General features: G+C 67.1%; 812 protein-coding genes, 16 tRNA genes, 1 other RNA gene and 4 pseudogenes (1 of these 833 running past the window's edge). 483 read left to right on the top strand and 350 right to left on the bottom strand.

The window, feature by feature from the left end; all coding sequences use genetic code 11:
• The 4 genes from AB7878_RS04170 to AB7878_RS04155 all read right to left on the bottom strand — a co-directional run.
• Positions 1-1319, bottom strand: the 5' portion of a protein-coding gene (locus tag AB7878_RS04170; RefSeq protein WP_369493143.1) for an MFS transporter. The gene continues 82 nt to the left of window position 1, outside the view; the window shows 1319 of its 1401 coding nt (coding positions 1-1319); it begins with the start codon at positions 1317-1319; its stop codon lies beyond the left edge, outside the window.
• 220 nt (positions 1320-1539) lie between these two features.
• A complete protein-coding gene (locus AB7878_RS04165; protein WP_369493142.1) occupies positions 1540-4635 on the bottom strand; it encodes a TonB-dependent receptor plug domain-containing protein in 3096 nt (1031 codons plus the stop codon).
• Positions 4636-4928: 293 nt separating this feature from the next.
• On the bottom strand, positions 4929-6017 hold the full coding sequence (locus AB7878_RS04160) for a YncE family protein (protein WP_369493141.1): 1089 nt from the start codon (positions 6015-6017) through the stop codon (positions 4929-4931).
• A gap of 6 nt (positions 6018-6023) precedes the next feature.
• Positions 6024-7859: a YncE family protein gene (locus AB7878_RS04155; RefSeq protein WP_369493140.1), complete on the bottom strand. Its 1836-nt coding sequence runs from the start codon at positions 7857-7859 to the stop codon at positions 6024-6026.
• A 332-nt stretch (positions 7860-8191) separates the two neighbouring features.
• Between AB7878_RS04155 and AB7878_RS04150 the strand changes: the two genes are divergently transcribed.
• A complete protein-coding gene (locus AB7878_RS04150) occupies positions 8192-8851 on the top strand; it encodes a response regulator transcription factor (RefSeq protein ID WP_369493139.1) in 660 nt (219 codons plus the stop codon).
• Complete coding sequence (locus AB7878_RS04145; RefSeq protein WP_369493138.1) at positions 8848-10227, top strand: sensor histidine kinase; 1380 nt, start codon at positions 8848-8850, stop codon at positions 10225-10227. Before AB7878_RS04150 ends, AB7878_RS04145 begins: the two co-directional genes overlap by 4 nt.
• Here AB7878_RS04145 and AB7878_RS04140 read toward each other — a convergent pair.
• Complete coding sequence (locus AB7878_RS04140; RefSeq protein ID WP_369493137.1) at positions 10140-10571, bottom strand: alpha-amylase family protein; 432 nt, start codon at positions 10569-10571, stop codon at positions 10140-10142. The genes AB7878_RS04145 and AB7878_RS04140 overlap by 88 nt on opposite strands.
• Before the next feature lie 366 nt (positions 10572-10937).
• On the opposite strand from AB7878_RS04140, the gene AB7878_RS04135 reads away from it, so the two are divergent.
• From AB7878_RS04135 to AB7878_RS04090, 10 genes are all read left to right on the top strand, one after another.
• The gene (locus AB7878_RS04135; protein ID WP_369493136.1) at positions 10938-13937 is read left to right on the top strand and encodes a TonB-dependent receptor; all 3000 of its coding nucleotides are present in this window, start codon (positions 10938-10940) and stop codon (positions 13935-13937) included.
• Between the two features lie 264 nt (positions 13938-14201).
• Positions 14202-15899 carry a glycoside hydrolase family 43 protein gene (locus AB7878_RS04130; protein ID WP_369493135.1) on the top strand — a complete coding sequence of 566 codons (1698 nt, stop codon included), beginning with the start codon at positions 14202-14204 and terminating at the stop codon, positions 15897-15899.
• Between the two features lie 813 nt (positions 15900-16712).
• Positions 16713-18950 (top strand): beta propeller repeat protein, encoded by a 2238-nt coding sequence (locus tag AB7878_RS04125; protein WP_439653820.1) that lies wholly within the window; start codon positions 16713-16715, stop codon positions 18948-18950.
• On the top strand, positions 18947-20578 hold the full coding sequence (locus AB7878_RS04120; RefSeq protein ID WP_369493133.1) for a DUF5597 domain-containing protein: 1632 nt from the start codon (positions 18947-18949) through the stop codon (positions 20576-20578). The genes AB7878_RS04125 and AB7878_RS04120 overlap by 4 nt, the downstream gene beginning before the upstream one ends.
• A gap of 13 nt (positions 20579-20591) precedes the next feature.
• Positions 20592-23132 (top strand): glycoside hydrolase family 3 C-terminal domain-containing protein, encoded by a 2541-nt coding sequence (locus AB7878_RS04115; RefSeq protein WP_369493132.1) that lies wholly within the window; start codon positions 20592-20594, stop codon positions 23130-23132.
• A 231-nt stretch (positions 23133-23363) separates the two neighbouring features.
• Entirely contained in the window at positions 23364-25796 is a 2433-nt protein-coding gene (locus tag AB7878_RS04110) for a glycoside hydrolase family 31 protein (RefSeq protein ID WP_369493131.1), read from the top strand.
• A 36-nt stretch (positions 25797-25832) separates the two neighbouring features.
• Positions 25833-27071, top strand: coding sequence for an SGNH/GDSL hydrolase family protein (locus AB7878_RS04105; RefSeq protein WP_369493130.1), 1239 nt, complete (start codon positions 25833-25835; stop codon positions 27069-27071).
• The gene (locus AB7878_RS04100; protein ID WP_369493129.1) at positions 27068-27412 is read left to right on the top strand and encodes a hypothetical protein; all 345 of its coding nucleotides are present in this window, start codon (positions 27068-27070) and stop codon (positions 27410-27412) included. The genes AB7878_RS04105 and AB7878_RS04100 overlap by 4 nt, the downstream gene beginning before the upstream one ends.
• Positions 27413-27484: 72 nt before the next feature.
• Entirely contained in the window at positions 27485-28714 is a 1230-nt protein-coding gene (locus AB7878_RS04095) for a glycoside hydrolase family 27 protein (protein ID WP_369493128.1), read from the top strand.
• A gap of 330 nt (positions 28715-29044) precedes the next feature.
• Positions 29045-30700 (top strand): glycoside hydrolase family 43 protein, encoded by a 1656-nt coding sequence (locus AB7878_RS04090; RefSeq protein ID WP_369493127.1) that lies wholly within the window; start codon positions 29045-29047, stop codon positions 30698-30700.
• Positions 30701-30819: 119 nt separating this feature from the next.
• Here the strand turns inward: AB7878_RS04090 and AB7878_RS04085 are convergent.
• A pseudogene (locus tag AB7878_RS04085) lies at positions 30820-31053 on the bottom strand (IS1595 family transposase); the annotation flags it as partial.
• On the opposite strand from AB7878_RS04085, the gene AB7878_RS04080 reads away from it, so the two are divergent.
• The 7 genes from AB7878_RS04080 (at position 30995) to AB7878_RS04050 (ending at position 43874) form a co-directional block, all read left to right on the top strand.
• Positions 30995-32704, top strand: a complete 1710-nt coding sequence (locus tag AB7878_RS04080; RefSeq protein ID WP_369493126.1) for a carboxylesterase/lipase family protein — start codon at positions 30995-30997, stop codon at positions 32702-32704. The pseudogene AB7878_RS04085 and the gene AB7878_RS04080 overlap by 59 nt on opposite strands.
• A gap of 61 nt (positions 32705-32765) precedes the next feature.
• A complete protein-coding gene (locus tag AB7878_RS04075) occupies positions 32766-34880 on the top strand; it encodes a beta-galactosidase (protein WP_369493125.1) in 2115 nt (704 codons plus the stop codon).
• Between the two features lie 209 nt (positions 34881-35089).
• On the top strand, positions 35090-36814 hold the full coding sequence (locus tag AB7878_RS04070; RefSeq protein WP_439653765.1) for an alpha-L-fucosidase: 1725 nt from the start codon (positions 35090-35092) through the stop codon (positions 36812-36814).
• A 66-nt stretch (positions 36815-36880) separates the two neighbouring features.
• Entirely contained in the window at positions 36881-37849 is a 969-nt protein-coding gene (locus tag AB7878_RS04065; protein WP_369493124.1) for an alpha/beta hydrolase, read from the top strand.
• Positions 37850-38630: 781 nt separating this feature from the next.
• On the top strand, positions 38631-39953 hold the full coding sequence (locus AB7878_RS04060; protein WP_369493123.1) for an alpha-L-fucosidase: 1323 nt from the start codon (positions 38631-38633) through the stop codon (positions 39951-39953).
• A 230-nt stretch (positions 39954-40183) separates the two neighbouring features.
• A complete protein-coding gene (locus AB7878_RS04055; RefSeq protein ID WP_369493122.1) occupies positions 40184-42421 on the top strand; it encodes a WD40/YVTN/BNR-like repeat-containing protein in 2238 nt (745 codons plus the stop codon).
• A gap of 76 nt (positions 42422-42497) precedes the next feature.
• Positions 42498-43874 (top strand): glycoside hydrolase family 27 protein, encoded by a 1377-nt coding sequence (locus tag AB7878_RS04050; protein ID WP_369493121.1) that lies wholly within the window; start codon positions 42498-42500, stop codon positions 43872-43874.
• Between the two features lie 340 nt (positions 43875-44214).
• On the opposite strand, the gene AB7878_RS04045 is transcribed toward AB7878_RS04050, so the two are convergent.
• Positions 44215-45942: an IlvD/Edd family dehydratase gene (locus AB7878_RS04045; RefSeq protein ID WP_369493120.1), complete on the bottom strand. Its 1728-nt coding sequence runs from the start codon at positions 45940-45942 to the stop codon at positions 44215-44217.
• 165 nt (positions 45943-46107) lie between these two features.
• Here AB7878_RS04045 and AB7878_RS04040 point away from each other — a divergent pair, with 165 nt between their 5' ends.
• Positions 46108-46911: an SDR family NAD(P)-dependent oxidoreductase gene (locus tag AB7878_RS04040; RefSeq protein WP_369493119.1), complete on the top strand. Its 804-nt coding sequence runs from the start codon at positions 46108-46110 to the stop codon at positions 46909-46911.
• Between the two features lie 29 nt (positions 46912-46940).
• On the opposite strand, the gene AB7878_RS04035 is transcribed toward AB7878_RS04040, so the two are convergent.
• Positions 46941-47897, bottom strand: a complete 957-nt coding sequence (locus tag AB7878_RS04035) for a LysR family transcriptional regulator (RefSeq protein WP_369493118.1) — start codon at positions 47895-47897, stop codon at positions 46941-46943.
• A gap of 178 nt (positions 47898-48075) precedes the next feature.
• Here AB7878_RS04035 and araD1 point away from each other — a divergent pair, with 178 nt between their 5' ends.
• The 8 genes from araD1 (at position 48076) to AB7878_RS03995 (ending at position 58646) form a co-directional block, all read left to right on the top strand.
• Positions 48076-49086 (top strand): AraD1 family protein, encoded by a 1011-nt coding sequence (gene araD1, locus AB7878_RS04030; protein ID WP_369493117.1) that lies wholly within the window; start codon positions 48076-48078, stop codon positions 49084-49086.
• Between the two features lie 15 nt (positions 49087-49101).
• Positions 49102-50538 (top strand): aldehyde dehydrogenase family protein, encoded by a 1437-nt coding sequence (locus AB7878_RS04025; protein ID WP_369493116.1) that lies wholly within the window; start codon positions 49102-49104, stop codon positions 50536-50538.
• Between the two features lie 105 nt (positions 50539-50643).
• Positions 50644-52074, top strand: coding sequence for a sugar porter family MFS transporter (locus AB7878_RS04020; protein WP_369493115.1), 1431 nt, complete (start codon positions 50644-50646; stop codon positions 52072-52074).
• Positions 52075-52150: 76 nt separating this feature from the next.
• The gene (locus tag AB7878_RS04015) at positions 52151-53305 is read left to right on the top strand and encodes an aldose epimerase family protein (RefSeq protein WP_369493114.1); all 1155 of its coding nucleotides are present in this window, start codon (positions 52151-52153) and stop codon (positions 53303-53305) included.
• Positions 53306-53603: 298 nt separating this feature from the next.
• Positions 53604-55160, top strand: coding sequence for an alpha-N-arabinofuranosidase (locus AB7878_RS04010; protein WP_369493113.1), 1557 nt, complete (start codon positions 53604-53606; stop codon positions 55158-55160).
• Between the two features lie 135 nt (positions 55161-55295).
• Positions 55296-57914 carry a glycoside hydrolase family 31 protein gene (locus tag AB7878_RS04005; RefSeq protein WP_369493112.1) on the top strand — a complete coding sequence of 873 codons (2619 nt, stop codon included), beginning with the start codon at positions 55296-55298 and terminating at the stop codon, positions 57912-57914.
• Between the two features lie 22 nt (positions 57915-57936).
• Entirely contained in the window at positions 57937-58119 is a 183-nt protein-coding gene (locus AB7878_RS04000) for a hypothetical protein (protein ID WP_369493111.1), read from the top strand.
• Positions 58120-58208: 89 nt separating this feature from the next.
• Entirely contained in the window at positions 58209-58646 is a 438-nt protein-coding gene (locus tag AB7878_RS03995) for an FCD domain-containing protein (protein ID WP_369493110.1), read from the top strand.
• A gap of 73 nt (positions 58647-58719) precedes the next feature.
• On the opposite strand, the gene AB7878_RS03990 is transcribed toward AB7878_RS03995, so the two are convergent.
• The 3 genes from AB7878_RS03990 to AB7878_RS03980 form a co-directional block, all read right to left on the bottom strand.
• The gene (locus AB7878_RS03990; protein WP_439653819.1) at positions 58720-60315 is read right to left on the bottom strand and encodes a family 43 glycosylhydrolase; all 1596 of its coding nucleotides are present in this window, start codon (positions 60313-60315) and stop codon (positions 58720-58722) included.
• Between the two features lie 95 nt (positions 60316-60410).
• The gene (locus tag AB7878_RS03985) at positions 60411-62078 is read right to left on the bottom strand and encodes an alpha-L-fucosidase (RefSeq protein WP_439653764.1); all 1668 of its coding nucleotides are present in this window, start codon (positions 62076-62078) and stop codon (positions 60411-60413) included.
• A 393-nt stretch (positions 62079-62471) separates the two neighbouring features.
• Positions 62472-63698 carry a XylR family transcriptional regulator gene (locus tag AB7878_RS03980; RefSeq protein WP_369493108.1) on the bottom strand — a complete coding sequence of 409 codons (1227 nt, stop codon included), beginning with the start codon at positions 63696-63698 and terminating at the stop codon, positions 62472-62474.
• On the opposite strand from AB7878_RS03980, the gene AB7878_RS03975 reads away from it, so the two are divergent.
• The 21 genes from AB7878_RS03975 to AB7878_RS03875 all read left to right on the top strand — a co-directional run bounded on the left by AB7878_RS03975 (position 63697) and on the right by AB7878_RS03875 (position 86818).
• Positions 63697-64056, top strand: a complete 360-nt coding sequence (locus AB7878_RS03975; protein ID WP_369493107.1) for a hypothetical protein — start codon at positions 63697-63699, stop codon at positions 64054-64056. The two genes, AB7878_RS03980 and AB7878_RS03975, sit on opposite strands and share 2 nt — an antisense overlap.
• Positions 64053-65579 (top strand): xylulokinase, encoded by a 1527-nt coding sequence (gene xylB, locus AB7878_RS03970; protein WP_369493106.1) that lies wholly within the window; start codon positions 64053-64055, stop codon positions 65577-65579. The genes AB7878_RS03975 and xylB overlap by 4 nt, the downstream gene beginning before the upstream one ends.
• A gap of 26 nt (positions 65580-65605) precedes the next feature.
• Positions 65606-66946 carry a xylose isomerase gene (gene xylA / locus AB7878_RS03965; RefSeq protein WP_369493105.1) on the top strand — a complete coding sequence of 447 codons (1341 nt, stop codon included), beginning with the start codon at positions 65606-65608 and terminating at the stop codon, positions 66944-66946.
• Between the two features lie 84 nt (positions 66947-67030).
• Positions 67031-68458, top strand: coding sequence for a sugar porter family MFS transporter (locus AB7878_RS03960; protein WP_369495715.1), 1428 nt, complete (start codon positions 67031-67033; stop codon positions 68456-68458).
• Between the two features lie 554 nt (positions 68459-69012).
• On the top strand, positions 69013-70380 hold the full coding sequence (locus tag AB7878_RS03955; RefSeq protein WP_369493104.1) for an MFS transporter: 1368 nt from the start codon (positions 69013-69015) through the stop codon (positions 70378-70380).
• The gene (nirB, locus tag AB7878_RS03950; protein ID WP_369493103.1) at positions 70377-72947 is read left to right on the top strand and encodes a nitrite reductase large subunit NirB; all 2571 of its coding nucleotides are present in this window, start codon (positions 70377-70379) and stop codon (positions 72945-72947) included. The genes AB7878_RS03955 and nirB overlap by 4 nt, the downstream gene beginning before the upstream one ends.
• A gap of 4 nt (positions 72948-72951) precedes the next feature.
• Positions 72952-73302 carry a nitrite reductase small subunit NirD gene (gene nirD / locus AB7878_RS03945; protein WP_369493102.1) on the top strand — a complete coding sequence of 117 codons (351 nt, stop codon included), beginning with the start codon at positions 72952-72954 and terminating at the stop codon, positions 73300-73302.
• A 40-nt stretch (positions 73303-73342) separates the two neighbouring features.
• Positions 73343-76048 (top strand): molybdopterin-dependent oxidoreductase, encoded by a 2706-nt coding sequence (locus AB7878_RS03940; RefSeq protein ID WP_369493101.1) that lies wholly within the window; start codon positions 73343-73345, stop codon positions 76046-76048.
• A gap of 30 nt (positions 76049-76078) precedes the next feature.
• The gene (cysG, locus tag AB7878_RS03935) at positions 76079-77521 is read left to right on the top strand and encodes a siroheme synthase CysG (protein ID WP_369493100.1); all 1443 of its coding nucleotides are present in this window, start codon (positions 76079-76081) and stop codon (positions 77519-77521) included.
• Positions 77451-78395, top strand: coding sequence for a uroporphyrinogen-III synthase (locus AB7878_RS03930; RefSeq protein WP_369493099.1), 945 nt, complete (start codon positions 77451-77453; stop codon positions 78393-78395). The genes cysG (AB7878_RS03935) and AB7878_RS03930 overlap by 71 nt, the downstream gene beginning before the upstream one ends.
• Positions 78379-79398, top strand: coding sequence for a GTP 3',8-cyclase MoaA (gene moaA, locus AB7878_RS03925; RefSeq protein WP_369493098.1), 1020 nt, complete (start codon positions 78379-78381; stop codon positions 79396-79398). The genes AB7878_RS03930 and moaA overlap by 17 nt, the downstream gene beginning before the upstream one ends.
• Positions 79399-79401: 3 nt before the next feature.
• Positions 79402-80412 (top strand): bifunctional molybdenum cofactor biosynthesis protein MoaC/MoaB, encoded by a 1011-nt coding sequence (gene moaCB, locus AB7878_RS03920; protein ID WP_369493097.1) that lies wholly within the window; start codon positions 79402-79404, stop codon positions 80410-80412.
• A gap of 8 nt (positions 80413-80420) precedes the next feature.
• Entirely contained in the window at positions 80421-81662 is a 1242-nt protein-coding gene (locus AB7878_RS03915; protein ID WP_439653818.1) for a molybdopterin molybdotransferase MoeA, read from the top strand.
• The gene (locus tag AB7878_RS03910) at positions 81659-81919 is read left to right on the top strand and encodes a MoaD/ThiS family protein (protein ID WP_369493095.1); all 261 of its coding nucleotides are present in this window, start codon (positions 81659-81661) and stop codon (positions 81917-81919) included. Before AB7878_RS03915 ends, AB7878_RS03910 begins: the two co-directional genes overlap by 4 nt.
• A 1-nt stretch (position 81920) precedes the next feature.
• A complete protein-coding gene (locus tag AB7878_RS03905) occupies positions 81921-82421 on the top strand; it encodes a molybdenum cofactor biosynthesis protein MoaE (protein WP_369493094.1) in 501 nt (166 codons plus the stop codon).
• Complete coding sequence (gene mobA, locus AB7878_RS03900; RefSeq protein ID WP_369493093.1) at positions 82405-82977, top strand: molybdenum cofactor guanylyltransferase; 573 nt, start codon at positions 82405-82407, stop codon at positions 82975-82977. The genes AB7878_RS03905 and mobA overlap by 17 nt, the downstream gene beginning before the upstream one ends.
• Positions 82974-83300: a hypothetical protein gene (locus AB7878_RS03895; RefSeq protein ID WP_369493092.1), complete on the top strand. Its 327-nt coding sequence runs from the start codon at positions 82974-82976 to the stop codon at positions 83298-83300. Before mobA ends, AB7878_RS03895 begins: the two co-directional genes overlap by 4 nt.
• A complete protein-coding gene (locus AB7878_RS03890) occupies positions 83297-84298 on the top strand; it encodes an extracellular solute-binding protein (protein WP_369493091.1) in 1002 nt (333 codons plus the stop codon). Before AB7878_RS03895 ends, AB7878_RS03890 begins: the two co-directional genes overlap by 4 nt.
• On the top strand, positions 84295-85053 hold the full coding sequence (locus AB7878_RS03885; protein WP_369493090.1) for an ABC transporter permease subunit: 759 nt from the start codon (positions 84295-84297) through the stop codon (positions 85051-85053). The genes AB7878_RS03890 and AB7878_RS03885 overlap by 4 nt, the downstream gene beginning before the upstream one ends.
• Complete coding sequence (locus AB7878_RS03880) at positions 85053-86033, top strand: ABC transporter ATP-binding protein (RefSeq protein ID WP_369493089.1); 981 nt, start codon at positions 85053-85055, stop codon at positions 86031-86033. Before AB7878_RS03885 ends, AB7878_RS03880 begins: the two co-directional genes overlap by 1 nt.
• Before the next feature lie 335 nt (positions 86034-86368).
• Positions 86369-86818 carry a CopD family protein gene (locus AB7878_RS03875; protein ID WP_369493088.1) on the top strand — a complete coding sequence of 150 codons (450 nt, stop codon included), beginning with the start codon at positions 86369-86371 and terminating at the stop codon, positions 86816-86818.
• Between the two features lie 60 nt (positions 86819-86878).
• Here the strand turns inward: AB7878_RS03875 and AB7878_RS03870 are convergent, their stop codons facing one another.
• Positions 86879-87889 (bottom strand): NAD-dependent epimerase, encoded by a 1011-nt coding sequence (locus AB7878_RS03870; RefSeq protein ID WP_369493087.1) that lies wholly within the window; start codon positions 87887-87889, stop codon positions 86879-86881.
• Between the two features lie 316 nt (positions 87890-88205).
• Here AB7878_RS03870 and thrS point away from each other — a divergent pair, with 316 nt between their 5' ends.
• From thrS to AB7878_RS03820, 10 genes are all read left to right on the top strand, one after another.
• Positions 88206-90107 (top strand): threonine--tRNA ligase, encoded by a 1902-nt coding sequence (gene thrS / locus AB7878_RS03865; RefSeq protein ID WP_369493086.1) that lies wholly within the window; start codon positions 88206-88208, stop codon positions 90105-90107.
• A 44-nt stretch (positions 90108-90151) separates the two neighbouring features.
• Positions 90152-90679, top strand: a complete 528-nt coding sequence (gene infC, locus AB7878_RS03860; RefSeq protein WP_369495714.1) for a translation initiation factor IF-3 — start codon at positions 90152-90154, stop codon at positions 90677-90679.
• A 267-nt stretch (positions 90680-90946) separates the two neighbouring features.
• Entirely contained in the window at positions 90947-91144 is a 198-nt protein-coding gene (gene rpmI, locus AB7878_RS03855; protein WP_019467379.1) for a 50S ribosomal protein L35, read from the top strand.
• A gap of 17 nt (positions 91145-91161) precedes the next feature.
• Positions 91162-91521 carry a 50S ribosomal protein L20 gene (gene rplT / locus AB7878_RS03850; RefSeq protein ID WP_026635108.1) on the top strand — a complete coding sequence of 120 codons (360 nt, stop codon included), beginning with the start codon at positions 91162-91164 and terminating at the stop codon, positions 91519-91521.
• 263 nt (positions 91522-91784) lie between these two features.
• Complete coding sequence (gene pheS / locus AB7878_RS03845) at positions 91785-92780, top strand: phenylalanine--tRNA ligase subunit alpha (RefSeq protein ID WP_369493085.1); 996 nt, start codon at positions 91785-91787, stop codon at positions 92778-92780.
• Positions 92781-92798: 18 nt separating this feature from the next.
• Positions 92799-95177, top strand: coding sequence for a phenylalanine--tRNA ligase subunit beta (pheT, locus tag AB7878_RS03840; protein ID WP_369493084.1), 2379 nt, complete (start codon positions 92799-92801; stop codon positions 95175-95177).
• A gap of 1 nt (position 95178) precedes the next feature.
• Positions 95179-95478 (top strand): integration host factor subunit alpha, encoded by a 300-nt coding sequence (gene ihfA, locus AB7878_RS03835; RefSeq protein WP_077481444.1) that lies wholly within the window; start codon positions 95179-95181, stop codon positions 95476-95478.
• Positions 95459-95815 (top strand): MerR family transcriptional regulator, encoded by a 357-nt coding sequence (locus AB7878_RS03830; RefSeq protein ID WP_077481441.1) that lies wholly within the window; start codon positions 95459-95461, stop codon positions 95813-95815. The genes ihfA and AB7878_RS03830 overlap by 20 nt, the downstream gene beginning before the upstream one ends.
• Before the next feature lie 88 nt (positions 95816-95903).
• Positions 95904-95980, top strand: a tRNA-Pro gene (locus tag AB7878_RS03825).
• A 129-nt stretch (positions 95981-96109) separates the two neighbouring features.
• A complete protein-coding gene (locus tag AB7878_RS03820) occupies positions 96110-96841 on the top strand; it encodes a hypothetical protein (RefSeq protein WP_369493083.1) in 732 nt (243 codons plus the stop codon).
• Positions 96842-96885: 44 nt separating this feature from the next.
• On the opposite strand, the gene serA is transcribed toward AB7878_RS03820, so the two are convergent.
• A complete protein-coding gene (serA, locus tag AB7878_RS03815) occupies positions 96886-98118 on the bottom strand; it encodes a phosphoglycerate dehydrogenase (RefSeq protein WP_369493082.1) in 1233 nt (410 codons plus the stop codon).
• A 110-nt stretch (positions 98119-98228) separates the two neighbouring features.
• Between serA and AB7878_RS03810 the strand changes: the two genes are divergently transcribed.
• Positions 98229-99614 (top strand): D-2-hydroxyglutarate dehydrogenase, encoded by a 1386-nt coding sequence (locus tag AB7878_RS03810; RefSeq protein WP_369493081.1) that lies wholly within the window; start codon positions 98229-98231, stop codon positions 99612-99614.
• A 112-nt stretch (positions 99615-99726) separates the two neighbouring features.
• Positions 99727-100686, top strand: coding sequence for a prolyl aminopeptidase (pip, locus tag AB7878_RS03805; protein WP_369493080.1), 960 nt, complete (start codon positions 99727-99729; stop codon positions 100684-100686).
• A gap of 7 nt (positions 100687-100693) precedes the next feature.
• Here pip and AB7878_RS03800 read toward each other — a convergent pair whose 3' ends face one another.
• The 4 genes from AB7878_RS03800 to AB7878_RS03785 all read right to left on the bottom strand — a co-directional run bounded on the left by AB7878_RS03800 (position 100694) and on the right by AB7878_RS03785 (position 105096).
• The gene (locus tag AB7878_RS03800; RefSeq protein ID WP_369493079.1) at positions 100694-102283 is read right to left on the bottom strand and encodes a GMC family oxidoreductase; all 1590 of its coding nucleotides are present in this window, start codon (positions 102281-102283) and stop codon (positions 100694-100696) included.
• Entirely contained in the window at positions 102284-102916 is a 633-nt protein-coding gene (gene upp / locus AB7878_RS03795) for a uracil phosphoribosyltransferase (protein WP_369493078.1), read from the bottom strand.
• Between the two features lie 72 nt (positions 102917-102988).
• Complete coding sequence (locus tag AB7878_RS03790) at positions 102989-103396, bottom strand: PsiF family protein (RefSeq protein ID WP_369493077.1); 408 nt, start codon at positions 103394-103396, stop codon at positions 102989-102991.
• Between the two features lie 188 nt (positions 103397-103584).
• Positions 103585-105096 (bottom strand): aminotransferase class III-fold pyridoxal phosphate-dependent enzyme, encoded by a 1512-nt coding sequence (locus AB7878_RS03785; RefSeq protein WP_077482453.1) that lies wholly within the window; start codon positions 105094-105096, stop codon positions 103585-103587.
• 344 nt (positions 105097-105440) lie between these two features.
• On the opposite strand from AB7878_RS03785, the gene AB7878_RS03780 reads away from it, so the two are divergent.
• Genes AB7878_RS03780 through AB7878_RS03760 form a run of 5 tightly spaced genes read left to right on the top strand, consistent with a single transcriptional unit; the run spans position 105441 to position 110253 of the window.
• Entirely contained in the window at positions 105441-106349 is a 909-nt protein-coding gene (locus AB7878_RS03780) for an ABC transporter ATP-binding protein (RefSeq protein WP_369493076.1), read from the top strand.
• Positions 106349-107143, top strand: a complete 795-nt coding sequence (locus AB7878_RS03775) for an ABC transporter permease (protein ID WP_369493075.1) — start codon at positions 106349-106351, stop codon at positions 107141-107143. The genes AB7878_RS03780 and AB7878_RS03775 overlap by 1 nt, the downstream gene beginning before the upstream one ends.
• 20 nt (positions 107144-107163) lie before the next feature.
• Complete coding sequence (locus AB7878_RS03770; protein ID WP_369493074.1) at positions 107164-108387, top strand: sensor histidine kinase; 1224 nt, start codon at positions 107164-107166, stop codon at positions 108385-108387.
• A 58-nt stretch (positions 108388-108445) separates the two neighbouring features.
• Positions 108446-109654, top strand: coding sequence for a sensor histidine kinase (locus tag AB7878_RS03765; protein WP_369493073.1), 1209 nt, complete (start codon positions 108446-108448; stop codon positions 109652-109654).
• Positions 109651-110253: a response regulator transcription factor gene (locus tag AB7878_RS03760; protein ID WP_369493072.1), complete on the top strand. Its 603-nt coding sequence runs from the start codon at positions 109651-109653 to the stop codon at positions 110251-110253. Before AB7878_RS03765 ends, AB7878_RS03760 begins: the two co-directional genes overlap by 4 nt.
• Before the next feature lie 34 nt (positions 110254-110287).
• On the opposite strand, the gene AB7878_RS03755 is transcribed toward AB7878_RS03760, so the two are convergent.
• A complete protein-coding gene (locus AB7878_RS03755; RefSeq protein ID WP_369493071.1) occupies positions 110288-110848 on the bottom strand; it encodes a PH domain-containing protein in 561 nt (186 codons plus the stop codon).
• 112 nt (positions 110849-110960) lie between these two features.
• Here AB7878_RS03755 and queA point away from each other — a divergent pair, with 112 nt between their 5' ends.
• The 5 genes from queA (at position 110961) to secF (ending at position 116926) form a co-directional block, all read left to right on the top strand.
• Positions 110961-111992 carry a tRNA preQ1(34) S-adenosylmethionine ribosyltransferase-isomerase QueA gene (gene queA / locus AB7878_RS03750; RefSeq protein ID WP_369493070.1) on the top strand — a complete coding sequence of 344 codons (1032 nt, stop codon included), beginning with the start codon at positions 110961-110963 and terminating at the stop codon, positions 111990-111992.
• A gap of 149 nt (positions 111993-112141) precedes the next feature.
• A complete protein-coding gene (tgt, locus tag AB7878_RS03745; RefSeq protein ID WP_369493069.1) occupies positions 112142-113275 on the top strand; it encodes a tRNA guanosine(34) transglycosylase Tgt in 1134 nt (377 codons plus the stop codon).
• Positions 113276-113449: 174 nt separating this feature from the next.
• Positions 113450-113776: a preprotein translocase subunit YajC gene (yajC, locus tag AB7878_RS03740; protein WP_369493068.1), complete on the top strand. Its 327-nt coding sequence runs from the start codon at positions 113450-113452 to the stop codon at positions 113774-113776.
• 161 nt (positions 113777-113937) lie between these two features.
• On the top strand, positions 113938-115821 hold the full coding sequence (gene secD, locus AB7878_RS03735; protein WP_369493067.1) for a protein translocase subunit SecD: 1884 nt from the start codon (positions 113938-113940) through the stop codon (positions 115819-115821).
• A gap of 148 nt (positions 115822-115969) precedes the next feature.
• Positions 115970-116926: a protein translocase subunit SecF gene (secF, locus tag AB7878_RS03730; protein WP_369493066.1), complete on the top strand. Its 957-nt coding sequence runs from the start codon at positions 115970-115972 to the stop codon at positions 116924-116926.
• A 269-nt stretch (positions 116927-117195) separates the two neighbouring features.
• Here secF and murU read toward each other — a convergent pair whose 3' ends face one another.
• Complete coding sequence (gene murU / locus AB7878_RS03725; RefSeq protein WP_369493065.1) at positions 117196-117906, bottom strand: N-acetylmuramate alpha-1-phosphate uridylyltransferase MurU; 711 nt, start codon at positions 117904-117906, stop codon at positions 117196-117198.
• An 82-nt stretch (positions 117907-117988) separates the two neighbouring features.
• Positions 117989-119002 carry an aminoglycoside phosphotransferase family protein gene (locus AB7878_RS03720; RefSeq protein WP_369493064.1) on the bottom strand — a complete coding sequence of 338 codons (1014 nt, stop codon included), beginning with the start codon at positions 119000-119002 and terminating at the stop codon, positions 117989-117991.
• A gap of 91 nt (positions 119003-119093) precedes the next feature.
• On the opposite strand from AB7878_RS03720, the gene AB7878_RS03715 reads away from it, so the two are divergent.
• Together AB7878_RS03715 and AB7878_RS03710 are read left to right on the top strand one after the other, a co-directional pair.
• Complete coding sequence (locus tag AB7878_RS03715) at positions 119094-119390, top strand: type II toxin-antitoxin system RelE/ParE family toxin (protein WP_369493063.1); 297 nt, start codon at positions 119094-119096, stop codon at positions 119388-119390.
• Between the two features lie 2 nt (positions 119391-119392).
• On the top strand, positions 119393-119686 hold the full coding sequence (locus AB7878_RS03710; RefSeq protein WP_369493062.1) for an addiction module antidote protein: 294 nt from the start codon (positions 119393-119395) through the stop codon (positions 119684-119686).
• A gap of 45 nt (positions 119687-119731) precedes the next feature.
• Here AB7878_RS03710 and AB7878_RS03705 read toward each other — a convergent pair whose 3' ends face one another.
• Positions 119732-120136 carry a hypothetical protein gene (locus AB7878_RS03705; protein ID WP_369493061.1) on the bottom strand — a complete coding sequence of 135 codons (405 nt, stop codon included), beginning with the start codon at positions 120134-120136 and terminating at the stop codon, positions 119732-119734.
• Between the two features lie 87 nt (positions 120137-120223).
• Between AB7878_RS03705 and AB7878_RS03700 the strand changes: the two genes are divergently transcribed.
• Complete coding sequence (locus AB7878_RS03700; protein WP_369493060.1) at positions 120224-122206, top strand: site-specific DNA-methyltransferase; 1983 nt, start codon at positions 120224-120226, stop codon at positions 122204-122206.
• Entirely contained in the window at positions 122190-124940 is a 2751-nt protein-coding gene (locus AB7878_RS03695) for a restriction endonuclease (RefSeq protein WP_369493059.1), read from the top strand. The genes AB7878_RS03700 and AB7878_RS03695 overlap by 17 nt, the downstream gene beginning before the upstream one ends.
• Before the next feature lie 40 nt (positions 124941-124980).
• Here the strand turns inward: AB7878_RS03695 and AB7878_RS03690 are convergent, their stop codons facing one another.
• The 3 genes from AB7878_RS03690 to AB7878_RS03680 form a co-directional block, all read right to left on the bottom strand.
• Positions 124981-125787: a TorF family putative porin gene (locus tag AB7878_RS03690; RefSeq protein ID WP_369493058.1), complete on the bottom strand. Its 807-nt coding sequence runs from the start codon at positions 125785-125787 to the stop codon at positions 124981-124983.
• A 77-nt stretch (positions 125788-125864) separates the two neighbouring features.
• Positions 125865-127193 carry an ammonium transporter gene (locus AB7878_RS03685; RefSeq protein WP_369493057.1) on the bottom strand — a complete coding sequence of 443 codons (1329 nt, stop codon included), beginning with the start codon at positions 127191-127193 and terminating at the stop codon, positions 125865-125867.
• Positions 127183-127521, bottom strand: a complete 339-nt coding sequence (locus AB7878_RS03680; protein ID WP_077482483.1) for a P-II family nitrogen regulator — start codon at positions 127519-127521, stop codon at positions 127183-127185. Before AB7878_RS03680 ends, AB7878_RS03685 begins: the two co-directional genes overlap by 11 nt.
• Before the next feature lie 297 nt (positions 127522-127818).
• On the opposite strand from AB7878_RS03680, the gene AB7878_RS03675 reads away from it, so the two are divergent.
• The 7 genes from AB7878_RS03675 (at position 127819) to AB7878_RS03645 (ending at position 135086) form a co-directional block, all read left to right on the top strand.
• Positions 127819-128280 (top strand): SUF system Fe-S cluster assembly regulator, encoded by a 462-nt coding sequence (locus tag AB7878_RS03675; protein WP_077482485.1) that lies wholly within the window; start codon positions 127819-127821, stop codon positions 128278-128280.
• The gene (gene sufB / locus AB7878_RS03670; RefSeq protein WP_369493056.1) at positions 128277-129749 is read left to right on the top strand and encodes a Fe-S cluster assembly protein SufB; all 1473 of its coding nucleotides are present in this window, start codon (positions 128277-128279) and stop codon (positions 129747-129749) included. Before AB7878_RS03675 ends, sufB begins: the two co-directional genes overlap by 4 nt.
• A gap of 138 nt (positions 129750-129887) precedes the next feature.
• Entirely contained in the window at positions 129888-130655 is a 768-nt protein-coding gene (gene sufC, locus AB7878_RS03665) for a Fe-S cluster assembly ATPase SufC (protein ID WP_369493055.1), read from the top strand.
• Positions 130652-131944 (top strand): Fe-S cluster assembly protein SufD, encoded by a 1293-nt coding sequence (sufD, locus tag AB7878_RS03660; protein WP_369493054.1) that lies wholly within the window; start codon positions 130652-130654, stop codon positions 131942-131944. The genes sufC and sufD overlap by 4 nt, the downstream gene beginning before the upstream one ends.
• 97 nt (positions 131945-132041) lie before the next feature.
• Positions 132042-133286, top strand: coding sequence for a cysteine desulfurase (locus AB7878_RS03655; protein ID WP_369495713.1), 1245 nt, complete (start codon positions 132042-132044; stop codon positions 133284-133286).
• Between the two features lie 82 nt (positions 133287-133368).
• Positions 133369-134256, top strand: a complete 888-nt coding sequence (gene yihG / locus AB7878_RS03650; RefSeq protein WP_369493053.1) for a 1-acylglycerol-3-phosphate O-acyltransferase, YihG family — start codon at positions 133369-133371, stop codon at positions 134254-134256.
• A 206-nt stretch (positions 134257-134462) separates the two neighbouring features.
• Positions 134463-135086: a sterol desaturase family protein gene (locus tag AB7878_RS03645; protein WP_369493052.1), complete on the top strand. Its 624-nt coding sequence runs from the start codon at positions 134463-134465 to the stop codon at positions 135084-135086.
• Positions 135087-135186: 100 nt separating this feature from the next.
• On the opposite strand, the gene lpxH is transcribed toward AB7878_RS03645, so the two are convergent.
• The 5 genes from lpxH to AB7878_RS03620 form a co-directional block, all read right to left on the bottom strand.
• The gene (gene lpxH / locus AB7878_RS03640; RefSeq protein WP_369493051.1) at positions 135187-135915 is read right to left on the bottom strand and encodes a UDP-2,3-diacylglucosamine diphosphatase; all 729 of its coding nucleotides are present in this window, start codon (positions 135913-135915) and stop codon (positions 135187-135189) included.
• Between the two features lie 8 nt (positions 135916-135923).
• On the bottom strand, positions 135924-136631 hold the full coding sequence (locus AB7878_RS03635; RefSeq protein ID WP_369493050.1) for a peptidylprolyl isomerase: 708 nt from the start codon (positions 136629-136631) through the stop codon (positions 135924-135926).
• 186 nt (positions 136632-136817) lie between these two features.
• The gene (locus tag AB7878_RS03630) at positions 136818-138335 is read right to left on the bottom strand and encodes a Ppx/GppA phosphatase family protein (protein WP_369493049.1); all 1518 of its coding nucleotides are present in this window, start codon (positions 138333-138335) and stop codon (positions 136818-136820) included.
• A gap of 285 nt (positions 138336-138620) precedes the next feature.
• Positions 138621-140042, bottom strand: a complete 1422-nt coding sequence (locus AB7878_RS03625; protein WP_369493048.1) for a hypothetical protein — start codon at positions 140040-140042, stop codon at positions 138621-138623.
• Complete coding sequence (locus AB7878_RS03620; RefSeq protein WP_369493047.1) at positions 140023-140298, bottom strand: hypothetical protein; 276 nt, start codon at positions 140296-140298, stop codon at positions 140023-140025. Before AB7878_RS03620 ends, AB7878_RS03625 begins: the two co-directional genes overlap by 20 nt.
• A 440-nt stretch (positions 140299-140738) precedes the next feature.
• Between AB7878_RS03620 and AB7878_RS03615 the strand changes: the two genes are divergently transcribed.
• Positions 140739-141662 carry a sulfotransferase gene (locus tag AB7878_RS03615; RefSeq protein WP_369493046.1) on the top strand — a complete coding sequence of 308 codons (924 nt, stop codon included), beginning with the start codon at positions 140739-140741 and terminating at the stop codon, positions 141660-141662.
• Positions 141663-141710: 48 nt separating this feature from the next.
• Here the strand turns inward: AB7878_RS03615 and ppk1 (AB7878_RS03610) are convergent, their stop codons facing one another.
• From ppk1 (AB7878_RS03610) to AB7878_RS03595, 4 genes are all read right to left on the bottom strand, one after another.
• On the bottom strand, positions 141711-143804 hold the full coding sequence (ppk1, locus tag AB7878_RS03610) for a polyphosphate kinase 1 (RefSeq protein WP_369493045.1): 2094 nt from the start codon (positions 143802-143804) through the stop codon (positions 141711-141713).
• A 54-nt stretch (positions 143805-143858) separates the two neighbouring features.
• Positions 143859-144944 carry a phosphate regulon sensor histidine kinase PhoR gene (phoR, locus tag AB7878_RS03605; RefSeq protein WP_439653817.1) on the bottom strand — a complete coding sequence of 362 codons (1086 nt, stop codon included), beginning with the start codon at positions 144942-144944 and terminating at the stop codon, positions 143859-143861.
• A gap of 286 nt (positions 144945-145230) precedes the next feature.
• Positions 145231-145920 carry a phosphate regulon transcriptional regulator PhoB gene (gene phoB / locus AB7878_RS03600; protein ID WP_369493043.1) on the bottom strand — a complete coding sequence of 230 codons (690 nt, stop codon included), beginning with the start codon at positions 145918-145920 and terminating at the stop codon, positions 145231-145233.
• A gap of 197 nt (positions 145921-146117) precedes the next feature.
• Positions 146118-147800 (bottom strand): M48 family metalloprotease, encoded by a 1683-nt coding sequence (locus AB7878_RS03595; RefSeq protein ID WP_369493042.1) that lies wholly within the window; start codon positions 147798-147800, stop codon positions 146118-146120.
• Between the two features lie 180 nt (positions 147801-147980).
• Between AB7878_RS03595 and grxC the strand changes: the two genes are divergently transcribed.
• The 4 genes from grxC to AB7878_RS03575 all read left to right on the top strand — a co-directional run bounded on the left by grxC (position 147981) and on the right by AB7878_RS03575 (position 151345).
• Positions 147981-148244: a glutaredoxin 3 gene (grxC, locus tag AB7878_RS03590; protein ID WP_369493041.1), complete on the top strand. Its 264-nt coding sequence runs from the start codon at positions 147981-147983 to the stop codon at positions 148242-148244.
• Positions 148241-148654, top strand: a complete 414-nt coding sequence (locus tag AB7878_RS03585; RefSeq protein WP_369493040.1) for a carboxymuconolactone decarboxylase family protein — start codon at positions 148241-148243, stop codon at positions 148652-148654. Before grxC ends, AB7878_RS03585 begins: the two co-directional genes overlap by 4 nt.
• 417 nt (positions 148655-149071) lie before the next feature.
• Complete coding sequence (locus AB7878_RS03580; protein ID WP_369493039.1) at positions 149072-150085, top strand: isocitrate dehydrogenase; 1014 nt, start codon at positions 149072-149074, stop codon at positions 150083-150085.
• Positions 150086-150166: 81 nt separating this feature from the next.
• Positions 150167-151345 carry a helix-turn-helix domain-containing protein gene (locus AB7878_RS03575; RefSeq protein WP_369493038.1) on the top strand — a complete coding sequence of 393 codons (1179 nt, stop codon included), beginning with the start codon at positions 150167-150169 and terminating at the stop codon, positions 151343-151345.
• On the opposite strand, the gene AB7878_RS03570 is transcribed toward AB7878_RS03575, so the two are convergent.
• Both AB7878_RS03570 and AB7878_RS03565 read right to left on the bottom strand, forming a co-directional pair.
• Positions 151311-152699, bottom strand: a complete 1389-nt coding sequence (locus tag AB7878_RS03570; RefSeq protein WP_369493037.1) for a serine hydrolase domain-containing protein — start codon at positions 152697-152699, stop codon at positions 151311-151313. The genes AB7878_RS03575 and AB7878_RS03570 overlap by 35 nt on opposite strands.
• A 17-nt stretch (positions 152700-152716) precedes the next feature.
• Positions 152717-153367, bottom strand: coding sequence for a DUF2306 domain-containing protein (locus tag AB7878_RS03565; RefSeq protein WP_369493036.1), 651 nt, complete (start codon positions 153365-153367; stop codon positions 152717-152719).
• A 219-nt stretch (positions 153368-153586) separates the two neighbouring features.
• On the opposite strand from AB7878_RS03565, the gene AB7878_RS03560 reads away from it, so the two are divergent.
• The gene (locus AB7878_RS03560; RefSeq protein ID WP_369493035.1) at positions 153587-154732 is read left to right on the top strand and encodes an acyltransferase family protein; all 1146 of its coding nucleotides are present in this window, start codon (positions 153587-153589) and stop codon (positions 154730-154732) included.
• Between the two features lie 25 nt (positions 154733-154757).
• Here the strand turns inward: AB7878_RS03560 and AB7878_RS03555 are convergent, their stop codons facing one another.
• From AB7878_RS03555 to AB7878_RS03525, 7 genes are all read right to left on the bottom strand, one after another.
• Complete coding sequence (locus AB7878_RS03555) at positions 154758-155216, bottom strand: carboxymuconolactone decarboxylase family protein (protein ID WP_369493034.1); 459 nt, start codon at positions 155214-155216, stop codon at positions 154758-154760.
• 46 nt (positions 155217-155262) lie between these two features.
• On the bottom strand, positions 155263-156189 hold the full coding sequence (sigJ, locus tag AB7878_RS03550; protein ID WP_369493033.1) for an RNA polymerase sigma factor SigJ: 927 nt from the start codon (positions 156187-156189) through the stop codon (positions 155263-155265).
• A gap of 59 nt (positions 156190-156248) precedes the next feature.
• On the bottom strand, positions 156249-157187 hold the full coding sequence (locus tag AB7878_RS03545) for an aspartyl/asparaginyl beta-hydroxylase domain-containing protein (RefSeq protein ID WP_369493032.1): 939 nt from the start codon (positions 157185-157187) through the stop codon (positions 156249-156251).
• A gap of 64 nt (positions 157188-157251) precedes the next feature.
• Entirely contained in the window at positions 157252-158037 is a 786-nt protein-coding gene (gene thiD / locus AB7878_RS03540; protein WP_369495712.1) for a bifunctional hydroxymethylpyrimidine kinase/phosphomethylpyrimidine kinase, read from the bottom strand.
• Positions 158031-159410: a PhoH family protein gene (locus tag AB7878_RS03535; RefSeq protein WP_369493031.1), complete on the bottom strand. Its 1380-nt coding sequence runs from the start codon at positions 159408-159410 to the stop codon at positions 158031-158033. The genes thiD and AB7878_RS03535 overlap by 7 nt, the downstream gene beginning before the upstream one ends.
• Before the next feature lie 82 nt (positions 159411-159492).
• Positions 159493-159954, bottom strand: a complete 462-nt coding sequence (locus AB7878_RS03530; RefSeq protein ID WP_369493030.1) for a peroxiredoxin — start codon at positions 159952-159954, stop codon at positions 159493-159495.
• A gap of 104 nt (positions 159955-160058) precedes the next feature.
• Positions 160059-160619, bottom strand: coding sequence for a glycine cleavage system transcriptional repressor (locus AB7878_RS03525; protein ID WP_369493029.1), 561 nt, complete (start codon positions 160617-160619; stop codon positions 160059-160061).
• Positions 160620-160735: 116 nt separating this feature from the next.
• On the opposite strand from AB7878_RS03525, the gene dapA reads away from it, so the two are divergent.
• Positions 160736-161629 (top strand): 4-hydroxy-tetrahydrodipicolinate synthase, encoded by an 894-nt coding sequence (gene dapA / locus AB7878_RS03520; RefSeq protein ID WP_439653763.1) that lies wholly within the window; start codon positions 160736-160738, stop codon positions 161627-161629.
• A 52-nt stretch (positions 161630-161681) separates the two neighbouring features.
• Positions 161682-162245, top strand: coding sequence for a hypothetical protein (locus AB7878_RS03515; RefSeq protein ID WP_369493027.1), 564 nt, complete (start codon positions 161682-161684; stop codon positions 162243-162245).
• Positions 162246-162355: 110 nt separating this feature from the next.
• On the opposite strand, the gene fdxA is transcribed toward AB7878_RS03515, so the two are convergent.
• The gene (fdxA, locus tag AB7878_RS03510) at positions 162356-162679 is read right to left on the bottom strand and encodes a ferredoxin FdxA (protein WP_077482540.1); all 324 of its coding nucleotides are present in this window, start codon (positions 162677-162679) and stop codon (positions 162356-162358) included.
• A gap of 319 nt (positions 162680-162998) precedes the next feature.
• A tRNA-Glu gene (locus tag AB7878_RS03505) sits at positions 162999-163074 on the bottom strand.
• Positions 163075-163218: 144 nt separating this feature from the next.
• Between AB7878_RS03505 and pcnB the strand changes: the two genes are divergently transcribed.
• From pcnB to panD, 5 genes are all read left to right on the top strand, one after another.
• The gene (pcnB, locus tag AB7878_RS03500) at positions 163219-164571 is read left to right on the top strand and encodes a polynucleotide adenylyltransferase PcnB (RefSeq protein ID WP_369493026.1); all 1353 of its coding nucleotides are present in this window, start codon (positions 163219-163221) and stop codon (positions 164569-164571) included.
• On the top strand, positions 164568-165065 hold the full coding sequence (folK, locus tag AB7878_RS03495) for a 2-amino-4-hydroxy-6-hydroxymethyldihydropteridine diphosphokinase (protein WP_369493025.1): 498 nt from the start codon (positions 164568-164570) through the stop codon (positions 165063-165065). Before pcnB ends, folK begins: the two co-directional genes overlap by 4 nt.
• Positions 165066-165134: 69 nt before the next feature.
• Positions 165135-165944 (top strand): 3-methyl-2-oxobutanoate hydroxymethyltransferase, encoded by an 810-nt coding sequence (gene panB, locus AB7878_RS03490; RefSeq protein ID WP_369493024.1) that lies wholly within the window; start codon positions 165135-165137, stop codon positions 165942-165944.
• Positions 165945-165958: 14 nt separating this feature from the next.
• Complete coding sequence (gene panC, locus AB7878_RS03485; RefSeq protein ID WP_369493023.1) at positions 165959-166804, top strand: pantoate--beta-alanine ligase; 846 nt, start codon at positions 165959-165961, stop codon at positions 166802-166804.
• A 100-nt stretch (positions 166805-166904) separates the two neighbouring features.
• Positions 166905-167291, top strand: coding sequence for an aspartate 1-decarboxylase (gene panD / locus AB7878_RS03480; protein ID WP_077482550.1), 387 nt, complete (start codon positions 166905-166907; stop codon positions 167289-167291).
• A 95-nt stretch (positions 167292-167386) separates the two neighbouring features.
• On the opposite strand, the gene AB7878_RS03475 is transcribed toward panD, so the two are convergent.
• The 3 genes from AB7878_RS03475 to AB7878_RS03465 form a co-directional block, all read right to left on the bottom strand.
• Complete coding sequence (locus AB7878_RS03475; protein WP_439653762.1) at positions 167387-168175, bottom strand: MetQ/NlpA family ABC transporter substrate-binding protein; 789 nt, start codon at positions 168173-168175, stop codon at positions 167387-167389.
• Between the two features lie 138 nt (positions 168176-168313).
• Positions 168314-168991 (bottom strand): methionine ABC transporter permease, encoded by a 678-nt coding sequence (locus AB7878_RS03470; RefSeq protein WP_369493022.1) that lies wholly within the window; start codon positions 168989-168991, stop codon positions 168314-168316.
• Entirely contained in the window at positions 168988-169992 is a 1005-nt protein-coding gene (locus AB7878_RS03465) for a methionine ABC transporter ATP-binding protein (RefSeq protein ID WP_369493021.1), read from the bottom strand. The genes AB7878_RS03470 and AB7878_RS03465 overlap by 4 nt, the downstream gene beginning before the upstream one ends.
• A 74-nt stretch (positions 169993-170066) precedes the next feature.
• Here AB7878_RS03465 and AB7878_RS03460 point away from each other — a divergent pair, with 74 nt between their 5' ends.
• Entirely contained in the window at positions 170067-170552 is a 486-nt protein-coding gene (locus AB7878_RS03460) for a glutathione peroxidase (RefSeq protein ID WP_369493020.1), read from the top strand.
• 38 nt (positions 170553-170590) lie between these two features.
• On the opposite strand, the gene dacB is transcribed toward AB7878_RS03460, so the two are convergent.
• Positions 170591-172129, bottom strand: coding sequence for a D-alanyl-D-alanine carboxypeptidase/D-alanyl-D-alanine endopeptidase (dacB, locus tag AB7878_RS03455; RefSeq protein WP_369493019.1), 1539 nt, complete (start codon positions 172127-172129; stop codon positions 170591-170593).
• A gap of 115 nt (positions 172130-172244) precedes the next feature.
• Here dacB and AB7878_RS03450 point away from each other — a divergent pair, with 115 nt between their 5' ends.
• Complete coding sequence (locus AB7878_RS03450; protein ID WP_369493018.1) at positions 172245-172727, top strand: FKBP-type peptidyl-prolyl cis-trans isomerase; 483 nt, start codon at positions 172245-172247, stop codon at positions 172725-172727.
• 72 nt (positions 172728-172799) lie between these two features.
• On the opposite strand, the gene AB7878_RS03445 is transcribed toward AB7878_RS03450, so the two are convergent.
• From AB7878_RS03445 to AB7878_RS03435, 3 genes are all read right to left on the bottom strand, one after another.
• Positions 172800-173261 carry a GNAT family N-acetyltransferase gene (locus AB7878_RS03445; RefSeq protein WP_369493017.1) on the bottom strand — a complete coding sequence of 154 codons (462 nt, stop codon included), beginning with the start codon at positions 173259-173261 and terminating at the stop codon, positions 172800-172802.
• A 39-nt stretch (positions 173262-173300) separates the two neighbouring features.
• A complete protein-coding gene (locus tag AB7878_RS03440) occupies positions 173301-174383 on the bottom strand; it encodes a phospholipase A (protein WP_369493016.1) in 1083 nt (360 codons plus the stop codon).
• 245 nt (positions 174384-174628) lie between these two features.
• On the bottom strand, positions 174629-174988 hold the full coding sequence (locus tag AB7878_RS03435; RefSeq protein ID WP_369493015.1) for a hypothetical protein: 360 nt from the start codon (positions 174986-174988) through the stop codon (positions 174629-174631).
• Positions 174989-175142: 154 nt separating this feature from the next.
• Between AB7878_RS03435 and AB7878_RS03430 the strand changes: the two genes are divergently transcribed.
• Positions 175143-176399 (top strand): winged helix-turn-helix domain-containing protein, encoded by a 1257-nt coding sequence (locus tag AB7878_RS03430; protein ID WP_369493014.1) that lies wholly within the window; start codon positions 175143-175145, stop codon positions 176397-176399.
• A 1-nt stretch (position 176400) separates the two neighbouring features.
• Here AB7878_RS03430 and AB7878_RS03425 read toward each other — a convergent pair whose 3' ends face one another.
• Positions 176401-176754, bottom strand: coding sequence for a hypothetical protein (locus AB7878_RS03425; protein WP_369493013.1), 354 nt, complete (start codon positions 176752-176754; stop codon positions 176401-176403).
• 247 nt (positions 176755-177001) lie between these two features.
• Here AB7878_RS03425 and AB7878_RS03420 point away from each other — a divergent pair, with 247 nt between their 5' ends.
• From AB7878_RS03420 to AB7878_RS03395, 6 genes are all read left to right on the top strand, one after another.
• Entirely contained in the window at positions 177002-177211 is a 210-nt protein-coding gene (locus AB7878_RS03420) for a cold-shock protein (protein WP_077482568.1), read from the top strand.
• Between the two features lie 455 nt (positions 177212-177666).
• Positions 177667-177876 carry a cold-shock protein gene (locus AB7878_RS03415; protein WP_077482570.1) on the top strand — a complete coding sequence of 70 codons (210 nt, stop codon included), beginning with the start codon at positions 177667-177669 and terminating at the stop codon, positions 177874-177876.
• A gap of 188 nt (positions 177877-178064) precedes the next feature.
• Complete coding sequence (locus AB7878_RS03410) at positions 178065-178967, top strand: alpha/beta hydrolase family protein (RefSeq protein ID WP_369493012.1); 903 nt, start codon at positions 178065-178067, stop codon at positions 178965-178967.
• Positions 178968-179022: 55 nt separating this feature from the next.
• A complete protein-coding gene (locus AB7878_RS03405; RefSeq protein ID WP_369493011.1) occupies positions 179023-180081 on the top strand; it encodes an NADH:flavin oxidoreductase/NADH oxidase in 1059 nt (352 codons plus the stop codon).
• Between the two features lie 13 nt (positions 180082-180094).
• Complete coding sequence (locus AB7878_RS03400; RefSeq protein WP_369493010.1) at positions 180095-180970, top strand: pirin family protein; 876 nt, start codon at positions 180095-180097, stop codon at positions 180968-180970.
• A gap of 10 nt (positions 180971-180980) precedes the next feature.
• Positions 180981-181283 (top strand): Mpo1-like protein, encoded by a 303-nt coding sequence (locus AB7878_RS03395; RefSeq protein ID WP_369493009.1) that lies wholly within the window; start codon positions 180981-180983, stop codon positions 181281-181283.
• A gap of 83 nt (positions 181284-181366) precedes the next feature.
• On the opposite strand, the gene AB7878_RS03390 is transcribed toward AB7878_RS03395, so the two are convergent.
• The gene (locus AB7878_RS03390; protein WP_369493008.1) at positions 181367-181756 is read right to left on the bottom strand and encodes a cytochrome c; all 390 of its coding nucleotides are present in this window, start codon (positions 181754-181756) and stop codon (positions 181367-181369) included.
• A 112-nt stretch (positions 181757-181868) separates the two neighbouring features.
• Here AB7878_RS03390 and AB7878_RS03385 point away from each other — a divergent pair, with 112 nt between their 5' ends.
• Positions 181869-182660 carry a tRNA threonylcarbamoyladenosine dehydratase gene (locus AB7878_RS03385; RefSeq protein WP_369493007.1) on the top strand — a complete coding sequence of 264 codons (792 nt, stop codon included), beginning with the start codon at positions 181869-181871 and terminating at the stop codon, positions 182658-182660.
• A gap of 22 nt (positions 182661-182682) precedes the next feature.
• Here the strand turns inward: AB7878_RS03385 and AB7878_RS03380 are convergent, their stop codons facing one another.
• The 3 genes from AB7878_RS03380 to gluQRS all read right to left on the bottom strand — a co-directional run bounded on the left by AB7878_RS03380 (position 182683) and on the right by gluQRS (position 185979).
• The gene (locus tag AB7878_RS03380; RefSeq protein ID WP_369493006.1) at positions 182683-184032 is read right to left on the bottom strand and encodes a diguanylate cyclase domain-containing protein; all 1350 of its coding nucleotides are present in this window, start codon (positions 184030-184032) and stop codon (positions 182683-182685) included.
• A 256-nt stretch (positions 184033-184288) separates the two neighbouring features.
• A complete protein-coding gene (locus AB7878_RS03375) occupies positions 184289-185029 on the bottom strand; it encodes a beta-ketoacyl-ACP reductase (RefSeq protein ID WP_369493005.1) in 741 nt (246 codons plus the stop codon).
• 83 nt (positions 185030-185112) lie between these two features.
• Positions 185113-185979: a tRNA glutamyl-Q(34) synthetase GluQRS gene (gene gluQRS / locus AB7878_RS03370; protein ID WP_369493004.1), complete on the bottom strand. Its 867-nt coding sequence runs from the start codon at positions 185977-185979 to the stop codon at positions 185113-185115.
• 122 nt (positions 185980-186101) lie between these two features.
• Between gluQRS and htpX the strand changes: the two genes are divergently transcribed.
• Positions 186102-187001 (top strand): protease HtpX, encoded by a 900-nt coding sequence (gene htpX / locus AB7878_RS03365; protein WP_369493003.1) that lies wholly within the window; start codon positions 186102-186104, stop codon positions 186999-187001.
• A gap of 154 nt (positions 187002-187155) precedes the next feature.
• Positions 187156-189027, top strand: coding sequence for a molecular chaperone HtpG (htpG, locus tag AB7878_RS03360; RefSeq protein WP_369493002.1), 1872 nt, complete (start codon positions 187156-187158; stop codon positions 189025-189027).
• Between the two features lie 74 nt (positions 189028-189101).
• Here the strand turns inward: htpG and AB7878_RS03355 are convergent, their stop codons facing one another.
• From AB7878_RS03355 to AB7878_RS03345, 3 genes are all read right to left on the bottom strand, one after another.
• Positions 189102-189680 carry a hypothetical protein gene (locus tag AB7878_RS03355; RefSeq protein ID WP_369493001.1) on the bottom strand — a complete coding sequence of 193 codons (579 nt, stop codon included), beginning with the start codon at positions 189678-189680 and terminating at the stop codon, positions 189102-189104.
• Positions 189681-189741: 61 nt separating this feature from the next.
• Positions 189742-190401, bottom strand: coding sequence for a DUF4124 domain-containing protein (locus AB7878_RS03350; protein ID WP_369493000.1), 660 nt, complete (start codon positions 190399-190401; stop codon positions 189742-189744).
• A 105-nt stretch (positions 190402-190506) separates the two neighbouring features.
• Positions 190507-190827: a 2-hydroxyacyl-CoA dehydratase gene (locus tag AB7878_RS03345; RefSeq protein WP_369492999.1), complete on the bottom strand. Its 321-nt coding sequence runs from the start codon at positions 190825-190827 to the stop codon at positions 190507-190509.
• Positions 190828-190938: 111 nt separating this feature from the next.
• Here AB7878_RS03345 and AB7878_RS03340 point away from each other — a divergent pair, with 111 nt between their 5' ends.
• The 3 genes from AB7878_RS03340 to AB7878_RS03330 all read left to right on the top strand — a co-directional run bounded on the left by AB7878_RS03340 (position 190939) and on the right by AB7878_RS03330 (position 192958).
• Positions 190939-191841, top strand: a complete 903-nt coding sequence (locus AB7878_RS03340) for an AEC family transporter (RefSeq protein ID WP_369492998.1) — start codon at positions 190939-190941, stop codon at positions 191839-191841.
• A 31-nt stretch (positions 191842-191872) separates the two neighbouring features.
• Positions 191873-192277, top strand: a complete 405-nt coding sequence (locus AB7878_RS03335) for an RNA-binding S4 domain-containing protein (protein WP_369492997.1) — start codon at positions 191873-191875, stop codon at positions 192275-192277.
• 135 nt (positions 192278-192412) lie between these two features.
• On the top strand, positions 192413-192958 hold the full coding sequence (locus tag AB7878_RS03330) for a response regulator (RefSeq protein ID WP_369492996.1): 546 nt from the start codon (positions 192413-192415) through the stop codon (positions 192956-192958).
• 73 nt (positions 192959-193031) lie between these two features.
• Here the strand turns inward: AB7878_RS03330 and AB7878_RS03325 are convergent, their stop codons facing one another.
• Together AB7878_RS03325 and AB7878_RS03320 are read right to left on the bottom strand one after the other, a co-directional pair.
• Positions 193032-194480, bottom strand: a complete 1449-nt coding sequence (locus AB7878_RS03325) for a catalase (protein WP_369492995.1) — start codon at positions 194478-194480, stop codon at positions 193032-193034.
• 184 nt (positions 194481-194664) lie between these two features.
• A complete protein-coding gene (locus AB7878_RS03320) occupies positions 194665-195255 on the bottom strand; it encodes a TetR/AcrR family transcriptional regulator (protein ID WP_369492994.1) in 591 nt (196 codons plus the stop codon).
• Positions 195256-195362: 107 nt separating this feature from the next.
• Here AB7878_RS03320 and AB7878_RS03315 point away from each other — a divergent pair, with 107 nt between their 5' ends.
• From AB7878_RS03315 to AB7878_RS03305, 3 genes are all read left to right on the top strand, one after another.
• On the top strand, positions 195363-195998 hold the full coding sequence (locus AB7878_RS03315) for a glutathione S-transferase family protein (protein WP_369492993.1): 636 nt from the start codon (positions 195363-195365) through the stop codon (positions 195996-195998).
• A gap of 26 nt (positions 195999-196024) precedes the next feature.
• Positions 196025-196603, top strand: a complete 579-nt coding sequence (locus tag AB7878_RS03310) for a dihydrofolate reductase family protein (RefSeq protein WP_369492992.1) — start codon at positions 196025-196027, stop codon at positions 196601-196603.
• A gap of 79 nt (positions 196604-196682) precedes the next feature.
• A complete protein-coding gene (locus AB7878_RS03305) occupies positions 196683-197315 on the top strand; it encodes a response regulator (RefSeq protein WP_369492991.1) in 633 nt (210 codons plus the stop codon).
• 108 nt (positions 197316-197423) lie between these two features.
• Here AB7878_RS03305 and mutS read toward each other — a convergent pair whose 3' ends face one another.
• The gene (mutS, locus tag AB7878_RS03300; RefSeq protein WP_369492990.1) at positions 197424-200063 is read right to left on the bottom strand and encodes a DNA mismatch repair protein MutS; all 2640 of its coding nucleotides are present in this window, start codon (positions 200061-200063) and stop codon (positions 197424-197426) included.
• A gap of 77 nt (positions 200064-200140) precedes the next feature.
• Here mutS and AB7878_RS03295 point away from each other — a divergent pair, with 77 nt between their 5' ends.
• The 6 genes from AB7878_RS03295 to AB7878_RS03270 all read left to right on the top strand — a co-directional run bounded on the left by AB7878_RS03295 (position 200141) and on the right by AB7878_RS03270 (position 205719).
• On the top strand, positions 200141-200650 hold the full coding sequence (locus AB7878_RS03295) for a CinA family protein (RefSeq protein ID WP_369492989.1): 510 nt from the start codon (positions 200141-200143) through the stop codon (positions 200648-200650).
• A gap of 125 nt (positions 200651-200775) precedes the next feature.
• On the top strand, positions 200776-201813 hold the full coding sequence (recA, locus tag AB7878_RS03290) for a recombinase RecA (RefSeq protein WP_369492988.1): 1038 nt from the start codon (positions 200776-200778) through the stop codon (positions 201811-201813).
• Between the two features lie 96 nt (positions 201814-201909).
• A complete protein-coding gene (locus tag AB7878_RS03285; protein ID WP_369492987.1) occupies positions 201910-202404 on the top strand; it encodes a regulatory protein RecX in 495 nt (164 codons plus the stop codon).
• A gap of 47 nt (positions 202405-202451) precedes the next feature.
• Entirely contained in the window at positions 202452-205094 is a 2643-nt protein-coding gene (gene alaS, locus AB7878_RS03280) for an alanine--tRNA ligase (RefSeq protein ID WP_369492986.1), read from the top strand.
• Positions 205095-205346: 252 nt separating this feature from the next.
• The gene (gene csrA, locus AB7878_RS03275) at positions 205347-205553 is read left to right on the top strand and encodes a carbon storage regulator CsrA (protein ID WP_369492985.1); all 207 of its coding nucleotides are present in this window, start codon (positions 205347-205349) and stop codon (positions 205551-205553) included.
• 73 nt (positions 205554-205626) lie between these two features.
• Positions 205627-205719: transfer RNA gene (locus tag AB7878_RS03270), tRNA-Ser, on the top strand.
• Positions 205720-206267: 548 nt separating this feature from the next.
• Here the strand turns inward: AB7878_RS03270 and AB7878_RS03265 are convergent.
• The 5 genes from AB7878_RS03265 to AB7878_RS03245 all read right to left on the bottom strand — a co-directional run bounded on the left by AB7878_RS03265 (position 206268) and on the right by AB7878_RS03245 (position 210983).
• On the bottom strand, positions 206268-207149 hold the full coding sequence (locus AB7878_RS03265) for a sigma-70 family RNA polymerase sigma factor (RefSeq protein WP_369492984.1): 882 nt from the start codon (positions 207147-207149) through the stop codon (positions 206268-206270).
• On the bottom strand, positions 207146-208033 hold the full coding sequence (locus AB7878_RS03260) for an alpha/beta fold hydrolase (protein ID WP_369492983.1): 888 nt from the start codon (positions 208031-208033) through the stop codon (positions 207146-207148). The genes AB7878_RS03265 and AB7878_RS03260 overlap by 4 nt, the downstream gene beginning before the upstream one ends.
• Before the next feature lie 38 nt (positions 208034-208071).
• Complete coding sequence (locus AB7878_RS03255; protein WP_369492982.1) at positions 208072-208386, bottom strand: EthD family reductase; 315 nt, start codon at positions 208384-208386, stop codon at positions 208072-208074.
• 50 nt (positions 208387-208436) lie between these two features.
• On the bottom strand, positions 208437-208742 hold the full coding sequence (locus AB7878_RS03250; RefSeq protein WP_369492981.1) for a putative quinol monooxygenase: 306 nt from the start codon (positions 208740-208742) through the stop codon (positions 208437-208439).
• A 204-nt stretch (positions 208743-208946) separates the two neighbouring features.
• Positions 208947-210983 carry a M13 family metallopeptidase gene (locus AB7878_RS03245; protein WP_369492980.1) on the bottom strand — a complete coding sequence of 679 codons (2037 nt, stop codon included), beginning with the start codon at positions 210981-210983 and terminating at the stop codon, positions 208947-208949.
• Positions 210984-211162: 179 nt separating this feature from the next.
• Between AB7878_RS03245 and AB7878_RS03240 the strand changes: the two genes are divergently transcribed.
• Both AB7878_RS03240 and AB7878_RS03235 read left to right on the top strand, forming a co-directional pair.
• Entirely contained in the window at positions 211163-211711 is a 549-nt protein-coding gene (locus tag AB7878_RS03240) for a GNAT family N-acetyltransferase (RefSeq protein ID WP_369492979.1), read from the top strand.
• Entirely contained in the window at positions 211708-212034 is a 327-nt protein-coding gene (locus AB7878_RS03235; RefSeq protein WP_369492978.1) for a non-heme iron oxygenase ferredoxin subunit, read from the top strand. The genes AB7878_RS03240 and AB7878_RS03235 overlap by 4 nt, the downstream gene beginning before the upstream one ends.
• Here AB7878_RS03235 and AB7878_RS03230 read toward each other — a convergent pair.
• Positions 212031-212807: a MipA/OmpV family protein gene (locus AB7878_RS03230; RefSeq protein ID WP_369492977.1), complete on the bottom strand. Its 777-nt coding sequence runs from the start codon at positions 212805-212807 to the stop codon at positions 212031-212033. The genes AB7878_RS03235 and AB7878_RS03230 overlap by 4 nt on opposite strands.
• Positions 212808-212986: 179 nt before the next feature.
• On the opposite strand from AB7878_RS03230, the gene AB7878_RS03225 reads away from it, so the two are divergent.
• The 3 genes from AB7878_RS03225 to AB7878_RS03215 all read left to right on the top strand — a co-directional run bounded on the left by AB7878_RS03225 (position 212987) and on the right by AB7878_RS03215 (position 216311).
• On the top strand, positions 212987-213685 hold the full coding sequence (locus AB7878_RS03225) for an MtnX-like HAD-IB family phosphatase (protein ID WP_369492976.1): 699 nt from the start codon (positions 212987-212989) through the stop codon (positions 213683-213685).
• Positions 213686-213746: 61 nt separating this feature from the next.
• Positions 213747-215147 carry an aspartate aminotransferase family protein gene (locus AB7878_RS03220; protein ID WP_369492975.1) on the top strand — a complete coding sequence of 467 codons (1401 nt, stop codon included), beginning with the start codon at positions 213747-213749 and terminating at the stop codon, positions 215145-215147.
• 456 nt (positions 215148-215603) lie between these two features.
• The gene (locus AB7878_RS03215; protein ID WP_369492974.1) at positions 215604-216311 is read left to right on the top strand and encodes a YceI family protein; all 708 of its coding nucleotides are present in this window, start codon (positions 215604-215606) and stop codon (positions 216309-216311) included.
• A gap of 51 nt (positions 216312-216362) precedes the next feature.
• On the opposite strand, the gene AB7878_RS03210 is transcribed toward AB7878_RS03215, so the two are convergent.
• The 4 genes from AB7878_RS03210 to AB7878_RS03195 all read right to left on the bottom strand — a co-directional run bounded on the left by AB7878_RS03210 (position 216363) and on the right by AB7878_RS03195 (position 219126).
• Positions 216363-216746, bottom strand: coding sequence for a hypothetical protein (locus AB7878_RS03210; RefSeq protein WP_369492973.1), 384 nt, complete (start codon positions 216744-216746; stop codon positions 216363-216365).
• A 149-nt stretch (positions 216747-216895) separates the two neighbouring features.
• Positions 216896-217180, bottom strand: coding sequence for a hypothetical protein (locus AB7878_RS03205; protein WP_369492972.1), 285 nt, complete (start codon positions 217178-217180; stop codon positions 216896-216898).
• Positions 217181-217621: 441 nt separating this feature from the next.
• Positions 217622-218854 (bottom strand): beta-ketoacyl-[acyl-carrier-protein] synthase family protein, encoded by a 1233-nt coding sequence (locus AB7878_RS03200; protein WP_369492971.1) that lies wholly within the window; start codon positions 218852-218854, stop codon positions 217622-217624.
• Positions 218854-219126 carry an acyl carrier protein gene (locus tag AB7878_RS03195; RefSeq protein WP_369492970.1) on the bottom strand — a complete coding sequence of 91 codons (273 nt, stop codon included), beginning with the start codon at positions 219124-219126 and terminating at the stop codon, positions 218854-218856. Before AB7878_RS03195 ends, AB7878_RS03200 begins: the two co-directional genes overlap by 1 nt.
• A gap of 92 nt (positions 219127-219218) precedes the next feature.
• Between AB7878_RS03195 and AB7878_RS03190 the strand changes: the two genes are divergently transcribed.
• Both AB7878_RS03190 and AB7878_RS03185 read left to right on the top strand, forming a co-directional pair.
• Positions 219219-220289, top strand: a complete 1071-nt coding sequence (locus AB7878_RS03190; protein WP_369492969.1) for a peptidogalycan biosysnthesis protein — start codon at positions 219219-219221, stop codon at positions 220287-220289.
• A 114-nt stretch (positions 220290-220403) separates the two neighbouring features.
• Entirely contained in the window at positions 220404-221282 is an 879-nt protein-coding gene (locus tag AB7878_RS03185; RefSeq protein WP_369492968.1) for a hypothetical protein, read from the top strand.
• A gap of 185 nt (positions 221283-221467) precedes the next feature.
• Here AB7878_RS03185 and AB7878_RS03180 read toward each other — a convergent pair whose 3' ends face one another.
• From AB7878_RS03180 to AB7878_RS03125, 12 genes are all read right to left on the bottom strand, one after another.
• Positions 221468-221896, bottom strand: coding sequence for a hypothetical protein (locus tag AB7878_RS03180; protein WP_369492967.1), 429 nt, complete (start codon positions 221894-221896; stop codon positions 221468-221470).
• A 23-nt stretch (positions 221897-221919) separates the two neighbouring features.
• Entirely contained in the window at positions 221920-223467 is a 1548-nt protein-coding gene (locus AB7878_RS03175) for a hypothetical protein (protein ID WP_369492966.1), read from the bottom strand.
• A 137-nt stretch (positions 223468-223604) separates the two neighbouring features.
• A complete protein-coding gene (locus tag AB7878_RS03170) occupies positions 223605-224822 on the bottom strand; it encodes a DegT/DnrJ/EryC1/StrS family aminotransferase (RefSeq protein ID WP_369492965.1) in 1218 nt (405 codons plus the stop codon).
• A gap of 15 nt (positions 224823-224837) precedes the next feature.
• Entirely contained in the window at positions 224838-225251 is a 414-nt protein-coding gene (locus tag AB7878_RS03165; RefSeq protein ID WP_369492964.1) for a DMT family transporter, read from the bottom strand.
• Positions 225248-225622 (bottom strand): EamA family transporter, encoded by a 375-nt coding sequence (locus tag AB7878_RS03160; protein ID WP_439653761.1) that lies wholly within the window; start codon positions 225620-225622, stop codon positions 225248-225250. The genes AB7878_RS03165 and AB7878_RS03160 overlap by 4 nt, the downstream gene beginning before the upstream one ends.
• A gap of 2 nt (positions 225623-225624) precedes the next feature.
• On the bottom strand, positions 225625-226461 hold the full coding sequence (locus tag AB7878_RS03155) for an alpha/beta hydrolase (RefSeq protein ID WP_369492963.1): 837 nt from the start codon (positions 226459-226461) through the stop codon (positions 225625-225627).
• A 671-nt stretch (positions 226462-227132) separates the two neighbouring features.
• Entirely contained in the window at positions 227133-228080 is a 948-nt protein-coding gene (locus tag AB7878_RS03150) for an efflux RND transporter periplasmic adaptor subunit (RefSeq protein WP_369492962.1), read from the bottom strand.
• Positions 228077-228826, bottom strand: coding sequence for an ABC transporter ATP-binding protein (locus AB7878_RS03145; RefSeq protein WP_369492961.1), 750 nt, complete (start codon positions 228824-228826; stop codon positions 228077-228079). Before AB7878_RS03145 ends, AB7878_RS03150 begins: the two co-directional genes overlap by 4 nt.
• Positions 228827-228831: 5 nt before the next feature.
• Complete coding sequence (locus AB7878_RS03140) at positions 228832-229962, bottom strand: ABC transporter permease (protein ID WP_369492960.1); 1131 nt, start codon at positions 229960-229962, stop codon at positions 228832-228834.
• Positions 229962-231398 carry an efflux transporter outer membrane subunit gene (locus AB7878_RS03135; protein WP_369492959.1) on the bottom strand — a complete coding sequence of 479 codons (1437 nt, stop codon included), beginning with the start codon at positions 231396-231398 and terminating at the stop codon, positions 229962-229964. The genes AB7878_RS03140 and AB7878_RS03135 overlap by 1 nt, the downstream gene beginning before the upstream one ends.
• 151 nt (positions 231399-231549) lie before the next feature.
• Positions 231550-232983, bottom strand: coding sequence for a sensor histidine kinase (locus AB7878_RS03130; protein WP_369492958.1), 1434 nt, complete (start codon positions 232981-232983; stop codon positions 231550-231552).
• Positions 232980-233666 carry a response regulator gene (locus AB7878_RS03125; RefSeq protein WP_369492957.1) on the bottom strand — a complete coding sequence of 229 codons (687 nt, stop codon included), beginning with the start codon at positions 233664-233666 and terminating at the stop codon, positions 232980-232982. Before AB7878_RS03125 ends, AB7878_RS03130 begins: the two co-directional genes overlap by 4 nt.
• Before the next feature lie 270 nt (positions 233667-233936).
• Here AB7878_RS03125 and AB7878_RS03120 point away from each other — a divergent pair, with 270 nt between their 5' ends.
• Both AB7878_RS03120 and AB7878_RS03115 read left to right on the top strand, forming a co-directional pair.
• Positions 233937-236057 (top strand): M1 family metallopeptidase, encoded by a 2121-nt coding sequence (locus AB7878_RS03120; protein ID WP_369492956.1) that lies wholly within the window; start codon positions 233937-233939, stop codon positions 236055-236057.
• Between the two features lie 14 nt (positions 236058-236071).
• Positions 236072-236935: a hypothetical protein gene (locus AB7878_RS03115; protein WP_369492955.1), complete on the top strand. Its 864-nt coding sequence runs from the start codon at positions 236072-236074 to the stop codon at positions 236933-236935.
• 153 nt (positions 236936-237088) lie between these two features.
• Here AB7878_RS03115 and AB7878_RS03110 read toward each other — a convergent pair whose 3' ends face one another.
• The 3 genes from AB7878_RS03110 to AB7878_RS03100 all read right to left on the bottom strand — a co-directional run bounded on the left by AB7878_RS03110 (position 237089) and on the right by AB7878_RS03100 (position 241267).
• Complete coding sequence (locus AB7878_RS03110) at positions 237089-239224, bottom strand: M13 family metallopeptidase (RefSeq protein WP_369492954.1); 2136 nt, start codon at positions 239222-239224, stop codon at positions 237089-237091.
• A 276-nt stretch (positions 239225-239500) separates the two neighbouring features.
• A complete protein-coding gene (locus tag AB7878_RS03105) occupies positions 239501-240169 on the bottom strand; it encodes a DUF502 domain-containing protein (protein ID WP_369492953.1) in 669 nt (222 codons plus the stop codon).
• A 42-nt stretch (positions 240170-240211) separates the two neighbouring features.
• The gene (locus AB7878_RS03100) at positions 240212-241267 is read right to left on the bottom strand and encodes a tellurite resistance/C4-dicarboxylate transporter family protein (protein WP_369492952.1); all 1056 of its coding nucleotides are present in this window, start codon (positions 241265-241267) and stop codon (positions 240212-240214) included.
• 121 nt (positions 241268-241388) lie between these two features.
• On the opposite strand from AB7878_RS03100, the gene AB7878_RS03095 reads away from it, so the two are divergent.
• Together AB7878_RS03095 and AB7878_RS03090 are read left to right on the top strand one after the other, a co-directional pair.
• On the top strand, positions 241389-241913 hold the full coding sequence (locus AB7878_RS03095) for an RNA polymerase sigma factor (RefSeq protein ID WP_369492951.1): 525 nt from the start codon (positions 241389-241391) through the stop codon (positions 241911-241913).
• A gap of 2 nt (positions 241914-241915) precedes the next feature.
• Complete coding sequence (locus AB7878_RS03090; protein ID WP_369492950.1) at positions 241916-242584, top strand: hypothetical protein; 669 nt, start codon at positions 241916-241918, stop codon at positions 242582-242584.
• A gap of 50 nt (positions 242585-242634) precedes the next feature.
• Here AB7878_RS03090 and AB7878_RS03085 read toward each other — a convergent pair whose 3' ends face one another.
• Positions 242635-243087, bottom strand: a complete 453-nt coding sequence (locus AB7878_RS03085; RefSeq protein WP_369492949.1) for a DUF4442 domain-containing protein — start codon at positions 243085-243087, stop codon at positions 242635-242637.
• Positions 243087-243953 (bottom strand): thioredoxin, encoded by an 867-nt coding sequence (gene trxA / locus AB7878_RS03080; RefSeq protein ID WP_369492948.1) that lies wholly within the window; start codon positions 243951-243953, stop codon positions 243087-243089. The genes AB7878_RS03085 and trxA overlap by 1 nt, the downstream gene beginning before the upstream one ends.
• Before the next feature lie 119 nt (positions 243954-244072).
• Here trxA and AB7878_RS03075 point away from each other — a divergent pair, with 119 nt between their 5' ends.
• The 8 genes from AB7878_RS03075 to nadD all read left to right on the top strand — a co-directional run bounded on the left by AB7878_RS03075 (position 244073) and on the right by nadD (position 252750).
• Positions 244073-244729: a paraquat-inducible protein A gene (locus AB7878_RS03075; RefSeq protein ID WP_369492947.1), complete on the top strand. Its 657-nt coding sequence runs from the start codon at positions 244073-244075 to the stop codon at positions 244727-244729.
• Entirely contained in the window at positions 244726-245364 is a 639-nt protein-coding gene (locus tag AB7878_RS03070; RefSeq protein WP_369492946.1) for a paraquat-inducible protein A, read from the top strand. Before AB7878_RS03075 ends, AB7878_RS03070 begins: the two co-directional genes overlap by 4 nt.
• A complete protein-coding gene (locus AB7878_RS03065) occupies positions 245357-247042 on the top strand; it encodes a PqiB family protein (RefSeq protein ID WP_369492945.1) in 1686 nt (561 codons plus the stop codon). Before AB7878_RS03070 ends, AB7878_RS03065 begins: the two co-directional genes overlap by 8 nt.
• Complete coding sequence (locus AB7878_RS03060; RefSeq protein WP_369492944.1) at positions 247039-247653, top strand: PqiC family protein; 615 nt, start codon at positions 247039-247041, stop codon at positions 247651-247653. Before AB7878_RS03065 ends, AB7878_RS03060 begins: the two co-directional genes overlap by 4 nt.
• Positions 247654-247804: 151 nt before the next feature.
• Positions 247805-250546 (top strand): leucine--tRNA ligase, encoded by a 2742-nt coding sequence (gene leuS, locus AB7878_RS03055; protein ID WP_439653760.1) that lies wholly within the window; start codon positions 247805-247807, stop codon positions 250544-250546.
• A 5-nt stretch (positions 250547-250551) separates the two neighbouring features.
• Positions 250552-251085: an LPS-assembly lipoprotein LptE gene (locus AB7878_RS03050; RefSeq protein ID WP_369492942.1), complete on the top strand. Its 534-nt coding sequence runs from the start codon at positions 250552-250554 to the stop codon at positions 251083-251085.
• On the top strand, positions 251085-252101 hold the full coding sequence (gene holA / locus AB7878_RS03045) for a DNA polymerase III subunit delta (protein ID WP_369492941.1): 1017 nt from the start codon (positions 251085-251087) through the stop codon (positions 252099-252101). Before AB7878_RS03050 ends, holA begins: the two co-directional genes overlap by 1 nt.
• A gap of 16 nt (positions 252102-252117) precedes the next feature.
• Positions 252118-252750: a nicotinate-nucleotide adenylyltransferase gene (gene nadD, locus AB7878_RS03040; protein ID WP_369492940.1), complete on the top strand. Its 633-nt coding sequence runs from the start codon at positions 252118-252120 to the stop codon at positions 252748-252750.
• Positions 252751-252800: 50 nt separating this feature from the next.
• Here the strand turns inward: nadD and msrB (AB7878_RS03035) are convergent, their stop codons facing one another.
• Together msrB (AB7878_RS03035) and AB7878_RS03030 are read right to left on the bottom strand one after the other, a co-directional pair.
• A complete protein-coding gene (msrB, locus tag AB7878_RS03035) occupies positions 252801-253418 on the bottom strand; it encodes a peptide-methionine (R)-S-oxide reductase MsrB (protein WP_369492939.1) in 618 nt (205 codons plus the stop codon).
• Positions 253419-253607: 189 nt separating this feature from the next.
• Positions 253608-255335, bottom strand: a complete 1728-nt coding sequence (locus AB7878_RS03030; protein WP_369492938.1) for a cytochrome c biogenesis protein DipZ — start codon at positions 255333-255335, stop codon at positions 253608-253610.
• A 257-nt stretch (positions 255336-255592) separates the two neighbouring features.
• Between AB7878_RS03030 and AB7878_RS03025 the strand changes: the two genes are divergently transcribed.
• The 8 genes from AB7878_RS03025 to AB7878_RS02990 all read left to right on the top strand — a co-directional run bounded on the left by AB7878_RS03025 (position 255593) and on the right by AB7878_RS02990 (position 260938).
• Complete coding sequence (locus tag AB7878_RS03025; protein WP_369495709.1) at positions 255593-256117, top strand: RNA polymerase sigma factor; 525 nt, start codon at positions 255593-255595, stop codon at positions 256115-256117.
• A gap of 2 nt (positions 256118-256119) precedes the next feature.
• On the top strand, positions 256120-256773 hold the full coding sequence (locus tag AB7878_RS03020) for an NrsF family protein (protein ID WP_369492937.1): 654 nt from the start codon (positions 256120-256122) through the stop codon (positions 256771-256773).
• Between the two features lie 24 nt (positions 256774-256797).
• Positions 256798-257922 carry an NAD(P)H-dependent flavin oxidoreductase gene (locus AB7878_RS03015; protein ID WP_369492936.1) on the top strand — a complete coding sequence of 375 codons (1125 nt, stop codon included), beginning with the start codon at positions 256798-256800 and terminating at the stop codon, positions 257920-257922.
• A 71-nt stretch (positions 257923-257993) separates the two neighbouring features.
• Positions 257994-258656, top strand: coding sequence for an HD domain-containing protein (locus tag AB7878_RS03010; protein WP_369492935.1), 663 nt, complete (start codon positions 257994-257996; stop codon positions 258654-258656).
• 106 nt (positions 258657-258762) lie between these two features.
• A complete protein-coding gene (rsfS, locus tag AB7878_RS03005) occupies positions 258763-259149 on the top strand; it encodes a ribosome silencing factor (RefSeq protein ID WP_369492934.1) in 387 nt (128 codons plus the stop codon).
• 244 nt (positions 259150-259393) lie between these two features.
• The gene (rlmH, locus tag AB7878_RS03000; RefSeq protein WP_369492933.1) at positions 259394-259864 is read left to right on the top strand and encodes a 23S rRNA (pseudouridine(1915)-N(3))-methyltransferase RlmH; all 471 of its coding nucleotides are present in this window, start codon (positions 259394-259396) and stop codon (positions 259862-259864) included.
• Positions 259865-259907: 43 nt separating this feature from the next.
• The gene (locus tag AB7878_RS02995) at positions 259908-260357 is read left to right on the top strand and encodes a GNAT family N-acetyltransferase (protein ID WP_369492932.1); all 450 of its coding nucleotides are present in this window, start codon (positions 259908-259910) and stop codon (positions 260355-260357) included.
• An 11-nt stretch (positions 260358-260368) separates the two neighbouring features.
• Positions 260369-260938 (top strand): Maf family protein, encoded by a 570-nt coding sequence (locus AB7878_RS02990; protein WP_369492931.1) that lies wholly within the window; start codon positions 260369-260371, stop codon positions 260936-260938.
• Positions 260939-261208: 270 nt separating this feature from the next.
• On the opposite strand, the gene AB7878_RS02985 is transcribed toward AB7878_RS02990, so the two are convergent.
• Complete coding sequence (locus tag AB7878_RS02985) at positions 261209-262021, bottom strand: CPBP family intramembrane glutamic endopeptidase (RefSeq protein WP_369492930.1); 813 nt, start codon at positions 262019-262021, stop codon at positions 261209-261211.
• A gap of 200 nt (positions 262022-262221) precedes the next feature.
• On the opposite strand from AB7878_RS02985, the gene AB7878_RS02980 reads away from it, so the two are divergent.
• Both AB7878_RS02980 and AB7878_RS02975 read left to right on the top strand, forming a co-directional pair.
• Positions 262222-262998, top strand: coding sequence for a class I SAM-dependent methyltransferase (locus tag AB7878_RS02980; protein WP_369492929.1), 777 nt, complete (start codon positions 262222-262224; stop codon positions 262996-262998).
• 82 nt (positions 262999-263080) lie between these two features.
• A complete protein-coding gene (locus tag AB7878_RS02975; protein WP_369492928.1) occupies positions 263081-264637 on the top strand; it encodes a TerC family protein in 1557 nt (518 codons plus the stop codon).
• On the opposite strand, the gene AB7878_RS02970 is transcribed toward AB7878_RS02975, so the two are convergent.
• Positions 264634-265029: an MAPEG family protein gene (locus tag AB7878_RS02970; RefSeq protein WP_369492927.1), complete on the bottom strand. Its 396-nt coding sequence runs from the start codon at positions 265027-265029 to the stop codon at positions 264634-264636. The genes AB7878_RS02975 and AB7878_RS02970 overlap by 4 nt on opposite strands.
• A gap of 91 nt (positions 265030-265120) precedes the next feature.
• On the opposite strand from AB7878_RS02970, the gene ypfJ reads away from it, so the two are divergent.
• Together ypfJ and AB7878_RS02960 are read left to right on the top strand one after the other, a co-directional pair.
• The gene (gene ypfJ, locus AB7878_RS02965; protein WP_369492926.1) at positions 265121-266008 is read left to right on the top strand and encodes a KPN_02809 family neutral zinc metallopeptidase; all 888 of its coding nucleotides are present in this window, start codon (positions 265121-265123) and stop codon (positions 266006-266008) included.
• A 114-nt stretch (positions 266009-266122) separates the two neighbouring features.
• Positions 266123-266491: a YkgJ family cysteine cluster protein gene (locus tag AB7878_RS02960; RefSeq protein WP_369492925.1), complete on the top strand. Its 369-nt coding sequence runs from the start codon at positions 266123-266125 to the stop codon at positions 266489-266491.
• 179 nt (positions 266492-266670) lie between these two features.
• On the opposite strand, the gene AB7878_RS02955 is transcribed toward AB7878_RS02960, so the two are convergent.
• Genes AB7878_RS02955 through AB7878_RS02945 form a run of 3 tightly spaced genes read right to left on the bottom strand, consistent with a single transcriptional unit; the run spans position 266671 to position 268659 of the window.
• Entirely contained in the window at positions 266671-267270 is a 600-nt protein-coding gene (locus AB7878_RS02955; RefSeq protein WP_369492924.1) for a peroxiredoxin, read from the bottom strand.
• Between the two features lie 47 nt (positions 267271-267317).
• On the bottom strand, positions 267318-268100 hold the full coding sequence (locus AB7878_RS02950) for an anti-sigma factor family protein (RefSeq protein WP_369492923.1): 783 nt from the start codon (positions 268098-268100) through the stop codon (positions 267318-267320).
• A complete protein-coding gene (locus tag AB7878_RS02945; RefSeq protein WP_369492922.1) occupies positions 268087-268659 on the bottom strand; it encodes a sigma-70 family RNA polymerase sigma factor in 573 nt (190 codons plus the stop codon). The genes AB7878_RS02950 and AB7878_RS02945 overlap by 14 nt, the downstream gene beginning before the upstream one ends.
• A gap of 121 nt (positions 268660-268780) precedes the next feature.
• Here AB7878_RS02945 and AB7878_RS02940 point away from each other — a divergent pair, with 121 nt between their 5' ends.
• Together AB7878_RS02940 and AB7878_RS02935 are read left to right on the top strand one after the other, a co-directional pair.
• Entirely contained in the window at positions 268781-269728 is a 948-nt protein-coding gene (locus tag AB7878_RS02940; protein ID WP_369492921.1) for a metallophosphoesterase family protein, read from the top strand.
• Positions 269725-270066 carry a cupredoxin domain-containing protein gene (locus tag AB7878_RS02935; RefSeq protein WP_369492920.1) on the top strand — a complete coding sequence of 114 codons (342 nt, stop codon included), beginning with the start codon at positions 269725-269727 and terminating at the stop codon, positions 270064-270066. The genes AB7878_RS02940 and AB7878_RS02935 overlap by 4 nt, the downstream gene beginning before the upstream one ends.
• Here AB7878_RS02935 and AB7878_RS02930 read toward each other — a convergent pair.
• Both AB7878_RS02930 and AB7878_RS02925 read right to left on the bottom strand, forming a co-directional pair.
• Positions 270053-270859: a dioxygenase family protein gene (locus tag AB7878_RS02930; protein WP_369492919.1), complete on the bottom strand. Its 807-nt coding sequence runs from the start codon at positions 270857-270859 to the stop codon at positions 270053-270055. The two genes, AB7878_RS02935 and AB7878_RS02930, sit on opposite strands and share 14 nt — an antisense overlap.
• A 166-nt stretch (positions 270860-271025) precedes the next feature.
• Positions 271026-272894, bottom strand: a complete 1869-nt coding sequence (locus AB7878_RS02925; protein WP_369492918.1) for a DEAD/DEAH box helicase — start codon at positions 272892-272894, stop codon at positions 271026-271028.
• A gap of 193 nt (positions 272895-273087) precedes the next feature.
• Between AB7878_RS02925 and AB7878_RS02920 the strand changes: the two genes are divergently transcribed.
• On the top strand, positions 273088-273837 hold the full coding sequence (locus AB7878_RS02920) for an SDR family NAD(P)-dependent oxidoreductase (protein WP_369492917.1): 750 nt from the start codon (positions 273088-273090) through the stop codon (positions 273835-273837).
• 93 nt (positions 273838-273930) lie between these two features.
• Here the strand turns inward: AB7878_RS02920 and AB7878_RS02915 are convergent, their stop codons facing one another.
• Positions 273931-275265: a DEAD/DEAH box helicase gene (locus tag AB7878_RS02915; protein ID WP_369492916.1), complete on the bottom strand. Its 1335-nt coding sequence runs from the start codon at positions 275263-275265 to the stop codon at positions 273931-273933.
• Between the two features lie 173 nt (positions 275266-275438).
• On the opposite strand from AB7878_RS02915, the gene AB7878_RS02910 reads away from it, so the two are divergent.
• Together AB7878_RS02910 and AB7878_RS02905 are read left to right on the top strand one after the other, a co-directional pair.
• Positions 275439-276671 carry an MFS transporter gene (locus tag AB7878_RS02910; protein WP_369492915.1) on the top strand — a complete coding sequence of 411 codons (1233 nt, stop codon included), beginning with the start codon at positions 275439-275441 and terminating at the stop codon, positions 276669-276671.
• A gap of 37 nt (positions 276672-276708) precedes the next feature.
• Positions 276709-277194: an FKBP-type peptidyl-prolyl cis-trans isomerase gene (locus AB7878_RS02905; protein WP_369492914.1), complete on the top strand. Its 486-nt coding sequence runs from the start codon at positions 276709-276711 to the stop codon at positions 277192-277194.
• Positions 277195-277393: 199 nt separating this feature from the next.
• On the opposite strand, the gene AB7878_RS02900 is transcribed toward AB7878_RS02905, so the two are convergent.
• The 5 genes from AB7878_RS02900 to AB7878_RS02880 form a co-directional block, all read right to left on the bottom strand.
• Positions 277394-277822: an organic hydroperoxide resistance protein gene (locus AB7878_RS02900; RefSeq protein WP_369492913.1), complete on the bottom strand. Its 429-nt coding sequence runs from the start codon at positions 277820-277822 to the stop codon at positions 277394-277396.
• 162 nt (positions 277823-277984) lie between these two features.
• On the bottom strand, positions 277985-278539 hold the full coding sequence (locus tag AB7878_RS02895) for a C40 family peptidase (RefSeq protein ID WP_369492912.1): 555 nt from the start codon (positions 278537-278539) through the stop codon (positions 277985-277987).
• Between the two features lie 72 nt (positions 278540-278611).
• Positions 278612-279847, bottom strand: coding sequence for a M56 family metallopeptidase (locus tag AB7878_RS02890; RefSeq protein ID WP_369492911.1), 1236 nt, complete (start codon positions 279845-279847; stop codon positions 278612-278614).
• 1 nt (position 279848) lies between these two features.
• Positions 279849-280235, bottom strand: a complete 387-nt coding sequence (locus tag AB7878_RS02885) for a BlaI/MecI/CopY family transcriptional regulator (protein WP_369492910.1) — start codon at positions 280233-280235, stop codon at positions 279849-279851.
• 87 nt (positions 280236-280322) lie between these two features.
• Entirely contained in the window at positions 280323-281654 is a 1332-nt protein-coding gene (locus tag AB7878_RS02880; RefSeq protein WP_369492909.1) for a hypothetical protein, read from the bottom strand.
• 92 nt (positions 281655-281746) lie between these two features.
• Between AB7878_RS02880 and AB7878_RS02875 the strand changes: the two genes are divergently transcribed.
• Together AB7878_RS02875 and AB7878_RS02870 are read left to right on the top strand one after the other, a co-directional pair.
• Complete coding sequence (locus AB7878_RS02875; RefSeq protein WP_369492908.1) at positions 281747-283006, top strand: NAD(P)/FAD-dependent oxidoreductase; 1260 nt, start codon at positions 281747-281749, stop codon at positions 283004-283006.
• Positions 283007-283289: 283 nt separating this feature from the next.
• Entirely contained in the window at positions 283290-283562 is a 273-nt protein-coding gene (locus AB7878_RS02870) for a hypothetical protein (RefSeq protein WP_369492907.1), read from the top strand.
• 125 nt (positions 283563-283687) lie between these two features.
• Here the strand turns inward: AB7878_RS02870 and AB7878_RS02865 are convergent, their stop codons facing one another.
• Genes AB7878_RS02865 through asnS form a run of 7 tightly spaced genes read right to left on the bottom strand, consistent with a single transcriptional unit; the run spans position 283688 to position 289751 of the window.
• Positions 283688-284119, bottom strand: a complete 432-nt coding sequence (locus tag AB7878_RS02865; RefSeq protein WP_369492906.1) for a RidA family protein — start codon at positions 284117-284119, stop codon at positions 283688-283690.
• The gene (gene can, locus AB7878_RS02860) at positions 284116-284781 is read right to left on the bottom strand and encodes a carbonate dehydratase (protein ID WP_369492905.1); all 666 of its coding nucleotides are present in this window, start codon (positions 284779-284781) and stop codon (positions 284116-284118) included. Before can ends, AB7878_RS02865 begins: the two co-directional genes overlap by 4 nt.
• A 9-nt stretch (positions 284782-284790) precedes the next feature.
• Positions 284791-286257: an aldehyde dehydrogenase gene (locus AB7878_RS02855; protein ID WP_369492904.1), complete on the bottom strand. Its 1467-nt coding sequence runs from the start codon at positions 286255-286257 to the stop codon at positions 284791-284793.
• Positions 286258-286314: 57 nt separating this feature from the next.
• Positions 286315-287103: an SDR family oxidoreductase gene (locus AB7878_RS02850; protein ID WP_369492903.1), complete on the bottom strand. Its 789-nt coding sequence runs from the start codon at positions 287101-287103 to the stop codon at positions 286315-286317.
• Between the two features lie 34 nt (positions 287104-287137).
• Positions 287138-287452, bottom strand: coding sequence for a hypothetical protein (locus tag AB7878_RS02845; RefSeq protein WP_369492902.1), 315 nt, complete (start codon positions 287450-287452; stop codon positions 287138-287140).
• A gap of 1 nt (position 287453) precedes the next feature.
• Positions 287454-288326: a MalM family protein gene (locus AB7878_RS02840; RefSeq protein WP_369492901.1), complete on the bottom strand. Its 873-nt coding sequence runs from the start codon at positions 288324-288326 to the stop codon at positions 287454-287456.
• Between the two features lie 9 nt (positions 288327-288335).
• Positions 288336-289751 carry an asparagine--tRNA ligase gene (asnS, locus tag AB7878_RS02835; RefSeq protein ID WP_369492900.1) on the bottom strand — a complete coding sequence of 472 codons (1416 nt, stop codon included), beginning with the start codon at positions 289749-289751 and terminating at the stop codon, positions 288336-288338.
• Positions 289752-289913: 162 nt separating this feature from the next.
• Here asnS and AB7878_RS02830 point away from each other — a divergent pair, with 162 nt between their 5' ends.
• From AB7878_RS02830 to radA, 7 genes are all read left to right on the top strand, one after another.
• On the top strand, positions 289914-290240 hold the full coding sequence (locus AB7878_RS02830; protein ID WP_369492899.1) for a HesB/IscA family protein: 327 nt from the start codon (positions 289914-289916) through the stop codon (positions 290238-290240).
• 224 nt (positions 290241-290464) lie between these two features.
• Entirely contained in the window at positions 290465-290881 is a 417-nt protein-coding gene (gene rpsF / locus AB7878_RS02825) for a 30S ribosomal protein S6 (protein ID WP_077483438.1), read from the top strand.
• A gap of 14 nt (positions 290882-290895) precedes the next feature.
• Complete coding sequence (rpsR, locus tag AB7878_RS02820; RefSeq protein ID WP_077483437.1) at positions 290896-291126, top strand: 30S ribosomal protein S18; 231 nt, start codon at positions 290896-290898, stop codon at positions 291124-291126.
• Between the two features lie 103 nt (positions 291127-291229).
• Complete coding sequence (rplI, locus tag AB7878_RS02815) at positions 291230-291682, top strand: 50S ribosomal protein L9 (RefSeq protein WP_369492898.1); 453 nt, start codon at positions 291230-291232, stop codon at positions 291680-291682.
• A 365-nt stretch (positions 291683-292047) separates the two neighbouring features.
• Complete coding sequence (locus AB7878_RS02810; protein ID WP_369492897.1) at positions 292048-293442, top strand: replicative DNA helicase; 1395 nt, start codon at positions 292048-292050, stop codon at positions 293440-293442.
• A gap of 13 nt (positions 293443-293455) precedes the next feature.
• Positions 293456-294544, top strand: a complete 1089-nt coding sequence (gene alr, locus AB7878_RS02805) for an alanine racemase (RefSeq protein ID WP_369492896.1) — start codon at positions 293456-293458, stop codon at positions 294542-294544.
• A 273-nt stretch (positions 294545-294817) separates the two neighbouring features.
• The gene (gene radA / locus AB7878_RS02800) at positions 294818-296194 is read left to right on the top strand and encodes a DNA repair protein RadA (RefSeq protein ID WP_369492895.1); all 1377 of its coding nucleotides are present in this window, start codon (positions 294818-294820) and stop codon (positions 296192-296194) included.
• Between the two features lie 134 nt (positions 296195-296328).
• On the opposite strand, the gene rpsT is transcribed toward radA, so the two are convergent.
• Entirely contained in the window at positions 296329-296592 is a 264-nt protein-coding gene (gene rpsT, locus AB7878_RS02795; protein ID WP_369492894.1) for a 30S ribosomal protein S20, read from the bottom strand.
• Between the two features lie 231 nt (positions 296593-296823).
• Here rpsT and murJ point away from each other — a divergent pair, with 231 nt between their 5' ends.
• From murJ to AB7878_RS02735, 12 genes are all read left to right on the top strand, one after another.
• Complete coding sequence (murJ, locus tag AB7878_RS02790; protein ID WP_369495708.1) at positions 296824-298416, top strand: murein biosynthesis integral membrane protein MurJ; 1593 nt, start codon at positions 296824-296826, stop codon at positions 298414-298416.
• A gap of 177 nt (positions 298417-298593) precedes the next feature.
• Positions 298594-299547 carry a bifunctional riboflavin kinase/FAD synthetase gene (locus AB7878_RS02785; protein ID WP_369492893.1) on the top strand — a complete coding sequence of 318 codons (954 nt, stop codon included), beginning with the start codon at positions 298594-298596 and terminating at the stop codon, positions 299545-299547.
• A gap of 177 nt (positions 299548-299724) precedes the next feature.
• Entirely contained in the window at positions 299725-302697 is a 2973-nt protein-coding gene (locus AB7878_RS02780) for an isoleucine--tRNA ligase (protein WP_369492892.1), read from the top strand.
• A 151-nt stretch (positions 302698-302848) separates the two neighbouring features.
• A complete protein-coding gene (lspA, locus tag AB7878_RS02775) occupies positions 302849-303349 on the top strand; it encodes a signal peptidase II (RefSeq protein ID WP_369492891.1) in 501 nt (166 codons plus the stop codon).
• 108 nt (positions 303350-303457) lie between these two features.
• A complete protein-coding gene (ispH, locus tag AB7878_RS02770) occupies positions 303458-304417 on the top strand; it encodes a 4-hydroxy-3-methylbut-2-enyl diphosphate reductase (protein ID WP_369492890.1) in 960 nt (319 codons plus the stop codon).
• Positions 304418-304467: 50 nt separating this feature from the next.
• Positions 304468-304543 (top strand) — tRNA-Thr (locus AB7878_RS02765).
• 275 nt (positions 304544-304818) lie between these two features.
• Complete coding sequence (locus AB7878_RS02760; protein WP_369492889.1) at positions 304819-305430, top strand: GspH/FimT family pseudopilin; 612 nt, start codon at positions 304819-304821, stop codon at positions 305428-305430.
• A complete protein-coding gene (gene pilV, locus AB7878_RS02755; protein WP_369492888.1) occupies positions 305427-305930 on the top strand; it encodes a type IV pilus modification protein PilV in 504 nt (167 codons plus the stop codon). Before AB7878_RS02760 ends, pilV begins: the two co-directional genes overlap by 4 nt.
• On the top strand, positions 305927-306919 hold the full coding sequence (locus AB7878_RS02750) for a PilW family protein (protein WP_369492887.1): 993 nt from the start codon (positions 305927-305929) through the stop codon (positions 306917-306919). Before pilV ends, AB7878_RS02750 begins: the two co-directional genes overlap by 4 nt.
• Position 306920: 1 nt before the next feature.
• The gene (locus tag AB7878_RS02745; protein ID WP_369492886.1) at positions 306921-307523 is read left to right on the top strand and encodes a pilus assembly PilX family protein; all 603 of its coding nucleotides are present in this window, start codon (positions 306921-306923) and stop codon (positions 307521-307523) included.
• A 75-nt stretch (positions 307524-307598) separates the two neighbouring features.
• Positions 307599-311408 (top strand): pilus assembly protein, encoded by a 3810-nt coding sequence (locus tag AB7878_RS02740; RefSeq protein WP_369492885.1) that lies wholly within the window; start codon positions 307599-307601, stop codon positions 311406-311408.
• Between the two features lie 58 nt (positions 311409-311466).
• Positions 311467-311898 carry a type IV pilin protein gene (locus AB7878_RS02735; RefSeq protein ID WP_369492884.1) on the top strand — a complete coding sequence of 144 codons (432 nt, stop codon included), beginning with the start codon at positions 311467-311469 and terminating at the stop codon, positions 311896-311898.
• Positions 311899-311938: 40 nt separating this feature from the next.
• Here AB7878_RS02735 and recD read toward each other — a convergent pair whose 3' ends face one another.
• From recD to AB7878_RS02705, 6 genes are all read right to left on the bottom strand, one after another.
• On the bottom strand, positions 311939-313981 hold the full coding sequence (recD, locus tag AB7878_RS02730) for an exodeoxyribonuclease V subunit alpha (protein ID WP_369492883.1): 2043 nt from the start codon (positions 313979-313981) through the stop codon (positions 311939-311941).
• 174 nt (positions 313982-314155) lie between these two features.
• Entirely contained in the window at positions 314156-317857 is a 3702-nt protein-coding gene (gene recB, locus AB7878_RS02725; protein ID WP_369492882.1) for an exodeoxyribonuclease V subunit beta, read from the bottom strand.
• The gene (gene recC / locus AB7878_RS02720) at positions 317854-321369 is read right to left on the bottom strand and encodes an exodeoxyribonuclease V subunit gamma (RefSeq protein ID WP_369495707.1); all 3516 of its coding nucleotides are present in this window, start codon (positions 321367-321369) and stop codon (positions 317854-317856) included. The genes recB and recC overlap by 4 nt, the downstream gene beginning before the upstream one ends.
• A gap of 301 nt (positions 321370-321670) precedes the next feature.
• Positions 321671-322051, bottom strand: a complete 381-nt coding sequence (locus tag AB7878_RS02715; protein WP_369492881.1) for a hypothetical protein — start codon at positions 322049-322051, stop codon at positions 321671-321673.
• Positions 322052-322184: 133 nt separating this feature from the next.
• Positions 322185-322535, bottom strand: a complete 351-nt coding sequence (locus tag AB7878_RS02710) for a hypothetical protein (RefSeq protein WP_369492880.1) — start codon at positions 322533-322535, stop codon at positions 322185-322187.
• 414 nt (positions 322536-322949) lie between these two features.
• A complete protein-coding gene (locus tag AB7878_RS02705) occupies positions 322950-323747 on the bottom strand; it encodes a M48 family metallopeptidase (RefSeq protein WP_369492879.1) in 798 nt (265 codons plus the stop codon).
• A gap of 107 nt (positions 323748-323854) precedes the next feature.
• Between AB7878_RS02705 and AB7878_RS02700 the strand changes: the two genes are divergently transcribed.
• A complete protein-coding gene (locus AB7878_RS02700) occupies positions 323855-324457 on the top strand; it encodes a TetR/AcrR family transcriptional regulator (RefSeq protein ID WP_369492878.1) in 603 nt (200 codons plus the stop codon).
• A 25-nt stretch (positions 324458-324482) separates the two neighbouring features.
• Positions 324483-325400, top strand: a complete 918-nt coding sequence (locus tag AB7878_RS02695) for an alpha/beta fold hydrolase (RefSeq protein WP_369492877.1) — start codon at positions 324483-324485, stop codon at positions 325398-325400.
• A 113-nt stretch (positions 325401-325513) separates the two neighbouring features.
• Here the strand turns inward: AB7878_RS02695 and pdxR are convergent, their stop codons facing one another.
• Positions 325514-327007 carry a MocR-like pyridoxine biosynthesis transcription factor PdxR gene (pdxR, locus tag AB7878_RS02690; RefSeq protein ID WP_369492876.1) on the bottom strand — a complete coding sequence of 498 codons (1494 nt, stop codon included), beginning with the start codon at positions 327005-327007 and terminating at the stop codon, positions 325514-325516.
• A gap of 88 nt (positions 327008-327095) precedes the next feature.
• On the opposite strand from pdxR, the gene AB7878_RS02685 reads away from it, so the two are divergent.
• The 7 genes from AB7878_RS02685 to AB7878_RS02655 all read left to right on the top strand — a co-directional run bounded on the left by AB7878_RS02685 (position 327096) and on the right by AB7878_RS02655 (position 338960).
• Complete coding sequence (locus AB7878_RS02685; RefSeq protein ID WP_369495706.1) at positions 327096-328067, top strand: transporter; 972 nt, start codon at positions 327096-327098, stop codon at positions 328065-328067.
• 35 nt (positions 328068-328102) lie between these two features.
• Entirely contained in the window at positions 328103-329164 is a 1062-nt protein-coding gene (locus AB7878_RS02680; protein WP_369492875.1) for a hypothetical protein, read from the top strand.
• A 661-nt stretch (positions 329165-329825) separates the two neighbouring features.
• The gene (locus AB7878_RS02675) at positions 329826-333467 is read left to right on the top strand and encodes a methylmalonyl-CoA mutase family protein (protein ID WP_369492874.1); all 3642 of its coding nucleotides are present in this window, start codon (positions 329826-329828) and stop codon (positions 333465-333467) included.
• Between the two features lie 666 nt (positions 333468-334133).
• Complete coding sequence (locus AB7878_RS02670; RefSeq protein WP_369492873.1) at positions 334134-337106, top strand: hypothetical protein; 2973 nt, start codon at positions 334134-334136, stop codon at positions 337104-337106.
• Positions 337103-337969 carry a hypothetical protein gene (locus AB7878_RS02665; RefSeq protein WP_369492872.1) on the top strand — a complete coding sequence of 289 codons (867 nt, stop codon included), beginning with the start codon at positions 337103-337105 and terminating at the stop codon, positions 337967-337969. Before AB7878_RS02670 ends, AB7878_RS02665 begins: the two co-directional genes overlap by 4 nt.
• A gap of 402 nt (positions 337970-338371) precedes the next feature.
• A complete protein-coding gene (locus AB7878_RS02660; RefSeq protein ID WP_367855088.1) occupies positions 338372-338653 on the top strand; it encodes a type II toxin-antitoxin system RelE/ParE family toxin in 282 nt (93 codons plus the stop codon).
• Positions 338654-338669: 16 nt separating this feature from the next.
• Complete coding sequence (locus AB7878_RS02655) at positions 338670-338960, top strand: HigA family addiction module antitoxin (protein ID WP_369492871.1); 291 nt, start codon at positions 338670-338672, stop codon at positions 338958-338960.
• A gap of 108 nt (positions 338961-339068) precedes the next feature.
• Here the strand turns inward: AB7878_RS02655 and AB7878_RS02650 are convergent, their stop codons facing one another.
• Positions 339069-339713, bottom strand: a complete 645-nt coding sequence (locus AB7878_RS02650; RefSeq protein WP_369492870.1) for a glutathione S-transferase family protein — start codon at positions 339711-339713, stop codon at positions 339069-339071.
• Between the two features lie 412 nt (positions 339714-340125).
• Here AB7878_RS02650 and AB7878_RS02645 point away from each other — a divergent pair, with 412 nt between their 5' ends.
• Positions 340126-342972: a pre-peptidase C-terminal domain-containing protein gene (locus tag AB7878_RS02645; protein ID WP_369492869.1), complete on the top strand. Its 2847-nt coding sequence runs from the start codon at positions 340126-340128 to the stop codon at positions 342970-342972.
• A 239-nt stretch (positions 342973-343211) separates the two neighbouring features.
• On the opposite strand, the gene AB7878_RS02640 is transcribed toward AB7878_RS02645, so the two are convergent.
• The 4 genes from AB7878_RS02640 to AB7878_RS02625 form a co-directional block, all read right to left on the bottom strand.
• Complete coding sequence (locus AB7878_RS02640; RefSeq protein ID WP_369492868.1) at positions 343212-345020, bottom strand: amidase; 1809 nt, start codon at positions 345018-345020, stop codon at positions 343212-343214.
• Between the two features lie 146 nt (positions 345021-345166).
• Entirely contained in the window at positions 345167-346186 is a 1020-nt protein-coding gene (locus AB7878_RS02635) for a hypothetical protein (protein ID WP_369492867.1), read from the bottom strand.
• An 86-nt stretch (positions 346187-346272) separates the two neighbouring features.
• On the bottom strand, positions 346273-346983 hold the full coding sequence (locus AB7878_RS02630) for a hypothetical protein (protein WP_369492866.1): 711 nt from the start codon (positions 346981-346983) through the stop codon (positions 346273-346275).
• A 328-nt stretch (positions 346984-347311) separates the two neighbouring features.
• Positions 347312-348982 carry a tetratricopeptide repeat protein gene (locus tag AB7878_RS02625; protein WP_369492865.1) on the bottom strand — a complete coding sequence of 557 codons (1671 nt, stop codon included), beginning with the start codon at positions 348980-348982 and terminating at the stop codon, positions 347312-347314.
• Positions 348983-349490: 508 nt separating this feature from the next.
• Between AB7878_RS02625 and AB7878_RS02620 the strand changes: the two genes are divergently transcribed.
• Positions 349491-350294: a hypothetical protein gene (locus AB7878_RS02620; protein WP_369492864.1), complete on the top strand. Its 804-nt coding sequence runs from the start codon at positions 349491-349493 to the stop codon at positions 350292-350294.
• 186 nt (positions 350295-350480) lie between these two features.
• On the opposite strand, the gene AB7878_RS02615 is transcribed toward AB7878_RS02620, so the two are convergent.
• Complete coding sequence (locus tag AB7878_RS02615) at positions 350481-351476, bottom strand: hypothetical protein (RefSeq protein ID WP_369492863.1); 996 nt, start codon at positions 351474-351476, stop codon at positions 350481-350483.
• Positions 351477-351742: 266 nt separating this feature from the next.
• Here AB7878_RS02615 and AB7878_RS02610 point away from each other — a divergent pair, with 266 nt between their 5' ends.
• Both AB7878_RS02610 and AB7878_RS02605 read left to right on the top strand, forming a co-directional pair.
• Positions 351743-351952, top strand: a complete 210-nt coding sequence (locus AB7878_RS02610) for a hypothetical protein (protein WP_369492862.1) — start codon at positions 351743-351745, stop codon at positions 351950-351952.
• 26 nt (positions 351953-351978) lie between these two features.
• Complete coding sequence (locus AB7878_RS02605) at positions 351979-352656, top strand: Rossmann-fold NAD(P)-binding domain-containing protein (RefSeq protein ID WP_369492861.1); 678 nt, start codon at positions 351979-351981, stop codon at positions 352654-352656.
• Between the two features lie 40 nt (positions 352657-352696).
• Here the strand turns inward: AB7878_RS02605 and AB7878_RS02600 are convergent, their stop codons facing one another.
• From AB7878_RS02600 to msrB (AB7878_RS02590), 3 genes are all read right to left on the bottom strand, one after another.
• Positions 352697-353452 carry a M90 family metallopeptidase gene (locus tag AB7878_RS02600; protein ID WP_369492860.1) on the bottom strand — a complete coding sequence of 252 codons (756 nt, stop codon included), beginning with the start codon at positions 353450-353452 and terminating at the stop codon, positions 352697-352699.
• A 139-nt stretch (positions 353453-353591) separates the two neighbouring features.
• On the bottom strand, positions 353592-354104 hold the full coding sequence (gene msrA, locus AB7878_RS02595) for a peptide-methionine (S)-S-oxide reductase MsrA (protein ID WP_369492859.1): 513 nt from the start codon (positions 354102-354104) through the stop codon (positions 353592-353594).
• Complete coding sequence (msrB, locus tag AB7878_RS02590) at positions 354101-354550, bottom strand: peptide-methionine (R)-S-oxide reductase MsrB (protein WP_369492858.1); 450 nt, start codon at positions 354548-354550, stop codon at positions 354101-354103. The genes msrA (AB7878_RS02595) and msrB (AB7878_RS02590) overlap by 4 nt, the downstream gene beginning before the upstream one ends.
• A gap of 159 nt (positions 354551-354709) precedes the next feature.
• Between msrB (AB7878_RS02590) and AB7878_RS02585 the strand changes: the two genes are divergently transcribed.
• The 3 genes from AB7878_RS02585 to AB7878_RS02575 all read left to right on the top strand — a co-directional run bounded on the left by AB7878_RS02585 (position 354710) and on the right by AB7878_RS02575 (position 356858).
• Positions 354710-355669 (top strand): alpha/beta hydrolase family protein, encoded by a 960-nt coding sequence (locus tag AB7878_RS02585; RefSeq protein ID WP_369492857.1) that lies wholly within the window; start codon positions 354710-354712, stop codon positions 355667-355669.
• Positions 355670-355716: 47 nt separating this feature from the next.
• Complete coding sequence (locus AB7878_RS02580) at positions 355717-356250, top strand: gluconokinase (protein WP_369492856.1); 534 nt, start codon at positions 355717-355719, stop codon at positions 356248-356250.
• A gap of 74 nt (positions 356251-356324) precedes the next feature.
• Positions 356325-356858 carry a dihydrofolate reductase family protein gene (locus AB7878_RS02575; RefSeq protein ID WP_369492855.1) on the top strand — a complete coding sequence of 178 codons (534 nt, stop codon included), beginning with the start codon at positions 356325-356327 and terminating at the stop codon, positions 356856-356858.
• Between the two features lie 72 nt (positions 356859-356930).
• On the opposite strand, the gene AB7878_RS02570 is transcribed toward AB7878_RS02575, so the two are convergent.
• Genes AB7878_RS02570 through AB7878_RS02560 form a run of 3 tightly spaced genes read right to left on the bottom strand, consistent with a single transcriptional unit; the run spans position 356931 to position 363881 of the window.
• The gene (locus AB7878_RS02570) at positions 356931-359198 is read right to left on the bottom strand and encodes a beta-glucosidase (RefSeq protein WP_369492854.1); all 2268 of its coding nucleotides are present in this window, start codon (positions 359196-359198) and stop codon (positions 356931-356933) included.
• 40 nt (positions 359199-359238) lie between these two features.
• Positions 359239-360561 (bottom strand): hypothetical protein, encoded by a 1323-nt coding sequence (locus AB7878_RS02565; RefSeq protein WP_369492853.1) that lies wholly within the window; start codon positions 360559-360561, stop codon positions 359239-359241.
• Between the two features lie 50 nt (positions 360562-360611).
• Entirely contained in the window at positions 360612-363881 is a 3270-nt protein-coding gene (locus AB7878_RS02560) for a TonB-dependent receptor (RefSeq protein WP_369492852.1), read from the bottom strand.
• A 223-nt stretch (positions 363882-364104) separates the two neighbouring features.
• On the opposite strand from AB7878_RS02560, the gene AB7878_RS02555 reads away from it, so the two are divergent.
• Positions 364105-365118, top strand: a complete 1014-nt coding sequence (locus AB7878_RS02555; protein WP_369492851.1) for a LacI family DNA-binding transcriptional regulator — start codon at positions 364105-364107, stop codon at positions 365116-365118.
• A 92-nt stretch (positions 365119-365210) separates the two neighbouring features.
• Positions 365211-366482 (top strand): MFS transporter, encoded by a 1272-nt coding sequence (locus AB7878_RS02550; protein ID WP_369492850.1) that lies wholly within the window; start codon positions 365211-365213, stop codon positions 366480-366482.
• A 146-nt stretch (positions 366483-366628) separates the two neighbouring features.
• On the opposite strand, the gene AB7878_RS02545 is transcribed toward AB7878_RS02550, so the two are convergent.
• Complete coding sequence (locus AB7878_RS02545) at positions 366629-367318, bottom strand: DsbA family oxidoreductase (RefSeq protein ID WP_369492849.1); 690 nt, start codon at positions 367316-367318, stop codon at positions 366629-366631.
• A gap of 131 nt (positions 367319-367449) precedes the next feature.
• Between AB7878_RS02545 and AB7878_RS02540 the strand changes: the two genes are divergently transcribed.
• Positions 367450-368394, top strand: a complete 945-nt coding sequence (locus AB7878_RS02540; RefSeq protein ID WP_369492848.1) for a hypothetical protein — start codon at positions 367450-367452, stop codon at positions 368392-368394.
• 69 nt (positions 368395-368463) lie between these two features.
• On the opposite strand, the gene AB7878_RS02535 is transcribed toward AB7878_RS02540, so the two are convergent.
• Positions 368464-369969: an amidohydrolase family protein gene (locus tag AB7878_RS02535; RefSeq protein ID WP_369492847.1), complete on the bottom strand. Its 1506-nt coding sequence runs from the start codon at positions 369967-369969 to the stop codon at positions 368464-368466.
• A 107-nt stretch (positions 369970-370076) separates the two neighbouring features.
• Positions 370077-370457 (bottom strand): YidH family protein, encoded by a 381-nt coding sequence (locus tag AB7878_RS02530; protein ID WP_369492846.1) that lies wholly within the window; start codon positions 370455-370457, stop codon positions 370077-370079.
• Between the two features lie 160 nt (positions 370458-370617).
• Between AB7878_RS02530 and AB7878_RS02525 the strand changes: the two genes are divergently transcribed.
• The 4 genes from AB7878_RS02525 to AB7878_RS02510 all read left to right on the top strand — a co-directional run bounded on the left by AB7878_RS02525 (position 370618) and on the right by AB7878_RS02510 (position 376113).
• Positions 370618-371553 (top strand): GlxA family transcriptional regulator, encoded by a 936-nt coding sequence (locus AB7878_RS02525; protein ID WP_369492845.1) that lies wholly within the window; start codon positions 370618-370620, stop codon positions 371551-371553.
• A gap of 174 nt (positions 371554-371727) precedes the next feature.
• A complete protein-coding gene (locus tag AB7878_RS02520) occupies positions 371728-372717 on the top strand; it encodes a VOC family protein (RefSeq protein WP_369492844.1) in 990 nt (329 codons plus the stop codon).
• A 123-nt stretch (positions 372718-372840) separates the two neighbouring features.
• A complete protein-coding gene (locus AB7878_RS02515) occupies positions 372841-374139 on the top strand; it encodes a M24 family metallopeptidase (protein WP_369492843.1) in 1299 nt (432 codons plus the stop codon).
• A gap of 174 nt (positions 374140-374313) precedes the next feature.
• Positions 374314-376113: a peptide-N4-asparagine amidase gene (locus AB7878_RS02510; protein ID WP_369492842.1), complete on the top strand. Its 1800-nt coding sequence runs from the start codon at positions 374314-374316 to the stop codon at positions 376111-376113.
• A 35-nt stretch (positions 376114-376148) separates the two neighbouring features.
• Here AB7878_RS02510 and AB7878_RS02505 read toward each other — a convergent pair whose 3' ends face one another.
• Together AB7878_RS02505 and trxC are read right to left on the bottom strand one after the other, a co-directional pair.
• Positions 376149-377348, bottom strand: coding sequence for an amino acid deaminase (locus AB7878_RS02505; protein WP_369492841.1), 1200 nt, complete (start codon positions 377346-377348; stop codon positions 376149-376151).
• Between the two features lie 155 nt (positions 377349-377503).
• Entirely contained in the window at positions 377504-377941 is a 438-nt protein-coding gene (gene trxC / locus AB7878_RS02500) for a thioredoxin TrxC (RefSeq protein WP_369492840.1), read from the bottom strand.
• Between the two features lie 179 nt (positions 377942-378120).
• On the opposite strand from trxC, the gene AB7878_RS02495 reads away from it, so the two are divergent.
• Positions 378121-379476 carry a chloride channel protein gene (locus tag AB7878_RS02495; protein WP_369492839.1) on the top strand — a complete coding sequence of 452 codons (1356 nt, stop codon included), beginning with the start codon at positions 378121-378123 and terminating at the stop codon, positions 379474-379476.
• Positions 379477-379570: 94 nt separating this feature from the next.
• Positions 379571-380761 carry a M23 family metallopeptidase gene (locus tag AB7878_RS02490; protein WP_369492838.1) on the top strand — a complete coding sequence of 397 codons (1191 nt, stop codon included), beginning with the start codon at positions 379571-379573 and terminating at the stop codon, positions 380759-380761.
• Positions 380762-380783: 22 nt separating this feature from the next.
• Here the strand turns inward: AB7878_RS02490 and pyrC are convergent, their stop codons facing one another.
• Positions 380784-381821, bottom strand: a complete 1038-nt coding sequence (pyrC, locus tag AB7878_RS02485) for a dihydroorotase (RefSeq protein WP_369492837.1) — start codon at positions 381819-381821, stop codon at positions 380784-380786.
• 212 nt (positions 381822-382033) lie between these two features.
• Between pyrC and AB7878_RS02480 the strand changes: the two genes are divergently transcribed.
• From AB7878_RS02480 to AB7878_RS02460, 5 genes are all read left to right on the top strand, one after another.
• On the top strand, positions 382034-383605 hold the full coding sequence (locus AB7878_RS02480) for a M28 family metallopeptidase (RefSeq protein WP_369495705.1): 1572 nt from the start codon (positions 382034-382036) through the stop codon (positions 383603-383605).
• 243 nt (positions 383606-383848) lie between these two features.
• Positions 383849-384283: a helix-turn-helix transcriptional regulator gene (locus tag AB7878_RS02475; RefSeq protein WP_369492836.1), complete on the top strand. Its 435-nt coding sequence runs from the start codon at positions 383849-383851 to the stop codon at positions 384281-384283.
• A 60-nt stretch (positions 384284-384343) separates the two neighbouring features.
• Entirely contained in the window at positions 384344-384754 is a 411-nt protein-coding gene (locus AB7878_RS02470; protein ID WP_369492835.1) for a VOC family protein, read from the top strand.
• Positions 384755-384787: 33 nt separating this feature from the next.
• A complete protein-coding gene (locus AB7878_RS02465; protein WP_369492834.1) occupies positions 384788-385261 on the top strand; it encodes an iron chaperone in 474 nt (157 codons plus the stop codon).
• Between the two features lie 260 nt (positions 385262-385521).
• Positions 385522-387018: a carboxylesterase/lipase family protein gene (locus AB7878_RS02460; protein ID WP_369492833.1), complete on the top strand. Its 1497-nt coding sequence runs from the start codon at positions 385522-385524 to the stop codon at positions 387016-387018.
• Between the two features lie 30 nt (positions 387019-387048).
• Here the strand turns inward: AB7878_RS02460 and AB7878_RS02455 are convergent, their stop codons facing one another.
• The 3 genes from AB7878_RS02455 to AB7878_RS02445 form a co-directional block, all read right to left on the bottom strand.
• Positions 387049-387408 (bottom strand): hypothetical protein, encoded by a 360-nt coding sequence (locus tag AB7878_RS02455; protein WP_369492832.1) that lies wholly within the window; start codon positions 387406-387408, stop codon positions 387049-387051.
• The gene (locus AB7878_RS02450; RefSeq protein WP_439653759.1) at positions 387405-387926 is read right to left on the bottom strand and encodes a bactofilin family protein; all 522 of its coding nucleotides are present in this window, start codon (positions 387924-387926) and stop codon (positions 387405-387407) included. The genes AB7878_RS02455 and AB7878_RS02450 overlap by 4 nt, the downstream gene beginning before the upstream one ends.
• A 174-nt stretch (positions 387927-388100) precedes the next feature.
• The gene (locus AB7878_RS02445; RefSeq protein ID WP_369492831.1) at positions 388101-388943 is read right to left on the bottom strand and encodes a class I SAM-dependent methyltransferase; all 843 of its coding nucleotides are present in this window, start codon (positions 388941-388943) and stop codon (positions 388101-388103) included.
• A gap of 195 nt (positions 388944-389138) precedes the next feature.
• Here AB7878_RS02445 and AB7878_RS02440 point away from each other — a divergent pair, with 195 nt between their 5' ends.
• On the top strand, positions 389139-389810 hold the full coding sequence (locus AB7878_RS02440) for an SDR family oxidoreductase (RefSeq protein ID WP_369492830.1): 672 nt from the start codon (positions 389139-389141) through the stop codon (positions 389808-389810).
• Positions 389811-389825: 15 nt separating this feature from the next.
• Here the strand turns inward: AB7878_RS02440 and AB7878_RS02435 are convergent, their stop codons facing one another.
• Positions 389826-390134 (bottom strand): hypothetical protein, encoded by a 309-nt coding sequence (locus AB7878_RS02435; protein ID WP_369492829.1) that lies wholly within the window; start codon positions 390132-390134, stop codon positions 389826-389828.
• Positions 390135-390611: 477 nt separating this feature from the next.
• On the opposite strand from AB7878_RS02435, the gene AB7878_RS02430 reads away from it, so the two are divergent.
• From AB7878_RS02430 to AB7878_RS02420, 3 genes are all read left to right on the top strand, one after another.
• Positions 390612-391019 (top strand): hypothetical protein, encoded by a 408-nt coding sequence (locus AB7878_RS02430; RefSeq protein ID WP_369492828.1) that lies wholly within the window; start codon positions 390612-390614, stop codon positions 391017-391019.
• A 79-nt stretch (positions 391020-391098) separates the two neighbouring features.
• Entirely contained in the window at positions 391099-391647 is a 549-nt protein-coding gene (locus AB7878_RS02425; RefSeq protein WP_369492827.1) for an Ivy family c-type lysozyme inhibitor, read from the top strand.
• A 92-nt stretch (positions 391648-391739) separates the two neighbouring features.
• The gene (locus AB7878_RS02420) at positions 391740-392297 is read left to right on the top strand and encodes an NADPH-dependent FMN reductase (protein WP_369492826.1); all 558 of its coding nucleotides are present in this window, start codon (positions 391740-391742) and stop codon (positions 392295-392297) included.
• Between the two features lie 78 nt (positions 392298-392375).
• On the opposite strand, the gene ppk1 (AB7878_RS02415) is transcribed toward AB7878_RS02420, so the two are convergent.
• Both ppk1 (AB7878_RS02415) and AB7878_RS02410 read right to left on the bottom strand, forming a co-directional pair.
• Positions 392376-394523, bottom strand: coding sequence for a polyphosphate kinase 1 (gene ppk1, locus AB7878_RS02415; RefSeq protein ID WP_369492825.1), 2148 nt, complete (start codon positions 394521-394523; stop codon positions 392376-392378).
• Positions 394524-394652: 129 nt separating this feature from the next.
• Positions 394653-395447 carry an AraC family transcriptional regulator gene (locus AB7878_RS02410; protein ID WP_369492824.1) on the bottom strand — a complete coding sequence of 265 codons (795 nt, stop codon included), beginning with the start codon at positions 395445-395447 and terminating at the stop codon, positions 394653-394655.
• A 303-nt stretch (positions 395448-395750) separates the two neighbouring features.
• Here AB7878_RS02410 and AB7878_RS02405 point away from each other — a divergent pair, with 303 nt between their 5' ends.
• Complete coding sequence (locus tag AB7878_RS02405; RefSeq protein ID WP_369492823.1) at positions 395751-396986, top strand: MFS transporter; 1236 nt, start codon at positions 395751-395753, stop codon at positions 396984-396986.
• Positions 396987-397148: 162 nt separating this feature from the next.
• Here the strand turns inward: AB7878_RS02405 and poxB are convergent, their stop codons facing one another.
• The 7 genes from poxB to amaB form a co-directional block, all read right to left on the bottom strand.
• Positions 397149-398879 (bottom strand): ubiquinone-dependent pyruvate dehydrogenase, encoded by a 1731-nt coding sequence (poxB, locus tag AB7878_RS02400; protein WP_369492822.1) that lies wholly within the window; start codon positions 398877-398879, stop codon positions 397149-397151.
• A 464-nt stretch (positions 398880-399343) separates the two neighbouring features.
• The gene (gene murB, locus AB7878_RS02395) at positions 399344-400372 is read right to left on the bottom strand and encodes a UDP-N-acetylmuramate dehydrogenase (protein WP_369495704.1); all 1029 of its coding nucleotides are present in this window, start codon (positions 400370-400372) and stop codon (positions 399344-399346) included.
• 10 nt (positions 400373-400382) lie between these two features.
• Positions 400383-401420, bottom strand: a complete 1038-nt coding sequence (locus AB7878_RS02390; protein ID WP_369492821.1) for a quinone-dependent dihydroorotate dehydrogenase — start codon at positions 401418-401420, stop codon at positions 400383-400385.
• Positions 401421-401707: 287 nt separating this feature from the next.
• Positions 401708-402478 (bottom strand): class I SAM-dependent methyltransferase, encoded by a 771-nt coding sequence (locus AB7878_RS02385; protein WP_369492820.1) that lies wholly within the window; start codon positions 402476-402478, stop codon positions 401708-401710.
• A gap of 4 nt (positions 402479-402482) precedes the next feature.
• Positions 402483-403250, bottom strand: coding sequence for an SDR family NAD(P)-dependent oxidoreductase (locus AB7878_RS02380; RefSeq protein WP_369492819.1), 768 nt, complete (start codon positions 403248-403250; stop codon positions 402483-402485).
• A 7-nt stretch (positions 403251-403257) separates the two neighbouring features.
• Complete coding sequence (locus AB7878_RS02375; protein ID WP_369492818.1) at positions 403258-403557, bottom strand: DUF4190 domain-containing protein; 300 nt, start codon at positions 403555-403557, stop codon at positions 403258-403260.
• A 159-nt stretch (positions 403558-403716) separates the two neighbouring features.
• Positions 403717-405252, bottom strand: a complete 1536-nt coding sequence (gene amaB, locus AB7878_RS02370; protein WP_369492817.1) for an L-piperidine-6-carboxylate dehydrogenase — start codon at positions 405250-405252, stop codon at positions 403717-403719.
• A gap of 444 nt (positions 405253-405696) precedes the next feature.
• Between amaB and AB7878_RS02365 the strand changes: the two genes are divergently transcribed.
• The 3 genes from AB7878_RS02365 (at position 405697) to AB7878_RS02355 (ending at position 407363) form a co-directional block, all read left to right on the top strand.
• Positions 405697-406386 (top strand): hypothetical protein, encoded by a 690-nt coding sequence (locus tag AB7878_RS02365; RefSeq protein WP_369492816.1) that lies wholly within the window; start codon positions 405697-405699, stop codon positions 406384-406386.
• A gap of 117 nt (positions 406387-406503) precedes the next feature.
• A complete protein-coding gene (locus AB7878_RS02360; RefSeq protein WP_369492815.1) occupies positions 406504-407007 on the top strand; it encodes a hypothetical protein in 504 nt (167 codons plus the stop codon).
• 80 nt (positions 407008-407087) lie between these two features.
• A complete protein-coding gene (locus tag AB7878_RS02355; RefSeq protein ID WP_369492814.1) occupies positions 407088-407363 on the top strand; it encodes a hypothetical protein in 276 nt (91 codons plus the stop codon).
• Positions 407364-407609: 246 nt separating this feature from the next.
• Here AB7878_RS02355 and AB7878_RS02350 read toward each other — a convergent pair whose 3' ends face one another.
• The 6 genes from AB7878_RS02350 to AB7878_RS02325 all read right to left on the bottom strand — a co-directional run bounded on the left by AB7878_RS02350 (position 407610) and on the right by AB7878_RS02325 (position 419431).
• On the bottom strand, positions 407610-408221 hold the full coding sequence (locus tag AB7878_RS02350; RefSeq protein ID WP_369492813.1) for a prepilin-type N-terminal cleavage/methylation domain-containing protein: 612 nt from the start codon (positions 408219-408221) through the stop codon (positions 407610-407612).
• A gap of 377 nt (positions 408222-408598) precedes the next feature.
• Entirely contained in the window at positions 408599-408895 is a 297-nt protein-coding gene (locus AB7878_RS02345) for a hypothetical protein (protein WP_369492812.1), read from the bottom strand.
• A 424-nt stretch (positions 408896-409319) separates the two neighbouring features.
• On the bottom strand, positions 409320-411836 hold the full coding sequence (locus tag AB7878_RS02340; protein ID WP_369495703.1) for a protein rep: 2517 nt from the start codon (positions 411834-411836) through the stop codon (positions 409320-409322).
• Positions 411837-412609: 773 nt separating this feature from the next.
• Positions 412610-415426: a DotA/TraY family protein gene (locus AB7878_RS02335; RefSeq protein WP_369492811.1), complete on the bottom strand. Its 2817-nt coding sequence runs from the start codon at positions 415424-415426 to the stop codon at positions 412610-412612.
• A gap of 103 nt (positions 415427-415529) precedes the next feature.
• Positions 415530-418949 carry a MobF family relaxase gene (mobF, locus tag AB7878_RS02330; protein ID WP_369492810.1) on the bottom strand — a complete coding sequence of 1140 codons (3420 nt, stop codon included), beginning with the start codon at positions 418947-418949 and terminating at the stop codon, positions 415530-415532.
• A 149-nt stretch (positions 418950-419098) separates the two neighbouring features.
• Complete coding sequence (locus AB7878_RS02325) at positions 419099-419431, bottom strand: hypothetical protein (protein ID WP_369492809.1); 333 nt, start codon at positions 419429-419431, stop codon at positions 419099-419101.
• A gap of 222 nt (positions 419432-419653) precedes the next feature.
• Here AB7878_RS02325 and AB7878_RS02320 point away from each other — a divergent pair, with 222 nt between their 5' ends.
• From AB7878_RS02320 to AB7878_RS02300, 5 genes are read left to right on the top strand one after another with little or no spacing between them, the layout of a single operon-like run.
• Positions 419654-420253, top strand: a complete 600-nt coding sequence (locus tag AB7878_RS02320) for a hypothetical protein (protein ID WP_369492808.1) — start codon at positions 419654-419656, stop codon at positions 420251-420253.
• Complete coding sequence (locus AB7878_RS02315; protein ID WP_369492807.1) at positions 420250-420450, top strand: hypothetical protein; 201 nt, start codon at positions 420250-420252, stop codon at positions 420448-420450. Before AB7878_RS02320 ends, AB7878_RS02315 begins: the two co-directional genes overlap by 4 nt.
• Entirely contained in the window at positions 420447-420770 is a 324-nt protein-coding gene (locus AB7878_RS02310) for a hypothetical protein (protein ID WP_369492806.1), read from the top strand. The genes AB7878_RS02315 and AB7878_RS02310 overlap by 4 nt, the downstream gene beginning before the upstream one ends.
• A gap of 26 nt (positions 420771-420796) precedes the next feature.
• On the top strand, positions 420797-421009 hold the full coding sequence (locus tag AB7878_RS02305) for a hypothetical protein (protein ID WP_369492805.1): 213 nt from the start codon (positions 420797-420799) through the stop codon (positions 421007-421009).
• A 15-nt stretch (positions 421010-421024) separates the two neighbouring features.
• The gene (locus AB7878_RS02300) at positions 421025-422128 is read left to right on the top strand and encodes a hypothetical protein (protein WP_369492804.1); all 1104 of its coding nucleotides are present in this window, start codon (positions 421025-421027) and stop codon (positions 422126-422128) included.
• A 66-nt stretch (positions 422129-422194) separates the two neighbouring features.
• Here the strand turns inward: AB7878_RS02300 and AB7878_RS02295 are convergent, their stop codons facing one another.
• The 6 genes from AB7878_RS02295 to AB7878_RS02270 form a co-directional block, all read right to left on the bottom strand.
• A complete protein-coding gene (locus tag AB7878_RS02295) occupies positions 422195-422455 on the bottom strand; it encodes a hypothetical protein (protein ID WP_369492803.1) in 261 nt (86 codons plus the stop codon).
• 58 nt (positions 422456-422513) lie between these two features.
• The gene (locus AB7878_RS02290; RefSeq protein ID WP_369492802.1) at positions 422514-422765 is read right to left on the bottom strand and encodes a hypothetical protein; all 252 of its coding nucleotides are present in this window, start codon (positions 422763-422765) and stop codon (positions 422514-422516) included.
• Positions 422766-422931: 166 nt separating this feature from the next.
• Complete coding sequence (locus AB7878_RS02285) at positions 422932-423423, bottom strand: protein rep (RefSeq protein WP_369492801.1); 492 nt, start codon at positions 423421-423423, stop codon at positions 422932-422934.
• A 26-nt stretch (positions 423424-423449) separates the two neighbouring features.
• Entirely contained in the window at positions 423450-423764 is a 315-nt protein-coding gene (locus AB7878_RS02280; protein WP_369492800.1) for a hypothetical protein, read from the bottom strand.
• A 124-nt stretch (positions 423765-423888) separates the two neighbouring features.
• Positions 423889-425028, bottom strand: a complete 1140-nt coding sequence (locus tag AB7878_RS02275) for a hypothetical protein (RefSeq protein WP_369492799.1) — start codon at positions 425026-425028, stop codon at positions 423889-423891.
• Between the two features lie 68 nt (positions 425029-425096).
• The gene (locus AB7878_RS02270) at positions 425097-426329 is read right to left on the bottom strand and encodes a tyrosine-type recombinase/integrase (RefSeq protein ID WP_369492798.1); all 1233 of its coding nucleotides are present in this window, start codon (positions 426327-426329) and stop codon (positions 425097-425099) included.
• A 12-nt stretch (positions 426330-426341) separates the two neighbouring features.
• Between AB7878_RS02270 and AB7878_RS02265 the strand changes: the two genes are divergently transcribed.
• Positions 426342-426418 (top strand) — tRNA-Arg (locus tag AB7878_RS02265).
• Between the two features lie 583 nt (positions 426419-427001).
• Here AB7878_RS02265 and AB7878_RS02260 read toward each other — a convergent pair.
• The 5 genes from AB7878_RS02260 to AB7878_RS02240 all read right to left on the bottom strand — a co-directional run bounded on the left by AB7878_RS02260 (position 427002) and on the right by AB7878_RS02240 (position 433863).
• The gene (locus AB7878_RS02260) at positions 427002-427382 is read right to left on the bottom strand and encodes a hypothetical protein (RefSeq protein ID WP_369492797.1); all 381 of its coding nucleotides are present in this window, start codon (positions 427380-427382) and stop codon (positions 427002-427004) included.
• 476 nt (positions 427383-427858) lie between these two features.
• Entirely contained in the window at positions 427859-428425 is a 567-nt protein-coding gene (locus AB7878_RS02255) for a DUF3251 domain-containing protein (protein WP_369492796.1), read from the bottom strand.
• Positions 428426-428822: 397 nt separating this feature from the next.
• Entirely contained in the window at positions 428823-431135 is a 2313-nt protein-coding gene (locus AB7878_RS02250) for a transferrin receptor-like dimerization domain-containing protein (protein ID WP_369492795.1), read from the bottom strand.
• A 43-nt stretch (positions 431136-431178) separates the two neighbouring features.
• The gene (locus AB7878_RS02245; RefSeq protein ID WP_369492794.1) at positions 431179-432648 is read right to left on the bottom strand and encodes a hypothetical protein; all 1470 of its coding nucleotides are present in this window, start codon (positions 432646-432648) and stop codon (positions 431179-431181) included.
• Between the two features lie 105 nt (positions 432649-432753).
• Positions 432754-433863 carry a glycoside hydrolase family 18 protein gene (locus tag AB7878_RS02240; protein ID WP_369492793.1) on the bottom strand — a complete coding sequence of 370 codons (1110 nt, stop codon included), beginning with the start codon at positions 433861-433863 and terminating at the stop codon, positions 432754-432756.
• A gap of 103 nt (positions 433864-433966) precedes the next feature.
• On the opposite strand from AB7878_RS02240, the gene AB7878_RS02235 reads away from it, so the two are divergent.
• From AB7878_RS02235 to AB7878_RS02225, 3 genes are all read left to right on the top strand, one after another.
• Positions 433967-434152: an oxidoreductase-like domain-containing protein gene (locus tag AB7878_RS02235; protein ID WP_369492792.1), complete on the top strand. Its 186-nt coding sequence runs from the start codon at positions 433967-433969 to the stop codon at positions 434150-434152.
• A gap of 528 nt (positions 434153-434680) precedes the next feature.
• Complete coding sequence (locus tag AB7878_RS02230) at positions 434681-435694, top strand: LLM class flavin-dependent oxidoreductase (RefSeq protein ID WP_369492791.1); 1014 nt, start codon at positions 434681-434683, stop codon at positions 435692-435694.
• 37 nt (positions 435695-435731) lie between these two features.
• Positions 435732-436589, top strand: a complete 858-nt coding sequence (locus tag AB7878_RS02225) for a PA4780 family RIO1-like protein kinase (RefSeq protein WP_369492790.1) — start codon at positions 435732-435734, stop codon at positions 436587-436589.
• A 249-nt stretch (positions 436590-436838) separates the two neighbouring features.
• Here the strand turns inward: AB7878_RS02225 and AB7878_RS02220 are convergent, their stop codons facing one another.
• The 5 genes from AB7878_RS02220 to AB7878_RS02200 all read right to left on the bottom strand — a co-directional run bounded on the left by AB7878_RS02220 (position 436839) and on the right by AB7878_RS02200 (position 441060).
• A complete protein-coding gene (locus AB7878_RS02220) occupies positions 436839-437273 on the bottom strand; it encodes an FKBP-type peptidyl-prolyl cis-trans isomerase (protein WP_369492789.1) in 435 nt (144 codons plus the stop codon).
• A gap of 114 nt (positions 437274-437387) precedes the next feature.
• Positions 437388-437942 carry a YaeQ family protein gene (locus tag AB7878_RS02215; RefSeq protein WP_369492788.1) on the bottom strand — a complete coding sequence of 185 codons (555 nt, stop codon included), beginning with the start codon at positions 437940-437942 and terminating at the stop codon, positions 437388-437390.
• A gap of 43 nt (positions 437943-437985) precedes the next feature.
• Positions 437986-438729: a glutathione S-transferase family protein gene (locus AB7878_RS02210; protein WP_369492787.1), complete on the bottom strand. Its 744-nt coding sequence runs from the start codon at positions 438727-438729 to the stop codon at positions 437986-437988.
• A gap of 169 nt (positions 438730-438898) precedes the next feature.
• A complete protein-coding gene (locus AB7878_RS02205) occupies positions 438899-439654 on the bottom strand; it encodes a slipin family protein (RefSeq protein WP_369492786.1) in 756 nt (251 codons plus the stop codon).
• Positions 439651-441060, bottom strand: coding sequence for an NfeD family protein (locus AB7878_RS02200; protein WP_369492785.1), 1410 nt, complete (start codon positions 441058-441060; stop codon positions 439651-439653). The genes AB7878_RS02205 and AB7878_RS02200 overlap by 4 nt, the downstream gene beginning before the upstream one ends.
• 275 nt (positions 441061-441335) lie before the next feature.
• Between AB7878_RS02200 and AB7878_RS02195 the strand changes: the two genes are divergently transcribed.
• The 8 genes from AB7878_RS02195 to AB7878_RS02160 all read left to right on the top strand — a co-directional run bounded on the left by AB7878_RS02195 (position 441336) and on the right by AB7878_RS02160 (position 450163).
• A complete protein-coding gene (locus tag AB7878_RS02195) occupies positions 441336-443354 on the top strand; it encodes an OPT family oligopeptide transporter (RefSeq protein ID WP_369492784.1) in 2019 nt (672 codons plus the stop codon).
• A 128-nt stretch (positions 443355-443482) separates the two neighbouring features.
• Positions 443483-446155, top strand: coding sequence for a bifunctional lysylphosphatidylglycerol flippase/synthetase MprF (mprF, locus tag AB7878_RS02190; RefSeq protein ID WP_369492783.1), 2673 nt, complete (start codon positions 443483-443485; stop codon positions 446153-446155).
• Positions 446156-446181: 26 nt separating this feature from the next.
• Positions 446182-446964 (top strand): AcvB/VirJ family lysyl-phosphatidylglycerol hydrolase, encoded by a 783-nt coding sequence (locus tag AB7878_RS02185; protein ID WP_369492782.1) that lies wholly within the window; start codon positions 446182-446184, stop codon positions 446962-446964.
• 46 nt (positions 446965-447010) lie between these two features.
• On the top strand, positions 447011-447352 hold the full coding sequence (locus AB7878_RS02180; RefSeq protein ID WP_369492781.1) for a carboxymuconolactone decarboxylase family protein: 342 nt from the start codon (positions 447011-447013) through the stop codon (positions 447350-447352).
• Between the two features lie 75 nt (positions 447353-447427).
• Positions 447428-447814 carry a YajD family HNH nuclease gene (locus AB7878_RS02175; RefSeq protein ID WP_369492780.1) on the top strand — a complete coding sequence of 129 codons (387 nt, stop codon included), beginning with the start codon at positions 447428-447430 and terminating at the stop codon, positions 447812-447814.
• Between the two features lie 13 nt (positions 447815-447827).
• On the top strand, positions 447828-448319 hold the full coding sequence (locus AB7878_RS02170; protein WP_369492779.1) for an HXXEE domain-containing protein: 492 nt from the start codon (positions 447828-447830) through the stop codon (positions 448317-448319).
• A 69-nt stretch (positions 448320-448388) separates the two neighbouring features.
• Positions 448389-449459: a class I SAM-dependent methyltransferase gene (locus tag AB7878_RS02165; protein ID WP_369492778.1), complete on the top strand. Its 1071-nt coding sequence runs from the start codon at positions 448389-448391 to the stop codon at positions 449457-449459.
• Entirely contained in the window at positions 449456-450163 is a 708-nt protein-coding gene (locus tag AB7878_RS02160; RefSeq protein ID WP_369492777.1) for a pseudouridine synthase, read from the top strand. The genes AB7878_RS02165 and AB7878_RS02160 overlap by 4 nt, the downstream gene beginning before the upstream one ends.
• 7 nt (positions 450164-450170) lie before the next feature.
• On the opposite strand, the gene AB7878_RS02155 is transcribed toward AB7878_RS02160, so the two are convergent.
• The 4 genes from AB7878_RS02155 to AB7878_RS02140 all read right to left on the bottom strand — a co-directional run bounded on the left by AB7878_RS02155 (position 450171) and on the right by AB7878_RS02140 (position 452514).
• The gene (locus AB7878_RS02155; protein ID WP_369492776.1) at positions 450171-450506 is read right to left on the bottom strand and encodes a YkgJ family cysteine cluster protein; all 336 of its coding nucleotides are present in this window, start codon (positions 450504-450506) and stop codon (positions 450171-450173) included.
• Between the two features lie 45 nt (positions 450507-450551).
• Positions 450552-451136, bottom strand: coding sequence for a DUF1415 domain-containing protein (locus AB7878_RS02150; protein WP_369492775.1), 585 nt, complete (start codon positions 451134-451136; stop codon positions 450552-450554).
• 116 nt (positions 451137-451252) lie between these two features.
• A tRNA-Ala gene (locus AB7878_RS02145) sits at positions 451253-451328 on the bottom strand.
• 73 nt (positions 451329-451401) lie between these two features.
• Positions 451402-452514, bottom strand: coding sequence for a ribonuclease D (locus tag AB7878_RS02140; protein ID WP_369492774.1), 1113 nt, complete (start codon positions 452512-452514; stop codon positions 451402-451404).
• Positions 452515-452616: 102 nt separating this feature from the next.
• On the opposite strand from AB7878_RS02140, the gene AB7878_RS02135 reads away from it, so the two are divergent.
• The 3 genes from AB7878_RS02135 to AB7878_RS02125 all read left to right on the top strand — a co-directional run bounded on the left by AB7878_RS02135 (position 452617) and on the right by AB7878_RS02125 (position 456213).
• On the top strand, positions 452617-454557 hold the full coding sequence (locus AB7878_RS02135; protein ID WP_369492773.1) for an SUMF1/EgtB/PvdO family nonheme iron enzyme: 1941 nt from the start codon (positions 452617-452619) through the stop codon (positions 454555-454557).
• Between the two features lie 109 nt (positions 454558-454666).
• Complete coding sequence (locus AB7878_RS02130) at positions 454667-455059, top strand: HU family DNA-binding protein (protein ID WP_139351676.1); 393 nt, start codon at positions 454667-454669, stop codon at positions 455057-455059.
• 224 nt (positions 455060-455283) lie between these two features.
• Positions 455284-456213, top strand: a complete 930-nt coding sequence (locus tag AB7878_RS02125) for a Dyp-type peroxidase (RefSeq protein ID WP_369492772.1) — start codon at positions 455284-455286, stop codon at positions 456211-456213.
• Positions 456214-456343: 130 nt separating this feature from the next.
• Here the strand turns inward: AB7878_RS02125 and AB7878_RS02120 are convergent.
• From AB7878_RS02120 to AB7878_RS02020, 21 genes are all read right to left on the bottom strand, one after another.
• A tRNA-Leu gene (locus tag AB7878_RS02120) sits at positions 456344-456429 on the bottom strand.
• Positions 456430-456454: 25 nt separating this feature from the next.
• Positions 456455-457036 (bottom strand): cysteine dioxygenase family protein, encoded by a 582-nt coding sequence (locus tag AB7878_RS02115; RefSeq protein WP_369492771.1) that lies wholly within the window; start codon positions 457034-457036, stop codon positions 456455-456457.
• 68 nt (positions 457037-457104) lie between these two features.
• A complete protein-coding gene (metX, locus tag AB7878_RS02110) occupies positions 457105-458232 on the bottom strand; it encodes a homoserine O-acetyltransferase MetX (protein ID WP_369492770.1) in 1128 nt (375 codons plus the stop codon).
• Between the two features lie 3 nt (positions 458233-458235).
• Entirely contained in the window at positions 458236-459276 is a 1041-nt protein-coding gene (locus AB7878_RS02105) for a tetratricopeptide repeat protein (protein ID WP_369492769.1), read from the bottom strand.
• On the bottom strand, positions 459273-459719 hold the full coding sequence (locus AB7878_RS02100; RefSeq protein WP_369495702.1) for a cytochrome c-type biogenesis protein: 447 nt from the start codon (positions 459717-459719) through the stop codon (positions 459273-459275). The genes AB7878_RS02105 and AB7878_RS02100 overlap by 4 nt, the downstream gene beginning before the upstream one ends.
• A 128-nt stretch (positions 459720-459847) precedes the next feature.
• Positions 459848-460390 (bottom strand): DsbE family thiol:disulfide interchange protein, encoded by a 543-nt coding sequence (locus tag AB7878_RS02095; RefSeq protein ID WP_369492768.1) that lies wholly within the window; start codon positions 460388-460390, stop codon positions 459848-459850.
• Positions 460387-462366, bottom strand: coding sequence for a heme lyase CcmF/NrfE family subunit (locus tag AB7878_RS02090; protein ID WP_369492767.1), 1980 nt, complete (start codon positions 462364-462366; stop codon positions 460387-460389). The genes AB7878_RS02095 and AB7878_RS02090 overlap by 4 nt, the downstream gene beginning before the upstream one ends.
• Positions 462367-462471: 105 nt before the next feature.
• The gene (gene ccmE / locus AB7878_RS02085; RefSeq protein ID WP_369495701.1) at positions 462472-462948 is read right to left on the bottom strand and encodes a cytochrome c maturation protein CcmE; all 477 of its coding nucleotides are present in this window, start codon (positions 462946-462948) and stop codon (positions 462472-462474) included.
• Between the two features lie 21 nt (positions 462949-462969).
• Positions 462970-463209 (bottom strand): heme exporter protein CcmD, encoded by a 240-nt coding sequence (gene ccmD, locus AB7878_RS02080; RefSeq protein ID WP_369492766.1) that lies wholly within the window; start codon positions 463207-463209, stop codon positions 462970-462972.
• Positions 463206-463964 (bottom strand): heme ABC transporter permease, encoded by a 759-nt coding sequence (locus AB7878_RS02075; protein ID WP_369492765.1) that lies wholly within the window; start codon positions 463962-463964, stop codon positions 463206-463208. The genes ccmD and AB7878_RS02075 overlap by 4 nt, the downstream gene beginning before the upstream one ends.
• A 314-nt stretch (positions 463965-464278) precedes the next feature.
• Positions 464279-464965, bottom strand: a complete 687-nt coding sequence (gene ccmB, locus AB7878_RS02070) for a heme exporter protein CcmB (protein WP_369492764.1) — start codon at positions 464963-464965, stop codon at positions 464279-464281.
• 57 nt (positions 464966-465022) lie between these two features.
• The gene (ccmA, locus tag AB7878_RS02065) at positions 465023-465655 is read right to left on the bottom strand and encodes a cytochrome c biogenesis heme-transporting ATPase CcmA (RefSeq protein ID WP_369492763.1); all 633 of its coding nucleotides are present in this window, start codon (positions 465653-465655) and stop codon (positions 465023-465025) included.
• A gap of 64 nt (positions 465656-465719) precedes the next feature.
• A complete protein-coding gene (locus AB7878_RS02060; RefSeq protein WP_369492762.1) occupies positions 465720-466139 on the bottom strand; it encodes a DUF3293 domain-containing protein in 420 nt (139 codons plus the stop codon).
• Positions 466132-467538: an FAD-dependent oxidoreductase gene (locus tag AB7878_RS02055; protein WP_369492761.1), complete on the bottom strand. Its 1407-nt coding sequence runs from the start codon at positions 467536-467538 to the stop codon at positions 466132-466134. Before AB7878_RS02055 ends, AB7878_RS02060 begins: the two co-directional genes overlap by 8 nt.
• A 76-nt stretch (positions 467539-467614) precedes the next feature.
• Positions 467615-468373 carry an acetoacetyl-CoA reductase gene (gene phbB / locus AB7878_RS02050; protein WP_369492760.1) on the bottom strand — a complete coding sequence of 253 codons (759 nt, stop codon included), beginning with the start codon at positions 468371-468373 and terminating at the stop codon, positions 467615-467617.
• A gap of 198 nt (positions 468374-468571) precedes the next feature.
• On the bottom strand, positions 468572-469066 hold the full coding sequence (gene phaR / locus AB7878_RS02045; protein ID WP_077484303.1) for a polyhydroxyalkanoate synthesis repressor PhaR: 495 nt from the start codon (positions 469064-469066) through the stop codon (positions 468572-468574).
• 136 nt (positions 469067-469202) lie between these two features.
• Positions 469203-470756 carry a DHA2 family efflux MFS transporter permease subunit gene (locus AB7878_RS02040; protein ID WP_369492759.1) on the bottom strand — a complete coding sequence of 518 codons (1554 nt, stop codon included), beginning with the start codon at positions 470754-470756 and terminating at the stop codon, positions 469203-469205.
• A gap of 87 nt (positions 470757-470843) precedes the next feature.
• Positions 470844-472031: an HlyD family secretion protein gene (locus AB7878_RS02035; protein ID WP_369492758.1), complete on the bottom strand. Its 1188-nt coding sequence runs from the start codon at positions 472029-472031 to the stop codon at positions 470844-470846.
• Positions 472028-473560, bottom strand: a complete 1533-nt coding sequence (locus AB7878_RS02030) for an efflux transporter outer membrane subunit (RefSeq protein WP_369492757.1) — start codon at positions 473558-473560, stop codon at positions 472028-472030. Before AB7878_RS02030 ends, AB7878_RS02035 begins: the two co-directional genes overlap by 4 nt.
• Before the next feature lie 10 nt (positions 473561-473570).
• Entirely contained in the window at positions 473571-474095 is a 525-nt protein-coding gene (locus AB7878_RS02025) for a MarR family winged helix-turn-helix transcriptional regulator (RefSeq protein ID WP_369492756.1), read from the bottom strand.
• Between the two features lie 69 nt (positions 474096-474164).
• Complete coding sequence (locus tag AB7878_RS02020; protein ID WP_369492755.1) at positions 474165-474944, bottom strand: TatD family hydrolase; 780 nt, start codon at positions 474942-474944, stop codon at positions 474165-474167.
• 187 nt (positions 474945-475131) lie between these two features.
• Between AB7878_RS02020 and AB7878_RS02015 the strand changes: the two genes are divergently transcribed.
• Complete coding sequence (locus tag AB7878_RS02015) at positions 475132-475740, top strand: glycine zipper 2TM domain-containing protein (protein ID WP_369492754.1); 609 nt, start codon at positions 475132-475134, stop codon at positions 475738-475740.
• A 34-nt stretch (positions 475741-475774) separates the two neighbouring features.
• Positions 475775-476266: an outer membrane lipoprotein gene (locus AB7878_RS02010; RefSeq protein ID WP_369492753.1), complete on the top strand. Its 492-nt coding sequence runs from the start codon at positions 475775-475777 to the stop codon at positions 476264-476266.
• A gap of 81 nt (positions 476267-476347) precedes the next feature.
• Here the strand turns inward: AB7878_RS02010 and AB7878_RS02005 are convergent, their stop codons facing one another.
• Both AB7878_RS02005 and ygfZ read right to left on the bottom strand, forming a co-directional pair.
• Positions 476348-476782 (bottom strand): cell wall hydrolase, encoded by a 435-nt coding sequence (locus AB7878_RS02005; RefSeq protein ID WP_369492752.1) that lies wholly within the window; start codon positions 476780-476782, stop codon positions 476348-476350.
• 461 nt (positions 476783-477243) lie between these two features.
• Positions 477244-478047: a CAF17-like 4Fe-4S cluster assembly/insertion protein YgfZ gene (ygfZ, locus tag AB7878_RS02000; protein ID WP_369492751.1), complete on the bottom strand. Its 804-nt coding sequence runs from the start codon at positions 478045-478047 to the stop codon at positions 477244-477246.
• 133 nt (positions 478048-478180) lie between these two features.
• Between ygfZ and AB7878_RS01995 the strand changes: the two genes are divergently transcribed.
• The 9 genes from AB7878_RS01995 (at position 478181) to lolD (ending at position 485038) form a co-directional block, all read left to right on the top strand.
• A complete protein-coding gene (locus tag AB7878_RS01995) occupies positions 478181-478348 on the top strand; it encodes a DUF1674 domain-containing protein (RefSeq protein WP_369492750.1) in 168 nt (55 codons plus the stop codon).
• Between the two features lie 84 nt (positions 478349-478432).
• The gene (gene sdhC, locus AB7878_RS01990; RefSeq protein ID WP_369492749.1) at positions 478433-478828 is read left to right on the top strand and encodes a succinate dehydrogenase, cytochrome b556 subunit; all 396 of its coding nucleotides are present in this window, start codon (positions 478433-478435) and stop codon (positions 478826-478828) included.
• Positions 478825-479226, top strand: a complete 402-nt coding sequence (gene sdhD, locus AB7878_RS01985) for a succinate dehydrogenase, hydrophobic membrane anchor protein (protein WP_369492748.1) — start codon at positions 478825-478827, stop codon at positions 479224-479226. The genes sdhC and sdhD overlap by 4 nt, the downstream gene beginning before the upstream one ends.
• Before the next feature lie 262 nt (positions 479227-479488).
• Positions 479489-481276: a succinate dehydrogenase flavoprotein subunit gene (sdhA, locus tag AB7878_RS01980; RefSeq protein WP_369492747.1), complete on the top strand. Its 1788-nt coding sequence runs from the start codon at positions 479489-479491 to the stop codon at positions 481274-481276.
• 21 nt (positions 481277-481297) lie between these two features.
• Positions 481298-482077, top strand: a complete 780-nt coding sequence (locus AB7878_RS01975) for a succinate dehydrogenase iron-sulfur subunit (RefSeq protein WP_369492746.1) — start codon at positions 481298-481300, stop codon at positions 482075-482077.
• Positions 482078-482332: 255 nt separating this feature from the next.
• The gene (locus AB7878_RS01970; RefSeq protein WP_369492745.1) at positions 482333-482575 is read left to right on the top strand and encodes an FAD assembly factor SdhE; all 243 of its coding nucleotides are present in this window, start codon (positions 482333-482335) and stop codon (positions 482573-482575) included.
• Positions 482547-482984 (top strand): protein YgfX, encoded by a 438-nt coding sequence (locus AB7878_RS01965; RefSeq protein ID WP_369492744.1) that lies wholly within the window; start codon positions 482547-482549, stop codon positions 482982-482984. Before AB7878_RS01970 ends, AB7878_RS01965 begins: the two co-directional genes overlap by 29 nt.
• 106 nt (positions 482985-483090) lie before the next feature.
• Positions 483091-484332 (top strand): lipoprotein-releasing ABC transporter permease subunit, encoded by a 1242-nt coding sequence (locus AB7878_RS01960; protein ID WP_369492743.1) that lies wholly within the window; start codon positions 483091-483093, stop codon positions 484330-484332.
• Positions 484325-485038 (top strand): lipoprotein-releasing ABC transporter ATP-binding protein LolD, encoded by a 714-nt coding sequence (lolD, locus tag AB7878_RS01955; protein ID WP_369492742.1) that lies wholly within the window; start codon positions 484325-484327, stop codon positions 485036-485038. Before AB7878_RS01960 ends, lolD begins: the two co-directional genes overlap by 8 nt.
• 762 nt (positions 485039-485800) lie before the next feature.
• Here the strand turns inward: lolD and AB7878_RS01950 are convergent.
• Complete coding sequence (locus AB7878_RS01950; RefSeq protein ID WP_369492741.1) at positions 485801-486346, bottom strand: hypothetical protein; 546 nt, start codon at positions 486344-486346, stop codon at positions 485801-485803.
• 42 nt (positions 486347-486388) lie between these two features.
• Here AB7878_RS01950 and AB7878_RS01945 point away from each other — a divergent pair, with 42 nt between their 5' ends.
• From AB7878_RS01945 to lpxK, 6 genes are all read left to right on the top strand, one after another.
• Positions 486389-487468, top strand: a complete 1080-nt coding sequence (locus AB7878_RS01945) for an IS110 family RNA-guided transposase (protein ID WP_369492740.1) — start codon at positions 486389-486391, stop codon at positions 487466-487468.
• A 992-nt stretch (positions 487469-488460) separates the two neighbouring features.
• The gene (locus AB7878_RS01940; protein ID WP_369492739.1) at positions 488461-490779 is read left to right on the top strand and encodes a DNA internalization-related competence protein ComEC/Rec2; all 2319 of its coding nucleotides are present in this window, start codon (positions 488461-488463) and stop codon (positions 490777-490779) included.
• Between the two features lie 115 nt (positions 490780-490894).
• Positions 490895-491539, top strand: coding sequence for a MotA/TolQ/ExbB proton channel family protein (locus tag AB7878_RS01935; protein WP_369495700.1), 645 nt, complete (start codon positions 490895-490897; stop codon positions 491537-491539).
• A 4-nt stretch (positions 491540-491543) separates the two neighbouring features.
• The gene (locus AB7878_RS01930) at positions 491544-491975 is read left to right on the top strand and encodes an ExbD/TolR family protein (RefSeq protein ID WP_369492738.1); all 432 of its coding nucleotides are present in this window, start codon (positions 491544-491546) and stop codon (positions 491973-491975) included.
• Positions 491972-493750 carry a lipid A export permease/ATP-binding protein MsbA gene (msbA, locus tag AB7878_RS01925; protein ID WP_369492737.1) on the top strand — a complete coding sequence of 593 codons (1779 nt, stop codon included), beginning with the start codon at positions 491972-491974 and terminating at the stop codon, positions 493748-493750. Before AB7878_RS01930 ends, msbA begins: the two co-directional genes overlap by 4 nt.
• Positions 493751-493757: 7 nt before the next feature.
• On the top strand, positions 493758-494747 hold the full coding sequence (gene lpxK, locus AB7878_RS01920) for a tetraacyldisaccharide 4'-kinase (RefSeq protein ID WP_369492736.1): 990 nt from the start codon (positions 493758-493760) through the stop codon (positions 494745-494747).
• A gap of 48 nt (positions 494748-494795) precedes the next feature.
• Here the strand turns inward: lpxK and hutI are convergent, their stop codons facing one another.
• Positions 494796-496013, bottom strand: a complete 1218-nt coding sequence (hutI, locus tag AB7878_RS01915) for an imidazolonepropionase (protein ID WP_369492735.1) — start codon at positions 496011-496013, stop codon at positions 494796-494798.
• A gap of 41 nt (positions 496014-496054) precedes the next feature.
• A complete protein-coding gene (locus AB7878_RS01910; protein ID WP_369492734.1) occupies positions 496055-497620 on the bottom strand; it encodes a GNAT family N-acetyltransferase in 1566 nt (521 codons plus the stop codon).
• A gap of 111 nt (positions 497621-497731) precedes the next feature.
• On the opposite strand from AB7878_RS01910, the gene hutG reads away from it, so the two are divergent.
• Both hutG and AB7878_RS01900 read left to right on the top strand, forming a co-directional pair.
• A complete protein-coding gene (gene hutG, locus AB7878_RS01905; RefSeq protein WP_369492733.1) occupies positions 497732-498670 on the top strand; it encodes a formimidoylglutamase in 939 nt (312 codons plus the stop codon).
• Between the two features lie 121 nt (positions 498671-498791).
• Positions 498792-498956, top strand: coding sequence for a YXWGXW repeat-containing protein (locus AB7878_RS01900; protein WP_077484350.1), 165 nt, complete (start codon positions 498792-498794; stop codon positions 498954-498956).
• Here the strand turns inward: AB7878_RS01900 and AB7878_RS01895 are convergent.
• Complete coding sequence (locus tag AB7878_RS01895; protein WP_369492732.1) at positions 498947-499912, bottom strand: LysR family transcriptional regulator; 966 nt, start codon at positions 499910-499912, stop codon at positions 498947-498949. The two genes, AB7878_RS01900 and AB7878_RS01895, sit on opposite strands and share 10 nt — an antisense overlap.
• Before the next feature lie 154 nt (positions 499913-500066).
• On the opposite strand from AB7878_RS01895, the gene AB7878_RS01890 reads away from it, so the two are divergent.
• Both AB7878_RS01890 and AB7878_RS01885 read left to right on the top strand, forming a co-directional pair.
• Complete coding sequence (locus AB7878_RS01890; RefSeq protein ID WP_369492731.1) at positions 500067-501185, top strand: aldo/keto reductase; 1119 nt, start codon at positions 500067-500069, stop codon at positions 501183-501185.
• Between the two features lie 58 nt (positions 501186-501243).
• The gene (locus AB7878_RS01885; RefSeq protein ID WP_369492730.1) at positions 501244-502104 is read left to right on the top strand and encodes an alpha/beta fold hydrolase; all 861 of its coding nucleotides are present in this window, start codon (positions 501244-501246) and stop codon (positions 502102-502104) included.
• Between the two features lie 88 nt (positions 502105-502192).
• Here AB7878_RS01885 and AB7878_RS01880 read toward each other — a convergent pair whose 3' ends face one another.
• Positions 502193-502684: a Spy/CpxP family protein refolding chaperone gene (locus tag AB7878_RS01880; protein WP_369492729.1), complete on the bottom strand. Its 492-nt coding sequence runs from the start codon at positions 502682-502684 to the stop codon at positions 502193-502195.
• Between the two features lie 155 nt (positions 502685-502839).
• Here AB7878_RS01880 and AB7878_RS01875 point away from each other — a divergent pair, with 155 nt between their 5' ends.
• The 8 genes from AB7878_RS01875 to AB7878_RS01840 all read left to right on the top strand — a co-directional run bounded on the left by AB7878_RS01875 (position 502840) and on the right by AB7878_RS01840 (position 513357).
• The gene (locus tag AB7878_RS01875) at positions 502840-503529 is read left to right on the top strand and encodes a response regulator (protein ID WP_369492728.1); all 690 of its coding nucleotides are present in this window, start codon (positions 502840-502842) and stop codon (positions 503527-503529) included.
• Complete coding sequence (locus AB7878_RS01870) at positions 503526-504893, top strand: HAMP domain-containing sensor histidine kinase (RefSeq protein ID WP_369492727.1); 1368 nt, start codon at positions 503526-503528, stop codon at positions 504891-504893. The genes AB7878_RS01875 and AB7878_RS01870 overlap by 4 nt, the downstream gene beginning before the upstream one ends.
• A gap of 344 nt (positions 504894-505237) precedes the next feature.
• Positions 505238-505975, top strand: a complete 738-nt coding sequence (locus tag AB7878_RS01865) for an ion channel (protein ID WP_369492726.1) — start codon at positions 505238-505240, stop codon at positions 505973-505975.
• A 211-nt stretch (positions 505976-506186) separates the two neighbouring features.
• Positions 506187-507173: a multidrug resistance efflux transporter family protein gene (locus AB7878_RS01860; protein ID WP_369492725.1), complete on the top strand. Its 987-nt coding sequence runs from the start codon at positions 506187-506189 to the stop codon at positions 507171-507173.
• 97 nt (positions 507174-507270) lie between these two features.
• On the top strand, positions 507271-510360 hold the full coding sequence (locus AB7878_RS01855) for a glycoside hydrolase domain-containing protein (RefSeq protein ID WP_369492724.1): 3090 nt from the start codon (positions 507271-507273) through the stop codon (positions 510358-510360).
• 136 nt (positions 510361-510496) lie between these two features.
• Positions 510497-510946 (top strand): hypothetical protein, encoded by a 450-nt coding sequence (locus AB7878_RS01850; protein WP_369492723.1) that lies wholly within the window; start codon positions 510497-510499, stop codon positions 510944-510946.
• Between the two features lie 35 nt (positions 510947-510981).
• The gene (locus tag AB7878_RS01845; protein ID WP_369492722.1) at positions 510982-511962 is read left to right on the top strand and encodes a TolB family protein; all 981 of its coding nucleotides are present in this window, start codon (positions 510982-510984) and stop codon (positions 511960-511962) included.
• 132 nt (positions 511963-512094) lie between these two features.
• A complete protein-coding gene (locus AB7878_RS01840; RefSeq protein WP_369492721.1) occupies positions 512095-513357 on the top strand; it encodes an MFS transporter in 1263 nt (420 codons plus the stop codon).
• Between the two features lie 248 nt (positions 513358-513605).
• Here the strand turns inward: AB7878_RS01840 and AB7878_RS01835 are convergent, their stop codons facing one another.
• Positions 513606-514880, bottom strand: a complete 1275-nt coding sequence (locus AB7878_RS01835) for an alkaline phosphatase family protein (RefSeq protein ID WP_369492720.1) — start codon at positions 514878-514880, stop codon at positions 513606-513608.
• 114 nt (positions 514881-514994) lie between these two features.
• Between AB7878_RS01835 and AB7878_RS01830 the strand changes: the two genes are divergently transcribed.
• Complete coding sequence (locus AB7878_RS01830) at positions 514995-515327, top strand: hypothetical protein (RefSeq protein ID WP_369492719.1); 333 nt, start codon at positions 514995-514997, stop codon at positions 515325-515327.
• On the opposite strand, the gene AB7878_RS01825 is transcribed toward AB7878_RS01830, so the two are convergent.
• The 3 genes from AB7878_RS01825 to AB7878_RS01815 form a co-directional block, all read right to left on the bottom strand.
• Positions 515321-515851: a methylated-DNA--[protein]-cysteine S-methyltransferase gene (locus AB7878_RS01825; RefSeq protein ID WP_369492718.1), complete on the bottom strand. Its 531-nt coding sequence runs from the start codon at positions 515849-515851 to the stop codon at positions 515321-515323. The genes AB7878_RS01830 and AB7878_RS01825 overlap by 7 nt on opposite strands.
• Positions 515848-517362 (bottom strand): DNA-3-methyladenine glycosylase 2 family protein, encoded by a 1515-nt coding sequence (locus AB7878_RS01820; RefSeq protein WP_369492717.1) that lies wholly within the window; start codon positions 517360-517362, stop codon positions 515848-515850. Before AB7878_RS01820 ends, AB7878_RS01825 begins: the two co-directional genes overlap by 4 nt.
• 72 nt (positions 517363-517434) lie before the next feature.
• On the bottom strand, positions 517435-517998 hold the full coding sequence (locus AB7878_RS01815; protein WP_369492716.1) for a hypothetical protein: 564 nt from the start codon (positions 517996-517998) through the stop codon (positions 517435-517437).
• Positions 517999-518233: 235 nt separating this feature from the next.
• Between AB7878_RS01815 and AB7878_RS01810 the strand changes: the two genes are divergently transcribed.
• On the top strand, positions 518234-519640 hold the full coding sequence (locus AB7878_RS01810) for a GDSL-type esterase/lipase family protein (RefSeq protein ID WP_369492715.1): 1407 nt from the start codon (positions 518234-518236) through the stop codon (positions 519638-519640).
• A 7-nt stretch (positions 519641-519647) separates the two neighbouring features.
• Here the strand turns inward: AB7878_RS01810 and AB7878_RS01805 are convergent, their stop codons facing one another.
• Both AB7878_RS01805 and AB7878_RS01800 read right to left on the bottom strand, forming a co-directional pair.
• On the bottom strand, positions 519648-520187 hold the full coding sequence (locus AB7878_RS01805) for a cytochrome b (protein WP_369492714.1): 540 nt from the start codon (positions 520185-520187) through the stop codon (positions 519648-519650).
• Complete coding sequence (locus tag AB7878_RS01800) at positions 520184-521278, bottom strand: catalase family peroxidase (RefSeq protein WP_369492713.1); 1095 nt, start codon at positions 521276-521278, stop codon at positions 520184-520186. The genes AB7878_RS01805 and AB7878_RS01800 overlap by 4 nt, the downstream gene beginning before the upstream one ends.
• Positions 521279-521481: 203 nt before the next feature.
• Between AB7878_RS01800 and hutU the strand changes: the two genes are divergently transcribed.
• Entirely contained in the window at positions 521482-523155 is a 1674-nt protein-coding gene (gene hutU / locus AB7878_RS01795; protein WP_369492712.1) for a urocanate hydratase, read from the top strand.
• Positions 523156-523164: 9 nt separating this feature from the next.
• On the opposite strand, the gene AB7878_RS01790 is transcribed toward hutU, so the two are convergent.
• From AB7878_RS01790 to AB7878_RS01770, 5 genes are all read right to left on the bottom strand, one after another.
• The gene (locus tag AB7878_RS01790) at positions 523165-523446 is read right to left on the bottom strand and encodes a M48 metallopeptidase family protein (protein ID WP_369492711.1); all 282 of its coding nucleotides are present in this window, start codon (positions 523444-523446) and stop codon (positions 523165-523167) included.
• A gap of 12 nt (positions 523447-523458) precedes the next feature.
• Positions 523459-526377, bottom strand: coding sequence for a type I restriction endonuclease subunit R (locus AB7878_RS01785; RefSeq protein ID WP_369492710.1), 2919 nt, complete (start codon positions 526375-526377; stop codon positions 523459-523461).
• Positions 526378-526596: 219 nt separating this feature from the next.
• Complete coding sequence (locus tag AB7878_RS01780) at positions 526597-527460, bottom strand: DUF3800 domain-containing protein (protein WP_369492709.1); 864 nt, start codon at positions 527458-527460, stop codon at positions 526597-526599.
• A gap of 2 nt (positions 527461-527462) precedes the next feature.
• Positions 527463-528926, bottom strand: coding sequence for a restriction endonuclease subunit S (locus AB7878_RS01775; RefSeq protein ID WP_369492708.1), 1464 nt, complete (start codon positions 528924-528926; stop codon positions 527463-527465).
• Positions 528926-530740: an N-6 DNA methylase gene (locus tag AB7878_RS01770; protein ID WP_369492707.1), complete on the bottom strand. Its 1815-nt coding sequence runs from the start codon at positions 530738-530740 to the stop codon at positions 528926-528928. The genes AB7878_RS01775 and AB7878_RS01770 overlap by 1 nt, the downstream gene beginning before the upstream one ends.
• Positions 530741-530894: 154 nt before the next feature.
• Here AB7878_RS01770 and AB7878_RS01765 point away from each other — a divergent pair, with 154 nt between their 5' ends.
• On the top strand, positions 530895-531179 hold the full coding sequence (locus AB7878_RS01765; RefSeq protein ID WP_369492706.1) for a DUF3892 domain-containing protein: 285 nt from the start codon (positions 530895-530897) through the stop codon (positions 531177-531179).
• A 155-nt stretch (positions 531180-531334) separates the two neighbouring features.
• Here AB7878_RS01765 and AB7878_RS01760 read toward each other — a convergent pair whose 3' ends face one another.
• The gene (locus AB7878_RS01760; protein ID WP_369492705.1) at positions 531335-531694 is read right to left on the bottom strand and encodes a helix-turn-helix domain-containing protein; all 360 of its coding nucleotides are present in this window, start codon (positions 531692-531694) and stop codon (positions 531335-531337) included.
• Positions 531695-531945: 251 nt separating this feature from the next.
• On the opposite strand from AB7878_RS01760, the gene AB7878_RS01755 reads away from it, so the two are divergent.
• Entirely contained in the window at positions 531946-532635 is a 690-nt protein-coding gene (locus AB7878_RS01755; protein WP_369492704.1) for an XAC0095 family protein, read from the top strand.
• 106 nt (positions 532636-532741) lie between these two features.
• Here the strand turns inward: AB7878_RS01755 and AB7878_RS01750 are convergent, their stop codons facing one another.
• Entirely contained in the window at positions 532742-534382 is a 1641-nt protein-coding gene (locus tag AB7878_RS01750; RefSeq protein ID WP_369492703.1) for a diguanylate cyclase domain-containing protein, read from the bottom strand.
• Between the two features lie 127 nt (positions 534383-534509).
• Positions 534510-535421, bottom strand: a complete 912-nt coding sequence (locus AB7878_RS01745; protein WP_369492702.1) for a LysR family transcriptional regulator — start codon at positions 535419-535421, stop codon at positions 534510-534512.
• A gap of 111 nt (positions 535422-535532) precedes the next feature.
• Here AB7878_RS01745 and AB7878_RS01740 point away from each other — a divergent pair, with 111 nt between their 5' ends.
• Positions 535533-536405 carry an aldo/keto reductase family oxidoreductase gene (locus tag AB7878_RS01740; RefSeq protein WP_369492701.1) on the top strand — a complete coding sequence of 291 codons (873 nt, stop codon included), beginning with the start codon at positions 535533-535535 and terminating at the stop codon, positions 536403-536405.
• 19 nt (positions 536406-536424) lie between these two features.
• Here the strand turns inward: AB7878_RS01740 and AB7878_RS01735 are convergent, their stop codons facing one another.
• Together AB7878_RS01735 and AB7878_RS01730 are read right to left on the bottom strand one after the other, a co-directional pair.
• Positions 536425-537144 (bottom strand): hypothetical protein, encoded by a 720-nt coding sequence (locus AB7878_RS01735; protein ID WP_369492700.1) that lies wholly within the window; start codon positions 537142-537144, stop codon positions 536425-536427.
• A gap of 171 nt (positions 537145-537315) precedes the next feature.
• Complete coding sequence (locus AB7878_RS01730) at positions 537316-537543, bottom strand: hypothetical protein (RefSeq protein WP_077484417.1); 228 nt, start codon at positions 537541-537543, stop codon at positions 537316-537318.
• Positions 537544-537827: 284 nt separating this feature from the next.
• Between AB7878_RS01730 and AB7878_RS01725 the strand changes: the two genes are divergently transcribed.
• On the top strand, positions 537828-538964 hold the full coding sequence (locus tag AB7878_RS01725) for an MBL fold metallo-hydrolase (protein ID WP_369492699.1): 1137 nt from the start codon (positions 537828-537830) through the stop codon (positions 538962-538964).
• A gap of 84 nt (positions 538965-539048) precedes the next feature.
• Here the strand turns inward: AB7878_RS01725 and AB7878_RS01720 are convergent, their stop codons facing one another.
• From AB7878_RS01720 to AB7878_RS01695, 6 genes are all read right to left on the bottom strand, one after another.
• Positions 539049-539918, bottom strand: a complete 870-nt coding sequence (locus AB7878_RS01720; protein ID WP_369492698.1) for a hypothetical protein — start codon at positions 539916-539918, stop codon at positions 539049-539051.
• Between the two features lie 118 nt (positions 539919-540036).
• Positions 540037-541110, bottom strand: a complete 1074-nt coding sequence (locus AB7878_RS01715; RefSeq protein ID WP_369492697.1) for an alpha/beta hydrolase — start codon at positions 541108-541110, stop codon at positions 540037-540039.
• Between the two features lie 482 nt (positions 541111-541592).
• Positions 541593-542246 carry a glutathione S-transferase family protein gene (locus AB7878_RS01710; RefSeq protein ID WP_369492696.1) on the bottom strand — a complete coding sequence of 218 codons (654 nt, stop codon included), beginning with the start codon at positions 542244-542246 and terminating at the stop codon, positions 541593-541595.
• Between the two features lie 113 nt (positions 542247-542359).
• Positions 542360-542707, bottom strand: coding sequence for a YciI family protein (locus AB7878_RS01705; RefSeq protein ID WP_369492695.1), 348 nt, complete (start codon positions 542705-542707; stop codon positions 542360-542362).
• Between the two features lie 212 nt (positions 542708-542919).
• Positions 542920-543399: a VOC family protein gene (locus tag AB7878_RS01700; protein WP_369492694.1), complete on the bottom strand. Its 480-nt coding sequence runs from the start codon at positions 543397-543399 to the stop codon at positions 542920-542922.
• A gap of 60 nt (positions 543400-543459) precedes the next feature.
• On the bottom strand, positions 543460-543903 hold the full coding sequence (locus AB7878_RS01695; protein ID WP_369492693.1) for an SRPBCC family protein: 444 nt from the start codon (positions 543901-543903) through the stop codon (positions 543460-543462).
• A 708-nt stretch (positions 543904-544611) separates the two neighbouring features.
• Between AB7878_RS01695 and AB7878_RS01690 the strand changes: the two genes are divergently transcribed.
• From AB7878_RS01690 to AB7878_RS01680, 3 genes are all read left to right on the top strand, one after another.
• Positions 544612-544998, top strand: coding sequence for a carboxypeptidase-like regulatory domain-containing protein (locus tag AB7878_RS01690; RefSeq protein WP_369492692.1), 387 nt, complete (start codon positions 544612-544614; stop codon positions 544996-544998).
• A gap of 287 nt (positions 544999-545285) precedes the next feature.
• On the top strand, positions 545286-545531 hold the full coding sequence (locus tag AB7878_RS01685) for a type II toxin-antitoxin system prevent-host-death family antitoxin (RefSeq protein ID WP_369492691.1): 246 nt from the start codon (positions 545286-545288) through the stop codon (positions 545529-545531).
• Complete coding sequence (locus AB7878_RS01680) at positions 545521-545805, top strand: type II toxin-antitoxin system RelE family toxin (protein ID WP_369492690.1); 285 nt, start codon at positions 545521-545523, stop codon at positions 545803-545805. The genes AB7878_RS01685 and AB7878_RS01680 overlap by 11 nt, the downstream gene beginning before the upstream one ends.
• 150 nt (positions 545806-545955) lie before the next feature.
• Here the strand turns inward: AB7878_RS01680 and AB7878_RS01675 are convergent, their stop codons facing one another.
• Together AB7878_RS01675 and AB7878_RS01670 are read right to left on the bottom strand one after the other, a co-directional pair.
• Positions 545956-546807 carry an NAD-dependent protein deacetylase gene (locus tag AB7878_RS01675; RefSeq protein ID WP_369492689.1) on the bottom strand — a complete coding sequence of 284 codons (852 nt, stop codon included), beginning with the start codon at positions 546805-546807 and terminating at the stop codon, positions 545956-545958.
• A 107-nt stretch (positions 546808-546914) separates the two neighbouring features.
• Positions 546915-547964 (bottom strand): NAD(P)-dependent alcohol dehydrogenase, encoded by a 1050-nt coding sequence (locus tag AB7878_RS01670; RefSeq protein WP_369492688.1) that lies wholly within the window; start codon positions 547962-547964, stop codon positions 546915-546917.
• A 182-nt stretch (positions 547965-548146) separates the two neighbouring features.
• On the opposite strand from AB7878_RS01670, the gene AB7878_RS01665 reads away from it, so the two are divergent.
• The 7 genes from AB7878_RS01665 (at position 548147) to AB7878_RS01635 (ending at position 553801) form a co-directional block, all read left to right on the top strand.
• On the top strand, positions 548147-548851 hold the full coding sequence (locus AB7878_RS01665) for a glutathione S-transferase N-terminal domain-containing protein (RefSeq protein WP_369492687.1): 705 nt from the start codon (positions 548147-548149) through the stop codon (positions 548849-548851).
• A gap of 42 nt (positions 548852-548893) precedes the next feature.
• Positions 548894-549922 carry an SDR family oxidoreductase gene (locus tag AB7878_RS01660; protein ID WP_369492686.1) on the top strand — a complete coding sequence of 343 codons (1029 nt, stop codon included), beginning with the start codon at positions 548894-548896 and terminating at the stop codon, positions 549920-549922.
• A 52-nt stretch (positions 549923-549974) separates the two neighbouring features.
• Positions 549975-550484, top strand: coding sequence for a DUF1697 domain-containing protein (locus tag AB7878_RS01655; protein WP_369492685.1), 510 nt, complete (start codon positions 549975-549977; stop codon positions 550482-550484).
• 58 nt (positions 550485-550542) lie between these two features.
• On the top strand, positions 550543-551373 hold the full coding sequence (locus AB7878_RS01650) for a class I SAM-dependent methyltransferase (protein WP_369495699.1): 831 nt from the start codon (positions 550543-550545) through the stop codon (positions 551371-551373).
• Between the two features lie 107 nt (positions 551374-551480).
• Complete coding sequence (gene bla, locus AB7878_RS01645) at positions 551481-552353, top strand: class A beta-lactamase (protein ID WP_369492684.1); 873 nt, start codon at positions 551481-551483, stop codon at positions 552351-552353.
• A 135-nt stretch (positions 552354-552488) separates the two neighbouring features.
• Complete coding sequence (locus tag AB7878_RS01640) at positions 552489-553286, top strand: hypothetical protein (RefSeq protein ID WP_369492683.1); 798 nt, start codon at positions 552489-552491, stop codon at positions 553284-553286.
• Positions 553287-553552: 266 nt separating this feature from the next.
• The gene (locus AB7878_RS01635; protein WP_369492682.1) at positions 553553-553801 is read left to right on the top strand and encodes a hypothetical protein; all 249 of its coding nucleotides are present in this window, start codon (positions 553553-553555) and stop codon (positions 553799-553801) included.
• Between the two features lie 183 nt (positions 553802-553984).
• Here AB7878_RS01635 and AB7878_RS01630 read toward each other — a convergent pair whose 3' ends face one another.
• Together AB7878_RS01630 and AB7878_RS01625 are read right to left on the bottom strand one after the other, a co-directional pair.
• On the bottom strand, positions 553985-556186 hold the full coding sequence (locus tag AB7878_RS01630; protein WP_369492681.1) for a penicillin acylase family protein: 2202 nt from the start codon (positions 556184-556186) through the stop codon (positions 553985-553987).
• Positions 556187-556365: 179 nt separating this feature from the next.
• Complete coding sequence (locus AB7878_RS01625) at positions 556366-557577, bottom strand: YXWGXW repeat-containing protein (RefSeq protein ID WP_369492680.1); 1212 nt, start codon at positions 557575-557577, stop codon at positions 556366-556368.
• 403 nt (positions 557578-557980) lie between these two features.
• On the opposite strand from AB7878_RS01625, the gene AB7878_RS01620 reads away from it, so the two are divergent.
• Together AB7878_RS01620 and AB7878_RS01615 are read left to right on the top strand one after the other, a co-directional pair.
• The gene (locus tag AB7878_RS01620; RefSeq protein WP_369492679.1) at positions 557981-558757 is read left to right on the top strand and encodes an iron-containing redox enzyme family protein; all 777 of its coding nucleotides are present in this window, start codon (positions 557981-557983) and stop codon (positions 558755-558757) included.
• 75 nt (positions 558758-558832) lie between these two features.
• On the top strand, positions 558833-561568 hold the full coding sequence (locus tag AB7878_RS01615; protein ID WP_369492678.1) for a putative bifunctional diguanylate cyclase/phosphodiesterase: 2736 nt from the start codon (positions 558833-558835) through the stop codon (positions 561566-561568).
• Positions 561569-561570: 2 nt separating this feature from the next.
• On the opposite strand, the gene msrA (AB7878_RS01610) is transcribed toward AB7878_RS01615, so the two are convergent.
• Positions 561571-562245 carry a peptide-methionine (S)-S-oxide reductase MsrA gene (msrA, locus tag AB7878_RS01610; protein WP_369492677.1) on the bottom strand — a complete coding sequence of 225 codons (675 nt, stop codon included), beginning with the start codon at positions 562243-562245 and terminating at the stop codon, positions 561571-561573.
• Between the two features lie 107 nt (positions 562246-562352).
• Here msrA (AB7878_RS01610) and AB7878_RS01605 point away from each other — a divergent pair, with 107 nt between their 5' ends.
• Positions 562353-563168: an arylamine N-acetyltransferase family protein gene (locus AB7878_RS01605; protein ID WP_369492676.1), complete on the top strand. Its 816-nt coding sequence runs from the start codon at positions 562353-562355 to the stop codon at positions 563166-563168.
• A 13-nt stretch (positions 563169-563181) separates the two neighbouring features.
• Here AB7878_RS01605 and AB7878_RS01600 read toward each other — a convergent pair whose 3' ends face one another.
• From AB7878_RS01600 to AB7878_RS01590, 3 genes are read right to left on the bottom strand one after another with little or no spacing between them, the layout of a single operon-like run.
• Positions 563182-563406, bottom strand: a complete 225-nt coding sequence (locus AB7878_RS01600; protein ID WP_369492675.1) for an RNA-binding S4 domain-containing protein — start codon at positions 563404-563406, stop codon at positions 563182-563184.
• 16 nt (positions 563407-563422) lie between these two features.
• Positions 563423-563866: a barstar family protein gene (locus AB7878_RS01595; protein WP_369492674.1), complete on the bottom strand. Its 444-nt coding sequence runs from the start codon at positions 563864-563866 to the stop codon at positions 563423-563425.
• Positions 563863-564276 (bottom strand): guanyl-specific ribonuclease, encoded by a 414-nt coding sequence (locus AB7878_RS01590; protein WP_369492673.1) that lies wholly within the window; start codon positions 564274-564276, stop codon positions 563863-563865. Before AB7878_RS01590 ends, AB7878_RS01595 begins: the two co-directional genes overlap by 4 nt.
• A gap of 136 nt (positions 564277-564412) precedes the next feature.
• Between AB7878_RS01590 and AB7878_RS01585 the strand changes: the two genes are divergently transcribed.
• Positions 564413-565957, top strand: a complete 1545-nt coding sequence (locus tag AB7878_RS01585) for a POT-type proton-dependent oligopeptide transporter (RefSeq protein WP_369492672.1) — start codon at positions 564413-564415, stop codon at positions 565955-565957.
• On the opposite strand, the gene AB7878_RS01580 is transcribed toward AB7878_RS01585, so the two are convergent.
• Entirely contained in the window at positions 565945-566724 is a 780-nt protein-coding gene (locus AB7878_RS01580) for a phosphatase PAP2 family protein (protein ID WP_369492671.1), read from the bottom strand. The two genes, AB7878_RS01585 and AB7878_RS01580, sit on opposite strands and share 13 nt — an antisense overlap.
• A 121-nt stretch (positions 566725-566845) precedes the next feature.
• On the opposite strand from AB7878_RS01580, the gene AB7878_RS01575 reads away from it, so the two are divergent.
• The 3 genes from AB7878_RS01575 (at position 566846) to AB7878_RS01565 (ending at position 571107) form a co-directional block, all read left to right on the top strand.
• The gene (locus tag AB7878_RS01575) at positions 566846-568501 is read left to right on the top strand and encodes a serine hydrolase (RefSeq protein ID WP_369492670.1); all 1656 of its coding nucleotides are present in this window, start codon (positions 566846-566848) and stop codon (positions 568499-568501) included.
• Positions 568502-568728: 227 nt separating this feature from the next.
• Positions 568729-570375, top strand: a complete 1647-nt coding sequence (locus AB7878_RS01570) for an alpha/beta hydrolase (protein ID WP_369492669.1) — start codon at positions 568729-568731, stop codon at positions 570373-570375.
• A 222-nt stretch (positions 570376-570597) separates the two neighbouring features.
• A complete protein-coding gene (locus AB7878_RS01565; RefSeq protein ID WP_369492668.1) occupies positions 570598-571107 on the top strand; it encodes a DUF3761 domain-containing protein in 510 nt (169 codons plus the stop codon).
• A 269-nt stretch (positions 571108-571376) separates the two neighbouring features.
• Here the strand turns inward: AB7878_RS01565 and AB7878_RS01560 are convergent, their stop codons facing one another.
• The 3 genes from AB7878_RS01560 to AB7878_RS01550 form a co-directional block, all read right to left on the bottom strand.
• Positions 571377-571802 (bottom strand): VOC family protein, encoded by a 426-nt coding sequence (locus AB7878_RS01560; RefSeq protein ID WP_369492667.1) that lies wholly within the window; start codon positions 571800-571802, stop codon positions 571377-571379.
• Positions 571803-571878: 76 nt separating this feature from the next.
• The gene (locus AB7878_RS01555) at positions 571879-572688 is read right to left on the bottom strand and encodes a DUF6597 domain-containing transcriptional factor (RefSeq protein WP_369492666.1); all 810 of its coding nucleotides are present in this window, start codon (positions 572686-572688) and stop codon (positions 571879-571881) included.
• Between the two features lie 22 nt (positions 572689-572710).
• Positions 572711-575158, bottom strand: coding sequence for a DUF3772 domain-containing protein (locus AB7878_RS01550; protein ID WP_369492665.1), 2448 nt, complete (start codon positions 575156-575158; stop codon positions 572711-572713).
• Positions 575159-575391: 233 nt separating this feature from the next.
• On the opposite strand from AB7878_RS01550, the gene AB7878_RS01545 reads away from it, so the two are divergent.
• On the top strand, positions 575392-577233 hold the full coding sequence (locus tag AB7878_RS01545; RefSeq protein WP_369495698.1) for an ABC transporter ATP-binding protein: 1842 nt from the start codon (positions 575392-575394) through the stop codon (positions 577231-577233).
• 76 nt (positions 577234-577309) lie between these two features.
• Here AB7878_RS01545 and AB7878_RS01540 read toward each other — a convergent pair whose 3' ends face one another.
• A complete protein-coding gene (locus AB7878_RS01540; RefSeq protein ID WP_369492664.1) occupies positions 577310-578365 on the bottom strand; it encodes a hypothetical protein in 1056 nt (351 codons plus the stop codon).
• 142 nt (positions 578366-578507) lie between these two features.
• Here AB7878_RS01540 and AB7878_RS01535 point away from each other — a divergent pair, with 142 nt between their 5' ends.
• Positions 578508-579281, top strand: a complete 774-nt coding sequence (locus tag AB7878_RS01535) for an AraC family transcriptional regulator (RefSeq protein WP_369492663.1) — start codon at positions 578508-578510, stop codon at positions 579279-579281.
• Between the two features lie 105 nt (positions 579282-579386).
• On the opposite strand, the gene ald is transcribed toward AB7878_RS01535, so the two are convergent.
• Positions 579387-580505: an alanine dehydrogenase gene (gene ald, locus AB7878_RS01530; RefSeq protein ID WP_369492662.1), complete on the bottom strand. Its 1119-nt coding sequence runs from the start codon at positions 580503-580505 to the stop codon at positions 579387-579389.
• A 164-nt stretch (positions 580506-580669) separates the two neighbouring features.
• On the opposite strand from ald, the gene AB7878_RS01525 reads away from it, so the two are divergent.
• From AB7878_RS01525 to AB7878_RS01470, 12 genes are all read left to right on the top strand, one after another.
• Positions 580670-581143: an Lrp/AsnC family transcriptional regulator gene (locus AB7878_RS01525; RefSeq protein ID WP_369492661.1), complete on the top strand. Its 474-nt coding sequence runs from the start codon at positions 580670-580672 to the stop codon at positions 581141-581143.
• A gap of 55 nt (positions 581144-581198) precedes the next feature.
• Positions 581199-581624, top strand: coding sequence for a MerR family DNA-binding protein (locus AB7878_RS01520; protein ID WP_369492660.1), 426 nt, complete (start codon positions 581199-581201; stop codon positions 581622-581624).
• Entirely contained in the window at positions 581621-584239 is a 2619-nt protein-coding gene (locus AB7878_RS01515; RefSeq protein ID WP_369504047.1) for a heavy metal translocating P-type ATPase, read from the top strand. Before AB7878_RS01520 ends, AB7878_RS01515 begins: the two co-directional genes overlap by 4 nt.
• A gap of 135 nt (positions 584240-584374) precedes the next feature.
• Positions 584375-584509 (top strand): hypothetical protein, encoded by a 135-nt coding sequence (locus AB7878_RS01510; RefSeq protein WP_369492658.1) that lies wholly within the window; start codon positions 584375-584377, stop codon positions 584507-584509.
• 10 nt (positions 584510-584519) lie between these two features.
• Positions 584520-584684, top strand: a complete 165-nt coding sequence (locus AB7878_RS01505) for a hypothetical protein (RefSeq protein WP_369492657.1) — start codon at positions 584520-584522, stop codon at positions 584682-584684.
• A gap of 304 nt (positions 584685-584988) precedes the next feature.
• Positions 584989-586329: a bifunctional tetrahydrofolate synthase/dihydrofolate synthase gene (folC, locus tag AB7878_RS01500; protein WP_369492656.1), complete on the top strand. Its 1341-nt coding sequence runs from the start codon at positions 584989-584991 to the stop codon at positions 586327-586329.
• Between the two features lie 76 nt (positions 586330-586405).
• Complete coding sequence (locus AB7878_RS01495) at positions 586406-587488, top strand: SPOR domain-containing protein (RefSeq protein ID WP_369492655.1); 1083 nt, start codon at positions 586406-586408, stop codon at positions 587486-587488.
• A gap of 25 nt (positions 587489-587513) precedes the next feature.
• Positions 587514-588218, top strand: a complete 705-nt coding sequence (locus AB7878_RS01490) for a CvpA family protein (RefSeq protein ID WP_369492654.1) — start codon at positions 587514-587516, stop codon at positions 588216-588218.
• A 13-nt stretch (positions 588219-588231) separates the two neighbouring features.
• Positions 588232-589707, top strand: a complete 1476-nt coding sequence (gene purF / locus AB7878_RS01485) for an amidophosphoribosyltransferase (protein ID WP_369492653.1) — start codon at positions 588232-588234, stop codon at positions 589705-589707.
• Between the two features lie 397 nt (positions 589708-590104).
• The gene (locus AB7878_RS01480) at positions 590105-590914 is read left to right on the top strand and encodes a ferritin-like domain-containing protein (protein ID WP_369492652.1); all 810 of its coding nucleotides are present in this window, start codon (positions 590105-590107) and stop codon (positions 590912-590914) included.
• A gap of 188 nt (positions 590915-591102) precedes the next feature.
• Positions 591103-591498, top strand: coding sequence for a carboxypeptidase-like regulatory domain-containing protein (locus AB7878_RS01475; protein WP_369492651.1), 396 nt, complete (start codon positions 591103-591105; stop codon positions 591496-591498).
• Positions 591499-591939: 441 nt separating this feature from the next.
• Positions 591940-592431, top strand: a complete 492-nt coding sequence (locus AB7878_RS01470; protein WP_369492650.1) for a hypothetical protein — start codon at positions 591940-591942, stop codon at positions 592429-592431.
• 110 nt (positions 592432-592541) lie between these two features.
• Here AB7878_RS01470 and AB7878_RS01465 read toward each other — a convergent pair.
• Positions 592542-592618 (bottom strand) — tRNA-Pro (locus AB7878_RS01465).
• Positions 592619-592776: 158 nt separating this feature from the next.
• Here AB7878_RS01465 and hisS point away from each other — a divergent pair.
• From hisS to AB7878_RS01445, 4 genes are all read left to right on the top strand, one after another.
• Positions 592777-594153: a histidine--tRNA ligase gene (gene hisS, locus AB7878_RS01460; protein ID WP_369492649.1), complete on the top strand. Its 1377-nt coding sequence runs from the start codon at positions 592777-592779 to the stop codon at positions 594151-594153.
• Between the two features lie 151 nt (positions 594154-594304).
• On the top strand, positions 594305-594601 hold the full coding sequence (locus AB7878_RS01455; protein WP_369492648.1) for a GIY-YIG nuclease family protein: 297 nt from the start codon (positions 594305-594307) through the stop codon (positions 594599-594601).
• A gap of 65 nt (positions 594602-594666) precedes the next feature.
• Positions 594667-596568, top strand: coding sequence for an HAL/PAL/TAL family ammonia-lyase (locus tag AB7878_RS01450; protein WP_369492647.1), 1902 nt, complete (start codon positions 594667-594669; stop codon positions 596566-596568).
• Between the two features lie 15 nt (positions 596569-596583).
• The gene (locus tag AB7878_RS01445; protein WP_369492646.1) at positions 596584-596982 is read left to right on the top strand and encodes a DUF6165 family protein; all 399 of its coding nucleotides are present in this window, start codon (positions 596584-596586) and stop codon (positions 596980-596982) included.
• A 63-nt stretch (positions 596983-597045) separates the two neighbouring features.
• On the opposite strand, the gene AB7878_RS01440 is transcribed toward AB7878_RS01445, so the two are convergent.
• A complete protein-coding gene (locus AB7878_RS01440) occupies positions 597046-598089 on the bottom strand; it encodes a glycosyltransferase family 9 protein (protein WP_369492645.1) in 1044 nt (347 codons plus the stop codon).
• A 39-nt stretch (positions 598090-598128) separates the two neighbouring features.
• Here AB7878_RS01440 and AB7878_RS01435 point away from each other — a divergent pair, with 39 nt between their 5' ends.
• The 9 genes from AB7878_RS01435 to AB7878_RS01395 all read left to right on the top strand — a co-directional run bounded on the left by AB7878_RS01435 (position 598129) and on the right by AB7878_RS01395 (position 603557).
• Positions 598129-598854 (top strand): 3-deoxy-D-manno-octulosonic acid kinase, encoded by a 726-nt coding sequence (locus tag AB7878_RS01435; RefSeq protein WP_369492644.1) that lies wholly within the window; start codon positions 598129-598131, stop codon positions 598852-598854.
• Positions 598851-599612, top strand: coding sequence for an MBL fold metallo-hydrolase (locus AB7878_RS01430; protein WP_369492643.1), 762 nt, complete (start codon positions 598851-598853; stop codon positions 599610-599612). Before AB7878_RS01435 ends, AB7878_RS01430 begins: the two co-directional genes overlap by 4 nt.
• Before the next feature lie 75 nt (positions 599613-599687).
• Positions 599688-599780 (top strand) — tRNA-Ser (locus tag AB7878_RS01425).
• A 50-nt stretch (positions 599781-599830) separates the two neighbouring features.
• Positions 599831-599927, top strand: an RNA gene (ffs, locus tag AB7878_RS01420) — signal recognition particle sRNA small type.
• 103 nt (positions 599928-600030) lie between these two features.
• Complete coding sequence (gene dnaX / locus AB7878_RS01415; protein ID WP_369492642.1) at positions 600031-601689, top strand: DNA polymerase III subunit gamma/tau; 1659 nt, start codon at positions 600031-600033, stop codon at positions 601687-601689.
• Positions 601690-601705: 16 nt separating this feature from the next.
• The gene (locus AB7878_RS01410; RefSeq protein ID WP_369492641.1) at positions 601706-602029 is read left to right on the top strand and encodes a YbaB/EbfC family nucleoid-associated protein; all 324 of its coding nucleotides are present in this window, start codon (positions 601706-601708) and stop codon (positions 602027-602029) included.
• 138 nt (positions 602030-602167) lie between these two features.
• The gene (gene recR / locus AB7878_RS01405) at positions 602168-602767 is read left to right on the top strand and encodes a recombination mediator RecR (RefSeq protein WP_369492640.1); all 600 of its coding nucleotides are present in this window, start codon (positions 602168-602170) and stop codon (positions 602765-602767) included.
• An 11-nt stretch (positions 602768-602778) separates the two neighbouring features.
• Positions 602779-603195 (top strand): GNAT family N-acetyltransferase, encoded by a 417-nt coding sequence (locus AB7878_RS01400; RefSeq protein ID WP_369492639.1) that lies wholly within the window; start codon positions 602779-602781, stop codon positions 603193-603195.
• 17 nt (positions 603196-603212) lie between these two features.
• Positions 603213-603557 (top strand): histidine triad nucleotide-binding protein, encoded by a 345-nt coding sequence (locus AB7878_RS01395; RefSeq protein ID WP_369492638.1) that lies wholly within the window; start codon positions 603213-603215, stop codon positions 603555-603557.
• Between the two features lie 61 nt (positions 603558-603618).
• On the opposite strand, the gene AB7878_RS01390 is transcribed toward AB7878_RS01395, so the two are convergent.
• The 6 genes from AB7878_RS01390 to AB7878_RS01365 form a co-directional block, all read right to left on the bottom strand.
• Positions 603619-604221: a Slp family lipoprotein gene (locus AB7878_RS01390; RefSeq protein ID WP_369492637.1), complete on the bottom strand. Its 603-nt coding sequence runs from the start codon at positions 604219-604221 to the stop codon at positions 603619-603621.
• Positions 604222-604268: 47 nt separating this feature from the next.
• Positions 604269-606224 (bottom strand): transglutaminase TgpA family protein, encoded by a 1956-nt coding sequence (locus tag AB7878_RS01385; protein ID WP_369492636.1) that lies wholly within the window; start codon positions 606222-606224, stop codon positions 604269-604271.
• Positions 606221-607180 carry a DUF58 domain-containing protein gene (locus tag AB7878_RS01380; RefSeq protein ID WP_369492635.1) on the bottom strand — a complete coding sequence of 320 codons (960 nt, stop codon included), beginning with the start codon at positions 607178-607180 and terminating at the stop codon, positions 606221-606223. The genes AB7878_RS01385 and AB7878_RS01380 overlap by 4 nt, the downstream gene beginning before the upstream one ends.
• Positions 607180-608127 (bottom strand): AAA family ATPase, encoded by a 948-nt coding sequence (locus AB7878_RS01375; RefSeq protein WP_369492634.1) that lies wholly within the window; start codon positions 608125-608127, stop codon positions 607180-607182. The genes AB7878_RS01380 and AB7878_RS01375 overlap by 1 nt, the downstream gene beginning before the upstream one ends.
• 71 nt (positions 608128-608198) lie before the next feature.
• A complete protein-coding gene (locus AB7878_RS01370; protein ID WP_369492633.1) occupies positions 608199-608786 on the bottom strand; it encodes a Maf family protein in 588 nt (195 codons plus the stop codon).
• Complete coding sequence (locus AB7878_RS01365; protein ID WP_369492632.1) at positions 608783-609232, bottom strand: hypothetical protein; 450 nt, start codon at positions 609230-609232, stop codon at positions 608783-608785. Before AB7878_RS01365 ends, AB7878_RS01370 begins: the two co-directional genes overlap by 4 nt.
• Before the next feature lie 135 nt (positions 609233-609367).
• Here AB7878_RS01365 and AB7878_RS01360 point away from each other — a divergent pair, with 135 nt between their 5' ends.
• The 49 genes from AB7878_RS01360 (at position 609368) to AB7878_RS01120 (ending at position 659794) form a co-directional block, all read left to right on the top strand.
• On the top strand, positions 609368-609907 hold the full coding sequence (locus tag AB7878_RS01360) for a YceD family protein (RefSeq protein ID WP_439653758.1): 540 nt from the start codon (positions 609368-609370) through the stop codon (positions 609905-609907).
• Between the two features lie 46 nt (positions 609908-609953).
• On the top strand, positions 609954-610148 hold the full coding sequence (rpmF, locus tag AB7878_RS01355; RefSeq protein ID WP_369492631.1) for a 50S ribosomal protein L32: 195 nt from the start codon (positions 609954-609956) through the stop codon (positions 610146-610148).
• Between the two features lie 150 nt (positions 610149-610298).
• Positions 610299-611273, top strand: a complete 975-nt coding sequence (locus AB7878_RS01350) for a beta-ketoacyl-ACP synthase III (protein WP_369492630.1) — start codon at positions 610299-610301, stop codon at positions 611271-611273.
• Between the two features lie 131 nt (positions 611274-611404).
• Positions 611405-612355, top strand: a complete 951-nt coding sequence (fabD, locus tag AB7878_RS01345; RefSeq protein ID WP_369492629.1) for an ACP S-malonyltransferase — start codon at positions 611405-611407, stop codon at positions 612353-612355.
• A gap of 87 nt (positions 612356-612442) precedes the next feature.
• Entirely contained in the window at positions 612443-612781 is a 339-nt protein-coding gene (locus tag AB7878_RS01340; RefSeq protein ID WP_369492628.1) for an ArsR/SmtB family transcription factor, read from the top strand.
• A gap of 7 nt (positions 612782-612788) precedes the next feature.
• On the top strand, positions 612789-613208 hold the full coding sequence (locus AB7878_RS01335) for an SRPBCC family protein (protein WP_369492627.1): 420 nt from the start codon (positions 612789-612791) through the stop codon (positions 613206-613208).
• Between the two features lie 184 nt (positions 613209-613392).
• Positions 613393-613968, top strand: coding sequence for a dihydrofolate reductase family protein (locus AB7878_RS01330; protein ID WP_369492626.1), 576 nt, complete (start codon positions 613393-613395; stop codon positions 613966-613968).
• A 12-nt stretch (positions 613969-613980) separates the two neighbouring features.
• The gene (locus tag AB7878_RS01325; protein WP_369492625.1) at positions 613981-614766 is read left to right on the top strand and encodes a DUF899 domain-containing protein; all 786 of its coding nucleotides are present in this window, start codon (positions 613981-613983) and stop codon (positions 614764-614766) included.
• 98 nt (positions 614767-614864) lie between these two features.
• Positions 614865-615608 (top strand): 3-oxoacyl-ACP reductase FabG, encoded by a 744-nt coding sequence (gene fabG / locus AB7878_RS01320; protein WP_369492624.1) that lies wholly within the window; start codon positions 614865-614867, stop codon positions 615606-615608.
• Between the two features lie 242 nt (positions 615609-615850).
• A complete protein-coding gene (acpP, locus tag AB7878_RS01315) occupies positions 615851-616090 on the top strand; it encodes an acyl carrier protein (RefSeq protein WP_077483687.1) in 240 nt (79 codons plus the stop codon).
• A 192-nt stretch (positions 616091-616282) separates the two neighbouring features.
• Positions 616283-617521 carry a beta-ketoacyl-ACP synthase II gene (fabF, locus tag AB7878_RS01310; RefSeq protein WP_369492623.1) on the top strand — a complete coding sequence of 413 codons (1239 nt, stop codon included), beginning with the start codon at positions 616283-616285 and terminating at the stop codon, positions 617519-617521.
• Between the two features lies 1 nt (position 617522).
• Positions 617523-618869 carry an aminodeoxychorismate synthase component I gene (locus tag AB7878_RS01305; RefSeq protein WP_369492622.1) on the top strand — a complete coding sequence of 449 codons (1347 nt, stop codon included), beginning with the start codon at positions 617523-617525 and terminating at the stop codon, positions 618867-618869.
• A complete protein-coding gene (gene pabC, locus AB7878_RS01300) occupies positions 618866-619681 on the top strand; it encodes an aminodeoxychorismate lyase (protein WP_369492621.1) in 816 nt (271 codons plus the stop codon). Before AB7878_RS01305 ends, pabC begins: the two co-directional genes overlap by 4 nt.
• Positions 619678-620700, top strand: a complete 1023-nt coding sequence (gene mltG, locus AB7878_RS01295; RefSeq protein ID WP_369492620.1) for an endolytic transglycosylase MltG — start codon at positions 619678-619680, stop codon at positions 620698-620700. Before pabC ends, mltG begins: the two co-directional genes overlap by 4 nt.
• A complete protein-coding gene (gene tmk, locus AB7878_RS01290) occupies positions 620697-621332 on the top strand; it encodes a dTMP kinase (protein ID WP_369492619.1) in 636 nt (211 codons plus the stop codon). The genes mltG and tmk overlap by 4 nt, the downstream gene beginning before the upstream one ends.
• Positions 621329-622264, top strand: a complete 936-nt coding sequence (gene holB / locus AB7878_RS01285) for a DNA polymerase III subunit delta' (protein WP_369492618.1) — start codon at positions 621329-621331, stop codon at positions 622262-622264. Before tmk ends, holB begins: the two co-directional genes overlap by 4 nt.
• Positions 622255-623220 carry a PIG-L deacetylase family protein gene (locus AB7878_RS01280; RefSeq protein WP_369492617.1) on the top strand — a complete coding sequence of 322 codons (966 nt, stop codon included), beginning with the start codon at positions 622255-622257 and terminating at the stop codon, positions 623218-623220. Before holB ends, AB7878_RS01280 begins: the two co-directional genes overlap by 10 nt.
• A gap of 46 nt (positions 623221-623266) precedes the next feature.
• Positions 623267-623620, top strand: coding sequence for a PilZ domain-containing protein (locus AB7878_RS01275; protein ID WP_077483679.1), 354 nt, complete (start codon positions 623267-623269; stop codon positions 623618-623620).
• Positions 623621-623876: 256 nt separating this feature from the next.
• A complete protein-coding gene (locus tag AB7878_RS01270; RefSeq protein WP_369492616.1) occupies positions 623877-624233 on the top strand; it encodes an NADH-quinone oxidoreductase subunit A in 357 nt (118 codons plus the stop codon).
• The gene (locus AB7878_RS01265) at positions 624224-624781 is read left to right on the top strand and encodes a NuoB/complex I 20 kDa subunit family protein (protein ID WP_077483677.1); all 558 of its coding nucleotides are present in this window, start codon (positions 624224-624226) and stop codon (positions 624779-624781) included. The genes AB7878_RS01270 and AB7878_RS01265 overlap by 10 nt, the downstream gene beginning before the upstream one ends.
• 9 nt (positions 624782-624790) lie before the next feature.
• A complete protein-coding gene (locus AB7878_RS01260; protein ID WP_369492615.1) occupies positions 624791-625522 on the top strand; it encodes an NADH-quinone oxidoreductase subunit C in 732 nt (243 codons plus the stop codon).
• Between the two features lie 4 nt (positions 625523-625526).
• Positions 625527-626783: an NADH-quinone oxidoreductase subunit D gene (locus AB7878_RS01255; RefSeq protein WP_369492614.1), complete on the top strand. Its 1257-nt coding sequence runs from the start codon at positions 625527-625529 to the stop codon at positions 626781-626783.
• Between the two features lie 21 nt (positions 626784-626804).
• Entirely contained in the window at positions 626805-627332 is a 528-nt protein-coding gene (gene nuoE, locus AB7878_RS01250; RefSeq protein WP_369492613.1) for an NADH-quinone oxidoreductase subunit NuoE, read from the top strand.
• Positions 627333-627339: 7 nt separating this feature from the next.
• Positions 627340-628677 carry an NADH-quinone oxidoreductase subunit NuoF gene (nuoF, locus tag AB7878_RS01245; protein ID WP_369492612.1) on the top strand — a complete coding sequence of 446 codons (1338 nt, stop codon included), beginning with the start codon at positions 627340-627342 and terminating at the stop codon, positions 628675-628677.
• Positions 628674-631001, top strand: a complete 2328-nt coding sequence (gene nuoG / locus AB7878_RS01240) for an NADH-quinone oxidoreductase subunit NuoG (RefSeq protein ID WP_369492611.1) — start codon at positions 628674-628676, stop codon at positions 630999-631001. The genes nuoF and nuoG overlap by 4 nt, the downstream gene beginning before the upstream one ends.
• Positions 631002-631006: 5 nt before the next feature.
• A complete protein-coding gene (gene nuoH / locus AB7878_RS01235) occupies positions 631007-632023 on the top strand; it encodes an NADH-quinone oxidoreductase subunit NuoH (protein ID WP_369492610.1) in 1017 nt (338 codons plus the stop codon).
• A gap of 7 nt (positions 632024-632030) precedes the next feature.
• Positions 632031-632522, top strand: coding sequence for an NADH-quinone oxidoreductase subunit NuoI (gene nuoI / locus AB7878_RS01230; protein WP_369492609.1), 492 nt, complete (start codon positions 632031-632033; stop codon positions 632520-632522).
• 12 nt (positions 632523-632534) lie between these two features.
• The gene (locus AB7878_RS01225; protein ID WP_369492608.1) at positions 632535-633179 is read left to right on the top strand and encodes an NADH-quinone oxidoreductase subunit J; all 645 of its coding nucleotides are present in this window, start codon (positions 632535-632537) and stop codon (positions 633177-633179) included.
• Positions 633176-633481, top strand: a complete 306-nt coding sequence (gene nuoK / locus AB7878_RS01220; RefSeq protein ID WP_077483669.1) for an NADH-quinone oxidoreductase subunit NuoK — start codon at positions 633176-633178, stop codon at positions 633479-633481. The genes AB7878_RS01225 and nuoK overlap by 4 nt, the downstream gene beginning before the upstream one ends.
• Positions 633482-633485: 4 nt before the next feature.
• Positions 633486-635534: an NADH-quinone oxidoreductase subunit L gene (nuoL, locus tag AB7878_RS01215; protein WP_369492607.1), complete on the top strand. Its 2049-nt coding sequence runs from the start codon at positions 633486-633488 to the stop codon at positions 635532-635534.
• A 16-nt stretch (positions 635535-635550) separates the two neighbouring features.
• Positions 635551-637059 carry an NADH-quinone oxidoreductase subunit M gene (locus tag AB7878_RS01210; RefSeq protein ID WP_369492606.1) on the top strand — a complete coding sequence of 503 codons (1509 nt, stop codon included), beginning with the start codon at positions 635551-635553 and terminating at the stop codon, positions 637057-637059.
• 12 nt (positions 637060-637071) lie between these two features.
• Positions 637072-638514 carry an NADH-quinone oxidoreductase subunit NuoN gene (gene nuoN, locus AB7878_RS01205; protein WP_369492605.1) on the top strand — a complete coding sequence of 481 codons (1443 nt, stop codon included), beginning with the start codon at positions 637072-637074 and terminating at the stop codon, positions 638512-638514.
• A 76-nt stretch (positions 638515-638590) separates the two neighbouring features.
• Positions 638591-638667, top strand: a tRNA-Met gene (locus AB7878_RS01200).
• Positions 638668-638866: 199 nt separating this feature from the next.
• Positions 638867-639406: a ribosome maturation factor RimP gene (gene rimP / locus AB7878_RS01195; RefSeq protein WP_369492604.1), complete on the top strand. Its 540-nt coding sequence runs from the start codon at positions 638867-638869 to the stop codon at positions 639404-639406.
• A gap of 240 nt (positions 639407-639646) precedes the next feature.
• The gene (gene nusA / locus AB7878_RS01190) at positions 639647-641152 is read left to right on the top strand and encodes a transcription termination factor NusA (protein ID WP_077485245.1); all 1506 of its coding nucleotides are present in this window, start codon (positions 639647-639649) and stop codon (positions 641150-641152) included.
• Between the two features lie 126 nt (positions 641153-641278).
• The gene (gene infB, locus AB7878_RS01185; protein WP_369492603.1) at positions 641279-644065 is read left to right on the top strand and encodes a translation initiation factor IF-2; all 2787 of its coding nucleotides are present in this window, start codon (positions 641279-641281) and stop codon (positions 644063-644065) included.
• A gap of 224 nt (positions 644066-644289) precedes the next feature.
• The gene (rbfA, locus tag AB7878_RS01180; RefSeq protein WP_369492602.1) at positions 644290-644661 is read left to right on the top strand and encodes a 30S ribosome-binding factor RbfA; all 372 of its coding nucleotides are present in this window, start codon (positions 644290-644292) and stop codon (positions 644659-644661) included.
• Between the two features lie 10 nt (positions 644662-644671).
• On the top strand, positions 644672-645601 hold the full coding sequence (truB, locus tag AB7878_RS01175; protein ID WP_369492601.1) for a tRNA pseudouridine(55) synthase TruB: 930 nt from the start codon (positions 644672-644674) through the stop codon (positions 645599-645601).
• A gap of 166 nt (positions 645602-645767) precedes the next feature.
• Positions 645768-646037: a 30S ribosomal protein S15 gene (gene rpsO / locus AB7878_RS01170; RefSeq protein ID WP_369492600.1), complete on the top strand. Its 270-nt coding sequence runs from the start codon at positions 645768-645770 to the stop codon at positions 646035-646037.
• A 135-nt stretch (positions 646038-646172) separates the two neighbouring features.
• The gene (gene pnp / locus AB7878_RS01165; protein ID WP_369492599.1) at positions 646173-648278 is read left to right on the top strand and encodes a polyribonucleotide nucleotidyltransferase; all 2106 of its coding nucleotides are present in this window, start codon (positions 646173-646175) and stop codon (positions 648276-648278) included.
• 105 nt (positions 648279-648383) lie between these two features.
• The gene (locus tag AB7878_RS01160) at positions 648384-649379 is read left to right on the top strand and encodes a poly(R)-hydroxyalkanoic acid synthase subunit PhaE (RefSeq protein ID WP_369492598.1); all 996 of its coding nucleotides are present in this window, start codon (positions 648384-648386) and stop codon (positions 649377-649379) included.
• An 11-nt stretch (positions 649380-649390) separates the two neighbouring features.
• Positions 649391-650458, top strand: coding sequence for a class III poly(R)-hydroxyalkanoic acid synthase subunit PhaC (phaC, locus tag AB7878_RS01155; protein WP_369492597.1), 1068 nt, complete (start codon positions 649391-649393; stop codon positions 650456-650458).
• Between the two features lie 25 nt (positions 650459-650483).
• The gene (locus tag AB7878_RS01150; protein ID WP_077485233.1) at positions 650484-650669 is read left to right on the top strand and encodes a PspC domain-containing protein; all 186 of its coding nucleotides are present in this window, start codon (positions 650484-650486) and stop codon (positions 650667-650669) included.
• Positions 650670-650699: 30 nt separating this feature from the next.
• Positions 650700-651713 (top strand): S-methyl-5-thioribose-1-phosphate isomerase, encoded by a 1014-nt coding sequence (gene mtnA, locus AB7878_RS01145; RefSeq protein ID WP_369492596.1) that lies wholly within the window; start codon positions 650700-650702, stop codon positions 651711-651713.
• A 211-nt stretch (positions 651714-651924) separates the two neighbouring features.
• Positions 651925-654534, top strand: a complete 2610-nt coding sequence (gene gyrA / locus AB7878_RS01140; RefSeq protein ID WP_369492595.1) for a DNA gyrase subunit A — start codon at positions 651925-651927, stop codon at positions 654532-654534.
• Between the two features lie 152 nt (positions 654535-654686).
• Entirely contained in the window at positions 654687-655739 is a 1053-nt protein-coding gene (locus AB7878_RS01135; RefSeq protein WP_369492594.1) for a VirK/YbjX family protein, read from the top strand.
• Entirely contained in the window at positions 655736-656290 is a 555-nt protein-coding gene (locus AB7878_RS01130; RefSeq protein ID WP_369492593.1) for an RNA polymerase sigma factor, read from the top strand. The genes AB7878_RS01135 and AB7878_RS01130 overlap by 4 nt, the downstream gene beginning before the upstream one ends.
• On the top strand, positions 656290-657303 hold the full coding sequence (locus AB7878_RS01125; protein WP_369492592.1) for a FecR family protein: 1014 nt from the start codon (positions 656290-656292) through the stop codon (positions 657301-657303). Before AB7878_RS01130 ends, AB7878_RS01125 begins: the two co-directional genes overlap by 1 nt.
• Positions 657304-657397: 94 nt before the next feature.
• Positions 657398-659794, top strand: coding sequence for a TonB-dependent siderophore receptor (locus AB7878_RS01120; protein ID WP_369492591.1), 2397 nt, complete (start codon positions 657398-657400; stop codon positions 659792-659794).
• A gap of 27 nt (positions 659795-659821) precedes the next feature.
• Here AB7878_RS01120 and AB7878_RS01115 read toward each other — a convergent pair whose 3' ends face one another.
• Together AB7878_RS01115 and AB7878_RS01110 are read right to left on the bottom strand one after the other, a co-directional pair.
• Positions 659822-660235: a DoxX family protein gene (locus AB7878_RS01115; RefSeq protein ID WP_369492590.1), complete on the bottom strand. Its 414-nt coding sequence runs from the start codon at positions 660233-660235 to the stop codon at positions 659822-659824.
• A gap of 115 nt (positions 660236-660350) precedes the next feature.
• On the bottom strand, positions 660351-660836 hold the full coding sequence (locus tag AB7878_RS01110) for a peroxiredoxin (protein WP_369492589.1): 486 nt from the start codon (positions 660834-660836) through the stop codon (positions 660351-660353).
• A gap of 427 nt (positions 660837-661263) precedes the next feature.
• On the opposite strand from AB7878_RS01110, the gene AB7878_RS01105 reads away from it, so the two are divergent.
• Together AB7878_RS01105 and AB7878_RS01100 are read left to right on the top strand one after the other, a co-directional pair.
• The gene (locus AB7878_RS01105; protein WP_369492588.1) at positions 661264-661707 is read left to right on the top strand and encodes an Hsp20/alpha crystallin family protein; all 444 of its coding nucleotides are present in this window, start codon (positions 661264-661266) and stop codon (positions 661705-661707) included.
• Positions 661708-661807: 100 nt separating this feature from the next.
• Positions 661808-662719 carry a DnaJ C-terminal domain-containing protein gene (locus AB7878_RS01100; RefSeq protein WP_369492587.1) on the top strand — a complete coding sequence of 304 codons (912 nt, stop codon included), beginning with the start codon at positions 661808-661810 and terminating at the stop codon, positions 662717-662719.
• A 74-nt stretch (positions 662720-662793) separates the two neighbouring features.
• Here the strand turns inward: AB7878_RS01100 and pilH are convergent, their stop codons facing one another.
• The 8 genes from pilH to AB7878_RS01055 all read right to left on the bottom strand — a co-directional run bounded on the left by pilH (position 662794) and on the right by AB7878_RS01055 (position 673806).
• Complete coding sequence (gene pilH / locus AB7878_RS01095; RefSeq protein ID WP_077485217.1) at positions 662794-663159, bottom strand: twitching motility response regulator PilH; 366 nt, start codon at positions 663157-663159, stop codon at positions 662794-662796.
• Between the two features lie 69 nt (positions 663160-663228).
• On the bottom strand, positions 663229-664224 hold the full coding sequence (locus AB7878_RS01090; protein ID WP_369492586.1) for an acrylyl-CoA reductase family protein: 996 nt from the start codon (positions 664222-664224) through the stop codon (positions 663229-663231).
• Between the two features lie 19 nt (positions 664225-664243).
• Positions 664244-664840 (bottom strand): LOG family protein, encoded by a 597-nt coding sequence (locus AB7878_RS01085; protein ID WP_369492585.1) that lies wholly within the window; start codon positions 664838-664840, stop codon positions 664244-664246.
• A 283-nt stretch (positions 664841-665123) separates the two neighbouring features.
• A complete protein-coding gene (lpdA, locus tag AB7878_RS01080) occupies positions 665124-666548 on the bottom strand; it encodes a dihydrolipoyl dehydrogenase (RefSeq protein ID WP_369492584.1) in 1425 nt (474 codons plus the stop codon).
• A gap of 138 nt (positions 666549-666686) precedes the next feature.
• Complete coding sequence (gene odhB, locus AB7878_RS01075) at positions 666687-667871, bottom strand: 2-oxoglutarate dehydrogenase complex dihydrolipoyllysine-residue succinyltransferase (RefSeq protein ID WP_369492583.1); 1185 nt, start codon at positions 667869-667871, stop codon at positions 666687-666689.
• Between the two features lie 82 nt (positions 667872-667953).
• Entirely contained in the window at positions 667954-670791 is a 2838-nt protein-coding gene (locus tag AB7878_RS01070) for a 2-oxoglutarate dehydrogenase E1 component (RefSeq protein ID WP_369492582.1), read from the bottom strand.
• Positions 670792-671188: 397 nt separating this feature from the next.
• Entirely contained in the window at positions 671189-672895 is a 1707-nt protein-coding gene (locus AB7878_RS01060) for a JmjC domain-containing protein (protein ID WP_439653757.1), read from the bottom strand.
• A 161-nt stretch (positions 672896-673056) separates the two neighbouring features.
• Positions 673057-673806: a sulfite exporter TauE/SafE family protein gene (locus AB7878_RS01055; RefSeq protein WP_369492580.1), complete on the bottom strand. Its 750-nt coding sequence runs from the start codon at positions 673804-673806 to the stop codon at positions 673057-673059.
• Between the two features lie 158 nt (positions 673807-673964).
• Between AB7878_RS01055 and AB7878_RS01050 the strand changes: the two genes are divergently transcribed.
• The 3 genes from AB7878_RS01050 (at position 673965) to AB7878_RS01040 (ending at position 678298) form a co-directional block, all read left to right on the top strand.
• Positions 673965-675788, top strand: coding sequence for an assimilatory sulfite reductase (NADPH) flavoprotein subunit (locus AB7878_RS01050; protein WP_369492579.1), 1824 nt, complete (start codon positions 673965-673967; stop codon positions 675786-675788).
• Between the two features lie 87 nt (positions 675789-675875).
• A complete protein-coding gene (gene cysI / locus AB7878_RS01045) occupies positions 675876-677564 on the top strand; it encodes an assimilatory sulfite reductase (NADPH) hemoprotein subunit (RefSeq protein WP_369492578.1) in 1689 nt (562 codons plus the stop codon).
• The gene (locus AB7878_RS01040; RefSeq protein ID WP_369492577.1) at positions 677561-678298 is read left to right on the top strand and encodes a phosphoadenylyl-sulfate reductase; all 738 of its coding nucleotides are present in this window, start codon (positions 677561-677563) and stop codon (positions 678296-678298) included. Before cysI ends, AB7878_RS01040 begins: the two co-directional genes overlap by 4 nt.
• Positions 678299-678496: 198 nt before the next feature.
• On the opposite strand, the gene AB7878_RS01035 is transcribed toward AB7878_RS01040, so the two are convergent.
• Entirely contained in the window at positions 678497-679480 is a 984-nt protein-coding gene (locus AB7878_RS01035; RefSeq protein WP_369492576.1) for a LysR substrate-binding domain-containing protein, read from the bottom strand.
• A 479-nt stretch (positions 679481-679959) separates the two neighbouring features.
• Between AB7878_RS01035 and cysG (AB7878_RS01030) the strand changes: the two genes are divergently transcribed.
• From cysG (AB7878_RS01030) to AB7878_RS01020, 3 genes are all read left to right on the top strand, one after another.
• Positions 679960-681438, top strand: coding sequence for a siroheme synthase CysG (gene cysG, locus AB7878_RS01030; protein ID WP_369495696.1), 1479 nt, complete (start codon positions 679960-679962; stop codon positions 681436-681438).
• 174 nt (positions 681439-681612) lie between these two features.
• The gene (gene cysK / locus AB7878_RS01025) at positions 681613-682554 is read left to right on the top strand and encodes a cysteine synthase A (protein WP_369492575.1); all 942 of its coding nucleotides are present in this window, start codon (positions 681613-681615) and stop codon (positions 682552-682554) included.
• A 156-nt stretch (positions 682555-682710) separates the two neighbouring features.
• On the top strand, positions 682711-683691 hold the full coding sequence (locus AB7878_RS01020; protein ID WP_007509076.1) for an IS5 family transposase: 981 nt from the start codon (positions 682711-682713) through the stop codon (positions 683689-683691).
• A 133-nt stretch (positions 683692-683824) separates the two neighbouring features.
• On the opposite strand, the gene AB7878_RS01015 is transcribed toward AB7878_RS01020, so the two are convergent.
• The gene (locus AB7878_RS01015) at positions 683825-684646 is read right to left on the bottom strand and encodes an AbiJ-NTD4 domain-containing protein (protein WP_369492574.1); all 822 of its coding nucleotides are present in this window, start codon (positions 684644-684646) and stop codon (positions 683825-683827) included.
• A gap of 220 nt (positions 684647-684866) precedes the next feature.
• Positions 684867-685250, bottom strand: a complete 384-nt coding sequence (locus AB7878_RS01010; protein WP_369492573.1) for a winged helix-turn-helix transcriptional regulator — start codon at positions 685248-685250, stop codon at positions 684867-684869.
• Positions 685251-685425: 175 nt separating this feature from the next.
• Between AB7878_RS01010 and gstA the strand changes: the two genes are divergently transcribed.
• On the top strand, positions 685426-686046 hold the full coding sequence (gstA, locus tag AB7878_RS01005) for a glutathione transferase GstA (protein ID WP_369492572.1): 621 nt from the start codon (positions 685426-685428) through the stop codon (positions 686044-686046).
• Between the two features lie 362 nt (positions 686047-686408).
• On the opposite strand, the gene purB is transcribed toward gstA, so the two are convergent.
• Positions 686409-687776: an adenylosuccinate lyase gene (purB, locus tag AB7878_RS01000; protein WP_369492571.1), complete on the bottom strand. Its 1368-nt coding sequence runs from the start codon at positions 687774-687776 to the stop codon at positions 686409-686411.
• A 244-nt stretch (positions 687777-688020) separates the two neighbouring features.
• Between purB and AB7878_RS00995 the strand changes: the two genes are divergently transcribed.
• Positions 688021-689403: a class II fumarate hydratase gene (locus AB7878_RS00995; RefSeq protein WP_369492570.1), complete on the top strand. Its 1383-nt coding sequence runs from the start codon at positions 688021-688023 to the stop codon at positions 689401-689403.
• Positions 689404-689558: 155 nt separating this feature from the next.
• Here the strand turns inward: AB7878_RS00995 and AB7878_RS00990 are convergent, their stop codons facing one another.
• From AB7878_RS00990 to AB7878_RS00945, 10 genes are all read right to left on the bottom strand, one after another.
• Positions 689559-689921: a DUF6326 family protein gene (locus tag AB7878_RS00990; protein WP_439653816.1), complete on the bottom strand. Its 363-nt coding sequence runs from the start codon at positions 689919-689921 to the stop codon at positions 689559-689561.
• Between the two features lie 108 nt (positions 689922-690029).
• Positions 690030-690752, bottom strand: a complete 723-nt coding sequence (locus tag AB7878_RS00985; RefSeq protein WP_369492569.1) for a DUF4386 domain-containing protein — start codon at positions 690750-690752, stop codon at positions 690030-690032.
• 101 nt (positions 690753-690853) lie between these two features.
• Entirely contained in the window at positions 690854-691372 is a 519-nt protein-coding gene (locus AB7878_RS00980) for a DUF2884 family protein (RefSeq protein WP_369492568.1), read from the bottom strand.
• Between the two features lie 23 nt (positions 691373-691395).
• On the bottom strand, positions 691396-691959 hold the full coding sequence (locus tag AB7878_RS00975) for a DUF2884 family protein (RefSeq protein WP_369492567.1): 564 nt from the start codon (positions 691957-691959) through the stop codon (positions 691396-691398).
• 34 nt (positions 691960-691993) lie between these two features.
• Positions 691994-692704: a YggN family protein gene (locus AB7878_RS00970; RefSeq protein WP_369492566.1), complete on the bottom strand. Its 711-nt coding sequence runs from the start codon at positions 692702-692704 to the stop codon at positions 691994-691996.
• A 32-nt stretch (positions 692705-692736) separates the two neighbouring features.
• Positions 692737-693711, bottom strand: coding sequence for a hypothetical protein (locus tag AB7878_RS00965; RefSeq protein WP_369492565.1), 975 nt, complete (start codon positions 693709-693711; stop codon positions 692737-692739).
• Complete coding sequence (locus AB7878_RS00960) at positions 693708-694565, bottom strand: ABC transporter ATP-binding protein (protein WP_369492564.1); 858 nt, start codon at positions 694563-694565, stop codon at positions 693708-693710. The genes AB7878_RS00965 and AB7878_RS00960 overlap by 4 nt, the downstream gene beginning before the upstream one ends.
• The gene (locus AB7878_RS00955) at positions 694562-694936 is read right to left on the bottom strand and encodes a GntR family transcriptional regulator (RefSeq protein WP_367845042.1); all 375 of its coding nucleotides are present in this window, start codon (positions 694934-694936) and stop codon (positions 694562-694564) included. Before AB7878_RS00955 ends, AB7878_RS00960 begins: the two co-directional genes overlap by 4 nt.
• Before the next feature lie 3 nt (positions 694937-694939).
• Positions 694940-695323, bottom strand: coding sequence for a hypothetical protein (locus AB7878_RS00950; RefSeq protein WP_369492563.1), 384 nt, complete (start codon positions 695321-695323; stop codon positions 694940-694942).
• A 198-nt stretch (positions 695324-695521) separates the two neighbouring features.
• A complete protein-coding gene (locus tag AB7878_RS00945; protein ID WP_369492562.1) occupies positions 695522-696100 on the bottom strand; it encodes an FMN-dependent NADH-azoreductase in 579 nt (192 codons plus the stop codon).
• A 113-nt stretch (positions 696101-696213) separates the two neighbouring features.
• Here AB7878_RS00945 and AB7878_RS00940 point away from each other — a divergent pair, with 113 nt between their 5' ends.
• The 5 genes from AB7878_RS00940 to AB7878_RS00920 all read left to right on the top strand — a co-directional run bounded on the left by AB7878_RS00940 (position 696214) and on the right by AB7878_RS00920 (position 702563).
• Positions 696214-697179 carry a LysR substrate-binding domain-containing protein gene (locus AB7878_RS00940; protein ID WP_369492561.1) on the top strand — a complete coding sequence of 322 codons (966 nt, stop codon included), beginning with the start codon at positions 696214-696216 and terminating at the stop codon, positions 697177-697179.
• Positions 697180-697304: 125 nt separating this feature from the next.
• A complete protein-coding gene (locus AB7878_RS00935) occupies positions 697305-698450 on the top strand; it encodes a pyridoxal phosphate-dependent aminotransferase (RefSeq protein WP_369492560.1) in 1146 nt (381 codons plus the stop codon).
• A 2-nt stretch (positions 698451-698452) separates the two neighbouring features.
• Positions 698453-699253: an amidohydrolase gene (locus AB7878_RS00930; protein WP_369492559.1), complete on the top strand. Its 801-nt coding sequence runs from the start codon at positions 698453-698455 to the stop codon at positions 699251-699253.
• A 625-nt stretch (positions 699254-699878) separates the two neighbouring features.
• Complete coding sequence (locus tag AB7878_RS00925; RefSeq protein WP_369492558.1) at positions 699879-700868, top strand: peptidoglycan-binding protein; 990 nt, start codon at positions 699879-699881, stop codon at positions 700866-700868.
• A gap of 327 nt (positions 700869-701195) precedes the next feature.
• Positions 701196-702563: an FAD-binding oxidoreductase gene (locus AB7878_RS00920; RefSeq protein ID WP_369492557.1), complete on the top strand. Its 1368-nt coding sequence runs from the start codon at positions 701196-701198 to the stop codon at positions 702561-702563.
• Here AB7878_RS00920 and AB7878_RS00915 read toward each other — a convergent pair.
• A complete protein-coding gene (locus AB7878_RS00915) occupies positions 702521-705082 on the bottom strand; it encodes an ATP-binding protein (RefSeq protein ID WP_369492556.1) in 2562 nt (853 codons plus the stop codon). The two genes, AB7878_RS00920 and AB7878_RS00915, sit on opposite strands and share 43 nt — an antisense overlap.
• A 123-nt stretch (positions 705083-705205) precedes the next feature.
• Between AB7878_RS00915 and AB7878_RS00910 the strand changes: the two genes are divergently transcribed.
• Positions 705206-705823 (top strand): hypothetical protein, encoded by a 618-nt coding sequence (locus tag AB7878_RS00910; protein WP_369492555.1) that lies wholly within the window; start codon positions 705206-705208, stop codon positions 705821-705823.
• Between the two features lie 48 nt (positions 705824-705871).
• Here AB7878_RS00910 and arsC read toward each other — a convergent pair whose 3' ends face one another.
• The 4 genes and pseudogenes from arsC to AB7878_RS00890 all read right to left on the bottom strand — a co-directional run bounded on the left by arsC (position 705872) and on the right by AB7878_RS00890 (position 709456).
• The gene (arsC, locus tag AB7878_RS00905) at positions 705872-706210 is read right to left on the bottom strand and encodes an arsenate reductase (glutaredoxin) (RefSeq protein WP_369492554.1); all 339 of its coding nucleotides are present in this window, start codon (positions 706208-706210) and stop codon (positions 705872-705874) included.
• Positions 706207-707615, bottom strand: a pseudogene (locus AB7878_RS00900) (pseudouridine synthase). The gene arsC and the pseudogene AB7878_RS00900 overlap by 4 nt, the downstream one beginning before the upstream one ends.
• 12 nt (positions 707616-707627) lie before the next feature.
• Entirely contained in the window at positions 707628-708479 is an 852-nt protein-coding gene (gene scpB, locus AB7878_RS00895) for an SMC-Scp complex subunit ScpB (protein ID WP_369492553.1), read from the bottom strand.
• 17 nt (positions 708480-708496) lie between these two features.
• Positions 708497-709456 (bottom strand): segregation and condensation protein A, encoded by a 960-nt coding sequence (locus tag AB7878_RS00890; protein ID WP_369492552.1) that lies wholly within the window; start codon positions 709454-709456, stop codon positions 708497-708499.
• 720 nt (positions 709457-710176) lie between these two features.
• Here AB7878_RS00890 and AB7878_RS00885 point away from each other — a divergent pair.
• Positions 710177-710539 (top strand): PilZ domain-containing protein, encoded by a 363-nt coding sequence (locus AB7878_RS00885; protein ID WP_077485156.1) that lies wholly within the window; start codon positions 710177-710179, stop codon positions 710537-710539.
• A 91-nt stretch (positions 710540-710630) separates the two neighbouring features.
• On the opposite strand, the gene AB7878_RS00880 is transcribed toward AB7878_RS00885, so the two are convergent.
• Positions 710631-712310, bottom strand: coding sequence for a long-chain-fatty-acid--CoA ligase (locus tag AB7878_RS00880; RefSeq protein WP_369492551.1), 1680 nt, complete (start codon positions 712308-712310; stop codon positions 710631-710633).
• A gap of 167 nt (positions 712311-712477) precedes the next feature.
• Positions 712478-715231, bottom strand: a complete 2754-nt coding sequence (acnA, locus tag AB7878_RS00875) for an aconitate hydratase AcnA (RefSeq protein ID WP_369492550.1) — start codon at positions 715229-715231, stop codon at positions 712478-712480.
• A 268-nt stretch (positions 715232-715499) separates the two neighbouring features.
• Between acnA and AB7878_RS00870 the strand changes: the two genes are divergently transcribed.
• Positions 715500-716405 carry a LysR family transcriptional regulator gene (locus tag AB7878_RS00870; RefSeq protein ID WP_369492549.1) on the top strand — a complete coding sequence of 302 codons (906 nt, stop codon included), beginning with the start codon at positions 715500-715502 and terminating at the stop codon, positions 716403-716405.
• Positions 716406-716703: 298 nt separating this feature from the next.
• On the opposite strand, the gene hflD is transcribed toward AB7878_RS00870, so the two are convergent.
• Genes hflD through AB7878_RS00855 form a run of 3 tightly spaced genes read right to left on the bottom strand, consistent with a single transcriptional unit; the run spans position 716704 to position 718942 of the window.
• Positions 716704-717327 (bottom strand): high frequency lysogenization protein HflD, encoded by a 624-nt coding sequence (gene hflD, locus AB7878_RS00865; RefSeq protein WP_369495694.1) that lies wholly within the window; start codon positions 717325-717327, stop codon positions 716704-716706.
• A gap of 20 nt (positions 717328-717347) precedes the next feature.
• Complete coding sequence (gene mnmA, locus AB7878_RS00860) at positions 717348-718460, bottom strand: tRNA 2-thiouridine(34) synthase MnmA (protein WP_369492548.1); 1113 nt, start codon at positions 718458-718460, stop codon at positions 717348-717350.
• Positions 718457-718942, bottom strand: coding sequence for an NUDIX hydrolase (locus AB7878_RS00855; RefSeq protein ID WP_369492547.1), 486 nt, complete (start codon positions 718940-718942; stop codon positions 718457-718459). The genes mnmA and AB7878_RS00855 overlap by 4 nt, the downstream gene beginning before the upstream one ends.
• 115 nt (positions 718943-719057) lie before the next feature.
• Between AB7878_RS00855 and clpS the strand changes: the two genes are divergently transcribed.
• Both clpS and clpA read left to right on the top strand, forming a co-directional pair.
• Positions 719058-719384, top strand: a complete 327-nt coding sequence (gene clpS / locus AB7878_RS00850; protein WP_077485143.1) for an ATP-dependent Clp protease adapter ClpS — start codon at positions 719058-719060, stop codon at positions 719382-719384.
• A gap of 65 nt (positions 719385-719449) precedes the next feature.
• Positions 719450-721723: an ATP-dependent Clp protease ATP-binding subunit ClpA gene (clpA, locus tag AB7878_RS00845; protein WP_369492546.1), complete on the top strand. Its 2274-nt coding sequence runs from the start codon at positions 719450-719452 to the stop codon at positions 721721-721723.
• Positions 721724-721863: 140 nt separating this feature from the next.
• Here the strand turns inward: clpA and infA are convergent, their stop codons facing one another.
• Together infA and AB7878_RS00835 are read right to left on the bottom strand one after the other, a co-directional pair.
• The gene (infA, locus tag AB7878_RS00840; RefSeq protein ID WP_077485337.1) at positions 721864-722082 is read right to left on the bottom strand and encodes a translation initiation factor IF-1; all 219 of its coding nucleotides are present in this window, start codon (positions 722080-722082) and stop codon (positions 721864-721866) included.
• Positions 722083-722164: 82 nt separating this feature from the next.
• Positions 722165-722440 carry a polyhydroxyalkanoic acid system family protein gene (locus tag AB7878_RS00835; RefSeq protein ID WP_077485140.1) on the bottom strand — a complete coding sequence of 92 codons (276 nt, stop codon included), beginning with the start codon at positions 722438-722440 and terminating at the stop codon, positions 722165-722167.
• Positions 722441-722574: 134 nt separating this feature from the next.
• Between AB7878_RS00835 and AB7878_RS00830 the strand changes: the two genes are divergently transcribed.
• The 6 genes from AB7878_RS00830 to AB7878_RS00805 all read left to right on the top strand — a co-directional run bounded on the left by AB7878_RS00830 (position 722575) and on the right by AB7878_RS00805 (position 728465).
• Entirely contained in the window at positions 722575-723342 is a 768-nt protein-coding gene (locus AB7878_RS00830; protein ID WP_369492545.1) for an FHA domain-containing protein, read from the top strand.
• A gap of 198 nt (positions 723343-723540) precedes the next feature.
• On the top strand, positions 723541-724626 hold the full coding sequence (serC, locus tag AB7878_RS00825) for a 3-phosphoserine/phosphohydroxythreonine transaminase (RefSeq protein ID WP_369492544.1): 1086 nt from the start codon (positions 723541-723543) through the stop codon (positions 724624-724626).
• 49 nt (positions 724627-724675) lie between these two features.
• A complete protein-coding gene (pheA, locus tag AB7878_RS00820) occupies positions 724676-725764 on the top strand; it encodes a prephenate dehydratase (protein WP_369492543.1) in 1089 nt (362 codons plus the stop codon).
• Positions 725761-727071, top strand: a complete 1311-nt coding sequence (gene aroA / locus AB7878_RS00815) for a 3-phosphoshikimate 1-carboxyvinyltransferase (RefSeq protein WP_369492542.1) — start codon at positions 725761-725763, stop codon at positions 727069-727071. The genes pheA and aroA overlap by 4 nt, the downstream gene beginning before the upstream one ends.
• Positions 727072-727218: 147 nt before the next feature.
• A complete protein-coding gene (gene kdsB / locus AB7878_RS00810) occupies positions 727219-727992 on the top strand; it encodes a 3-deoxy-manno-octulosonate cytidylyltransferase (RefSeq protein ID WP_369492541.1) in 774 nt (257 codons plus the stop codon).
• Positions 727989-728465, top strand: a complete 477-nt coding sequence (locus AB7878_RS00805; protein ID WP_369492540.1) for a low molecular weight protein-tyrosine-phosphatase — start codon at positions 727989-727991, stop codon at positions 728463-728465. The genes kdsB and AB7878_RS00805 overlap by 4 nt, the downstream gene beginning before the upstream one ends.
• Positions 728466-728536: 71 nt before the next feature.
• Here the strand turns inward: AB7878_RS00805 and AB7878_RS00800 are convergent, their stop codons facing one another.
• Complete coding sequence (locus AB7878_RS00800; protein WP_369492539.1) at positions 728537-728743, bottom strand: hypothetical protein; 207 nt, start codon at positions 728741-728743, stop codon at positions 728537-728539.
• Positions 728744-728771: 28 nt separating this feature from the next.
• Here AB7878_RS00800 and uvrC point away from each other — a divergent pair, with 28 nt between their 5' ends.
• The 6 genes from uvrC (at position 728772) to AB7878_RS00770 (ending at position 732015) form a co-directional block, all read left to right on the top strand.
• Positions 728772-730613 (top strand): excinuclease ABC subunit UvrC, encoded by a 1842-nt coding sequence (gene uvrC / locus AB7878_RS00795; RefSeq protein ID WP_369492538.1) that lies wholly within the window; start codon positions 728772-728774, stop codon positions 730611-730613.
• A 71-nt stretch (positions 730614-730684) separates the two neighbouring features.
• Entirely contained in the window at positions 730685-731293 is a 609-nt protein-coding gene (gene pgsA / locus AB7878_RS00790; RefSeq protein ID WP_369492537.1) for a CDP-diacylglycerol--glycerol-3-phosphate 3-phosphatidyltransferase, read from the top strand.
• A gap of 58 nt (positions 731294-731351) precedes the next feature.
• A tRNA-Gly gene (locus AB7878_RS00785) sits at positions 731352-731427 on the top strand.
• A gap of 137 nt (positions 731428-731564) precedes the next feature.
• Positions 731565-731640: transfer RNA gene (locus AB7878_RS00780), tRNA-Gly, on the top strand.
• 81 nt (positions 731641-731721) lie between these two features.
• Positions 731722-731795: transfer RNA gene (locus AB7878_RS00775), tRNA-Cys, on the top strand.
• Between the two features lie 133 nt (positions 731796-731928).
• Positions 731929-732015 (top strand) — tRNA-Leu (locus AB7878_RS00770).
• Positions 732016-732201: 186 nt separating this feature from the next.
• Here AB7878_RS00770 and AB7878_RS00765 read toward each other — a convergent pair.
• Positions 732202-732621, bottom strand: coding sequence for a hypothetical protein (locus tag AB7878_RS00765; RefSeq protein ID WP_369492536.1), 420 nt, complete (start codon positions 732619-732621; stop codon positions 732202-732204).
• Between the two features lie 302 nt (positions 732622-732923).
• On the opposite strand from AB7878_RS00765, the gene AB7878_RS00760 reads away from it, so the two are divergent.
• Positions 732924-734120, top strand: a complete 1197-nt coding sequence (locus AB7878_RS00760) for a serine hydrolase domain-containing protein (RefSeq protein WP_369492535.1) — start codon at positions 732924-732926, stop codon at positions 734118-734120.
• Between the two features lie 118 nt (positions 734121-734238).
• Here AB7878_RS00760 and AB7878_RS00755 read toward each other — a convergent pair whose 3' ends face one another.
• The 3 genes from AB7878_RS00755 to AB7878_RS00745 all read right to left on the bottom strand — a co-directional run bounded on the left by AB7878_RS00755 (position 734239) and on the right by AB7878_RS00745 (position 737888).
• Positions 734239-736005, bottom strand: coding sequence for an ABC transporter transmembrane domain-containing protein (locus tag AB7878_RS00755; protein WP_369492534.1), 1767 nt, complete (start codon positions 736003-736005; stop codon positions 734239-734241).
• Between the two features lie 68 nt (positions 736006-736073).
• Complete coding sequence (locus AB7878_RS00750) at positions 736074-737177, bottom strand: acyltransferase family protein (RefSeq protein WP_369492533.1); 1104 nt, start codon at positions 737175-737177, stop codon at positions 736074-736076.
• A gap of 114 nt (positions 737178-737291) precedes the next feature.
• Positions 737292-737888 (bottom strand): IMPACT family protein, encoded by a 597-nt coding sequence (locus AB7878_RS00745; protein WP_369492532.1) that lies wholly within the window; start codon positions 737886-737888, stop codon positions 737292-737294.
• 83 nt (positions 737889-737971) lie between these two features.
• On the opposite strand from AB7878_RS00745, the gene AB7878_RS00740 reads away from it, so the two are divergent.
• Together AB7878_RS00740 and AB7878_RS00735 are read left to right on the top strand one after the other, a co-directional pair.
• Complete coding sequence (locus AB7878_RS00740) at positions 737972-738730, top strand: YdcF family protein (protein ID WP_369492531.1); 759 nt, start codon at positions 737972-737974, stop codon at positions 738728-738730.
• A 50-nt stretch (positions 738731-738780) separates the two neighbouring features.
• Positions 738781-739548: a YdcF family protein gene (locus tag AB7878_RS00735; protein ID WP_369492530.1), complete on the top strand. Its 768-nt coding sequence runs from the start codon at positions 738781-738783 to the stop codon at positions 739546-739548.
• Between the two features lie 33 nt (positions 739549-739581).
• On the opposite strand, the gene AB7878_RS00730 is transcribed toward AB7878_RS00735, so the two are convergent.
• From AB7878_RS00730 to AB7878_RS00715, 4 genes are all read right to left on the bottom strand, one after another.
• Positions 739582-741009: an aldehyde dehydrogenase family protein gene (locus AB7878_RS00730; RefSeq protein WP_369492529.1), complete on the bottom strand. Its 1428-nt coding sequence runs from the start codon at positions 741007-741009 to the stop codon at positions 739582-739584.
• A 13-nt stretch (positions 741010-741022) separates the two neighbouring features.
• Positions 741023-742666 carry an acetolactate synthase large subunit gene (locus AB7878_RS00725; RefSeq protein WP_369492528.1) on the bottom strand — a complete coding sequence of 548 codons (1644 nt, stop codon included), beginning with the start codon at positions 742664-742666 and terminating at the stop codon, positions 741023-741025.
• 115 nt (positions 742667-742781) lie between these two features.
• Entirely contained in the window at positions 742782-742913 is a 132-nt protein-coding gene (locus AB7878_RS00720; RefSeq protein WP_369492527.1) for a hypothetical protein, read from the bottom strand.
• A 2-nt stretch (positions 742914-742915) separates the two neighbouring features.
• The gene (locus AB7878_RS00715) at positions 742916-743200 is read right to left on the bottom strand and encodes a CopG family transcriptional regulator (protein WP_369492526.1); all 285 of its coding nucleotides are present in this window, start codon (positions 743198-743200) and stop codon (positions 742916-742918) included.
• Positions 743201-743392: 192 nt separating this feature from the next.
• Here AB7878_RS00715 and AB7878_RS00710 point away from each other — a divergent pair, with 192 nt between their 5' ends.
• Positions 743393-744451, top strand: a complete 1059-nt coding sequence (locus tag AB7878_RS00710; RefSeq protein ID WP_369492525.1) for a protein NO VEIN domain-containing protein — start codon at positions 743393-743395, stop codon at positions 744449-744451.
• Between the two features lie 19 nt (positions 744452-744470).
• Here AB7878_RS00710 and xseA read toward each other — a convergent pair whose 3' ends face one another.
• Together xseA and AB7878_RS00700 are read right to left on the bottom strand one after the other, a co-directional pair.
• Positions 744471-745844: an exodeoxyribonuclease VII large subunit gene (gene xseA, locus AB7878_RS00705; protein ID WP_369492524.1), complete on the bottom strand. Its 1374-nt coding sequence runs from the start codon at positions 745842-745844 to the stop codon at positions 744471-744473.
• Positions 745845-746156: 312 nt separating this feature from the next.
• Positions 746157-747590, bottom strand: a complete 1434-nt coding sequence (locus tag AB7878_RS00700; protein ID WP_369492523.1) for a phospholipase D-like domain-containing protein — start codon at positions 747588-747590, stop codon at positions 746157-746159.
• Between the two features lie 114 nt (positions 747591-747704).
• Here AB7878_RS00700 and ispG point away from each other — a divergent pair, with 114 nt between their 5' ends.
• The 3 genes from ispG (at position 747705) to AB7878_RS00685 (ending at position 750323) form a co-directional block, all read left to right on the top strand.
• On the top strand, positions 747705-748964 hold the full coding sequence (ispG, locus tag AB7878_RS00695; protein WP_369492522.1) for a flavodoxin-dependent (E)-4-hydroxy-3-methylbut-2-enyl-diphosphate synthase: 1260 nt from the start codon (positions 747705-747707) through the stop codon (positions 748962-748964).
• A gap of 51 nt (positions 748965-749015) precedes the next feature.
• On the top strand, positions 749016-749357 hold the full coding sequence (locus AB7878_RS00690; protein WP_369492521.1) for a zinc ribbon domain-containing protein YjdM: 342 nt from the start codon (positions 749016-749018) through the stop codon (positions 749355-749357).
• Between the two features lie 156 nt (positions 749358-749513).
• Complete coding sequence (locus AB7878_RS00685) at positions 749514-750323, top strand: HD-GYP domain-containing protein (RefSeq protein WP_369492520.1); 810 nt, start codon at positions 749514-749516, stop codon at positions 750321-750323.
• On the opposite strand, the gene aat is transcribed toward AB7878_RS00685, so the two are convergent.
• The 3 genes from aat to trxB are packed head-to-tail and all read right to left on the bottom strand — an operon-like array spanning position 750308 to position 753202.
• Entirely contained in the window at positions 750308-751045 is a 738-nt protein-coding gene (gene aat / locus AB7878_RS00680; RefSeq protein WP_369492519.1) for a leucyl/phenylalanyl-tRNA--protein transferase, read from the bottom strand. The two genes, AB7878_RS00685 and aat, sit on opposite strands and share 16 nt — an antisense overlap.
• Entirely contained in the window at positions 751042-752196 is a 1155-nt protein-coding gene (locus AB7878_RS00675) for a GNAT family N-acetyltransferase (protein ID WP_369492518.1), read from the bottom strand. Before AB7878_RS00675 ends, aat begins: the two co-directional genes overlap by 4 nt.
• Before the next feature lie 40 nt (positions 752197-752236).
• Positions 752237-753202: a thioredoxin-disulfide reductase gene (trxB, locus tag AB7878_RS00670; protein ID WP_369492517.1), complete on the bottom strand. Its 966-nt coding sequence runs from the start codon at positions 753200-753202 to the stop codon at positions 752237-752239.
• A 287-nt stretch (positions 753203-753489) separates the two neighbouring features.
• Between trxB and AB7878_RS00665 the strand changes: the two genes are divergently transcribed.
• The gene (locus AB7878_RS00665; RefSeq protein WP_369492516.1) at positions 753490-755817 is read left to right on the top strand and encodes a DNA translocase FtsK; all 2328 of its coding nucleotides are present in this window, start codon (positions 753490-753492) and stop codon (positions 755815-755817) included.
• 65 nt (positions 755818-755882) lie between these two features.
• Here the strand turns inward: AB7878_RS00665 and alr (AB7878_RS00660) are convergent, their stop codons facing one another.
• A complete protein-coding gene (gene alr, locus AB7878_RS00660; protein WP_369492515.1) occupies positions 755883-756959 on the bottom strand; it encodes an alanine racemase in 1077 nt (358 codons plus the stop codon).
• On the bottom strand, positions 756959-758233 hold the full coding sequence (locus AB7878_RS00655) for a D-amino acid dehydrogenase (protein ID WP_369492514.1): 1275 nt from the start codon (positions 758231-758233) through the stop codon (positions 756959-756961). Before AB7878_RS00655 ends, alr (AB7878_RS00660) begins: the two co-directional genes overlap by 1 nt.
• A gap of 146 nt (positions 758234-758379) precedes the next feature.
• Here AB7878_RS00655 and AB7878_RS00650 point away from each other — a divergent pair, with 146 nt between their 5' ends.
• The 3 genes from AB7878_RS00650 to AB7878_RS00640 all read left to right on the top strand — a co-directional run bounded on the left by AB7878_RS00650 (position 758380) and on the right by AB7878_RS00640 (position 760277).
• Positions 758380-758859, top strand: coding sequence for an Lrp/AsnC ligand binding domain-containing protein (locus tag AB7878_RS00650; protein ID WP_369492513.1), 480 nt, complete (start codon positions 758380-758382; stop codon positions 758857-758859).
• Between the two features lie 61 nt (positions 758860-758920).
• Complete coding sequence (lolA, locus tag AB7878_RS00645) at positions 758921-759583, top strand: outer membrane lipoprotein periplasmic chaperone LolA (protein ID WP_369492512.1); 663 nt, start codon at positions 758921-758923, stop codon at positions 759581-759583.
• 4 nt (positions 759584-759587) lie between these two features.
• Positions 759588-760277, top strand: coding sequence for a YoaK family protein (locus tag AB7878_RS00640; RefSeq protein WP_369492511.1), 690 nt, complete (start codon positions 759588-759590; stop codon positions 760275-760277).
• 13 nt (positions 760278-760290) lie between these two features.
• Here the strand turns inward: AB7878_RS00640 and AB7878_RS00635 are convergent, their stop codons facing one another.
• Positions 760291-763317, bottom strand: a complete 3027-nt coding sequence (locus AB7878_RS00635) for a ligand-binding sensor domain-containing diguanylate cyclase (RefSeq protein ID WP_369492510.1) — start codon at positions 763315-763317, stop codon at positions 760291-760293.
• A 179-nt stretch (positions 763318-763496) separates the two neighbouring features.
• On the opposite strand from AB7878_RS00635, the gene AB7878_RS00630 reads away from it, so the two are divergent.
• The 5 genes from AB7878_RS00630 to AB7878_RS00610 all read left to right on the top strand — a co-directional run bounded on the left by AB7878_RS00630 (position 763497) and on the right by AB7878_RS00610 (position 767767).
• Positions 763497-764834, top strand: coding sequence for a replication-associated recombination protein A (locus AB7878_RS00630; protein ID WP_369492509.1), 1338 nt, complete (start codon positions 763497-763499; stop codon positions 764832-764834).
• 79 nt (positions 764835-764913) lie between these two features.
• Positions 764914-765492, top strand: coding sequence for a hypothetical protein (locus AB7878_RS00625; protein WP_369492508.1), 579 nt, complete (start codon positions 764914-764916; stop codon positions 765490-765492).
• 158 nt (positions 765493-765650) lie between these two features.
• Positions 765651-766931, top strand: a complete 1281-nt coding sequence (gene serS / locus AB7878_RS00620) for a serine--tRNA ligase (RefSeq protein WP_369492507.1) — start codon at positions 765651-765653, stop codon at positions 766929-766931.
• Positions 766928-767305 carry an LrgA gene (locus AB7878_RS00615; protein WP_369492506.1) on the top strand — a complete coding sequence of 126 codons (378 nt, stop codon included), beginning with the start codon at positions 766928-766930 and terminating at the stop codon, positions 767303-767305. The genes serS and AB7878_RS00615 overlap by 4 nt, the downstream gene beginning before the upstream one ends.
• Before the next feature lie 372 nt (positions 767306-767677).
• Positions 767678-767767: transfer RNA gene (locus AB7878_RS00610), tRNA-Ser, on the top strand.
• 772 nt (positions 767768-768539) lie between these two features.
• On the opposite strand, the gene AB7878_RS00605 is transcribed toward AB7878_RS00610, so the two are convergent.
• Complete coding sequence (locus tag AB7878_RS00605) at positions 768540-768950, bottom strand: GFA family protein (RefSeq protein ID WP_369492505.1); 411 nt, start codon at positions 768948-768950, stop codon at positions 768540-768542.
• Positions 768951-769132: 182 nt separating this feature from the next.
• Positions 769133-769594 carry a glycine zipper 2TM domain-containing protein gene (locus AB7878_RS00600; RefSeq protein ID WP_369492504.1) on the bottom strand — a complete coding sequence of 154 codons (462 nt, stop codon included), beginning with the start codon at positions 769592-769594 and terminating at the stop codon, positions 769133-769135.
• Positions 769595-769836: 242 nt separating this feature from the next.
• On the opposite strand from AB7878_RS00600, the gene AB7878_RS00595 reads away from it, so the two are divergent.
• A complete protein-coding gene (locus tag AB7878_RS00595) occupies positions 769837-772506 on the top strand; it encodes a TonB-dependent receptor plug domain-containing protein (protein ID WP_369492503.1) in 2670 nt (889 codons plus the stop codon).
• Between the two features lie 64 nt (positions 772507-772570).
• Here the strand turns inward: AB7878_RS00595 and AB7878_RS00590 are convergent, their stop codons facing one another.
• Both AB7878_RS00590 and AB7878_RS00585 read right to left on the bottom strand, forming a co-directional pair.
• On the bottom strand, positions 772571-773758 hold the full coding sequence (locus tag AB7878_RS00590) for a cation:proton antiporter (protein WP_369492502.1): 1188 nt from the start codon (positions 773756-773758) through the stop codon (positions 772571-772573).
• A gap of 64 nt (positions 773759-773822) precedes the next feature.
• Entirely contained in the window at positions 773823-775292 is a 1470-nt protein-coding gene (locus AB7878_RS00585) for an MFS transporter (protein WP_369492501.1), read from the bottom strand.
• Positions 775293-775479: 187 nt separating this feature from the next.
• Here AB7878_RS00585 and rnk point away from each other — a divergent pair, with 187 nt between their 5' ends.
• Positions 775480-775890, top strand: a complete 411-nt coding sequence (gene rnk, locus AB7878_RS00580; RefSeq protein WP_369492500.1) for a nucleoside diphosphate kinase regulator — start codon at positions 775480-775482, stop codon at positions 775888-775890.
• 50 nt (positions 775891-775940) lie between these two features.
• Here the strand turns inward: rnk and AB7878_RS00575 are convergent, their stop codons facing one another.
• On the bottom strand, positions 775941-776567 hold the full coding sequence (locus tag AB7878_RS00575; RefSeq protein WP_369492499.1) for a phosphatase PAP2 family protein: 627 nt from the start codon (positions 776565-776567) through the stop codon (positions 775941-775943).
• A 117-nt stretch (positions 776568-776684) separates the two neighbouring features.
• Between AB7878_RS00575 and ligA the strand changes: the two genes are divergently transcribed.
• The 4 genes and pseudogenes from ligA to gloA2 all read left to right on the top strand — a co-directional run bounded on the left by ligA (position 776685) and on the right by gloA2 (position 780965).
• A complete protein-coding gene (ligA, locus tag AB7878_RS00570) occupies positions 776685-779072 on the top strand; it encodes an NAD-dependent DNA ligase LigA (RefSeq protein WP_369492498.1) in 2388 nt (795 codons plus the stop codon).
• Positions 779062-779490 (top strand): annotated as a pseudogene (locus tag AB7878_RS00565) (endonuclease domain-containing protein); the annotation flags it as partial. The gene ligA and the pseudogene AB7878_RS00565, both read left to right, overlap by 11 nt.
• A gap of 144 nt (positions 779491-779634) precedes the next feature.
• Complete coding sequence (epmA, locus tag AB7878_RS00560; protein WP_369495693.1) at positions 779635-780567, top strand: EF-P lysine aminoacylase EpmA; 933 nt, start codon at positions 779635-779637, stop codon at positions 780565-780567.
• Positions 780568-780569: 2 nt separating this feature from the next.
• The gene (gloA2, locus tag AB7878_RS00555) at positions 780570-780965 is read left to right on the top strand and encodes an SMU1112c/YaeR family gloxylase I-like metalloprotein (protein ID WP_369492497.1); all 396 of its coding nucleotides are present in this window, start codon (positions 780570-780572) and stop codon (positions 780963-780965) included.
• 36 nt (positions 780966-781001) lie between these two features.
• Here the strand turns inward: gloA2 and aqpZ are convergent, their stop codons facing one another.
• Positions 781002-781733 carry an aquaporin Z gene (aqpZ, locus tag AB7878_RS00550; protein ID WP_369492496.1) on the bottom strand — a complete coding sequence of 244 codons (732 nt, stop codon included), beginning with the start codon at positions 781731-781733 and terminating at the stop codon, positions 781002-781004.
• Between the two features lie 267 nt (positions 781734-782000).
• Between aqpZ and AB7878_RS00545 the strand changes: the two genes are divergently transcribed.
• A complete protein-coding gene (locus tag AB7878_RS00545; protein WP_369492495.1) occupies positions 782001-783314 on the top strand; it encodes an MFS transporter in 1314 nt (437 codons plus the stop codon).
• On the opposite strand, the gene AB7878_RS00540 is transcribed toward AB7878_RS00545, so the two are convergent.
• Together AB7878_RS00540 and sbcB are read right to left on the bottom strand one after the other, a co-directional pair.
• Complete coding sequence (locus tag AB7878_RS00540) at positions 783311-783997, bottom strand: DUF2461 domain-containing protein (protein ID WP_369492494.1); 687 nt, start codon at positions 783995-783997, stop codon at positions 783311-783313. The genes AB7878_RS00545 and AB7878_RS00540 overlap by 4 nt on opposite strands.
• Before the next feature lie 10 nt (positions 783998-784007).
• Positions 784008-785444, bottom strand: a complete 1437-nt coding sequence (gene sbcB / locus AB7878_RS00535) for an exodeoxyribonuclease I (protein ID WP_369492493.1) — start codon at positions 785442-785444, stop codon at positions 784008-784010.
• 56 nt (positions 785445-785500) lie between these two features.
• Here sbcB and orn point away from each other — a divergent pair, with 56 nt between their 5' ends.
• The 4 genes from orn (at position 785501) to AB7878_RS00515 (ending at position 789446) form a co-directional block, all read left to right on the top strand.
• Positions 785501-786058 (top strand): oligoribonuclease, encoded by a 558-nt coding sequence (orn, locus tag AB7878_RS00530; protein ID WP_369492492.1) that lies wholly within the window; start codon positions 785501-785503, stop codon positions 786056-786058.
• Complete coding sequence (gene folP / locus AB7878_RS00525; RefSeq protein WP_369492491.1) at positions 786055-786969, top strand: dihydropteroate synthase; 915 nt, start codon at positions 786055-786057, stop codon at positions 786967-786969. Before orn ends, folP begins: the two co-directional genes overlap by 4 nt.
• A 73-nt stretch (positions 786970-787042) precedes the next feature.
• Complete coding sequence (gene glmM / locus AB7878_RS00520) at positions 787043-788389, top strand: phosphoglucosamine mutase (protein WP_369492490.1); 1347 nt, start codon at positions 787043-787045, stop codon at positions 788387-788389.
• Positions 788390-788510: 121 nt separating this feature from the next.
• Positions 788511-789446 (top strand): isopenicillin N synthase family dioxygenase, encoded by a 936-nt coding sequence (locus tag AB7878_RS00515; RefSeq protein ID WP_369492489.1) that lies wholly within the window; start codon positions 788511-788513, stop codon positions 789444-789446.
• A 170-nt stretch (positions 789447-789616) separates the two neighbouring features.
• Here AB7878_RS00515 and AB7878_RS00510 read toward each other — a convergent pair whose 3' ends face one another.
• A complete protein-coding gene (locus tag AB7878_RS00510; protein ID WP_369492488.1) occupies positions 789617-790423 on the bottom strand; it encodes an SDR family NAD(P)-dependent oxidoreductase in 807 nt (268 codons plus the stop codon).
• Positions 790424-790534: 111 nt separating this feature from the next.
• Here AB7878_RS00510 and tpiA point away from each other — a divergent pair, with 111 nt between their 5' ends.
• The 4 genes from tpiA to AB7878_RS00490 all read left to right on the top strand — a co-directional run bounded on the left by tpiA (position 790535) and on the right by AB7878_RS00490 (position 793270).
• Positions 790535-791284, top strand: a complete 750-nt coding sequence (gene tpiA, locus AB7878_RS00505) for a triose-phosphate isomerase (RefSeq protein WP_369492487.1) — start codon at positions 790535-790537, stop codon at positions 791282-791284.
• An 18-nt stretch (positions 791285-791302) separates the two neighbouring features.
• Positions 791303-791752 carry a preprotein translocase subunit SecG gene (secG, locus tag AB7878_RS00500; RefSeq protein WP_369492486.1) on the top strand — a complete coding sequence of 150 codons (450 nt, stop codon included), beginning with the start codon at positions 791303-791305 and terminating at the stop codon, positions 791750-791752.
• Positions 791753-791763: 11 nt separating this feature from the next.
• Positions 791764-791848, top strand: a tRNA-Leu gene (locus tag AB7878_RS00495).
• 343 nt (positions 791849-792191) lie between these two features.
• A protein-coding gene (locus AB7878_RS00490) for an IS3 family transposase (protein WP_439653755.1) occupies positions 792192-793270 on the top strand; the annotation gives its coding sequence in 2 pieces (ribosomal slippage) (positions 792192-792450 and positions 792450-793270; 1080 coding nt in all).
• 284 nt (positions 793271-793554) lie between these two features.
• Here AB7878_RS00490 and AB7878_RS00485 read toward each other — a convergent pair.
• The gene (locus tag AB7878_RS00485) at positions 793555-799188 is read right to left on the bottom strand and encodes a DUF3320 domain-containing protein (protein ID WP_369492485.1); all 5634 of its coding nucleotides are present in this window, start codon (positions 799186-799188) and stop codon (positions 793555-793557) included.
• A gap of 391 nt (positions 799189-799579) precedes the next feature.
• Here AB7878_RS00485 and AB7878_RS00480 point away from each other — a divergent pair, with 391 nt between their 5' ends.
• From AB7878_RS00480 to AB7878_RS00465, 4 genes are all read left to right on the top strand, one after another.
• A complete protein-coding gene (locus AB7878_RS00480) occupies positions 799580-802264 on the top strand; it encodes an AAA family ATPase (protein ID WP_369492484.1) in 2685 nt (894 codons plus the stop codon).
• Between the two features lie 654 nt (positions 802265-802918).
• Positions 802919-803119, top strand: a complete 201-nt coding sequence (locus AB7878_RS00475; protein WP_369492483.1) for a type II toxin-antitoxin system Phd/YefM family antitoxin — start codon at positions 802919-802921, stop codon at positions 803117-803119.
• Positions 803120-803662: 543 nt separating this feature from the next.
• A complete protein-coding gene (locus tag AB7878_RS00470) occupies positions 803663-803920 on the top strand; it encodes a hypothetical protein (RefSeq protein WP_369492482.1) in 258 nt (85 codons plus the stop codon).
• 139 nt (positions 803921-804059) lie between these two features.
• Positions 804060-804713, top strand: a complete 654-nt coding sequence (locus AB7878_RS00465) for a response regulator (protein WP_369492481.1) — start codon at positions 804060-804062, stop codon at positions 804711-804713.
• A 78-nt stretch (positions 804714-804791) separates the two neighbouring features.
• On the opposite strand, the gene AB7878_RS00460 is transcribed toward AB7878_RS00465, so the two are convergent.
• Positions 804792-807803 (bottom strand): Rne/Rng family ribonuclease, encoded by a 3012-nt coding sequence (locus tag AB7878_RS00460; protein WP_369492480.1) that lies wholly within the window; start codon positions 807801-807803, stop codon positions 804792-804794.
• 345 nt (positions 807804-808148) lie between these two features.
• Between AB7878_RS00460 and AB7878_RS00455 the strand changes: the two genes are divergently transcribed.
• Complete coding sequence (locus AB7878_RS00455) at positions 808149-809153, top strand: RluA family pseudouridine synthase (protein ID WP_369495692.1); 1005 nt, start codon at positions 808149-808151, stop codon at positions 809151-809153.
• Here AB7878_RS00455 and AB7878_RS00450 read toward each other — a convergent pair.
• Both AB7878_RS00450 and AB7878_RS00445 read right to left on the bottom strand, forming a co-directional pair.
• Entirely contained in the window at positions 809131-810621 is a 1491-nt protein-coding gene (locus AB7878_RS00450) for a CPBP family intramembrane glutamic endopeptidase (protein WP_369492479.1), read from the bottom strand. The two genes, AB7878_RS00455 and AB7878_RS00450, sit on opposite strands and share 23 nt — an antisense overlap.
• A 26-nt stretch (positions 810622-810647) precedes the next feature.
• On the bottom strand, positions 810648-810989 hold the full coding sequence (locus tag AB7878_RS00445) for a 4a-hydroxytetrahydrobiopterin dehydratase (RefSeq protein WP_369492478.1): 342 nt from the start codon (positions 810987-810989) through the stop codon (positions 810648-810650).
• 155 nt (positions 810990-811144) lie between these two features.
• Between AB7878_RS00445 and AB7878_RS00440 the strand changes: the two genes are divergently transcribed.
• The gene (locus tag AB7878_RS00440; RefSeq protein ID WP_369492477.1) at positions 811145-811753 is read left to right on the top strand and encodes an NfuA family Fe-S biogenesis protein; all 609 of its coding nucleotides are present in this window, start codon (positions 811145-811147) and stop codon (positions 811751-811753) included.
• Positions 811754-811873: 120 nt separating this feature from the next.
• Here AB7878_RS00440 and AB7878_RS00435 read toward each other — a convergent pair whose 3' ends face one another.
• The 4 genes from AB7878_RS00435 to AB7878_RS00420 all read right to left on the bottom strand — a co-directional run bounded on the left by AB7878_RS00435 (position 811874) and on the right by AB7878_RS00420 (position 814993).
• Positions 811874-812224, bottom strand: coding sequence for a c-type cytochrome (locus tag AB7878_RS00435; protein ID WP_369492476.1), 351 nt, complete (start codon positions 812222-812224; stop codon positions 811874-811876).
• Between the two features lie 13 nt (positions 812225-812237).
• Positions 812238-812567, bottom strand: a complete 330-nt coding sequence (locus AB7878_RS00430) for a c-type cytochrome (RefSeq protein ID WP_369492475.1) — start codon at positions 812565-812567, stop codon at positions 812238-812240.
• A 123-nt stretch (positions 812568-812690) separates the two neighbouring features.
• Positions 812691-813917, bottom strand: a complete 1227-nt coding sequence (locus tag AB7878_RS00425; protein WP_369492474.1) for a TraB/GumN family protein — start codon at positions 813915-813917, stop codon at positions 812691-812693.
• A gap of 185 nt (positions 813918-814102) precedes the next feature.
• Positions 814103-814993 carry a carbon-nitrogen hydrolase gene (locus tag AB7878_RS00420; protein ID WP_369492473.1) on the bottom strand — a complete coding sequence of 297 codons (891 nt, stop codon included), beginning with the start codon at positions 814991-814993 and terminating at the stop codon, positions 814103-814105.
• Positions 814994-815182: 189 nt separating this feature from the next.
• On the opposite strand from AB7878_RS00420, the gene AB7878_RS00415 reads away from it, so the two are divergent.
• On the top strand, positions 815183-817006 hold the full coding sequence (locus AB7878_RS00415; protein WP_369492472.1) for a chloride channel protein: 1824 nt from the start codon (positions 815183-815185) through the stop codon (positions 817004-817006).
• 3 nt (positions 817007-817009) lie between these two features.
• On the opposite strand, the gene AB7878_RS00410 is transcribed toward AB7878_RS00415, so the two are convergent.
• Both AB7878_RS00410 and AB7878_RS00405 read right to left on the bottom strand, forming a co-directional pair.
• Positions 817010-818044, bottom strand: coding sequence for an agmatine deiminase family protein (locus tag AB7878_RS00410; RefSeq protein ID WP_369492471.1), 1035 nt, complete (start codon positions 818042-818044; stop codon positions 817010-817012).
• Between the two features lie 129 nt (positions 818045-818173).
• Positions 818174-818521 carry a hypothetical protein gene (locus tag AB7878_RS00405; protein ID WP_369492470.1) on the bottom strand — a complete coding sequence of 116 codons (348 nt, stop codon included), beginning with the start codon at positions 818519-818521 and terminating at the stop codon, positions 818174-818176.
• Between the two features lie 134 nt (positions 818522-818655).
• Between AB7878_RS00405 and abc-f the strand changes: the two genes are divergently transcribed.
• The 3 genes from abc-f to recJ are packed head-to-tail and all read left to right on the top strand — an operon-like array spanning position 818656 to position 823241.
• Entirely contained in the window at positions 818656-820608 is a 1953-nt protein-coding gene (gene abc-f / locus AB7878_RS00400; RefSeq protein WP_369492469.1) for a ribosomal protection-like ABC-F family protein, read from the top strand.
• 12 nt (positions 820609-820620) lie between these two features.
• Positions 820621-821535: a phosphoglycerate mutase gene (locus tag AB7878_RS00395; protein WP_369492468.1), complete on the top strand. Its 915-nt coding sequence runs from the start codon at positions 820621-820623 to the stop codon at positions 821533-821535.
• On the top strand, positions 821496-823241 hold the full coding sequence (gene recJ, locus AB7878_RS00390) for a single-stranded-DNA-specific exonuclease RecJ (protein ID WP_369495691.1): 1746 nt from the start codon (positions 821496-821498) through the stop codon (positions 823239-823241). Before AB7878_RS00395 ends, recJ begins: the two co-directional genes overlap by 40 nt.
• 326 nt (positions 823242-823567) lie before the next feature.
• Here the strand turns inward: recJ and AB7878_RS00385 are convergent, their stop codons facing one another.
• Positions 823568-824356: a hypothetical protein gene (locus AB7878_RS00385; protein ID WP_369492467.1), complete on the bottom strand. Its 789-nt coding sequence runs from the start codon at positions 824354-824356 to the stop codon at positions 823568-823570.
• A 178-nt stretch (positions 824357-824534) separates the two neighbouring features.
• Here AB7878_RS00385 and AB7878_RS00380 point away from each other — a divergent pair, with 178 nt between their 5' ends.
• A complete protein-coding gene (locus tag AB7878_RS00380) occupies positions 824535-824909 on the top strand; it encodes a SpoIIAA family protein (protein WP_369492466.1) in 375 nt (124 codons plus the stop codon).
• A 22-nt stretch (positions 824910-824931) separates the two neighbouring features.
• On the opposite strand, the gene AB7878_RS00375 is transcribed toward AB7878_RS00380, so the two are convergent.
• Positions 824932-825288, bottom strand: a complete 357-nt coding sequence (locus tag AB7878_RS00375) for a hypothetical protein (protein ID WP_369492465.1) — start codon at positions 825286-825288, stop codon at positions 824932-824934.
• Here AB7878_RS00375 and asnB point away from each other — a divergent pair.
• Positions 825287-826969: an asparagine synthase B gene (asnB, locus tag AB7878_RS00370; RefSeq protein WP_369492464.1), complete on the top strand. Its 1683-nt coding sequence runs from the start codon at positions 825287-825289 to the stop codon at positions 826967-826969. The two genes, AB7878_RS00375 and asnB, sit on opposite strands and share 2 nt — an antisense overlap.
• 33 nt (positions 826970-827002) lie before the next feature.
• Here the strand turns inward: asnB and AB7878_RS00365 are convergent, their stop codons facing one another.
• Positions 827003-827662, bottom strand: a complete 660-nt coding sequence (locus tag AB7878_RS00365) for a class I SAM-dependent methyltransferase (protein WP_369492463.1) — start codon at positions 827660-827662, stop codon at positions 827003-827005.
• A gap of 129 nt (positions 827663-827791) precedes the next feature.
• Between AB7878_RS00365 and prfB the strand changes: the two genes are divergently transcribed.
• A protein-coding gene (gene prfB, locus AB7878_RS00360; RefSeq protein WP_369492462.1) for a peptide chain release factor 2 occupies positions 827792-828917 on the top strand; the annotation gives its coding sequence in 2 pieces (ribosomal slippage) (positions 827792-827866 and positions 827868-828917; 1125 coding nt in all).
• A 113-nt stretch (positions 828918-829030) separates the two neighbouring features.
• On the top strand, positions 829031-829348 hold the full coding sequence (locus AB7878_RS00355; protein ID WP_369495690.1) for a hypothetical protein: 318 nt from the start codon (positions 829031-829033) through the stop codon (positions 829346-829348).
• A 46-nt stretch (positions 829349-829394) separates the two neighbouring features.
• Here the strand turns inward: AB7878_RS00355 and AB7878_RS00350 are convergent, their stop codons facing one another.
• Positions 829395-830180 (bottom strand): hypothetical protein, encoded by a 786-nt coding sequence (locus tag AB7878_RS00350; RefSeq protein ID WP_369492461.1) that lies wholly within the window; start codon positions 830178-830180, stop codon positions 829395-829397.
• Between the two features lie 212 nt (positions 830181-830392).
• Between AB7878_RS00350 and lysS the strand changes: the two genes are divergently transcribed.
• Complete coding sequence (lysS, locus tag AB7878_RS00345; RefSeq protein WP_369492460.1) at positions 830393-831961, top strand: lysine--tRNA ligase; 1569 nt, start codon at positions 830393-830395, stop codon at positions 831959-831961.
• A 160-nt stretch (positions 831962-832121) separates the two neighbouring features.
• On the opposite strand, the gene AB7878_RS00340 is transcribed toward lysS, so the two are convergent.
• A complete protein-coding gene (locus AB7878_RS00340; RefSeq protein WP_369492459.1) occupies positions 832122-832757 on the bottom strand; it encodes a YidC/Oxa1 family membrane protein insertase in 636 nt (211 codons plus the stop codon).
• Between the two features lie 135 nt (positions 832758-832892).
• On the opposite strand from AB7878_RS00340, the gene AB7878_RS00335 reads away from it, so the two are divergent.
• From AB7878_RS00335 to AB7878_RS00310, 6 genes are all read left to right on the top strand, one after another.
• A complete protein-coding gene (locus AB7878_RS00335) occupies positions 832893-833192 on the top strand; it encodes a YciI family protein (protein ID WP_369492458.1) in 300 nt (99 codons plus the stop codon).
• Entirely contained in the window at positions 833189-833440 is a 252-nt protein-coding gene (locus tag AB7878_RS00330; protein WP_369492457.1) for a BolA family protein, read from the top strand. Before AB7878_RS00335 ends, AB7878_RS00330 begins: the two co-directional genes overlap by 4 nt.
• Before the next feature lie 141 nt (positions 833441-833581).
• Positions 833582-837091, top strand: coding sequence for a chromosome segregation protein SMC (smc, locus tag AB7878_RS00325; protein ID WP_369492456.1), 3510 nt, complete (start codon positions 833582-833584; stop codon positions 837089-837091).
• 110 nt (positions 837092-837201) lie between these two features.
• Positions 837202-838182, top strand: a complete 981-nt coding sequence (gene zipA, locus AB7878_RS00320; protein ID WP_369492455.1) for a cell division protein ZipA — start codon at positions 837202-837204, stop codon at positions 838180-838182.
• 42 nt (positions 838183-838224) lie between these two features.
• Positions 838225-839091, top strand: coding sequence for a PP2C family protein-serine/threonine phosphatase (locus tag AB7878_RS00315; RefSeq protein WP_369492454.1), 867 nt, complete (start codon positions 838225-838227; stop codon positions 839089-839091).
• Positions 839092-839093: 2 nt separating this feature from the next.
• Positions 839094-840032, top strand: a complete 939-nt coding sequence (locus AB7878_RS00310; protein WP_369492453.1) for a LysM peptidoglycan-binding domain-containing protein — start codon at positions 839094-839096, stop codon at positions 840030-840032.
• 57 nt (positions 840033-840089) lie between these two features.
• Here the strand turns inward: AB7878_RS00310 and AB7878_RS00305 are convergent, their stop codons facing one another.
• From AB7878_RS00305 to AB7878_RS00295, 3 genes are all read right to left on the bottom strand, one after another.
• A complete protein-coding gene (locus AB7878_RS00305; RefSeq protein ID WP_369492452.1) occupies positions 840090-841790 on the bottom strand; it encodes a protein kinase domain-containing protein in 1701 nt (566 codons plus the stop codon).
• A 10-nt stretch (positions 841791-841800) separates the two neighbouring features.
• Positions 841801-842310: an FHA domain-containing protein gene (locus tag AB7878_RS00300; protein ID WP_369492451.1), complete on the bottom strand. Its 510-nt coding sequence runs from the start codon at positions 842308-842310 to the stop codon at positions 841801-841803.
• Positions 842311-842538: 228 nt separating this feature from the next.
• Positions 842539-844836 (bottom strand): nitric-oxide reductase large subunit, encoded by a 2298-nt coding sequence (locus AB7878_RS00295; RefSeq protein WP_369492450.1) that lies wholly within the window; start codon positions 844834-844836, stop codon positions 842539-842541.
• A gap of 247 nt (positions 844837-845083) precedes the next feature.
• Between AB7878_RS00295 and hemN the strand changes: the two genes are divergently transcribed.
• The 15 genes from hemN to fabB all read left to right on the top strand — a co-directional run bounded on the left by hemN (position 845084) and on the right by fabB (position 859694).
• Positions 845084-846481: an oxygen-independent coproporphyrinogen III oxidase gene (gene hemN, locus AB7878_RS00290; RefSeq protein WP_369492449.1), complete on the top strand. Its 1398-nt coding sequence runs from the start codon at positions 845084-845086 to the stop codon at positions 846479-846481.
• A gap of 11 nt (positions 846482-846492) precedes the next feature.
• Positions 846493-847230: a helix-turn-helix domain-containing protein gene (locus AB7878_RS00285; protein ID WP_369492448.1), complete on the top strand. Its 738-nt coding sequence runs from the start codon at positions 846493-846495 to the stop codon at positions 847228-847230.
• A 56-nt stretch (positions 847231-847286) separates the two neighbouring features.
• Positions 847287-847838 (top strand): cytochrome b, encoded by a 552-nt coding sequence (locus tag AB7878_RS00280; protein WP_369492447.1) that lies wholly within the window; start codon positions 847287-847289, stop codon positions 847836-847838.
• A gap of 220 nt (positions 847839-848058) precedes the next feature.
• The gene (gene nirK / locus AB7878_RS00275) at positions 848059-849594 is read left to right on the top strand and encodes a copper-containing nitrite reductase (RefSeq protein ID WP_369492446.1); all 1536 of its coding nucleotides are present in this window, start codon (positions 848059-848061) and stop codon (positions 849592-849594) included.
• Positions 849595-849596: 2 nt separating this feature from the next.
• Complete coding sequence (locus AB7878_RS00270) at positions 849597-850358, top strand: formylglycine-generating enzyme family protein (protein ID WP_369492445.1); 762 nt, start codon at positions 849597-849599, stop codon at positions 850356-850358.
• A 183-nt stretch (positions 850359-850541) separates the two neighbouring features.
• Positions 850542-851108, top strand: a complete 567-nt coding sequence (locus tag AB7878_RS00265; protein ID WP_369492444.1) for an SCO family protein — start codon at positions 850542-850544, stop codon at positions 851106-851108.
• Positions 851109-851235: 127 nt separating this feature from the next.
• The gene (locus AB7878_RS00260; RefSeq protein ID WP_369492443.1) at positions 851236-852555 is read left to right on the top strand and encodes a hypothetical protein; all 1320 of its coding nucleotides are present in this window, start codon (positions 851236-851238) and stop codon (positions 852553-852555) included.
• A gap of 77 nt (positions 852556-852632) precedes the next feature.
• A complete protein-coding gene (locus AB7878_RS00255; protein WP_369492442.1) occupies positions 852633-852875 on the top strand; it encodes a DUF2249 domain-containing protein in 243 nt (80 codons plus the stop codon).
• Positions 852856-854100, top strand: a complete 1245-nt coding sequence (locus AB7878_RS00250) for a hypothetical protein (RefSeq protein ID WP_369492441.1) — start codon at positions 852856-852858, stop codon at positions 854098-854100. The genes AB7878_RS00255 and AB7878_RS00250 overlap by 20 nt, the downstream gene beginning before the upstream one ends.
• 10 nt (positions 854101-854110) lie before the next feature.
• Entirely contained in the window at positions 854111-854500 is a 390-nt protein-coding gene (locus AB7878_RS00245; protein WP_369492440.1) for a putative zinc-binding protein, read from the top strand.
• Complete coding sequence (ubiT, locus tag AB7878_RS00240; protein ID WP_369492439.1) at positions 854490-855329, top strand: ubiquinone anaerobic biosynthesis accessory factor UbiT; 840 nt, start codon at positions 854490-854492, stop codon at positions 855327-855329. The genes AB7878_RS00245 and ubiT overlap by 11 nt, the downstream gene beginning before the upstream one ends.
• Positions 855330-855350: 21 nt before the next feature.
• Entirely contained in the window at positions 855351-856376 is a 1026-nt protein-coding gene (gene nadA / locus AB7878_RS00235) for a quinolinate synthase NadA (protein WP_369492438.1), read from the top strand.
• Complete coding sequence (locus AB7878_RS00230) at positions 856373-857815, top strand: L-aspartate oxidase (protein WP_369492437.1); 1443 nt, start codon at positions 856373-856375, stop codon at positions 857813-857815. The genes nadA and AB7878_RS00230 overlap by 4 nt, the downstream gene beginning before the upstream one ends.
• 153 nt (positions 857816-857968) lie before the next feature.
• Positions 857969-858484: a 3-hydroxyacyl-[acyl-carrier-protein] dehydratase FabA gene (gene fabA / locus AB7878_RS00225; protein WP_369492436.1), complete on the top strand. Its 516-nt coding sequence runs from the start codon at positions 857969-857971 to the stop codon at positions 858482-858484.
• A 1-nt stretch (position 858485) separates the two neighbouring features.
• Complete coding sequence (fabB, locus tag AB7878_RS00220) at positions 858486-859694, top strand: beta-ketoacyl-ACP synthase I (RefSeq protein WP_369492435.1); 1209 nt, start codon at positions 858486-858488, stop codon at positions 859692-859694.
• A 51-nt stretch (positions 859695-859745) separates the two neighbouring features.
• Here fabB and AB7878_RS00215 read toward each other — a convergent pair whose 3' ends face one another.
• Positions 859746-860618, bottom strand: coding sequence for a U32 family peptidase (locus AB7878_RS00215; protein ID WP_369492434.1), 873 nt, complete (start codon positions 860616-860618; stop codon positions 859746-859748).
• Positions 860619-860631: 13 nt separating this feature from the next.
• A complete protein-coding gene (gene ubiU / locus AB7878_RS00210) occupies positions 860632-861630 on the bottom strand; it encodes a ubiquinone anaerobic biosynthesis protein UbiU (RefSeq protein ID WP_369492433.1) in 999 nt (332 codons plus the stop codon).
• A 157-nt stretch (positions 861631-861787) separates the two neighbouring features.
• Between ubiU and AB7878_RS00205 the strand changes: the two genes are divergently transcribed.
• Together AB7878_RS00205 and AB7878_RS00200 are read left to right on the top strand one after the other, a co-directional pair.
• Positions 861788-862267 carry a DnrO protein gene (locus AB7878_RS00205; RefSeq protein ID WP_369492432.1) on the top strand — a complete coding sequence of 160 codons (480 nt, stop codon included), beginning with the start codon at positions 861788-861790 and terminating at the stop codon, positions 862265-862267.
• A 71-nt stretch (positions 862268-862338) separates the two neighbouring features.
• Positions 862339-862638, top strand: a complete 300-nt coding sequence (locus AB7878_RS00200) for a hypothetical protein (RefSeq protein WP_369492431.1) — start codon at positions 862339-862341, stop codon at positions 862636-862638.
• Between the two features lie 96 nt (positions 862639-862734).
• Here AB7878_RS00200 and AB7878_RS00195 read toward each other — a convergent pair whose 3' ends face one another.
• The 4 genes from AB7878_RS00195 to azu form a co-directional block, all read right to left on the bottom strand.
• Positions 862735-863493: a prephenate dehydrogenase/arogenate dehydrogenase family protein gene (locus tag AB7878_RS00195; RefSeq protein ID WP_369492430.1), complete on the bottom strand. Its 759-nt coding sequence runs from the start codon at positions 863491-863493 to the stop codon at positions 862735-862737.
• Complete coding sequence (locus tag AB7878_RS00190) at positions 863490-865001, bottom strand: UbiD family decarboxylase (protein ID WP_369492429.1); 1512 nt, start codon at positions 864999-865001, stop codon at positions 863490-863492. Before AB7878_RS00190 ends, AB7878_RS00195 begins: the two co-directional genes overlap by 4 nt.
• Before the next feature lie 66 nt (positions 865002-865067).
• The gene (locus AB7878_RS00185) at positions 865068-866162 is read right to left on the bottom strand and encodes a PLP-dependent cysteine synthase family protein (protein ID WP_369492428.1); all 1095 of its coding nucleotides are present in this window, start codon (positions 866160-866162) and stop codon (positions 865068-865070) included.
• 97 nt (positions 866163-866259) lie between these two features.
• Positions 866260-866706: an azurin gene (azu, locus tag AB7878_RS00180; RefSeq protein ID WP_369492427.1), complete on the bottom strand. Its 447-nt coding sequence runs from the start codon at positions 866704-866706 to the stop codon at positions 866260-866262.
• 338 nt (positions 866707-867044) lie between these two features.
• Between azu and lexA the strand changes: the two genes are divergently transcribed.
• Genes lexA through AB7878_RS00160 form a run of 4 tightly spaced genes read left to right on the top strand, consistent with a single transcriptional unit; the run spans position 867045 to position 872771 of the window.
• Positions 867045-867653, top strand: coding sequence for a transcriptional repressor LexA (gene lexA / locus AB7878_RS00175; RefSeq protein WP_369492426.1), 609 nt, complete (start codon positions 867045-867047; stop codon positions 867651-867653).
• Between the two features lies 1 nt (position 867654).
• Entirely contained in the window at positions 867655-868272 is a 618-nt protein-coding gene (gene imuA / locus AB7878_RS00170; RefSeq protein WP_369492425.1) for a translesion DNA synthesis-associated protein ImuA, read from the top strand.
• A gap of 3 nt (positions 868273-868275) precedes the next feature.
• Positions 868276-869703: a Y-family DNA polymerase gene (locus AB7878_RS00165; RefSeq protein WP_369492424.1), complete on the top strand. Its 1428-nt coding sequence runs from the start codon at positions 868276-868278 to the stop codon at positions 869701-869703.
• On the top strand, positions 869640-872771 hold the full coding sequence (locus AB7878_RS00160; RefSeq protein WP_439653754.1) for an error-prone DNA polymerase: 3132 nt from the start codon (positions 869640-869642) through the stop codon (positions 872769-872771). The genes AB7878_RS00165 and AB7878_RS00160 overlap by 64 nt, the downstream gene beginning before the upstream one ends.
• A 96-nt stretch (positions 872772-872867) precedes the next feature.
• Here AB7878_RS00160 and AB7878_RS00155 read toward each other — a convergent pair whose 3' ends face one another.
• Complete coding sequence (locus AB7878_RS00155) at positions 872868-873800, bottom strand: LysR family transcriptional regulator (RefSeq protein WP_369492422.1); 933 nt, start codon at positions 873798-873800, stop codon at positions 872868-872870.
• Positions 873801-873877: 77 nt separating this feature from the next.
• Here AB7878_RS00155 and AB7878_RS00150 point away from each other — a divergent pair, with 77 nt between their 5' ends.
• The 4 genes from AB7878_RS00150 to AB7878_RS00135 all read left to right on the top strand — a co-directional run bounded on the left by AB7878_RS00150 (position 873878) and on the right by AB7878_RS00135 (position 876671).
• Complete coding sequence (locus AB7878_RS00150; RefSeq protein WP_369492421.1) at positions 873878-874888, top strand: zinc-binding alcohol dehydrogenase family protein; 1011 nt, start codon at positions 873878-873880, stop codon at positions 874886-874888.
• 83 nt (positions 874889-874971) lie between these two features.
• On the top strand, positions 874972-875415 hold the full coding sequence (locus AB7878_RS00145) for a GlcG/HbpS family heme-binding protein (RefSeq protein ID WP_369492420.1): 444 nt from the start codon (positions 874972-874974) through the stop codon (positions 875413-875415).
• On the top strand, positions 875412-875861 hold the full coding sequence (locus tag AB7878_RS00140; RefSeq protein WP_369492419.1) for a nuclear transport factor 2 family protein: 450 nt from the start codon (positions 875412-875414) through the stop codon (positions 875859-875861). The genes AB7878_RS00145 and AB7878_RS00140 overlap by 4 nt, the downstream gene beginning before the upstream one ends.
• Positions 875862-876254: 393 nt before the next feature.
• Positions 876255-876671, top strand: coding sequence for an H-NS histone family protein (locus AB7878_RS00135; RefSeq protein ID WP_369492418.1), 417 nt, complete (start codon positions 876255-876257; stop codon positions 876669-876671).
• A 316-nt stretch (positions 876672-876987) separates the two neighbouring features.
• On the opposite strand, the gene AB7878_RS00130 is transcribed toward AB7878_RS00135, so the two are convergent.
• The 7 genes from AB7878_RS00130 to AB7878_RS00100 form a co-directional block, all read right to left on the bottom strand.
• Positions 876988-879981: a Tn3 family transposase gene (locus AB7878_RS00130; RefSeq protein ID WP_369492417.1), complete on the bottom strand. Its 2994-nt coding sequence runs from the start codon at positions 879979-879981 to the stop codon at positions 876988-876990.
• 108 nt (positions 879982-880089) lie between these two features.
• Complete coding sequence (locus AB7878_RS00125) at positions 880090-883176, bottom strand: efflux RND transporter permease subunit (RefSeq protein WP_369492416.1); 3087 nt, start codon at positions 883174-883176, stop codon at positions 880090-880092.
• Positions 883177-883278: 102 nt separating this feature from the next.
• On the bottom strand, positions 883279-884286 hold the full coding sequence (locus AB7878_RS00120; RefSeq protein WP_369488093.1) for an efflux RND transporter periplasmic adaptor subunit: 1008 nt from the start codon (positions 884284-884286) through the stop codon (positions 883279-883281).
• Positions 884276-885700 carry a TolC family protein gene (locus AB7878_RS00115; protein ID WP_369492415.1) on the bottom strand — a complete coding sequence of 475 codons (1425 nt, stop codon included), beginning with the start codon at positions 885698-885700 and terminating at the stop codon, positions 884276-884278. The genes AB7878_RS00120 and AB7878_RS00115 overlap by 11 nt, the downstream gene beginning before the upstream one ends.
• Before the next feature lie 126 nt (positions 885701-885826).
• Complete coding sequence (locus AB7878_RS00110) at positions 885827-886303, bottom strand: DUF2127 domain-containing protein (protein WP_369488095.1); 477 nt, start codon at positions 886301-886303, stop codon at positions 885827-885829.
• An 8-nt stretch (positions 886304-886311) separates the two neighbouring features.
• The gene (locus AB7878_RS00105; protein ID WP_369488096.1) at positions 886312-887781 is read right to left on the bottom strand and encodes a heavy metal sensor histidine kinase; all 1470 of its coding nucleotides are present in this window, start codon (positions 887779-887781) and stop codon (positions 886312-886314) included.
• Positions 887771-888451, bottom strand: coding sequence for a heavy metal response regulator transcription factor (locus AB7878_RS00100; RefSeq protein ID WP_369488097.1), 681 nt, complete (start codon positions 888449-888451; stop codon positions 887771-887773). The genes AB7878_RS00105 and AB7878_RS00100 overlap by 11 nt, the downstream gene beginning before the upstream one ends.
• A 459-nt stretch (positions 888452-888910) precedes the next feature.
• Here AB7878_RS00100 and AB7878_RS00095 point away from each other — a divergent pair, with 459 nt between their 5' ends.
• The 10 genes from AB7878_RS00095 (at position 888911) to AB7878_RS00050 (ending at position 897823) form a co-directional block, all read left to right on the top strand.
• Positions 888911-889213 carry a PepSY domain-containing protein gene (locus tag AB7878_RS00095; RefSeq protein ID WP_369488098.1) on the top strand — a complete coding sequence of 101 codons (303 nt, stop codon included), beginning with the start codon at positions 888911-888913 and terminating at the stop codon, positions 889211-889213.
• Between the two features lie 162 nt (positions 889214-889375).
• A complete protein-coding gene (locus AB7878_RS00090) occupies positions 889376-890470 on the top strand; it encodes a glycosyltransferase family 9 protein (protein ID WP_369488099.1) in 1095 nt (364 codons plus the stop codon).
• A gap of 235 nt (positions 890471-890705) precedes the next feature.
• A complete protein-coding gene (locus AB7878_RS00085) occupies positions 890706-891776 on the top strand; it encodes a DMT family transporter (protein WP_369488100.1) in 1071 nt (356 codons plus the stop codon).
• Positions 891777-891787: 11 nt separating this feature from the next.
• The gene (locus AB7878_RS00080) at positions 891788-892432 is read left to right on the top strand and encodes a class I SAM-dependent methyltransferase (RefSeq protein ID WP_369488101.1); all 645 of its coding nucleotides are present in this window, start codon (positions 891788-891790) and stop codon (positions 892430-892432) included.
• A 59-nt stretch (positions 892433-892491) separates the two neighbouring features.
• Entirely contained in the window at positions 892492-893046 is a 555-nt protein-coding gene (locus AB7878_RS00075) for a cation efflux transmembrane domain-containing protein (protein WP_369492414.1), read from the top strand.
• 101 nt (positions 893047-893147) lie between these two features.
• Positions 893148-893471, top strand: coding sequence for a PadR family transcriptional regulator (locus AB7878_RS00070; RefSeq protein ID WP_369488103.1), 324 nt, complete (start codon positions 893148-893150; stop codon positions 893469-893471).
• A complete protein-coding gene (locus AB7878_RS00065) occupies positions 893468-893974 on the top strand; it encodes a DoxX family protein (protein ID WP_369488104.1) in 507 nt (168 codons plus the stop codon). Before AB7878_RS00070 ends, AB7878_RS00065 begins: the two co-directional genes overlap by 4 nt.
• Positions 893975-894018: 44 nt before the next feature.
• A complete protein-coding gene (locus AB7878_RS00060) occupies positions 894019-895509 on the top strand; it encodes a multicopper oxidase family protein (protein WP_369492413.1) in 1491 nt (496 codons plus the stop codon).
• A complete protein-coding gene (gene chrA / locus AB7878_RS00055; RefSeq protein WP_369492412.1) occupies positions 895506-896741 on the top strand; it encodes a chromate efflux transporter in 1236 nt (411 codons plus the stop codon). The genes AB7878_RS00060 and chrA overlap by 4 nt, the downstream gene beginning before the upstream one ends.
• A 68-nt stretch (positions 896742-896809) precedes the next feature.
• On the top strand, positions 896810-897823 hold the full coding sequence (locus AB7878_RS00050; RefSeq protein WP_369492411.1) for a YncE family protein: 1014 nt from the start codon (positions 896810-896812) through the stop codon (positions 897821-897823).
• An 86-nt stretch (positions 897824-897909) separates the two neighbouring features.
• On the opposite strand, the gene AB7878_RS00045 is transcribed toward AB7878_RS00050, so the two are convergent.
• Together AB7878_RS00045 and merC are read right to left on the bottom strand one after the other, a co-directional pair.
• Entirely contained in the window at positions 897910-898125 is a 216-nt protein-coding gene (locus AB7878_RS00045) for a GDCCVxC domain-containing (seleno)protein (RefSeq protein WP_369492410.1), read from the bottom strand.
• A 70-nt stretch (positions 898126-898195) separates the two neighbouring features.
• The gene (merC, locus tag AB7878_RS00040; RefSeq protein WP_369492409.1) at positions 898196-898618 is read right to left on the bottom strand and encodes an organomercurial transporter MerC; all 423 of its coding nucleotides are present in this window, start codon (positions 898616-898618) and stop codon (positions 898196-898198) included.
• Between the two features lie 69 nt (positions 898619-898687).
• On the opposite strand from merC, the gene merR reads away from it, so the two are divergent.
• Positions 898688-899095 (top strand): mercury resistance transcriptional regulator MerR, encoded by a 408-nt coding sequence (merR, locus tag AB7878_RS00035; RefSeq protein WP_369492408.1) that lies wholly within the window; start codon positions 898688-898690, stop codon positions 899093-899095.
• A gap of 134 nt (positions 899096-899229) precedes the next feature.
• On the opposite strand, the gene AB7878_RS00030 is transcribed toward merR, so the two are convergent.
• From AB7878_RS00030 to AB7878_RS00005, 6 genes and pseudogenes are all read right to left on the bottom strand, one after another.
• Positions 899230-899571 carry a hypothetical protein gene (locus AB7878_RS00030; RefSeq protein ID WP_369492407.1) on the bottom strand — a complete coding sequence of 114 codons (342 nt, stop codon included), beginning with the start codon at positions 899569-899571 and terminating at the stop codon, positions 899230-899232.
• 131 nt (positions 899572-899702) lie between these two features.
• Positions 899703-900053, bottom strand: coding sequence for a copper-binding protein (locus AB7878_RS00025; RefSeq protein WP_369492406.1), 351 nt, complete (start codon positions 900051-900053; stop codon positions 899703-899705).
• Positions 900050-903229 carry an efflux RND transporter permease subunit gene (locus AB7878_RS00020; protein ID WP_369492405.1) on the bottom strand — a complete coding sequence of 1060 codons (3180 nt, stop codon included), beginning with the start codon at positions 903227-903229 and terminating at the stop codon, positions 900050-900052. The genes AB7878_RS00025 and AB7878_RS00020 overlap by 4 nt, the downstream gene beginning before the upstream one ends.
• Entirely contained in the window at positions 903226-904506 is a 1281-nt protein-coding gene (locus AB7878_RS00015) for an efflux RND transporter periplasmic adaptor subunit (protein WP_369492404.1), read from the bottom strand. Before AB7878_RS00015 ends, AB7878_RS00020 begins: the two co-directional genes overlap by 4 nt.
• On the bottom strand, positions 904503-905789 hold the full coding sequence (locus AB7878_RS00010) for a TolC family protein (RefSeq protein ID WP_369492403.1): 1287 nt from the start codon (positions 905787-905789) through the stop codon (positions 904503-904505). The genes AB7878_RS00015 and AB7878_RS00010 overlap by 4 nt, the downstream gene beginning before the upstream one ends.
• 899 nt (positions 905790-906688) lie before the next feature.
• Positions 906689-907109, bottom strand: a pseudogene (locus AB7878_RS00005) (hypothetical protein); the annotation flags it as partial.

Genomic DNA, 907109 nt, shown 5'->3' with positions numbered 1-907109 from the left:
ATGGCGATGAACATCGCCACCGCCAGCGCGCCGCCTGCATGAAGCAGATAGCCGACGGCCAGACCGGCGAACGCGGCAGCGATGCGGCTCCACGAATAGACGAAACCCACTGCCCTGGAGCGTATGCGGGTCGGATAGAGCTCCGCCTGGTAGTTGTGGTAGGCGAACGACATCACGTTGGCGGCCAGCGTGAACACCACGCCAAGTGCGACCAGCGCGACCGGGTTGTTCGCCATGGCGAAGGCCAGCATGCTCAGACCCATCAGCACCAGCCCCAGCATGATCTGCAGTTTGCGTTCGATCCGGTCGGCGAATAGCACGCCGAGCAGCGGCCCCAGCGGATTGGCGATGGCGATGATGAAGGAGTATTCGAGGCTGTGCGTGACGGTGATGCCGCGTGCTATCAGCAAGGTCGGCACCCATGCCGCAAAGCCGTAGAAACCGATCACCTGGGCCATGTTGAATATCGACAGCATCAACGTGCGCTTGCGGTACTGCGGCGAGAAGATTTCGGCGAAACGCCCGCGGCCGGTCTCCTCAGCGTGCGTCAACGCAGGCGGCGGCAACGGCTTGCCCGTCTCCGCGACCACCCGCTGTTCGATCGCCGCCATGATGGCTTCCGCCTCGTCGGTACGACCTTGCAGGGCCAGCCAGCGCGGACTCTCCGGAATCCCCTGCACCAGCAGCCACACCAGCACCGCGCCGACCGAGCCGATCAGCACCACCCAGCGCCACCCCTCGATGCCGAGTGGGCTGAGCGGCACCAGCAACCAGGCCAGCAGCGCCACCAACGGCACCACGGCGAACGTGATGAACTGGTTGACGGAAAACGCGCGACCCCGCTCCGCACCCGGGATCAGTTCGGAGATGTAGGTGTCGATGGTGACCAGTTGCACCGCGAAGCCCACGCCGGCGATGAAGCGCCAGACGTTCAGCATCTCGCCGGTTTGCTGGAACGCCATGATGGCGGTGCAAGCGACGTACCAGACCAGCGACCACGTGAATACCGGCCGCCGGCCGAAGCGATCCGGCAGATGACCCAGCAACACCACGCCAAACCAAAGACCGGCGAACGTGCTGAAGACGAACGTGCCGAATCCCGCGATCTTGATGCTGTCGAGCCCGGCAAAAAAGCCCAACGACTGCGCCGTGAACAGACCGGACTTGATCATTCCCGGCGCCACGTAGCCGGTGAAGAACAGGTCGTAGAACTCGAAGACACCGCCCAGCGAAATCAGGACGACAATGGTCCAGACAGTGCGGGACGGCGGCAGCCGGTCGAGCCTGGCGGCGATTCTGGCGGATTCGATTTCTGACACGTGGGCCTACCTCCGGATCGGGAATGAAAGGTGAGATCCGCCCTGATCAGGAGCGAGTCCACCGAGCTGCAGGGCATCGGCCACTTCGTCAAAGCAGAATCGTGACTGCCCAGTATCCGGTGGCGTAGTCGCTCACCGGGATGGTTTCGGGCATCTTGCTGCAGGCGTAACGCCGCCAGCTGATTCGACGCCCGTCACCACGAACATCAAGATGTCGACTTCAGAACGACACCTTCACGTCGCCATATATCAACCGTCCGATCGGCGAATACGTGCTGATATCGCTGTTGATGAACTGGTTCGTGAAGGCGCGCGGGAAGTTCGGCGGCATCTTGTTGCCGATGTTGTTCACGCCGAGGGAGAGCGTGAGCTTGTTGCCGTCATCGCCGCCGCCCGGCCCAAGCGTCCAGGTGTAGGAACCGTGCAGATCCCACACGCTGTAGCTCGGCACCCGGATGCCCGGGAGCGTGCCGGCGGCACCCTCGTCCTGGACCGAAGAGATGTAGGTGTTGGCCAGGGTGACGTCCAGGTTCTGGAACGACCAGTCGAGTGTCGAGTAGAAGCGATACTTCGGCAGCGTTCCGGCGAACACGCCGATGTTGCTGGCCGCGCCGGCGTATTGCTGGAACGCATCGCCCGGACGGCGCTGGAACTTGAACGAATTGAATACCGTGCCCTTGCTCGACAGCTCCCAGGACCCGTACTTGTTCCACGGCAGGATGTAATCCAGCCCCAACAGCCACGAATGCTCGACCAGCACGCTCTGGTTGCGGAATTTGTCGATGACGTAGAGCTGCGAGTACTTGCTCGGATCCGGCTGGCCGGTGACCGGGTTGGTCAGGAACGCCTTCAGCGATCCGGGCGTGCCGAAAGGACTGCTGCCGCCGAGGTTGGTGAAGTTGCCCGTGCTAACGCTGTCGAAATACGACGAGGCCGAACCCGAGTCGTTCACCGACTGCAGGATGCGGGTGAAGTCCGCGCCACCCGGGAAACCGCGCACCGTGATCGAGGAGTAGTCCGCGGTCACGGTCAGACCGTCGATGAAGTTCGGGTGGAATTCGAAACCGATCGAGCGCGACTGCGCGGTGGAAGGCTTGAGTGACGGATTGACGCCGTCCTCGCCGTTGAAGGTGTTGCCGACCGCGTACGGCTTGCCGAACACGATGCCGATCAGGTTGTCGGTCACCGGACGGGTGTCGAACGGCCCGTATGCCTGATACAGCGGCGGGGCGGCGAACGACTTCGTGTAGGTCGCATGGACCACGAACTGGTTGTCGAACGGCTCCCAGCGGAAGCCGAACTTCGGCGACGTGCCGTTGCCGGCGTCGCTGTAATGCTCGAACCGACCCGCGGCCGTGAGGTCGAGCCGGTGCAGGCCCGGGATGTGCATCTTGTCCGAGGTGATCGGAATCAGCACTTCGGTGTACGCCGCACTCACGTCGCGACCGTGACTGAACGGGTCCGTATACAGGCCGCCGATCCAGTTCTGGGCATTGCCGGCGGTGGAACCGGTGACCGGATCGGTGACGCGGCCATTCGGGTCGGCGTGGCCGGAAACTCCTTCATGCCGCCAGCCCACGCCGACCGCGACGCTCACCGGGCCCGCGGGCAGCTGAAACAGGTCGCCAGCGACATGCGCATCCCAGGAATAGAGCTTGCTGTCGCCATTCAGCACCTCGGTGCCGAAAATGTTGGCCAGTGCGGCCGCCGGGTTACCGGTCACGGCGAAGGGGTTGAGTGCTGGCTGCAGCATCAGCCCGTTGTTGATCGAATAACCTCCGTAGACCTTGCTGTAGGCGCCGCCAGCCACCGGGTTGCCGTTGGCATCGTAGCCACCAGCGACGGCGGCTTTCAGGTTGGGCTTGAAAAGCAGGTTGGTGTCGTGTTCTTCCACCTTGCTGTCGCTGTAATCGACGCTGGTCTGCCAGGTCCACGTGGCGGACAGCTTGCCCTTGAGTCCGGCGGAGAAGCGGTACGCATCGGTGGTATCGAATACCCCCTTGGGTCGGGACATGTCGGCAAACGTCACGCCCGTCGCGTTGGTGGTCAGCGGGTTGTAGGGCGCGCCGGCCGGCACGGTGAGCGAGGAGAACGCAAAGGGCTGGCCCGCCGCCTGCCACGCCGTGGAATGCACCTTGTTCTGCGAGAGCATGACGTCGCCGAAGGCCGTCACCCGGCCGCCGAGGAATGGCTGCGAGTTGATCGTCGCGACGAAGTTCTTGTGCTCCTCCTGCTGCAGCAGCATGGCGTACTTCGAATAGTCGAAGCCGTTGGACAGCTTTGCGGCGCTGGTGGCGTTGTAGGTGCCTGGCGAAAGACTCGCGTAACTGCTGGCGGTGGCGGAGGACCCGGTTGGAACGTTCGGCGAGAGCAGCCCCGGCGCCAGCACGTAGTTGCCCCCGCTGACGACGCCGGGCAGGCCCGTGCCCGGAACCACACCGTATTTCGGACTCGTGAACGAGCGGTCGCTTTGGAACAGCGGGCTGGTCTTGGAGTAGCTTGCGGTCGCCGTGATGTTCACCGGGCCGACATCCCCGCCCACCGTGACGAATGCCGAACGATCGCGATAGCCACCGTCCGCCACGCCGTAATGCGCGCCGGCCGTGACGCCGTGGTAGTCGTGCTTGAGGATGAAATTGACCACGCCGCCGACGGCATCGGCGCCGTAGAGTGACGAAGCGCCATCGGTAAGCACGTCGACCCGTTCGAGCGCGGCAGCCGGAATCTGGCTGACGTCGACGAAGTTCTTGCTTCCGCTCAGGCCGGCGACGCCATCCAGCGCCATGCGCTGGCCGTCTACCAGAACCAGGGTCGGCAGGTTGCGCAGTTCGATCTGCGAGCCGCCCGCCGTGAATTGATTGTGGTTCTGCGCGTTGCTCGGACCCGCATTGCTGCGGCCGGCAAAAGCGGGGATCGCCTTGCTCAACGCATCGAGCATGTTGCTCGAGACGCCGGTCTGGCGGAGCGAGTCCGCATCGAGGGTGGTGACGGGAACGGCCACATCGTTGGGGTTGACCGGCAACAGCGTTCCGGTGACGACGACGCGCTGCAACTGCGCGGCCTTGTCGGCCGATGGCGGGTTCGCAGTCGAAGTGCCGGTTTTCGAGTTCGGAGCCTGCTGGTCTTGCCCTGGGGCGTTTTGTGCGAATGGGGCATGACCGCCGTCATCCGCCGGTTGCGAAAATGCCGACGGCGCAGCCAGGCAGGCGGCCAACGCAATTGTGATGCAGGACAGCTTGGGCAACTTTTGCTGAGACATGATTCCCTCCCCGGGAAGCTGCGCGCAAATTCCCTTTGGCTGACAGCGTGGATTCAACGTTTGATTGGAAGCATCCGGTCTGGTGGCTCACGCTTGCGCGGGTCGACCGCCGTGAAAACACCGTTCCGATGCGGATTTGCATTCAGTACGCCTTGTCTGGCATTGGCGCTCCTCCCCGGAGCGCTTGATGACGTGGCGGAAACAGGTGGTGCAGTTCTACTGGTACTGAAAATCACACGAAAGAAAATTCATATGCGGGTTTTGCGCATGCGACCCACCGGCAATCGCCACGGAACTGGTCCATCCACATCAGTCCGACAAGGTTTTCCGATGCGCTGAAATCAAGAAATTCAGTTCTTTTGGTAGGTCAACACGGTGAACGTCTGGTCGAAATAGAAGTTCGGGTAGAACGGTGCCACCGCGGTATTCACTTTCATGGCCGGATCGACGCCACCTTCGGCGGCGACCAGATAGACGCGATCCCGTGCCGTATCCAATGCCAGGGTCCGTGCCATCGGCCGCGTGGTGATGGCCTGGTCGAGCGCATAACCGTCGGGACCTGTCTGCTTGATCACCACCAGATTGGCGTCAATCCCGTTGGCCGTGTAGATGCGATGGGTGGCCTGGTCGTAGATGACGCCGTCGTTGCCGCGGCCGATCGGGAGCGTGGTTACCAGGGCTCCGCTTGCCGCGTTGAGCACGGCCAGCACCGGCCGGTCGCTGCGGCAGCCGACGAAGATGCGTTGATCGCCGGCGTCATAGTCCAGCCCGACGGGCTGGTGGCACGGCGCGGTCGACCAGCTGGCGGTCACGGTATGCGTGCGGGCATCGATGCGCACCACCTTGTCGCGGTCGCGCTCGGCGACGAAGATATTGCCATGCCCGTCCGGCGCCGATGCCTCGATGTTGCCGCTGTCCAGCGGCAACGTGGCGACGAGCTTGCCGCTGCGGGCATCGACGAACGCCACCTTGCGACTGTCGCCCATGGTGAAGAACAGTTGTCCGGTGACCGGCTCATAACTGCCGGCGTCGGCGCTCTGCCCGAAGTGGATATGGCGGATGGTTTTCAGCGACGACAGCGCGAACTCGGTGCTCGTGCCATCGGAGTTCACGCTGAACCCGCGATCGAGCCGAGGCACCAGGATCGCCTTGTTCGCGCCCTCGGTGCCGGCAATCGTGGCAACCAGCTTGTGCGTGGTCACGTCGAAGACGGTGACGCCGTCGTGCCGGCGGCCGATGAACAGGTGCGACCGTGCGGCGTCATAGGTCAGGTAATCCCACCCCGGTGCCTTGCCCGGCAAGGCCACCGCGGAACCGAGATGGTAGAAGCTCGTGGCGCGGCCCGGTACCGGCAGCAGCGCGAAGCAGAGCAAGGCGAGCGGCACCACCAGGCGGCTGCGTGATGGCATCGCTTTTCGCTGTCGGTTCGGGCGCATCATCCGCTCCTAGTTGCCCAGCTTGAACCAGAGGATTTCGCCGCCCTTGCCGTGTTCACCTGGCGAAGCGGCCAGGTACAGGCGATCCAGCTGCGGAACGACGATGCCCGACTTGGCACCGATGGCGCTGGCGATCCACGGCCGCGCAGCGTAGAGGTTGGGGGTGACCTGCTGGAACACGCCGAGATAGCCGTCGCCACCGGGCACGTAGACGCGCTTGCGGGCGCTGTCCCAGAACAGCCCGTCCGAAGTCGCCGGCGCATCCAGCATCGCCACCGTGGCGCCGGTGTCCGTATTGAGCACGAACAGCTTGCTGGGATTGCGGGTGCCGACGAACAGGCGGTGGTCGGCCTCGTCCAGCGCCATCGTCAGGTTGGTCTGGGCGCCGCTGAGCGGCCAGTGCGCAATCACCTTGAGCGTCTTCTTGTCGACCACGGCCACGTAGTTCTGGTCGGCCACGTTCACGAACAACCGGCTGCCATGCTGCTCGGCCTTGACTGCCTCGACATGGTCCGAGTCGAACCGCAGCTTGGCGTACACATGGCCGGTGAGCGGATCCACCTCGTTGAGGAAGCAGTCCTTCATGCCGACGTCCTTGCCGCCGGTGACGATGTACAGGTGGCCGGTCGAGGAATCGTATTCGGCCGAGTCGGCACCCGGTGCCAACGTGATGTGGCCCACGACCTTCAAGGTGGTCGCATCCATGATCTTGGTCATGCCTTTGCCGCTGTCGGTGAGGATCAGCCGGTTGTGCTCGGGCAGGTAGACGAAGGCGTGTGGCGTCTCGACACCGTGGAGCGTGCGCTCGTGCGCGCCGGTCCTCAGGTTGAACAGCTCCACCGTGCCGTGATCCTCCGCCGCCAGGAACAGCCGGTTGCCCTTGACGTCGACGCCGAAGTGGTCGAAGTCGCCGGAATAGCCGGGGTGCCAATCGGTGCTGCGTCCGATCAGGCTCGCCGTCGGGTTGGGATCGGCGACAGCCACCGGGGCGACCGGCTCCATCAGCTTGGCCAAGTCGGGGATCTTCGCGCGCAACTCGTCGCGGATGGCAAAGCCTTCACGCTCAAGTGCCTTCTTGTCGTCGCCAGGCTTGTACGGAAGCACGATACCCACCGCGCCAAGGGTCTTCCCGCTGGCGTCGAGCAGGCGCGTCTCGACCTCGAAGCGGCGGCCGTTGACCTCGAGGTTGGGAATACCGGTATTGATGGCGCGCATGTCATCGTCGTCGGCCGCCTTGCCGAAACGGCCGATGCTGGTACCCACCACCACGTTGGTCGATTTGCCCGGCGGCACGATGTGCAGCATCAGGATCAGCAGCCTGGGATGCGCGGCCATGGTCTGATCGACCAACTGCTGCGCATAGGTATGCGTCGGGATGGCCGGATCGAACTGGTAGGGCTGGGTCAGGTTGCCGACGTTGGAGATCTTGCGGCGCAACTCGTCGCGCACCGTCTCCGCATTTTTCGCCAGCGCAGCCTTGTCGTCGCCTGCCTTGTACGGGTAGACGATGCTCACCGCACCCACGGTGTCGTGGGTGACGTCCTGCAGCGGCAACTCGACTTCGAAGTGGTCGCCTTCTGCGTTCACGGCCATGGCCGGCTTGCCGGTGTTGACGACACCCATGTCGTCGGAGTCGGCCTTCTTGCCGATGCGCCCGATATTGGAGGCGATGATGATGTTGTCGGTCTGCTTCGGCGGCGTCACGTGCAGCGCCATGATGGCGATGTCCGGGTGCGCGGCGAGCGTTTCGTCCACCAGGTGCTGGGCGTAATTCGGCGCGGCCGTCTGCGCCAGCAGCGGCGGTGCGAGCAGGGCAGTGCTCAGGAGAAGTGCGTAACGAACCATGGATTCCGTCCTCGACGATTGACGTGAATGAAGCGGGTGTCGGCGTGCTGCGCGGGATTGCGCGAGCGGAAGCGGGTCGCAGCGATCACCGGTTACCCCGTTCCCTCCCGCCCGCTCCGGAGCCGCGTGTCATGCACCCTAGAACAAGCACCTGACGGATACCTGTAACGATCCTTAAAGTTCTTTCAGGTTGGCAGGCATGGCTTCTCTTCCCGCCATGGAGCATGCGTCGCCACGATGCAGGCCTGCCGCACGCGCTTTGTGCGTCGCGTCACTGGTTGCGTTCGATGCGGGCATACACTCGCTGCGCAATGTCGACAGGCAGGTGTGCCATGAAGATTCTCATCGTCGAAGACCAGCAGCGCCTCGGCCAGTTTCTCAAGCAGGGGCTCAGTGAATGCGCCTACACGGTGTGCTGGGTCGGCACCTGCAGGGAGGCCCGCGATGCGCTAGCCGAAACCAACTATGACGTGATCATTCTCGACCTCAGCCTGCCCGATGGCGACGGCCTGCACCTGCTCTCGGAATGGCGCCGCTCCGGCTTCAACGAGTCCGTGCTCATCCTCAGCGCGCGCGACGCGGTGGAGGACCGCATCAAGGGTCTCGACCTCGGCGCCGACGATTACCTGCCCAAGCCCTTCAGCTTCGATGAACTGCTCGCCCACGTACGTTCCTTGCTGCGGCGCCAGTCGGCGGTAAAGCAGACCGTGATCACCCATCGCTGCGTACGCATGGATCTGTTGAGTCACACGGTCAAGCTGAGGGACCAGAACGTCGATCTCACCAGCCGGGAATTCGCGCTGCTCGAAATCTTCATGCAGAACGCGGGGCGCACCCTGACCCGCTCGTACATCTCGGAAAGAATCTGGCCCGGTTTGGCGGACAACAATCTGCTGGACGTCTACATGAGCCGCCTGCGCACCAAACTCGAGTCCAATCCGACCGAACCGCTGTTCAAGACGCTGCGCGGGATCGGCTATCAGCTGGTATGAAATCGATCGGCGCGCGCATCACGTTCTGGTTCGTACTGAGTGTCACGCTTACCCTGGCCTGCCTGTTCGTCGCCGGCCACCAACTGCTGAAGAACTACGTGATCCACGACCTGGACCTGCTCAATGCCACGGAATTCGGGCAGATCAAGGCGCGCCTTGGCTCGGACTATCCGACGCTGAATGGCGCGATCATCAACGAACGCATCCGCCAGACCACCGAATACGCCTCGGTGCTTTTCTATATCAGCATAGACTCGCCCAAACAGGGCAACCTGTTCCGCTCGAAGAACCTGGCCGGCAATCCGCTGCCCGACGTCAAAGGCAAGCGGGTCTACAACGGCACCATTCCCGGCATCGGCGAGCTGCGCATCGCCGAGTTCGTGCTGCCGCCGTTCGATGTCAGCATCGGTACGCCGGTGGGCCAGATGCGCCGCGCCATGGTGGCTTATTCCGAAGTCAGCCTCGCGCTGCTGTTGGGCATGATCCTGGCCAGCATCGTGATCGGCCTGGGCCTTTCCCGCCTGATGCTGCGACCGGTTCGACTGATTGGCGAAACGGCCAACCGCATTCGCTCCGACAATCTCACTGAACGCATCGGCGTCACCGGAGTCGACGACGAGATCTCCGATCTAGCACGCTTGTTGAACCAGATGTTCGATCGACTCGAATCCTCGTTCACCCAGGTACGCCAGTTCAGCGCCGAGGTATCGCACGAGCTCAAGACCCCGCTGTCGCTGGTGCGGCTGCATGCCGAGAAGCTGCTCGCCGACGGCAACCTGGATCCGACACAGGAGGAGGCCATACTGGTGCAACTGGAGGAACTGGCCCGCGTCAACCACATGGTGGATGAACTGCTGTTTCTGTCGCGCGCCGAGGCACAGGGCGTCCGCATGAGTCTGGTGCCGCAGGATCCACATCACTTTCTGCAGAGCTTCGAGCAGGATGTCCGCGCCTTGGCCGAGCACCAGGGACGGCGCCTGCGCTACACGCACCGCGGCGAGGGCGTGGTGGCTTTCGAGGAACGCTGGCTTCGACAAGTCGTCCTGAACATCCTCACGAATGCCTTGCGAGCCTCGCCGCCCGGCGGCCTGATCACGCTGCGCTCGGAGTTCGTGCCTCGTTACTGGAGGGTCAGTGTCGAGGATGAGGGACCGGGCTTGACCATGGATCAGTGCGAGCGGGCCTTCGACCGCTTCGTGCGCTTCCATCAGAGTGGCGAGGAGGATCGCGGCAGCGGCTTGGGCTTGGCGATCTGCCGCAGCATCATCCAATTGCACAATGGACGAATCTATGCCGAGCCGCGCGCAGACGGCGGGGGCCTGCGCGTGGTGTTCGAGCTGCCCGCCAGCGACGAGCGCGTGCAGAACCCTGTGTAACGCGGATTCCTTTGCTGGCCAAAGAATGTTTGACTCGCGTTGTCGCGGTCACGCTGTTCGTCTCGAGCCAGCCATGGAGTTGCGACTGGCAAGGGCGCCGAGTCCGGGCCGCGCTTGCCCCGCCTGGTGTCGTCGATGTTGATGTAGACGTGGCCGACGGCGCGCATACCACTGGAAACCATGGCATCGGCCGCCGCGCGCACACCGGTGCCGGTGGCTTTCCACGCGAAATGATTCCAGCTGTGCCAGCCCATCGGCGGGGTGGCGGCCACGGGCTTTTCGGCCGTCACCGGTGCGGTGGTGAACATGGTGGCCAGGGCGGGCGAGAGAACGAGCGAACGCATGCGGCATGCTCCGCTGGTGGGTGGCGCGGCAATGAACTGCGCACTGTCTCGGCTGCAACAGCGCTGGCAAGCACGCGTTCCCGTCTTGCAGTAGCGCGGAAGTGGCCACGGCTGAACAGGCTGCGCGAGGTCAACGCCAGCAGGGGACCAGCTTCGGCATCGAATATGTTGCAGCCGCACATGGAGAAACGTTAGCTCGGACTTTTGATTTCGCAATTGTCTGGTTTTAGTGCGGCGCGACAGCATCCAGCATGTGCTTCAGCCACGTGTCCGCGAAAGGGCTTCGGGCTGGTTGTGCATCTTGCGGGGAACTGCCGACAGACCGTCGAACGGCTCGGCTACGTCAATTCTTGGGGAGACACCAACATGATGGGCAAGACCACGTTTGATGCCGGACGCCGCCATGCGGCGGGGAAATTCCCGATGGCGCGCCTGTCCGGGGCGATCGCGCTGGGACTGCTGTGCTGCGGGTCGCTGGCGTTGCATGCACAGCCGGCCACAGCGGCGGTGCCGGGGCAGCCACAGGACCAGAACGCGTCGACCGCGTCCACCACCGATGCGAAATCGCCGAAGAAGAAGGCTGCGAAGGTCGGCGACAAGCAGGCCAAGGATTTCTCTGCAATCGTGGTGACCGGCATCCGCGCATCAGTCGAAAAGGCGCAGGACATCAAACGCGACGCAGACACCTTCGTCGATTCGTTGTCCGCCACGGACATCGGCGCGTTGCCGGATCGCAGCGTCACCGAAACCCTGTCGCGCATCCCCGGCGTCACCATCGACCATTTCCTTTCCCAAGGCGACCCGGAACACTTCTCTGCCGAAGGCAACGGCGTGCAGGTGCGCGGCCTCACGCAGGTGCGTTCCGAGTTGAATGGCCGCGACATCTTCTCCGCCAACGGCGGGCATGCCCTCAGCTTCCAGGACGTGCCGTCGGAACTGATGTCCGGCGTCGACGTGTACAAGAACCAGACGGCCGAGATGATCGAGGGCGGCCTGGGCGGCACGGTGAACCTGCGCACCTTCATGCCGTTCGACTTCCAGGGCCAGAAGATCGCCGCGTCCGTCAGCGAGAACTATGGCGACTTCGTCAAGAAGTACAAGCCATCCGGCTCGGTGCTCTACAGCAATCGCTGGCACACCGACCTCGGCGAAATGGGCGTCCTCGTCGATGTCGCCGATTCCCAACTGGCAACGCGTACCGATGGCTTGTTCGTGCGTCCGTTCTTCAAGAATGCAAGTGGCACTTGGGTGCCGCGCGGCGCCGATTGGCGCACCTTGCTCTACGATCGCAAGCGCGACGGTGCCTACCTGGCCTTCCAGTGGCGTCCCAGCGACGATCTCGACTTGTACGCCACCGCGTTCCAGAGCAAGTACCACGAAGTCTGGAACGAAGATGCGATCTTCGTGGGCAACGATCCGACGAAGGTGACGGTGGATGCCAGCCAGCCGAGCCAGATCAATGGCGGCGTGTTCCAGTCCGGTCGTCTTACGCAGCCCGGCGGCATGCCGATGGGCACCGACATCCGCGCCTCCAACAGCCATTCCAAGACCACGGACTTCTCCACCGGGATGAAGTGGCGGCTGGGCACCAGCACCGAACTCACGAGCTCCTTGCAGTTCGTCAAGGCCACCACCAACAGCCTGGATTCCACGGTGGCCTTGGGCACCAACGTGCCCTACATCGACGTCGCCCTGAACGGCAGCAACCCGCCGCACATCGGCGTCGATTCCGCCTTCACCGGGAACCCCGCCAATTACTACTGGGGGTTCACCATGGACCACCAGAATCAGAACTATGCGAAGGAACTGGCTTGGCGCGCCGACATCGACCACAGCTTCGTCGATGGGTTCGTGCAAGGGGTGAAGGCGGGCGTGCGCGTGACCAACCGCAACGCCGACAACATCGATACGGGCTACAACTGGAAGCCCGTGTTCCAGACCTGGATGCAAGGCTGGGCAATACCCAGCGGCGCATTGCCTGGCCTCAACTTGAACGGCACCGTAAATACCAGCCTGGTGCACCTGGACACGTTCAAGAACTTCTACAAGGGCGACGCTGGCATCCCGGGCGCATTCTATGCACCGGTGCCGTCGACCGCGCTGGGTTACCCGGGGAGCTATGCGGACATCCACAATGCTGCCATCCCGTATTACATCGGTGGCGGCTACAACGTCCCGTACCAGCCCACGCTGCTCGATGCCGCGCACACCAATCTTCAGCACGAAAAGACCTACGCGGCGTATGCCATGCTCGACTTCGGGGTGGACGATGTCGGTCTGAGCGGCAACATCGGCGTGCGTGCGGTGAAGACCAGGAATGCCAGCCAGGGCTTCCTGGTGTATCCCAACCAGGCGTTTGCGCCTTATCTCGGCACGGGCCAGTCCGCTCCCATCAGCGCCCGCAACGAGTACACCGACGTCCTGCCCAGCTTGAACGTGAAGTGGGAATTCGCGCCGAACTGGATCACGCGTTTTGCCTTTTCCAAGGCGGTTGCGCGGCCGGACTTCAGCCAGATGCAGGCGTATCAGATTCTCAGTGCCGCCGTGCTGTCCGGCTATACGCCGCCACCCGGCACTACCACCCTGCCGCTCGATAAGCTGACGCTTACTAGCAGTTCCAACAGCAATCCGTACCTGACGCCGATGAAGGCCAACCAGTTCGATCTGTCGCTGGAGTGGTACTTCGACCAGGACCGCGGCGGCATGGCCTGGATCAACCTGTTCCACAAGGGGATCAGCGACTATTTCCGCAACGAGTCGCACTTCGTGACGTATCCGGGTGTCGACGGCAACAGCTACCAGTACCTGGTCACCCGTCCGGTGAACGTCGGCAAGGCGACCATCGATGGCGCGGAAATCGGCTGGAACCAGTTCTTCGATTTCCTGCCGGTCAAGGGCTTCGGCATGTCGGCGAACTACACCTACATCCGGAGCAGGACCCATGTGCCGAACGACACTACGGCGGTGCCGGTGGATACGGATGGCTCCGGATACGGCAGCCTCCCGGCGGATGGCTTGTCGAGGGATTCACTCAATGTCGCCGGCTTCTACGAGCACGGTCCGTGGCAAATCCGGCTGGCCTACAACTGGCGCAGCCAGTACCTGCTGTCGATCGGTCCGAATGGCTACAACGGTACCGACAACAACATTCCGTGGAAGCTGCCGGTATTCGCCGATGCCTACGGCCAGCTGGATGGTTCGATCTTCTACGCGTTCAACGAGCACGTGAAGCTCGGCCTGGAGATGAACAACCTCAACAACGCCGAACAACGCACGATCATGGATCAGAACGCATCCGGCAAGCACGTCACTTCCTGGTACGTGAACGACTCCCGTTATGCGCTGACGCTGCGCGCGACGTTCTGATCATGCAGTGCCTGGGCAGGCTATGAGGGTTCCTGCATGGGGCAGGGCATCCAGCGTTGGGTGCCTTGCCAGGAGCCGTGAAGCCTCACTGCGTTCCGGCCGGTTGATCGCGCCGGCCGAGATGACGGCAACGTTGAGAAAGAATTTCTTCGACATCCCGGAACCATCGGCGCCACGCTCAACGTGAGCATGGCGGAGGCGTGTGGGCAGAGTGTGCGCCGTCGCATGTTCTGGCGGCTCGTCCGGCACCCAGAGGGAGGCGCAATGAAACGATTCGTGCTTGGCACGCTCTGCGCACTGCTGTGCCAGATGGCGGCCGCATCCGTCGTGGTGAAGGACATCAGCTACCACGGTGACGATGGTGGCCCCGTGCCTTCGCCGACGCAATATCGCAATCCGGTGCTGGCGGGTTTCTATCCCGACCCATCCGTCATTCGGGTCGGTGACGATTTCTACCTGGTCAACTCCACCTTCGGCTACTTCCCGGGACTGCCCGTCTTCCGCAGTCGGGATCTGGTCGACTGGACGCAGCTCGGCAATGCGATCGACCAACCCGGCCAGATCAACTATGGCCACGGCGAATTGACCGGCGGCCTGTTCGCCGCGTCTATCAGCCACCACGGCGATACGTTCTACATCACCAATACCTGCTTCTACTGCGACAAGGGCAACTTCCTTATCACGGCGAAGAATCCCGCCGGGCCTTGGTCAAACCCCATCTGGCTGGGCTTCGAAGGAATCGATCCCTCGCTGTTTTTCGACCAGGACGGCACCGCGTGGGTTGTGAACAACGGCATGCCCGAAGGCGAGCCGCGTTACGAAGGGCATCGCGCGATCTGGATCCAGCAATTCGACCTCGCCTCGATGAAGCTGGTCGGGCCGCGGAAGGTGCTGGTGGATGGCGGCGCGAAACCTGCCACCCAACCGCAATATGTAGAGGGGCCGCACCTCTTTCGTCGTGGCGGCTATTACTACCTCAACACGGCCGAAGGTGGCACCGGCGAACAGCATGCCGAGATGATCTATCGCAGCCGCAAGGTTGCCGGTCCCTACGTGCCGTGGGATGGCAATCCGATCCTGACCCAGCGCGATCTAGCGCCCGGCCGGCCGCATCCAGTGACGTCGACGGGGCATGCGCAATTGGTCGAGTTGAAGGATGGGTCCTGGTGGGCGGTATTCCTGGGAACACTGCCGTATCGCGGTAACCAGTACAACCTGGGTCGCGAGACCTTCCTGCTGCCGGTGACCTGGCATGATGGCTGGCCCGTGATCCTGCCGCACGGCAAGTCGGTGCCCATGGTGGCGCAGCGACCCGACTTGCCGCGCGAGTCGCAGGCGATACCGACGAGCGGCCCATTCCATTGGAGCGAGCGCTTCCGTGCGCCGACCTTGCCCATGCAGTGGATGACGATCCACGCGCCCCACCAGTCCTGGTATGCCACCGGTCGCGAAGGCCTGCGTATCCAGCCGTCAGCAGTGCCGCTGGGTGACGACACGTCCGGCCAGCCAGCCTATGTTGCGCATCGGCTGCAGCATCACCGGGCCACGATCGATGCCCGGTTCGACGTGCGCGGGATGCGTCTCGGCGAACAGGCAGGCCTCGCCATGTTGCAAAACGAAACCCATTTCTATGCAGCGGGTGTTGTCCGCCATGCGTCGGGCGATGTGCTGGCGTTGTTTCGAAGGGCGGGCAAGGAAGATCCGCTGGCGGGCGTCGAGCTCAGCCACGCCAACTTGCCTGGCGGGGTCACCACCGTTTCCATCCGCCTCAAGGTGGATGGTCCGCAACTGGATGTTTTCTACGCCGTCAACGAGGGCAGTTGGCACGTGCTGCAGCACGGGCTCGACGCCAGTCTACTGAGCGCCGCCACGGCGGGTGGCTTCACCGGTGTCACGTTTGGTCCCTACGCTTACCAGCAGCCCGTGCACGGCTCTGACTCGCAGAAGGCGGTCGGCGATTGAGCACTACCATGGGCTTTCGGCATGGCCGCGGCGACTGTCGCCCACCGGGTGCCGCGGCCACGACACCCGACTCTCGACCACGGTGGAATGTCGCGCAAGTCGAGTGAAGGCGACAAAGTCGCGGACACCACGACGAACGGTGATCAGTGCAGAGACATTTCCAAACGAGTCATGACGGTGCCAGTGTGGCGTCATCGCGTACCGTCGCGCCTACGACGCAGTGCTGAGGTGCGGACAGTCTGTGCGGAACTGACGGGACGTGCACGGTGTTGCAAGCGTCCGCGGGAGTCAGGCAACCGCTGATTGCGGCAGTCGCAAAAGAAGAAACGTCAGGCAATTTGGCTGATTTTGTAATTGTCTCCATGCGCAAGTGATCGGAGCATGCAGGTTGCGCCCTTCAGTCCGTGTGGCGCGTTTTGTCGCAAGGCTGGTCGCCCGGACCGGTGAGCCACTGCACTGGTGGTTGTTCGGACCATCGCCGGCGGACCGGTCGGCGTGCCAAGGTGCTGCGGTCGGAAAACCAAGAGTTGGAGGGGAGCCAGATGTACGACGGGTTCGGTAGTGCCGCCCGACAAGATGTGCACGCGTGCTCGGCGCGCGCGCACCAGTCGCTGACTGCCGCGTCAAATCCGATCCATGCGATGCGGGCCGGCATGTTTTTGTCGGCAATCGCGTCCACGATCGCGTCCACGCCATGTACGGATCGATTACCGCATGTCGCGCGTCAGAGCGCTGATCGACGTTTCCGCCCTGGCCCTTCCGCAGGCAACCCCTCCACGCGTGTGTTGCCGGCTCCCAATGGTTGACGACACGATGAGCCTTCTCAAACCAACCAAGGTGATGTTCCGGGTTGTGCACTGCCTGTTTCTGTTGTGCCTGTCTGCGTTGCTGCCCGTGGCAGCGCAGGAGGTTTCGTATGCGTGGCACAACGTGCGCATCGGCGGCGGTGGCTACGTCAGCGGGCTGGTCTTTCACCCCGCTGTGCGGGGGCTGGTTTATGCGCGCACCGACGTAGGAGGTGCCTACCGCTGGGATGTGGCCAAGTCCCGCTGGGTGCCGTTGACCGACTGGATCGGGGCGAAGGATCAGAATTTGCTGGGCATCGAGAGCCTGGCGCTTGATCCCGCCGATCCGCAGCGCCTGTACCTGGCAGCCGGCACCTATACCACGCCGCAGGCGGGTGACGCCGCCATCCTGCGCTCGCACGACCAAGGACGTCATTTCGAACGCACCGACTTGCCGTTCAAGCTCGGTGGCAACGAACTGGGACGCGGCAACGGCGAACGCCTGGTAGTCGATCCGAACGATGGCCGCATTCTGTTCCTTGGCTCGCCCGATGCCGGCTTGTGGCGAAGCGATGATTACGGCGCGCACTGGGCAAAGGTCGACAGCTTCCCGGCGGTGGCGACCTCGCCGTCGGCCAGTGCGCGTAACGCGTGGCGCACGCAACCCATCGGCATCGTATTCGTGCTGTTCGATCCGATCAGCGGCCGGCACGGGCAGCCGACGCCGGTGCTCTATGCCGGCGTATCCACGCGCGAAACCAGCTTGTTCCAGTCGACCGATGGCGGCCGTCATTGGAGCGCCGTGCCGGGGCAACCCGTCGGCTTGCGGCCCGGCCACATGCATCGTGCCAGCGACGGCAACTATTACCTGAGCTATGGCGACGAGCCAGGTCCGGACACCATGAACGATGGCGCCGTGTGGCGCTGGCAACCGTCCAGCGAACGCTGGACCGACATCACGCCCCTGCGCGGCACCGGCAAGCAGCAGGGTTTCGGCTGGGGCGACGTGGCCGTCGATCCCTCCGACCCGAGGGTGTTGATCGCCAGCACCCACCATCACTACACGCCACACGACTTGCTGTTCCGCAGTACCGATCGCGGCGCGCACTGGTCCGAGGTCTTCGCGCACTCGGTGTTCGATCACGGCGGTGCGGCGTGGACGGTGGAGCATACGCCGCACTGGATGACTACCGTGGCCATCGATCCATTCGATCACGACCATGTGATGTTCGTCACGGGCTACGGCATCTGGGCTTCGCGCGACATGCGCCGGCTCGATGATGGCGGCAAGGTGCACTGGTGGTTCCAGGATCGCGGGCTGGAGGAAACCGTTCCGCTGGGTCTGATCAGTCCGCCGCAGGGCGCGCACCTGCTGAGCGCGATCGGCGACCTTGATGGCTTCCGTCACGACGATCTTGCGGTGGCGCCGCTGCAGTTCCAGGCGCCGCCACGCTATGCCAACAGCCAAAGCATCGACTATGCGGGACAGCGCCCCGCGTTGATCGTGCGCAGCGGTTACCTGCGTGAACCGTTCGGGCCGGCCGTGCGCGCGGCGTGGTCCGATGACGATGGCCGGCACTGGCAGGCCTTCGCCAGCGAACCGCCGGAAGGCGACGGTGCCGGCAGCATCGCACTCACCGCCGATGGCAGCGCGGTGCTGTGGGCGCCGTGGCATGCGCAGCACGTTTATCTCACGCGTGATTTCGGCCGGCACTGGCAAGCCGTACAAGGTTTGTCCGGCGATGTTGGCGTGCTTGGTGATCGCGTCGACCCGCGGCGTTTTGCAGCATTCGATCCGCGCACCGGGGCGTTGTTCGCCAGCCGCGATGGTGGCGCGACATTCACGCCGATCCGGGGTGGTTTGGGGCAAGCCGCGCAAGGCCACGATCACGTGCAATTGCAGGCGGCGCCGGACGCGGCAGGCGTGCTCTATCTCGCAGCGCGTGATCTGCCGTTGCTGCGTGGCGATGACGCCGGCAACGTGCAGCAACGCTTTGCGGGCCTCACCGGTGTGGATGCCTTCGGTTTCGGCAAGTCTGCGCAAGGGCGGCACGAGTCGACCTTGTTCGTGGCCGGCCGGCTCGACGGACACCAGGGCATTTTCCGCTCCATCGATGACGGCGGCCATTGGCAGCGCATCAACGATGAGGCGCATCGCTATGGCCGCATCACGCATCTCGTTGGCGACCCGCGCGTGTTCGGCCGCGTGTACATGGCCACCGGCGGGCGCGGCATTGTCTATGGCGAACCGCAGGTGGCCCGATGAAGCCGAAAACGAAGATGCGCGCTTCCCCGATGCGTCGCCTGTTGTGTGCCGCGGCTCTTGCGCTCGGCCTCTTCGCCGCGTTGCCGGCGGCGGCCGCCTCGCTGCCGCGCGTGGTCAGCCAGAATGGTCGGCACATGCTGCTGGTGGATGGGCAGCCTTACCTGATCCTCGGCGCGCAGGTGAACAATTCAAGCAACTGGCCGGCGATGCTGCCGCAGGTCTGGCCGGCGATCGCGGCGATCCACGCCAACACCGTGCAGGTGCCGATTGCGTGGGATCAGATCGAGCCGGTCGAGGGCAAGTTTGATTTCAGCTTTCTCGATGCGTTGGTCGCGCAGGCGCGCCAGCAGAAGGTACGGCTGGTACTACTGTGGTTTGCCACCTGGAAGAACAACAGTCCGAGCTACGCGCCGGCCTGGGTGAAACTGGACAACCGACGCTTTCCGCGCGTGCTGAAGAAGGACGGCTCGACGCTCAATTCGTTGTCGCCTCTCGGCAGCAACACGCTGGAGGCCGACCGCGCCGCCTTTGTGGCACTGATGACGCATCTGCGCACGATCGACGCAGATCGCCACACGGTCATCATGGTGCAGGTGGAGAACGAGTCGGGCACCTACGGCACCGATCGCGACTACTCAACCGCCGGCACGCGCTTGCTGCAGGCTCCCGTTCCCGCGGCGGTGCTGAAGAAGACCGGAAAGCATGCCGGCAGCTGGTCGCAGGTGTTCGGCAAGGACGCAGCAGAGTTCTCGTATGCGTGGGCGATCGCCCACTACATCGATCAGGTCGCGGCTGCGGGCAAGGCCGTCTACGACCTGCCAATGTACGCGAATGTGGCCCTGCGCGATCCGTTCCATCCAGGCCCGCCCGGCGTCAGCTATTCGAGCGGCGGCCCCACCGACAACGTGCTCGACATCTGGCGTGCCGCGGCGCCTGCGCTGGATCTGCTGGCGCCGGACATCTACATGCGCGAATACGCCAAATACACCGCGGTGCTGGATCGCTACGGGCGTGCCGACAACCCGTTGTTCGTCGGCGAAACCGGCAACGACGTGCTTTACGCACGTTACCTGTTCGCCGTGCTGGGCCACCAGGCGATCGGCTACTCGCCGTTTGGCATCGACTACACCGGGTATTCGAACTGGCCGCTGGGTGCGAAGGTAATCAACGAAGACACTATCCAGCCATTCGCGGCGAATTACGCCCTGCTCGCGCCGATGCAGAGCTTGCTCGCCCGCCTGAGCTTCGAGGGCAAGCTGTGGGGCGCTTCGGAGCCGGACGACACGCACGAATCGACGCTCGACCTGGGCAGCTGGCGCGTGCATGTCGGCTACGGCCAGCCGCCGTTTGGCATGGAGCCGCCCAAGGGCAACGAGAACAAGCAGGGGGGCGTGTTGATCGCCCAGCTGGGCAAGGACGAATACCTGGTGACCGGCTACCACGCACGGGTCGACTTCATGCCGCCGCCGGGTCGCCACGTGCGCTTCCTGTTCGAGCGGGTGGAGGAGGGCCTCTACGAGAACGGCCAGTGGCATTTCCTGCGCGAATGGAACGGCGACCAGACCGACTGGGGCCTGAATTTCACCAGCCAGCCGCAAGTGTTGCACGTCAAGCTGGCCACCTACTGAGGGATTTGATTTGATGCGCCTGAAAACCCTGAGCCTGACCCTGCTGGCCTGCCTCGGCGCGAGCGGCGCCGCGCAGGCTGCTTCGTCCACCTCTTCGGACCCGGTCGCCGACTCGCCGGCGATCGAGCATCGCGTCGACGCGATGCTCGACAAGCTCACCCTGGCCCAGAAGGTCGACCTGATCGGTGGCGAGGACAACATGTTCATTCGCGCCGAACCGGCGATCGGACTGCCGCGCCTGCGGATGTCGGATGGGCCGTTCGGCGTACGCTCGGTAGGGACCTCGACGGCCTACATGGCCGGGGTCGGCCTGGCCGCCTCGTGGGATCCTGCACTGGCGCGGCGAGTGGGCGAGGCGATGGGCCGCGATGCACGGGCGCGCGGCGTGAACTTCCTTCTCGGGCCGGGCGCGAATATCCATCGCGCACCGCAGAATGGCCGCAACATGGAGTATTACAGCGAGGATCCGTTCCTCGCCGGCAGCATGGCGGTCGGCTTCATCGACGGCATCCAGAGCCAGGGCGTGGTGGCCACGATCAAGCACTTCGTGGCGAACAACTCCGAATACGACCGCCGCCATCTCGACACCCTCATCGACGAGCGCACCCTGCGCGAAATCTATCTGCCCGCGTTCGAGATGGCGGTGAAGGACGCGCACGTCGGCGCGGTGATGAGCAGCTACAACCTGGTCAATGGTGATTACCTCAGCGAGAACCACGCGATCAGCCACGACATCCTGAAGCAGGACTGGGGCTTCAAGGGCATCTTCATGTCCGACTGGGGGGCTGCCCACGACGGTGTCAAGGCGTTCGACGCCGGGCTCGATCTGGAGATGCCCAGCGCCGAGGCGATGTCGCCGCAGCGGCTGCTGCCACTGTTGAAGGACGGCAAGCTGTCGCAGGATGTCTTGAATGACAAGGTGCGCCGGATCCTGCGCACCGCGGTGCGTTTCGGCTTTCTCGATCGACCGCAGCAGGACTTGTCGATCCCGCTGTTCAACCTCGACAACGATGCGGTGGCGCTGCAGTCCGCGCGCGAAGGGCTGGTGCTGCTGAAGAACGCCCATCACGTGCTGCCGCTCGATGCTTCGAAGATCAGGACGATCGCGGTGATCGGCCCGAATGCCTTCCCGGCGATCAGCAGCGCCGGCGGCAGTTCGCACGTCGATACGTTCGAGGCGCAAAGCGTGCTCACCGGCATCACCCATCAGCTCGGCGACAAGGTGCGCGTGCTGTACAGCCGCGGCCTGCCTTCGCCGGACGAGGTATTCAAGCAGTCCAGCTTCGTCAGCCCGACCGGCGGCAAGGGCCTGCTGCGGCAGACCTTCGCCAATGCCGATTTCCAGGGCAAGCCCGGCACGACCTCCACCGACGAACACGTCGACCAGTGGAAGCCGGAGCTGTGGACCACCCCGGCCACCCAGCGGCAGAGCATTCGCTGGAGCGGCAGCTTCGTGCCCGCCCACAGCGGCAAGTATCTGTTCCTCACCGCCGCGGCCAGTCTGGATACCTACCGATTGCTGGTGGACGGCAATCCGGTGATCACTCAACCGCAGCGTGAGGGCCAGGCACCGTTGTACGTCACGCTCGACCTGGTCGCGGGCAAGCCGGTATCGATCCGTCTGGATTACAAGCCGGACGTGAGCTACAGCCGCATGGGCCTGGGCGTGATCGCGCTGGACGATCTGATTTCGCCGGATGCCAGGAAGATGGCGGCGATGGCGGACGCCGCCGTGGTCGCGGTCGGCTTCGATCCCACCTCCGAGAGCGAGGCGTTCGACCGCACGTTCCAGCTGCCGTGGGGCCAGGAAGCGCTGATCGAGGCAGTGGCCGCGGTGAACAAGAAGACCATCGTGACCGTGAACTCCGGAGACGCCTATGCCACCGACGGTTGGCTGGACCAGGTACCTGCCTTGCTGCAGAGCTGGTATCCCGGCCAGGAAGGCGGGCGGGCGATCGCCGAAGTGCTGTTCGGTGCGCATACGCCGGAAGGCAAGTTGCCGGTCAGTTTCGACCGCGAATGGAAGGACAATCCCACCCACGATTTCTACGACGCACCACCGCATCCCGCGGGCACCAACCCCACCGTGAAATACGGCGAGGGGGTGTTCCTCGGCTACCGCTGGTACACCACCTACCCGCACAAGCCGCAGCCGCTGTTCGCCTTCGGCTACGGACTCTCGTACACGACTTTCTCGTTCAGCAAGCTCAGCGTGTCGCCTGCAGTGGCCAAGGTCGGCGACACGATCACGGTTTCGTTCGATGTCAGCAACACCGGTTCGCGCGATGGCGCCGAGGTGGCCCAGGTCTATGTGGGCGATCCGTCGGCACGGGTGGCCCGGCCGGCACGCGAGCTGAAGGCGTTCCGCAAGGTGCGGCTGAAGCCGGGACAGACCAAGCACGTCAGCCTGACCCTGGATCGGCGCGCGTTTGCGTATTACGACGTCGGCAAACATGGCTGGCAGGTCGATCCGGGCCGCTTCACCATCTATGTCGGCGACGCCTCCAACCACACGCCGCTGGCCACCGACCTGACGATGGGGAAAACACGATGAACCACATGCGATTGCACCCGCGCGATGCGCCGGTGGCGTGGAAGCCATGGCCTCCAATGCATCCGGCGAGCGCCCGCCCGGGCACGTCGTTGCTGGCGTATCGCCCGGCACGCATGGCGAATCCGGTCATTCGCGGGGCAGGGCGCCGGACAAGCCGGGCTTGCGTGATAAATCGTCGGGCATCGGCCGCGCGTGGTATCGCGGGTGTTCGTTCAACGCGGAGGGAATGTCGTGCGAATTTCTGACCTTGCATTGCTGGGCCTGCTCTTGTCATGCACCACGGCGGCTGCCGTCGCCGGCGCCGCACCGATGGCCACGCTCGACCGGCACGGCGCATGGGTCAGCGTCGAGGCTTACGGCCCGAACGTCATCCATGTGACGATTGCGGCCGACAAGAACCAGGCATTGAAGCCGCCCGGCTACGGGATTCTTGCCGGCCACGCCGACAATTCTGCCTTCCATGAGAGCCACGGCCAGGGCGGCGATACCTTCGCCTCCCCGATGCTGACCCTGCATGTGGATGCGCCGCCGCCGCCGCATGTGCCGGGAATCACGGACCGCTATTTCGCGCCGACACTGGCGCCGGTCAGCCTGCAAGTGAAGGACGCCAGGGGCGTCACGATCGTCGACATGACCGGCTGGAACATGTCGCCGCACGAGGTGGCGGGCGAAGCCACCTATCAGGTGGGCGCCACGTTCGCGGCGCCTGCCGACGAGCACTACTACGGCATGGGCCAGAACCAGGGCAGTCTCGGCCCGCTCGATCTGCGCGGCCGCGTCATCGACTGCAAGCACTGGTACGACGCGCCAAGTGGCGAAACCGTCTGCGTGCCCTTCATGGTGTCGTCCAGGGGTTACGGCATCATCTGGGACAACCCCTCCGATACGCATTTCGTCGCCGGCATCCGCGGCCACACGAGCTTCGAGTCGAAAGTCGGCGAACGTGTGAGTTTCTTCGTCATCACCGGCGACACGCCGGAGCAGATCTATTCGGCCTATGCGCGGGTGACCGGCAAGACGCCGATCCCGCCCAAGGCGGCCTTCGGCCTGATCCAGTCCAAGGCGCGTTACGACAGCCAGGCCGAGGTATTGCGCGTCGCGCGCACCTACCGCGAAAAGCACTACCCGCTCGACGTGATGGTGATCGACTGGTTCTACTGGACGCGCATGGGCCAGCTGGACATCAATCCGGCGGAATTCCCGGATCCCGACGGCATGAACCGGCAGCTGCATGCCATGGGCATGAAGTCGATCATCTCGATCTGGCCGCGCTTCGAACGCTCCGGGCGCTACTTCAAGGAGCTCGACGCCAAGGGTTATTTCCTCAAGGACAAGAACGGCAAGACGGTCGATGGCCTGCCATTTCGCTCCGACCGCGCCGGCGCCCTGATCGACTCGACCAACCCCGCGGCGCGCACGTGGTTCTGGACGCACGTGCGCGACAACATCCTCTCGCACGGCTTCGACTATCCGTGGCTGGACGAGACCGAACCGGATCTCGTGCCGGACGGCTATTTCTTCTCGATCGGCTCCGGCGACCGCTACCATAACCTCTATCCGCTGGTTCACGTGGAAGGCGTCGCGCAGGGCATGCGCGCCTGGAAACCGGACGAGCGCGTGCTGATCCTGTCCCGCGCGGCGTACCTGGGGTCCCAGCGTACCGGCGCGCTGTTCTGGTCGTCGGACATCGACCCGAGCTGGGAGGCGTTGCAACGCCAGATTCCCACCGGCCTCAACATGACCGCTTCGGGCATCGCCTATTGGGGCAACGACATCGGTGGCTGGCAATGGCTGCCGCAGACCACCCACGCCACCAAGAAGCCGCTGCTCGATCCTTCCGATGCGCGCGACACGGTGGGCCAGAACAACGATTACCCGGAACTGCTCACGCGCTGGTTCGAATACGGCACCTTCCTTCCCACGCTGCGCCTGCACGGCGACCGCAAGCATACGGAAATCTGGGCCTACGGCCATCAGGCCGAGGCGATCATGGCGAAGTACGACAAGCTTCGCTACCGCCTGATCCCGTACATCTACAGCCAGGCCAAGAAGACCTACGACACCGGCGCGCCCTTCATGCGGCCGCTGTGGATGGACTTCCCGAACGATCCCAACGTCGCCGACATCGGCACGGAATACATGTTCGGCCCCGCCTTCCTGGTGGCGCCAGTCACCGATCAGGGCCAGACGGAAAAGGACGTCTATCTGCCCGCCGGCAGCGACTGGTACAACTTCTGGACCAACGAAAAGCTGGCCGGCGGCCGCTGGGTAAAGGTGGCCGCGCCCATAGACCAGATTCCCGTCTTCGTTCGCGCCGGTTCCATCGTGCCGCTGGGTTCCGACATCCAGTCGACCGCATCGAAGCAGTCCATCGCAGAGATCCGCGTCTATCCGGGTCGCGATGCCCACTTCGCGCTGTACGAGGACGATGGCAGCTCGTACGGCTACGAGCATGGCCACTACTCGCGCATCCGGCTGGACTACGACAACGCCACCGGCGTGTTGACCTTGGGCAAACGAGAAGGCGACGGCAGCGGCACGCCGGCAAAGCGGCAGTTCGTCATCCGTCGCATCGGTGCGGCGCGGCCGAACGCGGGTGTGCCGGCTGGCAGTCGCGACCAGCGCGTCGAGTACGACGGACATGAGCTGAAAGTGTCGCGCTGAGCGACGGTACCGCATGAACCACATGGGAGACGCAACATGCATCATCGGTTATTGACATGGGCATTCATCGGTTCGGCGTGCGCGTTCGCGACTGGCGCGATGGCTGCCAGTGGAATCAGCCATCGCACCTGGGTGGACGCATGGGCGGCATCGCCGGATACCGCGGGTCCGGCCCTGGACGCACAGACGGTGCGACAGGTCGTGCGGGCGAGCATCGGCGGCTCGGCAGTGCGCGTACGGCTGTCCAATCTTTTCGGCAACGCGGCGATCACCCTGGGGCCGGTGCACGTGGCGCTGAGCGCCGGTGGAGCGGATACGGTGCCCGGCAGCGATCACACGCTGTTGTTCAACGGCAAGCCCACCGTCACCATCGCCAAGGGCGAAAGCGTGCTGTGCGATCCGGTGCAGATGGACGTGAAGGCGCTGCAGTCGCTGGCGGTGAGCATCCACGCACCGGCCGCGGCGGCATACCATGCGTCGACCGTCCACAGTGCCGGCTTTGCCACCGCCTACATCACCGAAAGCGGCGATGCCACCGCAGCGGTGCACTTCCCGCGCGAAGAGACCAGCGGCAATCGCTTCTTCCTCTCCGACGTGGAAGTGGCCAGCGCATCCACCAAGTACACACTCGTCGCTTTCGGCGATTCCATCACCGATGGCGTGGGTTCCAAGCAGGACGCGAACGAACGCTGGCCCGACTACCTTGCCGCGCGCTTGCAGGCCGATCCAAAGCTGTCTTCCATCGGAGTGGCGGATGCCGGCATCAGCGGCAATCGCATCCTGCACGACGGCTCCGGCCCAAGTGCATTGACGCGCTTCGATCGCGATGCACTGGACAAGCCCGGCGTGCGCTGGATCGTGTTGCTGGAAGGCATCAACGACATCGGCGGCTCGGGTTACGCCTTGAAAGCCGAGGACAGGATCACCGCCAAGCAAGTGATCGACGGCATGAAAGCACTCATCGCCCGTGCCCATGCCAAACACGTGAAGATCTATGGGGCCACCCTGACGCCTTACGGCGGCAGTGGCTGGCCGTATCACAGCGCGGCGGGAGAAAAGACGCGCGAGCGGGTGAATGCGTGGATCCGCAGTTCCGGCGCGTTCGACGGCGTGGTGGATTTCGACAAGGTGGTCCGCGATCCGGCCGCGCCGCAAAAGATGCTCGCCGCCTATGACAGCGGCGACCATCTGCATCCGAACAGCGCGGGCTATCGGGCGATGGCCAATGCGCTGAATCTGAGTTGGTTCGTCGACAAGCCATCGGCGGCGCAATGAACGTTACATTGCCACCGCCGGAACCGATCGGCTGGGGCGCCACCGGTCTGCGCACCTGTCGGCCGGACGACAGAGGTCGACTGCTGGAAATGCGCGCGCAGCGGCAGACGCGTTATTCGCTCAGCGAAATCACCATGTTTTCCCGTTCGCGTTACGACGATGCCGACTGCAAGGACGCGGTGAAGTATCTGCCGAAGATCCGTCACCCTACGCACTCAGTTACTCGCAATGACTGCCTCCGTTTCCTGCGCATCGACCCGAAGACCGGGGATGTCCGTGCCGACAGTCCCGACCCCATGCCGGACGACAGCGAAGGTGCGCGCTTTATCTGGTCGGAATAGAAAAAGATGGCGCCAGCGAATCCGTGGATTCAGCGGCGCATCCCGGACTCTCAACATGATGAAGGATTCGAAATGAACGCCAGACGCATAGCGCAGGTCGTATTGGGCATCTTTCTGGGGGCCGCCGCCTGCGGCAACAGCTGGGCTCAAAAGGCCGAAGGCCTGGCCAACACCCCGCAAATGGGCTGGAACAGCTGGAACAAATTTGCCTGCAATATCGACGAGCACCTGATCCGTGAGACCGCCGATGCCATGGTCAAGACGGGCTTGAAGGACGCCGGCTACCAATACGTGAACATTGACGACTGCTGGCAGGGCCAGCGCGACGCCGACGGCAACATCCAGCCCGATCCCAAGCGCTTCCCATCCGGCATGAAGGCGCTGGCAGACTATGTACATGCCAAGGGACTCAAGCTGGGCATCTACTCGGACGCCGGCGCGACCACCTGCGATGGCCGTCCCGGTAGCCGCGGCCATGAGTATCAGGATGCGCGGACCTATGCGCGCTGGGGCATCGATTACGTCAAGTACGACTGGTGCAACACCCCAGACATGAACGCCAAAGCGGCCTACACCACGATGCGCGACGCCATCGCCCAGTCGGGCCGTCCGATGCTGTTCAGCATGTGCGAATGGGGCATGAGCAAGCCGTGGGAGTGGGCCGGCCAGGTTGCTCATTCGTGGCGCACCACTCCCGATATCTATAATTGCTTCGACTGCGAATTCAGTCCCGGTCTCTCGACTGGTCTGGGCGTGCTGCGCATCCTTGACCGGCAGGCCGGCCTGCGCAAGTTCGCAGGGCCCGGCCACTGGAACGATATGGACATGCTCGAAGTGGGCAACGGCATGAGCGAGGATGAAGACCGCGCCCAGCTGTCGATCTGGGCCATGATGGCCTCGCCCCTCATCCTGGGCAACGACCTGCGTTCCATGTCCGAGTCGACCCGCCGCATCCTGACCAACCCCGGCGTGATCGCGGTGGACCAGGACAGGCTGGGTGTGGAGGCGCTGCGCGTCCTGGCCGACGGTCCGCTGGAGATCTATGCGAAGCCGCTCGACGGCGGCCAATGGGCACTGATGTTCCTGAACCGCTCCACCCAGGCTATTGATGTTCACCATGACTGGAAGGCGCAAGTCCTGACCGATGACCTGAGCAAGCGGTCGGTCGATTTCAAGCAGACTGTCTACCGCTGGTCCGACCTGTGGACCAAGAAGACGGGCGACACCAGCACCACACTGCAAGCGCGGCTTGCGCCGCACAGCGTGCTGATGCTGCTCCTGACTGGTCCTGCGAAGTCATAGGGCGGGTGAGGATGGAGGGGCGACGCTTGTGGCGGGTCGGTCCGGCAGGACGCAAACCTTCCAATGGATCGAAACACCGACGGGCGAACTGGTGCTGACGTCATTGGCCGGCCTCGACGACCGGCCGCTGAAAGATCGGGAGAGCGACCGCCCCGCGGACTTCGCGTTCGCGCTGTACACGCTGAGACGGCCGCAGGCCGTCAGTGCTTGGCGACCGCATTGCGCTTGTGCGAGGTGGCGGCAGACCTGGGCCGCATCCTTCGTGAAGTGGGCGGCACGCCCCCTCGATCGACACCCTGACTCTCAATGATTGGCTCCGCAGACAAGACAATGGACAAACACCCTGACAACCTGAGCCGCCCTTCCGCCGTCTCTCCTGCCTGCCATATGAACCGCCTGATCCTTTTTCTCCTGGGGGTCCTGGTCCTCGCCTGCGCCGCGTCTCGGCCCCTTTCGGCGGAACAGGCGCATCCTGCCCACAATCCCATCATCTGGGCCGATGTGCCGGACATGTCCATGATTCGCGTTGGCGACATCTATTACATGAGCAGCACGACGATGCACCTGAGCCCGGGAGTGCCGATCATGGAATCGAAGGACCTGGTGAATTGGGATCTGGTCGGCTACGCCTACGACCGGCTGGTCGACAACGATGCCATGAATCTGGATAACGGACAAAACGCCTACGGCAAGGGTTCCTGGGCCAGCAGCCTGCGTTTCCACGACGGCATGTTCTATGCCACGACTTTCTCCGCCACCACTGGACGCACCCACATCTACAGTACGCGCGATCCGGCGCGCGGCCCGTGGAGAGCGACGAGTTTCGCACCCGCGCTGGGTGACCACAGCCTGTTTTTCGGCGACGACGGTCGCGTGTACATGATTCACGGGAGCGGTCGCATCATGCTCACCGAGATGCAACCCGATCTTTCCGGAATCAAGCCCGGCGGCGTGAACAAGGTCATCGTCGAAAACGTCAACGCCGTCTTCGGCGCCGACCAAGGCGGTCTCAAGGGCGAGGGCTCGCAGCTTTTCAAGATCAAGGGCCGCTACTACCTCTTCAACATCGCCTCGCCCGGGAGCCGCTGGGCGCGCACCGTCATCATCAGCCGCGCCGACGCAATTGACGGTCCCTACGAGAGTCGCATCGCGCTCGAAGATCGGGGTATCGCCCAAGGCGGCCTCATCGACACCCCGCAAGGCAAATGGTATGCCTATCTTTTCAAGGACGACGACGCCGTCGGTCGCGTCCCCTACCTCGTGCCCGTGACTTGGAAGGACGGTTGGCCCGTTCTCGGCGAAAACGGCAAGGTACCCATGACGCTCGACATCCCCGCCGGCGGACAAGGCGTCTCCGGCGTCTCCGGCATCGTCGCCTCCGACGAATTCAACCGCCGGCCCGGCGATCCCAAGCTGCCGCTCGCCTGGCAATGGAATCACAATCCCGATAACGCGCACTGGGAAATCCTGCAGAAGCCTGGACGTCTGCGCATTACGACGGGCCGTGTCGATCAAGACGTGCTTGGCGCGCGCAACACGCTTACCCAGCGGACCTTCGGCCCCACCAGTTCGGCATCGACGCGCCTCCATGTGGACAAGATGAAGAATGGCGACGTGGCCGGACTCATCGCGCTCCAGAAAAAATACGGCTACGTCGGTGTCAAAATGGATCATGGTCGAAAGTCCATCGTCATGGTCAACGCGCATGGCGATTCGCCCAAGGAAATCGCTGGGATTCCGTTGCTGCAGAAGGTGGTCTACTTCAGGATCGATTGCGATTTCCGCAACCAGACGGATAAGGCCAATTTCTACTACAGCCTCGACGGGAAGAAATGGGAGCAAATCGGCAATACGCTGCAGATGGTCTACACCGTGCCGCAATTCATGGGCTACCGCTTCGGCCTGTTCAACTATGCAACGGAAAAGCCGGGCGGTTATGTTGATTTTGATTATTATCGGATCGGGTCAGGCGGCAACTCACTCTGACCTTCGTCGTTCCTTTTCATGCTTCACGATCTAGCCCGTCTTTGTCGGTTTTTCGGTGCAGGCCTCGGCCTCGCTTGCAGCTGGCGCAGAACAACATTGGCTCCTGAGAGCGCCATTGCTCAGTCGGCCAAAACGGGAACAACGCGTAGGCGGCGCTCGGTCCACGTGGGGCAACGCGCGGCGGCGCCCAGCAGGCGAGGCACCAAGGCATCGAGTTGGAAACGTCGATTGACGCGCCAAGCCGCTTCGGAGAGGTATCGATGGGCGTACTTGAAAAAACCGAAAACGTGATAGGTGCGGTCGAGCGAACGCTTGAGGTTGCTGAGTGCAATATTGACCCGGCGCGCTCGTTCACCGAGGTCCGTTCGTAAGATGAAAACTCTTGTCGCTGCTGCGAGATCCATGACCATGCCCCCCGTCTTCATCCGTCGCCACTTCAGTCTTTTGCTGGCGCTGGTCTTCGCATCGGCGGCCAGTGCCGTGTTCGCGACCGGCGCGGTGCCCACGGTACGCACTGACACCGGCGCACTGTTGGGCAGCCACGATGCCAAGTCAGGCCTCGACGAATTCAAGGGCATTCCGTATGCCGCGCCACCGGTCGGTTCCTTGCGCTGGAAACCGCCACAACCGGTGAGCGGCTGGACGGGTGTGCGCAAGGCGGACCATTTCGGTCCGCGTTGCATGCAGCGCCCGTTGTACGGCGACATGGTGTTCCGTTCCGCCGGCATGAGTGAGGATTGCCTGTACCTCAATGTGTGGGCGCCGACGCGCAGCCCTGGTGGAAAATTGCCGGTACTGGTGTACTTCTACGGCGGCGGCTTCTGGGCAGGCGACGGGTCCGAGCCGCGCTACGACGGCGCCGGCCTGGCCCAGCGCGGCATCGTCACGGTCACCGTGAACTACCGGCTGGACGTGCTCGGTTTCCTCGCGCTGCCGGCGCTGGCCGACGAGTCGCCGCAGCATGCCAGCGGCAACTACGGACTGCTCGACCAGAATGCCGCGCTGCGTTGGGTTCGACGCAACATTGCCGCCTTTGGCGGCGATCCGGCACGAGTCACCATCGGTGGCGAGTCGGCGGGTTCCATGTCGGTGTCGGCGCAGATGGCTTCGCCACTCTCGAAAGGGCTGATGCAACGGGCCATCGGCGAGAGCGGCGCGCTGCTCGGCAACCTGAAACCGCGACCGCTGGCACTGGCCGAGCAACAAGGCGAGGCCTTCGAAAAACGTGTCGGTGCGCATTCGCTGGCCGATTTGCGTGCGATGGCTGCGAGCGTCCTGCTCAAGGCCTGCGACGACAAGGACATAGCTCCCTTTGGCCCGACCATCGACGGCTACTTTCTGCCGCGTTCGCCCGAGGTCATTTATCGCGCCGGCGCACAGGCGCACATCCCGCTGCTGGTCGGCTCGAATTCGCAGGAAGGCCATTACGCGAACCTGTTCCACGACGCGCCACCCACGCCGGCCAACTATCGCGTCGTCCTCCACCGGGAGTTCGGCGCGCACGCCGCCGAAGCCTTGAAGCTGTATCCCGGCCATACCGAGACCGAGCTGAAGGCGTCCGGCACGGCGCTGGCGGGGGACCAGTTCATCGCCTTCGCGACCTGGCGCTGGATGCAGCTGCAGCACCAGACCGGCCAGGCGCCGGTGTATTACTACTATTTCACCCAGGGCCGCCCGGCCAGGCGCGACGGCAGCGCCGGCCCGGATCCGGGTGCAGTGCACAGCGGCGAAATCGAATATGCGCTGGGCAACCTGTCCGGCAACGCGGTCTACGCGTGGACGCCCGCCGATCGCCAAGTCTCGGCCACGATGGAAGGCTACTGGGCTCGCTTCATCAAGACCGGCAACCCCAACGGGCCGGGCCTGCCGCATTGGCCGGCCACCGCGGACAAGGAGGGCGGTCTGCTGCGCCAGGTGATCGGCGTGCCCACGCATACCCGGGTCGACCACGACGCGGCACGCTACGAATTCCTGCAGCGGATGAAGCCTGATGCGCATCTTTGAGGAGACAGCCGGGATGAAGAAGATTGAAGGCCATCGAGCCTGGTTTCCGGAGCGCGTCACGATGCCTTGTCTTCAATCGATCAGCGCTCTGACGAGGCGCGCTGCACTGCTGCTGGGTGCGCTGGGGCTGATGCTCACGTTCGTCACCACGACGCATGCCCAGGCCACCCGTTACGCCGGTGCGCCGCCGCTGCTGCTGGGCGCGGCCTGGTATCCAGAGCAATGGCCCGAGGCGCAATGGGATCACGACCTGGCGCTGATGCAGGCCGCGCATGTGCATCTGGTGCGCATCGGCGAGTTTGCGTGGAGCCGCATGGAGCCGCGCGAGGGCGTCTACGACTTTGGCTGGCTGGATCGCGCGATCGCCGCGGCCGCACGCCACCATATCGTGGTGGTGCTGGGCACGCCCACGGCGGCACCGCCCGCGTGGCTGACGCAGAAGTATCCCGATACCTTGCGCGTCAGTGAGGATGGCGTGCGCGACGAGCATGGCAACCGCCAGCAGTTCTCCTTCGCCAGTACGCGCTACCGGCGGTTCGCCCACGACATCGCCGAGCAGATGGCGAAGCGCTTTGGTCACAACCCGGACGTGGTCGGCTGGCAACTGGACAACGAATACGCGGCGGATTCGTTCGATCCCGACGCCAAGGCCCAGTTCCACGCGTGGCTGCAGCACAAGTACGGCAGCATCGAGGCACTCAACCACCGCTGGGCCACGGCGTACTGGAGCCAGACCTACGACAATTTCGAGCAGATCCCGGTGCGCGCGGACCACGAAAACCCTGCCTTGCTGCTGGACTGGAAGCGCTTCGTCAGCGACACCTGGCGCAGCTACTCGCTCAACCAGATCGACGCCATCCGCCCGCACGTCGATCCACGCCAGTTCATCACCACCAACACCATGGGCTGGTTCGACGGCTTCGATGCGTACACCGTGCACCAGGCGCTCGACATCGCGGCGTGGGACGACTACGTGGATACCGGCGAGGACTACGACTGGGTCGACAACGCCGCGCGTCACGACCTGGCCCGCGGCTACAAGCGGCGCAATTTCTGGGTGATGGAAACCCAACCGGGTTTCGTCAACTGGCACGCGACGAACGTGACCCTGCGCAAGGGTGTGGTGCGCGACATGGCGTGGCAGGCCATCGGCCACGGCGCCGATGCCGTCGAATACTGGCAGTGGCGCGCCGCGCCGAATGGCCAGGAGGAATACCACGGCACGCTGGTCGGCGCCGATGGCACGCCGGTGCCGGTGTACGGCGAAATCCAGCAGGTGGGCGCGGAGTTCGCCAAGGCCGGTGCGGTGCTGGCCGGCACCACGCCGCATGCCGAGGTGGCGGTCATCAACGATTTCGACAGCCGCTGGGCGATCGACTTCCAGCGCCATGCCGCCAACTTCGGTCCGGTGGCCGAGCTGAAGGCGTTCTATCGTCCGCTGCGGGCGCAGGCACAGGTGGTGGACGTGGTCTCCGCGCATGCGCCGCTGGATGGCTACAAGCTGGTCGTCGCACCGGCGCTCAACGTGCTGACCGACGCGGAAGCGGCGCGACTGAAGGCGTACGTGGAGCACGGCGGGCATCTGGTGCTGGGCCCGCGCAGCGGCATGAAGAACGCCGACGACGGCCTGCAGCCGCAACGCCAGCCCGGCCCGCTGGCGAGTGTGCTGGGTGGGCGCGTGGCGCAGTTCTATGCGCTGGACAAGGCGGTCCCCGTCGCAGGCGAAGCGGGGCAGGGCAGCGCCACGACCTGGGCCGAACAGCTGCAGGCCCAGTCGCCACAGACCCAGGTGGTCCTGCGCTACGGCAAATCCAACGGCTGGCTGGACGATCAGCCGGCGGTACTGAGCCGTCGCGTTGGCAAGGGCAGCATCACCTACGTGGGGGCATGGCTGGACGATGGCCTGCTCGATCGCCTCACCGCGTCGTGGTTGCAGCAGGCAGACGTCCACGCACCGGTACCTGGCGTACCGGCGGATGTGGAAGTCTGCGTGCGCGGCGATGCCCGCCATCAGGTGGTGATCCTGGTCAACCATGCGGCCGCGGCGCGGCGAGTGCAGCTGCCGTCGTCGATGTGGCCCGTGCTCGCCGAAGGTGGTGCCAGCAGCGAGGTGTCGCTGATGCCGTATGGCGTGGTGGTGCTGGACAGTCGCGAGCCTGCGGCGGCGAATCGTTGACGTTGACCGGTGCCGCGTCGCGGGATTTTCACCGCGGTCGGACGTGCCGCACGCCGGACCATCTGGATGTCTGAACGCGACGATGCAGGATCAAATCCTGTCTGCGTTGTGCACGGGTGGCCCTGCTACTGCTTGGTGTGGCGCCCGGATTTTCACTGTGGAGGGTGCGTTGCGGGGCAGTGTCGTCAACTTGATGCCGGTCACTGTTGATGCATTTCGCCGCGCACGCGGTCTTTGCGAATCGAAGGAGGTTGACCATGAAGCGATTGCTGATGTCCTGCGGCGTGTTGCTCGCCGCGATCCTGGTGCCCGGGCATGCCGCGCCGGTGCCATCGTCGACGGCACCTACTGCTGTCACGCTGTCGCCGGAAGCCGCCGATCTGGCGTGGCAGAAGGCCACGGCGAAATACGAACCGGCGCGGAAGGCGCTGTTGGCGAGGGTGGCCGTGGGCATGAACCACGGACCTTTTCGCCCCGACTGGGTGTCGCTGACGCGCTACACCGCACCGACCTGGTACGACAACGCGAAGTTCGGCATCTTCATCCACTGGGGCGTGTACTCGGTGCCGGCGTTCGGCAGCGAGTGGTATTCGCGCCTCATGTATCAGCAGGGCAGCCCGGAATACAAGCATCACCTTGCCGCCTATGGCCCGCAGTCGAAGTTCGGCTACAAGGACTTCATCCCGATGTTCAAGGCCGAGCATTTCGACCCCAATGCCTGGGCAAAACTGTTCAAGGCGGCCGGCGCCCGCTACGTGGTGCCGGTGGCCGAGCATCACGACGGTTTCGCGATGTACGACTCGCAGCTGTCGGACTGGACGGCGGTCAAGATGGGGCCGCACGAGGACGTCATCGGGCTGCTCGCCAAGGCGGTGCGGGCACAGGGGCTGCGCTTCGGCGTATCGTCGCACCGCGCGGAGCACGACTGGTTCTTCGACGGCGGGCGACGATTCGATTCGGACGTGAACGATCCACGCTATGCCGGTCTCTACGGGCCAGCCGTGCCGCGGGTATTGCCCAGCGGCCATGACGGCGATCTGGTCGGCGACTGGACCTACGTCTCGCAGGCGTTTCTGGACGACTGGCTGGCACGCACTGCCGAGCTGATGGATCGATATCATCCGGACCTGGTCTACTTCGACTGGTGGATAGGCCAGCCGAGCTTCCGCAACACGCTGCCGAAGATGCTGGCGTATTACTACAACGAGGGCGCGACACGCGACGGCGTCGTGGTGAACTACAAGCTCGGCGACTTCCCCGCGGGGTCTGGCGTGCTCGACATCGAGCGCGGCCAGCTCGCCGGCATCCAGTCGCTGCATTGGCAGACCGACACCTCGCTGAGCGACAAGTCGTGGGGTTACGTGAAGGGCGACACGTACAAGACCCCGACAACCATCATTCACTTGCTGGCCGATGTGGTCAGCAAGAACGGCAACCTGCTGCTCAACATCGGCCCGCGTTCGGACGGCACCATTCCGAAGGCCGAGCGCGACGTGCTGCTCGCCATCGGCCAATGGCTGAAACTCAATGGCGCGGCGATCTACGACACCACACCGTGGCGGGTGTTCGGCGAGGGGCCGACCCATGTGGCGACCGGCTCGTTCCAGGACACCGGCACCAAGCCCTACACCGCCGAGGATTTCCGTTTCACCACGCGTCCGGGCGTGCTCTACGCGATCGAACTGGGCTGGCCCGCGACGGGCGAGGCGGTGATCCACTCGATCAAGCCGTCCGACCACGTCGGCGTTGTCACGTTGCTGGCCGACGGCAAGGCGATCGAGGCGAGCCAGCAGGCCGACGGCCTGCATGTGCGCCTGCCCGAACGACCGGCTGGCGCCGCGGCTTATGTATTGCGGATCGACATGCCGGGACTTCACGCCAAGCGCAGCACCTCGAAGTCGAGTTCGCCGTCACCGGGGGCTTCTTCGTCGTGACCGGCTCTCGGCGCCATCGTCGCGATCATCGGGTTCGATGTCCACCATCTGTACAAGGTTCCCATCATGTCATTGCGCAAACCACGTACGGCCCAAACCCATGCCGGCGGCTTGTCGCTGCGGGCGAAACTGAGCGCGTTGGGCGTGCTGCTGTTGTTCGCGTCGCTGGGGCATGCGACCACCACCACCGTACCCTTGTGGCCGGGCACGGCGCCGCCTGATGGCGCGCGGCAACAGCAATTGCCGCTGCTCACGGCCTACCTTCCTGCCTCCAATCCCACCGGCACTGCCGTCGTGATCTGCCCGGGTGGCGGCTATGCAAACCTCGCGGTGGACTGGGAAGGTACCCTGGTCGCGCAATGGTTCAATCGACATCACGTGGCCGCCTTTGTGCTGCAGTACCGGCATGGTGCGGGTCATGGCTATCCGCAGCCCATCGACGACGGACGGCGCGCGATGCGCTGGGTACGTGACCACGCCGATACTTACCATCTGGCCAGGAACCACATCGGCATCATGGGCTTTTCGGCGGGCGGCCACGTGGCCTCGACCGTGTCGACGCATTTTGCGCCGATTACGGCGATTGGCGGCGATGCCATCGCGAAAGTCTCGGCACGACCGGACTTCACCATTCTCGCCTACCCGGTGGTGACGATGAAGAAGGATTTCACCCACCTGGGGTCACGCGAAAACCTGCTCGGCCAGCATCCGACGCAGGCGATGGTCGAACTGCTCTCCAACGAGACGCAGGTCACTGACCAGACCCCGCCGGCCTTCATCTACGCCACCGATGCGGACACTACCGTGTCACCGGAAAACAGCGTCGACTATTACCTGGCGTTGCATCGACATCATGTGCCGGCTGAACTGCATGTCTTTCGCGAAGGCGGCCATGGCACCGGCCTTGGTCAGGCCGATCGGTTGCTCAGCATCTGGCCCGCGCTGCTGGCGCGATGGATGGCCGGCATGGGGTTGATGGACTTCAAGTATGTCCAGCCCCCGCCGGCGGTCTCGACCCAGGGCCGGGGAAGCTGAGCCAGTTGGCGAGCGCACTGTCCAAAGCCCGCGAATCGCTCACCGGACACACGGACAGCAGGTGATTTGCCGGCTGGCCCGGCTTCTTTTCGGACCCGAAAGGAGGTATGAGGCGATTTCGAAGCCAGGGCGAGCCGCGCTGTCGTGCAGCGACGGCAAGACCGATACGAGCGATCCGGGGGAACCGCCGCCACGCATACCGTGAGACGGATATCACAGACTGGTCATTCACCTGGCGATTGCGCGGCGCAGTTTCTAATTTCGCAATTGCAGCTGACGTTCTTCGCAATGCCGCGTATCGGGCGTTGCGCGTAGAGTCGTGCCAGGGACGGCGTTCGATGCTCGACATCATGCGTGAGCTTCGCGCAAGCGTATTGCGAGAGGTATCTCGCGATGTTCCCCGATGCCGTTCCTTCGTCGTCGTGCGGATCGGGGTATGCAGCGGGATCGGACGGGCTTGCCGCTTTCGCGAAGCACGCGGCGACACCTTTTTCGCGGCATGCACACGATCCAGGGGCTCGCCTTCGGTTGAACACACCGGAGCCGGGGGAAATGCCATCGAATACGGCGCTTTCATCTGACAAGGGTGCTGCGTTGCCTGATCGGCCGACATCGCGCCGACCATGCATCAGCCAGCTTCCGGGAAAACGATTCACGCACCGAAATCACGGACCTGGGGCACTGCATGCCAAGAATCGATCGCCGGGAATTCTGTCTCGCCCTTGGAGCGCTGTCGAGTGTCGCCATGCTCCCTTCTGTACTGCGCGCCAATACGAGCCCAATGACCCAGGACCAACCTCCCGCCGATGCCCCTGGCATTGACCAAGCCAGCGCAGGCCAGAAGGTTGCGGTCGTTGACCGAGGGAATATGCAGTGGTGGCGCGGTGCGCGTTTCGGCATGTTCATCCATTTCGGACTCTATGCCCTCCCTGCACGCGGCGAATGGGTGCAGTGGCGCGAGCAGATTCCCGTTCACGAATACGCAAAGCTTGCCGGGCAGTTCAATCCTGTCAGGGCCCATGTGGAGCAATGGGCCGACATCGCCAAGGAAGCGGGCATGAAATATACCGTGCTTACCGCCAGGCACCATGACGGGTTCGCGCTCTTCGACGATCCAGGCAATCCTTTCACGAGCGTGAGCACGGCGGCTCGCCAGGACATCGTCGCGGTGTATGCCGCCGCCGTGCGCAAAGCCGGACTCCGCGTCGGCCTGTACTACTCGCCACTGGACTGGAGATTTCCCGGATTCTTCTTCCCCAACTTGCAGTTGGAGAATGCCGAGCAAATGCGCGCGCAGTACCACCGCCAGATCAAGCAGTTGATGTCTGACTACGGCGAGATAGATGCACTCTGGTTCGACGGCGGCGAAAGCGACTGGCTGAGTTTCAGCCATGACATGAGCGATCCCTCGTTCCCCAAGCTCAAGCCCGGCGAGCACTACCACGGCAAGTTCAGCTGGCAGGGGGCGGAAGTCAATCGGATCATCCGCGACCTGCAGCCACAGGTCGTCGTCAACAACCGTGCTGCCGATGTCCCCCCGGATTATCAGGTTCGCGAATGGGCCGTAGGCGATTTCGACAACACCACGCCATGGGAAACGGCTTTCCCCCTGGCCGGATACTGGGGGTACTCCGGCGATAAGGACCCGATGTCACTGAAAGACGCCATTCACCTGTTGGCGAACGTCGTCGGCCGGGACGGCAATCTCCTGCTGAATGTAGGTCCGCGTGCCGACGGCACGATCCAGCCCAGCCATGTGCAACGACTGAAGGAAATCGGCACCTGGCTGGGGAAATACGGCGAGAGCATCTACGAGACTCGGGGCGGCCCCTTCATGCCCGGAAAATATGGCGTGTCCACGCATCGCGACCAACGCATTTATGTCCACGTGCTCGAGGGCAAGATGGAAACCGTAACGCTGCCTGCGATCCAGGCCAACGTGATCGGGGCCGCCAGCTTGACCGGCGAGCCCGTCAGGGTTTCGCAGGACCCCGCCGCACTGAATCTGCATATCCAAAGAAGCAGGAGCAACACCATGGATACCATCATCGCGCTGGACCTCGATCGACCAGCCTCCTCGATTCAACCCGTGGCCACAACGTGAAGTGGACGGGAGCTGACACTGGGGCGTCTCTCGTTCCTTCGTCACCGGGCGGAGCGGGGAATGCAGTGGGATCGGACGTAATTTTCCGCCTCCGCGAAGGATGCGGCGAAACGTCTTTCGTTGCATTCAACACGGCGCAATGATTCGCCTGCATTCGCCCGATCTGGTGGGCCAGTGGCGGAACGTTTCGGCGGACTGACATCAACCTGGAGGGGATCATGCAGAAACTCATGTTGCGAATCTTTACCAGTGCTCTTGCCTGCTGCGCGCTCGCGCTGCCGTCGATGGCCGCGGTCGCGCAGTCGGCAGTGCCGACTTACAGCTGGAGCAACGTGCGGATCGTCGCCGGCGGCTACGTCGACGGCATCATTGCGCACCCCAGGCAGCCAGGGTTGTTCTACGCGCGGACCGACGTCGGCGGTGCCTATCGCTACAATGCGCAGACCGCCACCTGGGTGCCTCTCAACGACGGCACGCCGCCGGGGGATGTGCAGTGGATGGGCATCAACAGCATCGCCATCGATCCCTCCAACCCGAACATGCTCTATCTGGCGACCGGTTTGTATACGGGATCGTGGGCTCCTGCCGGTGCGATGCTCGTGTCGTCCGACCAGGGGGCGCACTTCACCGTGCACCCGCTCGGTTTCCGCATCGGCGGCAACATGGACGGGCGCAACGTGGGCGAGCGCTTGCAGGTCGATCCGAACAAGGGTTCGATCCTGTTCTACGGCACCTCCAATGAGTCCAACCAGGCCAGCACCAATGGCTTGTGGACCAGCACCGACAGCGGCAGCACCTGGTCGAAGGTGAGCGGATTCACGGCCTTGTCGAACGATGGCAGCGGCGCGGGCGTGGCCTTCATCGCCTTCTACAAGCCGTCCGGCACCGCCGGCATGCCGACCAGAACCCTTTTTGCCGGCGTATCCATCGGCCAGGCAAGCTCGACGCTTTACCAGAGCACCGATGGCGGTACGACCTGGGCTCCGGTGGCCGGCGGCCCGAGCGGCCTCATGCCGCAGCGCGGATTGATCGGTCCCGACGGCAATCTGTACATCACGTACGGCAACGCGGTCGGACCCAACGGCATGACGGCGGGACAGGTCTGGAAGTACAGCATCGGCTTGGGCACCTGGCAAAACATCACGCCGTCGGATCCGTACAACTACCCCTCCGGCTTCAGCGGCTTGGCGGTGGATCCGGCCCGGCCCGGCACCCTCGTGGTGATGACCATGGATCACTGGTGGCCGGACGACACGATGTACCGCAGCACCGATGGCGGCTCCACTTGGGAGGACGTGGGCAGCAAGGCAGTACGCGACTCCAGCCTGTCGCCCTGGATGGTGTCGGTGGGCCAGACTCAGGCACCGTTCGGCAATTGGGGCGAGGTGGTCATCGACCCCTTCGATTCAGGACATGCGATGTACGGCTGGGGCGGCGGCATCTGGACCACCGACGACCTCACCGCCGCAGACGCCGGCAAGCCCACCCACTGGAGCGTGGGCGCCAATGGCATCGAGGAAACGGCAGTGTTGGGATTGCTTTCGCCTACCGCGGGCGCGCACCTGATCAGCGCGCTGGGTGACGTCTGCGGTTTCGTGCATGCCGACCTCGATGTGGCGCCGGCCACGAAGGTCACCAACCCGGTCTGCGGCAACGGGACAGGACTGGACTTCGCCAAGGGCGCGCCGTCGACGATCGTGCGCGTGGGCACGGGCGGCAACAACGTGTTCGGAGCCGTGTCCAGCGATGGCGGCAAAAGCTGGACGCCATTCGCCAACCAGGCAGGCTCCGCCAAGGGCGGCGGCACGGTGGCGATCTCTGCCGACGCCAGCACCATGGTATGGGCGCCATCGGATGTGGCGCCGGTGGCCTCCACTGACCACGGCAACACCTGGCACACGCTTGCCTATCCTGCTGCCAGCGGCATGGCCAGCCTGCCGGTTGGCGCCCAGGTGTTGTCCGACGGCATCAACGGCAACCTGTTCTACGCATGGAGTCCGGCGACCGGCACCTTCTTCAGCAGCTCCGACAAGGGCGTCAGCTGGTACGCGTCGACCACCTCGGGCCTGCCCGAGGTGCCCTCGTGGGAAACCAGCCAGGCCGTCACCGTCACCGGCGTGCAAGGTGATGTATGGCTCGCCACGCCATCCGGCCTGTATCGCAGCCAGAGCTCCGGCTGGAGCTGGAGCGCGGTGGACGCGTCCACGGTAAGTGCCGCCAGCTCGATCGGTTTCGGCAAGGCAGCGGTAGGCAAGTATTACCCGACCATCTACCTGGCCGGCACGGTGAACGGCGTGACCGGCCTGTTCCGCTCCACCGACGTCGGCGCCAGCTGGGTGCAGATCAACGACGCGCAGCACCAGTGGGGCGGCGTGTCGCGCGTGGTCGGCGACCCACGCAGCTTCGGCACGGTGTACCTGGGCACGAACAGCGGCCGCGGGGTCATTTACGGAACGTCCGTCGACTGACACCAAGCCGTCGTACCGCAACGCCTGGCTCCCTTGCGCACGTGAAGGAGCCGGGCACTTGACTGGAGCAAACCCGATGCTCGAACGCACGCGAATCGTGCTGCTGCTGATTCTCATGCTGGCGATGGCCGGCATGGCAGCGGCGAAGGAAACCAGCCCCACGCCACCGATGGGCTGGAACAGCTGGGATTCGTTCGGATTCACCATCGACGAGGCCGATTTCAAGGCGAACGCCAGCGTTCTGGCCGGATTGCGCGGCTACGGCTGGACTTACGTCGTCATCGATCAGGGCTGGTACATGCGCAATCCGTTCGGCGACAAGTTGCAGACCCGCGACTACGCCATGGATGCACACGGCCTGCTGGTTCCCGCGCTCGACCGCTTTCCCTCCGCCGCCCATGGGCAAGGCTTCAAACCGCTGGCCGATTGGGTGCATGCGCAAGGATTGAAGTTCGGCATCCACATCGTGCGCGGCATTCCCAAACAGGCGGTTGCGGCGAATCTGCCGATCGCCGGCTCCGCCTTCCATGCGGAAGATGTCGCCGATGTCGCAGACACCTGCCCTTGGGACGACAGCAACTATGGCGTGCGCGACACGCCTGCCGGGCAGGCCTATTACGACGCCATGCTGGCCAAGTACGCGCGCTGGGGCGTGGATTTCCTCAAGGTCGACTGCATCGCCGACCACCCCTACAAGATCAGCGAGATCCGGCAGATTGCCAGCGCAATCCGCAAGACCGGTCGGCCGATCGTGCTCAGCCTGTCGCCTGGCCCGACGCAGTTGTCGCACGCCGCGGAGATTCGCCGGTACGGTCAGATGTGGCGGATTACCAACGATATCTGGGACGGCTGGTCGTTTGTGCATGACCACCCCACCGATACTTTCCCGTCGGGCATCAGCAACCTCTTCGAACGCCTGCCGCTATGGGCGGGTCAGGCTCGCGACGGCCATTGGCCGGATGCCGACATGCTGCCGATCGGCACGCTCGCACCACATCCCGGCTTCGGCCCGGCGCGCCGTTCGCGCCTGACCATGGACGAGCAGCGCACACTGCTGACCTTGCAAGCCATCGCGCGCTCGCCGCTTATCCTCGGTGCCAACCTGACCCGATTGGACGACGCCACGCGTGCACTGATCACCAACAAGGACGTGATCGCCGTCGACCAGGACAGCCGGGACAATCATCCGGTCAGCCGCCTGCCGAAAGGGTTCGATCACGTGCGCGTCTGGGTGGCGTCCGGCCGGCACGATGGCGAGCGCTACCTGGCGATCTTCAATCTGGACGACAAGCCCGTCTCACTGCATGCGCCATGGGGTGAGCTCGGCCTGGCTTCCGGCAGCTACGATGCTCGCGACCTCTGGAGCGGCCAGCCGCGGAAGACGTCCACGCGTCTGTCCCTCGACCTGCCGGCACATGGATGCGCGCTCCTGTCCATGAGGCCGGTACGTTGAGGCATCGCCAGGCGCTGGTGCGTGCACGCGCCATCTGCCGACCGCGCGGTGCACGCGCGATCCGTTCGGCACCGGCCTCCCCAGGCCGACGCTCCCGGCAGCGCGGTGAACTGGATCTCCGCCGTCACGCGGTGGGTGTTCGGGAACGACAGGCGCGGTTGGCCACCCCGATCAACTTCAGGCGGACGGCAACAGTCGCCCGATCGTTGGTCAATAAACTGGATGTATCAGCGTGAGAGACACGGGGAAGCCTCAGGGTCAGCCGTGCTCCTTGGGGAAGTGCCCAGACGGTAGCGGCGGAGGCTTGATCATTCGCGCGGAATTCCGGCGATCAGCATATTCAGTGCGAATCGCGAGGCACATCGCTTCGGCTGTTACCGACCAGGATGTCGAGGTCTGCACCGAGATGAGCCTGTTGCACGTGATCAACATAGAGCTTGCACCAACCCCGCTTTGGAACGTCGGGGACCTTCCAGAGCGTACGCCGGCGCGCGAGTTCTTCTTCGGTCACGTCCAGGTGGATGCGCCGTGCAGGCACGTCGAGTTCGATCAGGTCTCCATTCTGCACCAGGGCCAGAGGGCCACCCGCGGCTGCCTCGGGTGAGGTGTGCAGGACAACGGTTCCGTAGGCGGTACCGCTCATGCGCCCGTCGGAGATGCGCACCATGTCGGTGATGCCTCGCTTGAGCAACTTGGGCGGCAACGGCATGTTGCCCACCTCGGCCATGCCGGGGTAGCCACGCGGACCGCAGTTCTTGAGCACCATGACGCAGTGCTCGTCGATGTCCAGCGAGTCATCGTCGATGCGCGCATGCAGCTCCTCGATGTTCTCGAAGACCACGGCCCGCCCGCGATGCTGCAGCAGGTGCGGCGATGCCGCCGACGGCTTTATCACCGCACCGTCCGGCGCCAGGTTGCCGCGCAACACGGCGATGCCGGCCTCAGGCTTGAAGGGTTCGCTGGTGCTCTTGATAACGTCGCGGTTCCAGCAGGGTGCCGACGCGATGTTCTCTCCCAATGTCTTGCCGTTTGCGGTCAAGGTATCGAGGTGCAGGTGTGGAGCCATTTCACGCAGCACCGCAGGGAGGCCGCCAGCGTAATAGTAATCCTCCATCAGGTGTTCGCCGGAGGGTTGCAGATTGACAAGGCACGGGAGTTTCGAGCCAAGCTCATCCCAGTCCTTTAGATTGAGTTCCACACCGATGCGTCCGGCCATGGCCAGCAGGTGTATGACGGCATTGGTTGATCCCCCGATGGCCGCATTGGCGACAATGGCATTTTCGAAGGCCTTGCGCGTCATGATCTTCGACATGCGCAGGTCTTCATGCACCATTTGCACGATCCGTCGTCCGCTGAGTTGGGCGAGTCGGTAGCGGCGCGAGTCCACCGCAGGTATGGCTGCGTTCTCGGGCAACGACATGCCCAGTGCCTCGACCATGTTGGCCATGGTGGAGGCGGTACCCATGGTCATGCAGCTACCGCCTTTCGATCGATGCATGCATGACTCAGCCTCGACGAAATCCTCCTGACTCATCTCTTCGGCCCGCACCATCTCCGACATTTTCCACACGCCGGTGCCCGAACCGATCTTCTGGCCGCGCCAGCGACCGCTGAGCATGGGGCCACCCGACACGCCGATGGTGGGCAGGTCGCAACTGGCCGCCCCCATCATCAATGATGGGGTGGTCTTGTCGCAGCCCATCAGCAGCACGACACCGTCGATCGGGTTGGCGCGGATGGATTCTTCCACGTCCATGCTGACCAGGTTGCGAAACAGCATTGCCGTCGGGCGCATTTGCGTCTCGCCCAGCGACATGACGGGAAACTCGAGCGGGAATCCGCCGGCTTCGTAGACGCCCCGTTTCACGTATTCGGCCAGCTCGCGGAAGTGCCCGTTGCAGGGCGTCAATTCCGACCAGGTATTGCAGATGCCAATCACCGGCCGGCCGTCGAAAAGATCGTTGGGATAGCCCTGGTTTTTCAGCCAACTTCGATACAGAAAGCCACTTTTGCCGGAGTGGCCGAACCAGGACTGGCTGCGACTTTTCGTGTCTTTTGAAGAGCTCATGGATGTCCAACGTCCTTTGCTGAAGATCCGTGAATCCTCAGTAATGCTTGTAAACAAGCGGGCTTTACAGGATGCAGCCTACAAGGCATATTGATACAAATAAAATAACAATTTATGTGATATCAATACACATATTGATATGTCAACAAGAGGAGATCTGCACCCATGCTGGCATCATCAGTTCGGCACGATGGCCGTAGTGCGGCCACGTCAGAAGCGGTCTATCCCGACCTGTGCGCGCGACGGGTGTTCATCACTGGTGGCGGTAGCGGCATCGGCGCAGCACTGGTGGAGGCATTCGTACGCCAAGGCGCTCACGTGGCATTCGTGGACATCAATGCGGATGTGAGCCACGCACTGGTCGACCGGATTCGAGACCTCGGCCCCGCGCCGTGGTGGAGGCGGTGTGACGTGACCGACGTACATTCGCTGCAACAGGCGATCACCGACGCGGCACAAGCGCTGGGGGCGTTGGACGTGCTGGTGAACAATGTGGGGAGCGATGATCGTCATGCGCTTGAGGACGTGACACCGGTCTATTGGGAGCAGCGGATCGGCATCAACCAGCGCGCCGCATTTTTCGCGATCCAAGCCGTGGTGCCGGGAATGCGTCGCCAAGGACGTGGCTCCATCATCAACCTGGGTTCGACCGGCTGGCAGACCAAGAACGCGGGTTACCCGTGCTATGCGATGGCCAAGTCTTCCATGAACGGCATGACGCGGGGGATGGCCAAGTCGCTGGGCGAGCATCGGATCCGCATCAACGTGCTCAGCCCCGGGTGGGTCATGACAGAGCGGCAACGAATGCTCTGGTTGACTGCCGAAAGCGAGAAGGAGTTGATGGAGAATCAGTGCCTTCCGGACAAGATCATGCCTGCAGACATCGCGTCGATGGCGCTGTTCCTTGCGTCTGATGCGTCGCGGGCGTGTACGGCACAGGAGTTCGTTGTCGACGCGGGCTGGACTTGAGCCCGGTGTCTGCCGAGCGCCAGGTTTGGTCAGTCCAGGCGTGGAAGCCCATACACGTCACAGGCAGTGTCCCTGAGCGCTGCCAACATGCATTCTGCAGCCGGTGACAGCAGCCAGTCCTTGCGCGTGATGATGCCGAAGTCGTCCATCTTGCACGCCAACTCCGTCGGCACCACCGACACGATGCCATGCTCGACATAGTAACCGGCAGCATCCGTGGGGATCACGCTGATGTAGTCAGTGCGACGCAGCATGTTGAGCACGAATACCAGCGCGGTCGACTCGATCAGGCGTACCGGCAGCTCCAGGCCCGCGTTGCGGAACATGAGATCGAAACGGTGTCGCAACACACTGCCCGTGGGAGGCACGATCCATCCGCACTGCGCCATATTGGCCAGTGACGGCCGCCGGAGGCTGAGGAGCGGATGGTCGGGACGCACGATGGCGCAAATCTTTTCCTCGGCAAGAGCCTGATAATGAAGTCGGCTTTTGTCGTGCTGGGCGAAAAGCCGGGCGACCAGAATATCCAGTTTGCTCTGTGTCAGGCGTTCCATCAGCACATCACTGCTCTCGACCTGCAGAGAGACGCGCAGCAGCGGACGCTCCTGGATCGCGCGGTTGATGGCCTCGGGAATCAGCGTGACGGCTGGCCCTTGGATCGCGCCCACGCGCACATTGCCGGCATGACCTTCCTTGAGCGAGTCGATCTCGGCGCCGGCTTCTCCCAGGCTGGCCAAGGCGATGCGCGCATGGCGAATCATCACCTCGCCGTACAGCGTGGCGCACATGCCGCGGGGCAGGCGTTCGAACAGCTGGACATTCATCATGTCCTCGAGGTCCTTGAGCAGTTTCGACGCAGCCGGCTGCGATACGTTGAGTGTTTCCGCCGCCCGGTGAATGTTGCCCTCGTTGTCGATGGCGACCAGCAGCAATAGCTGTCGCGTCTTCAGGCGCGCGCGCAAGAACCAGGGATTTGTTGACGACAAGACGGCCGCTCCCGTGTAAAAAATGTCATACGTTTTTTCGTATCAATTGACTATAAAACTATATTTGTTGTGTATACATGACCCGGGCAGAATGGGCAATAACCGGAGAGGTAGATATGCCTCCCCCTGACTAGGCCCGGGCTTACCGGGCGCACTTTCAGATGCCGGGATGGTATGCATGCGATTGATCCAGTTCATCGACAACACCCGGACGCCACGGGTGGGTGAGGTCGATGCCCGTAGCGCGACGGTTGAAGCGCTGCGTGGCGACGAATCTATCTACGCCTTGGCACAGAAAGCTCTCGCCTCTGGCCTGGCACTGGCCACGCTGATCGGTGAAAGCCCGCGCGATGCGACATTCGACTACGCTCAGCTGCTTGCCGATGGGCGCGTACTGACACCACTCCAACATCCTGATCCCGCGCATTGTCTGGTGACCGGTACCGGCCTTACGCACACCGGTAGCGCGGCCACGCGTGACGCCATGCATCAGCACGAAGCGAAACACCAAGCTGAAGAAGAGGCACTGACCGATTCGATGCGTATGTTCCGCTGGGGCGTGGAAGGCGGGCGGCCTGAAGATGGCCATCCTGGCGCGCAGCCGGAGTGGTTCTACAAGGGCAACGGCCATATGGTGGTGGCGCCCGGAGCCCCTTTGTCGTCACCGGGGTTCGCGTTGGATGGCGGTGAGGAGCCGGAGCTGGTGGGCCTGTACATGGTCGACGAGACGGGCACGCCACGGCGCCTGGGTTTCGCGATCGGCAACGAGTTTTCCGACCACGTCACCGAACGACAGAACTATCTGTATCTCGCGCACTCGAAATTGCGACAGTGTGCGGTGGGGCCGGAGCTGTGGATTGGCGCATTACCGGATGATCTGCGCGGATCAAGCCGGTTACGCCGCCAAGGCAGGATCATCTGGGAAAAGCCCTTTCTTACCGGCGAGGCAAACATGTGCCACTCGCTGGATAACCTTGAATACCATCATTTCAAATACGCGGCTCATCGCCATCCCGGTGATGTCCATTTGCATTTCATGGGCACGGCAACCTTGAGTTTCGCCGATGGCATTCGGGTCGAACCCGGCGACGAGTTCGAGATCGATCTGCCGGCCATGGGGGCACCGCTGCGCAACACGTTGCAGGTGGTCGACGACGGCTTTTCGATCGGTGATGTCCAATCCTTGTAAGAGGCAGAAATATCCGTGATCGAGACATTCCAGAATTACATCGCTGGCGAGTGGGTCGTTGGCTCCAACATCACCATCGATGAAAATCCGTCCGATCTCGACTCCCCGGTGGGCAAGTTCGGGGTGGTCGATGCCCAGCGCACGCTTGATGCGGTCGGCGCTGCGCAAAAGGCGCAGCCAACTTGGGCAGCCACGACTCCGCAGCGGCGTGCCGATGTGCTGGATGCCATCGGGAGCGAAATCCTGGCCCGCAAGGCGGAACTCGGGCGGCTGCTGGCGATGGAAGAGGGCAAGTCGCTGTCCGAGAGTATCGGTGAGGCCGCACGTGCCGGACAGATCTTCAAGTTCTTCGCCGGTGAGGCGCTCAGGATTCCCGGTGAATGGCTGGCCTCCACGCGCCCGGGCGTCGGCATCGAGATCACGCGTGAACCGGTGGGCGTGGTCGGCATCATCGCGCCCTGGAATTTTCCGCTGGCCATCCCGGCCTGGAAGATTGCGCCGGCACTGGCGTACGGCAACACGGTGGTGTTCAAACCGGCCGAGACCGTGCCGGGGTGCGCATGGGCACTGGCGCAGATCATCAGTCGGGCCGGCCTGCCTCAGGGCGCATTCAATCTGGTGATCGGCAGTGGCCGAACGGTCGGTCAGGCGATTCTCGATGCGCCGGGGCTCGATGCGCTGAGCTTCACCGGTTCGGTGGCCACCGGCAATCAATTGCTGCGTTCCGCTGCCCAGCGCGGACTCAAGATCCAGCTCGAGATGGGTGGCAAGAATCCGCTCATCGTGTTGGCTGACGCCGACCTGGACAATGCAGTGCAATGTGCGGTCAACGGCGCGTACTTTTCGACAGGGCAGCGCTGCACGGCCTCCAGTCGGTTGATCGTGGAGTCGGCCGTCCATGATGAGTTCGTCGAACGCTTGCAACAGAAACTTGCGTCGTTAAAGGTCGGACCGGCGCTGGCGGAGGATACCGACATCGGCCCCGTAGCCAGCCAACAGCAGTTCGAGCAGGATCTGGCCTATATCCAGATCGGCAAGGACGAAGGCGCCACCTTGCTGTGGGGCGGCGAGCAGCTGGATCCCGGCCCTCGAGGCTACTACCTGCAGCCCGCCTTGTTTGCGGCCGAGCCTGGTCACCGTATAGCCACCGAAGAAATTTTCGGACCGGTCGCTTGCGTCATGCCGGCGGATGGTTACGACCATGCGCTGGCGCTGGCCAATGATACGGAGTTCGGGTTGTGTGCCGGCATCTGCACGACCTCGCTGAAGCACGCCACCCACTTCAAGCGTCACGCCCAGGTAGGCATGGCGATGGTCAACCTGCCAACCGCTGGCGTCGATCCTCATGTGGCATTTGGTGGGCGCAAGGGATCGAGCTACGGAGCACGGGAACAGGGACGGTACGCCGCAGAGTTCTACACGACAGTGAAAACAGCCTACACGGCCGCCTGATGCCTCGGTTGTGAAGCGCCGGATTTTGTGCGCGGCATCCCGCGGAGGGCGAGACGCCGCATGTGTCGACAACCGCTCCATACAATCGGTTACGAGGGGAAGTACATGTATCAGTCCAGCGGTGAGGCACGCGTCGTGACTCCTCACGAAGTGTCCATGGGGCGGCGCCAGAAGGCGGTGCCCATCATCTACATTGTCGGTCCCATCGCTGCACTTGCCGGACTGCTGTTTGGTATGGATATCGGCATTATCTCGGGCGCGTTGCCCTTGATCGCCAAGGCGTTCCGTGCCTCGGACGTGATCCAGGAGTTCGTGGTCAGCGCGATGATGCTGGGCGCGGCGCTGGGGGCGATCACCGGCGGTTGGTTATCGCATCGTTTCGGACGCAGGATCACCCTGCTCATCAGTGGCGTGGTATTCGTGCTGGGCGCGATCGGCTGCGCGCTGGCGGTTTCGGCGTACATGCTTATCGGCATGCGGGCCATCCTCGGCATCGCCGTGGGTATTTCTTCCTACATCGCGCCGATCTATCTATCGGAGATTTCGCCGGAGCGTAGTCGGGGGGCGTTAATTTCCGGCTACCAGCTGGCGATCATGGTGGGCATCCTGGTTGCCTACCTGATCGATGCAGGGCTCAGCTATTCCGGCAGCTGGCGCCTGATGCTTGGGTCCATGGCGCCGTTGGCCGGCATCCTCGTGTTGACGATGTTTTTTTTGCCAACCAGTCCGCGTTGGCTGATGTCCAAACGGCGCGACGACGAAGCGTTCCATGTGCTGCTCAAGCTCAGGCAGAATGATGCCGGTGTCGCGCGGGCGGAAATGGCGGCCATCCGACAGAGCCTGCAGGTGGAGGGCAACGGTTTCAGGTTGTTCCTGAAAAACGGCAATTTTCGCCGCTCAACCCTGCTGGGCATGCTGTTGCAATTCATGCAGCAGTTCACCGGCGCCAACGTCATCTTGTACTACGCGCCGAAGATTTTGGGCTTGGCCGGCATAGCGACCGGGGCCAATCGGATGTGGGGCACGGTCGCCATCGGGGTGCTGATGGCGCTAGCCACGTTCATCGCCGTGAGCCAGGTCGATCGTGTTGGTCGCAAGCCGCTGCTATACATCGGTTACGCCGTCATGGGCGCGTGCATGCTTGGCATGGGCGTGCTGTTCAACGTGGGCCTGGGGACGTCATTCTCTGCCGGGATCGCCATCGCGCTGCTCATCGCGTTCGTGATCAGTTATGCGATGTCTGCCGCGCCGGTGGTCTGGATCCTGTGCTCGGAGATTCAGCCGCTGAACGGGCGCGACTTCGGCGTGTCCTGCTCGACCGTGACCAACTGGGTGAGCAATTTCATCGTGGGCGCCACGTTCCTCTCCCTGCTGACCACGCTCGGCACCGGGCTGACGTTCTGCGTGTATGCGGCGCTCAACTTCCTGTTCATCGTCCTGGTTTTTCTGCTGTTGCCGGAGACCAAGGGTGTGACTCTGGAGAACATCGAACGCAAACTGATGTCAGGCGTGCGCTTGCGCAACATCGGCGTCTGACCGCTCGCGAGTCGCGTCCGTTCGGCTCGCGACGTACGCAAGATGCGATGCCATTCCACTTGTGAGGAACGTATTCGTGAAGAATTTCCATCGCTGTGTGATGGCGACCTTGGTCTGCGCACTGCTGATACCCGGTGTCAGTCTGGCCACGTCGGCCACACGCTCCATCTTTGGCTCGATGCCGGACGGGCGCAAGGTCGAAGCCGTCAAGCTGCAAAACGATCATGGTGTGAGCGTCACGGTGATTGCGTACGGCGCGCGGGTCCAGTCCCTGGTCACTCCCGACCGCAACGGTCACCTGGCGGACGTGGCCCTCGGCTACAACACGATGGCGGGGTATTTGTCCAAGCGCCAGTTTTTCGGTGCCACCGTGGGGCGCTTTGCCAACCGCATCGCCACGGGCCAGTTCACGCTCGATGGCAAGCATTATCAGCTCACGATCAACGACGGCCCCAATTCCCTGCACGGCGGAACCGAGGGTTTCGACACGCGCTTGTGGCAGGTCACTTCAGTCAAGCAGGGGCCGACGGCCAGCGTCACCCTGAGTCTTGTCAGCCCCGATGGTGACCAAGGCTATCCCGGGCGCCTGACGGCCACCGTGACGTACTCCCTGGGCGAAGAAAATCAGCTCACCATCGATGCCCGCGCCACCACCGACAAGACGACCATCGTCAATATCTCCAACCACACCTATTGGAATCTCGATGGAGCGGGCTCGGGCACGGTAATGAACCAGCGACTGCTGATACCGGCTGACCAGATTACCCCCGTGGACAAGACGCAAATCCCGACCGGAACATTCCAATCGGTAGCGGGGACGCCATTCGATTTCCGCCATGCCAAAGCCATCGGCCAGGACATCCGCGATGGCCGTTCCAGTCAATTGCTGATCGGCAAGGGTTATGACATGAACTGGGTGATCAGCCGCACCAAGAGTGCCGAGCCGCGTCTTGTGGCGCAGGTGGAGTCCCCCGCCAGTGGACGCATCCTGCGCCTGTATTCGCGCCAGCCGGGCTTGCAATTCTATTCGGGCAACTTCCTCGACGGCACCACCGTGGGCCGGTCGGGCCACACCTATCGCCAAGGTGATGCCTTCGTGCTCGAGCCGCAGATCTTCCCGGACACGCCCAACCATCCGAACTTCGGTTCAGCGGAGTTGCGTCCGGGGCAGGTCTACGACAACCGAATCGTCTATCGCTTCTCCACCGACAAGGGCGGCGCGAAGCACTGAATGGTGACATACGGACAGGTGCGTCACCTCCGTCGGTTGATCTCTATCGGTGTTCAGTGACGCCTGCAGGCTGGCGCAACAAGTACTCAGCCACCAGACAGCGCTTCAGGCTATTCGCGCATGGCGCGCAAGAGAATCCAAATCAGTTTGCCAGCAAACCTAAAGAACCAGACGGCACCAAACGCCTGACAGCTTCGCTCGTCGATTTAGGCTCGTATACGTCGCCGATCGATGTCGGAACGATTCGGTAGATGGATGTCATGCCCCAGCTATCGCTACTCGAGACAGGAATCAAAGAATGAAACGAACGCTTGTTGCCGCTGTTGCAGCCATGGTCCTTTCGACACCGGCGATCGCACAGATCACCCCGGCCCCGACCCACGTCAGGCTGACCGTCGATCTGGCCCACCCCGGCCCGGTGATCGAACCGGCGGTCGAGGGACAGTTCGCCGAGAACCTCGGCCGCGGCATCTACGACGGCATCTGGGTCGGCCCTCATTCGTCGGTTCCCAACCGGAACGGCTATCGCACCGACGTGATGGATGCGCTGAAAGCGCTCCATGTGCCGGTGATCCGCTGGCTCGGCGGCTGCTTCGCCGACACCTACGACTGGCGCGACGGCATTGGCCCCGCCGCCAAGCGACCCAAGGGAATCAACACCAACTGGGGCGGCGTCACCGACGACAACAGCTTCGGCACCAATGAGTTCATGGATTACACCGAAGCCTTGGGCGCGGCCGCCTATGTCTCGATCAACCTGGGCTCGCTGCCAGCTTACGATGCACGGCAGTGGGTGCAGTACATGACCGCCGGCGGCGATTCCGCGCTCGCGCAGGAGCGGCGCGCCAACGGGCGCGACAAGCCATGGACCAACCTGAAGTACGTCGGCTACGGCAACGAACTGTGGGGCTGCGGCGGCAACATGACCGCCGGCTATGCCGCCGACCTGTTCAAACGCTACGCCACGTTCGTGAATCCGGCGCCGGGCGCTCCCGACTTCGTCAAGGTCGCCTCGGGGCCCAGCGACGCGGACTACGCCTGGACCGACACGCTGATGCGCGATGCGGCCAAACAGCTGGGCGCCATCAGCCTGCACTACTACACGCTCCCGGGCTCCTCCTGGGAGCACAAAGGATCCGCGACCGGTTTCAGCAAGGACGAATGGGCAGCGACGCTCAGCAAGGCGCGCTACATGAACACGCTGATCGCCAGACATTCGGCGATCATGGACAAGTACGATCCCGACAAGAAGGTCGCGCTCTACGTCGACGAATGGGGCACCTGGTACGATCCGCAGCCTGGAAGCCATCCCGGCTTCCTCTACCAGCAGAACACGCTGCGCGACGCCGAAGTGGCGGCGCTGACACTGGACATTTTCTTCCGCCATACCGACCGGGTGAAGCTCGCGGCGATCGCGCAGATGGTCAACGTGCTGCAAGCGATGGTGCTGACCGAGGGCGACAAGATGCTGCTGACGCCCACCTACCACGTCTTCCACATGTACGTGCCGTTCCAGGGCGCCACGCCTTATCCGGCAACGGTCAGCGGCCCCCATTACGTGGAGGGCAAATACGACTTGCCGATGGTTGATGCCTCGGCCGCGCGCGGCACCGACGGCAAGCTCTATCTCGCCCTGGTCAATCTCGATCCCGATCGCGCCGCGCATGTCGAGACCGGGCTGAGCGGCACCGCCAGCGGCCGGATCCTGACCGGGCCGAAGATGGACAGCCACAACACGTTCGCGGCGCCGAACACGATCCATCCGGTCGCCTATTCGGGGCGCAGCGAGCGTGGCAGGTTGACTTTCGATTTGCCGGCCAGGTCGGTCGCGGTCGTCGCCGTCGATCAAAAATAGCCGGCTGGGCAACGGGCGATCGGTGATCACCGTGCCCTGCTGGTCAAAAACTCGGCAGGCATGGTTGAACACCCTGATTACGATGAATTGGAAGGATCCGTGTTTGAGGGTCTGTCACGAGGGTTGTCCGACGGCATGAACGGCAACTTGTTCTACGCATGGGACGACGTGATGAATCTCCAAGACGGCATCGGTCGAATGTTCGGGGTAGGGTATTGCATGATGAAGAAACTGTTCTCCGTCGGACTCTGCGCGTTGCTCCTGGGCGTGTCGCTGAAGGGTACGGCGGTGGCCCAGGATGCCCCTCTCGTCCTTCAGAGGAACGGAAGAACCATTTCACTCGAACCCTATGCGCCAAACATCTTGCGGGTAACGCTGAGCGTGGATCGGGCGGCCGCGGTGAGTCCGCCGGGATACGGGTTTCTTGCCAGACCCTCGGCCAAGGGATGGACGCATACGCGCGATGCGGCAGGCGACGACGTTTTTCGTTCGGCGAAAATGATCGTGCGAGTGGTGCCCGGGGACCTTGCGCCTGACGAACTCCCGCAGCGCATGCCTCTGGACGCGCTGAACCAGCAACTGCGCGAAAAGTACTTCGGGGGATGGAATGACCGAACTACGTTCAACGACGCGCTGCGGATCACCAACGCCGAGGGCAAGACGCTGTTGCGCATGCGCACGTGGACCATGGCACCCGAACAGCCGGAGGTCGCGCAGGCGGAAGCTGGCGCAAAGGGCTTTCGAGTCGCCGCCACATTCGATTCGCCCGCCAATGAACACTACTACGGGCTCGGACAGCAGCAGAAGGGATGGCTGGACCTGCGCGACCACGAGATTCGTTGCTGGCACGATTATTCCGCGCTGGGCGGCGAAAATGTCTGCGTTCCCTTCATGGTGTCGAGCTTGGGCTACGGCCTGATTTGGGACAACCCATCGAAAACAACCGTACAACTCGGCTTCAACAGCCAGAACGCCTGGTCGTCGCAGGTGGGCAATCGCGTCTCCTATTTCGTCATCGCGGGAAACAGCGCCGACGAGATCTACGAAGGCTACCGCCTGTTGACGGGCGTGACCCACCTGCTGCCCAGGAGTACCTACGGATATATTCAGAGCAAGGCGATCTACGCGACGCAGGCGCAGATCCTTGCCGTAGCCGATGAGTACCGCCGGAAGAATCTGCCGCTGGGCGTGCTGGTGGTCGATTTCCTCAACATGACCAGGCAGGGAAACCTGGATCTGGACCCAAAGCGCTGGCCGGATCCCGCCGCCATGAATCGCCGCTTGCATGCGATGGGTGTGGACACGCTGCTCAGCGTGTGGCCGCATTTTTCGAAGGGATCGCTGTTCTATGACATGCTCGCCCGCAAAGGCTGGCTGGTGCATACGCGGAACGGCGTGCCGGACCCGGGCGGCTTCAAGGCGGTCATCGGACCGAATATCGACACGACGAATCCCGATGCGGCGAATTGGTTCTGGCGGGAAATCCGTGATCGCTACATAAAGCGGTACGGCTTCGACGATGTGTGGCTCGACGAAACGGAGCCGGACATCGATCCGGCGAACGACGTGTTCTGGATCGGCTCGGGCACGCGCTACTACAACGTGTATCCGTTGTTTCATACCGCTTCGGTATACGAAGGATTCCGGCGCGATTTCGGGACCAGCCGACGGCTGATGATCCTGGCGCGCGCGGCCTACCTCGGGGCGCAACGCAACGGCACCGTCTTCTGGTCGAGCGATATTTTCGCGACCTGGGACATGCTCAAGCGATCCATTCCCGCAGGCCTCAACTTTGCCGCCTCCGGCATGCCTTATTGGGATACCGATATCGCGGGCTTTTTCTCGCCGCTCATCCCGGCCGACTACCATGCGGCACACAAGCCCCTGATCGACGGTTCCGATGCGCGCGACACGATCGGAAACTACGAGGACTATCCCGAACTGTTCGTGCGCTGGTTCGAATGGGGCGTGTTCCAGCCGGTGATGCGTGCCCACGGGGAACGGAAGCACAACGAAATATGGTCCTACGGCAAGCAAGCCGAACCGATCCTGGCGAAATACCTGAGGCTTCGCTACCAGTTGCTGCCGTACACGTATTCGGCGGCCTACCGCAGCTACCAGACCGGCGCGCCGTACATGCGCGCGCTGTTCATGGATTTCCCGAACGATCCGAAGGTTGCGGACATCCCTGATGAATACATGTACGGGCCGGCCTTCCTGGTGGCTCCGGTCACGACGCAGGGCGCCACCCATCGAGCCGTGTATCTGCCAGCGGGTTGCGATTGGTACAACTACTGGACGAACCAGCGCTTGCACGGCGGGCAGACGGTCGAGGTGGATGCGCCCATCGACACGCTACCGCTGTTTGTGAAGGCGGGAAGCATCGTGCCGATGGGGCCGGACGACGGCAGCGCCGGGCAAACGCAGCGGATCGTGTCGGTAAAGGTATATCCGGGCGCGGATGGCAGCTTTACGCTCTTCCGGGACGACGGGAAGTCCTACGGCTACGAGCAGGGCAAATACTCGCTCACCAGGCTGACTTGGGATGATGCCGCCCATCAACTGAAACATCAGGGAGCACCGGCTTGGAGTGGGCCGGATTCGGCGGTCGTTTCAGTGATAAATGGCAGCGGGAACATGGATCGCGCAGACGGATTTGCAGGTGGGCCGATCAAAGGCCGACCAGCTCACGGCTGCAACCGTTGCCTGATGGGGCGGGCAGCCGATGACGCGCCTGTCACTCACCACCCCTGATCCGCCAGCTCTGGGGGGCGCCATGATCAGGTCGATTGTCGTGTGCAACTTGCACCAACAGATGGTGCGGGAGCTTGGGTGCCTGCTCGTCAGCGACAGGATTGCCGCAGGCGGGCAACTGCCGCGCGAGGAGGTGCTGGTCGGGCGCATGAAGGTACGCCGCACCTTGCAGCAAGGGGCGATGAAGGTGCCGCCGAGGGCCTGACCGAATCGCCCGAGCGGACTGGTGCTTGCGTACGTGACGCCAGGCACTGGGACAAGTTCGACGTCGATGTGCTGGCTTGGCGCCGTACCTTGCTGCCCGCAGGGGATTTCGTCGGGAAACTGCTGGAGATGTGCGAGGCCATAGGACTCGCCAACGCTGTCACCGCCGCGCGGCGTCGCGACGACGAACAGCTGGGACGCATCGAGGCCGCATGCGATGCGATGACTGCAGAAGCCGATCCTGCTCCCGGGGCCTGCACGGAGTTGGCCTTCCGCGAGGCGTTTGCACGCCACCGGCAACGAGCCGAGGATCTCCATGTTCGCGGTGATCGGGAACGCGCTGCTCGCTTGCCACGCATCCGCCGCGTACACCGCTGGCGATGTCCGGTTTGCGCCGCCGCGCGTCGGAAACTGCTGGGCGCGATCCGCCGCCGCCAGCCGGAAGCGGCGCGTCGGGCGATGCAGGAGATGCTGGCCGGCTGGCGCGGCGACGCCGGTCGCCACGCGGGCACGGCCGAAGCGGCCTGAGCGGACCGGGCGGTGCGCCGCACGCCGGCGCCACCCGTGCTCACCGGTGGTGCGCGCGTCGCGCCCCGCGGCATCACGCCAGCGGATTGCCCTCGATCGCGCGATAGCGGAAGTCGCCCAGTCGTGCCGTCCCCTTGCCGGCGCAGTAGATGCCGAGTTTCAGGCTCAGGAAATCGCCGAACACGTTGTGGTGGATGCCGGACACTTCCATGCGCAAGGTGTGCAATTGCCAGCTGCGGCCGTCGTCGTGCGAGTACTCGAACGTCACCACGTTGTGGTCGTTGGTGAGGCGCACGCGCACGCGGCGGTTCGGCCGCCGGATGCGGGCCCAGTCCAGCTCCTGCGCGTATTCGAACGTCTTGATCGTGTCCGGCGTGAAGCCGACACCCACGAAGGCCTTGTGGTTGTAGAACAGCAGCAGTCCCGCCTCGGCATTGGCGGACGGCTCCAGCGTGAGCTCCGCCACGTAGGCACGGTCGCCCACGCCGCAGACCATCGGCGAACTGTCCACCGGCGACGTGCCTGCACCGGCCAGCTCCATGCTGCCGTCGGCACGGCGAACCCGCCGCATTTCGTCCGGGCGCGGATCGTGGAAGGACCACTGGATGCCGAACCTGTCGCTGGAAAAGTCGTCCGACAACGCGAAGCCGACCGGGCTTGCCTTGCCGCCCGAGGGTTTGCGCAGCGGTCGCGACAGGTCGCCCCCGGTGGCCACCGGCCAGCCGTCCGCCGTCCACGCCATCGGTTCCAGCAGGGTCTGACGGCCCAGCGTGCGGAAGCCGTTTTCGTAGCCGTGGTAGACCATCCACCAGTCGCCGGCCGGCCCTTCGACGAAGGTGGCGTGGCCGCGCGACCACCACGGTTCGGCGGCCGACTGCGTGCGCACGATGGGGTTGTGCGGGCAGTTCTCCCACGGCCCATGCACCGAGCGCGAGCGCGCCACGATCACCATGTGGCTGGTGGGCGGGCCGGCCGTGCCGCCCACGGCGCTGACCAGGTAGAACCAGTCGTTGCGGCGCAGAAGTTTCGGCCCTTCCGGCGCGAAGTCCTCGACGATCCAGTCCTGCGGGTACTGCCATGGCGTGTAGGCATGCACGAGTTGTCCGTCGGTGGCCAGGCCGTCGTCGCGCAGGCGGATCATGCGGATGCCGTTGACGAACAGGTAGCGCCTGCCGTCCTCGCCGACCACGTGCGCGGGGTCGATGCAGCCGGGGATGCCGAGGTCGACCGGCTCACTCCACGGGCCGGTGATGCGTTCCGCCGCGATCGCGAAGATCGACCAGTCGCCGCCGGACCGTTGCGCCGGCAGGTAGATGTAGTAGCGGTTGCCGTGCTTGCAGAGATTGACCGCGAAGACGTTGCCCATCGGCTTGTGCAGGGCGGTCGCGATCGGCGTCCAGCCGACCAGGTCGGTCGAGTGCCAGATCGCCAGCCCCGGCGAAGCGGCGAAGGGCGTGAACGTCATGTAGTAGTCGTCGCCGTCCTTGAGCACGGCGGGATCGGGGTGATCGCCGGACACGATGGGGTTGCGGTAACTGCCGTCGCCAAGATCGGCCTTGCGCTGGCCCTCGATGCCTTTGTCCCAGTGCAGACCGGAGTCGGCGCATCGCTGGCCGGGATCGGCTTTCGCCATCCGCGCCAGTGGTGCGGCGATCGCACCCGTCGCCATGGCCTTGAACAGATTTCTGCGCGCAAGGTTCGGCGCGACGGCGGTGGTCGGGAGCGTGCCATCGCTTGCCGCGTCGAGGTGGTCGGTGGGTTTCTTCATGGCGTGTCCGTGGCGGTACGGATGGCGTAGACGAAGGCCGCAGGGCCGGCGGGACGCGAACCGACATGGAGCACCAACCCTTGCCCGGTGCTTTGCCAGCGCACCGGCGTGGACGAACCCAGCAGGCGCACGTCCTGCACGCGATCGGTCGGCTTGATGCTGCGGATGGTCACCGTGCCGTCGGCTGGCCAGCCGAATTCGATGGCGTACAGCAGGTCCTTGTTGCGGGTGAAGCGGAAATCGTCGGCGGTCCAGGGCTTGGCCAGTTGTTCCTTGAAGGCGCCGGCGGTCGGCGCGGTGGGGCCTTCGCCGGACACGCGCCACGGATGGCTGTCGTAGATCGCCGCCCCATTGGTTGCCAGCCATCGGCCGATTTCCAGCAGCACGGCCTGTTCCTGCGGGACGATGGTTCCGTCCGGCCGCGGGCCGACATCCAGCAGCAGGTTGCCGTTCTTGCTCACCACGTCGGCCAGCAGCTGGATGATCGAGGTGGCCGAACGGTAGCTGTCGGACTCCACGTAGCCCCAGGAGCTGTTGCTGATGGTGGTGTCGGTCTGCCACGGCGTGGGGCGGATATCGCCCAGCTGGCCGCGCTCCACGTCGAGGACGGCACTGCCGGCGGGCAGCGCATGCAACTTGTAGTTGAGTACCACGCCGTCGCGTTGCGCACCGCGGTTGTAGTAGTAGGCGAGGAACTCGGCCAGCGCGCCGCGGAATGCAGGGTGGCCCACCCACCAGTCGAGATAGATCAGGTCGGGTCGGTAATAGGCTTCCAGTTCGGCCGTGCGTGCCAGCCAGTCGTCCACGTAAGTGGGCGAAACGTAGGTCCAATCCTGCTGCAGGTCCTGGTCGCCATCCTGCACGAAGTGCGGCACGGCGGGGCCGTAGAAGTCGGCATCGGCTGGATCGTTCACGTCGGAGGCGAGCTCGCGGCCGTGATCGAAGAACCAGTCGTGCTCGGCGCGGTGCGAGGACAGGCCAAAGCGCAGGCCTTCGGCACGCACGGCTCGTTCCAGCGCCGCCACCACGTCGCGCTTCGGCCCCATCTGCGCGGCGGTCCAGCGCGACAGCTTCGAGTCGTACATCGCGAAGCCGTCCGAATGTTCGGCCACCTGCACCACATAACGCGCGCCGGCCTGCTTGAACAATCGGGCCCACGCCGCGGGATCCCAGTGCCGTGCCTTGAAGCCGGCGATGAAGTCCTTGTAGCCGCGATGCGTCAATGGGCCATGGGTGTCGAGCTGGTGGGCGTGCTCGCGCGTCGTGCCGTCGTACATGTTGCGCGGGTACCACTCGTTCGCGAACGCCGGCACGGCGTAGACGCCCCAGTGGATGAAGATGCCGAACTTCGCGGCACCGAACCAGGCCGGTGCCTGGTATTGCGCGAGGGAGATCCAGTCGGGACGAAACGGCCCGATGGCATCGCCTTGTGCGACTTCGGCCAACAGTGCCTTGCGCTCGGGTGCGTAGCGCGCCGTGGCGCGCTGCCAGGCCTGATCCATCTGCGCCGGGCTGAGTGTCTGCGCAGTGGGAGCATCGGATTGGCTGCCGGGCTGTGCGGCCCATGCCGACGAGCCGGCCATAACGCATGCGGAAAGCAGACATCCACGAAGCAGGGAGGGATGCACTCTGCGTGGAACCCTGGCATGCGGGAAGAACGACATGGAATGTCCTGTCGAAGGGGCCACCGAACGCTAGCAGCAAGCACACGCCAGCGAGGCGGGATGTGCGAACGCATACGAAGAAACGTTAGCGTCGACTGCTGATTTCGCAATTGTCGCCTCGGCGACGCCATTTCACGATCCGCTCAAGCAAGCGGGCTTCCACGAAGTCCGCTGCAATCGGTTCGACATGCCATGCCAGCGTTTCCGTCGGTTTGTGCGTCGTCCCCGCGCGCGCCGGTTCCCATCGGCACATGCGTCCCCCCGCACGTGCCGATGTTTTTTTTGTTCATCGGGTCGCGTCGAACCAGGTGGCGGCACGGCATGCCAGCGGCTGCAGGAGGCGAATGCTCCGCAGGTGCGACGGCGTGCCGCCAGGCACCCGGTTGGTGCTTGTTACGGTGCCGTGTCGTCCACCGCGGCCAGCCCCTCCGCATCGCGGGGAGCCCCTTCGCCACCTTGCAGCCCTTCGGCGTACTGGCGCGGCGTGCAGCCGAGCTCGCGGCGGAACACCGCATACATGTACTGCAGCGAAGTGAAGCCGCTGCGCACGGCCACGTCGGCCAGCGGTACGGTGGTGTCGACCAGCATCCGCTGCGCGGTCTGCAGCTTGTGGCGCAGGATGGCCTGGTGGACGGTCAGCTTGAGTTCGCGCTTGAAGTGCTCCTCCAGCAGGGTGCGCGACACGCCGACATAGTCGGCGACCTGGTCGGTCTTGATGCCGAGGCAGGCGTATTGACGGATGTAGTGCTGCGCCCGCATCACGTGCTGGTTGCTCATCGGTTCGTGCCGGCTGCTTGCCTGCACGTTGATGCCCTTGGGCGGCACGATGATGCGTTGCTCGGCGAGCCGTCCGCCGTGCAGCATCTGGTGCAGCAGCCGGGCTGCGGTATGGCCCATTTCCTCGGCGCCCTGGATCACCGACGTCAGCGGAATGCGGCTGAGCAGTTGCGCGATGGGGTCGTTGTCGATGCCCACCACCGCGATCTCGGCCGGTACGGGCACGTCGGCCACGATGCAGGCCTGCAGCAGGTGGCGCGCGCGCGCGTCGGTGACCGCGATGATGCCGATGGGCTTGGGCAGCGAACGCACCCAGTCCACGATCGCTTCCTGGGCGATGCCCCAACCGCCCGCACTGGTGGGCGAGCCGCGGAACACCATGCCCTCGAGGCTGTCCGCGCGGGTCATGCCAAGGAACGCCTGCTCGCGTTCCATCGCCCAGCGGTTGCCCGGCGTGGGCGGCAAGCCGTAGAAGGCGAAGCGCTGCAGCCCCTGGTCGATGAGGTGGTCGTAGGCCAGGCGAACGAGCTTGGCGTTGTCCGTGGCCACGTAGGGAATGCCTTCCGGATAGTTCGCCGGGTCGGCGTAGGAACCGCCCACCGCGACCACCGGCAAGGGCAGGCCGCACAGCGTCTCGCCGACGATGGGATCGTCGAAGTCCGCGATGATGCCGTCGCCGCGCCAGTGGTGGATGCCCACGGTGCGGCAGCGGAAATCCTCTTCCATGAACAGGTCCCACTCGACGCGCGTGGACGTCAGGTATTGCCCGATGCCCGTGAGGACGTGACGGTCATAGACCTTGTTCGCGTTGAAGAGCAGGGCGATGCGGTGAGGTGATGGCATGGATACCACGATCTGCTGCGACGGCATCTACCGGATTGGATCGACGATACCTGCTGGGGCGGCCGCGTACATGCGGCATTGCGGCACGGAAAATGACCTGCGCGATGACGGATTTCGCAATTGCGGCGCCGCAACGCCGAACGCAGCATCTCAAGCGAGGCGCAGCGCGATCGGCGCGGACCCGGCCGCCTGTCGCGCCGCCACGGATCGTGCGACGAGTGGCCGCCGACTGCGACACGACGGCGACTGGCCTGTATCCGGATTCCTGAGAAGGGTAGGTGTCTTGAAAGATTCGACGAGGAATGCCGCACCGGCCAGCAGTGACGCCGCAGAGGGCCGCAGGCGGGCAGCTGCATGACCGTTGTCGTCGGCCTCGACATCGGCACCCAGAGTGTCAAGCTGCTCGCCTACGACGCCGATCGTCGCCGCATGCTTGCGGTTCGCGGCCAGCCGCTGGCACTGGTCGAAGGGCCCGACGGCAGCCGCGAGCAGCATCCCCAATGGTGGCTTGAGGCGGTTCGGCAATGTTTCGCGGATCTCGATGCCGCCCTGCGTGCACGCGTCGTGGCGATCGGGGTTTCCGGCCAGCAGCACGGTTTCGTCCCGCTGGACGCGGCGGGCGAGGTGCTGGCGCCGGCCAAGCTGTGGTGCGACACCAGCAGCTGGCGCGAGTGCGACGAGATCATGGCCGCGGCAGGCGGTTACCGGCAGTGCATCGCGCTGGCGGGCAATCCCGTCCTGGCGGGCTACACGGCTTCCAAGCTGCCGTGGACGCGCAAGCATCGTCCGGACGTCTATCGCCGGCTCGCGGGCATCCTGCTGCCGCACGACTACATCAATGCCTGGCTCACCGGCGAACGCTGGATGGAATGCGGCGACGCCTCGGGCACCGGCTGGCTGGACGTGCGCAGGCGCTGCTGGTCCCCGGCGATGCTCGCGGCCACCGATGCGGAGCGCGACCTGTCGCGCTGCCTGCCGCCGCTGGTCGACGCGCATTTCAGTGCGCCCATCGCACCCGCCATCGCCGATGAACTGGGTCTGCCGCACGCGGTGCGCGTTTCGGCCGGCGGCGGCGACAACATGATGGCGGCGATCGGCACCGGCAACGTGCAGCCGGGCGTGCTCAGCGTGAGCCTGGGCACCTCGGGCACGCTGTTCGCCAGCGCCGATCGCCCGGTGGTGGATGCGGAGGGGCTCTGGGCGGCGTTCTGTTCGTCCACCGGCGGCTGGCTGCCGCTGGTGTGCACGATGAACTGCACTGTGGCCACGGGGCGTGTCGCCACCGCCTTCGGCTTCGAGGCCGGGGAGGGCGATGCACTGGTCGAGCGCACGTCGCCGGGCGCGGACGGTTTGCTGATGCTGCCGTTCTTCAATGGCGAGCGCACGCCCGACCTGCCCACCGCGCGCGCCAGCCTGCATGGCATGACACCGGGCAACTTCACCCGCGCGAATGCCTATCGCGCGGCGATGGAGGGTGCGACCTACGCGTTGCGCCACGGCCTGGACGCCTTGCGCACCGCCGGCCTGGATTTCGGGACGATCCGTCTGACCGGCGGCGGGGCGAACAGTGCGCCGTGGCGGCAACTGCTGGCCGACGTGTTCGAACTGCCGGTGGAGATACCCGCGGAAACCGAGGGCGCCGCCTTTGGTGCTGCCTTGCAGGCGTTGTGGGCATGGCGCTGCGATGGTGGCGACCAGGGCTCCATCGCCGAGCTCGCGCGCGAACACGTGGCGCTGGACGCGACGCGCGCGGCGCAACCCCGGGCGGCGAACGTGGCCGCATACCAGGAGCCCTACCGGCAGTTCCTTGCATTGCTGGCGGCCGAGCAGCATGCCCATGGCCGGCTCGCCGGCGCCGCTCCTTCCGAACTTTCCCCATGACGCAACCCGCAGAGGCAACGCATTCCATGAACACTCCCTTCGTCGGCAAGCGCGAATATTTCCGCGGCATCGGCCGCATTCCCTACGAGGGGCGCGAATCGGACAACCCGCTGGCGTTCAAGCACTACGACGCGAGCCGGAAGATCGGCGACAAGACCATGGCCGAACACCTGCGCTTTGCGGTGTGCTACTGGCACAGCTTCTGCAATGCCGGCCATGATCCGTTCGGACCGGGAACGCGGCGCTATCCCTGGGATGCCGGCGATACGCCGATGGCCCGCGCCGAGGCGCGCATGGACGCCGCCTTCGAGTTCTTCACCAAGCTGGGCACGCCGTACTACTGCTTCCACGACATCGACATGGCGCCCGACGCCGACGACGTGGCCCAGTACGAGCAGAACCTGCGGCACATGGTGGCGCTGGCGAAGGAGCGCCAGCAGGCCACCGGCATGAAGCTGCTGTGGGGTACCGCCAACCTGTTCAGCCATCCGCGCTACATGAACGGCGCGGCCACCAACCCCGACTTCGCGGTGGTGGCGCGCGCGGCGGTGCAGATCAAGGCCGCGCTGGAGGCGACGGTGGAACTGGGCGGCAGCAACTACGTGTTCTGGGGCGGCCGCGAAGGCTATGCCTCGCTGCACAACACGCAGATGAAGCGCGAGCTGGAACACTTCGCGCGCTTCCTCGCGATGGCGCGCGACTACGGCCGCAGCATCGGCTTCAAGGGCAACTTCCTGATCGAGCCCAAGCCGATGGAGCCGATGAAGCACCAGTACGACTTCGACTCGTCGACGGTCGCGGGTTTCCTCAAGGCCCATGGCCTGGAGCGGGATTTCAAGCTCAACATCGAGGCGAACCACGCCACGCTGTCCGGCCACACCTTCGAGCACGATCTGCAGGTCGCGTCGGATCACGACCTGCTCGGCAGCATCGACGCCAACCGCGGCAACGCCCAGAACGGCTGGGACACCGACCAGTTCCCCAGCGACCTCTACGACACCGTGGGCGCGATGCTGGTGGTGCTGCGCCAGGGCGGGCTGGCGCCCGGTGGACTGAACTTCGACGCCAAGCTGCGCCGCGAATCGACCGACGCCGAGGACCTGTTCATCGCCCACATCGGCGGCATGGACACCTTCGCGCGCGGCCTCGAGGTGGCGCATGCGCTGCTGACCCGTTCACCGCTGGAACAGTGGCGCACGGATCGCTACGCCAGCTTCGACACGGGCGACGGTCGCGCGTTTGCCGAAGGCCGGCTGGGCATGGAAGACTTGCGCGCCCACGCGGTCGCGCATGGCGAACCCGTCCAGCGCAGCGGCAAGCAGGAGCGCTACGAGAATCTGGTCAACCAGTTCCTGCTGCGCGCGTAATCGGGCGCGCCGCTGGCGGCGAGGCGGGGAGGGCGGGGCTTGGGGGCCCCGCGCGCAGACTAATGAGGGGAGCCTTTCGTGGACATGTACAGTGCGACGCTTGATGCCACCGGACCGCTGGAGCGGACGGAAAACACGCGGCTGATCGTGCAGATCAGCTGCGTGGCCACCTTGGGTGGATTCCTGTTCGGCTTCGACAGCGGCGTGATCAACGGTACGGTGGACGGCCTGAAGCTGGCCTTCCACTCCAATGCCGCCGAGATCGGCTTCGAGGTGGCCTCGATGCTGCTGGGCTGCGCCGTGGGCGCGTTCTTCGCCGGACGCGCGGCCGACTACCAGGGGCGGCGCACGGTGTTGATCGCCGCGGCGATCCTGTTCCTGTTCTCGGCGCTGGGCGCCGGCGCCGCACACGACGTGGTGTTCTTCGTCCTCGCGCGCCTCACCGGCGGTTTTGCAGTCGGTGCAGCCAGTGTGATCGCGCCGGCCTACATCGCCGAGGTGGCGCCGGCGCGCTACCGCGGGCGCCTCGCCACGATGCAGCAGGTGGCCATCATCAGCGGCCTGTTCTGCGCCTTCCTCAGCAATTACCTGCTGGCCAGGGCGGCGGGCGCGTCCACCGAGGCGCTGTGGTTGGGGCAGAGCGCATGGCGCTGGATGTTCTGGATGCAGGTGCTGCCGTCGGCGCTGTTCCTGGTCACGCTGCTGTTCATTCCGGAAAGCCCGCGTTTCCTGGTGATGCGCAAGCGCGAGACGGAGGCGAAGGCCGTGCTGGTGCGCCTGTACGGCGAGGAGATCGCGCGCACGAAGCTGGGCGAGATCGGCACGTCGCTGGCGCAGGACCGCCATCGCCCCCGGCTGTCCGACCTGGTGGACAAGGCCACGAAGCGCATTCGCCCGATCGTGTGGGTGGGCATCGGGCTGGCGGTGCTGCAGCAACTGGTGGGCATCAACGTGGTGTTCTACTACGGCGCCGTGCTCTGGCAGGCGGTGGGCTTTTCCGAGAGCGATGCGCTGCTGATCAACGTGGTTTCCGGTGCGCTGAGCATCGCCGCCTGCCTGGTGACCGTGGCGCTGGTGGACCGGATCGGCCGCAAGCCGCTGCTGTGGATCGGTTCGCTGGGCATGGCGGTGGCACTGGCACTGGTCGCCTGGGCGTTCGCGCATGCGCACATGGATGCCGCCGGCAAACTCGGGCTGCCGCCGCCGATGGGCACGCTGGCGCTGGTCGCGGCCAACGTCTACGTGGTGTTCTTCAACATGTCGTGGGGCCCGGTGATGTGGGTGATGCTGGGCGAGATGTTTCCGAACCAGATCCGCGGTTCCAGCCTGGCGGTATCCGGCGCCGCGCAGTGGATCGCCAACTTCGCCATCACCATCAGCTTCCCGCTGCTGCTGGTCGGCATCGGCCTCGCGCCCACCTACGGCATCTATGCAGTGGCTGCGGCGCTATCGACGGTGTTCGTGCTCTGCTATGTCAAGGAAACGCGGGGCAAGGAACTGGAGCAGATGTAAAGACATTGGGATCAGCCTAGTTCCGATTGATTTCAGCTGCAGCAGCCATCCCTATGGGCGTGTTGAAGACCGCCCAAAGTCGCACGGCCAGTACGCCGGTGGTTTGGAAATAAACCTCTTTTGAGTACTGCAGGGCGCCTCTCCTGCAACGGGAGATGGCATTCGCTGCACACCCACAGGCGGGCCGGCGGGAACAGCGTCAGCATCATCGCGAGTGGCTGAAGAGCCTCCCCGCGCACGTGCCCGACTCTGATCGCACCACGCCGCAGGGAAATACCCGAGGTCTTGCCTGGCGATTCGACAACGAAGACGGGCGGCGCCAACCGATTTCTCGCGTGGTGCCGGCTGCACGGCAATGGTGCAAGCCGAAGAAAGCCGCACCAAAGCGGGTGCACTCCGCTGCCCGGTCAGCTCCAAAAAATCTGCCAATCCCCCGTTTTCATGGTGGCGCTTGCGCTGGCATGCGTGTTGCTACGCAACATTCCAGGCGGACAGGGATGTGTGCTGCGCGACAAGGTGCAGGAGGCGATTCGTCATCTACGGGCGGAGATGCCATGTCGGACAAGGCGACTCGGATCGAGCTGTTCCAATGGCGCACGCCCCAGATGCGTGCGTTCCACCTGAGTTGGCTGGCGTTCTTCGTGTGCTTTTTCGCATGGTTCGCGGTGGCGCCGCTGATGCCGCTGGTGCGGGAAGAGTTCCGACTCAGTCCTGACCAAGTCGCCAACATCACCATCGCCGCCGTGACAGCGACCATTTTCGGGCGCCTGCTGATCGGCCCGCTGTGCGACCGACTGGGTCCGCGGCGCACCTATGCGGGTCTCTTGCTGCTGGGCTCTGTTCCAGTGTTCGGAATGATGTTGGTGCAGGGCTATGCATCGTTCCTGCTCGTACGTCTGGCGATCGGCGCGGTCGGCGCAGGCTTCGTGATCACGCAGTACCACACGTCGGTGATGTTTGCGCCCAACGTGGTGGGCACCGCAAATGCAACCGCGGCCGGTTGGGGCAATGCAGGCGGCGGCGCGGCGCAGGCGGCGATACCACTGCTGCTGGCCGGCGTGCTTGCGCTAGGCGTTGGGCACCATCTCGCCTGGCGCATCGTCATGCTGCTGCCCGGGGTGCTGATGGTGATCGTGGGCGTCCTGTACTGGAAATTTGCCCAGGACACTCCGGAAGGTGATCGCCACGGACAGGGTGCGCAAAGCTTCGCTGCAGGCCGCGGCAAGCAGGGCGGCTGGGCAACGCTCCGCCAGGCGGCCGGCAACTACCGGGTGTGGATGCTGTTCGTCACCTATGCCGGCTGCTTCGGCATCGAGCTTTTCGTGCACGGCGTGGCGGCCTCGTATTACGTCGATCGTTTTGGATTGGACCTGCGCGGCGCGGGCCTCGCCGTCGGCGGGTTTGGCTTGCTGGCCCTGTTCGCGCGGGCGATGGGAGGCATGGCGTCCGATCGACTGGCGCGCAGGCATGGCCTGGCGTCCCGGGCGCGACTCCTGTGTGCGCTGATGTTCTGTGAAGGCATCGGGCTGCTGTGGTTCTCAAGCGCGCAAGGCGTGGCCATGGCGGTGACGGCGATGCTGGCTTTCGGCATGTGCCTGCACATGGCATGCGGGGCGACCTATGCGCTCGTACCTTTTGTTGATCGCAAGGCGCTGGGTGGCGTGGCGGGCATCATCGGTGCCGGCGGCAACGTCGGCGCCGTTGCGGCCGGGTTCCTGCAGAAATACATCGGTTCGGTGCAGCACACCTTCACGGTGCTTGGCGGCTTCGTGATCGCCGGTTCGCTGTGCGCGCTCGCCGTGCGCTTCAGCCGCGAACACGTAGCCAGCGAGGAGCGCCGGTACCAGGAGGCCTTGCAGCAGAACTGGCTGCTGCAACCGCGAGAGCTATCGACGGATTCCACGGGGAGGTCATCGACATGACGACGCGACTTGTCGTGGTGGGCAACGGCATGGTGGGGCACAAGCTGCTGGAGGAGCTCGCGGCCCTGCAGCCGCCGGATCTGGAGATCACCGTGCTCGGCGAGGAGACGCGGCCGGCCTACGACCGCGTGCACCTGTCGGAGTTTTTCTCCGGCAAGACCATGGATGAATTGTCGCTGGTGGCGCCCGGCTTCTTCGAGCAGGCCGGCATACGACTGAAGCTGGCGACGAGCGCGACGGGCATCGACCGCGCGATGAAGCGCATAACGACCAGTGACGGCGACGTGCTGCCTTACGACAAGCTGGTGATCGCCACCGGCTCCTCGCCGTTCGTGCCGCCGATTCCGGGCAACGATCGCCCGGGTTGCCTGACCTACCGCACGCTGGACGACCTGGATGCGCTGTCGGCATGGGGCGGCCAAGCCAAGCACGGTGTAGTGGTCGGCGGTGGCCTGCTTGGCCTGGAGTGCGCCAAGGCGTTGCGCGACATGGGGCTGGAAACGCACGTGGTGGAATTCGCCGCGCGCCTGATGGCGGTGCAGGTGGACGACAGCGGCGGACAGATGCTGCGCAGGGCGATCGAGGATCTGGGTCTGGTGGTGCATACCGGCCGCAACACGCAGCGCATCGTCGATGGCGAAACGCGGCGCCATCGCATGGAGTTCGCCGACGGCAGCCATCTGGAAACCGACCTCATCGTGTTCTCCGCCGGCATCCGCCCGCGCGACGAGCTGGCCCGGCAGAGCGAGTTGGGCGTGGGCCAGCGCGGCGGCATCATGGTGGACAATTTCTGCCGCACGCGCGACCGCGACGTCTACGCCATCGGCGAATGCGCGCAGTGGGGCGGCAAGGTGTTCGGCCTGGTGGCACCGGGCTACGACATGGCGCGGGTGGTGGCCAAGCACATCTACGCGCTGCAGGCTCGCCGGCCGGCGCCCGACCTGCCGGAATTCGCCGGCGCGGACATGTCCACCAAGCTCAAGCTGATGGGCGTGGACGTGGCCAGCATCGGCGACGCGCACGGCGCCACGCCGGGCAGCTTCAGCTACCAGTTCAGCGACGAACGCCGGCAGGTCTACAAGAAGCTGGTCGTGTCGGAGGACGGCAAGCGCCTGCTCGGCGGCGTGCTGGTGGGCGATGCGGCCGAGTACGGCTCGCTGCTGCAGATGATGCTCAACGGCATGGAGTTGCCGGAGTCGCCCGAGTCGCTGATCCTGCCTGCAGGCGACGGCAAGGCCAAGCCGGGGCTGGCGCTGGACGCGTTGCCGGCATCGGCGCAGGTGTGCTCGTGCAACAACGTCAGCAAGGGGCAGTTGTGCGAGGCAGTGGCGGCTGGCGCCACCACGCTCGACGCGTTGAAGCAGGCGACGCGGGCCGGTACCAGTTGCGGCGGCTGCGTGCCGCTGGTGACGCAGCTCATGAAGGCGGAGCTGGCGCGCGCCGGATTGGCGGTGAACAACCACCTGTGCGAGCACTTCGCGCATACGCGGCAGGAGCTTTATCACCTGGTTCGCGTGGAGCGCATCCGCCGCTTCGACGAGCTGCTGGCGCGGCACGGCCGGGGGTTGGGTTGCGATATCTGCAAGCCCGTGGCCGCCAGCATCCTGGCCTCGTGCTGGAACGAGTTCGTGCTGCAGCAGGAGCACGCCGCGCTGCAGGATTCCAATGACTACTTCCTCGCCAACATCCAGAAGGACGGCAGCTATTCGGTGGTGCCGCGCATGGCCGGCGGCGAGGTGACGCCGGAGGGGCTCATCGCGATCGGGCAGATCGCGCGCAAGTACGGCCTGTACACCAAGCTCACCGGCGGCCAGCGCGTGGACATGTTCGGCGCGCGGCTGGAGCAGTTGCCGTCGATCTGGGAGGAGCTGATCGCGGCGGGCTTCGAATCCGGCCATGCCTACGGCAAGTCCGTGCGCACCGTGAAGTCCTGCGTGGGCTCCACCTGGTGCCGCTACGGCGTGCAGGATTCGGTGCGCCAGGCGATCGACCTTGAGCACCGCTACAAGGGCCTGCGCTCGCCGCACAAGCTGAAGTTCGCCGTCTCCGGTTGCACCCGCGAATGTGCCGAGGCGCAAAGCAAGGACGTCGGCGTGATCGCCACCGAAAAAGGCTGGAACCTCTACGTGTGCGGCAACGGCGGCATGAAGCCGCGGCACGCCGAGCTGCTGGCCGGCGACCTCGACACGGAAACCCTGGTCCGCTACGTCGACCGCTTCCTGATGTTCTACATCCGTACTGCCGATCGCCTGCAGCGCACCAGCGTGTGGCGCGACAACCTCGAAGGGGGCATGGATTACCTGCGCGCGGTCGTCATCGACGACACGCTGGGCATCGCCGCCGAGCTGGAGGCGGAGATGAAGCGGGTGATCGACAGCTACGCGTGCGAGTGGAAGAAGGCCGTGAGCGATCCGCAGGTGCGCCGTCGCTTCCGCCACTTCGTCAACAGCGAGGCGGCCGACGACAACGTGGCCTTCGTGCCCGAGCGCGGACAGATCCGACCCGCCACGCGGGAAGAAAAACGCAGCCGGCTGGAGCGCATCCCGGTCGTGGTCGAGACGGAGTGAACCGATGAACAGCAGCGTTACGACGGGCGACTGGACCTGCGTGTGCCGGATCGGCGAGATCGTGCCCGATACCGGCGTGTGCGCGCTGGTGGCGGGCGAACAGGTGGCGGTGTTCCGCCTCGCCGACGACACGCTGCACGCGGTCGGCAACGTCGATCCCGAGTCCGGCGCGGCGGTGCTGTCGCGCGGCCTGGTGGGCAGCCTCGGCGAGCGCGTGGTGGTGGCCTCGCCGATCCACAAGCAGCACTACGACCTGCGCACCGGCGAGTGCCTGGAGGACGCGGCGCTGCACGTGCATGCGTGGCAGATACGCCGCGATGGCGAACACGTGCTGGTCCGTCGCGGGGAACGATGAGCCGCGCGCGACCCGCCATGGCCAAGCATGGAGTCGCCGCATGAGAGAGGCGGTGGCCACCACCTGCCCGTACTGCGGTGTCGGCTGTGGCGTGTTGGCGCGGGCAGATGCCACGGGTACGGTGAGCGTCGAAGGCGATCCCGCGCATGCGTCCAACTTCGGGCGCCTGTGCGTGAAAGGCGCGGCGCTGGGCGAGACGACGGACCTGCGCGGTCGCCTCTTGCATCCGCAGGTGCGCGAGCCGGACGGCACGTATCGTCGGGTCGGCTGGGACGAGGCGCTCGATCGCGTGGCCGACGGTTTCCGCCGCACGATCGACCAGCATGGCCCCGATGCCGTGGCGTTCTACGTGTCGGGCCAACTGCTCACCGAGGACTACTACGTCGTCAACAAGCTGGCCAAGGGTTACCTGGGCACGGCGAACATCGACACCAATTCGCGCCTGTGCATGTCCTCCGCGGTCGCTGCGCACAAGCGGGCCTTCGGCGAAGACCTGGTGCCGGTCTGCTACGAGGATCTGGCGCAGGCCGAGCTGGTGGTGCTGGTGGGCTCCAACACGGCGTGGTGCCATCCGGTGGTGTTCCAGCGCATCACGCGCGCGAAGGAGGCCGGGGCGAAGCTCGTGGTGATCGATCCGCGCTTCACCGCCACCTGCGAGTCGGCCGATCTGCATCTGCCGATCAAGCCGGGCACGGACGTCTGGCTGTTCAACGGCCTGCTCAGCTTCCTGTTCCAGCATGGCGTGATGGATGCCGGCTTCGTCGATGCGCATACCGATGGCCTGAATGCCGCCTTGGCGGTGGCCAGCGCCGAGGCCGGCGATCCGGCCGTCGTGGCGTGCATCTGCGGCGTGCAACTGGCCGACCTGCTGGCGTTCTATCGCCTGTTCGCGCGTCACGAGCGCGTGGTCAGCCTGTTCTCGCAAGGCGTGAACCAGTCCACCAGCGGCACCGACAAGGCCAACAGCCTGATCAACTGCCACCTGCTGTCCGGGCGCATCGGCAAGCCGGGCGCGGGGCCGTTCTCGATCACCGGGCAACCGAACGCGATGGGCGGGCGCGAAGTCGGCGGCCTGGCCAACATGTTGGCGGCGCACATGGATCTGCACGATCCGGTGCATCGGCAGATCGTGCAGGCGTTCTGGTCGTCGCCGCGCATCGCGGCCGAACCCGGGCTGAAAGCGGTGGCGTTGTTCGATGCGGTATTGGAAGGGCGGGTCAAGGCGTTGTGGATCATGGGCACCAACCCGGTGGTCAGCCTGCCCGACGCCGACCGCGTGCGACAGGCGCTGCTGGCCTGCGATCTGGTGGTGTGCTCCGACATCGTCGAGTGCACCGACACCAGCGCACATGCGCATGTGCGCCTGCCGGCGCTGGGCTGGGGCGAGAAGAGCGGCACGGTGACGAGTTCGGAGCGGCGCATCTCGCGGCAGCGACCGTTCCTGCCTGCACCGGGCGAGGCGCGGGCCGACTGGCGCATCGTCTGCGACGTGGCGAAGCGGTTGGGCTTTGCCGAAGCCTTCGACTACGCCGGGCCGCACGCCATCTTCGTCGAGCACGCGCGACTCACCGCCTTCCGCAACCACGAAACTGCAAACGACGGCCTGCCGGCGGCGTGGCGGCAACTGCATCTCGGCGGCCTGGCCGCGCTCGATGAGCCGGCTTATGACGCGCTGGCGCCGGTGCAGTGGCCGGTGCGCGACGACGGCAGCGGCACGGCGCGGCTGTTCGAGGATGGTCGTTATGCGCATGCCGATGGCCGCGCACGCTTCGTCGCCGCTTGCGGACGTCCGCCCGTCCATGCGCCGGATCGCGAGTACCCGCTGGTGCTCAACACCGGCCGTGTGCGCGACCAGTGGCACACGATGACGCGCACCGGCAAATCGCCACGGCTCGCTGGCCATCTCGGCGAGCCTTTCGTCGACATGCATCCGCACGATGCCTTGCGCAGCGGCGTGCGCGAAGGCGAACTGGCGCGGGTAGTCTCGAACTGGGGAGCGATGGTGGCACGGGTGCGCCACGGCGGCGGCATCCTGACCGGCAACGTGTTCGTGCCGATCCACTGGAACGCACAGTTCGCCTCCGATGCGCGCGTCGGCGCACTGGTGAATCCGGTGGTCGATCCGGTTTCCGGCCAGCCGGAGTTCAAGCACACGCCGGTGCGTGTGGAGCCGTTTCCGGTGCGCTGGTACGGCTTCGCGTTCGCGCGCCGCATGCTGCCGGTGGCGGGCTTGAGCTACTGGACGCTGATTCGCGGCGAGCAGTTCTGGCGTTACGAGATCGCGCAGCGCGAGCAGCCGAAGGATGGCGGCGCCTGGGCCAGAACCTGGCTGGATGCGGCTGGTGCCGACGCAGAGTGGCTGGAATACGAAGATGCCGATACCGGGATCTATCGCGCCGCGTTGTTGCGTGACGCGCGACTCGAAGCCTGCGTGTTCCTCTCCGCGCGCCCCGACTTGCCGTCGCGTCGATGGCTGGCCCGCTTGTTCGGCCAGGCGCAGCTGGGGGACGCCGACCGCGCCTGCCTGCTTGCCGGCGAGGCGCCGGACGCGGATGGCGACCCCGGTCCGGTGGTGTGCGCGTGCTTCGGCGTGGGCCGCAACACGATTTGCGCGGCGATCCGCGAGAAAAGTCTCGACACGCCGGCGGGCGTGACCGCCGTGCTGCGCGCGGGCGGCAATTGCGGCTCGTGCATCCCCGAGCTGCAGCGCCTGATCGCCGACGCGCACGCCGAGAGCGAGGCATGAACGCGCATGGCAGCGAACCGGAGGCCGACGATGAAGCTGTACCCACTTTTCGCAGATATGCATGGGCTGCCAGTGCTGGTGGTAGGTGGCGGCAGCGTGGCCCGACGCAAGGCTGCTGCACTTTGCGATGCAGGTGCGCGCGTGACGGTGGGCGCGCCACGGCTGGACGACGAACTCGCCGCCCAGGCCGTGGCGGGGACGATCCACTGGCAGCGCGGCGAGTTCGCGCCCGGATGGCTCGATGGCATGTGGCTGGTGATCGCCGCCACGGACGACCACGCGTTGAATGCCGCGGTGGCCGCCGCCGCGGACGAGCGGCGCATCTTCGCCAACGTGGTGGACGATGCCGCGTGCTCGCGCTTCCACGTGCCTGCGGTGGTGGATCGTTCGCCGTTGATGGTGGCCATCTCCACCGCGGGTGCGGCACCCGCACTGGCGCGACGCGTGCGCGAGACGCTGGAACGCGTGCTGGATCACGCCCTGGGTGCGCTGGTGACGCTGGCGCAGCGCCAGCGTGCGCAGATCGTGCGCCGGCACGAAAACCTCGCCGGCCGCCGCGCCTTCTATGACTGGCTGCACGACGGCCCGGTGCTGCCGTTGCTGCGCGCCGCGCGCGAACAGGAGGCCGAACAGTTGCTGCTCGACGCCCTGTGCGGCGACGAGCCGCCGCCATACAAGGGTTCGGTGGTGCTGGTCGGTGCCGGCCCGGGCCACCCGGGCCTGCTCACGCTGCAGGCGCTGCGCGCGCTGCACACGGCAGACGTGGTGCTGCACGACCAGTTGGTGAGCGGGGAGATTCTCGCGATGGCTCGGCGCGATGCCGAGCGCATCGACGTGGGCAAGCGTTGCGGCGGCCGCCAGATGGCGCAGGAACAGATCCATCGGTTGATGCTGGCGCATGCGCGCGAGGGGCGGCGCGTGGTGCGCCTGAAGGGCGGCGATCCGTTCGTGTTCGGCCGCGGCGGCGAGGAGCTGGCCTTCCTGCGTCGCCACGGCGTCGCCTGCGAAGTGGTGCCGGGCGTCACCGCGGCCACGGCCTGCGCCGCCTTTGCCGGTATCCCGTTGACCCATCGCGACCAGGCGCAGTCGGTTTGCCTGCTGACCGCGCATGGCAAGGCGGGCAGCGATGCGCTGGACGTGCAGGCGCTTGGCCAGCGTGGACAAACCCTGGCCGTCTACATGGGCGTCGAACGGGTCGACGCGCTCACGGCGCGATTGCTCGCCCATGGGCGAGCAGCCGACACGCCGGTGGCCATCGTCGAGAACGGCAGCCTGCCGCAGCAGCGCGTGATCGTCGGCGTGCTTGCCGAATTGCCGGCACTCGTCAAAACGCATGCGGTGGGTTCGCCGGCGCTGCTGATCGTCGGCGAGGTCGCGGCCTGTGCGCGCGAGCATGCCTGGTTTGGCGAACTGGTCGATGGGCATGCCGAGGTTGCGCCGGCCGCGCGGACGATGCAGATGGAGCCGGCCTGATGGACGCACCGACGGACAGCCGGGAGTCGCCGCGATGAATGCAGTCGTCGAATCCGGACAGCCGCTGGCGGGCCGCTGCGTCGCGATCCCCGAGTCGCGGGAGCTCGATGTGTTCGCGGCGTTGCTCGAACGACGTGGCGCCCGCGTCCTGCGCTGCCCGCTGGTGGAGATCCGCGACGCGCCCGATCCAGCGCCCGTGCTGGATTGGCTGCGCCAGTTCAATGCAGGCGGCTGCGACGACCTGCTGCTGTACACCGGCGAGGGATTGCATCGCCTGCTGGCCGCGCTCGACCGGCATGCGCCCACCGAGCGTGCCGGCTTCGTCGCGCGCCTGGCGCAGGTGCGCATCGTGGCGCGCGGCCCCAAACCGGCGCGGGTGTTGCGCGAACTGGGGCTGCGGCCCGAGCGCATCGCCGAACCGGCCACCACGCCGGGCATGATCGCCTGCCTGCGCGAGTTCGAGCTGCATGGCCGGCGCGTCGGCGTGCAGCTGTACGGCAGCGAGTCCAACGCGCCGCTGATGGATTTTCTCGCCGAAGCGGGCGCACTGGCCTTGCCCGTCGCTCCCTACCGTTATGCCGATGCGGCCGACGACGCCGACGTGTTGGCCTTGATCCAACGCATGTGGCAAAGGGAAGTCGACGCGATCGCATTCACCAGCGTGCAACAGGTGGAGCGTCTGTTTCGCCTGGCGGACGGCCAAGGCCAAGGTCGGGCGCTGGATGAGGCCTTGCATCGAACCGTCGTGGCCGCCGTCGGGCCTGTGGTCGCCGAGGCGCTTGCGCAACGCGGCGTGGCGGTCGCGGTCGTCCCGGCCGCTCGCTATCACCTGAAGCCGCTCGTGCAGGGGTTGATCGATGCGTTGCCGTCCTGAGCCTGGGTCTGGTTCCGTGGGCACGGCCCCGCTGGCCGATCGCTACGGTCGCCGCTTTCCGTATGTGCGGCTGTCGGTCACTCCCGCGTGCAACTTCCGTTGCAGTTACTGCCTGCCGCACGGCTACCACGCCGAAACGGGCGCAGCGGGGCCGCTGTCGCTGGAAGAAATCACCCGCCTGCTGCGCGGCTTCGCCGAGCTGGGCATGCACAAGCTGCGCATCACCGGCGGCGAGCCCAGCGTGCGCCGCGACCTCACCGACGTGCTGCGTGCTGCCGCCGCGGTGCCGGGCGTGAATAAGCTCGCGATGACCACCAACGGCACGCTGCTCTCCAGGCGCCTGCACGAGTGGATGGATGCCGGGCTCAACGCCATCAACGTCAGCGTGGACAGCCTCGATCGCGCGGCCTTCGCGCGCATCACCGGCCACGACCGGCTGGACGACATCCTTCGCGGCGTGGAAATGGCACTGGCCGGCGGCCTGTCCATGAAGCTCAACGCCGTGCTGCTGCGCGGCGTCAACGACGACGAGCTGCCGCGCTGGCTGGACTACCTGCGCGACCACGCCGTGGGCCTGCGCTTCATCGAGTTGATGCAGACCGGCGACAACCTCGCGTTCTTCCGCGACCACCATGTGCGCGCCGGGCTGCTGGAAACCGAGCTGCAGGAGGCGGGCTGGCAGGCGCTGCCGCGCGCCGCCGACGCGGGCCCCGCGCGCGAGTACCGCCATCCCGATTACGCCGGCCGCATCGGCATCATCGCGCCGTACTCCAAGGACTTCTGCGCCGGCTGCAACCGCCTGCGCGTCACCGCCAGCGGCGACCTGCGCCTGTGCCTGTTCGGCGAATTCGGCATACCGCTGCGCCAGCACCTGCAGCGCGACGACCAGCTCGACGACCTGGTGCATGCCATCGGTGGCCAGATCGGCCGCAAGGAGCAGGGCCATTTTCTGCATGAAGGCCGCACCGGCGTCACGCCCCATCTTGCTTCCACCGGAGGTTGATCCATGAGCGAGCGCGCCACCGCGCCCGAGCGTCAGGCCGCGTTCCACATGGCCGACGTGCGCCACAAGCGCATCACCGCACGGCGCGCCGTGGCGGTGGGTGAACTTCTCGCCGGCAGCGCCTTCGAGGCCATCGTCGAACGCCGCCTGCCCAAGGGTGACGCCATGGGCATGGCCGAGGTGGCCGGCCTGCAAGGCGCGAAAAGCGCCGCGCAACTGATGCCGCTGTGCCATCCGCTGGCCCTGGAATACGCCGAGCTGCGCTGCGTACCGGTGCCCGAACGGCGCGCGATCCGGATCTATTGCGAGGCCGCCGCCATCGCCCGCACCGGCGTGGAGATGGAAGCGCTCGCGGGCGCCAGCGCGGCCCTGCTCACGCTCTACGACCTCACCAAACCGGTCGAACCCGCGCTCGCCATCGTCGGCGTGCGGCTGCTGTTCAAGGAAGGCGGCAAGAAGGGCTTGTGGTTCCACCCCGAGGGCATGACGGATGCCGAGCGCGAGCACTACCGCCCGCGCGGCTTGCCGAAGCTGGACGGCGTACCCGCCGCCGTGATCACGCTCAGCGACCGCGCCAGCCGCGGCGATTACGAGGACGTCTCCGGCCCCTTGCTGGTGGAACGCCTGCGCGCGCTGGGCGCCGAACTTGGCCCGGCCGAAGTACGCGCCGACGTGGCCGCGCCGCTGGCTGCGCGCCTGCGCGAGCTGGCCGCTGCCGGCATCCGCCTCGCGCTGTGTACCGGCGGCACCGGCCTCTCGCCGCGCGATGTCACGCCCGAGGCACTGGCACTGGCGGGCGAGCGCCGTGTGCCCGGCATCGCGGAAATGTTCCGCAGCGAAAGCAGTCAGCACACTCCGCTGGCGTGGCTGAGCCGCGCCGAAGCGGTGCTGGTGGGTTCCATGCTGGTGATCGCGTTGCCCGGCAGCAGCAAGGCGGCGGCGCAAGGCATGGAGATCCTCGCGCCCATCCTCGCGCATGCGTTGGCGATGGTCGCCGGCGAGGGCCACGCATGAGCCACGAACTGCTGGCTCCCGAAGCCGCGCTGCGGCTGATCCTCGCCGAATGCACAGCATTGCCCGCCGAGAACTGCGCGCTGGATGACGCGCTGGGCCGCGTGCTGGCCGAAGCGGTGATCGCACCCGAGGCCTTGCCGCCGTTCGACAACTCGGCGATGGACGGCTACGCGCTCGCCGGCGGCAGCGAGCCCTTGCCGGCCGGCAGCGAGTGGCTGATCGAAGGCGAGCAGGCCGCGGGCGACGGCGCCAGCCGTGCGCGGCATGGCGCCTGGGAAATCATGACCGGCGCGCGCGTGCCCGACGGCCTCGACCGCGTGATCGCGGTGGAGCAGACCGAACGCCTGGACGCGCCGCCGCGCGTGCGCCTGAAAGCCGCCGTGGCGGCGGGCGACAACCTGCGCCGCGCCGGTTCCGACGTGGCGCAGGGCGTGGCCGTGCTCGCCGCCGGCATCTTGCTTGCGCCCAATCACTTGATGCTGCTGGCCGCGTTGGGCGTGGCGCGAGTGCGGGTGGCGACGCGTCCGCGCCTGGCCGTGCTGTGCACCGGCCGCGAGCTGGTGGACGCGGCCGGCGCCGCGCTCGCGCCGGGGCAGATCCGCAATTCCAACGGCCCGCATCTCGCCGCGGCTTTGCCGCGCGCGGGCGCCGAGCTGGTGCATCGCGAAACCGTGGGCGACGAGGTGGAGGCCTTCCTCGCCGCCTTCGCGCGCGCCCGCGATGCCGGTGCGCGCGTGGTGATTTCCACCGGCGCGGTGTCGATGGGCCGTTACGACTTCGTGCCCGAGGCATTGCAGCAACTCGGCGCCACCGCGATCTTCCACAAGCTGGCGATCCGCCCCGGCAAGCCGCTGCTGTTCGCGCGCCTGCCCGACGGCACGCTGTTCTTCGGCCTGCCGGGCAACCCCATCGCGGTGGCGGTGGGGCTGCGCTTCTTCGTCGAGCCCGCACTGCGCACCATGCTTGGCCTGCCGCACGAAGTGCCCTGGCGCGTGTCGCTGACCGCCGACTACGCGAAGAAGCCGCGCCTGCGCTTTCACCTCAAGGCGCGCGTGGCGATGGATGCGCAAGGCGGTCTCAGCGCGCAGGTGCTGGAAGGGCAGGAGTCCTACCGCATCCGCTCGCTGACCGAGGCCAATGCCTGGGCGGTGATTCCGCTGGAGGCGAACACGTTGGCTGCCGGCAGTCTGGTCGAGGTCTACGGCCCCAGCCATTTGCACAGCCCTGATTTCGGCGGGAGCCACGCATGAAGACATCGATTGCCCTGTTCGGCGCGCTGCGCGAGGCCGATGCCAGCGGCGCGGTGGAGCTGGACGTACCCGCCGGAAGCACGATGGCCGAGCTGCGCGAATTGCTGGTCGCGCACCTGGCTGCGCAAGCGCCGCAGGTGTCCGCCGGCCTGGTGCGGCGCTGCGCTTTCGCCACCGACGAGGAAATCCTGCACAACCACCGCGAAGTGCCGGTCGGCGTGGCGCTGGCCGTGCTGCCGCCGGTTAGTGGAGGCTGAAATGGACGGCTTGCATGTCGCCGTGGTGGAACGCCGCGTGGCCGCGCTGGACGTGGCCGCGGCGCTGGATTTCGTGGCCGATCCGCGCTTCGGCGGCATCGCCAGCTTCATCGGCCGGGTGCGCGACCACAACGTGGGGCGCGTCGTCACCGGCATCAGCTACGACTTGTTCGTGCCGCTGGCGTTGAACCAGTTTCGCGCCATCGCCGAGCGCGCGCTGGCCGAGGTGGGCGCGCCGCTGAAGCTGTGGATCGCGCATGCAAAAGGGGATCTCGCCATCGGCGATCTCGCCGTGGTGGTGGCTGCCGGTACGCCGCACCGTGACGAGGCCTTCCGCGCCTGCCGGCTGGCCATCGAGGCGGTGAAACGCGAGTCACCGATCTGGAAGCAGGAACACTACGTGGACGGCGACAGCGCCTGGAGCGAAGGCTGCTCGCTGTGCGAGGAAGAGCGCCAGTTCACCCACACCCATTCGCATGCCGCGCATGGCCACGATCGCTGAGGATCGCCCCTGCATCGGCGTGCTGCTGGCCGGCGGCCAGTCCAGCCGCATGGGGTGCGACAAGGCACTTTTGGACTGGCACGGCCAGCCGTTGATCGAGCATCAACTGGCCACGCTGCGCGCGGCGGGCGTCGATGCACTGCGCGTGAGCGGAGAGCGCCCCGCGCATCGCGGCGTGGCCGATCTCGCCCCGCAGCTCGGCCCGGTCGGTGGCCTCATGAGCGTGGCAGCCAGCGTGACGGCTGAGGCCGAGCTGCTGGTGATCCCGGTGGACATGCCGCGCTTGTCCGGCGCGCTGTTGCAGCGGTTGCGCACGGAGCGCCGTCAGGCGCGCAGCGTGGCGTTTGCCGAACACGTGCTGCCGTGGCGCTTTCGTCTGGACGCCGCCAGCCGCGCCTTGCTGCAGACGCTGGCGCAATCGGCGGAGAAGCGCGCGCGTTCGCTGCGCGCGCTGCAGGCGGCGATGGAAACCGAAGCGCTGGCCTTGTCGAAGGACGAGGCGGCGCAACTCGTGGACTGCAATACCCCCGAACTCTGGAACGAGATGAGCCGATGAGAGTGCAACAACGGCAACAGTCGCTGCGCCTGCGCATCGACGAGTCGGAACTGGCGCGGCTGCTGGCCGGCGAGGCGGTGGAAAACGCCATGCGCTGGCCCGATGGCCGCGTGGAAGTGCAGCGCGTGGCGCTGACCGAAGCCGCCGGCTGGCTGCGAACGGACGATGGTTGGCGGGTGCAACTGCCGCAAGCCGAGGTGCGTGCGCTGGCCGCGCGCCTGCCCAGCCGCGATGGCCTCGCGTTCGCGCTGGACGGCCTGGACGTCGCCTTCGACGTCGACGTGCGCGACAGCGCGCGCCGGATGAAGGAGGGCAGGGCATGAGCGCGCCACCGTCTATCGGTAGGAGCGCACCCTGTGCGCGATTGCCGTTCTTCACGAAAGACCTCATCGCGCACAGAGTGCGCTCCTACCGAACTCGGGAGAGCTGGCGCCTGCTCGTCGGCCTCGCCCCGCTGCTGTTTGCCCTTGCCGTGCAGGCCGCCGAAACACCTGTCGTGCGCGTGGCCCATGCCGGCTCGATGGGCGTGGTGATGGATCAGGATCTCGGCCCCGCCTTCGCCAAGGCGCATCGCGCGCAGTACCAGGGCATTGGCCAGGGTTCCTACGTGCTGGCGCGGCTGATCGCCGGCAAGCAGTTTATTGCCGATGCCTTCGTCGGCATCACGCCGGGGCCGATGGAAGTGCTGAAAAAGGTCGGCCTGGTCGTGCACGCGGTGCCGGTGGCCAGCACGCGCATGGTGGTGGTCTACAGCCCAAAGAGCCGTTTCGCGGCGGATTTTCAGGCCGCGGCGGCCGGCAGGAAGGCCTGGTACGACGTGTTGCGCGAACCGGGCCTGCGCCTGGGCCGCACCGATCCGGCGGTCGATCCGCAGGGCGCGAACGCGCTGCTCACTCTGCAGCTCGCCGCGCGCTACTACCACCAGCCCAAGCTGCTGCAAGAGGTGGCGGGCGAATGGCAGAACCCGCAGCAGATGTTTGCCGAAGCCTCGCTGATGTCGCGGCTGGAAGCAGGCCAAATCGACGCCACCATCGGCTACGCCAGCGCGGCGTTCTCGCATCACCTGCCCACCATTGCCCTGCCCGCCGAGATCGACCTCGCGCAACCGGCGCTGCAGGCGAGCTGGTACGCCAAGGCCGGCTTCACCCTGCTCAGCGGCAAGAAGCTGGAGGCGCAGCCGCTGGTGTTCTATGCGGCCGTGCCGGCGAACGCGGAACAGCCAGTGCTGGGTCGCGCTTTCGTGGAACTGCTCACGAGCGCAGCCGGGCGGCAGGCGCTGCGTGAGCGCGGCTATGACCCGCCGCACGGCAAGACGCTGTGAGTCGATCGCGATTCGCGGCGGGTTTGGCGGCACTCGCCCTGCTGCTGCTCGCCGCGCCGTTCGCGGGGCTGGTGCTCGCCACCGACTGGCGTCACTTCGGCTTCGCCCACGGCGACGGTGGCGCGGTGGCGGTGTCGCTGGGGCTGAGCCTTGTTGCACTGGGCTTGATTGTGGCGCTGGGTACGCCGCTGGCCTGGTGGCTGGCGCGCCATCGCGTGCGCGGGCAGTGGCTGGTCGACGCGCTGCTGCTGCTGGCCCTGCTCACGCCGCCGCTGGCGATGGGCCTCTTGCTCGCCGCCATGTACGGCCCCTACGGCCCCGCCGGCAGCCTGTTGGAACGCGCCGGGCTGGTGCTCACCAACTCCGCGCCGGCCTTCGTGATGGCGCAGTTCTACGCCGCGCTGCCGTACTACGTGCTGGCCGCGCGCGCCGCCTTCGAGAGCGTGCCGCGCGAGCTGGAGCAGATCGCGCTGACCCTGGGCCACTCGCCCGCGCGCTGTTTTTTCCGGGTCAGCCTGCCGCTGGCGAAATTGGGCCTGGCCGCCGCGGTGGCGCTGGCCTGGGTGCGTGCGCTGGGCGAATTCGGCGTGGTGCTGATCGTGGCCTATTACCCGCAGGGCATCCCGGTGAAGTTGTGGACGAACCTGCAGGACATCGGCCTGTCCGCCGTGTATCCGTTGTTGTGGGTGTTCTTCCTGGTGGCGCTGCCGTTGCCGCTCGCGCTGGGCCTGGCGGTGCGCCGGAGGCTGGCCTGATGCGCATCGACTACCGCATCGCGCGGCCCATCGAGCTGTCCGCGAGTTTCGAGGTGGAGGGTTTCACCGTGCTGCTGGGCGCCAGCGGCGAGGGCAAGTCGCTGCTGTTGCGCGCCATCGCCGGGTTGCTTCCTGCGCAGGGCGAGCCCTACGGCGGCCTGCCACCGCAGCGACGCGCTGTGGGTTATCTGCCGCAGGGGCATACGCTGTTTCCGCATCTGCGCGCGTGGCAGAACGTGGCCTTTGCGCTCAGCGGCCCGCACCGCCGCGATGAGGCGATGGCGTGGCTGCAGCGCGTGGGCTTGGCAGATCTTGCCGAACGCTGGCCCGCACAGCTTTCCGGTGGTCAGCAGCAGCGCGTGGCGCTGGCCCGCGCGCTGGCCCGCCGGCCGCAACTGCTGCTGTTGGATGAACCCACCTCCGCACTCGACCCCGCCACTCGCGACGACGTGCTGGCGGAACTCGTCGCCGAAGTGCACGCCGTCGGGATCCCCACGTTGGCCGTGAGCCATGATCCCGCACTGGCCGCGATGGCCGACCGGCTGGTGCTGATGCACGGCCGACGCATCGTGCAGACGGGCAGGCCACTGGACGTGCACGCGCACCCGGCCAGTGGTGCTGTTGCACGCCTGCTTGGTCTGCGCAATGTGTTTCGTGGCCGGCTAACGGGTACTGCAGGCTCGCAGCATTTGATATGGCCGGAGGCGGGAGTATCGCTGCCCGTGAAAACGACGCTTGCGGACGGCACGGCCGTGGATTGGCACATTGCGCCGGGAGCGATCAGGTTGCAGCACGGGGGCACCGTGCCCGCCGGTACCATCATGGCCGGTGTCGAACTGCCGCAACGGAGTGCATACGGCCAATATGCCGGCCTGCGCTGTGGACAGGCGCGGCTGTGGGCCGACTTGTCATCCTGCCATGCGGCCGAGATCGTGCGACTGAGCCTGCCATGGTCGTCGATTCGCTGCTGGCCAGCCTGACGCATCACCATCATCTTGATTCCAAGTGATGTAGACATCGGCGGGCGAGAAGGAAGATGGTCGCGATCAGGCCAAGTTATCAGGGGGTAGAAGGAAGGTGGCCGTGATGGCCGGTTTCCGACTGACCCCACACTGACCCCGACACCTCGCGCAAAGTCCGATGCCATGCGGTCGAGCATGAGTTCTTGTGATCGCGTTGGGTCTTGATTGCCTTGATCTTTCGCGACTTTGACATGGTAGGGGTCACAAGTTCGATCCTTGTGCCGCCCACCAGATACCATGCAACGGCGCGAACTCCGGTTCGTGTCGTTTCTTTTTCCGGGCGGAGCGTCGCGATGGTCTATCTGTGGGTCAAGAGCTTCCACGTACTGTTCGTGATCGCCTGGATGGCCACCGTGTTCTACCTGCCGCGCATCCTCGTGAACCTCGCCGAGGCGGGCGATGAGCCGGCAGTGAAGGCACGGCTGCTGCTGATGGGGCGGCGGCTGTACAAGTTCGGCCACAACATGTTCGGCATCGCCTTCCTGTTCGGCCTGGTGCTGTGGCAGGGCTGGCGACTGTTCCCGTCAAAGCTGCCGAACGTGGCGGCGGGCATGCACTGGATCGACGCCAAGCTGACCCTGGTGGCTCTGCTGCTGGCGTATTTCGTGTGGGCAGGACGGATGATCAGGCGTTGCGAGCGGGGTGGTGTACTGCCGTCGTCGAAGGCGCTGCGCTGGCTCAACGAGTTGCCGGTGCCGCTGCTGCTGGGCGTGATCTTCCTGGTGCTGGCCAAGCCGTTCTGATGGGTCGTGCGTAGGAGCGGCTTCAGCCGCGACCGGCGCGAATCGCGGCTGAAGCCGCTCCTACGATCGGCGGAAATAGTCCCGATACCACGCCACGAAACGCGCCACGCCCTCCTCGATCGGGGTGTTCGGCGCATAGCCCACGTCGCGGCGCAGCGCCGACACGTCGGCCCAGGTGTCCGGCACGTCGCCGGGCTGCATGGGCAGCAGGTTCTTTGCCACCGTGCGGCCCAGGTGCTGCTCCAGCAGCTCGATGAAGCGCAGCAGCTGCACCGGCTGGTCGTTGCCGATGTTGTAGACGCGGTACGGCGCGTTCGAGCTGCCGGGGTTCGGCGACTGCGCGTCGTAGGCCGGGTCGGGTGCGGCCGGATGGTCGAGCGTGCGGATCACGCCCTCGACGATGTCGTCGACGTAGGTGAAGTCGCGGCTGTGGTTGCCGTGGTTGAACACGTCGATCGCCTCGCCGCGGCTGATGCGGTCGGCGAACAGCATGGGCGACATGTCCGGCCGTCCCCATGGCCCGTACACGGTGAAGAAGCGCAGCCCGGTGGTGGGCAGGCCGTACAGGTGGCTGTAGCTGTGCGCCATCAGCTCGTTGGCCTTCTTGGTGGCGGCGTACAGGCTGACCGGGTGGTCCACCGCGTCCTCCACCGCGAACGGCAGCTTGCGGTTCGCGCCGTAGACCGAGCTGGACGAGGCGTAGACCAGGTGCTCGACATCGCCGTGGCGGCAGGCTTCGAGGATGTTGCCGAAGCCCACCAGGTTGCTCTGCACGTAGGCCTGCGGATTCTTCAGCGAATAGCGCACGCCGGCTTGCGCGGCCAGATTCGCCACCCGCTGCGGCTTGAAATCCGCGAAGGCGGCGTTTACTGCCGGGGCGTCGGCGAGGTCGGCGCGCACGTGGATGTAGCCGGGGTGCCCGACGAAACGCGCGAGGCGGGCTTCTTTCAGTGCCGGGTCGTAGTAGTTGTTGTGGTTGTCGATGCCCAGCACTTCGTCGCCGCGCGCCAGCAGGCGTTCGGCCAGGGCGGCGCCGATGAAGCCGGCGGTGCCGGTGACGAGGATGCGCATGGGCAAGGCCTTGGTGGCGATGGGGCCTTCCTATTGTCGACGGCGGGGCGCTGAATTGACAGCACGCGATGGGCTAAACTAGCGTTTCGCCGTCATTCCAGAGACAAGGTGGCCCGCGCCAACGCGCCGGCCGAGCGTGCGACATGGCAACTACCCGTAATCACCGCTGACGGCTCTTCCGCCTTGTGCTCCACGAAGGCGCTCAAGCGCCTTTGTTTTTGTCCGCCATCCGGGCGGACAACGGCAAAACCGGCCGTCCATGGCCGGACTTCTCAGAAATAGCGACGTCCACCGCGACGGCGCGGCAGGAATGAACATGATCGAGATCACGCTACCCGACGGCAGCAAGCGCCCGTTCGACCACCCGGTGTCCGTGCAGGACGTGGCCGCCTCCATCGGCGCCGGCCTGGCCAAGGCCACCCTCGCCGGCAAGGTGGACGGCAAGCTGGTGGATGCCAGCTTCCCCATCGAACACGACGCCCGCCTCGAGATCGTCACCGAGAAGAGCCCCGAGGCGCTGGAGATCCTGCGCCATTCCACCGCGCACTTGCTGGCGCAGGCGGTGCAGCGGCTGTATCCGGGCGCGCAGGTCACGATCGGCCCGGTGATCGACAACGGTTTCTACTACGACTTCGCCTACGAGCGCCCGTTCACGCCCGAGGACCTGCCGAAGATCGAGGCGGAGATGGAGAAGATCGTCAAGGAGGCGTTGCCGCTCGCGCGCAGCGTGAAGTCGCGCGACGAGGCGGTGGCGTTCTTCCGCGGCATCGGCGAGAGCTACAAGGCCGAGATCATCGAATCCATCCCGGCCAACGAGGAACTGTCGCTGTACACGCAGGGCGAGTTCACCGACCTGTGCCGTGGCCCGCATGTGCCGAACACCGGCAAGCTGCGCGCGTTCAAGCTGATGAAGGTGGCCGGTGCCTATTGGCGCGGCGACAGCAACAACGCGATGCTGACCCGCATCTACGGCACGGCGTGGTTGAACGACAAGGATCTGAAGGCCTGGCTGCATCAGCTGGAAGAGGCCGAGAAGCGCGACCATCGCAAGATCGGCAAGGCGCTGGACCTGTTCCACCAGCAGGAGGAAAGCCCGGGCATGGTGTTCTGGCACCCGCGCGGCTGGGCGATCTGGCAGGCGGTGGAGCAGTACATGCGCGGCGTGTACAAGCGCAGCGGCTACCAGGAAGTGCGCTGCCCGATGGTGCTGGACGTGTCGCTGTGGAAGAAGTCCGGCCACTGGGACAACTACGCGGAGAACATGTTCTTCACCGAGTCGGAGAAGCACACCTTCGCGCTGAAGCCGATGAACTGCCCGGGCCACGTGCAGGTGTTCAACACCGGCCTGCACAGCTACCGCGAGCTGCCGATCCGCTACGGCGAGTTCGGCGGCTGCCACCGCAACGAGCCGTCCGGCGCGCTGCACGGCATCATGCGCGTGCGCGCATTCACCCAGGACGACGGCCACATCTTCTGCACGCCGGACCAGGTCGAGGCGGAGGTCACCGCATTCCACCTGCAGGCGATGAAGGTCTACGCCGATTTCGGTTTCACCGATCTGGCGATCAAGCTCGCATTGCGGCCGGACAAGCGCATCGGTTCGGACGAGTTCTGGGACCGCACCGAGGAAATGCTGCGTCGTGCCTTGCGTGCCGCTGACGTGGAATGGGAGGAATTGCCGGGCGAGGGCGCGTTCTATGCGCCCAAGATCGAGTATCACCTCAAGGACTCGATCGGTCGCGCCTGGCAGGTCGGCACCATGCAGGTGGATTTCATGATGCCCGAGCGCCTGGATGCCGAGTACGTGGACGAAAACTCGCAGAAACAGCATCCGGTGATGCTGCATCGGGCCATCGTGGGCTCGATGGAGCGTTTCATCGGCATCCTGATCGAGCACCACGCCGGCCTGCTGCCGGCCTGGCTGGCGCCGGTGCAGGCGGTGGTGTTCAGCATTACCGATGCCCAGGCCGGATACGCCAGCGAGGTGGCGCAAGCCCTTGTCGGCAAAGGCTTCCGGGTGGAGGCCGATTTGCGCAACGAGAAGGTCGGCTATAAAATCCGTGAACATACGTTGCAGAAAATCCCTTATCTTCTGGTGGTCGGTGACCGCGAGAAGGAAGCGGGGACCGTTTCCGTGCGTACCCGTTCGGGCGAGGATCTGGGCAGCATGCCGCTGGCCGACTTCATCGAGCGTCTGGTGACCGAAACCCGGCGCTGAGTGCCGGACGGTCATTTTCATCACTTCTTCTGGAGGATCGTGGTATCGCTACCACCGACAACAAGGGTAATCGCCGCAACCTGGAAATCCGCGTTCCACGCGTACGCGTGATCGGCGCCGATGCTGAGCAGCTGGGCATCCTCACCCGCGACGAGGCGCTGGCACTGGCGCAGGAAGCGGGGATGGACCTGGTCGAGATCCAGCCGAACGGCGACCCGCCGGTCTGCCGCATCATGGACTACGGCAAGTTCAAGTTCGAAGCCCAGAAGAAGGCGCAGGCCGCCAAGAAGAAGCAGAAGCAGGTCGAGATCAAGGAAGTGAAGTTTCGTCCGGTCACGGACGTGGGCGACTACCAGATCAAGCTGCGCAACATGCTTCGCTTCCTGGAAGAGGGCGACAAGGTCAAGGTCACCATCCGTTTCCGCGGCCGCGAGATGTCGCACCAGGATCTCGGCCAGAGCCTGGCCAAGCGCATCCAGGAAGACGTGGGCGAGAACGGCCAGATCGAGTCCTTCCCGCGCCTGGAAGGCCGCCAGATGGTCATGATGATCGGCCCCAAGAAGAAGCAGTGAAGCGAACGGTGGCCTTCCGGCTGCCGTATCGCTCGTGCGGATCGAACCCGCCCGGCATCGTCCGCCTCCTTCACCCCGCCGGGGAGAGGGAGTGGGCACGGGCTGGCGTCGGCCCCGCATCCCCCGTATAATCGTCCGTTCGACCCGCCAGGAAGGGTCGTGCACCGATGTCGGCAGGATGGAAAGCGCGGCCTTGCGGTCGCCGCCGAATCAGTCAGAAACCGGGCTGCTCTTGCAGAGAGCGCAGCCTCATCAAGGAGCATCACCATGCCCAAGATCAAGACCAACCGGGCGGCGGCGAAGCGTTTTCGCAAGACCGCTTCCGGCAAGTTCAAGGCCGGTCACGCCTTCAAGTCGCACATCCTGACCAAGAAGTCGACCAAGCGTAAGCGCAACCTGCGCGCCACCAACCACGTCAAGGCGTGCGACACCAAGGGTGTGGCTCGCATGTTGCCGTATCTCTGAGACGGGAGGACTAGACCATGGCTCGTGTAAAGCGTGGCGTTACCGCCCGTCGTCGTCACAAGAAGATCATCGGCCGCGCGAAGGGCTATTACAACGCCCGCCGCAAGGTGTTCCGCGTAGCGAACCAGGCCGTCATCAAGGCTGGCCAGTACGCCTATATCGGCCGCAAGCAGAAGAAGCGCCAGTTCCGCGCCCTGTGGATCGTGCGCATCAATGCCGCGGCCCGTCAGTTCGGCCTGTCCTACAGCCGCCTGATCAACGGCCTGTCGAAGGCCGGCATCACGGTCGACCGCAAGGTGCTGGCGGACATCGCCGTGCACGACATCAAGGCGTTTGGCGCCATCGCGGAAAAGGCGAAGGCCAGTCTGGCCGCTTGATCGTCGCTCACTGACGATATGATGTGAATCAAGCGGGGAGAAGGCCAACGCCTTCTCCCCGCTTTGTTTTGGTAGCGCGCTTTTTGCGTTTGCCTCCTCTCCCCCATTCTTGTTTCAAACCAGGGGGAGAGGATTGAGGTGAGGGGGCAAGGCTTGCCCCGAACTTCATCGAAGCCCGCTTCGAACATGGCGTTGGCGCAAGAGTCGCCCCTCACCCCAGCCCTCTCCCCGCAGGGGAGAGGGAGCAAAGCGAGACCGCATCGATGGACGATCTGGAAAGCCGCGCCGCGCAAGCGCAGGCCGAAATCGACAAGGCCGATACGCTGGACGCGCTCGAATCCCTGCGCGTGGGCCTGCTCGGCAAGAACGGCATCGTTACCGCCGCGTTGAAGTCGCTGGGCGCGCTGGCGCCGGACGAGCGCAAGGCGCGTGGCGCCGAAGTGAACCGCGTCAAGGAGCGCCTTGCCGACGCGCTGACCGCGCGCAAGGCGGTGCTGGAGCAGGCCGAGCTGGACCGCCGGCTCGCCTCGGAGACCATCGACATCTCGCTGCCCGGTCGCGATGGCGAGCGTGGTGGCATCCACCCGATCACCCGCGCGCTGGAGCGCATCGCCGCGATCTTCGCGCGGCTGGGCTACCAGCGTGCCGATGGCCCGGAGATCGAGGACGACTGGCACAACTTCGAGGCGCTGAACTTCCCGCCGCACCACCCGGCGCGTGCGATGCACGACACCTTCTACTTCGGCGACGGCCGCCTGCTGCGCACGCATACCTCGCCGGTGCAGATCCGTGCGATGAAGGGGCGGCAGCCGCCGATCCGCATCATCGCGCCCGGCAAGGTCTACCGCAGCGATTCGGACCAGACCCACTCGCCGATGTTCCACCAGATCGAAGGCTTGCTGGTCGACGAAACCTCCAGCTTCGCCGACCTCAAGGGCACGCTGGCGGAGTTCATCCGCGCGTTCTTCGAGCGCGACTTCGAGATGCGCTTCCGCCCCAGCTACTTCCCCTTCACCGAGCCCTCGGCCGAGGTGGACATCCGCTGGGAAACGAAGGACGGCGAGTCGCGCTGGCTGGAAGTGCTGGGCTGCGGCATGGTGCATCCGAACGTGCTGGCGAACTGCGGCATCGATCCGGAGCGCTACACCGGCTTCGCCTTCGGCCTCGGCGTGGAGCGCTTCGCGATGCTGCGCTACGGCGTCACCGACCTGCGCGCGTTCTTCGAGAACGACCTGCGCTTCCTCAAGCAGTTCGCGTAAACCGGCAGGGAATACACGATGAAATTCTCCGAGAACTGGCTGCGAGAGCTGGTCGACGTGCAGGCCGACCGCACCCAGCTGGCCCACGCGCTGACCATGGCCGGGCTGGAAGTGGAAGAACTCACGCCGCTGGGCGAAGGCCTGGGCGGTGTGGTGGTGGCCGAGATCGTCGGTGCCGAAAAGCATCCCGAAGCTGACCGCCTGCAGGTGTGCAAGGTCGACGCAGGGCAGGGCGAGCCGTTGCAGATCGTCTGCGGCGCGCCGAATGCGCGCGTGGGCATCAAGGTGCCGCTGGCCACGGTGGGCGCGACACTGCCTGGCGGCATCGCGATCAAGGCGGCGAAACTACGCGGTGTGGAGTCGTTCGGCATGCTGTGCTCGGCGAAGGAACTCGGCATCGACGCTGACGCTTCGGGCTTGCTGGAGCTGCCGGCCGATGCGCCGGTGGGTAAGCCGCTGGCCGATTACTTGGGTCTGCCCGATGCCAGCATCGAGCTGAAGCTCACGCCGAACCGCCCGGATTGCCTCGGGCTCTACGGGCTTGCGCACGACGTGGCCGCCTTGTTCGGCAGCCGCGTGAAGACCGGCGAGCAGGCGCCGGCGCCGGTGACGAGTCAGGCCCGCCGCGGCATTCGTCTCGAAGCCGGCAAGGACGCGCCGCGCTACCTCGGCCGCGTCGTCGAGGGCATCGACGCTACGGCGCGTACGCCGCTGTGGCTGGCCGAGCGCCTGCGCCGCGCGGGCTTGCGCCCGATCAGCGCGGTGGTGGATGTCACCAACTACGTGATGCTGGAACTGGGCCAGCCCATGCACGCCTTCGACAACGACCAGCTCGAAGGCGATGTCGTGGTGCGCCATGCACACGCAGGCGAGACGCTCAAGTTGCTGGACGGCAGCGAGGCGACGCTGGATACCGGCTTCGTGCTGATCGCCGACGAGAAGAAGGCGCTGGCGGTGGCCGGCGTGATGGGCGGCTTCGATTCGCGAGTCACCGACGCCACGCGCAACATCTTCTTTGAGGCCGCGCACTTCGCGCCAGCCGCGATCATGGGTCGCGCACGCAAGCTTGGCCTGCACACCGACGCCTCGCACCGCTTCGAGCGCGGCGTCGACCCCGAGCTGCCGCGCCGAGCGCTGGAGCGCGCCACCGAGCTGCTGCTTGCCATCGCCGGCGGCCAGGCCGGCCCGTTGCTGGTGGCGGAAAACCCCGCCGACCTGCCGCAATCGGTGCCGGTGACGCTGCGTCGCGCGCGCCTTGCGCGCGTGCTGGGCGTGGACGTGGCCGATGCCGAAGTGGCGCGCATCTTCACCGCGCTGGGCATGAAGGTGGAGCCGCAGGTCGATGGCTGGCGGATCACCGCGCCCAGCAGCCGTTTCGACATCGAGCGCGAGGAAGATCTGATCGAGGAAGTCGCCCGTATCTTCGGCTACGACAACATCCCCACCGCCACGCCCGCCGGCGCGCTGGCGCTGGCGGCCGAGCCCGAGGCGCGTATCGGCGAACTGGCCCTGCGTGAGCAGTTGGCCGCGCAGGGCTACTTCGAGGCGGTGAACCTTTCCTTCGTCGCCAACGAGCTGCTGGCCCAATGGGGGCTGGCCGGGCAGGGTGTGCCGTTGGCCAATCCGTTGTCGGCCGACCTCGCGGTGATGCGCCCCTCGCTGCTGCCGGGCTTGGTCGAGGCGTTGCGCCACAATCGTGCGCGCCAGCAGGAGCGGGTACGGCTATTCGAAGTGGCGCGCGTGTTTGCGGAGGGTAATCCACCGATCGAAACCCCCAGCCTGGCCATTGCCGCCTGCGGTACTGCCCGTGCCGAGCAGTGGGGCGAGCCGTCCCGTGCGCTGGATTTCTTCGATCTCAAGGGCGACCTGGATGCCTTGCTGGCCTGGGGCGGCGAGCCGGAACGCTGGGCGGTGCATGCCGACGGCCTGCCGGGCTGGTTGCATCCGGGCCGTGGTGCGCGCATCTCGCGCGACGGCGAGACGGCAGGATATCTCGGCGCCCTGCACCCGCAGCTGGCCAAGGCGCTGGATCTGGGGCCGGACGTGCACGTGCTGGAGTTGGCGCTGGATCCACTGCTGGCGCGCCGCCTGCCCAAGGCACAACCGGTGGCCCGCTTTCCCTCGGTGCGCCGCGATATCGCCGTCGAAGTGCCGGAAGACGTCACCTGGTCACGGATCGGCGAGGTCGTCCGCGGCACGCTCGGCGGCGTGCTGAAGGAGCTGCGGCTGTTCGACCGCTACAGCGGCAAGGGGGTCGAAGCGGGCCGAAAAAGTCTCGCTATGGGCTTGATTTTGCAGGATGCTTCCCGCACCCTTGTCGACGACGACGCAGACCGTTGCGTGCGGCAGGCCATCGCCGCACTGGAACAGACATGCCAGGCTAAGTTGCGAGGATGAGATGGCGCTGACCAAGGCGGATATGGCCGAGCGGCTTTTCTTGGACGTGGGCCTCAACAAACGTGAAGCCAAGGAATTCGTGGACGCCTGTTTCGAGGTCGTTCGCGAAGCACTGGAAAGAGGGGAGCAGGTGAAGTTGTCGGGTTTCGGCAATTTCGACCTGCGCGAAAAGAACCAGCGGCCAGGACGCAACCCCAAGACCGGCGAGGAGATTCCGATCTCGGCGCGGCGGGTGGTGACGTTCCGGCCAGGGCAGAAACTCAAGGTGCGAGTCGAGGGCTATGCTGGACCAAGGGAATAACACCGAACTGCCCGCCATCCCGGCCAAGCGCTACTTCACCATCGGTGAAGTGGGCGAGCTTTGCGGGGTGAAGCCGCACGTGCTGCGTTACTGGGAACAGGAGTTCCCCGCGCTGAACCCGGTGAAGCGCCGCGGCAACCGGCGCTACTACCAGCGCCACGACGTGCTGATGATCCGCCAGATCCGCGCGCTGCTGTACGACGAGGGCTTCACCATCACCGGCGCCCGCGCGCGGCTGGAAGGCCCGCAGGCGCGAGTGGAGGCGAGCATGTCGCACCAGATCGTGCACCAGGTGCGGCTGGAGCTGGAGGAAGTCCTCGCCCTGCTGCGCCGCTGAGCGCATTCCTCTGTTATAGTTTGCGCTTCACGATCGCATGATCGCGAAGCGCAGAAGGCGGCCACGTTGCCGCCTTTCCAGTCCAAGTCGGGGCGTAGCGCAGCCTGGTAGCGCATTTGCCTGGGGGGCAAAGGGTCGTCGGTTCGAATCCGGCCGCCCCGACCATCAAACTGGAAACATCGACGGCGCCCGCGGGCGCCGTTTGCGTTTGTGCGCCTCGCGGGAGCGCAGGAAATTGCATCGCCGGAACGCTAGGCTGCGCGCATCGGGTTTGCCCACGCCAGGAGATGCCGCATGTCGTCGAACAGCTGCCACCCGAATGCGCCGCACGAGAAACTCAAGGCGCCCGACTGGTACGTCTCCGCGCTGATGCTGGACCGCGCGCTGGATGCGATTCTGCGCCGCGTGAAGAAGCTCGATCGCGCGCACGACATTCCCTACCTCGCCGGCTACAGCCAGGACGGCAAGACCATCTACATCGATCGCCACCTGCCGAAGAGCTTCAGCTTCCGTGGTCGCACGGTCGAGGTGGACCGCTTCTTGATCCTGCACGAGGAAGTGGAGAAGACCCTGATCGACCAGCTCGACCTGCACTACCTGCACGCGCACCAGATCGCCACGCGCGCCGAGGAGGCTGCGGTGAACGCGCAGCGCGTCACCTGGAAGGCCTACGACCGTTTCATGCAGAAGTACGTGAAGTCCGTGGGCGACGAACGCCTGCAGAAGGTGCCGGCCGACCTCGACCTCAAGCCCTACCGCGACTACCACGATTACGACCTGCTGCAGCGGATGGAGCAACACCTCGACCAGACGCCCGGGCTGGGCGCGAAGCTCAAGGCCGAGCTGAAGTCCTACGCCGCCGCGTTCCGCGAGGAACATGAGGTGGAGCGGCGCCGCGCCGCGCGTGGCGCCGGCATGGGCAAGCGTGCGGCGGCTGCGCCGAAGAAGGCCGTCGCGAAGAAGCCGGCGGCGAAAACGGCTGCGCGCAAACCGGCCGCGAAGGCGCCACGCCGCACGCGGGGCTGAGCGGCGGAAGCACTGCGGCGCGCCATGCGGCGCGCCGCTATCGCTCAGTACAGCACGCGGCTGCGCAGCGTGCCGGGGATCGCCGCCAGCTTGTCGCGGAGTTCGTTCGACTGCGCCTCGTCGGCGGCCACGTCGATCACCACGTAGCCCAGTTCTGCGTCGGTCTGCAGGAACTGCGCGTCGATGTTGATGTTGCCGGCGGAGAACAGCTCGTTGATGCGCGACAGCACGCCGGGCACGTTCTTGTGGATGTGCAGCAGGCGGCGGCTCTTCGGGTGCCCGGGCAGCGACACCTCGGGGAAATTCACCGCCGACAGGGTGGAACCATTGTCGCTGTAGCGCACCAGTTTGCTGGCCACCTCGATGCCGATGTTGTCCTGCGCCTCCAGCGTGCTGCCGCCGATGTGCGGGGTGAGGATCACGCTGTCCAGGCCCACCAGCGGCGACACGAACGGGTCGTCGTTGCCCTTGGGCTCGACCGGGAACACGTCCACCGCGGCGCCGGCGAGATGGCCTTCGCGCAGCGCCGCAGCCAGCGCCTCGATGTCGACCACGCTGCCGCGCGAGGCGTTGATCAGCACCGCGCCCTGGCGCATCGCGGCGATCTCCTTCGCGCCGAACATCAGCTTGGTGGCCGGGGTTTCCGGCACGTGCAGGGTCACCACGTCGGCGCGTTGCAGCAGGTCGTGCAGACTGGCGGCGGCATGCGCGTTGCCCAGCGACAGCTTGGTCTCCACGTCGTGGAAGATCACCTGCATGCCCAGGCCCTCGGCCAGCACGCCCACCTGGGTGCCAATGTGGCCGTAGCCGATCACGCCCAGCACCTTGCCGCGCGCCTCGAAGCTGCCCGTGGCGGACTTGCTCCAGCCGCCGCGATGGCACTGCGCGTTCCGCTGCGGGATGCCGCGCAGCAGCATGATGGCCTCGGCGATCACCAGCTCGGCCACGCTGCGGGTGTTGGAGTAGGGCGCGTTGAACACCGGGATGCCCAGCCGCTCGGCCTCGGGCAGGTCGACCTGGTTGGTGCCGATGCAGAAGCAGCCGGCGGCGATCAGCTTGCGGGCATGGCGCAACACCTCGCCGGTGAGCTGGGTGCGCGAGCGCAGGCCCACGATGTGGGCGTCGGCGACGCGTTCCAGCAGGGTCGCCTCGGGCAGCGACTTCTGGTGGTATTCGATATTCGTGTAGCCGGCGCGCTCGAACACTTCCACCGCGGTGCGACTCACGCCCTCCAGCAGCAGCACCTTGATGTCTTGCCGGGGAAACGAGGTCTTCATGGCGGTTCCGTGGTGGAAAGGAGCTGCTACTATGCCAGAATTGCGGCGTTGCAGCACATAATGTTTGGACGTCCAAACGACGCCATGGATATAAGCCCGCTGGAGACGACATGAGCGCCCCCCTGGACGACCTCGTCCGCCGACTGCCCGACTTGCGCCTGCTCACTGCGGCCGGCGACCTCGAACACTACGGCCGCGACTGGACCCGTCGCTGGACGCCCGCACCGCTGGCGATCGCGCTGCCGGCCACGGTGGAGGAAGTGCAGGGCATCGTGCGCTGGGCCAACGAGCATGGCGTGGCCATCGTGCCTTCGGGCGGCCGCACCGGGCTTTCCGGCGGCGCGGTGGCGGCGAACGGCGAGCTGGTGCTGAGCCTGGAGCGGATGAACCGCGTGCTCGGCTTCGACGCGGCCGACCGCACGCTCACCGTGCAGCCCGGCATGCCGCTGGAAGCCGTGCATGCTGCGGCACGCGAACACGGGCTGATCTATCCGGTGGATTTCGCCGCGCGCGGTTCCTGCTCGATCGGCGGCAACATCGCCACCAATGCCGGCGGCATCCGGGTGATCCGCTACGGCAACACCCGCGAATGGATCGCCGGGCTCAAGGTGGTGGCCGGCAATGGCGAACTGTTGGATTTGAACCGCGCGCTGGTGAAGAACTCCAGCGGCTACGACTTCCGCCAGCTGATGATCGGTTCGGAAGGCACGCTGGGCGTCGTGGTGGAAGCCACGCTCAAGCTCACCGATCCGCCGCCGCTCGCGCAAACCATGTTGCTGGCGCTGCCGGACATGGACGCGGTGCTTTCGGTGTTCGGCCTGTTCCGTGCGAAGCTCGCGCTGCAGGCCTTCGAATTCTTCACCGACGTGGCGCTTAAGCACGTGCTGGCGCACGGTGCTCAGCGCGCGCTGGATGGCGAGCATCCGTACTACGTGGTGACCGAGTTCGACGCGCAGGACGAGGCCGCGCAGGACGCTGCGCTGGCGGTGCTGGGCGAAGGCATGGAGCAGGGCTGGATCGTCGACGGCACGATCGCGCAGAGCGAGGCGCAGGCCGCTGCGCTGTGGCGGCTGCGCGAAGGCATCACCGAGAGCCTGGCGCCGCACAAGCCGTACAAGAACGACGTCTCGGTGCGCATTGGCGCGGTGCCGGCCTTCCTGCACGCGATGCAGGCGCTGCTGGCGCGCGAGTACCCGCACATCGAGGTGGTGTGGTTCGGTCACATCGGCGACGGCAACCTGCACATCAACGTGCTGAAGCCCGCTGGCATGGCGGACGCGGATTTCATCGCCCAGTGCGAGCACGTGACGAAACTGCTCGCCGTCACGCTGAAGGAACACGGCGGCAGCATTTCGGCCGAGCACGGCATCGGCCTGGTCAAGCGGCCCTACCTCGACAGCACCCGCAGCGCCGCGGAGATCGCGCTGATGCGCGGCGTGCGCAAGGTGTTCGATCCGAACGGCATCCTCAATCCGGGCAAGCTGTTCGAGAACTGACCGCAATGGTGGGTCGGGATTCATCCCGACATGCCCGAGCGGCACGGTCGGTTGCGTTTCCGGCACTCAAACACCTAGCCTTGCGCTTCCCCGCCATCCAACGAGAATCGCCATGGCCGAGCCGCGCCGCATGCTGTACCCCGAGATCGAGCCCTACGACCGCGGCATGCTCAAGGTCTCGGAGCTGCACACGCTGTACTACGAGCAGTGCGGCAACCCGGACGGCAAGCCGGTGGTGTTCCTGCACGGCGGCCCGGGCGGCGGCACCAACCCGAAGTGCCGGCGTTTCTTCGATCCGGCGGTGTACCGCATCGTGCTGTTCGACCAGCGCGGTTGCGGCCAGTCCACGCCGCACGCGGAACTGCGCGAGAACACCACCTGGGACCTGGTGGCTGACATCGAGCGCGTGCGCGAGCACCTGGGCATCGCCCGCTGGCAGGTGTTCGGCGGTTCCTGGGGCTCCACGCTGGCGCTGTCCTACGCGCAGACGCACCCGGACAAGGTCACCGAGCTGGTGCTGCGCGGCATCTTCATGTTGCGCCGCTGGGAACTGGAGTGGTTCTACCAGAAGGGCTGCGACGCGCTGTATCCGGACGCGTGGGAAACCTATCTCGCGGCGATCCCCGAAGTGGAGCGCGGCGACCTGATGAGCGCCTACCACCGCCGCCTCACCAGCGACGACCCGGCGGTGCGCGTGGCCGCGGCGCGCGCCTGGTCGGTGTGGGAGGGCTCCACCAGTTACCTGTACCAGGACTCGGCCAGCATCGGCTCGCACGACGAGGACGAATTCGCGCTGGCCTTCGCGCGCATCGAATGCCACTACTTCGTCAACGGCGGCTTCTTCGCCCACGAGGACCAGTTGCTGCGCAACGTGGAGCGCATCCGCAAGATCCCGGCCGTGATCGTGCAAGGCCGCTACGACGTGGTCTGCCCGATCCGCAGCGCCTGGGATCTGCATCGCGCCTGGCCGGAAGCGGACCTGCGCATCGTGCAGGACGCGGGGCACTCGGCGTTCGAGCCGGGCAACATCCATGAGTTGATCGAGGCCACCGACCGCTTCGGTCGGGGCTGAGTCGTTCTCAAGCGCGGGCGAGGAATTCCGCCGCCCGCTCGCCGATCATCGCGCAGGGTGCCTGGGTGTTGCCCGAGATCAGGGTGGGCATGATCGAGGCGTCGGCCACGCGCAAGCCGCCGATGCCGCGCACGCGCAGTTCAGGATCGACCACGGACGTGGCGTCGCTGCCCATGCGGCAGGTGCCGATCGGGTGGTAGATGGTGTCGGCGTGCTGGCGGATGATCTCGCGCAGGCGCGCTTCGTCCGTGGTCTCGGCGTCGTGGTAGGCCGGGCCCGTGTAAGCCGCGAAGGCAGGCGCGGCAAGGATGCGGCGGGACAAGGCGACGCCAGCGACCAGCGTCTCCAGGTCGCGCGGGTCGCTGAGGAAGGCCGGGTCGATCAGCGGCGGCTTGCGCGCGTCGGTAGAAGCAAGCCGCACGCTGCCGCGGCTGTGCGGCCTGAGCACGCAGGTGTGCAGCGCCAGGCCGCGCGCCGGGTGCAGGCGGCGGCTGTGGTGGTCGACGATGCCGATGCACAGCTGCAGCTGCACGTCCGGCCGCTCCAGTTCCGGCCGGGTGCGCAGGAAGCCGCCGGCCTCGGCGACGTTGCTGGTCAGCAGGCCGTGGCCGTGGCGGTACGGCTTGATGGCGCGCAGGATCTGCGGCAGCAGCGAAGGCACCGTGCCGAGCAGGTCGGGATCGCGCACCTTGCGGCTGATGGTGAAGTCCGGATGGTCCTGCAGGTTGTCGCCTACGCCGGGGCTGTCGTGCAGCACCGCGATGCCCAGTTCGCGCAGATGCGCCGCAGGGCCGATGCCGGAGAGCATCAGCAGTTGCGGCGTGCCGAAGGCGCCGGCCGACAACACCACTTCGGCCCGCGCGGCGAATTCGCGGCCGTCCACGCAGCGGATGCCGCAGGCGCGGCCCTGCGCGATCAGCACGCGCTCGACCTGGCAGTCGGCCAGCACGGTGAGGTTCTTCGGCGCCAGTCCGGCGAGATAGGCGCGCGCCGCATTGCAGCGGCTGCCATCCCGCTGGAACACCTGGAACAGGCCGACGCCTTCCTGACTGGCGCCGTTGAAGTCCGGATTCAGCGCATGGCCGCATTGCACCGCGGCCGCCATGAAGGCTTGCGCGCAGGCGCTGGGGCTGGGCAGGTCGCTCACGTGCAGCGGGCCGCCGACGGCATGCCATGCGTCCGCGCCGCGCGTATTGTGCTCGCTGCGCAGGAAATACGGCAGCACGTCGCGCCATGCCCAGCCGGTGGCGCCGAGCCGGGCCCAATCGTCGTAATCCTCGTGCTGGCCGCGGATGCAGATCATCGCGTTGATCAGGCTGGAGCCACCCAGCCCCCGCCCGCGCGGCTGGTAGCCGCGGCGGCCGCCCAGGCCCGCCTGCGGCACGGTATGCCAAGCGTAGTTGCGCGCGTTGCGGAACGGCATCAGCGCGGCGATGCCCAGCGGCACGTCCGAGCGGATGCCGCTCTTCGCGGGGCCGGTTTCCACCAGCAGCACGCTGGCGTCGGGACGCGCCACCGCCAGCCGCGACGCGGTGGCGCAACCGGCCGGACCGGCGCCGACGATGAGGTAGTCGAATGTCCCCTGTGGCGCCTGCATTCAGCCCTGCTTGGTGCCGAAGATCTTGTCGCCCGCGTCGCCCAGGCCCGGCAGGATGTAGCCGTGCTCGTTGAGCCGCTCGTCGATCGCGGCGGTGTAGATCTCGATGTCGGGATGCGCGGCCTCGATGCGCTTGAGGCCCTCCGGCGCGGCGACCAGGAACAGGCCCTTGATGCGCCGGCAGCCGGCGGCTTTCAGCATGTCCACGGTGGCGACCAGGGTGCCGGCGGTGGCCAGCATGGGGTCGACGATCAGCGCGATGCGCTCGTCCATGCGGCCGGTGAGTTTCTCGTAGTAGGCGACCGGTTTCAGCGTCTGCTCGTCGCGTTGCAGGCCCACCACGCTGACTTTGGCGGCGGGGATCAGATCGAGCACGCCGGGCAGCATGCCGAGGCCGGCGCGCAGGATCGGCACGATGGTGATCTTGGCACCCTTGATCCGCTGCACGGTGAGTGGGCCGGCCCAGCCTTCGATGTGTTCCTCGACGGTCTCCAGGTCCTTGGTGGCCTCGTAGGTGAGCAGGGCGGCCACTTCGCCCGCCAGCTCGCGGAACTCCTTGGTGCTGATGCCGGCGCGGCGCATCAGGCCCAGCTTGTGCTGGATGAGGGGGTGGCGGACTTCGACGATTTTCATCGGCCAAGCATAGCCGCAGGCAAAGAAAAGGGCGCCGCCTTGCGGCGGCGCCCTGAACAAGCTGCTGCAGGCTCAGTGCGCGGCGGGAGCCGCGGCGGCATCGCCCTTCAGACAGGCGCTCATGAAGGCCTTGTGCTCGGCGCCCTTCGGTGCCTTGACCTTGGCTTCGGCGTTGCAGGACTTCATGCGTTCCTGCTGCGCCTCCTTGGCCGACGGCGCGGCGGCGGTGGCCGGCGCGGCATGCTCGCCCTTCAGGCAGGAGCTCATGAAGGCCTTGCGCTCGGCGCCTTTCTTGCCGGTGGCTTCCTTGTTGCAGTCCGCCATGCGCTGCTGCTGCGCGGTCATTTCCTTCTTGGCGGCCGGGGCCGTTGCCGCGGCCTTGGCTGCCTGCGTTGCGGCAGGGGTGGCCGTGGCCGCGAAGGCGGTGCCGGCGAGAGCAATGGCGGCACTGACAGCAAGCATGCGTATCGACAGTGACATGATGTGACCTCCCATGGTGACCGGCAGGTGCCGGCGCCTGCAGTCTATAGCCGGTTCGGGAGCAGCGTGGAGGCTAACGAAAATTTCAGTGCAAGCCGCATTCATCTAGGTCAATGCGGCATGACCGCGTCGAACCGGGAGGGCGCCTGCCAAAGCGGAAGCTCAGCTTTGGCAGGCGGAGCGCAGGCTCAGGCCGCCTTGCTTTCGCTCTTGCGCGGGCCTTCCAGCAGGGCGTGGCGCACGTGCGACACGACCAGGTCCACCTCGGCGCTGGTGACGTTGAAGTGCGGGGTGAAGCGCAACGAGTTGACGCCGCCGTGGATCACGCCGATGCCGCGCTCGCGCAGGTATTCCTCGGTGGAGCCGGCGCCGTAGCACTTGAACTGCGGGGCCAGCTCGCAGGAGAACAGCAGGCCGGTGCCCTGCACCTTGGTGATCAGGCCGCCCAGCTCGTCCTTCAGCGTGTTGAGCTTGTCCACGAATTCCTTGCCGCGGGCGCGGATGTTGGCGCGCACTTCGTCGCTGAGCTCGCCCAGCACGGCCAGCGCCACGTCCAGCGCGCGCGGGTTCGCGGTCATGGTGTTGCCGTAGATGCCCTTGCGGTACAGGCCGGCGACGCGCTCGCTCACCGCCAGCACCGAGAGCGGGTACTGGCCAGCGTTGAGCGCCTTGGAGAAGGTCTCCATGTCCGGCGCGGGCAGTTTTTCGAAGCCGGGATAGTCGGTGATTGACAGCACGCCGTGCGCGCGCAGGCCGGCCTGGATCGAGTCGACCAGGAACAGCGAGCCGTGCGCCTCGGTGAGCCGGCGCGCGGCGGCGTAGAACTCCGGCGTCACCGCACGGCCGGGGTCGCCTTCGCCCATCACCGGTTCGAGGAACATCGCCTCGACGAACCAGCCGTGCTTGTCGGCATCGGCGAACGCGGCTTCCAGCTGGGCCACGTTGTAGGGCTCGACCACCAGCACGCTGTCCTCGTGGCGGTAGCTGGCGAGATGCTGCTGGTAGGTCTTGCGCGAGGAATCGGAATACAGCGCGGGTTTCTCGGTGCGGCCGTGGAACGCGCCCTTCACCACCAGGCGCTTGATCGTGCGCCCGGCATAGCGGCCGCCGGCGTCGGTCATCAGCTTGGCGTTGACGTCGGCGACGCGGCAGGCCAGCGAGACCGACTCCGAGCCGGAGTTGAGGCACAGGTAGCGCGCATACGGATTGCCGCCGCGATGGCGGCCCAGTTCCCTGTTCAAGGCCTGGGCGAAGCGCAACTGCGCCACGCTCGGCGTCATCACGTTCGCCATCACCTGGTCGCGCGCCAGCGCGGCGTCGATCGCCGGGTGGTTGTGGCCGAAGCCGAGCATGCCGTAGCCGCCGTTGTCGTGCAGCACCGCACCCTTCAGGGTGACGATCCATGGGCCGCGCGCGGCGGCCGGCAGGTAGGGGTTGATCGCGTCGTCGGGATAGAAGTTGACGAAACCGGCCTGCGCCTGCGCCAGCTGCGCGGCCTCGTCCAGCTTCAGGAAATCACCCATACCAGCGGCCCCCAGTTCGGCGCGCAGTTCGCGGTGGCGCGCCACGGCACTGGCCACGGCCTCGCCGAGCATGGGGTCGACGGCCGCCATGCGTTCGATGCTGGCATCGTCCAGGCCGGTGGTGCGCGGCTTGCCGCCGAATTCGCGCAGTTCGCGCAGCTGATCGATCAAACCCATGACTTTCTCCTCGGAGTCCACCGGCGCCTCGCACCCAGCGCGAAGCAGGCCGACGTGTTTGCGTGGGGGAGCCTGGCTCCCGCGGCGCATGGCCCGGTTCGACGGGGTGGGGCGCGCGTCCACGAATACCGAGGATAACCCGGCAGACAGGGTGCCCGGTACCCCCTGAGGGAGCTGGAACGGCCGGTGCGGGTGGCGCCTTGCCCTGCCCGATCAGGTACTTGGGAGCCGTTTCCCGGTGCCTGCACGGCCGGGATGACGCCTGTCACCCGCGATGGTTGACGGCGGCGACTGGGGGCGACGCGGCGCGCTGCCTAGGCTGTGCGGCAGGAGGAGACACCCGCATGAACGAGACTACCGTTGCCCGACTTGCCGCGACCGTGAAGCGCTACGGCCCGCTCACCGCACTGGATGGCGTGGACCTCGCCGTGCGGCGCGGCGAACTGCTGGCCTTGCTCGGCCCCAATGGCGCCGGCAAGAGCACCAGCATCGGCCTGCTGCTGGGCCTGATCCGCCCCGACGCGGGCCGCGCCGAACTGTTCGGGCTCGATCCGCAGCGCATCGAGGCGCGCCGCCGCATCGGCGTGATGCTGCAGTCGGCCAACCTGCCGGCCACGTTGCGCGTGGGCGAGCTGCTGCGCCTGACCATGAGCTATTACCCGCACCCGCGCGGTTTCGACGAAACCGCCGCGCTGGCCGGCATCGCCGACCTGCTGCTGCGGCCCTACGGCAAGCTCTCCGGCGGCCAGCAGCGGCGCGTGCAGTTCGCGCTGGCGCTGTGCGGGCGGCCCGAGCTGCTGTTCCTCGACGAGCCCACCGTGGGCATGGACATCGACGCGCGGCAGAAGCTGTGGGCGGCGATGCGTGCGCTGGTCGCCGAAGGCTGCGCCGTGGTGCTCACCACGCATTATCTGGAGGAGGCCGAGGCGCTGGCGCAGCGCGTGGTGGTGCTCGGCCAGGGGCGCGTGCTCAGCGAAGGCAGCGTGGACGACCTGCGCAAGCGCGTGGCGCTCACCCGCATCCGCTGCGTCAGCGATCTCGACGCCGCGGCGATTGCCGCCTGGCCGGGTGTGGCCTCCGCCATGCGCGAGAACGGCCACCTGCGCATCGCCACCGCGCAGGCCGAGGCGGTGGTGCGCCGGTTGCTCGATGCCGATCCCGCCCTGGGCGAACTGGAGGTGCAACGCGCCGGCTTGGCCGAGGCATTCACCGAACTCACCCGTGAAACCGTCGCCGAGCAGGAGGCCGCCTGATGAACGCCGTTGCCATGACCGCCGCATCGCCGGCCAGCGCTTCCGCCATGCCGCCGCGCCGCGTGCTGGGCGCCTATCTCGCCGAGGCGCGCAGCGAATGCCTGCGCTACCTGCGCGCGCCGGGCTTCATGCTGCCGATCCTGCTGTTCCCGGGCCTGTTCTACCTGGTGTTCGGCGTGCTGATGGGCAAGTCCGAAGGCGCCGATGCGGCGCGCTACCTCTTGGCCAGCTACAGCATCTTCGGCGTGATGAGCCCGGGCCTGTTCGGTTTCGGCGTGTCGCTGGCGATCGAGCGCGAGGGCGGCCTGCTCACGCTCAAGCGCGCGCTGCCGATGCCGCCGGGTGCGTATCTGCTGGGCAAGATGCTGATGGCGATGGGCGCCGCCGCCGTGGTGGTGCTGATGCTGCTGGCGATGGCCCTCGGCTTGGCGCACGTGGCGCTGACGTTGGTACAGGTCGCTGCGCTGCTGGCGACGGGCGTGCTCGGCGTGCTGCCGTTCTGCGCACTGGGCATGCTGGTGGGCACGCTGTTCAAGGGGCAGGGCGCGCCCGGCATGCTTCAACTGGTCTACCTGCCGATGTCCTTCCTGTCCGGCCTGTGGTTCCCGCTGCCGATGCTGCCGAAGTTCCTGCAGCAGCTCGCGCCGTTGTGGCCGAGCTACCACCTCGACCGGATCGCGCTGGCCGCGGTGGGCATCACGCACGACGCGGTGCTGCCGCATCTGCTGGTACTGGCGGGTTTCGGCGCGGTGTTCTTCATGCTGGCGGTGCGGCGCCTGCGTCGCCACGGCTGAGGCGCGCTAGCATGCGGGCCATGAACGACACGAGCGAGCGCGCTTCCGGCCTGCGGTGGCCTGCCTGGCTGCATCCGGCGCCGGGTTCCACGGCGGCGGCGATGCGTGCCGCGGGCCACTCGCCGTGGGCGCATGCGTGGAACCTGCTGTGGTCGTTCTGGGTGTTCCTCGGCCCGCTGTTCCAGCCTGTGGGAGTCGGCTTCTGGTTGTCGCTGGCGCTGGGCTATCCGCTGTTCCTTCTGCTTTTCCTGCTGGCTAGCGTGCGGCCAGCCGCCGAGGTAGACGGTTACGTCGGCGCGCTGGGGGTGCTGACGGCGCTGTCGATACCGTGGAACCCCGCCGGCTGGACCTACGCAGTGTTCGCCTGTGCGATGGTGCCGTACCAAGGGGTGTGGTTTTCCAGCGCGATCAAGATCGCGATCATCCAGGCGCTGCTGGTGCTGGAAGGCATCTTCCTGCACTGGCCCTGGTATGCCTATCTGATCATGGTCGGCGTATGCACCAGCACGGGTATCGGCGCGCTGGTGGGACGCATCAGCTGGGACAAGAACACCAAGCTGCGGATATCGCACGAACAGATCCGACAGTTGGCTGCCACCGCCGAGCGCGAGCGCATCGGCCGCGACCTGCACGACCTGCTCGGCCACACGCTGTCGCTGATCACGCTGAAGCTGGAACTGTCGCGCAAACTGTTCGACCGCGACCCGGTGGCAGCGCGGCGCGAGCTCACCGAGGCGGAGGACGTGGCACGGCATGCGTTGGCGGAAGTGCGCACGGCGGTGACCGGCATTCGCGCCGCGGGTTTCGCCGCCGAGCTGGCCTCGGCCGCATTGCTGCTGCGCGCGTCCGGCGTGCAGTTCGATTCGCAGCAGCAGGTGTCCAACCTGCCCGAATCGGTCGAATGCGGGCTGGCACTGGTGCTGCGCGAGGCGGCGACCAACATCGCGCGGCACGCGCATGCGACCCGGGCACGGGCGTCGATGGTCCGCAGCGGCGACGACGTGCAGTTGCGCATCGAGGACAACGGGCGCGGCGGCGTTCACCTGCAAGGCAACGGACTGCGCGGCATGCGCGAGCGCGTGCAGGCGCTGGGCGGCAGCCTGCGGCTGGACTCGCCGCCGGGCGCCGGCACGCGACTGGAGATCGGGGTGCCGCTGGCAGCGGGCGGCGTGGTGCGCGGGGCGGATGTCGACCCGCCGCGGGCCAGCACGCTGGCGTCCACCCGGGTGCAGCACGTCTCATGATGCTTCGTTGCCAGACCAGCAAAAAAGCGGTGTACCGGTGGTCACGGGTGGTGGCGACATGATCCCGGCCCGCGTCAGCCGCTGGTTCGCTCCCGCGCCGGACTCCGGCGTGGCCGACGATCTCCGCCGCGGCAAGTCGCCGTGGGCCGACAGTGTCCATCTGCTGTGGTCGTTGTGGATCTTCGTCACGCCGCTGTTCGACGGCGGTGTGCATGGCTACACGCGCATGTGGCTGGCTTGCACGCTCGTTTCCTACCCGGTGTTCCTGCTGCTGTTCGCGAGGATCCAGTTGGCGCCGTGGCGCACGACGCATTTCTACGCCTGGGCCATGGCGGCGCTGTGCTTCGTGCTGCTGCGCTGGTATCCAAGCGGCCTCAGCTATTACGTCTATGCCTGCGTCATGCTGAGCCATTGCCGGATGAGCTTCCGCGCCCGGCTGATCCAGCTGCTGCTGGTCAACGCGACGTTCGTGGCGCTGGCGTCGTGGGTCGGTTATCCGGCGGCCTTGCTGGTGGTGATGCCTGTCTCGGCGCTGGGTATCAGCGCCATCGTCATGGTCGAGAGCGTCTACAAGGAAAAGGACGCGGCGTTGCGCCTGTCGCAGGACGAAATTCGTCGCCTTGCCACATTGGCCGAGCGCGAGCGCATTGGCCGCGACCTGCACGACCTGCTCGGCCACACGCTGTCGCTGGTGACGCTGAAGTCCGAACTGGCGCGCAAGCTGGCGCTGGCCGATCCGCCGCGCGCGCAGCGCGAGATGGAAGAGGTGGAGCGCGTCTCGCGCCATGCGCTGGCCGAGGTGCGCGCCGCAGTCACCGGCATGCGGCGCAGCGACCTGGCGGCGGAGCTGTCATCGGCGCGGCTGATGCTGGAAGCCTCGAATATCGCGCTTGATGCCGAGGTGCCGGTCTCGCTCGAGCTGCCGCCGGAGATCGAGGCGTCGCTGGCGCTGGTGCTGCGCGAGGCGGTCACCAACATCCACCGCCACGCGCGCGCCACGACCGCGCACGTGGCGTTCTCCCGCGAAGCGGAAAGGTTCCACATGCGCATCAGCGACAACGGACGCGGCGGCCTGGCCGCCCACGGCAACGGCATCAGCGGCATGCGCGAGCGCGTGCGCGCGTTGGGCGGCACGCTCTCCATAGCCTCGCCTGCACGGCGCGGCACCACGCTTGATGTCGAAGTGCCCCTGTGCACGGCATCGAAGCCCGCGGCCGCGAATGCGCGTCCGGTGCCGGCGCTGGCGGACCAGGGGAGCGCCGCATGATCCGCGTGCTGCTGGCCGAGGATCAGGCGATGGTGCGCGGTGCGCTGTCGGCGCTGCTGAATCTCGAATCCGACATCGAGGTGCTGGGCTCCGCCTGCGACGGCGAGATGGCATGGCGCGAGCTGCAGCGGTTGAAGCCCGACGTACTGGTCACCGACATCGAGATGCCCGGCCTCACCGGGCTGGAGCTGGCGCAGCGCATCCAGCGCCACGAGCTGCCGGTCAAGGTGATCATCGTCACCACCTTCGCGCGGCCGGGCTTCCTGCGCCGTGCGCTGGATGCGGGCGTGTCCGGCTACCTGCTCAAGGACGCGCCCGCCGAGAACCTCGCCGAGGCGCTGCGCACCGTGCAGCGCGGTGGCCGGGCGATCGATCCGCAGCTGGCGCTGGAAGCCTGGTCGGAGGCCGATCCGCTGAACGACCGCGAGCGCCAGGTGCTGCGCCTGGCCGGTGAAGGCCAGTCCGCCGGGGACATCGCCACCCAGCTCAATCTTTCCCATGGCACGGTGCGCAACTACCTGTCCGAGGCGATCGGCAAGCTGGGCGTGGCGAACCGCATCGAGGCCTACCGGCTGGCGCGGCAGAAAGGCTGGCTGTAGGTCGGGATTCATCCCGACTGCGGATGGCCGCGAATCAGCGCCGGATTTGCCGCCAGCGCGGCAACGTCTTGCTGCGTGCCTCGGCGCGGGCCGGTGGCGCCAGCGCGGCTTGCAGGTCACGCACGAAACCCGTCGGGTCGGCCGGCGACAACACCACGGTGATGCCGGCCCCACGCAACACCACGGCACGCTGCCAGTCGGTGACGAAGGCGCGGTAGCGGCCCAGCTTCGCGTTGCGGAACCAGCCCGAGAACGAGAACAAGCCGCCGTTGCCGAACAGCCGGATCGAGCCCGCGCCGGCCTGCGGGTCGATGGTGGCCTCGCGCAGCTTGCCCAGCGCGACGCTGGTTGTCCAGAACAGGCGGCGCACCTGCAGCGTGCCGTCGCGCAATGCGTAGTCGCGCACCACGAACGGGACGGCGGCCAGCAGGATCACCAGCGGCAAGGCGACCGTCAGCGTGCGCAACACCGGCGGCAGATGGGCCGGCACGGTGACCGCGACCAGCAGAGACACGCCCGGCAAGAGCAGGGTGACGACGATCGAGATGCCCTTGAGGAAGCCGCTCCAGGGCGCGGCGGGGTAGTGCGGATTCATCGCCGGATTCTGGCCGCTGCCTGCAGCGGGAACAAGGCGGGCGCCGGCCGGTCCGGGCTTGCGCGATAATGCGCCGTTGCACTTCACATTCGTCACGCCGCCGAGCCGTTCCTTGAAGAAGTCCGATTTCGATTTCGACCTGCCGCGCGAATTGATCGCGCAGACGCCGTTGGCCGAGCGTTCGGCCAGCCGCCTGCTGTTGCTAGACGTGGCGGCCGGCAGCCGGCGGGACCGCATGTTCCGCGAGCTGCCCGGCTTCCTGCAGCCCGGCGACCTGCTGGTGTTCAACGACACCCGCGTGCTGCCGGCGCGTCTGTACGGGCGCAAGGAGAGCGGCGGCGCGGTGGAGATCCTGGTCGAGCGCGTCACCGGCGCGCACGAGGCCACCGTGCAGTTGGGCGTGAGCAAGAAGCCGAAGGAAGGCGCACGGATCGAGCTGGCCGACGGCAGCCATGCGGTGGTGCTGGGGCGCGACGAAAGCTTCTTCCGCCTGCACTTCGAGGCGCCCGAGCCACTGGAGAAGCTGCTGCTCAAGCTCGGCGAGATGCCGTTGCCGCCGTACATCGAGCGCCATGCCGACGCTGCCGACCTGGAGCGCTACCAGACCGTCTACGCGCGCGAGCCCGGCGCGGTGGCCGCGCCCACCGCCGGGCTGCATTTCGACGAGCCGCTGCTGGCTGCGTTGCGCGCGCGTGGGGTGCATTTCGGCTACGTGACGCTGCATGTGGGCGCTGGCACCTTCCAGCCGGTGCGGGTGGAGGACATCAGCGGGCACCACATGCACAGCGAATGGCTGAATGTGGGTGCGGGCCTGGTCGAGCAGATTCACCGCACCCGCGCCGCCGGCGGCCGGGTGGTCGCGGTGGGCACCACCGTGGTGCGCGCGCTGGAGAGCGCCAGCGTGGATGGCGAGCTGCGCCCGTTCGCGGGGGAGACGCAGATCTTCATCTTCCCCGGTTACAAGATCACCAGCATCGACGGCCTGATCACCAACTTCCACCTGCCGCAGTCGACCCTGCTGATGCTGGTGTCGGCCCTGGCCGGGCGCGAGTTCATGCTCGACGCCTACCGGCACGCGGTGGAGCAGCGGTATCGATTCTTCTCGTATGGCGATGCGATGCTGATCCTGCCGCAGGGGGCCTGAGCGGTAATCAACCCCGTAGGAGCGGCTTCAGCCGCGATGCTTTTTCGATGCGTTTCGTTCATCGCATCAAGAGCATCGCGGCTGAAGCCGCTCCTACAAGCCACTTCTGCGCCACCGGCGTCGCCCTCCAAACCCGCGATAATGTACCGATGACTTCCCTGAATTTCGATCTCCTCGCGACCGATGGCGCCGCCCGCCGTGGCCGCCTCACGTTCCCCCGCGGCACGGTGGAAACGCCGGCCTTCATGCCGGTGGGCACCTACGGTTCGGTGAAGGCGATGACGCCGCGCGACGTGCGCGAGACCGGCGCCGAGATCATCCTGGGCAACACGTTCCACCTGTATCTGCGGCCCGGGCTGGAGATCGTGGAGCAGTTCGGCGGGCTGCATCGCTTCATCGGCTGGGATCAGCCCATCCTCACCGACTCCGGCGGCTTCCAGGTGTTCTCGCTGGCGCACCGGCGCAAGCTCACCGAGGAGGGCGTGACCTTCGCTTCGCCGGTGGACGGCTCCAAGGTGTTCCTGTCGCCGGAAGTGTCGATGCAAATCCAGCGCACGCTGGATTCGGACATCGCGATGATCTTCGACGAGTGCACGCCGTACCCGGCCACCGAGAAGGTGGCGGCCGATTCGATGGAGCTTTCGCTGCGCTGGGCCGAGCGCTCGCGCCGCGCGTTCGACGACCTGAAGAACCCCAACAACCTGTTCGGCATCGTGCAGGGCAGCGTGTACGAGCCGTTGCGCCGGCGCTCGGCGGAACGGCTGGTGGAGATCGGCTTCGACGGCTACGCGGTGGGCGGCCTCGCGGTGGGAGAGCCGGAAGAGGCGCGCAACCACACGCTGGATTTCACCGTGTCGCTCCTGCCGGAAAACAAGCCGCGTTACCTGATGGGCGTGGGCCGGCCCGAGGACATCGTGGCGGCGGTGTGCCGCGGCATCGACATGTTCGACTGCGTGATGCCCACCCGCAACGCGCGCAACGGCTTCCTGTTCACCGCCGAGGGCACGCTGCGCATCCGCAACGCGAAGTACGCGGACGACACCCGGGTGATCGAGGAAGGCTGTGACTGCCATGCCTGCGCAAACGGTTTTTCGCGCGCCTACCTGCGCCACCTCGACCGCTGCAACGAGATCCTCGGCAGCCAGCTCGCCACCATGCACAACCTCCGCCATTACCAGCGGCTGATGGCGGGCCTGCGCGAGGCGATCGCGGCGGGCCGCCTGCAGGATTTTGTGGCCGCCTTCCACGCGCGGCGGCAGGGCGCCGTGGCCGAGACCCCGTAGGAGCGCACCCTGTGCGCGAATGCTTTTGCTCCGATCAAGCGCCAGAGCCATCGCGCACAGGGTGCGCTCCTACAGCCACCGTGCGGCGGACGTGAACGCATGGCATAATCCATGGTCTTTTATCGGGCGTTCAGCGGAATTCCCTGCTGCCGCCATTACTTGCGAGACGAAACGATGAGTCTTCCGATGTCTGTCACGCTGGCCCAGGCCGCTGCGCCCCAGGGCGGCGGCCTCTCCATGATCCTCATGATGGTGGTGCTGTTCGGCCTGATGTATTTCATGATGATCCGCCCGCAGATGAAGCGGCAGAAGGAGCATCGCGCACTGATCTCCGCCCTGGCCAAGGGCGACGAGGTGGTGACCAACGGCGGCCTCGCCGGCCGCGTGGAAGAAGTGGGCGAGACCTTCATCACGATCGAGATCGCACCGAACGTGAAGGTGAAGCTGCAGAAGGGCGCAGTGTCGCAGGTGCTGCCCAAGGGCTCGCTGAAGTCCGCCTGAAAAGCCGGGATGTCCAGGGGCGAGGCTTCTCGAATAGTGCGGCCATGGATGGCCGCTTCTTGATTCCGGCGGTCACGGACGAGCGCAAAACCTTTTGAGCGCGGCCACGGATGGTCGCCGTTCCATGTTCGCGGCCACGGATGCCCACAAAGGATCTTGAGATGAGCGATTTCCCACGCTGGAAGTACGCGCTGGTCGTGCTGGCGATGCTGTTCGGCATCGTCTACGCGCTGCCGAACGCCTTCACGCCGCTGAAGGCGGTGCAGGTCAGCGCGAACAAGGGCTCGGCACCGATCGACGACGCGCTGCGGCAGAAGGTGGCCGACGCGCTGGCCAAGGACCACATCGCCGCGGGCGAGGTGGTGGCGCAGGGCGACCAGCTGCTTGCCACGTTCGCCAATGCCGACGTGCAGAAGACCGGCGCCGACGCGATCAAGGCCCTGCTCGGCGACGGCTACACCGTGGCGTTCAAGCTGCAGTCCACGGTGCCGCGCTGGCTCACCATGATCGGCGCGAACTCCATGCCGCTGGGCCTGGACCTGCAGGGCGGCGTGCACTTCCTGATGCAGGTGGACCAGAGCGGCGTGCTCGACAAGCTGGAGAACAGCTACGCCGACGACATCCGCAACCAGCTGCGCCAGAAGGACATCCGCTACGAGTCGGTGGCACGCAGCGCGGTGGCCGGGCAGGGCATCGTGGTGGTGCTGCGCTCGGCGGCCGACCGCTCCGGCGCGGCCGACCTGATCGCCACCAACTCACCCGACCTGGCGGTGACGGATGGCCCCAGCACCGGCGACCGCTACGTGCTGTACGCGGCGATCAAGCCGACCAAGCTGCGCGACCTCTCGCTGGGCACGATCAAGCAGAACCTCGGCACCCTGCGCAACCGCATCAACAATCTCGGCGTGTCCGAGCCGCTGATCCAGCAGCAGGGCGAGGACCACATCGTGGTCGAGCTGGCCGGCGTGCAGGATCCCACCGAGGCGAAGAAGCTGATCGGCGCCACCGCCACGCTGGAATACCGTCCCGGCATCGGCTACCCCGGCGACCCGCGCGCGATCGAAGCGGCGCGCACCGGCAGCACCCCGCCGGACGCCAACCTCTACTACACCAGCAACGGCCACGTGCCGGTACTGGTGGGCAAGCGCCCGATCGTCACCGGTGACGAGCTGATCAACGCGAGCTCCGGCATCGACCAGAACAACGGCTCGCCCTCGGTGAACGTGACGCTGAATGCGTCCGGCGCGAAGAAGATGCAGGAGTTCACCAACGCCAACGTCGGCAAGCCGATGGCGGTGGTGCTGATCAACACCGTGTACGAGACCTCGACGGTCAACGGCAAGGAAGTGCGCACGCCGAAGACCACCTGGTCGGTGATCAACGACGCCACCATCCAGAGCCCGTTCGGCAAGGAGTTCTCCACCAACGGCCTGGGCAGCCCGAAGGAAGCCTCCGACCTGGCGCTGCTGCTGAAGAGCGGTTCGCTGGCCGCGCCGATGGACATCGTCGAGGAATACGTGATCGGCCCCAGCCTCGGCCAGGAAAACATCACGAAGGGCTTCGACGCGGTGATGCTCGGCCTGCTGCTGGTGCTGGTGTGTGCGGCGGTCTACTACAAGCTGTTCGGCCTGGTGGCCGACATCGCGCTGTTCTTCAACCTGCTGATCCTGGTCGCGGTGATGTCGATGATCGGCGTGACGCTCACCATGCCGGGCATCGCGGGCATCGTGCTGACCCTGGGCATGGCGATCGACGCGAACGTGCTGATCTGCGAGCGCGTGCGCGAGGAGCTGCGCAACGGCTCCACGCCGCACGCGGCGATCCACGCCGGCTACGACAAGGCCTGGGCCACGATTCTCGATGCCAACGTTACCCACCTGATCGCGGCGCTGGCGCTGATGACGATGGGTACCGGCGCGATCCGCGGCTTCGGCGTCACGCTGGGCCTCGGCATCCTGACCTCGATGTTCACCTCGGTGGTGATGACGCACGCGTTCACCGCGCTGATTCACGGCCGCCGCAAGCTCAAGACTTTGTCGGTCTGACTCGTATGGCCGGCGCAAGTCCATCCTGGACTTGCGCCGGCTCGCCCGATCCGGCGCGTGTCCGGATCAGGCTCCGCGGAACGGCCGCCTGGGCGTCCGTTCCGCGACCGGCCCTCTGTGGCCGGTACACCTTCCGAGGAACTGGTAGATGGAAATCTTCAATCACAACAGCAACATCCACTTCCTGCGCATCCGCGTATTCAGTGCCGCGGTGGCGATCGTGCTGGTGGTCGCCTCGGTGGTGCTGCTGGCCACCAAGGGCTTGAACTACGGCCTGGATTTCACCGGCGGCGTCTCGCTGGTGGTGGAGTACGCCCAGCCGGTGCAGACCGGCGACGTGCGCGACGCGCTGGACAAGGGCGGCCTCGAGAACCCGGTGGTGCAGAGCGTGGGCGGCAGCCGCCAGGTGTCGATCCGCCTGCAACCCACCAAGGAGATGCTGGACGCCAAGGGCCAGGTGAACCTGGACAAGGTGGCCGGTGTGGTGATGCACGCGCTGCAGGCCACGCGCAGCGACGCCGCGCTGAAGAGCCGCTCCTCGGTCAGCGCCGAGGTCGGCGCGGAGCTGAAGAGCGACGGCATGGTGGCCGCCGTGTTCGTGATACTCGGCATCATGGCCTACCTGTGGATCCGCTTCGAGCGCCGCTTCGCGATCGCCGCGGTGCTCACCGAGGTCCACGACACCCTGGTGACCCTGGGCATCCTGGCGCTGGTGCAGCGCGAGTTCGACATGACCGAGCTGGCCTCGGTGCTCGCGGTGATCGGCTACTCGATCAACGACAAGGTGGTGGTGTTCGACCGCATCCGCGAACTGTTCCGCCTCGCCCGCAAGGCCGAGCCGGAAGAGATCCTCAACCGTTCGATCAACAGCACGCTGTCGCGAACCATCATCACTTCGCTGTTCACCGGCATCACCATGGCCGCGCTGTATTTCTACGGCGGCCAGGCGGTGCACGGTTTCGCGATCACCATGCTGATCGGCATCGTGGTCGGCACGCTGTCGTCCATCTTCGTCGCCAGCCCGATCCTGCTGTGGCTGGGCGTGTCGAAGAAGGACCTGATGCCGGTGACCAAGGAAAACCCGGAGCTCGCCCGCCGGCCATGAGGCCGCATCGCCCGCTCCGCGGGCGATCCTGATGACTCTCTCCCGCTTGCGGGAGAGATGCCCGCAGGGCAGAGAAGGCGCTCCACAAGCGCGAGAGATGCCAGCAAGGGCAGAGAGGGTGCTCCACAAGCGCGAGAGATGCCCGCAGGGCAGAGAGGGCGCGTTACCTCGGACTGTTTTTCTCTCCCCCGCTTGCGGGGGAGATGCCCAAAGGGCAGAGGGGGCGCTTTTCACACGCCAACGGCCCGGTCATCCGGGCCGTTGGCGTTTCAGGCGCGTAATGCCAGTGCGGCATCCAGTTCGGCCAGGCGCTGTGGCGTGCCCACGTCGGTCCAGCGGCCGCGGTGCAGCGAACCGCACAGCGCGCCTTGCACCATCGCCGCTTCCAGCAGCGGCCGCAGCTTGAAGCGCAGCGGCTTCGCCTCGACGCCCGCGACATCGCCCACCGCTTCGCGCCAGCCATCCAGCAGCTCGCGGCGGAATACGCCGATGCCGCTGTAGGTGAGCCGCGGCTCGCCATCCGCATGCAGCCGGCCTTGCGCGTCCAGCCGGAAATCGCCGCCTGGATGGTGCGTCGGGTTGTCCACCATCAGCAGGTGCGCGTGCCCCGCGGGTTCGGCGGGCAGGGCTGCGAAGTCGGCGTCGCACCACACGTCACCGCTGATCGTGAGCACCGGTTCCGGCCCAAGCAACGGCAGCGCATTGAGCAGACCGCCGCCAGTCTCCAGCGGCACCGGGCCTTCGTACACGTAGCGGATGCGCAGGCCCCAGCGCGAGCCGTCGCCCAGCACCTCGGGAAACTGTTCGGCGAGGTGCGAGGTGTTGATCGCCACGTAGTTCACGCCGATCGCGGCGAGCTTCTCCAGATGCCACACGATCAGCGGCTTGCCGCCCACCACCAGCAGCGGCTTGGGCGTGCGTTCGGTGAGCGGGCGCATGCGCTCGCCCAGTCCGGCCGCGAAGATCAGCGCGTGCCTCATGCCTTGCCTTCTTCGTGGCGGCAGGTTGCCGTCATCCCGGTTTTCGCCGGGAGGACGGGCAGGGAAGGTCGATGCATTTCCGTCATGCTGCGGCCACCTGGGTGAGGTCGCGACCTTGCACATGACGTTCCAGCAGGGCCGCGAAGTCGGCCAGCTCCGGATAGCTCTTCGCCACCTCGATCACGTAGCGGTACACCTGCGGCACGTCGGCGAGATAACCCGGCTTGCCGTCGCGATACCACAGCCGGTAGAACTGGCCCAGCACGCGCACGTGGCGATGCAGGCCGGTAAGGTCGAACCAGCGCAGGAAGCGCGTCGTGTCGATGTCGTGGCCGATCGCGCCGGCGTGGCGCAGACGCAGGCGGTAGGACTCCACCCAGGCCTCGACGCGCTCGCGCGGCCAGGCGACGTAGGCGTCGCGCAGCAGCGAGGCGAGGTCGTAGGTGATCGGGCCGTGCAACGCACCCTGGAAATCGATCACGCCGGGATTGTTCGCTTCGACCACCAGCAGGTTGCGGCTGTGATAGTCGCGGTGCACGAATACGCGCGGCTGCGCCAGCGCGTTGCGAACGATGACGTCGAACGCCGCTTCCAGCACGTCCCACTCATCGCAATCCGGTGTGTGGCCGAGGTGGCGTTCGAGGAACCACTTCGGCATCACCTCCAGCCCGTTCACCAGCACCGTGTGGTCGAACGGCGGCAGGTCGTCGCAGGCCACTTTCGTCTGCATCACCAGCAGCGCGTCCATCGCGTCGCCGTAGAGCTGGTCTGCGTTCGCCTCGTTCAACTCGGTGAGATACAGCCGTGAGCCGAGATCCTCGATCAGCAGGAAGCCCTGCTGCAGATCCTGCGCCGCCACCTTCGGCACGTGCAGGCCGGCCTTGGCGAGCCGTTCGCCGATCGCCAGCCAGGGTCGCGGGTCTTCGCGCTCCGGCGGCGAGTCCATCACGATCCAGCTTTGTCCCGCGTGCGTGGTGCGCCAGTAGCTGCGGAAGCTGGCGTCGGAGGAGGCGGATTCCAGCGTGAGCGCGTCGTCGCCGAGAGTGGTGCGGGCCCATGCGAGGCGGGCGGCGGTGCGGAAATCGGTGGCAGTCATGCGGCGATGGTAAGGCATTGGGTACCAGTGGCGAGGGCGGTGAAGGGCACCCTTGGTTGACGATAAGTAAACTGCAGTTTACCATCTGTCCATGTACGAGGTTCTGAAAAGCAGCACGTTCGATACGTGGTTGCGCAACCTCCGTGATCGCGATGCCAAGGCACGGATCGAGGTGCGCATCCGCCGCCTCTCACTTGGAAACCCCGGTCAGTTTCGTGCGCTGGCAAACGGAATCCACGAATTGAAGGTCGATCATGGCCCCGGCTACCGGGTGTACTACACCTTCAAGGGAAAGACGCTGATCCTGCTGCTGTGCGGTGGCGACAAATCCACACAGCGCAAGGACATCGCCCTGGCGGCGAAGATCGCCGAATGCTGGGAGAACTGAACATGGCTACCGTCAAAGAAACCTTCTCGCGTTACGACACCGCCGACTACCTCGAAACCGAGGAGGACATCGCGGCCTATCTGACGGCTTGCGCGGCGGAAGACGATCCTGCGTTGTTCCTCGCCGCCCTTGGCGACGTGGCGCGTGCCCGGAACATCACCCAGCTTGCCGCCAAGACCGGACTGACCCGCATGGGGCTCTACAAGGCGCTGTCCGGCACCGGAAATCCCAGCTTTGCCACCGTCAGCAAGGTGGCGCATGCGCTTGGCCTCAAAATCACGGTGGCTGCAGCCTGATCCTGTAGCACGAGGCCTATTGGTTGGCCTTGGCCCCCTTCAAACTCAGCCTGAGCGCTTGCTGCCTGCTGCGGCAAGGAGCGTGACAAGCTCACGCACCAGTTTGCGTTGCGCACCGGACAGGGTCTGGATGGCGTGCAGCAATTGCTCGTCGGCGTCGTATGCCGCGGCTCGCTCCTTGATCTGCTTGTCGCTGCCGCGGCGCAGCTCCTTCTCGCCGAAGCCGAGCAGGCCGCGGTCCATGTGCAGCCAGTCGGCCAGCGCGATCAGCTTGTCCGGCTTCGGGATGGCCAGCCCGTTGAGCCAGCGCGAGGCGGTCTGGAAGGCAATGGACCGGCCGTGGAAGCGGCTGTTGAACTGCGTCATCAGCACGACCGGCCGAGGCTCGTACCCGGCCTTCTGCATCGCAGCGGCGAGACGCTCGGAGAATTCCATGCGGTGATCGGCCATGCCGGCAAGGTACGTGCGTGGGCACGGCTGCAATTCACCTTGCACGTTCACTATGATTCACTTTTTACGTGAATACAGGGGCGCCGCGTGGCCAAATCCTTGCTCGAACAGTTGAGCGAAGTCCGTTGCGTGCCATCCGAAACTTCCGATGGGCTGACGGAGCTGTTGAAGCAACTGCGGGAGCTTCTGCCCGCGGCTTTCCTCGATGGCGAACTTGACCGCACCGCCTTGCTCGATGCGCTTGGCTTGGCCGAGGAAACCGAGCCAGCCTTTGCCTTTTCCTGGCCGGGCCTGGAGCAGGCGCGGCAGGACGCCCGCGCCCCGACCACGGCTACGCTGGTTCCGGACGTGCCGGCGTCGGTGCATTGGGACGATGCCCGGGACGTCTTGATCGAAGGCGACAACCTGCAAGTGCTCAAGCTGCTGAAAAACGGCTACGGCGGCGCCTTCAAGCTGATCTACATCGACCCGCCGTACAACACCGGCGACACGTTCACCTACAACGACGACTTCTCGGTTCCCGAGGCCGAATACCTGCGTGCTACCGGCCAGGTGGACGATCAGGGTGCGACCACCAGCAAGAAGGAAACCAAGGGCCGGAAACATGCGCCTTGGCTGACCATGATGTTCCCGCGACTGGTGGTGGCACGCCACCTGCTGCGCAAGGACGGCGTGTTCCTGGCCAGCGTCGACAACAACGAAGTTCACCACCTGCGATTGCTGTTGGATGCGGTATTCGGTGCGGAGAACTTCGTGGACATGATGACGTGGCAGGGAGGTCGAAAAGGTGACGCCAAACTGACTGCAGGCGGCCAGGACTACATCCTTGTGTATGCGAAAAACCGCCAGAAACTAAAAGATCTGGATATACGTTGGCGCGAACGGAAGACCGGATTGGAAGCGGTCTATGCCAAGGAAAAGGAACTGCTCGAAAAGCACGGAACCGCCTTCGATGTGGCCAAGGAAGAGCTGCGCGCATGGTTCAAAGAACTGCCCGAAGGCAATCCCGCCAAGCAACATGAGCACTACAACCACATCGACCAAGATGGTGTGTGGACTTCGGACAACAGCTCCAGCCCGAACTATCGCGAAAACTTGATCTACAACTTCAAGGGCTACGAGCCCCCAGAAAATGGCTGGCGTTATGAGTTGGCCCGCATGGAGCAACTCGACCAGGCTGGACGACTGCTGTACCCCAGTGGGCGCGCCACGCGAATCCGTATCAAAAAATATCTGCATGAGCAGGAATACTGGGCGCCGGCTTCGTCGTTCTACCGTGATCGAAGCGGAGCGTCGTCGGCACTAAATAACTTGATGGGCGCCGAAGTCTTCGACGACCCCAAGGCCACCGACGTGCTGGCTCGACTGATCCACGCCATCACCGACGATGGCGATCTGGTGCTGGATTTCTTTGCCGGCTCCGGTTCCACGGGGCAGGCGATTTGGGAGCAGAACCCTCGCGACGGCAAAACCCGGCACTGGGTGCTGGTGCAACGCCCCGAAAAGCCGGACGAAACCACCGAAACCGGCAGGAACGCCGTGGCCGCCGGTTACGCCACCATCTTCGAAATCACCGCAGAGCGATTGCGGCGATCGGCGGAAGCGATCGGCGGTAATCTGGGCTTCCGCGTGTTCCGTGCACGGGAAACCGGGCTGGCCGTCGAGGCACCGGTTGTGGCCCTGCCCGGGCGGGGTGAAAGTGCCCAGTACACCTTGATGTTGACCCAGGCCGGGCAGCCCCCGGTGAAGGACGACGCGAGTCCTGAAGCTTTGGCGTGGGAAGTGGCCCTCAAGGCCAGCGCCACCCGGCTGGACGAAACGCTGACCCGTACCGAGGCCGATGGGGCAGCGGTGTACGCCTTCCAGAACGCTGCTGACGAACGCCTGCTGGTCTGCCTTGATCGCTTCACTCCGGTCACCGCCGCGGCGGTGAAACTGCGCGAGACCGGCGACGACACCTTGGTCTTGCGTGGGGATCGGGTTGATGACGCCTTGACCCTGACGCTGGCCCCGCGTCTGCGCTCGAAGCTCATCATGCTGGAAAGGATGGCGCGTGAAGTTTCGATTTGACGATCAGCCGCATCAGGCCCAGGCGATCGAGGCCATCGTGGATCTGTTCGAAGGTGGTGCCTTGGTGCCGCCTCAGGGAGTGACGGGCCAGGCATCCGGCGCGGCCGGCCACGCCGGGTTCCAGCTTGATCGCGAGGTGCTGGCCCGGAATCTGCTGGCCGTGACCACCCGGGAAGCCGTCGAGGCGCAGGGCACCCTGGTCCTGATGGAAGAAACCGATCTGCTCGAACAGCCCCGGGATTTCCCCAACTTCTCGGTGGAGATGGAAACGGGCACCGGCAAGACATACGCCTACATCGCCACGGCGCTGCGCCTGGCCGAGACCTACGGCCTGCGGAAGTTCGTGATCCTGGTTCACACTGTGGCCATCCGGGCTGGCGTGGTGAAGACCTTTGAGCAGACCCGTGAGCATTTTCGGGCCAAATACCCCCATCTGGATTACCAGTGGCGCGTGCTGGGCGACAGCCAGGCCGTGCCGGATTTCGCCGACCCGTCATCCAGCGTGCAATTCCTGGTGGCCGGCATCAGCTCGCTGGACAAACCGGCGAGCAATACCCTGTACGCCTCGCCGGAACAGGCCAACCTCTGGAACGGAGGAGCCACCGGGATCGCCCAGCTGGCCCGGTTGCGTCCGGTGGTGCTGATCGACGAGCCGCAAAACATGGGCACGCCCAAGCGCCGCAAGACGATTGCCACGCTCAATCCGCTGGTGGCCCTGCGGTACAGCGCCACACACCGCGATCTGTACAACCTGGTTCATCGCCTGTCTGCCAAGCGCGCGGCGGAACTGGGTCTGGTGAAGCGCGTGAGCGTGAAAGGCGTGGTGGCTGGTGCCAGCGGCCAGCCTTACCTCCAACTCAAGGAGATTCGATCCAGGACCCAGCGCGGCACGACGCGCTGGCTGGCCGAACTGGTTGTCGACGCGTCCGACGGTGATCGCAAAACGGTGGTGTTGGCACCAGGGGCCGACCTGCAGGAAGAAAGCGGCGGGCTGGCTCAGTACCACGGTTACGTCATCGAAAGCATGACCCGATCGGAACTGAGGTTCGATAACGGCGTGGCACTCACCGTCGGCCAAACCCTGGGCGTGGATAGCCTTTCGATCTGGCGCGATCAGATACGCCACACCATCCGTGCGCACCTGCAAAAACAGGCGGACGTGGAGCAGCGCGGCCAAAGCCTGAAAGTACTGTCGCTGTTTTTCGTGGAGCGCGTCGCCGACTACATCGGCGATGCGGCGACCTTGCCGGCGATGTTCGACGCGCTGTTCCGCGAGGAGTGGGCGCGATCCGGCCGGCCGGTCGATGCCATGCCTGATCCGGCGACTTTGCGCGTCCACTACTTCCCATCGACGAAGACCGGGATTTACAAGGACACCAGCGGCAAGGCCAACGAGGAGGGCTTCGAGGCGCGTGCCTACGACGAGATCATCGCCAACAAGGAAAAGCTGCTGGATCTGGCCAACCCGCGCGCCTTCATTTTTTCGCACTCGGCGCTGCGCGAAGGTTGGGACAACCCGAACGTGTTCCAGATCGGGTTCTTGCGACACACCCGTTCCGACACCGAGCGGCGGCAGCAAATCGGGCGAGGCCTGCGCCTGCCGGTGGACCAAGACGGCAACCGCGTGCAGGACGAAGCGATCAACCGCCTGACCCTGGTGGTGGACGAGAGCTTCAGCGAGTTCCGCGACGGCCTCAACGCCGAGTACGGCGGTGCCGGCGACCGGCCGGACGTGGAAAACGAAGACCACAGCGTCACCATTCGACTGCGATCGGAAAAGCTCCAAAGCCCCGAGTTTGCGGCGTTGTGGCGGCGTATCCGTTACCGGGCCGTGTATCGCATCGAACACTTGGACGAAATCACGCTGGCCGTGACTGTGGCCGGACATGAGCACTTGGACGAACTGCGAAACATCCAGCGGCGAGCCAACGTGGTCCAGAGCGCCGATCTGGTATACGACGACTGCGGCAAGGTCGTCACTACCGACGAAACGGTTGCGGAATCCTCCGGCGAGTACGTGGTTCTGGCCGGGCAACGGTTGCCCAACGTGGTTCAGCTGGTCGAGGACCAGCTCCAACACGGCAAGTTTCCCTTGCAGCTGACCCGGCCAACCGTGGTGGCGATCTTGTCGGCCATTCCGCCGCAGTACCAGGCCGGCGCCATCCACGACCCGGGATACTGGGCGCGCATCGTCGCCCACGCGATCCGCGTTGCGGTCATCGAGCAGATGGTCCAGAACATCGAGTATGTCCCCGTGGACGAAGCTCATTGGTGGGACGCCAACGTGGTGTTCCTGGACAGCGAAACCAAGAACAAGCCGCTGGCCGTGCCAGGGCAGCCAACGCCGCCTTCGGGCGTGGCAGAGGCACCGATCGACGGCACCAACCTTTACGACTACGTGGACTACGACAGCTTGGTGGAAAAATCCTTCGCCGAATTGCTGGAGAACCACCGTGGCACGGTAAAGCTGTTCACCAAGCTGCCACGCCGCTTCCGCGTGAAAACGCCGGTGGGCGAGTACTCGCCGGACTGGGCCATCGTGTACGAGCGCGACGGCAAGGAACATCTTTACCTGGTGCGCGAAACCAAGGACACGCTCAACCTTGACGACCTGGAATGGGACGAGGCCATGCGAATCCGCTTCGCGACCCAGCATTTCGCGGTGGCCCCATGCGGGACGGTGGACTTTACCCACACCACAACCGATGCCGGGATCCGCCTGGCAAACGGATAGCGTCAAACGGGATGGGATTGCCGAAAGCCGTCGCCCTGCCTCAGAACGTACCCTGCAGCATCACGAATCCGCGCGTGCCGCCGACGTCGCTGGTGTCATTCGGGTTCAGCAGGCTGGCGGTGTGGCGGTAGAAGGCGGCGTTGCTGGCATGGGTCACGCCGCCGCTCAGTGCCCACTGCGCCGTGAGCTGGTATTTCAGTGTCGCGCCGACATCGCTGTAGTCAGGCTTGCGCGCGCCGCCGGGCAAGGGTGCGAGCAGGCCGTTCGGGTAATGGGTGTGGCCGGCATGCAGGGTGAGGCTCCACGCGCCGCGCAGGGGCAGCGTGGCGTCGAGTTGCACGTAGCGGGTGCCGCGCGAGTTGCCGGCGTAGCCCTCTTCGACATCCGTGCCGAAGTAGTCCGTCAGTGCCTGGTTGTATTTGAGCGTGAGCCATTTCCAGCCCAGCGCGACATTCGCTTCTAGCGTGTCGAACGATCGCGCCGGCAGGCGCGGGTTGGCGCGGTCGAGGTTGCCGCCGGGATAGATGTAGCCGTACACGCCGGCGCGCCACGACCAGTCCCTGTCGAAGCTGCGGCCGTAGCTGGCGTAGAGGTCCAGTTCCATCGCGGCGCCGGGAAAGCTGCGCTCGCTGATGCTGGAGGCCCATGTTCCGGCGGCGAAGCCGCTGGCGGCGGCGTAGTCGCCGCCGCCCTGGATCGCCGGCTTGCCCCAGGTCTGGCTCAGGCCGCGGAACACATAGTCCGAGGTCACGGCCACGTTGCCGGTCACGGGTGGCGCATCGTCGGCATGGGCCGGCGCGGCGCCGAGCAGGGCGATCGCGATGAGGGCGCTGGCTGGTCCTCGCATCGTGTGTTCTCCGTGTCTTGTCCGGCTGGTGGCGGTGGGCCCGGTCGGGCTCGTCGGGTGCGCGGAAGCGGCGGGAATCACCGCTGCAGGTCGTAGGCGCGCTCCTCGTGCTCGGCAAGGTCCAGGCCCATCTGCTCCTGCTCGGCATCCACGCGCAGTCCCAGCGTGCGATCGAGCAGTTTCAGGATGGCCACGCTCAGCAGCGCGCTCCACGCGATCGTGAAGCCCACGCCCTTGGCCTGTATCCACAACTGGCCCCATGCCGAGGCGACGTGACCGAAGCCGCCGAGGCTGGCGGCGGCGAACGGGCCGGTGAGCAGGGCGCCGACGATGCCGGCAATGGCGTGCACGCCGAACACGTCCAGGGTGTCGTCGTAGCCCAGCCGATACTTGAGTCGGGTGGCGGTGAAGAAGCAGATCACGCCGGCGGCGAGGCCGATCAGCAGCGCGCCGCCGGGGCCGCAGGTGCCGGCGGCAGGCGTCACCGCGACCAGGCCTGCCACCGCGCCCGAGGCGATGCCGAGCACGCTGGCGCGCTTGTGGACGGTCCATTCCACCGCGGTCCAGCCGATCGCGGCGGCCGCGGTGGCGATCTGGGTCACCAGCATCGCCATGCCGGCGCTGCCGTTGGCGGCCACCGCGGAGCCGGCGTTGAAGCCGAACCAGCCCAGCCACAGCAGGCTGGCGCCGATCACGGTGTAGCCGAGGTTGTGCGGCGGCATGTGCGTGTGCGGCCAGCCGCGGCGCTTACCGATCACCAGGCAGGCCACGAGGCCGGCGACGCCGGCGTTGATATGCACCACGGTGCCGCCGGCGAAATCCAGCACGCCCAGGTCGCCCAGCAACGAACCGGGGCCGCTCCACACCATGTGCGCGATCGGCAGGTAGACGAGGGTGAACCACAGCGCGCTGAACCACAGCATGGCGGCGAAGCGCATGCGCTCGGCATAGGCGCCCACGATCAGCACCGGCGTGATGATGGCGAAGGTGAGCTGGAACATCACGTACACGCTTTCCGGCACGGTCTGGTAGCGCGAGTCGGGCGTGAGTCCGGCCAGCATCGCGCGGTCCAGTCCGCCGATGAAGGAATGCCAGCCGGTGATGCCGGCGTGCATCCCTTCGGTGCTGAAGGCCAGCGAATAGCCGTAGACGATCCACAGCACGGTGATCAGGGCGGTGATCGCGAAGCACTGCATCATCACCGAGAGCAGGTTCTTCGCCCGCACCATGCCGCCGTAGAACAGCGCGGCGCCGGGTATCGTCATCATCAGCACCAGCATGGAGGCGGTGAGCATCCACGCGGTGTCGCCGCTGTCGAGCTTCGTCACGGGCGCGGCCTGGGCGAAGGCGGAGAGCGGCAGGAGGGCCAGCGCGGCGGCGCCGGCGAGCAGTCGGCTAGAGCGCATCGGCGTCGACCTCCTGCGTGCGGATGCGGATCACCTGTTCCAGCGCGGAGACGAAGATCTTGCCGTCGCCCACCTTGCCGGTGCGGGCGGTGCCGACGATCGCCTCGATCGCGTGTTCAAGCTGCTCGTCGCTCACCGCAAGCTCGATCTTGAGCTTGGGCAGGAAATCGACCACGTACTCGGCGCCGCGATACAACTCGGTGTGGCCGTGCTGGCGGCCGAAGCCCTTGACCTCGGTGACCGTCATGCCATGCACGCCGGCCTCGGCCAGCGCCTCGCGCACTTCGTCCAGCTTGAACGGCTTGATGATGGCGGTGATCCACTGCATGCATTTCTCCCCCGCGGATGGTCTCGTGTTGCAGCACAGCAGAATGCGTGCCAGCGGTGGGAAGCGCGCCACATGGCCGTTTGGATGGCCAAAGAGCGGTGGCTTGCAGCGTGGCTGGTGCAAGCTCTGCCTGCTTTTGGTGCAAGCGGTGGTCGGGCTGAAGCCCGACCTGCGATCCACTGCGCCGTAGGGCGGGCTTCAGCCCGACCACCCGCCGCCGGCGATTTGACCGGACTTCCCGCAATCAGTACCATTTTGGTCTGGATTAAGATCGATCCCCGCTACACGAGCCTTCCCATGCTCCGCGTCAGTCGACTCACGGATTACGCCACGGTGGTGATGACCTGCATCGCCGCCCATCCGGACGACGTGCTGAGCACGGCGCAGATCGCCGACGAGACGCGCCTGGAACTGCCCACGGTGAGCAAGCTGCTGAAATCGCTGGGCCACGCCGGCCTGGTGGAGTCCTTCCGCGGCGTCAACGGCGGCTACCGGCTGGCGCGGCCGGCGCAGGCGATCAGCCTCGCCGAGATTGTCGAGGCGATGGAAGGGCCGATCGGCATGACCGAATGCGGCGTCACCGAGGGCCAGTGCGAGCGCGAGGCGCAATGCGGCGTGCGCGGCAGCTGGCAGCGCATCAGCAGCGTGCTCGACCACGCGTTGCGCGCGGTGAGCCTGGCCGACATGTTGCGGCCACCGCCGCGTCGCCACGAAGTGACGGTCGACATCAGCACCCTGAAAGGCAGAACCACGGCATGAGCAGCGCAACCATCGACAGCACTTCCACCGCGCTGCGCGACAACGCCGGGGTCGCCGAGGCGCTGGGCCGCAGCTACAGCGCCGGCTTCGTCACCGAGATCGAGATGACCGGCCTGCCGCCGGGCCTGGACGAGGAGACCATCCGCGCGCTCTCCGCGATCAAGCGCGAGCCGGAGTGGATGACCGAGTGGCGCCTCAAGGCCTACCGCCACTGGCTGACCATGCCGCAGCCGGACTGGGCCAAGCTGAAGATGGACGCGATCGACTACCAGGCGATCAGCTACTACGCCGCGCCGAAGAAGGCGCCGAAGTCGCTGGACGAGGTCGATCCCGCACTGCTGGAAACCTACGAGAAGCTGGGCGTGCCGCTGCACGAGCGCGCCGCGCTGGCGGGCGTGGCGGTGGACGCGGTGTTCGACTCCGTCTCCGTCGGCACCACCTTCCGCAAGCAGCTGGCCGAGGCCGGCGTGATCTTCTGCTCGATGAGCGAGGCGATCCGCGAGCATCCCGAGCTGGTGCAGCAGTACCTGGGCAGCGTGGTGCCGACCGGCGACAACTTCTTCGCCGCGCTGAACTCGGCGGTGTTCTCAGATGGCAGCTTCGTGTTCATCCCGAAGGGCGTGCGCTGCCCGATGGAGCTCAGCACCTACTTCCGCATCAACGCGCAGAACACCGGCCAGTTCGAACGCACCCTGATCGTGGCCGAGGAAGGCGCCCACGTCTCCTACCTCGAAGGCTGCACCGCACCCAAGCGCGACGAGAACCAGCTGCATGCCGCGGTGGTGGAACTGGTGGCGCTGGAGCGCGCCCAGATCAAGTACTCCACCGTGCAGAACTGGTATCCCGGCGACGAGAACGGCGTGGGCGGCATATACAACCTGGTCACCAAGCGTGGCGACTGCCGCGGCGACGACAGCAAGATCAGCTGGACCCAGGTGGAAACCGGCTCGGCGATCACCTGGAAGTACCCCAGCGTGGTACTGCGCGGCGACCGTTCGGTGGGCGAGTTCCACTCGGTGGCGCTCACCCATCATTACCAACAGGCCGACACCGGCACCAAGATGATCCACATCGGCAAGGACACCAAGTCGAAGATCGTCTCCAAGGGCATCAGCGCCGGCAAGAGCAACAACAGCTACCGCGGCCTGGTGAAGGTGGAGAAGGGCGCCGAGCGTGCGCGCAACTACACCCAGTGCGACTCGTTGCTGATCGGCAAGCGCTGCGGCGCGCACACGTTCCCGTACATGGAAGTGAAGAACCCCACGGCGATCGTCGAGCACGAGGCCACCACCTCGAAGATCTCCGACGACCAGATGTTCTACTGCCGCAGCCGCGGCATCGGCGAGGAAGACGCCGTGTCGATGATCGTCGACGGCTTCTGCAAGCAGGTCTTCCGCGAACTGCCGATGGAGTTCGCGGTGGAGGCCAAGAAGCTTCTCGAAGTTTCGCTGGAAGGCGCGGTGGGTTGATGCTTTTTCCTTCTCCCTCCGGGAGAAGGTGCCCGTAGGGCGGATGAGGGTACGGTCGGAGCGCGGTGTCTCGTTCCAGCCGAACCCTCACCCCAACCCCTCTCCCAAAGGGAGAGGGGCTCAAGACCAGGAACAGTCATGCTGAAAATCGAAAACCTGCACGCCCGCGTCGCGGGCAAGGAAATCCTCAAGGGCCTCTCGCTCAGCGTGAACGCGGGCGAGGTGCATGCCATCATGGGGCCGAACGGCGCGGGCAAGTCCACGCTGGGCAACGTGCTGTCCGGTCGCGACGGCTACGAGGTCACCGCCGGCAGCGTCACGTACAACGGCGTCGACCTGCTGGCGCTGGAGCCGGAGGCGCGCGCCGCCGCGGGCGTGTTCCTCGCGTTCCAGTACCCGGTGGAGATTCCCGGCGTCAACAACACCTACTTCCTGCGCGCGGCGTTGAATGCCCAGCGCAAGGTGCGCGGCGAGAAGGAGCTGGATTCCATGCAGTTCCTCAAGCTGGTGCGCGAGAAGCTCAAGGTGATGCAGATCTCCGATGAACTCTTGCACCGCGCGGTGAACGAGGGCTTCTCCGGCGGCGAGAAGAAACGCAACGAGATCTTCCAGATGGCGCTGCTGGAACCGAAGCTGGCGATCCTCGACGAGACCGACTCGGGCCTGGACATCGACGCGCTGAAGCAGGTGGCGCAGGGCGTCAACGCGCTGCGTTCGCCGGAGCGCTCGTTCCTGGTCATCACGCATTACCAGCGCCTGCTCGACTACATCGAGCCGGACTTCGTGCACGTGCTGGCCGGTGGCCGCATCGTGGAGAGCGGCGACAAGACGCTGGCGCTGAAGCTGGAAGAACATGGCTACGCTTGGGTGCGCGAGCACGGCGAGCCGGCTGGGGCGACGGCATGAGCCAGCCGGCCCCTGCGCCCTTCGTGGCGTCGCTGCTGGACGCGCCGCTGCCGGCTAGCGGCATCGCCTGGCTGGACGCGCTGCGCCGCGAACACCTCGCGGCGTTCGCCGCCGCCGGCTTGCCCGACACGCGCATGGAGGCATGGAAGTACACCGCGCTGCGTGCGCTGGGCCAGCGCCGCTATGTCAACGGCGATGCGCAGGCGGCGACGCGTGCGATCCACCCCGCCGCGTTCGCCTTGCCGGGCGTGGACGGGCCGCGGTTGGTCTTCGTCAACGGCGTGTTCCGCGCCGACCTTTCCGCGCTGGACGCGCTGCCGGCGGGCCTCGCGCTGCAGCCGCTGGCGCAGGCGCTGCGGCAGGATGCCGAGCCGCTGCGCTTCGTGCTGTCGCGCCACGAGCCGGAGCGGGGCGACGCCTTCGTGCGCCTCAATGCCGCGCTGGCCGCCGACGGCGTGGCGCTGAAGGTGGCGGCTGGCGCGAAGATCGTCGCGCCGGTGCACCTCGTGTTCCTCGGCGCGCCTGCCGAAGGCGAGCTGGCCTGGCATCTGCGCCACGTGATCGAGCTGGGCGAGGGCGCCGAGCTGGCGCTGGTGGAGCACCATGCCGCCGGTGGCGAGCAGCAACACCTGGGCACGGCGGTGGGCGATATCACGCTGCGCGATGGCGCGGTGTTGCATCACACGCTGTTCCAGAACGCTGCTGTCGGCAGCAACCTGATCCGCCGCAGCCGGCTGCACCTGGGCGCGCGGGCGCAAGCCAAGCTGCATGTGCTGGAACTGGGCGGCGCGCTGGTGCGCCACGAGTTGCGCGTCGAACTGGCCGGCGGCGGTGCACGCCTGGACACGCGAGGCGTGTTCATGCCGCGTGGTCGCCAGCACATCGACACCCAGCTGGCGATCCGCCATCAGGCGCTGAACACGGCGTCCGATTCCGTCTGGCGCGGCGTGGCCGACCAGCGCGGGCGAGGCGTGTTCCGCGGCGCGATCCTGGTGGCGCCCGGCGCCGACGGCAGCGACGCCAGTCTCAGCAACAAGAACCTGCTGCTGTCCGGCCAGGCCGAGATCGACACTAAGCCGGAGCTGGAGATCTACGCCGACGAGGTGAAGGCCGCGCACGGCGCCACCGTGGGCCAGCTCGACGAGCGCGCGCTGTTCTACCTGCGCTCGCGCGGCATCCCGCAGGCCGAGGCGCGCGCGCTGCTCACCGCCGCGTTCTGCCGCGCGGTGCTGGATGACTTGCCGAATGCGGCGCTGCGCGAACACCTCGCCGGCCTGCTGGCGGTGTAGGAGCGGTGTAGGAGCGGCTTCAGCCGCGATTCCCTCCCTTGCCGGTCGCGGCTGAAGCCGCTCCTACGGTGATGCCGAGACACGGAACCTATCGATGATGAACGCACAAGCCAACACATCCACCACCTTCGACGTCCAGCGCGTCCGCGCGGATTTCCCGCTGCTCGCGCGCACGGTGCACGGCAAGCCGCTGGTGTACCTCGACAACGCGAACACCAGCCAGAAACCGGGCCAGGTGATCGAGGCGGTGGATCGGCATTACCGCGAGCACAACGCCAACGTGTCGCGCGCGGTGCACCTGCTCGGCGAGGAGGCCACGGCAGCCTACGAGGGCGCGCGCGATGCGCTGGTGCGCTTCATCAATGCACCGTCGCGCAACGAGCTGGTGCTGACCTCGGGCACCACGCAGGCGGCGAACCTGGTGGCGTACAGCTTCGTGCTGCCGCGGCTCCAGCCCGGCGACGCGATCCTCACCACCACGATGGAGCATCACGCCAACATCGTGCCGTGGCAGATCGTGGCCGCGCGCGCGGGCGCCACGGTGAAGGCGGCGCCGATCTCCGCGAGCGGCGAGCTGATCGTGGAGGAGTTCGTCAAGCGACTCACGCCCGAGGTGAAGCTGGCCTGCGTGGGCCACGTCTCCAACGTGCTGGGCACGGTGAATCCCGTGCGCGAGCTGGCGAAGGAATGCCGCAAGCGCGGCATCCCGCTGTTCGTGGACGGCTCGCAGGCGGTGCCGCATCGCCCGGTGGACGTGCAGGCGCTGGGCTGCGACTTCTACGCGCTCACCGGCCACAAGATGCTGGCGCCCACCGGCACCGGCGCGCTGTGGGCGCGCAAGGAACACCTGGACGCGATGCCGCCGTTCTTCGGCGGTGGCGAGATGATCCGCGAGGTGAAGTTCTCCGGCACCACGTTCGCCGAGCCGCCGCATCGCTTCGAGGCGGGCACGCCGAACATCGCCGGTTTCGCCGGCGTGAGCGCCGCGATCGCCTACTACGATGCGCTGGGCTTCGAGGCGATCCGGGCCCACGAGCGCGCCCTGCTCGACCACGCCACCGCGCGATTGCGCGAGATCCCGGGCCTGCGCATCGTCGGCGAGGCAGCGGAGAAGGAGCCGGTGATCTCGTTCCTGATCGAGGGCGCACAGGCCACCGACCTCGCCACCCTGCTGGACCTGGAAGGCGTGGCGGTGCGCTCCGGCCACCACTGCGCGCACCCGCTGATGCAGTTCTACGGCGTGCCGGCCACGCTGCGCGCCTCGCTGGCGTTCTACAACACGCACGAGGAAGTCGATGCCTTCGTGGCGGCCCTGCTCAAGGTGCGCCGGTTGCTGCGTTGAGCTGCCGCCGCGATGCCCCGGCCATCCCGGGACACCGCCCCGGGCCGTTATGCTCGGGCTCTCGTCAGTCACAGGGTTTCCGATGCTTTCCTTTCTGCCCGGCCTGATCCGCGTGCCGCTGGTCATCCTGCTGCTCGTGCTCAACGTGCTGCTGCACGTGCTGCCGCTGTTCGCGCTCACCTTGCTCAAGCTGCTGCTGCCGTTGGCGGCATGGCGGCGCCTGTGCTCGCGCATGCTGGTCGCGATCGCGGAAAGCTGGATCGGCGTCAACAACGCGCTGTTCGAGCTGTTCACGCGCATCCGCTGGCAGGTGGATGGCCTGGACGGCTTGCGCCGCGACGCGAATTACCTGGTGCTGGCCAACCACCAGAGCTGGGTGGACATTCCGGTGCTGCAGAAGATCCTGAACCGGCGCGTCCCGTTCCTGCGCTTCTTCCTGAAGAGCCAGCTGATCTGGGTGCCGTTGATGGGGCCGGCTTGGTGGGCGCTGGATTTCCCGTTCATGAAGCGCTACTCGCGGGAAACCCTGGCGAAGCATCCCGAACTGCAGGGCAAGGACCGGGAGGTCACCCGCCGCGCTTGCGCGAAATTCAGCCAGTTGCCGGTGTCGGTGATGAACTTCGTCGAGGGCACCCGCTTCACGCCGGCCAAGCACGACGCGCAGGGCTCGTCCTACCGGCATTTGCTGCGGCCGCGGGCCGGCGGCGTGGCCTTCGTGCTGGATGCGATGGGCGACGGCCTGCAGGCCATCCTGGAGGTCGCCATCGTCTATCCCGGCGGTCCGTGCAGCCTGTCCGACCTGATCGCCGGGCGCCTGCGCGAGGTGCGGGTGAGCTTGCGCCAGCGCCTGATCGAGCCCGGCCTCCGCGGCGATTACGAGGGCGATGAGGCGTTCCGCCAGCGTTTCCAGGCCTGGATCAATGCCTTGTGGCGTGAGCAGGATGCACGGATCGGGCAACTGCTGGAATAATCGCGCCGATGCCGCGCGCGCGACTGAATACCGCGTGAGGCGGCAGAACCGGCGCCATGCCCGCCGTTGGACAGGGCGCGGTAAGCTTGCGCGGGCGGTGATGCCGCCGTGAAGGCAGCCATGGAACTGCCGTGGAAGCCGGTCGAAGGAGTAGAGGATGACGCTGGATAGAGGCCAGACAAACCGGATAGGCGCGAGGCTTGCCCATGGGTGAGGCGATGCGCCCGTCGACGGAATCGAGCGAGGTCCGCGGCCATGGCGTGCTGCAGGCCATCGCGCGGATGTCGTCCACCCGTGCGAATTACTGGGTGGGCCAGGCCGCCGATTTCGTGGTCAGTTTCGCCCTGCTCGGCGCGGCGCTCTGGGTAGACCACAACCGCCCGCTGCAAGCGGTGCTGGTGGTGCTGGTCGGCCTGTTCGTCTTCAGCTTCATCGAGTACGCCTTCCATCGCTGGCTGTTCCACGGGCCGGTGCCGCTGTTTGAGGAAGGCCATACCCTGCATCACGAGAAGCCGCTGGGCTTCGACTCGCTGCCGTTCTTCTTCCCGCCGGCGGTGATTCTGCTGCTCGCGGCGGTGCTGACCCTGGTGCTGCCCCTGGCGATCGCGCTGCTGCTCGCCGGGGCGATCGCGTTCGGCTACGCACTGTATGGCTTCAGCCACCTGATCATCCACCGTCGCCGCTTCAGCCATCCGCTGGCGCGCAAGTGGGCGGCGGTGCACCACGTGCACCACCACCATCCCGACAAGAACTACGGCGTCACCTCGCCGCTGTGGGATTTCCTGCTGGGCACGTGGTACGTGTCCAAGAGCAAGGTGAGGGTGCGCTGAGCGACGGCCGTCGTCGGCGAGAGCGTGTAGGAGCGGCTTCAGCCGCGACCGGCGCGAATCGCGGCTGAAGCCGCTCCTACGCCGCTCCTGCGGGCGTTTTTCAGCCTGTCGGCAGGCCGCGCAGCTCCACGCCGTCGGTGTCCACGCGCAACACCGAACCCTGTTCGTACCAGTCGCCCAGCACGATGCGCTCGGCGGGCTGGCCGTCGATCTTGAAATGATGGATCGCGGGGCGGTGGGTATGGCCGTGGATCAGCCGCGTCGTGCCGGCCTGGCGCATCGACTCGGCCACCGCGCCGGCATTGACGTCCATGATGGCTTCCATCGTGCTGCCGGTGTGGGCGCGGCTTTCCGCACGCGATTTCGCGGCGAAGGCGCGGCGCGCTTCCAGCGGCATGGCGAGGATCTGCGCCTTCCATTCCGGCGTGCGCACCTGCCTGCGCACCGTCTGGTAGGCCGTGTCGTCGGTGCACAGCACGTCGCCGTGCATCAGCAGAGTGGGGCGGCCGTGCAGCGTGTGCACGGTGCCGTCCTCCAGCAGCTCGAAGCCGGCGCGACGGGCGTAGTCCTCGCCGAGCAGGAAGTCGCGGTTGCCGACCATGAAGTAGACCGGCACGCCGGCCTCGCGCACGGCGCGGGTGGCGGTGGCGATGCGTTGTGGCAGCTCCGCATCGTCGTCGTCGCCGATCCAGGCCTCGACCAGGTCGCCGAGGATGTACAGCGCATCGGCGCGGCGTACCTCGTCGCTGGCGAGGTAGCGTTCGAACAGTGTGGTGATCTGCGGCCGGCTGTCGTCCAGGTGCAGGTCGGCGATGAACAGCGTGCCCATCAGCCGCCTCAGCCGCCGCTTACGGGCTTGCGGGCGCTGCGCTTCGCGGGCTTGGGCGTGGCGGCAGGTTCGGCTGGGGCGGGTGCGCTGGCCGCGGCGGCGGCGGGCGCGGCCTCGCCGATCACCTGGGCGCCCTCGATCACCACCAGCGGGTTGGGCACGTCGGCGGCGAACGGGCCGATGCCGCGGGTGGGCAGGGCGGCGATCTTGTCGACCACGTCCATGCCCTTGATGACCTTGCCGAACACCGCGTAACCCCAGGTGAGGCCGCTCTGGTTGCCCACGAAGTCCAGCCGGCGGTTGTCCACCAGGTTGATGAAGAACTGCGAGGTGCCGGAGTTCGGGTCGGCGCCGCGCGCCACCGCCACGGTGCCGCGCAGGTTGGACAGGCCGTTGTCCGCCTCGCTGGCGATCGCCGGACGGGTGCGCCGCGGTTGCAGCTCGCGCGTGTACAGGCCGCCCTGGAGCAGGTAGCCGGGGATCGCGCGGTGGAACACCGTGCCCGCGTAGAAACCGTCGCGCACGTACTGCAGGAAGTTCGCCACGCTCTTCGGCGCCTTGTCCGGATACAGCTCCAGCATGATGTCGCCCTGCGAAGTGTGCAGCAGCACTTCGGGATTGGCCGCGGCGGGCGCCGGCTTGGCATCTTGCGCCTGCAGCGCGGGTGCGAGCAGGACGGCGGTGAGGAGCAGCAGGGCGAGCTTGAGCTTGGGCATGGCGTCGAGCGTTCCGAAGTATCCGCGCATGATACGCGGCCACGTCGTTGTGTGGAGTTGAGAGGTTTTGTGAAGAGTGCGGCCATGGATGGCCGCTGGTGGCGCGAGAGCGGAGCGAGAGCTTGAAGCCTGCCGGCATCCGCACGCTACGGCGATTCCGGACGAATCGCACTAGTACCGCCTGAATCAAACCGCGGACAACTCCAGTTCCATCCCAAGCTCCGCCATCGGCGCCTGTTCCTGCTGCAGGTCGGCCTCGCTGAGCGGGTGCTGTTCCAGCCACGCCGCCGGCAATTGCAGGCGCAGCCGCTGGCGGGTGGCGGTGAGTTTCATGGGCGGCAGCGATTCGGCGCGGCGGCCGCGGCGGAACAGCACCGCGAGGCGCAGCAGCGCCGTGGTGTAGCGGGCCAGCTGGCGGTAGCGCTGGGGCAGTGTGGCGATCACCGCCTTGTCCGGCTTGCGCCGGTGCAGCTCGACCACGGCGGCGAGCAGTTGCTGCTCCTGCCGCGAGAAGCCGGCGAGGTCGGCGTGGCGCAGGATGTAGGCGCCGTGGTGGTGGTGCTGGCTGTGCGCGATGGCGAGGCCGATCTCGTGCACGCGCGCGGCCCAGGACAGCCATTCGCGCGCCTCGCCGTCCAGCTTCCAGGCCTTGGCCACCTGGTCGAACAGCTGCAGCGCGGTGGACTCCACCCGCCGCGCCTGGGCGCGGTCGACGCCGTAGCGGCTGGCCAGCGCGTCGATGCTGCCCGTGCGCGGGTCGCTGCCGGCGGCGCGGCCGAGCAGGTCCCACAGCAGGCCCTCGCGCATCGAGCTCTCGCACACGCGCATGCGCGCGATGCCCAGTGCCTCGAACGCGGCCTCGAAGATCACCACCGCGCCGGCGAGCACCGGCGTGCGTTCCTCCACCAGGCCGGGCAGCTTCAGCGCGGCGATCGTGCCCTGCGCGAGGATCGCGTCGCGCAGCCCGGCAAGCGCGGCGGGGGTGATGCCGTCGTCGCTGAGCTTCATCGCCTGCACCACCGCGCCGATCGCCTTGGCGCTGCCGGAGGAGCCGTAGGCATCCTGCCAGCCCGATTCGCGGTAGTCCTCGGCGAACTGCTGCAACAGCACGCCGATCTCGCCGCGCGCGCGCTGCCAGCGCTTGCGGTTGAGCTTGCCGCCGGGGAAGAAGCGCAGCGTGGAGGCGATGCAGCCGGCCTGCACGCTCTCGGTGTGCAGCGGCGCGAGGCCGCGGCCGATGATGAACTCGGTGCTGCCGCCGCCCACGTCCATCACCAGCCGCGGCTCGCGCGAGGCGGGCAGGTCGTGCGCGGCGCCGAGGAAGATCAGACGGCCTTCCTCGCGGCCGGACACCACTTCGATCGGATGGCCCAGCGCGGCCTCGGCGGCGCCAAGGAAGGCCTGCGGCGCGGCCAGCCGACGCACCGTGTTGGTGGCCACCGCACGCACCCGCTGCGAAGGCAGGCCGGCGATGCGCTGGCCGAAGCGCGCCAGGCAGTCCATCGCGCGGGCGCGGCGGTCGGCGTCCAGCGAACCGTCGCTGCGCAGGCCCGCGGCCATGCGCACGCTGTCGCGCAGACGGTCGATCACCCGTGGCTCGCCGTGCTCCATGCGCGCCACGATCAGGTGGAAGCTGTTCGAGCCCATGTCCACCGCGGCGAGCAGCTCGCCGTCGCGAATCGGGGTCTGGTCGGCTTGGCTCAAGCGCGGGTTCCTTGTCGGCGGAGATGTGTGCCGCGACGCACATCATGCCGCATCCGCACGCGGCATGACACGGCGCGCCCTGGGCAAGCCCGCCATGCCGCATGCTCGCGATTGAATCGGCGGTACCGTGGCGCTGCGACGAAAACCGGATGATCAGTGGTCCGTCCGTTCGGCGTCCCGACAAACAAGGGGCCAGCAACATACCCTCTCCGTAGGTAATGTCTGCTGGCCCCTCGATTCACCCTGCAGCGTGGCCAGGCCGCGCCGTCAACCCACGCTCAAGTGTCAGCGGCGGTGATCGTCGTCGTCACCGGGGGCGAACGACACGCCGCGCAGCACTTCACCGAACTTCGCACCGCGCAAGGTCACGAATGACTCCTTCGCGGCAGCGGTTGCCGTGGTGTTCTTCAAGTCGTCGCGGATCGCTACCAGCCGGTTCGGATCGGCACCGGTGTCGTCGTTGCCGCTCACCGTGGATGTCACGGCCCAGAGCGTGACTTTGCCGTCACGATCGACGCGACCGGTGATGTTGCGCAAGCCGTCGGTGGCGGGCGACCAGGGCAGGTTGGTGGCCGAGTTGGTCCCGATCGGATAGTCGCGCACCGTGTACGGCTTGCCCAGGCCCAGCCCGGCCTGCAACGTATAGGCGAGGTTCCAGCTCTGCGTCGCCGCATCGATTACCCATTTCTGCAGGCCGGCGGTGGTCTGCGCCGCGGCGTGCGTGTGCAAGTCCCTGCCGCCGGCGTAGCCATCGCCTTCGTCGGCCACATAAACAGTGTTGGCGTCGGCGAACCAGATGCCGAACGGATAGGCGACGGTCGTCGCCGTCTTGTTCGGCGTCGACGGGAAACCGGCCAGCACGCACATGTTGGTCGGCAGACCTGTCTTGGCCAGCGTGCTTGCGTCGTAGGGCAGCGGAGCGGAGGGCAGAGCGGCACCGGGCACCGGCACGCCCACGCCGTTGGGGCAGGCCTTGCCCATCGTATCCACGAAGTAGACCGTATTGATGCCGTTCCCGCCGCTGCCCTTGGTGTAATAGAGCACGTTGTTGAACACGGTCATGCCGCGGAAATTGTCGTCCTTGCCGATCTTGTCGGCCTTCTGCCCCAATGCGGTCAGCGAGAAGCTGGCTACCGGCATGCTGACGCCAGGCGTCTGCAATACCTCCGGCAGCGACACCGGTGTGATGAACTGCGCGCCGGCGCCCAGCACGACGCCCTCTGGCTGCGGGTTGCTGCCGTTGCCCGCATTGCCAGCCGTGTAGAAATAATGGGCATCGCCGCGATCATTGAGGATGGCGGCGCGCCCGTTGTTGCCGCTGTAGGCATTGGTTTCCGTGAAGCTGAAGCGACCATGGCGATCCACCGTCGCCACCGCACGATGGAAATTCTGGCCATCCGGGTTGGTGGGGTCGACGGCGCCGGCAGTGTTCGAGTTGGACACGTCGAGTGCATTGACGGGGGCGACATAGCCCATGAACGTCAGGTACTTGTGATCCAGCGACAGATTCAAGGCCAGCTCCGACTTGGAGCTGAAGCTGGTGACCAGTTGGCCCGCCATCGCGGTGGGCAGGGAACTGTTGGGTACCTCCAGCGAGTTGATCAGCCAGCCGTCGGGAGTCAGCTGATCCAGGAAGATTCGCGCCGTGATGCCGAAACTGCCGTCGTAGAGATCGTTGTTCCAGACATTAGGGATAGCTGCCGTCATAGGGAGCGCCGGTTGCTGCACCGCAGCCGCCAGTGGTGTTTGCGCAGTTCGGCGCAAGGATGGTGCCGACAGCAATGTTGCTGCTCTTGTTGTCGTAAACGCTGCGACTTACCACCAGATTACCGGGCAGAAACTGAAAGCCGTGTCCGTGCGAATAATCGTCGGCACTGGCGATGCCGCTGACAGCAAGTGCGCCAATCACCATGACAGCCACGATGCGCTGGCGGAAGGAGTGGCCGAGCAGAAGCTTCGTCATATGGAGTGTCCTTGGGTAGGGCCGGATGAGCGCCGGACAGGGGCCGGAGCGCGTCCACGCTACGCGTGGGCAATGAACGATTCTTGACAAAATGCCGCGCAAGAAACTGCGCAAGGCATGGGCGCAAGCGTGACGCCCACGCCTGCTGCGACGGGTGGACTGGAGCCTGCGACGAGGGCAAGGGTCACGGGGAGTTGCCGCTGTCCGCTGGGTCACTCCGCATGCGGCATTCCTGGCGCAAGGGCTGATGTGCAAGCGCGAGCCTAGGCTGATCGCACAGGGTTTTGTGCAGTGGAGTCGACGATGGCGAGCGGCCGATGGAGATCTCCGATCCGGAAGAACCTGCGCCGTGCGTCCTGATTTCCGCAGTCACGGCGGAGCGGTACCATGGCCGCGTTTGCGGATGGTCATCAGACATCGCCTTTGCGCGGAGTTCGAGCATGATCCACGACAGGCCGACGCCAAACCTCTTCATGGTCGGGGCGCCGAAATGCGGCACGACGTCGATGTATCACTACTTGCGTCAGCATCCGCAGATATTTTTCCCGTTCGACGATGCGAAGCTCGGGCGGGCCAAAGAGCCTCATTACTTCTGCCCGGAGCTCGAAATCGGCGAGCGGGATTCGATCAAGGACGAAGGCGAATACCTCGATCTGTATCGCGGCAGCGAGTATGCCAAGTGGCGTGGCGATGCTTCGGTGTTGTACCTGTTCAGCGAGCAGGCGGCGTCGCGAATCAAGCAGTTCTGCCCCGACGCGCGGATACTGATCATGCTGCGTCCGCCGGTCGAGCAGATGCATTCGCGACACGCCCACTGCATTCGTCATATCACCGCGCGCGAGGACATCACCGATTTCTACGAGGCGATCGCGGCCGGCGAAGACCGCCGGAACGGTTTGCGGATCCCGCCGCACACGACCATTCCGAAGTGTCTCGATTATTTTTCCGTCGCGCGCTTCGCACCGCAGGTAGAGCGCTATTTCGATACCTTTGGCCGCGATGCGATGAAGGTGGTTCTTCTGGAGGACATGGTCGCTGCGCCGAAAGAGACTTATCGTCAGCTGCTCGCGTTTCTGCAGGTCGACGATTCGTTCGCGCCGGAGTTCCGTGCCTACAACGAAGCGCCCGCCCAAACCCCGCTTGAGCGCGCGGTGCATCGTGTTTACCGCAACAGCGCAGTCAAGCGTGTGGTTCAGGCCATTGCGCCTTACCAGGCAAGGCGGCGGGTATTGAACGGCATCCGCGTGTTGGCGCGGGGCAGGAAGCAACGGTTGCCGCGCGACGAGGAGCTGTACCAGCGTTGCCGCCCGGATGTAGAGCGGCTGGCCCGGTTGCTCGAACGGGATTTGTCGCACTGGCTGTAGTGAAACGAGGCGAGAACAAGGTGATGGAGCCTGGACTCCGTCCCTGTTTCACGGGCACAGTTTGTCCAGCAGCGCCTGCTGCGCGCTGTAGGGTGCGTGGCGGCCCGGGGTGGCGCGGGTGTAGCGGCCGTCGCTGTCCAGGAGCCAGGCTTGGGTGTTGTCGGCGAGGCCGTTGGCGAGGGTTTCCGCGTACACGCGCGCGGCGAGTTCGGGGTCGCGGATGGGGAAGGCGATTTCGATGCGGCGCATCAGGTTGCGCTCCATCCAGTCGGCGCTGGCGCAGTAGAGCTCCGGCGCGCCATCGTTGCCGAACCAGTACACGCGGCTGTGTTCGAGAAAGCGGCCGACGATGGAGCGCACGCGGATGCGTTCCGAGACGCCGGGCAGGCCGGGGCGCAGGGTGCAGGCGCCGCGCACGATCAGGTCGATCTCCACGCCGGCCTGCGAGGCGCGGTACAGCGCCTCGATCACGTGCGCCTCGTTGAGCGCGTTGAGCTTGGCCACGATGCGCGCGGGGCGGCCGGCACGGGCCAGTTCCGTCTCCCGCTCGATGCGTTCCATCACGCCGGTGTAGAGCGTGAACGGCGAATGCAGCAGGCGCTTCAGCGCGATGCGCGGACCCAGGCCCGAGAGCTGCTGGAACACCTTGTGCAGGTCTTCGCCGATCTCGGGATCGGCGGTCATCAGGCCGATGTCGGTGTAGGTGCGGCTGTTGATCTGGTGGTAGTTGCCGGTGGAGAGGTGGGCGTAGCGGCGCAGCGTGTCATCCTCGCGGCGCACGATCAGCATCATCTTGGCGTGGGTCTTGTAGCCCACCACGCCGTACACCACCTGCACGCCGGCCTCCTGCAGGCGCGTGGCGAGGCGGATGTTGGCCTCTTCGTCGAAGCGCGCGCGCAGTTCGATCACCACGGTGACGTCCTTGCCGTGGCGCGCCGCCTCTACCAGCAGATCCACCAGCGGGGTGTCCTCGCCGGCACGGTACAGCGTCTGCTTGATCGCCAGCACCTGTGGATCGGTGCTGGCCTGGCGCAGCAGGTCGATCACCGCGGCGAAGCTCTGGTAGGGGTGGTGCAGCAGCACGTCGCGCTGGGCGATCAGCTCGAACTTGTCGCGGCCGGTCTCCAGCCCCGCCGGCAGTTGCGGCGTGAAGCGCGGGTACTTCAGCTCGGGGCGGTCCACCCAGTCGCAGATCAGCCCGGCGCGGATGATGTTGACCGGGCCGTCGCAGCGGTAGACGTCGGCCTCTTCCAGCTGGAAGTTCTGCGTCAGCATCGCGGTGATCGCCTGCGGGCAGTCGGTGGCGATTTCCAGCCGCACCGGCCGCGCGTAGCCGCGCCCGACCAGCTCCTCGCTGAGCGCGCGGGCGAGGTTGTCCACCTCGGCCTCCTCCACCATCAGCTCGCTGTTGCGGGTGACCCGGAACTGGTAGGAGCCGACCACCTTGAAGCCGGGGAACATCAGGTCGACGAAGGCCTGCAGCAGCTCGGCGAGGAACACGAAGTGCTCGCCTTCGCCGCACACCTCGGCGGGCAGGCGGATGATCCGGGGCAGCGAGCGCGGCGCACGCACCAGCGCCATGTGGCCCTCGTGGCCGAATGCGTCGCGGCCCTTCAGCACCACCGCGATGTTCAGCGTCTTGTTGAGGATGCGCGGGAACGGATGCGCCGGGTCCAGCCCCAGCGGCGACAGCACCGGCAGCACTTCGTGCTCGAAATAGCCTTGCAGCCAGCGCCGCTGGCGCGGAGTCCACTGCTTGCGGGTGAGGATGTGGATACGCTCCGCATCCAGCTGCGGACGCAGCTCCTGCTGCCAGATCTGGTACTGCTCGGCGACCAGCTCCAGCACGCGGGCGCGGATGCGCGCCAGCAGCTCCGGCGGCGACAGGCCGTCCGGCCCCGGCGCGGCCGAGCCGTAGGCGTGGTGGTGCTTGAGCATCGCCACGCGCACCTCGAAGAACTCGTCGAGGTTGTTCGCCACGATGCTGAGGAAGCGCAGCCGTTCCAGCAGCGGCACCGCGTCGTCGCGGGCCATCGCCAGCACGCGGAAGTTGAACTCCAGCGCGGCCAGCTCGCGGCTGAGGAAGAGCTCGGGTGCGGCGAGGTCGGGGTGTGCGGGCGCTTGGGCGACGGGGCGTGACATGCGTGCATTCTGGCGCAAGCGCGCCGGCCGGTGCGCGACGCACCGCATGCTGCTTCAGCTTTCGTCGTGGCCGTTGGAGGGTGCGAGCAGGCGCTCGGGGCCGAAATGGCAGGCGAAGGTGGAGCCGCGGCCCGGCTCGCTCGCTATGCTCAGTCGCGCCTGGTGCAGGTTCAGCACGTGCTTGACGATGGACAGGCCCAGCCCGGTGCCGCCGCTGCCGCGCGAGCGGCTGGAGGAGACGCGGTAGAAGCGTTCGGTGAGCCGGGCGAGGTGGCTGGCGGGGATGCCGTAGCCGGTGTCGCTGACCGAGTAGGTCGCGCCGTCATCGCTGCGCCGCCAGCGTATCGTGATGCTGCCGCCGGCCGGGGTGTAGCGCACCGCGTTGCTGACCAGATTGGACAGCGCGCTGTGCAGGTCCTTGGGCGAGCCGAGCAGGTCGAGCCCGGCATCCGCTTCCACCGCGACGCGATGGCGGCCCTGGCTGAGCGCCTCGGCCTCCTTGCGCAGCGTGGCCAGCAGCGGCGCCATCGGCACGCGCTCGTCCTCGACGCGGTGCTGGGTCTCCAGCCGCGACAGGGTGAGCAGGTCCTCCACGATCTGGCCCATGCGCTTGGACTGCGCGCGCATCTCGCCGAGCACCGGCGCCAGCGCGGGCGCGTCCTCGGGATCGATCAGCTCAAGGTAGCCGTGGATCACGGTGAGCGGCGTGCGCAGCTCGTGCGAGACGTTCGCCACGAAGTCGCGGCGCATCTGCTCCAGCCGGGTGACGTGGCTGGTGTCGCGCGCCAGCAGCACCTGCTGGCGGCGGCCGAACGGCAGCAGGCTCACGCTGATCTGGCTGTCCGGGCGGCCCGGCGCCACGGTGTCGTGCAGCGGTTCGCGCTCGTCCTGGTGCAGCCAGTCGACCAGTTCGGAAGCCGGCAGGCGCTGGCCCAGCGGCGCGCCGCGGTCGTGCGGGGAACGCAGGCCCAGCAGGTTTTCCGCGGCATGGTTGAACCAGCGCACGCGCTGGTCCGCGTCGAGCAACACCACGCCGTCGGGTAGCTGGCTGGCGGTGCGGCGCAGGTCGCGCAGACTGGAGGCGAGGCGGCGGGAGCGCGTCATGAGTCGGTTGTGTTTCGCGGCAACGGTTGACGCCATGATGGGGCGCGCCGGATGACGGTCGCGAGTCAGCAGCAAGACGATTTCCGCCACGGCGACGAGCGCCACGCCGGTCGCGACGTGGCCGCCGGCCAGCCAGCCGAGCAGCGCCCCGGCGAGCAGGGCGGCGAAACAGGCGGCGGGCAGTTTCCAGCGAGGAGTGGTGGGCATCGGATGGCTGGGCAGGGGCTGATGCGAAGAGCTTACAGGCGTTCCCCCCTCGGCCTGATCCTCTCCCCCGGCAGGCCGGGAGACCAGGCGGCTGACCCTTGCCGAATCCCGGCCCTCAGGCACTCAGCGAGAAACGGTAGCCGCTGCCGCGCACGGTCTGCACCATGTCTTCCAGCTTCCACGGTTCCAGCGTCTTGCGCAGGCGGCGGATGTGCACGTCCACGGTGCGCTCCTCCACGTAGACGCTGCCGCCCCACACGTGGTCGAGCAACTGGGCGCGCGAGTACACGCGTTCGGGATGGGTCATGAAGAAGTGCAGCAGGCGGTATTCGGTGGGGCCGATCGTCACCGGCTCGTCACCCGCGTAGACGCGATGCGCGGGGCCGTCGATGCGCAACCGGCCCAGCTCCACCACGCCGTCGCCGTCGTCGCCGTGGCTGCGCCGCAGCACCGCCTTGATCCGCGCGATCAGCTCGCGGGTGGAGAACGGCTTGACCACGTAGTCGTCGACGCCGGCCTCGAGGCCGTTGACGCGGTCCATCTCCTCGCCGCGCGCGGTGAGCATGATGATCGGGATCTCCCGGCTCAGCTCCTCCTTGCGCAGGCGGCGCGCCAGTTCCAGCCCGCTCATGCCCGGCAGCATCCAGTCCAGCAGGATCAGGTCGGGCACCTGCTCGGAAATGGCCAGCTGGGCGGCGCGGGCGTCGGCGGCCTGCATCGCCTCCATGTCCGCCTTGCGCAGGGCGAACGCGATCATGTCGCGGATCGAGGTTTCGTCTTCGACGATCAGGATGCGTTTGTGCACGCGTCAGCGTCCGTTGGCCTGTGACCGTGATATTGCAGTGCAGAAATGTTACGCGGCGATGACATGGGTTACTTGTGCGAGTTATTTGTGCGCTCGTCCGTGAGTGGTTACCCGTGCACTCGTCCATGAGTGCAAAATCAAACGGGCGGCCATCCATGGCCGCACTATTCACAAAAGCGGCCATCCTTGCCGCACTTTTAGTGAGAGCTTGTATCCAGGCCGAAGCACAGCCGTCCGGCGCACTGCTGATGCTGCAACTGCTGCGAGCCGTCACGGGTGGCGGGGTTGTCCGGGGTGGCGATCTTGCGCTTGCGCAGTTCCAGCACCAGCGGGGTGAGTTCGGCGATGCGCGCCTGGATGCGCGCGCGGGCGTAGTAGCTGAGGTCGTCGCGCTTGAGCAGGCGTTGCAGCTGTTCCATCGCGTCGAATGGACGGCCGGAGTAGTAGCTGGCGTCGGCGAAGGCCTCGCCGGCGCGTTCACCGTCGCCGGCCTTGTCGCTGGCACGGGCGTAGGCGCTGTAGATCTCGGGCTGATCGCTGTCCTGCAGCAGCGGGCGCAGCAGGTCCGCCGCGGTGGCGGCCTGGGTCTTGTCGCCGTGTTCGGTGAGCGCGGTGGCATAGGCCAGCGCCACCGCGCGGTTGCGCGGCGATTGCTCGTTGAGCTGGTGGTACAGCGCCAGCGCGGCGTCGCGCCTGCCGGCCTGCAGTTCGGCGTCGGCCTGCGCCAGGGTGAGGATCAGGCTGCCCGGGTGCGTCTTGAGCAGCGGTTCGAGCTGCGTCATCGCTTGCGCGCCGCGGCCGCTGTGGGTGAGCGCCAGCGCATAGCCGTAGCGGTTCGCCGGCGTGTCGAACTCCGGGTGGTCTTTGAGGTTGCTGCTGTACCAGGTGGCCAGCCGTAGCGCGTTGCCGGACAGCACGCGCACCCGCTCGCGCATCAAGGCGTAGGTGTCGAGGCCGTTCGGATCGGCGGCATGACGGTCGAGCCGGAGCGGTGCGCGCACGAACGGCATCGGCGCGGTGATCTGCTCCCACTGGCCCTTGAGCAGGGTGTCGCCGGAAGGGCGCAGCTTCTGCGCGGCGATCAGCGCGCCGGCCCGCGCCTTGGCGTCGGCGATGCGGTCGCTGGTGACCGGGTGGTCCTGCAGGAAGGACGGCACCTGGCCACCGGCGCCGGCGCTCATCACGTCTTCCATGTGGCCGAAGAACGCGGCCATCGCGTTCGGATCGAAGCCGGCGTTGGCCAGCGTCTGGATGCCGGCGCGGTCGGCCTCGATCTCGTCCTTGCGGGTGAAATTGATCTGCTTCTGCGCGAGCAGGCCTTGACCCGCGGCAAACACTGCCGTCGGCGCGTCGCCGGCGCCGCGGCCGGCGGTGCCGGCGGCGATCGCGCCCAGCAGCACCAGCGCCATCAGCGGGGCGTCCTTCTTCGAGGCCTCGAATGCGCGCTGCAGGTGGTTCTGGGTGATGTGGCCGATCTCGTGGGCGATCACGCCGGCCAGCTCGCTCTCGTTGCGGGTGATCGTGATGAGGCCGGAGTTCACCGCGATGTAACCGCCGGGCGCGGCAAACGCGTTGATCTCGTCGTCCTTGACGATGAAGAACGCGAAGTGGTCGCGCGGCTTGGCGCAGGCGGCCACCAGGCGGAAGCCGAGATCGTTGATGTAGTCGTCCAGCAGCGGGTCGTCCACCACCATGCCCAGCGCGCGCATCTGGCGCAGCATCGCGGCGCCGTAGTCTTGCGCCTCCTGCGGCGAGATCAGCGCGTTCGCCGAGCTGCCGAGGTCGGGCAGGCGATCCTGCGCCCCGGCGGCGAAGGCGAGGCCGGCGAGGATCAGGGCGGTCAGCAGGCGCTTGGCGGGGCGTCGTGGCGACATGGGCATGGGTTTGCGGGACAATGAGCGACTGCTGCGATCATCCTTGATCGCGAGGACCAAACGGGCGGCCATCCTGGTCGCACTATTCAATAGATGACCGCGTGCGGCGGTGTCGGTTCACCGTACAGCGGCTTGTTCCAGGGGCTTTCGCCCCCATTTTGCGGCGCAGGCAATCGGAGTTTCGTGATGTCCAAGATCGAAGTCTATTCCACCGCGGTCTGCCCGTACTGCGTGGCGGCCAAGAACCTGCTCAAGGCCAGGGGCCTGAGCTGGGAAGACATCCGCGTGGATACCGATCCGGCGCAGCGCGACGCCATGCTGGCGCGCAGCGGCGGCCGCCGCACGGTGCCGCAGATCTTCGTCAACGACCAACTGGTGGGTGGCTACGACGACCTGGTGGCCGCCGAGCGCAGCGGCAAGCTGGCCGAGTTGCTGGGCGAGACCGCATGAGCGGGGTCCAAGGCGACGGCAAGGACGGCGGCAAGGATCGCCTGGCCGAGTTCACCGCGTTCCGCCAGCGCATGAACGAGCGCATCCTCGCCGAGGACAACCAGGTGGTGCGGCGCTTCTTCGCGCTGGACACGCAGACCTACAAGCCCGGCGCGCTGGACGTGAAGACCAAGGAGCTGCTGGGCCTGGTCGCCTCGATGGTGTTGCGCTGCGACGACTGCATCAGCTACCACGTGGCGCAGTGCAAGGACGCCGGCGTGACGCGCGAGGAGTTCTTCGAGACGTTCAGCGTCGGCTTGGTGGTGGGCGGCTCCATCGTGATCCCGCACCTGCGCCGCGCGGTGGATTTCCTCGACCAACTGGAAGCCGGTGACGCCGGTTCGGCCGGTAGCTGCGCCGACCACGCCTGACGCGCTTTTCTCCCTCTCCACGCGGGGGGCGAAACCATGTTGCTTGCGAGCCACGGGCTCGCACATGGTTGAGCGCCCGAGCGCCGGCGCGAGGGCCGGGGTTGATTGGCGAGGAACGAGCCTAGCAACGGGCTGGGGTGAGGGGCGGGTCTTGCGACAGAGTCAGTGCGAAGCCTGCTTTGATCGGGCGTCGCCGCAAGATTGACCCCTTACCTCGATCCTCTTCCCTCAAGAGGAGAGGAAGACGAGCCGGGCATGCCATTTCCCGCAACGCTGCGTGCGAGGATTTTCAACGCCTTGCGCACGCTCCCGGCTGTTCGCTGCCGTACGGATGGGCGATAATTGCAGGGTTATCGATCCCGTGCGCCGCTCTCCCGGCGCCGATCGACGGTTTCATTCCCCAAGGAGTTTCCCCCCATGAGCAAGACCATCGCGGTGATCCCGGGCGACGGCATCGGCCCGGAGATCATGACCGCCACGCTGCGCGTGCTCGACGCGCTGGACTGCGGCCTCAAGTACGACTTTGTCGACGCCGGCATGGTGGCGCTGGAGAGGCACGGCGACCTGCTGCCGAAGGCCACGCTGGACAAGATCGCCGAGCACAAGGTGGCGCTGAAGGGCCCGCTGACCACGCCGATCGGCGGCGGCTTCACCTCGATCAACGTCACCCTGCGCCGCCATTTCGACCTGTACGCGAACGTGCGTCCGGCGGTGAGCTTCCCCGGCACCAAGGCGCGCTTCGACAACATCGACATCATCACGGTGCGCGAGAACACCGAGGGCGCGTACCTGTCCGAGGGGCAGAGCCTGTCCGAGGACGGCGAGACCGCGATCTCGATGGTGCGCAATACCCGCAAGGGTTCCAGCCGCATCGTGCGTTACGCGTTCGAGCTGGCGGTGAAGAAGGGCCGCAAGAAGGTCACCGCCGTGCACAAGGCCAACATCATCAAGACCGCCTCGGGCCTGTTCCTCAACGTGGCGCGCGAGATCGCCAAGGAATACCCGCAGATCGAGTTCAACGAGATGATCGTGGACAACACCTGCATGCAGCTGGTGATGAAGCCCGAGCAGTTCGACGTGATCGTCACCACCAATCTGTTCGGCGACATTCTGTCCGACCTCTGCGCCGGACTGGTCGGCGGCTTGGGTCTGGCGCCGGGCGACAACATCGGCGAGCACGCGGCGATCTTCGAGGCGGTGCACGGCTCCGCGCCCGACATCGCCGGCAAGGGCATCGCCAATCCCTGCGCGCTGCTGCTGGCCGCCTCGGACATGCTCGACCACCTGGGCATGGTGGACAAGGGCGACAAGCTGCGCGCCGCGATCCGCGACACCATGACGAACGACCGCGACAGCGTGACGCCGGACCTCGGCGGCAAGGGCAGCACCGAGAGCTTCGGCGCGGCCATCGCGAAGCGCGTCGCGGCCTGACCATTCGCGACGTGACCACGCAAGGCCGCGGCATCGTCCGCGGCCTTGTCGTTTTTGGAGCACGCGCCGGCGGTTGCTAGCATGGGCGTTTCCAGCCTGCCGCACGACCCTCCGATGGACATCGCGTTCTGGGTTTACGTCTACATCGCCGCCGCCGTGCAGGCCGCGCTGCTGGCGCTGGCGCTGTGGCGCCGCTCCGCCAACCGCGAGGCGAACCGCCTGCTCGCCGTGTGGGTGGCGTTGACCGGCCTCGACCTGGCGGTGAAGGCGGCCTACTGGCACACGCTGGCGCCGGAGTGGTTCCGCGCCTACCGCTTCGTGGCGTTGTTTCCGTTCCTGTACGGCAGCCTGTTCTTCCTCTACGTGCGGGCGCTGACCCGGGGCGTCGGTTTCCGCTGGCGCGACCTCATGCACCTGCTCGGCTTCGCCGCGATGCTGCTGGTCACCGGCCACGTGCTGCTGGCGAGCCCGGCGCGGCTGCAGGCGATGTCGGCGAGCTGGATTGCCGGCGAGCGCTCGATCGGCCACTGGTTCGACATCGCGCTGTTCGTCTACAGCCTCAGCTACGTGGCGGCGGCGCTGGTCCGGGTGCATCGCTATCGGCGACGCCTGCGCGAGCGGCGTTCCGACGCGGATCGCCTGTCGCTGCGCTGGGTCGACGCCATGGCGGCCTGCCAGGTGGTGATCTGGTGCATCGCCATCGTGCAGGCGCTGGTTTACCTGCCGATCCTCAACTACGGCCTGCTGTTCGGCGCCATCGCGGGCTGGATCTGCGTGGTGGGCTGGTTCAGCCTGGGCCAGCCGCCGGTGGCGGTCGAGCCAGAAGTTGAGTCCGCGAGCGATGAACCCGCTGCGCCCGCCGCGAGCGCCGAGCCGGACGATGCACGCTACGACGCGGTGCAGGCACGCCTCGCGGCGCTGATGGACGGCGCCGCGCCGCTGTACCTGGAGCCGGCGCTGAGCATCGGCCAGGTGGCCAAGCGCAGCGGCTATCCCGAGTACCTGGTGTCGACGGTGATCAACCGCCGCTTCGGCGGCACGTTCTGGGACTACATCAACCGGCTGCGCGTGGAGGCGGCGCGCGCCTGCCTCGCCGACGTCGGCGACACGCGCAGCATCCTCGACATCGCCTACGCCTGCGGTTTCACCTCCAAGTCCACCTTCAACGCCGCGTTCAAGCGCCAGGTCGGCGACACGCCCAGCGCCTACCGCAAGGCGCAGTCGCTCACGGCGACGGTCGGGCGTGCAGGGCCTGGATGATCGCCGCCACCAGATCGCCGGTGTGGTCGCCGTAGTCCAGCGAGATGCCCATGCGCACCACCACGAGTTTTTCCGACGGCACGATGACCACGTACTGCCCGAACGCACCGCGTGCGTAGTACATGTCCCTCGGTAACTGCGGCATGCCCCAGGGCGCGTTCCACACCGGCACCCGGGTGTCGTGCTTGATGTTCAGCCAGAAGCCGGCGCCGTAGCCGGTGTCCAGCGTCTGCGAATGGCTGTAGGCCACCCAGCCCGCGGACAGGATGCGCCGGCCGTCGACCACGCCGTCATCGAGGTAGAGCTGGCCGAAGCGGGCGAAGTCGCGCGCAGTGCCGTAGCTGCCGCCGAAGCCGGCGAGGCTGCCGGTGGCATCGGTCTGGATCACGGTGTGCGCCATGCCCAGCGGCGCGAACAGCTCGCGCCGCGCAAAGCGTTCGGCGTCCACGGCGCTGCCGCCGGCGGCGTCGGTGACCACGCGGCCGAGCAGCATGTAGTCCAGGTTGCCGTAGGCCCAGTGGGTGCCGGGCGGATGCGCCAGTGGCGTGCCCGCCGCATAGCCGGCCATGTCGCGCGTGAGGAAGGCCATGCGCGTGAGCGGGTTCACTACCCCATCGGTCTCGTCGAACGGCAGGCCGCTGTCCATGCGCAGCAACTGGTCGACAGTCACGCTGCCATGCGGGTCGCCGACCCGTCGCCAGGCGGGAATCGGCGCCGGCTGGTCCAGTCGCAGCTTGCCTTCGCGCACCAGGATGCCGATCAACGCATGGGTCAGCGACTTGGTCAGCGAGTGCGCCCAGATCGGCGTGTCCGGCCCGTAGCCCGGCGCGTAGCGTTCGGCGATCAGCCGGCCGTCGTGCAGCACGACGACGGCCTTGGTGTTGCGCGGATGCGCGGGATCGGGTTCGGCAAAGGCGCGCTCGAGCGCGGCACGGACGGCGGGGTCGTCCGACCCGACCACGCGATCCGGATATGGGCTGGCGATGGGCGAGGGTTCGAAACCCGCGGCCTCGGGTACGGGGCCGTCACCGTGGACCAGCAGACAGCCCAGTCCGGGGCGGAACACGGCGCGCGCATCGAAGGCGCCCAGCACGCTGACGCGTGCCTCGCGCCGCGTGCGATCCACGTGCCGGCGGACCGCCCAGGCCAGGCCGCGCATCTGCGGCGCGTGCTGCTCGCGGAATACGCGGTCGGGGTCGACATGGCTGACGAAAGCCGCTTCGCACAGGCCTTGGCTGGTCGAGCCGGTGGCGATGAGCAGCAGGGGGCGGCCAGCGGTGCCCAGCCAAGCCGCGCCCGCGAGCACGACGAGCAGCACCAGGCCAAGGATGATTTTCAGGATGCGTGTGGTCATGGCGTTCTTCCCGTGTTTCACGAATGCGTGGCCAGTGCGATGGCGGAAGGATGCGGGCGGGCGCTGCGTTGGCGCAGCAGCAGCTCGCACACGGCGAGGTTGAGTGGCCAGCAGGCCCAGGTGGCGAAGACGTAGACGGACAGGGGCGGCAGGTGCAGCGCGATGCCGGCGCCCAGGATCAGCCGCAGGGTCACCGCGGCGAAGGTCAACGCGGCGGTGCGGCACATCCAGCGACGGTGGCCGGCGACGTCGCCGGCCACGATGCGGCGGATGCCCTTGCCCATGCAGAACAGCCAGGCCAGGGCCAGCACCGCCAGCGGCGCGCCGCTTGCCGCGCCGCCCTGCGTGTGCCGTGACATCGACAGGGCGGCGAGGGCCGCCACCAGGATGCCGCTGGCGGTGAGCCAGCCGCTCACCCGGTGCAGGCGAGGCGCGAGCCGGCGCACGGCCGCACTCAGCTGCAGCGGGGTCAGCAGCAGGGCGAGGCCGGCGCCGAAGAAGTGCGCCGGCACGTCCAGTCCGGATACGGCGAACTGGGCGGCGAAGCGGTTGTACGGCGAGTGCTCGCGATAGAGGTAGGCGAAGGCGTAGGTGGCGACCGTGATCGAAAGCACGGCGAATGCCAGGATGGCCAGGCCGCGCAGGAGCCTGGCGGATCGTTCGTGCATGGGACTGTTTCCGCTCGTCGGGAGGAGCAGCCAGCATGCGGCGGCGGGCGCCCGGCCTCGTCCGGGGCGGCGGAACCGTACGGCCTGACGGTCCGTGCGGGTGCGATCCGGCGGATTCGTACGTGTCCGGCCCCGGCTTGATGGCGGGTGCTGCCGCTAAGATGCGCGTTCGCCTGCCGCCATGTCGCTGGCGTCGGTTGCCGGTCGACGGGAGTGTGCATGAGGGCGAGGGAGTGGCTGTCGGATTTGCGAGGCGGCTGGCGCGGTCCGGCGATGCGGCGCATCACCACCGCGGCCGATGGCCTGGCCGTGGGTCGCGACAATTTCCTGCTGCTGCGGCTGCTGGCGGCGAGCCTGGTGATCTACGGCCATGCGCCTGCCATCACCGGCGGCCGGGGCTGGCCGGACATCTTCGTCTGGCTGGGCTGGGGCAGCTATTCCGGCGACCTGGCGGTGAACGTGTTCTTCGTGGTCAGCGGCTTCATGATCGCCGGCAGCTACCTGCGCCGGCGGCACCTTGGGGATTTCCTGTGGGCGCGCCTGCTGCGCATCTATCCCGCCTATCTGCTCTGCCTGCTGGGCACGGCCCTGGTGCTGGGCGCCGCGTGCACCGGCCTGCCGTTGCATGACTACTACGGCAGCCACGAGGTGGTGCGCTACGTGACGAAGAACGTGCAGCTGGGCAAGGGGCTGGTCTGGGAACTGCCCGGCGTGTTCACCGGCAACCCGAAGCTGGCGTTCGTCAACGGCTCGATCTGGACGCTGCCGGCCGAGGTGCGCATGTACCTGTGGGTAGCGCTGGCGGGCGTGCTGGGCATCCTGTCGCGGCGCTGGTGCTGCCATCTGCTGCTGGCGGCATTGTTCGTTTGCGGACTGCTGGCTCCCGCACACGTGCCGCTGGTGCCGCTGGCTTCGTTCCTGCGGCTGGCCGGTTATTTCGCGCTGGGCGTGTTCTGCTGCGTCAACCGCGAGCGCATTCCGACGGGCTGGTGGTGCGTGGCTGGGCTGGCCGCGCTGGCGTGGCTGCTGCACGCAACGCCGCTCTATCCGTTCGCGTTCGCGTTGGCGCTGACCGCCTTCGTGTTCGCTTTTGCCTATGCATCGCCGTGGCTGGGTTGCCTGCGTTTCGGCGACTACTCGTATGGCCTGTACCTGTGGGGCTACCCGATGCAACAGCTGGTGGCGCATCTCGCGCCGCGGCTGACGCCGGCAGGCAACATCCTGCTGGCGTGGCCGCTGGCCATGTTGCTGGCGGTGTTGTCCTGGCACCTGGTCGAGCAGCCGGCGTTGCGGCTGAAATCGCTGCCGGGTGCGATGCAGGCGAAGGCGCGTGGGATGTTCGCGCGCATCCGCGCAGGCGGTTGAGGCCTGCGCGGATGCGCCTGCCGCGTCAGTGCGACGCGGGCTTGTAGTGGCCGCCTTCCGTGCGCACGGCGATGTTGAGCCGGTTCCAGGTGTTGATCAGGCCGATCAGCAGAATCAGGTCGATCACGGCCGCGTCGTCGAAATGCTGGTGCAGCCGCTCGTACAGCGCGTCGGACACCGACTCGTGCGAGGGCAGCTCGGTGAGTTCCTCGGCGAAGGCCAAGGCGGCCTGCTCGGCCTCGCTGTACAGCTTGGTCTCGCGCCAGGCGGGCAGCAGGTACAGGCGCTGCTCGGTCTCGCCGGCGGCGCGGGCGTCCTTGCTGTGCATGTCCAGGCAGAACGCGCAGCCGTTGATCTGCGAGCAGCGCATCAGGATCAAGTCGGCCAGCTTCGCATCGAGGTGGCCGCGTGCGCGGATCTCCTCGCCGAGCTTGATCAGCGGCTGCATGGTGGCGTAGTGGCGCTGGATGGAAATGCGGGTCATGGGGTGACTCCTTCGGTAGTGGGTAATGACGACCGGATCGGGCCGCTCAATGCAAGGACGCGCCGGCCTGCGGATTCGTGACCGTCGCCGCCAGGCGCGCGAGCTTGCCCGGATGGCGCAGCGCGTGGATGGCAGTGATGTGCTCGCCGTCGCCCTCGATCCAGATCGCGGTGGTCAGCGTGTCGCCGGCCCAGGCCAGCAGCGCCGGCGCGCCGTTGAGCGTGCGCAGGCTGTAGCGCAGCGGCTGCAGGCGCGTGTTGTGGGCGATCTGCAGGTACAGCCGCGCCAGTCGTTCGGCGCCGTGCAGCGGGTGCAAGGTGGCGGCGACCACGCCGCCGCCGTCCGAGATGTGGATCGCGTCCTCGGCGAACAGCGCCTGCAGCGATTCCAGCGTGGGTTGTTCCATGGCTGTCACGAAGCGCTGCAGCAGGCGCTGCTGGGCGCGTGCATCGACGCTGTAGCGCGGACGGTCCTCGCGCAGCCGCGCCCGGGCGCGGTGCACGCGCTGGCGACAGGCGTTCTCGTTGATGCCGAGGATGGCGGCCGCCTCGGCATGGCTGTAGTCGAACACCTCGTTGAGCAGGAAGGCGGCGCGCTCCTCCGGGCCCAGCCGTTCCAGCAGGGTAAGGAAGGAGAGCGTGAGGCTCTGGTCGCGCTCCAGCAGGGCTTCGGGCGTCTCGGCACCGGTGTTTGCGGCCGGTGCGGTTTCTTCCACCAGTGGCTCGGGCAGCCATGGGCCGGGATAGTGTTCGCGCTCGGTCTTGGCGCGGCGCAGCTTGTCCAGCGCGATGCGGGTGGTCACGGTGACCAGCCACGCCTCCGGGTCGTCCAGCGCGGCGGTGTCCTGCGCGTGCCAGCGCAGCCAGGCGTCGTGCAACACGTCTTCGGCGTCGGCGGGCGTGCCGAGCATGCGGTAGGCCAGCCCGAACAGTCGTTGGCGGTGTTGCTGGAACAGGGCGGTTTGCGGATCCATGGCGGTTTCCTCGAAGGGATCACAGCAAGGACGCGCGGGCGGGCCTTGGCGTTACCGCGTCAGCGGACGAACGGCCACGGCGCGCAGACGATCAGCCATGCCAGCACCAGCATGCCCAGGTATTTCAGCGCGCGGAACAGCTTCGGGTGCTTCTTCTTGAACGCGCGGTTGCGCTCGCGGTTGCGCTGGTTGAGCGCGAACACGCGGTTGACGAAGCCGGTCTTTTCTTCCGGCGACTCGGTGTTCGGCGAGGCGGTGATCTTGCCCATGAACGCTCCCACGCGATGGTTGATCGCGCTCATCCAGCGCGTGCGCAGCGGGCGTTCCACATCGGCGAACAGGATCACCCGGGTCTGGTCGGTCTTGTTCTCCACCCAGTGCACGTAGGTTTCGTCGAATACCACGTCCTTGCCGTCGCCCCAGGCGTGCTCCTCGCCGTCGACGAAGATGCGGCAGTCGCGCGAGTTCGGCGTGATCAGGCCGAGGTGGTAGCGCAGCGAGCCCGCGAACGGGTCGCGGTGCGGATTGAGCCGGCTGTTCGGCGCCAGCGTGGCGAACATCGCCGCCTTGATGCTGGGGATGGATTTCAGCAGCGCCACCGTCTTCGGACACAGCGCCTCGGCCGAGGCCAACGGTTCGCCGTACCACTTCAGGTAGAAACGCTTCCAGCCCTGCTTGAAGAAGCTGTTGAAGCTGGCGTCGGCGCCGTTCTGCGCGGCGCGGATATGCCCTTCGTCGAACAGCGACAGCGCCTCCTCGCGGATGGTCTGCCAGTTCGCCTGCAGCAGGTCCAGCTGCGGGAAGCCGCGGCGGTCGAGGATAGGTCGCGCCGGCACCGCGGAGAACGCGTACATCAGCAGGTTGTACGGCGCGAAGATCGCGGAGTGATCCACCAGCTGGCGGTCGAAGCGCAGCCGCGCGCGCCCGCGCAGGTGCACCAGCAGCACGCACAGCGCGAACAGCAGGATCAGGATCAACAGGACGAGGCGCGGGGTCATCGGTTCAGGCGGCAGGGCAAAGCGTCATTCTACTGCGCTAGCCGTGAATGAGCCGGGTGTCGGTTTAGTGCGACAACACGCGCAGTGGCGCGCCGCCGGGCTGGTAGCCCCGCGTCAGCGCGCGCTGCACGTAGGCCACGGCGCGCCGCACGGCGCCACGGGGCGATTGCCCCTTGGCCAGTTCGGCGGCGATCGCCGAGGCCAGCGTGCAGCCGGTGCCGTGGGCCTCCAGCTTCAGCCGCGGGTGACGCAGTTCCAGCACGCCGCGATCGTCGAAGAAGCGGTCCACCACCTCGCGGCCGCTGCCGTGACCGCCCTTGAGCAGCACGGCCTTGGCACCCAGTTCACGCAGCTCGTTGCCGGCGCGGGCGCAGTCCTTCGCGTTGCGGATCGGATAGCCCAGCAGCGCCTCGGCTTCGGGCAGGTTGGGCGTGAGCACGTCGGCCAACGGGATCAGTTCGTCCACCAGCACCGTGATCGCGCCCTCGTCGAGCAGGCGCGCGCCGCTGGTGGCGATCATCACCGGATCGACCACCAGCCACGCCGGTTTGCGTGCCGCCATTTCGCGCGCCACCAGCCGCACGATCGCCGCGCTGCCCAGCATGCCGGTCTTCACCGCGCCGATCGGGAAGTCGTCGAACACCGCGGCGATCTGGCTGCGGATGTGCGCCAGCGGCACTGGGTGCACCGCGGTCACCCCGCGCGTGTTCTGCGAGGTGATCGCGGCAATCGCCGACAAGCCGTGCACGCCACGCGCGTGGATGGTCTTCAGGTCGGCCTGGATACCCGCGCCTCCGCCGGAATCGGAGCCGGCGATGGTGAGGGCGATGGGTGGTGCGTTTCTCACAATGCCTCGGATGCGAAATCCGCCAGCCGCGAGCGCTCGCCGCGCCGCAGGGTGACGTGCGCCGAATGCTCCCATTGCTTGAAGCGGTCGACCGCGTAGGTGAGGCCGGAGGTGGTTTCGGTGAGGTAGGGCGTGTCGATCTGCTCCACGTTGCCGAGGCACACGATCTTGGTGCCGGGGCCGGCGCGGGTGATCAGGGTCTTCATCTGCTTGGGCGTGAGGTTCTGCGCCTCGTCGATGATGAGGTAGCGCGACAGGAAGGTGCGTCCGCGCATGAAGTTCAGCGAGCGGATCTTGATGCGCGAGGCGAGCAGGTCGTTCGTCGCCTGGCGGCCCCAGCTGCCGCCTTCCTCGGGATTGGCGAGCACTTCGAGGTTGTCGGTGAGCGCGCCCATCCACGGCGTCATCTTCTCCTCCTCGGTGCCGGGCAGGAAGCCGATGTCCTCGCCGACCGAGACCGTGGCGCGGGTCATGATGATCTCGCGGTAACGCTGCTGGTCCATCACCTGCGCGAGGCCCGCGGCGAGCGCGAGCAGGGTCTTGCCGGTGCCGGCGGTGCCGAGCAAGGTGACGAAATCCACGTCCGGGTCCATCAGTGCGTTGAGCGCGAAGTTCTGCTCGCGGTTGCGCGCGGCGATGCCCCAGACGTGGTGGTTCGCATGGCTGTGGTCGTCCATCAGCGCGAACGTGGCCTTGTCTTCCTCGATCTTGAGCACGCGCAGTTCCACGCCACCCTCGCCGGGCAGGTAGAGGCATTCGTTGGGGTACCAGTCCTCGTCCTCGTGGCGGTCGAGCTTGTAGTAGGTGCGGCCGCGCTCGTTCCACGACTGCACTTCGGGGTGCCTGTCCCAGAAGTCCTCGGGCAGCGCGGCCGAGCCGGTGTAGAGCAGGGCGAAGTCGTCCAGCGCGCGGTCGTTCTCGTAATCCTCCGCATCGATGCCGTAGATCTTGGCCTTGATGCGCAGGTTGATGTCCTTGCTGACCAGGATCACCGCGCGGTCGGGGTTCTGGTCGCGCAGCTCGATCACCGCGGCGAGGATCAGGTTGTCCGCCTTGCCGTGGTTCGCGCTGGTGCGCTGCTGGAAGTACAGCCGACCCACCGCGCCGCCGCGCTTGAGCTTGATGCCCTGCGGGCTGGCCAGCTCCAGGCCGTTCGAGATGCCGTGACCGTTGCCGCGCACGATCAGCTCGTTGAGGAAACGGCTGACTTGGCGGCCATTGCGCGAGACTTCCGAGGCGCCTTTCTTCTTCTCGTCCAGTTCCTCCAGCACCGTCATCGGGATGAACACGTCGTGTTCCTCGAAGCGGAACAGCGACGTCGGGTCGTGCAGCAGCACATTGGTATCGAGGGCGTAGATGCGCTTGCTTCCGGTCATGCGGCTGGAACCTCGTGAGTGGAGATGCAACGGGACCGCGGCATGCGGGATGCCGCGGCGACTGCGACGAAAAGGGCGGCGGTCACTTGGCGGGGATGGCGTCGAGCACGGCTTGGGCGTGGCCCGGCACCTTCACGCCGCGCCACTCGGCGGCGAGCTTCCCATCCGGGGCGATCAGGAAGGTGCTGCGCACCACGCCCATGTGGCGCTTGCCGTAGAGCACCTTCTCGTGGATCACGTCGAAGGCGCGGCACCAGGTCTCGTCCGGGTCGGACAGCAGCGGGAACGGCAGTTCCTGCCTGGCGGCGAAGTTGGCGTGGGATTTCGCCGAATCGCGCGAGACGCCGACGATCTCGGCGTGGCGCTTCCTGAACTTCGGGTAGAGGTCGCGGAAGTCCTTCGCCTCGTTGGTACAGCCGGGGGTGGCGTCCTTGGGGTAGAAATACAGCACTACCCATTGGCCCTTGAGGTCGGCGAGCTTGAGCGTGCTGCCGTCGCCGGTGGTGCCGCTGAGGGCGGGGGCCTTCTTTCCGAGGTCTGGCATGGTCTCTCCGGAAACCCGACGGGGTTTCGCCTGTGTTCGGACAGAGACTAGCGCGATGAATGTTACGGATGACAGCCTTGTCAGACCGTCATGGGCGGAGCATCCTAGAACTTCACCGGATCCATGATCGCGTCCAGGTTCAGGCCGTCGCACAGCTCCAGGAAATCGTCGCGCAAGGCGGCGATGTGGATGTCGGCAGGAATGCCGATCGTGAACTGCGCCTGGAACATCTCCGCGCCGGTCTGCATCGCGTGGTAACGGGTGGAATGCAGCTGCTCCACGCTGATGCCCTGCTGGCTGAAGAACTCCACGATACGCACCACGATGCCGGGGCGGTCCGCGGAGATGATCTCGACCATGTAGGGCAGCAGGTGCGAATTCGGCTCGCGCGGCGCCGTGCGATAGTGGCTGAGCCGCAGGTTCTCGTCGCGCGCCAGCTTGTTCAGCGCCGTCTCCAGCTTGGCCAGCGCGTCCCAGGCGCCGTTCGCCAGCAGCATCATCGATACCTCGTTGCCGATCGTGGCCACGCGCGATTCGGCCAGGCTGCAGCCGGCGTCGGCGATGCGGCGGGTCAGCGCGGTGAGCGGTGAGTGGGTGGCGGAGGTCAGCGCGTGGATCAGCAACTGGTTGTCGCTGCCCGAACGGGCGGAGGGCGTCGGTTTCAATGGGATGGCCTGTGCCGGATCCCGCGCGGCGCGGGAATCGCGCCGGCCAGCTTACTTGCCGCTCCGGCAAGGCCGCAAGTAACATGGCCGGTCTGAATCTGCAGCGGAACCGAGCCTTGGATATTCGCGGAAGCATCTGCGCGCTGGCGACGCCGTTCGCGCCCGATGGCACGCTCGACCTGCCGGCGTTCGCGCGCCTGCTCGACCATCAGCTCGCCGGCGGCACGCAGGCGCTGGTGGTGGCCGGCTCCACCGGCGAGGCGCACATGCTAGAGCACGACGAGTTCGACCGCCTGCTCGCGTTCGCGGTGGAGCACGTCGCCGGCCGCGTGCCGGTGATCGCCGGCACCGGCGAGGCGGGCACCGCGAAGACCGTGGCGGCGACGCGTCGCGCCAAGGCGCTGGGTGCCGATGCCGCGCTGGTGGTGACGCCGTACTACGTGCGCCCCACCCAGGAAGGCATGCGCCGGCACTTCCTCGAAGTGGCCGAGCACGGCGGCCTGCCGCTGGTGTTGTACAACGTGCCCAGCCGCACCGCCTGCGATCTGCTGCCGGAGACGGTGGCGCAGCTCGCCGGGCATCCGGCCATCGTCGGCATCAAGGAGGCGCGCGCCGACGCCGAACGCATCGCCGCGCTCGCGGAACTTGCGCGCCCGGATTTCGTCTATCTCTCCGGCGACGACGGCACCGCCGGGCAGGCGATGCTGGCCGGTGCGGCCGGTACCGTGTCGGTGGTGGCGAACCTGGTGCCCAAGGCGTTCCGCGCGCTGTGCGACGCGGCCACCGGCGGCGACCGCGCCGCCACCGCGCGTTGCGGGGATGCCCTGGCGCCGCTGCTGCAAGCGTTGAACTGCGCACCGAACCCGATCGCGGTGAAGGCCGGCCTGCCGGAGCTGGGGCTGGGTTCAGCGCTGCCGCGGCTGCCGCTGGTGGAACTCGCCGAGGGGCCGGATCGCGCCCGTTTGCGCGAGGCGCTGTCCAGTCTGGCATCCTTGGCGCATGCCGCCTGACTGAATTCGATCCTGGCTGTGCCGTAACCGACCTTTCCACGGAATCCCTTGCATGAAGAAATCCTCGCTCCTCGTGACCCTGCCGGCGCTGGCCTTCGCGGGCCTGCTGCTCTCCGGTTGCGGCATGTTCCGCTCCACGAAGGCGTGGGAAACCGCCAAGCAGGAGTCCCCGCTGGAAATCCCGCCGGGCCTGGACACTCCGCCGGCGAATGCCGCGCTGGTGATTCCGCCGCCGGGCTCGAACCAGCCGCAGGCCGCGCCCGTGCCCAGCGCGATCTCCGACGCCTTCGTGGTGTCCGATACCGTCGACGGCACCTACCAGAAGGTGGGCCAGTTCCTGGCCGGTGGCGGCGCGGGCCAGGTGACCGGCCATGACGACAGCGCGCACAGCTATGCGGTGAACGTGGTGGGCGGCATGGCGCCGGCGCAAAAGCGGGGCTTCTTCGGCCGCATGTTCCATCACGGCAAGAGCAAGGCCAGCTCCGACACGGCCACGCATGCGGTGCAGGTCACCGTGAACCCCAGCGGCAGCAGCGCCAGCGAAGTGCGCGTGCAGGGTGACGAGGGTGCGGTCGCCAAGCTGATCGATGCGCTGAAGAAGGGCATGGGCAGCTGATTCCACCGCCATTCCCGCCCATGAAAAATGCCGCCCGATGGGCGGCATTTTTCGTTGCGATGCCTTGAAGGGGCGGCTTGCGGCGTTCTGCCGTCCCCCGATTCCGACCCTCAGCGCTCCAGCAGCTTGAGCTTGTCGGGCTTGCCTTCCCAATCCTTCGCATCGGCGAGGCCGTCCTTGCGCTCGGTGATCACCGGCCACGCCTTCGCCAGTTCGGCGTTCAACGCCACGTAACCCTCCTGGCCGGCGGGCACGTCGTCTTCCGGGTAGATCGCGTTGATCGGGCATTCCGGCTCGCACAGCGTGCAGTCGATGCATTCGTCCGGATCGATCACCAGGAAGTTCGGGCCTTCGTGGAAGGCATCGACCGGGCAGACTTCCACGCAGTCGGTGTACTTGCACTTGATGCAGTTGTCGGTGACGACAAAGGTCATGGGGCGGGGCTCTAGCGTTGTGGCGTTGGCAAGTATGACTGCAACGCGCGCCGGGTGAGAAGTCGCCGATGGCAGTGCCGGCCGCTACCCGGGCATGGCCGATGCGTCCACGTGCACAGGCTGGAGGGCGGTTGCCGTGGTTGTCGCTGCAAAAGCATTGGCACTGCGCAAAAGCAACTGGCACGACCGTTTGATCGTGCCGGTTGTTCCTGAGGAGTGCGGCCATCGATGGCCGCGGTTGGCGCTTGGGCAAGGCGAGTGCTTGAAGCTTGTCGCATTGCCGCGCCGAGCAGCGATTCCGGACGAATCGCATAGATAATGGCGCTCCCAACGAGGTTCGAACTCGTGTTCCCGCCTTGAGAGGGCGGTGTCCTGGGCCACTAGACGATGGGAGCGGATTGACGCGGAGCGCGGTAGTATAGCGGAAATGTTTCGCCCGGCAATGCCCCGGCGAAGGCAGGTAAGATGAGCGGCTGCAGGCCGTTGCGCCGCCGCCTTGGCTGCGTGCCGGACCCGATACCCGCAAGGACTCCACACGCTTGAATTCCGAAGCCAGGAACGACGCCAGGCCCGCGCTGCGCATCATCCCGCGCGAGCAGCACACGATTTCCCGCAAGAACATCAGCAAGGCCGCACTGCGCGTGCTGTACCGCCTCAACGAGGCTGGCTACGACGCGTTCCTGGTCGGCGGTGCCGTGCGCGACCTGCTGCTGGGCGGTCGGCCCAAGGATTTCGACGTGGCCACCAGCGCCACGCCGGACGAGGTGAAGAAGCTGTTCCGCAACTGCCGGCTGATCGGCCGCCGCTTCCGGCTGGCGCACGTGGTGTTCGGGCCGGAGATCATCGAGGTGGCCACCTTCCGCGGTACCGGCGAGGAGGAGGGCGCGGAGGGCGAGCGCCATATCGTCGACGGCCGCATCGTGCGCGACAACGTGTGGGGCTCGATCGAGGAGGACGCGCTGCGCCGCGACTTCCGCGTCAACGCGATGTACTACGACATCAGCGACTTTTCGGTGCGCGATTACGTGGGCGGCATGCAGGATCTGCAGGACCGCGTACTGCGCCTGATCGGCGACCCGGACACGCGTTACCACGAGGATCCGGTGCGGATGCTGCGCGCGGCGCGACTGGCCGCCAAGCTCGGTTTCAGCATCGATGCGCCTGCGGCTGCGCCGTTCGAGGAGCTGGGGCCGCTGCTGGCCGAGGCAGCGCCGGCGCGGCTGTTCGACGAATCGCTGAAGATGTTCCTCGCCGGGCACGGGCTGAAGAGCTTCCGCATGCTTGAACAGTGCGGCCTGCTGAAGTTCCTGTTCCCGGCCACCGCCCGTGCGCTGAAGCGTGGCGACGAGGCGTTGCGCGCGCTGGTCGAGCAGGGCCTGGAGAACACCGACGCGCGCGTCGCCGAGGGCAAGTCGGTGACGCCGGCGTTCCTGTTCGCGGTGCTGCTGTGGGGCGAGGTGCGCGACCTGGCGCAACAGCAGATCGCCCGCGGCAAGGACGCCACCGAAGCCTGGGCGCGCGCCGCGCTGCAGGTGGTGGGCGAGCAGTGCCAGCGCGTGGCGATCCCCCGCCGTTTCACCTTTACCATGGAGGAGATCTGGTCGCTGCAGCCGCGCTTCGAGCAGATCCAGCGCAAGAAGGTGCTGCGCCTGCTGGCGCATCCGCGCTTCCGCGCCGCATTCGATTTCCTGCTGCTGCGTGCGCACGAATCGCCGGCGATCCGCGAGCTGGGCCTGTGGTGGGACCACGCGCAACAACTGCCGCACGAGACGCTGGCGGCGGCGCTGCCGGCACACGGCGGCGGCAGCGAACCCGAGGCGGCCGCACCGACTGCCGGCCCGACGCGCAAGCGGCGCCGGCGCAAGCCTGCGACGAAATCGAAACCGGCGTGACCGCAGCCTACGTCGCGCTGGGCGGCAACCTGGGCGATCCGCGGCGGCAGTTGCTGGAGGCCATGGATGCGCTGGCGCATCTGCCCGGCACGCGCGTGCTGCGCCGCTCGCGCCTGTACCGCACGCCGCCCTGGGGCGTGCTGGAGCAGCCGCCGTTCCTCAATGCCGCGGTACTGCTGGATACCGACCTCGCGCCACAGGCGCTGCTGGATGCGCTGCTGGCGATCGAGCAGCGCGCCGGCCGCGTGCGTGCCGAGCGCAACGGCCCGCGCACGCTGGATCTCGACCTGCTGCACATGGACGACGTGCAACTCGACGACGAGCGGCTGACCCTGCCGCATCCGCGCATCGCCGAGCGCGCCTTCGTGCTGCTGCCGCTCAACGACATTGCGCCGGACCTGCGGCTGCCGGGGCAGGGCCGCGTGGCCGACCTGCTCGCCGCGGCGGATACGCAGGGCTGCGAATGCCTGATCGAAGACCGGCTGGCCGAATGATGCGGTGCAGCGGATAATCGGCCGATCCCTCGCCTTCGAGACGACGCCGTGTACGTGGACCCCGCCAACATGCCCGCCCGCAAACCGGTCACCGTGCCCGGCCTGCACGCGATGAAGGCCGAAGGCCGCCGCATCGTGATGCTCACCGCCTACGACTACAGCCTCGCCGCGCAACTGGAACTGGCCGGCATCGACGTGGCCTTGGTCGGCGACTCGCTGGGCATGGTGGTGCAGGGCCACAAGAGCACTCTGCCGGTGACGCTGGACCACATGGTCTACCACACGCAGGCGGTGGCGCGCGGGCTGTCGGCCACGCTGCTGGTCGCCGACCTGCCGTTCATGGCCGACCGCGACCTGCCGCACGTGCTGGAGGCCGGCGCGCGGCTGGTGGGCGAGGCGGGCGCGGCGATGGTGAAGATCGAGGGCGCCGCGCCGCACATCCTCGACGCGATCGCCGCGCTGGTGGCGCGCGCGATCCCGGTCTGCGCCCACCTGGGCCTCACGCCGCAGTCGGTGCACAAGTTCGGCGGCTTCCGCATCCAGGGCCGCGAGCAGGAGACGGCCGACCGCATCCTGGCCGAGGCGCAGTCGGTGCAGGCCGCAGGCGCCGATCTGCTGGTGCTGGAAGGCGTGCCCAGCGCACTTGGCGAGCGGGTGACCAAGGCGCTGAAGATCCCGGTGATCGGCATCGGCGCGGGCCCGCACTGCGACGGCCAGGTGCTGGTGATCCACGACATGCTGGGCATCACGCCCGGCAAGCGGCCCAAGTTCAGCAAGGATTTCCTCGCCGGCCGCGATGCTGTGGCGGCGGCGATCGCGGCCTATGCGGCGGACGTGCGCAGCGGGGCGTTCCCCGCGCCCGAACACTGCTTCAACTAGACAACGGCGACCTTATGCAAACCGTGCAAGACCTTCCGGCCCTGCGCGCCGCGATCCGCAGCTGGCGGAGCCAGGGCCAGACCGTGGGGCTGGTGCCGACCATGGGCAACCTGCATGCGGGGCATTACTCGCTGCTGAAGTTGGCGCGCGCACGGGCCGATCGCGTGGTGGCCAGCGTGTTCGTGAACCCCACCCAGTTCGGCCCGAACGAGGATTTCGCGCGCTACCCGCGCACCCTGGCGCAGGACCAGGCCGGCCTGGCCGAGAACGAATGCGACCTGCTGTTCGCGCCCGAGGTGGCGACGATGTATCCGTTCGGCGCCGAGCAGGGCGCGAGCATCCACGTGCCGGGGATCACCGACACGCTGGAAGGTGCGCATCGCCCCGGTCATTTCGACGGCGTGGCCACCGTGGTGTGCAAGCTGTTCAACATGGTGCAGCCGGATCTGGCGGTGTTCGGCCAGAAGGATTTCCAGCAGCTCAAGGTGATCGAGCACATGGTTGGCGACCTGGCGCTGCCGGTGAAGGTGATCGGCGCGCCCACCCTGCGCGCCGACGACGGGCTGGCGCTCAGCTCGCGCAACCAGTACCTGTCGGCGGAAGAGCGCGCGCTGGCGCCGCAGATCCACGCCACGCTGGCGCAGATGCGCGAGCTGGTCGGCAAGGGCCATGCGCGGCGCATCGTGGAGGAGGCGGCGCAATCGAAGCTGGAGCGCGCGGGTTTCGCGCCCGACTACGTGGCGATCCGCCGTGCGGAGGACCTGTCCGAGCCGGCCGACGGCGAGGGCGAAGGACTGGTGGCGCTGATTGCCGCGCGATTGGGCACGACACGATTGATCGACAACTTGCAGTTCGACTGAAGCGCCCGCATTTCCACGCTGAACGGCCGATGTTGCGGTGCAATGTCGGCAGTTCGATAATGCGCAGCCACGCGGGCCGTTCCCGCAGGAACCCGAAGTCATGCAACTGAACATGTTCAAGGCGAAGATCCACCGCGCCACCGTCAGCCACGCCGAGCTGCATTACGAGGGCTCGATCGCGATCGACGGCAACCTGCTGGATGCCGCGGGCATCCGCGAGTACGAGCAGATCCATGCCTGGGACATCAACAACGGCGAGCGCTTCGTCACCTACGCGCTGCGTGCCGAGGAAGGCTCGGGCATCATCTCGGTGAATGGCAGCGCCGCGCGCAGCGTGGAAGTGGGCGACCTCATCATCATCGCCGCGTTCGCCCAGCTCGACGAGAAGGAGCTGGCGCAGTTCCAGCCCACCTGCGTCTACGTGGACGCGAACAATCGCATCACCCACACCAACCGCTCGATCCCGAAGCAGATGGCGGCCGCCTGAGCCTGCTGATGTAGGAGCGCATCCTGTGCGCGAATGCTCTTGGTTTCAATCAGGCGCCAGGGCATTCGCGCACAGGGTGCGCTCCTACAGGTGGATCAGAACGCCGGCAGCACCGCGCCCTTGTACTTCTGCTCGATGTAGGCTTTGATCGCGGGGCTGGTCAGCGCCTGCACCAGCTTCTGCACGCGCGGGTCATGCTCGTTGTCGGGGCGGCCCACCAGGTAGTTCACGTAGGGCGAGTCCTTGCTCTCGATCAGCAGCGCGTCCTTGACCGGATTCAGGCCGGCCGCCAGCGCGTAGTTGGTGTTGATAAGCGCCAGGTCCACCTCGTCCAGCGTGCGCGGCAGCATCGCCGCCTCCAGTTCCTTGAACTTCAGCTGCTTCGGGTTCGCCGTGATGTCCTTGGGCGTGGCCAGCGCGTTGGCGGGATCCTTCAGCGTGATCAAACCGTGCTTCGCGAGCAGCAGCAGGGCGCGGCCCTCGTTGCTGGGGTCGTTCGGCAGCGCCACGGTGGCGCCCACGGGCAGCTGGTCGATGTTCGTGTATTTGCGCGAGTAGGCGCCGAACGGCTCGATGTGCACGCCCGTGATCGGCACCAGGTGGGTGCCGTGCTCGCGGTTGAACGCATCGAGGTAGGGCCCGGTCTGGAAATAGTTCAGGTCGATGTGCTTCTCGACCACCTGCGTGTTCGGCTGCACGTAGTCGGCGAACACCTTGATCTCCAGCTTCACCCCTTCCTTGGCCAGGATGGGCTGCACCTGCTTGAGGATCTCCGCGTGCGGCACCGCGGTGGCGGCCACGGTGAGCGTGTTCGCGTCCTCCTTCGGCGCGGAGCAGCCGGCGAGCAGCACGGCAAAGGCCGCGGCGCCCAGCAGTCGCTTCACGAGGGCTTGCGGGCGATGCCGACGAGCAGCAGCAGGGCGAGGATGGCGGAGATCGCGGGGAGCAGCAGCATCGGTCATGACGGGTTCCAGGGGGAGTTCCAGACTAGACGTCCAAATCTTGGCGGGGAAATAACCGGATCAGTGGCGCTTATAACGCGCCACGATGCGGTCGCCGATCATCTGCAGCAACTGCACCAGCACCACCAGCAGCACCACGGTCACGACCATGTAGTCGGACTTGTAGCTGAGGTAGCCGTAGCGGTAGGCGAGGTCGCCGAGGCCGCCCGAGCCGATCGCGCCGCCCATCGCGGTATAGCCCACCAGGGCGATCGCGGTCACCGTGATGCCGGCGGCGATCCCGGCGCGGGCCTCGGGCAGCAGCACGTGGCGCACGATCTGCCAGGTGCTGGCGCCCATCGCCTGGGCCGCCTCGATCACGCCCTGTTGCACCTCGCGCAGCGCGGTTTCCACCAGCCGTGCGAAGAACGGCGCGGCGCCGATCACCAGCGGCGGGATCGCGCCGCGCACGCCGAGCTTGGTGCCCACCAGCACGTAGGTGACCGGCATCAGCACGATCATCAGGATGATGAACGGCACCGAGCGCAGCACGTTCACCACCAGCGAGGCGACACCGTACAACTTCGGCATCGCGCGCAGCTGGCCGCGGCCGGTGAGGTAGAGCAGCACGCCCAGCGGCAGGCCGATGGCCACGGTGAGCGCCAGCGCGCCGCCCAGCATCAACAGAGTGTCGACGCAGGCGCGGCCCAGTTCGCCCCAGTCGTCGATGTTCGGGAACAGGGAGTGCAACGGGTTCATCGGGACAGCTCCTCGATCTCGATACCGGCCTCGCGCAGCGCGGCCAGGGCGGCGTCGGTGTTTGCGCCTTCCAGCGTCAGGGTGAGCTGGCCGTAGGGCAGCTCCTTGATGCGGTCGATGCGGCCGGCGAGCAGGTTGAAATCCACGCCGCTCTCGCGCATCACCCGGCTCAGCACCGGACTCAGCGTGGTGGCGCCGCGGAAGGTGAGGCGCAGCACGCGGCCGGCCACGATCGGTGCCTGCGTGCTGGCGGCTTCCTCCGGCAGCGCCTCGTTGACGAAGCGCCGCGTGGTGGCGTGCCGCGGGTGCAGGAACACGTCGGCCACCGTGCCGTTTTCCACGATGCGGCCGGCATCGAGCACCGCCACGCGGTCGCAGATGCGGCGCACCACGTCCATCTCGTGGGTGATCAGCACGATGGTGAGCTTGAGTTCGCGATTGATCGCGGCGAGCAGATCGAGCACGGACGCCGTGGTCTGCGGGTCGAGCGCGCTGGTGGCCTCGTCGCACAGCAGGATCTCCGGGCGGTTCGCCAGCGCGCGGGCGATGCCCACGCGCTGCTTCTGGCCGCCGGAGAGCTGCGCGGGGTACTTGTTCGCGTGCTCGGTCAGGCCCACGCGCTCCAGCAGCTCGTCCACGCGGGCACGGATTTTCGCTGCGTCGCGCTCGCCGGCGAGGCGCAGCGGGAACGCGACATTGTCCGCCACCGTCTGCGAGGCGAGCAGGTTGAAGTGCTGGAAGATCATGCCGATGCGCCGCCGCTGCGCGCGCAGCGCCGGCTCGTCCAGCGCGGTCATCTCGGTGTCGCTGATCAGGATGCGCCCGCCGCTGGGGCGCTCCAGCAGGTTGATCAGCCGGATCAGGGTGGACTTGCCGGCGCCGGAATGGCCGATGATGCCGAACACCTCGCCATCCAGGATGTCGAGGCTGAACGGCTGCAGCGCGGGGATGTCCTTGCCGTCCACGCGGTAGGACTTGTGCACGTCGAGAAAGCGGATCACGGCGGTTCGAGCGGGGGCGGGCGAGTATTCTAGCGGTTCACGGACTTCCATACGGCCATACCGGAGTTTTCGCCATGAGCAGCGTCCACGACTTCAGCGCACGTGACATCGACGGCAACGAACGCTCGTTGTCGGAATGGCGAGGCAAGACCTTGCTGATCGTCAACGTGGCCTCGAAATGCGGCTTCACGCCGCAATACGCCGGCCTGGAAAAGCTGTGGCGGGACGACCGCGACCGTGGCCTGGTGGTGCTGGGTTTCCCCTGCGACCAGTTCGGCCACCAGGAGCCGGGCGACGAGACGGCGATCCGCGAGTTCTGCGACACCAGCTACGGCGTCACCTTCCCGCTGTTCGCGAAGATCGAGGTGAACGGCGAGCATGCGCACCCGCTGTACCAGTGGCTGAAGCACGAGGGCAAGGGCATCCTCGGCAGCGAGGCGATCAAGTGGAACTTCACCAAGTTCCTGGTCGACGGCCATGGACAGGTGGTGAAGCGCTACGCGCCCACCGACACCCCGGAGAAGATCGGCAGGGAGCTGGATCGCCTGCTGGCGGACTGAACGGCCTTGACCGCACGGGGTGCGCTCCCGCGGATGATTCATTCGCCGCCGTGATATCCGGCCAGCAGCTCGACGATGGCGTCGATGTCGCGGTTTGCGCGTGGATCGTCAGGGCCGCGCTGGTAGTTGTTGAGCAGGATCGCGAAGGCCAGTTGCCTGCCGCCCGCCGTGGTGACGTAGCCGGCGAGGTTGTGCACATGGGTCATGCTGCCGGTCTTGGCCTGCACCTTGTCGGTGGCCGGGCCGTCGCGCAGGCGCCATTCCAGAGTGCCGTCCACACCGGCCACCGGCAGCATGCGGCGCAGCGTCGCCGCGTATGGCTGTGCGGCGAGGTATTGCAGCAGCTGCACCATCGCCCCGGGCGTGGCCAGATTGCCGCGCGATAGCCCGCTGCCTTCCTCCAGCAGCACCGACGATGGTGGGATGCCGATGCGTTCCAGCAGCGCCTGCAGCGCGCGCAGTCCCCAGGCTTCGCTGCTGAGGAAGGCGGTGGGGGCGTCGGGCTGGCTCGCCGCCGCGGCCTGCGCGCTGACGCCGTCGATCTGCAACAGGTTCTGCAGGTACAGGTTCTGCGAGCGCTTGAGGCCCTGGGCAAGGATCTCGCTCACCGGCGGCGACAGCACTTCGGCCAGCACCTGCGCGTTCGCGCGCAGCGCATCGTCGCGTTCCGGCCAGTGCAGCACGTGCAGCGCGCCTTTCAGCCGCACGCCGTGGCGCGCCAGCGCCGCGCGCAACTCTTCGCTGGCTTGCCGCGCGGGGTCGGGAATCGCCAGCCGGTAGCTGCGTGGCGGTATGCCGGCGGCGACGCTGCCGAACGCATGCAGCAGCGGATCGCCCGGTGCGCGGTAGAGGTTGATGTCGTCCGGAGTGTGTGCAGGCGTGGTGGTCAGCGTGTTCGCCAGCGGTGGCGTTGCCACGTCGGGCGTGAAGCCCAGTTGCGGCGGCTGGCCGGTGACGGTGGCGGGTGTCAGCGTCAGTGCCACGGTGTTCTCGTGCACGCTCAGCGCGGAAGCGGGCGCGGCGAACCAGCCCAGCAGGTCGCTGGCCTCCCAGCCGTTGCCGAGCGGCGGGCCGGAAAAATACGTGGTGTCGGCAATCAGGTCGCCGCGTACCTCGCGGATGCCATGCGCGGCCAGTTGCGCGGCCAGATCATCCGCCCAATCGGGATTCGCGCCGGGCGTGCCTAGCGTGGGGTCGCCCATGCCATACAGCAGCAGCGGGCCATCCAGCCGACCGTGGCGGATCGGTGCGGCCGAGAGCAGGCGCGTGGGAATCCGGTAGTCGGGAGCCAGCGTGGCCAGGCTCAGCGCCGCGGTGAACAGCTTGGCGGTGGAGGCGGGCTGGAACAGCTTGCCGGCCTGGTGCGCATACAGCGTGCGGCCACTGTCCAGCGCCATCACGGCGATGCCCCAGTCGGCGGCGGCGTAGCGCGGCTGGCGGATGATCGCATCGATCTGCGCGGTCAGCGCAGTTCGATCAGGCGGTGCACCGGATATCGGTGCAGTGGCTGCCATCGACAGGTCGGCGACCAGCAGAAGGCACAGCAGCAGGACGATTCGGGTTGCGATCCGTTTCATCCGCCGAGTATCGCGCAGACGCGGGCCGCTTTCGGCGGCCAAGCCGGGTGATCTGTTAAACTTGCCTGTTCCTGCCGGTGCGATGCCGGTGCTCTTCCCGTTATCGGAACCCGTCATGCAGATTGCCGCCAACGCCGCCGTTGCCTTCCACTACACCCTCACCGACGACGACGGCCAGGTCGTCGACAGCTCCGCCGGTCGCGAGCCGCTGGCCTACCTGCACGGCCAAGGCCACATCGTGCCGGGTCTGGAGAAGCAGATGGAAGGCCGCAAGGCCGGCGACAAGTTCGACGCCCACGTGGCGGCGGAGGAAGGCTACGGCGTGCGTCACGAGGAACTGGTGCAGGAAGTGCCGCGCGAGGCGTTCCAGGGCGTGGCGGACATCCAGCCCGGCATGCAGTTCCAGGGCCACGGTCCGCAGGGCGTGATCAACGTCACCGTGACCAGGGTCGAGGACGACAAGGTCCACATCGACGGCAACCATCCGCTGGCCGGCAAGGCCCTGCACTTCGCCATCGAGGTGACCGAGGTGCGCGAAGCCACCGAGGAAGAGCTGGCGCACGGCCACGTGCATGGCGCGGGCGGCCACCACCACTGATTGCATGGCGGTGGCTCGCCGCCACCGCACGACACGACAAGGGCCCGGCAGTGCGCTGCCGGGCCCTTGTCGTCAGAACAGTTTGCGGTAAACCACGAAGCCCGACTTTTCGGCCACCTGGTCGTAGAGCCGCATCGCGGTGGCGTTGGTTTCATGGGTTTGCCAGTACACGCGGGGCACCTTGGCTGCCCGGGCGATTTCGTAGACGCGTTCGATCAGCGCACGACCCACGCCGTGGCCGCGTGCGGCTGGCGCGGTGAACAAGTCCTGCAGGTAGCAGCTGGGCTCGAGCTGGATCGTGCTGCGGTGAAACAGGTAGTGCGCCAGGCCCAGCAGCGAGCCGTCGCGTTCGGCGACCAGCGCATGCACCGGTTCGGCCGGATCGTGGAAGCGGGCCCACGTCGTGCGGGTGATTTCCTCCGGCAGGGCGGTGGGGCCGCTGCGGCCGTAGAACGCGTTGTAGCCGTCCCACAGCGGTTTCCAGGCGGCGTAGTCGGCGGTCGTCGCTGGCCGGATCAGGATCGTGTCGCTCACGGCGGTGCTCGCATGCATGGGTGAGGATGGTCGGCGCGCTCAATACCAGTCGAGCAGCGACACGCCCAGCCCCAGGTAGGTGGCGTTGTGGTTGTAGTCGATCAGGCTTTCGCCGTAGCCCTTGAACAGCTCCATGTAGCCGCGCAGGTTGCCGGCGATGGGGAAGCTCCAGGTGAAGCGCGCGGCGCCGTGGCTGCGGCTGCCGCCGCGTAGGGAGTGGCGCAGCATCATGCCGAACTCCTGGCCGCGCCATTCGTGCACGATCTGCATGTCGGCGCGGCCGATGTAGTCGCTGATGTCGGGATTGTCGTCGTCGCGACGCGCCTCGGGGATGCGCCACCACGGGCGGAACATCACGGTCCAGCCGTCGCGCTCGAAGCCGACGTCGGCGATCACCCGGTTCCAGCTGCGTGACAGCGGGTTGCCGCGGCCGTTGGACTGATGGTCGACGCCGATGCCGAACAGGCGGCCGTTCCATCCCAGCACGCGGTAATGCGTGTCGAACACCAGCAGCGCCTCGGGTTCGTAGTTCGTCTCGCGGAACGGGCGCGAGGCCTGCGCGTTGTAGACCTGCCAGCGCGAGCTCTGCGTGTAGCCCAGCCACAGGTCGCCGGCATCGCCGAACACGCCTTGCCAGATCTTCGTTTTCAGGCTGAGCTGGAACTTGCCCTCGACGTTCTGCAGCTGCTGCGGCGTTTTCACGGTGTTGTCGGGATTCGGGCTGTGCGGCTCGCGGTTCTGGTTGCTGGTGGCGAACAGCGGCATCGCGTACACCGGCCTGTAGCCGCGCAGGTTGAAGGTGCCGAGCTTGCTCTCCGGCGACAGCTCCCAGCGGCTGTCCAGCAGCGACAGCGGCGCGGCCACCTGCGGCTCGGCCGCGGCGACGACGCTGGTCTGGCGGTCGTGCGCGAACATGCCTTCGTTCGTCGTGGCGGGCTGCTCGTTGCGCTTCTGCGCGGCCGGCAGCTGGTCGCGTCCGGTGGCGCGGTCGTAGCAGGCCAGTCGTTGTGCGTCGCTCTCGATCGCGGTGCAGGCGCGGATGTCCATCGGGTCGGGATTCTGCGCATGGCAGACGCCGGCGACGAGACAGCCGGCCAGCAGCAGGATGCGGCGACAAGGCATGGGGACTCCGGCGCATGGGGGCGTGGAATGACCGGAGTCTAGTCGATCGAGCAGTTCGCCTTTCCGTCGATCGTCGCATCCGTTGAGAAGTGCGGCCATGGATGGCCGCTTCTGACGCCAAGGCAGAGCGATCGGCTCGTCTTTCCGTCGACCGTCGTATTGCCGCGATCATGGAAGACCGCATCGGTAAAGCCAAAAAAACGGCCACGTCGTCGACGTGGCCGTTTGCTTGCTTGCCTGGTGCTTTACTGGATCTGCTTCACCCACGCTTCGTACTGCGTCTTGCTGACGCGCTTGCCGTCGTGGCTGGCGTTGAGGAAGTCGTTCGCCAGCGGCGGATAGGCCGCTGCCTGCTCCTCGGTGATCCACTTGCTGTTGCCGGCGAGCTGGCTGAACGGCGGCGGCGTGGCGATCTGCGGCGCGGCAGGCGGCACGCTGCGCACGGTCACGTCGGGCGGTGGCGTCTGCGTGGGAGCCGGTGCCGACGGCATGGTGTTCTGCGGTGGTGGCGGCGCCTGGCCGGTGGTGTCCTGGGCGAAGGAGGCGCCAGCGAAGATCAGGGCGCCGGTGACGAGTGCGGGCAACAACACATTGCGTGCTTTCATGATGATTACTCCATGCCAGAATGTCTGAGGGAGTGCGAGCCTCGCGGGCGGTGAAGGGGATCCGCGTTCCGCGAGGCCTGTGATGGACGCTAGCAGAGGCTGCATAAATGTCGCCGCAACATTCTTGTCGAGCCGGTGTGAAAACGACGTGCCGTTGAACGCAGCTTCAGCGAACACTGCAGCATTGAGCCTGCCGCAGGCGCGCGCGCTGCAGCTGTATGCGCAAGGCCTGCTGCAGGCGCCACGACGCAAGCCGCGTCGCGCCGACGTGGTGGCGGCGATCGAGCGCATGCGCCTGTTGCAGATCGATTCCATCCACGTGGTCGCGCGCAGCCCCTACCTGGTGCTGCATGCGCGCCTCGGCGATTACCCGATGGCGTGGCTGGACGAGGCGCTGGCCGATGGCCGCATCGCCGAATGCTGGGCGCACGAGGCCTGTTTCGTCGCCGCGCGCGATCTGGCCACGCATCGCGCCTGGCGCGAGCGCGGCAGCCACTGGGCGCAGCGCCACGCCGAGCGCATGCATCGCGAGCACCGTCCCGCTATGGACGCGCTGCTCGCGCGCATTCGCGAGAGCGGCCCGGTGCTGGCGTCGGATTTCCCGCGCGAGGATCGCGGCGTCTCCGGCTGGTGGGAGTGGAAGCCGGAGAAGCGCTGGCTGGAAGCATGGTTCGCGCTGGGCGATCTGATGGTGCCGCGACGCGAGCGCTTCCAGCGCGTGTACGACCTGGCCGAGCGGGTACTGGCGCGGCTCGATCCGCCGTTCGCGCCCAGCCCGCTGGATTCGGCGCAGCTGCGCCGGCACTTCATCCTCGACGGCGTGTGCGCGCTGGGTATCGCGCAGGCGCGCTGGATCGCCGACTACTTCCGCCTGAAGCCGACGGTGACGGCGCGCGAGCTGGCACCGCTGCTGGCCGAAGGCGAGCTGCTGGAGGTGGCGGTGCGCGGCTGGGACGAGCCGGGCTACGTGCATCGCGTGCATGCCGCGGAACTGGAACGTGCGCGCGGCGGCCGCCTGCGCGCCACGCATACCACGCTGCTGTCGCCGTTCGATCCGCTGGTCTGGGATCGCGCCCGCGCACTGGCGATGTTCGATTTCGATTACCGCATCGAGTGCTACGTGCCGGCGCCGAAGCGACGCTACGGCTATTACGTGCTGCCGATCCTGCATCGCGGCGCGCTGGTCGGCCGGCTGGACGCGAAGGCGCACCGCGACGCGGGCGTGTTCGAGATCAAGGCGCTGTACCTGGAGGATGGCGTGGAGCCGGCGCCGCGGCTGGCGGGCGAGCTGGCTGCCGCGATCGCGCGCACCGCGCGTTGGCACGGCACGCCGCGGATCCGTCTCGCGCGCTGTCGGCCGGCGGCGCTGGCGCCAATGTTGCGGGCCGCGTGGAAGGCGGAGTCCGCCTGAATCAGTGCGTGCCGGGCACCGCAGCCGTCGCGCCGGGCGGACGCCCCGGCGGGCTCTGGCTCAGCTGGCTGGACAGCAGGCGGCAGCGGGCATCCAGATACGGGCGGGTCTGCGGATCGCTGGCGGCCTGCAGCAGGCTGTCGCGCATGGCTTGGTAATGCGCCTGCAACTGGTCGGCCGGGAAGACCGCCGCGGCGCGATGGCCGGCCAGATAACCGGCCAGATAGGCATCGCAGGAAGGCACGCCGGTGACCGTGGCCGGTGCGGGCGGCGCGGTCGGACGCGTCGGCCGGGTGGTGGCGCAGCCGGCCAGCAGCAGACCGGCGCACAGCGTAAGCAATAGACGGGTGCTCATGCGGGGAGTCCTCGGGAAGGGCGACACGACATGATATTCGTGCTCCTCGCATCCGGATATCCGCTGCGGTTATCATGTGCGGGCTGAGTTTGCCGGGGTCGCCAAGCACCGGTGACCCGATGCAGCCGATCCGCGATCTGCCTCATCTGTTCACCCCGGGGTTGTTTTCCTTTGCACACCAGTAAGCCGGCTGCCGCATTCGCGGCGGTCGAGTCTCCTTTCATGCAATACCCAGTGGAGTGATTCAATGTCTGATCGTCAGATCGGTACCGTCAAGTGGTTCAACGACGCCAAGGGCTTCGGCTTCATCGCCCGTGACAATGGTCCGGACGTGTTCGTGCATTTCCGCGCGATCTCCGGCAATGGCTTCAAGAGCCTGCAGGAAGGCCAGCAGGTCAGCTTCAAGGTGGTGCAGGGCCAGAAGGGCCTGCAGGCCGACGAAGTGATGCCGGCCTGAGCCAGCGCTCATGCGTCATCCGAAACCGGGCAGCGATGCCCGGTTTTTTGTTTTGAGAAGTGCGGCCATGGATGACCGCCCGTGTGATTCCCGCGATCAGGGATGATCGCAAGGATGTACACCATCCATGGCAGGCCCCCTGCGGGCCATTAGCCGTGCGATGCCATGTGGTTCCAGGCGATTTTGTGCCTTGCATCCACGCCGGATGCCCATTTGGGCCATTGCTCACGGCGATTTAGTGTCCGCGGACACTTTCCGGCGATGACGCTTGACATATCGCTTGCATTCGTGAAATTCCGTTATGCTTTGCCCACTGCGTCTGCTTGGCCACGTGCGTGCCCGGTATGGAACCCCTGTCGATTCCATGTCGCTACACCCGACCCCGGCATGCCCAGTAAGTCGTCGGCCCGCGGGGTCGGCTCGTCTCAAGCGTCTGGAATGGATCGGAGTGAGTCATGTCGGATCGTGAAACAGGTACCGTCAAGTGGTTCAACGACGCCAAGGGGTTCGGCTTCATCAGCCGCGAGAACGGCCCCGACGTGTTCGTGCATTTTCGTGCCATCACCGGCACGGGCTTCAAGAGCCTGCAGGAAGGCCAGAAGGTGACGTTCAAGGTGGTGCAGGGCCAGAAGGGCCTGCAGGCCGAAGAAGTCGCTCCGGCTTGATGGCGATGGCGCATGTGAAAAAGGCCGGCGCAAGCCGGCCTTTTTCTTTTGCCTTTGCGATCCCTTGGCTTTGCGATCATCCCTGATCGCGAATATCACACGGGCGGCCATCCATGGCTGGTCTTGCTTTTGCGATCGTCCCTGATCGCGAGGATCAAACGGGCAGCCATCCATGGCTGCACTTTTCGATGAGCACCATTACAACCACCTCGGAACCCACCGTGCTGCCGTTGGCGATGACCGACGGCGCGCGTGCGGAATTGCTGTGCGTGGCGCCGGACGGCGTGCCGCGCGCGGCGGTGTACTGGGTGCCGGCGATGGGCGTGCCGGCGAAGCATTACCTGCCGCTGGCCGCCGCACTGGCGGCGCGGGGCGTGGCGGTGGCGTTGCACGAGTGGCGTGGCATCGGTTCCAGCAGCCTGCGGGCCGGCCGTCGCAGTGACTGGGGCTACCGCGAGCTGCTGGAGATCGACCTGCCTGCTGGCTTGGCCGCGATGCGTGCGCGCTGGCCGCAGGCGCGTCCCTGGCTCGGGGGGCACAGCCTGGGCGGCCAACTGGCCTGCCTGTACGCCGCGCTGCATCCCGACGAGGTGACGGGTCTTGCCCTGGTGGCCAGCGGTGCGCCGTACTGGCGGCGCTTCCGCCGCGGCGCCGTGATCGGCCTGGCCTACGCGCTGGCGCCCGTGCTGGCGACGCTGCTGGGGCATTTGCCCGGTCGTCGTATCGGCTTCGGCGGCAACGAGGCGCGCGGTGTCGCGGCCGACTGGGCGCGCAGCGGCCGTACCGGCCGTTACGCCGCGGCGGGCATGGACACGGATTTCGAGCAGCACCTGGCCGCGCTGGAGCGACCGGTACTGGCCCTGCGCCTGCGCGACGACTGGCTGGGCCAGGCCGCCTCGCTGGACTGGCTGCTGGGGAAAATGCCGCACGCGCCGCGCCGCCATGAATTGGTGCTGCCGGACGAACTGGCCGGCCAGCCGGCCGACCACTTCGGCTGGATGAAGGCGCCGGCCGCGGTCGCCGCGCGCCTGGCCGACTGGATCGCGGCGCACGACGCGGCGCTCGTGGCGCCGGCTCGCCCCGCCCCTTGATGCGCGGGCGAGGCGCCTGCACTGTAGGTGTCTCCCTCTCCCGGCCGGACGACCGATGAAATTGTTCGAACCCCTCCCGCAGCGCAGCCTGACGCTGCGCAACCGCATCGTGGTGTCGCCGATGTGCCAGTACTCGGCGATCGACGGCATGCCCGACCACTGGCATCTGGTGCACCTGGGCAGCCGTGCGGTGGGCGGCGCGGCTGCGGTGATCGCCGAGGCTACCGCGGTGTCGGCGCAGGGGCGCATCTCGCCGGGCGACACCGGCATCTGGAACGACGTGCAGGCCGCGGCTTGGCGGCCGATCGCCGCCTTCATCGCGGCGCAGGGCGCGGTGCCCGGCGTGCAGCTGGCGCATGCCGGCCGCAAGGCCAGTGCGCACCGGCCCTGGGACGGCGGTGGCGCACTCACGCCGGCGCAGGGCGCGTGGACCACGGTGGCGCCGTCGGCGCTACCGTTCGACGCGGGCTGGCACACGCCGATGGCGCTGGATGCGGCTGGCATCCGCCAGTTGATCGCCGATTTTCGGGCGGCGGCGCAGCGTGCGCTGGCCGCCGGCTTCCAGTTGATCGAGTTGCACGCCGCGCACGGTTATCTGCTGCACCAGTTCCTGTCGCCGCTCAGCAACCGGCGCGACGACGACTACGGCGGCAGCTTCGAGAACCGCACGCGGCTGGCGCGCGAGGTGATCGCCGCAGTGCGCGAGGTATGGCCGGCGGAGTTGCCGCTGTGGCTGCGCATCTCGGCCATGGACTGGGCCGAGGGTGGCTGGGATGTCGAGCAGAGCGTGCGGCTGGCGCGCGAGGTGAAGTCGCTGGGCTTGGACCTGGTCGACATTTCCAGCGGCGGCCTGCTGCCACACGTGAAGGTGCCCGTGGCGCCGGGCTACCAGGTGCCGTTCGCCGCGCAGATCCGCCGTGAAGCGGGCATCGCTACCGGCGCGGTGGGCCTCATCACCGGATCGAAGCAAGCCGCCGACATCGTGGCAAACGACGAGGCCGACGTGGTGCTGATTGCCCGCGAGAGCCTGCGCGATCCGTATTTCCCGCGCCGCGCCGCGCAGGAGCTGGGTGCAGAGCTGCCCGCGCCGGCGCAATATCGACGAGCCTGGTGAGCGAGGAGTACCGATGGATGCGCAACCGATCCTGATCGATGGCCGCCTGCACGATCTCGGCGACGGCTTCACCGTGCGCCGCCTGCTGCCGGTGCTGCAGGCCCGCCACGTGGGCCCGTTCGTGTTCTACGACCACATGGGCCCCGTGGATTTCGCGCCGGGCCGCGGCATGGACGTGCGACCGCATCCGCACATCGGCCTGGCCACGGTGACCTGGCTGTTCGAGGGCACGGTCCGCCATCGCGACAGCCTGGGCAGCCTCGCCGACATCCAGCCCGGCGCGGTGAACTGGATGACTGCCGGCAGCGGCATCGTGCATTCCGAGCGCACGCCGCCGGAAGCACGCGCCGCGGGCCAGCGCGTGCACGGCATCCAGGTATGGGTGGCGCTGCCGCGCGACCACGCGGAGATGGCGCCGGAGTTCCATCATCACGAGGCCGAGGCCTTGCCGTGCATCCGCCAGCCCGGCGTCGAGCTGGTGCTGATCGTCGGCACCGGCTGGGGCGCGGCCTCGCCGGTGAAGGTCTATGCGCCGATGTTCTTCGCCGAAGCGCGGCTGGAAGCCGGCGCCGAGCTGGCCCTGCCGGCGGAACATGTCGAGCACGGCGTCCACGTGATCGAGGGCGAGCTGGCGTGGGGCGAGCTGTCCGTCGCGGCGGGCCGGATGGCGGTGCAGACGGGCGCAGCGGTGCCGTCGTTGCGAGCGAAAGTCGCCAGCCGCGTGATGCTGTTCGGCGGCGCGCCGCTGGATGGCGAACGCCACTTGTGGTGGAACTTCGTCGCCAGCAGCCGCGAGCGCATCGAGCAGGCCAAGGCCGACTGGCGCGAGGGCTGCTTCGGCAAGGTGGCCGGCGACGAACAGGAATTCATTCCGCTGCCGCCCGACTGACGGAGTGCCCATGAGCGAATTCGCCAGCTTCCGCGCGTTCTATCCCTACTACCTCGGCGAGCACAGCCAGCGCCTGTGCCGGCGCTGGCATTTCATCGGCAGTTCGCTGGTGCTCGTGATCCTGTTGTTGGCGATCGCCAGCCGCCGCTGGGACTGGCTGTGGCTGTTGCCGGTGGCCGGCTACGGCTGCGCGTGGATCGGCCACTTCGTCTACGAGAAGAACCGCCCGGCCACCTTCCGCCACCCGCTGTACAGCCTGCTGGGCGATTGGGTGATGTACGCGCAGATGCTGCGTGGGAAGGTGAGTTTCTAGCGGCGCTTTGGTCAATCCCGTTCGCGGCTGAAACCGCTCCTACGGTGCGGGGTGCAGGAGCGGCTTCAGCCGTGATAGGTGCCTCAGCGGTACTGCTGATGGCAGCTCTGGCAGGTCTCGCCCACCGGCTTCAGCGCCGCGGCCAGTGCCGCGCAGCTGGCCGGGGCGGACACGGTGGCCTGCTGCAGGCGCGTCTGCAGCTGGTTCGCGTCGTCGGTGAAGCCTTTGTCGGCAATGCCGAAGGTGGGCAGGATGTCGGTGGCGGTGGACTGCAGGCGCAACAGATGGTGCTGGATCGTCGCCGCGTCGCACTTCTGCGCCTTCATCGCCTGCTTCAGCTCGCCCATGTGGTAGCCCATGGTGTGCATCACCGCCTTGGGCATCGGGTTGCGCGCGGCGAGCGCATTCATCACCTGGGACGTACCGAGTACGCCGATGACCAGGCCGAGCAGGATCAGGAGGGCGGCACGCATCATGGATTCCTTGCGGGAGACGAGCCCGCGAGGATAACCCGGTTCCCGGGGGCGGGCGATAGAATGGCTGCTTTGCGCAGCGCGTGTCCCGCGCCACACCATCAGGTTTTCGATGAGCGAATCCGCCTACCCGCACGAACGTTTCGCCGGCGTCGAACGCCTGTACGGCGCCGGCAGCGTGGCGAAGCTGGCGCAGCGCCATGTCTGCGTGGTGGGCGTGGGTGGCGTGGGCTCGTGGGCGGCCGAGGCGCTGGTGCGCAGCGGGGTGGGGCGGCTCACCCTGATCGACGCGGACGAGGTCTGCGTGTCCAACACCAACCGCCAGCTGCACGCGCTGGACGGTGAATACGGCAAGCCCAAGGTGGGCGTGATGGCCGCGCGCCTGCACGCGATCAATCCTTCGCTGCGACTGGAGGCGATCGAGCGCTTCCTCACGACCGCCACGCTGGACGAGCTGCTGGATCGCGGCTACGACGCCGTGCTGGATGCCTGCGATGCGTTCCGCGTGAAGCTGGAGATGATCGCCTGGTGCCGCCGCCGCAAGCTGCCCATCGTCACCGTGGGTTCGGCCGGCGGTCGCACCGATCCGACGCAGATTCGCGTGCGCGACCTCTCGCGCACCGAGCACGACGCGATGTTCAGCCTGATCCGCAAGAAGCTCCGCGCGGATTTCAATTTTCCGCGCAGCCCGCAACGTTACTTCGGCGTGCCGGCGGTGTACTCGCTGCAGAACGTGCAGTACCCGCAGCCGGACGGCACGGTCTGCGGCACCCGTCCGCCCGGTGGCGACGCGCTGAACCTTGCCTGCGGCGGCGGTCTGGGCGCGGCCACGCATGTCACCGGGGCGTTCGCGTTTGCGGCGGTGGGGAAGGTGATGGAGCGATTGCTGCAGGCGGACGACTAGCTGCGCCGGTGCGCCGGGAGCGTCAGCTGCCGGGAACGTCCACGGCATCGACGCCGCCGGCGACCCGGGTCTGGTTGCCGCCCGCCTGCTTGGCACGGTACATGGCGCGATCGGCGGCACGGGCCAACTGCTCGCCGTCCTCGCCATCGGCGGGAAAGATGGCCACGCCGATGCTCGCTGACATGGGGATCGACTGTTCCGCGAGCTGGAAGACCGGGCCGAGCGCCGCGCGGATCCGCTCCGCGATGTCCACGCCGTGGCCGGGCGAGGCCAGCGCATCGAGCAGCACCACGAACTCGTCGCCGCCGATGCGCCCCGCGACGTCGCGCTCGCGCAGGCAGCCGCGGAGGCGGGTGGCGACTTCACACAGCAACAGGTCGCCGATGGGGTGGCCGTGGCGATCGTTGACCTGCTTGAAGCCGTCCAGGTCGATGTAGAGCAACGCCACGTGCGCCTTCCGGCTGGCGGCGCGCGCCAGCGTGGCGTCCAGCTGGCGACCGAACAGGTTGCGGTTGGGCAGGTCGGTCAGGGGGTCGTGCAGGGCGAGATGGTGCAGCCGCGCCTGCGCCTGCTTGCGCTCGATCGCGGTGCTCACCTGGGTGGCGACGAATTGCAGCAGTTCGCTGTCGGCGTCGCTGTAGCCGGCCTTGCCGCGATGCTCGATCACCAGTGCGCCGATCGCGCCGTCTTTCGATTGCAGCGGCACGCCGAGCCAGCGTGTGGCGCCATCCCCCGCCGCAGCGGCCAGTTGCACGGGCCGGCCGCTGCGGATCACCGCGGCGATGCGCGGGTCGGCGGCAAGCGCCTCCGGTTCGGGCACGGCCTCGTGCTCGCCGTACGCCACACAGGGAAAGCGCAGGCGATTCTCCGTGCGGTCGTGCAGGGCGACGAGGAAGTTCGTCGCGGGCAGGATGCCGCCGATGATCCGGTGCACCTGCTCGAACAGCATGGGCAGGTCCTGTGCGGCATGTGCCGCCTCGGCGACTGCGTGCAGCGCCAGCCGCATCGATTCGCCGCGCTTGAACGCGGTGATGTCGCGGGCGACGGCGATCCTCACCCGGTCGGCTTCGGACCAGCGTGCCGACCACATGATGTGCACCACCTCGCCGTCCTTGCGCACGTAGCGGTTCTGGAAATTCGATTCGGGCTTGCCGTCCATGATCGCCGCGGCGGTGCGCAGCGTCACTTCGCGGTCCTCCGGATGCACGAGCTCGATCATCCGCCGGCCGATCACCTCCTCCGGCGCGTAGCCGAAGATGCGCTCGAATGCGGCGCTGACGAACACATAGCGCCCCTCGGCGTCGACGACGCAGATGGCGTCCAGCAGGAGATCCAGGATCTTGCCCAGCGGGGTGATTGCAGTCGTTTCCATCGGGTCCGGACGAGTCGCGGCATTCGCGCCGAATCGGCATGCACGCCTTGTGCCATTGCGCGGCGGCGTTCTTGCGTCGCCGCCGGTTCGGCATCCATGCCCCACCGGGCCATCGCCGCGCGGGACGCGTTTCAACGCCTCTGCTTCGTTGCGGGGTATGGCAAGCAGGCGTCCCTGCGCCGCCGCCCGTTCGGCATCCATGCCTCACCTGGTGAAATGCGCTGAAGCTGCCACCGGCAGCTTCAAAGCGCGCATTTCACCAACCCATGTAATGCCCGCCGTTGATGGCGAGGTTCGCGCCGGTGATCCAGGCGGCTTCCTCGCCGGTGAGGAAGGCGACAGCGTGGGCGATTTCCTCCGGCTTGCCCAGTCGCCCGACCGGGATCTGCGCCACGATCTTGGCGCGCACGTCCTCGGGCACCGCCATCACCATGTCGGTGCCCACGTAGCCGGGCGAGACGGTGTTGACGGTGATGCCGAACTTCGCGTTCTCCTGCGCCAGCGAGATGGTGAAGCCGTGCATGCCGGCCTTGGCGGCGGCGTAGTTGGCCTGGCCGTACTGGCCCTTCTGGCCGTTGATCGAGCTGATCTGCACGATGCGGCCCCACTTGCGGTGGCGCATGCCGTCGATCACCGGGCGGGTGACGTTGAAGCAGGCGTTGAGGTTGGTGTTCACCACCTCGGTCCACTGCTCGTAGCTCATCTTGTGGAAGGTGGTGTCGCGGGTGATGCCGGCGTTGTTGACGAGGATTTCCACCGGACCGCACTTCGCTTCGATCGCCTGGATCATTGCCGCGCAGGAGGCGGGATCGGCGACGTCGCCGGTGACCATGCACACCTCGATGCCGTCGGCGGCCATGGACTTGCGCCAGGCCTCGGCCTTTTCCGCGTTGCGGTAGTTGGTGGCGACCCGGTGCCCCTGCCGGGCGAGGTAGCGCACGATCGCGCTGCCGATACCGCCCGTGCCACCCGTGACCAAAGCCGTGCGTTGCGTCATGTCCAGTCTCCTTGGGTTCGCTGCAGGGCGCGCGTCGCGACGGTCGGCGACCGGCGTTGGCCCATGGAGAGGTTTATAACTGCTCAGCCGGCAAAGCAACCACCGCGTTTTGGAACAAGCGCCGGATCGAAGCGCGACAACGCCGCGGCCAGCAGCGTGGGTGCGTCGGCGGCCTCCGCGGGCACCGGCTGGCCGAGGAAGGCCAAGGCGCGGCGCAGCGCGGGCAGCGGATCGGCCGGGTCGACCGGCCAGGCCTGCGCGGACTTGGAGAGCTTGTGCCCCGCGCCGTCCAGCGCCAGCGGCAGGTGCAGGTAGCGGGGCGTGGGCAGGTCCAGCAGTCGCTGCAGGTGGATCTGCCGCGGCGTGGAATCGAGCAGGTCGCAGCCGCGCACCACCTCGGTGATGCCCTGGTGGGCGTCGTCCACCACACAGGCCAGCTGATAGGAGTACAGGCCCTCGACGCGGCGTATCACGAAATCGCCCGCGCTCTCGCGCAGGTTCTGCCGCTGCGGACCCTGCACGATGTCGTCGAAGGCGATCTCGACGTCGGGCGCACGCAGCCGCCAGGCCGGCTCGCGCCGCGGGTCGGGTGGCGCCACGCAGCGGCCGTCGCGATGCAGTTCGCCCATCGCGGCCAGTTCGCTGCGGCTGCACCAGCAGGGGAACACCGCATCGATGGCGCGCAGCCGCGCGAACGCGGCGTCGTACGCGGCCTGGCGTTGCGACTGGTGCAGCACCGGCTCGTCCGCCGTGAAGCCGAACGCGGGCAGGGCGGCGAGGATGGCGGCGGCCGCGCCGGGCACTTCGCGCGGCGGGTCGATGTCCTCCATGCGCAGCAGCCAGCGGCCGCCGGCTTCGCGGGCGCGCAACCAGCTGCCGAGCGCGGCGACCAGCGAGCCGAAGTGCAGCAATCCGGTGGGCGAGGGGGCGAAGCGGCCGCGGTAGTCCATCCGCGGCAGTCTGCCTGCCCAAGGGGCGACTGGCGAGAGGGCCGGATGCTTGAAACGGGGCGCCGTCGGCCCCACCCAACATCGCATCCTCTTTCTTCAACGTGACGGCCAAAGAGACAGCCATGCGCCGCATCGCACTATTCCTCGGTACCAACATCGCCGTCCTGTTCCTGCTCAGCATCGTCTGCCACCTGCTTGGGGTGGACCAGATGGCTGCCGCCCAGGGTTTCGGCGGCAGCACCGGCCTGCTGATCTACGCCGCGGTGTTCGGCATGGGCGGTGCCTTCATCTCGCTGGCCATGTCCAAGTGGATGGCGAAGATGTCGACTGGCGCTCGGGTGATAGCGCAGCCCGCGAACGAGGCCGAGCGCTGGCTGCTGGATACCGTGCGCCGCCACGCGCAGAACGCCGGCATCGGCATGCCCGAGGTGGCGATCTACGACGCGCCGGAAATGAACGCGTTCGCCACCGGCATGACGAAGAACAGCGCGCTGGTGGCGGTGAGCAGCGGCCTGCTGCAGCAGATGGATCGCGAGCAGGTCGCGGCCGTGCTCGGCCACGAGATCGGCCATGTCGCGAACGGCGACATGGTGACGATGACCCTGATCCAGGGCGTGCTGAACACCCTGGTGATCCTGGCCGCGCGCATCGTGGGCCGGCTGGTGGACAGCTGGATGTCGGGCGGCCGCGACGACAACCGCGGCGGCAGCGGCATCGGCTACTTCGTCACCGTGATGGTGCTGCAGCTGGTGTTCGGCCTGTTCGCCTCGATGATCGTGATGGCGTTCTCGCGCTGGCGCGAGTTCCACGCCGATGCCGCGGGTGCGAAACTCGCCGGCCGCGGTGCGATGATCTCCGCGCTGCAGCGGCTGAAGGGCGACCACGGCGAGAACAGCTTGCCGAAGACGCTGGCAGCGTTCGGTATCTCCGGCCCGCTGGCCGAAGGCTTCCAGCGTCTGTTCATGAGCCACCCGCCGCTGGACGAGCGCATCGCGGCGCTGCAGAACTCGGCGCATGCTTGACGCTTGAGCCCCTCTCCCGCTTGCGGGAGAGGGGTTGGGGAGAGGGCTCGTTTCGCGGGGATTGCCACGCTCCGCCCGAACCCTCTCCCGCCCTTCGGGCACCCTCTCCCGGAGGGAGAGGGGATCAACTCACTACCACTCGGAAGCACCCCGCATGACCGCACCCGCCGAAACCCGCAAGTTCGAAGCCGAAGTCGCCCAGGTGCTGCACCTGGTCACCCACTCGCTGTACTCGCACAAGGAGATCTTCCTGCGCGAGCTGATCTCCAACGCCTCCGACGCCTGCGACAAGCTGCGCTTCGAGGCGCTGGGCAAGCCGGAGCTGATGGGCAGCGACAGCGAGCTGCATATCGACGTGAGCTGGGACGAGGCCGCGCGCACCGTGACCGTGCGCGACAACGGCGTCGGCATGACGCGCGACGAGGTGGTGGCGAACATCGGCACCATCGCCAGCTCCGGCACGCGGCGTTTCCTCGAAGCGATGAGCGGCGAGCAGAAGGCCGACGCGCGGCTGATCGGCCAGTTCGGCGTGGGCTTCTATTCCGCCTTCGTGGTCGCCGACAAGGTCACTGTGCTGACCCGCCGCGCCGACGCGCCGGCCGGCGCGGGCGTGAAGTGGGAGAGCGACGGCAAGGGCGAGTACGCGCTGGAGCCGATCGAGTTGGCCGAGCGCGGCACCACCGTGGTGCTGCACCTGAAGGCCGACGAGGACGAGTTCCTCAAGGGCTGGCAGCTGCGTTCGCTGATCACCAAGTATTCCGATCACGTGGCGTTCCCGATCCGCGTGCCGCAGGAGAAGGATGGCAAGCCCACCGGCGAGTGGGAGACCGTCAACGACGCCTCCGCGCTGTGGGCCAAGCCGAAGTCCGAGATTTCCGATGCGGACTACCAGGGCTTCTACAAGTCGCTGGGCCACGACTTCAACGACGCGCTGGCCTGGACGCACAACCGCGTCGAGGGCAGCCAGAGCTTCACCACCTTGCTCTACATCCCGTCGCAGCCGCCGTTCGACCTGATGATGGGCGGGCGCGACGAGCGCAAGGGGCTGAAGCTCTACATCAAGCGCGTCTTCATCATGGATGCGGCCGAAGAGCTGCTGCCGAACTACCTCCGCTTCGTGCGCGGCGTGGTGGACGCCGACGACCTGCCGCTCAACGTCAGCCGCGAGATCCTGCAGCACAACCGCCAGTTGGAACGCATCAAGGCGGCTTGCGTGAAGCGCGTGCTGGACCTGATCGAGAAGCTGGCGAAGGACGAGCCGGAGAAGTTCAGCACTTTCATCAAGGCCTTCGGCAACACGCTGAAGGAAGGCATCAGCGAGGATGCGTCGAACCGCGAGCGCATCGCCAAGCTGTTGCGCTTCGCGTCCACGAAGGGCGAGGGCGCGCAGCAGAACGTCTCGCTGGACGACTACATCAGCCGCATGGCGGTGGGCCAGGATGCGATCTGGTACATCACCGCCGACAGCTACGCCGCCGCCGCCGGCAGCCCGCAGCTGGAAGCGTTCCGCGCCAAGGGCATCGAGGTGCTGCTGATGTTCGACCGCATCGACGAATGGATGGTCGGCTATCTCGGCGAATACGAAGGCAAGAAGCTCAGGAACGTGGCCAAGGGCGAGCTGCCGCTGGATGAGGCGGAGAAGAAGCAGCAGGAAGAAGTCGCGAAGGAAGCCGAGCCGCTGCTGAAGAAGCTGAAGAATCTGCTCGGCGAGCGCGTGGGCGACGTCAAGGTGTCCGCCCGTCTCACCGACTCGCCTTCCTGCCTTGCGCTCAGCGACTACGAGATGGCGCCGCACCTCGCGCGCCTGCTGCGCGAAGCCGGCCAGGAACTGCCCGAGAGCAAGCCCACGCTGGAGGTCAACCCGGCCCATCCGCTGCTGAAGCGCGTGGAAACGGAGGCCGACGAAGGCAGGGCAAGGGACCTCGCCAACCTGCTGCTGGAGCAGGCCGAGATCGCCGCCGGCGCCCCGTTGTCCGACCCCGCCGCGTTCGTGCAACGGATGAATCGGGTGCTGTTGGGGACTTGAGTCGTCGCATCGGTAGCCCCGCGCAACGAAAAGGCCCGTCGCTTGCGACGGGCCTTTGATTTCGGCACGGGGATTTACCGGGTGCGGGGCGGCGGATTGGACGCATTGCCGGGCATGCTTTGCACCGCAGGTGCCGGCGCCATGGCCGGTACCGGCTGGCTGCTCCCCTTGTAGGTTGCCCGGTAACCGTCGTGGTAGTAGTGCTGGACCGGCAGGGACGGGCGCATGCCACGGAAGCGCATGCCCTGGCTGGCCAGCGCGAGACGGTCGCCGTCGAGGTGCACCCAGTACCAGGAACCCGGCGGCACCGGCTTGGTCGAGACGTAGGCGAACCAGGCATCGTAGTTGCCGTCGGTGCGTGGCTCGGTGCGTACGGCCATGTTCATGATGAACTGGCTGGGTATCGGCTTGCCGTGCTTGTCGACGGCGGGCTTGCGGATCATCCCGTCGAGGTTCGCGCGCAACAGGCGGTTGAGCTTGGGCGTGAGCTGGTAGGCCGGCGAAGCGCTGGTGACCCTGCCTTGGGCGTTCACCTGCACCAGCACCGGCTCGACCCTGTGGGGGAACTGGTTGAGCGACATCGTATCGTCGGCGATGGCGCCCGTGCTGCCCAGCACTGCCATGGCGGCAACGGCAAGAAATGGGGTGCGCATGATGCTCTCCTTGCGTGTGGGGGTATTCACCCCATACGCCGGTACCGATGAGTTTGTCAATTCAGCATTGCACGCGCCCGCCGGCCAGCGTCGTGCAGCTCTTCACCCGCGGTTGATCGCGTACCGGCGGTGGCGGCCGCGCATGCGGCTGCCCGGGCTCGTGGCGGTCGAAGCGGGGTGGATGGAACGGTGGGTATGGGCGCGATCCGGCCCAGCCGTAGGGCGGGACCAGATAGGTCGGCTGGCTCAGTTCGGCCTGGTAGGTCGCATTCTGCTCGCGCAGCGCGTCGTTCTCGGCTTGCAGTTGCTCGCGCTCGGTGGCCTGCTCGGCCTGTGCCTGCAGTGCGGCGGTCTGCCGGGCCTGCGCGCGGGCCTGTTCGGCCTGCTGCTGCGCGAGTTCGGCCGTCTGTCTGGCCTGTTCGGCGCGGGCTTCCTCCGCGGCCTGGTGGATGGCGAGGCGCTCGCGATAGAGCGCATCCAAATGGTGGGACTTCGCCCAAGCCGTGGCGAGACTGTCCTGACCCAGGCGCAGGTAATAGTCGATGGTTTCGGTGGCGTCAGCCTGGTGCAGCAACTCGCCCTTGCCGGCGGGGCAGGGCCGGTCGGTGTAGGCGACTTGGCCGCCTTGCATGCACTTGTAGATGTCCTGCGCGCCAGCGTCGAACGGCGCCAGGGCCAGCAGCGCAAGCAGCGCGGATGCGAGGGCGGGAAGGCGGTTCATGCCGCCATTCTGCATCGCGCGGATGTTGTCCGGGCGTGACCTGGCATGCTTGGTCGGTTCGGTGGTTCCGGCACGCGGCGACGGGATGGCGCCGGCTGCCGCATCTCAGGTCGAGGGGGGCTGCTTCCGTCGCCGCGGCTTCTGCTCCGCCGACGCCAGCAACTGCTGCAGATAGGCGATGCCTTCCTCCTCGGGAAAGAACGCCACCACGTCGGCGACACTGAGATTGTGGCGGTCGCGCAGGGCGAGGAATTCACCGCGGGCGCGGGCGAGGCGTTCGGCTTCGGCGGCCTTCTTGCCAAGCGGCTTGGATTTCGGTGCGGGCTTCGGTGCAGGCTCCGGTGCCTGCTTCGGTTCGGGGTTGCCTTGCTCGAGTGCGGCGAGCTCGGCCTGGAACTGGCGGAAGTCGTAGGGCTTGGAACTCATGGTGCTCGCGCGGTTCGGGGTCCCGGCCATTCTCGCATGCCGGCGGCGTCCGCTTCCGGCGGTCGGCCGGATCGCGTCTAATGCGGCGCTGGTCCCCGCGAAATGTCCGCAATGAGTGCCTTGCTGCTGCTGTTCGTCTGTCTGGTGCTGGGCGCGCTGGTGCGCCGCTTGGCGCAGCCGCCGGCCGGCATCGTGCACGGGCTGAACTGGTGGGTGCTCAACATCGCGCTGCCGGCGCTGGTGCTGGAGCTGATCCCGCAGGTGCGGCTCGATGCGCAGCTGTGGTTCCTGGTAGCGGCGATATGGCTCACCTTCTTCGGCGCGTGGCTGCTGTTCGCGTGGATCGGGCCACGGCTGGGCTGGTCGCGCGGGCGCGTCGGCGCGCTGGTCCTGGTGTGCGGGTTGGGCAACACCTCGTTCATGGGCTATCCGATGCTGCAGGCGCTGCACGGGGAGGCCGGGCTGACGCTGGCCGTGGTGGCCGACCAGCTGGGTTGTTTCCCGCTGCTGGCCTCGGTGGGCGTGGTGGTGGCCTGCCTGTATGCGGGGCGTGATCCCGACCCGCGCCGGATCGCGCGGCGCATCGCCACGTTCCCCGCCTTCATCGCGCTGGTGGTCGGCGTCGTCGCGGGCATGCTGGGCGGCTGGCCGGCCGTGCTGGACGGCGTGTTCCATCCGCTGGGCGCCACGCTGACGCCACTGGCGCTGTTCTCCGTGGGGCTGCAGTTCCGTTTGCAGGTGGGCGGGCGTCAACTCGGCGCGGGGGCCTGGGGCCTGGGCTGGAAGCTGCTGCTGGCGCCGGCGCTGTGCTGGGCGCTGGGCGTGGCGGCCGGCGTGGGCGGGCTCACACTCACCGCCGGCGTGCTGCAGGCGGCGATGGCGCCGATGGTCTCGGCCACCATCCTCGCCGACGAGTACGGGCTGGATCCGGAACTGGCGAACACCGTGCTCGGCGCAGGCATCGTGCTGTCACTGGTGACGGTGCCCCTGGGCAACTGGCTGCTTGGGGCGTGATGGCATCGGCAATGCGGCGACAATGCCATCCATGAATGACCTGCACGACAACCCATCCGCCGAAGTACGCGTCGACGTGTGGCTGTGGGCCGCGCGCTTCTTCAAGACGCGCAGTCTCGCCAAGCAGGCGATCGACGGCGGCAAGATCGACGTCAACGGCGGCGGCTGCAAGCCGGCGAAGTCGTTGCGCGCGGGCGACAAGCTGAAGATCAGCCGGGGCGAGGAGCGGCTGGAGGTCGAGGTGTTGGCGCTGGCGGACAAGCGCGGCCCGGCCAGCGTGGCGCAGGCGCTGTACCGCGAGAGCGAGGCCAGCCAGCTGGCGCGCGATGCATCGCGCGAGCAGCGCCGGCTGGTCGGCGCGCAGGCGCCGCGCCAGCGGCCCGACAAGCATGCACGCAGGGAATTGCGTCGGTTGAAGGACCGGCATGAGACGTGATCGACATCTCCCGCACAGGCACTGAGCAGTGCATCGCAGATTGCGCCATGGTTCTGCCCCACCATCCGCAGCAACGACGGGTCGCGCCAAGTCTGCGACTTTCACTGGACAGGGATGGCTTCGGGGAGCCTCACGATGAACGGCATGGGATTCTTCAAGCGGTGGCTGGGCGGTGCCGACGCGTCGGCGCAGCAGTCGGAAGGCCGGCGGCAGGCGCCGCTGGGCACGCGCATGCTGGTGGTGGACGACTCGCCCACGATTTGCGCGGTGCTGGGCCGCATGCTGGAGCAGGACGGCTACGCGGTGCAGAAAGCGGCTGACGGCGAGCGGGCACTGGAGCTGGCGAAGGCCGAGCTGCCCGAACTGATCTTCCTCGACATCGTGCTGCCGGGCATCAACGGTTTCGCGGTGCTGCGCACGCTGCGCCACGACCCGCGCACCGCGCATATTCCGATCGTGATGATCAGCGGCAACCCGCAGGCCACCGAGCAGTTCTACGTGCAGCGCTACGGCGCCGACGACTTCCTGAAGAAGCCGTTCGGCCGCGCCGAAGTGCAGGCCAGCATCGAGGCGCTGGTACGCGCGGGCCGGCTGGCCGCCCGTCCGGTCGAGCCGCCGGTGGTGGCCGTGCCGCCAGTGGTCGAAGTCGTGCACGAAGTGATGACCGGCATGGCGGCCTGAGCCGCCGCCAGAACCTGTTTCGACGCCGACGGCCCGCGATAGCGGGCCGTCGGCTTGTGGCACCCCTGCGGGGTCAGGGCTTGAGCCCCAGTGCCTTGGCCACGCCCTCGCCATAGGCCTTGTCGGCCTTGCTGCAGTGCCCGATGTGGCGGCGCTGGATTTCCTCCGGCACGCCCTGCATCGCGCGCGCGGTGTTCTCGAACAGCGCCTTCTTCTGCTTCGCGCTCATCAGCCGGAACAGCGCGCCCGGCTGCGAGTAGTAGTCCTCGTCCACACGGTGGTTCCAGTGGTCGGCCGCGCCTTCGATCGACAGCGGCGGCTCGCGGAAATCCGGCTGCTCCTGCCATTCGCCGTAGCTGTTGGGCTCGTAGGCCAGCGTGCTGCCGTGGTTGCCGTCCACGCGCATCGCGCCGTCGCGGTGGAAGCTGTGGACCGGGCAGCGCGGTGCGTTCACCGGGATCTGGTGGTGGTTCACGCCGAGCCGGTAGCGCTGCGCGTCGCCGTAGGAGAACAGCCGCGCCTGCAGCATCTTGTCCGGCGAGAAGCCGATGCCGGGCACCACCTGCGCCGGGTTGAACGCGCTCTGCTCGACGTCGGCGAAGAAATTCTCCGGGTTCCTGTTGAGCTCCCACACGCCTACTTCGATCAGCGGATAGTCCTTGTGCGGCCACACCTTGGTGAGGTCGAACGGGTGGTACGGCACCTTGGACGCATCCTTCTCCGGCATGATCTGCACGCACAGCTTCCACTTCGGGAAGTCGCCGCGTGCTATCGCGTCGAACAGGTCGCGCTGGTGGCTTTCGCGATCCTTGCCGATGATTTTCTCCGCTTCGGCATCCGTGAGGTTCCTGATGCCCTGCTGGCAGACGTGGTGGAACTTCACCCAGTAGCGCTCGTTCTTCGCGTTGATGAAGCTGAAGGTGTGCGAGCCGAAACCGTGCATGTGGCGGTAGCTGGCGGGGATGCCGCGCTCGCTCATCACGATGGTGACCTGGTGCAGCGCCTCGGGCAGCGAGGTCCAGAAATCCCAGTTGTTCTGCGCGCTGCGCAGGTTGGTGCGCGGGTCGCGCTTCACCGCGTGGTTGAGGTCGGGGAACTTCAGCGGGTCGCGGAAGAAGAACACCGGCGTGTTGTTGCCGACCAGGTCCCAGTTGCCTTCCTCGGTGTAGAACTTCAGCGCGAAGCCGCGGATGTCGCGTTCGGCGTCGGCTGCGCCGCGCTCGCCGGCCACGGTGGTGAAGCGGGCGAACACCTCGGTCTGCTTGCCGACCTTGGAGAAGATCTTCGCCCGGGTGTACCTGGTGATGTCCTTCGTCACGGTGAAGGTGCCGAAGGCGCCCGAACCCTTGGCATGCATGCGCCGCTCCGGGATCACCTCGCGGTCGAAGTGGGCCAGTTTCTCCAGCAGCCACACGTCCTGCAGCAGGGCCGGGCCGCGCGGACCGGCGGTGAGGATGTTCTGGTTGTCCGGCACCGGTGCGCCGGCGACGGTGGTGAGGCGGGGTTTGCGGTTCCTGGGCATGGCGGGCTCCGGATGGCGGTGGGTCTGTGGATCGAATCTACGCAGTGGCGACGGCCGTTGGAATTCGCTTGTTTCGATGTGGCCGATAGCGCATGGCTATGGGTGCCGTCCGCGACGCTGGCGGACGCACAGACATGCCATGCCCGCGGTGGACGACAGGTGATGCCGCTGCGCGCGGCGCGGCTCAGTCGATCAGTTCGTGCGCCGTGGCGCGTGCCGCCGCGCGGATTTCCTCGCGGAAGGCGTCGTCCTCGATGGTGCGCGCCAGCACCATGCCGCCCACGCACAGTGCAGCGAGCGCGAGTCCGCGCTGACGTGCGGCCTCCGCGCCGGCGGATGCCTCGGCGCCTTGCGCGAGCATGCCGGCCATGCGTTCCAGCAGTCCGTGGTAGGCACGTTTCACGCCGGTGCCGGCACGCGCCACGTCGGAGGGCAGGGCGATCATCGGGCACTGGCCCTCGACGTCGTCCAGGTGTTCGTGCGAGAGGTAGACGTCGACCATCTGGCGGGCGAACGCGCTGCCGCGGCGCGCGGGATCGAAATCCAGCTGCGGCCAGCGCTCGTGCGGATTGAAGTCCCGGTAGGCCGCCACCGCTTCCACGTACAGGTCTTCCTTGGTCTTGAAGTGGTTGTAGAAGCCGCCGCGGGTGAGGCCGGCGCTGGCCATGATCTCGTCGATCGAGACCTCGGCGAAGCCCTTGCGGTTGAACAGTACGCGGGCGCACTCGACGATGTGCGCGCGGGTCCGCTGCTTGTGCTCGGCGCTGTACGGCATGGCGTTTTCCTCCGGTTCCGGCAAGCGTAGCGCCGACGCTGAATATGTTCTTGAACATATGTAGATGCGGCGCAGACTGCGCTCCACCACCCCCGAGGAGCGTCCCCATGAAGCTGTACTACGCCGAGACCTTCAATCCGCGCAGAGCCTGTGCGGTGGCGAAATACCTGCAATCTCCGGTCGAGTACATACGCGTCGACCTTGCCCACGGCGAGCACCGCCAGCCGCCGTACCTCGCGCTGAATCCGAACGGCAAGGTGCCGCTGCTGGTCGACGGTGCGCTGCGCCTGTGGGAGGCCGACGCGATCATGGTGCATCTGGCGACCCGGGCCGGCTCGGACCTGTGGCCGTCCGTCCCCGCGTTGCAGGTCGAGGCGCTGCGCTGGCTGTCGTGGAACCAGGCGCATTTCTCGCGGCACGGCGGCTCGCTGTACTTCGAGCATCTGATCAAGCCCTGGCTGGGCATGGGCGAAGCCGATGCGGCCGCGGTGGCCGAGGCGGGCAAGTTCTTCCGGCAGTTTGCGGCTGTCCTCGACGCGCATCTGGCCGAACACGAGTGGCTGGTCGGCGGGCGGCTGGGCGTGGCGGATTTCGCCGTCTCCACACCGCTGGGCTGGGCGAAGGAAGCACGGCTTCCGCTGGACGGCTTCGAGCACCTCGCGCGCTGGCACCGGCAATTGCAGGCCCTGCCGGCCTGGCGCGAACCGTTCCCGGACGCGAGCGCCGCCGGCGCCGTCGCCTGAATTCGCATCCCGACGAGGTACAAGCCATGCGCAGACTGATCGCCTTCGAAATGCTGACGCTGGACGGCTGTTATGCAGGCACGGACGGCGATCTCGACTGGGCCCATCGCCGGGAACGCGACGCGGAGTGGGACGCCTTCGTGGCGGGCAATGCCGGCAGCGGCGGCGAGCTGGTGTTCGGGCGCCGCACCTACGAGATGATGGTGTCCTGGTGGCCCACGCCGGCGGCCGCGCAGCACGAACCGCGGGTGGCCGAGGCGATGAACGCACTGCCGAAGTTCGTCTGTTCGCGCACCATGCATGAGGCCGATTGGAACAACACCACAGTGTTGCCAGGCGACGCGGCCTCCCGCCTGCAGGAACTGAAGCGCAGTCCGGGCGCGGACCTGGTGATTCTCGGCAGCGGTGAACTGGTGGCCGCGCTGGCGCCGACCGGGCTGATCGACGAGTACCAGCTGGCGCTCATCCCGGTGGTGCTGGGCCGGCGTGGCAAGCCGCTGTTCGGCAGCGTCGAGCACGGCATGGAGCTTCGCCTCGCCGAGTCGCGGCGCTTCGGCAACGGCAACCTGCTGCTCTGTTACCGGCCGCGGTCGCCCGTGGCGTAAATCCCCCTGCTTGCGTCCGCCCGCGCCGGCACCGAAACTGCGCCGGCGCGGGCGCCTTCGCCGGCGAAGGGGCAGGGGAATGGCCGGTTTCGGTTTGTTGAAGCGCCTGGTGGCCGGCGGCGAGCGCCGCCACAGCGAGCCGCGCGTGCGCGCGGCGACCAGCACCCGGGTGCTGGTGGTGGACGACTCGGCGACGATACGCGCGGTGCTGGGCAAGATGCTTGGCCAGGACGGCTACGAGGTGCTCAAGGCGGCCGACGGCGAGAGCGCGCTGGAACTGGCGCGCAGCGAGCGCCCCGACCTGGTCTTCCTCGACATCGTGCTGCCCGGCCTGTCCGGTTTCACGGTGCTGCGCACGCTGCGCCACGATCCGCTGACCGCGCACATCCCGATCGTGATGATCAGCGGCAACGTGCAGGCCACCGAACAGTTCTACGTGCAGCGCTACGGCGCCGACGATTTCATGAAGAAGCCGTTCGGCCGCGCGGAGGTGTTCGAGCGCATCCAGCAACTGGTGCTGGCGGGTCGCCTGACGGCGCGCGCGCCGGTCGGGCAGGCCCGGCCGCCGGCCGGCGTGAGCCAGGCCGAGTGGGACGCGATTCCCGACATCGCGATGCCGGACGAGGCGCATGTAGCGCAAGAGGCAGCTGCGAAGCTGGACGATTCAGCCCTGCAGGTGCAGGGGCACCGTCTGCGTGAAGGAAAGGAGTGAGTGCGGAGGAGTGAGAGAGAAGCCGGGCGCATCGTTTCCCGTGCTTTCTCTGTCTGCTCACTGCTCTTCACTTACTTCTCGTTGTCGTGCACAGAGTGCACGGCTGGATCAGCGCAGGCTTTTCAACCGGTACAGCGCCTCCAGCGCCTCGCGCGGCGTCAGCGCGTCGGGATCGATGGCGTCCAGCGCGTGTTCCACCGCCGACGGCGCCGGCGGCGCAAACAATCCCAGTTGCGGCGAGGCATCGGCGGCGGCCACCGGCGCGCCGGCGTGTGCGTGCATGCCGCGTTCGAGTTCTGCCAGCGTGCGCCGCGCGTCGGCGATCACCGGCTTGGGCAGGCCGGCCAGCGCCGCCACCTGCAGGCCGAAGCTGCGATTCGCGGGACCGTCCTTGACCGCGTGCATGAACACCAGTTGTTCGCCGTACTCGACGGCATCCAGATGCACGTTGGCGATGCCGGAGTGTTCGGCCGCCAGTTCCGTCAGCTCGAAGTAGTGCGTGGCGAACAGGGTGAACGCGCGGCTGGCGGTGGCCAGGTGCACCGCGGCGGCACGCGCCAGCGCGAGGCCATCGTAGGTGCTGGTGCCGCGGCCCACCTCGTCCATCAGCACCATGCTGTGCGCGGTGGCGTTGTGCAGGATGTTCGCGGTTTCGCTCATCTCCACCATGAAGGTGGACTGGCCGCGCGAGAGGTCGTCGCCCGCGCCGATGCGGGTGAAGATGCGATCGACCGGGCCGATCACCGTGCGGCTCGCAGGCACGTAGCTGCCGATGTGGGCGAGCAGCACGATCAGCGCGTTCTGCCGCATGTAGGTGCTCTTGCCGCCCATGTTGGGACCGGTGATGACCAGCATGCGGCGGCCGTCGGCTAGCTTCAGGTCGTTCGGCTCGAACGGCTCCTCGCGCACCTTCTCCACCACCGGATGGCGGCCGCGCTCGATGGCGATGCCGGGCTCGTCGGTGAGCTCGGGCGCGCTCCAGTCCAGCGTCTCCGCGCGTTCGGCCAGCGTCGCCAGCACGTCCAGCTCGGCGATGGCGGCCGCGGCCTGTTTCAGCGGTTCGAGTTTTTGGATGAGCGTGTCGAGCAATGCCTCGTACAGTGCGCGCTCGCGCATCAGCGAGCGTTCCTTCGCGCTGAGCACCTTGTCCTCGAACTGCTTCAGCTCCTCGGTGATGTAGCGCTCGGCGTTCTTGGTGGTCTGCCGGCGCGTGTAGTGCGTGGGCGCCTTGTCCGACTGTGCCTTGCTGATCTCGATGTAGTAGCCGTGCACGCGGTTGTAGCCCACCTTGAGCGTGGAGATGCCGCTGGCGGCTTTCTCGCGCTCCTCCAGTTCCACGAGGTACTGGTCGGCATGGGTGGAGAGGCGGCGCAGTTCGTCGAGCTCCGCGTCGTAGCCGTCGGCGATGACGCCGCCGTCGCGTTGCAGCACGGGCGGCTGCGGCACGATGGCGCGGGCGAGCAGGGCGGCGTTGTCGGCGTGGTCGCCGATGTGTTCGACCAGGGCGTGCAAGAGCGGGCTGAGGCTTTCTTGAAGAGTGCGGCCATGGATGGCCGCTTCCTGATTTTCGCGATCAGGGATGATCGCACTGGTACAGAGTGCGCGTGCAAGCTCCGGCGCCGCCAAGAGACCATCGCGCAAGGTGGACAGGTCGCGCGGCCGCGCCGAGCGCAACGCCACGCGGGCGAGGATGCGTTCCAGGTCGCCGATGCCGCGAAGTTGTTCGCGCAACGCTTCGTAACGGCGGTTGTCGACCAGCGCGGCGATGGCCTGATGCCGCCCACGCAGCACGTCGCGCGAACGCAGCGGACGGTTGAGCCAGCGCCGCAGCAGACGCGCGCCCATCGGCGTCACGGTTTCGTCCAGCACGCCGAGCAGGGTGTGCTCGGTGCGGCTGCTGGGATGCGTGTCCAGTTCCAGGTTGCGGCGGGTGGCGGCATCCAGCGCGATGGTCTCGCTGGCCGCTTCCACCGCCATGCCGCTGAGATGCGGCAGCGCGCTCTTCTGGGTTTCCTCGACGTAGCCGAGCAGGCAGCCGGCGGCACCGATCGCCAGCGGCAGCTTGTCCACGCCGAAGCCACCGAGGTCGCGCGTACCGAAGAAGCGGTTCAGCTCGCGCCGCGCCGCATCGCTCTCGAAATGCCACGGCGGCCGCTTGCGCAGGCCGGGCAGGGCGGCGACCAGCTTCGGCCACGCCACGCTTTCGTCCACCAGGGTCTCGGCGGGCTGCAGGCGCGCCAGCTCCGCGGCCAGCGCTTCGGCGTTGGGCACCTCGCTCAGCAGGAAGCGGCCGCTGGACAGGTCCACCCAGGCGAGGCCATAGCCGTCCTTCGCACCCGCGGCGATCGCCAGCAGCAGGTTGTCGCGGCGTTCCTCCAGCAGCGCGGCGTCGGTCACCGTACCCGGCGTGACCACGCGCACCACCTTGCGCTCCACGATGCCCTTGGCCAGCGCCGGATCGCCGATCTGCTCGCAGATCGCCACCGATTCGCCCAGCCGTACCAGTTTCGCCAGGTAATTCTCCACCGCGTGGTAGGGCACGCCCGCCATCGGGATCGGCGCACCCGCCGACTGCCCGCGCTGGGTCAGCGTGATGTCGAGCAGCCGCGCCGCCTTGCGCGCGTCGTCGTAGAACAGCTCGTAGAAATCGCCCATGCGGAAGAACAGCAGCACATCCGGGTGCGCCGCCTTGGCGGTGAGGTACTGGCGCATCAGCGGGGTGTGCAGGGAGAGATCGTCGTGACTCATGGACGCCGCGGTCGGGAAAGGGTGGAACGGGCTTGCCGGTCGCGTTACCGTGCCGGTCTCAAGACCGGGAGTCTCGCATGGAGTCGTCGTCCGTTCCTACCGATGCCGAATTGCACGCGCTGGCGCAGGCGGTGGCGGAGGAGACGCTGCGCCAGCGCCTGATGCTGGTCACCGCCGAGTCCTGCACCGGCGGCTGGATCGCCAAGACGCTCACCGACCTGCCGGGCAGCTCGGCCTGGTTCGACGCCGGCGTGGTGACCTACAGCTACGAGGCGAAGCAGGCGCTGCTCGGCGTGGATCCGCGCACGCTGGAACACGTCGGCGCGGTGAGCGAAGAGACGGCGCTGGAGATGGTTTCCGGCGCGCTGGCGCGTTTCGGCGCGGGCGTGGCGGTGGCGGTCACCGGTATCGCCGGTCCCAGCGGCGGCACGCCGGACAAGCCGGTGGGCACGGTATGGATCGCGTGGAAGCGCCGCGGCGGCTACGCCCACGCACAGCTGTTCCATTTCGCCGGCGATCGCGAGGCGGTGCGCCGGCGGACCGTGGCCGCGGCCCTCGCCGGCCTGCGGAAAACCCTGACGGCATGAGGCGCCGCGGGCCGGCTGGCGGGCTTGACCGCTGTGGGATACTTGGGACTCGTCGCTGATCGCAGCCCGTGAGACGCGATCCGGGCATCATGCCTCCCATTCACAGCCCAACCGGAACCAAGACGATGGATGACAACAAGCGCAAGGCTCTCGCCTCCGCCCTCGGCCAGATCGAAAAGCAGTTCGGCAAGGGTGCCGTGATGCGCATGGGCGACCGCGTCAACGAGGCGATCGAGACGGTCTCCACCGGTTCGCTGGGGCTGGACATCGCGCTCGGCGTCGGCGGCCTGCCGCGTGGCCGCGTGGTCGAGATCTACGGCCCGGAGTCGTCCGGCAAGACCACCATGACCTTGCAGGCGATCGCCAACTGCCAGCGCGCCGGCGGTACCGCCGCGTTCGTCGATGCCGAACACGCGCTCGATCCCACCTATGCGGAAAAGCTCGGCGTCAACGTCGACGACCTGCTGGTCTCGCAGCCGGACACTGGCGAGCAGGCGCTGGAAATCGCCGACATGCTGGTGCGCTCCGGTGCGGTGGACATGGTGGTGGTCGACTCGGTCGCCGCGCTGACGCCGAAGGCGGAAATCGAAGGCGAGATGGGCGATTCCCACGTCGGCCTGCACGCCCGCCTGATGAGCCAGGCGCTGCGCAAGCTCACCGCCAACATCAAGAAGTCGAACTGCCTCGTCATCTTCATCAACCAGATCCGCATGAAGATCGGCGTGATGTTCGGCAGCCCCGAGACCACCACCGGCGGCAACGCGCTGAAGTTCTACGCCTCGGTGCGCCTGGATATCCGCCGCATCGGCGCGGTGAAGAAGGGCGAGGAAATCATCGGTTCGGAAACCCGTGTCAAGGTGGTGAAGAACAAGGTGGCGCCGCCGTTCCGCCAGGCCGAGTTCGAGATCCTGTACGGCGAGGGCACCTCGCGCGAAGGCGAGATCATCGAGCTGGGCGTGGCGCAGAACCTGATCGACAAGTCCGGCGCCTGGTACAGCTACAAGGGCGACCGCATCGGCCAGGGCAAGGAAAACGTGCGCCAGTTCCTGCGCGACAACCCCGCCATCGCCAACGAGATCGACGCCGAGCTGCGCGCCCGCCTGCTGGTGGGCGGTGCCGGCAAGGCCGCCGCGGCGTCCGAGGAAGCGCTGGAAGAGGCGTAAGGTGCTGCTCCAGCTTGACTCCCTCTCCCCCGACTCGTCGGGGGAGAGGGTTGGGGGTGAGGGGGCGCTCTCGACCTGATTGCCGGGACGTCGCGCATGAAACGCCGTGACGACACCACCGAGAAGAAACCACGCCCCAGCGCCTACGACAAGGCGTTGGGCCTGCTCGCACGCCGCGAGCAGTCGAAGCGCGAACTGCGCCGCAAACTCGGCCAGGGCGGCTACGCCACTGACGAGGCCGATGAGGCCGTGGTCAGGCTCAGCGAGCAGCACTACCAGGACGACGAACGCTTCGCCGGGATGCTCCTGCGCAACCGCGCCGCCCAGGGCTACGGTCCGGCGCGCATCCGCATGGAATTGAAGACCCACGGCCTGTCCGACGCGGCGATCCGCCAGCTGCTGGACGAGTGCGAGGTGGACTGGAACGTCAGCGCGATGAACCAGTTGCGCCGGCATTACGGCGGCAAGGCCGCCGCGGATCGCGCCGAGCAGGGCAAACGGGCACAATTCCTCCTGCGCCGCGGCTTTGCCGCCGCCACGGTAAGATACGCAACCCACGCCGAAGTGGACGAGGCCGACGAGGAAACTTGATCGCGGCAGCGCCGCGGCGTGTCTCTCATGGACATTGCCGCCACCGCATGAAAACCGCCGACATCCGCTCCGCCTTCCTCGACTTCTTCCGCGCGAAGGGCCACACCATCGTGCCGTCCGCCTCGCTGGTGCCGGCCAGCGACCCGACCCTGTTGTTCACCAACTCGGGCATGGTGCCGTTCAAGAACGTGTTCCTGGGCAGCGAAAAGCTGCCCTACGTGCGCGCGGCCGACGTGCAGCGCTGCCTGCGCGCCGGCGGCAAGCACAACGACCTGGACGCCGTGGGCTACACCGCGCGCCACCACACCTTCTTCGAGATGCTGGGCAACTGGTCGTTCGGCGACTACTTCAAGCGCGAGGCGATCGCCTGGGCGTGGGAGCTGCTCACCGGCGTGTTCAAGCTGCCGGCGGAGAAGCTCTGGGTCACCGTCTACCACACCGACGACGAGGCCTACGACATCTGGCACAAGATCGTGGGCGTGCCGGCCGAGCGCATCGTGCGCATCGGCGACAACAAAGGGGCGCCGTTCGCTTCCGACAACTTCTGGCAGATGGCCGACACCGGCCCCTGCGGTCCCTGCACCGAGATCTTCTACGACCACGGTGCGGAAATCGCCGGCGGTCCGCCCGGCTCGCCGGACGAGGACGGTGATCGCTACATCGAGATCTGGAACCTGGTGTTCATGCAGTTCGACCGTGCGCCCGACGGCACGCTGTCGCCGCTGCCCGCACCCTGCGTGGACACCGGCATGGGCCTGGAGCGCCTCGCCGCCGTGCTGCAGCACGTGCATTCCAACTACGAGATCGACCTGTTCCAGCACCTCGTCAAGGTGGCGGCCGAGCTCACCGGCACGAAGAACCTCGCCAACCAGTCGCTGCGCGTGATCGCCGACCACGTGCGCGCCTGCTCGTTCCTGATCGTCGATGGCGTGTTGCCGTCCAACGAGGGGCGCGGCTACGTGCTCCGCCGCATCATCCGCCGCGCCCTGCGCCACGGCTGGATGCTGGGCGTGCGCGGCGACTTCTTCTGGAAGATGGTGCAGCCGCTGGTCGAGGAAATGGGCGAAGCCTATCCCGAGCTCAAGCAGAAGCAGAGTTTCGTGGAAGACGCGCTGCGCACCGAGGAAGTGCGCTTCGGCGAGACACTGGAACATGGCATGCGCCTGTTCGACGAGGTGGCTGCGAAGTCGGGCAAGACCATCCCCGGCGCGGACGCGTTCCGCCTCTACGACACCTATGGCTTCCCGGTCGACCTCACCGCCGACATCGCGCGCGAGCGCGGGCTCACCGTGGACATGGCCGGCTTCGAGCAGGCGATGAACGAGCAGCGCGAGCGCGCCCGCGCCGCGGGCAAGTTCGAGGCGAAGGGCCAGATGCCGGCCGAGCTTGCCAGCCAGCTCGCGCCCACCGCCTTCCTCGGCTACGAGGCGCTGGCCGCGCGGGGCTGCAAGGTGCTGGGCATCGTGCGCGACGGTCGCGAGGTGCAGCAACTCGGCGAAGGCGAGCAGGGCTACCTGATCCTCGACCGCACGCCGTTCTACGCCGAGTCCGGCGGCCAGGTGGGTGACACCGGCGCGCTGTCGAACGGCGCGGGCCGCTTCGCCGTGGCCGACACGCAGAAGATGGGTGGCGTGTTCTTCGGCCATGCCGGCAGCTGGCATGGCGCGCAGCCGCTCAAGACCGGCGACGTGGTGGATGCGCAGGTCGACGCCACGCGTCGCCAGGCCATCGTGCTGAACCACTCCGCCACCCACCTGCTGCACGCCGCGCTGCGCAAGGTGCTGGGCACCCACGTCACCCAGAAGGGTTCGCTGGTGGCGCCCGAGCGCCTGCGTTTCGACTTCGCCCACCACAAGCCGGTGAGTCGCGAGGAGCTGGCCGAGGTCGAGGCACTGGTCAACGCCGAAGTACGTCGCAACGCGGATGCCGAAGTGCGCCACATGGCCTACGACGACGCGATCGCCTTCGGCGCGATGGCGCTGTTCGGCGAGAAGTACGGCGACGAAGTGCGCGTGCTGAAGATGGGCGATTTCTCGACGGAACTCTGCGGCGGCACCCACGTGGGTCGCACCGGCGACATCGGCCTGTTCAAGATCGTCGCGGAATCCGGCGTGGCCTCCGGCGTGCGCCGCGTCGAGGCGGTCACCGGCGCCGGCGCGCTGGCCTTCGTGACGGACGAGGAACGTCGTCTGGGCGAACTGTCGCAGCTGCTTTCCAGCAGCGGCGACGACGCGATCGACAAGCTGCGCCAGCTGTTCGACAAGCAGAAGAAGCTGGAGCGTGAACTGGAATCGTTGCGCGCGAAGGCCGCCGGCAGCGCCACCGCCGAACTGGCCAGCAACGCGCACGAAGTGGACGGCATCAAGGTGGTCGCTGCGCGCCTGGAAGGGTTGGACGCCAAGGCGTTGCGCGACAGCGTGGACCAGCTCAAGCAGCAACTGGGCGACTGCGTGATCCTGCTGGCGGGTGCGGCCGACGGTCGCGTGTCGTTGATCGCCGGCGTGCACGGTCGCGCGCTGGGCCGCGTCAAGGCCGGCGACGTGGTCTCGCACGTGGCGAAGCAGATCGATGGCAAGGGCGGCGGCCGCCCCGACATGGCGCAGGGCGGTGGTGTGGATGCGCCCGAGCTGTCGACAATCCTGGCTGGCTTGCCGTCGTGGGCAGCCGGCCAGCTGTCGGCCCGAACCTGACGTCAACCACAATCCCTGCCACAGGTCATGCCTGTGCGCATTGCACCGGTGATGGTTGCTCGCTAGTATCGCCCGAATACCGATCGGCGCCTGCCGCGCACGGCCAACCGGTTGTCGCGACAGGTAGCTGGATGGAGAGCCGGGAAGGCGGTAGGGCCTTCGACGGGTCGATCGTCGAACCGCGGTGATGGACGCTCAGGGGTGAGGCACCATCTTCGCGGTCTGGAACCAGGAATTAATGGAGTAGTAACCATGTTGATTCTGACCCGCAGGGTTGGCGAAACCCTGATGATCGGCGACGAGGTGACCGTCACCGTTCTGGGCGTGAAAGGCAATCAGGTGCGCATCGGCATCAATGCGCCGAAGAACGTCGCCGTGCATCGCGAAGAGATCTACCAGCGCATCAAGGGCGAGCACGAAGCAGGCGGCGGTCCCGCCTCCGGCGGCGACGAACACTGATCGCGGCATCCGGGCTTTACCTCAAGCCGGTCGGCGGTTATTCTTGCCGACCCTGCCGCAGCACCACAAACCCGGAGAGATGCCCGAGTGGCCGAAGGGGCTCCCCTGCTAAGGGAGTATAGGGTCAAAAGCCTTATCGAGGGTTCGAATCCCTCTCTCTCCGCCAGATACGCAAAACGCCCCCTCGCGGGGCGTTTTGCGTATCTGGCGGAGAGAGAGGTGTGGACGAAACCTCTCGGGTTCGACCGATTCGCCGGGAGCGAATCGGGACAGCCGAAGGCTGGCCCCGTAGCGCGCAGCGCGAAGGGGTGAGCCCCATGGATGGGGCGAACAATCCCTCGCGCCACGCCAACGTGACGCTGATCGAAGCGCGCCCCCTCGTGGGGCGTTTTGCGTATCTGGCGGAGAGACGAGGTGTGGACGAAACCTCTCGGGTTCGACCGATTCGCCGGGAGCGAATCGGGACAGCCGAAGGCTGGCCCCGTAGCGCGCAGCGCGAAGGGGTGAGCCCCATGGATGGGGCGAACAATCCCTCGCGCCACGCCAACGTGACGCTGATCGAAGCGCGCCCCTCGTGGGGCGTTTTGCGTATCTGGCGGAGAGAGAGGTGTGGACGAAACCTCTGGTGATTCGGCGCAGCTTGCTGCTGCGGCACCCGCGCCACTTCCGGTAGCGGGAGCAGCATCGGTCTGTCTTCACCCCTCCCTCAGGTGATCAATGCCCGCCCTCGTCGCTCTCCTGGCCCAGCCTCACCCAGTCGATGGCTTCGAGCACATAGGGAGCGAACAGGAAGTCCCGGATCCGGGTGATCCGATTCTCCGCCCAGTCGATCAGGACAAAATGCGCGGGACTCTCCATCGGGCCGGTGCTGTCGAAGACCAGCATCGCCGGCCGCCCTTCGACCGCACCGAGGGTGAACCGCCATTTCGTCACTTCCGCGTAGCGCGTGAAATAGGGAACGATCTTGTCGCGCCCGTCCAGTTGCAGCCGGTTCACCAGGTCGAGCTTCACGTCGTCGGCGAGCATGGCGCGGATCGCATCGAAATCGCCGCTCTGGAACAGGTCCACATAGGCGGCGATCTTCCGCCGGGCTGCGTCGGACATCAGCGGCAGCCGGGCGTCTTCGGGTGCCTGCGCGAGTCGGCGCAGCGCGGCGCGCCCGCGCTGCAGCGCCGACTTGGCCGCCGCCGGAGAGCACTCGGCGATGCCTGCGATCTCGTCGATCGAATGACCCAGGACGTCCTTGAGGATCACCGCGCAGCGCTGGAGCTCGGGCAGCCGCAGGAACGTCTGAAAGCTGATCGCGACGATGTCTGCCTCGGGCATCGGCGTTGCCTCGATGTCCTCGGTGAGCGGAACGACCGTGCCCCGGGACCGGACGCGCAGGAAATCGAGACTCGCGTTGTGGGCGATGCGGAACAGCCAGCCTTCGAGATGGTCCACCCCGGCGCCCTGGGCCCGCGCGTGCAGGGCCTTGACGAGGACGTCCTGCAGGATGTCCTCGCCATCGATCGCCGACCCGGTCATGCGCGCGCAGTAGCGATGGAGGCGCGGCCGCAGCGCTTTCAGGCGATCCTCGAATTCGTCCGTGCTCATGTCGGAACCTGCTGCGCTGGTGTGCCCCGGCGGGCCAGGGATGGGATGCCGGCAAGTATTCGCGCGAGGGCGGCCGGTTGCGACAGGAAGGGAGAGTGGCTGCTCTCCAGCGTGTGGGGAGTCGTCTTGCCGCCGATGGCGGCGTCCATCGCCGCCATCATGTGATCCTGGCCGGCCAGGGGAATGGCGCAATCCTGCGTGCAGCGGATGTAATGGCGCGGCACCGTGCCGAATCGGCCCTGGGTGACTGCCGATGGCGCCAGCGCGCCAGCGTTTGATTCGTCGCAATGGAGCTGCGATGCGGCGTGCGTGAAATCGGCTTCGGGCACATCGTGGTAGAACGAGGCCTTGAGCAGCGACCGGTAGGCGTGGTCGGTCGACCCCGGGTGAATCCGGGTGGCGCCGATGATGGCGGGGTTGCCCACGAACAGCCGGGGCGCCAATGCCGAGGACAGCGTTTCGTGCCGGAGCATTTCGAGCAGCGTCATGCCGGTCGGCACCATGAACCCGGCGAGATACACGACCGCATGCAGCAGTGTCGGCACCTGTTCGGCCACCGCCGAAATCGTCATGCCGCCGGCCGAATGCCCGACCAGGACGACCCGGCCCCGCGAGGCAGCTTCCTTCACCAGTGCGACGACCGCCTGCGTCCGCTGGTCTTGCGTCACGCCGGCGCTGGGCGACGGCTCGGTGGCGAATGCGACGGGGTCGAACGGCACGCGATCAAGCGATGCCGGCGCAGTCGCATGAACCCCGGCGCCGGGGAGATCCAGCGTCATGGCCTCGAAGCCGCCGGCTTCGAGCAGGGGTGTGACGCGGTTCCACGCTGAACGGTTGTGCCAACCGCCGTGGACCAGGACAAAAACCGTCTTGCTTGCTGACATGGATGGGCTCTCTTGGTGTGCTGCCATCGTAGGCCGGGTCAAACGTCCCGGCTGGCGAACAGGAACATCTGGACGCCCGAGTCATCCGGCGCGAAAAGCCGGCGGTCCGCCCCGGCCGCTCGTCCCTCGGGGCTTGCGAACGCCTTTTCGATCGCCGCGAGGTCGTCGAAATGCAGCGTGCCGATCCGATGGATGCCGGCGGCGCCCACCGGGGTCGCGATGGGGCCATCGCTCACCTCGTATTTCCTGAGGCCGGGAATCTTCCAGGCGAGAGGCACGTGGATGTCGAAGTAATGCCGGTCGAATGCCTCGCTGTCCTTCGGTGTACGGTAGATCACCAACATCCGGGCCATGGTGGTTCTCCTCGTGGGTTTGCGTGACGCAGGTTCTGGCAGGGGTGTCATCAGCGGGCTTCGCGCGCCACCGTCGAGCCCATGACCGAATCAAGGCTTGCCAGCTCGGCGATTTTCGGGAAGCAGGCTTTCATGCGCGGATCGTTGCGCATCGCCTCGACGGCGGCGGGACTTTCCCATTCGGAATAGATGACGACGCCGGCGCCATCCGTGGCCGCGATCAGCTGGGTCTTCCTCCAGCCGTGGAGCGTGCGGACCACGCTGTCGATGTTCTGCTTCAGGAGCGCGACCAGCGCATCCTGCTTGCCGGGTTCGACCTTCAGCAGGTTGATCAGGACGACGGACTCGTCGGACATGGCATGCCTCCTTCTGTTCGGGACATGCCAAGGACGATCCGGCAGGTGGAAACGGATCGCGGCGCGGAAGATTTTTTCGAGGCCCGGCTTCGCCCGTCATCTCGCGGCCAGGCCCGGTGCGGTCGCGCATGCGTGCGGCGCGGAGGTCGGATACAAAAAAGCCGCGGCATCGCTGCCGCGGCTTTCCCGTTCGACCAGGCGCAATTACCAGATCTTCACCCGCTTCTCCCCATCCCGCACCATCGCGTCGCCGCCCTTGCACTGGAACGCCTCGGCGAACGCGGGCATGTTGGACGGCGCGCCGATCGCGCGGAATTGCGCGGGGGCGTGCGGGTCGGTGTTGAGCAGGGTGAGCTGGGCTTCGGGACGGATGCTGCCGCGCCACACGCGCGCCCAGTTGAGGAAGAAGCGCTGATCCTGGGTGTAGCCGTCGATCTTGGCCTTCGCCTCGGCGGGATTCTTCGCCAGCGCCATCTGCAGCGCGTCGTACGCCACGTTGAGGCCGGCCAAGTCGCCGATGTTCTCGCCCATGGTGAGGCGGCCGTTGACGTGCTTGCCGGGCAGCGCCTCGTAGCCGTCGAACTGGGCGGCGAGCTTGTCGGCGCGTGCGTCGAAGGCCTTGCGGTCGGCGTCGGTCCACCAGTTCGCGTTGTTGCCCTTGGCGTCGAACTTGCTGCCCTGGTCGTCGTAGCCGTGGCCCATTTCGTGGCCGATCACCGCGCCGATGCCGCCGTAGTTCAGCGCGTCGTCGGCCTTGGCGTCGAAGAACGGGCTCTGCAGGATCGCGGCGGGGAACACGATCTCGTTCTTCTGCGGGCTGTAGTAGGCGTTCACCGTCTGCGGGGTCATGCCCCATTCGTCGCGATCCACCGGCTTGCCGATCTTGCCCACCATGTAGTCGTAGTTGAACTTGCGCGCGGCCTGCACGTTCGCGTAGTAGTCGCCGGGCTTGAGGGTGAGGCCGCTCCAGTCGCGCCACTTGTCCGGATAGCCGATCTTGGGCGTGAAGCTGGCCCATTTCTCCAGCGCCTTCTGCCTGGTGGCGGGGCTCATCCAGTCGAGCTTCTCGATGCGCGCCTTGTAGGCGGCGCTGAGGTTCGCCACCAGCTCCTGCGCGCGCTGCTTGGAGGCGGCGGGGAAGTGGTCGGCCACGTACAACTCGCCCAGCGCCATGCCCATGCTGCCGTTGACGGTGGCTAGCACGCGTTTCCAGCGCGCCTGCATCGCCTGCTGGCCGTTCAGCGTCTTCTCGTTGAACGCGTAGTCTTCCTGCTGGAACGGCTTGGAGAGGTAGGGCGCGGCACCGTCGATGGCGTGGAAGCGCAGGTAGGCCTGCCACTCGGCCACCGGCGTCCCGGCCAGCATCTGGTCGAATTCCGCGAAGAATTTCGGCTGCGACAGCGAGAAGCCGTCGCCCACGTTCGCACCCTGCGCCTTGAAGAACGCGGCCCAGTCGAAGTGCGGAGTGACCTGGTCGGCTTCGGCGAGGCTGATGTAGTGGTAGCGGTTCTCCGGCTTGCGCATCTCGGTGGGCACCAGCGAGGCGGTGGCGAGTTTCGTCTCGAACGCCAGCACGGATTTGGCTTGCGCCTGCGCGGCGGCGGCCGGCGTGCCGGTCAGCTCGAACAGCTTCGCGATGTGCGCCACGTAGGCGCTGCGGATCTTCGCGAAGTCGGGCTTGCTGTAGTAGTCGGGCGTGGGCAGGCCGAGGCCGCCCTGGCCGGCGTAGGCGATCTCGCGGTTGGAATCCTTGAAGTCGCCGTTGCCGTAGAAGCGGAACGCCACCGGGCGGCCTTGTGCGTAGCTGTCGCGGATGTAGGCGGCGATGCCGGCGCTGTCCTTGAGGCCGGCGATGCGCGCCAGCACCGGCTTGATCGGCGCGTAGCCGGCCTTGTCGATCGCCGCCTCGTCCATGCCCGAGGCGTACAGCCAGCCGATCTTCTGCTCGATCGAACCGGGCTTGGCCTGCGCGACGTGCTTGGCCGCCTGCTCAACGATCGAGTGCTGGATGTCCAGGCTGTCCTCGCGCAGCGCGTCGAACGAGCCCCAGCGCGTGCGGTCGGCGGGAATCGGGTGCGCGGCCACCCATTTCGCGTTGACGAAGCCGTTGAAGTCCTGGCAGGCGTTGATCTTGGTGTCCAGCTCGCGGATGTCGAACGAAGTGGCGGGCGCGGCGATCGCGCCGGTGGTGAGCGACAGGGCGACGGCCAGTGCCAGCGGCTTCGTGTAGCGATGGGTCATGCAGGTGATCCTCGGAGCGTTGCGGTGCCGCGCGATGCACGGGTGAAAGAATTTGCGAAACCGCAGGCTAGGGCAAATCCGCGGGGCAGGCCACAGTGACTTAGGTCATGGATGCGCCGGCGCATGGCGGCGACCATGGACCGGTCGCCAGCGTCGGCGACAGCCCCTAACATGCGCGCATGAACGAATCCGTCCCCACTGTTTTCCGCCCGGCCACCACGGCCGACGTCCCAGCCATCGTGGCCCTGGTCGAATCCGCCTACCGTGGCGATTCCGGCCGCCGCGGCTGGACCACCGAATCCGACCTGCTGGACGGCCAGCGCACCGATGCCGCCGGTGTTGCGGCGCTGCTGGACCAGCCCCACGGCATGGTGCTGCTGGCCGAGCGCGACGGCGTGCTGCTGGCCAGCTGCCACATCGAGCAGCACGACGATTCCGGCTACTTCGGCATGTTCGCGGTCGATCCCGCGCAGCAGGGCGGCGGACTCGGCAAGGCCGTGCTGGCCGAGGCCGAGCGCATCGCGCGCGAGTCGTGGCAGTGCCGCGCGATGCACATGACGGTGATCGTGCAGCGCGCGGAGCTGATCGCCTGGTACGAGCGCCGCGGCTATCGCCGCACCGGCGAGTACCAGCCGTTCCCCTACGGCGATGCGCGTTTCGGCATCCCGCGCCGCGACGACCTGCGCTTCGAGGTGCTGCGCAAGGAGTTCGCCGGGGTGCCGGCATGAGCCTAGTGGATGAGGGCTGGGTGCGCGTGGGCACGCGCAGCGAATTGCTGCCGGGTGAATTCAAGGTGGTGTTCGACGGCGACACGCCGATCGCGGTCTACAACCTCGGCGGCGACTTGTACGCGATCGAGGACGTGTGCACCCACGACGGCGGCGACCTCGCCGGCGGCGAGGTGTTCGGTTTCGAGGTGGAATGCCCGCGCCACGGCGCGCGCTTCGACTTGAGGTCCGGCGCGGTGACACGCCCGCCCGCGGTGGAGCCGGTGAGCTGCTTTCCGGTGCGCGAGGAAGCCGGCGCGATCTGGACGCGCGACGATCGCTAGAAGTGGTAGACGAAGGCCAGCGATTCGGTGAACTGGCTGCGTGAGCCGTACTGGCGCACCAGCGGGCTGGCTGCGGCATCGCCGAGCAGGCAGCCGTATGCCAGCGATGCAGCCAGCCCGGTGTGCTGGCTGGTGGGCAGGAACAGGTCGTACTCCAGTGCAGCGAGCTGGCTGCCCGTGTCCGGTTGCCACACCGGCACGCCCAGCGCCTGCGCCGAAACCGGCGTGATGCCGAAGAAGCGCTGCATCGCGCCACCGTTCATGGCCTGCCAGCGCAGCTGCAGCGACTGCTCCACGAGGCCGATCTTGGGCGGATCCCATTCCGCGTACAGCTCCAGGTAGGCGCCCGCGCCGTTGATGTCGTGGCTGAGGCGCATGCCGGCGTCGAGCTGCTTGCTGAAATCCCATTCCAGATAGCCGCCGCCGGTGGCGCGCGGCGCCAGCGTGGGGATCTTGCCGGCCAGCCGGCCGAGGTCGTCGTGGTCGCGGCCCCACTGGTAGTCGCCGTACAGGCCGCCGTGCAGGTGCGTGCCGCGGATCAGGTCGTACTGCAGGCCGTCCTCGGTGGACAGGCTGAAACCGTATTGCGGCAGCTCGATGTCCACGAACGGAATCGGGTCGCTGCGGTGCGTGCGCGCGCCGGCCCAGCTCGGCATGCGCTGCACGCCGGCACCGATCGCCAGCGTCGGCGTGTCGGCGGAGTCGGCCATTGCGCCGAATGGCAGCGCGAGGCACAGCAGGGCAGGCAGCAGGCGGGAGCGGGCGACGGACATTGGGGCAGTAGCGATGGGGAGCCGGATCAGCTTAACGGCCATACGCGCGTCCGGTTGTCAGCGATCACATTTCCGCTCAGCGGCGGTTCGGCTCGCGATCAGGGACCAGTCGTGGGAAAGGGCGCCGAAAGGCAGCCTGCCTACCGTGCCACTCATCATTGTTGCGAGCGTGCCCCCCGATGCCCGTTTCCGGCTGGACCATCCTGTGCGACTTCGACGGCACCATCTCCGTCGAGGACGTGATCGACTCGCTGCTCGACCGCTTCGGCCGGCCGGGCTGGGAAGTGCTGGAGCAGGACTGGCGCGCCGGCCGCATCGGTTCGCGCGAGTGCATGGCCGGCCAGGTCGAGCTGCTGCAGATGACCCGCGCCGAGCTGGACGAGCACCTGCGCGAGCTGTGGATCGATCACGCCTTCCCGGGCTTCGTGGCGAAGGCGCGCGAGCTCAACGTGCCGATCCGCATCGTCAGCGACGGCCTCGATTACGCGATCCACCAGATCCTCGGCCGCTACGGCCTGGACGACCTGCCGCTGGCCGCGAACCACCTTGCGCCCGCCACGCCGCCGAAGCAGTGGCAGCTCACCTCGCCGTTCCAGGCCGAAGGCTGCCGCAGCGGCACCTGCAAGTGCGCCTGCGTGGCGCAGGCCCGCACCACGGGCGGCAAGACCCTGCTGATCGGCGACGGCGCCTCGGACTTCTGCGCGGCCGACCGCGTGGATTTCGTATTCGCCAAGCACCGCCTGATCGAGCATTGCCGCGCCGCCGGCATCCCGTACATGCCGATCACCGGCTTCGAGGACGCGCTGGAATACCTGCCGCGCCTGCTCGACGGCACGCTGGCGCAGCACGCGCGCTATCACGAAGCGGCGGCGGCCTGAGCGGCCGCTTCTTCGCTTTATCCGCAACACCCTCCGTCACCGCTCCCCCGGATCGATACCCATGAACATCGACAAGAACGCCGTCGGTTTCATCGACGACGCGCAACTGCTCGCCGACGAGGCCAAGTACAGCTCTTTCGGCGACACCGTGCATTACGTGGACCCGCCGAAGATCTTCCGCCACGGCGAAGGCAGCTACATGTTCGACACGGCCGGCACGCCGTTCCTCGACCTGCAGATGTGGTACTCGGCGGTCAACTTCGGCTACGGCAACAAGCGCCTCAACGACGCGCTGAAGAAGCAGATCGACGTGCTGCCGCAGGTCGCCAGCCAGTACCTGCACCAGACCCGCATCGAGCTGGCCAAGACCATCGCGCTGGACGCGAAGAAGAAGTTCGGCCTTGACGGCCGCGTGCACTTCAACGTGGGCGGCGCGCAGGCGATCGAGGATTCGCTGAAGATCGTGCGCAACGCCTGCAACGGCAAGAGCCTGATGTTCGCGTTCGAGGGCGGCTACCACGGTCGCACCCTGGGCGCCTCGTCCATCACCTCCAGCTACCGCTACCGCCGCCGCTTCGGCCACTTCGGCGAGCGCGCGATGTTCCTGCCGTTCCCGTATCCGTTCCGCCGCCCCAAGGGCATGACGCCGGAAGAGTATTCCGACAGCTGCGTGCGCCAGTTCGAGCGCCTGTTCGAGACCGAATACAACGGCGTGTGGGATCCCAAGACGAACCAGTGCGAATACGCCGCGTTCTACGTCGAGCCGATCCAGGGCACCGGCGGCTACGTGCTGCCGCCGATGGGTTTCTTCAAGGGCCTGAAGAAGGTGCTCGACAAGTACGGCATCCTGATGGTGTCCGACGAAATCCAGATGGGTTTCTGGCGCACCGGCAAGCTGTGGTCGATCGAGAACTTCGGCGTGACGCCGGACATCGTGGTGTTCGGCAAGGCGCTGACCAACGGCCTGAACCCGCTGTCCGGCCTGTGGGCGCGCGAGGAGCTGATCAACCCGACCGTGTTCCCGCCAGGCTCCACCCACTCGACGTTCAACTCCAACCCGCTGGGCACCTCGCTGGGCCTAGAAGTCATCAAGATGGGTTACGAGCTGGACTACGAGACCACCGTGCCGAAGAAGGGCGCGCACTTCCTCGACGGCCTGCGCGACCTGCAGAAGAAGCACAAGGAAATCGGCGACGTGGATGGTCTGGGCCTGGCGCTGCGCGCCGAGATCTGCACCGACGACGGCTTCACCCCGAACAAGGCCCTGCTCGACAAGATGGTCGACATCGGCCTCGCCGGCGACCTGGAGCACAACGGCAAGAAGATCGGCCTCGTGCTCGACGTGGGCGGCTGGTACAAGAACGTGATCACCTTCGCGCCCTCGCTGGACATCACGCACGAGGAGATCGATCTGGCGATCGCGCTGCTGGATCAGCTGCTGACGAAGGCCAAGAAGGGCTGATAGCTGGCCACGCGTTGCAAACGAAAGGCCCGGCGGGAAACTGCCGGGCCTTTTGCTTTTCGGCCCTCTGCTTTTCTCCCTCCCCCTCCGGGATGCGGAGAAGGGCCATGGATGGCCCTGCTTTGAGGAGTGAGGAAGAGGGGGTGAGGGGCGGGTGCTCGCGACGATCTCGATTTCCCCTCGCCCGCTTGCGGACGCGGAGAAGGGCCATGGAAGGCCCTGCTTTGAGGAGCGAGGAAGAGGGGCAGGGGAGAGGGGCTTTTGCTTCTGCGCTCACACAAGTCGCAGAACGATTTCGGACGCCGATCCGTGTCGATTTATCTGCCGCTCGTTCGTTGCATGGGTGGAAGGGGGCGCGGCCAAGGCGAAGGAGCGCAAGCCGTGAAACGCGGGTGGCGATCATTCGCGTCGGCAGCACCCACCGGGATACTTCAACTTGATACGGAGCAGCTTGCCATGAACAACATTGTTCGAACTGCTTTTCGGCCGTTTGCCGCCGGCGCGGTCGCCATCTTGATCGGCATGCATGGCATGACGTCCCGCGCGGCCGACGTGGCGGCGCCACCTGCCACGCCTCCGGTGACTGCACCACCTGCCGGCGTGTATCACATCGACAAAGCCCATGCGAGCCTCCAGCTTCGTGTAAGTCACATGGGATTCTCGACATACACCACGCGATTCAGTCGCTTCGATGCGACCTTGACGTTTGATCCAGGCAACATACCTGCGTCCAGGCTGGTGGCTACCATCGAAACCGCCTCGCTGGAAATGGATGCGGCACCGAAGATGTGCATCGATATCGTAAAGGGGCCCCAGCTTCTCGACGTGGCAAAGTTTCCCGAGATCGTCTTCCGCTCGGAAAAAATCCAGATGACCGGCGCCAAGTCATTCGAGATCGAAGGCACCCTGGATCTGCACGGCGTCACCCGTCCATTGACGCTCACCGGCACCTACAACGGCGGCTACGCGGGAATACCCGGCATGGATCCGCATGCGCGCATCGGATTTTCCGCGCACGGAGCCTTCAAGCGCTCGGATTTCGGTATGGGATTTGGCGTGCCTGCACCGGGCACGACGATGGGGGTGGGCGACCTGGTCGACGTGACCCTGGAGGCCGAGTTCATTGGGCCGGCATTGGCGAACACTGCCGGCAAGCCGCACTGACGTCAGTCATGAAATGCGGTCCATTTGTCCCTGACACCTTTTCGACGTTTTTCAGGCGCCAATCGGTAGCGATTGAGCCCGCTCCTCAAAAACGGGGTTGAGCGGGTCATCTCGATTGGCGGCAATTTTGTAGTAGAAGGTAAGGCAATTCCCTTCACACACGATTTTTCGCGCATAGATTGCAAAATAGAAAGGTCCGTGACCAATCGACATCGGGCCGCCATGGATGTCAACTAATACGCTGAACGGTCGGAATTTTGGATTCTTCTTGAAATGTAGTTTTTCATCAATGGTAGCAAAACGATCGACGTAAGACTGCTGCAAGAAGCGTGTAACTTCCTTCGGGTTTCTTCGGGCTGGGAGAATCGACAAGAGCCTGCGGATTCCATCGGGATAGGATTCTTCAAAGATGATCCAGCCTGCTCCATGGTTCATAAGTGTCTAACACCAAGTAGGTTCAAGGCTGGGGAAGATAGATAACCGTCCACTCGTGGTAGGCGAATACATAGGCCGCGACACCAACTGGCGCGGTGTATGAATGTTCGTAAGGTATGCGAATCTGAAGGTGCACGGGCTTATATAAATCAATCTTTTTTTACTTCAACTTGTATTCGTTGCTGCATTAGCTGGCCTTGATCCATCTTTACCAAAGAGCCATCCACGAAGTAATAGTAAACGCCATCACCAAACGTCCATACCTCCTCATCACCTTGAGCGGCGACCATTCTTGGAGGTGTCCAGTTGTTAAAGGACCTGGCCCAGTTGTCACGCCATTCGTTATAGGACATTCCGAGACGCGGGCGAAAGGTGGTACACGCCGCCAACAGCAAAGTGGCGATTAGTATGGCTGTCGTCTGTAAACGCTTCATTTTCCACCCCTGTCAGCTGGGCCGATGACACTCTAGCAGACGGTTGGGAGAGGTGCGGCGACAATGAGCCGCAAGCTCGCGGCGTTTGGCTTCTGGCGCGCAGGATGCGCGCCTGCTCTTCGGGGCCCCTCGGCGGCGGTGAGGCGGGGACGATCAGGCCGCGCAGCGGGCATCGCCAGGGAGGGCGATGCCTTTTCGCGCGGGCAGGAGCCCGCTCGAAAAGCCCGGCCACGACTCACGGACTTTCCGTCCATGGATGGACGGAAAGCGGTGCCGCGGGGTGCTCTTTCTCTTTGGCTACTTTCTCTTTGAGCACGCAAAGAGAAAGTAGCTCGGGCGCCGGCAGGCGCACGAAACTGCTTTGTTGCTTGCGATAGTGCGAGGGCAAAGGCCCCTCTCCCCCGACCCCTCTCCCGCAAGCGGGCGAGGGGAGCAAGACGCTTAAGGCGCTCGCTTCAACGCCAGCACGGCGTTGAGCCCCCCGAACGCGAACGAATTGCTGAGCACCGCCCGCACCGGCATCTCGCGCGCCGTGTTCGGCACGTAGTCCAGGTCGCAAGCCGGGTCGGGCTTGTCGAGGTTCGCGGTGGGCGGCACCACGTTGTCGCGCAACGCACCGATCGCGGCCACCAGTTCCAGCGCGCCGGAGGCGCCCAGGGCGTGGCCGTGCATGGATTTGGTGGACGACACCGCCAGCTTGTCGGCATGCTCGCCGAAGGCGAGCCGGATCGCGCGGGTTTCGGTGACGTCGTTGGCCTGGGTGCCGGTGCCGTGGGCGTTGATGTAGTCGACGTCCTCGGGGTTGAGTTCCGCTTCGGCGAGCGCCTGGCGCATCGCGGTCGCGGCGCCTTCGGCGCTGGGCATCACGATGTCGCTGGCGTCGGCGCTCATGCCGGAGCCGGCGAGTTCCGCGAGGATGGTGGCGCCGCGCGCCCGTGCGTGTTCCAGTGACTCCAGCACGAAGATGGCGGCACCTTCGCCCAGCACCAGGCCTCGGCGGTTTGCGCTGAACGGGCGGCAGGTGTCGTCGGAGAGCACGCGCATCGCTTCCCACGCGCGCAGCGCGCCGTAGCTGAGGCAGGCCTCGGTGCCGCCGGTGACTGCCACCTCGGCCATGCCGAAGCGGATCATCTGCGCCGCCTGGATGATCGCGTGGTTGGCCGAGGCGCAAGCGCTGGCCACCGCGTAGGTGGCGCCGCGCAGGCCGTAGGCGATGCTGATCTGGCTGGCCGAGGCATTGGTCATCAGCCGCACGATGGTGAGCGGGTGCGTACGGCTGGCCTTCTCCGCGTACAGCCGGCGGCTCTGTTCGTCCTGGGTGGTCTCGCCGCCCACGCCGGTGCCCACGATCACCGCGGTGCGCTGGCCCAGGCCGTCGCGGGTGAAGTCGATGCCCGAATGCGCGATGGCCTCGCGCGCGGCGTGCAGCGCGAATTCCGAGGTGCGGTCGAGCAGGGGCAGGGTGCGCTCGTCGATGCCGGTGGCCGGGTCGAAGCTTTCCGGCACCTGGGCGGCGATCTTCACGCGCAGCGTGTCGCTGTCGCGGTGGCGCAGCGGGCCGATCGCGCTGCGTCCCTCGCGCAGGCCTTGCCACAGCGCGCGGGCGCCCACGCCCAGAGGGCTGATCGCGCCCATGCCGGTGATGACGACCCGGCGTGTCTCGATGGTGGGCATTACGCGTGGCCTTCGCCGGCGGCGGCCTTCTCGTCCAGCGCATGCTGCACGGCGTCGACCAGGCTCTGCGCGGTGTCGCTGTCGAAGTTCGCCCCCTGCTGTTCGGGGAAGTGGATGTCGAAGTGCTCCTCGATGTCGAAGATCAGCTCGATCGCTTCCAGCGAGGCGATGCCCAGGTCCTTCAGCGTGGATTCGGGTTTGACGTTCGCCACGTCGACCTTGGCCTGCTTGGCGATGATCTCGAACACTTGCTGCTGGGTCGTTCCGGTCATGACGGATCCTTGGTGGCAGGCGACAATGGGCGCACCTGAACCGGCTGGGCCGGCCCGGGCGACCCCCATAGTCTAGGCAAACCCGCTTACTCATGCCTTTCATTTCGCAACTGGAACCGGACGCGCTGCTCACGGCGTTCATGGACGAGCCACCGATCGGCTTCACCGCGGAGCGCTCGCCGCAGGGCATGCCGGGCTTCGTGGCGCCGTTCGACCTGCTGACCACGGCCGACGACGCGCTGCGCCGCCGCGTGGCCACGCTGCCGCTGTACCGCCACTGGCGCCGGCTGCTCAGCTGGCGCACCCGCTTCGCCGGCACCACGGTGTCCGAGTACGCGCCGCTGCCGGCCGGGGTGGCGCCCGCCGAACTGGCCAAGGGCCTGAAGGCCGCCTGGGGGCGCGAGTGCCGGCTGCTGATCGTGAAGGACATCGCGCAGGATTCGCCCCTGCTCGACGAGGCCGGCAACGCACATGCGCACGACTTCGGCGCCGCCTGCGCGGCGGAAGGCTTCGTACTGCTGGAAGGCCAGGCGCTGGCCTACGTGGCTATCGACTTCGCCACGGACGACGACTACCTGGCCCGGCTCAGCTACAGCCGCCGGAAGAACCTCCGCCGCAAGCTGCGTTCGCGCGCGCAACTCGACATCGACGTCGTGCGCACCGGCGACGCACGCTTCCGCGACGAGGCGACGCTGGCGGCGTACTACGCACTGTTCGATGCCGTGTACGCACAGAGCGAGATCCACTTCGACCGGCTGAGCCTGGACTTCTTCCGCCGCGTGCTGCGCGACGCGACGAGCGGCGGCGTGCTGTTCGTCTATCGCCATGAGGGAAAGATGATCGGCTGGAACCTCTGCTACGAGCACGACGGCAAGCTGATCGACAAGTACGTCGGCTTCGCCTACCCCGAGGCGCGCGAGCACAACCTGTACTTCGTCAGCTGGATGCACAACCTGGGTTACGCGCGCGAGCGTGGCCTGACGCATTACGTGGCCGGCTGGACCGACCCCGAGGTGAAGGCCTTCCTCGGCGCCAGCTTCACCTTCACCCGCCATGCGGTGTACGCCAGGAACCCCGTGCTGCGCGCGCTGCTGCGCAAGCTCGGCGGCCATTTCGAGAGCGACCGCCAGTGGCAGGACGCTGCGGAGAAAGACGATGAATGAATGTCATGCGATGAGTTGCCCCGTCAACCCCGCACCCGTCGTAGGTCGGGCTTCAGCCCGACATGCCAGGTGCGTCGGGCTGAAGCCCGACCCACGAATCGCGGGGGGGCGCGCATGAACATTTCCGTGCCACGCCCCGTGGTGCTCGACATCGACGGCTCGGTGGGCGAGCTGCCGAACCGCCTCGTGCTGCCCTTGGCCGAGTGGCAGGAAGCGATCCGCTTCGGCTGCTCGTTGGCCACGATGCGCCGCTTCACTGCGCAGCTGGACGCGCAGCTGCCCGCGCAGTACGGTACCGTGTTCACCGGCTCAGGCGATTTCCACCACCTCAGCTGGCCGCTGGTCGCGCGGCTGAAGCCAGCGACACCGATCCAGGTCGTGGTGCTGGACAACCATCCCGACAACATGCGGTTTCCGTTCGGCGTGCACTGCGGCTCCTGGGTGCGCCGCGTGGCCGCGTTGCCCTTCGTGGAGCACGTGCATGTGCTGGGCATCACCTCGCACGACATCGGCGCAGGCCATGCGTGGGAGAACTACCTGACCCCGCTGCTGCGCGGCAGGCTCACGTACTGGAGCATGGGCGTGGACACCGGCTGGTCGCGCCGGTTGGGCATCGCGCGCGCGTTTCGCGGTTTCGACCATCCCGATGCGCTGGTCGACGCCTTCGTCGAAGCTCAGCGCAAGCAGGTGTTGCCGACCTACCTCACCATCGACAAGGACGCGTTCGCACCGGAAGTGGCGCACACGAACTGGGACCAGGGCCGCCTGCAGCTCGATCACGCCTTGGCGCTGATCGGCAGCCTGCGGCACGGCCTCGCGGGCAGCGACATCAACGGCGAGGTCTCGCACTACCGCTACCAGGCATGGTGGAAGCGCAAGCTCTCCGCGATGGACGAACAGCCCGCGATCGATCCCGTCCAGCTCGCCGGCTGGCAGGCGCAGCAGCATGCGCTGAACTTGAAGCTGCTTGAAGCCATCGCGGAGCGCGGCTGACTTCAGCCGTTGGTGATCCCAAGCACGCCGCGAGCCAGCTCGCATTTCTCGTCACTCTGCCGCGGTCTGTTGCCGTTGGTCATGCAGCAGCGTGGCCCGGGGGTATGCATATCCCCTCCGGCGCTGACGGGTATTCGGAAGCCATGCGTTGTCGAACACCAACAACCAAGAAACTGAGGCGCAGATCAGTCGGCATCGCCCCGGCCGGACGGTGGCTGTTTTTCGGGAACGCAGGTCAGTTGCAGGGCGTCGCAGCGTTGCCCTTGCGCGCACCCGCCGGTTCGGCCGTAGCAGGTACAGACTGCATTGCCATTTTCCCCGCGTACGCCAAAGCCAAGGCAGGCCTTGCCGTTGATGCACGTTCCCCAACCGCCGTGAAGGCCGTGCGGAGCACAGTCGCCTTGGCTGGCCACGCGTTCCCACACGGGCGCTGATGGCATCGCCGGCAGCGGCGCGAACTTGGGCGAAGACTGGGCGACTGGCGAGGATTTCGCGTGTTCGTTCGCGGGTGGTCGTCCGGAGCACCCCGGCAAGACCGCCAAGGCAAACAGCAGCAACACGAACGATGAGCGTCCGGAAAGCATGTGGCCAAGCATCGCTTTGAGCCTGATCATGACGATTGCCTCCTCGCCGGCCCTCAGTAGGCGTAGTTCGCCTGCTGCAGGTGTTGTGTCTCACCCAGGTAGGTCCAGCGCTTCGGGCATCCCTGTGAGGAATCGGTGAGAAACCTCATCCAGACCGAACTGGCGCCTTGCCAGCCAACCTGGAGCATGGCGTCGTAGTCGCCCCAGTAGCCACGGCCAGAGTCGGAGCACACCGGGGTGTTGCGCAGGATATCCACGGGAAAGATGACCAGTGGATTGTCCGTGTTGGGGAAATAACCCAGCGTGGCGCGCGCGACATTCACCGTGCCGGTCTGGCCGTAGTGATACGCCCACGTCGCTTGCCAAGTCGGCGGCAGGCCGATGAAACCGGGCCATGCGGCCACTTCGGGATTGATGACATCGACCTGCGAGTTGCCCGGACCGCCGCCCTTGAAGGCCCACTGGGGTACCTGCGCACAGGCATGCAGGTCGGCGTAGCACGCGCTGGCGTCGATGTAGCGCGGACCGTTCGAGTCGCGTCGGACGTACAGCAGGCGGATAGCGTCGCTGCCGTTCGGCGAGGATGCCCCGACGTCGTACGACATGCTGTTGCCGAACCGTAGCGTCAACTCGGAGCCGTCCACCTGGGCACCGAAATCGAGCGAGCCGTAAAACACCGTGGGATAACTCGCCTGAATCGGCTTGCCCCACGAACCGCCAGACCAGCGATTGAGATAGATGTAGCTGTTCTGGTCTTGCCCGATCACCTGGGCGGCGACGTAGACCGAACCGTCGCGGGCCGCGCGCAGGCGCGGATGGGCCGCAACATACATGCCCGGGAAAGGAGGTGCGGTGAGCTTGAAGCTGCCGCTGTCGCTGGGGCTGCGATACACGGCAATCTGGCTGGTCGCGACGTCCACGAACGCCGCGAAGACCTCACCGGTATTCGATGCCACCATGCTCCCGCCATCGTAAAAATGGCCTTGGGTGGCGTCACCCACGCCTTCCACGGGCGAGGTGTCGGTCACGCACTGGTAGTTGGCAAAGGTCTTGCCGGAGTCGGTCGACTTGGCTATGCACGCTCCGCCAATGTAGGACTCGGGAGCAAACGGGTCGACCGATCCATCGATGCCACCAGCCGGGAACTTGCTGTTGGGCATGGCGAGGTTTGAGATGAACACGACGCTGTAGTTGGTCTGCGAGGTGGTGATCGCCGGATCGCCCCACAGCACCGCCCAGCCCTTGGGAGGCTTGAGCTTGCCGCCGTAGTGCCAACTGCCGCCTCCGTTGTCCGAATAGGACCAGCCCAGGTTGGAGGCGCCCTTGCTGATGTGCCGGGTCGTGCTGGTATAGGTAACGGCATTGCCGGCGTTGGTGTCGTCGTTGTACGTCACCACGATGCGCGTGACGCCTCCGGCCAGCGCAGTGGTCGCCGCTGTTTCGCTTTGGGTTCCCGATGCGGTGGGATCGCCCTTCGCCCCGGTTACCTCGTTGTCGTTGGAGCATGCCAACAACAAACCGGCCAGCAGCAAGGGGGCCAGGGCTTGGAAAAGCTTGGTGCGAGACGAGCGACTCGCGGGTCTCGAAGTGAATCCGCGCATAAGGACCTCCTAGAGGACACAGCGCACATCCGACCGAGGCGGCGAGGATACATCCGCCGAGGAACGGGAAACCAGTGGCCGGACGTACCCGCGATTTGGTGCGGCGGGACCTTCTTCCGTCCGTGCGGCGGACTGTTTCAACTTTGCGACAATACGGCCATCAGCGTCTGGCAAATGCCATCGAAATCCCGCTCGCCCATCCACGCGCTGTTGCCGATCGTGAGGCTGCGCGCGGCGAAGTCGCGGGCGTTCGGCACGGCGGCTGCGGGCACGATGCCGTCGAGGTAGGCGTAGTCGGGCAGGGCGTGGATGAACAGGCGGCTGACGCCGTAGCCGGCTTGCCAGAGTTGGTCCAGCGCGGCGTCGCGGCGGCGCTGGTCGGGCAGCAGCAGGAAGAAGAACGGCCAGCTGCCGTGCGCGCCGGCGGGATCGTCCAGCACGGTGACGCCGGGGAGTGCGCGCAGGCGTGGCAGGTGGTGCTGCGCGCGGGCGGTGCATTGTTCGAGGAAGGCGGGCAGGCGCCGGGCGGCGTGCGCGCCCACGGCCTGGCGCCAGCGACCCACGGCATGCAGGGGCAAGGGCAGGGCGAAGTCGTCGCCGACCGCGGCCACCGGGTCGCCATCGCGCAGCGCGCGGCGCAGCGGATTGCCGTAGGCGAGGCGCAGGCCGTGCGGGCGGTACAGCGCGGCGTAGCCCAGCAGTTCCACGCTGCGGCGCAGTTCCCAGCCGAGCTGGTATGGCGCGATGCGCGCGGCGGTGCGGGCGAGGCGTTCGCGCAGATCGGGATCGCGCGCGGCGAGCAGGCCGCCTTCGTAGATGGACAAGCCCTTGCCCGCGGCGAGACTGAAGAAGCCGAGGTCGCCGGCGAGGCCCACGCTGCCGCCGTCGCGCCGCGCGCCCAACGCCTGCGCGGCGTCCTCGATCACGTAGGCACCCACGTTGTTGGCCACGGCCAGCGCGTCGTCCACGTCGGCCACGCGGCCGGCGAGATGGGTGGGCAGGATCGCCAGCGTGCGTTCGTCGCAGGCGGCGCGCAGCCCATCCGGATCCATGTCGTAATGGCCGAAACGCAGGTCGCACAGCACCGGTTCCAGCCCGGCCTGGTGCACGGCCAGCGGCACCAGCGGGCAGGTGTAGGCAGGCATCACCACGCGGCGACGCGCCGGCTTCAGTTCGCGCAAGGTGGCGAGTGCGATCAAGAGGGCTGCGGTGCCGGAGCAGGTGAGTGCCAGCGGCGGCGTGCCGAGCTGCGCCGCGATGTCGGCGGCCAGCGTGGCCGCGCCGGGACGCAGGTCCGTCAGCTTCAGCGGCAGGCCGGCGGTGGGCGGCAGTTCGTGGTGGCGACGGGGCAGCATGCGCGCAGCCGGGGCTCAGGCCCGTGCCGGGCTTTCGTCCGCGTCCGGCACGTGCTCGCGGCTCTCGGCCAGCCCCAGGCAGACGATGCCGGCGACGATCGCAACGGCACCCAGCACGCGCGGCAGAGTGAGGTGCTCGTCGAACAGCCACACCGACAGCAGCATCACGGAGACCACTTCCAGGTGCGAGGCGGCGAAGGCGGGGCCGATCGGCGCGTGCTTCAGCAGGCTCATCCAGGTGAAGAACGCGCCCACGTAGCCGATCACGGCACCGTACACCCAGGGCTTGCCGAACAGCCGCAACAGCCATGCCACGTTGGCTTCGACAGGCAACGCGTGCATGCCTGCGTACTTGAAGCTGATCGCGCCGATGGAGTCGAAGCCCATCAGCAGCAGGAATCCGATCAGATAGAACCAGCCGCGCTTCATGCGCCTATCCCCACGATGACTACGCCCAAGGTCACCAGCAGGATGCCGGCCACGCGCAGGCGGGTGAGCTTCTCGCCGAACAACATGCGCCCGGCGACCATCACCGCCACGATATTGATCGAGCCAAGCAGGATCGCTTCGGAAAGAGGGAGAAGCGAGAGGAAGGCAATCCATATCAGGAACTCGACCACGTAGCAGCCGATGCCCAACCAGATCCACGGGCGCCGCGCCATATACAGCCAGCGCGCGAATCCGTCACCGGCTGCAGGGTCGCCGGCTGCGGCCTTGAACGCAAGCTGGCCGCCGGTGTCGAGCACCACATTGAGCACCCACAGGATGGCAACGAGCGGAGAGATGGAACCCGTCGGCACGATCAGGCCGCGGCGCGCTGGGGAATGTCGGCCGCGGCGACGCGGTCGAAGAACGCGGCGGAGCGCTCGATCAGGGTGCGACGTTCCTTGTCGATCGTGATCATGTGGTAGCTGTCGTCCAGCAGCAGCAGCTCGACCGGCGCGCTGACTTCGCGCATCACCAGTTCGGCATTCTTGATGCTGGCCACGTCGTCCTCGCTGGCGTGCGCCACCAGGCAGGGCGCGGTGACCTGCGCGAGCTGGCGGCGCACCGCGGCGGACAGCCCGTACATCTCGGCCAGCGAATACCAGGGATTGCCGGGCAGGCCGGCGGCGGCGCTGTCGCCGCCCAGCATCGCGGCGCTGACCTGCGCGCGCAGGCGCTCGTCGCGGATGCCGTAGGGCGGCTGTTCCATGAAGCTGCGGTCGCGGCCGATGCCGAGCTTCTTCAGGAACGGCAGCATGAAGGACATGCGCGCCATCCGCGGGATGCTCCAGCCGTCGTAGCGGAAGGTGGCGCCGTACACGCCCACGCCCGCGATCTGCTCGGGACGATCGGCGGCGAGCTTGAGCGAAAGCAGGGCGCCCATCGACAAGCCGCCCACGAACAGGTGGTCCACCTTCTCACGCAGCGCGTCGGCGGCCTGTTCCACGCTGGCATACCAGTCGCGCCAGCCGGTGGCGAGCAAGTCCTCGGCGTTGCCGCAGTGGCCGGCCAGCTGCATGCCGTGCACGGTGTAGCCGGCGCGGTTCAGGCCCTTGCCGAGCAGCTTCATCTCCATCGGCGTGCCGGTGAGGCCGTGGATCAGCAGCACGCCGCTGCGGCTACCTTCGAAGAAGAAATCAGTTTGCTGGATCACGCGCGACACCCAAGACGAATCGAGCCGCTGGAGGCGGCTTTTCAGGTGTACAGCTTCGCAGTGGGCGGTTTCCTCAGTCTTTCGACTGGTGTGGGATTGGCCTGCTCTCTGCTTTATTGCGAAATGCAAAGCTGTTTCGTGCGCCCTTTGGGCGCCCGAGTTACTTTCTCTTTGCGTGGCCAAAGAGAAAGTAACCAAAGAGAAAGGCCACCCCGATTGGCGCTTGCCGGGCATCCTGCCCGGCAAGTTCGTGAGACGGGGCCGGGCTTTTCGAGCGGGCTCCTGCCCGCGCGAAAAGGCGAGGTCATCCGTGGCCTCGCCCGCTGCGCGGCCTGATCGTCCCCGCCTCACCGCCGCGCAGGGGCCCCGGAAAAGCAGGCGCGCGTCGTGCGCGCCAGAAGCAACAGCAAAAGCAGAGCGCCGCTCATGGTGGTGCGCTCTTGCTCTTCTGAAAAGTGCGCGCCGGGAGCGCGCTGCTCTACCCGGAGCCCATGGATGGGCGCAGGGCGCGCCATCGGCGTGCTCTCTCTTTGGTTACTTTCTCTCGGGCACGCGAGAGAAAGTGACTCGGGCCGCGGCAGCGGCTCGAAACCGCCTTGTTTCGTGAGGGAGAGAGAGGACAGAGCCCCTCTCTCCGAACCTCTCCCCCACACGAGGGAGAGAGGCGAACATCAAGGTTTGCCGTCGGGCAGGAACCGCACGATCACCCGCTGCCCGATGCGCAGCTGCTGCTCGGGCTGGTCGAAGGCCAGCACGCATTCCACCGTGCGCGCGTTGGCGCGGATCTGCGGGTCGTTCTCCAGCGTGGCCGGGCCGTAGACCTGGCCCACGCGCAGCACATGGGCGCTCCAGTGGCCGTTCTCGGCGTCGTCGTTGGCAACCACTTCGGCGCGCATGCCGGGCTTCACCGCGGTGACGAAGCTTTCGTTGAGCTCGGCGCGCACGATGCGCGGCTTGTTCGGCAGCAGGGTGAACAGCGGGCCGGCGCCGGGCGAGACGCTGGCGCCTGGCTGGGCCGTCACATGCACCACCAACGCGTCGAACGGCGCGCGCAGGCTGCGCTGGGCCAGTTCGTACTTCGCCTCGGCCAGCTTCTGCGCGGCCATGTCCACCGCGGCCTGGTCGGCGTCGCGTTCGGCGCCGAGCTGGTTGCTGGCCTCGCGCGCGTCGTCGGCGCTCTGGCCGTCGCCCGCGCCGGCGGCAGCGGCGGCGGCGAGTCGGTCGGCGCGTTGCTTGGCGGCAGCCTGCTTGATCGCCAGCAGCTTGAGCTGGGCCTGCGCCTGCTCCAGCTGCGCCTGGGCGGCGTCCACCGCGAGCTGGGCGGGGCGGGTGTCCAGCGCGGCCAGCAGCTGGCCCTGCTTCACCTGTTCGCCCTCGTGCACGGCGACGGTGGCGAGCGTGCCTTCGCGCGGCATCGCCAGCGTGAGCAGGCCGCCTTCGATGTCGACGCGGCCGCGCGCCACCGCGGCGTAGCTCGGCGCGGCCGCCGTGGCGGCGACCGGTTCCGCGTGCCTGGAGCAGGCGGCGAGCAGCAGGGTGGCGGCCAGCGCGAATCCGGCGGGCCGCAGCAGCGCCGCGAGGCGCGCGGGCGAAGACGGGCGGGAGGCGGTCGGCTTCATGGCGGGGTTTCCTTGGTGGCGACGGCGTCGGGGCGCCGGTCGCTGAGAATGCGGCCGTCTTCCATCGCCAGCACGCGGTCGGCATGCGCGACCAGGCGCGGGTCGTGGCTCACGCACAGCACGGTGGTGCCGTGGGTGCGGGCGATGGTGTGCAGGATGTCGATGATGGTCTGGCCGTTGGCGGCGTCCAGCGCGCTGGTGGGCTCGTCGGCGAACAGCAGCTCCGGTTCCTTGGCCAGCGCGCGGGCGATCGCCACGCGCTGCTTCTCGCCGCCGGAGAGTTCCGAGGGGCGCAGCCTGATGCGGTGGGCCAGGCCCACTTCCTCCAGCGAGCGGCGGGCGCGTTCGCGCGCCTCCTGCTTCGACAAGCCCATGTGGTTGAGCGGCAGTTCCACCTGTTCCAGCGCGGTGAGCGCGGGGAACAGGTTGAAGCCCTGGAACACGAAGCCGGTGTGCTGCAGTCGGAAATACTCCAGCGCGCGCAGGTCGAGCTGGCCCAGTTCGCTGCCCAGCGCATGCACATGGCCGCTGTCCACCTTCTGCAGGCCGCTGAGGACCGCCAGCAAGGTGCTCTTGCCGCAGCCGGAAGGGCCGGAGATCAGGGTGAGCTCGCCGGGATCGATGTCCAGCGACAGCTGGTCCAGCACCTGGGTGTGCTGGCGGCCGGAGTCGAAGGCCTTGCACACGCGGTCGGCTCGCAGGATCGGAGCTCGTGGTGTCGTGGCAGTGGCGATGGCGTGCGGCATCCCGTTCACCTCAGCAAGGTGGCCGGATCGATCCGGCGCATGCTGCGCATCGCCGCCATGCCGGAGACCGCGGCCTGGCCCATCACCAGCGCGATGCAGGCGATCGCGGCCAGCGGGCCCAGCTCCACCGGTACGTCCTGGCTGCGCGCCAGCAGCAGCACCACCACGCCCAGCACGGTGGCACCGATCAGGCCCAGCGCGCCCACCCAGAACGCCTGTTCCAGCACCACCTTGCGCAGTGCGCCTACGCCCACGCCCAGCGCGTTGAGCGTGGCGTACTCGCGCACCGAGCCTTGCACCGCGCCCACCAGGGTCTGGCTGGTGATCACCGCGCCGACCAGGAACACGATGCCGGCGAGGAACAGCACGCCGGCGCCCGCGCCGGTGTCGAACAGCCAGTACATCACGGAGATGTGGGCGAAGTTGGCGGCGCTCCACGTGGTGTAGGGGCCGAACTCGCTGCTGCCGCGCAGGCGAATGGCCACGGCGTCGGCCTGGGTCGGATCGCGCAGCTTGGCGACGAGGTAGGTGGGGCCGTTGTCGGCGGCGTCGGTGTCCAGTTGGCGCGCGGTGTCCAGCGAGGCGATCACGTTGATGCCGCCGAGGCCGCGCAGGCCGCTGCTGATGCCGACCACGCGCACGCGATGGCCGTTGATGGTGGCGGTCTGGTCCAGTGCCACGCCCAGCTTGTCGAGGTCGGCGCGATCCACGATCACTGCATCCGGTTCGGCCAAGCGTGCGCGCAATGAAGGCGGCAGCACCCTGGAGAGCATCAGGCCGTCGGCGGCGGGATCGATGCCGGAGACGAACACCGACACGCCGCCGGTCTCGCCCGTACCACGCCAGTCGCCGTCGATCCATTCGTAAGGCTCGACCCGCGTCACCGCCGGGTCCATCAGGATGCGCGATTCCACGTTGGCGTCGATCGAGCGGCCCGAGCCCACGCTCTGGGTGCCGGGGAAACCGACCCACACGTCGGCGGACGAACCGGTGATGTAGACGCTGGTGGCGCCGAAGATGCCCAGCACCAGCGCCAGTTGCAGCAATTGCAGCAGGCCGGCGAAGCCCACCGCGATCATGGCGGGCAGGAAGCGCCGCCATTCGTAGACCAGGGTCTTGCGCGCCAGGGCCACCATCAGGGGGATGCCTCGGCGGACTTGCCGGATTTCGCACCGGGCGGCGCCTCGTCCGCCGGCAGCGGCGCGCCGCCCAGCGCCTTGAACAGCGCCACGTAGGCGAGGCTGCGGCTGGCGCGCGCATCGGCCAGCTCGATCGCGGCCTGCTCGGTGGCGAGCCGGCCGTCGGCCAGCGAAAGCGGGCTGTCCAGTTTCAGTTTCACGCGGGTCTCAAGCGTGCCGTCCACGCGCGCGAGCGCCTGCCAGGCGTCCTGGCTGTGCTGCTCGCGCTGCTGCTGCTGCTGCAGCGTGCCCAGCGCGGTTTCCACTTCTGCCACGCCCTGCAGCACGGCCTGCCGGTAGGCCAGCACGGCGGCCTTGAGTTCGTGCGACTTGGCGTGCTCGGCGGCGGCGCGGATGCCCCAGTCGAACAGCGGCATGTCGAACAGCGGGCCCACCGAAACCAGCCCGTTGGAGACGGTGTGCCTCTTGTTGTTGTTGAGGTCGGAGGCCCAGATCATCGAGGCGCCGAGGCCGAGCTTGGGAAAGCGGTCGGCATGGGCCACGCCCAGCTCGCCGGCGGCGCGCAGCACGTCGGCTTCGGCATGGGCGATCTCGGGGCGCGTGCGCAGCAGGTCGGCCGGCGTGCCGGGCAGCGCCCACGCGCCGAGTTGCGGCTGCGGGCCGGGCTGCAGCCAAGCCGGATCGGGGTGGTTCTGGCCCAGCAACACGGCCAGCCGCTGTGCCGCGGCGTTGATCGCCTGCCGCGGCGCGGCCAGGGCGGCCGCGGCCTGCGCCGCCGCCGCCTGCGCCTGGTCCACCGCGCCGGGCGGCGCCAGCTGCAAGCGCTGGCGCACCGTGAGCAGATCGAGCTGGCGGCCGCGCACCTCGCCGATCTGCAGCAGCAATTGCTCCTGCTGCTGGGCGGCGCGCAGCTCGATCCAGTTGCGCACCACCTCGGCCACCACCGACACGCGGGCCGCCTGCAGGTCGGCCGCACCGGCGTCCAGCGTGCCCCGGGCCTCGCGGCGGGTGCCTTGGGCGCGGCCGAACAGGCCGAGTTCCCAGGTGGCGTCGAAGCCGGACACCAGGTACGAGGCGCTGGCATCCGGGTCGATCGTCTGTTCGGTACGGGCGTTCAGTGAGGGCAGGTAGCGCGCATGCTCGTGGCGCTGCAGGATGCGCGCGGCGCGCAGCCGTTCGACCGCCTGCGCCACGTCGAGGTTGCGCGCCAGGGCCTGGTCGACCAGTGCGTTCAGCGCCGGATCGTCGAACGCGCGCCACCAGTCACGCAGGTCGGCGGGTGCAGCCGACTGGGCCGCCATTGCGTGCTGCCATTGCGCCGGGATCGGCGGGTCCAGCTTCGGCATCGCCACCGAGCAGCCGGCGAGCGCGATGGCAGCGCCGAGCAGGGACGCGCGCCAGTGGCGGCGCGGCACGATGGCGGCCTCAGCCATGCCGATCTCCGCGTGTTGCGGAGCCGGCACGACGTCCGGCGTTTTCGATGAGGATCAGGGCCACGGTCAGGTCAAGGGAGCAATAGGAGGTGAAGGCGCGGGTAACGACCGTGCGAGTCCGCCCAAGGATACAGGCCGGGTGCGGGGGCTGTCAGCGCGCCGTTGGCGTTCCGGGGGGCGGCGCCGCGCCGTCGCGGGTGCGCGGAGCGGGAAAACGCACCTCCACGCACAGGCCGCGCTCCTCGCCGAGCTGGTAGATCACCTCGGCGTGGTGGCGTTCGGCGATACGCTGCACGATCGCGAGCCCCAGGCCACTGCCTTCCTCGCTGGCACCCGGCGCGCGGAAGAAACGCTCGCTGAGCCGCGGCAGCAGTTCGGGCGGCACGCCCGGGCCATTGTCCTCGACCACGAGGTTGGCGCCGCCGTCGGGCCGCGCCTGCAGGCTCACGGTGACGGTACTGCCGCGGCCGGCGTAGCGGATGCTGTTGTCGATCAGGTTGTCCAGCAGGTCGTGCACGCTGGCAGCATGGCCGTCGATGCTTAGCGCCTGCTCAGGCCCCTGGTAGCCGAGGTCCACGCCGGCCGCCAGCGCCTCGTGCACGCGCTGCATCACCGCCTCGGGGATCAGTCGGGTGAGTTCCAGCGGCACGTGCTCGACCGTGTCGGTCGACGGCGCCTGCGCGCGGGTCAGCGACAGCAGCTGTGCGGTGGTGCGCGCGGCGCGCTGGGTGAGCCGGCGGATGTGGGTGAGCGCGTCGTGCACGTTCGCCGGGTCGGGGTCGGCCAGCGCACGCTCCACGTGCAGGCTCAAGCCCGTCAGCGGCGTGCGCAGCTGGTGCGCGGCGTCGGCGATGAAGCGGTCGTGCAGCGCCAGCATGCCGCGCAGGCGGGCGAACAGTGCGTCGATGGTGCGGGTCAGCGGCAGGATTTCCTGCGGCACGTCCGGGCCGCCGATCGGAGTCAGCTCGTGGTTGCGCCGGGCCAGCCGCAGGGTCAGCGGATCGAGCACGCGCAGGCCGTGGGTGACGCCGAACCACACCAGTGACAGCACGCAGACGATCAGCAGCGCCTGGGTGAGGATCGCCAGCAGCAGGATGCTGCGCGCCTGCGCGTGGCGGTCGTGCAGGGTCTCGGCCACGGTGATGATCAGGATCTCGTCGGGATGGTTGCTCGATGCCGTGCTCAGCGTGACCGCGCGCAGCGGACGGTCGTCCATGCGGGTGTCGAACAGCTCCGGCGCCGCCCCCACCGCTGGTGCCTGCGCCGGCCGCGGCAGGTGGCCGTTGCCGGCCAGCAGGCCGTGCTTGCGGCTGACCACGCTGAAGTAGCTGTCGCCGTTGGGGTCGTACTGCAGCAGGAAACGCGCCTGCGGGGTCAGTTCGCCGCCCAGTTGCTCGTTGCCCATCATCTTGGCCAGCGTCAGCGCGTCGTTGCCGAGGTCGCGGTCGTGCACGTGATTGGCGTAGCTGAGCGCCACGCCGTAGGTGAGCAGGATGTCCAGCACCAGCAGGATCGCCACCGGAATCAGCAGGAAGCCCAGCAGGCGGCGGCGCAGGCTGGGGCGGCGGGCAGGGGCGTGGTTCATGCGGGCTTGCCGTCCTCGGCGGCTTCTTCCAGCAGGTAGCCCAGGCCGCGGATCGTGCGCACGCCGGTGCCGCTGCCTTCCAGCTTGCGGCGCAGGCGGTGGATGGCGATGTCCAGGCCGTTGTCGGTGAGTTCCTCGTCCCAGCTGCACAGCGCCTCGATCAGCTGGGCGCGGCTGGTGACGCGGTCGGCACGCAGCGCCAGCGCCTCCAGCAGGCCGAACTCGCGCGCGGTGAGCTCCAGCGGCTCGTCGTCCAGCCATGCGCGGTGGCCGGGCAGGTCCAGCCGCAAGCGGCCAAGCTTCAGCTCGGGCACGCCATGGCTGCTGCTACGGCGCAGCAGGGCGCGCACCCGTGCCTCGAATTCGCTGAGCGCGAATGGCTTGACCAGGTAGTCGTCGGCGCCGAGGTCGAGCACGCGGATGCGCTCGTCCAGCCCGTCGCGCGCGGTGACCACCAGCACCGGCACGCCGGCGCCGCGCGAGCGCAGCCGGCGCAGCACCTCGCTGCCGTCCAGCTGCGGCAGGCCCAGGTCCAGCACCAGCAGGTCGTAGTCGTGGTCGCGCAGCGCGGTATCGGCCAGCTGGCCGCTGGCCACGTGGTCCACCGCGTGGCTGCCGTGGCGCAGCGACGCACAGATGCCTTCGGCGATGGAGGGATCGTCTTCGGCCAGCAGGATGCGCATTGAAGTGGGAATTCCTTCGCGGTGATGGCGCACAGCTTGCCATGCGGCGCCAGTCCGGCAGCTTAGCGGGGGTGCAGCCCCGGATGTATGACCTCTGGCCTATGACGACAAGGCCGCGCAGGCGCAGTCTGGGCAGATCACCGGCGTAGGGGAACGCGAATGGGGTCGATCAGGGGCAGGGGCGGGCTGTGGCTCGCCGCGTTGGCCGTGGGTTGGTGCGGGTGCTGCGCAACGGGTCTCGCCCAGGAGGCACCTGCACCGGCTGCCACGGTGGCGGCCCCGGCCGCAGTGCCAGCGACGCCGATTCCGTTCGCGCCGGCGCACCGGACCATCATCACCACGCCCAGCGCGGCGGATGCCTGGGGCGGCGAGCGCACGGGCCAGCAAGCCACGCTGTCCGACCGCGTGGTGAGCTACGCGATCGACGCCAGCCTCGATGCGCCGAAGCATCAGGTGACCGGCAAGGAGCACATGACCTGGCGCAACCGCAGCGACCGTCCGGTCGACCACGTCTATTTCCACCTCTACCTCAACGCGTTCGAGAACGACGGCAGCACCTGGTTCACCGAACGCAAGGTGCTCACCGCGCACGGCCGCTCGCGCGGCAACGCGGTGCTGAAGGACGGCCAGTGGGGCTGGATCCGCCTGCAGCAGGTGGCGCAGGACGGCACGGCGCTGAAGTGGAGCTTCGTGCACCCCGACGGCGGCCCCGTCACCGACCACACCGTGGTGCGCATCGACCTCGCCCAGCCGGTGCCTGCGGGTGGCACGCTGGCGCTGGATATCGACTTCCTCAGCCAGCTGCCGCGCGTGGTGGAACGCACCGGCTGGTGGGGCGACTTCAACCTGGTCGGCCAGTGGTTCCCCAAGATCGGCGTGCTGGAACTGGCGGGTGAACGCGGCGCCACCGCACCGCGCTGGAACGTGCACGAGTTCCATTTCAACAGCGAGTTCTACGCCGACTTCGGCAGCTACGACGTGCACCTGGACGTGCCCAGCGACTACACCGTGGGCGCGGTGGGCCAGTTGCAGGGTGAGCCGCAGACGGCGAACGGCCGTTCCACGTACCACTACGTGCAGGGCGACGTGCACGACTTCGCCTGGGTGGCGGCGAAGGGCTACAAGACGCTGGATGGCACGTACACCGGCGCCGGCAGCCCGCAGGTGGCCGTGCGGGTGATCTACCCGCCCGAATACGTGGCCAGTGCCGCGCCCACACTGAAATCCACCATAGCTTCGCTGGGCTATTTCTCGCAGACCATCGCGCCATATCCCTACCGCATGGTCACCGCGGTGATTCCGCCGTACAACGCGGACGAAGCGGGCGGCATGGAATACCCCACCTTCTTCACCTCCGAGGGCTACAAGGAGGTGAAGCCGGGCACGATCGACGAGTACATGAGCGACTTCGTGAACATCCACGAATTCGGCCATGGCTACTTCTACGGCATCCTCGCCTCCAACGAGTTCGAGGAGCCGATGCTCGACGAAGGCATGAACGAGTTCTGGGACGACCGCATGATGCGCGCGCGCCACGAGGATCTCGTGCTCGCCTCGCCGTTCATGAAGTGGCTGGGCATCACGCTGGCGATGAGCGGTTTCCAGATGGAGCGCCTTGGCGCCGAACTGCGGCGACCCGAAGATCCGTTGGCGCAGAACAGCTGGGACCGGCTTTCCAGTTCCAGCTACGGCACGGTCTACACGCGCACCGCCACCGCGATGCACGACCTGGAGCAGCGCATCGGCGAGCCGGCGATGGAAAAGGCCATGCGCCTGTACTACCAGCGCTGGAAGTTCCGCCATCCCTCGGTGGCCGACCTGCGCCAGGCACTGGTCGACGGCTCGGGCGATGCAAAGGCGGTGAACGAGATCTTCGACCAGGTCGTCTACGGCACCCGGCACATCGACGATCGCGTGGCCGACATCGACACCTACGAGGTGCTGCCCCAGGCCGGCGTGGTCTGGAAAGACGGCAAGCCGGTGGAGGCCGACCAGAAGGCGCTGGACAAGCAGATCGCGAAACGGCGCGCGGACTGGAAGAAGATCCACCCCGACGCCAGGCCCGGCAGCGGCGGGCCGTTCCCCTGGCACAGCACCGTGACCGTACTGCGCGACGGCGCGCAGGTGCCCGAGACGCTGCGCGTCACCTACGCCGACGGCAGCCACGAGGACGTGCGCTGGAACGACGATCGTCGCTGGGCGCGCTTCGACTTCGAGAAACCCAGCAAGGTGGTTTCGGCCGAACTCGATCCCGCGCAACAGGCCTATCTCGACGCCAACAAGCTCAACGACAGCTACGCGACCAAGCCGAACGGCGCCGCCTCGCGCCGCTGGACCGCCGACGTGGCGGCACTGCTGCAGACCTTCTACTCGATGCTGGTGACGCTGTGATGATGGCCAGGACGATGGCTCCGCGCGCCGGTTTCGGCGCCCTGTTCTCCGCGATGGGCGCCGCCCTGCAATGGCGCCTGCTGCTGCTGTGGCTGCTGCTGATGCTGCTGCCCGCCACGGTGGTGGCGTTGCCGCTGTGGCGTACGCTGGCTGCGCTGCTCGACCACTCGGTGCATGCCGACGCCTGGGCGCGGCAGTTCGACCCGCTGATGTTCGGCGACGCGCTGGGTGCGCTGTCCGGGCACACCGCGTGGCTGGGCGGCGCGGCCCTGCTGGGGCTGCTGCTCACCCTGCTGATGTCGCCCTTCCTCGACGGCATGGCGGTGGGCAGCGGACGCGCCGTGCGCACGCTGGGCTTCGGCGCCCTGCTGCAGAACGGCTGGATCGAGTACGGGCGCATGTTCCGCGTGATGCTGTGGTCGCTGCTGCCGTACGCGGTGGTGGTCGGCGCCGCCGCCGCGGGCATGCACCTCGCCGACCGGCACGCCGAGCGGGCGGTGCTGGAAGCGCAGGCCGACGCCTGGTCGCATGGCGTGCACTGGGCGCTGCTGGTGGTGTTCGTGCTGGCGCAGGCCATCGTGGAATCCACCCGCGCGGCCTTCATCGCCGACGCCGGCCTGCGCTCGGCCACCCGCGCGTTCGGTCGCGGCTTCATGCAGCTGCTGCGCCGGCCGCTGAAGACGCTGCTGTTCTACCTGGTGGTGAGCGTGCTGGGCCTGGCGATCGCGGCGGCGTTCGGCATCGCGCGCATCCACACCACGGCGGTCGACGGCGGGTTCTGGCTGGCCATCCTGCTCGGCCAGCTGATCGTGCTGGCGATCGCCTGGATGCGCGTCGCGCGGTTGTTCGCGCTGGCGCGGTTGGCGCGTTCGCGCTGACATCGTCCGTTTCCCCCTCTCCACTTGCGGGAGAGGGGCTTTTGCTCTTCGCGTTATCGCAAGCGACAAAGCGCACAAGCAAAAAAACGCCGCGCTTGTGCGCGGCGTCGAGGAGCGGTTTGCGGCGGCGGAGCCGCCGCAAACCGAAGGGACTTACCAGATCTTCACCTGCTTGTCGCCCGAGCGCACCATCGCGTCGCCCGGCTTGCACTGGAAGGCGGTGGCGAAGGCGGTCATGTCCGACGGCGACGCGATCGCGCGGACGGCGATCGGCGAGTGCGGGTCGATGTTGAGGTACAGCTCGGCCTGCTTGTCGCGCACGCTGCCGCGCCACACGCGCGCCCAGCTGAGGAAGAAACGCTGGTCCTGGCTGTAGCCGTCGATCTTCTGGTCGGCCTCGGAGGGGTCCTTCTTCAGCGCGGCCTGCAGTGCGTCGTAGGCGATGTTGAGGCCGCCCAGGTCCGCGATGTTCTCGCCCAGGGTCAGCTTGCCGTTGACGTGCAGGTCGGGCTTGCTCGCGATCGGGGCGTAGCCGTCGTACTGGTCCACCAGTGCCTTGGCGCGCGCGTCGAACTGCTTCTTGTCCTGCGGCGTCCACCAGTTGGCGCGGTTGCCGTCGCCGTCGAACTGGCTGCCCTGGTCGTCGAAGCCGTGGCTGGATTCGTGGCCGATCACCGCACCGATGCCGCCGTAGTTGATCGCGTCGTCGCCCTTCGCATAGAAGAACGGTGGCTGCAGGATCGCGGCCGGGAAGTTGATGGTGTTGGTGCTGGGGTCGTAGTAGGCATTGACCATCTGCGGGGTCATGTCCCACAGCTTGCGGTCGGTGGGCTTGCCGATCTTGGACAGGTCGTACTGGTAGTTGTACTTCTGCGCGGCCTGCAGGTTGCCGTACCAGTTGTCCGCGCTGATGTTCAGGCCCGACCAGTCGCGCCACTCGCCCTCGTCGGGGTAGCCGATCTTGGGCAGGAACTTGTTCCACTTGTCGACGGCTTTGGCCTTGGTGGCGTCGCTCATCCAGTCCAGATGCTCGATGCGGTCCTTCAGCGCGTCGCGCACGTTGGTGACCAGCTCCTCGGCACGCTGCTTGGTCTCCGGCGTGAATACCTTGGCCACGTACAGCTGGCCAAGGCCCATGCCCATCGCGCCGTTGACGCCGCCCAGCACCTGCTTCCAGCGCGCCTTCTGCTCAGGCTGGCCGGACAGGGTCTTGCCGTAGAAGTCGAACTTGTTGTCGCGGAAGGCCTTGGACAGCGAACTGGAGGCGTCGTCGATGGCGTGGAAGCGCAGGTAGGCCTGCCACTCGGAGGCCGGCGCGCTGGTCAGCAGCTTGTCGAACTCGGCGAAGAACTTCGGCTGCGACAGCGAGAAGCCCTTGTCGATGGTCACGCCCTGGGTCTTGAAGAACTGCTCCCAGCTGAAGTGCGGGGTGACCTTGTCGGCGTCCTTGACGCTGACGAAGTGGTACTGGTTGTCGAGGTCGCGCAACTCGGTGGGGGCCAGCGAGGCGCCGGCCAGCGCGGTCTCGAACTTCATCACCGCGTCGGCCTGCTTCTTGGCGTCGGCCTCGGACACGCCGGTCAGCTGCAGCGTCTTGGCGATGTAGGCGACGTAGGCGGCGCGCAGCTCCTTGTACTCGGGCTTGAAGTAGTAGTCCTTGGTGGGCAGGCCCAGGCCGCCCTGGTTGGCGGAGCCGATCTGCTGGGTGGCATCCTTGAAGTCCGCGGTGGCGCCGAAGCTGAACACCTGGCCTTCGCCGTCGGCGGCGCTCTGGTCGAGGTAGCTGACGATGTCGGCGGTGTTCTTCAGGCCGTCGATGGCGGCGAGCTTCGGCTTGATCGGGTCGAAGCCGGCCTTCTCGATCGCGGCGTCGTCCATGCCGGACTTGTACAACCAGCCGATCTTCTGCTCGACCGAGCCGGCCTTGGCGCCGTCGGCGCCCTTGGCGGCGTCCTCGACGATCTGGTGCTGGGTGTCGAGGCTCTGCTCGGCCAGCTGGTTGAACGCGCCCCAGCTGGTGTGGTCGGACGGAATCGGGTTGGCGGCGACCCACTTCGCATTGACGAAGCTGTTGAAGTCCGTACAGGCCTCGTTGCTCGCACCCAGTTCGCTGATGTCGAACACGCTCTTCGGCGCGGCGGCCGCGGTGGTGGCTGCCGTGGCCGGAGCGGCGGCAGTGGCCGACTGGGCCGGCGCCGGAGCGGCGGCCTGCTCGCTCTTGCCGCAGGCGGTGAGCGCCAGTGCGACGGCGGCGGCCAGTGCCAGGGGCTTCAGGTACTGCTGGGTCATGGACTTCCCTCTCATAGGTGTGTGGTGCCGCCGAGGCGGTGCTCTGCGCATGCCGGTCGGTCGCGGGCATGCCTGCCCGCGCCGGCCGTGACCGGCCACGCTATGACTATCGTCATGGGCGGCACAGTGTCAAAGGTCAGGGGTGATCCCGGCAATCAGGGCCAGCCAGGCGTGGTGCACTGTCTGGCGTGGCGCGGTTGCGTGTTCAGAGCAACTCCGGGCCGATGTGGGAGCGGCTTCAGCCGCGATTCTGGAAAGTCGCGGCTGAAGCCGCTCCTACAGCGCATCCGCATCGGCGGGCAGGCGGCGTGGCGCGGGCAGGGTGTCCGGTGACACCGCGCCGCCGGAGATGATGAAGGCCATCGCCTGGTCCATCGTCCAGTCGGTGGGCGTGAGCTCGTCCATCGGCACCAGCTCCAGGTAACCGCCGGTGGGGTTCGGCGTGGTGGGGATGTACACCGCCGCCATCTCGCGGCCGGTGCCTTCCTCGATCAGGGTGCGGGTGACGAAGCCCACCACCTTCATGCCCGGTCGCGGGAACTCCACCAGCACCACGCGCTGCGTGCCGCCGGGCTTGTTCTGCAGCACCGCCGTCAGCTTCTTGGTGCCGCCGTAGATCGTCTGCACCAGCGGGATGCGCTGCAGCAGCCCATCGAACGTGTTGATGAGGCGCCGCCCGATCACGCGGTTCGCCAGCCAGCCCACGGCGTACAGTCCGCCCAGCGTCAGCAGCAGGGCGAGCACGAACACCAGTCCACTCTTGTTGAGCGTGTCGGCGGCGTGCGGTGCCACCAGCGCCAGCGCTTCCGTCAGCGCCGCCACCAGCGGTGCGCCGATGCCGGCCAGGAGGCCCAGCACGAACTTGAATACCAGCACCGTCACCCACAGCGGCAGGAAGGTGAGCAGGCCGGTGATCAGGTAGCGTTTGAGGCGGAGGGGAGGCATGGCAGCACGCGCGGGGAAGGGTGCCTCATTGTAGGGAAGTGCTCAGCGTGGCGGATGCACGCCGTGCCGCCACCCCTTGCGATACAGCTTGCGCAGGCCGATCAGCGCCACCAGCAGCCACACCGCCAGGCTCACGTAGATGCCGACGGCGGGGATCGCGCGCAGGAAATCCGCATGCAGCGCCTGCGCCAGTTCGTAGGTGCCCACGGTGTACATGCCGATCGGGAACACGATGTCCCAGTCGTCGGTCTCGTAGCGCAGCGGCACGTGGCGCCACACGTGGCGCCACACTTCCAGGATCACCAGCAGCGGAATCCACCAGGTGGCGGTGGCCCAGAAGAACAGGGTGAAGCCCTTCACGAACGGCAGCAGCTCAGTCAGCACGCCGTGTGCGGGCGCGTGGGTCACGATCAGGCTGCCGGCGAGGGTGGTCACCGCCAGTGCGCCCATGTCGATCCAGTACGGCGGGGTGAACTCACGCGCGCGCAGCGGGAAGAACACCATGCGGTACACCACCAGGGTGATGATGAGCAGGTACAGCGCCGCACCCAGCATGTACAGGCTGAGCGCCACGAACTGCAGGCGGTCGGGATCGGCGCGGCTGGCCGCGACCAGGGTCACCAGTGCCGACAGTGCCTGGGTGGACACCACCGCCACCAGCCAGCCGCCGTTGATGCTGCGGGTGAAGCCGGGCTTGAAGCGCGCGGTGATGGTGGCGGCGAAGAACAGGTAGATCAGCGCGATCCACAGCAGCGCGCCGGCCACCGCCAGCACGGTCGCCAGCGCGGGCAGCGGCCACACCAGCACGCACTGGCTGCCCAGCACGCAGGTGGCCGCGGCCAGGGTGAGGAAACCGGCGCCGCGCGAGGGATCGGTGAAATCCGTCACCATCTCGTGGCGGAAACGCGCCAGCCGCAGCAGGCTGAGCGCCAGCAGCCAGACGTAGGCAACCAGGTTGAACGCGAACAGCGCCAGCGCCACGCGCGGCAGGCCGTGCTGGCTGGCATCCACCGACACGATGCCGGTGGCCATTACCAGCGCGAAGCAGCCCGGATCGAGCCGGCGCACGCGGATCAGCAGGTTTTCGGCCAGCGCCATGCGGCCCTCCGGAGCCCCATTGCGGCGATTATGCGGAAGCGCCATGTCGTCGCCCGGTGACGTGTGACTTTTTCCGCGCCCGTGCGAATCATGTTGGCAACGACGGGGGATGCGGATCGACATGGGAAGCAAACCGGACCAGCAACGTTTCGAGGCGCTGTGGCGCGAACACCGGGGCATCGTGCTCAAGGTGGCCGGCGTCTACGCGCGCAGCGCCGAGGAACGGCTGGACCTGGCGCAGGAGATCGGCGCGCAGTTGTGGCGTTCTTTCGCCAGCTTTGACGAGCGACGCGCGAAGTTCAGCACCTGGCTGTACCGCATCGCGCTGAACGTGGCGATCTCGCATCTGCGCCGCACGGGCGGCGAGGCCGGGCGCTTCGAGCCGCTGGACGAAGGACATCTCGCGACGATCGCTGGCGAGCCCGCCGCGGAACCGGACGAGCGCATCGATGCGCTGCACGCTTTCATCGGCGAACTCGATGCGCTCAACCGCGCGCTGATCCTGTTGTACCTCGAGGACCGCAGCTACGCCGAGATCGCCGAGGTACTCGGCATCAGCGCCACCAACGTGGCCACCAAGATCAATCGCATCAAGCAGAAGCTGCGCGGCCGGATGACCGCCGCGACCGTCACCGGAGGAGCATGACCATGGAACTCGATGAGATGAAGCAGTTGTGGGCGCGAATGGAATTGCGGCAGGACGGCATGGAAGCGCTGCTGCGCCAGGATTTTCGCGAGCGGCGGATGGACCAGGCGCGTGCCGCGTTGCGCCGGGCGCTGCGCTGGCAGGCACTGGAGCTGGCGCTCTGGCTGGGCTTCGTGGTGTGGGTGGCTTCTTTCTGGGCGGACCATCGCCAAGTCACGCACTTGCTGGTGATCGGCCTGGTGCTGCATGTCTACGGCGTTGCCGCGATCTGGTCGTGCGCCACGCAGCTGCTGCTGCTCAGCCGCATCTACCTGTTCGATGCACCCGTGCTGGTGCAGCAGCGGCGGCTGGCGCAATTGCGACGCTTCCGCGTGCGCAGCTCGCTGGCGTTGGGCCTGCCGTGGTGGTTCCTGTGGTTGCTGGTGTCGACGGTAGGCCTGGTGCAGCTGACCGGGGTGGATATCTACGCGGGGGGCTCGCCCGCGTGGTACTGGGCGACGCTGGGCGTAGGCGCGCTGGGCATGGGTGCATGCGTCTGGCTGGCGCACCACCTCGCCGGCCGGCCGTTGCGCTCGCCCATGCTGCGGCGGATGGTCGAGGACATGAGCGGGCGCAGCCTGCGGCAGGTTGCCGAGCAACTCGACGGGATTGTTCGTTTCGAGCGGGAGTGAGCCCTCTCCCCCAGCCCCTCTCCCGCGAGCGGGAGAGGGGAGTCGTGCAGTCAGCGCGCCTTGGGCTTCAAGCGCACGTAGAGCTGCTTGCGCACGCGGGCGACCACCTCGCCGGAGGCGGTGACGATGTCGTTCTCGAACCAGCGCAGCACTTTCCCGCCATCGGCCGCGGCGTTGCGCAGTTCCGCGACGGTGGCGTCGTCGAGGTGGAAGCGGGCGTAGACGTCCTCGCGCCCCGGCGCCACGAAGTCGATCGTGCCGGCCTGGTCCCACACGTAGTAGTCGCGGCCCAGCCGGTGCATGGCCAGCAGCATCCAGAACGGGTCGGCCATGGCGAACAGGTTGCCGCCGAAATGGCTGCGCACATAGTTGCGGTTGCGGCGGCGCAGACGCAGCACCACCTTCGCTTCCGACCAGTCGCTGCTGAGCGATTGCAGGCGGATGGCATTGACCAGGAACGGTGGCCACAGGTTGAGCAGCCGCCGGAAGGTGGATGCCTTCATCAGAACAGCAGCGAGGCCATGCGGCGACGGTAGCGGCCGACCAGCTCGGCGTCGTCCAGCGTGCCGAAGGCGGCGAGCAGGCGTTTCTTCGCGGCGCCGTCGTTCCAGTCGCGGGCCTTCTCGAGGATGGCGAGGAACTGCTCGAGGCCGGCGGCGGGATCGTCGCCCAGCAGCAGGCGCACGCCGAGCAGGTCGCGTGCCTGCCAGTCGGCGACATCGGTGGCGATGCGCTGCTCCAGCTCGGCCTGCGCGGGAGCGTCCTTCAGTGCGCGCGCCAGTTCCAGCTGCTGGCGCACGCGCACGGCGCGGGCGTCGGTGGCGAGGTTGGCGGGCAGGGTGTCGAGTTCGGTGGCGGCGGCGTCGCTGTGGCCGGCCTGGGCCAGCGCCACGGCGAGATCGAGCTTGAGTTCGGCGCGCTCGGGTTCGGCGGCGATCGCCTGCTGCAGCCGGTTGACCGCCGCTTCCGGTGTCTCGGCGGGTGCGGCCACTTCCTCGGCCTCGTCGTCGGCCCCATCCAGCGGCTGCACGTGGCGCGCCAGGAATTCGCGCAACTGACCCAGCGGCAGCGCACCGGCGAAGCCGTCGGCGATCTGGCCGTCCTTCACCAGCACCACGGTGGGCACGCTGCGGATGCCGAACATCGCGGCGAGCTGCTGGTTCTTGTCCACGTCCACCTTGCCGAGGCGGAACGCGCCCTTGTACTCGGTGGCCAGCTGCTCCAGCAGCGGGCCCAGCGTCTTGCACGGGCCGCACCAGGTGGCCCAGAAATCCACCAGTACCGGGGCGTCCAGCGAGGCGTTGATGACCTCGGTCTCGAAGTTCTGTTCGGTGACTTCGAAGACGTGGTCGAGGGTGGCGTCGGTCACGGCGGATTCCGGCAGATGGGGAAACACCCCAGATCAGGGCGCACGCGAGCATATCAAGGGAATCGGGCGTGCCGGCGCCGCTTCATCCGCTGGCCGCCCGGATTTGCGAGAATCGCGGCATGGACGCGTCCCCATCCGACGTCGCGGGTCCCGATGCAGCCACCCACGGGCTGCTGATCTGCGAACACTGCGACACCGTGCATCGCCGTGGCCCGCTGGCGCATGGCGAGATGGCCGAGTGCGCGCGCTGCGGCGCGGTGCTGGAGCGCTGCCGCGGCATGCGCGCGGACACCATGCTGGCGCTGATAGTGACCGCGCTGGTGGTGTTCGCGCAGGCCACGCTGTGGCCGATCGTGACGCTGGGCCTGAACGGCCAGTACGTGGCCGCCACGCTGTGGGACGTGATCCACATGATGTGGCTCGACCACTCGCAGGTGGTGGCGGTGCTGGCGGCGGCCACGCTGTACGTGTTCCCGCTCGCCAAGATCCTGACCCTGGGCTGGCTGCTCATCTACGCTCGCAGCGGCCGCCGCGCGCCGGGCTTCCGTCGCCTGATGGTGGCGCTGCACCACTTTGGGCCGTGGACGATGAGCGAGGTGTTCGTGCTGGGCGCGCTGGTGTCCATCGTCAAGGCGCATCTGTACTTCGACGTGCTGCCCGACCCGGGCATCTACGCCTACGCCGTGCTGATGCTGCTGATCACCGTATTCGCCGGCATCGACCTCACCCGGCTGTGGGACGAGACCTGCGACGAGGATGCGGAGGCGGCATCATGAGCGCCCCACCGCGCGCCGATGAACTCGGCCTGCTCGGCTGCCACGTCTGCGGCCAGGTCTGCCGCGCGCCCGGCGCCGGCGAGGGCGATGCCGTGCCGGCCTGCCCGCGCTGCGGCTCGGTGCTGCACCGGCGCAAGCCGGCGGTCTACGCGCGCACCTGGGCGCTGCTGATCGCCGCGTTCCTGATGTACGTCCCCGCCAACGTGCTGCCGATCATGCGCACGGCGAGCCTGGGCGACATCGACGACAACACCATCATCAGCGGCGTGGTGGAGCTGTGGGTGAAGGGTTCGCCGGGGCTGGCGGTGATCGTGTTCTGCGCCAGCATCGTGGTGCCGATGCTGAAGTTCCTCGCGCTGGGCACGCTGCTGGTCACCTGCCGGCGCGGCAGCAACTGGGCGCGGCGGCAGCGCGCGCAGCTGTACCGGCTGGTGGAGCTGATCGGCTACTGGTCGATGCTGGACGTGTTCGTGGTGGCCCTGCTCACCGCGCTGGTACGCTTCGGCTTCTTCAGCCTGGTGGAACCGCTGCCGGGCGTGGTGTTTTTCGGCCTGACCGTGGTGCTGACCATGTTCGCCTCGATGTGCTTCGATCCCCGGCTGATCTGGGACGGCAAGGAAGATTCCGATGACTGACGAGCAATCCGGCGCACCGCAATCGGCGAGCGGCGACGCCCTGCCGCGTCCGGTGCTGCGCAAGCGGCGCACGAACGCTTCGCTGATCTGGCTGGTGCCGGTTCTGGCGGCGATCGTGGGCGCATCGCTGGTGGTCAGCAGCTGGCTGCAGGCCGGCCCCGACATCACGATCAGCTTCGAGAGCGCGCAAGGCCTCGCCGCAGGCAAGACGCCGGTGAAGTACAAGGACGTGGTGATCGGCAAGGTTGACAAGATCCGCCTCAGCGGCGACCGCAGCCACGTGCTGGTGAAGGTGGCGCTGGAGAAGAGCGCGAAGGCGTTCGCCACCACGGGCACGCGCTACTGGGTGGTGCGCCCCCGCATCGGCCTGGGCGGCGTCTCCGGCGTGGACACGCTGTTCTCCGGCGCCTACATCGGCGCCGACACCGGCGATTCCAGTGCGGAGGAGGACGAGTTCAAGGGCCTGGAGACCCCGCCCGCGGTGACCCACGGCGAACCGGGCAAGAGCTACACCCTGCACGCCGACGACCTTGGCTCGCTGGACATCGGCTCGCCGGTGTACTTCCGTCGCATCCAGGTGGGGCGGGTGGTCTCCTATCAGCTGGACAAGGATGGCAAGGGCGTGTCGCTCGCGGTGTTCATCGACAGTCCCAACGACCGCTTCGTGGATACCGACACCCGCTTCTGGAATGCCAGCGGCGTGGACGTGTCGCTGGGCGCGAACGGGCTCAAGCTCAACGCACAGTCGCTGGCCACCGTGCTGGCCGGCGGCCTGGCCTTCCAGGACCCGAATGGCCCGCACGACGCCACGCCGGCGGCCGACGGCGCCAGCTTCCGGCTGTTCAGCGACGAGGCCACCGCGATGGCGCCGCCGGACGGCGAGCCGCATTACATCCGCATGCGCTTCGACCAGTCGCTGCGCGGGCTCGCGGTGGGCGCGCCGGTGGAGTTCCTTGGGATGAACTTTGGCCACGTCGTGTCCGTCCGCATGGACTACGACGAGAAGACCCAGCGCTTCCCATTCATTGTCGGCGCCGTGATCTACCCTGAGCGGCTGGGTCAGGCGAATGCCAAGCTGGTGGCGCTGGCCAGGAAGAACGGCGACAACGCCGATATCTCGCACATGGTGGGCAAGCTGGTCGAGCACGGCCTGCGCGCGCAGGCGCGCACCGGCAACCTGCTCACCGGTCAGCTCTACATCGCACTGGATTTCCTGCCGCATGCGGCGAAGGCGAACTACGACCCCGACGCGCGGCCGCTGGAGATTCCCACCGCGCCGGGCAGCTTCGACAAGCTGCAGGAGCAGATGGTCGACATCGTCGGCAAGCTGGACAAGATCCCGTTCGACCAGATCGGCAACCACCTCAACGACTCGCTGGCCAGCCTCGACGCCACGCTCAAGCAGGTGAACGGGCAGACCTTGCCGGCGCTCAACGGCACCCTGGGCGATGCCCGCAAGACACTGGGCACGGCGAACAACACGCTGTCCGCCGACTCGCCGCTGCAGCAGAACCTGGGCAGCACGCTGCAGGAAGTGCAGCGCACGATGCGCTCGCTGCGCGTGCTCACCGACTACCTCGGCGTCCATCCGGAGTCGCTGCTGCGCGGCCGCCAGGCCGATCCGAAGCCGACCGAACCGAAGCCGGCGCCCGCCAACCCGAACAGGAGCCAGCCATGAGTCGCCTGCGCCCGTGGATTCCACTCGCCGCCGCGCTGGGCCTCGCCGGCTGCGCCTCCGCGCCGCTGCGCTACTACACCTTGATGACGCCGGCCGGTTCGACCGCCGGCAGCGCGGCTGCGCCCGCGCCGTATCCCTTCGAGTTGCTGCCGGTTGGCGTGCCGGCCCAGGTCGACGTGCCGCAGCTGGTGGTGCGCGAAGGGGGGCAGGGCGTGCAGCCGCTGGACGGTCAGCGCTGGATCGCGCCGCTGGGCGACGAGGTCCGCGGCGCGCTGGCCGCCGACCTCGCCCGCGCGCTGGGCGTGGCGGACATGAGCGGCCTGCCCGGCAACGGCCAGCCGCGCCTGCGCATCAAGCTCGACGTGCGCCGCTTCGAATCGGTGCCCGGCAATCATGCGCTGATCGACGCGGCGTGGAGCCTGCGCCTGACGGGCGGCTCCGGCGGGCAGGACGCGCTCGCCTGCAGCAGCCGCATCAGCGAGCCGGTGGCGGCGGGCTACGACGCCCTGGTGGCTGGCCACCAGCAGGCGCTGGCCGCACTGGCCGACCGCATCGCCGCCACGGCGCGTGCGTACGAGACGGGCCAGAACCCGGCTTGCCCCGCCGATTGAGGGTTTTGGCGCCCTTCCCTGCATGCAGGGAAGGGCCGGGACAGGGCGCTCCCGGCCCGGCATACGGGCCCGTTCTGCTAATCTGATCCGTTCTCCCGGCAGGTGCGCGAGCCCGCGCCACGCTGCCCGCAAAGATCACGGCCACGGACCCATGCAAGACATCCACGACACCAGCAAGACCGAGCAGGATTACCAGCCGCAGGCGGTGGAAGCCGCCGCGCAGCAGTACTGGAACGCGCAGCACGCCTACGAGGTGAAGGAAGACCCGGCCAAGCCGAAGTTCTTCTGCCTCTCGATGCTGCCGTATCCCTCGGGCGCGCTGCACATGGGCCACGTGCGCAACTACACCATCGGCGACGTGATCAGCCGCTACCAGCGCATGCAGGGCCGCAACGTGCTGCAGCCGATGGGCTGGGACGCGTTCGGCCTGCCGGCCGAGAACGCCGCGATCAAGAACAGGACCGCGCCGGCCAAGTGGACCTACGCGAACATCGAGCACATGCGCGGCCAGCTGAAGTCGCTGGGCTACGCGATCGACTGGAGCCGCGAGTTCGCCACCTGCCGCCCGGACTACTACCGCTGGGAACAGCTGATGTTCACCCGGCTGCTGAAGAAGGGCCTGGCCTACCGCAAGAACAGCGTGGTGAACTGGGACCCGGTCGACCACACCGTGCTGGCCAACGAGCAGGTGGTGGACGGTCGCGGCTGGCGCTCCGGCGCCGTGGTGGAGAAGCGCGAGATCCCGCAGTGGTTCCTGCGCATCACCGACTACGCGCAGGAGCTGCTGGACGGCCTGGACACGCTGCCGGGCTGGCCCGACGCGGTGAAGACCATGCAGCGCAACTGGATCGGCCGCAGCGAGGGCCTGGAGATCCACTTCGCCGTCGAAGGCGAGGCCGCGCCGCTCACCGTGTTCACCACCCGCCCCGACACCTTGATGGGCGTCACCTTCGTCTCCATCGCCAGCGAGCATCCGCTGGCGCTGAAGGCGGCGCAGAACAATCCGCAGCTTGCCGCCTTCCTCGACGAGCTCAAGCACGGCGGCGTTTCCGAGGCCGAACTGGAAACCCAGGAAAAGCGCGGCATGGCCACCGGCCTGTACGCGATCCATCCGGTCAGCGGCGAGCAGGTGCCGGTATGGGTGGCCAACTTCGTGCTGATGGGCTACGGCACCGGCGCGGTGATGGCCGTGCCCGGCCACGACGCGCGCGATTTCGAATTCGCCCACAAATACGGCCTGCCGATCAAACAGGTGATCGCCGCGGGCAACGAGGCCTACGACCCTGCCGTGTGGCAGGACTGGTACTCGGACAAGACCCACCCCGACATGCGTGTGGTGAACTCCGGTGCGCTGGACGGCAAAAACTACCGCGAGGCTTTCGATTACCTGGCGACCAGGCTCGAAGCCGACGGCAAGGGCCTGCGCCGCGTGAACTGGCGCCTGCGCGACTGGGGCGTCAGCCGCCAGCGCTACTGGGGCTGCCCGATCCCGGTGATCTATTGCCCGAAATGCGAAGCGGTGCCGGTGCCGGAAGACCAGTTGCCGGTGGTGCTGCCCGAGGACGTGGCGTTCAGCGGCGTGCAGTCGCCGATCAAGGCCGACCCCGAGTGGCGCAAGACCACGTGCCCGCAATGCGGCGGCCCGGCCGAGCGCGAGACCGACACCTTCGACACCTTCATGGAGTCGAGCTGGTACTACGCGCGCTACACCTCGCCGGGCGCGAACGGCCAGGTGGACGAGCGCGCCAACTACTGGCTGCCGGTGGACCAGTACATCGGCGGCATCGAGCACGCGATCCTGCACCTGCTGTATTTCCGCTTCTATCACAAGCTGCTCCGCGACGCGGGCCTGGTGAAGTCCGACGAGCCTGCCACCAACCTCTTGTGCCAAGGCATGGTGATCGCCGAGACCTTCTACCGCGACCACGCCGACGGCTCGAAGGACTGGATCAATCCCGCCGACGTGGAAGTCCGCCGCGACGACAAGGCACGCGTGGTCGGCGCGGTACTCAAGGCCGACGGCCAGCCGGTGAAGATCGGCGGCATCGAGAAGATGTCGAAGTCCAAGAACAACGGTGTCGATCCGCAGGCGATGGTGGGCAAGTACGGCGCCGACACGGTGCGCCTGTTCTCGATGTTCGCATCGCCGCCGGAGCAGTCGCTGGAGTGGAACGAGGCCGGCGTGGAAGGCATGGCACGCTTCCTGCGCCGCTTCTGGCGCGAGGTGGTCACGCACGCCGCGCAGCCCGATCATCCCAGCATGGGTGGCATGGCCGCAGGCCACTCTGCCTCCCTTCCCCCGCAAGCGGGGGAAGGTGCCGAAGGCGGATGGGGGAACGTCGAAGGCGGAAGGGGGACCCCCGCAGGCGTCGTCGACCCGTCGCAACTCGATGCCGGCCAGAAGGCGCTGCGCCGCCAGCTGCACGAGACCATCCAGAAGGTCAGCGACGACTTCGGCCGCCGCCACTCCTTCAACACCGCGATCGCCGCGCTGATGGAACTCCTGAACGCCGTGGGCCGGTTCACCGACATGAGCGAGCAGGGCCGCGCGGTGCGCCACGAGGCGCTGGAAAGCATGGTGCTGCTGCTGAACCCGGTGGTGCCGCACGTCAGCCATCGCCTGTGGCAGGTGCTGGGCCACGCCGAGGCCGTGTTGGAGGACCAGTCGTGGCCCGTGGTGGACGCCGCGGCGCTGGTGCGCGACAGTCTGACCCTCGCGGTGCAGGTCAACGGCAAGCTGCGCGGCACCATCGAACTGCCTGCCAATGCCGGGAAGGAAGAGGCCGAGGCGCTGGCGCTGGCGCAACCGCAGGTGGCCGCCTTCCTCAAGGAACTCAGCGTGCGCAAGGTGATCGTGGTGCCGGGCAAGATCGTCAACATCGTCGCAGGATGAAAGCCATGAACCGCATGCTCCGTGTCGCGCTGCCGCTCGCCGCCGCCCTCGCGCTCTCCGCCTGCGGCTTTCACCTGCGCCGCAGCGCCGCATTGCCGCCGTCGATGAGCCACGTGCACCTCACCGTTTCGGGCGGTGGCGACCTCGAGCGCGGGCTGACCCGTGCTCTGGAGAACGCCAACGTCGCCGTCGAGGACAACGCCGGCCCCGGCGTCGCCGAGCTGCGCGTGCCGGTGGCCGCGTTCGGCACCCAGTCGCTGACCCAGGGCGGCTATGTGCGCATCACCGAGTACGCGGTGAACTACAACGTGGAATTCGACGTCACCGGCGCCGACGGCAAGACCGTGCTGCCGCATCAGCGCATCAGCATGCAGCGCGAATACAGCTACGACTCCACCGACACCGTGGGCAACGCCTCGCAGGTGCAGCAGATCCAGCGCAGCCTGGTCGACGACATGGTGCAGGCGATCATGTTCCGGCTCGAGGCTGCCGGTCGCCACGCGCAGGACACCCCGGCAGCCGGCACCGGCGAGCACTGATGCCGCTCGCCCCCGCGCAATGGCAGAAGGCCCTGACCGGCGACAGCCTGGCGCCGGTCTACCTGCTCGCGGGCGAGGAACTGCTGGTGCTGGAGGCCGCCGACGCGTTGCGCGCGCAGGCGAAGCGGCTCGGCTACACCGAGCGCGAGGTGCTGGAAGTCGAGCAGCGTTTCGACTGGGACGACCTCGCCCGTGCCGCCGCCGGCATGTCGCTGTTCGCCACGCGTCGCCTGATCGATCTGCGCCTGCCCACCGGCCGCCCCGGCGTGGATGGCGCCAAGGCGATCAACGAGTTCTGCGCCGATCCACCGCCCGACGTCACCCTGCTGATCACCGCGATGGAGTGGAGCAGCAAGCACGATGGCGCCTGGAGCAAGAAGCTCGACGCCGCCGGCACCATGGTGGTGTTCAACGCGCCGCGGCCCAACGAATGGGCGGCCTGGATAGCCTCGCGGCTCGCCTCGCGCGGCCTCAGCGCCACGCCCGACGCCGCGGCCCTGCTGGCCGAGCGCGTGGAGGGCAACCTGCTCGCCGCTGCCCAGGAAGTCGACAAGCTCGTGGTGCTGCGCGCCGGCGACAACAGCCGCATCGACGCCGACGCGATGGAAAACCTGGTCGCCGACAGCGCCCGCTACGACGTGTTCAAGCTCGCCGACGCCGCGCTGGCGGGCGAGGGCGCCCGTGCGCTGCGCATCCTCGCCGGGCTGCATGCCGAGGGCGACGAGCTGATCGCCTTGATGGGCTGGCTGGTGAACCAGCTGCAGCTCGCGCTGCGCCTCGCCAACGCGTCCGACCTCGCCGCCCAGGCGCGCGCCGAACGCCTGTGGCCCGCGCGCGAACAACTGTTCCGCAAGGCGCTGCGCCGCGCGCCGCGCGAACACTGGCTGGCCTGCCTCGCGCGCGCCGCGCGCATCGACCGCATCGCTAAGGGTCGCGAACAGGGCGAGCCCTGGCGCGAGGCCGAGCGGCTGATCGCGGCGATCGCCGAGCCGCGGGCAGCGCGGGCGCTGGCATAGGGCTGCGCAGATGAGCATGCGGCCGCTTGCCGTTTTTGGCGGCACCTTCGATCCCATCCATATCGGCCATCTCACCGTGGCGTGGGAAGCGGCGGAGTTGCTGGATGCGGAAGTGCGGCTGATGCCGGCGAACGTGCCGCCGCACCGGTCGTCGCCGCAAGCCTCTCCCGCCGAGCGGGTGGCGATGCTGCGCGCGGCGCTGGCGGGGCAGTCGCGGCTGGTGCTGGATGCGCGCGAATTGGAACGCGATGGGCCCTCGTACACCATCGACACCCTGCGCGAGTTGCGCGCGGAGCAGGGTGGGCGACCGCTGGTGCTGCTGCTGGGCGCCGATGCGTTTGCGGGCCTGTCGACCTGGAATCGCTGGCGCGAGTTGTTCGACTTCGCGCATATCGGCGTGTTGAGCCGGCCTGGTGTGCAGGTCATGCGATCTGCGGAACTGGAGCAGGAAGTCGCCGCGCGTCGGGTGGACGACGTGGCGCCTCTGCGCGCGCAGCCCTGCGGCAAGCTGATCGAACTCGCGGTGACGCCGCTGGAAGTTTCCGCCACCCGCATTCGCGAACTGCTCGCCGCGGGGCGCGATCCGCGCTACCTGCTGCCGGCGGGGTTGTTCGATGATCCGGCGCTGTTGGCGCCTTATCGCCGCTGAAGCGCTTCGCTACCCACATGAGAGGGCAAGTGAAGTTGCATGATTCGCTCTCACCCCGTTCTTGCCACAAACCGCAACGCCACCGAATTCATGCAATAGCGCAGACCCGTCGGCGGTGGACCATCGTTGAAGACATGGCCGAGGTGGCTGTTGCAGCCGGCGCAGCTGATCGCGATGCGTTCCATGCCGAACTGGGCGTCGCGGCTTTCGATCACGTTCCGCTTCGCGATGGGTCGCCAGAAGCTGGGCCAGCCGGTGCCGGAGTCGAATTCGGTGGCGGCGTCGTAGAGCGCGGTGGCGCAGGCGATGCAGCGGAACAGGCCGGCTTGCGCGGGACGTTCGTGCGGACCGCTGAAGGCGCGCTCGGTGCCGTCGCGACGCATCACGTCGAAAGCCAGTGGTGTCAGGCGCGCTCGCCATTGCGCGTCGCTGAGCACCAGCCGCTGCACGTGGCAGGTGCCGAGGTCGCGGCCGTCGTCGGCGTAGCACTCCAGAAGCACCTCGCCGGGCGGGGTGTGGACCAGTGCGGGCACGCCGCCCGCGGCACCGGCCGCGAGCAGGCGGGGCAGGGCGAAGCTGCCGCCGACCGCGAGCAGGGCGCCGCCGCTCAGCGCGGCGCGCAGGAAACGGCGGCGATCCGTCGCGAGGGATTCATCGATGCGGGACATGGGAGCCTCCGATAGCGCAAGGGAAGATGCCGGTGGGGTGCACCCTGTATGCAAAAGCGAGAAGTGAGTGGAGAGAAGTGAGTGGATAGAGAAAGCACGTAGAGCGATGCGTGCTGCTCTTCTCTCACTTCTCACTCCTCTTCACTCACTCGTTATCTGTCGCGTACAGGCGCTCCTGCCGGAGGTGGCTCAGCCGAACGTGAATGCGTAGGCGTGCACGCCGGGGTCGAGGAAGGTGATGGTGAAGGTGCGTTCGCCGGTGCCGTGGGCCTGGCGCACCAGCTGGTAGAGGCGCTGCGCGGTGACGGTGCCGTTGCCTTCGGCGTCGGTGTCCATGCCGTGGTCGGCGCCGGGCGCCTGGCCGTCCAACGTGATGCGGAAGCGCACCGGCTTGCCGTCGCTGCCCGGGCCCAGCACCAGGTGCAGGTCGCGGCCACGGAAGCGGTAGCTGATGGAGCCGTCGGCCGCATCCAGCGTGGCGTCCTGCGCATGCACGGTCCAGCGGCCGGACAGCGCCCACTGGTTGGTGGCGAGTTGCGCCGGCGTGCGGTAGTCGAACGCGTCGTCGTGCGCGACCTGGCCGCTGGCGAAATGCTCGGCGCGCGCGTAGCCCACGTAGGTTTCCGGCGAGCGCTGCTGGTCGCCCGAGCCGGCGGCCTGCGCGCCCTTGGCGCCGGGCTGCACGTAGCCGCCGGGCAGGTCCTTGTAGCCGGCCTCGGTGAGCAGCTGGCGGATCGTGTCCTCGCCCTCGCGATAGCCCCCTTCGCCGAAGTAGTGGGCGCGGATGCGGCCGTGCGTGTCGATGAAGTAGTCCGCCGGCCAGTATTCGTTGTGGAAGCCCTGCCAGATCGCGTAGTCCGAATCCAGCGCCACCGGATAGGTCACGTCGAGCCGCTTCACCGCCGCGGCCACGTTGGCCGGATCCTTCTCGAACGCGAACTCCGGCGAGTGCACGCCGATCACCACCAGGCCGTGGTCCTTGTACTTGTCGTACCAGGCTTCGACATAGGGCAGCGAGCGCAGGCAGTTGATGCAGGAGTAGGTCCAGAAATCCACCAGCACCACCTTGCCGCGCAGTTTTTCGCGGGTGAGCGTCCCGCTGTTGAGCCAGCCGGTGGCGCCGGAGAGCGACGGCAGGTTGCCTTCCACCGGCAAGGCCTCGCCGGGCTTCGGCGCGGGTGCCGCCACGGCGGCGGGCATCGGCCGCACGGCGTTGATGAGTTTCTGCTCGATGCCGTTGCTGCCGGCCAGCGAGACGCGGGTGAGCACCCCGGTATCCACGCCCGACGCGATCGCGGCCACGCCGGCCAGCACCAGCACGCCCAGCGCGCGGCGCACCCATTGGCCCGCGCCCAGCGAGCGCTTCATCACGGCGAACACCTTGCCACCGATCGCCAGCGCCAGCGCCAGCGAGGTGGCCGCGCCCAGCGCGTAGGTGAGCAGCAGCAAGGTGCTGGTCACGCTGGCGCCCTTGAGCGCCGCGCCGGTCAAGAGCAGGCCCAGGATCGGCCCCGCGCACGGCGCCCACAGCAGGCCGGTCGCGATGCCCAGACCCACCGCGCCCCAGATCGATTCGCCGTCGCCCTCGGTGCGTTGCGACAGCCGGTTGCCCAGCGCCACGAACGGCCGCGTCAGCCATTCGGCGACATGGCTGGAGAGCAGGGTGAGGCCGAGCAGGGCCAGCACCACCAGCGCCAGCGCGCGGCCGTACTGGTTGGCGTGCACCGCCCAGCCGCCGCCCACCGCCGCCAGCGTGGCGACCAGGGCGAAGGTGGCCGCCATGCCGATCAGCATCGGCAGGCCACTCCTCAGGAACGGGCGGTCGGCACGGGCGAACACGAAGGGCAGCACCGGCAGGATGCACGGGCTGAGGATGGTGAGCACGCCGCCGAGGTAGGCAAGGATCAGCAGGAGCATGGGAGTGGTCCGGGCTTGAGGTGTGCTGGTGATTCGCCGTCCTCGTGCCTGCGGTTACATCTTCGATACGAAGTAACCGGCGTGATGGATGCAGCGAACTGATGGATGGAATCCATGCACTGGACGATACGCCCTTGACCGCCGACGGCAGCTTGGTACTAGATGGCGGTCTCGCCCCGTTACCGGATTGCCGCGCCTTCGTGTCCGCCGAACCCGCCAGTGCCAGCGAACAGGCCGACCGCCGGCGCGCCGCGTGGATGGCCGCCGCGCAGGCGGGCGACCGCCGCGCCTACGAGCGCGTGCTGGCCGATTCGGTGGCGCTGATCCGCGCGGTGGCGCGTCGCCAGGGCGTGGCCACGGACGCACTGGACGACGTGGTGCAGGAGACCTTGCTCACCGTGCACCGCGTGCGCCACACCTACGATCCGGCGCGTTCCTACGACGCCTGGCTCAGCGCGATCGCCGGCCGCCGCGCGATCGACGCGCTGCGCAGCCACGGTCGGCGCGGCCGCCGCGAACTGCACGACGAGTTCGTGCTGGACCGGCAGCCGGATCGCGACGATGCCAGTGCGGATGCCGAACGCCGCCAGCAAGCGCGACGCCTGCGCGAAGCCATCGCGCAGCTGCCGCCCGGCCAGCGCGAGGCGGTGGAACAGCTGGGCCTGCGCGAGCAGTCGCTGGCCGAGGCCGCCGCGCAGACCGGCCGCAACACCGGCGCCTTGAAAGTGAACCTGCACCGCGCGCTGAAGGCCTTGCGCGGCCGCCTGCATGGAGACGACTGAGCATGGCCGAGCCGCGCTCCAACGACAGCCTGATTGCCGCGCTCGGTGCCGAGCTGGTGCCGGTACGGCGCCTGCTGCCGCCGTGGCTGCGGATGCTGGGCTGGCTGGCCGTGGTGGCCGTATTCGCGGTGCTGCTGTTCGCGCACTACGGCGACGAACCCATGTTGCGCCGCTGGGCCGGCGCGCCGGATCTGGCCTGGGCCGCGCTGGGCGCGGTGCTCACCGCGGTCACCGCGGCCTGGTCCGCGTTCACGCTGGCCGTTCCCGGACGCCGCCGCGCCTGGGCGTGGTTGCCGCTGCCGCCTGCGTTGCTGTGGATAGGCGCCAGCGGCCTGGGTTGCCTGCGCACCTGGCTGGCGCCGGACACCAGCATCGCCACGCTGCACCAGTCGACCGACTGCCTGGTCTTCATCGTCAGTTTCTCGATCCCGTTGTCGGCGCTCATGGTGTGGTTGCTGCGCCGCGCCTGCCCGCTGCGCCCGCTGCTCACCGCGCTGCTGGTGGGCCTGGCCAGCGCGGCCGCCTCGGCCAGCCTGCTGGAGATCTGCCACGCCTTCGACGCCGCCGCCACCGACCTGCTCACCCATGCGCTGGCGGTGGGCATCGTGGTAGCGGCGAACGCGGCGATGGGCGGGCGGCTGCTGTCGAAAGCCTGAGTCGCTGGCGCGATCCTTCATGGCGTGCGCACGGAGATCTGCGGACAATCGCCGCTTCTCCCTGCATCGAGCATGGCCATGTCCTCCTTCGCCCAGCAGTTCGGCGTCGAACTTCCGTTGATCCAGGCGCCGATGGCCGGTGCCACCACGCCGGAGCTGGTCGCCGCGGTCTCGAATGCCGGCGGCCTGGGTTCGCTGGGCGTGGGCTACACCGAGCCGCAGGCGATCCTGGAGCAGGTGGCGCGGGTGCGCGCGCTCACCGAGCGCCCGTTCGCGCTGAACCTGTTCGTGCTGCCCGATGATTTCGTGCCCGACATGGCCGCCGTGGCGCACGCCCGTGCACGGCTGGATGCGCTGATGGAGCGCGAAGGCCTGGCCGTGCGCACCACGTTGCCCACGCGCTGGGCGCCGCGCTTCTCCGAGCAGTTCGCCGCGTTGTGCGAGGCGCGGCCCGCGGTGGCCAGTTTCGCGTTCGACCTGCCCACGCCGGCGCAGATGCAGGAACTCAAGCGCCGCGACATCCGCGTGATCGGCACCGCCACCACCGCGGCCGAAGCACGTGCCTGGGCCGAGCGCGGCGCCGACGCGGTGTGCGTGCAAGGTGCCGAGGCGGGCGGTCACCGTGGCGGTTTCCTGCATGCGGGCGAGACGCCGCTGATCGGCCTGTTCGCGCTGATCCCGCTGGCGGTGGCGGTTTGCGATGGCGTGCCGGTGATCGCCGCGGGCGGCATCATGGACGGCGCCGGCATGTTTGCCGCCGAGGTGCTGGGTGCCGCGGCCAGCCAGCTCGGCACGGCCTTCCTCGCCTGCCCGGAATCCTCCGCGGCCGAGGCATGGAAGCGCGACCTGGCGACGGCGGAGGATCACCACGTCGCCACCATCCGCAGCTTCTCGGGCCGCGCCGCACGCGGCCTGCGCAACCGCTATGTGGAGGCGATGGAAGGCGCGGCGGACGAGTTGCCGGCCTATCCCGTGCTCAACGCGCTCACCGCGCCGCTGCGGCGGGCGGCGGCTGCGGCCGGCCGCGCCGACCTGGTCTCCGAGTGGTGCGGCCAAGCCGCCGCGCGGGTGCGCCCGCAGCCCGCCGCCGAACTGGTGGCGCGGCTGATGCACGAGTACCGGCTGGCGCGGCGGGCGCTGGCGCACTGAACCGGACGCCTTGTCGCGAACGTTGAGACGCGGCGACGCGATAGTGCGCGCATCCGACGAAGGGGGGTGCCATGACCATGTTGAGCGAACGCTTCACCGCCGCGGTGGACCATGCGCGCATCGCGCACACCGCGCACACCGCGCAGACACGCAAGGGTTCCGATATTCCGTACCTGTACCACCTGCTGGGCGTGGCCAGCCTGGTGCTGGAATACGGCGGCGGCGAGGACCAGGCGATCGCGGCGTTGCTGCACGACGTGGTGGAGGACTGCGGCGAGGCGCAGGTGGCGCTGATCCGCGAGCGCTTCGGCGAGCGCGTGCTGGCCATCGTGCTGGGTTGCACCGACGGCAGCGCCGAAGGCAAGGCCGCACACGTCGATGCCGTGGCGAAGCGGTGCGACTGGCTGGCGCGCAAGCAGGCCTACCTTGCCCACCTCGCCGATGCCGCGGACGACGTGCTGCTGGTGTCCGGCTGCGACAAGCTGCACAACGCACGCGCCATCGTGGGCGACCTGGAAAATCCGGCCGTGGGTCCAACGGTGTTCGGCCGCTTCACCGGCGGCCGCGGCGGCACCCTGATGTATTACCAGTTGCTGGCCGACCTGTTCAGCCATCGCGGCCTGCCGATGGCGGCGGCGCTGGAGGCGACGGTGGCGCGCATGTACCGGCTGGCCGGCGAGCCGCTGCCGCCGCATGGCCTGGCCCCCGGCGAGCTGGCCAGGGCCGTCGCCTGAGCCCGGGCCCTGGACGCCACGCCGGCTTGACCTGCGCCCGCGGGGCGGGCGTTATACTGCCGCCGCGCCGCCCGGGCGCGTGATCCCGTATCGAGGCTCGCTTATCTTGAGCACTAGCCGCAAGACCAAGGCCGACTCCACGGCCGAACTGCGCAAGACCGTCATCGCCGCGCTGGAAGAACTGAAGGCCAAGGACGTCCGCGAAATCGACGTGCGCGGCAAGACCTCCATCGCCGACTTGCTGGTGATCGCCTCCGGCACCTCCGCGCGCCACGTCAAATCCATCGCCGACGAAGTGGTGAAGTTCGCCAAGAAGGCCGGCGTGATGCCGCTGGGCGTGGAAGGCGAACAGGAAGCCGAATGGGTGCTGGTGGACCTGGGCGACGTGATCGTCCACGTGATGCTGCCGCGCATCCGCGAGTTCTATGGCCTGGAAAGGTTGTGGACGGTGGGTGACCGTGAGCCGGATGTCGACGCCGCGAGAGCGGGGTGAACATCAGGCTTTCTCCCTCTCCCCTTCGGGGAGAGGGTTGGGGTGAGGGGGCAATCTCGCCGCAGGTCGGCTACGAAGCAAAACGCTGCTTCGACAAGCACATCCGCAAGCCCCGACCCCTCACCTCAATCCTCTCCTCGCTCCTCAAGACTGCGGCCATCCATGGCCGCTCCCCGCGTGCCCTCAAGGGGAGAGGAGGCGAACGCGGGCGCTGCGCGCCGGCTTTGATTGTTGAACTGCGATCATGCGCGCACGCCTGATCGCGGTTGGCGAGCGCATGCCCTCGTGGGTGGCCGAGGGTTTTGCCGAATACCGCAAGCGCCTCTCGTACGAGCTGCCGCTGGAACTGGTCGAACTGAAACCCGGTGCGCGCGGCAAGGGCCGCGACGACGCGAAGGCGATGCAGGACGAAGGCGCCGCGATCCTCGCTGCGCTGCCGCGCGATACGCACGTGGTCGCGCTGGACGGCCGGGGCAAGACCTGGTCCAGCGAGGAACTGGCCGAACAGCTGAAGGCATGGCGCATGGCCGGGCGCGACCTGGCTTTCCTGATCGGCGGTCCCGACGGTCACGCGGCGGAGGTGCTCGCGCGCGCCGATCAGCGCTGGTCGCTGGGCCCGCTCACCTTGCCGCACATGCTGGTGCGGCTGGTGCTGGCCGAGCAGCTCTACCGCGCCACCACCATCGTGGCGGGGCATCCCTACCATCGTGCGTGACGGTAAGCTGGGCACTCCCCCCCCCTCGCCATCGGGAAAGCCCATGCCGTTCGAGATACGCCGCGCCACGTTCCACGACCTCGATGCGCTGGTGCCGCTGTTCGACGGCTACCGCCGGTTCTACGGCAAGCCGTCCGACGAGGCGGGGGCGCGCGACTTCCTCACCGCCCGTCTGCGCCTCGGCGAGTCGATGATCCTGCTGGCCCGCGACGCGCACGGCACGGCGCTGGGCTTCACCCAGCTCTATCCGCTGTTCTCCTCGGTGCGCATGGTGCGCACCTGGCTGCTCAACGACTTGTTCGTGACTGCGGACGCACGGCGGCAAGGCGTGGCGAAGGCCTTGCTGGAAGCCGCCGCCGCGCAGGCGCGGAACCAGGGTGCGGCCAGCCTCTCGCTCTCCACCGCGCACGACAACCTGGCCGCGCAGGCGCTGTACGAATCGCTGGGCTGGCAGCGCGACACGCAGTTCCGCGAATACGCGCTCACGCTTTGAAGGGTATCCACATGCTCCATCTCGCCTCGCAGTCGCCGCGCCGCCGCGAGCTGCTGACCCAGCTCGGCGTGGCGTTCCGCGTGGTCGACGTGGACGTGCCCGAGCGGCGCGCCGCGCAGGAATCGCCGCGCGAGTACGTGAGTCGGGTCGCCCGCGACAAGGCGCGCGCCGGGCTGGCCGCGCTGGCCGGCGACGCCGATGCGCGCGTGCTGGGCGCGGACACCGAGGTGGTGCTGGACGACGAGGTGTTCGGCAAGCCGTGCGATGCGGCGGATGCGGCGGCGATGCTGCGCCGCCTGTCCGGTCGCACGCACGAGGTGATTTCGTCAGTGTGGTTGATCGGTGCGCATACGGAACGCAACGCCTGCTGCGTGTCGCGGGTGCGCTTCGCGGCGCTCGACGAGGCCGCCATCGCCGCCTATGTCGCCACCGGCGAATCCTTCGGCAAGGCCGGTGCGTATGCGATCCAGGGCCACGGCGCGGCGCTGGTCGAGCACCTGGAAGGCAGCTACTCGGGCGTGATGGGCTTGCCGCTGTTCGAGACGGCGCGACTCCTGCGCGAGGCCGGCGTCATCGGCTAAGAGCCTGTTCAATGTCTCCACGTGGCCCGCGCTGGGAGCTGTTTGCGCGCAGACCAAGGAAGAACGAGGAAGTGGACGCCCGTCCACGACCGAGTGATGACGCCGGGATGCGGGCAAACAGACCCGGCCCGAAGGGTTGCCCATGAATGGCCGCCATGCGGCAGCGCGCGGCTTGACCTGCCAGCCAGGCAGGCGCTGCACCACGCACTGCCACCTGACGGCCATTCATGGGCAACGCGAGCTACGCGGAGACGTTGAACAGGCTCTAAGTCACCCCGGATGGGCCAGCGACGCGAACAGCGCCAGCATCGCCAGCAGGTTGTTGCTGGCATGGGCGATCACCGCAGGCCACAACGAGCCTGAGCGCAGCCGCAGCCAGGCCAGCACCACGCCGAGCAGTGCGAGGTTGGGCAGCGCGTACCACAGCCAGTGCAGGTCGGGCAGGTGCACCAGTGCGAACAGCGCGGCGCTGGCCAGCACCGCCCAGACGGTGCGCAGGCGGCGCAGCAGGGCGGACAGCAGCACGCCGCGGAACAGCAGCTCCTCCACCAGCGGGCCGATGCTGGCCACCGCCAGGGTGAGCGCGATGCGGAAGCCGGTGCCGGCGCCGCCGCCCAGCTGCTTCACGTCCTGCGGCACGGCGTGGCCGTGCGCCAGCAGTTCAGTGAGCTTGCCGCCGACCAGCGGCACCACCAGCCCCAGCGCCACCGCGGCAATGCAGTACGCCGCCGCGGGCGTGGCGAAACCGAAGCCGGGCGGCTGTGCCTGTGCCCACAAACGCGGCCAGCGCGCGCGCGCCGCCCACAACGTGACCAGCGCGGCGCCGCACAAGGTGACGATCACCACCGCGCTGCTGATGTCCGGGCGAGTGACCAGCGCGCGCAGGTCGACGGGCGTGGCGCCGTGCAGCAGGCGGTAGCCGAAGCCCAGCAGCAGCGCCGTCACGAAGCCCGTCACCACCTGCATGGCGAAGTACAGCGCGATCAGGCCCAGCGCACCGCCGATGCCGGGCAGCCCGGGCAAGGTGGGGGCGGCAAAGGTCGGCGGCAGGGCAGGTGGCAGGCTGTGGCGCGGTGCATCCATCGGACGTGGAACCCATGCGCCTGATGGACGAAATCGCCGGGACGCGCGGCGCCGCACCCCGATGCCGCATCTTGGCCGCTGCGCGCGAGCCGGCGCAATACGCCATCCGGCACGGTCGGGTCGGTGCTACGCTCTGGCCTGCATTGGGCTGGAGACTGTCCGGCTGACAATCAGGCGGCTTGCGCTGCAAGGGAGGGACAGTGGGTGAGGATTTCGTGCGCAGCGCGGTCGAGCGTCTGCGACCGGTCACCGAGTTTCCCGAGGTCCTGTTCGAGCGCTTGCTCGCCGACGGCAGCCTGCCGTCGGGCGGCGCCGTGCTGGACCTGCACTGCGGCGGCAGCAACCTCGCACGCGGCCTGGCGTTGCGCGGCTGTGCGCTCACCGGCATCGACCATTCCGCCCCCCTGCTGGCCCATGCCGCCGAACTCGACCGGCTCGCCGGGGTGACGGTGACGCAGTGGCGGGCGCGGGTGGAGAACGCGGATTTCCCGGCCGCCTCGTTCGATGCGGTCACCGCCGGGCAGTGCTGGCAGGCCTGCGAGCGGCCACGCACGCTCGCGTTGGCGCGCGGCTGGCTGCGCCCGGGCGGACGCCTGCTGATCGTGCAATACGAATGGTTGCCGCTGGCCGGCAACGTGGTGCAGGACAGCGAACGGCTGATCCTGGCCTGCAACCCCGGCTGGACAGCGCACAGCGGCAGCGGCCTGCATCCGCTGTGGCTGAAGGAGGTGGCCGAGGCCGGCTTCGGCGACCTGCGCACCTGGTCGCTGGATATCGAAGTGCCCTGCAGCCACGTGGCCTGGCGCAAGCGCGTGCGGGCCTGCCCCGCCGTGGCGGCGCTGAGCGACGAGGCGCGCGTGCAGCGGCTGGACGTGGAGCTGATGGCGATGCTGGCCGAGCGCCACGCGAACGAGCCGATGGTCGTGCCGTACCGGCTGTGGGTGGTCAGCGCGGCGGTGCCGGTCGAACTGGCCTGAGCGCGTCGCGCCGGCTGCGCCGCGCCGCTTGCTATAGTGATCGGCCGCTCCCAGGAGGATGACGGCGCCGCGCGCCCAACCCATGTTCGCATTCGACTGGCTCGCCGACCCCTCCGCCTGGGCCGGTCTCCTCACCCTGGTGGTGCTGGAGATCGTGCTCGGCATCGACAACCTCGTCTTCGTCGCGATCCTCGCCGACAAGCTGCCCACGCAACAGCGCGACCGCGCCCGCCTGATGGGCCTCGGCCTCGCCTTGGTGATGCGCCTGCTGCTGCTGGCGGCGATGTCCTGGCTGGTGCGGCTGACCGCGCCGATCCTCAACTGGCACGGCTTCGCGCTGTCGTGGCGCGACATCATCCTGCTGCTGGGCGGCGCCTTCCTGCTGTTCAAGGCGACGCTGGAGCTGCACGAGCGGCTGGAGGCCGGCGACGAGCACGACGAGTCCGCCCGGGCCCGGGCCCGCTTCTGGCTGGTGGTGGCGCAGATCGTGGTGCTCGACCTGGTGTTCTCGCTGGATTCGGTGATCACCGCGGTGGGCATGGTCGACCACCTCGCGATCATGATGATCGCGGTGGTGATCGCGATGATCCTGATGATCAGCGCCAGCAAGCCGCTCACCGCCTTCGTCAACGCGCGACCCACGGTGGTGATCCTGTGCCTGTCGTTCCTGCTGATGATCGGCTTCAGCCTGGTCGCCGAGGGTTTCGGTTTCCACATCCCGAAGGGCTACCTGTACGCCGCGATCGGCTTCTCGATCATGATCGAGGCGTTCAACCAGACCATGCGCCGCAATCGCCGGCGCAGCCTGTTCAGCAGTTCGCGTACGCTGCGCGACCGCACCGCGCAGGCGGTGCTGCGCCTGCTCGGCGCCGGCGGCGAGGACGAGGAGGACGCGCCCATGGCCGCCGACGCAGCCGCCGAGAGCGGCGCTGCGATGTTCGGCAAGGACGAACTGGTGATGGTGCAGGGCGTGCTGGACCTCGCGCACCGGCCGGTGCGCTCGATCATGACCCCGCGCCCGGAGATCAGCTGGATCGACCCGCGCGAGGACGCGGAAAAATTGCGCGCCGAAGTCACCGCCTCCAGCCACCACTGGTTACCGGTGGCTGGCGACGACCTCGACCAGCTGATCGGCGTGGCCACTTCGCGCGACCTGCTGGCCAGCCTGCTCGAACACGGCCGCATCGACACCGACGCCGTCGTGCGCAAGCCGATGAGCGTGCTGGAATCGCTGAGCGTGCTGCGCCTGATCGAGGAGTTCCGCCGCTCGCCGCTGCAGGTGGCGCTGGTGGTGGACGAGTACGGCAGCGTGCTGGGCCTGGTCACCCCGGCCGACGTGCTGGAGGTGATCGCCGGCGAATTCCCCGACGAGCACAGCGGCGACCCCGCTGCGGTGCAGGAGAGCGACGGCGCCTGGCTGCTGGATGCCAGCCTCGACCTGCGCCGGGTGGAACACCTGCTGGGCCACCGCCTGAGCAGCGACGACGGCTTCGCCAGCCTGGCCGGCTACGTGCTGCAGCAGCTGGGGCGGTTGCCCGTGGCGGGCGACCGCTTCACCAGCGAGGGCCTGCAGTTCGAGGTGGTGGCGATGGATGGCGCGCGCATTGAACGGCTGCGGGTCGTACCCGCCGCGGGTTAACCCATCAGCAGCGCGCGGCCTGTGCCGAACGCGGCCAGCACCAGCACCGCGAGCAAGGCCAGCGAGCCCAGCACGAAGCCGCCTTCGCGCTTGCTGGCTTCCTTGAGGTAGGCCGCGGCGTACCACACGCGCCCTGCCACCCACACCAGCCCGGCGAGGCCGGCCCAACTGCCCAGGCCGTAATGCGCGGCCAGCCACAGCAGCGGCAGGAACATCAGCGTGGCTTCCAGCGTGTTCATCTGTACCCGGAACGCGCGCTCGAACGCGGGATGGCCGCTGGTGGCCGGTGCCTTGATGCCGTATTTCCCACGCGCGAACCCCACCGCGGTGGCGGTGCCGAACATCAGCAGCACCGTGAGCAGGGTGACCAGGGCAGGCAGTTGCTGAAGCATGGCGCATCTCGTCCGGAGGGAGTCGCCACTGTAGCGGCGGCGACGGGCGAGGCGCTATCGTCGCCACGGGCACCGGCACGGGAGCGCGGACATGGACTGGCAGAAGGGCGAGAACAGCGACAACGTCGAGGAAGGCAGCGACGGTGGTGGCGGCGGCGGCGGTTTTCGGCCGGGCGGAGTCCACCTCGGCCTGGGCGGCATCCTGGTCCTCGTGGTGCTGAGCCTGATCTTCAAGCGCGACCTCATCACGCCTTTCCTGGGCGGTGACGGCGGCGTTGCGCAGCAGACCAGCGGACAGACGCAGCCGGCGCAGGCCGTCAGTTGCCAGAATCCCGCCAGCGAACAGATCTCCTTCGCCTGCCACATCATGGGGTCGACCGAGAAAACCTGGGGCGACTATTTCGCTACGGCCGGCCAAACCTACGTGGATCCCAAGCTGCACCTGTTCCAGGGCCAGGTGGCGACCGCGTGCGGCGCCGCCTCCACCGCGGTGGGGCCGTTCTATTGCCCGGGCGACCGCAAGGTCTACCTCGATCTTGGCTTCTTCCAGGAGCTGCAGGATCGATTCCACGCCTCCGGCGATTTCGCGCGCGCCTACGTGATCGCACACGAAGTCGGCCATCACGTGCAGAACCTGCTCGGCGTCTTCGACAAGGTGCGGCAACTCCAGCAGCAGGGCTATCCGATGGACGGGGCCGACGGCCTGTCCGTGCGGCAGGAATTGCAGGCCGATTGCTTCGCCGGCGTGTGGGCGAACCGCACGCAGCAGCGCCTGGCCTGGCTGAAGCCCGGCGACGTGGAGTCCGCGCTCAACGCGGCCAGTGCGGTGGGCGACGACACCTTGCAGAGGGAAACCCGGGGCAGCGTGGTGCCCGACACCTTCACCCACGGCACCTCGGCGCAGCGCGTGAAGTGGTTCAAGACCGGCATGGCCAGCGGCGACATCAACAGCTGCAACACGTTCGCGGGCGAGCCGTAGGATTTTGCGGATCAACGACAGGAAAACGAGGTGGCGGAGGCATCTTCCGCCGCCTCCCGAGCAGCCCTAGAATTTGTCGGCCGCGCGCCTCGGGGTGCGCTTTCGCCGGCCTGCATGAGCCATCCCTGCCTGAGTTGCGGCGCTTGCTGCGCCCATTTCCGCATCGCCTTCCACTGGTCCGAAACCGAGCCTTTCCTGGGCGGCACGGTGCCCGCGGGACTTACCGAGAAGCTCGACCCACACCGCGTGGTGATGCGCGGCACGCACTCGCAGCCCATGCGCTGCGTGGCGCTGGTCGGCGAGATCGGCAAGGCCGCGCACTGCAGCATCCACCCGATCAAGCCCTCGGTATGCCGCGAGGTGGAGCCGTCCTGGGAGTTCGGCCGGCACAGCCTGCAGTGCGACAAGGGGCGCATCGCCCATGACCTGGCGCCGCTGACGCCGGAGGACTGGATCGGCGTCGACGGAGCGGGCGCGGCCTAGGAGCCTGGGCGGCAGAAATCATCCGGGCTGCAAAGCCCGCCGTGCGGTGCATCTTTCCGTCGCTTCTTGCCCCATAGAACCACTATGGGGCGGCGAATCGTCGAAAACCTGCCCTCGCACGGCAGGCTTCTCGCCTCGAATGTTTCTACCGCCCAAGCTCCTAGTCGGCAGCGCCACGATCAGGGCGCGGCGCCCGCCTGCAGGTGCTGCACGATGGCCAGCGATTTCGTGACGTGGTCCTGCGGGTGCAGGTGGTCGGCTTCCGAGGAAAACGCCGCGACGATCTTGCCGTCGCGCCCGATCACGAAGGTGGTGCGCGGGATGAAGCCATGGTCGATGACCTGGCCGCGCACATCGGTCATGCCGGGTTCCGCCGGCTGCAGCTTGAGGCCGTAGGACGCGGCGATCCTGCCGTCGGCGTCGGAGGCGACCGGGAACTTGCCGGCGCAGTAGTTCGGATCGGACGAGAATGTGTTGAGCCGCTTCAGGCTGTCGGCCGAGACGCCGATGATGGTGGCGCCCGCCTTGTCGAAGCTGGCCTTTTGCGTGGCGAAGGTGTGCGCCTCGATGTCGCAGCCGCCGGTGTAGGCCGCCGGGTAGAAGTACACCACTACCGGCCCTTTCTTCAGCGCGTCCTGCAGCGAGAAGCTGAAATCCTTGCCGGCCAGGCTGGCCTCGGCGGTGAAGTCCGGCGCCTTGGCGCCCTGGTTCAGCGCGGCGAATGCCGGCACGGCCAGCAACACCGACGCCGCGAGTGCGCCTGCTGTCATGAGATTCATGTATCGATTTTTCATTGCGGTCGTCCTTTCGGTGGGGATGGGGTCAGTCAACGTGCATCGCTGCTGCCGCTGCCCCGGCGCAGATCCTGCACGAATGTGCGCAGCGCGGCGGGATCGACATCGGAGACTGCCACGTAGTGCATGCCGTCGTCGATCCAGCGCAGCACGGTGTAGCCATGCTGCCGCGATTCGCGCTGGGCGGCGTTGGCATCCGCCGTGGTGGCGGGCCATTCGTACACGCTGATGATATGCCGCTGGCGGCGGTATACCAGCGCCGCGACGCTGCGGCCTTCCAGCGCGTCCAGCCGGCCACCCACCAGCGGGAAGCCCGCGCCGGCCAGGTCCACCACTCGCGGCGAGAAATCCAGCTTGCCGTCGAACCACGGCTTCACCGTGTGCTGATCGGTCGACACCACGTCCATCAGGTGTTGCGGCTGCAGCGCGCGCAGATGGCTGGACACCGCATCGTCGACCAGCGCGTCGCCGGCCGCGTTGAGCGGTTGCGTGGCGTAGTACAGCGGCGTAGCCAGCAGCAGCGCGCCGGCGAAACCGGCCGCTGCGGCCCAGGCGATCGGTGCGCGGCGCGGGCGCGGGATGGTCGCCGGCGGCACGGATTCGTGTCGCGGCGTCCAGTGCTCGCGCAGCGCGGCCGGCGCGTGCCGGTACAGCTCCGGCTGCGCCAGCACGTGCCGCAGCCGTTCGTGTTCGCGCACGCGGGTAGCGCAGGCGGTGCAGTCGCGGACATGGCTGGCCATCGCGGCACTCTGCGCGACGTCGAGTTCGTCGTCGATATAGGCGTGCAACAGCAGTCGGGCGTCAGCGCAGATCATGGCGGCGCGCCTCCCCGGATCGGTGGGTCAGTTCGAGTTTCAGCCGCTCGCGGGCGCGGGCGAGCCGCGACATCACGGTGCCGATCTTCTGGCCGGTGATCGCGGCGATCTCCTTGTAGGAACATTCCTCCAGCTCGCGCAGCACGATCGCCTCGCGCCACGGCGGCGGCAGACGCTCCAGCGCGGCGCGCAGCGAGCCCACGTCCACCGCGAGCAGGGTCAGCGCCTCCGGCGTGGCCTGTTCGTCGACCAGCGGATGGGTGTCCTCGTCCAGCGGCTCGGTAAGGTGCTCGGGCAGGGTCTTGCTGCGCAGCGTGAAGAAGGTGTTGCGCACGATCGCCAGCAGCCACACCCGCGCATCGCCGCCGTGGAAGCTGTCGAAGTAGCGCAGCGCGCGCAGCATCGCCTCCTGCACCACGTCCTGTGCGTCGGCATCGTCGCGGGCCAGCCAGCGCGCGAGGTTCCACGCCGCGTCCAGCCACGGCAATACCACGGCTTCGAAGCGCGCGCCGATGGCGGGCGGCGGAGGCGGGGAGGCGGCTGGCGCTTCGCTGGGCATAAGGGGGTTACCGCGCGGGCAACGACTTTATTCCCGACGCGAAAAAACCGGAATAGGCCATTGGACCGCCCGGTAATGGATCACGAAGGGCGCACATCCCAGGCGCCGTGGAGTGGAAACCATGCAAGACGAACACGACAAGCGCACGATGGGCCGCCGCGAATTCATGAAGTGCATGGCCTGGGCCGGCACCGGCACCCTCTTGATGATGAAGGGCGGCGTGCTGCATGCCCGCACCCTGGGCGCCGCCGCGGGCGCCGAGGCGAGGGACACCACCTTCAGCTTCGCCCAGGTCAGCGATTCGCACATCGGCTTCCACCTCGCGCCGAACCCGGACCCGGCGGCCACGTTCCGCGCGGCGCTGGCCCAGGTCGACGCGCTGCCGGTGCGCCCGGATTTTGTATTGCACACCGGCGACCTCACCCACCTGTCGCGGCCGGACCAATTCGCCACCGTGCAGGGGTTGATGCAGGAGTCGCGCGCCGGCAAGGGCAAGGTGCTCTACGTGCCGGGCGAACACGACGTGATCGGCGACAACGGCGCGGAATTCTTCCGCCGTTTCGGCGAACGCCAGCACGACGGCGGCTGGTACAGCTTCGACCACCGTGGCGTGCACTTCGTGGGCCTGATCAACGTGCTGAACCTCAAGGCCGGCGGACTCGGCTACCTGGGCGCCGAGCAGCTCGCCTGGCTGAAGCAGGATCTCGCGCCGCTGTCCGCCGAGACGCCGGTGCTGGTGTTCGCGCACATGCCGATGTGGTCGCTGTACCCCCAGTGGGGCTGGGGCACCGACGACAGCGCGGAGGCGATGGGCTACCTGCGCCGCTTCGGCTCGGTCAGCGTGCTGAACGGCCACATCCACCAGATCCAGCAGAAGGTGGAAGGCAACATCACGTTCCACACCGCGCGCTCCACCGCCTACCCGCAGCCCGCGCCCGGCGCGGGACCGGTGCCGGGGCCGCTGAAGAGCGTGACGCCCGACCGGCTGCGCAGCTATCTCGGCATCCGCAGCGTGCGCCACGTGCAGGGCAAGGATGCGCTGGCCGTCACCGAGGAGGCGATGGCATGAGCGGTCGTCTTGTCCTTGCAGCCTGCCTGTGGCTGGCCGTGGGTGCACCGGCGCTGGCGGCGCATGCCGCGGTCGATGCCGCGGCCAAGCCTGGCCAGATCGAGATCCACAACTTCATGTTCATGCCGAAGACGCTCACCGTGCCGGTGGGCGCGAAGGTGACATGGATCAACCGCGACGAGGAGCCGCACATCGTGGTCAGCGCGAACGGGCAGTTCGCGCCGTCGAAGGCGCTGGACACCGGCGACCGCTACGTGACCATCTTCAGCAAACCGGGCACCTACACCTACTACTGCACGGTGCACCCATTCATGATCGGTACGGTCATCGTGAAGTGACGGTGGCCGGATCGTCGAAGCGGTAGATGTCCATCGCGAGGAAGCCGAGGTCGATGCCGGCGTCGATGCGCTGCGCTTGCGCGCCGTCGCCGGCCGCGCCCAGCGCGAAGAACAGCGGCAGCAGGTGCTCGTCGGTGGGGTGGGCGCGCTGGGCGAACGGCGCCTGGCGGCGGTAGTCGAGCAAGGCGTCGACGTCGCCCGCCGCCAGCTTCTGCTCGATCCAGCCGATGAAAGGACGCACGTAGGGCGCCTCGCGCTCGGCGCTGTAGCCGGCGCGGAAGTCGTGCAGGTTGTGGGTGATGCTGCCCGAGCCGATCAGCAGCACGCCTTCTCCGCGCAGTGGCGCCAGCGCACGGCCCAGCGCGTACTGGTGCGCGGAGCCCAGCTCCGGCTGGATCGACAGCGGTACCACCGGGATGTCGGCGTCAGGGTAGAGCAGGCGCAGCGGTACCCAGGCGCCGTGGTCCAGCCCGCGCTGCGGGTCGATTTGCGGCGCGAGGCCGGCTTGGTCGAGCAAGTCCATCACGCGCGCGGCGAGCGCGGGTGCGCCCGGCACGGGATAGCGCAGCTGGTACAGCGCAGGCGGGAAGCCGTGGAAGTCGTGGATCGTGTCCGGCTGTGCGGCGCCGCCCACCAGCGGCGCGTGCGCCAGCCAGTGCGCGCTGGCGATCACGATGGCCTTGGGGCGCGGCAACGCCTGCGCCAGTTCGGTCAGCCGCGCACCGGTTGCGCCGGGTTGCAACGCGGTCATCGGCGAGCCGTGGGAGATGTACAGGCTGGGCAGGGTGGGCATGGCGGATCGCCTCGTGGGGGATCGGCCCAAGATGGTGGCGCGTACGGAATTTGCATCCACAGCGAAGCGAACGCAGCGTTGCCTTGCGGAAACGCCGGCGCCGTGCCGGGCGTGGGTCGGGCTTCAGCCCGACATCTCCGCAAGGCAAGTCGGGCTGAAGCCCGACCTACTTCGAGCGTGGCGGCTTGCCGTCGTGCGCACGCGGCTTGCGCGGGCCGGGCTTGGCGCCGCCGGGCTTGAAACCGCCGGGTTTGCGGAAGCCGCCCGGCTTGCGGGCGGGATGCACGCCGTGTTCGCCGGTCGTGTCGTCCTTGCCGTCCCACGCATGGATCTGCAACTGCTGGCGCGCCACCCAGACCTTCTTCAGGTGCCCGAAGACTTCCTTCGGCATGCCGTCGGGCAGGTCGACCAGGCTGTGGTCGCCGCGGATGCTGAGGCGGCCGATGTACTGGCTGTCCAGCCCCGCCTCGTTGGCGATCGCGCCGATGATGTTGCCGGGCTTCACGCCGTGGTCGTGGCCGACCTCGATGCGGTAGGTGATCTTGCCCGCCTCGGTGTGGTGCGGACGCGGCGCGTGGCCGGTCGGCGCGCGCGGGTGTTCGCGCTCGGGCTTGCCGTGATGTTCGGAACGCTCGCGGCGCTCCGTCCGGTCGTGATGCTCGACGTGCTCGCGCGGCGCGGCTTCGCGCTTCGGCGGCGGCGCCAGCAGCAGCGGGCGGTCGCCTTGGGCGATGCGCGCCAGCGCGGCGGCGATCTCGATCGCCGGCACGTCGTGTTCCTGCTCGTACTGCTCGATCAGCTGCTGGAACAGCGTCAGCTCGCCGGTGGCGAGGCTGTCGCTGATGCGCTGCATGAACTTGGCGATGCGCTGGTCGTTCACCGCCTCGACGGTGGGCAGCTTCATCTCCTGAATCGGCTGGCGGGTGGCGCGTTCGATCGCGCGCAACATGCCCTTCTCGCGCGGCGTGACGAACAGGATCGCCTCGCCGCTGCGCCCGGCGCGGCCGGTGCGGCCGATGCGGTGCACGTAGCTCTCGGTGTCGTAGGGGATGTCGTAATTCATCACGTGGCTGATGCGCTCCACGTCGAGGCCGCGCGCGGCGACGTCGGTGGCGACCAGGATGTCGAGCTTGCCGTCCTTGAGCTGCTGGATCACCCGCTCGCGCTGCGGCTGCGCGATGTCGCCGTTGATCGCGGCGGCGGAGAAGCCGCGCGCCGACAATTTCTCGGCCAGCTCCTCGGTGGCCTGCTTGGTGCGCGCGAACACGATCATCGCGTCGAACGGTTCGGCTTCGAGAATGCGCGTCATCGCGTCCAGCTTGTGCATGCCGCTGACGAACCAGTAGCGCTGGCGGATGTTCGCCGCGGTGGTGGTGGCGGCCTTGATGGCGATCTCCACCGGTTCCTTCAGGTGCCTCTGCGCGATCTTGCGGATCGGCACCGGCATGGTGGCGGAGAACAGCGCCACCTGGCGGGTGGGTGGCGTGGCTTCCAGCACCTTCTCCACGTCGTCGACGAAGCCCATGCGCAGCATCTCGTCGGCTTCGTCGAGCACCAGATACTTGAGTTCCGAGAGGTCGAGCGTGCCCTTGTCGAGATGGTCGATCACCCGACCCGGCGTGCCCACCACGACGTGCACGCCACGGCGCAGCGCGTGCAACTGCGGGCCGTAGCTCTGGCCACCGTAGATCGGCAGCACCTGCAGGCCGGGCAGATGGGCGGCGTAGCGCTGGAACGCCTCGGCCACCTGGATCGCCAGTTCGCGCGTGGGCGCCAGCACCAGTGCCTGCGGCTTGCCGGGCTTGAGGTCGATGCGCGAGAGGATCGGCAGCGCGAACGCGGCGGTCTTGCCGGTGCCGGTCTGCGCCTGGCCCAGCACGTCGCGGCCTTCCAGCAGCGGCGGGATGGTGGCGGCCTGGATCGGCGAGGGCGACTCGTAGCCCACGTCGGTGAGCGCGCGCAGCACCTCCGGCGAAAGCGCAAGCGCGCCGAAGCCGGCGACAGCCGGGGCGGAATCGGGAGACGGGGCGGACATGGGGGAACCTCGAGGTGGCATGCGCGGCGGCATGCGGGAGAATGGTGGCATTGTAACAGTCTGAGATTTGTGCCGTTCGCCCTGAGCGTCGGCCCGAAGGGCCAGAGTCGAAGGGCATCGCGTGGCGCTTCGACTCCGCTTGCTGGCGCAAGCTACGCTCAGCGCGAACGGAACCTTTGATTGGGAGACGAACATGCACAACCGCCTGAAAGACCGCATCGCGCTGGTGACCGGCGCCTCCTCCGGCATCGGCGAAGCCACCGCGCTGGAACTGGCGCGGCACGGCGCCAAGGTCGCGATCGCCGCGCGCCGGCGCGAACGCCTGGACGCACTGGCGCAGCAGCTGGCCTCGCTCGGCGCCGAGCCGCTGGTGCTGGTGGCCGACCTCGCCGACGAGGCCGAGGCGCAACGCATCGTGCGCGAGACCGAGCAGCATTTCGGTCGTCTGGACATCCTCGTCAACAACGCCGGCGTGATGTACCTGGAGCCGGTCGCCGAGGCCGACCTCGGCCGCTGGCGGCACATGCTGGAACTCAACGTGCTGGGCCTGATCGCCTCGACGCAGGCCGCGCTGGCCGGCATGCGCGCGCGGCGCGACGGTCACATCGTCAACGTCTCCTCCACCGCCGGGCGCGTGGCCAACCCCAACGCGGCGGCCTACTCGGCCGCCAAGTTCGGCGTGGTGGCGTTCTCCGAGGCGCTGCGCCGCGAGGTGTACAAGGACAACATCCGCGTCAGCGTGATCGAGCCGGGCGCGGTGGCGACCGAGCTGCGCGAACACATCGGCCATGCCGCGACCAAGGACGCGCTCAACGCCTGGGCCGACAGCATGCGTCAGCTGCAGAGCCAGGACGTGGCCGAGGTGATCGCCTTCTGCGTGAGCCGGCCGTCGCACGTCAACATCAACGAAGTGCTGATGCGGCCCACCGATCAGGAGCGCTGACAAAACTGTAGGAGCGCACCCTGTGCGCGAATGCTCTGGTATCGATCAAAGCCAGAGCCATCGCGCACAGGGTGCGCTCCTACCGGTGTTTCGTCAGGCCTTCGCTGCCGGCCGCGGCCGGCGATGGCGCTTGCGGTTGCCCGCGGCGTGTTCGCTGCCGCCGTTCGATGACGCGTGGCCGTGCGGGCGATGCGCGCCGCCCTGACGCTGGCCGCCGCTGCTCTGGCGTTGCGGCGGCCGCGGCTGGCGCTGGCCCTGCTTCGGACGCGGCGCGCCGGCATCCAGCCGCAGCGGCGTGGAAGGCTCGAAGCCGGGCACGTTGTCGATGGCGATCTCGTCCTTGAGCAGCTTGCGGATGTCGCGCAGCAGGCCGGATTCGTCGTGGCTGACCAGCGACACCGCCTTGCCTTCGCTGCCGGCGCGGCCGGTGCGGCCGATGCGGTGCACGTAGTCCTCGGCCACCATCGGCAGGTCGAAGTTGATGACCATCGGCAGCTGGTCGATGTCGATGCCGCGCGCGGCGATGTCGGTGGCCACCAGCACGGTGATGCGGCTGCTCTTGAAGTCGGCGAGCGCCTTGGTGCGCGCGTTCTGGCTCTTGTTGCCGTGGATCGCCGCGGCGCGCAGGCCGGACACTTCCAGGTACTTCACCAGCTTGTCGGCGCCGTGCTTGGTGCGGCTGAACACCAGGGTCTGGCGGCGGCTGTCCTGGCTCAGCACGTGCAGCAGCAGCTCGCGCTTGTTCGCTGCGTCGACCGGGTGCACGTGGTGGCTGACCAGCGTGGCCACGGAGTTCGGCGGCGTCACCGAGACCTCGCGCGGCGCGCGCATGAACTGCATCGCCAGCGCCTTGATCTCGGGCGCGAAGGTGGCGGAGAACAGCAGGGTCTGGCGCTGCTTGGGCACGGCGCCGAGGATGCGCTTGAGCGCCGGCAGGAAGCCCATGTCGAGCATGCGGTCGGCCTCATCGAGCACCAGCGTCTCCACGCCGGAGAGGTCCAGCGTGCGCTGCTGCATGTGGTCGATCAGTCGGCCGGGCGTGGCGATCACGATGTCCACGCCGCGGCGCAGCACGTTGATCTGCGGGCCCATGCCGACGCCGCCGAAGATGGTGGTGGCGCTGACGCGCAGGTGCTTGCCGTAGTCGCGCAGGTTGTCGTGGATCTGCGCGGCCAGCTCGCGGGTGGGCGTGAGCACCAGGGCGCGCGGGCGGCGCGTCATGGTCGGGCCGGCGCCGGACAGCTTCTGCAGCAAGGGCAGCGCGAACGCGGCGGTCTTGCCGGTGCCGGTCTGCGCGGCGGCGAGCAGGTCGTGGCCTTCCAGCACCAGCGGGATGGATCCGGCCTGCACCGGGGTGGGTTCGGCGTAGCCCTGTTCGGCAAGCGCACGCAGCAACGCGGGCGCGAGGCCCAGCGATTCGAAAGACATGAAAACACTCCTGTGCAACCCGGAGCGTTCATGCGGAACCGTGTTGCGATCTTGGGAAATGGGGCGGCGCAAGCCGCAACGGCGGGGAAGCCGTGCGCGGAGTATAGCCGAAGCGGGCGGGCGCTGCCGGGATCGCGTGCTAGCCTGCGCCGTCGCCCTGCGGAGTGCCTGCCATGTCGCCGCTGTCGTCCCTGCGCGAACTGAGCCACGAACAGCGCCACACCGTGCTGGCCAGCTTCCTCGGCTGGACGCTGGATGCGTTCGACTACTTCCTGCTGACCTTCGTGATCGTGGGCGTGGCGAAGGAGTTCCACACCGACAACGAGGCGGTGACCTACGGCCTGTTCCTCACCCTGGCGGCGCGGCCGCTGGGCGCGCTGATCTTCGGCCGGCTGGCGGACCGCTACGGGCGGCGGCCGGTGCTGATGCTGGACGTGGTGCTGTTCTCGGTGTTCGAACTGGCCACGGCGTTCTCGACCTCGCTGGCCATGCTGCTGGTGCTGCGCTTCCTGTTCGGCGTGGCGATGGGCGGCGAGTGGGGCATCGGCGCCTCGCTGGCGATGGAGGCGATCCCGCCGAAATCGCGCGGCCTGGTCTCGGGCCTGCTGCAGAGTGGCTATCCCTGCGGCTTCTTCCTCGCCGCGCTGGCGAACTGGCTCTTGGTCGACGCGATCGGCTGGCGCGGCCTGTTCGTGGTGGGCGCGGTGCCGGCGCTGCTGGTGCTGTACATCCGGCGCAAGGTGCCGGAGTCGCCGGTGTGGCAGGCCGGGCAGCATGCGCACGGCAAGGTCGGGGTGGGCGAGGCGATGCGCGGGCACTGGAAGCTGTTCGCCTACATGATCGTGCTGATGTTCGCGTTCAACGCCTTCAGCCACGGCTCGCAGGACATGTACCACACCTTCGAGGAAGTGAACCTGCGCCTGCCCACCGGTTCGGGCGCGGCCTTCCTGCTGGTGGCGCTGCTCAACCTCGGCGCGCTGGCCGGCGGCCTGTTCTTCGGCGCGTGGTCGGAAAAGGTGGGGCGGCGGCGCGCGATGATCGTGGCCGCGCTGCTGGCGATTCCGGTGATCCCGCTGTGGACGCACGGCGGCTCGCTGTGGCTGCTCGGCCTGGGCGCCTTCCTGATCCAGGTGATGGTGCAGGGCGCCTGGGGCGTGGTGCCCACCCATCTCAACGAACTGTCGCCCGACGCGGTGCGCGGCACCCTGCCGGGCTTCGCCTACCAGCTCGGCAACCTGCTCGCCGCCGGCACTGCCACCGCGCAAACCTGTCTGGCGCACCGGCACGGTGGCGATTTCGCCTGGGCGATGTCGCTGTGGGTCGCGGTGGTGGCCGTGGTGCTCGCCGCACTGGTGTGGCTGGGGCCGGAGGCGCGTGGGGTGGGCTTCGGCAAGCCGGGCTCCTGATAGAATCACGCCCTTTGCATCATCAGAGAGACAGGCAATGAAGGCTGGCAAGGACAAGGTCGTCGCGCTGCACTACACGCTCAGCGTGGACGGCGCGAAGGTGGAAAGCTCGCACGACAACGGCGAGCCGTTGTGGATCCTGCTCGGCCACGGCCAGCTGATCCCGGGCCTGGAGAAGGCGCTGGAAGAGCACGCCGCCGGCGACAACGTCCAGGCGACGATCGCCCCCGTCGACGGTTATGGCGAACGCCAGGAAGGCCAGATCCAGCGCGTACCGAAGAAGTATTTCCAGCACGCCAAACACCTCAAGCCCGGCATGACCACCGTGCTGGCGCTGAAGGAAGGCGGCCAGCGCGCAGTCACCGTGCACAAGGTCGGCATGAGCGCGGTCGATGTGGACCTCAACCACCCGATGGCCGGCAAGACGCTGGACTTCGACGTCGCGATCCAGGAAGTGCGCGATGCCACCGAGGAAGAACTGAAGCACGGCCACGCCCATCCGCCGGGCAGTGCAGAGCACTGACCGGCGGATCAACGGTAAAAGCAAAACGGCGTCCCGCATCAATGTGACTCAAGCAAAAACGGCGTCCGAAAGGACGCCGTTTTTACGTTCGCCCCCTCTCCCGCCTGCGGGAGAGGGTTGGGGAGAGGGGACGGCCTTGCTGTGAGCCCGGCGGAGCACTGGCCGACGAATCAACAGCCCAATCATTCCGAATCTGGAATCACACCAGGCTGATCTGCACGTCCACGTTGCCGCGCGTGGCGTGCGAGTACGGGCAGATATCGCGATGGGCGGTGTCGACGAGTTCCTGCGCCACGGTGCGGTCGAGGCCCGGCAGGCTCACCTCCAGCCTCACCGCGATGCCGAAGCCGGTCGGCTCGCGTGGTCCGATGCCGACGTGCGCGGTCACCGAGGCGTCCTTCAGCGCGATCTTCTTCTCGCGCGCCACGTAGCGCACCGCACCCTCGAAGCAGGCCGCATAGCCGGCAGCGAACAGTTGCTCCGGATTGCTGCCGCGGCCGCCCGGGCCACCCAGTTCCTTCGGTACCTTCAGGTCGAAGTCCAGCACGCCGTCGCTGCTGTGGACATGGCCTTCGCGGCCGCCCTTGGCGGTGGAGGTGGCGGTGTACAGAATCTTGCTGATGCTCATGGATCGATCCTCGGTGTGGAAGCGACGGGTGGCCGTCGGGGCGGCATCGCGCAGGCAGGCGGCGGGCCGTGCAGCCGATATCGTGCTGGCCTGTCCGCCTAGCCTAGGCCCGTATCCGTGAGGCGGGCGTCCACTTCGCGCCCGTTCCGGGTGCGACGGGCATCAGTCCAGCACCCGCTTCCCGAACGCGAAGTGCTCGGCCCAGTACGGCCCGTCGATATCGTCCAGGCGCACGGTGCCGCCGCTGTTCGGCGCATGCACGAAGCGGCCCTTGCCCACGTAGACGCCGACATGGCTGATGCGGCCGCCGATGTCGAAGAACACCAGGTCGCCACTGACCAGCTGGGTCATGCGCTTGACCTTGCGCGCGTCCATGTCGGCCATTTCGCCGGAGGTGCGCGGCAGTTCGAGGCCGGTGGCGTTGCGGTAGATGTAGTCGACCAGGCCGCTGCAGTCGAAGCCGCCGGCGGGACTGTTGCCACCCCAGCGGTACGGCGTGCCGACCAAGGCCATGGCGCGGAACAGCACGTCGTTGGCGGCGGCGATCTCGCCCTCGGGGCCGCGTGCGGGTTCGCTGGCCAGGGCGGATGGGGTGGTGCCGCTGCGACGGGGCGCGCTGGCGCAGGCGGCCAGCAGGGCGATCGCAACGGTCAGCAGCGCCAGCCGGGCGATGCGCGCGGGCGAAGTTGCGAATCGGGCGGCGCGCTGCGGATTCACGAGACAACCTCGGCGTGGGACGCGCCGAGGTTATCAATTCAATAATTCACATGCAAATCAATTGGGTTTGGCCTACTTCGAACTTGATTTCTCAACTTCGTCCTTGCCGGCCTTGCCCGGCATTGGGTGGATGTCGAATCTGACCGGCACGCGCGCATAGCCCGTGACCGGCTTGCCGCCCTTGATCTCCGGATTGAAGCGCCACTGCCGCGCGGCATCGGTGGCCGCCGCGATCAGGTCGGCCGAGGTGGTGGTGCTGTGCTCGGGCTCGTAGGTGATGGTGCCCACGGAACCATCGGCGAGCACCTGGACTTTCAGTATCACGGTGCCTTGTTCGCCGGCCTTGATGGCCGCTGCGGGGTAGCGTGGATACATGCGCGAGTTGTAGGCGAGGTCCTGGCCGGCCTGCTGGTCGTGGACGGCCGCCTGCGCCACGAACACGCTGCCGGCCATCAGCACGGTAAGCGCGACAACACCCGCACGGCGGCGCAGGGCCCCGGGACGATGACGCTGGATCATGGTGAGTCGCTCCTTGAGTTGGGGCTCGGCGAGCCAGGGAATCAGCACCGGCACGGGGGACAGGCCGACGCTGTGCAGCAAGGTGTGGGCGTAGTCGGCGTCGTCGTGCGGCGCGTCGCGCAGCACGCGTTCGTCGCAGGCCAGTTCCTGGTCGAGCCGGAAGCGCGGCCGCGCCAGCCAAGCCAGCGGGTGGAACCACAGCAGCGCAAGTACCAGTTCGGCGACGAGGCTCCACAGCGCGTCGCCGCGACGCAGGTGGGTGAGTTCGTGATGCAGCACCAGGCGCCGTTCGGCGGCGGCGAAGCGTTCGAGGAAATCCGCCGGCAGCAGCACCAGGCTGCGCGGCGCCCACAGCACGGCGGGACCGCTCGGATGCAGGCGCAGGCGACGCGGATCGAGGTCGTGCAGTTCCTGCCGCAGACCCGTCACCAGCGCCGCCGGCAATGGACGAGACTGCCGACGCAGGCGCAGGTACTGCGCGACCAATCGCGACAGCATCGCGATTGCGCCGGCCAGCCACAGCCAGCGCGGCCACGGCGCGTGCGTGCTGGCCACGGCGCCCGCCGTTCCGGCGGCCAAACCGTCGGGCAGGACGTGGATGGCCGGCAGGGCGCCCCACTGTGAAGGCAGGGCGGGTAGCCACGGCAGCGCCATCGCCAGCATGGGCAGCAGCCACAGGACGAAGGCCGGGCCGGCGCCGAAGGCCCGCCGCACGGAGCGTCTCGCCAGCAGCACCGAGGCCAGCGCCGCGGTCACGAGCAGCAGGCAACGCAGCAGGCTCGCATCCATCTCAGCGTTCCTTCTTCTCGATGGCTGCCAGCAGCTTGCGCAGCTCGGCCACGTCCTTCGCGCCGAGCTTCTCGTGCTCGCTGAAATGCGCCAGCAGCGGACTGAGCTTGCCGCCGAACACGCGGTCGAGCAGGCTGCGGCTCTCCTGCGACTGCCATTGTTCACGGCTCAGCACGGGGGCGTAGAGGTAGCGCCGGCCATCCTTCTCCGCGCTTACCGCGCCCTTGCCGAGCAGGCGGCCGAGCAGGGTGCGGATGGTCTTTTCATGCCAGTCGCTGCCCTGTTGCACGGCGGCGACGATGTCCTCGGAAGTCTGCGGCGCCTTGCGCCACAGCACTTCCATCACGCGGCTTTCGGCTTCGCTGATCGCGGGAACAGGGTTCGGCATGGTTGCACCTGCAAAGGATTACGGGCGTAGTCTCATTGAAGACTACGCCCGTAATCTTTCTGGCGCAAGGGGTTGATCAGAGCGTCCTTACGGCGGCGCTATCTTGATGGTGCTTTCCGACAGCGTGCGGTCATTGCCGTCGCTGGCGCGCAGCCGATAGGCGCCGGGGCGCAGGTAGAGCTTGCTCGTTTCGGTGGGACCCATGAAGGCGTAGCGGTCGGCGGCGATGGCGTCGTTCGGTTCGCCAAGGTAGTACGCGTCGACCACGCAGGGGATCGTGCCTCGGCACAGTGCCGCGTCGATCGCATAGGGGCGCCGCTTGCCGCCCAGCGTGAGCCAGCCCGCCCGCTGCATTTCGTTGGTGTCGATCACGTGCGGCAGGCCGACCTGTTCGTAGTTGAGCCGGCCGCCGTATTTGTATTTGCCGAAAGCCTCGATGCTGAGGGTGGCCGGCAGGATCACGTTGATGTCGTAGGCCGCTGGTCGTGCACTCCACGGCTGGCCGGTCTGGCGGTTCAGCAGGATCTCGGGCTTGTCGGACGGGAATGCGTGCGCGAGCCGGTGGTAGGCATCCGAGCTGTCCAGGCCGGTTTCGAGGAAGTCGGTCTGGTCGATGGAGAGCGGCACCAGCCCGGTGAGCTTTTCCAGTTGCATCGCCATCGGCTGCCACTTGCCCAGACGGCCTGGTGCCTTGTCGATATGGGCGTAGCCGGCATGCACGAACAGCCGTGCGTTGGGGTCTTTCGCGAACACCTTCCGGTACAAGGCCTCGGCTTGCGCGGCTTCGCGCGCCTCCCCGGCCAGCGCGTTGTCGTAGGGGACGATCGTGTAGCCCAGCCGGATCGCCTCGCGCAGGATGTCGCCGTACATCGGGTCGCGCAGGTATTCCGTGCCGCTCTTGCGCACGGGATAGCCGCGCCTGGCCAGGTCGGGATCGTCGTCGCCCAGCGCCTCGGCGGCGAAGTAGGTGAAGCCCAGCGCGCGCAGCCGCGGCAACAGTTCCAGCGTGAGCTGCCGGGTATGCCCGTCGTGGTGCGCCTCGTTGACCATCACGATGCGCCGTTGCGCCGCGAGCGCGGTGATGGCGTCGACTGCGTCCGCCGATTTCCACTCCGTCGGCGTCGGCAGCGTGAAGCCGTCCGGCAGTGCGTTCTTCAGCGGGAAGCCGAACACGGCCTGGTCGTAGAGGCCGAGTTCGGCCTGCGAAAAGGCCATGAACTGCAGCGCCAGCAGTTGGTCGTCGTGCGAGAGTGTCTGCACTTTCTGGACGAGGTACTGGTAGCGCGCCAGCGTGGTCGGCTTGCGCTCCATGGTCTGCAGCAGTTTCAGCGAGGAAGGGTCGAACGACTGCGCGGCGGCGCTGGCGCAAACCAGCAGCGCGGCAATGAAGCTCGCACGAACGGCATGTCTGGCCAGCATGGTGGTTGCCTTGGGGGAGTAGGCGCCTCGCATGGTGCACGTTGCCTGCGGTGCGCGCATGACGCGACGCAGCAGGCGGTTACAATGCTCGGATGGATACGACGGGCGGGGATGTATTGATACTCGGCGGCGGGGTGATCGGCCTTGCCTGTGCGTTGTTCCTGTTGCGCCAGGGAGCATCGGTGCGCGTGCTGGAACAGGGCACGCCCGGCTGCGGCGCCTCGCACGGCAACTGCGGCACCATCACGCCCAGCCATGCCGCGCCGCTGGCGATGCCAGGCACGCTGGGCGTGGCCTTGCGCTCGATGCTGCGCGCCGACGCGCCGCTCTACCTCAATCCCCGTTTCGACGGCCCGCGCCTGCGCTGGCTGCTGGGCTTCGCCCGGCACTGCAACTGGGCGGATTTCCATCGCGCCGCCACGGCGCGTTCGGCGATCCTGCAGCGCTCGCGCCGACTGCTGGGCGAGCTGGTGCGCGACGAGGCGCTGGACTGCGAATTCGCCGAGGAGGGCGAGCTTTACGTCTATCGCAGCGTGCCGGTGATGGCGGCCGACGAGCGCCACCACGCCACCGTGCTCGACCGCCTCGGCGTCGAGGTGCGACGCCTGCGTGGCGACGCGGTGGAGGCAATGGAGCCGGCGCTGAAGCCCGGCGTGGTCGGCGGCCTGTTCCATCCCGGCGATGCGCGGCTGCGGCCGGACCGCTACGTAGCCGAACTGGTGCGGCGCGTGCGCGAGCTGGGTGGCGTGATCGAGAGCGGCGCGCGCATCGAGGGTTTCGATGTCGACGGCCGGCGCATCACGCAAGTGCGTACCTCGCGCGGCGCATTCGCGGGCGGGCGCGTGCTGCTGGCGCTGGGCGCCTGGTCGCCGCTGCTGGCCCGCACGCTGGGCCTGCGCCTGCCGATGCAGCCGGGCAAGGGTTATTCGATCACCTACACGCGTCCCGCCCGTGCCCCGCGTCACGCGCTGGTGCTGCGCGAGGCGCAGGTCTGCGTCACCACTTGGGCCAGCGGCTACCGGCTGGGCAGCACGATGGAGTTTTCCGGCTACGCCGAAGGCCTCAACCGCGCCCGCCTCGACGCGCTGCGCCGCGGCGCGGCCGCCGGATTGCACGAGCCGGAGGGTCCGCGGCAGCTGGAGGAATGGTGGGGCTGGCGGCCGATGAGCGTGGACGAGGTGCCGATCATCGGTCCCAGCACGCGCTGGTCCAACCTGCACCTGGCCACGGCGCACGGCATGCTGGGGGTGAGCATGTCGGCCGCCACCGGCGAGCTGGTCGCCGCGCAGCTCGGCGGCACCACGCCGGTGCTCGATCCGCTGCCCTACGCGCCGGCGCGTTTTGGCCTCTGACGACGCCGTTGCCGGGCCTGCGCCGGCTCCCGTTCCGGTCGCGTGCCGGCGTCGCCCGCACGGCTTGCGAACCGGTGCCGGCAGGCCGCGTGGGACCGGTTTGTTATACGCATCGTCACCAAGCTGAAGCCCGGATATCCGTAGTCGATGCATTCCGCAAAATGTGTATCTCGTTCAGTGCCGGTACGTCCGGCGTGCTGCTATTGTGGCCCCCGTCGCGCCACCCGTGGTGCCGGGTTCCGGCCGGGTTCGCGATACAACAATTACATTGAGGCGCACCATCATGATCCGTAAGCTTGCCATTGCTTCTCTGCTTGTCGCGGGTGTGGCCCTTTCCGGGTCCGTGCTGGCCCAGCAGGCCGCTCCGGCGGCGGCTCCGGCTGCTGCCCAGCAGGCTGCTCCGGCCGCGGCTCCGCAGACCGAGGCCCCTGCCGCCGAGCACGCCATGACCTCCGAGCACAAGACCGCCAGCCACCACAAGTCCAGCAAGCATCACAAGAGCCACAAGAAGGCCGCCAAGAAGTCAGAAGCCGCTTCGGCCTCCACGGCTGGCTGATCGCCGGGATTCCCGGTATCACGAAAAACCCGCCGGTACGCCGGCGGGTTTTTTTTATGATCGGGATGGTTGAAAGAGCTCTTGAAAAGTGCGGCCAAGGATGGCCGCCCGTTTGATCCTCGCGATCAGGGATGATTGCCGACACCAACCACGGCCATGCACTTCAACTCGATCGCGATCGGCGTGGGCAACGCGGTGATGCCCAGCGTGGTGCGGCAGGCGTCCACGCCGGCGAAGCACTCGGCGTACAGCTTGTTGTAGGCGGCGAAGTCGCGCGCCATGTCGGTGAGGAACACGGTGACGTCGACCAGGTCCTCCCAGCGCGCGCCGCTCGCTTCCAGCACCGCGCGCACGTTCGCGAACACCTGGCGGCACTGCGCCTCGATGTCGTAGGCGACCAGCTTGCCGTCGGCGTCGTGCACGTTGCCGGGGATGGCGTTCGTGCCCGGCTGGCGCGGGCCGACGCCGGACAGGAACAGCAGGTGGCCCACCCGTCGCGCGTGCGGGTAGGCGCCCACCGGCGCCGGCGCCGCGTCGGTGCGCACGACGTCGCTCATGCCGCGGCGCTCCAACGCCCGGTGAGGCTGGCCAGCACACCTTCATAGGCGGCAGGTAGTTGTTCGTGGCCGCGCACGTCGAGGCCTAGGTCGGTGATGTGGCCGTTGTCCAGGCCGTAGATCCAGGCATGCACGGCCAGCGGCTGACCGCGCTCCCAAGCCTCGCGCACCACGGTGGTATGGCAAACGTTGAGCGCCTGCTCGATCGCGTTCAACTCGCACAGGCGCGCGTGGCGCACCGCAAATTCGATGGCCGGATCGAGCTTGTCGGGGTGCTTGAGCGCGATGTCGCCGATGTGGCGGAGCCAGTTGTCGATCAGGCCGAGGCGCGATTCCTTCAGCACCGCGCCCACGCCGCCGCAGCCGTAGTGGCCGACCACCAGGATGTGCTTCACCTTGAGCACGTCCACCGCGAACTGGATGGTGCTGAGCGCGTTGAGGTCGGTGTGCACCACCACGTTCGCCACGTTGCGGTGGACGAAGATCTCGCCGGGCGGCAGGTCCACGATCTGGGTGGCCGGCACTCGCGAATCGGAGCAGCCGATCCACAGGTATTTCGGCGACTGCTGGCTCGCGAGCTTCTCGAAGAAGTCCGGCTCTTTGGCGGTGGTTTCGGTGGCCCAGCGCCGGTTGTTGGCCAGCAGGTCTTTGATCGAATTCATCGGTGTCCTTCAGTAGCGAATGCAGATGTTCTTCGGCTCGGTGAAGAAGCGCAGCGCCTCGACGCCGCCCTCGCGGCCGACGCCGGAATGCTTCACGCCGCCGAACGGCGTGCGCAGGTCGCGCAGCATCCAGCAGTTGACCCACACGATGCCGAAATCCAGTTGCGCGGAGAGCCGGTGGGCGCGCGACAGGTCGCGCGTCCACAGCGAGGCGGCCAGGCCGTAACCGGTGCCGTTGGCGATGGCCAGCGCCTCGGCCTCGTCCTCGAACGGGATCAGCGTCACCACCGGGCCGAAGATTTCCTGCTGGTTGGTGGCGGCCACGTCCGGCAGGCCATCGATCACCGTGGGCGCCACGAACCAGCCGCGTTCGCAACGACCGGGCACGATCACCGCCTCGCCGCCGCAGAGCACGCGGCCGCCTTCGGCACGCGCCTGTGCGAGGCAGGCCAGCACCTTGTCGTGATGCGCTTTCGAGACCAGTGCGCCGAGCTCGCTGGCGTCGTCGTTCGGGTCGCCCACGCGCAGTGCGCGCACGCGCTCGAGATAACGCTCGCGGAAGCCGTCGTAGATGGATCGCTGCACCAGCAGGCGCGAACCGCACAGGCAGATCTCGCCCTGGTTGGCGAAGCCCGAGCGCACGAGGGTGTCGAGGTTTTCGTCGGAAAGGTCGGCGTCGGCGAACACGATCGCCGGGTTCTTGCCGCCCATTTCCAGCGACACCTTCTTGAATTGCGCGGCGGCAGCCGCGGCGATGTGCGCGCCGGTGGCGGTGCTGCCGGTGAAGGACACCGCTTTCACCGCGGAATGCTCGACGATGGCCTGGCCCACCGTGGGCCCGCGGCCATGCACGATGTTCAGCACGCCGGGCGGCAGACCGGCCTCGATCGCCAGTTCGCCGAGCAGGGCGGCGGTGCAGGGCGTGATCTCGGAGGGCTTGGCCACCACCGCGTTGCCCGCGGCCAGCGCGGGCGCGATCTTCCAGGTGAACAGGTACAGCGGCAGGTTCCACGGGCTGATGCAGCCCACCACGCCCAGCGGCTGGCGCAGCGTGTAATTGATCGCGCCCTGATCCGATGGACCCAGCGCCATCGCGTGCGACTCGCTGCCCCACGCCGTGACGGCGGCAGCGAAGAAGCGCAGGTTACTCACCGCACGCGGGATGTCCACGCGGCGTGCCAGCGCCACCGGCTTGCCGCTGTCGCGCGATTCCAAGGCGGCGAATGCGTCGAGCCGGGCTTCGACCAGGTCGGCGAGGCGCTGCAGCAGGCGCGCGCGCTGCTCGACCGGCATGGCGGCCCAGCCCGGCGCGGCGCGTTGCGCGGCATCGGTCGCGGCGGCGATGTCGGCGGCATTCGAGTTGGGGCATTCGGCGAAGACTTCGCCGGTAGCGGGTTCGAACACATCAAGCCAGTGATCGGCGCGTGGCGGCACGAGGCGGCCGTCGATCAGGTTGGCGAGGCGCGTGATGGGCATCCGCGCAAGCTTACGCTGCGAGGCCCGCGATTGCACCGGACGCGAGCGTACGCCCGCTTACAAGGAGCGCAGCCGCCCGCCATCCACCGGCAGGCTGACCCCGGTGATGTAGCTGGCGGCGGGCGAGGCGAGGAAGGCCACCGCGGCGGCGATTTCCGCAGGGTCGGCGAAGCGGCGCATCGGCACCTCGGCCTCCATTGCCTGCTGCACCTCGGCCGGCGGCTTGCCGGTCTTCTGCGCGCGCGCGGCGACGATCTGCTCGATGCGCGGCGTGCGGGTGGCACCGGGCAGCACGTTGTTGACGGTGATGCCGAACGGCGCCAGCTCGCCGGCCAGGGTCTTGGCCCAGCTGGCCACCGCGCCGCGCGTGGTGTTGGACACGCCGATGCCGGGGATCGGCTCGCGCACCGAGGTGGAGATCACGTTGACGATGCGGCCCCAGCCGGCCGCGCGCATGTCCGGCACCACGACCTGCGCCAGCGTGTGGTTGGCCAGCAGGTGCTGGCGCCAGGCGGCGAGGAAATCGTCCGGCGTGGCGTCGAGCACGCTGCCGGGCGGCGGACCGCCGCTGTTGTTGACAAGGATGTGCACCGGTGCGGCGGCGACCAGCGCCTCGGCATGCTCGCGCAGCGCGGCGGCGTCGGCGACGTCCACGGCGAGGCAGTCGTGGCGCTGCGCCGCGTGCGTGCGCGGCAGTTCGGCGACCAGCGCTTCCAGTGCCTCGGCGCGGCGCGCCAGCACGGTGACGCTGGCACCGAGTTGCGCCAGTTCGATCGCACTGGCGCGGCCGATGCCTTGCGAGGCGCCGCAGACAAGGGCATGGCGGCCGTCGAGTTGCAGTCGCATGGGCGTGCTCCCGTGGGGTTTCGAAAGGTGCGGATCAGCCCCAGCGCAGGCGCATCGCCAGCGCGGCGAGCCAGCACAGCCAGCCCAGCCACTGGCTGTAGCGCCAGATGCCGCGCCAGCGGTTGATGTCGCGGTCGTCCAGCAGGGGCAGGGCGGGCGAGCGCAGCACGTATTGCATGCGCATCCAGGTGCGCAGCGCGCCGAGCTTGCCGTCGGTGCCCTCCGTCACCACCTGCCAGTGCTGCGGATGGCGCTGGCGCATCAGCGCGGCCACCCGGAACGGCGCCACGTAGGAGAGCACGAACAGGGCGACGCCGGCGGTCAGCAGGCCCAGGTAGATGGCCAGCACGTCAGCTGCCCTTGGCCTTGGTGGTACTGCCGCCGGCGCTGGTGCCGGTACTGTTCGGGCCGGTGCTGCTGGTGTTGCTGTTCCATGGCAGCGGCAGGGCGGTGCGCAAGGTGTTCAGCACACCGTCGCCTTCCTGCGGCTTCTTGCAGATCGCGTTGTCCACGGCCTTGGCGTAGGTGTTGTCCATCATGCCCACCCAGATCGTGCCGTCCGGCCCGTGCGGCACGCTGAAGCTGCCGCTGGAGTTCATGTCCAGCGTGGCCTTGCTGTTGAACGCCGCGGGGGACTGCTCCCAATAGGTCTTGCCGGTCTGTTGTGCCGCCGAGCTGTAGACCAGCAGGTAGCGCGCCAGCGGATTGTCGACGGTGTAGCTGCCGAACGCGCCGGAGGCCGCGTCGCTCCAGCCCATGTGTTCGCACAGCGAGATGTCGGCGCTGGAACCGATCGGCTGGAAGCCGCTGTCCAGCATCACCACGGTGGGCGCGAACAGGTAGCTGGACTTCAGCCAGCGGCCGTTCAATTCGGACTTGAACGCCACGCGGTAGGGCAGCTTGGCGCCTTCGGGCAGGCGGAACGCGAGGAAGTAGCTGTGCGTGCCGGCGAGGTTGGCCACGCTGCTGCCGCTGCCCAGGGTGAACGGCTGCGGCTGCCACGGCAGCAGGTTCTGGTAGGAGAAGTCGGCGAAGCTGGTGCAGCACGGCGTGGCATCGAGCAGGCGCTGCTGTGCCTGCTTGAGCGGGTCGTCGGTGTTCTCCGGCGCGCGCAGGTTCGGCGGCACCAGGGTCGTCGGCACCAGATCCTTCACGGTGTGGCAGCCGGCCAGCAGCAGGGTGGCGGCAAGGGCGAGGGCCAGGGTGGGGAACCGATGCGTCATGGGCAGTACTCAGAATTCGGCCGTCCCCGCCGCGCGCGGATAGGGGATGGCATCGCGAATGTTGGACAGGCCGCAGATATAGACCAGCAGGCGCTCGAAGCCGAGGCCGAAGCCGGCATGCGGCACCGTGCCATAGCGGCGCAGGTCGCGGTACCAGCCATAGGTCACGGGGTCGAGGCCGAACTTCGCCATGCGGCGGTCGAGGTAGTCCAGGCGTTCCTCGCGCTGGCTGCCGCCGATGATCTCGCCGATGCCCGGCGCCAGCACGTCCATCGCCGCCACGGTCTTTTCGTCGTCGTTGAGGCGCATGTAGAAGGCCTTGATCGCCTCGGGGTAGTTCATTACGACCACCGGGCGGCCGATATGTTTCTCGGCAAGGTAGCGCTCGTGCTCGGTCTGCAGGTCGATGCCCCAGGCCACCGGATATTCGAACTTCTGCCCGGATTTCTGCAGGATCGCCACCGCCTCGGTGTAGTCGATGCGCTCGAACGGCTGGGCGATGAAGGTTTCCAGCCGGCTGATCGCGTCGGGCTGTACGCGCTCGGCGAAGAACGCCATGTCGTCCGAGCGCTCCTCCAGCACGGCCTTGAAGATCGCCTTGAGGAAGGCCTCGGCGCAGTCGGCGTTGGCGGCGAGGTCGGCGAACGCGATCTCCGGCTCCACCATCCAGAACTCGGCCAGGTGGCGCGGGGTGTTGGAGTTCTCGGCGCGGAAGGTGGGGCCGAAGGTGTAGACCTTGCTCATCGCGAGGCAGTAAGCCTCCACGTTGAGCTGGCCGGACACGGTGAGGAAGGCCTCGCGGCCGAAGAAATCCTTGCGGAAGTCGATCTTGCCCTTGTCGTCGCGCGGCAGGTTGGCGAGATCCAGCGTGGAGAGCCGGAACATGTCGCCGGCGCCTTCCGCATCGGAGGTCGTGATGATCGGCGTGTTGATCCAGAAGAAGCCCTGTTCGGTGAGATGGCGGTGGATCGCCGTCATCATGGTGTGGCGCACGCGGGTCACCGCGCCGAACAGGTTGGTGCGCGGGCGCAGGTGGGCCACCTCGCGCAGGAACTCCATCGAATGCTGCTTGGGCTGGATCGGGTAGGTTTCCGGGTCGTCCACGAAGCCGGTGACCTCGACCGCATCGGCCTGGATCTCGAAGGCCTGGCCCTTGCCCTGCGAGGGCACCAGCGTGCCCGAGACGATCACGCCGGCGCCGGCGGTGAGGTGCTTCACCTCGGACTCGTAGTTCGCCAGGGTGGCCGGCACCACGGCCTGGATCGGGTCGAAGCAGGAGCCGTCGCTGACGGCCACGAAGGAGAGCCTCGCCTTGGAGTCGCGGCGGGTGCGCACCCAGCCGCGCACGGTCACCGGGCTGCCTGCGGCGAGCTTGCCGGAAAGTGCCTGCTTCACACTGCATGCCGTGGGGCGGACCGCCGTCATGGATTGAAACTCCCGTGGGTGCGCCGCATCTCGGGCGCATGGATCGCTGGAACGCGCGTCCCGTGGAGCGCGTGGACAAACCGGCATGATAATGTAGGCCTTGCCCGCGTCGCGACCTTTCCGGCGTGCGCGATTCCCGCTTTTGCACGAAACCCGCCTGCCATGACCATCACGATCACTCCTGCCGCCAGCGAACGCATGCACCAGTTTCTCGCGCAGACGCCGGGTGCTGCCGGCGTGCGCTTCGGCGTGAAGCGCACCGGCTGCTCCGGTTTCGGCTACGTGGTGGATCTGGCCCAGTCGGTGGGCGAAGGCGACCGGCTGGTCAGCGTCGACGGCGTGCCGCTGGTGGTGGACGACAAGAGCCTGCCGCTGGTGGACGGCACCGTGATCGACTTCCAGCGCCAGGGCCTCAACGCCAGCTTCGTGTTCCACAACCCCAACGCCACCGGCGAGTGCGGCTGTGGCGAGAGTTTCACGGTGGGCTGAGAGCGGCGTGCGGTACCCGTGCGCTCGTCCGTGAGCGCGAAGGTCAAATGGGCGGCCATCCATGGCCGCACTCTTCAAATTCAGTTACTTGCGCGGCATTCCGCGCTTCGCGTACAATTCCGCTTCTGTCCGCCCTGCAAGGGGTGTGACGGACACTTGCCTCACCGCATCCGGCGGGAGGCTGCGAGGCCATTTCGGCCGCATCCACAAGGAGTCGAACCACGATGTCCCTGCGACATTACGAAGTCGTGTTTCTGGTCCACCCTGACCAGAGCGAGCAGGTCCCGGCGATGATCGAGCGCTACAAGGCGCTGATCGAGACCGACGGCGGCAAGATCCACCGTCTGGAAGACTGGGGTCGCCGTCAGCTGGCCTACCCGATCGTCAACCTGGCCAAGGCGCACTACGTGCTGCTGAACATCGAAGTCGGCCAGAACGCGCTGAACGAGCTGGAGTCGGGCTTCCGCTTCAACGACGCGGTGCTGCGCCACCTCGTCATCAAGCGTGACGCCGCCGACACCGAGCCGTCCTTCATCCTCAAGAGCAAGGAAAAGGACGACGCCCGTTCGTCGCGCCGCCGTGACGACGACAGCGATGGCGACGGCGACAGCCGTGGCAACGACCGCGACAGCGACGACTGAGAGGAGCACAGACCATGTCCAAGTTTTTCCGCCGCCGCAAATTCTGTCGTTTCACTGCGGAGAAGGTGAAGGAGATCGACTACAAGGATCTCAACACCCTGCGCCAGTACGTCACCGAGAACGGCAAGATCGTGCCCAGCCGCATCACCGGCACCAAGGCGCGCTACCAGCGCCAGCTGGCGACAGCGATCAAGCGCGCGCGCTTCCTCTCGCTGCTGCCGTACACCGACAACCACGACGTTTGATCGTGCCTTCGCTCCCTCGCCCGCAAGGGTGGGGGAGCGGAACCCTTCGGACACCCGTCCACGGCTGCGCCTGCCATTTCGGCGCTAACGAAAAGGAATACCCATGGAACTCATCCTTCTGCAGAAAGTCCGCAACCTCGGCGACCTCGGTGACAAGGTCAGCGTGAAGCCGGGTTACGGCCGCAACTTCCTGATCCCGCAGGGCAAGGCCGTGCGCGTGAACGCCGCCAACCTGGCTGCGTTCGAGCAGCGCCGCGCCGAGTACGAAGCCCGCGCCAAGAGTTCGCTGAGCGAGGCCGAGGCCCGCCAGGCGAAGCTGGCCGAGGTGTCGGTGACGATCGAGGCGCACGCCAGCCCCGAGGGCAAGCTGTACGGCTCGGTGGGTCCGCGCGACATCGCCGAGGCGCTGCAGGCGATCGGTCACGACATCCACAAGGGCGAAGTGATCCTGGGCGAAGGCCCGCTGCGCAACACCGGCGAGTTCGAGGTGGCGATCCACCTGCACGCCGACGTGCAGACCAGCGTCAAGGTGATCGTGGTCGGCGAGAAGAAGTAATTCGCTGCCGCGTGTTTTGCGAGCGGGCGCCTTCGGGCGCCCGTTCGTTTTGGGGCCGGGCGGTTTTTTCCCTCTCCTCCCAAGTGCCGCTTGGGGGAAATGGGGGGGGAGTGGGAGCGCTCTTCCGTATCCCCAATACCGAATGACATGCTGCTCCTACGGCCTGCCCTGCAGGCCATCGGTTACGCCGATGTTCGCTCTGGCATCCTGTCTGCGCAGTCCGAACCCCGGCTTTTTATCCCCCGCTTTCCCCAGCTTATCCACAGAGTTGTTGTCTCGACGGGTGAGACGCCGCCGCGCATCATGCTGTTCTTGTCCGCGTCGGCGCGCCGGCGGCGGCAGCTCCATCTTCCCGAGGTAACCCGATGTCCTTCGTGCCCGATCGCAAGCCTTCGTCGCCGGCCATCGAGGCGTTGCGCGTGCCGCCGCATTCGATCGACGCCGAGCAGGCGGTGCTGGGCGGCCTGATGCTGGCGCCCGACGCGCTGGACAAGGTGGCCGACCGCCTCGGCGAGGAGGATTTCTATCGCCGCGACCACCGCCTGATCTGGCGCGCGATCAACGAGCTGGCGAACAAGGGCATGCCCTGCGACGCGGTGACCTTGGGCGACTGGTTCGAGGCGAACGGCCTGGGCGAGATGATCGGTGGCGCCGGCTACCTGATCGAGCTGGCGAACGGCACGCCGAGTGCCGCAAACATAGCTGCGTATGCGGAGATCGTGCGCGAGAAGTCCGTGCTGCGCCAGCTGATCGACGCCGGCACCTCGATCACCGAGGACGGCTACCGCCCCGAGGGCAAGAGCGTGCACGAGGTGCTGGAGAGCGCCGAGCAGCGCGTGTTCCACATCGCCGAATCCGGCGCGCGCGGCAAGAAGGATTCCGTCTCCATGCGCGAGGCGGTGAAGGACGCGTTCCGCCTGCTCACCGAGCGCTACCAGAACAAGGGCCAGCTCACCGGCATCACCAGCGGTTTCAGCGACCTCGACAACCTCACTTCGGGCCTGCAGCCCTCCGATCTCATCATCGTGGCCGCGCGCCCCTCGATGGGCAAGACCGCGTTCGCGCTGAACATCGCCGAGAGCGCCGCGCTGCGCGCGAAGAAGGCGGTAGCGGTGTTCTCGATGGAAATGTCCGCCTCGCAGCTGGCGTTCCGCCTGATCTCCTCGGTGGGCCGCATCCACCAGCAGCACCTGCGCAACGGCGACCTCGCCGAGGAGGACTGGCCGCGCGTCTCCAATGCCATCGCGATCCTGTCCGAGGCGAAGATCTTCATCGATGACACGCCGGGCCTGTCGCCGGTGGAATTGCGCTCGCGCGCGCGCCGCCTGCACCGCGAACACGGCGGCCTGGGCCTGATCGTGATCGACTACCTGCAGCTGATGCAGGTGCCCGGCAACAAGGAGAATCGCGCCACCGAGATTTCAGAAATCTCGCGTTCACTGAAGGGACTCGCCAAGGAGCTGAACGTGCCCGTGATCGCCCTCTCGCAGTTGAACCGCTCGCTGGAACAGCGCGCCGACAAGCGCCCGATGATGTCCGACCTGCGCGAGTCGGGCGCCATCGAGCAGGACGCCGACGTGATCATGTTCATCTACCGCGACGAGTACTACAACAAGGAATCGGCGGACAAGGGTCTCGCCGAGATCATCATCGGCAAGCAGCGCAACGGCCCCACCGACACCGTCAAGCTGACCTTCCTCGGCCACTACACCAAGTTCGAGAACTACGCCGCCGACTCGTTCGTGGGCGGGTTCGAGTAGTCGCGCGCCACGCATGAGCCGCACCACCGTCGCCACCATCCATCTCGGCGCCCTGCGCCACAACCTCGCCCGCATCCAGGCCATGACCGCGCCGGCGAGGGTGATGGCGGTGGTCAAGGCCGATGCCTACGGCCACGGGCTGGAGCGCGTCGCGCGTGCGCTGGACGCGGATGCCGAATGCTTCGCGGTGGCAGCGCTGGGCGACGGCCTGCGCCTGCGCGCGGCAGGGCATCGCCAGCGCATCGTGGTGCTGTCCGGCCCCGACCAGCCAGGCGACATCGCCGAGATGCAGCGGCTGGAATTGGACGCCGCAATCCACCACGAGTCGCAACTGGCCTGGCTGTCCGAGGCCGGCGCAAGGCGCGGGCGCCTGCGCGTGTGGCTGAAGATCGACAGCGGCATGCATCGGTTGGGCTTCGCGCCCGACCAGGTGCCCGCGGTGCATGCGCGGCTTACCGCGATGCCGGGCATCGCTCCAGAAATCGGCCTGCTCACGCATTTCGCCGAATCGGAGGTGTTCGGCGGCGACGTCACGCGTGCACAGATCGCACGCTTCAACGAAGCGACCCGAGGCCTGGGCGGGCCACGCTCGCTGTCCAACTCGGCCGCCGTGCTGGGCTGGCCGGAGGCACGTGCCGACTGGGTGCGCACGGGTGGCCTGCTGTATGGACTGTCGGTGGTGGACGGCAAGAGCGGCGCCGATTTCGGTTTCCGTCCCGCAATGACGCTGTCCACGCGGCTGATCGCGATCAACCGCATCGGCAAGGGCGAGCGCATCGGCTACAACGGCACCTGGACCTGTCCCGAGGACATGCCGGTGGGCGTGGCCGCGATCGGCTACGGCGACGGCTACCCGCGCAGCGCGGCCAGCGGCACGCCGGTGCAGGTGGGCGATGCCCGCGTGCCGCTGGTCGGCCGCGTCTCGATGGACCTGATCACGCTGGACCTGCGCGAGGCACCGCAGGCGCGGGTGGGCGACCGCATCACCCTGTGGGGCGACGGCCTGCCGGTGGAAACCGTGGCGGCCCATGCCGGCACGATTGCCTATGACCTCACCTGTGGCATGACCCGCCGCGTGCTGTTCGTCGAGGACGAAGGCTGACGCGTTACGCCGGCCTTGTCGTCTCGTCGCCTGCGATGCGAGTCGGCTAGGCTTGTCTTGCATCGCTTTTGCGCTCATTCATGAGCGCGAAGGTCAAGAAGCGGCCATCCATGGCCGCACTATTCGTCACTTTTTGCACTCGTCCCTGAGTGTGAAGATCAAGAGGCGGTCATCCATGACCGCACTATTCATTACTTTTGCGCTCATCCATGAGCGCGAAGATCAAAAAGCGGCCATCCTTGGCCGCACTATTCACAAGGAGCGGAACTCTCCATGGCCAAGGCCAAGACCGCTTACGTCTGCACCGACTGCGGCGCCGAGCACCCGAAGTGGCAGGGCTCGTGTGCGGAGTGCGGGGCGTGGAACACGCTGTCCGAGATCGTGCTGCAGCCGGCGGTGAAATCGGCGGGCGCGGCGCGCGGCGGTTACGCGGGCAAGGCCGCGGGCGCCAGTCAGGTGATGCCGTTGACCGCAGTGGCGCTGACCGCCGAGGCGCGCACGCTCACCGGCATCGGCGAGCTGGATCGCGTGCTGGGCGGCGGCCTGGTCGAGGGCTCGGTGGTGCTGGTGGGCGGCGACCCGGGCATCGGCAAGTCCACCCTGCTGCTGCAGATGCTGGGCACGCTGGGCGTGCAACTGCCCAGCGTCTACGTCACCGGCGAGGAATCGCTGGCCCAGGTGGCTTCGCGTGCGCAGCGCCTGGGCCTGCCGCTGGAACCGCTGCAGGCGCTGGCCGAGACCTGCATCGAGCGCATCCTCGAACAGGCGGCGGTGGTGAAGCCGCGCGTGCTGGTGATCGATTCGATCCAGACGATCTGGACGGAACTGCTCACCGCCGCCCCGGGTTCGGTGTCGCAGGTGCGCGAGTCGGCGGCGCGACTCACGCGCTTCGCCAAGGAAACCGGCACGTCCGTGTTCCTGGTCGGCCACGTCACCAAGGAGGGCGGCATCGCCGGCCCGCGCGTGCTGGAGCACATGGTGGACGCGGTGCTGTATTTCGAGGGCGAATCGGGCAGTCGCTTCCGCGTGCTGCGCGCGTTCAAGAACCGCTTCGGCGCAGTCAACGAGCTGGGCGTGTTCGCGATGGGCGACAAGGGCTTGCGCGAGGTGCCGAACCCGTCCGCGATCTTCCTCTCCGCGCACGCCGGTCCCACGCCGGGCAGCGCGGTGATGGTGACCCGCGAGGGTACGCGGCCGCTGCTGGTCGAGGTGCAGGCGCTGGTGGATCAGTCAAGTCTTGGCAATCCGCGTCGCGTGGCACTGGGCCTGGAGCAGAACCGCCTGGCGATGCTGCTGGCGGTGCTGCACCGGCACGGCGGCGTGGCCGCCTACGACCAGGACGTGTTCATCAACGTGGTGGGCGGCATCCGCGTGCAGGAGACCGCGGCGGACCTGCCGGCGCTGTTGGCGGTGCTCTCCTCGCTGCGCGACCGGCCGTTGCCGGAAAAAACCGTGGCCTTCGGCGAAGTGGGCCTGTCCGGCGAGATCCGCCCGGTGCCGAACGGCGAGGAGCGCCTGAAGGAGGCCGCGCACCATGGCTTCCGCCGCGCCATCGTGCCGAAGGCGAACGCGCCGAAGTCCGGTCGCGTGGGTGAACTTGAAGTGGTGGGCGTGGAGCGGCTGGGGCAGGCGATCGACGCTTGCCGGTGACGGGCTTGCGTGGTCGCGGCTGAAGCCGCTCCTACACATGGCAGGGGCGCGCGTAGGAGCGGCTTCAGCCGCGATTCCTCAACGCGAAAAAGCCGGCCAAGGCCGGCTTTTTCGTGACGCGCGCTGCGAGCGGCTTACGCCAGTTCGCGGATCTTCGCGTTCAGGCGGCTCTTGTGGCGGGCGGCCTTGTTCTTGTGGATCAGGCCGCGGGCGGCGTAGCGATCCATTACCGGCTGGGCGGCGGTGAAGGCTTCGACGGCGCCGGCCTTGTCCTTGGCCTCGATGGCCTTGACGACCTTCTTCAGCGCGGTACGCACCATGGAACGGGCGCTGATGTTGCGCAGGCGGCGCTGCTCGGACTGGCGCGCACGCTTCTTCGCGGACTTGATGTTGGCCAAGGTAGAACTCCCGAATCGCGGGTTGCAGGGTGGAGAAAGAGGCGAATTATGCGGGCGATTCGCCCATGCGTCAAGCATTTAGGCCGCGCCGAAATGGCGCCTGCCCGTCGCGCTGCCCGGATTCGGCCATGATCCGCCAGTGATCTTGCCCGCGCCGGCTGGCAGACTGTGCGCCCGTTGCCCGCCTTTTGCGCCCGATCCAGGATTCTCCACCGGATGAAGTCCCCCAGCATGTTCCGCGGGCTGCTCTCGTTCAGCAGCATGACGATGGTGTCGCGCGTGCTCGGCCTGGTCCGGGACATGTCGCTGAACGTGGTGTTCGGCGCCAATGCGGTCACCGACGCGTTCTGGGTGGCGTTCCGCATCCCCAACTTCATGCGCCGGCTGTTCGCCGAGGGCTCGTTCTCCACCGCCTTCGTGCCGGTGTTCACCGAGGTGAAGGAGAAGGGCACGCACGAGGACCTGAAGGAGCTGATGGCGCGCGTGTCCGGCACGCTGGGCGCGGTGCTGCTGGTCATCACCGCGCTGGGGCTGATCTTCGCGCCGCAGGTGGCCACGGTGTTCGAGCCGGGCGCGCTGGATCAGCCGCACAAGTTCGACCTCACCATCGACCTGCTCAGGCTGACCTTTCCGTTTCTGCTGTGCGTGTCGCTGACCGCGCTGGCGGCGGGCGCGCTGAACAGTTTCCATCGCTTCGCGTTGCCGGCGCTGGCGCCGGTGATCCTCAACATCTGCATGATCGTTGGCGCGCTGTGGCTGTCGAAGCGCCTGGCCGTGCCGATCATGGCGATGGGCTGGGCGGTGCTGGTGGCGGGTGTGCTGCAGTTGCTGTTCCTGCTGCCGGCGCTGCGCCGGCTGGACCTGCTGGTGTGGCCGCGCTGGGGCTGGGGTCATCCCGAGGTCAAGCGCATTCTCCGGCTGATGGTGCCGACCCTGTTCGGTTCCTCGGTGGCGCAGATCAACCTGCTGCTGGATACCGTGATCGCCTCGCTGCTGGTCACCGGTTCGCAGAGCTGGCTGTCGCTGTCCACCCGCTTCCTCGAACTCCCGCTGGGCGTGTTCGGCGTGGCGCTGGGCGCGGTGGTGCTGCCCTCGCTGTCGCGGCATCACGTGAACACGGATCGCGAAGGTTTCTCGCGGGCGCTGGACTGGGGCCTGCGGCTCACCCTGCTGATCTCGGTGCCCGCGATGTGCGCGCTGCTGCTGCTGTCCGAGCCGATCGTGGCCACGCTGTTCCAGCATGGCCGCTTCAACGCGTTCGACACGCGCATGTCCGTGCTGTCGATCCTGGCCTTGAGTTGCGGCCTGCCGGCGTTTGCGCTGGTGAAGGTGCTGCTGCCCGCGTTCTATTCGCGCCAGGACACCAGGACCCCGGTGCGCGCCGGCGTGGCGGCGCTGGTGGTGAACATGCTGGGCAACTTCCTGTTCATCGCGTTGCTGTTCGAGCTGTGGGCGCCGGCCGCGGTGCGCCAGGAGAGCTGGCTGTCCGGCATTGCGCAGGTGCCGGGCCTGCACCTGGCGCTGGGTATCGCCAGCACGCTGTCCAGCTACCTCAACTTCGTGCTGCTGTGGCACTGGCTGAAGCGCGCCGGCGTGTACGAACGCCAGCCGGGTTGGCTGCGCCACTGGCTGCGGCTGGTGCTGGCCTGCGTCGCGATGATGGCGGTGCTGCTGCTCGGGCGCTGGCTGTGGCCGGACTGGGACCACGCCGCCACTTTCACCCGGGTCTGGCGCCTTGCCGTGCTGGTGGCCGCGGGCGGGGCGGCATATGTCGCGACGCTGCTTGCGGCGGGTCTGCGCCTGAAGGACTTGCGGGCGGTGTAGGTCGGGCTTCAGCCCGACACTCCCCATGCTGTCGGGATGAATCCCGACCGGCGTCCTGTGTGATTGCGATCATCCCTGATCGCGAAGATCAAGCAGCGGCCATCCGTGGCCGCACGTTTCGCAACGGCCTGCTTCTCCGGCATTCGCGTGCGAATGCTTGCCCGATATACTTTCGCGATGACGAAACTTTCCCGCGATATCGCAGGCCCCTGCCTGGCGCCCAACGGCAGCGTGGTGGCCATCGGCGCGTTCGATGGCCTGCATCGGGGGCACCAGGCCTTGTTCGCGCAAGTGCAGCGCCGCGCGCGATCCCTGGGCTGCGCACCGGCGGTGGTGACGTTCGAGCCGCTGCCGCGCACCTATTTCTCATCCGAGCCGCTGCCCCGCCTTTCCAGCGCGCGCGAGAAGCTGCTCGGCCTTGCGGCGGCGGGTTTCGAGCAGGTGCACATGTTGCGCTTCAACGCCGAGTTGGCAGCGATGTCCGCCCAGGATTTCGTGCAGCGCGTATTGGTCGAGCGCCTGGCTGTCAGGGAGGTATGGGTAGGCGCGGACTTCCGCTTCGGCCACAAGCGTGGCGGCGACGTGGCCTTGTTGCGCGAGCTGGGCGAAAAGGCCGGTTTTGCCGGCTGCGTGATGCCGGCCATCCTGCTGGATGGCGCACGCGTCTCCGCCAGCCGCGTGCGCCTGCTGCTGGCGTCCGGCGAATTCGCCGGGGCAGCCACGCTGCTCGGCCGTCCATTCGTGATCGAGGGCAAGGTGGAATACGGCAACCAGCTGGGCCGCACGCTGGGTTTCCCCACCGCGAACATCCACCTGCGCAAGCGGGTCAGTCCGGTGCAGGGCATCTTCGCGGTACGCGTGGGTCTGGGCGAAAGCGAATGCAGCTGGCCGGGCGTGGCCAGCCTGGGCGTGCGGCCCACGGTGAACCAGGTCAGCGAGCCGCTGCTGGAAGTGCACCTGTTCGATTTCGAGGGCGACCTCTACGGCCGGCGCATGGCGGTGGAGTTCGTGGCCAAGCTGCGCGACGAGCAGAAATTCCACGATCTGGATGCACTGAAGGCGCAGATGGATCATGATGCGCGTTCGGCCCGGGAGATCCTGGGCATGAATCCCGTACTGGCCCGCGCATGACGTACCGCGAAAAGCCCAAGCTGATTTCCTGCCGTGAGCGCGTTCCCGCGCCTGCGGCCATCGTCATTATTATTTAAGGCATCCGCCCGCAGCGCGTGCGCCTGCCGCCGCGCGCGGTGGGCGGTACAACTGCGCTCCGGGCCGGGCGGCTTCGGGGCGAAACCACCGAGGCACCCGATGAGCACGGATTACAAGAGCACGATCAACCTGCCGCAGACGGACTTCCCGATGCGCGGCGACCTGCCCAGGCGCGAGCCGGACTGGCTGGCCGAGTGGGAGCAGGTGGGCCGCTACGCGCAGATCCAGGCGAAGACCGCCGGCCGCGACAAGGCCTTCGTGCTGCACGACGGCCCGCCCTATGCGAACGGCGCGATCCACATCGGCCACGCGGTCAACAAGATCCTCAAGGACATGGTGGTGCGCTCGAAGCTGCTCGCCGGCCATCGCGCACCCTATGTGCCGGGCTGGGACTGCCACGGCCTGCCGATCGAGATCGCGGTGGAAAAGCAGCACGGCAAGCCGGGCGAGAAGCTCGACGCGCGCGCGTTCCGCCAGAAGTGCCGCGAATACGCCGCCGAGCAGATCGACACCCAGCGCGCCGGCTTCAAGCGCCTGGGCGTGCTGGGCGACTGGGAAAACCCGTACCGCACGATGGACTTCAAGTACGAGGCCGACATGGTGCGCGCGCTGTCGCGCATCGTCGCCAACAGCCACGTGGTGCGCGGCGCCAAACCGGTGTACTGGTGCTTCGACTGCGGCTCGGCGCTGGCCGAGGCGGAGATCGAATACGGCGACAAGGTCTCGCCGGCGGTGGATGTGGCCTACGATGCGGTGGACGGCAACGCGCTGGCCGCGGCCTTCGGCGTGGACGCGGGCGACGCCATCGTCGCCGTGCCGATCTGGACCACCACGCCGTGGACGCTGCCGGAAAGCCAGGCGGTGGCGCTGGGTGCGGAACTCGAATACGCCTTGGTCGAAGGCCCGGCGCGCCATGGCAAGCGCGTGCTGCTGGTGATCGCCAGTGCGCTGGTCGACAAGGCCATCGCGCGCTATTTCCCTCTCCCGCTTGCGGGAGAGGGTGCCCGGAGGGCGGGAGAGGGTACAGGCAGAGCGCAGCTTTCCGGTTCCACCGAGCAACCCTCTCCCCCAACCCCTCTCCCGCAAGCGGGAGAGGGGAGCAGGGTGTTGGGCCATGCCACGGGCGCAGCGCTCAACGGCACGCAGCTGCACCACCCGTTCTACGACCGCATCGTGCCGGTGATCCTCGGCGAGCACGTCAGCGCCGAGGACGGCACCGGCGCGGTGCACACCTCGCCCGACCACGGCGTGGAGGATTTCGTGGCCGCTCGCGAGCACGGCATCGGCCTGCTCAACTACATCGGCGCGCGTGGCACCTACCGCGACGACACGCCAAAGGCCGGCGAGCTGGACTTGGCCGGCATGCATATCTGGAAGGCCAACGACGCCATCGTCGAGCTGCTGCGCGGGCGCGGCGTGCTGCTGGCGCACGCGAAGATCGAGCACAGCTACCCGAACTGCTGGCGCCACAAGACGCCGGTGATCTTCCGCGCCACGCCGCAGTGGTTCATCGGCATGGAACAGGCCGGCCTGCGCGCCACCGCGCTGAAGTCGATCAAGGACGTGCGCTGGGTGCCGGGCTGGGGCGAGGAGCGCATCGCCGGCATGGTGGCCGGCCGCCCGGACTGGTGCATCTCGCGCCAGCGCACCTGGGGCGTGCCGATCGCGCTGTTCGTGCACAAGGCCACGCAGGAGCCGCATCCCGATTCCGTGGCGCTGATGGAGCAGGTGGCCAAGCGCATGGAGCAGGGCGGCATCGACGCGTGGTACGACCTCGATCCAGCCGACTTGCTGGGCGACCAGGCGAAGGATTACGACAAGGTTACCGACGTGCTCGACGTGTGGTTCGACTCCGGCGTCACCCACTTCGGCGTGATCGGCCAGCGTCCCGAGCTGCAGCAGGGCAGCGCGTCGCAGTACAAGGTGATGTACCTCGAAGGCTCCGACCAGCACCGCGGCTGGTTCCAGTCCTCGCTGCTCACCTCGGCGGCGATCCACGGCCGCGCGCCTTACGACGACGTGCTCACCCATGGTTTCACCGTGGATGCGTCGGGCCGCAAGATGTCCAAGTCGCTGGGCAACGTGGTGGCGCCGCAGAAGGTGATGGACACGTTGGGCGCCGACGTGCTGCGCCTGTGGGTGGCCTCGGCCGACTACCGCAACGAGATGAGCGTCTCCGACGAGATCCTCAAGCGCGTGTCGGACGGCTACCGCCGCCTGCGCAACACCGCGCGCTTCCTGCTCGGCAACCTCGACGGCTTCGATCCGGCGAAGCATCTGGTGAAGGTGGAAGACAGCCTGCCGCTGGACCAGTGGGCCGTGCAGCAGGCGTTCGACGTGCAGCAGGCGGTGGTCGCCGCTTACGAGCGCTACGACTTCCCCGAGGTGGTGGCGCGCGTGCAGAACTTCTGCACCAACGAGATGGGCGCGCTGTACCTCGACATCACCAAGGACCGCCTCTACACCATGCCGACTGACAGCCACGGCCGGCGCAGCGCGCAGAGCGCGATGTACCGCATCGCCGAGGCGCTGGTGCGCTGGCTGGCGCCGATCCTCGCCTTCACCGCCGAGGAAATCTGGCAGGCGCTGCCCGGTCGGCGCGGCGAGAGCGTGCTGCTGGAAACCTGGTACGACGGCCTGGCCGCCACGCAAGCCTCGCTGGAACAGCGCCGCTGGTGGAGTGACCTGCTGGCGATCCGCGACGCCGCCGCGCGCGTGCTCGAAGGCATGCGCAAGGACGGGCAGATCGGCGCCGCGCTGGAGGCGAAGCTGGCGATCCACGCCGACGAGGCCACGGTGGCGCGCTACGCGCCGGCGATGGATGAGCTGCGCTTCTTCTTCATCACGTCCGACGTGCGCCTGGGCCAGGCCGGCGGCCAGCCGGACGACGCCGTGCTCACCGAGCTGGAAGGCGCTGACGTATGGGTCTCGGCCACGGTCAGCGAGGCGGCCAAGTGCGTGCGCTGCTGGCACCGCCGCGACGACGTGGGCCAGCACGCCGATCACCCGGAACTGTGTGGGCGCTGCGTGAGCAATGTGGAAGGGCCGGGTGAGACACGCCGCTGGTTCTAAGCTTGTGCTTGAGCCCCTCTCCCTTCGGGAGAGGGGTTGGGGTGAGGGTTCGGAACTTGCGAGTAGCTGCCTGCAAATCCGTACCCTCATCCGCCCCTTCGGGGCACCTTCTCCCGGTGGGAGAAGGGAATTCATCCTCCAGAGTTTCCGCATGACCACCAAACCCAACGCACTCCCCTGGCTGCTGCTTTCCGCCCTCGTCATCGCCCTCGACCAGCTCAGCAAGTGGTGGGCGCTGGCCGCGCTGCAGCCGGCCGGCCAGCCGCACCCGGTGATCCCCGGTTTCCTCAACTGGACGCTGGCGTTCAATCCCGGCGCGGCCTTCAGCTTCCTGGCCATGGGCGATGGCTGGCAGCGCTGGCTGTTCGTGGTGTTGGCACTGGTCATCAGTGCGGTGCTGGTGATGTGGCTCGCGCGCACGCCGCGACGCGACTGGCGCACGGCGCTGCCGCTGGCGTTCATCATCGGCGGCGCGATCGGCAACCTGATCGATCGCTTGCACGCCGCCCAGGTCACCGACTTCATCGATGTGCAGTTCGGCCAGTGGCACTACCCGGTGTTCAATCTCGCCGACTGCGGCATCACCGTGGGCGCGCTGCTGCTGGTGGCGTTCGGCCTGTTCGGGGGCAAGGGGCAGGGCGGCATGCGATAATCCGCGCTTGCCCGTAGGAGCGCACCCTGTGCGCGATCGGCTCTTCGCGAAAAGCCCCATCGCGCACAGGGTGCGCTCCTACACCGGTTTCGTTCTGCTGGTGCTTTCATGGACATCCTGCTCGCCAATCCCCGCGGTTTCTGCGCCGGCGTCGACCGCGCCATCGCCATCGTCGAACGGGCGCTGGAGTCGTACGGCGCGCCGATCTACGTGCGCCACGAGGTGGTGCACAACCGCTACGTGGTGGACAAGCTGCGCCACGACGGCGCGGTGTTCGTCGAGGAACTGCACGAGGTGCCCGACGGCGCCACGGTGATCTTCAGCGCCCACGGCGTTTCCAAGGCCGTGCGCGGCGAGGCCGAGCAGCGCGGCCTCAAGGTGTTCGACGCCACCTGCCCGCTGGTCACCAAGGTGCACATGGAAGTGGCGCGGCTGGGCCGCATCGGCCGCAGCGTGGTGCTGATCGGCCATGCCGGCCATCCCGAGGTGGAAGGCACGATGGGCCAGTGGAACCCCGCCAACAGCGGCGAGATCCTGCTGGTGGAATCGGTGGAGGACGTGGCGGTACTGATGCCGAAGTTCCCGCATCTGCTGTCCTACGTCACCCAGACCACGCTGTCGGTGGACGACACCAAGGCGATCATTACTGCACTGCGCGCGAAGTTCCCCGACACCGAGGGGCCGCGCAAGGATGACATCTGCTACGCCACGCAGAACCGCCAGGACGCCGTGCGCCGGCTCGCCGACGCGGTGGACCTGATGCTGGTGGTGGGTTCGGTTAACAGCTCCAACTCCAACCGCCTGCGCGAGCTGGCCGAGAAGCAGGGCGTGCGCTCGTTCCTGATCGACGGTGCGGAACACATCGAACGATCCTGGCTGGATGGCGTGGGCCGCATCGGCCTCACCGCGGGCGCCTCCGCGCCCGAGAAACTGGTGCGCGACGTGATCGCCCGCCTGCAATCCTGGGGTGCCGGCGCGGTGCGCGAGCTGGACGGCGAGGCGGAAACCATCACCTTCGCCCTGCCCAAGGAACTGCGCGTCGTCGACAGCGGCCCGATGGCGGGCTGATCCGGCTTGCACCCCATCCGGCCGCCCCGTAAACTTCGCGGCTCGCCATCGCCGGAATAGCTCAGTTGGTAGAGCGGCGCATTCGTAATGCGTAGGTCGCAGGTTCGACTCCTGTTTCCGGCACCAGGTCACGACAAAAGGCCCGCAGCGATGCGGGCCTTTTGTCGTCCGGGGTGCCTGCGGTTTTCCTGCGCGGGGGCGACAAGGCTGAGCGGCCGGCAGAACATCTTTTGAATTCCGCCCGCGGCGCATCCCAATCGGAGCCGGATGCGTGACGGTGATCAGGTTTCGCGACGCCGGCATGCCGTCTGTCGGCAAGTTCTTGCCGTTCGTCATCGCAAATACTTGACGAATTAACTTGCGTCACTAACCTGCGAATCCATGGGTTCAGGGGAGTGATCATGCAGGTCCAGCCGCAGTCATGGGGCATCTTGTCGGGCGAGGCGCGCGGGGGCCGTGCAGTCGGTGGCCAGGCAACCGCGTGGAGTTCCCAGCGTGGCTTCACCATCGTCGAACTGATGATCACGGTCGCGGTGGCGGCGGTCCTGCTCATGATCGCGGTGCCGAGCTTCAAGAGCATCACACTTTCCAACCGGCTCAATACCGCCGCCAACGACCTGGTCAACGCGATCAGCGTTGCGCGCATGGAGGCGGTCAAGCGGAACGCCAGCACCCAGTTCTGCAGCAACTCGGCCAGCGCCAACACCAGCGAGACGCTCGGTAGCGCCTGCGGCACGGAAACCGGCGCGGTCTGGGCCATGCGTGGCGGCGCAGCCAGCCCGGTGCTCGCTGGTGCGGTCAGCCTCGCCGAGCCGGTCCGGATCAACGGAGATGTGACCGCGCTGCAATTCACCGCGCAGGGACAAGCCCGCAAGGCGGGCACCAGTTCGCCTTTCAACGATCTGGTGGCGGACATCTGCACCAGCCAGATGAGCAGCGACAACCACCGCAGGATCACCATGACGGCGGGCTCGATCCTCGCCACCACGACCACCAGCGGAGACTGCCCATGAGCCGCACCAGCCTTCCCGTGCGGCACACGTTGCGCCCACGCGTGCGTCAGGCCGGCGTCGGTCTGATCGAGGTGCTGGTTGCCGTGTTGGTGCTTTCCGTCGCCTTCCTCGGGGTGGCGGCCTTGCAGGCTCGCTCGCTCGCCACCAGCAACAGCGCGATGGCGCGCAGTCTGGCCACCATCGCCAGCTACTCGATCCTCGACGCCATGCGCGCGGATGTCGGCAGTGCCCGGGCCGGCAGCTACAACCGCACCGGCAGCTCGGCGCTCGCGGCCAGTGCCTGCCCGGATGCGACCGGCGCGATGGCCGACGTACAGCTCGGGCAGTGGTGTGCGCAGCTGGCCCAGGGCCTGGGCGCGGTGGACAGCACCACCGGCCAGGTGTCCTGCACCGATGCCGGTAACACCGCCGACTGCACCGTCACCATCACCTTCGACGACAGCCGTGCCGGCACGGGCGGCAGCAACGTCCAGACCGTTGCCACCAGGGCCATGCTATGAAACGCCATCCGCTTGCGGGCTTCACCCTGATCGAGCTGATGGTGGCGATGCTGTTGGGCCTGGTCGTGATCGCCGGCGTCACCAGCGTGTTCCTCGCCAACCAGCGTGCGCACCGCACCAACCTCGCGCTGGGTGACGTGCAGGACAACACCCGCATCGCCTTCGAGATGATGGCGCGGGATATCCGCGATGCCGGCCTCACCGGCTGCAGCAACGACGGTCGGGTTGCGAACGTGCTCAACAACGGTCCGGCCGCCGGTGGCAGCGCCTGGTGGGCGAACTGGAACCACGCGGTGGTGGGCTACGGCGGCAGCCAGACCGATCCGGCCGTGACCACCGGGACGGCGGAGAGGAACCGGGTGAGCGGCACCGATTCCCTGGCGTTGCTGGGCGGCGAGGGCGTGGGCGCAAGCGTGAAGGCGAATGCCGAGCCAGCCGCCACGTTCACCCTCAACGAGGCCAGCACTGACTTGAAAACCGGCGACGTGATGGTCGTGTGCGATCCCGACCACGCCACGCTGGTGCAGATCACCGGACTGGGCGGCACCACGCTCAGCCACGTGGGCGCCACCGGCTCGCCGGGCAACTGCACCACCGACCTGAACTACCCCACCGTCTGCAGCAGCAGCGCCAGCTATGTGTTCGCCACGAATGCGCAGATCACCCGCTTGCGTGCGGCCGACTGGTACGTGGGCAACAACCCGGACAAGGGCCGGTCGCTGTATCGCGTCAGCCTGGCCAACAACGCCGGAGTGCCCACGCCTACCGCCGAGGAAATGGTGCGCGGGGTGACCAACATGAGCATCGCCTACCACCAGTCGGGCAATACCGGCTTCGTGGCGGCCAGCGGCGTGAGCAACTGGGCGCAGGTCGATGCCGTGCAGGTGCGCCTGTGGCTGGAGAGCGCCGACCAGCACGCCGGCACCGATGCCAAGCCCCTGCAGCGCAATTTCACCGCCACCACCACCGTACGCAACCGGGTGAATTGACATGCCCACCGCAACGACCATCCGTTCGTCCTGCCATCAACCCATGCCACGACGCGCGGCACAGCGTGGCGTCGCCCTGGTGGTGGCGCTGCTGTTGCTGGTGGTGATCACACTCGTCGGCTTGGCCGCGGTGCGCGGCACGATCATGCAGCAGCGGATGGCCGCTAACCACTTCGACCGGCAGGTCGCCTTCCAGAGCGCCGAGGCGGCGATGCGCGCCGCCACGGCGCTCATCGCGAGCAACCCCGGCGACATCGCGCGCAACTGTCAGGCAGGTGGCGTGTTCTGCCAGGGCAACCCGTTCGACGACCCGAACCTTGATGCCTCCAAGATCATCACGGTCGCCAAGGGCGCCGGCACGGGCCAGTTCGATGCCGGCACGCTGGCAGCCAGCCAGCCGCAGTACGTCATCGAGAACATGGGCAACTGGTACAACCCCAGCACCAGCACCGGCTACGGCCAGAGTGCCAACTCCCACAATTACGGCGCCCAAGGCACCTCCACCACCGCCGTGTACTACCGCGTCACCGCGCGCAGCGGCGATCCTGCCCTGGTGGGCGATCGCGCCGTGGTGGTGCTGCAGGCCATGGTCAGGCAGGGCTGACCCCGCATGCCTTCCACGAGTCCGACCGGGCGCATGGGCCGTTCCATGCCGCGCCATTCCGAAGAGCGAGCCGCCATGAGCATCGTGTCCCGTTTGCGCAGCAAGGCCGCCAAGTTCCTGGCCAACCTGCTCGCCACCAGCCTGCTGGTATGCATCGCGGGTATTGCACCTGCGATGGCGGCCACCGTCAGCGTCGACCAGTCGCCGCTGATCATCCAGCGTTCGTTGCCGCCCAACCTGGTGCTGATGCTGGACGATTCGGGGTCGATGGCTTGGGATTACATGCCGGACTGGGGCTATTTGAGCAGCACCGCCAATGACGCTGTGCGCAACGCCGGCATCAACGGAACCTACTACAACCCCAGCGTGACCTATTCGCCACCGCCCAAGGCCGACGGCACGTTTTATCCGAATTCACCTGGGTTGACCAGCGCCTACAAGGACGGCTTTCTCGATACCAGCACGACGGACGTGACCCGATATTCGAGCCCATATCAGACCAAATTCCCGTACTACACGATGTTTGCCATCGTGACGACGAGCACCTATGCGGCGACGATGGCGTGTGCTTCGGGGGATGCGCTGCAAACCAGCGGGGCAAACAGCGGCAAGTGCCAGCACAACAGTGGTACCACCAAGAACCCAGCCTACACCTATTACGCACCGAATGTCCCTGCCTGCGACAGCGGCGACACCGTGAACGGTTCACAGTGCACGAAAAGCACGACGACCAATAAGTACTATTTCACCTATACGACCGGCACGAAAAACACCCAGAATTACGTCGGTGTGGTGGGAAGTTGCGCCAGCCTTCCTGATGCCCAGAAGGCGGTCTGCGACGATAGTGTCTCGGCTCAGCAGAACGTGGCCAACTGGTTCTCGTACTACCGCACACGCATCCTGATGGCCAAGAGCGGGCTGATGAACGCGTTCGCCACCTTGGATGCGACATTCCGCGTGGGTTTCGGTTCCATCAATGGCAACAACGATGGCAATCTGCCGAGTGCGTCCGGTGCGACCTGGACGAACGGCAGCAACGGCAACGTCATGGCCACGGTCAAGCCCTTCGGCGACGGTTCGTCGGTTACGCAGAAAGCCAATTTCTGGAAGTGGGTGAGCAGCGGCAAAGCCAATTCCGCCACGCCGTTACAACAGGCCTTGAATGCGGTCGGCAAGTACTACCAGACGGACCAGCCGTGGTCCGGGATGAGTTCGGATCCGGACAACGGCACCGCTGCGGGCAGTTCGGAATTGGCCTGCCGCCAGTCCTACACCATCCTGACAACGGATGGTTTCTGGAATGGGAGCGTACCTGCGGGTATTGGTGAGCAGGACAGCGTCGACGGACCGGGCGAGATCCAGGGCGAGAACGGGCAGAAGTTCGCCTACAAGGCCCAATTGCCCTATGCGGACGGGTCGCAGACGAAGGCGTATTCGGCCAAGCAGAGCAGCAAGGCTGCGTGCCAGCAGCAGTACAAATCGATCACGGGATCGCTCAACGGTTGGAGCGATGGCTATTACTCGGGCGGTCGGTGCACGTTCAACTACACGGATGCGGCTGGCACCCAGGACACACTTGCCGATGTGGCGATGAAGTACTGGAAGACGGATTTGCGCCCGAATACGAAAAACGAGGTGCCGGCCAATGTGGAGGATCCGGCGTTCTGGCAGCACATGACCACGTTCACGCTGGGCATGGGCTTTTCGCCGGTTTACTACGAAGGTGGTCCGGTCATCCCGATGGACCAAGTCTTCGCCTGGGCCAATGGCGACAGCAGCAAGGCGATCGGCGGATTCGCCTGGCCCCAGCCCAGCAGCGATGACATCGCCAACATTGCCGATCTCGCGCACGCTGCAGTCAACGGCCATGGCGGTTTCTACTCAGCCAAGAGTCCCGAGGATTTCGCCAACGGCCTCAAGGAAGCCCTGAAGCGCGCCGCCGAGCGCGTGGGTACTGGCGCGAGCCTGGCCGCGAACTCCACGCAGCTGCAGACCGGCACGGTGGCCTACCAGGCGAACTACTGGACGGCCAAATGGAAGGGTGACCTCAAGTCGCTGGCGGTGGATTCGTCCACCGGCGCGATCGCCACCAGTCCCACCTGGACCGCATCGACCAAGCTGCCCACGTTGGCAAGTCGCAACATCATGACGTTCAATCCGGCAGCCACGGCGGGCAGCCAGTTCGTGGCGTTCAAGCTGGGTGCGGGCAATGCGCTGCCGGCGCTGTCCACGGCCCAGCACACGGCCCTGGGTTCGGTGGCAGGCACAGCGACGAGCGAGGCCGACCTCATCAACTACCTGCGCGGCGATGCCTCGAAGGAACAGTCCAACGGCGGCAGCTACCGCAACCGCGACACCCCAGTGGGCGACATCGTCAACTCGCAACCGGTCTATGTGGGCGCACCGAACGCGAACCAGTTCTATACAGAGAGCTTCACCGGCTCGACGGTGTTCGCGAAATACGCGAGCGACCAAAGCGGTCGGGCCGGCACGGTCTACGTGGCGGCGAATGACGGCATGCTGCACGGCATTGACGCGGGCACAGGTGCCGAGAAGTTCGCTTATCTGCCGGGCGCGGTGATCACGGCCGGCCTGGGCGCGCTGGCGAGCCCGGACTATGGCAGCGCAGTGGCGCACGGTTTCTTCAACGACGGTGAGCTGACCGTGGCCGATGTTTATATCGGCAGTCCGGCAGGTTGGAAGACGGTCCTGGTGGGCAGCACCGGGCGGGGCGTCGCCAAGGCGGTGTACGCGCTCGACGTCACCGATCCAGCCGATGTGAAATTCCTGTGGGAGCGTTCGGCGAGCGATGGGTTGACGAACAGCAGCTACATCGGCCAGATGTCCGGCAAGCCGGTGATTGCCCAGACCGCGAATGGCAGCTGGTCGGTACTGATGGGCAATGGCTACAACAGTGCAGCGGGCAAGTCGGCGCTGCTGCAATTCGAGCTTGCGAACGGCACCCTGCATGCGCACGCCACCACCGACACCAGCGGCCTGGCCGCACCGGCGGTGTGGATGGATCCGTCGGGCAACGGCATCAGCACGGTGGCCTACGCGGGCGACGCGAACGGCAACGTGTGGTCGTTCACGCTCAATGATTCCAGCGGCACCAGCGCAACGGCGACGCCGGACAGCGATGGCGTGAAGATCTTCGTCGCGAAAGATGCCAGCAACAAGGTGCAGCCGATCACCGCGGGCATGCTGGTCGGCAAGGATCCCGCCACCGGCAACACGTGGGTGTTCTTCGGCACCGGTCGCTACCTGAGCACGACGGACCTGACCGATACCAGCGTGCAGAGCTGGTACGGCCTGATCGTGCAGTCCGGCACCAGCGGGCTGGCGGTGACTTCGGGCATGACGCGCAGCGCCAACCTCGTACAACGTTCCATCACGGCCGAAGCGGGCAACGCGCGCGCCGTCACCACGCTGGGCGAGGCGGCTGCGGCGGATGCGTCGATCACCGGCAAGTCGGGTTGGTACATCGACCTGAAGTCACCCATCGCCGGTGCCGAGGGCGAACGCATGGTCACGCCCAACCAGTTCCAGGGCAACCTGCTGCTGGGCACCACGCGCATTCCCAAGGCCAGCGATCCCTGCAACCCGTCCGGTAGGGGCTGGATTCTGGCGCTGGATCCGTTCACCGGCACCAATCCGTCACAGCCGTTCTTCGACCTCAACGGCGACGGCAAGGTGGATTCCAACGACACGATCGACGGCAAGCCGGCCGCGGGCATCGGGTTCAGCTCGCTGCCGAACAATCCGATCTTCGTCGGCAGCGCGATGCTGACCAGCTTCGACAACGGCAGCACGTCCAGCACCCAGACCGCGAGTTCGACCGGCGCACTGCAGCGCGTGTCCTGGCGCGAGCTGATCGTCCATTGAGGAACGAGTGATGAAAAGTCTTGCGTCCATGGGCAGGTGGATCGGGCGTCATCGAAAGATGGCGCGCGGTTCCGGTTTCAGCCTGATCGAGTTGATGATCGTGGTGGCGATCATCGCGATCCTGGCGGCCATCGCGTTTCCCTCGTACACGCGTCATGTCGTCAAGACCAAGCGCGTGGCGGCGCAGGCCTGCCTGTCGGAGTATGCGAACTACATGGAGCGCTACTACACGACCAACCTGCGCTATGACCAGGACACCAGCACCACACCGGTGGCGAACCCGGTTTCCGCCGGGACGCTGGTGCTGGATTGCGCGTCGGCAGCGCGGACCGGCAATGACTACAGCTACACCACGTCGGCGATTGCGGCGGCCAGCTATCGCCTGACGGCCACACCGCAGGGCGCGCAGGCCAGCCGTGACAGCCAGTGCAGCACACTCTCGCTAGACCAGACCGGTGCACGCGAGCCGGCCACGGCCGGTTGCTGGTGAGAGCCCGTCCCATGCGGAGGCATGGGACAGGTTTCCGAACTCAATCCCCCTGCAGCCGCGCCGCGAGCCCCGAGTGGCGCTGCGTGCGGCGGTCGATGGTTTGCTCGATGACCGCCGCGTTGCCGACGAGGCTGAACCAGCGGCGGGCGCGGGTGATGCCGGTGTAGAGCAGTTCGCGCGTCAGCACGGCGTTCGGCTCGGGCGGCAGCAGCAGGGCGGTGTGCTCGAACTCCGAGCCCTGCGACTTGTGCACGGTGAGCGCCCAGGCGGTTTCCGCGTCGGCGAGGCGCGAGGGCGCGACGAAGCGCAGCCGCGTGCCGCCCGCACGATCCGCGTCGGTGGCGAGGAAGGCCACGGTCAATCGCGTGCCGCCGCTGCCGTCGGCGGCGGGCAGGCGGAGGCACAGACCGATGTCGCCGTTCATCAGGCCCAGGCCGTAGTCGTTGCGGGTGAGCAGCACGGGGCGCCCTTCGTACCAGCCGTGCTCGCTTTCGATCAGCCCGCGCGCGCGCAGCGCGGCAGCGAGTTGCCGGTTCAGGCCTTCCACGCCGTGCGGGCCGCGGCGCAGCGCGCACAGCAGCTGGAAGCGGTTGAATGCTTCCAGCGTGCCACGGGCCCAGGCTTCGTGCGCCGTCTCGCCGGCGTCGGCGGCGGGGCGATGGGCGTGCAGCCATTCGAGATAGTGGCGATAACCGCAAGGCGCGTCGCCGTGCTCGGGCGAAGCGGCGATGCCGTCGATCGCCAGCGCTTCCAGTGCGGCGGCATCCGCGTTCGGCAACCAGGCGAGATCTTCCGGCGGCGCAGCCAGCAGGCCTTGCACGGCGGGCGCATTGCCCGCGTTCACCGCGTGCGCCAGCCGGCCGATGCCGCTGGCCGCACCGAAGCGGTGGCTCACGCGCAGCATCGCGATGCGCTGGTCCAGCGGTTGCGCGCCGGGCTGCACGAAGGCGGCGATGTCGTCGCCGGTGGTGGTTTCGATCCATTGCGCAGTGGCGGCGTCGTAGTGGCCGGCTTCGGCGCGGCGGCACAGGTCGCCCAGCACCGCGCCGGCCTCCACCGAGGAGAGCTGGTCCTTGTCGCCGAGCAGGATCAGCCGCGTGTCGCCGGGCAGCGCGTCGAGCACCGCCGCCATCATCTCCAGGTCGATCATCGAAGCTTCGTCGATCACCAGCACGTCCAGGTGCAGCGGATTGCGCGCATCGTGGCGGAAGCGGCGCGTGTCCGGCCGCGCACCGAGCAGGCGGTGCAGGGTGACGACCTCGGCGGGGATCGCCGCACGCACCGCCGCGTCCACGTCCAGCCGTGCGAGCTGGGCGCTGATCGAGGCATTGAGCCGCGCCGCGGCCTTGCCGGTGGGTGCGGCGAGGCGGATGCGCAGCGGTTGCGCGTGCTCGCGCAGCTGCAGCGTCTGCAGCAGACCGAGCAGGCGCACCACGGTGGTGGTCTTGCCGGTGCCGGGGCCGCCGGTGATCACGCCGAAGGCGCCGCGCGCGGCCAGCGCGCAGGCGATGCGCGGCCAGTCGGGCATGGGGCTTGTTGCAGGAGCGGCCGTAGGAGCGGCTTCAGCCGCGACAGGAATGCTTGCGGCATCGTTATCGCGGCTGAAGCCGCTCCTACGATCGGTAGGAAACAGCCGCGCCAATTCCTCGGCGAGGTGCGGCGACGACGGTTCCGCGCGCGTCACGCGGGCGAGGATGCCTTGCGCCACCTGGCGCTCGTGGTTCCAGTAGCGGCGCAGGTACAGCCGCGTGCCGTCCAGCACCAGCGGTGCGTTATCCGGTTCGCCCGCGCGGTTCGCGGCGAGCAGCGGCGAGGCGGGTAGGCCGCCGGCGCGCAGCTCGTCGGCCAGCGCGCACCAGTCGGCGGGCCAGTCCTGTTCCTGCGCCAGCGTGGACAGCAGCTCCAGATCGAGGCACAGATGGCCGTCGGCCAGCTGCCGGCTGAGCACGGCGGCCAGCCACAGCAGCGCGGGCGCGCTCCGCGCATCGCGTTCGGCGAGGAAGCGGGCGAAGGCCACGTCCAGCGGCCGCAGGCGCTGCTGTTCCAGTGCGCGGTCGAGCAGGGTGGAGAGATCGGTGCTCATGGGGATGCATCCTCCCGGTGCCATGCTTCTGACGTCGGTTGTCTGCGGTCGTCATGTTCGCGGAAGCGGGCATCCATGTTGCCGTGGAAGCTCGTCGAGCCGATGGATTCCCGCTTTCGCGGGAATGACGTCCTCACGGGGGCGGGAGCATCGTGGGTTGGGGTGGGGTGCTCTTCAAGCATGTGCACGGGCAAGTCCCCCGTTGGCAAACAGCTGGTCCAGCGCGTCGACCAGCACGAACGGCAGCCGTTCGCGGTGCACCCCGTGGCCCGCGCCGTCCACGCCGCGCAGGTAGAGGTAGAGCACGCCGCCCATGTGGCGCGCGTAGTCGTAGCCGGGCAGACGGGCCTGGAGCTGGCGGTGCAAGGCCAGCGTGTAGATCGCGTACTGCAGGTCGTAGCGGCTCTGCAGCACCGACTCGCGCATCGCCGCCGCAGTGTAGGCGCCGGCGTCGCGGCCCAGCCAGTTCGACTTGTAGTCGGCCACGTACCAGCGGCCTTCGTGTTCGAACACCAGGTCGATGAAGCCCTTGAGCATGCCGTTGACCAGCGTGGGCGCGAGCGCGGGGCGCGGCGCGCCGGTCAGGGTATGCGTCGTAACGAGTCGATCCAGCGCCTGCGCCTGCACGTGATTCGCCTCGAACCAGAATTCCAGCTCGGCGCGGTAGCGCTGTGGATCGGTGAGCGCGGCCAGCGGCATGGTGTCGCCGTTGGGCAGCGGCAGGGGCGTGCGCAGCAGGGTGGGCAACCAGGTGCTCAAGGGCGCGATCCAGCGTTTCCAGTTGTGGGCCTGGCAGCGCCGCGCGATGGTTTCCAGCAGCAGCGGCGAGGGCGCGGCGGCGCGAGCGAAGCCTTCCTCGGCGCAGTGCTCCAGCAGCTCATGCAGGAAGGTGCCGGGCGCGGCGCCGCGATCGAAGGCGTGGATGTTGGCCTGGATACCGGCAACGCCGGTATCCACCATGGGTACGGTTTCTGCTGGCAAGGCAGTCTCGCCGGATGCGGCTGTCGCTTCGTCGATGGTCTGGATGGCTTCGGCCAGCGTGGACTGGCCTGCGGTTTCCGGCGCACCGTGTGACGCATCTGCCTCGTGCTGGGCCAGCGCACTGTAGCTGGCGATCCACCACGGCGTGTGCGGGGGCCGGGTGCAACGGCGTGCATCGCGCGGCTGGATCGCGTTGCCCTGGGGCCGGTAGCGCTGCGTGTCGGCCTGCTCGGGCAGTTCGGCGACGTGGATGGCGTCCTGGCCTTGGGCGAGCTGGTCGACGCGCGTGCGCAGCTCCACAGGCTCGATGGGCAGGCCGCCGGCCAGCACATAACCGAAGGCGGACTTGTGCAGTTCCGACGCCTTGCCGTTGCCGTTCTTCAGGCAGGCCACGCCCAGCCAGCACAGGTGGCGGGCACGGGTGAGCGCCACGTAGAGCAGGCGCAGATCCTCCTGCAGGCGTTCGGCCTCGGCGTGCTTTCGGGCCTCGGCATCGGGGCGCAGGTCGAAGTGCGCCGCGCCGTGCGCGTCGTGCCACAGCAGCGGTTTCTTGTCGCTGGTTTCGCGGAAGCCGCAGACGAAGGGCAGCAGCACCACGGGGTATTCCAGGCCCTTGGATTTGTGGATGGTGACGATCTTGATCAGCGCGGCCTCGCTCTCCAGCCGCACGATCTGCTCCTCGGCGGCCTCGCCGCCGGCGGGGTTGGCGATTTGCGCGGCGAGGTGGCGGATCAGCGCGTGCTCGCCATCCAGCCCGCTGGCGGCCTGCTGCAGCAGTTCGGCCAGGTGCAGGAGGTTGGTGAGCGCGCGTTCGCCGGCGGCGCGGGCGAGCAGCCGCGCCGGCACGCCGAAGCGGTGCAGCAAGTCGTGCAGCATCGCCAGCACGCCGTGGCGCTGCCACAGCGCGTGCAGCTGGCGGAAGTGTTCGCCGCAGGCTTCCCAGTGCGCCTCGTCGGTGTTCAGACGATCCAGTTCGGCCAGGCTCTGCCCCATGCACGGCGTGGCCAGCGCCGCGCGCATGGCGCGGTCGTTGCCGGGCTGGGCGCAGGCGGCAAGCCAGGCAAGCAGTTCCGTGGCCTCGGCGCTGGCGTACACCGACTGGTTGTCCGAGAGATAGACGTGGGCGAGGCCGCGCGCGCGCAGTGCCGCGCGCATCGCCGCGGCGTCGTGCCGGTCGCGCACCAGGATGGCGATGTCGCCGGGCTGCAGCGGCGTGAGCTTGCCGCGCTCGTCCGCGAAGCCGCAGCGGCCTTGCTGCGCGGCGCTCAGCCACGCCACCAGCTGCGCGGCGGCGTGTTCGGCCATGCTCTCGCGCCAGGCGCCCGAGCTGAGTGTCGATGTGGACGTCTGGACGGCCATGGGCATGGCGGGCAGGGTCTCGCCGTCGAGCTGAAGTTGCTCCGCGCGGCCCTTGGCGGCCACCTCGATGAAAGGCAGCGCCTTGCCGAAGCCGAAGGCGCCGTCGTCGTACTGGTCGGCAAACAGGAAGACCCGATTGACGGCCTTGACCAGCGCCGCAGTGGAGCGATGGTTGGTGCCCAGCGTCCAGTGCGGCTGGCCGGCCTGCTCGCGCGCGGCGAGGTAGGTGTGGATGTCGGCGCCACGAAAGCCGTAGATGGCCTGCTTGGGGTCGCCGATCAGGAGCAGTGCCTTGCCTTCGATGCCCGCGTAGTTGCGTTGCAGGATGCGCCACTGCAGCGGGTCGGTGTCCTGGAACTCGTCCACCAGGGCCACCGGGTATTGCGCAGCGATCAGGCGCGCCAGCGCGTCGCCCGCCGCGCCATGCAGGGCGGCGTCCAGCCGTTTCAGCATGTCGTCGTAGCCGAGCTGGGCCAGCCGGCGGCGGGCTTCGTCCACGCGCTGCGCCACCCATGGGGCGGCGTGGGCGAGCAGCAGCGGAGGAAGCGCCAGGGTTTCGGCCCGGCGGGCTTGCAAGTGTTCCAGCGCGGCAAAGGCCGGGTGCGCAGGGGTTCGCTTGTCCTTGGCGGTGCATTCGGTCAAACGCGACTGCGTGAAGCGCGCCAGCGTATCGTCGCCGAGTTCGCCGCCCTGGGCCCACGCGCGCATGGTGGCGAGGTGGCAGGGAAGGTTTTTCGGAACGACCAGGTTGCCCTTGAGCACCTTGGTATCCGAGGCCGTGAGCAGCATGGCCTCGATCGCGTCGACAGCGGCCAGCCACGCTTGTCGGGCCGTGGCCTCGGCCTCGTGCAGCGCGCCGGCGGGGACGTCGAGCAGGTCCTTCGGTTCGCGCGGCGTGGGCAGTGGCTGGCCGCCCAGCTGCAAGCGATCCGCGTGGGGCAGCAGGGGCGCGAGTGCCTTTTGCAGCTCCGCCGGGGTCTTCCACGCGCCGAGGAACACGGCGGCAGCCTCGCGGCCCAGCGTGAACACATGGCCGCGCCAGTAGTCGCGCACGGCTTCGACCAACAGCTCGGCTTCGTCGGCCACGGTATCGCTGACCGCGGCCTCGCCGCTGGCGAAGGCGTGCTGGCTGAGCATGCGCTGGCACCAGCCGTGGATGGTGAACACCGCGGCCTCGTCCATCCACTGTGCGGCCAGTTCCAGCTGGCGCGCGGCACGGGCGCGTTGCTCGGCGTCGGGGTAGTCGGCGATCAGCGCGGCGAGGAAATCGTCGGGCGCACGCTTGTCGCGGAAGGCTTCGGCCGCTTCCGCCAGCCGCGTGCGGATGCGTTCGCGCAGCTCGGCGGTGGCGGCCTTGGTGAAGGTCATCACCAGGATCTGCGCGGGCAACAGCGGCGCGCCGCCGCCGTGGCCCAGCACCAGGCGCAGGTACAGCGCGGCGATGGTCCAGGTCTTGCCGGTGCCGGCGCTGGCTTCGATCAGCTGAGTGCCGGCCAGCGGCAGGCGCAGCGGGTCGAGCGCTTGCGTGCTGTTCATGCGTCGTCGTCCACGACGCACGCGGCGTCCAGCAGGGGGCGGTACAAGTGCAGCCAGTCCTCGAAGCCGGCGGCGCGCAGGGCGGCGAAGTCGGGCCAACTGCGGGCGAGGGCGGGCTCCTCGTCCACCTCGCCGCGGCCGTGCTCGCCGTCGCTGTGGTCGTAGTGCCTGCTGGCGACCGCAGCGGTTGCGTCTGCGAGGGCGGCGGCGGACTTCTGTTTGTCCGGCGGGGCTTTTGCGTTTGCCGCCTCGACCTGCAGCCAGGCGAACGCGGTCTTGCGTGCGAGCGGCAGCGGCGCGCACAGGCCGGCGGCGAAGGCGGCGAGCAGCGCGCCGAGATGGCGTTGTGCGTCGGCGGTATCCAGCGGGCGCAGTTGCACGATGGCATCGGGCGCCACGATGTGGGTGGTGACGGGCAGCGCATTGGCGTTCGCCAGCAAGTGCGCCGCCCAGTGGGTCAGCAGCTTGTCGTGGCGCAGCTTCTTGTCCGGCATGAGCTGGCTCGCCGTGGCCACGAGGCAAACGTGGCCGCCGTCGTCGTCCGTGCGCAAATCGTCCAGCGCGTCCTCGATGCTCAACCCGTGCGCCACGCCGTGCAGCGCGTGACTTTCACCGGTGAGTGGATAGTGGGCATCCAGCGCGTGCCAGCGCGTGGCGACGCGCGCGGCGGCGGCTTCCATCGGCGCCAGCGTCAACACCCCGAAGTTGCCCGGCGGCAGCGCGCCTTGTTCGTGCAGGCGTTTGGCGGCGGGCGCCAGCGCCTCGTTGCCGGCGTGGATGGCGGTGCGCAGCAGGGCGTCGGTGAGCTGGTGGTTTTCCAGCGGATCGAGGGCGAAGGGCTCGTGGTCCGTGTCGGCATCGTCGTCGCTGGAGAAATGCACGCCCAGGCGTTCGGCGTAGAAGAGCTTGGCCGGCGAGCGCAGGAAGCGTTGCAGCAGGGCGAGGTTCAAGGGTGTTTCGCGCGGCCACGGCGTGAGCGGGGCGGCTTCGGTTTCGCGGCGGGGTTGCCGTGCACGCTGCCACTCGGCGGCGTAGGTGAACAGGCGCGCGTCGCTGGCGGCGTCGAAATAGCTGGGGCTGAAGGCTTGCAGCGGGTAGCCGGTGGTGAGGGCAAAAAGGGGGGCAGAGTCGCCTTTCGATGACGGGTCCGTTTCTGATTCGATCGCCTCGCCCGAAAGGCGACTCTGACCCCTTTTTACCCACCCCGCGGTGAGGTAGTCGCGCAGTTGGCCCACCAACACCGAGGGCGGCAGTTCGCTGTTGTCGCGCGCGCTCTTGCCCACCCAGCTCACGACCAAGGCATCGCGGGCGGCGAGCAGGGCTTCCAGAAACAGGTAGCGGTCGTCCTCGCGGCGCGAGCGGTCGCCGGGACGTTGCTGGCCGGGCGTGGCCATCAGGTCGAAGTCCGGCGCATTCGCGCGGCGGGGGTAGGCACCGTCGTTCATGCCGAGCAGGCACACCACGCGGAAGGGGATGGCGCGCATCGGCAAGAGTGTGCCGAAGCTCACCGCGCCGCCGAGGAAGCGCTGCGACAGGCGGTTCTCGTCCACGGCGGCCAGCCAGTGCTCGCGCACCACGGCCAGGGGGAGCGTGTCGGCGAAGCCCGCTTCGCTGCAGGCGCGTTCCCAGGCCTCCAGCGCCTCGTGCAGGCGTTGCAACAGCACGGCGTCGTCGTCGTCGCGGCCGGCGTCGAACATCGCCGCGAGCAGGCTGCGCAGACGCGCACCCCATTGCGCGGGCGTGGCCGGCGTGGCGAGCAGTTGGCCATAGTGGTCGAGCTGATCCAGCAGCAGCACCAGCGGGCCGACCAGGGCGGCATCGAGGCCGCCGACTTCAGCGTAGGGCGCGATGCCGTCCAGCGATGCGCCGTCACCCACGGCGTAGCCCAGCAGCATGCGGCGCAGGCCGAAGCGCCAGCTGTTCTGCTCCTCGGGCGGCAGGCCGAGGTTTTGCTTCTGCGCGCCGTCCAGGCCCCAGCGGATGCCGGCGCCTTCGATCCAGCGGCGCAGCAGCGGCAGGCCGGCGTCGTCGAGACCGAAGCGGCGGCGCAGCGCGGAGGCGTCGAGCAGGTCGAGGATGTCGCCCGCGGCGTAGCGCGATTCGGGCAGGCGCAGCAGCTGTTCCAGCGCCACCAGCAGAGGCGCGGCGCCGCGCGCGGGGCGGTCGGCGATGCTGCAGGGCAGGTAGCGCGGATCGTCTGGCGGCAGGCGGCCGAATACGGCCTGGATGTGCGGCGCGTAGGTCTGGATGTCCGGCACCATCACCATCACGTCGCGCGGCGCCAGCGGCCTGCCGTCGCGTGCAGCCTGTTCGAACATCGCGAGCAGGTTGTCGTGCAGGATCTCCACCTCGCGCTGCGGGTTGTGCGCGATGTGGAAGCGCAGCGAGTCGTCGCCCGAAATCAGCGGCTGGCGTTGCACGGGATCGGCCGGAAGTGGTTCGAGGTCGAGGATGGCCTGCTGCACCTGGTGCAGCAGGCTGTCGCGGCCGGGATCGACGAACAGGTCGATGTCGCGGCCCAGCGCGGCGAAGCGGGGGCGGTAGGCATCGGGACGGTCGAAGCTGTCGAGCAGGCGGATGTAGTCGCGGCCTTGCTTGCCCCAGGCGGCGAGCAGCGGGTTCGCGTGCAGGTGCAGTTCTTCGTACTGCGGTGTTTCCGGCAGACCGGGCTTGCCGGCGTGGCGGTGCTGCGCGGCCTTGAGCAGCTCGCGGTCCTCGATGATGTCGGCCCAGTAGTGCCGGCACGGGTTTGTCACCAGCAGCAGCACCTGGCAGACGCGGCCCAGCGCGGTGAGCGCCTCCAGCGTCTGCTGCGGCAGCGAGGAGATGCCGAACACCACGAGGCGCCGCGGCAAGGCGGCGGGGCGTTGCTCCAGCGCCACGGCGTGCGCGAGGAAGGCGCGATGCATGGCAGCGCGATGGCTGTCGCGCTGTGCGGGGCCGACATCTTCCAGCAGCGCGCGCCACAGTGTCGCCTGCCAGCGTTGCGAGGCGGGCAGCGGCTCGCGACGTGCGCGCAAGTCATCGCGCAGCACGTCGCGGCCATGCCCCCAGTCATCCAGCCAGTCGGCGCGATAGACCTGGTACTGGTCGAACAGGTCGGCCACCTGCTGCGCGAGCTGGAACAATTTGACCGGGTCGGTCTGGCCTTCGCCCAGGAAATGCCGAAGCGGCGCGAAGTCGGCGTGGCCGAGCTGCGTGGGCAACAGCCGTATCAGCCGCCAAGCCAGCCGCGACTTGTCGAACGGCGAATCGGCGGGCACCGCCTCGCGGCCCAGCACGGCGCGATACGCCTGCCACAGGAAGCGGCCGGGCAGCTGCATGTCCACCGCCGCGCTGATGCCCATGCCGCCGGCTCCGCGCGGGCGCGCCAGCGCCAGTTTCAGCCACTGCGCGATGCCGTTGCTCTGCACCAGCATCGTCTCGTCTTCCAGCGGCGCCAGCGGCGTGCGCGCCAGCCATTCGACCAGCAGGTCGCGCAGGTCTTCCAGGTGGTTGCCGTGCACGACCATCAAGCCGGGCTGGATGGCGTCTGCGACTGTGGCGGATGAGGGAACTGGCACGGGCGTCCTGGCTGGCGTTTGCTGCCGGGATTGTCACCGACCGCGGGGATATTGTCCCCGTCAGTGTCCTTGTGCCTCGTCTCGCGGGCTGCGATGCAACAGGCGCCAGCAGTGGTTTCGACACCGCGCCTGGAACCATCGAAAGCCGGTACATCGTGGATCGGGATTCATCCCGACCGTGCGCTCCGGGACGCAAGTCGGGATGAATCCCGACCTGCGTCACCCGAGGTGCCTCGGACCATGCTCCGACTCAACCGCTCACCCACACACCCACATGGAAATGCCAGCCGTCGTTGCGCTGCTCCCAGTGCGGATGCACGTAGTGGTAGCCGGGGCGCGCCTCGCGCCAGTGGCCGGCGGTGGCGACATAACGGCCGCCTTCCCAGCGCCAATAGGCGTGCACCCAGACGTAGCCGGGGCGCGGCGGCGGCATCACTTCCACGATGCGCGGCGGCGGCGGTTGCGGCGCGATCACTTCCACCACTTCGGGCGGCGGTGGCGGCGCCTGGCGCTCAACGATCACTTCGCGCTGCACCGGGCGCGGGTGGTAGACCGGGCGCTCCTCGACGCAACCGGCCGCCACCGCGGCGGCAGCGGAGACGATCAGCAGACCTGCAAGACGTGACGACATGGGTTCCCCTCGTTGAGTGTGGTGAAGCGTGGATGGCGTTGCCGCGCCGTGGAAAGCGACGGTGAGTCCAGGGGGCGAAAACTGCGGCGAAACGGGCGTGGCATCGCCGCTCGCGCCGCAGGTTGTTGCATGTTCAGCGGGCCCAGTAGCCGGCGCTGAAATGCCAGTGGCCGCGCGGCCCCTGTTGCCAGCGCGCCGGCATGTAGTGGTAGCCCGGATGCACGCGCATCCAGCGGCCGCCCACCCACACGTGGCGATGCAGGCGCGGGCTCCACGACCAGTAGCCGGGCGCCCAGGCGTAGCCGCGACGCGGCGGCGGCGCCCGCTCGAAACGCGGCGGCGGCGGAGCCACGCCGATTCCCACGCCCACGCCGACCGACACCTGCGGCGCGGCCTGTGCCGCGGGCGTAGCGGCAAATCCGGCGCCGGCCAGCGCCAGCGCCAGCGCGGTCGACAGGATCAGGGCGGAAGACTTGCGACGCATCGTGTTCTCCGTGATCGCCGCGAAAGGCGGCGTGCGGTACAGAAAACGCCGCCTTGCGGCGCGTGTTGACGCGAGTGCCGCGCCGCATTCAGCTCCGGGTGGGGCACTTGGAGCCTGTTCATGACCTCCCCATGGCCCTCGTTGCCTTGCCGTGGCCGTCAGGTGGTGGCGCATGGTGCAGCGCCTACCCGGCTGGTAGAGCCTGCCCCCGCGAAAGCGGGGGTCAAGCCGCGCGCTGCCGCATGGCGGCCACGGCAAGGCAACCCCTGCACCCATCAATTCCGGGGCCGGGTCCGTTTGCCCGCATCCCTGCGTCATCACTCAGTCGTGGACGGACGTCCACTTCATCGTTCTTCCTTGGCCTACGCGCAAACAGCTCCCGGCGCGAGCCACGGGGAGATCATAAACAGGCTTCTACAAACGGCAGTCCGGTGCGTGGCCGCCGGCGCGGGCTTGTGCGTAGGTCGGCATCAGCGTCTGCGCTTCGGCCGCCAGCGTCTGCGCGCGATGCGCGGGCGAGGGGTGGGTGGAGAGGAAGGCCGGCACTTTCGCGCCGCCCTGCTGCTCCATCTTCGTCCACAGCGTGGCGGCGGCGCGCGGATCGAAGCCGGCACGCGCCATGGTGCGCAGGCCCAGCTCATCGGCCTCGCTTTCCTGGGTGCGCGAGAACGGCAGCAGGATGCCCAGTTCCGCGCCCGCGCCCAAGGCCGCGGCGGCATAGCCGGCATCGTTGCCGCGGCTGGCGGCGTAGGCCGTGCCGGCGAGCACCGCGGCCTGCGCCGCGTAGTTGTCCGACACGCGCTCGGCGCCGTGTCGCGCCACCACGTGCGAGAGCTCATGCCCCAGCGCCACGGCCAGCTGGTTCTGGTCGGTGGCGATCTTGAACATGCCGCGGTTCACGCCGATGCGCCCGCCGGGCAGGGCGAAGGCGTTGGCGCTGTCGTCGCCCACGATCTGCACTTCCCATTGCTGCGCGTTCCACGGCGGCGGCAGCACCGCGATCAGCGCATTCGCGACGCAGCTGGCGTAGGCACGCTCGCGCGGCGCATCCACGAACTTGCCCTGCTGGCGCATGGTGTTGAACGCGGTGAGGCCCATCTGACTCATGGTGTCGTCGGACACCATCATCAGCTGCGGGCGGCCGGTAGGCGAGGTGGCGCAGGCGGCGAGCAGGGTGGCGGCGAACAGTGCAGGCAGGGGATGCAGGCGCATGGGCTTCCTTCCTTACGACGGGCTGAGTTCCGAGCATAAGCGCAGGTTCGTGCGAGGGTCGTCACGGGGCTGGAAATAAAACGAACGGTCGTGCTATTTTGTGGCCCATGGAAACCGCAACTCCCGCCGGCAAGCGCGCCGCCACCCGCGACACCATTCTCGACCACGCCTACGTGCTGGCGCGCAGCGACGGGTTGGAAGGGCTGTCCATCGGCACGCTGGCGGCCGACGTGGGCATGTCCAAGAGCGGCGTGTTCGCGCACTTCGGTTCGCGCGAGGACTTGCAGCTGGCCGTGCTCGACCTGGGCGCGCAGCGCTTCATGGCCAACGTGCTGCTGCCTGCGCTGAAGCAGCCGCGCGGCCTGCCGCGCCTGCGCGCGATCGTGGCGCACTGGTTCGTCTGGGCGCGCAAGCACCAGAGTGGCTGCGTGCTGCTCTCCGCCGCCAGCGAGTACGACGGCCGCGACGGCGCGCTGCACGATGCCGTGGTGGCGCAGCAGGCCGGTTGGCGCCGCGAGCTGCAGAAGGCGATCGCGCACGCGGTGGCCGAGGGCCACCTGCGCGCTGACACCGACACCGACCAGCTCGCGTTCGAGATCTACGCGCTGCTGCTCGGCCTGCACCACGACGGCGGCCTGTTCGGCTACGACGAGGCCGAGCGCCACACCGCCGCGGCATTCGAGCGCCTGTGGCGCAGCTGGCAACCCTGACCCTTTCCCGCACGAGGCGCTCCCCATGTCCCCGCATGCCGCTTCCGTTTCCACCCGTCTGCGTCTCGGCGCGCTGCGCGCCGGCTTCATGCTTGGTGGCCGGTTGTCACCGAAGCGCACCGCCGACCGCGCCGCGCGACTGTTCGCCACGCCGTTCGCCAGCAGCCGCAGCCGTGCGCTGGCGGCGCCGGAGGGCGCCGCGATGCAGCGCGGCGAATTGCAGATCGGTGGCGAGCGCATCGCCACTTATGTCTGGGGCGACCCGGACACCCAACCGTATGCGCTGCTGGCGCACGGCTGGTCCAGTTTCGGCCTGCGCTTCCAGCCGTGGGTGGACGGCCTGCGCGCGTTGGGCTACGCCGTGGTGACGTTCGACCAGCCCGGCCACGGCCGCAGCAGCGGCCGGTTGTGCACGCTGCCCGAATTCACCGCCACGATCCGCGCGGTGGGCCGCCACTACGGCGAGGCCGCGCTGGCGGTGGGGCATTCGCTGGGCGGCGCCGCGCTGGTACTGGCGCAGGACGAGGACTGGCATGCGCAGCGCCTGGTGCTGGTGGCGCCCGCCGCCGACATGGCCGACGCGGCCAGCCGCTACTTCCATCTCGTGCGGCTGGGCGAGCACCTGCGCCAGGCCTTCTACGACTGGCTGCTGCGCCGCACCGGCATCAGCGTCGAACAGCTGGAGGTGCATCGTCGCCTGCCCGCGCTGGGCCAGCCCGCGCTGATCGTGCACGACCTCGACGACACCGACGTACCGTGGAGCGAGGGCGAACGCTACGCCCGCTACTGGCCCGGCGCACGCCTGCTCAGCACGCAGGGGTTGGGTCATCGCCGCGTGCTGGACGCGCCGGACACGATCAACGCCGCGCTGGCCTTCGTGCGCGGCGAAACGGTGGGCGAGCGCGTGATCGGCACGAGCGAGCTGCCGTTCGGCGTGGCTTGAGCGCTGTTCGCTACGGCAGCGCCGAAAGAACCGTCGCCCCAGCGACTCTCGATGCTCTCGATGGCAACGGCACTGGACTCCTGCCTGCGCAGGAGTGACGAGCAAAGACGTTCCTACAGACAGCGCCGCAGCCGACGCACGCCCTCCTCGATGGCACGCTCATCCACGCTGCCGTAGCCCAGGATCAGGCCGTTGCGTTTCACGTCGCCGCGATAGCACGGCGACAGCGGTCGTACCGACACGCCGGCTTGTGCCGCCCGCAGCGACAGGGCCACGTCGTCCACCTCCGGCGGCAGCAGCGCGGTCAGCTGCATGCCGGCCTCGGCGCCCACGACCTGCAATGTGCCGGGCAGATGCCGCTGGATCGCCGCCTGCAGCGCCGCGCGCCGCGTCGCGTACAGCACGCGCATGCGGCGGATGTGCCGTGCGAAGTGGCCTTCGCGGATGAAGTCGTGCAGCGCGCGCTGCGGCAGCATCGGCGAGCAGGTATCCAGCGCGTCGCGGGACGCGCGGAAGGCCGGCAGCAGGTCCTTCGGCGCCACCAGGTAACCCAGCCGCAACGCGGGGAACAGCACCTTGCTGAAGGTGCCCACGTAGATCACCCGCGCGTCGGCATCCAGCCCTTGCAGCGCGGCGATCGGCCGGCTGCCGTAGCGGTACTCGCTGTCGTAGTCGTCCTCGACGATCCAGCCGCCGGTGCGCGCGGCCCACTGCAGCAACTCGATGCGCCGCGCCGCGCTCAGCGTGGCGCCCAGCGGAAACTGGTGCGAGGGCGTGACGTAGGCCAGCCGCGCGGTCGGCGCGCGACGGATGCCCGCGGCCACGTCCAGCCCTTCCGCATCCACCGGCACCAGCACGGGCAGGGCGCCCACGGTTCCCAGCGCCTGGTGCGCGCCGGGGTAGCCGGGTTCCTCCACCCAGGCGCGGTCGCCGGGATCGAGCAGGGCGTGCGCGCAGATCTGCAGGCCGTGCTGCGCGCCGCTGGTGATCAGGATCTGTCCGGCGCCGGCGTGCGCCGCGCGCACCGTCGCCAGGTATTCGGCGATCGCCTCGCGCAACGGCGCGTAGCCCAGGGTGTCGCCGTAGACCAGCGCGTCGGCGCCGACGTGGCGCGCGTGCCGGCTCAGCAGGCGCGACCACACGCCGTGCGGAAAGTGATCGAGTGCCGGCACGCCCACGCGGAACGCGCCCTGGCTTTCCAGCCAGCTCTGCGGCGGCGCGGCCATCGCCGCCACCCGCGCGGCGACCCGGCGCGGCGCCGATGGCGCGGATGCGGGCGTCGTGCGCGGCGCGCGCCGCTGCGGCGCACCCGCGCCCTCGTGCGGGATCGCCGCCGCCACGCAGGTGCCGGCGCCGGTGAAGCTTTCCAGATAGCCCTCGGCATGCAACTGTTCGTAGGCGCCCAGCACCGGCAGGCGCGAGACGCCCAGCTCGCCCGCCAGCGCGCGGGTGGAGGGCACGCGCTGGCCCGGCCGCAGGCGGCCTTCGGCGATCGCACGGCGGAACCATTCCGCCAGCTGCTGGTAGATCGGCCCGCCGCCGTCCAGCGCGATCGCCGGCACCAGGCCGGTGGGCACGCGCTTCGTCACGCTTTGCCGAGTGGTCATGTCATGTTCTCGCCCGGTGGCTATTCGCTCGTACCACTTGCCTGCCTAGTCTGCCCCTGACGGGCGAACTGCGGAGGTGTCGGTGGTCATGCGTTGGCAGGCGAAAACGGCGCGGCGGACCGCGCGCCGCCTCGCGGCGCTGTGCGCCGGGCTGCTGGGCGTCGGCGTGGCCGCGGCGCAGGACGCCAGCCCGCCGCGCCAGGCGCTGGACGACGCCTGGTGGACCGGCCCGATGCTGGCCAATTCCGCCGAGACGCTGCCGACCGGGCACATGCTGATCGAGCCCTACGTCTACGACGTCACCTCGAAGGGCTCGGATGCCTTCGGCTCGCGCGCCTACGTGCTGTACGGGCTCACCGACCGGCTCACCGTAGGCCTGATCCCGATCATCGGCTACAACCGCGTCAGCAACGGGCCGAACAGCTCGGGCATCGGCCTCGGCGACCAGATCGTGCAGGCGCAGTACCGGCTCACCCGCTTCCATGAAGGCAGCTGGCTGCCCACGCTCGCCGTGCAACTGCAGGAGACGCTGCCCACCGGCCGTTACGACAACCTGGCGCGCGCCAGCGACGGCATGGGCGGCGGCGCCTGGGCCACCACGCTGGGCCTCAACGCGCAAAGCTATTTCTGGATGCCGAACGGCCGCCTGCTGCGGGTGCGGCTCAATCTCACGCGGACCTTCAGCGGCGATGCCGACGTGACCGGCGCCAGCGTCTACGGCACCGCGCCCGGTTTCCGCGGCACGGCACGGCCGGGCGACGCGTTCTACATCGGCACCTCGTTCGAATACAGCCTCACCCGCCGCTGGGTGCTGGCGTTGGACCTGTTCCGCAGCCATGGCGCGGCCACCCGCGTCGACGGCACCACCGATCCGGTCGATGCCTTGCCCACACCCGTGCATCTGCGGGCCGGCTCCAGCGATGCCTGGGGTTATGCGCCCGCGGTCGAATACAGCTTCAACTCCAGCCTCGGTGTGCTGCTGGGCGCGCGGGTGATCGTGGGCGGGCACAACGCGACGCGCTCGCTGACGCCGGCGATCGCGATCAACTACGTCCATTGATGTCGATACGTATTCCATCCAGGAGGACGAATCTCATGTGCACGACGACGATCTTGCGGACCTGCCTGCTTGCCCTGGTGGTGACGACGGCATGGCCGTCGGCATCGGCCGCGGGCGCGGTGCAAGGTGCCGATCAGCAGCACGCCTTCGATTTCCACTTCGGTACGTGGCGGACTGAAATCGAGAGCCGGGATGTCACGGCCTCGGGCGCCGGTGCGTGGGTCAAATTCACCGGCACGGTGATCGATCAGCCCCTGTGGAACGGGCGGGCCAACCTGGAGAAGATCGAAGCCTCCGGGCCCGGCGGTCACTTCCAGGGCCTGACGCTCTTTCTGTACAACCCGAAGTCCGGGCAATGGAGCGAGCAGTTCGCCGGCAGCAGCGACGGCACCATGCAGGAGCCTTCGTACGGAGCGTTCGCAAACGGGCGCGGCGTGTTCCATGGCCTGACCGAGGTCGATGGCAAGAAGGTCCTCGAACGCGACATCTGGTCGAACATCACGCCGGACTCCTACCACTACGAGATCGCCTCTTCGACCGACGGCGGCAAGACCTGGGTCACGAACTTCGTGGCGCAACTCACCCGATTGAAGAAGGCGCCCGACTACGACGTGCCCCACGCCCAAGGCGCCGGGCCGGAGCACGGCTTCGACTTCAACACGGGGCGCTGGTCGACCCGGATACGGGCGGTGCTGAATCCGCTGTCCGCACCCGGCGCGTGGAGCAACTTGGGCGGCACGCATGCGGTGTATCGCGTATGGGACGACTGGGCCAACGTGGGCCAGCTCGAAGTCGACGGGCCCGGCGGCCATGTCGAGGACCTCGCGCTGCGCCTGTACGACCGCAAGACGCAGCAGTGGCGGGTCTACTTCGCGAACAGCAAGACCGGGACGCTGGCCCCGCCGATGGTGGGCGAATTCAAGGGCGACACGGGCACCTTCATTGGCATGGACGAAGTCGACGGCAAGACCGTGCTGACCCGAAACGTCTGGTCCGGTATCACCGCGAAATCCTGCCGGCAGGATTGGGCCATCTCGACGGACGGAGGCAGGACCTGGGTCCCAACCTGGACTTCCGTCGACACGCTGGGCGGCTGATCCGACGAGAAACGCGACCATCCGTGACGAGGAGGCGCCGTGGCCTCGATATGCAAGGAAATCCTGCTGGATGCCGCCCCCGCGAATGTCTGGGCGACCATCAGCGGCGTCGGTGCGGCTCACGAACGCCTCCTGCCGGGTGACCCCGGTCATCGCTATCAGCTACGTGCACTGAGCCTCCGGATTGGCGTTGTGTCTCAGTAGCCCCACCACCGTTCGGCCTGAGCGTAGGCCCGTAGGGCCGGAGTCGAAGGGCCATCTGCGGCAGCGCTTCGACCTTCTCGCTCCTCAAAGCCGGCGCCATCCATGGCGTCGCCCCGCTTGCGCTTGCTGGCGCAAGCTACGCTCAGCGTGAACGGAGTCTTTGACTGAGACTCGACGCTAGGGAAGGTCAGATCAGTCGGCTTCTTGCTCGTCATTCCTGCGAAAGCAGGAATCCAGCGCCTTTGCATTCAAGCGATTACAGGCACTGGATCCCAGCTTTCGCTGGGATGACGAGCAAAATCAGAGGTTCCCTAGCCGGGTAAGAACCTTGGCCGCCGAGCCGCGCGGCAGGCCCGTGCGTGCCGGCCATGCCTGTCCGTATGTCGCAGCGCACCAGCGATGCTGCGGTGCATCGCACTAGAATCGTCAGGTTCAAGCACACGATGTCGGAGTCGCCATGAGTTCCCCCGCCAAGCACGTCCCAGCCGGCGCCCCCCAGGCCGAGACCACCCCGCTGCGCTTCGTCACCGCGGCCAGCCTGTTCGACGGCCACGACGCGGCGATCAACATCATGCGCCGCATCATCCAGAGCCAGGGCGCCGAGGTGGTCCACCTGGGCCACAACCGCTCGGTGGAGGACGTGGTGCGCGCCGCGCTGCAGGAGGATGCCGACGCCATCGCGCTGTCGTCCTACCAGGGCGGCCACGTCGAGTACTTCAAGTACATGGTGGACATGCTGAAGGAGAAGGGCGCCGCCCACATCCGCGTGTTCGGCGGCGGCGGCGGCACCATCACGCCGGAGGAGATCCGCGAGCTGCAGGCCTACGGCGTGGAGCGCATCTACCACCCCAACGACGGCATGAAGCTCGGCCTCACCGAGATGATCGAGGACGTGATGCAGCGTGCCGGCAAGGCCGCCGCGCAGCGCGCGCCCGACACTGCCGAGTCGAAAGTGAGCGTGGACGACGAGATCTCCATCGGCCACATGCTCAGCGCCATCGAAGAGGGCAAGCTCCCCGCCGCCGACCTCGACCACCTGCGCAAGCAGTGGAAGCTGGCCGGCAAGGCCACGCCCGTGCTCGGCCTCACCGGCACCGGCGGCGCGGGCAAGTCGTCCGTGGTGGACGAACTGCTGCTGCGCTTCCTGCACGCGTTCCCGCAGATGCGCATCGCCGTGCTCGCGGTCGATCCGACGCGTCGCCGCAGTGGTGGTGCCTTGCTGGGCGACCGCATCCGCATGAACGCGCTGCGCAGCCACCGCGTCTACATGCGCTCCATGGCCACGCGCCGCCAGCACACTGCGACGAACGCGGTGCTGCACGACTGCATCGACTTCCTCAAGGCGCAGCCCTACGACCTGGTGATCGTGGAAACCGCCGGCATCGGCCAGAGCGATTCCGAGATCGTCGACCTCGTCGATTTCCCGGTCTACGTGATGACCAGCGACTACGGCGCGGCCAGCCAGTTGGAGAAGATCGACATGATCGACTTCGCCGAGCTGGTGGTGCTCAACAAGTTCGACCGCCGCGGCGCCGAGGACGCGCTGCGCGACGTGCGCAAGCAGTGGAAGCGCAACCACACCGCGTTTGCCGTCAAGGACGAGGACGTGCCGGTGTACCCCACCATCGCCAGCCAGTTCAACGACCCCGGCGTGACCTGGATGTTCACCAACCTGTGCCGGCTGATGCGCGAGAAGCTGCACCTGCCGGCCGAATCGTGGTCGCCGCAGCTCGACACCACGCTGAAGGAGCCGCGCGCCACCGTGCTGATCCCCGGCAGCCGCGTGCGCTACCTCGCCGAGATCGCCGAGCAGGGCCGCGGCATCAACGCCTCCGTCGCCCACCAGGCCGAGGCCGCCAGCAACGCGCAGCATTACTACGAGTCGCTGAAGGAGCTGGGCGACGCGAAGCTGCCGAAGCCGCTGGAGCTGTACCACGCTGAAGATTTGCATGGGTCCTTCGACTCCGGTGCTGCGCACCTACGCTCAGGACGAACGGGGAATAGTGCGGATGCCCAGGAAACCGTTCACGCTGAGCGTAGCTCGCCGAAGGCGGGCGAAGTCGAAGCGCCGCACACCGTGGACCGCACCCTCCTGCTCCTCCGCCAGCGCTACAACGCCGCGCTCAAGGAACTCACCCACGAGTCCATCCACCTGCTGCGCGACTGGCCGAAGCTGCGCGAGTCGGTGACCAAGGACGTCAACGAATACAAGGTGCGCGACAAGACCATCCGCGTGGAGAACTACCGCGTATCGCTGAGCCACCAGAAGATCCCGAAAGTCGCGCCGCCCAAGACCGAGAGCTGGGGCGACCAGCTGCTGTTCCTCGGCAAGGAAAACCTGCCCGGCCACTACCCCTACACCGGCGGCGTGTATCCGTACCGCCGCAGCGGCGAGGACCCCACCCGCATGTTCGCGGGCGAGGGCACGCCCGAGCGCACCAACCGCCGCTTCCATTACCTGAGCCAGGGCGGCGCGGCCACGCGCCTCTCCACCGCGTTCGACTCGGTCACGCTGTACGGCGAAGACCCGGCACCGCGCCCCGACATCTACGGCAAGATCGGCAACTCCGGCGTCAACATCGCCACGCTGGACGACATGAAGAAGCTGTACTCCGGCTTCGACCTCAGCGCGCCCACCAGCTCCGTATCGATGACCATCAACGGCCCCGCGCCGATCATCCTCGCGATGTTCATGAACACCGCGATCGACCAGAACGTGGAGAAGCATCTCAAGGAAGACCCCGCGCGCTGGGCCGCGGCGCAGAAGCAGATCGCCGCGATGTACCCCCACGGCCGCCCGCAGTATTCCGGCGAGCTGCCCAAGGGCAATGAAGGCCTGGGCCTCGGCTTGCTCGGCGTCACCGGCGACCAGCTGGTGGACGCGGAGACCTACGCCCGCATCAAGGCCGAGACGCTCAGCAGCGTGCGCGGCACCGTGCAGGCCGACATCCTCAAGGAGGACCAGGCGCAGAACACCTGCATCTTCTCCACCGAGTTCGCCCTGCGCATGATGGGCGACATCCAGTCGTACTTCGTGGAGCACAAGGTCCGCAACTTCTACTCCGTCTCCATCTCCGGCTACCACATCGCCGAAGCCGGCGCGAACCCGATCAGCCAGCTCGCCTTCACCCTGAGCAACGGCTTCACCATCGTGGAGTACTACCTCGCGCGCGGCATGAAGATCGACGACTTCGCGCCCAACCTGTCGTTCTTCTTCTCCAACGGCATGGACCCGGAATACACCGTGATCGGCCGCGTGGCCCGTCGCATCTGGGCGCGCGCCATGCGCGAGCGCTACGGCGCCAGCGCGCGCAGCCAGATGATGAAGTACCACATCCAGACCTCAGGTCGCTCCCTGCACGCGCAGGAAATCCAGTTCAACGACATCCGCACCACGCTACAGGCGCTGTACGCCCTGTTTGACAACTGCAACAGCCTGCACACCAACGCCTACGACGAAGCCATCACCACGCCCACCGAAGAAAGTGTGCGCCGCGCCGTGGCGATCCAGATGATCATCAACAAGGAACTGGGCCTCAACTTCAACGAGAACCCCTGGCAGGGCAGCTACGTGGTCGAGGAACTCACCGACCTGGTGGAAGAAGCCGTGTACAAGGAGTTCGAAGCGATCAGCGAGCGCGGCGGCGTGCTCGGCGCGATGGACACCATGTACCAGCGCGGCAAGATCCAGGAAGAAAGCCTGTACTACGAGCACAAGAAGCACGACGGCTCGCTGCCGCTGATCGGCGTCAACACGTTCCTGCCCAAGGACCGCGGCGGCGAGATCGCCACCGAGATCGAGCTGATCCGCTCGACGGAGGAGGAGAAGGGGCAGCAGATCGACAACGTGCGAGCGTTCCAGAAGGCGCGCAATGCGCTGGCGCCGGCGGGGGAGACGTCATATGCGCATGGCACCGATTCCACGGACGCGCCCGTGCCGCAGGTGCATGACAAGCATGGGCTGGCCTACCTGCAGAACACCGCGCGGGATCGGAAGAACGTCTTCGCGGCGCTGATGGAGGCGGTGAAGACGCACTCGCTGGGGCAGATCAGCCATGCGCTGTATGACGTGGGTGGGGAGTATCGGCGCAACATGTGACGATTGATGCGATAAACCGGGGCCCGCACATTGCGGGCCTTATTCTTTGCATTGTTTGAGCGGCGTAATGCCGGGCCGGACTCGAAAAGCTGGCATGTCGAGGTACCCTTGAGTTAGGTTTCCTCAAACTCGCAGGCCGCGTCTTATGGCGCCCGCGAGGGCTTTCGTGCAGTTCGACCCGCCCATTTTAACAGGAGAATGTTGGTGGCTCAGGTCAAGTTGGTATCAGAGGCCGGTGCACTAATCGATGTGGCTCTGACTGCATCTATGCCCGTGGTGCTAGTCGCAGGCCAGGACTTCGATGCAGACAGTGTCTCCGCGTCAAGCATTCTCCCGAGATTGTGCGAGCGGCTGGGTCTCCCAAGGGGGGCTTCTTGGAACTCGGCCCTCGACAAGGGGTTGTCTGAGGAGGACGTGCAATGGATCTCCGAGAGGTTTGCGCGGAGCGTTGCTACAGAACAGCGTCAGGCTGTGTGCAATTTTCCGTGGAGCGCAATCTTCACGTCTTCGGTTGATCCAGGTTTTGCGCGTCGTTTCGCGACCAGGGGGCGGCAGCCAGAAGCGGTTCTTGCTGGGGGGACTTTTGCACGTGTCGCGAGAAGCAGGTCTCGGCCTCCTGTGCACTACATCTTTGGCAAGGCTGACGAGGTAGTTCCAGCATGGGCAATGCCGAAGAGGAAGCTCGAGCTCCTCAAGCGTACTCAAACCCATGCGACAGAGTTGGTCAATCGCATTCGAGAGACAGCAACATCCACTGGTGTCGTTGTCGTTCTGGGGCTCAGCGATGCCGACTGGCTTGATTTGGATGATCTTCTTGCTTCGATCGCTGATGCTACAGGCCCGAAGGTTTTATTCTTTGGTAACGGTGTCGCGGATCGTTCGGCGATAGCTGCAGAAATGGTTGGATCTGGGCAACTGATGGAGGTGATTGGCGATTTCTCGGAAGTTCTCAGTCGTCTTGAAGTCGCCGGTCGGTATAGCCCCGATCAGGCAGCTTCGCCTGATGATCCTGGACGCGTCACGCTTGGTTCTGGCGCGCTGAATATCACCCCGGCACTTCGGCTTCGTGTGGAGGCCTCGGGCAGCATTGTTGACGATGAGTGGACAGTGGAACCATCGCTCGTTAATGCGGCGGAAGCTGATATTGAGTTCCGTCGCTTCCACGGCGGTTTGGGCGGCTTTCGCCTACTGATGGAGGGCGTGCTCAAAGGGTTCTCAATAAAGCGCGAGTTTGAGAGTGACCTTTGGCGCGCGGTGCAAGCCAACCTCGATCGTCACCCGAAGTCTGACGGTACGGTTGTTTTGTACGGTCAATCCGGAACGGGAAAGACGCTAGCTCTAGCTCGAGCAGCAATCTACCTTCGGGTGCAGAGCAAGCTTCCGGTCCTCGTGGCAACCAGTAGGCTCCCTAACTACCAAGATGTCGAAGTGTTCTGCGAACAGGCGGAGAAGGCTGGGGCGGATGCGACCGTATTGATTGTGGACGCAAATCTACCCGCGCACAGGTACAAGGATTTCGCAAACGGGCTTAAGAGCCGTGGTCGGCGCATTCTGGTCATCGGGTCGAGCTACGAATCGGAAGAGTACGAGTCGAGCAATGAGTTGGGGTACGTGCATGCTCCGGTCGATTTGACGGAGGTGGAGCATCACTCACTGTTGGAGCTGGTCAGGTCGCACTGGTCGCGGGGCGCTGCAGTCAGCTTTGGGGTGGAGGACGGGAGCAACATGCTCGCTATGCTCTACCGGCATCTCTCTCCGGGGCGAGAGAAGATTACTGCTGGGCTAGCAACAGAGGCCCGACACTTCGAAAGGCAGCTACGGGAGCGAAGTAAGACGGTCCCAGTTGCTAGAGGGCTGTCGCAGCTGGCAAGCCAGTTGGTCGAACTGGGTATTGCTCCCTCCGAGGGAGGGGTCTTCGACGACCAAAACGTGCCAGATCATCTGGCGCAGGACTCTGCTGCTAAGTTGGTGGACTACGTAATGGTCGCCGGGCGGCTCAACTGCCCGGTGCCACTAAACTTGCTCATGCGGGTTCTCAGCACCAAAGCCCCAGACCTTTCACTCGAGCAAATCGCGTTTTTGTTCAGGGACCTTGACTTGTTTCGCTGGAAAACAGGTGGCGCGGAGGGGGCCGAGTTCATGCTGGCTCCTCGGCTCCAGATTGAAGCGGAGCTGATTTGTAGGCGTCGCGTTGCAGACGCCGCGCGCGAGATCGCGTACCTCGTTGATCTAATCTTGGGTGCCAGGTCGACGGGGGTTGATTCGTCCGCCGAGCGAGACTTTCTTTTTGATCTGCTTCAAAAGCTAGACAGGGATGGTCCCAGAAAGGATTCATACAAGGCTGGATACCTTGAGTTTGCGAACGCACTGAAAGCCCTGCGAGTTTCCGCTGGTGTTCGAGATGCATCATTGATGCTTCGAGAAAGTGTGTTCCGTCGACAGGCTGTCTGGTCAATAGACGGTGGTTCGGCGATTAACGCTAGCGAGCACGAGAGTCTCGAGATTCTCGACTCGGCGAGAGCGACAATTGAAGAAGCGTTAGCGCTCATTGAAGCTGGTGAAGTCAGGGCTAGTAAGCGAACTAGGCTTAATCTGACCGCGGAGCGTGCGTCCATCTATGGGTACTTGGCGGTTCAGCGACAAAAGGCGAGCGATACGGAAGGGTCGTGGTCCGACTACTTGGCAGCGCGCATTGCGAGTGCGAAGGCAATTGCGATGAGCGATGACTATCACGCGCTCGATATTGCCCTGTGGACGTCTGGGGACATGCTCAAAAGTTCGACCTTGCCTGAGGCTAGGAAAGCGGAGGTGATAGCTGAGCTCTATTCGGTTCTCGATCTGGTCGATGGACACAGTTTGAGGTCATCCCAGCGGCAAAGGTTTCTTGAAAGAAGCTCAAGGATTGCATCATTGATTGGCGATGCGGATTTGGGCGCGGATGCGGTTCGAGAGTTGGCGAGCGTGGCGCCCGCTGCTGCGATCTTCTTGGTTGCTCGAGAGATGGGCAAGCGAATGTTTGATCTCGACGCGGAAGTTGACTCGAACATGATTGAGGTTGCCAGGACTGTTTCCGAGTTCCTCCTTTCTAAGAGCGGTGGCGTTGAGACTGAGGATTTTCGGTGCTATCGCCTGCTGCTCCAATCGAAGTGGATTGAACTGACTGGCCAGAGGCTTTTTCATGAGGAGCGCGGTTCTGTTCCGGCTAATCCAGAGAGAGCTCACGAGCTGTTGGAAATAGTTCGTCGCCTCAATGAGTTGCTAGGTTCCTCTACTAGAAATCAAGAGAGGTATCTTGAGGCTGTGCTCACTTGGATTGTGGGCGACGCAGTAGCTGCCGTAGAGATGTGGAAGTCACTCTCTCGCGACACCGAGTATGAGGACCGCTCGCGGGTAGTTCGTCGCCTCGTTCTATCTGATGAGTCTGGTTCACCAAAGCGATTTGGTGGCCGCGTGGAGGGCGTTGGTCAAAGTGGTTGGAAAGTCCGTGTGACAGGGTTGAATGCGTCGGTGTCTTTGCTCGAGCATGACTTCCCGGGTGAGCAACTCGCTCCGGGTCGCGAGCTTCAAGAGTTCGGAATCGCATTCAATTACGTCGGACCCATTGCTGACCCCCTCGTTCGGCCAGCGAGGCGACGATGAACTCTGCCGATCTCTCGACGGTTTATGAGCTCATTCGGATGCGGGTCAATTCGCAAGTGAAGGGTGCGTGTCATGCCGTCTCCCTTAAACTGCCGGTTGCGCTGGATGGTGAGCTCGCCTTCTACAAGCTAGTCAACTGGGGGTTCGCGGTTTTTGCGGAGGCAGCACGTGTCCCTTTTGCGTTCTTGGCGCAGCTGCCGCCGCGATCGGAAGCCACGAGAACAAAGGACGACTTGGGTCGGCTACGGACATTTCTCTCCCACAACTTGTCCGAAGCGAGCAGGAGCGATCGGAAAGTGCTTCTTTTGTTGAACGCGTGGTTTAGGGCAGCGTGCGGTTACGAGCTGCCCACGACTGAAGAACACTTTCGTAGTTGTTGCGCCTCGCTCTATAGTCAACTCGACCAGGTCCTTCGCGGATTAGCAGAAGCTTGTCTTGCCTTGACAGACGAGATTGATGGGTCGCAATTGTCGGAGGACCTTGCCTGTCGGGTAAGCGTCGACTGGCCCGCGCATCGGTTCGACCGGGTTGTCGAGGACGCAGTTGCTCGCCTAGGGGATCCTGGTTTGGATTTGATGGAGTTTAGACGGCAACGCTTGGACGGATGGAGGAAGCAGTTAGCATTGGCACGCAAGGGTTATGAGGCCCCTTTTCTTGCAAGTGTTGTGGATCGAGATCTTTTAGATGTGTTTGAGCGAAGACTGCCATTTCAGGTGCAGAAGCTTGTTGAGCAGTTTGGGTTCGAGTCGGGCCCGCTGGTTGCATCACTATTGCTTCTGAGAAGGCTTGAGGCCAGTACCGAAGTTGAGGAGGCCCTGCGACACGCTCTGGGCGTGCTTGATAAAGGGGACGTGGCCAATTAAGCCTCGCCCTGCGGAATAAGCGTCATAGTGCATTTTCTTGGAGCTGTCGCGTACCGCGACAGCTCGGATAGCCTGTACAACCCCAGAAGCGGTCGTTCGTACGTCTGTTGGTACGCTGCATCATCTCGACGTCCCCCCGGTTTTGAGTAGCACGGCCGTTTGGAGTCCAATCCCCCAACCGAAGGAGATTGGACGTGAAGAAGCGGTTTACCGAAGAACAGATCATCGGCTTACCAGGCAAGACAAGATCCAGCATGTCGGGTGCGCATGTTTGCCCATGGACAGCGCACCGCATTCTGCGTGGCTGCTGCCTGGAAAAGGGGCCAGGGACAATGGTTGGCATTCCCGAAGTCCAGGCCATGACGATTTGCGTTATATGACGGATGGCGTTATGGTTTGCCCGTGATCAGAAACTTTGCCGACAAGGAGGCGGAAAAGATCTGGGGCGGAACGCCTTCCCGGCGCCTGCCTGCCGATATCCAATCCGTGGCGCGCCGCAAGCTGCGCATGCTGGCAAACGCTTCGGTGCTGGATGACCTGCGCATTCCTCCGGCCAATCGGCTGGAAGCCCTGAAGGGCCAACGCAAAGGACAGCACAGCATCCGCATCAACGATCAATGGCGCGTCTGTTTCCGATGGATCGACGGCGACGCCCACGACGTGGAAATCGTCGATTACCACTGACGCCAACGAGTCGATCATGAAGAGCCTGCCCAACATCCATCCCGGCGAAGTGCTGCTCGAGGAGTTCCTGACGCCCATGGGTATCAGCCAGAACGCCTTGGCGCGCGCTGCCGGCGTGCCGCCGCGCCGCATCAACGAGATCGTGCTCGGCAAGCGCGGTGTCACGGCGGATACCGCCGTGCGTCTGGCCGCTGCCCTCGGGACCAGCGAGCGCTTCTGGCTGGGGCTTCAGGCGGACTACGATCTGGAAGAGGCCCATCGGATGCTGGGCAAGGCTGTCGACCAGATTGAGCGGATTGCGGCGTGAGTACTCAAGTCCCGAGCGCTGCAAACTGAAAATTCGGGGACACGGTGCACTTTATCCGCGCCGTTTGTTGTTCGTTCTGCACTGATCCGGCCAGCTAGCCAAAAGCGGTCATTGAACAGGCGTTCTGGCGAACCATGCCTTCCTGGAGTGACAGGTCTCCATGGCGCGCCGGTAGCCGTCGCGTGCGCTGGTGCGGGCGATATAGGATTTCTCTGTTTCGCCGAGGGCGACGCCTGCACCGTGTTGCGCCAATTCCAGCGCGTACGTCACCGAAATGTCGGCGGCGGTAAACATCTCGCCGGCGAGATAGGGCGTGCGTGCCAGCTGCCGCGTCACCAGGCCCAGCCGACTTTGGAAAACGTCCAGCGCCTGACCGGCGCTCCAGTTCTGTCGCTCGGACTCCGGCGCGAAATTGCGCGCACCGACGACGAAGTAGATGGAGGCCGCCAGGCCGGCTTCGCCAAGGTGAAGGAACTGCTGATAAGCGGGGAACGCCGGATCGTGCGGGGCGGGCGCCAGCGGGGTTGGCCCGTAGCGGCCCATCAGGTATTCCATGATCGCAATGGACTCGATCATGGTGACGTCTCCGTCCCGGATCGCCGGGATGAAACCGGCAGGATTGATGGCCAGGAACTCCGGGTCTTTCTCGACGCCGGCCAGAAGGTCCACCGGCCGCAAGCGGTACGCGAGCCCCATCTCTTCCAGCAACCAGACGACCCGAAAGCCTCTGCCTTCGCCAAAGACCGTGATCATCGTGAGTCGTCCTCCTGGGGTTCGGGCTTGTCGGCCCTGCGACAGGAAGACGAACGGGGCCTTCGGAAATCGACGTCAGCCCAGCGAACGCCGGAAGAACGGGGTCAGGTTGACCCCGTCAGGCGGGGCTGATTTCGAAAGGGTGATGAGGATCACGTTTTTCCTACATCGCCTTGAGGCGGGCCTAACGATTGATAAAGGTTCGCCTGCGTAACTTGCAATGCTGGATCGGACCTGATCCATTCCCCCCGAGATGTAGACGAAGGCTTGTCGCAGGCACCCGGGGAAACGACAAGTCTTGGAGTGTTAAATGAATTTTCCCCGCAATGTTCCGGCGGGGCGTCTCGCGTGCGCCCTCGCTTCCACCCCTGCCGTTGCTTCCACCCCTGCCGTAGCCACCGATCCGCGTGCCTTGGGCAAGCCGTCCAGGTTCCTGCGCGGCGTGGGCGCAGGCGGCTGCGCCACGCTGCTGACCATGCTGCTGACCACGCTGTCCGCGAATGCTTTTGCCGCGACGGCACCCGCCGTGACCGCGGCGCATCCCCGGTTGATCCTCGATGCGCCGACCCTTTCGGCCTTGCGCCAGAACGCCGCCGCGAACACGCCCGAGTGGCAGATGCTGAAGTCGGTCTGTGACTCGTACATCGGCGGCACGGTGAATTATCCGACCGGCACCGCCTACCCGAACCTGCCCAATATCGGTTCGGGTTATCAGGGCGAGTCTTACCTGCCGGCACTGCTGTCCGAAGGGCTCTGCTATCAGACCTTGAAGACGAGCAACCCGACCGCTGCGGCCAGCTACGGTGCGAAGGCGGTCGATATCCTGATGAAGATGGCTGCGCCGTACGGCAACCAGGGTGAGAACCCGAACGTTGATGACGGCTACGCCATGCGCTTCTACGGCGTGGGCTTCGGCCTGGGCTACGACTGGCTGTACGACTTGCTGACCCCGGCGCAGCGGACGCAGGTCTACACCACCGCCAATGCGTGGGTGACGTCCTTCGAAACGAAGACGTTCGAATACAACCACCCGCAGAGCAACTACTTCGCCGGCTATTTCCACGCCAAGGCGGCCATTGCACTGGGCACCTACGGGGACAACCCCAGTGCGCCGGCGCAGTGGAACGACTGGTACACCAACCAGTTCGGCCAGCGCGTGCAACCGTTCTACGCGCAGCACCTGACCGGCGGCGGCTGGCCGGAAGGCTATGGCAACTACGCGCCGCTCGGCATCCTCAACATGAGCCTGCCCGCACGCGAAGTGATGACGGCGACCGGCACGGACATCGTCCACGCCAAGGCGGCACCGTACAGCTACCCGGTGGACAGCGCCGACTACATGATCCATTTCACCTGGCCGTCGCGTGCGTATTTCGACGACCGCGACATGAACCACGCGGATGGCTCGGCGGTCGGCATCGGGATGCCCGGCACCACGCAGGTGGGCCTGGCGGAAATGATCCTGGGCGAAATCGGATACTGGAAATCGCCCAAGGTGGGTGTATTCCACGAGTACCTCAATGAAGTCAGCACGGCCACCAATGGCTTCAATTCCTCCGATCCATGGCTGCTGTTCCTGGAGACCAATCCCGCCGCGCCCACCACATCGCTTACGTCGCTGCCGCTGTCGTACTTAGCCAGTGGCATGAACGCGGTGGCGGCGCGCTCGGACTGGGGCAACGCTGCCAGCTGGATGTCGTTCCGCGCGGGGCCGTACACCAATGCGCCGGCGCAGGGTGAGCAGTACTTCGACCAGGGCAGCTTGGCGCTGACGCAGGGCAATACTCCGCTGCTGGTCAATGCCGGCGGGTGGATGGTGCACGGGCCTACCGGCAGCGCGGACGAAGACCGCATCTACAACGACAACTACGGCAGCAGCGACGGCACGCTCTACATGGGCAACCGCCAGCTCTACAACATCTTCTACGTGTTCAACAAAAGCGGCGGCAAGATCGTCGAACCCGGCGGGCAGGCAGCGTACACAACCGAAGACAACCAGGTGCGCACGCACGTCGCGGCTTTCGAGGACGGCGGGCAGTACGTCTACACCCGCGCCGAACATATCGAGGACATGTATCGCAAGTTCTCCGCCGGCCCGGCCGTGGCGGCCTGGTCGCGCGAGGTGGTGTACCTGCGGCCGCACCGGTTCGTCGTCCACGACCGCACCACGGCCGGCAGCAGCGCCTACGACCAGTACCTGGCGTGGCATTTCCCGGCCGCCCCGACCAAGGGCTCGGCGCCAACCGGCGAGACACGGCTGGACGTGGCCTACAACGGAACCTATGCCGGCGCGATGACCTCGGTGCTTCCCGCCAATGCGACCACGACCACGGTCGGTCTGTATCCGGGCAGCAACCCGGTGAAGGTGTGGCAGGTGCAGGAGCGCGCGCCGACCGCTGGCCCCAGCCAGCAGTGGTTGAACGTGTTCGATACCTCGTCGTCGCCGACGCTCGTGGCCTCCGCCACCCCCGTCACCGTCAACGCGGGCGCCATCGTGGGCGTGAGCCTGTCGGGCAGTGACGGCAACGACGTGGTCATCAACAGCGCCGGGGCCGCCGGCACGCCCGTCAGCGGGGCCATCCGCTACACCGTGCCCGCGAATGCCGCCAGTCACGTGATCACCGAGCTGGTCCCCAACACCGGCTATTCGGTGACGGTGGCCAGCGTCAACGGACAGCAGCAGGTAAGCGTGTCGCCCGGCGGTACGTTCATGGTCAGCGCCAACGGCGTGCTTGCCTTCAACGTAAGCGGCGGCGGCACCGTGACCGCGGCTCCGCCACCCCCGCCGGCGCCTGCGCCGGCACCTGCACCTGCACCTGCGCCCGCACCCGCACCCGCACCCGCACCGGCACCCGCACCTGCACCGGCACCGGCACCGGCACCGGCACCGGCACCGGCACCCGCACCTGCACCCGCACCCGCACCCGCACCCGCACCCGCCCCGAGCGGCCAGTTGCAGAACGACAAACCCGTGACCGGCCTGAAGATCTCCACGGGTGGTGACTTGCGGTACACCGTGACGATCCCCAGCGGCGCCACCTACAGCGAGGTGATGACCGTGAACGGAACGGGCAATGCCGATCTGTACGTCAAATACGGCTCGGCGCCGACGCTGACCAGCTACGACTGCCGCTCGTACCATGCCGGCAACAACGAGCTGTGCACCTCAAGCAACCCGAAGCCTGGTACGTACTACGTCCTGGTGCATGCCCGGACCGCCGTCACCGGCCTGACCATTCGGGCCCAGTGGCTGCCGTAAAAGCGAGTGACGTCACCCTCCGGTGACGTTCTGGAAAGGGATGCTCCGCGATGGCCGGTCCGGCCATCGCGGAGCTCCGAAGCAGGCGTCAGCGTGCGCTCTCGCCAAGCTGGCGCGCACCGCGACAACCCTGGCAGGACGGACAGCGCCAGAAACGTTCGCTTGTACGTCTGCTGATACGTTGCATCTCGCTCGTCGCCTCCGCACGCTTGCGACCATCTCCCGGATCAGTCCGCGGATCAGAATCCCGGCGGCCGCTCCCCGGCCACGGCCACCTTCGCCTCCAGCGCACGACCGACGCGGCCCAGCGTACCTTCCTCGAACAGACGGCCGATCAGGGTGACGCCGTAGGGCACGCGGTGCGGCTTGGCCAGCTTCGGCAGCGGGTGTTTCGGGTCGGGCGCCCAGTCGCTGCGCACCTGGCTCACTTCCACGAAGCCGGTGCGCAAGGTGAGCGAGGGCTGGCCGGTCATGTTGGAAATCACCATCATCTCGTCGCGCAGCGAGGGCACCAGCAGCAGGTCCACCTCGCCCATCACGCGCGCCATCTCCTTCGCCACCTTGCGGCGCAGGCGGTCGGCCTGCACGAAGTCCACGGCGGAGAGGAAGCGCGATTCGCGGAACAGGTTGGGCCAGGCATCCGGGGTCTGCACGTGCATCCGGTCGGCGGCGCCGGAGAGCGTGAGCTCCTCGAAGGCGGCGGCGGCTTCGGCGAACAGCAGCACGTTGAGATCGTCGTACGGCCAGTCGGGCAGGGACACCTCGGTCGGCATCAGCCCGAGTGCGCGTAGCTGGTCGAGCGCGGCGCGGTCCAGGTCGGTGGCCGGCGCTTCCTTCATCCAGCCGGAGAAGTAGCCGACCTTCAGGCCCTTGATCGGAGCGGTCGCGTCGTAGTCCAGGTGCGCCGCCACGCTGGCGGTGTCGCCCGGGTCGGTACCGCGGATGGCGTTGAGCACCAGCAAGGTGTCTTCCACCGAGCGGGCGAGGGGGCCGAGCTTGTCCATCGTCCAGCACAAAGTCATGGCGCCGGTGCGCGGCACGCGGCCGTAGGTGGGGCGCAGGCCGGTGGTGCCGCAGCGCATGCACGGGCTGATGATGCTGCCCTGGGTTTCGCTGCCGATGGCGAACGCCACCAGGCCGGCCGCCGTGGCCGAGGCGGGACCGGCGCTGGAGCCGGAGGCACCTTCCAGCAGCAGCCACGGGTTCATGGTCTGGCCGCCGAACCAGATGTCGTTGAGCGCCAGCGCGCCCAGGCTCAGCTTGGCCACCAGCACTGCGCCGGCCTCGTTGAGCTTGCGGGTGACCGCGCCGTCGTCCTTCGGCACGCGGTGGCGGAACGGCTCGGCGCCGTAGGTGGTGGCGATGCCGGCGGTGTCGAGCAGGTCTTTCGCGCCCCACGGGATGCCGTGCAGCGGGCCGCGATAGTGGCCGGCGGCGATTTCCTTGTCCGCCTGCGCGGCCTGCGCCAGCGCGTGGTCCTCGCACAGCGTGATGACGCAGCGCAGTTGCGCGTCGAAGCGCTTCAGACGTTCGAGGTAGATCCTGGTCAGCCGGGTGGAGGTGAGCTTGCGCGCGCGGAGCCACGCGCCGAGCTGGGCGACGGAGGCGAAGGCGATGTCCTCGTCCTTGGCCGGCAGCGGCGTGGCCGCCATTCTGGACGGCACGAAGCGATCATGCGTGGGGCCGACATGCGCACGGCCCATCGCCGGGAACCAGGTGGTGGCCGGCGCCAGCCCTTCCTCCAGCGCCACCTTGCGCGGACCGGTGCGGCGCTCCAGCAGCGCCGCCATGGAGGTGGGCCAGTTGGCCACCGCCATCTCGCGCTGCGCCTCGGTCATGCTCACCTGCGCCAGCTTCTCCGCCTCGACGAAGGTGGTCGTGGTGAGCTTCGGCCCCACCGGCGGCGCGGTGTTGAAGGCACCGGGCGAACCGGGCGGCGGCGTGGTCGGGGCGGGGTTCTGCCCGGTCTGCGCCAAGGCACTGCCAGCCACCACGGCACCCAGCAGGCCCAGCGGCGCCTGGGTGAGGAAATCGCGACGAGTCTTCATGATTCTCCCCGATGCGCTCCGCAGCGGGAGCGCGTTGCTGTCGAATCCGGCGAGGATGCGGCCCGGAAAAAGATGTCGGAGCCTCTCGATCGTCGCCGGACGGAGCCGTGACTCGCCTTGACCCCGACTTGCGGCGAGTGCCGTGTTTACATCGAGGCCGGAGATGCCGGTGCCGATGCTGCCGCAGCGGGCGGCGCAGCCGTGGTCGCGCCTGCGGGTTGCGCTGATTGTGCGTCCCCGGACGCGTATTGCGCGACCTGCAGGGTGAACGGTGCTTGTTGCCCAGCCGGGATCGCCGCCGGATCGACATACACCTGGATCGTGTAGGTCGTCGCCGTCGCAACCAAATTGGACCACGTGTTCGTCCCGCTTGTGCTCGTGTCGATCAGGTTTTTGTCGGCGGTCTGGTCATTCACCTTGAAGTGCAACTGGGGGTTGCTCGCGACGAGATTGATCTTGACCGCCATACCCGCCGCAATGGAAACGGTGAAGTCGTGTGCGGGAGCGCCGGAAGCCAGGCTCCCGGCTTGTACCGACCATGGCTGGTTGGCCTGGAACGTCATTGCGGTCGTCGGCGGCTTCAGGTCTGCGGCCCCGTATTGCCCGACCTGCAACGCATATTTCGCGGTTTCCCCGCGCTTTACCGCATCAGGGGCCATGTAGACCTGGATCGCGTACGTGGTGGCTGTCGCATTCGGGGACGACCAGGTGGAGACTCCTGTTTCATGGGAATCCAGCAGTTGTTTGCCGTGGGTCTGGTCGTTCACCTTGAAATACACGTTTGCATTGTTGCTGTGGAGGTTGACCTGCAATGTCTTGCCCGCCGCTATCGCCACCGTGTAATCGTGCGAGCTGCCGGAGTGGTCGAGGTTGCCGATTTCCTGCGCCCACACGCTGTTTGCCGCGAAGGTCACCGTGTCCGGCGTGGCGGCGAAAGCAGGCAGTGACATGCAGGCAACGGCGATGCCGAGACTCACCCCCATGGCGGTGCTGCGGAGAAAATGGAAACGTGGCATGTATGGAATCCTCGCGTTGTCTGGGATGCGGTTGTCAAACAGGGAAAAGGTGTCGGAAACACTCTGGCAACGGTTGGGGCTTGGGACGAGGCTGCCGTTGAGTTTGTGCCGATGGTCGCTGGAAGGTTGGAACGGAATGCTGCCACGCATGGTCTGGCTTCCGCGTTTCGAGCTTCCCGACATTCAAGCAAGTTGTCCCTGACACTGTATTTGCTCTGCTCTGGTATCTCGGACTTTCACCGGGCCTTCTGCGTCAGCGCCTTGCTGAGCAACATCTCGTAGAGCTGGATCCGTAGCCTGACGTTGATTTGCAGCACACTCAGCCAGTAGCCAAAAACCAGCGCAAAGATCAGGCCGACCTCCAGCCAGCTGGGATGAGGCGGCCAGTGCATATCCTTGAACTGCAGGTAGAGCGCGATGACGATGGGCAGGGCGCCAAGTTTCTCGATACTGCCGGTGAGCATGGGGAGTTTCTCCTTCATGCGCGCGTGCCGGTAGGTGATGAACTCGCTCAGCTTTTCGCGTTGGTCGAGCGGAAAGGTGCGTAGCCAGTCGACAAGCTTCAAGTGCTCAGGGAAATCGAAATCCAGTTCAGCCGCGAATTCGCGTCGCTCGCCGGCGAATGTCGGCCACTTCCTGGGCATCTCGGAGAGGACGAGGACAATACCTCCGGCGATCTCAACGGCTACACCTGACGAGCCGAGGATGAGCGTCCAGGTTGCGTTACCCGGAAGCAGCCTGACGCTGAGCAGGGCAAACAGTGCGCCCGCAATGACGGCTGCGAACCCCCACCTGGCTCTCAACGGCAGGATCGTCGAAGCCTCTGGAAATTTGGGCAGCGCGTCGATCTTTGCGTTCAATGCGGCGAACGTGAGTTGCGGTGACTCCAACACGTCCGGATGCATCACTTCACTTGCTTCGATGCTTCCTTCCATGTGCATGGCCATGCCTTCCCCCGGGTCAACGCAACTTGCGGACCATACGCCGGCCTGGTGCCGTTCGCCATATCGCGGGCTGGCGTGGGAATGCCGCCACCGGGCGAAGTTGGGTGCCGTCGGGGCCAAGTGATCCTTGCCCTTTGGGGGGATAGTTCGCGGTGGCGATGGCGCGCAAGGCAGGGCGCTTGCAAATCCGCAGTCGCTGCATCGAGTGCTGCCCGGTTCGTGCGTGGCTGGTGGCCCAGCCGCGCATGGGTCGAGGCAAGGACGGGACGCCTCGCCGGCCCGTCCACTCGGCAGGCCCCCACTGCGCCCGCATCGTCCCTGACGCTTGCTGTCAGTACCGCGCCGCCGTCAGCGGCGCATCGGCCCACTGCCATGCGACCGCCTGCCGCTGCGAGGTTTCGCGCGCGGCGTCGGCCTGCCCGAGTTTCTGCTGGGCTTGCGCCAGGCCGAACAGCGACCAGCCATTGAGCGGGTAGGTCTTCAGATCCTGATTGAATGCCTCCGCCGCGCCGCTGGCGTCGCCCGCTTCGAGCAACGCGGCGCCCAGGTAGGGGCGGACCGGCAGCGGCCAGTCGGCCGGCTCGTTGTAAGCCAGGGCGTCCTCGGCGGCGGCCGCTTCGCGCAACGTGGCGATGGCTTGTGCGCGCTCGCCCTGCGCACGCAGCAGTTCGCCGCGCAGCAAGGCATCGGCGACCCGCAACACGCCGTCGGCATGGTTGATGTCGAAGAAGCTCACCTTCGCCATGGCCGGATCGATGGCGGCCGCATGCAGGGCGTCGGCTTCGTGCGCGGCCTCGGCCAGAGCGCCCTTGCGCAGGTGCGCCATGCCGCGGGCGAAGTACCGGATCGCGGCCGGGTACGGCGGTTCCGGCGGCACGGCGGGATCGGCGAGGATTGCGTCCCAGTCCCCGAAGCGGACTTGGGTGAACAGCGGCGTGACCACGTACTGCTGCATGAACGCCATCGGCGCCTCGCCCATCACGGCGCGGTCGGCGCGCCGGGCGGTCTGCTCCGCCGCGTGCAGCGCCAGTGTGCGCGAGCCGGTCAGGCCCGTCGTCATCGTGGCGAAGTGCCAGTTGTGCGGCACGTAGCCCAGCGGGTAGACCCCGTTGCTGCCGTGGCACACCGCGAGGAAATCCGTGTCTGCGGTGGCGGCGGCGAGGTTGGTCAAGGTCGCGTCGTGGTAGCGGCCGACGCGGATGTAGACGTGCGCGGGCATGTGCACCAAGTGGCCCGAACCGGGCGCCAGCGCCGCCAAGGCATCGGCGTAGGGTTCGGCGCGCTGCGGCTCGGGCGAGGACTCGGTGGCGTGGATGTAGTAGTGCATGGCGCCGATGTGGCGCGGGTTGCGCGCCAGCACGCGTTCCAGTTCGCCGAGCAGGCGCGGGGTGAACTCGGCCGGGGCGCCGTCCTTTTCCCAGTACGCCCAGGGCGAGAGATCCATCAACGCCTCCGCGTACAGGGTCGCCGCGTCGTCGTCCTCGGGAAACTGCGCGACCACGCGCGCCATCGCGTCGGCGTAGGCGCGGTCCAGCGGTTTGCGGTCCTCCGGCGCCGGGTCGGCGTAACGCAGCTGCAGCGCCTGGATCAAAGCCCGGTCGACCGGGCGCGCCGTGGCGGCCAAGCTCGCTGCGCGTGCAGCGAGGGCGGTGGCGTCCTTCGCGTGCGCCGGGTCCATCGGCAGGTTGATGTTCGGCCCCAGCACCAAGGCCTGGCCCCAGACACACATCGCGCATTGCGGGTCCAACCGCGCCGCCTCGGCGAAGGCGCGCCCGGCCGCCTCGTGGTTGAAGCCGTAGGCCATGCGCAGGCCCTGGTCGAAATAACGCTGGGCGGCGGGCACGCGGCTGGCCACATCGTGGTGCAGGTCGCCGAAGGTATCGAACAGGGGCAGGGCGGTGGCTTCGGGGGCGGCTGCGGTGTCACCGGCCGCCTTCGGCGCCGGATCGCAGCCCACCAGCAGGACCGCCAGCAGTGGCAGCAGCAGGGATCGACGGATCATCGTGGTTCTCCCGTGGTCGGTTGCGCGGACAAGGACAGGGGGAAACAGGGACAGGGTAGCCCGAGTCTGCGGGGCTGTGGCGCCCGGGTTCCGCCTGCCGCGGCTGGCTGGTTCGCCTGAGGCCGGTTCGTCCACACCTTCCACGTTCGCATTGTCCCTGACAGCTTTTTGGCCGTTTAGCCGGCTGTTGCGGGAGCGGTGCGGAAAGCTCACCATGCCGCGGCACGCCGTGCGTCACGTCGACTTCGTTGTCGGGAAAGAGGGGTGCTTTCCGGCCGGGTGGAGTCGATGGGGGGGCGGTGGAGGCGTTGTGGCCGGAATGGTCCGGCGGGGCAGTGAGGGTGAAGTACCAGCTTTGAGGGAGGCACGAACGCCACGTTCCCCTGTTTCCGGGGGAACACTGGCGGAGCGTGCCATCGGGCTCGTCTGCGCTCCCGGCATCATGCTCGGCATGGTGCCGGCCCAGGTCGAGCCATCCGTTGCGGAAAGTGCTGACAGGGGATGTGTCATGGCCACGAACTACGCGCAACCGCTTTATTCGCCTGCCAGGCCGCTTGCCCTGGCGATCGACCGCTGGATCTGGGTCTTCATGGCGGCCTTCTTCATCGCCGTCACGCTGACCGGGTTCATCCCGGACGCGATCATGAAGGTCGAAATGGTGCGGGCCGGTGCCAGGCCGCCGTTCCCGCCTGTCCTGCACGTGCATGCCGTGCTCATGGGGGCTTTCCTGCTGGTGCTGCTCGCCCAGGCCTGGCTGATGGCGACGGGCCGGCGCGATCGGCACATGCTGCTGGGGCGCGCGGCTTTCCTGCTCGTTCCGACCATCGTCGTGGTCGGTTTCATCCTTGTCCCGGCGATCTACCAGCAGGTCTGGCACGGAGCCCAGACAGCACCGCCGCCGGTGCAGGAAAAGCTGCGGCAGACGCTGCTGTTCCTGGACAACATCGCGTTGTTCCAGATCAGCGCCGGCACCCTCTTTCCCATCTGCATCTGGCTGGCCTTGCGCGCGCGGCGCACCGACCCGGGCTTCCACAAGCGGATGATGTTCCTCGCGGTGGCCGTCCCGTTGTCGGCGGGGATCGACCGTATCGCCTGGCTGCCGACCACTGGGCCGGCCAGCCCGCTTTCGACCCTGCTTTACGTGCCGCTGGTGGTGTCGCCGATCTTCCTCTGGGACGTGGTCAGGCATCGGACGGTACACCGGGCGTACCTGGTCTGGCTGGGCTTGTATCTGCCCTTCGCCATCGCCGTCTATTTGCTGTGGGACACGCCGGGGTGGCACGCGCTGGTGCCGCGGATGCTGGGGCCGTGAGCAAGAAACAGCTGGCACTTTTTGTCGAAATCAGGAAGGTTTGCAACCGGCGCCGCAGGTACGTGGTTGCTTGCCGTACGCCCGACCTGCGGCTACCCGGCTGCAAGCCTTCCTGATCTCACGCGACTATCTGCGACTGCCGGCACGCACCGTGGTTCCCGGATGGAAAACACCGGGAAGCGCACATCAGTGCAAACCCACGCTCGCGGAAGCCGCCGGCGTGGACGACTCGGCCGCTGCGCGCCTTGATGTATCGGCCGGGCACCAGGTCTTGAGGCGCTTGCCTGCGCGGAACAGATCGATGCATTCACGCATCTCGGCCTTGAAGGCCAGGTCGGGCGTATCTGTCGGACAGCCGTACGACAGTGGCTTGGTGTCGTTGTACTCGGCGATGCAGGTCGACAGCGGCGGCGACTGGATCGGGTGCGGGTCGCCGACCAGCGACGGCGGCGGCAGGTTGAGGCGCTCGTCGCCTTCCTTGGGCGAAGGGGGTATGGGAGGCACGCCGCACAGCAGGTTGGAAGCCGTACTGCGCTTGGTGGGATCGCACACGCTTTTGGCGATCGCCTTGATCGCATCGCCGATATGGCGACCCACCGCGCCACCGGCCGTCTCGTTCGGCGGCGGGAAATATTTTTCGAAACGGGTGGCCTTGTAGTGCATGCGGTTGCTGTCGTGCTGCATGATCCGGCGGTCGTCCGCGGGCTTGGCCGGTTTGGCCTTGGCGTTGGTGCTTGCCGAGTAGTCCGTCACCGCGGGCGGTAGCCGTATCGAGCCATCCTTGGCGAACAGACTGCTGGCGGCCGGCGTGGAAGCTGCCGGCGCAGGTGCCGCTTGATGATCCTGCACGACCATCGCGTCACGACGAGGCTTCTCCTGCGACACGGGGCGCACGCGTGGGGTTGCCGTCTGCCGCGGCGGCACCAACTGGGGCAGCGCGGGTGGTGCAGGCGGCGGCGTGCTGACATGATCCAGCAGGCGCACGACCAGCACCTGATCGCCATCGACAGGCACCAGCGCCAGGTACTGCGGCCTGAGCTGCACCGCGTACCACAGCATCAGTACGAACAGTGCGTGCAGCGCCAACACCAAAGCCAGCACGAGCACCCGCGCCTGGCGCGTCAGCGCCGGCTGTCGCCAGCCTTGGTGACCCAAGGTCGCGCGCGTATCGCTGTCGAGCAAGGCCAGACCGCGCGCACGATCGCCCTCCCGTTGATGTCGGCCCTGCCCGGAACGTTCGATGACACCGCCTCATTCAAGCCAACTACCCATACAAAACCTGCGCCTGCCGTCTGCGCGTGTTCCGGCCAGCCGCCGGTAGACAGGTTCCTTCGTCCGGGGTTCCCCCATCGAGGGAGCCGGGGACGGGGCCGAGGTTGAATGCCCTCTGGCTTGGTGTCTGGGGCGTCGCGGCCGCTCGGGTCGGTGCAGGCGAGTGTCTCCGCGCCATGGCCGAAAGCGTTTGCTTCCAGGGCGCGTTCCTGCCGCGGGTGCTGGCGGATGGCGATCGATGCGTCATCGCCGGCGCCTTGTTTGAGCCACGCCCGGCAGGTATCGGCGAGCACCCGCGGCGCTCCCATCGCGACGAAGCAGGGCACGGTGTCCTCAACGAGTCTTCGCAACATGCCAGGTTGGCGCGCATGCTGGCGGCGAACTAACGCATCACTCAGGCAGGGCATTGCTCATGAAGCAGAATTTCGCCGCAATCGTCCTCGGTGGTACCGGGCAAGTCGGTGGTGCCGCCGTCGCGGAGCTGTTGGCCATTCCGGAATGCCGGGAAGTGGTGATGGTCACCAGAAAGCCCATTGCGGCACGATCGAGGGTGCGCAACGTCGTTCTCGATACCGGCGCTGCCGACTTCGCCGGGCGCACTGCCGCCCTTGCCCGCGAAGTTTCCAGCCAGGGTCCCGTCAGCGCGGTGAGCTGCGTGGGTGTCGGTTCGGGATCGGCACGCTGGAGCGAAGAAGCATTGCAACGGCTTGAACTCGGCGTCGTCGGCGCCTTTGCGCGCGGCTGCCGTGACGCCGGCATCGCCCAGTTTTGCCTGCTTTCCGCAGCAGGAAGCTCAGCCCGCAGCCGGTTTCGCTATGCCCGCGTCATGGGCATGAAGGAAGACACCGTGCGCAACATCGGCTTTGCCCGTCTCGCCATCTTTCGCCCCGGCATCATCGTCGGCAACGCCCATACCCCGGCCTGGGTCGGTTGGTTGGGAAGCATCGTGCCCGGGTCGTTCGGCACTATCGATCAGCGGATACTCGGTCGCTCGATCGCCGCAGAGGTGGCTTTGCACCATCGGGAAGTTGGCCAAGTCATCTACGAAAATGCAGCGATGAAAAAACTCGCTGCGCGGGTTCAAGGTTAGCCAGCCCGGTCGGAACCCCTTGCGCGTGAACGTTGGGCGCTCAGAACGGGTGTTGCCGGTAAAACTGCTCAAGCTGTCGATAGACGTCCGGCAGATGCTCGCGCAAGGTGGCCGGTGCCTCGAAAAACTGCTCGCTGGCCACCGCGAAGAATTCGGCCGGGCTCTCCAGCGCATACGGGTCGATCGGCAACTCGACTCCGTCGCGCCGGTCTGCCTGCAGGCGATCCCATGCGCCCGAGAAGACCCGCGTCCACACGCGGCGGTCCATGCGCCGGTGCAGGGGCGGGAAACCGTTGGCGTCGCCGTTGAGCATGTCGAGCTTGTGCGCCATTTCGTGGACGACCACGTTGTGGCCCGGCCGCGTTCCGCCATGCAGCACATCCGCCCACGAGACGATCACCGGCCCGCGTCCCCACGCCTCGCCGGCCATCACGGTGTGGGTCTGGTGTTCCACACCGGCGGCGTCGGTTTGCGTGCGGCCGGGAATGAACGCGCCGGGATAGACGATGAGGCTGTGCCAGCCGTCGTACCAATCGAGACCCAGTTTCAGGATGGGCAGGCAGGCGTGGGTCGCGAGGAGCACGCGGTCGGCGTCGTCCAGTTCCAGCCCCTTGACCGGCTCCAGCGACTTGCTTTCCAGGAACAGCGTCGCCAGCACGCGCAACGTGGCCTGGTCGGAGGCGCCCAGCCGGCGTGCGGGCGCGCAGCGCCGCAATGCGTCCCGCCAAAGTGCCTCTGCGATCGGGCGCCGGGCAACGATGCGCCGTGCGCGCCAGTTTCTGATCTTGTTGAACATGCTCGGCCGGGATCCATCGTCGGGAACGTGGCGGATCGAGCCCCGCCCTGCGTGCCAGGACACCGGGCGGGGTTCGATGGGTCGGTTCGCGGCATGCGCCGTCATGGCCGGCCACGCGTGCGGCTGGCGACGGTGCGATTCAGCGGGCCGCGGCCTCCTTGTGCGGCAGGCGCCAGTCCGGCCGCGGGTAGTGGCAGGTGTAGCCGTCGGGGTAGTGCTGCAGGTAGTCCTGGTGCTCCGGTTCGGCCTCCCAGAAATCGCCCGCGGGCGCGATTTCGGTCACCGCCTTGCCCGGCCACAGGCCGGAGGCGTCCACGTCGACGATGGTTTCCTCGGCGATGCGTTTCTGCGCATCGCCGGTGTAGAGGATCATCGAGCGGTACGAGCTGCCGCGGTCGTTGCCCTGCCGGTTCGGTGTACTGGGGTCGTGGATCTGGAAGAAGAATTCCAGCAGCGCGCGGTAGCTGGTGCGCGCGGGGTCGAACACGATCTCCACCGCCTCGGCATGCGTGCCGTGGTGGCGGTAGGTGGCGTTCGGCACGTCGCCGCCGGCGTAGCCCACGCGGGTGGAGAGCACGCCCGGTTGCCGGCGGATCAGCTCCTGCATGCCCCAGAAGCAGCCGCCGGCGAGGATGGCACGTTCGCTGCTCATCGCGCGCCCTCCACCTGGTCGAGGTAGCGGCCGTAACCTTCGGCCTCCATGTCCTCGCGCGGGATGAAGCGCAGCGAGGCGGAGTTGATGCAGTAGCGCAGGCCGCCGCGCTCGCGCGGGCCATCGGGGAAGACGTGGCCGAGGTGGCTGTCGCCGTGCGCGGAGCGCACCTCGGTGCGGATCATGCCGTGCGAGGTGTCGCGCAGTTCCTGCACGCTGGCCGGCTCGATCGGCCTGGTGAAGCTGGGCCAGCCGCAGTGCGAATCGAACTTGTCGGAGGACGCGAACAGCGGCTCGCCGGACACCACGTCGACGTAGATGCCGACCGCCGAGTGGTGCAGGTATTCGCCGGTGCCGGGGTGCTCGGTGGCGCCCTGCTGGGTCACCCGGTATTGCTCGGGGGTGAGCCCGGCCAGCGCCTCGGGCGTCTTGCGGTAGGTGGTCATGGCGATCTCCGGCGGCGGGACTATGTCGTAGATGGTGGCGTTTGCGGCGACCTAAAGTGGCTGCCGTCGCATGGGCCGGAACCGACCCGTTTTTTGCTACAGTCCGCCGACCGTGCCACGGGCGCAGCGGCGCCCGGCGGCCACCTGGGGAGATCCGCCATGCATCGCGCTGCGACCACCATCGCCTTCTCGCTTGTTCTCGCCAGCGTCCTCGGCCTGGCGCCTACGCCGCTGCACGCGCATCCGGCGACGGACAACCACATCGTCGCCGCCCCCAAGGGCGGCGACCGGGCGGAGATGCAGACGATGCAGATCCCCAGCCATGGTGCGCTGATGAATGCGCTGGTCTATGTCGCCGCCGGCGCCGGGCCGCATCCGGCGGTGATCCTGCTGCACGGCTTCCCCGGCAACGAGCGCAACCTCGACCTGGCGCAGGACATGCGCCGCGCGGGCTGGGACGTGCTGTATTTCAACTACCGCGGCTCGTGGGGCACGCCGGGCGACTTCTCGTTCTCGCACGGCATCGAGGACACCACGGCCGCGCTGGCCTACCTGCGCCAGCCCGGCGTCGCCGGCAAGCTGCGACTCGACCCGGGCCGCATCGTGCTGATCGGCCACAGCATGGGCGGTTTCATGGCGGTGGAGGGGGCGGCCCGCGATCCGGCCATCAAGGCCTTCGCCACGATTTCCGCCGCCGACCTCGGCGGGCGCATGCAGTCACTGCGGGCCACGCGGGGCGAACGCGAGGCGATCGCCCGCGCCGGCGCGGGGCTTGCCGGCGAAGGTATGGCGCCGCTGGCCGGCTGCACCCCGGAAGGCCTCGCCCGCGAATTGCTGCAGCACGCCGCCGACTGGTCGTTCCAAGCCAGCGTCGGCACCTTGAAGAACCGCAGCGTGCTTGTGGTCACCTCGGACGATGGCCTGGCCGCCGAGAACGACGCGTTCGCCGCCGCCTTGCGCAAGGCGGGCGACACCCGCGTGAGCACCACGCACCTGCCGACCGACCATGCCTATTCCGACCAGCGCCTCGAACTGTCGAAGACGGTGCTGGCCTGGTTGGCGGCCTTGCCGAACCAGGCCCACGCGGCAGAGAGTGTGGCGCCCCCGCGCGGACCGTGATCCGTGGACAGGCGCAACGGGTCGATCCGTTCTTCCGGAGCCGCGTCTTGCAGGCGAACCTGATGCCGGCATCGCCGACGATCGTCGTGATGGGCGTCTCCGGCAGCGGCAAGAGCCATGTCGGCGCCGCGCTGGCGCGTGCATGCGGCGTGGACTTCGTGGAAGGCGACGGGCTGCATCCCGCGGCGAACATCGCGAAGATGAGCGCCGGCATCCCGCTGGACGACGCGGATCGCCGGCCATGGCTAGAGGCGATCGCCGCCGCGATCGCGACGCACCGCGGGCAGGGCGCGGTGTTTGCCTGCTCCGCGTTGCGCCGCGCCTACCGCGATGTGCTGCGTGGAGCGGACCCGGCATTGCGCCTGCTCTATCTGCGCGTACCGCACGACGAACTCGCGCGCCGACTGCGCGCGCGGCAGCATTTCATGCCGGCGAGCCTGCTCGACAGCCAGTTGGCGACGCTGGAGGAACCCGCCGCGGACGAGCGCGCGGTCGTGCTGGAAGCCGGTGCCGACCTGGCTGCCACGGTCGCCATGGCCAGGCACGCACTGTCGATGCCGGCGCCGCCGGCCCGAGGCTGAGAACCTTTCCGGTCCCTTGTCGAGTTCGGGCCCGTCCGTTCGTCGTGACGGTAAGACCAGAGTGGAGATTTCCGATGGCGAAGCTCGTGTTCGAAATGAACCAGTCCCTGGACGGCTACGTCGACCACCAAGCCTTCGGGCCTCCCGATCCGTCGCTCTTTCGTCACTTCACGGAGCGGGTACGCGACCTGGCGGGCATGGTGTACGGTCGCGGCATGTACGAGGTCATGCGCTACTGGGACGACGACCTTCCGGATTGGGACGCGGCGGAACGCGACTACGCGGCGGCATGGCGCAGCCAGCCGAAGTGGGTCGTGTCGCGCACGCTGACGTCGGTCGGCCCGAACGCCACCCTGGTCGCCGATGACATCGAAGCGACGCTGCGGAAACTGAAGAGCGAACTCGCCGGCGAAATCGAAGTCGCCGGACCGGGCCTCGCGCACAGCCTGGCCGACCTTGGCCTCATCGACGAGTATCGGATCTACCTCCACCCCGTCGTGCTTGGCCGCGGCAAGCCGTTCTTCGCGGGCCCGCGACCGCGGCTGCGCCTCGTGGCCACCGATTTGGTCATCGAGGACGTGATCAGGCTGACCTACGTTCCTGCCTGATGGCGCGATGCGATCGGCGCCGGCGAGCCCGCGACACGCCCGCGGCATGTTGCAGGCGTGTCGCGGTACGCGTCACAGCGTGCGGTCGGCCACGCAGGGTTGCGGCACGCCAGCCGGCGACGCATCCGCTGCCCAGGCCGCCGCTGCCAGCGTCAGCTTGCTTTCGCCCTGGAACGACGTCGCCGAATGCCCCAGCTGCAACTGGTAGTCGCCGGCCGGTTGCTGCCAGCGCTGGCTCTTGCCGTCGAAGTCCACCAGCAGGCGCGGGTCGGCGTTGACCGTGAGGTGCACGGACTGGCCGGGCTTCAGGCTGACGCGACACCAGCCGGCCAGTCGCCGCACCCGGTTGGAGCCGGGCAGGGTCACGTAGAGCTGCGGCACGTCCACGCCCGCGCGCGCGCCGCGGTTGGTGACGGTGAACGAGGCGGTGACCTTGCCGTTCGCCACGTGGGGCACGAAACTGCTGTAGTCGAAGTGCGTGTAGGTGAGCCCGTAGCCGAACGGGAACAGCGGTTCGAGCTGCTTGCGCTGGTACCAGCGGTAACCCACGTCGGCGCCTTCGATGTTGTAGTCCACGTCCTGCGCCGGCTGGCCTTGCGGCGGCAGGCCGATGGCGGCGAGGCCGGCGCCGGGGATGGCCGGGCGCGGCAGTTGCGATTCGTCGCGCGGCCAGGTCACCGGCAGGCGGCCGGAGGGATCGACTTCGCCGTACAGCAGCCGCGCGATGGCCTCGCCACCGGCCGCGCCGGGATACCACGCTTCCAGCACCGCGCCCACCCGGTCGAGCCACGGCATCGCGACCGGGCCGTTGTTCTCCAGCACCACGATGGTGTGCGGGTTGGCCTTGGCCACGGCTTCCACCAGCGCGTCCTGGTTGCCCGGCAGGGCGAGGTGCGGCACGTCGAAACTTTCCGCCGCCCACTGTTCGACGAACACCACGGCCACCTTGGCCTGCGCGGCCAGCTTCGCGGCGGCGGCGATGTCCTCGCCGCTGGCATAGCTCACCGTGCCGTGCGCGCGTTGCTGGATGGCGGCCAGCGGTGCGGACGGCTGGTAGATGCGCGGCCCCGGCCACTCCGTGGGCGCAAGGCCGGGCACCGCGTTGCCCTGCGGCGACTGCACCGCCGAGGAACCGCCGCCGGTCAGCACGCCCTTGTCGGCATGGCCGCCGATCACCGCCACGGACTGCGCGGCGGACAACGGCAGCAGCGCATCCTGGTTGCGCAGCAGCACCGCGCCGGCCTCTTCGGCGCGCTGCGCCACCTTGCGGTCGGCGGCGAAGTCGATAGTCGACTGCGTGGCCGGATGGTCCATCACGCCGGCCGCGAACAGGCTGCGCAGGATGCGCTGCGCCATGTCGTCGATGCGCGACTGCGGCACTTCGCCGGAAGCCACCGCGGCACGCAGCGGCTGGTCGAAGTACACCTCCTTGTCGAAGGTCTCGCCGGCCGATTCCTGGTCCAGCCCGGCCAGCGCGGATTTCGCGCCGCTGTGCACCGCGCCCCAGTCCGACATCACGAAGCCGGGGTAGTGCCAGTCGTGCTTCAGCACCTGGTTGAGCAGCCAGTCGTCCTCGCAGGCGTAGACCGCGTTGATGCGGTTGTAGGAGCACATCACCGAGCCGGGCTTGCCGGTGGCGATGGCGATCTCGAAGGCGAGCAGGTCGGACTCGCGCGCGGCGGCGCGGTCGATGTTCGCGCTCAGCGTGGTGCGGTCGGTTTCCAGGTCGTTGAGCGCGTAGTGCTTGATGGTGGAGACGAGGTGCTGGCTCTGGATGCCGGCGATGGCGTTGCCGGCGATCAGGCCGGCCAGCAGCGGATCCTCGCCCGCGTATTCGAAATTGCGGCCGTTGCGCGGATCGCGCACCAGGTCCACGCCGCCGGCCAGCATCACGTTGAAGCCGCGGCGGTGCGCTTCGCTGGCTATCATCGCGCCGCCGGCGTAAGCCACCGCCGGATCGAAACTGGCCGCGGTGGCCAGGCCCGAGGGCAGGGCGGTGGCGCCGAGCTTGTGCGGCTTGGCCACGCCCAGACCCGCGTCGCTTTCCTGGATGGCCGGCAGGCCCAGCCGCGCGATCGCCGGGCCATAGCCGGCGGAACCCAGCGCGCCCGGCGCCATGACGTGGCCGTTCTCGGTGTCGCCGAAGTCGACGCGGATCAGGCGGAACTTCTCGTCCTGCGTCATCGCTTTCAGCACCAGCTCGGCGCGCTGGTCCGGCGACAGCTTCGGGTTCATCCACGGGCGTGCATCGCCGCTCGCGTTCGCGGTTGCGCAGGTCCCGCCGAATGCCAGCAGGGCGACGCCGATCAAGGAAGCAATGCGGGTCTTGTGAAGTGCCATGACGTTCCCTTCGTTTTTGCGGAACAGGTTGGAAGCATGCTCATCGCGGGTGCCGGATGGCAAGCGCGCGATTCGGCAGGTAGGGGTTGCGGTTCGACGCGGCGATCACCGCCCATGCCGTCGCGGCGAGGCATGGCCGGTGGTAGTACCAGGCGTACAACGCCACGACGCGCGGCTGGGGCGTGGCGTACAGGAACCCGCCCGGCGAGGCCTGTTGCGCGATCGACGCGAACAGCAAGTCGGCCCTGGCCTCGTCGCCGACCCATCGCCAGGCGAGCGCGGCTTGTGCGGTGCCTTCCGTCCACATGCCGTCACGGGCGTCGGTGAAGGCGAAGCCACCCTTGACCGCATGCATGCGCTCGACCCAGTCCAGCGCACGCCGCCAGGCCTTCGGCGCGTCCGGCAGGAGCTGCGCCCAGAGCTGCACGTCGAGCGCGGACGGCGAGCGCAGCGGCGTCGTGCCGTCGCCCTCGGTGCCCGTCCAGAAATGCCCGCTTGCGGTATCCCATTGCAGCGCGACGAAATCGCGGGCGCGCCGTGCCTGCGCGTTCCAGTCGCCACCGGGCGCGGAGATCCGGGTCAGCCACGCGAACATCGCGGCAAGGTCGATGTTGTGCTCGGTCGATTTCCACGACGCCTTGCGCGGCACCAGCAGGTAGGACTCGACGCCGCCATGGAAGCCGGCCGCGCCATGCGCGTCCGATGCATGGGCGACGACCCAGTCGGCGAGATGCACGGCGGCATCGCGCCAGCGCGTCTCGCCGGTGGCGTCATGCAGCGCCAGCAGCGCCAGTGCGGTCCATGCGACGTTCCCGCACGACGTGCCGTCCTGGTACGCGCCGGAATACTCGTGCGCGGCATCGACCCATTGCTTCCGCTGCGCATCCCGCCAACCGTTCGGCAACGGCTTGTCGCCTTCGACGACGCCGGCGCGATACGCATCGCGCAGACGCGTGTCGTGCATGGCCGCGCGCCGCAATGCCTCGCCGATGCGCTCCGCCTGTGGCCGCCTGCCGCACGCGAGCAGGGCGATGACGGCGAGCGCATTGTCGTAGGTGAATGCCGCCGAGTGCAGCGGCGGCAGGGCGGGTGCGCCTTGCCCGCGCCGGCTGTCGTAGCTGCGCAACAGGACGGGGGCGTTCCCCGGCGGTGCATCGACGCGCGAGGCGATGGCGTTGCAGCCCGCATGGGCGATGGCCTCGATGCGGGGCGCCGCGGAAGCCGCGGTTGTCGTCGTTGTCGCATGCACTGGCGACGCCGCGCACGCGATGGACAGCAGGCAGGCGAACAAGGCCGCCATTCCCGCCTTCGCGGGAATGGCGGCAATCGGGGAGATCGTCGAGCTGCCGTTCCATGCCGCCATGGCACGTGGTCCGGCATGCGCCATGGCGGGAGCCTGTTGCACGCGCCCGGTCAGAAGTCCGCGCGCAGGCTGAGGTTGTAGCGGGTGTCGTCGCGGAAGAAGCCCTTGGGCACGGTGGTGCCGTTGGTGTCGATGATTTCGCGGCTCTTGAACGTCGAGTTCAACAGGTTGGCCACCTGCAGCGCCACCTTGACGTGGTCGTTGAGCGAGTAGATCAGCGAACCGTCCAGCCGGCCCTGGGAGGCGGCCATGACCGGCAGGAAGGGATAATCCGCCTCCTGGCCGGTGATGAGGAACTGCGAGCGCCAGTTCCACGCCAGGCGTGCCGACAGCGGGCCTTTTTCGTAATACGCGGTGAAGTTGAAGGTATCGCGGGACAGTTCGCCTGGTGGCAGCTTGAGCTGGTTGACGCACTGCGTAGCCGGCAGATACGTGGCGGGGCAGTAGTTGACCACGCCGAAGGCCAGTCCATGCGGCTTGATGTAGGTGTAGTTGGTCTGCACGCCGAAGCCGGACAGCCAACCAGGCAGGAAATCGAATTTCTGCTGGTAGGCCAGTTCCGCCCCGCCCACGCTGCCCTTCTGGTTGAGGTTGGCCAGGCCCGCCGTGTACTGCTCCGGATAGGTCACGCCGTTGTTCGTCACCGTGGTGTTCACCACGTTGGTGATGTACTGGATGGTGTGGTTCAACTGCTTCCAGAACAGCATGCCGGTCAGCGAACCGGCGTTGCCGAAATACCACTCCTGACTCAGGTCGAAATTGTGCGCAGTGATGGGCCTGAGGTAGGGGTTCGTGCCGTTATAGCCGTTGCCCACCGTGGGCTCGGTGCTGCCATTGGTGCCGTAAGGCAGCAGCCCGCTGATCGACTGGCCCGCCTCCAGCTGGTTGAGCGCCGGTCGGAAGATCGACTCGGAGAATGCGAAACGGGTGATGAGGTCGTCCGTCCAGCCGATCGCCAGATTGAAGCTGGGCAGCCAGTTGCCGTAGCCGCTGCTGGCCGTTATCGGACTGTACCCGCCGTTGGCGAAGGTCACGTATTGCTGCTGCTGCGCCGAGGTGAGCGCGCAGAACGTGCCTGGTGAGGCCGGTTGGGTGCCGTTCTTCGTTACGCCCAGGCAGTACTCCGGGACGCTGGCGTTGCCGAGGGCCTGTCTCATGTCCGGCAGCAGCAGGTAGCCCGAGGCATCGTCCTGGGTATGCACGTAGCGCACGCCGATGTTGCCGCTGATTTGCAGGCCGCTCAGGAAATCCATGTTGCTGTTGCTGAAGTTCAGGCGCAGATAGGTGGCGTTGGTCTTCTCCCCGTTGGAGGAGATTTCCTGCGGCAGATAATGCGTGCCCGGCACGAAGGTATAGCCGTACTGGTCCCGTTCGTAGTTGGTGTAGTAGGGACTCCACCAGCTCCAGCCCGGGTTGATGGCCAGCGACTGCTGGTTGATCTGCTTCATCGCGGCGACGGATTGCCAGAATTGCGACTGCGGGTTCAGGTTGAAGAAGGGCGCGACCACGCCGAAATCGCCGTTGCCGAAGGCCGGCAGGTTGACGTGGTACGGGGAAACGTTGCCGGGGGTGTCGGCGGCAGTGACCGCCAGTCCCGGCCCGCCGGCGTAAGGCGTGCTGATGTCCCAGAAGTAGCTGTACGGCGAGGAATACAGCGTTTCTTTCTGGTCGCTGTGCCGGAAGCCGAACTGGATGTTGTCCAGCGGCCCCTTGTCCACGTCGAAGCTGCCGTCCAGGCGGAAGGCGCGCTGGTTGCCCCAGGACTTCTCCTGGTGATCCTGTGCCGCTGACCAATAGGTGTTGTTGGGGTTGGCGAAATACTGGGCCGTCGTTTCGTTGGGATCGGGCGCCAACAGTTTGATCGTGGGTACGCCGTTGCCGTGCGTGGCGATGTACCAGTTGGCCTGGGTCATCTGGCGAATGTAGTAGTACGAATCCGAGTAATCGGAATGGGTGTCTTGCGCGTCCAGGCTCAAGTGCAGCCGATCATTGACGTTCCACTTCAGGTTGAAGGCGTAGTCGTTGGTCACGTAACGCCGCTTGAAGCCGGCGGTATCCAGCTGCGTCGGCACGCCGCCATAGGTGAGCGGCAGGAAGGTCGATGCGGCCGGATCGCCCGAAATGGTGCCGGACTGGAATACGCCGTTGGCGTCGTACACCGGCGTGGTGCCCGCCAGCGGCACGGCACAGCCAGCCAGCGTCTGGCCGTTGCAACCATCCGTCGATGCCTGCAGGGTGTGCTCGAAGGTGGTCTCGGAGTCCGATGCCCGATTCCATGTCAGCGCGGCTTGCCAGGTCTTGTCCGGGCTTTCCCATTGCAGGGCCAGCGCATGGCCGAAGCGCGTGCTTGTTTCGTCCTGGTGGCGAAGGTCGCCGCCGACCGGCACGTAGCGATATTCGCCCGGCGCAAGACCGGGAAAGGCGTCGGTTCTGCCGCCCGGCAGGTCGCAGCCATTGCAGCGTCGTTGGTAATCGACCACGGAAATCGCATTGTCGGTCTGGTCGATGCGGTCGTAGGCCACGTTCGCGAGGAAACCGAAGCGGCCGATATCGGTACTCCAGTTGTGGCTGAACAGGCCGGCGATCTGCGGCGTGCCCCGCTTGGCCAGGTCGCCCCAATAGTCGCCGAGGGTGACGGAGGCCTGGGTGTCCTTGTTGCTGTCGAAGGGCATGCGCGTGTGCAGGTCGATCGAGCCGGCGATGCCGCCCTCGATCATGTCCGCCGTCTGGTTCTTGCTCACCACCACCGAGCCGATCAATTCCGGCGATACCGTGGCGAAGTTCAGCCCTTGGCCGCCGCCGGCGGAGAACACCTCGCGGCCGTTGAACAGCGTGCTGGTGTAGGGCAGGCCCTGCAGGCTGATGTCCGAACCCTGGATCGAGAAGTGGTCCGGGTCGGCGGCGATGCCGAACGCGCTGACGGCCACGCCCGGCACGCGCTGCAAGGCCTCGGTTACCGACAGGTCGGGCAGCGAGCCGGCGTCCTGCGCCGAGATCGCATCGACCACGGTGTCGGCGTAGCGCTTGATGTCCTGCGCGCGATTCAAGCTGGACGAGAAGCCGTTGACGGTCATGCCGGTGAGCTGCTTCGCCTCCTTCTCGTTCGCCGTCGTGGAGGCATTCTTCTTTTTCGCCGCGGCCTTCGAATCCTTCGTGGTGGCCGGTGCGGTCTGCGCGGCCTGGTCGGTGTCCTGTGGCGCGGGCTGCGCGGCTTGTGCATGCGACGGCCCGGCCGCGAACAACGTCATCGCGATCGCAAAAGGCAGCAGGCGCAGCTGGCCGGCGTTGCGCGCATGCGGATGCATGGATGGCTTCTTCACTTCGGTATCTCCCCAGTGTCGAGTGAGTGCCCGGTCGACGCGACCCTTCTCCCCTGCGTCGCGGGCTCTTGCGCCATCGCACGCTAGTCAAATGTACAAGCGCTGTCAATAGAAAATACCAGCGCTGGTACTTTTGAGTGGGGCGGGCGGAATCCGGATGGTTGCGCGCCTTCCGCTTGGGGTAGCATGGGCGCTGCAAGCCATACGGGGGCCGGATCTGCACATGCCTGCGAGAATCGAAGACGTCGCTGCGCATGCCGGCGTGTCCACCAAGACGGTGTCCCGCGTGCTCAACGGCTATGCGAGCGTGCGCGCCAAGCTGCGCACGCGGATCGAAGCTTCGATCCGCGCGCTCAACTACGTGCCGAACGCGTCCGCACGCAGCCTGGCGGGGAACCGCTCGTACCTGGTCGCGCTGCTGTACGACAACCCGATGGCCGGCTCCAGCTACACCATGGAGGTGATCGTGGGCGTGCTGCAGGCGTGCAAGGGGACGCCGTACAACGCGGTGCTGCACCCCTTCGACGCGGCGGACGACCTGGCCGCGCGGATCGACGGCTTCGTGGCGACGCACCGGCCCGACGCGCTGGTGCTGGTGCCGCCGCATGCGAACAATGCCGAGTTGCTGCAGCGACTCGACGAGCTGGACATTCCGTACTCGACGATTTCCTCCCGGTTGCGCCAGTCGCGCATCGACGTCGGCTTCGACGAGCGCAGGGCGGCGGCCGAGATCGTCGAGCACCTGGTCTCGCTCGGGCATCGGCGGATCGGCCACATCGCCGGGCTGAAGGGGCACGGCGCGCGCACCTGGCGGCTCAGCGGCTATCGCGATGCGCTGCGCAAGGCCGGCATCGCGTACGACGAGTCGCTGGTGGTGGACGGGGATTTCGCTTTCGCGTCGGGCGTGGCCGGCGCCAGGACGCTGCTCGACAGGCGGCGCCCCCCCACGGCGATCTTCGCCGCAAACGACGACATGGCTTGCGGCGCGATGCGCGAGGCCTACGAACGCGGGCTGGCGATTCCCGGCGACCTGTCGGTATGCGGCTTCGACGGCACGCCGGTATCGCAGCTGGTGTCGCCCGGCCTGACCACGGTGCACCAGCCGTGCCGCGAGCTCGGTTGCCTGGCCGTCCAGAACGTATTGCAGTCGATCCGCGAGTCCGTCGTGCCCCAGCAGTCGCGCGTGCCTTACCGGGTGCATTTGCGCGCATCCACGGCCGCGCCCGGGAAACCGTAGTATTCGCCCTGTGCCGGCGCCGGGTTCGCCGAGAGCCTGGCGCGCGGACCCACGGGGTGGAGACGGTGATCGACGACAAGGCTGAAGCTGCGATGCGCGGGCTTCCCGTGCCGGCCGGTGCGCACGCGGGTGCGGCGCCGCACCTGCGCCGCGCCGGCTGGCCGTTCATCGTGATTTACGGCATGGCCTACACGGGCCTGTGGATGGCGCTGCTTCCGCCCATCCTGCTGGGTCTGGCGATGCGCGTGCGCGTGATCGCGCCGGCGCACGCGACCGGCAGCCTGTCGCTGGTGGTGGGCGTGGGCGCGCTGATGGCGCTGTTCGGCAACCCGTTCTTCGGTCGCCTGTCGGATCGCACGACTTCGCGTTTCGGCATGCGCCGGCCCTGGCTGGTCGTCGGCGCCCTGGGGGGAGCGGCGGGGCTGGCGATGATCGCGACGGCCGCGTCGGTTCCGCAGCTCCTGCTGGGCTGGTGCGTCACGCAGCTTGCCTGCAACGCGCAACTCGCCGCGCTGGCGGCGATCCTCGCCGACCAGATCCCGGCGTCGCAGCGCGGCACGGTGTCCGGCATCGTGAACATCAGCCTGCCGCTGGGCATGACGGGGGGCACCTTCCTGGTGGAGGCCCTCGCGGATTCCACGCTCGCGATGTTCCTGGTGCCGGCGGCGATTGCACTGGCTGCGGCGCTACTGCTGGCCTGGGTGCTGCCTGATCATCGATTGGCCGCGGCCCGGCGGCCACGCTACGGGTGGCGCGAGTTCCTGGGCAGCTTCTGGATCAATCCGCTGCGTTTCCCCGATTTCTCCTGGGCCTGGAGCAGCCGATTCCTGCTTTACGCCGGGGTCTCGCTGCTGATGACCTACCAGGAGTTCTACCTGATCGGCCAGCTGGGCTGCGCGCCCGCCGAGGTGCCGCGCCGGATCTTCCTGTCCACCCTGGTGCAGTCCTGCGCGGTGGCGGTCTCCAGTGTGCTGGGCGGCGGCTTGTCCGATGCCCTCGGGCGACGCAAGGTCTTCGTGTCCGGCGCCGCACTGCTCTATGCGCTGGCCCTGCTGGCGATCGCCTTCGCCGCCTCGTATCCCTGGTTCCTCGCGGCGATGGCGCTTGCCGGCGTCGCGCAGGGCGTGTACCTGGCGGCCGACCTCGCGCTGGTGACCGACGTGCTGCCGGAGCGCGAAACCCATGCGGCCAGGAACCTGGGCATCTTCAATATCGCCAGCGTGCTGCCGCAGTCGCTGATGCCGGCGATCGCCCCGGGCATCCTGTCCGCGAGCGGCGGGAGTTATGCGGTGCTGTTCGTCGTGGCGGCGATCCTGGTCGCGCTGGGCGCCTGGGCCATCCTGCCGGTGCGCGGGGTGCGCTGAGGATATTCCACGCCGTCTTCCGGCCGCCGTTCGCTCGAGGCCGTCGTCGATTCACTGCAGCAGGCGCAGCGTGCGACCGGCTTCGACCGGCGTCGCGTGGACGCGCTGCCGGTCGACAAGCTGCCGCGGATCATGCGGCAACGCGGCTACCGTGTTTCGCGCACGCCGCCCGCGCCGGTGGCCTGCTCCGCAATCTCCCGCAACGCGCGTTCGAACACTTCCGGCGGCTGTCCGCCCGAGATCAGATGCGTGCCGTTGACGATGGTGGCCGGCACGGAATGGATGCCGGCCTGCTGGAAGCGCCGTTCCTGCGCACGCACTTCGTCGGCGTACTCGCCGCTGTCCAGCACGCGGCGTGCTTCGCCGGCATCGAGGCCGGCATCTCCGGCGATGCGGACGAGCACGTCGTGGTCGGAAACGTTCTCGCCGTCGCTGAAGTAGGCGCGCAGCAGCGCCTGCTTCAGTGCCAGCGCACGTGCGCCGTCCTGCAAGCCGGCCCAGTGCAGCAGCCGGTGCGCGTCGAAGGTGTTCCAGACGCGGCTGCCGCGGTGCACGTTGTAGGCGAAGCCGAGCGCCGCGGCGCGCTCGCGGATCGCCGCGCGGTTGGCATCCATCCGCGCCTCGTCGATGCCGTACTTGCGCATGATGTGCTCGCCGGCGTCCTCGCCTTCAGCCGCCATCTGCGGATTCAGCTCGAACGGTTGCAGGTGGATGTCCGTGCGCACCGCGCCGTCGAGCTTCGCCAGCGCCTGTTGCAGGCTGGCGAGCCCGACCGCGCACCACGGGCAGGCGACGTCGGAGACGAAATCGATGCGGAGCGGGGCGTGGGAAGTCATGGGCGATCCAGGGGCGGGTTCGGATGCCCATGATGTGGAGGCGGAGGCGCGCATCTCAATCGCGCGGCGCGGGCGCCGGTCAGCCGGGTCCGAACGACCCGGTGCGCACCGCGCCCTCGCGGACGTAACGGTTGATCAGTACGCCGCTGGGCGCGGCCTTCGATGCGGGGCGGGGGAATCGACTACGGCCGGGGGTTGTGGATTGCCTTGGCGTGCGGGACCGACCGGATGTCGATTTCCCCCTGCGCCGTTCGTCGTTGGGACGGTTCGCCCACGGGTGCCTTTGCCCGGGCGCGATCCGGGTTCGGTCCGATGAGCGTCGGATCTTCATGGTGCCTGTGCGATCCATTCGGGAGACAGAGATGAAGCGAAATGTCGTCCGCCCAAAGATTTGCATGATGCTGGGCTTGTTCTTGACGGTAGCCGTTGTCGGAAGTTCGACAGCCAAGGGTGTGCAGCACGCCTATCCAAGCATGGCGCCGCTGTCGCAATACCTGATGGCGGACCGCAATGCGGAGATCGCGCTGGCGCGCAGCGCGGCGCCCAAGGCGATTTCCGGGGACGCCACGATCCTGGTGCTCGGGCCGCATGGCTACGTCACGGCGGTCGAGGGCAAGAACGGTTTCGTGTGCCTGGTCGACCGCTCTTGGACGGCGCAGTTCGATTTCCCGGAATTCTGGAATCCCAGGTTGCGCGGGCCGATGTGCCTCAACCCGCAGGCGGCACGCTCGATCCTGCCGATCACCTTCAAGCGGACCGAGCTGGCACTCGCCGGAAAATCCAGGGAACAGATCATGGACGGCATGAAGGCCGCCGTCGCCGCGAAGCAGTTGCCACCGCTGGAGCCCGGCGCGATGTGCTACATGATGTCGAAGCAGGGCTACCTGAATGACGACGCGGGGCACTGGATGCCGCACCTGATGTTTTACGTTTCGCGCGGAGCAGATTGGGGTGCCGACGTGCCGGGTTCGCCGGTCATGCGGAACCCGCAGTTCCACGACGGGGTGGTGGCGGTGCAGGTGCTGATGATCCCAGCCGCGAAGTGGTCCGATGGGACACCCGCGCCGGCGATGTAGGCGATCCCGGAAACCCGGGTCACGCCGCTGCGCGGTCCCGCCGGGGCCGCGCAGCGCCTGCGGCCAGCCTCAGTATTCGCCGTAGCGCCCCTGCACGGATTGCAGCAGCGCTTGCGAGTCGTAGCCGACGCCATCCTTGAACACGGTCTCGACGTGCTCGATGTCGTCGATGTGCTGCGAAGGATCGCCCTTCACCACGACCAGGTCGGCGTCCTTGCCCGCGGCGATCGAGCCGATGCGGTCCTGCAGGCCGAGGTAGAGCGCGCCGTTCCAGCTGGCGATGCGGATCGCCTGTGCGGGCGTGAAGCCTTCCTCCACCAGCAGTTCCACTTCGCGCAGGTCGCCGAAGCCGGGTACCACGCCGCCGTTGCCGGTAGGGTCGGGGCCGGCCAGCAGCAGGCCGCCTGCGGCGGCGAATGCGCGTTCCATCGCCATGCCGTGGCGGAACGTGAGGCCGCGTTTCTGCGCCTCACCCGGTGGCAAGGCGTCCGTGCGCTCACGCAACAGCAGGTAGTCGTGCTTGGCCTGCGGGCTCAGCGTGGCCATCGCCTGCGGCCACAGCGGCGCGTGGTGCGGCACCATCTGTTCGAACACCGGCAGGGTCGAAGTGACGGCGACGTGGTGCGCCACGAGGTCGTGGATCAGGCTCCTGGCGTCGCTGCCCTGCGGGTCCATCGCACGCAGCGTGGCGAGGCCGTCGGACTCGGTGCACTGGTCCGGCGCCTTGCCGGGGTCGTGCTCGGTGTTGACGAAGAAACCGTGCTCGAGGTCGTCGATGCCGATCGCGGCGGCTTCGCGGTAGGTGACCGCGCACAGGTGGCCGGTGACCTTCAGCCCCAGGCGGTGCGCCTCGTCCACCGCGGCCTGCAGTTCGGCGCGGGTGAGGTCCATGTAGGCCTTGAACGAGGTGACGCCCTGTTTCGCCCAGAACGCCACGGTTTCCTTCGCGTCCTCGGGGTCGCGGATGGGGTGCATCTGGATGAAGGGCGAGTTCGCGCCTTCCAGGTACGGCCCGGTGACGTCCATGTGCGGGCCGGGCAGTTTGCCTTGGTCGATGTCGTGCTTGAGGTTGAGGTCGGTGTACGGCTCGACGCTGCCGGTGGTACGCAAGGTGGTGACGCCCATGGCGAGGTACAGCCGCGGCGCCGAGTACGCCATCTCTGGCACGATCAGCGGCGGATCGCTGTGCAGCTTGCCGTCCTGCTCGCCAAGGTTCGGCCGCGCGATGTAGAACAGGTGGTCGTGCATGCCGACCAGGCCCGGGAACACGGTGCGGCCGGAAAGGTCGATACGCTTGGCGTCGGCGGGTATCGGCAGGCCGTCGGCGCCCACGGCCGCGATCTTGCCGTGCTCGATCAGGATCGTCTGGTTCGCGCGCGCGGGCGCGCCGCTGCCGTCGATCACGCGCACGTGCAACAGCGCGACCACGGGCGCATCCACCTTGACGAACGGCTGCACCGCCTTGCCGGGCGCTGCAGCCTGCGGCAACACGATGGGTGCGAGATCGCGGGTCGCGGCGCAGGCCGCGCCCGCACCGATCAACAAGGCTGCCGCAAGCGCTATCGCATGTCGCATGGCTCCCCTCCAATCAGCATGGCTGTTTGAACGTCCGGCCCCGGGCCCCGCCGATCACTGTAGCGCTGTGGAGGGAAGGGTGCCGGCTTGCCCGCTCCGGCACCGCATCACTGCAGGCTGGTGAGCTGGTAACCCACGTACAGCACGAGGAACAGCGCCAGCGCGACCAGCAATGCCGTCAGCACGCGTTCGACTGCGGAGCCGCGGTAGGAGGCTTCGGTTTCGCTCTGGATCAGCCGGCAATTGCGGTAGAAGCTGCGGGTGGCCAGCAGGATCAGCACGGCGCCGAGCAGGATCATGCCCAGACCCAGCCATTCCGAAGCGCGCATGTGCAGGCCGTTGCCGAGCACCGCGCCGCGTGTCGTGTAGACGAGGAACACGTCGAAGCGCTCGATCAGGAAACCGAAGCCCATCAGCGAGATCGCCGTGCGGATCCAGGCGAGGTAGGTGCGCTCGTTGGCGGAGAAGTCGCTGAAGTGGGGAATCATGGAGGCGGCTCGCGCGGAAGGCGGGGCCAGTCTAGCCCGCGTCTGCGGGGTGCCGTTTCCCGGGAGGCTTGAAGCATGCTGAGCGCTTCGCGCCCCGGCTTGACGCACGCCTCGCGATTACGCCACTTTTCCGCCACTGCACATGCGAGTGGCCGGCACCATGCGACGCGAGATCGCCATCGTGGTTTTCCCGGGATTCCAGCTGCTGGACGCGGCCGGCCCGATCGCGGTGTTCGAGATGGCCGAGCGTTTCCGGCCGGACAGCTACGCGATCAGGGTGCTCGCCCCTGGCGGCGGCAGCGTGCGCAGTTCCGCGGGCGTATGCCTGGCGGCCGCGCCGCTGGGGCAGGAGCGCTTCGACACGGTGATCGTCTCGGGCGGCAACCTGGCGCAGGTCGAGGAGAGCCAGCGCGACATCATGGCCTGGCTGGGCGTCGACGCGTGGCGGCGCACGGCGGGCGTCTGCTCCGGCGCGTTCTTCCTCGCAGAGGCCGGCTTGCTCGACGGCCGGCGCGCCACCACGCACTGGGACGCGGCCGAACGCTTCCGGTTGCGCTACCCGAAAGTGCGCCTGGATGCCGACCGGATGTTCGTGCGGGACGGCGAGCTGTGGACCTCGGCGGGCATCTCCGCGGGGATCGACCTGGCGCTGGCGCTGGTCGAGGACGACCTCGGCCCCGCCATCGCGCGACGCGCGGCGCAGCAGTTGGTGGTGCACCAGCGACGGCATGGTGGGCAGTCGCAGTATTCCGCCCTGGTGGAACGCGGTGGCCGCACCGGGCGCTTCGGCGAGCTGATCGGCTGGATGCGCGCGCGCCTCGCCGAGCCGATGACGGTGGAGCGGCTGGCCGAGCGCGCCGCGATGAGCCCGCGCAATTTCGCCCGCGCCTTCGCGGCGGAGATCGGCGCGACGCCGGCCAAGGTCGTGGAGGGTCTGCGCCTGGAGTCCGCGCGCATCGCGGTGGAGACCAGCCATCTCGGCCTGGACCACATCGCCGCGGCGACGGGTTTCGGCGACGCCAGCCGCATGCGCCGCGCCTTCGTCCGCGCGTTCGGCATGTCGCCGCAGTCGCTGCGCCGTGGCGCGGGTGCCTGAGCGCGGGGCTTGTCGCCGATCGATGCCGCAATGCGCCGTGCATGCAGGTGCGTTGGCCGTTTTTGTCCGGATATTGTCCTTGCAGGCGAGCGGCGATCCGCCGATAAAAGGGCGCCCGGAGCAAGCCGGCCGGCTTGCCGGGAAAATTCCCCAACCTTGCACGTGAGGATGCGCATGCGCCTGATCCGCTACGTTTCGGCATGGCTGCTGTTGTGCGCGGGTGTCGCGCAGGCTTCGACCCCGGCGACCGTTCCCGCGGCACCCGCCACGCGGCTCGACCACATCCTGCTGTGGGGGCGCGGCATCGACCAGGCCACCGCGGTCATGGCGGTCAAGCTGGGCTTCCAGGTGCGGCCCGGGCGCGACCCCGGCGGCGTGGCCAATCGCTACATCCGCTTCGCCGACAGCAGCTTCATCGAACTGCTCGGCATCACCCGGCCCGATCCCGCGTTCGACCCCGGCATGCAGGAAGACCAGCAGGCGCTGAAGGGCGGCCCGGGTTCGCGCACCTTCGGTTTCCGCACCGCGTCGCTGGATGCGATCCACCAGTCGCTGCAGGCACTGCACTACGCGGTCACGCCGTTCTTCTCCGGCCCCGACAGTGCGAAGCCGGGCTGGCGGCTGTTCGCGTTCGACCATGCGCCGCTGTCGAGCAACACCTTCTTCATCGACTACGCGGCCGGCTACGCGCCCGATCAGTTCGATCCCGCCAACGCCGCCGACTACCGCGTGACGCGCGAGCATCCCAACGGCGCGCGCGAACTGTCGTCGATCTGGCTGGTGTCGGCCGATGCCGATGCCGACCGCCGCCAGCTCGAGAAAATGGGCTACGGCCATGCGGTGCCGGTCAAGCTGCCCGCACTCGGCGCGAAGGGCTATTGCGTGCCGGTCGGCCCGACCGCGCTGCTGGCGCTCCAGCCCGACGGCGCGGGCCTCGCCGCGCAGACCATGGCGAACGGCGGCGCGCGCATCCTGGGCGTGAGCTTCGGCGTGAGCGACCTCGGGCGTGCGCGGCGCTGGGTGGAGCGCGGCTACGAGCGCCAGCTGACGACCTACCGCGGCCTGTCCGGCGAGTCCTTCCTCGCGCCGACACGGGACGACCTCGGCCTGTCCATCGAATTCCATGCGATGCAGCCGGGCGAACCGGCTTGCGCAGGGGCGTGATGTCGAGGCGGCGCTGAGCGGGTTCGTCGCGGCGAATCGCGCGGGTGGCCATGCCTTTTGCCAGTGGCGAACCGCCCGTGGCCGTGCCGCAATATCGGCCCGGTCCCGGACGAGAGCGAACCCATGAGCAAGCGCCACGACGCGATGCACCCCGGCCGCCGCCGCTTCCTGCAATCCACGGCGCTGGGCGCGGCGGCGCTGCCGGTGGCGATGCTGGGCGCCGGGGCGAAGGCCGCAGAAGTCGGCGGCATCAAGCTGCCGGCGGCTATCCTCGCGCTGCAGCCGGTGAAGTCGCAGGTCGTGCCGATCACCGACGATGAGCGCCGCGCGCGCCTCGCGAAGGCGCAGGAGCTGATGGGCCGGCACGGCATGGACGCCATCTACCTCGATGGCGGCACCACGCTGGACTACTACACCGGCATGCGCTGGTGGACCAGCGAGCGCCTGATGGGCATGCTGCTGCCGCGCTCGGGCGACCCGGTGTACATCACGCCCGCGTTCGAACGCAGCCGCGCGCTGGAGCAGATCCGCTTCGGCCACGACGTGCGCACCTGGCAGGAGAACGAGAGCCCGTACGCGCTGATCGCGCAGCTGATGCGCGAGCACGGCGCCAGCACCGGCACGCTGGGCATCGAGGAGAAGGTGCCGTTCTTCCGCTCCACCGGCATCGCCGCGGCGATGCCGCAGGCGAAGCTGGCGCCGGCGACGCCGGTCACCGCGGGCTGCCGCGCGATCAAGAGTCCCGCGGAACTCGCGCTGATGCAGGTGGCGAACAACGCCACGCTGGCCTTGTACAAGGCGATCTGGCAGAGCCTGGAACCCGGCATGACCCAGCAGCACATCGCGGCGTGGGTGGACGCCGGCTACGCGCGCATGGGCCTGCGTGGCGAGGCCAGCATCAACGTCGGCACCTACACCGCGCTGCCGCACGGCTCGCGCGAGCCGCAGGTGATCCGCGACGCCACGCCGGTGATGCTGGACGACGGCTGCTACGTGGAGGGCTACCAGAGCGACATCACCCGCACCTTCACGCTGGGCAAGGCCAGCGACCAGATGAAGCGGGTGTTCGACGTCGTGGCGAAGGCGCAACGCGCCGCGCTCGCGGCCGCGCATCCGGGCGCGGCGATGGAGTCGGTGGACGCCGCCGCGCGCAAGGTCATCGTCGATGCCGGCTACGGCCCCGGCTACACGTATTTCTCGCACCGCCTCGGCCACGGCATCGGCATGGACATGCACGAGTGGTATTACCTCGTCGAGGGCAACCCGCGGAAGATCGAGGCCGGCATGTGCTTCAGCGACGAACCCGGCATCTACATCCCCGGCGAGTTCGGCGTGCGGCTGGAGGACGACATGCACGTCGGCGCCGACGGCGCGCGCTGGTTCACGCCGCAGAGCCCGTCGATCGAGCGGCCGTTCGGCTAGGTTTCCGGACCGGGCCGACGTTTCGATCGCGCGCCACGCCGGGTTTGCCCCGTTCAAACCGGAGGCCGTGCCACGATGACCCCTCCATGGCGGACGGCCCGAGAACGGGGAGCATCGACAGTGGCGAACAAGAGGAAGGGTGGACTGCGGCGATGGCTGCCAGGATGCGTCGCATTGCTGGCGACGTGCGCGGTGTCGGCGGCGGCCTTGCATGCAGCCACCGCGGCGCGGTTCGAGCTGGGTTCGCGCGTGGTGGCCACGGCCGAGCCGCCGGTGTCGCGGCCGGCGGCCAAGCCCTGCACGGTGACGTTGTTCTCCCATGAAGCGTTCGACGACCAGGGCGATGGCTCGTCGATGGCCGCGCGCCCGCATCGCTTCGAGTTCGCGCCGCCCAAGGGTTGCGCGGATGGCTGGAGCAAGGTGGTGCTGGAGGCGGATTTCTCGGTGCCGGCCGGGCGCCAGTTCGACCGCACCGTGGCGCTGTGGCTGGGCGGCGTGAACCTGTATTTCGGCACCACCATCGAGCCCGAGCCGGGCGTGGCCCAGCACTGGCACGTCGAGCGCGACCTCAGCGACTACGCCGCGCTGTTCCGGCAGGCGCAGCCGGGGCAGCTGATCCTCAACAACTGGATAAGCCCGGCGACCAACCAGCCGATCTACGTGGACGCACGCCTGCTGTTCTATCCGGCGAGCGACGGACAGCCGGCCATGGCGTCCGCGGATCGTGTCTATCCGATGAGCGGCGATCCGCGCGGTCAGCAGGCCGCGCTCGACAATCCGCAGCAGAGCCTGTCGCGCGAAATCACTTTCCCGCGCAACGTGGAGCGCGCGTATCTCGATGTGATCGCGCAAAGCCAGGGGTTCGACGAGCGCTGGTACATCTGCGTGGACAACGCTTATCTGGAGAAGACGCGCGACTACTCGCTGGAGTCGTTCGAAGCCTGCGATGGCGGCAGCTTCCGCGGCGTGGAAGTGCTGGTGGACGGCCAGCCGGCCGGGTTGGCGCCGGTGTATCCGTGGATCTTCACCGGCGGCATCGAGCCGCGCCTGTGGTTGCCCACACCGGCCTTCCAGACGGCCAACTTCATTCCGACGCGGGTGGACCTGACGCCGTTCGCCGGCCTGTTCGACGACGGCAAGCCGCATGCGGTGGCGGTGCGCGTGCCGGGCGCACACCACTTCTTCAACGTGGCGGCGAACCTGCTGGTCTATCTCGATCCGCACGCCAGCAAGTTGAGCGGCGAGGTGACACAGGACACGCTGGCCGCGCAGCAACCCGCCGGGCTGGTGGTGCACGACACCCTGCATGCCGATGCCGCGGGCCGCATTGTGGGAACGATAGACACCGACCAGTCGCAATCCGGCGTGATCGTCGGGCGCCTGCACACGCTGCACGGGGACCTGACCACCACCGTGCAGTACACCAGCGGCTTCCACAATCACATGAATTTTGCGCGGCCGGGCGACAAGCGCTACGACGAAACCGTCGACCAGGTGGGTACGATGAAGGTGGCCATGGAGCGCCAACTGGATGGCAAGCATCTGGACGGCTATACGGTAGAACAGCGCGACCCGCTGTATCTCTCCGTGCAGAAGACCATGATCACCACCGGGCAGGACTTCACGGCCTTCGTGGCGATGAAGCTGGGCCATCGCATTGAGACGCATCGTACGAATGCGCAGGGCGCGAGCTACCACGCCGTACTGGACGAGAACCTCGCCACCCACGACCACGCCCCGGGCAAGGCCATCCCCGATCCGCTCGACCACACCGACTTCGCGTACGACGAAGCGGGCGAAGAGCTGGTGTCGTTCACCGACTCGCTGGGCAGCTGCTACCGCGCCGCCATCCAGTCGCGCGACGGGCGCCTGACGTCTGCCACCGAAGGCGTGGGTTGCCCCGGCAACAGCAATCGACTGGACAGCCGCTCGCGTCCCGACCACCCGTGGTTGGCGCCGCTGGACAGACGGTAACGATCCCGGTTGCGACAGCGCCCGTGGCAGAGGCGCTAGAAGAACGTCGGTATCACTTCCAGCACGCGCAGTTCGTCGTCGACGCGCAGCACCTGCCGCCACTTGTCGAACGTCAGGCAGGGGTGGGAGGCGCCGAACGAAACGATGTCGCCGACGCGCAGGTCGGCGTCGGCGGGGATAGCCAGCATGGTGTGCTGGTCCATCACCTTGCGGGTCGTGCAGTGCCGAAGCGGATGCGCCGGTTCGCCGGGGCGGTGCCGTTGCAGCGGGATCGGCAGGTCGGGATCGCAGGAAATGTCGCGCTTGCCCATCGCGACGACCGCCAGGCCGGGCTCGGGCAGCGATTGCACGTGGGCGAACACGGCCAGCGCGGGTTGCAGCTCGCCTTCGAGTTCCGGGTCGCGCGCCTTCACTTCGGCCATCGCGTCGCGATACGAGCGATGGTCGTGGACGACATAGCAGCCGGGACGCAGGACCGGCGTGCAGTGCTCGCGCAGGTCCGCCTGGTCGAACGCCTCGGCGATCAGGTCGAACCATTGCGAACCCGCCGCCGTCACGATCGGCTTGCGATCGGCAAACGTTCCCGCATCCATCAGTCCGCGCAGGGTGGCGACGAGTCGCCGGGCGTAGGCGCGGACATCGTCGGCCGCATGTTCGCCGCCGATCAATCCCTCGTAGCCTTCGATGCCGCAGAGCGCGAGTGCCGGCGCGGCCGCGATGGCATCGACCAGTGTTGCGAGCGCGGCTTCGTCGCGCACCCCGCAACGGCCGCCGGGCACGCCGAGTTCGACCAGCACGTTCAAGGTCAGGCCGCGCTCCCCGAAAAACCGGTCCAGCGCCGCGACGTTGGCCGCGCTGTCGACCACGCAGCAGTAGTCCGCGCCGCGCCCGATCAGGCCGGCGACGATCGCCATGTTCGGTGCGCCGACGAGCTGGTTCGCCATCAGCAGGCGCGTGGCGCCGTGTTCGAAGGCCACGGCGCACTGCACGGCGGTGGCCAGCGTGATGCCCCAGGCGCCGGCATCGAGCTGGCGGCGGAACAGCGCCGGCGTCATCGTGGTCTTGCCGTGCGGCGCGAACTGCGCGCCGTGGTCGTCGGCGTAGCGCTGCATCCAGGCGATGTTGTTGGCCAGCGCCGAATCGAGGATCACCGCGGCCGGCAGGCTCACATCCTCGAGCAGCGACGGGCCGGTGACGGGACTGCCTTTTTCGGGTTGTCGTGCCTGGGAAGTCATGGGCTGCGAGTTGGTCGGAGGGCGGACCATGGTAACCATCTCCGCCGGGTCCGGCGTCGCGCCGAGGGTTGTCGACCGCTTCCCGGGTCGAAGGCTCGCGGCATGAGCCCCTCGGTTGCGATGACTCGCGCCGCCAGGGATGGGGAGTCAGCCCGTCACGCGCCCTGTGCCCGCGCCCACTGCACGATGCCCGCGGCCTGCATCGCGCCGGCCTGCCGCGCCACTTCGCGGCCACCCTTGAACAGCGCGAGGGTGGGGATGCTGCGGATCGCGTAGCGGGCGCCCAGCGCCTGCTCGGCGTCGGTGTCGACCTTGAGCAGGCGCACGTGCGGTTCGAGTTGCGCGGCGGCCTGCGCGTAGTGCGGGGCCATCATCTGGCACGGGCCGCACCAGGTCGCCCAGAAGTCCACCAGCACCGGGATGTCGTTGCGCGCGAGGTGTTTCTGGAAGGCAGCCTCGTCGACGGCCAGCGGATGGCCGGTGAACAGCGGCTGGTGGCATTGGCCGCAGACGGGCGCCGCGACCAGGCGTTCGGCCGGTACGCGGTTCACGGCTTGGCAGTGCGGGCAGACGAGATGCAGCGGGTCGCTCATGGCTTGAGCCTCGCGGGTTCGACGTTGCCCGGGATATGGGGCTGGTGAAGTCCCGATCAATGTGGCGGCACGGCGTCGGCGGACCCGGGCGAGGCCTTGCGGCGCACCGGGCGCGCTGTCGGCGGGCGTTATACTCGCCGGGTTTTGTCCCGCTCTCTCATCCCACAGCAGCCACGCCGATGCGACGATTCCGTCTGACCGAACCGCTGGTGATGCTGGCGACCGTGCTGCAGTGGCTGGTGCTGTCGATCTGCACCGGCGCGGTGGTCGGCGTGGGTTGCACGCTGTTCCTGCGCGCGCTGTACGCCAGCGAGGGCCATGCCTACGCGGCACCGTGGTGGTGGCTGGCGCTGGCCTTGCCGCTGGGCGGCCTCGCCAACGGTCTGCTGCTGCATTACGGCTATCGCTTGCGGCGCAGCACGTTCAACGACAACGCGATCGTGGCGGTCAACGAGCAGCACGGCAAGCTGCCGTTCCGCACGATGTGGATCAAGCCCGTGGCCGCGATCATCACCCTGGCCTGCGGCGGCTCGGCGGGCAAGGAAGGGCCGTGCTCGCACATCGGCGCCAGCCTCGCGGCAGTGGTGGGACGCGTGCTGCACCTCAATCCGGAGATGCGCAAGCGCCTGCTGGCCTGCGGCGTCAGCGCGGGTTTTTCCAGCGTGTTCGGCACGCCGATCGCGGGCGCGATCTACGGCGTGGAGATGCTCGCGATCGGGCGCATCCGCCACGACTTCCTGTTTCCCGGCATCGTCGCCGGCGTCACCGCGTTCGAGGTCTCGCGGGCGCTGGGCGTGCCTTACCCGCATTACGTCATCGACTTCACCGGGCAGTTCACCGAAGTGCTGTTCCTGAAGACCGTGCTGATCGGCGTGCTGTGCGGCGGCGTGGCCTGGCTGTTCGTGGAGCTGCTGCGGCAGGCGAAGAAACTGTTCGGCGGGCTGAAGCAGCGTTATGCGCTGTGGCCGCCGCTGGTGCCGATGCTGGGCGGCATCGTGCTGGCGCTGCTGGTGATCGTGGTGCCGATCGATTACCTGGGCCTCAGCCTGCCGCTGATGGAGCGCGCGCTGCACGGCGAGACCATGCCGTACCTCGGCTTCCTGTGGAAGGCGCTGCTGGTGGCGATCACGCTGGGTTCGGGTTTTTACGGTGGCATCGTCACGCCGCAGTTCGTGCTCGGCGCGGTGGCCGGCGGCGCCTTCGCGCATCTGTTCGGCCTGCCGCCCGCGCTGGGCGCGGCGGTGGGGCTGGTGGCAGTGGTGGCCTCGGCCTCCAACGCGCCGATCGCCGCGATCCTGATGGGCGTGGAGCTGTACGGCGCCGACGCCACGCTGTACGTGGCCGGCGCCTGCGTGGCGGCCTACCTCATCATCGGCCACCGCAGCGTGTATCCCGAGCAGCAGATCGCCTTCAGCAAGTCCGCGTGGATCTTCGCCCGCGCCGACCTGCCGGTGGGACAGGAGAAGGTGCGCTTGTCCTACGGCCTGCTGCGCTGGTGGCGGATGCGACGGCGCAAGGGAAAGCGGTTGCGCTGAGCTGGCAGTCCCAAGCGGTGTGGAGCGTGCGCCCGTCCCGCCGGTGCCGCCGCTCGTCCCGCGTGGCGCAACGCTGGTCACGCCGCGCTGTGCGATGGCCGCCGGCGAGGTCATCATGACGGTTTCGCGGCGGGAGCGGCGCATGAAGATCGTGGCGGGTGCGTTTTTCGCTTGTCTGCTGGCCGTTGCCGGCATCGCGCGGCCGGCCATGGCGGAGTCGGCCCGGCAGTCGTTCGACCTGCGCGTCCTCGATGCGCCGCATGCGGTGCGCACCGATGCCGGCATGCAGGTATTCCAGGAGCTGCACCTGACCAATTCCACCGATGCGCCGCTGGCCGTGGCGCGCGTCGAGGTGGTGGATGCGGCGGACGGGCAGGTACTGGCGGCGTTCGCGGGCGAAGACCTGCAGCGACGCCTGGCGCTGATCGGTGCGCCGCTCGCCGCACGCGACACGACCGTGCCGCCCGGTCGCCATGGCGTGGTCTACATCGAATGGCCCGTGCATGACCGTTGCCCGGCGGCGATCGAACACGTGGTGACGTACGCCGCACCGGGCGGCGCCGGGCAGGGCTCCGTGCGCGGTGCCCGCGCGACGGTGGCGTATGCGACCGGCACTCCGCTCGGCCCGCCGTTGCGTGGCGGTCCGTGGATCGCCGTGCATGCAGCCGCGTGGCGCAACGGCCATCGCCGCGTGTTCAACACGGTCGATGGCATGGCGCGCATTCCGGGACGCTTCGCCGTCGACTTCATCCGGGTCGACGCCACGGGGCGTATGACACGCGGGAATCCGGACGTGCCGGGCGACTGGCTCGGCTACGGTGCCGCGGTGCTGGCCGTTGCCGACGCCAGCGTGGCTGCCGTGCGCGATGCGATGGCCGAATCCGTCAGCGTGTCCGGCAACCCGAAACACGCGCTGGCCGAGGACGCGGGCAACTACGTGGCGCTGCGCCTCGACGACGGCCGCTACGCGTTCTACGAGCACCTGCGGCCCGGCAGCGTCGCGGTCAGGGTCGGCCAGCGCGTGCATCGAGGCGAGGTGCTCGGGCAGTTGGGTTTCACCGGCGCGTCGGTCGGCCCGCACCTGCATTTCCACGTGTCCGATGGGCCTTCCACGATAGCCTCGGAGGGACGCCCGTTCGTGCTCGACGCGTTTGACCTGCTGGGTGCCTACGCGGATCCGGGGATGTTCGGCAAGGCGGTCTGGACGCCGCGGAACGAGGCGGAGGCCCGGCGACGGCAGGCGGAATGGCCCGCGGAGAACGCCGTCGTCCGTTTCGCCGATTGAGTGGCGTTTAGAGGGGAGGTGCCTAGGCCAGCGACCACGCCACGTCCTGGCCCGCCCGGAACGGCACGCAGACGCTGTCGCCGAAGGGCAGGGTGGCGGGCACGGTCCAGGGCTTGCGTTCCAGCACGATCCGGTCGCGGTTGCGCGGCAGGCCGTAGAAGTCCGGGCCGTGGAAGCTGGCGAAGGCTTCCAGTTGGTCCAGCTTGCCGGCTAGTTCGAAGGCTTCGGCGTACAGCTCGATGGCGGCATGCGCGGTGTAGATGCCCGCACAGCCGCAGGCGGCTTCCTTGGCGTGCTGCGCGTGCGGCGCGCTGTCGGTGCCCAGGAAGAAGTGCGGATCGCCGCTGGTGGCCGCTTCCAGCAAGGCCTGGCGATGCGTCTCGCGCTTCAGCACCGGCAGGCAGTAATGGTGCGGGCGGATGCCGCCCTCGAAGATCGCGTTGCGGTTGAGCAGCAGGTGGTGCGCGGTGATGGTGGCGCCGACGTGGCTCGGCGCTTCGCGGATGAACTCTGCCGCGGCGCGCGTGGTGATGTGCTCCAGCACCATGCGCAGCTGCGGGAAACGCGCGCGCAGCGGGATCAGCTGGCGCTCGATGAAGGCATGCTCGCGGTCGAAGATGTCCACCGCCGGATCGGTGACCTCGCCGTGCATCAGGAGCGGCAGGCCGTGCCGTTCCATCGCTTCCAGCACCGGATATACGTGTGCCAGGTCGCGCACGCCGGCCTGCGAGTTGGTGGTGGCGCCGGCGGGGTAGTACTTCACGGCGCGCACGAAGCCGCTGGCCTTCGCGCGCGCGACCTCGTCCGGCGCGGTGGCCTCGGTGAGGTACAGCGTCATCAGCGGCTGGAAGCGCGTGTCCGCCGGCAGTTGGCCGAGGATGCGCGCGCGGTAGGCCTCGGCCTGCGCCACCGTGGTCACCGGCGGCTTGAGGTTCGGCATCACGATGGCACGCGCGAACTGCCGCGCGGTGTCGGCCACCACCGCGCGCAGCGCCGCGCCGTCACGCAAGTGCAGGTGCCAGTCATCGGGGCGGGTGATTTCGAGGCGTGCGGGCGACATGCGGTGCGGCTCCGTGGGGCGGATCGAGGCGGCGGGCGCGGGGCGTGGATGCCGCCGGAACGGGGCCGTCATGGTATCGGATCGATGGGGCACGCTGGCGCCGCGTCGCCGGACGGACCATGACCATTGACCCATGAATGCGATCGGGCGGGGCGCTAGATTCGAAAATTCTTGCGCCAAGCCATTCGGGGTAAATCGTGATCAAGCGTTGCATGTGGGTGTTGTGCCTGGGTTTCAGCAGCATGGCCATGGCCCAGGAGCCGGTGGACCTGGAGATGGTCAATCGCATCCGCCAGGAGGCCTTCCACCATTCGCAGGTGATGGACATTCTCGGCCACCTCACCGAGGACATCGGCCCGCGTCTCACCAATTCGCCGCAGATGGCCCAGGCCAATGCCTGGACCCAGGAGAAGTTCAAGGGCTGGGGCCTGGCCAACGTGCACGACGAGGCCTTCGACGACTTCGGCCGCGGCTGGGAGTTCAGCGAGTCCAGCGTGGAGATGCTGGCGCCCCGCACTGCGCCGCTGTACGCGCTGCCGAAAGCGTGGACGCCCGGCACGAATGGCCCGGTCGAGGGCGAGGTGATGCGCGTCAGCATCAAGACCCGCAAGGACCTGGACCAGTACAAGGGCAAGCTCAAGGGCAAGATCCTGTTGCTGGACGACGCGCGTGCGTACAAGCCCGGCACCGAGGCGAACTGGCAGCGCTACGACGCGGCCGGCCTCGCCGAGCTGCAGGACTTCGCCCTGCCCAAGGACGCGAAGCGCGACCGCGCCACCTTCCTCAAGCGCTACACCGAGCGGCAGGAGCTGGCCCGCGCGATCAACGAGTTCTTCGTCGCCGAGGGCGCGCTGGCCACCATCGGCATCAGCGGCTGGGACAACGGCGTCATCCGCGTGGGCGGCGGCGGCTCGCGTCGGGCCGGCGAATCCGCGGGCGTGCCGGAGCTGGCCATGGTCGCCGAGCACTACAACCCGCTGATGCGTGCGCTGGAACGCAAGGAGACGGTGAAGCTGCGCGTGAACGTCAAGGCGCGCTTCACCGACGAGGCCAACCAGCCCGGCTACAACACCGTCGCCGAGATCCCCGGCAGCGGCAAGGCGAACGAGGTGGTGATGCTGGGCGCGCACATGGATTCCTGGCACACCGGCACCGGCGCCTCGGACAACGGCGCCGGCGTGGCGGTGATGATGGAGGCGATGCGCATCCTCAAGGCCGTGGGCGCGAAGCCGAAGCGCACCATCCGCGTGGCGCTGTGGAGCGGCGAGGAGCAGGGCCTGATCGGCTCGCGCGCCTACGTGGCGAAGCACTTCGCGGCCTACCCGGAGCCCACTGATCCTGCGCAGAAGGCGCTGCCCGCGTCGCTGCGCGAGCCCACCGGCGCGCTGCAGAAGAAGGCGGATTACGAGCGCTTCGCGGCCTACTTCAACATGGACAACGGCTCGGGCCGCTTCCGCGGCATCTACGCGCAGGAGAACACCGCGGCGATGCCGATCTTCAAGGCGTGGCTGGAGCCGTTCCACGACGTCGGCGCCACCACCGTGACCAGCCGCAACACCGGCAGCACCGACCATGTGTCGTTCGACGCCGTGGGCTTGCCGGGCTTCCAGTTCATCCAGGACCGGCTGGACTACTCCACCCAGGTCCACCACAGCAACCTGGACACCTACGACCATTCCTCGCCGGAAGACCTGAAGCAGGCCGCCGCCATCGTCGCCTCCTTCGTCTGGCACGCCGCGCAGCGCGAGGAAAAACTGCCGCGCAAGCCGCTGGCGCAGGACTGATCGTGTTTTTCCCTCCGGAAAGCCTGATTGGCGCTGACTCTCGGTAACCGACCACCGTTCGCCCTGAGCGTAGGCCCGAAGGGCCGAAGTCGAAGGGCTGTCGCGGCGGCGCTTCGACTTCGCTCGCTATCGCGAGCTACGCTCAGCGCGAACGGAGCCCTTTACTGAGACTCGGCGCCGAGTCGGGTACGGAGGAGACGCCGGCGCTTGAGGCTCGTCCCCCACCGTGGGACGATCCTGCCGATGAGCGACCAGCCCGCCCCGGCAACGCACCTGCGCGACCTTGCCCGGCTGCGCCGCGTGCGCGACCGCATCGATCGCGAATACGCGCAGCCGCTGAATGTCGAGGCGCTGGCGCACGGCATAGGCATGTCGGCCGGTCATCTCAGCCGCCAGTTCAAGCTCGCCTTCGGCGAATCGCCTTACAGTTATTTGATGACGCGGCGCATCGAGCGCGCGATGGCCTTGCTGCGCCGTGGCGACCTCGGCGTCACCGAGGTCTGCTACACGGTGGGCTGTGCCTCGCTGGGCACCTTCAGCACCCGCTTCACCGAACTGGTCGGCATGTCGCCCGGTGCGTATCGACGCGAGGCGGCGCAGGCCACGGCGGGCCTGCCGTCCTGCGTGGCGCGGCAGGTGACGCGACCGGTCAGGACGCAACCGATCAGGAATGGATGAAGCGCCAGCCGCCGAGCCTGACCTAGCATGACGGCTCCTCCCGCACCGAGCCGTACCGCCATGGACATCAGCATCCACGCCAGCTTCCTCCCGCACGCCGACCCGGACGCCTCGCTGGCGTTCTACCGAGACACGCTCGGCTTCGAGGTGCGCAACGACGTCGGCTACCACGGCATGCGCTGGATCACTGTCGGTCCCGCCGATCAGCCCGGCACCGCCATCGTGCTGTTCCCGCCGAACGCCAGCCCCGGCGTCACCGACGAGGAGAAACGCACCATCGCCGAGATGATGGCCAAGGGCACCTACGCGATCATGCTGTTGGCCACCCCGGACCTCGATGCTGCGTTCGAAAAGATCCAGGCCAGCGGCGCCGAGATCGTCGAGGAACCCACCATGCAGCCCTACGGTGTGCGCGACTGCGCCGTACGCGATCCCGCGGGCAACCTGCTGCGTGTGCAGGAGCGGCGTTGAGCCTTTCGATATCGATCACGACGAGGAAATCCGATGAGTCCGGCAGCAAAGAAGACCCCAGGCAAGACCGCGGTGGCGTCCGGCAAGAAGGCCGGCTTCAGCGCCGAGGAGCAGGCGGCGATGAAGGCCTATGCCAAGGAGCTGAAGGCGCAGGCGCGCGCGGACAGGACCAGGGAAGATGGCGAGCGCGAGGTGCTGGCGGCGATCGCGGCGATGCCGGAGGCCGACCGCGTCATGGCCGGCCGTGTGCATGCCCTCGTCAAGACGCATGCCCCGGCGCTGGTGCCGAGGACCTGGTACGGCATGCCGGCGTATGCGCAGGACGACAAGGTCGTCTGCTTCTTCAAGGACGCGCTGAAGTTCAAGGACCGCTACGCCACCTTCGGCTTCACGGACAAGGCCAGGCTAGACGATGGTGCCATGTGGCCAACGTCATACGCGCTCAAGACCATGAACGCCGAGGTGGAGAAACGCATCGCCGCGCTGCTGAAGAAGGCAGTGGGCTGAGACATGCCCTCTCCCCCCTGGCACCGCTTGGGGAGTGGGCTGGGTGAGGGCGTCGTTAGCTTTCCAACCGAAACGAAGCTGCTCCATCGCGTGCCCGTGCCGACGAGGCGCCACGCACGATCCGCTTCTATGATGGCGCCTTGTCTCTTGTCGAGGTGCCCGTCATGCAGATGGCTCTTTCGCGTTCGTGCCATGTCCTGTTAGGACTGCTGCTCGTGCTTCCCGCTTCGTGGGTCGCAGCTTCCGATTCGGCGCCGACGGTGCGGATCGCCACCGGCACGCTCTCCGGTATCCACGACGCGAAGGCTGGCCTGGACGAGTTCAAGGGCATTCCCTATGCCGCGCCGCCGGTCGGCGCGCTGCGCTGGAAGCCGCCGCAGCCGGTGGCGTCGTGGGACGGCGCGCGCAGGGCCGATCATTTCGCCGCTCGCTGCATGCAGCGCCCGCTGTACGGCGACATGGTGTTCCGCTCCGCCGGCATGAGCGAGGACTGCCTTTACCTCAACGTGTGGACGCCGGCACAGCGCAAGGCCGGCAAGTTGCCGGTGCTGGTGTATTTCTACGGCGGCAGCCTGCTGGCCGGCGACGGCTCGGAGCCGCGCTACGACGGCGCCAGCCTGGCGCAGCGCGGCATCGTCACCGTCACGGTGAACTACCGGCTGGACGTGTTTGGCCTGCTGGCCTTGCCCGCGCTGGCCGCCGAGTCGCCGCGGCATGCCGCAGGCAACTACAGCCTGCTCGACATGACCGCCGCGCTGCGCTGGGTGCGCAACAACATCGCCGCGTTCGGCGGTGATCCGGCCCAAGTCACCGTCGGCGGCGAGTCGGCGGGATCGATGGCGGTGTCAGCGCTGATGGCCTCGCCGCTGTCGAAGGACCTGATGCAGCGCGCGATCGGCGAAAGCGGCGCGGTGCTGGGCAACCTGAAGCCCGAACCGCTGGCGCTGGCCGAACAAAGGGGTGAGAACTTCATGCGCAAGCTTGGTGCCCGTTCGCTGGCTGAATTGCGCGCGATGCCCGCGGCCGACTTGCTCAAGGCGCTGGGGACATCGGACAGCGACAGCTTCAATCCGACCGTCGACGGCTATTTCCTGCCGCGCTCGCCGGAGGCGATCTATGCCGCCGGCGCGCAGGCGCACATCCCCTTGCTGGTCGGCTCCAATTCGCAGGAGGGCTACTGGAAGAGCCTGCTCGACGACCAGGCGCCCACGCCGGCGAACTACCGCGCCGTGCTGCAGCGGCAGTTCGGCGCGCAGGCGAATGAGGCACTGAAGCTCTATCCGGGCAACAGCGAGGCGGAAGTGAAAGCCTCCGGCACGGCGTTGTCGGGCGACCAGTTCATCGCTTTCGCGACCTGGCGCTGGATGGATTGGCAGCGCCGTACCGGCAAGGCACCCGTCTATTACTACTACTTCGAGCAGCCGCGCCCCGCGAAGCGCGATGGCAGCGCAGGCCCGGATGCGGGTGCGGTGCACAGTGGCGAGATCGAATACGCGCTGGGCAACCTCGATGGCAACCACGTCTATGCGTGGACCGCCACCGACCATCGCGTTTCGAACGTGATGGAAGGCTACTGGGCGAACTTCATCAAGACCGGCGACCCCAACGGACCGGGCCTGCCGCGCTGGCCGGCCGTCGCACCGAAGGACGGCGGCCTACTGCGCCAGGCGATCGGCGCGGACACGCGCGGCTTCATCGATCGCAATACGGCGCGCTACGAATTCCTGCAGCACTTCGAACCCGACGCGCACTTGTGAGAAGTGCGCGAGCAGGCGACGGCCGCGTCGTCAGTAAGGCCGCGTGCGCTTGCCACCGGCGCCGGCGGCCTGCATCTCGACGCTCAGGCTGAAGCTGCGCTGCTCGCCCGGCTGCATGGCGCCGACGCCCACCAGCTTGCGCGCGATCTCTTCGCCGCGCTCGTTGCGGATGGTCAGCACCATCGAGTATTCCCACGCACCGCTGTCGGGATTGCGGAAACTGCCATCCACGCGCAGCGGCACGGACGCCGCCGCGCCCGCGTCGGTCGCATCGCTGAAGCGCAGCTTGTGGCGGCAGGCCGGGCACACGCTCGCACTTTCGAGGATGGTCTCCCGGCAGTGCGGGCATATGCGCGTCGCCCCGGCCGTGCCCGGGCGCGCGATGGTCACGAAGTGGTGCCGCCGTGTCCGCGGGAGGTGTCCTTGTCGTCCCAGCCGAACTCGGCCTGGCCGCGCATGCGCGAGCCGGCCGCCACGCTGAGCGACCCGGCCTTCAGGTCGCCGGTCAGCGCGCCGCTCTGCAGCAGTTCCACGTGCACCGCGGATTCGATGTTGCCCACCAGCTCGCCCCCGATCGTGACCTTCTCGGCACGCACGCTGCCGGTCACCTTGGCGCCGGGCTCGATGGTGAGGTCCCCGCGCACGCTGACGTCGCCCTTGAAGCTGCCGGCGATGCGCACGTGGCCCGCGCCTTCGATCTTGCCCTCGATGGTGAGGTCGGGCGCGATCAGCGATTCGGCCTTGGGTTTGGCCGCCACCGCCGCGAGGGCGGGACGCGGCGCCGGTTGTGCCGGCTGTACCGGTGCAGCCGTTTCGGGCTTGTTGTCCGGGATATCGAGACGTACCTGCTCGGTGGTTTCGGGCGCCGCGGTGGCGGGGGACTTCACGGGTTCTTTCCACAAGGCCATGAGGGGGCTCCGGTTCGCTCGGGGGGGGAGGTCGAGCGTACCCCTCGAATGAACGGGATGGAAACCGGTGCAGACAGCTGCGGTTCATCGCGCGAACGCAGATGAATCGCTCGTCGGTGCGATGGAGTGTCGTGGCATGCCGCCCATCCGCGGCAGCGTCGGCATGAAACGCGCTCAGCGCCGCGTCGCCAGTACCCCGTCCAGCGCCGGCTGCGCCTCGAAGCCGGCTTCCCGCAGCCGCCGTGCCACCTCACGCGGCACGTCGCGGCCGCTGGTGAGCTTGTTCGGGCTGCCGGTGTAGTGGAACAGGCGGCCACCGCGGCGCAGCACGCGGGCGAGCTGCCGGTAGAACGCCAGCGAATACAGCTCGCCGGCGATGCCGAAACGCGGCGGGTCGTGCAGCAACGCATCCACCGAGGCGTCGGCGAGCTGCGCGATGGCCTGCGACACGTCGGCGTGGACGAGTTGCAGGCGCCCGCCATGTTCCGGCGCGTCCGGATCGGGCGACCACGGGTTGAGCGTGCGCAGCCACAGCACGTCGGGGTTCTTCTCGAAGGAGTGGATGTGCGCCGCGCCTGCGTCCAGGCAACTGGCGGCGAAGTAGCCCAAGCCGCCGCAGGTATCCAGCACCGTCTTGCCGCGCGGCTCGACCAGCGCCACCTTGCGGCGCGCGTCGTCCAGCGGCGAGGCCTGCGCGGTGGGCAGCATCTTGATGCCGTCGATCTCGAAGGTGGGCACGCCCCATTCGGTGGGCACCAGCTTGATCAGTGCGCCGGAGTAGCGCGCCGCCGCCGTGAACCCGTCGCCGTCCCAGTAGTGGATGCTGCGCTCCTTCAGCGCGGGCGGGTACGGGTAGCGTTCGCCGCGCCACAGCCAGCCATCCGCCTGCAATTCGGCAGCGCCGGTCGAGCGGTCGAGGTCCAGCGAACCGGTCCATGCGGCGGTGCCCGCATCGCGCGCGGCGAGCAGCGCGGCGGCGGTCGGGCGGGTGAGCAGGGGGCCGGTGTAATGCGACACGCAGGGAATCTCCGAGGTGGATCGTTGGCCAGTGTGCGGCACGGTTGCAGCATCGCCGCCGCCGCAGCTTCCGCGCTGCGGCGGGATTACCATCCGTTCTTGCAGAAGGCACGAAGCGGGCGTGTCGTCCTTCGACGGGCGTGCCGATACGGGAGATTGTAGATGCCAGCTTTTGCCTCGAACAGGAACCTGCTGTTGATCGGCGCGTCGCGCGGCCTTGGCTTCGCCCTCGCGGAGGAATACCTCAAGCGCGGCTGGAACGTCGTCGCCACCGAGCGCAACGCGGGCTCGTCCAGCCTGCACGATCTGGCGCAGGCCAGTGACGGACGGCTTGCGGTCGAGACGGTCGACATCAACCATCCGGATCAGGTGGACGCGCTATGCGCGCGCCTGGCGTCGTGGAGCTTCGACATGTTGTTCGTCAATGCCGGCGTCACGAATGACGACCATGAGACGATTGCGGATGTTTCCACCGACGAGTTCGTGCGCGTGATGGTCACCAACGCGCTGAGCCCGTTGCGCGTCGTCGAGGCCCTGCAGGGCCTCGTGCGGCCGGCCGGCACGATAGCCATCATGTCGTCCGGCCAGGGGAGCGTCGCCAACAACGAACGCGGCGGCCACGAGGTGTATCGCGCCAGCAAGGCCGCGCTCAACATGTTGATGCGCAGCTACGCCGCCCGCCATGCCGACGGTTCCAGAACCCTGCTGCTGATGGCGCCCGGCTGGGTGCGCACCGATCTGGGCGGTCCCGATGCGCGCCTGGAAATCGGCGAGAGCATCCCGAACCTCGTGGACACCATGGAGGCGCAGGCGGGGAAGGCGGGGCTGCAGTACCTCGACTACCTGGGGCGGCGGGTTCCGTGGTGATGGCGCCCTTGCCGGTCAGCCGGCGGCGGGAGGCAGGCGCGCCGTGATCCGCGCCGCCAGCGCGGCGGCGTCCTGGTCGCGGTCGACCTCGACTACCACGCGGCGGTAGTGCTCGTCCGCCAGCTCCAGCGTCAGGCAGCGCGCGGGGTTGTGGAAGTCGTAGAACATCACGCCTTCGCCGTTGTAGAAACTGCCGGCCACCTTGACGCCGGGGATGTTGGTGCCGATGCGGAAGCCGCGGAACCAGGTTTCCGGCACCGGTTCGGCATGCGCCGTCTGGATGTGGCGATACGGGATGTGCAGCGAACCGTGCAGCGCCAGCACTTCGTCCAGTGGACTTAGAGCCTGTTCAATGTCTCCGTATGGCCCGCGCCGGGAGCTGTTTGCGCGCAGGCCAAGGAAGAACGAAGGAGTGGACGTCCGTCCACGACTGAGTGATGACACCGGGATGCGGGCAAACAGACCCGGCCCTTCGGGTTGCGTTGCCGTGGCCGCCATGCGGCGGCGCGCGGCTTGGCCTGCCAGCCAGGCAGGCGCTGCGCCACGCACCACCACCTGACGGCCACGGCAACGCGACGCGAGCCATGCGGAGACATTGAACAGGCTCTTAGCATGCTGACGCGATCGGCTTCCAGTTCCACGCGGGCCATGGCGACTATCTCCATCCGGGAAGGTGTCCAGTGTAGGACTGTGCCGTACCGCCGCCGGCATGACCTGTGGCATGCCTTTGCCCTTTTCTCACGGCGGCGGGTGCATAGTGGGGAAACTGCGGCCAACGCCGCGTCGCCCGGGAGTCGTGTCATGACGAAGTACTGCACGCGTGGTTTGCCGGCCCTGTTGCTGGCGCTGGCCCTGCCGGTCGCCGCGTTCGCGGCGGACGCGAACGGCGCAGCCTCGAAACAGATGTCCACCGCCGGCGCGCATGCTGGCATGGCGCTGGGCGCGACGGATCTCGCAACCGCGCATGCGCACCTGCAGCATGTGGTGAATTGCCTGGTCGGTCCGATGGGCAAGGGCTTCGACGCCAAGGCGGCGGATCCGTGCAAGGGCATGGGCCAGGGCGCCATCGTCGACGCCAAGGGCGATGCCGCCGTCGAGGCCCACCTGCATGCCGCGCTGGGCCAGGCCCAGCAGGGGTTGAAGGCGACCACGCTGGATGCCGCGCATGCCGATGCGAAAAAGGCGATGGACAGTTTGCAGGCGAAATGACGCGCGCGTGCGCGTCAGCGGGCGTTGCATGGCGACTTGCTAGGTTGAAACCTCGTGCCACATGACGAGGAGGCTTGCGATGAAGTTTTCCATGCTCGCATGCGCATTGACGGTGCCGCTGGCCTGCGTGGCCTGTTCGCAAGGGTCGCAGGCGCCAGCGGCGCCGGCATCCTCGGCGTCTTCCCTCGGCAAGCCCGCCACGCAGGCGGCGCCGGCGGGCAACGACGCCACCACGGCGGTCGCGACGCCGACTGCCGTGCCGATCTACCTGTACGACCTGCTGCAGCGTCCGGATTTCACGAAGACGCTGGAGGCGTTGCGTGATGCACAGGCACTGCCGGCCTGGGTACGCCAGGGTGGCACGGCCACGCCGGCGCGGACCGTGCAGGTCGATGGCAAGGCCATGCTCCTCGCCACCGCGTGCAAGCCGCACGATTGCCCCACCGAGCGCGTGGCCCTGCTGTACGACGCGCAGGATCACGCGATGTGGGGGCTGTTCGCGCAACGTCCCGAGAACCTGACGCCGGCGGTCGATCCCGACGACAGCTCGCAGGACAAGCTCACCTGGCTGGGCCAGCCGGACCAGCCGCGCCGGCAACTGCTGCACGACGCGTTGTACGTGCGTTGACGTCGCGCATCACGGCGGCTTGATTGCCGTGCGTGTCCAATGCGCGGGATGCGCCGCACCCGGCGGCGCCCTTGCCCTGTGGAGCATCCTGCATGAGCACGATCAAGGTGGCGGTACTGGTGGGCAGCCTGCGCAAGGCGTCGATCAACAAGCGGCTGGCGCGGGCGGTGGAGCGGCTGGCGCCGAAGGAGTTCGCCTTCGAGCATCTGCGCATCGATCACCTGCCGCTGTACAACCAGGACTTCGATGCCGACTACCCGGCTGCGGGGCGGCAGCTGAAACAGCAGGTGGAAGCGGCGGATGCGCTGTTGTTCGTCACGCCGGAATACAACCGCGGGATACCCGGCGTGCTGAAGAATGCGATCGATCTCGCCTCGCGACCCTGGGGCACCAACTCCTTCGCCGGCAAGCCGGGCGCGGTGATCGGCGCGTCGATCGGCGGCACCGGCAGCGCGCTGGCGCAGCAGCACCTGCGCAATGTGCTGGCCTACCTCGACGTGGCGACGCTGGCGCAGCCCGAGGTGTTCGTGCAGTTCAAGGACGACGGCCTGATCGACGCCGAGGGCCACATCGCCAGCGAGGGCACGCAGAAATTCCTGCAGGGCTTCGTCGACCGCTATGTGGCGTGGGTGAAGCAGCATCTGAAATAAGCCTGTAGGAGCGCACCCTGTGCGCGATGGCTCTGGCGCTCGATCGAAGCCAAAAGCTTTCGCGCACAGGGTGTGTTCCTACGCCTCCGCGCCGCTGAGCTTCTCCAGCAACTGCTGCTGCGCGTCGAGCACCGCCTCGTCGGGAGTTCGCGTTACCGGCCGGTAACTGCCATCGGCCTGCAGCTCGGCGGCTCCGACGTTGTCGGCGAGGTAGAGCTCCAGCGCGCCGAGGATGCGTTGCTGCAGCTTCTTGCCCTCGATCGGAAACGCGCACTCCACCCGGCGGTCCAGGTTGCGTTCCATCAGGTCGGCGCTGGAGAGGTACAGCTTCGGTTCGCCGTTGTTGGCGAACCAGTAGGCGCGGCTGTGTTCCAGGAAGCGCCCGATCACCGAGCGCACGCGGATGTGCTCCGACACGCCGGGCATGCCCGGGCGCAGGCAGCACATGCCGCGCACGAGCAGGTCGATGCGCACGCCCGCGATGCTGGCCTTGTACAGCGCGCGGATCATCTTGGGATCCGTGAGCGCGTTGACCTTGATCAGGATGCGCGCCGGCTTGCCCGCCGCGGCGTGCGCGGCTTCCTGCGCGATCAGGTCGAGCAGGCCCTGCTTCAGCGTGAACGGCGCATGCAGCAGTTTCTTCATGCGCAGCGCCTTGCCCATGCCGGTGAGCTGGCTGAACAGCTTGTGCACGTCCTCGCACAGCACCTCGTCGGAAGTGAGCAGGCTGTAGTCGGTGTACAACCGCGCGTTGGCGGTGTGGTAGTTGCCGGTGCCGAGATGCGCGTAGCGCACCAGCTCGCTGCCTTCGCGGCGCTGGATCAGCATCAGCTTGGCGTGCGTCTTGATGCCCACCACGCCGTAGATCACCATCGCGCCGGCCTGCTGCAGGCGCGAGGCGAGCGTGAGGTTGGATTCCTCGTCGAAACGCGCGCGCAGCTCCACCACCGCAGTCACTTCCTTGCCCGCGCGCGCCGCATCGACCAGCGCGTCGACGATCTCCGAATCCGCCCCGGTGCGGTACAGCGTCTGCTTGATCGCCAGCACCTGTGGATCCTTCGCGGCCTGGCGCAGCAGGTCCACCACCGGCGCGAAGGATTCATAGGGATGCAGCAGCAGCACGTCCTGTTTCGCGATCACCGCGAACAGGTCCTCGGCGTGTTTCAGCACCTTCGGCAGCGCAGGCACGAAGGGTTTGTACTGCAGCGCGGGGTAGTTCACCTTGCTGGCGATGCGGAACAGCCGCGCCAGGTTCACCGGGCCGTTCACCTCGTACATCTCCGACTCGGCGAGCCCGAACTGTTTCAGCAGGTGGGCGGTGAGCGTCTTCGGGCAGTTGTCGGCCACCTCCAGCCGCACCGCGTTGCCGAAGCGGCGCGAGTACAGTTCGCCGCGCAGGGCCAGCGCCAGGTCTTCCACGTCCTCCGGGTCGAGCGCGAGGTCGGCGTTGCGGGTCAGCCGGAACTGGTAGCAACCGAGCACGTTCATGCCGGGGAACAGCTCGTCGGCGTGCGCGTGGATCATCGAGGACAGCAGCACGTAGCCATCGCCGCCCTCGGCGATGTCGTCGGGTATGCGGATCAGTCGCGGCAGCACGCGCGGCGCCGGCACCACGGCGAGGCCGGAGTCGCGGCCGAACGCATCCGTGCCGTCCAGCTGCACGATGAAGTTGAGGCTCTTGTTGACCAGCAGCGGGAACGGATGGGTGGGGTCCAGCCCGATCGGCGTCACCAGCGGCGCCACCTCCTCGCGGAAATAGCGGCGCACCCACTGCTTCTGCTTGTGCGTCCACTCGTCGCGCCGCGCGATGCGGATGCCGTGCGCGGCCAGCTCCGGCAGGATGCGCTCGTTGAGGATCGCGTACTGCCGCTCGATCTGCCGGTGCGCGATCGCGCTGATCTCGGCCAGCGTCTGGCGCGGCGCCATGCCGTCGGCGCCGAGCAGTTCGTGGTCCAGCGCGATCTGGCCCTTCAGCCCCGCCACGCGGATCTCGAAGAACTCGTCCATGTTGCGCGAGAAGATCAGCAGGAACTTCAGGCGCTCCAGCAGCGGCGTGCGTTCGTCCAGCGCCTGGTCGAGCACGCGGATGTTGAACGCCAGCTGCGACAGTTCGCGGTTGATGTACAGCCGGCGCTCGCCGAGGTCGGGCGCCGCGGCGGTGGCGTCGTTGGCCGCTGCGGCGCCGGTGGCGGCGGGCGGGGACTTGCGGGGGGCGTGCGAACTCATTCGATGCGTATCCGTGGGCGTGTCGCGCTGATCCTACGGGCATGGTAACCCCGGCGGCTCGTGCGTTCCGTGCTGGCATGTGACGACTGTGCCGAGGTTTTTTGACGGAGCGATGACATCGGCCGCGATTCACGCCGCGGCGTCGCGCCCCTGCATCGCCAGGTAGCGGCTGGGCGGGGCGCCGAGGGTGCGCCGGAACGCGGCGCTGAACGCGCTGGCGCTGGCGTAGCCCAGCTCGATCGCGACGGTGGTGACCGGTTCGCCCGCGCCGAGCCGGGTCAGCGCGGCGAGCAGGCAGGCCTGCTGGCGCCACGCGGCGAAGCTCATGCCGGTCTGCTGGCGGAACAGCCGGGTGAAGTGGCGCCGGCTCATGCCGGCCTTGTGCGCCATCGCGTCGACGTCGATCTCCAGCGCGGGTGCGGCGAGCAGGGCGCGGCACAACTTGCGCAGGCGTGGTTCGTCGGGCAGCGGCGTGTTCAGCGGCAGCGCGGGCATCGCGCGGATCTCGTCCAGCAGCAGCGCCATCACGCGGCCGTCGCGGCCGTCCAGCGCGTATTCCAGCGGCAGGTCCACCGCCTCCAGCAGCAGCGCATGCAGCAGCGGCGACACCGCGATCACCTGGCAGTAGGCGGGCAGGCCCGCGGCATCGGCGGCCTCGCGCCGCACGTAGACGCTGCGCGTGGAGACCGCGCCGCTCATGTGCACCTCGTGCGGCACGCCCGGCGGCAACCACAGTGCACGCCGCGGCGGCACCACCCAGCTGCCGCGGTCGGTCACCGCGCTGACCACGCCGGTGGCCGCGTACAGCAGCTGGCCGCGCCGGTGCGCGTGCGCGGGCAGCACGTAGCCAGCGGCGTAGTCGTTGCCGGTGGCGACGACGTCGCGGGGCGCGTTCTCGTAGGCATCGACGCGGGTGTGGCGCATGGGAGCCTGCTCAATGGTTTCCTGGTGAATCAGAGACTCCGTTCGCGCGTTGGTGAGCGAGGGAGTCGAAGCGTCGCTGCGATCACCCTTCGACTTCGGCCCCTTGGGCCTACGCTCAGGGCGAACGGTGCTGGGCAACCGAGAATCGACGCTTGATCGAATGTGTCTTTATTGTGGCCCGGATTCGACAGATATTGACCCGGCGGCGCATGCGGGCCGCTTCCATGCGGATTATGGTGTGCGCAGCGACGGATGCAATGCGCGCCGTCGCGATCTTTTCCTGAGATCCCTGACGGTTCCCCCATGCAGACCCGCGTCGACGCCATTCCGCTGAACTCCGCCGCCACGCCGCCCGTGGCCGCCGAGGAGCGCACCCAGTTCAGCGTGCTGGGCGCGATCAGTTTCTCGCACCTGCTCAACGACATGATCCAGTCGCTGATCCTGGCGATCTATCCGCTGCTGAAGAGCGGCTTCGACCTCAGTTTCGCGCAGGTCGGCCTGATCACGCTGACCTACCAGGTCACCGCCTCGTTGCTGCAGCCGCTGGTGGGCATGGCGACCGACCGCCGGCCGATGCCGTACTCGCTGGCCGCGGGCATGGGCTTCACCCTGGCCGGCCTGTTGCTGCTCGCCACCGCGCCGAATTTCCCGGTGCTGCTGCTGGCCGCCGCGCTGGTGGGCACCGGCTCGTCGATCTTCCACCCCGAATCCTCGCGGGTGGCGCGCATGGCCTCGGGCGGCCGGCCGGGGCTGGCGCAGTCGGTGTTCGTGGTGGGCGGCAACTTCGGCGCCTCGCTGGGGCCGCTGCTGGCGGCGTGGATCATCGTGCCGCACGGGCGCGAGAGCGTGGCGTGGTTCGCGCTGGCGCCGCTGCTGGCGATCGCGGTGCTGGTGCAGGTGGGCCACTGGTACGCACGCCACCACGCCACCCGCGGCAAGTCGCGCGCGCGCCGCGCGCCGCTGCGCGAGCTGTCGCCGGGCATGGTGAAGTTCTCGCTGATGGTGCTGGGCGTACTGATCTTCTCCAAGTATTTCTACATCGCCAGCATCAGCAGCTATTACACGTTCTACCTGATGCACGCGTTCAATGTGTCGGTGCAGAACGCGCAGGTGCACCTGTTCGTGTTCCTCGCCGCGGTGGCGGCAGGCGTGCTGATCGGCGGCCCGCTGGGCGACAAGGTGGGCCGCAAGTGGGTGATCCTGGGTTCGATCCTCGGCGTGGCGCCGTTCACGCTGCTGCTGCCGCACGCGAACCTGTTCTGGACCGGCGTGCTCAGCGTGGTGATCGGCCTGATCCTGGCCTCGGCCTTCACCACCATCATCGTCTACGCGCAGGAACTGGTGCCGGGCCGCATCGGCATGATCTCTGGCGTGTTCTACGGCCTGGCCTTCGGCATGGGCGGCATCGGCGCCGCGGTGCTGGGCAAGCTGGCCGACCTCGACGGCATCGCCCACGTGTACCAGCTGTGTGCCTTTCTGCCGCTGATCGGCGTGTGCGCGTTGCTGCTGCCGGATATCGAGAAGCCGGCCAAGGGGTGAGGTTCTACCTCGTAGCCTAGCCGCTACCTTCCGTCATTCCGGCGAAGGCCGGAATCCAGTGGCCTCATGGCTTGGATGGCGTGGTCGTAACTGGATCCCGGCCTTCGCCGGGATGACGGACGAGATCAGGTGCTGTGGTCGTACCCGAGTGGGGCTTTGCTTTCAGCGCCGCAGGTTGCTGCGCGCCAGCTCGATCAGCTCGTCGCCGCGGCCGTTCATCACGGTGCGCAGCGCCCACAGGCTGAAGCCCTTGATCTGTTCCAGCTGGATCTTCGGCGGCATCGACAGCTCCTGCCGATTGGTGACGACGTCGACCAGCGCGGGGCCGTCATGCGCGAAGGCCTCGCGTACCGCCGTTTCCAGATCGCCGGGATCTTCCACCCGCACGCCGTGGATGCCGACCGCGCGCGCCATGGCGGCGAAGTCGGGGTTGTCCAGTGCCACGCCGACGGGCAGGAAGCCGGCGGCCTTCATCTCCAGCTCCACGAAGCCCAGCGTGCCGTTGTTGAACACCACGATCTTCACCGGCAGCTGGTGCTGTATCAGCGTGAGCAGGTCGCCCATCAGCATCGCGAAGCCGCCGTCGCCGGAGAGGCTGACCACCTGGCGCTTGGGGTACGCGGTCTGCGCGCCGATCGCCTGCGGCATCGCGTTCGCCATCGAGCCGTGCACGAAGGAACCGAGCAGTCGGCGCCGTCCGTTCATGCGCAGGTAGCGCGCGGCCCAGATCGTGGGCGTGCCCACGTCGCAGGCGAACACCGCGTCCTCGCTGGCGACCTGGTCCACCACCTTCGCCACGTATTGCGGATGGATCGGCTTCTGGCCCGGCTTGCCGGTGGCGAGTTCGTCCAGCCCTTCGCGCGCCTTGCGGTAGTGGGCGAGGCTGGCCTTGAGGTGGCCGTCGTCGCGCGCGGGCTGCAGGCGCGGCAGCAAGGCTTCGACGGTGGCGCCCACGTCGCCGACCAGGCCCAGGTCGAGTTTGCAGCGGCGGCCCAGGTTCTCGCCGCGCAGGTCGATCTGGCAGATCTTGGCGTCGTCCGGGAAGAACTGGCGGTAGGGGAAGTCGGTGCCGAGCAGCAGCAAGGTGTCGCAGTCCATCATCGCCTGGTAGCCGGAGCTGTAGCCGATCAGGCCGGTCATGCCGACGTCGTTCGGGTTGTCCCACTCGATGTGTTCCTTGCCGCCCAGCGCATGCACCACCGGCGCTTTCAACGTGGCGGCGAGGCGCATCACCGTGTCGTGCGCGCCGGCGCAGCCGCGCCCGCAGAACAAGGTGACTTTGCGGCCGCCGGCCAGCAGTTCGGCCAGCTTGTCGAGCTGGTCGGGCGAAGGCACCACCACGGGGGCCACGGGCAGCAGGCTGGCGGCATCGGCGACCGGGCCGGAGGCTTCGGCCAGCGCCACGTCGCCGGGGATCACCAGCACGGATACGCCGCGCTGCGCGACGGCGGTGCGTACCGCGATCTCGGCGGCGCGATGGATCTGGCTGGGGCTGCTCACCAGTTCGCAGTAGTGGCTGCATTCCTGGAACAGGTTCTGCGGATGGGTTTCCTGGAAGTAGCCGCTGCCGATCTCCACCGAAGGAATATGCGCGGCGATCGCCAGTACCGGCGTGCGCGAGCGCTGCGCGTCGTACAGGCCGTTGATGAGGTGCAGGTTGCCGGGCCCGCAGGAGCCGGCACACACCGCCAGTTGGCCGGTGAGCTGCGATTCGGCACCGGCGGCGAACGCGGCCGCCTCCTCGTGCCGGTAGTGGAACCAGCTCATCTCCTTGCGCTGGCGCAGCGACTCGGTGATGCCGTTGAGGCTGTCGCCGACCACGCCGTGGATGCGACGCACGCCGGCGTTGGCCAGGGTTTCGACCAGCACGTCGGCGACATTGCGGATGGCCATGGAGCGCTCCTCGGTGACGGGAAGCGCTCATGCTGGCATGCGGTTTCTTCGGGCGGTGTGAAGGCTGGCATGCACGGCACGTGTCGAGGCCACCTTCTTGCTCGTCATTCAGCTGACGCGGGTCTTCGCTTCAACAACGAAGCCTCGCGAACTGAATTCGCGCAGGCACGCACGAGTGAATCCCTCTCCCTCCGGGAGAGGGTGCCGACCAGCAGGCGCAGGAGCGCCTGCGGAACGGCAGAGCCGGCCCCGAAGGGGTGAGCGCCAAGGATGGCGCGAATCCAGGCGGGAGAGGGTTCGGGCGAAGCGTAATGGTGAGGCAAGTCCGAACCCTCACCCCAACCCCTCTCCCGGAGGGAGAGGGGAGAAGATCGCTCGCGAAGTGTTGCGGCAAGTCCGCCCTCTCCCCCGGCCCCTCTCCCACAAGTGGGCGAGGGGAGAAAATCAAATGACGAGCAGGTTGCTCAGCGCGCCCCGACCACCACCGGTTCCGGCTCCAGCCGCACGCCGAACTTCGCCTGCACGGTGGCGATCACACGCAGCGCGAAAGCCCACAGTTCGCCGCCGCTGGCGTGGCCGTGGTTCACCAGCACCAGGGCGTGGCGGTTGGAGATGCCGGCGTCGCCGGTGCGGCTGCCCTTGAGGCCGGCGGCCTCGATCAGCCAGGCGGCGGAGAGCTTGCTGCGGCCGTCGGGCTGCGGCCACGCGGGCAGTTCCGGATGCTCGCGCTTGAGCGCCTCGGCCTGCGCGGTGTCGACGATGGGGTTCTTGAAGAAGCTGCCGGCGTTGCCGATCACCGCGGGGTCGGGCAGTTTGCGGGTGCGCAGGCGCACCACCGCCTCGGCGACGTGGAACGGAGCCGGCTTGTCCACGCCCATGCGCGCCAGCTCCTCGCGGATGCCGGCGTAGTCGAGCCGCAACTCGCGCGTGCGGGGCAGGGCGAAGCGCACCGCGGTGACGATGTAGCGGCCGGGTTCGTGCTTGAACAGCGAGTCGCGGTAGCCGAACGCGCAAGCCGCACGGTCGAGCTGGGCCACGCGGCGTTCGCGGGTGTCCCAGGCTTCCACACTCTCGATGAACTCGGCGACCTCGGTGCCGTAGGCGCCGATGTTCTGGATCGGCGCGGCGCCCACCGTGCCGGGAATCAGGATCAGGTTTTCCAGCCCCGCGTAGCCTTGGCCCAGCGACCAGCGCACGAAATCGTCCCAGCGCTCGCCGGCGGCCACCGCGATGCGCGCGATCTCGCCGTCCTGCTCTACCTGCACGCCGCGCGTTGCCATCGCCAGCACGGTGCCGTCGAAGTCGCCGGCGAGCAGCAGGTTGCTGCCTTCGCCCAGCACCAGCAGCGGCGCGCTGCGCACGGCGGGGAAGTCCAGCAGCTCGGGCAGCTTCGCGGCATCGCGCAGTTCGGCCAGCAGCTTCGCGCGGGCGTTCACGCGCAGCGTGTTGCGGCTGACAAGCGGGGCGTTCTCGGTGAGCGTGTAGCCGCCCATGTCGGTTCTCTCAACGGGCATGCGCGCTTTCCTGTTGGCGGCGGATTTCGTCCACGCATTCGGCGATCAGCCGCGGGCCGCGGTAGATCAGACCGGAATAGAGCTGCAGCAGGGTGGCGCCGGCTTCGAGTTTCTCGGCCGCGTCGCTGCCGTCGAGGATGCCGCCCACGCCCACGATGGGCACGCGCCCGCCGAGGCGCCGGCGCATGCCGCGCAGCACATCCGTGGCGAGCGCGAACAGCGGCTTGCCGGACAGGCCGCCGGTCTCGTTGCCGCGCGGATCGTCCGCCACCAGGGCGCGGTCGACGGTGGTGTTGGTGCAGATCACGCCGTCGATGCCGCTGGCCAGCAGCGCTTCGGCGATGCCGTCCTGTTCGTGTTCGGAAAGGTCCGGCGCGATCTTCAGCAGCATCGGCTTGCGCGCGCCGCTCTGCGAGCCGAGCTGTTCCTGCCGCTCGCGCAGCGTGGCTATGAAGCGGCGCAGCGTGGCTTCTTCCTGCAGGTCGCGCAGGCCCTGGGTGTTCGGCGAGGAGATGTTCACCGTGATGTACGTGGCGCGGTCGTACACGCGGTCGAGGCACAGCAGGTAATCGTCCACCGCGCGCTCGTTCGGCGTGTCCTTGTTCTTGCCGATGTTGATGCCGAGCACGCCGCGATAGCTGGACTTGTCCACGTTGCGCACCAGCGCGTCGACACCGGCGTTGTTGAAACCCATGCGGTTGATGATGGCCTCGTGCTGCGGCAGCCGGAACAGGCGCGGCTTGGGATTGCCGGCCTGCGGCCGCGGCGTCACCGTGCCCACTTCGACGAAGCCGAAACCCAGCGCGCCCAGCGCGTCGAGATGGTCGGCGTTCTTGTCCAGGCCGGCAGCGAGACCGACGGGGTTCGGGAAGCGGATGCCGAAGGCTTCCACCGGCAGTTCGGCGGCGGGCTTTGCGACGAAGCGCATCAGCTCGCTGCGATGGGCCACGTCGAGGCCGTACAAGGTGAGGCCGTGCGCGGTCTCGGCGTCCAGAGCGAACAGCAGCGGGCGGAGCAGGTCGTACATGGGTTGTCTCGAAGTGTCTCGGCGAAGAATGGTTTGATTCTGCTCGTCATCCCGGCGACCTAGTCAGCGACGACGCTCAGCCAGAAACCCCGTTCGCGCTGAGCGTAGCTTGCGATAGCAAGCGAAGTCGAAGCGCCCGGCGGCGATCACCCTTCGACTTCCTCGCTCCTCAAAGCGCGACCATCCATGGTCGCTCCCCGCGTCGGCCCTGCGGGCCTACGCTCAGGGCGAACGGCGGGGGGGCTGAACTTTGTCGCCAATCCGGTCGCCGGAAAGACGAGTTAAAGCTAAAGCTGAAGCGTACCCGTGATGATGCGCGTGTCGTAGTCGAAGCTGATCCGGCCATCCTGTTGGCAGCGGTCGAACAGCTCGCGCAGCGCGGCGAGCATCGGTGCGTGTTGCGCGTGGCCGGGCTTCGGCACGTAGGAGGACGACATCAGCCGGCCGCGCAGTCCATCGTAGTCCAGCAGTTGCTTGTATTCGAAACGTGTGGTGCCGCGCCAGCCGGCGCCGAACCATGCGCGCATGCTGTCGTCGTCGGCATAGCGTTCGGCCACGCTGGTGTAGTCGGTGCCGTGGCGTCTGAGCAGCGCCTCGTAGCCTTCGAGGAAGGGCGTGCCTATGAGCCGGCGCGAATTCCAGAAGATCGCGGCGAGGCCATCCGGGCGCAGGATGCGCGCGAACTCGCGTCGCGTGGTGCCGGGGTCGAACCAGTGGAAGGCCTGCGCCACCGTCACCAGGTCGACGCTGGCGTCGGGCAGGCCGGTGGCGTCGGCGCGGCCGTCGACGGCACGGAAGCGCGGCTGGTTGCCCAGCCACGCGACGGCCGCCTCGCGCATCGGCGCATTCGGTTCCACCGCGGTCACCGCGTGACCGGCATCGAGGAACAGCTTGCTGGAGATGCCGGTGCCCGCGCCCACGTCGGCGACCTTCCAGTCCGGTGTCACGCCATGCTCGCGGCGCAGCCAGGCCAGCAGGGCGGGCGGATAGTCGGGACGGTGGCGCACGTAGTCGGCGACGCGGTCGCTGAAGCGTTCGGTGCTGTCCGCTGCGTTCATGGGTTCACCCGTTCAACTGCTGGCCGCCGTCCACGCACAGCGTCTGGCCGGTGATCCAGCCGGCATACGGCGAGGCGAGGAACAGCGCGGCATGGGCGATTTCCTCCGGCGTGCCGTAGCGGCCGAAGGGGATCTTCGCCAGCGTAGCGGCGTAGCGCGCGGGATCGTCCCGTCGTACGCGATCCCACAGGCCATCGGGAAATTCGACGGAGCCCGGCGCGATCGCGTTGACGCGGATGCGCTGTTCAGCCAATTGCAGCGCCTGCGAGGTGGTGTAGTGGCTGAGCGCCGCCTTCATCGCGGCGTAGGCGGGGCCGTTCCTGCGCGGATGCAGCGCGGCGATGGAACTGGTGTGCAGGACGCAGGCATGCGGCGAGGCCGCGAGGTGCGGCAGCGCGCAGCGCGAGGCGCGGATCGCCGCCATCAGGTCGATGTTGAAGTCGGCGAGCCAGGCGTCGTCGCCCTCGCCGAAGCCGTAGCCACTGGCGTTGTTCACCAGCACGTCGATACCGCCCAGCGTGGTCGCGGCGGCGGCGATCCAGGCCTCGATGGCCGCCGGATCGCCCAGGTCGCAGGCGTGTGCGTGCACGGTGCCACCGTGTGCGGCGAGCGCGCGGGCCGTTTCGTCCAGTGCCGCCTGCCCGCGGGCGCAGATCGACACCGCCGCGCCGGCCTCGGCGAACGCCAGCGCGATCGCGCGGCCGATGCCCTTGCTGCCGCCGGCCACGACGACACGCCAGCCGCGGAAATCGAACGGGGAGGCGATCGGCATGCCGGCGTCAGCGCCAGAAATGGGCGAGACCCAGTCCGAACACCAGCGCGGCGATCAGGAAGAACACCGCCAGCACGCTGAGCACCAGTTGCACGTAACCCAGCACCATGCCGGCGATGGCCATGCCGTCGCCCTCGATGCGCTGGTCGACCGGTGCGCGGCGGATCTCGTTGCGGGCCAGGTGGCCGCAGATCACCGCCACCAGCGCGCCGACGAAGGGCAACATGCACCAGGCGAGCACGCCGAAGATCAGGCTCACGATGGCCAACGAGCTGGTGCTGGAACGTTGCGGCGGCTGATAGCTCATGGCGTCGATCCTTGGGCGTGGCTTGCAGGGCGAACCAGATGGCTGGATTTGGACGTCATGCCCGCGAAGGCGGGCATCCATGTTGCTCTTGAGCGAGTCTCAAAGTGGATGCCCACTTGCGCGGGCATGACGTCGTTACGGGCCGTGGAGAGTAGGGGCTTACAAGTCGAACTTGATCCCCTGCGCCAGCGGCAGCGCGTCGGAGTAGTTGATGGTGTTGGTCTGGCGGCGCATGTAGACCTTCCACGCGTCCGAACCGGACTCGCGGCCGCCGCCGGTTTCCTTCTCGCCGCCGAACGCGCCGCCGATCTCGGCGCCCGAGGTGCCGATGTTGACGTTCGCGATGCCGCAGTCCGAGCCGGCCGCCGACAGGAACTGCTCGCCCGCGCGCAGGTTGTTGGTGAAGATCGACGAGGACAGGCCCTGCGGCACGTCGTTCTGCAGGTCGATCGCCTCGTCGATGGTCTTGAACGGCATCACGTAGAGGATCGGCGCGAACGTCTCGGTCTGCACGACCTCATGTGAGTTGGCGATGCCGGTGACGATGGTCGGCAGCACGAAGTTGCCCTTGCGGTCGGTCAGCGCCTTGCCGCCGGTGCGCACGTGGCCGCCGGCGGCCTTGGCCTTCTCGACGGCCGCGAGATACGCCTGCACGGCCTCCGGGCTGTTGAGCGGGCCCATCAGCGTGGTGGCCAGCGTCGGGTCGCCGATCTTGCTTTCGACCTGCTGGTAGGCCTTGACCAGCGTGGCTAGCACGTTGTCGAAGATGGACTCGTGCACGAACAGGCGGCGCGTGGTGGTGCAGCGCTGGCCGGCGGTGCCGACCGCGCCGAACACGATGCCGGGGATTGCCAGCTTCAGGTCGGCGCTTTCGTCGAGGATGATCGCGTTGTTGCCGCCCAGCTCCAGCAGCGAGCGGCCCATGCGCTTGGCGACGCGCTCGCCCACGTGGCGGCCCACCTTGGTCGAGCCGGTGAAGCTGATCAGCGGGATGCGCTTGTCGTCCACGAACGCCTGCGACAGCTCCACGCCGGCGTCGTTGAACAGGAAGAACAGATCCGGGAAGCCGCCGGCCTTCAGCGCCTCGTTGCAGATCTTCATCGTGGCGATCGCCGACAGCGGCGTCTTCGGCGACGGCTTCCAGATGCAGATGTCGCCGGCGATGGTGGCGAGCATCGCGTTCCACGCCCACACCGCCACCGGGAAGTTGAACGCGCTGATGATGCCGACCAGGCCCAGCGGGTGGTACTGGTCGTACATGCGGTGGCCCGGGCGCTCCGAGTGCATGGTGGCGCCGTACATCATGCGGCTCTGGCCCACCGCGAAGTCGGCGATGTCGATCATCTCCTGCACTTCGCCGTCGCCCTCGGGCTTGATCTTGCCCATCTCCAGCGCCACCAGCGAACCCAGCGCGTCCTTGTGCTTGCGCAGCGCCTCGCCGCACAGGCGCACCGCCTCGCCGCGCTGCGGTGCCGGCGTGGTGCGCCAGACCTTGAACGCGGCCTGCGCGCGCTCGACGATCAGCGCGTAGTCGGCGGCGCTGGAAGCGTGCACGCTGGCGATCACCTCGCCGCTGGCCGGGTTCACCGGCTGCAGCGTGCCGGCGTTGCTGGTCTTCGACCACTCGCCGTGGCCGAGGTAGGTGCCGGAATTGACGTCGGCCAGGCCGAGTGCGGAGAGGATGCTGTGGGACATGGGGACTCCAGTGCCGGGCGCGCGACGCGCCCCGTTTCGAAACGGCAATTCTAGCAGGGGAGGCTGTGTCCCCGGTTCGCAGCGGGTGGCGATCCATGCCAGAATCCGCGCCTCGGCCCCGTAGCTCAGCTGGATAGAGCATCCCCCTCCTAATGGAAATGTCAGTCAAGGGGGAACGGGTAGCCTTCTTGATTTATCCTTTCGTTTCAATGCTTTAAGGCACTTTCTCGTTCCGTCCATTCGTGACACTTTCGTTAAGAACGTGTTTTTTCGTGGTCATTCGGGGTACTTCGTGCGATTTTTTTGCCCCGCATTTGCCCCGTTTTGCCCCGTGGGTTCCGGTGCCGGACCTGGAGCCGGTTCTGGCCTCCATCGTGGGGGTTCTTGGGCGGTGGCTTGGGTTGGTGTAGTTTTGGCTTTCCTTCAACAAGGAAGCCTTGAAGCATGGCAGCCGTAACAACCACTTCAATCAACTACGAACGTCTTAAAGAAATCTTTCCCGAACAAACCCACCTGACCCCTGCTGACGTGGCAAGGGTGTTGAAACTGGCAATTGATACCGTTCGCCGTGCCGTCAAGGATGGACGCTTGAACGCTGGGTTCACGAAGTTACCCACCGGCTCTCTACGCGTCTCTATGAAAGCCTTTGCCGACTTTCTGGACGGGTTGCCCGTCATGGATGGGCAAAAGTGCGTGATTGCGTATGAACCGAAAGCAGGCACCCACTTTGATGTAAAGAACATGCCCGCCCGTCGCGGTGCTGGTGGTGTGCGGTCGCTGGAAGTCTATCAACCGCTCGGGTTTGAACATGCCCACGCTTACTCTGGCCTTGACATGCTGGCGGTGTCGTCACGGTTTGAAGGCTCGTATGAACTTCAATCGTTGTTGTTGAAGTTCGGAATCTGGCTCTATCGCTTGGGGCATGGGATTTCACACAACGACATTCAAGAACTGTCGGCACACGTTGAAAGCCTGACAACCTCGCTTGATGATGTAGAGGCTTGTTCAAAAGCGTTCTTTGCGTCCGTCCTCGTTGAGTTCAACAAAGATGCCGGAACCGACAATCTGGAAAGCCTCTGTTCTCTTGCGCTGTATTTCTCCGAATACTTACCAAAAAGATTTGTTGAAGTTTGAAGTTGAATGTAACTCGAACAAGCAAGAAAGATTGCTTCTTTTCTTGAAATAGTTGTTGTTTCTTTGAATGGGGCTCGATAAGATCGCCTCACACCAACCAACAAAGGGGTTTAAATCATGTCTACTTCTTTCATTGATAACGTCTTCGCTGAGATTTCGCCGGAACAGGAACAGGAACTTTTCAAAGCGCTCCAAAATCGTCAAAAGGCTAATCTTGAAAAAATGAAGAGGGGCTTCATTGAAAGCATCAGAGGCATTTTTGAACAAGCGCAGGCGAAAGGTTTTACCTTGACACATGATGACGTTTACTTCATTCGCTCCGAGAAGCAAACCAAGGCCAGCAAGTCGGACGGTGACGCGAAGCGCATCCCCCGTTTCTTCTATCTTGTTGATGGTGTCAATTATCCGGTTCAGGGAAGGATGGCAAAGGAACTTGTAGAAAAGAACCTCACTCCAGAACAACTGTTGAAAGCAAAGGTTGCCAACCCCGCACATCCCGCCGTTGAAGCCAATAAAACCGCACTTCAAAAAGCAAAGAAAGAAGGCGTAGTTGCTAAAAAGGCTCCGGCAAAAGCTCCCGTAAAGGTTGCTAAAAAGGCACCTGTAAAAAAAGGCAAGTAATTTATTTTAAAAGGGGCTCCAATTAGTGAGGTTATCGGCTACAATGGCCTCACTATCAAACCACATCATGATGTAACGCTATGAACACTTCCAAAAAAATCAATGTCCCTTTTCTTATCATGCTTGTTTCTGTGGCATTGATTGCTGGTGCTGGCTGGCTTTACTTTCATGACCCCTTGTTCGCGAAGTCGGTCAATCGTGGCGCTTGGGCTATCTTCCTTCCGCTGGCAATCGTTCAATTCTTCCTTTCCTTTGCTCGCCTTTCGTTGTTTCAAGTAGTGAGGGCATTGTGGGTTCATGTCATCGCCCCCGTTGGCTCTGCGCTTCGTCATGACTTCCGCCGATCAGCAAAGTAACCCGAACCCTCATAGATACAACGAAGCCCCTTAATCGGGGTTTTTTTGTGTGCGTAGCACGCGGAGACCGCTTCACGCTCTGGCGATAGATACTTCTTTCACTCACGACAAACCCGCTTTCAAGACGCTGTTAAGAGCCTTTAAGGGGCTTCGCCTGTTCTGGCCTACGGCTCAGGCGCTGGGTGGTTGAAGGACAACAAAAAAGCCCCCTGTGAAGGAGGCTTTCTGTGAGGCGTTCAAGTCGGTTTAGTGATAACTGACCGCTGTACTGCTATCAAAGAGGAAGGTATACATTCCGTACCCGTAAGGGTCTACCGCACAAGCTGCCGTTAGTTTCGCTGTGTCGATGGGTTCCCCTGACACGTAGTAATAAGGGGCGGTTCCGTTGTTTAGAACCAGCTGGCCTTTCGTCATTGCCGCAAAGGTCTTGAACAACGGGATACATTGTTTTTGACCGTCGTTTCCTGCTGCTATCCACATGTTGCTTCTGCCATCTGGCAAGAAGTTATATTCCATTGTCCAATCCGTGCCATCAATGGCGTAACGCTCGCCCATAATTCCAAAGCCCGTATGTGTGAGACCTTCGGGAAGTTGTCCCGTCGCTTCAAAGTATTTCATTACATCAAAATACTGACCATCACTCATAGCCTGACTTCTAAATGATTTGCTTGATGTGTCGGCGCTACTTAAAACCATTGTTGCCTCGTTCCTTATTTTCTCGACCGTCGCCGCATCTCTTGAAGAGGCATAGAGCGGATAAGCAACAATACCAATAATGACAATGACAGCAATGGATAAAAGAACTTCTGTCAAGGCAAAGCCTTTCTTTTTCTTGTTTTGATAGTTAATGTTTTTCATGATGATGACCTATTCTTGTTGTTATGTGTCGGATGACAAGAATAGGGTAAGGTATTTCATGAGGTTTAATTACAAGAAAGCCTCAATTAAGAGGCTTCTTGATTACTTCGGTCTTATGATTTGTTCTTGTATCTTTACCATGTCGTACTCTTTGGTTCCGTGTATCGTTCCGTTCTTCCATGATGCTTTAATGATGGCGTCCTTTAAGTTCCACTCTGCCTTGTTTCTGTCGTCTTCCGTGCCTCCTGCGTCTACAACCTTGTTCAAAGCAACCCGACAGGCGATAACTGCGGGGTCGTCGTAACTGTCCGAATAACATCTATCCGTTAGTTGCTTTATCCGCCTTGCTTCCTTGTTGTCGTGCTTCTGTTGTGCGTTCATGAAAGCAACCCCGCCAATCCCTTAACAATCCATCCATCTTGGTTGTTGTGTAGCCACGTCGCCCGTTGCTGGTCATTCTTCAGTTTAAGGAAGTCATCGGCTTTCCTCGTGAGTTTTTCAAAATTTTGATTGAATTCTTTCGTTGATGCCTCTTTATCAGGAAAGAACCTCAACCAAACTGCAAGCATGTTTTTCCGTTGCTTCCAAGTTCTACATTCAACCGTGGCAATTAAAGAGCGATTTCTTTCATCGGCTTCAACAAGAACAACCCTTCCAGCAATTTCATTGTCCATCTTGTGTTTCCTATTTTAAGTGGTCATAGATTAGAACCCTATATAGTGTTCCGGTTGCTTGATAAGCGAAGTGCTTGTCAAGTGATTGATAGATTATTCTTCGTTCAAGAAACCCACAAGATGGAAACATCGTGTTTTTTCGTGGTTGTGCGTGTTCTTGGAAAATAGTTGTTCCTTGAGGTCGTCATTGGTGCCAAGTGGAGGGGTGATTAGTGGGGAAAAGCACTCTTCTTTATGTACCCACAGAAATTAACGCCAATAATCAAGGGGACCGCCGCAAAGCGGCTTGCTGCTGCTCGGGCGTAGCCCGTCCTTGATGCTTGAATGGTTGCCATTGGGGAATTGTTGGCGTTTTCCTTGAATTGGAGGCACGACTGAAAGCCCTTGCGGGCTTTGGTAGGGTTTCGGTTGTCGGGGTTGGAGGTTAGCCCGTGGTGGGTGGCTTCTTTTCCAAGAGGTCGCCCTTGTTCAAGGTTCGACCCTTCAAGGCTTCCCAGCCTTGCCTCATGCTTCGCGGTACATAAAAGCGTTGATAGGTAGTCTTCCCGTCCACTTCAATCTGTACAGTGATTTGAACCGCACGGGTCGCAAACCATGCGCTATCGAAGCGCTGGCCTTTGCTTGCTCTCCATGCTTTGAAGCCTGCGCCTGTGGCCTTCTCGTAGCTCCAGCCTGTGAACGGTGTTGCGTTATCCACGCCTGTCACGGTGGCCGTGTAGGACTGTTTTCGAAGGCTACGCGATGCGTTCAGAATGAAGGCCTGATTGCTCGTGAACTGGAAGATTGCGTCTCTCATGTTCTCGGGCGTTGGCGGGCAAAACCCCTTTTCCGGCTCTGCGTCGGGTTGTAGCCCCTTGGCGATGCGTTGGGCGTTGCGTTCGTTGAAGACGGCTTCACGGATGTTGCCCACCTTGGAACGAATGGCCTGTTCGTCAAGCAACGCGGAGGCTACCTCCTCAAAGGTGGCCGTGTGGCGGATACCAAAGAACGCAAGTTCTGCCTCTGCTGGGTGGCACGAAGTCGGCACTAAACCGCCCCTGTCCGTGGCGTCGTCGCGGATGGTTAAAGCGCTGGTGCCGTAAGCGATGCGGTTCCATTTGTTGGCTTTGGTCCTGGCACTGAACGCGATGTGTTCGGCGTCGGCGTCGGCCTTCTCCATGTCTTGCTCCGTGGCCGTCTGGTTGCCAAAGCAGCGGGCGAAGTCGTGCCGTCCGTCTTTGTGCGGAAGGAACGGAAAGGCCACCTTGCGGGCAAGTGAGGCCGTGATGGGTTCTTCTTCGGGCGGTAGGTCTTCGAGCTCGTAGACGAACAACTGCCCGACAGGTAGCAGGGCGTCGTTAAGGCATGTGTAAGGCGCTTGATGTAGTACGGCGACCGCTTGGAAGCGTTCCCTTGTGTTGCTTCTGGCAAGGCCTGTCAGCTTCTGTATGAAGGCGTTCCGCTTGTACTTCAACGAACGGAGGTTGTGCTTCGCTTCGTCCTCTTCACCTTGCGACAGCCCACCGCGGGTGAGGTCGTCGGTTCTTCGCAAGATGGCGAGATCCGTCTGTCGTAGTTCCTCCATGACCTCCCTACGGGTAAGGGTTCCGGGGAAGTAGCCAGCCCGTTGCTCTGCGTTGTAGCGGTATTGGATTTCGTCAAACTGGTTCCTGACTGTTGCGAGCAAGTCGGCTTGCTCCGCATCGATCGCTGTGGCTACAAAGCCCGAAAACGCTTGCTTCAGGTCGTTGTACATCTGGCCGTCTACTTCGGGAAGTTCGGGATGTGGCAACCCGACAACCTCCCACGACTTCAGGCCGGTTTCCGTCATAAAGTCGGCAAGGTTGTTCAAGAATTCCGCGAGCCTGTCGAACTGCTCGGGGGTTTGGAAGAAACCCGTATCGAGCCAATCGGCGATGATGTGGCCTGATAGGTGGCCGTGTTCCGGCATGGCGTCTTTCGTCGCCATGACGTAATCAAGCGTTTCAAGCCATGCGGTCGGGGCAAAGTCGGTCTGTTCGTAGAAGTACCGAACCCAGCCGTTTTTGAGGGCTTGGTGGTAACTCTGGCCTGTCTGCTTCTGCTTCGCTGTCTCTTCGCAATCCGTCGTGAAAACGGCGTTGTTCTGGCTAACAATGCTCGTTGTGTTGCGGTGGAGGCTTCGCTTGATGTTGACGGCAAGGCCTGAAACAAGCACCTCGTCCGGCTGTAGCTCGGTCTTGCCTGTCTTGGGCATGTATCTATTCAAAGTATGACCAATGACGGTCATTCTTGCTCGCTGGGTGTTGTTCATTAGCACGGCTGCCCATTCGCTGTGCTGGCTTATTTCCTTACTCTTCACGACATACTTTGAAAGATAGCGAATTTTCCCGAGGAGGTCTTCGTTCTTCCTTGCGGTTTCTGCGGGGTTCTCTCCTTTCTCGAACGCTGGCAATTCTTGGAGGTCTTGTGCGTCAACTGAAATGTCCTTCTTCAATTCGTCTGCTAACGCGCTTCCCCATTCCTTCGCAAGGAATGTTTTCAAGTCGTGCTTGCTATCGGGGAAAGCAGCCCTGTAAGCCTCTTCAAGGTCGCGGGCTGCCAACAAGATGATGTGATAATGCGGGTGTGTGTCGTTTTCGGTCTTGTTGTGTGTGAACTCTACTGAACGCACAAACGAAATAAGGTTCGTCTTGAAGAACGCTCTACATAGTAGGCGCTTCCATGCCTTGCTCATGATGCGAAGATGGTTAGCAACTCTTGACGCGGGGCAGTTTGGAAGGGTTAGCGTAAGGAAATAAGGCTTTATGTATTCGTAGTCTCTTGCCATATTTTCAATGGCAATCGGTATAACGGTTGACCATTTGGCGGATGTTCTCCACGCACAAATAGGACAGAACTTGTTATGACAGCGAATGGTTCCAAAGCATCGGGCGCTGTTGCCGTTCACTGCGTATTGAACATGTAAAGCACATGAAAGCATCTGTGCTGCCTTCTTGTGAACATACGGAATATGAGACTTTGAAAGAGCGCTTGCTATCTTGCGCTTCTCTACATGTTGATGGCTCCATGTCTTGCTCCCGAGTAGTTCGGGGAAGGTATGAGCGTTCGACAATGAACGAATACTGAAATTAGATAATTGCTGTGTATAATTATTTGGTTTATTTGCTACAATGTCCATAGTGTCACAATCGTTATTTTGCTTCTGGTACAATCATTGTAACGAATGAAATCGAAGAACTAATAAAGCCACTCTTTAAAAAGGTGGCTTTTTTAGTGGCTCATTGGTTGTAATTCAAGATTGAACCACTACATATCGACATTGCTTGAATGGTTAGCCGCAGCATGTTGTGTTAAATACGAACATAAACACGATGTAAATTATTTTCTATCGGTTACCATAGCGACGGCATCAAAAGTGCCTTTTCATGATGATGTTTAAAAATGGATAGTCGGTTTTCGTAGACCCACTATCAAGAAAGCCCTCGAAAGAGGGCTTTTCTTTGTACCATGTAAACATCATCATACGAAAGGGCTACATCATGAACCGCGAACAATTCAAGCGCCTGTCATTCAAAAAACAAAGGCAATACATCAAGAGGCACCATGAACATGGAATGCTTCGCTATGTTCTCCGTTGTTTCTGTATGTTTGAGTTCAAGGAAGGAATGGCGGCTTATCGCTCGTATCATTCCGCACCTGTTCCACGATGGTTCAAAGACGTTTAAAAGAAAAGCCCCGAAAGGGGCTTTCTTGTTATAGGCCTTGTATCTCCCTTGCTTGTTTCCGTTTTGCTGCTGCCTTCAAGAGGCTTTCTTGATACTTCTCTAACGGCTCGCCGTCCTTCTTCGCCTGCTTTGCTGCTCGCGTTTCCTCGCCTATGAGGCTCTTTGCCTGATTGCCTTTGACGCCCGTTGCCTTTGATTGCCTGTCGGCGTTCAAGGCTTCTTGATAGCGTCGTCCATAGTCTGGGCTCTGTTCCCTCGCTTTATTGAGGTAGTCGTTCCGTTGCCCTTCAAGGTCGGCCACCTGCGCCTGCGCCTCTTCGGTGAGGGGTTTAGGGTTGGACGCCATCACATCACGAACGCCGTTACCGCCCCCGCTGGTGGCCAGCTTGTTCTGTGATAAGGCCATGCCTTCACCGCCTCCAGGTCCCCCGCTGTTGCCTCCTGCGGGGCTTCCGCCACCGTCTCCGTCGCCCTTGTCCTTGCCCTTATTCTTCAGGTCTTTGAGTAAGGCTCCAGCGCCCCCTCTTGCGCCTTTACCGATGCCCCCGACCGCTCCGCCTACTCCATGCCCTATCTGTCCGACGGCCTGACTTCCCGCCACCACCGCCGCACCGGCGACCATACCGAACTCGCTACCGTGGTCTTTCAAGTTGCTATCTACGGCACCCATCCACTTCATGATGCCGGTCGGCAAGATGTGGATAAGTTCAAACACCTTCTTTGCTGTAAGCGTCATCATGAAAGCGTAAATGAACGCACCCGCGATAACGCTAATAATCTTTGTCATACTTCCCGAACCGCTGGCAACCGAACCGAACGCAAGCGAAAAGGTGCCATTGATGAGCGCCCCAATGGGCTTCATGGCGATGATTGCCGCAATAAGACCGAAAACCATCAAGGACGGACGAAGCGTTAGACCAAGAATGAACGAATAGCCGTTCTTTGCTCCGTTTCCCGTCGCGCCTTCCCCTTCGGGGTTCATGTGAGCGACTGCCCAGAGTGGTGCCGCAACAACACATTCAATAAGTAGCACCATCCAAGAAAGAACCGAACCCATCCAAATCATATACGGCATCATGGGAATAACGGTAGTTAGAACCATTCCCGGCAAAGCGAGCATCGTCCATATCTTGATACCAAAGGCGGAAATTCCGCCGTTCAAGAAGCCCGCGAGCATGCCAACCCCAAGGATGACATTTGCCCAAGAAATGAGCTTGTTTCCTATGTTGCTTGAAACGGTCAACGGGTTTGAACTCGAAGCCATACCCGCCACACTGAAAATATCGTCGGGGTTCACTTCTGAACCATCAAAAACCTTTGATATGAAGTCTCCGAACCCTTCCTGACTTTTCTGGCCTGAACCAATGTCTGATTGAGTGAATGGACTATTCTTTACAAGGTCACTTTGCGACTTTGAAGCCGCCCGCATGTAATCGCCCATCGTTACTTTCGTCAATTCAAAAGCGGCGTTTTGCGCTGTCGTGTAAGTATTGTTATATCCCAGCCAGTTGCTTGAACCTACCTTGAAGCTTTGCGTTGTTGTCATTCCTTCCGGTGCGTAGACCTTCGGGAAGTTGTCCATTGCTTCCGCTAATACCTGTTGCCTCTTTGAAATGGTAATAAAGTAACTGCCCGCCATTATCCAGCCGTCTTGTTTCACCTGTTCTTGAAATGACTTGTTCGCTGTGGCAAGTTTTGAGGCTTGCGCTTTGAAGGTGATATCTAACGCGGTGTTATACGCCTTTGCTATGGTCTCAATCGGGGCTCTTACATCCATCTTTGGATTAGCAAGGTAAGCATCCGCCAGCGCCTTTGTTGCTACCTGTACCGCAATAAGCGCCGTTCTATGCGTCATGTTGATTTCGTGAGCGGCTTCTGTAAGTTCGTTGCTTGCTTGAACGCCTGCGTAGACCGTTTTTATTTGAGTGTCCGAAAAGAAGCCCTTATCTGTTGTTTCTCCCGTGGTTGTTCCATCTTCATTCGTCGTTACTCCTTGCGCTTTCTCCGTCATCGCAAAAACGGCACTACCGCAAACGTTGTTTACCTCGCCGGTTGGGTTAAGGTTTCCGCTCGACGAAAAGCGAATTCGCACGCCTGCGCCTCCATTCGTTGAAAAGTCTGTGACTGGTGCCATCTTGCTATTGCCATAGACCTGTTTTACCAGTGCGGCTTGTTCCGCTCCAAGTCCTGAACCTTGGAGTGCCTGATTTGTGATGCTGTCGCAATAGTTATTCAAGAAAAGCTGTCTTGCGATGACGTAAGGTTCAACACTGCGGTTAGCGTTCGCCATGGCTGGCGCTCCTAAAGAGTCGCCCGCGTAGGCTGTCCATATATGGTTAGCGAAGCCGACACCTTGAAGCGCAAGCCAGACGACAAGCCATTGCGCTATGCAAAAACCTCCCGTCAATGAAGGGAAGGCTAGAACGGCTCCTAATAACATGCGAATGGGAACCCACATAGAAGACCATCTTTTACCGAGGAACTGTCCATCGTGGGCTCCTTGTGCTGTTCCTGTGATATAGATATATGCCAGATAGATGCCGGCTAACATCAAGACCGCACCATTGAAAACTCCAATGACGGCACCGAACACGTTTGCGTCTTTGCCTCCTGACAAAGAACCGAATAGGTAATCTACTACTTGCGTCTTTGATACATCGGTGTCTGATACCGAAAAGAAGCCATCAGCAAGGGCAACATGTGGGGCTAATAGTAGTGCTATGAATATAAGGGGATATAATAGATATTGTTTCTTCATGATAATTTCCAGTTTTTGAATGATGATGTTTCCTATGGTAGCGGTGAGGCTTATTTTTAAATCGCCCACAAAAAAGCCCCTTATCAAGGGGCGAAAAACTGGCGGTCAATACTGGAAGGATTGCCGTCTGTTTTTATTCACTAACCATCAAACACCATGGTCATCAATCATGGTACTGATATTATAGCCGTTACATTGAAAGTTTAGATTTCCTCTTTTGGTTCTTCTTCAAGTTCTTTCTATTGAACGGGTCGTCTGGCTCTTCCATCTGGACGGGCGTTGCTGGCGTATGGTTCTGTTCGTTCCACCTTGCTTCACGCTGGCGCTTCTGTGCTTGCTCCACCTTCTGGCGTGGTGTGGGGCCTGGAGCTGCCTCTGGCTCCGCTGGCTTCTTCTGTGCCTCCGCCACCTTGTTCATGGCGTCCTTGTTGAAGGTAAGGACGTTTGAATTGAATGGGTCTTGTGTGATGCTCATGGCTCGTTTCACTTTCGCCGCTTCAATCAGCTTCTTGTGTGCTTCGTTCGTTATAATGATTTTGTTTGTGTCGATACCGCTTTCAATGAGGCTATCAAGCATTTTTTCGATGGCTTGTTTTTGAAGTTCGGGCGTGAATGAAGAAATGTTTTCGTTCACACTTATATAGATGGGCTTCGTTTTGTTAAAGTGTTTGTTCTTGACCATTGAACTAACAACATCATAAGCATGATTTGTGGCAAGGGAAGCAACGCTAACGCTTACGTCTTTGTTCTCGCTGACGCGAATAATTTTCGCTTCATTAAATGAAATGTCGTAGCCTGTCCCTGTATCAAGACCTTTGAGGTTGTATTTCTCGAAGAGGTCATTCAAGTAATTGAATTGTGTTACATGTGAAACATTCTTTATATCTTCTTCTTGATGCTGGGAAAGAGTAACGCCGTTCTTGTGTTGCTCTTCGACCTTATCAAGCATTTCTGTAACGCTTTCGACTGAGGCGGCTTTTAATTCTTCTTTGGTTGTCTTCTTATTTGATTTGATGTTGTTCATGTGTTCTACCATTTTAGTGATTTTGAGGTTGCTCCTTGATTTGTCGTCTAGAAGTTCGAAGGCTCCAGCTTCGGCGTCCCGAATGTGAAGATTGTTTTTGAAGTGTTCAAGGTAAGTCGTTTCACCGTAATAAGAGATTGTCTCTTTCATACGCGTAAACTGAACTAACCCGAGGGCGTTCTTGATGCCTGAAACTCCGCCTGACTTGCCATCGATCATGGCGAAGCAATGGTCAATGGAAAGAGCCTGTGAGCGGTGGATGGTTCGGGCGTAGCGAAGCGCCACGCCTGTAAAGTCGTCGGGGACGGTTACGGTCTCGCCCGTGGCAAGCCGGACCTGGAGGGTTCCGTCCGTGGTCGGTACAACGGTTCCGTTCGTGCCGTTGATGACTTTGAGGGTCTTCCCGAACTTTTTCGATTTTGTGAACCGCACGCAATCGCCCGCGTGAAAGGTGTAAGCCCCCACGGTTTTGATGGGGTCGGGCGAAACCGTGCCTTTCTCTATCAAGCGCTTCTGTATGTTGGTGTTCAACGCCTCGACGGTCTCCACAAGGGAAGCCATCACCAGCTTCTGTTCCTCGGGTGCTGGGTGGTCTACATAGTCCTGCGCCAGCTTCGCTACGGCTGCCTTCTGCGTGTCGAACGCTGTTATGTATCCGGCGTCTGTGAGGTCGCCGTACATGCGTTGACTGTCGGCGGGGGTAAGGAGGTCGTAGAAGCCCACGGCCAGCTTCTTGTCTTCCTCTCGCTTCTGTCGGCGTATGTCGTCAAGTTCCGCCAGCCCGCTTGGGTCTAACGCTTGGAGCAAACATTTAAGGGCATTTCCGCCCGTTCCGACAGGAGAAAGTTGCCTCGGGTCCCCTGCTACCACGAGCTTTGCTCCGTGGCGCTCTGCTATCTCTGCGAAGCGTCCGAAGATTTCAAGGGAGGCCATGCCGACCTCATCAAAAAAAATCACGGTCTTGGGCGTGATGTTTAATTTGCCTTCGTCGTAGTCATAAAGAAATTTTGCTGTGCTGTGACTGACGATGCCCGTTTCTTTCTGGAGGTTCTCTGCGGCGGCATTGCTTACGCTCGTGCCTATCAGCTGGAAATTTTGACCGGCAAACGCTCCACATATGGTGGCCTGTACTGTGCTCTTACCCGTTCCAGCTTTTCCTACTATGGCGCAAAGGGCACCCGGACCTGTCGCCTTTCTCAACGCGTTTTCTTGTTCGGGTGATAGCCTATAACCACGTTGTTCCGCGAATGCCTCAATTTCTTTTTCGATGGCTTCGGGTGGCAACTCGTGCTCACGGCTTGCCTCGTTCCTCTTCGTGAATGAACGAATGGCAAGATCTGCTTCAACAAGTTTCATTGAACAAAATTGCTTGTTGTGGATTTCATCAAGTGGCTTCAAGCCACAAAGCAAGTCTTCGTTAGACATGATGCGTTGAAAGGTGGCCTCTGCCTCTGCCTCTGCGTTCGGGTGTCCGGTGTAGCACTGGTTAATTACTGTGCGTATATCAAACTCGTTGATTGCCACCTTGTGCTTGAAGCGGTGGGTTAAGTCGATGATATGTTCGTCGCTCGGGATAGCGTCAAGGACGTTTTCCGCGTGAGCCTCGAGGTTGATACCGTCCGGGTCTATCGCTTCAAGTTCCTTGAACTTCTCCGCCCACGTCTCTCGAACTACGTCGTAGTTCATGGCTACTTGCTTGTTGTTCCTCGTGGCAAGGGCCGCTGTTTGGCCGTCCACGCCATGCTCCCGCATGTAAGCCTTAATCTCCGCGTGTCGTCCTGAGAAAGCGTCTGCGACGGTTTGAGAAACGCCGTTGACCGTAAAGGTCATGTCTTTTGTTTCCCCGAACTCATCGCTTACACGCTGGCTTGTTACTGTGAGACCCAACCCAGCGGCTTGTAGCAACTCCGCTTGCTTCATGTCGTAAACGGAACCCGCAAGGGAAATCTGTTTATTGAGGCTTGCCGCTTCAACCGCTCTAATCTTTCCGTCTTCACACATCACGTAATTTTGAATGACGTTGTGGGTGTGGACGTTCGGACTAACGAACCCGTCTGCGGTGGGTCGTGTGTCGAAGTGGTCGCACTGAAAAACGAACATCTTTACATTGCGTTCGACCTTACGGCCTCCCTTGCCTGACCTGCTCGTTAAGTTCTTCTCAATGTTGGCAAGGGTGAAGGCCACGCTTTCGCGGTGGATGTTTAGAAGCGCTTCTTCCATCTTCTTGTTGCCGTCTAACTGCGCCTTAGCGAGAAGTAAAGAAAAGGCCTTTGAGGGTGTGAACACTCCATCGAATCCAATGCGGCGGTCTTCCTTGCCCACGTTTTGAACCAACGGTTTACCTGTGAAAGGGTGAAGCCCCTTGAACATGTTTATAAACGGCTTCTTGTCCTGACTGTAATCGCCTGACAGCCCGAACGCTTCGCAACCCTTGCCCGCGTATCTAAAACTGTTCTCGAAGGGAATGGCTCCGCTGTCATTCTTTGAGTAGTAGTTCATTGTTGCCCCGTCTTTCTCAAGTTGGGCAACGTCGGAAAGGATGTACTCCGCGTATTCCGCTGTATCAATGTCTCTAATCTTAAACATGGGACACCTCGGGTTGTCCGTGGTGTCCTTTTGGCTCCACATTGATAAAGACGTTATGGAAGCAATACTTCAGTTCTCTGTCTTGCTCGGGTTGGACTGAACCGGAAAGGATGTACTCCGCGTATCTTGTTCTGTTGACATCTTTAATATTAAACATGGGACACCTCAGGTTGCCCCTCTTTGTGTCCGGCTTCTTCGGCCAGCTTCTTCCACTTGTTCTTTTCGCGGATTAAACGCTTTACGAAAATACCGGAAGAACCGGCGCTGACCGTATGTCCGTTTTCGTCGGGGAAAGTGGAATAGGTTTGAATGGCGCTTATGAGGTCATCGCGGATTTCTTCCACAAGTGCTGCGTTCTGTTGCTTGCGCTTGCTGGTCTGTTGAGTGAGGTAGTCCTGGAGGGCTTGCCTCACTCCTAACTGACCTGTTGCCCGCTTTAAAAACTGTTCTTGCTCTGGTGTTACATCGACCCAAGTTCTCATGATATTGCCTCGTGATAGTGAAATGCCTATCACGATGGTAAGGTTTTTCTTTGATTTTTAATTACGTTACAAACACAGGCATTTAAAAACGCAACACGATATGCCCGATAGGTGCGTGTCGTGTATCCCTCTATGCGCTCTTATATGCTTATGGCATCAAGAAAACGAACGAAGGGCGTTTTCTTGTACGTTTTTAGTTAACTATTTTTAAAATGCCTTACCATGACGGTTAACACTAACCATCATGAAGGCACCCTTATGGAACCATCTTTTTCTATTCGCAACATTGAAGAATTGAACTCGGTTGTAACGGAATACTATCAAGACGCAAAGCGTCAAACCGAGGAATTCTTTCTATCATTTGATGACCTGAACTTGCGCAACTGCGTTAAAGCCGTCATCAATTTTCAAGAGATCACATCTCCTTTTTCCGTCTTTTTCAATCAATGGAATTACCAAAACGGTTGGTATCAACGCGAAGTTGAGGCGTTCTTGAAAGGAAAAGAGACAACGAAAAAGGACAAACCGCCACGACATTTAGAACCGTTCAATCAAACTGTAGGTCAAAAGTTTGAGGATGTTTTGGACGATTTACACAACTGTTGCGGGATGTTCGTTAACGCTCCAGACACAATGGAAGTTAACTTGATGCTCAGGAAATTGTTTGAATTGATGACTTGTGTTGACGCTTGTTTGAAAGTTTTGAACGATAGTTTCTTAAAATATTCTTGGTATGAGAAGGCGCTTTTTACTCAGTCGGGAGCGGGAAAGTCTCAAAAACTTGTCATGAAATCGACTGGACGCAAGGGGTACACGCCATGAAATTCTCTCAATCCCTACGCTTCAAGCGTTGTCTTTTTGGTTCGTCTGCGTTGCTTTTTGTTCTGTTCGTCGCTCAGTTTTTAGGCGGTGGCGCTACGGCAACGGTTCTTTTTTTGCTCCTTCTTCCAATGGTTGCCATCTTTTTGTGGCTCCTTAATTCCATTGAAAACGAAATTACAAGAGGTAAACCTTTATGAAAACACAACAAAGTATCTATGACGAAAGCGGAAAGGAAGACGTAAGAATTACGACAACGCCATTTAAGGACGGATTTTTTATATCAGTCAGCGCGGGATGGAACGATTACAGTTATGACCATTTAATCTATTTTTTGAACGAGGTCATGAAAGATAACCCGCATGTCATCGAAGGTTTTACGTCTTTACAAGAAGGCGAAGAGGAAAAGATTGAACAATTTCTTCTTGTCCACGATGACGCAATTGATGAGGCGCAAGTAAGAAAGTGGCGCAATCATGAAGCGAAAATCAAAATTATTGAATCCACTTATAACGACTAACATCAACAACAACGAAGGTCATCATCATGAAAATTACAAAAGAAAAAGCATTAAACATTGTCCGGTTCGGCTCCTTTATCGCTCTGGGCGTTGTCGTCTCTCCCGTCTTCTCACTCCCTGTGCGGGCGGTTCTATTCCCTCTTTTTATCGTTGTTGCCATTCTTTCCGTCCATCGTTTGGATACCATGCGTGAAGAAAGCAACACTGAAGTAGAAGGAGAAATCATCATCAATCACTAATCAATAGGTCTCACTATGAATAACAAGAACAAAAAATCAAACGGCTTCGCCCTAACTCCCGTCCTCCTTGCTGTCGCTTTAGGTTCCGTCTTGACAGCGGGAACGATGGTTTATTTTCACAATGTCAATCATCAAAGCGACCTGACAAAGGACGCGGATTTGATAGTTCACAAAGCAAACTTGACTTCTGCGATAAGCGGAACGGCTACTTTTTCGGGCGACACTTTCAACGACGGTAGCACTTCAAACGGCGTTGTTACGGTCAAGACTGACGACAAAACTTGCTCGCAATTGAAGGCGAAGTTAGCCCCGATGGGTTCCGTTTCGTGCGCCTCTGGCGGGTCTTTGCTGTTCAAAAGCAACGGCGTTAAGTCTGCTTTTGCGTCAATTCGACAGCCTGAATTGGTGGCGGGCGCTTCGGATAGCGTGACTTCTGCGCCTGTTTCAGTCGGCTTGAAAGGTAGCGTTTCGCTGGCTTCTGTTGAAAAAGCGCCGACAATGGGAAGCACTACTTCAACATTTCAAAGCCACGGAACCGCTCCGTTAGGTCTCGGTTCTTTGAGTGGAACGAACGGAGGAAGCGTTTCAACTTCTGTTAATTGGGGATTTAGTACCCCTCAAATTCCGACCGTTGCGACTGGAAACGCAACCGTAACGCCTCCGCCTCCGGCTTATCCTGTGCCTTCCTCACCGAAAGTTCTTTACTCAATGTGGGGCGTTAATGTCGTCGTTTCGCCCGACGCAAACGCCGCTTCTTATCAAATGGGTATCACTTGCGGTATCAATCCACCCGCATCTGTCTTCAATGCGACCGTTCAAAATGTTCCTGCAAGTGGTCTCTATTCTTCCGTGATTACTGAAAACTTGCCCACAATGAATACGGGTTATTACTTCCTTCCGATTGGAACGGCTTACACTGTAATAGGTGGAATGGCTAACACTGGTGGTTCAACTCAAGTCGCTAACATGACAAAAGCGCTACCTCAAAGCACCTGTCAAATCCCAAACAGCTTCGGAGTTTGGAATGTTCAAGTGAAGGTTCGGGCCTGTAATGTGTCGGGTCAATGCTCCGCGTGGTCTCCTGATTTCGGTCAATTCTGTAACTTCAACCGCTGTTAATTCCTCAATCCTGAAACGAAGAAAGCCCCGAAAGGGGCTTTTTCTTGTCTTCGTGATGCTGTCTTTTTAACTGTAATTGAAGATAAAAGACTTCTTGCCGTTGAAGAAAGTATTCACGCAATCGATAAGTTCTTCTGCGGTTTGACCGCCCGGAAGTTCTCCTATGCCTTCCCAGTTGTCGCCTTTCTTCTGTGAAATCTTCCAAATACCGAGGTCGTTTTTTGCGTTGACCGATTTTGTCCCGAACCCGATTTTTGTTTTTTCGTTGTGGAAATAGTCAAAACGGACGCTGATTACTTGTTCTTGTTTGATGATTTTCTTTTTCATGATGATTGCCTTTTTCGTAGTTGATGATTAGTGTTTTGTTTCTTTGGTGATGCTTCTTTTAGTTCATTGTTGGTTTATCTACATACATATTCGTTGTGCTTGTTCCAAAATTACAGCAATAAGAAACTTCTACAAGAACCTGATTTTCATTTTCTTTCTCTGAATTTAAAAAATCTCCCCAGTCTCCACCGTGGCTCCGCTGGGCACCGATACTTAAAGTAAAACCATTCTCAGTATCTCCTTCAATTCTTGTCCATAGTTCCTCAATTGTTTTAATGTCTTTAAACTTAACTTTGCTTTCTTTGTTCATGATGATGACCTTTCTTATTTATAGTGAATATCAAGTGTCTTTGTTTTCTTGATATTTACATGGTAGGGGATATTTCTTTTTTAACCTCACTTTTTCCCTCACTATTCAACTAACATTCATATTTGTGATGTGTGTCACACAAACAAAGAAAAACCCCTTTCGGGGTTCATTCTTCTAACAGTGCTTTTATATTGCCTCCCGCCGTTGTTTCTTTCGGGTACGGGTAGCCGTTCGGTTTAAAAAGATAGTCTATTACGTGTTCCATGCTTCTAACCTCGCTCGCGTCTCCATCCGTCCACATCTCTACATCAAGACACTTCTTGAACTCTGTTGCCCACTTGAAGCCGTTGTTCCATGCGCCCCACTGGAAGTAATGAGGGCGAACGGCCATAAGGGCGTGATAGTGGGGATGTAAGGGCTTCGCTGGGGTCGCGTAACTTGTGGATACTTCCGTTACTTTGAGCCATCCACGGACGTCGAACGCCTCCAGGTCCAATTTGTCCCACGCTCGTTCCATCTGTCCGAAGCGGTGCGTTAGTTCGTCGTGAGCGCAGTTATCCGCCCCGATGGTGACAAAAAGCCAGCGTGTAGCTGGCTCCTGTGCTTCAATTTCCGTGACGGCTTCTTTTAGTTGTGCTTTCTCTTGTTCTATGTCCATGCGAATGCCTCATGATGGTTTGATGGTTAGTGTTTTCGTGAAATAACATCCATCAAAAACCTTGCCTCACTTCTGGTTTTTACGTTTTGATAGTTGCTATTCACTGTTTTATAGTCAATCGAGCGGGTGGGGTCGCTTACTCGTTCTTCAACCTTCTTTATAAGACGATAGAAGTCATAACCGAAGTCTTCAAGAATGCTTGAAAGCCTGTCTTTCAAAGCCTCTATCTCTTCCGTTTTCTCGCCAATAAGTCTTACGCTGTCGGCGGTGTTCTTGACGATTGCTTCATAATCAAGCCCGTTCGCTAATTGTTCGTTTATGTAATCCTGTATTCTTTTCATTTCGAGACCTTTGGTTAGTTGTGTGGGTTATTGTGTGTTATATGGTAAGGGATTTGTTTAATTCTTAACTCACACGCAAAAAGAAAGCCCCTCGCGGGGCTTGTTTCTTTTCTTGGACTTTCGTTTACATCTTGAACTTGTTGCTGTGTCCTCGTTCTCTGTGGTCTTGCTGTTGCCTTCCTTGGTTTAAGACCTCTTCGCCTGTCAAGGTGCTTTTTTCGTTGTTCTCCCACCTTGCTTCACGCTGGCGCTTCTGTGCCTGTTCGACCTTCTGCCGTGCTGTTAGCCCCTCGCTCATGCCTGCTGTGGCGTCTAAAAAGGCTTCGTCTACGTGTCCCGCTGCTTGCTCGTAAACGCGGTCTGCCATGTCTTTAGCGTAGTTCTTTGCCTCCTTCTCGTTCTTCCAGTTGATGACTGGCAGGCTTTGAGCAAAAGGGTTAACCGTCTCCATCGCGTTATCTATGATGGTTGCTTTAACCTCGTTTTTGAAACCTCGGTTATAACCGCCGTCATCGTACATACTCACGGCGTGCGAAGAATAGATATGAACGAAGGCTTCATAAGTACCTTTGTAATCGCCCGTTGCTTCAAACGAACGCTTCGGGTTGGCCGTTTCCTTTGCTTCTTTCCACATCCTCTCCGCCTGTGCGTCGTACAACTGAAACGCCATACTTACGTTGTCTTTGAAGTCTTCGTGATAGACGGCTATGGCTTCTTTCTTGTTCTCCTCGATGTAGTTCTGTAAAGCGCTTTGAAAGCGTTGTCGTTCAATACCCATTGAACGGGCTTGAAGGTCTTTCATTGAAAAGTAACCGAAATGGCACAAGTCGGGGTCAAAGGCGTTAGAAGCGCTGGTCTTGTCCTGCCCCTTGCGGAGGAGGTGCGTATTTAAAGCGTCGTATGGTTCTTTATCTCTTATCTTGCTGATTGGAATTGTTGTGTTAACAAGGTTCTTACCGACCTCGTTCATTTGCTCTATGAGTTCGTATGTGTTCCACACCTCTTTTGCGTGGGCGTGGTCTTCGGGGTTGAATTCGCGAGCAATAAGGCTATTCAATCCTTCTTGCGTTGCTTCGTAAGCGTGGGAACTGTCCCACGTAAAGGTGTCGGGGTTGTAGTTGAGACTTTCAAGCGTTTCATGAAGTCGCGTTTGAAGTTGCCCCATCCGTTCGTGGGCTTTGTGTAGTTCCATGTTGTAATACTCTTCAAAGTCCTGTGAAACAATATCCACGCGCTTTTGAAGTTCTTGTTCAAGTGTGTTCATTGGTGATGCCCTCATGTGGTGATTAGTGGTTCTCACATGGTACGGGCAACACTAAAAAGAAAAGCCTCTTACGAGGCTTTATGGTTCTTTGCTTTCAATCTCTCTTCTGCTTCCTTGACCTGTTGCCCCAATCTTTCCGCTGTCTTGTGATAGTAGCGGTTCAAGCTGTTGAGGTCTTTGTGTCCCGTGATTTTTGCGAGGTCTTGAATAGGAATTTCGGCTTCACCCGCAAGGTATGAAATAGCGGTGTGGCGTAAGTCGTGAATGCGTGCCTTGGGTTCCTTCAACTTCTTTTTGAGTTCTTCCCTTGCTCTTCCCCATGCCTGCGTAACGCTGTCGGGTTGGATGGTAAACACGTTGTCCCTGTCCTCTGGAACATTCTTCAAAATCTCATTCAAGATACCTTCTTCTTTCTCTTGAAGCGGGATGATGCGTTTTTCTCCGTTCTTTGTATCTGGAAAAATCAACTTCATGAACTGTCCTTCTTCCTTCAAAACATTCTGTTTTTGAAGGTGGACGATTTCACCACGACGGCAAGCTGCCCCGTGTAGGATTTGAACCACCGCTATAACTTCTTTTCTCTTTTTGGTCTTCTTGCCGTTCTTCAAATGAGCAAGAACCTTTTCAAAGTCGGTATCACCCACAACCGTATCGCGGAAGTCGGCGACTTCAAGGCCGTGATGCTTACGCTTGCCTTTGAGGGGGTGTTCAACATCAATTTCAAGAACATTGATAGCGTAGGTGTAGACGCTCCCAAACGCGTTCACATACTTACGAATTGTGCCTTTCGCTGGCTCTTTCTTCTTGTTCGGTCGTGTCGCTTTGTAGATGGATACGAACGAGGTTTCATCGTCTCCAAGCAATGTTTTTGCTGTGAGTTTGTCGGCTCCCATAGACAGGATGTTCCCGAAATATTCGACGGGCTGGCCTGTGCGTGGGTCGTCAAAAGTGGACAGGATGACGGTAATCATGGAACCCGTAGAACGGCCGTTCTTGAGCTTGGGTAGCCCCTCCGCTTCGTAGCGCTTCACCAAGTCACGCACGGTAAGGTTCTTGCCCACGGATGACCTGGGCTTTCCCTCGGTCATCAGGTGGCTAATTTCGCTCGTGGCGAAGGCTCGGGCTTTCGCGAGGGCTTGCTTCTTTGAGGCGGGGTTGCTGTCCCAGTAAAACTTTTGCGTGTACTTCTGGAGGGTGCCTGTGGCGTCCCTACGGGCGATCCTGACGCGGTAGTGCGTAGGGCGTTCCTCGACGTTCGGGGCTTTCTTCGTTGCCTTGCTGGTGCTGGTGGTGTCCTTCATAATTCCGCCTTTGGCCTCGTGGCACAATTGGATAGCGCGCACCCCTCCTAAGGGTGAGGTTGCAGGTTCGAACCCTGCCGGGGCCACCAACTTCTCGCTGATTTTGCCCCAGATTTGCCCCGTGTTAAAACGCCCTTCAAGAAAACCCTTACAAAACAAGGGTTAGGAGCGGGGAAAATCAAAGACATTCTGCCTCCTAAGGGGAAGGTCGCGCGTTCGAATCGCGCCGGGGTCACCAGATACACGAAGGCCGGCAATGCCGGCCTTTGGTGTTTTTGGGGGGCAGTAGCGCTGAAGTTAAACAGTGGCGAAGCCGTCTGCACTTGTGCAATGAAGCACCATCACACTGCGTTCGACGGCAATCACTGCAGCGTGCGCCCTGCGGTCGCCACCGGCGTGGCATGCGCTGCCGAGTAGTCGTTCCCGAGTTGCCACGACGAACAGTGTCATGACGAATGTGTCGGTCCCGAATCGAACCAAGCCGATAATACTTCTGGCTCACGAGGCTGCTTCGAACAATAGGTTTTCGATTCGCGGATTCCACGATGGTCCGAGCGCCATGCGCTCACCGCAAGGCCGAATACAAGACTGCAACCGATACAACTACCCGACATCCACCGTCACAGCATCTCGGGTTAGTTGCACGAGGAGTCCATACACGAATTGTTTGGCCTACCAATTCTTGTAATGTACGATTACACATGTGGCAGCTGCGTGACCCACCATGTCTTGACCGTTTGCATCTGGCGAAAATCCTGAGTCGAGCGTTGCCTCCATGCTGAATTTCGCAGCGAATATCTCGCGCTCGCTCGGCACGTAGGCGCCAGCAGGATCATTCGCACGCATTGCCTTGACGGCAGCAAGAATGAATTCGTCACGATCGACTTTGCTCATTGGATAGCGTTTCGCTGCTTCGACTGCTTTAGTAGCTGCTTTTGTGCATCGGGTTGCTAGTTCTGAGTCGGCCGCAGTCAGCGCTTTGGTATTTTTTGGTGACTGCGCCAGGGCGCCAGTACTGATTAAGACAAGGCAGGTAAGGAATACGAGCCGCATTTAACTCTCCAAAGTAGTCCTGATGCCAGGATTAATCCGGGCCACGAAGCGGTTTGGCTCGAATTGTTAGGTCGCCGCAGTGCAGGGCCAAGAGTCAGCCTACTCAATGCTACGAGCAAGTGCATAGATTCTCTCTGCGATCTTTCGCCCCGAGCTATTCTGCATGCGGCTGAGTGTGTGTTCCAGCGAATTCTTGTGAACTTTACCAGAAGGGAAGAAGGTGGGGTCTCGTTGAGTTAGCGTACTCAGAATGGCATTCCACTCCTTACGACACTCGGCCGGAACTTCGTCCTCGCGGAGCATGCGGAGGTATCTATACGCGCCACGTAGGCGCTCACGCACATCACCCTCCCTGACAGCCAAGGCGTAGAGAGCAGAGTTGAATTTTTCCCTATATCGAAGACTAACCATTTGCGGCCTAATGCTGAATTTAAGTGGCGTGCAGATTTTCGCGGGCCGCTTGGATGAGCTGTTATCTATCGCTTGGACAGGACAATTCCGGTATGTGATGCATTGCTAATATTGATGACTCCCAGAGAGCTAGGGGGAAGGCCCTCAAGAACAACAGAAGTTGCTGTCCACGAACCTGGCTTAAGCGATTCGTTGAACGTAATAGCTTTTGAGTGCTTGGACTTGTCATCCATTTCGTCTTTATCGTTCATACTTGCCCACTCGATGTTCGCTTTCAAGCCATTGATCGTTGATGCGAGAGGATTGCCGAAGCTGAGAGTTACCTTGGAGCCGTTTGCGTAGGGTTCTATATTGTCTAGAGAGACGGTTAAGATCCCCAGATCGGTGCGAAGGATGGAGTAGCCGGAGCTGCCGGGCGTGAGGCGTGCGGTTCTATCCATGTTGGTGAAGAAGTGATTAACAGCTACCTGAGCCTGGAGCTCAGTCAAATCCTCTTTGACGCTCTTTAGTTCCGACCGGAGCGCTGTAACTTGCTTCGCGACGTTTGCAGACTCTTCAGCGGGCTGGGACATGATCCCGCAGCCGCTGAGCAGTACGATGCCTAGAGCAAGGTTTATTGAACGGAAATGCATGACTTCCCCTGTGATAGCTAACGATGGAGCTTAGTCGCCGGAAGCTCGTGTAGCGGGACGACGGCTGCAGTGAATTGTTCCCCTGCCATTCGACCCACGCAGCGGAGCCTTCGGCACCTCGCTAGTCTACCAATTTGTCGCAAGTAATTGCGATAAGCAATTCGACGTGGCGTGATCACGCTCGTATCTACCCACTACTTGGGTTCGTACCCCGGCCTAGACTGGAGTCGTCGAACCGGAGCCAACGCCTTGGCGCTGCTCGATTTGCTGCCATCTTGGTCTCGTGATTCAGGTGGGTAGAGCGCGCCCTCCATGGACGTAGGTCGCGTGTTCGAATCGCACCGGGGTTACCAAACGACGAAGGCCGGCAATGCCGACCTTCGTCGTTACGTGTTACTCAGCGGGCTTGTTTCAGCATCGCCGTGAGTTCGTCGAGCTTGGCCCGATACCCATCCAGCACCTTGGCCGTAACCACGGCATACCGATCCGCCTCATCCCACCGCCGCGCCTCCAGCGCCTCGCGCACGCCGGGCACGGTCTTGACGCCGTAGCCGGTGAGCATGCCGGGTGCGTAGATCATGTGCTTGAACCAGGTGCGGCCGGGCAGGCCGTCGGGGCTGGTGAGCGATTGCTCCATGCGGCCCATCAGCGCGTTCAGTGCGGTGCGCTGGGTGTCGCCGAGGTCGAGGCCGGCGGTGGCGCGGGCCTGATAGGCGGCCTCGTAGGCTTGTGCGCTCTGCTTGAGCTGCTTCGCCGCCTGGTCCAGCGGTGCGAGGTCGATGGCCGGCACGTCGGAGTCGCGTTCCGGTGGCGCGACCGGGCGGGTGGGATCGCTGGTCAGCGCGAACGCGTGCTGGTCCAGCAGGCGATGCTGTTCGGTGGTGGCCTTGCGGGTGTCGGCGACCAGCTTGTGCAGCTGGTCCACGTAGCGGTCCAGCATGGCGCTGAAGTCGCCGAAGCGCAGCGGCAGCACGCGGGCGTCGGCGGCGCGCAGCACGATATGGCCGGCGACCTTGGACAGCGCCACACCGTATTCGAACGTGGGGTCGCCGAAGCGTACGTAGTGGTCGAAGGAGTCGTAGCGCGAGTGGTAGACGCCGCCGTCGTCGTCCTCGCCGCTGAAACCGAGGTCCAGCGAGGCGATGCCCAGGTGTTCGAGGAAGGCGCTGTAGTCGGAGCCGGAGCCCAGCGCGGCGATCGGCAGGTCGCCGCCGGCCGCGGCGAGCTTGGCGTCTTCCTTCGCCTCCGCGTTCGCGCCTTTGGCCGCGCCGTTCACCAGCATGCGGGCGCGCAGGCGTTGCTGCACGCTGACGTGGGTTTCCGGATCGGTGACGCCGGCGGCGACCTGGTTCACCAGGTGCTGCAGCGAATGGCTGCCGCCGGCGTCGAGGAAGCCGCGGCCGTTGGTGTCGGAGTTGACGTAGAGCACGGCCTTGGCTTGCAGCTCCTTCGCGTGCGTCTCGGCCCATTCGGTGGAGCCGAGCAGGCCCGGTTCCTCACCGTCCCAGCTGGCGTAGACGAGGGTGCGCTGCGGTCGCCAGCCCTGCTTGACCAGCGTGCCGATGGCCTTGGCTTCGGCCAGCAGCGCCACGTTGCCGGCGAGCGGGTCCCAGGCGCCGAACATCCAGCCGTCGTGGTGGTTGCCGCGGACGATCCACTGGTCCGGCTCGGTGACACCCTTGAGCATGGCGATCACGTCGTAGACGGGCTTGCGGTCCCAGTTCGATTCAACGACCAGGTGCGCCTTCGCGGTGCCGGGACCGATGTGGTAGGTGAAGGGCAGCGCGCCGCGCCAGTCGGCCGGCGCCACCGGGCCGCCCAGCGATTGCAGCAGCGGCGTGGCGTCGGCGTAGGAAATCGGCAGCACCGGGATCTTCATCAGCGTCTTCGCGTCCTTCAGCGCGAGATGCTTCGCGCCGGGGACGGAGCCGTAGCCGGGCGTGGTGGGATCGCCGGGGTAGACCTGCATGTCGGCCACCGAACCGCGCTGCACGCCGTCGGCCGGGCGCCAGCCGCCTTCCGGGTAGGCATCGCCCTGGTAATAGCCGTCGTCGCGCGGATCGGAGTAGATCAGGCAGCCCACCGCGCCGTGTTCCTGCGCGAGCTTGGGCTTGAGTCCGCGCCAGCCGCCGCCGTAGCGCACGATCACGATCTTGCCCTTCACGTCGATGCCGCGGCGGGCCAGCGCCTTGTAGTCGTCCGGCATGCCGTGGTTGACGTAGACCAGCGGCGCGGTGACGTCGCCGTCGGCGCCGTAGACGTTGTACGGCGGCAGCGTGCCGTCGCGGATCGCCGAGGTGGCGTCGCCGGGGACGGCCGGCTCGCTGAGCTTGGCGGTGTAGGGCTTGGCCCCCAGCAGTTCCAGCGCCACCTTCTTCGGCGTGGGATAGAGCACGTCGAAGGTCTCGATGTGCGCGTCCCAGCCCCATTCGTGGAACTGCGCCAGCATGAACTCGGCGTTCGCCTTGTCGTGCGGCGTGCCCACCTGGTTCGGCGCGGAGGACATCTGCTTCAGCCACGCGCGCTGGTCGGCGGGGTCGAGCAGGGCGTCGAAGCGTCGTTCCAGGCTTTGCTGCCGTGCCGCGCCATCGCTGGTGAAGCCGAGCATGCTGTCCGCGGGCGACGGGTCGGCTGGCAGGGCGGCCGCGGCGGTGAAGGTGAGCAGCAGGCAGCCCAAAACCAGTGCCGGGCGAATGGTCGGATGGATCATGCGAAGACTCTCCTTCACGAGCGGGGGCGTGGTGTGGCGATGGTCAGCCGCTGCAGCGGCGCGGCAGCACGCCGGGTTGGCAGGCCAGCGTCGACCTGGGTGGTTCCGGGAGCGTGGCGGCACTGTCGCCGCCACGCTTCGCCGGTACGGTGATGTTCTGGTGGTGGAGCGGGTCGCCGTTCTCGGTGCTGAAGCGCAGGCGGTACTTGCCGGGGCGCAGGTAGAGATCGGAGCCCGGCACGCCCTGCGAGCTGATCGTCATCCGCAGATCCAGCGTGCCCAGCAGCGGAACCTGGTCCAGCACCAGGCGATCGGCCGGGATCGCGTCGTCGCTTTCATCGGCGTAGCGTGCCTCGACCAGGCAGGGAAAGTGTTGCTGGCAGCGCGCGCCATCGACGAACCAGGCCTGGCGCAGGCCGCCCAGTTCCAGCCAGTCGGGCCGGCCACGCACCAAGTGGCTCAGCGGGAAGAACACGCTGACGTCGTAGCCCGGGCGCAGCGACCAGGGCTGGCCCGTGGCGCTGGTGAACACGATCGGCACGTGCGGATGCAGCTGCGCCATCACCGCGGTGTAGACCGGGTGGTCGTCGTCGGCGAGTGCGTGCGGATACAGCGCGGTCTGCTCGACCGACAGCATCGGCAGGCCGGTGAGCTGGTACAGGTGCTCGGCCATCGAGGAGCCGCCGAGGTAGCGCCCCGACTTCACGATGTGCCCGTAACCGGCATCGACCACCAGCCGCGCCGCGGGATCGCGCTTGAACACGGCGGCGTCGAGGTTGCGCGCCTGCTCGGCCTCGCGCGCGTCGCCGGTGGCGTCGGACGTGGCCTCGTAGGCGACCACCTTGAAGCCCAGCTTCAGGGCGGTGCGCACCATCTCGGCGCACACCGGTTCCTCGGTGTAGAAGCCGCTCTTGTCGACGGGGTAGCCGCGCGCCTGCAGGCCGGTGTCGGCCTGGTACAGCGTCTCGGCGGCGAACCAGTCGAAGCCTTCCGCGCGCAGGCGGCTCAGCAGCTGCACGGTGAGGCTGCGGGTGAGCGCCACGTTGTGCGCCTCGTTGAGCAGCACGACGCGGTAGGGCTTCGCCAGCTCAGGGATGGCCGCCAGCGCGGGATGGGCATGGTAGTCGGGCAGGCCCAGCGGCGAAGGGCGATCGTCCGGCTCGGGCAGCTGCTTGATCGAGAAGCTGGCCGCCGCGTCGGAGTAGTCGCCGATGAAGCTCTGGTACCAGCTGATGTACTGGCCGAAGATCAGCCGGAACGCCGGCGACTTGTCCTCGTCCCAGGTACGGCGCATCACCTGGTATTGCGCGAGCAGCCCCTTGTGCCGGTTCGCCACGGCCATGATCCGGTCGGACTTGTCCGCCGCGGCGAGCTGCAGCGCCTGCCACTGGTCCGGCGTCAGGTCGGGTGTCCGGGCCGGCGTCTGGGCTGGTGTCTGGGCGGAGGCGGCACGCGGGCCGCAGGCCAGCAACACGCAGGCGAGCAGGACGGCCAGGCGGCGGTGAGGGAACATCGGTTGCCTCTGCGAGGGAAGGCCTCGCCGCCTGCCGTTTTACCAGCCTCGCCGGACGCTGTCCCGTGGCGATGTCCGGCATGGGTCACAGGTCATGGACGAAGGTCACTGCAGGCCTTGCCACATCGCCTTGAGCAACTCGCCATCGGGGTCGTTGTCCTGCTCCCAGTACATCAGGCCGCCCAGGTGCTGCGCCTTCACGTAGGCGGCCTTGGCGGCGATGGACTGCGGATCGTCGTAGCTGATGAAGCTGCGCGTCCTGGCGTTCCACAGGTACGGCGCCTCGGCCTTGGCATCCCAATAGCGCACGTAGCCGTGGCGACCGATGTAGTCGGCCTTGAGCTGCGGCCACGCGATCATGGCCTGGAAGTGGCCGAAGCGCTGGAACAGGCCGTGATGCTCCGGCTGCACATCGGCGAACTCGCGGCCGTAGAACGCCACGCCCGGCACCAGCTTGGCCGGCGGCACGCCGGCGGCGAGGAACTGCCGCACCGCGCGCGCCAGCGTGCGCGCATCGGCCGGCGCCAGCGCGGAGGCGTGCAGGCCGGTGTGGTTGCAAGTGGTCGGCGTCATCGCGTTGCAGAAGTCATAGGTCATCAGGTTGAACCAGTCCAGCGACGGCGCCACCGCGGCGATGTCGATGCCGTCCACGAACGGGCCGTCTGCGGCGGCGATGCTGAGCAGGTAGTGCTTGCCGTGGCCGGTGCGATCGAACGTGGCGCGCAGCGTCTGGAGCAGGGCGGTGAAGTGCGCGCGGTCGTCGGGGCTGGAGGCGATGCCGGATTCGTGGTGGCCGGGGTATTCCCAGTCCACGTCGAGGCCGTCGGCGTGCGTTGCCGCCAGCAGCGCGGCGGCGCTGTCGGCGAAGCGTTGCCGACCGGCCGCGGTGGACGCCGCCTCGGAGAAGCCTCCCGCCTCCCAGCCGCCCACCGACACCGTCACCTTCAATTGCGGGTGCGCGGCCTTCAGCGCGATCCGCTGCGCCAGCCGCGCGCGGGCCGTGTCGCCGAGCGTCACCTGGCCATCGACCACCTGCGCGAACGCGAAGATCAAGGTGTCGATGCGGTCCACGTCGTCCGCGGGAATCGGGTGCTGCGCGGTGTCGTAGGCCACCACGCGATAGTGCTCGCCGGCAGCGGGAGCGGCTTGCGCACCGAAGGGCAGAGACAGCGCGGCCAGCAGCGCAAGCAGGGGGAGGAGACGGCGTGACGGCATCGGGGGACTTCCGCAACGGGGGGGCTTCGATCATCGCAGCGCGCCGGCCGCGCGGCCAGTGCGGCGATACACTGCAAGCGATGCCAGACCGGAATCCTTGCGCGTGAGCACCGCCGACACGCCTGCCAACCCGCCCGACGATCCGCGGCCGCAGCCACCGCCCGAGCCCGATCCATCCGACTGCTGCGGCGAAGGTTGCGTGCCCTGCGTCTACGACACGTACGAGGCGGCGCTGGAGCGTTACAAGGCCGCGCTGGTGGCGTGGCAGGCGCGGCATCCGGATGGCTGACGATTGCCAAGGGATGCTCTGATTCTGCTCGTCATCCCAGCGCAGGCTCACCGCTGTCCGCAATATCCGAAATCCCAGTTCGCAGACTCTAAGCACCCCAAGCTATCGCTTTGAACAACGAAACCGAGCGACTTGAATTCGCGCAGGCGCTGACTGGTGAGCCCCTCTCCCTTCGGGAGAGGGTGGCGGCAGCCGGGAGAGGGTTCGAGCGGAGCGAAGTGTCTCGGCAAGTCCGAACCCTCTCCCCTAGCCCCTCTCCCGGAGGGAGAGGGGAGAAGATCGTCTGCGAATATTCCGGACAGCAATGAGCGCAGGCTGGGATCCATGCTGTAGGCGATTGAACACAAAGGCACTGGATGACCAGCTTCGCTGTTGTGAAGCGCTTTCTGCTTGACCAGCCTTCGGCTGTTGAAAAGCTCCTCGCAGGAATGACGAGCAAGAAGCCGATTTATCAGACCTTTTGATCAGACCTTTCCAAGTGCGGCATCCGCCCCCAGATCAGGTCGCATCGTATTCCCGGATGCCACCATGATCCCGTTCTCCGTCCTCGACCTCGCGCCGATCACCGAAGGCAGCGACGCCGCCCAGGCGTTCCGCAACACGCTGGACCTCGCGCAGCTCGCCGAGCGGTTGGGCTACCGGCGCTACTGGCTGGCCGAACACCACAACATGCCGGGCATCGCCAGCGCGGCGACCGCGGTGCTGATCGGGCATATCGCCGCCGGCACTTCGACCATCCGCGTCGGCGCGGGCGGCATCATGCTGCCGAACCACGCACCGCTGCAGGTGGCCGAGGCCTTCGGCACGCTGGCCGCGCTGCACGGCAACCGCATCGACCTCGGCCTGGGCCGCGCGCCCGGCACCGACCACGCCACCGCGCGGGCGCTGCGCCGCTATTACGACAGCGCCGATGCGTTCCCGCAGGACGTGATGGAGCTGCTTGCCTACTTCGAGCCGGCCGCGCCGGACCAGGCAGTGCGTGCCGTGCCTGGCGCGGGCAGCGAGGTGCCGGTGTGGCTGCTCGGTTCCAGCCTGTTCGGCGCGCGGCTGGCCGCACAGCTGGGCCTGCCGTACGCATTCGCCTCGCACTTCGCGCCCGACGCGATGGACGAGGCGCTGGCGCTGTACCGCCGCGACTTCCGCCCCTCGGCGCGGCTGGCGCGGCCGTACGCGATGCTTGGCATCAACGTGGTGGCGGCGGACAGCGACGACGAGGCACGGCGGTTGTTCACCACCCAGCAGCAGAGCTTCATCAACCTGCGTCGCGGCCATCCGGGGCTGATCCCGCCGCCGATCGCCGACATCGAGGCGTACTGGACGCCGCCGGAAAAGCTGATGGTGGAGCGCGCGCTGGCCTGCGCCGTGGTCGGCGGTGCCGCCACGGTGAAGCAGGGCATCGCGGCCTTCGTCGACCGTCACCGGCCGGACGAGCTGATGATCGTCAGCAACGTGTTCGAGCATGCGCTGCGGCGGCGCTCGTACGAGCTGGTCGCCGCCGCGTGCGACCGGCTTGCGACGGGGATTCATGCGGATCGGTCATAATGGCCGGCTTCCCTTGCTCTGACGAACCTCTTTACGCATGAAAACCCCCGCCGGCCTGCAGGCGCTGATCGATGACGGCGTGATCGACGAAGTGCTGCGTCCGCTCAAGAGCGGCAAGGAGGCGTCCGTCTACGTGGTGCGCTCCGGCGACGCGATCCGCTGTGCCAAGGTCTACAAGGACATGGCCCAGCGCAGCTTCCAGCAGCGCGTGCAGTACCAGGAAGGGCGCAAGGTGCGCGGCAGCCGGCAGGCGCGCGCGATGGGCAAGGCGACGAAGTTCGGCCGCAAGGAGGCCGAGGCCGCGTGGAAGAACGCCGAGGTGGACGCGCTGTATCAGCTCGTCGCCGCCGGCGTGCGGGTGCCGCAGCCGCACGGCTACTTCAACGGCGTGCTGGTGATGGAACTGGTCGCCGATGCCGACGGCGATTCCGCGCCGCGGCTGGGCGAGGTGGAACTGTCGGCGGACACCGCGCGCGAGTTCCACCGCGTGCTGATCCGCCAGGTCGCGCGGATGCTGTGCGAGGGGCTGATCCACGGCGACCTGTCCGAATACAACGTGCTGGTGGCGCCGGACGGCCCGGTGATCATCGACCTGCCGCAGGTGGTCAGCGCCGCCGGCAACAACGCCGCGCGGACCATGCTGCGGCGGGACGTGGGCAATCTCACGATCAGCCTGGCGCGCTTCGCGCCGGAACTGCTCGACACGCATTACGCCGAGGAGATGTGGGCGCTGTTCGAGCAGGGCGAATTGCAGCCGGACAGCGAGCTGAGCGGCCATTTCGTGTTCGACGAGAGCGACGTCGACGTGGACAGCGTGATGCAGTCGATTCTTGATGCGCGCGAGGAAGCGCGCATCCGCCAACTGGGGCGCGAAGCGGCTGCTGCCGAGCCGTAAACGCGCCCGCGTAGGAGCGGCTTCAGCCGCGATTGCGTCCCGCGGTGACAAATGCGTCGCGGCTGAAGCCGCTCCTACGGGGGGACTCAGCGCTTGGCGGCTTTCTTTGCCGCCTTCTCGGCCTTCTTCTCCTTGGGCGTCTTCAGCGGTTTCTTCTTGTCGCTCTTTTTCTGTTCCATGCCTTTCATGGCGTTCTCCTGCGGGTGGGTGTGGTGGCTGCATGGTGCCACTTTGCAGGGGCGATGGCACTCAGTTCGGGGCGACTTGAAGCAGCTCGACCTCGAACACCAGCGAGGCGTCCGGCGGAATCGCGCGGCCGGCGCCGCGCTCGCCATAGCCCAGCGCCGCGGGAATCAGCAGGATGCGCTTGCCGCCCACGCGCATGCCGGCCACGCCTTCGTCCCAGCCCTTGATGACGCGGCCCTGGCCGAGCGGGAACGAGAACGGCGCGCCGTGGTCGAGCGAGCTGTCGAACTTCGCGCCGCGGTGGTCCTTCGCCTGCTCGTCGTACAACCAGCCGGTGTAATTCACTCGCACGTCCGTGCCCGGTTTCGCCTCGGCGCCGCCGCCGACGACTTCGTCGATCGTGGTGAGCTTGTCCACGTGGCCACCGGTGTACGGTGCCGGCGCGGGGCCGCAGGCGGCGAGGGCGAACAGGGCGAACAAGGGCAACAGCCAGCGCATGAGCGACTCCAGGCATGGGGAATGGGGGTAGGAGCGCACCCTGGGCGCGAAGCACTTTTCGGCACACCGGCCAGAGCATTCGCGCACAGGGTGCGCTCCTACATGATTGCAGGTTCAGGCGACGGCGTAATCGCCCATGCGCGCCTGCGGGCGGATCGCCAGCGTGCGGTCGCCGCTGATGAGCTGCAGCTCGCCGTCCTGGATCAGGCACTGCAGGCGCATGCCGCGATCGCACAGCGCGGCGAGTGCCCGCACGTCGGTTTCCGGGATGTCCAGCACGGTGAGATTGTCGTTGCGGGCGAGCGCGCCGGCCAGCTTGTCCCACCAGATATCCGCGCCGCGTCCGCCGTAGGTGAACACCACGACCTGACGCGCGCGGCCGCAGGCCTTGCGGATGCGCGACTCGTCCGGCTGGCCCAGCTCGATCCACAGCTCGATCTCGTCGGTATACGCCTTGCGCCACAGCGCCGGCTCGTCCTCGTCGCTGAGGCCTTTGCCGAATTCCAGTCGCTCGTCCGCGTACAGCACGAACGCGAGCAGGCGCACCATCAGGCGTTCCTCGGTCTCGGACGGATGCCGCGCCAGCGTCAGCGCATGGCTGGCGTAGTAATGCCGGTCCATGTCGCTGATCGACAGCTCGGCCTTGTGGATGGTGGCGTTGAGGGCCATGCGCGTGCCTTGAGGACAACAGCCGCCCATTGTACGCGGTGACTCAGGCCGCCGCGGCCTGCGGCTGCGGCCAGACGTGCGCTGGGTAGTAGACCCGCATCATGCGCGCCACGTAGTCGACCAGGTTCGGATGGCGCTCGGCGGCGGTGCGCAGCGGCGTGTCGAAGAACGGGGTGAGGATCGCCGCGAGCACGCCGAAGGCGATGGCATCGACGGCGTGCGGCCGGTCGCCGAACAGATATTCGCGCTCGCCCAGCAGCATGGCCAGCGCGTCGATCGAGCGCGTGCCCAGCTCGGCGATCTGTTCGCGGTTGTGGCGGCCCAGGCCGTGCGCGTGCAGCGCGTTCTGCTTGGCGGCCTGCATGTCCTCGCGCAGCCGTTCGCGGATCGCCTCGGGCGCGCGGTCGGCGAAATGCGCCGGGCCCCTGGCGAAGTTCTCCGCATCGATCCAGCGGAACCACACCATCGCCCAGTACAGGTGATCCTCGACCATCCGCTCGATCGCCCAGGCTTCGGCGCGCTGGCGTGCGTCGAGGCCCGCGTCCAGGTCCACCCCGTGTTTGCGCTCAAGGTAGGTGCGGATGAAGCTGGAATCGCACACCACCTCGCCCGCGTCGTCGATGTACGGCAGCTTGCCCTTGGGCGCTTCCGGCGGGATCGCGAACACTTTCCGATGGGGCAGGTGGGCCATCTGCAGCTGCACCTCGGTCTTGGTGACGAAGGGGCTGGGATCGGGCAGGCCGAAGGCCGGGGCGCAACCGTACAAGGTGATGGGGGCGGTGGTCATGGCGAGGCTCCGTGGAAGTTGCGAGGAGTCTGGCGATGCCCTGCTGACAGCATCGTGTCAGCAGGACGCGGGCAGGAGCTGGCCTCTCACCGTTCGCCCCCGGATCAAGTCTGGGGGCGAACGGTGAGGAACGGCATGGTGCCGAACCACCGTGCGAGGACCAATCGGCTCACGCCTTGGGCAACGCATCCAGCAGCGGCTTGATCAGCTCCATCGGCAGCGGGAACACGATGGTGGATGCCTTGCCGCTGTTGGACATGTCGGCCATCGTCTGCAGGTAGCGCAGCGACAGGGCTTGCGGCTGCTGCGAGAGCATGGCGGCGGCATCGCGCAGCTTCTCGGCAGCCTGCAGTTCGCCCTCGGCATGGATCACCTTGGCGCGCCGTTCGCGCTCGGCCTCGGCCTGGCGGGCGATCGCGCGCACCATCGTCTCGTTGAGGTCGACATCCTTGAGCTCGACATTGGTGACCTTGATGCCCCAGGGATCGGTGGCCTCGTCGAGGATCTGCTGCAGGCTGTGGTTGATCGAGTCGCGCTGCGACAGGATCTCGTCCAGCTCGTGCTGGCCAAGCACCGAGCGCAGCCGGGTCTGCGACAACTGGCTGGTGGCTTGCAGGAAGTTCTCCACCTGCAGTACCGACTTGTCCGGTTCCACCACGCGGAAATACACCACCGCGTTCACCCGCACCGAGACGTTGTCGCGCGAGATCACGTCCTGCGGCGGCACGTCCATCACGGTCACGCGCAGATCCACCCGCGTCATGCGCTGCACGATGGGCACCAGGATCACCAGGCCCGGCCCCTTGATGCCGGTGTAGCGGCCCAGCGTCAGCACCACGCCGCGCTGGTATTCCGGCAACACCTTGATCGACAGGAACAGCAGCAGGACCACCACGATGACGACGACACCACCGAACCCGATCATGGGAGCTCTCCTTTGTTCGCCTGCAAGGGCGTGACGTGAAGCAGCAGGCCGTGCCGTGCGGTGACGCGCACGCGCGTCCCGGCCGGCAGGGCGACTTCGCAATGTATCCGCCAGCGTTCGCCGCCGATCAGCGCCCAGCTTTCGCCGCCGGCCGGCACCGCCTGCAGCAGTTCGCCACTGGCCTGCAGCATCGGTTCGTCGCCGAGGAAGGGCTTGGCCCGGCGCGCGCGCGTCACCAGCCGCAGCAGCATGGCCAGCAAGGCAACCGCGCAGAAGGCGAGACCGGCGATCACGCCCACGTTCACCTCGTAGCCCGGCACGCCGCGGTGGAACAGCATGATCGAGCCGATCACGAACGCGATCACCCCGCCGATGCCCACCACGCCCGCGGTGGGCACGAAGGCCTCCGCCAGCAGCAGGCCGATGCCCAGCGCCATCAGGGCCAGCCCCGCGTAGTTCACCGGCAGCAGTTGCAACGCGTACAGGCCCACCAGCAGGCAGATGCCGCCGGTGACGCCGGGCAGGTAGGTGCCGGGGTGGAACGCTTCCAGGATCAGCCCGTAGATGCCGGCCAGCAACAGCAGGTAGGCGATCGTCGGGTTGGTGATGATGCCGAGGAAGCGCGCCCGCCAGTCCGGCGGGTAATCGTGCACGGCCAGGCCGCGCAGCTTCAGTGCCACGCTTTGGTCGCCAAGCTTCACCGTGCGGCCGTCGGCCTGCGCCAGCAGCGCGGTGACATCGGCGGCGACGAAGTCGACCACGTGCTGGCTGGCCGCTTCGCTGGCGGTGAGCGTGGCCGCGCCGCGCACCGCCTGCTCGGCCCAGGCCGCGTTGCGTCCATGCAGTTGCGCCAGCGAGCGGATGTAGGCGATCGCATCGTTGAGCACCTTGCGGGTTTCGGCGTCGGGTGCGGGACCGCCGGGTTCAGGTGTGCCGCTGCTCTTGGGTGAAGCCGGTTGCGTGCCGCCGATCGGCAGCGGCGTGTCGCCGCCGAGGCTGACCGGGGTAGCGGCACCCAGGTGGGTGGCCGGCGCCATCGCCGCGATCGGGCAGGCATACAGGATGTAGGTGCCGGCCGAGGCCGCGCGCGCGCCGGCCGGCGCCACGTAGCCGAGCACCGGCAGCCGCGATGCCAGGATCGCGCTGACGATACGCCGCATCGATTCGGCCAGGCCGCCGGGCGTATCCATCTGCAGCACGATCGCCGTGGCGCCGTCGGCGTCGGCTTGACGCATCGCAGCATCCACGTATTCCGCCGCGGCCGGTCCGATCGGGCCGTTCAGGTCGATCCGCGCCACGAAGCCGGCGTCGTCGCGCGCAGCCAGCGACGACCCGGTGGCGAGCGTGAGCAGCGCCAGCGCCAGGCAGATGACGGCACCGAGGTTGAGCCATGGCTTGCGCCACATGCAGCTCTCCTTCCGAATCGCAGCACCGTCACAGTGCGCCGGCGGGTGTTGCGGCAATGTCTAGGCAGTTTCCGGGCGGCGCAGTGGATGGTCCCGACTTGAGGAAACCCCGGTCTTGCTCGTCATTCCGGCTTTCGCCGGGATGACGAACCTTGAGCGCCGGAGCACTTGGCGAAGCATGCCGGCCGTGCCAGGCGGTACTTTCGGGGCGAAATTTCGCGGTACGCCCGATCCACGCTATCGTGCGCGGCAGCGTCCATCCGGGGAGTACCAGCGTGAACCCATCCGCATCCAGCGCGTCCTCGCGCGCCGAACTGACCCTGCGCGGCCTGGTCATCGGCATCGTGATCACCGTGGTGTTCACCGCGGCCAACGTGTTCTTCGGCCTCAAGGCCGGCCTCACCTTCGCCACCTCGATCCCGGCGGCGGTGATCTCGATGGCGATACTGCGGGCGATGAAGAACTCCACGATGCAGGAGAACAACATCGTGCAGACGGTGGCCTCGGCCGCCGGCACGCTGTCCTCGATCATCTTCGTGCTGCCGGGCCTGATCATCATCGGCTGGTGGAACGGCTTCCCGTTCTGGATGAGCTTCGGCATCTGCGCCACCGGCGGCATCCTGGGCGTGATGTACACGATCCCGCTGCGCCGCGCGCTGGTGACCGACTCGGACCTGCCGTATCCGGAAGGCGTGGCCTGCGCCGAGGTGCTCAAGGTGGGTTCGGCGGGCGGCGAGGAGGCCGCCGAGTCGGTGGAATCCGGTGGCGCGGGCCTCAAGGCGGTGATCGTGGGCTCCATCGTCTCGGCGGTGTTCTACGTGGTGGTGCAGACCAAGGTGTTCGCCGAAGCGGTGTCCAGCTACTTCCGCATGGGCGACCGGGGCGCGGCCACCGGTTTCGACTTCAGCCTCTCGTTCGCGCTGTTCGCGGTGGGCCACTTGGTGGGCCTGTGGGTGGGCGTGGCGATGCTGGTGGGTGCGCTGATCGGCTGGGGCTGGGCGGTGCCGCACTTCCTCGTGCTGCACCCTGTCGCGGGTGCAGCCGCGGATGCCGCCCAGGCCACCTGGAACCATTCCGTGCGCTTCGTGGGCGCGGGCACCATCGGCGTGGCCGCGATCTGGACGCTGGCCAAGCTGGTGAAGCCCGTCATCGGCGGCCTCGCCGGCGCGATGCGCGCCTCGAAGGCGCGCAAGAGCGGCCAGTTGCACACGCTGCCGCGCACCGAGCACGACATGCCGATCGGCATGGTCGGCCTGATTACCCTGCTGTGCCTGATTCCGGTGGGCTACCTGCTCGGCCACTTCGCCAATATCAGCGGGCTGGGCGAGCACGCCACGCTGCTGGTGATCGGCGGCGTGCTGTTCGTGATCATCCTGAGCTTCCTGGTCTCGGCGGTGTGCGGCTACATGGCAGGCCTGATCGGCTCGTCGAACAGCCCGCTGTCGGGCGTGGGCATCCTCGTCGTCATCATCGCCGCGCTGCTGCTGGTGCTGGGCGTGAAGTCCATGGTGCCGGCGGACGCGGGCAAGGCGCTGGTGGCGTTCGCGCTGTTCATCACCGCGATCGTGTTCGCGGTGGCTTCGATCGCGAACAACAACCTGCAGGACCTCAAGACCGGCCAACTGGTCGACGCCACGCCCTCGCTGCAGCAGTGGGCGCTGGTGATCGGCGTGATCGCCGGCGCGCTGGTGATCCCGCCGGTGCTGGACCTGCTCAACCAGGCTTACGGCTTCCTCGGCGCGCCCGGTGTCGACCCCGCGCGCGCGCTGCCGGCGCCGCAGGCGGGTCTGATCTCGGCGCTGGCGCAGGGCGTGATCACCGGCAACATCGACTGGAGCCTGATCATCATTGGCGGCGTGATCGGCGTGGCGATCATCGTGCTGGACGAGATCCTCGTGCGTATCTCGAAGTCGATGCGCCTGCCGCCGCTGGCGGTGGGCCTGGGCATCTACCTGCCCACCTCGACCACGCTGATGGTGGTGGTGGGTGCGCTGGTCGGCGCCTGGTTCGACAAGCGCGCCGATCGCGGTCCCAGGCCCGAACCCACCAGGCAGCTCGGCGTGCTGCTGGCCTCGGGCCTGATCGTGGGCGAGAGCCTGCTCGGCGTGATCGTGGCCGCGCTGGTGGCGTTCTCCGACAAGCTCGGCTTCGCCAACCGCAACGCGCCGCTGGCGCTGGTGGGCGAGGGCTTCCACGGCGCGGCGATCTGGATCGGCGGCATCGTGTTCGTGGCCAGCGTGGTGCTGATGTACCGCTGGATCGCGCGCATGGGGCAGGGCACGTCTGCACAGTGATCGCGGACACCGTTCATCGCCTGCAACAAGGCCTGCTCTAAACTAGTGGGGTACCGGGGCCGGCGCACTGTCCGGGCTCGGCTTCGCCGGTCAATCACTTGGATGATCGACCGGCGGACGATCCATCCGTGAATCGAGTCATCGGGCTGTTTCTCGACAGCTCGCCAGGTACCTCCCAGGGAAACGAGCGTCGCGTGGAGCAGGAAAAAGTCGAGCAGGTGCCACGCACGGATGATGCCCTGAGCCCGCCCAGCCAGCGGGCGGTGCTGCTGCGGCGCATCGCCGGGCCGCTGCTGTCGGTGGGCATGCTGGTGCTGGCGCTGTGGGCGCTGCATCTGCTGGCGCGCCACGTCACCTATCACGAGATCCGCGAATACGTGGCCAGCGTGTCGCGCGAGCGCCTGCTGCTGGCGATCGTGCTGACCACGCTGGGCTTCGGCGTGATGTCGCTGTACGACCGCTTCGGCTTGCAGGCCATCGGCAGGAAGCTGCCGTGGCGGCGGGTCACCCTGATCTCCTTCATCAGCTACGCCTTCAGCAACGCGGTGGGCATGTCGTTCCTGGTGTCGGGTTCGATCCGCTACCGCTTCTACCTGCAGAACGGCCTCTCCACCGCCGAGATCGCCAAGCTGGTGCTGTACTGCACGCTGAGCTTCTGGCTGGGCCTGCTGGCGCTGACCGGCGTGACCTTGCTGATCGTGCCCTTGCCCTCGGGCCTGCCGCTGAGCGACTGGCGGTTCACCGTGGCCGTCGCGCTGACCGCGATCCCGCTGGCCTGGGTGCTCGGCGGCTTCATCCGCAGGCCGCTGAAGCTGTGGCGCTGGCGCGTGCTGCTGCCGCGGCCGGCTTCCGCGCTGCGCCAGGTGCTGGTGGGCGCGCTGGACTGGTGGCTGGCCGCCGCGGTGATGTACGTGCTGATGCCGGACAGCCTGCACGCCGGCTTCGGGCATTTCCTGGCGATCTTCGTGATCGCGCAGATCGTGGGCCTGGTCAGCCACGTGCCGGGCGGCCTGGGCGTGTTCGAGACGGTGATGCTGGCCGGCTTCCACGCCACCACCGACAAGCACCTGGCCGCGCCCATCCTCGGCGCGCTGGCGATGTTCCGCATCGTCTACTACCTGATGCCGTTGTGCGCGGCGACCATGCTGGTGCTGCAGCGCGAGGCGCGCGGCCTGCGCCGGCAGTCGCTGTGGTCGCCGTGGTTCAACGGCCTGCTGCCGTCGTTCTTCGCCGGCCTGACCCTGGTGTCCGGCGCGGTGCTGCTGTTCTCCGGCGCGACGCGGGCGTTGCCGGAGCGCATGGCGATCCTGCGCGACGTGCTGCCGCTGTCGGTGCTGGAGGTCTCGCACCTGCTGGCCAGCGTGATCGGCATGCTGCTGCTGATCCTCGCCCGCGGCCTGCAGCGGCGGCTGGACGCGGCCTACTGGCTGACCCTGGTGCTGCTGGTGGCCGGCGCGGTGCTCTCCCTGCTAAAGGGCATCGACTACGAGGAAGCGAGCCTGCTGGCCTTGCTGGCGCTGGCGCTGGCGCCGGCACACCGGCTGTTCTACCGGCGCGCCTCGCTGTTCAGCACCAGCTTCTCGGTGGGCTGGATCGTGGCGATCGTCGCGGTGTTCGGCTGCGCCACCTGGCTGGTGATGTTCAGCTACAAGCACGTGGAGTACAGCAGCAGCCTGTGGTGGGAGTTCAGCTTCCACCAGGGCGGCGCGCCACGTGCGTTGCGCGCACTGGTGGCCGCGGCGGCGGCGGGCCTGCTGTTCGCGCTGGCGGCGCTGATCAAGCCGCAGCGCCTGCGCCGCGTGCCGCCCAGCGAGGCGGAACTGCAGCGCGCGCTGCCGCTGATCCGCGGCTTCCATTCCGCGCAGGCGCACCTGGCCCTGATGGGCGACAAGCACCTGCTGTTCGACGAGCAGGGCAAGGCTTTCCTGATGTACGACACCGAGGGCCGCAGCTGGGTCACCATGGGCGACCCGGTGGGCACGGACGAGGACGCGCGGCGCGAGCTGGTGTGGAGCTTCATGGAACAGTGCGGACGCGCGGGCGGCTGGCCGGTGTTCTACCAGGTCTGCCCCGAAGACCTGGACATGTACCTCGAAGTGGGCATGAACCTGCTGAAGATCGGCGAGGAGGCGCGCGTGCGGCTCGCGGATTTCAACCTCGACGGCAAGACGAAGAAGACCCTGCGCGGCACGATCAACAAGCTGGGCCGCGACGGCCTGCGGCTGGAGATCGTGCCGGCGGACGCCGTGGCGCCGCTGCTGCCGCAGCTGAAGGAGATCTCCGACGCCTGGCTGGCCGACAAGCACGCGCGCGAGAAGCGCTTCTCGCTGGGCGCGTTCGACCCGCGCTATCTGGTGCGCACGCCGATGGCGCTGGTGTGGCAGGGCGAACGGATCGTGGCCTTCGCGAACCTGTTCCTCACCGAGACGAAGGAAGAAGCCTCGCTGGACCTGATGCGCTTCGCGCCGGAAGGCCCGTCCGGCCTCATGGATTTCCTGTTCGTCGAGCTGATGCAGTGGGCGAAGCAGCAGGGCTACCGCTGGTTCAACCTGGGCATGGCGCCCTTGGCCGGCCTCACCAGCCGGCGCCAGGCGCCGCTGTGGAACCGCTTCGGCGCGCTGGTGTTCGGCCGCGGCGAACGCTTCTACAATTTCCGGGGCCTGCAGCGCTACAAGGACAAGTTCGATCCCGAATGGGAGCCGCGCTACATGGCCGTGCCCGGCGGCATCGCGCTGCCGATGATACTTGCCAACGTGGCCAGCCTGATCTCCGGTGGCCTCACCGGAGTCGTGCGTCGATGAGCCTGTCGAAACGAGGAAAGCGGATCATGTGGGCAGGTATCGGTGCATGCGTGTTGGGAGTGGCCCTGGTCTGGACGCCGTTCTCCAAGCCGAGCCTGGAGAACTCCACCATCGTGCTCAATCCTGCGGCCGGCGTGCAGGCGCCGGCGGGCGAGGACGACGTGCTCACCATCCTGTATTCGGGCGACGGCGGCTGGGCCGACCTCGACAAGCAGCTCGGCAACGCCTTCGCGGCGCGCGGCATCCCGGTGCTGGGCATCAACGCGTTCAAGTATTTCTGGCGCAACCGCGACCCGAATGTCGCCGCTGTCGAGCTCGACGCGCTGATGACGAAATACCTCGACCAATGGCACAAGCGGCGCGTGTGGCTGGTGGGCTTCTCCTTCGGCGCCGACGTGCTGCCCACGCTGATCGACAAGCTCAGCCCGGCCAACCGCGCGCGGATCACCCAGCTGGTGCTGCTCTCGCCCAGCCGCGACACCAGCTTCGAGATCCAGTTCGAGGGTTACATGATTACGCAGGGGCGCTTCAAGGCCTTCGTGAAGACCGTGCTGGAGAAGTTCAACAAGGTGCCGCACTACGACGCGCTGCCGCCGGTGGTGGCGCTCAAGCACCAGTTCCCGGTGATCTGCTACTACGGCAAGGACGATGCCGACGACAGCCTGTGCACCGACCCCGGCCTGCCCGCGTGGGTGACCGTGCATCCCAAGAACGGCGATCACCATTTCGAGGGTGGCTACCAGCCGCTGGCGGCGCAGATGATCGACGAGATCCCGGCCGCCGCGACGGTCGGCAACACGGCGCATTGACGGGCCCTGCACCACACTCGGCACCTTCCCAACGGGAGACGCCCACATGCTCGATTGGCTGGAATACCGCAAAGAATTGCTCGGCCGCATCGGCGAGATCGGCAAGCTCAGCCCCGACACGCTGCGTGGCTATCAGACCCTCAGCGCCGCCGGCAGCAAGACCAACCACCTGGACGCCAAGACTCGCGAGCTGATTTCGCTGGCCGTGGCGGTCACCACCCGCTGCGACGGCTGCATCACGGTGCATACCGGCGAGGCGCTGAAGCACGGCGCCACCCGCGAGGAGATCGCCGAGGCGCTGGGCGTGGCGGTGGCGATGAACGCCGGCGCCGCGATGGTGTACTCGGCACGCGTGCTGGACGCGGTGGCCGCGCACAGCGGGGCGTGACCGCCTGCCGCGGGATGTCCGGGCGGCCGCGACCGTCGCATAATGCTCGCCGCGATTGACCGGACAGCCCGCGCCATGCCCAGCACCAAGATCCCCGACGAAGCCAGACTCGACCGCATCGTGGCCGAGGCGCGCCGTGCGGCCGAACAGCGCGAGCAGGGCTATCGCGAGCGCGCGCTGAAGATGTACCCGTGGGTCTGCGGCCGCTGCGGCCGCGAGTTCACCCGTGCGAACGTGCGCGAACTCACCGTGCACCACCGCAACCACAACCACGACGACAACCCCGCCGATGGCAGCAACTGGGAGCTGCTCTGCGTGTACTGCCACGACAACGAGCATTCGCGCCATATCGACCACGTGCGCGGCGCCGGCTACGAGCTCGCCGCGCCCGAACAGGCGCCCGCCACCGGCAACCCGTTCGCCGACCTGAAGGCGATGCTGGAAGCGAAGGACCGGCGCTGAGCGGCGCGTACGCATGTCGCTGACGGCGCTCGGCTGGCTGTTCACGCTCGGCGTGCTGGCGCACAACGCGGAGGAGGCTTGGCGGTTTCCGGCCTGGTCGGTGCGGGCGGGCAGGTGGCAGGTGCCCGTGGCGGCGCCGGTGTTCCGCTTCGCCGCCCTCGCGCTGTCGGGCCTGTTCATCGCGATCACCCTCGCCGCGTCATTTTCCGCGGCCGGCGGTGTGGCCGCTTACCTGATGGCTGGCTACGCGTTGGCGATGGTGCTGAATGTCTTCCTGCCGCACGTCCTCGTCACCGTCACGACGCGCCAGTACATGCCGGGCACGGCCACGGCGCTGTTGCTGAACCTGCCGCTGGGGTCGCTGTACTTGCGGCAGGCATGGTCGGAACGCCGCGTCGAGCCGCACGTGTTCGGCTGGGCCGGTCCGCTGGTGGTGCTGGCGATCCTGGCCGTGATGCCGCTGCTGTTCGCCTTGGGCCGCAAGCTGCGCCCGGTTTCTGCCTGACGCGGTGGCCTCGTGGGCCGCGCATCGCAGGCACCGTACAATGGCCGCCCGTTTCCTTCCGAAATCGCCGTGACTGCAGCCGGTTTCTCCGTGGCCACGCCCGAGGCGGCGCTGGATGCCCTGTTCGTGCCGTTTACCGGCGGCGACTTGTCGCTGCCAGCGGACGGTCGCGTGTTGTTCCTGCGCGCCCGCGCCGGCGTGCGCCTGCGCGAACTGGCCCGGCCGGGCTGGCTGTGCGAGCAGAGCTTCCTGCCGTTCGCCGACGAGCTGGCGCGCTGCGGCCTGCGCGTGGGCGAGCCGGCGGAAGGCGAAACCTTTCCGCTGGTGCTGTTGTTGCCGCCGCGCCAACGCGACGAGGCGCGTGCCTTGTTCGCCCGCGCTCTGGACCTTCTCGCACCCGGTGGCACATTGGTGGCAAGCATGGCCAAGGCCGAAGGCGCGAAGTCCGGCGAGGCGGACCTGAAGCAGCTGGCCGGGTCGGTGGCCAGCCTGTCCAAGCATCACTGCCGGGTGTTCTGGGCCACGCCGCAGCCGGACGCGATCGACCGCGCGCTGCAGGACGCATGGCGCGCGCTGGACGCGCCGCGTGAAACCGCCGACGGCTGGTGGAGCCGTCCCGGCCTGTTCGCCTGGGATCGCGTGGATCGCGCCTCCGCCTTGCTCGCCGCGCACTTTCCGGTCGACCTCGGCGGTCGCGTGGCCGATCTCGGCGCGGGCTACGGCTATCTCGCCACGCAATTGATCGAGCATTGCCCCGGCATCACCGCGCTGGACCTGTACGAGGCGGAAGCGCGCGCGCTGGAGCCCGCCCGTCGCAACGTCGTGAACGCGCTGCGCGCCGCGGGCCGCGACTTTCCTGTCAGTGTGCATGGGCACGATGTCACCCGCGGCCTGCCGCAGTGCTACGACACGATCGTCAGCAATCCGCCGTTCCATCTTGGCCGCGCCGATCTGCCGGAACTGGGCCGCGCCTTCATCGCCAGCGCCGCCGCCGCGCTGACGGCGCAGGGCCGCCTGCTGATCGTGGCGAATCGCCACCTGCCGTATGAGGCTCTGCTCACCGCGCGCTTTGCCGATGTGCGCCAGCTCGCCATGCAGGACGGCTTCAAGGTGATCGAGGCCCGCGGGGTGCGCGCATGAAGCTGGTGAAGCTGCTCGCCAACCTCGGCTACGGCAGCCGCAAGGACGTGGCCTGGATGTTCCGCGAGGGCCGCGTCACCGATGCCGACGGCGAGGTGCTTTACGCCGACGACAAGGTCGAGCACGCGCGCATCCGTCTCGATGGCGAGCCGCTGGACCCGCCCACGGGCCTGGTGCTGATGCTGCACAAGCCGCTGGGTGTCACCTGTTCGCGCAAGGATCCCGGCCGCGTGGTCTACGACCTGTTGCCGTCGCGCTACCGCATGCGCGAGCCCGCGCTCTCCACCGTGGGGCGGCTCGATCGCGACACCTCGGGCCTGCTGTTGCTCACCGACGACGGCGCGCTGCTGCACCGGATCATCTCGCCCAGGGCCGAGGTGGCCAAGGTCTACGAGGCCACGCTGGCGGATGACCTGCGCGGCGACGAAGCCGCGCTGTTCGCCAGCGGCACGCTGCTGCTGGAATCGGAAACCACGCCGCTTGCCCCGGCCACGCTTGACGTGCTCGGTCCGCGCCATGCGCGGCTGACCCTGCACGAAGGCCGCTACCACCAGGTGCGTCGCATGTTCGCCGCCACCGGCAACCGGGTGGAAACGTTGCAGCGCGTCGCTATCGGTGCGCTCGCACTGGACGCGCTGGCGCCGGGCGAGTGGCGCGCGCTGGAAGCGGACGACGTGGCGCGGATCTTCGCCGGCGCGAGATGAATCGGCGTCAGCGCAGCACCACCGGCGTGGGGATGGGGTGCGCGCTGCGCCACTTGTCACGCTCGTGACGACAGCTGGGGCCGCCCATCGCGTACTTGCGGCAGATGCCGGGGCGCTCCTCGTAGATGCTGCAGCGCATGCTCACCGGGTCGAGCGCGGCGCACCAGCCTTCCTCGCTTTTGGCCAGCGTCTCCATGCCATGCGCATCGCGGTGGATCAACCAGGCGGGCACGTGGTCGTCAGGCATCAGCACCACGGTGAGGCGGCAGCATACGGCTTCGCAGGCGTCGCAATGCACGCGCGGATCGATGCTCTCGGCGTAGGGGTCGGTATTGGTATTCACTCGTCAGCATGACAGCTGTCGCCGTGCGGCATGTGAAGCGCAGGTTCAATCGGTGTCGCGCCACAGCGCCTGCCAGCCGGTGAGGCCGAGCCGGCGCAGCGTATCGATGTTGCGCCGGTAGATCTCGTCGGTGTCGCTCATCGCCTCCATCGCGCGTTCCACGCTGGCCTCGCGCAGCAGGTGCAGGGTGGGATACGGCGAGCGGTTGCTGAAGTTCTCGCTGTCGTCCGGTGCGCTGTCGGCGAACTGGTAGGCCGGATGGAAGCTGGCCACCTGCAGCACGCCGTCCAGCCGCAACGCTTCCACCGCGGCATCGGCCACGTCGAGGAAATCGTTGTAGTCGAGGAAGTCGCCGAACACCGCCGGATGGATCAGCAAGGTGGTCTCGCAGTCGGCCGGGTCGGCCGCGGCCAGGCTCTGCAGTTCGCCGCACAGGTCGTCGAGCAGGGCGTCGCTGTCGCGCGCGTGGCTCACCGCATAGCGTATCGTCCCCTGCACGAACGGCGCCCGCGCGAACGGACACAGGTTGAGCCCGACCACCGCGCGCTCCACCCAGCATCGGGTCGCCTCGATGTACGGCATGTCCACAGGCGTGAGGCCGGCTGTGATCGCGTCGCTGGGTTGGGGCATGGCCGCCTCGGATGATGGGCTGTCGCCCGCGCCAGCATGCTACGCCGCGCGGCCAAAGAAAAACCGCGCCGAGGCGCGGTTTCAGGAGTATTGCAGGGTGTTCCGGGATATTGAATTGGTGGAGCGGAGGAGGATCGAACTCCCGACCTTCGCATTGCGAACGCGACGCTCTCCCAGCTGAGCTACCGCCCCACGCGAGTCGCGCATCTTAGCAGCGGCCGGCGGTCACGCCAAGACCCTGCGGCGGTTTCGGCGGGTGTCGGCTTCAGCCTGGGAGCAGGGTGGGCAGCTGTTCGCGCAGCACCGTGCCGCGCCAGCCGTCGAGGAAATCCGGCCACTCGCGGGTGACCACGTATTCCTCCAGCACCTTGCGCGGGCAGAGCAGGCCGGGCGGCAGGTCCAGCTCGGTGGCGCGCGCGTCGACCAGGGTCTTCATCGCGTTCAGCGCCTGCTTGGCCGCGCCCTGCGGGTGGGCGGGAATGGGCGCGGTGGCGGCGATCTCGTCCGCTTCGACGGGTTCGCGCAGCAGGGCGAACAGCTCGCCGCGCTGGGCGCTGCGCAGGGCGCGCTGGCCGCGGCCGCGCTGTTCGAGTTCGGCGAGGCTGGCAGGCGGCTGCTGGGTCAGGCTCAGCGCCAGCGCGTCGTCCACCAGCCAGGGACGCGGGCGATCCAGCGTGCGCGCGCTGCGGTCGCGCCAGAGCAGTAGGCGGCGCAGCAAGGCCTGCTGTTCCGGCCGCCACTCGGCGGCGCCGCGCAGCGCGCGCTGCGGTTGCGGGTCGCCGTCGCGATGGCTGGCGCGTTGCTTCAGCCGTGCGCAGTCCTCGGCGAACCAATTGCTGCGTTCGCGCTGCTGCAGGCGTTCGGCGAGCTGGGCGTGGATGGATTGCAGGTACACCACGTCGAGCGTCGCGTAGCTGCGCTGCGAGGCGGTGAGCGGGCGCTGCATCCAGTCCGAGCGCGTCTCGCCCTTGTCCAGTTCGTCGCCGCACAGCTCCGCGACCAGCGCGCGGTAGCTGATGCCCAGCCCCATGCCGACGAAGGCGGCGGCGATCTGGGTGTCGAACAGCACGCGCGGGCCGTCGGGCAGCAGCGGCGCCAGCGTTTCCAGATCCTCGCTGGCGCTGTGCATCACGGTGACGGCGTCGCCCGCGCCCAGCCCGGGCTGCAGCGCATCGCCGATCGCGAAGGCCAGCGGATCGACCAGCGCGTGGCGGCCGCGGCAGCCCAGCTGCAGCAGGGCAAGCTGCGGATGGAAGGTGTCGCGGCGCATGAACTCGGTGTCCAGCCCGACCACGGCATCCGCCGGCACGTCGTCCAGCCAGGCTTGCAGCGTGGCGCGGTCGGCGATCCAGTCGGCGGTGACGTCGGGCAGGGGCATGCGGGGGATCCTTGAAAAAAGCGGAACGTGGATTGCCCTGTCATCGACAGTGCCATAAGGTGAACGACGCACGATAACAGGCCGATCCGGGAACGCCCAAGCATGCCGAGCAACGCCACGCTGCACCGCCAACGCACCCTCGGTGGCGTGATCGGCATCGTCGTGCTGGCCTTCGGGCTCGGCTATCACTTCTTTCCGCGCCTGTTCCATGCGGAGCCGGGCGAGGTCGTGCGGCGCAGTGTGCCGAGCGCGCCAGCGGAGGCGCCCGGTGGCGCATCGACGATCAACGAGCCGGCCGCCGAGGAATTGAACGCCGGGCCGCCGCTGACCCTGGCGCCCACCGCGGTGATCGCTGCGCGGCTGAGCCGCGGGCATGCGCAACTGCCGAAGCAGCTGACGCCCGATCCGCCGAAGCTGCGCGCGCTGCTGGATCGTGCCGACAAGGCGCTTGCCGCCGGCGACCTGGGCGGCGGCAAGGACAGCGCCGCCACGCTCTACCTGCAGGCCGCAAAGGACAAGCCCGACAGCCGCCGCGCCGCGCAGGGCGTGATCGACGTGCACGCGCGGCTGGTGGCGCAGGCCGAGCGCGCCATCGCGCTGGGCAATGCCGAGGAGGCCGGCGAACAGCTGGCAGCGCTGCAGCAGCTGCCCGACAGCGCGGACGACGCGGCGCGCCTCGCCGCCGCGCTGAAGACGCTCACCGACGTGCGTCCGCTGCTGACGCAGGCGGCCGGCCTGCTGCAGCAGGGCAAGGCGGACCAGCCTGCCGGCCGCAGCGCGCTGGACATCTACCGCCAGGTGCAGCAGCTCGATCCGCAGAACGCGGTGGCCGAGCAGGGCGTGCTCGACGTGCAGCGCGTGGTGCTGGACCGCGCGCTGGCCGCGGTGGCGCAGAACGATTTCGCCGGCGCGGACAAGGTGCTGGCCGAGGCGCAGGCGATCCGCCCCGGTTCGCAGCAGTTGCACGACGTGCGCCAGCGGGTGGACGACATGCGCACGGCGCGCGCCAGCGGCGTGCTGGGCCAGGCGCACTCCGCGCTGGATGCGGGCAATCTCGCACTGGCGAAGCAGCTCGCCGGGCAGGCCGCGGCGATCAGCCCGCAACTGGCCGGACTCGCCGCGTTCGAGCAGCAGTTGGTCAATGCCCAGCTCTACGCCAGCCGCAAACCCGGCCAGGTATTCACGGACCGCTACGTCGACCTGCCGGGGCAGTCGCCGGCGATGGTGGTGATTCCCACCGGCAGCTTCCTGATGGGCGCGGCCGACGACGACAGCAGCCACAACGCCTCCGAGCAGCCGCAGCACAAGGTCGGCATCGAACAGGGCTTCGCGATGGCGCGCAGCGCGATCACCGTGGGCCAGTTCCGCGAATTCGTGCGCGAGAGCGGCTACGTGCCCGACTCGGTGAAGCAGGGCGGCGCCAGCGTCTACGACGAACGCAGCGGCGCGATGCGCGACGACAGCAGCGCCACCTGGCAGGACGATTACGCCGGCCGCAAGGCCGCCGACAACCTGCCGGTGGTCAACATCTCCTGGGGCGACGCCAAGGCCTACGCCGACTGGCTCAGCCAGCGCACCGGCAGAAAATACCGCCTGCCCAGCGAGGCCGAGTTCGCCTACGCGCTACGCGGCGGCACCACCACGCGCTACTGGTGGGGCGACGGCACGCCGGACCGCAAGGTGGAGAACCTCACCGGTTCGCGGGACCGCTCGCCCAGCGGCCGGCGCTGGAACCACGCGTTCAACGGCTACGGCGACGGCTACTGGGGACCGGCGCCGGCGATGAGCTTCGCGCCCAATCCGTTCGGCCTGTACGACATGGGCGGCAACGTCTCCGAATGGGTCGCTGACTGCTGGCACGACAACTTCATCCGCGCGCCGGTCGACGGCAGCGCCTGGCTCAACCCCGGCTGCAGCCTGCGCGTGCTGCGCGGCGGCTCCTGGGGCAGTTCGCCCGACCAGGCGCGCTCGGCCTGGCGGCAGGGCGCCGACGCCGGCGTGCGCAGCGGCCGGGTCGGCTTCCGTGTGGTGCGCGAGCTGTAATTTCGCCGCACCGCACTACACCAAAGCCCCTAAATTCGCGTAGATTGTGCATGCCGCATGGCCATCGCCTCGCTGGAGGCGGTGCCTTACTCAACCACGATGGATGCCCATGGCTACCAAGACCACTGCCAAGAAAGCCCCCGCCAAGGCCGCCAAGCCGGCGCCGAAGGCCGCTCCCGCCGCGATCAAGCCGATCAAGGACTCGCTCAGCAAGTCCGGCCTGATCTCCCACATCGCCCAGCAGACCAGCGTCGAGACCAAGCACGTCAAGGCTGTGCTCGCCGCGCTGGAGCACGCCGTGCTCGGTGCCGTGCACAAGAAGGGCGCCGGCCAGTTCACCTTGCCGGGCCTGTTCAAGATCAACGCGATCCAGGTGCCGGCCAAGCCGAAGCGCACCGGCATCAACCCGTTCACCAAGCAGGAACAGGTGTTCGCCGCCAAGCCGGCCACCGTCAAGGTGAAGGTGCGTCCGCTGAAGAAGCTCAAGGACGCCGCGCTCTGAGCGCGCCGCTGCCTGCCGGCGGTTCGCCGGCAGGCAGCGCCCACGGCCCGGATGACGGGCAGGACACGGGCCGCGCAAGCGGCCTGTGTCGTATCCGGCGTCATGCCGACGACTCCCGTCGATCGAGTCGCGGCATGTCCCGCATGTGTCACGCGCCATCGATCGCGCGGGATTACCGCGGGCTAGACTGTCCGCCGGAACCATGAGCCAGCGAGGAGCAGTGCGTGCCAGCTTCCATGCCGCAAGCGGTCGACACCCCACTCACCCATGCCGCCATCTTCCTGGTCGTGACGGTGAATCCCGGAACGGAACATCGCGATGCCGTGCGCGCGTTCTGCGGCGACTTGCCCGGGCTGCTGCGCGCGGTGGGTTTCCGCGATCCCGAGGGGCGGCTGTCCTGCGTCACGGCGTTCGGCTCCGAGGCCTGGGACCGGCTGTTCGGATCGCCGCGGCCGAAGGAATTGCACCCGTTCCGCGAGATCCGCGGCGAGCACCATGCGGTCGCCACGCCGGGCGACATCCTGTTCCACATCCGCGCCATGCGCATGGACCTGTGCTTCGAACTGGCGATGCAGATCACCGCCAGGCTAGGCGACGCCGTCGCCGTGGCAGACGAGGTGCATGGTTTCAAGTACTTCGACAACCGCGACCTGCTCGGTTTCGTCGATGGCACGGAAAATCCCGTGGGGCAGGACGCGACCGGCGCCACCGTGATCTGCGACGAGGACGCGGCGTTCGCCGGCGGCAGCTACGTGATCGTGCAGAAGTACCTGCACGACCTGAAAGGCTGGGATACGTTGCCCGTGGAAGCGCAGGAAAAGATCATCGGCCGCACCAAGCTCGCCAACGTCGAGCTCGACGACGCGGTGAAGCCGAGCTGCGCGCACAACGCATTGACCACGATCGTCGAGGACGGCGAGGAGCTGGACATCGTGCGCGACAACATGCCGTTCGGCGACGTGGGCAAGGGCGAGTTCGGCACCTATTTCATCGGCTACGCCAGGTCCCCGCGCCGGATCGAGCTGATGCTGCAGAACATGTTCGTCGGCAACCCGCCGGGCAACTACGACCGCCTGCTCGACTACAGCCGCGCCGTCACCGGCTCGCTGTTCTTCGTGCCGCCCGCAGCGTTTCTGGATAGCTTCGCGGACTGACGGGTCGCACAGCGCCTTGGAGACGGCCGGCCGCCACCCTCGGCTTGCAGACGTCGCAAGCAAGCGCGAAGCGGCCTCATCCGCCCGGATTGCGGGCAAAACAAAGGCCCCGAACGGGGCCTGAGTCTCTTGGTACCGGTGATAGGACTCGAACCTACACTCTGTCGCCAGAAGCGGATTTTGAGTCCGCCGCGTCTACCATTCCGCCACACCGGCACGTGGGCTGTGCATTATGCCGGGATCAGTGCACCGGGTCGAGGCCCAACTGGCGCTCGCAGCGCTCGTAGCCGGTTTCGCCGGCCAGCGGCTGGAACACCGCGCAGTGGGTCATGTTGCCGGAGTAGATGTGCAGGCTGACCGCGATGTCGCGGTCGCTGGGGTTGCGGATGGTGTGGTACTCGTGCGGCGGGATCAGGCTGCCGGCGGAGCCGGGGCCGGCCTGCACCGAGCCCACCGGCTGGAAGCGGCAGTGGCCGTCGCTGTCGTCCAGCCGCTCGTACTGCACCACGTCCAGCGCGCCGCGCCACACGCCTTCCACGCACCACATGCCGGCATGGTCGTGGATCGGCGTGCCCTGGCCCGGGCCCCAGGTCATCGCCACCACGCAGTAGCCGTGATCCTCGCTGCGGTACAGCTCGCGTCGCGCGTAGCGGCCTTCGGCGGTTTCCAGCACGCACTCCGGCAACTGGACCTCGTTGCCGCGGATCAGCCTGCACAGGCTGTTGCGCAGGCTGTCGGTGATCGCCGGCGTGCTGCTTTGGGCGACCGCGGTGTCGATCGCGGCGATCAGCTGGCGACAGCCGGGAAATTCGGTGGTGAGCATGGCGTTCTCGGTAAAACTGGCAAGGTGGCCCCATTCTACCAGTGCACCGCGAGCAGGTTCCTCGACGGTCAGAGCCGCGCGAGAAAGCCGCCGATCGCGCGGCTGTAGTTGTCGATGTCGACCAGGAAGGCGTCGTGGCCCTGCGGCGAGTCCAGCGCCACGAATTCCACGTGCGCGCCGGCGGCCTGGAGGCCTTCGGCGATCTGCTCCTGCTGCTCCAGCGGGAACAGGATGTCGGTGCTGACGCCGATCACCAGCGCGCGTTCGATGCGGATGCGCTTGAGGCCTTCGGCCACGCTGCCACCACCATATTCAGCGATGTCGAACCAGTCGCTGGCGCGCGAGAGGTAGAGGTAGCTGTTCGGGTCGAAGCTGCGCACGAAGCGGCGGGCGTGGCCTTCGAGGTAGGACTCCACCTGGAACTCGAAGCCGAACGGCTGCTGTTCCTCGCGCTGCTCGGCGTCGAGGCGGATGCGCGCGAAGCGGCCGTTCCATTCCATCGCCGAGCGATAGGTGATGACGCCCAGCTTGCGCGCGATGCTCATGCCCATGTCGGGGTAGCGCGTGCCATCGGCATGGATGTCGTAATTGCCGCCGGCCCAGTTCGGGTCGAGCCGGATCGCCTCGCGCTGCAGCGAGCGGATCGCGATGGCGAACGGCTGCGCCTGCGGCGCGGTGTCCACGCTGACATGGGCACGCACCGTGCCGGGATGCAGCAGCATGTAGGCCAGCGCAGCCATGCCCCCCATCGAGCAGCCGACCAGGCAGGCGAGGCGCTCAATGCCGAGGTCGCGCACCACGTCGTGCGCGGCGTTCGCCACGTCTTCCAGCGCGAGTTCCGGGAAGTTCAGCCGGTACGGTTCGCCGGTGGCGGGGTTGGTGGAGGCGGGGCAGGTGGAGCCCTTGTCGCTGCCCAGCGAGTTCACGCAGATCACGAACCAGCGCGAGCTGTCGATGGCCTTGCCGGGGCCGGCCATGCCTTCCCACCAGCCGGGCGTGGGGTCTTGCTCGCAGGACATCATGTGCGCGCTGGGCGAGAGGCCGGTGAGCACGAGGATCGCGTTGTCGCGCGCGGCGTTCAGCGTGCCCCAGGTCTCGTAGGCCACGCGCGCGCCGTGCAGCGCGCCGCCGCGCTTCATCGGGAACGGCGAGGGCAGGACACGGTAGCGGCGGGCGTCGGCCGATCCTTCGGGCATGGCTCAAAGCACCTTGTCGATGGTGATGGCGATGGTCGTCTTGCGGTCGGTGTCCACGACGCCGGCGCTGCCTTCGAGGTCGCCGGGCTGGGCGATCGGCTGGCCGCTGTGGCTGATGCGCGCGGAAACCACCACGCGTGTCACCGAGGAGAGCTTCAGCTCCGGCGTCATCGCCATCGCGTCGCTGAGCGTGGCGGCGACGGGCAGCGTGCCGGCGTCGAACTTCGCCACGGCCAGCGGCATCGGCGGGCCGCTCACGGCGCGGGCGTAGACGTAGAGCTGGTCGCCGGGCTGGAGCTTGTCCTTGAGCGCGGGAGCGAGGCTCACTTCCACCTTCAGCGCGGCGCCCTGGTTCGCGACGGGCGCGGGCTCGTCGGCGGGCTTGATGCCGGCGCGGGCCTCGGCGTTCGCGATCTGTTCGGCCACGGCCTTGGCCACGCTGGAGCCGGGTTCCAGCAGCGGCTGCAGCTTGCGCCAGGTGGCGGCGGCGTCCGCGTACTGCGTGTGCTGGAACTGGCTGATGCCGAGCAGCCACAGCGCGCGCTGGCTGTCCGGCTGCAGCTCCAGCGCGTGCTGCAGCAGGGCTAGCGCGCGGCCCTCGATCAGGTGATCGCCGCGCGCCATCGAGTCCGCCTCGGCCCAGCCCACCATCGCCGCCACGTCGTTCGGGGTGATCTTCAGCACGTGGTCCCAGGCGTCGCGCGCTTCCCCGGGTTGTTTCAGCGCGGTGGTGGCCTGGGCGAGCAGGGCCCAGCCCTGCGCATCGTTCGGCTGTTGCCGGAGGTGCGCGCGCAGTTCGGTCAGCGCCTGCTGGAAGTCCATCGGCTTGGGTGCGGCGGGCACGCCATCCAGCGCGACGGGCGTGCCGATGCGCAGGTACAGCGCGCCGGCGCCGATCGGCAGCAGCAGGGCGATGCCCAGCGCCAGCGCGAATACGCCGTGCGGACGACCCTCGCGCCGGCCGGTGCGCAGCAGCGGCACCAGCAGCAGGGCCAGCGCCACCGCGACCATCGCGGCGGCGAGCAGATAGAACGCGAGCTTCACCAGTCGTCCCCCATGTCGGCCGGCGCGTTGCCGGCCTGCCTGCCATCGGCAGGCTTGTCATCGTCGACGGCGTCGTTGCCGCGGTTGCGACGGCGGATCGCCACGGTCACCACCACGCCGCCGGCCAGCAGGATCGCCAGCGGGCCGAACCACAGCAGCCAGGTGCCGGGTTTCAGCGGCGGGTCGTACAGCACGAAATCGGAATAGCGATCCACCAGATACCGCTTGATCTCGGCGTCGCTCTTGCCCTGCTGCATCAGCTGAAACACTTCCAGGCGCAGGTCGCGGGCGAGGTCGGCGTTGGAGTCGGCCAGATTCTCGTTCTGGCAGACCATGCAGCGCAGCTGCTTCGTGAGGTTCTGGAAGCGCACTTCCTGCGCGTGGTCCTTGAACGGCAGCGGCTCGATCGCGCCGCTGGCGGCGAAGGCGTGGCCGGCAAACATCAGCAGCGCCACCACCGAAACCCGTAGGAGCGCACCCTGTGCGCGACAGCTCTTGCGCGGGCTTTCGGTGAAAGGCATTCGCGCACAGGGTGCGCTCCTACCGGAGGGGCGTTGCCACGGGAACAGGTTCATGGCGCCTCCCGCTTCACGGCGTCGATCGCCGGCTGCAGTTCCCGTGCAATCACCTCGGGGGTGAGCGGGCCGATGTGCTTGTAGCGGATCACGCCCTTCGCATCGATCAGGAAACTCTCCGGCGCGCCGTACACGCCGAAGTCGATCGCGGTGCGGCCGGGCTGGTCGGCGATCACCAGGTCGTAGGGGCTGCCGTGCTCGCGCAGCCAGCGCCTGGCGTCGTCGGGCACGTCCTTGTAGTCGTAGCCCACCAGCGGGATGCCGAGCGCGCGGCCGTCGGTCATCAGCACCGGATGTTCCTCGGCGCAGGCCACGCACCAGCTGGCGAACACGTTGAGCAGGTAGGGCTTGCCGAGCAGGCTGGCCTTGGTCACGGTCTGGTCGGGCGCATCCAGTTTCGGCAGCGCGAAGTCGGGCGCGGGTTTGTCGATCAGCGGCGACGGCACGTAGCGCGCGTCGTGCCAGCTGTTCCACCAGATGCCGAAACCGAACAGGCCGACCAGGCCGATGAAGACGAGGAGCGGCACGAAGCGCTTCATGCAGGCGACTCCTGCGGTTGCGGCTCGACCGGCGGCAATGCGGCTTCGGCCGCGATGCGCTTGGTGCGGAAACGACGGTCACCGGCGCAGACGAAACCGCCCAGCATCATCAGCAGGCCGCCGCCCCAGATCCAGCGGATGAAGGGCTTGTAGTACAGCCGCAGCGCCCAGGCGCCCTCGATGTTGTTCGCGTCCATCGGCTCGCCCAGCGCCACGTACAGGTCGCGGAACACGCCGGCGTCCACGGCCGACTCGGTCTGTACCTGCTCGCGCGCATAGGTGCGCTTCTGCGGATGCATCACCGCCACGGTGCGGCCGTCGCGCTGCACGGTGACCACGCCCTGGTCGGCGCGCCAGTTCGGGCCAGCGGTGCGATGCACGCCGTCGAAGCGGAAGTCATAGCCGGCGATGACTTCGTGCTGGCCCGGCGCCAGGCGCACGTCATGGGTGACGCTCAGCGACTCGGACAGCAGCACGCCGATCACGAACACCGCCACGCCCAAGTGCGCCAGCAGCATGCCGGCCATCTCGGCCGGGTAGCGGCGGCCGCGCGGCATGTCGCGCCAGCGCTTGAGCGCGTACAGCAGCACGCCCACGGCGATCCACACCGCCGCGGCCACGCCGGCGATCGCCTTCAATTGCCCCTGCACGAAGAACGCCGCCACGATCGCGCAGGCCGCCGCGGCGATGCCGGCGCGCAGCGCCACCTGCTTCAGCGCACCGCCGTCGGCCTTGCCCCAGTGCAGGAACGGTCCGAACGGCAGCAGCAGCACGACCGGCGCCATCAGCAGCGGGAACAGCAGGCCGAAATAGGGCGGGCCCACCGAGATGCGGCCCAGGTGCAGCGCGTCGCCGATCAGCGGGAACAGCGTGCCCAGCATCACCATCGCCGCGGCCACCGCGAACATCAGGTTGCCGATCAGCAGCGCGGTCTCGCGCGACACGATGTCGAACGGCTTGCCGCCGGTCACCTTCGGCGCACGCAAGGCGTACAGCAGCAGCGAGCCGCCCACCACGATCGCCATGAAAATCAGGATGAACACGCCGCGGCGCGGATCGGAGGCAAACGCATGCACGGAAGTGAGCACGCCCGAGCGCACCAGGAAGGTACCCAGCAGCGAGAACGAGAACGCGAAGATCGACAGCAGCAGGGTCCACGCGCGCAGGCCACCGCGCTTCTCGGTGATCGCCTGCGCGTGGATCAGCGCCGCGCCGATCAGCCACGGCATGAAGCTGGCGTTCTCCACCGGGTCCCAGAACCACCAGCCGCCCCAGCCCAGTTCGGCGTAGGCCCACCAGCTGCCGGCCACGATGCCCAGGGTGAGGAAGCCCCACGCGGCGTTCGTCCACGGCCGTGCCCAGCGCACCCAGGCCTGCTCGACTTCACCGCCGAGCAGTGCCGCGATGGAGAACGCGAACGCCACCGAGAAGCCCACGTAACCCATGTACAGCACGGGCGGATGGAAGGTCATGCCCGGGTCCTGCAGCACCGGGTTGAGGTCGGCGCCGTCGGCCGGCATCGGCAGCAGCCGGCCGAACGGATCGGAGGTGAAGATGATGAAGGCGAGGAAGCCGATCGCGACCAGGCCCATCACGCCCAGCACGCGTGCAGCGAACACCTCGGGCAGCTTGTGGCTGAGCGCGGCCAGCGCCACCGTCCACAGGTTGAGGATCAGGATCCACAGCAGCAGCGAGCCCTCGTGCGCGCCCCACACCGCGGCGATGCGGTAGTACCACGGCAGCGCGAGGTTGGAGTTGTCGGCCACGTACTGCACCGAGAAATCGAAGTGCAGGAAGGCCCACGCGAGGATGCCGAACGCCATCGCCACGAACACCGCCTGGCCGGCGGCGGCGGGGCGGGCCACCGCCATCAGCGCGCGGTTGCCGCGCCACGCGCCGATCAGCGGCAGCACGCCTTGCGCGATGGCGAGCAGGAAGGCGAGTACCAGCGCGAGCTGGCCGAGTTCGGGGGTCATGGCTGGAGGCCGGGAACGGGAAACAGGGAACGGGGAACGGTGTGTTGCGACGCGATGGACATGGTCTTGCTCCGGTCAGGCGATGGAGGACGGGACGCGATGGGCTTACCCGCCACCCGTTCCCCGTTCCCCGTTCCCCTCTTCTTCGATCTTCTTGTCGGCATGCGCCTTCGCCATCGCGTCCTTCAGTTCCTTCGGCATGTAGGTCTCGTCGTGCTTGGCGAGCACCTCGGTGGCCACGAAGCGGGCGCCGTCCATGTGGCCGGTGGCGATCACCGACTGGTTGTCGCGGAACAGGTCGGGCAGGATGCCGGTGTATTCCACCGGCATCGCGCCGCCGGCGTCGACCACGGTGAAGGTGACCTGCAGCGAATCCTTGCTGCGCTGGATCGAGCCGCCCTTGACCATGCCGCCGAGACGGAAGGTCTTGTACTGCGTCGCCTGCCCCGACTGCACCTGGCTCGGGGTGAACAGGTAGTTCATGTTCTGCTGCAGCGCGTACACGCCGAGGCTGATCGCCAGGGCGGCGGCGATCGCCACCACGACCACGATGGTGAGCCGGCGCTTGCGGGTGGGGTTCATGGCCATGCGTGTTCCTGCCCCTCAGGGCAAAGGCGTGACGGAAGGGGACGGAGCGCGGCGCTCACGCGCGGCCTGGCGCGCCAGCCGGTCGCGCAGTTCGCGCAGGATGCGGCGGCGGCGCAGCCGCGGCGCCACGTTGTCGGCGACCAGCACGGCGAAGAACACCGCATAGGCCGGCCATACATAAGCCGCATAGCCGCCCATCCTGAAGAAGGTGGCCGCGTCGCCACCCACGGCCAGTAAGTGCTGCATGGCGCTCATGGAGTTGCCTCCGCCTCGGCGATCCGGCGCACCCAATCCTTGCCGCCTTCCAGCGCCAGCAGGTCGGTGCGCGCGCGGCGGCACAGGCTGGCCGCGTAGTAGGCCTTGGTGGCCAGCGTCATCACCAGCAGCGGCCACAGCATGTCCCAGGCCATCTTCGAATGGCCGAACACGTTCACCGTGCTGCCTTGGTGCAGCGTGTTCCACCACACCACCGAGTAATGCACGATCGGCACGTTGATCACGCCGATGATCGCGAGGAAGCTCGCGGCGCGCGCGCCCTGGCGACGATCCTCGAACGCGTGGTACAGCCCGATCACGCCGAGGTACAGGAACAGCAGCACCAGTTCGGAAGTGAGCCGCGCATCCCAGGTCCACCAGGTGCCCCACATCGGCTTGCCCCACAGCGAGCCGGTGACCAGGGTGATGAGGGTGAAGGCCGCGCCGATCGGCGCCGATTCCATCGCCACCACCTCGGCCAGCTTCATGCGCCACACCAGCGCCATGAAGCCGGAAACGCCCATCACCGCGTAGACGAACATGCTCATCCACGCGCTGGGCACGTGGATGAAGATGATGCGGTAGGCGTCGCCCTGCTGGTAATCCGCCGGCGCCAGCACCAGGCCGCCGTACAGGCCGATCGCGCCGGCGAGCAGCGCCAGCCCCATCGCCCATGGCCGCACCGCGCCCGCGAAGCGGTAGAACGTCGGCGGCGAGCCGAGCTTGTGCAACCAGAGCGGGATCCACTTCGACATGCTAGAGCCTGCTAATGCCCGCCAAGTGCCCCGCGCCGGGATCTGTTTGCGCGCAGCCCAAGGAAGAACGAAGGAGTGGACGTCGGTCCACGACCGAGTGATGACGCAGGCATGCGGGCAAACAGACCCGGCCCGCACGCGGGGAGAGTCCATGGATGGACTCGGCTTTGAGGAGCGAGGAAGGGTTGCCATCAAGTGGCCGCCATGCGGCAGCGCGCGGCTTGGCCTGACGGCCAGTCAGGCCGGCGCCACGCCCTACCACCTGACGACCACTCGATGACAACGCGAGGTACTTGGTGGGCATTAGCAGGCTCTCAGGCGTCCAGGGCAATGCGCAGGGCCGCCGCGCAGGCCAGTGGCGCCAACACTACGCAGAGGATGAGTGCGGCGCCCAGCCAAGCGACCGGGGCGAACCACGGAAGGCCCTCTTGGGCGGCTGCCACGGCACCGGCCGCGAAGATCACCGCCGGCACGCACAGCGGCAGCAACATCAAGGCCAGCAGCATACCAGAGCGCCGCGTGCCGGCCGTCAGCGCCACCAGCACCGCGCCGAGCAGGCTGAGCAGCGGCGTGGCCAGCAGCAGGGCGAGCAGCAGCGCGGGTATCGCGGTGGTCGGCAGGTGCAGCATCCCGGCCAGCAGCGGCGCGATCACGATCAGCGGCAGCGCGGTGGCGAGCCAGTGCGCGAGGATCTTCATGCCCAGCATCAGCGCCAGCGGCTGCGGCGCCAGCACCAGCTGTTCCAGCGAACCATCCTCGATGTCGCTGGCGAACATCGCGTCCAGCGCCAGCAGCATCGCCAGCAGCACGGTCACCAGCACCACGCCGCCCGCGATCCGCTGCAGCAACGCCAAATCCGGCCCCAGCGCGAATGGAAACAGCACCACCACGATCACCGCGTACAACACCGGCATCGCCAGGTCGCCGCGCCGCCGCCACGCCAGCAGGAGATCCCGCCGCAACATCGCGGCGCAGGCTTGCGGCAGCGAGGCACGGCTCATGGCTGTGCTCCCTGCCCTGCGCGCAGGGGGAGGGAAATGGAGACATGGCGATGCGGCTTATGCATGCATGCGTATCCGCTGCGGCTCGCCGCCGTGGAACCCCACCGCGCCATGGCTGCTCACCAGCACGGCGCCGCCGGCTGCCACGTGCCGCTCCAGCAGGCGGTTGACCAGCGCGATGCCGTGCCAGTCGAGGTTCGCGTACGGCTCGTCGAGCAGCCACAGCGCCGCCGGCTGCAGCAGCAGGCGCGCCAGCGCGGCACGCTTCTTCTGCCCGGCGGAGAGCCGCCGCAGCGGCTCGTCCCCGTAGCCGGCGAGGCCGACTTCGTCGAGCACGGCATCCATCGTGATGTCGTCGCGCCGGCCGTGCAGGCCCGTCGCAAAGGCGAGATTCTCGCGTGGACCCAGCTCCAGCTTCTGGCCCAGCTGGTGGCCGAGGAACAGGATCTCGCCCGCACAGGTCTCGCGCTGCCACGGCGCGCCGCGCCACAGCAGCCGGCCCTCGCTCACGTGCAACAGGCCGGCCAGCAGGCGCAGCAAGGTGGTCTTGCCGCTGCCGTTGTCGCCCTCGACCAGGGCCAGTTCGCCCGCGTGCAGGCGGAAATCCAGCGGCGCGAACACCGGCTCGTCCTGGCGGTGGAAGCTCAGGCGATGCGCTTCGAGCAAGGGGGTGGAAGTCGCTGCGGTCATTGCTTCCATTGTCCGCAATGCCTCGCGGGCTTGTCCATGCGGCGTGCTGCCGCTGGGCGGCGACTCAAGTCTGCGTGCTGTTCAGCAGGCGCAGCTCGGCCGGGCCATCGGCCACGCCATGCACGTAGGCGAGTTGTCCGTGCTGGCGCGCCAGCGCATCCAGCGTCGCGCCGTCGGCGCCCACGGTGAACAGGCTGGGCTCGCTCCAGCCGCTGGTGCCTACGCCGATGGCCGGGTACACCGCGACGCCGGGCAAGCTGCGCAAGGCGTCGAGCAGCTCGCGCTGGGCGGCAGCGTTCTCGGCCGGCGCGCGGCGCCGCGCCTGCGGGTTCCAGGCGGTGATGAAGCCCCACGGCCGCGCACCGATCACGCCGGCCAGCTCGGGCTGCGGTCGCAGATTGATGCGGATCGTCGACCAGATGACCGTGTCGATGCTGACCCAGTAGGCCGTGCTGAGAAAGGCTTCTTGCAGTGAATCATCCATGGCGCAATACCGGCAAAGGGGACAGGCGAGCTTGCAGCATGGCCGCGGCCGCATCGAGGTCGACGGCTTCGACATCGGGCGCGCCGTGCAGCAGCTCCTCCAGCAGCACATCCTGGGCGCGCCCGCGTTCCAGCGCGTAGGTGTAGGGCAGGTGGGTGAAGGTGACCAGCCGGTAGCGCGCCATGTAATGGCCGGGGATGCGCTCGGCCAGCTGCGCGCCCAGCGCGCGCTTGGCGAGGTAGTGCGGATCGGCCACCGAATCGCGCATCTCCACGTAGTTCTCCAGCGCCATCGCGGCGATCGCGTTCGCGTTCGGCTGGCGGATGCGCTGGAACTCGGCGAACACGCCAGCGCTGTCGTGTGGCGATGCGGCGAGCAGCTCGGCCAGCGTCACCGTGTCCTCGAAGCCGCAATTCATGCCCTGGCCGTGGAACGGCACGATGGCGTGCGCCGCGTCGCCCACCAGCAGGGCGCGACCATCGAGGTGCCAGCGGTCCAGATACAGCGTGGACAGCGTGCCCACCGGATGCCCGGCGTAGTCCGCGTCGAAGCGCGGGATCAGCGGCAGCAGGTCGGGGAAGTCCGCGGCGAAGAACGCGCGCGCCGCGGCGGCGTCGGGCAGGGTGGCGAAGCTGGGATGCGGGCCTTGCGCGGGCAGGAACAGCGTCACCGTGAAGCTGCCCTCGGCGTTCGGCAGCGCGATGCACATGTAGCCGCCGCGCGGCCAGATATGCAGCGCATGCGGCTCCAGCGCGAAGCAGCCCTGGCCGCCGGCCTGTTGTGCCAGTTCGGGCGGCAAGGTGTCGGCGGCGGGAATCTCCAGCTCCTTGTAGCCGTGGCCCAGCGGCTCGATGCGCTCGCCCAGCGGCGCGTGCGCGTTCATCGCCGCGCGCAGCGCCGAGCCCGCGCCGTCGGCGCCGATCAGCAGGTCGGCGTCGTGCTCGCGCAGCGTGCCGTCTTCGTCGGCCAACCGGATGCGGCGTCGTTCGAAGTCCGCGTCCAGCAGCGACTGGCCGAAATGGAAGCGCACGCCGGAGGCCTCGGCCGCGTCCAGCAGCAGCATGTTCAGCGCTCCGCGCGACACCGACCAGATCACCTCGCTGTCGTCCACGCCGTAGCGCTGCAACCCGCTGGTGCCGTTCGTCGCGTGCACCATGCGCCCGCGCATCATCACCGCGCGCAGCAGCACCTCGTCGGCCAGGCCCGCCGTGCGCAGCGCCTGCAGGCCACGCTCGGCCAGCGCGAGGTTGATCGAACGCCCGCCCAGGAAACCCGCGCGGCGCGGATCGGGCCGCTTCTCGAACACCTCCACCGCAAAACCGTGCTGCGCCAGCTGCCGCGCCAGCAGGGCGCCCACCAGGCCGCCGCCGATCAGGGTGAGGGATGGACGCTGCGTCATGTCGCGTTCCGTCGAAGGGATCGCGCCACTGTTCCGCAAGCGGCGCGCGACTGCAATACGCGCCGCGTTACGCGCCTCAGAAGCTCATGAAATACCCGCCGTTCACCGGCAGGTTGACGCCGGTGAGGTAGCCGGCGTCGTCGGCGGTGAGGAAGGTCACGGCGCGGGCGATGTCGGTGGGCTGGCCCAGCCGACCCACCGGGATGCCGGCGACGATCTGGGCGCGGATCTCGGCGGGCACCGCAGCTACCATGGGCGTGTCGCAGTAGCCGGGCGAGACGGTGTTGACGGTGACGCCCTTGCGTGCGGTCTCGCGCGCCAGCGCCATGCTGAAACCGTGCACGCCGGCCTTGGCGGCGGAGTAGTTGGTCTGGCCGAACTGGCCGGTCTGGCCGTTCACCGAGCTGATGTTGACGATGCGGCCGAAGCCGCGCGTGCTCATGCCCTCCACCACGGCGTGGCAGGTGTTGAACAGGCCGTCGAGGTTCACCCGCATCAGCTCATGCCATTGCGTGGGCGTCATCTTGCGCAGGCTGGCGTCGCGGGTGATGCCGGCGGCGTTGACCAGGATGTCCACGCCGCCATGCTCGCGTTCGAGGCGACCGATCAGCGCGGCGCAGGCGGCGTGGTCGCTGACGTCCATCGCTTCGTGGCCGATCGCGTCGCCGAACTCGGCGACGGCCTCGCGGAAGCCCGTGAGGCGCGACTCGCTGGCGGGCAGGTCGGCAGCGACCACGCGGCGGCCGGCCTTGGCCAACTGGCGGCAGATTTCGGTGCCGAGGCCGCCGAGGCCGCCGGTGACCAGGGCCAGGCGGGAAGTGGGGGATGCGCTCATGGATGGTTGTCCAGGTCTATTGCGATCGTCACTGGTCGCGAAAATCACATGGGCGACCATCCATGGCCGCACTTTCGGGACTTTTGCGATCGTCCCTGATCGCGAAGATCAAGTGAGCGGCCATCCGTGGCCGCACTCTTCAAGGAAAACAAAACGCGCCGCTTTAGGCGGCGCGTGGGAGAGGGGAGTGGCGTGGCCTCAGCCGGTCTTCTTGTGGCCGCCGCGGCTGCCGCCTTGCGGGGTGATCTGCGCGGCGGCGTCGAGCAGGCCGCGCTGCATGGTCTTCCACGCGTCCATGTTGCGCTCGGTCAGCTCGTTCACCATCGCCCACGGGGTCTGCCCCATCAGGCTGTTGAGCTGGGTGCGGAACTGCTGCTGCTGGTCGAGGAACACCTGCAGGCTGCGCTCCAGGTACGGGCCCATGAAGCCCTGCAGCGAGTCGCCGTAGAAGCGGATGATCTGGCTGAGCAGTTGGGGCGACAGCATCGGCTGCCCCTTCTCCTCGTGCTCGGAGATGATCTGCAGCAGCACGGAGCGGGTGAGATCCTCGCCGGTCTTGGCATCGCGGACTTCGAAGTCCTCGTTGTCCAGCACCAGCTGACGCACCTCCTCCAGCGTGATGTAGCTGGAGATCTCGGTGTCGTAGAGCCGACGGTTCGGGTACTTTTTGATGGTGCGCTTGGTTTGTGCCATGCAACGAAGCTAGCAGAGAATATTGCGCCGCACCAGTAGACCACTGGCATGCATGCGGCGGAATTGGTCTGCTCCGCGACGGGCCGTGGCGTGGCGATGTGCGCCGCAGTGGTCTGCAGCAAAGCCCGGTGCGGGCTCAGTGCCCCATGGCACCGCCCGCGCTGCCGAACGGCGGTTTGGCGAACCACAGGATCGGGATCAGCAGCAGGAACAGCACCGCGCAGCCCCAGAACACGTCGTTCACCGCCAGGGTGAGCGCCTCGCGGTTCACCAGCTGGTCGATCAGCCCCAGGCTCTGCTGATGCGGCATGCCGTGGTGGGCGAGGTCCTGCAGGAACTGCGTGGCCGCGGGGTGGCCGGGGCTGACGTTCTCGGTGAGGTTGGCATGGTGCAGTTCGCTGCGGTGCTGCCACAGCGTCACCGTGATCGCAGTGGACATGGAGGAACCCATGGTGCGGCAGAAGTTGGACAGGCCCGAGGCGCTGGCGATCTCCGAGGCGGGCAGGCCGGACAGGTAGATCTGGTTCAGCGGGATGAAGAAGCAGGGGATGGCCAAGCCCATCACGAAGCGGGGCACCACCAGTGTGCCGAACGAGGCGTTGCTGTCGAAGCTGGCGAACCAGTACGAGGTGAGCGCGAAGATCACGAACGCGAAGGTCACCACCGCGCGCAATTCCAGCCGGTGCATGTTCTTGCCCAGGATCGGCGACAGCAGGAAGGCCAGCACGCCTACCGGCGCGGTGGCGAGGCCGGCCCAGGTGGCGGTGTAACCCAGGTCGATCTGCAGCCACAGCGGGAACACCACGTTGATGCCGAAGAACGCGAACATGCCCAGCGTCAGCGCCACCACGCCCACGGTGAAGTTGCGCTGCTTGAACAGCGAGAGGTCGACCACCGGATGCTTGGCGTGGATCTCCCACACGACGAGGAAGGTGAGGCAGACCAGCGCGGTGATGCCCAGCGTGAGGATCAGCGGCGACGCGAACCAGTCGTGGTCGTTGCCGTTGTCCAGCATGAACTGCAGGCAACCCACGCCCACCACCAGCAGCACCAGACCCACCATGTCGATCGGCGCCTTGAAGGTCTTCGTCTCGCGCTTGTGCAGGATCGACCAGGTGATCACCGCCGCGGCGATGCCCACCGGCAAGTTGATGTAGAAGATCCACGGCCACGAGAAGTTGTCGGTGAGCCAGCCGCCCAGGATCGGGCCGAAAATCGGCGCCACCACCACGGTCATCGCCCACAGCGCCAGCGCAATGCCCTGCTTCTCCTTCGGGTAACTGGTCAGCAGCAGGGTCAGCGACAGCGCCACCATCGGGCCGGAGCCGGCGCCCTGCAGCAGGCGGCAGACCACCAGCATCGGCATCGTGGTGGCCACGCCGCACAGCATCGAGAACACCACGAACAGCAGCACCGAGACCACGAAGGTGCGCACCTCGCCGAAGCGCCGCGCGATCCAACCGGTGAGCGGCTGCATGATCGCGCTGGCCAGCGCGTAGGAACTGATCGTCCAGGTGCCCTCATTCGGGCTCACGCCCAGGCTGCCGGAGATGTGCGGCACGGCCACGTTGACAATGGTCATGTCCAGCACCTCCATGAAGGTGCTGAACGCGACGGCGATGGTGAGCAGCGCCAGCGGACCGCCGTGCAGCGGCTTCAGCGGGGCGGCGTTCTCAGGCGTGGTGGCCATGGGGATTCGCTGGGTATGGGGGGCGGGTCGCGGCTGAAGCCGCTCCTACGATCCGGCGTGTTGCAGGAGCGGCTTCAGCCGCGATGCTTATTTGCCGAGGTTCGCCTCGATCACCTTCTCGGCCTCGGCGTCGGCCTGGCTGGCGATCTGGTCGTACACCGTGGTCTCGGCGGCCGGCAGGGCGGGGCCGGCGGCCAGCACCTTGCCCTGGTCATGGCTGATGTCCACGGTGACGTCGGCGGACAGGCCCACGCGCAGCGGATGCTCGTCCAGCTCCTTGTCGTCCAGCGCGATGCGCACCGGCACGCGCTGCACCACCTTGATCCAGTTGCCGGTGGCGTTCTGCGCGGGCAGCAGCGAGAACACGCTGCCGGTGCCGGCGCCCAGGCCGACCACCTTGCCGCGGTATTCCACCTTGCCGCCGTAGAGGTCGGTGGTGATCTTCGCGGGTTGGCCGATGCGGATGTGGCGCAGCTGGTTTTCCTTGAAGTTCGCGTCCACCCACAGGTCGTGCAGCGGCACCACGCTCATCAGCGCCTGGCCGGGCGCCACGCTGTTGCCCAGTTGCACGCTGCGCTCGGCCACGTAGCCGGACACCGGCGCCACGATGGTGTTGCGCTGCGCGGCCACCCAGGCGGCGCGGAAGTTCGCGCGCGCCTGCTGCACGGCGGGGTTGCCCGCGATGTCGGTGCCGGCGATCGCGGCATGCGCGGCCTTGGCCTGGGCCTGGGCCGCATCCAGCGCGGCCTGTGCGCCGGCCACGGCGTCGCGCAGGTGCTGCACGATCTCGGGCGATTCGGCCTGCGCGGCGACCAGCGGCAGGTGGCGCTTGAGGTCGGCCTGGGCCTTCTGCAGTTCGATCTTGCGCGCTGCCACCGCGGCGTCGGCACCGCTGGCGCTGTCGGTCTGGCCGCGCACCTGGCGCACCGCGAGCGCCAGCGCACTGCGGGCCTGGCGCAGGCGCACATCGGCGTCGGTGGGATCGAGGCGCACCAGCACCTGGCCGGCGTCGACGTGCTCGGTGTTGTCGGCGAGCACCGCGACCACGGTGCCGGGCACCTGGGCGGAGATGCCCACCAGGTTGCCGCCCACGTAGGCATTGTCGGTGCTCTCGCGGGTGGAGAACACGAAGAACCAGAGCAGGAACCAGGTCAGCGCGGCGAGGATGAACACCGCCGTCACGATCGCCAACGCACGCCGGCGCTTGGGCGGATTCTTGGCGGCGAAGCCGCTGTCGTTGCGGTCCTGCGGCTGGGCGGACTCGGTGGCGCTCATGGGCGGGGGCTCCGGCTGGCGTTCTTGGAAGGTGAAGTCGGGGAAGTGGGAGTCGCGCTGGCGGTGTCGGCGGGCATGCGGTAGCCGCCGCCCAGCGCCTTGATCAGGGCGAGATCGGTGGTCAGCGCCTGGGCATGCAGGCTGACCGCCTGGTCCTGCTGCTGCAGCAACTGCGCCTGCGCGGCCAGGCCTTCACGGGCGTCGCGCACGCCCTGGCGCAGGCGGGCCTGCGCGCTGGCGACGAGACGCTCGTCGGCGTCGATCTGCTGCGTCTGCTGCCGGCGGGTCGTGGCCAGTTGCTCGGCGGCCAGCGCCTGGCTGGCGACCTCGCGGGCGGCGTGGAACACGGTGGCGTTGTACTGCGCCACCGTATCGTCGAGCTGGGCGCGGCTGATGCCGTAGGCGGCCTTCAGCCGGCCGCCCTCGAAGATCGGCAGGTGCAGCGCAGGGGTGAGCCCGAACACGCGGCTGCCCGCGCTGAACACGTTGCCCAGGCTGCCGGAACTGCCGCCGCCGAACAGTGCGGGCGCGCCCTGGTTGGTGCTGGACAGTCCGGCCATCGCAGTGATGCTGATGTCCGGGAAGAACTGCGCGCGGGCCACGTCGGTCTGCTTCAGCGCCGCCTCCACCTGCCAGCGGCTGGCGGCGATGTCGGGGCGGCGGGCGATCAGATCGAGCTTCGCGTCGGCGGGCAGGGCGCCGCCGGTGGCGGGCAACGGCCGTGGTACGAGCGGTGGCAGCTGCGCAGGCGCCACGCCGAGCAGGGCGGCCAGCGCCACCTTGCGGATCTGCGCCGAGCTTTCCAGCGCGGTCTGTGCCTGCTGCACGGCGATGACGCGCGAATGGGCCTCCTGCACGGTATCGGGCAGGTCCACGCCTTGCCGCACGCGCAGCTCGGCGATGTCGAGCAGGTGCTGTTGCACGGCCAGCGACTGCCGGGCCAGCGCCAGCCGGGCCTCGTCGGCCAGCCAGCCGAAATAAGTGTCGGCTACCGCGTTCTGGATCGTCAGCGCGGCCGCGCTGCGCTGGGCTTCGGCGGCGTGCGCCTGGTCCAGCGCGCTCTCGATCGCGGCGCGCTTCTTGCCCCACCAGTCGAAGTCGTACTGGAACTGCACGCCCAGGTCGGCCTGGTTGTACCAGGTGAAGCCGAGCAGCTGCGGCGGCATCAGGCCGTGTTCGCTGATCCGTTGCCGGCTGAGCTGGGCCGTGCCGTTGATGCTCAGTCCGGCCTGCGCGGCGGCGAGCTTCACCGACTGCTCGGCCGTGTGCACGCGGCCCTGCGCCTGGACGAGGTCGGGCGACTGCTGCAGCGCCGTCGCCATCAGCTCGTCGAGTTGCGGATCGTCATAGGCGCGCCACCAGTCGGTGGCCGGCCAACCGGCGCGGGTGGGTGCCGAAAGGCCGGCCAGCGGCACGTCGTCGCGCAGCGCGGGATGCTGCAGCTTCGGTGGCGCAAACGCGCAGCCGGCGAGCGTCAGCGCTACGGCAAGTGCCAGTGCCGCGCGCGGGCGAGGCGGGGCGAGGGTCATCGATGGCTCCTCACGACGCGTCGTCCGCGTCGAGCTGGTCGAGGTTGCGGGCGAGCTTGCGCAGCAGGCGGCTGAGCTGACGCCGGTCGGTGGCGCTGAAACCGGCGAACATCGCCTCCACGCGGGGAAACATCGGCGGCAGCAGCTTCTGCACGAAGCGGCGGCCGGCGGCGGTGATGCGGATCAGCACGCGGCGGCGATCCTCGGCGCTGGCGCCGCGCGAGATCAGGCCGCGCTGGACCAGCGCATTGCCGATGCGGGTCATGTTGGTGCTGCCCTGCGAGGTGAACTCGCACAGTTCGCCGGGGGTGGAGCTGCCGTCCGGGCGGCTGTACAGCATCATCAGGGTGAGGAACTCGCTGTGGTTCAGCTGGTGCTGCCGGATTTGTTCCCCCAGCCCATCGTCGAGGCGGGCACTCACCATCACCAACAACCGGCACAGCGTGACCTGCTCCACGGGCAGATGCGGGATGACCTCGTGCATCCGCCCGATACCCTCGTCCATCATCGCGATGCAGTTGTCGAGACGCGCCATTTCACCAATTCATATTTCACCAGTGAAATAAATTCTGGCGTGGCTTGCCGTGCAGTGCAAGTGCCGCGATCAACTGGTTGCGGGTTCCGGCAGTCGAAACAACTTGCGGGCGTTGGCGGTGGTGGCAGCAGCCACCACATGCTCCGGCTCGCCGCGCAGCGCCGCCACGCAACGCAGCACCTCGGCGACGCTGGCCGGCTCGTTGCGCTGGCCGCGGTGGTTCGCGTTGGGCTGGTCGGGTGCGTCGCTCTCCAGCAGCAGGAACTCGATCGGCATGTCCGCCACGATGCGGCGCAGGCGCTGCGCCCGCTCGTAGGTCACCGGTCCGCCAATGCCGACCATGAAGCCGAGATCCCGCAGCCGGAGTGCCTGCTCCTCGCTGCCGGAGAAGCTGTGCACCACGCCGTGCACGCCGGGATGGCGCCGCAGCGTGAGGATCACTTCCTCCAGTGCCTGCCGGGCGTGCACGATCACCGGCAGGCGGAGCTCGCGGGCCAGCGCCAGCTGCCGCACAAAGTAATCGCGCTGCAGTGCGGGATCCAGTTCGTGCGCGTGGAAGTCCAGCCCGATCTCGCCGACCGCCACGGCAGCGTTCGCATCACACCATGACAACAGCGCATCCACATCGTCGGGCGCATGCTGTCGCAGGTACAGCGGATGCAGGCCGTAGGCGGGAAACAGCGTGCGCGGATGCGCCGCGCAGAGGTCGCGGATGCGCGTCCAACTGGCTGCGTCCACGGCCGGCACCACCAGCTGCTCGATGCCGGCATCGCGCGCCCGCTGCAGCACCTGGTCGCGGTCGGCATCGAAGGCGTGGTCGTCAAGATGGACGTGGCTGTCGGCAAGCACGGGCGTGATGCGTCTCTCGTTTTCCGACACCGGACGCCGATGCCAGCTGAAGCGATCTCAACGTGAAGTTAGTGTAACGGCGACGGTCTAGGTGTTATTCAGATACGTGAAGGTTCAATGGCGCTGCAGGTCGCAGGTGGGGCATGTCGCACTCGTCGCGGCCGGACACTGACAGAGGAGGATGGATATGAACAGGTTGATGGTCAATGCACTCAATGTGGGGATTGCTGCCGCGCTGGCCGTCGGCTTGTCGGCCTGCAATCGCAGCGCCGATGCCGGCACGCAAGGCGCGCAGGCGGCGGCCTCCGCAGCGGCGCCGATGCCAGCGCAGCAGCCGGCGCAATCGGCTGGCCCGCAGTACGCCCAGGTGGTCAGCGTGACGCCGGTGCGTTCGTCCGGGACGGCGGCGCATCAGGTCTGCCGCGACGAGGTGGTGAATCACACCGCGCCGCCGAAGGACCAGCACAACATTGCCGGCACCGCGATCGGCGCCGTCGCCGGTGGCCTGCTCGGCCACATGGTCGGCGGCGGCAAGGGCAAGACGCTGGCCACGGTGGCCGGCGCGGTGGGTGGCGGCTACGCCGGCAACCGCATCGAGAACGCGCATCACCAGCCGCAGGTGACTCAGACGACGGAGCAGCGTTGCAGCACGGTCGCCGGCAGCAGCGGCAAGATCGTCGGTTACGACGTGCAGTACGTGTACAACGGCGTCACCCGCACCACGCGCATGGATCACGACCCGGGCGACCGCGTGCAGGTGCAGGAGGGCGTGACCGCCGTTTCGGACGCCCGTTGATCACCGGTCCCGCAGCCCTCGAAGGAGCAGTGCAATGAACATCACCATGCGACGCATCGTTCCGGCGGCCGTGTTGGCGGCGGGGCTGGCGCTGGCCGGTTGCGCCACCGGTCCCGGGTACGGCAACGGTGGCTACCGACAGGGTTACGGGCAAGGCTCTGGCGGCGGCTACGGCCGCTGCCAGAGTTGCGGCGTGGTGCAGGACGTGCAGCCGGTGTACGTCGACAGCGGCAACAACAACGGTGGCGTGTTGGGTGCGGTGATCGGCGCCGTGGCCGGCGGCGTGCTGGGCAGCACCATCGGCAAGGGTGACGGCCGCAAGGCCGCCACGGTGGTCGGTGCGGTGGCCGGCGGTGTCGTCGGCAACCAGATCGGCAAGCGTTCTGATGACAATGGCGGCAATGCCTGGCGGATCGTGGTGCGGCTGGACAACGGGCAGTACGCCACGGTGACCCAGCGCGACAACCCGAATGTGCGCAACGGCGACTACGTGCAGGTGCGCGACGGGCAGGTCTACCCGATGTAGGTCGTGCGAAGTGGACGTCCGGATGTCTGGACGTCTGGATGTCCAAATGAAAAGGCCCTCGCAAGAGGGCCTTTTTCTTTCTCAGTTCACGGCGTAGAAGGTGTGGTCGCCGATTGTGATCGATGGCTTGTTGCGCGACCAAGCGGGCGCCACCGCCACGGTGGCGAAGTGATCGGCGCGTGGCACCACTGCGCTGCGCTGGTTTGCCGGCAGCTGCCAGACGTGGATCATCCGTCCGGCGATTTCCCATGCCTTGTGGAAAGCCTCGACGTTGGTGATCTCGAACGAGCCGGGTGTGGTGGTGGTGGCGAACTGGTGCGGCGCCATCACGACTTCGCACACCGTGTTGCCCCACTGGCCGCGTTCGCGGCGGCGCATTGCCACTTCGGCGACGGCCATCTGGCCGACGGTGGATTGGCTGCGTGCCTCCAGGTACACCGTCGTGGCCAGGCACGCCTGGTTCGCGACGGGTTGCGGCATCAGAGTGGTCATCCACAACAGCATGGAAAGTTTCATTGTCTGCCTCCAGCGTGCTGTACGCGCAGACCAGGGAACTGTCCGGGCGCCGTTGCGGTGGACGGGCTGGCAGGCCGTTCCACCTGGATTGATCGCACAGCCGAAACTTGTGGCTGGGCGAATGCCACGGGATTGTGGCGTTCGAGCGGCGGCATCTGTGCCGATCGAGGATGTTGTCGAGGCGCTGCGCGGCAGCGGTGCCGTGTAGCCTGCAACTTGTTCCGCACTTGGGCGGGTGTTCCATCCGGCGTTCTTCACCGGGTCGCGCCGATACGGAATCTTCCGGTTCGTCGCGTGCTTCGGCAGCCGTGGGTGGCGGATGCCGCATCGATAGGGTGGGCGGAGCCTAACGGCGGATTTTTTTCACGGCAAGTGCCGGGGCGTTCCGATTCAACGCACACTCATGCAAAACGTCGACAAAAGTGAACGACTGTTCACGCAACTGCGACGATGTGCACGCTTCAGCTCTCCCAGCGATGTTGCACGTACAACCTCAGGCCATCGTCGAGTTGCAGTGCGTCGCGCTCTGTCATCGTCGACGCGATGTCGTCGTTCAACACCGCGAGTGCGTCGATGCTGTTGCCGTCGTCGACGACATCGAGCAGCACGCCGATGTCGTTGCCGTCGCGATGCAGGATGTCGCCGGCGATCGCGTTGCGCGTCAGGCGCACATTGCAAAGATGTCGCTTGTGCCCGCCGCGCCAGTGCAGGCGCGCAACGATTTCCTGGCCGGGATAGCAGCCCTTGTCGATCGCGACGGCTTGCAGGCGATGCAGCGACAGCGCGGGCGGCAGCAAGGCATCAAGTGCGGAAGCCGGCAGCCAGGGCCAGCCCAGTTGGATTTGTGCTCGTCGCCAGTGCTCGTCGCCCGTGCCGTCGGCAACGAGCTGCAGACTGTGCGCGCCGCAACCCAGTGCGACGGTGTTCGATGCGATGTGCACGGTGTGCAGCGGCAATGCGGCATCGGTGGCCAGCGCCGACCATGGCGACGGTTGCAGTGTGAGCCTGGAGCGGAACACGTAGCGTCGCAGGACCTCGCCCAGCGTCGCCGCGTCGCCGCCGCGCAGCAGCAGCAGCAGGCGTTGCTCATCCAGTCGCGCCAGATGGAATAGTGCACGCACGCGGCCCTGCGCACTCAGCCAGGCGCTGAACTGCCACGCGCCGACGGCGAGCGACTGGACGTTGCTGCTGAATTGCGCGTGCGCGAAGGCGAGCGCGTCGGGACCTTCGATCAACAGGGTTTCGGCGTGGCGGGTAGTCGACATAGACACATGCAGGTGTGGTCGGCGGCGGCGGAACACAAGTCATCGCGGCGCCCGGTGCAGGCAGCGTTCGCGACATTCGTCAAGGTTGTGCGGCACTGCGGCAAGTATTAACCTTCGGCGGCTTGCAATGACCATGTCCGACACTTCCCGCTCAACCGAGTCCAGGCCTGCATCCGCTCCGGCGGAACCGCCGGTCGTGCCCGCGCAACCGGCGGGGGAGCAGGAGGCGACGGAGCGGCCGGCGCTCGATCCCACCCGCTACGGCGACTGGGAAAAGAACGGGCGCTGCATCGACTTCTGATGCGTCGCGCGGCGGCATGCGTCGTCGCGCGTTGCGGCCCGGTTTGACAGACAGCTTCAGCGATTCCACTTCAGGATAGCCGCCATGGCAGACACGCGACGACCGCTCTCTCCCCACATGCAGATCTACAAGTGGCAAGTGCAGATGGTGACCTCCATCCTGCATCGCGCCACCGGCATCGCGCTGGCCGTGGGCACGCTGCTGGTGGTCTGGGGCCTGCTGGCGCTGGCCGGCGGCGAAAGCCACTTCGACCAGTTCAAGACTTGCATCGGCAGCCCGCTGGGCATCGTCTTGCTGGTCGGCTGGAGCTGGGCGCTGTTCTATCACTTGTGCAACGGCATCCGTCACTTGGTGCAGGACACCGGCGCGGGTTATGCGATTCCGCAGTTCGTGCGTTCGAGCTGGCTGTCGGTGATCGTCAGCCTGGTGCTGGTGATCCTCGTCTGGGCCTGGGTGCTGACCGCCGGAGGTGCCGCATGAGCGCGAACGCGAAGGATCTGCGCCATCCGCTGAAGCGCGCGCGTGGCCTCGGCTCCGCGCAGTCGGGCGTGGGCCACTGGTGGACGCAGCGCGTCACCGCCGCCGCGCTGATCCTGCTCGGCGTGTGGTTCGTCATCACCGTGCTGTCGCTGCTGCATGCCGAGTACGCCACGGCGAAGGCCGCGGTGGCGAAGCCGTGGAACGCACTGCTGCTGATCCTGTTCATCGTCACCATGTTCTGGCACGCCGTGCTCGGCCTGCAGGTGGTGATCGAAGACTACGTGCACACCCGATGGAAGGAAGTGGTGCTGCTGGTGGCGATCAAGTTCCTCGCGGTGCTGTGCGCGCTCGCGGGCGTGCTGGCCGTGCTGCGCATCGCATTGGGAGTGGGGCCTTGATGTCGTATGCAAAGCAGGCCGCGTTGCCTGGCAGTGGTTGCCAGGTGGTAGCGCACCGCGCAGGGCAGGGTGGCCCCCTGTTCAAGCGGCGGGCTGCCGCATGGCGGCCACTGCCAGGCAACCCTGCGGGCCATGGCTGTTTGCCCGCGGTACTGCGTCATCGCTCAGTCGCGTATCGACATACGCTCCTTCGCTCATCCTTGTCCCGCGCGCAAACAGCTCATGGCGCGGCCTGCTTTGCATACGACATCAAGGCCTGACCGTGGAAAGCTACAAGATCCAGCAGCACAAGTACGACGTGGTGGTGGTCGGCGCCGGCGGCGCCGGCCTGCGCGCCACCTTCGGCCTGGCCGAGAAGGGCCTGAAGGCCGCCTGCATCACCAAGGTGTTCCCGACCCGCTCGCATACCGTGGCGGCGCAGGGCGGCATCGCCGCCGCGCTCGGCAACATGGGCGAGGACGACTGGCGCTTCCATTTCTACGACACCGTGAAGGGTGGCGACTGGCTGGGCGACCAGGACGCGATCGAGTACATGTGCAAGAACGCGCCGCAGTCGGTGATCGAGCTGGAGCACTACGGCGTGCCGTTCTCGCGCACCGAGGACGGCCACATTTACCAGCGCCCGTTCGGCGGCATGACCACGCACTACGGCAAGGGCACCGCGCAGCGCACCTGCGCCGCCGCCGACCGCACCGGCCACGCGATCCTGCACACGCTGTACCAGCAGGCACTGGCGCACGATGCCGAGTTCTTCGTCGAGTACTTCGCGATCGACCTGATCTTCGACGACGAGGGCGTCTGCCGCGGCGTGCTGGCGCTGGACATGAACGAGGGCACGCTGCACCTGTTCCGCGGCCAGGCCGTGGTGCTGGCCACCGGCGGCTACGGTCGCGCCTATTTCAGCGCCACTTCGGCGCACACCTGCACCGGCGACGGCGGCGGCATGGTGCTGCGTGCCGGCCTGGCGCTGCAGGACATGGAGTTCGTGCAGTTCCATCCCACCGGCATCTACGGTGCCGGCTGCCTCATTACTGAAGGCGTGCGCGGCGAAGGCGGCTACCTCACCAATTCCGAGGGCGAGCGCTTCATGGAGCGCTATGCGCCCAGCGCCAAGGATCTGGCCTCGCGCGACGTGGTCAGCCGCGCCATCACCATCGAGATCCGCGAAGGCCGCGGTGTGGGCGAGCACAAGGACCACGCCTTCCTCAACCTGATGCATCTCGGCCCCGAGGTGATCCACGAGCGCCTGCCGGGCATTGCCGAGTCGGCGCGCATCTTCGCCGGTGTGGACGTGACCAGGGAGCCGATCCCGATCCTGCCCACGGTGCACTACAACATGGGCGGCATCCCGACCAACTACCACGGCGAAGTGGTGCAGAAGAAGGGTGGCGACGTCGACGCCGTGGTGCCGGGCCTGTTCGCGATCGGCGAGGCGGCCTGCGTGTCGGTGCATGGCGGCAACCGTCTGGGTTCCAACTCGCTGCTCGACCTGGTGGTGTTCGGCCGCGCGGTGGCGCACCGCTGCGCCGAACTCATCCAGCCCGGCGCCGCGCACAAGGACCTGCCGGCCAGTGCGCTGGACCAGGCGCTGGCCCGCTTCGATGGCCTGCGCCACGCCAGCGGCGAGCTGCCCACCGCACAGATCCGCCTCGACATGCAGCGCACCATGCAGACCGATGCCGCGGTGTTCCGCACGGGTGAAACGCTCAAGGAAGGCTGCGAGAAGATCGACGCCGTGCACGCCTCGTTCAAGCACGTGAAGGTCAGCGATCGTTCGATGGTGTGGAACTCCGACCTGATCGAGACGCTGGAGCTGGCCAACCTGCTCGACCAGGCCGTGGCCACCATGCACTCGGCCGAGCAGCGCCCGGAAAGCCGCGGCGCCCATGCGCGCGAGGACTTCCCCGACCGCAACGACGCCGAGTGGATGAAGCACACCATGGTCAAGGTGGACGAAAACGGCAAGACCAGCTTCGACTACCGCCCGGTGCACATGTTCACCCTGACCGACGAGGTCGAGGTGGTGCCGCCGAAGAAGCGCGTTTACTGATCCCCGGACTGGAGAGCCACTGTGGCAGAGTTTTCGCTACCCAAGAATTCCAAGATCCAGCCGGGCAAGCACTGGCCGGCGAAGGATGCGAAGAAGCCCCGCACCTTCCGCATCTACCGCTGGAGCCCGGACGACGGCCAGAACCCGCGCATCGACACCTACGAGGTCGATCTGGCCGCGTGCGGCCCGATGGTTCTGGACGCGCTGCTGAAGATCAAGAACGAGATCGACCCGACGCTCACGCTGCGCCGTTCCTGCCGCGAAGGCATCTGCGGTTCGTGCGCGATGAACATCGACGGCACCAACACGCTGGCCTGCATCTGCGCGATCGACAACGTGGCCAAGGGCGACGTGAAGATCTACCCGCTGCCGCACATGCCGGTGGTGAAGGATCTGGTGCCCGACCTCACCCACTTCTACGCCCAGTTCGCCTCGATCAAGCCGTGGATGCGCACGCAGAGCGCCGCGCCTGACAAGGAGCGCCTGCAGTCGCCGGAAGACCGCAAGAAGCTCGACGGCCTGTACGAGTGCATCCTGTGCGCCTGCTGCTCGACCAGCTGCCCCAGCTACTGGTGGAACGGCGACCGCTACCTCGGTCCGGCGATCCTGCTGCAGGCCTACCGCTGGATCGTGGACAGCCGCGACGAAGACACCGGCGCCCGCCTGGACGACCTGGAAGACCCGTTCAAGCTGTATCGCTGCCACACCATCATGAACTGCGCGCGCACCTGTCCGAAGGGTCTGAACCCGGCCAAGGCGATCGCGGAGATCAAGAAGCTGATGGTGGAGCGGCGCGCGTAAGAAACATCTTTCCCTTTCCCCCTCCGGGGAGAAGGGGCCCGAAGGGCGGATGTGGGGCGGGGGCTCGCGGGAAGGTTGAACGAGGAAGGCTACCGATGATGGATCGAGGCAAGATTGACCCCTCTCCCCAACCCTCTCCCTGCAGGGGAGAGGGGGTAAACGCGGCTTCGCAGCGTTGCTTTGTTGAAGCGCCCTCACTCCTACCCTCTCCCCGCAGAGGAGAGGGAGCGAACGCGGCGCTGCGCGCCAACTGTCATGGATAAGAGCGGGCGCCTCCGCTGGCGCACCCGCCGCGGCACCCGCGAGCTGGACGCGCTGTTCGGCAGCTGGCTCGATGAAGCCTTCCCGCATGCCGACGAGGCGCAACAGCAAGCCTTCGACGAACTGCTCGACGTGCAGGATCCCGACCTGTGGGATTGGGTGATGGGCCACGCGAAGGCGCCGCGCGCGGACTGGCAGGCGATCATCGATGACATCCGCGCCCGCCATCGGCTTTGAATACCGGCCCTCGCGCTGGTTGCCGCGCCTGCTGCTGGCCACGGCGATCTTGGCCATGCTGGCGGTGCTGCTGAGCGGCCTGCCGTGGTGGCTGAAGACGGCGCTATTCGTCGCCGTGGCGCTGGTCGCGCATCGTGCCATGCGGCGCTGGTCGGCCTCGCCGGTGCGGGCGGCGGGCTGGAGCGGCGAGGGCGGCTGGAGCCTGCGCCTCGCCGATCACAACGACTTGCCGGCCAGCCTGGCTTCGTTTCGCGTACTGGGCGCCTGCATCCTGCTGCGGCTGCGCGCCGCTCCGCTGGGCGAGCAGGTGCTGCTGCTGGCGCCGGACAACAGCGATGCGGACATCCGCCGCCGCCTGCGCATGCGGCTGGCTACCGTGCAACTGGACGAAGCCACGCCGCGCATCTGAACCCACGGCTTCCGCAGGCACTTCGCGGCGCCTGCGTTGTCCCAGCGAATGCCGGATAATGCCGGTTCCTTCGGGCGAGCCGCCCACCAAGAGCCTGCAACCGCCCATGTTCCGACCGCTCGAGCTTTTCATCGGCCTGCGCTACACCCGCGCCAAGCGGCGCAACCAGTTCATCTCCTTCATCTCCGCGGTCTCCATCGTCTGCATCTCGATCAGCGTGATCGCGCTGATCACGGTGATGTCGGTGATGAACGGCTTCGACTACCAGATGAAGACGCGCATCCTCGGCGCGATCTCGCACGCCACCATCTCCGGCATCGGCCAGAGCATCGAGGACTGGCCGCGTGCGCTGAAGATCGCCGAGGCGAATCCGCACGTGAAGGGCGCTGCGCCCTACGTGGAAATCCAGGCACTGCTGCAAGGCCGGGCGCCGGCCGCGGCGATGGTGCGCGGCGTCGATCCCGCGCTGGAACCCAAGGTGGTCGACATCGGCCAGCACATGGTGCGTGGCAAGCTCGACGCGCTCACGCCCGGCAGCTGGAACATCGTGCTGGGTCAGGATCTCGCCACCCAGCTCGGCGTGAACGTGGGCGACCAGGTGGTGATGGCGGTGCCGGAGTTCCGCGCCACGCCGTTCGGCGGCGTGCCGCGCATGCGCGGCTTCCACGTGGTCGGCACGTTCGCGATGGGCATGGAGCAGTTCGACTCCGGGCTCGCCCTGGTCAACATCCAGGACGCCGAGAAGCTCAACAGCTTGAGCGGCCCCAGCGGCATCCGCCTGAAGCTTGACGACCTGTTCAACGCGCGCCCGGTGGCGCACGAGCTGGCCGACCGGCTGGGCCAGATCTACCAGGTGCAGACCTGGGAGCAGACCAACGCGAACCTGTTCTCCGCGATCTCGATGGAGAAGAAGGTGATGGGCGTCATCCTGTCGCTGATCATCCTGGTGGCGGTGATCAACCTGGTCTCGATGCTGATGATGCTGGTCACCGACAAGCAGGCCGACATCGCGATCCTGCGCACGCTGGGCGCCACGCCGCGCAGCGTGATGGGCATGTTCATGGTGCAGGGCCTGCTGGTGGGCCTGGTCGGCATCGGCTTCGGCGTGAGCCTGGGTTCGCTGCTGTCGTGGAAACTGCCGGGCATCGTGAAGGTGATCGAGCACGTCTTCCACGTGCAGTTCCTCTCGCCGGACGTGTACTACATCAGCGAGGTACCCAGCCGGCTGGAACTGCACGACGTGGGCTGGGTGGCCCTGGTCACGTTCGCGTTCTCGCTGCTGGCCACCCTGTATCCCGCGTGGCGCGCCTCGCGCACGCAGCCGGCGCAGGCGCTGCGCTATGAGTGAGAAGAACCCGATGCCGTCGAACGATTGCGTGTTGCGCGCCCATCGCGTGGCCAAGACCTACACCGAGAGCGGCCTCAACACCCCGGTACTCAGCGACGTCAGCTTCGAGCTGAAGCGTGGCGAGACCATGGCCATCGTGGGCGCCTCCGGCACCGGCAAGAGCACCTTGCTGCACATCCTGGGTGGGCTGGACACGCTCTCCAGCGGCGAGGTGGAGGTGGACGGCCGCCAGCTGTCGAAGCTCTCCGACGCCGAGCGCGGCCGCGTGCGCAATCGTTCGCTGGGCTTCGTCTACCAGTTCCACCATCTGCTGCCCGAGTTCACCGCGCTGGAGAACGTATGCATGCCGCTGCTGATCCGCGGCACCGCGATCGCCGAGGCGCAGCAGCAGTCCAATGCCTTGCTGGAACGGGTGGGGCTGGGCGCGCGGGCCCACCACAAGCCCAGCGAGCTCTCCGGCGGCGAACGCCAGCGTTGCGCGGTGGCGCGCGCGCTGGTCACCAAACCCGCCTGCGTGCTGGGCGACGAGCCCACCGGCAACCTCGACGAGGGCAACGCGGCACAGGTCTACGAGCTGATGATCGAGCTCAATCGCGAGGTGGGCACCAGCTTCGTCCTGGTCACCCATGACCATCGCCTGGCGGGGCGGATGGATCGCACGCTGGTGCTGCACGGCGGCGTGTTGCGCGAGAAGCCGCGCGAATAGCTCCGTGGTTTTCCCCTCTCCCACTTGTGGGAGAGGGGTAGGGGAGAGGGGCTTTTGCTTCCGCGTTCTCGCAAGTTTCAAAGCGGTTTCGTGCGTCCTGCGGACGCCCGAGTTACTTCTCCTTTGCTTGTCCACGCCGCCGCAGGAGCGGCGGCGAACAGCGAAGCTGGCCTGCGAGGGCGGAGGGCAGGATGCCCGGAGTCAAGGAGAAGTAACCAAGAGGAAACGACACCCCGCGGCGTCGCTTTCCGTCCCTCCATGGACGGAAAGTCCGTGAGTCGTGGCCGGGCCGGCTTAAAGACGATAACTCGAGCTGGCTCCTGCCCGCGCGAAAAGGCGAGCTCATCCCTGATCTCGCCCGCTGCGCGGCCTTCTCGTCCCCGCCTCACCGCCGCCGAGGGGCCCCGAAAAAGCAGGCGCGTATTGTGCGCGCCAGAGGCGGACCCGGGTTACTCATACATCTTGTTGAGGAGCCACAAGCGCCCCACCGTTGTAGATCAGATCTGCCGGAACCCGCCCATCTATCGTGCTTCTGAGCTTTGCACCGTCGATAGGTACTCGCACCTCTGTACCGTCGGATCTCGCAAAGATGGGGAAGCATGACTCACCTTCTCGAAGAACTTCGCGAATCTCGATGCGATGAACTCCGTCACGCTCAACAACCACGAGCGCTTCGGGAAGGGAGTCTCTCGGATCTGTCATGTGAGGCCTAACGCTTGAGTTAAAGCGGCGGCGAAGCCGTCCGCCTTGAAATGTTCGGCCTCATAGCGCGCTCGACAATGCGCTAAAGACAGTGCGCGGACTCTTGGAGAGGCATGCTACGAGGGCCGATTTGACTGGTGGGTTACCACCACCTAGTGAGCCATAGGAAACAACAAGGTCTGGGCCTGCCCAATGAAGGCTAAAAGCGCCGTTGGTATTGCCGTTTGTGTAAGCGCGTACCAAGTAAGGTTTTGTTGAGGAGGGACAGTTGAAATTGGGGTGGTTGAAATACTGAAGATCGCTATGTTTTTGGGTCAAGAACGCTTCTGCAGAAAGGCGTCGTTCTGCGGCGGCCAGTTTATCGGCGGGAACCTCGAAGAAGGCGTCGCTTGGGATATGCACCCAAGATGCCCACCCGCCAGCAGACGCCGGAAGAGGTGCCAGCCATTTTTCTTGGGGCGCAGCTAGGGCCGGGAATGAAAGAACAATCAATGTCAGCGCTGCGATGTTTTTCATATGGCCTAACGCTGGAGTTAAGCGGCGGCGAAGCCGTCCGCCTTGAACGAGTAAAAAGAGACTTCCTCCCCTTACGGCCTCGAAGGCCATGATGGTGTTGCGACACAACCGTCAGCAGAAGAGGAAGTCTCCATGAGCACTATAACCCTGGGTGTGGACTTGGCGAAGAGCGTGTTTTCGGCGTGCGAGATGGACGGCGCCGGCCACGTGCGGCGGCGGCAGGATCTGCGTCGCGATGCGTTTATCGCGTGGCTGCCGCAGCTGCCGGCGGGCACGGTGGTGGCGATGGAGGCATGCAGCGGGGCACACCATTGGGCGCGGCGCTGCCAGGCGTACGGCTTGCAGCCGAAGATCATGGCCGCCCAGTTCGTCAAACCGTTCCGCAAGAGCTCGCGCAGCAAGAACGATCGCGCCGACGCCGAGGCGATTGCCACCGCGGCGCGCCAGGGCAACATGCGCTTCGTGCCGGTCAAGGACATCGACCAGCAGGTGCGCCTGTCGTGGCATCGGGTGCGCGAGGGCTACAAGGCCGAATCGCTCGCCATCGGCAATCGCATCCGTGGCCTGCTCGCCGAGTTCGGCGTGATCGTGGCGCAGAGCGATCGGGCGCTGCGTCGACGGTTGGCGGACCTGGATGCGCAGCTCGCACTGCCCGCCGAGTTCAAGGAGTTGCTGCGTGACCTGGCCGATCACTGGACGCAGGTGCGCCTGCACTTCGACGCGTGCGATGCACGCATCGAAGCCCACGCGCGTCAGGACGCGCGGTGCGTGCAGTTGCGCGCCATGGTGGGCATCGGCCCGATCACCGCCGATGCGGCGGTGGCCACGGTGGGCAACGCCCGCGAGTTCAAACAGGGGCGGCAGATGTCCGCGTGGCTCGGCTTGGTGCCCACGCAACATTCCAGCGGCGGGCATGCGCAACTGGGTGGCATCAGCTGCCGCGGCGATGCCTACCTGCGCACGCTGCTGATCCAGGGCGCCCGCAGCAGCCTGCAGCGGGCCAAGGCCGTGGCCACGGAGAAAGCCACCCCGGAACAGCTGTGGATACGCTCACTCGATGGGCGCCTGCCCTTCGGCAAGGTGATCGTGGCCATCGCCAACAAGCACGCCCGGCAGATCTGGGCGGTACTGGCGCACGACGTGGACTACGACCCGCACGCGTGCCTGAACCATCCGATGCACCGGCAAAGCCACGCGAGGCACATGGCCTAGAAGAAGTTTCGCTCCATCGTCAGCGCGACACGGTAGACAACAGGTCAGACCACCCCGGAGAGAACCTGGCTAACTGGATGGACGTCCAAACGGCGCTTCGGCCGATCCCCGATCCCCGGACAGTCCGATGAACGAAAGAGGTCTTCGGGTGCGGTTTATACAGAGGTCCGAGTCGGCCACATCGGCTCAACAAGACCGGTTACGGAAATGCCGTCTGACACTCGTTGCAGCACGCACAGCACTGACGCGCAGCACGTAGAAAACAGGACAACACCATGACCAGCAGTGGCCCGAAAGCTCAGGGCAAAAGCATCATGCGCCCGGGCTTGATCGGAAGTCTCTTACGGAATGGTTAGGTGCCAGCCGTGACGGCTTGCAGCCTCTCTTTTGTTTGCTGGATGTCTAACACGAACAGATCTGTGCGGTAGTTTCCTGTCCAAACGCCAAGGAGAAGCGCCTTGCTTGATGGGCGTAGATGCTGAAGGGCGGCAAGGAGTTTTTGCTTTTGGGCGACGGCGGAAGTGAAACCGTAGCGTTCTATGCCAGTGGGCTCTGTCACGAGCAAAGCGTACCAAACGGATCGATCACGAGACGACCATGGGAAGTCCGCCTCACGACCGTATTGGAAGTGACCCGGTACTCTATCCAGAAATTTGTCGAGCATTCCCATGGCACCTAACGCGAAGTAGACCCCCGAATCCGGGGATATGCATGGCATCGTCCGCGCCTCGTCGCACCACGTCAAGCGGCAGGTTCCAGCCCTGTATCAATCACTTGGCGAATCGTATCGAAGCCAGTTCGCACGTAGCGCAGTCGTGCAAATCGCGTCATCCGGGCGGCTGTGGTTTATCCAACCACAACCGTGGATATGCACGGCAACCGCCGCCGATGCCGTGCTCGTCGACTTGTTGTCGTCAGGGCGCAGACCTACACGCTTTTCGTCCGATTCCACGCGGTGGGCGCGATAGCCTCGACCGATACAGGAGGCGGCCATGTCGGGAGCTTTGCGCAAGCCATTCACCGCAACACTGGCCGCGCCGGCGTTGCTGCTTGGCGTGCTCGCGGTGCAATGGTTGCCGATCCTGCCGCCGCACTGGCTGTCACTGACGCTGTTGCTGCCTGTGGCCGCGATGTTCTGGCGCCTTCCGCGCTGGCGCCTGCCGTTGTGTGTTTGTGCCGGCGCTTTGTGGGCGATGGCTGCGGGTGCGGGAGCGATGGACTCCCGCTTGCCGCGCGATCTGGAAGGCCGCGACTTCGTGGTCACCGGCCACATCGATGACTTGCCGCTGGAGCGCGACGACGCCACCCGCTTCGCCTTCGAGATCGACACCGCCACGCTGGATGGCCAACCGGTGCCCTTGCGTGGAAAGGCGATGGTGTCGTGGTACGACGCGGCGCCGCCACTCGCCCCCTGCGAACGCTGGCGCCTGCTGTTGCGGTTGAAGCGGCCGCGCGGCCTGCTCAACCCCGGCACGGCGGATGGCGAGCGCATGGCCTTGCAGCGCCGCATCGTGGCGACCGGCTATGTGCGCGAGGATGCGGGCAACGCCAAGCTGGATCGTGCGTGGTGCGTGGATGGCGTGCGCGCGGCGATTGCGCGCGGGATCGCGGCGCGGGTGCGCGACCCGCACGATGCGGCGCTGTTGCAGGCGTTTTCGGTGGGCGACACGCGCGGTCTGAGTCAGCACGACTGGGAGGTGGCGCGCGCGAACGGCATTCCGCACCTGATCGCGATTTCCGGTTTCCACGTGGGCGTGTCCGCGGTGTTCGGCGTGTGGCTGGCGAGCGCGCTGTACCTGTTGTGGCCGGGACTGGCGCTGCGCTGGCCGCGGGTGCAGGCGCAGGCTGCCGGTGCACTGCTGGCGGCGGGCATCTACAGCGCATTGGCCGGCTTCGGCCTGCCCACCGTGCGCACTTTGCTGATGATCGCGGTGGTGGCGCTGGCGCGTTGCAGTCGACGGGGCGGCGATGGGGCACAGTCGCTGGCGCTGGCGATGATCGCGATCCTGGCGTTCGACCCGCTGGCGGTGCTGGCCGCGGGCTTCTGGTTGTCGTTCACCGGCGTGGGACTGCTGATGTTGTGCCTGCAGTCGCACGGGCGTGGCTTGCGCGCCTTCCTGCACGAGCTCACCGCGGGGCAGATCCTGATGACGGTGTCGCTGTTGCCGCTGACGATGTGGTTCTTCGGTGAGGCCTCGCTGGTGGGCGCCATGTCGAACCTGATCGCGGTGCCGTTCGTGAGTTTCGTGATCGTGCCCTGTGCGCTGCTGGGCATGCTGTGCCTGGGCCTGTGCCCGCCGCTGGCTACGCCGGTGCTGTGGCTGGCGGCGCAGCTCGCGCATGCGCAATGGTGGCTGCTGGAGCACATGGCGACCTGGCCGGGTGCGCACTGGTATCTGCCGCAAATGGCGCCGTGGGCGCTGCTGCTGGCGACGCTGGGCGCGCTGTGGCTGTTCCTGCCGCGCGGCGTGCCTTTGCGCGCGCTGGGTCTGGTGCTGTTCCTGCCGCTGTTGTGGCCGCCGCTGGCGAAACCGGCCTTGGGTGCGTTCGAGGCCTGGGTGCTGGACGTGGGGCAGGGCCTGTCGGTGTTGCTGCGCACCCGCGGGCATGTATTGCTGTACGACACCGGCGCGCGCTACCCCTCGGGCTTCGACCTGGGCGAGGCGGCGGTGCTGCCGGCGATCCACGCGCTGGGCATCGCGCGGCTCGATGCCTTGATGGTGAGCCATGCCGACAACGATCACGCCGGCGGTGCGGCGGCGGTCGTCGCCGCGTTCCCGCAGGCGCGGCGCTATGCGGGCGAGCCGGAGCGCATGCCGATGCCGATGACGCCGTGCGAAACCGGACAGAGCTGGACGTGGGACGGTGTGCGCTTCCGCGTGCTGGGTCCGGCGGCGGATGCCGGCGGCAAGGGCAACGACCGCTCTTGCGTGCTGCTGGTCGAAGGAGCCGGCGGCCGGCTGCTGCTCACCGGCGACATCACGTCGAAAGTCGAGCCGGTCGTGGCGGCGGCGCTGGGCGATGGCCCGTCGCCGGTGCTGCTGGTGCCTCACCACGGCAGCAAGACCTCGTCCGACGCGGACTTCATCGACGCCGTGGATCCTCCGTTTGCCATCGTCTCGGCGGGCTGGCGCAACCGCTTCGGGCATCCCAAGCCCGAAGTGATGGCGCGCTACGCGGAAGCAGGCGTGCCGGTGCTGAACACCGCCGACAGCGGGGCGATCGGCGTCGAATTTCCGGCCGAATCTCCGGCCCGCGTGAGCGGGCGCTGGCGGTTGCGCGATCCGCGCTACTGGCGCGAGCAACCGTAACCGCGCCAAGTCGTTCAGGTACTGCCACGCGCGCCACGGAACCATCCGGGCCGGCTGCTATGATGCGGCCTCTCCGTTTTGAACGCCCGGTGGGACGAACGTGCTCGATATCCTGATGGCTGGCGGTTGGGCGATGCTGCCCATCCTGGTGTGCTCGCTGGTGGCGCTGGCGATCGTGCTGGAGCGGTGCTGGACGCTGCGGCGCAAGGCGGTGCTGCCGCCGGGGTTGGGCGAGGAGGTGCGCCAGTGGGCGCGCGCCGGCCAGCTCGATCCGAAGCACCTGGAGGCGCTGTCGAACGGCTCGCCGCTGGGCGAGCTGCTGGCCGCGGCGCTGGCGGTGCGCAGCCAGTCGCGCGACATCATCAAGGAGCGCATCGAGGACACCGGCCGCCATATCGTGCACGAGATGGAGCGTTACCTCAGCACGCTGGGCACGATCGCGCTGATCGGTCCGCTGCTGGGCCTGTTCGGCACGGTGATCGGCCTGATCCGGATGTTCATGCAGGTGATGGCCGGCGGCATCGGCGACCCGGCGAAGATGGCCGGCGGCATCGGCGAGGCGCTGATCTGCACCGCCTCCGGCCTTACCGTGGCGATCCCCGCCTACGTGCTGCACCGCTGGTTCCGTTCGCGCGTGGCCGGCTATTGCGTGCAGATGGAGAAGCAGGCCACCGCGCTGCTGGACGAGCTGACCCTGAGTCCGCCGGTGACGGCGCGTCCGCGCCGCACGGCGGCAACCGTCGCGCCGAACGCAGGTTGATTCCATGCGCATCGGCAACGACCGCCGCCAGGACGAGTTCGAGATCAACGTGGTGCCGTTGATCGACGTGCTGCTCACCCTGCTGATGTTCTTCGTGCTCACCAGCACCTTCATCCAGCACTCGCGCATGCAGGTCACCCTGCCGAACGCCAGCGTGCAGGACCGTGACATGAACGCGCCTGCGCTCACCATCATGATCGACCGCGACGGCCACTACTGGGTGGGCAGCGACGCGGTGCCGAGCGAGGGCATCGATGCGCTGAAGCAGGTGATAGCCCGCAACGCGAACGGTGACCACGATCGCCCGGTGACGATCCGCGCCGATGCGTTGTCCTCGCACCAGAGCGTGGTGACCGCGATGGACGCGCTGGGCCAGCTCGGCTTCACCCGCCTGTCGATCGCCACCACGCCGAGCAAGCCGGGCGAGGCGCAATGAGCGGCGGCAGGACCGCGATCTGGGACGCGCACACCTGGGCCGTCTACAAGCGGCTGCTGGGTTACAGCCGGCGGTACTGGGCGGTGGGCCTGGTCGCGCTGGTCGGCATGATCCTCGACGGCGGCGGCCTGGCGGCTTTCACCAAGCTGCTCAAGCCGATGATCGACAACCTGTTCGTGCAGAAGAATCCCTACCTGATCTTCTGGATGCCGATCTGGATCATCGGCATCTTCTTCCTGCGCTCCTGCGGCACCTTCGTCAGCAACTACGGCATGTCCTACATCGGCCGGCACGTGGTGCAGACGATGCAGCGCGACGTGTTTGCCTCCTACCTGCGCCTGCCGGCAGCGTATTTCGGCAGCGAACCCTCGGGCCAGCAGATCTCGCGCATCACCTACACCAGCGAGCAGGTGGCCTCGGCCTCCAGCGACGCGGCAAAGATCGGGGTGACCGACGGGCTCACCGTGATCTTCATGTTCTACGTGATGCTGAGCACCAGCGCCTACCTCACGCTTTCCCTGCTGGTGATGGTGCCGGCGATCGCCTTGATCGCCACCGTGGTGAGCCGGCGCTACCGGCAGATCAGCCGCCGCATCCAGGGCACGATGGGCTCGGTCACCGGCACGGTGGAGGAAACGGTCGGCGCGAATCGCGAGGTGCGCATCTACGGCGGGCAGGCGCACGAGGCCGGCCGCTTCGACGAAGTGATCACGCACACACGGCGGCTGAATCTCAAGATCGCGGCCACCAACGCAGCCTCCAGTTCCACCATCCAGTTGGTGGCGGCCTTCGCGCTGGCGGTACTGGTGTTCCTGGGCACCCGACCGCAGGTGCTGAACCAGATGTCGCCGGGCGTGTTCTTCGCCGTGCTTACCGCGATGGGCACGATGCTGCCGTCGCTGAAGCGGTTGACCAACGTGCAGGCCAACATCCAGCGCGGCATGTCGGCGGCGGAGGATCTGTTCGAGATCATCGACCTGCCGCCGGAGACCGACCGCGGTACCCGCGAATTGGGACGCACGAACGGCGACCTGCGCTTCGAGGACGTGCGGCTCACCTATCCGCGCAACGAGTTCGAGGCGCTGCGCGGCGTGGACCTGCATTGCGCGCCGGGCACGGTCACCGCGCTGGTGGGGCGCTCGGGCAGCGGCAAGAGCTCGCTGGTGAGCCTGCTGCCGCGCTTCAACGAACCCAGCGGCGGCCGCATCGTGCTGGATGGCGAGAATTACGAGGACTACACGCTCGCCTCGCTGCGCCGGCAGATCGCCTGGGTGGGGCAGAGCGTGGTGCTGTTCGACGACACCGTGGCGAACAACATCGCCTACGGCGAGCTGGCCGGCGCCAGCGAGGCCGAAATCATGGCCGCGGCCGAGGCGGCCAACGCGATGGAGTTCATCGCGCGCCTGCCCAAGGGTATCCACAGCCACATCGGCGAGAGCGGCAACATGCTGTCCGGCGGCCAGCGCCAGCGCATCGCGATCGCCCGCGCCATCCTCAAGAACGCGCCGATCCTGGTGCTGGACGAGGCGACCAGCGCGCTGGATACCGAATCCGAGCGGCTGATCCAGCAGGCGCTGCAGCAGCTGATGCGCCACCGCACCACCCTGGTGATCGCGCACCGCCTCTCCACCATCGAGGGCGCCGACCAGATCGCGGTGATGGAGCAGGGCCGCATCGTGGAGCGCGGCAGCCACGCCGAACTGCTGGCGCTGGGCGGCCATTACGCCGCGCTGCACCGCATGCAGTTCCATGACGCAAGCCAGGGCGGCGACTGAGGCGTCCATGACGCTCGCCGACGACCTCGCCGAAGCCTGGTACGGCAAGCGCCGCAGTCCGTGGTGGACCTGGCCACTGGCGGGCCTGTACGGCACGCTCACTGCCTTGCGCCGCATGCTCTATCGCATCGGCGTGCTGCGCCGCGTGTGCCTGCCGGTGCCGGTGATCGTGATCGGCAACCTCACCGCGGGCGGCACCGGCAAGACGCCGCTGACCATCGCGCTGGCGGCAGAACTGCGCGGGCGTGGTTTCCGCCCCGGCGTGGTGAGCCGGGGCCATGGCGGAAGCCGGCGCGAATCGATGCTGCTGGACGAGACGCCCGATCCCGCCGTGGTGGGCGACGAACCTTGCCTGATCCGCGCCGGCGGCGTGCCGGTGGCGGTGGGGCGCGACCGCCCTGCGGCGGCGCAGTTGCTGCTGGCGGCCGGTTGCGACGTGCTGATCGCCGACGACGGCCTGCAGCATTACCGTCTCGCCCGTGACGTGGAGATCTGCGTGATCGACGGCGTGCGTCGCTTCGGCAATGGCCATTTGCTGCCCGCCGGGCCGCTGCGCGAGCCGCTGCGCCGGCTGGATCGCGTGGACCTGCGCGTCTGCAACGGCGGCGAGGCGCAAGCCGGCGAACATCCCATGCGGCTTGTCGGTGGCGAGGCGGTGTCGCTGGATGGCCTGCGCATGCAGCCATTGGAAGGCTTCGCGGGGCAGCGCGTGTACGCGGTGGCGGCGATCGGCAATCCCGCGCGCTTCTTCGCCAACCTGAGCGCGGCCGGCATTGAGGTGATCGAGCATGCGTTTCCCGATCACCACGCGTTCATCGCCACCGATCTCGCCTACGGCGACGAATTGCCGGTGCTGATGACCGACAAGGACGCGGTGAAGTGCCGCGCCTTTGCGCAGCCGCATTGGTGGCGGGTGCCGGTGCACGCCGAACTGCCGGTGGCGTTCTTCGAGGCTGTCGTGGCGCGCCTGCCTCAGGGCGCGCAGGAGCGGCCGTAGGAGCGGCTTCAGCCGCGATTCCCCAGCCGGTCGCGGCTGAAGCCGCTCCTACATGGGAGCGCCCTCGATCCAGACTTGGCGCACGAGCGGCCCGCCAATCCAGTAGCACAGCTCGGCCGGCTGCCTCGCATGCCACGCCACCAGGTCCGCGCGCTGGCCCACGGCGAGCGTGCCGCGATCAATGAGGCCCAGCGCGCGCGCCGCGTTGACGGTGATGCCGCGCAATGCCTCCTCGGGTGGCAGCCGGAACAGCGTGCAGGCCATGTTCGCGGCCAGCCGCAGCGAGAGCAGGGGCGAGGTGCCGGGGTTGCAGTCGGTGGCGATCGCGATCGGCACGCCGTGTTCGCGCAGCGCGGCGACTGGCGGAAGGTGCGTTTCGCGCAGCGCGTAGAACGCGCCGGGCAGCAGCACGGCCACGGTGCCGGCCTCGGCCATCGACGCGATGCCGGCGTTGCCCAGATGTTCCAGATGATCGGCGGAGAGACCGTGGAAGCCCGCCACCAGCGCGGCGCCGCCCTGGTCGCTGAGCTGCTCGGCGTGCAGCTTCACCGGCAGGCCGAGCTGCGTCGCGCGCTCGAACAGGCGGCGCGTCTCGGCCGATGTGAAAGCGATGCGCTCGCAGAACGCATCCACGGCGTCGACCAGCCCTTCGCCGGCCAGCGCGGGCAGCATCGTGTCGCAGACCAGGGCCACGTAGTCGTCGCGGCGCTCCTTGTACTCGGGCGGCAGCGCGTGCAGGCCGAGGAAGCTCGTGCGCACGGTGATGCCGAGTTCCGCGCCGATGCGCCGCGCCACGCGCAGCATGCGCCGTTCGGCATCGAGTTCCAGCCCGTAGCCGGACTTGATCTCCAGCGTGGTGACGCCGTCGGCGAGCAGCGCGCGGGCGCGTGGCAGTGATTGCGCGAACAGCGTGTCCTCGTCCGCTGCACGGCTGGCGCGCACGCTGGAGACGATGCCGCCGCCGGCGCGCGCGATCTCCTCGTAGCTGGCGCCGTTGAGGCGCATATCGAATTCATTGGCGCGGTTGCCGCCGAACACCAGATGGGTGTGGCAGTCGACCAGGCCCGGCGTGAGCAACGCACCGCCCAGGTCTTCCGTGTGCGTGGCGGTGGCGCCGTCCGGCAATTCGCGCATCGCCCCGACCCATGCGATGCGACCGTCGGCGCAGGCCAGCGCGCCATCCTCGATCAGGCCGAACGGCGTGTCGCCGTCAAACGTGGCGAGCGTGGCGTGGGTGAACAGGCGATCCCAGCGGATGGCGGACATGGGCGGCTCCGTGCGGCGAGGCGCCGATTATCGCAGAGCCGTCAACGCGGTTTCGGCAGCCAGCGCATCTCGTACAGGTCGAAGCGGCGATCCTTGATGTTCTGCACCGCGCCGGCGTTGCGCGCGCGGGCCAGGCTTTCCAGGCTGAGGTCGGCGAACAGCACGGTTTCGCTGTTCGGGGTGGAGTCGGCGGCGATGCCGTCGCGCGCGAACGGGAAGTCGCTGGGCGTGAGGATGCAGCTCTGGCCGTACTGGATGTCGAAGTTGTTGACGCCGGGCAGGTTGCCCACGTTGCCGGAGAGCACCACGTAGCACTGGTTCTCCACCGCGCGCGCCTGCGAGCAGTAGCGCACGCGCAGGTAGCCCTCGCGCACGTCGGTGCAGAACGGCACGAACAGGATCAGCGCGCCCTGGTCCACCAGGTGGCGCGCCACCTCGGGGAATTCGCTGTCGTAGCAGATCATCACGCCGACCGGGCCGCAGTCGGTCTGCACCGTGGCCGCGCTCTCGCCGCCGGTGATCTTCCAGGTGATGCGCTCGCTGGGCGTGGGGTGCAGCTTCTCGCGCTCGTGGATGGAACCGTCGCGCAGGCACACGTAGCACACGTTGTGGATGTCGCCGTTGGCCTGCTCGGTGGGGTGGGTGCCGGCGATGATGTTGATGTTGTAGTGCACTGCCAGCCGGCCGAACAGCTCCTTCACCTGCGGCGTGTACTGGCTGAGCTTGCGGATCGTGTCGGTGGCCGGCAGTTCGGTGTTCTCGATCGACAGCAGTTGCAGCGTGATCAGCTCGGGGAACACCACGAAATCCGCGCTGTAGTCGGCGGCGATATCGGTGAAGTACTCGACCTGGGTGGCGAATTCCTCGAACGAGGCGATGCGCCGCTGCAGGTATTGCACGCTGGCCACGCGCACCTTGTCCGGCAGCTGGCGCGGCGAGGGGATCGAGGGAATGTCGGGCTGGTCGAGCAGCAGCGGGTTGCGCCACACCAGGTGCACGGCCCAGCCCAGCGATTCGTGGTCCGAGGGCACGTAGTCGCGCAGCAGGCCGATGATCTCGAAGTCGTTCGCGAGCTGGAAGCTCAGCGTGAGGTCGCGGCGCCGGCCTTCCAGCACCGCCTGCACGTAGGCCTCGGCGCTGCGGTAGCGCTGCAGGTTGCGCGCCAGCCCCGGGATGCGCCCGCCGAACACGATGCCGCGCAGCTTGAGATCCATGCACAGCCGCTTGCGTGCCTGGTAGAGGCGTTGGCCGATGCGCATGCGACGGTAGTCCGGATGCACCACCACTTCCATGCCGTACAGCCAGTCGCCATCCGGCTTGTGGCGCGAGGCCATGCCGCCGCCGGTGATCTGCATCCAGGTATGCGGCGCCAGCGCGATGGCCTCGTCGGTGCGGAAGGTGGCGCAGTAGCCCACCACCTTGCCTTCGTACTCCACCACGAACTGGCCTTGCGGAAAGTGCGTCTGCTGGGAGCGCAGCATTTCCGCCGAATGGCCCCACTCGGGCGTGTAGACGCGTGCGGTGAGCTCGACCAGCGCCGGCACGTCGGCGGGCGTGGCCAGGCGCAGGCGCAGCTTCGGGATGCGTTCGCCGGTTTTCTTCGCCATGCGTGCATGCTGCGATGGTGGCGGTGAAGCGGATGCGAGCGTGCCGGCTACAATGCGCGGCATGAACAGGCATACAGGCATGCGCATGTGTCGCTCGCGGCAGGTGAATCGATGAACGGCTGGAAGGGACGAATCGACCTGCCGGAGGGCCCCGCCACCCGACGCTGGCACCAGTGGGTGCGCGAGCCCGTGGCCGGCGCCGCACCCGGCGTGGCGGTGCTGGGTTTCGCCAGCGACGAGGGCGTGCGTCGCAATGGCGGCCGGGTCGGTGCGGCCGAAGGCCCCGCCGAGTTGCGCGCGGTGCTGTCCAACCTGCCGCTGCTGGACGACACGCCGCTGTACGACGCGGGCACCGTGGACGTGGTCGACGGCGACCTCGAAGGCGCGCAGCAACGCTACGTCGCAAAGCTCGCCGCGCTGCTGGACGCCGGTCATCTGCCGGTGGGCCTGGGCGGCGGACACGAGATCGCGTTCGGCACCTATCAGGGCCTGGCACTGCATCTCGGCGAGCGGCGCCCGCGCGTGGCCATCGTCAACATCGACGCGCATTTCGACCTGCGTCGGCAGGATCGCGGCAGCTCGGGCACGCCGTTCCTGCAGGCGATCGAGCACGCGGCCGCGCTGGGCCTGCCGCTGGACTACTGCGTCTACGGCATCAGCGCCTCGGCGAATACGCGCATGCTGTTCGACACCGCCGACGAACGGGGCGTGCACTACGTGCGCGACGACGAACTGGGCCTGCTCGACCTGCCCGCGCGCATCGCGGAGCTGCAGGCGAAGCTGGCGAACGTCGACGTGATCTACCAGACGATCTGCCTCGACGCACTGCCGCACGCGATGGCGCCCGGCGTCAGCGCGCCCAGCGCGCGCGGCGTGCCGCTGGAGGTGGTCGAGCCGCTGCTCGACGCGATCGCCGCCACCGGCAAGGTCAAGGTGCTGGATGTGGCCGAGCTGTCGCCGCCGCATGATCGCGACCACGTCACCGCGCGGGTCGCCGCGCGGCTGATCCATCGCGTCACGCACGCGGTCGCAAGTGCCGCAAGAACCTGATTCGACTGCGCGTCAGGTGGATGAGGGCCGGCTGAATTCCGCGCGGAAAGCGCCGCGATGACCGTCATCGCGGCGTGGAGCAGGGCGTTTCCAGCAGCACATCCCCCGTGAGGAGTGTGCCATGCGTCGTTTCCTGTCCACCTGCCTGATCGCCGCCGCCTTGATCGGCGGCAGCTGCGCGCTCACCGGATGCGTGGTGGTGGCGCCGCGTCCCGTCCATGTGTGGGTGCCGGGTTATTGGGGCGGCGGCCATGTCTGGGTCGGTGGCCACTGGCGTTACCGCTGAGACGGTCGTTGCCTGCGGCCGGGGTGTGGTGCGGCTTGCACCACCTCGGCCGCCTGTCCACGCTCGCGCAGGAAGTCGATGAACACGCGCAGCTTCGGCGGTATCTGGAAGCGGCTGGGGTAGTAGAGGTGGAAGCCGTCGTAGGGCGGCAGCCAGTCGTCCAGCACGCTTTCCAGCCGACCGTCGGCCAGCGCCACGCGCGCGAACGGTTCCAGCACGGTGGCCAGCCCCGCGCCTCCGATCGCAGCGCGCACCGCCAGCGGAATGCTGTTGACGGTGAGCCGGCCGTTCACCGCGATCTCGAACCACTGGCCCTTGCGCGGGCCGCTCTTGTGCGCGAACTCCCAGCGGTAGATCGCGCGGCTGCTGATCTGGCGGAAGTTGACGCAGTCGTGCGTGTCCAGTTCGCGCGGCTGCTGCGGCCGGCCGTAGCGCGCGAAGTAGTCGGGTGAGCCCACCACCACGGAGCGCATCGGCCCGCTCACCGGCACCGCCACCATGTCGCGCTGCAGGCGTTCGCCGAGGCGGATGCCGGCGTCGAAGCCTTCGGCGATCAGGTCGCTGAGACCGTTGTCGACGTGGACGTCCAGCTTCACGTCAGGCCAGCGCGCCATGAATTCGCCGAGCAGCGGATCGAGCAGGGCGATCGCCACCACGTCCGGCACGGTGAGCCGTAGCAGGCCGGCGGGGCGATCGCCGTGTTGGCGCAGCGCATCCATCGCCGCGTCCAGCTCGTTCAGTGCAGGCGCGATCCGCTGCAGCAATTCCTGGCCCGCCTCGCTGAGGCCCACGCGCCGCGTGGTGCGATGGAGCAGGCGCGTGCCGAGCTGGGTTTCCAGCTGGCGCAGGGTCTGGCTCAGCGCCGAGGCGGTGACATCCAGCGCCGCCGCGGCGCGGGTGAAGCTGCCGTGCTCGGCGATCGCGCGGAAAGCGCGCAGGGCGTAGTCGTCGCGCATGGAAACCTCGCTGAATGCCGTCATCCCGGCGATGGCCGAGATCCGGCACCCTGGATTGATTAGCTGTGCTTGAAAGAACATCAAGATGCTGGCGGTTTTTCGTGGCAATCGCAAGGCGCAGACTGCGCCTCGTCCATCACCACGGGAGTTCGCCATGTCGCTCGATTCGTACTACACCCTCGGCCATTCCGGCCTGCGCGTCAGCCGTCTGGCGCTCGGCACCATGACCTTCGGCGACGACTGGGGCTGGGGCGCGGCGGAAGACACGGCACGCGCAATGTTCGACCGCTACCTCGCCGCCGGCGGCAACTTCATCGACACCGCGGACCTGTACACCGAAGGCACCAGCGAGACGATGCTGGGCAAGTTCATCGAGCAGGCGGGTGCGCGCGATCGCGTGGTGCTCGCCACCAAGTTCAGCTACAACGCGCAGCCGGGCAATCCGAATGCCGGCGGCAACGGCCGCAAGAACATCCTGCGCGCGGTGGAGGGCTCGCTGCGTCGCTTGCGCACCGACTACATCGACCTGTACCTGCTGCACACCTGGGACCGCATCACACCTGCCGAGGAAGTGGTACGCACGCTGGACGACCTCGTGCGCGCCGGCAAGATCCGCTACGCCGGCCTGTCCGACGTGCCGGCGTGGTATGCGGCGCGGGCGCAGACCTTCGCCGAGGCGCACGCGCTCACCCCGCTGGTGAACCTGCAACTGGAATACTCGCTGGCCGAGCGCCACATCGAGCACGAATTCGTGCCGCTGGCGACCGAACTGGGTATGGGCATTACCGCCTGGAGCCCGCTGGCGATGGGCCTGCTGTCGGGCAAGTACAAGGCTGGCGAAGCGGGCAGCAATGGTGACGGGCGACTGGCCAAGGTGGTCGGCGCACCGGGCTTCGACCGCTTCACCGAGCGCAACTGGAAGATCGTCGCCGCGCTCGAAGCGGTGGCGAAGCAGGCCGGCAAGCCGATGGCGCAGGTCGCGTTGAACTGGGTCGCCACACAGCCGGGTATCGCCTCGGTGATCGTCGGCGCGACCAAGCTGGAGCAACTGGATGCGAACCTCGCCGCGCTGGACTTCGAGCTGCCGGCGGAGCTGCGCGCACGGCTCGACGCGGCCAGTGCACCGGAGCGTCCGTTCCCGTACTACATGTTCGCCGATGCCCAGCAGACGCGTCTGCACGGTGGCGTGGCGGTGGGCGACAAGCCGGCCAGTTATGCCCCGCCGGTCCATGTACCCGCAGTGCCGGCACGCAACGTGAAGGCCGCGCGTTGATCCTTCCCTCCGGCCGTCGGCAGTGGTCGCCGATTGCGTATGCCATCAAGGAAAAGCCATGAACGTTTCCACACACCTGATCGATGTTGAGGGTGCCCGTCTGCACGTCGAGGAATCCGGCAGCGGCGACACCGTCGCCATGCTGCACGGCTTCCTGGTCGACAGTGGCCAATGGGACGCGGAGTTCGCCGCGTTGTCGCGCGATCACCGCGTGCTGCGCCACGACGCGCGCGGCTTCGGCCGTTCGACCATCGAACCGGGCGTGGCCTATGCCCATCACGAGGACCTCGCCGCGGTGCTCGATGCCCGCGGCGTGCGGCGCACCGCGTTGCTGGCCTGCTCGGGCGGTGCCGCCACCGCGCTGGATTTCGCGCTGGCGCATCCCGCACGCGTCGACGCGATGGTGTTCGTGGGCGCCGGCTACTGGGGCCAGTTCGCGAATGGCACGCCGGCCGCGCGCGCCTTCATGCAGGCCTTCGGCAGCTATGACGTGCCCGGCATGATTGACAGCTCGCTGCGCGCCTTCACCGACGGCCCGCGGCGCCGACCGGAAGACGTGGATGCCGTTGTGCGCCGGCGCACCCGTGAGATGACCGCGCACAACTTCCAGCGCGAACCGAATTACTGGCGGCGCACCGCGCTGGACCAGCGCGAGCCGCAGCCTTCGGCGCTCGAACGCCTGCACGAGATCACTGCGCCGACCCTGCTGATCGTTGGCAGCGAGGACCAGCCTGAGGTGATCGCGCTGTCCGAACGCATGGCCGCCGGCATCACCGGCGCGCGCCTGCTGCTGGTGCAGGGCGCCGGCCATCACGCCAACCTGGAAGCGCCGGACGTGGTGCTGGCGGAGGTTCGCCGCTGGCTGGCGCGGCATGCGCAGCGCAGAGTCACTGCGGCAGGCGCGTCAAGCGCTGCTTGAGTCTCGCAAGGCATCAAAAAAGCCGCGCCGGCGATAGCCGGCGCGGCTGCCTGCTGCGCAGCGGGAGGAGGTGCCGCGCAGCGGGTCCTTACTGGCCGCTCGACGATCCGCCGGCCGGATGCTGGGCCTTGAACTGCTGCCACTGCTGCTTGCGGGCTTGCTGCTGTGCCTTCATCGAAGCCAGCTGCGACTGCTGCGCTGGGGTCAGCACGTTGTAGACCTGTGCGCGGACGTTGGCCTGCTGCTGCACGCGGGCGGTGGCGGCGGCACCTTCGGCCTGGGCCAGCGAAGCCGTGGCGGCCTGGTAGCCGGGGTCGGTCGGGCTCATCGCCTCGAACGCCTGCCGCTGCTGGCGCAGCGCCTGCCGCTGGCTCTTGTTCTGCTCGAAGCTGCTCTTCATGATCTGCTTGATGCTGGCCTGCTGGGCGTCGCTGAGGTTGAGCTTGTGCAGCGCCATCATGCTGTGCCGCCCGCCGTGATGGCCCCAGTCGCCGTGCGGGCCGGACTGCGCCGCGACCGCGAAGCTGCCGAGGGTCAGCGCCGAGCTGAGGGCCAGGCCGAGAATGAGGTTCTTGCGCATGGTTGTCGCCTCTGTCGTTGGGGAGGAGTGGAACGTGTGGCTATTGGACGACATCCGCGTGTGTATCTCCTTTGCGGGAGCGTAAAGATGGGTAAAGTGCCTGGGCGCCCACGCTGCCGTTTCGCTTGAATGGGCCACCGAACCCGTGAGCCGCCATGCCCAGAATCCTGATTGCCGACGACGATCGCGCGCTGTGCGGCCTGTTGGCCGAATACCTGCAGCGCGAAGGCTTTGCCGTGGATCTCGCCCACGACGGCGAGGCGGCGCTGGCGCGGCTGCACAACGCGGCGCAGCGGCCCGACCTGCTGATCCTCGACGTGATGATGCCGGGCCGCGATGGCCTGGAGACGCTGCGCGAGCTGCGCATGAAGTACCGCCTGCCGGTGATCATGCTGTCCGCGCGTGGCGAACCGGTGGACCGGGTGGTGGGGCTGGAACTGGGCGCGGACGACTACCTCGCCAAGCCCTGCCTGCCACGCGAACTGCTGGCGCGCATCCGCGCGCAGCTGCGGCGCAACACGCCGGTCGCCACCGCCGCCGAGCTGCAGCTTGGCCTGCTGCGCTTGCTGCCCGGCGAGCGCCGCGCCCTGGTCGGGGCACAGGAGCTGTCGCTCACCGGAGCCGAATTCCAGTTGCTGCTGGCGCTGGCGCAGCGCGCGGGCGAATTGGTGGACAAGGCGGCCTTGACGCGCCTCGCGCTGGGGCGCGAGCTGGAGCGCTACGACCGCAGCATCGACGTGCACGTGAGCCGGCTGCGCCACAAGCTGGCCGAGGCCTCGACGCAGGCGCCGCGCATCGACGCGGTGCGCGGTGCCGGCTACGTGCTGGTGGCGGGCGCGCCATGAATCCGTTCAAGAGCTCGCTGTACTGGCGCCTGCTGCTGTGGTTCTGCGCGGTGAACCTGCTGGTGCTGGTGCTGGGCGGCTTCCTCACCCGGCGCTTCATCGAGTACCGCACCGAGGTGGAGATCGACTGGAGCGCGCTGGCGCAGTCGGCCGACCAGGCCTGGCAGCAGGGCGGCGCGCCGGCGCTGTCCGCATGGGCCGCGCGACAGCGCCACGAGGGCGTCGAGGCCACGCTGTTCCAGGATGGTCGGCCGCTGGCGCCGATTCGCCTGCCGCAGTCGGTCTGGCATGCGCTGCCTGGGATGCTGGCGGCCGACCGCGTGCTGGTGTTGCGGCCGTGGCGGGGGCTGTACGCCTACGTGGCGGTGCAGCCGGTCAGCGGCGCCGACGGCCAGTTGCGCCAGCTGGTGGCGATGAGCCGCTCGCACACACGGCTGCGCCCGCAGACGCGCGAGCAGATCCTGTTCGGCGTGCAGCTCGCGCTGTCGCTGCTGTTCATCGGCCTGGTCGGCTGGTGGGTGGCGCGCAGCGTGGCCAAGCCGGTGCAGGCGCTGCGCGATGCCACGCGGCGCATGGCCGCCGGCGAATTGTCGGCGCGCGTGGATCATCCCGGTGGCGCCACGCGCGACGAGCTGGCCCAGCTCGCCGGCGATTTCGACGCCATGGCCGAACGCATCGAGGCGCTGGTGACGCACGACCGCCGCGTGCTGCAGGATCTCTCGCACGAGCTGCGCTCGCCGCTGGCGCGGCTGCAGCTGATCCTGGACCTCGCCCAGCGCAGCGACGATCCCGCACGGGCAGCGGCGTACTTCGCGCAGGCCGAACAGGAGATCGCCCGGCTCGACCGCATGACCGGCGACATGCTCGCGCTGTCGCGCATGGAAGGCGGCCTGCCGGGCATGGAGCGCGAGCGGCTGGACTTCGCCGAACTCGCGCAGGAGGGCTTGCAGCAAGCAGTGCTGGAAGCGGGCGCACGCCACATCCGCCTGCAATGGCAACCTGTCGACGGGCCGGTCGAAGTGGTGGGCAGCCCCGTGCTGCTGGAGCGCGCGCTCGGCAACCTGATCGCCAACGCCATCAAGTACAGCCCGGAAGGCGGCGACGTGGAACTGTCGGTGCGCGTCATCGACAGACAGGCCGAATGCCTGGTGCGCGACCACGGCCCCGGTGTGCCCGAAGCCGAACTGGACTCGCTGTTCCGACCGTTCTTCCGCGGCAGCAACGCTGCGCGCGCCGATGGCCACGGCCTGGGTCTGGCCATCGCGCAGCGCGTGGCGAAGGCGCACGGCGGAGAGATCCTCGCACGCAACGGCGAGGGCGGCGGGCTGGAGGTGCGGTTGAGGTTGCCGCTGGCTGACGGCTGAGAAGCGAAGCAAACCCTCGCGCAAGGCGGAATCGCCGGGCAAGACTTGCTCCGGCATGCACATGGTCAGGTACGGACATGGATCGGTCGGTCGAATGCGCAGCGTGCCCATCATTCCAGCGTCAGTGGCATTTGTGTCCGGCTGTACTTCGCAGGTCGCGCGTCGTCCGTATCCATGCCGAGGCGGCGTCATGGATGGCACGGGTCTCGAAAGATCCTGAGGCTGCGTTGCGCCGCGAATAAACACTGGCGAAACGGGCGCGCGCATCGCGCAACCTCGGCACGATGCGCGCGGTCTCTGGTGTCTGCTGCCCGCATCCGATTGCCTGAGCGAGGAGACGAAACATGAAGCTGGCTGCGCCCGAAGCGGGGGAATCGTCCGATTCGCCGCCGAAGCTCACGCCGTCACTGCGCGTCATCGGCGGGGCGCAGCGGCGCCGCCAGCTTTTCGCGCGTGAACCGGAATGGCAATTCAGCCTGATGCTGGTGCTGGAGGTGATCTTCGTGTTCGGCGCCATGCCGATGTTGAGCGCCAGCAAGGCTGATCGCGGCATCCTGATGCTGCTCCAGCTCATCCTGGCCGGCACTGCCATTGCGTTGCTCGCCAAATCGACCTGGCTGCGCCTGGCGCTGACGATCAGCTTCGGATTGTCCCTGATCGTGCGGGTCGGCCATGGCCTGATGCCGCAGACGCTGACCATTTTCACGATTTTCGCGTACAACCTCCTGGTGACCAATGCGATGTCGCGGGCCGTGTTCGGCGCGGGACCAGTGACCTATCACCGGATCGCCGGGGCTGTCTTCATCTATCTCAACATCGCCTTGCTGTTTGCCCTGGCCTATGACGAGCTCACGCGTGCGCTGCCGGATGCGTTGTCCGGCCTGTCCGATGCGATGCGCGGCTATCCTTCGGAAATGATCCACTTCAGCTTCACCACGTTGACCGGGATCGGCGATGGTTCCGTCCTGCCGCACTCGCCGTTGGCTCGAAGCCTGGCCGATCTCGAAACGGTTGTCGGGCACTTGTTTCCAGCGATCTTGCTGGCTCGCCTGGTCGGGTTGCATGTTTCGGAGGCGCGCTGATGGCTTCGATCCTGTGCATCGCAGGTGCCCGATGCCGTGTGATCCTCTCCCGCAACGTGTGTGGGCTCGCTTGGCGCGGGAGACGTGACGACTCCAGGTCGGCAATGCCTGGAGGCGCATCGGCTTGATCGCCATGCCATGGGGGCAGACCATGACCGCGATCACCCCAAGGGTTTCTCGACAGCCCGCAAACAGGAGTGCCGACCCGCCGATGCGCCGCAACGCTCTCGCCGCCGTGGGACTGGCGCTGTGCGCGGCGCTGTTCTTCACGATGACCTACGTGCTCAACCGCAGTCTGGTGACCGGCGGCGGGCATTGGGCATGGGCGGTGATCCTGCGTTATCTCATCACCTTGCCGTTGCTGGCGCTGGCCTTGCCGTGGCGCGGCGGGTTGGGCGAACTGCCGCGCGAACTGCGTGCGCATCCGCGCGCGTGGCTGACCTGGAGCAGCGTGGGCTTCGTGTTGTTCGGCGTGCCGCTGACCTGGGCTGCGGGCAGTGGGCCGGCATGGCTGGTGGCGGGCAGTTTCCAGACCACGGTGCTGGCCGGCCCGCTGCTGGCGCCGTTGATCTACCGCGACGCGCGCCGGCGGCTGGCCTGGCCCACGCTGGCGATCGGCGCGTTGATCGTGGCCGGTGTGTTCGCGCTGCAATGGGGGCATGCTCGTGGCCGCCTGAGCGCGAGCGACTGGCTCGCGGCGGGCGCGGTGATGCTGGCCGCGTTCGCGTATCCGCTGGGCAACCGCATGCTGTTGCTGCACCTGGAAACCAGCGCGCAACGGGTGAACGCGCTGCAACGCGTGTTCGGCATGACGCTGTGCAGCTGGCCGCTGTGGCTGCTGCTCGCCGTGGTCGCCCTGTGCACCGTGGGCCTGCCGAGTTGGCGCGAAGTGCTGCTCGCCGGTGGCGTGGCGCTGTCCTCGGGCGTGATCGCCACCGTGCTGTTCTTCGCCGCCACCGATCGGGTGCGCACCCAGCCCACCGCGCTGGCCGCGGTGGAGGCGATGCAGGCGGCCGAGCTGCTGTTCACCACGGCGCTGGGCGCGGCCCTGCTCGGCGAGGCGTGGCCGCACGGTTGGGCGGCGCTGGGTGCGCTGGCGATCGTGGTCGGCATCGCACTGTTCGGCTGGGTCAGCGGGCGCGAGGCAGCTGGCGACGAGGCGGCCACGCGGGCGCTGCGCAGCGATCGCAGTGCCTGATGATCCTTCGATTTATTGCGTATTAAATCGTTTGCTTGCGAAAAATCGGCCGGCAGGTTACATATCGGACTTCGATTGCCGACCAAGGGGAACCGCCATGCGCCATCCACGAGCCCAGCGCCATCCGGCAGCACTCGGCCTGCTGGCCTGCGGCCTGCTTGCCGGCAGCACCGGCGCCGCCGTGGCGCAGACGCAGACGCTGGCCGATGGCGTGCAGTTGCGCTGGAACGCCGAGCAGTACGGCAACCACCGCTACACCGTCGCCGTGGACAAGGCCGCGGCGGCGGTGCAGGTGACGATTCCCTGGCATCGGCGCGATCGCCATCCCGGGAATGTCGCCACCATCGTGGTGGGCCCGGGCGGGCAGGTGGTGGCCAACGTGCTGCGCGAGCGCATCGACCAGGCCGAGGGCGTGCTGGCGTTCGAGGCGAAGCAGGCCGGCATCTATGCGGTCTACTACCAGCCCTACATCGGCAGCGGTCGCTCGAACTATCCCACGGTGACCTACCGCACGCCGACGGATACCGCCGCCGCCGCATGGCTGAAGAAGAACGGACTCGGCGACCCGCGCCACGTGGCGAAGCTGCCGCAGGCGCGCGTGATCGGCTACGAGGCGGTGGACGATTTCGACGCCTATACCGACATGGAGCGCACCGCGACGCCGGACGAACTGCAGCATCTGCTGGCGGCGAATCCGGGCCAGCCGTGGCTGCTGTTCCCGGAAACGCGCGAACACCCGATCCGCATGTTCACGCAGATCCCCGGTCGCTGGGCCGAGCACGGCGAGGGCGGCACGCTGACTGACCACGCGCTGCGCGGCGAATACCTCAGTTTCCAGGTGGGCCTGTGGACGGCGCGCGGCGCAGCGCAGGACGTGCACGTGAGCTTCGGCGACCTGCACGGGCCGGATGGCGCGACGATCCCGGCGGCCCGGCTCACCTGCTTCAACCTCGGCGGCATCGACTACGCGGGCAAGCCGTTCGCCAATCGCCTCGACGTGGTGCAGGGTCGCGTGCAAGCGCTGTGGATGGGGCTGGATGTCCCGGCGAACGCGAAGCCCGGCACCTACCACGGCACGCTGACGGTCGGCGCGGACGGTGCATCGCCGCGGCAGGTTCCGCTGGCGATCACCGTGGACTCGGGCGCGGCGGTGGCGCACGGCGACGACGATCCGTCCAAGCTCACGCGCCTGCGCTGGCTCAACTCCACGCTGGCGCAGAACGACGATCTGGTGAAGCCGTTCACCGCGGTGACGGTGCATGGCACGAAGCTCGGCATCCTCGGCCGCACGGTCACGCTGGCGCCCAGCGGCCTGCCGGCGCAGATCGACAGCTTCTTCGATGAGCGCATGACCGGTCTTGCCAAGACGCCGCGTGCGCTGCTGTCCGCGCCGATGCAGTTGCTGGTGCAGGATGTCGGCGGTGCACATGCCTTGCACGCCGCGGGTTCGCCGAACGTGCAGACCGACGGCCCCGGCAAGGTGCACTGGCAGGTGGCGGGGCAGGCCGGTCCACTGAAGGGTGAGGTGAGCGCCAGCCTGGAGATGGACGGCACGCTCAGCTACACGATCGCGCTCACCGCAACGCAGGCGGTAAAACTTGACGACATCCGGCTGGAGATACCGCTCACGAACGACGTGGCGCAGTACGAGCTGGGCCTTGGCCGCACCGGTTCCGCCACGCCGGACAGCTTCGCCTGGAAATGGAACGTGCAGAACAACCAGGACGGCGCGTGGATCGGCGCGGTGAACGCGGGCCTGGAATTCCACCTGCGCGACGAGCATTACCAACGGCCGCTCAACACGAACTTCTACCACGATCAGCCGCTGGTGATGCCGACCTCGTGGGACAACGCGGGCGCCGGCGGCATCACGCTGAAGCGCGACGGCGCGCGCTATCTGGTCAAGGCCTTCAGTGGTGCACGCACGATGGCGGCGGGGCAGACGCTGCACTACAACCTCGTGTTGCGCGTGACGCCGTTCAAGACGATCAAGCCGGCGCAGCATTTCGCCGAGCGCTATTTCCACAAGTACGCGGATCTCGCCGCGATCAAGGCCGACGGCGCGAACGTGGTGAACATCCACCACGCCACGCCGATCAACCCGTGGATCAACTATCCCTTCCTGGAACCCAGGAAGATGAAGGCCTACATCGACCAGGCGCACGCGCTGGGCATGCAGGTGAAGATCTACGACACCGTGCGCGAGCTGTCCGACCGCGCGCCCGAGCTGCCGATGCTGGAAAGCCTCACCGGTTGCCGCATCGGCAGCGACGGCCAGGCGGCACCGGGGCCGTGCAGCGAAGTCATCAGCCGCGGCAAGGGCGGCGGCTTCTCCTGGTTGCAGGAACATCTGGATGGCGACTACATCGCGGCCTGGCACGTGCCGGAGAACCGCGACGCGGCGGTGATCGACGCCGGCCAGAGCCGCTGGCACAACTACTACGTCGAAGGGCTGGACTGGCTGGCCCGCAACATGGGCATCGACGGCCTGTACCTGGACGACGTGGCCTACGACCGCACCACCATGAAGCGCGTGCGCAAGGTGCTGGACGCGCATCGCCCGCATCCGTTGATCGACCTGCATTCGGCCAGCCAGTACAACCCGCGCGACGGCTACATCAACAGCGCGCTGCTCTACATGGGCCTGTTCCCGTACATCGATCGGCTGTGGTTCGGCGAGGAATTCGACTACGAGCACACCTCGCCCGCGTACTGGCTCACCGAGATGTCCGGCATTCCCTATGGACTCATGGGCGAGATGCTGCAGAACGACGGCAACCCCTGGCGCGGCATGCTGTTCGGCATGACCAGCCGGCTGGGCTGGTCCAAGGGCAGCGACCCGCGCCCGTTGTGGAAATTGTGGGATGCGTTCGGCATCGAGCAGGCCGAGATGATCGGCTGGTGGGTGCACGACACGCCGGTGAAGACCGACAACAAGGATGTGCTCGCCACCAGCTACGCCCGCAAGGGCGACAAGACCCTGGTGGCGCTGGCCTCGTGGGCGCCGGCCACAGTGAAGGTGAAGCTCGCGATCGACTGGAAGGCGCTGGGGCTGGACCCGAAGCACGCGCGCCTGGTCGCGCCCGCGGTCGAGAACTTCCAGCCCGCCGCCACGTTCAAGCCGGACGAGGCGATCCCGGTGGAGCCGGGCAAGGGCTGGCTGCTGGAACTCGAGCCGACGCACTGAGCATCGACCTTGCGTGACCCGCGAAAGCCTGTGACGACCGGCACAGGCTTTCGCGGATGCCGAAGCGTACACAGCATCTTCCCCGGTGCGTCACCGCACCGGTTTGCGCTGCCCCACGCATCGAGGACTGCCACGCATGAACCAGACCGGTCTAGCCATCCTCTGCGGTGGCCTCGTCGCCGGCACCATCGATATCGGCGCCGCGGCGCTGATCAGCCATCTCAACCCTGCCGTGATCCTGCACGCGATCGCCAGCGGCGTGCTGGGCAAGGCTTCCTTCGTGGATGGCGCTTCGGCCGCCTGGTTGGGGCTGGCCCTGCAGTGGGCGATGTCGCTGCTGATCGCTGGGATCTTCGTGACCGCCGCCACGCGCATGGCCTGGCTGCGCCGCCGTTGGCTACCGGCGGGACTGGCCTACGGCGTGGCGGTCTACGCGGTGATGAATTACGTGGTGGTGCCGCTGTCCGCCGCACCGTTCAAGGCGCCGGCTGCGCCGATGCCTGTCGCGCTGAACCTGCTCGCCATGCTGCTGTTCGGCCTGATCGTGGCGTTCTTCGCGCGGACCGTTGCCGCGCGCGCGAACTGACGCCGACACCATCCATCCTGCTCCGGAGCATCGATATGCCCGCTTCGTTCCGTTCGCCTGCCTGGCTGGCGCTGATCGCCGGCCTGGCCTTCGCCGGTGGCGCCTCGGCCGCCACGCCGCCCGTGCTGGCGGCGCCGCAGATCTTCGCGCCGGGGGTGATCTCCGGCCCCGCCAACGACGAGTCGCCCACCTTCAGCCCCGACGGCAACACGCTGCTGTTCACCCGCAGCGGCGCGGGCGGCGGCACCATCATGGAGTCGCATCGCGTGGACGGGCGCTGGTCGACGCCGCGCATCGCGTCGTTCTCGGGCGCGTGGCCGGAGCTTGCGCCGCAGTTTTCGCCGGACGGCTCCTGCGTGGTCTACGTCTCGATCCGCCGCACGGACAGCACGCCGGCGCAGCAGCAGGTGAACCTGTGGCGGGTCGACCGCCGCGGTTCCGGCTGGGGCCAGCCCGTGCGCCTGCCGGCTGCGGTGAACATCGGCAACGCGGTGTGGAAGGCCAGCATCGCGCAGGACGGCAGCATCTATTTCCTTTCCATCGACGCGGGCAAGGGCCAGGGCAAGCGGCTGTACGTGTCGCATGTCGCGCACGGCGCCTACCAGCCGGCACAGCCGCTGGCGTTCAGTCATTACGGCGACGACGACGTGGACCCGGAGATCGCGCCGGACGGTTCCTTCATGGTGTTCGCCAGCGATCATCGTCTGCCGGGCGACAGCAAGGATCACTTGTTCATCGTGTTCCGCGCGGGCGACGGCTGGGGCGAGCCGCAGGCGATCCGCTACGCCGGCGACGATGCGCGCGGTTTCAGCACGGACTACCTGCCGCACCTGGGGCCGGACCATCGCACGCTGTATTTCACCAGCGACCGCACCGAGGCGGTGGCGCACTATCCGCACACGCCGGCGCAGGCGCGTGAATACCTGCAGCGCGTGGAGCAGTGGGACAACGGCAACTTCAACGCGTGGTCGGTCTCGCTGACGCCGCTGCTGGAGGCGCACAAGGCGACCCTGTAGGTCGGGATTCATCCCGACCCGCGCACGGTTGATGGGTGTCGGGGTGCATCCCGACCCACGCGGCGCGGTTGGCCGGCGTATCCTTGCCGGCGGTTTCCCGTCACGGGTGGATGGATGAAGCAGCAAGCTGGCATGGCACCGGCAGATCTCCCGGCCGATGCGGCGTCCTACATCCACCATGGCACGCCGGCGTTTCGCCGCACCAACCTCGCGCTGTTCGCCGCGGGCCTCGCCACGTTCGGCCTGCTGTATTGCGTGCAGCCGCTGATGCCGGAGTTCAGCCGCGACTACGGCGTCAGCGAGGCGGGCGCGGCGATGTCGCTGTCGCTCACCACCGGCGTGCTGGCGTTCGCGATGCTGTTCGCGGGCGGGCTGTCCGACGCGTGGGGACGCAAGCCGGTGATGGTGGCCTCGCTGCTCTCCTCGGCGGTGCTGGTGCTGGCCAGCGCGGCGATGCCGAGCTGGGGTTCGCTGCTGGTGGTGCGCACCCTGCTGGGGCTCACGCTGAGCGGTCTGCCCGCGGTGGCGATGACCTACCTCAGCGAGGAGATGCACGTCGATTCGATCGGCCTCGGCATGGGCCTCTACATCAGCGGCAGCGCGGTGGGCGGCATGGGCGGGCGGCTCGTCACCGGCGTGCTCACCGACTTCTTCGACTGGCGCGTGGGTGTCGCCGTGGTGGGCGTGATCGGCCTCGCCTGCGCGCTGGCGTTCTGGCGCGCGCTGCCGCCGTCGCGGCATTTCGTGCGCCAGCCGCTCTCCACGCGCGCGCTGGCCGCGCGCTTCGGCGGCATGTTTCACGACCACGGTCTGCCGTGGCTGTTCATCGAGGGTTTCCTGCTGCTCGGCGCCTTCGTCACCGTCTACAACTATCTCGGCTACCGCCTGCTGGCGCCGCCGTACAACCTCAGTCAGGCCGTGGTGGGCCTGATCTTCGGCATCTACCTGATCGGCACCTTCAGCTCGGCATGGATGGGCCATCTCGCGGGGAAGCTGGGTCGGCGCAAGGTGCTGTGGACCGCGCTCGCGCTGATGCTGGTCGGCGTGCTGCTGACGCTCGCCGCGTCGCTGTGGCTGATCATGCTGGGCATCGTGGCGATCACGTTCGGCTTCTTCGGCGGCCATTCCATCGTCAGCAGCTGGGTGGGCCGGCGCGCCGGCGCGGCGAAGGCGCAAGCCTCGTCGATGTACCTGTTCTGCTACTACATGGGCTCCAGCGTGGCCGGCGCCAGCGGCGGGCTGTTCTATGCCGCGCACGGCTGGAATGGCGTGGCCGCATTCGTCGGGGCGCTGGTGCTGGCCGGCCTCGCGATCGCGCTGGGGCTGGTGCGGCTGCAGCCGCTGGTGAACGTGCCTACGCCGCCCACGCCGATGAGCAAGGGCGCGATGGGGTAGAGGCCGGGATTCGGGATACGGGAACCTGATTGGCGACAAAGCTCAGCTGATCCTCCACCGTTCGCCCTGAGCGTAGGCCCGCAGGGCCGAAGTCGAAGGGTGGTCACCGTTGGGCGCTTCGACTTCGCTTGCTATCGCAAGCTACGCTCAGTGCGAACGGAATCACTGGCTGAGTGTCGTCGCTAATCAGGTACGGGAAAGCCGAAGCTCGCGAGATGCCGCTCTCCCGAACCCCGAACCTCGAATCCCTAATCTCGAATCCCTGCCTTGAGCATCCCCTTCACCGCCTCGTAATCGCCGTCGTTCGCGGCGGCGGGGAGGCCGAGCAGGCGGGTCATCAGCGGATAGACGTCCACGTTCGGGAACTCGGGCACGCGCAGGCCGGCGCGGAACGCCGGGCCGTGCGCCACGAACAGCGCGCGCATCAGCGGGTCGGCGTTGTCGTAGCCATGGTCGCCGAGGCTGATGTGGCCTTTGCGCTTCGCCAGGTGCTCGGCGGTGGTGATGCGCCAGCCGGTGTCGGCGAGGCACACCAGCTGCGGCACGCGCGGGTTGCTGCCGTAGTGGAGGCGGGCCGGGATGCGCGTCTTGTCCCAGCAGCGCATGTGTTGCTGCGGTTGCTCCAGCCGGCGCTCGATCGCGGCGAAGTCGTGGCCCGGCTTCGGGTTGAAGCCGGCGAGCACGCCGAGGCTGACGGTGTTCACCGCGTCCAGCGGGATCAGCTGCTCGATCAGCACGCTGTTTTCCAGCGGCACGCTGGCCATGCCGTGGTCGGCGAGCACGATCAGGTTGATCCGGTCGAACAGGCCGCGCTGCTTGAGGCCATCCACCAGCCGCGCCAGCGCGGCGTCGGTGTCGCGCAGCGCCTGGTCCACCTCGGGCGAATCCGGGCCGTGGTCGTGGCCGGCATGGTCGACCTCGTCGAAGTACAAGGTGAGGAAACCCGGCCGCTGCTGGGCCGGCAGGTCCAGCCAGGCCAGCACCTGGTCCACGCGCTGGTCGGGCGTCACCTTGCCGTCGTAGGGCTTCCAGTAGTCGGGGTGCCTGCCGCGGATGTCGGCCTCGCTGCCGGGCCAGAACATGGTGGCGGTGCGCAGGCCGTGCGCGTCGGCGGTCTCCCAGATCGGCGTGCCTTCGGCCCACCAGCGGCCGTCGCTCACCGCCTCGCGGTTGCCCAGCGAGAACTTGCCCAGCGCGGGGTCGAGCATCGTGTTGTTGACGATGCCGTGGTGGTCCGGGTACAGGCCGGTGACCAGGGTGTAGTGGTTCGGGAAGGTCAGCGAGGGGAACGCAGGCTGCATCGCGTCGGCATGCACGCCGTTCTTCGCCAGCATCGCCAGCGTGGGCGTGAGGCCGCGGGCGAGGTAGTCCGCGCGATAGCCGTCGATCGAGATCAGCAGCAGCGGCGCGGGACGCGCGGCGCTTGCGCTGGCGGCTGGCGCGGAGGCCGCGGGTGGCTGCGTGGCGCAACCGGCGCTGAATGCCGCCAGCGAGGCCAGCAGCAGGCGAAACAGGAATTTCATGCAGGAATCCATACGATGCGAATGTCTCCCCATGATCGCCCAGATGCCATGACAATCGCACGTTCTTGTGATCGGAAAACGCATCGTTCCCCGTCGCGCTGGCTGCTGGCCGGCATGCTCGCATTCGCCGGCACGGTCGCGGCGCAGACGCCACCGGCGAACGCGCAGTACCAGCAGACCGTGCGCCAGCAGCAGGTCAGCGACCAGTTGCAGAAGAGCCAGCAGCAGGCGCAGCAGCGCCAGAACGTGGCGAACATGGCGCAGCAGCCGCTGGCGCAGGGCTCCGCCGCGCGCAGCCAGCAGGAGCAGGCCGATCGCGCGCAGCAGCAGCGCGAGAACGTGCAGCAGCAGGATCTCGTCAACCAGTACCGCGATGCTTCCAGCTTGCCGCAGCCGCAGCCGTCGCAGCCGACGGACGCGTCATCGCAGGCGCAGCACGGTCACTGAGTCGGTGCGGGTGGCGCGGCGAACAGGTCGCCGTGCGTAATGCGGTGCTCGAACGACAGCAGGAAGCGCTTCACCGGCAGGCCGCCGCCGAAGCCGGTGAGGCTGCCGTCCGCGCCGATCACGCGGTGGCAGGGCAGCACGATCGGCAACGGGTTGCGCCCGTTCGCGGCGCCCACCGCGCGTACCGCCTGCGGCTGGTCGATGCGCCGCGCCAGCTCGCCGTAGCTGATCGTGACGCCGTAGGGGATGCGCGCCAGTTCCTGCCATACCGCGAGCTGGAACGGCGTGCCCAGCGGATGCAGCGGCAGCGCGAACGTTTGCCGCGTGCCGGCGAAGTATTCCTCCAGCTGCACGCGGGCGAACGCGAGCTTGCCGGCATCGTGTTTCCAATGCGCTGCCGGCATCTTCTGGTGGCGCCCGCTCTCGAACCACACTTCGCGCAGGCCTTGCGCATCGGCGGCCAGGCGCAGCCGGCCGATCGGCGTGGGCAGCTCGTCGTACCAGATCGTTTCCGGTGCGCTCATGTAGCTGATCCCTTGCGTTTCGCGCGCGATACCGGCGCGGCGTCGGCGCTGCCGCGCCACAGGTGGATCACCGCATACGCGCGCCACGGCCGCCACGCCTCGGCCAGCGTGGTCAAAGCTTTCGTGCCCAGCGCCTCGCCGCCGCGCGCCGCGGCACGGCGCAGAATCAGGTCCGCGGCGGGAAACGCGTCGGGATGGCTCAGCGCGCGCATCGCCATGTAATGCGCGGTCCATTCGCCAATGCCGGGCAGCGCGACCCAGCGTGCCACGAATTCGTCCAGCGACTGCTCGGCGCGGAAATCCACGCGACCGTCCAGCAATGCGCGCGCCATGCCGCGGATTGTTTCCGCGCGTGCGCCGGTCACGCCGAGTTCGCGCAGGTCCGCGTCCGCCAGCGCTTCGGGCGTGGGGAACAGCCGGTCCAGCCCCGGCAGCGGCGCCTGCGCCAACACCATGCCGTGACGCTGCACGAGGCGCGTGGCCAGCGTGCGCGCGGCGGCCACGCTCACCTGTTGGCCGAGCACCGCGCGCACCGCGATTTCGAAACCGTCCCAGCTGCCCGGCAGGCGCAAACCCGGGCGCTTGCGCAGCAGCGGACGCAACGTGGCTTCGCCGCGCAGCGCGTCGGCGATCGCGCGCGGGTCGGCGTCGAGATCGAACAGGCGGCGCACGCGCGCCACCACGCCGAGCATCTGCGCCGGTTGCGGGCAATGCAGTTCCAGCTTCAATGCATGCTCGCCGCCCGGCCACGCGGAAACGCGCAGCCAGCCCGGCGCGTCGGCGGGGCCGAACACGCGCGCATACGTGGCTTCGTCCACCTGCTCGATGCCCGGCAGCGCGCGACCGCCGAGGAACGCGAGCAGCGACGCGAAATCGAACGGCGGGCGATACGCGAGCCGCAGTACCAGCGCGCCGTCCGTCGTCGCCGCGCGCGGCTGGCGGCGCAATTCGCGCGGCGCGATGCGGTTCGCCTGCGCAAACGCGGCGTTGAAGCGGCGCAGGCTGCGGAAGCCGGACGCGAGCGCGACTTCCGTCACCGGCAGCGCCGTCTCCGTCAGCAGCTGCTTCGCGAACAGCAGCCGGCGCGTGGTGTGCACGCTGAGCGGCGAAGCGCCGAGCCGTTCCGTGAACAGCCGGCGCAGCTGCCGCGCGCCCAGGCCGATGCGCGCGGCGAGCTGGTCCAGCGAGCCTTCCTCCAGCGCACCGTGCCCGATCAGCTTCAACGCGCGCGCCACCACGTGGTCGCCGCGCTGCCACACGTCGTTGCCCGGCGACAGTTCCGGGCGGCAGCGCAGGCAAGGCCGGAAACCGGCCGCTTCCGCCGCCGCGGCGCTCGCGTAATAGCGCACGTTCTCGCGCTTCGGCGACGGCGCGGGGCACACCGGCCGGCAATAGATGCCGGTGCTGCGCACCGCGGTGAAGAACAGGCCGTCGAAGCGCGCGTCGCGGCTGAGGCGGGCCTGTTCGCAGGCGCGCGGGTCGGGCAGGGTGCCGGCATGGGGATCGTTCATGCCGGCAGGCTAGCACCGGCGAGTCGTCGCGACTCGCCGTTTTCGGACATGAATGGCACGCACCCGTTCCGTTCAGTGCACGGGCGCCATCAGGTGCTGGTAGGGCGTGCCGGCCCACATCACGTACGGCACGGAGGTATCCGGTGTCGCGCTCTTCGGGTACGCGTCGTAGAACGCCGCATCCGCGCCGAAGATCATCAGGTGCGGGCCGGTGCGGATCCAGTGCTGGCCCGCCGCGGGTTTCATCGCGGAGGGATCGGTGTTGCTCGCATCGACGCCGCCCTGCAGCATGTACGCGATGCCGGTCCCGGACGGCGGCGGCTTGTGCGCCATGTACGCGGCCAGCCACGCCCATGCGGTCTTGTCCGCGCACATCGGGTCCGGCCCCGGCGTGGCCGGGTTGTCCGGCATGCACGTGAACGCGTTCGTGCCCTTGCGCAGCGTGCGCATCGTGCCGTCCGCGCCCGGCACGACGATCGTGGCGTTTTTCGCGACGCTCGCCGGCGCCGCGCGCATCGCGCTACCGATCAGTTCGGCATCCGTGGGCGCTTTCTTGTCGGCGGCCTGCAACCCGCCGATGGCGAGCAGCATCGTGGTGGCGATCGTGAAGCGGTACATCGATTCTTTCGCAAGCATGGCAGCCTCCCCCGCTATGACGCGCGATGGCCATGCCCGGATTCCCCGGCCCACCAGTCTCCGCCGCTGCCTGATGGTCGTCAATTGACGTCGGAAGGATGTTTCGGCCGATGTGGCGGCGCGCCTCGCGCCAACCTGGCGGTGGGATCGCGGCTGGCCGGTCCGGCGCATTGACAGCCGGATGCGGATTGCCGAACGATCCGGACAGCACCCTTCCTTCCCCGAGCACACACGCATGACCCATGCATGCCGCAATGCCCGTTCGCTGCACATCGTCGCGCTGTCGGCGTTGCTGTCGGCATGCCTGCTGCTTCCGGCCTGCACGGTTCCCGTGAAGCCGGCGGCGCAGAAATGGGTCGCCACGTGGGGACAGGCAATGACGTCGCAGGTCGCGCGCGTCGCAGGGCGCGACGGCAAACCGGAACGGGATGCCTGGGGGCAGCCGGTCGAGCGGGCGCCCACGGTCGATCACCTGACCCTTCGCCAGAGCGTGAACGCCAGCGCCGGCGGCGAGCGCGTGCGCATCCGGCTGTCGAACTATTACGGGATCGCGCCGCTCACCGTGAGCGCGGCGCGCATCGCGCTCGGCGCCGGCCATGCCGATGACCTGTCCGCGATCGAGTCCGGCAGCGATCGGCCGCTGAGCTTCGACGGCGGCAAGCCTTCGATCACGATCGCGCCCGGCGGCGAGGCGGTCAGCGATCCGGTAGCCCTGCGCGTGCCGGCGCTGGCCAACGTGGTCGTCAGCCTGTACTTCGACGGGCCGGCGCAGCTCGCCGATTTCCATCCGATGGAACAGGCGCACACCACGTACGCGGTCGACGGCGACGCCACGCGACTGCCGTCGCTGGCGCAGCTGCCGGCCGCGCACGCGCTGCCACGCACGCGGGACGATCACATCTACGTGCTCGCCGGCATCGAGGTCGAGGCACCGGCCAGCACCCGCGGCATCGTCGCGTTCGGCGACTCGATCACCGATGGCGCCTTCGCCAGCGCGCCCGGCACAACGTGGCCTGGGGTGCTGGCGGGCCTTGCCCAGCGCCATGGCGATGCGGCGGCGGTGGTGAACGCCGGCATCAGCGCCGACGAACTGGCCACCGACCAGATCGGTGCGCCCGCCGCCGGTGCTTCCGGCCTGAAGCGTTTCCTGCGCGACGTGGTCGACCGCCCCGGCGTCACCGACGTGGTCGTGCTGTTCGGCGCGAACGACATCGATCGCGGCATCGATCCGGCCGGTTATCCGAACGGCGCCTCGGCCGGCGACCTCATCGCCGCGATGCGCATGCTGGCGGACGTCGCCCACCAGCATCATCTGCGCATCTACGCCGGCACCGTCACGCCGTTCGCCGGGGTTGCGGACTGGTACAGCCCGCAGCGGGAGGCCGTGCGGCTGCAGTTCAACGCATGGATACGCCGCTCGGGCACGTTCGACGGCGTGATCGATTTCTCCGGCGCCGTGGCGGGCGCGTACACGCCGCCGCCGCTGGCCGCGCAACAGTCCCCGCTGCCGGTCGGCATGGCGGCCGTCTGCGCGGGCGATGCGGGCCTGCACCCGAACGACCGCGGCTACGCCGTGATGGGCACGCTGGCCTACAACGTGCTGTTCCACGCGGCGCTGCAACCGCCGCAGGCCTGCCATTGAGGCCTCATCACCGCCTGCCGCCAACCATGCTCGCCAGCACCCCGTCGCGCCGGATCAGTCCGTGGTACAGCGCCGCGCCCAGGTGCGCGAGGAAGGTGAGGAGCAGCAGCAGCGCCAGCCATCCGTGCAGGTGGCGCAGGATCGCGAACGCGGTGGCGCTGGCCGGCAGGATCGCCGGCAGACGCAACGATGCGCCGAGCATCACCGGATAGCCGCCGGCCGAAAGCATCGCCCAGCCGACCAGCGGCATCGCGATCATCAGCGCGTACAGCAGCCAGTGCGAGGCGTGCGCGGCCAGCTTCTGCAGCATGGGGAGATCCGCCGGCAATGGCGGTGGCGGATGCCGCAGGCGCACGGCGAGGCGCACCACGGCCAGCAGCAGGATCGCGATGCCGAGCGGCTTGTGGATGCGCAGCAACCACTCGTGGCGTTCGGACACCGACGCCACCATGCCGACGCCGATGAACAGCATCGCAAGGATCATCGCCGCCATCAGCCAGTGCAGGATGCGGGCGGGCAGGGCAAACATGCCGGTCGGGTTGTTCATGGGCGGGCCTCCGCTTGCGGCTTCGTGTCGACGCGGGCGGTGCCCGGCAGATGCGCTTCCTCGCTGGTGCGGCGCAGGTAGGAGTCGGCGTAGGCGGCCGAGCGCGCGGGCAGCAGCGGATCGTCGGAAACCTCGATGCCGTTCGGCAGCACCGTCGGGTCATAGTTGATGTCACGGCAGGGGCCGCTGTCCTGCGGCTGCTCGCTTTCGACCACCAGCGTGCCGGCGTCGACGGTGGGGCGATCAGCCGGCCATGCCTTGGTCGCGTCATTCGTGGGGTCGCCCGGCCTGGCCAGCGTCACCAGCAGCTTCCAGTGCAGCGGGCCATGGGCAAGGCGCTGGCGCAGGTCGGCGGCCAGGTAGTCGGGATCGTTTGCCGGTGCGGCGGCGCCGTCCACGGACTCTGGCGCCATGCGCCAGCGCACCGCGTGTTGCGCGCCATCGGGGGCCGTGAACACGAACGCGTCGAGGCTCCAGTAGCCGTCGGTGGCGAAGCTGGCCGAGGGCTTCGCGGTTTTCGCCCAGGCGCGAAACGCCGCCGTTTCCGGGTGCGCGGCGAAGAACGCGGCGAGCTTCGCCGGGTCGGGCTTGCCGGTGGCCGGGTCGGGCTGCCCCGCCTGCAATTGCGCGAAGAACGCTTGCGGCGTCGCGACCGGGAACACCGGCATGCTGTTCATGCCGGTGCGCCATTGCTGGCCGTCCGCCAGCGCGAAGCGCAGCGCCATGCTGCGGATGGGCACGCTGCCGTCCGGCGCATACGGGTTGCTGCCGGGAATCGCGAAGCGGCCCACCACCGGCGTGCGCTGGCCCGGCGCGAACACCTGCGCCACCGAATACGACGCGGCCTCGCCGCTGCTCTGGAAGTAGCCGGCCACGCACACGCCCTTCGCGTGGTTGCGCCGGTAGCCGGGATGCACGCCGGCGTTCTGCTGGAACTGGTCGACGATGCGCTGCGGCGTCAGCCGCTGCGGCGAAAGCCAGCCGCCGACGTAGGCAAGCGCGAGCGCGCAAGCCGTGGGGACGGCGAGGATCAGCGCCCACGCGCCCGGATGACGGGCAGGCGGGGCAGTGGGTGCGTGTGGATCGGGCATGCGGGATTCCTTGCCGGGAACGGGGACGAGCGCGGCCGTTGCCGGCCCGCGCCACCAAGGCTTTCGCCGCACGTGCGTGCCCGGTTACATGCTCGCCGGGCCTCAATCTTCCGCAGGTTTTTCCGCCGTCATGCGGCAGCGCCACTTTCCACGCGGGGGTGCGCTCGCCACAATCGGGTTTTCACCGGTTCCGCGAGATCGCCATGAACGCTCCCACCCGCATCGACACGACCCGCACCATCCGCGCGCCGCGCGGCAGCACGCTCACCTGCAAGAGCTGGCTCACCGAGGCGCCGTTCCGCATGATCCAGAACAACCTCGATCCCGAGGTGGCGGAGAACCCGGCGGAGCTGGTGGTGTACGGCGGCATCGGCCGCGCCGCGCGCAACTGGGAATGCTTCGACGCGATCCTGCGCAGCCTGCGCGAGCTGGGCGACGACGAGACCCTGCTGGTGCAGTCCGGCAAGCCGGTGGGCGTGTTCCCCACGCACAAGGACGCGCCGCGCGTGCTGATCGCGAATTCCAACCTGGTGCCGCACTGGGCCACCTGGGAGCACTTCAACGAGCTCGATAAGAAGGGCCTGATGATGTACGGCCAGATGACGGCCGGCTCGTGGATCTACATCGGCTCGCAAGGCATCGTGCAGGGCACTTACGAGACATTCGTGGAGATGGGCCGGCAGAGCTATGGCGGCAGTCTGAAGGGCAAGTGGATACTCACTGCAGGCCTCGGCGGCATGGGTGGTGCGCAGCCGCTGGCGGCCACACTGGCCGGCGCATGCAGCCTCAACATCGAGTGCCAGCAGAAGAGCATCGACTTCCGCCTCAAGACCCGCTACGTGGACGAGCAGGCGACCGATCTCGGCGACGCGCTGGCGCGCATCGCGAAGTACACCGCCGCCGGCGAGGCGAAATCGATCGCGCTGCTCGGCAATGCCGCCGACGTGCTGCCGGAGCTGGTGAAGCGCGGCGTGAAGCCCGACGCCGTCACCGACCAGACCAGCGCGCACGACCCGGTCAACGGCTACCTGCCCAGCGGCTGGACCGTGGAGCAGTGGTTCGAGCGCCGCAAGAGCGATCCCGTCGGCACCTCCCGCGCCGCCAAGCTGTCGATGAAGACTCACGTGGAAGCGATGCTTGCGTTCCACGCGCAAGGCATCCCCACCTTCGACTACGGCAACAACATCCGCCAGATGGCCCAGGACGTCGGCTGCGAAAACGCGTTCGCGTTCCCTGGTTTCGTTCCCGCCTACGTGCGACCGCTGTTCTGTCGCGGCATCGGCCCGTTCCGCTGGGTCGCGCTGTCCGGCGATCCGGAAGACATCTACAAGACCGACCAGAAGGTGAAGGAGCTGATCCCCGACGACGAGCACCTGCATCGCTGGCTGGACATGGCGAAGGAGCGCATCAACTTCCAGGGCCTGCCCGCGCGCATCTGCTGGGTTGGCCTGGGCCAGCGCCACAAGCTCGGCCTCGCGTTCAACGAGATGGTGCGCAACGGCGAGCTGAAGGCGCCGGTGGTGATCGGCCGCGATCACCTGGATTCCGGTTCGGTGGCGTCACCGAATCGGGAGACGGAGGCGATGAAGGATGGCAGCGATGCGGTGTCCGACTGGCCGTTGCTCAATGCGATGTTGAATGTGGCCGGTGGGGCGACGTGGGTGTCGCTGCATCATGGCGGTGGGGTGGGGATGGGCTACAGCCAGCACTCCGGCGTGGTGATCGTGTGCGACGGCTCAGCCGAGGCGGACAAGCGCATTGCGCGGGTGTTGTGGAACGATCCGGGTACCGGCGTGATGCGGCATGCGGATGCGGGGTATGAGGATGCGGTTGAGTGTGCGAAAGAGCAGGGGCTGAAGTTGCCGATGATCGGTTGATGCTGTTGGCTACACCTGCCCGATCCATGGATTATCGGGCAGATGTGCTTTAAGCGTTGCGGCGAAAAGCCTTCCATGATTGCGGATGCGCAGGTGCAGCAGCTCATGGACAATCACGCAATCCTGAAACGCTATGGGTTTGCAGAGCAGTTCGTCACTGAATGTGACACGACCTGCCGGTGAGCAGGATGCCCACTTGCGAGTCATGCGTTGAATTCGGACTTGGGTGGGCCTCACTTTTAGAGTGATGGCCCATTGCGCAATGCGCTGGCGCAATTTGTCGGTATGCATGGCAGCGTAGTCTCAGTTCCGCAGCATGCGCAGCACGGCATCGCCAAGGCGCACCATCTGTGCGCCGTCGGTGCCGCGGGTCACCAGGCTGCGGTAGATCTCGGACTTGAGCTGCCGCCGCTCGTCATCGTTGTCGCGATGATTCGGGTATTTGGCCACTGCCGCCATGATCTCGCGGGCCACAGGCAGCGCATCCTTGATGCCATCACCCTGCAGATGCCAGTAGACCGCGAATGTGGTGGGGTCAAGATCAAGCTTTTCACGTTCGGCATCGGCCTGTTCTCGCTCGTCGACCAGCAGCGACAGTTGCTCGATGGCCTGCTGCGTGTGGATCGTGCGTTGTTCAAGCGCGTCGAGAATGGCCGCCGCACGCTGGGCAATGTCGAGCAGCACGGGTTGCTGTTCCGCGTTCTCTTCGGCCTCGGTTTCGATCGCACGCACCAGATTGATCACGGTGGCATTGTCGTCACCTTCGGTACGCAGCGCCTGCAGGGTCTTCAGGTCAAACTCGATCACCTTGCCCGTGGTGATCACCCCGCCGCTGCTGGCCATGTCGCGCACCATCTGTTCGGTCTTGCGCGCCACATCCTCGTAGAAACGGGTAGGGCTGGAGTAGGCATTGCGAACCATCAGGTAAAGATCGACCAGCTGTTGGAACGTTTCAATGTGTTCGCGCAGCTCCGGTGAAGGTGAAAGAATCTCGTACAGGCTTTCGATCTGACGGTAGCTGTCGTTGAATTCCTGACGTACCTCCGGCGCGAGGAATACGTCGTACAGAAGGGTTTCGAGCTGCTTGTCTTTGCCGCCTTCAAGCGGCGCCAGATAGCGCGCTTGTGCCTCCGCCAGCAGTCGGCGGAACTCCGCCAGCAGTAGGTCCAAATCCTCGATCACGCCGGATACGTCCTGTGAATCGAATGCCAATGCCTTGTTCAGGTCGCGCAGCATGCCGATGAAGTCGATGATCAGGCCGCTGGGTTTCTGCCGACCATCCGCATCCTCGTAGGGGCGGTTGACACGTGAAATGGCCTGCAGCAACACATGGTCACGCATGGGCTTGTCCAGATACATCGCATACAAAATCGATGCGTCGTAGCCCGTCAACAACTTGTCGGTGACGATAAGGATCTTCGGTTGCTGATCCGGCTTGCGGAATAGCTTGCGCACACGTTTCTCTTGTGCCGGATCAATCTGATGCGTGGCGACCAGCGGATAGTCGATCGCATCGGCTGCGCTCTGCGTGTACACAGGTACCGAGTAATCGGCTGGCAGGTATTTGTCCAGCGCCTGCTTGTACAGCGCGCAAGCCTCGCGATCCACGCCGACCAGGAATGCCTTGTAGCCCAGCGGTTCCACGTTCTCGCGGAAGTGTTGCGCCACAAAGCGGGCTACGGCATCCACACGATCGTCCGATTTCAGGAACGCACGCAGGTTCACGGCACGATCGAGAATGCGGTTCAGGTCGTCGATGTCGCTGATGCCCTCGCTCTCGGCCAGCGCATAGAACTCCTTTTCCAGCTTCTCGACCGGCAGCAGCACTTTGGCCGGCGCCAGCGTATGGCGTAGTCGCACGGTTGTTCCATCGGCGATGGATTCGGCAATCGAATACTTGTCGAGGTAGCCGGATTCGTCCTCATGGCCGAACGTCTTGAACGTGCCCTTGCCGTAGGCGGTCTTGTCCACCGGCGTGCCGGTGAAGCCGATCAGGGTGGCGTTCGGCAGGGCGCCCATCAGGTAATTGCCCAGGTCGCCGCCGGTGGAGCGGTGCGCCTCGTCGATCAATACATACACGTTGCTTCGCGTGGACAGGTTCGCATCCAGCTTGTCGAACTTGTGGATCATGGTGACGATCAGGCCGCTGAACTCCTGCTTCAGCAGCGACTTGAGCCGTTTCTTGCTGCTGGCGATTTCCACTGCAACGCCGCTGCCCTGGAAGTCGCCAAGCAGCGCTTCTACCCAACCCGAAAGCTGGCCTTCCAGTTCGTTGCGGTCCACCACCAGCAGCACGGTGGCACCGGCGAATCGCTGCGGGTTCTCCAGCATCAGCCGCGCCGCAGTCACCATGGTGAAGGTCTTGCCCGAGCCCTGCGTATGCCAGACAAGGCCGCTGCGTTTGGACGGGTCGGCGCAGCGCTCGGCCACCTTGATCGCCGCGCGGGTCTGGTGCTGGCGCAGGATGGTCTTGCGCAATTCGTCGTCCTGCTCGAAGAACAGTATCCAGTCACGCAGCATGCGCAGGAAGCGGGTGTGGTCGAAGAAATGCTTCACCCGATCCTCGTAGCTGCCGGCCTTCTCCTCCTTCCAGTTGAAGACGTGCTTGCGCTGGGTGTTCCAGGTGACGCCGTAGAAGTATTCGATCAGGTGGGTGATGTTGAACACCTGTGGCGCGGTGAGCATCTCCGGTGTTTCCAGCTCGTAACGGCGCAACTGCACCAGTGCCTTGCTCATCGCGTCCTTCGACTTGGGGTTCTTGTTCTCGACGATCGCCACCGGAACGCCATTGATCACGAACACCACGTCGGCACGGTTGCCCTTGCGCACACCGTTGCGGTAAGCCCACTCCCAGCTCACCTGAAAGATGTTGTTGCCGGGTTGGTTGTCGAAGTCCGCCAGCCGGACGTTGCGATGGCGCTTCTCGCTGTCCACATAGATCGTGTGCTTGCCGCGCAGCCACTCCAGCACCTCGCGGTTGCCGGCGATGGTGTTGGGCAGGCTTTCCAGCCGCTGCACGATGCCGGGCACATCGACCGGGGTCACTACACCCGGGTTCAGACGCAGCAGCGCCGCTTCCAGCTCGTCGTAGAAGAACAGGCCACCCTCGCCTCTGCGCTTGCGCATGGCCTCGCTGTCGCTCACGCGCTCCCAGCCGGCAGCAGCAGCGTAGTCGACCAGTGGGAACTGTACAGTGGTGGCTTCGGTGGCGAGCTTGGTCATGATTCTAGATGACTCGTGCACTATAAATTTTCATATAAAACAATTGCTTATGTAATTTTGTGCTGGAGTTGCAGGTGCAGATCTAGGGTAAGCTTGATGACATTTCTGAATAGCAGAGCTATTGAATTTGAAGGAACATGTCGTCATCATTCGCGCAGTCGGGTGCTGCTTGCAGCTCGATATGGTTCGCCCAGCCTGACTTCAGTTTCACAGCCCGGCCTACGTGCCGGGCTGTTTTTGTTTGTACGTCTGCCAACCATCCTGCGCGAACGCGACAAGCGGCGATGTTTCTGGCCAGACTTTCAGCCCATCCAATTTGCCTTGCGCCGTTCGGCTTGACCGGTAGAAGTGTGGCAACTGGTCGGCAAAGAAGGGGTAGCCGAAGTCCTGGTCGTGAAACGCGCGATAGACGTTGTAACCACACAGATCAGCTAGCTGCACTCCGTTCGATAGTTTGCTGTCAGTGAAGAATGGATATTCCACGATGTGGTTGAAGCGGAGGTTGCTGTTGCCCTCGCGCTGAAACCAAGCGTGTTTCATCGTCAATGCACGATTGATTGTCTTGTCGGTGTCGTCCATAACGATCACTCCTTGGTGCTTGGGGTGGTATTCGGCGAGATATTGTTCGATACGCTCAAGCAACAGTTCGTAAGTCTTCTTGTGCAGCTTCAAATGATCCATGTGGTCGTGAAGTTCGCGCTTGTCCACCACGACGGAAAAAATGTGCATGCGTTGAGCGGCAAGCTGTCGATAGTAGGTTCTGGCCATATGCGTGCGCTCAGCATCCACAAGCTCACTAAGGAACCGGCTCTGGCTCTCGCGTTGCTTCTGGTTGCGCAACCAGACAGATTTCACTTCGCAGTCCGCGAGTTCGAGTTTGAGGTTCTGATCACGGTGTAACCGCCGTATGAGGCCAAGCTTTTCGCCGGCAATGGCATGTTCGAAAGCTGACCAGCGTCGCTCAAACAGCGCAACGGCAGTCAGGACGTACAAGTGATCCTTGGTCACGCTCGAGCCATCTGCCTTGATCTTCCGAGTTTCTGGATCACGGCTGCCTGATTCATCGATATAGAAGAAATACATACTTAGACGTCCCCGTCGGCGGTCCTTGACTTGGCGCTTCCGACCTTTTTGCTGACGTCAGCAATTTGGTTTCGACGCATTGCCGGATTCTTGGCGTCGATCATTTTATTGGCGTCAACAAATTGATCGCCTGTTGTGGTTGCCGACTTCAGGACCATCTTCCCGGCGTCAGGAAAATGGTTGGATACTTCCGAGGTGTCGATGTCCAGGTCGGCCACGCGGATCTGCGCGGTCATCAGCCGGTGCAGAGTAGTCTGGAACAGGTCGTTGAGGGCGGCGCGCTTTTTCTGGTGAAGGGCGAGCTTGCGGTCGATGGTGGCGAGGGCGGCAGCGATGTCGCGCTGTTCGTTTGTTGGGGGAAGCGGCAGACGATAGTCGCGCAGGAACGCACAGGTCAGTGCGGCTTTGGTACTTCCGCCGGCGCGACCAACGCTTTGAAGTTCCTCGTATCGGCTGCGCATGAATTGATAGACATAGCCGGGAACTGCGCCATCATGATCGAAGCGGACATAGGCCATGTGCTGGCTGATCGTCGTATCGAACTCGACCAGCGCGGAATTGCCGAGAGTTTTTCCTTGCCCTGTGATGGCGACCAACAGGCTGCCAGCAGGAACGATGGGTAGATGGCATTCCTTGACGGCCGCGTCGCTGACAAATTGATCTGCAGAACGGATGATGCCGTCATGCACCTTCGCGCTGGTCAGCCAGGGAGTGGTCGGACTGCGCCAGTATTCCGGCGTCGTCTTCTTTGGCGTCGAGCCGTTGCCGATGCGCCCAAAGTCGCCCAAGGCGACAACCTTCCAGCTTTCCGGCATCGGGCCGATTGCGGTGTCCTTGAGCGGTTCGCCACGCAGGCCGTGGGTGAAGAGGTGCTGCATGGTCGATTGCTTGAGGTTGCGGGTGGCGGCGATCAGGCGATCCTGGGTGGCGATGGCGCGTTGTATCTTCCACAGTACGGCGGCGATTTTTTGCTGTTCGAGTTTGGGCGGGACGGGGACCTCCAACTCGCGCACCGCTCCTTCAGGAACGCGCTTGCGCCCCGTCGATCCCTCCATCTTTGATGTCAGCGAATCGCGTACTTCGTGATGCAGCAGCAAATAGAACAGATACGGATTGATCGCCTTGTCCGTGCAAGCCTGTAGCGGGATGAGTTCCGTCGAGCCATAGCCAAATGTGCCCGGCAATCCATTTGCAAGTCCTTGCTTGCCGTTCTCGAACGACGGCGTGATTTTCGATAACAGGATGTCGCCCATCTCAAAATAGGTGCCACTGGCTATGGCATCGGGTGTACGGAGTTCAAACCCGCACGTCATTTGCCCACCTGCAGGTACCTTTTCCATGGCGACGAAAGGCAGCAGGACTGCTGGGGTAGGTGTGATCGTGCGTGGCTTTTTGGTTATGCGGTAGTTCGCGGCGATCGGCTCGCGCTTCCAGCCAACAGGTAGTGGGCAATCGAAGATAGTCATTAGCCGAAAACCTTCATGATCTTGGCGAGCTCTGTATCGAGCCTGGCCTCATCTTTCTTCAGTGTCGCCAGTTCGGCCACGATCTCGGGAATCCCGCGCATCACCTTCGCGTCGCCGTTGGCCAGGTAGCGCGAGGGCGACAGGTTGTAGTCCTCCGCTTTGGCTTTTGCCTTGTCGATCACCGAGACCAGCCCATCCAACGGTTCGCCCTTGAGATAAGCGGCAGCGATGCGACCGATGGCGTCGTCGGTGAGATGATTCTTCGGGTTGCCTTTGCGGAACTCGCGGCTGGCGTTGACCAGCACGATCTTGCCCTTGCGATCCTTCGGCTTGTTCCGGCGCAACACCACGATGATGCCGGCGGCGGTGGTGTTGTAGAACAGGTTGTCGGGCAGCAGGATCACGCCGTCGATCAGGTCGTGCTCGACGAACCAGCGGCGGATGTTGCGTTCCTTGTCCTCGTTCTTGCTGCCGCTGCCGCGGGTGACCGCGCCGGTGTCCAGCACCACGGCGGCGCGGCCGTTGTTGCCGAGACTGGCCACCGTGTGCTGCAGCCAGGCCCAGTCGGCCTTGCCGGTGGTGACGCCGCCGGTTTCCTCGAAGCGGCCGAACGGGTCGTTTTCGTAGATGGCCGGATCGAAGCTCTGGTTCCACATCGGATTGGCGATGATCAGGTCGAAGCGCTTCAGTGCGTTGCCGTCGCGGTATTTGGGATTGCGCATGGAGTCGCCGCGCAGCACTTCGCCTTGCATGTCGTGGATGATGCGGTTCATGCAGGCGATGGCGTAGCTGGAGCCGGTGAGCTCCTGGCCGTAGAGCTTGAGCGGGATCTTGCTGAGCGGGTCGAGCCGGCGACAGACCAGTTGCAGCTTGATCAGCAGGCCGAAGCTGCCGCAGGCGTAGTCGTAGGCCTGTTCGCCGGAGCGCGGGCGCAGGATCTCGGCCATCAGGAAGCCGACCTCGCGCGGAGTGAAGAACTCGCCAGCGCTCTGGCCCTGGCCTTCGGCGAACTTGCGCAGCAGGTATTCGTAGCAGCGCCCGAGGAAATCCGGTTCCACGTCGTGCAAGCCGAGGCGGTAGCGCGGGTCGCTGAAGGTTTCGACGACGCCCTTGAGCGCCTTGTCGGAAATCTCGCGCTCGCCGTTGCGCGACTCGTTGAAATCCACCGTGTCGATCACACCGGCCAGGTCGGGGTTGGCCTTGACCAGCAGGCGCACGGTGGTGGTGAGCTGTTCGCCCAGCGTTTTCGGTGCCTGCTTCGATGGCCATGCGAACGTCTCGCGGCCGCTGATGATCGGCCAGCGGGTTTCCGGTGGCAGGTAGAAGCGCACCAGGCTGGGGTCGGCATCCAGCACCTTGAGCGCGGTGTCGCGCTCGCCGTAGGTTTCGGCGAGACGCTGCACTTCGTCGTCGAACACGTCGGACAGACGCTTGATGAACAGCAGCGGCAACAGGTAGTCCTTGAACTTCGGCGCGTCCTTCTCGCCCCGGATCTGACACGCCGCGTCCCACAGCATCTGTTCCATCGGCTTGGTGCCCAGCACCTGGCTGTGCGCCACGCCGCGGCGGCGGCGGCCTGGTTTGACTTCGCTGGGTGGTGCTGGGGTGTCGTCGATGGAGTCTGGCACCAAGCCGGCTTCTTCCATCAATTCCAGGATGGCGTCCTGTTGTGCTTTCTGTGGCTTGGATTTGCCAAGCTCCCAGCGGTTGATGGTGGCGTAGGCCACGTTGAGGCGTGCGGCGAGCTGCTCCTGGCTCAGGTTGAGCTGGGCGCGGAGCAGGGCGATGAGCTTGGCGGCTTGATCATGATTCATGGCATAAATGCTATAGCATTTATAAAGCTAGTCAAGCCATTGTTATGGTGCTGATCATGCCAATCCATTGTCGCAATCTATGCGACTGGTTTGTCGCAAGTTGCTTCAGCCTCGCCAATGGTGGCCAGGCATGGCAACGGCAGGAGCAGGGAATATGAGCAATGAGGTCAAATGCATCAACAAGAGCGACCGCTACGACCCGCATGAGCGGATCCTTCGCATCGGCGGTGTCAATCCGGACGGTGGACGCTGGAGCCTTGGCCAAGCCGAGGCCATTGCGGGCATCGAAAGTGGCAAGTGGTCGTTTCACGTGCATCGCGGCGGCAACACGGTACGTGTCATCGTCGCGATCAGCCGATACGGCAACAAGTATCTGAAAACGGAAGCTGATGGCGAGCAGCCCGACAATCTGCTCAGCTTGCCGGAGTGCCCTCGTTGAAGCGTGATCGGTAAGACACGAATGGAGCGTCTGGATGGCGTTCCGTTCGCACGATGTTTCGTCACGCCGGTAGGTCATCGACGGCGATGATGGGATGGTCGGTCGATAACGGGATGGAGGCAATTAAGTCGCGACAATCGTCTCCGTCCTCTTGTTTAGGAGAGGAACTTCACCAGCAGTTGCCGCTTCGTCTCGGGCAGCTTGTGGAACGCGTCGAGCAGGCGGCTCTCGCTGTCGGTCAGCCGCCGATAGACGGCCTTGGTTTCTCCCACGCCCAGCGGCATAGGCCCCCGTCCGGTGGCAAGCCATTCGAGGCTGATGTCGAAATCCTTGGCCAGTTCGATGATGCGGGGAAGCTCAGGCAGGGCGAGGCCCGTGAGCCATTTGCGGGCTGTTTCCCGCGACACGGCATAGCGATCCGCCAGGGTGCCCGTTCTCCCTCGTCCCTGTACGAAACCGGTCCGGTCCAGCGCCTTTCGCAGGCGATCCGCGAAGTCCTCGTAGGGTGCGGCCATCCAAATTCCTGTTGTCGCATCGTCCCCCGATGCTTGCGCATGGCGACGTATAGCAGGTGCGTTCCATTGTTGCGCGCATGCGTTTGCTGGGAGGCAATTTTTGATTGTTGACAATGCCACTTTTTGATTGCATTGTGGCTGCCATGCGAGGTACGGAAACAGGAGTCAGGGTGCTCTTCCCCGAGGAAGGGTTGCAGAAGCCGACGCTGATTTCTTCAGGTCGGCACTACTCATGGAACCAGGAGGCGACCATGTCGACGTTCGATGCGGATGATCTGGAAACGACGGGCTATTTCCTGCCGGAGGACAGCCAGCTACGGCTGAAGCAGCTGCGTGAATACGTGGGGTTCCTGACCAACCTGGCCCGGCCCCGGCAGCCGGACGAGGATAGGGAGTGCTACAACGAGATTCGTCCGGGCGAGGTGGCGATCTGCCTTGAGTTGCTGGAAGAGCAGATAGGGCAGGTGCTGGGGGAACTCTCCTGGCCGGCAGAACGTGGCGAAAGGGCGGCAGCACCTGAGACGACCGCGGATACTGGGGTAGAAGCGGAAACTGCGGACACGGATGCCGTGGCACCAGACGTCGCAGAGCCGGCGACAGATGAGGCGCCCAGGCGCTACGTCGCTGGCGTCACCCTTAGTCAGATCGACGAGATGAACCTGCTGCTCGGCAGCCTCCACGCCCTTGGCAATGTGGTGGCCTGCAGCGATCACGCCGAGCTTTCGGACGCCACGCTGACGGTGATGGGTGATGCCATCTACCGTGATGTGGACGCGTTGCGAGACATCCTCCGCGACATCGATGGCCCGCAGCGGCTGGAGCCGCCGCTCGTCGTGCGGCCCGGCGTACGCGAGGAGGAGGTCACCTACTTCGCGCTTCCGGCACCTATGGCCATGGGCGCCGGATCGCCCATCCTTCAGCCGCATCCCACCTACCAGTAGCCGGGCGTCACCCGCGCCAGCGAGCCCGTCGCGCTCGCTGGCGCGCATCGCGCTGCAAAACGGGGTCAGATTCTCTCACCCAGTGGTTGAAAGTAGTCCCGCACCACTAGTTCGTATCGCCATTCCCGGAGAAAACGCACACCCCCAACGCCTGGCTCTTGGCCTGGTACATCGCGGCGTCCGCGGCGCGCAGGTAGTCGTCGGTGGTCGCGAAGCCGGCCTGGCTGCCGACCACGCCGATGCTTGCGCCGCAGGTCACGGTGTGCGGGCCGATCCGGTAGGGGGTCGCGAGGGCGGCCGCCATCTGCCGGGCGCGGTCGGCGGCGCCCTCGGGATCGATGGACTCCAGCAGCACGTTGAACTCGTCGCCGCTCATGCGGGCGACGAGATCGATGGGCCGCACGCAGGTTTCCAGCCGGCGCGCCACCTGCTGCAACAGTTGGTCGCCCACGTGGTGTCCAAGGCTGTCGTTGACGGCCTTGAACCGGTCGAGGTCCAGCAGCAGCACGGCGAACGTGGTGGTGTGCCCTGGTGACGGCGCGTCGCCGCCTTTCGACGCGCCGTCCCGGTGCAGCGCGATGGCGTGTTCGAGGCGGTCGCGGAACAGCGGCCGGCCGGGCAGGTTGGTCAGGGCGTCGTACGAGCTGCCCCGTTCCGCCAGGTCGCTCAGTGACCCGGCCATGCGCACGGCGGTGCCGTTTTCGAATTGGGCGATGCCGCGCCAGTTGAGCCACACCAGCCGCCCCGATCCATGACGGGCGCGAAAGTCCACCGAGAAGTTCGGGTGGTGGCCCGACAGGTGCCTGCGGTAGGCCGCCTCCACGCGCTGGTGGTCGTCGGGATCGATGAGCTGTTGCAGGAACTGCCAGCCGTTTTCATGCAGGTGGCCGGTGTCGTCCAGCCCGACAATCTCATGGAAGCGCTGGGACACGTGCAGCACGTCCGTCTGCAGGTTCCAGTCCCAGATGCCGTCGTTGGAGCCGCGGGTGGCGAGTGCGTAGCGGTTGTCGGATCGCACCAGTTCGAGTTCGGTGCTTTTCTGCTCGGTCACGTCGATCATCAGGCCGATCATGCGGTTTGGGCGGCCATCGTCGACATCCACGCGGCACAGGTCGCGCACCCACACGACGTCGCCGGATTTGGCGATCAACCGGTAGCTCATCTCGTACGCATAACTGTGCTTGGCGTAGTAGGCGGCATCGTCGATGACCAGGGCTTCCGCCAGGTCGTCGGGATGCACGTGCGCCCGCCAGAAGCCCGGGTCGGCCCGCCACTCTTCCACCGAGTAGCCGAACAGGCGCTCGACCTGCGGGCTGAGGAAGGTATTGCCCACGCCAAGCTCCGCTTCCCACACGACGCCGTCGATGGTTTCCAGCAGCCGCAGGAAGCGCTGGCGGTCCTCCATCAATACCTGCTCGCCGATCTCGGTGATCTCGATCAGGACGCCCTGGCGACTGATCACGCGATCCGCGGCGTCGGTCTTCGGATGCAGCTGCAGGCGCATCCAGCGATGGGCCGAGTCGGCGAAGCGCAAGCGGAACACCGGCATGCCCGCTCGCAAGGCTCCGGTGTCGTCGGGATGCACGAAGTCGAGCAGGGACTGGCCGAGCGTCCGCTCCACCGGATGGCCCGTGAGCTTGTGCCAGGCGGGATTCAAGTAGGTGATGATCCACCATGCGTCCGTTTGCACCACCGCGTCGGGCAGCAGTTGCAACAGTTCTTCGGACGGCGTGAGAGGGGCGGGCATCGGTGGCTTATGCTCACCGAAGCGCAATCGTCGAGTCCAGCCCCTGGGCGTGAAGCCCGGGCCAGAAAGATGCAGTCCACCAGGCGCCGCCCATGCGGAGCCTTTGAACAGACTCTTGCACTCGCGCTCACGGATGCCCGTTCCCGGCGGCCCTGACGAAGTCGACGAACGCGCGCAGCGGTGTGGGCAGGTGCTTGCGGCCGGGGTAGTAGAGGTACGGTCCGCTGAAGGCTTGCCACCATGGCTTGAGCAGCGGCACCAGGGCGCCGCTGTCCAGGTGCGGCTGCAGCCAGGCTTCGAACAGGTGGATGATGCCGAGCCCGTCCACCGCCGCGGCGACCTTGAGGTCCACCGCAGCGCCCAGGCGCACCAGCAGGGGGCCGCTGGGGTCCACGCGCACGATCTCGCCCTTGCGCTCGAATTCCCAGGTCGGGATGGCGCCGCTGGCGAATTGACCGCGCAGGCAGGCGTGCTGCAGCAGGTCGCGGGGATGGCGCGGACGTCCGTGCGCCTCCAGATATTCCGGCGCGGCGGCGGTGGCCATGCGTTGTACGCGCGGGCCGATCGGCACGGCGATCATGTCCTTCTCCAGCCGTTCGTCGTAGCGGATGCCGGCGTCGCAGCCCGCCGCGAGCACATCCACGAAGCTGTCCTCCACGATCACTTCCAGCCGGATGTCGGGGTAGGCCTTGAGGAAGGGTGTGACGATGGCGGGCAACACCAGTCGCGCCGCCACGGCTGGCACGTTGAGCCGCAGCGTGCCGGCGGGGCGGTCGCGGTAGTGGTTCACCACATCGAGCGCGCTGCGCACTTCGCCCAGCGCGGGCGAGAGTCGCTCGGCCAGGCGCTCACCCGCCTCGGTGGGGGCGACGTGGCGCGTGGTGCGGTGGAGCAGGCGCACGCCCAGCTGCGCTTCCAGCCGGCGCACGCTCTCGCTCAGGCGCGAGGCCGACGTGCCGCTGCTGCGTGCGCCTTCGCGGAAGCCGCCGGCGCGCACCACGGCGAGGAAGGCGAAGAGATCCCGCAGGTCTGTGTCCATTGTCCTGATTCCCGCACGGCCCGTGCCGATTGCACGGGATTATCGGCCAGGTGACCGCGGCGTACAGTGCGGGCCTCGGCGCCACCTGGCCGCCCTTGTCCGGAGACGATCATGAGCAAGCTGACGAACGCAGGCACCTTCGCCCTGGGCCATCGCACGGTGAACCGCATGGGCTATGGCGCCATGCAGCTGGCCGGGCCGGGCGTGTTCGGGCCGCCGAAGGATCCCACCGCGGCGCTGGCGGTGCTGCGCGAGGCGGTGGCGAGCGGGGTGAACCATATCGACACCAGCGACTTCTACGGCCCGCACGTGACCAACCGGCTGATCCGCGAAGCGTTGCATCCGTATCCGGACGACCTGGTGATCGTGACCAAGGTCGGCGCGCTACGCGGCGCCGATGCCTCGTGGAACCCGGCGCAGAGCCCGACCGAGCTGGTCTCGGCCGTGCACGACAACCTGCGCAACCTCGGCGTGGACGCGCTGGACGTGGTGAACCTGCGCGTGATGGGCAACGTGCATGCACCGTCCGAGGGCTCGATCGAGCCACAGTTCACCGCGCTGGCGGAACTGCAGCAACGCGGCCTGATCCGCCACCTGGGCCTGAGCAACGTCACCGCGACGCAGCTGGCCGAGGCGCGCGGCATCGCCGAGGTGGTCTGCGTGCAGAACCACTACAACCTGGCCCACCGCGAGGACGATGCGCTGATAGCCGAACTCGGCCGTGCGGGCATCGCCTACGTGCCGTTCTTCCCGCTGGGCGGCTTCACCCCGCTGCAGTCGGACACCTTGTCGGACGTGGCCCGTCGGCTGGGCTTCACGCCGTTGCAGGTGGCGTTGGCGTGGCTGCTGGCTCGCGCGCCCAACATCCTGCTGATCCCTGGCACGTCCTCGCTCGCCCACTTCCGCGAGAACCTGGCGGCCGCGACGATCCGACTCGACGGGGATGCGCTGGTCGAGCTGGCGACGATAGGCGCCCACGCCTGACCGCAGCGCTTGCTTTGGATCAGTGCCTGGGCACCAGCTCGCCCGTCACCTTGCCGTTGGCGTCCAGCATCTGCAACGATGGCGAGCCGTCCCTGGCGACCTTCATCACGATGCGTGGGCGGCCCTGCAGGTCGTCCATCGCGAGCTGCACGCTGCCGTCGGTGTTGCGGCCGAGCACCATGCGCCGGGTTGGGCCGCCGTGTTCGGCGAAGAAGGCCTTGATCCGGGCCTGTCGCTGGTCCGCCGGCAGGTGCTTGATGGAATCCACCAGATGGATTTCCTCCAGGATCGAATAGTCCGGGTAGTCGTTGAACTGCAGCCTGGTGTAGCGGCCATCCTTTTCCTGCTGGGATTCCAGCGCCATGGTCTGGTCCTGCTCGTAGGCATCGAAGGACAGGTGGCCGTACGATTCCCTGGTGCCGTCCTTGTTCTTCTCGCCGCCGAAGATCAGGCCACCGTTCTCGGTGCCTTCGTCGTTGTAGAAGATCATGCCGGCGGCCTTGCGATCAGGGTGCGGATATTCCTTGCCCTTGATGATGATGCCCGGCGCGGAGGCGGCATCGGAGATCACCAGCCGCAGCGTGCCGTCGGGCTCGCGCACGTTGATGCGCTGCACATCCAGCTCGTCGAGCGAGAGCTTTTTCGGTGCCTGCGCAAAGCCGCTCAACACCGTGGCGGCGAATACCACCGTGAGCACGCCGGCATAGATCGTCAGGAAACGCTGGCCGATGGGTTTCATGGGCTTGCCTCTGTCGGACGGGGTGTTCGGCATGGTCACACGGATCGCCCGGATGCGGCGGCATGAGTCCCCGGGCTTGGGTGGACGCGGTTCTAGCTGCACGTCCACAGGTTTGGCAAAAGCAAAGGCCCGCATCGCTGCGGGCCTTTGCAATGGCTGCTTGCGGATGTCTCAAACGCTGGGCCGATGCCTTTCCTTCACTTCGCGAAGAAGTTCAAGCATGTGTTCCCGCTGTGCGCGCCGCTTCAGCTCCTGCGCTTCAAGCAACTGCTGCCGCATCGTCATCGGCCGCAAGGCCCGGTCCGACGCAGCCGTCGATGACGGATGCATGATGTGCGTGAAGTAATGGACCCATGCCCGGAAGTGCAGCGGCGATTGGGGGTGCGATTCGAGTTTCATGGTCAGGACCTTCTGCGCATGCCACGGCCAGAGCAGCGAATCTGCGCCAGCGATCGTTAGCCGCCAGTGACGTTATCGATAAGGCATCTGCCTGCACGGAAGAGGGGCCGGGAAAGGACGCTGGGGACACTACCGGACCCGGTCCATGAGTCGGCCTGGTTGAGGAAAGCCGGTTCTGAACCCGCTCCGGAGATCTTCCGGTTCCTGACATTGGCCATCTTGGGCCCGGTGTGCTGCGCCCCCATGGTTTCCGGGAAGTGGCTGGCGGTGATGGAGAGCGGAGCATGAAATCCTTCGGCAAGGCGCCGCAGGGCGAGCGGCTGGAACGGTTGCACGATCTGCCGATGTGGGACGGCGAGCGCTTGCGCAACATCCATCCGGTGCTGCCCGGCCTGCGCGATCCGCAAGCGCCGCGACCTACGCTGCGCGAGTTCCTGTGCGGCGACGACAACCGCACGCCACCGCAGCCCTTGCCCGCGCATGACCCGCGCGAGGCGTGGTTGCGCAGGCCTGCGAGCGGGCTGCGCGCCACCTGGCTGGGCCACTCGACGGTGCTGCTGGAGATCGACGGATGGCGGGTCCTCACCGATCCGGTGTGGGGCCAGCGCGCCTCGCCGTTCGCGTTGCTCGGGCCGAAGCGTTTCCAGCCGGTGCCGGTCGGGCTGCGCGACCTGCCGGCGATCGATGCCGTGGTGATTTCGCACGACCATTACGACCACCTGGACTATCCGACGATCCGCGCGCTCGCGAAGTCGAAGGTACCGTTCGTCACCTCGCTCGGCGTCGGCGCCCACCTCGAAAACTGGGGCATCGCGCCTTCGCGCATCACCGAACTGGCGTGGTGGCAAAGCCATCGCGTGCCCGGCACCGGCCTCACCATCACCGCCGCGCCTTCGCAGCATTTCTCCGGCCGTGGCTTGAAGGATCGCAACCAGACGCTGTGGTCGTCGATGGTGATGGCCGGCGAGCGCCATCGCGTGTTCTTCAGTGGCGATACCGGGCTCACCACCGAATACGAATCCATCCGCGAGCGGCTCGGTCCCTTCGACCTGGTCATGCTCGAAGTCGGCGCGTTCCACCCCTCCTGGGGCGATATCCACCTAGGGCCTGCCAATGCGCTGGCGGCGCATCGCCTGCTCGGCGGCGGCGTGCTGATGCCGGTGCACTGGGGCACGTTCGCGCTATCCACGCATGCCTGGGACGAGCCGGTCGAAGACCTGCTCGCCTTGGCCGATCCCGACGCCGCCGCGCTGCTGCTGCCGCGCCTCGGCGAGCCGGCCGAACCCGTCGAGCGCCGCGAAGTGCAGCCGTGGTGGCGACGTGGCCAAGCCGTGGGCGACAGGTCGTTGGTCAAACCCGAACCGCCCGAGCCCGCGATCAGCGGGCGGTTGAGCGACCAGTTGCCGTGGCCGCTGGATTGAAGGGCGTCGCATCGGAGGCGGCCCCGATTCCGGAATTCCCTCCATCCTCTTCGGGCGCCATTACCGCTGGTGGCCCTCGAAGACTCAGAACTGGCAATCGACGCCGAGGCCGATGCCGTTGGAGCCGAGGCGGATGACGTTGCCGTCTTCCCGGCTGCGTTCGTCCTGCCCGAGGTAACGATGGACGACGTAGGCGACCGCCTGCCAGTGCGGCGCGAACCGGTACTCCAGACCCAGTTCTTCTTCCTTGTCGGTCTGCGCGAGCCGCACCTCGCCCCCTTCGGTGCGCAGGCTGTTGACCCAGGGCAGCCGCCCCATCGTGACGTCTGCCGTGAGCTTCAGCGCATCGGTCAACGGATAGCGCAGGTGCAGGCCTAGCATAGGCACGGGCAACTCCTGCACGTAGAAGTCCTCCTTCAGTTCGTGACCGATGCTGTCGGCGGCGATGGTGCCGTCGAGCCTGAAATTGAGCATCACGTAGGTCGCCCCCACGCTGCCCCACAGGCGGCCGCCGTTGCCGAAGTCGACCAGCCGGTGCCAGTACGATGCGTCGAATGCGATGAAGTCCTGGAAATGAGTGGTGGTATCCAGGCGTCCGGGGGCGATGGTGGTGCCGTTGTAGTACACCGGTGCGTCGATCAGCGCGTGGCCGTTCAGTCGGCTGGTGGAAAAGCCGAAGTGCAATTCGCTGGTGTCGGAAAGCGGCTTCCAGGCATTCAGCCTGATCGTCTGCATATGGCTGACGCGCAGCCCGTCATGGATGGACAACTGCGTGCCCTGGATGGCGTTTTCCCGCACGCGGACCCAGCCGTTGGGTACGGCCTGTTCGGCCTGGACCGCCACATGCCAGCTGTCGTCGTCTGCGTGCGCCGGAAGGCTGACCCATCCAGTGGCCACGAGCAGCATGGCGGCGCTGCGCAGGATGGATTGCGGAAAGCATTTCGTTCTGGACATGACCGGGTGGCTCGGGGTTTGGAAGCCGCCTCGCTCCGACATGGGACCTTGAACCTGTGTCGCCAGTCTACTCTCCGGGAAAAGGTGCCATGGACAATTTTCGTTTCCTTCGGCGGACCTACTCGGACCCGGATTTCGAACGATCGGGCATGCGAGTCAGGACCTGTAGGTCGGCCTCCGGAAACTGCCGGACCACGGCCTGCACGCTATCCATCGGTGCCCCGCCCAAGGTCTCGGAGAAGAATCCGGCCAGCAGGCGCACGGTCAAGTCCAGGCCGCGCGCGCCATCGATGGAGCCGTAGCGGTTTTCGCGCAGCTTCCGCGGCATGGCGGAGGCCGGAAGCAACGCCGAATCCTCGAAGTTGGCGTGGAACATGCCACCGACGCGGACTCGAAGCGCGCGCGGACTGCGGCTGGCGAGATGGCGCCAGAGGCGGCCGCGGCGGACTTCATTGCGCTCGGTGTCCCAGTCGCTCTTGGGCTGGGCGGGCCGGTCCGGTGGCTGCGACGTGACGTACAGCAGCGGCACGCGTGGCTGCGCTACAGCCGAGGGGCCGACGTAATCGCCGTCCAGATTCGCCGCGGCGTGCACCCGTGGCACGCGCGCCGCCGCAAGCATGGCGGCAGCCCCACCCACCGAATGGCCAAACACGTCAACGCGATCCAGATCGAGGTGGCCGGCGTAGGGCTTGCCTGCTGATGCGTCCAGCGCAGGCAGTTCGCCGATGGCCGAGACGATGTCCCTGGCCATCGTGTCGTAGCTGCGATCATCGAGCGGCCGGTTGGGCGCCATCCGGTTCCCGGCCAGCGGAACGACTTCGGCGATGCCGGGGGAGGCCATCGCCAGCACGACGTAACCGCGCGAAGCCAGCCCTTCAAGCAGAGCGCTGTAGTTGGTCGGCAGTTGGTGATAGCCATGCGCGAAAACCAGCACCGGGAACCGACCGGGTGCTGCAGGTGCATCGCTGGCGTGCCAGTGCGCCGTCAACATCGCCTTCGCTGCGGCGACTCCAAGCCTGCGTTCAAGGCTGGGCCGATAGGCGTCAGCCCACGCCCCATCCAGTGCGACGCCTTCGACGGCGGGCGCTTGCGTGGTGGGGTAGTAAAGCCAGCCCCTCAACTCGCGCTTGCCCGATGGCGTGTCGGCATCGCTGCGCGTGGTATCCGTCCATGCCAGCTCGCTGCGACCCACGCCATGTCCGGCCGGTACGGGCGTGACCGGTGCAGCCACATGGGCAGGCGGTTGCTCCGCAGGCGTACAGGCGGCAAGCGAGGCCGCGACGATTGCGGTTGCAAAGCTCGCCCGAACGACGAGTTGGCGCAGAGAGGGTACTGGCATGCAAGCACCGGCCGCAGAGGGATGTGGCTGCATGCTGGAATGCTTCAACCCGCCGTGCATGTGCCATTGGCTGGAGAAGCAGAAGTGCCATGGGCAATGCCTGGACCTGATTGGCGAAGACGCTCAGTCAGAGATTCCGTTCGCGCTGAGCGTAGCTTGCGATAGCAAGCGAAGTCGAAGCGTCAGGCAGTGATTACCCTTCGACTTCGACCCTGCGGGCCTACGCTCAGGGTGAACGGTGGGACATGGGCTGAGCGTCGTCACTAATCAGGTGCGCGGAAGGCTGGCCGGGTGTTCGAATGGTTTCCGACGCGATTCCTTGGAGTGCGCTCCCGTCAGCCGGCCGGCGGCTTGCCAGTGAACACTGCCAACTGCGCCGCGAACGCTCGCTTGTACGCCGGCCGTGCTTCACCGCGCGCGACATAGGCGGCAAGGCTCGGATACTCGTCCAGCAGGCCCGAGGGCCTCAGCCGCTGCAGCGTGTGCACCATCATCAGGTCGCCCGCGCTGAACGCGCCGTCGAGCCAGTCGGCCTCGCCGAGGCGGACGGCAAGCTCGCCCAGCCGGTGACGGATGCGATCCTTGATGAGCGGCAGGCGCTCCCCGGTCCAGGGCTTGTCGCCTTCCGTGAACTTCGCGGTTTGCAGTTCGAGGATGGGCGGCTCCACCGTGTTGAGCGCGGCGAACATCCACATGATTGCGCGCGCCCGGGCGTTCGCGTCCTGCGGCAGCAAGCCCGCATGGTGCTGCGCGATGTGGAACACGATGGCGCCCGATTCGAACAGGACGAGTTCGCCTTCCTCGTAGGTGGGAATCTGCCCGAACGGGTGCAGCGCGCGATGCGCGGGTTCCTTCATCGCCTTGAACGAAACCAGGCGAACGTCGCAAGGCTGGCCCGCTTCTTCGAGCGCCCAGCGCACGCGCATGTCGCGCGCGAGGCCCTGGCCGCGGTCGGGCGAGCTTTCAAAGGCGGTGATGGTGGGGATCATGGGGGGGGACTCCTGGTGCCTTCAGCTTGGAGAAAAGGTGTCTAGAAAAGGTGTCAGGGACAATCCTTGGAAGGCTGTCTGTGCGTGCGAATGGTCCCTGACACCTTGCTCCCTCATTCCTCGAGGGGACGTACCTCGGACTCGCCCTCGAACCCGGGCCAGTAGGTGCGGTGCAGCTCCATGAACTTCGTGGCCAGCTCGACGGCGTCCGCGTGCGTGGGGGCCTCGATCAGGGAATATCCGCCTACGACCTCCTTCGCCTCGGCGAATGGACCATCGGACGCGATCACCTTGCCGCCGGTGAGGCGGACGCGCGTTCCCTTCGCGAGTGGTTTCAGCCCCGCACCGTCGATGAACATGCCCTTTTGCACGTATTCCGCGATGAATCCACCCATCGCTTCGAACAGGGCGGGCGGGACGTCGCTGTGGTCATAGTCCGTGGGGTGCTTGATGAACATCATGTACCGCATTGCGTATTGCTCCTTGGGGGTGAAGGCTGGAGTGAAACCGGCGGACCTTGCCGGCCGGGGCGGCGGCCACATCGAGGCGTGCCACGGTTACCACGAATGGCGCCTGTCGAAATCGACATTACTGTCGAAATTGACGTTGCATGACAAGATGCATTTTGAGTCGCAGGTCTTGCCCCATGTTCGGCGACAGATCGTTGCCATCGTCAGCCGCGCCGCGCCGCCTCGATCGCTGCAATATCGATCTTCGTCATCGTCATCATGGCGTCGAACGCGCGCTTGGCCGCGGCGGGGTCCGGGTCGGTGATCGCGGCCATCAGCATGCGCGGGGTGATCTGCCACGACAGGCCCCACTTGTCCTTGCACCAGCTGCAGGCGCTGGCCTGGCCGCCGTTGTCGATGATCGCGTTCCACAGGCGGTCGGTTTCGGCCTGGTCGTCGGTGGCCACCTGGAACGAGAACGCGTCGGTATGCGGGACGCCGGGGCCGCCGTTCAGGCCCAGGCACGGGATGCCCATGACCGTGAACTCGACCGTCAGCACGTCGCCCTGCTTGCCCGCGGGGTAGTCGCCGGGTGCGCGATGGACGGCGCCCACGGCGCTGTCCGGGAACGTCCTGGCGTAGAACGTCGCGGCGTCGAGGGCGGTGCCGTCGTACCAGAGGCAGATCGTGTTCTTGCTCGTCATGGGGATTCTCCTGGTGTGGCGCGTTGAACGCGCTGTTTCATGGCCTGTGGCGAAGGCGGCTCAGCCCGGGATCGTCGGTTCCACCAGCCGTTCCAGCAGAGTCAACGATTCCTGCCAGCCGAGGTAACACTGCTCGGTGGGGATCACGTCGGGGATGCCGGCCTGCTCGATCTGCACTTCGGTGCCGCAGCTCACCTCGCGCAAGGCGATGGTGGTGACCATGGTGCCGGGCAGGTTGGGGTCGTCGAAGCGGTCGTCGTGGACGATGCGCCGGTTCGGCTGCAGTTCCAGGTATGTGCCGCCGAAGCTGTGGCCGTTGCCGCTGCTGAGGTTGTTGAAGCTCATGCGGTAGCGGCCGCCGACGCGCGCGTCGAGTTCGTGCACGGTGCAGGTGAAGCCGTCCGGCGGCAGCCACTTGGCCAGCGCGGCGGGGTCGAGGAAGGCGCGATAGACGCGTTCGGGTGGAGCGGTGAACACGCGCAGCAGGCGAACGGTGCCGGACATGGTGGATCTCCAGATGGGTGGCAGGGCGGTCTTCACTGTGACGACGAACGGGCGAGCCGCACATCGACACGGGTGGCGTACCGATTTTTCCGATCGTGCGTGGTCATCATGTCAGCACGCGTGTCCGTACCGCGTCCGATGTCCGCTGCGAGTGTCCGCGGACGGATGTCCGTTCGTTGATGGCCGACACGGGAATGGCTTGGGAATGCGGGTTTCCGGGCCTCGCCTGCGTTGGCACGGTGCTTGCCATATCCATCTCGAAAGCTTCATTTGCACTCAACGGAGAGCCGTCATGAAATTCGAGACCCTGATGCTGCAGAGCCTGTTCACCGCTTGCCTGCTGATCTGTGTGATGACCGTCGGCGGCATGTTGCTGGCGTGAGCGGATCGAGGCGTCGGCGAGCTTCGCCGGTCGCTTCCGCGCATGCCGCTTCGTCTTGCGCGCATGCCTGTTCTTTCGATGTTGTTGCGGATGTGTCATTCGGCATGCATGACCTCCTGCCCATGGGAGTTGGTGTTTCCGGGCAGTAGTCTGCGCGCCGTCATCCGACGAGGTTTTCATCGGGTGGCGGCGGATCGATGTGCATCGAGAGTTTCCGGCGACATGCCGGTTTTGGGCGGCACGGTCCGCCACGTTTCACGGGCACATGGTCAAACCCCTGGCGTGTCCGTGCTTTCCCCCACTGATATCAAATGGAAGCCATAACCATGAACAGCATTTTCTCGAAGCAGCCTGTTTCGCGTCGCCTTGGCCGTGGCCTGATGCTGGCCGGCATCGCCGGCGTGTTCGCGCTGGCCGGGGTTTCCACCGCCAGCGCGCAGTCCACCACGGGCTCGGTGTTCGGCAAGGCGCCGGCGGGCTACGCCGTTTCGGTCCGCAGCGCGACCACCGGCACCGGGCGCACGGTCCACGTGGACGACAGCGGCCGCTATTCCGCCCGGGAACTGCCCAATGGCGTCTACACGGTTACCTTGAAGGACAAGGATCAGGCCGTCGCCAAGCACCCGAACGTGGAAGTGATCGTGGGCCGCGGCGTCGAGGTGGATTTCGACTGCAGCAAGATCAAGTGCGGCGAGATTGCCGACGCGAAATGAGCCAACGGGCATGTCGATGCCCTGATGCGCCGTGGATGGAACGGAAAGGCCCGACGGGAAACCGCCGGGCCTTTCCTTCAGGCGAAGGATGCGGCAGCTGCGTCCGCGAGCAGGAAATCCAGCGCTTCCTCGCACGGCGCATCCACCTTCAGCACGAGCAACGCATCGGCGCAGGTGCGGCTGTCGGTCATGCCGTCCTTTCGTCTTCAGCGCTCCGTGAACGATCATGTCACGGTTGATGTGAGTGATATTTCACGCCATATTCGTCCCATAATCAGGAGACGAATATGGAAGCCATCCTTGCCGATGCAAGCATCAGCATCACTGAGCTCAAGCGCAATCCCAGCGCCGTGATCGAGGCGGCCGACGGCGAGTCGGTCGCGGTGCTGGTGCACAACAAGCCAAGCGCCTACCTGGTGCCTGCCGAGACGTACAAGCGCCTGCTGGAACGGCTGGAGGATCTCGAGCTTGCCGAGCTGGTGCGCGAGCGCAACGGCGAGAAACGGGTGAAGGTCAAGCTCGATGAGCTATAGCCTGGCGTTCGTGGAATCGGCGCTCAAGGAATGGCGCAAGTTGGCGCCTGGCATCCGCGAGCAACTGAAGCACAAGCTGGCTGAGCGGCTGGAACAGCCGCACGTGCCATCCGCACGCCTGCACGGCATGCCGGACTGCTACAAGATCAAGTTGCGCACGGCCGGTTATCGGCTCGTCTATCAGGTGGACGACAAAGTCGTGCTGGTCACCGTGATCGCGGTCTGCAGGCGCGACAAGGGTTTGGTCTATCTCACTGCGAAGAAACGCAGCTGACCGTCTTCGATCATGCCGCGTCCGTTCTCGTGGGCGGGTCGGAAACGATCACGGCTGCTCGCGCGGCGTCAGTGCCGGACGGCACCGTTTCCTGCTGATGATCGGGTGCCGACCATGGGCGCGCCGCTGGGTGGCGCGGGATTGGCGTGTTCAGGCAGCGGGCGCCGTGACGGCGTGGAGCGCCATGTCTGGCGAGGCAGATGCGAGCATGAAGTCCAGCGCTTCCTCGCACGGCGCATCCACCTTCAGCGCGAGCAGCGCGTCGGCGCGGGTGCGGCCCAGCGTGACGGCGGCGACGGGCTTGCCGGCCTGCGCTGCGGCGTGGGCGAAGCGGTAGCCGGAATACACCATCAGCGAGGAGCCGACCACCAGCATCGCGTCGGCGCTGCGGCAGGCGTCCATGGCGGCGGCCACGCGATCACGCGGCACGTTTTCGCCGAAGAACACCACGTCCGGTTTCACGATGCCGCCGCAGCGCGGACACGGCGGCACGTCGAAGCTGGCGAAGTCCTGGTGCTCCAGGTCGGCGTCGCCATCCGGCGCATCGGCGGCGTCGAGGTCGGCCCAGTGCGGATTGCGCTCGACCAGCGCGCGCTGGAAATCGTGGCGCGACCCACGCCAGTCGCAGGCCATGCAGCGCACGGTGTCGAGCCGGCCGTGCAGGTCGACCACGTTCGCGTTGCCGGCGCGCTGGTGCAGGCCGTCCACGTTCTGTGTCACCAGCAGTTCGACCTTGCCTTGCCGTTCCAGCGCGGCCAGCGCGTGATGCGTGGCGTTCGGCTGGGCGTGGCCGAAGCGGCGCCAGCCCACCAGGCTGCGCGCCCAGTAGCGGCGGCGGGTGGGCAACTCCTGCATGAAGGCGGTGAAGGTGACCGGCGGTGCGCGTTTCCACAGGCCATCGCGGTCGCGGTAGTCGGGAATGCCCGACGCGGTGCTGCAGCCCGCGCCGGTGAGCACGAACAGGCGCGGGTGGGACTCGATGAAGTGCTGCAGCGGGGTCATGGTGAACAAACCTGTCTGTAGGAGCGCACCCTGTGCGCGAATGCTTTGTTCCGATCAGCGCCAGAGCATTCGCGCACAGGGTGCGCTCCTACACAGTGCGGTGGTGGTCAGCCCAGCGTGGCCATGTCGATCACGAAACGGTATTTCACGTCGCCCTTGAGCATGCGTTCGTAGGCTTCGTTGATGTCCTTCATCGCGATCATCTCGATGTCGGAGACGATGCCGTGTTCGGCGCAGAAATCCAGCATCTCCTGCGTCTCGCGGATGCCGCCGATCGCGGAGCCGGCGAGCCGGCGGCGCCCAAGGATCAGGTTGAACACGTTGGGCGAGGGGTGCGGCGTGGCGGGGGCGCCAACCAGGCACATGGTGCCGTCGCGCTTGAGCAGGGTGATGAATGCGTCGAGGTCGTGCGGCGCGGCCACGGTGTTGAGGATGAAGTCGAAGCTGCCGGTGTGCTGCGCCATCTGCGCCGGATCCTTCGAGATCACCACCTCGTCGGCGCCGAGGCGCTTCGCGTCGGCCTGCTTGCCGGGCGAGGTGGTGAACAGCACCACGTGCGCGCCCATCGCGTGGGCCAGCTTCACGCCCATGTGGCCGAGGCCGCCCAGGCCCACGATGCCTACCTTCTTGCCGGGACCGGCGCCCCAGTGGCGCAGCGGCGAATACGTGGTGATGCCGGCGCACAGCAGTGGCGCCACGGCGGCGAGCTGCCTGGCCTCGTGGCCGACGCGCAGCACGAACTTCTCGTTCACCACGATGTTCTCGGAGTAGCCGCCCCAGGTGTTCTCGCCGCCGAACAAGGGGCCGTTGTAGGTGCCGGTGAAACCGTTCTCGCAGTACTGCTCCTCGCCGTCGGCGCAGGAGGCGCAATGCTGGCAGCTGTCCACCATGCAGCCCACGCCCACGGTGTCGCCCGGCTTGAACTTCGTCACGTGGTCGCCCACCGCGACCACGGTGCCCACGATCTCGTGGCCGGGCACGGAGGGGTAGAGCGTGTTGTGCCATTCGTTGCGTGCGGTGTGCAGGTCGGAGTGGCAGACGCCGCAATACAGGATGTCGATCCTGATGTCGTGCGGTCCCGGCTGGCGGCGTTCGATGCTGAGCGGGGCCAGCGGCTGGCTGGCGGAGGCGGTGCCATAGGCGCGGGTCTGGGACATGCGGGTTCTCCGATGCGGGGAGCGGGAAAGTGGCCAAAGCTTACGCCTTGCGGCGAAGCGCGGTCGCAGCGGATGTCATGGGGGCGCGCGTCACGTTTGCAAAGGCCGGCATGCGCCGGTGCCATTGAAGCGCGGTGATGCGGTGCCCATCATGGCGGGACTGTCCCCATCGTGAGTCCACCATGTCCGATCTGTCCGCGTTCGCCGTCAATCGCCGCTGGCCCGCGCAGCACCCCGATCGCATCCAGCTGTATTCGCTCAACACGCCGAACGGCGTGAAGGTGTCGATCATGCTGGAGGAAACCGGGTTGCCTTACGAGGCGCATCTGGTCGACATCGGCCAAGACGAGAGCCACCTGCCGGAGTTCCTCGCGCTGAACCCGAACGGCAAGATCCCCGCGCTGATCGATCCCCACGGCCCCGACGGCAAGCCGCTCGGCCTGTTCGAATCGGGCGCGATCCTGGAGTACCTCGCGGAGAAGACCGGCCAGTTCCTGCCTGCCGACCCGGCACGGCGCTGGGAGACGATCCAGTGGTTGTACTTCCAGATGGCGTCGATCGGGCCGATGTTCGGCCAGGTGGGCTTCTTCCACAAATACGCCGGCCGCGAATACGAGGACAAGCGGCCGCTGGCGCGCTACGTCAACGAGTCGAAGCGCCTGCTCGGCGTGCTGGACGGGCGTCTCGCCGGGCGCGACTGGATCATGGGCGACGAGTACACCATTGCCGACATCGCCACGCTGGGCTGGGTGAACAACCTGATCACCTGGTACGAGGCGCGCGAGCTGGTGGAATACGAGCGCTTCAAGCACGTCGATGCCTGGCTGCAGCGCGGCCTGGCGCGGCCTGCCGTGCAGCGTGGACTGAAGATTCCGTCCAAGGGCTGAGCACGGTTCCGGCACATTGAACGGACTGGCGGGAGAGCGGCGATGAGCAAGGTATTGGTGACGGGCGGTTCGGGTTTCATCGGCAGTCATTGCATCCTGCAACTGCTGGCGGCGGGCCACGAGGTGCGCACCACGGTGCGCAGCCTGCAGCGCGAGGCCGCGGTGCGCGCCATGCTGGAGCAGGGCGACGCCGGATCGGGCGCGCGGCTGTCGTTCGTCGAGGCCGATCTGGAACGGGATGCCGGCTGGCCGGAGGCGGTGGCCGGTTGCGACTACGTGCTGCACGTGGCCTCGCCGTTTCCGCCGACCTTGCCGAAGCACGAGGACGAGCTGATCGTGCCCGCGCGCGAAGGTGCGCTGCGCGTGTTGCGCGCCGCGCGCGATGCCGGCGTGAAGCGCGTGGTGCTGACCTCCTCGTTCGCCGCGGTCGGCTACGGTCACTCGCAACAGGCGGCGCCGTTCGACGAGACCAGCTGGACGAATGCCGACGGCGACGACGTGCAGCCCTACGCGAAGTCCAAGACCCTCGCGGAACGCGCGGCCTGGGATTTCATCGCGCGCGAGGGCGGCGCGCTGGAATTGTCCGTGGTCAATCCGGTCGGCGTGTTCGGCCCGGTGCTAGGGCCGGACTATTCCACCTCGATCCTGCTGGTTCAGCGCCTGATGGACGGCGCCATGCCCGGCTGTCCGCAGCTGCATTTCGGCGTGGTGGACGTGCGCGACGTGGCCGACCTGCACCTGCGCGCGATGAGCGATCCGGCCGCCAAGGGCGAGCGCTTCCTCGCCGTGGCCGGCGACTTCATGTCGATCCGCGACATCGCCGTCACGCTGAAAGAGCGCATGGGCAGCGCGGCGCGCAAGGTGCCCACGCTGCGGCTGCCGAACTGGCTGGTGCGGCTTGCGGCGTTGCGCGATCCGTCGGTGAAGCAGATCCTTCCGGAACTCGGCAAGCGCAAGAACGCGACCAGCGCCAAGGCGCAACGCGTGCTCGGCTGGTCGCCGCGCCCGAACCGGGACGCCGTGGTCGCCACGGCCGAGAGCCTGGTGAAACTGGGCCTGCTCAAGGCATGAACGATGGCGCGCGCCACGCGACGACTCCAGTCCCCGACCACGGAGATTCCACATGCAAACCCATATCGCCCTGTTGCGCGCGGTGAACGTGGGCGGCACCGGCAAGCTGCCGATGGCCGAGTTGCGCGCGATGTGCGAGCAGGCGGGCTTCGCGGACGTGTGCACCTACATCGCCAGCGGCAACGTGGTGTTCCGCAGCGCGTTGCCGGAACACAAGGTGGCGGCGGCACTGGAGGCGCGGCTGGCGGCGTATGCCGGCAAGCCGGTGGGCGTGCTGGTGCGCACGGCGGCCGAGATGGCCGAGGTGCTGGCGGCCAATCCGTTTCCCGACGCGCCGGGCAAGCGCGTGGTGGCGATCTTCCTGGACAGCCCGCCGCCGGCCGACGCGCTGGAACACGCCAGTGGTCGCAGGCACGAAGCGATGGCGCTGGGCCGGCGCGAGATCTACGTGCACTACGGCGAAGGCATGGCCGATTCGCGCCTGCGCATTCCCGCGGCCAAGGCCGGCACGGCGCGCAACCTCAACACCGTCGCCAAGCTGGCGGTAATGGCGGCGACATGAGGCGGACGGGTGGCCGACTCTTCCGTCTCGGCGATGCGAGCCGGAGACCGTGCGCGTGATGGGCGACGCCTTGCTTGCCTTGGTCGAAGCGCTGGAACACGAGCGTTCGCTGGATGCCCCGGATCGCCTGCGTGAGCGCATCGAGGCGCTCGATCGTCTGGATGCGCTCGCGCCTGCCGAGGACGAGGGGGCGCTCGCTCGGCGTGCCCGGGCGATCCGGCAGCGGCTGGAGGCGGCCAACGCGCTGCAGTTCGAAGCCATCCGCGCGGCGATCCGGCGGGGCGGGGGCCGCGATGCGCTCGGGCTTGCCGACGATGACGAGGCATGCCGCGCCGGCGACGCCTACGATTGGCGCGACGAACTGGTCGCCGGCGTGTTGCCGTTCGGTGAACCGGGGGAAGCGGCCGCGCTGGCGCCGGAGATGGTGTTCTACCAGCCCACGCCGGCGCGGCATGTGTTCGACCTGCTCGATCGTCTTGCGCTGGATGCGGACGACGTGCTGGTCGACCTGGGTTCGGGTCTCGGCCATGTGCCGCTGCTCACCGCGATCCGCACGCCGGCGCGCGGCATCGGCATCGAGATCGAGCCGGCCTACGTGGCGGTTGCGCGCGCCTGCGCGCAAGCGCTGCAACTGGCGAACGCGCAGTTCGTGCACGGCGATGCGCGTGCAACGGATTTCGCCGTCGGCAGCGTGTTCTACCTCTACACGCCGTTCACCGGCTCGGTCCTGCGCCGCGTGCTGGATGCGTTGCGGCACGAGGCGTTGTGCCGCGCTTTCCGCGTGTGCGGTTTCGGACCGTGCACGGGCGTGCTGGCTGCCGAGCCATGGCTGGCCGGCGAGGATGCGCCGATGCACGGCCGCGTGGCGATCTTCCGCACGCGCTGCTGAGCCGGCGAGCTGCCTCGACCTTGCCACATGCACCGCCCGGAAAAGTCCGGGCATGCATGCAGAGTGGCGGCTCGATGCGTTTCCCGTGCACCCGTCAAGGAACTCCCATGGATCGACGTACCCTGCTGAAAACCACCTTGCTGGGCGCCTCGGCGCTCGCCCTCGGCCCCGCGTTCGCGCGCGCTGGGCGCACATCGGATGTCGAAGCCCGGCTGGCCGCGCTGGAGCGGCGCCATGGCGGGCGCCTGGGCGTGGCCATCCTCGACACCGGCAATGGTCGTCGCCACGGCCATCGCGCGGACGAACGCTTCCTGATGTGCAGCACGCACAAGCTGCTGACGGTGGGTGCGGTGCTGGCGCGGGTGGATCGCGGCGTCGAACGGCTGGACCGGCGCGTGGTGTTCGGGCGCGACGTGGTGTTGTCCTGGGCGCCGGTGACCAGCAAGCACGTGGGTGCGCCGGGCATGAGCGTGGCCGAACTGTGCGAGGCGGCGATCACGGTGAGCGACAACACGGCGGACAACCTGCTGCTGCGCAACCTGGGCGGGCCGCCTGCGGTGACGGCGTTCGCGCGCAAGCTGGGCGATCCTCTCACCCGGCTGGACCGCTACGAACCCGAGCTCAATGACGGCGCGCCGGGCGACCTGCGCGACACCACCACGCCGGATGCCATGGTCGGCAACCTGCGCGCCCTGCTGCTCGGCGACATGCTGTCCGCGGCTTCGCGCGAGCGGCTGGCGGCGTGGATGCGCGCCGCCAGCACCGGCCTCGACAAGCTGCGTGCCGGCATGCCCTCCAGCTGGCAGGCGGGCGACAAGACCGGCAGCGGCGCCCACGATGAAACCAACGATGTCGCGATCTTCTGGCCGCCGCAACGCAAGCCATTGCTGGTGACGACCTACCTGGCAGGCTCGACGGCGGACGCGGCTGGGCGCAGCGCCGTGCTGGCCGAAGTGGGGCGGATCGCCGCGTCAGTTTGAGTCCACGGTGGCATCCCCGGGTGGCGTCCCGCGCGACAGCCGCTGAAAAATCCCCGGTGCCCTGTCGATTTCCGACGACGCCATTCGTCGTTTCCGCAAAGGCCGGGTGGGCCGGCCTTGTCCGGGGAACAGACGATGCGCGCGACGCTGCATTCAAAAGCCGATTCCGTGGAAGCGACCATGCGTGGGAACAGGATCGGCGCAACCGCGATCCAGTGCTTCGCATGGCTGGTCGGACTTGGCACGGCACACCTGGTGTTCGCGCAGGATGCCGCGGCCCGCTATCCGAAGATGGCTCCGGTCGACCAGTACCTCATGGCGGATCGGGGCGCGGAGATCGCCTTGGCGCGCAGTGCGGCGCCGGAATCCATTTCCCGCGATGCGACGGTCCTGGTCCTGGGACGCAAGGGTTACGAGACAGCGGTCGCAGGCAGGAACGGTTTTGTCTGCTTCGTGGGCAGGAGCTGGCTGGGGCCGTTCGACTGGCCCGAATTCTGGAACCCGAAGGTGCGGGCCGCCGATTGCCTGAATCCCCAGGCGGCACGTTCGGTCGTGCCCATCGTTGATCTGCGCGCCAGGATGGTGTTGGCGGGTCGTTCCAGGGCGGAGACCGTGTCGGCACTCAAGGCGGCGTTCGGGAACGGACAGCTGCCGGATCTCGAAAGCGGCGCCATGGATTACATGATGTCGAAGTCGGCCTATCTGACCGATGAAGGGGGCCACGACATGCCCCATCTCATGTTCTACACGCGCGTCAAGGATGGCAGGGATTGGGGCGCTGGCGCGGCGGGATCGCCGGTCATGTCCAGTCCCTACTGGTTCATCGCTCCCTCGGAACAACCGCAAGCGAAGGGGTTGCCGTCAATACTCGTGTTCCTGGTCGCGGCCCCGAACTGGTCGGACGGGACGCCTGCAGGCATGCACGATGACTGATGCGTGTGCGGTTTGGTGGCGGGAGCGGTCCAGCGTGCCAGCGAGCTTCCGACGCATCGGAATACTGCCCGGCTGTTGCCGGAATCCGCAGCTTTCCGCGTCGTGGCGATGTTAAACGCGCCTTCATGCAATGACTCCGGAATATCGACAAATGCCCCGGTAGGGTCCCTGTGCGAGCGCGGCATCTCGGTTTCGCCGTGGAAGTGGAGCATGAGGCTGCAACAGCGCCGCGCTCGCACCCAACCCCCGCAACGGAGACCTCACATATGAAAGGTTTAGTCACGGCAGGGCTGCTGGTTGCAGCTGCGCTGGCATTGTCGGCGTGCGGCAAGAGCGGCGAGATGACACCCTCGTCCGAGGCTCCCGATCACGCGGCGAGCGCACAGGCACCGGCGGCGACACCACCGGCCACGCCACCGCCAGCGACGCCGGCCACCGCTCCCGAGCCCGCGGCGACCGGCGCCGCGCCGCCGTCGGCCTCGACCGCCGCAAGCGGGGCGAACCCGCAGCAGTAGCGACACCTCCGAAAGTATCGAGGTCGTTGCGCGGACCATGGATGGCCTGCCACGACACGTGCAGATGATCGTCGAAGGCGGCCCGGACCCGGGCCGCCTTCGCAATGCCGCAAGTCACCACATCAGGGCGCGCGTTCGCCAAAGGTTGGCGACGGCACCGGGTGGATCAGCGGGCTCGCTCGTTCATTGGCCGGGGTGGTACGTGCGCTCGGTGTGCCCCTTGAGCTGGTCGGGCCAGAAATACACCGTGCGCAGGTTGCCGCTGGCGTAGCGTTCGGCCTCGTCGGCGAAATGCGGTGAACCGGGATGGCCGCTTTCGCCGCCGGCGGTGACGGCGCGTGCACTCACTCGCGGGCCGAACTCCACCACCGCCACGAAGCTGTTGCCGCTGGAACCGTAGTAGCGCTTGGTGCCGGGCCAGCGGTGCGCGCCGAACGAGGCCAGCGAACCCCAGCGCGAGGAGACGAACGGCACCGGCATGCTGGGCTTCGCATCGTCGAAGTGCGGCTTGATCGCGTCGTCGAGGCGCTGGAAGCGGTTGATCTCGCCCCAGGCCACGCCCCAGCTGCCGAAATCCTGTTGCAGGCGATCCACCGCTTCGCCCAGCGCGCGCAGGCGTTCCTGCGCACCGTTCGCGCGGACGATGTAATCGTAGGGCGAGACGCCCGCGGCCTTCGCCTTGGGCACGCTTTCGTCCCACAGCGTGTCGCCCCAGAACACCGCCAGCGAAGTAGGCATGGAGGCGATGCCCCAGCGGCAGTCCCAGTGCCGCAGCAGTTCCACCGGGCCGGCCAGCTTCGCCTTCAACGGATCGTGGGCGGGCAGGGCGTCGTAGTCCTGCGCGAGGAGGGGGATGAGCTTCGCGAACTCGGGCAGGTACGAGTCGAACGCGGTGGTGATCAGTTTCGGCATCGAGAAGCCACGTGCATCGGTGAGCATCCGCGTGGCGTGGAGGCCGCGCGGGTTCTCGCCGAAGGTGTCCATGTAGCGCGGGAAGTCGGCCTGCTTCGGGCTGTACCTGCCGGCGGCGGAATACGGCCAATCGTTGGTGTTCATCGCCCAGCCGCTCGGCGGGTTCACCGCCTGCGGCAGTTCGTTCAATGGCGTGAGTCCCTGCCAATCGGTGGCCGGGTCGCTGCCGTCCACGGGTTTCGTGTAGTCGAAGCGGTTGTCGCGTTTCGGCACGAACTGCGGCATCAGGAACGCGATCTCGCCCTTGTCGTCGGCGAACAACGTGTTGTTGGAGGAGTTGGCCTTGAGTTCGGCCACCTGCATGTAGCTGGCGTAGTCGTGCGCCTTGGTGCGCAGCCAGCTCTGCTCCAGCGCGGCGATGGGCTTGTCCATCAGCGCCTCGGCGATCCACTTGCCGTTCTCGCGCTTCACGATCGGGCCGTGGTGGGTGAAGTACGCGGTGAAGCGACGCGTCTTCGACGTGCCATCGGCTGCGCGGTAGCGCACCGCAATCTCGCGCTCGGTCACCGGGCGCAGCGCCTTGCCGTAGCGGTAGAAGAGCTTGTCGTCCTTGTGTTCGATGGTCTCGGCGAATTCGTCCACCGCGTCGAGGCCGGTGGAGGTATGCATCCAGCCGATGTGCCGGTTGAAGCCCTGGTAGACGAAGAACTGGCCCCAGGTCACCGCGCCGTAGGCATCCAGACCCTCGTCGCTCGTCATCTGCAGTTCGGAGCGGAAATAGAACGAGGTGTGCGGGTTGATCAAGAGCAGTGCATGGCCGTCGGTGGTGAGCTTCGGCGCGATCGCGATGCCGTTGGAGCCGGTGGGCTCGGCCCAGCTGGGCGGGTTGACTGTGGCCAGCGCGGGATGCGCGTCGCCGTAGAACGCGGCGAGATCCTTCAGCGAGACGCGCTCGATGTCGCCGCCGATGCTGCCCTCGGTGAAGGACAGCGCCATCCACGGTTCGAAATGCGCGATCACCTTCGGGTGCACGTCCGGGTGCGTGGCGAGGTACCAGTTGAGGCCGTCGGCCCAGGCGTCCATCAGCTTGCGCAGCCAGTCGGGGCTTTGCGCGTAGAGCTTCTTCAGCTTGACCGGATTGACCCACAACTGCTGGCGCAGGTCCTGCCAGATCGCGGTTTCGCCCTCGGCCTGCGCCGTCCAGCCCAGCGCGGTGAGGTAGTTTGTCTCCACGCGGTTGAAGTCGTCTTCGGCCTGGGCGTAGGCCATGCCGAATACCGCGTCGGCGTCGGTCTTGCCGTGCACATGGGCGATGCCCCAGTCGTCGCGGGTGATGGTGACGGCTTGCGCCTCGCGCTGCAGGCGTGCGTGCTCGGTGGTCTGCGCCGGCGCCGCGGCGGTGAAGCCCAGCGCGAGCAGGAGCAGCCACGGGCGGGCGCGGCGCAGGACGGAAGTCGGATGGCGTGCGGACATGCAGGTTCCCCGTGGCATGCGCCCGGTCGACGCGCGGTGGTGCGCGCCGCGTCGGCGCGGGCAGGTTGACGGGGCATCTTGCGTGGCTCGGTCCGATCCGGCAAGGCAACGCATGGCCTACACGAACGAACAGGCCCACCATGCGGTGGGCCTGTTCGCTTTGCGCATGCCGTGACGAATCAGTGGCGCTTGTCGTCGCGACGGTCCTGGTGCGCGGCCGGCGCGGCCCGGCCTTGCGGGGCCGCCGTATGCGTGTACTGGGCGGGGCGGGCCTCGGCCTGTCGATACGCGGGCTGCGCGTAGTGCTGCTGGGCCGGTCGATAGGCAGGCTGCGCGTAATGCGGCTCCGGACGATAAGCCTGCGACGGCGCGCCCTGCGGCCGGTACGGCATGCCGCGCCCACCGTTGTCCGTCGGCTGGTAACGGGCCGATGTACGGTTGGGCTGCGCCCCGTAGGCATTCGGCCTCGCCTGCTCGCGGTTCGGGGACGCCGGGTTGTAGCGGTTTTCGCCGATCGGTCGCATCGCCGCATCGGATCGCATCGCCGCATTGCCATGCGGCGCGAAGCTGGCCGAACGCAGCGCGTTGCCGCGTTGCGGGTTGCCGGCAGTTTGCGGCGCAAGCCGCGTTTCGCGGACCGCCGCCGGCGCCACGCCGTGCCCATTGAACACGCCCGCCCGCGGCGTAGCCGCGATCGGCGGCTGGCCGTGGTTCTGCGAGGCGCGCAGCGACGGCATGCGGCTGGCCATGGCGCGCTGCTGCAGCTGTGCCGCCACCGGTGCGGTGTGCGGCTCGCGGCTCCAGGCCAGCTGCTCCGGGGTGGCGCGTGCCGCGATGCCGCGCGGGCCGCCGTTGTAGCTGGTGCGGTTGACGATCGTGGTGTTGTTGATCACCGTCCTGTTGTAGACGTTGGTGATGTTGTTGGTGACGTGGTTCACCGTGCGGTTGTAGTAGAAGCCGTTGCCGCGCCAGTAGCCGCCGTCATAGCCGCGGCCGCCATAGCCGTAGCCGTAGTCGATGCCGCCGTAGAAGCCCACGTGGCGACCCCAGTAGCCGGCATGGAAGAGGTAGACGCCGCCGCTCCAGCCCCAGTAGCCCGGCGTCCACAGCGCGCCGACAAACGGCGCCAGCACCCAGGTGCCCGGCACCCAGTAGTACTCGTAGCCGTCCCAGGCCCAGTAACCCGGTGTCCAGATGTAGCCCGGGCCGGGGATCGCCGGCTGCACGTAGACCGGCAGCGCGGGCGGTGCGATGTTCACCGAGACGAACACGCCGGCATGCGCGCGGCCCGGTACGGCGGCAAGCGCGGCCGCAGCGAGCAGGGCTGCCGCGCCGCGCACCAGCCATTGCTGGCGCAGTGAAAAGCCGTTCGTGGTGATGCGGTTGTGCATGGCGACCTCCCGGTGGCTGTGTGTGCATCAATAACGCAGGAGCGGTCGTGCTGGCGACGGACCTTCCGTGGCGGGTTGCGCATCGGTTCAGCGCCGCGTACCTGCCGGGGATCGGCTGTTTCCATGGCAGGCCTTGTGCGCCAAGGGCTGGCGGCTTTCCGTACCGCAGCTTAATCGGCGCAGGCTCGCGGCCGGTCCGGGGGCCGTCGCCCGGCACATGCAGCATCCGCGGCATGAGGGCGGCAGCATCCGCCGGGCCGCGTGACAATCGGGCTTCAGCACACGAGGACATCCGTCGCCGGCATGGCGACGGGGCACGGCCGGTTTGCGGGCGCCCGGCCCCCGAGTCGGCCGTCGGACGGCAGTACCCCGCCGGGCATCACAACCGACAGTGGAGAATCACATGCATACCCGTTTTGAACGTACCGGTCCGCTCACCGAACTGGGCAGCTACCCGCAGTGGGCGCAGGACATGGTGGCCGATTGCGAGCAGGCGAAGCAGGGCATCCTCGGCCATGAAGTGTGGGCGCGGATGAGCGAGGCCCGCCTCGACCCGGCGTCCACGCGCAACTTCATGGTGGGCGTGTGGCCGGTGATCGAACGCTTCCCGGCCTACATGGCCCACAACCTGTTGAAGACCCGCTACGGCCGCAGCCCGGGCGACAACCTCGCCCGGCGCTGGCTGGTGCGCAACATCCGCGTCGAGCAGAACCACGCCGAGTACTGGCTGAACTGGGCCGAGGGGGCCGGAGTGCCGGAGGAGGAGGTGACGACGGGGCGGCCGCCGGTGGGCAGTCAGGCGCTGGCCGCGTGGTGCGAGGAGGCGAGCCGCAGCGGCGACCTGGCGGCAGGCATCGTGGCCACCAATTACGCCGTGGAGGGAGCCACCGGCGAATGGTCGCAGCGGATCTTTGAAAGCACCGCCTACGCGGAAAGCCTGCCGAAGGAGGGGCGCGCCAGGAGCTTGCGTTGGCTTCAACTTCACGCGGCCTATGACGATACTCATCCTTGGGAGGCGCTGGAGATCGTCTGCGCCCTGGTCGGCACGACGCCGGGGGCAGACCAGGTCCGTCATCTGGGCGAATGCGTGCGCCGCAGTTACACGAGCATGTGCATCACCTTGGATCATTGCATCGAGAGGCAGGGCAGGCTGGATGTGCGGGCAGGGGCCGCAGCCTGATTCCACGGGCCTTTGACAGGGGGCGCGCCGGCAACATGGCGCGCTTGTTGCTTTAGAATCGGCACGATGCAGAGCATGACTTCCAACCAGCGAAGATCATTGTCGCAGCACCTGCTACCGCTGGCGGTGGCGCTGTCGTTGGTGGTCGGCCTGGTCCTCGCCCTGACTTGGGGAGCCCTGCAGATCCAGGTCACTCTCGCCGGTTTCCTCAACGGCGAGAGTGTCTGGTCCAAGGCGCAGAAGCAGGCGGTGATCGACCTCGAGAGCTACGCCCAGAGCGGTCGCACCGACCTGCTGGCCGACTACCGGAAGAACATGGCGGTGCTCGCCGCGGACCGCTGGGCCCGCGACGCGATCGCCAGCGGCCATTTCGACCATGCGAGGGTTCGGCAGTCGTTCCGCGATGCGCACGTGATACCGGAAGCGATCGACGGCATGATTTTCATGCTGCATTACTTCTCCTCGGCGCCTTACATGAACCAGGCCATCGCGGCGTGGTATTCCACCGATGCCACCATCGACGGGCTGGACCGCATCGCCGACGAATTGCAGCGGGCCCACGCCGACGGCAGCATCACGCCCGCCATGGCGGCGGCCGCACGCGAACGCATCGCGGAGTCCAATCGGTTCATCGAACCGCGCAGCAACCTGTTCTCGTCGCAGATCGCCGACGGCGCGGCCTGGATCGGCACCGTGCTGTTCCTGACCGTGCTCGCGGCGGCCGTGCTCGCCTCGCTGCTGTGGTTGCGCATGGCGCGCCGCATCCTGCAAGGCATACGCAGCAGCGAGGAGCGCTATCGCCTGCTGTTCGACAGCGCGAACGACGCGATCCTGATGATCGACGAAAGCCGCGGCCGAATCCTCGAGGCGAACCACACGGCCAAGGCCTGGATCGGTTGCACCAGGGGCCTGCTGGAAGGGCGCCCGTTCGACACGATCTTCGCCGGCGGGCTGCAGCCGCAGGCCAAGCGGGGCACGATCGGCATGCTGCTGACCGACGACGGCAAGCAGCGCCCGGTGGAGATCGAGAGCAGCCTGGTCACCTGGAGCGGCCGTCAGGTGCGGCAGGCGATCATCCGCGACATTTCCGAGCGCGTGACGATGGAGCGCGAGCGCCGGGTGGCCGCCGAGGCGCTGGCCGGCATCGCCGAGGGCGTGATCATCGCCGATGCCGAACGCCGGGTGGTCTCGGTCAATGCCGCCCATGCCGAAATCACCGGCTTCGACGCGCAGGCCTTGCTGGGGCGGCGCTTCGACGAGACCCGTCGCATGCCCGATGGCGAACCCCTGCCGGAGTCCGTCTGGAGCGGGCTGGCGGGCGGCCGCCACTGGAATGGCGAGGTGCAGAGCCGGCGCCAGGACGGCAGCAGCTACCCCGAGCAGTTGAGCATCAGCGCGATCCGCGACGTGCAGCACCACGTGCTGCATTACGTGGCCGTATTCAGCAACATCCATGTGGCCAAGGCGCAGCGGCAGCGGCTGGAGTACATGGCCACGCACGATCCGCTGACCGGGCTGGCCAACCGCGTTGCGTTCGAGCGGCAGGCCAGCGCCGCGATCGCCGCCGCGTCGCGCACGCGCACCGCGATCGCGGTGCTGTTCATCGACCTGGACGCGTTCAAGATCGTCAACGACAGCTACAGCCATGCGTTGGGCGACCGCGTGTTGCAGAAGGTCGCCGAGCGGATCGGGCGGCAGCTTTCCGAACGGGATGTGGCCGGTCGCATCGGCGGTGACGAGTTCACCGTGCTGCTGGACCGGCTCGAATTGCGCGAGGACGCCGGCGTGGTGGCCGAGCGCCTGCTCGCCTGCCTGGCCGAGCCGATGGTGGTGGACGACTGCGAGATCGTGCTGAGCGCCAGCATCGGCATCGCCGGCTACCCGCTGGACGGCGGCGACGCGACCACGCTGATCGCCAATGCCGATGCCGCGATGTACGTGGCCAAGAGCACCGAGCGCAACACGCTGCGGTTCTACACGCCGATCATGCAGGCCGATGCGCGCCAGCGCCTGCAGCTGGTGTCCGAGTTGCGGCGGGCGCTGGCGAACGAGGAATTCAGCCTGCGCTACCAGCCCAGCATGGACCTGCGCAGCGGCCGCATCGTGGGAGTGGAGGCGCTGCTGCGCTGGGAACACCCGGAGCGTGGCGAATTGCCGCCGGGCGAATTCGTCGCGGTGGCCGAGAGCCTCGGCCTGATCCGCCGTATCGACGAATGGGTGATGCGCACCGCCTGCCGGCAGATTCGCGACTGGGACCGCGCCGGCATGCCGCAGATCCGGGTGGCGGTGAACGTGTCCGCGCGCTGGCTGGCCCATCCCGCCTTCGTCGACGGACTGGGCCGGTCGCTGCGCGAACACCAGGTCGCCCCGCAGCGGCTGGTGCTGGAGATCACCGAGGGCGCCATGCTGGGGCTGGGCGACGACACCGAGCGCACCATGCGCGCGCTGCACGACCTGGGCATCGAGGTGGCGATCGACGACTTCGGCACCGGCTATTCCTCGATGGCCTATCTCAAGCTGCCTGCCGTGACCTGGTTGAAGATCGACCGTTCGTTCATCACCGGGTTGCCGAAGGGCGTCAACGACGTGGCGATCGTCGAGGCGATGCTGGCGATGGCGCGCAGCCTGGGCCTGGGCACCATCGCCGAGGGCATCGAGCAAGAGGCCCAGCACCAGTTCCTGCTGAAGGCCGGCTGCGACGAGGGGCAGGGTTACCTGTATTCGTACCCGCTGCCGGCCGCCGCGCTCGAGCGCCTGATGAACCCGCGTCCGACGCCGGCGCGCCTGAGTCTGGTGCCGCCCAAGCCGTAGGCCTACCTCATGTACAGCGCCGGGAACCACTGCCGCAGGTTGGCGACCTTGGGCGTGTCGTTGATCGCGATGTAGAGGTCGTCGGGGTGGTGGCTGGCGTAGTCCTGGTGCCAGCTTTCCGCCGGATAGAAGGCCTTCAGCGGCACCAGCTGGGTGACGATGGGCGCGGCGTAGATCCCGGCCTTGCCGAGCTGGGCAAGGTAGCCAGCGGCGATGCGCTGCTGCTCGGGGCTGGCGTAGAAGATCATCGAGCGGTATTGCGTGCCGCTGTCCGGCCCCTGCCGATTGAGTTCGGTGGGGTTGGTGGCGACCGAGAAGAACACCTGCAGCAGCTGGCCGTAGCTGACCTGGCTCGGATCGAACACCACCTTCACCGATTCGGCATGCCCGGTGTCGCCTTCGCTGACCAAGTCGTAATGCGCGGTGACGGCGCTGCCGCCGCTGTAGCCGGCCCAGGTCTTGCGCACGCCCTTGACGTGTTCGAACACCTCCTGCACGCCCCAGAAGCAGCCGCCGGCGAACACCGCGACCTGCTCGCCGTGGGCGGCGGCGCGTGGTGCGTCCACGGCCGGTGGCGGCAGCTTCGCGGCGGCCGCGGGCGGCAGCGTGCAGGCGCCGAGCAGGCCCAGGGCGAGCGTGGCGCCCAGGGTACGGAGGGGATGGCGGCAAGTGGACATGGCGGACCTCGCGAGGATGCTTCGATACGCTATTCGCCGGCAGGGGCGGGCCGGTTACCTGCGCGCCGCGCCCGATGCTACCGTGCCGCCTTCACTGGAGTCCCCGCATGTCCGACGCGATCGACCTGGCTGCCTACTTGCAACGCATCGATTACCGCGACGCGCCGGCGCCCGACCTGCCCACGCTGCGCGCGCTGGCGGTGGCGCATGCGGCGGCGATCCCGTTCGAGAACCTCGATCCGCTGTGTGGCATGCCGGTGCGGCTGGAGCTCGATGCGCTGGAACGCAAGCTGCTGCACGAAGGCCGCGGCGGCTACTGCTTCGAACAGAACCTGCTGTTCGCCGCCGCGCTGCGCGCGATCGGATACACGGTGCACGGCCTGATCGCGCGCGTGTTGTGGAACCAGCCCGAGGACGCGGTCACCGCGCAGACCCACATGCTGCTCCAGGTGGAAGTGGACGGCGACAGCTGGCTGACCGACGTGGGCTTCGGCAGCATGAACCTGGCTGGGGCGCTGCGGCTGGAACCCGGCGTGGCGCAGGCCACGGAACTGGAGCCGTTCCGGCTGCTGGAACGGGGTGGCGAATGGCGCATGCAGGCCTGCGTGCGCGGCGACTGGCTGACGCTGTACCGCTTCGACCTGCAGCCGCGCGCCTTCATCGACTACGTGGTGGCGAACCACTACGTGTCCACGTACCCGGAGTCGAATTTCGTGCAGCACCTGATCGCGGCGCGCACCCTGCGCGACCGCCGGCTGACCCTGCGCGACCGCGAGTTCACCGTGCGCCGGCCCGGCGCGGAGCCGGAGCGGCGCACGCTGGGCGACAGCGCGGAGGTGTGCCGGGTGCTGGAGCAGGAGTTCGGACTGCGGCTGCCCGACCGCGCCGCGTTGCAGCGGCGGCTGGACGTTCTGCCCGGGTAGCCCGGCAAACCAGTCAGTTCGGGTCGGCCAGCACGTGGATCTCCTCGTCGCCCATGCTCACCACCTGGCCTGCGTGGATCTTGCAGGTCTTGCGCAGTTCGACGGCGCCATCCACACGTACCACGCCGCTGGCCACCAGGTGCTTGCCGGCGCCGCCGCTGTCGCACAGGCCGACCAGTTTCAGCAGCAGGTTCAGCTCGACGTGGTCGCCGTACAGTTCGAATTCGTGATGGGCCATGGCGTTCCGGTTTGCATTAGTGCGTGGCAGGGATGGCGGCGGGCATGTCCGCCGGCAGCGCAAGGAAGGCGAAGAACGGGCGGTCCGTTTCCTGCGCGAAGGTGGCGGCATCGTCGAGGATGCCGAGCAGCACGTCGTAGTCGCGATCGGCGTCGTGCTGCAGTTCCCCGATGTGCTCGAACAGCAGCACGTGGCCCCAGGCCGGCAACCAGCCGAGGTCGCGCAGGCAGTCGGCCAGCGCGTCCCAGTTGTGGCCGAAATCGGCGGGCAGTGCCAGCGACGCGGCGAGGCGCTGCAGCAGTGCGGCCTTGTCGCGGCAGCCGGCGAGGTCGGTGCGGCACACGGCCAGCTCATCGCGCGTGGCGTTCGCGGCCAGCCGCGCGAGATCGGCATCGCCCACGAAGTACACGCCGTTCTGGCTGGGGCGGGTGAGGTCGGGATCGAGCGGCAGCGCGTTCATCGAGGCACCGCGAACTGGCGGAAGCTGCGGTAGTGGTCGTCGGTGTAGTAGTACACCTCGGGCGGTATCCCGCCGGTGATGATGCGCCGCGTGCCGCGGTTGTGCGCACCGGGCGTGTCCACCGTGTACTCGTGGTAGTAGCCGCGCGGCTGCTTCGGCAGCAGGCCTTCGTAATTGCCGAACACCACGCCGTCCTGACGGTGCGGGAACGGGCCGCCCCGGGCGATCAGCGCCAGCGTGTCGTGCGCCTCGGGCGGCAGAAAGGCCGGCAGCGTGGCGCCGTTGCCGTCGTTCGCCGTGGCAGCGGGCGCGCTTGCCGGGGGGACCGGGGCCGGTGTATGCGCCTGCCGGCTCCACCACAGTGCGACCACGACGATCGCGAGCACGAGCAGCGGTTTCCAGGAACGCATGCGATGACCGGTGGCGGGCGGGAGGCGAGTCTAGCATCGGCTTTTCGCGGCCCGGCTTCCCTGTGCGCAAGAAATTGCGCACACTCGGTGGTCCGGTCGCGGCGAGAGGTGCCGTCGATCCGCCAGGAGCCGAAGCTTGAACATCGCCAGCGACCGCGCGCGCTTGCCGCGACAGATCCCGTACATCATCGGCAACGAGGGCTGCGAGCGTTTCTCGTTCTACGGGATGCGCAACATCCTCACGCCGTTCCTGATCACCAGCCTGCTGCTGTACCTGCCCGAGTCGGAACGGCCCGGCGCGGCGAAGGACGTGTTCCACAGCTTCGTGATCGGCGTGTACTTCTTCCCGCTGCTGGGCGGCTGGCTGGCCGACCGTTTCTTCGGCAAGTACTCGACCGTGCTGTGGATGAGCCTGGTGTATTGCCTGGGCCATGCCTGCCTCGCGATCTTCGAGCACCACCGCACCGGCTTCTTCATCGGCCTGGGATTGATCGCGCTGGGCGCGGGCGGCATCAAGCCGCTGGTGGCTTCGTTCGTGGGCGACCAGTTCGACCAGTCGAACAAACACCTCGCGAAAGTGGTGTTTGACGCGTTCTACTGGATCATCAACTTCGGCTCGTTCTTCGCCTCGCTGCTGATGCCCATCTTCCTGCGCCAGTTCGGCGCCGCGGTGGCGTTCGGCATCCCCGGCGCGCTGATGTTCGTGGCCACCGTGGTGTTCTGGTCCGGGCGCAAGCAGTACGTGATGCTGCCGCCGGCGCCGCCCGACCCGCACGCGTTCTCGCGGGTGATCCGCACCGCCCTGCTGGCGCAGGCGCCGGGGCAGGCGCGGCCGGGTTTGTGGGTGGCGGTGGCCGGCGTGGCGGCGGCCGGTGCCGCGTTCGCGCTGCTGCCCCAGCTCGGCTTCGTGGTCGTCGCCTGCCTCGCCCTGGTGGCGCTGATCGGCGGCGTGGGCGGCGGCGCCTGGCTGCAGATGGAGCGTGCCCGCGGCACGCATCCGGATGCCGCGGTGGACGGCGCGCGCAACGTGCTGCGCGTGCTGGTGATCTTCGCGCTCACCACACCGTTCTTCTCGCTGTTCGACCAGAAGGCTTCGACCTGGGTGCTGCAGGGCAACGAGATGACGATGCCGGCGTGGTTCCAGTCGGCGCAGATGCAGGCGCTGAATCCGCTGCTGGTGATGCTGCTGATCCCGTTCAACAACCTGGTGCTGTACCCGCTGCTGCGTCGCCGCGGCTGGGAACCCACCGCGCTGCGCCGGATGACCGCGGGCATCGCGTTCAGCGGCCTGGCCTGGATCGTGGTGGGCGGCTTGCAACTGCTGCTCGACGGCGGCACGCCGCTGTCGATCTTCTGGCAGGTGCTGCCGTATGCGCTGCTCACCCTGGGCGAGGTGCTGGTCTCGGCGACCGGGCTGGAGTTCGCTTACAGCCAGGCGCCGGCCTCGATGAAGGGCGTGGTGATGAGCTTCTGGAACCTCACCACGACAGTAGGCAATCTCTGGGTGCTCTTGGCCAACGCGGCGGTGCGCAACGAGGCGGTGACCGGCGCGATCGCCGGCACCGGCCTGGGCCTGGTGGCGTTCCAGATGTTCTTTTTCGCGGCGTTCGCGTTGCTCGCCGCGCTGGCTTTCGGCCTGTATGCGCGGCGCTATCGCGAAGTCGACAACTACCGGGCCTGATCGCCGCGCCGCAGCTGCTCGGCCAGCGCAATGCCGATCACCAGCCAGAAGGCGCCCAGCGCGTAGCCGGCCAGCACGTCGGACAGGTAATGCGCCTGCAGCAGCACCCGGCTGAAGCCGACGATGGTGACCAGCGCCACCGCGACGGCGACCGTGTCGCGGTGGCGCGGCGGCGGCCATTGGCGCAGCAGCAGGTAGGCGAGCAGGCCGAAGAACGCCATCGATCCCGCGGCGTGGCCGCTGGGGAAGCTGAAGCCGGCCTCGGCGATGAAGCCGTGGCCGCCGAACGGACGCGGCCGTTGCACGAACTGCTTGACGAGGTGACAGCTGCCCGCAGTGCCGCCCAGCGCGACGCACCAGGGCAGGAACAGCCGCCAGCGCCGGCGCAGCGCCAGCACCAGGGCGACCACGCCGGCGCCCAACGCGATCAGCACGGGATCGCCCAGCTGGGTGACGAGATCGATGGCCTGCAGCATTCCCGGCGAGAGCCTATCGTGCAGGTGCTGCGCCAGCGCCGCGTCGAAGCGCACCAGCGCGGTTTGTGCCCACACCGCCCAGGCCAGCAGGCCGAACAGTGCCGCCAGCAGCGCCAGCAGGACCGCGGCCGTGCCCGGGCGCAACGCGAGGTAACCCTCCCGGCCGGTCGCCGCCAGCCGGCGGCGGCGCGCGCGGCGCCAGCCGAAGTCGGCGACCAACAGGGCCAGGACCAGCACGACGGCCCACAGCGTCAGGGCGTGCTGGCTGATCCAGAGAGGGAGGGCGTCCATGGGGCTCCGGCAGGCTTCTGGGTGACGGCGAAGCTTGCCGGATGGCGGTCGTGACTTCCAGCGCTGGCCCTGTCGCGAAATTGCCGCGATAGTGGCGCGGTTCATGCCACCGGAGTCCGCGATGTTCCAGCGTCAGCTTTCCCTGCGCCTTGCCGTGTGCAGCGCGCTGCTCACCCTCGCCACCGCGGCGGCGGCGCAAGTCGCACCGGCGCCGGTGCCGTCGACGACCGCCGCGGCGACTGCCGTGCAGCCGGCACTGCCGGCCCAGTTGCAGGACTTCGACGCCTACATGGCCGACACCTTGAAGACCTTCAAGGTGCCTGGCATCGCGGTGGCCATCGTGAAGGACGGCAAGGTCGTGCTGGCCAAGGGCTACGGCGTCCGCGAGCTGGGCAAGCCGGACAAGGTCGATGCGGACACGCTGTTCGCGATCGCCTCCAACACCAAGGCGTTCACCGCCGCGGCGCTGCAGATGCTGGCCGACCAAGGCAAGCTGGACATGGACGGCCGGGTGATCGACTACCTGCCGGGGTTCCGCATGAGCGACCCCTACGTGACGCACGAGATGCGCATCCGCGACCTGCTGGCGCATCGCAGCGGCCTCAGCCTCGGCGCGGGTGACCTCTTGTACTGGCCGCCGACCAGCTACACCACCGCGGACGTGGTGAAGCGCCTCGCCGACGTGCCGATCAAGAACAGCTTCCGCGGCCACTACGCCTACGACAACATCCTGTTCGCGGTGGCCACGCTGGTGATCGAAAAGGTCTCCGGCCAGAGCTACGCCGACTACATCCGCCAGCACATCTTCCAGCCGGTGGGCATGGACGAATCGCTGGTCGACATGACCTACCTCAAGCCTGGCATGGACGCGGCCACCGGCCACGCGCCCTACGACTTCAAGGACGTGAAGCCGGTGCCGCCGATGGCCTGGCTCAACGACCCCGGCGCAGGCGGCATCTACGCCAGCGTCGACGACCTCGCCAAATGGATGAACGTGCAACTGGCCGGCGGCGAACTGCCGGACGGCAAGCGGCTGTTCTCCGAGAAGGCGCATCGCGAGATGTGGTCGATGCTGACGCCGATCCCGATCGGCAAGCCCTCGATCCCCGAGCTGACGCCACTGGTGCCGCAGTTCTCCGGCTACGGCGAGGGCTGGTTCCTCAGCGACTACATGGGCAAGAAACTGGTGTGGCACACCGGCGGCTGGCCGGGCTTCGTCTCGCGCCTCACCCTGGTGCCGGGCCAGCATCTGGGCGTGGTGGTGCTGACCAACCAGGAGTCCGGCGCCGCGTTCAACGCGATCACCTACCGCGTGCTCGACGCGTATTTGAACCCCGAGCACAAGACCGACTGGGTGGCGGCCTACGACAAGTCGGTGAAGAAGAGCGAGGCGCGCGCCGACGACAGCTGGGCCAAGCACGAGGCCGCGCGCGACAAGAACGCCAAGCCTTCGCTGCCGCTCGCCGGCTACGTCGGCACCTACCGCGACCCGTGGTACGGCGACATCCTGGTCAGCAGCGAAGGCAGCAAGCTGCGCCTGCGCTTCAGCAAGACGAAGCAACTGGTCGGCACGATGACGCCGTGGCAGCACGACACTTTCATCGTGCGCTGGGACGACCGCTCGCTGAACGCCGATGCTTTCGTCAACTTCGCGCTGGACGACGACGGCCACGTGCGCGAAATGCGCATTCGGCCCATCTCGCCGATGACCGACTTCAGCTTCGATTTCCAGGATCTGCGGCCGGTGCCGGTGCAGGTCACCGACAAGCAGGATTGAGTTTTGAGCCCCTCTCCCGCCGGGAGAGGGGTTGGGGAGAGGGTCCGGTCGAAGCTGGGCGTTGATGCTCGCCGAACCCTCATCCGCCCTTCGGGCACCTTCATTCGGCACATCCATGTACCTCACCTGCGGCGGCTTCGCCGTGCAAATCGGCAATCCTGCCGATTTGTCTCCCGGAGGGAGAAGGGAGATTGTTTCAGCCACGTTGTTTGCCAAAGGGGATCACCATGCGTAGTCGTCCCGTCGTCGCCGCGCTGCTCAGTTGCGGCCTGCTGTTCTCCGCCACCGCGTTCGCGCGCGACACCGCGCCAGCCGTACCCGCGCACCGTTTCTTCCATGTCCAACTCGGCAGTGCCGGGACGCAGCCGGTGTCCGGCCGGCTGCTGCTGTTCGCAATCGACGCGAAGGATGCCGAGGCCGCGGCGAAGGAGCACGGCGGCGACGGCAAGGTGGAGGAGGTGGACACCAGCCCGTTCTTTCCCACCCAGACCGCGGTGGCCGCGCGCGAGGTGAGCCGGCTCGTGCCGGGAGAGGCGGTCGACATCGACGCCGACCACACTGCGTTTCCCACCGGCTGGTCGCAGCTGGCGCCGGGCGACTACTACGTGCAGGCCGTGCTCGACGTGCACCACGACTACAACTACCACGGCCGCGACGGCGGCGACCTGGTGAGCAAGGTGGTGAAGCTGCATCTGCCGACTGCGGCCATACCCGACCTGACGCTCACGGATACATTGCCGGAGCGCAAGGCGTGGGACATCCCGAAGCGCTACATGAGCGAGACCTCGCTCAAGCATTTCGACGAGGCGCGCCAGCACACGCAGGCCATCGACTTCGTCAGCCCCGCGTTGAGCGCGTTCTGGGGCCGGCCGATCCACATGCATGGCTGGGTGATGCTGCCGCCAGGCTACGACGCCAAGGCCGCGACGACCTATCCCACGGTGTACTACACGCACGGCTACGGCGGCGACGCGAACACGCTGGCGGGCAGTGCCGCGATGGTCTACGGCGCCACGGCGGAAAAGCAGATGCCGCCGATGATCTGGGTGTTCCTCGACCAATCCAGCCCCACCGGCACCACGGAGTTCGCCGATTCGGTAAACAACGGTCCGTGGGGCGTCGCGCTCACCACCGAGCTGATCCCGCAGCTGGAAAAGACCTATCGCATGGATGCGAAGTCGAGCGGCCGCTTCCTGCAAGGCCATTCGTCGGGCGGCTGGGCCACGCTGTGGCTGCAGACGCGCTATCCGAAGATCTTCGGCGGCACCTGGTCCACCTCGCCCGACCCCAGCGACTTCCACGACTTCACCGGCGTGGACCTGTATGCGCCGCACGCCAACGTCTACCGCAAGCCCGACGGCACGGCCTATCCGCTGGTGCGCGACAAGGGCAAGGTGCTGGCCACCTTCCAGCAGTTCGCCCAGCTGGAACGCGTGCTCGGCCCCTACGGCGGCCAGATGGCCTCGTTCGACTGGGTGTTCTCGCCCAAGGGCAAGGATGGTCGGCCCGAGCCGATGTTCGACCGCGACACCGGCGACGTCGATCCTGCCGTGGTGGCCTACTGGCGCGAGCACTACGACATCGCGCACCGCCTGCAGCAGCACTGGCCCGAACTGAAGCCCGAGCTTGACGGCAAGATCCATCTCTACGTGGGCACCGCCGACACGTTCTACCTCGACGGCGCCGCGCACAAGCTCAAGGCGGTGCTGGACGGCCTGCACGCGAAGTCCGACATCCGCTTCATCCCGGATCGCACGCATTTCGACCTGTACGCCGTCGGCAAGGATCGCCAGGGCCTGTTGAAGGAGATCAGCTGGCAGATGTACGCGGTGGCGCGGCCGCATTCGGCGCTGAAGCCGCCGGCGCAGCCCTGAGCACGATGGAAGCCTGCCGTTGCGGCAGGCTTCGCATCGCATCGACATGGTTTTGCGGCATAGTCGCGCGGCCGGTGCGGACTTCTCCGCGCCCGGACGCCAGGTGCTGGCAGTCGCTTCCCACGTGAAGCGTTGCCGGCGCGTGACGAACGACACGGCATACTGAGGCGAGGGCAGGGCCGGTCGCACCAAGATCACCATCGCGCAGGAGGGAGTCTGAAGATGAAAGCGTCCATCGTGTTTTCCCTGGCCTTTGGCTGCCTGCTGGCCATGCCGGCCGTTCAGGCGCAGCAGTCCGCTGCGCCCGCTGGTTCCACCGGCCAGTGCAAGGACGGCAGCTACACCAGCAACGCCACCAAGCGCGGCTCCTGCAAGGGCCACAAGGGCGTGAAGGAGTGGTACGCCGCCGACGCCGCCCCGGCCAAGGCGTCGAAGCATGAGTCGAAGAAGGAGGCCGCCGCGGAAGCGGCTGCACCTGCAGCTGCCGCCGCACCGGCTGCCGCCGCGGCTCCTGCGGCTGCGTCGAAGAAATCCACGGCCTGGACCAAGCCGGCCGCCACCGCGGCGCCGGGCGGCGGTCCGGGCATGGTCTGGGTCAACGACAGCAGCAAGGTCTACCACTGCTCCGGCGACAAGTGGTACGGCAAGACCAAGCACGGCGAGTACATGAGCGAGGCCGACGCCAAGGCCAAGGGCAACCACGCCGAACATGGCAAGGCCTGCACGCCATAAACCCCGGCACGGCAGCCGCTGCAGAAACGCGAAGGCCGGCGCAAGCCGGCCTTCGTTTTCGTGATGCCTCGAACGGCTGTCCCGAAACCCGATCGTGTTGAGCGTAGCGGAACGAAGTTCCGCGCAGTCGAAACAACCCCCTCACGCAAACACGAGTCCCTTCGACTTCCTCGCTCTCGAAGTGCGGACGTCCATGTGCACTCTCCGCGTCGCGCCTTCGGCGCCAGGTTCCGGGCGAACGGATTCCGTTTTACTCACGGATACCGCTTTCACTCAGTCCGCCACGGATCGTAGCTGCCGAACGACCACAGGTGGCCTTCCGGGTCGCGGCAGCTGTAGCCGGTGCCGCCGTAGTCCTTCTCCTCGCAGTCGTCCACGATCACCGCGCCGGCGGCTTTGGCGTGTTCGTAGTGGGCCCGGCAGTCGGCGACGATCACATAGGTGCACTGGGTTTCGCGGCCGCCGACCTCGTCGGGCTGGGCGATGTGCCGGCCGAACGCGTCGTCGCGCACGCTGCCCAGCATCAGCATGCCGTGGCCGTGCACGAGCTGGGCGTGCGCCACGCCGCCGGCATCGTCGTCGTAAACCGCATGTTTCTCGAAGCCGAAGGCGCGGCACAGCCAGGCGATCATGGCGTGGGTGTCGCGGTAGCGCAGGCAGGGGATCAGGGTGCTGCCGTGGATGGCGTCCGACATGGCGTGCTCCGTGGTGGTTGGCGGATGCAGCCTACGCTTGCCGCGGAGGGCGGTCTTGTAGATTTTTCCGCTCGTGTCAGTCCAGCCGCAGATGGTTCGGGCCGGAGCCGCGGCAGGCCATGAACTCGCCCGGCGTGATACCGGCGAAGGCGCGGAATTCGTGGTTGAGGTGAGCCTGGTCGCTGTAACCACTGTCGGCGGCAAGCTCGCTCCAGCGCACTTCCGTATGTGGGTGCGCCTGCGCCACCACGGCACGGAAGCGCAGCAGCCGGGCGAACTGCTTGGGCGTCATGCCCACTTGCTCGCGGAAGCGCGTGCCAAAGCGGTGCGCCGACCACCCGCTGTCGCGTTGCAGCGCACCGATGCGCACCAGTTGCGGCACGCGGCCAAGCACGGCGACGGCATGGGCGATCACCGGATCGAGTGCCGGTTCGGCGCGCAGGCCACATAGCCAGCCTTCCAGCAGCGCCAGCCGGCGCAGCGGTTCGGGCGTCTCCAGCAGGCGTTGGCGCAGCCGGCGCGCGGAAGCGCCGAACAGCGCGTCGAGATCCACGTCGCGCCGGCCCAGCTCACCGACGTCTATGCCGATCAGCGCGTGTGCACCGCCGGGACGGAACGTCAGCCCCATCACGCGGATCTGCTCGGCAGTGTCGATGATCCAGCTGCGCTGGTACGGGCCGCCGATCACGCTGCCGGAGGCGCGCTCGCAGCGGCCGTCGTCGTGCCAGACGCGGGTCTCGTCTTCGTGCAGGTTGACGATCAGCGAGGTGCCGGGCACCGGCAGGATGCGTTCGCGGGCGGAGGCGGCCGGCGGCATGTCCCAGTCCCAGATCGTCTCGATCAGGGCATCCAGCGGCGGCGCGGGGACGATGCTGTGCCAGGCCATCGGCTTGCCCCGCGCGCCGTGCTCAACCGGCCTGCGATGGCGCGGCGGGGCTGTCCTCGCCCAGCGGCCCCAGCGTGCGCACCACCATGCTCTGCGGCGTGGACAGCGGCAGGTTCGCCGTGCGCAGGCGGGCCAGGATGTCGAACAGGATGTCGCTCTTCACCGCCGTCACGTCGCGCGGGCTGCGCACGTAGGAGGTGATGCTGAAGGTCATCGAGCTGGCGTTGATGTTGTCCAGCCGCACCACGGGCGGCGGCGTGCTCAGCGTGGCGGGGTGTGCCTTCAACGCGTCCTGCATCAGCTGGCGCGCGCGCGCCGCATCGGTGTCCAGCGGCATCGGCAGCAGGATGCGCACGCGGCCCTGCGCGCTGGCGTGGGTCACGTTGCGCACGTTCTGGGTGATCAGCTGCGAGTTCGGCACGATCACGGTGGAGCGGTCCCACAGCTGGATCTCGGTGGCGCGCACGTTGATGCGGCGGATGTCGCCCTCGACCTCGCTGCTCAGGCTCACCCAGTCGCCCACCTTCACCGGCCGCTCCACCAGCAGGATCAGGCCGGAGATGAAGTTCTGCACCACCGCCTGCAGGCCGAAGCCGATGCCCACCGACAGTGCGCTGGCGATCCACGCGATGCTCTGCAGGCTCACGTTGAGCGCAGCCAGCGCCAGCGCGAACACCAGCACGCCGCCCAGATAGCCGAGCAGGGTGACGATGGAGTCGCGCATGCCCGGGTCCATCGCGGTGGCGGGCAGCAACTGGTCCCGCAGCCAGCGCTTGAGCATGCGCAGCGCCACCAGCCCCAGGACGAACACCGCGACCGCGCCCAGCACGGTGCCGGGCTCGATGTTGAGCTGGCCTAGCTTGAGCCCGCTGAACAGCTGCAGCGTGCGCTGCGCCAGTTCCGTCGGACCGGCGTCGAACGGCGCCAGCACCAGCGCCAGCGCGGCCAGCGCCAGCAGCACGCGGGTGACGCCGGTGAGCACGGTGGCAGCTTGCTCCAGCGTGCCGGGAGCGAGGTCGAAGCCGGCTTGCAGATGCTTGCCGCTGCGGCCGTGCGGCGACAGCAGCACCTCGAACAGGTCGCGCACCAGCTGCATCAGCAGGTACAGGCAGGCGGCCACCAAGCCGGTCCACAACATCTGCACCGCGACGAAGAAGGCCAGCGCGATGAAGCCGGTGCAGACTGCGAGCCAGCACAACGCCACGCCCAGCGCGGCGGCGAAGCTCAGCAGGCCCACCCACAACGGCCGGCGCGCCTGGGTGTCGCCCGTCGCATCGGCCTCGCGTCGCGCATGGCGCAGGTGCAGCAGCACCAGGCCGATCAGCGCGCTGATCAGCAGCGCCAGCAAGGCATGCAGCAGCACCGTGGCCGGCAGGCTGGAGCCGATGCTGCGGATGACCCGCTCGGTGAGGCCGGTCAGCAGCGCGACGCCGCCGAGCAGCCACGGAAAGCGCCGCAGCCGTTGCGCGGCGAAGTCCGACAGCGGCAGCAGTCGCCACGAGGTGCGTCGCGCCGACAGCAGCGCACTGCCCAGCCCGGCCATCAGCGCGGCGAAGCTGACGGTGTGCACCGCCGAGGCGGCCATCGCGTCGAGGTCGGCGTCCAGCGTGTCGTTCCAGGCCAGGCCCAGATGCACCAGCCTTGCGGCCAGCCCGATCACCAGGGTGGTGGACAGCGCCATCACCGCCGCCATCGCGCTGCGGCGCAGGTGGCCGTCCGGCAGCCAGCGCGCGGCGACGAACTGCCACAGCCGCTGCAGCGTCCAGCGGCCGCCGGCGAGCAGCAGCACGGCGGCGGCCAGGCACAGCAGCAGCGGCTGTCGGTTCGGTGGCTGCCAGGCGTCACCCCAGGCTTCGGACCAGCGCGCGGCAAGGCGCTGGAAGCGGGTCAGGTCGTTCGGCAGCGAGCGCGCCTGATCGGACCAGAACGCATGGCCGAGCGGCGTGTCCGTGCGCGCGGCGAGGCGCGCCTGGAACTGGTCGTTGCGCAGGCCGGTGATCTGCGCCACCAGTTGCAAGGCATCCAGGCCCAGCGATTTCGCCTGCACGATCTGCGCGTTGAGGCTGGCTTGCGCCTTGTCCAGCTGGCGGCGCTGCGCGGCCACTTCCGGTGCCTCCGGCGGTGCGCCCTTGGCCGGCGGTGGTCCCAGCACGGTGAGCTGCGCCTGCAGCGCCGTCATCTGCGGCGCGAGGCTGTCGGCCAGCTGACGCGCCTGGTCCTGCACCTGCATCGCGCTGGTGCGCAGGTCGGCCAGCGGCGTGCTGCCGGCCTTGCCGTTCTGCGCATCCTTCAGCGCCGCCTTCGCCGTGTCGAGCTGATCGCTCAGCTGCTGCAGGGTTTGCGCCGGCGTGGCGGCGGAGGCCGTGGTGTCCGCGTCGGCATGCGCCCAGGCGGGGGCGGCGCCGAAGGCCAGCGCCAAGGCCAGCAGGAAGGCCGGGAACGCCGGCAGGCGACGAAGCAGGGTAGGCATGCCCGGCATGATCCGGGTGACGTCGCGGGTGGTCAATCGGCGGGGTCGTGCAAGCGGGGCTGGCGTTCAGCCGGGGCGCACGTGCGGTTGGGTGGCTTTTGGGACAGGTGTGCTGCGCGTTTGGAGGGCGGCTGCATGCAGGGGTGCGGACGAGGAAGGACTCACCCTCTCTTGCGAACCGGCGGGCGTGCACCCACGCTAGGCATCTCCCCGCATGATGTGCGCTCCCCATGATCTTCCGCTGGTTCGAATCCCTGATCGATCCGTTCAAGGAACCGGTCGACGGCATGCCGCCGGCCTCGGTGGGGCGCTTCTACGCCTTCTACCTGCGCCAGGTGTGGCCGGTGTTCCTCGCCGTCGTCGTGGTGGGTTTCATGGTGGCGGGCATCGAGGTGTCGCTGTTCGGCTTCATCGGCCGCGTGGTGGACCTGGCGAAGGAAGTGCCGTCGGCGGACTTCTTCCAGCGCCACGGGCGCGAGCTGCTGTGGATGGCGCTGGTGATCGTGGTGGCGCGACCGATCTTCAACGCGCTGCACGACCTGCTGGTGAACCAGGCCATCGTGCCCAGCCTCACCACCCGCATCCGCTGGCAGAACCATCGCTACGTGATCCGCCAGAGCCTGGGCTTCTTCCAGAACGACTACGCCGGGCGCATCGCGAACCGCATCATGCAGACCGGCAGTTCCCTGCGGCAGTCGGCGGTGCAGATCGTGGACGCGATCTGGTACGTGGTGGTCTATACCGCCAGCGCGGCGGCGCTGTTCGCGCACGCCGATGCCTGGCTGGCCGTGCCGCTGCTGGTCTGGGTGGTGCTGTACGTGGGCGCGCTGGCGTTGTTCATCCCGCGCGTCAAGCAGCGTTCGTGGCTGGCCTCGGCGGCGCGTTCCAAGCTGATGGGCCGCATTGTGGACGGCTACGGCAACGTGCTCACGCTGAAGCTGTTCGCGCACGGCCATCGCGAAGAAGCCTACGTGGCCGAGGCGATGGACGAGCAGACCGAGAAGACCCGGCGCATGACCCGCGTCACCACCGTGATGGACGCCTGCATCACCGCGTTGAACGGCCTGCTGATCGCCGGCACCTCGGCGCTGGCATTGTGGCTGTGGAGCGAGGGTCGGGTGACGGTGGGCGCGATCGCGCTGTCCACCGGGCTGGTGATCCGCATCAGCAACATGTCCGGCTGGATCATGTGGGTAGTCAACGGCATCTTCGAGGACGTGGGCACGGTGCAGGACGGCATCACCACCATCGCCCAGCCGCGCGCGGTGCAGGACCGCGAGGGCGCAATGCCGCTGGAGGTGACCCGCGGCGCGGTGCATTTCCACGACATCCATTTCCACTATGGCAAGAAAGGCGGGGTGATCGCGGGCCTGGAGTTGGCCGTGCGTGCGGGCGAGAAGATCGGCCTGGTGGGGCCGAGCGGCGCGGGCAAGTCGACGCTGGTGAACGTGCTGCTGCGCTTGTACGACCTCGAGGGCGGGCAGATCACCATCGATGGCCAGGACGTGGCGCAGGTGACCCAGGAAAGCCTGCGCTCGCAGATCGGCGTGGTGACCCAGGACACCTCGTTGCTGCACCGCTCGATCCGCGACAACATCCTCTATGGCCGGCCCGACGCCAGCGAAGCGCAGCTTGCCGACGCCGTGCGCAAGGCGCGCGCCGACGAGTTCATCCCCACGTTGCTGGATGGCGAAGGCCACACCGGGTTCGATGCATTGGTGGGCGAGCGTGGCGTGAAGCTCAGCGGCGGCCAGCGCCAGCGCATCGCCATCGCCCGCGTGCTGCTCAAGGACGCACCGATCCTGGTGCTGGACGAGGCCACCAGCGCGCTCGATTCCGAAGCCGAGGCGGCGATCCAGGACAGCCTGGACCTGTTGATGCAGGGCAAGACGGTGATCGCCATCGCGCATCGCCTCTCCACCATCGCGCGCATGGATCGCCTCGTGGTGCTGGACAAGGGCTGCATCGTCGAAACCGGCACGCATGCCGAACTGGTCACACGCAATGGGCTGTATGCGCGGCTGTGGAAACGCCAGACCGGGGGCTTCGTGGCGGCGGAAGATAGCGTGGCCTAGCGGTCGCGCATTTGCTTCGGCGGCGAGCTATCGCCGCATCGCTCCGCATCGGAGGTTCTTTGTCAGCGCCACCGGTTCAGGCGATCAGCTCGCGGTGCGGATTGCGGCCGAACGACGCCGGTCCGCTCAGGCGCAAGGCGGCCGCGACGTAGGCCCAGAGACCTTCCGGCGATGTTGCGTGTTCGGGCGGCGAGCCGCCAGGCCCCTGTCGTCCTGCGGTGCCGGTCTTGACGTACTTGCCGATGACCGTTGCGGTGCCGCCCGGCGCATGATCCGAGCCCGGCAGTGTCCGGCTGAATTCACCGGTCAGCAGCGTCACCACATTGCGCCGTGGCAAGGCCATCACGCGGTCGAGGAAGGTGATCAGCGATGGTGTGATGGGGGCCATGATGTCGCGCGCCAGCGTCCCAACGTCGTCGTGATGCGTGTCGAACTGCCGGTCGGGCCGTCCGGTGTAGGCCGGTTGCGCGAAGATCACGCCGACGCCGGCATGGATCAGCGATTCGATGCCGGCGAAGGTCGAGCACTGGCTGTCAATGAGGGTGCTCACGGCAGGTACGCCGTAGGCGCTCCGGATGGCGTTGAGCTGCACGGTGGGAAGGTGCCCACGTGCATCGTCAAGGCTGGCGATGCGTTCCAGCGTGATGTGGCCTTCCGCCGGAGGCGTCGTCGCGACCCCGACCGGCAGGCCTAGACTGTTCACCACCGCGCAGCGGATGGCCTTGCCCGGCATGGCCGCAGCCATGCGCAGCAGCTGGCTGCGCGAAGCCCGCTCCAACATCGCCGCCCGTGCATCCGCATGGGGGTAAAGGCCATGCCGGAAATCGATCGACGCCATGTGCGCCATGGCCGTTTCGGGCAGCGCACCAAACGAACCCGCATCGACGCAAAGGCCATTGTCGAGATGGCGGACGTTGTCGGCGGTTACGCCGAAAGCGCCGCTGGCAAGGAACGAGTCCGCGCTGTTGAACAAGCCGGCCGGCCCGCCGTTGAGCCAGAGTACGACGAGGGTCGGTTGTTCGGGGGCGTCGCGGGTTTCGGCGCGGAGGGGCCATTCGCCCAGCGCGAGCGTCCCCGCAATGGCTGCGCCTGCCTTGAGTATCGCGCGCCGCGAGATGGGACGGTCGTTCATCGGATTGTCTCCAGTCGTGCTTGTTTCGCGAGCGGCGCCGCGGATGTGTCGGCGAAATCCGGGCAAACGCCGCGTTGCCGTGAGGTCGCCATTCGCCCAGAATCAGCCTAGTGGTGTCCGTATATCGACAGGAGACCATACTGTGTCGCATTCCAGACAACGTGCCGGTTCGGCCACGGCATGGCCGGCGACCGCGCTGACCAAGAATTATCCGAAGGGGTGCCTCATCCCGCGGCACCGGCACAAGCGCGGACAGCTCATCTACGCTGCGTCGGGCGTGATGCAGGTGACGACCCGCGAAGGCATCTGGATAGTGCCGCCGCAGCGTTCGTTGTGGGTGCCCGCCGCGATGCCGCACGAGATCCATATGGAAGGCCATGTCGCCGTACGCACGCTGTATCTGGATCGAGCCGCGGGGTCGCTGCTGGGCGACCATTGCAGGATCCTGGCGATCACGGATTTGCTCCGCGAGCTCATCCTGGCAATGGTCGGCGCATACGGGGCCAGGGACGCGCAACGCATGCACATGATGTTGCCGCTGCTGTTGCACGAGCTGCACGGTGCCGACGAGTCGGCCATCCACATTCCCACGCCGTCGGATCCGCGGTTGAGGAAGGTGTGTGGCCGTCTGCTGGCCGACCCTTCCCGGACCGATACGCTCGACCAGCTGGCGCAGCAGGTCGGCGCGAGCAGTCGAACCCTGGCGCGGCTCTTCGAGAGCGAATTGAAGATGAGCTTCGTGCGTTGGCGGCAGCACGTGCGGCTGGCTCGTGCATTGAGCCGGCTGAATGCAGGGGCTTCGATCAAGAGCGTGGCGCGTGACGCCGGCTACGCCAGTTGCAGCGCCTTCTGCGTCATGTTCCGCCAGGTCATGGGCATCACGCCCACCGGCTACGGCAGGCGGATGATCGCCTGAGCCACCGGGCTCGGTCGTCGATCCGGATGGACTGATGCACCAAAGCCACGCACGGGTGGGTGCGACCGTTCCGCGACCATCGCGGAACGGTCGCACCGCGGGGGCTTACATCCCGATCGCGGTTTCCGCCTTCACGTACGGCAGGCCATGCGCCTCGGCCACCGGCTCGCAGGTCACCTTGCCTTCGCAGACGTTGAGGCCTTGGCGCAGGTGCACGTCCTGCGCCAGCGCTTGCTTCCAACCGAGGTTGGCCAGCGCCAGCGCGAACGGCAGGGTCACGTTGTTCAGCGCGAAGGTGGAGGTGCGCGCCACCGCGCCCGGCATGTTGGCGACGCAGTAGTGCACCACGCCGTCGACCACGTAGGTCGGGTCGGCGTGGGTGGTGGCGTGCGAGGTTTCCACGCAGCCGCCCTGGTCGATCGCGACGTCGACGATCACCGCGCCCGGTTTCATGGTCTTGAGCATCGCGCGGGTGACCAGCTTCGGCGCGGCGGCGCCCGGGATCAGCACGGTGCCGATCAGGAGGTCGGCGCGGCGCACCAGTTCCTCGATCGCGGAGCGGCTGGAGAACACGGTGGAGATCGCGGTGCCGAACTGGGCGGCGAGGCGCTTCAGCGCCTCGGCCGAGCGGTCCACCACGGTGACCTTGGCGCCCATGCCCACGGCGATCATCGCCGCGTGCGTGCCGGACACGCCGCCGCCGAGGATCACCACTTCCGCCGCCGGCACGCCCGGCACGCCGCCCAGCAGCACGCCGCGCCCGCCCTGCGCCTTCTCCAGCGAGTGCGCACCCACCTGCGGGGCGAGCCGGCCGGCGACCTCGGACATCGGCGTCAGCAGCGGCAGCGAGCCGTTCGGTGCGGTGACGGTTTCGTAGGCGATGCAGATGGCGCCGCAGGCGACCAGGTCGCGGGTCTGCCCGGCATCGGGCGCGAGATGCAGATAGGTGAACAGGATCTGGCCCTTGCGGAGCTTCTTGCGCTCCACCGCCAGCGGCTCCTTCACCTTCACGATCATGTCGGCTTCGGCAAAGATCGGATCGGGGCCGCTGGCGATGCTGGCGCCCGCCGCGACATAGTCGGCGTCGCTGATGCCCGCGCCCAGGCCCGCGCCGGCTTCCACCACCACCTGGTGGCCGTGATGCACCAGTTCCTGCACGGACGACGGGACGAGGCCCACCCGGAACTCGTTGTTCTTGATTTCCTTCGGCACACCGATGCGCATGGCTACAGGTCTCTGGCTGGGAAGCGAGGTAGCGGGCCGGCAGGAATGCACGCCGATGGAGCGGCAGTATGATCGTCGTGCCACGCAATTTCTCGCCGATTTCAATCGTGCCTTGGTCTGTTTGTAGAATGTTTGCCGGTGAAATGCCTGGTGACTGAAATTCCATGCCGCATCCCGATCCAGCCCTCGACGAGCGCGATCGCGCGATCCTCAAACTGCTGCAGCAGGACGGTCGCCTGACCAACCTGGAGCTCGCCCAGCAGATCAACCTCTCGCCCTCGGCCTGCCTGCGCCGGGTGAAGCTGCTGGAGGAGCGCGGGCTGATCGCGCGCTACGTGATGCTGCTGGACGAAAAGGCCGTGGGCCTGCCGGGCACCGCCTTCGTGCTGGTGACACTGGACCAGCAAGGTCGCAGCGCGCTGGACGCGTTCGAGGCGGCGATCCAGCGCCACCCGGAAGTCACCGAGTGCTGCCTGCTCGCCGGTGCGGCCGACTACATGGTGCGCGTGGCCTACGCCGACGCCGCCGACTTCGAGCGCATCCACACCGACATCCTCACCCAGCTGCCCGGTGTGGTGCGCGTGCAGTCCACGCTGGCGTTGCGCACGGTGAAACGGACGACGGCGTTGCCGGTGTAACCGGTTTCGCACTGCGCTTGACTCTGGACCTGAATCAAAGGTCTAGACTTGTGCCATGAACACTCCAGCGCAGTCCCTCACCATCGGTGCCGTCGCCAAGCGCGTCGGCGTGGCCATCGACACCATCCGTTATTACGAGCGCGAAGGCCTGCTGCCGGAGCCGCTGCGGCGCGCCTCGGGTTATCGCAGCTACGGCGAGGGCACCGTCGCGCAATTGCGCTTCATCCGCCGCGCGAAGGAGCTGGGCTTCACGCTGGAGGAAATCCGCGAGCTGCTGGCGTTGTCGGCGGATCGCCAGCGCGGCGTGAAGGCGGTGAAGCAGCGCGCCGAGCAGCGGCTGGCGGCGATCGAGCAGCGCATCGCCGAACTGCAGCGCGTGCGCGACGGACTGGCGCAGCTGGTGGCTTCCTGCCCCGGCCACGGCAAGCCGGAAGAGTGCCCGATCCTGCGTGCGCTGAGCGACGAGGAGGGGCAGGCATGAGCGGGCAGGGCAGTTGCTGCACCCCGGCGTCGGCGGGCATGGAAACTACGGGGCGCGATCCGGTGTGCGGCATGGCGGTCGATCCGGTCAACGCGTCGCATCGCAGCGTGCACGCGGGTGGCGAGGCGGTTTTCTGCTGCGCCGGCTGCAAGACGAAGTTTGATGCCGATCCCACGCGCTATCTGGCTTCCGCGCCGAAGCCAGCTGCCGGTTGCTGTGCATCCGGCGCAGCTCCGTTGGTGCCGCAGGGGCATCACGACCATGCGCACCACGAACACGGTCATCACGGTCACGATCACCGCGGCCACGCCCACACAGTGAAGGACCCGGTCTGCGGCATGACGGTCGATCCGCAAACCGCCATGCATCACGCCGAACACGATGGCCACGACTACCACTTCTGCTCGGCACGCTGCCGCGAGAAGTTCGTGGCCGATCCCGCGGCCTACCTGGGCGAACGCGAGCCTGCGCCGCCGGCGACGGCTGGCACGATCTACACCTGCCCGATGCACCCCGAGGTGCAGCAAGTCGGCCCCGGCCACTGCCCCAAGTGCGGCATGGCGCTGGAGCCGATGATGCCGAGCGCCGAGGAGGACGACGGTGGCGAGTTGCGCGCGATGACGCGCCGCTTCTGGATGCTCGTTGTGCTGACCGTGCCGGTATTCCTGCTGGCGATGGGGCCACACCTGTTCGGCTGGCACTTGCCATCGCCGTGGGGAAGCATCGCGGGCTGGGTCGAGGCGCTGCTGTCCACCGTGGTGGTGCTGTGGGGCGGTGCGCCGTTCTTCGCGCGGGGCTGGCGTTCGCTGAAGCCCTGGCATCCGAACATGTACACGCTGATCGCGCTGGGCACCGGCGTGGCCTGGGCGTACAGCGCGGTGGCCTTCCTGCTGCCCGGCATCTTCCCCGCCGGCTTCCGCGATATGCACGGCCGCGTGGGCGTGTATTTCGAATCGGCGGCGGTGATCGTCACCTTGGTGACGCTGGGCGATTTCCTCGAACTGCGCGCACGCCGGCGCACCGGCGCGGCACTGAAGGCCCTGCTGGGACTGGCGCCGAAGACCGCGCGGCGCATCGCCGCCGACGGCAGCGAGTCCGATGTGTCGCTGGACGAAGTACACGCGGGCGACACCCTGCGCGTGCGTCCCGGCGAGAAGGTGCCGGTGGATGGCGCGGTGCTCGAAGGCGAGAGCTATGTCGACGAGTCCATGCTCACCGGCGAGCCGATGCCGGTGGCGAAGGGCACGGGCGACGCGCTGGCCGGCGGCACGCTGAACCGCGACGGCGCGCTGGTGATGCGCGCGACCAAGGTCGGTGGCGAAACCTTGCTGGCGCAGATCGTGAACCTGGTGGCGCAGGCGCAGCGCAGCAAGGCGCCGCTGCAGCGCCTGGCCGATCGGGTGGCTGTGTGGTTCGTGCCCGTGGTGGTGGCGGTGGCCGTGCTGGCGTTCGCGGCGTGGGCGCTGCTGGGGCCGTCGCCGCAGCTGGCACATGCGCTGATCGCGGCGGTGTCGGTGCTGATCATCGCCTGTCCCTGCGCGCTGGGCTTGGCCACACCGATCTCGATCATGGTGGCCAGCGGGCGCGGCGCGCAGCACGGCGTGCTGTTCAAGGACGCCGGCGCGATCGAGGCGCTGCAGGGCATCGACACCCTGGTGGTGGACAAGACCGGCACGCTCACCGAAGGTCGGCCCGCGCTCACCGAACTGGTGGTGCTGAATGGCCAGCCGCGCGAATACCTGTTGGCGCTGGCTGCCGCGCTGGAGCGGCCCAGCGAGCATCCGCTGGCCCATGCCATCGTCAGCGCTGCCGACGGTGAAGGCGTGGAGAAGCTCGTCGCCACGGGGTTCAAGGCGCTCACCGGTCGCGGCGTGGTCGCCAACGTGGAGGGCGCCGCGGTGGCGCTGGGCAATGCGAAGCTGCTGGCCGAACTCGACATCGCACTCGACGCGGCGGCGAACGCGCGCGCCGAGGCGCTGCGCGGGCAGGGCGCCACGGTGATGCATCTCGCCGTGGGTGGCGTGCCCGCCGCCTTGCTCGCGGTGGCCGATCGCATCAAGCCCGAGGCGGCGCAGACCATCGCGGCGCTCAAGGCAGCCGGCCTGCGCGTGGTGATGCTCACCGGCGACAACGCAACCACGGCACAGGCGGTGGCGCGGCGGCTCGGCATCGGCGAAGTGCAGGCCGAGGTCTCGCCGGCCGACAAGGCGGCGGCGGTGAACGCGCTGCGCGCCGCGGGCCGCAAGGTGGCGATGGCGGGCGATGGCGTCAACGACGCGCCTGCGCTGGCCGCCGCCGACGTGGGCATCGCGATGGGCAACGGCAGCGACGTGGCGATGGAGAGCGCGCAGGTGACGCTGGTGAAGGGCGAGCTGGGCGCGATCCTGCGCGCCCGCAGACTGTCGCGGGCCACGGTGCGCAACATCCGCCAGAACCTGTTCTTCGCCTTCGTCTACAACGGCATCGGCGTGCCGCTGGCCGCGGGTGTGCTGTATCCCGCGTTCGGCCTCGTGCTGTCGCCGATGATCGCCGCGCTGGCGATGAGCCTCAGCTCGGTGTCGGTGGTGAGCAATGCGCTGCGGCTGCGCAAGGCGCCCTTGGAGCCTGGGCGGTAGGAACACATGTGGCTGCCGCGCAGGCTCCTTGGTGACGGCTGTCATTCGCGATCGCTGACGATCGATCCTGCCGCGGGGCGGCGCGTCGGCGGAGCATTTCCTTCGCACCCAATCACGGGTCGAAGGAGATGCCCCATGAACACGATTGCCACGATTCGCGATGCCCTGGACCGCTACGCACTCCCGCTGCTGCTGGCCCTGTTCTCCAGTGCGTCGATCGGTTTCGGCCTGGTCTGGTCGCTGCACGCAGTCATCCGTCCGCTGGTTTGAGGAGGGCGCCATGAATACCGTCGACGACCTGCGCGGCACGCTGGAGAAACACGCGCCGCTGCTGCTCGGCCTGCTCGTGGTGCTGCTGTCCGCCCGGGCGCTGAAGAAGATGTTCTGGACCGTGTTCGGCATGTACATGGCGCTGCATTACAGCGGCATCCATCCGTTCGGTTGAGAGCCTGTTCAATGTCTCCACGTAGCTCGCGTTGCCCACGAATGGCCGTCGGGTGGTGGCGCGTGGCGCAGCGCCTGCCTGGCTGGCAGAGCCTGCCCCCGCGAAAGCGGGGGTCAAGCCGCGCGCTGCTGCATGGTGGCCATTCGTGGGCAACCCATGGGGCCGGGTCTGTTTGCCCGCATCCCCGCGTCATCACTCGGTCGTGGACGGACGTCCACTCCCTCGTTCTTCCTTGGCCTGCGCGCAAACAGCTCCCGGCGCGGGCCACGCGGAGACATTGAACAGGCTCTGAGGGCGTCGCCCTGTGCGCGAGGGGCGCGAGGTTCTAAGCTGCGCGCCTTCCCGCAGCACGCGAAGTCCGAGCATGTCACGCACCCTCGCCGAATGGCTGGCCTATCAGGAACAGGTCCACCCGCACAGCATCGCGCTGGGCCTGGAGCGCGTGCGCGGCGCGTGGCAGCGGATGGGCGCCCCGGTACCGGCGCGGCGGGTCATCACGGTGGGTGGCACCAACGGCAAGGGTTCCACCGTGGCCTTGCTGGAGGCGATGCTGCAGGGCGCGGGGCTGCGCGTCGGTGCGTTCACTTCGCCGCACCTGCTGGCCTACAACGAGCGTGTGCGCATAGCCGGCCGTGACGCGGACGACGCGGCGCTGGTCGCCAGCTTCGAGCGCATCGAGGTGGCGCGTGGCGACACGCAGCTGACCTATTTCGAGTACGGCACGCTGGCCGCGCTCGACCTGTTCGCCCGCGCGCAGCTCGACGTGGCGATCCTCGAGGTGGGCCTGGGTGGGCGGCTGGATGCGGTGAACATCGTCGACGCCGATGTCGCGGTGATCACCACGGTGGACCTCGACCACATGGAGTGGCTGGGGCCGGACCGCGACAGCATCGGACGCGAGAAGGCCGGCATCGCCCGTGCCGGGCGGCCGGCGATCGTGGGCGAGCTCGATCCGCCGCAGGGCCTGCTCGACGCGCTGGCCGCCAGCGGCGCGCGCGTCGAACGCGCGGGCACGGATTTCCGCACCGAACGGCATGCGGACGGTTGGCGCTGGCAGCATCGCGACGGCACCGCGATGGAGCTGCCCATGCCCGCGCTGGTCGCGCCGGTGCAGATCGCGAACGCCGCGGCGGCGATCGCCGCGCTGCATGCGCTGTGGATCGAAGGCGGCCCGCTGGCGCCGCAGGATGCCTATGCCGCGGTCTGCCGCGGCCTGCGCCATGCGCACGTGGCGGCGCGCCTGCAATCGCTGGGCGGCGACCCACCGCTGATCGTGGACGTGGGCCACAACCCGCAGGCCGCGCGCGCGCTGGCCGCATGGCTGGACGCACAGCCGCCTGCGCACACCCATGCGGTGTACGGCGCGCTGGCGGACAAGGACGTGGCCGGCGTGATCGCCGCGCTGGGCGCGCGCATCGCCCACTGGCACCTCGCCGGCCTGGACGGCGCCAGCCCGCGCGGTCTGGCGATGGATGCGTTGGCGGAAGTCCTGCAGCAGACCCTGCCGCAGGCGAAGGCGGACCGGCATGCCGACGTGGCCGCGGCACTGGCGGCGGCGCGCGCGGCGGCGCGGCCGGGCGAACGCATCCTCGCGTTCGGCTCGTTCTTCGTGGCTGCGGCGGTGATCGCTGAACACGACCAGTGAGCCGCGGGCGGTGCGCGGAGCGGGGCAGGTATAATCGCCGGATTGCGGGCCGTGCCGGCCGCCGCGGAGCGAACTCTTGAAAACACGTCTGCTGGGGGCTGCCGTCCTGATAGCCCTGCTCGTCATCTTCGTGCCGATGTTCTTCTCCAGCAATCCGCCGCCGGCCACCGCCAGCGACCAGTCCGTAGGCCTGGCGATCCCACCCGCGCAGGACAGCAACCTGCAGACCCGTACCATGAGCCTGACCCCGGGCGCACCGGCCATGGCCGGCAGTGCCGCGGCACCGGCGCCAGCCACCACGGCGGCGACGCCGGCGCAGGGCGACCAGCTCGCCACGGTGAACATCGCCTCGCGCCGTCCCACCGACGTGGGCACCGACGCGGCGGCGCCCAAGGCACAGCCGCCGGCCGGGCCGGTGATGGGTTCCGGCGCCTCGCCGTCGCAGCCGGTGATCCCGTTGCAGGGACAGGGCGGCACCGCCGCCACGCCGCCCATCGCCAAGGCGCCGACGAAGACGGCCGCGGTTCCGGCGGCGACGCCCAGCCCGGCACCGGTGGCCACGCCGCCGGCAGCATCCGCGTCCGCGGACCATGCGCTCTATGTGCTCAACCTCAGCGCCTACGCCAACGCGAACAGCGTGGATCACCTGGTGCGCCGCGTGCGCTCGCTCGGCTATCCGGTGCTCACCCGCGTCATCACCCAGGCCGGCAAGCAGCTCACCCTGGTGACCGCCGGCCCGTTCGATTCGCGCACCAGTGCCGAAGCGGCGCGACTGAAGATCACCCAGGCCATCCCCGGTGTACCGGCGAAGCTGGTGGAGGGCTTGGGCCATGCCGACTCCAACATCGCGGCTACGCCGGTCAAGACAATCACCACGACGAGCGCCGCGCCGGCCACTGCAGCCGCCGGCACGCCGCCGCGCGCCGGCGGCTACGCCGTGCAGCTGGCTGCGCTGGGCAGCGAGGCCGACGCGAATGCGCTGCGCGACAAGCTGCGCGCGGGCGGCTTCGACGGTTTCGTGGACACGGTGAGCGCGGGCGGCAAGCAGCTGTGGCGCGTGCGCGCCGGTCCGCAGACCCAGCGTGCCGACGCCGAGCGCGTGCGCGACGAGATCAAGGCGAAGTTCGGCATCGGCGGCAACGTGGTCAACGTCCCCTGATCGGCACACTGGCGCGGACCCGGGCATGAACTGGATCGACTACACGATACTCGGCGTGCTGGGCCTATCGGTGCTGGTCGGGCTGTGGCGCGGCCTGGTGTCCGAGGTGCTGGCGCTGGTGATCTGGATCGCCGCGTTCTGGGTGGCCTGGCTGCTCGGGCCGACGGTGTCCGCGCATCTGGACGTGATCAGCCATCCCGCGCTGCGTGTGGCCGCGGGTTACGCACTGTGCTTCGTGCTGATGCTGGTGCTGGGCGCGCTGCTGCGTTTCCTGATCCATCGCCTGCTGGTGAGCACCGGCCTGTCCGGCACGGATCGCCTGTTCGGCATGGTGTTCGGGCTGGCGCGTGGCGTGCTGCTGGTGTGCGTGGTGGTGTTCCTGTGCCAGTTCACCACGTTCACCCGCGAGCCGCCGTGGCGGGCTTCACTGCTGCTGCCGCCGTTCCAGAGCGCCACGATCTGGCTGGGCCAGCAGGTGCCGCCCAGCGTGCGCGAGCATTTCCATCCCGCGGCGATGTCGGAATCGCTGCGCGGGAAACTCGACCCGGCGGCGATGTCGAACGCCGTGCGCGAGCACCTGGACCCGGCGGTGATATCGGATGCGCTGCACGGGAAACTGGGCTCCGCGGACCCGTCCGAGGCATTGCGCAAGCCACTGCCAGCCACCATCTCCACACCGGGCGCGGCCCCTGTGCCGGCCGCCACCGTCTCTCCCTCGAATCACCCGTAGCAGGCCATCCATCATGTGCGGAATCATCGGCATCGTCGGTACCACCGAAGTGGCATCGGCGCTTTACGACGGCCTGACGGTGCTGCAGCACCGAGGCCAGGACGCGGCCGGCATCGCCACGGTGGACGGCGCGCGGCTGCGCCTGCACAAGGGCAACGGGCTGGTGCGCGACGTGTTCAACCAGCACGCGATGAACCGCCTGCGCGGGCGCATCGGCATCGGCCATTGCCGCTACCCGACGGCCGGCTCGGAGGGCGCCGAGGAGGCGCAGCCGTTCTACGTGAACTCGCCCTACGGCATCGCCATCGCGCACAACGGCAACCTGGTGAACACCGAGGCGCTGCGCAAGGAGATGTTCGAGGACGACCGCCGCCACATCAACACCGATTCGGATTCCGAGGTGCTGCTGAACGTGCTGGCGCACGAGCTGCAGATCCAGGACCGCATGGCGCTCACGCCGGACCACATCTTCAAGGCCGTCGCCGGCGTGCATGCGCGCGCGCGCGGCGGCTACGCCTGCATCGCGCTGCTGCTCGGCTACGGCGTGCTGGCGTTCCGCGACCCGAACGGCATTCGCCCGCTGGTGCTGGGCGAGCGCGTCACCGCGGAAGGGCGCGAGTACGCGGTGGCGTCCGAGTCGGTGGCGTTCGACGTGCTCGGCTTCAAGCGCCTGCGCGACGTGGCGCCGGGCGAGGCGGTGTTCATCACCGACGACGGCCAGTTGCACACGCGCCATTGCGCGGACGGCGCCACGCATACGCCGTGCATCTTCGAATACGTGTACCTCGCGCGGCCGGACTCGATGATCGAGAACGTGTCGGTGTACAAGGCGCGCCTGCGCATGGGCCAGAAGCTGGCCGAGAAGATCCTGCGCGAGCGGCCCGACCACGGCATCGACGCGGTGATCCCGATCCCCGACACCGCGCGCACCGCCGCGAGCGCGCTGGCCGAGGCGCTGGGCGTGCCGTTCCGCGAGGGCTTCGTCAAGAACCGCTACGTGGGCCGCACCTTCATCATGCCGGGGCAGGGCGACCGCGTGAAATCGGTGCGCCGCAAGCTCAACGCGATCGACCTGGAATTCCGCAAGAAGAACGTGCTGCTGGTGGACGACTCCATCGTGCGCGGCACCACCTCGCGGCAGATCATTCAGATGGCGCGCGACGCCGGTGCGAAGAATGTCTACTTCGCCTCCGCAGCGCCGCCGGTGCGCTACCCCAACGTCTACGGCATCGACATGCCTTCGGTCACCGAACTGGTCGCCGCCGGCAAGACCGAGGCCGAGGTGCAGCAGATGCTCGGCGCCGACTGGCTGATCTACCAGGATCTCAAGGACCTGGTCTGGGCGGTGCAGGACGGCAACGAATCGCTGCAGCACTTCGACGCTTCCTGCTTCAACGGCGAATACGTCACCGGCCTCGACCAGCATTACCTCGAACAGATCGAGATGCTGCGCTCCGACGACGCCAAGGCCGCGCGACGCGTCGGATGAACCACGTGTAGGAGCGCACCCTGTGCGCGAATGCTTTTTTCCGATCAGCGCCAGAGCTGAGAAAGGACACTTCCGGTGCGAGATAAACCGTCAAGCCGTGGCTCGTGGGGCAGCCCGAAAGCCTTCCGGGATCTGGCGGTTTTTCTTGTCGTCCTTGGAGCCTTGATTGCCTTCGATTCGAAGGTTCTGGGTGTCTGGTTGGGGTTGGTGCAGGTAGGTCTGTTGGTGGCTGGTTCGCTCGTCCTTTTTTGGCGTACCTGGAAACACCGGGCCGAAGGCAGGGTCTTTCTCGGGCAACATAACGCGCTGCCACGCAGTTGGAGAAAGTGGATGCTGGGCGAGAGCGACGATGACCTCTCCCGCTAGGGAGTGGGGCGCATGCGTCTTGATGGAGGATATGGTCGACCTCCACGCCGCCGCCAAGGCCTGCCTGGCCGCCACCGACCCAGCCGAGAAATTGCGCCTCACCCATGCCGTATGGGCGGCCGTGCAATCAGATCAGCTGCGCCCCGATCCTGCCACACCATTGCCCGAACCCATCGGTGCACCCGGTCGTCCCGCGAAGCCGCAACTGGTCAGTGCCCGTCAGGTGCCGCAGCGCGGCCTCGGCAGCGCCGAAGGCCGCGCCGCACTGGTGCATGCGGTGGCACATATCGAGTTCAACGCGATCAACCTCGCCTGGGACGCGGTGTACCGCTTCCGCGGCATGCCCGATGCCTATTACCGCGACTGGGTCAGCTGTGCGCATGACGAGGCGCGCCATTTCGCGCTGCTCACCGCGCGATTGGAAGAACTCGGCCACGCCTACGGCGACTTCGATGCCCACAATGGCCTGTGGGAAATGGCCGAGAAGACCGCGCACTCCGATACCGCGCGCATGGCCCTGGTGCCGCGCGTGCTGGAGGCGCGCGGCCTGGACGTGACGCCCGGCATGATCGAGCGCCTGCGCCATGCCGGCGACGAAGCCACCATCGCCGTGCTGGAAGTGATCCTGCGCGAGGAGGTCGCCCACGTCGCCGCCGGCACGCGCTGGTACCGCTGGTGCTGCGCGCGCGACGGCGTCGATCCGTTCGACACCTTCTTCGGCCTGTTGCGCGACTACCTCGGTGTGAGCCTGCGCGGCCCGTTCAACCGTCCCGCGCGGCTGGAGGCGGGCTTCGTCGAGGCCGAGCTGGACCGGCTGGTGGCGCTGGCGATGGCAGGCTGAGTGCGTCAGTCGAGCATCGCGCTCCGGGCTGACCTGCTCCACTTGCGAAGCATCGCCGCTTGTCGCTAGCTTGCAGAACCGCCCGGGGAAATCAGGGTGCCGGCATGGTCCGGCAAGGCGGGGACCGGGATGTCCTGTCCGTCGTTGCGGGCAGGGCTCTCACTCATTGGATGTCTAGGGAGAGGAACATGAGGAAGCTTGAGCATGCCAGGCGCCGCCTGCGCGTCATTCGGAATGTGCGCGTACTGTCCCGGCTGGCAATGGTCGCCGGCATGGTGACCATGAGCGGCATGCTGCCGCTGTCCGCCAGCGCGCAAAGCACGACGGCACACATCTTCGGGCAGGCGCCGGCCGGCGAAACCGTGCTCGCGCAAAGCAGCACCGGCTTGCATCGCCATGTCACCGTCGATGCCAAGGGGCGCTACAACTTGCGCAACCTGCCCATGTCGACCTACACGGTGTCGTTGCAGAAGGACGGCAAGATCGTCGATACCCGCGCCAACATTCCTGTGACGGTGGGGCGGGGAGCGGAGGTGGATTTCGCCTGCCCGGACGATCACTGTGCCGCGGCGTCGAACGGCTGAGCGAGGCTGTCGCATCGGCGATCCCGTGCTGCACAACCGGAACGACAACGGCCGCCTCGTGGGCGGCCGTTGTCGTTGAAGCATCGCCGGGGAGACTGCACGGCCGGTCTCGGTCCGATCCACGATGCGGAGCTGGGCGTCATGCGCATGCAAGGCAAGCAACCGCTGCCTTGTCTTGCCGAACCGTTTGATCGCGTGGCTGTCGCGGGACGAACCCATGGCCTCTTGGACACCGGACGCTCATCTTGCTGAATGGTCGCCGGCGCGCGGTTTGACAGAGGTGCTCCGGCTCACGAGGATGAGGACGCGTCGTGCAAACGACGCTTCCCCCGCGACGGCCCCGCTGCTTCATTCGCGCACCTTTCGGCGCTTCGGTCCGCTCCAATTCCGTTGACTGACACGCTTGCCGTCGCGCTCCGATCCCCTCGAGGAGAAGACGACATGAAACAGGCCATTCCTTTCATCCTGCCGGCCATGTTGATGGCTTTCGGAAGCGTGCAGGCGCAGACGGCTCCCGCGCAGCAGCCGGCGCAGCAGCCGGCGCAGTCTTCGCAACAGGCGCCGAAGCAGGCCCCGGCGCCGACGCCGGCTTCGGCCGAGCAGACGGCGAGTTGCGGAGGCGCGGTGAACAAGGCGCTCACGGCCATGGACAAGGGCGATTTCAACGGTGCGACGCAGTCGTTCGATCCCAACGGCAAGCCGACCAGCGACAAGTTGCAGCAAGCCTGGGGCGCGTTGACGCAGCAATACGGCAAGGCCAAGTCGATCGGCGGCGCGGACAAGGGCCAGATGGTGCAGGGCTATACCGTCGTGCTGGTCCCGATGCAGTTCGACAAGGGGAAGGTCGGCGCGGAAGCCGCCTGTGGCGTGAATGGGCAGCTGGTGATGCTGCGGTTCGGTCTCATGCCGAATGCGGCGGGCTCGAAGTCCTGAAAGTCTGCTCGCCCTGGGCCGGCTCGTGCGAGGCATAGCGGAAACAAGAAAGCCGCCCGAGAGGGCGGCTTTTCCGTTCCAGGGATCGATGGACCCTGGAGTTTGAATCTTGGTCGGGGAGACAGGATTTGAACCTGCGACTTCTACGTCCCGAACGTAGCGCTCTACCAGGCTGAGCTACACCCCGCGGGAGCCGCATATCCTAGCGACGGCCGGTGGCCTTGGCAACAGGTTTCCATGCCATCGTCATCGGGCCGCGGTTGGGGCGGGGCCATCTGTTAATCTTAGCGGCTGCAGTCGTCGCGCGGGATGCGCGGCGGCACTCTCTTGTCAGCAGAGGTTTCCATGGCGCTTACCCCGGCCCGCACCATGCCCGGCGTGCTCGAGCTGTTGCCGCTCGACCAGATCGCATTCCAGCGCATGCTCGACACGATCCGCCGCAACTACGAGCGCTTCGGTTTCCTGCCGGTGGAGACGCCGGTGATCGAGTACGCCGACGTGTTGCTGACCAAGACCGGCGGCGAGACCGAGCGGCAGGTGTATTTCGTGCAGTCGACCGGCGCGCTGGAGCAAGGCGAGAAGCCGGATCTGGCGTTGCGCTTCGACCTCACCGTGCCGCTGGCGCGCTACGTGGCCGAGCACGAGCGCGAGCTGAGCTTCCCGTTCCGCCGCTACCAGATGCAGAAGGTGTATCGCGGCGAGCGTGCCCAGCGCGGCCGCTTCCGCGAGTTCTACCAGTGCGACATCGACGTGATCGGCAAGGACAGCCTGTCGATCCGCTACGACGCCGAGTTGCCGGCGGTGATCTACAGCGTGTTCCGCGAGCTGGCGATCGGCCCGTTCACCATCCAGCTCAACCACCGCAAACTGATGCGCGGCTACTTCGAGAGCCTGGGCGTGGCCGATCCCGAGCAGCAGATGCTGGTGCTACGCGAGGTGGACAAGCTGGACAAGCGCGGCGCCGACCATGTGCGCGACACGCTCACCGGCGAAGGCTTTGGCCTGGCGCCGGAGGCGGTGGACAAGATCCTTGCCTTCGTGCAGGTGCGTTCCACTTCGCTGGCCGATGCCTTTGCCAAGCTCGACGCGCTGGGCGCCGGCCCCGAGGCGCTGGAACAGGGCCGGGCGGAGCTGAAGGAAGTGCTGGGCCTGATCCACGCGTTCGGCGTGCCGGAGACGCACTACGCGCTCAACCTCTCCATCGCGCGCGGCCTCGACTACTACACCGGCATCGTTTACGAGACCACGCTGAATGACCACCCGCAGATCGGTTCGATCTGCTCGGGCGGCCGCTACGAGAATCTCGCCGGCCAGTACACCAAGTCGCACCTGCCCGGCGTGGGCATCTCGATCGGCCTGTCGCGCCTGTACTGGCAACTGCGCGAAGCCGGCCTGGTGCACACCGCGCAAAGCACGGTGGACGTGCTGGTCACCCAGATGGACGAAGCACAGTTGCCGGCCTACCTCGCGCTGGCCGGTGAGCTGCGCGCCGCCGGCATCGCCACCGAGGTGGTGCTGGAAGGCGGCAAGCTCGGCAAGCAGTTCAAGTACGCCGACCGCGCCGGCATCCGCTTCGCCGTGGTGCTGGGCGAGGACGAGCTGGCCAAGGGCGTGGTCACGGTGAAGGACCTGCGCCGCGGCGACCAGTTCGAGGTGGCGCGCGCCGAGCTGGTCAAGACGCTGCGGGTGGAGCTGGAGCAGGCCGCCGCGATGGGTGGTTGAGGCGGCACTGGATTTGACAGGCCGCTTTGGCTTTTTGCCGTCATTCCCGCGAAAGCGGGAATCCATGTTGACCTTGGCTGCAAAGCAAAAATGGATTCCCGCTTTCGCGGGAGTGACGCTATCTGGAAGGATGGGATGCCAAGGAGGAGGGGTGACCAGCAAGCAGCCGGCCGTCTACATCATGGCCAGTGGCGAGCGTGGCACGCTGTATGTCGGTGTGACGGGCAACCTTAAGCTGCGTGCCTGGGAGCATCGCGAGGGGTTGGTCGAAGGTTTTACCAAGCGTTACGACGTGAAGTGCCTAGTCTGGTTCGAGTTGCACCCCGATTTTCCTTCAGCCATCGAGCGCGAGAAACAATTGAGGAAATGGAATAGGGCCTGGAAGCTGGAACTGGTCGAGACGGCCAACCCGGGATGGTGCGACCGTCGGGATGATTTGCAGGATTGAAAGATGGATTCCCGCATTCGCGGGAATGACGACATCGTTGGGCGTGTACGCCTGCTGGAGCATTTGTGAGCGAAACCATTCTTCTCGACGGCAGCAGCCTCACCCGGGCGCAGCTGGTGGCGGTGGCCCGCGATGGCGCGAACGTGGCGCTGGATGCGCAGCAGTTGCAGCGCGTGCAGCGCGCGGCCGATTTCCTCGCCGAAAAGGTCAGCTGCGGCGAGCCGACCTACGGCGTCACCACCGGCTTCGGCAGCAATGCCGACAAGCTGCTGGGTGCGCATCGCGTGCGTGACGAACTGCCGGGCAGCCGCGCGCAGGTGCCGGAAGGCATGCTGATGGAAGAGTTGCAGCACAACCTGATCACGACCCACGCCGTGTGCGTGGGCAAGCCGTTCGGCGCCGACGTGGTGCGCGCGATGCTGGTGATCCGCATCAACACCTTGATGCGCGGGCACTCGGGTATCCGCGTGCAGACGTTGGAAGCGCTCACCGCAATGCTCAATGCCGGCGTGGTGCCGGTGGTGCCGGAGAAGGGCTCGGTAGGCGCCAGCGGCGACCTCGCGCCGCTTTCGCACCTGGCCATCGTGCTGCTGGGCGGTGGCGAGGCGTTCCTTGGTGGCGAGCGCCTGCCCGGCGACGAGGCGCTCAAGCGCGCCGGCCTCACGCCGGTGCGGCTGTCGTTCAAGGAAGGCCTCGCACTCAACAACGGCACCGCGCAGATGCTGGCCACCGGCACGTTGGCCTTGCACGACCTGGAACGCCTGCTCGACGCCGCCGATCTTGCAGCGGCGATGACGCTGGATGCCTTCGCGGGCCGCAGCGGCGCCTTGCGACCGGAAGTCCACGCCCTGCGTCCGCATCCCGGCCAGACGGCGGTGGCCGCGCATGTACGCGAGTTGTTGCAGGGTTCCACCCTGGTCGATATCCCCTATCACCTGGTGCCGCACTTCCGGCCGTGGGCGGCCGAGGCGTGGAGCGAAGCCGACGACCAGGCGCTCAGCTTCGACATCGGCTGGAACTGGGTGCCGGCCAACCAGCGCCACGGCCGCGAGGCGTTCTATGCGCGCTTCCTGCCGTTCAAGGGTGGCAAGAAGCACCAGCCGCAGGACGCCTACAGCCTGCGCTGCATGCCACAGGTGCACGGCGCGGTGCGCGATGCCTGGGCACAGGCCTGCCGCGTGTTCGACATCGAGTTGAACGCGGTCACCGACAACCCGCTGATCTTCCCCGATGCGGAAGGCGCACAGTTCATCGAGGAGCAGGTGATCTCCGCCGGCCACTTCCACGGCATGCCGCTGGCGCTGGCGATGAGTTACGTGAAGGCGGCGATCCCGGTGCTGGCCTCGATCAGCGAGCGGCGCTTGAACAAGCTGGTCGACCCGGCGACGAATGACGGCTTGCCGGCGTTCCTGACCGGCAACGAGGACGGCACCGATTCCGGCTTCATGATCGTGCAGTACACCGCGGCGGCGCTGGTCAACGATCTCGCCACCCGCGCGCATCCGGCCAGCGTGTATTCGGTGCCGACCAGCGCGAACGCCGAGGACCACGTCTCGATGGGTGCCAACGAGGCGCGCCATGTGATGGAAATGATGGAAGACCTCGGCCACGTGATTGCGCTGGAGCTGTACACCGCGGCGCAGGCGCTGGACTACCGCCAGGAGATGCTCAACGCCGCGCGCCGCCTCGCCCAGCGTGGTGGCTGGCAGGCGCTGGCGGCGAAGGTGGCCAACGCGCCGCACGAGGGCCAGCCGCACCACGAACAGTTCGTCGCCGAGGTGCGCCAGCTGGCCGAGGCGCTGTCGGGCACCAGCGATTTCCACGCCGGTGCCGACGTGCGCAAGGCCCACCTCACGCTGCGCCGGCACATCGATTTCCTGCACCGCGACCGCGCGCTGGACGGCGACGTGCGTACCGTCTGCGAACTGCTGCGGCAGGGCGCCTTCCATCCCGCGCATGCGGCCTGAACCTTGGAGTTGTCCATGAGCCTGATCCAGACCCCGGTGTCCTACGGCGAGCTGATCGACAAGATCACCATCCTCGAAATCAAGTCGCGGCGCATCGTCGATCCGGCGAAATTGGCCAACGTGCGCACCGAGCTGGAAATGCTCAACGCGACCTGGGCCGCGCACCCCGCTTCGCACACCGACATCCGCGACGAGCGTGCACGCCTGCTCGCGGTGAACGAGGCGCTGTGGGAGATCGAGGACGAGATCCGTCTCAAGGAAAAGGCGCAGGCTTTCGACGCCGGCTTCATCGAACTGGCACGCTCGGTGTATTTCAGGAACGACGAGCGTGCCGCGGTGAAGCGCGAGATCAACCTCAAGCTGGGCTCGCAATTGGTCGAGGAAAAGTCCTACCAGGATTACCGCGCGAAATGATCGGTAGCGCGCCGTAGGAGCGGCTTCAGCCGCGATTCCGAACAGTCGCGGCTGAAGCCGCTCCTACGGGAACCCGATTTCGTGTGCGGCAGCCTCGAAACGCTCGACCACGTCGTCGACGCCGATCAAATCCATCACGCCCGGCTTCTCGATCTTCGTGCCCCAGGCCAGTTCGTCCGCTGGTTTGCCGAAGTACTTGTGTGCGGCCGCGTCGTACTTATCCACGCACCAGCGACGGTCGGAGTAGGGGCCGGAGCGGTTCGGATTGCTCGCTGCATGCAGACCCAGCACCTTCGTGCCCACCGCATTCGCCATGTGCATGGGGCCGGAATCCGGCGTCAGCAGCAGGTGTGCGCGTGACAGCAGGGCCAGCAACTTCTTCAGCGTGTCCTTGCCGGTGAGGTCGAGTGGCGCGTGCTTGCAGTGCGCAAGCACCGCGTCCGCCATCGCGCGCTCATCCGGAGAAGGACCGCCCACCAGCGCCACCCGCCAGCCGCGCGCGGCGGCGTGGTTCATCACCGCCGCGTAGCGCTCCGGCCGCCAGTTGCGCAGCGCATGGCTGGACGTGGGGCTCACCAGCAGGGTGGGCGTGTCGCCCGGCAACTGCTCCGCGGCCCAGGCCTGCGCCTCGTCGGGAATGGGGATATCCCAGCGCACCTCGGTCTGCTTCAGTCCCAGCGGCTCGCAGAAGCTGCCGATCGCGACCAGCACGTGCTCACCCGTGCGCGCGGGAATGCGTTCGTTGACGACGAGGCCGTGCAGGTCTTTCGCCCGTGCCGCGTCGTAGCCGATGCGCCGATCCGCCTTGATGCCCAGGCTCAGCAGGTTGGAGCGCAACGCCACCTGCATCTGCAGCAGCGCCTCGAAGCCCTGGCCGCGCAGCGCCGTCCAGACTTCGCGCATGCCGGTCCAGCCCGCCGCCTTGTCGAAGGTGACGAAGTCCACGCCCGGCAGGTCGCCCACCAGCCTGCGTTCGAGCTTGCCCACGATCCAGGTCAGCCGCGCCTGCGGCCATGCCGCCTGCAGCGTGCGCACCAGCGGCACCACGTGGGTGACGTCGCCGATGGCGGAGGTGCGCAGCAGGCAGATGGAATCGGGAGGGGACATGTAGAATCGCCGGAAGCTGACCGAGGCGCACCCGCACCGATGCAAGAGCAACTGCGCGAAGACGCCGAAGGCGCGATTCTGTTCGACGCCGAGGCCTCGCCACAAGTCGACGCCGACTGGTTCGTGCCGGAACACTGGCGCGAGCAGGGCGCATTGCGCTCGCAGGCGGGCGGGCGCGGCGGCGTCTCCGTGATTGCCACGCCGGCCGGCGAATGCGTGCTGCGGCATTACCGCCGCGGCGGCATGGTGGCTGCGCTGATGGGCGACCGCTACCTGTGGCGTGGCGCGGACGTCACGCGCTGCTTCGCCGAATTCCGCCTGCTGGCCGAGATCGCGCGACTGGGCCTGCCCGGTCCGGCGCCGGTGGCTGCGCGTTACCGCCGGCATGGCTTGTTCTATCGCGCCGACCTGGTCACCCGGCGCATCGCGGACGCACGGACGCTGGCCGAATGCCTCGCTGCCGGCAAGCTGGATGCGGAACTGGCGCGTGAGACCGGCGCGCTGGTGGCGCGTTTCCATCGCGCCGGCATCTGGCATGCCGACCTCAATGCGCACAACGTGCTGGTGACGTCTTCGGCGCTGCATCTGATCGATTTCGATCGCGGTCGCCTGCGCGTACCGGCCGAGAACTGGCGACTGGCCAATCTCGAACGACTGCATCGCTCACTGCTCAAGCTGGGCGCTGCAGCCCAGGGCGAGGAAGCGTTTCGCAACACCGTCTGGACACCTCTCCTCGACGCCTACGAGGCTACCTTCGGCGCATGAACTGGCACCTGCATTTCCTCGGCACCGGCGCGGCGCATGCAGCCGGCGAACTGGGCTCCTCGGCCGCGGTGCTGGAGCGTGCCGGCGTGCCGGTGCTGCTGATCGATTGCGGCCCGGACACGCTCAGCCGCTACCTCGACGCCTATGGCGCGCTGCCACCCGCGCTCTACGTCACCCACACCCACATGGACCATGTGGCGGGGCTGGAAGGCCTGTTCTTCAAGCTGTGGTTCGACGAACACCTGCGCGGCACCACGCGGCTGTTCGCGCATGCCGCGCTGATTCCCTGGCTGCAGACGCGCGTGGCCGATTACCCCGGCGCGCTGGCCGAGGGCGGAGTGAACTTCTGGGAGGCGTTCCGGCTGGTGCCGTGCACGCGCGGCTTCTGGCTGGACGGCCTGTGGTTCGACGTGTTCGCCACCCGCCATCATCGCCCGAACACCTCGTTCGGCCTCGCGCTGCCCGGCAGCTTCGTCTACACCGGCGACACCCGGCCGATCCCCGAGGCGCTGGCCCGGCATGCCGGCGGCGGCGAACTGGTGGCCCACGACTGTGGCCTGGTCGGCAACCCTTCGCACACCGGCATCGACGACATCGAGCGCGAATACGACGCGGCGCTGCGCAAGCACCTGTTGCTGTACCACTACGGCAGCGCCGACGACGGCGCCGCGTTGGCGGCACGCGGTTATCGGGTCGCCGCGAGCGGGCAGCTCGTCGCGCTTGGCGCGCCGCTGCCGCCCCATGCCGACGCCGGTTGAGCCTTGTCAGTAACGTTGCCGACCGGTATCCTTTCGCGTCTTCACCCGGGCGAATCGATGCCGGTGGAAGCGTGTGGAGAGGTGTCCGAGTGGTTGAAGGAGCACGCCTGGAAAGTGTGTATACGGCTTATCCCCGTATCGCGGGTTCGAATCCCGCCCTCTCCGCCAGTTACTTGAAGTGAGCCACGGCGACAAACCGTGCGACGTTATGGTGGCCCCGTCGGTCCCCCCGCGACGATAGTCCGCAAACCCCGCCAGGTCCGGAAGGAAGCAACGGTAGTGGATGATTCGGGTGCCGGGGTGTGGCTGGCGGGGCCGCCGCCATTTCGGGCGGATCATGCCGGTCGCGGCTGAAGCCGCTCCTACCGAAACCGGCTTCGCCTTGGCACAATCGGGGTTCGCCCCAAGGTAGTCAGGCATGTCCTATCAGGTTCTCGCCCGCAAATGGCGCCCGCGCAAGTTCGCCGAACTGGTGGGGCAGGAGCACGTGGTGCGCGCGCTCACCAACGCGCTGGACACCGGGCGCATGCACCACGCCTACCTGTTCACCGGCACGCGCGGTGTGGGCAAGACCACCATCGCGCGCATCTTCGCCAAGTCGCTGAACTGCGAACGCGGCGAGTCGGCCGACCCCTGCGGCGAGTGCGCGGTCTGCACGGCGGTGGACGAAGGCCGCTTCGTGGATCTGCTGGAGATCGACGCGGCCAGCAACACCGGCGTGGACGACGTGCGCGAGGTGATCGAGAACGCGCAGTACGCACCGTCGCGCGGCCGCTTCAAGGTGTACCTCGTGGACGAGGTGCACATGCTCTCCAAGCCCGCCTTCAACGCGCTGTTGAAGACGCTGGAGGAGCCGCCGCCGCACGTGAAGTTCCTGCTCGCCACCACCGACCCGCAGAAGCTGCCGGTGACGGTGCTGTCGCGCTGCCTGAAGTTCAACCTCAAGCGCCTGCTGCCCGAGCAGATCGCCGGCCAGATGCGGCACATCCTCGGCGCCGAGAACATCGCCTACGAGGACGCCGCGATCGAGGAACTGGCGCGTGGCGCCGACGGTTCGCTGCGCGACGGCCTGTCGCTGCTCGACCAGGCGATCGCCTACGGCGGCGGCGCGCTCAAGGCCGACGACGTGCGCACCATGCTGGGCAGCGTGGCGCGCGGCCAGGTACTGGGCGTGCTGGATGCGTTGGCTGACGGCGACGGCACGCGCCTGCTCGCCGAGTGCGCGCAGATCGCCTCGTACTCGCCGGATTTCGGCGGCGTGCTGGACGACCTCGCCGGCGTGCTGCACCGGCTGCAGCTGATCCAGCTGATCCCCGGTTACCGGCTCGACGAGGGAGGCGCCGATGGCGAGGCGCTGCACGCGCTGGCCGCGCGCATCGCACCGGAGGACGTGCAGCTCTACTACCAGATCGCGATCGGCGGCCGCCGCGACCTCGCGCTGGCGCCCGATGCGCGCACCGGCTTTGAGATGGCGCTGCTGCGCATGCTGGCGTTCCGCCCCGGTGACGAGGCTTCGCGTCCGGCGGCGGAGCGTGCGGCGCCGGCCCCGCGGCCCGCGGCGACGCCCGCGCGCAGTACCGCACCGGTCGCGCCGCCGGCTCCGGCATATCGGGCCACGCCGCCGGCTCCTGCCGCGGCGCCGGCCGTGCGCGAATCCGCTCCGGTTGCGCCGGTGCGCGACAGCGGTGGCCTGCCGCACTGGGAAAGCCTGATCGAACAAGCCGGCCTGCGCGGCCCGTTCAGCGTGCTGGCGCAGAACGCGGTGCTGCGCGAACGCGACGGCAACACCCTGGTGCTGGCGCTGCAGCCGGCGCACATGGGCATGGCGGTGGAGCCGATGGTCAGCCAGATGGAGGAGCGCATCAGCCAGGCGCTGGGCGAGCGCATCAAGCTGCGCTTCGTCGACATCGACAAGACGGCGGCCGCCGCCACGCCGGCCGCGCGCGCCACGCAGGCGCGCAACACGGCGCAGGCGGCCGCCGAGCAGTCGATCGAGGACGATCCCTTCGTGCAATCCATGAAACGCGACTTCGGCGCCCGCGTGGTGCCGCAGTCGGTGAAACCCTTGGGCAATTGATGACGGAGTTAGCGGTATGAGAGGTCAGATCGGCCAGCTGATGCAGCAGGCCCAGCGCATGCAGGAAGACATGAAGCGTGCGCAGGAGGAGATCGCGAAGCTGGAAGTCACCGGCAGCGCCGGCGGCGGCCTGGTGAGCGTGACCATGAGCGGCGCGCACGAGGTGCGCAAGGTGAGCATCGACCGCCAGACCTTCGCCGACGATCCCGAGATGGCCGAGGACCTGGTCGCCGCCGCGATCAACGACGCGGTGAACAAGGTGGCCCAGGCCAGCCGCGACAAGATGGGTGGTGTCACCGCTGGCATGAGCTTGCCGCCGGGCTTCAAGATGCCGTTCTGAAGGGCTGGCTCAGCCAGCCCCATTTTTGATAGGCGTCATTCCCGCGAAAGCGGGAATCCATCGGGGCGATCTTGCGAGACGGAAAATGGATTCCCGCTTTCGCGGGAATGACGTCGAGGTGCTTTTCAGGGTTCGCCGATGTCCAGTTCCCCACTTCTTGCCAATCTGATCGAAGCGCTGCGCTGCCTGCCCGGCGTGGGCGGCAAGAGTGCGCAGCGGATGGCGTTCCATCTGCTGGAGCGGGACCGCGAGCGCGGGTTGAAGCTGGCCGATGCGTTGCGCGAGGCGATGCAGCGCATCGGGCATTGCGGGCGCTGCCGCAACTTCAGCGAGGAGCCGTTGTGCACGATCTGCGCGGGCAGCAGCCGCGACCGCCAGTTGCTGTGCGTGGTGGAGTCGCCGGTGGATTTGGCCGCGATCGAGCAGGCCACGGGCTATCGCGGCCAGTACTTCGTGCTGCATGGCCGGCTGTCGCCGCTGGACGGGCTGGGGCCGGAGGAACTGGGCCTGCCGCAGTTGGCGCAGCGGCTGGGCGAGGGCGAGGTGGAGGAACTCATCATCGCCACCAACCCCACCGTGGAAGGCGAAGCCACCGCGCACTACCTCGCGCAACTGGCCCGTGCCGGTGGCGTGCGGCCGACCCGGCTGGCGCATGGCGTGCCGCTGGGCGGCGAGCTGGAATTCGTGGACCGCGGCACGCTGGCGCACGCCTTCGGCGGCCGCCAATTGCTGGAGTGAGCGGGGTGCCGATGAGCGCGAACGACGTCCGCGAGCCCGAGCTCAGGCTGGAAATCCCCGCCATCGAGGAATACCGCGCGCTGCGCGTCGCGGCGGGACTGAGCGCCATGACCGCCGAGGGCGCGGCGACCGGCTTGCCGGCGAGCTGGTGCGCGGTGTGCATGCGCCATGACGGCGAACTGATCGGCATGGGCCGCATCGTCGGCGACGGTGGCCTGTTCGTGGTCGACATCGCGGTGGCGCCGGCCTGGCAGGGACGCGGCTGGGGCCGGCACATCATGGCCGCGCTGGTCGAGCAACTGCACGCACGGGCGCCGGCGCGGGCAATGGTCGGCCTGATCGCTGACGGCACCGCTTTCCGGCTCTACGAGCAGTTCGGCTTCAAGCGGGTGGCGCCGGCCGCGCACGGTATGCTGCTGCGTCTGTAACCGCGGAGAAGAACGACATGGGCGACACCATCTTCGGCAAGATCATCCGGCGCGAGATCCCGGCCGACATCGTCTGGGAGAACGACGAACTGCTGGCCTTCCGCGACGTGAACCCGCAGGCGCCGGTGCACGTGCTGTTCATCCCGAAGAAACCGGTCGCCACGCTGGACGACGCCACGCCGGAGGATGCGGCGCTGCTGGGTCGCCTGCTGCTGGCCGCCGCCGATTACGCGAAGCGCGAAGGTTTTGCCGCGCAGGGCTATCGCACCGTGATCAACTGCAACGAATACGGTGGCCAAACCGTGTTCCACCTGCACGTGCACCTGCTGGGCGGCCGGCACATGCATTGGCCACCGGGCTGAGCGATCTTTCATGGGCAGCAACGGAAACGCCGGCCAATGGCCGGCGTTTCCGTTGCTGCGGTCACTTGCCCGACGGGGGCGGCGGAGGCGGCGCAGGGCGCACCACGATCACGCGCGGGCGATTCCAGTAGTACGGATAACCGTAACCGTAGCCACCCCACGGACCCCAACCCGGGCCCCAGAACGGGTCGTAGAAGCCCGGCGGGTAGGGCGTGTTCACATACACCGGGCGCTTCGGCCACAGGTACACCACGTTCGCTTCCACGCGCGGATAGGGGTAGTCGTAGTCGCCCACCTTCTGCGTCACCGTGCCGTGGATGGTGCCGGTCACGGTCAGCTCGCGGCCGCGGCTGAACACTTCCGGATCGTAGAAACCGCTGTGGCAGGCCACGAAGCGGCCCTGGTCGCCGCCCGAACGGCCCAGCTCCGGCCGCGCCTGGCTGTCGAGCGGACGCGCCAGGATGTAGAAGCAGGTTTGCTGCGGGCCCGGCTCGGTCTTGATGATCTCGCCACCCCAGCGCACCTGGGTGCCCCCGGCGCCACCCTGCTGGGCGGCGGCGCTGGAGATGGCGGTGTAGTTGCCTTGCAGCGGTTGCGGAATGGTCGCGCAGCCGCCCAGCAGGGCAGCGGCCGCGACTAGCGCGAGGGGACGGTAGAGGGACATGGCGGTATCTCCATCATGGATGTTTGTGTGCACAACCCTATCAACGCTCATTTGACCATGCGGACGACAGGAAAATCCCGTACCGCGCGTTGCAGTGCGCGGAGGGATTCAGACGTCGGCTCGGGATGGGCATAGCGCAGTTCGAGATAACGGTGCATCAGTTCGGTCAGCCTGTCGTGTTGCGCCGGCAACATGCGGGCGGCGCGTTGCAGGTAGTCCCGCGGTCCTTCGCCAGCCTGCCGTGCCACGCCCTGCCGCGCCAGCTTGCGTTCCAGTTGGCGCAGCGCGATGCGCGCGGGGTCTTCCGGTTCGCGCCGCCGCCACACCCACGCCAAGCCGGCGGCCATCGCCAGCACGCAGGCCACGGCCAGCAGCAGCGCCAGCGTGGAGGGATCCGCGTCGCGGATGCCGAACGGCTTCAGCAGCCCGCGCTGGCGCAGTGCGTCGAAACCGTTAACGCCCAGGTTCCACCAGCGGTTGACGATGTCCCAGCGGTTGCGCATCGACTGCAGCCAGCCGCTCTGGTACCAAGGCAGCTGGCCTGGCACCGCGGCGGCGGCACCCTGGCTGATGCGCTGCGGGCGCACCGCGGCGGTGGGGTCGACCCGTACCCAGCCGCGACCGGCCAGCCAGACCTCGCTCCAGGCGTGCGCGTCGGAATTGCGCACCAGCAGGTAACCGCCCAGCGCGTTCCAGTAGCCGCCCTGGTAGCCGGTGACCACGCGGGCGGGAATGCCGGCGGCGCGCATCAGCACGGTGAACGCGGACGAGTAGTGCTCGCAGAAACCTTCGCGGGTGTCGAACAGGAAATCGTCCATCGCGTCGCGGCCCAGCGGCGCGGGCGCCAGCGTGTAGCGGAAGCCGCCGTCGCGGAACAGCGCCAGCGCGGCCTGCACGATGGCGGCATCGTCGCTGCCGTAACGCGCCCGCCATGAGCGACCCAGCGCCAGCGTGCGCGGGTCGAAGCCGGCGGGCAGTTGCAGCCAGCGGGCACGGTGGCGGCCGAGCTGCGGCTCCAGCCGGTAGCGGGTGGCGGATTCCAGCGTGTAGTCGCGCAAGCTGTCCACCGGCTTGTCGGCGATCACCTCGCGGTCGCGGCGCAGGCTGGCGCCGGGCGGCGCGGCCAGCGGCACGTCCAGCGTGGGCAGCACGCGTTGCCGGGTCGGTTCCAGGCTGACGTGGTAGCGGATGGTTTGCGCGGCCTCGACCGGTACCGGCGGCTGGTTGGCCGCGTCGCGGTAGGTCCAGCTGCTGCCGTCGTAATGGCCCATCACGTAGGCACGGAAATAGCGCAGGTCGGGCGGTGGCGGCGGGCCGTCGAAGCTCACCCGCAGCGCGGGGCTGTCGTCGACCAGCAACTGGGTGAAGCCGGCCGGCGTCATGCGGTCGCTGAGGCCGGTGCGTTGTTCGCCGGTGTTCGGGGCCCCCCACAACGGCGAGTTGAGCCGCGGCAACAGCAGGAAGGCGAGCAGGGCCAGCGGCAACGCGGCGGCCAGCAGGCCGAGGCCGGGCAGCAGTTCGCGCCACAGTGCCGGGGGCGCGCGCCGGCCCGGCTCCAGCGAACGCAGCGCGGCCAGCGGCGGCAGCAGGCCCAGCGCCACCGTGGTGGTGGCGGTGAGGCTCTGGTCGAACAGCAGCGCGGCCATCAGGGTGAAGCAGGCGAAGCTCATGCCCACGCGGGCGTCGCGCGCGGTCTCGGTTTCCAGCAGCTTCAGCACCAGCAGGCCCACCGCCAGCGCGGCGCCCGGCGCCTGGCCGAACAGGTTGCCGTACCAGCTCACGATGGACAGCAGCAGCGCGGCCAGCAGCGGCAACTTCAGCCAGGCCGGCGTGCGTGCACGCTGGCGGCGGCGCTGCCACCAGCGCAGGCCGAGGATGCTCGCCAGCGTGACGCCCAGCCACCACGGCAGGTGCGGTGCGTGCAGCGCCAGCACGGCGGCGAGGCCGAACGCGACCAGGTCGAAGCTGCGTGGGTCCAGCGGCGTGGCGGCTGACTTCGTCACGGCAACACCGCCAGCGCGCTCATGCAGCGCGCGTAGTGGGCCGGGCCGCTGCCGATGTCGATGCGCTCGTTCGGCAGCTGCAGGCTGTAGCGCCGGCCTTGCGCCTCCGCATCGCCCAGCCAGCGCGCCAGCCGGGCGATGCGTGCCTCGCGATCCAGCGTGCGCAGCGCATCCCACTCCAGGCGCCAGGTCTCGCGCGGCTCCGGGCGGTCGAAATCCTTGACCAGCAGGTCGTGGTGGCGGGCGCTGGCTTTCCATGCGATGTGCCGGGGCGCGTCGCCGCGGCGGTAGTCGCGCAGCGCGGCCAGTTCCTCGCCTGCCTGCGGACGCAGGCATTCGCGCGCGTCGCCCGGCAGCACCGGCGGTGGACCGGCGGCTTCCGGTCGCGGCCAGACCAGCACGGACTGCTGCGGATGCAGCCAGCTCCAGGCGCGGAACAGGCCCAGTGGCCAGGTGCTCCAGAGCTTGAACCGCGGCAGGGCCAGCCAGCCCCGCCGGGTGGTGGCCAGGCGCAGGCGCAGTTCCGTGGTGCCCTGCACGGCGAAGGCCAGCGACTCGCCGGCACAGTCGAGTCGTACTGACTCGCGCGGACGCTGCGCCGCGAAATCCAGCACCAGTTCCAGCGGCTCGCCGGCGACGGCATGGCCGGCGCGGATGCCGCGCAACGACAGGCCATCCAGCGTGCGGAACGCGAGCAGCATGCTCGCGGCGGTCGCCGCGCCCAGCATGCAGGTCAGCAGCAGCGCCGCGTTGTTGGCGTAGTTCAGTGCGCCGACCAGCATCACCAGCAGCAACACGCCGAAGCCGAGCCCGAACGCGGTGGGCACGATGTAGATGCGGCGCCGGCCCAGTTCGATCGGCAGCGGCTCGGGCTGGCGCAGGCGGGTGAGCGCGGGCAGGCGGCGTTCGGCCCGGACTCTGGCGCGTTGCGCGAGCCGGCGCAGGTTGGAGCGCATCAGTCCACCGCCACCTCGGCGAGCAGCTGGCGCGCCAGCGCCTCGCCGCCGATGCCGCGCGCGGTCACCAGCCGGTGCGCGGCCAGCGGCACGAACAGCACCTGCAGGTCTTCCGGCAGCACGTAGGTGCGGCCGTCCAGCAGCGCCCAGGCGCGGGCCGCGGCGAGCAGTGACAGGCCGGCGCGCGGCGACAGCCCGGTGCGGATCTCGGCATGGCGACGACTGGCGGCGAGCAGCGCCTGCAGGTAGTCGAGCAGGGCGGGGCTGGCGGTGATCGCCTGCGCCTGCCGACGCAGCGCGAGCAAGGCGGCGCCGTCCAGTTGCGGCATCAGCCGGGTCAGCAGGTCGCGGCGGTCGATGCCGGTGAGCAGTTCACGTTCGGCGGCGGGGTCGGGGTAGTCCAGCGACAGCCGCAGCATGAAGCGGTCGAGCTGGGAATCGGGCAGCGGGAAGGTGCCGGCGAGATCCAGCGGGTTCTGCGTGGCGACCACGAAGAACGGCTGCGGCAGCGCATGGGTCTGGCCGTCCACGGTGACCTGGCCCTCGGCCATCGCCTCCAGCAACGCGCTCTGCGTCTTCGGCGTGGCGCGGTTGATCTCGTCGGCCAGCAGCAGGCCGCCGAAGATCGGGCCGGGATGGAAGCGGAATTGCCCGGTCTCGCGTTCGTACACGCTGACGCCGAGGATGTCCGAAGGCAGCAGGTCGCTGGTGAACTGCACGCGCTGGAATTCCAGCGCGAAGCTGGCGGCGAGCGCATGCGCCAGCGTGGTCTTGCCCACGCCGGGCACGTCCTCCAGCAGCAAGTGGCCGCCGGCGACCAGGCAGGCCAGCGCCAGCTTCACCTGCCGTGCCTTGCCCAGCACCACGCGGTTGAGCTGCGCCTCGGCGGCGGCGAGACGCTGGCGCAGTTCGTCGGCGGGCGGGGGAACGGGCAGGGGCTGGCTCATCGGTCGGGCTCGCGGCGTGCGTGGGTGGGAAGCGGTTCGACGGGGTTGCGGCCAGCGTACCCCGGTTTGCTTCAGGGTACGGCGACACCCGTCGCGCGCAGCAGCCTGGCCAGCGCGATCAGCGGCAGACCGATCAGCGCGCTGGGGTCCTCGCTGTCGATGCGCTCGAGCAGGCTGATGCCCAGGCCTTCGCACTTGAAGCTGCCGGCGCAGTCCAGCGGCTGTTCGCGCGCCACGTAGCGTTCGATTTCCGTAGCGCTCAACGCGCGGAAGTGCGCGCGGGTGTGGTCGATATGCAGCTGGTGTTGGCCGCTGCGCGTGTCGAACAGGCACAGCGCGGTGTGGAAATGCACCACGCGACCGGAGCTGGCGGCGAGCTGGGCGCGGGCGTTCGCCACGCTGCCGGGCTTGTCCAGCACTTCGCCGTCCAGTTCGGCGACCTGGTCGGAGCCGATCACCAGCGTATCGCGCAGGCCGTCGGCAACCGCCGCAGCCTTGGCGAGGGCGAGCCGCGCCGCGCGGGCGTCCGGCGCTTCGCCGGGCAGGGTGGCCTCGTCGGTGCCGGGCGCGCGCTGCTCGAATGCCGGCAGCAGCCGGCGCAGCAGTTCGGCGCGGTAGCGCGAGGTGGAGGCCAGCACGATGCGGGGCGTGGAGTTCATTCCGCGTCGCGATGGATGTGTTCGCGCATCGCGCTGTCCAGGTCGCGCTGGGCGGCGTTCAGCGCCTGCAGCAGCGGTTGCAGGCGGTCGCGGCTGGCGCGCATCGCGGCGGCGGTCTCGTCCAGTTCATGCTGGTTGGCGCGGGCGGCGTGGTCGCGGATCCAGATGCGCTGGCGCAGCAGCGCCTGCAGCCCGGCGTCGACCGCCTGGCGGGCGCCCTGTTCGCTGGCGCCGGGCAGGTCGGGGTTGATCGCCATCACCGCGTGCGCCTGTGCCAGGCCGGCGCGGCAGCTTTTCAGGTCGGTTTCCAGCCGGTCGGCCAGGTCGAGCAATTGCTGCAGGTCCGCGGCGCGCCGGTTCTGCCAGCGGCGCGAGGACAGCGCCCAAGCCGCCGCGACGACCAGCACCAGCAGGGCGAACACGCCCAGCATCAGGGAAAGGTTCACGCGGCAACGCCCGGATGGAGTGGGCGTGCAGTCTGCCGCAAGCGGGGCGCATCAGGCAAAATGGGCGGAATGGATGACGCAAGCGCTTGATTGTCGGTTGACTTCGATCGTTCACGTGCTTACCATTCGCCGATTATGTCCGTGACACTGCCAGAGTCCGTGGACGCTTGGCGCATGGTCTCGGCGCGGCGTTCGTTCGAGGGATCGATGCCCGTGGCCGCGTTGGAGCGCCTGTGCGGCGCGCTGGCCGGCGACGAGGGCGAGGTGAGCTTCCGGCTGGATTTCGGTCGCGACGAGCAGTTGGGCACGGACTACGTGGATGTCCATGCGCAGGTGCCGCTGACGATGATCTGCCAGCGCACGCTGGAGCCGTTCGTGTTGCCGGTGACGGTGGACAGCCGGCTCGGGCTGATCCGGCGGGAGCGCGACGAGGCGGGTTTGCCGCCAGGTTGCGAGCCGCTGCTGGTGGCCGAAGACGGTCGCCTGCGTCCGGCGGACGTGATCGAGGACGAGCTGCTGCTGGCCTTGCCGCTGGTGCCGGTGAACCCGGACAGCAGCCTGCCCGATGCGGCCGTCGATCACGACGCGACCGGGCAGGACGATGCCGCGGGACAAGAGAACAACCCGTTCGCGGTGTTGCGCGAACTGAAGAAGCAAGCCGGTCGGGGTCCTTGACCTCGATCTTCCAGATACCGAAATCAGGTTCAGTTGGAGAACTACCATGGCCGTTGCCAAGAGCCGCCGTACCCCGTCCACCCGCGGCATGCGTCGCGCGCACGACAAGCTGAAGACCGTGCAGCTGTCCACCGACCCGACCAGCGGCGAGGTGCACCTGCGCCATCACGTCACCGCCGACGGCTACTACCGCGGCAAGAAGGTCGTCGAGACCAAGGGCGCGGTGTCGGTCGAGGATTGACCGACGCGGCGGATTCCCCTGCGGGATCCGCGTGACCGAATCATCCGAAACGGCGCGGCGACGCGCCGTTTCGCGTTATGGGCGTCCGGACGGTTGCGCATGCGCCGTCCAGGGCGTTCAATCCACGGTTTACGTTTGACGGAAAACGGAATGGCCCCGATCTACTCCCGCATCATCGCCACCGGCAGTGCCTTGCCCGAACGCGCCGTCAGCAATGTCGATCTGGAGAAGATCGTCGACACCAGCGACGAATGGATCCGCACCCGCACCGGCATCCGCCAGCGTCACATCGCCGCCGATGGCGAGACCACCGGCGATCTCGCCTTCCTCGCCGCGCAGCGCGCGCTGGAGGCGGCCGGCGTCAAGGCGTCGGAGCTGGACCTGATCGTGCTGGGCACCACCACGCCCGACATCATCTTCCCGTCCACCGCCTGCCTGGTGCAGCACCGGCTCGGTGCGAACGGCTGCGCGGCGTTCGACGTCAACGCCGCCTGCTCGGGCTTCATGTATGCGCTCGGCATCGCCGACAAGTTCATCAAGAGCGGCCAGTCGAAGAAGGTGCTGGTGATCGGCGCCGAGACGTTGACCCGCATGATCGACTGGAACGAGCGCGAGACCTGCGTGCTGTTCGGCGACGGCGCCGGCGCGGTGGTGCTGGAGGCCTCAACTGAGCCCGGCGTTTACGCCACCTGCATGCACGCCGATGGCGGCTACAAGGAGCTGCTGTGGAACCCGGTCGGCGTGTCCGTCGGCTTCAAGGACGAGCCCAACCACGGCGTGCGCATCAAGATGGCCGGCCGCGAGGTGTTCAAGGTGGCGGTGAAGACGCTGGACGCACTGGTCGAAGAAACGCTGCAGGCCGCCGGCATGCAGGCCTCGCAGATCGACTGGCTGATCCCGCACCAGGCCAACCTGCGCATCATCGAGGCCACCGCGAAGCGGCTGGACATGCCGATGGAGCGCGTCATCGTCACCGTCGACCAGCACGCCAACACCTCGTCCGGCTCGGTGCCGCTGGCGCTGGACTACGCGGTGCGCTCGGGCAAGGTGCAACGCGGCCAGAACCTGCTGCTGGAAGCCTTCGGCGGCGGCTTCACCTGGGCCTCGGCGCTGCTGCGGTACTGAGAGCCGGGAATCGGAAATCAGAGAATCGAAAGGCCGCGCCACACACATTCCCTCTCCCCGGCGCAGCGGGAGGAGAGGGTTGGGGTGATGGGAGGCTTCTGCCCGTTGCTTTCGTTGGAGAAGAGATTCGCATGAGCACCACCCATTCCAACCTTGCCTTCGTCTTCCCCGGCCAGGGCTCGCAGTCGGTCGGCATGCTGGCCGAGCTGGCCGCCGCGCACGGCGAGGTGCAGGCGACGTTCGACGAAGCCTCGCAAGGCGCAGGCGTCGACTTGTGGGCGCTCAGCCAGCAGGGGCCGGAGGACCAACTCAACCGCACGGAAAACACCCAGCCGGCGCTGCTCGCGGCCAGCGTCGCGGTGTGGCGCGTGTGGAACAAGCTCGGCGGCGCGCGGCCCGCGCAACTGGCCGGCCACAGCCTGGGCGAGTACAGCGCGCTGGTCTGCGCGGAGGCTCTGTCCCTGCGTGACGCCGCCGCGCTGGTGGCCGAGCGCGGCCGGCTGATGCAGGCGGCGGTGCCGGCCGGCGTGGGCGCGATGGCGGCGATCCTGGGCGGCGACGATGCGCAGATCGCGCAAGTCTGCGAGGAAGTCGCCCAAGGCCAGGTGGTGGCGCCGGCCAACTACAACTCGCCGGGCCAGCTGGTGATCGCGGGCAATACCGAAGCGGTGGATCGCGCGCTGGCGAAGCTCGCCGAGCTGGGCGTGAAGAAGGCGATCAAGCTCGCGGTGTCGGTACCCTCGCATTGCATGCTGATGCGCGACGCGGCGGACAGGCTGGGCGAACGCATGGCCTCGATTGCCTGGCGGCTGCCGGCGATTCCGGTGATCCAGAACGCCGAGGCGCAGCGTTACGCCTCGCTGGACGAGATCCGCGGTGCGCTGCAGCGCCAGCTTTACCTGCCGGTCCGCTGGACGGAATGCGTGCAGACGCTGGCTGCCGGCGGTGCCACGCGCATTGCCGAATGCGGCCCGGGCAAGGTGCTGGCCGGCCTCGTGAAACGCATCGACAAGGGACTGGAGGCGCGTGCGATCGGTGCGCCGGCCGAGTTCGACGCCGCGCTGGCCGACTGGCGCGGCTGAGCGCAAAACCAGGCTTCGCGAAAGGGCGCGCTTGACGCGCCCTTTCATCGGCGTATTATTCAACCAAAAGGTTGAATGAATATCGCCATGTCGAACCTCGATCTCGCCTTTGCCGCGCTCGCCGATCCCACCCGTCGCCGCATCGTGGCGCGGCTGACCCGTGGCGAGTTGCGGGTGACCGATCTCGCGCAGCCGTTCGCGATGTCGCTGAACGCGGTGTCCAAGCACGTCAAGGTGCTGGAGGGCGCGGGCCTGGTCCGCCGCCGTCGCGAGGGCCGCGAACACTACCTGCGCCTGCGCGCCGCGCCGCTGCGCGAAGTCGCCAAATGGACCTCGCAGTACGAACGCTTCTGGAACCAGCGCCTCGATGCGCTGGGCACGTTCCTCGACCAACAGCAGGAGAACGACGATGAAGGGTCGCAATGAAAGCGCAATGGGTTCGTTTCGCCTGGAGATCCCGCGCAGCTACGACGCCTCGCCCGAGCGGGTGTTCCGCGCCTGGACCGATCCGGCCAGCATGAAGGCCTGGCTGGCGGAAGGCGGCGACGTGGTGGCCGATCCCCGTCCGGACGGCCTGTTCTATCTCGGCATGCAGCATTCGAGCGGGATCCGCCCGCACTACGGCCGCTACCTGCGCGTGGAGAGTCCACATCTGCTCGAATTCACCTGGGTGAGCGAGCACACGCTCGGCAAGGAATCGGTGGTCACGCTGGAGTTCACGCCGCGCGGCAGGCAGACCGAACTGCGCCTGACCCACGAAGGCCTGCCTGACGAGCGGATGGCGATGGCGCACACCGAGGGCTGGACGTTCTTCCTCGACACGCTGGTCGCGCGCTTGGGCGGAGAGGGCTGAGCCATGTGCCCGATCTGCCTCGGTGTCGCGGCGTGGGCGACGGTCGCGGGAAGCGGCTCGGCCGGAGGCCTGGCCACGATCCTCGTCGCGAGGCGCCGCATCAAGCGGGATACGCGGGCCGGCAGGATGCCCGGGAACGCCGTGTCCAACTCCATTCAATCCGTGCAGAACGCAGGAGGGTGTCATGCGCAAGCTGATCGCCGGCATGAAGATTTCCGCTGACGGCAAGATGGAAGGGCCGGAAGGTTACGCCGACTGGGTGGATGCCTGGTCGGAGGATTACGGACTGACCGCGCAGATCGACGCCTGCGTGCTCGGCAGCGGCATGTATCCCGGTTACGAGCAGTACTGGACCGCGATACAGAACGCGCCGGACGCAGCACTGCCGATGACCGGCAAGTTGCCGACGCCGGCCGAGGTCGCATGGGGCCGCTTCGCCGCGCGGACGCCGCACTACGTGCTGTCGCGAAGTATGAGCGTGGCCAACTGGCCGCTGACGCGGTTCCTGCGTGACGTGGCCGAACTCGCGGATCTGAAGCAGCAATCCGGCAAGGACATCTATCTCATGGGCGGTGCCCGAATCACGGCCAGCCTGATCGAGGCTGGTCTTGTCGACGAACTGCGCTTGATCGTCTACCCGTTGATTGCGGGGGAGGGCAAGGCGCTGTTCGCGTCCGTGCGGCAACGCCGCGGGCTGGAACTGCGCAAGACCGAGACGCTGCACGGCGGCCGGCTTGGCCTGACCTACGCGATGGCTTGAGGAGAACCGATCATGACCAGTCACACCATCGGAACCCGCGCGGAGTGGCTTGCCGCACGGCTTGAATTGCTGGAAGCGGAAAAGGCGCTGACCCGGCGCGGCGACGAGCTGGCGCGCCAGCGGCAGGCGCTGCCGTGGGTGCGCGTGGACAAGGACTATCGCTTCGATACCGACGCGGGCAGCGCCACCTTGGCGGATCTCTTCAAGGGCCGCTCGCAGCTGCTGGTCTACCACTTCATGTTCGGTCCCGACTACACCGCAGGCTGCCCGTCCTGCTCGGCGATCGCCGACGGCTTCAACGGCTTTGTCGCACATTTGGAAAACCACGATGTGGCTTTCACGGCGGTGTCGCGCGCGCCGCTGGCGAAGCTGCAGGCGTACCGGCGGCGCATGGGCTGGACGTTTCCCTGGGCGTCCGCAAGCGGCAGCGATTTCAACTACGACTTCAACGTCTCGATCACGGCGGCGCAGCAAGGCGCCGGCGGCGTGGAATACAACTACCGGCGTGGCGGCCATCCCATCGACGCGGAGCAGCTTCCACCGATCGTCCACCAGTTCGCGGCCACCTGCGGCACGGAAGCAGCCATCTACGTGCGCGACCGCCCCGGCATGAGCGCGTTCGTGCTGGAAGACGGCGTGGTCTACCACAGCTATTCCACCTACGCGCGCGGGCTGGACGGCCTGTGGGGCATGTACCAGTGGCTGGATCGCGCGCCGCAGGGACGCAACGAGGCGGCGGGCGCCTGGTGGCGGCGCCACGACGAGTACGCCGGCGCCGAGCCCGCCTGTTGCCGCTAGCTGCGGGTGCACCGGAGTCGGACGGCGCGTTCCTGGCGTGCAGCGCAGTCCCGTTTCCGTGTAAGGTTCGCGGCTTTGACACCTCACGGAACACGGCGATGGACAAGACATTGACGGGCGAGATCGCGCTGGTGACCGGCGCCAGCCGCGGCATCGGCGCGGCGATCGCGGACGAACTGGCAGCGATGGGCGCCACCGTGATCGGCACCGCCACCAGCGAGAGCGGTGCCGCCGCGATAGCCTCGCGGCTGGCCGCGCACGGTGGCCACGGCCGCATGCTCAACGTCACCGACTCCGCCGCGGTGGAGGCTTTGATCGACGGCATCGCCAAGGAGTTCGGCGCGGTATCGATCCTGGTCAACAATGCGGGCATCACCCGCGACCAGTTGCTGATGCGCATGCCCGAGGCGGACTGGCAGGCCATCCTCGACACCAACCTCAGCTCGGTGTTCCGCACCTCGAAGGCGGTGATGCGCGGCATGATGAAGGCGCGCAAGGGCCGCATCATCTCGATCGCCTCGGTGATCGGCCTCACCGGCAATCCCGGCCAGTCCAACTACGCGGCGGCCAAGGCCGGCATCATCGCGTTCTCCAAGTCGCTGGCCCGCGAGATCGGTTCGCGCGGGATCACCGTGAACGTGGTGGCGCCGGGCTTCATCGACACCGACATGACGCGCGCGCTGCCCGAGTCGGCAAAGGAGGGCCTGCTGGGCCAGATCGCGCTGGGTCGCCTCGGCGAGGCCAGCGACATCGCCAAGGCGGTAGGCTTCCTCGCTTCGCCGGCGGCGAGCTACATCACCGGCGAGACGCTGCACGTCAACGGCGGCATGTACATGGCCTGAGGCGGCGCAGCCGCCTGTGCGACAGTTTCAAACGCCGCCACTCCATACGGCAACGCATGCCAAGACTGTCGCGCATGTTCGCTTTTTCGGCGACAATTGCGTTTTCGCGTCGGCCGCAGGGCCGGTATCGCAACACTTGCGGTGGATGTGCTGGCAGCCTGACGGCTTGGCCACTACAATCCGCCGGTCTTGCCGGCCGCGGGCCGGCGTACAACACAATTCCCCGTGGGAGGTTTGGCAACATGAGCACCATCGAAGAGCGCGTCAAGAAGATCGTCGTCGAGCAGTTGGGCGTGAAAGAGGATGAAGTCACGGCGAATGCCTCGTTCGTGGACGACCTGGGCGCCGACTCGCTCGACACCGTCGAGTTGGTGATGGCCCTCGAGGAAGAGTTCGAGACCGAGATCCCGGACGAGGATGCCGAGAAGATCACCACCGTGCAGCAGGCCGTTGACTACATCAAGGCCCACACCAAGGAGTGATCGCGCGGTGGCAGGACGGCGCGCTGCGCTGCTGCCCCCGTAGCGGTACCGGAAGCTGCGCCGACAAGGCGCAGTTTTCGTTTCTGCAATCTGCAACGTCCGATCCCGTATGGTGTGCGGCGATGGCGGGCATCCCCGAATGACGAGCAGCGCCATGCATCGGCGCTCCCCGGAACACGAAGGAACAAGAGCATGAGCAAGCGACGCGTGGTAGTGACCGGCATGGGCATCATCTCGCCGGTCGGCAACGACCTGGTCACCGCCTGGGACAACATCCTCAAGGGCGTCAGCGGCATCGGCGGAGTCACCCATTTCGACGCCAGCAACTACGCCACGCGCATTGCCGGCCAGGTGAAGGGTTTCAACTCCGCGGACTGGGTGTCGCCGAAAGACGTCAAGAAGATGGATCACTTCATCCAGTACGGCATCGCCGCGGGCACCCAGGCGCTCAAGGATGCCGGCCTGGAAATCACCGAGGCCAACGCGCCGCGCATCGGCGTGGCGGTGGGCGCCGGCATCGGCGGACTCAACACCATCGAGGACACCTCGATCGAACTGCACGAAAAGGGCCCGCGTCGCGTGTCGCCGTTCTTCGTGCCCAGCTCGATCATCAACATGGTGTCGGGCTATCTGTCGATCATGTTCGGCCTGAAAGGCCCGAACATCGCCTGCGTCACCGCCTGCGCCACGGCCACGCACAACATCGGTCTGGCCGCGCGGATGATCCAGTACGGCGATGCCGACGTGATGGTCGCCGGCGGTTCGGAATTCGCCACCACCGGCACCGCGATGGCGGGCTTCTGTTCGGCCAAGGCGATGTCCACCCGCAACGACGAGCCGACCAGGGCCAGCCGCCCGTGGGACAAGGACCGCGACGGCTTCGTGCTGTCCGACGGCGCCGGCGTGCTGGTGCTGGAGGAATACGAGCATGCGAAGGCGCGCGGTGCGCGCATCTATGCCGAACTGGCCGGCTACGGCATGAGCGGCGACGCCTACCACATCACCGCGCCCAGCGAGGGTGGCGAAGGGGCGGCCCGCTGCATGGAGAGCGCGCTGAAGGACGGCGGCATCAATCCGTCCGAAGTGCAGTATGTCAATGCGCACGGCACCTCGACGCCGCTGGGCGACCTGGGCGAAGTGCTGGCCGCCAAGCGCGTGTTCGGCGACCACGCCTACAAGCTGGCGATGAGCTCCACCAAGTCGATCACCGGCCATCTGCTTGGCGCGGCCGGTGGCGTGGAGGCGATCTTCAGCATCCTCGCGATGCGCGATGGCGTGCTGCCGCCCACGATCAACCTGGACGAGCCGGGCGAGGGCTGCGACCTCGACTTCGTGCCGAACGCGGCGCGCGAGGCGAAGGTCGACGTGGTGATCTCCAACTCCTTCGGCTTCGGCGGCACCAACGGCACGCTGGCTTTCCGTCGCGTCTGACGTGACGCATCGTCGAATCCTGCACGGCCGGCGCGATCTGCTCGCGCCGGCCGCTGCATTTCCGCAGCGCTATCCCTGCCTGCTGGAAAGCGTGCTGCACGGCACGGCGCAGGCGCGCTACGACATCCTGTTCGCGTTTCCGCGGGACAGCCTGACGCTGGCGGCGGATGGCGGCGTGCGCAACGCCGCTGGCGAGCTGGTCGGCACGCGTTTCCTCGATGCGCTGGACGCCGCCTGGCAGGCCGAGCGCCAGCCGCGCGGGGACGACGGCCTGCCGTTCCACGGCGGTTGGGCGCTGCTGCTGGGCTACGAGCTCGCGGGCGAGATCGAGCCCAAGTTGCAGCTGCGTACCGACGACCACTTGCCGGTGGCGCTGGCCCTGCGTTGTCCCGCGGCAGTGGTCGTCGACCACGCGCGCGACTGCACCGTGCTGGTGGCCGAAGCGGGCAACGAGCACCTGCTCGATGCGCTGGCGGCAGACCTGGACGCGGTGGCGGCGATTCCCGCGCTCTCGTCGCCCGCACACTTGGTCGAAGACGAGCCGCAACACTTCCTCGACGGCGTGGCACGCATCCACGAACACCTGCACGCGGGCGACATCTTCCAGGTGAACCTGTCGCGCGCATGGCGCGCGCAGTACGCCGAACCGCCGATGCCGGCGGCGCTGCATGCCGCCCTGCGCCGCGCGAATCCCGCGCCGTTCGCCGGGCTGCTGCAGCAGCCCGGCTGGGCGATTGCCAGTTCCTCGCCGGAGCGGCTGGTGGAGGTGCGCGATGGCGTGGCGCAGACGCGGCCGATCGCCGGCACCCGCCCGCGCACGGCGGGCGATGACGACGTGGCGCGCATCCGCGAACTGGCCGCGCATCCCAAGGAGCGCGCCGAGCACGTGATGCTGATCGACCTCGAACGCAACGACCTGGGCCGCGTCTGCGCGCCCGGCACGGTCGAGGTGGACGAGCTGATGACGGTGGAAAGCTATGCCCACGTGCACCACATCGTCTCCAACGTGCGCGGCCGCCTGCGCACGGGCGTGACGCCGGGGCAGGTGATTGCCGCGGTGTTCCCGGGTGGCACCATCACCGGCTGCCCCAAGGTGCGCTGCATGGAGATCATCGCCGCGCTGGAGGACGCGCCGCGCGGCGCCTACACCGGTGCGCTGGGTTACCTCGACCGCAACGGCGACCTCGACCTCAACATCCTGATCCGCACGCTGGCGCTGGTCGGCGACACGGTGAGCCTGCGTGCGGGCGCCGGCATCGTGGCCGATTCGGTGGCCGAGAAGGAACTGGACGAAACGCGGGCGAAGGCGCGCGGCCTGCTGCGTGCGCTGGGAGCGGCGGACGCATGATCCTGGTCGACGGCCAACCGCAGGACACCGTCCCCGCGACCGATCGCGGCCTGCTGTACGGCGATGGCTTGTTCGAGACGATTCGCTTCACGGGCAAGTCGGCGCCGCTGTGGTCGCGCCACATGCAGCGGCTGGCGCTGGGTTGCGAACGCCTGCGCCTGCCTGCACCGGATCCCGCGCTGCTGTGGCAGGAAACGGCGACGGTGACGCGGGGCATGGCGGAGGCGGTCGTGCGCATCACGCTCACCCGCGGCACGGGTGCGCGCGGCTATGCGATGCCCGCGGACCCGTGCGTTACCCGCATCGTCGCGGCCTTTGCGATGCCGGCGCTGGAGGCGGCGCCATACCGCGACGGCCTGCGCCTGCATCTGTGCGAAACGCGTCTCGCCGAGCAGCCGCTGCTGGCCGGTCTCAAGCATCTCAACCGGCTGGAGCAGGTGCTGGCGCGCGCCGAGTGGAACGATCCGGCGATGGCCGAAGGCCTGTTGTGCGACATGCACGGCCACGCGATCTCGGCTACCGCGGCGAACCTGTTCGCCGTGGTCGACGGCGTACCGGTGACGCCTGCGCTGGAGCGATGCGGTGTGGCCGGCGTGCTGCGCGCCGAATTGCTGGAGGCGCTGCCGCGGGTCGAGGTGCGCGACCTGCCGCTGGCCGAATGCCTGCGCGCGTCCGAGCTCTTCCTAAGCTCCAGCGTTCGCGGCATCCTGCCGGTTCAGGCCGTGGCGGATAAGGTGTTCGCCCCCGGCCCGGTGGCCCGTGCGATGCAGGCGCATTGGCGCGAACTCGGTTTCCCGATGGAGCAGGCATGACCCGCAAGACCTGGCGCAACACGATTCTGGTGCTGCTGCTGGCGCTGATTGGCGCCGCGGCCTGGGGCTGGCGCGACTTCAGCCGCTTCGGCAACGCGCCGCTGCATGTCGCCGCGCAGGGCGAAAGCATCGACATCGCCCGCGGCAGCAGCTTCAAGGAGATCGTGCGCCAGCTGCGCGACCAGGGCCTGAGCAGCGCCTCGCCGCTGTACTGGCGCCTGCTGGCCGTGCAGATGCGGGTGGCCGGCAAGCTGCACGCGGGCGAGTACGCCACGCCCGTCGGCCTCACCCCGCGGCAGCTGCTGGCCAACATGGCGGCGGGCAGGGTGATGCAGCGCAATTTCACCATCGTCGACGGCTGGACCTTCCACGAAGTGCTCGTGGCGCTGGGCAAGGCGGAAAAGCTGCAGCACGCGACCGCCGGCCTGGACGATGCCGCGATCATGCAGAAGATCGGCGCGCCGGGCGAACAGCCGGAAGGCCGCTTCCTGCCCGAGACCTACGCCTACGTGAAGGGCGACAGCGACCTCGACATCCTGAAGCGCGCGCACGCGGCGATGGCGAAGACGCTGGACGCACTGTGGCCGGGCCGCGACAAGGATCTGCCGCTGGCCACGCCCTACGACGCGCTGATCCTCGCCTCCATCGTGGAGAAGGAAACCGGCCGCGCCGACGAGCGCGCGAAGATCGCCGGCGTGTTCGTGCGTCGTCTTGAAGACCACATGCTGCTGCAGACCGACCCTACCGTGATCTACGGCATGGGCGACAGCTACCAGGGCAAGATCCACAAGGTCGACCTCACCACCGACACGCCGTACAACACCTATACCCGGCCCGGCCTGCCGCCCACGCCGATCGCGCTGCCGGGCAAGCCGGCGATCATGGCGGCGCTGCACCCCGCAGCCGGCACCGCGCTGTATTTCGTGGCGCGCGGCGATGGCAGCCACGCGTTCGCCGACACGCTCGCCGAGCAGAACCGCAACGTGGCCTGCTACCAGCTCAAGCGGTGCAGCCAGTGAGCAGGCGCGGTCGTTTCATCACGCTGGAAGGCGGCGAGGGTGCGGGCAAGAGCACCTTGCTGGCGGGCCTGCGCGGACACCTGGAAAGCCGCGGCGTGGACCTGCTGCTGACTCGCGAACCGGGCGGCACCGCGCTGGGCGAGGCAGTGCGCGCGATCGTGCTGGATCCGGCGAGGCATGACCTGTGCGCCGAGAGCGAGCTGCTGCTGATGTTCGCCTCGCGCGCGCAACTGGTGCGCGAAACCATCGAACCGGCGCTGGCGGCCGGGCGCTGGGTGCTGTGCGACCGCTACGTGGACGCCAGCTATGCCTACCAGGGCGGCGGCCGCGGCCAGCCGGCCGCACGCATTGCCGCGATCGAACAATGGGCCTGCGCAGGACTCGTGTCCGACCTCACCTTGCTGCTCGACCTGCCGGTGAGCACCGGACGGGCGCGCGCCGCGGGCCGTGGCGCGGCGGATCGCATCGAAGTCGAGGCGGACGGTTTCTTCGAGCGTGTGCGCGCCGCGTATCGCGCGCGCGCCGCGGCCGAGCCGCAGCGCTTCCGGGTGATCGACGCCAGCCAGCCGGCCGAGGCGGTGCTGCGCGACGCGGTGGCCGCCACGGCTCACCTGTTTGGAGCGGACGCATGAGCGCGATGCCCTGGCACGCAGCGGATTGGTCACGGCTGCAGGCGCGCCGGCAGCGCGATGCCTTGCCGCACGCGCTGCTGCTGTGCGGACCGGCCGGCCTGGGCAAGCGCGGGTTCGCGCAGCGCTTCGTGCGCGGCCTGCTGTGTGCGCGCGCGCAGGACGGCGAGGCCTGCGGCCAGTGCCGCAGCTGCCTGCTGCTGGACGCGGGCACGCATCCCGACGTGGTCACGCTCACGTTCGGCCTGCGCAGGGACGGCACGCCGCGCACCGAGATCGTGATCGAGCAGATCCGCGAGCTGTCCGCGCGGCTGGCGATGAGCAGCCAGTTCGGCGGCTGGCAGGTCGCGTTGATCGATCCGGCCGACGCGATGAACGCGGCGGCGGCGAACGCGCTGCTGAAGACGCTGGAGGAGCCGTCCGGACAGACCTTGCTGGTCCTGCTGGCCGATGCGCCGTGGCGTTTGCCGCAGACGATACGCAGCCGCTGCCAGCGCATCGAGTTCAACGTGCCGCCGCCTGCGGAAGCACAGGCGTGGCTGCAGGGGCAGGGCGTGGCACAGGCGCAGGTGGCGCTGGACGCGGCGCTGGGCAATCCCGGCCTGGCGTTGGCCTGGGCGCAGCAGGGCGCGCTGGAACGCCGCGCCGAGGTGCGGCGCGATCTCGCCGCGCTGGCGGCCGGTCGCGGGCAGGTTACGGACATGGCAAAGCGCTGGCTGGACGACGAGGCCGCGCAGCGCCTGTGGTTCGCCGCCCAGGCGGCCGCCGACGAACGCCGTGCCCAGTCGACGCAGGCCGCGCCGCCGCTCGCCAGCGCGATGGACGGCGAGGCATTGGCGCACTGGTACGACGCCGCCAACCGCACCCGCGACGCCTTGCGCGGCCCCTTGCGCGGCGACCTGCTGTTGCTGGAACTGCTGGCGCAATGGCGCTGAGCGCGGCGGTGGAACCTCGCATCACGGCGCAGACCCGCCTGCTGGTGGTGGCGCCGCATCCGGACGACGAGACCATCGCCAACGGCCTGCTGATCCAGAGCGTGCGCGCGGTCGGCGGCACGGTGCGCGTGCTGCTGCTTACCGACGGCGACAACAATCCCTGGCCGCAGCGTTGGCTGGAACGGCGCTGGTCCATCGGTGCCGGCGAGCGCGAGCGCTGGGGCCACCGCCGCCGTGCGGAACTCGCGGAGGCACTGCACCGGCTGGATGTGCCGACCACGGCGCTGCAATCGCTGGGTTGGCCGGACATGGGTGTGCTCGACCGCCTGCTGCAGCCGGACCAGTCGGCGCTGGCCGAACTGGCGGCGGCGCTGGACGATTTCGCTCCCGACCTGGTCGCCGTGCCGGCGCTGGGCGACCGCCATCCCGATCATGGCGCGGCCCACGTGCTGCTGCGCATGGTGCTGGCCAGATTGGGCGGTACGCCGCGGCTGCTCGGCTACCTGGTCCACGGCCACGACGACGGCACGCCGATGCCCGAATCGCCGGTCACGCCGGCGCAGCAGGCCGCCAAGCAGCATGCGCTGGCGGCCTACGCCAGCCAGCTGGCCTTGAGCGGCGGCCGCCTGCGCCGGCTGGCCGAACGCCCCGAGCGCCATGCGCAGCCGGTGGCGTCAGGGGCGGCCCGCGTGTTGCCGTGGCGGCCATCGCCGCTGCTGTGGCCGCGCCTGCGGCTGACCGCGGCCAGCACCTCCGGTCTGGCGCAGCAGTGGCCCTCGGCATGCCGCGCCGCTGCGGCGCGACGGGCAGGGCGGCTGGCGGCTGGACTGGCCGGCGGCGCGGGCGGAGGACGCCTGCTTCGTGCGGCTGTCGCTGGCCTTGCCCTCGCCGTGGATCTTCGACCATTGGGGCTGGCGCGAAGTGTGAGGCTTTGCGCGGCACGTCGTGGTGGTTAGCATGGAGACTGCCGCATCGGCAGCCGAGCGCGGTCCAGGAGCCCACATGAATCCCGTCGCCGCCCGCCAGGGCATCATCTCGCTGAAGATCAAGGATGCCGCCACGTTGTACAACGCCTACATGCCGTTCCTGCGCAACGGCGGCCTGTTCGCGCCCACCGCCCAACCCTATGCGCTGGGCGACGAGGTGGTGTTGCTGGTGAGCCTGGCCGACGAAAGCGAGCGCCTGTCGGTGGTGGGCAAGGTGGCGTGGATCTGCCCGCCCGGTGCGCAAGGCAACCGCACCGCGGGCATCGGCATCCACTTCAACGACTCGCCGGACGCCGAGGTGGCGCGCCAGCGCATCGAGAACATGCTCGCCGGCGTGCTCAATTCCGAGCGGCCCACCCACACGATGTGAGCCATCCCTGCGCAGCCTTGCGCGATGCGGGCGTTTTCATGGTTCGTTGACGCTCGTCAAGCTGTTGTGGCGCCTGCATGCACTGATACAATGCCCCGCTTCACGAACTCGTGTCGTGGAGAGTCGGGCGCCCGTGGCTGTCAGCAGACGCGAGCGCGACCGCAAGGTCCGTGGCCTTCATTGCCTGCCGAAACGAATTGCCGGACCGTCACCCCACGGTCACTGATGCGCCGATGGCGCGGAGGTAGGTTGCATCGTGATTGCCGAATACTGGCCCGTATTGCTGTTCATCGCCGTGGCCGCCGGCCTCGGCCTCGTCCTGCTGGCGATCGGCATGCTTGCCGGTCCGCGTCGCCCCGAGGCGGAAAAACTTGCGCCCTACGAGTGCGGCTTCGAGGCGTTCGAGGATGCGCGTGCGCGCTTCGACGTGCGCTACTACCTGCTCGCGATCCTGTTCATCATCTTCGATCTGGAAATTGCCTTCCTGTTTCCGTGGGCGGTGGTGTTCAAGCAGATCGGCCTCGTGGCGCTGATCGAGATGGCGCTGTTCCTGCTGCTGCTGGTGGTCGGTTTCGCCTACGTCTGGAAGAAGGGAGCACTGGAATGGGAGTGATCTCCTCCATCGACAAGGTGATGCACAACCCGCAGCCGCTGGACGTGGTGGACGACATCCTGCGTCCGGCCGGCGACAACCCGGTGGTGCAGCGCGGCTTCGCCACCACCAGCGTCGACGCGCTGATGAACTGGGCGCGCACCGGCTCGATGTGGCCGATGACGTTCGGCCTGGCCTGCTGCGCGGTCGAGATGATGCACGCCGGCGCGGCGCGCCTCGACCTCGACCGCTACGGCGTGATCTTCCGTCCGTCGCCGCGCCAGAGCGACGTGATGATCGTGGCCGGCACCCTGGTCAACAAGATGGCCCCCGCACTGCGCAAGGTCTACGACCAGATGCCCGAGCCGAAGTGGGTGATCTCGATGGGCAGCTGCGCGAACGGTGGCGGCTATTACCACTACTCCTATTCCGTGGTGCGCGGCTGCGACCGCATCGTGCCGGTGGACATCTACGTGCCGGGCTGCCCGCCCACGGCCGAAGCGCTGATCCACGGCATCCTGCAGTTGCAGAAGAAGATCCGCCGCACCAGCACGATCGCGCGTTCCTGAGGCGTGCCCATGACTGACATGCAAAAGATCTCGCTGGCCGAGCGCCTGGCCGCGCGGTTCGGCGACACGCTGAAGATCAGCGTGGTGCGCAACGAAACCAGCGCCGAACTGGCGGCCGCCGACCTGCTCGCCGTGGCCACCGCGCTGCGCGACGAGCCGGGCTTCCGCTTCAGCGAGCTGGTCGACCTGTGCGGCATCGACTACCTCGGCTACGGCCAGGTCGAGTGGGACACCGAGACCGTCAGCGGCTCCGGTTTCTCGCGCGGCGTGGAAGGCGAGGCGATGGGCCGCTTCGACTGGGCCGATCGCCCGCGCGGCGTGGACCAGCCGCGCCGCTTCGCCGCGGTGATCCACCTGCTTTCGATCGAGCACAACCAGCGCCTGCGCCTGCGCGTGTTCTGCGAGGACGACAGCCTGCCGATCGTGCCGTCCGTCACCGGCATCTGGCCGGGCGTGAACTGGTTCGAGCGCGAGGCGTTCGATCTCTACGGCATCCTCTTCGACGGCCATCCGGACCTGCGCCGCATCCTCACCGACTACGGCTTCGTGGGGCATCCGTTCCGCAAGGACTTCCCGCTGATCGGCAACGTGGAAGTGCGCTACGACCCCGAACAGAAGCGCGTGGTGTACGAACCCGTGACGTCGGTGGTGCCGCGCGTGCTGGTGCCGCGCGTGATCCGCGACGACGCCGACCTCATGCAGGCCAAGGCCGAAGCCGCCGACGATTGGCGCAGGAATTGATTCGATGGCCCAGGAAATCCGCAACTACACGATGAACTTCGGCCCGCAGCATCCCGCTGCGCACGGCGTGCTGCGCCTGGTGCTGGAGATGGACGGCGAGACCATCGTCCGTGCCGACCCGCATATCGGCCTGCTGCATCGCGGCACCGAGAAGCTGGCCGAGTCCAAGCCGTTCAACCAGTCGATCGGCTACATGGACCGCCTCGACTACGTGTCGATGATGTGCAACGAGCACGCCTACGTGAAAGCGATCGAGACCCTGCTGGGGATCGAGGCGCCGGAGCGCGCGCAGTACATCCGCACGATGTTCGACGAGATCACCCGCATCCTGAACCACCTGATGTGGATCGGCTCGAACGGGCTCGACCTCGGCGCGATGGCGGTGTTCCTGTACGCGTTCCGCGAGCGCGAGGAGCTGATGGACGTCTACGAGGCGGTGTCGGGCGCGCGCATGCACGCGACCTACTACCGTCCGGGCGGCGTCTACCGCGACCTGCCGGCGCAGATGTCGCAGTACCGCGAGTCGCCGTGGCACAAGGGCAAGGACCTGAAGCGCCTGAACAGCTGGCGCGAGGGCTCGATGCTCGACTTCCTCGACGCCTTCACCGACGACTTCCCGACCAAGGTGGACGAGTACGAGGAACTGCTCACCACCAACCGCATCTGGAAGCAGCGCACCGTGGGCATCGGCGTGATCTCGCCGGAACAGGCCCAGGCCTGGGGCATGACCGGCGCGATGCTCCGCGGTTCCGGCATCGCCTGGGACCTGCGCAAGAAGCAGCCCTACGCGAAGTACGCGGAGATGGACTTCGACATCCCGGTGGGCGTCAACGGCGACTGCTACGACCGTTACCTGGTGCGCGTCGAGGAGATGCGCCAGGCCAACCGCATCATCAAGCAGTGCGTGAAGTGGCTGCGCGCCAACCCCGGCCCGGTGATGGTGGAGAACTACAAGGTCGCCCCGCCGAAGCGCGAGGAGATGAAGGAGAGCATGGAAGCGCTCATCCACCACTTCAAGCTGTTCACCGAAGGCTACGGCGTGCCGGCCGGCGAGACCTACTGCGCGGTCGAGGCGCCGAAGGGCGAGTTCGGCTGCTACCTCGTCTCCGACGGCGCCAACAAGCCGTTCCGCGTGCATCTGCGCGCGCCGGGCTTCGCCCACCTGTCCTCGATCGATCCCATTGTGCGCGGGCACATGCTGCCCGACGTGGTGGCGATGATCGGCACCTACGACCTCGTGTTCGGCGAAGTGGACCGCTGAGCCGGCACGACGGAGAAACGCATGAAAGCCACCGGACATTACGCCCAGGTCAAGAACGTCGATCCGCTCGTCGTGCTCAGCGAGCACACGCGCCAGCACATCGACCACTGGCTGACCAAGTTCCCGCCGGACCGCAAGCGCTCGGCGCTGATCCAGGCCCTGTTCGCCGCGCAGGAACAGAACCAGGGCTTCCTCACCGACGAACTGATCACGGCGGTGGCGAAGTACCTCGACCTGCCCGCGATCTGGGCGTACGAGGTCGCCAGCTTCTACTCGATGCTGGAAACGAAGCCGGTGGGCCGCAACAACGTGGCGATCTGCACCAACATCTCGTGCTGGCTCAACGGCGCCGAGGACCTGGTGAAGCTGTGCGAGAAGAAGCTGGGCATCAAGCTCGGCGAGAGCACCCCCGACGGCCGCATCTACCTCAAGCAGGAGGAGGAATGCATCGCCGCCTGCGTGTACGCGCCGGCGATGACGGTGAACGGCCATTACCACGAGCGGCTCACCCCCGAGAAGCTCGAGCAGATTCTGGACGGCCTGGAGTAAGCGCGAGATGGCAAGCACCCACGGTCCGGTCGGACCCGCCCCCCAGGACCACCAGGTCGTCTACACCACGCTGCATTTCGACAAGCCGTGGGCGATGGCCAGCTACGAGCAGGTCGACGGCTACAAGGCCTGGCGCAAGGTCCTCGCCGAGAAGCCCGATCCCGCCGGCCTGATCGAGGAAATCAAGAAATCCAGCCTGCGCGGCCGCGGCGGCGCGGGCTTCCCCACCGGCCTGAAGTGGTCCTTCATGCCGAAGGGCACGATGCAGAAGTACATCCTGTGCAACTCGGACGAGTCCGAGCCCGGCACGGCCAAGGACCGCGACATCCTGCGCTACAACCCGCACGCGGTGGTCGAGGGCCTGGCGATCGCCTGCTACTGCACCGGCTCGACGGTGGCCTACAACTACCTGCGCGGCGAGTTCCACCACGAGCCGTTCGAGCACTTCGAGGAAGCGCTGAAGGAAGCCTACGCGGCCGGCCTGCTCGGCAAGAACGTGCAGGGCACGGGCATCGACGTGGACATCTATGGCGCACTGGGCGCCGGTGCCTACATCTGCGGCGAGGAAACCGCGCTGATGGAGTCGCTGGAAGGCAAGAAGGGCCAGCCGCGCTTCAAGCCGCCGTTCCCGGCCAATTTCGGCCTGTACGGCAAGCCCACCACGATCAACAACACCGAGACCTACGCCTCGGTGCCGGCGATCCTGCGCAACGGTGCCGACTGGTTCCTGGGCCTGGGCAAGCCGAACAACGGCGGCCCGAAGATCTTCTCGGTCTCCGGCCACGTCAACCGGCCAGGCAACTTCGAGATCCGCCTCGGCACCTCGTTCAAGGAGTTGCTGGAAATGGCCGGCGGCGTGCGCAACGGCAACCAGCTCAAGGCGGTGATCCCGGGCGGCTCCTCGATGAAGGTGCTCAACGCCGAGGAAATGCTGGCAGCCACGATGGATTACGACTGCCTGCAAAAGGCGGGTTCGGGCCTCGGCTCCGGCGCCGTGATCGTGATGGACGAGACCACCTGCATGGTCAAGGCCTGCCACCGCATCGCACGCTTCTACAAGGCCGAGTCCTGCGGCCAGTGCACGCCTTGCCGCGAAGGCACCGGTTGGATGTACCGCGTGCTCGACCGCATCGTGGAAGGCAAGGGCACGCAGGACGACCTGCATCGCCTCAAGGCCATCGCCGGCCAGATCGAGGGGCACACCATCTGCGCGTTCGGCGAAGCCGCCGCGTGGCCGGTGCAGGGCTTCCTCGCCAAGTTCTGGAACGAATTCGAATACTACGTGCAGCATGGCCGCTCGATGACCGAGGACCAGCTCGCCGCCAACCGTGGAGTCGCTGCATGAGTGCGCAGCCCACCAATAATGTCGCCCCCGACCTCGTCAACATCGAGGTCGACGGCAAGCCCGTGCAGATCCGCAAGGGCGCGATGATCATCGAGGCGGCCGACGCCATCGGCGTCGCCATCCCGCGCTTCTGCTACCACCGCAAGCTGCCGATCGCCGCGAACTGCCGCATGTGCCTGGTCGACGTGGAGATGGGCGGCCGCCCGATGCCCAAGCCGCAGCCGGCCTGCGCCACGCCGGTGGGCGAGGGCATGAAGGTCACCACACGCTCGGACAAGGCGCTGAAGTTCCAGAAGGACGTGATGGAGTTCCTTCTGATCAACCACCCGCTGGATTGCCCGATCTGCGACCAGGGCGGCGAGTGCGAGCTGCAGGACGTGGCACTGGGCTATGGCCGCAGCGTGTCGCGCTTCACCGAGCGCAAGCGCACCATCGCTGACGAGAACATCGGGCCGCTGGTCGCCACCGAGATGACCCGCTGCATCCAGTGCACGCGCTGCATCCGCTTCACCAGCGAGATCGCCGGCAGCTACGAGCTGGGCGGCATGAGCCGCGGCGAGAACCTGCAGATCGGCACGTATATCGGGAAAACCGTCGAGACCGAGCTGTCGGGCAACATCATCGACGTCTGCCCGGTGGGCGCGCTCACCAACAAGCCATTCCAGTTCCAGGCGCGCGCCTGGGAACTGATCGCCAAGCCGTCGATCGGCTACCACGACGCGCTGGGCTCCAACCTGTGGCTGCACACCCGTCGCGGCGAAGTGCTGCGCACGGTGCCGCGCGACAACGAGGCGGTCAACGAGTGCTGGCTGTCCGACCGCGACCGCTACAGCCATCAGGGCCTGTACGCGGCCGACCGCATCCAGCAGCCGGAAGTGAAGCGCAACGGCGCCTGGCAGCAGACCACCTGGGAAGACGCGCTCACTGCCGCCGCCGAATCGCTGAAAAGCGTACCGGGCAGCGAGCTGGGCGTGCTGGTGCATCCGGCCACCACGAACGAGGAAGCCGACCTGCTGCTGCGCCTCGCGCGCGGCCTGGGCAGCGCCCACGTCGACCACCGCCTGCGCCAGCTCGACTTCGCCGACCACGCCGTGGCCACGGGCTTCGGCCTGCCGGTGGCGGAGGTAGAGCAAGTCAAGGCCGCGCTGCTGGTCGGTTCCGACCTGCGCCGCGAGATGCCGCTGCTCAACCATCGCCTGCACCAGGCGACCAAGCAGGGCGCCAAGGTGTATGCGGTCAACCCGGCCGCGTTCGAGTTCAACTACAAGCTGGCCGGTGCCGCGATCGTGCCGCCGCAGGGCATGGTCGACGCGCTGCTGGCGCTGGCCCGTGCCGCGGTGGCGGAAGGCGCCGCCGCGCCGGCCGCGCTGGTCGACGCGATCAACGCCGCGGCCAGCGACGAGGGCGACCATGCCGCGATCGCCGCGCTGAAGGCGGGCAGGGCGGTGGTGATCCTGGGCGAAGCCGCGGCCACCCATCCGGAAGCCTCGTGGCTGCGCGCGATCGCGCGCTTCATCGCCAGCGCCACCGGTGCCGGCTACGACGAGCTGCCGGTGGGCGCGAACGCGCTCGGCCTGGCCCAGCTCGGCGTGGTGCCGGGCAACGGCGGGCTGGACGCGCAGGCCATGCTGGCGCAGCCGCGCAAGGGCTACGTGCTGTACGGCGTGGAGCCGCCGCACGACTTCGCCGACGGCGCGCTCGCGCTCGCCGCGCTGCGCGGCGCGCAGCAGGTGGTGGCGTTCAGCGCCTACGCCAGCCCCGCGCTACGCGAGGTGGCGAACGTGATCCTGCCGATCGCGCTGCTGCCGGAAACCGACGGCACCCTGGTCAACGTCGATGGCCTCGTGCAGGCGGTGCAGGCCGGGGCGAAGGCGCCGGGCGAGGCCCGTCAGGGCTGGAAGGTGCTGCGTGCGCTGGGTGGCCTGCTGCGGCTCGCCGGCTTCGAGTTCGACGACCTCGCCGGCCTGCGCGACGGTATCGTGGCGCGCGGCGCCGCGGCACGCGACGCGCTCGCCGCGCGCAAGCCGGCAGCCGGTCTTGTCCGCCTCGCCACCTGGCCGATCTACCGTGGCGACGCGGTGCTGCGCCGGGCCACTGCGCTCAACGCGCATCCGCTGAACCGCGCGCCGGCCGTGCGCCTCAACGCGGACGAAGCCGCGCGGCTGGGCCTGGCCGACGGCGCGCAGCTGCGCATCGCCGACACGACGCTGCCGCTGGTTGTCGACCACGCCGTGCCCGACGGTGCGGTGTGGATCGAGGCCGCGCAGGACATCACCGCCACGCTGCCGCCCTACGGCGCAGCCATCACCTTGAGCAAGGCGTAAGGCACATGGGCGAACAGCTACTCAACCAGCTCGTCTGGCCGATCATCTACATCCTGTGCATCGTGTTGCCGCTGGTGATCGCCGTGGCGATGTTCGTGTACTGGGAGCGCAAGGTCATTGGCTGGATGCACGTGCGCATGGGGCCGAACAAGGTCGGTCCGTTCGGCCTGCTGCAGGCCTTCGCCGACGTGGTGAAGCTGCTGCTGAAGGAAGTGATCCTGCCGAGCAAGGCGAACCGTGCGTTGTATTACCTCGCGCCGCTGCTCGCGCTGATCCCGGCGCTGGCGGCCTGGGCGGTGATCCCGTTCGGCACGAAGATGGTGCTGTCGAACGCGAACGCGGGCCTGCTCTACCTGCTGGCGATGACCTCGCTGGGCGTGTACGGCATCATCCTCGCCGGCTGGGCGTCGAACTCGCGCTACGCGCTGCTCGGCGCGATGCGTTCGGCGGCGCAGGTGATCTCCTATGAACTGGCGATGGGCCTGTGCCTGGTCTGCGTGCTGGTGCTGGCCGGCTCGCTGAACCTCACCGACATCGTCAACGCGCAGGCCGGTGGCAAGGGCATCTTCAGCTGGTTCATGTGGCCGCTGCTGCCGGTGTTCGTCGTCTACTTCATCTCCGGCGTGGCCGAGACCAACCGCGCGCCGTTCGACGTGGCCGAGGGCGAGTCGGAGATCGTCGCCGGCTTCCACGTGGAATATTCCGGTTCGGCGTTCGCGCTGTTCTTCCTCGCCGAGTACGCGAACATGATCCTGGTGAGCTTCCTCGCCTCGATCCTGTTCATGGGCGGCTGGCTCAGCCCGTTCCCGGAAAGCTGGGGCTTCCTCGGCCATGGCAATTTCCTGTGGCTGTTCATCAAGGCCTTCGCCGTCGCCTTCCTGTTCCTGTGGTTCCGCGCGACCTTCCCGCGCTACCGCTACGACCAGATCATGCGACTGGGCTGGAAGGTGTTCATTCCGATCACGATCGTCTGGGTGCTGGTGGCCGGTTGCATGAAGTACTACGGCATCGCGGGGGTCTGAGGTTCCGATGAAACGCGTAATCAGTTATTTCAACAGTCTGCTGCTGATCGAGCTGCTCAAGGGCATGGCGCTGACCTGGCGCTACATGTTCAGCCCGAAGTACACGATGCGCTACCCGATGGAGCACATCCCGAAGTCGAACCGCTTCCGCGGCCTGCACGCGCTGCGTCGCTACGCGAACGGCGAGGAGCGCTGCATCGCGTGCAAGCTGTGCGAGGCGGTGTGCCCGGCGCTGGCGATCACCATCGACTCGGCGCCGCGCGAGAGCGACGGCCAGCGCCGCACCACGCGTTACGACATCGACCTGTTCAAGTGCATCTTCTGCGGCTTCTGCGAGGAGAGCTGCCCGGTGGACTCGATCGTCGAGACCAGCATCCACGAGTACCACTTCGAGCACCGCGGCGAGAACGTGGTGAACAAGCAGCAGCTGCTGGCGATCGGCGACCGCTTCGAGCAGCAGATCGCCGCCGATCGCGCGCAAGACGCGGCGTATCGCTGAGGATGGAACATCATGATTGATTCGAACCTGTTCCAACTCGTCTGCTTCTACGCCTTCGGCGTGGTCACGGTGGGTGCCGCGCTGGCGGTGATCACGCTGCGCAACTCGGTGCATGCGGTGCTGGCGCTGGTGCTGACCTTCTTCAGCACGGCCTGCATCTGGATGCTGGCCGAGGCGGAGTTCCTCGCCATCGCGCTGATCGTGGTCTACGTGGGCGCGGTGATGGTGCTGTTCCTGTTCGTGGTGATGATGCTGGACATCGACCAGGAGAAGCTGCGCGAGGGCTTCGTGAAGTTCCTGCCGGTGGGCCTGGTGGTGGCCGTGGTGATGCTGGTGGAGATGCTGGCGCTGATCGGCGTGCGCGTGATGCACGCGCAGACGATGGGCGCGAATCCGGCCGGCGATTCCAACACCGCATGGCTGGGCAAGGCGCTGTACACGCAATACCTGCTGCCGTTCGAGGTCGCCGCGCTGATCCTCACCGTGGGCGTGATCGCCGCGGTGGCGCTGACCCTGCGCCAGCGCACCGGCACCAAGCGCCAGCTGGCCAGCGAGCAGGTCGCGATCAACCCGCGCGACCGCGTGCGCGTGGTGAAGATGGCGGCCGAGCGTCCCGTCGATGCCGCGCCGGCCCCGACCCCGGAGTCCAAGCCATGATTACCCTTTCGCACTTCATCGTGCTCGGCGCGATCCTGTTCTGCATCGCCGTCGCCGGCCTGTTCATCAACCGCAAGAACGTGATCGTGCTGCTGATGGCGATCGAGCTGATGCTGCTGGCGGTGAACATCAATTTCGTGGCGTTCTCCCGCTTCGGCCACGACGTGGCGGGGCAGGTGTTCGTGTTCTTCATCCTCACCGTGGCCGCGGCGGAATCCGCGATCGGCCTGGCGATCCTGGTGCTGCTGTTCCGCAACCGCAGCACGGTCAACGTCGCCGAAATCGACAGCATGAAGGGTTGATCCGATGGCGCTTTCCACATCCATCCTGCTGATCATCGCGCTGGCACCGCTGGTCGGCTGCCTGCTGGCCGGCTTCCTCGGCAAGCAGATCGGCCGCGCGGGCGCGCACAGCGTCACCATCCTGGGCCTCGCGATCTCCTGCGCCCTGTCGTTCTACGTGCTGTACCAGCTGGTCTGGGGCGGCGCGGCGAACTACGACCAGAACCTCTACACCTGGTTCGAGATCGGCAAGTTCAACGCCAGCGTGGGCTTCATGGTCGACCGCCTCACCGCGATGATGATGGTGGTGGTCACCTTCGTCTCGCTGCTGGTGCACGTCTACACCATCGGCTACATGGCCGACGACGACGGCTACCAGCGCTTCTTCAGCTACATCTCGCTGTTCACCTTCTCCATGCTGATGCTGGTGATGGCGAACAACTTCCTGCAGCTGTTCTTCGGCTGGGAGGCGGTGGGCCTGGTGTCGTACCTGCTGATCGGCTTCTGGTACAAGCGGCCGACCGCGATCTTCGCGAACCTCAAGGCCTTCCTGGTCAACCGCGTGGGCGACTTCGGCTTCCTGCTGGGCATCGCCGCGGTGCTGAGCTTCCTCGGCACGCTGGACTACGCCACCGCGTTCGCGGCCGCCCCGACCCTGGTCGGCAAGACGCTGGCGATCACCCAGAACGTGCAGTGGGATGCGGCCACGGTGATCTGCGTGCTGCTGTTCATCGGCGCGATGGGCAAGAGCGCCCAGGTGCCGTTGCACGTGTGGCTGCCCGACTCGATGGAAGGCCCCACCCCGATCTCCGCGCTGATCCATGCGGCGACGATGGTGACCGCGGGCATCTTCATGGTGGCGCGCATGTCGCCGCTGTTCGAACTGTCGCAGTCGGCGCTCAGCTTCGTGATGGTGATCGGCGCCACCGGTGCGTTGTTCACCGGCCTGATCGGCATCGTGCAGAACGACATCAAGCGCGTGATCGCGTATTCCACGCTGTCGCAGCTGGGCTACATGACGGTGGCGCTGGGCGTGTCGGCCTACGCCGGCGCGGTGTTCCACCTGATGACCCACGCGTTCTTCAAGGCGCTGCTGTTCCTCGGCGCGGGCTCGGTGATCATCGCGATGCACCACGAGCAGGACATGCGCTACATGGGCGGCCTGCGCAAATACATGCCGATCACCTGGATCACCATGTGGATCGGCTCGCTGGCGCTGGTGGCGATCCCGTTCACCTCGGGCTTCTACTCCAAGGACGCGATCATCGAGGCGGTGGGCGAGTCGCATCGCTGGGGCGCGGCTTATGCGTACTTCTGCGTGATGGCCGGCGCCTTCGTCACCGCCACCTACACGTTCCGCCAGATGTACCTGACCTTCCATGGCAAGGAGCGCTTCACCGTGGTGCACGACCACGGCCATGGCCACCATGTCGAGCACATGGACGACCACGGCCACCACGAGCAGGGCATCATGCACGAGACGCCCAAGGAGTCGCCGTGGGTGGTGACGCTGCCACTGGTGCTGCTGGCGATCCCCTCGCTGCTGGTGGGCTTCTTCACCGTCAAGCCGATGCTGTTCGGCGGCTGGTTCGGCTCGGCCATCCGCGTAAACGAGGCGAACGACGTGCTGGGCGAGATGGGCCACGAGTTCCACGGCGCGCTGGCGATGGCGCTGCACGGCTTCTGGAGCCTGCCGTTCGGCCTGGTGGTGCTGGCTTTCGCGATCACCACGTACATCTATCTGTTCAACACGTCGGTGGCGGACAAGCTGAAGAACGCGCTGAACCCGTTCTACCAGATGCTCAACCACAAGTACTGGTTCGACGCGGTGTATTACGTGCTGTTCGCTCGCGGCGGCGTGAAACTGGGTCGCCTGTTCTGGAAGGCGGGTGATGCCGCGGTGATCGACGGCGTGATGATCGACGGCACCACCGCCATGACCCGTCGCGTCGCCTCGGGCATGCGCCGGCTGCAATCGGGTTACCTCTACCAGTACGCCTTCGCGATGATCATCGGCCTGATCCTGCTGCTCGGCGGGTACTGGCTGTTTGGTTCCACGCTGGCTGCGCAATAAAGGGAAGCAGGCAAACATGTTCAATCACTTGCTCAGCCTGCTGATCTGGCTGCCCATTGTCGGCGCAGTGCCCGTGCTGCTGGCCGGCGCCGCCCGCCCCAACGTGGCGCGCTGGCTCGCGCTGCTGTTCATGGTGCTCACCTTCGTGGTGAGCCTGTTCCTGCTGCCGCAGTACGACGCCGCGCAGGGCGGCATGCAGCTGGGCGAGAGCCACCTGTGGATCGCCTCGCTGAACGTGCACTACGGCCTCGCCGTGGACGGCATCTCGGTGGCGCTGATCCTGCTCACCACCATCGTCGGCATCCTCGTGGTGATCGGTGCGTGGGAGGTGATCCAGAACAAGACGCACCAGTACATGGCTGCGATGCTGGTGCTCGAAGGCCTGATGATCGGCGTGTTCTGCGCCACCGACGCCTTGCTGTTCTACGTGTTCTTCGAGGCGATGCTGATCCCGATGTTCATCCTGATCGGCATCTGGGGTGGCCCGCGCCGCGTGTACGCGACGCTGAAGTTCTTCATCTACACCTTCCTCGGCTCGATCTTCATGCTGATCGCGCTGCTGTACCTGTATCACAAGGCCGGCACGTTCGATTTGCGCACGCTGGCGGCGCTGCCGCTGACGTTCACCGAGCAGGCCTGGATCTTCTTCGCCTTCCTGCTCGCGTTCGCGATCAAGGTGCCGATGGTGCCGGTGCACACCTGGCTGCCGGATGCCCACGTGGAGGCGCCGACCGGCGGCTCGGTGGTGCTGGCGGCGGTGATGCTGAAGGTCGGCACCTACGGCATGCTGCGCTTCATCCTGCCGATCGTGCCGGATGCCGGCGCGCACTTCACCTGGGTGGTGGTGGTGCTGAGCCTGATCGCGATCGTCTACATCGGCTACGTGGCGCTGGTGCAAGAGGACATGAAGAAGCTGGTGGCGTACTCGTCCGTGGCGCACATGGGCTTCGTCACGCTGGGTATCTTCATCGCCTTCATGCTGGCGCGCGAGCTGGGTGACGTCGACACGGCTCGGCTCGGCATGCAGGGCGCGATGGTGCAGATGATCTCGCACGGTTTCGTCTCCGGCGCGATGTTCACCTGCATCGGCGTGATGTACGACCGCCTGCACACCCGCCTGATCAAGGATTACGGCGGCCTGATCAACGTGATGCCGTGGTTCGGCTTCTTCTACGTGCTGTTCGCGATGGCGAACTGCGGCCTGCCGGGCACCAGCGGCTTCGTGGGCGAGTTCATGGTGATCCTGGCCAGCTTCAAGGCCAGCCCGTGGATCGCGCTGTTCGCCGCGTTCACCCTGATCATCGGCGCGGGCTACACGCTGTGGCTGGTCAAGCGCGTGCTGTGGGGCGAGATCCACAACCCGCACGTGGCCGAGATGAAGGACATCAGCGGACGCGAGACGCTCGTGCTGGGCGCCTTCGCCGCGCTGGTGCTGGCGCTGGGCATCTGGCCGGAGCCGCTGATCCACCTGATGGACAGCTCGGTGACGCAGCTGGTGCAGCAGCTCGCCATCCACAAGATCTGATCGGGATAGAACATGCCTACCTTCAATGACATCCTGGTCCTGTTGCCGGAGTTCTACCTGGTGGCGGCGGCGTGCGTGCTGCTGCTGGCGGATGCCTTCATGAAGCCGGAGCAGCGCTGGTCGCTGCACTGGCTCTCCATCGTGGTGATGCTGCTGGCCGGTTTCATGGTGATCGCGGGCCAGCCCGACGTCACCGTGACCGCGTTCGGCGACATGTTCATCCGCGACCAGACGTCCGAAATCCTCAAGGTGTTCGCGCTGCTGTGCACCGTGCTGGTGTTCATCTACGCGCGGCCCTACCTGCTCGACCGCAAGCAGTACGCGGGCGAGTTCTACACGCTGATGATCTTCGCCACGATCGGCGTGATGCTGCTGGTCTCGGCCGGCAACCTGGTGATGATCTACCTGGGGCTGGAGCTGCTGACGCTGTCGTCCTACGCGCTGGTGGCGCTGAACCGCGACTCGCCGCTGTCCTCCGAGGCGGCGATCAAGTACTTCGTGCTGGGCGCGCTGTCCTCGGGCATGCTGCTGTACGGCATGTCGATGGTGTACGGCGCCACCGGCACGCTGGACCTGGCCCAGTTGCACGCCGCGGTGCCGCAGAGCGCGATGCCGCACCTGCTGGTGTTCGGCCTGATCTTCATGCTGGTGGGCATCGCCTTCAAGCTGGGCGCGGCGCCGTTCCACATGTGGATTCCGGACGTCTACCAGGGCGCTGCCACGCCGGTCACCACCTTCATCGCCTCCACCTCGAAGCTGGCCGCGTTCGGCATGGCCTGGCGCCTGCTGGAAACCGGGCTGGGCGACCTGTCGCAGCACTGGCAGCCGATGCTGGCCGTGATCGCGGTGCTGTCGATGGCGATCGGCAACCTGGTCGCGATCGTGCAGACCAACCTCAAGCGCATGCTGGCCTACTCGACCATCTCGCACATGGGCTATCTGCTGATGGGCCTGGTCAACGCGGGGCCGGAAGGCTACGCCTCGGCGATGTTCTACGCGATCAGCTACGCGTTGATGAGCACGGTCGCGTTCGGCGTGATCCTGGCGCTGGCCCGCGCGGGCTTCGAATGCGAGGAAATCGCCGATCTCAAGGGCTTGAACCAGCGTTCGCCGTGGTTCGCCGCGCTGATGGCGCTGGCGATGTTCTCGCTGGCCGGCGTGCCGCCGCTGTTCGGCTTCTACGCGAAGTACCTGGTGCTGCAGGCGGCGATCGACGCGCACATGCTGTGGCTGGCGCTCGCCGGCGCGGTGTTCGCGATCGTCGGCCTGTACTACTACCTGCACGTGGTCAAGGTGATGTACTTCGACAAGGCCGAAGAGGGCGGCGCCGACCAGTCCGCACCCGACATGTCGATGCGCGTGGTGCTCTCGCTCAACGCGCTGGCGTTGCTGGTGCTGGGCGTGTACTGGGGACCGCTGCTGGGCTGGTGCCGCCACTCGTTCGGCCTGGGTTGATCGAAGGATTTGATCGAAAGTCCTTCTGCTAGGCTTGCGGTAAATGGCAAGTCCCGCTAGAATCTTCGGACTCTGATGCGGGGTGGAGCAGTCTGGCAGCTCGTCGGGCTCATAACCCGAAGGTCGCAGGTTCGAATCCTGCCCCCGCTACCAGATCTTTCTTGGACAAGAAAGCCTCCTCGTGAGGCTTTTTTGTTGGGCGCAGGATGCGCCGCGTCTGTTCCGGTTTTGATGCCGCGCGGACGCCGGAGGAGCTGCCTGGAGTCGGTACATCGGCGAGGACGCTCCGGCACGGAGCAGGGAATGGGCCGCTTGAGCCCATTTTTTGTTTTTGCGACCTGGAAACGTATTGATGGACACGCACGCACTCGCACAACGCTTCAGCACCGTCCTGGCCGATCTCGGGCTGGAATGCCTGGGCGTGGAATTCACGCCGTCGCAGGGGCAGAGTACCCTGCGGGTCTACCTGGACCTTCCCGAAGGTGCGGCTGCTGCCGAAGGCGAGCGGCGCGAAGTGGGCATCGAGGATTGCGAAGCGGCCAGTCGCGAGCTTTCCGCGCTGCTGGACGTGGAGGATCCGATCCCCGGCCACTACGTGCTGGAGGTCTCCTCGCCCGGGATCGATCGTCCGCTGTTCACCGCCGCGCAATTCGCACGGGCGGCGGGGCAGGAGGTGAAGCTGCTGCTGCGCGCGCCGCTGGAAGGGCGTCGCCGCCTGCGCGGCAAGCTGCTCTCGGTGGAAGGCGAGCGCATCTCGCTGGAAGCCGAAGGCAAGCTGTTCGTCTTCGAACATGCCCAGGTGGAAAGCGCACGGCTGGTGCCGGACTGGGTGGCGCTGGGCTACGCGCCCAAGCCCAAGCCCGGCAAGGGCCCCGGCAAGAAGAAAGCCTGAGTCGCCCCGTTCAACCATGCGATCATGGATGGTCGCAGTACACAGCCAGGTCATGGACGGACGGATACTGAAAAGTGCAGCCATGGATGGCTGCTTCCTGATCTTCGCGTTCACGGATGAACGCAAAAGCATAGTTAAAGCGCAGCCAGGAATGGTTGTTTCTTGATCTCGGCGTTCAAGGACGAACGCAAAAGCCAAGTTACCGATCGGTCGCCGTGCGGCGCCCATGGAGTTGTTGCAATGAGCAAAGAGCTTTTGCTGGTGGTCGACGCGGTTGCCAACGAAAAGGGCGTGCCGCGCGAGGTGATCTTCGAGGCAATGGAGGCCGCGCTGGCCTCGGCGGCCAAGAAGCGCTATCCGGACGAGGAGCCGGACATCCGCGTGTCCATCGACCACGACACCGGCGAGTACGAGACCTTCCGCCGCTGGGAAATCATCGCCGACGACGGCGAGATGGAGTCGCCGTTCTACCAGCTGCGCCTGATGGACGCGCTGGACGAGCGCGCCGACGCCCAGGTGGGTGAGTACATCGAGACGCAGATCGAGAACGCCGAGTTCGGCCGCATCGCGGCGCAGGCCGCCAAGCAGGTGATCGTGCAGCGCGTGCGCGAAGCCGAGCGCCAGCAGGTGGTGGACGCCTACAAGGATCGCGTGGGCGAGCTGATCACCGGCATCGTCAAGCGCGTCGAGCGCGGCAACATCTACCTCGACCTGGGCGGCAACGCCGAGGCCTTCATCCCGCGCGACAAGACCATTCCGCGCGAGTCGGTGCGCGTGGGCGACCGCGTGCGCGGCTACCTGTTCGAAGTGAAGTCCGAAGTGCGCGGGCCGCAGCTGTTCGTGTCGCGCGCCGCACCGGAGTTCATGATCGAGCTGTTCAAGCTGGAAGTGCCGGAAGTCGGCCAGGGCCTGGTCGAGATCAAGGGCTGTGCCCGCGATCCGGGCGACCGCGCCAAGATCGCCGTGGTGGCCCACGACAGCCGCACCGATCCGATCGGCGCCTGCATCGGCATGCGCGGCTCGCGCGTGCAGGCGGTGTCCAACGACCTCAACGGCGAGCGCGTGGACATCATCCTGTGGCACGAGAACCAGGCCCAGTTCGTCATCAACGCGATGGCGCCGGCCGAAGTGCAGTCCATCATCATGGACGAGGAAAAGCACTCGATGGACATCGCGGTGGCCGAGGACAAGCTGTCCCAGGCGATCGGCCGCGGCGGCCAGAACGTGCGCCTCGCCAGCAAGCTCACCGGCTGGCAGCTCAACGTGATGACCCAGGACCAGGTCGCCGCCAAGAGCGAGGCCGAGCAGGAGGCCGCGCGCCAGCTGTTCATGGACAAGCTGGAAGTGGACCAGGAGATCGCGAACATCCTCGTGCAGGAAGGCTTCTCCAGCGTCGAGGAAATCGCCTACGTGCCCAGCGCCGAGCTGCTGGCGGTCGAGGGCTTCGACGAGGACATCGTCGAGGAACTGCGCGCCCGCGCTCGCGATGCGCTGCTCACCGAGGCGCTGGCCGTCGAGGAAACCATCGACGAGCACCAGCCCAGCGAGGAACTGCTGGAGCTGAACGGCATGGACGAGACCACGGCCTACGCGCTGGCGGCCCGCGGCGTGGTGACGGTCGACGATCTCGCCGACCAGGCGGTGGACGACCTGATCGACATCGAAGGCATGACCGAGGAACGCGCCGCGGCGCTGATCATGGCGGCGCGCGCACCGATGATCGAGCAACTGGAGAAGGGCGGCTAACCGCGAACGGCGGCGCCCGGGATGGGCGCGCCGAGGAAGGCCTCGGGCCTTCCACCAGGGACGGCGGTGTACGTGCAGGCGAAGCCGCACGGACGACAAGCGCGGGAACGGCGGAGAAAGAACACGATGTCGGATGTCACGATCAAACAACTCGCCCAGGTACTGGGCCTGCCGGTCGACAAGCTGCTGAGCCAGCTTGGCGAGGCCGGCATGAAATTCTCCGACCCGGAGCAGGTCATCAGCAGCACCGAGAAGGTGAAGCTGCTGGGCTTCCTGCGCCGTACCCACGGCAAGAACGAGCCGGTCGCGGAGACCACCGACAGCGCCCCGCGCCAGATCACGCTGAAGCGGCGCACGGTCGGCGAACTGAAGGTTTCCACGCCCGGCGGCCGCGGTGCCGCGGCCACGGCGAAGACGGTCAACGTCGAGGTGCGCGCCAAGCGCACCTACGTCAAGCGCAGCGTGATCGCCGAAGAGGCCAGCGCCGAGCCCGAGCGCGAGGAGGCTGTGCGCAAGCTGGCCGAGTCGCGCGAGCAGCGCGCGCAGGAAGAGCAAGGGCGCCGCGATGTCGAGCTGCGCAAGCACGAAGCGCAGCAGCGCGAGCAGGAAGCGCAGCAGCGCGCGCAGGAAGAGGCCGAGGAGCGCCGCCGCCAGGCCGAAGTCGAGGCTGCCTCCGCCGCTGAACCCGAATCCGCGGGCGAGCCCGAAGCGCTCGCCGAGTCGGCGCAGGAAGCGGCCGAGCCGGTCACCGCCGTACCCGCCGCCGACGAGGCACAGCCCGCGGTGCAGCGCCTCGATACGCGCGGTCTCGGCATGATCGTTCCGCAGGTACACGAGCCGCGCAAGCGCGAAAAGCTGGTCAAACCGGCGCCCGCCCCCGCTCCGGCGCCCGCCCCCGCTCCGGCGCGTCCGGCGGCTGCTGCCGCCGGTGACAGTGCGCGCGGCAAGGCCCGTCATGGTGGCGGTCGCGACCGCGACGACGCGCCGGGCGGCAAGCGTTTCGCCTCCGGCGAACTGCATCTGAGCGAAGCCGATCGCGCACGCCGTTCCAGCGGCAAGCGCGGCAAGCCCGGCAAGGGTGCCGTGCGCGAGGCCGTGCGCGGTTCGGCTTCAGGCGGTGCGCATGGCTTCACCCGACCCACCGCAGCCGTCGTGCGCGATGTCGTCGTGGGCGATGCCAACGTGGTCGCCGAGTTGGCGCAGAAGATGGCGGTCAAGGGTTCCGAGGTGGTCAAGGCGCTGTTCAAGATGGGCGTGATGGCGACCATCAACCAGACCATCGACCACGACACCGCCGTGCTGGTGGTGGAAGAGCTCGGCCACAACGTGGTCGAGGCCAATGCCAACGACGCCGAGGCCGCGCTGGCCGCACACACCCAGAGCGCCGAGCTGGATGGCGAGAAGAAGCCGCGTCCGCCGGTGGTCACCATCATGGGCCACGTCGACCACGGCAAGACCTCGCTGCTGGACTACATCCGCCGCACCAAGGTCGCCTCGGGCGAGGCCGGCGGCATCACCCAGCACATCGGCGCGTACCACGTGGACACGCCGAAGGGCGTGATCACTTTCCTCGACACCCCGGGCCACGCCGCGTTCACCTCGATGCGTGCCCGCGGCGCGCAGTCCACCGACATCGTGGTGCTGGTGGTGGCCGCCGACGACGGCGTGATGCCGCAGACGGCGGAAGCCGTGCAGCACGCGCGCGCCGCCAAGGTGCCGCTGATCGTCGCGATCAACAAGATGGACAAGTCCGACGCGAATCCGGACCACGTCAAGCAGGGCCTCGGCAATCTCGAAGTCATCCCGGAAGAGTGGGGCGGCGACACGCCGTTCGTGCCGTTGTCGGCGAAGACCGGCATGGGCATCGACGACCTGCTCGATGCGATCTCGGTGCAGGCCGAGGTGATGGAGCTGACCGCCGTCGAGGACGGCCCGGCCTCCGGCGTGGTGATCGAATCCAGCCTCGACCGCGGTCGTGGTCCGGTCGCCACCGTGCTGGTGCAGCAGGGCACGCTCAAGCGCGGCGACTTCGTGGTTTGCGGCATCGAGTTCGGCCGCATGCGTGCGCTGGTCGACGAGACCGGCAAGACCGTGCAGGAAGCCGGCCCGTCGATTCCGGTGCAGATCCTCGGCCTGTCCGGCGTGCCGGAATCCGGTGACGACTTCGTGGTGGTGGCCGACGAACGGCTGGCACGCGAGGTGGCGGCGGAGCGCGCGCAGAAGCGCCGCGACACGCGCATGGTCAGCAAGGCGAACCGCCTGGAGGACATCATCGCCCAGATGGGTCAGGGTGCCGCCATGCAGACCCTCAACATCCTGGTCAAGGCCGACGTGCAGGGCTCGGTGCAGGCGCTGCGCGAGTCGCTGAGCGCGATCGGCAACGAGAACGTGAAGGTCAACGTGATCGCGGCTGGTGTCGGCGGCATCACCGAATCCGACGCCACCCTGGCGGCGGCCTCGAAGGCGCTGGTGATCGGCTTCAACGTGCGTGCCGACGCCTCGGCACGCAAGGTGATCGATACCGCCGGCCTCGACGTGCGCTATTTCTCGATCATCTACGACGTGATCGACCAGGTGAAGCAGGCGGCGTCCGGCCTGCTCGGCGTGGAGATCCGCGAGGAGATCATCGGCATCGCCCAGGTGCGCGACGTGTTCCGCAGCTCCAAGTTCGGTGCGGTCGCCGGCTGCATGGTCACCGAAGGCCACGTCAAACGCAGCAAGCCGATCCGCGTGCTGCGCGACAACACCGTGGTGTTCGAGGGCGAGCTGGAGTCGCTGCGGCGCTTCAAGGACCTCGTCGACGAGGTGCGCAGTGGCATGGAATGCGGCATTGCCGTGAAGCAGTACAACGACGTCAAGGTCGGCGACCAGATCGAGTGCTTCGAGCGTATCGAAGTCGCCCGCACCTTGTAATGTCTCGAACCCCTCTCCCCTCGGGAGAGGGGTTGGGGTGAGGGTTCAGGGCTTGCATGGAACTTTGTGCAGGGCCGTGAACCCTCATCCGCCCTTGATTCGCACCATCCATGGTGCTCACCCCTGACGGGGCCGGCTTTCGCCGTTCCGCAAACGCTCCAGGCGTTTGCAGGTCGGGGCACCTTCTCCCGAAGGGAGAAGGGATTTTGTCTTCGGAGTTTCTGATGCCCTCCCGCGACTTCAAACGTACCGACCGCGTAGGCGCCGAACTGCGCCGCGAAATCGGCCTGCTGGTGCACGCCGCGGTGCGCGACCACGGCCTGCCGTCGTGCAGCGTGTCGGACGTGGAGGTGAGCCGCGATCTTGACTACGCCTCGGTATGGGTGACCGCACTGCTGCCCGAGCAGTCGGCAGCGGCAGTGAAGGCGCTGAACACGCTGGCCGGCGAGTTCCGTCGCGCCTTGTCGCGCAGCATGCGGCTGCGCCGCGTGCCGGAACTGCGCTTCAAGTACGACGACTCGGTGGACAAGGGCGAACGCATCGATGCGCTGCTGCGCGATGCGGGCGACGTGGCGTCCTCGGACGACGAACCGTAATTCGAGCTCCATGCCCCGCGAACGCAAGCTGCCCCGCATCGCCTGGCGCGATCTGCACGGCATCGTGCTGCTCGACAAGCCCGCCGGCCTGAGTTCCAACCAGGCCTTGCAGGAGGTGCGCCGGCTGTTCCGTGCCGCCAAGGGCGGCCATACCGGCGCGCTCGATCCCATGGCCACCGGCCTGCTGCCGCTGTGCTTCGGCGAGGCCACCAAGCTCGCTGGCAATCTGCTTGGCGCGCGCAAGGCCTACCGGGCCGAATGCCGGCTGGGCATCACCACGACCACGGCCGATCGCGAGGGCGAGGTCGTGCGCGAGCGGCCCGTGCCCGCGTTGGACGAGGCGGCGGTCGAGGCGGCACTGGCGCCGCTGCGCGGTCGCATCGTGCAGGTGCCGCCGGCCTACTCGGCGCTGAAGCAGGGTGGCGAACGCTTGTACCTGAAGGCGCGTCGCGGCGAGGCGGTGGAAGCGCCGCCACGTGAAGTGGAGGTGTACCGGCTGAAACTGCTTTCGCGCACGACGGACAGCCTGGTGTTCGAAGTGGAATGCGGTTCGGGCACCTACGTGCGTTCGCTGGCGGTCGACCTGGGCGAGGCGCTGGGCTGCGGCGCCCACCTCACCGCCTTGCGGCGGGTGTGGGTGGAGCCGTTCCGTGAACCGCGCATGGTCACGCTGGAGCAACTGGAGCAGGCGGCCGGGCAGGGCGACGAGGCCCTGCTGGCCTGGCTGCTGCCGGTGGCGGCGGGCCTGGCCGACTGGCCGGTACTGCAGCTGGACGAGGTGCAGAGCCAGGCGATCGTCCGCGGCCAGCCCATCGTGGTGGCCGGGGCCAGCGGGTGTCACGCCGCGTTCGCCAGCGACGGCGCCCTGCTGGCGCTCGTGGAACTGGATGCGGAGGGGCGCAGCCGCATCCTGCGCGGTTTCAACCTGCCGCCACCGTGAATCGGCCCCGATTTGCCTGCCATTGCCCTTGTTGCAGGGGTAGGGCGCGGCTAGAATAAGCAAGTTATTCCAGTACTTTCATCCAACAGGCGAAGCTTGCGTGTGCGCCGCCACAGCGGTGCACACGCAAGCTTCGCATCGCCTTTTCAAGGAAACAGGTATCACCATGTCTCTTACCGCAGAACAGACCGGCAAGATCATCGCTGACTTCGGCCGCGTGGCCAACGACACCGGCTCCGCCGAAGTGCAGGTGGCGCTGCTGTCCGCCCGCATCGACCACCTCACCGACCACTTCAAGTCGCACAAGCAGGATCACCACTCCCGCCGCGGCTTGCTGAAGCTGGTGAATCGCCGCAAGAGCCTGCTCGCCTACCTCAAGGACCGCGACCTGGCCCGTTACCAGAGCCTGATCGAGCGTCTCGGCCTCCGTCGTTGATTTTCGCGTTCGACCCGAGCGCGAAAGTCACAAAGCGGCCATCCGTGGCCGCACTTCAAGGTTTCTGCGTTCGTCCGTGAACGCGAAGATCGAAAAGCGGCCATTCGTGGCCGCACTCCTTACAGGACAGAGCCCGTGGCGAAAGTAACCAAGTCATTCCAGTACGGTAAACACGAAGTCACGCTGGAGACGGGCGAAATCGCCCGCCAGGCGTCCGGTGCGGTGATGGTCAGCATGGGCGGCACCGTGGTGCTGGTCACCGCGGTGGCTGCGGCCAAGGCGAAGGAAGGCCAGGACTTCTTCCCGCTCACCGTCGACTACGTCGAGAAGTTCTACTCGGCCGGCCGCATCCCGGGCGGCTTCTTCAAGCGCGAAGGCCGTCCGACCGAGAAGGAGACGCTGACCTCGCGCCTGATCGACCGCCCGGTGCGCCCGCTGTTCCCGGAAGACTTCAAGAACGAAGTCCAGGTGATCGCCCAGGTCGTTTCGCTGAACCCCGAGATCGACGGCGACATCCCGGCGCTGATCGGCGCGTCCGCCGCGCTGAGCCTCGCCGGCATCCCGTTCAAGGGTCCGATCGGCGCCGCCCGCGTCGGTTACGCCAATGGCCAGTACCTGCTGAACCCGACCACCACCGAACTGGCCGGCTCGCAGCTGGACCTGGTCGTCGCCGGTACCGCCGGTGCGGTGCTGATGGTGGAGTCCGAGGCCGAGCTGCTGTCCGAGGACGTGATGCTCGGCGCCGTGGTGTTCGGCCACCAGCAGATGCAGGTTGCGATCCGCGCGATCGCCGAGCTGGCCACCGAGGCCGCCCGCCCGTCGCTGGACTGGCAGCCGCCGGCCCGCAACGAGGCGCTGGTCGCCGCGCTCAAGGGCGCCGTGGGCGACAAGCTGGAAGCCGCTTTCCAGGTGCGCGACAAGCTGCAGCGCCGCGACGCGATCGCCGCGATCAAGGCCGACGTGCTGGAATCGCTGAAGGCCGACGCCGAGGCGAAGGGCTGGGACAAGGCCGAACTCGCCAAGGAGTTCGGCGAGCTCGAGTACCACACCTTGCGCGACAGCGTGCTGAAGACCAAGGTGCGCATCGACGGCCGTCAGCTGGACGACGTGCGCGCGATCACCGCCCGCGTGGGCGTGCTGCCGCGCACCCACGGCTCGGCGCTGTTCACCCGCGGCGAGACGCAGGCGCTGGTCACGGTCACCCTGGGCACCACGCGCGACGCGCAGATCATCGACGCGCCGGCCGGCGAGTCGAAGGATCCGTTCCTGTTCCACTACAACTTCCCGCCGTTCTCGGTGGGCGAGGCCGGCCGCTTCGGCGCGCCGAAGCGCCGCGAGATCGGCCACGGCCGCCTCGCCAAGCGCGGCGTGCAGGCGGTGAAGCCCTCGCTGGAGTCCTTCCCCTACGTGCTGCGCGTGGTCTCGGAAATCACCGAGTCCAACGGTTCCTCGTCGATGGCCTCGGTGTGCGGTTCCTCGCTGGCGATGATGGATGCCGGCGTGCCGCTGAAGGCGCCGGTGGCCGGCATCGCGATGGGTCTGGTGAAGGAAGGCAACGACTTCGTGGTGCTGTCCGACATCCTGGGCGACGAGGATCATCTCGGCGACATGGACTTCAAGGTGGCCGGTTCCTCCGAGGGCATCAGCGCCCTGCAGATGGACATCAAGATCGACGGCATCACCGAGGAGATCATGAAGGTGGCGCTGGCCCAGGCCAAGCGCGGCCGCCTGCATATCCTCGGCGAGATGGCCAAGGCCCTCAGCACCGCGCGCACCGAGATGAGCGAGTACGCGCCGCGCCTGATCACCATCAAGATCCACCCGGACAAGATCCGCGAAGTCATCGGCAAGGGCGGCGCCACCATCCGCTCGATCACCGAGGAGACCGGCGCCACCATCGACATCAACGACGACGGCACCGTGATCATCGCCTCGGTCAACCGCGACGCGGGCGAGGCGGCGAAGAAGCGCATCGAGCAGATCGTCTCCGACGTCGAACCGGGCCGCATCTACGAAGGCAAGGTTGCCAAGCTGATGGACTTCGGTGCGTTCGTCACCATCATGCCGGGCAAGGACGGCCTGGTGCACGTGTCGCAGATCTCCAACGAGCGCGTCGAGAAGGTCTCCGACAAGCTCAAGGAAGGCGACATCGTCAAGGTCAAGGTGCTGGAAGTGGACAAGCAGGGCCGCATCCGCCTGTCCATGAAGGCGGTGGCCGAGGGTGAGGGCAGCGACGCCTGAGCCTGAGCTGCATGCAACGCGAACGAGGCCCGGCCATGCCGGGCCTCGTTCGTTTCGTGCAACACGCTTTTGCTACGATGCATGCGTGGCAGACGAGGATGCGCGATGAACGGACAGGCAGGCGATTTCATCAAGGACTGGCAGGTGCTCGCCCAGCAATCCTGGGATGCGTGGCTGCGCCAGTTGCAACCGCCACCCGCTGCTGCGCCGCCACCGGCCGGCAACGAGGCACTGGAGCGTACGCTGGCCGGCCTCAGGGGCTGCTTCGACTGGATGCAGGGCGTGGCGGCGGCCGGCGCCAGCCAGCCCGGCGCGGACTGGCAGAGCCTGCTGCGCGCCTGGGCAGGCTCCGGCAACCAGCCATTCACCCAGGCCTTCAACGGCATTGACAACACCGCCGCGCAGGGTTTCGTGCAGCAGTGGCAGGCCTGGCTGCAGTCGATGCAGTCCGGCGGTTTCGCCATGCCGGCGGCGGCGAACGGCCCGGTGCCGGCGTTCGGCCTGCATCGCGAACAGCTGATGCAGCAGCAGGAGCTGACGGCGGCGATCCAGGTGGCGCTGGAGGCGAACGCGCGCTACCAGACGCTGATCCAGCGGGCGAATGCACAGGGGCTGGAACGCCTGCAAGCACGGCTGGCACAGCGCGATGCGGCCAGTCCGCCGATCGAGTCGCTGAAGGCGCTGTACGACCTGTGGGTGGACGCCGCCGAAGAGGCCTATGCCGAGATCGCGCTGTCCGACGATTTCCGCGCGGCCTACGGCGAGATGGTCAACAGCCAGATGCGCGTGCGCCAGCTGCAGCAGCGGCAGACCGGTCAGCTGTGCCGCGAGCTGGGCGTGCCCACCCGCGAGGAAGTCTCGGCGCTGGGCGAACGCCTGCAACAGCTGCGCCGCGATCTGCGCAAGCAGGGCAGTGGCGCAGTCGCCGATGAAATCCTCGAGCTGCGGCGCGAAGTGGCGGCCTTGAAGCGCGAACTCGCTGCGCTTGCGGCAGGGCCTGTCGAGTCGAAACCGAAGGCTGCGGCCAAGCGCACCGCCGCTGCGAAGGCGCCCGCGCGCGGCAAGCCGGCATCACCCGCCACCACGCCGCGCAAGCGCTGAAGGGAGCCCTCATGGATACCCCGCTCCATCTCGATCCGGCCCGGTTGATGCAGGAAATCGGCGCGTTCCAGCGCAAGCTAAGCGCCGGCATGGGCCAGTTGCGCGGCATGCGCGAGCCCGGCTACGCCAACACGCCGCGCGAGCTGGTGTACGCCGAGGACAAGCTGAAGCTGTGGCACATGCAGGGCGATCGCGCGCCCACCGCGCGAACGCCCACGCTGATCGTCTACGCGCTGGTCAACACGGTGTGGATGACCGACCTGCAGCCCGACCGCTCGCTGGTGCGCAACCTGCTCGCGCAGGGCGAGGACGTCTATCTCATCGATTGGGGTTATCCCGACGGCGCCGACCGCTGGTTGACGCTGGACGATTACCTCAACGGCTACCTCGACCGCTGCGTGGATGCGGTGCGCGAGCGCCACGGTCTGGACACGATCAACCTGCTCGGCATCTGCCAGGGCGGCGCGTTCTCGCTGTGCTACGGCGCGATGCACCCGGACAAGGTGAAGAATCTCGTCACCATGGTCACACCGGTGGATTTCCAGACGCCGGACAACATGCTCTCGCACTGGTGCCGCGAACTGGACGTGGACCTGTTCGTCGACACGCTCGGCAACGTGCCGGCGATGCTGATGAACTGGGTCTACCTCACGCTGAAGCCGGTGCGCCTCAACCAGCAGAAGTACGTGGGCCTGGTCGACATTCTGGACAAGCCCGTCGAGCTGGAGAACTTCCTGCGCATGGAGCGCTGGATCTTCGACTCGCCCGACCAGGCCGGCGAGACCTTCCGCCAGTTCGTCAAGGATTTCTACCAGGGCAACAAGCTGGTGAAGGGCGGCCTCGTCATCGGCGGTCGCGAAGTGGATCTGCGCAAGCTCGAACTGCCGATCCTCAACATCTACGCCGAGCAGGACCACCTGGTGCCGCCGGACGCCTCGCGCGCGTTGGCGCGCCGCGCGGGCAGCACCGACTACACCGAGCTGGCGTTCAAGGGCGGCCATATCGGCATCTACGTCTCCGGCCGTGCCCAGCGCGAGGTGCCGCCGGCGATCCACCAGTGGTTGCGCGCGCGCGACTGACCTTCTCTCGACAGGATCCGCCTGCATGGAAAAACGTCTCTGCCGTTCCCGCCAGAACCGCCAGCTCGCCGGCGTCTGCGGCGGCATCGCCGAATACCTTGGCTGGGACCCGACCCTGGTGCGGGTGGCGTGGATCATCCTCACCTTGCTGGGTGGGTCGGGCATCCTGATCTACCTGATCCTGTGGCTGGTGATGCCGGAATCGCCCTGACTCCTCCGTTTCACGACACGAAGTTTCCTCATGGATTACGACCGTTACGACCGCGTCCGCGCCGTGCAATGGCGCGGCGACCAGCTCCGTTTGCTCGATCAGCGGTTGCTGCCGCAAGAGGAATGCTGGATAGCTTGCCGCGATGCCGGTGAAGTGACCCAGGCCATCCGCGACCTCGCCGTGCGCGGCGCGCCGGCGATCGGCATCGCCGCAGCCTGGGGCGTGGTGCTGGCCGCGCAGCAGGGGGCTACGCTGGACGAAGCGCTGGCGATGCTGCGCGCCGCGCGGCCCACTGCGGTGAACCTGATGTGGGCGCTGGACCGCATGAAGGCGCGCATCGTCGCGGGTGCCGATGCGGCCGCGTTGGAGCGCGAGGCGCAGGCGATCCAGGACGAGGATCTGGCCGCGAACCGCCACATGGGCGAGCTGGGCGCCGCGCTGATCGCGTCGGGCTCGGGCGTGCTCACCCACTGCAATACCGGTTCGCTCGCTACCGCGGGCTTCGGCACGGCGCTGGGCGTGATCCGCGCCGGTGTGGCGCAGGGACGCATCGTGCACGTGTACGCGGGCGAGACGCGGCCCTGGCAGCAGGGCGCGCGGCTCACCATGTACGAGCTGGTGCGCGACGGCATTCCCGCCAGGCTGATCGCCGATTCGGCCGCCGCACACCTGATGAAGTCGGGTGCCGTGCAGTGGGTGATCGTGGGCGCCGACCGCATCGCCGCCAACGGCGACACCGCGAACAAGATCGGCACCTACCAGTTGGCGATCGCCGCGAGGCACCACGGCGTGAAGTTCATGGTGGTGGCGCCGTCGTCCACGGTGGACATGGCCACCGCCTCGGGCGAGGCGATCGAGATCGAACTGCGTGACCCGACCGAGCTGCTGGGTATCGGCGGCCGGCGCGTGGTGGTCGAAGGCGCCGAGGCCTGGAACCCCGTATTCGACGTGACGCCAGCGAGCCTGATCGACGCCATCGTCACCGAGCGCGGGGTGATCGCGCGGCCGGATGCAACTTCGATGCGGGCGCTGTTCGGCACCTGAAAGCGGCGTGTGCGACGCGCTGGCGAACGGCGTGTCGCGGCACTTGGCCGAGAGTGTGCGGCCATCGCGCAAGATATTGAAACGCAATGGGTAATTTCCGCCTTTCGCGAGGCGCGAAAGGTGTGGCCGTGTTACACTTGTCGGGCTGATTTTCGCGTGTCCGCGAGCACGGCGCGACGCGTTCCTCCTCGTTCAACAGGGAAGCCGATTGATGGCAGAACTCGCCAAAGAAATCATCCGCGTCAACATCGAAGACGAGATGCGCCAGAGCTATCTCGACTACGCGATGAGCGTGATCGTGGGCCGCGCGCTGCCGGACGTGCGCGATGGCCTGAAGCCGGTGCATCGCCGCGTGCTGTTCGCGATGAACGAGCTGGGCAACGCCTGGAACAAGCCTTACAAGAAGTCGGCCCGCGTGGTCGGCGACGTGATCGGTAAATACCACCCGCACGGCGATGCGTCGGTCTACGACGCGATCGTGCGCATGGCGCAGCCGTTCTCGCTGCGCTATATGCTGGTCGACGGCCAAGGCAACTTCGGTTCGGTCGACGGCGACAACGCGGCGGCGATGCGTTACACCGAGGTGCGCATGTCGCGCCTCACCCACGAACTGCTTGCCGACATCGACAAGGAAACCGTCGACTTCGGCCCGAACTACGACGAGAGCGAGCACGAGCCGCTGGTACTGCCGACGCGCGTGCCGAACCTGCTGGTGAACGGCTCGGCTGGCATCGCGGTGGGCATGGCCACCAACGTGCCGCCGCACAATCTCAACGAAGTGGTGGCTGCGACCATCGCGCTGATCGACGAGCCGACGCTGTCGATCGCCGACCTGATGCACTACATCCCGGGGCCGGATTTCCCGACCGCGGGCATCATCAACGGCTCGTCCGGCATCGTCGAGGCCTACCGCACCGGTCGCGGCCGCATCCTGGTGCGCGCGAAGACCGAGATCGAAACCGAGTCGAACGGCCGCGAAACCATCCTCGTCCACGAACTGCCGTACCAGGTGAACAAGGCGCGGCTGATCGAGAAGATCGCCGAGCTGGTCAAGGAAAAGAAGCTCGAGGGCATCAGCGAGCTGCGCGACGAGTCCGACAAGGACGGCATGCGCATCGTCATCGAGATCCGCAAGGACGCGATGGCCGACGTGGTGCTGAACAACCTGTTCCAGCAGACCCAGCTGCAGGTGACGTTCGGCATCAACATGGTGGCGCTGCTGGACGGCCAGCCGCGGCTGCTGAACCTCAAGGACATCCTCGAGGCGTTCATCCGCCACCGCCGCGAGGTGGTGACCCGCCGCACCATCTTCGAGCTGCGCAAGGCGCGCGCCCGCGCCCACATCCTCGAAGGCCTCACCGTCGCGCTCGCCAACATCGACGAGATGATCGAGCTGATCAAGAACTCGGCCTCGCCCGCCGAGGCGCGCGAGCGCATGCTGGCACGCAAGTGGCAGCCGGGCATGGTCGGTGCGCTGCTCGCCGCCGCCGGCGCCGAGGCTTCGCGGCCGGAGGACATGGATCCGCGCGACGGCCTCAAGCCCGCGGGCTACCAGCTCTCCGAGGTGCAGGCGCAGGAAATCCTGGCGATGCGCCTGCATCGCCTGACCGGCCTGGAGCAGGAGAAGCTCTCCGACGAATACCGCGAGATCCTGGAAATCATCCGCGGCCTGATCGAGATCCTGGAGAGCCCGGAACGCCTGCTCACGGTGATCCGCGAGGAACTGGAGACGGTCAAGAACGAATTCGGCGACGCGCGCCGCACCGAGATCCAGCATTCGCAGGAAGACCTGAACGTCCTGGACCTGATCGCGCCGGAAGACATGGTGGTCACGCTGTCGCACACCGGCTACATCAAGCGCCAGCCGGCCAGCGCGTATCGCGCACAGAAGCGCGGCGGCAAGGGCCGTTCGGCCTCGGCGCTGAAGGACGAGGACGTGGTCGAGCAGCTGTGGGTGGTGAACACCCACGACACCTTGCTCGCCTTCACCAGCACCGGCCGCGTGTACTGGCTCAAGGTCTACCAGATCCCGGAGGCGGGCCCGGGCGCGCGCGGCAAGCCCATCATCAACCTGTTGCCGCTGGCCGCGGGCGAGAAGGTGCAGGCGGTGTTGCCGGTGCGCGAGTACAGCGAAGACAGCTACGTGTTCTTCGCCACCCGGCACGGCACGGTGAAGAAGACCCCGCTCACCGAATTCGCGTTCCAGCTGCAGAAGGGCAAGATCGCGATCAAGCTCGACGAGGGCGATGCGCTGGTCAATGTCGAACTCACCGACGGCAACAGCGACATCCTGCTGTTCGCCTCGAACGGCAAGGTCAACCGCTTCGACGAAAACACCGTGCGCTCGATGGGCCGTACCGCCACCGGCGTGCGCGGCATGCGGCTGGCCGAAGGCGCGCAGGTCGTTTCGCTGATCGTGGCTGCCGAGGGCGACATCCTCACCGCGACGGAACGCGGCTACGGCAAGCGCACCCAGCTGGTCGAGTTCACCAAGAAGGGCCGCGGTACCCAGGGCGTGATCGGCATCCAGTGCTCCGAACGCAATGGCGCGCTGGTCGGCGCCGTGCAGGTCACCGAGGCGCACGAATTGATGCTGATCTCCAACCAGGGCACCCTGGTGCGTACCCGCGTGGCGGAAGTCTCGCAGCTCAGCCGCAACACCCAGGGCGTCACCCTGATCCGTCTGCCTGCCGATGAAACGCTGGTCAGCGTGATGCGGCTGGATGCGGATGAGGATAATGGCGAGGAAGCCGGATCGCCGGCCGGCGATGTGTCGCCCGAAGGCGGCACGGCACCGGAAGCGGGCACGGACGAAACCTGATCTGCGCCAGACATTGCACGATGAAAAGCCCCGGCCCGGTCCGGGGCTTTTCGCATGCTGGGCACACGACGGGCGCGCCGCCGTTTCAATTTCCCGGACCGCAAACGTCCTGCAGCTGACGTGATCGCTGCGAGCCGACGACCTTGAACGAAATGGAACACTCCCTGTACGGCATGGCCGACACCATGCGGGTGGCCGCTCGGCCGGCGCCGCGGCGCGTGGTCGAGCCCGCATCGGCGGCGATGCACTTCCTGCGCTCGCTGCGTGGCCGCCACGACTGGCGCGGCGACGCGGGCAAGCGTGCGCTGATAGCGGTCAAGTACCTCGCCCGCTGCCTGCTGATGCCGCGGCAACAGTCGGGCTATCTCGCCTTCGTCGAGGGCAATCCCTTGCTGCGCACGTTCCGGCGCCGCGATCCGCGCATGCAGGAGCGCCACTTCCACCGCTACCTCAACCTGGGCTGGAATCGCCACCAGCGCCTGCGGGCGATCCGCCAGCATTATCGCCATGTGCTCGCGGCGATGCCGGCGCCGCTGTTCCGCGCGGTCTACGCGGAGGGCGGCGCGCCGCTGGGCCTGCTTACGCTGAAGGACGGCAGCCGGCTGATCCTGAGCCTGCGGCCGCCGATCTTCCTCGGTTGCGAGGGCGAGCTCGGCATCCAGCTCAGCGACGAACGTTGCCATCCGCTGTACCGCATCGTGGTCACGGTGACCGACGAACGCACGCTGGCGATCGGCTGCATCCAGGGGCCGGATGGCAGCGAGGCCCGCGACACGGTGCGCGAGCTCACGCGCCAGCTGCACGGCCTGCGCCCGAAGTGCCTGATGCTGGCGTTGGCCTGCGCGCTGGCGCGACACTGGGGCCTCACGCGGGTGCTGGCGGTCGGCAACGCGGCCCATCCCCTGCGCAATGCGCGCCGCCGCTTCGTGGCGGATTACGATGCGTTCTGGGGGGAGCAGCAAGGCCGGGCGGTCGACGGTGGCTGGTACGAGCTGCCGCTGGAGCCGGAGCGCAAGACCGCGGCGGAGGTGCCCAGCCAGCACCGTTCCGCGTTCCGCAAGCGCGAAGCGCTGCGCGCGGAGGCCGAGCACCTGCTGATCGCGGCGCTCGGCGCGCTGCCGGAGCGCCATCGGCAGCACACGCAAGGAGCCGGAATGCCCAGCGTCCATCACCTGTTCCAGGGAGTCTGTGCGGAAGCCTCATGAACCAGCGCAATCCCATCGACGAGATCGCGACACTGCCGGGGCATGCGACGCGGGTGGCCGCGCTGTTCCGCGAGCACAACCGCGCGCTGCTGGCCTTCCTGCAATGCCGGCTCGGTTCGTTGGCCGACGCGCAGGAGCTGGCCCAGGAAGCCTACGTGCGCATGCTCACGCTGGAGCATCCCGAGCAGATCGATTCGCTGCGCGCCTTCCTGTTCCGCATCGCGGCGAACCTGGCGGTCGACCGCCTGCGCATGCGCAAGTTGCGCGAGGCGCCACCCATGGATGAAGTCATGGAACCGGCGCCGGAACTGCATTTGGCGCCAGTGCCGGAGCGCCACGTGTCAGCGGCCGAACAGTGGCGCGAACTGCAGGCGGCGCTGCGCGAACTGCCGGCCAAGACCAGCCGCGCCTTCGTGCTGCACGCGATCGAGGGGCGCGATTTCGAAACGATCGCGCAATCCATGAAACTCAGCGCCCGCATGGTGCGCTACCACGTCACTCGCGCACTGGCGCATTGCCGCGCGCGCGTGGAAGAACGGGAGATGCCGTGATGGCCCACACCCCCCCCCATGCCGACGAACAACTGCTGCTCGCCGCCGCCGACTGGTGGACGCGCCTGCGCGATCCGCACGGTGCCGAGGCCACCATGGATCAATGGCTGGACTGGACGGCGCAGGACGAGCGCCATCTCGCGGCCTTCGAATATGTCAGCGCGTTGGGCGAGCGGCTGGGCACGCTGGATGCGGCCGCGCGCCGGCGGCTGCTGGACGAGTTCGCGCCTGCAGTTGCGCCGCGCGGGCCCAGCTGGCTGCCGCTGGCCGCGGCGGCGGCCGTGCTGGCGCTGGCGCTCGGCACCGGCTTCCTGCTGTGGGGACGGTTCGCAGGCGGCGCCGGCGCGCCGGTGACCTATGCGAGCGCCACCGGGCAGAACCGCGACATCGTGCTGGCGGACGGCAGCCAGGTGACGCTGGGCGGCGCCAGCCGCCTCAGCGTGCGCTACAGCCGGGGCGAGCGCCGGGTGGCGCTGGAGGCGGGCGAGGCGTATTTCCAGGTGGTGCACGACGCGCGGCGTCCCTTCGAGGTCGCCGCCGGCGACATCACGGTGCGCGACATCGGCACCGCCTTCGACGTGCGCCGTACCGGCGACGCGGTGGCCGTGGCGGTCACCCGGGGCCAGGTGCGGGTCGCCGGGCCGGGCGAGGCCGCGACGCCGGGCCGCACTCTCGACGCCGCGGCCGGCCAGCGCGTGGCACGGGACCCGGCCGCGCGCATGCTGAGCCTGGGCACGGCCACGCCGGAGCAGGCGATCGGCTGGCGCAGCGACCGGCTGGAATTCGTCGACGAACCGCTGGCGGTGGTGATCGCCAACGTCAACCGCTACAGCCGCCGGCCGGTGCGGATGGACGGCGACGACCTCGGCGGCCTCAGCTTCACCGGCACGGTCCGTACCGACGAGATCGACGGCTGGCTGCGTGCCTTGCCCCAGGTGTTTCCGCTGCAGGTGCGGATGGGCGAGCACGCGGTGACGCTTTCCGCGAACGGGCAGGCACCGCAGCAGCGTTGACCGCTACCGGCGTCTGCGCGGCGGATGCGCCCCCGCTGCACTCGGCCCCGGCGCGTGCCACACTTGTCGCTTTCGCCCGGGACAAGCGGATGCCATGAGCCGGTTCGCCCTGCTGCCAGCCATCGGCGGGCTGCTGCCGATGGTCGCGTTCGGCGCCGCGGCCGCGCCGGGCCATGCCGCCAGCGCGGCCACGCTCCGTTTCGCGATACCGCCGCAGACGCTTTCCACCGCGCTGATCGCGTTCGGCCGGCAGGCGAACGTGCAGGTGCTCACGGCCGGCGGCCGGGTCGATGCCGTGCGTTCCCGCGGGGTCAGCGGCGACTGCACGGCGGCGGTGGCACTCGATCGCCTGCTGGCGGGTACGGGGCTGGATTACCGCTTTGTCGATGCCGGCACGGTGGTGGTGAAGCCGCTGCCGAGCGGCGCGAACAGGGCCGGACAAACGGGGGCGTCCGCCGCGCAGGCCGATGTCCGGCAGCTGGCGCCGGTGGTCGCCACTGGCGTGGTCGACGGGGGCGGTTATCTGGTCGACATCGCCAGCGGCGCCACGCGCATAGCCACCGACCTGCTCGAACTGCCGGCTTCGGTCAGCGAGGTGCCACACGCGCTGCTGGATTCGCAGCAGGCCCGCAGCGTGGCCGACGCCGTGCGCAACGTGGCCGGCGTGCAATACCTGGACGGTGCGGACGCGCTGCCGGTGTTCCTGGTGCGCGGGTTCCAGGTCGGCAACGGCATGATCGACGGCCTGCCGAACAGCATCGTCTCCTACGGCGACTTCCCGCCGCTGATCGGCGTCGAGCGCGTGGAGGTGCTGAAGGGGCCGCAGGCGATCATCGGCGACGCCTCGGTCAGCAACAATTTCGGCGGCCTGATCAACCTGGTGATGAAGCAGCCGACGGCGCTGCCGGTGCGCCGGCTCGAGTTCGCGCTGGGCCAGTACGGCGACAGCCAACTGGGCGTCGACCTGGGCGGCGTGCTGGGCAAGAGCGGGCACTGGACGTATCGCCTGGTCGCCTCCGGAGAGTATGCCGACCGCAGCCGCCAGGGCCGGCGCGGCCAGCGCAGCGGCTACCTGGCGCCGTCGATCGGCTGGCGCGACGAGGCGAACAAGCTGGTGGTTTCCGCCGAGCGCATCGTGCGGCGCGAGCCGATTCCGGACTATGCGGTGATGCTGGGCGGCAGCCTGTCCAGCGCGACGCCGCCGGGCCTGATGATCGGCAACCCGGGCGACCATTCGCTGTTCCGCACCACGCGGCTGTCGTATGCGTTCGAGCACCGCTTCGATGCGATCTGGACGTTCCGCAGCCGCGGCCAGTACGTGCGCCAGGGTTCGGCGGTGCAGGAGTGGAACCTCGCCGGCTTCTCGCCGAACGGCGATGCGCAGGCGCTGGCCGAACGGTTCCGTTACGGCGATGCGTTCTACACCGTGCAGAACGACGTGGTGGGGCGTTTCGGCAGCGGTGCGGTCCGCCACGTGCTGGTCGCGGGCTTCGATTATTCGCGGGCACAGTCCGGCAGTCTCGACGATGTGTTCGGCACGCCGGCGCAAGCCGTGTACAACCTGCATGCCAGTCCGCCGCTGCCGTCGGTCGCGTCGGTGACCGGCCCGGGCAACGGCTTCGACATGCACTTTCCCGGCGATCCCTGGTCGATCGACCACGCACTGTTCCTGCAGGACCAGATTGCATTGGGCGAGCGCTGGAACGCCCTGCTGGCCTTGCGGCGCACCACCTACGAACTGGCGACCCAGGATGCCAATGGCAATCCTTCGACCCAGCACAAGTCGCAATGGGTACCGAACGCCGGGCTGCTGTACAAGCTCACGCCGCTGTTGTCGCTGTACGCCAGCGCCACCAGCGGCTTCCAGACCGACGAGGTGCTGGGCAAGAACGGCCAGCCGCTGCTGCCCTCGCACTCACGCCAGCTGGAGACGGGGGCGAAGCTGATGCTGTTCGACCAGCGCGCCATGCTCACCGTGGCGGCCTACCGCATCATGCTCGACCACAGCACGGACCTCAGCTCGTCCAAGCCGCCGTATTTCGGCATCCCCGGCCCGGGGCAGACCAACCGCGGCATCGAACTGGAGTTCAACGGCCGGCCCATGCCGGGGCTGGACCTCAGCGCCGCCTGGAGCAACGCGATGGTGCGCAACCACGACGGCTCGCAGCCCATCGGCACGCCGCGGCAGCGCTTCAACCTGTGGGCCAGCTACCGCATCCAGCGCGGGTCGCTGCGCGGCTGGGGCATCGCCGGCGGCGTGCTGGCGCGCAGCGCGAGCCGCGGCCAGCTGTCGGACGGCTCGGCGTATTTCGCGATACCGGGGCAGGCCCGCGTGGATGCGAACCTGTCGTACCAGGCTGCGCGTTGGAGCATGACCCTGGGCGTGCGCAACCTGTTCGACCGCAATCTGCACGATGTCGTGTTTGACGAAACCTTCGTGCCGCTGCACCGCGGGCGCAGCGTACTGCTGAGCGGCAGCCGGGATTTCTGAGCGCTCCGCGGCTGCCGCGTGCAGCGTTTACCGGCGATCGATCGAATACCTTCCGGGGCCGGTGAGGCACAGCAGCAACAGCCCGCCGATGATCGAGAGGTTCTTGTAGAAGTTGATCATGTTGGCCATGTGCTCGGCGCCGGTCATCGTCCAGTAGTGGTGCCCGATCAGCGCCGTACCCAGCGTGTACAGGGCCAGCAGCAGCGCCAGCGGCCGCGTCCAGAAACCGAGCACGATCGCCAGGCCCACGAAGAACTCCATCAGGATGACCACGGCCGCGGCCACCGCGGGCAGCGGCAGGCTCTCGGCCGCCATGTAGGCGCTGGTGCCGCCGAAATCGGTGAGCTTTTCCCAGCCGAACCGCACGAACAGCAGCATCATCAGGATGCGGGCGACGAGCAGCAGCGTGTCCCGCTGGCTTTCGAGCAAGGCGTAGCGCATGGCGGTTCCCCTCGGACGACGGATGGCGCGGCAGGCGAGGCGGGCCGCGGTCGGCGCGGCATCGGCGCGACGCGCCGGACTATACCGCCGTCCGGTCTGTTCGCGCTGGCCTGGCTCAGCCGGCGAGCGCCGCCAGCATCGCCTCCGCGCTGGAGACGCGGAACTCGCCCGGTGCCTCGACATGCAGCTGGCGCACCACGCCATCTTCCGCGTACAGCGCGAAGCGGCGCGCGCGCAGGCCCATGCCGTAGGCGCTGCCGTCCCGCTCCAGGCCCAGCGCGCGGGTGAAGTCGGCGTTGCCGTCGGCGAGCAGCATCAGACCGGGCGGTACCTGCTGCGACGCGGCCCAGGCCTGCATCACGTAGGCGTCGTTGACGGCAAGGCAGAACACGTCGACACCACGCGCCTGGAATTCCCCGACATGCTGCACGTAGCCCGGCAGGTGCTTCTCCGAACAGGTCGGGGTGAAGGCGCCGGGCACGGCGAACAGCACCGCCTTGCGGCCGGCGAACAGCGCACCGGTGCGGGCGGGTTCGATGCGGCCGTCGGCAATGGTCTTGATCTCGATGTCGGGCAGCGGCTGGCCGATCTGGATGCTCATGGTGGGGTTTCCGAGGCAGTGGCAACCTGCCGATGCTAGCGGCTGCGGCCTAGGGATGCTCTGATCCATTCTACGCAGGCGGCATGATGCCCAGAAGGCGCGCAGGGTGCGTTGCGCGGCGCCGGGAAGACTGGCCGTCTTGCCAAGCTGCGCGGTGCGGCCTGCGTGCCTTCTGGGCATCACCCCTTCACTTTGGATTCAATGCGTTGGGGCCGCGACTGTCTGTCCGCATGCCTTCGGCCCGCCGTCTCGACAGACGACCAGTCTGCCTTCGCCGACGGCCCTGTGGCCTGCGAACAGACAGTCGCGGTGACGCCTACGCAGAATGGATCAGAGCATCCCCGTCGTCGCCTTGAATCGCCGCGCGGCGCACCTATCTCTGTCGGCAGGCGGCGGCGTGCCGCAATCCATACCGAGGAGTTTCCCGATGAGCCTGAACCATCACGTGATGTGGGGCCTGCCGCGCGACGCGCGGGCGTTTCGCCATGCATTCGACCGTTTCGCGGAGCCCGACGGCAGCTTGCCGACCGGCACGGCGTCGTGGGCGCCGCGGGTCGATATCCGCGAGGAAGACGGGCGCTTCGTCATCCGCGCCGATGTCCCCGGCGTAGATCCCGCGGCGATCGAGGTGAACATGGATCGCAACGTGCTGTCGATCAGCGGCGAGCGCGCGGCCGAGCCGGCCGACGCGTCCGGCCGCTTCTCGCGGCAGGAGCGGTCGCACGGCCCGTTCCATCGCCGCTTCGCACTGCCCGACAGCGTCGACGCCGAGCACATCACCGCCAGCAACCGCCACGGCGTGCTGGAGATCGTGATACCGAAGAAGGCCGAGAGCGCGCCGCGCCGCATCGTGATCGACACGGCCCACTGATCCGCCTGCGCTTGCAGGTGCGGCTCGCGGCGGACGATGATCCGCCGTGGGCCGTTTGGCGTGATGCGGCCGCTCCGCGGCCTGGGCGTAAGGAGTGCCGGTGGAATTCAAAGACTATTACGACATCCTGGGCGTGAAGCCCGAGGCCAGCGAGGCGGAGATCAAGACCGCCTACCGCAAGCTGGCGCGCAAGTACCACCCGGACAAGAACAAGGAAGCGGGCGCCGAGGAGAAGTTCAAGGCCGCGAACGAGGCGCAGGAGGTGCTGCTGGACGCCGAGAAGCGCCGCGCCTACGACCAGCTGCGCGCCGGCGGCTACCGCGGCGGCGAGCAGTTCCGGCCGCCGCCGGGCTGGGGCCAGGGACAGGGCCAGCATTTCGACTTCGGCGAGGGTGGCGGCGACTTCAGCGATTTCTTCGAGAGCCTGTTCGGCCGCGCCGCCGGTGGTCATGGCCAGCAGCGCGGCCAGCCACGCGCGCGACGCGGACAGGACGTGCAGGCGAGGGTGGAGATCGACCTGCAGACCGCGTTCGACGGGGGGCGCACCCGGCTATCCCTGCACGATGGCCGCGGCGAGGAGCGCGTGCTGGAGGTGAAGATTCCCGCCGGCATCCAGCCGGGGCAGGTGATCCGGCTGGTGGGGCAGGGGCATCCCGGTGGCCACGGCGGCCCGAAAGGCGACCTGCTGCTGGAAGTGGGTATCCGCGACGACGCCCGCTTCAAGCTGGAAGGCCACAACGTGCTGCACGTGCTGCCGGTCAGCCCGTGGGAAGCGGCGCTGGGCGCCACGGTGCCGGTGCCGACCCTGGCCGGCACGGTGGAGCTGCGCATTCCGGCCGGCTCGCAATCGGGGCGCAAGCTGCGCCTGAAGGGGCGCGGCATGCCGGGTACGCATCCGGGCGACCAGCTGGTGGAGCTGTCGATCCGCGTACCCGCCGCGGCCAGCGACGAGCAGCGCGCGGCCTACGAGGCGCTGCGCGTGCAGTTCGCGGATTACGATCCGCGCCACTGAGCGTGGTCGTCGGTAGCAGAAATGAGAACGGCGCCGCGAGGCGCCGTTCTTCGTTGATGCCTGCTGAACCCGGCTCAGGCCGGCAGCAATTCCTTCAGCGTGGCCACCAGTTCCTCTTCCTTGATCGGCTTGGTGACGTAGGCGCGCGCGCCCTGGCGCATGCCCCACACCTTGTCGGTTTCCTGGTCCTTGGTGGTCACCAGGACCACCGGGATGTGCGCCGTGCTGGCGTCCTTGCTGATCGTGCGGGTGGCCTGGAAGCCGTTGAGGTTCGGCATCACCACGTCCATCAGGATCAGGTCGGGGATCTCGCGCTTGGCCACCTCGACGCCGGCGGCGCCGTCCTCGGCGGTGAGGGCCTCGTGGCCGAGTTTCTCCACGATGCGCTTCAGGCCCAGGAGCTGCGACGGCGAATCGTCGACGATCAGGATGCGTGCCATAAGGTGGGTGTCCCCTTGTTGTTTCGGTGGATTCTATGCCTGCGGCGCGGTGCTTCCAAGCCGCAGGCCTCAGTTTGCGGCGATGCGCACCACGGTGCGGCCGAAGGAATCTCCGGCCAGCATGTGGCCGAACACCCCGGGCAGCTCGTCCAGCGTCGCCTCGCGGGTGGCGATGCGCTCCAGGTGGCGCGGTTTCCAGTCGCCGGATAGCTTCTCCCAGACGCGTTCGCGCATGGCGCGCGCGGTACCGGCCGAGGCCACGCCCAGCAGGTTCACGCCGCGGATGATGAACGGCATCACGGTGCCGTCGAAGGCGATGCCGCCGGCGTTGCCGCAGATCGCCACGTTGCCGTAGGGCGCGATCAGCGGCAGCAGGCCGGCCAGCATGGCGCCGCCCACGTTGTCCAGCGCGCCGCCGAAGCGGACCGAGTCCATCGGCTTGCCGCTGAAGGCAAGCGCATGGCGGTCGATGCATTCGGCGGCGCCCAGCGACTTCAGGAAATCGAAGTGGTCGGTCTTGCCGCTGATCGCGTGCACCGCGTAGCCGGCGCGGCTGTAGATGTCGATCGCGAGCTGGCCCACGCCGCCGCTGGCGCCGGTGACGGCGATCGGGCCCAGCGCGGGCGTCTGGCCGTTGTCCTGCATGTGCAGCAGGCCCAGCGCCGCGGTGAAGCCGGCGGTACCCAGGACCATGCTCTCGCGCAGCGAAAGACCTTGCGGCAGCGGGATCGTCCAGCGCGCCTCCAGCCGCGCGTATTCGGCGTAGCCGCCGTCGCGCGTCTCGGACAGGCCGCTGCCGGTGCACAGCACCGCGTCGCCTTCCTTGAACGCGGGATCGGTGGAGGCGACCACGTGGCCGGCCACGTCGATGCCGCCGTTGAGCGGGTACCGGCGCAGGATGCGGCCCTTGCCGGTGCCGGCCAGCGCGTCCTTGTAGTTGACCGAGGAGTAGGCGACCTTCACCAGCACCTCGCCGGGCGTCAGTGCGTCGGTGGCCATCTCCTCGAAGCCGGCGCGGTAGCCGGCGTCGTCGTTGCGGATGCGGAAGGCGCGGAAACCGGTCATCGTCATCTCTCCGTGCGGCTCAGGCGTGCACGCTGTCGCGGTCGATCCACTTGGGCTGGTGGATGCCCTCGTAGCCCTGCATCCAGTCGAACAGCGCGTCTATCTCCTCGCCGAACCAGATGCTGTCGCGCTGTTCCCTGCGCACGAAACGCTCGCCGACCATGTGGTCCATCATCGCGCGCAGGTCGCGGTAATAGCCGCGCACGTCGAGAAAGGCGCAGGGGTAGCGATGCAGGCCGAGCTGGGCCCAGGTCAGCATCTCGAACATCTCGTCCATGGTGCCGAAGCCGCCGGGCAGGGCGACGAAGGCGTCGGACAGCTCGTACATGCGCGTCTTGCGCTGGTGCATGGTGTCCACCACCACCAGTTCGCTGAGTCCCTTGTGCGCCACCTCGCGCTCGACCAGCTGGCGCGGGATCACGCCGATGGCCTTGCCGCCGCCGGCCAGCACCGCGTCGGCGACGATGCCCATCAGGCCCACGTTGCCGCCGCCGTAGACCAGGGCGATGCCGCGCCTGGCCATCTCGGCGCCGAAGGCGCGCGCCTGTTCGGCGTATTCGGGATGCTTGCCGGCGCTGGAGCCGCAGTAGACGCAGAGGGAGGTGGGTTGGGGCATGTCGAAGAGCTCGTTTTTCGCTCGTCATTCCGGTGAAGGCCGGAATGACGGCGGTGAAAGTTCCGGGTGGTTCAAACGATACGGCCCGCCCGTGTCGCCACAAGCGGGCCGCTGGATCCCGGATCGACGCACATCCATGTGCTGTCCGGGATGAGGTCATCCATTCCAAATGGATCCCGGATCAACGCACATCCCTGTGTTGTCCGCGATGAGCGCATCCATTCCAAATGGATCCCGGATCAGCGCACATCCATGTGCTGTCCGGGATGAGGTCATCCTGACCTCAATTGCCCTTGTGGATGGCGCGCTTGTCCACCGACAGCGCCGCCTCGTGCACGGCTTCCGACAGCGTCGGATGGGCGTGGACGATGCGGGCGAGATCTTCGGAGGAGCCCTTGAACTCCATCGCCACCACGCATTCGGCGATCAGCTCGGACACGCCCGGGCCGACCATGTGCACGCCGAGGATGCGGTCGGTGTCGGCGTGGGCGAGCATCTTCACCTGGCCCACCGCCTCGTTCATCGCCACGGCGCGGCCGATGGCGGCGAACGGGAAGGTGCCGACCCGGTACGGGATGCCAGCATCCTTCAGTTCCTTCTCGGTCTTGCCGGCCCAGGCCACTTCCGGCTCGGTGTAGATCACGAAGGGCACGGTGTCGTAGTTGACGTGGCCGGCCTTGCCGGCGATCCACTCGGCCACCGCCACGCCTTCCTCGGAGCCCTTGTGCGCCAGCATCGGGCCGCGCACGGCGTCGCCGATCGCCCACACGCCGTCCACGCCGGTGTGGCAGTGCTCGTCGACCAGGATGCGGCCGCGCTCATCCAGCTTCACGCCGGTGTCGTCGGCCAGCAGGCCCGCGGTGTAGGCGCGGCGGCCCACGGCCACCAGCAGCTTGTCGACCACCAGCTGCTGCTCGCCGCTCTTGTCGGTGTAGGTGAGGTGCACGCCGTCCTTCTTCACCTCGGCCTTGTTGAGCTTGGCGTCGAGCTTGATGTCCAGGCCCTGCTTGGCGAATTCCCTGGCGGCGAGCTTGGCGATGTCGGCGTCGGCCACCGAGAGGAAGTCCGGCAGCGCCTCGATGATGGTCACTTCCGAGCCCATGCGGCGCCACACGCTACCGAGTTCCAAGCCGATCACGCCGGCGCCGATCACGCCCAGGCGCTTCGGCGCCTCGGTGAAGTCCAGCGCGCCAGCGTTGTCGACGATGGCCTTGCCGTCGAACTTCGCGAACGGCAGCTCGATCGGCACCGAGCCCGAGGCCAGGATCACGTTGGTGGCGCTGATCGTCTGCTTGCTGCCGTCGGCGGCGGTGATCTCGACGTTGTTGCCCTTCAACAGCTTGCCGGTGCCGTAGTACGCGGTGACCTTGTTCGCCTTGAACAGCTGGCCGATGCCACCGGTGAACTGCTTGACGATCTTGTCCTTGCGGCCGATGAAGGTGGCCATGTCGACCTTGGGATTCTCGACGCTGATGCCGTGCGCCGGCAGGTTGTGCGCGAGGTTCCAGAACTGGCGCGAGGAATCCAGCAGCGCCTTGGACGGGATGCAGCCCACGTTGAGGCAGGTGCCGCCCAGCGCCTGCTTGCCGTCCTTGCCGGTGAAGGCGTCCACGCACGCGGTCTTCAGGCCCAGCTGCGCGGCGCGGATCGCGGCCACGTAGCCGGCCGGGCCGGCGCCGATGACGATGACGTCGAATTTGTCGCTCATGGTTGGTTCCTTGCGGCATGCTGCGTCGGGGTAACCCACAGCATGTGGTAAAGCGGGAAAGTTACGGTGAGCGTGGATTGAGTCGCACGGCCCACCGTCAGAGCTTCGTTACCTATCTTCTGATCGCGGGGGCCGCGATCAGAGACCCAGCAGCATGCGCTGCGGATTCTCCAGCTGGTTCTTGATGTCGACCAGGAACAGCACCGCGTCCTTGCCGTCGATGATGCGGTGGTCGTAGCTGATCGCGATGTACATCATCGGCGCGGCGATCACCTGGCCGTTCTCGACCACGGCGCGCTCCTTGATCGTGTGCATGCCGAGGATGGCGCTCTGCGGCGGGTTCACGATGGGCGTGGAGAGCAGCGAGCCGAAGGTGCCGCCGTTGGTGATGGTGAAGGTGCCGCCCTGCAGGTCTTCCAGGGTGAGCTTGCCGGCGCGCGCCTTCACGGCGTAGTCGCCGATGGCCTTCTCGATGTCGGCGAAGCTCATGTTCTCGGCGTTGCGCAGCACCGGGGTGACCAGGCCCTTGTCGGTGGAGACCGCAATCGAGATGTCCTGGTAGCCGTGGTAGATGATGTCGTTGCCGTCGACCGAGGCGTTGACGATCGGGTGGCGCTTCAGCGCCTCGGCCGCGGCCTTGACGAAGAAGCTCATGAAGCCGAGCTTGACGCCGTGTTCCTTCTGGAACTGCTCGCCGAGGTCCTTGCGCATCTTGCTGACCGCGGCCAGGTTCACCTCGTTGAACGAGGTGAGCATGGCGATCGAGTTCTTCGACTGCATCAGGCGCTCGGCGATCTTCGTGCGCATGCGGGTCATGGTCACGCGCTCTTCCGGGCGCGCGCCGGGGGTGGCAACGGCGGCGGGTGCGGCAGCCTTCGGCGCGCCGGCGTTGACCACGTCCTCCTTGATGATGCGGCCGTCGCGGCCGGTGCCGGCGATGGTGGAGGTGTCGACCTTGTTCTCGGTGGCGACGCGCTGCGCGGCTGGCGAGAGCTCGGCGGCGGCAGTCTTGGTCGCGGCCGGGGCGGGCGCCGCGGCGGCGGGCGCGGGGGCAGCGGCGGCCGGTGCCGGCGCGGCGGCCACGGCGCCTTCCTCGATGATCGCGATCACCTGCTGGCTGTTCACCGTGGCACCGGTCTCCTGCCTGATCTCCTTGATCACGCCGTCGACCGGCGCGGGCACTTCCAGCACCACCTTGTCGGTTTCCAGGTCGACCAGGTTCTCGTCGCGCTTCACCGCGTCGCCGGCCTTCTTGTGCCAGGTCGCGATGGTGGCGTCGGAGACCGACTCGGGCAGGACGGGGACTTTGACTTCGATGGACATGACGGGCCCTTGGGGTTGGTGCGCTCGCCCTGGAGCGCAAGAATCGAAAGCGGCCATCCGTGGCCACGCAATGCGTTGAAGCTTACTCTGCGGAGTGGTCGGTGCCGATCGGCGCGACCAGCGCCTGCTCGACCAGCGCGGCCTGCTCGACGACGTGGGTGTTGAGGTGGCCGGCGGCCGGCGCCGGCGAACGCGCGCGGCCGGCGTAGGAGAGGCTCTGCCTGCTGCCCACGCAGGCCTGCAGGTGGTGGCGGATCTGGAACCAGGCGCCCTGGTTCATCGGCTCCTCCTGGCACCACACCACTTCCTTCGCGGCCGGGTACTTCTCCAGCTCGGCGGAAACCTCGGTGCGCGGGAACGGATAGAGCTGCTCCACGCGCACGATCGCCACGTCGGTGAGGCCGCGCTTCTCGGCGTCCTCCCGCAGGTCGTAGTAGACCTTGCCGGCGCACAGCACCACGCGCTTCACCTTCTTGGCGATCAGCTCGCGGTGCTCGGCTATCACCAGCTGGAAGCTGCCGTTGGCCAGCTCGTCCAGCGTGGACACGGCCAGCTTGTGGCGCAGCAGCGATTTCGGCGTCATCACGATCAGCGGCTTGCGCACGTTGCGCAGCATCTGGCGGCGGATCATGTGGAAATCCTGCGCCGGCGTGGTCGGCACGCAGACCTGCATGTTGTCGAACGCGCACAGCTGCAGGAAGCGCTCCAGGCGCGCGGAGGAGTGCTCCGGACCCTGGCCTTCGTAGCCGTGCGGCAGGAACAGCGCCAGGCCGCACAGGCGGTTCCACTTCGATTCGCCGGAGCTGATGAATTGGTCGATCACCACCTGGGCGCCGTTGGCGAAGTCGCCGAACTGGCCTTCCCAGATGTTGAGCGTGTCGGGGTCGGTGGTGGAGTGGCCGTACTCGAAGGCCATCACCGCCTCCTCGCTGAGCAGCGAGTCGATCACTTCCACGTCCGCGCCGTCGCGGATCGTGGCCAGCGGCATGAAGGTGCGGCCGTCCTTCTGGTCGTGCAGCACGGCATGGCGATGGAAGAAGGTGCCGCGGCCGGAGTCCTGGCCCACCAGGCGCAGGTTGCTGCCGGTGTCGATCAGGCTGGCGTAGGCCAGGTTCTCGGCGAAGCCCCAGTCGCCCGGTTGTTCGCCGGCGGCCATCTTGCGGCGGTCGTCGTAGATCTTCGCCACGCGCGACTGCAGGGTGATGTCCCTGGGGATGTCCAGCAGCTGCTGGGCCAGCTCCAGCAGCCTCTTCTTCGGCAGCGTGGTGTCGGTCTTGTCGGACAGCTTGCCCTTGAGGAAGCGCGCCCAGTCGATGTGGATGTCGCGCTTCGGCGCCGGGTCCAGTTCGGTCATCGACTTGCCCGCTTCGAGGCGGTCGCGGTAGGCGTCGAACTGCTTCTGCACGTCACCGTCGGCGATTACGCCTTCGGCCACCAGCTGCTTGCCGTACAGCTCGCGAGCCGGCGGCAGCTTCTTGATGACCTGGTACATCACCGGCTGGGTGGCAGTGGGCTCGTCGGCCTCGTTGTGGCCATGGCGGCGGTAGCACACCAGATCGATCACCACGTCCTTGCGGAAGGTCTTGCGGAAGTCGTAGGCGAGGCGGGTGGCCTCGATCACCGCTTCCGGATCGTCGCCGTTCACGTGCAGCACCGGTGCATTGACCATCTTGGCCAGGTCGGTGCAGTACATCGTGGAGCGCGCGTCCTGCGGATTGGAGGTGGTGAAGCCCACCTGGTTGTTCACCACGATGTGCAGGCTGCCGCCGATCTTGAAGCCGCGGGCCTGCGACATCTGGAACAGCTCCATGTTCACGCCCTGGCCGGCCAGCGCGGCGTCGCCGTGGATCAGCACCGCCATCGACTGGGTGTGCGCGGTGTCGCCGCGGCGGATCTGCCGCGCGTGCACCGAGCCGGCCACCACCGGGTTGACGATTTCCAGGTGCGAGGGATTGAACGCCAGCGCCACGTGGGTGCCGCCCTTCGGCGTCTTGACGTCGGCAGAGAAGCCCATGTGGTACTTCACGTCGCCGGAGTGCGCGGGATCGTCCGGATGCTCGAAGCGGCCTTCGAACTCGTCGAACAAGGTCTTCGGCGGCTTGCCGAGGATGTTGACCAGCACGTTGAGGCGGCCGCGGTGGGCCATGCCGATCACCAGCTCCTTGATGCCGTTGTCGCCGGCGGCGCGCACCACGTCGTCCAGCATCGGGATCAGGCTGTCGCCGCCTTCCAGCGAGAAGCGCTTCTGGCCGACGTATTTCGTGTGGAGGTAGCGCTCCAGGCCGTCGGCCGCGGTGAGGCCGTCCAGCACGCGCCGCTTGCCGGCGGCGTCGAGGCCGGCGCTGCCGTTGGCCTGTTCCAGCCGGGTGTAGATCCAGTTGCGCTGCGCGTGGTCGGAGATGTACATGAACTCCGCGCCGATGCTGCGCGTGTACACCTTCTTCAGGCGCGTCCACAGCTCGCGCAGCTTCAGGCGCTGGCCGCCGCCGGCATAGGTGCCGCAGTCGAACTCGGTGTCGAGGTCGGATTCGGAGAGGCCGTGGAAGGCGAGGCCGAGGTCGGGCGCCTCCATCTTGTGCGCGAGGCCCAGCGGGTCGAGGTCGGCGGCGAGGTGGCCGCGCGAACGGTAGGCGGTCAGCAGGCGCAGTACTCCGGCCTGCTTGCGCGCGTGCTCGTCGCCGACCGGCGCGGCCGCCACGACGTGGCGCTGCTTCTGTGCCGCCTCGATGCGCGCGATGGCGCCGCCGTGCGGGACGTCGCCGGCCTCGCGGCCCTTGAGCGTCTCGAAGTATTTGCTCCACTCGGCGGAAACCGACGCGGGGTCGGCCAGCCAGGCGTCGTACAGGGATTCGACGTAATCGGCGTTGCCGCCAGCGAGTTGAGAGGATTCGAAGAACTCGCGGATCAGGTTTGTACTCACGTCACCACCAGCAGGGAAGGGAGGCTTGCGGCGATCCTTCGGCGGCAGGGATCGCCGGCGAAAAATCCTGTTAATTATAGCCTTGCGTTGCTGCGCAGCGGCAACCCGGACCACGTCCGGATGGGGGTTCCGTAGCCGGAATTCACCTCGTCGGGGCACCGACTTTGGTCGCAGCCGGCATGCGGCAACATTTCGGGAAGCTCTGGTGTTGCTCGCCATTGCAGCGAAAGCCGGGATCCGGTGCCTGTAGACCATTGAACGCAAAGGCACTGGGTGACCTGCTTCGGGCCGCTGCAAAGCTCCCCGAGGGGACGACGAGCATGCAGCCCATTGATTAGACCTTCCTTATCTGGCGCCCGCGGCTTGCACGCGGGCGCCGCCGCGCGTTCAGCGACCGCTACAAATCCAGCGCCTGCAACTCGCTGGCGCGGGCCGAGCGCTCCCAGATCTCGTCGAACTGCTGCTGGAGTGGCGCCTGCACGGCGCGGTCGGCGAGCGCCATGCGGCCCTGCGGCCGACTGGCGTCGGGCAGGTAGAGATGGCCGCCGGTGTCGTTGACCAGCCAGGCGCTGGTGTTCTGGCGATCCGCATCTTCCACCGGAGTGCGGATGGCGATGCTGCTGGACAGGCGCTGGAACAGCGCGATCAGGCGGTGGCCGTCGCGCAGCGCGGCCGCCGGATCGTGCAACAGGATGCGGATGTCGGCACGCCGGCCCGAGGTGGCGATGCGCTTGAGCTCGGCCAGCTCCGCGTCGTTGCCGTAGTCGTCGCGGGCTAGCAGCGGCAGGTGCAGCGCCAGCCGGTGGCACGCGGCGGCCAGCAGTTGCAGCCGCGCGGCGGCCAGCGCCTCGCGGCCATCGACCGCGCGGCGCCCAGCGCCGTCGTCGGCCGGTGCGCTCACCGCCGGCGCGCCTTGCGCGGGACCAGGTGCCCGTCGTTGACCAGGGCCAGCAGCAGCGACGGCCGCGGCCGTCGGCGTGGCGTCGACGACGATCTCGCGTTCGGCGCACAGCTGCTTCGCCAGCGCCGTCGGGGCTGGCCAGGCGTGGCCGTTCGCGTACAGCGTGGCGCCGGACGGCCCGCGGCTCCATGCCATGCGCGACCACGGATGGCGCAGCAGGCGTGCGCCGGCGGCGAGCTGCTTGCGCAGGGCGGCCTCGCTGACGGGGCGGTCAGGCAGGGCCGGTGTCTGCGCGTTGCGGTAGCGGGTGATGAAGCGGCCGAACCAGTCGCGCAGGGTTTCCTCGTCCAGCGCGGCAGCGAACGGCAGCGCCCGGCGCAGCCGCGCCAGCGCCGCCGCGTCGATTTCGCCGGGCGCCTTGGCCAGGGCGAGATCGGGATCGGCGTAGCGCTGGTCTTCGTGCAGCCGTTCGGCGAGGTAGTCGGCGAGGTCGCCGGTCAACTCCGCCTGCGAGGGCGCGCGCATGCCCACCGAGATCGTCATGCAGGGGCCGCCGAAGGCCACCCCGTCGTGCGGCACGCCGGGCGGCAGGTAGAGCATGTCGCCCGGCTCCAGCAACCATTCGTGGGTGGGCTCGAACTGCGCCAGCTGCCTCAACTCCACGTCGGGGCGGAAGTCCTTTGGCGCCGCCGGGTCGGTGCTGATCGCCCAGTGCCGCTGGCCCAGGCCCTGCAGCAGGAACACGTCGTACTGGTCCACGTGCGCGCCCACGCCGCCGCCGGGTTCGGCGTAGGAAATCATGATGTCGTCCACCCGCCAGCTGGGCAGGAACGCGAACGGCTCCAGCAGCGCGGCCACGTCGGCGTCCCACTTGTCCACGTCCTGCACCAGCAGCGTCCAGTTCGCGTCGCCGGTCTTCGCGAAGTCGGCCTCGCTGAGCGGGCCGCTCTTCACCTGCCAGCGCTCGCGCGCCTCGTCGTGGCGGATCAGCCGCGACAGCGCACCTTCCTCGCAGGCCAGACCGGCCAAGTCCTCGGGCTGGATCGGCGGCACGAAATCCGGGAAGGCGTTGCGTATCAGCAGCGGGTGCTTCTGCCAGTAGTCGCGCAGGAACTGCGCAGGCGGCATGCCCAGCGGCTGGCGTGCGGAGCCGCGGACTTCGATGGGCAACGAGGGTTTGCGGGGAGAGGGGGCGCGTTTCATGCGCACATTGTAGAGGGGAGGGGATGCTGCTTTCTCCCTCTCCCACTTGTGGACGCGGGGAAGGGCTATGGATGGCCCTGCTTTGAGGAGCGAGGAAGAGGGGCTGGGAGGAGAGGGGGCCTTATCTGCCGATGGCAACAAGCAAACCGGCAGGCCGTTCCTCAATGCAACACGCGCACCGCGTTGTTGATGCCCAGCGCCAGCACCGCCAACCCGGCCAGCACGGTAGCCGCCCGCGCCGGGATGCGGCGTATGAAGAACGCGCCGAACGGCGCGGCGAGGATGCCGCCGGCGATCAGGCCGAGCACGGCTGTGACGTGGCCGGCACCGATGCCGAACAGGAACGCGACGCTGGCGGCGATGCTTACCACGCACTTGGCGAGGTGCACGCTGCCGATCACCACGCGCGGCTGCAGGCCGCGGGCGAGCAGGGTGGTGGCGGTGAGCGCGCTCCAGCCGCCGCCGCCGACCGCGTCCAGGAAACCGGCCGCCGCCCCCAGGATCGGCGTGCCGCGCGGCGGGTCGGTGCGCTCGCCGGGGCGCCGCGCGCCGCGCAGCAGCAGGAACAGGCCCATGCCAAGCAGGTAGGGCGTCAGCGCGATGCGCATCCACTGCGCAGGCAGGTGCACGGCCAGCCACACGCCGAGCAGGGCGCCGATCACGCCGGGAATCGCCAGCGCGAGGAACAGCCGCCGCCGCACGTTGCCGGCCGCGAGGTGGCTGAGCCCCGAGGCGCCGCAGGTGAAGGTTTCGGCGTAGTGCACGCTGGCGCTGGCCATCACCGGCGGCATGCCCAGGCCCAGCAGCAGTCCGGCCGAGGTCACGCCGTAGGCCATGCCCAGCGCGCCGTCCACCAGTTGTGCGAGGACACCCACGAGAGTGAAGGTGAGGAATTCCGGCAGGGCGCTCATCGGCACTCGCAGCGAGGTGGTTCGGGGATGTCAGCACGCGCACCGGCGCACCGGAAATGAGCGGCCCGCATAAGCACATGCCCACAAGTGTTTTCAGGTCGCAAGAACGCGGAATTAGCATGGCCGCCAAGACGTATGGACGTCCAAAAGGAAAGGCCGTGAGCGCTGCCACCCGACCGATATTGCCGACGCCCGGCCTGGCCGCGGAACGGCTGACGCTGCTGCACCGGTTGACCGAAGGCCTGCCGCCGGCGGACCTGTACTGGATTTCGGCGTGGAGTGCCGCGCTCGCGGCGCAGGCCACGCGCGTCGCGCTGCCGGCCATCACGCCGGCAGCCGAAGCGCCGAACGCAGCGGCGACCGAGCGGCTGACCGTGCTCTACGGCAGCCAGACCGGCAACTCGCGCCGGGTCGCCGAGCGGCTGGCCGAGCGCGCCACCGCGGCGGGGCTGAGCGTGCGCATCCTGCGCACCGGCGCCTATGCCGTGCGCGAACTGGCGCAGGAGCGGCACCTGGCGCTGGTTATCAGCAGCCAGGGCGACGGTGATCCGCCGGACGACGCGCTGGGCTTCGTCGAGTTCCTGAGCGGCAAGCGTGCGCCGAAGCTGCCGCAGCTGAAGTTCGCCGTGCTGGGCCTGGGCGATTCCAGCTACCCGCAGTATTGCGCGGTGAGCCGCCGGCTCGATACGCGCTTCGCCGAGCTGGGTGCGCAGCGTTTCGCCGAACTCGGTGAGGCCGATGTGGATTTCGAGGCGCCCAGTGCGAGCTGGAGCGAGGGTGTGCTGGCCAAGGCGCGCGAGGCGTTGGGTGCGCCGGCCATGGCGAACGTGCGCCCGGTGGCGCTGCACGCGGTGAACAGCGCGCTGCACGACCGCGAGAATCCGTTCGCCGCCGAGGTGCTGGAAAACCAGCGCATCGTCTCGCGCGACAGCGCCCGCGAGGTGCGCCACCTTGAACTTTCTTTGCAAGGCTCGGGCCTGCGCTACGAGCCGGGCGACGCACTGGGCGTGTGGCCGCGCAATCCGCCCGTGCTGGTGGACGCGTGGCTGCGCGAGCTGCGCCTGGACGGCGAGCAGGAGGTGGCGCATGACGGCCGCCGCCTGCCGCTGCGGCGCTGGCTCAGCCACGAGCGCGAACTGACCCGGCTCAGCCGCCCGTTGCTGGCCGCGCATGCCGCCGCCAGTGGCGACGCCGACCTGGCGCGCGTGCTGGAACCGGAGCAGCGTGAGGCACTGGCCCGCCTGCTCGACACCGACCAGCCCATCGACCTGCTGCGTCGCCACCCGGTGGGCTGGAACGCGGAGCAACTGGTCGCCGCGCTGCGCCCGCTCACGCCGCGCCTGTACTCCATCGCCTCCAGCCCGAAGGCGGTGGGCGAGGACGAGGTGCATCTCACGGTGGGCGTGGTGGACTACCACGCGCATGGCAGTGCCCATCTCGGCGCGGCCTCGGCCTTCCTCGCCGCCGCGGGTGACGAGACACGGGTACCGGTATTCGTGGAGGCCAACGAACGCTTCCGCCTGCCGGCCGACCCGTCGCGCGACATCATCATGATCGGCCCGGGCACCGGCGTGGCGCCGTTTCGCGCCTTCGTGCAGGAGCGTCAGGCCGTGGGTGCCGCGGGGCGCAACTGGCTGTTCTTCGGCAATCGCCATTTCGCGCAGGACTTCCTCTACCAGACCGAATGGCAGCAGGCGCTCAAGGATGGCGCCTTGCATCGCCTCGATCTCGCGTTCTCGCGTGATGGGGTCAGCAAGGTCTATGTACAGGATCGGATCAGGGAACACGGGCGCGAACTCTACGCCAGGTTGCGCGAGGGCGCATACCTCTACGTCTGCGGCGACGCGACGCACATGGCGAAGGACGTGCACGAGGCGCTGGTCGAGCTGGCCGTCGCCCATGGCGGGTTGAGTGCCGAGGATGCCCGTGCCTGGCTGACCGAACTGCTGCAGGAAGGGCGCTACGCCCGCGATGTTTATTGAGAAAAGCATCGCGGCTGGAGCTGCTCCTGCAATCCATGCGCCGTAGGAGCGGCTTCAGCCGCGACCCAGATGCTCCAGAGAATCCCCATGCCTTCCCATCTCGAACACATCAAGACCGCCAGCCGCTTCCTGCGCGGCAGCATCGCCGAGGGGCTGGCCGACCCGGCCACCGGCGCAATCAGCGAAGACGACAACAAGTTGCTGAAGTTCCACGGCAGCTACCAGCAGGACGACCGCGACATCCGCGACGAGCGCCGCCGGCAGAAGCTGGAGCCGGCCTACGCCTTCATGGTGCGTGCGCGCCTGCCGGGCGGGGTGATGACGCCGGCGCAGTGGCTGGCCTTCGACCGGATCGCCAGCGACTACGCCTCCAGCGGCCTGCGCATCACCACGCGGCAGACCTTCCAGTGGCACGGCATCATCAAGCGCAACCTCAAGCCCACCATCGCCGCGATCGACGCTGCGCTGGCCAGCACCATCGCCGCCTGCGGCGACGTCAATCGCAACGTGGTGTGCAACACCAACCCGGTGCAGTCGCAGGCGCATGCGGCGGCCTACGATTGGGCGGCGCGGCTGTCCGAACACCTGAAGCCGAAGACGCGCGCCTACCACGAGCTCTGGCTGGATGGCGAAAAGTTGGTGGGCGAGGCCGCGGCGGCGGAAAACGAGCCGCTGTACGGCCCCACCTACCTGCCGCGCAAGTTCAAGATCGGCCTGGCGATCCCGCCGCTCAACGACATCGACGTGTTCGCGCAGGACCTGGGTCTGATCGCGATCCTCGAACAGGGCGAGCTGGCCGGTTTCAACGTGGCGATCGGCGGCGGCATGGGCGCCACGCATGGCGATCCGACCACCTATCCGCGCCTCGCCGACGTGATCGGCTTCGTGCCGCCCGAGCGCCTGCTCACACTGGCCGAGGCCGCCATCGCCGTGCAGCGCGACTGGGGCGACCGCGAGGAGCGCAAGCACGCGCGCTTCAAGTACACCGTCGACACGCACGGGCTGGACAAGGTCAAGGCGGAGATCGAACAGCGCGCGGGCTTCGCGCTGGAACCGGCGCGGCCGTTCCGCTTCGACCACAACGGCGACCGCTACGGCTGGATCGAAGGCCACGACGGCCGCTGGCACCTCACCTTGCAGGTGGAGTCCGGCCGCCTGCTGGACGGCGACGAGGTGCGCTGGCTCAGCGGCATGCGCGAGATCGCGCACGTACACACCGGCGACATCCGGCTCACCTGCAACCAGAACCTGATCGTCGCGAACGTGACCGCGACGGATCGCGCGCGCATCGACGCCATCGTGGCCGCGCACGGCATGGGCGGCTACCACCGCTACAGCGGCATCCGCCGCCACGCGATCGCCTGCGTGGCGCTGCCCACCTGCGGCCTGGCGATGGCCGAGAGCGAGCGCTATCTGCCGCAACTGCTGCCGAAATTGGAATCGCTGCTGGACACGCACGGCCTGCTCGACACGCCGATCCTGCTGCGCCTGTCCGGCTGCCCGAACGGCTGCTCGCGGCCCTACCTCGGCGAGATCGCCCTGGTCGGGCGCGCGATCGGCCGCTACGACCTGCGCCTGGGCGCGGATTTCCGCGGCCAGCGGCTGAACCAGGTCTACCGCGAGAACGTGGACGAAGCCGCGATCCTGGAGGCGCTGGATCGCCTGTTCGCGCGCTACGCCGGCGAGCGTGCCTTGGGTGAACACTTCGGCGACTTCCTGCTGCGCACGGGCGTGCTCGCCGAGCCGCGGCGCATCCCGATGGCGGTGCTGGCATGAGCGCGCCCGTGCTTCCCGCCGACGGCAACGGCACCGAGGCGCTGCTCGCACTCAACCACTGGCTGGCCGGGTGCGACGCCGAGGCACGCGTGCGCTGGATGCTGGCGCACGTGCCGGGCGCGCACGCGCTGTCCTCCAGCTTCGGTGCGCAGGCGGCGGTGTCGCTGCACCTGCTGGCCAGCCAGGCGCCGGACATCCCGGTGATCCTGATCGACACCGGCTACCTGTTCCCCGAGACCTACCAGTTCGTCGACACGCTGAGCGAACGGCTCGCGCTCAACCTCAAGGTCTACCGCCCCATCATCGGCCGCGCCTGGGCCGAGGCGCGCTACGGCAAGCTGTGGGAGCAGGGCATCGATGGGCTGGACCGCTACAACCGCATCCGCAAGGTGGAGCCGATGCAGCGCGCGCTGGCCGAACTGGGCGTGCACGGCTGGTTCGCCGGCCTGCGCCGCGACCAGTCGCGCAGCCGCCGCGCGATCGACTACGTGGAATGGCGGCCAGCTGCCTCGGGCGCGGGCCGCTGGAAGTTGCACCCGATCGCCGACTGGACCGACCGCGACGTGGGCCGCTACCTGCAACAGCACGCCTTGCCCTACCACCCGCTGTGGGAACAGGGCTACATCTCCATCGGCGACACCCACACCACGCAGCGCTGGGAGCCGGGCATGGATGCCGAGGACACCCGTTTCTTCGGGCTCAAGCGCGAGTGCGGCCTGCACGAGCTGCCGTGACCGCGCTTTCTTCCTCTCTCCAGCAACTCCGTGGCTGGGCAGGGACGCCGCGTGCGTCGTGCCGCTTTCTCCCTCTCCCCCAACGGCGAAGCCGTTGGGGGAGAGGGTTGGGGTGAGGGGGGATGAACGTTCAAAAAGCCATCGCGCACAGAGCCTGCCCCGGATTTGATCCGGGGGTGCGCTTCTACACGGCTTCGGTTAAGCGACTGCCTGGCGCTCGCGCCAGTGCGGCACGCGCGGCGGCGTCTCCGGCACGATGCCCAAGGTGAGCAGGCGGCGCACGTCATTGCGGTCCAGGTGCGGCGCGAACTGCGCGATCCATTCCAGCGTGTAGTCGCGCAGCACGCTGTCCTTGCGCAGCACGATCCAGGTGGTGCACAGCGGCAGCAGCGCGTCGGCCTGGATCACGCGCAGGTCGGTGTCCTCGCCCGGCTGCAGCGCCATCTCGGCCAACACGCCGATGCCGAGTCCGGCGCGCACGTAGGTCTTGATGAGGTCGGCGTCGGCGGCGGTCATCGCGATCTGCGGCGTCAGCCCGGCGGCGGCGAAGACGCGGCGCAGCGAGGATTCCGGCCGCTTCGAGGAGTCGTAGCTCACCAGCGGCTGCGCGGCCAGCTCGGCCAGTGTGGGCGTGCGGCCCAGCGTCGCCAAAGGGTGATCCTGCGGCGCCAGCACCACCCGGCTCCAGCGATAGGCGGGCAGGGCGACACCGCCGGCCGGCGCCGCACCCGAGGTGCTGACCACGGCGAGGTCGACGCGACCGCTTTCCAGCAGGGCCAGCACCTCGGCGTCGCCGCTGGGCTGCAGGTGCACGCTGACCTGCGGGTAGCGCCGGTTCAGCGCGGCGATCGAGCCGGGCAGGGCGAAGCGCGCCTGGGTGTGCGTGGTGGCGATGCGCAGCTCGCCGTGCGCCTCGTTGCGCAGGTTCGCGGCGATCGAGCGGATGTTCAGCGCCTCGGCCAGGATCAGCCGCGCCCGCTCGATCACCCGCACGCCGGCGTCGGTGATCGTGTCCAGGCTCTTGCCCTTGCGGATGAACAATTGCAGGCCGAGCTCGTCCTCCAGTTGCTTGAGCTGCTTGCTCACCCCAGGCTGGGTGGCATGCACGTGTTCGGCGGCGGCGGTGATGTTGAGGCGGCAGTCGGCGATGGCGACGAGGTAGCGCAGTTGGGTCAGGGTCATGGCGATCCAGGGAGTCAGGACGATGGGCGATGTGGCGTGGCAGGGGATTGCGCACGCATACATCGCATCGTCCGGGTCCGCATGAGGCGGCCGCTGGAAGGGCTGGATTCGACATGGGTGATGGCCATGCGGCCGAGTGTATATGCATTTTTGTTCGGACGTCTATACGTATAAACGTTCATAAATTACCGAGATAGCTAAGTTTGAATGAGCGCGGAGCTGGATGACGATCCCCTCTCCCTCCGGGAGAGGGTGGCGACAGCCGGGAGAGGGTTCGGGCGGAGCGAAGTGCCGCAGCAAGTTCGAACCCTTTCCACGATCGCCTCTTTCCCGCTCATCAAGGCAGGGCCATCCATGTCTCTGTCTCGCGGGCTGTATTCATGAATTCATGCCGCACCGGCATATGCACCGGCGCGATCGTCATTTCCGCCGGCGGGGCGCGCTGCGTAGCGTGACCCGTTCCAAGGTCATGCCACCGAATCCCCGCCATGAAGCTGTATCCCTTGTTCGCCGATCTCTCCCGTCGCGCCGTACTGGTGGTGGGCGGGGGCGCCGTGGCCGAGCGCAAGGCCGCCGCCTTGCTGGCGGCAGGCGCGCAGGTGACGGTGGGTGCGCCCGAGCTGACGCCGCAGCTGCAGCGCTGGGCGCGGCAGGGGCGCATCGCGCACCGCGCCGGCGAGTTCGCGCCGGGCTGGCTGGACTACGTGTGGCTGGTGGTGGCGGCCACCGCCGACCGCGCGCTGAATGCCCGTGTCGCCGAGCTGGCCGGCCTGCAGCGCATCTTTGTCAACGTGGTGGACGACGCCGAGCTGTCCAGCTTCCAGGTGCCCGCGGTGATCGACCGTGCGCCGCTGGTGGTGGCGATCTCCAGCGGCGGCGCCGCGCCGATGCTGGCGCGGCTGGTGCGCGAGCGGCTGGAAACCCTGCTCGATCATTCACTGGGTCCGCTGGCAACGTTGGCGGCGCGGCTGCGCAAGCGCATCCGGCGCCGCCATCCCGATCTCGCGGCGCGGCGGCGTTTCTACACGGCGCTGTTCGACGGACCGGTGGCCGCGCTGTTGCGCAGCGGCCAGCCGAAGCAGGCCGCCGAGGCGGCCGAGCAGGCCTTGCTGGTGGCGCCTGCTGCGGCCACGGGTTCGGTGGTGCTGGTGGGCGCCGGCCCCGGCGATCCGGGCCTGCTGACCCTGCGTGGCCTGCGTGCGTTGAACGAGGCCGACGTGATCCTTCACGACCGCCTGGTGAGCGCCGAGGTGCTGGAACTGGCACGTCGCGACGCCGAGCGCATCGAGGTGGGCAAGCAGGCGGGCAAGCATCACGCCACCCAGGACGAGATCCACGCGCTGTTGCTCGAACATGCGAAAGCGGGCCGCCGCGTGGTGCGGCTGAAGGGCGGCGACCCGTTCGTGTTCGGCCGCGGCGGCGAGGAGCTGGAATTCCTGCGCGAGCACGGCATTCCCTATGAAGTGGTGCCCGGCGTCACCGCTGCACTGGCCTGCGCCGCGCACGCCGGCGTGCCGCTGACCCATCGCGATCACGCGCAATCGGTGCGCTTCGTCACCGCGCACTGCCGCGATTCGCTGGACACGCTGGACTGGCGCGCCCTGGCGCAGGAGCGCCAGACGCTCGCGGTGTACATGGGCGTGGCCGGCCTCGACAGTCTGCGCGAACGCCTGCTGGCACATGGCCGCGCCGCGAGCACGCCGTTTGCCTTGGTCGAGAACGGCACGCGCGCGAACCAGCGCGTGGTCACCGGCACCCTGGCCAACCTGCCCGAACGCGCTGCCGCGCATGCGGTGCACTCGCCCGCGCTGCTGATCCTGGGCGAGGTGGCCGCGCTGGCCGACCGGCTGGCCTGGTTCGGTGCAGCACCGCTGGGCGGAGCCGTGGCCGCCGTGCGGCAGCTCAAGCGGCCGCTGCCGCCACAGGAAGCCGCCATCCCTTTGCGCCGCCTCGCCTGATCGAAGAACTGCACCCTCCCCTGCGTTGCAGGGGAGGGCCGGGGTGGGGTGCTTCACCTGCCAGCGTCGAGCCCCCTTCCCGACCTCGCCCTGCGCTCAGGGGGCAAGCTGGAACACATCGCCTTAGCAAACCCGCACATATGATCGCGTGCGGCCATCGTCCGGAGCCCCGCCATGATTTACGACAGCATCCTCGGCACCATCGGCAACACGCCCATCGTGCGCCTCAACCGCCTCGCCCCGAAGCACGTCGAGCTGTACGTGAAGGTGGAGGCGTTCAATCCCGCGGGTTCGGTAAAGGACCGCCTCGCGCTGGCGATCATCCTCGACGCCGAGCAGCGCGGCACGCTCAAACCCGGCCAGACCGTGATCGAGGCCACCTCGGGCAATACCGGCGTGGCGCTGGCCGCGATCTGCGCGGCGCGCGGCTATCCCTTCGTGGCGGTGATGAGCGACTCGTTCTCGGTCGAGCGGCGCAAGCTGATCCGCGCCTATGGCGGCAAGGTGGTGCTCACCCCCGCCGCCGCGCGCGGCACCGGCATGGTGCAGGTGGCGGAAGAGCTGGCGCGCAAGCACGGCTGGTTCCTCGCCCGCCAGTTCGAGAACCCGGCCAACCCGGCCTACCACCGCCAGACCACGGCCCCTGAAATCCTGCGCGACTTTGCCGGCCGCCGCCTCGACTACTTCGTCAGCGGTTGGGGCACCGGCGGCACGCTCACCGGCGTGGGCGAGGTGCTCAAGGTGGCGCGGCCGGAAGTGAAGGTGATCGGCGCGGAACCCGCGGTGGCCGCGCTGCTGGCCGGCAAGGAATGGGCCTCGCACAAGATCCAGGGCTGGACCCCGGACTTCGTGCCCGCCGTGCTCAACGGCAAGGTGGTCGACCAACTAGTGACGGTGGACGACACCGTGGCCCGCGACACCTCGCGCGCGCTGGCGCAGCAGGAAGGCATCTTCACCGGCATCTCCTCCGGCGCCACCTTGGCTGCCGCGCTCGACGTGGCCAAGACTGCGCCGGAAGGCTCGGTGCTGCTGGCGATGCTGCCGGATACGGGCGAGCGTTATCTGTCGACGTTCTTGTTCGAGGGGGTGAACGAGGGGTCGGATGAGGTGGGATGAGAGGGCAGTCTTCCGCCTGAATTAAGCCGGGCTGCGAAGCGGCATCGGCTTGAATTGTTAGCTTTGTCGCGACTGAGCTGCTTTGCCTGTTAGGGATGCTCTGATTTATTCCCGATCTGCGGCATCATAGCGACAGACCTCAGGAAGCACCCGTCGATGAAGCAACGTTCCTTTGCCTCGCTCAGTTTCGAGTCCAAGAAGAAGCCGACGCGGCGGGAGAAATTTCTTGGAGAGATGGACAAGGTGGTGCCGTGGGAAGCGCTGTTGGCGTTGATCGCACCCGCCTATCCGACGTCTGGCCGACGTGGCCGACCGCCCATGCCAGCAGCGACCATGCTGCGCATCCACTTCATGCAGCAATGGTATGCGCTGAGCGATCCTGCGATGGAAGACGCGCTGTATGAGATCGAGTCAATGCGGCGCTTCGCTGGGTTGGAGTTGAACGAGGAGGCGATCCCGGATGAGACAACGATTCTCAAATTCCGCCGGTTTCTGGAACAGCACGGCTTGGCGGTTCGGATTCTCGAAACGGTGAACTCCTACCTCGGTAAACAGGGCTTGCTCTTGCGTCAGGGCACTATCGTGGATGCCACGATCATCCAGGCTCCGTCGTCGACGAAGAACCGCGACAAGCAGCGCGACCCCGAAATGCATCAGACGAAGAAAGGCCAGCAGTGGTACTTCGGCATGAAAGCGCACATCGGAGTGGACGTTGAATCGGGCTTGGTGCACACGGTGACCACCACACCAGCAAACGTGGGTGACGTGACGGAAGTAGACAAGCTGCTGCACGGCAAAGAGAAGACGGTGTACGCCGATGCCGGTTACCAGGGTGCCGAGAAGCGAGCAGCCAAGCGCGGTCGCACTTGGTACATCGCTGCCAAACGCGGCAGCGTCAAGGCGATGCCCGAAGGTGAGTTGAAGGAAGCGGTGAAGCACACCGAACACATGAAGGCAGCGGTTCGTTCCAAGGTAGAGCACCCGTTCCGGGTGGTGAAGCGCCAGTTCGGCTATCAAAAAGTGCGTTTCAAGGGACTATTCAAGAACACCGCGCAGGTACTGACGTTGTTCGCACTCTCAAATCTTTGGATGGCACGGCGAACGTTGCTGACTTCCGTAGGGGAGGTGCGCCCGTGAGGCACCCAATCATGGTGATTCGGCGCAAAACGGCACCGTGACAGTGCTGGAACTGCTCAAAAGTCATCTTTCTATGTAACAAGACCGGAAGTTTTGGCACGGCCGTCTGGACGGCTGTTTCGAACTTCATTGATCAGAGCATCCTTAGGTAGTTCACAAAGGCAGAACAAGCTACGAGCATGAACTTTGCGTCTATGAAGTCAAGATTTGGGTCGTCAAGAAGAGCATGCCGGATGCCACTGGCGTCTGATGTATAGCCATACAGTGAGTTAAGGCTCCTATTTAGGGCAGGATGCATGGGTGCTTGCTCAGAAATGACCTTTAACGCCGCACCAAGCGTTGCTGATGAGTCCCCTACAAGGGCCTTCACCAAAGCCTCAACGGCACTAATAGATTCTTTGATTGAATTGCGATAGTCGGGGCTGCTCCGGTCGCTTAGCAGTTCTAGAGCGCGCCGCAGATGCGCGTTTGCGCCTGAGTTGTCTTTTGTTGCTGCAAGACTGTCCTCAATAGCGGCTAGCTCTGCTTCTGATGTTATTGGCGTGACTTTGCAATCAATCAATCGATAGCCGGATACCTCTTGCTCCAGAACTTCATTGCAGAGCGCGATAAATTTTGATCGACTCTGGCCGAGAAGGTTGCAGCTAAATTCCATGAAGTCATAAACTTCGTACCATTCAGATTCGAAGAAGTATCTGCGAACTGCTTTGATCGTGTCTTGAATTTTATGAGGAATTTGGTCGACAGGGCTTTTGAAGTAATCGCTCCAATACGTCCGAAGAAGACTGAAGAGATTTGAGTGGCTCGTATATGAGTATGGCGTCTTCGATTTGTGGGTGTCCCAAATCACAACTTGCAAGACATTCCATAGGGAATTGCGGAGTGCGTCGTCCATCGATTCCGTTTGGATGGCATCCTTGGTGGGCGAATATCCTTGTCGCTGAGAGAATCGCATGAAATCTTCCTCGTAGAGCTAACTCAAATTCGGTTGTTGAACAACGCCTAATCTCTCAGCCTAATCCGGCGAGTCGATATACAGGTCACAGGTCTTAAAGACATTAACGAATTTCCTCTTGATGTAGCTAATCGCACAACCTGACCTTGCAGCGATTGACGTCGGTGTTGGCGGCCTCGGCATCGTTCCACGAGCCAGCCTCGGAGGCAAGCGCGTTGCCTTACCCCACCACCCGCGCCTTCCTCCCCATCGAAGCCCTTGAATCCCACTCCGCAATCAGCTTCTGCCCCACCCGCGCCAGCGCTTTGATCGCGGGCAACAGCTCACGGCCCAGTTCGGTGAGCGCGTATTCGGCGGAGGGCGGGGAGGAGGCCAGCAGGCGGCGGCTGACCAGGCCACGCGATTCGAGTTCACGCAGGCGGGCGCTGAGCACGCGGGCGGAGATGCGCGGGATGTCGTGGCGCAGTTCGCCAAAGCGACGGGGTTCGCCGCTCAAGTACCAGATCACGTTGGGCGCCCAGGCGCCGCGCAGCAGCGCCAGGCTTTCGGTGAGCGGGCAGGCGGGCGGCGGCACAACCTTGCTCTTGCGTACGGGTAGGCCCATGGGATGGCTTGCTGCTGGCGTGGGCGGTTTGGTAACCGCGGGGTTACCGCATTCTGCGGCTGACGGGTGGATGCATGGTATCCAATGGTAACCATGGCGGCGTAGCATGCGGGGCTTGGATGCGCGGTTTCGATCGGAGCGTATCCGTTTCCCGTCCCCCACCAGGAGTCATCGCATGAAGCTCTACTACTCCCCCGGCGCCTGCTCGCTGTCCCCGCACATCGTGGCGCTAGAGGCCGGCATTCCGCTGCAGCTGGAGAAGGTCGACGGCAAGGCCAAGCGCACCGAGAGCGGTGCGGATTTCTGGCTGGTCAATCCCAAGGGCTACGTGCCGGTGCTGGAGCTGGACAGCGGCGAAGTGCTGACCGAAGGCCCCGCGATCGTGCAGTACTTGGCCGACCAGAACCCCGCCAGCGGATTGGCCCCCGCGAACGGCACGCTGCCGCGCTATCACCTGCAGGAAATACTGGGCTACATCAACTCGGAGCTCCACAAGAGCTACAGCCCGCTGTTCAAGCCCGAGACGCCCGAGGCCACCCGCGCCGAGCGCAAGGAGTATCTGAAGCGCCGCTACCAGTTCATCGAGAACGTGCTGGCGAAGCAGCCGTTCCTGCTGGGCGACAGCTTCACCGCGGCCGATGCCTACCTGTTCACCGTGACCAACTGGGCGAAGCACGTGGAGCTGGACCTGTCGGGCTTCCCGGCGCTGCTGGCGTTCCAGAAGCGCGTGGGCGAGCGCCCGGCGGTGCGCGAGGCGATGGAGGCGGAAGCGCTGGTGAAGAAGGCTCACGCCTGATACGCATCGGGCCGCGCGTGGGAACGCGCGGCCCGATGGTTTGCTCGTCATTTCGGCGTAGGCTCACTACCGTCCGGAATATCCGATGTTCCAGTGCGCAGACTCCACGCACCGCAGGCTCTCGCTTTGAACAACGAAGCCGAGCGATTTGAATTCGCACAAGCGCTGATTGGTGAGTCCCTCTCCCTTCGGGAGAGGGTGGCGGCAGCCAGGAGAGGGTGCGGGCAGGGCGAAATGTAGTGGCAAGTCCGAACCCTCTCCCCCGGCCCCTCTCCCGGCGGGAGAGGGGAGAAGAGCGCCTGCGAAATATCCCGGACAGCTGTGGGCCTTCGCCGGAATGACGGCATGCAACGACGGTGAGCTCAGATGCCCCGCGCCAGCCCCTCGGCCAAGCCGGTGTAGCCGCCCGGCGTCAGATCGAGCAGCCGCTGCTTCGCCTCGGCGGGCAGCTCCAGCTTGCCGATGAAGTCGTGCATCGATTCCTTCGTGATGCCCTGGCCGCGGGTCAGCGCCTTGAGTTGCTCGTAGGGCTGCGGCAGGCCGTAGCGGCGCATCACGGTCTGCACGGCTTCGGCCAGCACTTCCCAGCTGGCGTCGAGGTCGGCGGCGAGACGGTCGGCGTTCACGGTGAGCTTGCCCAGGCCCTTCTGCAGCGATTCCAGCGCCACCAAGGTGTGGCCGAACGCGGTGCCCAGCGCGCGCAGCACGGTGGAGTCGGTGAGGTCGCGCTGCCAGCGGCTGATCGGCAGTTTTTCCGCGAAATGGCCGAGCAGCGCGTTGGCGAGGCCGAAGTTGCCTTCGGCGTTTTCGAAGTCGATCGGGTTGACCTTGTGCGGCATGGTGGAGGAGCCGACTTCGCCCTCCTTGAGCTTCTGCTTGAAGTAGCCCAGCGAGATGTAGCCCCATACGTCGCGCGCGAGGTCGATCAGGATGGTGTTGGCGCGGCGCACCGCGTCGCAGTATTCGGCCACGCCGTCGTGCGGCTCGATCTGGGTGGTGTAGGGGTTGTAGTCCAGGCCCAGGCTTTCCACGAAGCGCTGCGAGAACGCGCGCCAGTCGATTTCCGGGTAGGTGATGGCGTGGGCGTTGTAGTTGCCCACTGCGCCGTTGATCTTGCCGGGGATGTCCAGCGCGGCGAGCTGCTTGCGCTGGCGCTCCAGCCGCGCCGCCACGTTCGCCAGTTCCTTGCCCAGGGTGCTGGGCGAGGCGGTCTGGCCGTGGGTGCGCGAGAGCATCGGCAGCGCGGCGTTCGCGTGCGCCAGTTCGCGCAGCCGGGCGATGATGCGGTCGAAGGCCGGCAGCAGCACCTGCTCGCGCGCGTCCTTCAGCATCAGCGCGTAGGAGAGGTTGTTGATGTCCTCGCTGGTACAGGCGAAGTGCACGAACTCCCTGGCCTGTGCCAAGGCAGGATCAGAGCCCATGCGCTCCTTGATGAAGTACTCCACCGCCTTGACGTCGTGGTTGGTGGTGGCCTCGATCGCCTTGATGCGCGCGCCTTCCTCGATCGCGAAGCTGTCGGCGATGGTGTGCAGCTGCTTGACCTGGGTGGCCGTGAACGGCGGCAGTTCCGCGATGCCCGGCTCGGCGGCCAGCGCCAGCAGCCATTCGATCTCCACGTGCACGCGGCGGTGCATCAGGCCGAACTCGCTGAAGATCGGGCGCAGCGGTTCGACCTTGCCGGCGTAGCGGCCGTCCAGCGGCGACAGGGCGGTGAGGGCGTGGTTGGACATCGGGGCGTTCCGGCACGGGGAAACAGCCATTTTACATTGACGGCGGCGCAATGCCTGCTGGCATATAGTGGCGAGGAATGCCAATTTTCCGTTCACCCTGAGCGTAGCCGCGTAGCGGCGCAGTCGAAGGGGTGTCGGAAAGGCTTCGACTTCGCGCCTTCGGCGCTACGCTCAGCCCGAACGGCTCAAAAATACGAAACTACCCACTGATTATTCAACGGCCTTGCCACAAAGGATTTTCGTCATGAGCGGTTTCCGCATCGAACACGACAGCATGGGCGAACTGAAGGTGCCCGCCGACGCGCTGTACGGCGCGCAGACCCAGCGCGCGATCGACAATTTCCCGATCTCCGGCCTGCGCCTGCCGCGCGAGTTCATCCGCGCGCTGGGCCTGATCAAGGCCGCCGCGGCCGAGGCGAACCTCGGGCTGGGGTATCTGAAGAAGGGCCAGGCCGCGGCGATCCGCAAGGCTGCGCTGACGGTGGCGAACGGCGAGCACGACGCGCAGTTTCCGATCGACGTGTTCCAGACTGGCTCGGGCACCAGCACGAACATGAACGCGAACGAGGTGATCGCGCATCTTGCTGCCCGGGCAGGCACGAAGGTGCATCCGAACGACCACGTCAACTACGGGCAGAGTTCCAACGACGTGATCCCCACCGCGATCCACGTCAGCGCCACGCTGCTTGCGCACGAAGCTTTGCTGCCCGCGCTGAAGCACCTCAAGAAGACCATCGAGCAGCGTGCGCGCCAGTTGCGCAATGTGGCCAAGACTGGCCGCACCCACCTGATGGACGCGATGCCGGTCACCTTCGGCCAGGAGCTGTCCGGCTGGGCCGCGCAGATCGGCTCGGCCAGCGCGCGCATCGAGGATGCGTTGAAACGCATGCGCCGCTTGCCCCAAGGTGGCACCGCGGTGGGCACCGGCATCAATGCTGATCCGAAGTTCGGCGCCGCGGTGGCGCGCGAGCTGAAGAAGCTCACCGACGTGCGCTTCGAGGCGATGGAAAACCCGTTCGAGGGCATGGCTGCGCAGGACGACGCGGTGGAGCTGTCCGGCCAGCTCAAGACCTTGGCGGTGGCGCTGATGAAGATCGCCAACGACCTGCGCTGGATGAACTCCGGGCCGCTCGCGGGATTGGGCGAGATCGAACTGCCTGCGTTGCAGCCCGGCTCATCCATCATGCCCGGCAAGGTGAACCCGGTGATCCCCGAGGCGGTGGCGATGGTGGCCGCGCGGGTGATCGGCAACGACGCCGGCATCGTGGTGGCCGGCCAGTCCGGCAACTTCCAGCTCAACGTGATGCTGCCGCTGATCGCGCTCAACCTGCTCGAATCCATCGGCATCCTCGCCAACGTCTCGCGCCTGCTGGCCGACAAGAGCATCGCCGGCTTCGTCGTGAACAAGGCGCGTGTGAACCAGGCGCTGGCGCTGAACCCCATCCTGGTTACCGCGCTCAATCCCGTGATCGGCTACGAGAAGGGCGCGGCCACGGCGAAACAGGCCTACAAGCAGCACCGCCCGATCATGGACGTGGCGCTGGAAACCACCGGGCTGTCGAAAGCCGAGCTGCAGAAGCTGCTTGATCCGCTGGCGTTGACCAGGGGTGGCATCCACGGCGAGTGAGTTTCGATCACTCGCCGAAATCGCAAACTACGGCAGCGTTACGCTGAACTGGGTGGTGACGTCATTCCCGCGCAAGCGGGAATCCATGGTTCGGGCGGCGCATCAGGACAAGATGGATGCCCGCTTGCGCGGACATGACGTCATGGAGCATCGGTTCAGGTCGATTGGGTGCTGCGCGGCCAGCGCCACGCGTACCAGACGGCGAGCGACTGCAGCGCTACCTCGATGACGCTGAGGAAAATATAGAACGCCCATGATCCCGGGATCGTCATCAGCACGATCACGGTCAGCAGCACGCCCACGAGAATGTTCAGCCAGCGAGTCACCTTGGGCGGCAGCGCCAGCGACAGGAAGATCATCACGGCGGGCACGGCAATCAGGATGGCCACGGCGAGCAGTGAACCCTGGCTGGTCGGCCCAAGCAGCCCCTCTCCGGCCAGAATTCCCTTGATATCCCCGGGCCGGTAAAGCCCGAGGAAATCGCCGTAGATGTAGCAAAACATCACGGACGTCCACAGCGCGGCCAGCTTCAGCTTGACCGGTACCTTGAAATCCTCCAGCGGCCTTGCAGTCGTCGGGTTTAAGACGTGCTCCTTGTGTCGGGTTGAAGCGGTGACAGGCCGGTTTCAGGCACCCGTTGGCGTCGGTGCTTCGTCATGCAGGCGTCGGAAACCACGTCGCGCGCCCAGCACCAGCAGCCACAGCATGAACAGCACTTCCACGAACTGCAGCGGGCCGAGCAGGCTGGACAGCGTGTCCTGCCAGTCAGGCCGCAGCGCCCAGGCCAGGCTCTGGATCGCGTAGGCGAGGCCATTCAGGACCAGCCCATAGCCGAACAGTCGCGGCAGGAAACCCGAGCGCAGCACCAGCAGCGCCAGCGGGAACAGCCACAAACCCCACAGCCATTCGGCGGCGCTCACGGTCTGCCCGTGCAGATGCAGGAACAGCGTGGCGAGCGCCGCGCGCTGGGCCGGATCGAATGCGGTCAACGCACCTTCGCCGTGCACCAGCAACAGCGCGGCGGCATCGTTGATCACGTTGAAGAAGTACAGCGCCGGCACCAACGCGCCGCCAAGCAGCAGCATCGCGATGCCGTGACGCCGGTTCACCTCGCCAAGCAGGCGGTACAGCGCCAGCACCATGAAGGCCTGCAATGCACCGCAGACCAGGTCGGCGGCGAGGCCGAACCGGAACAGCGTTTCGTGTGCGGTGATGTTGGCGATGGTTGCGGCCGCATCGCCGCTCACGAACAGGACATTTGGCAGATAGATCAAGCGGTATGGCGCGATCAGCACTACCAGCAGATAAAGCAGGCCGGCTTGTCGCGCGGTTCGGTCTTGAGGGCTCATGAACAGACTCGTGCAGTCGGTGGTTCGTGGCAGCATCCACGGGAGCAGCGAACTCGATGCGCGCAGGAGTCTCGATCCCGCGTGCATCAGATGGGTGCTGCTCAGTCCTTGGCGTCGGTCTGGCAGCCAGTCACATCGGACGCACTGACGATGAATGCATAGGGCTTGAAGGCATCCAACTGCGCAGCGAGCTGGTCCTGGACCGCCTTGATCGCGGCAGTGTCCTTGCATATGTCCTGGCTGAGGCTGGCTACGCGCCCGGAAACATCCGCGGCCGCTTTGTCAGTCGAGGATGAAGCCGCGGCCGTGACCGCCTTGGCGGCCATGTCGACACCGGCCTTGCCCATGGCGACGCCGGTTTCGTACACCGCATGCACGCTCTGGTAATACCGGACCAACAAGGCGCGCTCGGCCGGCGTGACGGCGATGCTCTTGCCGTCGACGACGAAGCTGCCATCGGCATGGATCACCGCCCTGGGCGCGCTGATGAGATGCAGGGTGACTGCATCTCCCTTCAGCGTGATGGCGCCGTTTTCCATGATGGTGTCGGGCACGCTACAGGCGGTCATGATGCAAACGAGTGTGGCGATGGCGAGGGTCTTGAGCAGGTTGCCGTACATGGTTGGGTTTCCTTCCTTCAAGTTCAGTGCCCGGCCAGCGAGCGATTCGCCCCGTCCATCCCCTGCTTGCACTTCGCCACCTTGTCCTTGTCCAGCGTGGCGTAGGGGCGGAATGCCGCAACCTGGGCGGCCACGGCGTCCTGCGCGGCGCGCAGCTGTTCGAGGCCGTCGCAGATCGCGGCGGCCTGGGCGGTGACCTTGCCGGCTTGCGCCTGGATGTCCTTGCCGATCTTGTCGGTGTCGCCGTGCGTCAGCCCCGACATCACGCTGCCGACGGCCTGGCCGGCCAGCGCGGCACCGGCCTTGCCGGTGGCGATGCCTTCGCTGCGGATCTTGTAGACGCCCACGTAGTACTGCTTGAGCAGGTCGCGCTGGTCGGAAGTGAGCGTCACCGGCTTGCCGTCGATGCTGAGGTCGCCATCGCCGCTGACGCGTGCGTCAGGCTGGCCGGTGACGTGGATCACCGCCACGCCGTCGCGCAGCTGGATGCTGCCGTTGTCGCCGGCGATGGTGGTGCCGCTGTCGCGACCGCAGGCGGCGAGCAGGGTGCAGAGCAGGGCAGTGCAGGCGAGGGAGCGAAGTTTCATCGGAGGGTTCCGTCGACGTTGATGCAGGCCGGGATCAATCGGAGAACACGGCGACCCCCTTCTTGCCGTTGCTGTCGGCGATGTCCTTGCCGCAGTCGTCGACGTCTTTCTGCGTCATCGTGGCGTAGGGCTGGAACGCCGGCAGGGCAGTGGCCAGTTTCTGCTGCGAGACGAGCAGGTCGGGCAGCTTCTTGCACAAGCGCAGGGCGGCGGCCTGGATCTTGTCGGTCTGCGGCTTGATGCTGGCCTCGATCTCCTTGTCGCTCTTGCCGGCGAGCGCGCCGAAGATCGCCTCCCGTGCCGCGCTGACGCCCAGGTCGGCGCCGCTGGCGCCGATGTCCATGCCGGCCTCGGCGATGCCGATGATATGCTGACGGTAATCCAGCAGCATCGCATGCTGTTCCGCTGTGGCATCAACCTTCTTGCCTGCGATCAGCAGGTCGCCCTGCGGGGTGATCGCGGCCTTGGGGCGGTTGTCGTGATCGTGGTGCTCGCCCTTGCCGACGCGGACGCTGGTGACGTCGATGTCCTGGGTGACCAGCTCCTGCTTGGCCTTGTCGATGCCCTTCTGCACCTCCGCGGCGATGACCGACGGCGAGGTCTGCTGCCGGGCTTCCTGCATCGCCTTGGCCACGTCACCGTTGCCGCCGGTGCCCGTATCGCTCTGGTTGGACTGGCTGCAGGCCGTGAGCGGCAGCAGCAGGGCCAGCGCAAGGATGCTGCCGGTGAACGCGTTGCCTTTCATCGTTGCTCTCCTCGTTTGAGTACGGCTGGGTATCAGTTGTCGTCGCGCCAGCGGCGCAGCCAGATCGTGCCGACGAGCAGGGCGAGGCCGGCGACCGCGCCGATCCAGAAACCCGGCCTGCCCATCACGCTGTAGGCGGTGCCCAGGTTCAGGGCGTCCAGCCCGTGTACCGCATCGCTACTCACGGCCTGGTAGTTGCCCGCGCCCAGCCAGCTGCCCGGGAACACGCTGAGCAGGATGCGGCCGCAGACGTCGCTCCAGTACCAGTTGTTGCCCATGACCGGCGCACCCATCAGGTTGAACCAGCCCAGCATCATGCCCACCGCGATCGGCAGCACCGCGGCCCACAGGAAGGGCTTGCTGCGCGCCCAGGCGGAGCAGAGCAACAGCCAGCCCGTGGCGGGCAAGGCCCACAGCGCGTACAGCGGGATGGTGCCGACCAGGTTGGCGACGACCCGGAACGGATGCGCATAGGCCAGCAGGTGCCAGGCGCCGACGCCGTGGAAGGACAGCGTGGTGACGTACATCAGCAGCATCGCGATGCCGGTGACCACGCCGCAGACCACCGCGATCACCGGCGCCAGCAGGGTGCCGGCCACCACCTTGGAGAACACGGTGGCGGAATCCGACAGCGGCAGCGATTTCCAGAACAGCAGGCTGCGGTCGCGGCGGTCGTCGTACAGCGCGCCGAGGCAGTAGAAGAACACCACGAAGCCCAGCACGATGCTGATGATGAACGTGGTCGAGTACATCACCATGTCCATCAGCATGCCCGCCCGGGCCGCCTCGTCCGCGCTCAGCGCGTGGTCGAGGATGTGGATGCGGGCGTTGAACAGGGAATGGATGCCGTGCTGCGCGCCGAACACCTCGCCGGCGATGACGCCCATCAGGTTCAGCAGCAGGAACACGCCACCGGTGATCACCGGCGCCCACAGGAAGCCGCCGCGGTGCTCCCAGAACTCGCGCTTCACCAGCCAGTACATTTCGTTCAGAGCCGGGGTTTTCATGCGTAGGTCCCTTTCATGGTGGCGACGAACAGGTCGCTGACGGCAGGGCGGCGGATCTCGCCCAGCGCCTCCAGCTGCGCGCGTTCGACGCCGTCGAACAGGAAGATGCTCTTGCCGAAGACCTGGCGCTCGTCCAGCGGTTTCAGCGCGCGGGCGGCGGCGGCCTTGTCGGCACCGACCATCACTTCGGCGAAGCGCTCGCCCACCGCATCCATGTCGGCATCCAGCACGATTTTTCCGTCGCGGATGAACATCAGGTCGGTGAGGATGTGCTCGACTTCCTCCACCTGGTGGGTGGTGACGATGATGGTCTTGTTCTCGTCGAAGTAGTCCTCCAGCAAGTTCTGGTAGAACTGCTTGCGGTAGAGGATGTCCAGGCCGAGCGTGGGCTCGTCCAGCACCAGCAGGCGGGCGTCGATCGCCATCACCAGGGCCAGGTGCAGCTGCACGATCATGCCCTTGGACATCTGCTTGACGCGCTGCTCGGGCGTGAGCTTGGTGCGGGCCAGGAAGGCCTCGCACTTCTTGCGGTCGAAGCGTGGGTGCACGTTGGCGACGAAGTCCACCGCCTCGCGCACCCGGATCCAGCGCGGCAGCACCGCCACGTCGGCGATGAAGCAGACCTGCTCCATCAGCTTGCCGCGCTGCTTGCGCGGGTCGAGGCCCAGCACGCTGAGCTCGCCCTGGAAATCGGTGAGGCCGAGGATGGCCTTCAGCGCGGTGGTCTTGCCCGCGCCGTTCGGCCCGATCAGGCCCACGATGCGGCCGGCCTCGATGCGGAAACTCGCGTTGTCCAGCGCGGCGGTGTTCTTGTAGCGCTTGCTCAGGCCACTGGCGACGACGACGGCGTTCATGCGGGCTTCTCCGGGTCGGCCTGCGTCTCGCGCAGCAGGGTCTTCAGGTCCAGGCCCAGCCGTTGCAGGCGGGCGTACAGCGCGGGCCATTCCTCGCGCAGAAAACGTTCGCGTTCGGATTTCAAGAGTTCCTCGCGCGCTCCCTCGATGACAAACATGCCCAAGCCCCTCCTTTTCTCAACCAAGCGTTCGTCGACCAGCTCCTGGTACGCCTTCGACACGGTCAGCGGATTGATCTGGAAATCCGCGGCCACCTGGCGCACCGACGGCAGCGGGTCGCCCTCGTTCAAGGCGCCATCCAGGATCATCGCCACCACGCGTTGGTGCAGCTGGCGATAGATCGGGATGCTGTCGTTCCAGGTGATGGTCATGGATTATTCCTTGCTGCTGGCGATGCCGGCCGTCGAAGAGCCAAACGAATAGTAGGGCATGGCCAACTGCGCCCCGAGCCGCGCGGCGCTGCCGCCGTCGGGCAGGGTGGCGATGCCCACCGCGGCATGTTCCAGCAGGGTCGCGGCCTTCCATTCGGCGGCGGTGGGGGTCACCTCGACCGGCGCCAGGTTGGTTACGTGGATGCCGTTGATCCAGGCCACCTCGGGGGTGCGGACCGGCAGGTTCACCAGCGCCAGGGTCAGACAGGTCATCACCAGGGCAGCGGCGGAGGCGATCCAATGCCGGGCCGGGATCAGGGTGGAGACGAAGACGTCGTCGGTGACGACGGCGGGACGGTTCGTGCGGGACTCGTGCTTCGCGTTCATGTCGACTCTCCTCTAGTGAGCTCGTGGACCGGTGTTGTAGTGAACTATAACACTGAAACTGAGCCCGTCAAGCGGAACCTGCCGGTTTGGCAACATGACTGATGGCAGGGGTGGTCCCGGGACGGCAGTCGGGCACGAAAAAGCGCAAGGCCAGCACGGGGCTGGCCTTGCGCGGGTTCTGCTTCGAGCTGGCGCGGCTCAGGCGGCCCGGGCCAGCGTTCCCAGCGTACCGATGGCCTGGCGCGCCGCGGCCAGTGCCTTCGACTTGTGGTCGTCACCCATGTTGACGCCTTCGGCGCGCACGAACTCCACGTGGTCGATGCCGAGGAAGCCGAGCAGGGCGCGCAGGTAGGGCTCCTGGAAATCCATGGGGCTGTTGGCGTGCGCGCCGCCACGGCTGGAGGCCACGATTACGCGCTTGCCGCCCGCCAGGCCCTCGGGGCCGTTGGGGCCGTAGCGGAAGGTCTTGCCCGCCACGGCGATGCGGTCCAGCCAGGCCTTGAGCTGGCTGGGGATGCTGAAGTTGTACATCGGCGCCCCGATCACCACGATGTCGGCGGCGAGGAATTCGTCCAGCATCTCGCTGCCGCGCACGGCGGCGGGATCGGCGGCGTCGGCCACCGGTGTCCAGTGCGGCAGGGGCTGGGCGGCGAGGTCGTGGTAGCGGATCTCGATGCCCGGATGCATGCGCTGCAGTTCGGCAACGACCTCCGCGGACAGCTGGCGCGAAACCGAATGGCTGCCCAGCGCGCTGGAATCGATGTGCAAGAGTTTCATGGCGGTTTCCTGATCGGGGCCGGCGTGTCCGGCGACGCGATCAAGGTATATTTGGAACAATCCGGTGATAAGCCGGCAAAACTTGAACTGGTCGTTCTGGAAAGGAAACGCTCATGCTGCAGTTGAATGGCGCCTTGCAGGATCTCAATGACCTGTATTTCTTCGCGGCCGTGGTCGAGCACGGCGGCTTCTCCGCGGCGGGACGGGCGCTGGGCGTGCCCAAGTCGCGGCTCAGCAAGCGGGTGGCGCAGTTGGAGGACCGGCTCGGCGTGCGCCTGCTGCAGCGGACCACCCGCCGCTTCGTGGTCACCGAGGTGGGCGAACGCTTCTACGCGCATTGCCGCGCGGTGCTGGAGGAGGCACGCGCCGCGCAGGAGGCGGTGGACGAGCTGCGCGCCGAACCGCGCGGCGTGGTGCGCCTGAGCTGCCCGGTGTCGCTCACCCAGACCATCCTCGCCCACGTGCTGCCGGACTTCCTGACGCAGTACCCGCGGCTGCAGGTGCGCGTGCTTTCCAGCAACCGCCGCGTCGATCTGCTGGGCGAAGGCTACGACCTGGCGATCCGCGTGCGCAGCAAGCTCGACACCGACGCCAACATGGTGGTGCGCAGCTTCGGCCAGTCGCGCGTGCTGCCGGTGGCCAGCCCTGCGCTGCTTGATGCCTTGGGCCGACCGCAGCATCCCGACGAACTGGCCAAGCTGCCGGCGCTGTCGATGCAGGAACACGAAGGCCCGCAGACCTGGGAGCTGATCGACGCGGCCGGCGAACGCGTCAGCGTGGAAGTGCAGGCGCGCCTGATCTGCGGCGACTTCGCCGTGCTGCTGGAAGCGGCGCGCCGCGGCATCGGCGTGACCCTGCTGCCGGAGTTCGTCTGCGCGCCGGCAGTGACCCGAGGCGAGCTGGAGGTGCTGCTGCCGGAATGGAGCGCGCCGGAAGGCACCATGCACTTCATCTATCCCAGCCGCCGCGGCATGCTGCCTGGTGTGCGCGCGCTGGTGGACTTCCTCGCCGAACGCTTGCCCGCGACCACCTTGCGCAAGCACGAAGAGTGCAAGACGCGCGCGTTGCCCGATCTGTAGGAGCGCACCCTGTGCGCGAAGGCCCTGACGCTGATCGGAGCAGGAGCCTTCGCGCACAGGGTGCGCTCCTACAGCGGCTGCATGCGCATGCTACGCTTTCGTTTGGACTTCCATATGGCGGCACGATGAAGATCGACACCAAACTCCCCAAGGTCGGCACCACCATTTTCAGCGTGATGAGCCAGCTCGCGCTGGAGCACAAGGCGGTGAACCTGGGCCAGGGCTTTCCCGATTTCGAACCGCCGCAAGGGTTGCGCGACGCGCTGACGCGCGCGATGAACGCGGGGAAAAACCAGTACGCGCCGATGCACGGCACCGCGCCGCTGCGCGAGCAGATCGCTGCGAAGACCGCGCGCATGTACGGCCATCGCCCCGACGTGGATGCCGAGATCACCGTCACCTCAGGTGCCACCGAGGCGCTGTTCGCGGCGATCGCCGCGGTGGTGCGCGCAGGCGAGGAAGTGATCGTGTTCGATCCCGCCTACGACAGCTACGAACCGGCGATCGAGCTGCAGGGCGCCAAGGCGGTGCACCTCCCGCTGATCGCCCCGGCTTTCTCGGTGGATTGGCAGCGTGTGCGCGATGCGGTGACGCCGCGCACGCGCATGATCCTCATCAACAGCCCGCACAACCCCTCGGGCGCGGTGCTGTCGGCGGCCGATCTCGACGAGCTCGCCGCGATCGTGCACGACACGGATATCGTGGTGCTGTCCGACGAGGTGTACGAGCACATCGTCTACGACGGCCGGCAGCACGAGAGCGTGCTGCGCCATCCGGAACTGGCCGCGCGCAGCATCGTGGTCTCCTCCTTCGGCAAGACCTACCACTGCACCGGCTGGAAGCTGGGCTACGCGGTGGCGCCCAAGGCGCTCACGGCGGAATTCCGCAAGGTGCACCAGTACCTCACGTTCTGCAGCTTCCATCCCGCGCAGGCCGCGTTTGCCGACTTCCTCGCCAGCGATCCGCAGCACTACCTGGAACTGCCCGCGTTCTACCAGGCCAAGCGCGACCGCTTCCGCGCGCTGCTGACGCCCTCGCGCTTCAAGCTGCTGGACGTGCCGGGCGGCTACTTCCAGCTGGTGGATTACTCGGCGATCCGCGACGAGGATGATCTTTCCTTCAGCCGCTGGCTGGTGGAAGAGGGCGGGGTGGCGGCGATCCCGCTGTCGCCGTTCTGCGAAACCGCGCCGGGCACACGCCTGTTGCGCCTGTGCTTCGCCAAGAGCGACGCCACCATGGAGGCGGCCGCCGAGCGGCTGTGCAAGCTGTGAGTTTGCAGCCGCTGAGGGTCGCGCTGGTGCAGGGCGCCACCCGCTGGCACGACGCGCCGGCCAACCGCGACTACTACGGTGCCTTGGTACGCCGTGCGCGCGGCAGCGACCTGATCGTGCTGCCGGAGACCTTCCTCTCCGGCTTCAGCAACGACACTCGTGCCAGCGCCGACACGATGGACGGCGAGAGCGTGGCGTGGATGCGCGCGCTGGCGCAGGAAGTCGGCGCCGTGCTGTGTGGCAGCCTCGCCATCCGCGAGGGCGACACCGTGTACAACCGCCTGATCTGGGCGCGCCCGGACGGCAGCTTCGAGCAATACGACAAGCGCCACCTGTTCCGCATGGCCGGCGAGCACACCCGCTACGGCGGCGGCAGCGAACGGCTGATCGTGGAACTCAAGGGTTGGCGCATCCTGCCGCAGGTCTGCTACGACCTGCGCTTCCCGGTGTGGCTGCGCAACCGCCGGCTGGCGAGCGCGGCGGCCGGCATGGATTACGACCTCGCGATCTTCGTGGCGAACTGGCCCGCGCCACGCCGCCAGCCCTGGCGCACCCTGCTGCGCGCCCGCGCGATCGAGAACCTCAGCTACGTGATCGGCGTGAACCGCGTGGGCGTGGACGGCAACGAGCTGCCTTACGCCGGCGACAGCGCGGTGCTCGATCCGGTGGGCGAAGCGCTGGTGGAATGCGGTGCGCTGGAACAGGTGGCCACGCTCACTCTCGATCCCGCGCCGCTGCTCGCGCACCGCGAACGCTTTCCGGCGTGGATGGACGCCGACGCGTTCACGCTCGAATCCGGCTGACTCTGCATCATCGCGTATTTGCGTGAATGCAATCAGCGCGAAAGACGAGAAATGTAGGCAAATCCTGACGTCGTCTGTCTGCTTAATCCGGGCGACGTGACGATGTCTGCATTTGAAGAAATTTCGAGATCAAAGCGGGTTGTCGCGCTTGATATGCGCGCCTCGGATAACTTAGCCTTGATGACACGCCGCTGCCGGCGCGCAATGCGTGGTGTCGGCAGTGCTCAGGGGGAAAGCGCCATGGTGGTGCTTCAAGGAAGATCATGTTGTTCATGGACGTATCAGACAGGACGACCTGCGTCGTACCGGTGAGGGTCGAGTCCCGCGATTTTGCCGCGGTGAGACACCGGGAAGCCTTGTATCCGCGCGTGCCAGGTTTTCCAACGGCACCCTCGGACCATTGCCCGACACCTTGCAGTCGGCGTGGCAACCGGAGCTGTGTCGGTTGTCTGTCTCAAGCAGCCACCCGTTCATCTGATTTGTCGATATGACGCTCGCCGGCACCGGTGAATGCGCATTCGCGAAGCCTTGCCTGTCTGTTTCAACAAAGGGGAACAAAGAAGTCCGAGCCTGTCTGTGCGCATCCAATCGTTCAACACAAGGAGTTGTCATGAGAATTGATTCTATGAAGCCGGTCCTGCTGGCGCTTGCAGTAAGTTCGTCGCTGTTGGTTTGCGGCTGTTCCGACATGGCTGTCGGTGGCAGCAAGAATCCGGTCGGCGGGTCGGCAGGCGGTGCTGCGAGTGCCAATGCCGCCAAGACGCTCGAGCATTGCGATCGCCCGCTGGGCACGATTGCAGTCGAGGAAGATACCGGCCAGTCGTGGTACATCATCCTGACGACCCAGTATCACTTGCCCGCGGCGACACCGCTGATCCGTTTGATGATTCAGCAGAGCAATTGCTTTGTCGTGGTGGATCGCGGTCGTGCGATGAACTCGATGATGCAGGAGCGCGATCTCGGCGCTTCGGGCGAGCTGCGTAACCGCAGCAACATGGGCAAGGGGCAGATGGTTGCTGCCGATTACGTGGTCACGCCTACCATCCAGTTTTCGCAGAATACGGGTGGCGGCGCCGCTGGTCTGGCGGGTTTGCTGCCTTACGGCGCGATCATCGGCGCCGTGGCCGGATCCATGAAGACAAGTGAAGCCTCCACAACGCTGATGCTTGTCGATACGCGCTCGGGCGTGCAGGTGGCTGCGGCGGAAGGCAGCGCGAAAAACACGGACTTCGGCTTCGGCGCGCTCGGTATCGGTGGCGGCGGCGCCGGAGCCATGGGGGCGTACAGCAAGACACCGCAAGGCAAGGTCATTGCGGGGGCTTTCCTCGACTCCTACAACCAGTTGGTACAGGCTGTTCGCGCATACGCGCCGCAACATGTTGCAGGTGGTCTGGGTACCGGCGGCAAGCTTGCAGTGGACGGCTCGACCCAGTCTGCCGACGACTTTTCCCTGGCCGACGCCCAACGCAAGCTGGCCGGACTGGGTTTGTACACCAGCAAGGTCGACGGCCTTTCCGGCCCCGGCACCTCGGCAGCAATCCGGAAGTTCCAGAAGATTCGCGGGTTGCCGGTCACGGGTGAGCTGGACGAGGCGACAATCGGTGCGATGAAGTAGCCGGATGGCCAAGCCGGCATGTCGCCAAGATTGATCTCGACAAGCGCGCCAGATCGGGTATCGCGAACACCACTTCCGGCGGACGGCCGATCACGGCCTTGCCATGGAGCGGCCACGATGGGGTGTTTGATCGCGATGGGGGGCACAGCCATCGCCGCGATGAGCGCACCCACACGCGATCCGTAACCGGATCGGTCCACCCGGTTACGGCCGGGTGGACCTCTCGCCAAACCCCAACGCTTTCATCATGTTTGCCGCTTTCGCCTGATGCATGATGCCGACCGGCCGGCAGCGTGCCGTGTCGTCGTCGCGAAAGGGGAGAGGGTCATGCCCACCGGAATTGCCTGGCAGGAGTTGGCCGAGGGGTTGCGGGGCCGCGTGCTGCAGCCCGGCGATGCCGAGTACGAGCGACGCCGCCGCGTGTGGAACGGCGCGATCGATCGTCGCCCGCTCGCCATCGCCCAATGCCTGGATGCCGACGATGTCGGTGCCGCGGTGCGGTTTGCCGCCCGCGCCAGCCTGCCGATGACCGTGCGCGGCGGCGGCCACAACGTGGCCGGGCTGGCCGTGCGCGACGATGCGCTGATGCTGGATCTGGGTGCGATGAACCGCATCGAGGTGGATCCGCAGGCACGCATCGCGCGCGTCGAGGGTGGCGCGCTGTGGCGGGACGTGGACGCGGCGACGCAGCCGCACGGCCTGGCCACCACTGGTGGCTTTGTCTCCACCACCGGCGTGGGCGGCTTCACCCAGGGTGGCGGCGTGGGTTGGCTGATGCGCCGCTGCGGCCTGGCTGCCGACAACCTGATCGAGGCGGACGTGGTACTGGCGGACGGCCGCAGCGTGGTGGCCAGCGAGCGGCGGCACGCCGACCTGTTCTGGGCCCTGCGCGGCGGGGCGGGCGGGTTTGGGGTCGTCACGCGTTTCTGCTATCGGCTGCATGCGGTCGGCGAGGTCTATGCCGGCGTGGTGTTCCACCCCGTCGAGGCGGCCCCGGGCCTGTTGCGCAAGTTCCGCGAATTCACGCCGGGCGCGCCGGAGGCCCTTGTCGCGATGCTGGTATTCACCACCGCGCCGCCCTTGCCGTTCCTGCCACCCGAAGCACACGGGCAACGCGTGGTCGCGCTCGCCTGGTGCTGGAGCGGCGAGCCCGAACAAGGCCCGCTGGTGCTGGCGCCGCTCACGAACCACGGCCAGCCCTTGGGGCGCCACGAAGGCGTGATGCCATACGCCGCGTGGCAGCAGGCGTTCGACCCTTCCGCTCCAGCGGGTGACCACTATTACTGGACGACCTCGCAACTCGATGCGCTCGACGACGCACTGATCGGCGCCCTGGTTCCGCTGGCGGCCACGCCGCCGGATCCACTGTGCGAAGTGCACGTGCACCACATGGGCGGTGCCGTGGCCGCCGTTCCCGGCGGTGCCACGGCCTTCACGAACCGCGATGCGCCATTCTTCGTCAACGTGATCGGCCACGCCGGTGCGGCGGAGCGCTTCACCGCCGTGCGCGACTGGACACGCGGGCTGCGCACCGCGCTCGCCCCCCACGCGCGCGCCGGCATGCAGCCGAATTTCACGGGCGAAACGGGCGACCTGGGCAAACTGGCGCATGATTCCGCCACCCGGGTGAAACTGTCCGCGTTGCGCGCGCATTACGACCCGTACGGCTTGCTCGCTCCGTTGCGCGATGCCTGAGTCGTCACGGTTTCCGCCAGCATCATGCGTGCTTCGGCCACGACGTCCTCGAAGCGCGCAGCGGCGCCAGCCTGCTGCACGCGCTCGAATTCCGCGGCCCCCAATGCGTCCTGTGCTTTCCGGGCGACGGCCTGCTGCGCCTTCCGCCATTGCGGCATCAGCGGCGCGCCGGTCCAGTCGCGCACCTGCGCGGCCGCGGCCAGGAAGCGTGCGGCTCGCTCGAATCGGCCGCATTCGGCGGCAACGTACGCCATGCCTTCCACGCAACCCGCCGCGCCACGCCAGTTCTGGATCGGGATGAACACATCCAGGTCGGACAGCCAGTCTTGCGCGGCGCCCCGCCAATTCCCCAGATAGAAGCGCTGCAGGGCGCGATTGATCAGCGCGTAGGCCCGCTGGAAGGAATCGTTCCGCGTGGACAGGTCGTCCACCGCCTCGCTCATGCTCGCTTCCGCTTCGCGGTGGCGATCGTTCAGGGCCTGGACTATGCCGCGACTCAGCAGCGCATTCGAATGAATCCAGCTGTCGTTGTGCGCCTCGGCAATCTCCAGCGCCGCCCTTACGCACGGTTCGGCGCCCGTGAAATCCCCGCAGGTGGCGAGTTCGAAAGCCAGGATCGCCTGGCCTGCACCGGCCAGGAACGCGTCTCCCAGGCCGGAGGCGAGCGCGATGCCTTCGCGCAGGCGCGCTCCGGCATGCGCGTGATCCAGCGACTGGTGCAGCACCATGCCAAGCGCGATCGAGGCGCGGGCGCGGTACAACGTGGGTGAAGGGTCCTTCTGCAATGCCTGTTCCAGCCATTGCGCCGGTTGAAGAAAATCACAGGCCCCGCGGAAATACCAGCAGAGATTGCCGACCACCGCGAGCGCACCCTCGGCCAGATCCGGTCGCGTCGACGCATGGTCGAAGGCAGCATGCAGGTTGGCGCTCTCACGCCTGACGCGGCCGACCCAGGGTTTGTGGACGTCGCTCAGGATTCCGGCATTCACGCGCTCGGTGAAATCGACGAAATGCGCCAGGTGCGCATCGCGTGCACGCGCCTCTTCGCCGTTTTCGACGAGTCGCTCCAGTGCGAACAACCGCACGCTGTCGAGCAGCATGTAGCGCGGCGGGTTGACGCTTGCATCGAAGGCGAGCAGGGACTTGTCGATCAGGCCGCCAAGCAGGTCGAGCGTCTGCGCATCATCCATCCCGAACGTCGCACCGATCACGTTCGCGCCGCCCAGGGTGCAACCGCCGTTGAAGACACCCAACCCGCGCAACAGGGATTGCTCGCCCTCGGACAGCAGCGCGTAGCTCCATTCGATCAGCGCGTACAGGGTTTGATGTCGTGCCGGTCGGTTCGGGCTGGTTTCGGCAAGGCTGAGCAGGTGGTCGTTCAAGCGCGCCAGCAGTTGCTCGGGACTGAGCATGCGCAGGCGCGCCGCGGCCAGTTCCAGCGCCAGGGGCAGGCCGTCGAGGCGACGGCAGATTTCCGCGATTACCGCGGCGTTCGACGGCGTCAATGCGAATCGGGTGGAGACCGCGCGCAGGCGCAGCAGCAGCAATTGCACGGCCGGCACCTGCATCAATTCGGCAACTTCGTCGCAGGTGCTCCATGCACCCGGCGGCGGGACCGCCAGCGGCTCCAGCCAATGCAGCGATTCGTCGGCGCAGTTCAGGCGGCGCTGGCTGGTCACCAGCACGTGCAGCGATGCGCATGCGGCCAGCAGGGCGCTGGTCAGTGTCGCGAGCGGTTCCGCAATCCGTTCCGCGTTGTCGAAGAGCAGCAGTGCCTTGCGCCGTTGCAGCAGCTCGCACAGCCGCGTGGTCAATTCGTTCCCGTCGAGGGTGCCGCGGATATCGAACATGGCGGTCACCCGCTGTACCAGCGCTTCTCCCGTGGCAAGCGGCGTGCAGTCGAACAGCCAGACGCCATCGGGGAAATCCGCCGCGCAAACCCGCGCGGTTTCCACTGCCGCCTGGGTCTTGCCGATGCCGCCGGGGCCGGCGATCGTCAACAACCGGTGCCCGCGCAATGCCTGCACCAGCTCCTCGATGTCGCGCTCGCGGCCGACCAGTTGGCCGGAGCGTTCCGGCAGGTGGGCCTGTGCGGGCGGGGTGAAGCGCAACGCGGGTTGGACTTGCGCTTGCGGGTGGACATGCAGGGGCGCGATGAAGCGGTAACCGAGTCCGTGCACGGTCTGGATGCAATGCGGGTTTTCGCTGTCGTCGCCCAAGGCTCGGCGCAGTTGCGCGACGAGGCGGTTGAGCGTGCCCGGCGTGACATAGGTGTGGCCCCAGACGGCGTCCAGCAATTCGTCGCGGCTGCGCAACTGGCCCGGGTGGGCGAGGAATTCCAGCAGCACGGCGAAGGCCTTCGGCTCGATCCCGACCTCGCAGCCGTCGCGTGTCAGCCGATGGGTGACCGCGTCGATCGCCACGTTCGCAAACGCGAACCTGGCGGGCGCTTCCGGGTGCGTCGAGATCCTGTCGTTTCCCATGGTGCAGACCGTCGCCGTGGTTCGGCTCACCGCCATCGCGGGAACTTCGATTCTCGCGATTCCCTCGCCGAACCATCATGACTCAAGCCCCTGTCGACGCGCAGTTTATCTCCGGGCCGCACCGCGGGTGCCACCCCATCGACCATTGAGGGCAACGCCATGAATACTCGCTTGCACACCGTTCTCGCGCTGACGGCGATCGGTCTGTCGACCGTGTTTTGCCACAACGCAAAAGCTTGCGGAATCGGCGACGCAACGGCGGCCGGCCCGGTTCCGCTGCTGCCGGCCGGCCTGTCCAACGCCATGGCTGCAAACGCGGCCAAGGTCAGCCTGCAGCAACTCGTGCCCGGCATGACCAACCCCCTGCAGGAACTGGAGCCGATCACGGGCCTGTACCGCTTCACCTTCACCGCCAAGGGTGATCCGGGCATACGCGACGGCACCGTGCTGGACCAGGGCTTCGCCACCTGGCATGCCGACGGCACCGAGCTCATGAATTCCGGCCGGGCGCCGATGACGCAGAGCTTCTGCATGGGCGCCTGGACGCGGACGGGGCCGCAGACCTACCGGCTCAACCACTGGGCGTTGGGCTGGGATCCGACCGGCAAGACCTTCATCGGCCCGACCAATATCCGCGAATACATCACGCTGGATCGCAGCGGGAACAGCTACTTCGGCAATTTCACGCTGACCCAGTATTCCCCGGACGGAAAGACGGCCGAAGGCGGCGTCAAGGGGCTCGTCTCGGCGACGCGCGTGACGGCCGACGGCGATTGAATCGCGGGCAACGAAGCCTGGCGAGGAAAGCCGCGCCAGGCTTCGCCCTCAGAGGATGGCCAGTACGGCCTCCGGCGGCCGGCCGATCGCAGCCTTGCCGTTCGCGACCACGATGGGGCGCTCGATCAGGATCGGGTGGGCGACCATCGCGGCGATCAGGGCGTCATCGCCGAGCGCGGGATCGGCGAGGCCCAGTTCCTGGTAGACGGTCTCGCTCGTGCGCAGTAGCTGGCGCGCGGGAATGCCCAGCTGCTTGAGCAACTGCTTCAGTTCGGCAGCGTCCGGTGGTGTGTCGAGATAGTTCACCACCTCGACCTCGCGGCCTTCCAGCAGCGCCAGCGTGGCGCGCGACTTGCTGCAGCGGCTGTTGTGGTAGACGCGGATCATCGGTTGCCGGAACGGTTGCCGCCGCTGCCGCCGCGTCCGTGCGGGCGATTGCCGCTGGGACGGCCGCCGCCGTGCGGCGGGCGGTTGCCGCCCGGCCCTGCGGGCGGCCGCGACCGCCCGGGCGGGCTTCGTTGCCGTGGCTGCTGCCGTGGCCGCCGCCGAAACCGCCGTAGGGGCTGGCTGGTGCGAAGCCGGCCTGGCCAGTGCCGGCACGGGCGCCGCCGGGTTTGCTGCCGCGGCGCTTGCCTGGCGCGCCGGCCGGGCGTGCGGCGCCGTCGCGGCTGTCGCCGGCGAACCAGGTACGCACCGAGGGCAGTTCCTGGCCCGGCGCGACGCCGCGCCTGTTCTTCTTGCGGAGGCCGGCGCCCGGGCCGCGCTCGGGCCGCGCCACGTTGCCGTTCACTTCGCGGCCGGGGGCGCGCTGTTTCTGGCGGCCGCGCGGCGGTTCCTCGCGGATGCGGTCGTAGGCGCGCAGCTCGCGCGCTTCGTCGTGATGGGCGCTGCTCCAGCCGCCGGTGGCGCCGCTTTCGGGGCGGTACTCGGTGACGTTGCGGCTGGCGCGGCGCTGGTGCAGCACCGGACTCAGGGTGAGCACGGGCTGCGGCGCGCCAAGGCCGGCGGTCTGGCGCAGCTGCTTCACGGCTTCCTCGTCCAAGGTGGCGCAGTCGTCGCGGCGCAGGGTGCGCGGCAGCTCGATGCTGCCGTAGCGGATGCGCTTGAGCCGGCTGACCAGGAAACCCTGCGAATCCCACAGCCGGCGCACTTCGCGGTTGCGGCCCTCGCGGATCACCACGCGGAACCAGCTGTGGCTGCCACCGCGGCTGATCACCGCGATCTCGTCGAAGCGGGCGGGGCCGTCTTCCAGTTCCACGCCGGCCTTGAGTTTCTCGATCACCTCGTCGGGCACTTCGCCGTGCACGCGGCAGAGGTATTCGCGCTCGATGCCGCTGCGCGGATGCATCAGCGCGTTGGCCAGCTCGCCGTCGGTGGTGAGCAGCAGCAGGCCGGTGGTGTTGATGTCGAGGCGGCCCACGGCGACCCAGCGCGCGCCCTTCAGGCGCGGCAGCTGCTCGAACACGGTGGGGCGGCCTTCGGGGTCGTCGCGGGTGGTCAGCACGCCCTCGGGCTTGTGGTAGATCAGCACCTCGGCGTCGCCGCGGTTGTCGGTGGCGATCACGAACTGCTTGCCGTCGATCACCACGCGGTCGCCCGCGTGCACGCTGGTGCCGATGGTGGCCGGGCTGCCGTTGAGTTCGATCTCGCCGGCCTGGATGCGCTGTTCCAGCATGCGGCGCGAGCCGAGGCCGGCGTTGGCGAGCACCTTGTGCAGGCGCTCCTCCAGCGGCGCGGCGTCGCTGGCCGGCGCGCGCTTGAGGGATAGGGTGGATTTTTTCGGCGCAGTCATGCGCGTTGCTCCTCAGGAATTCTGTGCGGTTGTGTCGTCTTCGACATCCGCGGGAGCCGCTGCCTCGTCGGCAGTGGCGGATTCGGGTTCGTTGTGTGCGCTCGCCTCGTCGGCATCGGCGTCGGCGGCAGACGCGGCTGCCTCGGTGTCCGCCGCGGCAGCGTCGGCTTCGTGCCGCGGCACTTCATGCGTATCCGTTGCCGGAGCGGCTTCGGCGATTTCCGCCGCGGCATCCTCGGCCGGGACTTCCTCGTCGATCTCCTCGTCCGGATCGATCGGCAGGTCCTTGATCACGCGGGCAGGCAGCGGCGTCTGGTCGAAGCCCATCTGCGGGTCTTCCATGTCGCGGATCTCGGACAGCGGCGGCAGCTGGTCCAGCGACTTCAGATTGAAGTAGTCGAGGAAGGCGCGGGTGGTGCCGAACAGCGCGGGCTTGCCGGGCACGTCGCGGTAGCCGACCACGCGGATCCACTCGCGCTCCTCCAGCGTCTTGACGATGTTGCTGGATACCACCACGCCGCGGATCTGCTCGATCTCCGGGCGGGTGATCGGCTGGCGGTAGGCGATCAGCGCCAGCGTCTCCAGCAAGGCGCGCGAGTAGCGGCTGGGCTTCTCGGTCCACATCCGCGAGATCCACGGATGCACTTCCTGGCGCACCTGGTAGCGGAAGCCGGAGGCGATCTCCTTCAGCTCCACGCCGCGACCCTCGCAGTCGGCGGCGAGCGCTTCCAGCGCGCGAGCGATCTGCTCGTGGCCGACCTCGTCGGTTTCGGCGAACAGGTCGCCGAGCTGGGCGACGGTCATCGGCTGGCTGGCGGCGAGCAGGGCCGCCTCGACGATGAGTTTGAGTTGCTCGATCTGCATGGGCCTTCGGTGCCGATTCAGTGAGTGCCGCTGTTGCTGGCGTCCGTGGTCTCGAACGCCGATTCCTGTGTGGCGGGATCGTCCGCTCCGTCGCCTTCCGCCGCGTCGACGAGTGGCTCCTCGCCGTGCTCCACCCGCGCTTTCAGGTAGATCGGCGCCAGCGGGGCTTCCTGCACGATCTCGATCAACATTTCCTTGGCCAGCTCCAGCATGGCCAGGAAGGTGACCACCACGCCGAGCCGGCCTTCGCTGACGTCGAACAGCGTCTCGAAGCGGTGGAACGCATGGCCTTCCAGCTTGCCCAGCAGCTCACCCATGCGTTGGCGCACGCTGAGCGCCTCGCGCTTGATCGCGTGGTGGCCGAACAGCTCGGCGCGGTGCAGCACGTCCTTCAGCGCCAGCAGCATTTCCTTGAGGTCCAGCGGCGGCGGCAGCTTGATCACGTTGCGCTCGCCGGTGTCGGCCTGCACCGGCGCGGTGTCGCGCTCCATGCGGGGCAGGGCCTCGATGTCCTCAGCGGCCTTCTTGAAGCGTTCGTACTCCTGCAGGCGACGCACCAGTTCGGCGCGGGGATCCTCCTCGACGCCTTCCTCGGCGGGCGGCCGGGGCAGCAGCAGGCGCGACTTGATCTCGCCAAGGATCGCAGCCATCAGCAGGTACTCGGCGGCCAGCTCCAGCCGCATCGTCTCCCGCATCATGTCGATGTATTCCATGTACTGCCGGGTGATCTCGGCAATCGGAATGTCCAGGATGTCCAGGTTCTGCCGGCGGATCAGGTACAGCAGCAGGTCCAGCGGGCCCTCGAACGCTTCCAGGAACACTTCCAGCGCGTCCGGCGGGATGTACAGGTCCTGCGGCATCTGCAGCACCGGCTCGCCGCGCACGACCGCCAGCGGCATTTCCTGCTGCTGCGGGGGCGCCGCGTGGCTGTCCTGCGATACGACCGGGCTCTGCGGCCCGACTGGCTCGTTGCTCATCGATGCGTGTCGTTGGGCCGCTACGCGGCCGGCAATGCGTCTGGATTCATCATGGGCGAAACGGTTGCCTCGCAGGACGATCCGGGCCGAACCCGTGCATGGATCGTGGCGCCGAGGCGGCACTTCGGTAAAGCGGTTTCGCACGATGCCTTGTGGACAATGTCCGACTCCCCCTTGTCGCCGCCGGCGTGACGAAGCCGCGTGTCGCGGTTCGATCAGGCGTGCGGGCATTGCAGCCAAGTGCCGGCATGGAACGCGGATCGCGTCTGGCGGGAACAAGGCGATGCGGTGACGAGCGCGACGTCACCGACAAGTTGGACGATCTGCCTGGGGCATCGGGTGGGCGCCATCGCTGCGGCCGATCGACTGGTCGGCTTCTGATCGTGGCGCCACGCGTGAGTGACAGAGTAGCGACTGGCTGGCGACAAGTCCAGCGCATGCACGGCGCACCGCGCGCGAAACGGGCGGCCGGTCGGCGGGTACAATGCCGGGGTTGCACGCGGAGATGCGATGCGATCCGGCAAGCCCCAAGTGACCCTGTGGGTCCGACACGGCGAGCAGGCGTCAGTCGTCGTGGACGGAAACGCGTGCGAAAGGGCGCAATGCGCGGTGATATGGGAGCTGGCACATGGCTTGCTTGGGTGTGATCGCGGACACCATGCGAAGTTGGGCCGCGGGGGCCGCCACGGCGGCGGGGAAGCAACACACAAGGAGCGCAGCATGGCGAAGGACGACAACAAGCTGAGTGGCGAATCCGAACGCCTGCGTCCGGCGCGCATGCAGATCGAGACGACCGTGCTGATGAGCCGCGGCGTCGAATCGCATCCCACCGAGCTGGTGGACATTTCCGCGACCGGCGCACTGCTGCGCCGTCCGCTGGGCTGGGGCGGCGAGGTGGGCCAGACCTGGCTGCTGGACATGATCTTCGGCAGCGACCTGCACATCCATCTCGAAGCGCAGGTGGCGCGCGTCGCCGACCACCACATCGGCTTTTCCTACGTGTGCATCCCGGAGGACAAGCAGGTGCCGCTGTGGAACCTGCTGGGCGGCTACGCGGACATCCTCGAGTCCTGGAAGAACTGAGCGCGCGGCAAAACCTTCATCTCGACCCGTCCCAGGCTGAAGCGGCCAGGGAGACGGGGTCGCAAGCGCTTCCCCGAATCCCGAGTCCCGATCAGCGATTCTTCTTCTCGTCGCGCAGCTCGCGCCGCAGGATCTTGCCCACGTTGCTCTTGGGCAGCGTGTCGCGGAACTCGATGAACTTGGGTCGCTTGTAGCCAGTGAGATTGTCGCGGCAGAACTGCTTGAGCGCGTCCTCGGTGAGGTTCGGGTCCTTGCGCACCACGAACAGCTTCACCACTTCGCCGGAATGCTCGTCCGGCACGCCCACCGCGGCCACCTCGGCCACGCCGGGGTGCTGCATCACTGCATCCTCGACCTCGTTCGGGTACACGTTGAAGCCGGACACCAGGATCATGTCCTTCTTGCGGTCGACGATGTACACGTAGCCGTCGGCATCCATCTTCGCAATGTCGCCGGTGTGCAGCCAGCCGTCGGCGCCGAGCACCTTGGCGGTCTCGTCGGGGCGGTTCCAGTAGCCCAGCATCACCTGCGGGCCCTTCACCATCAGCTCGCCCACTTCGCCGATCGGCAGCGGCTGGTTTTCTTCCGACCAGATCGCCACCTCCGTGCTGGGCAGTGGCAGGCCGATCGAGCCGTTGTAGTCCATGAGGTCGGTGGGGTTGATGCAGACACCGGGCGAGGTTTCGGTGAGGCCGTAGGCTTCCGACAGGGGGCGGCCGGTGACCTTCTTCCAGCGCTCGGCGACGGCGCGCTGCACCGCCATGCCACCGCCCAGCGAGATCTTCAGGTGCGAGAAATCCAGTTCGGCGAAGCCGGGCGTGTTGAGCAGGCCGTTGAACAAGGTGTTGACCCCGGGCAAGATCGAGAAGGGAAGCTTCTTCAGTTCCTTGACGAAGCCGGGCATGTCGCGCGGGTTGGTGATCAGCACCGTGTGCGCGCCCAACCGCGGGAACACCATGCCGCAGGCGGTAAGCGAGAAGATGTGGTACAGCGGCAGCGCGCCGATGGCGACTTCGCTGCCCGGCCGCAGCGCCTCGCCGATCCAGGCGCCGACCTGCAGCATGTTGGCGATCATGTTGGCGTGGGTCAGCATGGCGCCCTTGGCCACGCCGGTGGTGCCGCCGGTGTACTGAAGGAAGGCGATGTCGTCGTGGCCAAGCTCCACCGGCGGCAGCGGATGCGCGGCGCCTTGCGCCAGTGCGTCCCTGAAGCGCACCGCCCGCGGCAGCTGGTAGGCCGGCACCATCTTCTTGACGTGCTTGAGCACGAAGTTGACCAGCGCGCCCTTGGGGAAACCGAGCAGGTCGCCGATGCCGGTGGTGACGATGTGCTTCACCTCGGTCTCGGCCACCACCTGCTGCAGCGTGGCGGCGAAATTGTCGAGCACCACGATGGCCTGGGCGCCGGAGTCTTCCAGCTGGTGCTTCAGCTCGCGCGCGGTGTACATCGGGTTGGTGTTGACCACCACCAGGCCGGCGCGCAGCGCGCCGTACAGGGCGATCGGGTACTGCAGCACGTTCGGCAGCATGATCGCGATGCGATCGCCCTTGCCGAGCTTGAGCACGCCGGTGAGGTAGCCCGCGAACTGGCGGCTGAGCGCGTCGATCTGGCCGTAGCTGAGCGCCTTGCCGAAATTGGCGAATGCGGCGTGGTCACGGAAGCGCTGGAACGATTCTTCCAGCACGGCCACCACCGAGGCGTAGGCATTCAGGTCGATCTCGGCGGGCACGCCTTGCGGATAGTGGTCCAGCCACGGACGCTCGTTGCTCATGTGCTTGTTCGACTCCTGAATCGTGGCCGCCAAGGCGAAGGATGGCGACGCCCCCTGCGGGCATTGGAGCATGCGCGCGCGTATGCGGCAAGGCGCGGCGAGGCAGAAAAAAGCCGCCCCGAAGGATCGGGGCGGCTCGGGTTTCCCGCGTGTCGCGCGGGCTTGCGTCAGGCGGCTTTCTTGCCGGCCAGCTGCCGCAGCACGTACTGCAGGATGCCGCCGTGACGGAAGAAGTCGCGTTCCTTCGGGGTCAGCAGCATCACGTTCACGCGGAACTGCTTCTTGCTGCCATCGGCGGCGGTGGCGGTGACCGTGGCTTCCTTCGCGTTGCCGCCGTCGAGGCCGGTGATGTCGAAGGTCTCGTTGCCGGTCAGGCCCAGCGATTTTGCATTCTCGCCATCCTTGAATGTGCACGGCAGCACGCCCATGCCGACCAGGTTGGAGCGATGGATGCGCTCGAAGCTTTCGGCGATCACCGCCTTCACGCCCAGCAGCAGGGTGCCCTTGGCGGCCCAGTCACGCGAGGAACCGGTGCCGTATTCCTTGCCGGCGAACACCACCAGCGGGGTCTTGCTCGCCTTGTACTTCATCGCGGCGTCGTAGATCGCCAGCTGTTCGCCGCTGGGGACGTGGCGGGTGAAACCGCCCTCGACGCCATCCAGCATCTGGTTCTTGATGCGGATGTTGGCGAAGGTGCCGCGCACCATCACGTCGTCATTGCCGCGGCGCGAGCCGTAGGAGTTGAAGTCCTTCGGTTCCACGCCGCGACCGATCAGGAACTTGCCCGCGGGCGAATCCTTCTTGATCGAGCCGGCCGGCGAGATGTGGTCGGTGGTGATCGAGTCGCCGAACAGGCCCAGGCAACGCGCGCCGTGGACGTCCTCGACCGGGGTCAGCGCCATCGTCATGCCGTCGAAGTAGGGTGGGTTCTTGATGTAGGTGGAGGCTTCGTCCCACGCGTACAGGGCGCCATCCGGCGAGGCGATCGCGGCCCAGCGTTCGTCGCCCTTGAATACGTCGGCGTAGTTCTTCTTGAACATTTCCGAGGTGACCGCGCTGGCCATCAGGTCGCTGATTTCCTGGTTGGTCGGCCAGACGTCCTTGAGGAACACGTCCTTGCCGTCCTTGTCCTTGCCCAGCGGATCGGTGGAGAGGTTCACGTCGAGCGAGCCGGCCAGCGCGTAGGCCACCACCAGCGGCGGCGAGGCCAGGTAGTTCATTTTCACTTCGGCATGCACGCGGCCTTCGAAGTTGCGGTTGCCGGAAATCACCGCGCCCACGGCAAGGTCGCCGTCGGCGATGCCCTTGCTGATTTCGGCGGGCAACGGCCCCGAGTTGCCGATGCAGGTGGTGCAACCGTAGCCGACCAGGTAGAAGCCGGTCTTCTCCAGTTCGGTCAGCAAGCCGGTCTTTTCCAGGTAATCGGTGACGACCTTGGAGCCCGGGGCCAGCGAGGTCTTCACCCACGGCTTGGCCTTCAGGCCGCGCGCGGCAGCCTTCCTGGCGACCAGGCCGGCGGCCAGCATCACGGCCGGGTTGGAGGTGTTGGTGCACGAGGTGATCGCGGCGATCACCACCGAGCCGTCGCCGATGCGGAAGCTCTGGCCGTTGTGTTCCACCAGCACGCCGGTTTCGCCGATCGCATTGGCGGGGTTGCCGATGGCTGCCGCGCCGCCTTCGTTGGTGAAGCGGTCGACATCGCCGTTGCCCTTGCGACGGTTGGCGGTCAGCGTGCCCACCGTTCCGCGGAAATTCTGCTTGACGTCGGTCAGCAGCACGCGGTCCTGCGGGCGCTTCGGGCCGGCCATCGACGGCTTCACGTCGGACAGATCCAGTTCCAGCGTGGCGGTGAATTCGGCGTGCGCGCTGTTCTCGTCGTGCCACAGGCCCTGGGCCTTGGCGTATGCCTCGACCAACGCGACCTGGTCGTCGCTGCGGCCGGACAGGCGCAAGTAACGCAGTGACTCGGCGTCGACCGGGAAGATGCCGCAGGTGGCGCCGTATTCCGGCGCCATGTTGCCGATGGTGGCGCGATCGGCCAACGCCAGATGCTGCAGGCCCGGGCCGAAGAACTCGACGAACTTGCCGACCACGCCCTGCTTGCGCAGCATCTGCGTCACGGTGAGCACCAGGTCGGTGGCGGTGGCGCCTTCCGGCAGACGGCCGGACAGCTTGAAGCCGACCACCTGCGGAATCAGCATGGAGGAGGGCTGGCCCAGCATCGCGGCTTCGGCCTCGATGCCGCCCACGCCCCAGCCCAGCACGCCCAGGCCGTTGATCATGGTGGTGTGCGAGTCGGTGCCGAACACGGTATCCGGGTAGGCCCACAGCTGGCCGTCGACTTCGCTGCCCATGACCACGCGGGCCAGGTGCTCCAGGTTCACCTGGTGCACGATGCCGGTGCGCGGCGGCACCACCTTGAAATCGGTGAAGGCCTTCTGGCCCCAGCGCAGGAAGCTGTAGCGTGCCTGGTTGCGCTCGAACTCGATGGCGACGTTCTTTTCCAGCGCGTCGGCGCTGCCGAACACGTCGACCTGGACCGAATGGTCGATGACCAGTTCGGCCGGCGACAGCGGGTTGATCAGGGTGGGATCGCCGCCCAGCGCCTTCATCGCGTCGCGCATAGCGGCCAGGTCGACCACGCACGGCACGCCGGTGAAATCCTGCAGCAGCACGCGGGCCGGCATGAAGGCGATTTCGGTATCCGGTTCTTTCTTCGCGTCCCACGTGGCAACCGCTTCGATCTCCTTCGCGGTGACGTCGGTGCCGTCCTCGTGGCGCAGCAGGTTCTCCAGCAGGATCTTCATCGAGTACGGCAGCCGCTTCAGGTCGAAGCGCTGGCCCAGCTTGGCCAGGCTGGCAAAGGCGTACTTCCTGCCGTTGACCTCGAGGGTGTCGCGTACGGAAAAGGTGTCTTTCATGGGGACGTGCTCCTGGCTGAATCCTGCGGCTGGGATGGCTGAACGTTGGCGATGGGGTAGTCGCCGACCCGGCAAAACGCAATTATCGCCCAAACGCCGCACGGCCGCGAACCGGACCGCTGCACTGGCGCTGCTGCAACGAGCCCGTGCGGGGGCGCGCGGGCTCGTGATCTGGACGGCGCGGCGAGTAAACTGCGGCAACGCTTGTGACTGACAACGCCGCACAGGATGAGCCCGATGCCCCGCGTGCACAAACGCATTTGATGACATGCAGCATTCGATGATTTCGACGGCGCTGGCGGCGGTCTCGCTGCGCGACCTCGCGCTGGTGCAGGCGGTGCATCGCCAGGGCAGCTTCAACAGCGCGGCGCGGGCCATGCATATCAGCCCATCCGGGTTGTCGCACCAGGTGCAGAAGGTGGAACAGGCGCTGGGCGCGCCGCTGTTCGAGCGCGGCGGACGCAAGGTGGTGCCTACTGCGGGCGGCCAACGCCTGCTGGAACGCATCGACGCCGTGCTCGCCGCGGCCGAATTGCTGCAGCAGGCTGCCCGCGCCGGCGCGGTGGCGTTCGGCGGCGAACTGCGCCTGGGCGTGCCGGCCTCGCTGGGCCCGTATCTGCTGCCGCACCTGATCGCGCCATTCCCGCAGCATTTCCCCGGCGTGCGGCTGGGTATCTCCGAAGGCAAGCCGCGCGGCCTGCTGCGCCGCCTGCACGAGGCCGAGCTCGACGCGGTGCTGGCGCCGCTCGCCCCCTTGGCCAGCGGCATCGCGATGCAACCGCTGTTCTTCGAGCCGTGGGAAGTGATGCTGCGCGCGGATCACCCGCTGGCCGGCCGGCGCAGCGTGGCGCTGGAGCAACTCGAGGCGACCGACGCGATTCTGATGGCCGAGAGCCACGCCGGCGGCGACGGCCACGTGCAGGACGTGAGCCTGGAAAGCCTCGCCGCGCTAGTCAGCCTGCGCGGCGGCCACGCCCTGGTGCCCGCACTGGCGCACGAGCGATTGGCTTCCAAGCCCGACATCGTGCTGGCGAAGATCAAGGGCCAGGCGCCGGGACGCGAGATCGCGTTGTACTGGCGCGAGGCCACGCCGTGGGGCGCCGACCTCACCGCCTTCGCCAAGCTGCTGCGCGCGCTGGCAAAGCAACTGCAGGGGTTAAAGCTGGTCGGTTAATTTTGGAGTCAGACAGGGGCAAAGCTGCCGGCTGCGAGCGAAGTTCGCTAGACGAGCTACGTACTCTCTGTACTAGCGCAAGCCCTATGGCTCACCATCGTCTCGGAGGGCGGTATGGAAGCCGCGGCCGGCACGGTATAAGCAGAGCAAAGCCATGCCAACGGATATTGCAGCAAAACCCCAAGTGCCGGCCAAGGCAAAAAGGATGGCGAGTGCCAGTGCAGCAACACCGATAAGAGAAAGCACAGCTCTCATCAGGCCGCTGATGGGCACACGTTCGCGATAGTTCGTCATGGAGCTAGCGCCCGTCCAGCGTGGCCCCGGTGAGCAGTCCGCGCGCCAGCATGCTGCACTGCTTGCGGAACAGCAGCAGTTGCCACTGGCGGCCGCCGAGCTGGCGCCACAGCACCGCCGAGCGCACTGCGGCGAGCAGATTGCTGCGCACCTTCTCGACGATGGCCGGCTGTTGCAGGTGCTGCGGGTTGCCGTTGACCATCACCCGCGGGCGCAAGGTGGACAGGATGGCGGCGTAGAGCTCGGCCAGCCGCGCGGTGACCTGGCCGGAACCCTGGCCGAAGTGCTCCACCTGGCGCTGCGCAGCGCGGATGCCCTGCTGCAGCTGGTCCAGCAGTTCCGGGCGGCCGGACAGGCTGCGCTCCAGCCGCATCACGGTCATCGCCATGCGCGTCACCGCCATGTCCTCGCTGCTCTCGTCGAGCTGGGACACCAGGTTGCGCAGGCCCAGCCGCACGCTGGCGATGTTGCCGTACACACCGACCACCGAAGGTGCGTCGATGCGGAACACGCTGGCGATGCTCGCGTCCATCGCGGTCTCGTCGCAGCGGCCCTGGTTGGCCAGCTGCTGTACCAGCGCGCAGGCCTGGTAGAGCCCGGCCAGGGCCAGCACGCGTTCCTCGTTCATCGCAAAGGCATCAAGCACCGTCAACTCTCGTTCCGGATGGGAGAAAGACCGCCGTAGGGCGCGTCGGTGGCGGCGATCACTGCGCCGCCGAGGCAGACCTCGCCGTCGTAGAACACCACCGACTGGCCGGGCGTTACCGCACGTTGCGGGGTGTCGAAGCGTACTTCAAGGCCGGCGTCCAGCACGCGCACCTCGCAAGCTTGGTCGGCCTGACGATAGCGGGTCTTGGCGGTGCAGCGGAAATGCGCGGCCGGCGCGTGGCCGGCCACCCAGGTCGGCGGCTCGCCGCGCAGCACGCGCGAGTCCAGCCAGTGGTTGGTGTTGCCCTGGGCCACGTAGAGCCGGTTCGCCGCCACGTCCTTGCCCACCACGTACCACGGCTCGCCGCTGGCGCCCTGGCGGCCACCGATCCCCAGGCCGTTGCGCTGGCCCAGCGTGTAATACATCGCGCCCTGGTGTTCGCCGACCAGCGCGCCGTCGGGCGTACGCATCTCGCCGGGCCGGGCCGGGATGTACTGCGCCAGGAAACCGCGGAAGTCGCGCTCGCCGATGAAGCAGATGCCGGTGGAATCCTTCTTCGCGTGGGTGGGCAGGGCGGCCGCGCGGGCCAGTTCGCGCACCCGCGACTTCTTGATCTCGCCGATCGGGAACAGCGTGGCGGCCAACTGGACCTGGCCCAGTGCATGCAGGAAATAGCTCTGGTCCTTGGCCGCGTCCACAGCGCGCAGCAGACGGTATTCGCCGCCACGGCAGTCCACGCGGGCGTAGTGGCCGGTGGCGATCTTTTCCGCGCCCAGCGCGCGCGCCTCGTCGAGGAAGGTCTTGAACTTGATCTCGCGGTTGCACAGCACGTCGGGGTTGGGCGTGCGGCCGGCGCGGTATTCGGCGAGGAAGTGCTCGAACACGCCATCCCAGTATTCGGCGGCGAAGTTGCGCGTGTGGAACGGGATGCCCAGCCGGCCGCACACGGCTACGGCGTCCTTGCGGTCGGCGTCGGCGGTGCAGGGGCCGGAGCGGTCGTCCTCTTCCCAGTTCTGCATGAACAGGCCCTCGACCGCATGGCCGGCCTGTTGCAGCAGCAGCGCCGCGACCGAGGAGTCGACGCCGCCGGAAATGCCCAGCATCACCTTCATGGCGCGGCGGGTTCCGCGAGCCAATGCAGCGCGTCCAGCGGGAAACGGGCGCCGGCCAGCCACGCATCGATGCTCTGCAGCACCAGCGGGCTGCGCAGGCGCTCGCCCAGCGCGGCGATCTCGGCGCGGCTCAGCCAAAGGGCGCGACGGATGCCGGTATCCAGCGATCGTGACGGGTCATGGCCGAGCGGTCGCGCGGCGAAGCTGAAACGGATCACGCCTTCGCCGTGCTCGGTGCTGCGCCACTGGTGCACGCCGATCAGGTGGGTGGGCTGCACCGTCCAGCCGGTTTCCTCCAGGGTCTCGCGCACCGCGGCGTCGACCAGACTCTCGCGGTCTTCGAGGTGTCCAGCGGGCTGGTTGTAGGCGAGCCGGCCGGCCACGTCCTCCTCGACCATCAGATAGCGCGCGCCGTCGCTCACCACGCAGGCCACGGTGACGTGCGGGCGCCAAACGGCGTCGGTGGTGGCGGCAGGCGGCATGACGGGCGGGGACTGGAAAAGGCGTCATTGTGCCACTACCTGTCGTTGCGGTCGCCGCGAAGCGTGCAGGCGGCGCAGCGTATAATCGCAACTGTCGAAGGAACACCCGTCATCCATGGCCCACGAACACGAAAACGAACACGAAAGCGGCCACGGCCTGGCAGTGCAGACCGCGAAGCCGGAGGTCGCAAAACCACCGCTGTTCCAGGTGGTACTGCTCAATGACGACTTCACCCCGATGGATTTCGTGGTCGAGGTGCTGCGCGGCTTCTTCGGCCTGGACCAGGAGCGCGCGGTGCAGGTGATGCTGCACGTGCATACCCGCGGCAAGGGCGTGTGCGGCGTGTTCACCCGGGAGGTGGCCGAGACCAAGGTCACCCAGGTCAACGAATATTCACGCTCGCATCAGCACCCTCTGTTGTGCACTATGGAAAAGCTCTGAGCGACCCCACTTTGTAGCCATCGCGGCAGCCCGCCGCCCATGCCATTGCAACGGAGACGGTCCGGATGTTCAGCAAGGATCTCGAAGTCACCATCGGCCAGTGCTACAAGCAGGCCCGCGAGCAGCGCCACGAGTTCATGACCGTGGAGCACCTGCTGCTCGCCCTCACCGGCAACCAGTCCGCGCTGGGCGCCTTGCGCGCCTGCGGCGTGGACCTGCCGCGGCTCACCCACGAGCTGGAGAAGGTCATCGCCGAGACCGTGCCGGTGCTGCCGCACGGCGACGAGCGCGACACCCAGCCCACGCTGGGTTTCCAGCGCGTGCTGCAGCGCGCGGTCTACCACGTGCAGTCCTCCGGGCGGAAGGAGGTCACCGGCGCCAACGTGCTGGTGGCGATCTTCGGCGAGAAGGATTCCCACGCCGTGTACTTCCTGCACCAGCAGGAGATCACCCGGCTGGACGTGGTCAACTACATCTCGCACGGCATCGCCAAGGTGGGCGACGAGACCTCCACCGGCACGCCCGGCGGCGGCGAGCGCGAGAGCGAGGAAGGCGGCGAGGCCAAGGGCAATCCGCTGTCCGAATACGCCAGCAACCTCAACGAGCTGGCGCTGGAAGGCAAGATCGATCCGCTGATCGGCCGCTCCGACGAGATCGAGCGCACCGTCCAGGTACTGTGCCGCCGCCGCAAGAACAACCCGCTCTACGTGGGCGACGCCGGCGTGGGCAAGACCGCGCTGGCCGAGGGCCTGGCCAAGCGCATCGTGGACGGCGAAGTGCCCGCGGTGCTGGAAAACGCCACGATCTGGGCGCTGGATCTCGGCGCGCTGGTGGCCGGCACCAAGTACCGCGGCGACTTCGAGAAGCGCCTGAAGGGCGTGATCGCCCAGCTGAAGAAGCAGCCGGGCGCGATCCTGTTCATCGACGAGATCCACACCATCATCGGCGCCGGCTCCGCCTCGGGCGGCACCATGGACGCCAGCAACCTGATCAAGCCGCTGCTGGCTTCCGGCGAGCTGCGCTGCATCGGTTCGACCACGTTCCAGGAATACCGCGGCGTGTTCGAGAAGGACCGTGCGCTGGCGCGGCGCTTCCAGAAGATCGACGTGGTCGAGCCTTCGGTGGCCGACAGCATCGAGATCCTCAAGGGTCTGCGTTCGCGTTTCGAGGAACACCACAACGTCATCTATACCAACGAGTCGCTGAAGGCGGCGGTGGACCTGTCGGTGAAGCACATCCCCGACCGCCTGCTGCCGGACAAGGCGATCGACGTGATCGACGAGGCCGGCGCGCGCCAGCGCCTGCTGCCCGAGGAGCAGCGCAGCGGCAAGGTGGACGTGCCCGAGGTGGAATACATCGTGGCCAAGATGGCGCGCATTCCCGCCAAGCAGGTCTCGGCCTCCGACCGCGACGTGCTGAAGAACCTGGAGCGCAACCTGAAGATGGTGGTGTTCGGCCAGGACACCGCGATCGAGGCGCTGGCCGCGTCGATCAAGATGGCGCGCTCCGGGCTGGCCGACCCGGCCAAGCCGATCGGCTGCTTCCTGCTCGCCGGCCCCACCGGCGTGGGCAAGACCGAGGTCACCCGCCAGCTCGCGCTGCAGCTGGGCATCGAGATGATCCGCTTCGACATGTCCGAGTACATGGAGGCGCACTCGGTCTCGCGCCTGGTCGGCGCGCCCCCGGGTTACGTGGGCTTCGACCAGGGCGGCCTGCTCACCGAGGCGGTGACCAAGCATCCGCACGCGGTGCTGCTGCTGGACGAGATCGAGAAGGCGCACCCGGACGTCTACAACATCCTGCTGCAGGTGATGGACCGCGGCGTGCTCACCGACACCAACGGGCGCGAGGCGAATTTCAAGAACGTGATCGTGGTGATGACCACCAATGCCGGCGCGGCGCAGGCGGCACGGCGCAGCATCGGCTTCGTGGCGCAGAGCCACCAAACCGACGCGCTGGAGGTGATCCGTCGCAGCTTCACGCCGGAGTTCCGCAACCGGCTGGATGCGATCATCCAGTTCAACGCGCTGGACTTCGAGCACATCCTGCGCGTGGTGGACAAGTTCCTGATCGAGCTGGAGGCCCAGCTGACCGAGAAGCGTGTCAGCCTGGACGTGGACGCCGAAGCACGCCGCTGGCTGGCCGAGCACGGCTTCGACGCGCAGATGGGCGCCCGCCCGATGGCGCGGGTGATCCAGGAAAAGGTGAAGCGCGCACTGGCCGACGAGTTGCTGTTCGGCAAGCTGGCCGATGGCGGCAAGGTGACGCTGGGCGTGAAGGACGGCGAGCTGGTGGTGGGCTGCGAGGCCGCCGAGAAGCTGCCGGCCGTGGTGGAGTGATCGTCGGCCGGCAACACCGGGCAACACAAAAGGCCGCGCGATGCGCGGCCTTTTCATAATCTTTTGCGATCATCCTTGATCGCGAACGTCACACGGGCAGCCATCCATGGCTGCACTTTTCATCCGATGCGGTTGCCGCCTTATTTCATGCGATACGTGATCCGCCCCTTGCTCAGGTCGTACGGGGTCATTTCGATCTTGACCTTGTCGCCCGTGAGGATGCGGATGTAATGCTTGCGCATGCGCCCGGAGATGTGGGCGATGACCACGTGCCCGTTCTCCAGCTGCACGCGGAACATGGTGTTGGGCAGGGTCTCCAGGACCGTGCCTTCCATTTCGATGACGTCGTCTTTGGCCATGTGGTCCGGGTCGCGCGCGGCCGTGATGACCGCGTAAGCCGGCAAGTATGCCACGGTCGGGCCTGCGATCAAAATCAGGCCGTCAGGCGAAGTGCTCGTCGAGCTTGCGCCGGATCTCCTGCTCGATCATGCCTTTGAGCGGGGACAGCAGCAGGCCCAGCTCGGCGCGCACTCGTATCGCATCGCTTTCCACGGCGATCTGGCCCTTCACGCCAGGACGGGAGAAGTGCAGGGTGTCGCCCTGCCAGCGACCTTCGAGATCGAACTTCTCGTGCATGCGCGCAGCCACTTTCTCGACCACGGCGCGGGCTTCCGGCAGCGGCAGGCGGTGGGGGCGGTGGATGTCGATGCTGGGCATGCGGGGCTCCGTCGGGGCGGGCATGATAAGCCTTCGCGCGCCGCGATTCGACGTGGCGTGCATCGGCGCAAAAGCGTGAACGGGTGCTCAGGAATCGCATGCTAGAGTGCCGTGGTCAATGGATTGGTACGGCAATGCGCATCGAGTTTCTCCATTCCGCCCGCGAAGATTTCCTGTGGGCCGAACCACAATTGCGGATCGGCAGTGCGGCGGACAACGACCTGGTGCTGTCGGCGGCGCAGGCCGCGCCTCGGCACCTGCGCATCGAGCAGGACAGCCGCGGCTGGGTGCTGCAGGTGTTGCCCTCGGCCACCCGCGTGTACGTGAACGCGCGGCCGGTGCGCGAACGCGCCCTGCTGCGCCCCGGCGACATGCTGAGCGTGGGCGATTGCCGCATGCTGCTGCGCGACGCCGTTTCGCCGGAGCAGCGCGAGGCGGCGCCAGCCCCGGTGCAGGCGCGCTGCACCGCCGCCTTGCGGGCATTGGCCGGCGCCCTGTCCGGGCGCGTGTTGCCGATTGGCGATGGCCTGGAACTGGGGCCGTACGGCCGCTGCCCGCTGGAACTGCCGCAAGGCGAGGTGGCCAGCCTGAAACTGGGCTGGCAGGACGATTGCCTGATGCTGGAAACGGCGCAGGCGTCGATGACTTATCCGCTGCGGCTGAACGGCGTGCCGGTGCAGCGCGTGGCGCTGCAGCCCGGCGACCAGCTGAGCCTGGGGCCGCACCGCTTCGTGCTGGATGCGCCGGGCATGGAAGCGGAACCCGCGATCGTGCCGTCCGAGCTGCCGGCGCCGATCCTGCCCGAGGATGCCGCCGGCCCGCGCGGCGAGGTGTGGTGGCTGATCGTCACCGCTGCTGTGCTGGCACTGGGCATCGCGCTGGTGCTGTGGATCCGCTTCTGATCCTTGCGATCATCCATGATCGTGAGAGTCAAGTGAGCGGCCATCCTTGACCGCACTGCTCGACACCCTTGCGATCATCCTTGATCGCGAACGTCAAACGAGCGGCCATCCCTGGCCGCACTACTCAATAAAATCTCATTGACGGTTCCATGCTGCGGCGCGGCATAATGCGGCGGACGCAGTCACGGGGATAGCTCGGTGAGCCAGGTGTGGAATTTCAGTGCGGGTCCGGCGGCGCTGCCGCGCGAGGTGCTCGAGCGCGCGCAGCGCGAACTGCTGGACTGGGACGGCAGCGGCATGTCGGTGATGGAGCAGTCGCACCGCGGCAAGCGCTTCATCGCGATGGCCGCCCGTGCCGAGGCCGACCTGCGCGAACTGGCCGCGATCCCCGACGACTACGCCGTGCTGTTCCTGCAGGGCGGCGCCACCCAGCACTTCGCGCAGATCCCGATGAACCTGGCGGGCGAGGGCGACAGCGCCGACTACATCGTCAACGGCCACTGGGGCGCCAAGGCGGCCAGCGAGGCGGCGCCCTATGTCAGGGTGAACGTGGCCGCCGACAGCAAAGCCGACGATTACCGTCGCCTGCCGCCGCGCGGGGAATGGAAGCTCGACCCGCGCGCCGCCTATGTGCACTACACGCCCAACGAAACCATCCACGGCGTGCAGCACCACGATGTCCCCGACGTGGGCGAGGTGCCGCTGGTGGCGGACATGTCCTCCGACACCCTCTCGGCGCCGCTGGACGTGCGCCGTTTCGGCCTGATCTACGCCGGCGCGCAGAAGAACATCGGCCCATCCGGCCTGGTGCTGATGATCGTTCGCCGCGACCTGCTGGCACGCGCCACGCGGCCGATGGCGAAGATCTTCCGCTATGCCGAGCATGCGGCGAACGACTCCATGCTCAACACGCCCAACACCTGGGGCTGGTACCTGGCCGGGCTCACCTTCCAGTGGCTGAAGGCGCAGGGTGGCCTTGCCGCGATGGCCGAGCGCAACCGTGTCAAGGCCGAGCGGTTGTACGCGGCCATCGACGGTTCCGGCGGCTACTACCGCAACCCGGTCGATCCGGCCGCGCGCTCGCGGATGAATGTGCGCTTCACCCTGCACGACAGCGCACTGGATGCCGCATTCCTGACCGAATCCGAGGCCGCCGGCCTGTTCGCGCTGAAGGGGCACAAGGCGCTCGGCGGCATGCGTGCCTCGCTCTACAACGCGGTGCCGCCGGAAGCGGTGGACGTGTTGGTCACGTTCATGCGCGACTTCGCGACGCGACACGGCTGAGCGTTTCGGGCATCATGCATTTGGCCTTCCATCCGTCCATATCATCGCCATGACCGAAAGCAAGACCTCGCTGGCCGATGTGCGCGAGCGCATCGACAGCATCGACCGGCAGATCCAGGAGCTGATCTCCGAGCGTGCGAACTGGGCGCAGGAAGTGGCGCGGGTGAAGGGCGAGGGCCTGTCCGCGATCGACTACTACCGCCCCGAGCGCGAGGCGCACGTGCTGCGCATGGTGGTGGACCGCAACAAGGGGCCGCTGCCGGATGCCGAGATGGTGCGGCTGTTCCGCGAGATCATGTCCTCCTGCCTCGCGCAGGAAGACCCGTTGAAGATCGGCTACCTCGGCCCCGAGGGCACTTTCAGCGAGCAGGCGGTGCGCAAGCATTTCGGCCATGCCGCCTATGGCTTGCCGCTGGGCAGCATCGAGGAAGTGTTCCAGGAAGTCGCCGCCGGCCATGCCGACTTCGGCGTGGTGCCGGTGGAGAACTCCGGCCAGGGCATGATCCAGGTGACGCTGGACATGTTCCTCACCTCCGACGCGCGCATCTGCGGCGAAATCGAGCTGCGTGTGCACCAGTGCCTGCATTCGATGGCGGCGCGGCTGGAGGACATCCAGCGCGTCTACGCCCACGCGCAATCGCTGCAGCAGTGCAAGACCTGGCTGCGCATGAACCTGCCGAACGTGGAATGCGAGGCGGTGGGCAGCAACGCCGAGGCGGCGCGGCTGGCGCGCCACGCCGATGACGCGGGTGCCATCGCCGGCGAGATCGCGGGCAAGGTCTACGGCCTGCGCACCCTGGCCACCGGCATCGAGGATCGCGCCGACAACACCACCCGCTTTCTGGTGATCGGCCGCAGCCTGTTCCCGCCTTCGGGCAACGACCGCACCTCGCTGTTGATCACGGTGAACGACCAGCCCGGCGCGCTGTACCACGTGCTGAGCCCGTTCGCCGCGCACGGCGTGAGCCTCAATCGCATCGAGTCGCGTCCCGCGCACAGCGGCAAGTGGCAGTACGCGTTCTTCATCGACGTTTCCGGCCACATCCAGGACGAGGCGTTGCAGGCGGCGGTGAAGGAGATCGAGCAGTCGGTGGCGCAGCTGCGCGTGCTCGGCTCCTACCCGGTGGCGCTGCCGTGAGCGGGCGGCTGGACTGGCGCAGCGGCCCGGCCGGCCCGCTGCGTGGGAGCGTGGGCGTGCCGGGCGACAAGTCCGTCTCGCACCGCGCGCTGATGTTCGGCGCGTTGGCCGACGGGGTGTCGCATATCCGCGGTTTCCTCGAAGGCGAGGACACCCGCGCCACCGCCGCCGTGTTGCAGCAGCTTGGCGTGCGCATCGACACGCCGGCCGAAGGCGAGCGCGTGGTGCACGGCGTGGGCCTGCATGGCCTGCGCGCCAGCGCGCAAGCACTGGACTGCGGCAATGCCGGCACCGGCATGCGCCTGCTGGCCGGCCTGCTGGCCGGGCAGGCCTTCGACAGCACCCTGGTCGGCGACGCCTCGTTGTCGAAGCGGCCGATGCGCCGTGTCACCGATCCGCTGGCCGCGATGGGCGCGCGCATCGACATACAGGACGGCCTGCCGCCGCTCGTCGTGCGCGGCGGCCAGCGCCTGCACGGCATCCGCTACGAGCTGCCGGTGGCCAGCGCGCAGGTGAAGTCCGCGCTGCTGCTGGCGGGCCTGTATGCGGAAGGCGAGACCGAAGTGATCGAGCCGCATCCGACGCGCGACTACACCGAGCGCATGCTGGCCGCGTTCGGCTGGCCGATCGCATTCGAACCCGGCCGTGCGAGGCTTTCCGGCGGACACGTGCTGCGCGCCACCGATGTGGACGTGCCGGCGGATTTCTCCTCGGCGGCGTTCTTCCTCGTCGCGGCGAGCATCGTGCCCGGTTCCGAGTTGCGCCTGCCGGCGGTGGGCCTCAACCCGCGCCGCACCGGGCTGCTCGAAGCGCTGCGTCTGATGGGTGCGGACATCCGCATCGAGAACCCGCGCGCGAGCGGCGGCGAACCGGTGGCTGACCTGCTGGTGCGCCACGCGCCGCTGCATGGCGTCGAGCTGCCCGAGGCGCTGGTGCCCGACATGATCGACGAGTTCCCGGCGCTGTTCGTCGCCGCGGCGGTGGCCAAGGGCAACATCGTCATCCGTGGCGCCGCCGAACTGCGTGTCAAGGAATCCGACCGTCTCGCCACGATGGCCACCGGACTGCGCGCCCTGGGCATCACGGTGGACGAAACCCCTGACGGCGCGACCATCCACGGCGGCACGCTCGCCGGCGGCACGGTGGAAAGCCTCACCGACCATCGCATCGCGATGAGCTTCGCGGTGGCCGGTCTGGTGGCGCAGGCGCCGGTGCGCATCAACGACTGTCGCCATGTCGCCACCTCGTTCCCCGGTTTCATGGAACTGGCCAACGGCTGCGGTTTCGACCTGACCGTCTCCGTGTAGAAGCGCACCCCCGGATCAAGTCCGGGGCAGGCTCTGTGCGCGAATGCTCTGGTGCTGGACAAAGCCAAGAGCATTCGCGCACAGGGTGCGCTCCTACACATGAAGGGGCGTGCGGGTTAGGCTTGGCGACCTTGTCGAGAGGTCGCCATGTCCGCCGTCCCGCCCTTCATCGTCGCCATCCCCGCCCGCTACGGCTCCACCCGCCTGCCGGCCAAGCCGCTGCGCGAGATCGCCGGCGTGCCGATGGTGGTGCGCGTGGCGCAGCGGGCTTTGCTGGCGGGAGCGGCAGACGTGGTGGTGGCGACGGACGATGCGCGCATCGCCGAGGCGCTGGCCGGGCAGGGCGTGAAGGTCTGCATGACGCGCGCCGACCATGCTTCCGGCAGTGATCGACTCGCCGAATGCGCGGTGTTGTGCGGCTGGCCCGACGACGCCATCGTGGTGAACCTGCAGGGCGATGAACCTTTTGCGCCCGCTGCCGGCATCCGCGAAGTGGCGCGCGCGCTGGCCGAGGACGACGCGCCGACGGCCACGCTGGCGACCCCGATCGTCGACGCGCACGAGCTGTTCGATCCGAACGTGGTGAAGCTGGTGCGTGGCGCGAACGGCCGTGCGCTGTACTTCAGCCGCGCACCGCTGCCGTGGGCGCGCGACGCCTTCGCCGCGAACCGCGAGGCGCTGCCGGCCGGCGTACCGTTCCTGCGCCACATCGGCATCTACGCGTACCGCGCGGGTTTCCTCGCACAGTACGCGCGGCTGGTGCGCACACCGCTGGAGCAGGCCGAATCGCTGGAACAGTTGCGCGTGCTGGAACACGGCCATGCGATCGCGGTGCGACTCACGCCCGAACCGTTCCCGCCCGGCATCGACACCGAGGCCGACCTCGCACGCGCTGAGCAATGGCTGCGAACGCAGGGATGAGTGTGCGGCGCGTGCTGTTCGTCTGCCTGGGCAACATCTGCCGTTCGCCGCTGGTGGAGGCAGTGGCGCGCAAGCGCCTGGCCGAAGCCGGGCTGGACGTGGTCGTGGCTTCCTGCGGCACCGGCGGCTGGCATGCGGGCGAGGGTGCCGACTCGCGCATGATTGCGGCGGCGCACGCCGCCGGCCACGACTTGTCGCAACATCGCGCTCGCCAACTGCATGAGCGTGATTTCGAAGATTACGACCTGTTGCTGGCGATGGATCGCGACAACCTGCGCGAGTTGCACAAGCTCGCTGCCACGCCTGAACAGACGGAGCGGACTGCGCTGTTCCTGGAGTGGGTCGGCGCGACACCTCCACTGGAGTTTCCCGATCCCTGGCATGGCGACGCCGCCGGTTTTGCCGCAGCGGTGAAACTGGCCGAACGCGGCGTCGCCGGCCTGGTCGAGCGCTTGCGCGACGTCAATAGCTGAAGCACCAGGAATCGTCCGGCCAATCGGGTTTCTGCTCGTCATTCCGGCGAAGGCCGGGAGGACGAACCAGCTCAGCGACGCCGGCGCAGCTTCACGATGAAGATGCCGAACAGGACCGCGCCGAACAGCAGGCCGATGCCGGCGCCCCACAATGCGCCGCGGTCACCTCCCAGCCAATCACCGACCAGCACACCAAGCACGAACAATATCGGTATCGGCAGGCAGCCCATGCACGTTTCCGCAAAGCCATCGACAGTGGCGTCGATGATACCGGTCACGGCCAGGCGAACCGGCTAAAATCCCCGCATGCCATCCGACACGCCGCCCGCCTTCGACGGCAAGGCCTTCGTCCGTACCCTGACCACCTCGCCCGGCGTCTACCGCTATTTCGACGCGGCCGGCGAGTTGCTGTACGTGGGCAAGGCCGGCAACCTGAAGAAGCGCGTGGGCAGCTATTTCCTGAAGCCCCGGCTGGAGCCGCGCATCGCCGCGATGATTGCGCAGATCGCACGTTGCGATATCACCGTCACGCGCACGGAGGGCGAGGCGCTGCTGCTGGAATCGCAGCTGATCAAGTCGCTGAAGCCGCGCTACAACATCATGTTGCGCGACGACAAGAGCTACCCGTACATCTATCTTTCCGGCGGCGAAGACTATCCGCGGCTGGCCTTCCATCGCGGCGCGAAGAACCTACCGGGGCGCTATTTCGGACCGTATCCCAGCACCTTCGCGGTGCGCGAAAGCCTCGGCCTGATGCAGAAGCTGTTCAAGGTACGCCAGTGCGAGGACAGCTATTTCCGCAACCGCTCGCGGCCCTGCCTGCAGTACCAGATCGGCCGCTGCACCGCCCCCTGCGTGGGACTGATCTCGAAAGAGGATTACGCCGGTGATGTGCGCCACGCCGAGATGTTCCTCGAAGGGCGCAGCAGCGCGGTGATCGACGAGCTGGCTGTGGCGATGGAGCAGGCCAGCGTGAAGCTGGACTTCGAGCGTGCCGCCGCGCTGCGCGACCAGGTGGCAGCGCTGCGGCAACTGCAGGCGCAGCACCACGTGCAGGGCGCCAGCGCCGACATGGACGTGGTCGCCTGCCGCATCGAGGCTGGCCTGGCCTGCGTCAGCGTGCTGTTCTTCCGCGACGGCATCAGCCTGGGCACGCGCGATTTCTTCCCGCGCCTGCCGCTGGATGCCGAGCCGGCCGATGTGCTGGCCCAGTTCGTGGCGCAGTACTACCTCGATCGCCCGGTGCCGCGCGAGCTGATCCTGGGTGAGGAACTGCCCGAACAGGCCGTGCTCGCCGAGGTGCTGACGGAACAGAGCGGTCACGCGGTGGAACTCAAGAGCCGCGTGCGCGGCGAACGCGCGCGCTTCCTGCAGATGGCCGAGCGCAACGCGCAGGCTTCGCTGACCCAGCGCCTTGCCAGTCGGCAGACCCTGGGCACGCGCTTCGAGGACCTGCAGAAACTGCTGGAGCTGCCCGAGCCGCCGCGGCGCATCGAGTGCTTCGACATCAGCCACACCCGCGGCGAGCTCACCGTGGCCTCCTGCGTGGTGTTCGGGCCGGAGGGGCCGGAGAAGTCGCACTACCGCCGTTTCAACATCGCCGGCATCACGCCCGGCGACGATTACGCGGCGATGCACCAGGCGCTGACCCGGCGCTTCCGCAAGGTCGCCGAAGGCGAGGGCGCGAAGCCCGACGTGCTGCTGATCGACGGCGGCGGCGGCCAGGTGGCGCAGGCGTTGGACGTGCTGCAGGAACTCGGCGTCACCGGCATCCACGTGGTCGGCGTGGCCAAGGGGCCGGCGCGGCGTGCAGGCGAGGAAACCCTGATCCTGGCCGACCGGCCGCCGGGCAGTCCCGGCCGCGAGATCCACCCCGGCCCGACTTCACCGGCGCTGCATCTGGTGGCGGCGGTGCGCGACGAATCGCACCGCTTCGCGATCAGCGGCCACCGCAAGCGGCGCGAGAAGGCGCGCGAGCGCAGCGTGCTGGAGGACGTGCCCGGCGTGGGTGCGCGCCGCCGCGCCGCGCTGCTGAAAACCTTCGGCGGCCTGGCCGGTGTGGAGGCCGCCGGCGTGGAGGAACTGATGCGCGTGAAGGGTATCGACCGCGGCCTGGCCGAACGCATCTACGGCGCGTTGCACGGCTGAATGTTTCGCATCGTCGCGCTGCGCAGCGGCACGGCGGCATGCGACACTGTGGCAAATCCGCAGGCGCTCCCATGCACATCAACCTTCCCACCTGGCTGACCCTGTTCCGCGTGTTGTTGCTGCCGGTGATGGTGCTGGTGTTCTACCTGCCGTTCCACGGTCACAACATCACCGCCGCGATCGTGTTCCTGCTCGCCGCGGTCACCGACTGGCTGGACGGCTTCCTCGCGCGGCGGATGAACCTCACCTCGGCTTTCGGCGCCTTCCTCGACCCGGTGGCCGACAAGCTGATGGTGGCGGTGACCCTGTTCCTGCTGGTGGAGTCGCACCCGGAAGGCTGGTCCAGCATCGTGATGGCGGTGACCGCGGCGGTGATCGTGGGACGCGAGATCAGCATCTCGGCGCTGCGCGAATGGATGGCCGAAGTCGGCATGCGTGCCACGGTCAAGGTGGCGTTCATCGGCAAGCTGAAGACGGTGATGCAGATCGTGGCGCTGGTGGTGCTGATCGTGCAGCACGAGAAGGAGGCCACCGCGCTGCGCCTGTACCACATCGGCGAGGCACTGCTGGTGATCGCCGGCGTGCTCACCATCTGGTCGGGCCTGTACTACCTGCACGCGGCATGGCCCACCTTGCGCGGCGATGCGCAGCGGCATCCGGGCACGCACGGCGACGCTTGAACGGGGCGCGGGCAAGTCTTGACGCCGCGCGCTCGCGTATTAGAATGCGCCCTCCCAAGCGGGAATAGCTCAGTTGGTAGAGCACGACCTTGCCAAGGTCGGGGTCGCGAGTTCGAGTCTCGTTTCCCGCTCCAGATTCACGCACGAAGCCCCGGTTCGCCGGGGCTTCGCCGTTTCCGGGCCGTCCGCCGTGCGCGGTATTCGGTGCAGCGATGCACGGCCCGAGGGCTTCACATCCGCCGTTCTTCTGCTATGATTCGCGGCTCACCAAGCGGGAATAGCTCAGTTGGTAGAGCACGACCTTGCCAAGGTCGGGGTCGCGAGTTCGAGTCTCGTTTCCCGCTCCAGTTTTCCAGCAAAACCTCGCGTTGCCGGGGTTTTGTTTTATCGGCAGCCGATGATCCCCGCGGATCGCGGCTGCGCCATCTGGCCGGGTGGCAGAGTGGTCATGCAGCGGACTGCAAATCCGCGTACGCCGGTTCGATTCCGACCTCGGCCTCCATAGTCCCGCTGGCGACTGCGCCAGCCAGAAGCCCGCCGAATGGCGGGTTTTTTGTGTGCGCATGTTTCGCGACAGTCGCGCTGCGCGTGCATGCTACGATCCGCGCCGCCTGCGCGCAGGCATTCCGCTCGCCGCCCGGGTGGCGAAACTGGTATACGCAAGGGACTTAAAATCCCTCGGCCTCGCGGCCATGCGGGTTCGATCCCCGCCCCGGGCACCAATGGAAACAATGGATTGCGAGTGAATTTCGAGAGCGGGCGATTTGGTATTGCGGGCTGCATCCGTCAGGTATCCGGTCGTGGCGGCGCGTTCTGTTGCATGGACACGGCGATCAGCGCGAACCGATGACATGACGCTACGCCATGCGATCGACAGTTAGGGAGTATGGTGGTCGGACATACCCTCATCATGAGCCGCCCGAATGAGCAAAACGCCCGAGATCCTGACTGCCGCCGATATCCACGCGGTGTATTCCAGCAAGAAAGTCGATTCCGTAGCCGAGCATGCAACGCAGTTCCATTCGACGAAGCGCTTTGCGCGCGATCCCGCACACACCGGCCAGGCACCCTTGAATCCCAGGAATCCGAAGGGCAGCCATCGCAGCTGATCGGCGGGGCATCCGATCAACCCACCCCTGCGCGAACCGCAACGGCTCCACGATGATCTCGCGGCCGCTGTCCGGCAGGCCGCCAGCGCGACCGCGAGGACCAAGTCGCCGTATGCACCCGCGCACGCCGAACGTGGCGTTGCCGGTGGCGGAATGGCTCACGCGACAATCCGGCAGCGCGCGCCGAGACGTCTTCGCCAGTGGCAGCGTGTCGGGCATGTGCAGGCGCCGGGCATGCGGGAGCGCCTGCAGCCTGCTCTGCAACGACGGCTTCGGCACGTTGTGCCCGCCGCGATCGTCGGGCCTCCCGGGCGCCGGATATGATCGTCGCCGGCATGATGTGCGGCACGCGTTCCCGCTTGAAGATGTTGAACACCACGCGTCCCACGCCGGTGTAGTCGATCCATGCCTTCGGAGCGCGCTCGGCGATCAATTGGCCGTGCGCAGCCCGTGCATGGACGACCTGCGCCGGGTGGCGACCATTAGAATCATGGCTTCGCTGCCTTGCATCCCGCGCCGACATGCCCGCAAACCTCCGTATCTGCCTGTTCGCCATCGCCCTGTGCCTGGGTGCCGCGCTGCCTTCAGCCGCAGCCGATGCGGCCAAACCCTCCATCGGCCAGCAGCTCGAAGGCGTGCTGTTCTGGCCGCAGGCCGAGCGCGATGCGCAGTTCCGGCGGATGTACGAGCGCTTTCCCAGCGACCGCGCGGCGCGCGGCACGCAGGTGCATGCATTGCCCACGGGCAAGCCGCTGGCAGTGGATGGGCGCGATGGGGCGGCGTGGCTGGCCGACTATATGGAGCAGCATCACGTCGCCGGCGTGATGGTGCTGCAGGATGGCCGCGTGCGGCTGGAACGCTACGCGCTGGGCTTCGGGCCGACGCAGCGCTGGATCTCGTTCTCGGTGGCCAAGTCGGTGACTTCCGTCCTGCTGGGGATCGCCTTGCAACAGGGCGATATCCGCAGCATGGACGACCGGCTCGGCCGCTACATCCCGGAACTGCGCGGCAGCGCCTATGCCGACGTCACGGTGGAGCAGCTGCTGACGATGACTTCCGGCGTGCGCTGGAACGAGGACTACGACGACGCGAAGTCGGACGTGGCGCAGATGTATCTCGGCGCCTGCGTCGACGGCGAGGCGCACGTGCTGTCGTACCTGAAGAAACTGCCGCGGCAGTGGCCGGCCGGCACGCACTGGAACTACAACACCGCGGAGACCGACCTGCTCGGCATCCTGGTGCAGCGGGCCACGCACCGTTCGCTGGCGGCCTACCTTTCCGACACGCTCTGGAAGCCGTACGGCATGGCTTCCGACGCGTACTGGATCAAGGACGAGTGCGATGGCAGCGACACCGGCGGCAGCGGCCTCTCGGCCACGCTGGGCGATTACGCGCGGCTGGGGCAGTTCATGCTGGACGGCGGCCGCATAGCCGGCAAGCCGGTGATCGCGAAGGCCTGGCTGGCCGGCGCCACGCGGCAGCACGCCGCCACCGACGCGCCGGATCGCGGTTACGGTTTCCTGTGGTGGACCGACACCGACGGCAGTTACGCCGCCATCGGCATCTTCGGGCAGATGGTGTATGTCGATCCCGCGCGCAAGCTGGTGATTGCGCAGGTGGCCTCGTGGCCTGCCGCGACCTCGAAGGAACTGGTGGCCGGGCGGCGCGCATTCGTGGCGGCGATCAAGCAGGCGGTGGATGCGGAGCGCAAGCCGTAGGCCTGTGGCCTGTTTGCTCGCCAAGCACGCAGGTCTGGATTTATCCCGACTTCTGCCGGATGTCGGGCTGAAGCCCGACCTGTGCTTGAGCCGTGGCTTGTATTCGCGTGGGTGTGCGTCACGCCACGAACTGCAACCGCGCCAGCTCCGCATACAGCCCGCCCTCGGCCAGCAGGCTCTCGTGCGTGCCCTGCGCCACGATGCGGCCGCCATCCAGCACCACGATGCGGTCGGCGCGCTGCACGGTGGCGAGGCGGTGGGCAATGACCAGGGTGGTGCGGCCCTGTTCCAGCCGCGCCAGCGCCTGCTGGATCGCGGCCTCGGATTGCGCGTCCAGCGCCGAGGTGGCTTCGTCGAGCAGCAGCAGCGGCGCGTCGCGCAGGATCGCGCGGGCGATCGCGATGCGCTGGCGCTGGCCACCCGAGAGGCGCACGCCGCGTTCGCCGAGTTCCGCCGCGTAGCCTTCGGGCAGGGCGCGGATGAAGTCGTGCGCCTCGGCGGCGCGGGCGGCCTCGGTCACCTCGTCGTCGCCGGCGTCCTGGCGGCCGAAGCGGATGTTGTCGGCGGCGCTGCCGGCGAAGATCGCGGTCTCCTGCGGCACCAGCGCGATCGCGCCGCGCAGCTCGGGCAGCGCCAGTGCGGTGAGATCCACGCCATCGAACGTGATGCGGCCGGACTGCGGATCGTAGAAGCGCAGCAGCAGCGCCAGCACCGTGCTCTTGCCCGCGCCGGAGGGGCCGACCAGGGCCACCGTCTCGCCGGGCCGGATGTCGAGGTTGAAGTCGTGCAGCGCCGGCGCGTCGGGGCGGGTGGGGTAGTGGAAGCGCACGTGCTCGAAGGAGAGCGCGCCGCTCACCGGGCGCGGCAGCGCCTGCGGCTGCGCGGGACTGGCGATCTCGGCGTGCTCGGCGAACAGTTCGCCGATGCGCTCCATCGCGCCGGCCGCGCGCATCACGTCGCCCCACACCTCGGAAAGCCCTGCCACCGAGCCCGCGGCGAAGATCGCGTACAGCACGAACTGGCCCAGCACGCCGGCGCTCAGCGTGCCGGCCAGCACGTCGCGCGCGCCGGCCCACAGCACCAGGGTGATCGCGCCGAAGAACAGCACGATCACTGCGGCGGTGAGCCAGGCGCGCATGCCGATGCGCGAGCGCGCCGAGGCCAGCGCACGGGTGATCGCACCGGCATAGCGGGTGCTCTCGATGTCCTCGCGCGCATAGGCCTTCACCGCGGGTGCGGCGTTGAGCGTCTCGTTGGCGATCGCCGCGGCGTCGGCGAGGCGGTCCTGGCTGGCGCGCGACAGCTTTTGCACGCGGCGGCCGAACACGAGTATTGGCAGCATCACGGCCGGGATCACCAGCGCGGTGAGGCCGGCGAGGCGCGGGCTGGTCCAGATCATCATCGCGCTGGCGCCCAGCAGCATCACCACGCTGCGCAGCGCCACCGAGATGCCCGAGCCGATCAGCGCCTGCACCACCTCGGTGTCGGTGCCGAGGCGCGAGTTCAGCTCGCCTACGCGGCTCTTCTCGAAGAAGCCCACGTCCAGCCGGATCACGTGCGCGTAGAGCTGGCTGCGCAGCGAGGCCAGCGCGCGTTCGCCCAGCAAGGTGATGCAGAAGTAGCGTGCCGCCGTGGCGACGGCCAGCACCAGCGCCACCGCGAACAGGCCCAGGAAGGTGGCGTTGATCGCGGCGGGATCGGTGTGCTCGAAACCGTGCTCGATGATCTGCCGCGCCGCCATCGGCAGCACCAGGGTGGCGGTGGACGAGATGCCCAGGAACAGCAGCCAGCCCACGGCCAGTCGCCAGTGCGGCTTGAGGAACGGCCACAGCTGGCGCAAGGCGCCGAGACGGCGGGTGGGGCGGGGCGTGGCGGAGTCGCTCATGGACTGGCGTGCAGGATGGGCGGCGGGCCGCGATCCGTTCCAGATGGGGTTGATGCGAGGCGATTCAATCAGGCCGACGCCGCCTGCGTTTCGGCGAGCCGGCGCGAGGTGCCGCGGGCCAGTCGCGTGCGCAGGTGCAGGAACGGTCGCTCGATGGCGTAGTGCAGCAGCGCGCCGGTGACGGCGATCGCCAACGCGTACACGGCGAAGGCGATGAGTCCATGCACCGCAGACCAGTTCGACAATGCATCGTGCACTGAGTGCATGGCCAGCTTGTGGCTCAGGTAGAGGCTGTACGAGATACCGGCGATCCAGCCTGCGCCGGGGATGCGCCAGCGGCCCATCCAGCCGGTGCTGCCGGCCGCGGCAGCCACCAGCAGGGCCAGTCCCGTCGCGAGCAGCGGGAAGCCGAACACGCTGGCGGCGAACGCGGTCTTGTCGCGGAACAGCCAGATGGATGCGCCGACCACCAGCAGGCCAGCGACGGCGAGCGTGTTCGCGCGCCGCTGTGCGGCAGCCCACCAGCGCGGACGGTACGCCTGGATCGTCGCCAGCAGCACGCCAGCCAGCAAGCCGTCCAGCCGCGTCCAGGTCGGGTAGTAGATGCTTTCCAGCCAGTCCTTGCCGTGCAGCACGGCGTAGGCGCGCAGCCCCAAACCGGCCAGCACCACGAGCGCGACGGCGCCGACGACCAGTGCCCGCGACGCACGCCGCGCCAGCCACCACGCCAGCAGCGGAAACAGCAGGTAGAAGTGTTCCTCCACGCACAGTGACCATGCGTGCGAGAACGCCTGGTTGTGCCGGTAGTCGATCAGCAGGTTCAGCGCGAACGTGAGGAACTGCCACGCCGGCTGCATGCCCGGCGCCTCGCGCCAACCGGGGAGCAGCACGTACACCGCCAGCACGACGAAAAACACCGGCAGGATGCGGAACGCGCGGCGCAGGTAGAACGCGCCGAAGCGCAGCGGCTCGCCGCGGCTCAGCGGTGCCAGCAACTGCTGGCCGATCAGGTAACCGCTGAGCACGAAGAACAGGTCCACGCCCATCCAGCCGTAGTCGGCGACGGGCTGGAACCAAGGTACGCCGAGACCGCCGATCATCCACGAGTGGAACAGCATCACCCAGACGATGGCGATGGCGCGCAGCAGGTCGAGGCCGGGCAGGCGTGGCATGGGTTCCCCTGTGGATGTCGGCGCGGCGCGCGTGCATGGCCGCGCAGTGTGCGCAAGGCATCGGCGCTCCTCAAGCCCGGAACATGGCGATTTGCCGGCGCTGCAGCAGGACGTTCAATCCATGCGACGAACCGCGATGCGGCCGCGGCTGAGGTCGGCGATGCGCGCCTCGGCTTCGGCGACGCGCTGCATGGGCAACTCGAATGCCAGCGTCACGCCATCGGCATCGAACTGCTCGCGCGTGATTTCGGCCCCCAGTTCGCGCAAGCGCGCCTTGAACAGGGCCAGCTCCGCGAAATCGCAGCTGAAGCCCAGCCGCGCCATTGTCACGATGGCCACGCGTTCGGCCGTGCGCAGGCATTCCGCCGCGGTGCCGCCGTAGGCGCGGACCAGGCCGCCGGCGCCGAGCTTGATGCCGCCGTACCAGCGCGTCACCACTACCGCGACGCGATCGAAGCCCTGGCCTTCGATCGCCTGCAGGATCGGCCGTCCCGCGGTGCCGCCGGGTTCGCCGTCGTCGTTGAAGCGGTAGTCCTGCCCGATGCGGTACGCCCAGCAATTGTGCGTGGCGTCCGCCGCGGAAACTTCGCGCACGAAGGCCAGTGCCTGCTCCGGCGAGGCCACCGGTGCGGCTTGGGCCAGGAAGCGGCTTTTCTTGATGGACTCCTCGTGGCGACAGGCGGCGACGAGGGTGTGCAGCGGTTCGTTCATGCGCGCAGGGTAGGTGAAGCACGGCATCGCGTCATGCGTTTGCTTTACGCTGCGGGCTTTGCGCCGTGCTGGAGCAAATGCCGATGTCGCTGGATGTGCTGATCGTGCTGGTGCTGCTGGGACTGGCCTTGCGTGCGTTGAAATGGCGGCGCACGGGCGGCGTGGCGCTGGGGCTGGCCGTGCTGCTGTTTCTGGCAACGGGTTGCGGCCTGTTGCCGGCGTGGCTGCTGGGCAGCCTGCAGGGGCCGTATGCACAGCGCCCTGCGATCGCCTGGGCGCCGCGCAACGCCATCGTGCTGTTGGGTGCCGGCGCACAGCGCGCTGCGGATGGCACGGCGGAGCCGGGCGAACCCGCGCACAGCCGCATCAACGAGGTGCTGGCGCTGTATCGCGAGTGCAAGGCCAGCGGCAACGATTGCAAGCTGGAGGTGAGCGGCGGCGATGCCCGACACATCGGCGAGTCGGAAGCCGCGGTATACGCTGCCGCGCTGGAACGCATGGGCGTATCGGCCGGCGACCTGTTGCTGGAACCGCGCAGCATGAACACTTGGCAGAACGCCCAGTTCAGCGCGCCGCTGTTGCACGACTACGGCGCGCAGCGCGTGCTGCTGGTGTCCTCGGCCACGCACCTGCGCCGCGCCAGCCTGTATTTCGCGCACTTCGGCATCGCGACCACACCGGTGCGCAGCGACTGGCTGAAAGAGCGCATGGACTGGTGGCCGCAGTCGTGGAATTTCGCGGTGACCGACCTGGCGCTGCACGAATACGTGGGCGTGCTGCGCTACCACGTCTACAACGCGATGGGCTGGAACGCGCAGGAGACGGAGCCGGGCGCGCCGTAACATGGCGATCCATCGGCATAATGGCGGCGTCGCCCGTCGCTGGAGCATCCATGATCCTGCTTGCGCTGATCGTCCTGCTGGCCTGCGCTGGGCTGGCCGGGCACCTGGGCTGGCGCCGGCTGCGGCTGGCCGGCGTGGCGCTGGCGGTGGCGGCCGTGTTCGCGATCGGCTGCGGCCCGGTGCCGAATCTGCTGCTGCGCGGCTGGCAGGCGCCGTATGCGCATCGCCCGGCGCTGGACTGGGCGCCCGGCAACGCGATCGTGCTGCTCACCGCCAACGCCAACAATCCGCCCGCCGGCGTGCCGGAGCCGGGCCTGGCCGGCTACGTGCGGGTGGCCGAGACGATGTCCTTGTACAACGCCTGCCGTGCCGCCGGCAGGCGGTGCACGGTGCTGGTCAGCGGCGGGGACGCTTACTCCACTGGTGAGCCGTTGGCGCAGGTCTACGGCAAGGCGCTGGTGCGGCTCGGTCTGCCGGCGGCCGACATGGTGTTCGAATCGCGCAGCCGCACCACCTGGCAGAACGCCGAGTTCGCGCGCGCGCCGCTGGCGCGCATCGGCGCGCAGCGGGTGTGGCTGGTCAGCTCGGCGCTGCACCTGCGGCGCGCGGAGTTCGCGTTTCGCCACTTCGGCATCGCGGTCACGCCGGTGCGGGCGGACTATGTGCGCAATGCGTGGTCCTTGTTGCCGCTGGCCGGCAACCTCAGCCTCACCGACCACGCGCTGCACGAGTACGCCGGCATGGCCTTGTACCGCTGGTATGCGTGGCGCCATCGCGCCGAAGCCTCGCCGGAAGCGTCCGCGCCTCCCGCCCACTGATCGTCGGCGCAGCGGAGCGGTCGCGGCGCGAAGCTAGCGCCGCATCACCATCAGCCGCAGCTCGCTCATGTCCTCGATCGCGTAGCGCACGCCCTCGCGGCCAAGGCCGGAGAGCTTCACGCCACCGTAGGGCATGTTGTCCACGCGGAAGCTGGGGATGTCGTTCACCACCACGCCGCCTTGCTCCAGCTCGTCCCAGGCGCGCATGGCGTGCTCCAGACTGTCGGTGAAGATGCCCGCCTGCAGTCCGTAGTCGGAGTCGTTGACCATTGCGACGGCTTCGCTGAACTTCTTGAACGGGGCGAGCAGGGCGAACGGGCCGAAGGCCTCCATGCGGTTCGCCTTGGCGTCGGCCGGCACGTATTCCATCAGCGTGGCGTCCAGCATGTTGCCGTGGCGCTTGCCGCCGCAAAGGATCTTGCCGCCGGCTTTCTTCGCTTCGAGAATCCAGCCATGCAGGCGTTCGGCGGCGGCCTCGTCGATCATCGGGCCGAGGAACACGCTCTTGTCCTTGGGATCGCCGGCCTTGAGCTTCTTCGTGGCCGCGGCGAGCTTGCGCTTCAATGCGTCGTAGACGTCGGTGTGGGCATAGATGCGCTGCACGCCGATGCAGCTCTGGCCGGACTGGTAGAACGCGCCGAAGATCAGCCGCTCGACGACCTTGTCCAGCTTCGGCCCTTGGTCGGCATCGACGATGCAGGCCGCGTTGCCGCCCAGCTCCAGCGTCACCTTCTTGTGCCCCGCGCGGGCCTTGAGGTCCCAGCCGATCTGGCCACCGGTGAAGGAGAGCAGCTTGAAGCGTGGGTCTTCCACCAACGGCGCGGCGTGCGCGCCGTCCAGTGGCAGGATGGAGAACGCGCCCTTCGGCAGGTCGGTCTCGGCCAGCACCGCGCCGATGATCAGTGCGCCAATCGGGGTCTTCTCCGACGGCTTCAGCACGAACGGGCAGCCCGCCGCGATCGCCGGCGCCACCTTGTGCGCCACCAGGTTCAACGGGAAGTTGAACGGCGTGATGAAGGACACCGGCCCGATCGGGACGCGCTTGGTGTAACCGTGGTAGCCATCCAGCCGCGCGGCCAGTTCCAGGTTGATCGTCTCGCCGTTGATGCGTACCGCCTCCTCGGCCGCGATGCGGAAGGTCTCGATCAGCCGCGTTACTTCGCCCGCCGCATCCTTGATCGGTTTGCCCGCCTCGATGCACAGCGCCTCGGCCAGCTCGTCGCGCCGCGCGCTGAAACGGTCCGCGCAGTGCTGCAGCACCGCCTGCCGCGCCCACGGCTTGAATTCGCGCATCGGCTTGGCTGCCTTCACCGCGGCGGCGATCGCCTTTTCGGTGACCTTCGCGTCGGGCATGGCCACGCGGGTGGCCAGCTTGCCGCTGTACTTGTCGTAGACGTCCAGCATGGTCTTCGCGGTCTGCGGCTGGTTGGCGAGGTAGTAGGGGTAGGTCTTGGCTAGCATGGGTTTCTCCGGATCAGACCGCCGCGCTCAGCTGGCGGATTTGTTCGTCGAGAATGCGGTGGTTGTCGGAATAGTCGATGGCCAGGTCGATCAGGTGCACGCCGCCGGCGTCGAATGCCGCGCGCAGCGTGGGCAGGAAGGCTTCGGCGCTGTCCGGCCGATGGCCGTGCGCGCCATGCGCCTCGGCGAACATGACGAAGTCGGGATTGCCGAACTGCATGCCGTAATCGGCGAAGCCCATGTCCGCCTGCTTCCAGCGGATCATGCCGTAGGCGTCGTCGCGCAGCAGCAGGATCACCAGGTCGAGCTTCAACCGTACCGCGGTCTCCAGCTCCTGCGCATTCATCATGAAGCCGCCGTCGCCGCAGATCGCCAGCACCTTGCGGTGCGGATGCACCAGCTTCGCCGCCATCGCCGAGGGCAGGCCGGCGCCCATGGTCGCCAGCGCGTTGTCCAGCAGGATCGTGTTCGGCTGGCGGGCGCGGTAGTAGCGCGCGTACCACAGCTTGTACATGCCGTTGTCCAGGCACAGCACGCCGTCGTCGGGCATGCAGGCACGCGTGTCGGCGACGATGCGCACCGGATGCATCGGAAAGCGCGGGTCGTCGGCGTGTTCCTGCAGCTGCGCATGGAATGCCTTGCGCACCTTGTCGAAGTAGCCGAAATCCCAGTGTGGCTGTTTCTGCAGCGCATCGGTGAGCCGCTCGATGGTGTGCGCGATGTCGCCCACCACCTCGATCTGCGGGAAGTACACCGCATCCACCTCGGCCGTGGCGAAGTTGATGTGGATCACCGTGCGCCGTCCCTTGTGCATGAAGAACGGCGGCTTCTCCACCACGTCGTGGCCCGCGTTGACGATGACGTCGGCGGCGTCGATCGCGCGGTGCACGAAATCGCCGTCGGACAGCGCGGCGTTGCCCAGCCACAGTGGGTGATCCTCGTCCACCACGCCCTTGCCCATTTGCGTGGTGAAGAACGGGATGCCCAGCTTGTCGATGAAGGCGCGCAGCGCCACCGCGGTGCGCTGGCGGTTCGCCGCCGCGCCTATCATCAGGATCGGATGCCTCGCCTGGCTGATCGCCTCGCCGGCCTGCACCAGCGCGGCGTCGTCGGGCGAGGGGCGGCGTGCGTATTCGGTGGGCAGCAGGATCGCGTCGTCCACCTCGTCGCGTGCGACGTCCTCGGGCAGTTCCAGGTGTGCCGCGCCGGGGCGTTCCTCCTCGGCGCGGCGGAACGCCTCGCGTATCCGAGCCGGGATCGTCGCGGCGGATACCAGCTGGCGCGTGTACTTGGTCAGCGGCTGCATCATGTCCACCACATCCACCAGCTGGAACAGGCCCTGCTTGTGCAGGCGGATGGGTTTCTGTCCGGTGATCATCAGCATCGGCATCGCGCCGAGTTGCGCATAGGCCGCCGCGGTGACCAGGTTCGTCGCACCCGGCCCCAGCGTGGACAAGGCCACGCCGGCGTCGCCGGTGAGCCGGCCCCAGGTGGCTGCCATGAAGCCGGCAGCCTGCTCGTGGCGGGTGACGATCAGCTTGATCGACGATTCGCGCAGCGCCTCCACCAGATCGAGATTCTCCTCGCCCGGCACGCCGAAGATGCAGCGCACGCCTTCGGCTTCCAGCGCCTTCACGAACAACGATGCAGCTTTCATGCACGGCCTCCATGGGGAGGCGGCAGGATGCGTGATGCTGCGTTCAGCGCGCGTGAGTGGGCGTCATGCGTCGTCCACGTGCGGCGGCAATGCGCCGTGCCGATGCAGTCAAGCGCTAACGCACGAACCCAGCTTCGCGCTGCGCGCGCACGGCCAGCATGAACACGATGTCGAGGCTGTCCACGTAGCGGTACAGGGCCACGTAGCCATGTTGGCCGACCTCGGGTGCCAGTTCGATGCGGGGCAAGGCTACTTCGAGAGCCTGCGTGGGGTAGGGCGGCGCACAACCTTGCCGGCGGCTTTGCCTTCGAGATAGGCACGCATCGTGTTCCATGAAATCGTCTTGCCGGTGGCGACAATGTGGTCGTAGCGCTGTTCTGCTCCGGCGTCGAAGCCGGCGCGGCGCTCGGCAAGCTCGGCCTTTTCGGCAATGGCCTCAAGAATGAAGCCATGCGGCGTCGTACCCATCTGTTTCGCTGCGGTGGTAACGCGAGACTTCAGGGCATTGGGTAGGCGAATGGTTGTGGTGGCCATGGGGGAGATTAAGCGGCTGCTTGGGGGCGAATGTAGCTCGGATGTGCTACGAAGGGGATGGGAAGATGGACCAACGGTTCGCAGGCACATGTACGATGGCTTGCGAGGAAGTGAGCCTGACTCCGTTCGACCGTTGCCTGCACTTTCGGCGCCAGCAACGGATCATCGCGCGGGTAGATTGAAGGGGAACTAATGGCAAACCATGAACAGAGGCCGATCCTGGTCTGCAACATTGGCTGGATGGCGCGATACGAAGGCCTCGTAGCCCAACCCGACAAGATCGTTGGTGGAGGGCAGTACGTCATTGACGAGGGACGAGGGCATGAATGCTGCAACTTCCTATCCACCCAAGACGGTACCGTTTTTGGTCATTTCGAGACGATCAAAAAAGAAAAGGATCGGCGGGTTAGTCTGGATCGGCTTGGCGCCCCCGCAAACGCAGCAAAGATCGAGCACGTCGATGTTGTCTGGGTCGCGACACATCCCCAGGAACGTGGCCGTCGCGTCATCGGGTACTACTTGGATGCCACGGTCTTTCGGAATCGCCAGCATCACGCCAAGAGCCCGACTGCGCAGCATCGCGCAGACGATATCAAGAGCTATATGGTGACTGCACAAAGTGCCAACGCTGTCCTGCTTCCTTTGGGCGAACGCAATATCCGGTTAAGCAAGGGGCCTGGCTGGATTGGTCAGGCCAGTTGGTGGTTCCCTGAAACAAGTCAGCACGCCGACGTTCCTACATTCCTGAAGCAGGTTCGAGAACTACTTGAAGGCGTCGGGCGAAACGCCGCAAAAAGGAACAGTGCCGGGAAGTGGGGAGGCCAAACTGATCCCGAAAGCAATTCACGTGTCGAGGAAGCCGCTGTTGCTTTCGTCAAGGCGCATTTCAATGACTTTGCGGTCAAGAGTGTCGAGAAGGAAAACTGCGGCTGGGATCTGGAGGTGTACGCCAACGAAAGCACGCCCCGAAAAAGCAAGCCTGAACTCGTCCTTGAAGTCAAAGGCTTGTCTTCAGTGCACTTTCAGGTGGGTATGACGCCGAACGAATTTGACGCACTCAGAAGGCACATGGCCGGAGGTTTGCCTCATTACCGGTTGTGCGTCGTCACAGATGCACTCTCGAATAACCCCACATTGCGTGTCCTTCGCTACGCAGGCGTAGAGGCGGGTTGGGCCGATGATCGGGCTCGGACCGCGGTCTCGTTGGACATCCACGAAAAAACTGCCGCGATCATTTGTTTGAATGAATAAGAAATAAGGTTGGGCTCACTTATCCGCTTGGCTTTGAAGGCTCGCGCTTATCTACATGTAACGCCAACTCCCCATCCGCCAGCCGCGCCCGCAGTTCGCTGCCAGGCTCGACGCCTTGCACCGAACGCAGCACCTTGCCCTCGTTATCGAACAGGATCGCGTAGCCACGTTCCAGCGTGGCCAGCGGGCTCACCGCATGCAGGGTGCGGGCGGCTTGTTGCAGTGTCTGGCGTTCGCGTTCCAGCGTGCGCGTGATGGCCTGGCGCAGGCGTTGCGACTGGGTGGCAAGTCGCTGCTGCTGCAGTGCCAGGCGCTGCCGGGGATGGTGTGCCAGCAGGCGTGCATGCAGGCGATCCAGTCGGGCGTGTTCACCTTGCCGGCGTTCGCGCAGCACGGTGAGCAGGCGGTGTTGCAGGTGGGCGAGGCGTTCGCGGTCGCGCGCCAGCCGCGCCTGCGGTCGTTGTGCCTGCAGGCGTGCGAGTTGGTGATCGACGCGCTGGCCCAGCGCCTGCAGCCGGCGTTGCTCCAGCGTGGCGAGGCGTTGCTGCAGCTGGCGCAGGTGGCGCAGCGTGGTCTGCGCATCGGGCACCAGCAGTTCGGCGGCAGCCGAGGGCGTGGGCGCGCGCAGGTCGGCCACGAAGTCGGCGATGCTGAAGTCCACCTCGTGGCCTACCGCGCTCACCACCGGGATCACGCAGGCGTGGATGGCGCGCGCCACGGCCTCGTCGTTGAAGGCCCACAGGTCTTCCAGTGAGCCGCCGCCGCGGGTGACGAGCAACACGTCGTGGAGCGCGGCGCGCGAGGCCTTGTCGAGCATCGCCACGATGGCGGGTGGCGCCTCGCGACCCTGCACCGGCACCGGCAGCACTTCGACTTCGGCCAGCGGCCAGCGGCGCGACAACACGCTCAGCACGTCGCGGACCGCCGCACCGGTGGCCGAGGTGATCACGCCGATGCGTCGCGCATACCGGGGCAGGGGGCGCTTGCGTGCGGGGTCGAACAGGCCTTCGGCGTCGAGCTTGGCCTTCAGCTGCTCGAAGGCGCGCTGCAGCGCACCTTCGCCGGCCGGTTCCATGGATTCGGCCACCAGCTGGAATTCGCCGCGCGGTTCGTACAGTCCCACGCGTGCACGCAGCAGCACTTGCATGCCGTCGACGGGCTTGAAGCGCAGCGCCGCGTTCTTCGGGCGGAACATCGCGCAGCGCACCTGGGCGCCGCTGTCCTTCAGCGTGAAATACAGATGCCCCGAGGCGGGGCGCGCGACGTTCGACAACTCGCCTTCGATCCACACCAGCGGCAGCGCATCTTCCAGCAGGCCGCGCACCAGCCGGTTCAGCGTGCTGGGGGTGAGGATGTGGCGGGGTGGGGCGGCGTGGTCGTCGGGCGCGTGCATGAGAGCGCGAGCCTAGCACGTCTGGCACTGGCCGCAGAGGCTTGCATAACAGTGGTTTGGCAATGGTTGTGCAGGTAATGTCTTACCCGATTCGCACCGAGTCTCAGCAACCAATATCCGTTCGTGCCGAGCGCAGCTTGCGATAAGCAAGTGCACGCTGGAAGCACCATGGATGGCGCTGGCTTTGAGGAGCGAGGAAGTTGAAGCACCGCCCGTGGATACCCTTCGACTTCGGCGCTACGCGCCTACGCTCAGGGTGAACGGGAAACGATGGATTGAGTTTCGACGCTGATCGGGATGTCTCGTGAGCGGTCAGTCGGTCGAACCCGGCTTGCGGCGCCGTTCGCGCCAGGCGCGGATGGCGAGGTTCAGCGCCAGCCACGCGCAGATCACGCCCAGCGGCCAAGCCAGCACGGCCGGCCACCGCCACCCCACGACGGCGAGCAGCAGCAGGGTCAGCGCGCCCAACGCAAGCGGGCCGGCGTCGGCGCGGCCCAGCACGCGCTGGTCGATCAGTGCCGCGCCCATGCGGTTGGCGAGCCGGATCGCGCCGGTGGCGGCGCGGCTGGAGCTGCCGCCGTCGTGATGGGCGCGCGGTGGTCGTTCGCTGGCGCCGCGCAGCTTGTCGCGACGATGACGGCGCGGGCTCAGCACGATCTCGGTGGCGTGGCACAGGTCTTGTTCGTACTGCGCGGCGAGTTGCGCGGCGAAGCCGGCGTCCTCGATCGCCACGTCGATCTCGCGGTTGCTCAGCCAACTGGCGAGGTTGAGGTTGGACGAACCTACCCGCGCCCATTGGCCGTCGGCCACGGCAGTCTTCGCGTGCAGCATCGAGCCGTTCCACTCGAACACGCGGATGCCGGCCTGGAGCAGCGGCCGATAGCCCGAGCGCGACAGGCTGGCCACCATGGGAATGTCGCTGGTGCCCGGCACCAGCAGGCGCACGTCCACGCCGTCGCGCGCGGCGGCCGTCAGTGCCTGCACGTAGGGCGCGGTGCCCACGAAGTAGGCGTCGGTGAGCCAAAGCGTCTTGCGCGCCAGCGCGGCGATCATCTGGTCGAGTCGGTAGATGCCGGCACTGGCGGGTTGCGTCGCGATCAGGCGCAGCGCCACGTTGCCGGCCGCGCTGTCACCGGTCGCCGCGAAGGCCGGCAACTCGGCACCGGTCTCGGCCCAGCTCTGCGCGAACGCCGCCTGCATCTCCGCCACCACGGGGCCGCGCAGCGCCACGCCGGTGTCGCGCCAGGGCGGTACGCCGCGTCGCGTGTCGCCCAGCCATTTCGCGCTGATGCATACGCCGGAGAGGAAGCCTTGCATGCCGTCCACCACCAGCAGCTTGCGGTGGTCGCGGCTGATCCAGCCGAACGGCCGGCCCAGATGCGGCGGATTGAAGACGCGCACCTGCCCGCCGGCCGCGCGCAGCGGTTGCCAGAACGCTCGACCCGAGGCGCCCAGGCAGCCCATCCAGTCGGCCACCACGGCCACGAACACGCCAGAGCGCGCGCGCTCGGCCAGCGCATCGCGGAACGCGCGGCCGACCTGGTCGTCGCGGATGATGTAGTTCTCCAGCAGCACGCAGCGTTGTGCGCCGCGGATCGCGGCCAGCCAGGACGCGAAATGCGCTTCGGCGTCGATCAGCAACTCCACTGCGTTGCCACCCAGCAGCGGTGCGCCAGCGCTGCGGCTCAGCGCCTGTTCGGCCAGCAGACGGGTGGCGGGAGACGACAATGGCGAAGTCGCGGGCATGGCGGGAGTGTGCCATGCCGCGCGACCCGGTTTCGCCGTGCGGTCATGGGCGTTCCGCTATGCTTGGCGCCTGCGCCGCGACGTCGAGCGGCGGAATCTTCCCCGGTTGCCTGCATGAACGAATCCTCTACCCCGAAACCGCGTGCGGCCGAGCCGATGGCGCGTCGTCCCAGCGTTGGCGTGCAGATCGGCAAGGTGCTGGTGGGCGGCGGCGCACCCATCGTGGTGCAGTCGATGACGAACACCGACACCGAGGATCCGGCCAGCACCGCGAAGCAGATCGCCGAGCTGGCGCGCGCCGGTTCCGAACTGGTGCGCATCACGGTGAACACGCCGGCCGCTGCCGCCGCGGTGCCGCGCATCGCCGAGCGGTTGGCGATGATGGGTGTGGAGGTGCCGATCATCGGCGACTTCCACTACAACGGCCACCAGCTGCTGGAAGCCGAACCCGCCTGCGCCGAGGTGCTGGCGAAGTACCGCATCAACCCCGGCAACGTGGGCTTCGGCAAGAAGAAGGACGCGCAGTTCGGCGCGATCATCGAGAAGGCGATCCAGTACGGCAAGCCGGTGCGCATCGGCGCGAACTGGGGTTCGCTGGACCAGGCGATGGTCGCCACCTTGATGGACGAGAACCACACCCGCGCCGAGCCGTGGGACGCCTCGCACGTGGCGCGCGAGGCGCTGATCCGCTCGGCGCTGGATTCGGCGGTGCTGGCGGAGAAGATCGGCCTGCCGCGCGAGCGCATCATCCTGTCGTGCAAGGTCTCGGGCGTGCAGGAGCTGATCGCGGTGTACCGCGACCTCGCCGCGCGCTGCGACTACGCGCTGCATCTCGGCCTCACCGAGGCCGGCATGGGTTCCAAGGGCATCACCGCTTCGAGCGCAGCTCTCGCCGTGTTGTTGCAGGAAGGCATCGGCGACACCATCCGCATCTCGCTCACGCCGGAGCCGGGCGCCTCGCGCACCGGCGAGGTGATCGTGGCGCAGGAGCTGCTGCAGACCATGGGGCTGCGCTCGTTCGCGCCGCTGGTCACCGCCTGTCCGGGCTGCGGCCGCACCACCAGCGAGTTCTTCCAGGAACTGGCGAAGACCGTGCAGGAGCACGTGCGCGAGCAGATGCCGCTGTGGCGGGTGAAGTACGACGGCGTGGAGAACCTCACGCTGGCGGTGATGGGTTGCATCGTCAACGGGCCGGGCGAATCCAAGCACGCGAACATCGGCATTTCCCTGCCGGGCAACGGCGAGGCGCCGGCGGCGCCGGTGTTCATCGACGGCGAGAAGGCGATGACCTTGCGCGGCGACCACATCGCCAGCGAGTTCGTGGGCATCCTCGACGACTACGTGGCGCGCAAGTACGCCAGCCGCGCCGGTTGAGCACGGCGCGTACCGCTTCAAGATTCCGACAACGACACGCTGGAACCGAGCATGAGCGATCTGCCCCACTGCCCGATGTGCAACTCCGCCTACACCTACGAGGACGGCGGCCTGCTGGTCTGCCCCGAGTGCGCGCACGAATGGTCGAGGGAAGCGGCCGCCGCCGCCGAAGGCGACGAGCTGGTGGTGATGGACGCCAACGGCAACCGGCTGACCGACGGCGACAAAGTCACGGTGATCAAGGATCTCAAGGTCAAGGGCTCGTCCCTCGTGGTCAAGGTCGGCACCAAGGTCAAGAACATCCGCCTGGTCGAAGGCGACCATGACATCGACTGCAAGGTCGACGGCATCGGCCCGATGAAGCTGAAGTCGGAGTTCGTGCGCAAGGCCTGAACCGGCGCGCCTGTACCTGGGCATACGGTGAGCGAATCCGGCAAGCTGGGGGCGGCGGTTGAGAGGTTCATCGCAGGATCGGTGGGCGCGCCTCGACGGCCGCGCCGGGGCGTGGCCGAATACACACTTCCAACAGGGGGAATCGCAGCCATGCGGATGAGTCCGCCACTGCGCATCGCGGGTGTTTACGTGTTGTTCGCGGCGATCTGGATCTGGTGCTCCGACCGCGCGCTGGATGCGCTGGTGCCGGACGTGGGCCTGCGCATGGAGTTGCAGACGCTGAAGGGCTGGGTCTTCGTGCTGGTCACCGGCGCGATGCTGTACTGGATGATCCGGAAGGACGTGCGACGACTGCAGCTAGGCAACCGTCGGCTGCGCCAGGGGCGCGAACAGGCCTTGCGCGTGCTGGTGACGGCGATGGACGTGCGCCACCAGGAGACCGGTCATCACTCCGAGCGCGTGGCGCGCATGGCTACCGAGCTGGCGCGGCTGGACGGCGTGCGCGGCCGTGCGCTGGATGAGCTTCGGCTGGGCGCGTTGCTGCACGACATCGGCAAGCTGGCGCTGCCCGATACCATCCTCACCAAGCCCGGCCCGCTGGACGAGGGCGAGATCGCGTTGATGCGCCAGCACCCGCGGATCGGCCACGAGCTGCTGCAGCAGGTGGATTTCCTGCGCGGCTCCAGCGCGGTGCCGTACGGCCATCACGAGCGCTGGGACGGTGGCGGTTACCCGCAAGGCCTGCGCGGCGAGGCGATTCCGCTGGCCGCGCGCATCTTCAGCGTGATCGACGTGTGGGATGCGCTGATCACCGAGCGCGCGTACAAGCCGGCCTGGCCGGAGGCGCAGGTGCTCGACTACCTGCGCGAGGTCGCCGGCAGCCAGCTCGACCCGCGTCTGGTCGAGCTGTTCCTCGCCCATTACGCGACGTTGAAGCAGGCGGCGCCGGCTCAGCAGGTCGCCTGAGTCGCGCCCGGCTGGGGCAGCAGCGCTGCGGCATCGGCCCAGCTACTCACACGGCCGGGCAGGGCGGCAAGGCGCGTGGCCTCATGCAGATAGCGTTCGCGCGGGATCTCCTCGGCGCCCAGGCCCAGGGTGTGCGCATTCGCCACCTGCGCGTCGATCAGCGGCCAGCCCCACTGCTGCAGCAGGCCGGCCAGCGCCACCAGCGCAAGCTTGGAGCCGCCGCTCTCGGCGCTGAACATCGACTCGCCGCAGAACAGCTGGCCGATGGCCAGGCCGTAGACACCGCCGACCAGCCGCGTGCCGTCCCACACCTCGACACTGTGCGCGTGGCCGAGCCGGTGCAGCGCGACGTAGGCATCGATCATCTCGGGCAGAATCCAGGTGCCCGCATGGCCGTCGCGCGGCGCGGCGCAGGCATGGATCACCGCCTCGAATGCGCGATCCACGCTCACCTGCCACGGCTTGCCGCGCAGCTGCCGGCGCAGGCTGCGGTTGATGTGCAGCGCCCCGGTGCGGAACACGCAGCGCGGGTCGGGCGACCACCACAGGATCGGTTCCTCTTCGCCGTACCACGGGAAGATGCCTTGGCCATAGGCGGCCAGCAGCCGCGCGGGCGTGAGGTCGCCGCCGAACGCCAGCAGGCCGTTCGGCTCGTGCAAGGCCGTGCGCGGATCGGGAAAGCGTTCGGGGGCGGCGGGGTCGAGTTCGTGCAGGCGGATCATCGCGCACCGCCTTGCGCATACGGGCTGCGCGCAGCCAGCTCCTGCGCGTAATCGTCCATCGATTCGGCTTCGTGCCGCAGCGCCTCGCGCACGGCGGTTCGGAAGCCTTCGTGCAGCAGCAGGTGCCGCGACTGCGTGCGCACGGGCAGGAAGCCGCGCGCCAGCTTGTGCTCGCCCTGCGCGCCGGGTTCGAAGCGCTGCAGGCCGCGTGCGATCGCGTGCTCGATGCCGCGGTAGTAGCACAGCTCGAAATGCAGGCCGGGTGTTTCGATGCGGCTGCCCCAGTAGCGGCCGTACAGCGCGCCATCGCCTTCGAGGAACAGCGCCATCGCCGCGATGCCGTCCGCATCGTGCGCCAGTGCCAGCTGCGCCAGGCCGCCCAGCGTGCCGAGTCGGTGGAAGAACGCAGGCGTCAACGCGGCGTGGTTGCCCTTGGCGTCGAAGGTGGCGAGGTAGAGCGCATGCACCGTGTCCCATTCGGCCGCGTCCAGCGTGTCGCCGCCGCGCCATTCCACACGCAGCCCGCTGGCGGCGACGTGGGCGCGTTCGTGGCGGATGTTCGCGCGTTTCTTGTGGTTGAGCGCGGCAAGGAAATCGTCGAAGTCGCGCCAGTTCCGGTTGTGCCAATGGAACTGCACGTCGCCGCGGGCCAGCCAGTCCGCGCCGAAGGCGGCGGCTTCGTCGTTGCACAGGAAATTCGCGTGCACCGAGGACAGCTGCAGGCGCTGGGCTTCGCGGCGCATCGCCGCGACCAGCGCGCGCTGCAGCGTGGCGTCGCCGCGGGCGAGCAGGCGCGGGCCGGGGATCGGCGAGTAGGGCACGCCGCACAGCAGCTTGGGGTAGTAGTCGCCGCCGGCGCGCTCCCAGGCCGCGGCCCAGCTCCAGTCGAACACGAACTCGCCATGCGAGTTGCCCTTGAGGTACAGCGGCGCGGCGGCGCGCAGCCGGCCGTGTTCGTACAGCCCGAGATGGTGCGCTTGCCAGCCCCAGGCGGGGCGGATGCAACCCGAGTCTTCCAGCGCGTGCAGGAAGGCGTGCGCGACGAAAGGGTTGCCGTCGGGGCGCAACGCGTCCCAGTCGGCGGCCGGGACGTCGGCGATGTTCTCGTGGAAGCGTGCTTCGATCACGGCACGATGATGCCAGCTATCCATGGCGCCGCTCCGGCGTACCGGAGCGGCAGGGCGTCCTGCATCAACCCACCGGCTTCTGCTGGTCCAGCCAGCGCTCGGCGTCCAGCGCGGCCATGCAGCCGAAGCCGGCCGAGGTGATCGCCTGGCGATAGACGTGGTCGGCCACGTCGCCGGCGGCGAACACGCCGGGCACCGAGGTCGCCGTGGCCATGCCGCTCTGGCCGCTGTGGATCCGGATGTAGCCGTCGTGCATCTCCAGTTGACCTTCGAAGATGCCGGTGTTCGGCGTGTGGCCGATCGCCACGAAGAAGCCGGTGGCGGCGATGTCGCGGGTGGCGTCGGAGTTGACATCCTTCACGCGCACGCCGGTGACGCCGGAGTCGTCGCCCAGCACCTCGTCCACGGCGTGGTTCCACACCAACTCGATCTTGCCGGCGGCGGCCTTCTCGAACAGCTTGTCCTGCATGATCTTCTCGGCGCGCAGCTTGTCGCGGCGATGGACCAGGTAGACCTTGCTGGCGATGTTGGACAGGTACAGCGCTTCCTCGACCGCGGTGTTGCCGCCGCCGATCACCACCACCACCTGCTCGCGGAAGAAGAAGCCGTCGCAGGTGGCGCAGGCGGACACGCCCTTGCCCTTGAACTTCTCCTCGCTGGCGATGCCGAGGTACTTCGCGGTGGCGCCGGTGGCGATGATCAGGGCGTCCGTGGTGTACTCGCCGGAGTCGCCCTTGAGCCGGAACGGGCGCTGCTTCAGGTCCACCGTGTGGATGTGGTCGAAGATCATCTCGGTGTGGAAGCGCTCGGCGTGCTCGGCCATGCGCTGCATCAGCGCCGGACCCTGCAGGCCTTCCACGTCGCCCGGCCAGTTGTCCACGTCGGTGGTGGTCATCAGCTGGCCGCCCTGCTGCAGGCCGGTGATCATGGTTGGCTTGAGGTTGGCGCGCGCGGCGTACACCGCAGCGGTGTAGCCGGCCGGGCCGGAGCCGAGGATCAGCAGGCGGGTGTGCTTGGGGGTGGCGGTCATTGCGCGGGTTCCTCAGGGTGGTCGGCGGTCTGCGTGGCTGTTCGCCGCGACCGCCGCGAAGGTTGCATCGGTCGGGATGCCGATCCGCAAGGATGGGGAAGGCGGGCGGCCGATTCAAGGGATGCGTTTGTCGCATGGTTCGCCGCGGCGGGCGCGCAAGTGCTTGATCGGCCGAAGCGGGCGGGGCATGCACCGGGCCTGCTGACGCGAAAATCGCCAGCAGGGCGGTTTTTCGGGATTCCCTGTGTAGACTTGCCGGGAATTCGCACTCAAGGAAGCCCGTCCCGGTGGCGCGCAGCGCAAACGTCAAACAGAAAAAGGAACGCACCCCGCTCAGCGACGAGCTGAAGCGTCGCCTGCGCGAAGCGGGCGCCCTGGTGCTGCTGCCGCTGGCGCTGTACCTGCTGGTCTGCCTGTTCAGCTATGACGCCCAGGATCCGAGCTGGTCGCATGTCGGCGCGGCGGCGCACGTGCACAACCTGGGCGGCACGGTGGGCGCCTACGTGGCCGACCTGCTGCGCTACCTGTTCGGCGGCGTGGCGTATTTCTTCCCGCTCTTGTTGTTGCTGCTCGGCGTGCAGGTGCTGCGCCAGCGCGGCGTGCAGCCGGTGCATCCCTGGGAATCCTCGCTGCGCCTGATCGGCGCGGTGTTTTTCTTCATCACCGCGCCGGGCCTGTGCTGGTTGAATTTCCGGCAGAGCACGATGGAGCCGCAAGGCGCCGGCGGCGTGATCGGCAGCGCGGTGGCGCATGGCCTGCTTGCCGCGTTCGGCGAGAAGGGCGCGCCGCTGCTGCTGCTGGCGCTGTTCCTGGTGGCGGTGACGCTGGCTACCGGGCTGTCCTGGTTCAAGCTGATGGATTGGACCGGACAGGCCACGCTGCGCGTGGTCGAGTGGCTGCGCGGCAAGCTGCGCGCGGCGCCCGATGCGCTCAAGGCGCAGCAGGCGCGCGCCGAGCGCGAGACGGCGAAGAAGGTCGAGGCGGTGAAGCAGGCCAAGCGCGAGCCGGTGCGCATCGAGACGCCGCCGGCGCCGGTGGCGAAGAGCGAGCGCGCGAAGCTGGAAACGCAGATCCCGCTGTTCACCGGCGCCTCCGCGCCCGGCGAGCTGCCGCCGCTGTCGCTGCTGGACGAGGCGCCGGAACAGGGCCCGGGCTACTCGGAAGAGACGCTGGAGGTGCTGTCGCGCCAGGTCGAGCTGAAGCTCAAGGATTTCCGCATCGAGGCCAAGGTGGTGGGCGTGTATCCCGGCCCGGTGATCACCCGCTTCGAGCTGGAGCCGGCCGCGGGCGTGCGCGGCTCGCAGGTGTCCAGCCTGGACAAGGACATCGCGCGCGGGCTGTCCGTGGTCAGCGTGCGCGTGGTGGACGTGATCCCCGGCAAGAACGTGATCGGCCTGGAGATCCCCAACACCCGCAAGCAGATCGTCTACCTGTCGGAGATCCTGCGTTCGGACAAGTACGACCAGCTGAAGTCGCCGCTGGCGCTGGCGCTGGGCAAGGACATCGGCGGCAAACCGGTGGTGGTGGATCTGGCCAAGATGCCGCACCTGCTGGTAGCCGGCACCACCGGTTCGGGCAAGTCCGTGGCGGTGAACGCGATGGTGCTGAGCCTGTTGTACAAGGCCAGCCCGAAAGACGTGCGGATGATCATGATCGACCCGAAGATGCTGGAGCTCAGCGTCTACGAGGGCATCCCGCACCTGCTGGCGCCGGTCGTGACGGACATGAAGGAGGCCGCGAACGCGCTGCGCTGGTGCGTGGCCGAGATGGAGCGCCGCTACAAGCTGATGGCCGCGGTGGGCGTACGCAACCTCGGCGGCTTCAACAAGAAGATCAAGGATGCCGAGAACGCCGGACAGCCCTTGCTCGATCCGCTGTTCCGTCCGAATCCCGAGATGCCGAACCTCGCCGCGGAGCCGCTGGAGCCGCTGCCGTACATCGTGATCATCATCGACGAGTTCGCCGACATGATGATGATCGTGGGCAAGAAGGTGGAGGAGCTGATCGCCCGCCTCGCCCAGAAGGCGCGCGCCGCCGGCGTGCACCTGGTGCTGGCCACGCAGCGCCCGTCGGTGGACGTGATCACCGGCCTCATCAAGGCGAACATCCCCACCCGCATCGCATTCCAGGTGTCGAGCAAGATCGACTCGCGCACGATCCTCGATCAGTCCGGCGCGGAAGCGCTGCTCGGTCACGGCGACATGCTCTACCTGCCGCCCGGCACCGCCACGCCCGAACGCGTGCACGGCGCCTTCGTGGACGACCACGAGGTGCATGGCGTGGTGAACTGGCTGAAGGCGCAAGGCGGTCCGCAGTACATCGAGGGCGTGCTGGAGGAAGTGCAGGCCACGTCGGACGGCAAGTTCATCAACGACGCCGGCCTGCCGCAGGAAGGCGAGGAAGGCGGCGACGCCGACACCCAGCTCTACGACAAGGCCGTGGCCATCGTCACCCAGACCCGCCGTGCCTCGATCTCCGGCGTGCAACGGCATCTGCGCATCGGCTACAACCGCGCCGCGCGCCTGATCGAACAGATGGAGCAGGACGGCGTGGTCAGCGCCCCCCAGCACAACGGCAACCGCGAGGTGCTGGCGCCGCCGCCACCGCGGGATTGATGCGTGCCGTCGGTCAGACGTCCTGATTGGATACGACGTTCAGCCGGTGTCCCGCCGTTCGCAAATCAGGCGTTGACGTAAATGCGCGGCACGCGCTTCAGCGCGCACAGCAAGCGGTACGCGCTGGTGTTGCACAGCGGCGCCAGCGCCGGCACCCGCGGCGTGTCGCCCCACAGTTGCACCAGGCTGCCCACGCCGGCCTGCGGATGGTCGGTGAGCTCGACGGTGAGCATGTCCATCGACACGCGCCCGATGGTGTGGCCGGGCTGGCCGTCGATCAGCACCGGCGTGCCGTTGGGGGCGTATTGCGGGTAGCCGTCGGCATAGCCCATCGCCACCACGCCGACGCGGGTGGGGCGCTGGGCGACGAAGCGCGCGCCGTAGCCCACCGGTTCGCCCGCGGCGATCTCGCGCACCAGGAACACGCGTGATTGCAGCGTCATCACCGGCTGCAGTTCGTCGGCGTGCTCGTGGGGCTGTCCATGCAAGGGATCGGCGCCGTACAGCATCAGCCCCGGGCGCGCCCAGTCGTTGCGCAGCTGCGGCCAGCCCAGCGCGGCGGCCGAGTTGCACAGGCTGGTTTCGCCGGCGAGGCCGTTGGTGGCGCGGCGGAAGTTCTTCAGCTGCTCCAGCGTGCGCGGGCTGTCCAGCTCGTCGGCGCGCGCGAGGTGGCTCATCAGCACCAGCGGCGCGACATGCGGCAAGGCGGAAAGGCGCGCGTGCGCGGCGCGGAAATCCTCCGGCGACAGGCCCAGCCGATGCATGCCGCTGTCCAGCATCAGCCAGATGTGCAGCGTGGCGCGGGTCTCGAATGCGAGCACGGCTTCGAGCTGTTCGGACGAGGCCACCGCGATCCACAGGTCGTGTTCGACGACCAGCGGCAGTTCGCCGGCGTCGAAGCAGCCCTCCATCAGCAGGATAGGTGCGGTGATGCCGGCCGCGCGCAGTTCCAGCGCCTCCTCGATGCAGGCCACGCCGAAGCCGTCGGCTTCGGTTTCCAGCGCGCGGGCGCAGGCCACCGCGCCGTGGCCGTAGGCGTCGGCCTTGACGATCGCCAGCGCCTTGCCGCCGCCCAATTTCTTCGCCAGCCGGTAGTTGTGGCGCAGCGCGGCCAGATCGATCAGGGCTTGCGCGGGCCGCATCAGTGCCGCCCCGCCGCTTGGCCGAGGTAGCGGAAGATGTCCAGGCCTTCGGGGTCGATCGCCGGCGTCCTGCCGGCTATCAGGTCGGTGAGGTAGCGGCCCGAGCCGGCGGCCATGGTCCAGCCCAGCGTGCCGTGGCCGGTGTTGAGGTAGAGGTTGCGGTACGGCGTGGCGCCCACCACCGGCGTGCCGTCCGGCGTGGCCGGGCGCAGGCCGGTCCAGAACGTGGCGCGGGCGAGGTCGCCGCCGCGCGGGTAGAGGTCGTTGACCACCTTCTCCAGGGTGGCGCGCCGGCGCGGGTTCAGCGAGCGGTCGTAGCCGACCACCTCGGCCATGCCGCCGACGCGGATGCGGTCGTTGAAACGGGTGACCGCGATCTTGTAGCTCTCGTCCAGGATGGTCGAGGTCGGCGCGCCGTCCGGGTCGGTGATCGGCACGGTCAGCGAATAGCCCTTGAGCGGATACACCGGCAGGCGCAGGCCCAGCGGCTTGAGCAGCTGCGGCGACCAGCTGCCCAGCGCGACCACGTAGGCGTCGGCGCTTTCCAGCCGGTCGCCGATGCGCACGCCGACGATGCGGTCGCCTTCGCGCTGCAGGCCGCCCACTTCCTGGCCGTAGCGGAACTCGACGCCGGCTTCGGCGGCCAGCGCCGCCAGCTTGCGCGTGAACAGCTGGCAGTCGCCGGTCTGGTCCATCGGCAGGCGCAGCGCGCCGACCAGCTTGTCGACGGTGGCCGCCAGCGCGGGTTCGGCCTTGACGATGCCGGCGCGGTCCAGCACCTCGTAGGGCACGCCGTACTCGCGCAGCACCTCGATGTCTTGGGCCGCCGCGTCGAGCTGCTGCCGGGTGCGGAACAACTGCGTGGTGCCGAGCTGGCGCCCCTCATAGTCGATGCCGGTGGCCTGGCTCAGCTCGTTGATGCAGTCGCGGCTGTAGTCGGACAGGCGCACCATGCGCGCCTTGTTGACGGCGTAGCGGGCGGCGCTGCAGTTGCGCAGCATCTGCCACAGCCAGCGGTACTGGTCCGGGTTCGCGGTGGGGCGGATCGACAACGGCGCATGTGCCTCGAACAGCCACTTGATCGCCTTCAGCGGCACGCCGGGGGCGGCCCACGGCGAGGTGTAGCCGAACGACAGCTGGCCGGCATTGGCGAAGCTGGTTTCCAGCGCCGGGCCGGCCTCGCGGTCCAGCACGGTCACCTCGTGTCCGGCCTGGCGCAGGTACCACGCGTTGGTCACCCCGATCACGCCGCTGCCGAGCATCAGTATCCGCATCGTTTCCTCCTGGCCACATTCCCTGCGCCAAGCGCTGCGCAGCGGATGAATCGCGCAGTATATTCGCCACCAGGTGGTGGTTTCTCCCGTGTTGAACGAAAATGGCGGGAGATTTTCCCGTTGCGACCCGCCGGAGCCAGAACCCCATGCCATCACGCACCCGCGAGCTGGACAAGATCGACCGGAAAATCCTGAAGATCCTGCAACAGGAAGGGCGGATTTCCTTCACCGAACTGGGCGAGCGCGTCGGCCTGTCCACCACGCCGTGCACCGAGCGCGTGCGCCGGCTCGAACGCGAGCAGGTGATCACCGGCTACTACGCCCGGTTGGACCCGCAGTACGTCAAGGCGGGGTTGCTGGTGTTCGTGGAGATCAGCCTGGCCTACAAGTCCGGCGACATCTTCGAGGAGTTCCGCCGCGCCGCGCTGCGCCTGCCCAACGTGCTGGAATGTCACCTGGTTTCCGGCGACTTCGACTACCTGATCAAGGCGCGCATCAGCGAGATGGCCTCCTACCGCAAGCTGCTCGGCAGCACCTTGCTGACCCTGCCGCACGTGCGCGAATCCAAGAGCTACATCGTGATGGAAGAGGTCAAGGAGACGCTGTGCCTGCCGGTGAACGAATGAGAGTGCAGGTTAAGTGAGCAGCGGCCACAATAATGTCCATCGTCACGTCGCGGGGAATCCGATGAAACGTTTCAAGCTCGTCCTGGCCGCCATCGCGCTGCTGTCGCTGGGCAGCGCCGCCCAGGCCGCCACCGGCGCCGCGCGCGCGCGGCTGGACACCTTCGCCACCGGCCTGCATTCGCTCACCGGCGATTTCAGCCAGACCCTGGTGGACCCGAACGGCAATGCTGGCAAGACCAGCACCGGCACGCTGGCGCTGCAGGCGCCGCGGCAGTTCCGTTGGGAGACCACCGCGCCGTACAAGCAGACCATCGTGGCCGACGGCAGCCGGGTGTGGATGTACGACCCGGAACTGGAGCAGGTCACCGTGCGCATCCAGTCCAGCGAGGAGGCGCACAGCCCGCTCACCGTGCTCACCGACCTCAAGCAGATGGACCGCGAGTTCAAGGTCAGCGAGCAGGGCGAGCGCGACGGCCTGGCCTGGCTGCGGCTCACCTCCACCGCGAAGGACCCGCAGTTCGCCTATGCGGACCTCGGCTTCGACGCGAACGGCCTCGCGCGGATGACGTTCAAGGACCAGCTCGGCTCCACCACCGACATCCGCTTCTCGCACTGGCAGCGCAACGTGGCGATCCCGCCTGCGGTGTTCACCTTCGTGCCGCCCAAGGGTGCCGACGTGATCGGCGATGCACCGGTGCTGCAGGTGCAGCCGCTGAAGAACTGACGCCATGCCGGTGCTGCGCCAATTGCCGCGCTGGGCCTGGTTCGGCACGGCCGTGCTGGCCTTCATCGCCGGCCAGGTCAATGCGGTGGGTTATCTCGGCTTCCGGCACGAGTCGATCAGCAACATGACCGGCAACACCAGCCTGCTCGGCGTCGCACTGGGCCAGGGTGAAACTGGCGAGGCGCTGCACTGGGCGCTGGCAATCGCGGCCTTCGTGCTCGGCACCATGTTGAGCGGCATGATCGTGCAGCAGAGCACGCTGCAGCTGGGGCGGCGCTACGGCGTGGCGCTGGTGCTGGAGTCGGCCCTGCTGTTCGCCGCCGTGCCCCTGCTCGACGCCTCCAGTTCCGCCGGCCTGTACCTGGCGTCGGTCGGCATGGGCCTGCAGAACGGCATGGTCAGCGCCTACAGCGGCGCGGTGATCCGCACCACCCACGTCACCGGCATCTTCACCGACCTGGGCATCTATCTCGGCCACCTGCTGCGCGGCCTGCCGGTGGACCGGCTGCGGCTGCGCGTCTGCGTGCTGGTGGCGGCCAGCTTCATGCTCGGCAGCGTCGTCGGCGCCGGCTTGTTCCGGCAGCTGCAGCAACACAGCCTGCTGATCCCCGCCACGCTCACCGGAGTCTGCGGCCTGGGCTACGGCCTGTATCGCCAATACACGCTGAGCAGGGCGGGTCCGCCGGACCGGTGAGCACGCGGCGCGCTCAGCCCGCCAGCGTGCAGCAGTCGCGGCCGCGGTGCTTGGATTCGTACAGCGCCGCATCGGCGCGCGACAGCCACGAGGTCATGCCCTCGCCGGGCCGCAGCTCGGCGACGCCGATGCTCACCGTGATGGTGATCGCGCGACCTTCGTGCCAGGTGCGCGTACCGCGCAGCGCGACGCGGATCTGCTCGGCGATCGCCATGGCCATGGCGCCGGAGTTGTTCGGCAGGCACAGCACCAGTTCTTCGCCGCCATAGCGGCCGACCAGGTCGCCGGCGCGCAACTGCTGGCAGATCACGCCGGCGGTGGCGCGCAGCACCGCATCGCCAGCGAGGTGGCCGAACTCGTCGTTGACGCGCTTGAAGCGGTCCAGGTCGAGCAGGGCGATGCAGGCCGGGGCCGTGTCGGCGTAGCGCCGCACGCCCTCGGCCAGTTCGAGGAAGCGGCGGCGGTTGCAGACGCCGGTCAGTTCGTCGGTGCCGGCCAGCAGGTCGAGGCGCCGGTTGGCGGCGATCAGCTCGCGGGTGTGCACGTCGATCTGCTTCTGCAGCTGCAAGGCGCGGCGACGCAGGTAGATCGTGCGCATTTGCACCAGCAGTACCATCAGCGCCAGCAGCAGCACGACGGCCAGCAGGCGCGCCCACAGCGTCTCGTACCACAGCGGCGCCACGCTGATCGCCAGCGTGCTTTCGGCCGCGCGCGCGTGCAGGCCGCGCGGCACCGCACGCAGGTGCAGCACGTAGCGGCCGTGTGGCAGGTTGGTGTAGATCGCGCTGGGCGTGCCGCCCTTGGGCACCTCGATCCAGCTGTCGTCGAAGCCGGCCATGCGGTAGCTGTAGGCGGTCTCCTGCGATCCCTGGTAGTCGAGCAGGGCGAAGTCCAGGCGCAGGCTGCGTTCGTGCGCGGACAGCGCCAGCGTGCCACGGTCGCCGGGCAGCCGGCCGAACGGCAGCGGGTGCCCGTTCACCAGCGCGTTGGTGATGCGCAGCGGCACCTGCGGGTCGTCGGGACCGCGCCACAGCGGGCGGATCACGGTGAGGCCGCCGAGGCCGCCGAACAGCAGGGTGCCGTCGGGCATGCGCGCGGCGGCGGCGTAGATGTAGCTGGAGATGTGCTGGCCGTCGCGCACGCCGAGGTTGCGGATGCGCAGGCTCTGCCCGCCGACCACCGAGATGCCGTTGGCGCTGCTCACCCACAGGTTGCCGTCGTTGTCGGGCAGCAGGGCGGTGATCTTGTCGCTGGCCAGCCCGGCGGCGGTGCCGAGGTGCTGGAAGCGGTAAGGCGGGTCGTTGCCGTGCGCCAGCATGGCGAGGCCGCCCAGCGTGCCCGCCCACACGCGGCCGCGGGTGTCGACGGCGATCGAGTCCACCAGGTTCTGCGGCAGGCTGGCGGCATCGCCTTCGTGCTGCACCAGGTTCACGAAGCCGGTGGTCTGCATCGGATCGCGCGCCACGCTGATGCCGTTGTTGGTGGCGTACCAGACCGCCGTGCCCACGCGCACGATCTGCCGCACGGTGTCGCTGACCAGGCTGCCGGGCTGGCCGGCGATGTGGCGGTAGTGGACCAGCTGGCCGTTGCGCGAGTCGTAGCGGAACACCCCGTTGTAGGTGCCGATCAGCATGTACGGCCCCATGCGCAGCAGGCTCAGCACCGGACTGTCGCCCAGCGCGGGCAGGATCGCGTCGCGCACGGCCAGCGTGTCGGGATTGATCTGCGCCAGGCCCTGGGTGCCGACCCAGACCGAGCCGTCCGGCGCCTCGGCCAGGCTCTGCACGTCGCGGCGCAGCTGCTTGCCGGTCAGCTTCAGGTGGCGCACGGTGCCGGTGAGCGGGTCGATGATGTCGATCTCGCCCGCCGCCATGCCCAGCCAGACGCGGCCGCGCGCATCGACCAGGATGCTGCGCACGTTCGGGTTGGCCAGCGAGTGTGCGAGGTCGGACGAGGGCAGCATGGAGAACGCGATGTTCGCCCCGGCGTTGCTGCGCGCCGCGCCGAGGTCGGTGGCGGCCCAGGCGTTGCCGGCGCGTCCCAGCAGCAGCGCGCGCACGGAATTGCCGGGTAGCGAGGAGGGCAGCGAGGTGTCGTGATCGAGCACGCGCGTGTCGGCATCACCGGCGGTGTAGGTGACGATGCCGTCGCCGTCGGTGGCGATCCACATCCGGCCCGGCCGCACCTCCAGGAAGTCGCGCACGGTGGCCTGCCGTGCCGTGCCGTCGTAACCGCTGAAACCGGGGACCATGCGCCAGCGGCCGTCGGTGTCGCGGTAGATCGCGCCCATCTGCACGCTGCCCACCCACAGCCGCCCCTCGGCGTCTTCACGCACCGCCCAGATCTCGTCGTGCAGCACCTGGTCGACCACGCCCGCGGGGTGCTCCGGCCGCACGAAATCCTTGCGGCCCGCGTAGCGCACGAACAGGCCCTTGTCGTTGCCCAGCCACAGGTTGCCGGCGCGGTCCTGGTACACGGCGAAGTTGCGCGGTGCGGCCGGCCCGGTGTCGACCGGCGCGATGCGGTCGCTGCCAAGGTCCAGGTGATCCAGCCCGCTGTCGGTGGCGATCCACGCGCCGCTGTCGCCGTCCGCCGCCAGCGCGTAGATCTTGCGGTTGCCGGTGCCGCCGGGGCCGATCGGGTAGCTGCGGAAGCGGGCGGTCTGCGGGTCGAAGCGCGCCAGTCCGCCTGCATTGGTGCCCACCAGCAGGCCGCCGTCCGGCAGTGCGAGCAGGCTGCGCACGTAAGTGTCGGGCAGGCCGGCGGCCGCGGCATCGGCCAGCTCGAACACCTGCACGCGGTAGCCGTCGTAGCGCACCAGGCCGCCCATGGTGCCGATCCACAGCAAGCCGTCGCGATCCTGCGCCAGCGCGGTGGTGATGGAATGGGGCAGGCCCTCGGCCATGCCTATGTTGTCGAACCACTGCCGCTCCAGCGGGCGCCAGCGATCGGTGCCGTCGGCAGCGTGCAGCCACGCGCACGGCAGCAGCATCAGCAGCAGGGCCAGCAGGGCCGCGCGCGTGCCGGCAGCCCGCCTCAAGCGCAGCGCTCCGCCACGCCGCCACGCGTTCGGCGATGGCGGTGCAGGCCAAGCTGGCGGTGGATCCCCCCGGACATGCGCGGCTGGCTCCTTGCGTGGTGCGCTGTTCCCGGCAACATGATAACTGGCGTGGCGCTTTCCCGGGGCGGGGCTGGGCCGCACGCCGTATCATGGCGGCCATGCCCCGCAACCCCTTCCAGCCGGCGAGCTCCCTCTTCGCCGAACCCGAGGCGCTGAAGCCGCTGGCCGAGCGCATGCGCCCGCGCAATCTCGACGAGATCGTGGGCCAGCGCCGCCTGGTGGCGCCGGACCGTGCGTTGCGTCGTGCGCTGGAAGCCGGCCGGCTGCATTCCATGGTGCTGTGGGGGCCGCCCGGCTGCGGCAAGACCACGCTGGCGCTGCTGGTGGCGCAGTACGCCGACGCCGACTTCAAGGCGATCTCGGCCGTGCTCTCCGGCCTGCCCGAAGTGCGCAAGGCGCTGGCCGAGGCCGAGGCGAACTTCGCCCAGGGCCGGCGCACCGTGCTGTTCGTGGACGAGGTGCACCGCTTCAACAAGACCCAGCAGGACGCCTTCCTGCCGCACATCGAGCGCGGCGTGATCCTGTTCGTGGGTGCCACCACCGAGAACCCCTCGTTCGAGCTGAACTCCGCGCTGCTCTCGCGCTGCCGCGTGCACGTGCTGGAGGCGGTGTCGGCGGACGACATCGTGGCCGCGCTCAAGCGCGCGCTGGCCGACACGGAACGTGGCCTCGGCGCGCAGCGACTGGACGTGGACGACGCCTCGCTGCAGCTGATCGCCCAGGCCGCCGACGGCGACGTGCGTCGCGCGCTCACCCTGCTGGAAATCGCCGCCGAACTGGCCGAAGGCAACCGCATCGACCAGGCCACGCTGGAACAGGTGCTGGCCGACCGCACCCGCCGTTTCGACAAGCAGGGCGAACAGTTCTACGACCAGATCTCGGCGCTGCACAAGTCCGTGCGTTCCTCCGACCCCGACGCCGCGGTGTACTGGCTGGCGCGCATGCTCGACGGCGGCTGCGATCCGTCCTACCTCGCGCGCCGCATGACCCGCATGGCGGTGGAGGACGTGGGCCTGGCCGAGCCGCGCGCCTGGCGCATGGCGCTGGACGCCTGGGACACCTACGAGCGCCTCGGCAGCCCGGAAGGCGAGTTGGGCCTGGCCCAGCTGGCGATCTGGCTGGCGGTGGCGCCGAAGAGCAACGCCGCTTACATGGCCTGGAACCAGGCCCGCGCCGCGGTGCGCGAAGCCGGCACGCTGGAGGTGCCGATGCACCTGCGCAACGCGCCTACCAAACTGATGAAGGGCCTGGGCTACGGCAAGGGCTACCAGTACGACCACGACGCCGAGGGCGGCATCGCGCTGGACCAGCAATGCCTGCCCGACGCGCTGGATGGCACCGTGTTCTACGAGCCGGTGGAACGCGGGCTGGAGGTGCAGTTGCGCGACAAGCTGCTGGCGCTGCGCGAAGCCCGCCGCAAGGCGCGCGGCAAGTAGCCGCCGGCTGCTGCGCGCGCCCTTGCCGGCACCCCGGAGCCTCGCCTAGATTCGCCGGACCAACCGGGGGAGGGTGAACATGCGCGTACTCGTGACAGGCCTGATCGGCGGCATCGTGATGTTCGTGTGGGGCGTAGCGGCGCACATGGCGCTGGGGCTGGGCAATGTCGGCATCCAGCTGCCGGTCGGCGAAAACGCCGTGCTGGGCAGCCTGCACGATGGGCTGGGTGCCCAGCCCGGCATCTACATCCTGCCGTCGCTGGATACGAAGAAGATGGGCGACGAGGCGGTGCTCAAGGCGTATTCGGAAAAGGCGGCGACGTCGCCGTATGCCTTCGTGGTCTACCAGCCGCAGGGCGAGGACATGATGCAGATGGGCCCGCAGATCGGCCGGCAGTGGGCGTCCGACACGCTCGCCGCGCTGGCGCTGGCCTTCATGCTGGGGCTGGCCGGGCTGGGCTTCCGGCGGCGCGTGGCGCTGGCCGCGGCGGCAGCGGTATTCGCCTGGCTGTGCACCATGGTGCCGTACTGGAACTGGTATCGCTTCCCGCTCGATTTCACCCTGGCCGCGCTGGTGGAGCAGCTTGTCGGCTGGTTGCTTGCCGGTGCCGCGATGGCCTGGTGGCTGGGCCGCAGCGAACGCAAGCTGGCCGGTTGAGCTTGCCGCCTTGTCCCTCTGCTGAGAGCGAAGGAAGTCCCCTGGCGGGGCGCGCAGCAGGGGAGGGCCGGGGTGGGGCGTCAACCGTGCGTTGCATTGCGACTGCAGCCACCAGGCGGCGATAATTCGCGGCTCAAACCTCCACCTGGACCTCGATCATGCTGGATCCCGCCCTGCTGCGTTCGCGCCTCGCCGAAACCGCGGCGCGCCTCAAGGAAACCCGCGGCTTCGAGCTGGACGTGTCCGCCGTGGAGGCGTTGGAAACCGAGCGCAAGCGCCTCGCTACCGGGACGCAGGACTTGCAGAACCTGCGCAACACCCGTTCCAAGGCGATCGGACAGGCCAAGGCCAAGGGCGAGGACACCGCGCCGTTGATGGCCGAGGTCGCCGGCATCGGCGACCAGCTCAAGGCCAACGAGTCCGCGCTGGCCGAAGTGCAGGGCAAGCTCGCCGCCATCGCGCTGGGCATCCCGAACCTCCCGCACGAGTCCGTGCCGCTGGGCAAGGACGAGACCGGGAACGCCGAGCAGCTGCGCTGGGGCACGCCGCGCGCGTTCGACTTCGAGGTGAAGGACCACGTCGACCTCGGCGCCCGCCACGGTTGGCTGGACGCCGACGCCGGTGCGAAGCTTTCCGGCGCGCGCTTCACCGTGCTGCGTGGCCAGCTGGCGCGGCTGCACCGCGCGCTCGCGCAGTTCATGCTCGATCTGCAGACCGGCGAGCACGGTTATCTCGAATGCAACGTGCCGGTGATCGTCAATGCCGAGAGCATGCTGGGCACCGGCCAGTTGCCGAAATTCGAGGAAGACCTGTTCGCCACCCAGGTCGGCGACAGCAAGCGTTACCTGATCCCCACCGCCGAGGTGTCGCTGACCAACCTGGTGCGCGACACCATCCAGGACGCCGATGCGCTGCCGCTGCGCCTCACCGCGCACACGCTGTGTTTCCGCGCCGAGGCCGGCAGTTACGGCCGCGATACCCGCGGCATGATCCGCCAGCATCAGTTCGAGAAGATCGAGATGGTGCAGATTGCCCGCGCCGACGAGTCCTACGCCCAGTTGGAGGAGATGGTCGGGCATGCCGAGGCCGTGCTGCAGAAGCTCGGCCTGCCGTACCGCAAGGTGCTGTTGTGCACCGGCGACATGGGCTTCGGCTCGGCCAAGACCTACGACCTCGAAGTGTGGCTGCCCAGCCAGAACACCTATCGCGAGATTTCCAGCTGCTCCAACTTCGAGGACTTCCAGGCGCGTCGCCTGCAGGCGCGCTGGCGCAACCCGGAAACCGGCAAGCCCGAGCTGGTGCACACGCTCAACGGCTCCGGCCTCGCCGTGGGCCGCACCCTGGTCGCGGTGATGGAAAACTTCCAGAACGCCGATGGCTCGATCACCGTGCCCGAAGCGCTGCGCCCCTACATGGGCGGCGCGGAGCGCATCGCGTGAACGCGCCGGCCGAACGCGGCTGGGACAAGGTCGAGTACTGGAGCAGCTACTTCCTGCTCGCGGTACTCGGCTCGGTGATCCTCACCCGCCTGGGCTTCGCCACCGTGTGGTCGGTGCCCACGCTGGACCTCGTGCTCGGCAGCATCGCGCTGCTGCTGATCCTCGCCAGCCCCTGGATCGCCCGTCGCCGTCGCGCCCTGCGCATCGCCATCGTCGCCTACGCCGCCGCCACTCAACTGGTCCCGGTCAGCGTGCGCCACCCCGCCGTGCTGCTGCCGCTGCTCGGCGCATTGATCCCCGTCGCGATCACGATCTGGGCGCTGGTTGCGTTGTCGCGCAAGGGTCGCGCGGGGCAGGGGACGGGGCGGACCTGATAGGATGCGCGCTGGCTGCGGGTATGTGACCAGCCAGCAGGACAATTCGGAGAGATGGCCGAGCGGTTTAAGGCAGCAGTCTTGACGCGTAGGCAGGATGCCGAAGCGGACAGCGGCGCAGCCGCTGGCCCCGAAGGGGTGGAGGGCAGGATGCCCGGAACCAAACTGGCGTAGTGGCGCGCGTAGCGCGCCTTGGCGGGAAGCGACAACGGAGAGATGGCCGAGCGGTTTAAGGCAGCAGTCTTGACGCGTAGGCAGGAAGCCGAAGCGGACAGCGGCGCAGCCGCTGGCCCCGAAGGGGTGAAGGGCAGGATGCCCGGAACCAAACTGCCGTAGCGGCGCGCGTAGCGCGCCTTGGCGGGAAGCGACAACGGAGAGATGGCCGAGTGGTTTAAGGCAGCAGTCTTGAAAACTGCCGTAGGTGCAAGCCTACCGTGGGTTCGAATCCCACTCTCTCCGCCAGTTTATACGGCATACCCCTGATTCTCAGGATTTTCGTTTCTGTCGGCTCCACCCAACGAAGCTACCCACGATCATCGAGCAATGTATATTTTGCGCGGGACAGAACACGCAGGGGGCGCAATGGGGTGGATAAAGGCGGCTTGGCGCGATCCGGTGCTGAGCAAAGTCATAGCTGTAGGGATTGTCTCCGCTGTAGGCCTCGTATCGGCTTGGGTCTGGCACTACTTGTCGGCTACTTCGCTCGGCTTCTGGTCCTTCCTTCAATCACGGTCGGGTGCGCCTGTCTGGCTCGTTTTGCTCCTTGCTGCCGCGGGAGTGCTTTCGTTGGCAACCGTTGTGCTGCGAGTACTCCGAATCTTCGGCCTCTTTACCCACGGGAAAATACGAAAGCTAAGCAAGGTTGAGGCAGAAATCATGGCTCTTGTAGCTTGCTATGAAGGTGCGAGACACCCGGCGACAGTGCAGATTGCTGCAGCTTTGAAAAGTCAGATGGTGGTGATAGAGCACGCTGTCGACGAACTAGCAAATATGAATTTGCTCGTTACGATGTACGGGGATGCAGGTCGACTCTGCTGGCTTACTGCCGAAGGCCGGGCGTACGTGGTAAAGCACAACCATCATTAACTACTCCAAGCGAATTACCTACAAAAACCGAAACGGGGTCAGGTTCACTTCTAGAGTCTAATAAGTGGCCTGGCCCCGTTGCCGTTCCGGTCATCTGACTTCGCCAGCAGCGTTTAATTGCCTTCGCCCCTATGTCACGGCCTTATTCCTACAGGTGCCGCGTTTCTGCAGGCCTTTCGTCCCAGTTGTCGTTGAGGCCGTCGTAATACGTTATCGGGGCGGACGCCAGCTCGTCGATGTCGACGCCATCAAGGCACATGACGTTGATGTTGTAGTACTTGCTGCCGCTCATGTTCGGCATGTCGATCCATTCGAACGCCCTGACGCCGCAGTGTTTGCAGAACTGGTGATGCGCGACCGGGTTTCCACGCCCCCGGTAGTCCGTGAGATCGCTCTCGCCTGCCAGCAGGCGGAATGCCTCCGGAAAGGCATTGGCCGACCACAGCCGCATCTTGGTGCAGATCGTGCAGTTGCACTTGCCGGTGCCGGCGCTGATGTCGAGGTCCGCCTCGAAGCGGACGGCGCCGCAGTGGCAGCTCCCGGTATAAGTCTTGAGCATCGGACTCTCCGCCAGTCTTCAATCTTTCGACATCGGACCATGACCGGAACGGTTACGGCGCAGTCATGGCCACGGTCCACTCCCCGAGGCATAAAGCACCGGAGGGACGTCGACCCTTGGCTATCCATCCAAACAAAACGCCCCAGCCGGGGCGTTTCGTCTTTCCGCAATCCGGCAAACCCTCACTGGATCCGCGCGATGTTCCCGTTCGCGTCCACCTGCATCAGGTCGCCCTGGCGGATGCCGCTGGCGTCCTTGACCTGGATGTTCTGGTAGCTGCCGTTGCCCATCTTGATGCGCACGAGCCAGCTGGTGTTGCTGCCGGTGTTGTTGCCGATCGCGTGGCCGGCGAAGCCGCCGCCCACCGCACCGCCCACGGTGGCGAGCTTGCGGCCGTTGCCCTTGCCGACCTGGTTGCCGAGCACGCCGCCGGCGATGGCGCCGATGATGGTGCCGGCAGTGCCGTGGCCGCCGCCCTGGGTGATGTTCTGTTCCACGCGCTGCACGGTGCCGCACTGGTCGCAGCGCAGGTAGATGCCGTCGTTGCGCACCAGTACGCCGCTGCTTTGCGCGCTGGCGACGCCGGTGCCCGTGAAGCCCAGCGTGGCGACCAGGGCGAGCGAGAGCAGGGGATGGATCTTCATGGGGATCTCCTTGGGTGTGGTGGTGCCGCTGTCCAGTGTAGAAGCCCGCGAGCGCTAGATTTCGTTACGGCATCGCGCCGCGGTTCCGGCTTCGACAGATCGAGAGGGTTCGTTGTTCCGCCCGCGTTGCCGGGATGCACCCGCATGCGTCGAAACCGGGAGTGCGGCGCTTTTCACGGCATCCGCGCCGTTGTAGCTTGCCGGTGTAGGGGACCTTCGGGGCAAACCAAGGGGAGACGCAAATGCCAAACAAGACAGGTATCAACGTGGTACTCGTGCGCACGGCGCTGGCCACCGCATTGCTGATGGCGTGGTCGGCGCAGGCGCAGGACCAGGGAACGGCGGACAACGGGCAGACGGCACCACCTGCGACGACGGCCGCCAAGCAGGGCAACACGAACAAGGCCAGCACGAACAAGGCCAAGACGACCACGAACCTGCAGGAGGTCGTGGTGACCGGCACGCATCGAGCGGGCTTGTCGCCGACCGAATCCATTTCGCCGATCGACGCGTTCAGCGGCAAGCAGATCGCGGAGCAGCCCTCGGCGGACCTGACCGACACGTTGACCAGCATCGTGCCCTCGCTGACCACCCAGCGCTTCCCGATCGCCGACGGCACGGCGTTCGTGCGGCCGGTGTCGTTGCGCAACCTGTCGCCCGACCAGACCCTGGTGCTGGTCGACGGCGTGCGCTTCCATCGTTCGGCGCTGGTCAACCTGCAGATCGATCCGCTCGGCACCTTCAACCAGGGCGCGCAGGCGGTGGATTTCTCGGTGTTTCCGTCCAACGCGATCGAGCGCGTCGAGGTACTGCGCGACGGCGCCTCGGTGCTGTACGGCTCGGACGCGATCGCCGGCGTGGTCAACGTCATCCTGAAGAAGGCCCCCAAGGGCGCGACGGTCAGCGCGGAGTGGGGCGAGTACGGCAAGGGCGACGGCGACCTGCGGCGCTACGACGCCGATGCCGGGTTTCCGCTTGGCAACAGCGGAGGCTTCGTGCACGTGAGTGCCGAGCGCGAGACCACCGATCCTACCTCGCGCGGTATCCCGCAAGGGGGCGCAGCAGCCGTCGCGGCAGTGGTGGGGGCGAACCAGGTGCCGTACGACGGCCTGGGCCAGCGCTGGGGCGACCCGCAGACCAAGACGAACAAGTTGTTCGTCAACGCGGGCCTGCCGCTGGCCGGCGACGTGCAGCTGTACGGCTACGGCGACTTCATGGACAAGAAGGTGCTGTCCAGCTTCTTCTACCGCAACCCGGTGCTGCCGGCGCAGTACGGCATCAGCGGCCGTTCGACCCTGGTCAGCTACGCGAACGGCACCCTGGTGCCGGCGAATGCGCCGCAGTCGCTGGTGGACAGCATCACCGCCGGCGGTGGCAACCCGGCGAACTACCTCACGGCCAACGCCGCGAGCCCGAGCGGCTGGGAGCTGCTCAACCCGATCTACAAGCAGTTCCCCGGCGGCTACAGCCCGCTGTTCGGCGCCGACATCGCCGACCACCAGCTGGTCGGCGGCGTGCGCGGCGGCGGCGAGAGCAACTTCCAGTGGGACGTGCACTACCGCAACGGCAGCAACGAGGTCGACTACCAGTTGCAGGGCTCGATCAACCCAAGCCTCGGCATCCTTTCGCCCACCAACTTCCATCCCGGCAAGCTGACCCAGCGCGAACAGGGCGCCGGCGCGGATTTCGTTCGCTCGTTCGACAACTCGCCGCTCACGCTGGCCTTCGGCGCGCAGTGGCGCCAGGAGAGCTACATCATCCACCAAGGTGATGCCGGTTCGATCGAGGTGGGGCCGACCGCGTCGGTGTTCGGCGTGGGCTCGGACGCGTTCCAGGGCTTTCCGACCAATGCGGCGGGGCGGTTCACGCAGAACAGCGATTCCGCCTACTTCGACGCCGAGACGAACCTTACCGACAAGTGGTCGGGCGCCGCGGCGGTGCGCTACGAGCACGCGAACGGCTACGGTTCCAAGGTGGTCTACAAGCTTTCCAGCCGCTATGCGTTCACCGACACGTTCGCGCTGCGCGGCACGTTCAACACCGGCTTCCGCACGCCGACCCCGGGCCAGGCGAACACCTTGAACGTCACCACCACCGCGAATGCGCAGGGCGGCCTGATCCCCAGCGGCACCTACCCGGTGAACAATCCGGTGGCGCGCGCGCTGGGCTCGGCGCCGCTGCAGACCGAGACCTCGAAGAGCCTGTCGGTAGGCGCGGTGTGGACACCGCTCGACAACGTCACGACGAGCCTGGACTACTACCTCATCCGTATCGCCAACCGCATCGGCCTGGTCAGCAAGACCGTGACCCAGGCCACCGTCGACCAGCTCGCCGCCGGCGGCTACCCGAATGCGCAACTGCTGCTCGGCAGCGACGCCAGCTATTTCGGCAACGCGTTCGACTCGCACGTCCAGGGCCTCGACTTCGTGGTGGACACGCGGCACCCGCTGGGCAGCGGCACGCTCAACATCGACTTCCGCTACAACTACAACAAGCAGGACGTGGTGAAGGTCAAGCCAAACACGCTCAACAACGATTTCGTGTACGACCTCGAACACCAGGTGCCGAAGAGCCGGGCGGTGCTCAGTTTCGACTACAACCTGCACCAGTTCGACGCCATCGCGCGGATCAACCAGTACGGCGGCTGGAGCACCACGGTCGGCCTGTTCGGCAGCAACAACCCGCCGAACGACGTGGACCACTACAGCGGCAAGACCCTGCTCGATCTGGAGGCGCGCTACAAGTTCAACGACACCTTCTCGGTGGCGATCGGCGGCAACAACGTGTTCGATACCTACCCGGGCAAGGAGCAGAACGCCACGCTGCGGCTCCTCGGCGTGAAGTACGCGCTCACCTCGCCGTTCGGCTTCAACGGCGCGTTCTGGTATGCGCGGGTGACGGCGAACTTCTGAGCCGGCCGCTCCGTGCTGCGAAACGCCCCATTCGGGGCGTTTCGTCTTTGCGGATCGGATCGGTTCAGTGCGGCGGCGTGGTTTCCGGCGAGTGCCGCAGCAGCCAGGCCAGCACCGGCGGCGTCACCATCGCGGTGAGCAGGGACATCGCCACGATGACTGCGTAGACGCGGTTGCTGAACACGCCGGCGGCGAGGCCGAGGCTGGCGATCACCACGCCCACCTCGCCGCGCGGCACCATGCCGAAACCCACGATGGTGGCGCCGCGCCGGCCCAGCGACAGCGCACCGAGGCCGCCGCCGACGAGCTTGGAGACGATCGCGATCACGGTGACCACCAGCAACATCCACATTGCATCGGCGCTGGCCAGTTCGTGCAGGTCGATCTTGCTGCCGGTGACCACGAAGAAGAACGGGGTGAGCAGGGCCAGCAGCGGCTGGGTCTGCCGCTCCAGCGTGTGCTGCTGACGGGTCTCGGAGGCGATCATGCCGGCGAGGAAGGCGCCGATGATCGCGGCGAGGCCGAACAGGGTGGAGATGTAGGCCAGGCCCAGGCACAGCGCCAGCGCGATCAGCAGCGGCGACTGCGCGTGGCGCGGCTTGTCCAGCCAGCTGGAGTTCCAGCGCATCACCCGCGCGCCGCCCCAGCCGATCACCGCGATGAAGCCCACCGCCTCGCCCAGCACCACCAGCAGGTTGCCGGGCTGGAAGCTCTCGCCGCCCTGCAGCGACACCACCACGCCGAGCAGCAGCATGGCGAGGATGTCGTCGATCACCGCAGCGCCCAGGATCACCTTGCTCTCCGTGCGCTGCAGCGCGCCCAGCTCCTGCAGCACGCGCGCGGTGATGCCGGCCGAGGTGGCCACGAAGGCGGCGGCAATGAACATCGCCTTGTCCCAGCCGAAGCCGCTGCCGTGCGCCCACAACGCGCCCATGCCGAACGGCACGATCACGCCGACCACGCCGACCAGGAAGGCCGCCTTGCCGACCTTCTTCAAGTCCTCCAGCCGCGTTTCCAGGCCCACCGAGAACAGCAGCAGCACCACGCCGACCTCGGCCAGCACGTCCAGCGGCGTGCCGGTGGCGATCTGCTCGGGCGTGATCCAGCCCAGCAGCGAGGGGCCGACCACGCAGCCGGCGGCGATCTCGCCCACCACGCCCGGCAGCTTCAGCCGCTGCGCGATCTCGCCGCCGACCTGGGCGGCGACGAACACGATGAACAGGGTGAGCAGGATGTCACTGGCGTGGTGCATGCAACGCGTCCGGGCGGGTACGAAACCCGCATGCTACATGCCGACTGCGCCTGCGCCGTGACACTCAGCGCGTCGCCGGCAGCGCTTCGGTGGGGCGGTCCGGGCGCAGCCGGCCGAACACGCGGCTGGCGGCGGCGGTAATCAGGGCCAGCAGCACCACGGTCCAGCGGAACGCGACCACGAAATCCTCGGGCGTGTGCCCGCGCAGCAGCGCCTGCATCAGCAACGTGGACAGCGCGATGCCGAAGCTCATGGCCAGGTATTGCACGGTGGAAGCCATCGACGAGGCCATCGAGGCGTGCTGGATGTCCAGGTCGGTGTAGATCAGCGTGTTCATGGTCGTGTACTGCAGACCCGCGAAGCAGCCGTAGCCGAACGTGAGCAGGGCGATCAGCCAAGGCGGCGTGCCCGGCCCGAACAGGGCGAACGCGGCCAGCAACGCGGCCACGATCAAGGTATTGCCCAGCAACAGGCGGCGATAGCCGAAGTGCACCAGTGCGCGATTGATCGCCCACTTCGCGGCGATCGAGCCCAGCGCCTGCGGCACCATCATCAGGCCGGCATCCAGCGGCGACCAGCCGCAACCCACCTGCAGGAACAGCATCAGCAGCAGGAACATGCCCGAGATGCCCAGCCGGGTGAACAGGCCGCCGGCCAGCGACACCGACACGCTGCGCACGCGCAACAGGGCGAGATCCGCCACCGGATGCGCGGTGCGCCGGCTGTGCCAGATGTAGACCACGACTAGCAGCAGGGCGATGCCGCCGCACGCGCCCATCTCCGCCCACGGCACCGGATCCTCCCCGGCCAGTTCCGAGGCGGTGAGCAGCAGGGCGGAGGCGACGGCGAACAGCAGAAAACCGGTGAGGTCGAAGGGATTGGCGCGGTCCAGCCGGTATTCCGGCATGTCGCGCCGGTTCATCCACACGCCGGCGATCGCCACCGGCACGTTGATCAGGAAGATCAATCGCCATGAGGTGTATTCCACCAGCGCGCCGCCCAGCAGCGGCCCCAGCACCGAACCGAGCAGGCCGAAGGTGGCCACCGTGCTCATCGCGCGCACGAACTCGCGCTTGTCGATGCTGCGCACCAGCACGTAGCGCCCCACCGGCATCAGCGCGGCGCCGCCCACGCCCTGCAGCACGCGCGCGGCGACCAGCTCGGGCAGCGTCTGCGCGAGCCCGCACAGCAGCGAGCCCAGGCCGAACAGCACGATCGCGGCGCCGAATACCCGGCGCGTGCCGAAGCGGTCGCACAGCCACGGGCTGGCCGGAATCAGGACCGCCAGGGTCAGCACGTAGCTGGTCAGCGCGCTGCGCATGCCCAGCGGCGTCTCGTGCAGTGCGTCGGCCATCGCCGGCACCGCGGTGTTGACCACGGTGGAGTCCAGCGCCTGCATGAAGAACGCCGCGGCCACCAGCCAGAGCAGGCCACGGTAGCGCTCGCGCGAGGAGATTTCGGGTTCCGCCTCGGCCACGGTCGCCGCTGCGACGGCATCGGCGTGGGGGAGTGGCTCGGCGGCTTCGTGGGGCATTGTGCGAATGATAGCTGCTGCGACAGCTTGCTTTTCGCGACGATCCTGCGCAAAGTCAGCCTTGTTTCATCGATCGCCGCCCCCAGATCGGGAAGGCGATACAAACAAGACCAGCGCGCGCCGGGGTGCCCATCGCTCCGGCGCGCGCTTTTGCGTGACCCGCTTTGCTTGCGACAGGACAAGGACCATGAGCCGCAAACCCGCCATCACCGTTTCCCGCCTCGACCTGGAGCGCATCGAGGCCATGCTCGACCGCATGACCCCCGCGCAGGCCGCGACGCATGCCGCGTTGCGCGAGGAACTGGACCGCGCCACTGTGCTGGAGCCGGCGGAAATGCCGCGCAACGTGGTGACGATGAACTCCACCGTGAGCTTCACCGACGAGGCCGGCGGCGAGCCGACGACGATGACCCTGGTCTACCCGAACGCGGCCGGCAAGCCCGGCACGGTATCGATCCTGGCGCCGGTGGGCAGCGCATTGCTGGGCCTCGCCAAGGGCAAGCACATCGACTGGCCCACCCCGGACGGCCGCAAGCGCCGCCTCACCGTGCTGGCTATCGACTACCAGCCGGAAGCGGCGGGAGACCTGCACCGCTGATGCTCTCGACGTCATTCCGGCTTTCGCCGGAATGACGGGCTTGCAGTCGCCTACGGCTTGAAGTGGTGCACGAAGCCCACCTGGAAGCCGCCCGGCAGCCAACCGATGATCAGCGGCGAGTTGCGGTGGGCGGCCCAGATGCCCACGCCCGCGCCCAGCGCGGCGCCGGCCAGCACGTCGGTCTGCCAGTGGCCGCGGGTCTTCATGCGCGCCACTGCGTCGTAGGCCGGCAACAGCGCCAGCGCGTACACAGCGGGGTGGTCGGGGCCGTAGTTCACGATGAACGGCGTCACCGCGGCGGTGATCGCGGTGACCTCACCACTGGGGAAGCTCTGCGCGTGGCTGCCCTCGAACCAGCGGTTCGGGTCGGAGGTCTGCGAGGGGCGCTCGCGCCGGAAGGTGTACTTCAGCGCCTCCGAGCCGATGCTGGAGATCACCATCGCGTCCACCGAGCGCCAGAACGTGTCGCCCAGCTTGTCCTGGTCGCCGAAGGCCAGCGCACCGCCGGCCACCGTGACGATGGTGCCGTACATCAGGATGTTCTGGTTGGTGCGCTTCCAGATGCCGCTGTTGTCGTAATGCAGGCGGTGGTCGATGCCGAGCGGACCGCCGCCGGCGAAGGCCGGTGCAGACAGCGTGAAGGCGAGCAGCAACAACGCGTAACGTGTCGTGCGCATGGGGTGCCTCCCTTGCGGCCTGAGACATGGCCGCCCATCGTTCAGCCTAGCCCCGCAGGCTTTCGATTCGCTTACTTCGATCGTCCGTCACGACTTGCGGATCGCTAAACTGCGCGCATGAGCGCATCCCCCGTTCCCGCCAACAGCAAGACCCGTGCCGCCGACCTGCGCGAGCGCATCGAGCAGGCCAACTACCGCTACCACGTGCTCGACGATCCGGCGATCACCGACGCCGAGTACGACGCCTTGATGCGCGAGCTGGAGGCGCTGGAGGCGGCGCATCCCGAACTCGTCACGCCGGATTCGCCCACCCGCAAGGTGGGCGCGCGCGCCAGCGGCGGTTTTGCCGAGGTGCGCCACGCGATGCCAATGCTGTCGCTGTCCAATGCCTTCGAACAGGCGGGCGAGGACGAGCGCACGCGCTTCCACGAGGTGGCCGAGTTCGAGCGGCGCATCGAGCAGACGCTGCATCGCCGCGAACCCGTGTTCTCCGTGGAGCCCAAGCTGGATGGCTTGGCGATCAGCCTGCGCTACGAGCAGGGCCAGTTCGTGCAAGGCGCCACCCGCGGCGACGGCGAGACCGGCGAGGACGTCACCGCGAACCTGCGTACCGTGCGCGCGATCCCGCTGAAACTGCGTGGCACCGGCTGGCCCGCGGTGCTGGAAGTGCGCGGCGAAGTCATCATGCTGCGCAAGGATTTCGAGGCGTTCAACGCCTACGCCCGTGCGCACGACGAGAAGACGCTCGCGAACCCGCGCAACGGCGCGGCCGGTTCGCTGCGCCAGCTCGATCCGGCGATCACCGCGAAGCGCAAGCTCAGTTTCTTCGCCTACGCCGTGGGCGTGGTGGAAGGCGGCGAACTGCCGCCCACGCATTCGGCGACGCTGCGCCAATTGCGCGAATGGGGTTTCCCGGTCTCGCCCGAGGTGGGCACGGCGCGCGGCTTCGACGGGCTGATCGCCTACTTCAAGCGCATCGGCGCGAAGCGCGACAGCCTGCCGTACGACATCGACGGCGTGGTCTACAAGCTGGACGACTACGAAGGGCAGCGCACGATGGGCTTCGTGGCGCGCGCGCCGCGCTGGGCCATCGCGCACAAGTTCCCGGCGCAGGAGCAGACCACCACGGTCGAGGCGATCGAGATCCAGATCGGCCGCACCGGCGCCGCCACGCCGGTGGCGCGGCTGGCGCCGGTGCAGGTGGCCGGCGTCACCGTCACCAACGCCACCCTGCACAACGCCGACCAGGTGGCGCGGCTGGACGTGCGCGTGGGCGACACCGTGATCGTGCGCCGCGCCGGTGACGTGATCCCCGAGGTGGTGCGCGTGATGCCCGGGCTGCGTACGTCGCACACGCGTCCCTGGCACATGCCCGCGCACTGCCCGGTGTGCGGCTCGGCGCTGTTGCGCGAGGAGGGCGAGGCGGCGTTCCGCTGCTCCGGCGGCCTGATCTGCGCGGCGCAACGCAAGGAGGCGCTGATCCACTTCGCCTCGCGCCGCGCGATGGACATCGACGGCCTTGGCGAACGCTACGTCGACGCGCTGGTGGACTTCGGCTACGTGCACACGCCGGCCGATCTGTACAAGCTCACGCTGGACGACTTCCTGGAGATGAAGCGCCGCGCCGACGAGCGCGACGGGACGACGCCCGAGACGGTGAAGCAGGGCAAGGTGGCGACGAAGTGGGCGGAAAACCTGCTCGACGGCATCGCGGCCAGCGAGGCCACCACGTTGGCGCGCTTTCTGTTTGGGCTCGGCATCATGCATATCGGCGAGAGCACGGCGAAGACGCTGGCCGCGTGGCTGGGCCGGCTGGAGTTCGTGCGCAGCATGCCGGCGCCGGTGCTGCGCGTGCTGCCCGACATCGGCGGCGAGGTGGCCGCGTCCATCGCCGGTTTCTTCGCCCAGCCCGGCAACCAGCAGGTGGTCGACGCGCTGCTCGCCGCGGGAGTGCGTTTCGGCGACGAGGGCGAGCCTTCGCCGAAACTGCGCGAGCGGCTGGGTCTTGCCGTGCTGCTGGACATGGCGAACGTCAACAAGCTCGGACCGAAGAGCACGGCGTTGCTGGCCGCACAGTATCCGACGCTGCAGCGGCTGCTGGCCGCGGGGCAGGCGCAGTGGATCACCGCCGGCCTGCCGCAGGCGGCTGCGATCAATCTCGAAGCGTATCTGTCCGACGCATCGCAACTGGACGCGTTGCGCGAAGCCGAGGCCGCGATGCAGCGCCTGCTCGATGTCATTCCGCAGGCGGTGCAGACGGTCAGCCTGCCGCTGGAAGGCCAGACCGCGGTGCTCACCGGCACGCTGCCCACCCTGAGCCGCGATGAGGCGAAGGAAAAGCTCGAAGCGCTGGGCGCGAAAGTCGCCGGCAGCGTGTCGAAGAAGACCAGCTTCGTGGTGGCCGGCGCGGAAGCCGGCTCCAAGCTCGACAAGGCAAACGAGTTAGGCGTGCCGGTATGGGACGAGGCGCAGCTGCTGGCCTTGCTGGCGGAGCATGCGGTATGAAATGGAGCGTCCCCTGTACCCACGGCAAAGCCTGGAAAGCAAACACTCCCTCTCCCCCAACTTCGTTGGGGGAGAGGGTTGGGGTGAGGGGGAACTTCCGGCAGGGAGCGTCCTGACCATGCAGCGCGCCCGCGAATTGCGCCGCCACATGACCGATGCCGAGCAGCGGCTCTGGGCGCGCTTGCGCGCCGACCAGCTCGGCGTGAAGTTCCGTCGACAGCATCCGGTCGCCGGCTATTACGCCGATTTCTGTTGCGTGGAACGCCAGCTCATCGTGGAACTGGACGGTGGCCAGCACGCAGAGCAGGGTGCTTACGACGAGCAGCGTACGCGCGACCTCGAAGCTGCCGGTTTCCGCGTGCTGCGCTTCTGGAACGACGATGCCTTGTTGCGTACCGACGATGTACTCGAAGCGATCGTGCAAGCCATGAACAAAGAGCGCCCCCCTCACCCCAGCCCTCTCCCCCGGCATCGCCGGGGGAGAGGGGGTAAAAGCACACTGCACGCCAATGGCCCCCTCTCCCCCAACCTTGTAGGGGGAGAGAGAGAGACTTTCGCCGCCCTGCATCTGCGCGCCGACCTCTATGCCCTGGTCCGCGCTTTCTTCGCCGAACGCAAAGTGCTGGAGGTGGAGACGCCGATCCTCTCGGCGGCCGGCAATACCGAACCGAACATCGAGGGTTTCAGCACCGGGTTCAGCGGTCACGTCGATGCCGGCGCGCGCGAGCGCTGGCTGCGCACCTCGCCGGAGTACCCGCTGAAGCGCCTCGTCGCCGCGGGCGTGGGCGACTGTTACGAACTGGGGCGGGTGTTCCGCAACGGCGAGGCGGGCGGGAGGCACAACCCCGAGTTCACCATGCTGGAGTGGTACCGGGTGGGCTGGGACCATCGCCGCCTGATGCACGAGGTCATCGAGCTGGTGGAGGCAGCGCTGGCATTGCGGGGCCGTCGCGCCGAGGTGCTGATCGAGGGTTATCGCCAGCTGTTCATCGACGAGCTGGGCATCGATTCCGCGCATGCTTCGATCGGGGAATTGCGCGCGCCGCTGGCGGACTTCGGCATCGATCCCGCGGGACTCACCCGCGACGATTGGCTGGACCTGCTGCTCACCCACAAGCTGCAGCCGGCGTTTCCGCGCGACCGCATCACGGTGATCCACGATTACCCGGCGAGCCAGTGCGCGCTGGCGAGGATTCGCCCCGGCGACCCGCCGCGGGCCGAGCGTTTCGAGCTGTACCTCGGCCGCCACGAACTGGCCAACGGCTACCACGAACTCAACGACGCGGCCGAGCAGCGCGCGCGCTTCGAGCGCGACAACGCCCGCCGCCGCGAACGCGGCCAGCGCGAGGTTCCGCTCGACGAAAACCTGTTGGCCGTGCTCGACGCGCTGCCCGATTGCGCCGGCGTGGCGCTGGGCGTGGAGCGCCTGCTGATGTGCCTCGCCGGCACCGACACGATCGCCGACGTGCTGGCGTTCCCCTTTTCGGAAGCCTGACCATGCCGGCTCCCTTGCTGCACGGCATCCACCACGTCGCCCTGATCTGCTCGGACTATCCGCGTTCGAAGGCGTTCTACAGCGGGACGCTGGGGCTGCGCATCGTGCGCGAGGTCTACCGCGAGGCGCGTGATTCCTGGAAGTGCGACCTGGAAGTCAGCCCCGGCGTGCAACTGGAGCTGTTCTCGTTTCCCGGCGCGCCGCCGCGACCTTCCTGGCCGGAGGCGCAGGGGTTGCGCCACCTCGCCTTCGTCGTGGCCGACGTGGAGGCGGCGGTGGCCGTGCTGACGGCGCGCGGCGTCGCCTGCGAACCGGTGCGGCTGGACGAACACACCGGCCGCCGCTTCGTCTTCTTCGCCGATCCGGACGGGCTGCCGATCGAGCTTTACGAGGCTTGAGCGCCACGCGGCCCGGAGGCCGCGTGGCGCCGAAGCTCAGGACCGGTCGCCCTTGATGTCGGGCAGAGCGGGGCGGTCGCTCCACAGGTAGCGGTAGATCAGGCCGCCGATGATGCCGCCAACGATCGGCATCACCCAGAAGAACCACAGCTGCTCCACCGCCCAGCCGCCCTGGAACAGCGCCACGCCGGTGGAGCGCGCCGGGTTCACCGAGGTGTTGGTGACCGGGATGCTGATCAGGTGGATCAGGGTCAGTGCAAGGCCGATCGCGATGCCGGCGAAGCCTACCGGCGCGCTCTTGTGGGTGGCGCCCATGATGATGAAGATGAAGAAGCCGGTCATCACGATCTCGCACACCGCCGCCGCGCCCATCGAATAGCCGCCCGGCGAATGCGCGCCGAAGCCGTTCGAGGCGAAGCCGCTGGCCGCGGCATCGAAGCCGGGCTTGCCCGAGGCGATGGTGTACAGCACCGCGCCGGCCACCAGGCCGCCGATCACCTGGGCGACGATGTACGGGACCACTTCCTTCACCGGAAAGCGGCCGCCGGCCGCGAGGCCGCAGGTCACCGCGGGGTTGATGTGGCAGCCGGAGATGTGGCCGATGGCGTAGCACATCGTCAGCAAGGTGAGGCCGAAGGCCAGCGCCACGCCGGCGAAGCCGATGCCGAGTTCCGGAAATCCCGCGGCCAGTACGGCGCTGCCGCAGCCGCCCAGTACCAGCCAGAACGTGCCGAAGAATTCGGCAGCCATGCGTTTGCCCAGGTTCATCGAAGACTCCTTCCCGATTGCGTAGATGGACGCGAGCGTCGCGACGATGCGACGCACTCTGGATCACTGGCCCACGGCCAGGTGCAACGACGTTTCCTCTCCCCGTGAAACGGCGCCGGGCGGGCCGCGCGCAGGCTGGCCGGGTCGCCCGTGTGGCCCGGCATCCCGCCGGGCAGGGCGAGCATAGGGGATGCAGGTCGGCATCGCGTAGTGCCGAGCGCTGCGTTATGTTGCCGAACCCTTTCCGCCTCGGGTCGCGACCCCTCCATGAGCGAAGCCACGACATTGTCGGCACCGGATGTGACAGCCGCGCCGGCGCGTCCGCTGGATCGCCGCGACGCGCGAACCCTGCTGCTCTCCGCGCTGGGCGGGGCACTCGAGTTCTACGACTTCGTGGTGTTCGTGTTCCTCGCGCTGCCGCTGAGCGAGCTGTTCTTTCCGCAGGGCACGGCGCCGTGGCTGGCCCAGCTCAAGGTCTACGGCATCTTCGCCGCCGGCTATCTGGCGCGGCCGCTGGGCGGCATCGTGATGGCGCACTTCGGCGACCGCTCGGGGCGCAAGCGCATGTTCGCGCTCAGCGTGTTCCTGATGGCGCTGCCCACGCTGGCGATCGGCCTGCTGCCCATCTACGCGCAGGTCGGCATGCTGGCGCCGCTGCTGCTCTTGCTGCTGCGCATCGTGCAGGGCATCGCGGTGGGCGGCGAGGTGCCGGGCGCCTGGGTGTTCGTGGCCGAGCACGTGCCGCCGCAGCGCACGGGTTTCGCCTGCGGCAGCCTCACCGCGGGGCTCACCGTGGGCATCCTGATCGGCTCGCTGCTGACGGCGTGGCTCAACGTGCGGCTGGATGCGGCGCAGCTGCTGGACTGGGGCTGGCGCCTGCCGTTCCTGCTCGGCGGCGTGTTCGGCCTCGTGGCGGTATGGCTGCGCCGCTGGCTCAGCGAGACGCCGGTGTTCACCGAAATGCGCGAGCGCAAGCAGCTCAGCCGCGAGTTGCCCCTGCGCGTGGTGCTGGCGGCGCACCGACGCGGTGTCGCGGTGTCGATGCTGGTGACCTGGATGCTCACCGCCGCCGTGGTGGTGCTGATCCTGCTGCTGCCCACGCTGGCGCCGAAGAGCTTCGGGCTGTCGCCACGGCTGGCGAGCGTCGGCAACGTGCTGGCCACCTGCGGGCTCACCGTGGGCTGCATCGCCTGTGGCTGGCTGGCCGACCGCTGCGGTACGCTGCGCACCTTGCTGGGCGGCTCGCTGCTGCTGATCGCCGGCACCTGGGCGCTGTTCGCCGACCTCGCCGCGGGCGGCGCGCATTTCCTGCCGCTGTACGCGCTGGCCGGCCTGCTGGTGGGCGTGGTCGGCGTGGTGCCGGTGGTGATGGTGCAGGTGTTCCCGCCGCCGGTGCGCTTCTCCGGCCTGTCGTTCTCGTACAACGTGGCCTATGCGGTGTTCGGCGCCGGCACCGCCGCGATGATCGGCTGGCTCGCCGTGCACGCCGGGCGCATGGCGCCCGCGTACTACGTGACGATCACCGCGCTGGTGAGCGCGGGAGTGAGCGGGTGGCTGCTGACGCGGAAGCGGAGTGGCTAGAACTCCAGTTCCTGCGTGGCGCAGAGGTAATCCACCATCGGCGCCACGCGCTTGAAGCAGGCCACAGTCCACGGCAGCAGTTCGGTGGAGCAGGCCAATGCCTCGTCGAAGCCTTCGCCGCAGGCGTAGTCCTTGCGTTTCAGGTCTTCGATCAACTCGTGGTTGGGGTCGTAGCCATGCGGCGGGCGCTTCAGCGATTCGCCCCAGAATTGCAGGTGCGCGCGGAAGGTAGGGCTCTGCGTGGCCTTCTTCCATGCGGCGGGATTGTCGGCGAGGAAGGCACGGATCTTCTTCAGCGCATCCGGTTCGGGATGCCACATGCCGCCGCCCGCGAAGCAGTCGCCGGGCTGGAGGTGCATGTAGAACGAGGGTGCGGGGATCTCGTGGCGGCGTTCGTGGAAGAAGCGCGCGCCCTGCCACGGCTTGTACGGCAGCTTGTTGTTGGAGAAGCGGGTGTCGCGGAAGATGCGGAACAGCGAGCCGCCGTTCTTGCGCGGGTCGGCGCGGTAGTGCGGGCTGATCTTCGCCAGCGGCGCCTGCAAGTCGGTGATGAGCTGCAGGAACGGCTCGCGCACGTGGCGCTCGTAGTCGGCCTTGTGCGCGGTGAACCACTCGCGGCTGTTGTTGCGGTCCAGCGCGCGCAGGAACTTGAACGTGGCCGGGGTGAAGTAGGCGTGGGGCATGCGGTTTCCTTCAGGTCAGTTCGGCAGCCAGCGTTTCGCCCCAGGCCTGCAGCTGGTCCAGCAGCGGCAGCTTGTCCTGCCGCGCGGGATCGGCGCGCAGGGCGGCGAGCGTGGCGAAATAGTCGTCGAGGGTGAGCGTGGTGAGCGGTGTTTCGCGGGTGAGGCGCTGGCGGCGGAAGGCTTCCCAGCGCGCGTGCTCGTCGGCGTCCAGGGTCTCCGGCCAGTTGCGGGCGCGGTAGCGGAACAGCAGCTCCGCATAGCGCGGGTCGCGGAACGGGAACGCGCGCGTGGCCAGCTGTTCCGGCGGCGTGGCGCGCACCTCGCGCAGCAGGCGTTTGTCGGCGTCGGGCAGGAAGCCGGCGTACAGCGCCAGCTCGGGATCTTCCGGCGGCGGCAGCTCGGCGGCGCGGGCGAACACGCGGGCGACCTTGGCCGCCAGTCCGTCGGCGGCGGCGAGCCGCTCGCGGTGGGCGAGGCTGCGCTCGGGATCGAGTTGCAGGCGCGCCAGGTCCGCGCCCTTCAGCACAGACAGCGGCGCCAGCGCGGGGGCGCGGTTCGCGCGCACGGTGCGCAGCGGGACGCGATCGACGCCTCCGGGCAGGTCGGCACGGGCGGTGAACACACGGTCGGCGATCTCGTCCTCGTCGAGCTCCAGCCACTCGGCCGGATCGCCGGCCAGGTCGCAGACGATCACCTCGCCGGGGCGGCTGGGGTGCATCGCCAGCGGTGCGATCAGCGCGAGGCAGTGGCGGCTGGCCGGGTAGCGCGAAGAGACGTGCACCAGCGGCGTCATCGCCGTCACGTCGAGCAGTTCGAACACGCGCTGCTTGCGGCGCAGCGCGTAGTGCCAGTCCCACAACCGTGGCTGGCGCACGCGGATCAACCGCGCGAGGTCGATCAGCGCATGCACATCGGACAACGCGTCGTGCGCGCGTTCCTGCTGCAGGTGGTTGGCGGCAGCGAGCAGTTCCAGCTTGAAGCTGGGCGTGCCGTCCTCGCGGACGGGCCAGACGATGCCCTCGGGGCGCAGTGCCTCGCACATGCGCGCGAGGTCGATCAGGTCCCAGCGCGAGTTGCCGTTCTCCCACTCGCGGCCGTAGGGCTCGTAGAAGTTGCGGTAGAGCAGCTGCCGCGTCACCTCGTCGTCGAAGCGCAGCGAGTTGTAGCCCACGCCGCAGGTGCCGGGTGCGGCGAGCTGCTCGTGCACGCGGGCGGCGAACTCGGCCTCGTTCACGCCCTCGCGTTCGGCCTGCTGCGGCGTGATGCCGGTGATCAGGCAGGCCTCGGGCTGGGGCAGGCTGTCGCGCGGTGGCTGGCCGAAGAACATCACCGGTTCGCCGACGATCTCCAGCTCCAGGTTCGTGCGGATGCCGGCGAACTGCACGGGGCGGTCGCGCCGGGTGTCGGCGCCGAAGGTCTCGTAGTCGTGCCAGAAGAAGGTCTGCATGGGACCGGATGATCGCATGGGCAAGGCTGATAAACTGGCCGGACCAAGGAGCGAACATGAGCCATGCGAGCGATGACAACCTGATCTGGATCGATCTGGAGATGACCGGCCTCGACACCGACGCCGACTCGATCCTGGAGATCGCCACCATCGTCACCGACAAGGATCTCCACGTGCTGGCCGAAGGCCCGGTGTTCGCGATCCGCCACGAGCTGGATCGGCTGGAGGCGATGGACGCCTGGAACCGCAACCAGCACGGCAAGTCCGGCCTGTGGCAGCAGGTGCTTGACGCCACCGCGGACCATGTCGCCGCCGAGCAGGCCACGCTGGACTTCCTGCGCGACTGGGTGCCGGCGGGCAAGTCGCCGATGTGCGGCAACTCGATCTGCCAGGACCGCCGCTTCCTGCACCGGCAGATGCCGCGGCTGGAACGCTTCTTCCACTACCGCAACCTCGACGTGTCCACGCTGAAAGAGCTGGCGCGGCGCTGGGCGCCCGCGATCGGCAAGGGCTTCGGCAAGGAGTCCGCGCACACCGCGCTGTCGGACATCCGCGATTCGATCGACGAGTTGCGCTACTACCGCCGCTTCATGGGCGAGCTGGGCGGCGCATGAGCGCACTCGACGCCATGTTCGCCATCGTGCTCGACTGCGCCGGCCGCAGGTTGGTGCTGGACCGCCCGCGAGTGGCCGGCATCATCAACGTCACGCCCGATTCGTTTTCCGACGGCGGCGAGCACGCCACCACGGAAGCCGCCGTGGCGCACGGCCTGGCGCTGGCGGAACAGGGTGCCGACATGCTCGACGTGGGCGGCGAATCCACCCGCCCCGGCGCAGCCGAGGTACCGCTGGAAGAAGAGTTGCGCCGGGTGATCCCGGTGATCGAACAGCTGATCGCGCGCACCGCGCTGCCGATCGCCGTCGACACCTCCAAGCCGGAGGTGATGCGCGCCGCGGTGGCCGCGGGCGCCGGCATGATCAACGACGTGTATGCGCTGCGCCGCGAAGGCGCGCTGGACGCGGCAGCGGCACTCGGCGTACCGGTATGCCTGATGCACATGCAGGGCGAGCCGCGCAGCATGCAGGACGACCCTCATTACGACGACGTGGTGGGCGAGGTGCACCGCTTCCTCGCCGACCGTCTGTTCGCCTGCGAACTGGCCGGCATCGACAAGCGCAAGGTGCTGGTCGATCCCGGCTTCGGCTTCGGCAAGAACCTCGAACACAATCTGGCCTTGCTGCGTGCGCTGGAACACTTCGCGGACCTGGGCAGCGGTGTCTACGCGGGCCTGTCGCGCAAGGGCATGATCGGTGCGCTGACCGGTCGCAAGCTGCCGGCCGAGCGCGCGGCCGGCTCGGCCGCCGCCGCGTTGATCGCGGTTCAGCGCGGTGCCCGCATGGTGCGCGTGCACGACGTGGCCGCCACGGTGGACGCGCTGGCGGTATGGCAGGGCGTGCACGCGGGCGACGAGGCGCCGCGCCGCGATACGCGGCCGGCCGCACCGCGCTGGCCCGACGACGATTGAGAAAGAGCAGCGACAGGACGACGGCGCACGAGACGCCGCCGCCGGGACAGGGAAACTTTTCGGGAAGGCATCCATGAGTCAGCGCAAGTATTTCGGCACGGACGGCATCCGCGGCACGGTGGGCGCGTGGCCGATCAACGCCGAGTTCATGTTGCGCCTTGGCCGCGCGCTGGGCGCGGTGCTCCGACAGCAGAGCACCGGGCGGCGCGGCGTGCTGATCGGCAAGGACACCCGCGTGTCCGGCTACATGTTCGAGGCGGCGCTGGAGGCCGGCTTGGTCTCCGCCGGCATGGACGTGCGCATGCTGGGGCCGATGCCCACGCCGGCGGTGGCGATGCTCACGCGCTCGTTGCGCGCCGAGGCCGGCATCGTGATCAGCGCCTCGCACAATCCGCACCACGACAACGGCATCAAGTTCTTCTCCGCGCAGGGCGAGAAGCTCAGCGACGCGATGGAAGAGGCCATCGAGGCGGAGATCGACGCACCCTTCGTCACGGTGCCTTCCGAGCAGTTGGGCAAGGCCCGGCGCATCGACGACGCGGTGACCCGCTATGCGGAGTTCTGCAAGAGCACGGTGGCCGAGGACTTCAACCTCAACGGCCTGAAGATTGTGCTGGATTGCGCGAACGGCGCCACCTACCAGGTCGCGCCCAAGGTGTTCGCCGAGCTGGGTGCCGAGGTCACCTCGATCGGCGTCACGCCCGACGGTTTCAACATCAACCGCGAGGTGGGCTCCACCCATCCGCAGGCGTTGCAGAGAGCGGTGCTGGAGCAGGGCGCGGACCTCGGCATCGCGTTCGACGGCGACGGTGACCGCGTGCAGCTGGTGGATCGCCGCGGCGTGCTCGCCGATGGCGACGACCTGCTCTACGTGATCGCCCGCGCCTGGCAAGCGCGCGGCCTGCTGCACGGGCCGCTGGTCGGCACCTTGATGAGCAACTACGGCCTGCAGCTGGCGCTGGAAAAGCTCGGCATCGAACTGGTGCGCGCCAAGGTGGGCGACCGCTACGTGCTGCAGCAGCTCAAGGAGCGCGGCGGCGTGCTGGGCGGCGAGACCTCGGGCCACATCCTGTGCCTGGACCGCGCCACCACCGGCGACGGCATCGTCTCCGCGCTGGCCGTGCTGGAGGCACTGGCCGGCGAGGATTTCGCCACGGCGCGGCAGGGCTTGGCCAAGCTGCCGCAGGTGATGATCAACGTGCGTGCCGACGGTGCCCGCGAAGCGCTGGCCGGCGACGCCGTGCGGCAGGCGCTGGCCGCCACGGAACAGACCCTGCGCGGCCGCGGCCGCGTGGTGCTGCGCGCCTCCGGCACCGAGCCGCTGGTGCGGGTCACCGTGGAGGGCGCCGATGCGGCCGAGGTGCAGCAGTTGGCGCAAAGCCTGGCCGACGTCGTAAAATCCTCCGCAGAACGCTCGTGAACCAGCCGGCGCAACGCCGGCCTCAGGTCAACCAGGAACCGGTCGCCAAGGAATGGCCCGACGTGAATCGCCCCTGCGGTGGCGGTACACAAATCGACCGCATGCCTGAAGGATCACGACCATGAAGAACGTTCCCACCCTCGACATCCGCCGCTACGACAGCGACCGCGACGCCTTCGTCGCCGAGCTCGGTGCGGCCTACCGCGAATTCGGCTTCTGCTGCATCAGCGGTCACGGCATTGCGCGCGAGCTGATCGACGGCGCCTACGACGCCTTCCAGCGCTTCTTCGCGCTGCCTGCCGAGACCAAGATGAAGTACCACGTGCCGGGCAGCGGCGGCGCACGCGGCTACACCCCGTTCAAGGTGGAGACCGCCAAGGACAGCAAGCATCCCGACCTCAAGGAGTTCTGGCACGTCGGACGCGAGATCGCGCGCGACTCGAAGTTCGCCGACGTGATGGCGCCGAACCTGTGGCCCGCCGAAGTGCCGGAGTTCCACCGCTACGGCTACGGGCTGTTCGAGGCGCTGGACCAGCTCGGCACCCGCGTGTTGCGCGCGCTGGCCCTGCACATCGACCTGCCCGAGCACTACTTCGAGGACAAGACCGACCAGGGCAATTCGATCCTTCGACCGATCCACTACCCGCCGATCACCGACGACAACATCCCCAACGTGCGCGCCGGCGCGCATGAGGACATCAACTTCATCACCTTGCTGGTGGGCGCCAGCGCGGAAGGCCTGGAAGTGTTGACCCGCGAGGGCGAATGGCTGCCGATCACCACCGAGGGCGACGCCATCGTGGTGAACATCGGCGACATGCTGCAGCGCCTCAGCAACCATGTGTACCCGTCCACCACCCACCGCGTGGTGAACCCGCACAACGCGAACGCGCGCAAGCCGCGCTACTCGGTGCCGTACTTCCTGCATCCGAACCCCGACGTGGTGCTCGATCCGCTGCCGCAGTGCGTGACGCCGGACAACCCGAAGCGCTACGACACGAGCATCACCTCGCACGAATACCTGCAGCAGCGGCTGCGCGAGATCAAGTTGATCTGAGGGGATTCGGACTGCGTAGGCAGGATGCCGTGGCGAACATCGGCAAAGCCGATGGCCCGTAGGGCAAGCCGCAGGAGCGGCGTGTCATTCGGGATTCGGAGCAGCGCGCTGCTTTTCTCCCTCTCTCCCAAGCACGCTTGGGGGAGAGGGCTGGGATGAGGGGGCTTCCATCAGTCAGCCTGCCGATAACGTCGCCCCTGCCGCGCCGACAGCCGAAACGCCAGCCGATCCGGCATCAGCTTGAACACGCGCTTGATCGTGCGGTTCACTCGGCCGGTGACGTGCACCGCCGCGCCGCGCTCCACCGCGGCAATCCCTTCGCTCACCACCGCGTTGGCGCTCTGCCACATGAAGCCTGGCAGCTTGTTCATCAGCGCGCGGGTGCCGGTGACGTCGTGGAATTCGGAGTACGTGAAGCCCGGGCACAGCGCGCACACGTGCACGCCATGCTCGCGGCTCTCCAGTGTGAGCCCCTGCGAGAACTTGATCAGGAACGCCTTGGCCGGTGCGTACAGCGTGTGTCCCGCGGTGCCCGGCACGTGGCCGGCCAGCGAGGCCACGTTGACGATGCGGCCGTAGCCGCGCTCGCGCATGCCGGGCAGCAGGCGCCAGGCCAGTTCGACCGGCGCGGTCAGCAGCACCTGCAGGGAGTCCGCGTGCGTGCGCCAGTCGTTCGCCGTGAAACTGCCGGGCACGCCGTAGCCGGCGTTGTTGATCAGCCAGTCCACCGCGAGCCCGCGGCGATCCAGTTCCGCGCACAACGCGGATGGCGCAGCGGGATCGGCGAGGTCGGCCGCCAGCACGGTTGCCGTGCAGCCGTATTGCTGCTGCAGTTCCGCGGCCAGTGCGTCCAACCGTTCCCGGCGACGCGCGGTGAGCACCAGGTCATGGCCGCGTGCCGCCAGGGCACGGGCGAACGCGGCACCGATGCCGGCGGAAGCGCCGGTGACAAGGCTGAGCGGGCGGGCAGGCGGCATGCATTTCTCCTGGGTGGGCGTCATGGCATCGTGGACGTTGCGCCGCAGCAATACCAGTCCCGCTATCATCCTGTAATATCTCGCGTTTGTCCGCACGGAATGACGTCGAACATGCGCAAGAAGCTCGTCGCCGCGAACTGGAAGATGCACGGCAGCCGCTCGATGGCTGCCGCCCTGTGCGGCGAGATCGCCGCCGCCACGCCGAGCGGTATCGACGTGGTGATCTGCCCGCCGTTTCCCTACCTGGATACCGTGGCCGCGACCTGCGCCGATGCCGGCCTTGGCGTGGGCGCGCAGGATCTCAGCGAGCACGAGGGGCAAGGCGCGTACACCGGCGAGGTGTCCGGTGCGATGCTGGCCGACTGTGGCGCGCAGTGGGTGCTGGTGGGCCATTCCGAGCGCCGCCAGTACCACGGCGAAGGCGACGCGCTGGTGGCAAGCAAGTTCGTTGCAGCACGCGCGGCCGGCCTCACGCCCATCCTTTGCGTGGGCGAGACCTTGGCGCAGCGTGAAGCAGGTGACACCGAAGCGGTGATCGCCCGCCAGCTGCAGGCGGTGCTCGCTGCTGCCGGCATCGCGGCGTTCGACACGGCGGTGATCGCCTACGAACCGGTGTGGGCGATCGGCACCGGTCACACCGCCACGCCCGAACAGGCGCAGCAGGTGCATGCGTTCATCCGTAGCCAACTCCAGAAAGAAGATGTTATGATTGCCCGTCTGACTCGGCTGCTTTACGGCGGCAGCGTCAAGGCGGCCAATGCCGCCGAATTGTTCGCGCAGTCGGACGTGGATGGCGGGCTGATCGGTGGAGCCTCGCTGACCGCTACCGACTTTCTTGGAATCTGCGCAGCGGCGCACTAGTCGCCACGGGCTCGATTGATGTTCGTCATTTTCAGCGTGTTTTACATCCTGATCGCCGCGGCCATGACCGTGCTGATCCTGCTGCAGAACGGCGAGGGCGCCAGCGCCGGTTCCGGTTTCGGCGGCGGCGCTTCGGCCACGGTGTTCGGTGCGCGCGGTTCGGCCAACTTCCTGACCCGCGCCACCGGCGTGCTCGCCGCGCTGTTCTTCGCGCTGAGCCTCGGCATGGGCGTATACCTGCACAACCACGGCACGCAGCAGAACAACGGTGCCGACCTCGGCGTGATGGCCGGCATGAGCAACCAACCGGCGCCCGCCAAGCAGGCACCGGCGGCGGCCACGCCAGCGAATCCGGAAGTGCCGGCTGCTGCGCCGGCCGCCGCGAACCCGGCAGTGCCCGCGGCGCCTGCCGCGAGCAAGCAGCAAGGCGAAGTGCCGGCCGCACCGGCCCCGCAGAAGCAGCACTGAGCAAGACACCTGCCCAGGTGGCGGAACTGGTAGACGCACTACCTTGAGGTGGTAGCGCCGCAAGGCGTAGGGGTTCGAGTCCCCTCTTGGGCACCAATTGAAGTTTCAGGACGTCTTACGAAGTCTCTGAATCACTCGAAACCCCGCATAAATGCGGGGTTTTTTGTTGCATGGGGTGTCGCAGGATCTCAGCGAATCGCAAGTTTTTGTGTATGCTGTTGTGCATGTTCGTCTATGAACATACACAAACAGGTCCCTGTAAATGCCCAAGCTTGCAAAGCCCCTGACTGAACTGGAAGTTCGCAAAGCGAAGCCGCAAGAGCGGGCCTATATGCTCGCCGACGGCAAAGGCCTGTATCTCTCTGTAAGTCCGACGTCCCCCCGGTTTTGAGTAGCACCGCGGTTTGGAGTCCAATCCCCCATCCGAAGGAGGTTGGACGTGAAGAAGCGGTTTACCGAAGAACAGATCATCGGCTTCCTGCGTGAGGCGGACGCCGGCCTGCCGATCAAGGAGCTGTGCCGCAAGCACGGCTTCAGCGAGGCCTCCTACTACCTGTGGCGCAGCAAGTTCGGCGGCATGAGCGTGCCGGACGCCAAGCGCCTGAAGGAGCTGGAAACGGAGAACACGCGGCTGAAGAAGCTGCTGGCCGAGCAGATGCTCGAGAACGAGGTCATCCGGGACGTCCTGCGAAAAAAACCGTAGGCGCACCGGCCCGACGCGCGTTGGTGCGCCAGATGATCGACAAGGGGCTGAGCGAGCGGTGCGCGTTGCGTATCGTGGGGATGAGCGCCAGCGCGTACCGCTATCAGGCGCAGCCAGACCGCAACGTGGCGCTGCGACGACGGATCGTGGAGCTGGCGCAGCGACACAAGCGCTACGGCGTGGGGATGATCCACCTGAAGCTTCGGCAGGAGGGCAGCGAGCCGGTGAACTACAAGCGTGTGGAGCGGTTGTATCGGGAGGAGCGGCTGCAGGTGCGTCGGCGCAAGCGGAAGAAGGTGCCGGTGAGCGAGCGGCAACCGCTGTGTCGTCCATCGGCGCCCAACGAAGTGTGGTCCATGGATTTCGTGTTCGATCGCACCGCCGACGCTCGCGTCCTCAAGTGCCTGACCATCGTCGACGACGCCACCCATGAATCGGTGGGCATCGAGGTCGAACGAGCCATCTCCGGTATCGGCGTGACGCGCGTGCTGGATCGCCTGGGGCTCATTCGCGGCCTGCCCAAGACGATCCGCACCGACAACGGCAAGGAGTTTTGCGGCAAGGCGATGGTCGCCTGGGCGCACGAGCGCGGTGTGCAGCTGCGCCTGATCGAACCGGGCAAGCCGAACCAGAACGCCTACATCGAATCGTTCAACGGCCGCCTGCGCGACGAATGCCTCAACGAACACTGGTTTCCCAGCCTGCTGCACGCCCGCACCGAGATCGAACGCTGGCGGCGGGAATACAACGAGGAGCGACCGAAGAAGGCGCTGGGCGGGCTGACACCAGCCGCCTACGCGAAGCAGTTAAAGTAACTCCGGACTCTAAACCGACCCGCTACTCAAAACCGGGGGGACGTCGGTACTGCCGAAGTCAGGGCTCAGCGAGCGAATCTCCATACTTTGCGGAGCTGTTGCGCTAGACCGCACGTTGATGGCTTGCCAACAGATAATACTGGCCGGCGAGTTTGTCATCGCCACTCGATGGTGTGATGCCCATGCTCCGGTGCAAACCCTCTCCTGTGGGATCGGCCGAACTCCTTACTCCTTACTCCTTATGTGAATTCTTGATTCAGCCGATCAGATCTGTCTCCATTGGGCTACTCCACCACAGTTAATAGACCGGCAACCTCCCTCAGTTGCCGCCGAGCTATCATCGTCTCGATCACATCCTCCAGGGCACATCGGACTTGGCTGCTGGTATTCCTGATCCCGAACCCACGCGAGACGGCCTGGATCACCTGATCGCGGGTGGCCCCAAAGCTCCGTTGAACCAGCTGGGACACAGCAGCCTCGATCTCGGTCGGCGGTAACATTTCGGCTTTTCGAAGCGCCGTTGCGGCTACCTCCGAGCGGTCCCGTGGCACTGCCTTCCGGCCCGGGAGTGACAGGAAATCGCCGCGTCGTGCGATCCGCTGCATTTTGGTAGCGATCTCGATGGAGCGCTCTACAGCATCCTCGATACGTCCACCGGCACGCTTCAATCCCCAAGCTTCCCGGATCCGCGTGATGACCTGATCGCGGTGGACAGGGCCTTCGATGCGGACGGCTTCCTCGACCAACTGGGTCAAAATGCCCTGCGGGGCTTCATGAAGATCCACCACCACATGCCGGGGCCGCGTCAGGGTGACCTCCTGATAGGGCACAAACCCAACCTCTTCTCCGCCATCTTCGACGGTTTCGCGCTCCACATAGGGCGCTTCCGTATCCAACTGCACGGTCAGGGTCACCTCTTCCTGGTGCTCGTCATACTCCGCTTTGATGGTTTCGATGCGGTGCACTAGCCGCTCCAACTGCTCACCGGGCCGCTGAAACCAATCGGTGCTCCAGATCCGATGGATGGTCCAGCCATGTTCCTCCAACACCGCTTGGCGCAGACGATCACGGTCCCGTGCCGAGCGCGAACTGTGGTAAGCCGCGCCATCGCACTCGATCCCTAAGAGGAACCGGCCTGGGCGCGCCTCATCTAGGACAGCCAGATCAATGAAAAAGCCGGCGAGGCCGATCTGTGCCTGAATGTCGTAGCCACGCGCCCGCAGCGCACTGGCCACTTGCTCTTCAAACACGCTGTCGTGGTCCCGCCCTGTGACCTCGGCCATGGGCAGTCGTCCTGTCCGTGCGTATTGGAGGAACAGGCGGAAGGCGTAAACCCCCTTCTTGCTGGCCGCGTATGCGGGGTCAATGTCTTCGTCGGTCATGGAGGCGAACACATCGCATCGCTGCTTCGCGCGACTGATCAAGACATTCAAGCGTCGCTCGCCGCCCTCGGTGCCCAGTGGACCGAACCGCATGGGAATCCGCCCGTGAGGAACCGATCGACCATAACCGACCGAAATGAAGATCACGTCGCGTTCGTCGCCCTGGACGTTTTCCAGGTTCTTGACGAAGAATGGCTCGGACCGATGTGCCCTGAAGAAATCCTCGACCTCCGCAGGCAGGCCCCGACGCAACACTTCGAGTTCATCAATGATGGCGCGCCGCTGGGCTGCGGAAAACGCCGCCACGCCAAGCGACAACTTAGGATAGGTCTGGGCATGGGCGATGATCGCCTGCGCGACCGCTTTCGCCTCGATCGGGTTATTGCGCTTGTTGCCGGTGTCGAACAGACCGTCATGGATGTGGTGGAAGCGCAACCCTTGGCCGCCTTGGGCGGTGTAGGGGCTGGGCACGATAAAGAGTTTGTTTTCGTAGAACTGACGGTTGCTGACGGCAATCAGCGACTGATGCCGGCTGCGGTAGTGCCAACGGAGCATGCGGGTGGGCAGGCCCCGGGCCATAAATAGCCCCAGAATGCTCTCGATGTCGGCCACGGCGGCGCCGTCTTCGTCCTCGTCGTCCTCACTGCTTGAGGTCATCTTGGCGAAGAAAGCGGTTGGCGGCAGCTGCTTGGGATCGCCCACCACAACTACCTGCTTGGCTCGGGCGATCGCCCCGAGCGCATCTACTGGCTGGATTTGGCTGGCCTCATCCATCACCAACAAATCGAATTCCATGGCGCCCGGCACCAGGAACTGCGCCACGGACAGAGGGCTCATCATGAAGACCGGCTTGAGCGCCCGTAGTGCTGGAGCAGCGCGTTCGACGAGCTTGCGCACAGCCATATGGCCCTTGCGCTTCTGGATCTCGCCACGCAGGACACCCAGCGGCCCGAGCGCACTGCCATCTCGCGGGGGAACACTTTCGTAGTGCGCCTTCACCACCTGGACGCTCGCCGCGGCGATGCGCTGGCGATCTAGATCCGCAAACTCCTGGACCAGGCGTCCGTGGGTGGCACCATCGAAACGAGCCAGCGCGGGTTGCTGTCGTGCCATGCGAGTGTAGGTCGCCTCGAAATATGCCATTTCGAACGCGGAAGTCACTGTGTCCGGGCTCAGTCGCCCATCCCCCAAGCGGGTCACCAGTTCGCCGCATCCCATGGCGGTGGCCTTGGCCGAACGATCGCGATAGTTCACCCAGCGGAAAAGTTGCTCGTACTCGTGGCTCCAACGCTGAAGGCGCCATGCCAGGGTTTCCAACAGTGCGTCGGAAACGGTCCCGCCCACCGAGGCCTCAACATCGAGATGGAGGTCATCGGTCAAGGCTCTGAAGCTGGCTTGGACGTGCGTCTGAGAAGCAGCGAGCACCTTGGCACGTGGCAACAACGCCTCTCGTTCACGGATCCGGCCCGCCAAGGCACGAATGTCCTGGTTCTGCTCCAACCAGGCTGCGGCCACCTTTAGGTGGTTCCAATCGGAATCTTCCGCTTTCCACGCGTCGTCGAATGCCGCCTGTCCCAAGGCGATCTGATCACGCAGGGTCTGACGATCCCGCTGCCCCGCCTCCAGCTCTTCTAACACCGCACGGATGGCTCCAGCCTCTTGTGCCCCGCTGGTGACCCAGCCATTCGCTGCTGTGTGAGCTGCGGTGTAGCGCAACGCGACTTGCACCAAGACCTGTAGATCCGCACGCTCGACCGAAGCGATGTCACCGAAGAAAGACCCACGGGCACGCCCTAGTTCTTCCCACGCCGCCCGCAAGTCCCGCTCGATCTGCAAGCAGGCCCCCGACAGTTGTTTGGCACGCGCGGCCACTTCAGTCTTTTCCGGACTTCGTGACGCGATAAGGCGGGGCTCTGCACCCAACCCTTTCAGGGACCGCATCCACTCCACCAGCGCCAGGAGAGGTGCCGAGTGGGACCGCACACCGCGCCAGTCGTCTCCAAAGGCACTGCGCCCGAAGGTGTCCTCTCCCTCGATCGCTTTCTTGGCGTTTTGCCCCTTCGCTAAGGTGTCGAGGAGCCCCAAGGTGATCGGCAAAGGCTGGTTCGGAGTAACTAGGACCGAGCCAATTAGACGGTTGGCTGCGCGCCACTCCCCGCTGAAGAAGCGGAAGATGCTGGTTCCACGTGCGGACAAGACAGACCGGGCCGAGGCGAGATCCAAGGACCACGCCATCTCGGTGAGCAGAGACCCAATACTGGCCTTGGCGCCTTCGTAATCGGCCACAGCCTGTGCAAGCTCGCCGGCACGCTCGACACCACCATCCCACAGATCCGAGGCAAAAGTTTCAGGGCTGGCTGGTGGGGCCGCCGCCACCCGCTCACCGATGTGTGCCAAGGTCTGGTAGTCCCCGAGGGAGCTCCCAGGCTCTCGCCCCAACAGGCGAGCCAATGCCGCCGCCTCACCCATCAGGCGGGGGAGTTCATCCGGCAGGCGAGCCAGCCGCTTGAACTGATCCATATTGAAGGCTTCGGGCAGTTCGCCCAACGCGAGCAACGGCTCTTCCAGGTTGGCGTCCCAAGCTGTATCGGCCACCCTCCCCAGGAGAGCCCCGTGTTCTGCGGCGTAACACTCGCCCAGGTTCAACAGTTCAGTGATGGGCCACGAGTTCTGCCAGACCTCATTACCCATGGCTGCCGCGGAAAGCGTCGGCGCGGGAGCAATGCGCTGGAGCAATTCCACCATCGGCGGCACATCCGACAACCGCAGCGGCGCGTCGAGTTCCAACAAGGTAGCGGCTGTGTCGAATTGCTGCCGAGCTGCGGCCATGTGTTCGGAAAGCTTTTGCACGCGCCCAACCAAGCGGTCCGCGTCCATCGGAGAAATTGCGTCCAGGCCCACTCCAACCCACGCATGATCTGCAGGCTTACCGATCTCTGCCACACGATTTGCCAGATCGCTCAACAGGTTCAGGCGGGCCGCAAAGCCGTCGTGTCCCCACTGTTCAGGCGCCTCCAAGCGGATGTCGTTGGGACGCTCGCCCTGTTCCCGCAACCGGACGAGCTGACCCATCACCTGAAACGGAGTCAATCCCGAAGCCGGATCCCGCTCATGAAGCCGTTGCACGTGGGCATTGAGCTTGTCGCGAGCTTCTGTGAGCCGATCAAACAAGCTGCCATGGCTGGGCGCCTTGGGGGCACCCAGCTCCCAGGTGCGCCTCAGCTCTTCGAGCACGGCCCGCTTGCTGGTTTTGTTGCTGTGGAGTTCCAGGCAGGCATCACCCACCCCGCGATCGTCCAGGCGACGCTTCACCACGTCCAAGGCGGCCATCTTTTCGGCCACGAACAGCACGCTTTTGCCGTCCTTGACGGCAGCAGCGATGATGTTGGCGATGGTTTGGCTCTTGCCCGTGCCCGGCGGCCCCTGGATAACCAGGTTCTTCCCCCGCCGCACCTCGTGGATGGCCAGCGCCTGCGAACTGTCGCAGTCCAGGATGTGGAGCATCTCGGCGGGCGGAATCAGTGGATCAATGTTAGCGTCTTCATCCACCAGATCGTCACCGCCAGCAAACCCATCCGCGAGCAAAGACCGGATCAGGGAGTGTTCGCTGATGGCGGCGCCCTTGGGCCATACCGCCGGATCTAGGTCCCGATACATCAGGAATTTGGCGAAGGAGAAGAAGCCCACGGTCATGTGATCGGGCAACACCTCCCAGTCGGTCTTTACCTCAACGCTCTTGCGAACCTGCTTGATGTAGTCGAGCGGTTCGAAGGTATCCGTTGCCTCGAAGGCGGGCATGCGCAGCGCGTGAACCCGATCTAGATAGGCTTCCAGTGACAAGTTCGAGGCGAAGTCGTCCTGCCGAACTTTCAGGTTGAACCGTTCACCAGCATTGCCGCGGTCGAGTTGGACCGGGATGAGAAGCAATGGGGCATAACGGACGTTCTCGGCGTTGTTGGGGTCCACCCACTTCAGTGCGCCCATCGCTAGGAACAGCACGTTGACGCCTTGCTCTTCTTCAAGGGTGTTCGCGTCGAGATAGAGCTCTAAGAGGCGCTTCTGCAGGCCCTTGCTGGTTAGCCGTGTCTGCAGCTTGGTATCGGCATGCCGGCGCAACACACCGCGCTCGTCCGTGCTGTTATCGTCCGGCTGGGCAAGATCCTCGATCTCGTCGGGCTCAACCGCAGGAGCTGCTTTCCCCGCCTTATCGCTTAGAGCATAGTTGGCAGCCACTTCTCCAACTGCTCCCGAGGGTGTTGCCAGCTCCTTGCCTTCGGCAGCGCGTCCCGCCACAAAGGTGAAGGTTTTCCCCTCACGAACCAATAAGCGGAAGATCTCTGCGGTCTTCTCATCGACGATCTCGATCGAACGACCGCCGCGGGCACCTCTGGGCATGTTGAGCAGCCTGTTACGGGCTGAGAGGTCCAGGAGTTCGACCCGGGCCCGCTCTAATTTCTCCGCAAGCGGCAAGTTGCTCTGAAAAAACGCCCGATCTTCTCCAATAGCGGCTGCAGCCACCCCCTGTTCCGCTTCCATTAGACCCTCCCTTTCGCCCCTAAAGCCTGAGACGCAACGCTCGCGCTTCGACATGGACACTCCGTCGGCTCAGTATGGGCCATAGCGAAAGTGTCCGCAGAATCGGGGCAGAACCTGTCGTAGTGCGTTTTGACTGCCATGTCCTTCCCCCTTGGCCGAAACGATACTCCTAGGAGCGCCCATCAATCTGGATGACATGCCCGTCGTGCTTGCGGTTCAAGAGCGCGACGTCGACCTCCTGATCCTCGAAGAGCTCCACGCACCTCCGGCCTTAGCGACGTGGTGTGCGGCGCAGCCCCGTCCCCAACAGCAAGTCCAGTGAGGGCGCGAATCCACGCTCAGCCGTTCTTGGTGTATGAATGGTGCTTCAAGGAACGAAAAGGAGGGGGGCATGGCACTCGTGGATGACATCCTGGCTTGGGCGGGCGGGTTGCCGGCGTGGCAGAGCGATGCGTTACGCCGGTTGTTTCGCAACGGAGCTCTGAGCGTGCAGGATCAGGCCGAGGTTCTGGCTCTGCTTCAAGAGCACCACGGAGGGCCGGCCGCCGCGGTGGCGGCGATCCCGCTTTCGATGGACGATGTGTCGCAAGCCGGCGGCACCGCCACTGTCCGCCTCATCAAGCTCGACCGGCTGGAGAACGTGAACCGCTTTCCTGCAGGCCGGGAGCTAAGCCTGGTACCCGAGGGACTCACCGTGGTCTTCGGTGAGAACGGCGCGGGCAAGTCGGGTTACGCGAGAGTCCTTAAGAACGCTTGCCGAGCGAGGGTTCGACAAGCGGTCCTGCCTGACGCATTCGTGGGTGAACGTCCTCGCCCCATTCCCAGTGCCGATGTGACCTTCATCATCGACGGCGAGAAGGGGCACGTCACCTACACGTGGCGGCAAGGTCAGACTTCGCTGGACGAACTGGGCAACGTGATGGTCTACGACAGTGCCTGCGGCACAGACTATCTGACCCGCGAGGGAGCGTGCGAATACCAGCCCTACGGCCTGCCACACCTCAATCGTCTAGCCACGGCGCAGCGCGAGATGCAGGCAACGATCGAGGCAGAGCGCGGGCATATCCGGCTGAACCGAACGGCTTTCGATGCACTCCTGGGGAACCACGACGTAGGACGGCTCATCGCTAAGCTCGGCAAGGACACCGATTTGGTGCGGTTGCGCGAGTTGGCAACGATGAAGCCAGAGGACGAGCCGCGCATCGAAGAGCTGACGCGGGTGTTGGGCACGATGAATCCGGAACCGGAGGCGCGAGCCGCGGAGCTCTTGGCGAACCGGCTCGACACCGCGGTCACTGCTGTGAAACAAGCCCAGCGCTTTGTCACCGACCGCGCCTTGGATGAAATCAAGGAGCGGCACGACAAGCAGCGGAACACCGAAGCAGTGTTGGCTGTCGCTCAGCGCCGGCTGCACGAAGACCAGCCCGGTGCCGAAGGCTTGCTCCCTGGCACCGGTGATGCTGTGTGGAAGGCCCTCTTCGAAGCCGCGGAGCGGTTCTCCACTAAGAGTGCCTATCCGGGGCACGTACATCCCAACCTCGACGATGGTGCCAAGTGCGTCCTCTGCCAGACACCGCTGGCCGACGATGCCAAGGCGCGGATGGTGCGCTTCGCAAGCTACGTGGCGGAAGACGCTTCGAAGAACGCGCAGGAAGCCAACGCTGTCATGACCCAAACCATGAACGCGGTAGGACAAGCCAACCTCAGCCCAGTGGACCAAACAACACAAGACGAGTTGAAGGCGAGGGACGTTGCACTCTATGACCTGGTGGTAGAGACCACCTCAGCATGGAGCGACCGCCGGCAGTGGGCTCAGAACGCCGTGGCCACGAACGACTGGTCCGCGGAGCGTCCTGTGCTGCCCGCCGGTGATCCTCTGGACGTCCGGCTGACCACCAAGGCAAAGGCATTGCGCGATCAGGCGAAAGACCTTCGAGCGGCGCTCGATCCACAAGCAAAGGTCAAACTGGAACAGGAGCTCGCAGCCTTGCGGTCCCGCGTGCAGTTGGGCAAGCAACTGGCCGAGGTAGAGCAGTTTGTCGAAGACTCCAAGGCGCACAACCACCTGACGGCGTGTCATGGGGGCCTCAACCCCAAGACGGTCTCCCGCCAGATGACCAAGTTGGCCGGCATCTACGTGACAGATGCCTTGGCCGATGGCATGAACGAGGAGCTGGCGAAGTTGGGGCGGCGGCGTAGCGTGGAGCCAGAACTGGTCGGCCGCACTGACGTCGGCAAGACGATGATGGCGTTGAAGGTGGTCGACTGCGACGATCCCGCGAGCCAGGTTCTTTCCGAGGGAGAGCAGCGAGCCATGAGCTTGGCGCTATTCCTGGCTGAGTTGCGCCTTCAAGACCATCGGTCGACCGTAGTGTTCGATGACCCCTCGACATCTTTCGACCACCACCATCGCCGGTGTATGGCACTGCGGCTGGCTGAGCTGGCCAAGGAGCGTCCGGTCGTGGTGTTCACTCACGATGCGGTGTTCTTGGCCGAGATGGGCGGCACAGTGGCTCAGACTGGACAGCCGGTCTTGTTCCAGACCGTCAGCTGGAGTGAAGGGCAAGGGCCCGGGTTTGTCACTCCGGGGCTCACGTGGGAGACCATGGACACCGCTGCCCGGCTCAGCCAGGTGCGGGACCTAGGCGCCGCACTTAAAGGCGTGGGTGACTACCTAGATGAGCCCGCCAAGGAGCGGGTCAAGCTGGCTTACACCAAACTGCGGGGTACGATCGAGCGTGCTGTGCGCGAGGTGTTCTTGAATAACACCGTCCAACCGTTCAGCGACGTCGTTTCGGTCGAAAGCTTCGGCGCGGTAGTCGGATTCCCGCAGGACCAATGGGAGGAGCTCACGCGCATCTACGATCGCTGTTGCGAAGTTACCGACGCCCACGACACCAATGCTGCACACCAGTTGCCAATCCCTCATCCCGACGAGCTGCTGAAGGACATCAATGTGTTTGACGGCTTGTTGGTCGCCGCCCGTAGGCGAGGGAGTGCCTACAGAGGCGAGCGGCAAAAACGCAACGAGGCTCGCAAGAAAGTATTCACAGCGAATGCCGAGCCACGCAGCTAAACAGCAAGGATCTACCGTATGGTCGGCCCTGTTTAAGGGCTCCTAGTCTCGGTAGTTTTTGTCGAAGAGCACGTGGGTCACGAGCGATTGGTCAGCGACATCCCGGACTCGTCGTTGCCGCTTGTCGACCTACCTTCAACGGAGTAGCGCGAATATATGGTGTCCTGAGCTTCCTGTTGTACCTACCCGACAACCGCGCAACGGCGCTCTAGCATTGTGTGCTCTGACAACTGACACGCGAGGTGCCGATGCGTTTTCACCATATCCTGACCGTCTCCGAGAAGGCGCTGACCTCACACCTGGGCGACCGGCTAGCGCTCGAACGCGAGCTCGGTCGGTCTGTGCTTACAGCGTGCCTGGGAGCTTCCCCTGACCAAGCGGGGCCGGAACTGATCGCTCAACGGAAGACCATCGCGAACCAAGGTCTCGTCCGTTACGTGGACGAGTTCGGAAGCCGGGATCTAGCCGTTTTTGTCTGCGATCAGGGGCGCTTGAGGCCCAGCAGCAGTTGTCTCAATAGCTTCGTGTTGACGGAGGCTGCATCCATACTGGACGCCGATCTGAAGCGCCTCAGGGCCAAAGGGCGTTGAGGGTGGCGTTTGTGCAGCCGCTGGGCTTTGTCGAAGCTGATTCAAATTTGCATGGAGCAATGTCGTGAAGCATCCAATCCCACTACATCGTCGCCTCTGGCTGCTGGCGCAGTGGCCCTTCTCCAGCAGCGCGCGTGAGACCTGGTATTTGCTCAGGCGTCCGGCGAATGCACGCCGGTTGCTGCAGTCGATCGAGCAGCTGAAGCGAGGGGAGTTGGTCGAGCGTGATATCGGAGATTTGCTGCGGCGTGAGAAAGGCGAATAGCCAGAAGGCTGGCAAATGCTCGTCGGGTGCTGCAAGCAGTCGAGCAGCTGAAGCGTGAGGAGTTGCTCGGGACGGGATGCACAGGGGCACTGCTCGGATGCGAATCGTCCGCACACTATTCGTTCAGTATGATGCCCGGGTAGGGACTCGAATCGCCGATGGTCTGACTGGCAAGCGCGCCAGCTTGTGTATGTATTTGTGCATGAAATTCTCACGAACTCATAGAAAATCGTTATTTATCAGTGAATTAGTGTTTTAATTGGGTCTCCTCTTGGCACCAATCGCGAGTTTCCGGGGAACCGGAACTTCAGGAAAACCCGCCGCTTGGCGGGTTTTTTCTTGCCCGTATCTGTCAGAAAAACTCACGATATGCCGAACCGGCCAGCTTGACCGTGGCCTGCCGGTTTGGCGGACACGATGCGTAGGTATTGGCTGACAGAGTGCACGGGCGCTGCGTGGCACAGTGCATGGGATCGACGGTTCGGATTCTCCTGGATCGTCGTCGTCCTGCCGCATCGCGGCTCGCGCACAGGGATCGCCTGCATGATGCTTGTCTCGCTCAACCAGACCACCGCGTATCGCTGGAGCATCCGTCGCGGCAACATCGTCTTGTTCCGCGAGTTGCTGCTGGGCCCGGCCATCACGCTGGCGCGGGAGATCGCGCGCGACGAGCATCTGTGCAGCGGGCGTGCCATCTGCGTGGAGATGCTGGGCATCGGCGGCCCGATTCGGCTGGCCTCGTATGCGAGGCCGCCGGTCGATGCGACGGAAGTCTCATCCGGAGATTCCGTGGCGGCCTGAGCCGGATCGATGCGGGCGTTTTGCTTGCATCCTTCCGCGAAGCCGCCTAGTTTCCGTTCGAGGGCAAGGCAGTGGCGCATGCATGCGCCGCGCTTCGCTACATACGGCAACCAGGAGCACCCATCAGGGAGGGCAGGGCATGATCCAGATCGTTCTGATCGACGACCACGAACTCGTGCGCACGGGTTTCCGGATGATCCTGCAGCAGCAGCCGGACATGAGCATCTGCGGTGAGGCGGCGAGCGCGGAGGAAGGCCTGCGCCTGATCCGCAGCCTCAAGCCCGAGATCGCCCTGGTGGACGTGCACATGCCGGGCATGAGCGGCATCGAGCTCACCGAGCGTGTGAGCCGGGCCGAACTGGCCACGCGCATCGTGGTGGTCACCGTGGTGGACGACGGCCGCTTTCCCAAGCGCCTGCTCGACGCCGGCGCCTCGGGTTACCTGACCAAGGGCTGCAGCGCCGATGAGCTGGTGACGGCGGTGCGCCAGGTGGCTGTCGGCCGGCGCTATCTCGCGCCGGCGGTGGCGCAGCAGCTGGCGCTGGCCACGCTGGACGGCAGCAGCTCGCCGTTCGATGCGCTGTCCAGCCGCGAGCTTGAGGTGGCGATGATGCTGGTGCGCGGCAAACCGCTGACGATGATCGGCGAGCAGCTCAACCTGAGCCCGAAGACGGTGTCGACCTACAAGCAGCGGCTGATGGAGAAGCTGCGTGTGGAGCACGTGCTGGGGCTGGCGCACCTGATGACGGCGCACGGCCTGATCGATGCGCCGAACCACCAGGTGGGTGCCTGAGCCCATCACCCGACGGACATCGCAGCCACAAAAAAAGCCGGACGTGAGTCCGGCTTTTTCGTGGCGCATGGTCAGGCGTCAGGGCGCCGCATCGTGTCGGGGCTCTTCCTCCTCAGCTGCTGCGTCGGCGGGCTTCGCCTCGTATGCAGCCGGAGCAGCCGGCGTGTTGGCGGCCTCGTGGCCAAGCAGGTCGCCTTGTCGCGGCTGCACGACGGCAGGCGCGGGCGCGACGTGCCCGTTGAGGGCGGCGAGCGAAGGCTCGGCGTGAGCCGCCGTGTCCACCGACGGGAGCGGAGCGGGAGCCGGAACAGGCGCTGGTGCGGCAGCTTCCTTCGGCGCGACGACCGCTGACGCGGATTCGCGTGCCGGGTTCGCTTCGCCGTCAGCGGTGATGTTCGTCTCGACCGGGCGTGCCACGTCCGTCACCGGGGTGCCCGGCGATGCCGACTTCTCCGGAATCGGCGGCAGCGGCGGCAGGCTGAAGGCGGTGGCGACCGCGGCGGCCAGCGGCGCTTCGGTCAGTACCACGCGCGCGGATTCGGGACGCTCGGCCTGCACCGGCGTGCTGCGGGGCGCAGGCGCGGCGCGCGGCGCGACGGGAGCGGGCGGTGCCGCTGCGACAGTCTCGGCGGCGACTTTGTCGGCCACGGCCGGGCTTGCCGTGTCGACGGGCGAAGGCGTCGTCGCTGGCGTGGGCTCCTCCCCACCGCTGGCATCGGCCTCGTCGCGATCCTCGTCGTCCAGCTCGTTGAGCTGGTCGGCGTTCTCCGGCATGCCGGCGGCGTCCTCGTGGCGACGACGGCGGCGACCGCCACGGCGACCACGGCGACGGCGCGAGGGGTTCTCGGCGTCGCCGGCAGCATCGGCGTTTTCGGGAGCCCCGGTCGCCACCAGTGCGACCAGCTTGGTTTCGTCGACGGACTCGGCGGGTGCGGGCGCAACGGCAGGGCGCGGTGTCGGCGCTTCCGGCTTCGGTGCCGCGACCGCAGCAGGTGCTGGAGTCGTCGCCGGCTTGCGCTCGGCACGTTCCGGCTGAGCGGCCTTGTTGCCGTCCGCGGCGTTGTTCCGCGGCTGCTGCTGGCGTTCCTGCTTCGGCGCCTGCGCATTGGACTGCTGCTGGCGCGATCCGCCCTCGTTGCCCTGCTGGCGGTTGCTGCGATTTTGCTGTTGCTGCTGCTGGTTCGGCTTGGCCGACGGCGTGCCGCCATCGCGGCGCTGGCGGTTGTTGCCCTGCTGCGCATTGCGGTTGCGCTCGTCGCGTCGCGGCTGCTGCGGGCGGTTGCCGCGCGGCTGGCCGTTGTCGTTGGCGCCCGCCGGTGCGGCGGTCGTCGCGGCAGTGGCCGGGGCGGCGGCGCTGTGGCGGAACCAGCCGAACAGGCGCGAGATGATGCCGCCGGTCGGGGCGGTGGCGACCGGCGCGGGTGCCGCCGCCTGGCGGCGCGCCTGCACGGGCTGCGACACGGGGGCGGCCGCTTCCTCGCGCACCGGCGCCGGCGTGGCCGGCACGATGCCGCTGACCGCGGGCTGCTCGTTGCTGCCCAGCGCCTGGCCCATCTTCGGGATCGGCGTCGCTTCGACCGCGGTGAGGCGCTCGTAGCTGGGCTTGCTGTGCTCGCCCATGTCCGCTTCCTTGATCCGCTGGATCTCGATATGCGGCGTCTCCAGCTTGTCGTCGGCCACGATCACCACGTGCGCCTTGTGGCGCAGCTCGATCTCGACCACGCTGGCGCGCTTCTCGTTGAGCAGGAAGTTGGCCACCGTGGGCGGCGCCTGCACCAGCACCTGGCCGGTGTTGTCCTTCATCGCGTGTTCTTCGATCAGGCGCAGGGTGGACAGCGCCAGCGATTCCACGCTGCGGATCTGGCCGTGGCCTTCGCAGCGCGGGCAGACGATCTGGGTGGCTTCACCGAGGCTCGGGCGCAGTCGCTGGCGCGACATCTCCAGCAGGCCGAAGCGGCTGATGCGGCCGATCTGCACGCGGGCGCGGTCGAGCTTCAGCGCGTCCTTGAGCTTGTCCTCGACCTCGCGCTGGTGGCGCGGGCTGTCCATGTCGATGAAGTCGATCACGATCAGGCCGCCGGCGTCGCGGATGCGGCACTGGCGGGCGATCTCCACCGCAGCCTCAAGGTTGGTGTTGAACGCCGTCTCCTCGATGTCCGAGCCCTTGGTGGCCTTGGCCGAGTTGATGTCGATCGCGGTGAGCGCCTCGGTCTGGTCGATCACGATCGAGCCGCCGGAGGGCAGGCGCACCTGGCGGTCGAACACGCTCTCGATCTGGCTCTCGATCTGGTAGCGGTTGAACAGCGGGGTGTCGTCCTTGTACAGCTTGAGCTTGCGCAGCGAGGTGGGCATCACCTGCTGCATGAACTCGCGGGCGTCCTCGTACAGCGATTCCTCGTCGATCAGGATCTCGCCGATGTCGCTGCGCAGGTAGTCGCGCAGGGCGCGGATGAACAGCTTGGATTCCTGGTAGATCAGGAACGGCGCCTTGCGCTTGCTGGCGGCCTCGGAGATCGAGCGCCACAGGGTCAGCAGGTAGTCCAGATCCCATTGCAGCTCTTCGGCGTCACGGCCCAGACCGGCAGTGCGCACGATCAGGCCCACGTCGTCGGGCACGGTGACGTGCTCCAGGGCTTCCTTCAGGGCCTGCCGGTCCTCACCCTCGATCCGGCGCGAGACGCCGCCGGCCTTCGGGTTGTTCGGCATCAGCACCATGTAGCGGCCGGCCAGCGAGATGAAGGTGGTCAGCGCGGCACCCTTGTTGCCGCGTTCCTCCTTCTCGACCTGCACGACGACTTCCTGGCCTTCCTTGAGAAGGTCGCGGATGCCCGACTTGTGCGGGTTGAGACCGGGGGTGAAGTACTGGTCGGCGATTTCCTTCAGCGGCAGGAAACCGTGGCGTTCGGCGCCGTAGTCGACAAAGCAGGCTTCAAGGGATTGCTCGACGCGGGTGATGCGGCCTTTGTAAATGTTGGCCTTTTTCTGCTCGCGGGAGGGGATTTCGATGTCTAGGTCGTAGAGGTTCTGGCCATCGACGATGGCCACGCGCAACTCTTCACGCTGAGTTGCGTTGATCAACATGCGCTTCATTGTAGTTTTCCTCAGCTCGCCCGCGCGTCGCGTGCCGCGGTGGCGCCGGGATGGCGGCCTGCCGGGGATCGCGCCGCTGCGGTGGAGCGGCTCATGTGACGGCGCCGTTCCCGGCGCCCGGATTGTTCGGTCAGCTGCGTCAGTCGTGCCGTGGCCGTGAGGCTTCGGGCAAACGGCGGCCCGAACCGTTACGATGAAAGGGAGTCGCGACCGCTGCCTGGGAGTCATCCCTTTGGCATACGGCGCAATCCTCGCCGGCGTGACGGGCGGGGCCCCGGCCCGAACCGGGGTCGGTGGGCAGGGATTGACGCCGCCCGAGTATCCTATTTCGACAGGTTTTTTTCAATGCAGACGGCAACTTCCCGCGACGTACCTCACGGTGTGCGTCAAGTCGCGATCGGCCCCGAGCGGGACGGCCAGCGGATCGACAACGCGCTGGCGACCCTGCTCAAGGGCGTGCCGAAAAGCATGATCTACCGCCTTTTGCGCACCGGCCAAGTGCGCGTGAACGGCAAACGGGCCAAGCCGGATACGCGCTTAAGTGACGGCGACATGCTGCGAATTCCGCCGATCCGGGTGGCTGAACGCCCGGAGGGACGGGAGGCGCCGGATGCATTGGTCTCGTCGGTTGCCGAGACGGTGATCTTCGAGGACAAGCACTTCCTGGTGATCGACAAGCCCTCGGGTATCGCCAGTCACGGCGGCAGCGGGGTGAGCCACGGGGCGATCGAGCTGCTGCGCGCGGCGCGCCCGCATGAGTCGCTGGAACTGGTGCATCGCCTGGATCGCGATACCAGCGGCGTGCTGGTACTGGCCAAGTCGCGCGCGGGACTGGTTGGCCTGCAGGCGGCGATCCGTGCCGGCGAGGTCACCAAGCAGTACCTGTGCCTGATGGTCGGCCATCCGTCCAAGGCGAAGTTCGACGTCAACGCGCCGCTGCGCAAATCCGTCCTGCAGGGCGGCGAGCGGATGGTGCGGGTCAGCGAGGACGGCAAGCCGGCATTGACCTTCTTCCGCGAGATGGAGCAATACCCCGGCGCCCGCCTGATGCAGGCCACGCTGGGCACCGGCCGCACCCACCAGATCCGCGTGCATGCCGCCCATGTCGGCCATCCGCTGGCGGGCGATCCGAAGTACGGCGACCGCGAGATGAACAAGCGTTTCCGCGAAATGGGGTTGCAGCGGCTGTTCCTGCACGCTGCGCATCTCAGTTTCGAACTGGACGGGCGCCTGTACAGCTTTTCCGCGCCGCTGCCGGATGACCTCAAGACCTTCCTCGACGTGCTGGCGGTGAAGGGCAAACATCTGCCGTACATCCAGGCCGCGGCTAAAGAAAGAAACGGGCGCTGACCTCCAGCGAACGCAGCAGGCCGCCCACCAGACCGGCTTCCACCAGCAGGGCGCAGACCGCATGCGCCGCAGCGACCGGCAGCAGCGCGCGCGCGCGTCGGAAGCACCACGCCCACCACAGCTCGGCCAGCAGGCAGAGCTGCATCAGAATGCCGTTCGGCGTGTGCATCAGGGCGAACACGAGGGCGGCGAGCAGCACGGCAAAGGCCGGGTGCAGTCGGCCTCCTTCGAGGCGGCGCAGCACCACGGCCAGCATCAGCCATTGCTGCAGGATCGCCCACAGCAGGTAGGTCAGCACATGGCCTGGCGTGGGTGCCGTGCAGTGTCCGCCGTACCCGGCGATCAGCAGCAGGGTCGGCGGCAGCAGGGCGAACGGCATCAGCCAGGCGCGCCAATCGCCCAGCCAGTGCCAGTCGGCCGGGCGCTGCCGCCACTCGGCCTGCGCCGCGAACAACAAGGCGCCGGCGAAGCACAGCAAGCCGGGCAACGACAGGCGCAGGCCCAGCCGCAGGCCGATGACCAGCCACAAGGGCCCGGCCAGGCAGGCGGCGAGTTCCAGCCAGCGGCGCCGACGCAGGCGCGGCGACCACCAGGCCAGCCCGGCCAGCGCCAGCAGATAGCCGATGGTGCCGACCCACGCCAGCCAGCCACGGTTGCCGGATTCGCCCGCGGTCATCGGCGTGTCGCCATGCGGAAGAATCAGGGCGCCCGGCCGCTGCCACCAGACCAACTGGCGCAGGGCCAGTTGCGTCTCGGCCGAGGCGCCGGTCGGCAGGGCGATCCAGGGCGCGGCCGGCAAGGCGGGATCGGCGAGTTGCCGCGAGGCCACCGCGGGATCGGGCGACAGCTGCAGCGAGGGCCGTGTGGGTGCGGGCAGGGGAGCCTCGCGACCCAGCGCCACTTCGTCCAGATGCAGCGACGCGCCGGCGGGCAACGCCAGCTGCAGCCGCAGCATCTCGATGCGTTGTGGCGCAGCGCAGCTGCTGCCGTCGGCAGCCTGCCAGTGCAACTGGCGCAGATCGATCACGACGCGCAGCGGGCCAGCCGCGATCGGTGCGTCCTGCCAGCCGAGGCAACCCGGTTGCCCCAACCGTGGCCGCCATGTCACGCCCAGCCGGAACGGCGCATCGGCTTCGCCGTGCAGCGCCAGCAACGGCCAGTGACCCGGATCGAGCATGCCGCTCACCGGCAGGCCCAGTTCGAACGGCGTGCCGTCGCGACTGCGGATGCGCAGGCCATCGCCGGCGCGCTGCACGTCGGCGGCGCCGAAGGCGCGGCCGGCGACGAGGTCGTGCGGCTGGCGCAGCCGCCACTGCCACAGCGGCTGGCCATGCTCGATCAGGGCCAGTTGCCGATCCGCCGTGTGTTGCAGGTGGCCCGCGGTGATGCGCGCGGCCAGTCCGCGCAGACCGGACAGCAGCAGCGCCACCAGCAACGCGAAGCCTGCGGCGGCCAGCCAGCGGCGCATCGTCGACGTAGGGGATCGCCGCACGCTCAGCGCGCCAGCAGCGCCTCGACCCTGGCCGCGCAGATGATGTCGTTGAGCGAGAGGCCGCCGACGTCGTGGGTGGACCACAGCAACTGGCAATGCCCGTAGCCGGCTTCGATGTCGGGATGGTGATCCTCGTGGTTCGCCATGTAGCCCACCGCGTTGATGAAACCCAGCGTGTGGCGGAAATCCGGAAAGCGGAAGTCCTTGACGATGGCGCGGCCGTCCGCGCTCAGCCCCCAGCCCGGCAGCAGCTGCAGCAGCTGGGTGATCTTGTCCGCACTCAGCGCGTGCTCCTTGCCCTTGCGCGGCTGGCAATGCTGGTTGGCGAAATCGTGGATGTTCATGGGCGCTCCATCGGAAGGCAAAGACAAGGCGCGCAGCGTCGAAGTTGCGCGCGCAAATGTCAAAACCTGCTGGCCGGCATGAAACCGTACTAAAATGGTGCTGATTCGGCGGATGGTGTTGGCGCCGCCGTCGCAATATCCGCCACAGGTGAAGCATGATCGAGATTTCCGAACGCGCGCAGCAGCATTTCCTCCGCCTGCTGGCGCAGCAGGGCAGCGAGGGACTGGGCATCCGCCTGCACGTGACCGCGCCCGGTACGCCGGCGGCGAACTGCGAGCTGGAGTTCTGCGAGCCGGCCGAGCTGCTCGGCAACGAGTGGACGATCGAGTGCGCCGGTTTCGACTTCCATGTCGAGGGCGACAGTGCGTCGTGGCTGGATGGCGCCAGCATCGACTTCGAGCCGAACGCCACCGGCGGCCTGCTGAACATCCGCGCGCCGAAGATCAAGGGCGACGTGCCGGGGCTGGAAGCCGGGGTGATCGAGCGCGTGCGCTACGTGATCGAGTCGGAGATCAATCCGCGGCTGGCCTCGCACGGCGGCCGCGTCACGCTGCTGGAAGTCGACGCCGAAGGCGTGGTGAAGCTGCAGTTCGGCGGCGGCTGCCACGGCTGCGGCATGGTGGACGTCACCTTGAAGCAGGGCGTGGAGAAAACCTTGCGCGAACGCGTGCCCGAGGTGACCGCGGTGCGCGACGCCACCGACCACAGCGGCGGCAAGCAGCCGTACTACAGCAAGCACGAAGGCAAGTCGGCGCTGGGCTGAGATGAGCGATGCGCCAAACGAGAAAGCCCGCCTCACGGCGGGCTTTTGTTTGAAAGTGCGGCCATGGATGGCCACCCGTTTGATTTTCGCGATCGGGGATGATCGCAAGGCCAAGGCAAATCAATCGCCCTGCACGTGTCCCTTCAGCGTGTCGAGCTTGGTCGGCAGGCTGGAGAAGTAGGCGGAGATGTCCTCGATGTCCTGGTCGGACAGCGTGGCCACCATGCCCTTCATGATCGGATTGTTGCGCGCGCCGTCCTTGTACTCGTGCAGCACCTGCTGCAGATATTGGTTGTACTGGCCGGCGAGGCGCGGGTATTGCGGGTCGACCGCGTTGCCGTCGGCGCCGTGGCAGGCGAAGCAGGCGGCGGCCTTGGTCTTGCCGTTCGCGGCGTTGCCGCTGGCCAGCAGCGGGGCGGAGGCGAACGCCAGGACGGCGCCGCACGAAAGCAGGGCTAGTGCACGTTGCATGCGGGGTCCTTGGTTACTTGATCGGCGTGAGGCTGGACAGGTAGGCGGCGATGTCCTTGATGTTCTGCTCGGACAGGCTTTGCGCCTGCGCCGCCATCGTCGGATACGTGCGGTCGCCGCTCTTGTACTCGTTCAACGCGCTGATGATGTACTGCTCGTTCTGCCCGGCGATCTTCGGCACGGGATAGTCCGGGTAGGCGTTGGAATAGCCCGGCACGCCGTGACAGCCGGCGCAGGTGTAGACCAGCGTGCGCCCGGCCACCTTGTCGCCTTCGGCGTGCGCGCTGGCGGTGGCCAGCAAGGCGGCAACGGCTGCCAGACCAAGCAATTGCAATCGAATCATCGAGATCGTTCCCCAGGTGCGGCGACAGATGCGAATGAGTGCAACAACCGCCGCAGTATAGACAGCAGTTCAGGGCACGGACAACCTGCCGCAGCCGATTGATCCGCAGCAAGCGCCCCAGGCTCAGACCAGACTGCGGAAGATATGGATGCCCGCGCTGTACTCGCCGACGATGGTGCCAAGGCTGACCAGGAAGAAGTTCAGCAGGGTGCGCGCCACGCGGTTCTTCCACCAGCCGCTCCAGTGCACGATGTCGTCGCGCAGCGTGTCGAAGTCGGCCACGCGCGGGCGACGCAGCCAGGCCTCGGCCATCGCGCTGATGCCGCCGGCGGGAATGCCGGGGCGGAACGGCTTGATCGGCGCGGCGATGAACGCGGCGAGGATGCTGAGCGGATGCGCGCCGGCGGCCAGCGCGCCCAGCGCGGCGAAGCCGCCAGTGAACAGCACCCACGCGGTGAGCGCCTGCGTGCCCAGCGCCGCGTTGCGATGGAAAGCCCAGGCGATCGCGGCGAACACCACCAGCACCAGGCCCGCGGCCAGCCATTTCGGCCAGCGCGCCTTCGGCGGGGACTGTGCCAGTTCGGCGGCAGTCGCGGCCGGTTCGCCGTGCTGTTCGCGCAGCAGCTGGCACAGGCCCTTCAGGTGCCCCGCGCCGATCACCACCAGTACGCGGCGAGGTGTCCCGGTGGCCGTGCGCGCGGCCTCTTCGCGCAGGCGCGCGGCCATGTAGGCGTCGCGTTCGCCGATCAGGCTCTGGTAGAGCGGCTTCGATTCGCTGGCGAATTCGCTGAACGCGCTTTCCAGCATGTCGCCCTGCTTGAGCTTCTCGATCTCGCTGGCCTCGATCTCCTCGCGCTCGAACACGCTGGCGAGCAGGCCGCCGAGCAGGCCGAAGCGCTGCCAGAAACCCACGCTGTGCCAGGCGCGCTTGAGCGTGGTGCCGACCTCGCGGTCGACCAGCCACAGCGGCAGGCCGCGCGCCTCGGCGCCGTCCATCGCCGCCTTCATCTCGGCGCCGGGCTGGATACCGGATTGTTCGGCGAGGCGCTTCTGGAACGTGGACAGCACCAGGCTGGCCGCGACCATGCCGGCCTTGCCCTGGCGGATCACCTGGAACAGGTCCATGCGCTTGAACGCGTCGGGATCGCGCATGCCCTGCGCGCGGCTTTCGCACAGCTCCACCGCCACCGCATCGAAGTGCTCGTGCTCCAGCAGCGCCTCGACCGCTTCCATGCTGGTGCGCGAGACATGGGCGGTGCCCAGCACCACGTATTCCACGCCGTCGCGCGTCACGTGCTCGATGGGCTGGTCCTGCAGCACGGTGGGAAGGGTGGATTCGGTGTCACTCATGCGTGTGGCGTGCCGGTCGCGGGGAGTCCCCAAGCATGGGGACGCGCCCCTCGCGAAGCAAGTGAGGAGTGCGGCCATGGATGGACGCCCGTGTGATCTTCGCGATCAGGGATGATCGCAAAAGCAAACCCAAGTGCGGCCAAGGATGGCCGCCCGTTTGACTCTCGCGTTCAAGGACGAACGCGCTAGTCCCGAAAGCGCTTGAGCAGATCGCCATAGGCGTCGATGCGGCGGTCGCGCAGGAACGGCCAGATGCGGCGCACATGCTCGCTGCGCTGCATGTCGATCTCGGCGAGCAGCAACTCGCGCCCGTCGCTGCCGGCCTGGGCGAGGAACTCGCCCTGCGGTCCGGCCACGAAGCTGGTGCCCCAGAACCGGATGCCGGCACCGGCGCCGCTGGGGTCGGCCTCGAAGCCGGTGCGGTTGCAGGCCAGCAACGGCAGGCCGTTCGCCACTGCGTGCCCGCGCTGCACGGTGATCCAGGCCTCGCGCTGGCGATCCTTCTCGGCCTGCGCGTCGTTCGGGTCCCAGCCGATCGCGGTGGGGTAGAGCAGCAGTTCCGCGCCGGCCAGCGCCATCAGGCGGGCGGCTTCCGGATACCACTGGTCCCAGCACACCAGCACGCCGAGGCGACCCACCGAGGTGTCGATCGGCTCGAAACCCAGGTCGCCCGGCGTGAAGTAGAACTTCTCGTAGAACGCGGGATCGTCGGGGATGTGCATCTTGCGGTACTTGCCCGCGATCGCGGCGGAACGGTCGAACACCACCGCGGTGTTGTGGTACAGCCCGGCTGCGCGCTTCTCGAACAGCGAGGCCACCACCACCAGCTTGAGTTCTTCTGCCAGCTTGCCGATGCGCGCGGTACTGGGGCCGGGAATGCTCTCGGCCAGGTCGAACAGGTCGACCGATTCGTGCTGGCAGAAATACGGGCCGTTGTGCAGCTCCTGCAGCAGCACCAGTTCGGCGCCGGCCCTGGCGGCCTCGCGCAGGCCGGCCTCGATCGCGTCGAGGTTGGCGTCGCGGCTGCCACGGTCGGTTTCCTGCAACAGGGCGGCTTTCAGGATCTTGCGGGTCATGGGCGATTCGGCGTGAGGGTTTGCTCGCCTAGTGTAACAAGGGCGGCCATCGGGACCGTCGCGACACGCTTCCGCTACTCTGGATCACGGCGATGCTTGCGCAGCAATGCTTCCCTGACGGAGATGGCCGATGGGCAATGCCGACGGACGCACGATCCGATGCTGCGGCATCGGTGGTGGAGGTGTCGCATGAACGTCGTCACCACCTGGCTGCTGTGCAAGTACGAACGCTGGAAGCAGGACACGCTGAGCCAGAGCGATTTCCGGCCCAGCGTCAGCATCCTCAAGCTTTCGCTGATGGCGGTGTTCGTGGGCGTCATGGCGGCGTTCGTCGCGTACGTGCTGTACCGGATGATCGGCCTGGTCACCAACCTGGCGTTCCGCCAGCAATTCTCCTTCGCGTTCGTCGCGCCGGGCCTGCATGCGTCGGTCTGGGCGATCGTGCTGGCGCCGCTGGTGGGCGGCCTGCTGGTGGGGCTGATGGCGCGTTACGGCAGCGACCGCATCCGCGGCCACGGGATTCCCGAAGCGCTGGAGGCGATCCTGTTCCGCAAGAGCAAGATGATGGTGAAGGTGGCGATCCTGAAGCCGCTGTCGGCGGCGATCGCGATCGGCACCGGCGGCCCGTTCGGCGCCGAGGGGCCGATCATCATGACCGGCGGCGCGATGGGCTCGCTGTTCGGCCAGATGTTCTACCTCACCTCGATGGAGCGTCGCACCCTGCTGGTGGCCGGCGCCTGCGCGGGCATGGCGGCCACCTTCGGCACGCCGATCGCGGCGACCCTGCTGGCGGTGGAACTGCTGCTGTTCGAGCTGCGCCCGCGCAGCACGATTCCGGTGGCGATCGCCTGCTTCGTGGCCGACGCGCTGCGCATGTGGCTGCTCGGCCCCGGCGCGCTGTTCCCGCTCGCGACGACGTTCGAGGTGGGCCTGCCGACGTTCGGGCTGGCCGCGGTCTGCGGCTTCCTCGCCGGCCTGCTGGCCACGCTGCTCACCGCGCTGGTGTATCGCGTGGAGGACGCGTTCCACCGGTTGCCGGTGCACTGGATGTGGTGGCCGCTGATCGGCGCGGTGGCGGTGAGCGTCGGCGGCGTGATCGACCCGCAGACGCTGGGCGTGGGCTATGACGTGATCGACCGGTTGCTGACCGGCCAGCTGGCGGGCACGGCGATCCTGGTGTTCATGCTGGTGAAGTCGCTGATGTGGGTGATCTACCTGGGCTCGGGCACCTCCGGCGGCGTGCTGGCGCCGCTGCTGTCGCTGGGCGCGGGCCTGGGTGGGCTGGAGGCGATGGTGTTTCCCGGCCCCGATCCGCTGCTGTGGCCGCTGCTCAGCATGGGCGCGATGCTGGCGGGCGTGATGCGCCTGCCGTTCACCTCGATCATGTTCGCGCTGGAGCTCACCCACAACGCCAGCGCGCTGCCGGTGCTGCTGGTGTCCTGCACCACGGCGTACGGCGTCAGCGTGTTCCTGATGAAGCGCTCGATCCTCACCGAGAAGATCGCGCGGCGCGGCCTGGACATTTTCCGCGAATACACGGTGGACCGGCTCGAACACACGGCGGTGCGCGAGGTGATGACCACCGCGATGGTCACCGTGCCCGGCGAGCTCAGCGTGCGCGAATTGGCCGAGCGCTATTTCGGCGCCGACCAGCAATACCGCGCGTTCCCGGTGGTGGATGCCGACGGCGGCCTGCTCAACGTGGTGAACCGGCAGGACGTGCAGCGCTGGCTGAAGGAGGATCCCTCGGGCAGCGCAAGGCTGGCCGACGTGGTGGGCAGGGAGCCGGTGGTCGCCTTGCCCGACGAAAGCTGCCAGAGCGTGGCCGTGCGTGCCGCCGTGGAGAAACTGGAACGCATCCCGGTGGTGGGTCCGGACCGCCGCACGCTGCTGGGCATGGTCACCCGCTACGACCTGCTCAAGCCCTACACGCACTACCACAACGAGGAAAAGGTGCGCGAACGCTTCTTCGGCAACGGCAAGTCCGCGGCGAACGGCGACGACGGCCGTTGAGGATCACACCAGCCCGACCGGCAGCTGCATGGTGATGCAGTGCAGACTGCCGTTCTGCCAGATCAGCGGGCGGCAGGGCACTTGCACTATCTCGCGGCCCGGGTGCGCGCTGCCGATGATGCGCGCGGCTTCATCATCCGCCGCGTCGCCGTAGGCGGGCACCAGCACGGCGCCATCGACGATCAGGTAGTTCGCGTAGGAGGCGGCGAGCCGGCGGCCTTCGTCGATGATGGGCTGCGCCCACGGCAACGGGTGCAGCGTGTACGGGCGACCGTCGACGGTGCGCAATGCGGCCAGTTCCACACCCATGCGCGCGAGTTCGTCGTGGTGCTTGTCGCTGGCGTCGTCGCAGGCCTGGTACACGATGTGCCCGCCCGGCGCGAAGCGGGCGAGGGTGTCGATGTGCGCGTCGGTGTCGTCGCCTTCCAGATAGCCGTGGTCCAGCCACAGGATGCGGCTGGCGTGCAGGTTGTCGCGCAGGATCGCGCTCATCGCCTCGCGGCTCTGTTCCGGGTGACGCTGGTGGAGGCATTTCCAGGTGGTGAGCACGCTGCCAGCGCCATCGCTCTCGATGCCGCCGCCTTCCAGCGCCCAGTCGATGCGCCGGTGCGAAGCCTCGCCGAATACGCCGGCGGCGACCAGGCCCGCGATCAGCGCGTCGTCCTGCTCGGCGCCGAACTTGCCGCCCCAGCCGGTGAAGCGGAAGTCGGCGAGCTGGAAGCGGCCGTCGCCGTCCTGCAGGGTGATCGGGCCGGAGTCGCGCAGCCAGGTGTCGTCGTAGGGCAGCTCGACGAAGCGGATGCGCGAAAGCTCGACGCCTGCTGCGCGCAACAGCGCCTCGGCGTGGGCGTGCACGTCGGCGTCGGCGACCACCACGACCAGTCGCTGGAAGCGCGTCACCGCCGCGGCCAGTGCCACGTAGGTGGTTTCCACCTCGGCCAGGCGCTCGGCCCAGTCCGTGCCGGCATGCGGCCAGGCGATCAGCACTGCGGCTTGCGGTTCCCATTCGGCGGGCAGGCGCCAGCGGGGTTCGGTCATGGCGAAACTCTCGTGCATTTCGGATCGATGCCGGCATGGCATCGGGCCGCGAAGTTTACGAGAGTACGGCCGCTGGCGCACAAAAGAACGCGCCCCGCGTCATCGCGGGGCGCGTCATATTCGGGTAGATCAGTTCGCCGTGGCGGGGTTGGTGTTGTTGCCGGCCGGGGTGTTCAGCACGGCATGGATCACGTGCTCGTGCTCGAAGTACACGATGAAGTCCGAATACTCCCAGCGGTTGATGACCGGGTGCTTCCTGGTATCACCGCCGCGCGGCGAGAGCTTGCGCTGCGGCGCGCCGTACTTCTTCTCGACCTGGGCCATGCTCATGCCGCGCGTGGGCAGGTTCATGCCCTTCTCCTGCTGCACGCGATGGATCAGCAGGTTGTCGGCATGGGCAGGCTGCGGCACGGCAAGGCTGCCGGCGCCGAAAGCGATGGCTGCCAGCAAGGGCAGGCTGTAGCGATGCTTGAACATGGTCCCCTCTCCGCGCAAGGCGATGCTGCGCCGTTGTAGCAGAACTGTTTGCGACTATCCACGGGCTGTTGCGGCGGGTGTGACCGCCATAGCCGTTATCATGGGCGGCCAAGTCGCCCGATTGAAGTGTCCCGATGATCGCGTTCCGCCATTTTGCCCTGCGCCGCGGCAGCCGCCTGCTGCTGTCCGACATCGACCTGGTGATCCAGGGCGGCTGGCGGCTGGGCGTGATCGGCCGCAACGGCTGCGGCAAGTCCAGCCTGTTCGCGGCGCTGCAGGGCCAGGTCGAGGCCGACGCCGGCGACATCGGCCTGCCGGCGAAGTTGCGCCTGGCCTCGGTGGCGCAGGAGACGCCCGCGCTGCCCGACCCCGCGATCGACTACGTGCTGGGCGGCGACGTGGAACTCGCCGCCGCGTTGCGCGACGAGCTGGACGCCGACGCACGCGGCGACACCGAGGCGATGGCGCGCGCGCATCACCGCATCGAGGAGCTGCACGGCTACGACGCCCGCGCCCGCGCCGGCCGCCTGCTGCACGGCCTGGGCTTCGCGCCGGAGACGCACGAGCGCGCGGTGAAGGAATTCTCCGGCGGCTGGCGCGTGCGCCTGAACCTGGCGCGCGCGCTGATGGCGCCGTCCGAACTGCTGCTGCTCGATGAGCCCACTAACCATCTCGACCTCGACGCCGTGCTGTGGCTGGAGGAATGGCTGCGCCGCTACCAGGGCACCTTGCTGATCATCTCGCACGACCGCGAATTTCTCGACGGCGTGATCGACCACACCTTGCACCTGGTCGATGGCGGCGCGCGCCTCTACACCGGCAACTACAGCGCGTTCGAGCGCCTGCGCGCCGAACAGTTGCGCCAGCAGCAGATCGCCCACGAGCGCGAGCAAGCCGAGCGCGCCCACCTGCAGAGCTTCATCGACCGCTTCAAGGCCAAGGCCAGCAAGGCCAAGCAGGCGCAATCGCGCATGAAGCGGCTGGAGAAGATGGCCGGCACCGAGGCGGTGCGCGCCGAGCGCGCGTTCCATTTCCAGTTCGCCAGGCCCGATCGCGTGCCCGACTCCATGCTGCAGCTGGAGGAGGTGGTGGCCGGCTATCCGGCCGGCACCCGCGAGGAAGGCGACGACCATCTGCCCGGCCACGAGACGACCAGCCGCGAAGCCACGATCATCCTGCGCGACGTGCGTTTCCGTCTCGAAGCCGGCGAACGCATCGGCCTGCTCGGCCCGAACGGCGCGGGCAAGTCCACCCTGGTGAAAACCCTGGTCGGCGAACTCGCACCCATGGGCGGCGAGCGCAAGGCGCACAAGGACCTGAAGATCGGCTACTTCGCCCAGCACACGGTGGAAAGCCTGCACGCCGGGCGCAGTCCGTTCGACCACCTGCAGGACAAGGCGCCGAACGTGGCTGCGCAGGTGCTGCGCGACTTCCTCGGCACCTGGAACTTCGCCGGCGACCGCGCGTTCGAGTCGGTGGACGGTTTCTCCGGCGGCGAGCGCGCACGGTTGGCGCTGGCGCTGATCGCCTGGGACAAGCCGAACCTGCTGCTGCTCGACGAGCCCACCAACCACCTCGACCTCGACATGCGCGAGGCGCTGGCCGACGCGCTGGCCGACTTCGATGGCGCGCTGGTGCTGGTCTCGCACGATCGCCACCTGCTGGGCATGGTCAGCGACAGCTTCTGGCGCGTGGCCGACGGCGTGGTCGAGCCGTTCGACGGCGACCTCGACGACTACGCGCGCTGGCTGCGCTCGCGCGGCGCCGCAAACAAGAAGGCCGCCAAGTCGAAGGCCGAGGCGAAACCGGTGGCGCCGGTCGAGTCGCCCGAGGAACGCCGGCGCAATGCGGCTGCACAGCGTGAAAACGAAAAGACTGCACGCCAGCGGGTCAAGAAGATCGAGACGCGCATCGCCGCCATCGAAGCCGAATTGGTTACGCTCGAAGCGAAGCTGGCCGATCCGGCAACCTACAACGGTTCCACCGCCGCGCTGATGAAACTGGGTCAGCAGCAGGCCGAACTGCGCCGCGAGAAGGAAACGCTGGAGGCGGAATGGATGGCCTTGTATGAAACCCTGGAAGCCTGAGCGTCCGCGCGGATGAGCACGCAACCGACGCAACTGTGGCTGCCCGCGCTGGATCGCTTCGATGCGGCGCATCCGCTGCGCCGCCTGCTGGCGCGGGCCGACCGTCTCGACGACGGTCCGCGCGAACGGCTTGCCATGCTCGCCGCTGCCTTTGAAGGCACCGGCGAGCAGCTGCCGGCCGCGGCGCTCGTGCGCGAACATCTGGCCGGCGATGCAGGCGAAGCCGCGTGGCTCAACGCCGATCCGGCCTGGGTGCAGCCGGACATGAACGGCGTGCGCCTGATGGCCTGCGGCTCGCTGTCGCTGCAGCCGGACGAGGCGCAGGCCTGTGCGCAGCTGCTGCAGCCGGCGTTCGCCGAAGCCGGCCTGCAACTGGAGGTCACCGCGCCGAACCACTGGCAGTTGCGCTTGCCGCCGGACGCTCCGCTGCCGGATTTCGCCGCGCCGGAACAGGCGCTGGGCGAGGATCTGTACCAGCATCTGCCGCAGGGCGCGGAAGGCCGCCCGTGGCGCGTGCTGCTCAATGAGGTGCAGGTGCTGCTGCATCAGCATCCCTTGAACGCCGCCCGCCAGGCGCGCGGCCTGCCGCCGGTCAACAGCGTGTGGTGGTGGGGGGCGGGGCGCCTGCCGTCGGCGTTGCGCAGCGCATTCGCGGGCGTGGTCGGCAACGACGTCTTGCTGCGTGCACTGGCGGCGCATGCCGGCGTGCCTGGCCAGGCACGCACGCCATCGACCGTGACGACCGCGCCCGCCGGCTCGCTGATCGACCTGCAGGACGTGCCCGCCGCCGAACTCGGGCGCGACTGGTGGCCGGCCTTGCAAGCGCTGGCGCAACGGCAGCCCTTGCACTTCGCGTTCGCCGGCGGCGAGCGCTGGTCGTGGCGGCCGTGGCATCGCTGGCGCTTCTGGCGCGGGGCGTCGCGTTGAGCACGCTGGAGCTGCGCCGGCGCGAACCACAGGGCGAGCCATCCGGCTGGGATGCCGCGGTGCATCCGGTACTGCAACGCATCTACGCGGCGCGCGGCGTGCTGCAGCCCGTGGGTGTCGAGCATCGCCTGCAACGTCTGCTGTCGCCGCAATCGCTGGGCGGGCTGGATGCCGCCATCGACCTGCTGGCCGCGGCGATCCGCGACGACCAGGCCATCCTGATCGCGGGCGACTACGACTGCGACGGCGCCACCGGCACGGCCGTCGCCGTACGCGGCCTACGCCTGCTGGGGGCGAAACGCGTGAGCTACGCGGTGCCGAACCGCTTCGTGCACGGCTACGGCCTCACGCCCGCGCTGGTCGATTCGCTGCAGCCGCGCCCCCAGCTGATCGTCACCGTGGACAACGGCGTGGCCAGCGTGGCCGGCGTGGCGCGGGCGCACGAGCTGGGCATGCGGGTAATCGTCACCGACCATCATCTGCCGGGCGAGCGCTTGCCGGACTGCGATGCGATGGTGAACCCGAATCTCGTCGGCGACGGTTTTCCCAGCAAGGCCCTCGCCGGTGTGGGCGTGATGTTCTACCTGTTGCTGGCTTTGCGCGCCAAGTTGCGCGGTCAGGGTGCCTTTGCCGGCAGCGAACCTGATCTGTCTACGTTGCTGGACTTGGTGGCGCTGGGCACCGTCGCGGATCTGGTGCCATTGGATTTCAACAACCGCGTGCTGGCGGCGGCGGGCATCAAGCGCATCCGCAGCGGTCGCGCCTGCGCCGGCATCAACGCCTTGCTGGAGTGCGCCAAGCGCAGCGCAGCTACGCTGTGCGCCAGCGATCTGGGCTATTCGGTGGGCCCGCGTTTGAATGCGGCAGGGCGGCTGGAGGACATGCATATCGGCATCGAGTGCCTGCTCACCGACGATGCGGCGACCGCGCGCCGACTGGCTGGCGAACTCGATGCCATCAACCGTACGCGCCGTGAGCTGCAGGCCGACATGGTGGCCGAGGCCGAGGCGATGACGGCCGGCCTCACCGATATCGCCGCGATTGGCGTGGCGCTGTACGAGCCATCCTGGCATGCCGGCGTGGTCGGCCTGGTGGCTTCCAAACTCAAGGAACGCCTGCACCGTCCCGCCGTCGCATTCGCTCCGGCCAGCGAGGACGATGCCGATCACTTGCGCGGTTCCGGTCGCTCCATTCCCGGCTTCCACCTGCGCGATGCGCTGGCGATGATCGACGCGCGCCAGCCCGGCCTGATCGAACGCTTCGGCGGCCACGCGATGGCGGCGGGACTGAGCCTGCGCGCCGTCGATTTTCCACGTTTCGCCGCGGCCTTCGATGCAGTTGCGCGCGAGCTGATCGCGCCGGAGCGGCTGCAGGCCGCGCTGTATACCGACGGCGAACTTCCCGCGGGCAGTCTGTCGTTGGAACTGGCGCTGCAGCTGCGCGCCGCCGGCCCCTGGGGCCAGGCCTTCCCCGAGCCGCTGTTCGACAACCTGTTCGAATGCGCGGGCTGGAAGCCCATGGGCGAGGGCCACTGGCGGCTCAGCCTGCGCGACCCGCGCGACGGCAGCGTGCACGACGCGGTGATGTTCAACGTCGACAGCGCCGCGCCGCCGACGCGCCTGCGCGCCGCCTACGAGCTCGTCGTCAACGACTGGCAGGGCCGCGAGTCGCCGCGCCTGCTGCTGCGCCACGTCGAACCGGCCTAAGAGCCAGTTCAATATCTCCGCGTGGTCCGCGCCGGGAGCTGTTTGCGCGCAGGCCAAGGAAGAACGAAGGAGTGGACGTCCGTCCACGACTGAGTGATGACGCCGGCATGTGGGCAAACAGCCCCGGCCCTTCGGGTTGCCTTGCCGTGGCCGCCATGCGGCAGCGCGCGGCTTGACCTGCCGGTCAGGCAGGCGCTGCGCCACGCACTACCACCTGACGACCACGGCAAGGCAACGCGGACTACGCGGAGATATTGAACAGGCTCTAATGGCAAGGCCCGGCATCAGACCGGGCCTTGCGCGAAAACGACCGGTGAGCTGCCTCGCTATTGCTTGCGCGCGGTGGAAGTGGTGGTGATGTCGTTGTGCATGTCGTGACTGACGGTCTTCATGCTCTTGCCGTCGGCAGAAACGGTCATCGTGCTGGTGCTCAGCACCTTGCCGCCGCGCTCGTAGGTCTCGCGCAGGCTGTTCGGACCCAGCTTCTTCACGCTCACGGTGTCGTTGGCACCCATGCTGGTCTGGTACGGCACGGCCGGACCGCCGATCTTCGCGGCATAGGAGTCGCCGGTAGGGGTGCTGAGGCTCACGTCGCTGCCGTCCACTTTGTAGGTGTAGGCGAGGCCGTTGTCGGAAACGTTGTCGATGTTCTTCATCTTCCACGAGCCGGCCAGCAGGTGCGATCCCATCGGCGCCTTGGCCACCTTGACCAGGCCGGCCTTGCCGGTCACCGGCGTGCTGCCGCTGTCGTTGGTCATTTCCTCGGTGGCGCTCTTGCCGTCCGCTGATCCCGTGACGGTCAGCGTCTCGACGACCTTGCCGGCCTTCTTCAGGGTTTGCTCGATGGTGTGGTCGTCCACGATCTTCACCGCGACGGTATCGAAGCCCGGATGACCAGTCACCGGGTGATCCTCGCCGTCGGTCTTCACGGTGTAGGCCGGGTTGCTGCAGGAGCAGCTGAACATGCCGCCCTTGAGCGTGATGACGATGGGCTTGCCCGTGTCATGGATCGAACTCGGGTCGGTCTTCCAGGTGCCGTTGAACGCGCTTTGCGCCAGCGCCATGGCCGGTATCAGCAGCGCGAACGCGGAAACCGCACAAAGCAGTTTTTTCATGGCAGTGCTCCGGATGAATTGATATGGAGTCCCCCTATCCGGGTATGTGCACCGGATTGCATTGACTCTCCGCGCCGTCGCGTTATCGGCGTGTGCAAGCCGCATGAAGGCTGTCGGCCTTGCGCGGCGTTCACGGTACAGGCGCCAAACTGGCCGCCTGCCCGCCACGGAGATCGTCATGCTCGAACAGATCGAAGGATTGCCGCCCGGCACGCTGGGCTTTCGCGCGCATGGCCAGGTGACCGCCGCCGATTACGAGCAGGTGCTGGTACCGGACGTGGAGGCGGTGTTCGCGCTGAACCGCAAGCTGCGCATGTTGTTCGTGGTGGCGCCGGATTTCACCGGCTTCGACGTCGGCGCGATGTGGGACGACTTCATGCTCGGCATCCGTCACATCAGCGGCTGGGATCGCGTGGCGCTGGTGACCGACGTGCCGTGGCTGCGCACCGCGACCAAGGCGACGCGCTTCCTGGTGCCGGCCGATTTCCGCCTGTTCGCGCTGGCCGAACTGGAGCCGGCGGCGCGCTGGATCGCCGAGCCCGTGGACGGTTGAGCGTATGGACGGCCGAACCGCGTCATGCGAAATCGTCACTTGCGTTGCGCCGCAACATCTGGTCTAGTCGGCACATGACCTTGATGACCGCCCAGTTTCCGAACGCCACCGCGCCTGCCGCGCGGAGCTTCGTGGCGGCCGTCAACAACAATCGCGCGAACAATAACGCCAACCGTTGGCGGGCCCGCGCGTAGCTGCAAGTTTCCACGAAAGATACGCGACGAAGGCCCGCCACAAGCGGGCCTTCGTCGTTTTGGCGTGTGTGATTTTTTACGCGCATCCATCCGCGCAGAGCAAACCCGGCCATCCATGGCCGACTTTCAAAAAGAGCTTTTCCTTTCCAACCGACCGCATCAACTACCCAAAGGCCAGCCACCATGTGTTCGATTTTCGGAATGTTCGACCTGCAACCGGGCGATGACCTCGCCGCCTTGCGCCGGCAGGCGCTGGAGTTGTCGCAGCGGCAGCGTCATCGCGGTCCCGACTGGAGCGGAGTGTTCGTGGATGCGGGGGTGATCTTGGTGCACGAGCGCCTGGCCATCGTCGACCCGGCCTCGGGTGCGCAGCCGCTGCGTTCGCGCGACGGCGCACTGGCGCTGGCGGTGAACGGCGAGATCTACAACCACCAGGCGTTGCGCGAGGCCAGCGGCTACGAATTCACGACGGGCTCGGACTGCGAGGTGATCAACGCGCTGTACCGCGAGCATGGTGCGGCCGCATTCATCGAGCATGGCCTGACCAGGCTCAACGGCATCTTCGCCTTCGCGCTGTGGGACGGCGCGACGCAGCGCTACCTGATCGCGCGCGACCCGATCGGCGTGTGTCCGCTGTACTGGGGCCACGACGCGCAGGGCCGGTTGTGCGTGGCCTCGGAGATGAAGGCGCTGACCGGCGTGTGTGCGGACGTGGCGGCGTTCCCGCCCGGTCATGTCTACGACAGTGCCACGGGCGAGCTGCGCAGCTACTACGCCAGGCCGTGGCGCGACTATGCGGCGACGCAGGGCCATGCGCCGGCGCCGGGCGAACTGCGCCACGCCTTCGAGCAGGCCGTGCACCGCCAGCTGATGACCGATGTGCCCTACGGCGTGCTGCTTTCGGGCGGCCTCGATTCCTCGCTGGTCGCCGCCTGCGCCGCGAAGTTCGCCCGCGAGCGCATCGAGGACGGCGACCGCAGCGAGGCCTGGTGGCCGCGCCTGCATTCCTTCGCGATCGGCCTGGACGGTTCGCCCGACCTCGCCGCCGCGCAGATCGCCGCCGACGCGTTGGGCACCGTGCACCACGGCTTCGTCTACACCTTCTGGGAAGGCCTGGACGCGGTGCCCGAGGTGATCCGCCACCTGGAAACCTACGACGTCACCACCATCCGCGCGGCCACGCCGATGTACCTGCTGGCCCGCCGCATCAAGGCGATGGGCGTGAAGATGGTGCTGTCGGGCGAAGGCTCGGACGAGCTCTTCGGCGGCTACCTGTACTTCCACAAGGCGCCCTCGGCAGAGGCCTTCCACGAGGAAACCGTGCGCAAGCTCGACGCGCTGCACAGCTACGACTGCCTGCGCGCGAACAAGGCGATGATGGCCTGGGGCGTGGAAGCGCGCGTGCCGTTTCTCGATCTCGAGTTCATCGACGTGGCGATGGGCATGGATGCCGCGCACAAGATGGCGGGGCAGGGCAAGATCGAGAAGCACGTGCTGCGCGCAGCCTTCGAGGGCGCGCTGCCCAAGGAGATCCTGTGGCGGCAGAAGGAGCAGTTCAGCGACGGCGTGGGCTACGGCTGGATCGACGGCCTCAAGGCGCACGCGGAACAGATGGTGAGCGACCGCGAATTCGCCGCCGCAGCCGCGCGCTTCCCGTTCAACACGCCGGCCACCAAGGAGGCGTATTTCTACCGGCGCATCTTCGAGCAGTTCTATCCGGGCGAGGCTTGCGCCGCCACCGTGCCGGGCGGCAAGTCGATCGCCTGCTCGTCGCCGGCCGCGCTGGCGTGGGATCCGGCGTTCGCGGCGATGGCCGATCCGTCGGGACGGGCGGTGCGCGGGGTGCACCAGCAGGCAGTGGCCTGATGCAAGTGTCTCTGGAACCGATGGGCGGCCAGCTCAGCGCTTGCGGGCCAGCGTGAGGCCGTCGCCGACCGGCAGCATGGACAGGTCGATGCGCTCGTCGCCGTGCAGGCGTTCGTTGAGCGCCTGCAGCGCACGGGTGTCCTCGTCCCGCGCCGGCCGCGCCACTGCGCCGCTCCACAGCACGTTGTCGATCGCGATCAGGCCGCCGGGGCGCAGCAGTTGCAGGCAGCGCTCGTAATAGGCGGCGTAACCGGTCTTGTCGGCATCGATGAAGGCGAAGTCGTAGCGGCCGGCGGCGCCCGCGGCCAGTTCCGCGTCCAGCGTTTCCAGTGCCGGCGCCAGCCGCAGATCGATCTTGTGCGCCACGCCGGCGCGCTCCCAGTATGGCCGGCCGATGCGGGTGTATTCCTCGCTGATGTCGCAGGCGAGGATGCGGCCGTCGGCGGGCAGGGCGAGCGCCACCGACAATGCGCTGTAGCCGGTGAACACGCCGATCTCGAGCGTGCGGCGCGCGCCGAGCAGCCTCACCAGCAAGGCCATGAACTGGCCCTGCTCCGGCGAAATCTGCATGCCGGCACGGGGGTGGCTGCGCGTGGCTTCGCGCAGGGCAATCTGCTCCGGATGCTCGCGCAGCGAGTGCGTGAGCAGGTACTCGTACAGCGTGTCGTCGAGGTTCAGGCTGCGATTGGACATGGCGGCGCTCCGACCAGCGGTACCGGACGTTCGTGGTAGCGCCGGCGGCGCGCCCGGCCACCGTCCGGCGTCTGTCGCAGTGCGGCAATTTTGCTACCATGGCAAGCCATTCGCACGACACGACCATCCATGATCGAGACCAATCCGATCCTCGCGCAGATCGCGGACCTCACGGCCCGCGTCGAGTCGCTTAGGGGGTATCTTTGACTACGCCACCAAGCGTGAGCGCCTCGAAGAAGTAAGCCGCGAGCTGGAAAGCCCCACGATCTGGGACAACCCGCCGCACGCACAGGAGTTGGGCCGCGAGCGCGCCCGGCTGGACACCATCGTCAGCGGCATCGACCACCTTTCCGCCGGCCTCGCCGACGCGAAGGAACTGCTGGACATGGCGATCGAAGCCGGCGACGACGACACCGCACAGTCGGTGATCGACGATCTCGCCAAGCTCGAGGCGCAGGTGGGCAAGCTGGAATTCCAGCGCATGTTCTCCGGCAAGATGGATGCGACCAACGCCTTCGTCGACATCCAGGCCGGCGCCGGCGGCACCGAGGCGCAGGACTGGGCCGAGATACTGCTGCGCATGTACCTGCGCTGGGCCGAGTCGCGCGGCTGGAAGACCGAGCTGCTGGAAGTCTCCGGCGGCGAAGTGGCGGGCATCAAGTCGGCCACCTTCCGCGTCGAGGGCGACTACGCCTACGGCTGGCTGAAGACCGAGATCGGCGTGCACCGCCTGGTGCGCAAGTCGCCGTTCGATTCGGACAACCGCCGCCACACCAGCTTCACCAGCGTGTTCGTGTCGCCGGAAGTCGACGACGACATCGACATCGAGATCAACCCGGCCGACCTCAAGACCGACGTGTATCGCTCTTCAGGCGCCGGCGGCCAGCACGTGAACAAGACCGAGTCCGCGGTGCGCATCACCCACGTGCCCAGCGGCGTGGTGGTGGCCTGCCAGACCGAGCGCAGCCAGCACGCGAACCGCGACCGCGCGATGAAGATGCTGGCGGCCAAGCTGTACGAGCTGGAGATACAGAAGCGCAACGCCGAGAAGGACGCGCTGGAAGCTACCAAGTCCGACATCGGCTGGGGCAGCCAGATCCGCAACTACGTGCTCGACCAGAGCCGCATCAAGGACCTGCGCACCGGCGTGGAGCGTTCCGACACGCAGAAGGTGCTGGACGGCGACCTCGACGAGTTCATCGAGGCCAGCCTGAAATCCGGCCTGGATGCGGGCGCCAAGCGCATCGATGCGTGATGGGCGGAATCGCGGCTGAAGCCGCTCCTGCAGTGCGTCGACCTGTGTAGGAGCGGCTTCAGCCGCGACCCGTAGAATCGTCCCGGAGTCCCATGACTGACGAGGTGGCCCGCATGAACCGCAAGACGATCTGCAGCATCGTGTTCTCCTGTGCCGCGCTGGCGGCGTTCGGCGCGGCCGCGCAGTCGCAGCAGGGCGGTGGCATCAAGCAGGACGCCAAGGCCGTCGGCCACGGTGTCGCCAACGGCGCGCGCGACGTCGGCCACGCCACCCGCGACGTGACGAAGAAGATCGGCCATGGCGCCAAGGAAGCCGGCACTGGCATCGGCCACGGCGCGAAGAAGGCCGGCGTCGCCGTCGGCCATGGCGCGAAAGAAGGCTGGGACGCCACCAAGCACGCGGTCAAGCACGTATTCGGCAAGGACGATTGACGCGCGACAGCGCCCTCCCGGCATTCATCCGGGAGGGCGTGTCACCTCAGGGTTGCGTCGACAGGTCGGGGCGAATGACGAAGATCGTCGTGTCCCCGCCTTCGAACGAGTTGCCGAACTGCTTCAGCGTCGCATCGGCGCCGTCCGGCCCCAGCGCCTTCGCCAGCACCTGGTGCAGCGAGGGATCCGGATCGGCCATCTCGGCATAGTTCTTCATCGGAATGACGATGCGCAGGCTGTTGGCGCCGCCGATCAGCCAGGCCAGCCGATACGGATACGGCCATTTTGCGGCCGTGATGGCCTTCTGGATCTTGTCCACCGCCGCCATCATCTCGCCGCGCGATCCGGGCTTGAGCTGTCGCGTGGTTATCATGAAATACTTGTCGTCCTTGATGTCCCCCATCCGGCTGTGCGCGACGTCGGTCTCCTCGAAGAAGTGCTCCACCCGTGCGACGTGCGGCGCGACCTGCTGCTCGTAGGCGTCGCCGGCCTTCGCCTTGGCGGCCCAGGCGTGCTCGGTGTCGAAATCCTTCCACTGGTGGCCTTCGGAACGAACCACGTAGTAGGTGAGGTCGGTGCCGGCGATCGGCTGGTAGGTCGACCACGCGAACGGTTCGCCGGCTTTCTTGCGCCACGCGGCATGCGTCTTGATCGCCGCCTCCAGCTGCTTTTCCTGTCCGGGCTTGGGCCACAGCACCCAGCGGTCGGCAATGTTCCCCATGGCGGGCCCGGCCGCCGCCTTGTCGGCGGCAACGGCCGCCACCCCCGGCAACAGCAGAAACGCCAGCATCAGCATCGCAATCAACGTCGAACGACGATCGCGGACATTCATGGCACGTCCTCCCCGGACAGGTATCGCGTGGATCCCGTCGTTGGCGCCCCTTCCGCCAATGGCGGGATGCGCAGTCTAGGCTCCGGAATTGCGATGCGGTAGAGCGCGCGGCATGGCCTCTGTGGGCTACACTGCGGGTTTTTCCATCGCATGATCGGGCGTGGATTCGCTTACGCGATGACGCACGACACCCACCCATCACGGACACGACGATGACGGCAAACACCGATCCCGCCGGAGCGGTCGACGCGACCCCCGGCACTGCCCAACCCGTCGACGAGAACAAGCCGGACGTCAACCGGCTTGTCGCCGAGCGCCGCGAGAAACTCGGCGCGCTGCGCGGGCAGGGCATCGCCTTCCCCAACGACTTCAAGATCGACAGCTTCGTCGGCGACCTGCAGGCCGAGTACGCCGACAAGGACCAGTTCCCCGCCGAGGCCATCGAAGCGCTGGCGCGCCGGGTGAAGGTGGCCGGCCGCATCGTGCTGAAGCGCGTGCAGGGCAAGGTCAGCTTCGCGCAGATCCAGGACATGAGCGGTCGCATCCAGCTGTTCATCCACCAGGGCACGGTGGGCGAGGCGACCTACGAGGCGTTCAAGGGCTGGGACATGGGCGACATCGTGGGCGCCGAAGGCGTGCTGATGCGCACCAGGACCGGCGAGCTGTCGGTGAAGGTGGATGCGCTGCGCCTGCTCACCAAGAGCCTGCGCCCGCTGCCGGACAAGCACCACGGCATGGCCGACGTGGAGCAGCGCTACCGCCAGCGCTACGTGGACCTCATTGTCACCGAGGAAGCGCGCCGCACCTTCCAGCAGCGCTCGCGCATCATCGGTTTCATGCGTCAGTGGCTGGAGGCCGCGCCGCGCCGTTTCATGGAAGTGGAAACGCCGATGATGCACGTCATCCCCGGCGGCGCCACGGCCAAGCCCTTCATCACGCACCACAACGCGCTGGACATGGACCTCTACCTGCGCGTGGCGCCGGAGCTGTACCTGAAGCGCCTGGTGGTCGGCGGCTTCGACCGCGTCTACGAGATCAACCGCAACTTCCGCAACGAGGGCGTGTCCACCCGGCACAATCCCGAGTTCACCATGCTGGAGCTGTACCAGGCTTACGCCACCTACAACGAGATCATGGACCTCACCGAGGCCGTGATCCGCGAGACCGCAAAGCAGGTGATCGGCACCACGGCGCTCACCTGGGAAGGCGCCAGCATCGACGTGGGCCCGGCGTTTCGCCGCTGGACGATGGAAGATGCGGTGCTGGAGTTGAACCCCGAGATCAAGCGTTCCGAACTGCGCGACCGCGCGGCGATGGCCGCCCACGCGCAGCGCCTCGGCCTCCACGTCAAGGATGGCTACGGCTGGGGCAAGCTGCTGCTGGAAATCTTCGAGAAAACGGTGGAGCACACCTTGATCCAGCCCACCTTCATCACCCAGCACCCGGTCGAGGTGTCGCCGCTGGCGCGCGAGAACGACACGGACAAAGGCATCACCGACCGCTTCGAGCTGTTCGTCAACGGCAAGGAACTGGCGAACGGCTTCTCCGAGTTGAACGACCCGGAAGACCAGGCCGCGCGCTTCAAGGCCCAGGTGGAAGCCAAGGACGCCGGCGACGACGAAGCCATGCATTTCGACGCCGACTACATCCGCGCGCTGGAAGTAGGCCTGCCGCCCACCGGTGGCCTCGGCATCGGCATCGACCGCCTGGTGATGCTGCTCACCGACTCCGCCTCGATCCGCGACGTGCTGCTGTTCCCGTACATGCGGCCCGAGGCCTGAGGTTTGGACTCCCTCTCCCCCAACGGCTTTGCCATTGGGGGAGAGGGTAGGGTGAGGGGGGCGCTTTTGGCGCTGCAGTCTCCGACAGCAAAAGCTCCCCCTCACCCCAGCCCTCTCCCCCGAGCCAGCTCGGAGGAGAGGGAGTTGCAAGCGTCGCGTTTCAGGCAGGCAGGCGTCGGACGCGTCGACGCAGTAGCAGGTTCTGCAACACGGTCACGCTGCCCGAGCCCAGCCAGTACAACCCCAGCCCGGCGGCGACGTGCCACACCATGAGGAACGAGATCACCACCGGCAGCCAGTGCAGCAGGGTGCGCGCCTGTTCGGGCAGCATCGGGTTGAACAGCATCGCGACCATGCCGAGCACCGCCACCAGCAGCGCCAGCCACAGGTCGGGCCGCGCCAGTTTCGGTATCCACAGGAAGGAACCCATGCTGGCCACGCCCTGGCGGATCGCCGCGTAGACGCCCGCACTCATCGGCGCCTGCACCAGCGCGGTGAGCATGCCACTGCCGAGTCCGCTGGCGATGCCGTGTTCGCTATACAGGGACTGCATGGCGGCGGCATGCGCCGCGGGGTCCTTTGCGTGGCGCTCGCGCAGGCGTTCAAGTTGCGGTTTCAGTGCCGCCAGCTTGCGCTGGCGCAGCCAGCCTTGCTCGGCGGCGTGCAGCGTCATCGGCAACATCGCCAGTCGCACCGCCAGCGCGAGTGCGATCACCGCGAGGCCGTAGCTGCCGTCCATCCATGTCGCCAGCTGGTTCAGCAGCGCGACGATCCCGTCCACGAATATCGTCCACATGTAGCGCTCTCCCCATCGCATCGTTGATGACGTCCGCAAAGTGGGCATCGTCGCGGCTGCTTCAAGTGGCGAACCGCATGACCGGCGGCATAGTCGGGTAAAATTGCGGATTCGACACGCAACGGAGCCTTGCCCATGTGGTTCGCGATCATCGCCCAGGATCATCCCGGTTCGCTGGACAAGCGCCTCGCGGCCCGCGCCGCGCACCTGGAGCGATTGAACCAGCTGCAGGACGAGGGGCGCCTGCTGCTGGCCGGCCCGTTCCCGGCGATCGAATCGGAGAACCCCGGCCCGGCCGGTTTCACCGGCAGCCTGATCATCGCCGAGTTCCACACGCTGGAACACGCGCAGCGTTGGGCCGACGCCGACCCCTATGTGGCCGCCGGCGTCTACGCCGACGTGAGCGTCAAGCCGTTCCGCAAGACCCTGCCATGAGCGAGGCGATGGTCGGAGAGATCCGCGCACGCCTCGTGGCAGCGTTCTCGCCCAGCGAGCTGGAGGTGGTGGACGAAGGCCACCTGCACGCCGGCCATACGGGGGAGGGCAAGGGTCACTTCCATGTGCGCATCGTCAGTGCCGCGTTCACCAGCGTGCTGCCGATCCGGCGCCACCGCATGATCTATGCGGTGCTGGACGACCTGATGAACCACGGCATCCATGCGCTGTCGATAGACGCCAAGTAAAAATCAATATTTATCATTGTCTTGTAAGGTATTTCTACAGAGGAACATGACGTAGAAATGCATTGCGGCACCGTCCCGCGTTTGGCACAGTGCCTTGTCACCCGGTTGCCGGGTGTTTTCCGAGTTCCCAGCGATGACCGCATGCGCCTGACCACGATCAAACTTGCCGGTTTCAAGTCCTTCGTCGACCCGACCACCTTGCACCTGCCGGCCAACATGACCGGCGTGGTGGGACCGAACGGCTGCGGCAAGTCCAACATCATCGATGCGATCCGCTGGGTGATGGGCGAGAGCGCGGCCAGCCGCCTGCGCGGCGACTCGCTCACCGACGTGATCTTCTCCGGTTCCACCACGCGCAAGCCGGTGGGGCAGGCCACGGTCGAACTGATCTTCGACAACGCCGACGGCACGGTACAGGGCGAATACGGCCAGTACGCCGAGATCTCGGTGAAGCGCCAGGTGACGCGCGACGGGCAATCCTTCTACTTCCTCAACGGCGCGCGCTGCCGCCGCCGCGACATCACCGACCTGTTCCTCGGCACCGGCCTCGGCCCGCGCAGCTACTCGATCATCGAGCAGGGCATGATCTCGCAGATCATCGAGGCGCACCCGGAGGAACTGCGCACCCACCTGGAGGAAGCCGCCGGCATCTCCAAGTACAAGGAGCGCCGCAAGGAAACCGAGAGCCGCATCAAGGCCACCCGCGAGAACCTCGACCGCGTGAAGGACGTGCGTGACGAGGTGGACAAGCAGCTCGAACACCTGAACCGCCAGGCGCGCGCCGCCGAGCGCTGGAAGGCCTACAAGGAAGAACAGACACGCAAGGAAGCCGAGCTGCGCGCGCTGGAATACCGCGCGCTGAAGGGCCAGCACGATGGTGAGGGCGCCGGGCTGTCCGCCGCCGAGATCGAGATCGAGAAGCAGCTGGCCGGCCAGCGCGAAATCGAGGCGCAGATCGAAGCCATGCGCGAGCGTCACACCGAGGCCGGCGAGCACCTGAGTTCGGTGCAGGCCGAGGTCTACAAGGTCGGTGCCGAGATCGCCCGCGTCGAGCAACAGGTGCGCCACAACCGCGAAACCGCGGATCGCCTGCAACGCGCCCAGGGCGAGGCCGAGCGCGAGCACAACGAGCTGGCCGAGCACATCGCCGGCGACCGCAGCCAGGTCGAAACGCTGCGCATGGCGCTGGCCGAGGGCGAGCCGAAACTCGAAGCCCTGCAGCAGCTGCAGGACGACACCGCCGAAGCCCAGCGCAGCTCCGAGACGAAACTCGCCGACTGGCAGCAGCGCTGGGACACGCACACCCGCACCGCCGGCGAGTCCAACCGGGCGGCCGAGGTGGAGCGCACCAAGCTCAACTACCTCGATCGCCAGGCCATCGACCTTTCCCGGCGCCGCGAGGCGCTGGAAGCCGAGCAGAAGGTCACCGACCTCGCCGCGCTGGACGCCGCCGCCGAGCAGATGCACCTGGAACACGACACCCAGCGCGAGAAGGTGGAGTCGCTGGGCGGCCTGCTCGACCAGCACAAGACCACCCACGAGAAGGTGCTGGACGAGGAACGCCAGCTGCAGTCCGCGCTCAACGAGGCGCGCTCGCAACTGCAGACCGCGCGCGGCCGGCAGTCCTCGCTGGAAGCGCTGCAACACGCCGCGCTGGGCCAGGAGGAGAACGCCGCCAGCCAATGGTTGGCCCGCCTGGGACTGGACAAGTCGCCACGCCTCGGCGAGGCGCTGCAGGTGGAAGCCGGCTGGGAAACCGCGGTGGAAACCGTGCTGTCCGGCTTCATCGACAGCGTGCTGGTGGATGGCGCGCACGCGCTGGCCGCCGACTTCGGCGCGCTGGAAAACGCCGACGTGGCGCTGCTCGATGCCGCCGAAGGCGGCGCCAACACCGCCGGCACGCTGGCCGCGCACGTGCGCGGCCCGGCGGCAGCCATCGCCATCCTCGGCCACGTGCTGGTCGCCGAGTCGCTGGACGAAGCGCACCAGCGCGTGGCCGGCCTGTCCGCGCTGGCGCCGTACCAGTCGGTGATCACCCGCGGCGGCGAATGGCTGGGCCCGGGCTGGGCGCGCGTGCGCCGCGCGCAAGGCAACCAGGTGGGCGTGCTGGCGCGCGAGCGCGAGATCCGCACGCTTACCGAACAGGTCGCCGCGCTGGAAGCGCGCATCGAGGAATGCACGTCGCAGCTCGACGACTTGCGCACGCGCAAGTTCGAGGCCGAGCGCGCCCGCGACGACACCCAGCGCGAGCTGTACAACGCGCATCGCCGCCAGAGCGAGCTGGCCGGCCAGTTGCAGAGCCATCGCGGCAAGCTGGAAACCGCGCGCGCCCGTGGCGAGAAGGTCGCCGGTGAACTGGCCACGCTGATCGAACAGCTGGACGAACTGCAGACGCAGACCCGCGAGGCTCGTGCGCGACTGGATGAGTCAGTCGGCCACATGGGCGACCTCGAAGACCAGCGCCGCGAACTGGAGAACGAACGCCGCGCCCACCTGGAAGCCCGCGAGGAAGCGCGCATGAACGCGCGCGAGGCTGCCGACCAGGCGCACGCGCTGGCGCTGTCGCTGGAATCCAAGCGCTCCTCGCTGGCTTCGCTGGAACAGTCGCTGGCGCGCATGGACAGCCAGTTGCGCCAGATCGAGGCGCGCCGCGGCGAGATCGCCGAGCAGCTCGCCGCCGGCTCCGATCCCATCGCCGAACTCGAAGCCGAGCGCCAGACCTACCTCGACCAGCGCCTGCTGGTCGACAAGCAACTGGTGGAAGCGCGCCGTGCGCTGGAGGAATGCGACATCGCGTTCCGCCAGCTGGAACAGCGCCGCCATCTCGCCGAACAAGGCCTGGCCGGCTTGCGCGAAAGCCTGTCCGAGAAGCGCCTCGCCGCACAGGCGCTGCAGCTGCGCGCCGAACAGTTGGCCGAGGCGATCGCCGCCTCCGGGCTGGCACTGGAAACCCTGCTGGCCGAACTCGCCGAGGACGTGGACGCGACGCAGTGGAAGCAGCAGTTGGCCGAGCTCGCGCAGAAGATCGTGCGACTGGAGCCGGTAAACCTCGCCGCGATCCAGGAGCACGCCGAGCAGAGCGAGCGCAAGACCTACCTCGACAACCAGATCGCCGACCTCACCAGCGCGATGGAGACGCTGGAAGGCGCGATCAAGAAGATCGACCGCGAGACGCGCGCGCGCTTCAAGGAAACCTTCGACAAGGTCAATGCCGGCGTGCAGGAATTGTTCCCGCGCCTGTTCGGCGGCGGCCACGCCTACCTCGAACTCACCGGCGACGATCTGCTCGACACCGGCGTGGCGATCATGGCGCGCCCGCCTGGCAAGCGTCCGTCCAACATCTCGCTGCTCTCCGGCGGCGAGAAGGCGCTCACCGCGGTGGCGCTGGTGTTCGCGATCTTCAATCTGAACCCCGCGCCGTTCTGCCTGCTCGACGAGGTGGACGCGCCGCTGGACGAGGCGAACGTGGGCCGCTTCTCCGCGATGGTGCGCGAGATGAGCGAACGGGTGCAGTTCATCTTCATCAGCCACAACAAGGCCACCATGGAAGCGGCCAGCCAGCTGTGCGGCGTGACCATGCGCGAGCCCGGCGTGTCGCGCCTGGTGCAGGTGGACCTCGCCGAAGCGGCTAAACTGGTGGGCACCGCCTGAGCCGTTGCCGGCGCGCTGGCATGCATTGAGGAGCGGGCCCGGACAGTTGCCGGGTCCGCGGATTCGGAAGCCGCCCGCAGGCGGATGCCGAACTACACGAGGAACCGATGATGACGCTGCAACCCGTGCTTGCCCTTGCCTGGAATCCGGCGGTCGGCATACCGCTGTTGATCGTCGGCGTGGTCGTGCTCGCGCTGATCTGGTTGTTCGGCCAGCCGAAGAAGGAGCAGCAGGGCCGGCGGCGCGCGCCGACCGGGCAGGCCGCGCACGGCGGCGAACGCCGCGAGCCCACGCTGGGCGAAGCCGGCGACGAGGATGGGCTTTCCTTCAGCGCCACCGACCATGCACTGGCCGACGAACCGCTGCCGCAGCAGGGCGAGCTGGACGTCGGCCTGCGCGAGGAACTCGAACGCCTCGGCGCCACGCTCGCCGGCGAGCGCAACGCGCCGCTGTCGCGCGGCAAGCTGGCGGGGCAGGCGGCCTCGATCGTCGATGCGTTGCGCGCGCCGTCGTCGTCCCCGTCGGCAACGGTGCCGACCGCTACGGTGCCTGGCCCGGTGCCGGCCCCTGCGCCGGCCGCGTCCGCACCGCAGGCATCCCGCATGCCGCCGCGTTCCGACCTCGGCCGCCGTCCGCCGCAGGTCGCGGTGGAGCGCATCGTCACCCTGTTCGTGATGGCGCGCGAAGGCAGTCACTTCAACGGCTCCGACCTGATCGTGGCGGCCGAGAAGGCCGGCCTCGAATTCGGCGACATGGGCATCTACCACCGTCTCGTCGACGGCAAGCGCGAACTCGGCCCGATCTTCAGCGTCGCCAACATGCTCAAGCCCGGCAGTTTCGACCTGTCCCGGCTCGACGCCATGCGCACCCCCGGCCTCAGCTTCTTCATGACGCTGCCCGCGCCGCTGCCCGCACTCGACGCCTGGGACACCATGCTGCCCACCGCGCAGCGCATGGCGGAACTCCTGGATGGGCAGGTGCTGGACGAGGAGCGCAACGCGCTCGGCCGCCAGCGCATCGCCCACATCCGCGACGAACTGCGCGGCTGGGACCGCGACCACGAAGGCGAGGAAATCCACTTCGGGCGTTGAGCCTGCGGACGGCATCGGTTTCGACAGGGGGCTGCGGGCACGATGGACCAGGCAATCGATTTCCACTCCCAGCCGCAGGTGGCTGCCGGGCGGGCCCGCGGCGGGCGCGAAACGCAGCAGGATGCCTTGACCTGCCTGCACGACGCGGCCACGGACGTGCATCTGCTGGTGCTGGCCGACGGCATGGGCGGCGACGGCGCCGGCGAGTTGGCCAGCGAGGGCGTGATCCGCGCGGCTCAGCAACTGTGGGCGCAGGGTCTGTGGCGCGAACAGCCCGGCGCGTTGTTCCTCGAAACGCTGTGCCAGGAGGCCCATGCCGAACTGGTCAGGCGGCGCGAGGGGCTGACAGGCGGGGAACCGCATTCGACCGTGGTCGCCTTGCTGATCCGCGGCAACCAGGCGTACTGGGCCCATGTCGGTGACAGCCGCCTCTATCGTTTCCAGGGACGGCACTGCCTCAACCGCACCGAGGACCACAGCGTCGCGCAGCTCAAGCTGCGGCGCGGCGAGATCGCGCCGGAACAGCTGGCGAGCGACCCCGACCAGCACAAGCTGCTGCGCGGACTCGGCGGGCCGCAGCCGCCCGAGGTCGAGCACGGTGGCGCGATCCTGCGCGTGGGACAGACCTTCGTGCTGTGCAGCGATGGCGTCTGGGAACAATTGTCCACGCCCGAACTGCGCCGGTTGTCGCGTCGCCGCGATCAGGCGGGAGCGTTGCGCGAGGCACTGCAGCTGGCGACCGCACGCGGCGGCGAGCAGGGCGACAATGCCGCGCTGATCCTGATGCGGATCGCGGGCAAGGGCTGGATGCGGCGCTACGGCGAAAGGCTCTGGTCCATGGTGCATCCCGCGGGCGCGACGGCGCCCGGTGCCGGCGCACCGGCCGCGCAAGGCGACGGCAAGGCATGAACATGGCAGGAATCATCCATCGAAGCCGGCGCATCGCCGGACCATCCCTGCGCTTCGCCGCCGTGTTGGCCGTGCTCGCCGCCAGTGGCTGCACGCAGGTGAACACGCTCAAGGGCCGGGTCGAGGACCGCCTGAATGGCTCGCCCAGGGTCACAGTCACCCAGCCGTCGACAACGGCGCGCGAGGCGACAGCCATCCCGACCGAGTCGCTCGGCGCGATCATCAGCGGCGACCTCCAGCGCGGGCGCTACGACGAGGGCGAACGTGCGCTGCGGCAGTACCTGACCGTCCATCCCGACGACCGCACGGCACAATCGATGCTGCACCAGCTCACGGTGGATCCCGAACAGGAGCTGGGTGCGCGCTCGCGCAGCTACGTGGTGCGTCCGGGCGATTCCTACAGCACGCTGGCGGCCCGCCATCTCGGCGACGCGCAGCGCTTCCTGATCCTGGCGCGCTACAACGGCTCGGCCGATCCCTCGCTCCTGCGCACCGGCCAGACGCTGCGCCTGCCACTGGCTTCGTCCCCGGCGAGCGATGCGGCGTCGACCTCCCGCCCGGTGAAGAGCGCACCCGTGGTCGACGTAGCCGGTGCAGGGCAGGGGCCGGCGGGCGAGTCGGCCACGGCCAGGGCGCGCCGCCTGCAGCGCGATAGCGTGTCCCTGCTGGAACACGGGCACAAGGACCAGGCGCTGGTGCAGATGGACGAAGCGCTGTCGCTGGACCCCCGCTTGAAGCCCAGCGGCCCCCAGGCCGACTCCATGCGCCAGCAACTGCTGGCCGCCTATCACCAGCGCGCGATCGTGCTGTACCGCGACCAGAAACTGGACCCCGCGATCGCACTGTGGGATCACGTGCTGGCGATCGACCCGTCCTACGAACCGGCAGTGGTCTACCGCGCCCGCGCGCTCGAGATCAAGCAGCGGCTGAAGCAGTTCTGAAGCGCAACGTTCGGTGCCGGCGTGGCTGCTTCGCACTGGGCGCTTCCGCCGTCCAGGCTATTCGGGCGCGTCCTGTCCGGCGTCCGGCGGCTGGATGATGCGCGTTGGCTGCGATGCGTTGTCCGTGGCCACGCGCGGCGCGGTGGACGGCCCGGCCTCGTTTTGCTGGCGTGCCTGCAATGCGCTGTTCATCAGGTTGAATGCGGCGAACAACTGGCCCAGCTCGTCCCGGCGCACCAGGCGGATGCGGTGGTGGAAGTCGCCGCGGCCGACCCGGAGCAGGGCGTCGCTCAGCATCTGCAGCAGGACCAGCGGGCGCCGGAACAGCCAGTAGGCGGCGCCGATCACCGCCACCAGCGTCACCAGCAGCACGGCGAGGATCACCCACAGCGTCATCCGCTGCGCCGCGTGCAGCGGCGCTTCGCTGATACCCAGGCGCAGGTCGCCCACCAGCTTGGCCTGGTAGCGGATCGGCACGTCGAACAGCAGCATCTCTTCGCCGCCGGCGATCTGGCTGCGATAACTGTCGATGCCGTCCGCGCGGGGCAGGTACTTCTGCCCGGTCGGGATGACCAGCGGCCGGCCGACGTCGGCGGGCTGCGTGCTGGCGACGACCTGGCCCAGGTGGTCGGCGACGGCGAGATAGCGGATCTGGCGATTTTTCGCGATGTCCTGCACCAGCGCGCGCGTGGCCGCCTGGTCGCCCAGCAGCAGGTTTTCCGAGGCTTCGCCGGCGACGATGCGGCCCAGCGAACTGCCGAAGTCCAGCGCGAGGCCGGTCACCGCGCTGCTCTGCTTGGCGTAGATCACCGCCAGGCCCACCAGCAGCACCAGGCACAACGTGGCGCCCAGTGCGGCGGCCCAGCGCAGGCGCAGCGAGATGATGCGATTGGCGAGCGGCTTCTCGTGCAGGCGCTCGTATTCGCGGCGTGCCTGGCGCAGGTCGTCGACGACTTCGGCACCGCTCTGGTAGCGCGCGTCGGCCGTGGGCGCGAGCAGGGTGCGCACGATGTTCACCAGCATCGATGGCGTGGCCGGATCGAGCGGCTCGATCGCCGGACGCGGCGAGCGTTGCCGTTCGCGGATCAGGCGCGGCACGTCGGCGGTCTCGCGCCACGGCAACTTGCCCGTGATCAGCCAGTGCAGCACCACGCCCAGCGAGAACAGGTCGCTGCGGGCGTCGTCCGGTTCGCCGCGCAGGCGCTCCAGCGCCATGTAGGCCGGCGTGCCGCCGATCGCGTCGCTGGCCGTGCGCGCGCCGCGCCGTTCGGCGATGCCGAAATCGCTGAGCTTGGCGTAATGCCAGCCCTCGGCCAGCATGATGTTCTCGGGCTTGATGTCGTGGTGGATGACGCCCTGGCCATGCGCGTAGTCCAGCGCCGCGGCCATCTGGCTGGCCAGTTCGATCACCATGGGCAGGGGCGGCAAGCCCTCGCTGGCGACGCGGCTTGCCAGCGTTTCGCCGTCGAGGCGCTCCATCGCGATGTAGGTACGGCCGTCCTCGGTTTCGCCGGCATCGAAGATCGTGACGATATTCGGGTGCATCAGGTGCCCGGCTGCGCGCGCTTCGGCGAGGAAGCGCCGCCGGTACGCGGCATCATCGGCCACGTGGCGATGCAGGCACTTGATGGCGACCCGGCGCTGGATGCCGGGATCGTACCCGGCGTACACCACCGCCATCGCGCCTTCGCCGAGCACGCCGTCGATGCGGTAGCGGCCGATGGTCCGCGGCACGGCCGCGGTGGCAGGGACAGTCACACCGAACCCCTCAGAGCAGCCACCAGGCCAGCGCGGCCACCGCAGCGAGCAGAACCAGCCCGATCAGCGCGAACGGCAGCCAGCGGGAGCGCGAGGCCCCAGGGTCCCGGGTAAGGAACACGAATTCCGCCTGGCCCAGCCGGATGCGGTCGCCATGCCGCAGCACCGATTCGTGCACGCGCTGGTCGTTCACGAACGTGCCGTTGGTGGACAGCGTGTTCATGATCACGTAATGGCCTTGCTGGTTCATGATCCAGGCATGCGAGGCGGACACGCTGGAATCGCCGATCACGATGTTGTTGTCGCCGCGCCGGCCTATCGTCTGCCGGCCGGGGCGTACCGAAAAGCGCCGGCCGCCGAGTTCGCCACCGACGCCTTCGAGTACCGGCTCGTTGACGCTGGCGCGCCCGGTGGAAACGGGAGTCGCCTCGCTTGCCTGCAAACGCAGTGCTTCGGCGGAAAACAGTCGCGTGCCTTGCGGGCCGGCTGATCGTGGTGGCATCGGTTTGCGGTTGTCCATGGCGCGTCGGAGAGCTGGCAGTTTCGACAATATAGCCAGTCGTCGTGCCGATACTGTCGATATCGTCCGATTCCTGTTGCAAGTTGCTGGCGGCTTGAGCCGCCAGGCGCCGATCTGCGTGACGGCTTCGTACGGGTGGCCGGCCGTGCCGGCCACGAAAAGGCTGCCAACGACCGGCCCGGAAGCCGACAGCCGGCGGAGTTGTCCACCGGCTGTCGGTGCGGCTGCTCAGCGGCCGGGTGCGGTCAGGCGGGCCTGGCGCTGGGCCCACAGCTTGGCCAGGAAGTCCCACGCCATCAGCAGCGCGCCCGCGGCGAACACGACGTCGCCCGGCATGCGCATCCACTGCCAGAACGTGGTGGTGTCGTAGAACGCGAGGCTGCGCGCGTAGGCGTAGCCGTGGGTGTAGACCGCTTCCAGCTGCGGCCAGCCCACCGGATAGAAGTTCATCACGATCCACATCACCACGCCGATGTTGTAGAGCCAGAACGCCCACACGCCGCAGCGGTCGCTCCATGGGCGCTCGCCGTTGAAGTAGCGCAGCACCATGTAGAGCAGGCCGATGGCAAGCAGGCCGAAGGCGCCGAACATCGAGGTGTGCGCGTGGTTGAGCGTGAGGAAGGTGCCGTGCTCGTAGTAGTTCACCAGCGGCGCGTTGAGCGTGCCGCCGCCGAACACGCCAGCGCCCACGAAGTTCCAGAACGCCGCGCCCAGGATGTACAGGTAGGCGAGCTTGTACGGGAAGTCCTGCTTGGCCTTGACGTGCTGGTGCTGGTCGATCGCCTCCAGCGCCAGCAGCACCAGCGGCAGCACCTCGATGAAGGAGAACATGCTGCCCACGCCCACCCACAGGCCGGGCTCACCGGCCCAGTACAGGTGGTGGCCGGTGCCCAGCACGCCGCCGATCACGATCAGGATCCATTCGAACAGCACCGCGCGCTCGGCCATCTGCCGCGACACCAGCCCCAGCGCCATCAGGAAGTAGCCGGTGACCGAGGCGGCGAACAGCTCGAAGGCCAGTTCCACCCACAGGTGCACCACCCACCAGCGCCAGAAGTCGGTGATCGAGAACGAGGGGTTGGGCGAACCCAGCGGGATCATGCCGAACACGTAGAACAAGGCCACGGTCAGCGTGCTGACCCACACCAGGTGTTCGATGCGGAACAGGCCGTACAGCGAACCGCTCTGCCGGAACAGCGTCCGCAGCGTGGGCAGGAACGCACGCAGCAGCACCACGCACCACACGGTGAGGCCGACGAAGAACAGGATCTGCCAGAAGCGGCCCATCTCCAGGTAGGACAGCCCCTGGTTGCCGAACCAGAACCAGTGCTGGTCGACGATGCCGGCGATGCCGAGGTAGTTGCCGACCAGCGCGCCGGCCACGATGACCACCAGCACCCAGAAGATCAGGTTCACCAGGAAGCGCTGCCCGCGCGGCTCGCTGCGGCCGATGATCGGGGCGAGGAACAGGCCGCCCGCGATCCAGCTCACGCCGATCCACACGATCGGCGCCTGCAGGTGCACGCTGCGCAGGAAGGCGAACGGCAGCCAGCGGTCGATGTCGATGCCGTAGAAGCTGGCGCGCTCGGTGTAGTAGTGCGCCATGATCGAGCCGACCAGGATCTGCACCAGCAGCACGCCGGCCACCACCAGGAAATACTTCCACAACGCCTTCTGGCTGGGCGTGGGCGTGCGGAACTTCTCCAGTACGGGCTCGAAGGTTTCGTTCGGCGCCCTGGGTTCGATCCACAGGCGGAAGATCACCAGGATCGCGCCGATGGCGAAGAACACCATGGTGAACGAGGCCCAGGTCCAGGTGAACGTGGCCGGCGTGGGGCTGTTGCCGACCAGCGGTTCGGACGGCCAGTTGCTGGTCCACGAGTAGTCCTTGCCGGGGCGGCGCGCGACCGTGGTCAGCGAGGAGTAGAGCAGGAAGCCGGCGGTCTGCCGCGCGCTCTCCGGATTCAGCGCGCGGGCGCCGGTATAGCCCCTGGTGAAGTCGTCCCGGCGCAGCGATTCGCCGATGCGCTCGCGCAGCGCGACGATGGCCTTGGCCACCGCGTCGGGCAGCACTACCTGCGACTGGCTGAGGTCGATGCCCTGCAGCTCCGCGCGCATGGCGGTGGCGATGCCGGACTGCCGCTCGGCATCGATGGCGGCGAACGGCTGGCCGTAGCGCGCCAGCGCCAGGTTGTCCTGCACCTCCTTCGCCAGTTGCACGAGGTATTCGGCGGTGTAGTCCTCGCCGAACGACGAGCCCATGCCGTACAGGCTGCCGTAGTCCATCAGGTCGGCCTTCTGGAAGCCGGACTTGCCGGCGACGATGTCGGCGTAGGTCAGTACCGGCGTGCCGTCGGCCGTCGCCATCAGCTGCGGGATCGGTGCGGCCTGTTCGTAGGTGCTGCGGGTGGCCGCCAGCATGCCGATCGAACAGGCGATGGTGACGGCGACGAGTATCCAGATCAGTACCCGGCTGACGCGATCCTGCGGACCGGCGCGGTCCGCAGCTGGAGTGGGTGAGGCCATGCGAATCTCCTTGGGGCTCATGAGAAGGGGGAAGGCGCGCGGCATGCTAGGTGCGTGGCCGTCGACCCTTCCTGACCTGCGTCAGTCCTGCCCGCATTGGCGCGGTCGCAGCGGCTGCGGCATGTCGACGCACGCGGATCGCGCAGGACAGGGAAACCGCGGCGGCGCGCGGTGGGGCGCGAAGTCGTCGCAAGCCGGTTTGACGTGCGTCAAAGCTTCCCCGCAAGCCCTTGCGCACACTGCGCCCATGAACCACGCCATCCAGATCCCCGAGTTCGATCCGGCACTGATCGCGCGCTACGACATGGCCGGTCCGCGCTACACCAGCTACCCCACGGCGCCGCAGTTCCGCGGCGACTTCGACGAGCGCGCGTTGCGCTCGGCGATCCAGGCGTCCAACGAGGAGCCGATCCCGCGCCCGCTGTCGATCTACGTGCATGTGCCGTTCTGCGTCAGCCCGTGCTTCTACTGCGGCTGCAACCGCATCATCACCCGCGACGTGGGCAAGGCCGACCGCTACCTGGAGCGGCTGTACCGCGAGATCGAACTGGTGGCGAAGCTGTTCGATCGCGATCGCCAGGTGACCCAGCTGCACTTCGGCGGCGGTACGCCGAACTTCCTCGACGTGCCGCGCATGCAGGAGCTGATGGGCGTGCTGGCGCGGCACTTCAGCTTCAGCGTCGAGCGCGGTCGCGAGTTCGGCATCGAGATCGACCCGCGCTTCGCCGACGCCGACTACATCCGCGGCATGGGCGAGCTGGGCTTCAACCGCATCTCGGTGGGCATCCAGGATTTCGACCCCGCGGTGCAGGCGGCGGTGAACCGCATCCAGAGCGTGGCGCAGACCCGCGAGGTGCTGGAGGCGGCGCGCGCCAGCGGCTTCCGCTCGACCAGCGTGGACCTGATCTACGGCCTGCCGCGGCAGACCGTGGCGGGCTTCGAGCACACGCTGGACGAGGTGGTCGCGCTGGCGCCGGATCGCGTGGCGGTCTACGCCTACGCGCACCTGCCGGAGATGTTCAAGGCGCAGCGGCAGATCGACGCCGCCGAGCTGCCCGACCCGGCCACGCGCCTCGCCCTGATCGGCCGCGCGCTGGCGCGCCTCGACGAGGCGGGCTACGCCTACGTGGGCATGGACCACTTCGCGCGCGCCGACGACGAACTGGTGGCGGCGCAGCGCGCCGGCACGCTGCAGCGCAATTTCCAGGGCTATTCCACCCATGGCGAGTGCGACATCGTGGGTCTGGGCGTGAGCGCGATCGGCCGCATCGGCGACAGCTACAGCCAGAGCGCGCGCGACCTCACCGGCTACTACGCCGCGTTGGACAACGGTCGCCTGCCGGTGGCGCGCGGCCTCGCGCTGGTCGAGGACGACCTGATCCGCCGCGAGGCGATCGGCCAGCTGATGTGCTACGGCGAACTCGACATGATCACGTTCGGCGAGCACCGCGGCATCGTGTTCGCCGAGTATTTCGCGGCCGAGCTGGAACGCCTGCACGCGCTGGCCGGCGACGGCCTGGTGACGCTCGACGAGCGCACGATCCGGGTCACGCCGCGTGGGCGGCTGCTGCTGCGCATCGTGGCCATGTGCTTCGACGCCTACCTCGGCAAGGCGGCGCCGACCCGGTTCTCGCGGGCGATATGAGCAGGGGATCGATGAGCGGGCACCTTGCGCCCGACGCCGTCGCCACCGACGGCGCCACGGATTTCTGCCGCACCTGCGCCTTGTCCAGCGTCTGCGCGATGGTCGGCTACGGCAAGCCCGAGCTGTCGCCGTTGCACAGCCTGATGGAACACCTCGGGCCGTACCGCGCCGGCGAGGCGGTGTTCCACCAGGGCGATCCGTTCGAGGCGGTCTACGCGGTGCGCGCCGGCACGGTGAAGACGCGCCAGCTGGACCACCAGGGCCGCGAGCACGTGCTCGGCTTCTTCCTGCCGGGCGAGGTGATCGGCCTGGACGCGATCTACCCCGACCGTTTCCCATGCGATGCGGTGGCGCTGGACGACGCGCAATTCTGCCGTTTCTCGTTCCCCGCGATGAGCGTGCTGGCCACGCGCCAGCCCGCGGTGCAGCGGCACCTGTTCCGCTTGATCAGCCGGCCGCTCGGCGCGGCGCGGCTGCTGGCCGGCGACCACAGCGCCGACGAGCGCCTGGCGGCTTTCCTGGTCGATCTTGGCGAGCGCCATGCCGTGCGCGGCTTCTCCGGCACGCATTACCAGCTCAGCATGTCGCGCAGCGACATCGCCAGTTACCTCAGCCTCGCCGCCGAGACGGTGAGCCGCACGCTGAGCCGCTTCCGCGCGAAGGGGCTGGTGGCGATCAAGGGGCGCGTGCTGCATCTGCGCGACCAGCAGCAACTGCGCGAGCTCGGACAGAACCTGCTGACGGCCTGAGCAGGATCTAAGCGGGGCGCGCCACGATTGGACCATCCCGACGGAAGGAGCGAGCCATGGGCTTCAAGCACACCCCCGCGCGTTACAGCAGCGCACTGATCGCGCTGCACTGGCTGACCCTGCTGCTGTTGATCGCCGTGTACGCGCTGATGGAGTTGCGCGGCATCTACCCGCGCGGCAGCGCGGGGCGTGCGGGAATGATGAACTGGCACTACATGCTGGGCCTGAGCGTGCTGGCGTTGTTGCCGATACGCCTGGCGCTGCGCCGCATGGGCGGCCGCAGGCCGCCGGTTCACCCGCCGCTGCCGGTCATGCAGGAACGCCTGGCCGCGCTGGTGCACCTGGCGCTGTACGCGTTCCTGCTGGCCATGCCGATCCTGGGCTGGCTCACGCTGGGCGCAGAGGGCAAGCCGATCCCGTTCTTCGGGCTGCAACTGCCCGCCTTGACCGCTGCCGACAAGGACCTGGGCCATACGCTGGAGGGCATCCACGAAACCATCGGCACGCTCGGCTACTACCTGATCGGCCTGCACGCCGCGGCGGCGCTGTTCCACCACTACTGGACGCGCGACAACACCTTGCGCCGCATGCTGCCGCAGCGGGATTGAGCAGTCCCGGGCAACCCCCGACGCCTGACCTTGCCACGACGAACGGCCCGCTCGCGCGGGCCGTTTCCGTGTCCGTGCCGGCGATGCCGGGCACGTCGGGATTGCGTCGCGCTGTGGTGACTTGACGCACCCGGGCAGTTGCGTTGCCGCAATTGACTGCGGTCAAACGGGGCCCGCGACGAGCTGGGCAGCATGGCGCCGGACACCAAGGAGCCATCCCATGAAGTACGCATTGTGTGTAGCCGCCATGACCGCCACGATGTTGCTCGCCGCCTGCGGCGACGGCAGGCGCGACGGCGGCCTGTCGTCGGTCGCGGCAGGCATCGCCGGCGCCGCGCACGCCGCCCCCGCACCGCTCGATCTCGCGCCCGCCGACTTCGGCCCGCCGCAGGGCGCACCGATCCACGCGGTGCTGACCAGCCCGCCGCACGTGCCGCCACCGGTCAATCGCAACTATCCGGCCAAGGTCATCGTGGAGCTGGAAGTGGTGGAGAAGGAGATGCCGATCTCCGAGGGCGTGACGTACACGTTCTGGACCTTCGGCGGCACCGTGCCGGGCAGCTTCATCCGCGTGCGCCAGGGCGACACGGTGGAGTTCCACCTGAAGAACGCGCCGGACAGCAAGATGCCGCACAACATCGACCTGCACGGCGTCACCGGCCCGGGCGGCGGCGCGGCGTCCAGCTTCACCGCGCCGGGCCACGAGTCGCAGTTCACCTTCAAGGCGCTGAACCAGGGCATCTACGTCTACCACTGCGCCACCGCGCCGGTGGGCATGCACATCGCCAACGGCATGTACGGCCTGATCCTGGTCGAGCCGCCGGAGGGCCTGCCGAAGGTGGACCACGAGTACTACGTGATGCAGGGCGACTTCTACACCACGGGCAAGTACCGCGAGAAAGGCCTGCAGCCGTTCGACATGGAGAAGGCGATCGACGAGAAGCCCACCTACGTGCTGTTCAACGGCAAGGAGGGCGCGCTCACCGGCGACAACGCGCTCACCGCCAGGACCAACCAGAACGTGCGCCTGTTCGTGGGCAACGGCGGCCCCAACCTGGTGTCGAGCTTCCACGTGATCGGCGAGATCTTCGACCGCGTGCAGCCCGAAGGCGGCACGGTGGCCCAGCACAACGTGCAGACCACGCTGATCCCCGCCGGCGGTGCGGCGATCGTGGAGTTCCACACCGACGTGCCGGGCAGCTACGTGCTGGTCGACCACTCGATCTTCCGCGCGTTCAACAAGGGCGCACTGGGCATCCTGAAAGTCGACGGTCCGGAGAACAAGCTGGTCTACTCGGGCAAGGAAGTGGACTCCGTCTACCTGGGCGATCGCTCGGAACCGAACCTGAAGGCGGTGAGCGCGGCGGCCAAGGCGCATGCGGCGGGCACGCTGACCAAGGCGGACCAGGTCGCCGCGGGCAAGCAGCTGTTCACCGGCACCTGCTCGGTCTGCCACCAGGCGAACGGCGAAGGCCTGCCGAACGTGTTCCCGCCGCTGGCCAAGTCCGACTTCCTGGCGGCCGATCCGAAGCGCGCGATGAGCATCGTCACCCATGGCCTCAACGGCAAGATCAAGGTCAACGGCCACGAGTACGACTCGGTGATGCCGCCGATGAGCCAGCTCACCGACGACGAGGTGGCGAACATCCTCACCTACGTGATCAACAGCTGGGGCAACCCGGGTGGCCAGTTCAGCAAGGACGACGTGACCAAGGCGCGTGCCGGGGCGGGCCCGGTGGTGAACGCGGAGCACTGACGATGCGCCTGCACCATGCACTCGCATGGCTGGGTCTGGTGCTGGCCTTGCCGGCAGCGGCGGCGGATTACGCCGCGCTGCCGGGAGGGCGCTTCGCCAGCGTGATGCCGGCCGACGGCAAGGCGGCGCCCGCGCAGATCGCGCCGTTCCGCCTGCGCGTCGAGCCGGTCACCAACGCCGAGTTCCTGGCCTTCGTGAAGACCCACCCCGAATGGCGGCGCGACCGCGTCGCCGGCATCCTCGCCGACGCGCGCTACCTCAGCCACTGGGCCGGCCCGCTCGCGCTCGGCCGGGAAGCGAAGCCGCGCCAGCCGGTGACCCGGGTGAGCTGGTTCGCCGCCGCGGCCTACTGCGAGAGCGAAGGCGCGCGCCTGCCCACCTGGTACGAATGGGAATACGCGGCCGCCGCCGACGCCACCCGTCGTGACGCGCGCAACGACCCGGCCTGGCGCGAGCACCTGCTGGCCTGGTACTCGCGCCCGTCCAGCGCGCCGCTGCCCGACATCGGCGGCGCCGCGAACGCTTATGGCGTGCGCAACATCACCGAGCCGGTGTGGGAATGGGTGGACGACTACAACGCACTGCTGGTCGCCAGCGACAGCCGCGACCAGGGCGATCCCGACGTGCTGAAGTTCTGCGGCGCCGGCGCGATCAGCCTGCAGCAGAAGGAGAACTACGCGGTGTTGATGCGCATCGCGATGCTTTCCGCGCTGAAGGCGTCGGACACCACCAACAACATGGGCTTCCGCTGTGCGAAGCCCTGAGCGGCAAGCCGCGCGGAGCAGCTGGGGGAGCCGCGGCCCATGGATGGGCCGCACGCGCGGAATCGCCTCGCGATTCCGCGGCGGAGCCGAAGCCGGCCTGCGGCCGGCTTCGGCGAGTCGGGGGAGGGCAGGAAAGCCCTCTCCCGACATGAGTACAGCGAAGCAAGTCTTGCGAGGCACACCATGAAACAACTGCTCCTGCTTCTTGTCCTGATGCTCCCGTTCACCACCACCCACGCCACCCAGCCGCTGCCCGGCGACTCCATCTACCACCTCAAGCTGCAACTCACCGACCAGGACGGCCATCGGCAACTGCTCGCCGAGCGCCGCGGCCGGCCGCAGCTGGTGACGATGTTCTACGCCTCCTGCCAGATGGTCTGCCCGATGATCATCGACAGCATGCGCGCCACCCGCAACGCGCTCACCCCGGCCGAGCGCGCGAAGATCGACCTGCTCGCGGTGAGCTTCGACCCGGCCCGCGACAGCGTGGCCGCCCTGCACGGCTATGCGGAGAAGCGCAAGCTCGATGCGCCCGCGTGGACGCTGGCGCGGGTCGAGCCGGCCGGCGCGCGCCAGCTGTCCGGCGTGCTCGGCCTGCAATACCGCCAGTTGCCGGACGGCGAATTCAACCATTCCAGCGAACTGATCCTGCTCGATGCCGACGGCCGCATCGTGGCGCGCACCAGCCACATCGGCCGGCTCGATTCGGTGTTCGTCGAGGCGATCCGCCGCCAGCTCGGCGGAACCTGACCGGCCGCGCCGACCGGTGACGACCGGCCTTCCCGCCGGGCAACGCGAATGCATGCGACCAGCCGCCCGCAGCGCGGCAGTCGCGCCGTGCCCGGCCCACCCCTTTCCCCATGTCCGGAGCCTGACCATGCGCCACACCCTTGCCGCTCTTGTCGCCGCTGCCTTGCTCGGCAGCCTCAGCCCCGGTGTCCACGCCGATGCCTTGAGCGACGTCTTCACCCAGGGCCACGTCGACGGCGAATTGCGCCTGTACGATTTCAACCGCCTCTACTCCAGCGACGCGAAGCCCGACGCGAGCGCGCTGTCCGGTGCCGTGCTGCTCAACCTGCGCACGGCGGACTTCGGCGGTGGCTTCAGCCTCGGCGCCTCGCTGCTGAGCGCCAACGCGTTCGGCACGCAGGCTTCGAACCCGGCCAGGATTGACACCACCATGATGGGCGAGGGCAACAGCCTCAGCGCGCTGGGCCAGGCCTACGTGCAGTACCGGAACGACGACGTGCTGCTGCGCGCGGGCCAGCAATACCTCAACACGCCGTGGATGGGCAGCAGCGACGCGCGCGTGCTGCCGGCCTCGTACCAGGCGCTGCAGGCCGTGCTCACGCCGGCCAAGGGCTGGGACATCGTCGCGCTGCGCAGCTACGGCTGGAAGAGCCGCACCTCGGACGGCTACCACCTCGACAACCTCTACTACCCGACCGCATACCACGGCGACACGATGTACGGCGGCCTCGGCGGCCTGCCGTCCACGGCCGGGACCACGTCCGGCACCTGGGCGCTGGGCACCACCTACGCGGCTGGCGGCTTCAAGGGGCAGGCCTGGTACTACGACTTCATCGACTTCGCACAGATGGGCTACGCCGAAGGCAGCTACACGTTCAGGACCGGCAGCGGCTTCGATCCGTTCGTCGCCGCGCAGTACGTCACCGAGCACGCGGGGGCGGGCAGCCTGCTGGCGGCGAACCGGGCGCAGCTGTTCGGCGTGGGCGGCGACAAGGTGGAGAGCCGGGTCTGGGGCGCCGATGCCGGCGTCAACATCCCGCATGGCAGGTTCGACGTGTCCTGGAACCGGATCGAGCGGCAGAACGGCGCGATCGGCGACGGCGCCCTGGTTTCGCCCTACACGGCGGGCTGGGCCAGCGACCCGCTGTACACCACCTCGATGATCCGCGGCCTCGTGGAGCAGGGGCCGGGGCACGCCTGGAAGGCCCGCTTCGCCTACGGCCTGTTCGACGACCGGCTGCAGCTGACTGCCGCCTATGCCCGATACGCCACGGCATTGCGCGGCGACAGCCACGACGTGTATTTCGACGTCGCCTACAACTTCGACGGCTATCTCAAGGGCCTGTCGCTGCGCAACCGCTGGGAGCGCTCCACGGGCGGCATCGGCCTGAACCCGGGCAACCAGCCTTTCGTCTATGACCGCCTGATGATCGCGTACAAGTTCTGACGCGCGGATGACGGTCGTCGCGCCGGCGCTTGACTTGCGTCATCGCCGGCGCGGTGTACAGGCGCTGCAATGCCCGCATGATTTCCGACGAACTCGACCTGCGCCACCTCGAAGCGCCCGAACCCATGTTGCGCGCGCTCGACGCCGCCGACCGGCTGGCGCCGGGCGAGGCGGTGGTGATCGTGGCGCCGCGGCTGCCGCGTCCGCTGCTGATGGAGCTCGCCCACCTGGGCTACGACGCGGAACCGGAGGCGCCACGGGCCGACGGCAGTGTGCGCGTGCTGATCCGCCGCCCAGGCGATGCCGAAGCTGCGGCTTGACGAGGCGCCCGCGGCCGCCTTGCCGCTGCGCTTCCTGCTCGCCATGCCGTGCTGGGGCATGGCGGGCGGCGTGCTGCTGCTGATCGACGGCGCCGCGCCGCTGCACGCGCGCTGGCATCCGGCCACGCTGGCCCTGGTGCACGCGTGGACGCTGGGCGTGCTGGGCAACGCGATGTTCGGCAGCCTGCTCCAGTTCCTGCAGGTGGCGGCGGGCGCGGAGCTGCGTTGGCGCCGTGGCGCACCATGGCTGCACGCCGTCTTCAACCTCGGCGCGCTGCTGCTGGTGATCGGCCTGCACGGCAACGTGCACTTGCTGCTGCTGGTCGCCGGCACGCTGCTGCCGCTGGCCTTCCTGTGGCTGGCCGCGATGACGCTGCCCGGCCTGTGCGCCGCCGCGGGCGAACGCCTGCTGCGCGCGGGCACGGCCGCTGCACTGGCTTGCGGCGTGGCGACCGCGCTGGTGGGCGGCGCGCTGGCCCTGCTGCTGGCCGGGGGCGCGGCGTGGCCGCTGGCCGCGGTGGACGTACACGCGGCGTTCGGCGTGCTGGGCTGGATGGTGCTGCTGCTGGCCGCGGTGGGGCGGGTGACCATGCCGATGTTCCAGGCCACCGGCAGCGTGCCGGTGCGTGCGCAGGCGACCTGGCTGGGAGGCGTGGTGCTGGCGCTGCCGTTCGCCGGCGCCTGGCATCTCGCGCACCGGGACGACGTACTCCTTTCGGCGCTGGTGGCGCTCGGTGGCGCCGGTTTCGCGCTGGCCGTGCTGGCCTTGCAGTGGCCGGTGCCGAAGGGGCGGCGCCATGCGCTTTTCCTGCAATGGCGCGCGGGCGCGTCCGCGCTGGCGCTGGCGGCGCCGGCGCTGCTGGCGGGGCAGGGCATGCTGGCGGGCGTGCTGGCGCTGGCAGTGGGTTTGCCGCTGCTGGTCGGCGCGATGGCGATGGAGATCGTGCCCTTCGTCGCCTGGATCGACCTGCGCCACCGAATTCCGCGCGGCGTACGGATTCCCGGCGTGCAGCGCCTGCTGCCCGATGCGCGCAAGCGGCGTGTGCTGCTGACGCAGGCGCTGGCCGCGCCGCTGCTGGTGCTGGCGTTGCTGTGGCCGCAGGCATGGCTGGCGCGGCTCGCCGGAGCGGCGCAATGCGTCGCCTGGACCGTGCATGGCCATGCGCTGCTGGGTGCGCTGCATGGCGCGCGCAGCTTCGCGCGGAGTGTGGAAAAAGCTGCCTGAGGATGTCCCGATGAGCAACGATCTGCCCCTGGTGTATTCCTGCTCCGGCTGTTCCAGCGCGGCGCAGATGGCCAACCATCTCGCGCTGCGGCTGGATCGCGCCGGCGCGGCGGAGATGTCGTGCATCGCCGGCGTGGGCGGCGGCGTGGCAGGGCTGGTGCGCACCGCGCGGGGCGGGCGGCGCATCCTTGCGCTGGACGGCTGTGTACTGAAGTGCGTCGCCGCCTGTCTCGCCAACGCGGGCGTGGTGGCCGACGCCCACCTGGTGCTGTCCGAGTACGGCGTGAAGAAGCGCAAGCATGCCGATTTCGATCCCGCCGAGGCGCGGCGCATCTACCAGGCGCAGGTGCTTCCCGCCGCGCAGGCCTTGCGCACGGGAGGTGTCGACGATGCGTGCTGAGCGTTTCGCGCTGGCGCGCACCCGCGGCGCCATCGACGCGGTGGACGACGGCCTGTTGCTGCTGCTGGCGGCGCGCCGCCGCCTGGTGCGGATGGTGGCGCGGCTCAAGCCGCGCGCCGGTGTGGCGGCACGCGACCCCGCGCGCGAACTCGTGGTGCGCCGGCGCGGGCAGCGGCTGGCGCGACAACTCGACGTGCCCGCAAGCACGGCGACGCGGCTGCTCGACCTGGTGATCGCCGACGCCTGCGCGCAGCAAGGCGTTCCGGCTGACGCGGGTCAAGGCGGGCAGGGTGCAGCTCCCGTCATGCTGGCCGGCATGGACCCGATGCCCGATTCTCCGCGCCTGTCGCCGCTGCTGCGCCGCCTGCCGCCGCCGCGCCGGCTCGCGCCGCTTTTGCGCGTGTTGCCCGCGCGCTGGCAACACGCCTTGCTGGAGCGTGCGCTGGCGCGCGTGCTGGCGGCGCCGCTCGCCGACGGCGCACTCGATTTCATGGCCGGCCGCCGGCTAGCCATCGAGGTGAGCGACCTCGGCCTGCGCTGGGTGCTGAGCCTGCGCGACGGGCGGCTGCGGGTGGTCGATGACGCGCCCGAGGCCAGCGTGCGCGGCAGCGCCACCGACCTGCTGCTGCTCGCCAGCCGGCTGGAGGACGCCGACACGCTGTTCTTCCAGCGCGACCTGGTGCTCACCGGCGACACCGAGCTGGGCCTCACCGCGCGCAACCTGCTCGACCGCCTGCCGTGGGAATCGGTGCCGCTGGGGCTGCGCATCGCGCTGAACCGCGGCGCCCGCTTCGCTTGCGCCGCGCGCGCGGCCCATCGGCGGCACTGACGCCGCCACTTCCGGATCGCCATGCCCGACCTCGCCGAACTGCCCGCGCCCGCCTGGCGCGACGACCTCGAACATGAGTACGCCGCGCTGGCCGCGCGCCTCGAACCGCTGGTGCCCTGCCTGGAGATCCCGTTGCACCTGCCGTGGATAGACGCGATCAACAAGCTGAAGAAGCAGCGCGGCGCGGTGATCATGGCGCACAGCTACCAGTCGCCGGAGATTTTCCACGGCGTCGCCGACATCACCGGCGACTCGCTGGGCCTGGCGCAGGCCGCCCGCGACTGCGACGCCGAGCTGATCGTGATGTGCGGCGTGCACTTCATGGCCGAGAGCGCCAAGATCCTCGCGCCGCACAAGACCGTGCTGATCCCCGACTTGGCGGCCGGCTGCTCGCTGGCCTCCTCGATCACCGCCGCCGACGTGTGCGCGCTGAAGGCGCGCCACCCCGGCGCGCCGGTGGTGAGTTACGCCAACACCTCCGCCGCGGTGAAGGCCGAGTCCGACGCGATCTGCACCTCGGCCAACGCGGTCGAGGTGGTGGAGGCGATGGGCGCGCCGAAGGTGATCTTCCTGCCCGACGAATTCCTCGGCCGCTACGTCGCCGGCCGCACCGGGGTGGAGCTGGTGCTGTGGCACGGCCGCTGCGAGGTGCACGAGAAGTTCACCGCGCAGCAGGCGCGGCACGCGCGCGAAACCTTCGATGCGAAGCTGGTGGCGCACCCGGAGTGTCCGCCCGAGGTGCTGGCCGAGGCCGATTTCGTGGGCTCCACCACGGCCATGGGCAAGTGGCTGGCGCGCAGGCAGCCGGCGCGGGTGGCGCTGATCACCGAGTGCTCGATGGCCGACAACCTGCGCGCGCAATTCCCGCAGACCGAGTTCATCAAACCCTGCAACCTGTGCCCGCACATGCAGCGGATCACATTGCAGAACATCTATGCCGCGCTGCGCGACCTGAAACACGCGATCGAGATTCCCGCCGACGTGATCGCCGGCGCACGCCGCGCGCTGGAGCGCATGCTGGCGGTGGGCCGGCGCGAAACCGTGTGAGGCGCGCGCGACACCCCATCGTGGTGATCGGCAGCGGCGTGGCCGGCATGGCCGCCGCGCTGGCCGCCGCGCCTGCGCCGGTACGCCTGCTGTGCCGCGCCCCGGACGGCAGCGGCAGTGCGAGCGCGCTGGCCCAGGGCGGCATCGCCGCCGCGCTGGGCGAGGGCGACGGTGCCGCGGCACATGCGCACGACACGCTGGAAGCCGGCGCCCGGCACAACGACGCGGCCGCGGTGCGCTGGCTGTGCGAGGCGGCGCCAGCCACCGTGTCGTGGCTGGCAGCGCAAGGCGTGGCCTTCGACCGCGCGGCCGACGGCCGCCTGCAGCTGGGCCGCGAGGGCGGCCACGGTGCGCGCCGCATCGTGCACGCGGGTGGCGATGCCACCGGCGCGGCGCTGGTGCGCGCGCTGCGCGCCCGGGTGGAAGCGGCCAGCCACGTGCAGTGGCGCGGCGGGGTGGACGCGGAGGCGCTGCTGTTGCGCGACGGTCGTGTCGCAGGCGTGCGCGTGCGCGATACGCGGGGGCGTTGCGAGGAGATCGAGGCTGCCGCGGTGGTGCTGGCCACCGGCGGCATCGGCGCGCTGTACGCGCACACCAGCAATCCGCCCGGTGCGGATGGCGCGGGCCTGGCGCTGGCGCTGGCCGCGGGCGCGGCGCCGCGCGACCTGGAATTCGTGCAGTTCCATCCCACTGCGCTGGCGGTGAATGGCCACGGCCTGCCGCTGCTCACCGAGGCGCTGCGTGGTGCCGGCGCGCGCCTGCTCGATGCCGCGGGCGCGCCGCTGATGCACGGCCTGCATCCGCTGGGCGACCTCGCGCCGCGCGACGTGGTGGCGCGCCGCGTGTGGCAGGCGCGGCAACAGGGCGGTGCCTGGCTGGACGCCACGCCGGTTGCCGGCGACTGGCAGGTCCGCTTTCCCACCGTGCTGGCGGCCTGTCTTGCGCATGGCCTCGACCCGCGTCGCGAACCATTGCCGATCACTCCGGTGGCGCATTTCCACATGGGCGGCGTGGCCACCGACCTCGACGGCCGCAGCTCGCTGCCCGGTCTGCATGCGGTGGGCGAGGCGGCCTGCAACGGCGTGCACGGCGCCAACCGGCTGGCCAGCAATTCGCTGCTCGAAGCGGTAGCCGGTGGTCGCCGGCTCGGCGCCGTGCTGGCCGCCACGGCGCGCTTGCCCGCCGGCGGCACCGGCCGCTGGATCGAGCGCGGTGCGGCACTGCCGCCGGAAAACCTGCCCGCGTTGCGCGAACTGCTGTGGCACGCCGCCGGGCCGGTGCGCGAAGGCGCGGCGCTGCACGACGCGTGGCGGATGTGCGCGGCCGCTGCCGGCGCCGGCTGGCAGATGCGCCTGGCCAAGGCGTTGCTGTGCGCGATGCGCCTGCGCACGCGCAGCCTGGGCGGGCACTGCCGCGAGGATCGCGGCTGCCCGGCGTAGGAAGCCGGGACGCCCTGCGCGAGAGCGTCGGCCCCGGCCTGCGACTTCATGTCCGTGCGGCCGCTTCCATACCCGTGCGTCCTGCTGACGCGGATCAAGACGCACCGCGGGTGAGTCCCGCACAGTGCGGAATCACCGACTTGCGAGCGATCCATGACCCGTTCTTCCTCCTACGATTACCAGGCGCTGCTGGCCTGCGGCCGCGGCGAACTGTTCGGCGACGGCAACGCGCGGCTGCCCGCGCCGCCGATGCTGATGTTCGACCGCATCACGCAGATCGCCGAGACGGGCGGCGCCCATGGCAAGGGCGTGATCCACGCCGAGCTCGACATCACGCCGCGGCTGTGGTTCTTCGACTGCCACTTCGAGGGTGACCCGGTGATGCCGGGCTGTCTGGGCCTGGACGCGATGTGGCAGCTCTCCGGCTTCTTCCTGCCCTGGCTGGGCGAGCCCGGCCGCGGCCGGGCGCTGGGCGTGGGCCAGGTGAAGTTCACCGGCCAGGTGCTGCCCAGCGCGAAGTTGGTGCGCTACGAGATCGACATCCGCCGGGTGATGCGCGGCAAGCTCGCGCTGGTGATCGCCGACGGCAAGACCTTCGTCGACGACCGCCTGATCTACGTGGCCAGCGACATGCGCGTGGGCCTGTTCCAGTCCACGGAGGGTTTCTGACATGCGCCGCGTGGTGGTGACCGGCATGGGCATCGTGTCCTGCCTCGGCGACGTGGCGGACACGGTGACGCGCGCGCTGCAGGAATTGAAGAGCGGCATCCGCGCGATCCCCGACTACGCCGCGCGCGGCCTGCGCAGCCAGGTCGCGGGCGAGCCGCAGGTGGACCTGGAGGCCGCGATCGACCGCAAGCTGCGCCGCTTCATGGGCGACGCCGCGGCCTACGCCTACCTCGCGATGCGCTCGGCGATCGCCGACGCCGGGCTGGCGCTGGAACAGGTGCGCCACCCGCGCACCGGCGTGGTGGCCGGCTCCGGGGGCGGCTCGGCGCAATGGCAGATCGAGACGGCCGACCTGCTGCGCGGCAAGGGCGTGCGCAAGGTGGGGCCGTTCATGGTGCCGCGCACGATGTGTTCCACCGTGTCGGCCTCGCTGGCCACCGCGTTCGGCATCCTGGGTCTCAGCTATTCCATCGCCGCCGCCTGCGCCACCTCGGCGCACTGCATCGGCGCGGCGGCCGACCTGATCCGCCACGGCGCGCAGGACGTGGTGTTCGCCGGCGGCGGCGAGGAAGCGCACTGGGGCATGACCGCGCAGTTCGACGCGATGGGTGCGCTCTCCAGCGGCTGGAACGACACGCCGCAGGCTGCCTCGCGCCCCTATGACGCCGACCGCGACGGCTTCGTGATCGCCGGTGGCGGCGGCATGCTGGTGCTGGAGGACTACGAGCATGCCAAGGCGCGCGGCGCGCGCATCCACGCGGAACTCGTCGGCTACGGCGTCACCTCCGACGGCGCCGACATGGTGGCGCCCTCCGGCGAGGGTGCGGTGCGCTGCATGCGGATGGCGCTGGCGCACCTCACGCACCCGGTCGACTATCTCAACACCCATGGCACCGCCACGCCGCTGGGCGACATCGTGGAGCTGGCCGCCGTGCGCGAGGCATTCGGGCCGGCGATGCCGCCGCTGTCCTCGACCAAGGCGCTCACCGGCCACGCGCTTGGCGCGGCCAGCGTGCACGAAGCGATCTACAGCCTGCTGATGATGCAGGGCGGTTTCATGGCCGGCTCGGCCAACATCGACGCACTGGACCCGCGCGCCGAAGGTTTCCCGATCCTGCGCGAAAGCCGCGAGGCGCGGCTGGCCACCGTGATGTCGAACAGCTTCGGCTTCGGCGGCACCAACGCCAGCCTGGTGTTCGCCAGGGTGTGAGTCGTCGCGGGATGGTTCCGGCCGCCCCACGCAGAGCGGCCGGAGCATCGTTCAGTTTGCCGACTGCATCCCCGGCTCGCCGTGCCAGTAGCCGCTGCGCGCGGCGATGCGCGGCGGCGGTTGCGGCGAGCGGCGGGCGTGGTGGTAGTGGGCGACGATGTCGGCCATGCCTTCGGCCTGCGGGTACAGGCGCAGCACGTCCACGCCCAGTTCGCGCAGCTGCGGCAGCTCGGGGCCGAGGTCGGTGATCTCGTCGCCCTGGATCTGGATGCCGTTGATGCGCAGGAAGGGCCGGTCCTCGCGGGTGGCCAGCGGCAGGCCGTCCGGATAGTCGATGCAGCGGAAGCCGCACTGGTCCTTGGGCACGTCCAGCGCACGCGCGGTGAAGCAGCGCGCCGAGTACGCCAGCGGCAGGCGGCCGTAGGCGATCACTTCCAGCTCGGGCATCGCAAGGCCCGCGGCCAGCACGGCATCGCGCAGTTCGCGGATCAGCACGTGGCCTTGTTCGACGCCGGGCACCCAGCGGACGAGGCCGTCGTCCATCAACAGCCGCAGCGCCGCGTGGTTGTACACGTTGAGCGTGGGTCCGGCCACGAAGGGCACGCCGCGTTCGCGGCACAGCTGCACGGCGGAGAGATCGTTCGCCTCGATCCAGCCCCGGCCTTCGGCGACGAGGCGCTTCAGCACGCCCAGTTCCGATTCGGCCTCGATCAGGGCGAGCGAGGAGAGCACCACCTGCTTGCCGCTTGCGGCCAGCTCCGCGGCCAGCGCGATCCAGTCGCCGGTGGAGAGTTCACGGCGCTTGCTGCACACCGTTTCGCCCAGGTAAACGATGTCGACGGGCCAGTCCGCCGCCGCGCGGTAGAAGGCGTACGTGCGTTCGCGCGGCCAGAAGTACTGCAACGGGCCGAGGCTGAGTTTCATCGTGCTCTGCATGTCAGTGCCAGTGACGGTGATAGGGGCCGAGCGTGGTCTGGTGGCCTTCGGCGTGCTTGGTCAGCGTGGTCTGCCACGCCGGTTGCGCCGACCAGTTCCCGGGCGAGCTGCGGTAGCGGTTGATCGCGTCCCGCCAGGTGCGCGTCACCGAGGCCACGTAGGCCACGCCGCGCTGGCGGCCCTCGATCTTCAGTGCCGCCACGCCGGCCTGGGCCAGGCGCGGCAGCAGCTCCAGCGTGTTGAGGCTGGTCGGCTCTTCCAGCGCGTGGAAGGTTTCGCCGCCCACTTCGAAGCGGCCCTTGCACACGGTGGGGTAGCCAGCAGGTTCGGCGGGTTCGAACCGGTCGATCAGCACCTCGTTGAGGCGCACGCTGCGGCGGCCGTCGTCGTGTTCGTCCCAGCGCACGAACTTCGCTGGCGAGCACACGCCGTGGCGGTTCGGCGAGGCGCCGGTGACGTAGCTGGAGAGCTGGCAGCGCCCCTCGACCATGATGCACAGGCTGCCGAACGCGAACACCTCCAGCGGCACCGGGCTGGTTTCGCACAGGCGCTCCACCTGCTGCACCGAGAGCACGCGCGGCAGCACCGCGCGGCTGATGCCGAAGCGCTCGTGCATGTAGCGCAGCGCAGGCGCGGTGGTGGCCGAGCCCTGCACGCTGAGATGCCGCGCCAGCGCGGGATGCGTGCGCGTGGCGTAGTCCAGTACCGCCAGCTCGGCGGCGATGATCGCATCGCAGCCCAGCGCCGCGGCCTTGTCCACCGCCGCCTGCCACTGCGGCAGGCGCGCGCTGTCGGGGTAGGTGTTCAGTGCGAGATAGACCTTGCGGCCGCGTGCATGCGCATAGGCGATGCCTTGCGCCAGCTCCGCGTCGGAGAAGTTGAGGCCGGGAAAGGCGCGCGCATTGGTTTCGTTGCGCAGGCCCGCGTAGACCGCGTCGGCGCCGGCGTCGATCGCCGCCTGCAGGGCGGGCAGGTTGCCGGCGGGACAGACGAGTTGCATGGGCGGCGCTCCGCGCGGGAAAGGAGTGCGCATCGTGGCTGCGACAAGCGGCCGCGCTTTTGACGCGGGTCAGTTTGTCGTGGATCAAGCAGGCAATCCGGATCGATCGCTAGCATCGATGCGACTGCGGCATCCGTCGCAGGCAGGAGTCCGTGGCATGCATCCGATGAGGTTTTCCATTCCCCTGTGCAGCGTTCTCGCCGTGCTGGCGCTGGCGCCCGGCGCGGCCTTCGCCCAGCACGACCACGCCGCACACGCACATGCCGCGGCACCGGTGCCGCCGCCCGCGCAGCGCTGGGCTGCCGACGCCACGCTGAGCGCGGACATGGAGCAGATCCACACCGTGCTGGAGCAGTTGCGCCATTACGAGATGGGCCACATGGACACCACGCTGGCGCTGGATCGCGTGGGCGCGATCGAGGAATCCGCCGCCGACATCTTCGCCAAGTGCAAGCTCGCGCCCGGGCAGGATGCTGTGCTGCACGGCATGCTGGTGCCGCTGCTCGCCGCGGTGCAGAAGTTCAAGGCCGACCCCGCGGACATGGGCCAGCTCGCGGCGATGCGCGCGGCGGTGGCGGATTACCCGCGCTATTTCGAGGCGCCGGACTGGAAGCCGGAAGCCGGGCACGCGCACTGAATCGCTGATCCGGATCAAGCGTTCCGCCGCGGCAGCGGCGCACGCTGCCTCCATCGAAACGGGCAACGCACATGACCGACTACATCCAGGCGTGGCAATGCATCGGTTGCGGCAGGATCGAAGCGCCGCAGCCGTGCATCGGCGTATGCAAGGACCGCAAGGTGTTCATGGTGGGCAAGGACGAGCACGAGCGCGTGCTGGCCGGGAACGCCGCGCTGCAGGCGCAGCTGCGACAGGCGCGCGAGATGCTGTTGCGGTTCGGCCACGCCAAACCCAAGCCGGGGCAGTGGGAAGCCGCATGGCTCGCCTTGCAGGAGCAGGCGCGCGAGGCGCTGGCGATGCTCGCAGGTTCGGACGGCGGGAAACCGTAGCGCACCCAGTGCGCGAATGCTTTTGTTCCGATCGGCGCCAGAGCATTCGCGCACAGAGCCTGCCCCGGACTTGATCCGGGGGTGCGCTCCTACGCCTCAAGGCGCCGGCGGCGGAATCGCCAGGGTCTCGTCGCCGGCGAGCAGCCGGTGGTGGATCGCGGCCAGGTGCTCCAGCAGCTCGGCGCGTGCCGCCTCGGCGTAGGGATTCTCGCGCTGGATCGCGGCGAACAGGTGGCCGGCGTCGCCGCGCACCGCGGCGAGCATGTTGGCCAGGCCGAGGAAGGAGGGCGGCGCCACCGACAAGTCCTCGCCCACGCCCATCTCCACCAGTGCGCGGGCGATGAAGAACGCCAGCGCGTGGGTCTTCGCCATCGCGCGGTCGTGCGCGGCGGCGTCCTGCGCGATCACCGTGCAGCCCAGCGATTCGAACAGGGCGCGCGTGCGTTCGGCGGCCTGCGGATGGCGCGCGCTGGCGCACAGCACCGCGCGCAGCGGCTCGCCGCGGGCGAGGCTGAGCGGTCCGAACAGCGGATGGGTGCCGGCGTGCGGGATCGCCTCGCCGAGGTGTTCGTCGAGCAGGGCGCAGGGGTGCTCCTTCACGCTGCCCACGTCGATCACGGTGTGCCGCGCATCGAGCAGGGGGCGCAGTTCGCGCAGCGCCGGCTCCAGCTGTGGCACCGGCATCGCCAGCACCACCCAGTCGGCGCCGGCGAGCGCATCGGCCGGCGTGGCGCAGGCCAGCGCCGCGGGTATTTCCGCCTGCGGGTCGTGGATGCGCACGACGTGGCCGGCGCGTTGCAGCAGGTCGGCGAAGGCGCAGCCGAAGCGGCCATGGCCGAACAGGGCGAAGATCATCGGGGACTCCGGCGGGCGGGCAGGTCGGGCCCGGCATCCGCCGATTCTCGCAGCGTTCGCCACAAGGCATCCATCCGCGCCTCCACCGCGTCGTCCGGCGCGATCGGCATGCCCCAGGTGCGGCTGGTCTCGCCGGGCCACTTGTTGGTGGCGTCGAGGCCGAGCTTGGAGCCCAGCCCGGCGACGGGGCTGGCGAAGTCGAGGTAGTCGATCGGCGTGTTCTCCACCAGCATCGCGTCGCGCGCGGGGTCGACGCGGGTGGCGATGGCCCAGATCACCTGCGACCAGTCGCGCGCGTCGATGTCGGCGTCCACCACGATCACGAACTTGGTGTAGGTGAACTGGCGCAGGTACGACCACACGGCCATCATCACGCGCCGCGCGTGGCCGGCGTACTGCTTGCGGATCGCCACCACGGCGACGCGGTAGGAGCAGGCCTCCGGCGGCAGGTGGAAGTCGACGATCTCGGGGAACACCTTCTGCAGGATCGGCACGAACAGCTCGTTCAGCGCCATCGCCAGCACCGAAGGCTCGTCGTGCGGCGCGCGGCCCATGTAGCTGCCCTGGTAGATCGCATCCTTGCGCAAGCGCATGCGCTCGATGGTGAGCACCGGGAAACGGTCCTGCGCGTTGTAGTAGCCGGTGTGGTCGCCGAACGGACCTTCCAGCGCGGTGTCGTCGGGATGGATGAAGCCTTCCAGCAGGATCTCCGCGCCGGCCGGCGCGTCGAGGCCGGTCAGCTCGCTGCGCCACAGCCGCGTGCGCTCGGCGCGCAGCAGGCCCGCGAACTCGTATTCGGACAACGTGTCCGGCACCGGCGCCACGGCGGCGAGCAAGGTGGCGGGGTCCGCGCCGATCGCCACCAGCACGGGGAAGGGTTGGCGCGGACGATCCACGCGCCAGTCGGCATGGTCCAGCGCGCCGCCGCGATGCGGCAGCCAGCGCATGATCACGCGGTTCGGCGCTATCACCTGCTGGCGGTAGATCGCCACGTTCTGGCGGCGCTTGCGGCTGCCGCGGGTGATCACCAGACCCAGCGTGACCAGCTTGCCCGCATCGCCCGGCCAGCAATGCTGGATCGGCAGGCGGGCGAGGTCGATGTCCGCGCCTTCCCGCGTTTCGTGCAGGAACGCGGCTTCCTCGACGTGGCGCGGCGCCACGTGGGCGAGCTGCGCCAGCTCCGGCCAGGTGGCCAGCGCCTGGCGCAGGTTGGCCGGCCAGCGCGGCTCCTTGATTGCGGCCAGCAGCTGGCCCAGCTCACGCAGCGAAGCCAGCGGCCGCCCGGCCAGCGCCAGCTCGATGCGGCGGCGATGGCCGAACAGGTTGCCGAGGAAGGCGTGGCCCGAACCGAGCGGCTGTTCCATCAGCAGGGCAGGGCCGCCTTCACGCAGGGCACGATGGCACAGCGCGGTGGTTTCCAGATGCGGATCCACCGGCGCCTGCACGCGCAGCAATTGCTGCTGGCGTTCGAGCCGGTCGAGGAAGGAACGCAGGTCGTGGTGGCTCATGGTGCGGGACTGGCAATGGCGTCGCCCAAGCCTCGCCGCTCGCGCGTGGTGTTGCCTTGATCGTGGTCAGCCGTGCGGCCCGTTGGCCAGGCAGTGCCGCAAAGCTTCGCGCGCGGGGCCGATGTCGATGCCGCGCGCGGCCAGCCACGCCGGATCGAACAGCGTCTCCGCATAACGTTCGCCGGGGTCGCACAGCAAGCTCACGATGCTGCCGCGCTCGCCGCGATCGCGCATGCCGGCGGCCAGTTGCAGGCAAGCCACCAGGTTGGTGCCGGAGGAGCCGCCGTAGCGGCGGCCGAGCAGTTCCTCAAGCAGCCAGGCGGCGGCGATCGAGGTGGTGTCGGGCACCTCGATCACCTCGTCGACCACGTCGAACAGGAAGCCCGGCTCCACGCGCGGCCGGCCGATACCCTCGATCAGGGTGGGCTGGCGCGCCACCGCATCGCGGTCACGCCCGCGCCAGCCCTCGACGTAGCCGCTGCCGGTCGGCTCGGCCACGCACAGGCGGGTGTCCAGGCGGCGGTAGCGCAGGTAGCGGCCGATGGTGGCCGAGGTACCGCCGGTACCGGCACCGCAGACGATCCACGCCGGCACCGGCCGGGGCTCGCGCGCCATCTGCTGGATGATCGACTCGGCGATGTTGTTGTTGCCGCGCCAGTCGGTGGCCTGCACGGCGAGGCCGAACTGGTCGAGGTGGCAGGCGCCGCGCGTGGCGTGTTCGGCGGCGCGCGCATGTACCTGGGCGGGATCGTCGACCAGGTCGCAGCGGCCGCCCAGCGCCTGCACGTCGCGGATCTTGCGCGGCGCGGTGCAGGCCGGCATCACCGCGGTGAATGGCAGGCCGAGCAGGCGCGCAAACCAGGCCTCGGAAATCGCCGTGCTGCCCGAAGAGGCGTCGACCACCGCCTGGCCCTCGCGCAGGCGGCCGTTGCACAGCGCGTAGAGGTAGAGCGAGCGGGCGAGGCGGTGCTTCAGGCTGCCGCTGGGATGCGCCGACTCGTCCTTGAAGTAGAAGTCGATGCCGGGAAAACCGGGAAAGTCGAGCTTGAGCAGGTGCGTGTCGGCCGAGCGCGCGGCTTCCTGCGCGAGCATTTCCAGCGCGGCGTGTACCCAGCGGCGCCCGGTTTCGTGCGGAGACAACAGCTGGGAAACATCCTGCATGGGGAGGTCCGGACCCGGTTCATGCATGCACGATGCCCCCGGCTTTGCGGCCGGGGGCATCGTGCGGGTGGCGACTTGTCTGCTCATTTACCCAGGCTCATTTGCCCAGACTCAGCGTGCCCTTCATCAGTGCGGCATGGCCGGGGAACGTGCAGAAATAGGCGTACTGCTCGCCGGCCTTGAGCTTGGCCACGTTGATCGTCGCGGTGTCGGACTGGCCGCCGCCGATCAGCTTGGTGTGGGCGATGATGCGGGTGTCGCCGGGCTTCTCGTAGCTGTCGGCGGCACCGGCCTGCATGCCGTCGGCGATCACGCCGGATTCGTCGGCGGCGTGCGCCAGCACCCAGTTGTGGCCCATCGAGGCCACCGGCAGCTTGCCGGTGTGCTTCAGCGTGACCTTGAAGCTCTTGCAGGTCTTGGGCACGGTGATGGACTTGACGTTGTATTGCATTGCGTCGCTGGCCTCGACCGTGGTGCTGCATTCGGCCGCCATCAGCGGCGAGGAAGCGAGGCCGAGCAGGGCGAGGACGATCAGTTTGCGCATGGGGATGACTCCGGTGGGAAAGTTGATGCATCCGGATTCTGCGCAGGCCGCAAGCGGCCGGCACTGATCTGTGTCATTTGATCGGACGATCGTGGGACCGGGTGATCGTGGATGCCGGGGACATGGACGCCTGTCAGGGTGCGTCATCAGGGGCAGGGCAGGGCCGCAACGCTTGTCCAAGCCGTGCACATCGCGAGCGCGCGCGGTACGCCGAGCTTGTGCCCACACCCAAGTCAAAACAGACCGTCTTACCTGCGTGACGCCGCCATCGCCAGTCGATCCTTCGTTGCTGCTGCAGTTCTGGCCATGTCGGCACGATTGGAGTACAAATGTACTCCATGTCCGATCTCAGCTCCCGCCGCGCCGCCATCCTCACCTTCATCCGCAAGCGGGTGACGGAGCAGGGGCAGCCGCCGTCCCTGGCCGAGATTGCCGAGGCCGGTGGCTTGGCCTCGCGTGGCGCGGCGCGCAAGCATGTGCTGGCGTTGGCCGAGGCGGGACTGATCGAGGTGGCGTCCGGGCAGGCGCGTGGTATTCGCCCGGCCGGTCTGCGTACGCGTACCAGTCTGTTGCAGGTGCCGGTGCTGGGCCGGGTGGCGGCCGGTCCGCCGATCGGCGCCGATGCCGGTCTGCTCGACACGCTGACGCTCGACGCGCGATTGTTCGCCACGCGACCGGACTACCTGCTGCGGGTGCAGGGGGATTCGATGATCGGGGACGGCATCCTCGACGGCGATCTGGTCGGTGTGCGCCGCACGCCGGAGGCGCGCGACGGGCAGGTGGTGGTGGCCCGGCTCGAAGGCGAACTGACGATCAAGCGTCTTGCCCGCGGCAAGGGCGGGATCCGGCTGCTGCCGCGCAATCCGGCCTATGCGCCGATCGAGGTGCGGCGCGGGCAGGACTTCGCCATCGAGGGCGTGTTCTGCGGCCTGGTCCGCCGGGGGTGACATGGGCGCGGTGGTGGCGATCGATGCACTGCTGCACCAGCGGCAGGTCTGGCGTGGTCGGCCGGCTGCGCCGCCGGCCGGGGCGCAGCCCACCGGCCATGCCGGCCTCGACGCGTTGTTGCCCAGTGGCGGCTGGCCCGAAGCCGCGCTGAGTGAACTCCTGATCCCGGCCGATGGCGTCGGCGAATTGCAGCTGCTGTGGCCGACCCTGGCGCGCCTGTCGAAGGCGGGCGAGCGCGTCGTGCTGGTCGCACCGCCGTACCTGCCGTTTGCACCGGCATGGCAGCAGGCCGGTGTGGACCTGCGCCAGTTGCAGGTCGTGCGCACCGGGACACCGCGCGATGCGTTGTGGGCGACCGAGCAGTGCCTGCGCTCGGGCAGTTGCGGCGCCGTGCTGTGCTGGCCGCTGGGCGCCGACGACCGTGCATTGCGCCGCCTGCAGGTCGCGGCCGTCTCGGGACACACGCTGGCATTCGCGACGCGACCGCTGGCCGCGGCCAGCCATCCGTCGCCGGCGGCGCTGCGCATCGCCATCGACGCCGCGCCGGCGCAATGGCGCGTGCTCAAGTGCCGCGGCGGAGTGGCGCCGGCGCAGCCGATCCCGCAGGGAGCAGGATGAGCCATGCGCTGGGCCTGCATCCTGTTGCCACAGCTGGCGCTGGACGGCGTGCTTCGCCGCTGCGCGGATCCGGATGCGCCCCGCGTGCTCGTCGGCGGATCGGCGCAACGGCGCATGCTGCATGCGGTCAGTCCTGCGGCGCGGGCGCTGGGCCTGCGCCGGGGCATGGCGCTGACCGCGGCGCAGGCACTGGCTCATGGCTTTGCGACGGATGCGTACCGTCCCGAGGATGAGGCGCGCTGGCACCGCTTTCTGGCCGGCTGGGCCTACGGCTTCAGCTCGCAGGTCAGCCTGCAATTCCCGCATGCGCTGATGCTGGAGATCCAGGGCAGCCTGGGGTTGTTCGGGCCATGGCCGCGCTTCGAGGCGCGATTGCGCGAGGAATTGACGGCGCTCGGTTTCCGACACCGCATCGTGGCCGCGCCCCACCCGCTGGCGGCACGCGTGCTGGCCAACGGGCACGACGGGCTGGCCATCGACGGCGACGCGCCGCTGCGTCACGCGCTCGGGCAGTTGCCGATCCAGCGCGCGGGCTTCGCGCCGGAGGTGGCCACCGCCTTCGCACGCATGGGGCTGCGCACGCTGCGCCAGGTGTGGGCGCTGCCGCGCGATGGCCTGGCGCGACGCTTCCCGGCCGAGGTGCTGCGTCACCTCGATGCCTTGCTGGGCGAGCGCGACGTGGCGCTGGAAAGCTATCGTCCGCCCGACCGCTTCGACCCGCGGATCGAGCTCGGCCACGAAGTCGAGTCGTCCCAGGCGCTGCTGTTTCCGCTGAAGCGGCTGACCGCGGACCTTGCCGCCTTCCTGGCCGGCCGCGACGGCGGCGTGCAGTGCTTCGTCCTGCAACTGGAGCACGACCACGACGCCCGCACTCGGGTGCCGGTGGGCCTGCTCGCCCCCGAGCGCGACGCGGCGCTGCTGTTCGAACTCGCGCGCGGCCGGCTGGAGCAGGTGCAACTGCCGGCGCCGGTCCGCGCGATCGCACTCTGCGCCGACGAACTGCCACCCTTCGTGCCGGTGCATCGCGAGCTGTTCGACCCGCGACCGCAGCAGGCGATGCCGTGGGAGCAACTGCGCGAACGCTTGCGCGCGCGCCTGGGCGAGGATGCCGTGCACGGCGTGCAGGTGCAGGCCGACCATCGCCCGGAGTGCGCCTCGATCAGTCCGCCGGACGTCCCGACACGGCGCGAGGCACCGTCGCCCGGCGCCGCGGCCGGTCCGCGCCCGGGTTGGTTGTTGGCGAAGCCCGTGCCGCTGCGCGGACCGATGCCACAACTCCTCGCCGGACCCGAGCGCATCGAGAGCGGCTGGTGGGATGGCGGGGACGTGCGCCGCGACTACTACCGCGCGCGACTGGCGACCGGGCAATGCGCCTGGGTGTTTCGCCCGATCGGCGGCGGAGGCTTCATGCTGCACGGCTGGTTCGCATGAGCTACGCCGAGCTGCACTGTCTGTCGAACTTCAGCTTCCAGCGCGGGGCGTCGAGCGCGCAGGAGCTGTTCGAACGCGCGAAGCATCACGGCTATCAGGCGCTGGCGATCACCGACGAGTGCACGCTGGCCGGCATCGTGCGGGCCTGGCAGGCCGCGAAGGCGGTGGACCTTCCCTTGGTCGTGGGCAGCGAAGTGCGCATCGATCGCGGCGCGAAACTGGTGCTGCTGGTGGAGAACATCGCGGGCTACCGGGTGCTGTGCCGACTCGTCACCGCTGCACGCCGGCGTGCGCCCAAGGGCAGCTATCGGCTGCTGCGGGAGGATTTTCCGGACACGACGGATGGCCTGCTCGCTCTGTGGGTGCCGGACGATCCGGACGACACGCGGGAAGGGAATTGGCTGCGCACACGCTTCCCGCAACGGCTGTGGATCGCGGTGGAACTGCATCGTGGTCCCGACGACGCGGCACGGCTGACACGGTTGCAGGCTCTGGGCCAGTCGCTGCAGTTGCCGCTGGTCGCTGCCGGCGACGTGCACATGCATGCGCGCGGGCGCCGTGCGCTGCAGGATGTGATGACGGCGATCCGACACCACACCACCGTAGCCGAGGCTGGCGATCGGCTATTTCCCAATGGCGAGCGCCATCTGCGGCCGCTGTCTGCGCTGGCGGAACTGTATTCCTCCGAGCTGCGGGTGGAGTCTGTGCGCATCGCCCGGCGCTGCACGTTCGACCTCGGCCAATTGCGCTACCAGTACCCGAGAGAGCTGGTGCCTGATGGGCACACGCCAGCCTCCTGGCTGCGCGAGTTGACCGAGCAGGGCCTGCGCTGGCGCTGGCCGGGCGGCATCCCGACGAAGGCGCGGGACCTGGTCGAGAAGGAGCTGGCGCTGATCGCCGAGCTCGGCTACGAGAGCTACTTCCTCACCGTGCACGACATCGTGCGCCATGCCCGCAGCCGGAACATTCTCTGCCAGGGGCGCGGCTCGGCCGCGAACTCGGTGGTCTGCTATGCACTGGGCATTACCGAGATCGACCCCGACCGCATCGGCATGCTGTTCGAGCGCTTCGTTTCGAAGGAGCGCGACGAGCCGCCCGACATCGACGTCGACTTCGAGCACGAGCGGCGCGAGGAAGTCATCCAGTACGTGTTCGCACGCTACGGACGTCATCGGGCGGCGATCACCGCGGTGGCCAGCACCTATCACGGCGCCGGCGCCGTGCGCGACGTGGCCCGCGTGCTGGGGCTGCCACCCGACCAGGTCGACGCACTGGCCCGCTGCTTCGGGCACTGGAGCGATGCGCTGCCACCGGCCACGCAGTTGCGCGAGCAGGGCTTTGATCCGGACAGCCCACTGCTGCGCCGGGTGCTGGTGCTCACCGCCGAGTTGATCGGCTTCCCGCGTCACCTGTCGCAGCATCCGGGCGGCTTCGTGATCTCCGAGCAGCCGCTGCACGATCTGGTGCCGGTGGAGAACGCGACCATGGAAGGCCGCACGGTGGTGCAGTGGGACAAGGACGATCTGGATGCGGTGGGCCTGCTCAAGGTCGACATCCTGGCGCTGGGCATGCTGAGCGCCTTGCGCCGCTGCCTCGATCTGGTCGAACGCCATCACGGACGGTCGCTGACGCTGGCGACCATCCCGCCAGAGGATCCCGACACCTACGCGATGATCGGCAGGGCCGACACCATCGGCGTGTTCCAGATCGAGTCGCGGGCGCAGATGGCGATGCTGCCGCGGCTCAGGCCGCGCAACTTCTACGACCTGGTGATCGAGGTGGCGATCGTGCGGCCGGGGCCGATCCAGGGCGACATGGTGCATCCCTACCTGCGCCGGCGCACCGGCGAGGAGCCGGTGAGCTACCCCTCGGAGGCGTTGCGCAAGGTGTTCGAGCGCACGCTCGGCGTGCCGTTGTTTCAGGAGCAGGTGATGCAGCTAGCGGTGGTCGCGGCCGGCTACACGCCGGGCGAATCGGACGACCTGCGTCGCTCGATGGCGGCATGGAAACGCCATGGCGGACTGGAGCACCACCGCGACAAGCTGACCCGCGGCATGCTGGAACGCGGCTACTCGGCCGACTTCGCCGCGCGCATCTTCGAGCAGATCAAGGGTTTCGGCAGCTACGGCTTCCCCGAGTCGCACGCGGCCAGCTTCGCGCTGCTGACCTACGCCAGCTGCTGGCTCAAGCGCCACTACCCGGCGGCCTTCGTCTGCGCGCTGATCAACAGCCAACCGATGGGCTTCTACAGCCCCGATCAGTTGCTGCAGGACGTGCGCCGCCATGGCGTGGCGGTGATGCCGGCGGATGTGCGCCACAGCGACTGGGACTGCACGTTGGAACCCGACCGGCGCGGCGGCCATGCACTGCGCATGGGCCTGCGCATGGTGCGTGGATTGGCCGAGGACGATGCACGACGAATCGAGCAGGCGAGGGCAGGGCAGGCATTCGTCGACATCGCCGACCTGTGCGAGCGGGCAGCACTCGACGCTCGCGCGCGTGAGCGGCTGGCCGACGCCGGCACGCTACGCGGCTTGGCCGGCCATCGGCACCGGGCGCGCTGGGCGGTAGCCGGCGTGGAGGAACAACGTCCCCTGTTTGGTGCAGCCACGCAGCCACGTGAGCAGCCAGTGGTCTTGCCGTTGCCTGGTATCGGCGAGGATCTCCAGGCGGACTACGCCACGCTCGGCACCACGCTGGAGCGCCACCCGATGGCCTTGCTGCGTGCACAACTGCGCGTGCGGCGCTGCCGCAGCTCGAAGGAGTTGGTGGCCATCCCACCCGGGCGCCACATCGTCGTGGCCGGACTGGTGGTCGGCCGCCAGCGGCCGCAGACCGCCAGTGGCGTCACCTTCGTCACACTGGAAGACGAACACGGCATGATCAACGTGGTGGTCTGGCGCCAGTTGGCCGAGCGGCAGCGTCGCCCCTTCCTGGAGTCGCGCTTGTTGATGGTGGAAGGCAAGCTGGAAGCCGAGAGCGGCGTGCGCCACCTGATAGCCCGCAACCTGCATGACCTGACGCCGCTGCTGAGCAGCCTGGATGTACGAAGCCGGGACTTCAGATGACTGAGAGGGTGATTAGAGCGGGTTATCAGGGGTACGACACCAAGCATTTGCGCGATCAGGAGCGACCTTATTAACTCCGGCCACTGGATGCCTTCCTCAGTGCCCGGCGTTTGAAAGCCTGAAATCGGCAAAGCGCCCGGCGATGAAGTCCACGAGCGCGCGAACCCGATTGGGGACGAAGCGCCCGCTAGGTAACAGAGCATGCAACGGATACGGATCGGTCTCCCATTCGGTCAGTAGCCGCACCAGATGGCCGCTTTGCAGATCACGCCGCTGTTCGATCTCCGTCATGAAGATGATCCCCGCTCCCGAAACGGCCCATTCGCGTGCCAGCGAGGCGTCATCCATGACACGGTCGCCACTGACCCTTACCGTGGTCCATTGGCCGTTCTGACCGAAGCGCCACGAGCTGAATGTGCGCCCGCCCCGAATGAACGAGATGCAGTTGTGGTCCACCAAGTCTGTTGGCGTGCGTGGTGTGCCGCGACGACTCAAATAGTCGGGAGAAGCACTGACGACGGGGCGCTCAAGCGAAAGTCGCCGAGCCACGAGGCGTGAGTCGCTCAGCTCGCCGTACCGAATAGCCAAATCCACCTCGTCTCGCAGCACGTCGAGTACGCGGTCGCCAACATTGAGCGCCAGCTTCACCCCGGGGTGAAGCTGCAAGAACTCATCAAGCATGGGCATCAGCACGGTCCGGGCAAGGTCCGACGGTGCCGAGATACGCACGGTGCCCACCAGTGCGCCGCGTTCGGCATCGAGCTGGGATTCGCCCTCTGCAAGCAGCTCGAACGCGCGCTGAGCGTACTCCAGCAGGATTTGACCCGGCGGCGTAAGCCGCATCGCACGGGTGGAGCGTTCGAACAGCCGCGTGCCCAGTTGAGCCTCGAGCCGCTTCAGCGTTGCGCTGGCCGCCGCTGGCGTGATGCCGAGTGTCCGAGCCGCTGCGGTCAACGATCCCCCGCTGACCGTGTGGAGCAGCACCTGGAGGTCACTGATATTTTCAATTCTAGTTTGAAAGTGAAACATCGTAATGCCGTCTTATCAAGTGTAGGAATACTACCTACATTGCATTCCACCGACATCATCTGGAAGGAAAGAGCGCCATGAAAGCCGTTGGCTATCGCAAGAACCTGCCCATCAACGCACCCAAGGCGCTCGAGGACGTGGAGCTGCCCGCGCCGTTGCCCGGCCCGCGCGACCTGCTGGTGCGCGTGCACGCGGTCTCGGTCAATCCGGTCGACACCAAGGTGCGCGCCGGAAGCGCGCCGGCCGTCGGCGAGGTCAAGGTGCTCGGCTGGGATGCCGCTGGCGTGGTCGAGGCCGTCGGCGCACAGGCAACCGGCTTTGCGGTCGGCGACCGTGTCTGGTACGCCGGCTCGATCAAGCGCCCGGGCGCCAACAGCGAGTTGCATGCGGTGGACGCGCGCATTGTTTCCAAGGCGCCCACGTCGCTTTCGGATGCGCAAGCCGCGGCGCTGCCGCTGACGGCCATCACCGCGTGGGAGCTGCTGTTCGATCGGCTGCGCATCGCTCAAGGCGGTGGCGAGGGCCAGACGCTGATGGTCGTGGGCGGCGCCGGCGGCGTGGGCTCGATCCTGATCCAACTGGCCCGGCAGCTGACCCGGCTGCGCGTGATCGCCACGGCGTCGCGTCCGGAGTCGCGCGAATGGTGCCTGGAACTGGGCGCGCACGCGGTCATCGATCACTCTAAGCCGCTGTCGCAGGCGCTGCGCTCGGCCGGCATCGCGCAAGTCGACTACGTGGCCTCGCTCACGCAGACCGGCACGCACTACCAAGAGATCATCCAAAGCCTGAAGCCGCAGGGCGCGCTGGCCGTCATCGACGACATGGAAGGGCTGGACCCGCTTGCGCTCAAGAGCAAGTCGCTGTCGCTGCACTGGGAGCTGATGTTCACGCGCTCGATGTTCGAGACGCCGGACATGCAAGAGCAGGGCGCTCTGCTGGGGCGCGTAGCCGACCTGGTCGACTCCGGCCGCGTCAAGACGACCGCCAACGCCGGCTTCGGTCGCATCAGCGCAGAAAACCTGACCCGCGCGCATGCGCTGATCGAAAGCGGCAAGGCCGTCGGCAAGATCGTGCTCGAAGGCTTCTGATATCGAGCGCAGCTCGACCAGGCACCCAAGCGCACAACTTCGGTTGTTTCACCCTCGTCAACTTCAACCAGAGGACATTCATCATGGCTCAGAGCAACGCTACCCAAGTCAAAACCAAGGCTTCCATCACCCGCGATAGCGCGCTGGCACTCGCCATCGCTGCACGCGACGCGGCTACCCGGATTGGCCTGAACCTGGCCATTGCGGTCACCGACGAAGGTGGCCACCTAGTCGCCTTCGAGCGCGCCGACGCCACGCCGTTCCTAGCCGCCGAAGTGGCCATTAACAAGGCCTGGACTGCCGCGTCCTTCGGTCTGGACACGATGATCTGGAACCAGGTCGTCGCTCAGCCGGCCACGGCTCCGCTGGCCAACCACCCGCGCGTCATGCCGGTGGGCGGAGGTGTTCCCATCGTGGTGGGCGGTGGCGTGGTCGGCGGCATCGGCATCTCCGGTGGCAACGCCCAGCAGGACCACGACGTGGCGGTGGCCGCGCTCAAGGCTGCCGGTTTCGAGGTCGTCCAGTGAACGCGGCCATCCCTCGGCGCGACGCCGGCGTCGTGTTGGCCGCGGAGGCACCGGCGGCTTCGACGGCCGGCAAGGCAGCCGCTGAAATCGATGTCGCTGCTGCCGCGGTCGACCTCTACGCACGTATGACTGCACGGGATCTGGCTGGCGTCCTTCGCTACGTTACTGCGGCCGGATTCACCGAGGTCAGCCCGTCGGCACCTTCGGTTCACGTCCTGAAGCCCGCGGCATTTGAGGCGCTGTTCAATTCGGAGGCGATGATCGGGCTCCGCGCCGAAGAACTAAACGTCCAACGCTTCGGTAGTACCGCGGTCGTAACGGGTGTGCGTGTCGGTTCGGTTGGCCCGAAGGACAAGCCATCTACCGAACTTCGGGCGCCATTCACAATGATTTGGACCAGTGACAACGGTAGCTGGCAGCTGCGGCACATCCATCTGTCTTCCTGAGACCGTGGGCCGATGTGGCAACGCATGGCCGGACCGTAAAGGCCCCCTCAATCGGAGGGGGCCTTCCTTCACTCGGAAAGCTCTACGTCAACCATCCCGTTCCGGGCATGATGTAAGCCCGCGATACGAAGCCGTCCCAACGCCCATGGTCAATGGCCGTCGGAGTCATTCAAGGGGTGACGTCCTTTTTCACCAACCCGGCCCAAAGAGCTCAGTTTGGGCAGCTTGGCTGATTAGCCCGTGTTATCGAGGGCGGGGAAGAGGCAACCTTCGCTCTGAAGCAGGCCTTACCGATGATCTCGGCCCGTCATCCCTCCAAGACCGCCCTTTTATGTGTTGCTTGAGGCAAATTTCTCGTAGGCTAGGGCTGCTGACCCAACCCAGAGAACCCACATGGCTATTAATCTCGACTCGCTCTCTCCCTCTGAACTCCAAGCGCTCATCAAGAGTGCCGAAGCGCAAATGGAATCTGCACGGAAGAATCACGTCAGGGAAGTGCGCGCCAAGATCGATGCGGTTCTGGCAGGCGCCGGGCTGACCCTGTCGGACGTCTTTCCGACCCGTGGTGGCAAGGGCGCAAAGGGGTCGAAGGCAGCAGCCGTAGCACCCAAGTACCGCAACCCGGAGAACCCGGCCCAGACATGGTCCGGCCGTGGCAAGCACCCTGTGTGGTTCAACCAGGCCCTGAAGAAGAAAGGTGTCACGGCGGAGAGCCTCTTGATCGCAGGCGCTTCGCCCAAGGCCGCGCTCGCAAAGAAGGCGGTGAAAGCCGCAAGGAAGGTTCCGGCGAAGAAGGCAGCCAAGAAGTAGGGGCTGGCGTCAGGCACGGAAAGAAAAGCCCCGATGGGTTTCCTGCGGGGCTTTTCTTATTGGCTTTCCATCTGAGACCCGACATGCGGTCGCTTGCGATCCGTGATCCATCGCACGAGGATCAAGTTCTTGATTGCGCATAATGTATATTATGTCAAATTAGAGAAACTGCTACGGTGGCTTGGCATCGCCCTTGCTTGGCTGTTCTCGATGGACACGGGGTTTGGGGAGCAATGGAACGAAAAACCGGGATAAGGTCAATTTATCCATAGAAACCATATGGATAGCGGAGCGCGCCTCCCGAGGCAGCCCCTTCTCAATCGCCTTCCCTATCATCAGGATCCCGTAGCGGGCGCAGTTCCCCGCGCGCAACTGCTTCGGGTACGGCAAAGGAATATCGACCGTGCATGTTGATGTGGTCATGGGTAAGCGGCGAGAGTCGCGCGACATCTTCATCGCGCACGGGAAAACCTTCTTGACGTAACTGTTCCAATGCAGCCTCCATATAGATGGTGTTCCACAAGACAACGATGTTGAGCACTAGGCCGAGCGCGCCCAGTTGATCTTCCTGACCTTCTTGGTAGCGCTGCCGTAGTTCGCCGCGTTTCCCGTGAAAAATGGCGCGCGCCACACTGTGGCGCCCTTCGCCACGGTTGAGTTGGGTCAACGTGCTACGTCGCTTTGCTTCATCATCGATATAGGTCAGCGTGTGCAGGGTCTTTTCGATCCTTCCGAACTCAGCCAAGGCCTGGGCCAGACGGGTCGGACGGTCGCCGATCTGCAAGGTTCGCATGATGCCGTTGGCCGGCACACGACCCAGTTTCAGCGAGCCCACCAGTCGCAGGATGTCGTCCCACTGCTCCTCGATCAATGACAATTTCACCCGCTGGCGGGCAACGGCATTAAGGGCGCCGTAATCGGCTTCGGGATCGATGCGCCAGAATCGCGTGCCGCCGACGTCAGCCAATCGAGGACAGAACCGGTACCCCAGGAGTCGGAACAACCCGAACACCACGTCGCTGTACGCGCCGGTGTCGGTCATGATTTGGGTTGGCTGCAATTCGGTAGGCTGTTCGAGCACCACGCCCAGCAAGATCAAGCTGTCGCGCAGCGTGCCCGGTACGGCGATGTGATTGAGGCCGCTGAACTGGTCGGAGATCAGGTTATACCAAGTGATGCCGCGTTCCCGGCCAAAATACTTCGGATTGGGGGCCGCATGCACGGTACGCACGGGAACGACGAAACGCATGCCGTCGGCTGACGCCACGTCGCCACCGCCCCACTGATGGGCCAGCGCCGACCGGTTCTGGGCCGCCACCAGGATGGCATTTGCCGAGACCAGGGTGTCGTTGCGGAGGTAGTTTTGGTCGACCCACGACAGACGTGATCGTTTCAGGGCGGCGATGTCAGCACGAACGAGGGGTTCGAAGCCCGTGTTGCTCGCCTCAGCCAGCAGTACGGCACAGAGGCTAATCGGAAGATCCGCAGCACGAGCAGACCGCTCGGTGAGATGGGTGAACGCATCGGTGAAACCGGTACGGGCCGCAATCTCCAGCAATACCTCTTCAATGTCCACGCGTGGCAGACGCTCATTAACCGCAGCACGCAAGGCCAGCAAAGACGCTGGTTCTTCGAGCTTGTCGAGGGAGCTGACGACCAGATCGTTCTCGCCTTCGAAGCGTACCGCAGGATTGTCCGGGAGTCGGGACACTACTGCGCGATAGGTATCGTCCAGTTCTTTGGTGATCGCGACCAGTGCCGATGAGGGCGTCGGAGACAAGCTGAGCGTGCGGCAAATGATAGGGCGCGCTGTCTCCCACTCGTTGCCGCTCAACAAGCCTGCACGCGGGTCGGCATACTTCCAACTGGGTGTGACGAACACATCGCGTCGGCGCAATGATGTATGCAATTCATCGAGCACGCAGAAAGTGTAAGCACGGTGATCGATGGTGTCGTCGTCGCGAATCGCGTAGCGCTGCCAGCGCTTGCGAATGACATCGCGCGGGACATCATCGTCGGCCTTGAATCGCCCGGGGTGCGAGCGAAGCCATTCATAGGCGGCGACCACGGCCTCACCTGCGGGGCTCGCCCCAAAGCGCAGGTTCTCCAAGACAAAGGGTAGAAAGCGACGGATGCGCCGATAGCGCTCACTCAGCTCGCTGTAAAAGACATCGTCGGGTGGTCGCACCAGGTTACTCACTTCCTGAAGGGCCTGGGCGAGGATGTCGCGAGGCACCTTGGCGAACAAGGTCTTGCGCAGCGTCTTGTCAGGGAGCGAGGTATCCAACACCACTTGGCAGGCATCAGCCAGCAGTGTGGCTGCACGATCGAGGTCTTTCAGCGTGCGCAAGCGCGTTTTCCGGTCTTCCTTTCGTGCCGTGGCAAAGACATCCCGCAGCAGCATCTCAAGGACTTCGACGGCGTCATCATGTGCGGTGGCTTCCAGGCAGTGCACGAATGCCACAAGGGTCGCGAGGCGACGTACTTCGGGCAAGCGGCTCACCGCGCTGGCTTTGGCGGCCCCCGCAAAGCGGGCCAGCGCTGTGACGCGACTAGCCGGAAGATGCGACACGGTGGGTAGGTCGATCCCGAGCTCCCGAACCTCCCGAAGCCGCATCAGCGTTTGAATGAGCGATGGGCCACTGACTCGGGTGGGGCCTGAGCGCAATTGATCCAGAAGCGAATAGCGGCTGCCAGTCGGCACGGCCAGCAACTGTTCCAGACGCTCATGCTGCGCATCCGAGAGCCGGGTACCCAGACGGCGCCATAGACGCTCTTCGGCGCGACTTTTTATACTCGCGACAAATCGTTCGAGCGTGCTGCGACCGGGGAGCAGTACCTTGTGCGTCAGGAGCCATGTTGTGGCTCGCTCGAATAGAGCGCTGGGCCGCTCCGTTCCCGTCCAGCACAACGCATACAGCCAGCGCCCCAACCGAAAGCCGATGGGCGGTTTGGTGATTTCGACGAAGCCATACTGACGACAAATATCGCGCTGATGATCCCACCTGAGTTCACCAGTCCGGTAGTCATCGAGAGAGGGATCTGTGTCCGTAATACCCAACTGTCTAGCAACGATGGATAGCACCAGTGGCGGCAGATCCAGCGGATCGTCGAGGAATGTTCCCAGGTATCGGAGTGTCGTAAGCTGCAGCGCGATGCCCAAGCGATTGGCATGGCCGCGCTTGCGCGCGATGTACGCGCGGTCAGCATCGTCGAGATGGAAATAGCGTGCCAGCTCGTCGCTAGACGGTTCGCCGTTGTATCGGCCATAGCTGTCGCGCTGCTCCTCGGTGACATAGCTGACAGGCATAGGGATTTTCTTCCGTAGAAGGCTTGTTCACAGCGAAGTTTGTAAGTCCACGCGTCGAAACGCCACCAAATCGAGCTGAACGCGCAACCGCCAACGCGCACGTCTGCCTCACGGCGTCGCTGGGGCAAAATGGAGCCAGCGTACGGCCATCACCGGCAGCACCAGCAGGTTGAGGATTGTCGAGGTCAGCAGTCCGCCCAAGATCACCGCGGCCATCGCGCCCTCGATCTCGTTGCCCGGCGCGCCGGCCGTGAGGGCCAGCGGCAACAGCCCGAGTGCGGTCACCAGCGCCGTCATCAGAATCGGCACTAGCCGCTCGGCGGCGCCGCGTTGCGCGGTGTCCATGTTCCATGGCAGGCCTTCGACCTCAACCAGATGGCGGTAGTGCGACACCAACATGATCGAGTTGCGCACGCTGATGCCGAACAGGGTGACGAAACCGACCAGTCCGCCCAAGCTCAGCGTGCCACCCATCAGCAGCGCTACCGCCACGCCGCCGACCAGCGCGAACGGCAGATTGACCAGCACCAGCGTCACCGAACGCAGGCTGCGCAGGGCCAGATAGAGCAGCACAATCACCCCGGCCAGCGCCAGCGCGGCGTGCGCCAGCAACTGGTTGGTCGCCGCCGACTGCGCGGCCGCATCGCCGCCGAACACTGGATAGGTGCCGGGTGGCCACGTGATGTCATGCGCCAGCGCCTGCTGCGCCTGGCGCGTGAACGTCGCGGCGTTGGCCCCGCGCAGATTCACCGTGACCACCTGCACGCGTTGGCCGTCTTCGTGCAGCACCATCACGCGCCCCTGGCTCATCGTCAGATCGGTCAGTGCCGACAGCGGCCACTGGCGCCCGTCGGGTGCACTGATCGGGAGTGCCCCCACACTGGCCGGATCCAGTCGCAGCGATGGCGGAAGGATTACCTCGACGTCGAACACACGGTTGCCGTCCAGCACCTGGCCCACCCGCGTGCCGGCGTACGCGGCCTGCAGGGTGTCGAGCACATCGGCTGGGGCGATGCCGTCGCGCGACAGCACGTCCTGGCGCAGACGGATCGACAGCTGTGGCTCGCCCTGCGCCGCCTGCACCTGCACGTTCGCGGCGCCTGGCAGGCGGGACAGTACCGTGGCCGACTGCTGCGCCAAGCGGTCGAGCTGATCGAGCTGGTTGCCATAGATCTTCACCACCACCGGCGCGGTGTAGCCGGACAGGGTTTCGTGGATGCGTTCGGTCAGAAAGGTATTGACCGAAAACGCGCCGCCCACGAACGGTTTCAGTGCCTGCTGAATGCCGTCGAGTACACGCTGTTGGCCGGAGCCGGAGAGCGGCTTCAGATCCACCTCGAACTCGGTGGCGAAGATCGGGGATGGATCGACCACGCGCGCGCTGCGGCCGGTACGCTGCGCCACCGAGCGTACGCCCGGTACCGCCAGTAGCGCTTGGCTGACACGCGTCCCCAGATCCTGCGAGGCCTGCAGCGAAGCGCCCGGCGCCAGTCGCATATGCACGATGTAGTGACCTTCACGCAGTTGCGGCAGAAAGTTGCCCCGCAGGAACGGCAACACCGCTAGCGCCACCACACAAACCACCGCCACCCCGATCGGCAGCGCGCGCGGATGCCGTTCGACGCGTGCCAGCAGGCTGGCGTAGCGCTGCTTGATGCGCTGCTGCAGCGCCGGCTCGGGCGCGTCGTCGGTGCCACGCAACAGGGTCAGCGCCAGCGCTGGCGTCACCGTCAGCGCCACTACCAGCGAGGCCATGATCGCGGCGATGTAGGCGATGCCCAGCGGCGCGAACAGGCTGCCGGCCACGCCGGATAGCGTGATCACCGGCACGAACACCAGCGCCACGATGAAGGTGGCGTAGATCACCGCGCCGCGCACCTCCAGCGAGGCCGCCAGCACCACCTGCGCGGCGGGCAGCGGCGCGGCTTCGAGCCGGTTCAGGCGCAGCCGGCGCACAATGTTTTCCACGTCGATGATGGCGTCGTCCACCACTTCGCCGATGGCGATCGCCAAGCCGCCAAGGGTCATCGTGTTCAGCCCCAGCCCGAAGTGCTCCAGCACCACCACCGCCGCCAGCAGCGACAGCGGAATCGCCACCGCCGAGATCAGCGCCGCCCGCGCGTTGCGCAGGAACAGGAACAGCACGGCCAGCACTAGCGCCGCGCCGATCAGCAGCGCATCGCGCAGATGACTGACCGCCGCGTCGATGAAGTTGGCCGGGCGGAACAACGCCGGGTACAGCGTCACGTGCTGCGCGGCGAGCGCGGGTTTCAGCGACTGCAGCCGCGCATCCAGTGCCTGGGTCAGGCGTACGGTGTCGGCCCCGTACTGCTCGGCGATCACCAGCATCACGCCGGGCTGGCCCATGATGGTGGCCGCGCCAGCGGCCGGCGCCGCAGCGTTGCTCACCGTGGCCACGTCACCCAGCCGCAGCACCGCGCCGTGATGCGTTTTCAGCGCCACCTCGGCGATCTGCGCCGGTGTGGTCGCCAGGCCGGTGGGCGCCAGCACGATGCGCTGGCTGGCGTTCTCGACAAAGCCGCCGCCGGCTTGGCCGGTGGCACGACGTGCCGCTGCCATCACCTGCTGCATCGACAGGCCATAGCGTGCCAGCGCCTGCGGGTGGACCTGGATCTGCAGCTGGCGCTGGTCGCCGCCGAAGACGCTGACGTCGGACACGCCGGGCACGGACAGCAACTGCGGCTTGAGCGTCCAGTCGGCCAGTGTGCGCAGCTGCAGCGCGTCCAGTTTCTTCGAGGTCACGCCGATCGTCAGCACGATGCCTGATGACGACGACAGCGGCAGCAGCACTGGTGTGCGTGCGCCGGTGGGCAGTGTGCTGGCCACCCGCTGTAGCCGTTCGCTCACCGTCTGGCGTACGCGCTGCAGATCGGCGCCGTTGCGAAACGTGAGGGTGATCATCGACAGACCCTGCAGCGATTTGGAGCGCATGCTGGTCAGCTCGCCAGCACCGGCCAGCGCGTTCTCCAATGGCTGCGTCACCAGCGTCTCGACCTGGCTGGGGGCAAAGCCCGGTACCTCGGTCTGCACGATCGCCTGCGGCGGTGCAAATTCCGGGAATACGTCGAGCCGGGCGCGCCCCAGCGCCAGCACGCCGTAGGTCGTCGCAAGCACGGCCAGCGCGATCATGACCCCGCGCAGGCGCACCGCAAAACCGACAATCGCATTCAACATGAGCCGGTACCTGTGGCGCGGCAGGATGGAATCGCGCGGTGGATCGAGACCTCGATGTCCGCGCGATGCGGTGTGGATCGATCGGCCGGTACCAGGCCGGCCTCAATCGTCATCGTCATCGCCTCCGGCGGGCTTCGCGCCGGGCGGTGGCAACAGTTCCTGCGAGAGGAGCAACTCGCCACCCCGCACCACGATTCGTTCGCCGGCGCGAAAGCCACTCGCCTCGAACCAGCCGCTGGCGTTGCGTGCCGCCACACTCAGCGGCCGCCGCTGGTAGTGGCCAGCTGCGGTCTCGGCATAGGCCCATGGCTGACCGGCGTACCAGATCACCGCCGCCGTCGGCACCGTCACGCCGGTCTGCGCGGTGCCTGCCAGCGGCACCGTGGCCGTCAGCCGCTGATCCGTGCGCAACCCGGCGCCGTCGGCGCGATAGAAGAAGGTCGCGCCCTGAACCACCGCATCGGCACGCGGGGAGGTTCCGATCAGATGGGCCGGCAGCGAGCTGCGGCCAGGCAGCGACAATACGACGGTGTCGCCGGCCGGTGCGGGTGAATCCACGGGCATGGCCACGGCCAGCAGCGCACTTTGGCCGTCCGCATAGTCTTCCAGCGCCGACGGTCCGCGCGCGGCCAGCGCTGCCAAGGAGGCCCCCCACTGCGCTAGCGCGCTGCTGAGCACCGCCACCTCCTGCGTCTGTGCGATCTGCGCCTGCGCCTGTGCCTGTGCGGCCGCGGCGGCGGCCGCCTGCATCTGCTGCAGCGAGGTATTTTCACCATCGCGATAGAGCGCCGCCGAGCGTTTGGCCTCGGCATTGGCGCTGTGGGCGGCGACCGCGGCGGCCACTGCCTTGGCGTGCGCGGCCTGCAACTGCGCCGCCAGCGCCAGCAGCGGTTGCGGATCCATTACGCTGGCGATGGCCTGTGCCTGTGTAGTCTGTTTCGTTGCCTGCAGCGCGACGGTGGTAATGCCACTGGCGTTGACACTGGCTGCGGGCAACGTCACGCCGCCGTCGGTGTCGGTGGCGGCATGCAGGGATGGCATCCGCAGCGCCAGCACGGCCGCGCAGGCGCTGACGAAAGCGACGCGACGCCAACCGGAATCAGTGCGCATGGGCAGTCTCGGTTAGTGAGGAGGATGGCAGCGGATTCGCTGTCGAGGGTGGTGCCAGCGTCGAAGCGGGCCATAGCGGTCGCTGCAACACGTCTTCCAGTTGGCCGAGTGCATTCAGCGTGGCACCAAGCGCATCGACGGCGGCCAGGTCGGTGTGCGCAGCGGCTACCTCGGCGATCGTTTCGCGCCCGCGATCCATCTGCCCGGCGCGACGCTGCACGCGAGCATGCGCCGCGGTCTGGTGGGCGGCGGCGGCCGCGTCGAGCGTACGCTGCCAAGCGGCGTAGCGTGCGGTGTAATCGGCGCGTGCAGCATCCAGGGCGTTGAGAATCTGCGCCTGTCGCGCTTGTACCGCCGCCGCAGCCTCATCGCACGCGGCGGCCGCCGCGCGGATGCGCGCGCCGGCACCGTGGAACAGTGGCAGTTCGATATCGACACCGAACCCGAACTTGCGCTGCCCTTGGTCGTAGATGTAGCCCGGTGCCACCGCGGTTGTCGGATACCGCGTGCCCGCCGCCAAGCGCAGCCGTGCTGCACTGGCCCGGTACTGCGCCAGCAGTGCGGCGAGGTCGAGTCGGTTCCAGGCGGCCGCCTGGGCCAGCGCTCCCGTTGGCAGCGCGGCTGGCGGGGGCGGCGCATCCAATTGTGGCCACACCAACGGCACGCCATTCAGCGCCGACCACGGTACGCCGATCGCACCGGCTAGGGCATGTTCCGCCGCGATGCGCTGCGCTGTGCGGTTGGCCAGGTCGGCAGCGGCGCCCTGCGCCGCCAGCTCCGCCGCCAGCTCCGCGTCGCGACTGCTGGCACCGGCTGCCACACGCCGGCGCACGCCATCGAGATAGCTGGCCTGGGCAATAGCGACCGTTTGAGCCAATGCCTGCGCACGGCGCGCGAGCAGCACCTCGCGCAGCGCTGTCACGGCGCGCGCGCGGCTCCGCCAGACCGCCAGCGCCGCTCGATCACGGGCCTGTTCCGTGTGGGCGGCCGCGATGTCACGCCGTGCAGCCGACTCGCCGGGATGCAGCAGCGGCAGCAGTAGCGATGCACCGATCGTCCACGGCGAAGCGACGTCGAGGCCGCTAATGGCTTTTTCCGGGCTTAGTTGCAGGGTAGGGTTGGCGCGCTGGGCGGCCAGCGCCGCGTCGGCCTCGGCGCGCTGCGCTGTGTCGCGCGCCTGCGCCAAGGTGGGGTCGAAGTACCAGGCCGCCACGGTGACGCGATCCGGCGTCCATGTCACATCGGCGGAGGTGGGCAGATGCAAACGCGCCTCGGCGGCAACCAAGCCTGGATCATCCAGTCGACGCGTTTGCAGCGCCTGTGCCTGATGCTGCAGGTCGGGGACGGGCGAACTAGGAACCGATGCGCAGGCGGCAACGCTGAGCGTCAGCAGCGCGCTGAGTGCGGTGCGCACGGCACTGGCACTCGAACCACCTCGGGTCTTCGCTGCTAGCGTGATCGCCTCGTACGCATGGATTTTCATCCAGCGAGCATAGTTGGACGTTCGTGATGAACCGCGCTCGGTTGGATGTCATTTCTGTCATTCGATGGGCGGAGTCTTGGCGGGTAGATGCCGCCACTCGCGCACGATCAGGCACGTCACGATGACGTCGATGACGGTGAGTAGGCCAAGCAGCAACGAAGGCTGATGGAGCTGCCGGTAGCCCTGATAGCCCATGAAGGTCGTCATCAGCACGACCGCCATCGGGTATGACCAGCGCAGCCCACGCAGCAACCCCACCACCATCACGATCTTCACCAGTCCATGCGCGAGCAGATAGATTCCCGCAAAATGCCGCGTGCTCAGCGAGAGCTGCTGCGCCATGTGCTGCAGGTAATTGGCGACGACATCGTGCGGATCCTCGATCAGCTCCTGCCGCGTGAGCAGCGCCACGGCGTGATGAATCGCCGGTCGACCGGTCAGCAGCAGCGCACTGCCGCCCACCAGTTCCAACAGGCCATCCAGCCCTTTGATGACGATGCCGATCTTGAACGCGCGATGCGCGACATGGGCCAAGTTTGGCTTCATAGGTGCGCGGATGTCGGCGATGGCGTGCCAGTTGATGTGCCGGGCTGGATCTGCAGGGCCGACGGCACATGCATGGTCACGCTGGTACCGCGGCCGCGCACACTCTCCACGCGCACTGTGCCGCCATGCAGTTCGACGATTGTTTTCACGATGGATAGCCCTAGTCCGGTGCCTTGGCCGACGCCGCGACGCCGCGCCGCGTCCACCTGGTAAAAGCGATCGAACAGGTGCGTCAGGTGCGCCGCCTCGATGCCTTCGCCGTCGTCCTGCACGCGGATGTCGACACCGGAAGCCACTTCCTGCAACGTGATCCGCACCTCGCCACCGTCGTGCGAATGGCGTATGGCATTGCCCAGAAGATTCGCCAGCGCCTGCCGCAGCAACAGCGGATCGGCCACTGTTGTAGCGGCGCCGTCCAGACGAATGCGGATGTCGCGAGCGGTCGCGCTTGGGGCATGCTGGGCAGTCACCCAGGCAAAGGCTTGCGCTATATCGAAACACTCGCAGCGCAGGGCTTGCTCGGCGTGCTCGGCGCGCGCCATGAACAGCAGGTTCTCGATCAGCCCATTGAGCCGCCGGCATTCTTCCAGGCCCGACTCCAGCGCCGTGCGATAATCTGCCGCGTCGCGCGGGCGCATCAGGCACACCTCCAGTTCGCCACTGAGGTTGGCCAGAGGCGTGCGCAACTCGTGCGCCAGATCAACCGAAAAGCGCGACAGTCGTGAAAACGCCTCCTCGATCCGTGCCAGCATCGCGTTGAACACCAGCACCAAGTCGTGCAGCTCGTCCGGCCACGGCGGTGTCAGTGGCAATCGGGCCGAGAGGTCAACTGGCGTGATCGCGCGCGCGGCACCGGCGATACGCGTGAGCGGTGCCAACCCCTGCGCCGCCACCCAGCGCCCGGCGAACGCCAGCAGCGGCACCAGCAGCAGAAACGCCAATGCCAGCGCGCGACGCAGGCTGTTCTGCAGCGCTGCGTCGCGGGTCACGTCCAATGCCAGCTGCAGTTCCGGTGGTGTGTCGCCGTTGACGCGGGTCAATCGCACTGTCGCCAGCATGTAGATATACTGGTCCGCGTGATGCGGTTGCAGCGGCCCCGCCGGCAGGCCGTCGGTGGCGGGAGGGAACACCGTAACGGGCAGCTCGCGCCGCATCTCCGGCGTCTCGCCTAGCACGTGCCCACCGATGAGCACGCGCGCCTCGTACTGACGCAAGCGCGTGCCCTCGGTTTCCTTCGCGATCTCGCCCAGCAGCACCTGCGGCTTGCCCTCGGCGTCGTTCAGGTCCATCTGCAACTCGGCCACCTTGGCCTGCATGAAACGCAGATGCTCGGCGCTAAAGTTGGTCGACAGGCGCCAGTCGGTGATGCCGGCGAATAGGACGACGGCGGTCAGCGCCACGAGGGTGTAGAGCAAGCTCAGCCGCGCGCCGATCGAGCGCCGCCGCCACGGCAGTTCAATGCTCATGGCTGTCCAGCATGTAGCCGACACCGCGCACGGTGTGCAGCAGCGGCGCAGCAAATGGCGCATCCAACTTGCTGCGCAAACGCCGGATCACCACGTCGACCACGTTCGTTTGTGATTCAAAGCAAATGCCCCACACACTTTCGGCGATCAACGTGCGCGACAGCACTCGTCCACGGTGCCGCACCAGTAGCAGCAGCAGGGCATACTCCTTCGGCGTGAGCTGAAGTGTCCGGCTGTCTCGGGTGACTTGGTGGCGCAGCGAGTCGATCAGCAGCGGTCCCACGCGCAGCATCGCCGCTTCACCCGTCGGCTCGCCCTGGCGCAACAGATTGCGCAGCCGCGCCAGCAGCTCGGCGAAAGCGAAGGGTTTCACCAAGTAGTCGTTGGCGCCGATCTCGAAGCCGCGCACGCGGTCTTCCACGTGATCGCGCGCGGTGAGAAACAGCACCGGGGTACGGATCGCCTCGCTACGCATGGTCTGCACGATGCTCCAGCCATCGCGGCCCGGCAGCATTACATCCAGCACCGCCGCGTCAAAGGCGTGCTCACGCAGCAACGTCAACGCCACGTTGCCATCCTCGGCGAGTTCGACCGAGTAGCCTTGTTCTCCCAAGCCCCGAGCCAGGTAGCGCCGGGCTTTGACCTCATCTTCGGCAACGAGTATTCGCATGATTGGGTGGGGGTTCGGTGAAGTCATCCGCAAGCCAGATGATACGTTCGACGCCCCACCTTGACACGGAACCGCATCGGTTGGCGGATGCGGCGCATGACCCGCGCAGGGACACCCTCAAGGTGAGAGGCATCCAAAGTGTTGGAAGCTCTTCGGCTACAACGCCAGCGTCAGGCGATCGCCTAAGCATCATGCTTCCTCGGGTACTCCGACTCGGCGCAGGCGTTCCCGACGCTGTCTGTTCGCAAGCCAGGACCTGCCGGTGGCGGCAGGCTGGTGGCTCGTCGAGAAGGCGTTGTCCACCTTCACCTTTCGTGGCAGATCTGGCGGGCTGGATTGAAAGCCGTGGTCATGGCCGGCCGATAAGGGCGGACTAAGTGTGGCGACGTAGGGTGCAGGTACAGCTCGCCGCATGCTCGTCGCGCGCGGCGTTCCTCATCATCCACGCCGGAGAAAAACATGCGCAAATCGATCATCCTCGTCCTCCCGGTCGCCCTGTGTGGCTTTGTGACGGTCGCGCAGGCCCAGACGCCTTCCCAGCCGGCCACGCAAGCGAAAATCAGCATGATGCAGGCGCGCAGGATCGCGTTGAAGACCTTCCCCGGTAGGATCGTCAGCGGCGAACTGGAGCAGGAGGCCGGCGGCAGTGGACTGCGCTACTCGTTCGACATCAAGGCGGGCAAGAACACGCATGAGGTTGGTGTCGACGCGAAGACCGGCAAGGTGCTGGAAAACTCGCTCGACAACAACGACGCGGATTGACGTGTACCGCGATCACAGCAAATAGCCTGCCATCACCCTGCATTTCCAGAGGTGTGGGCGTACTTGACGCAATTGCCTAACAACGGTCCGCCGGGACCCGCCGCAGGCGAACGCAGAAATCACCTACGGCGCTGTCTCGTTGCGTTCTGCTTTCAGCGTCTGTTGAAATCCATCGAAGCACAGTTGTGCGAACCTGACCAACTACCGGTTCGCGGCATCCATCGCGTGCTCGTCTGCCGCCCCAATCACCGCCTGGGCAACACCATTCTGCTCAGTCCCCTGCTGACGGAAATCGAGACGCTGTATCCCGGTGCCGAGATCGACATGGTCAACGGCGGCTGTGCGGCGGAGAGCCTATTCGCCAACCGCTTCCAGGTTCGTGCGATCTATTCGCTACCGCGAAAAATCGCGCGGCATCTGTGGTCGACCGCCCGTTTGCTCCGACAACTACGAGGCAACACCTACGATCTGGCCATCGATGCCAGCTATGGCTCGCAGTCCGGCCGTTTGCTGTTGGCCATCGTCAGGGCACGTTTCAAGCTGGGATATCCGGACGAGCATGGAAGCAGGCATGCGGCATTGCGCGCCATGCCTTGCCCAGAACATCAGGCGCATCGCAGCGTATTCCTGCTGCGCGCTGCGTATGCGGGAGCGGTCCGGCAAGCTTTTCCGTCGCTCAATCTGCGGATATCGGACGCTGAAATGACGCAAGCCCGGCAGACGCTGGCAGCAATCCTCGGCGAAACGGAGCGATCGCATGGCACGTCAGCTGTCGTCGGCCCAGCTGTCGTCGGCATATTCGCCAACGCCACGGACGACAAACGTTACGACACAGATTGGTGGATGCAGTTCATCCACACGCTGCTGGCCCGACAACCGGATCTTCGCATCGTGGATCTGGTGGCTGAACATGGCCAAAGCCAGCTTGGTGGAGATTTCCCTTGTTACTACACGCGCAACCTGCGCCACCTTGCCGCGGTGATCGCGAACATGGATGGTTTCATCAGCGCGGATTGCGGCGTGATGCACCTGGCCGTCGCCAGCGGCACGCCGACTCTCGGCCTGTTCAAGGCCACGTGCTCGAAAAAATACGGTCCATGCGGACAGGGCCATACAGCCATCGACACCCGGACCATGCTTGCCGCTGAAGTCGCCACCATCGCGTTGGACTGGCTCGATCTGACGGTGCCGGATCCGCCGCAACGCTCATCATCCGATGGGCCAGACAACCTCCTGACGCCCAGGAGGCTTGCATGATGGAATTTTGCATCCGGTACCCATCGACGAGACACGCTATCTCGCGGTCGTGTGGAACATGCACTGGAGCGGACATTGGGTGGTTCCGCAACTGGACGGCCCCCCGTTTGGACAAGGCGCACGGGTCTGGGCCGCGTCCATATCCGCCCGCGCGGCCTGCACCTCGGGGTTGGCTTGCCAAATATGGCGCACCGCCTCTTCCCAATCTATCGACCATCGTCCATATCATGGGACCATGAAACAACCCAACTCCGATCAAACACGAAGCATCCTGCAGGCACTGGCCGCCGCCGTTCTCTTCGGACTGAGCACGCCATTGGCCAAGTTGCTTATCGGCACGATTCCGCCTTTGCTGCTGGCGGGATTGCTGTACGCCGGTTCAGGCATCGGGCTGTCGTTGTGGATACTGCTGCGCAAGGTACGCCACCAGGCGCCGACCGAAGCGCCGTTGATCCGGCGCGATGTCCCGTGGCTGGCGGGCGCCGTGCTGGCGGGCGGTGTACTCGGCCCGATCCTTCTCATGGTAGGGCTCACACGCACACCCGCTTCGACCGCTTCGTTGCTGCTCAATCTGGAAGGGGTGCTGACCGCGGTCATTGCGTGGGTGGTGTTCCGCGAAAATGTGGATCGCCGGGTATTCCTCGGCATGCTGGCGATCATTGCCGGCAGCGTGCTGCTTTCCTGGCAGCGTCAGACGAACACCGACATTCCCTGGGGTGCCTTGGCGATCACCGGTGCCTGCCTGTGCTGGGCCATCGACAACAATTTGACACGGCAGGTGGCCGGCGGCGATCCCATGCAGATCGCCGCGATCAAGGGTGGCGTGGCCGGCGCCATCAATGTGGTGCTTGCCCTGATCCTTGGTTACCGCTTTCCCAACGCGCTGCCCTTGTTGGCCACAGGATTGCTCGGCTTTGTTGGCTATGGTTTGAGTTTGGTGCTTTTCGTGCTCGCCTTGCGCGGCTTGGGCACCGCGCGTACGGGTGCCTATTTCTCGACCGCGCCCTTTGTCGGGGCCGCGCTGTCGTTGCTGTTGTTCACTGAGTACCCAGGCCTTGCGTTCTGGGTGGCCGGAGTGCTGATGGCTGTGGGTGTTTGGCTGCATGTCAGCGAGCGTCATGCTCACGAGCACGTGCACGAGCCGCTGGCGCACGATCATCGCCATCGCCACGACGAGCATCACCAACACGCACATGACTTCCCGTGGGACGGCAAGGAGCCCCACACCCATCCGCATGTGCACGATCCGCTGGTGCATAGCCACGCGCACTTTCCGGACATCCACCACCGGCATCGCCACTCCTGAAGAGGCATCTTATGGGCGACAACCAGCAGCACTGGGAATCGGTCTACCAGACCAAGGCGTCGGATGCGGTCAGCTGGTACCGCCCGCATCTGGACATTTCACTGGCGCTGATCGAGCGCGCCGCACCCGACCCCAACACCGCCGTGCTCGACGTGGGCGGCGGCGCGTCGACCCTGGTCGACGACCTGCTCGCACGCGGCTACCGCGACCTCAACGTGCTCGACATTTCCGCCGAGGCACTGCATGTCGCCCGCGAACGCCTGGGCAAGGCGGCGGACGGGGTGACCTGGCTGACGGCTGACCTGCTCGACGAACCGTTGCAACAGGCCCGCTACGGCCTGTGGCATGACCGCGCCGTGTTCCACTTCCTGACCCACGCGGAACAGCGCGCACGCTACCTGCGGCAGTTGACCCGCGCCCTGAAGCCGGGCGGCCACGCGGTGCTGGCCACGTTCGGTCCGCAGGGCCCGGTGAAGTGCAGCGGGCTGGATACGGTCCGTTACGATACCGAGGGACTTGTTCGCGAACTTGGTGACGGCTTCACGTTGATCGACAGCACGCTGGAGTTCCACGCAACCCCGTTCGGCACCACCCAGCAGTTCCTCTACACGCTGTTCCAACGAGCACCCCACCAGTACGGAGAAGTGATCGAGTGACCCATTGTGCGGACTGTTGTGGCGAAGCGGCGGCGCAACTGGCATCCCGTCAACGGGGCGTGCTGAAGGCGGTGCTGGTCATCAATGCCATCGCGTTTGTGGTCATGGTGGGTGCCGCCATGGCATCCCACTCGTCGGCGCTCTTGTCGGATAGTTTCGACTACCTCGGCGATGCGCTGACCTATCTCGTCAGTCTCTGGGCGGTCGGACGCAGCGCACTGGCCAAGGCTCATGTAGCCCGCATCAAGGGTGGATTGATCGTGGCAGCCGGGTTGTTGGTGCTCGCCCAGCTGGGCTGGCGTTTCTGGCATCCCGCCGAACCGCTGTTCACCTGGATGGGCGGCTTCAGTTTGCTGGGGCTCGCCGCCAATGGCCTGTGCCTGATGCTCTTGCGTCGACACCGGAATGACGACCTCAACATGGCCTCGGTGTGGATCTGTTCCCGTAATGACATCGCTGCGAATCTCTCTGTGCTGCTTGCCGCCGTCGGGGTATGGATGTTCGATGCCGCGTGGCCTGACCGACTGGTGGCGCTCGGCCTGGCGCTGCTGCTGTTGCACTCGGGACTCGGTGTTCTGCGTCGGGCCAGCCATGCCGTGCAAGGCACAGGCTGACGCCCCGGCCGCTTCGACGCGGACGGCAAGCCATCCGCACCTGTCTTGACGCTGCCTTTCTATCGGAACACGATATCGTCTTTCGATAGCTTCTCGTCACGATGGACGATCGAGACCTCTACGCCGGATTGATCCGTTTGCATCTGCTGCACCACGCGGCGGAAGCCCCTATCTACGGCCAAGCCATGATCGACGAGCTGGCCCATCACGGCTATCAGCTCAGTCCCGGCACGCTGTACCCCGTCCTGCACGGACTGGAGAAGAAGGGCTACCTCACCTCCACGCAGATCACCACCGGCAAGTTGAACCGCCGCTTCTATCGGATCACTCCGCAAGGGCGCCGCGCCTTGAAGGGTGCCAAGCGCAAGGTCCAGGAACTGTTCGGCGAACTGTTTCACCAGACCGCGCAGGAGAGCCGACCATGAAACTGACGAGCATGCGGGCTTGGTTGGACACCCGCGACAGAGACTGGATCGTACTGGTGCGCCTGTTGGTCGGCCTGGTGGTGTTCTTCCCGGAAGGCATCCAGAAGCTGATGTTTCCGGCGATCATGGGCGCCGGCCGTTTCACCGGATTCGGCATCCCGTGGCCCAACTTCACCGGTCCGTTCGTCGGCATCGTCGAGATCGTGTGCGGAGCACTGATCACCGTGGGCTTGCTGACTCGTCTCGCAGCCATTCCGCTGATCATCGACATGATCGTGGCCATCGTCTCGACCAAGATTCCGATGCTGCTGGGGCACGGCTTCTGGGGATTCCACCTGGTTCACTTGTCGCGTTACGGCTTCTGGAGCATGGCGCATGAGGCGCGCACGGATGTCGACATGCTGCTGGGGTGCATCTTCCTGCTGATCGTCGGCGGCGGCCGCTGGTCGATGGACGCCCTATGGGCGCGACGAGTGGGCAGGCCCGTTACGCACAGATCATGACGGCTTGATGCTGGATCCTTTACCTATTCCTGAGAGCTGAAACCATGCCGATTGATCGACGCGCATTTTTGAAGCTGGGTGGGTTCGCTGCACTGAGCGGCAGCGTCCCCGGACTGGTGCGTGGATCGCCCGCGACCAACCCCTTGTCCAACGCGCCGATGCGCCCGGTCGGCAAGGCCGATTACGACCTGGGCATCGGCACCAGCCTGATCGAGGTTGGGCCGCAGCGGTTCCTGTCGATGACGGCCTACAACGGGCAGTTTCCGGGGCCGCTGCTGCGCTTCAAGGAGGGGCGCCAGGTGATCGTCGACATCCACAACGAGACCAACACGCCGGAGCAGTTGCATTGGCACGGCCAATCCGTGCCGGATGCGTTCGATGGCGCCGCCGAGGAGGGCACACCCTACTTGGTTCCCCACGGCATGCGGCGCCAGGCTTTCGTGCCGGGGCCGGCGGGGTTTCGCTTCTATCACACGCACCTGCGCGCCGGTTCCGATCTTTCCCGCGGCCAGTACAACGGCCAGGTCGGCCCGGTGTACATCGAGCCGAGGCATGAGCCGGGCGCCTACGACCGCGAGGTGTTTCTGACCTTGAAGGAGTTCGAGCCGTTCTTCAGCCAGGGCGGCGACATGGCCATGGACTTCCTGCATCCCGGCGATCGCGAGCACAGCCTGGAGGAGCACGGTGAACAGGCGATGAAGGCCTCGCTGGCCAGCGGCATGAAGAAGGGCTACGAGGTCGGCTATCGCATCTTCACCATCAACGGTCGCCAGCTCGGTTTCGGCGAGCCGGTGCGGGTGAAGCGCGGGGAGCGCGTGTTGTTCCACGTGCTCAACGGCAGCGCCACCGAGATTCGCAGCCTTGCCTTGCCCGGTCACACGTTCAGGGTGGTTGCCCTGGACGGCAACCCGGTGCCACATCCGGCCGAGGTGCCGGTGCTGTGGATCGGTACCGCCGAGCGCATCAGCGCCATCGTCGAGATGACGCAACCGGGCGTCTGGGTGCTGGGCGATCTCGCCGACGACGACCGCGGCAACGGCATGGGCATCGTGATCGAGTACGCCGGTGAACGCGGCAAGCCGGCATGGCGCGCACCGGCAGCCTTTGCCTGGGATTACCGTCGTTTCGCCGACCCGAAGCGCCCTGTGCCGGCACCCGATGAGACCATCGACATGTTGTTCGCCAAGGACAACGCCGCCGACCATGGCTTCAACCGCTGGACCATCAACGGCGTCGCCTTCGACATGGCGACGATGCCGGTGTCCTGGCATCTGAAGCGCGGTCGCCGCTACCGGCTGCGCATGCGTAATGCCACCGACGACATCCACCCGATCCATCTGCATCGGCATAGCTTCGAAATCACGCGCATTGCCGGGCAACCGACCGGTGGCGTGATCAAGGACGTGGCGATGCTGGGCGGCTACCAGACGATGGAGGTGGACTTCACCGCCGACCAGCCGGGCCTGACGTTGTTCCACTGCCACATGCAGCTGCACATGGACTTCGGATTCATGGCGCTGTTCGACTGCGCATGACGCCGACGAATCGATCACCGCAGCATGAGCAGACACCCGGCGATAGCCCTCCCGGCAGCGTCGCCGAGGTCGGAACCGCGTTTCTGAAACTCGGGCTGTCGTCGTTCGGTGGTCCGATCGCCCACCTGGGCTATTTCCACCGGGAGTTCGTCGAGCGGCGTCGCTGGCTGGATGAAGAACACTTCGGTCAGTTGCTCGCGCTGTGCCAGTTTCTGCCCGGACCGGCGAGCAGCCAGCTCGGTTTCTCGCTCGGCTTGCTGCGTGCGGGGTGGCTGGGAGGCATCGCCGCCTTCATCGGTTTCACACTGCCCTCGGCGCTGCTGCTGTTCGTGTTCGCCGCATGGAGCAGCCACATCGCGGGACCATGGGGTCAGAGTGCGATCCACGGGCTCAAGCTGGTGGCCGTGGCCGTGGTCGCCCAAGGTGTGCTGGGCATGGCGCGGACGCTGACGCCCGATCGCTCACGCGCCCTGATGGCTGCGGCAGCGGCCGGACTCATTGCCGTCAGTGGCAGTGCCTGGATGCAGCTGCTAATCGTTGTCGGTGGTGCGGCCCTGGGCCCGTTGCTGTGCCGGCAGGTGACGGCGCGACGTGGCGCGACGTTTGCCTTGCACTATGGCCGCCGCTCGGGCGGCACATTGCTGGTCTTCTTTGGCGCCTTGCTGGTGACGGCCGTGGTGGTCGCACCTCACCTGCCGCCACTGGCCCAGGTGGCCGGTGCGTTCTATCGCGCTGGCGCCCTGGTGTTCGGCGGCGGTCATGTCGTGTTGCCGCTGCTCAAGCGCGCGGTGGTCGATCCGGGCTGGCTCAGCAACGACACGTTTCTTGCCGGTTACGGCGCCACGCAAGCGGTGCCCGGGCCGATGTTCACGCTGTCGGCCTTCCTCGGCGAACGTCTGTATGGCGGCCAAGGCGGCGCGCTGGGCGCCACGGTCAGCTTGTTGGCGATCTTCCTGCCGGGGCTGTTGCTGGTTTCCGGCGCGCTGCCGTTCTGGCGGGCATTGGGCGCGCGCGATGGGGCCGCCCGCATGCTCGCCGGCGTCAATGCGGTTGTGGTGGGTTTATTGGCGGCCGCGCTCTACGATCCGGTATGGATCAGCGCCGTGCACGATGCCGGCGACTTTGCCATTGCGCTGGTGGCTTTCACCTTGCTGGTTGCCGCCCGCTGGCCTGCGCTGGCAGTGGTGGCCTGGTGTGTCGTGGCTTCACTCCTGCGCACCGTCTGGATCTGACGCGTCGCAAGACAAAGCATCTTGCCGGCCGCCGAAGACCACATTCAAACCTGACCGATGGAGTGCCCTTGAACACGTTGATCTTGCTGCGCCGCATCGGGTGGATGGTGGCATTGCTGGGCACGGCGTTGGCCTGCATGGCGGCACCCAGTACCGGTCAGGCGCTACCGTTGACCAAGGTGGCGGATGTGCCGCTCGGCGGCGGCACCACGCGAATGGACTATGCAAGCCTCGATCCCGGGCGGCACTTGTTGTTCATTGCGCACCTGGGCGACAGCGCGGTGATCGTGTTCGACACGCAGGCCCAAAAGGTGGTGGCGCGGATCGCCGGCATCAGCCACGTGCATGGCGTGCTGGCGATTCCGGCCCTCGGCCGCGTCTACGCAACGGCGACCGGCACCGATCAGGTGGTCGCCATCGACGAAGCCACGTTCAAGGTGGTGGCACGCGCGCCGGCCGGGGTTTACCCGGACGGCATGGCCTATGCCCCCGAGGCACACAAACTCTATGTCTCGGACGAAACGGGTGGTACCGATACGGTGATCGACGTGCGCACGAACGCGCGTGTGGCGACCATTCCGCTCGATGGCCAGGTCGGCAACACCCAGTACGACCCCGTGTCCAGGCACATTTTTGCCAACGTGCAGACGCGCGCCCAGTTGGCCGAGATCGATCCGGCGACCGACCGGGTGATCGCGCGCATTGATCTGGCCGGCGCCCAAGGCAATCACGGCCTGCTGATCGTACCGGCACAGCGCCTTGCTTTCATCGCTTGCGAGGACAACGCCAGGCTGCTGGTGCTGAACCTCGCCAGCCGCCGCGTGGTCGCCACGTTCGCAGTGGGCGGTGATCCCGACGTGCTGGCCATCGACCCGCAGCTTGGCTGGATCTACGTCGCGGGTGAAGCGGGCATCGTTTCCGTCTTCAAAGCGCAGAACGGCACGGTGACCAAGATCGGCGAAGGCATGCTCGGCCCGAACGCGCATGTCGTCGCGGTCGATCCCATCTCGCACCGTACCTATTTTCCACTCAAGAACCTTGAGGGGAGAACGGCGCTGCGCATCATGCAACCTCGCACCTGATCGTCACGCCGAGTGGCTCACCCGTTGCACCTGCCGGTTGACGCGAAGGACGAGGCAATGGCACCTCTCCTGCATTCCCGCACCGCTTAACCGCAGCAGGATTTCTGCTGTTGAATCGGTGGGCACGGCACGTTGCCGTACGAGCAGAACACGCAGCAGTCGCCCGCTTTCGGCCGGAGCATCTCGCCGCAACCCGCACAGTCGTAGAAGAACTGGCACGCGTCAGTCGGCATGGTCTCGGTGGCTTGGTGGCCGCAATGCGGACACGTCAGGGTGTTCTGCAGGATGAGTTCGGTCGTCATGCGTTTCGCCGGAGAAATGAATGGATAGTGTCGGCAGGGTCTTCGCTGCGCCCGTGTCTATCGTGTCGATTCAGTGGGCATCCATCGCATCGCTGGCCGTGCGACAGGATGCGCTCGGTGCTGGCGCCAGCAGATCGCGGACTGAGACCGCCACCATCAGCAGTAGGCCTGGATAGAGGAGCCATCCGGTGCGATGGCCACTGGCCCGCATCACCCATACCGCCACCAGCACCAGCAGCGGGCCGAGCACACCGAGCGCGGCACGCCGCCACTGCCGGTGACTGAGCCAGCCCAGCGCATTGGCGAACAGCGCGATGGCGGCAAACGCCGGCAACAGGATACGAATGAACAGGCCTTCATACGGACTCAGTACGCCCAGCCCGATCGCCGCACCGAGGCTGGCCAGCGCGGGAAAGCAATTCACGCAGGCCGCTGCCGAGACGACACTGCCGATCAGTCCGGCCTTGTCGGCCAGCCGAGGGAGCAGGGACATGGGGTTCTCCTTTCGTGCGGAATGCCGGAGGTTTAAGGTATTCCCGTAGTCAAGTACGGAGTCAAGTCCATGCCCTCCACGCAGGAAACGTTTTCCATCGGCGCCTTCGCCAAGGCAGCCGGAGTCAATGTCGAGACGGTCCGCTTCTACCAGCGCAAGCGCCTGTTGACGGAACCCGCTCGTCCGCTGGGCGGCATCCGTCGCTACGGAAACGCGGAGGTCGCGCGGGTGAAGTTCGTGAAATCCGCGCAGCGGTTGGGATTCAGCCTCGATGAGGTGGCGCAGCTGCTGCGGCTGGAGGACGGCACCCATTGCACGGAAGCGGCCGGTCTGGCCGCGCTGCGGCTGGCCGATGTACGCAACCGGCTGGCCGACCTCGCACGTATGGAGACGGCCCTCGCTGCGCTTGTCGAGCAATGCGGCACGCGTCGGCGCAACGTGTCCTGCCCGCTGATCGCCTCGTTGCATGCCCGCTGACATGGCGACAGGCAGGGTGCGGCAGGCCTGACGCCGGTGAAGCGCATCGGCTGGATGGTGTAACCACGCCCTGGCCACTCCGCCATGGCCCGTCGCGGAGCATGCAGCCTTGGCGGCCCCGTCGTCGCGCCCATTCAGGGCATGGGCCGCGCGTGATCTGCCCACTGCGCCGTGCCCTGGGTCAGTTCGGCCCGCACGCAATGCGCGTCCGTGATCGACGTTACCGTGGCTTGCCCGTTCGCGACGAAGTGTTCAATGGGCACGCCTTTGCTGGGAATCACGTAAGCCACCCGCATGACTTGCAGTCGCGTGCCGACAGCAGGCAGTGGCGTAACCCAGTAGCAGATGTCCAGCTGCCGGCCGTTGACATGACCAATCCAGCCGTCGGCGTAAGCATTGGTCGCGTGCGCGATCGTGCCGATGGCCAAGCCCGTGAGTAGCAGGGCGGTACCGAGATACGCAGCGTGCAATTTCATCGTTCGTACTCCAAAAACAGCGGACTACCGTGATAAGCGCGGCCACAAACCTCACGAGGCACGTGGCCACACCACCACCGCCGCCGGTTGGCCCCTGCCGGAGGCAAGCGCCGGTTGGCGGCGGTTCCCGATCAACCTGCCGGGCTGATCGCCGTCACCGTGCTGGCCATACCGGCCGCATGCAGGGTGAATCGCACCGACTCGCCCACCTTCACCTTTTGCAGCAGCGCCGGTGGATCGGCCTTGAAGGTCATGGTCATCGCCGGCCAGCCGATGGCCGTAATGGCCTGGTGCTGGAGCGTGATCGTGCCCTTGGTGGTATCGATGGCCTTGACGATCCCCACGCCCTGCGCCAGGGTGGGTTTGGCCGGTTGCATCCCGGCCATGCCGGGCATGTTCGGATCCATCTGCTGGGCGAAGGCGGCGGTCGAGGCCAAGGCCAGCGCACCGGGAAAGGCCAGGGTAAAAACCTGCTTCTTCATGATTGGATCTCCTGAGGTGGGTGGAACGTCGGGGTGGCTGGTGCGGACTTGCGCAGTCGGTGCCGCATGAGCAGGCGGAATGCGGCTGGCAGGATGAGCATGGACAACAGAGGTGCGGTCACCATGCCGCCGATCATGGGGGCGGCGATGCGTTGCATGACTTCAGAGCCGGCGCCATGGCCCAGCAGGATCGGAAACAGACCCGCCAGGATTACGGCCACCGTCATCGCCTTGGGTCGTACGCGCTGAACCGCGCCTTCGCGGATGGCCGCGTCCAGCGCCTCGATACCCGCCTGCGGGTTGGCCGCGAGTTGCCGATCCCAGGCATGACGCAGGTAAAGCAGCATCACCACGCCAAACTCCGCGGCGACGCCGGCCAGGGCGATGAAGCCGATGACCGTCGCCACCGATACGGCTTGGCCCAGCAACCAGACCAGCCATAGACCGCCGACCAGCGCCAGCGGCACACTCGCCATGATCAGGGCCGCCTCGACCGCGCGCCGGAACACGGCGTAGATCAGCACGAAGACGATGAGCAAGGCCACCGGCACCACCAGCCGGAGCCGCTGGGCGGCGCGGGCCAGGTACTGGAACTGGCCCGACCAGTCCAGCGTGACGCCGGCGGGCAGCGTGACCTGTTGCGCCACCGCGCGCTGGAGCCGGGCGACCACGCCACCGAGGTTGCTGCTATCGGTGTCGACGTAGACGTAGGTGGCCAGCTGGCCGTCTTCGCTCTTCAGCATCGACGGTCCCGCCGCGACCGTGATGTCGGCAATCTGGCCCAGCGTGAGCTGGGCGCCGTTGGCCGCCACGATCGGCAGTTGCCGCAACGCCTGCACCGAGTCGCGGTCCACGCGCGGGTAGCGCACCACGATCGGAAAGCGCTCGCGCCCCTCGATGCTCTGGCCGATGGGATCGCCACCGACCACGGTGGCGATCAACTGCTGCACCTGATCCTGCGTCAGTCCGTAACGCGCCGCCGCGTCCCGATGGATGTGCACGTCGACGTAGCGGCCACTGGCCGGGCGCTCGGCGATCGCCGAGCGCACACCGGGCACGGTGCGTGCGACGGCCTCGATGCGATCGGCCACCGATTGCAGTGCCGCCAGATCGGTACCCAGCACCTTGATGCCGATCGGGCTCTTGATGCCGGTGGAGAGCATGTCGATGCGGTTGCGAATCGGCGGCACGAACAGGTTCGTCAGGCCTGGCACGTGCACGGCGCGGTTCAGCGCCGCCTTGATCTTGTCCATCGTCATGCCGGGACGCCACTGGTCCTTCGGCTTGAAGGTGATCGTGGTCTCGAACATCTCCAGCGGCGCCGGGTCGGTGGCGGTGTCCGCGCGGCCCGCCTTGCCGAACACATGGGCCACCTCGGGTACGGTCTTGATCATGCGATCCGTCAGCTGCAGCAGCTGCGACGCCTTGCCGGCCGACAGCCCCGGCAAGGCGGTGGGCATGTACAGGAGCGTCCCCTCGTCCATGGCGGGCATGAACTCGCTGCCTAGCCGGCTGAGCGGCACCAGCGCCGTGAGTAGCAGCAGGCCCGCCAACGCCAAGGTGGTCTTCGGCCAGCGCAGCACGGCATCGAGGATCGGCGCGTACAGCGCCGTGAGCCACCGGTTGAGCGGATTGGCCCGCTCCGCTCGGATGCGCCCGCGCACCAGGTAGCCCATCAGCACCGGCACCAGGGTGATGGCCAGGCCCGCCGCGGCCGCCATGGCGTAGGTCTTGGTGAACGCCAGCGGCTTGAAGAGCTTGCCTTCCTGACCCTGCAGCGCGAACACCGGTACGAACGACAGTGCGATCACCAGGAGACTGACGAACAGCGCCGGCCCCACTTCCACGGTGGCGTCGGCGATCAGCGACCAGCGGGCCTCGCCTCGCGGCTCCGCACCGTCGTGCGCGTCGCGCCAGTGCTCCAGGTGCTTGTGGGTGTTCTCGATCATCACGATCGCCGCGTCCACCATCGCGCCGATGGCGATGGCAATGCCGCCCAGCGACATCAGGTTCGCCGTGACGCCCTGCAGGTTCATCACGATGAACGCGGCCAGCACGCCTAGTGGCAGGGTGACGACGGCGACCAGCGCCGAACGCAGGTGGCCGAGGAACAGTGCGCAGACCAGCCCGACGATCAGGAACTCTTCCAGCAGCTTGTCCCTGAGGTTTTGCACCGCAGCATCGATCAGCTGCGATCGGTCGTAGGTGGGCACGATGTCCACCCCCGGCGGCAGGCTGCGCTGCAGTTGCGCCAGGCGTGCCTTGACGGCTGCGATAGTGGCCTTCGCGTTCGCACCCGAGCGCATCACGATGATGCCCCCGACCACTTCGCCCTGGCCGTCCAGCTCGGCGATGCCGCGGCGGAAGACCGGCCCCCGGCGCACGGTGGCCACGTCGCGTAGCCGTACCGGCACGCCGTTCGCGTTGGTGACAATGGGTACGTTCTCGAAGGCCTTGCGGGTTTTGAGATAGCCTTCGCTGCGTACCATCAGCTCAGCCTCGCCCTGTTCGATCACCGAACCGCCGTTTGCGCCGTTGGCGGCACGTACGGCATCGACCAACTGCGCCACGGTGAGACCGCGCGCCGCGAGTGCTTGAGGATCGGGCACGATCTGCCACGCACGGTCCATCCCGCCCAGGGTCGCCACCTCGGCCACGCCGGGCACGGTCTTCAGCTGGAAGCGCAGCGTCCAGTTCTGCAGCGCGGTGAGCTGGCCGAGGTCGTGCCGGCCGGTGCGGTCGACCAAGGCGTATTCGTAGATCCAGCCCAGGCCGGTGGCGTCCGGGCCGAGCGCGGGATCGACGCCGGCCGGCAGCTGGCTGCGCGCCTGGCTCAGATACTCCAGTACTCGCGAGCGCGCCCAGTAGAGATCCGTGTGGTCGTTGAACAGCACGTCCACGTAGGAGTCGCCGAAGAACGAGTACGCACGCACCGTGGTCGCCCCGGGTACCGACAGCATCGTGGTGGCCAGCGGATAGGTCACCTGGTCCTCCACCACCTGCGGCGACTGGCCCGGATACGGGGTGCGGATGATCACCTGGGTGTCCGAGAGATCCGGCAGTGCGTCGATCGGCGTATGCCAGACGGAGAACACGCCCACCGCCGCCAGCCCCAGCGCGGCCAGCAGCACGAAGACGCGGTACCGGATCGCCGCGCGGATCAGCGCGCCGATCATGGCCGCGGCTCCGGCAGGGACGTGACCGGCATCGCGGCACTCGCCGCGGTTGCCGGCGCACCCGTCTGCAGCCGTTGCAGTGCGCCGGACAGGCTTGCCTCCGAATCGATCAGGAACTGACCGGACACCACCACGCGTTCGCCGCCGACCAGGCCGACCAGCACCTCGGTGTAGCCGCCGGCCGACCGGCCCAGGCGCACCGCGACCGGTCGGAAGCGGCCGTCGCCTTCCGCCACGATCACCCGCGGCGTTGCGCTGCCGGTCGCGATCACGGCGCCGTCGGGGACGACTGGCACCGGTGGACCCGAGGCCGGTTGCAGGCCCACGTCGACGAACATGCCCGGGCTCAATGCGTCACCGGGATTGGCCAGCACGATGCGGGCCTGCTCGGTGCGTGTCGTGGCGTCGATGTCCGGCAGCAGGGTTTCCACCTGGCCGCGGAACACGTGGCCAGGCAAGGCCGTCGTACGCACGGTCACCGGCGTGCCTGCGCGCACTATGCCCGCCATGGCCTGCGGCAGTGCCGCCTCCACCCACACGGTGGACAGGCCGTTGAGCGTCATCAGCGTCTGACCGGCCCCGACCTGCTGGCCTTCGCGCACGTCCAGGGCCGTGACCACGCCGTCCTGCGGCGCGTGCAGCGTGATGCGGCCGTCGCGTGCCGAGGCGATGTCGGCCGCGGTGAGGCCCAATACCTGCAGCCGCTGCCGCGCCGCGGCGCGCAGCGCCTGCGCGTCACTGGACCGTGCGTGCTGCAACGCGCGGTATTCGGCGATCGCGCTGTTCCATGACGGAGCCAGCAATTCAGCCAGCGGCTGGCCGGCCTTGACCCTGGTATACGGCGCACGCACGTCGAGTCGCGCCACCACCGCATCGGTCCGCGCGCTCACGGTGACGGCGTCGCGCAGGTTCCAGCCCACGGTGCCAGGCACCTCCAGTTGGGCAGCCAGAACGCGACGCACGACCGGCTCCGTACGTACGCCCAGGTTTTGCACGGTCGCCGGATCGATGCGCACCACGCCCTGGTCGGTGCCTCCTTCATCCGCGTATCTGGGTACCAGGGGCATGCCCATCGGCGACCGGCCCGGATGATCGAAGTGCTGGTCCGGCACCATGGTGTCGTACCAGTACAGCACCTTGCGTGGCGTGCCCTGTGCCATGGTGGCGGCGTTGGCCCGGGGCGGCGCGGTACCGGCATGGCGGCCACCGACATACCCCAAGGCGAGCAGGACGGCGGCACCCGCCAGTGCGCCGATCACGATAACTATCCGTTTCATGGCAGGTGCTCCGACGACGGAGTGGAGGTGGGCAATAGGTAAGCCAGGGCCGCCCAGGCGCGGGCCCGCGCAACCAGCGCGTCGGTGTAATCGAGGCGCAGCGCGATCTCGTCGCGCCGGGCGTCCAACCACGGTTGCAATGTGCCGCCGCCGCGGTACGCGGCCAGCGCGACCCGACTGCGGTCGCGCGCCAACGGCAACAGCGTGTCGTGATCGCGTGCGATCTGCCGGCCCCACCCCTGCCAGGTCGCAATATCGCGTGCGACGGTCGCGCGTTGTGCACGAAGGGCATCCTCGTGTGCGAACTCGACCGCATCGCGTTGCGCCTGTCTGGCGCTGATATCGGGATCCTGCCGGTTACGTGCAAACAACGGCAGGGTCACGCCGAACTGCACCATCACCATGTCCGACAGGTACGGCGCCCGGTGACCGTAGGTGACGTCCACACTCCAGTCCGGATGCTTGGAAGCACGTGCCCGCGCCAACGCCGCATCGGCGACCTGTTCGCGTGCCTGCCAGGCCTGCATCGGTGCCTGCTGGTCGGTGTCGTGCTCCAACCGGTCCGGGGCGACCGGCAACTGGCCGAAGTCCGGGGCTTCGGCCAAGGTGAGCGGTACGTCGCCCAGCCAGCGCTGCAGGGACGCCCGCGCCGCCTGCAGATCCGCGTCGGCCGCCTCGATCCGATTAGCCAGCTTCAGCACCTCGGACTGTGCCGCCAGCACGTCGGCGGGATTTCCGGTGCCGCCATGTAGCCGGGCCTTGGCGACTCGCACGGCGAGGTTGCTCTCGTCACGCAGGGCCTCCAGCAAGGCACGTTGCTTGGTGGCCGCCCACACGCCGATCCAGGCATCGGCCACACGCTCGCGCACCGCCTGCCCGGTAGCGGTCCGCTCGGCCTCGGCGGCATCGACCTGGGCATTGGCCAGAGAACGCTCGGCCGCCCGCGCGGCGTGCGACGGAATCGTCTGCATCACGCCGATGGTGCGCATGGTCATGCCGTCCGAGCGCAGGCTGAAGGCACCGGGGCTGGTGACCGGAAAGTTCGACACGCCGAAGGTCAGCGACGGATCGGGCAGACGGCCGGCACGGACGGCGTCCTCGCGCGTCGCCTCGATATCCGCACGCCGGGCGTCGAGCAACGGGGCGTGTTGCACACCTTGAGCCACTGCAGCCGACAAGCTGAGAGGCGGCGCCTCGGTCTGGGCGAAAGCAGCGCCAGCGGCCAGTAGGACCAGCGCCATCACCGGCGCGACGCGGCGCCGGGTAGCAAAAATGGAAGACATGAAGACGCACTCCAGACAGTTCAGCCGGCCGTCGGCCGCGCGGGCACGACGACGCCTCGGTCCCTACCGAGGGCGAACTAGATCTGGAGTGAGCAGAACAATAGACGGGGGGGATGTGGCGGGGAGGCCTGCTGGCGATACCACCGCTCGGACGCGCGACTGGAAGGACCGCCGTTGGAGGCCACCTCCAGGGACAGGGGCGGCAGCGCAGTCAATCCGCTCGGTGGTACCGACGTGACATGCGCATCCACGGGTGCCGTGGCCTGGGTGCTGCAGTGGTTGAGGCAGACCGCCCGCTGTGCCCGCGGATGCATCGCCGGGCAGCCAGGACCCATCGCCTTGGTTGTACTCATGGCCTGCATCGCCGATGGCGCTGCCATACAGGCGTAGGCGGCCATGGCCGTCTGCTGGACCAGCATGATCAGCACCGAGAACGCGAGCAGCCAGCGGACGAACTGGCGGCGACGCAACACGTTCAGCCGCCAGGGGCGGCCACCACGGGAAGGTCGATCAAGCCATGTCACGTCGTTGTTTCCACGCTGGGTAACGGTGGGGATCCCGCGATATCCATTCGCTGCTTTCTATGGGTAGGTTACCACTGCGCTGCGTACAAACCGTTTGACTGAAGTCAAAAGTCGGTCGCCACCGTCACCCGATGGGCCAAACAGCGCCAATCGAATGCTTGGCGGATGGTAGCCGCCATCTACGTCCATGCCATCGACCGACAGTGGCATCGCCACAATGGACTTGCACGCGACGTCCTTCTTGCTTGGCAGGTTCTCCACGAACGTCTCCATGCCTGAGAACATGGAATCACCTTGAGCGGCTGCGCCTCAGCAGGCCAGAGCCTAGTCCGATCGCCGAACGCCCAGAAGGTGCTTCTCACGGACGCTAAATACTCAAAAGAACTCGTATTCGACTTGCGCCAGCACGGTGCGGCGCGGCGCCTTGGCATTGATGCCGAATACCATGCCCAGTCGGTATTCAATCTCGCCGGTCGTACCGGGGATGTGCCAATCGCCGGCCACGACGGGGCCCGCCTGATAGGCATGGTCGCTGGGGCGACCATACGCCTCGATACCCGGACGAAACGCCGAGGACACCGTGTAAGTGCCTTGGTAGCTGTAACGGAACTCGTACTTGCCTGCAGCGCCGGCACCCAGCTGCTTTTCCCAGATCAGGTTGACCGTGTGGGTGAAACGGCCTGCCGTTTTTTCGATCAGGGGGCCGAATTCGGCGGTATCCGGCGTGCCGGGTCGCGTGTTGTGCTCGTAAGCTGCGAGGAATCCGAAATCGGCCCAGTACTCGCCGGGTGGCGTG

This window comes from Rhodanobacter humi, assembly GCF_041107455.1.
In the GTDB taxonomy this organism is placed as follows: Bacteria; Pseudomonadota; Gammaproteobacteria; order Xanthomonadales; family Rhodanobacteraceae; genus Rhodanobacter_A.
The sequence above is the reverse complement of the archived record's forward strand: the minus strand, read 5'-3'. Positions and strand labels throughout refer to the sequence as shown.

What these genes read in the sequence shown, in the direction of transcription:
- asnS (WP_369492900.1), bottom strand. Translation starts at nt 289,751, where the DNA reads ATGACGGCGGTCCGCCCCACGGCATGCAGTGTGAAGCAGGCACTTTCC.
- AB7878_RS03470 (WP_369493022.1), bottom strand. Translation starts at nt 168,991, where the DNA reads ATGAACCCGTTGCACTCCCTGTTCCCGAACATCGACGACTGGGGCGAA.
- nusA (WP_077485245.1), top strand. Translation starts at nt 639,647, where the DNA reads ATGAGCAAAGAGCTTTTGCTGGTGGTCGACGCGGTTGCCAACGAAAAG.
- pdxR (WP_369492876.1), bottom strand. Translation starts at nt 327,007, where the DNA reads ATGACCACTCGGCAAAGCGTGACGAAGCGCGTGCCCACCGGCCTGGTG.
- rpmI (WP_019467379.1), top strand. Translation starts at nt 90,947, where the DNA reads ATGCCCAAGATCAAGACCAACCGGGCGGCGGCGAAGCGTTTTCGCAAG.
- AB7878_RS00600 (WP_369492504.1), bottom strand. Translation starts at nt 769,594, where the DNA reads ATGAAGATCCATCCCCTGCTCTCGCTCGCCCTGGTCGCCACGCTGGGC.
- AB7878_RS00285 (WP_369492448.1), top strand. Translation starts at nt 846,493, where the DNA reads ATGAGCGGGCACCTTGCGCCCGACGCCGTCGCCACCGACGGCGCCACG.
- AB7878_RS03340 (WP_369492998.1), top strand. Translation starts at nt 190,939, where the DNA reads ATGAGTGCCTTGCTGCTGCTGTTCGTCTGTCTGGTGCTGGGCGCGCTG.
- AB7878_RS02095 (WP_369492768.1), bottom strand. Translation starts at nt 460,390, where the DNA reads ATGAAGCGCTTCGTGCCGCTCCTCGTCTTCATCGGCCTGGTCGGCCTG.
- AB7878_RS03790 (WP_369493077.1), bottom strand. Translation starts at nt 103,396, where the DNA reads ATGTCACTGTCGATACGCATGCTTGCTGTCAGTGCCGCCATTGCTCTC.
- AB7878_RS00480 (WP_369492484.1), top strand. Translation starts at nt 799,580, where the DNA reads ATGGCACTCGTGGATGACATCCTGGCTTGGGCGGGCGGGTTGCCGGCG.
- scpB (WP_369492553.1), bottom strand. Translation starts at nt 708,479, where the DNA reads ATGCAGATCGAGCAACTCAAACTCATCGTCGAGGCGGCCCTGCTCGCC.
- msbA (WP_369492737.1), top strand. Translation starts at nt 491,972, where the DNA reads ATGAGCGGCGGCAGGACCGCGATCTGGGACGCGCACACCTGGGCCGTC.
- AB7878_RS02900 (WP_369492913.1), bottom strand. Translation starts at nt 277,822, where the DNA reads ATGAGCATCAGCAAGATTCTGTACACCGCCACCTCCACCGCCAAGGGC.
- AB7878_RS03440 (WP_369493016.1), bottom strand. Translation starts at nt 174,383, where the DNA reads ATGCCTTGTCGCCGCATCCTGCTGCTGGCCGGCTGTCTCGTCGCCGGC.
- AB7878_RS01870 (WP_369492727.1), top strand. Translation starts at nt 503,526, where the DNA reads ATGAATCCGTTCAAGAGCTCGCTGTACTGGCGCCTGCTGCTGTGGTTC.
- merR (WP_369492408.1), top strand. Translation starts at nt 898,688, where the DNA reads ATGCCCTCCACGCAGGAAACGTTTTCCATCGGCGCCTTCGCCAAGGCA.
- AB7878_RS03265 (WP_369492984.1), bottom strand. Translation starts at nt 207,149, where the DNA reads ATGAGCACGGACGAATTCGAGGATCGCCTGAAAGCGCTGCGGCCGCGC.
- cysI (WP_369492578.1), top strand. Translation starts at nt 675,876, where the DNA reads ATGCCTTCCCATCTCGAACACATCAAGACCGCCAGCCGCTTCCTGCGC.
- AB7878_RS01135 (WP_369492594.1), top strand. Translation starts at nt 654,687, where the DNA reads ATGGAACACTCCCTGTACGGCATGGCCGACACCATGCGGGTGGCCGCT.
- AB7878_RS00595 (WP_369492503.1), top strand. Translation starts at nt 769,837, where the DNA reads ATGCCAAACAAGACAGGTATCAACGTGGTACTCGTGCGCACGGCGCTG.
- recA (WP_369492988.1), top strand. Translation starts at nt 200,776, where the DNA reads ATGGATGACAACAAGCGCAAGGCTCTCGCCTCCGCCCTCGGCCAGATC.
- AB7878_RS00585 (WP_369492501.1), bottom strand. Translation starts at nt 775,292, where the DNA reads ATGCCCCACGAAGCCGCCGAGCCACTCCCCCACGCCGATGCCGTCGCA.
- AB7878_RS00130 (WP_369492417.1), bottom strand. Translation starts at nt 879,981, where the DNA reads ATGCCTGTCAGCTATGTCACCGAGGAGCAGCGCGACAGCTATGGCCGA.
- AB7878_RS01765 (WP_369492706.1), top strand. Translation starts at nt 530,895, where the DNA reads ATGAGCAATGAGGTCAAATGCATCAACAAGAGCGACCGCTACGACCCG.
- AB7878_RS01105 (WP_369492588.1), top strand. Translation starts at nt 661,264, where the DNA reads ATGAGCCTGAACCATCACGTGATGTGGGGCCTGCCGCGCGACGCGCGG.
- AB7878_RS02325 (WP_369492809.1), bottom strand. Translation starts at nt 419,431, where the DNA reads ATGAGAACTTGGGTCGATGTAACACCAGAGCAAGAACAGTTTTTAAAG.
- mtnA (WP_369492596.1), top strand. Translation starts at nt 650,700, where the DNA reads ATGGATTACGACCGTTACGACCGCGTCCGCGCCGTGCAATGGCGCGGC.
- AB7878_RS00385 (WP_369492467.1), bottom strand. Translation starts at nt 824,356, where the DNA reads ATGAAAAAACTGCTTTGTGCGGTTTCCGCGTTCGCGCTGCTGATACCG.
- AB7878_RS03560 (WP_369493035.1), top strand. Translation starts at nt 153,587, where the DNA reads ATGAGGGCGAGGGAGTGGCTGTCGGATTTGCGAGGCGGCTGGCGCGGT.
- AB7878_RS01640 (WP_369492683.1), top strand. Translation starts at nt 552,489, where the DNA reads ATGCGCGCGACGCTGCATTCAAAAGCCGATTCCGTGGAAGCGACCATG.
- AB7878_RS03875 (WP_369493088.1), top strand. Translation starts at nt 86,369, where the DNA reads ATGGTCTATCTGTGGGTCAAGAGCTTCCACGTACTGTTCGTGATCGCC.
- AB7878_RS03405 (WP_369493011.1), top strand. Translation starts at nt 179,023, where the DNA reads ATGAAATTGTTCGAACCCCTCCCGCAGCGCAGCCTGACGCTGCGCAAC.
- AB7878_RS02305 (WP_369492805.1), top strand. Translation starts at nt 420,797, where the DNA reads ATGAAAATTACAAAAGAAAAAGCATTAAACATTGTCCGGTTCGGCTCC.
- AB7878_RS03870 (WP_369493087.1), bottom strand. Translation starts at nt 87,889, where the DNA reads ATGCGCATCCTCGTCACCGGCACCGCCGGCTTCATCGGCGCCGCCCTG.
- AB7878_RS03975 (WP_369493107.1), top strand. Translation starts at nt 63,697, where the DNA reads ATGGATACCACGATCTGCTGCGACGGCATCTACCGGATTGGATCGACG.
- yajC (WP_369493068.1), top strand. Translation starts at nt 113,450, where the DNA reads ATGAGTCTTCCGATGTCTGTCACGCTGGCCCAGGCCGCTGCGCCCCAG.
- AB7878_RS02310 (WP_369492806.1), top strand. Translation starts at nt 420,447, where the DNA reads ATGAAAACACAACAAAGTATCTATGACGAAAGCGGAAAGGAAGACGTA.
- AB7878_RS03260 (WP_369492983.1), bottom strand. Translation starts at nt 208,033, where the DNA reads ATGTCAGCAAGCAAGACGGTTTTTGTCCTGGTCCACGGCGGTTGGCAC.
- cysG (WP_369493100.1), top strand. Translation starts at nt 76,079, where the DNA reads ATGAAGCTGTACCCACTTTTCGCAGATATGCATGGGCTGCCAGTGCTG.
- AB7878_RS03230 (WP_369492977.1), bottom strand. Translation starts at nt 212,807, where the DNA reads ATGTCCGTCGCCCGCTCCCGCCTGCTGCCTGCCCTGCTGTGCCTCGCG.
- AB7878_RS01800 (WP_369492713.1), bottom strand. Translation starts at nt 521,278, where the DNA reads ATGCCCGATCCACACGCACCCACTGCCCCGCCTGCCCGTCATCCGGGC.
- AB7878_RS02290 (WP_369492802.1), bottom strand. Translation starts at nt 422,765, where the DNA reads ATGAACAAAGAAAGCAAAGTTAAGTTTAAAGACATTAAAACAATTGAG.
- AB7878_RS03890 (WP_369493091.1), top strand. Translation starts at nt 83,297, where the DNA reads ATGAGCGCGCCACCGTCTATCGGTAGGAGCGCACCCTGTGCGCGATTG.
- AB7878_RS03570 (WP_369493037.1), bottom strand. Translation starts at nt 152,699, where the DNA reads ATGACCACACGCATCCTGAAAATCATCCTTGGCCTGGTGCTGCTCGTC.
- AB7878_RS01130 (WP_369492593.1), top strand. Translation starts at nt 655,736, where the DNA reads ATGAACCAGCGCAATCCCATCGACGAGATCGCGACACTGCCGGGGCAT.
- AB7878_RS00575 (WP_369492499.1), bottom strand. Translation starts at nt 776,567, where the DNA reads ATGCGCACGACACGTTACGCGTTGTTGCTGCTCGCCTTCACGCTGTCT.
- AB7878_RS00150 (WP_369492421.1), top strand. Translation starts at nt 873,878, where the DNA reads ATGAAAGCCGTTGGCTATCGCAAGAACCTGCCCATCAACGCACCCAAG.
- hutG (WP_369492733.1), top strand. Translation starts at nt 497,732, where the DNA reads ATGAACGGCTGGAAGGGACGAATCGACCTGCCGGAGGGCCCCGCCACC.
- AB7878_RS00465 (WP_369492481.1), top strand. Translation starts at nt 804,060, where the DNA reads ATGATCCAGATCGTTCTGATCGACGACCACGAACTCGTGCGCACGGGT.
- AB7878_RS00195 (WP_369492430.1), bottom strand. Translation starts at nt 863,493, where the DNA reads ATGATCTTCGCCCTGTTCGGCCATGGCCGCTTCGGCTGCGCCTTCGCC.
- rnk (WP_369492500.1), top strand. Translation starts at nt 775,480, where the DNA reads ATGAGCCGCAAACCCGCCATCACCGTTTCCCGCCTCGACCTGGAGCGC.
- AB7878_RS00980 (WP_369492568.1), bottom strand. Translation starts at nt 691,372, where the DNA reads ATGTACGGCAACCTGCTCAAGACCCTCGCCATCGCCACACTCGTTTGC.
- AB7878_RS03800 (WP_369493079.1), bottom strand. Translation starts at nt 102,283, where the DNA reads ATGCAGGCGCCACAGGGGACATTCGACTACCTCATCGTCGGCGCCGGT.
- AB7878_RS00690 (WP_369492521.1), top strand. Translation starts at nt 749,016, where the DNA reads ATGAGCGATCTGCCCCACTGCCCGATGTGCAACTCCGCCTACACCTAC.
- AB7878_RS03985 (WP_439653764.1), bottom strand. Translation starts at nt 62,078, where the DNA reads ATGTCGTTCTTCCCGCATGCCAGGGTTCCACGCAGAGTGCATCCCTCC.
- lysS (WP_369492460.1), top strand. Translation starts at nt 830,393, where the DNA reads ATGACGGCAAACACCGATCCCGCCGGAGCGGTCGACGCGACCCCCGGC.
- AB7878_RS04130 (WP_369493135.1), top strand. Translation starts at nt 14,202, where the DNA reads ATGAAACGATTCGTGCTTGGCACGCTCTGCGCACTGCTGTGCCAGATG.
- AB7878_RS02350 (WP_369492813.1), bottom strand. Translation starts at nt 408,221, where the DNA reads ATGAAAAACATTAACTATCAAAACAAGAAAAAGAAAGGCTTTGCCTTG.
- AB7878_RS03380 (WP_369493006.1), bottom strand. Translation starts at nt 184,032, where the DNA reads ATGGAAACGACTGCAATCACCCCGCTGGGCAAGATCCTGGATCTCCTG.
- smc (WP_369492456.1), top strand. Translation starts at nt 833,582, where the DNA reads ATGCGCCTGACCACGATCAAACTTGCCGGTTTCAAGTCCTTCGTCGAC.
- AB7878_RS00715 (WP_369492526.1), bottom strand. Translation starts at nt 743,200, where the DNA reads ATGGCCACCACAACCATTCGCCTACCCAATGCCCTGAAGTCTCGCGTT.
- AB7878_RS02385 (WP_369492820.1), bottom strand. Translation starts at nt 402,478, where the DNA reads ATGAACGCAGCGGACAGCACCGAACGCTTCAGCGACCGCGTCGCCGAC.
- AB7878_RS00120 (WP_369488093.1), bottom strand. Translation starts at nt 884,286, where the DNA reads ATGCGCACTGATTCCGGTTGGCGTCGCGTCGCTTTCGTCAGCGCCTGC.
- AB7878_RS00470 (WP_369492482.1), top strand. Translation starts at nt 803,663, where the DNA reads ATGATGCTTGTCTCGCTCAACCAGACCACCGCGTATCGCTGGAGCATC.
- AB7878_RS00350 (WP_369492461.1), bottom strand. Translation starts at nt 830,180, where the DNA reads ATGAATGTCCGCGATCGTCGTTCGACGTTGATTGCGATGCTGATGCTG.
- hemN (WP_369492449.1), top strand. Translation starts at nt 845,084, where the DNA reads ATGAACCACGCCATCCAGATCCCCGAGTTCGATCCGGCACTGATCGCG.
- AB7878_RS02450 (WP_439653759.1), bottom strand. Translation starts at nt 387,926, where the DNA reads ATGGCCTTGTGGAAAGAACCCGTGAAGTCCCCCGCCACCGCGGCGCCC.
- AB7878_RS01565 (WP_369492668.1), top strand. Translation starts at nt 570,598, where the DNA reads ATGAAAGCGTCCATCGTGTTTTCCCTGGCCTTTGGCTGCCTGCTGGCC.
- kdsB (WP_369492541.1), top strand. Translation starts at nt 727,219, where the DNA reads ATGTCCGCCGTCCCGCCCTTCATCGTCGCCATCCCCGCCCGCTACGGC.
- AB7878_RS00070 (WP_369488103.1), top strand. Translation starts at nt 893,148, where the DNA reads ATGGACGATCGAGACCTCTACGCCGGATTGATCCGTTTGCATCTGCTG.
- AB7878_RS03305 (WP_369492991.1), top strand. Translation starts at nt 196,683, where the DNA reads ATGGCCGGTTTCGGTTTGTTGAAGCGCCTGGTGGCCGGCGGCGAGCGC.
- recR (WP_369492640.1), top strand. Translation starts at nt 602,168, where the DNA reads ATGTCCAGTTCCCCACTTCTTGCCAATCTGATCGAAGCGCTGCGCTGC.
- AB7878_RS02810 (WP_369492897.1), top strand. Translation starts at nt 292,048, where the DNA reads ATGTCCTTCGTGCCCGATCGCAAGCCTTCGTCGCCGGCCATCGAGGCG.
- AB7878_RS02280 (WP_369492800.1), bottom strand. Translation starts at nt 423,764, where the DNA reads ATGAAAAGAATACAGGATTACATAAACGAACAATTAGCGAACGGGCTT.
- AB7878_RS03050 (WP_369492942.1), top strand. Translation starts at nt 250,552, where the DNA reads ATGAACCGCATGCTCCGTGTCGCGCTGCCGCTCGCCGCCGCCCTCGCG.
- AB7878_RS03115 (WP_369492955.1), top strand. Translation starts at nt 236,072, where the DNA reads ATGGCTCCGCGCGCCGGTTTCGGCGCCCTGTTCTCCGCGATGGGCGCC.
- moaA (WP_369493098.1), top strand. Translation starts at nt 78,379, where the DNA reads ATGCGTTGCCGTCCTGAGCCTGGGTCTGGTTCCGTGGGCACGGCCCCG.
- AB7878_RS01435 (WP_369492644.1), top strand. Translation starts at nt 598,129, where the DNA reads ATGCAAGAGCAACTGCGCGAAGACGCCGAAGGCGCGATTCTGTTCGAC.
- AB7878_RS00740 (WP_369492531.1), top strand. Translation starts at nt 737,972, where the DNA reads ATGTCGCTGGATGTGCTGATCGTGCTGGTGCTGCTGGGACTGGCCTTG.
- AB7878_RS01940 (WP_369492739.1), top strand. Translation starts at nt 488,461, where the DNA reads ATGTCGGGAGCTTTGCGCAAGCCATTCACCGCAACACTGGCCGCGCCG.
- AB7878_RS03220 (WP_369492975.1), top strand. Translation starts at nt 213,747, where the DNA reads ATGAACATCGACAAGAACGCCGTCGGTTTCATCGACGACGCGCAACTG.
- glmM (WP_369492490.1), top strand. Translation starts at nt 787,043, where the DNA reads ATGAGTCAGCGCAAGTATTTCGGCACGGACGGCATCCGCGGCACGGTG.
- AB7878_RS02960 (WP_369492925.1), top strand. Translation starts at nt 266,123, where the DNA reads ATGAGCCATCCCTGCCTGAGTTGCGGCGCTTGCTGCGCCCATTTCCGC.
- ispG (WP_369492522.1), top strand. Translation starts at nt 747,705, where the DNA reads ATGAACGAATCCTCTACCCCGAAACCGCGTGCGGCCGAGCCGATGGCG.
- rpmF (WP_369492631.1), top strand. Translation starts at nt 609,954, where the DNA reads ATGGCCGTTGCCAAGAGCCGCCGTACCCCGTCCACCCGCGGCATGCGT.
- ppk1 (WP_369493045.1), bottom strand. Translation starts at nt 143,804, where the DNA reads ATGTCACGCCCCGTCGCCCAAGCGCCCGCACACCCCGACCTCGCCGCA.
- AB7878_RS02610 (WP_369492862.1), top strand. Translation starts at nt 351,743, where the DNA reads ATGGCCGAAAGCGTTTGCTTCCAGGGCGCGTTCCTGCCGCGGGTGCTG.
- AB7878_RS02550 (WP_369492850.1), top strand. Translation starts at nt 365,211, where the DNA reads ATGCGCGGGCTTCCCGTGCCGGCCGGTGCGCACGCGGGTGCGGCGCCG.
- AB7878_RS03315 (WP_369492993.1), top strand. Translation starts at nt 195,363, where the DNA reads ATGAAGCTGTACTACGCCGAGACCTTCAATCCGCGCAGAGCCTGTGCG.
- AB7878_RS00745 (WP_369492532.1), bottom strand. Translation starts at nt 737,888, where the DNA reads ATGAACGAACCGCTGCACACCCTCGTCGCCGCCTGTCGCCACGAGGAG.
- AB7878_RS02295 (WP_369492803.1), bottom strand. Translation starts at nt 422,455, where the DNA reads ATGAAAAAGAAAATCATCAAACAAGAACAAGTAATCAGCGTCCGTTTT.
- AB7878_RS03145 (WP_369492961.1), bottom strand. Translation starts at nt 228,826, where the DNA reads ATGCCGCACGCCATCGCCACTGCCACGACACCACGAGCTCCGATCCTG.
- AB7878_RS02270 (WP_369492798.1), bottom strand. Translation starts at nt 426,329, where the DNA reads ATGAAGGACACCACCAGCACCAGCAAGGCAACGAAGAAAGCCCCGAAC.
- AB7878_RS01085 (WP_369492585.1), bottom strand. Translation starts at nt 664,840, where the DNA reads ATGCCCCAACCCACCTCCCTCTGCGTCTACTGCGGCTCCAGCGCCGGC.
- AB7878_RS02745 (WP_369492886.1), top strand. Translation starts at nt 306,921, where the DNA reads ATGCCCACCGCAACGACCATCCGTTCGTCCTGCCATCAACCCATGCCA.
- AB7878_RS01620 (WP_369492679.1), top strand. Translation starts at nt 557,981, where the DNA reads ATGCATACCCGTTTTGAACGTACCGGTCCGCTCACCGAACTGGGCAGC.
- AB7878_RS00145 (WP_369492420.1), top strand. Translation starts at nt 874,972, where the DNA reads ATGGCTCAGAGCAACGCTACCCAAGTCAAAACCAAGGCTTCCATCACC.
- AB7878_RS04070 (WP_439653765.1), top strand. Translation starts at nt 35,090, where the DNA reads ATGCATTTCGCCGCGCACGCGGTCTTTGCGAATCGAAGGAGGTTGACC.
- leuS (WP_439653760.1), top strand. Translation starts at nt 247,805, where the DNA reads ATGCAAGACATCCACGACACCAGCAAGACCGAGCAGGATTACCAGCCG.
- AB7878_RS00045 (WP_369492410.1), bottom strand. Translation starts at nt 898,125, where the DNA reads ATGACGACCGAACTCATCCTGCAGAACACCCTGACGTGTCCGCATTGC.
- rlmH (WP_369492933.1), top strand. Translation starts at nt 259,394, where the DNA reads ATGCGCGCACGCCTGATCGCGGTTGGCGAGCGCATGCCCTCGTGGGTG.
- AB7878_RS00730 (WP_369492529.1), bottom strand. Translation starts at nt 741,009, where the DNA reads ATGCTAGCCAAGACCTACCCCTACTACCTCGCCAACCAGCCGCAGACC.
- AB7878_RS02915 (WP_369492916.1), bottom strand. Translation starts at nt 275,265, where the DNA reads ATGTCTTTCGAATCGCTGGGCCTCGCGCCCGCGTTGCTGCGTGCGCTT.
- secF (WP_369493066.1), top strand. Translation starts at nt 115,970, where the DNA reads ATGGAAATCTTCAATCACAACAGCAACATCCACTTCCTGCGCATCCGC.
- AB7878_RS00970 (WP_369492566.1), bottom strand. Translation starts at nt 692,704, where the DNA reads ATGAAAGGCAACGCGTTCACCGGCAGCATCCTTGCGCTGGCCCTGCTG.
- AB7878_RS01850 (WP_369492723.1), top strand. Translation starts at nt 510,497, where the DNA reads ATGAACCAGACCGGTCTAGCCATCCTCTGCGGTGGCCTCGTCGCCGGC.
- AB7878_RS00135 (WP_369492418.1), top strand. Translation starts at nt 876,255, where the DNA reads ATGGCTATTAATCTCGACTCGCTCTCTCCCTCTGAACTCCAAGCGCTC.
- AB7878_RS01650 (WP_369495699.1), top strand. Translation starts at nt 550,543, where the DNA reads ATGGGCGACGCCTTGCTTGCCTTGGTCGAAGCGCTGGAACACGAGCGT.
- trxC (WP_369492840.1), bottom strand. Translation starts at nt 377,941, where the DNA reads ATGAGCGACCCGCTGCATCTCGTCTGCCCGCACTGCCAAGCCGTGAAC.
- AB7878_RS00455 (WP_369495692.1), top strand. Translation starts at nt 808,149, where the DNA reads ATGCAGACGGCAACTTCCCGCGACGTACCTCACGGTGTGCGTCAAGTC.
- AB7878_RS01685 (WP_369492691.1), top strand. Translation starts at nt 545,286, where the DNA reads ATGGAAGCCATCCTTGCCGATGCAAGCATCAGCATCACTGAGCTCAAG.
- AB7878_RS01520 (WP_369492660.1), top strand. Translation starts at nt 581,199, where the DNA reads ATGAACACTCCAGCGCAGTCCCTCACCATCGGTGCCGTCGCCAAGCGC.
- AB7878_RS02585 (WP_369492857.1), top strand. Translation starts at nt 354,710, where the DNA reads ATGCATCGCGCTGCGACCACCATCGCCTTCTCGCTTGTTCTCGCCAGC.
- AB7878_RS00855 (WP_369492547.1), bottom strand. Translation starts at nt 718,942, where the DNA reads ATGCCGCCTGCCGCCACCACCGACGCCGTTTGGCGCCCGCACGTCACC.
- AB7878_RS01445 (WP_369492646.1), top strand. Translation starts at nt 596,584, where the DNA reads ATGAGCCTGATCCAGACCCCGGTGTCCTACGGCGAGCTGATCGACAAG.
- AB7878_RS00065 (WP_369488104.1), top strand. Translation starts at nt 893,468, where the DNA reads ATGAAACTGACGAGCATGCGGGCTTGGTTGGACACCCGCGACAGAGAC.
- AB7878_RS00460 (WP_369492480.1), bottom strand. Translation starts at nt 807,803, where the DNA reads ATGAAGCGCATGTTGATCAACGCAACTCAGCGTGAAGAGTTGCGCGTG.
- AB7878_RS00025 (WP_369492406.1), bottom strand. Translation starts at nt 900,053, where the DNA reads ATGAAGAAGCAGGTTTTTACCCTGGCCTTTCCCGGTGCGCTGGCCTTG.
- AB7878_RS04145 (WP_369493138.1), top strand. Translation starts at nt 8,848, where the DNA reads ATGAAATCGATCGGCGCGCGCATCACGTTCTGGTTCGTACTGAGTGTC.
- AB7878_RS02375 (WP_369492818.1), bottom strand. Translation starts at nt 403,557, where the DNA reads ATGAGCTATCAGCCGCCGCAACGTTCCAGCACCAGCTCGTTGGCCATC.
- AB7878_RS01890 (WP_369492731.1), top strand. Translation starts at nt 500,067, where the DNA reads ATGTCGCTCGATTCGTACTACACCCTCGGCCATTCCGGCCTGCGCGTC.
- AB7878_RS00870 (WP_369492549.1), top strand. Translation starts at nt 715,500, where the DNA reads ATGCAGCATTCGATGATTTCGACGGCGCTGGCGGCGGTCTCGCTGCGC.
- murJ (WP_369495708.1), top strand. Translation starts at nt 296,824, where the DNA reads ATGTTCCGCGGGCTGCTCTCGTTCAGCAGCATGACGATGGTGTCGCGC.
- AB7878_RS00725 (WP_369492528.1), bottom strand. Translation starts at nt 742,666, where the DNA reads ATGAAAGCTGCATCGTTGTTCGTGAAGGCGCTGGAAGCCGAAGGCGTG.
- xylA (WP_369493105.1), top strand. Translation starts at nt 65,606, where the DNA reads ATGAACACTCCCTTCGTCGGCAAGCGCGAATATTTCCGCGGCATCGGC.
- AB7878_RS00830 (WP_369492545.1), top strand. Translation starts at nt 722,575, where the DNA reads ATGCGCATCGAGTTTCTCCATTCCGCCCGCGAAGATTTCCTGTGGGCC.
- rpsR (WP_077483437.1), top strand. Translation starts at nt 290,896, where the DNA reads ATGTCCAAGTTTTTCCGCCGCCGCAAATTCTGTCGTTTCACTGCGGAG.
- AB7878_RS03185 (WP_369492968.1), top strand. Translation starts at nt 220,404, where the DNA reads ATGAACATTTCCGTGCCACGCCCCGTGGTGCTCGACATCGACGGCTCG.
- AB7878_RS01605 (WP_369492676.1), top strand. Translation starts at nt 562,353, where the DNA reads ATGTCCGACGCGATCGACCTGGCTGCCTACTTGCAACGCATCGATTAC.
- AB7878_RS02925 (WP_369492918.1), bottom strand. Translation starts at nt 272,894, where the DNA reads ATGTCCGCCCCGTCTCCCGATTCCGCCCCGGCTGTCGCCGGCTTCGGC.
- AB7878_RS00710 (WP_369492525.1), top strand. Translation starts at nt 743,393, where the DNA reads ATGGCAAACCATGAACAGAGGCCGATCCTGGTCTGCAACATTGGCTGG.
- AB7878_RS03535 (WP_369493031.1), bottom strand. Translation starts at nt 159,410, where the DNA reads ATGACCGGAAGCAAGCGCATCTACGCCCTCGATACCAATGTGCTGCTG.
- holA (WP_369492941.1), top strand. Translation starts at nt 251,085, where the DNA reads ATGCCGCTCGCCCCCGCGCAATGGCAGAAGGCCCTGACCGGCGACAGC.
- AB7878_RS00515 (WP_369492489.1), top strand. Translation starts at nt 788,511, where the DNA reads ATGAAGAACGTTCCCACCCTCGACATCCGCCGCTACGACAGCGACCGC.
- AB7878_RS00185 (WP_369492428.1), bottom strand. Translation starts at nt 866,162, where the DNA reads ATGCAGGATGTTTCCCAGCTGTTGTCTCCGCACGAAACCGGGCGCCGC.
- AB7878_RS02225 (WP_369492790.1), top strand. Translation starts at nt 435,732, where the DNA reads ATGAAAACCCCCGCCGGCCTGCAGGCGCTGATCGATGACGGCGTGATC.
- AB7878_RS02275 (WP_369492799.1), bottom strand. Translation starts at nt 425,028, where the DNA reads ATGAACACACTTGAACAAGAACTTCAAAAGCGCGTGGATATTGTTTCA.
- AB7878_RS04150 (WP_369493139.1), top strand. Translation starts at nt 8,192, where the DNA reads ATGAAGATTCTCATCGTCGAAGACCAGCAGCGCCTCGGCCAGTTTCTC.
- AB7878_RS02940 (WP_369492921.1), top strand. Translation starts at nt 268,781, where the DNA reads ATGCAAGACGAACACGACAAGCGCACGATGGGCCGCCGCGAATTCATG.
- AB7878_RS03150 (WP_369492962.1), bottom strand. Translation starts at nt 228,080, where the DNA reads ATGAAGCCGACCGCCTCCCGCCCGTCTTCGCCCGCGCGCCTCGCGGCG.
- AB7878_RS02600 (WP_369492860.1), bottom strand. Translation starts at nt 353,452, where the DNA reads ATGTTCAACAAGATCAGAAACTGGCGCGCACGGCGCATCGTTGCCCGG.
- AB7878_RS02525 (WP_369492845.1), top strand. Translation starts at nt 370,618, where the DNA reads ATGCGACGCGAGATCGCCATCGTGGTTTTCCCGGGATTCCAGCTGCTG.
- AB7878_RS03450 (WP_369493018.1), top strand. Translation starts at nt 172,245, where the DNA reads ATGCAGATTGCCGCCAACGCCGCCGTTGCCTTCCACTACACCCTCACC.
- pheS (WP_369493085.1), top strand. Translation starts at nt 91,785, where the DNA reads ATGGACGATCTGGAAAGCCGCGCCGCGCAAGCGCAGGCCGAAATCGAC.
- yihG (WP_369493053.1), top strand. Translation starts at nt 133,369, where the DNA reads ATGCTTTCCTTTCTGCCCGGCCTGATCCGCGTGCCGCTGGTCATCCTG.
- AB7878_RS02130 (WP_139351676.1), top strand. Translation starts at nt 454,667, where the DNA reads ATGGCTACCAAGACCACTGCCAAGAAAGCCCCCGCCAAGGCCGCCAAG.
- clpA (WP_369492546.1), top strand. Translation starts at nt 719,450, where the DNA reads ATGTTCAGCAAGGATCTCGAAGTCACCATCGGCCAGTGCTACAAGCAG.
- AB7878_RS02410 (WP_369492824.1), bottom strand. Translation starts at nt 395,447, where the DNA reads ATGCGCCACACCCGCGTCGATGCCTACGAGAACGCGCCCCGCGACGTC.
- AB7878_RS00835 (WP_077485140.1), bottom strand. Translation starts at nt 722,440, where the DNA reads ATGCCCAGCATCGACATCCACCGCCCCCACCGCCTGCCGCTGCCGGAA.
- AB7878_RS00650 (WP_369492513.1), top strand. Translation starts at nt 758,380, where the DNA reads ATGCCATCACGCACCCGCGAGCTGGACAAGATCGACCGGAAAATCCTG.
- AB7878_RS01995 (WP_369492750.1), top strand. Translation starts at nt 478,181, where the DNA reads ATGTCCGACACTTCCCGCTCAACCGAGTCCAGGCCTGCATCCGCTCCG.
- AB7878_RS00165 (WP_369492424.1), top strand. Translation starts at nt 868,276, where the DNA reads ATGCGCTGGGCCTGCATCCTGTTGCCACAGCTGGCGCTGGACGGCGTG.
- AB7878_RS01770 (WP_369492707.1), bottom strand. Translation starts at nt 530,740, where the DNA reads ATGAATCATGATCAAGCCGCCAAGCTCATCGCCCTGCTCCGCGCCCAG.
- AB7878_RS03245 (WP_369492980.1), bottom strand. Translation starts at nt 210,983, where the DNA reads ATGACCCATCGCTACACGAAGCCGCTGGCACTGGCCGTCGCCCTGTCG.
- panD (WP_077482550.1), top strand. Translation starts at nt 166,905, where the DNA reads ATGCAACTGAACATGTTCAAGGCGAAGATCCACCGCGCCACCGTCAGC.
- murB (WP_369495704.1), bottom strand. Translation starts at nt 400,372, where the DNA reads ATGGGCGGCTACACGCTCACCGAGAACGCCCCGCTTGTCAGCCGCAAC.
- AB7878_RS03250 (WP_369492981.1), bottom strand. Translation starts at nt 208,742, where the DNA reads ATGTCCGACGAGTCCGTCGTCCTGATCAACCTGCTGAAGGTCGAACCC.
- ygfZ (WP_369492751.1), bottom strand. Translation starts at nt 478,047, where the DNA reads ATGTCGACTACCCGCCACGCCGAAACCCTGTTGATCGAAGGTCCCGAC.
- AB7878_RS01115 (WP_369492590.1), bottom strand. Translation starts at nt 660,235, where the DNA reads ATGCGCTACGCCTTGCTCGAAAGCCAGCGGGACACGCTGCTGCTCGTC.
- alr (WP_369492515.1), bottom strand. Translation starts at nt 756,959, where the DNA reads ATGCGGCCCGCGCAAGCCCTGATCGATCTGGCCGCGCTGCGCCACAAC.
- AB7878_RS01060 (WP_439653757.1), bottom strand. Translation starts at nt 672,895, where the DNA reads ATGAAACGCGCCCCCTCTCCCCGCAAACCCTCGTTGCCCATCGAAGTC.
- sufD (WP_369493054.1), top strand. Translation starts at nt 130,652, where the DNA reads ATGAGCCAGCCGGCCCCTGCGCCCTTCGTGGCGTCGCTGCTGGACGCG.
- csrA (WP_369492985.1), top strand. Translation starts at nt 205,347, where the DNA reads ATGTTGATTCTGACCCGCAGGGTTGGCGAAACCCTGATGATCGGCGAC.
- lpxK (WP_369492736.1), top strand. Translation starts at nt 493,758, where the DNA reads ATGACGCTCGCCGACGACCTCGCCGAAGCCTGGTACGGCAAGCGCCGC.
- AB7878_RS04055 (WP_369493122.1), top strand. Translation starts at nt 40,184, where the DNA reads ATGTTGCGAATCTTTACCAGTGCTCTTGCCTGCTGCGCGCTCGCGCTG.
- AB7878_RS00280 (WP_369492447.1), top strand. Translation starts at nt 847,287, where the DNA reads ATGGGCTTCAAGCACACCCCCGCGCGTTACAGCAGCGCACTGATCGCG.
- AB7878_RS02135 (WP_369492773.1), top strand. Translation starts at nt 452,617, where the DNA reads ATGCCGAGCAACGCCACGCTGCACCGCCAACGCACCCTCGGTGGCGTG.
- AB7878_RS03140 (WP_369492960.1), bottom strand. Translation starts at nt 229,962, where the DNA reads ATGGTGGCCCTGGCGCGCAAGACCCTGGTCTACGAATGGCGGCGCTTC.
- AB7878_RS01395 (WP_369492638.1), top strand. Translation starts at nt 603,213, where the DNA reads ATGGGCGACACCATCTTCGGCAAGATCATCCGGCGCGAGATCCCGGCC.
- AB7878_RS03210 (WP_369492973.1), bottom strand. Translation starts at nt 216,746, where the DNA reads ATGAACCATGGAGCAGGCTGGATCATCTTTGAAGAATCCTATCCCGAT.
- AB7878_RS01690 (WP_369492692.1), top strand. Translation starts at nt 544,612, where the DNA reads ATGAACAGCATTTTCTCGAAGCAGCCTGTTTCGCGTCGCCTTGGCCGT.
- AB7878_RS02885 (WP_369492910.1), bottom strand. Translation starts at nt 280,235, where the DNA reads ATGCCGAACCCTGTTCCCGCGATCAGCGAAGCCGAAAGCCGCGTGATG.
- AB7878_RS02520 (WP_369492844.1), top strand. Translation starts at nt 371,728, where the DNA reads ATGCGCCTGATCCGCTACGTTTCGGCATGGCTGCTGTTGTGCGCGGGT.
- fabB (WP_369492435.1), top strand. Translation starts at nt 858,486, where the DNA reads ATGCGCCGCGTGGTGGTGACCGGCATGGGCATCGTGTCCTGCCTCGGC.
- AB7878_RS02005 (WP_369492752.1), bottom strand. Translation starts at nt 476,782, where the DNA reads ATGAAACTTTCCATGCTGTTGTGGATGACCACTCTGATGCCGCAACCC.
- AB7878_RS02840 (WP_369492901.1), bottom strand. Translation starts at nt 288,326, where the DNA reads ATGACGCATCGGTTCCCCACCCTGGCCCTCGCCCTTGCCGCCACCCTG.
- AB7878_RS03460 (WP_369493020.1), top strand. Translation starts at nt 170,067, where the DNA reads ATGAGCAGCGTCCACGACTTCAGCGCACGTGACATCGACGGCAACGAA.
- upp (WP_369493078.1), bottom strand. Translation starts at nt 102,916, where the DNA reads ATGAAAATCGTCGAAGTCCGCCACCCCCTCATCCAGCACAAGCTGGGC.
- AB7878_RS02405 (WP_369492823.1), top strand. Translation starts at nt 395,751, where the DNA reads ATGCAGACCCGCGTCGACGCCATTCCGCTGAACTCCGCCGCCACGCCG.
- AB7878_RS02930 (WP_369492919.1), bottom strand. Translation starts at nt 270,859, where the DNA reads ATGCCCACCCTGCCCAGCCTGTACATCTCCCACGGCTCGCCGATGACC.
- AB7878_RS01580 (WP_369492671.1), bottom strand. Translation starts at nt 566,724, where the DNA reads ATGGACGCCCTCCCTCTCTGGATCAGCCAGCACGCCCTGACGCTGTGG.
- AB7878_RS00340 (WP_369492459.1), bottom strand. Translation starts at nt 832,757, where the DNA reads ATGTGGACGATATTCGTGGACGGGATCGTCGCGCTGCTGAACCAGCTG.
- nuoL (WP_369492607.1), top strand. Translation starts at nt 633,486, where the DNA reads ATGGCGCTTTCCACATCCATCCTGCTGATCATCGCGCTGGCACCGCTG.
- AB7878_RS01510 (WP_369492658.1), top strand. Translation starts at nt 584,375, where the DNA reads ATGAACACGATTGCCACGATTCGCGATGCCCTGGACCGCTACGCACTC.
- zipA (WP_369492455.1), top strand. Translation starts at nt 837,202, where the DNA reads ATGACGCTGCAACCCGTGCTTGCCCTTGCCTGGAATCCGGCGGTCGGC.
- AB7878_RS03755 (WP_369493071.1), bottom strand. Translation starts at nt 110,848, where the DNA reads ATGAATCCGCACTACCCCGCCGCGCCCTGGAGCGGCTTCCTCAAGGGC.
- odhB (WP_369492583.1), bottom strand. Translation starts at nt 667,871, where the DNA reads ATGTCCATCGAAGTCAAAGTCCCCGTCCTGCCCGAGTCGGTCTCCGAC.
- AB7878_RS01935 (WP_369495700.1), top strand. Translation starts at nt 490,895, where the DNA reads ATGGCTGGCGGTTGGGCGATGCTGCCCATCCTGGTGTGCTCGCTGGTG.
- AB7878_RS02830 (WP_369492899.1), top strand. Translation starts at nt 289,914, where the DNA reads ATGACCATCACGATCACTCCTGCCGCCAGCGAACGCATGCACCAGTTT.
- AB7878_RS04100 (WP_369493129.1), top strand. Translation starts at nt 27,068, where the DNA reads ATGAACGTTACATTGCCACCGCCGGAACCGATCGGCTGGGGCGCCACC.
- AB7878_RS00105 (WP_369488096.1), bottom strand. Translation starts at nt 887,781, where the DNA reads ATGAGCATTGAACTGCCGTGGCGGCGGCGCTCGATCGGCGCGCGGCTG.
- sigJ (WP_369493033.1), bottom strand. Translation starts at nt 156,189, where the DNA reads ATGGATCCGCAAACCGCCCTGTTCCAGCAACACCGCCAACGACTGTTC.
- ispH (WP_369492890.1), top strand. Translation starts at nt 303,458, where the DNA reads ATGGACATCCTGCTCGCCAATCCCCGCGGTTTCTGCGCCGGCGTCGAC.
- AB7878_RS02360 (WP_369492815.1), top strand. Translation starts at nt 406,504, where the DNA reads ATGTCTACTTCTTTCATTGATAACGTCTTCGCTGAGATTTCGCCGGAA.
- AB7878_RS03940 (WP_369493101.1), top strand. Translation starts at nt 73,343, where the DNA reads ATGAGAGAGGCGGTGGCCACCACCTGCCCGTACTGCGGTGTCGGCTGT.
- AB7878_RS01280 (WP_369492617.1), top strand. Translation starts at nt 622,255, where the DNA reads ATGGCGCTGAGCGCGGCGGTGGAACCTCGCATCACGGCGCAGACCCGC.
- AB7878_RS03655 (WP_369495713.1), top strand. Translation starts at nt 132,042, where the DNA reads ATGAACGCACAAGCCAACACATCCACCACCTTCGACGTCCAGCGCGTC.
- hisS (WP_369492649.1), top strand. Translation starts at nt 592,777, where the DNA reads ATGGCGCTTACCCCGGCCCGCACCATGCCCGGCGTGCTCGAGCTGTTG.
- AB7878_RS03235 (WP_369492978.1), top strand. Translation starts at nt 211,708, where the DNA reads ATGAGCCTAGTGGATGAGGGCTGGGTGCGCGTGGGCACGCGCAGCGAA.
- AB7878_RS03330 (WP_369492996.1), top strand. Translation starts at nt 192,413, where the DNA reads ATGAACGGCATGGGATTCTTCAAGCGGTGGCTGGGCGGTGCCGACGCG.
- pabC (WP_369492621.1), top strand. Translation starts at nt 618,866, where the DNA reads ATGATCCTGGTCGACGGCCAACCGCAGGACACCGTCCCCGCGACCGAT.
- recD (WP_369492883.1), bottom strand. Translation starts at nt 313,981, where the DNA reads ATGAGCACCGATCTCTCCACCCTGCTCGACCGCGCACTGGAACAGCAG.
- cysK (WP_369492575.1), top strand. Translation starts at nt 681,613, where the DNA reads ATGATTTACGACAGCATCCTCGGCACCATCGGCAACACGCCCATCGTG.
- purF (WP_369492653.1), top strand. Translation starts at nt 588,232, where the DNA reads ATGTGCGGAATCATCGGCATCGTCGGTACCACCGAAGTGGCATCGGCG.
- nuoG (WP_369492611.1), top strand. Translation starts at nt 628,674, where the DNA reads ATGAGTGCGCAGCCCACCAATAATGTCGCCCCCGACCTCGTCAACATC.
- AB7878_RS02710 (WP_369492880.1), bottom strand. Translation starts at nt 322,535, where the DNA reads ATGCGTCGCAAGTCTTCCGCCCTGATCCTGTCGACCGCGCTGGCGCTG.
- AB7878_RS04065 (WP_369493124.1), top strand. Translation starts at nt 36,881, where the DNA reads ATGTCATTGCGCAAACCACGTACGGCCCAAACCCATGCCGGCGGCTTG.
- AB7878_RS03780 (WP_369493076.1), top strand. Translation starts at nt 105,441, where the DNA reads ATGAACGAGACTACCGTTGCCCGACTTGCCGCGACCGTGAAGCGCTAC.
- AB7878_RS03620 (WP_369493047.1), bottom strand. Translation starts at nt 140,298, where the DNA reads ATGACGAAGCTTCTGCTCGGCCACTCCTTCCGCCAGCGCATCGTGGCT.
- AB7878_RS02945 (WP_369492922.1), bottom strand. Translation starts at nt 268,659, where the DNA reads ATGCCCAGCGAAGCGCCAGCCGCCTCCCCGCCTCCGCCGCCCGCCATC.
- AB7878_RS02985 (WP_369492930.1), bottom strand. Translation starts at nt 262,021, where the DNA reads ATGGATGCACCGCGCCACAGCCTGCCACCTGCCCTGCCGCCGACCTTT.
- AB7878_RS00100 (WP_369488097.1), bottom strand. Translation starts at nt 888,451, where the DNA reads ATGCGAATACTCGTTGCCGAAGATGAGGTCAAAGCCCGGCGCTACCTG.
- AB7878_RS01560 (WP_369492667.1), bottom strand. Translation starts at nt 571,802, where the DNA reads ATGTCGGACGCCATCCACGGCAGCACCCTGATCCCCTGCCTGCGCTAC.
- fabA (WP_369492436.1), top strand. Translation starts at nt 857,969, where the DNA reads ATGACCCGTTCTTCCTCCTACGATTACCAGGCGCTGCTGGCCTGCGGC.
- grxC (WP_369493041.1), top strand. Translation starts at nt 147,981, where the DNA reads ATGTCCAAGATCGAAGTCTATTCCACCGCGGTCTGCCCGTACTGCGTG.
- AB7878_RS00540 (WP_369492494.1), bottom strand. Translation starts at nt 783,997, where the DNA reads ATGCCCCACGCCTACTTCACCCCGGCCACGTTCAAGTTCCTGCGCGCG.
- merC (WP_369492409.1), bottom strand. Translation starts at nt 898,618, where the DNA reads ATGTCCCTGCTCCCTCGGCTGGCCGACAAGGCCGGACTGATCGGCAGT.
- AB7878_RS00945 (WP_369492562.1), bottom strand. Translation starts at nt 696,100, where the DNA reads ATGAAACTCTTGCACATCGATTCCAGCGCGCTGGGCAGCCATTCGGTT.
- AB7878_RS02055 (WP_369492761.1), bottom strand. Translation starts at nt 467,538, where the DNA reads ATGACGCAGCGTCCATCCCTCACCCTGATCGGCGGCGGCCTGGTGGGC.
- AB7878_RS00300 (WP_369492451.1), bottom strand. Translation starts at nt 842,310, where the DNA reads ATGGACAACCGCAAACCGATGCCACCACGATCAGCCGGCCCGCAAGGC.
- AB7878_RS02420 (WP_369492826.1), top strand. Translation starts at nt 391,740, where the DNA reads ATGAGCACGATCAAGGTGGCGGTACTGGTGGGCAGCCTGCGCAAGGCG.
- AB7878_RS01750 (WP_369492703.1), bottom strand. Translation starts at nt 534,382, where the DNA reads ATGCCCGCCCCTCTCACGCCGTCCGAAGAACTGTTGCAACTGCTGCCC.
- AB7878_RS02740 (WP_369492885.1), top strand. Translation starts at nt 307,599, where the DNA reads ATGAGCATCGTGTCCCGTTTGCGCAGCAAGGCCGCCAAGTTCCTGGCC.
- AB7878_RS00215 (WP_369492434.1), bottom strand. Translation starts at nt 860,618, where the DNA reads ATGAAACTCAGCCTCGGCCCGTTGCAGTACTTCTGGCCGCGCGAACGC.
- AB7878_RS02505 (WP_369492841.1), bottom strand. Translation starts at nt 377,348, where the DNA reads ATGACTTCCCAGGCACGACAACCCGAAAAAGGCAGTCCCGTCACCGGC.
- AB7878_RS01970 (WP_369492745.1), top strand. Translation starts at nt 482,333, where the DNA reads ATGGATAAGAGCGGGCGCCTCCGCTGGCGCACCCGCCGCGGCACCCGC.
- AB7878_RS04140 (WP_369493137.1), bottom strand. Translation starts at nt 10,571, where the DNA reads ATGCGTTCGCTCGTTCTCTCGCCCGCCCTGGCCACCATGTTCACCACC.
- AB7878_RS03555 (WP_369493034.1), bottom strand. Translation starts at nt 155,216, where the DNA reads ATGACCCGCATTTCCATCCAGCGCCACTACGCCACCATGCAGCCGCTG.
- AB7878_RS02100 (WP_369495702.1), bottom strand. Translation starts at nt 459,719, where the DNA reads ATGTTTGCCGGCCACGCCTTCGCCGCCAGCGGCGCGATCGAGCCGCTG.
- AB7878_RS00965 (WP_369492565.1), bottom strand. Translation starts at nt 693,711, where the DNA reads ATGAAAACCCCGGCTCTGAACGAAATGTACTGGCTGGTGAAGCGCGAG.
- lspA (WP_369492891.1), top strand. Translation starts at nt 302,849, where the DNA reads ATGACCACCAAACCCAACGCACTCCCCTGGCTGCTGCTTTCCGCCCTC.
- AB7878_RS04155 (WP_369493140.1), bottom strand. Translation starts at nt 7,859, where the DNA reads ATGGTTCGTTACGCACTTCTCCTGAGCACTGCCCTGCTCGCACCGCCG.
- AB7878_RS01680 (WP_369492690.1), top strand. Translation starts at nt 545,521, where the DNA reads ATGAGCTATAGCCTGGCGTTCGTGGAATCGGCGCTCAAGGAATGGCGC.
- pyrC (WP_369492837.1), bottom strand. Translation starts at nt 381,821, where the DNA reads ATGTCGCCCGCACGCCTCGAAATCACCCGCCCCGATGACTGGCACCTG.
- AB7878_RS00085 (WP_369488100.1), top strand. Translation starts at nt 890,706, where the DNA reads ATGAAACAACCCAACTCCGATCAAACACGAAGCATCCTGCAGGCACTG.
- gluQRS (WP_369493004.1), bottom strand. Translation starts at nt 185,979, where the DNA reads ATGGACTACCGCGGCCGCTTCGCCCCCTCGCCCACCGGATTGCTGCAC.
- AB7878_RS02480 (WP_369495705.1), top strand. Translation starts at nt 382,034, where the DNA reads ATGTGGGTGTTGTGCCTGGGTTTCAGCAGCATGGCCATGGCCCAGGAG.
- AB7878_RS02390 (WP_369492821.1), bottom strand. Translation starts at nt 401,420, where the DNA reads ATGTACGACCTGCTCCGCCCGCTGCTGTTCGCTCTGGACGCCGAGACC.
- arsC (WP_369492554.1), bottom strand. Translation starts at nt 706,210, where the DNA reads ATGATCCGCGTCTACCACAACAGCCGCTGCAGCAAGTCGCGCGCCACG.
- AB7878_RS01775 (WP_369492708.1), bottom strand. Translation starts at nt 528,926, where the DNA reads ATGACTATCTTCGATTGCCCACTACCTGTTGGCTGGAAGCGCGAGCCG.
- AB7878_RS01675 (WP_369492689.1), bottom strand. Translation starts at nt 546,807, where the DNA reads ATGACCCCGCTGCAGCACTTCATCGAGTCCCACCCGCGCCTGTTCGTG.
- mltG (WP_369492620.1), top strand. Translation starts at nt 619,678, where the DNA reads ATGACCCGCAAGACCTGGCGCAACACGATTCTGGTGCTGCTGCTGGCG.
- sufB (WP_369493056.1), top strand. Translation starts at nt 128,277, where the DNA reads ATGAGCAGCGCAACCATCGACAGCACTTCCACCGCGCTGCGCGACAAC.
- AB7878_RS01370 (WP_369492633.1), bottom strand. Translation starts at nt 608,786, where the DNA reads ATGAACTCCACGCCCCGCATCGTGCTGGCCTCCACCTCGCGCTACCGC.
- AB7878_RS01840 (WP_369492721.1), top strand. Translation starts at nt 512,095, where the DNA reads ATGGCACCGGCAGATCTCCCGGCCGATGCGGCGTCCTACATCCACCAT.
- AB7878_RS03760 (WP_369493072.1), top strand. Translation starts at nt 109,651, where the DNA reads ATGATCCGCGTGCTGCTGGCCGAGGATCAGGCGATGGTGCGCGGTGCG.
- tgt (WP_369493069.1), top strand. Translation starts at nt 112,142, where the DNA reads ATGACTTCCCTGAATTTCGATCTCCTCGCGACCGATGGCGCCGCCCGC.
- AB7878_RS02850 (WP_369492903.1), bottom strand. Translation starts at nt 287,103, where the DNA reads ATGCGACTGCAACTCGACGGCCGCCATGCCCTTGTCTGCGGCGCCTCG.
- AB7878_RS03395 (WP_369493009.1), top strand. Translation starts at nt 180,981, where the DNA reads ATGAGCGAATTCGCCAGCTTCCGCGCGTTCTATCCCTACTACCTCGGC.
- metX (WP_369492770.1), bottom strand. Translation starts at nt 458,232, where the DNA reads ATGCCCGAAGGATCGGCCGACGCCCGCCGCTACCGTGTCCTGCCCTCG.
- AB7878_RS02175 (WP_369492780.1), top strand. Translation starts at nt 447,428, where the DNA reads ATGCCCAGCACCAAGATCCCCGACGAAGCCAGACTCGACCGCATCGTG.
- purB (WP_369492571.1), bottom strand. Translation starts at nt 687,776, where the DNA reads ATGTCCAACCACGCCCTCACCGCCCTGTCGCCGCTGGACGGCCGCTAC.
- AB7878_RS02635 (WP_369492867.1), bottom strand. Translation starts at nt 346,186, where the DNA reads ATGCGTGGCAGCATTCCGTTCCAACCTTCCAGCGACCATCGGCACAAA.
- AB7878_RS03770 (WP_369493074.1), top strand. Translation starts at nt 107,164, where the DNA reads ATGAACGACACGAGCGAGCGCGCTTCCGGCCTGCGGTGGCCTGCCTGG.
- AB7878_RS01550 (WP_369492665.1), bottom strand. Translation starts at nt 575,158, where the DNA reads ATGCCTACCCTGCTTCGTCGCCTGCCGGCGTTCCCGGCCTTCCTGCTG.
- AB7878_RS03205 (WP_369492972.1), bottom strand. Translation starts at nt 217,180, where the DNA reads ATGAAGCGTTTACAGACGACAGCCATACTAATCGCCACTTTGCTGTTG.
- AB7878_RS02530 (WP_369492846.1), bottom strand. Translation starts at nt 370,457, where the DNA reads ATGATTCCCCACTTCAGCGACTTCTCCGCCAACGAGCGCACCTACCTC.
- AB7878_RS02220 (WP_369492789.1), bottom strand. Translation starts at nt 437,273, where the DNA reads ATGCGCTGGCTGTTGCCCTTGTTCGCCCTGTTCGCCCTCGCCGCCTGC.
- AB7878_RS00985 (WP_369492569.1), bottom strand. Translation starts at nt 690,752, where the DNA reads ATGAGCCCTCAAGACCGAACCGCGCGACAAGCCGGCCTGCTTTATCTG.
- AB7878_RS00750 (WP_369492533.1), bottom strand. Translation starts at nt 737,177, where the DNA reads ATGCCACGCCTGCCCGGCCTCGACCTGCTGCGCGCCATCGCCATCGTC.
- AB7878_RS01570 (WP_369492669.1), top strand. Translation starts at nt 568,729, where the DNA reads ATGCGTAGTCGTCCCGTCGTCGCCGCGCTGCTCAGTTGCGGCCTGCTG.
- AB7878_RS00335 (WP_369492458.1), top strand. Translation starts at nt 832,893, where the DNA reads ATGTGGTTCGCGATCATCGCCCAGGATCATCCCGGTTCGCTGGACAAG.
- AB7878_RS03170 (WP_369492965.1), bottom strand. Translation starts at nt 224,822, where the DNA reads ATGCTGCCCCGTCGCCACCACGAACTGCCGCCCACCGCCGGCCTGCCG.
- nirK (WP_369492446.1), top strand. Translation starts at nt 848,059, where the DNA reads ATGAAGTACGCATTGTGTGTAGCCGCCATGACCGCCACGATGTTGCTC.
- secD (WP_369493067.1), top strand. Translation starts at nt 113,938, where the DNA reads ATGAGCGATTTCCCACGCTGGAAGTACGCGCTGGTCGTGCTGGCGATG.
- moaCB (WP_369493097.1), top strand. Translation starts at nt 79,402, where the DNA reads ATGAGCGAGCGCGCCACCGCGCCCGAGCGTCAGGCCGCGTTCCACATG.
- AB7878_RS03565 (WP_369493036.1), bottom strand. Translation starts at nt 153,367, where the DNA reads ATGCACGAACGATCCGCCAGGCTCCTGCGCGGCCTGGCCATCCTGGCA.
- AB7878_RS03190 (WP_369492969.1), top strand. Translation starts at nt 219,219, where the DNA reads ATGCCTTTCATTTCGCAACTGGAACCGGACGCGCTGCTCACGGCGTTC.
- gstA (WP_369492572.1), top strand. Translation starts at nt 685,426, where the DNA reads ATGAAGCTCTACTACTCCCCCGGCGCCTGCTCGCTGTCCCCGCACATC.
- amaB (WP_369492817.1), bottom strand. Translation starts at nt 405,252, where the DNA reads ATGTCCCACAGCATCCTCTCCGCACTCGGCCTGGCCGACGTCAATTCC.
- AB7878_RS01275 (WP_077483679.1), top strand. Translation starts at nt 623,267, where the DNA reads ATGAATCCCGTCGCCGCCCGCCAGGGCATCATCTCGCTGAAGATCAAG.
- AB7878_RS02285 (WP_369492801.1), bottom strand. Translation starts at nt 423,423, where the DNA reads ATGGACATAGAACAAGAGAAAGCACAACTAAAAGAAGCCGTCACGGAA.
- AB7878_RS00405 (WP_369492470.1), bottom strand. Translation starts at nt 818,521, where the DNA reads ATGTTCAAGCATCGCTACAGCCTGCCCTTGCTGGCAGCCATCGCTTTC.
- AB7878_RS01730 (WP_077484417.1), bottom strand. Translation starts at nt 537,543, where the DNA reads ATGAAACTCGAATCGCACCCCCAATCGCCGCTGCACTTCCGGGCATGG.
- AB7878_RS03880 (WP_369493089.1), top strand. Translation starts at nt 85,053, where the DNA reads ATGCGCATCGACTACCGCATCGCGCGGCCCATCGAGCTGTCCGCGAGT.
- AB7878_RS03095 (WP_369492951.1), top strand. Translation starts at nt 241,389, where the DNA reads ATGGGAAGCAAACCGGACCAGCAACGTTTCGAGGCGCTGTGGCGCGAA.
- AB7878_RS00590 (WP_369492502.1), bottom strand. Translation starts at nt 773,758, where the DNA reads ATGCACCACGCCAGTGACATCCTGCTCACCCTGTTCATCGTGTTCGTC.
- AB7878_RS03130 (WP_369492958.1), bottom strand. Translation starts at nt 232,983, where the DNA reads ATGAACCACGCCCCTGCCCGCCGCCCCAGCCTGCGCCGCCGCCTGCTG.
- AB7878_RS01400 (WP_369492639.1), top strand. Translation starts at nt 602,779, where the DNA reads ATGAGCGCGAACGACGTCCGCGAGCCCGAGCTCAGGCTGGAAATCCCC.
- poxB (WP_369492822.1), bottom strand. Translation starts at nt 398,879, where the DNA reads ATGGCCATCCGCAATGTCGCCGACGTGCTGGTCGAAACCCTGGCCAAC.
- AB7878_RS02760 (WP_369492889.1), top strand. Translation starts at nt 304,819, where the DNA reads ATGCAGGTCCAGCCGCAGTCATGGGGCATCTTGTCGGGCGAGGCGCGC.
- AB7878_RS01665 (WP_369492687.1), top strand. Translation starts at nt 548,147, where the DNA reads ATGTCCGATCTGTCCGCGTTCGCCGTCAATCGCCGCTGGCCCGCGCAG.
- AB7878_RS01875 (WP_369492728.1), top strand. Translation starts at nt 502,840, where the DNA reads ATGCCCAGAATCCTGATTGCCGACGACGATCGCGCGCTGTGCGGCCTG.
- AB7878_RS02215 (WP_369492788.1), bottom strand. Translation starts at nt 437,942, where the DNA reads ATGGCCCTCAACGCCACCATCCACAAGGCCGAGCTGTCGATCAGCGAC.
- AB7878_RS02245 (WP_369492794.1), bottom strand. Translation starts at nt 432,648, where the DNA reads ATGTTCCCTCACCGCCGCCTGGCCGTCCTGCTCGCCTGCGTGTTGCTG.
- AB7878_RS02160 (WP_369492777.1), top strand. Translation starts at nt 449,456, where the DNA reads ATGAAGCTGGTGAAGCTGCTCGCCAACCTCGGCTACGGCAGCCGCAAG.
- AB7878_RS02920 (WP_369492917.1), top strand. Translation starts at nt 273,088, where the DNA reads ATGCACAACCGCCTGAAAGACCGCATCGCGCTGGTGACCGGCGCCTCC.
- AB7878_RS02880 (WP_369492909.1), bottom strand. Translation starts at nt 281,654, where the DNA reads ATGCTGGCCAGACATGCCGTTCGTGCGAGCTTCATTGCCGCGCTGCTG.
- AB7878_RS01595 (WP_369492674.1), bottom strand. Translation starts at nt 563,866, where the DNA reads ATGAACGCGCTGCCGCTCGATCCCGACCTCACCCGCCCCAGCCAGAAC.
- AB7878_RS01810 (WP_369492715.1), top strand. Translation starts at nt 518,234, where the DNA reads ATGACCCATGCATGCCGCAATGCCCGTTCGCTGCACATCGTCGCGCTG.
- AB7878_RS02875 (WP_369492908.1), top strand. Translation starts at nt 281,747, where the DNA reads ATGGATACGACGGGCGGGGATGTATTGATACTCGGCGGCGGGGTGATC.
- AB7878_RS02015 (WP_369492754.1), top strand. Translation starts at nt 475,132, where the DNA reads ATGAACAGGTTGATGGTCAATGCACTCAATGTGGGGATTGCTGCCGCG.
- AB7878_RS01735 (WP_369492700.1), bottom strand. Translation starts at nt 537,144, where the DNA reads ATGAAACCCATCGGCCAGCGTTTCCTGACGATCTATGCCGGCGTGCTC.
- AB7878_RS02365 (WP_369492816.1), top strand. Translation starts at nt 405,697, where the DNA reads ATGGCAGCCGTAACAACCACTTCAATCAACTACGAACGTCTTAAAGAA.
- asnB (WP_369492464.1), top strand. Translation starts at nt 825,287, where the DNA reads ATGTGTTCGATTTTCGGAATGTTCGACCTGCAACCGGGCGATGACCTC.
- AB7878_RS03615 (WP_369493046.1), top strand. Translation starts at nt 140,739, where the DNA reads ATGATCCACGACAGGCCGACGCCAAACCTCTTCATGGTCGGGGCGCCG.
- AB7878_RS04095 (WP_369493128.1), top strand. Translation starts at nt 27,485, where the DNA reads ATGAACGCCAGACGCATAGCGCAGGTCGTATTGGGCATCTTTCTGGGG.
- AB7878_RS02150 (WP_369492775.1), bottom strand. Translation starts at nt 451,136, where the DNA reads ATGCCCCAACCCAGCGACGCGATCACAGCCGGCCTCACGCCTGTGGAC.
- AB7878_RS03690 (WP_369493058.1), bottom strand. Translation starts at nt 125,787, where the DNA reads ATGCGAGGACCAGCCAGCGCCCTCATCGCGATCGCCCTGCTCGGCGCC.
- AB7878_RS00545 (WP_369492495.1), top strand. Translation starts at nt 782,001, where the DNA reads ATGAGCGAAGCCACGACATTGTCGGCACCGGATGTGACAGCCGCGCCG.
- ihfA (WP_077481444.1), top strand. Translation starts at nt 95,179, where the DNA reads ATGGCGCTGACCAAGGCGGATATGGCCGAGCGGCTTTTCTTGGACGTG.
- AB7878_RS03090 (WP_369492950.1), top strand. Translation starts at nt 241,916, where the DNA reads ATGGAACTCGATGAGATGAAGCAGTTGTGGGCGCGAATGGAATTGCGG.
- AB7878_RS00880 (WP_369492551.1), bottom strand. Translation starts at nt 712,310, where the DNA reads ATGAGCAACGAGCGTCCGTGGCTGGACCACTATCCGCAAGGCGTGCCC.
- AB7878_RS00200 (WP_369492431.1), top strand. Translation starts at nt 862,339, where the DNA reads ATGACCGACTACATCCAGGCGTGGCAATGCATCGGTTGCGGCAGGATC.
- AB7878_RS02035 (WP_369492758.1), bottom strand. Translation starts at nt 472,031, where the DNA reads ATGAGCGCCACCGAGTCCGCCCAGCCGCAGGACCGCAACGACAGCGGC.
- acpP (WP_077483687.1), top strand. Translation starts at nt 615,851, where the DNA reads ATGAGCACCATCGAAGAGCGCGTCAAGAAGATCGTCGTCGAGCAGTTG.
- AB7878_RS01255 (WP_369492614.1), top strand. Translation starts at nt 625,527, where the DNA reads ATGGCCCAGGAAATCCGCAACTACACGATGAACTTCGGCCCGCAGCAT.
- AB7878_RS02230 (WP_369492791.1), top strand. Translation starts at nt 434,681, where the DNA reads ATGATCCCGTTCTCCGTCCTCGACCTCGCGCCGATCACCGAAGGCAGC.
- AB7878_RS03215 (WP_369492974.1), top strand. Translation starts at nt 215,604, where the DNA reads ATGAACAACATTGTTCGAACTGCTTTTCGGCCGTTTGCCGCCGGCGCG.
- AB7878_RS03020 (WP_369492937.1), top strand. Translation starts at nt 256,120, where the DNA reads ATGGCCGAGCCGCGCTCCAACGACAGCCTGATTGCCGCGCTCGGTGCC.
- AB7878_RS03765 (WP_369493073.1), top strand. Translation starts at nt 108,446, where the DNA reads ATGATCCCGGCCCGCGTCAGCCGCTGGTTCGCTCCCGCGCCGGACTCC.
- AB7878_RS02650 (WP_369492870.1), bottom strand. Translation starts at nt 339,713, where the DNA reads ATGATCACGGTCTTTGGCGAAGGCAGAGGCTTTCGGGTCGTCTGGTTG.
- AB7878_RS01515 (WP_369504047.1), top strand. Translation starts at nt 581,621, where the DNA reads ATGAGCGGGCAGGGCAGTTGCTGCACCCCGGCGTCGGCGGGCATGGAA.
- mobF (WP_369492810.1), bottom strand. Translation starts at nt 418,949, where the DNA reads ATGTTTAAGATTAGAGACATTGATACAGCGGAATACGCGGAGTACATC.
- AB7878_RS00430 (WP_369492475.1), bottom strand. Translation starts at nt 812,567, where the DNA reads ATGATTCGATTGCAATTGCTTGGTCTGGCAGCCGTTGCCGCCTTGCTG.
- AB7878_RS03575 (WP_369493038.1), top strand. Translation starts at nt 150,167, where the DNA reads ATGGGCGTTTCCAGCCTGCCGCACGACCCTCCGATGGACATCGCGTTC.
- trxB (WP_369492517.1), bottom strand. Translation starts at nt 753,202, where the DNA reads ATGACCGCCACCCCCAAGCACACCCGCCTGCTGATCCTCGGCTCCGGC.
- AB7878_RS02685 (WP_369495706.1), top strand. Translation starts at nt 327,096, where the DNA reads ATGCGTTGGCAGGCGAAAACGGCGCGGCGGACCGCGCGCCGCCTCGCG.
- AB7878_RS01410 (WP_369492641.1), top strand. Translation starts at nt 601,706, where the DNA reads ATGAGAGGTCAGATCGGCCAGCTGATGCAGCAGGCCCAGCGCATGCAG.
- AB7878_RS03705 (WP_369493061.1), bottom strand. Translation starts at nt 120,136, where the DNA reads ATGGCCGATCACCGCATGGAATTCTCCGAGCGTCTCGCCGCTGCGATG.
- AB7878_RS00245 (WP_369492440.1), top strand. Translation starts at nt 854,111, where the DNA reads ATGAGCAACGATCTGCCCCTGGTGTATTCCTGCTCCGGCTGTTCCAGC.
- AB7878_RS02680 (WP_369492875.1), top strand. Translation starts at nt 328,103, where the DNA reads ATGTGCACGACGACGATCTTGCGGACCTGCCTGCTTGCCCTGGTGGTG.
- dnaX (WP_369492642.1), top strand. Translation starts at nt 600,031, where the DNA reads ATGTCCTATCAGGTTCTCGCCCGCAAATGGCGCCCGCGCAAGTTCGCC.
- rpsF (WP_077483438.1), top strand. Translation starts at nt 290,465, where the DNA reads ATGTCCCTGCGACATTACGAAGTCGTGTTTCTGGTCCACCCTGACCAG.
- AB7878_RS02995 (WP_369492932.1), top strand. Translation starts at nt 259,908, where the DNA reads ATGCCGTTCGAGATACGCCGCGCCACGTTCCACGACCTCGATGCGCTG.
- AB7878_RS01160 (WP_369492598.1), top strand. Translation starts at nt 648,384, where the DNA reads ATGAACGGACAGGCAGGCGATTTCATCAAGGACTGGCAGGTGCTCGCC.
- AB7878_RS04040 (WP_369493119.1), top strand. Translation starts at nt 46,108, where the DNA reads ATGCTGGCATCATCAGTTCGGCACGATGGCCGTAGTGCGGCCACGTCA.
- AB7878_RS01910 (WP_369492734.1), bottom strand. Translation starts at nt 497,620, where the DNA reads ATGGCGAAGAAAACCGGCGAACGCATCCCGAAGCTGCGCCTGCGCCTG.
- AB7878_RS04120 (WP_369493133.1), top strand. Translation starts at nt 18,947, where the DNA reads ATGAAGCCGAAAACGAAGATGCGCGCTTCCCCGATGCGTCGCCTGTTG.
- AB7878_RS03125 (WP_369492957.1), bottom strand. Translation starts at nt 233,666, where the DNA reads ATGCGCATCCTGCTGGCCGAAGACGATCCCTCCATCGCCGAAGGCATC.
- rplI (WP_369492898.1), top strand. Translation starts at nt 291,230, where the DNA reads ATGGAACTCATCCTTCTGCAGAAAGTCCGCAACCTCGGCGACCTCGGT.
- AB7878_RS02865 (WP_369492906.1), bottom strand. Translation starts at nt 284,119, where the DNA reads ATGAGCGACGTCGTGCGCACCGACGCGGCGCCGGCGCCGGTGGGCGCC.
- recB (WP_369492882.1), bottom strand. Translation starts at nt 317,857, where the DNA reads ATGAACAGCACGCAAGCGCTCGACCCGCTGCGCCTGCCGCTGGCCGGC.
- AB7878_RS00310 (WP_369492453.1), top strand. Translation starts at nt 839,094, where the DNA reads ATGGCAGGAATCATCCATCGAAGCCGGCGCATCGCCGGACCATCCCTG.
- azu (WP_369492427.1), bottom strand. Translation starts at nt 866,706, where the DNA reads ATGCGCAAACTGATCGTCCTCGCCCTGCTCGGCCTCGCTTCCTCGCCG.
- AB7878_RS02490 (WP_369492838.1), top strand. Translation starts at nt 379,571, where the DNA reads ATGGCCGCCGGCGAGGTCATCATGACGGTTTCGCGGCGGGAGCGGCGC.
- AB7878_RS04160 (WP_369493141.1), bottom strand. Translation starts at nt 6,017, where the DNA reads ATGATGCGCCCGAACCGACAGCGAAAAGCGATGCCATCACGCAGCCGC.
- AB7878_RS03830 (WP_077481441.1), top strand. Translation starts at nt 95,459, where the DNA reads ATGCTGGACCAAGGGAATAACACCGAACTGCCCGCCATCCCGGCCAAG.
- AB7878_RS04115 (WP_369493132.1), top strand. Translation starts at nt 20,592, where the DNA reads ATGCGCCTGAAAACCCTGAGCCTGACCCTGCTGGCCTGCCTCGGCGCG.
- AB7878_RS03955 (WP_369493104.1), top strand. Translation starts at nt 69,013, where the DNA reads ATGTCGGACAAGGCGACTCGGATCGAGCTGTTCCAATGGCGCACGCCC.
- sdhD (WP_369492748.1), top strand. Translation starts at nt 478,825, where the DNA reads ATGAGCGCGAACGCGAAGGATCTGCGCCATCCGCTGAAGCGCGCGCGT.
- AB7878_RS04090 (WP_369493127.1), top strand. Translation starts at nt 29,045, where the DNA reads ATGGACAAACACCCTGACAACCTGAGCCGCCCTTCCGCCGTCTCTCCT.
- AB7878_RS02075 (WP_369492765.1), bottom strand. Translation starts at nt 463,964, where the DNA reads ATGTCGAAGTGGATCCCGCTCTGGTTGCACAAGCTCGGCTCGCCGCCG.
- AB7878_RS03625 (WP_369493048.1), bottom strand. Translation starts at nt 140,042, where the DNA reads ATGACGGCAGCTATCCCTAATGTCTGGAACAACGATCTCTACGACGGC.
- rplT (WP_026635108.1), top strand. Translation starts at nt 91,162, where the DNA reads ATGGCTCGTGTAAAGCGTGGCGTTACCGCCCGTCGTCGTCACAAGAAG.
- nadD (WP_369492940.1), top strand. Translation starts at nt 252,118, where the DNA reads ATGCGGCCGCTTGCCGTTTTTGGCGGCACCTTCGATCCCATCCATATC.
- AB7878_RS02950 (WP_369492923.1), bottom strand. Translation starts at nt 268,100, where the DNA reads ATGATCTGCGCTGACGCCCGACTGCTGTTGCACGCCTATATCGACGAC.
- msrA (WP_369492859.1), bottom strand. Translation starts at nt 354,104, where the DNA reads ATGAGCAGCGAACGTGCCATCCTCGCCGGCGGCTGCTTCTGGGGCATG.
- AB7878_RS00760 (WP_369492535.1), top strand. Translation starts at nt 732,924, where the DNA reads ATGCCCGCAAACCTCCGTATCTGCCTGTTCGCCATCGCCCTGTGCCTG.
- AB7878_RS00910 (WP_369492555.1), top strand. Translation starts at nt 705,206, where the DNA reads ATGAATACTCGCTTGCACACCGTTCTCGCGCTGACGGCGATCGGTCTG.
- AB7878_RS00995 (WP_369492570.1), top strand. Translation starts at nt 688,021, where the DNA reads ATGAGCGGTTTCCGCATCGAACACGACAGCATGGGCGAACTGAAGGTG.
- AB7878_RS00010 (WP_369492403.1), bottom strand. Translation starts at nt 905,789, where the DNA reads ATGTCTTCCATTTTTGCTACCCGGCGCCGCGTCGCGCCGGTGATGGCG.
- AB7878_RS00485 (WP_369492485.1), bottom strand. Translation starts at nt 799,188, where the DNA reads ATGGAAGCGGAACAGGGGGTGGCTGCAGCCGCTATTGGAGAAGATCGG.
- AB7878_RS03350 (WP_369493000.1), bottom strand. Translation starts at nt 190,401, where the DNA reads ATGAACCGCCTTCCCGCCCTCGCATCCGCGCTGCTTGCGCTGCTGGCC.
- AB7878_RS01350 (WP_369492630.1), top strand. Translation starts at nt 610,299, where the DNA reads ATGGCCCCGATCTACTCCCGCATCATCGCCACCGGCAGTGCCTTGCCC.
- ubiU (WP_369492433.1), bottom strand. Translation starts at nt 861,630, where the DNA reads ATGCAACTCGTCTGTCCCGCCGGCAACCTGCCCGCCCTGCAGGCGGCG.
- pilH (WP_077485217.1), bottom strand. Translation starts at nt 663,159, where the DNA reads ATGGCACGCATCCTGATCGTCGACGATTCGCCGTCGCAGCTCCTGGGC.
- AB7878_RS01830 (WP_369492719.1), top strand. Translation starts at nt 514,995, where the DNA reads ATGCTCGCATTCGCCGGCACGGTCGCGGCGCAGACGCCACCGGCGAAC.
- AB7878_RS03295 (WP_369492989.1), top strand. Translation starts at nt 200,141, where the DNA reads ATGGAGTCGTCGTCCGTTCCTACCGATGCCGAATTGCACGCGCTGGCG.
- AB7878_RS03195 (WP_369492970.1), bottom strand. Translation starts at nt 219,126, where the DNA reads ATGACCGGAACGACCCAGCAGCAAGTGTTCGAGATCATCGCCAAGCAG.
- AB7878_RS00380 (WP_369492466.1), top strand. Translation starts at nt 824,535, where the DNA reads ATGCTCGAACAGATCGAAGGATTGCCGCCCGGCACGCTGGGCTTTCGC.
- AB7878_RS02180 (WP_369492781.1), top strand. Translation starts at nt 447,011, where the DNA reads ATGCTCGATTGGCTGGAATACCGCAAAGAATTGCTCGGCCGCATCGGC.
- AB7878_RS03545 (WP_369493032.1), bottom strand. Translation starts at nt 157,187, where the DNA reads ATGACCCCGCGCCTCGTCCTGTTGATCCTGATCCTGCTGTTCGCGCTG.
- AB7878_RS00425 (WP_369492474.1), bottom strand. Translation starts at nt 813,917, where the DNA reads ATGAGTGACACCGAATCCACCCTTCCCACCGTGCTGCAGGACCAGCCC.
- AB7878_RS01525 (WP_369492661.1), top strand. Translation starts at nt 580,670, where the DNA reads ATGCCGCATCCCGATCCAGCCCTCGACGAGCGCGATCGCGCGATCCTC.
- fabF (WP_369492623.1), top strand. Translation starts at nt 616,283, where the DNA reads ATGAGCAAGCGACGCGTGGTAGTGACCGGCATGGGCATCATCTCGCCG.
- AB7878_RS02475 (WP_369492836.1), top strand. Translation starts at nt 383,849, where the DNA reads ATGAGCGACCAGCCCGCCCCGGCAACGCACCTGCGCGACCTTGCCCGG.
- AB7878_RS03285 (WP_369492987.1), top strand. Translation starts at nt 201,910, where the DNA reads ATGAAACGCCGTGACGACACCACCGAGAAGAAACCACGCCCCAGCGCC.
- AB7878_RS04000 (WP_369493111.1), top strand. Translation starts at nt 57,937, where the DNA reads ATGATCAGGTCGATTGTCGTGTGCAACTTGCACCAACAGATGGTGCGG.
- AB7878_RS02565 (WP_369492853.1), bottom strand. Translation starts at nt 360,561, where the DNA reads ATGGCGGCATGGAACGGCAGCTCGACGATCTCCCCGATTGCCGCCATT.
- AB7878_RS02210 (WP_369492787.1), bottom strand. Translation starts at nt 438,729, where the DNA reads ATGACCACCGCCCCCATCACCTTGTACGGTTGCGCCCCGGCCTTCGGC.
- phaR (WP_077484303.1), bottom strand. Translation starts at nt 469,066, where the DNA reads ATGGCACAAACCAAGCGCACCATCAAAAAGTACCCGAACCGTCGGCTC.
- panB (WP_369493024.1), top strand. Translation starts at nt 165,135, where the DNA reads ATGCCCGCCCGCAAACCGGTCACCGTGCCCGGCCTGCACGCGATGAAG.
- AB7878_RS01210 (WP_369492606.1), top strand. Translation starts at nt 635,551, where the DNA reads ATGTTCAATCACTTGCTCAGCCTGCTGATCTGGCTGCCCATTGTCGGC.
- AB7878_RS01950 (WP_369492741.1), bottom strand. Translation starts at nt 486,346, where the DNA reads ATGGCCTTCGAGGCCGTAAGGGGAGGAAGTCTCTTTTTACTCGTTCAA.
- AB7878_RS03320 (WP_369492994.1), bottom strand. Translation starts at nt 195,255, where the DNA reads ATGCCGTACAGCGCCGAGCACAAGCAGCGGACCCGCGCGCACATCGTC.
- rimP (WP_369492604.1), top strand. Translation starts at nt 638,867, where the DNA reads ATGGACACGCACGCACTCGCACAACGCTTCAGCACCGTCCTGGCCGAT.
- AB7878_RS00675 (WP_369492518.1), bottom strand. Translation starts at nt 752,196, where the DNA reads ATGGATAGCTGGCATCATCGTGCCGTGATCGAAGCACGCTTCCACGAG.
- AB7878_RS03595 (WP_369493042.1), bottom strand. Translation starts at nt 147,800, where the DNA reads ATGCCCATGTCGCCACGACGCCCCGCCAAGCGCCTGCTGACCGCCCTG.
- AB7878_RS01635 (WP_369492682.1), top strand. Translation starts at nt 553,553, where the DNA reads ATGAAAGGTTTAGTCACGGCAGGGCTGCTGGTTGCAGCTGCGCTGGCA.
- AB7878_RS01055 (WP_369492580.1), bottom strand. Translation starts at nt 673,806, where the DNA reads ATGAGCGCCCTGCCGGAATTCCTCACCTTCACTCTCGTGGGTGTCCTC.
- AB7878_RS00915 (WP_369492556.1), bottom strand. Translation starts at nt 705,082, where the DNA reads ATGGCGGTGAGCCGAACCACGGCGACGGTCTGCACCATGGGAAACGAC.
- AB7878_RS03175 (WP_369492966.1), bottom strand. Translation starts at nt 223,467, where the DNA reads ATGCGCGGATTCACTTCGAGACCCGCGAGTCGCTCGTCTCGCACCAAG.
- htpX (WP_369493003.1), top strand. Translation starts at nt 186,102, where the DNA reads ATGCGCCGCATCGCACTATTCCTCGGTACCAACATCGCCGTCCTGTTC.
- AB7878_RS02515 (WP_369492843.1), top strand. Translation starts at nt 372,841, where the DNA reads ATGAGCAAGCGCCACGACGCGATGCACCCCGGCCGCCGCCGCTTCCTG.
- radA (WP_369492895.1), top strand. Translation starts at nt 294,818, where the DNA reads ATGGCCAAGGCCAAGACCGCTTACGTCTGCACCGACTGCGGCGCCGAG.
- AB7878_RS01335 (WP_369492627.1), top strand. Translation starts at nt 612,789, where the DNA reads ATGGGTTCGTTTCGCCTGGAGATCCCGCGCAGCTACGACGCCTCGCCC.
- AB7878_RS00755 (WP_369492534.1), bottom strand. Translation starts at nt 736,005, where the DNA reads ATGAGCGACTCCGCCACGCCCCGCCCCACCCGCCGTCTCGGCGCCTTG.
- AB7878_RS01895 (WP_369492732.1), bottom strand. Translation starts at nt 499,912, where the DNA reads ATGCGCGACGACTACGCCCTGCGCGCTTTCCGCGCGATCGCCGAGCAC.
- tpiA (WP_369492487.1), top strand. Translation starts at nt 790,535, where the DNA reads ATGCGCAAGAAGCTCGTCGCCGCGAACTGGAAGATGCACGGCAGCCGC.
- hutI (WP_369492735.1), bottom strand. Translation starts at nt 496,013, where the DNA reads ATGTCCGCCATCCGCTGGGATCGCCTGTTCACCCACGCCACGCTCGCC.
- AB7878_RS03645 (WP_369493052.1), top strand. Translation starts at nt 134,463, where the DNA reads ATGGGTGAGGCGATGCGCCCGTCGACGGAATCGAGCGAGGTCCGCGGC.
- AB7878_RS03895 (WP_369493092.1), top strand. Translation starts at nt 82,974, where the DNA reads ATGAGAGTGCAACAACGGCAACAGTCGCTGCGCCTGCGCATCGACGAG.
- AB7878_RS03165 (WP_369492964.1), bottom strand. Translation starts at nt 225,251, where the DNA reads ATGAAGCGCGGCTGGTTCTATCTGATCGGATTCCTGCTGCTGATGGGC.
- AB7878_RS03060 (WP_369492944.1), top strand. Translation starts at nt 247,039, where the DNA reads ATGAGTCGCCTGCGCCCGTGGATTCCACTCGCCGCCGCGCTGGGCCTC.
- nuoE (WP_369492613.1), top strand. Translation starts at nt 626,805, where the DNA reads ATGAAAGCCACCGGACATTACGCCCAGGTCAAGAACGTCGATCCGCTC.
- infA (WP_077485337.1), bottom strand. Translation starts at nt 722,082, where the DNA reads ATGGCCAAAGACGACGTCATCGAAATGGAAGGCACGGTCCTGGAGACC.
- AB7878_RS01630 (WP_369492681.1), bottom strand. Translation starts at nt 556,186, where the DNA reads ATGTCCGCACGCCATCCGACTTCCGTCCTGCGCCGCGCCCGCCCGTGG.
- AB7878_RS02185 (WP_369492782.1), top strand. Translation starts at nt 446,182, where the DNA reads ATGTGGGCAGGTATCGGTGCATGCGTGTTGGGAGTGGCCCTGGTCTGG.
- AB7878_RS00060 (WP_369492413.1), top strand. Translation starts at nt 894,019, where the DNA reads ATGCCGATTGATCGACGCGCATTTTTGAAGCTGGGTGGGTTCGCTGCA.
- AB7878_RS04020 (WP_369493115.1), top strand. Translation starts at nt 50,644, where the DNA reads ATGTATCAGTCCAGCGGTGAGGCACGCGTCGTGACTCCTCACGAAGTG.
- AB7878_RS01790 (WP_369492711.1), bottom strand. Translation starts at nt 523,446, where the DNA reads ATGCATACCGACAAATTGCGCCAGCGCATTGCGCAATGGGCCATCACT.
- lolD (WP_369492742.1), top strand. Translation starts at nt 484,325, where the DNA reads ATGAGTGAGAAGAACCCGATGCCGTCGAACGATTGCGTGTTGCGCGCC.
- AB7878_RS04135 (WP_369493136.1), top strand. Translation starts at nt 10,938, where the DNA reads ATGATGGGCAAGACCACGTTTGATGCCGGACGCCGCCATGCGGCGGGG.
- AB7878_RS02380 (WP_369492819.1), bottom strand. Translation starts at nt 403,250, where the DNA reads ATGCCGATCGCCTCCCCGTTCGATTTCCGCGGCTGGCGTGTCGTCGTG.
- AB7878_RS00265 (WP_369492444.1), top strand. Translation starts at nt 850,542, where the DNA reads ATGAAACAACTGCTCCTGCTTCTTGTCCTGATGCTCCCGTTCACCACC.
- AB7878_RS02935 (WP_369492920.1), top strand. Translation starts at nt 269,725, where the DNA reads ATGAGCGGTCGTCTTGTCCTTGCAGCCTGCCTGTGGCTGGCCGTGGGT.
- pgsA (WP_369492537.1), top strand. Translation starts at nt 730,685, where the DNA reads ATGCACATCAACCTTCCCACCTGGCTGACCCTGTTCCGCGTGTTGTTG.
- mnmA (WP_369492548.1), bottom strand. Translation starts at nt 718,460, where the DNA reads ATGAAGGTGATGCTGGGCATTTCCGGCGGCGTCGACTCCTCGGTCGCG.
- AB7878_RS02870 (WP_369492907.1), top strand. Translation starts at nt 283,290, where the DNA reads ATGATCCGTAAGCTTGCCATTGCTTCTCTGCTTGTCGCGGGTGTGGCC.
- AB7878_RS00375 (WP_369492465.1), bottom strand. Translation starts at nt 825,288, where the DNA reads ATGGTGGCTGGCCTTTGGGTAGTTGATGCGGTCGGTTGGAAAGGAAAA.
- AB7878_RS00355 (WP_369495690.1), top strand. Translation starts at nt 829,031, where the DNA reads ATGAACCGCAAGACGATCTGCAGCATCGTGTTCTCCTGTGCCGCGCTG.
- AB7878_RS03375 (WP_369493005.1), bottom strand. Translation starts at nt 185,029, where the DNA reads ATGACGCAACGCACGGCTTTGGTCACGGGTGGCACGGGCGGTATCGGC.
- AB7878_RS03100 (WP_369492952.1), bottom strand. Translation starts at nt 241,267, where the DNA reads ATGGCGCTGGCCGAAAACCTGCTGATCCGCGTGCGCCGGCTCGATCCG.
- AB7878_RS00450 (WP_369492479.1), bottom strand. Translation starts at nt 810,621, where the DNA reads ATGCGCCGCTGGCTGGCCGCCGCAGGCTTCGCGTTGCTGGTGGCGCTG.
- AB7878_RS00440 (WP_369492477.1), top strand. Translation starts at nt 811,145, where the DNA reads ATGATCGAGATTTCCGAACGCGCGCAGCAGCATTTCCTCCGCCTGCTG.
- AB7878_RS03345 (WP_369492999.1), bottom strand. Translation starts at nt 190,827, where the DNA reads ATGAGTTCCAAGCCCTACGACTTCCGCCAGTTCCAGGCCGAGCTCGCC.
- AB7878_RS00160 (WP_439653754.1), top strand. Translation starts at nt 869,640, where the DNA reads ATGCGCCTGGGTGTTTCGCCCGATCGGCGGCGGAGGCTTCATGCTGCA.
- AB7878_RS03135 (WP_369492959.1), bottom strand. Translation starts at nt 231,398, where the DNA reads ATGGCTGAGGCCGCCATCGTGCCGCGCCGCCACTGGCGCGCGTCCCTG.
- serA (WP_369493082.1), bottom strand. Translation starts at nt 98,118, where the DNA reads ATGAAGACCTCGTTTCCCCGGCAAGACATCAAGGTGCTGCTGCTGGAG.
- rbfA (WP_369492602.1), top strand. Translation starts at nt 644,290, where the DNA reads ATGCCCTCCCGCGACTTCAAACGTACCGACCGCGTAGGCGCCGAACTG.
- AB7878_RS04105 (WP_369493130.1), top strand. Translation starts at nt 25,833, where the DNA reads ATGCATCATCGGTTATTGACATGGGCATTCATCGGTTCGGCGTGCGCG.
- gloA2 (WP_369492497.1), top strand. Translation starts at nt 780,570, where the DNA reads ATGCCGGCTCCCTTGCTGCACGGCATCCACCACGTCGCCCTGATCTGC.
- AB7878_RS00700 (WP_369492523.1), bottom strand. Translation starts at nt 747,590, where the DNA reads ATGCCCGCGACTTCGCCATTGTCGTCTCCCGCCACCCGTCTGCTGGCC.
- AB7878_RS03025 (WP_369495709.1), top strand. Translation starts at nt 255,593, where the DNA reads ATGGCCGCCGCGCAGGCGGGCGACCGCCGCGCCTACGAGCGCGTGCTG.
- AB7878_RS01110 (WP_369492589.1), bottom strand. Translation starts at nt 660,836, where the DNA reads ATGAGCATCCAGATCGGCCAGCCGCTGCCCGACATCGAGATCAAGACC.
- AB7878_RS00510 (WP_369492488.1), bottom strand. Translation starts at nt 790,423, where the DNA reads ATGCCGCCTGCCCGCCCGCTCAGCCTTGTCACCGGCGCTTCCGCCGGC.
- ccmB (WP_369492764.1), bottom strand. Translation starts at nt 464,965, where the DNA reads ATGAGCCGTGCCTCGCTGCCGCAAGCCTGCGCCGCGATGTTGCGGCGG.
- ccmA (WP_369492763.1), bottom strand. Translation starts at nt 465,655, where the DNA reads ATGACCGCAGCGACTTCCACCCCCTTGCTCGAAGCGCATCGCCTGAGC.
- AB7878_RS01695 (WP_369492693.1), bottom strand. Translation starts at nt 543,903, where the DNA reads ATGTCCGGCACCGTTCGCCTGCTGCGCGTGTTCACCGCTCCACCCGAA.
- AB7878_RS02570 (WP_369492854.1), bottom strand. Translation starts at nt 359,198, where the DNA reads ATGGCACTTCACAAGACCCGCATTGCTTCCTTGATCGGCGTCGCCCTG.
- hflD (WP_369495694.1), bottom strand. Translation starts at nt 717,327, where the DNA reads ATGAACGAGGAACGCGTGCTGGCCCTGGCCGGGCTCTACCAGGCCTGC.
- AB7878_RS02675 (WP_369492874.1), top strand. Translation starts at nt 329,826, where the DNA reads ATGAGTTCCCCCGCCAAGCACGTCCCAGCCGGCGCCCCCCAGGCCGAG.
- AB7878_RS00435 (WP_369492476.1), bottom strand. Translation starts at nt 812,224, where the DNA reads ATGCAACGTGCACTAGCCCTGCTTTCGTGCGGCGCCGTCCTGGCGTTC.
- AB7878_RS01390 (WP_369492637.1), bottom strand. Translation starts at nt 604,221, where the DNA reads ATGTCCCTCTACCGTCCCCTCGCGCTAGTCGCGGCCGCTGCCCTGCTG.
- AB7878_RS02260 (WP_369492797.1), bottom strand. Translation starts at nt 427,382, where the DNA reads ATGCGGCTCGTATTCCTTACCTGCCTTGTCTTAATCAGTACTGGCGCC.
- pip (WP_369493080.1), top strand. Translation starts at nt 99,727, where the DNA reads ATGGCCGAGCCGCGCCGCATGCTGTACCCCGAGATCGAGCCCTACGAC.
- AB7878_RS01600 (WP_369492675.1), bottom strand. Translation starts at nt 563,406, where the DNA reads ATGGCCCATCACGAATTCGAACTGTACGGCGACCACGTCGAGCTGAAC.
- AB7878_RS01575 (WP_369492670.1), top strand. Translation starts at nt 566,846, where the DNA reads ATGTTCCAGCGTCAGCTTTCCCTGCGCCTTGCCGTGTGCAGCGCGCTG.
- AB7878_RS01725 (WP_369492699.1), top strand. Translation starts at nt 537,828, where the DNA reads ATGAAATCCTTCGGCAAGGCGCCGCAGGGCGAGCGGCTGGAACGGTTG.
- AB7878_RS01120 (WP_369492591.1), top strand. Translation starts at nt 657,398, where the DNA reads ATGAGCCGGTTCGCCCTGCTGCCAGCCATCGGCGGGCTGCTGCCGATG.
- AB7878_RS00190 (WP_369492429.1), bottom strand. Translation starts at nt 865,001, where the DNA reads ATGAGCCACCACGACCTGCGTTCCTTCCTCGACCGGCTCGAACGCCAG.
- AB7878_RS02855 (WP_369492904.1), bottom strand. Translation starts at nt 286,257, where the DNA reads ATGCCCATCACGCGCCTCGCCAACCTGATCGACGGCCGCCTCGTGCCG.
- AB7878_RS01900 (WP_077484350.1), top strand. Translation starts at nt 498,792, where the DNA reads ATGCGTCGTTTCCTGTCCACCTGCCTGATCGCCGCCGCCTTGATCGGC.
- phbB (WP_369492760.1), bottom strand. Translation starts at nt 468,373, where the DNA reads ATGAGCGCATCCCCCACTTCCCGCCTGGCCCTGGTCACCGGCGGCCTC.
- AB7878_RS01615 (WP_369492678.1), top strand. Translation starts at nt 558,833, where the DNA reads ATGACTTCCAACCAGCGAAGATCATTGTCGCAGCACCTGCTACCGCTG.
- AB7878_RS00250 (WP_369492441.1), top strand. Translation starts at nt 852,856, where the DNA reads ATGCCGAAGCTGCGGCTTGACGAGGCGCCCGCGGCCGCCTTGCCGCTG.
- AB7878_RS03905 (WP_369493094.1), top strand. Translation starts at nt 81,921, where the DNA reads ATGGACGGCTTGCATGTCGCCGTGGTGGAACGCCGCGTGGCCGCGCTG.
- AB7878_RS02170 (WP_369492779.1), top strand. Translation starts at nt 447,828, where the DNA reads ATGTCGCTGACGGCGCTCGGCTGGCTGTTCACGCTCGGCGTGCTGGCG.
- AB7878_RS03240 (WP_369492979.1), top strand. Translation starts at nt 211,163, where the DNA reads ATGAACGAATCCGTCCCCACTGTTTTCCGCCCGGCCACCACGGCCGAC.
- AB7878_RS01625 (WP_369492680.1), bottom strand. Translation starts at nt 557,577, where the DNA reads ATGCACAACCGCATCACCACGAACGGCTTTTCACTGCGCCAGCAATGG.
- AB7878_RS03585 (WP_369493040.1), top strand. Translation starts at nt 148,241, where the DNA reads ATGAGCGGGGTCCAAGGCGACGGCAAGGACGGCGGCAAGGATCGCCTG.
- AB7878_RS01660 (WP_369492686.1), top strand. Translation starts at nt 548,894, where the DNA reads ATGAGCAAGGTATTGGTGACGGGCGGTTCGGGTTTCATCGGCAGTCAT.
- mobA (WP_369493093.1), top strand. Translation starts at nt 82,405, where the DNA reads ATGGCCACGATCGCTGAGGATCGCCCCTGCATCGGCGTGCTGCTGGCC.
- AB7878_RS03420 (WP_077482568.1), top strand. Translation starts at nt 177,002, where the DNA reads ATGTCTGATCGTCAGATCGGTACCGTCAAGTGGTTCAACGACGCCAAG.
- AB7878_RS02025 (WP_369492756.1), bottom strand. Translation starts at nt 474,095, where the DNA reads ATGGCGCGTCTCGACAACTGCATCGCGATGATGGACGAGGGTATCGGG.
- AB7878_RS00095 (WP_369488098.1), top strand. Translation starts at nt 888,911, where the DNA reads ATGCGCAAATCGATCATCCTCGTCCTCCCGGTCGCCCTGTGTGGCTTT.
- lpxH (WP_369493051.1), bottom strand. Translation starts at nt 135,915, where the DNA reads ATGGGCACGCTGTTCATCGCCGACCTGCACCTGGACGACAGCCGGCCG.
- AB7878_RS01745 (WP_369492702.1), bottom strand. Translation starts at nt 535,421, where the DNA reads ATGGACACAGACCTGCGGGATCTCTTCGCCTTCCTCGCCGTGGTGCGC.
- AB7878_RS00365 (WP_369492463.1), bottom strand. Translation starts at nt 827,662, where the DNA reads ATGTCCAATCGCAGCCTGAACCTCGACGACACGCTGTACGAGTACCTG.
- acnA (WP_369492550.1), bottom strand. Translation starts at nt 715,231, where the DNA reads ATGAAAGACACCTTTTCCGTACGCGACACCCTCGAGGTCAACGGCAGG.
- alaS (WP_369492986.1), top strand. Translation starts at nt 202,452, where the DNA reads ATGAAAACCGCCGACATCCGCTCCGCCTTCCTCGACTTCTTCCGCGCG.
- AB7878_RS03355 (WP_369493001.1), bottom strand. Translation starts at nt 189,680, where the DNA reads ATGCGCACCCCATTTCTTGCCGTTGCCGCCATGGCAGTGCTGGGCAGC.
- AB7878_RS00805 (WP_369492540.1), top strand. Translation starts at nt 727,989, where the DNA reads ATGAGTGTGCGGCGCGTGCTGTTCGTCTGCCTGGGCAACATCTGCCGT.
- nadA (WP_369492438.1), top strand. Translation starts at nt 855,351, where the DNA reads ATGCCCGACCTCGCCGAACTGCCCGCGCCCGCCTGGCGCGACGACCTC.
- AB7878_RS00155 (WP_369492422.1), bottom strand. Translation starts at nt 873,800, where the DNA reads ATGTTTCACTTTCAAACTAGAATTGAAAATATCAGTGACCTCCAGGTG.
- pilV (WP_369492888.1), top strand. Translation starts at nt 305,427, where the DNA reads ATGAGCCGCACCAGCCTTCCCGTGCGGCACACGTTGCGCCCACGCGTG.
- AB7878_RS03960 (WP_369495715.1), top strand. Translation starts at nt 67,031, where the DNA reads ATGTACAGTGCGACGCTTGATGCCACCGGACCGCTGGAGCGGACGGAA.
- AB7878_RS00935 (WP_369492560.1), top strand. Translation starts at nt 697,305, where the DNA reads ATGAAGATCGACACCAAACTCCCCAAGGTCGGCACCACCATTTTCAGC.
- orn (WP_369492492.1), top strand. Translation starts at nt 785,501, where the DNA reads ATGAGCCATGCGAGCGATGACAACCTGATCTGGATCGATCTGGAGATG.
- lexA (WP_369492426.1), top strand. Translation starts at nt 867,045, where the DNA reads ATGTCCGATCTCAGCTCCCGCCGCGCCGCCATCCTCACCTTCATCCGC.
- truB (WP_369492601.1), top strand. Translation starts at nt 644,672, where the DNA reads ATGCCCCGCGAACGCAAGCTGCCCCGCATCGCCTGGCGCGATCTGCAC.
- AB7878_RS02955 (WP_369492924.1), bottom strand. Translation starts at nt 267,270, where the DNA reads ATGAATCTCATGACAGCAGGCGCACTCGCGGCGTCGGTGTTGCTGGCC.
- AB7878_RS01470 (WP_369492650.1), top strand. Translation starts at nt 591,940, where the DNA reads ATGAAACAGGCCATTCCTTTCATCCTGCCGGCCATGTTGATGGCTTTC.
- imuA (WP_369492425.1), top strand. Translation starts at nt 867,655, where the DNA reads ATGGGCGCGGTGGTGGCGATCGATGCACTGCTGCACCAGCGGCAGGTC.
- AB7878_RS02705 (WP_369492879.1), bottom strand. Translation starts at nt 323,747, where the DNA reads ATGCGCCTGCATCCCCTGCCTGCACTGTTCGCCGCCACCCTGCTCGCC.
- AB7878_RS01815 (WP_369492716.1), bottom strand. Translation starts at nt 517,998, where the DNA reads ATGCTTGCGAAAGAATCGATGTACCGCTTCACGATCGCCACCACGATG.
- AB7878_RS01825 (WP_369492718.1), bottom strand. Translation starts at nt 515,851, where the DNA reads ATGAGCGCACCGGAAACGATCTGGTACGACGAGCTGCCCACGCCGATC.
- phaC (WP_369492597.1), top strand. Translation starts at nt 649,391, where the DNA reads ATGGATACCCCGCTCCATCTCGATCCGGCCCGGTTGATGCAGGAAATC.
- AB7878_RS00925 (WP_369492558.1), top strand. Translation starts at nt 699,879, where the DNA reads ATGAAGCCGGTCCTGCTGGCGCTTGCAGTAAGTTCGTCGCTGTTGGTT.
- AB7878_RS03390 (WP_369493008.1), bottom strand. Translation starts at nt 181,756, where the DNA reads ATGCGTGCCGCCCTCCTGATCCTGCTCGGCCTGGTCATCGGCGTACTC.
- AB7878_RS02465 (WP_369492834.1), top strand. Translation starts at nt 384,788, where the DNA reads ATGAGTCCGGCAGCAAAGAAGACCCCAGGCAAGACCGCGGTGGCGTCC.
- ypfJ (WP_369492926.1), top strand. Translation starts at nt 265,121, where the DNA reads ATGGACTGGCAGAAGGGCGAGAACAGCGACAACGTCGAGGAAGGCAGC.
- AB7878_RS03785 (WP_077482453.1), bottom strand. Translation starts at nt 105,096, where the DNA reads ATGGGTTTGATCGATCAGCTGCGCGAACTGCGCGAATTCGGCGGCAAG.
- AB7878_RS03980 (WP_369493108.1), bottom strand. Translation starts at nt 63,698, where the DNA reads ATGCCATCACCTCACCGCATCGCCCTGCTCTTCAACGCGAACAAGGTC.
- AB7878_RS01880 (WP_369492729.1), bottom strand. Translation starts at nt 502,684, where the DNA reads ATGCGCAAGAACCTCATTCTCGGCCTGGCCCTCAGCTCGGCGCTGACC.
- pheT (WP_369493084.1), top strand. Translation starts at nt 92,799, where the DNA reads ATGAAATTCTCCGAGAACTGGCTGCGAGAGCTGGTCGACGTGCAGGCC.
- AB7878_RS01475 (WP_369492651.1), top strand. Translation starts at nt 591,103, where the DNA reads ATGAGGAAGCTTGAGCATGCCAGGCGCCGCCTGCGCGTCATTCGGAAT.
- AB7878_RS03070 (WP_369492946.1), top strand. Translation starts at nt 244,726, where the DNA reads ATGAGCGCCCCACCGCGCGCCGATGAACTCGGCCTGCTCGGCTGCCAC.
- AB7878_RS03255 (WP_369492982.1), bottom strand. Translation starts at nt 208,386, where the DNA reads ATGGCCCGGATGTTGGTGATCTACCGTACACCGAAGGACAGCGAGGCA.
- ccmE (WP_369495701.1), bottom strand. Translation starts at nt 462,948, where the DNA reads ATGAACCCCACCCGCAAGCGCCGGCTCACCATCGTGGTCGTGGTGGCG.
- AB7878_RS02340 (WP_369495703.1), bottom strand. Translation starts at nt 411,836, where the DNA reads ATGCTTTCATGTGCTTTACATGTTCAATACGCAGTGAACGGCAACAGC.
- AB7878_RS01705 (WP_369492695.1), bottom strand. Translation starts at nt 542,707, where the DNA reads ATGATGTTCATCAAGCACCCCACGGACTATGACCACAGCGACGTCCCG.
- AB7878_RS04060 (WP_369493123.1), top strand. Translation starts at nt 38,631, where the DNA reads ATGACCCAGGACCAACCTCCCGCCGATGCCCCTGGCATTGACCAAGCC.
- AB7878_RS02785 (WP_369492893.1), top strand. Translation starts at nt 298,594, where the DNA reads ATGACGAAACTTTCCCGCGATATCGCAGGCCCCTGCCTGGCGCCCAAC.
- AB7878_RS03085 (WP_369492949.1), bottom strand. Translation starts at nt 243,087, where the DNA reads ATGAAGGCATCCACCTTCCGGCGGCTGCTCAACCTGTGGCCACCGTTC.
- pheA (WP_369492543.1), top strand. Translation starts at nt 724,676, where the DNA reads ATGACCGAAAGCAAGACCTCGCTGGCCGATGTGCGCGAGCGCATCGAC.
- AB7878_RS00735 (WP_369492530.1), top strand. Translation starts at nt 738,781, where the DNA reads ATGATCCTGCTTGCGCTGATCGTCCTGCTGGCCTGCGCTGGGCTGGCC.
- AB7878_RS03675 (WP_077482485.1), top strand. Translation starts at nt 127,819, where the DNA reads ATGCTCCGCGTCAGTCGACTCACGGATTACGCCACGGTGGTGATGACC.
- AB7878_RS00330 (WP_369492457.1), top strand. Translation starts at nt 833,189, where the DNA reads ATGAGCGAGGCGATGGTCGGAGAGATCCGCGCACGCCTCGTGGCAGCG.
- AB7878_RS02345 (WP_369492812.1), bottom strand. Translation starts at nt 408,895, where the DNA reads ATGGACAATGAAATTGCTGGAAGGGTTGTTCTTGTTGAAGCCGATGAA.
- AB7878_RS00960 (WP_369492564.1), bottom strand. Translation starts at nt 694,565, where the DNA reads ATGAACGCCGTCGTCGTCGCCAGTGGCCTGAGCAAGCGCTACAAGAAC.
- AB7878_RS01700 (WP_369492694.1), bottom strand. Translation starts at nt 543,399, where the DNA reads ATGACGAGCAAGAACACGATCTGCCTCTGGTACGACGGCACCGCCCTC.
- AB7878_RS02695 (WP_369492877.1), top strand. Translation starts at nt 324,483, where the DNA reads ATGTCCCCGCATGCCGCTTCCGTTTCCACCCGTCTGCGTCTCGGCGCG.
- AB7878_RS00765 (WP_369492536.1), bottom strand. Translation starts at nt 732,621, where the DNA reads ATGCCCGACACGCTGCCACTGGCGAAGACGTCTCGGCGCGCGCTGCCG.
- clpS (WP_077485143.1), top strand. Translation starts at nt 719,058, where the DNA reads ATGGCCCACGAACACGAAAACGAACACGAAAGCGGCCACGGCCTGGCA.
- ubiT (WP_369492439.1), top strand. Translation starts at nt 854,490, where the DNA reads ATGCGTGCTGAGCGTTTCGCGCTGGCGCGCACCCGCGGCGCCATCGAC.
- AB7878_RS02735 (WP_369492884.1), top strand. Translation starts at nt 311,467, where the DNA reads ATGGCGCGCGGTTCCGGTTTCAGCCTGATCGAGTTGATGATCGTGGTG.
- alr (WP_369492896.1), top strand. Translation starts at nt 293,456, where the DNA reads ATGAGCCGCACCACCGTCGCCACCATCCATCTCGGCGCCCTGCGCCAC.
- AB7878_RS02605 (WP_369492861.1), top strand. Translation starts at nt 351,979, where the DNA reads ATGAAGCAGAATTTCGCCGCAATCGTCCTCGGTGGTACCGGGCAAGTC.
- AB7878_RS02140 (WP_369492774.1), bottom strand. Translation starts at nt 452,514, where the DNA reads ATGCCCCTGCCCGACGTCACCGCCGACTGGATCGCCGACCGCGCCACG.
- AB7878_RS02255 (WP_369492796.1), bottom strand. Translation starts at nt 428,425, where the DNA reads ATGCATTTCCGTTCAATAAACCTTGCTCTAGGCATCGTACTGCTCAGC.
- msrA (WP_369492677.1), bottom strand. Translation starts at nt 562,245, where the DNA reads ATGTCCACTTGCCGCCATCCCCTCCGTACCCTGGGCGCCACGCTCGCC.
- AB7878_RS01380 (WP_369492635.1), bottom strand. Translation starts at nt 607,180, where the DNA reads ATGCGCTCCAACCTGCGCCGGCTCGCGCAACGCGCCAGAGTCCGGGCC.
- phoR (WP_439653817.1), bottom strand. Translation starts at nt 144,944, where the DNA reads ATGGCGTCAACCGTTGCCGCGAAACACAACCGACTCATGACGCGCTCC.
- AB7878_RS00630 (WP_369492509.1), top strand. Translation starts at nt 763,497, where the DNA reads ATGCCCCGCAACCCCTTCCAGCCGGCGAGCTCCCTCTTCGCCGAACCC.
- AB7878_RS02890 (WP_369492911.1), bottom strand. Translation starts at nt 279,847, where the DNA reads ATGGATGCGAGCCTGCTGCGTTGCCTGCTGCTCGTGACCGCGGCGCTG.
- araD1 (WP_369493117.1), top strand. Translation starts at nt 48,076, where the DNA reads ATGCGATTGATCCAGTTCATCGACAACACCCGGACGCCACGGGTGGGT.
- AB7878_RS00015 (WP_369492404.1), bottom strand. Translation starts at nt 904,506, where the DNA reads ATGAAACGGATAGTTATCGTGATCGGCGCACTGGCGGGTGCCGCCGTC.
- secG (WP_369492486.1), top strand. Translation starts at nt 791,303, where the DNA reads ATGTTCGTCATTTTCAGCGTGTTTTACATCCTGATCGCCGCGGCCATG.
- AB7878_RS02425 (WP_369492827.1), top strand. Translation starts at nt 391,099, where the DNA reads ATGAAGTTTTCCATGCTCGCATGCGCATTGACGGTGCCGCTGGCCTGC.
- can (WP_369492905.1), bottom strand. Translation starts at nt 284,781, where the DNA reads ATGAATTCGATCAAAGACCTGCTGGCCAACAACCGGCGCTGGGCCACC.
- AB7878_RS03515 (WP_369493027.1), top strand. Translation starts at nt 161,682, where the DNA reads ATGAAGAAATCCTCGCTCCTCGTGACCCTGCCGGCGCTGGCCTTCGCG.
- AB7878_RS01720 (WP_369492698.1), bottom strand. Translation starts at nt 539,918, where the DNA reads ATGTCCAGAACGAAATGCTTTCCGCAATCCATCCTGCGCAGCGCCGCC.
- AB7878_RS01430 (WP_369492643.1), top strand. Translation starts at nt 598,851, where the DNA reads ATGAACTGGCACCTGCATTTCCTCGGCACCGGCGCGGCGCATGCAGCC.
- AB7878_RS02030 (WP_369492757.1), bottom strand. Translation starts at nt 473,560, where the DNA reads ATGACCCTCGCCCCGCCTCGCCCGCGCGCGGCACTGGCACTTGCCGTA.
- AB7878_RS01020 (WP_007509076.1), top strand. Translation starts at nt 682,711, where the DNA reads ATGAAGCAACGTTCCTTTGCCTCGCTCAGTTTCGAGTCCAAGAAGAAG.
- AB7878_RS01845 (WP_369492722.1), top strand. Translation starts at nt 510,982, where the DNA reads ATGCCCGCTTCGTTCCGTTCGCCTGCCTGGCTGGCGCTGATCGCCGGC.
- nuoF (WP_369492612.1), top strand. Translation starts at nt 627,340, where the DNA reads ATGGCAAGCACCCACGGTCCGGTCGGACCCGCCCCCCAGGACCACCAG.
- AB7878_RS04010 (WP_369493113.1), top strand. Translation starts at nt 53,604, where the DNA reads ATGAAACGAACGCTTGTTGCCGCTGTTGCAGCCATGGTCCTTTCGACA.
- AB7878_RS00410 (WP_369492471.1), bottom strand. Translation starts at nt 818,044, where the DNA reads ATGACCGAACCCCGCTGGCGCCTGCCCGCCGAATGGGAACCGCAAGCC.
- AB7878_RS00640 (WP_369492511.1), top strand. Translation starts at nt 759,588, where the DNA reads ATGCCGGTGCTGCGCCAATTGCCGCGCTGGGCCTGGTTCGGCACGGCC.
- AB7878_RS00030 (WP_369492407.1), bottom strand. Translation starts at nt 899,571, where the DNA reads ATGAAATTGCACGCTGCGTATCTCGGTACCGCCCTGCTACTCACGGGC.
- AB7878_RS00205 (WP_369492432.1), top strand. Translation starts at nt 861,788, where the DNA reads ATGCATCCGATGAGGTTTTCCATTCCCCTGTGCAGCGTTCTCGCCGTG.
- htpG (WP_369493002.1), top strand. Translation starts at nt 187,156, where the DNA reads ATGACCGCACCCGCCGAAACCCGCAAGTTCGAAGCCGAAGTCGCCCAG.
- AB7878_RS01490 (WP_369492654.1), top strand. Translation starts at nt 587,514, where the DNA reads ATGAACTGGATCGACTACACGATACTCGGCGTGCTGGGCCTATCGGTG.
- AB7878_RS04075 (WP_369493125.1), top strand. Translation starts at nt 32,766, where the DNA reads ATGCCTTGTCTTCAATCGATCAGCGCTCTGACGAGGCGCGCTGCACTG.
- AB7878_RS01125 (WP_369492592.1), top strand. Translation starts at nt 656,290, where the DNA reads ATGGCCCACACCCCCCCCCATGCCGACGAACAACTGCTGCTCGCCGCC.
- sufC (WP_369493055.1), top strand. Translation starts at nt 129,888, where the DNA reads ATGCTGAAAATCGAAAACCTGCACGCCCGCGTCGCGGGCAAGGAAATC.
- nirD (WP_369493102.1), top strand. Translation starts at nt 72,952, where the DNA reads ATGAACAGCAGCGTTACGACGGGCGACTGGACCTGCGTGTGCCGGATC.
- AB7878_RS02090 (WP_369492767.1), bottom strand. Translation starts at nt 462,366, where the DNA reads ATGACCCCCGAACTCGGCCAGCTCGCGCTGGTACTCGCCTTCCTGCTC.
- sdhC (WP_369492749.1), top strand. Translation starts at nt 478,433, where the DNA reads ATGGCAGACACGCGACGACCGCTCTCTCCCCACATGCAGATCTACAAG.
- gyrA (WP_369492595.1), top strand. Translation starts at nt 651,925, where the DNA reads ATGGCAGAACTCGCCAAAGAAATCATCCGCGTCAACATCGAAGACGAG.
- AB7878_RS03425 (WP_369493013.1), bottom strand. Translation starts at nt 176,754, where the DNA reads ATGAGCACCCGTCTATTGCTTACGCTGTGCGCCGGTCTGCTGCTGGCC.
- AB7878_RS00080 (WP_369488101.1), top strand. Translation starts at nt 891,788, where the DNA reads ATGGGCGACAACCAGCAGCACTGGGAATCGGTCTACCAGACCAAGGCG.
- AB7878_RS02300 (WP_369492804.1), top strand. Translation starts at nt 421,025, where the DNA reads ATGAATAACAAGAACAAAAAATCAAACGGCTTCGCCCTAACTCCCGTC.
- AB7878_RS02975 (WP_369492928.1), top strand. Translation starts at nt 263,081, where the DNA reads ATGTTCGCATTCGACTGGCTCGCCGACCCCTCCGCCTGGGCCGGTCTC.
- AB7878_RS01965 (WP_369492744.1), top strand. Translation starts at nt 482,547, where the DNA reads ATGACATCCGCGCCCGCCATCGGCTTTGAATACCGGCCCTCGCGCTGG.
- AB7878_RS03325 (WP_369492995.1), bottom strand. Translation starts at nt 194,480, where the DNA reads ATGCCCAGGAACCGCAAACCCCGCCTCACCACCGTCGCCGGCGCACCG.
- nuoI (WP_369492609.1), top strand. Translation starts at nt 632,031, where the DNA reads ATGAAACGCGTAATCAGTTATTTCAACAGTCTGCTGCTGATCGAGCTG.
- AB7878_RS03075 (WP_369492947.1), top strand. Translation starts at nt 244,073, where the DNA reads ATGGACGCGTCCCCATCCGACGTCGCGGGTCCCGATGCAGCCACCCAC.
- AB7878_RS03715 (WP_369493063.1), top strand. Translation starts at nt 119,094, where the DNA reads ATGTACGAGGTTCTGAAAAGCAGCACGTTCGATACGTGGTTGCGCAAC.
- AB7878_RS03110 (WP_369492954.1), bottom strand. Translation starts at nt 239,224, where the DNA reads ATGACCCAGCAGTACCTGAAGCCCCTGGCACTGGCCGCCGCCGTCGCA.
- xylB (WP_369493106.1), top strand. Translation starts at nt 64,053, where the DNA reads ATGACCGTTGTCGTCGGCCTCGACATCGGCACCCAGAGTGTCAAGCTG.
- AB7878_RS01930 (WP_369492738.1), top strand. Translation starts at nt 491,544, where the DNA reads ATGCGCATCGGCAACGACCGCCGCCAGGACGAGTTCGAGATCAACGTG.
- AB7878_RS03635 (WP_369493050.1), bottom strand. Translation starts at nt 136,631, where the DNA reads ATGCCCAAGCTCAAGCTCGCCCTGCTGCTCCTCACCGCCGTCCTGCTC.
- AB7878_RS00270 (WP_369492445.1), top strand. Translation starts at nt 849,597, where the DNA reads ATGCGCCTGCACCATGCACTCGCATGGCTGGGTCTGGTGCTGGCCTTG.
- AB7878_RS01885 (WP_369492730.1), top strand. Translation starts at nt 501,244, where the DNA reads ATGAACGTTTCCACACACCTGATCGATGTTGAGGGTGCCCGTCTGCAC.
- AB7878_RS02700 (WP_369492878.1), top strand. Translation starts at nt 323,855, where the DNA reads ATGGAAACCGCAACTCCCGCCGGCAAGCGCGCCGCCACCCGCGACACC.
- AB7878_RS01015 (WP_369492574.1), bottom strand. Translation starts at nt 684,646, where the DNA reads ATGCGATTCTCTCAGCGACAAGGATATTCGCCCACCAAGGATGCCATC.
- nuoK (WP_077483669.1), top strand. Translation starts at nt 633,176, where the DNA reads ATGATTACCCTTTCGCACTTCATCGTGCTCGGCGCGATCCTGTTCTGC.
- nuoH (WP_369492610.1), top strand. Translation starts at nt 631,007, where the DNA reads ATGGGCGAACAGCTACTCAACCAGCTCGTCTGGCCGATCATCTACATC.
- AB7878_RS00975 (WP_369492567.1), bottom strand. Translation starts at nt 691,959, where the DNA reads ATGAAACTTCGCTCCCTCGCCTGCACTGCCCTGCTCTGCACCCTGCTC.
- dacB (WP_369493019.1), bottom strand. Translation starts at nt 172,129, where the DNA reads ATGAAACGGATCGCAACCCGAATCGTCCTGCTGCTGTGCCTTCTGCTG.
- AB7878_RS00295 (WP_369492450.1), bottom strand. Translation starts at nt 844,836, where the DNA reads ATGGCCTCACCCACTCCAGCTGCGGACCGCGCCGGTCCGCAGGATCGC.
- AB7878_RS01480 (WP_369492652.1), top strand. Translation starts at nt 590,105, where the DNA reads ATGGTCGACCTCCACGCCGCCGCCAAGGCCTGCCTGGCCGCCACCGAC.
- uvrC (WP_369492538.1), top strand. Translation starts at nt 728,772, where the DNA reads ATGCCATCCGACACGCCGCCCGCCTTCGACGGCAAGGCCTTCGTCCGT.
- rpsO (WP_369492600.1), top strand. Translation starts at nt 645,768, where the DNA reads ATGTCTCTTACCGCAGAACAGACCGGCAAGATCATCGCTGACTTCGGC.
- AB7878_RS02470 (WP_369492835.1), top strand. Translation starts at nt 384,344, where the DNA reads ATGGACATCAGCATCCACGCCAGCTTCCTCCCGCACGCCGACCCGGAC.
- serS (WP_369492507.1), top strand. Translation starts at nt 765,651, where the DNA reads ATGCTGGATCCCGCCCTGCTGCGTTCGCGCCTCGCCGAAACCGCGGCG.
- AB7878_RS01265 (WP_077483677.1), top strand. Translation starts at nt 624,224, where the DNA reads ATGGGAGTGATCTCCTCCATCGACAAGGTGATGCACAACCCGCAGCCG.
- AB7878_RS01010 (WP_369492573.1), bottom strand. Translation starts at nt 685,250, where the DNA reads ATGGGCCTACCCGTACGCAAGAGCAAGGTTGTGCCGCCGCCCGCCTGC.
- AB7878_RS02320 (WP_369492808.1), top strand. Translation starts at nt 419,654, where the DNA reads ATGACGGTTAACACTAACCATCATGAAGGCACCCTTATGGAACCATCT.
- folP (WP_369492491.1), top strand. Translation starts at nt 786,055, where the DNA reads ATGAGCGCACTCGACGCCATGTTCGCCATCGTGCTCGACTGCGCCGGC.
- AB7878_RS02640 (WP_369492868.1), bottom strand. Translation starts at nt 345,020, where the DNA reads ATGAAGACTCGTCGCGATTTCCTCACCCAGGCGCCGCTGGGCCTGCTG.
- AB7878_RS04125 (WP_439653820.1), top strand. Translation starts at nt 16,713, where the DNA reads ATGAGCCTTCTCAAACCAACCAAGGTGATGTTCCGGGTTGTGCACTGC.
- ligA (WP_369492498.1), top strand. Translation starts at nt 776,685, where the DNA reads ATGAGCGCATCCCCCGTTCCCGCCAACAGCAAGACCCGTGCCGCCGAC.
- murU (WP_369493065.1), bottom strand. Translation starts at nt 117,906, where the DNA reads ATGAGGCACGCGCTGATCTTCGCGGCCGGACTGGGCGAGCGCATGCGC.
- AB7878_RS02665 (WP_369492872.1), top strand. Translation starts at nt 337,103, where the DNA reads ATGAACTCTGCCGATCTCTCGACGGTTTATGAGCTCATTCGGATGCGG.
- AB7878_RS00260 (WP_369492443.1), top strand. Translation starts at nt 851,236, where the DNA reads ATGCGCCACACCCTTGCCGCTCTTGTCGCCGCTGCCTTGCTCGGCAGC.
- AB7878_RS02240 (WP_369492793.1), bottom strand. Translation starts at nt 433,863, where the DNA reads ATGCCGTCACGCCGTCTCCTCCCCCTGCTTGCGCTGCTGGCCGCGCTG.
- AB7878_RS03010 (WP_369492935.1), top strand. Translation starts at nt 257,994, where the DNA reads ATGACCATGTTGAGCGAACGCTTCACCGCCGCGGTGGACCATGCGCGC.
- holB (WP_369492618.1), top strand. Translation starts at nt 621,329, where the DNA reads ATGAGCGCGATGCCCTGGCACGCAGCGGATTGGTCACGGCTGCAGGCG.
- AB7878_RS03030 (WP_369492938.1), bottom strand. Translation starts at nt 255,335, where the DNA reads ATGCTCCTGCTGATCCTTGCCTACCTCGGCGGCGTGCTCACCATCCTC.
- AB7878_RS03580 (WP_369493039.1), top strand. Translation starts at nt 149,072, where the DNA reads ATGAGCAAGACCATCGCGGTGATCCCGGGCGACGGCATCGGCCCGGAG.
- AB7878_RS01655 (WP_369492685.1), top strand. Translation starts at nt 549,975, where the DNA reads ATGCAAACCCATATCGCCCTGTTGCGCGCGGTGAACGTGGGCGGCACC.
- aat (WP_369492519.1), bottom strand. Translation starts at nt 751,045, where the DNA reads ATGATCCGCCTGCACGAACTCGACCCCGCCGCCCCCGAACGCTTTCCC.
- AB7878_RS03685 (WP_369493057.1), bottom strand. Translation starts at nt 127,193, where the DNA reads ATGCGCTCTAGCCGACTGCTCGCCGGCGCCGCCGCGCTGGCCCTCCTG.
- AB7878_RS03335 (WP_369492997.1), top strand. Translation starts at nt 191,873, where the DNA reads ATGAATGACCTGCACGACAACCCATCCGCCGAAGTACGCGTCGACGTG.
- AB7878_RS02200 (WP_369492785.1), bottom strand. Translation starts at nt 441,060, where the DNA reads ATGTGGCGCAAGCCATGGCTCAACCTCGGTGCCGTCATCTGCCTGGCG.
- nirB (WP_369493103.1), top strand. Translation starts at nt 70,377, where the DNA reads ATGACGACGCGACTTGTCGTGGTGGGCAACGGCATGGTGGGGCACAAG.
- AB7878_RS03435 (WP_369493015.1), bottom strand. Translation starts at nt 174,988, where the DNA reads ATGAAAGCACGCAATGTGTTGTTGCCCGCACTCGTCACCGGCGCCCTG.
- AB7878_RS03065 (WP_369492945.1), top strand. Translation starts at nt 245,357, where the DNA reads ATGACTGACGAGCAATCCGGCGCACCGCAATCGGCGAGCGGCGACGCC.
- AB7878_RS03710 (WP_369493062.1), top strand. Translation starts at nt 119,393, where the DNA reads ATGGCTACCGTCAAAGAAACCTTCTCGCGTTACGACACCGCCGACTAC.
- AB7878_RS01740 (WP_369492701.1), top strand. Translation starts at nt 535,533, where the DNA reads ATGAGCAAGCTGACGAACGCAGGCACCTTCGCCCTGGGCCATCGCACG.
- AB7878_RS01150 (WP_077485233.1), top strand. Translation starts at nt 650,484, where the DNA reads ATGGAAAAACGTCTCTGCCGTTCCCGCCAGAACCGCCAGCTCGCCGGC.
- AB7878_RS03990 (WP_439653819.1), bottom strand. Translation starts at nt 60,315, where the DNA reads ATGGCGACGGGTGCGATCGCCGCACCACTGGCGCGGATGGCGAAAGCC.
- AB7878_RS03200 (WP_369492971.1), bottom strand. Translation starts at nt 218,854, where the DNA reads ATGCCCACCATCGAGACACGCCGGGTCGTCATCACCGGCATGGGCGCG.
- nuoN (WP_369492605.1), top strand. Translation starts at nt 637,072, where the DNA reads ATGCCTACCTTCAATGACATCCTGGTCCTGTTGCCGGAGTTCTACCTG.
- AB7878_RS03385 (WP_369493007.1), top strand. Translation starts at nt 181,869, where the DNA reads ATGAGCGAATCCGCCTACCCGCACGAACGTTTCGCCGGCGTCGAACGC.
- fabD (WP_369492629.1), top strand. Translation starts at nt 611,405, where the DNA reads ATGAGCACCACCCATTCCAACCTTGCCTTCGTCTTCCCCGGCCAGGGC.
- AB7878_RS00920 (WP_369492557.1), top strand. Translation starts at nt 701,196, where the DNA reads ATGCCCACCGGAATTGCCTGGCAGGAGTTGGCCGAGGGGTTGCGGGGC.
- AB7878_RS01040 (WP_369492577.1), top strand. Translation starts at nt 677,561, where the DNA reads ATGAGCGCGCCCGTGCTTCCCGCCGACGGCAACGGCACCGAGGCGCTG.
- AB7878_RS01440 (WP_369492645.1), bottom strand. Translation starts at nt 598,089, where the DNA reads ATGTCCCCTCCCGATTCCATCTGCCTGCTGCGCACCTCCGCCATCGGC.
- AB7878_RS02990 (WP_369492931.1), top strand. Translation starts at nt 260,369, where the DNA reads ATGCTCCATCTCGCCTCGCAGTCGCCGCGCCGCCGCGAGCTGCTGACC.
- AB7878_RS01780 (WP_369492709.1), bottom strand. Translation starts at nt 527,460, where the DNA reads ATGTATTTCTTCTATATCGATGAATCAGGCAGCCGTGATCCAGAAACT.
- AB7878_RS01360 (WP_439653758.1), top strand. Translation starts at nt 609,368, where the DNA reads ATGTCCGTGACACTGCCAGAGTCCGTGGACGCTTGGCGCATGGTCTCG.
- AB7878_RS02780 (WP_369492892.1), top strand. Translation starts at nt 299,725, where the DNA reads ATGAGCACGGATTACAAGAGCACGATCAACCTGCCGCAGACGGACTTC.
- AB7878_RS02905 (WP_369492914.1), top strand. Translation starts at nt 276,709, where the DNA reads ATGAAGGCTGGCAAGGACAAGGTCGTCGCGCTGCACTACACGCTCAGC.
- AB7878_RS01330 (WP_369492626.1), top strand. Translation starts at nt 613,393, where the DNA reads ATGCGCAAGCTGATCGCCGGCATGAAGATTTCCGCTGACGGCAAGATG.
- AB7878_RS01755 (WP_369492704.1), top strand. Translation starts at nt 531,946, where the DNA reads ATGTCGACGTTCGATGCGGATGATCTGGAAACGACGGGCTATTTCCTG.
- AB7878_RS03225 (WP_369492976.1), top strand. Translation starts at nt 212,987, where the DNA reads ATGCCCGTTTCCGGCTGGACCATCCTGTGCGACTTCGACGGCACCATC.
- chrA (WP_369492412.1), top strand. Translation starts at nt 895,506, where the DNA reads ATGACGCCGACGAATCGATCACCGCAGCATGAGCAGACACCCGGCGAT.
- AB7878_RS03680 (WP_077482483.1), bottom strand. Translation starts at nt 127,521, where the DNA reads ATGCAGTGGATCACCGCCATCATCAAGCCGTTCAAGCTGGACGAAGTG.
- AB7878_RS04045 (WP_369493120.1), bottom strand. Translation starts at nt 45,942, where the DNA reads ATGAGCTCTTCAAAAGACACGAAAAGTCGCAGCCAGTCCTGGTTCGGC.
- fdxA (WP_077482540.1), bottom strand. Translation starts at nt 162,679, where the DNA reads ATGACCTTTGTCGTCACCGACAACTGCATCAAGTGCAAGTACACCGAC.
- AB7878_RS01090 (WP_369492586.1), bottom strand. Translation starts at nt 664,224, where the DNA reads ATGACCGGTTTCCGCGCCTTCCGCATCCGCAACGACGACGCCGGCTAC.
- fabG (WP_369492624.1), top strand. Translation starts at nt 614,865, where the DNA reads ATGGACAAGACATTGACGGGCGAGATCGCGCTGGTGACCGGCGCCAGC.
- ald (WP_369492662.1), bottom strand. Translation starts at nt 580,505, where the DNA reads ATGCGCATCGGTGTGCCGAAGGAAATCAAGAACAACGAGTTCCGGGTG.
- AB7878_RS01960 (WP_369492743.1), top strand. Translation starts at nt 483,091, where the DNA reads ATGTTCCGACCGCTCGAGCTTTTCATCGGCCTGCGCTACACCCGCGCC.
- AB7878_RS01670 (WP_369492688.1), bottom strand. Translation starts at nt 547,964, where the DNA reads ATGTCCCAGACCCGCGCCTATGGCACCGCCTCCGCCAGCCAGCCGCTG.
- AB7878_RS00420 (WP_369492473.1), bottom strand. Translation starts at nt 814,993, where the DNA reads ATGACCCGCAAGATCCTGAAAGCCGCCCTGTTGCAGGAAACCGACCGT.
- AB7878_RS01855 (WP_369492724.1), top strand. Translation starts at nt 507,271, where the DNA reads ATGCGCCATCCACGAGCCCAGCGCCATCCGGCAGCACTCGGCCTGCTG.
- AB7878_RS03775 (WP_369493075.1), top strand. Translation starts at nt 106,349, where the DNA reads ATGAACGCCGTTGCCATGACCGCCGCATCGCCGGCCAGCGCTTCCGCC.
- lolA (WP_369492512.1), top strand. Translation starts at nt 758,921, where the DNA reads ATGAAACGTTTCAAGCTCGTCCTGGCCGCCATCGCGCTGCTGTCGCTG.
- AB7878_RS01325 (WP_369492625.1), top strand. Translation starts at nt 613,981, where the DNA reads ATGACCAGTCACACCATCGGAACCCGCGCGGAGTGGCTTGCCGCACGG.
- AB7878_RS02715 (WP_369492881.1), bottom strand. Translation starts at nt 322,051, where the DNA reads ATGTCGTCACGTCTTGCAGGTCTGCTGATCGTCTCCGCTGCCGCCGCG.
- AB7878_RS01505 (WP_369492657.1), top strand. Translation starts at nt 584,520, where the DNA reads ATGAATACCGTCGACGACCTGCGCGGCACGCTGGAGAAACACGCGCCG.
- AB7878_RS03910 (WP_369493095.1), top strand. Translation starts at nt 81,659, where the DNA reads ATGAAGACATCGATTGCCCTGTTCGGCGCGCTGCGCGAGGCCGATGCC.
- AB7878_RS02115 (WP_369492771.1), bottom strand. Translation starts at nt 457,036, where the DNA reads ATGCTCACCACCGAATTTCCCGGCTGTCGCCAGCTGATCGCCGCGATC.
- ppk1 (WP_369492825.1), bottom strand. Translation starts at nt 394,523, where the DNA reads ATGAGTTCGCACGCCCCCCGCAAGTCCCCGCCCGCCGCCACCGGCGCC.
- AB7878_RS00020 (WP_369492405.1), bottom strand. Translation starts at nt 903,229, where the DNA reads ATGATCGGCGCGCTGATCCGCGCGGCGATCCGGTACCGCGTCTTCGTG.
- AB7878_RS01225 (WP_369492608.1), top strand. Translation starts at nt 632,535, where the DNA reads ATGATTGATTCGAACCTGTTCCAACTCGTCTGCTTCTACGCCTTCGGC.
- AB7878_RS02250 (WP_369492795.1), bottom strand. Translation starts at nt 431,135, where the DNA reads ATGATCCATCCGACCATTCGCCCGGCACTGGTTTTGGGCTGCCTGCTG.
- AB7878_RS02555 (WP_369492851.1), top strand. Translation starts at nt 364,105, where the DNA reads ATGCCTGCGAGAATCGAAGACGTCGCTGCGCATGCCGGCGTGTCCACC.
- AB7878_RS01760 (WP_369492705.1), bottom strand. Translation starts at nt 531,694, where the DNA reads ATGGCCGCACCCTACGAGGACTTCGCGGATCGCCTGCGAAAGGCGCTG.
- hutU (WP_369492712.1), top strand. Translation starts at nt 521,482, where the DNA reads ATGAACGCTCCCACCCGCATCGACACGACCCGCACCATCCGCGCGCCG.
- msrB (WP_369492939.1), bottom strand. Translation starts at nt 253,418, where the DNA reads ATGTCCCGCATCGATGAATCCCTCGCGACGGATCGCCGCCGTTTCCTG.
- AB7878_RS02655 (WP_369492871.1), top strand. Translation starts at nt 338,670, where the DNA reads ATGAAGAGCCTGCCCAACATCCATCCCGGCGAAGTGCTGCTCGAGGAG.
- bla (WP_369492684.1), top strand. Translation starts at nt 551,481, where the DNA reads ATGGATCGACGTACCCTGCTGAAAACCACCTTGCTGGGCGCCTCGGCG.
- AB7878_RS03810 (WP_369493081.1), top strand. Translation starts at nt 98,229, where the DNA reads ATGAGCGCCCCCCTGGACGACCTCGTCCGCCGACTGCCCGACTTGCGC.
- AB7878_RS02315 (WP_369492807.1), top strand. Translation starts at nt 420,250, where the DNA reads ATGAAATTCTCTCAATCCCTACGCTTCAAGCGTTGTCTTTTTGGTTCG.
- AB7878_RS04050 (WP_369493121.1), top strand. Translation starts at nt 42,498, where the DNA reads ATGCTCGAACGCACGCGAATCGTGCTGCTGCTGATTCTCATGCTGGCG.
- AB7878_RS02010 (WP_369492753.1), top strand. Translation starts at nt 475,775, where the DNA reads ATGAACATCACCATGCGACGCATCGTTCCGGCGGCCGTGTTGGCGGCG.
- AB7878_RS01540 (WP_369492664.1), bottom strand. Translation starts at nt 578,365, where the DNA reads ATGAACGACCGTCCCATCTCGCGGCGCGCGATACTCAAGGCAGGCGCA.
- AB7878_RS01785 (WP_369492710.1), bottom strand. Translation starts at nt 526,377, where the DNA reads ATGACCAAGCTCGCCACCGAAGCCACCACTGTACAGTTCCCACTGGTC.
- AB7878_RS01835 (WP_369492720.1), bottom strand. Translation starts at nt 514,880, where the DNA reads ATGAAATTCCTGTTTCGCCTGCTGCTGGCCTCGCTGGCGGCATTCAGC.
- mutS (WP_369492990.1), bottom strand. Translation starts at nt 200,063, where the DNA reads ATGAGTCACGACGATCTCTCCCTGCACACCCCGCTGATGCGCCAGTAC.
- AB7878_RS03415 (WP_077482570.1), top strand. Translation starts at nt 177,667, where the DNA reads ATGTCGGATCGTGAAACAGGTACCGTCAAGTGGTTCAACGACGCCAAG.
- AB7878_RS01555 (WP_369492666.1), bottom strand. Translation starts at nt 572,688, where the DNA reads ATGGCCTGGCACAGCATCGTCCCCGCGCCGCCGCTGGATGCCCTGATC.
- AB7878_RS01260 (WP_369492615.1), top strand. Translation starts at nt 624,791, where the DNA reads ATGACTGACATGCAAAAGATCTCGCTGGCCGAGCGCCTGGCCGCGCGG.
- AB7878_RS04005 (WP_369493112.1), top strand. Translation starts at nt 55,296, where the DNA reads ATGAACGGCAACTTGTTCTACGCATGGGACGACGTGATGAATCTCCAA.
- AB7878_RS02750 (WP_369492887.1), top strand. Translation starts at nt 305,927, where the DNA reads ATGAAACGCCATCCGCTTGCGGGCTTCACCCTGATCGAGCTGATGGTG.
- AB7878_RS03310 (WP_369492992.1), top strand. Translation starts at nt 196,025, where the DNA reads ATGCGCAGACTGATCGCCTTCGAAATGCTGACGCTGGACGGCTGTTAT.
- AB7878_RS01805 (WP_369492714.1), bottom strand. Translation starts at nt 520,187, where the DNA reads ATGAACAACCCGACCGGCATGTTTGCCCTGCCCGCCCGCATCCTGCAC.
- AB7878_RS01945 (WP_369492740.1), top strand. Translation starts at nt 486,389, where the DNA reads ATGAGCACTATAACCCTGGGTGTGGACTTGGCGAAGAGCGTGTTTTCG.
- AB7878_RS02430 (WP_369492828.1), top strand. Translation starts at nt 390,612, where the DNA reads ATGACGAAGTACTGCACGCGTGGTTTGCCGGCCCTGTTGCTGGCGCTG.
- AB7878_RS00445 (WP_369492478.1), bottom strand. Translation starts at nt 810,989, where the DNA reads ATGAACATCCACGATTTCGCCAACCAGCATTGCCAGCCGCGCAAGGGC.
- AB7878_RS00890 (WP_369492552.1), bottom strand. Translation starts at nt 709,456, where the DNA reads ATGAGCAACGAGCCAGTCGGGCCGCAGAGCCCGGTCGTATCGCAGGAC.
- AB7878_RS03400 (WP_369493010.1), top strand. Translation starts at nt 180,095, where the DNA reads ATGGATGCGCAACCGATCCTGATCGATGGCCGCCTGCACGATCTCGGC.
- AB7878_RS02625 (WP_369492865.1), bottom strand. Translation starts at nt 348,982, where the DNA reads ATGATCCGTCGATCCCTGCTGCTGCCACTGCTGGCGGTCCTGCTGGTG.
- ccmD (WP_369492766.1), bottom strand. Translation starts at nt 463,209, where the DNA reads ATGAGCGCCATGCAGCACTTACTGGCCGTGGGTGGCGACGCGGCCACC.
- AB7878_RS00605 (WP_369492505.1), bottom strand. Translation starts at nt 768,950, where the DNA reads ATGCTCAAGACTTATACCGGGAGCTGCCACTGCGGCGCCGTCCGCTTC.
- AB7878_RS00955 (WP_367845042.1), bottom strand. Translation starts at nt 694,936, where the DNA reads ATGACCATCACCTGGAACGACAGCATCCCGATCTATCGCCAGCTGCAC.
- AB7878_RS00625 (WP_369492508.1), top strand. Translation starts at nt 764,914, where the DNA reads ATGCGCGTACTCGTGACAGGCCTGATCGGCGGCATCGTGATGTTCGTG.
- AB7878_RS00255 (WP_369492442.1), top strand. Translation starts at nt 852,633, where the DNA reads ATGATTTCCGACGAACTCGACCTGCGCCACCTCGAAGCGCCCGAACCC.
- AB7878_RS01340 (WP_369492628.1), top strand. Translation starts at nt 612,443, where the DNA reads ATGTCGAACCTCGATCTCGCCTTTGCCGCGCTCGCCGATCCCACCCGT.
- msrB (WP_369492858.1), bottom strand. Translation starts at nt 354,550, where the DNA reads ATGACCACCTACCGCAAGACGCCCGAGGCGCTGGCCGGGCTCACCCCC.
- AB7878_RS02910 (WP_369492915.1), top strand. Translation starts at nt 275,439, where the DNA reads ATGTCGCCGCTGTCGTCCCTGCGCGAACTGAGCCACGAACAGCGCCAC.
- AB7878_RS01860 (WP_369492725.1), top strand. Translation starts at nt 506,187, where the DNA reads ATGCGCCGCAACGCTCTCGCCGCCGTGGGACTGGCGCTGTGCGCGGCG.
- AB7878_RS01375 (WP_369492634.1), bottom strand. Translation starts at nt 608,127, where the DNA reads ATGAGCCAGCCCCTGCCCGTTCCCCCGCCCGCCGACGAACTGCGCCAG.
- AB7878_RS00685 (WP_369492520.1), top strand. Translation starts at nt 749,514, where the DNA reads ATGAGTCCGCCACTGCGCATCGCGGGTGTTTACGTGTTGTTCGCGGCG.
- AB7878_RS01035 (WP_369492576.1), bottom strand. Translation starts at nt 679,480, where the DNA reads ATGACCCTGACCCAACTGCGCTACCTCGTCGCCATCGCCGACTGCCGC.
- AB7878_RS03180 (WP_369492967.1), bottom strand. Translation starts at nt 221,896, where the DNA reads ATGATCAGGCTCAAAGCGATGCTTGGCCACATGCTTTCCGGACGCTCA.
- AB7878_RS01590 (WP_369492673.1), bottom strand. Translation starts at nt 564,276, where the DNA reads ATGCGTTCCTGGAAACCGCTGCTCGTGCTCGCGATCGTCGTGGTCGCA.
- AB7878_RS03410 (WP_369493012.1), top strand. Translation starts at nt 178,065, where the DNA reads ATGAGCACCATTACAACCACCTCGGAACCCACCGTGCTGCCGTTGGCG.
- sbcB (WP_369492493.1), bottom strand. Translation starts at nt 785,444, where the DNA reads ATGCAGACCTTCTTCTGGCACGACTACGAGACCTTCGGCGCCGACACC.
- AB7878_RS02970 (WP_369492927.1), bottom strand. Translation starts at nt 265,029, where the DNA reads ATGCTTCAGCAACTGCCTGCCCTGGTCACCCTGCTCACGGTGCTGCTG.
- AB7878_RS00655 (WP_369492514.1), bottom strand. Translation starts at nt 758,233, where the DNA reads ATGCGGATACTGATGCTCGGCAGCGGCGTGATCGGGGTGACCAACGCG.
- infB (WP_369492603.1), top strand. Translation starts at nt 641,279, where the DNA reads ATGTCGGATGTCACGATCAAACAACTCGCCCAGGTACTGGGCCTGCCG.
- AB7878_RS00940 (WP_369492561.1), top strand. Translation starts at nt 696,214, where the DNA reads ATGCTGCAGTTGAATGGCGCCTTGCAGGATCTCAATGACCTGTATTTC.
- AB7878_RS00950 (WP_369492563.1), bottom strand. Translation starts at nt 695,323, where the DNA reads ATGAACGCGAAGCACGAGTCCCGCACGAACCGTCCCGCCGTCGTCACC.
- AB7878_RS02630 (WP_369492866.1), bottom strand. Translation starts at nt 346,983, where the DNA reads ATGGCCATGCACATGGAAGGAAGCATCGAAGCAAGTGAAGTGATGCAT.
- AB7878_RS02620 (WP_369492864.1), top strand. Translation starts at nt 349,491, where the DNA reads ATGGCCACGAACTACGCGCAACCGCTTTATTCGCCTGCCAGGCCGCTT.
- AB7878_RS02535 (WP_369492847.1), bottom strand. Translation starts at nt 369,969, where the DNA reads ATGCGACATGCGATAGCGCTTGCGGCAGCCTTGTTGATCGGTGCGGGC.
- AB7878_RS02355 (WP_369492814.1), top strand. Translation starts at nt 407,088, where the DNA reads ATGAACACTTCCAAAAAAATCAATGTCCCTTTTCTTATCATGCTTGTT.
- lpdA (WP_369492584.1), bottom strand. Translation starts at nt 666,548, where the DNA reads ATGAGCGACAAATTCGACGTCATCGTCATCGGCGCCGGCCCGGCCGGC.
- AB7878_RS00315 (WP_369492454.1), top strand. Translation starts at nt 838,225, where the DNA reads ATGGACCAGGCAATCGATTTCCACTCCCAGCCGCAGGTGGCTGCCGGG.
- abc-f (WP_369492469.1), top strand. Translation starts at nt 818,656, where the DNA reads ATGATCGCGTTCCGCCATTTTGCCCTGCGCCGCGGCAGCCGCCTGCTG.
- AB7878_RS00125 (WP_369492416.1), bottom strand. Translation starts at nt 883,176, where the DNA reads ATGTTGAATGCGATTGTCGGTTTTGCGGTGCGCCTGCGCGGGGTCATG.
- panC (WP_369493023.1), top strand. Translation starts at nt 165,959, where the DNA reads ATGCAAACCGTGCAAGACCTTCCGGCCCTGCGCGCCGCGATCCGCAGC.
- AB7878_RS02060 (WP_369492762.1), bottom strand. Translation starts at nt 466,139, where the DNA reads ATGGATGATTCACTGCAAGAAGCCTTTCTCAGCACGGCCTACTGGGTC.
- AB7878_RS03530 (WP_369493030.1), bottom strand. Translation starts at nt 159,954, where the DNA reads ATGCCAGACCTCGGAAAGAAGGCCCCCGCCCTCAGCGGCACCACCGGC.
- AB7878_RS02040 (WP_369492759.1), bottom strand. Translation starts at nt 470,756, where the DNA reads ATGGCCACCACGCCTGAGAACGCCGCCCCGCTGAAGCCGCTGCACGGC.
- xseA (WP_369492524.1), bottom strand. Translation starts at nt 745,844, where the DNA reads ATGCACGCGCCCGACGACCACGCCGCCCCACCCCGCCACATCCTCACC.
- thrS (WP_369493086.1), top strand. Translation starts at nt 88,206, where the DNA reads ATGATCGAGATCACGCTACCCGACGGCAGCAAGCGCCCGTTCGACCAC.
- AB7878_RS02670 (WP_369492873.1), top strand. Translation starts at nt 334,134, where the DNA reads ATGCCGAAGAGGAAGCTCGAGCTCCTCAAGCGTACTCAAACCCATGCG.
- recC (WP_369495707.1), bottom strand. Translation starts at nt 321,369, where the DNA reads ATGGTCGTGCACGGCAACCACCTGGAAGACCTGCGCGACCTGCTGGTC.
- AB7878_RS02205 (WP_369492786.1), bottom strand. Translation starts at nt 439,654, where the DNA reads ATGATCGGGTTCGGTGGTGTCGTCGTCATCGTGGTGGTCCTGCTGCTG.
- AB7878_RS02575 (WP_369492855.1), top strand. Translation starts at nt 356,325, where the DNA reads ATGGCGAAGCTCGTGTTCGAAATGAACCAGTCCCTGGACGGCTACGTC.
- AB7878_RS01820 (WP_369492717.1), bottom strand. Translation starts at nt 517,362, where the DNA reads ATGAACGATCCCCATGCCGGCACCCTGCCCGACCCGCGCGCCTGCGAA.
- AB7878_RS03820 (WP_369493083.1), top strand. Translation starts at nt 96,110, where the DNA reads ATGTCGTCGAACAGCTGCCACCCGAATGCGCCGCACGAGAAACTCAAG.
- AB7878_RS03720 (WP_369493064.1), bottom strand. Translation starts at nt 119,002, where the DNA reads ATGACTGCCACCGATTTCCGCACCGCCGCCCGCCTCGCATGGGCCCGC.
- AB7878_RS00415 (WP_369492472.1), top strand. Translation starts at nt 815,183, where the DNA reads ATGAACGTCGTCACCACCTGGCTGCTGTGCAAGTACGAACGCTGGAAG.
- AB7878_RS02495 (WP_369492839.1), top strand. Translation starts at nt 378,121, where the DNA reads ATGCGACGATTCCGTCTGACCGAACCGCTGGTGATGCTGGCGACCGTG.
- AB7878_RS02545 (WP_369492849.1), bottom strand. Translation starts at nt 367,318, where the DNA reads ATGACTTCCCACGCCCCGCTCCGCATCGATTTCGTCTCCGACGTCGCC.
- AB7878_RS00395 (WP_369492468.1), top strand. Translation starts at nt 820,621, where the DNA reads ATGAGCACGCAACCGACGCAACTGTGGCTGCCCGCGCTGGATCGCTTC.
- AB7878_RS01710 (WP_369492696.1), bottom strand. Translation starts at nt 542,246, where the DNA reads ATGATCCCCACCATCACCGCCTTTGAAAGCTCGCCCGACCGCGGCCAG.
- AB7878_RS00885 (WP_077485156.1), top strand. Translation starts at nt 710,177, where the DNA reads ATGGCGAAGGACGACAACAAGCTGAGTGGCGAATCCGAACGCCTGCGT.
- AB7878_RS03105 (WP_369492953.1), bottom strand. Translation starts at nt 240,169, where the DNA reads ATGCCTCCCCTCCGCCTCAAACGCTACCTGATCACCGGCCTGCTCACC.
- AB7878_RS01865 (WP_369492726.1), top strand. Translation starts at nt 505,238, where the DNA reads ATGAAGCTGGCTGCGCCCGAAGCGGGGGAATCGTCCGATTCGCCGCCG.
- aqpZ (WP_369492496.1), bottom strand. Translation starts at nt 781,733, where the DNA reads ATGAACCTGGGCAAACGCATGGCTGCCGAATTCTTCGGCACGTTCTGG.